The organism is Psychrobacter sp. G, from assembly GCF_000418305.1.
Taxonomy (GTDB): Bacteria; Pseudomonadota; Gammaproteobacteria; order Pseudomonadales; family Moraxellaceae; genus Psychrobacter; species Psychrobacter cryohalolentis.
Map to the genome: position 1 here is coordinate 865,073 of NC_021661.1, position 922,746 is coordinate 1,787,818.

Consider the following 922,746-nt stretch of genomic DNA (forward strand, 5'->3'; position numbering starts at 1 on the left):
CTCGTAGTCATAACACTAATCGCCGTTCCCATTAGCACCATAGTGGGTGCTGCAAGTAATGCTAATACAACCATTTTCATCTCAAATGGTTCAATCTTTTTACCAAGATATTCTGGTGTCCGTCCAATCATGAGTCCTGATACGAATACCGCCAATATTGCAAAGAGCAACATGCCGTACAGTCCGGCTCCGACACCGCCAAATACCACTTCGCCTAATTGCATCTGCAACATCAAACCAAAGCCACCCATAGGCGTAAATGAGTCATGCATCGCATTTACCGCACCACATGATGCCGCAGTAGTGATGGTGGCAAATAACGATGAAGCCACAATACCAAAGCGCACTTCTTTACCTTCCATATTGCCACTGACATCAGCAGCGGTTAGCCCTGACACTTGTGATGTCAACCAAGGGTTACCAGCAAGTTCACTACTCACAGTTAAGGAATACATACCGACAAACAATACGGTCATGGCTGCTAATATCGCCACCCCTTGCTTCAGATTGCCGCTCATCTTACCGAGACAAAAACACAGTGAAGTAGGAATAAGAAAAATAGCGAGCATCTGAATTAAATTAGAAAAAGGCGTAGGGTTCTCAAATGGATGAGCAGAGTTGGCGTTAAAGAAACCACCACCATTAGTGCCTAACATTTTAATCGCTTCTTGTGACGCGACTGGTCCTAAGGCGATGGTTTGGGTATCACCTTGTAGAGTTTGCACGTCCATATAGGTCGATAGGGTTTGTACAACACCTTGACTCATTAATAGAAGCGCGATGATTGTCGCTATCGGTAATAGGATATAAATATTACAGCGCCATAAATCGACCCACGCATTACCAAGGTGAGCACTTTTCTTAAATATCAAGCCACGCATCAAGGCAAAAGCGACGGCAATACCTGTTGCTGCTGACAAAAAGTTTTGTAGCGACATACCCATCATTTGGGTGAGATAACTCATGGTGCTTTCGCCACCATAAGCCTGCCAGTTGGTATTGGTCATAAAACTGATGGCCGTATTCATGGCTAAGTCCCAAGTAACTCCGGTCATCGCTTGCGGATTGAGCGGTAGATTGCCTTGCACCAGTTGCAATATAAATAGCGCCAAAAAGCCAATGATGTTAAATAAGACAATAGCGAGTGCATACTGTTTCCAGTTCATCCCCGACGCAACATTACCTTTGCTATCTCGTCCAAGCATACCGAGTGCAGTAAAACCGCGTGATTCAAGACGGGATATCGGTGCCTGCATACGCTGCATGATATAACCGGACAAAAAATAGCCCAAAGTAAATAAAATGAGAAGATAAATAATCAACTGAGATAAAGCCTGGATGGTCATTAGAACGCCTCCGGTTTAATCAGTACGTATAGCAAATAGACAAATAAACCTAGGGCGATAAGCCCTGAAAATACTTCCATAGCACTCTCCTAACACCAAGATCAGTCAATTAATTGCCGCAAGATTACTAAGACCTTGCTGCTCATTGGATAATGTCATTAGTATGCTGAGAGAAGTATAAAAGTGTTATTAAGATAAATAGGCAGGATATAAAGAAAGTATAAAGATGAGAGTTAGCTAGTAGATAGGCAGATATTAAGTGTGGATAACTGTCTTGCTTTAGCTAGGAACACTGAAGAGGTAACGACTAAAGACAACACTTATTTACTGGCAATGGAGGACACTTCTTTTTCTTGGGATGCGGATACAGAGATTCTGACCTTTGAAGAAAAACCGTATAAAATCGGAGATGAGCTTTATCTTGGCGGTACTGTATTTACTTATCCTAACGCGAATATTACAGATCAGATAAAGGTAAAATGGATAGATTATGGTTTGGATAAAGGGTGGCTTGGTGGTTGAACTGGATAGACCATTCCTTAAACTTTAGAAGCTAATTTTCCAGATATATCTAATAAATAATAATCTAAAAACGTTAATATAAATAATAAACGCAAAAAAAACATGTATAATTACTATGCTTTTTTTCGAATGCTAACGTGCAATAATTAAACATTTTTAGTGACCAAAATATGGAATATAGCTCACGTAAAATGTCTTAAATTGCGCCAAACGTCATAGCTATTTATTGACTTAAGATATTGATATGTATGTTTTTATAGGTTAATATAACTTAATAACGATTTATAAAGTTTAGTGGTTCTAGCCTGTCACGCCGGGGGTTTTCTTGAAACAGCTTACTCTCTAATAAAGAAATACCTGCATGAATGCAGGTATTTCTTTATTTAATAGCTTTATAATATTTACATACATCAGTGTCTATTCAAGCTCTTCAATAAGCGCTTGCATCTCAGCGATTTCACGCTTTTGCGCTTTAATAATATCGTCAGCGAGCTGTTGCACTCTAGGATCTTCGATATCTGCTCTTGAGCTGGTCAAAATAGCAATCGAGTGATGTGGTATCATCGCTTGCATCCAATCGACTTGATCGACAGTTGCTTGAGAGCGCACGCCCCATATCCCAACGGCAAACATCAACACACTTAGTCCATAAACCATCAAATTAACTTTGGTTTTTTTGTACATATTACCCATAAAGGCGAGCATAATGACCGCCATACCCGCACCCATGTAGAGCGCCATATAAGCTCGGGTTTCACTAAAGTAGATGTGATCCCACTCATAAGTATTGAAATACATCATGATGTACATCACAATCGTAGACGTCACTATCATCAGGGTGAACTTGATATAAGGGTTCATGCCCTGTTGATGATTCATGTTGTTTTGATCTGAAGCATTCATAGTATATCTCCTATTATATTAATAATATTAGAACCAGAATTTAACCCCTGCAGTCAAACTACTGCTATCAACCGATTCACTATGTTGACGACGCTGATCTCGAGCACTGCCAAGCGCTGTCTCATAACTCACACCCACATAAGGCGCAAGTTGGCGACTGAATGTCTCATAAGTGAGCCTCACTTCAGCATCCATCTCGTTAAAACCTTTGGTAATATGATTGTCGCTGTCTTCTTTACTAAAGGCTGTTAGTCCTACTTCCGGTATCACAACCCAGTGCTGGCTCAAACGCCACTCGTATTCTGCGCCAAGGTCCAATCGAACTTGTCCATCAGAATACAGATAAGCTCTGGCATCGGTTTCAATAAAGTAAGGCATAGTACCGACAATACCGGCCATAATGGCAGGTTTGTCATTTTCGGTATCATAAGCAACACCGGCCTCGCCATTCCAGAAGATACTTAGCGGCTTCCAGTAAGATAGTGAGGTCAGACTATCAATTTCTTTATCACCTTCGGTCTGAATACTACCTTCGCTGCGTAAAGAGAGGCGGCGCTCATCTACGCCATACCAAGCACCAACCTCATAATTAATCTGATCTTCATCAAACTGATAACCTAAATCATCTACAGAAACGCCCCATAATGGCATATCACCCATCATCATAGGCTTACCATACTGTCCATAAGGAACGCCGTTTGAGTAGTCGGAACTTCGTGCATCAGCTGGCGCCTTACCACCTTGCATACCTGACATATCCATGCTGCCATGATCCATACCCGACATGTCCATGCCACTGTGATCCATACCTGACATATCCATACCGCTATGGTCCATATCTGACATATCCATACCGCTATGGTCCATATCCGACATATCCATACCGCTATGATCCATATCCGACATGTCCATATCTGACATGTCCATACCGCTATGATCCATATCCGACATATCCATGTCGCTGTGATCTATATCTGACATGTCCATACCTGACATATCCATACTACTATGATCCATGCCTGACATCATCATGTCTTTTTTAGCAGTGGACGGGTCAGCAGCATTAGCAAATGATGATGCCAGCAGTACCAATGATGATGCCCCAGCGAACCGTAAACCTACTTTATGTATTTTCATCTCATCTCTCACCTATCAATCAAAGATTTGCTTAAATGACCGCCACTTCTCTAAACATACCGGCTTCCATGTGATAGAGCAGATGACAATGCCATGCCCATCGACCAGCTTCCCCTGTGACATCAAAGCTGATTTTTTGTGCCGGCTGCACCATAATAGTATGCTTGCGCACCTGAAACTCGCCGTTAGGCATGCGCAAATCGCTCCACATGCCGTGTAAATGCATCGGATGGTTCATCATCGTGTCATTGACTAAGGTAATACGCACGCGCTCACCCGGCTTAATATTAACCGGTGTCGCTTCACTGAACTTAACCCCATCAAACGCCCAGATATAGCGCTCCATGTTACCGGTTAAATGTAGCTCGATCTCTCGGGTAGGCTTGCGCTGCTCTGCAAATATTGCCTCATCGACAGAGCGCAGCTGGCTATAGTTCAGCACCTTTCTATCAATGTTACGCAGGTTAATACCTGGATCATCAAGGTTCATACGTGGACTGTCCACACGCATGTCAGATTTGAAGTCATACTCAGTTTTGGCATGCTTGGCTTTATAACCATCAGCACCCATAGCGCCCATCATATCTGCCATGGTGAGCCATTCGATTTTGTCCATAGCAGGCGTTGCCGCACGAGCGCCTTCTTTGGTGGCAAGCGTTGCTGCGACATAGCCCGAACGGTCTATGTTTTGGGCAAATATGGTATGCGCCTCTTTGGTCGGGGTGACAATGACATCATAGGTCTCAGCCACGCCAATACGAAAATCATCAATCGCAACGGGTGCGACATCAATACCATCGGTTGCCACCACAGTCATTTTGAGACCGGGTATGCGCACATCAAAGATTGTTTGCGCTGAAGCATTGATAAAGCGTAATTTAACGCGCTGTCCTGCTTTGACGATTTGCGCCCAATTAGCCGCGGTGGTTTTGCCATTCATAAGGTAGGTGAAGGTGTTTTCGCCCGACAAGTCAGTAAAATCAGTGGGCATCATGCGCATCTGATTCCACATTTTGCGTTTATCAAACGCAGTTTTCATATCCGTTTCAGCGATATCAGACAGTAGCTTCTTGAAGTCTGGCAGATGATAATTGTCAAAGTCGGCGCGCTGTTTGAGTAGCTTCAAGAGATTATGCGGGTTGCGGCTGGTCCAATCACTGAGCACGATCACGTGGTCTTCTTCGATAGGATGACGCTCACGACCTTTAGGTTCAATCACAATGGCACCCAGCATACCGGTTTGTTCTTGGAAGCCACTGTGTGAGTGATACCAATAGGTGCCTGATTGTTTGAGTTTGAATTTATAAGTAAAGGTGCTGTTTGCAGGAATGCCATCAAAGCTAATACCCGGCACCCCATCCATCTCAAACGGTACTAGTAGTCCATGCCAATGAATAGAGGTGGATTCATCCATCTGATTATGAACACGTATCACCACCGTATCGCCCTCAACCATCTTTAGCGTCGGTGCTGGCAGTGAATTATTGATGAGCGTTGCCATGCTCTTTTTACCGTTGACAATAGCGGACTGTTTACTGACGTATAAGTCAAACTCTTTACCGGTCAATATAGGCACTTTATGAGTGTTTTGGTCACTATTGATAGTAGCACTCTGACTGCCCGAGCGACTTGAGTGTCCCAATGCACTACTGGCCATGGCCGGTATCAAGGAGGCGCCAAGGACAGCGGAGGATCCGGTTAAAAAACGTCGGCGGTTCAATATGTTCTGTTTATTCATAATGATGACCTAATTTAATTTGAGAGATGGTGGTTAAGCTTATGGTTATAATATTTAACAATACGTCAATTACGATTGAGAATCTTATTAAGCCGCTTTTGATGCTACTCACATTCAATTTATCCAGATCTCAGCCAAAACAACCATCAAAATTATAGTTGCTGCTGAGGAGAATCAATAGCGGCATAAACTTCTGTGGTGCCGTCTTTATTAAGCTGCATTACTTTATAAGGCATGAATTTATCTTGATATTCCATACCGGGGCTGCCAACTGGCATACTAGGTACGGCAAGACCAATGGCTTGTATAGGAGGATTTTCTAAGAACTGAGCCATGTGTTTAGCAGGGACATGTCCTTCAAAGACGAAACCGTCGGTAGTAACGGTGGTATGACAAGAGCGCATTTGCTGAGGTACGCCATAGCGATCTTTGAATAAAGAGACATCTGCCACATCTTGCGCGGTTGCACTTAATCCATTGTCTTTTGCATAGCCTACCCATTCTTTACAGCAGCCACAGTTGGCATCTTTATAGACGGTCGCTGAGACGTTTTTGAGTAATGATGATGGGTCGATTGCAGGAGCATCTGCCGGAGCCGAACTTTCGTTTTGGACTTGTGCATTCTGAGTAGCAGACTGTTCAACCTTTACTGGTTGAGAATCAGGGACACTGGTAGTAGATTGGCTACAAGCGGCTAGTGTAAGGGGTAGTGCTGATACCGCCATCAATAAAAGGACACGACCGGATAACCAGTGATGTCCATTAGAAAACCCGTGTATGTAATGTCTCATCAAATCACCTTTAAGTGTCTATTATTATGCTCGATACTCTAAAAACTGGACCCTATATTTGTGGTCTTAACTAAAAACGTTAAATGCAGCACCGTACAGTACTGCATTGTTAATAACGATAACGTTTAGTGATGATGCTTCTATATACAGACAGGGTTAATGCTGCATTCCAGAACCATCTTCCGACATCTCCATACCCACACCCATACCATCATCCGACATATTCATATCACCATCAAATGACATGTCCATCATATCGCCATCTATCCGAGTGGTTAGCATCGTGTACTGAGCTTCATCTAATTCAGGTAGCGATCTGATAAAAGCGACCATTGCCCACATTCTATCGTCATCATGGGAGGCGCCCCATGCAGGCATTCCCGAAGCCATAATGCCATGTTTGATGGCCCAAAAGCTTTGCTTTGCACCGTCCTCAGTTTGATAACGTTTGACGATATCAGCCTTGGTAAAGTTGGGCGGCTTCGGATATAAGCTTTCGCTAAAGTCAGTTTGTGCCACTCCCGGAGACAAGTGACAGCCTGCACACATATCTTTATAGTCCGCGCCACCAGAGCTGATCATGTCAACCTGCTCTAAGTCTGGTACCACAATATCTTTACTGGCAGTTTGTATAGAACGATTGCGCGCAGTTTCTAAGAAGCTATACATCATTGGGCTATGCTCTTGGTCTGCACCCACGTTGACAATACCGCTGCTGACAACCGCAAACATCCCAACGATTGCCACAAATAAAGTAAAGAGCACACCCAATAAAAACTTCATATATTTTCCTAAAAACTTATTTCCGTTAATTTCTCTCTGCTATTAGAGAGGAGCTGTGAGTTAACAGAGCTGAAATTTTTAAGATTTACTGTCAGTAGTCACACAATGTTTTTGGTACATTTGCTTCATTTTGCTCATATTGGCCATCATGGCTTTCATAGCAGGGTCATTCATGTCCATCTTGCTATGATCCATTTTTCCCATCATTTGCATGTGCTTTTGCATCTTTTCACAGTTCATTTGATCTTTTTCAGCATGCATTTTAGGGTCATGCGCTAGAGCTGAGGTTGATACAACAAGAGCGATGGCAGTAATGGCGATTGATTTAGTCAGTGCTTTAAATTGCGACATAATTAATTCCTATTGATTGGATTAAGAGCTATTGAGGGTAAAGCAGTTAGACCAGCCCCAATGATACATTATTCATTCTGACTGGCACATGACATTAAGATTACAATATTGTCATCTTCACATATTGGGATTTCAATATCCCAAGTAATCTTTTAGTATTACTTCTCGCTATTATAATTTTTCACAAAATATTTCTCAGATTGCAAGTGTTGATCCTGATGCTGAACCTGACACGCGACTCTCGCATCGACATAACCTTTCATTTGCGCGCTAGAAATTTGTGCATCGTTATGATCTGCGTTCTTTGCAAAACTAGTAACCGCATCACAACTACTAAGAATAGAAGCATCTAAGTTCGTGCTGTGAGCATTGGCCGCTGACATACCAACTAACATTGATACTGAAAGTAAAGCTGCTTTTTTTAATGTACTATATTTTTTCATTTAAAACCCTTTGAATTCAAATAATAAATCATTTAAGTAAGATAATTGCCTAACTCATAGAAGCGGTCTATATCAGAGACAAGCTTTTATGTGGCGTTGATTTAGAATACTAAATAGAGGCTGACAGCGAGATGACACGGACATGACGTTTTTGTTAGAAACAAAACAATACTGTCATCTGCTTGTCATTAGCATCAAATGTCATTATCCGCTTTTATCCATAGAGCGCCGTTATAACAAGAACTTTTGATAAATATATAGATGATAATCTAACAACGTTAGTGATACGCTGTTGACAAATATAATGATATGAAGGTGGGCGACGATGAAAGTACTGTTAGTAGAAGATGAGCAAAAACTTGGAGAATATATTAAGAAAGGCTTAACTGAGGCCGGCTTCATCGTGGATCATTATATGACTGGTCTAGATGGCTATCATGCGCTAATGACTGAAGAATTTAGTGTGGTGCTGATGGATGTGATGTTACCTGACGTCAGTGGCTTTGAGCTGATACAGCGCTACCGTGCCGCTGGAAAGCATACGCCTGTTTTATTTTTAACCGCTAAAGATGATTTAAGTGATCGAATCAAAGGTATTGAAATTGGTGGCGATGATTATCTGACCAAGCCTTTTGCTTTTGCTGAGCTGATTGTTAGAATAAAAAGTTTGCTGCGACGTGCCAACCAATCGGACTATAAAAGCACAGTCATCCATACCGCTGATCTGAAAATGGATATTGCCAAACGCACTGTATATAGAGGCGATGCCCTTATCAAACTGACTGCCAAAGAGTTTGCTCTATTACAGTTTTTTCTAGAACGTCAAGGTGAAGTACTGCCACGTACTGTGATTGCCTCGCAAGTGTGGGATATAAATTTTGACAGCGATACCAATGTCATTGACGTAGCTATCAGACGTCTACGAATCAAAATCGACGATGGTTTTGACACCAAGCTGATTCACACAGTACGCGGTATGGGCTACAGGTTAGAGCCGCTGGCTGTAGGCGTGGGTGACGATGACAAAGATGATCCAAAATAAAATGAGATATAAATTTAAGAATCGACGTTGGCCGCTGTTATGGCGCACTGTTTTTTTACTGACCATATTTGTTGTCATCTCTCAAGTCATTATTTATATATGGGTTCAGCGCTCTGTTAACGAGCACTTTGAGCAAATGGACTCAGAGATCATTACTCATGCCGCGTTTAATTTGCGTAAACGTATGGTTGCCTTGGGCGAAGAAGTAGAGCCATTAACAGCTTCAAAGTCCCAATCACTCATTGATGACAATCACCTACATTCTTCTTGGCTAGATTATGATTTAAAAACGCTAATATCAGATAAAAACGGCAAATTATTATCCAGCGATCCCAGTAATTTCATTGATGATCTACCCGCCGATTTTAGCTTGTTACAACTATGGCAGTACTATCGCGATCAGCAGTTTATGATCAAAATCAATAGTAGACATTATCGAGCGATGGTCATTGCAAACCACGAGGCTTTGGCACTTATTGCGCTGCCTATCGATGTTCATCATCAATATCTCATACATTTTAATCGCCAGCTGAGCTTGATACTGATTGCGATCACACTATTACTGGTATCAATTGCCGCATTAAGTGTCTATTGGGGATTTGCGCCACTCGCAACTATCGTCCAAAAGATGAAGAGCATTAATCCTGAACAGTTACATGAAAGGGTGGTGGTCAGTAATATGCCCTTAGAGCTACGACCATTGGCTGAGTCTTATAACTTAATGATGGAAAAGCTGGAAAGTAATTTTGAATCGTTATCACGCTTCTCAGACAATATTGCCCATGAGCTACGTACTCCGCTGGCGACGCTTGGCACTCAAACCCAAGTGATGTTAAGTAAGCCTAGAGCGAGCCATGAATATGTTGAGCAGCTGCACCATCAGCATGACACCCTTGAGCAGTTATCTACGCTGATTAATAATATGCTGCTGCTAGCAAAAACACAAAAAGGGCTGTCTGACTCACAGCTCAATCAGATTGATACCGAGTCAATGTTCACTAAGCTTATTGATTACTATGAGCTAATCGCAGAAGATCGGAATATCTCTTTTGAAAAGACGGGCAACTTCCAAGCTGTGCTAGGAGATGAAAGCTTATTACAAAGACTGTTCGCCAATCTCATGTCAAATGCCATTTATTATGCTGCTAGTGACAGTGTGATTATTATTGAAGCCTCTAGTATTGAGATCCCCACTGCGCCTCATACTGTCACGAGTGATAAGCAAGATATGAGGTCGTCTATATTAAATCCTGCATCTTTCAAGGTAGTGATCACCAATCGCTTAGATCAACCATTGACTCAAGTAGAGGCTGATAAACTGTTTGAGCGCTTTTACCGTCATGATAAAACGAATACGATGCATTCGGGAACAGGCTTAGGCTTATCTATCGTGCAAGCTATAGCCAATGCCCATAATGGCAAGGTCAGTATTACTATAAAAGATGAGTCTTACTTTCAAGTCAGTGTTGAGTTGATGATGGCTAGATAAAGAAGTATCAAATAAGAAAATTCGAGCTTCTCGTCCCACTTAGTCAAATAATTAAGACTGTATTTAGATGTTATTGTTTAAGCAAATGTCGCCTCGATTATTTACGTAATTGAGGCTTTTTTCTGTCTAAAAATTCTCCAAGCATTTCAGCATCAGATTATTGACCACAGTAACAATATTTCTTCCTCCTTTACAAAATTAATATTCCTGACCATTTAGTCAGTTATTTTAATAAAATCATAAACTTAGATGATATCAATAACTTAGAGTACGTTTTTTACTGATATTTGGCGCTAAAATGCAGTTGTCAGCCCTTATAAAACATGCTTAACTGTTTCAAAGTGTTAATAATTGCTGCCGAAATCGGGATTACTGAAATAAGTTATTAAGAAAATCTTTGTAGTTTCAGCAGCATTGATGCTTGTTTTGATGACGTTTTATTTTTACTGAAAGCTAATAGCCTTTTTCCCTCTAGCAGTACGGGTGCGTTTTAACAGGAAGTTAAACCCCGTTTATAGCCATGATGGCAATGTTGCTAGGCACCAACGACTGTAAATAAAGGAATACTACTGTGCGTGATCATTCATCTATAAGCCTATCATTAATCACTAATAAGCTAACCTATGCGCTTGTTGCCATTGCTGCTTTAGGCGCTATGAGCAGCGCTCAAGCAAAAGTGCTCTTCACTGATACCAGTATCTCAGCGCTTTACGGTACTGATTATGAGCTAGTGCCTCAAGAAACCTTAACCACCGTTACTTTAGAGCATGCCTCGACCCATACATGGGGTGGTGTATTTTTCTTTGTCGATCGCCATCAAGGTAAAGAAAATGTGGCAGGTAAAGAGTTTAAGGAAACCTATGGTGAGCTTGCGCCCAAACTTAAGCTGGCAAAGTTTGATAACAGCTTTATCAAACAAGTCAATTTAGCGGGGCAGTACGAGTTTGGCTCAAACAGTAATGGTTTTAGTCAAGATAACTATTTGGTAGGTGTTGGCGCGGATTTAAATGTCCCTATTCCGGGTATGAAATATGCATCGGCATCGTTATATCATGCGTTTAATGATAAGGACAATGCTGATGATCAACAGATTACCTTAACCTATGGCTGGGAGAAAAATAACTTTGTCATAGATGGTTATGTTGACTATGCATTTAACAGCGAAGATGATTCTGTGAAAGATAATATCCATATCAATCCGCAATTAAAATACAACTTACAAGAAGTGTTGGGTATTGATAACCGCTTAGAAGTCGGTATGGAATATAGCTACTGGAAGAATAAATTTGGTAGTGACAAAACGCAGAATGCCGCGAGCGCTTTAGTGAAGTTCCATTTTTAAACAGTTATGGATTTTTAAATATGATTAATAAAGCCCTCATGCTAACTTTATCGGTTGGATGAGGGTTTTTTGTTATGTATGCAAAAAAGTCGAAAGTCAGATAGGCTTAAGAAGAAAATAAAGGTGCTAAAAAACCGAATAAATTTTAAATTTGACTCATGCGCTTATGGGCGCTGATAGAGTCGACTGACACTTGCAATCAGCGCCACCATGACCATACCCATTATGATAAGAATAGCAGACATCATGTGTGCTGCCTCGTAATTCAATGCTTCTACTTGCTCATAGATAGCAATGGAGACCACTTTGGTTTCCCCCGAAATACTGCCACCAATCATCAATACCACGCCAAACTCGCCAATGGTATGCGCAAAGCTGATTAAGCTGCCAAGGATGATACCGATTCGAGCTTGCGGTAATGCTACCCGTATAAAGCGTCTGAAACGGCTAGGTTCCAGTAAGCTTGCAACCTCCATGACACTGGTTGGAATGCGTAAAAATTGCGCGTAGACAGGCTGAACAAAAAAAGGCAATGAGTAAATGATAGAGCCAATGACCAGTCCTTCAAAGGTAAATACAAAGGCGCTGATATTGTATTGCAACAGCCACTTACCAATACCAAAATTGGGGCTTAACAGTAATAATAAATAGAAACCAATCACTGTAGGCGGCAAGACCAGCGGCATCGCAATCACGCCCATGAGCATAATTTTGATGCGCCCAATAATCTGACCACGACTCGGCTTTGCCAGCCAATAGGCTAATGGGGTTGCGAACACCAGCAAGCATAAGGTAGTGACACCAGCAAGCTTGATGCTCACCCACACAGGAAGCAGCATATCTGAGATAAGAGCAGGAGACATCATAACGTTACTGTTTATTTACCTTTTATCTAATAGCGCACTTGTACCATGTTATATAGAGCATCAACTATAAAGTACCACTTATCACATCCTTTTTTTTAAACATCATGATAAGAAAACACATTTATAACGATATTTAAAGCCTTATGCATAGCGGTTATAGATAAATTACCGAACTGCTAAATAACCAGCTCTAGAGAAGTAAGCTTGTCCTGTAGGAGAACGTAGATAATCCGTGAAATCTGCTGCATTTGCTTCATTAGTAATGAGTATGCCGTCTTGTAAGATAGCAGGATAAGATGTTGGTGGTAAGAGGTAGAAATGCTCAGGTATTGCTTTCATTGCTATGACTTGTGAGTGCGCAACAAAGCCATAGTCGACACTACCAGTATGGGCATATTGGAACGCTTGACCGATATTTTCCGCTTGGATAAGACGTTTTTGTGCTATTAGCGCGTCATATAGATTTTGCGTTTTTAGATAGGATTTTGCAGATGCACCATAAGGCGCAAGCTCAGGATTGGCAATGGTGATTTTGCTCTTATCATTGCTATTAAGTAGCTCAGTCAATGTGTTTTGATCGAATACACCGACAGCTTTGGTGGCACTATAAATGGACAGTTGCCCTTGAGTATAAGTAAAAGGCGTATGATTTGCATCACCTTTAAAAACCTCATTTAGCAGCTGCGCGGGGAAGTCTTGGTTGGCTGCTAAAAAGATATCATATGGTGCACCTGAGATAATTTGAGAATAAAGCTTACCTGATGAGGCAAAAGTGACTTCTATTTCTTGGTCAGGTAAACCCTTATCAGTTTTGTAGCCCTCAATAATTTCAGGCAATACGTCCGATAAATTGGCAGCTGCAGCGATACGGAGTATTTGACTTGACTCAGCGGTATTGTTGATCTCAGCTGGCAAGTCAGTACCTTTTTCTTTAGTACAAGCCGTTAGCATCAAGGCTAAGCAGACTGCTGCCATTCTTATATTCTTACCCATTATTGCTTAGCCATTTTGAAGAGTCATCTTGGTAGTATTCTTGCTTCCAAACGGGAATGTCCGCTTTTATCGTATCTAATATCCAGCGGCAGGCATCAAAAGCAGGATAACGATGGGCAGAAACTACCCCAACCCAAACGGCCACATCACCAATCTCTAAAGCCCCGATACGATGAATGGCAATAGCGTGAGTAATTTCAAAACGCTTTTTGGCTTCTTCGATAATGGCACGTCCTTGATTGAGTGCAAGTTCTTCGTAGCCATAGTAGGTTAAGCGGTTGACGCTACTGGCATTATTGTGATTACGTACACGACCTTCAAAGCATACGAAAGCGCCGCAACTGTCATCATCAAGGGTTTTCTTTAGTCGATTTTCATCAATGTCTGAATCTAGTAGCGCAAAGCCATCACGTTCAGCGATGAGATAAGCCTCATCGATGCTACGCTTAATGCTCATCGACTGCCCATGTACTTGGTCTGCCATATATTGTCTCTATTTATTATTCTTAAAATTTTTAGCGATACACATAAGCGTCTAAATACTATTAACCGCCTGCTACTGGAGTAATGAAAACCACGCTATCGCCATGATTAATCTCATCTGTCCACTTGGCAAAGTAATCGTTTACTGCCACACGCAGCTCTGACTGTGGACGGCTAAAACGATGCTTTTGGCGCAGTTGCTCGTATAACTCGGTTAATGACATAGACTGTGGCACGTTTACTTTTTCTTCATGACAATTGGCTTCATCGGCTAAGCTGGCAAAGTATAAAACGGTGATATTCATCGTCGTATTTATATCGTCACTGCTTTCTATTAAATCGCTCATAGAAGTCTCCATTATTTATTAATTGCCAAGCTTTATATCTATCATATCGCTATGGCGTATTTACACATGTTGATAGTCAGATTTGCCGCCCGTCTTATTCATCAGATGGACGTTATTGATGATGATGTCGTGAGAGATGGCTTTGGTCATATCATAGATAGTTAGGCAAGCGACGCTGACGGCTGTCAGTGCTTCCATTTCTACGCCGGTTTTATGCGTAACTTTGACAGTAGCAGTGACAGTAATACTATTTTGACTATCGTCGTATTCAAAATTTAAACCAATCTTATCTAATGGCAAGGGGTGACAAAGTGGAATCAGGTCATGGGTACGTTTTGCAGCCATGATACCTGCGATATGAGCGGTCTGCGTGATACTGCCTTTTTTGGTCATACCATCAGCAGCTTTGATTTGCTCATAAATTATCGCAGGGAAGATCACTTGTCCCTGCGCACGTGCTTCTCTTGTCGTCGCTATTTTGCCACTCACATCGACCATGGTGATATCACCGTCGCTATCTAAATGCGACAAGGCAGTTTGAATGGTTTTTTGACTGCTGATATTCATTTATCATTTCTCTTAAATGGCTAGTTTCTCTCAGTAAATCTTATTATATGTTACGTAAGGCAATACAGGCACGCTCAAAATCTTTAGGCGTATTGAAATTGGTAAGACATTGCCAATCCTCTGAAAACGTTACAGGCTGCACAATTGGCTGAATAAATTTCATTACTTGGCGCTGCCCATTGTCAATATAATGCTTCAAATCCGGCTCAATACTTAAGCGATAAATACCTAACAATGGAGATAAATGATGCTCATCGGTAAGACAAATTACCGACTTATCTACAGCTTGCGTTATATAAGGTTGTAGTTTTTTCCATAAATCGGTTACAGCAATCAAGCTATCACAGCTAATAACCATCAGCCAAGATGCGTACGAATTTGCCGCATTGGTTGATTGCATAATCATTGAGCTGGTCAAATATTGTAATGCCGCCTCTATGGCGACCAATGCGCCGCCGGTTTCGATCTGTTCATTGTCATTACTAGCAAAATCGTCAACCGAAAGGTAATCAGTGATATGAATGATGGGCACTTGCGGGTTATTCAAAATCAAATCTGGATTGATACCAAAACCACGACCATTATCTGCAATTATAATAGGCGCATTATAAGCAGTGGCTGCGCTTAGTTTAAGCGCTTGCCTGACATGATAATCAAGCAATTGCTCATTGGTTGGTAGCATCAACTCAGCTTTAGGCGAACCCATACGTTTGGATGCACCGCCTGCTAAAATGACGATACCTGCTAAGCGATTCAAGTGATCTATATCGCTTGAGCTATTTACACTTTTTAAGGTATTTACAGCATCTGTCATGATTAATCGTGACCGGGGTTGGTACGCATAAAGTGCGGAACAAAATTGCATGGGCGCGTACGGCTATCCAGCTGCTCTTGTAAGATGCCTTCCCAAGCAGTACGGCAAGCACCTGATGAGCCGGGTAAGCAAAAAATACCTGTACCATTTGCCATACCAGCTACAGCACGAGATTGGATGGTAGACATGCCAATATCATCTTTTGATATTAAGCGAAACATCTCGCCAAAACCATCTACTGACTTGTCAAACAAGACGCTAACTGCCTCTGGAATGCTGTCTCTAATATAAAATCCCGTACCGCCAGTGGTAATCACTGCATGAACATTTGGGTCCGCAATCCAGCCGCTGACAACGGCTCTAATCTTATAGATATCGTCGGTAATCAGTTGACGATCAGCAAGCTGATGCCCTGCTGCGGTTAACTGATCGACCAGATATTGTCCTGAGCTGTCTTCTGCCATCGTACGACTATCAGAAACCGTTAAGATGGCGAGATTAAGTGGGGTAAAGGGTGCTTGCAGCTTGCTCATGAATGTTCCTTGATAAATAGGCTTATTATGAAAAATATTGCTGATAAATAAATTAACCACCAATCATCGACAAGTTATTCATGATGCCACTGTTCGAGTCATGAAGATGATGGTGCTCAGGTTTAATGGGCATAAAACTATGTAAAGTACTGACCAGTCCTGCAACATCATCTTGCTGCAAATGCTCACGAATGTCGTAATTGCCTTGATCAAATAAGCACAGATGCACCTTGCCTTGACTGTTAACCCGCAGGCGATTACAGCTGTCACAAAAATGGGCTGCATATGGGGCAATCAGTCCGATACGCCCTTTATAATCAGGATGACTGTACTCAATTGCTGGACCGTCGTTACTGCCGCGTTCATGAGTTTGCCAGCCGTCTTCTATCAGATAATTGGTAATGATGTCGGTTTGCGCATGCTGAGCAAAAAACAAATCGCTGTTGTCACTGGTCTGCATAAATTCAATAAAGCGATAAGTGACTGCTCTATCTTTGACATAATCAATGGCATTCATTAAGTTTTCAAAGGCAGTTTCAGCCATCAGAATGCTGTTTATTTTAAGCTTAATATCGGTGGTTGCCAGCAAGGTATCCATATCAGCCAAGAGTTGAGGCAACATATCAAAGCCAGTCATCTTGTGGAAAGTAGCGGCATCAAAGCTGTCCATACTGATATTAAGCTGATTTAGTCCGGCTGCCTGCCAACTAGCCAAGTGCTTACCAAGCTTATAACCATTACTGGTCATGGCAACGGTTTCAATGCCTTCAGTGTTTTTGATTGTTTTAATAATGTCTACCACATCACGGCGTATAGAAGGTTCACCGCCCGTAATCCTGACTTTTTTAGTGCCAACTTGGGCAAATCCGCGGATTAACGTAGCAATTTCAGCGACACTAAGCTCATCTTGGGGAGGTTTGCCTTGATAGCCATTGGGCAAGCAATACTCACAGCGAAAATTACAGAAATCAGTAATCGATAAACGCAAATAGGTCAAACGTCGTGCAAAGCCATCTGTTAATGGTTGAGCTAGGTTAGCTGCAGAATCAGTAGACAAAACTGCCAATTTCGATGGTAAATGATCATCAAAAAAAATAGATGCAGCAGTAGGCGAATACAGTTGAGCATTTCCTACGGTGGGGGCAAGATGGTTCATAGATGATTACCATTAATATAAAATATAGTGTGTACTTTTAAGCGTTGCCTCAGGTTGTGAGTGAAATAGGCTATTCAGGTATAAATATGACCGAGTAACTACAAATAAAAATCAACCGTCATTCAATTAGTGACTAAAACCAGAGTAGCAGTTAGATAATAAATGTTAAGTTTCACGCGGCCTATAGCATAGAGGTTTATTCACTGTATCATTTTTAAGCGACATTCACTATATCCAAGGGAAAGGTTGCACTTGTACGGCTTCGCCAGCGGCTACATTGCCAGAATCTTGTGCCAATACAATAAAGCAATTGGCATGGCTCAGCTGTTTGATACGGTGTGATTGTTGTTTGGTAAAGCTTTCAACGTAAAAACTGCCTGCTTCATCTTGGGTTAAAAGGCCTCTTTGGAAGTCCTTACGACCCGCTGATTTTTTCACATCGTTTTTAAGTGTTGCCATGACTGTTAATTGCATAGGTCGCTCTGAATGAGACGCGCCTGCCATTTGCCACAAAGCAGGAATCACAAACTGTAGCGTACCAACGACCGTCGATAGTGGATTACCAGGCAAACCAAAATATAAGACAGGCTTAGCAAGGTTTTGTGTCAGCTCACCAAAGACAAACGGTTTACCAGGTTTCATCGCGACTTTGTAGTGATTAATCTTGCCCAATTGCTCAATGACGGTGGTCAAAAAATCATAATCACCAACGGATACACCAGCGGTAGAGATCAGTACGTCACACTCTTGCATGGCTTGAGTGACAGCAGCCGTCGTTTTGTCTAAATCATCAGGGATAATCCCATAATCTTGAAGAGCTATTGGTAAATCAGAAAGCAGGCTTTTAAGAGTGGGGGTATTAGAATTATAGATTTGCGCCAAACTTTTAAGCTCATTGCCAATCGCCACTAGCTCATCGCCTGTCGCGAATACACCAACGATTAAAGGCTGATAGACGTTGACTTTATCCAAACCCAAATTCGCCAGTAAGCTGATATCAGCAGGATTCAGCCGCTTACCTTTAAATAAAACGGCTTCTCCCGCTGCAATTTCTTCGCCTTGTTTGCGAATATGGTCATCAGACTGAGCCGTTTGGCTAAGGATGATTGAGTATGGCTTTGATTTATCAATGCTGCTTTTTATCGCGGCAAAATTGGTGTTTTCTTGCATGATAACGGTATCACATTCATCAGGTACGACCGCACCAGTAAAGATGCGTACTCCTTGACCTGACTGGATATCACCATTATAAGGGCTACCAGCTTGCGATTCACCGATGATGGTGATGGTAGTATTTGTTGCAAGCTTGCTACTTTTAGCAATCGCATAACCATCCATCGCCGACAGGTTCTGTCTCGGTACCGAAAAAGGTGAGACGATATCTTCAGCCAGTATGTGATGACAGCTGTCTAATAAATCGTAGTTAGCGACGGCTCTTTTATTAAGCGGATAGTCGTTATTATTATAATTCTCTACGCGCTGCTGTATCTCAGCTACAAGCCCTTCAACCGTAATCATAACCTTGTACTCATCTTATTAATGTTGAGCTATATATAGCATCAGACATACTTTATACCATAAGAATGACATGGCTGACAGGGATTTCATAAGCGGAGTCGTAAGATATGATTGAGGTTATGCGTTAGAAAATAAATAAAAATAGAGCAGATTTTAATATCAACTTACCGAGATAGTTTTTTTATCGCTTGCTGGAAGAGAACGATGCAGAAGCTTCAAAAAACCATCCCAGTAATGCTATTTGTCATTAACAATTGCTTATAACCTTAAGCCAGTTCTATACTCATTTTGGGACCAAAGGGTTCGTAATGAATGTTATCAAGGACCTGGTCAAGGATGATCAGGCTATCAATAATGCTTTCCATAAAAGGCATGGAACCACAAACATAAATATCAGCAAGTTTAGGCAAATTGCTAAGCCAAGCTTCATCAAGAATCTGCCCAGACTCAAAGTAAAAAATGTGCTTTTCTACGTTTGTCGCAGTAGCCAATAGTTTATTAACTTCACTATCAAAAGCATGATGCTCTTGGTTTTGGCAAGCATAAACCCAAACGATAGGACGTTTTGGATTGGCGGTAACTTGAGCTTCTAACATGGATAAAATAGGTGTCACGCCAACGCCAGCACTGATCAGCACCAAGGGAATATCGTTTTGCTGTACCAAATCTTGGTCTAGCTCAAAATCACCAGCCGGTGCCGACAATAAAACCGTGTCACCGACGGTTAGATGATCATGTAAATAATTAGACACTAGACCATTATGCTCATTGCGATTGTCACGTCTAACTGCAAATTGGATACCTTGATCGCTATTGGCTGAGTATAAAGAGTAGTGACGCAGAGCAATATGTTCGCTTTCTGCTGGGTCTGTTTTTACAGTAATGTATTGACCGGCAGACAGTTTAATCTTGCTTAAATCGATAGTCTGATTGTTTACTGAATGGTCATTTACCGGGACGACGGTAAAGGCGGCGATATCAGTTGCTGCTTCTACTTTTGCCGTTACTATAAACGGTGCAAAGCCTTGCCACATTGCTTGCTCATACATACCATGCTCGATTTGGATAAATATCGAGGCAATCTCATCATAAGCTTCTGCCCAAGCCGTAAGGATATCGTCAGTTGCTGCATCACCCAACACTTCCTTGATGGCAGCAAGCAGATGCTTGCCAACGATAGGGTAGTGCTCTGGCAGGATCTGTAATGCGCGATGTTTATGGCTGATTTGCGTCACTTGCGGCAATAACGTCGCTAAGTTTTCTAGATGTTTAGCCGCTGCCAAAACTGTCATGGCCAACGCAGTCTGTTGACGGCCAAGTTTTTGGTTGGTTTCATTAAAAATATCAAGTAGTTCAGGATGCTCATGAAACATATTTTTATAAAATACAGTAGTAATCGCGGTCCCATACTCTTCGAGTACCGGTACCGTTGCTTTTACGATTGCTAATGTTTGTAGTGACGCCATTGTGGATCCTTTAGTGATTATTCACATTGATAGTATTTAGTGATTTAAGATTAATGAACGAAATTAATAACGATAATCAAGCTTTTGAACCGTTTGGATGAGTCGATAAAATGCAGTGACTCAACACTTAAAAGTCGAGTTGTTCACCGATATTATAAGATTCATTTTAAATGAATCTTATAATATATTATCTTTGTTCTAATATCAATGATGCAATACTATTATGCTGATTCCTTTTGGCAACATTTCTTTATCAAAATCTAATTTTGCTTTGGAGGTGAAGAGGCTCACTTATGCAAAGTCCATATACATAAATCATTAGTTTTAAAACGCTACGGTTCATTAAATGGGTGGCACAAAAAAGCCCTGTTAGGTACAGGGCTTTTTTTATTAAGCGATAGATAACTTCTTTATTTAAAATAGCACTTTAGACATTTTTGCCGTGTTGCTTTTGCTGAATGTCTTTAGCTAAGTTGTAGCATTCATTGATATGGTCAGTAGCAATCTTCTTAAAAATCATATAGCCCATAGTACCTGCGACCAGTTGACCACCAAGTGGGATAAACTTGGTCACTTGCTTAGCAGCGATACGACCACCAAAGCCTTGCACAGTCTTTTTAACGATACCACGAGTTGCCATTAAACCTGCAAAGTCAACGGTACGATCTTTTAGCGCACTCCAGTGAATAGCGCGTGACTCTAAGTCTACCGCTGCTTGGCGATCTTCGAGTAAACCAAAGCGCTCACTGATTTCAGGTAACAGCATCGTCAGCATGCTAGCGTCAATTGCCACATCAAAAAATGGTACCGGAACGATAGCAACACCAGCAGAGATTCTGGCGCGCTTTTTGACCATGGCGATACATTCTTTTTTGACTTGTTCAAGATTTAAGTTTGGATCAATCGTATTCGGTAGTCTTTCAGCTAAAGGGGTCGTTTTCATGAAATATCCTTAAAATAGATAAAAATAGCAATTAAAAGAAAAAAATAAAACATCAAACATGGAATAAATAACAAGCAACTGCAGTGTTTATAAGATGCCTACCATTTTATGTATTTATAAACGCCATACAATCGCTGCTTTGTAGCAAAATGCTGAAAAATAGGGGTAATCTGCACCGTTTTTGTAAATGAAGCCATACGCTAAAAATAGAAGTTTAGAAATAAATACATTGTCTAGGTGCGCTAAAATTATTCTATAAGTTACGTGATGATGGATGTATAAGCAATCTTTAACCTTGCACCGACATGCCAAAAATTACCTCTAAATTAATATTGTGAGCACTTACTAAAGCCAGTAGAATAGCTTCATGCTAAATTTAACTCCCCGTTATACCAGCACTCGCATTGACGAGTTGCCCGCCGCGTTGCAACCACTTGCCGCCCAATCACTGACGCTTGCTCGCCTATATGCCGCTCGCGGTATTATGCAGCCAGATGAGCTTGAGACTCAGCTGGCTGGTTTGCTGCCTGCTGAGCAGCTAAAAGGTATCATTGAAGCGGTAGATCTAGTAGATATCGCTATTGATGACAGTCAGCGTATTCTGATCGTTGGTGACTTTGACTGTGATGGCGCAACCAGTACGGCGCTTATGATGCGCGCCCTGACTGCCATGGGTGCCAAGGTTGATTTTCTAGTGCCTGACCGTTTTAAATACGGTTATGGGTTGACGCCAGAGATTGTCGAATTGGGTATTAAAACTTATCAACCGCAAATGATTGTCACGGTAGATAATGGTATCTCAAGCCATGAAGGCGTGGCGCGCGCGCAGGCTGATGGCATTACTGTCATTATTACAGACCATCATCTCACCACCAAAGAGACACCGCCTGCTGAAGCGGTAGTCAATCCCAATCAGCTTGATTGCACTTTTGCTAGTAAAGCTTTGGTAGGTGTTGGGGTAGCGTTTTACGTACTCGGAAGACTGGCAAAGCTGCGCCGCGATGCTGGCAAATCTACCGTACAAGTCAGTCAATATTTGGATTTAGTGGCGCTTGGTACGATTGCTGATGTGGGCGTACTTGATAAAAACAATCGTATTTTGGTCCATCATGGCTTAGCGGCTATTCGTCAAGGACGTGGCTCTCTTGGCATACTAGCGTTACTCGAGCAAGCGGGTCGAGATCCCAAAAAACTACAGGCGCAAGATTTTGGTTTTGTCTTGGGTCCACGTATTAATGCGGCTGGGCGTATGGATAATATGCGCATCGGTATTGAGTGCTTGCTAGCAGATGATTGGGCAACGGCGCAGCGATTGGCACAAGAGCTTGAGCAGCTTAATCGTACGCGTCGCCAAGTAGAAGGTGAGATGCGTACGCAAGCGGATAATATCGTCCAAGCATTAGCTGCTACTAATATAAGTATTGAAGCGGATGTTGAAGAAAGCGATGATATTATCGTTCAGCATAGGCTTGAGAAGAAGAGCCCTAATACCCGCAGTATTGTGTTATATCAAGATGACTGGCATCAAGGTGTTATCGGTATCGTCGCAGGACGTTTGAAAGAAAGCCATTATCTGCCGAGCATTGTCTTTGCGCCCGCAGATACTGAACGTACAGGTGCTGAAGATGCCATCAAAGGCTCAGCACGTTCTATTGCTGGCGTGCATATTCGTGATGCCATTGAACAAGTTGCCGAGAGCCATCCTGATTTAATCAGTCATTTTGGCGGTCATGCCATGGCAGCAGGACTGACGTTGAAACGAGGTAACTTTGATGCCTTTGTGACAGCATTTAACGCGGTGCTGGCACAGATGGAGGATGAGGTATTCGCTGAGCAAAAATTCACCGATGGTGCTTTGCAAGCAAGTGATTTTAGCTTATGGTTTGCTGAGCATCTTGCAGAGTCTAGTATTTGGGGACATGGGTTTGCGCCACCGATATTTGATGGGGTGTTTGAAGTGTTGAACTTTAAAGTGTTAAAGGATAAACACCTTAAACTGTCGCTACGTTATCCTGATGTACAGTATCCGATTGAGGCGATTCAATTTAATTTTGATAGCAGTGCTTGGGATTACCGTGCCGAAAAAGTACATATATTGTTTGAGCTGGACATCAATGAATGGAATGGTAAACAAAGCTTGCAGTTAATGATAAAAGATTTGGCGCTGGTAAAAGAGACGGTCGAAGCGAACTAGAGGCTTAACGGTACAGATAGTAACTGCGCTAATAGTCGCTAAGCGTCAATATTTCTATGCTTTAATATTTCCATTCAATGGTCGGAAACTGCCAATCATAGCGAATAGCAAGCATGCGTAAGGTAAAAATCGTTGCCATTGCTGAGATATCAGCAATCCAAGCGGTCACGCCAATATGGTGTAGCGCAAAGTAAAGGATACCACCTGTTAAAGCGGCGGTGATATAGATCTCTTGCTGTAGCACCAGCGGAATTTCATTGCAGATCATATCGCGGATGATACCGCCGACAATAATCGTAATAACCCCAAGTAATAGCGCCACCGGCATATTTGCGCCCATACTATCAGCCACCTTTATACCGATTAAGGTGAAGGCTGACAGACCAATAGTGTCAGAGAGTTTAAGAAATGTATCAACGCGTCTAGAATTGGGGTGAAAGAATATCTGCATCACCAGTGAAGAGATGGTAATAACTGTCAAATAGCTCATATCTACCATCCAAAACAGTGGGTGACGATCCAAAATCACATCGCGCACCGTACCTCCGCCGATAGCCGTCACAATCGATACCAGCAAGCAGCCGAACACGTCGAAATTTTTATGCTTAGCTAATATCGTCCCTGAGATACTACAAGCGACAATACCAATCATATCGAACAAATAAATCAGTGAGCGCGGATTAAAAGTAGTAATCAAATCCGAATCTAAGGCAATAATGGGCATGAGTTATTCTCATTAAAGCACTGAGATTACAGTGCTACTAGTTTCTTCGCTCATCGTAAAAACTGGCTAATCTGTTAATCGATCAAACGAATGGAAGGCAAGTGCCAATCGAATTTTAATGCCAGCATACGTATGGCAAAGATGATAAATAGCATTATAAATTCGTTTATTGTCGCGTCTAGCCCCCAGTAGTCGAGCACCAAATACGCCAATGAGCCTGCAATACTGGCAGTGATATAAATCTCACGCTGTAGTACGAGCGGAATCTCATTACAAATGATATCACGCAATAAACCACCAATAATGGCTGTCCAAACCCCCATCATAATAGCAATCATTGGCGCTATATCTTGCGTCAATCCCACTTTAAAGCCAATCACACTGAAGGCTGCTAGACCAATAGCATCAAAGAACTTAAGCGCGTTATCAATTTTATGATACAGATGAAAAAACATTTGCAAGATAAGAGAGGTAGCAGTAATCACGATGACGTAATTGAGATCTGTCATCCAAAATAAGGGGTGGCGATCAAGTGCCATATCCCGTAGTGTACCACCGCCGATAGCATTGACCAGTGCAACTAATATGCAGCCTGCAATATCAAAACCTTTATGCTGCGCGAGCAATGTGCCAGCGATAGCACAGGCGATGATCCCAACCATATCCAACACATACAGCAGGATATCGGGGAAAATAAAGTTATTTATCATCGCTATATTTGAGCCTTAACCATCTTTGGCAAATAATATCAGTCCCAGAATGATGAGCGCAATACCCACCAAGCCCAGTGTAGAAGGAAGGGCATTATTCAGTAATAACATGCCGCCAATTAAAGCAAATATTACTTCACTGGCCTGGGTAGAATCTACGCCTGCCACCTCACTCGATGTCACCGCTTGCTCACGGGCATATAAAAATATACTCGTCGCCGCCACACCTGCGAGTACTGCTACCAGTAACGTATTAAAAACCTGTGTGGTCGCCGGTTGCTCAGGACGTATGATTAAGCCTAATAATAACCAAAACGGCAAACTACCGAGGGTCATTAACCAGACTTTATTAAAGGCATTTTGTAATAAGGTTGTTTCAATCGCAGGAATGCGCGCGATGAGATTTTGTAAGCGTGACGCAGCTTGTCTATCGATAGGTAGGATAGGGGCTTCGGTAATGATGCGTTGGGTATGAGTGTCAATGTTATCATCAGTGTCATTTGGCTGAAGATTATCACGAGCCTGTTGCTGCTCAGCACTGTGTTTGCGCGAATTATGAGACACTTGCCAAACCAGCTGATTGCCAATCGGATAACTGAATGCTGCAATCAGTGCAGGCAGCGCGCCATATAGTAGCATATCAGCCATAGGTACGGTATCAGCGAGAGTGGATGCATGTAAGCCTTCACTGACATTGACCATCACTACGCCGATAAAGACCAATAAAGCATAAATGATAAATTTCTTATCAAATCTTTGCCCAAATGCCACCAATACCAATAAACTTGTCACCACCGTAAACATAAAGGTTGCTGCAACCACCCAGCCTGCAACGTGGTCGCCAGCATAGCAAATACCCGTATAAAATACGCCAAAGCCGATACTGCCGGTGATACACCAAAATCGCCAATGCTGAAAGAAGATAGCGCTCAATTCTCTAATACGTCCAAAACCATGCTGCATCGCAATCAGGACAGTAATGATGAGCCACATAAATAAATAGCGTAGGCTAGCTGACCAAAACCAGTGCCCGCCGTCACTGCTCATCATCTCATTTAAAACAAAGGTGGAGCTAAAAAACGCGCCCGCTAATAAGCCCAATAAAATGAGTTTGACCATAGCTGTCCCTTTCTTCCTTGGCTTGCTATTTATTTGAGAATCCATTCAGATTTTAGAGACTATTTGCCCTTGGCATCCGCCCAAATAATCTTATGTAGTTGCAATTGAAAACGTACGGGTAGGGCGTCGGTTAACATCCATTCGGCAAGCTCACGTGCGAGTACTGGCACTTCTGGGCTATTATCGTTTGCCGTATCTTCATGTGCCACATTAAACATCGGTGAAAACCATACCGTACCGACCAAGTCATTTAGCTTATAGTCGATAAGCTTTGCTTTTGCCCAGTCATAATCGGTGCGATTCATGATGACAAATTTTATTTGGTCATGTTGAGTGAGGTAATCGAGGTTTGACCAAAGATTCTTATCAACTTCACCTGAGCTTGGAGTTTTCAAATCCATCACTTTGCTGACCGCTGGCGGGACGTTTTCGACCGTCAGAGCCCCTGCCGTTTCAAGAGAAATCTCATAACCCTCATTTAGCAGACGCTTCATCAATTCAATAGCGTTAGGCTGGGCTAAAGGCTCACCACCGGTTAAGCAAATACGCTTGCAAGGGAAGCTGGCAATAGTCGCCATAATAGTCTCAAGCGACTGACGTTCGCCGCCACTAAAGGCATATTCGGTATCGCAGTAAACGCAACGTAGCGGGCAGCCGGTTAAGCGTACAAATATCGTTGGTAAACCTGAAGTCAGTGCCTCACCTTGCAAAGAATAAAAAATCTCCGTCAAACGTAACCCTGCTTCAGGGTCAGTGACAGGGATGGCAGCGGTGCGTAAAGATAACTCACTCATAATATTTCAAATACAGTTAAGGATTGATTGTGCCATCGAGCACATATCAAATAAAAAAGGTTTAATAATCTGTTTAATGCTCGGAAGTTCAGCGCCCAAACAAGACAAAGATTATAACGTAAAGTCCTCTATTAAGCTGCTATCTAACAACAAAAAAGATGCTGGAGCACAAAGCTTCAGCATCTTTTTTATTCAGACTTTTTGATCAATAATTATATGAGTAGTGATACAAATTTAAGCTAAACGTAATAACTCATTTACGGATGTTTTAGCGCGGGTTTGCGCATCGACTTTTTTCACGATGATAGCTGCATATAAGCTATGCGTACCATCTTCAGAAGGTAAGCTGCCTGGCACAACGACTGAGCCTGCTGGTACGCGACCACGATGAATCTCACCAGTTTCGCGATCATAAATACGAGTAGACTGACCGATATAGACGCCCATAGAGATAACTGCGCCTTCTTCTACGATGACGCCTTCAACGATTTCAGAGCGCGCACCGATAAAACAGTTATCTTCAATGATAGTCGGGTTAGCTTGTAATGGCTCTAGAACACCACCGATACCGACGCCGCCTGATAGATGGACGTTTTTACCGATTTGAGCACATGAACCAACGGTCGCCCAGGTATCTACCATAGCGCCTTGATCGACATAAGCACCGATATTGACATAAGATGGCATTAATACGGCGCCTGGCGCGATATAAGAGCCTTTACGTGCAACGGCTGGCGGTACAACGCGCACGCCAGCTTCTTTAAACTGCGCTTCTGTCCAATCCGCAAATTTCGTTGGTACCTTGTCATAAAACTGTACATGCTCGCCCGCTGCTTGAACGTAGTTGTCATTTAAGCGGAACGATAGCAAGACAGCTTTTTTTGCCCACTGATTGACGACCCATTCGCCATCCTTTTTTTCTGCAACGCGCAAAGTGCCGTTATCTAGCTGCTCAAGTACTTGATTGATGGCATCACGGACATCTTGTGGCATGGTTGCTGGGCTATATTCGTTACGGTTCTCAAAAGCTTGTTCGATGGTTTGTTGTAATGACATAAACATTCCTAGAATTGATGAAGGTAAATAAAAAACTTGCCGTATTGTCGCTAATTTGGCGACTTTTAGCAAACGTGATAGACGATACTATAATTTCGGGATTTTATGGGCTTAAGTATTGCTATTTATCCAGCCTAAGATGTCTTGGTAAACCTGCTCTTTATTCTGTTCATGGAGCGGCTCATGGCGCATATGAGGGTAGAGCTGCACAGAGACATGATCAAAATGTTGTCTGTCTAGGCGATTGGCAATATTACGAATACCGCGACCCATATCACCGATTGGGTCATTTTCTCCGCTGATTAATAACATTGGAAAATCTTTGGCAATCGTCATTGCCCAGTTTTTATGCAAGCCTGCATTCATCAGTGTAAAGAGGGTCATAAAGCCATTATTAGTAAAGTCAAAACCCGTCAATGGATCGGCTTCATAAGCTTCAACGGCGGCAGGATTTTCGCTTAACCACGCAAACTTTGATGAAGAAATACGATTATTAAGCTTGCTATTAAGTACTTTATTCATCACGTTAGCAAATAGGGCGTTTGGCTTTTTAGGCGCCGCTTTTGTCAGTAACTTATTGATAGGCAATAATACTTTGATCAATGGATTGGCATCCGCCGTGCCCATTAAAATAGCACCGGTAAAGTTACGCGCATGATGTTTAAGGACGTTACGGACGATAAACGAGCCCATAGAGTGACCCATGACGAAATGTGGTACATTCGGATGACGCGCTTTTAAGCTGTCCGCCATGACGATGACATCTTTTAATAATGACTGCACAGGATGCTCTTCACCAAAAAACCCTAAGTCTTTGGCTGATTTAACAGTTTTTCCATGACCAAGCTGGTCATAAGTGGCGACCGCAATACCGTGATCGGCTAAAAATTGCGCCACGTCTGCATAACGCCCGCTGTGCTCTGCCATGCCGTGTACAATCAGCAAGGTTGCACTAATGACAGTATCACTATGGCTCGGCTCAAAAAAAGTATGATGCAGATAATGGGTATTGTCAGAGGAAGTTATTTGTTCATTATTACTCATAAAAATCCAGTCCTTGAATGGTTAAGGGTATGATGAGATAGATTATATATTTTTTAGGGCTTTATTATAGGGATAAGTTATTGCTACAACCAATCTAATTGCGAAATTTGGCAACATTAGTATGTTATTTGGTTTTTAGTCAGCGTTATGGTCTATTCATTTAAACGACAGCTACAAAAATATCGACCATAAAAAAACCCCCATCAAAGTGATGAGGGTCTTGGCAAATGCCATAATCGAATCAAATATGACTCAAAAAATTTACTACTAAAATATGGCTCTCCAACCTGGGCTCGAACCAGGGACACACGGATTAACAGTCCGTTGCTCTACCAACTGAGCTATTGGAGAATAAGCGGTAAGTGTTTAATGACTTACTGCGAGCTTAGAAAGTCTCTAACGAGTTCTTGCTAAGTGGGGCGTATTCTAGCAAAGATAAAAAATACGTCAAGCTTTTTTTGCATGTTTTTATACATTAAAGATATTAACGCTAGCGCAAAGGTTGTTGTCGAGCCAATTTGCGTCATATCTTCGATATCACTCTGTTTGCGAAGTAACAACAAATAAAGCAACTTGCTTATACTATAATTATTTAGATTTGATAAATAAAAGACTGCATTGGTTAATAAAATCATGCTAATGAAATTACATTGTTTATAGCTATAAAGCTGCTAAAGGCTTATAAGATAAAGATTTATCAAAGCCAAACCAAGAGTAAGATAGCAAAAGACGAAAAGGATATTTGCGATGACAGACACTGCTAAGAAACAACATATTGTGATTACGGGTGCGACCTCTGGGATTGGTTATCAGCTGGCAAAAGACTATCTGCGAGAGGGACAGCATGTCTATGCCGTCGGTCGCGATGAGGAAGCCTTGTCTGAGCTCAAATCATTAGGAGCAGAAACTATCGATTTAGATCTAATGGATCGAGATAAGGTGATTGCTGCTTTTGATAAAATTAATGAGATTGATTTGGCGATTTGCGGCGCTGGCATGTGTGAGTATCTAGATATGCCAAACTTTGATAGTGTGGCGTTTATGAAAGTGCTGTCGGTGAATATGGGTACGTTATCGCATGCCATTGAAGCAGTACTGCCAAAGCTGATTGCTTCAAAAGGACGCTTAGTTGGTATTGGCTCGGCGTCGGCTTACGTGCCTTTTGCTCGTGCAGAGGCTTATGGTAGCTCAAAAGCAGCTATTCACTATTTAATGAAAACTTTACAGATTAGCCTTGCACCGCAAGGTGTAGCAGTCAGCTTAGTAGTTCCCGGCTTTGTAGAGACGCCAATGACCAAACAAAACGATTTTCCGATGCCGTTTTTACAGACTACACAGCAGGCAAGTCAAGCGATTCGTGATGGTATAAAAAGTGGCAATGACGTTATTGAATTTCCCAAAAAACTGACGTTGCCATTAAAAGTATTAGGGACATTACCTGATATGGTTTGGCAACAGGTCAGTACAAAAATCAATAAAAAATAGCCAGTTTTACTATTTCTGAACACCTATAAAGAAAATAACTAGGAATATTTTATGCCGTTTTTGCGCCGTAAATCTAAGCAGCTATCTAATCAAGTAGAAGCCGTTATTAAGGATACAAGCCGTCATTCAGAGGATAAGAAGGATGCACAAGTCAGAAAAAATATCGCTATTATTGGCTCAGGGGTATCAGGTTTAACTTGTGCTCATTACTTGGCAACGCAATTTGACGTCACTGTATTTGAAGCCAGTGATTATATCGGTGGACACGTAAATACCATCGATGTGACGCTACAAGACGGTAAAAAAGCCAAGCCTAATAAGGTTGAAAAAAGTGCCATAGATACCGGCTTTATTGTCTTTAATGAGCGTACTTATCCTAACTTCTTTCGCTTACTTCATGAGCTGCAAGTACCGTTTCAAGCAACGGATATGAGCTTTTCTGTCAAAAACGCGGCGCGTCATTTTGAATATAACGGTCATACGCTCAATACCTTGTTATCACAGCGCAAGAATCTTCTGAACCCGAAGTTTTGGGGATTTATTAATGATATCTGGCAGTTTAATAAACAGGTGCGTCAGCTGCGCCAAGATTATGATAAGGCGCGTGAGCAGGGGCAGGATATTGCTGTTTTTACCAAGCAAACGCTAGGCGAATATCTAGATACTAAAAAGTATGGTGATTTATTCACCGATAATTATCTATTGCCCATGGTGTCTGCGATTTGGTCGACCAGTCTGCGCGACGTACAAGATTTCCCCTTAGTGTTTTTCGCTCAATTTTTTGATAATCATGGTTTGCTTGATGTGGTCAATCGTCCGCAGTGGTTTACGATAAAAGGCGGTTCTAAGCAGTATGTAAATAAACTGATTAAACGTTTTGTGAAGGCAGGTGGCAGCGTTCGCGTGAACAGTCCCGTGCAATCAGTGATTCGAGAAGATAATAAGGTGATATTGAGCGTTACAGATACAACAGATAATAAGACGCAAGGACTTGTGTTTGATGAAGTCATCTTTGCCTGTCATGCAGATACAGCGCTCAAAATATTACAAGATGCCAATCCTACCGAGCAAGAAGTACTGAATCATTTTACCTTTACCGATAACACAGCCATTCTACATACCGATACCTCAGTCTTACCCAAAAAACCGCTGGCGTGGGCAAGCTGGAATTATTTAATCGATGATAAAAATGCTATTAAAAAAGATAAAGAATCGCTGCAAACTGCCACAAAGCCCGTATTGACCTATCATATGAATATTTTGCAGCGCTTGACCAAACAGCATAATTACTTAGTAACTCTCAATCATGAGGTGGATGAGAGCCAAGTCATCAAGCGTATCGACTATAGCCATCCAGTATTTAATAATGAAATGATTGCCGCGCAAGCACAGTGGTCAAATATCTCTGGTAGTAGCGATTCACACACCCATTTTTGCGGTGCTTATTGGTTCAACGGCTTCCATGAGGATGGCGTAAGAAGCGCGCTACGTGTCTGTCAGGCATTGGGATGCAACATCGATATTAAGGATAGCGTTGACCCAAGCCATTTACCTGATACTGAAAGCGCACATACGCCGTTCCGCTATAAAGATTTACCAGTAAAAGCAGACAAACAATTACGCAAACTTAAGAAACGTCAGCTAGTCTCTGCCACGACCAATCAAGAGTTGGTTCAATACATTACAATGTTGGCGCCCACGGCTAAAGCGTTTAAAAAGAAAAAACTGGGATTTTTTGCTGCTCGTAAAGATAAGCACTCGTAGCAGTTAAATACAGCATTACCAATTGAGGTTATTAAGTATGGTAGAAGCAGAACAGCCTAACAGTATAAGCGTAGAGCCTACATTGGCAGATGATACTAAGGGCTTGCCGCACCAAATATTTCACGGAATAACTTGGCACAGCCGGTTGCTACCAAGTGTGCATAAATTTGCCTATCCTTATCGTTATTGGGGTGTCAATATCACCGCATTAGCAGCAGGGCAAGCATTGCCAGAAGTGGATATCAGTTCATTTAGCGGCAATAAAATCCTAAAAAAATGGCCATTTAATAAACAATTACTCTTCTCTGGAATAAAAAAAGCCTTACAACAGTTTTATCCTGAGGATTACTTACAAGGATTGACCACACAAGATGTAAATAGTCTAGGTAAAAGCAAAGATGCTGACGATAAAGGAGGGTATTTATCAGATGTTCAATCACTAGAACAACGTTTAATTCAAGCATTTATAGAACGGACGGGTAGTGCACCAACAGGCGATATGATTGGAATGGTCGTTTGCCGTAATGCAGGGATATATTTTAGCCCAGTAAATTTCTATTTGGGCTTTGATACAGAGCAAAAACCCAGCCATCTATTGGCAGAAGTATCTAATACGCCATGGGATAAACACCATTACTATGGGTTTTTATTAGATGGCGCAAACACTGAGTTTTGTCACGATAAAGATTTCCATGTCTCACCTTTTAATCCTATTGACCAGCAGTATCAGTGGCAAGTAACGATTAAAAGGGCAATAAAAAATACTGTCACTAGTGAAGTAAAAAGTAAGAAAGAAAAGCTGTCTAATCACTGCTTGGACGTTCGTATCGCTATAAATATCAGCGATAAGCGCGGTGAAGTATTAAAAACAGGTATTAAAATGTCTGGCGTACCAATGACGGCATCGACGATTTATAAGAGCTTACGCAAAAATCCACTGATGAATATAACGTCTTTAATGCGTATTTATGGTCAGGCTTTTAAACTCTATGCCATTAAAAAAGTACCCTATATTAATTACGATGAAACATTAGCCGATAGCAAGCAGCAGAATGGCAATAATAAGCATGAGCAGTGACAGTAACTACTATGCCAAAAATTCAAAACTTCAAAGGTTCAAAGACTCAAGAGTTTAACGTAGAGCTCTTACTATCGAATAATTATACAAGGATGGATAAATGATGTCAGCAAGACTAGCAAGCAATGCACCCGTATCAAAATTAGGAAAAATCACTGCTCACATCAATCAAACGGTTAACGATAGTGCTATTTTGCAGCCAGTTAGTAATAGCGTGAATTATCTAGCGCGAAAAGCCATATTCCGAGCTTTGAAGCACATTCAATTTGGTAGTATTACTATCATTGAGGATTTTGTTGGGCAGGATGCTAAGCCGCATTGTTTTGGCACAGCTGCTTCTAGCAACATAAGTAGCTCAGCTATCGGTCGTCATACATTGGATGTGACGCTGACCATTCATGATAGCAGCGTCTATCGTCAGTTATTATTTGGTGGTTCTATTGCGCTAGCGGACAGCTATATCAATGGCGAATGGGATACAGATGATTTAACGGGTTTGATTCGACTGGCAGCGCGTAATTTGGCAGTACTTAATCAGTTAGAAAATCGTTTTGCGGTTATTAGTAAAACCTTTGAGCGAGCCAATCATAAGTTACGCAGTAATGATAAATTGGGTTCAAAGTCTAATATTTTGGCACATTACGACTTAGGTAATGACATGTACCAGCGTTTTTTAGACGATACGATGATGTACTCATCAGCAGTCTATAAAAAAGTAGATACGACATTGGCTGAGGCGCAGCAGCATAAACTCGCTTTGATTTGTGAGCGTTTACAACTGAAACCCGAAGATACTGTCATAGAAATTGGGACTGGTTGGGGCGGGTTTGCTATTTATGCAGCAACGCATTATGGTTGTCATATAACGACGACCACTATCTCGGATGCGCAATATGAAGAGGCGCAGCACCGTGTAGAAGCGGCTGGACTGTCGGATAAAATTACCTTACTGAAGCAAGACTATCGCGAACTGACAGGACAGTATGACAAGTTGGTCAGTATTGAGATGATTGAGGCGGTTGGACATGAGTATTTACCGACGTTTTTTGCTAAATGTAATAGCCTGCTGAAGCCAACAGGTTTAATGGTATTACAAGCCATTACCTTCAATGATCAAAATTATCAAGACTATATAAAGTCGGTCGATTTTATTCAGACGCACATTTTCCCCGGTGGTTGCTTACTATCTAATCAAGAATTGACGACGCAGTTTACTGAGCAGACCGATATGGTCATCAAACAATTACATGATTATGGTTTTGACTACGCTTTTACGCTGCGGGATTGGCGTACTGCGTTTATGGCACAACGTGAGGAGATAAAAGCACTCGGTTATGATGAAGCGTTTATTCGCTTATGGGAGTTTTATTTCTGCTACTGCGAAGGGGGGTTTTTGGAACGTACGATTGGAGTCGTGCAAGTCACTGCCGTCAAGCCAAACAACATTGATGCATGGCATTCATAGGCTACATTTTAGTCCCTATTATAAAAGGATCTTACTATGGGTTATATTTATATCTATCTTGCTTCTCTTGTCATATTTTTGGGCATTGATGCGGTTTGGCTGAAGACCATGACCGGCCTGTTTTATGAAAAGCGTATCGGACACTTACTTGCCGAACAGCCAAATATGACTGCTGCTGGGGTGTTTTATCTGTTTTATCTGTTGGCGCTGTGTATTATTATTTTATACCCACAAATCAGATCAAATGCGCCGATTCACCATATCTTCTTATTGGGCGCTTTGATAGGACTGATGGCTTACGGTACTTATGATTTTACTAGCTTAGCCTTATATAAAGGTTTTACTCTGGACACCGCTTTGGTTGATTTTGCTTGGGGTGGTATTTTAACAGGTTCAGTGAGTGCTATCGTGGCTTGGCTTGCTTATCGTTTTCATTGGTTAAGCTAATCTAGTAGTTAAGTTAAATCGACTATATTTGCGCTGTCGGAATTGCTACTGTATAAATAGCACTTTAAATAGATTCTACCCCCGTTAAGGAACATTATGACGCAATATAACACCAGCTCTACCGCCAAAACAGTCCCATTAAACCATGAGCTGTATATGTCAGTGCTTATGACGCCAGATATGGCCAATTTTATTGGTAACGTCCATGGTGGGGATTTGCTCAAGATGCTGGACCAAGTCGCTTATGCCTGTGCCAGTCGCTATAGCGGTAGTTATGTGGTGACACTGTCAGTTGATCAAGTGATGTTCCGTGAGCCTATTCATGTTGGAGAGTTGGTAACGTTTGCGGCTAGTGTCAATTACGTTGGTAAGACTTCAATGGAAGTCGGCATTCGAGTAGAGGCAGAAGATGTGCGCGCACGTACCGTTCGCCATACCAACAGCTGCTACTTTACCATGGTGGCGATTGATGAAAATCGTAAGCCCACGCTAATCCCTGAGCTTGAGATTAAAGATGCCTTGCAACAATGCCGATTTGACGCAGGCTTAGAGCGCAGAAAGCTGCGTATGGAAGGCTCGCAACGTATCAGCTGTGACATCAGTAAATTGACTAATAAAGTAGCAAGCGCATAATCTGCTCATTAATGCAGACAATAAACATACTCTCACCAAAACATTACTGATAAGAACAGGTTTTTTGACTACAGTAAATGGAATCTAAAGTAACTAATAGATCAGCTAGTGTATATATATAACTAGTCTGGTTTTATACCTTAAACCATCCATTTATTGAGACCTAGATGAGTTTGAAGCCGCTAGAATCCAATCCAAAAGATGCGCCAACGCCGCGCGCTGATACGCACGGCATTGGTCGCTCACGCGCTCAAAACCCTTTTAATGCTTCAGATAACACCAATTCTGACCCCTCTAAATCTACGCCAAGCCATGATGACAACAAATCGAGCTCACTAACAACGGTATTGATTGCAGTTGGTGCCAATCTTATTATTGCAATTGCTAAAACAGTAGCAGCGTTTATGACGGGTTCCGCTTCCATGATAGCGGAATCAGCGCATTCTTGGGCAGACGCGGGCAATGGTACCTTATTGATCGTTGCAGAGAAAAAATCGGTCAAACCTGCTGACAAAAGCCATCCACTCGGCTACGGTAAAGAGTCGTATGTATGGTCGATGATTGCTGCGTTTGGCGTATTTATGGCAGGTTCAGTAGTGTCTATTTATACTGGCATTACCGAGTGGAATGCAGCTGAGACTGAAACCAACTATACCATCGGTTTTATTATCTTGGCAGTCGCTTTTGTGCTTGAAGGATTTTCCTTAACACAAGCGTATTTGCAAAGTAAAAAACATGGCGAAGCGATTAATGTCAGTGCCATCGGCTATGTGATGGACACCTCTAATCCCACCTTACGCGGTGTGTTCTTTGAAGATTTGGCGGCAGTCGTAGGTTTGGTTGTGGCGGCAGCTGCTATGGCAATGCACGCCTATACTGGCGAACCATTTTGGGATGCGCTTGGGTCTATCATTGTCGGTATCTTGCTGGCCGTAGTGGCAGTCTTTTTAATCAGTCGTAATCGTGATTTTTTGGTTGGCTATAGAGTCTCAGAAAAAATGCACGATTATATTTTATCAGAGCTTATCAAGCATCCAGATATTGATAGTGTTTCTTACTTGCATTTGGAGTGGGTAGGTCCCAAAAAAATATTTATGGTCGCGGCGGTCGATATTGCTGGAAATCAACATGAACATGAGATTGCGCAAAAATTTGAAAGTATAGAAAATCAGTTTCGTAGTCAGTCATTGTTTCAAGAAGCTATCTTAACTTTATCTGTCCCTAACGCTGAAATCTTACGCTTACCTGATAATGAACATTTATAATCTATAATAAGAATGAGAACATAATATGAAAAGTCCTTTAAAACCATTAACAAAAAATCCTAATAGCCATACACAGATAGTGTCACCGTTGCTGGCATTAGTAGTGGTGACTTTGATGTCAGCTACTGCTATACAAGTCAATGCAGAATTAATCGTACACAGTGATACCAATCAAATTCAACAATCAAAAACGGTCACATCAGCACCCTATAACGTCCGTAAGATCGATGATCCACAGAGTGTCAACCGCCCGTTACCTACCGATATCTCTATTATTAAACTGATGCAAGTCATGCATATTGATGAGCAAATCCAATCTATCGTCGATGGCAAGCAAGCGGCTATCAATGCAATCAATACGCAAACTCAGAATCAACAGGTGACTGATGAACCGTTGAATAAACGTCAACGTGAGCTACAAAATCAGATCCAAAGCGTGTTAGGGCAATATGCCAAAATTATGACCAATGGGATAGGTAATACGGCAGATATTCAAACCTTAACGCAAGCTTATATCAGCGCAGCAAAAACTTACTATACGCAAGCGGAAGTGGATGCCCAAATCAAATTTTACGACACTGCTGTCGGTCAAAACATCTTAGCAAAACAGCCACAAATTACCGCCGCTTTTCTAAAGCAATCTTTACCGCAAGATACCTCAGAGACTGAAAACCAATTAAGTGAGCTGTTACCGCAGATGAAGCAAATTGTGAAAGGTATTTTTTAAAGTGTATGTTAGAAATATAGTTAAAGTTCCTAAAAGACCTATGCTAGTGCGGGTATAAATGTTTTGCAGCCTCTGTCTGCGTAGGCACAGCAAGCAAGAAAAATTAATACCAGTAATATACGATTCATCGGTATTGATGTTTAATGATTCTAGTCAAAATCGTCAAACATAAAAAAGATCACCATTGAGGTGAACTTTTTCTATTTAGCAAATAAGTTAATCTTATGTTGAGACGTGCTTATTTTTTAGACGTATCTTTTTTCGGGGCGTTTGCACCGATAAACCAAGCATCTTTATCAACAGTACGACTCACTTCAGTCAATAAGTCAGCGGTATCTTCATCACCAGCATCGCCAGCGGCATCAATCCCTTCACGCAAAAACGCAGCAATGGTCTTATAGCGATTGGTCAGCTCACGAACATGCTGGTCAACATCAGTAATATCAGTCGGGTAAGTCTCTAAGATAGAGTCCTCAACAACACGTTTAGAGATACCGTTGGCTTTGCCGCCAAGGATAACAATGCGCTCAGCGACTGTATCATAAGCTTCTGTTAAGCGTCCATAAGTGTCATCCAACAACTGATGTACACCAATGAAACCAGTACCTTGAAGATTCCAATGACATTGCTTGCTATCCATACTCAAATCAATCAGGTTTGCTAAATTCGCGTTCAACAGATCGATCATTTTTTTTGCAGTTGCGTCATCTATTCCACTTGCGTAACGTTCTCTCATATTCTGCTCCATTATTCTATTTTAATAAATTTAGGTTTCTAATTATCAACAGCTCTTTAAATTTTTTATTTATTAAGGTGTTGCTGACTGCTTATAAATTCATTATCGATAATAACAGCTTAAATAATAGATGGAACCCCAACATTTAGGCTTTATACAAGGGTCGTGTAATGAGTTTGTTAATCATGAAAACCTTTGTAAATTTAACTGATAAAATAGACGCTTTGATAACAATCCGTGCACACGCCAGCATATTCAATCGTATTAAAATTTGATTTAATTGACGTTAAGTTAAGAATAGTCATACGCATTTTAAGCCTTATAAATATTTAGTCCTTTGGTCTAATGCCTTTCTCTGCGAATTTATCAAACAGCTGTTGCTGAGTTAAGTTGACTGTGTCATTAGCAAATTCATAATAATCGGGTTTTTTATCAATGAAAATCTGGCTCTCAAAAGTAAGGTTTGGATTCTCTTGAAACAGTCCTAGTGACAGAACATAAGTCTCAGAGCTAAGCTGATGATAATAGAGATTGGTGCCGCATTTATGGCAAAACGCACGCTCCGCCCATGCTGAAGAGGGGTAAATAGTCATTGACTCCTCACCTTTAATATCCGGTTTTGAGTGGCTATGTATCGCCATTAGTGGTCCGCTGCCCCAACGACGACACATCGTACAATGGCACGCTTCAAAGGTATTGATATCTTCTAATTCTATGGTGACGTTACCGCACAGACAGTGACCTTTCATAACTCGTTCCTTGATTAATGGTCATTGAACTATACCTGAGTTTCTATGCTTTTTATTGAGTGTTTGTGCATCCATTTGTGGGCGTTTTGCGCAATAAATGACCTTTAAAAATAAAGGTTTAACCCCATATTGTTATAAACCTAACCTCTTATAACTTTTTATAAATATCAGGAAGATAACCATTATGCGAATGCCTGAACCGCGCTCGTCGCGTCAGTTAAATCAATTGGCCACTCAGCTGCAAGGCGAAGCTGAAATTAGTGGTGTCAACGCGTCTGGTACGCAAATATCAAGTCGCGCCTTTGAGATGGTCACCGAGTTTGAGCCAGCAGGCGATCAGCCGCAAGCGATAAAGAAACTGGTTAATGGTATTAATGCTGGCATGGATGAGCAGCTATTACTGGGTGTGACGGGTTCTGGTAAGACCTATACCATGGCAAAGGTCATCTCTGAGACGCAACGTCCAACTATTATCATGGCGCATAATAAGACGCTTGCCGCCCAGTTATATGGTGAGTTTAAGTCGTTCTTTCCGAATAACGCGGTTGAATATTTCGTTAGTTATTATGACTATTATCAGCCAGAAGCCTATGTCGCTGCCAGTGATACCTTTATCGAAAAAGACAGCGCCATTAATGATCATATTGATCAGATGCGTCTGTCAGCCACGCGTGCACTACTTGAGCGTCGTGATGCAATTATCGTCGCCTCAGTATCCTGTATCTATGGTCTAGGTGATCCAGAAAGTTATCTAAAAATGCTGCTGCACGTCGTCGTTGGGGACAAAATTGATCGCACTGCTACCATTAAACGTCTTGTTGAAATGCAATATACGCGTAACGAACTGGACTTTGGGCGTGGTACTTATCGTCTTCGCGGTGAGCTGTTAGATATTTATCCTGCTGAGTCTGAGCAGCTAGCGGTGCGTGTGCACTTGTTTGATAATGAAGTGGAGAAAATTACTTGGTTTGATCCTTTAACAGGGAAGACGGTGCGTACAGTGCCGCGTATTACTATTTATCCAAAATCACATTACGTGACGCCGCGCAATAAATTGGAGGCTGCGAGCCATACAATTCGTGCTGAGCTTGAGCCACGGCTAGAGTATTTCCGCGAAAACAATAAACTGATTGAGGCACAGCGTCTCAAAGAGCGTACCCAGTATGATCTTGAGATGATTCAACAGCTCGGCTACTGCAACGGTATCGAAAACTATTCACAGCATCTGTCTGGTCGTCCATCAGGGGAAGCACCACCGACGCTGTTTGATTACATTCCAGAAGATGCGTTGTTATTTCTTGATGAGTCGCACGTGACTGTGTCGCAGATTGGTGCAATGTATAAAGGTGATAGATCACGTAAAGAGAATCTCGTCAATTATGGCTTTCGTCTACCAAGTGCCATGAATAACCGCCCGATGAAGTTTGAAGAATGGGAGCGTATCAAGCCTAAGACTATTTATGTGAGCGCCACGCCTGCATTGTATGAACTGGAACATAGTGAGCAAGTGGTCGAGCAAGTCGTGCGTCCAACGGGTTTGATTGACCCTGAGATTGAGATTCGTCCTGTATTAACGCAGGTCGATGACGTGTTATCAGAGATTACTAAACGCAGAGAAAAAGACGAACGCGTGTTAATCACTACCTTGACCAAGCGTATGTCAGAGGATTTGACCAGCTATCTCAAAGAATACGATGTCAAAGTCGCTTATTTACACTCGGATATCGACACCCTTGAGCGTATGCAGATCATTCATGAACTGCGTACGGGCGTGCATGATGTGCTGGTCGGTATTAACTTGCTACGTGAAGGGCTTGATATGCCTGAGGTGTCATTGGTCGCGATATTTGATGCGGACAAAGAGGGCTTTTTGCGCTCTGAACGTGCTCTGATTCAGACCATTGGTCGGGCGGCGCGTCATATTAATGGTAAAGCCATTCTCTATGCTGACCGTATTACCAACAGTATGCAAAAAGCGATTGATGAGACCGATCGTCGCCGCGAAAAACAAGTCGCCTTTAACCTTGAGCATAACATCACACCAACAGGTGCGCGCCGTAGTATCACGGATAAAATCGATACAGGTGATGACCATGATGCCAACGATAATCAGATGATTCCAATTAAGAGCAATCTGCCTGATGTCGATATCAGTATCTTACGTAGTCCTGATTTATTGGCTAAAGAAATCAATCGTCTTGAGAAGCTCATGAAGCAGATGTCGCGTGACTTAAAGTTTGAGGATGCCGCGAAAACGCGTGACAAAGTGCTAGAGCTAAAAGCGCATTTATTGTAAAGAGTAACGCTACTAAGTTTAAAATAGTAATAAAAAGGTGAGTTGCCAACAGTGCAGCTCACCTTTTTTATGGTCTTCTTATAACTAAAATAACCTCGCTTTTGCCCGAGGTTATTAATAACCAATAATTGGTAATGACAAAACTTGTGTTTATACCAAATGCCAATTAATATGATATCAATGAGCAATATGAACTTATAACAACGGACGTTGAGGCACATAATCCATCATGCAAAATAATAAATGCTTAGAATTAAATGCGAATGAAAACTCACTAGGCATGTCAGCTTCTGCCAAACAAGCCATTACAGACTCTTTAGGTGCAGGCTTCCGTTATCCAGATAATCCACGTGCGGCACTCATTAGCAAAATTGCCACCATCCATGGCGTGGCAGAAAACCAAATCTCATTAGGCAATGGCTCGACTGAAAATATTCGAGCTACCTTACAAATGCTGCAATATAAAGCTCTAAAAGAGGGCAGGCAGTTTCAAATGGTGATCCCTGTTCCCACTTTTGATTGTGCAGAGATGTATGCAAATGCCATTGGCGTGCCCGTCGTCAAGATACCGTTAACCGCTGAAAACTATGATTATAATTTTGACGAACTACAAAAAGCAGCTGACGATTTTGATGGCATCAGCCTACTTTACATTTGCAATCCCAACAACCCAACTGGAATCATTACATCAACTTCAAGGCTTAAAACTTGGGTAAGTAAGGCGCCAGACAACCATTACTTTTTATTAGATCAAGCGTACTTGGAATATGTGTCAGACCTAAGTTTTGAGAGTGGGATTGAATGGGTAAAACAAGGGTTATCAGACAAGCTTATTGTCATCCATACTTTCTCAAAATTATGTGCCTTAGCCGGTATGCGAGTGGGCTACGCGATTTCTAACCCGCAAGCTATTGAGACTGTCGAAGCATTTATGTCTATGGATAATACCAACTTGTCAGGTGCGGTTGCCGCTATTGCGACGTTAAATGATGCAGCGTTTTTAGCGCTAAGTTTGCGCAATACCAATCAGTCGCGTCAGATGATTGAAACAGTCTTAGACGATCTGGGACTGCGTTATTTACCTTCACAGACCAACTTTATTTTTCATGAAATAAAAGGTGATTTAAAAACATATATCGACAGAATGCGAGACCATGGCATCAAGGTTGGTCGCGAGTTCCCACCTGTTACAGGCTTCAACCGCTTAACACTTGGTACGCCTGATGAAATGGCAGCATTTATCAAAGTACTAAAGTTATTTCGTGAAAAGGACTGGGTATAAGTGAGATAAATCATATGTCTTAACCAACCTCAAACGCAGTTTTACATATCCCACCTTAAAAAACACCACTTTATCTTATAAGATTGGTCAGTTAAGCACACTCTTTTAGATTACTAGCTTTCAAGTTGCTAGATAAATTTAAGTCGCTGGATAAACGCTGAGCGATAGCTAAAGTTATGTGTGCTAACGTAAATTATAATTATAAGGTTAAAGATATATTCATGTTTGATATCAAATCATTTTTTAAACGAGAAGTAGAAAAAAAGCTCATCAACTTAGACGATTATATTTTTATGCCTGAGCGTGTAGAGATGGCGCTAGAAGGTGGATTATTAAATTGTGTACTCAATAGTGATGGTCGAGTGGATGTTTTTTATACCAAGGACGGCGTGACAGAAGTAAGTTCTGCATCACGTAAGCATCCATTTACTGCGTTTGAGACCGAGCTATATCATGGGGTTTATGATGATATTATTCATGATTTGACTAAAGAGGTGAGTAAGATACTTGAGCGTCGGTCAAAATATTTTCGCCAGAACAAGACATTGCATCCTACAGCGTCTCTAATGTCTCAGCCTTACACAACAAGTAAGCTATAGGCTTGTTTGAACTATTGTAAGTTTAGAAAAAATAAAAGCAATCGGTAAGAAAAAGGGTGCGTTATATTTAAATGACGCGCCCTTTTTCTTACTTCATTTTTTAGTGTCAACTTGAAACAGTTACTATTGATGCTTACTTTTTTGTAGCAACAGCTTTATCTTTGGAAGCTAACGCAGATTATTTAGTAAGAGGAATAGATTATGCGCCTTCAACTAAATGACTGGTCTTGGTTTGTGTGACCAAGCCTTTGGTAAAGAGAGTACTGTCGTCGCGTGTTTTAAAGTATTGGTAAAATACCATTCACACTGAAAAGCGTGTTAATTGATATTAAAAGGGCGTTCTGCGGTTAATGATGGATCGCGATCTATCGTTTATAATCTATACGAATAGGCTGGGTTAAGCAATCGCCAACCCAGCCTAATTATTTATAATGACTGATATTATGAATAAACTATTTATTTAACGATACTGGAATAACAGCTCTGCAATGATTTTGCAACGACTCTAGCCACTAATTGCACACGATATTGTGGGTCTATGGCTGCATTACCCAATTCAACGATGCTGACTTGTTGCGGTGCTTGCTCACTAACGCAACCACAAACTCTACCTTTTACCGCTTCTTCTTGCGCTTCAGTCATAGCGACACTGGCAATACGCCACGCGTTTTGCTGTTCGATCTGACTGCGACATTGATTGTCGATAGCTGCTTTAAAAACGCTCATACCGATCTCGTTTGCAGTACCCATTGCTGTTCCTGCATTGGTATTGCCGCCTGTTGAGGCACAGCCCGCTAGTGCAAATGTTGCTAGTAATGCTGTTGATGCGAATAATTTTTTCATCAAATTTCCTTTCAGATTGATCAGTATTATGAGGAGACATCTTTAAAGTTTTATATCGTGCTGAGCAGATGTACCAAAACCTATAACCTGCTTTTTACTGTCTATACCTTGTGATATTCGCATGATATACATCAGCACAAATAAAAAGTCATCTTACTAGAACTCAATATTGATGACAAAGGAAATATAAACGTGCTATCAGAATATTTATTAACAATTGTTTTTTATACCAAGTTATGTCGTAGAAAAAATGATGATAAATATTATAGGAGTAGTTCATCTTTATGGACTTAAAGGTTTACAAGGCGGTTAAAGTTTGTTTAAATAACTTACAATATGAAACTTAGTATCGCTTAGCGAAACAAGAAAGCGGTATTTAGTGAATAATAGCGCTTAACTTTCAATAAATCTCGATTTATAGTCAGGATAAGGGTTGGTGAGAAAAACAATATAGCAATATAAAGTCTCTCATGTTTTAATTAGATAGACTGTTTTTTTATGGCGCTCTTATGATAACAGAGTGAGTAAAGAGCCATTCAAAGTAGCACGTTGCTAGTGTGACGGATATGGATAGTACCATTATATCTGAGTCATACTTTTATAAGTCCATTTGCTTTATTTTATCAAGGAAGAAAATAATGAAGTCCATTTATAAACTGCCTTTACTTGCGGCAATGATTGCAGCCAGTATGACAATGGTTGCCTGTTCAGACAAAGCGGCTACTGATAGCGCAGCTACTGACAGTGCTACTGCTGAAACCACTACAGATACCGCTGCCACAGCAAATGACAAGCTTGAAACCAAATTTGTCACCATTGCTACAGGAGGCGCCTCCGGTCCTTATAATATTATTGGGACGTCTTTAGCAGAGATTTATGCAAAGACTTTTGGCGTTAATGCTAAGACCCAAACGACAGGTGCTTCAGTAGAAAACGTCAATCTGTTGACCCAAGGTAAAGTAGATATGGTGCTGGCACTTAGTGATGTTGTCACTGATGCAGTCGAAGGTAAAAATGACTTTAAGGCACCTATCGCCAATATTCAGCAAATTGCTGTTCTGTATCCGAACGTCATTCAGCTAGTTGCTTCAGAGAAATCTGGCATCAAAAACATTGAAGATTTAAAAGGCAAACGTATTGCGGTTGGTGATCAAGGCTCGGGTACTGAAGTCAATGCTCGTACCTTGTTAGAAGGTTTCGGTATTACTTATGATGATGTCAAGGTCGACTATCTAGGCTTTGCAGATGCTGCAGATGCGATGAAAGCTGGAAAAATTGAAGCGGCGTTTTTTAGTAGTGGCTTACCAAACTCTTCGCTTTTAGAGCTAGAGCAGGGCATTAAGTTGCAGTTGGTGACCATCAATCAAGATAAGCTCAAAAAAATTATTGAGACCAAGCCTTACTTTAAAACTTTTGAGATTCCTGCTGGTACCTATGGTAATGCTGCTGCTATCCCAACCACAGCCGTCATGAATGCTTTATTGGTACGTTCTGATATCTCTGAAGAAGATGGCTATAAGCTGACCAAAGCATTGTTTGAAAACTTAGATGGTCTAAAAAAATGCTCACCAAGCGGCGAATGATATCAGTTTAGAGACTGCCCAAGTCGGTATGGTTGCTCCTATTCATCCTGGTGCCAAAAAATATTATGATGAGAAAGCAGCTAAATAAGCAAGTATGGTGGTTTGCTGGCGTAGCATCTATTGCTGCGCTGGTTTTATTTATACTATGGGCGATTTTCAGCCGCCAAACAGTCATTGAAGTACGAGTAGCGGGCGTTACTGGTAATAATAACAATAGTGCCAGCCTAGTCTGCTATTTTGTTGAGCCCAATTTTCAATTACGCTGGATTCACTCGGTAGAAAAGCAGTGGTGGGAGGAGCAGTATCTTCGTGAAGAGGAGGGCTTACTATTAACCACTACCTACTTTCAAGCGTTTGGTGCTGGTACGCCGTCGACTGAAAATGTCGCTCCTATACAAAAAGAGGGCTATGTCGGGTATCAAATCAACCAAAGGTTTCCCCATCTCAACTGGGTTGTCTCAAGACTGACAAAAGGTGAGATTGATTATGCCGGTCAGCGCATCCTTATTCATCAACTGGTACCAGATTATTCAGAAGTAACTATCATGCCCAAAGCATATAGTCCAATCGATAGATTCAATAAGGATTTTTGTCATGAACTCCCAAGTGATGGATCACAGTAGCGATAAGCCTCATGTCAGTGATGATGCTAAGTTGGCAAATCAGCCAAATGCGCCTGAAGATACTGAGAATTACGATGACGTTGATCCTAGTGTCACACAGGCAATATTAGAAAAATACGATCGAGAATCTATTACGCGTCATATCACCCAAGGTCCAGTGAAGTATATTATCGCTGCGATCTGTATTTTCTACTCCATTTTTCATTTATACATTACCTTTAATCCAATGCCATCGTTACTACAGCGCTCTGTGCATGTGGGCGTTGGCTTCGCTTTGATTTTTTTGATTTTCCCTGCCAGTAAAAAAAGCAGCCGTAAGAAAGTGGCATGGTATGACTGGATTTGGTTTATCTTTTCCTTATCTGGGATGACGTATCTCATTTATGAGTATCAAGATATTGTCACCAGTCGCGGCGGTATGGCAAATTCGGTCGATGTGATCTTTTCTATTATTACGGTTATCTGCGTCCTTGAAGGCAGTCGGCGTATTACTGGCTGGATCTTGCCCATATTAGCCTCTATATTTTTGCTATATCCCTTTATCAGTCATTTGGACTTTATGCCGGATAGGTTGCTGACCAGACCTTATGATTTGGGCGATATTTTTGGTCAATTATTCTTAAAGACCGAAGGCTTATATTCGGTTGCAATCGGCGCATCAGTCACTTTCATCTTCTTATTCATTCTATTTGGGGCATTTTTAGCGCGTTCTGGAATGGGTCAGCTGTTTAATGATTTGGCATTGGCGCTGGCAGGCGATAAAAAAGGTGGACCTGCTAAAGTTGCTGTTATATCAAGCGGCTTTATGGGTAGTATCAATGGTTCAGCCTTATCAAACGTGGTCAGTACGGGCGCGTTTACCATCCCATTGATGAAAAAGGTTGGTTATCATAAAGACTTTGCAGGAGCCGTAGAGGCAAGTGCGTCGGTCGGTGGTCAAATCTTACCGCCTATTATGGGTGCCAGTGCTTTTATTATGGCGGAGACGACAGGTCTACCGTATAGCACTATTGCTTTGGCTGCGTTATTACCTGCCATTCTCTATTATCTAGGCGTTATCGCACAGGTACATTTTCGTGCCGGTCGCCGAGACTTAAAAGGCATGGCAAAAGAGAGTTTGCCGCAGGTAAAAGAGGTATTAAAAGCACGCGGTCATATGCTATTGCCGATTGTATTCTTGATTTATTTATTAATACAAAATGTTCCTGTAGGGTACGCTGCTGCCTATACCATTGGCTTTACTGTTGTCATCAGTATGCTACGCAAAGAAACACGTATGGGCTTCAAGGATATTTTAGGTGCTCTAGAAGATGGTGCACGCCAGTCATTAGCAGTGATGGCAGCTTGTGCGGTTGTAGGTATCATCATTGGGGTCGTTAGTTTGACCAGCTTTGGTACAGTAATGACATCTTCAATTGTTACTTTGGGTGCAGGGTCTTTACTGCTTACTTTGATTTTGACCATGCTGGCGTCTATGGTCTTGGGTATGGGATTGCCTTCTATCCCTGCTTATATCATTACCGCAACCATGGCAGCGCCTGCTCTAGCAGGATTTGATATTCCTATTTTATCAGCGCACATGTTTGTTTTCTATTTTGGTGTGTTTGCAAATATTACCCCGCCCGTCTGTCTGGCAGCTTTTGCTGGTGCTGGTATCTCTGGCGGTGATCCGATGAAAACAGGGTATTTGTCATTAAAGTTAGCGTTAGCAGGTTTTATTGTCCCTTTTATGTTTATTTATAATCCTGCGATGTTGATGATTGACCCAACAGATCTTGCGGTCACGGCGAAAGAATTTCCATTGCCGCCGGTTATCGATATTATTATTGCTGTTGTGACATCGGTCATTGGTGTGATTGGACTTAGCGCCGCGTTAGAGGGTTATTTTAAAAGTGATATGAATCTCGCTACGCGCTTAATATTAGCATTAGGCGCATTGCTGCTGATTTATCCTGGACTGATCACAGGTGTAATAGGTGGCGTAATAGTACTAGGTATTGCGGCATTCAATATAAAAGGCAGTAAAGCGCCAACCACTTTAAGTGTTTAACATTGAAGCACTGCTGCTCTGAGTGAGACAGAAAAGTTGGAAGCATAGAAAAGGTCGAATAGCAGATATCTGCCATTCGACCTTTTTATATTTTAAAACCTGTCACGTTACGTTGATATAGTGACGACTCTCACTTAACAGCCAAGTTTACCTTCTGCTGCTAATGCTTTTTTGCTACGGATAGGTGCTGGGCAATCTTCACCGTAGTACTGACGATCAGCAAAATAGCTTGAGCGCACCATAGGACCTGCCCAAATATTAAAGAAGCCAATCTTTTTGCCATAGTCCATATAACGCTGGAACTCATCTGGATGCACATAGCGATCGACTGGCGCATGGTCTTTACTGGGTTGTAAATACTGACCAACGGTAATCATATCAACGTTATGCGCCTTTAGATCATCAAGTAGCTTATAGATTTCTTCTTCTGTTTCACCAAGTCCAACCATAAAGCCACATTTGGTCGCAATATCAGGGCGACGTTCTTTATAAATCTTTAACAAGTCTAATGAATGCTGATAATCTGAACCTGGACGGAAAGCTTTATATAAACGAGGCACGGTTTCGATATTGTGGTTAAAAACATCAGGCGCCGTTTCAGTCAATAAGTCCAATGCGATATCCATACGACCACGGAAATCTGGTACTAAAATCTCGATCAAGCAATTTGGGCTCAGCGCACGCGATTCATTCAATACTTCAACGAAATGCATCGCGCCGCCATCTTTTAAATCATCACGGTCAACCGAGGTAATGACGGCATATTTAAGACCTAAACCTTGGATGGTCTCGGCAGTATGACGCGGCTCATCTTTATCAAGCTCATTTGGACGACCATGTCCGACATCACAGAACGGGCATCGACGTGTACAGATATCACCCATAATCATAAAGGTAGCGGTACCATCGGCAAAGCACTGTGGAAGGTTAGGGCAGGCAGCTTCTTCACAAACGGTATAGAGTTTCTGTTCACGTAAGGTGGACTTGATACGTGCGACTTCCGCAGGTGAAGACAGTTTTACCCGAATCCAATCTGGCTTTTTCTTAGCCTCGACGGTCGGGATAATTTTAATTGGGATACGAGCAACTTTATCGTAGCCACGGAGTTTTTCGCCTTGGATGGCTTTTTTGGGTTTTGCGCGGGCAGCAGGCGTGTGCGTTTGTACGGCGTTTGTCATAATCGAATGTTCTCTTAACCCTTGATAGAACAAGGGTTTATGGAATTATTAGAATGCTTTATGAATAGAGCTATTATAGCAGATATTTGGTCAAGGTTTTTTAGGCAATCGTATGAAATTCAGTTTATCAAGGCTACTATAAATAAGCGATTTAGCATAGTTTCATTTATTGATATCAATGTTCATATCATTTAGTATGTCTATGGCAGCGCGAAACGCTTCTTGAGTGGCAGGTGCGCCGCAATAAGGCAGGCTGTGCATCAATACTTCTCGAATCTCAGCGACAGTAGCGCCATTATTGATGGCACCTCGGATATGTCCCTTTAGCTCAGCGGGACTTTTTTGTGCAATCAAAAAACCAATCGTGATAAGCGAGCGATATTTGCGCGGTAGTACCGAGTCATCTTGCCATGTACTGCCCCAAGCGTGCTCGATAATCCAATCTTGTAATGGCTGAGTAAATGGCGTTGCTGAGTCAAGTGAGCGTTTGACATGTGCTGCACCCATCACTTCGGTACGAACTTTTAAACCGTTTTCATAATTGGCGTTTTGACTGGTGCCTTGATTGGCATTGTGACTCATACTGTGAGTAGTATTGCGATCTTCATTTTCTTTATTAGGCATTGTCATCCTTGATTTTATGATTGAATCCTTTGCATTTAGTCGGTATGTTCTTATCAAATATTATAACAGTCGAGTAGGTTTTATTTAACCGTTAATCGAGATATAGTTGATTCCATTTAACAATAACAACGTATAACAATAACGAGATACTAAGACAGTAGCGTTATATATTTTTAAGTGAATAGATAGTCGTAACCGCAATTTACTACCAATATATTGTGAATATTAAAAAACAAAATAGGTCCTCAGTATGAAAAATTTAGAATTTATGATATAGGCACCATTAGTCATATTATTTATGGCACTATTTATATAATAAATGTTCAATATGCCCCTTTTATGACCGCTTTATGAGCCTTTTAAAGGCTGAGCCATTAACATTTAGGGCGTTTTAAGCTATGATTGCATGGATAATTATTCCATCTAGTATATAGACGCAGGTGGTCATGCTGACTACCCACGTAATGTGCTAATACTCCCAACTGACGAGGACGACTATTGTGTTAGAAGCTTATCGTAAACATGTCGAAGAACGTGCTGAGCTAGGAACGGTTCCGCTACCACTGAACGAAAAACAAGTAGCAGAGTTGGTTGAACTACTAAAGAATCCACCAGCGGGCGAAGATGCGTTCTTGATGGACTTGCTCGAAAATCGTATTCCTGCCGGTGTTGACCAAGCTGCTTACGTTAAAGCGGCATTTTTGGCAGCGATCCTTAAGGGTGAAGCGACCTCTTCACTAGTAAGTAAGAAAAAAGCGGTTCAAATCTTGGGTACGATGCAAGGTGGTTACAACGTTCAACCGCTAGTTGCTGCTCTTGATGATGCGGAAGTCGCGCAAGAAGCTGCTGATGCGTTGAAAAAAACCTTGCTAGTATTTGACGCGTTCAATGATGTGACCGAAAAAGCAGAAGCGGGCAATACTATTGCTAAAGAAGTCGTTCAATCTTGGGCTGACGCTGAGTGGTTCTTGAGCCGTGATGCTGTACCAGCAAAGACGACTTACACGACGTTTAAAGTGACTGGCGAAACCAATACCGATGATTTGTCTCCTGCGCAAGATGCGTGGAGCCGTCCTGATATCCCATTACATTCATTAGCCATGCATAAAAACTCTCGCGACGGCATTACTGCTGACGAAGAGGGCGTTATCGGTCCGATGAAACAGATCGAAGCGTTAAAAGAAAAAGGTCATCCATTAGCCTATGTTGGCGACGTAGTAGGTACTGGTTCTAGCCGTAAATCTGCAACCAACTCAGTACTGTGGTTGATGGGTGATGATATCCCGAACGTACCAAACAAACGTGGTGGCGGTCTAGTACTAGGTAATAATATTGCACCTATCTTCTTTAATACTATGGAAGATTCTGGCGCATTACCAATCGAAAAAGTAGCCGTTGATAACCTAAACATGGGTGATGTCTTTGACATCTATCCGTATGATGGCAAAATCACTAAGCATGATTCTGATGAAGTACTGTCAACCTTTAAGCTAAATTCGCCAACTTTGCTTGATGAAGTTCGTGCTGGTGGTCGTATTCCGTTAATCGTTGGTCGTGGTCTGACCAATCGTGCTCGTGAATACATGGGTCTTGGTCATTCAGACGTATTTGCTAAGCCAGAAGAGCCAGTTGATACCGGTAAAGGCTTTACACTAGCGCAAAAAATGGTTGGTAAAGCTTGTGGCCTGCAAGGCGTTCGTCCTGGTATGTATTGTGAACCAAAAATTACTACGGTTGGTAGTCAAGATACCACTGGTCCGATGACTCGTGATGAGCTAAAAGACTTAGCATGCCTAGGTTTCCAAGCAGATTTGGTGATGCAGTCATTCTGTCATACGGCTGCTTATCCAAAGCCAGTTGACATCGAAACTCAGCATACCCTACCTGACTTTATCATGAACCGTGGCGGCGTGAGCTTACGTCCAGGTGATGGTATTATTCACTCGTGGTTGAACCGTATGCTACTTCCGGATACCGTTGGTACTGGTGGTGACTCGCATACGCGTTTCCCAATCGGTATCTCATTCCCAGCGGGTTCTGGTCTAGTCGCCTTTGCTGCTGCGACTGGTGTTATGCCACTTGATATGCCTGAATCGGTCCGTGTCCGTTTCATCGGTGAGCGTCAAGCCGGTATCACCTTACGTGATTTAGTCCATGCAATCCCATACCAAGCGATTAAAGAAGGTCTGTTAACCGTTGATAAGAAAGGTAAAATCAACGAGTTTAACGGTCGTATTCTTGAAATCGAAGGTTTAGAAGATTTAACCGCTGAACAAGCGTTTGAATTGTCTGATGCTTCAGCTGAGCGTAGTGCTGCTGGTTGTACGATTACTCTATCTGAAAAGTCAGTTGCCGAGTATCTGACTTCGAACATTACATTATTAAAATGGATGATCTCAGAAGGTTATGGCGATGCACGTACGATTAGCCGTCGTATAGAAGGTATGCAAGAGTGGTTGGCGAATCCAAGCCTGATGCGTGCTGATGAAGATGCAGAATATACCATCGATATGGTTATCGATATGTCTGAAATCAAAGAGCCGATTCTTTGCTGCCCGAACGATCCAGATGATGCAAAAACATTGGCTGATGTCGCTGGTGACACCATTGATGAAGTATTCATTGGTTCATGCATGACTAACATTGGTCACTTCCGCGCTGCTGGTAAGTTGCTAAAAGATGTCCCAGCAGGTTCTTTGCAAACTCGTCTATGGATTGCGCCACCAACTAAAATGGATGCGCGTCAATTGATGGAAGAAGGTTACTATAATATCTATGCACAAGCCGGCGCTCGTACTGAGATGCCAGGTTGTTCATTATGTATGGGTAACCAAGCACGTATTGCACCGAATTCTACAGCCGTTTCGACTTCTACCCGTAATTTCCCTAACCGTTTAGGTCAAGGTGCTAACGTATATCTAGCATCAGCTGAATTGGCTTCTGTTGCTGCGGTACTTGGTAAATTACCAACCAACGAAGAGTATCAGCAGTACGCTGGCATGCTTGATAGCATGGGCGAAGAGGTGTATCAATACATGAACTTCGACCGTATGGAAGACTATACTGAAGAAGCTGATAAGATCAACGTTGCTCAGTTGAGCTAATTTTGGTCAAATCTTAAATGCTTTGAAGTTTTACAATTATTGTTTAAATAGAAGCCCCGTATCGTCATGATGCGGGGTTTTTTGCTGTGAGCAATGGCTGGTTTCTCTTATTATCTTATGTATAATATGGGAGCAGGCGGAAACCGTGGCTCTGTATGTTATCTCTCCTTTTCTATCTCGGGACGGACCGATACTTTGATAGGCACTTTTTGTTTGCAATCAAGTGCTTTGGAGTTTTGGTTGATTACTTTATCCCCACTCAAACGTCGCATCGTCTATGTGACTGTCTTTGAAATCATTGCTATCATTTCATCTACCTTGGTTCTTATGTTGTTAAGCAACAGCAGCGCCGCAGAATCTCTACCAGTTGCCGTGATGGTCTCATTGGCAGCGGTGATTTGGAACTTTATTTACAATACGGCGTTTGAAAACTGGGAACGTCGTAAACAGGTGACGCAGCGCACGTTATTGGTACGTAGTGCCCATGCGATAGGTTTTGAAGGCGGCTTGGTTTTGATTTGCCTGCCGGTGTATATGATTTGGTATAATGTTGGTTTTATCAAAGCCTTTATGATGGAAGCCGTGCTACTGCTGTTTTTCTTGGTTTATACTTTTTTCTTTACCTTGGGTTTTGACAAAATATTTACCTTACCACATCACTATAAAAGTGCTTCTGCTTCTTGATAAATAAAGAGGTTAATGGAAATGGTTTTGTCCATTAATTATATAATTTATTCAAAAAAGGCTGCACCTTGGCAGCCTTTTTAATGATATTGCAAAGAACAATGTCATCAGCGTACTATTTACCTTGATAAACTGGCTTACGCTTTTCCATAAATGCGGTAATACCTTCTTTAAAATCATCGGTTTTAGCAAGCATCGTTTGTTGTTCTACTTCCATATCCAATGCTTCATTAAGACCCATATAGGCATGAGTATTAATCATGTGCTTCATCGATGCCAATGCTTTGCCGGGGAGATTGCTCAGACGCGTTGCCAATGCCAGTACGCTCGCATCAAGCTCGTCGTTACTAACCACATCGTTGACTAAGTTTAAGCGTGCCATATCTTCCGCTTTGAGCTTATCGCCAAGCATGACCATTTCAGTCGTTTTTGCAACGCCAATCAATTGATTCAATAAGTAAATACCACCAGCATCTGGAATCAGACCAATATTGACAAAAGCTTGTACAAATTTGGCATTTTCAGCGGCAATACGAAAGTCACAAGTCAGCGCCAAGTTCATACCAGCACCAGCAACTGCACCTTCTAATTTGGCGATAATAGGCTTATGAATATTACGCAGCTTTAAGCTAATCTCAGCGACTTCACCAACCATAAAGTTTAGCTTATCCGATAATGCCTCGCTTTCCATACCGTTTTCTAACATCTCACCGATATGCCCGCCACTTGAGAAGTTATTGCCGGCGCCCTGTAAGACAATGACTCGTACTTGTTCATCTTCATCGGCTTTGGTCAATGCTGCCATCATGGCATCTTTGAGTACCGTGCTAAAGGCGTTCAAGGTTTTAGGATCGTTCATTGTGATGGTAGCAATATGGTTTTCGGCTTGGTATTCGACGAGAGCTTGTGACATTTTGGATATCCTTAAGATGATGTTCTAAATAATTATTGCAATAAAATACTGGTATAGTCATGTTTGAATAAAAGAAATATACATATTATAAAGCACTACTGAGGTTAATTTTTCTTGCTTTCTGTGCCTGCGCAGACAGAGGCTGCGAATAATTAACCTCAGTAGTGTTGTATTCTTTTAAAATTGGATCAACTATATCGGCAGTAAGTAAAACAAATAGGGCAATACTAATTACTATAGCAGTTTGAGCTTATTATAAAAGCGAGATTTGTGCGCGCTTAAGGCACGTTTTGAATAACATTTTTTGCTGCTATCACTATTGCCAAAGGTATAAAACCTATCATTCAAAAATAAGGCTACTATCTGTAAGAGGGTTGAATTATGCTAGAAGACAGATTTCAAAAGGTTTTATTTTTTATCACACTAACAAGGAAGTGGTTATGCCAATGATTCATGTCAATGATATCGATATTTATTATGAAGACAGCGCACCAAACGATAAGCAAAAGCCCATCATGGTATTCGCCCATGGTTTGCTATGGAATACGCGTATGTTTGACAAGCAAGTCGAGTATTTTAAAGCGGGTTATCGCTGTATTGCGTTTGATTTTCGGGGACAAGGTCAGTCTGAAATTACCAAATCTGGCTATGATATGGAAACCTTAACTGAAGATACGCTGGCGTTGTTAGATGCGCTAGATATTCAGCAGTGTCATTTTTTAGGACTATCAATGGGTGGATTTGTCGCCCAACGTATTGCGTTAAAGCGTCCTGAATTATTGCTATCACTGACGCTGCTTGAAACCTCTGCTGATCCTGAAGATCCTAAAAACGTGCCACAGTACCGCAAGCTGATTAAAGCCATTCGTTGGTTGGGCATGAAGCGTGTCAGCCAAAAAGTAATGCCCATTATGTTTGGTAGCAGTTTTTTAGCAGATAAATCGCGTAAAGCTGACCGTAGAGAGTGGTTGTCTATGTTGCAAAGCAATCGTAAGGGCGGGGTCATCAAGGCAACTACTGGCGTGATTGAGCGCTCTGCAACGTATGATCAGCTCAGTGATATCAAGATGCCGACGCTTATCATCGTTGGCGATGAAGATGTGGCAACACCGTATGCAAAAGCTGAGCGCATGCACTTTGCGATAGCAGGCTCTAAGCTGGTGGTGATTAAAGGTGCGGGGCATACGGCAACGGTTGAAGAGCCGGAGCAAGTTAATAAAGCCATTAATAAGTTTTTGGCAAACTTTATATAGTGTTCATTGCGGATCTATATACCTGATATGACAGCGTTTATTATCGCAAAAAATGTAGCAAAAAAGTCGTTATCATGGATTTGATAACGGCTTTTTTAACGCTTTAAAAGGAGTGTTTAAAACTTATAAGCGCGCTGTATAGTCGTTATTGCCATCATTAATGGTGCCAAAAACGTTAGCTCTATTGACGATTTCGGTTGCCCAAGCACGATGGGTAGCAGGCTCTAGCATAGTATTGTTATATTTAAAGACCGCTTTTGCCTCGCTATGTAATATCGCCTGTGCCTCATCTAAAGTGCTAAGCGGTACGCAGTATGCTTGCTGTACCAAGGCAATTTGACTTGGATGAATAACGGTTTTTCCGACCAACCCCAAGCTGACATCACGCGTCAACTCTTGCATAAATAACGTAGGCTCATCCAAATACTCAAACACCGGTGCCGACAGATAAAAGCCATGTGGCACAAAACAGCCAAGCAGCTGGTAGGCTAGTGTACCAACAGGTGTATCATAGACAAGGCTATTCTTAGGACGGCGCAAACGCAGTGCTGCAAATAAATCATTACCACCAATACGCAAAGCAAATACAGGCTGGCTAAAAGCTTCTTTGAAACCAATCGCCAGCTCTTGATTATGATGTGGATTAAACAACGCTGCCGTCTCAAGCGTTGGCATTAATAGCATGTCAGTACTAAGATTCTGGCATGCCATGCGCCAATTAGATAGACTATACATATCGACTTTTGGCATCACAAAGCCATCAATCAAATCAATATGGGTAAAGCCCGATAACTGCTCTAGCATGGCAGGATGGCGCGGACGTACAAATACCAACGGACGCGTTGGCTGCTCAGTCTGTATCTTGGTTTGTTGTGTTTCAGCTTGCTGTGTCGGCTCATTGATACTATCAACGTGCGTCGCCCACGTATACAGCAGCGTCTGCAAGCGCTCAAGTGCCAACTCAACATCATTGTGGCTGACCGCATCTTCTAGACAGATGATAATACTATTAATCGTCGGTAATTTATCACGCTTGATCACTTGCCAGATATCTTGGCGCGTCGCTGGCATATATAAGCTCGCTCCCAACTGATACGGATGATGCATGTTAGGTTTGAGCATAGCATGACGCTCAGTAATCAGATGCGCGTAAGACTGGGTGTTTTGATAAAGGTGGGACTCGTTTTTTGGCATATCTGACATAATGGGCATCGTAAATAGTGGTAAATGAATGGGTCTAAAAGTATGGTTTCAAGATTAGGTAGAAAGATAAGGAGTTATTAATCGTCTGTAGCGCGCTGCTTAATAAGGGTAATCGCTTGATAAGGCAGTATTTTATCACCTAGTACGCTAATAGCGATATGTCGCTGTGTACATAAATGCCTTAATAATATAGTGTCGGGGTGCTCAGCGCTCGCTAACAAAATACGTTCAGGGTCGCGGCGTAGTATCGCGCGTGTCGCCTCAGCAATGGTCGGCTTAATACGATTGCGGTTGCTAATACCATACTCAGCAGCCAAGCTATCGACTAATTCGGCCGTTTGATAGCGAGGTTGCTTATGTGTTGGCAAACATTTCAAAGGCGTGTTTAATGTACGCCTTGTCGCATCGATACAATCAATAAAGGCCAGACTATGATCTACACTGATCAAATTATCATAAAAGACACTGCGATGCAGCCCCAATTCTGGCTCAGTATATAAACTGCGTGATATAAGCCCTGATACAGTACTATTTAATAAACCTGACGGAATCAACCAGTCATCGATACTAGCAGCCAGCCAAGCAACACCAGCCGGATCAGCAAGGGTCAGTAGCGGTATAACATCCTGACCTTGATGGAAAATATTGGCAAAGTTAGGGTGGTTAGGATCGGCAAAGGCTTTTAGACTATGCGCCAGTTCTTGATAAATCGCCCCTTTACCTGTCCAACCATCGACAAATACAATCGGGCTATGAGGATGATTATTTAATATCATCTTTAAAGCAACCGGATCAAGACCACGATCTCGTATAATACTGACGCCATAATGCACACTTGGTAGAGAGTAGCTGCTATCGGCAGTTGCTAATGCGCGTTGTAACAGCACGCCTATTGGTAAACCCGCACGCACAAGACTGACTAATATTAACGGGCGCTCATTATTGACGTTTGGCTGAAAAACTTGCTGTAGCGTATAGGCCAAATTGGTAATATCAGTCGCTGCTCTTACTTTTCCCTGCTCTAACGCCTCGATATATAGCTGCTCATGCATGGCACTTGGCGCGTCTTCCAAGGTCAGCATATCAGAGTAATGACGCTGCCCACTTTGAATCAGTGCTTCTTTTTGACTGACAGGCACATCAGCAACGGCATCTTTATCAACGATATTGAGCAGCACAGTGACATCGCTAGCAAGATAGCTGCCTGAGCCATATTGTGATAAATAGGCTGTTTTAATATTAGAATGGATTGAAGTCATAGTAGAAATAGTTGTACTCGTTTGATGACGGTTTAATAGTAGATTAATAGCAGAATATCATTTAATAAAAGGTAGCGCTCATCATTTAGCTGCAAATTTCTCATGTAGCTGTCCATGATTGGGCATGCCGTACCAGTCAAGTAATTGCAGAAATGGCAGATCTGCCAGACTGTCACCAAAACCGAAGCTTGGGCGCTGATGATCCAAATGCTGTTCCAATAAAAATTGTACCGCATGATGTTTATGAATAGCATGCGGCAATATTGCTAAATTATTAGCATTCACATGCACATAAAAAATCTCATCAAAATCTGGTATGAGCGTTGGTAATTGTGTGGCTAAATCTGCCAATGCTTGATGGTCTTTTTGCGTGTGTTTGATCCCTATATAAATGGTCATCTCGCTATCGATAAAAGTATCGGTATGCAGGGTGAGCTTTAAGTCGTTATGCACGTTATTGCAGCCATTCACCCACTCAGTCAGCTGATTGAGCGTATCTTGTAAAGGAGCAAGCACATCATGCATATACTGTTGCCACGTATTTAGTAGCTCACCATCAGCGGTTAAAATAATCGCGCCATGGGTCAATACTTGCCAGCTATTAAAAGGCAATTTTACTCGCTGTATCTCTGACCTATCACGAGCTGTGACGACTATCAATTCAGTACTGGCAAATAGCCAATTAAAAAAGACCGCTTGGCGCTGACTCATAAAGCTTAACGACTCATCTTTTTTATTGACAGTGGCGCAAACCAAATTTTCAGGTTCAGTCGTTGGTAATTTCCATGCATCAATTTTACGCTGAGTTTGAAAGAGCGTATCGTCCAAATCCATTAGCGCATAAGGTTTTACAATATTTAAGTTCGGTTGGAAAAATGGGGAGGTCATGACGTTTTCCAAAGATAAAAATGATGATAAGACTGTTTATAGATGGCTTGAATACGGATATGTAAGGGAAGTGCAGCGCTGATTTTTAAAACTGAGCATTACCTATTTATCAGACTTTAGCCAAATGCAGACAGTATAACGATAATCATAAAAAAGGTCAGAATAAATCGGTAATAAAAGTGCAGAATTATCGCAAGAGGATTGGACGTAGCTCATTTGGAGTTAGCATATAAATATAATAAACTCAGAAAATTGAGTAACTAAACTTTCCAAGTTTATTAAAGGGTGATTATGCAGACGGCAGGATAATACTAGGTTTCTTGTGATAGCTACTATAGACTCAGCAACAATCACTATCATATGTTTATACTATCATTTAAATAACAAAGAAATATTTGAATATCCTATCCATATATTTCTTCTAACCTTAGACAAGACACTAATCGTCCTTCCCATTCACGCAACTCGGGCTCAATTTCGCTACATATTGATTTGGCATAGGGGCAGCGTTTATGAAGTGCGCAGCCACTTGGCGGATTAAGCGGACTGGGCAATTCGCCTTGTAGGGTCAGCTCTTTTTTATGACCCGTCACTGAGGGTGCTGCTGAGAGTAAAGCGATGGTATAAGGGTGCTTAGGATCATTGTAAATAGCATCTTTAGCGCCATGCTCAACGGCTTTGCCTAAATACATGACCATCACGTCATCTGCTACGTGGCGTACGACAGAAAGGTTGTGCGAGATAAAGACATAAGCGGTATGATATTCATCTTGCAAGTCCATAAACAGATTGAGTACTTGTGCCTGAATAGAGACGTCAAGTGCTGACGTCGGCTCATCAGCGACGACAATTTTAGGGTTGAGCATCATGGCACGGGCGAGAGCAATACGTTGGCGCTGACCGCCAGAAAACATATGCGGATAGCGCCCCGTATGCTCAGGACGCAAACCAACGTGCTTCATCATTGCATGGACTTTGGTGCGTTTTTCTTCTTTGCTCAGCGTGGTATGAATGTCTAACGGTTCTGTGAGCTGAAAACCAATAGTATGACGTGGATTAAGACTGCCATAAGGGTTTTGGAATACCATCTGAATCTCAGTACGCAAGTTTTTAAGCGCACTTCTACTATAACTCGTAGTTGCCTCATCGTTAATAAATAACTCGCCACTGGTAGGTTCTTCTATCAAAGTAAGCTGGCGCGCCAAAGTAGACTTGCCACATCCTGACTCACCAACGACTGCGAGAGTTTTCCCTGCTTCTAGCTCAAATGAGATGCCGTTCAATGCCTTTACGAATGCTTTACCTTTTCCTAAGCCTAGAGAAACCTGATAGTGTTTATGTAGGTTATCTGCCTTTAAGACAATTTTATTACTCATATTTCAGACTCCATCGTAGCGGTTTGAGTAGTCCGAGTAGGATGTTCGGGAAGGGTGGCGTGAATACAGCGGACTTCGCCATTTGGGGTTGCTAAAATAGGTGGCGGCACCTCACAAGCAGGCTCTTTGTATGGGCAACGTGGGGAGAGTAGACAGCCCGTTGGCCTGTCGTATTGGCTCGGCACCACACCGGGCAAGCTATTCAATCTATCTTGTCCGACCGCAAGCTCAGGAATAGCCTGCAGTAGGGCTTCGGTATAAGGGTGCGCAGGTTTTTGGAATATCTCTGGCACTGTACTGGTCTCGACCACTTGACCGGCATACATGACAGCGACATCACGAGCGTTTTGTGCGACTAAGCCCAAGTCATGAGTGATGAGCACCATTGCCATTTGCTTTTCACGTTGTAAGCGACTGAGTAAATCCATGATTTGAGCCTGAACGGTAACGTCGAGAGCGGTCGTCGGCTCATCAGCGATAAGTAGTTTTGGCTCGCACGCCAGTGCCATCGCAATCATGACCCGTTGACTCATACCACCTGAGAGTTGGTGCGGATAGACCCGTAGGCGATTCTTAGCATCGGGCATTTCAACCAGCTCTAATAACTCTAAAAGACGCTGCCGTACTGCTGCGCCGCGCAAGCCAAGATGGGTGGTCAATACCTCTCCCATTTGCATCTCGACCGTAAAGCTTGGATTCAGGCATGACATGGCATTTTGAAATATCATCGAGATATCTTTACCGATAATCTTGCGCTTTTGTTTTGCTGGCATGGTGAGGAGATTCTTGCCATCAAAGTTCAGTCGATCAGCAACTACGGTGGCAGAAGAGGGCAGTAATCCCATCAACGCCATCATAGTGACTGATTTACCTGAGCCAGATTCGCCAACAACCGCAACGACCTCTCCTTGTTTTATTTTTAAAGAGACATCATCGACCGCACGAAATGCTCTTGCTCCTTCTCCAAAAGTCACCGATAGATGCTCAATATCAAGGAGTAATGAGTTATCTGTGGCAAGGTTATTTGCTATCGGTCTATTTACTTGAGAATCGTTCATTAAGATACCTGCTTCAATTTTGGATCTAAGGCATCACGCAGACCGTCACCCGTTAGATTGATGGACAATGCGGCTAAGAAAATCGCCACACCCGGCCAAATCGCTAACCACACATTGCTCTGGATATATTGGCGAGCAGTACCTAGCATCGCACCCCACTCAGCATCAGGGGGTTGAACACCGAAACCTAAGAAACCAATCGCGCCGGCTTCCAAAATAGCAGTAGAGAAAATCATGGTCGCTTGGACGATTAATGGCGCCATACAGTTGGGTAATATTGTGATAAATAATAATCTTAAGACGCCTGCACCCATGACCTGTGAGGCAATAAAATACTCACGTTGCAGCTCAACCATTGCTGTTGCGCGGGTCAACCTAATAAAAGGCGGCGTACATACCAAGGCAATGGTAATGATGGTATTGGTCATCGAAGGCCCTAAGATAGCGGCAATGATGATAGCAAGCAGTAAACTTGGGTAAGACATCAAGATATCATTTACTAGCATGACCGCTTTGCCCCAAACCTTGGGCCAAAAGGCAGCACTTAGCCCTAAAGATACGCCTACAATCATCGCTATCGAAGTAGCACTGATACCGATAAATAATGAATAACGTGCGCCGTGCATGACGCGCGAGAGCGTATCACGACCGGCATCATCGGTGCCCAAAAAGAACATCGAATCACCGCCACTAAAGAAGGAGGGCGGCAACTGCTCTTTACCGGTGAATAATTCATAAGGGTCATAAGGGGCAATGGTAGGGGCCAAGATTGCGAAGATGACCATCAGCATCAAGACTATAAAACCCAGTACCGCGCCTTTATTTCGGCAAAAGGTGTATAAAAACAGCTGCCAAGAAGTCGGCGGCTTAGGCGCAACCGGAGCAATGTCAGAAGGAACTACAGAAGGCTTCATTGGATATTCCTTTAGTGAATCAGACCTTGTTTTACTCCACTGGCTTGCTTACTTTATTAGGATAAGTCGCTTATGGTTTCAGCTAACTTAGCATGCGCTTATCTTCTGTAAGCTGAGTAATACAAACTTAGGGATACAAGATCTTTATGAGCACTATGGGTAATTATTAAAAACTATAAATAGCAATTGTCGATGCAATAACAATGCATCAAATGGGCTTCACCCTAACAATAGACTATGAAGAATGGCGAATTCTAGGATTAATAAATCCATATAAAATATCGATCATTAAGCTCACCAGAATCAGAGCAGTAGCGACCAATAAAATACCATTTTGTACAATAGGATAATCACGCGTAAAGAAGCCATCTAATAACCAGTTGCCGACACCCGGCCAACTAAAGATAGTCTCAGTGATAATAGCGCCAGCTAGTAACGTTGCCATCTGCAATCCCACTACAGTAACCACGGTAATGAGCGCATTACGCATCACGTGAATTAAAATCACACGTTTTGGTGACAGACCTTTGGCTCTTGCAGTACGCACATAATCTTCATCCAATACTTCAAGCATCGCTGAGCGTGTCATACGGGCAATCATCGCTAGCGGAATGGTAGATAGGGCAACCGAGGGCAAGATGAAATGTTTGACAACGTTCCAAAAGGCACCGGGCTCACCAGAGCTTAAAGAACCTAGTAGCCAAGACCCGTATAAAGGTTTGACGTCTAGGAACTGCGCGACAGAGATAACGCCAGAGACGGGTAGTAGACCTAAGTAATGGGCGAAGATACCTGTTAGGATAGGACCAAGTAAGTAGATCGGCATAGAGTAGCCAGCAAGTGCGCCAGACATTAAGGTATAGTCTAGCCAAGTACCACGGCGTAAGGCAGCCAAAATACCCAGACTAATACCAACGATACTCGCTATCGTAATCGCGCAAAGCGCCAGCTCTAATGTCGGCACAAAATGGGCAAAAAAGTCCTGCAATATAGGCGTACGGGTACGAAAGGATTCACCGAAGTTACCTTGCAGTATCCCAGTGAGATAATCCCAATATTGTACGGGTAAGGGTTTGTCCAAACCAAGGCGGGCTAAAGCCTGCGCATGTAGCTCAGGATCAACCATGCGCTCTCCCATCATAATCTCAACTGCATCGCCAGGTACGAGGCGAATAAGAATAAAAGTCGATAGGGTTAAGCCGATATAGACGGGAACTAAGATTAAAATCCGGCGTAGAATATAAAGTAGCATAGCTCGGCTCGTTTTTATAGAAGTGGCTTTTACTAGCTATAGCTCAGGCTCAGACAAATACGGCTGGAACAGAACCTCTGAACCAGCCGCAAACATATATAGAGCAATGACTATAGAATAAAAGGCGTCACTAGGGTTTGTTAGGTACTGGTATTGAATCTAATACCAGTACCTCATGAGATATTGGTATTAGCTAAGGCTATTTAATACAGCTATTCAATATCAACGCCATCAAAGCGAATGGAGCCGAGTGGGCTAATTTTGTAGTCTTTTACATTAGGGGTCGTTAATACCGTCACGACTGAGTTAGCAACTGTCGTCCAAGGTAGTTGGTCTTTAAAGATAACCTGAGCCTGCTTGTAATTGGCAATACGCTCATCTTGATTGGTATTTGCACGCGCATCCATGACCAGCTTATCAAAGTCTGCATTACACCAGCGAGAATAGTTATTACCGTTAACCGCATCACAAGATAATAGAACGCCTAACCAGTTATCAGGATCGCCATTATCGCCTGTCCAACCGGCTAGGATCGCTTCAGGCTCGCCTTTACCCGCACGCTTTAGGTACTCGCCCCACTCATAAGTCACAAGCTTGGCTTTAACGCCAATTTTAGCCCAATCTGATTGAATCATTTCAGCCATTAGCTTAGCATTAGGGTTATAAGGGCGCTGAACGGGCATGTACCATAAGTCGATTTCTAAATCTTTAGCACCTGCTTCAGCCAGTAGGGCTTTGGCTTTTTCGATATCGTAAGGCGCATCTTTGATCTCATCGTTATAGCCCCACTGCGTTGGTGGCATTGGGTTGCTTGCTTTGATACCAGAACCTTGATATACCGCATTGATGATGGCGTCTTTATTGATTGCCATATCGAGAGCGCGGCGAACATTGACATCTTTTAGATCTGGTTTTTCAGTGTTATAGCCTAAGTAACCAACGTTAAATCCAGCATCATCTAGTACGTTTGCTTTGCCAGATTTTTTGGCAGAATCAACTTCAGATGGGTTGGCATAAGCGGAGACATTACATTCGCCTGCTTGTACCTTCTGTGCGCGAACCGCAGAATCTTTAGTGATGACAAAGACGAGGTTATCGATATGAATGTTGTCTTTGTTCCAATAGTCAGGATTTTTTGTATAACGAATCTGCGCATCTTTTTGATACGAAGTAAAGACGAACGGTCCAGTACCGACTGGTTTGGTATTTAGATCAGCTGCATTGCCAGCGTCTTGTAACTGCTTAGCATACTCTGCAGAATGCACATAGGCGAACGGCATTGCTAGGTTTTGTAGGAATGGCGCGTTGGTCTCAGTCAGAGTGATTTTGACCGTATAATCATCGACTTTTTCTACTTTGTCGATAATATCAGGTAAGCCCATGCCTACTGAATATGGGAATTCAGCTGGATAGTCTTTATTAAAAGCAAAGCCTGTATCGGTAAGACGTTCGATGGTAAAGATAATGTCATCAGCATTGAAGTCACGAGTTGGGGTGAAATAATCGGTCTTGCCGAATTTGACGCCTTTACGTAGATTGAGTGTATAGGTTTTGCCATCTTCGCTGATTTCCCAACTTTCGGCTAAGCCTGGCTCAATTTCGGTTTCGCCACGTTTAAACTGTACGATACCATTAAAAATAGGATAAGCACTGGCATCAAAGTCAGTACCTGCCGTATATTGCGCAGGGTCAAAGCCAGCAGGGCTACCTTCTGAACAGTAAATTAAGGTCTTGGCGGCTTTGGCATCGCTACCGGCATCTGCCGTTTTATCCGCAGTTTTATCCGCAGTTTTATTGTCGCCGCTACAGGCGCTGACGCCTAGCGTTAAGGCTGCTAATAAGGTGAGCTTGAAAAATGGAGTTTGCACTGTGATTACATCCTGTATAAATCGTTAGATAATTATCGATTGATAGCACGACAACGACGTTAGACGCCGTTGATCTCGAACTCTAATCGATAAACCTTTAATTCCTTTTAAAGTATTTATCAATTCAAATTATTTCAGGTCATGACAAATTATCAGAATTTGAGACACCCCAGAATGGTGTGTCTCAAGTGTTTGGTCTTCTAATAGTTGATATGTTGACACTGAATAAGCAAATGAATAGACCGAATATATAGGTAAATATGAGGTTGTGCAAGGTATCTACAGCGCAAATATGAATTTTTTTATGCTATGGACATCTTTTTTGTTATTAATGAGGTATTTAACCTCCGTAAAATCACAGGCATATATAAGTAAACTTTGTTTTAGAAAGATATAATAAATATTCTAAAGATGTTCATATTACGGCTATGACAATCCATTATCAGTAGCTCGTAATATGCATGTTAAATGCACGTCTATTTAGGACTCACCACCAACACATTATCCAAACCTTTCCACATGGTATCCACACTATCAGCCGACGTTTCCACACACAATACAATCAAATCCCACTCATTTGGCTCAACGTTATAAGCAAAATTGGTCATACCAAGGCCATAATTATCATGAAAGCTTAACATCGTGCCAATACCGCTACCAAGTGCAATCGGTGAGCGTGTCAATGCACTAAAATTCACCGTATTATTGCTGTTATCTGAATTCGTATACTGCTCAAGCCATTCCGCCAATAAGAAGGGCAGCCAGACAAATTCATTACTGCCCAGTACCAATATTTTTTGTGGCAATTGAGCGTTATTAAATGCGTTTTGGCCATCAAAACTTGCAAATGCAGTTTGGAAACTTGCTAGATAATCCGCAAAGCCATTCGTGCTATCTAGCGTTGGAAAGCGTCCCCAGTTACCAGTATTGCCCAAAGATTGACTACCAGCTTCGGTCGTATCAACCGATGGCATAATGATAGGCTCAGGGTTGGGCGCATCAGTCCATTTCCAAGCGCCAGATAGTAAATGATGGCGGTGAAAATCAATGTTTGGCAGACGGGTGGCAATCGTATCATCGGCGTTAGCATCAGACTCACTTTGATTCTGATTTAGTGACCAATCAACTAAGGTTGTGAGATGTACTTGCTCTAGTTGGGTCAACCCAGCTTCACGTAATGCTGTGACGACATTAACGCAAGTATTACCCGTTGATGCTTCATCATCGACCATAATCAGCGTTTTACTGGCAAGTAGTTGCGCTTGCGTCATTTTATCGGCACTTTGATAAATCAGATGCTGACTGGCATGACTGTGGTCTTCGCTAAAAGTGGTCAATAAAGAATCGTTACTGTTGTCATCATGCTGGGCATGACGAGTAGAATTCAGCAGCAACGCTTGTGGATAGCGCGTTTGTAGCGCTTGGTGCACACCGGCAGATAAGCCAACCGCCGTCTCTGCCATACCGATGACCAAAATCGGCTCAGGCAAATCATCAGGTACTAAGTTTGCCAAATCAGTAAAGGCATCACGCATGATGCTTGGTGCCACCGGAATATGACGACCTAACACTTTTGAGACAAACAAAAACGCCCGTTTTGGATTGATACGTTGAGCAAAATCAAGCAAATCTTCTAGCTGATAATGGCTGCTTTCTTTAAGGTCGTTGTTACCACTAGCAGCGTTGGTCTGATAGGTCAGATCAAGCGTACCGCGAGGTAAGGTGATGGTCGTGTTGTGTTGTTTATTTGGCATTCATATTCCTTCAGTCTTTCAATTTTTTATATCGTTAGTTTCACTTATTCAGCAGTATCTTCTTCAATTTTTACACTCACCATAATAGAACGTACTTGGCACGGTGTAATTTGCTGTGCGATATCTGCCAGTTTCGGCTTCTTACTTAAACCGAGCCAATAAGCAAAACCAACTTGAGTTAGATCTACACTGCTATGAGTGGTGTAATCAATACCACCAGAGGGGCGACTATTAATCTCAAGCACACGATGCTGACCATTATCATCCGCTTTAGTCTGGACACTAACGATGCCATCACAGCCGAACGTTTTTATCAGTGGAATGACCACATCCATGACCGATTGCTCATAACCAATATGCTGAATTTTCCCCGTTTTATAACGAGTAATAGCAGCCAACACTTCGCCGTATTCACAGACGACATCGATAGAGTATTCTTGTCCTGATAAATAAGGCATTAATAGCATGGGAATCGGGCGCTCATGCACCATGAGACTGTTGGTATAAGCATTGATAAATTGCGTAGTATTGATTTTCTTCTCTTCGGTAAAGTATAGATGCTCAAAACTGTCGTATTGCTCACCTTCTTCTTTACCCGTTTCTTTAACTTTACCTAAGCGCCAAAATCCTTGAGCAAAAATCCCCGTCACTGGTTTGACGCATAAAGGCTGATGACCATGTTTAGCAAGTAAAGTCTCAAGCTCTGCGACAGTATCAAAGCGCCATGCATCTGCGACAGGGATATCATGCTCATGGCACTGCTGCATAAAGGCAAACTTATCATCGATGGATTCCAATGCTGTAACGCTGGTCGCACCTGTCAATAAACGGATACCTGCTGCGTCAAACGCTTCACGGTGAGCTTCGTAATCAATGCCATTGCGTCCAGTAAGCAACACTTTCACGTTGTTTTTCTGAGCTTGTTCTAACACAAATTGCCAACGTGGCATCAATGGCTCAACAGATTCGAGCACTGCTTGTTCATCGCTATCTGCGGTGCTAATAGAAGGCTCGCGGTAAATGATGTCGGCAAATTCAAAAATCTCAGGTCTATTATGACGATGTGAGGCAACGATATGAAAGGGCATGCTAGATTGAGCTTTTAGGGTTTGCAGGCTAGCTAACATATCACGCTGGCTTGACTGACCTTCAGCCAACCAAGCAGCGCTTAACTTTGTATGATGACTATTGTTAACAGGGTTATCCATAATTCTCTTTACACTCTCTTAATATAGTAGGGTTGTGGATCACTCGATATCGTCATCATAAAGTGATTAGCAATTTAATATATGATCGAATAATTTCAGACATGGCATTTATACATAACGGGCTCTATTATATACAAATGCTAGATGTTATAAATGTTTCCAATTAAATAGCATCAAGGATTTTTACTTTTTTTATGATGTTTTATAAGATGCTGGTTCTGATTAAGGTTGTAATGCCATCCATGCTACTATATGGCGATAGTTAACCTCACTCATATAAGTAAATAATAAATAACGTAAAGGATAAATGATGAGTCAACCTCAAGCTTTAATTGCAGGTGCTAACGCACCGCTGCCAACGGATAATATTAGCATTCGTATTTTAAGCCAAAATGCCATCGACTGTGCGGCTTATCGCCTGACGACTGAAGGTAAAGTAAGCGGCGATGGCGATATGATATTTTATGGGCAGACGCGTAGCGATGATGGTAACGTGAGCTTTCGCGGTCATGACAGTGATGGATTTTTTGATATCAATCTACCTGCACAGCCAGCAACTATTGAAAAGATTGCGTTAGCATTTTCTAGTGCGCAGACGTTGGCTCAAGTCGGTGATGTGGATATTCAAGTACTACAAGGCAGTCAAGTGTTGATAACTTGCCAATTAAGTGCTGTTGGACGTAATGAAAAAGCTATCATCTTAGCGGAATGTTATCGTCGGCAGGGCAATTGGAAGTTCCGATTTATCGCTCAAGGTTTTGAAGGTGGCTTAAAACCTTTATCTGAGCATTTCGGTGTAGAGATTGCCGATGAAGCACCAGCTCAAAGCCCTATACAAAATCAGTCACAAAGGCAAGCTCAGCCTATTAATACGCAGCGACCAATCAATACGCAAAAAGCTAGTAGTGCGCCTCAGACAACTACGCCACCGCCGATTCCTGCTGGCTCTACCAATCCTTCAATCAACCTAAGTAAAATTACTTTAACCAAAAATGAATCTAGTATCAATCTCAAGAAACGTGATGATTTTGGCAAAATATCGGTCAACCTAGACTGGAACCAACGTCCAGATGTCAGCAAGCAAGCACCCAAAAAAGGGCTGCTTGGCGATTTATTTAAGCAGCATAAAGCTGATGGAATTGATCTCGATGTTGGTGCGATGATTCATCTGAAAAATGGTGAAAAAACGCTTATTCAAGCGTTGGGAAGTCGTTTTGGTAGCCTACAATCAGCGCCATACGTTCTATTGCGTGCCGATGATAGAACAGGACAGGTAAGCGGCGGTGAATGGCTAGATATCAATGGTCAGCAGTGGTCACAGATTGAAGAAGTATTTATCTTTGCTTTCATTTACGAAGGTGCACCAAATTGGGCGCAAACTGATGGGGTAGTGACTATTCACGTACCCGACCAGCCACCGATTGAAACGCGTTTGACAGAAGGTACAGGTAACTTACCGATGTGCGCCATTGCACGTCTGGTCAATCAGCAAGGCAGTATCAACGTTGAACGTATCAACCAATACTTTAAAGGGCATCAAGAGATGGACAAAGCCTTTAATTGGGGCTTTAGCTGGAAACGTGGCAGTAAGTAACGACTCTATTTATATACTTTGATAGATATAAAAAATAAGCCCATCTATTGTTAGATGGGCTTATTTTTATAAATGATATCTTATTAATAATAAGATATCATTTCAAAAATGACACTTATGGATATTAAGCATGCGGGGTGATAGCAGGCATTAAGTCATGGAAAGTGCGACCAGTCGCCGTTTCACCGATGGCATGCATCTTCCACTCATTATTATGACGATAAACTTTTGCCATAATCATCGCCGTATGCGTACCTTGTGAGGACAGATTATAGCGTGCTACTTCAGTATTGTTATTGGCATTGACGATACGGCAAAACGCATTTTCTACTGTCTCAAACGTCTGACCAGTAAAGCTGTTGACGGTAAATACCAAGGATACTACGTTAGCTGGAACTTTTGATAAATCAACATTGATTACTTCATCATCACCATCGCCGTCACCAGTGCGGTTATCACCAGTGTGCACGATACTGCCGTCTTTCGATTTTAATTGGCTAAACCAAATGGCATCAACTGGCTGTTTGTTGCTATCGAACATAATGCATGATGCATCTAAATCGATAGAATCGCCGCCACTACCACCACCGAATAATTTACCTAAGAATCCACCTTTTTTATCTTGTGGACCTTGGGCAACGTCCCAGCCTAAACCCAATTTTACTTGAGTAAGCTCGCCGCCCGCTTCTTTGCTTAGGGAGATTTTTTGACCCTTTTGTAAACTAACTGCCATGTGATAATCCTTATAATAGTTGTATGAGAAATTGCTATAAAATATTGCCAAGTAATCCGCTATTGCCGCCACGACCACCTGAACTGGTGCCCAAGATGCTTTGTAGCCATCCTTGATAGCTGTCACGATTGCGTGAGCAAATAATAACTTTGCCTGAGCCTGAAAAGTTGAGTACCATTCCTTCGCCACTGGTGACTGAATTGATAATATTGCTCATGATGCCTTTTTTCTTACTGGTCGATACAGAGAGCTTATAATCAAGCGTTGAATCCCAGCAGACCACATGACCATTATCGATGATGACGTCTTTATCTGGCGTCACATCAATCTCAAATAATGAACCAAAACCCGATACCACTACCTGACCTTGACCTTGCGTCTGCATGACCATAAAGCCGCCAGTATCACCAAAGACTGCGCCACCTAGATTACGTTGAATATTGGCTCTGATATCGACACCGATTTGCGCCGCGACAAAAGCACCATCGCTCAAGGTATATTGATGTTTGCCGCAATCAATGATTTGCATATCGCCATCGAGCGTTGGTGCCAGCAAGCAATCACCTTCACCGTTTACCGCTTCGATTTGCTGTTGAAAAAGTGACTCATTGTTAGCAAAACGGCGCATCAATGACTGCATCAGTCCACCTTGCAATTTACCTTTTAGCTCAAGGTTTGATTCCATCATCACCATGGCGTTGGCTTCGCAATAGATTGAGTCGCCTTTTTTAAGATTACAATGTAAAAAAGGTTCAATAGTACCAATTAAGCTAAACGTTGCAGCCATAGGTCAAAAGTCCTTGTTCTAATATTTTTATGAGTCCATCTGTAAAGGATATAGCAAATAACTTCTGTCAATATCTTTTAGACATTAAATTCATAGCCACTTAAATTTAAAGCCATCAAATGTCTTAAACAACACACTTGATGGCTTATAAATCTCGTAAGTAGCTCATAAATAAATAGTTACTTACGATAGTTGGCTTGCGGCACGATTAAGTCAATTAGACGATTAAACGTTGACGCCATAAGAGGCCGCTAATGGTCCGAGACCACCGCTAAAGCCTTGACCAACCGCGCGGAATTTCCAGTCACCACTATGACGATATAACTCACCAAAAATCATCGCTGTTTCGGTACTACCGTCTTCTGATAGGTCATAACGAGCGATTTCAGCATCGCCATTGTCGTTCAAAACACGGATATAAGCGTCGCCCACTTGACCGAAGTTTTGGTTACGAGCTTGACCTTCATAAATGATGGCACAGATAGCAACTTTGCTCACGTCAGCTGGAATGCTTGCAAGGTTGATTTTGATTTTTTCATCATCGCCGTCGCCTTCACCAGTACGGTTATCACCAGTATGCTCAACCGCGCCATTGTCTGACTTTAGGTTATTAAAGAAAATAAAGTCCTGATCGTTACGTACTTTACCTGCTTCATTGACCAAAAAGCCAATCGCATCCAAGTCAAACTCTTGACCGTCAGTGGCGCGTGGATCCCAGCCTAGACCGACAGTAATATTGGTTAAGCCTGGCGCTTCTTTTGATAAGTTTACGTTGCCGCCTTTTGTTAAGCTAATAGCCATATAAATATCCTTTGGATTAATAATTAAGTGGATTGATTGATAAAAAATAAACTCAAATAGTGCAGTGATAATATATAGACGTTATGAGAAAAAAATATCTGTACGCCATGTCCTGCATATCATTACGTTTTACTATACTAAGCGTTTGCTTACTAAGCAAGGCGTATTTTGTGCGCTGATGTTATGTTTACTAACAGATATGGCAATTGTGCAAATCTGATACTTTCTAACCGTCCCGATAACAATCGTTAAGATATTGTTATCAAAAATGAATTTCTTAGATACTGAAGTTGGTATTTAAAGTTGTAATCTCGAACCTAGCAATGAAACAAAACCTTATGATATGAATTACTCATAAAGTAAAAAAGATATAAAAAACAGGTCATACCAATCGCTTGATATAACCTGTCATGACTACGATTTTTTACCAAAGCGCTTTTTCTTAATTTGAACTTAGCGTTTAAACGTAAGCTAAAATCAACACTAAGTAATCGCCTTTGCTTGTTGCTTGCGATGCTTAAGTGAAGCAAGCAATGCCCAACCGATAAAGGCAATACCAATCAAACCAGTAATAATCTCTGGTACATGGAATTTCACTGATAGCAGCATAATAATTGCCAAAGCACCAATGGCATAATGCGCACCATGTTCTAGATAGATGAACTCATCAAGTGTGCCTTTGTCTACCAAGAAAATGGTCATTGAACGCACAAACATGGCACCAATCGCCAGACCTAGCATAATCACGATAACGTCATTGGTAATTGCAAATGCACCAATCACACCATCGAAACTGAATGAGGCATCGAGGACTTCTAAGTATAAGAAACCGATAATACCGCCCTTCATAATCGCGCTAGTTGCAGCACCAGTACTATTACCTTGAGCGTCTAGTTCTTCTTCAAGATCACCCTCGAGCATACCAGAAACCACTTGCACACCAAGGTATACTAAAATACCCCAAACACCCGCAATCAGTACGGCAGAAGCTTGTTCAGCGGTAGCCCAAGATACTGAAATCATCAAGACAATAAGCGCAACGAAGACGCTCATGGCATCGACTTTGCCTAGCTTTGCTAAGCGGCTCTCAAGCCAGTTAAACCAATGCACTTCTTTATCATCAAAGATAAAGTTTAAGAAGACCAGTAATAAGAAGATACCACCAAATGCGGATATTTCAGCATGATGCGCCATCAGTCTTGCTGAGTATTCTTTAGGATCGTTCAATGCCAAATCTATCACTTGCATCATGCCAAGGTCTGCGGTAACCGCAACGATGACAATTGGGAATACCAAGCGCATACCGAATACAGCAATTAAAATACCAACGGTTAAAAATATCTTTTTCCAAAACTCGTCCCAGCCTTTGAGGACTGAGGCGTTGACCACCGCATTATCAAAGGATAATGAAATCTCCATGACGGCCAAAATAGCAGTAATAGAAAGGGTGGTGATTAAGCCGCCCATACCGCCATGTGAATATCCCCACCATGCAGCTACCATCAATGCGATAGCTGTGAAGATGAAGTCGAAATAAAAATGTCTCATGACACATCCTGTCTGGTTGCGTAAAGCTAAGGTTGTCTATTATAGACGCAGCATAAAAAAAGTGGCTATCGCTAGCCACTTCTCCATGTGTGATTTTTAATAAAATATAAAGTATTATCAGTCATTTGGCTATTAAAGATTGTGACTATTTTGCAACCATATTTTACAGCCAATAGTGAGGCATAATGGCTTTAGGTTTTGCACCTACTTATCATCTAATGGATGGTTTTAGCAAGGGCTAAATATCGATTTAGATAGTAGTTTAAATGACAGTTTAAATAACGACACCATATTGCTGGCACATCGCTTGTAAGCCACCAGAGTAACCTTGACCAACGGCGCGGAATTTCCATTCTGCATTGTGGCGATAGACTTCTCCAAATACCATTGCTGTCTCAACAGAGTAGTCTTCTGCTAAATCAAAACGCACCACTTCAGCACCCGTTTCTTCATTCACAACGCGAATAAAGGCATTAGCAACTTGACCGAAGTTTTGGCTACGAGCCGCTGCATCATGAATAGTGACTGTCACAACGATTTTGTCGACATCGGCAGGTACTTGCGTTAGGTTGACTTTGACCACTTCGTCATCACCGTCGCCTTCGCCTGTACGGTTATCACCAGTATGCTCAACGGCACCATTGTCAGATTTGAGTTGGTTATAAAAGATAAAGTCATGGTCGCCGCGTACTTTGCCAGCTGCATTTAATAAGAATACACTTGCATCAAGATCGAATTCGGCACCAGAAGTTGCGCGCTCATCCCAACCAAGACCAATAAGCAGCTTAGTTAAGTTTGGATCCGTTTTGGTTAGCGATAAATTACCGCCTTTGTTTAGAGATAATGCCATGGAATGGTCCTTGTTATTTATTGGAGTAGGGTGGACTGCACGTTTACAACGGTAAAAGTAATAACTATTTTAAGACCGTCAGTTCAAAATAGTGCTGTGTCGCTTTTGAATTAGATACGCTATACCAGCGATAATGGGATTCAATAACGATAAAACGATCGCTAGTAGCGCTCTATCATACCAACAAAAAATGACCCAATCAAAGCTGATTGGGTCATTGTTATGTTTTATAGCCAGTTAGGCGTCAAAGCTAAGATTTAGTGTTCGTTATAGACTCTGACGATGACGAATTTCAAAGCTTTGATGAATCGGTTTTTTGATATCAAAATCAAAACCAATGGTTTTTTGGGTAATGTCAATGATGTCATAACGCTCAGTCAGCTGCTCATCCAACTCAAAACGGGTAAAGTTATTAGAGAAGTATAAGATGCCATCTGCCGTTAAGCGGTTCATCGCGCGGTTAATTAGTGCAGCATGGTCACGCTGGACATCAAAGGTACCTTGAAACTTTTTAGAGTTTGAAAAGGTTGGCGGATCAATAAAGATAATATCGAATTGTTCCGTATTGTCTTTGATCCACTCAAAAATATCGGCAGCAACGAATTGATATTTATTACCACTGACATTCAAGCCATTTAAAGCAAAGTTTTGTTTGCCCCAATCCAGATAGTTCTGTGATAAATCAACGCTGGTGACTTTTTTAGCGCCCGCCAATGCCGCATGCACACTCGCCGTACAAGTATAAGCGAATAAGTTCAATACCGATTTATTACGACTGTTGTCTTTGATACGCGCACGCATATTGCGATGGTCAATAAATAGACCCGTATCGAGATAATCGGTGAAATTGACATACAGATAAGCACCATCTTCGCGGGCAATATAAAACTTGCCACGCTTTTCGGTATTGCCTTGTTTGCTATATTGATCATTACCGGATTGACGAGCACGGGTTTTAATAAAGATTTGTTCACGGTTAATACCGAACACTTCACGAATACCCATTAATGCCAAATTAAAGCGTTTTTTGGCGGTTTCTGGTGGAATGGTCTTTGGCGGCGCGTACTCTTGTACATGGGCATAATCACCATATAAGTCGATTGCCACTTTGAAATCAGGTAAGTCAGCGTTATAAACACGGATATTACTCACGTTGTCTTTTTTAGCCAATTTCTTTAGTCGGGTCAGGTTTTTTTGCAAACGATTGATAAAATCTTGACCGTCTTCAACCTCAATTTCACGTTTCTCAAAACGGCTAACGAGATTCCCTGTCTGACCAGCAATCAAGGTGCCGTAGCGGAAGTACACGGTAATGGCGCCATTATGACACCGTAACGTTTTTGGTTCTCTAATCGGCAAAATATCGACTTGCTCAACGTGAGATGCCAATATACCAAGCATCGGGTCAATACCACTACCGGCAAAGCTGTCTTGTAAGATAAGCCCAATCGATTGATATAACGGCTTAATCATTTCTTCATCACCCAGACGCTCACCATAAGGTGGGTTGGTGATAATTAAAGGATTGCTCAAACGACCGTCAGCGACCAAAGGTTTTAATAGCGTGCTTAGCTGATCAAGGGCGCGCGTTTCGATGTCGAGTAGCGGTAACAGGTCTTGTAAACCAGCAGCAATCAGATTCTTTTCTGTGGCAATGATAGCGCCATTATCGGCATCAAATCCAAAGATAAGCGGTAATGTATCTGGCTGCTCATTAGCAATCTCTAATGCTGCACGGAAACGCGTTTGTGCATCATCAATCATTTCTTGCCATAATACTGCGTCATGATGCTGCCACTTGTAAAAACCAAACTGATTGGCGGCTTTATCGATACCGACAGCATAATCGCAGTGCATGAGGAGCGCTTCAATAATAAAGGTACCAGAGCCACACATAGGATCGATTAGCGCATTATAAAAAGGCGCATCACCTGCTTCGTTTTTCTTATGCCAGCCTGCGCTATAAAGTAGCGCAGCTGCTAAGTTTTCTTTTAGTGGTGCTTCTGTCATCGCAACGCGATAGCCACGGCGATGCAAGCTGGTACCTGACAAATCTAGATATAACTCAGCTTGCTTATCATTGACGGTCGCAAAAACAGAAAAGTCTGGGTTTTTACTATCGACGTTAGGGCGGCTCTCATACACTTCGTTAAAGGTATCCGCAATCGCATCTTTAATACGTAGCATGGCAAACTGTTGGCTGACAGCTACACGTTTATCAACAGACAGACGAATCGCAAAGGTTTGCTCTAGGCTAAATTGCTCTGTCCAATTGACCGATTTCGCCAAACCGTACAGCTGCTCAGCCACGTCATATTCGGCATTGATATTTTTGCGTTTAATCAGCATTAATACGCGCGATGCCACGCGCGACCAAAGACAGATCTTATATAAATCACGCAAGGTACCCGTAACAGCAAGGCGACCAGTACTTTTTATCTCACTTGCAATACCAAAACTGGTCAGCTCAGTCTGTAGCGGTGCTTCTAACCCATCGGCGCAGGTGATGATAAGGTCAAGCGACAATACCTGTGAAGATGCTTGTGGAGATGGTTGCGAAGACGCTGTGGATGAGGCGAGCGCGGTTGTTTCGGTCATACGGATACCTGTGGGCTAAATTGATAAATAGTGCACATCATAAAATAAGATGTTTAACCGCTAATTTTACCATAATTCTATAGCGGATGGTTTAAAGCGCTGATGTTTAAGAAAGCGATGATTAAAAGATTTCTATTTGAAAGAACTTTTTATGGCATATAAATGCTAAATAAGTTGCAAGGATATTAATGCTGGTCTTTGTTCAGCGCTAATGACTCTGAAACAGTTTGCGCGGTCGTTGCCAATGGCTTGGGTTTGGTCACAATCGGATAGACGTCTTCTCTTGGCATAAGTAGGCGCATATGAGGATAAGGGGTCGAGATATCAGCGGCATCAAAAGCGCGTTTGATATTCTCTCGTAAATCTTCTTTGATTTTGGGCATACGAGCAACTGCCGCTGGTTTGACCCAAAAGCGGACAATAAAATATATGCCATACTCGCCAATCTCTGCCACAGTCGCAGAAGACTCAGGTCGGTTAAGGACCGCCTCACTATTTGACAGTACTTGTAAAATCTCATCACGTGCTTTATCAATATCATCTTCAAAAGCAATACGCATCTGAATATCAAAGCGTATAAAGTTTTTGGAGGTCAGGTTGGTAACGACGGAGGAGGCCACATTCGAATTGGGTATGATAACCGTAATATTGTCACGAGTTAAGACGTGGGTCGTACGTAAGGCAATCACCACCACGCGCCCTTCATTGTCATTGATATTGACCCAGTCACCAACTTGAAAGGACTGCTCAAGCAAAATGGTAATACCTGCGATAAAATTGGCAAGCGTTGACTGCGCGGCAAAGCCGACCGCCAAACCAGCAATACCCAGACCTGCTACTAAAGAGACGATATCAAAGCCAAACTGCGCCATGACGCTGGCAAGCCCTAATACTAGTAATAGCACAGATAAGATATTCTTAAGCAGCTGCTCAATAGAGGCGTTTAGCCCATAGTGCTGTAGTATTTTATGGACAATTTGTCCAGATGATGTCCATAGCACGTAATATATCCCTGCCCATGTACTGGCTTTGGCAGTGGCTTTAATGGTATCTGGTTCAAAATTCAGCTGACTCATAATAGCAATGACACTGGTCACAGCCCATACATAACGCAAGATTGAGCGGGCAATTTTAGCGCGACGCTCATTCAGACGAATACGTGCTTTGCTTTTTTTTAGTACATAAATAGCAAGCCAATACATAAACCCTGATATCGCAAGCAGTATTAGAATTTTGATGCCAGTGCTCACCAGTTCTACTGATTTAGACGACCAATCTAAGGTGCCTTCCTCGATAGAGCCACCAATCGCAAGAAAAAGGCTGGTATGTAGATCACGAGCAATCTCTTGAAAAAATTCAGTAATACTAGCGATTGCCATTATCTTATCCATGAAAGGTGTGGTTCTAAAAAATATTACTCTGTACTAATAGGATTTTAACCGTATCATTGTAAATAAAACCGCTTTTACCAAATACTGCTTCAACCATATAAAGTAGCTTAAATCCTGACGGCAAATCAAGTTTAGATCTTCTGAAGTCAGCGCTAGTAGGTCTACTCCATTACTTTTAAAACAGAGCATTTAACAGTTGATTAAGAATTGTTTTGATGAATATCAAGCGACTGATACGGTATTTCCATCAAATCCTGAACATCACGCAAGGCGGTACGCAAGCCCTCTAAAATGGTAGGGTGATAAAAAGGCGTATCAAGCATGTCTTTAATACTCAAGTCGTTGGTAATCGCCATTGCTAAGATATGCCCGATGTATTCTGCATCCGGACCGACCATACTTGCACCCAAGATTCTGTCTGTTTTTTTGCAGCCATAAATATGCAATAGACCACAGTTAACACCCATGACGCGGCTACGACCTTGATTGTCGAAGCTGACTTTCCCAATCACATGCTCAAGTGTTGAATCTTCTTTGATTTCCGGTAAAGACATACCAACATTGACGATTTGCGGTGAACTAAATACGATAGAAAACGGCGTCGCAGGCGGACGAATATAAGCGTCTTTTTTGTTATCGCAGACCATACTCCCGGCGCTAAAACCTTCATCGCTTGCTACATGCAGCAAGGGAATATTAGCATTGGCATCGCCAACGATATAAACGTCTAAACCACCGATTTTACCAGTTTTTTTATCCAGCTGTTGTGGGCGATTTTTTTCATCAAGTTCAACGCCTAGGTTTTCAACACCCAATGCCTCTATATTATTACGTCGACCAGTCGCGACCAGTACATAGTCACCTTGCCATTGTTGCATTTCGCCAGCGCTGTCTTCATAATCAATAAAGGCAACAGTGCTGTTTTTATTTATGCTTTTATCGCTATTTTCATCTGATTTTTGACCGACATCAGTAATTTTGCTACCCAAGTGCATGGTCAGCTCACGACTTAAGCAATCAATAGCTTTGTTATTGATATCTTCGTCTTTTAGACCAGCCACGCGTTTGGCGCGATTAAATACCGTTACCCTGACACCCAATCGCGTGAAAGCTTGGGCAAGTTCTAAACCTATAGCACCTGCGCCAATCACAGCCATAGATTTTGGCAAGTCGGCTAACTCAAAGACAGCATCTGAGGTCAGCATAGTATCACCAAGCTTATCTTCCCAGCCATCTGGAATAAAGGTCGAGCTGCCAGTGGCGACAATGATTTTATCTGCTTTGATCAATTGATCATTGACCTCAATCAAGCCTTGCTTATTAATATAAGCCCGTCCCGCTATCTTACTATCCTCAGGCCAGCTATCGACTTGTTTTTCGATGTAGCTGGCAAAATGATCACGCTCAGCGCGCACCCGTTCCATCACCTGTTTGCCATCTATACGAGCAGTGGCATGTACGCCAAACTCAGCAGAATGATTGGTATCATGAGCGCGGTCAGCGGCTGCAATGAGTAGCTTACTTGGCATGCAACCTACCGCAATACAAGTCGTTGTCCAAAAGCCATCATTGATAATAATGACATCTTCTAAGAACTTTTTTGCTTGGCGAAAAGCGTTTTGTCCGGCAGTCCCAGCACCAATGACCGCAACAGATACCTTGCGAGTCACATTTTGATGAGTGCTATGATCAAAGGGAGCAGAAGAATCAGAGGCGGTATCAGGCTGTTTATTCATAGTATTCTCAAATAAAAATAGTTTTAAGGTTTATCGTAAGCTCGATTAAAAGACTAAGGCGCAAGCGTAGTTAATAAACGCTCAGTATAATCCTTTGCTTTAATGTTACGCTGTGCATGAGTGAGCGTACCATTTTTATCAAAGACAAACGCCGAACGTACAAGACCTAGAGTAATATTGCCATACATGTTCTTTTCTTTAATCACATCAAAATAGTGGCAGAGTTTTTCATCGGCATCACTGATAAGTGGAATATGTAGATTATATTTGCTAATAAAGTTTTCATGTGATTCAACGCTATCACGTGAGACGCCAATAATGTCGTAACCTAAATTATCAAATTCGTTAAGATGGGCGGTAAACTCAGTTGCTTGTGTGGTACAGCCAGGTGTATTGTCTTTTGGGTAAAAATAAAGGATAAGTCCTTTGCTGGTGTTGGCGACCAGCTCTTTTAGGCTAATATCATCATGAATGAAATGACCATCTAACTCACGTACGATAGTGACTGGAAAATCAGGTAGAGTAATGGTTTCTGTGGTTGGCTTTGCCATCATAAAATCCTTATTTATTTTGATTGCGGTTATATTATTATTGGTCATCCCATTATAGGCAGATTCATAGAAATAAATCCTCGATTTTACACATCACTTATGGATGAGCAACAAAAAAGACTGGCAATGGCCAGTCTTTTATATATCTAAAAATTTGAGGATTAAGCAGGTTTTTGTGGCTGTTTTAAGTCCAAACCAACGGTACACTGTTGCAAATCTTTTTGCATTTTTTTCACATACGAGAGGCTTGATGGGTCTTTTTTACTTTGCGCATAGCTCTCAATCTCCCACATCTGACCAATGGTCATATTGCTACGGACACCGATCGTGCAATCACAAAGCTTGGTTGCGGTGCTCTTGTCAGCGACTTTATATTTGACCGCGCCATTAACGCAAGTATTGATATTATTCTGCTTAATATCAACAGCGTTCGCTTGTGGCATGGCAAATAGTGCAGCAAGAGCTAGGGGTAGTACTGGCAAAAATTTCATAAATATCCTTTTACATGTGACAGCGATAACTTGAATTTTTTATAAATGAATTCGATTTTGTACAAATGATAAAATATTACTTCTAATAAAACGTTGCTACTTTGATGAGCATTTATATCTTGTGGTAGATAAAGTGGCTCATACCATAGCAATGATTGTATTTAAAATACAACGGCAGCGTGCTGTGTTAATGCAAGCGAATGTTTCGCCAATGTTTAATTGCCTCTATTTTAAGACCGTTTATTCATGTTCTAAGGCGAAACTTCTAAAATCATTACTGATAATGGGTAGGGTCGGCAACGCCTGCCTGAGCGAACCCTTGACGACGCAGCGCGCAGCTATCACAAACGCCGCAGGCAAGACCATTGGCATCTGCTTGATAACAAGAAATTGTTTGTCCGTAATCAACCCCTAGCGACAGACCCAGCTCGATGGTTTTGGCTTTCGATAATTGTTGTAGCGGGGTTTGAATCGATAAATGATGACCGGTAACACCCGCTTTGGTAGCAAGATTTGCCATATGTTGGAAAGCGGCAATATACTCAGGACGGCAATCAGGATATCCTGAATAATCAACTGAACTGACACCAATGACGATATGGTTTGAATCGGTTACTTCAGCGACTGCCAAGGCATAAGATAAGAAGATGGTATTGCGCGCTGGCACATAAGTGTTTGGAATCGCGTCGTTATCAATCTCATCACGCTTTTTGTCTGGGAATTTATCAGTATCACCATCAGGCACAATCATACTGTGATCCGTTAGTGATGAGCCACCCAATTGGGCGATATCGATATCAATAATTCTGTGATTAACGCCTGCAGTTTCAGCGATTGCTTTGGCAGCGACCAGCTCACTATTATGACGTTGACCATAATCAAAGCTGACTGCGGTTACTGACGCATAACGGGCCTTTGCCCAATATAGACAAGTCACTGAATCAAGCCCACCTGATAGCAGTACGACCGCATTTTGGCTTTTATGCAGCTCATTTAATTGGGTATCGTTTTCTTGATCAGCAGAGGAGGTTGGCAGAGCAGTATTTGTCATAATGGCATCTATTATTGGTTAGCGAAAAACGCCTATTTTAGCAAAAATTCTACCATTACAGAACCTTGAAAGCAGCATTAAAACATCATGCAAGTAATAGGATAAAGTTTAGGAAATCGATAATTAGTAGCTTTAGATAAGCAGTCGCATTTAAGACGATAATTTAATGTCATCTTTTCAATCTGTTAGCAAATTTTGTTATAATCGCTGCTGTTTTAAATCATGTTTGAAGCGTTGCCTTATGAAGCATCATTGTTAGCCATACGCAGATAGCTTTTATTGCAGCCTTTTGAATAAATCGATTGATTATCTCTTTTGAAGTAACGCCATTCTTGTCAAGATATTGAGTAACTTATGACTGCAGCAACCTTATTTACACCAACAATCACGCCTCAGTTTGACAAGGCTTCTATCGATACTGATGTGAATCATCATTATAAAACAACTGACATTGAGGCGATGTTATATGATGATGTCGATGACAGAAATGATGATTTTATGGATGAGCAAGCAGATAACATATTGGCTGATACGCAATCACTGACCGAGTCGGCTCACTTTCGGAAATTGCAAAAGAAGCTTCGTCGTCAAGTATCATGGGCGATTCGCGACTTTAATATGATTGAAGATGGCGATGTGGTGATGGTCTGCGTATCAGGCGGTAAAGACAGCTATACGTTGCTCGATATCTTGCTGCTATTAAAACGTATCGCCCCGATTCATTTTGATATCGTTGCCGTCAATCTTGACCAAAAGCAGCCCGGCTATCCAGAAGAGGTGTTGCCCGCCTATCTAAACGAGCAGGGCATCGCTCATTATATTCTGGAAAAAGATACTTATAGTATTGTCAAAAGCGTGGTGCCAGAAGGGAAAACCTATTGCTCAGCGTGTTCACGTCTGCGTCGTGGCTCACTGTATGGTTTCGCCAAACAAATCGGTGCGACCAAGATTGCGCTTGGGCACCATCGCGATGATATGTTGGCGACTTTCTTTTTGAACTTATTTCATGGTGGCGCGTTGAAATCGATGCCGCCCAAATTACTCAGTGACGACAAGCAAAACATGCTCATCCGTCCACTGGCTTATGTGGAAGAAAAAGACATCATTGAATATGCGAGCCTAAAAGAATTCCCGATTATTCCGTGTAATCTCTGTGGCAGCCAGACCAATCTGCAACGGGCCATTATTAATGACATGCTACGAGAATGGGACGATGCTCACCCTCAGCGTCTAGCGTCTATTTTTAAAGCGATGCAAAATGTTGCGCCCTCGCAATTGGCAGATAGAGAGCTGTTTGATTTTGAAACATTAAGTCTGGATCGTGATGATAACGAGCGTTTGTTTGAAGGTGACAATATCCAAGCGGGGCAAATAGAGAGTCTGGCTGAGATTGGTTTGCCAGTATCACCAGAAACGCAGATATTCAATCCAGACTTTGCTAATGCAGAAAAGGGCAGCCGTGCGCCGAAAAAAATTCCAACGATTAATCCAGTGATTTGATGACTTAATAATTTAATGATCTAATACCGTTTACGCTCTTCAAATAAAAAAACCAGCTCATGATAGATTCATGGCTGGTTTTTTTATTTTAATCATATTTTGAACAGTTTAGCTTTCGCCAAATACTGGTAGAGGATCAAAGCTAACCTCCGATCGTGGTAACTTGGCAACATCTTGCATGCGCCAATCGTCTTTACCTTTATGACTTACTTGTAAATAATATTTTGCTTTAAGAGGATCGATATCTACTTGGGCGCTATATTTATTGCCTTCTAGATGCTTTAACACCGCATCACGGTCTTTTTTAATGTCAGTGGCATGAGATATAGACAGATCCAGTGTTTCAGGATAGCTAAGTGGACTGCCATTAATCAATTTACCCGACTGTAGACTTTGCTCAGGATAATTCAGATAAAACACAACATCGCCATTATCTGCAAATTGCATTTGTCCATGCAAGTCTAAATCATAGGTCAACTTGTCACGCGACACATCATGATAAAGGGTTTTACCATCCATATACCAGTCGTCGCGTACCACGCTATCACGAATCTGATAAGAGTAATAAACAAACCAGATGCAAGCAATGACGACAAAAGCTGGCATACCAATGACAAAGATAACCACCATATAGTTTTTATACCATGGCTGGCTGTCTTGATGCTTAAAATTTGGGGCTGGACTGGACATAACATACCTATTAATCAGATATCTAGTAACCGTATCAACGGATAAGGCTGACAGCCAAAAGCTGCCAAGGTAAGGTAACTCAATCACCAGTGAGCTATCAAGCGCTAACTCACTGGTAGGTATCATTTAACAATGAATGTTAATATTTACTGACCTTGAGTGGTAAAAACATTTTGCTTACTAACATGATATTTGCCGTCTTCACTACTGACATTCAAAGTCACGGGTGTTTGACCAAATTCAATCATATCAGGGTCGCCATAGATACTAACTGGCATATCAAAGCTTTCACCGGCATCTAACGGCACATCGTTAAAGCGAATCTCCAAGCTCAAACCCTCTTGCGGTGCGAGCGTTATTTTATAAGTATGGGCATCTTGGGTTTTATTGGTCAGCTTAACGATATAACTGTTTTCAATCATGCCTTGCTGATTCAATGAAGACAACTGATTGCGGTCACGCCGTATATCAATCTCTAATGGCACACGGTCATTCAAAGCGTATAAAACACCGCCACAAAGTATCGTGAGAAGTGCTAAGTAAGCGAAGAAACGAGGGCGAAAGACACGGCTCTTCTCTTTTTCAGCCAATTGACGCTCTGTGGTATAACGGATAAGTCCGCGTGGATAGCCCACTTTATCCATTATCTCATTACAAGCATCCACACAGGCGGCGCACTGAATACAAGCTACTTGTAATCCATCACGAATATCAATCCCAGTAGGGCAGACCTGTACACACATCTGACACTCGATACAGTCGCCTAAATTATCAGGGTTGGTGCCTTTTTTGCGAGCACCGCGAGGCTCGCCGCGCTCATAATCATAAGAAACCACCAAGGTATCTTTATCAAACATCACACTTTGAAAACGACCATAAGGGCAGATTTGGATACACATCTGCTCGCGCATATAACCTGCATTGACGTAGGTCGAAAACGCAAAAATAAATACTGATACCCAAATCCACGTCGCCCAATCAGGGAAGGGGATAAAACCAATCATCTGCCAGCTATTGTATAGAGCATCTGTACCGGATACATAACTTACAAAGGTCGTGGCGGTAATCATGGAAAACACAAACCAGATGAAATATATCAAGAAGCGTTTAAACACCTTGGTTGCGCTCATTGGTTCTTTATCAAACTTAATGCGTTTATTACGATCGCCAATCACCCATTTTTCTACATATTGAAATAAATGCGTCCAAATGGTCTGGGGACAAGCATAGCCACACCAAACTCGCCCTGCATAGACTGTTACCATAAATAAGGCGAAGGCTGCAATGATAGCAAAGGCGGCAATAAAATAAAAATCCTGCGTCAAAAATGTCATGCCAAAAATATAATAATGCTGGGATGGCACATCAAACCAAATAGCTTGTCGTCCGTTATAGCGTAACCAGGGCAACAGCAAAAACGCCGCTAAAAGTGCATACATCGTAATAACACGAATGTTTTGATAGAAACCAGTCACAAATCGTGGATGGACACGATGCTTGGTAGCATCAAGATCTACTTGCTGTACAGGGATTTTATTAGATTGTGGTGCTGACATAAACGTGCCTCTTTAAAAAAAGAATCAGTCTGCTGGCATGGGTAACAAACATCTATTATAAAAATAAGATAGGTGGATGTGCGGTGTTATCAATGTCAGTAAGTAGAGAGATAAAAATTAAAATGCCTTTAATTCGTCTACCAAATGAGGGATGATCAATAATTGGCAAAAAAGCTGAAATGGCTCTGTCACCAATGTCTTATGGTCTAACTATTTTAACATTCTCCCTACTATAAATGGGGTGAGAGTGTTAAAAAGCAATATCTATATGAGGGCTATTACGCTACAAATAGTAGTACTGCTAAAAGCCATAATTGATGACAAAGCTTAAATATTTTTAATAAAAAAGAGAGGACTGTAATGACAGACCTCCCTTTATCTAAATCTACTCGTCAATGAGATAGCTGCTAACCAAGTAACTATAGTTAAAATTAACCGTATTAGTTAACCGTCTTCTCTGTACTTACCACTTGTTTTGGCATTGCAGCAGCAACAGAAGTTGCCTTAGCAGCAGGTTGAACAGTTCTATCTGATAATGAATATACGTAGGCCGCAAGCAACATAATACGTTCATTACCTAGCTTGGTTTCCCACTCAGGCATCACACCTGCACGACCATAACGTAATGTTTCTCGAATAGTCTCGCGATCGCCACCATATAACCAGATATTATCTGTTAAGTTTGGCGCACCCGCTGAAATCATACCTTTACCCTCTGGACCATGACAAAGCACACAGTTGGTAGGTTCTTTAAAGATGGCTTCACCTTGAGCAACTTGGGCTTTATCAAGTTCGTAACCGGGTTGGTTACCAGATAGTGACAACACATATTCAGAAACAGCACGAATACCATCTTCACCAAGTTGATCACGCCATGCAGCCATGCCGCCGACGCGGCCATTATGTAACGTCGTTAAGATGTTTGACGCTTCGCCGCCATATAACCAATCATTATCGGTTAGATTTGGATAACCTGTAGCACCTTTGGCGTTTGAGCCATGACAGACCGCACAGTTCTGTAAGAACAAGCGACTACCGACTTTTAACGCATTCGGGTTTTCAGATAGCTTTTCTACATAAGGTGACAGTTCTGCAATTTTCTCATCAATTTGAGCTTGCAGATCTGCAGGCGGCTTTTCACTACGACGCATAGTCGCTTGCATCTCAGACAAGCTGGCTAGGGTCTTAGTAGCACCGCTGGCATCTGCTTTTGCCAAAATGTTTTTCTCAAAGTTATCCGTAAATACTTTGTTGTTACTCTCAAGCTCACTGTAAAGCTCGTTTTTAGAGGTCCATGGCAAAGTTTTGCCATCGACTTCTACGGTTGTGATGCCTTCCCATTTTGAGGGGAAAATACCTGGAAAGAACACCCAGTAAGCAACACCCCAAATGATTGATCCAAAAAATATCACTAGCCACCATTTAGGCAGCGCTTTATCATATTCTCGAATACCGTCGTATTCATGCCCTGTGGTACCGTCGTCTTCTACTTCTGGTTTGAATTTTAAGACCATTAGTAGAATACCGAGGATGAACGCCCAGCACATGATACTTAGTATAGTTATCCAAGAACTCCAAAAGAATGTCATCATTTATCCTTATCGCGCTGCTCGTCAGACAGAGATTTGATATCCTCGTCATCAAGCGCAAGTTGTGCATCTTCTTCGAAGCGTTTTTTGTTTTTTGGCGAATACGCCCACCATGCAACACCTACGAAGGCAATAAAGGCAGAAACGGTCGCAATTGTTTGTAATTCACCAATACCCATTAGCGCTGTCCTTCCATTGCGGTACCTAACTGCTGAAGGTAGGCAACCAAAGCATCAAGCTCAGTAGCACCAAGCACAGCATCTGGAGCGCCTTCAATATCTTCTTCAGTATAAGGCACACCGAAGCGATCACGGAAGAGACGCATTTTGGCTTGAACATTAGAACCATTCACTTCATTGGTCGCAAGCCATGGGAAACCGGGCATGACTGATTCAGGCACTAATGAACGTGGGTCAATCAGATGTTGTCTTTGCCAATCTTCAGAATAACGGCCGCCCACACGTGCTAAATCGGGACCAGTACGTTTTGAGCCCCAAAGAAAAGGGTGATCCCACGTTGATTCGGCAGCACGTGAGTATGGTCCATAACGCTCAACTTCAGCACGTAATGGACGTACCATTTGGGTATGGCAGACATGACAACCTTCACGAATGTAGATGTCACGACCTTCAAATTCAAGCGCAGTCCAAGGCTCCATAGAAGGGAGAGGAGTGTTCACACCACCTTCTTCAGCACCTCTATAATCGTATATCAGCGGTACAATCTCAACGAGCGTTGCAAAGCTAATAGCGATAACGATACCGATGACCAACAAGCCTGTATTTTTTTCAATAATTTCATGCGGTGTACCAGCCATGATCGCTCCTTATACTTTAGCTGTCGAGATTTGATCGACACTAGGTTCATGATCAGTCGGATCAGCAATGTCTACTGGCTTACCTTCTGGCATCTTGATTGTTCTATAGACATTATATGCCATCACAAACATACCAGATACATACAGAAGACCACCAAACGCACGACCAATATATGGGAAATGCGAGAACTCAACGGTATCAACAAAGCTGTATACCAAAGTACCATCAGGGTTGGTCGCAAGCCACATCATGCCTTGGCCAATACCTGAAATCCACATAGAGACGATATAGAAGATGGTACCTGCTGTTGCTAGCCAGAAATGCGTTGTGATCAAGCTGATAGAATACATTTTAGGCTTGTTATAAATACGTGGTAACAGTACATATAACGAACCAATGGTAATCATACCAACCCAGCCAAGCGCACCTGAGTGTACGTGACCGATCGTCCAATCCGTATTATGCGATAACGCATTGACTGTCTTAATCGACATCATTGGACCTTCAAACGTCGACATGGCATAGAATGACAAAGCGACAATCATAAAGCGAATGATCGGATCGGTACGCAGCTTATCCCAACTACCTGAGAGCGTTAGTACACCGTTAATCATACCACCCCAAGATGGAGCAAATAGAATGATTGAGAATACCATTGCTAGAGACTGCGTCCAATCTGGAAGCGCTGAATAATGCAAATGGTGACCACCAGCCCACATATATGAAGCAATCAATGCCCAAAAGTGAACGATAGACAAACGGTAAGAATAAATAGGGCGACCAATCTGTACTGGTACGAAATAATACATCATGCCTAAGAAAGCAGCCGTCAGATAGAAGCCTACCGCATTATGCCCGTACCACCACTGCACCATGGCATCGGTTGCACCGCCAAACAGCGAGTAAGACTTAAACGCACTAACAGGAATCGCCATGCTGTTTACAATATGCAGTAGCGCAATCGTAATAATAAAGGCAGCAAAGAACCAGTTAGCCACATAGATATGTGAGGTTTTACGCTTAATCAGTGTACCGAAGAAGACAATAGCATAAGATATCCATACCAATGCGATAAGGATGTCAATCGGCCATTCAAGCTCAGCGTATTCTTTAGCCGAGGTTAAACCTAATGGTAAGGTGATAACAGCCGATACGATAACCGTCTGCCAACCCCAAAAGGTAAACCAAGCTAAGTAAGGCGCAAATAATCTTGTCTTACAAGTACGCTGAACGATGTAATAAGACGTTGCGAACAAGGCTGAGCCACCGAACGCAAAAATAACCGCATTGGTGTGCAGTGGTCTTAAACGACTAAAAGTCAGCCATGGAATGTCAAAATTGAGTGCTGGCCATGCTAACTGAGAAGCAATGAACACACCAATACTCATGCCGACGATGCCCCATACCACGGCCATAACCGTAAAGAATCTTACGATAGTAATTTCATATTCACGGTCAATGGGGGCGAGTGCTGTGTTTTGTAAACTCATTGGATGATTCCTTTACAGCCCGAATTATCAACAGAATTAACTAACATGCCATGTCATCTAGATCATGATAAAGATCATAACCAAACAATGGCTTTGGTAAAGGCTGTTTTCACTCGTCTTATCAGGCTGACGGTATTAACTATCAAGCTAAGCATGGTCTAGATATCAGTGATTGCTGATGGGTAGAGAGCAGTACTAAAGCGGACTGCCCGCGAAGCTGATTGATAGTAGGATTGTTAATATGTTGTCAGGTTTAATAAGAAAATGTGCCGTTCTCGAGCATCAAACATCTATTGAGGCTGAGTATTTATCTTAATTGTCACCGCCAAAAGCCGTACAAACCAAGATAGATACTGATGTTCAACCGGTGATAAGAAGGTATCGACCGTCAATGTATGCTAGCGATAGCTGACAAAAAAACATATTTACGTAATGTTTAGTTAAAACTCCCGACTCTGTTTAAGGGTATTGTAACGCAAACCTAATCAAATATCATCAGAACTATGCGCCAAAATACAAACTCTTTAGTAAAATCTTAGCAAGCAACTTATCACTGCTACGCTATCCACTTATTTTATACCCAATTTCATGACTATTCTATAGATGAAAAAAGATTGTATTCACAAGTTTGTATGGACCAACTATGAACAAGGTTTTGTAACAATTTTATTATTTGTTCTACAAATAAGTTTTACTTATTGTAAAGTCGCATCTTATAATGCCACTGAGCAGCATCCATAATAAAGTGTCTATTATATAAAATAGTCACCTTGTAGTAGTAAGTTTTTTGGCATTTAACTGGCTGTTTGGTTGGAGCACGAAAGGTGCTGACCTAGCACCGATTAACAACAATAGGTATTAAGGATAATAATATGGCAGTTTTTTTGACAGATGAATGGTTTGAGCAAGTTGAGCAAATGGGTCAAGAAGCAGGTGAGCTTAATTTGCCGCCCGCACTTGCGAATATGATCGTCAATCTAAAAGTATCTGATAGCGATCAAGACATCGAAGCCAACTTTGCAAATGGTCTATTACATCGCGGCTTAAACGATGGAGCGACCACCACGTTATTGCTTGATCGTAGTATCCTACAATCCATCATCACTGATTTCGATACCAATGAAATCATGGGCGCCTTTATGGGTGGCAAAATTCGTGTCGAAGGCGATATGTCACAGTTGATGGCAGTACAGACGGCTCGTCCAAGTGCTGAGCAAAAAGCGCTTTATAGCAATATTAAGTCAATGACTACAATGGCTTAGAGTTATTATTAATTTAATCGTATTTAGACAAATAAAAAGCCCCTAAAATCAATTAGGGGCTTTTTATTTGTCTAAAATAATCTAAATCTGACTAGCTGGCTTTCGATTGTGCTACTTGCTGATTTTCTTTATAAATAGCCGCTTGTAGCCATACGTTTGCTTGTACGTAATCATGAACGTTAATAGAGGCAGTATCAGGTGTTTTTAGCGCACCAATACGCATCACAAACGGATCAGCATCTTGTTCGCGCAGTACCACCACATCAAACAGAATAATCGTTTTACCATTAAATAGGGTTTCTTGCTTGCCAAGTACTTGACCTTGACACCACGCTTCATCTTCTTGACCTAACGTATCGCCAAACAAATAAGCACACATATGACCCAGATTGATCTCAACCGGCGCCATTTGTTCTTTGGTTTCTGGTTGCCATGCTTTGATTTGTTCTTGTAGGTCATCCGGCATCTTTCCATCGTTTGCCGCAACGATATCATTAAAAGCGCGGTGATAGCGTATCGCTTCTTGGTCTTCTACTTTGATGACTTCATTTTGTTCACTGATTTTGATCTCATGTGCCCAGGCGCTAAAATTCACAAAATAGGTGGTATCACGTTGATACAGATGGCGATTCGCAGTATATAGCTGATCAAAAGCATAGATGATGCTGCCATCAGTGGTACGTAAGCGTAATACGGCATCGTGTGAATTGTCATTGACAATCATACGCTCGATTTTACAGCTCAATCCATATGGGCTGTCGACACAAGGATAGGCATTGATAAAGCATTCAGGCTTGCCATTCTTCATTGCCAGTACTTGATTGATATGACAAGGTTGGTTCTCAGATAGCAATAAACAGCTGTCTTTGGCACTGACATCGGTATTAAGGCCTTTAGGCATCGCTGCTTTTTCAATCATCTGTTGTAACCATTCAGGTACATCATGACTCATGTCATCAGTCAGAATACGCCAATGGTCACCGTGACCAGCTGATTGCTCATCAGTTAAGGTGATTTTGGTAGGAGATTGGATGTTTTTATATTGATAATTAATGGTCATGAAAATACTCAAACTTAAGTCAGCCATGAGGTTTGGGTCTGAAACTGTGATCGCTGAGTACCATGTGCCACTTAAAAAGAGGGGTTTATGATGGTCAGCAATGCCGTCAGTAAAGAGGCAACAAACAACAATGAGGGGTTAATGACAATTGTCTTTAGCATACAATATATAGGTATAGACACAGAGAATAGCAAGTCTGTTATAAAAAATAATCATAAAACCGCATTTTTTATTATAAAATCTGGACAGTTTTCGGTAATGACTGGCACCTGTTAGCCAAATTGTGTCAAACTAGCTCCCTTTTGACAGCCACATTTGGCTTGTCTTACACCCTGTTTTTGTGTTCGATTGATATGTTTTTGTGGCAGCTGCAAAAGTATGATGCAATTGCCGCTATTTGTTTTGTAACCTACATAAAGTCGCACGTAGATAAGATAAAGAGTTTGAATATGTTTCGTCCTTTAGCGTTATTTATCGGCTTACGGTACACCCGAGCAGAACGTAGTAATGGTTTTATCTCTTTTATATCACTGATTTCAATGATTGGTCTGACGCTTGGCGTGGCGGTATTGATTACCGTACTGTCGGTCATGAATGGCTTCGATCGTGAGCTAAAAACGCGTATTTTGGGTATGGTACCGCAAGCGACTGTCACATCAACTGAGATTATCGGTGATTGGAAACAAGTCGCGGACAAGATTAAAGAAGATCCAGAAGTGGTTGCAGTTGCGCCTTTTATCCAGTTGCAAGGTATGTTGACCTCGAATGGTCAGGTAGCTGGCATCATGGTGACAGGTGTTGATCCTGAGTATGAGAAAAACGTTTCTATCATCAATGAGCATATGGTAGAAGGCAATATTGATACGCTAAAAAATGGCGAGTTCGGTATTGTGCTTGGTGAAGGTATGGTGCAATCACTAGGGTTGCAATTGGGTGACAAAGTCACTCTCGTACTGCCAGAAGCATCGCCGTCACCTGCTGGCGTGATACCACGCTTTAAGCGCTTTACCTTGACTGGTATATTTTCTATCAGTCCAGAAGTGGACAGTCTCATGGCATTTATTCCAATGGGCGATGCGGCAAAATTACTGCGTTTACCAGAGGGCGCCCAAGGTATCCGTATGAAGCTTCATGATATCTTTACAGCGCCAATGGCAGCACAAAAAGCGGCTGCGATTGCGCCAGAGCAATTATATCCTAGTGATTGGACCCAGACGCATGGCAATCTATTTGGTGCTATCCAAATGGAAAAAGCCATGGTTGGCTTGCTACTGTTCTTAATCATCCTCGTGGCAGCTTTTAATATTGTTTCAAGTTTAGTGATGCTAGTCACAGATAAAAAGGCTGACATTGCTATCTTAAAAACTTTTGGCGCCTCACCGCGTCTGATTACCCAAGTCTTTATGGTACAAGGTGTGGTGATTGGTTTTATTGGTACCATTGCAGGTACGATATTGGGCGTGATATTTGCATTAACGGTCAGTGATATTTTGGGCTTTATTAATAATAGCTTTGGTCTAAATTTATTTGATGCCTATTTTGTGAACTATCTACCATCGCAGCTGCGTTTGGCGGATGTGGTATTGATTACCAGTGCGTCATTTATATTGAGCTTTTTGGCGACCATTTATCCAGCACGCCGAGCGGCTAAAATTCAGCCTGCACAAACGCTGCGTTACGAGTAATTTACAGGCGTTAATGCCGTTATAAATAAAATAAAGGAAGCATTATGTCTGCTATCTTAAAAGCGACCAATATTAATAAGATATACGATGAAGGTGCCGTGAGCACCCAAGTCTTGACCGGTTTGGATTTGACTGTCACCGCTGGTGAGCGTATCGCTATCGTTGGTACCAGTGGCTCAGGAAAGAGTACTTTGCTCCATCTACTTGGTGGGCTTGATACGCCAACCAGCGGTGAGGTTTGGTTGCATGGTCAGTTATTAAACAGTATGAATGAGACCGAACGCGGTGCGATGCGTAATAAGCATTTGGGATTTATTTATCAGTTTCATCATCTATTGGCTGAATTTACTGCCATTGAAAACGTTGCCATGCCGCTACTAATGCGCCCAGAAGTATCGACGGCTGAAGCGCGTCAGCAAGCCATCGATATTTTAAACAGTGTTGGTCTTGAGCATCGTTTGGCACATAGACCTGGTGAGTTGTCGGGCGGTGAGCGTCAGCGCGTGGCGATTGCGCGTGCTTTAGTCACCAAACCGTCGCTTATCTTGGCAGATGAGCCAACAGGTAACCTAGATTATGATAACGCACAAAGTGTTTTTGGATTATTATCAGAGCTGCAAAGTACGATGCAAACGGCACTATTGATGGTCACTCATGATCGAAATCTAGCGGCGCTTGCTGATCGTCAGCTGCTTTTACGTAATGGTCATTGGGAAAATTATTAAAATATAATAGGAAAGGACTGCAAGATAGCAGTCTATTGATTGAGTAAGGATAAATATAATGGATAAAGATGACGACCCGATTGCTGCTTTTGGTAGTATTGAAGAAGGCGATGAGCCACTAAAACTTTATATGGATACCGCGTTATTTGATACGCTCGATAAACAAGGTCAAATAGATTTATTGACGCCCGTTTTCGATCGTATTACTTTGGCAGGTGTTGATTTTGATTTAAAGGTTCAAGACAGTGCGACAGGTAAGCGTTATGTATTGCTCAAAAACGAAGAAGTGGTTGAAGTTTTTGTGATGGATAATAAGCTCACTGACAACATCCTTAATGCTATTGAAGCAAATAGAGATGAGGATTGATAGCATTTATTAAAGTTCGGGCGGCTTATCTAAAGAGCTAAGCTGCCTTTTTTGCCAACTCGTGACAGTCTTATAGCGCCAAATGGCTTTAAACGCTAAGCCGCAGACGATGCTTGTAATAATGGCTAAGATAGTCAGACCTAAGCAAAATGCAGTTAAGGAAACAGTTCCTTTATAAGTAATAAAGGGGTTGGCGCCGTCCGATATAATCCATAAACTTAAGTCAGAGATCATCCTGCCAATCGTGCGCAAGCTAATCATTGGCAGATCGAGTATTTCGGCACCGATATAGTATCCAGCGTAAAATACCGGTAAGGTGGTGAGTGGATTGGTAATCCATGTTAAGCCCAGTGCCATAGGGACATTGGCACGGAAAATAAGAGCACCAATCAATGCCAATAACATCTGTCCTGGCAATGGAAAAAAGGCACTTAGCACACCGATATAGACGGCTTTATTTAAGCTATGGCGATTAAAATGCCACAATCGTGGGTCAGAAAGTTGCGGCGCAAACAGTTTTAATGTGCGACTTTCTAACACTTTCTCAGGGGTAGGTAATAAGTCTTTTAAACGTTTTTTTGGTCACAGATTTGCCTTTACTCATTGTCTGCAGCCCGCTCAATCATAATAATAGGCAGATAGGCAGTCATGTTATTGATAAAAGTATAGATAAGAATTCTATCAGAAAAACGTAAAGAGAACGTTAGACAATCACCATCCTAGTGTGTGCAATTAGTATAGGATAATATCCGGATCAATACCATGGCTTGATGTAGTGGTATTTAGCGCCAAGGTAATATAGCAAGCGCATTACAGTTTTTTAGTGGATGCTATATATTATTTCAAATATCACGCAAGGAGCACTGGTGTATTGGTTAATAGGTAGCTTTATCATCCTTGCTATGATGGGTGTTTTGGCGGTTGCTGATAACACGCCTATACCAATAATGCCGCTGTTTATGGATAGCGCCAGCACTCCTGTTCTGACTATTTCATTCGTACTTCTTACCTTTATTTTAATTTTGATCAGCCAGTTTACTATCCCATCAGCTTATCCTACCAATTCCATAAAAAGTACGCCACATCACTCTAGGTTTGCTTCTCGTATTCTCTATTTTATATCAATCGCTATACTGGCAAGCACTTTGGTTATTGGTAGTGGTTTACATGCGCTAGTAAGTCACCAACAAGCAGACGATCAAAAAATTACTGAGCCTATGCGTGTGCAGGCTTTGGTTCATATAGAGGGAATAAGCGATAGTGTGTATGATGCTGGTACCGATACCGGCTATCGGCAAGTTGCGATCATCAGTCAAATATTGCCATTGGTTTCTGAGCTGACAGCGCAAGACTTGGATAAAGTGACAGCAGAATACGGAGCAGGGCTAAATAATAGCCTAAGTGGCGATGATATCAAGTATGAATCTTCAAATGCCATATCTTCACATCAAAACACACTTGCTGAAAATGCTGTTCAAGATAAGATATACCGCGTCCTACTCAATGCTTATCCAAAAAAGCCAGCCAAACAGTCATCTAAGACTAACTCTCAGAAAAAATCTAAAAAATCTAAAAAAACAGAAAAACAAAGTCAGATTGCTGACTTAAATCATTTGCAGCCGGGTGATAGATTGTTTATGACCTTGACGCTGGCACCGCTTGCTACTTCTGAGCAAGTATCAAATAACCCGTCAGGGTTTGATAGTTATCGCTGGCTACGTAGTCGGCATATTGACGGCGTTGCCAATATACTGGCTACTAGTAGTAGCTCGATTAGTAGCTCGATTAGTAGCTCGATTAGTAGCTCGATTAGTAGCTCGATTTTGCCATCCAGTCACCCACAGATACATTCAAATTCGCATTTACTCTCTTCTGATTCTTATTTAACACGGTTGCGTACTGCTATTGACCAAGGGCGTTGGCAATTACGCCAGCACTTTTATAAAGATTGGGCTACAAATACTGCTGCAGAGCAACAAGCAAAAGCGGTCACATTAAGCTTGCTGACCGGTGATCGCAGTTTAATTAATCGTGAGACCAAAGATCTATATCAGTTGGCTGGCATTTTACACTTATTAGCAATATCGGGTACGCATGTTTTGTTTTTAGCGATTGTGCTGGCTGGTATAGTTATTCTACTAGCTAATCGTATGTATACCGCTTTATATCGCTATATTCCGCGCTGGCACGTACGTTGGTGGGTGATGATTAGCGCCGCATTTATTTATGCATTGTTTACAGGGTTTGATGTGCCCGCTGCACGTACCGCATGGATGCTACTGGCAATTGGTCTGACAAGACTAACTTTATTACCTGTCAGTACCATGCGCGTATTATTTGCCTTGGCAGTACTGATGGCATGGCATGACCCTTATGTATTATGGCAAGCAGGTTATTGGCTGTCTTTTATTGCCGTGGCATTATTGCTTAAATATGAAGATACCTCACAAAATCAGCCATTAACATCAAACCAACCCTTTACTTCCTATGACAAATTACTCAGACGTTTATGGCTAAGTTTTAAGCGCTTATTTAAGTTACAGTGTTGGCTGTTCCTCGCTCTATTACCTGTAACGTTGTTACTCTTTGGCAAAGCCTCATTATGGGGGTTAATCGTAAATCTCTTTGCTATTGGCTTATTTGGTTGGATTATCGTACCGCTGAATTTATTGGCTGGGCTTTGCTATCTTATATTGCCGTCTGTAGCCGATATTATTTGGATGTTAGTCACCGCAATTGTAAGTAACCTGCATGAGCTAATAGCATGGCTAACATCAATGCCTGTGCTATCAGATGCGTGGCTTTATACGCCCGTCAATGCCGCTATTTTGCTCATGGCATTATTAACCCTGTTACCTTGGTTGCTACCTAGCGGTCTGATCAGTCGTTGGCTAGTATTGCCACCGCTCAGTCTTTTGGTAATGACGGTATATGCCAATCAGCAGTTACTGACTATGACACCCACTCTATATATATTGCCAACGGGTGATCATTATATAAGTGCCACTTTATTACAATATCCTATCGTCAATGATAAAGATGCCAAAAATACCAGCTGGCTGTTTTTGGCAGATCATAGACCCAGTAACACTAAAATTAAGACCATGCCCAGCAATCTGACGGCAGATAAATTCTCTGCCATGTTAGCGCAGCAATTGGGCAGCTTATCTGTCAATAAGCTAGAGGGCATCGTCGTACAAAGCAGTAGTAGTGGCGTGACTGATTCACGCGTTTACGATAAAAAGAGCAGCGCAGTGAGTCCTAATGATTCAGAGCTCTTACCCATGATAGTCGCTCAGCTCAGTCAGAGATTGCCTGTGAGCCAATACTGGCAAGCAGGACGTAGTGAGCGTTGGTCTGCGCTGCATCAAGCTTATAAAGTTACTACGGATTCTCAAAAGACGGCAACTATCAGCGCCCAACGTTGCGAATCCGGTAAAATATGGCAGCTGCCAGATGGTAACTTAACCTTGCAAGCAATCACAGGCTGGAGCAAGATAGATGATGCCAGTGTTTGGGATTGTACTATGGCTATTGATAGTAGCACGCCCATACGAGTGCTCAAGTATCAAGCAAACGATCCTCTCAAGTCATTACCTGCTAACTCGCAAACACTCATGTCAAAAAGCCAACAACCGATTGACCAAGCAAATATGTGGCAATCGCGGCTAATTTTGAATGCAGATACGCATGAGAGAACTTGGCAAATGTGGTCGTTGCTATGCTCGACTGATTTAACCAATAGCAATATAGCCATGAATCATACGACATGGTTAGGTCACAGTACCTCACATATCCCGAATGAGGTAATCACCCAGCAACAAATAGATGAGATAATAACCTATGATAATAAACCGTTAGAAGTTGCTTTATCTTCTGATGCGCTATTCAAAGAGGGTGATTAAGAATTGTTCCAGTATTAATAGTATTGTGGATGTTATTAATGCGCCCTAATGTTTAGCCCTAGTGTTTTATTTGTGATATCACATTTATAAAATACACGTATTTCACAGAGATGCTATTGAACCACGAGTAAAATGGCACCATACTTAACCACCTATTCATACAGAAAACTTAAACAGTAATTTCGAATTTTCTGTCGTAAGTTTATATAATCTGTCTTTTATCGTTTTACATTGTTTCTACTTAGGAAGTTATATGCCCAACTGGCCGCCAGACCCTAACAAACGTCCTGATAATTCGGCAAATCAGCCAGCACCGATGCAGCAGTCAAACCAGCCGAGCGGGCAAGAATGGCGACTGATTGAAAATACTTTATTAGCAAGCGTGGTCGAGCAACGCCGTGCCCGTCGTTGGAGTATTTTCTTTAAGCTACTGACCTTTGGCTATATTTTATTGATATTTTTGACGATTGGGCGTAGCTGTAGTACTGAAGCACCCACTGGTCTTGATGGTATCGATACCAGTAAGCCGCATTTGGCAGTGGTTGAGCTTCAAGGAACTATTAGCAGTGGTGATGTGGCCAACGCTTATGATGTCAATGATGCGCTCACACGCGCCTTTAAAAACAGTAACTCGAAGGCAGTGGCGCTCGATATCAACTCACCGGGTGGCTCGCCTGTGCAGTCAGATGAAATCTGGCAGACTATGATGGATTTGCGTAAAGAATATCCAGATAAAAAGCTTTATGCAGTGATTGGTGATATGGGGGCTTCTGGCGCGTATTATATCGCATCAGCGGCTGATGAGATTTATGTCAACCCATCAAGCCTAGTCGGTTCGATCGGCGTCATTATGCCAAGCTATAATGTAAAAGGCTTGATGGACAAGGTCGGCGTAGAAGATCGCACCATTACAGCAGGTGAATATAAAGATATCTTGAGCCTGTCACGTCCCCTAACGGATTATGAAGAAAAGCATGTTGAAAAAGTGCTAGACAATACTCATAAGCACTTTATTAATGCCGTAAAAGAAGGTCGTGGCGATCGTTTAAAAAATCCTGAACAAAATAAGCTGTTTTCGGGACTGTTTTGGACAGGTGAGCAATCTATCGAGCTTGGCTTGGCGGACAAAAAAGGCAGTATCTCAAGTTTAGAGAAGCAGCTTAAATTAAATAACGTGGTTAATTATACGCCAAGTGATCCGTTCCAATTATTTATGGATCGCTTCGCCGTTAAATTAGGCGCAGGTGTGGGTTCAAGCATCAATCTTGATCTCTTGCCATCAGAAGAAGGCAACGCGCAGATGCGTTAATAGACTTTAATTTTTAGCGTTACCGTGTATGATTGTTAAGGCTGAGCGTATGATTACGCTCAGCCTTATTTATGTGTCGCTATCTAGCATTTAAAACCATAAATACAATACAAACCATTATAACAATTAATGAGAATGTGTCATGAGTGAAGTCAATTTGCAGTCTTTTGCGTCCTTACCGATATCGAAAATAACCCAAAAACCAGTCATCCATTTTGCTCATGCCAATGGAATGCCAAGTCCTGTCTATGAGCCGTTTTTTGAGAAATTGGCTGAATTTTTTACTATTGAATATATCTCCATGTTAGGCGATACGCCTGATTATCCGGTCGATAACCAATGGCGAAGTCTCACGCAGCAGATTGTCGATAGCGTCAAAGATACCTGTAAAAAACATGGCGTTAAGCAAGTCGTAGCCGTCGGGCATTCGCTTGGTGCCATGTGTACCTTGCAAGCGTTGTACCGTGCACCTGAGTACTTTTCGCAAGCCGTTCTGATGGATCCACCATGGATTTATGGCAAAGTTAGCTTGCTATGGCATCTTGCCAAGACAGCAGATCGATTGCCATTGATGAATAATCGTTTGATGGATAAGCTATCGCCAGCTGGCGTGTCTAAGCATCGCCGTGACGTATGGGATAGCCGAGAAGATGCGTATGACAAACTGCGCAATAAAGGATTTTTTAAAGATTTTACTGAGCGCAGTTTTCAAGGTTATATTGAGCATGGTCTGCATGAGCGTGCCGATGGTAAAGTTACCTTGGCGATTCCAAAAGCCAGTGAAGTCGCCGTCTTTCGTACCAACCCTTCTTGGTATTGGTTGACCCCAAATCGAGCCCCTAAAGTGCCAGTTACCTTGATTATTGGTGAGGACAGTATCTTTTTAAAACGTCGATTCCCGCAACAAATAAAGTCGCGCTTACGTATTCCTTATATTACTCATGCGGGCGGTCATATGTTTCCACTTGAGCATCCAGAGTCTGTGTCAGAGCAGGTATTAGCATTGATTGAAAAACAGTTATCTGCCAAATAACAACAGACTTTGTTTTTAATCAATTTCCTTACGCTAAACTGATTGTCTTTGTGAGCAGTTTTTAAGTAATGCTTCAGTATCTTTTCGAGTAAACCTATTATGTCAATGCGAATGCCAAATAAGAGCGCCGCTGAAAATAACAAAGTTGTCATACATCCTCAGCCTTTATTCACACGCTTAGGCACTTTATTGCTTATCATAGGCATGGTGGTTTTTTTCTTTATCAGTCAATTGATCGGGATTTACATCGCTGGCAAACTGGTATTACCAACTGCCAAAAGCGCAACGGTCGGCGATATTTTCTTTTTTGGCAGCAATGATGGAACGGTTGTCAGTATTTCTATCATGATAGGCTGCGTGCTATTAATGGCAACCAGCGCGTTAGTTATACGCGTGAGACGCGGCAATTTAAAGCAGTATTTGGCATTAAGACCGTTCTCATTGGCGGTCGGTATGGGCATGATAGGGCTGCTGTTGATATTTATGATTGGCAGTCAGGCATTGACGTATGTGCTTGATAAATCACCGCTGGCGTTTGTAGATCCTTTATACCAATCTGTCAGCTCAGTATGGCTACTTATTTTTGCGATGGTTATCGTCGCGCCCATTTATGAAGAGCTCATATTTCGCGGCATATTGTGGTCGGCGATTGCGGAGCAGTTTATCTCGCCACCTGATACAGAATATCGCGGGGCAATCATAGCAAGTCTGGTGACCAGTTTGATATTTGCGGTCATTCATTTACAATATGGAATTTACGAGATCAGTACCATCGTGGTGTTAGCATTACTATTTTGCTATGCGCGTATCAAATCAGGCTCGCTGATATTGCCCATGTTATTACATATTATAAATAACGGTGCGGCTATGTGGCAGTATTTGGCGCAAGTAGCATAAAGAATAACAGTGAATATTTGATAATTAATACTCACGCCGTATGCATTGTTATTTAATAGTAGGTTTTATCAGGCGTCAGGCGTCAGGCATCAGGATTAAGGCATCAGGATTAAGGGCTAATACCTCAGTCGCCGCGTGCTTGATATCATCAATGGTCAAGTGAGGCTTACCGCTCAATGCTTGACGCCATTTTCGAGCACCCACTAATCCTTGGAATAACCCTAAATAGTGCCGAGTCATCGTTGGAAGTGCTTCACCTTTAGCTATTTGCTCTTCTAAATAAGGATACAGCTGAGCTAGTATATCTGAACGCTTCGGGACAGGGGTGTCCCACAAGCTATTGGCTTCGGCTAACAAATATGGGTTGTGATAAAAGGCGCGCCCAATCATAACGCCATCGATATGCTCAAGATGCGCCTCAATATCAGCGACGGTCTCAATCCCACCATTTATCTCAATATCAAGGGTAGGAAAGTCCTGCTTTAAACGATACACATCTTCATAACGCAGTGGCGGTATTTCACGATTTTGCTTTGGGCTCAAGCCTTGTAGCCATGCCGTACGCGCATGAACGATAAAACGTGTACAACCACCTGCTGCTACCTTTTGTACAAAATCCGCCATAAATTCATAACTGTCAAAGTCATCAATGCCAATACGATGCTTGACCGTGACTGGAATATCGACTGCCGCTTGCATATGCTTGACCAAGTCTGCAACGGTATTGGGTTCTGCCATCAAGCAAGCACCGATTTTATTGTGCTGTACACGATCAGAGGGGCAGCCCACATTAATATTAACCTCATCATAACCATGCTGCTGAGCAAATTCTGCACACTGCGTCATCTCAGTGATATCTGCGCCGCCAAGTTGCAATACCAGCGGATGTTCAAGAGTATCAAAGCGTAAATGCCGTGCACGATTGCCATGTATCAGCGCGCCCGTACTGATCATCTCGGTGTACAAATAAACATGCGGATTAAAAAGCCGAGCAAAATAACGATAATCTGTCGTTGTCCAATCGATCATGGGTGCGACCGAAAGACGTTTGTTGGTCATATCAACCATAGTGGTTAAGCCTTAATTTTTTAGAAATTTTTGAAGATGTATATGCTAAATGCTAATGCTATATGTGTCAGTTTACGTATCACTTGCAATGGCTTGTGAGTCTATAATCAATAGGCTGATAAAAGATCAGCCTATTTGGATAAAATAATATTATATGACCTGATCGATTTTTTTGAATTCAGGCAGATTATAAAAATAAATGCCCATGATGATGGCAATAAAACCGATGAAAGTGATATAGAGTGCGGGTGAAAAGCTCACATATAAAGTGGCATAGCCAAGTCCAAACGGCACCAATACCCCAACGATACCATAAGTGACATTGTAGCAAAAAGCCATTCCGGTGAGTCGCACATTGGTAGGAAATAGTTGAATCAAGATGGCAGGTATCATGCCGATAACACCTGAACAAAAGCCTAAAAGTGCATACATAATAAGGATATAGTCGCCACTTGCCTCTAAGTGATAGAAGAAAGCAAGCATTTGAGCGATTAAGATAATAGAGCCTATTGCCAAAATTTTGCCAAAGTTTTGATGGTTAGAGATGATGCCATAAAAAATACAGCCAAAAATCATAAAAACGATGCCAAGACTGTGCGAGAATCCAAACAAGTCAGTATCGAGCGTAAAGCGTAATTCAATCAAATCAGGCAATAAAATAACCACTACTGTGGTGATGCTTGAGACAATTAAAGTGAGAACCAGACCTATAAAGATAGCATGCTTGCAATGCTTAAATAGGGTCGTAAAAGGCTTAGCAACATAATCACTAGGTCTTGATTTTTTCATCTGAGTGAAAAACGGAGTTTCTTCTATCCATCGCCAGGCAAGGAGCGGTAAAACCGTCAGGGTAGCCGCTATAAAGAAAGGCAAACGCCAGCCATAATCTGCCAATTGCTCAGTAGTAAACGTACTGCTTAACCAAAGAAAAAAACCATTAGAAAATAAAACGCCCACAAAAAAACTAGGCAGTTACATAGCTACAGCCTACTGACAGATATTGGCGCGGCACGTGCTCTGCAACGAATACCCAAGAGAGTGGCACATAAAGACCATAGGCCATGCCATGTATGATTCGCAAGACGATAAACAATGCAGGCGCTGCCAAACCCCATTGTGCATAAGTAGGCAAACATCCCATCGCCAATAAGCTTGCTGCCGTAATCAAGATACTGATTAGTAATAACGGTTTACGACCTTTTATATCGCCATAACGTCCAAAGATAACACCGCCAAGTGGGCGTGCCACATAACCAATTGCAAATAATGACAGCCCCTGTATCTTCATAAGATTGGGATCTGAGCTAACAGGAAATAAAGTCGCTGCCAACATATCTGCAAGATATAGGTATATTAAAAAGTCGAAAAACGCTATTGCACTGCTATAGCAAGTAAACAGTACCGTATTTTTATCTTTAGAAGACATAAGTGCATATTGAGAACGAGAAGGCATATTAGGTCACGCATCCAGACATTAAAGTATTCGTTAAGGCAGTCATTATCTAAATAACTGCCTATAATAAAAAACGATAAATCATCATTGCTAATGATTTATCGTCAAAATAAAGACGTTTATGTCAAATATGGTTATATGAAACAGAATTAAGCCAAAAGCATTCAACTTCTGTTTCTTTTATATTGAGCCAACTATAACAGCCAATCAATAGGTAACCATGACATAATGGTTAGCCAAACATGGTCACTGACATCGACGCGCGGCTCTGAATCATAAATGACTTTCTTATCTTTTTCCATGGTATGCCATTGTAAATCACCGTTTTCTAGTAACTTCACTTCATACGCTTGATTTAGTAAGTCATCGCTCAATGCACCATGCAACTGAGTCGCAAGCTCATCATCATTGATAATCACGCCCATCTCAGTATTGATATTAGCCGAGCGCGGGTCAACATTATATGAGCCAATGAACACTTGATAGTCATCAACGGCGAAAGCTTTTGCATGTAAACTGGTTGAAGATTGGCTACGCGCTTTCCAAAGTTTGTTTTCACGCTTTTCTTCAGAAGCGGTTGATTTTAGCTCATAAATCTTGACTCCCGCGCGCAGTAAACTAGGACGCCATTGGCTATAGCCAGAATGTACCGCCGTTACGTCGGTTGCATCAAATGAATTGGTGAGAATTTTGATTTCAATACCAGATTCTGCTAATGAGACCAACGTATTAACACCGTCTTTGGTCGGTACAAAGTAGGAGGAGATAATAGTCAGCTTCTTTGATGGACTACCAAGCAAAGTGCGTAGCTGATGTACCAAATTGGTGTCTGCTGGCACGGTTTTGGTCAATTTGCCGACGTCATCACTCAAGAACTGCATGTCCGTCCAACGAAACGGCACTCGCTTATTAATCAAATCCGTATCGATAGAGGAGTCTTCAATGGCTGCTTTATACACTGATAAACTGCCACTGCTACTACTTTTCTCATCGGCTTTTAACTTATCGAGCCCTTGTACGAAGTCAGTCGTCTCTCCTTTATCAAGGGTCGCTAAGGTTTGAATATCGAATGATATTGGTGCTGACCAGTAGCTGGCAAAGCTATTATCAATATCTGCCACCACTTTACCAATCAATAGTACATCCAAATCTGCGAACTGACTGCTTTTGTCATTGCTTAGGTATTCATCACCGATATTACGACCACCAATAATGGTGATTTGCTTATCAAAAATCATGCTTTTATTGTGCATGCGTCTATTGATACGTGGCAGACCGGTGACAAAATTTAAAGTCTGAAATTTACGATGCATAAGTGGATTGATGATACGCACCGCAATATTAGGGTGACTGGCAAAACGCAGTAAATGCTGATCAAATTTAGCATTATTATTAAAATCATCGAGCAGTAAACGTACGATCACGCCGCGCTCTGCCGCATCCCATAAGTCTTTGAGCATCAGCTGACCGGCTTGATCATCGTGCCAGATATAGTACTGGGCATCGATATTGCGCGTTGCCATACCTGTCAATATACTGCGTGAGGCAAAAGCATTGGCGCCCGTCACAATTGGATGATAGCCTGATAAATCAGGGTGAATCTCACTCTGTTGACTGATGGCAGCAACCAAATCAAGACTATCCGTGTTTGGGATAGCAAGGTCTGTGCTAACAGTCGTAGTATTTATAGGATCGCCCTCTTTTTGGGCGTCTTTTTCTATTTCAGCTTGTTTGCTGATGTCCGATTGGTATAAAGCATTGACCCGTGCAGATAGTGCTTGGCTTTCAGGCAAGTGCGGCTGCTTGGGTAAGCTTTGGCATCCACTAAGACCTAAGGTGAGACCGAGTGTCAGGCTCAACGATAAGTTGCTGGGTTCTATACTGAACATCGACATAAATAAATTACCTTAGTGAGCCTTTATATAATGGAGAAGTTGCCAAAAAATATGTATGGATTTCTTGGTGGTTTTGCAGATAATAACACTGATTATAAGGCATATGATAATATCGCCTAAGGCAAAGTTTAAATCGCCGCTAAGCTTATCAGGTGTCGGCATCTGTGCCTATTATAAATACGTTACTTTTATAAAATATTGCCTGTATTAGATATTGTTCTTATTGGATCTAGGTAGCACAATTTTTGCTTCTTATTTCTAATAAGTGATACGTTAGGCAAAATAATAGACAGTCAGTGCTGAAAACTGCTGCTTTGAAGCTACTGCTTGGAATAATTTATCATGATATGATAACGCGAATGCGTGATGTTTATAATCAAAAATAAACGCTATTGTAAATAACAATCAAGGCAATGGAAACTTTATGAGTCAACCGCAAAATAAAGACAATATAAACGGCTTGGATGCAAACTGGTGCAATGATGCACTGGATTTAGAACTCGATTATGGTATGCAAACCATTGCAGTACGTGCAGGTCAGCATCGTACCGATGAGGGCGAACATTCAGAAGCTATTTTTACGACCAGCTCCTATGTATATAGCTCAGCAGCTGATGCTGCCGGTCATTTTGATGGCACTAAAACGGGCAATGTCTACTCACGTCATACCAATCCAAGCGTACGTACCTTTGAGCGCCGTTTAGCAGCACTTGAAAACGGTGAGCGTGCAGTCGCAACAGCCTCTGGCATGGGTGCGATTTTGACCATGTGCTTGGCGTACTTAAAAGCCGGTGACCATTTACTTGCTGCTAATCAGCTATTTGGCTCCTCTATTGGTTTGTTTAATAACTATATGGCAAAGTTTGATGTGGAAGTCAGTTACGTTGATTGTTTCGACAATGACGCATGGGCAAATGCTGTTCAACCAAATACCAAGGTGATTTATTGCGAAAGCCCTAGTAATCCATTGGCACAGATTTGTGATATTGGCTTTTTAAGCCAGCTATGTAAAGCCAATGATATACTCTTGGTCGTTGACAATTGCTTTGCCACCCCAGCTTTGCAACGTCCGCTTGATTTGGGTGCCGATGTGGTGATTCATTCTGCAACCAAATACTTAGACGGTCAGGGTCGAGTACTTGGTGGCGCGTTAGTCGGTAGCGATAAGTTGATGCAAGAAGCGTTTACCGTCATACGTTCAGGCGGCATCAGCATGAGTCCGTTTAATGCTTGGGTCTTTACCAAAGGACTTGAAACGCTTAAATTACGTATGCAAGCGCATTGTAGTAATGCCAATCAAGTGGCAGAGTTTTTGGTTAATCATCCCAATGTCAGCACCGTACACTTTTCAGGCTTGAGCGACCATCCATCGCATGAGTTGACCAAACGTCAGCATCATATGAAAGACGGATATGGGGCAATTATGGGTTTTGAAGTGCAGCCATCAGAGACGCGTGATTCAAAATCTGCCGCATGGCATGTCATTGATTCAACTCAAATGGTCTCTATCACCAATAATTTGGGTGATGCCAAAACCACGATTACCCATCCTGCAACAACGACCCATTTTCGTTTGAGCGCCCAAGAGCGCGCAGAAGCAGGCGTAAAAGACGGTCTGATTCGTCTGTCGGTCGGTCTAGAAGATGTGGAAGATATCATCAAAGATTTGGCGCGTGGTTTAGACAGTTTGTAAAGATAACGGTATAATTGCTATTAGTATTTTATTTTTTATTATCAAAACCCCCATTATTTATTATTAAAAAACCAAGAGGCAACTATGAATATTCAAGCATTGATGCAACAAGCACAAACCATGCAAAAGAAAGTCGAAGCAAACGTCGAAAATGCTAAAAAAGAGCTTGGCAATAAAGAAGTGCATGCAGAAGCGGGCAGTGGTCTGGTAAAAGTAACCATGACGGGTCGTCATGTGGTTAAGCGCTTGACCATTGATCCGAGCTTATTAGAAGATGAGCCAGATATGATCGAAGATCTTATCGCTGCTGCTATCAATGATGCAGTGCGCCAAGCAGATGCGCTATATGAAGAAACCATGGCGGGCGCGACCTCAGGTATGGGCTTGCCACCAGGTATGCAAGGTATGTTCTAAGTAGCTGGTTCTTAAACGCTAAAGGCGACATATTAAAGGAAAATGGGGTTGTTATCGACATGATACGACCCCATTTTCATAGCTATGATTTATAAACAAAGGACATCACTTTGCTGACAGCCAAATTTGATCAGCTGGTCAAACAGTTGCGTATCTTGCCGGGCGTTGGTCAAAAAAGCGCTCAACGTATGGCGCTGCATCTGCTCACCAAAAAACGCCCACAAGGCATGGCACTTGCTCAAGCGCTTGATGAGGCGATGCGTGATATCGTCGAGTGTCAGCGCTGCCATAGCTTTAGCGATGAGGCTGTTTGCCCGTTATGCCAAGATCCTAGGCGTGATGATGCATTACTATGCGTGGTTGAGACTGCAGCTGACGTGATGGCGATAGAGCAGACGGCAGGCTATCGTGGGCGCTACTTTGTCTTAGGTGGTCACTTATCACCGATTGATGGCATTAGCGCTGATGATTTAAATATTGAGCAACTGGTCTGGCGCGTCAAGCAAGAGCCTGTTGAAGAGCTGATATTGGCGACCGGTACGACGGTCGAAGGGCAAACGACCGCGCACTTTATCAGTGAGGCAGTCAGTCGTCATGTCAATAAAGTTACGCGTCTGGCGCAAGGCGTACCTATGGGCGGCGAGCTTGAATATCTTGACAGCATGACCCTTGGACAAGCGATGCAAAATCGCTCCTTTTTATAGCCTTCTTATCTTTATCAGATTAAAATCTTGCGCATTTTATTCAATGATGTGGTTATAATTGCTTATATTATTTTATCGCTTTCTCTTTTAGTTTTATTAAGACGTGCTTTAGCGTTTTATTCTCTCTTATCAATGCAGGTATCTGCCCGTGTCTAACACTGCTCCAACCGAATCAAACCTTCAAAATACATTTTCGGCTGACGAAGTACACCATTCAGTCAATCCAGCCAAATTAGTAGACCTGCCAGTAGAGCCGGATATTGACGCATTATTAGATATTGCTGATGAGGTTGCCGTCACTTGGGTACGTAAGCAAAGCCAATTGGATGAAGTGATTGAGGCATTGGCCACTTGCGGGCGTGTGGCATTAGATACCGAGTTTATCAAGCGCGATACCTATTATCCACGCTTAGCACTGATACAGCTGAATACTGGCAATCATGTATATTTATTAGATGCGCCGCAGTTACAGCTGAGTGAGCTATGGCAAGCACTTATGAAAGTTGATGTGGCTATCTGGCATGCTTGTGGTGAAGATTTAGGTATATTTTATCTATTGTCCGGCTGCCCGCCGCTGACCAATATTTTTGATACGCAAATTGCCTTGTCCTACTTAACAGGTCAATTACAGATGGGTTATCAGCAGGCGCTTGATGAGCAGCTCGATATGCATATTGATAAGGAACAAAGCCAGTCAGATTGGTTACAGCGTCCATTATCAGATGAGCAAGAGCAATATGCGATTGATGATGTGCGCTTTTTACCTGCATTATATTTGAGTCTTGAATACGCCCTAAAATCTCAAGGCCTCTATGAGTATGTCTGGGAAGACTGTCAGCTTTACGCCAACGACTTATATGATGCTCAAAATGTTGCAGACGAGCAGATGTATCTAACCATGGCAGATTATCGCTATACCTCTGAGCAAATGGCAATATTGCAGGCGGTAGCCACATGGCGTGAAGAGCTGGCGCGCTCAACCAATCAGCCCCGTACTTTTGTCATAAAAAAACAAGCGGTGCGTGAGATTATCACTGAAAAACCAAACACGATGCGTGAGCTTGCGCATAAGACAACGATACATCGCAGTATGTTGCGACTGTATGGTGAAGAATTACTCAAAGTGATAAAAGAAGCAAAAAATCTGCATCCTGCAGAATATCCAGATTCTCTATTGCCGCCGTATCGCTCAAAGAATAAAGTACTCTCAAAAGCGGTACAAAAAACGATAGATGATCAAGCAAAAGTTACCGGTGTACCTGCCAATGTCTTAATGCGTAAAAAATGGCTTGGGCAATTATATGAAGTGATTGCTTTTGATAAAGATATCAGCGAGTTGCCGCAAGGGTTGAAAGGCTGGCGTCATGATTGGGTAATGCACACCTTTATTCCCGTTATCGAAGCGCATAAAACCGAGCTACAGCAAGGCATGGGTATCAATGTATAGGATTTAACGCCTGACACTTACCTGCGTTCAAATTGACCATACTGTAAAAAATAGATTGTCTGATTGGCGACGTTATTATCAATTAACATACCGGTATGCGATACAGGCAGGATTAAATGGTCAGTAGCCGCATCAAGCTTAGTTTCTTTTAGATATACGGTGCCGTCATGTACAAGATGCTCATCAAGCAACGGGTTGTCTGTTCGGCGTAATTTACGATTATGATATTGCAAAAATATCTGACCCAAACCGTATGGACGACTCCCAGCAATCACGCCAAGGGTGATATGCTCAGGTAATGGCGCAACGGTGCCATCTAATGCATCGATGTACGATTGCCCAACGATAGCAGGGCTCAGCCGCCAAATATAATCCGCACAAATACTGCCCATATGCGGTGTTCCAAGGGTCACGCAACGTCCAATCTGCCACTTGGGATACTGAGTGACAAAATCACGAATAATCAAACCGCCCAAACTATGACCGACCAAATCTATAGGCTCATCAGGATCATGATTTTCTTCAAGCCATTTGTTAAGCCGATGAGTATTGGTTTGAATACCATCTCGCATACTACGATAGCCAAATTGATGGGTATTAAACCCTTGTACTTGCAAGCGTTTGGACAATGGGCGCATAATAAATGGCGCGTGATGCAGTCCATGAATAAGAATGACAAGATTGTTTTTCTGCATAGTTAATTCTAACCAAGTGAATGATGTGAATAGATTGATAGCCATTTTATTATAGCGCTTAATATAGTTAAAATATCTCAAAAACGCTACAGTACTGCTGGTATAAATTTTTTGCAGCCTCTGTCTGCGCAGGCACAGCAAGCAAGAAAAATGAATATCAGCAGTACTTGATGTATCGATATTATTTTTCCCTGACTATATTGTCAGCAAAATAAAAACCTCCAAATCAGATGCTGACTTGGAGGTTTATTTTTATCTTTTATAAAGTATCAAAAACTAGGACTACATAAAACTGAGATTACATATAGTTTTCGATACTTGGGCAAGAACACATGAGGTTCTTGTCACCATAAGCGTCATCGACACGAGCCACACTTGGCCAAAACTTATTGTTGCGGATATAAGGCAGCGGGAATGCAGCTGTCTCACGACTGTATGGATAAGTCCATTCGCCATCAATTACCATGGCAGCCGTATGCGGTGCATTGACCAACGGATTGTTCTCTAACGTCCAGTTGTCTTCGCCCGCTTTGGCTTTCAGCGCTTCCGCTTTGATAGATTTTAGGGCACTGATAAAGCGATCAAGCTCTTCTTTCGACTCGGATTCTGTCGGCTCAATCATCAAGGTGCCCGCTACTGGGAAACTCATGGTTGGTGAGTGGAAACCATAATCCATCAAGCGTTTCGCGATATCGCTTTCACTGATGCCCGTCTCTTCTTTTAAAGGACGAATATCGATGATACATTCGTGAGCAACGCGACCATTTTTGCCCGTATATAGCACAGGGTAATGGTCTTTTAATTCAGCGGCAACATAGTTAGCATTCAGTAGCGCAAGCTCGGTCGCTTTTAATAAACCATCACGACCCATCATGGCAATGTACATCCATGAAATAGGTAAGATGCTTGCTGAACCATAAGGAGCTGCTGATACTGCTGAGCAGTCTTTTTGCGCGTTGTGTACAGGACTTAGAGTATGGTTGGCCATAAATGGCGCCAGATGCGCCTTCATACCGATAGGACCCATACCTGGACCACCGCCACCATGTGGGATACAGAAGGTTTTGTGCAAGTTCATGTGCAGTACATCAGCACCAACGTCAGCTGGCTGCATCATGCCAACCTGCGCATTCATATTAGCGCCATCCATATAAACTTGACCGCCATGTTTATGGATGAGGTCACAGATTTTACGGATACCTTCTTCAAACACACCATGCGTCGATGGGTAGGTGATCATCAATGCACCTAGACGCGTGCTATGTTCTTCAGATTTGGCAGTTAGGTCATCGATATCAACGTTACCATTGTCGTCAGTTTTGACCACAACCACTTTCATGCCCATCATCATAGCAGTCGCAGGGTTAGTACCATGCGCTGACATAGGGATCAAGCAAACATCACGGTCAGTCTCACCAAGTGATTCATGATAACGGCGAATCGCTAGCAAGCCTGCATATTCACCTGAAGCGCCAGAGTTTGGCTGCATAGAGACATCATCAAAGCCGGTAATGGCTTTTAATTGCTCTTGCAAGCTATCAATCATGGCAACATAGCCTGTGACTTGGTCACGCGGTGCAAAAGGATGCACATTGGCAAATTCAGGCCAAGTGATCGGTAGCATCTCACTGGTGGCATTCAATTTCATGGTACAGCTACCAAGTGAAATCATACTGCGGTTCATCGCCAAATCTTTGTCTTCAAGCGATTTTAAATAACGCAGCATTTCATGCTCGGTATGATGCGAGTTGAATACTGGATGCGATAAGATAGCATCAGTACGCAAATGAGCACCATCAAGAGAGACACGAGCGTCTTCTGGTAGATCATGTGCTTTAGTAACGAACAGCTGAGTTAGGACATTAAAGTCTTTCTGATCGCTGGTTTCACTGAACGCAACGCTTAATTTGGTCTCACCAAGACGCCATAAGTTATAACCAACATTGTCAGCATTTTGAAAGATTTGGCTAGCAAGTTTTTCTGAGCCACAATCAACCACAACGCTATCAAAGAATTGATCATGGACCACATTTAAATTATTATCGTTGGCGTTTTTGATGACGTCAGCGAAGGCAGTCGCAAATGCATGGATACGAGTAGCGATACGCTTTACACCACCTGGACCATGATAAACCGCATACATACCAGCTAGGTTTGCCAATAGTACTTGTGAGGTACAGATGTTTGAGTTGGCTTTTTCACGGCGGATATGTTGCTCACGAGTCTGTAGCGCCATACGTAGGGCAGTATTGCCTTGTGAGTCTTTTGAAACGCCGATGATACGACCAGGTGCTGAGCGTTTGGCTTTATCAGAGAACGCAAAGTAGGCGGCATGTGGACCACCAAAGCCCATTGGGATACCAAAGCGCTGCGTGCTACCCAATGCCACGTCTGCGCCCATATCCGCTGGTGATTTTAGTAACACCAAACTCATGATGTCACTGACGACGCTCACATAAGTTTTATTTTTCTTAAGGGCAGCGATAACGTCGGTTAGGTCTTTAACATCGCCTTCAACACCGACATATTGGAATAATGCACCAAAATAGTCGCCTGATTTAGCCAGTTCAAAATCACCAACAACCACTTCCCAACCAAAATATTTGGCGCGAGTATTAATAACGTCTAGCGTTTGCGGATAGACGCGGTCATCAACGAAAAACTGCATAGACTTGCTTTTGCTGACACGTTTTGACATTGCCATCGCTTCAGCAGCAGCCGTTGCTTCATCAAGCAGTGAGGCGCCAGCAAGCTCAAGACCAGTCAGGTCGATACAAACTTGTTGGAAGTTAAGCAAGGCTTCTAGGCGACCTTGAGCGATTTCCGCCTGATAAGGCGTGTAAGCGGTATACCAACCTGGATTTTCAAGGACGTTGCGCTGAATAACTGCTGGCATACGCACAGGTGAGTAACCTTGACCGATATAGCTCTTATTAACAGTGATGTCATCTGCCATGGTACGCAGTTTGGCAAGCGCTGCGTGCTCACTCATCGCCACTGGCAAATCTAACTCTTTATGCAGACGTACTGGTTCAGGCACGGTATCATTGATAAAAGTTGCCATGTCGCTGTAACCAATAGCGCTAAGCAGGTCAGCTTGTTTGGCATCATTTGAGCCAAGATGACGATAAACAAATTCGGCTTCGTTGAACAAGCCTTCAAACGTATCAAGCGTTGGGTTTTGAGAGATAGTCATGGTGATCCTTGGTAAATATAGGAATAAAGGAGATGGCTATAATAAAAATAGGGTAGTAGCAGGTTATACATAATGTACAAATTGGTCTTGCTCAAAGCGGAACTGGGTATTGTAAACGCCATTATCAGCACGCTCCCCAGCACCAATCATCATAACGATATGGTGATTATCACTCAGTTTTAATAAGCGCTTCATAGCAGGCTCATCGAAACCGCCCATCGGGCAGCTATCAAATCCATGCGCGCGTAAGGCAAGCATCAGGTTTCCAGCCGCTAATGCGGTGTTATTGGTTGCCCAATTTTTGGTATCTTCAAAGGTATAATAAGGCGATTTTATAGGACCCTTTATACGTCTGACTACTTGAATGGCGCTCCATTTGGCTACTGATACCACGTTAGCAGGTCCACGCAAAAAATCTAACGCAACGACTTTGTTGTAGTAGTCTTTGACTTTTTTTGGCACCGGCATATCAGGGTATTCACGCAATATTTGCTTTGCATGGTCATGCCAAACGTCAGTACGAGCAACGACAGCGATTAAACGTGCTGAGGTTTTTGCTGCGTTTTGATTCATACAGTTTTTGACCGCGCGCTTACGCTTACCAGCATCATCAATAACATAAAATTCCCATGGCTGAAGATTGCTTGAGTTTGGGGCAAGCATCGCCAAACGCAGGCAGTCTGCTAATACATCGTCAGGTATCGGCGCATCTGTAAATCGGCGTACCGAACGGCGCGACTCTACCACCTCACAAAATGCTTGCAGCTGCGGGGTGTGACTAGGCGTCGCAAGACTGTCTTTATTGCCAGTATTAGAATTCATAGTAGGATCCATGTTGAGGAATGAGTAATCAGCTTCAGGCATTATCGATTGCATATCTTCAATAATGTCTGACGAGTGATTAATATGAATAAATCAGATAGCAGTTGGGCGTCATAAATTGAGTGCTGATTGTCTTGAAAATACTGCATTGAAAACACGGTCTTGCCATTATTGTCTTAAAAGTAAAGCACACAGATACCAGCGCTTGCCAGTATCTGTCGAGTTGCTTCTTTTAATCAGTAAACATTTTATAAATGACAATCTTATCAAAGACTGTCTTATCAATAAAAATATTAAAAGCAGCAATACTAAAGTTAAATGCTGCCTTTAATAGAGCGTAAGACTGATATTACAGCTCGTTTTCGTACTCATCAGCGGTTAGCAGTGCTTCATAGTCAGCGATATTGTCAGGCTTCATTCTGAAGAACCAACCTTCACCATATGGATCAGAGTTGATGATTTCTGGATCATCTTCTAAGGCTTCATTGATAGCAACCACTTCACCTGAAATAGGCGCGTAAACGTCAGAAGCTGCTTTTACTGATTCAACAACAGAGATTTCGTCATCAACAGCGATGATGTCACCAACATCTGGCAATTCAACAAATACTACGTCACCCAATAGGTCTTGAGCATGATCAGTGATACCAACCGTGATAGTACCGTCGTCTTCTAAGCGTAACCACTCGTGGCTGGCGATGTATTTTAGTTCTGCTGGGATATTACTCATGGTTTCTCTCCTAGGTGATAGAGGTTAATTAATAAAAAAGAAAGCTAATAATAAATTTTCTGTTGCCTACGAGTCAAACTGCTGCTTGCCATTACGGACAAACGGTAGTTTAAGCACGCGTACATCGACGAACTTACCTTTACCGCGCAGATCAATTTGCACATTGTCATCTTCTGCTAGGGTAGCAGGAACACGGGCGATAGCGATAGAATTTTTGAGGCTAGGAGAGAAAGTACCACTAGTAATGATACCTTTTTGCTCTTTATCAGTGCCTTGATTAATGGTCACTTCCATACCTTCACGTAATACGCCACGGCTAGTCATTAATAAGCCCACTTGCTTCATAGCAGTATTGTCATCTTTTGACTGTTTGCGTTTGCTGACCATAGCATCGCGACCAATAAAGTCACGATCGTCTTTTAGCGCCAGTGTCCAGCCCATGTTGCACTCATAAGGGCTAACATCTTCATTCATATCATGACCATAGAGGTTCATGCCAGCTTCCATACGCAAAGTATCACGAGCGCCAAGACCGGCAGGCTTTATACCATTGGCTTTTAATTGCTCAAAGAACGCCGGCGCATCATCGCCATGCATAATGACTTCGACGCCATCTTCACCGGTGTAGCCCGTACGAGCGACGAACCAATCTGTGCCTTCGATGTCTGTTAAATCAGCACCAACGAAAGGCTTAAGACCAGCTAAGGTATCTGCCCAGCTAGGTTTGGTTTGCGCCAGTTTTTCAACGGCGTTTGGTCCTTGCACGGCAATCATGGCAAGCTCTGGACGCTCAGTGATGCTGATGTCAAAACCTTCAGCGACTTTGTCAAATTGCGCCATGTCTTTATCGCGAGTAGCAGCGTTTGAGACGATACGGTATTCAGTAGCGTTTTCGTTCATCAGGTAAACGATTAAGTCATCGATGACGCCACCTTGCTCGTTGAGCATGCCAGAATATAGCGCTTTACCGACGGTTTTGAGTTTATCGACATCATTAGCCAGTAGCTTTTGTAGCCATGCTTTGCTGTCAGCACCTGTGACATCAGCGACGACCATATGTGAGACATCAAACATACCAGCATCAGTACGCACCGCTTCGTGCTCTTCGATTTGTGAGCCATAATGGATTGGCAATTCCCAACCAGAAAAATCCACCAGTTTGCCATCACTCTCGACATGAGACTGATAAAGGGGTGTGCGTTGAGGAGCTTGGCTGTTAGTATTTTGAGTATCGGTCATAACAAATCCTTATGTGGACATTAGCTATACTTAGTAAAAGTATTAGGGCTGATGTACATGATCATAGTAGCGAGAAGCAATATTGCAGGGTACAAGCATTGCAACCAAGGGTAGTACAGAAATAAGATAAAACTATCCGCCAAACAAACGCTTAACGTCAGTTTAGAGGGAAGCCCTATCTGTCCTGTGACCTGAGATTTTCAACACGATCCATCATCGTAATTCTTCAACAGAGCAATGATGTCGCGTTTTCTCCCCTTCGGTGGGTAAGACGTCGTCCGTCCTTACCGCTCTCCAGATTTGTTATGCCTAAGGTTTAAAGAGCAATACGCCAATCAGCGTGATGCAAATAAACCGTTATGACATGTGTTTTTCAGTCCTTTTACCTGAGCGATTAGCAGGGTGGATGCGCCTTCGGTGGTCATGTAGCGGCTGTCAGTACAAACTCGTTAATATGAGCATTACTAACATTAGGCTAAAGACTCTCTCCTGAAAAACGCTTTTATTATGAAAGGTTCACAGCTTTTTTACAACCCATCATATAAATTATAGTGAATAATTTTAGCAAACATGCTTTTTTATACGGACAATACACCGAACGACAGCAAAATAGAGTACATGTGTTTCTGTAAAATTACATAGCGTCAATAAAAAATAAAGCTGAAGCATTTGTTATAAAAATTTAAAAGTATAAAATTTATCTATGAGCATCATGCCTGACGGTACAAGGGATACAGAGTGCTCATATGAAGATGCTCCTTACTTTCTCTTAAGCTAAGTTGCGATAGTATTTGGGATGCTTTACCTTATCTGAACGTAAAGTCACTACTGATAATGGCTTGAAATATGCTAATCTATGACGATAGTTTCTGATAGGTTGTTTTTATGCATTGCGATATTTATAAATTCCTTAAACATGATGATATGTATATCTATATTGCCCGTCCTGATTATCCGAATGATACGGATGAAATCAAAGATTGGCTGGGTGTGTTACCCAAAGACTTTCGTGCAGGCTTAGGTCGTAGCAAGTTTGTCATGCATCTGGATTTGGCTACAACGCCTACACTTGCTAGAGTGGACAAAGAAGAAGTGCTAGAAAAGCTAGCGTCGCAGGGGTATTTTGTACAATTACCACCACAAGATGTCATGCGCCGCCAAGCAGAATTGCGTGCCCGTGAATCTCAAGACAGTATTTATAATACGTAATAGTTATAAAAGTACATTTTAACAAGGTTTACGTCGATATTTTACAGCTCGTCTTATCAAGTCTAATTTTTTAGCTGGCTTTTTTGAACAGAGTGGATAGATACAGATGAAATGTCGAAATATCAAAATCTATAGTGTCATGCATTTTGGTGAATAGTCATGATAAACTAGCAGTTTATTAATATAATCACTATCCCGCACTATTTACGAACGCAGGTAATAAAACACGCATGGACTGGTTAAAAAATATCTTACACAGCTTACCACTAGAAGCCATCAGCGATATTCTCGGTGAGATTGCTATTTGGTGGGGGCAGATGGTAAAAGACGTACCGGTAGCAGATTTACCAATGTATGCTTATCTTGGTGGCGTCATTATCGTGTTAGTACTTTGGCTACTGGTCGCGCGCATATTACCACGTCCATTAGGCGGCATGAGTTGGATGATACTGTTTGCTGTATTGTTAGCACCAGGTACAGCACTGGGTGACCCAAGTGTGATTGCACCTGCCAGCATCAGCGTGGTCTATGCGATTATGATGAAGGACACGACTGGGGCGATTGCCAATATGCTGCCCATCATGGTGGTATTATTTGTTGGTTTATTTGTTGGTTTTGTTTGGCAGCTTATTCGCGGCGCCTTTGAATCAAGCTTAGATAAAGCTCGCAGTCGTACCGCACAGGACAAGCAAGCAAGTATGCAGCTAGCTTCTGGCAATTATTTGGCGACAGAATCTGATGAAGTGGTGGCAGTTAAAGATATTGATCCAGCAATTAATCTAAAAAAGGATACGCCTGTATCTAAAAATAATGATTAGTCTGAATGCGATTGCTTTAACGCTATAACCTTTTAAAGTATTTCCTTTCTAGTTGACAGTGTTGATTCCTGATTCCTGATTCCTGATTCCTGATTCCTGATTCCTGATTCCTGATTCCTGCATTTTTCTAATGATTATAAAAGACACCATGCGTGTCTTTTTTTATACGAGAAATATCTGCGAACGCATGAGTATTTTGGCAATCAATAAGGCTGTGCTAATCTAAATGACAATTTATTAACGCTCTTAAAACCTTTTAACGATAACAATAAATGAGATTGTATTATGACCGATAAAAAACCAAATTTACGGGTACGCAAAGCTATATCGCTACTGATGATTTGCAATTGGCAGTCAATGCGGCAATGACGCTACAAAAACCGCTACTTATCAAAGGTGAGCCGGGTACAGGCAAGACTTTACTAGCAGAAGAGGTTGCTGAAAGTTTAGGTATGCCACTGATTACGTGGCATATCAAGTCGACGACTAAGGCAGAGCAGGGTTTGTACGAGTATGATGCGGTATCGCGTCTGCGTGATTCGCAAATGGGTGACGATAAAGTCTATGAGATTGGCAATTATATCAAGCCGGGTAAATTGTGGGATGCCTTTACCAGCAATGAGCGTAGTGTATTATTGATTGATGAAATTGATAAAGCAGATATTGAGTTCCCAAATGACTTGTTGCATGAGCTTGATAAGATGTCTTTTTATGTTTATGAGACGGGCGAAACCATCACAGCAGCGCAGCGTCCCGTGGTTATTATCACCTCAAACAATGAAAAAGAGTTACCAGATGCGTTTTTGCGTCGTTGCTTCTTCCACTATATTGATTTCCCTGAAGAAGAAACCATGCGCCAAATTGTTGAGGTGCATTTTCCTAATATTCAAGAAAAACTGGTCAATGATGCGCTTGATATCTTTTATAAATTACGTAACGTTCAAGGACTCAAAAAGCCGCCATCAACGTCTGAGTTGGTCGATTGGTTGACGCTATTATTGGCGGATGATATGGCACAAGCAGAGTTAGAAGAAAACTTGCGCGGTGAAAAGTCTATTCCGCCACTATATGGTGCGTTACTGAAAAACGAAGCCGATGTGAGTTTGTTGCAGCGTTTTGCTAATATGATGCGTCGTTAATATTTGTAGCTTGTATTGATTTTAACATCAGATATCAAAGTCAATGCCAGCGCTTAGCCTATGACTGTATCAATTAATGATATCAGCAATATCACCAGATAATAATATCAGCCAATAAGTGATACGACTCTTATGTTTATCAAACTATTTTACACCTTGCGTACTTACGGCGTTCCAGTCAGTACGCGCGAGCTGCTCGATTTAAATGCTGCGTTAGAGCAAGGGCTGATGATGCAGCCGCACCCTGAAGATCCAGCATTGACTACTTTTGCCAGTCGTGAAGACATGTATCGTCTGATTCGATTGTGCATGGTCAAAGACGAGCGCCATTTTGATAAGTTTGATCGTGCCATGGCGGATTATTTCGAAGGCGTCGATAGTTTAGACATGGATGAGCTGTTGGCCAAGCTAACGGACGTGCCCAAAGAATGGCTGGATCTAAAGCTCGACCCCAAAAATCTAACGGAAGAGCAAAGACGCCTACTGAAAAAATACGGTTCACTTGAAGAGCTGATGAAGGCGTTGGAAGAGCGGTTAAAAGAGCAAAAAGAGCGTCATCAAGGTGGTAGTAAATGGGTCGGTACTGGTGGCACCTCACCGTTTGGCGCTTATGGTGACCATCCTGAGGGCGTGCGTGTCGGCGGTGAGTCACGCAAACGTAGCGCTGCCAAAGTTTGGGAGCAGCGCAAATATCGCAATCTTGATGATGACAGTCAGTTGGGCACGCGCCAAATTCAGATGGCGCTACGCAATCTGCGCCAGTTTGCACGGACGGGCAGTGCTGATGAGCTGGATATTCATGAGACGATTAAACGTACCGCAAAAAAAGGTATGCTCGATATACATATGCAAGCAGAGCGCCGTAACCGTGTCAAAGTACTGATGTTGTTCGACGTAGGTGGCAGTATGGATGTTCATGTCGAGGCGCTTGAAAAACTGTTTTCTGCGGCGAAAAATGAATTTAAAACCTTAGAGTTTTTTTACTTTCATAACTGTCTATATGATTATGTTTGGAAGGACAATAACCGTCGCCATAGCGCACCGATGCCAACCTTTGAATTGCTTAATAAGTATGGGCGAGAGTATCGTGTTATTTTCGTGGGTGATGCATCGATGTCACCTTATGAGCTCATGACAGTGGGCGGTAGCGTTGAATATATGAATAATGAAGCAGGCATCATCTGGTTAAAGAGGGTGCTTGCACACTTTGATAAAGTTGCTTGGCTCAATCCTGAGACTCCAACCTATTGGCAATATACCCAAACCATCGTTGAGATTAAAAAACTGTTTGATAATAAAATGTATCCGATGACGTTACATGGCGTGGAAGATATGACCAATTATATGGCACGGTAATATTATATTAGCTTTAGAGTAATTGAATGTTAGCTTTGCAGTCAGTTTTTAGATGATATAAATCAGAATAAAGAAACAGCTTCTATTATTTAATAGAAGCTGTTTTTTCATAACATTCTAATTGTCTACGATAAGCAGTCATTGCCTCATCATTAATAATTAAATAATAGGACGATTCCACGCATCACGTACGGCAAATCTAGCATCTGACCATTCTAAGCGTGAGTTGCCACGTGAATTTAACCAATCTCTCTGCAAATCTTGCTCTACCAGCTCAAACGTTTGATCGTTACCATACTGCTTGCGCTGCGCATAACCATAACCATAGGCATTACGATAATCAGTATCGTAGTCATATTGCGGGTTATAGTAATCAGTCGTTGCATGCTGAGTACGCCAATAAGTGTCTTCTTCCATATTGCCTTCAAAGGCATTGGCAACGGCGTTACCAGCTGTTGCACCGACGACTGCACCAACGGCACCGCCTACGACTGAACCTACTGGACCACCTACTGCACCGATAGCTGCGCCTGCTGCTGCACCGCCGACCATACCTGTACCACTACTAACAGGATTGGCTTCTCGTTGTACTTCATTTTGATCAGTAGGATTAACGGCTTCACCAACTTCTTGACCACCAGCACCACCAGCAACTGCGCCTGCTAAGCCGCCGATTACTGTACCGACTGGACCACCAACTGCCGTACCTACAGCAGCGCCTGCTGCAGCACCGCCCAGTGCACCAGTACCACTAGCAATAGGATGCGGCTTCTCATGAGCTTCTAAGCTATCGGTAGGATTGACCATCTCGCCTGCTTCATGTCCAACTTTGCTACCGGCGATTGCCCCAACAGCACCGCCTACTAAGGTGCCAACTGGACCTCCAACTGCTGTGCCTACGGCTGCACCTGCTGCTGCGCCACTAAGCGCGCCAGTACCAGTCGCTACTGGGTGCGGCTTATCTTCACCATGATGGATCGGCTCAATAGGCTCTCTATGACCTGCATAATGGACGTACTCTTTTGGCTCATAGTTTTCACCATTCATACGGGCATGGGTCTTATCCCAACCATCACGTACCATGTCTTTTGCTTGTAGCCAGGTCATGCGTGAGTCGCCTTTTACCTCATACCAGCGCTGTTCAAGCTCAGCTTCAACTTCTTCGAAACGCGTCGCATTTGGATAATGCGCACGGGTGGCATAACCTACTGCATAGGCTGGATGATAATCGGTATCATAATTATAATCTTCATGATAATAAGGACGCGTGGTATGAGTCTCTTGCCAGTATTCATATTCTACTGTTGGGTCTAGCATCTCACCAACCGAGCTACCTGCGACACCGCCAACGATAGCACCAATAGCACCACCAATCAGCATGCCTAATGGACCACCGATAGCGCCAATAGCTGCGCCTGCTGCTGCACCGCCTGTACCACCAAGAGCTGTACCTATTGGATGTGAGCCTGGCTCACCTGTAATGGGGTCAGCGTTGTCATTGACTACTACTGTACGATTGATATTATCCATGAGCTATTATCCTTTTTACTATTATTGTTAAGTTATGAAGAATGATATAAGTAGCCTGCAATCTAAATGACATTAAAATAAAGGTCATTTTTGACATCCAATCTTAGCTTGTCCTCTAAATCAGTGATTGTTAGCTAGCTATTGAAGCTTGCTAGCAATCACTGTGTAGCTGTTCAAATTTCTAATACTTATTTTAATACTTCGCATTGGCATTACCCTTAAGAAATATAGTAAGCCTTGCTTGCTAAGTAATATAGCCTAAGGGTGCTGGACTAGTCTGTAGCACATAGCTGCTACCTGTATAGCATCTATGTAAACGATACTTCTATAATGAGCATTATTGTTAACCAATGATTATCAAAGCGCATAAAAGTAAATAAGATGTAAGTCGAGCTTATTGGAATCGTTATTTCCAATTACTGATATTATGAGAAGGTTTAAGTAAGCACAAAAACGGCACTATTATTAAGAATAATAGTGCCTTCATTTTTATTAAAAAATACTTAATGTGGCTCAGTGAGTCTAAAAAGATGCAGTCTCAGTAGGCATGGTATTACTGATGATGAATTGGTGGGGTGTAAGTAACCATACTATGGTCTATTGTGCTAACTCAACCAGTCCAATCATCACGCCCATCTCTTTTTTGTCATGCTTATCTATCGTGGGTGCGTATAAAGCGGATGCAATACCGCCATCTAAAAATAAAGCATTCGGACACTTCAATTGGTTTTTAAATAGTGCGGCAAACTGATAAAAGGTCACGGGTGCTTCGCTATTGACAAATTGTAGACTGCCATCGCTACACACGCCTATACCGTTGCGAATTTTAGCTGAGGTGCCATCAGGGTCAAACTGCGGATGGATAGCATCATTAATGACCAGCATAGGACCTGATTGGGTAGCATACAATGGCTGTGCAGTGCCGTTTTTTAGTTGCTCAGCTAAGGCATTACTTTCAGTAATTTGTACCTTGCCAGACTTATCCCACCACAGTACGCCATTGGGCAAGAGGTGAAAATTGCCGCCGCCTTCTTTCAGGTTTAATGCACGTATCTCTTCAGATTTGATGACGGTATAGCCAATGGGTGCGTAATTTTCATTGTACATGCCCGCATTCATGGCAAACTTCAAAGATTGCGATGGGGGCAGGCTGCTCAAGAGATTATCAAAAGTCAGTAGCGGTTGTCGACTGTCAGATTGTTGCCAAAATAATGCTAATGAATAGCGCTTATCTGTCAACAAATCAGACTGAATATGACAAGAGCTATAAGCAAACGGTGTGTTGTGTGATTGACATGACCAATCAGTAGAAGCAGTGTCCGTCTGATTGCTATCAGTTGGTTGGCAAGCACTTATACCAACAGTCATAAGCGCCATAAGCATCATTGGCAGTACATGAAGAAGTTTTTTGAAAACAGTGTTTGGCATCAATCATCTATCTTTTATAAGGAAATAAATTACGTGATTGTCACAGCCAAACACTGTTAAATGGTTAAACAGTTGGCGGTATAAAATCGCGGACGGTATTATTGACATTGCCAATCATTTTACCACCATCAATATTGACGTCTACCTCTCCAATCGTTTTTTCTGTTGGCGCACCTGTTTCTTTACCGATATCGCGCGAGTCTTTATTATAAGCAATCAGCGCATCATTATTGGCTAAAAAGCTCGACGAATCTGCCATTACCCACATCTGATTAAAGACCTCTGATCGCGCATTATGATCAAGTAAGGCACCTTTATCGGTGAAATAAAAGAACTTCGACAATAGCTTAATTTGTCCATCATCCAAACGACGTGCAATGTGATAAGGCTGCAATTGACTTGGGTGCTGTAAGCCGACTGCGCCAACGATGCTGGCAAGCGATTTTAGGGTATTTTTATGATAACTGGCAACGCGTTCAGCCTTGCTTGGTACATCAAGTGCTTTTTGACGATAAGGGTCTTGGGTTGCCACACCTGTCGGGCAAGTATTGGTATGGCAAGAGCGTGATTGGATACAGCCGACAGCAAACATAAAGCCACGTGCAGAGTTACACCAATCAGCGCCCAACGCCAATAGGCGGGCGATATCAAAACCTGAGACGATTTTGCCACTCACGCCAAGTTTGATTTGGTTGCGGATGCCTGCCCCAACCAAGGTATTATGAACGAATAAAAAACCATCAATCAATGGCATACCGACGCTATCCATAAACTCAACAGGTGCAGCACCCGTGCCGCCTTCAGCACCATCAATAACGATAAAATCAGGATAGTTATCGGCTTCTATCATGGCTTTGACAATCGCCATAAACTGCCAAGGCTGACCAATACAAAGCTTAAAGCCAACTGGCTTGCCTTCTGATAAATCCCGTAGCTGCTGTAAAAATATAACCAATTCGCGAGGCGTACTAAAAGCAGAATGCGACGCAGGTGATACGCAGTCTTGACCCATCGGCACTTGACGGGTTTCAGCGATTTCTGGGGTGATTTTTTCTGCTGGCAACACGCCGCCCTGACCGGGCTTAGCACCTTGTGACAGTTTGATTTCAATCATTTTTACTTGCGGGTCAACGGCTTTTTCCGCAAATGACAGTGGGTCAAAGTTGCCATTGTCATCGCGGCAACCGAAATAACCTGTACCTAGCTCCCAAATCAAATCACCACCGAATTTACGATGATAAGGGCTGATAGCGCCTTCACCACTATCATGAGTGAAGCCGCCCATTTTTGCGCCTTGATTGAGCGCCATAATGGCATTAGCAGACAAACTGCCAAAGCTCATCGCTGAGATATTAAACACTGACATATCATGCGGCTGCTTACACCGCTCACCGCCCACAATGATGCGGAAGTCTTTATTCTTAATCGGCTCACTGACAGCAGATTGCAAAAACCATTCTTTACCATGAGCATATAAATTGTCCAAAGTGCCAAAAGCATTGGTATCGCTGACGTTTTTGGCGCGCTGATAGACCAAGGCCCGCTGCTGACGTGAGAACGGTACTTGCTCTTTGTCGTTTTCTAGCAAATACTGGCGAATCTCAGGACGGAAATCCTCTAACACATAGCGGATGTGACCGGCGATAGGATAGTTGCTTAGGATAGAGTGCTTAGATTGCAATAAGTCATAAATACCTAGCCCAACGGCGAGACCACCGATGATAATGAGTACCCAGTTGACGAGGAGTAATCCTGCTAAAAACAGCAAGATTGCGGCGCCAAAGGTGCTGTAGCGTAGCAAAACACCGGTTAGGTAAGGGGAGTTGTGTTCAGGCTCAGGGTTCAAATTGGTTCTGGAATCGGGCATAACAAGGCTCAACTATAAAAAATAGGAATTAAAAAATGCGGCAGTAAGTTATTTGGTAACTTTGCCGCTATTCATGATTCAATATAGAAAGATTAAGTAAGAGTTTTAAAATGAGTGAAAGCGCTAAAAGCCAACATGTTAAAAGCAGGCCAAACGCCCTTAGGGGCTCAAATTTGTGGTGTGTATCATACGCCTATAATATCACGGCTCCATATCAATTAAGTAACGGCAGACCGATAAAGACCTGGCAATTGCTACTCTCAGGCTTTAATAATTCCAAAAAAAACCTTAAGCTTATGTTTTGATGACCGTTTGTCGCGTAGCTATGAGTAAGTTACCTATAATCAATGGCAGAAAATATTAAAAATAAAATTGAAACCGACTTTCAGTATCTGGTAGCAAGGTATGAAAAGTACCTTGTAAGCTGTGACGAGGACGGGGCATGAAGGGTAAAAAAAGCAATGGCTATAGCACTTAGACCAAATCACTTTGTGATTGCATCGAAAGGCTTTAGTATCATTGGTAAACTAAGTTAAAACTTACCTGGCAACTCAATTAGTTTAAACCCCGCTGCCAATCCTTTCAGCCAACGCTTGCAACTTAGGTACTATTATCGCCGCATAGTCTTCGCTTTCCCAATTGGCACTTGGGACACTGGCATTGAGTGAATACGCATATTGCCCAGTCGCAACATCAAAGACACCAACGGCCACTGCTAATATGTCCGTAGAGAACTCACCATCCGATACGGTATAACCATGCATTTTATAATGGTCTGCGGCGTCAGATAAAGCAGCCTGCGCATGGTTATAATCTTCTGCTGATAGCTGCTCTTGTAAATTACTACGAATAACAGCCTGTCGTATTTGCGAACTAGCTGCATAAAAAGCACGTCCAATAGCGGTTCGGGCGACGGGAACGGCTGAGCCAACTTGCAAATTGACCGATAGGCGAGCAGGGCTACGACAGCAAGCGTGATAGCGCATTTCCCCTTCGACTTCGGTTGCTAAATTCACCGACACCTCGTTTTGACTGGCAAACTGCCGCAATAACGGTTCAGCTGCTGCCACTAAATCATGACGACTCCACGCTGTTGCACTTAATCGTACCGCACTACTACCCAATTGATACTGTCCATGTAGCGTCACGCGCAAAAATCCAAGCGTCATCAAGGTATGAATCAGACGAGTAATCGTCGCTTTTGGCAATTTTGTCATCTGGCATAATTGCTGATGGCTAAGCGCCTCCTCATGCTCAAAAGCTGCCAATATCATTAAGCCACGTCCAAGGGCAGTGACAAATTGCCTATCGTTGTCTTCTTTACCTTGGGTAAGAGAGCTATTTAATCGATCCAATAATGGTGCAGCTACCGACATGTTTTTTCTCATTTTATAACCATCTGAATGAATAAGGGTTTACAGGACGCTAAAATTTTGCTTAAATAGTTCATATTATGAAACTAAGTTTCGCACAGCGGAATTTTGAAGTCAATAGTAAATTTAGCCAAAGCATCATATTCATCATTAATCGTCGGTCAGGATGACTGACAACAAGGAGCACCACATGGCAACTTCTAGCAGCCCACGTTTTGATTGGGAAGATCCATTTTTATTACGTGACCAGCTTACAGATGAAGAGCGCATGGTAACGGATAGTGCGCGTCAGTTTTTTCAAAAAGAGCTGATGCCGGGTATCATTCAGGCCAATCGTAATGAACATTTTGACCGCGATATCATGCGCCAGATGGGCGAGATGGGTCTTCTTGGTGTGACGATCGACGGTTATGGTTGTGCTGGTATGTCAAGCGTGGCTTATGGCTTGATTGCGAAAGAAGTGGAAGCGGTGGATTCGGGCTATCGTTCAGCGATGAGCGTGCAGTCAAGCTTGGTCATGCATCCGATACATGCCTATGGTACAGAAGAGCAGAAAGAAAAATATCTACCAAAACTGGCAACTGGGGAATATGTCGGCTGCTTTGGTCTGACAGAGCCGGATTCGGGTTCAGATCCTTCATCAATGTCAACGCGCGCGCGCGCAGTGGCAGGCGGTTATGAGCTGACTGGCAATAAAATGTGGATTACCAATAGCCCGATTTCTGATGTATTTGTCGTTTGGGCAAAAGATGATGCCGGTGACATTCGTGGTTTTATCTTAGATAAAGGTATGAAAGGGCTGTCCGCACCGAAAATCGAAGGTAAGTTCTCATTGCGTGCGTCTGTCACGGGTGAGATTGTCATGGACAAAGTGTTTGTCCCTGAAGCCAATGCTTTCCCAGATATTCGTGGTCTAAAAGGTCCGTTTGGTTGTCTAAATAAAGCCCGTTACGGTATCGCTTGGGGTTCAATGGGCGCCGCTGAATTCTGCTGGAAAGCGGCTCGTCAGTATACCCTTGACCGTAAACAATTTGGTCGTCCGCTAGCAGCGACACAGTTGGTACAGCTAAAACTTGCCAATATGCAAACGGAAATCACACTAGGTCTGCAAGCAGCATTGCGTGTTGGTCGTTTGATGGATGAGGACAATGCTGCTCCTGAAATGATTTCACTGATTAAGCGTAATAATTGCGGCAAAGCGCTAGAGATTGCCCGTATTGCCCGTGATATGCATGGCGGCAATGGTATCTCTGATGAGTTTCATATTATTCGTCATGTGATGAATTTAGAAGCGGTCAATACTTATGAAGGTACCCATGATATTCATGCGCTCATCTTAGGTCGCGCGCAGACTGGGATTCAGGCATTTTATTAAGCGTTATTAGCTAATAAGTATTAGCTAATTTCCCGACCATTAACGTACGTTACTGTTGTGCTTCTTACAAAGCACTTGATAAGCAGTAGCGTGCGTTTTTTAGTTATTAGTCCTCATTTATATCTGGTTTAGCAGTAGTTCTAAAGAATTAGATAAATGAGGACTAGGCACTGTCTTATCATTTTTATCATTATAAAAAATACGTTATCAATAAGGGATTATTATGACTGTCACTACAATGACACAACAGCCTGAACAAGCCAACTTTACTAATAATGCTACCGCTGATATTGCGACTGATGCTGTATCACAAGGCGCATTGCATGGTATCAAGGTGCTTGATTTGTCGCGGGTATTGGCAGGTCCTTCTTGCACTCAAGTGCTCGCCGACCTTGGTGCCGATGTGATCAAGGTTGAGCGTCCACATATTGGTGATGAAACCCGTCATTGGGCGCCGCCAAAATTCAGCGATGATACATCCGCTTATTACGCCACCATTAATCGCAATAAAAAATCCCTTACGGTCGATATTACGACGTCTGCTGGACAAACCATCATTAAGCAGCTCGCTGAAACAAGCGATATCGTGGTAGAAAACTTTAAAGTTGGCGGTCTGAAAAAATATGGTTTGGACTATGAGAGTTTAAAGCAAAGCAATCCACGTCTGATTTATGCCTCATTAACGGGCTTTGGGCAAACAGGTCCCGATGCTGAACTTCCGGGCTATGACTATATTATTCAAGGTTTGTCAGGGCTAATGAGCATCACTGGACCTACTGATGGCGAACCGCATAAAGTTGGCGTGGCAGTGGTAGATTTGTTTGCAGGCTTGCAGCTGACGATTGGTATTCAAGCGGCGTTGATAGCGCGCCAGCATACTGGACTGGGTCAACATGTCGATGTCGCGTTACTAGACAGTGCGTTGGCAATGCTCGCTAATGTTGGTATGAATCATTTGGCATCTGGCGAGGTGCCGCCAAGACTGGGCAATGGTCACCCTAACATCGTTCCTTATCAAGTGTTTGCCGGTGCAGGGGAGGAGCATTTCATTTTAGCCTGTGGTAATGACAGTCAATTTGCCAGACTATGCCAGATGCTATCCGTAGAGTGGCATACTGACAGTCGTTTTGCGACCAACCCTCAACGCGTTGCCCATCGTGAGCTGATTTGTGAGTGGCTCATAAACGCATTTGCCAAGCATCCACGTGCATATTGGCTTACGCGCTTGCATGAGGCTGGTATTCCTTGCGGTCCTATTCATAATGTTGCAGAAGCTTTGGCTATGCCGCAAGCACTGGCACGAGGGATGATTGTTAATTTTGCCGCGCAAGGCAGTCCGGTAAGAGCGCTTGGCAGTCCCATTAAACTCTCAGGCTCGCCTGTCACTTATCGTACACCGCCACCGCGTTTGAGCGAGCATACTGACAGCACGCTTAGCAATTTGGGCTATGACAGCGATATGATCGCCAAATTGAAAGCTGATGGGATTGTTTGATTAAACCCCTGATTGTCTTGGTCGAAGGCGGTTATTACCTGCAAAAGCTCAATGACAATTTGCAGGCGTTTTTGTCAGGGCTTATAGTCAGTCCTAAATAAAATAAGTACAAATATCATAAAGTGCTACTGGTATAAATTTTTCTTTCTTTAAACAAGGAAATAGCAGCGTTTAGGTTTTGTTGCTAATCAATGAAACCTAAACGCTGTTCAATTTGCTTCGCCAATTCAATCAGTACAGCACTGACCTCAGCACGCTTGGACTCATATTCTGCTTGTAAAAAGCTGACTGCCATACCCGCAACCGCATTGCCTGACGCATTGCGTATGTAAGTCCCTAAGCAATACATACCATCACGCAATTGCCCATCATCCAGGGAAATACGGCTCTGCTGTATGGCAGCAATTTCATCCGCTAAAGTTTCAAAGTTGCTAACTCCGTTAGGTGTCATTGGCTCTGGAAAGATACCTTCATAAAGTGATTTGATATTATGCATGGGCAATGTTGAAAGCATAGCTTTGCCCGTGGCAGAAAATACTGCTGGTACGCGCACACCAGCACGGAAAGTAAAACCAAGCGGAGCTGGTGCTTCATGACATGCTAAAAAAACCACTTCGCCCAAATCCATTTTGGACAAGGTGACGGTGTGCTGTAACAGGATAGGATATTGCATGATAAGGTCTTTAAATAACTGCACCACCCCTTGCTGTTGCTCGTATTTACCCGCCCAATACAGCAAGTAAGAACCTAAGTGAAAGCGCCCTTCGCTATCCTTATAGATGACATGCTTGGTAAGTAAGCTTTGCAAAATATTATGCGTTGAGCTACGTGGTAGCTTTAACTCTTTTGCAATATAAGCTGCCGTTAAGGGCTGCTGGCTTGCCGTGATTAAATCCAGAATTTGAAACGTTTTGTCTAGAGCAGGAACGGCGCTGGTACTCATAAGTTGCCTATTAAAATGTCAGTTAAAAAGTGAAAATAAAAAATATGTTCGAGAACTATCAAAATAACGGTTGCAAAGACTATCGCATCGTTCTTATAATGATGTCTCATATATGGAATAGTTGTTCAGTATATTGAACAGTCCATATATTATCAATCATTATTACTGACTGCTTACGTCAATTTTTCATTGGTTCAATAGCTGTTTAAAAAGACAAGCTTATGCCAACGTTAGATAGCTTTATAAATAATAAATAAGTAATAGCGACAAACATGGAGTGTTACGATGCTAAAGACGACCCTAAATCTCTCAAACCCAGATTTGATCAAACAGCAGTGTCTTATCAAAGACGGATGGCACGCTGCCAATGATGATGCCACTATTGAAGTGAGCAATCCATTCAACGGCGATATTATCGGTACGGTGCCAAGCTTGACGACCGCTGATGTCAATGATGCTGTTACTTACTCTCACGAAGCTCAAATCACTTGGGCCGCCAAAACCCCACAAGAACGCGCGCAGCTGCTGCAAAAATGGGCAGATCTTATCGATGCCAACAAAGAAGATTTGGCCATTATCATGACCGCCGAGCAGGGCAAGCCTTTGGCTGAATCACGCGGTGAGATTGGTTATGCCAATAGCTTTATCCGCTGGTTTGCAGAAGAAGGCAAACGTGTTTATGGTGATGTCATTCCTGCAACCAACTCGCAATTACGCTATGTGGTATTAAAACAGCCGGTTGGCGTTTGTGCTGCCATCACGCCTTGGAACTTTCCAGCGGCGATGATCACGCGTAAAGCAGCTCCTGCACTGGCAGCAGGCTGTACTATCATTATCAAACCTGCGACTGAAACGCCATTTTCTGCCTTAGCACTCGGTGCATTGGCTGAGCAAGCAGGTATTCCTGCCGGCGTTATCCAAGTTGTGACCGGTAAATCATCTGTTATCGGCGATATTCTTACCGGCGATGCTCGCATTCACAAGCTATCATTCACAGGCTCTACCGAAGTCGGTCGCACCTTAATGGCGCAGTGTGCTCCAACGATTAAAAAGCTGTCATTAGAGCTTGGCGGCAATGCACCGTTTATCGTTTTTGATGATGCCGATCTTGAAAAAGCTGCTGAAGGTCTAATCGCCTCTAAATACCGTAACGCTGGTCAAACCTGTGTGTGTGCCAACCGCGTTTATGTTCAAGACAGCATTAAAGATGAATTCTTAGATATCTTTATCAAGAAAGTCGCTGAGCTAAAAGTCGGTAATGGCATGGAAGAAGGGGTCAACGTTGGTCCTTTGATTAATGAAAAAGCCTTACAAAAAGTACAAGCGCTACTAAAAGATGCGCTAGACAAAGGCGCAACCCTGATTGCTGGTGGCAGTACGAATAATGCGTCAGCCCTTGCTTACAACCCAACGGTTATCACCGATATCAGCGCTGGTATGGATATTGCCAGCGAAGAGATATTTGGTCCTATCGCGCCAGTCTTTACTTTTTCATCTGAAGAAGAAGTTATTCGCGCAGCCAACGACACTATCTACGGTCTAGCAGCTTATTTTTATAGCAGCGACTATGCGCGTGCTTGGCGCGTGACCGAAGGTCTTGAATATGGCATGGTTGGACATAATACGGGCATGCTCTCAACAGAAGTAGCACCATTTGGCGGTGTCAAACAATCTGGTTTTGGTCGTGAAGGTTCAAAATACGGCATCGAAGAATATGTTGTGACCAAATACTGGTGTTCTGACGTCAGCTAAGCTTTTCAGTTTTATTTTCTATTTTAATGGTCACATATTTAATTGTCACATAGCACGAAACGGGGTTCAGTACTATGAATCCCAACTGTAATTTACTCTATAAACCGCCATCACTTCACTGGCATCTACGTAAAAAGAAAGAAAAGGACATTCTTATGACTACCAATCAATCATTACTTGCACGCCGTAAAGCGGTATTGCCAACCGGACTGGGTGTGGCTTTTCCTATCTTTGCCGAAAAAGCAAAAAACTCAGAAGTTTGGGATATTGAAGGCAATCGTTATATCGATTTCGTTGGCGGCATCTCAGTACTAAATACCGGTCACAGTCATCCAAAAATCACGCAGCGTGTGCACGAGCAGCTAGACAAATTCACCCATACTGCTGCGCAAATGATTAACTATGAATGCTATGTCGATCTTGCCGAAAAACTTTGCGAAAAAGCGCCTATCAGTGGCGATACAAAGGCATTCTTCTTGACCACTGGTGCAGAAGCGGTTGAAAACTGTATCAAAATTGCTCGTGCAAAAACCCGTCGTCCAGGCGTGATTTCTTTCGTTGGCGGTTGGCATGGCCGCACGCTTATGTGCATGAGCTTGACTGGTAAAGTATTGCCATACAAAAAGAACTTTGGTCCGATGCCAGGGCCTGTATTCCATGCACTATTCCCATGCGATGAGCTGAATGTTACTGAAGAACAAGCATTGCATAGCCTTGAGATGATTTTCCAAGCGGATATCGATCCTAGTGAAGTGGCGGCGATGATTATCGAGCCAGTACAAGGTGAGGGTGGCTTCCATCAAGTCACGCCATCATTTGCTAAGTCTTTACGCGATATCTGTGATGAGCACGGCATTGTCCTAATCTTTGATGAAGTACAGTGTGGTTTTGCGCGTACGGGTACGTTGTTTGCCTGTGAACAATTGGGCGTTGAGCCAGATCTAATGACCAGTGCTAAGAGCTTGGCAGGTGGTTATCCTATTTCTGCCGTTATTGGTCGTGCCGATATTATGGATGCCCCGCAAGTAGGTGGCTTGGGTGGTACTTATGCTGGCAACCCACTTGCTTGTGTAGCCGCTTTAGCAGTCATCGAAGTCATCGAAGAGGAAAACCTACTTGAGCGTAGTATTGAAATTGGCGACAAAATTGAGTCATTTTTAAAAGGCTTAAACTTAAGTAGTATCGGACATATTCGCCATAAAGGCGCCATGCTCGCGTTTGAATTAATCGATAGCGAAGGTAAGCCAGACGTTGAAGCGACGACTAACCTAAAAGCGAAATCATTTGAGCAAGGTTTGTTACTAGCATCTTGCGGTATGCATGGCAATGCCATTCGTGTGATGGTGCCATTGACGGTTGAAGATGAAGTGCTACAAGAAGGTCTTGATATCATCAAAGGTATTTTGACTGCCTAAGTATTTGATAGCTTAAAGGATAACAAGTGCTAAAGGTTGGGCTGTGTTTGTAGTCAAATCCTAAGCAGTGTTGGTACAACGGCGCCTTGCAAGTCAAGACGCCGTTGTTGTCTCCGCTATTAAGATATTAAAAATACTATCGAGCTTCTCGGCTGAGAAGTATGGAAAGATAAACATGAGGGGCAATGCCCTGTTAAATAAAACCCTGTTATATAAAATACAGTGTCACTCTAAGTGTAATGAAAAAAGATTCACACGGATGAAGCACGGACAAGGAGCAAGTTATGTCTGAATTAAAAAAATCGTTAGGGACACTAGATGTTATCGCCTTAGCATTTGGTGCAATGGTCGGTTGGGGCTGGGTCGTCTTGGCGGGTGGTTGGATTCTATCTGCTGGTACTTGGGGTGCGATGTTAGCGTTCTTCATAGGTGGGCTGGCAGTGATACTGATTGGTGTGACTTATGCTGAGCTTGCGGCATCGATGCCCATCACTGGTGGTGAGCATACTTATACCCATCGCGCGCTGGGAGTAAATGTATCCTTTATCTGTTCATGGAGTATCCTATTTGGTTATTTCTCTGTGGTCGCTTTTGAAGCGGTCGCCTTGCCGACAGTCGTAGAATATTTTATTCCTAATTATAATCAAGGTTATCTCTGGAGCATTGCTGGCTGGGATGTTTATGCCACATGGGTAGGGGTTGGGATGCTGGGCTCCGTCATTGTAACGTGGCTAAATATACGCGGTATGGAAGTCAGTGCATGGTTCCAAAAAACTGCAGTACTAGGTATTTTATTCGTCGGAACCTTACTATTTATTGGTGCAGTGCTTTATAACCCTGAAACCTCTACAGCAATACAATCGCCAGCCTTCATTGGTGGTGTCGGTGGCATGATGGCCGTCATTGTCATGGTGCCCTTTATGTTTGTGGGTTTTGACGTTATTCCACAAGCGGCAGAAGAGATTGATTTAACTCGTCCTAATATCGGTAAGTTTTTGATTATCTCTATCGTCGTTGCGGTGATGTGGTATGTGGGTATCGCTTGGAGCGTGGGTACGACGTTGCCACTGGTACAAGCAGAAAGCTCAACCTTAGCCACAGCTGATGCCATGACCAATGCTTGGCAAGGCAAATGGGCAGGTATTTTACTGGTTATCGGCGGTGTACTGGGTATTTTATCAAGCTGGAATGCGTTCTTAATTGGTGGTAGTCGTCTACTTTATGCGATGTCAAAAGCGCGCATGTTGCCAGCTTTTTTAGGTAAGTTACATCCAAAATACAATACACCTTCGAATGCGATTCTCCTCATTGGTGGTTTAGCAACGCTAGCACCTTTATTTGGTCGCAAGATGTTGGTTTGGATCGTTGATGCTGGTGGTTTTGGTATCGTGATTGCTTATACCTGTGTGGCGATATCATTCTTAGTACTACGCTACCGCGAGCCTGATATGGTACGTCCCTTTAAGATACCAGCAGGTAAGCTTGTCGGTATGATAACGATTGCGCTTAGCTTTGGTTTATTGATGCTATATATGCCAGGTATGCCATCGGCACTAACCGCTATTGAGTGGTGGATTTTCTTTGGCTGGACCTTCTTAGGTATTGTGTTATATAGCTATGCAAGGATTAAATATCCAGGTATTAGTGAATCGATTATGGCAGAAGAGCTGCGCGAATTAAAGATTGTCAATCAGCTATGGTTAAAAGATAATCCACCTAAGCAATAGTTTTTTCGATGGGTTATTTTTTAATAAAATTGTCCTATAAAAAAAGCCTAACATTGACTGTTAGGCTTTTTATTATTCTAAAAATCGCTCTGTCGATTACGACTTATCGCGAATCAACTTATAGTTTAAAAATTCAGTAATGCCAAGGTTACCAAGCTCTCTACCAAAACCTGAGCGCTTCACACCGCCAAATGGGGTATTGGCTTCACTACCAGACGGGGCGTTGATAGTCACCATACCGACATCTAATTGCTCAGCAATCTCTGCTGCCAATGCTGCGTCTTGAGTTTGAATGGAAGCACCTAGACCAAATGGTACATCATTGGCAATTTGAATCGCATGATCGACATCACGCGCTTTATAAATGACAGCAACTGGACCAAAAAGCTCTTGACGATAGACGTCCATGGATTCATCAACGTCTGTCAGTACCGCAGGCTTAAACCAAGCGCCCGGCTTGTCTTTCACCATACCGCCTTCTACCAATACAGTTGCCCCTGCTTGAATGGCGCTGTCGAGCTGCTCTTGTAAGTTTGTTGCTGCTGCTTTAGAGGACATCGGTCCGATAAAGGTGCCATCATCAAGTGGATCAGCCAAGCTCATATCACGTACGGCATCGGTAAAGCCTTTGACGAAATCATCATAAACTGACTCAATGACGATTAGGCGTTTGGCGGCATTACAGGCTTGGCCAGTATTACCAAAACGACCAGAGATAGCGCCTTGTACCGCTTTTCCGATATCAGCGTCAGCTGCAACGATGAAGGCATCTGAACCGCCAAGCTCTAGCACGACTTTTTTGAGGGCGCCGCCTGCTACTTTAGCAACTGCTTGCCCAGCTCGTTCAGAGCCAGTTAAGGAGATACCTTGTACCCTGCTGTCTTCAATAATGGTCGCTGCTTGTTCATTGGTTGCAAACACATTGTTATAGACACCCTCTGGCAAGCCTGCGTCTTTAAAGATATCGACGATAACTTCTGCCGTCTTAGGGCATTGCGGCGCGTGTTTTAAGATAAGGGTATTGCCTGCCATAAAGTTTGGTGCGGCAAAACGTGCAACCTGATAATGCGGATAGTTCCATGGCATGATACCCAACAGGACACCGACAGGTAGCTTCTCTACAGAGGCAGACCCTGTATTGACATCAATTTTATTGGGCGCTAATAGCTGCTCTGCATTATCGGCATAGTAACGAAAGATATCAGCGACCAATCCAATCTCGCCTTTTGCTTGCGCGACAGGCTTACCCATCTCTGTTGCTACGATACGTGCAAGCTCTTCTTTACGCTCAAGATAGAGATCAGCAATTTTATGCAGTAGCTTACTACGCTCACTTAGCGATACTGTGCGCCAGTCTTGATAGGCTGTGTCAGCTTGCTCAATCACTCTTTGGATATCTTGCTCAGTGGCGATAGGGTAAGTGGCTTCTACTTCACCAGTAGCTGGGTTATTAACTTGATAATCGCTCATAGTTATGTCCTTTTTTTAAAGTATTATTGAGTTCAAAATCCATTTGGCTCTATATTTTTATGCGGGTGTTTTTAGTTAATGCTTTTAGTTGCTGTTTTTAATTGATGATTTTGGTTGCTGCTGCGTAATGCAATGAATATTGCCGCCACCAAAAACAATCTCTTTCGTTTGTACTCCCACTACCTGATGCTGAGGAAAGACTTTTTCAAGCTGCTCGATGGCGAGTGCATCATTTATATCATCATATTGCGGTACGATGATAGCGTCATTACAAATCAAAAAGTTGGCATATGAAGCGATACAGACATCACCTGTCAGGCGTGGTTTGGCATCATTAGACTGAACAATGTCGTAATCGTCAGGCAAGGTGACAGAGTTCTTGGTACAGCACAGCTTATGGACTTTTAGATGCCTACCTTTTGCATCGGTCATATTTGAGAGCTGCTCATAGGCCTTTTGCGTTGCCTCATAAAACGGATGCTTAGGGTCGTCAGTAAACAAGCAAACCACTTCACCAGGGCGCGCAAAGCAAGCGATATCGTCAATGTGACCTGTAGTCTCATCAGGATCAATACCGTCATCAATCCACAGCACTTTTTGCACATTAAGATAGGCTTTTAGCTTGGCTTCAATTTGATCTTCGGTTAGGTGCGGATTACGCCCTGGGCTTAGCAAACACATGCGTGTAGTCAGAACAGTGCCTTCACCATCGACGTGAAATGCGCCGCCTTCCATGACAAAGTCATCCGTTCGATAGCGTTTGATATCTAGATGGTCACATAAGCGTTCAGCCAGCTTATCATCGTCATCCCACGGCGAGTATAGTCCATCATAGTCGCCGCCCCATGCGTTGAATGTCCAATCACAAGCGCGTAGCTCACCTTTATCATTGATTAAAAATGTCGGGACAGTATCACGCGCCCAAGCATCATTGCTAGGCATGGCGATAACGTCGATATTAGCAGGTAGATTATCGCGGCATGATTGGTAATCATCAGGATTGACCAGTACGCCAACCTCACAAAAGCCACTGATTGCCAATGCGACATCAACATAAGCTTTCTGAGCAGGAGCGGCTTGTTGTCGCCAGTTATCAGCACGGTATGGCCATACCATCCATATTTTTTGTATAGGCTCAAATTCTGCTGGCATGTAAAAGCCGTCTTGCTGTGGTGTTGAGCCAGTGATTAATCGGTTCGGGAATAATGACATATAGAGCACCTTATTTGACGATAGCGCAAGTGAGCTTGCTTGTTAACAAACTTTATCCATGAGTTAGCAACGTGCCATACATCGATGGACGACGATCACGGAAAACGCCCCATTGCTGACGTTCGATAGCCAGTTGATCTAAGTCAAAAGTCGTACTAAGTATCTGTTCTTTATCTTTAGATGCTTCTTGTATAATCTCACCGCGACCATCCGTGATAAACGAGTTACCATAAAACTGCATGGTGCTGTCATTGCCATTTTGGCTGATGGTTTCAGTACCAATACGATTGGCTGCTACGACTGGCATGAGATTAGCGGCAGCATGACCTTGCATACAGCGTTGCCAATGACCTTTTGAGTCGATGTCCAATGTTGGCTCATCACCAATCGCAGTCGGATAGAACAGTATTTCTGCACCCATTAATGCCATGCTACGAGCGCATTCAGGGAACCATTGATCCCAGCAAATACCGACACCGATTTTGGCATACTTGGTTTGCCAAACCTTGAATCCAGTATCGCCGGGGGTAAAGTAGAATTTTTCGGCATAAGGAATGCCATCTGGTATATGCGTTTTACGATAAGTGCCAAGTATCTCGCCATCGGCATCAATCACGGTCACGCTATTAAAAAAGGTATTGCCTGATTTTTCATAAAAGCTAATCGGTAATACCACTTGCAGCTCTTTAGCCAACTGTTTGAAGTGATTGATGGCCGCATTATCCGCAACTGAGGTTGCCAGCTTAAAATAATCAAAGTCATGAACTTGGCAGAAGTAGGGCGTCTCAAATAACTCTTGTAGCAAGATGATATTGGCACCCGCTTTGGCGGCTTTAGTGACCAAATCAGTTGCAGTGGCAATATTTTGTTGTATATTCCAACCACATGCCATTTGAGTCGTAGCAACGGTAACATTTCGCATGATCTAAATCCTTATCGTATTTATTGGTGAGTACCATATAAAAGGCTTGTTTTGACTGACTAACGAACCATCTCTCATTGCCCGCTAATCAATGATTAAAATAATAGCGTTAAGGTTGGCTTAAGCCATCATATAACCCAAGCCTAAGAAGGTGACGACGGATAAGCCCGCACCGAGCATGGCATAGGGGAACTGGGTAAAAGCGTGCTGCATGGGGGAGCAGCCAGCACCTTGCGCGGCAAGTAGTGATGAATCACTAAAGAAGCAAGCATGACTACCAAATGATGATGCTGATAACAATGCACCAATCATAAGTGGTGTGCTAACGCCTAGTGCAATAGAGATAGGAAAGACAATCGGCATGGCAAGGACATACAGCCCCCAGCTTGATGATGTAGCAAAAGTTAAAAAAGCCATGACGGCAAAGATGACGGCAGGGAAAATAATAATTGTCATATAAGGCGTGATAGCCTCAATCACATATGAGGTCATACCAAGCTCATCATTGATGGCTTTTAAGAAAAAACCGCCGATGACGGTTGAGAGCGGATAAAGCATGACTTTAAAGCCTTTAAAGATGGCTTCAACTTGCGTCTCAAAACTTAAAATGCCTTGCATCCAATAGACAACGACGGTCACAAAACAGGTCAATAATGCACCGCGTAATAGATCGATTTCGAAGTAGACCGTAGAGACAATTAACAAAATCATTGGGAAAGCGAAGTTTGCGATATTGGCTTTGAACGACAGCTTACGCTTGGCTTGGACGTTTGATATCAGTTGCTCTTCGACAAATGCTTCAGGAACAGGATTACCCGCTTTGGCGCGTGCCTCGGCTTTTTTCATCGGTCCCCAGTCACCCAAAATGCCATACGCGACCAAGAATACAATCAAAAGTGCAAACCAAGCATACGCCATATAAGGAATCGCGCTGATATAAAGCCCAATACCTTCACCATCGCCAGCCACGCCGTTTTCTTCTAAAAGACCTGCAAAATAGACCGCCCAAGTAGAAATAGGCACGATAATACACATCGGTGCGGCAGTTGAATCGACGATATAAGCAAGCTTTTCACGAGAGACGTTATAGACGTCAGTGAGTTTTTTGACGGAGGTTGATACTGCTAGACAGTTTAAATAATCATCAATGAAAACCACCACGCCCAAAGCAAAGGTGGCCAATAATGACTGACGGCGCGACTTAATGATTTTTTGTAGCCATTCACTAAAGCCATCTAGACACCCACTAATCTCAAGCAGCTGAATGAGACCGCCCATTAGACCACAGACGAGAACAATCCAAATAATGGTCTCATTCCCTAGCACCATCGACATGTTGTCTGCAAAAGGGGAGACCAAATCAAAAGGATTGAGCATCACGAGACCAGCGACACAGCCTGCGATCATGGATTCAAATGGTCGCCTAGAGACAATAGCAGTGACTAATACCAGTAATGTTGGTAGTAAAGATAAGGCACCCCAAGATTGGTCTGGGGCACGGCTGGTAGATAGCCAAGCAAAAGCCAGATAGATGACGACGGCTACTATGACGGTGAGAAATACTCGCTTATTATGATACTGTCCTTCGACAGCATCATTGAGCTTCATGTTCATATTTACGCTCCCTGTAAAACCTCATTGTTTTTAAACAAGCTCTAATCTATGGTTGACGCGCGACAGACAGTAGGACAGTAGCGAATCAACTTTCTATCGCGCCCCATCACAACAATCCGTTGCTATGATAGGTCAATGTAACGACCGCTTTTAAAATAAAAACACTTTGTTCAATGTTTATCATTCAAGGCTTTCATGCGTTTACATGCCAGTGGTATCTTTTAGCGCATACCACCATGAGCCCATGACCGAGTAAGGGACTCGCAGCGCTCGACCACCTGGGAACGGAATCCAAGGAATTTGTGCAAAAGCATCAAACTCTTTGGTTTTACCATTGATGGCATCGGCTAATATTTGTCCAAATAGATGCGAGCCTGTCACGCCATGACCACTATAACCATGGGCGAAATATACTCGCTCATGTAGTTTGCCCATTTGTGGTACGCGGGAAAAAGACAACGCAAAGTTCCCACTCCACGCATAGTCGATTTTGACATCACGTAACTCTGGGAAAATCTTAGTCATATTTGGTCTAATTTTAGCTGTGATGTCAGCTGGGTCTTGACCACCGTAGACTGTACCGCCGCCAAATAACATGCGCTTGTCTGCTGAGAGACGATAGTAATCAAGAATATAGCGAACATCTTCGACACAAACATCGGTTGGGAGGAGCTGATCAGCTAAATCACCCAGCGGCTCGGTGGCGATAATTTGTGTCGATACAGGCATAACACGGTCAGTCAGTTTAGGGATGACTTTATTGAGATAGGCATTGCCGCACAGCACCGCTTGCTTACAAGTCACGGTGCCAAACTCGGTAATGACTTTGATAGCATCGTCAGCATACTCAATATCAACCACTAAGGTATTTTCATAAATAGTACCGCCGCCTTGCTCAATGGCAGCTGCTTCACCCAACGCAAGGTTTAGTGGATGAAAGTGTCCACCAGAGTGATCGATGACGCCGCCTACATAAGCATCTGATTTTATATGCTCTTGAATGCCATTTTTGTCTAGCATTTCTCGGTCATACATACCGTGGCTTTCCCACAGTGCGTGCGTTTCTTGTAGATCTTTTAGCTGACCGTTATTCAATGCTGCAAAGATATTTTTTTCTTTGAGATCGCAGCTGATATCGTAGTCGCTGACAAAACGGCGAATGATTTTGCCACCACGAGTCACGAGCTGACCGACGAAATCTGCATTTTCTTGCCCGTAAGATTTTTTGATCTTTTGCAGGCTGGCATTGAGACCGTTGACAATTTGCCCGCCATTGCGACCTGATGCGCCCCAACCAATCTGCGCACCTTCAAGGACAACGACTTCGTGGTCGGTTTCAATGAGATGCAGAGCAGTTGATAGGCCGCTGTAGCCGCCACCTACCACACAGATTTCTACTTGAATGTCATTTTTTAGCGTCGGTCTATCCGGCTTTGGATTACGACTGGCCGCATAATAGCTATCAGGATATTGCCCTTTATCTGAATAATGCGGGATGTTGCGTGTGTTATTAGAAGGTGGGTTTTGGTTCGTTGCCATGTTGCTATTTGGATTGCTATTCGAGCTGCTATTTGACATATCAAACATCCTGTAAATAGGTGAGGTATTCAAGGTTGGTCACTTGCTGAGCAAAGCGTTTGGCTTCTTGCTTTTTGACCGCGATCAACAGCTCAATCATCTCGCTTGGGAACAGCGAATCAATGATGTCGCTGCTTTCAAATTTGCGGATGGCGGATAGCCAGTCTAATGGCAAAGTTTTAAGCTCGGCTTCGTTGTAAGTGATGCTATTGACCGGCTCTGGCGCTTCAAGCTTGTTTTCGATGCCATAAAGCATGCCTGCCAATACCGCACTACAGACCAGATAAGGGTTGGCATCGGCTCCCGATACGCGGTGCTCGATACGGCGTGCTTGTGAGTCGCCACCAGGGATGCGTACGGCGGCGGTGCGGTTTTCATAGCCCCATGACACATTATTTGGTGCCAGTGTACCAGGGGTAAAGCGGCGATAAGAGTTGACGTGTGGGGCAAATAATAAAGTGCAATCTGACATGGTCTTTAGCAGACCAGCGACCGCGTGACGCAACATATCTGAGCCTTCCTCTGATCCATCATCGAAGACATTGTTGCCATCTTTATCCAGCAGGCTGCAATGCACATGAAAGCCATTACCAGATTGCAAGCCAAAGGGTTTTGCCATAAAGGTAGCGGTGAGCTTGCGACGAGCTGCCACGGCTTTGACCACTTGTTTAAATAAAATCGCATCGTCAGCGGCTTTTAATGGGTCATCGACGTGTAGTAAGTTAATCTCAAATTGACCACAGCCATTTTCAGCCAACGCCGCATCAGCAGGAATATCAAGTTTTTTACATTGCTCATAGACTTCATCTAAGAACTCATCAAATTGCAATAAGTCATTGATACTTAAAATAGAGGTTTTATTCAGTCTTAATCCACTTTTGGGGCGAATGGGAGGCTTAGGTGTCTCTCCCTCGGTATAGTCAACCAAATAAAACTCTAGCTCAGTTGCCATAACTGGCGTCAGTCCCAATGCTTTGAATTTTTTGCTGATATAGTCCAAAACATGGCGGGCATCACCGTAATAAGGCTCATTGTCCTCGGTATACAGCCAAATAGGTAGCAGCGATGATGGTGCACTGGTATTGAGAAGGGGATAGGCAGCACGGCCAGTTGGACGGGCAATGGCATCGATATCGCCATTACATTGGGAAGACTCGATAACATCCGCGCCCCATATATCGACACCCAAGATTGACAGAGGTAATCGGATTGCCCCGTTTTCTGCTTTTTCCATTTGATCAAAAGGGATGCGCTTACCACGAAGCAAGCCATTGATATCACCTGCTGCAACATAGACGTATTCTGTGTTGTGTGCAGATTTGACCATTCCATTGGTTGTCATCATGTCTATTCTTCCTATGAATTTTTAGAATTGCTGGGTTTGTTGCTGCTACATCTTTGCTATTAGGTCTGAATGCTCTGTTAGTGACATTTATAACGAATACTTAATAAATAAGCGTTTGATAAATGGTCAACTGAATATGATACGTTTTCACCAAAGCCGACATTTTTTATCAATGGTATTAGCCACTTAGAGATAATTTTTTAATAGTATTATTAAAACTAAAAGTTAATCTCTGTTTAGTAATATCGGTAATGACTTCCAATATATGAATGAAAACTATAGTTGTCAATTTTTATTTAAAATTATCTTAATATAACCCAAAAAGGCCTTTTTAATACTAATATCGATATTAATGAAGTTTATAGTTTACATTTTATGAGGCATTGTGTTAAATTTTAGATAAATAAAGGATATGAATAATATGGATGGATTAAGTCTATTCATTATAACTAGGGAAGATAATATGAAAAATTCCAGACCTATTATTGCTATTGTGTCCTGTCATAAGATGGTTGATGGACAGCCAGCACAGGCGGTATATCAAAAATACATCGATGCAGTAAACTTCTACGGTGGCAATCCCATACTGCTGCCAAATACGGCTGCCGATAGCGAAAACTTCGATGCGTTGCTCGCAGTGGTAGACGGAATTTTATTGACGGGCAGTTATAGCAATGTCGCGCCAACTCGTTATGGCGCGACGCACGTCGAGGCAAAACAAGACTTAGGCCGTGATGAGCTGAGTTTCAAATTGTTGGCTTATGCAGATGAAAGAAACATGCCTCTGTTGGCAGTTTGCCGAGGTTTACAAGAGATGAATGTTCATTTTAATGGCGCGCTGCATCCTGACTGGCGTGAAGTCGATGGGTTTTATGAGCCACATTTAGAAGACAATACCCAGCCACTTGAAGTGCAATATCAGCCAGTGCATGACGTGATTATTCAACCTGAGGGACGACTGGCAGCGTTTGGTGAAAAATGGCACGTCAATTCGTTGCATAAACAAGCGATCAATACAGTAGGCAGGGGTTTGTTTGTGGAGGCACGCGCACCGGATGGAATGGTAGAAGCCATCAGCTTAATAGAACATCCATTTATGATTGGTGTACAATGGCATCCTGAGTTAAATTATGCACAAGACGATTTGTCCAAATTTCTATTCAAGGAATTTATCCACTATGCCAGCAAAAAACACGGTTCATAATAGTGCGGAAAACGATATCGAAGAAGAGTGTACTGCGCCCGAAAATGAGATGGATTCGCCAGAAGACGACATTGATGAGGTTATTATCGATGAAGGAAACGAGTTAGAATCTGACGAGACACCGTCCACACTTGAGATGGATGGAAAGCCTGAAGACGATATTGGTAAAAAAATCAATCAGCTGCGCCTTGCAAAAGGCTACTCGCAACGAAAGCTGGCAAGAATGGCAGGGGTAACCAATACTTCAATCAGTGCGATTGAGCGTAATAAAGTTAGCCCCGCGGTAAATACGCTAAAGGCGATTTTGCTGGTGCTAGGTTCTGATTTGACGACTTTTTTTAGCGATGAGTGGAAAGAGCCTAAAGCTCGAGTGGTGGTTACGCCAAAAGATTTGATAGAGCTGAGCGAGCCGAGCAGTAGAGTGTCTGTAAAGCAGGTATATAACTGTAGCACCACCAAGAACCTGGGTTTTTTGATCGAAACTTATCAGCCAAACAGCTCAACGGAAGAAAAAATTGCTCATGAAGGTGAAGAAATCGGTACCGTCATCGAAGGTAAAGTGTTGATTCGTATTGAAGAGACAACCTACTTATTAAATGAAGGTGACAGTTATGTGATCGATACGATTAAGCCGCATACTTTTATCAATCCTACTGACGGCGTGACTCGTATCATTAGTGCGCATACGCCAACGACTTACTGAACAAAAATCAGCATAAGCTTTTATACAGTGATAGGTTCATATATTAATGTATTTTCAAAAGCGTATGGTTATTGAACATACAGGATTGCCTTTTACTCACGCTATTTTCTATTAGAAAATAGCGTTTTTTGTATGTGTCTTTGAAGCAAGCTGATAAGAGGAAAGTTAATAATAGATAGGCAAGAAGTCAAATTAGAAATGACGCCAATTAAGCATCGTTTGGCTCTTCTGTTACTTTAGTACTATAAGATGTGTTGGGCATGTCTTTGACCAACCTGACTTTATTGGCTGTTTTTTTAGGAATGATGGGCTTAGAAGTCACACCAAAGACTTTTTTGTGTCTTCTTACGGCTAAAGCATCCGCTGCCGCTTTTTCTTCTGCTAATGCCTGCTCATGCAGATTTTTATAGACGCCTATTGTCTCATCAATCATCTCACGCATGGTAAATTTGTTGGTCATCTCAGGGCGAGTCACACTTTCTAACTGATTGCGCACCGCTTTGCACAGTGCGTTGGCATTGTATTTTCTGACCAAACCTTGCGGATAGAGTGGGCGCAGAATTTCACTAAATGCCGCTTGATCCCAGCCAATGACAGGCGTACCTAAATGAATGGCTTGTAAAGCATTGATGCCGATAGATTCAGGCTGATTGGCAAGTGCCATGACGACATTGGCCGCTGACAACCACTCACGCATATCATTACGTTTGCTGCCGACATAAGTGATACGATCGGCTAGTCCCAAAGTATTGCTGCGTTGACGAAAATCTTCATGGGCGACATCGCCCGCGCGATAATCATCATCCATAATAATGGCATGGATATTGGGGAACTGCTCTTGAAGATTGCCCAAGATATCAATCAGCCATTCTTGACCATATTCCTTACCGATGATGGTTGGAAATACCAGCCATTTTTTATTCTCAAGCTCAGGGTATTCAGCAAAAGTATGACGTAGCCAATATACTGATGGATTATGACGATAAGGATAACGACGCGTATCAACACCGCGGTAGATACGTTTAATGACTCTGGGGTCCAGCTCCTCACGGCGCAGCCCTTTTTTTAAGTAATCAGTCACACTATCAGACACAGTAATAATGGTATGAACATCAAGCAAGGCTTGTGAGTATTTATTGATGGGATAGAAGCCATACATGGTCGATACCAGTTTTGGTCGACGTTTTACCCGTGCACGGCGCAGCGCTAAATGCAGTACCCATGCCGGTGTCCGCGAATGCACGTGGATGATATCAGGGTCATATTTTTCAATCAGGCGGCGCAGTGGCGCGACCTGTAACAAGGATAGCCAAGACTTTTTATTCATATATAACTGGTGATAATGGTTGCCATCACGCTTTAGGCGTCTGACCAAGTCGTTGTCTTCATTAGCGCTAGAGATAATAATTGAAGTATGCTCGTTTTTGACCAAGGCACGCCCAAGATGAAAAATACCGCGCTCGGATTCATCATGCTTCAAAGACGACAGTAAACGCATAACTTTCATAATGGCGTGGGTCACTATTAGAGGATATCAAGCTGCTATTGTCAGTGAAAAGTGCTGAAAACTCAACCACCAAGATAAAAAGATAGCATGGGACGATGACTATTATTTGTCGTCAGTAAATACAGATAATATAAATGACAGTAATCAAATATTTAGCGCTGTTTTTTGAGGTGCTGCGCATTTGGCAGGACTTGTTTTTCACTCAAGTATTTCCAATAGCGCTGCGGTAAGTATTGCTTGTGCAAACGTGGATTTTTACGCTCTTTGATATTGACGTTGGTAAAATAACCTTGCCAAAAACGCTGATAACGTTGCTCATCTTCGCTATGAATGCTGGCAGGATTACGTAGCACTGCCTCATCAAGCTCAGTAATGGTTTGCAGGGCTGCGGGGCGTTTGGGCGTGCTTTGGCTTTTGTCATAATAAATACCATAGCCACGCGCCAAATCATAAATTGCCCAATGCTGATCTTGATAACGCTGACGAAAATGCTCTCCGATTAAAGGCAAAACATTAAAATCCGGCTCAACACGGGCAAAGTAAATGTCTTCAACTGTATGCTCAAAGCGTACAAAGGCTTCCATGCGGTGTTTTTCACGACCGACAGACTTGACTGTTTGCACGAGCTCTAAAACATTGAGATTACCCAAATCATCCATGATATGGCGACTTGGGTAGTTAATAGCATATTTCACCACTTGAAATAGAGTAGTGCCTATATTGTCTTTTTCTGACAAAAAGCCCCACAGGATATTACGCATACCTGAGCGACCTAGGAGTTGATTCAACTTCGTAAGTACTCGTTCGGCATGGTTGGCATTGGTCTCTACACTAATGGCGTGAGCGAGTAATGACGGCATATAACAGTCCTGCGCAATAAGCTGTAGCGATGTATCGTCCTGTAAGTGATTGGAATAGACGTAAAATACTGCACTGAGCCACCCCTCAAAACTTGGCTCATAAAGTACAATACTGGGCGTCAATTGACCCAGCTGGTAGTTTTGGTTTTTGGCAAGTTCTGACAGTGATTGCGACATTATTTGTCCTAAGATAACTTCATAATAGTAGCTAAATTATCAATAATTTTGATATTTAAAACAAAGCCAACTGCCCACTGCGTTGATCTTTAAATTTCGTCTGCGTTTGCGCCAGCACATATTGACGAAAGTTATCACGGGTTAAGTGTGCGAGATGCTCGTTTTTACCAGTAGTTGCAATGAAGTATTTGGCACGATTGACCGCCGCGCCCATTTTCTTCAAGTGATAAAGTGTCAGCTGATTGAACTTGCGGGCTTTGACTATTTTTTTAGCCGTTTTTGTACCGATACCGGGGATACGTACAATCATCTCATAACTTGCTGTTTGGATATTGACCGGAAAATGCTCACGGTGGCGGATTGCCCATGCTAACTTTGGGTCGCAGTCCAAATCTAAAAATGGCGAGTCCGGTTCAACGATTTCGTGCGCGCCAAAACCATAAAAACGCATCAGCCAATCCGCTTGATAGAGACGGTTTTCGCGTATCATTGGCACAGGCGTACCGATAGCTGGCAGGCGACTGTCAGATAGCATTGGCACATAGCCAGAATAGTAAACTCGCTTTAAATCATATTGTTTATAAAAATGACTCGATAGCTGAATCACTTGCAAGTCGGTCTCGTTACTTGCGCCAACAATCATCTGGCTAGTCTGACCTGCAGGCACAAATTTCGGCGCTTTTTTATGCGTTTTACGGCTCTCACGAATAGTAATAATTTCTTCTTTGACCGTCTCCATCGGTGCTTTTAATTGTTCGTGAGATTTTTCTGGTGCCAGTAACGCCAATCCTGATTTAGTCGGAATTTCGATATTGACGCTTAAACGGTCAGCATATAATCCAGCTTCTAATAATAATTCTTTTGAAGCTCCGGGAATGGTCTTTAGATGAATATAACCATTAAAACGCTCACGGGTACGTAATATCTTGGCCACCTCAACCAGTCGCTCCATCGTATAATCGCCACTTTTAAAGATACCTGAGCTAAGAAACAGTCCTTCGATATAATTACGGCGGTAAAACTGCATGGTTAAATCAACGACTTCCTCAACACTAAAAGCAGCGCGCGGGGTGTCATTGCTTTTGCGCGAGGTGCAATAAGCGCAATCGTATATGCAATGATTGGTCAGCAGGATTTTCAGCAGGCTAACGCAGCGACCATCTTCGGTATAGCTGTGACAAATACCGGTTGCTGAGGCATCGCCAAGGCCACCGCCTTGGTTTTTGCGGGTACCAGCGGAGGATGAGCAAGAGACATCATACTTAGCAGCGTCCGCTAAAATATTGAGCTTACCTTGTAGTCGTTCATAATTGATGGTTGCCATAAGCGGTATTTACCATGTCAGTAATGAAAGACTATTTTAGCAAAATTAGTTTTAAGTCATTGTATTTATGAGTAAAATAGCAATGATAGACGACAACTGTTGTCGCTTGTTGCCCTACAAAAAAAGGTCTTGTTAACTAGGGAACTAGCAAGCAAGACCTTTTAGATTAGCTGGGAAATATCAGACTTTCATCTTTTATAGAAATGCCGTATTTATTGAACTTTAGCGCGTATCACGACAGTCTGTGCAGCTTTAGGACTAAGATTTACCAAGTTCCATTTAAGACCTGAGTAATTTTCTTTTACCACTACTGTATTGCCAACTTGTTGGATAGTTTGATAGCTATCGCCACCAGTGGTCGCAAGCGTTGGTAGTGGACTGTTCAATGACACCATTCTGACGCCATTTGGCAAAGAAACCATGGCATTGATATCAGTCACTGGTTGCGCTGTGGTATTGGTATAAACGGTATGATACTCAATCACATCACCAGGTGCGATATGGTTGGCAGGTACTGCAACTTCACGTCCATCGCTATTTTTCAGGATTTTCATAACTTTGGTTTGCGCGTTGACCACATCAGGTGTACTAAAGGTTGGTTTGAGCTGCAAGGCTTCTATAGAAGTAATTGTTGTCATAGGGGTGGTGATCACCGGTGCATTGATTACTGACGTATTTATGACTGGCAGCTGAGTTGCCGTGGTAACAGGCAGTACTTGAGTCGTCGGTAATACTTGAGTGACAGTACTGGTCGGTACTGCGATGACATCAACACGACTGCTTTGATTGGTTATTTGGTTGGTCACCGGTACGCTAGTGACAGTCGCACTACCTTGAGTGACGACAGTACTACTAATACCATTATTGACTACTTGGCGAACCGTGTAGCGCGGTACATTGGTAACCTGCGTCACAGCAAACGGCATGCCATCTTGCATACCAATGCTATTAGGCGTAGCGGTAATGACAGCTGTTTTACCATTAGAATACTGCTCGACCACGGTGGTACTACCGCCCGTAGAAGGTAGAACGGTCACTTCAGTGGCGGCATTGGCAGCAGACATAGCCATAACAGTACCTACCAACAGTGCGGATACTGCCGTGAATGTAGCTGTTTTTTGCATCACAACGAATGAGCGGTTAATAGTGGTGGTCATAATAAAGTCCTTTAAAATGATAATAAGTAACACAAAAATAGAGAACACTTAAATAAGAAAGCCCAGATAAGAAAACCCCCGCTAATTGACGCTGCAAGGGAGGTCAAATAACGGGGGCAGCATTACTGATAATAGCAGTAGTAAATAGCCAGACGATAAAAGCTATCTGTCAAACCGTCCTATCAAACTATTGATTTATCCGTGATTATTTTAATTAGTTGCTAAGCATACACTTAGCAATCTCAACTCAAGAATTATGCGCTAAAACGAGTTAGGTAGAAAAGCAGCGTTGTGTAACTGCTATCTTATAAACGATGACTTTTTGTGTGGTTTACTTTATCTAATTTTTTAAGAAAATTACTATTTGATTCATTACAAAAGACAACTATATTAATCGTAGATGACTTTCATAATTTCGTATTCAACCACACCTTTTGGGGTTTCAATACGCGCTTCATCGCCCTCAGATTTACCAATCAAACCACGCGCAATCGGTGAGTTAACAGAGATTTTACCGGCTTTGAAATCCGCTTCGTCGTCACCAACGATTTTGTACTGCTTTTCTTCTTCAGTGTCCATGTTTTCAATAACGACGCTGACGCCGAATATCACACGGCCATCTTTTGGTAACGTCGTAGGATCAATCACTTGTGCACCGCCAAGTTTGGCTTCGATATCACGGATACGAGCTTCACAAAATCCCTGCTGTTCACGCGCTGCATGATATTCAGCATTTTCTTTCAAATCACCATGTTCGCGTGCTTCAGCAATAGAGGCGGTGATGCGAGGACGGTCAATACTTTTTAACTGTTTTAATTCGGCTTCTAAAGCCGCATGTCCTTGCGGAGTCATGGGATAACGTTGCATGTTTTTTCCTTAAACCAATAACACGGGCACCATCTCCTACTCTTAGTGAATAGTGAGATGGTGTCAGAGTTGTTGCAATGGGTATAAAATAAAAAAAGAATAATGATGCAGACAGCGTAACCAGTCAGGTCGCTATCATTCATTGATATCAATTCAATAATCTGGGTGTTTAAGCTTATGTAATAAAAAGCATAGTCGCAGTTTAGCCACTATGCTTTTTAGGTCTATCATTTAAATTTTATTTCAAGCATGGTCTACAGTATTAAACGCTACACTATGCTCAAATAAGCTCCTAGGCAAGCCTAACGGTTATACTTAATCTACTGAAATTATTCAGCCAAGTCAATAGAGCTATACAATAGACTTTGCTTGCTCATGTAAATCTTGTAATTTATACACCTCAAAAGGTAGGTCAATCGCATAAGATTTACAAACGGCATCTGCTGCGCCCAAAGTCGTGACGTAGAACACTTTGCCTTGTAGCGCGCTACGACGGATAGAGAATGAATCCTCTTGTGCCTGCTTACCTTCAGTCGTGTTAATAATAATATCGATTTTGCCGTTTTTCAAGGCATCAACGATATGTGGGCGACCTTCGGTGACTTTGTTAATTTGCTTGCATTCAATACCATTGTCGCTTAGTACTTTTTGCGTACCAGTAGTCGCTACAATGTTAAAGCCAAAGTCAGTCAGTTGACGTGCGATAGGGGCAATTTGCGCTTTATCGCTATCACGTACCGAGATAAAGACTGTTTTGGTTTCGCCTTCAGTTGGTAAACCTGGCAGACGCTCGTTACTACCGATAACCGCTTTGTAGAATGCTTCGCCAAAGGTTTTACCAACGCCCATCACTTCGCCAGTCGATTTCATCTCAGGGCTCAAGATTGGGTCAACACCAGGGAATTTAGCAAACGGGAAAACCGCTTCTTTGACTGCGAAAAATGCAGGAACGATTTCTTTCGTAAAGCCTTGGTCTTTTAGTGACGTGCCAGCCATACAGCGTGCTGCGATTTGTGCTAAAGAAGTGCCGATACACTTAGAGACAAACGGTACGGTGCGCGCGGCACGTGGATTGACTTCTAAGATGTAAACCGTTTCACCTTTTACCGCAAACTGGACGTTCATTAAGCCGACAACACCAAGCTCTTTTGCCATGGCGACGGTTTGTGCGCGCATCACATCGCACAGCTCATCAGACAACGAGTAAGGCGGCAATGAGCATGCTGAGTCACCAGAGTGGACACCCGCTTGTTCGATATGCTGCATGATACCGCCAATCACCACATCTGTACCGTCGCTAACACAGTCAACATCGACTTCGATCGCATCGTCTAAGAAACGATCTAACAATACCGGCGCTTCATTTGATGCTTGTACCGCAGTGCGCAGATAATGTCTGAGCTCATCTTCGTTATAAACGATTTCCATCGCGCGACCACCGAGTACATAGGATGGACGTACAACCAATGGATAGCCAACATCTTTTGCTTTGACCAAACCGTCTTCTAAGCTAGTCGCCAAGGCATTGGTTGGTTGCACAAGATTCAACTGCTGAATCATATGCTGGAAGCGTTCACGATCTTCAGCGCGGTCAATCGCATCTGGGCTCGTACCAATAATTTTGACGCCAGCGGCTTCAAGTGCGCGGGCGAGCTTCAATGGTGTTTGACCACCAAACTGTACAATCACGCCATCAGGATTTTCGATACGGACGATTTCTAACACGTCTTCTAATGTGATTGGCTCAAAGTAGAGACGGTCAGAGGTGTCATAATCGGTAGAAACGGTTTCAGGGTTACAGTTGACCATGATGGTCTCGTAGCCGTCTTCGCGCATGGCAAGCGCCGCGTGTACGCAGCAATAGTCAAACTCGATACCTTGACCGATACGGTTAGGACCACCGCCGATAACCATGATTTTCTTATTATCGGTAGGATTGGCTTCACATTCACTATCGTATGTTGAGTACATATAAGCGGTGCTGGTAGCAAACTCTGCTGCACAAGTATCGACACGCTTATAAACTGGATAGACATTTAAGTCCCAACGTTTGGTACGTAGCTGCTTTTGTGAGACGCCAAGCAACTTAGCAAGACGCAAATCTGATAAGCCTTTACGCTTAAAGCCACGTAAATTATGCTCAGTTAAGCCGCCAAAACCTAACGCTTTAACTTGTGCTTCGGTTTTTACGATATCTTCGATTTGTACCAAGAACCATGGGTCGATTTTGGTTAGTTTGAAAACGTCATCGACGCTCATGCCAATACGGAAAGCATCCGCAATATAATAAATGCGCTCAGGCGTTGGAATGGTTAAGCGATTGGTGATTTCGCTACGCGCTTTTTCAATACTTACTTTTGATAAGTCAATTTGCTCATCAAAACCATCATTGCCAGTTTCCATGCCGCGTAATGCTTTTTGCATCGACTCTTGGAAGTTACGACCAATCGCCATGACTTCACCAACTGACTTCATTTGCGTTGATAATACATTATCGGCTTGTGGGAATTTCTCAAAGTTAAAACGAGGAATCTTAGTGACGACATAATCAAGCGCAGGCTCAAAGCTGGCTGGGGTTTTGCCGCCCGTGATGTCATTTTGCAATTCATCTAAGGTATAGCCAATTGCTAATTTTGCCGCAATTTTTGCAATCGGGAAACCAGTGGCTTTTGAGGCTAGGGCAGACGAGCGTGACACACGTGGGTTCATCTCGATGACGACCATACGACCGGTATCAGGGTTAATACCGAACTGAACGTTTGAGCCGCCTGTTTCTACACCAATCTCACGCAGTACGGCCAATGAGGCATTACGCATGATTTGGTATTCTTTGTCGGTCAAGGTCTGTGCTGGCGCAACCGTGATTGAGTCGCCAGTGTGCACACCCATTGGGTCAAAGTTTTCGATGGCACAGATGATGATGCAGTTGTCGTTTTTGTCACGAACCACTTCCATCTCATACTCTTTCCAACCGATTAATGATTCATCGATTAGCAATTGATGGTTTGGTGATAAGTCAAAACCACGCTCACAAATCTCGATAAATTCGTCGCGATTATACGCGATACCGCCGCCTGAACCGCCCATGGTGAACGACGGACGAATGATACACGGATAGCCCATTTTTTCTTGGGTCGCAAATGCTTCTTCCATGGTCTCAGCGGTTTCAGCGCGTGGACATTCAAGACCGATACGCTTCATGGCTTTATCAAATAAGTTGCGATCTTCTGCCATCTCGATTGAGTCTTTGGTCGCGCCAATCAATTCGCAGTTGTACTTGGTCAGTACGCCATGCTTATCTAATTCTAAGGCACAGTTTAGAGCGGTCTGTCCGCCCATCGTTGGCAAGATGGCGTCAGGACGTTCTTTAGCAATGATTTGCTCAACGGTCTGCCAAGTAATCGGCTCGATATAGGTCGCATCCGCCATGGTTGGGTCAGTCATAATAGTCGCAGGGTTTGAGTTGACCAAGATGACGCGGTAGCCTTCTTCTTTTAGCGCTTTACACGCCTGCGCGCCTGAGTAGTCAAACTCACATGCTTGGCCGATGACGATAGGGCCTGCGCCAATGATAAGAATGCTTTTTATGTCGGTACGTTTTGGCATAGTTAGGGCTACCTTCGTTTGAGTGATATTTTGAGTAATCTGCATTTTAACGATATGTTCAATAACGCTTATCGTGTTTGGCATGGTGTAGCTTGAATCACCATCTGTGCTTCAAGCTTTATACTTATTATTTATGGCTAGGGATTAAGCTTTCGCTGCTGCCATCATATCGGCAAATTTATCGAACAGTGGCGCAGCATCATGCGGGCCAGGGCTGGCTTCTGGGTGACCTTGGAAACTAAAGACTGGCTTATTGGTCAGCTCAATCCCTTGGTTGGTACCGTCAAATAATGAGCGATGGGTCGATTTAACATTGGCAGGCAGCGTGTCTTCATCAACCGCAAAACCATGATTTTGACTGGTAATCATAACCGTGCCAGTTGCCAAGTCTTGTACCGGGTGGTTGGCACCATGATGACCGGTTTTCATTTTAATGGTTTTTGCACCGCTCGCAAGACCAATCAGTTGATGACCTAAGCAGATACCAAAGGTTGGAATCTTCGTTTCTTCAATAATATGACGTACCGCATCGATAGCATAATCACAGGCAGCAGGGTCACCAGGACCATTTGATAAGAAGATACCATCTGGATTCATCGCGAGGACATCTGCGATAGGCGTTTGTGCTGGCACGACAGTGACATGACAACCACGGTCAACGAGCATACGTAGGATATTGGTTTTGCTACCAAAGTCATAGGCGACAACGTTGTATTTTGCTTCGACGTGCGTGCCCAAATGCTTAAAGAAGCCGCCCGTACCGCTATCATGGCTACCAGATACATCACGGTTGAGTAGGGTGTCTGATAAATCCCAGCTACCGGCTGTCCATTCAAACGTCGTCGGTGTACAGCATTCTTTTGCCAAGTCCATACCTTCGATACCAGCAAATTCTTGCGCCAGTTTGATGGCTTGCTGTTCATCTTCGCTGCTAATCGTTGCACCGTTAGAAGCGGTCATGATACAGCCGTTTTGCGCGCCTTTATCACGTAGCAGGCGGGTCAGTTGACGGGTATCAATATCAGCAATGGCGACAGTATTATGGCTCTGTAAATAATCAGTCAGTGATTGAGAGTTGCGGAAGTTTGAGGTCACCATGGTCGCATCGCGGATGATAAGACCTTCAGCCCATACTTGATGACCATTACCAGACTCGACATCTTCAGCGTTGGTACCGGTATTGCCGATGTGCGGATAGGTAAGCGTGACCAGTTGGCGCGCGTAACTTGGGTCAGTTAGGATTTCTTGGTACCCTGTCATGGCTGTATTAAATACCACCTCACCGACACGATGACCAAGACTACCGATACTCAAACCGCGAAAAATCGTACCGTCTGCTAGTGCCAAAATTGCTTGTATTTCTGCCGATGAATTCAAGGGTTGCCTCCGCTGTTATTAGTGAGTGCTGTGCTGTTTTTTGGTTAAAATAAAGCGCTGCTTTTTTGATTATTGCTATTTAACTGCGGCTAAATAACCATAATAAAAGAGACAGCGCCAAAATTTTTCCACAAAAAAGCGAGAAGACATCATAGATGAAAAGGTACAGGATTCACTAGGTGGTGAATAAGTAACTTACATCATGTCCGCTCGCTTTGGCACAGATTTTGCGCATTATACTAGAGTTTTGCACTAAGGGCTAGCATCTTAAGCTGATGCTTGACTAATAAATTTAAGATGTTTCTTATTTAACCTTTCAATCATGAGCAGCCATAGTAGATTTGGCTATAGGTAGTGACTAGGAGGTGATATAAATAGGTATGAAGACTAGGATTTATTGATCAAAAGTTATAATGTACTGATAAGCCATAATAATCTGGCGATAAGTTGGTGGCGATATGCAGCTGATCATCTTGATAGCTTTTCGTCAGATACATACTGCTCGCCATACCTAAGGCAGCGCCTGCCAATACATCGACAGCGTCATGCTCATCGGCTTCAATGCGGCTATAAGCCACAAAACCTGCGCCAATATAGGCAGGAACACTATATTTTAGTCCATAGCGTTTATGAATAAAGCTGGCTCCCTGAAAGGCTCTTGAGGTATGACCAGATGGATAAGAATCATCATCGCTGCCATCTGGGCGCTCTTTACTAATCACAGATTTTAGGGCATAAGTGGCTGCAACATTGGTTGCAAATGAATAATAAAATTGCTCTCGTCCCTCTTTATCATCCATATAATAAGTGCTACCGTAAGCAACGGCTGGTATAGCGAAAGATAGAATGTCACCCGCCTTGTCGATATTATCGCTACTACTGGCGTGAGCTGGCATAGCGACAAGCAAGCTGCTCGATAATAAAAAACTACTGGGTAATAAAATGATAGCGGAAGCGTTTTTGCTGATCATTGCGGCAATCCTAAAGAGGGTTTATAGGGCAGATGAAGGAAAACCGCATTATACTATAAATGCTTGCTCCTAAATTCAGCGCTCACATATTTACAGGTCAGTTTTATAGCCGATATCTGTCTCAACTACATTTATTAATAATAACAACTGAATAAAACCTATCAAGGATAGAATATGATTTATCAATATTTAGACAAAGTGCCTACATTCGCTGTACCCTTCAATGGTTGGGTTGCAGACTCAGCACGCGTGATAGGCGACGTGTATTTGGGTCATCAGTCAAGCGTCTGGTTTGGCGCGGTGATTCGTGGCGACAATGAACGCATCCAGATCGGTGACTATACTAACGTGCAAGAAAACAGTGTTATTCATACTGATGCTGGTATCGAGGTAAAAATCGGTAATCATGTCACCATTGGTCATTTAGCGATGCTGCATGGCTGCGAAGTCGGGGATAATAGCTTGATTGGGATTGGTGCTGTCATTTTGAATAATGCCAAAATCGGCAAAAACTGTATTATCGGTGCCAAAGCCTTGGTCACCGAAGGCAAAGAGATACCAGATAATTCTCTCGTTGTGGGCGCGCCTGCAACAGTGGTCAAAACCTTGACTGATGAACAGGCAGTCATGATGAAACTGTCAGCGTTACATTATAGCGATCGTTGTCAGAAGTTTAAAACGGGTCTTAGAGAGATTGAGCAACCAGAATAAATTGCTAATGAACAATCACTAATCAACAGTTACTAACGACCGATTACTATTAATTATTATCAATTGTCATTAATGAGTATTGTATTATGAGCACGCCAAGCATTGTCAGCCAGACTGTCTCACGCACCTTAGCACTATTTGATTTAGACCATACTTTGCTCGATGTCGATAGCGACTACTTATGGGGCGAATATATCGTCAAGCATAATCTTGTCGACGAAGCCGAGTATCGCACTGCCAACCAGAAATTTTATAATGATTATATCGAAGGTACGCTTGATGCGACGGAATATAATGAATTTGTGGCACAGTTTTTAAGCAGCTTACCAATGGATAGGTTGCATGAGTTGCGCGAAGACTATATAAAAAGTGAGATTGAGCCGCACATCCGCCCAAAAGCAATGGAAGTCCTGTGTCAGCATGTTGAAGCAGGTCACGATGTGGTGATTATTTCGGCGACCAATGACTTTGTCGTTTCGGCGATTGCTAAGCGTTTTGGGATTGAAGACGGCAATGTGCTCTCAACGCCTCTTGAAATAAAAGATGAGCGCTATACGGGTAAATTGACCGATAAGCCAAACTTTAAAGAAGGTAAAATTTATCATTTGGATAAATGGATTGGCAAACAGCAACTGACAGGTATTAATTTTGACAAGACTTATGCGTATTCAGACTCCAAAAATGATATTCCTTTACTAGAGTGGGCAGATGTGGCTATTTGTGTGTCGCCTGATGATGCGCTACATGCCCATGCGTTGGCACACCGCTGGGCGGTTGAGGATTGGTCAATTTAAAAGATGAAAATAGCGGCTAAAATTAGCCAAACATTTCACCTGAATCTCATTTAAAATAGCGCTATCGTATCTTTTAAAATATATAGGAACCTTTATGGAAATCAATCCGTATCAAGAACGAATTAAAGACTTATCTGAGCGTGGGCAGGACTTGCGGAGGTATCTTTGACTTCGATGGTAAGCAAGAACGCTTAGAAGAAGTCAATTTAGAGTTAGAAAACCCCGAGCTATGGAATGATCCAGAACGTGCGACCAAGATTAATAAAGAAAAAAGTCAGCTTGATGGTGTGATTGATGTGGTGGTGTCGCTTGAAACCACATTGGAAGATGCATCTGCCATGCTGGAGCTGGCGGTAGAAGCAGAGGATGAATCCTTGCTGGCGGATGTGCAAGCTGAATTAGATAACGCTGAAAAGCGCGTTGCCGATTTAGAGTTTCGCCGGATGTTTAGCGGTGAGATGGATCCAAATAATTGCTACTTGGACATCCAGTCAGGTAGTGGAGGTACAGAGGCGCAAGATTGGGCAGAAATGCTACTGCGTATGTATACGCGCTGGGCGGAAGCGCATGGCTTTAAAGTTGAAGTGATTGAAGTATCATCAGGTAGTGTCGCTGGTATCAAGTCGGCCACGATTGAGATTAAAGGGGACTATGCCTTTGGTTGGTTACGTACCGAAATCGGCGTCCATCGCTTAGTGCGTAAGTCACCATTTGATAGCAATAACGGTCGTCATACCTCATTTGCCGCCGTTTTTGTGTCGCCTGAAATTGATGATAATATCGAAATTGATATCAATCCAGCAGATTTGCGTATCGATACCTATCGCTCTTCTGGCGCAGGTGGTCAGCACGTAAACACCACCGATTCTGCGGTACGTATCACCCACGAGCCAAGTGGCGTAGTGGTCACTTGTCAGAACGAGCGTAGCCAGCATGGTAATAAAGCGACGGCGATGAAAATGCTACGTGCTAAGCTCTATGAGCTAGAGATGCAAAAGCGTATGGAATCCCAGCAAGCGGTTGAAGATGGCAAGTCCGACGTCGGTTGGGGCAGTCAAATCCGCTCTTACGTGCTTGATGACTCTCGTATCAAAGACTTGCGTACTGGCGTCGAAACCTTTAACACCGGTGCGGTACTCGATGGCGATCTCGATCAATTTATCGAAGCGAGCCTAAAAGCGGGTCTATAAAGCTGGACTGTAAAAATAGAATATAAAGACAGATTTAAAATATTAACCAACACTTAATTAAGGAAAATTATGCCAAGCGTTAATAATTATTTTGAAAACAAAGTGACTTCTATCGCCTTTCAAACCGCAACTAAGCCTGCTACTGTCGGTGTAATGGAAATTGGTGAATACGAATTTGGCACCAGTGAATTTGAAACCATGTCAGTCGTTAGCGGTGCCTTGACGGTCAAGCTGCCAGAGAGTGATGAGTGGCAGACTTTTAATGCTGGCGAGCAATTTACTATTGATGCCAACCAAAAGTTTCAAGTAAAAGTGGAAGTTGAGTCTGCTTATTTATGTACTTACGGTAAATAGCCATTTCCCATATGAGTACAGTCGTCAAAAAAACGCCAAGTTAATGCTTGGCGTTTTTTTATGAGTACTTTATTCCTCGACTAATTTCAAAAAATAAAACAAGCTAATACAATCTATAAGTTCTTACGGTATTGCACCATATCTGTTTGAGTGGCGATTGTGTCATAGAGTTTGCGCGCTGTGGTGTTTCCCTCTTGGGTTGTCCAATAAACGCGGTTGCAGTTTTGCTGGTGGGCAAACTCATAAACCTGTTCAATCAATGCACGTCCTACGCCGTGCCCGCGCACAGATTGATCCACGTATAAATCCTCTAAGTAGCAGCATTCAGTGCTATTCCAAGTATTGGGGTGTAGCACCACATGCGTGATACCTACCAACTTGTCGTCTTGCCAAGCACCAAAACCATAAATCGGCACATTACTATCGAGCAAACTGTGCCACGTTGCATTCGTCGTTTCTAATGGCAAGCTGCTCTCATAAAACGTCAGATAGCTTTGCCATAGGCTTAACCAAGCATCGTAATCACTTTTAGATAATGGCATTATTTTTAAAGAGCCATTAGTTGGGTTTATAGGAGTGGCGTTTGTCATATTGGTGGTGTCTTTAGTTAGTTTGTCTTAAATTATGCCTTAGCGCCCAAAATCTACAAGCCATTTATCGGTTTTATTTTACACAGCATTACACATTGTCCATGTCAAGTACACAGCAATGATAATGGCGGTTGATTATGCTAAAACAACGATATTAGCAAATGAGTATTTTTTATGGCGAAGTCAAATCAACCAACCAATATACAAGATGTGCGCCATGATTATGAGCACTTGGCGAGCCTCGCAAACTTACGTTATGTCAGCGATACCGATCCTGGATATGGGCGTCGGCGTTCTGGGCGTGGCTTTACTTATCGAGATGCCACTGGCAAAACGGTCAAAGATAAAGCCTTGCGTCAGCGCTTTGATGCTTTAGTCATACCGCCGATGTGGTCAGAAGTTTGGATATGCCAAGATGATAAAGGACATCTACAATCGACAGGTCGAGATGATAAAGCGCGTAAGCAGTATTTATATCATTCAGAGTGGGATCGGGTACGTGACCAAGCCAAGTTTAATGCCATGATAGGTTTTGCTGAAGCATTGCCCAATCTGCGTGCGCAAGTTGAAAAAGATTTAGAAGCCAAACCCTTATCACGTGACAATGTGTTGGCAGCAGTGGTCAAATTACTTGAGACCACTTTGATTCGTATCGGTAATAGTCGTTACGCCAAGCTCAATAAAAGTTATGGTTTAAGCACGTTACGTAGTAAGCATGTCAGCGAAACGGATACTGGACTGGCATTTGACTTTGTCGGTAAAAGTGCCAAAGAGCATCATATAGAATTGCAAGATGAGCGTTTGATTGACATCATCCAAGCGTGCTCTGAGCTGCCCGGTTATCAAGTATTCAAATACTTAGATGAAGAGGGCAATAAGCAAGTCGTTGATAGCGCTGATATCAATGATTATCTGCGTACGCATACCTGTGGTAACAAGTGTGAAAGTTATAGCGGCAATTTATACAGTGCAAAAGACTTTCGTACTTGGATGGCAAGTGTATTGGCAGCAAGCTACCTTTATGATGAGCTGCAAACCAAATCTGGTAAATTGATTTTAGCCAGTGCGCTCGATAGTAAAGAGCGTCAGCAACTGGTGACTGATATGGTAAAAAGCGTCGCCGATGAGCTCGGCAATACCCCAACGGTCTGTCGATCCTCTTATATCAATCCTATTATTATCCAGCAGTTTTTAGCAGGGGAGTTTTTTGAGCCTTATAAACAAGCGCGCCATGGACGTACCAAACGGCATCAAAGCTGTGAAGAGAAGGCGTTACTTGGGTTTTTGAGCGCGCGACAGTAAACCATTACTAAGTAACTGTTTTTAGGGAATAATAAAAATGATACGTTATGTATTGAAATAAGTATAAAAATACGTTACTAATAGAGCATGTGCCATTTAAGATGTTTAAATGGTTGATCAAATATAGCTGTTTTACGATTTATTCTATTATTTCTAACTCTCTGATTTTGTCAGTGATTCTCGATTGCTAAAGGATTAGCTTATGAATACCTCTCCTTCAAGTACTACCTCTTTAAACACCCCTTCAAATCATGCTGTAAATACCTCACAGGCGCTAACGAGTTATAGTGACTATTATAATAATTTTGATATGAACGCATTACTGACAGAGATATTTGGTGAAAATGTAGATGATCGTTTAAACGCCTATATGGCGTGCTGTGGACGTCATGTACGTGACGGTCGCGGTGATAATATTGCGCTAGTTCATGAAGATACGGCTGGCAATGTCACGCGTATGAGCTTTGCTGAGCTTGATAAAGCAAGTGCACAGGTTGCCAGTTTACTACTTTCTTATGGCGTGCAAGCGGGTGACCAAGTGGCAACTATGCTACCGCGTACCCCTGAGTTACTCACCATTGTATTAGCCACTTGGCGGATTGGCGCAGTCTATCAACCGCTGTTTACCGCCTTTGGTTATGATTCGATTAAGTATCGAATGGACAAAGCTAATACTAAAGTTGTTTTTACCAATCAAGACAATCGTGGCAAGTTTGACGACTTGGCGAAGCAAACCAAAATGGTGTTGGTTGGTAGCAAAGTAGATGCGCAAAGCTGGGGTGATGATAACTATGCTGACAAGATATCAAAGCAGCCACAAACTATAGAACCAGTGTTACTAAATACCGATGCACCATTTTTACAGATGTTTACCTCGGGTACGGTGGGTAAGTCAAAAGGCGTTAGTGTGCCACTAAGCGCACTTTCGGCTTTTTATCTGTACATGCGTTATGCGATTGACTTGCGAGCGGATGATAACTACTGGAATATGGCAGATCCAGGCTGGGCGTATGGGTTATATTACGCGATTACTGGACCTCTATTGATGGGTGTCACCACCTATTTTAATGAAGCGGGCTTTGACGCTGCTAATACCCGCGACTTTATGGTACGCCATAAAATTAGCAATTTGGCGTCCTCGCCAACTGCATTTCGTATGATGAAATCGAGTGGCGTGTTTGAAGCTGCTCACAATGACAATAGTAATGATAATGAGGCTAAACTATCACTGCGCTGTGCCAATTCAGCAGGCGAAACCTTAAATACCGAAGTGGTCAACTGGGTTGAGACCTACTTAAGCTGCAAGGTTTGTGATCAGTACGGACAGACCGAGACAGGAATGACTTGTTGTGAGCACCATGCATTGGCACATGACTGTCCAGTAGGCTCGATGGGCATGGCGCTACCGGGGCATACACTCGTCGTATTAGATGATGATATGAATATATTACCTGACGGCGAGCAAGGACAGCTTGCCGTAGTGGTCAGTCAATCGCCCGCATTTTATTTCCACGGCTATAGCTGGAATGAAAAAGACGCCTTCGCTGATGACTATTACTTAACAGGCGACGTGGTCGAGCGCCACAGCGATGGTAGTTATTGGTTCTCTGGGCGTGATGATGACATTATCATTACCGCAGGCTACCGCGTAGGGCCTACGGATGTGGAAAACACCGTGCTTGAGCATGAGGCAGTCGCAGAATCCGCCGCCGTTGGCGTGCCAGATGAAGTGCGCGGTCATACGATTAAGTCTTATGTGGTGCTAAAGGACGGTATCGAGGGGACGGACGAGATTGCTAAAGAGATTCAAGACTTGGTCCGCAGACGTCTATCAACGCACGCTTATCCACGTGAGGTTGAGTTTGTGAAAGAGTTGCCAAAAACCCCAAGTGGTAAAATTCAGCGCTTTTTGCTGCGCAGTTTATCTGCGGCTTGATAAAGCAATGCATTTATATCGTTAGGTTAAGATAAAAATCGATGACTGATAAAAATAACAGTAAAAATATTAATTAAAGGAAAAATTATGCAAATTGAACAACACAGCTTTTTGGTCACGGGCGGTGCGTCAGGTCTGGGTGAGTCGGTAGTGCGTGCTATCGTGGCTCAAGGCGGCAAGGTTGTCATCGCTGATCTTAATGAGTCGACGGGGCAAGCACTGGTTGATGAATTGGGTGACCATGCTCGTTTTGTACGCTGTGATGTGACCAGTGGCGATGAGGTACAAGCGGCTGTTGATATGGCTGAAAGCGACTTTGGTGGTCTGCAGGGGTCGATTAATTGCGCTGGTATCGCTGTCGTACAGAAGCTCTTAGATCGTGAAAACAATCCGGCAGATCTCGATGCTTTTAGTCGCGGCGTCAATATTAATCTTGTCGGTTCTTTTAACGTGGCACGTTTGGTGGCAGCCAGTATTGCGAAGCGTGTAGCTAATGCCAATAACGCAGACAGCTCCGTAGAGAAGAACGCTGACAACGGCGTCATTATTAATACGGCTTCTATCGCTGCCTTTGATGGGCAAGTCGGACAAGGGAGTTATGCTTCATCTAAAGCTGGCGTCGTTGGTATGATGTTGCCGCTCGCACGTGAGCTGACTCGTCATGGTATCCGTGTTATGACTATCGCGCCTGGGGTATTTGCAACGCCTATGATGCAAAGTCTGCCTGAAAAGGCGCGCGAGCAACTAGAGGCTGCGGTACCGTATCCTAAACGCTTGGGTAATCCTAATGAGTTTGCCAAATTGGTCATGCACATCATTGATAATGCCTATCTCAATGGCGAAGTGATTCGTTTGGATGGCGCGATTCGTATGGTGTAATAGAATTCTAAGAATTTAATATCGCGGTTTTAAGTCTCATTCGTACAACTCGCACAACGCTTGGCATGGTTTTTTATTATAGTTGATCCACTTTTAAAAGAGTACGGAACTACTGGGGTTCATTATTCGCAGCCTCTGTCTGCGTAGGCACAGCAAGCAAGAAAAATTAACCCCAGTAGTGATTGATAATATTTGTATTTCTTTTATTAAGGACTGACTATATCTTATAGATAATAATTTTATTTATTAATAATAAGAAGCAATACCATGCCATTTTTTCGTGCAGATTTTAGTCAGTATCTTGTTTGGTTAGTAAGCGCAATAAGTCTTAGCCTCGTGACTCTCATGAGTACCAATGCCGCGCCAAACATGGAAAATAATTCAAAATCTACCCCCTCTATTCCTGATACTGCCATTATCGACAAAGTTTTCGTTGATAAATCAGCGCGTGTTCTACAATTATTAAGTGGTGACACTGTTATCAAGTCTTATCATATAGCGCTTGGTGGCAATCCTATTGGTCACAAGCAGCAGCAGGGTGATAAGCGTACCCCGTCAGGTTCTTATACACTCGATTATAAGAATGAAAAATCCAAATTTTATCGCTCTATTCACGCAAGTTATCCTAATGCGGTTGATAAGGCACATGCTAAGAAGATGGGCGTCAATCCGGGCGGTGATATTATGATTCATGGTCAAAAGAACGGTTCTGGACATCTAGCGTCGGTCAATCAATTACGCGATTGGACCGAGGGCTGTATCGCCGTCACCGATGAAGAGATGGATGAAATCATGGCGATGGTCAAGGTCGGTACCGCTATTGAAATCGTGGAATGAAAATCTTAAATAAGCGGTATCCGTAGATGCATTTTTTTCTAAAATTGAATGAATTATATATTGAGTGTAATCACGATTTAGTGACTTGATTTCAAGCAATCAATATCATTACTATTAATAAGGTTTTAGTGCTGAGTAGGTTGAAATTCCTTTCTATATACCGCATATATAAAAGCAGACGAAGGCAAGTGAACAGCATAAGTTTACTGCCTAATAATATATATAAATGATAAAAGGATACTACTATGAGATTTGAGAAATTTACCCAAAAACTGCAATCTGCCATTCAAGAAGCACAAAGTTTGGCGTTAGGGCGTGACCATACGGGAATAGACCCTGTGCATTTGCTAGCAGTCTTGTTACAAGATGAGTCTAATTTGTCTATCTGCCAACAAGCGGGCGCGTCTATCCCTGCGCTAAAAAATGGCGTGGCAAAGGCGCTCGACAACCAAGCAACGATTAGTGAACCAACAGGAGACGTTAATCTAAACCCAAATTCAGTCAAAATTTTGAACTTGGCAGACCGCCAAGCACAAAAAGAAGGTGATGATTTTATCGCCACCGAATGGGTAATGTTGGCACTGGCTGAACAAGGCGATACCAAAAAGATATTTGAAAGTGCGGGCGTTACAGCCAATAAATTGAAAGCCGTGATTGAGCAATTACGCGGTGATGATACCGTGAATAATCAAAATGCTGAAGATCAGCGTGATGCCCTCAATAAATATACGATTAACTTAACGGAGCAAGCAGAGCTAGGTAAGCTTGATCCTGTGATTGGTCGTGACGAAGAGATTCGCCGTACCATTCAGGTGTTGTCGCGCCGTACCAAAAATAACCCTGTGCTCATTGGTGAGCCAGGTGTTGGTAAAACGGCCATTGTAGAAGGTTTGGCTCAAAAAATTATCAATGGTGATGTACCAGAAGGTTTACGTCGCAAAGAAGTGCTGTCGTTGGACTTGGGTGCGTTAATTGCGGGGGCAAAATTCCGTGGTGAGTTCGAAGAGCGACTTAAAGCGGTACTTAGTGACTTATCGAAGCAAGAAGGCAACGTCATCTTATTTATCGATGAGCTACATACTTTAGTAGGTGCCGGTAAAGCAGATGGCGCGATGGACGCTGGTAATATGCTCAAACCAGCGCTTGCTCGCGGTGAGCTGCACTGCGTCGGTGCGACGACTTTAGATGAATATCGTAAGTATATTGAAAAAGATGCAGCACTTGAGCGTCGTTTCCAAAAAGTATTGGTTGATGAGCCAACGGTCGAAGACACCATTGCGATTTTGCGTGGTCTCAAAGAGCGCTATGAGCTTCATCATGGAGTCGATATCCAAGACAGTGCCATCATCGCTGCTGCTCGTATGAGTCATCGTTATATCACTGATCGCAAGTTACCGGATAAGGCGATTGACTTGATTGATGAAGCCGCCAGTCGCTTACGTATGGAGATGGACAGCAAACCTGAATCGCTTGGCAAACTCGATAGCCGTCTGATTCAGCTAAAAATGCAGCGCGAAGTACTCAAAAATGAAGAAGATGCTGGCGCGCAAGCAGAGCGTAAAGTGCTTGATGCACAAATCGAAGAGTTAGAGAAAGAATACGCTGATCTTAATGAGATTTGGCAAGCAGAAAAAGCTTTGGTCAAAGGCAGTCAGCAGCTAAAAGACGAGCTGGACAAAGCGCGTATTGCTTATGATAAAGCCAGTCGTGAAGGCGATTATGAGACCATGAGTAAGCTACAATACGAGACGATTCCGCAGTTAGAGCGCCGTATCCATGAGTCGGATTTGGCAGAGCAAAAAGAGCAGACTGGTGAAAATAGTGGTGTAAAACTGCTGCGTAACAAAGTCACGGATAATGAAATCGCTGAAGTCGTCGCGGCTGCGACGGGTATTCCAGTCAGTAAAATGATGCAAGGCGAGCGTGATAAAATGCTGGCAATGGAAGAAAAACTCCATGAGCGCGTCATCGGTCAAGATGAAGCGGTCGAAGCAGTAGCCAATGCAGTACGTCGTAGTCGTGCTGGCTTGTCAGATCCGAATCGTCCTTCAGGTTCATTCTTATTCTTAGGACCTACGGGTGTCGGTAAGACTGAGCTGACAAAGTCATTGGCGAATTTCTTGTTCGACTCTGAAGATGCAATTGTTCGTATCGACATGAGTGAGTATATGGAGAAGCACAGTGTCAGCCGCTTGGTTGGTGCGCCTCCAGGATACGTCGGTTACGAAGAAGGTGGTGCCTTGACTGAAGCGGTACGTCGTAAGCCTTATAGTGTGATTTTGTTTGATGAAGTTGAAAAAGCGCATCCTGATGTGTTTAATATCTTGCTACAAGTGTTGGATGATGGTCGTTTGACCGATTCGCAAGGTCGCGTGGTCGACTTCAAAAACACCGTCATCATTATGACCAGTAACTTGGGCTCGCATAAAATCCAAGAAATGGTCGGCGAGAGCTACGAGGATATCAAAGCTGAAGTGATGGATTCAGTTGGGCAGCATTTCCGTCCAGAGTTTGTCAACCGTATCGATGAGATCGTGGTATTCCATCCACTAGGTATGTCGCAGATGGCAGGTATTGCTGCGATTCAGTTAAACCGCTTGCGTCAGCGTTTATATGAGCGTGAGTTAGACATCGAGTTATCAGCAGAAGCGATGAATAAGCTGGTTGCGGTTGGTTATGATCCTGTTTATGGCGCGCGTCCACTCAAGCGTGCTATTCAGCAAGAGATTGAAAACCCATTGTCATTGAAGCTGCTGGCGGGTGACTTTGTCGCTGGTGATATCATCAAAGTCGATATCGGTGTGAATGATAAGCTGACATTTGATAAGCTTAGAATGAGCTAATCGTTCATTTTAGCCCTTGATCCGAAACTAGACCCCTTATTTGCCCATTTTTTATACAGGCAAGTAAGGGGTTTTTACTTTGTGCGCCATCACTATTTTTACTCTTGCCATACTTAGATTATGTTATAAATAATCTAAGCTCTAATTATATAAATATAAAATTTATGGAGATAAAAGAATGATAATAATAAATAGGCAGTATATGAGTAAACCATTAACGTTACCGATAATTATCACAGCATTACTGTTTAGTACTTCTGCTTGTTCAAATCAATCTGCAACTGATACCAATGCCGATTTGGCAAAATATCAAGAAGCTGAAACCTCAGTAGCAGATGTTGCAAGTACGGACAAACCTGCCTTTACCACAAAAGCCGTTGCCACCTTTGATGAGCCATGGGCAATGACTGCATTACCAAAAGTTGATAATAAGCCATTAAGACTACTCGTAACACAAAAGACAGGTGAGTTATTTATAGTCAATACAGCGACTGGTGCTAAGACAGCCGTCGTGGGCGTGCCTAGAGTGGCTTATGGCGGGCAAGGCGGTCTTGGCGATATTATCCTTGCGCCAGATTTTGCTACCTCTAATAATATATATCTTAGCTACGTTGAAGCAGGCAAAACTGCTGATAGTAATAAATTTGGTGCAAAAGTTGTCAAAGCCAAGCTGTCAGGCTTGGATACTGATAAGCCAAGTTTGCGGGAGATTGCTCCAATTTGGCAGCAGATGCCAAAGGTAGACGGGCAAGGGCACTACAGTCATCGCTTAGTATTTTCTCCTGATGGGCAATATTTGTATATTAGCTCAGGCGAGCGTCAGGAAAAAACCCCTGCTCAAGACATGACTGTCAATTTGGGCAAAATAATACGGTTAAATGCTGACGGCTCGATGCCAATAGACAATCCATTTGTGAGTAATAATGACATCGCTGCTCAATTTTGGAGCATAGGACATCGTAATGTACTCGGGATGGCATTCGATAGTAAAGGGCAGTTGTGGGCGCATGAAATGGGTCCACGAGGTGGCGATGAGTTCAATCTGATTGAAAAAGGTAAGAATTACGGCTGGCCAATCGTATCAAATGGTCGCAATTATTCTGGTGTGGATATTCCTGATCACAGTAGGCGTCCTGAGCTTGAAGCACCCAAAATCACATGGACACCAGTCATATCCCCTTCATCAATCAGTATGTATTCGACTGGTAAGCACAATGATTTTCCGGCGTGGCAAGGTAATGCGCTGATCAGCGGTTTATCCTCTAAGGCATTGATAGTCGTTAATTTCGATAAGGATAATACAGCTAATGAGCGCTATCGCTATGATATGGGCGAGCGTATTCGTAGTGTACTGGTCGTAGATGGGCAGGTTTGGGCGCTAGAAGACGGCAGCGATGGTGATTTAGTGCAGTTGTTACCGCAGTAGCAATTTATCTCCACTATCCTTTTTACTTAAGAAAGACTAAACGCTTCTAACGAAGTTGATAAGCGAATAAATATAGGAATTACTTGCTAAGTTTCTGAGGTTTTACGGTATTGTGGTTTGCGTGACCAGAGAGTTTTGATCTATGTCTATCAAGGAGAAAAGCGTAAATACTTAATTAAATTTGATAGTTGGCAGCTATCTTGTTAAGGTTACCTTCCTAAAAACTAAGGCTAACAAACAAATGGATCATGTAAAAGTTGGCAGGTTAGGCCCTTTTCCACGGGTGAGTAAACCTGTATTCATTACTTCAGCGTTACTTATCGTTGGATTTATCATCTTCGGTGCTTTCTTTACCGAGACCGCTGGCGCGCTATTTAGCTTTTTGCAGGACTTTATCACCGATAAGTTCGGCTGGATGTTTATTATATTAATGAACGTGGCGCTGGTCTTTTGTATTTATCTAGCGGCAAGTCGTTACGGCGACATACGTTTAGGTCAACAAACAGAGAAACCGCAGTACAGTCTGTTTTCTTGGATTGGCATGTTGTTCTCTGCTGGTATTGGTATTGGACTGGTATATTGGGGAACAGCTGAGCCCCTATACCACTTTATGGCACCGCCATTAGGTGAAGCTGAAACGGTAGAAGCTGCCAAGCAAGCTATGAGCATCTCATTTCTGCATTGGGGATTACATGCTTGGGCGATTTATACCATAGTGGCATTGGCACTGGCTTATTTTCACTTTCGCCGTGGACTGCCACTATCTATCCGTTCGACGTTATACCCGCTAATAGGCGAGAAGATATATGGTCGCTGGGGTCATACAGTTGATATCCTAGCCGTATTCGGGACGATGTTTGGTGTGGTAACTTCCTTAGGTCTAGGGGTTATGCAGATCAATTCAGGTCTTGAAAATTTATTTGGTATACCAAATTCTTTAACCGTACAGTTTATTATTATTGCTTTTGTGACTGCATTGGCATGTGGCTCATTGATGCTCGGTCTTGATAAAGGTATCAAGCGCTTAAGTGATATCAATATGGGTTTTACAGGTGTGCTCTTAGCCTTTATGGTTATTTTAGGGCCAACCTTATTCATTTTTGATAGTTTTATAGAAAACATCGGTAATTACATCGTTGCTATGGTGCCGTTATCAACATGGGGTGAAGCTTATAGTAATACCGATTGGCAGAGTGGTTGGACGATCTTCTACTGGGCATGGTGGGTAAGTTGGGCACCATTTGTAGGCGTATTTATTGCCCGTATCAGTCGTGGTCGTACTATCCGTGAGTTTGTATTGGGTGTGCTGTTGATTCCGATGGTAATTTTGTTCTTCTGGTTCACCACTTTTGGTGGTGTCGCTATCCATATGGAGCTTTTAGCGGCTCTTGATCCAGCTATGGCCAGTCCAGGATTGGTAGAAGCGGTGCAAGCAGATTCGGGTAGCGCTATTTTTAAATTGGTTGAGTACTATCCATTTGCAAAACCAATTACTTTTCTTATCGTGATTATGATTGTCTTATGGTTCGTGACCTCATCGGATTCAGCAAGTTTCGTGATCGATATGTTGACGGCTGGTGGCGATACCAACCCACCCAAGATCCAACGTTTATTCTGGGCGTTGATGGAAGGTTTGATTGCCGCTATATTGTTAGCAGCAGGTGGACTAGGCGCATTGCAAGCCGCCGCTATTGTGGCTGGACTGCCATTTGCCTTGGTGATATTTGTCATGATGTATGCGTTACTTCGTGGCTTAAGTCGAGATCGATTGATACTGTATCGAGCTCAACAGCACTTTATTACTGAAGAATCTGCAGATCATAATTCAGCCAATGAGTTTACAGATGAGCATTTGTTGAAAGGCCCACCTAAAATTGTAAAGGGTGATTAATCAACGCGATGCTGATTAATAGTCATGAATTAGGGCTTATATAAGCAAGCTGTGATTAAGCGAAGAAAGATCAAGAGTGCGCTGACAGTCGCTTCATTCAATGATTGGCAGCTCACTATATCTGTTTTTCATTTATTAAAAAACGATAAAATACTTGTAATATCAAATCCTAAGATGCATGGTTATCTTAGGATTTTTTTATTTGTTGACCAATAGCAAGGTTATAAAGTGTCTGATTCGATTTGATAGTTGTGTAATATCTTGTTAAGGTGAGCCCCTTCAAAAACTGAGACGACTAAATGGATCATGTAAAAGTTGGCCGCTTGGGCCCTTTTCCACGGGTAAGTAAACCTGTGTTCTTAACTTCAGCACTATTGATTTTGGCATTTATTATATTTGGTGCTTTTTTTAATGAGCAAGCTGAACTGGTATTTGGTCACGCTAAAGCATTCGTGTCTTTGCGCTTTGGCTGGTTCTTTATTGTGGTGGTCAACTTAACGCTGGTGATGAGTATTTATATGATATTCAGTCGCTATGGCGATATCAGACTTGGTCATCAGAATGAGAAGCCTGAGTATAATATAGTCTCTTGGATTGGTATGCTGTTTTCAGCTGGCATCGGTATTGGACTGCTCTACTGGGGCACCGCTGAACCCTTGTATCATTTTATGGCGCCGCCATTAGGAGAGCCCGAGACGATCGCCGCCGCCAAGCAAGCAATGAATATCTCGTTCCTACATTATGGCCTACATGTATGGGCACTCTACGGCATGGTTGCTTTGTCATTGGCGTATTTTCACTACCGAGTGGGCTTACCACTAGCAATCCGCTCGACACTTTATCCTATATTGGGTAAGAAAATCTATGGCGGTTGGGGTCATACGGTCGATACGCTAGCAGTGTTTGGGACGATGTTTGGGGTAGTGACGACGTTAGGTCTTGGGGTATTACAAATTAACTCAGGTCTTGAGACGTTATTTGGTATTCCCAATAATATTACAGTGCAAATTATGTTGATTGCCTTTATCACTATGCTGGCAGGACTGTCTCTATTTATGGGACTCGATAAAGGAATTAAGCGCTTAAGCGATACCAATATATTATTTACTGTGATATTACTCAGTTTTGTGATTATTTTAGGACCAACTCAGTTTATCTTCAATAGTTTTGTAGAAAATATCGGTAATTACTTACATGAGATTGTACCACTAGGTCTTTGGACAGAATCTTATAACGGTGAAGAAAATTGGCAAGCCTCATGGACGATTTTCTATTGGGCATGGTGGATAAGTTGGTCGCCTTTCGTTGGGGTGTTCGTGGCTCGTATCTCTCGTGGTCGTACGATTCGTGAATTCATATTGGGAGTGTTGTTGATTCCTATTACCATATTGTTCTTATGGTTTACCGCTTTTGGTGGTTCAGCCGTTAATATGGAGCTAATGGCGGCGGCGGACCCCAATATTATCAGTCCTGGCTTGATCGAGGCCGTCCAAGCAGATACTGGCAGTGCCATCTTTAAGTTGATGGAGTCTTATCCGCTAACATCGGCTGTGAACTTGCTCATCGTGGTGATGATTGTTCTTTGGTTTGTCACGTCATCGGATTCAGCCAGTTTCGTCATTGATATGTTGACCTCAGGGGGCGATGCCAATCCACCGAAAATTCAGCGCTTATTTTGGGCGGGTACCGAAGGTGTTATTGCGGCGGTACTATTGGCAGCAGGTGGCTTGAGTGCGCTACAAGCGGCTTCCATTGTGTCAGGTTTTCCTTTTGCGATAGTGATAGTCGTAATGATGTATTCGCTACTACGTGGCTTAAGTCGTGACCGTTTGATATTGTATCGCAATCAGCAATGGTTTATCACCGAAGAGTCAGCAGAGCACAATTCAGCCAATGAATTTCGTGATGAAGACTTGCTTACAGGTCCGCCTGATATTGAAAAGCCTGAAGGTTAAGAGTTTTTTAGACAATGTTTAAATAATACTTAAGCTGAAAAATAATTCAAAAAGCCCCAGCTTTATCATAAGTTGGGGCTTTTTCATTTCTACTGATATATCTATAGTCAATCCACTATAAATCAAACACAATGCTACTGGGATAAGTTTTGCGCTGCCTCTGTCTGCGTAGGCACAGCAAGCAAAAAAATTTATACCAGTAGCGTATTATAATATTTGTACTTATTTTATTTAGGACTGACTATATTATGATGAAAAGTATTTGATTAGAGTTACCAGAGGTAGGATGTAAACTACACACATTGTCCTTTTACATAACCGACTGCAGAGGTAGTACCACATGCTGAACAGGCGTTGCCCGCAGTACGATAACTGACACCTGATTGGTTTTTTACAGTGACACAGACAGGATCATACTGTGCGGTACACATGGTTTGCTCAGGATTAAAGGGTGGGCATTTATTGAAAGGATTGTTAATTGAGCCTTGATTACTGCTAGCACTGTGGTCTTTATTGTTTTCAGTGCTATGAATAGGCGGCTCAGAATGGGTGCTGATTGGAAGATTATTACAACCAGATAATGTGATGGCTACTGAGAGCCCTAGTATTGACAGCCACGGTTTAGATAAATGATTCATAATGATGTTTCCTTATAAATAGCGCTCGATAACTTCCTGTTATCAACAGTCAACGACAACCATATCAGAAATAGAATGATACAAATGGATAGTAACTTATTTAGGGGAAGTCATCCACCACCTCATATGACAAGTACAAAATAAAATCGAGAAAATTATACATGTATATATAGTCAGGGAAAAGTAATATCGATACATCAAGTACTGCTGATATTAATTTTTCTTGCTTGCTGTACCTACGCAGACAGAGGCTGCAAAAAATTTATACCAGCAGCACTGTAGCGTTTTTGAGATATTTTAACTATAGCTATACTACTGCTATGTATTTTGCTCAATGCGTGAGAAAAGCTGCAAAAACTTCATAGCAATAGCATTGTTGGCTTTAATAGCTTTCTATCATTTACAAGCAAATAAAAACCCCAAGCTTAATAGTAAGCTTGGGGTTTTTTATTTGCTCAAAGATAATTTCTGCCATTAAAGGTGCTCAGATAAATATCTTTAACCAAGCATAACCGTTTTAGTTAGCAGGCTTATCATCTTGATTAAGCTGAATATATTTATCAAAGTTCTGTGCATAATCAGTCAAGTTATCGCTCAGCATTTGGCGATATTGTTTGGTATAAAATTCGACAATATCATCCTTTTCTTTGGCAAAATCATCACCCTTTACAAAGCCGATTGAGGCGACCGATGCGCTATAACGTGCTGCGGCATAAAGCAGTGACGCACCTACTTGACCTGAGTGCGCATCAGGACCTAATTGACTGTTTGCTACACCAATAATGGCATCAGCACGTTGATAAAACGATTGCATTTCAGGGGTGATTTCAAGACTTGCATCAATCTCATTGTTTTGAGCATTCTCTTGAGACATAAACGACTCCTAATAATGGTAGGTAAATTTAAATGTATCACAGCAGTCTAATAACTGGATAAGATAATAGGTACAAAAAGGGTTTTAGCAAAAATTTTATAAGCCAGCATCCGCTTTTAAAATCTCAGCTTTGTCAGTTTTTTCCCACGTAAAGGCAGTTTCAGAACCTTGGCGACCAAAATGTCCAAAACTAGCGGTTTGCTGATACATTGGCTGCAATAAATTCAGCATACGAGTGATACCATACGGACGTAGGTCAAAATGCGTACGAATCAAACTAATGATTTCATCGTTGCTAATTTTGTTAGTACCAAAAGTGTTAATCGAAATAGAAGTCGGTTCAGCAACGCCAATGGCATAGCTTACTTGTACTTCACAGCGATCGGCAATACCAGCAGCGACGATGTTTTTAGCCACGTAACGCACCGCATAAGCCGCACTGCGATCGACTTTTGAGGGATCTTTACCACTAAATGCGCCGCCACCGTGACGCGCCATACCGCCATAAGTATCAACAATAATCTTACGACCGGTCAGTCCTGCATCACCAACAGGACCACCGATGACGAATTTGCCAGTCGGGTTGATATGATAACGTGTACCAGCATGTAGTAGCTCTGCCGGGAGTACTTGTTTGATAATTGACTCCATGATCGCTTCTTGTAAATCGGCTTGCGAGATACTTGGATCATGCTGCGTAGATAAGACGACCGCGTCAATAGCAACAGGTTTATTGCCATCATATTTAAGCGTGACTTGTGCTTTGGCATCCGGACGTAACCAAGGTAGTTCGCCTGCGCGGCGCAACTCCGACTGACGCTCCATCAAGCGATGAGCATACTCGATAGGGGCGGGCATCAATACTTCAGTTTCATTGCTAGCATAACCAAACATCAAACCTTGGTCACCAGCGCCTTGTTCTTCAGGGTCAGCGCGGTCAACACCTTGGGCAATCTCAGGCGATTGTTTACCAAGCATATTAATAACCGCACATGTCTCGCCATCAAAACCCAAGTCTGAATGATGATAACCAGTGCCATTAACCGTATCACGCACGATGCGCTCAACGTCGATATTTGCCGTGGTGGTTATTTCACCTGCCAATACGACAGCGCCAGTTTTGACTAGGGTCTCACATGCCACGCGTGCATGTAAATCTTGCCGTAAGATCGCATCAAGGATAGCGTCTGAGATTTGATCAGCCATTTTGTCAGGATGACCTTCGCTCACAGATTCTGAGGTAAATAAGTTGTATTCGCGCATAATAGGATCGCTTAATTGAATCAATAAAGATAGGAAAAAGCATAACGTCTGGGCGCTGCTTTAATTGGTATTGGCCAAACAATGTATTGCTTGGTGTTTAATTGGTACTACTTAATTCACTTATTCATAAATGCATATGTTATATAAATTTACATAAGGCACAGATTTCTATAAATCATATGGGGTCAGGCTAAGAGAGCGATAGCTTTGCGTTGTACTATATCGAATTATTAACTGACAACGTGCTTGAAGCTGTCGCCAATCATACGTCTATCACCTGATTATCAGCAGGATCAAAAATATGACGTACTTGCCTAAAAATACGCTTATTCTAACTCGAAACGCAATAAAACTCTAGTGAGCTGCACTCGTTCTATTATAAGTAATGCTCAATCATGATATTATTATAATTTAGCATAAGTATATTGATCGATAGGCTTTGCGATCATTATCATCTGCTCACATTACAACTCTAAAAATACTGCTTTATCTTTAAACATACATTCGTCATAAACAGGACAAGCGCCGCATTTTGGGGTACGAGCCTGACAAGTATAGCGCCCGTGCAAAATAAGATAATGATGAGCATCAACGATAAAGTCATCGGGGATACGTTCGACCAGTTTCTTCTCAACGATTAAGACGTTTTTGCCAGTGGCAAGTCCCGTACGATTACCCACTCGAAAGATATGGGTATCGACCGCCATCGTCGGCTGTCCAAAGGCTGTATTTAGAACTACATTCGCCGTCTTCCGCCCGACACCCGCTAGAGACTCTAAGTCTTTTCGGTTATCAGGGACGGTGCTATTAAATTTCTCAATCAAGTCACGGCAAGTTTTGATGACGTTTTTGGCTTTGGCATTAAACAAGCCGATATTCTTAATATAGGATTTCAAACCTTCTTCGCCTAAAGCGAGTATTGCCTCAGGCGTATTCGCCACCGGATAGAGCTGATTGGTGGCAATATTGACGCTGACATCAGTCGCCTGTGCTGATAATATGACTGCGATAAGCAGCTCAAAGTTACTCTTATAATTGAGCTCAGTCACTGGCTCATCAATCGTCGCCGCCAATTTCTCAAAAAATGGACGCACATCACGGTTGGGCATGCGCCTCGATGGCGGAGTATCAGCTGTTTTATGTTTGACGGTTTTACTCATGGTATTTTTACCATTATTTTGTTCGTTGGTTATTCAAAGTAGATATTGGCTATTAAAGTTGTACAAGCTCAGCTTTTAATTCATTCAATTCTGCTTGTTTGCTTTCATTGGGACGTACGCTAAGCTGCTTTTCTAACTTTTTAATTTTACTGCGCAGCTTTGCCGCTGCAATAGTGTTTTTTGCTTGAGCTTCACTGATATTTAACGACTGACTGGCGGCATTATTCAGTTTTGCCTCCACCATGCTGACCACGGGTCTACTATTGCTGCTATCCGCAAGTTGCTCGCTCACACGATTCAAATGGGTATGATAACGCTGTCTCAAATCCTCTTGCTCAAGGGTGCGCTCAGGTGTCGAAAGCGTACGCTCAACCGTGACCAAATCGATGCAGTCAACAGGGCAGGGCGCTATACATAATTCACAGCCCGTGCATAAATCTGTAAAAATAGTATGCATATGCTTGCCAGTACCAACGATTGCATCAACAGGGCAGGCGGGAATACATTTGGTACAGCCAATGCAATCATCTTCACGAATAACGGCGCGCACTTCAACAGGCCGCTGAGAAGTAGCATCTAACGGCCATTTTGAAGGTTCAGCGCTTAGTGTTGGCATATCAGCATTGATAATCTGCGCGATAGTATCCGTCACTGGCTGACCACCTGGTACACACTTATTATGTGGCTCACCATCCATCACAATAGCAACTGCATAAGGTAAGCAACCATCAGCATGGTCGCATAGACCGCACTGTGTTTGCGGTAGGCTGCTATCAATGCGCGCAATTTTTTCCTGAACATCAGCAGGCAATGTTTCTATCTTTAGCGAATCGAACAAGATTGGCAGATTGGTTAAACGGACATGATTGCTGTTTTTATTCATGGTGCTTTGCATTTAATGTAAAACCTTTATATCAGTGCTAGATGCTGATATTAGAATAAATAGGATAATAGTGATATGGATAAATGCTGAATGATGCGTTGATATGATAGATTAAAGCAAAATACCTTGCTCATTGGCAATTTGCGCAATCAGCTCATAAGCAATGCTACCCTTAAAGGGTATTTTTGGCAGCTTTGATAGATCGAAAAAATCTGCATGTGATAGCTCATCTTCTTGTATAACGATATCGCCATCTGCATAAGATGCTCGAAAGCCCAACATCAAATTAGACGGAAACGGCCATGGCTGACTGTTTACATAGCGAATATCGGACAAGCTAAGACCCACTTCTTCTGCCACTTCGCGTACCACAGCATGCTCTAGACTTTCACCCACTTCTACAAAGCCTGCAATCAAACCGTATAGTAACGGTTGGGTCGACTGTAATAAATGAGAGGCTGTTTTTTGCTGACCGTAACGATGATGATGAGCCAATAAAATTTGCATTTCACCCGTTTTCGGGTTGGGTCGAGTAATGGCGGTAATGACACAGGGCTGTACACGCGGATACTGACGCAATCGACAAACGTCACAAACCATAGCACGCTCACCGCATTTGGCAGCTACAGTGCGTGCCGCGCAGCGACTACAAAAACGTGTATCTGCTTGCCAACGAAGTAGTTGTATGGCTTGGCTAAGCTGAGCAGCTAATGCTATGGGCAGGTGCGTGATAAGCTGTCGATAAGCTATAAAAGTGTTGATACTGTTCTCTACATTGCTAATAACGCTGCTATCCAAGTCACTACTTGTTAATTCATCACTGTCTAAAATATTGGGCAAGGCGATATTATGTGCTATTGCATAATCATAAGTGATAGCGCGGCTTGATTGTACAATGACAGCATTAGCGTTATCAGTATCATCTACATCACTCGGCAGCCAGCTATTGGGCGCTAAGCTATCAAATAATGTAACCTGTCCTAATTGATAAGCTTGCTCATTACTGATATTAAAGTGTGCTAGCTCAACCTGTAAAGGCCACCAGCCATTAGGCGTTTGACGACATAAGATCGTTTCATCAGATAGGACAAAGGCGCGGATCATCATATAGTTTTCCAAACGGTCAAAGACAAGCTCATATCAGCTTGTCTTTGTATAAAAATTTACATAAATGATTAAGCGGCAAGCAATTGGCTTAAGCTATGCTGCCCAACATCCAATGCTTGTTTGCTGACAGGGCGATTGTTCTCGAAACCATCTAGATGATGGTCAACTGCCATAATAACATCAGCAATATAAGCTAAGGTGCCATCATCGATACGATTACCACTATTGATACGTTGCTGTAAATAATTTGCCAATTGACTGAGCATACTGGCAGGCGTTGGCAATTGCAAGAAGCGTACCGCACCGCTTACTTGACGCAGCATTTCAGGGGTATTTTGAATATTAAGAATATCGCGCTCAGGCTCCGCAAGGTAATCATTGATTGCTTGTTCAGCACTGGCAATTGCCGTACGACTCTCTTCTATCAAGGTATCATAAGCGGTATTCAGCTGATGTAGTGAAATATGGGGATTGTTCAACGGCAGATAAATTGCACCTGGAGTATGCATCTCAGCCATGGCGATGGTCGCGTTTTCTGCATGCATGAGTGCCAATAATAAATGATCAAAATCTTCTGGAGTAGGCGAGCGCCATGTGCTGACGGCTTCTGACGCTTTAATCAGGCTATTGGCGGCATTAGATAGACCAAGAAGATGCAACGCAGAGCTTAAAGTAGTGAGTTCTTCAATAATTTGCGAGGTCTGCATATCGACTGGATTGATTGAGTCACCACGGGCATAGCTGTCGACATTTTCTTTAATCGTATTGATTTGAGTCTGGATAATGATATTCAAAGTATCCGTCAGCTCACGGTTTGGACCAAACAAGAAGCGCTCCATCTGCTGGCGCTGTGGATCTTCTAAACGGTTGGCGGCGTATTGATCGCGCAGTATTTTTGCCGCTTCAGTATCACGTTGTCCGGCAAAACTGACCAAATCAGCAAAACGCGTATCCATGACAGGCAAATAGCTTTGGAATTGCTGCTCAACATAAATAAGCGTGTGCTTTTGAGTGATATTAAGCGGCAGGATGGCTGCGATATCAGTGACCGCAGCGGACGCTGCTTGCCAAAATAGACTGCTGGTATTTTTCGCTATCAAAGCACAGGCAGCTGACATAGCATCCAATTTTTGCTGATCATCTTGATTGATGTTGCCATCCCGATTGATCAAAGTAACGCCAAGCCCACTACGATAAGCATAGGTCAGTAGCTCTTGATCAAGGTTGAGCTCATTTAGCGGCTGAAAATTCTGTTCAGGATTGGCAATAATGACGCTACTATTACCAAAAGCAGAAAAATAATCAGCAGCAATAGGCACTATTTGGCTATGAGCATTCAGCTTATTAATAATAGGTAGTAATAAAGTAGGCTCTACCGACTCAGTCAGCAGCACAAATTCAATATAACGATCAAGCGTCATGATCGCTTCGGACAGATCCATGATTAAGTCAATATCACTATTGTCGCCACTGTCATAAAGCTCCTGTAAACCGTGTACAATCGCATTATTGAGTGCCTCTGCACCCACCAAAGATATCAGCTCAAAAATACAAGAAAGCTGTTTTAATACAATAATAGAGTCTAATAATAAGGGCGCTTGGCTATTGTCGTCATTAAATTCGCCCAAATGAATCTCAGTATCTTTAAGTATGACCTTGACCTCATCGTGCAATAAGTGCAGCGATGGCAAATTAAAGTCAGTAACACTAAGCGTTGGCGCGGTCAATTTTATTTGCGTAGAGTGGTTCATAATTGTTTTTTCCATAAGATACTGACGAAAATAGCAAATAGTTAGAGAGTAAATTAAAAAATAGCGCTAGATAAGGTTTTACTTTTTATCGTTATAATAATCAAGACTATATTCTCTAATCGCCAATATAAGAAGCGATTTTAATGCCTGTTACATTTTGGCTTTCAGCTCAGGATAATCTTCTGCGAGCGACGCATACCAGCTTTGATTGGCGCCCTCATCAGTACTTGACTCAAGCAATAAAGCCGCTAAATTGGCAAAGCTAGCATGGGCTGTGTGTCCGCCATCCGCTTGCGCGTCATCCTCAATGCCTAGCGTTACTTGTCCGCCAGTCATCGCCAAATAGACTTCTGCTAAAATCTCTGAATCTAGTAATGCCCCGTGAAAGGTACGGTCTTGCTTGCCCACGTCTAAACGACGTACGAGAGCATCAAGAGTATTTTTCTGTCCAGGATACTGCTGCTTTGCCATGACCAGTGAGTCGGTCACTTTTACTCGCTCAGCAAAGTCATGCATGCCAACTTTGGCAAACTCCATATTTAAGAAGTTCATATCAAACGAGGCATTATGAGCGATGACTTCTGCACCATCCATAAAGTCATAGAGCGACTGCGCGACTTGGTCAAAGGTTGGTTTGTCCGTTAAAAACGCTTCAGAAATACCGTGAATTCGAATAACTTCTTCATCCATACCGCGCTGTGGGTTGATATAGACGTGGAGCTTTTCGCCGGTGAACTTACGTCCGATCATCTCTACAATACCGACTTCGATAATGCGATCGCCTTTTAGCGGATCAAGACCGGTGGTCTCAGTATCCATAATGAGCTGACGATCTGATTCATGACGATGGATTGGCTTGGGTAGCAGCGGTATAAAATACGGATTGGCACGGCTGGTATCACCATCGAATTTTGGCGTATCTGCTTCAACATTAGTAACCATGTTGGACGCATGGTTATTGATGCTTGTATCAATCAAAGGCGTCTGGGCGTCTGGCATTTCTATAGCACTCATTGAATTGGTGGCATTGTACGGACTAATATTTTCTTCAGCGAAAGCATGAGTATTTATTACACTGTCATTATAACTTTGATTCTCTAGTAGTTCGGCATCAAGCTCATCATCCATCATATCAAAACCTAATGGATCAAAATTTAGCCAATCATCGCTGCTTGATGGCTTTTTATCAGCCATTATTGGCTCTTTTTTTTTAGTACTATCTTGAATGTCTGTTATCAAATCTTCACTACGTGAGGTCACACCTAGGTTTGCAAGCTCATCCGATTTTTCATTACCAGCATTACCAGCATGACCTTTTACCCAATGCCAATCAACATCGCGTTTCTGACAGAGCTCATCGAGTCGCTGCCATAGGTCTTGATTGGCGACGGGTTTTTTACTGGCCGTTTTCCAGCCTCTTTTTTTCCAACCTTCAATCCACTCAGTGATGCCTTTTTTGACATAACTTGAGTCTGTCCAAATCTCGAGTTTCTGCTCATGCGAGCTATGGGTTAATGCTTGTATCGCACCCATCAATTCCATACGATTATTGGTTGTTTCTTTATCACCGCCATAAAAATCCTGCGTCCGTCCGTCGCTAAATATCAGATGAGCGCCCCAGCCACCAGCACCAGGATTGCCTTTACACGCGCCATCTGTGTAAGCAACCGTAGTATCTGCTTTGGCAGCCAATGGGTTTATGGCATTACTGGTGTTAAATGGCTGCGCTGCGCTGCGATTTTCTGACATAAAAATTTACTGACCTAATAGAGAATAAATACAGGATATAGCGAAGCGATTTCACTGATATATTGGAGGCTTATTTTAGCTACCTATGTTGGAATTGAGTATAACAAATCCAGCGTTAATAGGGGCAATTGCCATGCACAAAAAACCAAAAACAGATATCCTAATAGTAAGCTTATCGTTTTCTGTTAAAATAGAGCGGTTGTAAGGATATGTCTAGCCAGACATTAACTATAATTTGCTTAACTAAAGCTTTCAATGCTCGAATTCAGGATTACCCTATGATGTCCTTAGCCTCAAAATCTTCTTCTAAAAACCTCAGCCATTTGATGATTGCGATGGCTGCGAGCAGTATGCTGCTTTTGAGCGCTTGTAATGATAGTAATACTCAAGCGGATACCAAAAAGGTTGAGAAGGTAGCAGATTTATCTATCTTTGAGGGCTGTTATACCGTCAGTCATGATGAGCCGGCGCAAATAAAAGTTAGCCAACAGGGCGGCGCATGGGTCATGCAGATGAAAGAGCCTGCAAGTGCCAAACGTGTTTGGGATGATGCTGAGCCATTAGAGGTAATTGAAAATAGCGACATACCACAGTTTTTTTCTATTGATCCTGATAATGTCGATGCGATGATTGGTCGTCCGGATAGAGTGTTGGTATTAGCTCATGTTAAGCCTGTTTATACCAATATCGATCCGCTACTTGATAGTGAGTACTTGTCTTATATCTATAAAGGGGCAAACACTATTTACCGAGTCGAATGTGATGACATTAATACTGATATTTTGGCCAATCCTCATGCCAATATTGTCATTGATAATGTTAAAGAGACTATTTAGTTAGGTATTATCAGTCAATATTACATATCTGTTATTTATGATAAAAAGTGCTTTTTTATCAATACAATTTTGTTATAAACCGTCGTATCATTAGAGTTAGGCAATATGAATTTTTTTAGTTATGTGGTGCTGGGTGGATTTTCTTATGCGGCTGGTTGGGCGATAAGAACCTATGTACTAAACAAAAAACCTGAACCTGAGCAGCCTTACAATCTTAAGCATCCAGCTATCTTGGCATATTTGGGCGGGTTCTTTATTGTTATGCTGATTGTCTCATGGCTCATCGGTCGCTACGTGCTTGGACATACCGCTATTGATTTCCCGTTCATCATTATAAACAGCCTCGTTGCGACCTTTGTATATTCATTCGGTCTTAATCCAGAAAAAGCCCGTTATGATGTGCCGGACTAATGGTTTGTTAGACAGCTAAAATCCATAAAGATATTATTAATCTCATACGAAGACCCGGTCAATGTATACCTCATTGACCGGGTCTTTATAACAATTACTATATTAAGTTATGCTAGGTATATCACTTAATATAGATGACTAAATAGCTATGACGACTTTTTAGTATCTACCTTATCATCTTCCGCTTTAGACTCTTCGTCTTTATCTGATCTTTCCGTACTTTTATTTTTATCTTTGAGCTTTTTATTAGTAGGCTTTGAGTCTTTATCTTTAGATGTGCTTTGTTGATCTTTCCAAGTTTTGTACTTCCGCAAATCTTTTTCCATGAGCTTGAGACAAAATTTCAGTACCAAAGCATCATCGATTTGACCGATAAAAGGGATAAAGTCTGGAATAAGATCAATAGGGTTTATAACATAGAGCAGACCAACAACTGCCGCTGAAATAGTTTTATAAGGGATATTACGATAGTTACCTTGGTAGTAGTCTTTTACCAAGCTCATGAGCAATAGTAAATCCTTGGTATAACGCTCAAGACCGCGACCGTTTTCAAGTTGGTCTTTTATTTTGTCTTCTTTACCCAAGATGAGTCTAATGCTATCCATTAGGCTTTTATTGTCTTTCTCTTTGTCAGCCATACTTATATTCCTTATTTTTTGTTAAAGACTATTGAACGCCCTTTACTATAACAAGAGTCGTCACTTCATCCAAATAAGGCTGTGAGTGATTCTGTAGCGTTTTGTTGACTAGCATAACAATGGGTTGAGCTGCCCTAGACAATCTTAAACCAAATTGCCGTCCCAACTTCCGTTATAATGCAATGTTTCAAAGATAAAGGCTTAGCGCATATTAAATGAAATCGCGTGCATTTAAAGCATCAAGGCTAAAGAAGTATCCTTGTTAAACAAGCATTAACTGAATAGTACAAAAGGTAAAATAATGACCAAGATATCTTCTGGACTTAATCGTCGCCAATTTTTATGTCAAGTCGGAATCAGTGCAGGGGCAGGATTATTAGTAACCCAAAGCATGACTCAGGCGCTAGCCGCCAATGCTATTCAGCAAGATAAAAGTACGCAGCTTACCAAAGATGACCTGCCAACGGCGTTAACATCACAAGAAGCAGCGCCCGAAACATTGCGGGCGCAAACGAGTTGTATCACGCCGAATATTGAGACGCGGCTTTTTGCCAGCTCTAATGTCGGTGGTAGTGACGAGCGCAATCAATTGGCGTTAGATCGCATGGCTTGTGCAGGTTTTAAAGTCGATAATCCTACGATTACCACTCGGCAGTATTTGCGCTTTGCAGGTACGGATTCGCAAAGAGCAAGTGATCTGCAAAATATCGCCACGGGTGCGATCAAAGCGCCAAAGCTGCTACTTGGTGTACGCGGTGGCTATGGTGCTGTGCGTCTATTGCCGATGGTGGATTGGTCAACGCTGGGACGCATTATGAAGGAGCGTGGCACGATACTCGCAGGCTTTAGTGATGTAACCGCTATTCAGTGCGCACTATTGGCAAAAGGAGGCATGAGCTCGCTTGCCGCCCCGATGCTTTACAGTGAGTTTGGCAAAATCAAACCCGACCAAGTCAGCTGTCGACAATTTGCGCAAGCATTAACCAATCCTAATCTGGCTGTCAACATACCAGACGCCTCTTTAACCAGTCCAAATTTACCGAGCATCTTGGCAAGCTCTGAGCCAAAAACTATAACGGGCACTATTTGGGGTGGCAATCTGAGCGTGGTGTCAGCGCTGGCAGGCAGTGAGTATTTACCACGAATTGCTGGCGGGATTGTATTTTTAGAAGATGTCGGCGAGCAAGCCTATCGTATTGAGCGCATGCTGTATGATTTGTATTTAGCAGGCGTATTTAGAGATCAGCAAGCCATCGTGTTTGGCGCGTTATCGGGTAGCGGTGAGGATAGCTATGACAAGCGTTATGATGTCGCCACCGTGATTCGTCAATTGCATAAGCTGACAGGATTGCCGATTTATAGCGGCATGCGCTTTGGTCATATTGGACAAAAACACAGCTTTCCACTTGGCGCGATGTGTCAGATTAGTCCAAATACAGTCGATGGCTATCAGTTAGTATTTAGTGATTATCCAACGATTAAAGCCGATGCCATTCATGTCGAAGGCTTATGGCAATAAAATTTAGGTCTATAGTCGAATCTAAATAAATCAGATACGTAACTATCAAATCGCTCAATGAAAAGTTGTTTTTCTTGCGTGCTGTGCCTACGCCGACAGATGCTGCGAAAAACAACTTTTCGTCTCGCTGTATCGTTTTTATATCGAATTAATTATATAAAATTGTTGCTGTGATAAATTTGTTGCAGCAACGTATTACTTCTAAAAAATCTACTATAAAGTTAAATCGCTAAGCGTGAAAATTTATCCTGATATTCTTTCGGGGTCAGCTCAGTAGCGCGTTTAAAAAGCCTAGTAAATGAGGAAATATCATCGTAGCCAACTTGCTCAGCGAGTGATTTTATCGTCACATCTCCCAATTCTAACAAACGCTTTGCCTGCTCAATTCTGACTGCTTGAATATACTCAATAGGCCGCATCGCCACGCAGGATTGAAAGCGTCTGTTTAAGGTACGCGGCGTGATATTTACCATGGCTGCCAAGCCGCTAACTTGAATAGGCTGTTTGAAGTTTTCCTCGATAAACTCTTGTACTTGCTTAACCAGCTGATCTGAATGTGGCTTATGCAATGTCACATTGGTATAGCTGTTTTGATTGCCTCTTTTACTATCAATAATCTGGGTTTTTGCCACTTGGGTAGAAATCTCGCGCCCGCAATAACGCTCGATTAATAACAATCCCAAATCATAAAAGGCGCTTCCACCTGCTGCACAGAATATATTGCCAGATTGTTCTTTTGACTGGCTTTTTGAGTGAGTGACAAATTGATTCTCTTGCAAATCAACCAGTGGAAAATCTGCCTTAAACTTACTGGCATAGCCCCAATGAGTTGTCGCTACTTTGCCATCGAGCAAGCCTGTTTTTGCTAAAAAGAAAGCCCCGCTACAATTACTAGCGATATCCGCTTTGGTATTTGCCAGTCGCTTTATGTGTGGAATTAAATCGCTATTTTGACTCAGTACTTTATCGATTGAATCGCCAATGGTTGGAATTAATAGTAAGTCGCACTCTGTGACTTCCTGAATATCGCAATGCGCTTGCATAATTAAGCGATTACTGCATCTGATATCCGCGCCACCTAAGCTTGCAATCTGCACGTCAAACCTTGGTTCTACTGCCTCATCCAAAAACCGTTGCCAGCTGACGCCAGTAAATGAAAATAAATCTAGCGCCCCAGCGAGCACACTGCCAAGCACGCCATCGAAGCCAACGATAATCACTTTAAACGGTTTGAAGTAGGGCAAAATTTGGCTTCCTTCAAGTGTATGCAAATTTATAGCTGATATTCACCAGCTGCACGATACGTAATTTGAAATTCACTCACTATAGGTTAGAGAAGATGTCTTATTTGACCATAATTATGTCATAAATGACAATACGGCAAGGCGTTAAATTAGATTAATATCAATGAATCACCAAATTTAATGAGTTAACGAGAATACTATGGCAGCAGATACGCTTATCAATGACTTTGAGTTACCGTTCCAACTATATGATGTATTGGGCACTGAACATTTAACCGAGCATCCAAAGTTTTCAGAACACAGCCGCGAAACCTTTGATGCGGTACTCGACACCGCCAATAAAATCGCGACCAATTTATTCTTGCCGCATAACCATGTGGCAGATAAAAACGAGCCACAGTTCGATGGCAAAAAAGTCAGCATGATAAGTGACGTAAAAGTTGCCTTTGATACGTTCCGCGAGTCGGGCTTCATCGCTGGTCGTTATAGCTTTGACGATGGCGGCATGCAATTACCCGAAACGGTCATGACAGCAGTAGCTGGCTATTTTATGGCGGCCAACCCATCAACGACGGCTTATCCGTTTTTGACCACGGCCGCGATTAATGTCATTTCACATTTCGCCAGTGATGAGATTAAAAATGCCTTTATGCCGCGTATGCTAACGGGTGAATTTACAGGCACAATGGCGTTAACTGAGCCACATGCTGGCTCATCGCTTGCCGATATCAAAACTACCGCCGTTAAACAAGACGACGGCAGCTATCGCGTCAAAGGCAGCAAGATTTATATCTCAGCAGGCGATCACGAATTGTCTGACAATATCGTGCATTTGGTCTTAGCCAAAGTGCCGGGTGGTCCTGGTGGCGTCAAAGGTATCTCTTTATTTGCCGTGCCGAAGTATCGTCTGAATGATGATGCATCGGTTGGCGAGCGCAATGACGTGCATTTAACGGGTCTCATTCATAAGCTGGGTTATAGAGGCGCGACTTCTACCGCATTAAGCTTTGGCGATGCAGGCGAGTGCTATGGCTATCTTATCGGCGAAGAGCATTTTGGTCTGCGTTATATGTTTAAGATGATGAATGAAGCGCGCATCGCGGTTGGCTTTGGTGCCGCGATGATTGGCTATCGTGGTTATCAATACTCGCTCGATTACGCCAAAGACAGAACGCAGGGCAGAATTGCACCAAACAATAAACCCGAAGATGCAGCAACAGCGATCATTCAGCATGGCGATGTGAAGCGTATGTTGCTTGCGCAAAAAGCCTATAGCGAGGGCGGCATTTCACTGTGTTTATATGGCTCAAACCTGATTGACCGTATCAATACTTGTGAAGATGCAACACTAAAAGCTGAGCTATCAGAACTGCTGGATTTACTCACGCCAGTATTAAAAGCATGGCCATCTGAATATGGTCCAAAGGCCAATGATTTGGGCATTCAAGTATTGGGCGGTGCAGGTTATACGCGCGAGTATCAAGCCGAGCAGTTTTGGCGTGACAATCGTCTCAATCCCATTCATGAAGGCACAAATGGTGTGCAAGCATTAGATTTGTCATTTCGTAAGTTATGGCAAAATAAAGGGCTTGGTATTCAAATTCTAAAGCGTGAGATTACCCAAGACCTAGAAAGCATTACCACACCAGAAACCGCCAAACTCGCCGGTAAATTGATGCCTTATATGGGTCATTTGCATGAAGTATTGGTGCATTTAAGCAAAATCCTGCAAACAGAAAAAGCACTTACATTGACTGGCAACGCGCAAGCACTGATGAATATCTTTGCTTCAATTGTGGTGAGCTGGATCTGGATTCGTCAAGCGAGTAAAGCCGAGCAGTTATTAAATGATACAACAGATGTTGAAAAGCAAAACTTCTATCACGGCAAACTCCAAGCAGCAAAATACTTTATCGATTGGGAATTGCCTTTAATCAATCGTGATATTGAACTGCTAAATAATGACAACGCGGTATGTACGAATATGCAAGCCGAATGGTTTTAAGCGATTTTTTAACCAGTTTTCAACATAAAAACATCCCTAAATAATAGGGTTAATGTGATGCTGGGATGAATTTTTCAAAGCCTCTAGAGTGCAAAGCGCACAGCAAGCGAGAAAAATTTATTCCAGAAGAACGCTTTTTAATATATTTGGCTTATTTTGAATAAACTCTTTTTAAGCAAACGATACCAATGGCTTTTTATAAAAATTTAAAGGAATAAATAATGACAACAATGAATAAGCAGTGGCGCTTAAAAGAAAGACCTGTTGGCGCACCGAGTGCAGAGACTTGGGATTATACCGAGTCAGAACTACCGACTATCACAGACGGTCAGTTACTGATAAAAATTGAATATATCTCGATGGATCCAGCGATGCGTGGCTGGTTAAACGATGCCAAATCTTATATCGAGCCGGTACAAATTGGTGATGTCATGCGCGCGGGTACCGTGGGCGAAGTCATTGAAAGTAAGCATGAGAAGTTTGCCGTCGGCGATTATGTCTGTGGTCATAATGGCGTGCAGTCGTATGCGGTCAGTGACGGTACTGGGTTATACAAAGTCGATCCAAACCTTGCACCCTTATCTTATTACTTAGGCGTGCTCGGTATGCCGGGTATGACCGGTTACTTTGGCTTATTAAAAACTGGTCAACCAAAAGCTGGCGAGACAGTCGTTGTTTCTGGTGCTGCGGGTGCGGTTGGTGGTTTGGTTGGACAGATTGCAAAACTAAAAGGCTGCCGAGTCGTTGGCATCGCGGGCGGTGCTGAGAAATGTAAATTCTTAGTCGATGAGTTGGGTTTTGATGCTGCGGTAGATTATAAAAATGAGGATGTCAAAAAAGGCTTAAAGCAAGCTTGTCCAAATGGGGTAGATGTCTTCTTTGACAACGTAGGCGGCGATATCTTAAATGACGTCCTTACCCAAATTAATCTGCGCGCGCGTATCGTGATTTGCGGTGCGATCAGCCAATATAACAACACCACAGCGGTAAAAGGGCCGTCAAACTATCTATCGTTATTGGTCAATCGTGCCCGTATGGAAGGCATCGTTGTCTTTGATAATATCAAAGAATATCCGACGGCGATGCAAGATATTGCTGGCTGGATTCAGTCAGGTGATATAAAAGTAAAAGACCATATCGTTGAAGGTATCGAGACTTTCCCAGATACCCTGATGATGCTTTTTAAAGGTGAAAATTTCGGCAAACTGGTACTTAAGGTAGAGGGATAAATCATGACACTGAATACAAATGGAATTGCATCAGATGTAGCCAGTAATGTTTCTGGTAAACGTATTTTAATCACGGGCGGTGCTTCAGGCATCGGCGCGGCAAGTGCGTTATTGTTAGCCAGTCGCGGCGCAAAAGTTGTGATCGGTGATATGGCAGAAGAGATGGGCGCAGCCGTTGCCAAGCAAGGTCAAGATGCGGGCAATAGTATCGTCTTTAAAAAGGTCGATGTGACGAGTGGCGACGAAGTACGTGCATTATTTACCTTTGCCATGGAAACGCTGGGTGGTCTTGATGTGGTGGTAAATAATGCTGGCATCGACCATCAGCCTGCACCGATGCATGAGCTAAGCGATGAGGACTTTGACCGTAATATTGCCGTTAATCTAAAAGGCGTCTGGCATTGCATGCGTGCTGCTGTTACTTGTATGGCAGCCAATGGCGGCGGTCACGTGATTAATGTCGCCTCTATCGCAGGGCTGCGTTCTGCACCATTGCTGTCAGCGTATAGCGCCGCTAAACATGGCGTGATGGGACTGACGAAGTCTGCTGCTCATGAATATGCCCGCGTCAATATTCGCTTTAACGCGGTATGTCCAAGCTTTATTGACACCCCTATGGTGCAAAACACCATGGCGAAGATGGGCGAGCGCGCGCAAAAAGCAACAATTAATGCCAGCCCGCTACGTCGTTTAGGGACAGTTGATGAAGTATCCGGCGCGATTGCATGGCTCGCGAGCGATGAAAGCAGCTTTATGAATGGTCATGCGTTTACCCTTGATGGTGGCATGTTGGCTTAGCTGACTTAATGCAATTTCTTAAAACGATTGGTATGAAATTTCTAAGCTAAGTATCTCAGAGCTGGTAAAAATTTTCTTGCTTGCTGTGTGCGTTGCACTCCAGAGGCTGCAAAAATTTCTTCCAGCTCTGCTACACATTTAAAATGTATAAACCATATAATATATTTAAAAATATAAGGAATAATAATGAAAGATTTATTTGATTTAACGGGCAAGATTGCTTTGGTCACAGGTGCTAGTCGTGGTATTGGCGAATCTATCGCCCGTCTATTGGCATCAAGAGGCGCGCACGTCATTGTCTCTAGCCGCAAGATTGATGCTTGCCAAGCAGTCGCCGATAGCATTGTCGCTGATGGTCACAAAGCCAGTGCCTTTGCGTGCCATGTCGGAAATATGGATCAGATTGATGCGATTTTTGAGCACATCAAAAGTGAGTTCGGTCAAATCGATATTTTAGTCAATAATGCCGCTGCAAACCCTTATTATGGTCATATCTTAGATACGGACTTAGCCGCTTTTGATAAAACTGTCGAAGTCAATATTCGTGGTTATTTCTTTATGTCGACAGCTGCTGGTAAGATGATGCGCGAGCAGGGCGGCGGGGTTATCTTAAATACTGCTTCGGTCAATGGCTTAGTCGCAGGTGACAAGCAAGGCATCTATTCAATCACCAAAGCTGCTGTGATTAGCATGACTAAAGCGTTTGCAAAAGAGTGTGGCCCATTGAACATTCGTGTCAACGCGTTGTTGCCTGGTTTAACCGATACTAAGTTTGCCTCAGCGTTAACGACTAATGATAAAGTCTTAAAAATGGCGCTACATGCAATTCCATTAGGACGCGTAGCAGATCCAGATGAGATGGCTGGCACGGTATTATATCTAGTGTCTGATGCGTCAAGCTATACGACGGGCGCAACGATCGTTGTTGATGGTGGGATGTTGGCTTAGTTAGCCGTTCGCCCTCTAAAAGTAGAGCCATTTCTAAAACCGTATGCTGATAAATGGCATACGGTTTTTTATTTGGCTATAGTAAGGACTAATATTTTAAGTAACAGTGTTTGAAATAATAGTATTTAAGGAATAAAGCATGCAAGCATCTATTGTTAAAAAATTTTCCAATATCAAAACATGGTTATTCGTTCCAGCCACTCGCATAGATAGAGTGGAAAAAGCCTTTGCCAGTGGGACAGATGCAGTGATTGTGGATTTAGAAGATGCGGTTGCTACAACGGACAAGGTGCAAGCTCGCAAAGATTTACAAGTTTATTATAATAGTCAGGCTTATCAGCCGATTTGGGTACGCATCAATAAAGCAGGTAGCGAGGAGTTTTTCAAAGACGTGGTGTTATGTCAGCAAATGCCCAATCTGGCTGGCGTGTTACTAGCCAAAGCTGAGCAAGCATCAGATATTGAAAGTGTGCATAAACTTACGGATTTGCCTGTCATTGCGTTAATAGAGACAGCGCTTGGTTTATATCAAATCGATAGTATGGCAAAATCCGCTGGACTGCTTGCGTTTAGCTATGGGTTTTTAGATTTATGCAATGATTTACAGGTGCACGTAGGTACAGCGGCAGCAGATGTTATTGCTAATCAAATTCGTTATCAGCTTTTACTCACATCAAAAGTACATCAATTATTAGCGCCTATTGATACGGTTTATACCGATTTTAACGATGGTAAGGGGCTTGGGCAGCGAGTGCAATTATGGTCACAAATGGGCATGTCCGGAATGCTTTGTATCCATCCAAAGCAAGTGGCAACTGTTAAGCAATCTCTGCAACCGACTGACGCCGATATTGAGTTTGCAAGACGTGTAATAGAAGAATACGAGCGGAGCGGGCAGGCGATATTTAAAATAGATGGCAAGATGGTCGATGCGCCCGTGATTGAGCGCTGCCGTCAGTTGCTGAGTTCATAAGAGGTTTTTTAATAGAATGCGCTCTAAGAGACTAAAACAGCAAAAAAGGCGCGGTACGACTGGCTTTTGATTTTGCGACTTCTGCTGGTGTGCCTTCTGCCACAATGAGACCGCCCTCATCGCCAGCGCCCGGCCCAATATCGATAATCCAATCACTGTTACTAGCGACTTGCATGTCATGCTCAACCATAATCACAGTGTTACCAGCGTCAACGAGTCCGTTCAATTGTGCCATCAATAGCGACACATCCGAAGGATGCAGGCCAGTTGTAGGTTCATCAAGGATATAAAGCGTATCTCCTCGTTGTGTTCGTTGCAGTTCGGTGGCAAGCTTAATGCGCTGTGCTTCGCCGCCCGAAAGTTCGGTCGCGGGTTGACCAAGCCTGAGATAACCAAGTCCGACTTTTAGCAACGCGTCTAATGCTCGTAGGATAGGTGCTTCTTCTACAAAGAATTCATAAGCAGATTCGACAGTGAGATCGAGGATTTCAGCGATATTTTTGCCTCGATAAGTGATTTCAAGGGTTTCATCATTGTAGCGTTGCCCATGACACACTTGGCACGGCGAGTAAACGCTCGGCAGAAATAGCAGTTCAACACTGACAAAACCAACACCTTCGCAATTTGGGCAGCGGCCTTTCTTAACGTTAAAGGAGAAGCGACCGGCATCGTAACGTCGTGCTTTGGCTTCTGGCGTTGCGGCAAATAATTTACGTACATGATCGAACAGTCCGGTATAAGTGGCAAGGTTTGAGCGCGGCGTACGACCGATGGCTTTTTGATCTACGGTCACCAATCGACTCACGTGTTCCATACCATCAGTAATCTTACCGCTGGTCTGAGTTTCTAGCTCTTGCTCCAGTAAATCAGCTTCGCCAGTCGGCGCTTCGATGACTGTCTTCTGCCCTAATTCGCTATAAATGAGATCGACCAGCGCTTGACTGACTAGACTTGACTTGCCCGAACCTGATACACCTGTCACCGTTGTCATCACCCCCAATGGAAACGCTACATCTAGCCCTTGTAAGTTGTTGCGTTCGATATTGACCAGCTGTAGCGAGGCTTTTGCTTTTCTTGGAGTATGCTCAACCGCCCCGTCAGTCTCAAAAAGATACTGTCCCGTGCGTGATTGTGCAACGTCCCGCAAGCCTGCTACAGGGCCACTGTAAATAACTTCGCCGCCATGGGTTCCAGCCTTTGGCCCAACATCGACAATCCAATCGGCGTGCCGAATCACGCTGACATCATGCTCAACAATAAATAACGAGTTACCAGCCGCTGTTAGCTCATCTAATGCGCTCAATAGCGCTTGAGTATCGGCAGGATGTAATCCAGCAGACGGCTCGTCAAGCACATAAACCACACCAAACAGTTTAGAGCGAATTTGGGTGGCGAGTCTTAGGCGTTGTAATTCACCCGGAGACAAAGTAGGTGTAGTGCGTTCAAGCGACAGATACCCTAAGCCTAGCGTGGTCAAAGCCTCAACTCGAGACAGAATGTCACTGGCAATACGTTGAGCAACAATGGCCTTCTCTCGGTTTGGCATATTATCAGTCGGTTTGGTCTTGGCAGCATCCTGAAGTTTGAGTGCCATTTCAGTCAGGGTCAATTGGGACAATTCACCAATATCAAGACCCGCGAACTTCACCGATAGCGATTCTTTTTTGAGTTTTTTGCCATGGCATTCTGGACATTCAGAGATTTGCATAAACTGGGAAACGCGCTTTTTGGTACGCGGACTTTGAGTGCTGGCAAAAGAATGCAAAACAAAATTCTTAGCACTGGTAAACGTTCCTTTATAATTGGGCTTTTCGCCTTTTTTAATAGCGTCGCGTACTTGTTCAATGTTGTACTCTGGATAGACAGGGACTTCTGGCGTGTCATCGGTAAAGAGAATCCAATCGCGGGTTTTTTGGGGCAGGGTATTCCACGGCTTATCGATATCGTAACCCAGTGAGGTCAGGATGCGGCTTAGGTTTTGACCTTGCCACGCAGGCGGCCAAGCGGCAATGGCGCGTTCGCGAATGGTTTTAGTATTGTCAGGAACTAGTAATTCTTCTGTTACCTCAAACACGCGGCCAATACCGGAGCAAGTAGGGCAAGCGCCATCTGGCGTATTTGGAGAGAACGCGTCAGCGTAGAGTATGCCTTGACCAGCAGGGTATTCGCCCGCTCGTGAGTAGAGCATGCGTAAACCATTTGAAATCGTCGTCACGCTACCGACCGATGAGCGTACAGACGGCGTACCTCGTTGTTGTTGCAGAGCAACGGCGGGCGGCAAGCCTTCTATCGAATCGACGTCAGGCTGATCCACTTGATCGATCAAGCGTCTGGCATAAGGCGATACTGAGTCAAGATAGCGATGTTGTGACTCAGCAAAAAGAGTACCAAATGCCAGTGAAGATTTGCCTGAGCCTGATATACCCGTGAATACCACAAGGGCATTACGCGGCAAGTCAACATCGACGTTTTTTAGATTATGAACCCTTGCGCCTCTGACTTGGATGCTGTGAGCTGGGTCGCAAGCGATATTTTTAGTGGCATTGTCATCAACTTTTGCAGTGGATTTTACTTTTTTATTTTTAGTGGTCATAAAACAGTTATTCCTATCAAATCGTATTTTTAGCTTTATTGTGAAAAAGACGGATAAAGTTTTGGCTAAGAAACTGCTTGCTAAATAGTTAGCTAATTAAGCAATGTCTTGGCTTAAGCAATATCTTGGCAATCTAAAACCATCCTAGCATGTCAATATCGAATCCTTAGATAGGCTTACGCTTTACAGACAGATGACAGACATAGCAATGCCAAACAATAACATTTATGAGGTTTCATCTCTGAATTTCAGCTTATAAGTCTTGAAAAACTGCTTTTAAGACATGCGGATTTTTGAAGTGGTGAGCTGGCAAGTGGCGAGGTAGCTGATAATGGTTTATCATTAATCATAACTATCAATTATCTATAAAAGCATCCTATGATTTTTATCAGCAATACCATTAGTTTAAATGACAGTGACGTAGAGATTAGCGCCATACGTGCGCAAGGCGCAGGCGGGCAAAACGTCAATAAAGTATCTTCTGCGATTCATTTGCGTTTTGATATCCATGCTTCAAGCTTAAGCGATGTCATTAAGCAGCGTTTGCTTGATAGTAAAGATAGCCGAATTACCAAAGAAGGCGTGCTCATTATTAAGGCGCAGCAATTTCGTACCCAAGAACGTAATAAAATTGATGCGTTTGAGCGCTTACAAAGTTTTATCACCAAAGCTACTTACGTCAATAAAACACGCAGGCCGACCAAACCGAGCAGAAATGCTAAGCGTAAACGTGTCGATCAAAAAACTCAGCGCGGTAAAACAAAAGCATTACGCGGTAAGGTGGATTTTTAGATAGACTGGTTTTAAGGTGGATTTTCATAATTAACCAAAAAGCAAAATGCCAGCCCATCTAAGTGGCTGGCATTTTTTATATACTTATTTGCTATCAGCTTTTCAGCTAGCCGAGCCTTCTGCTTAGCTCAGGAAAGCGCTTTATCATAAATAGCATCAGTAGCAATGCCATAACCGCGATAGCCGACCCTACATATCCCACGCTCGATAGTGAAATATGCGTCACTGCATAGCCTCCGAACAGTGCACCCGTCCCAATGCCTAAATTGATAATCCCTGAAAACATCGACATCAGCATGTCTTGTGCATTGACATCGACCATGATGACCTTGGCTTGCATGGAGATAATCAGCAGCATGAGCGCCGCGCCCCAGAGTAGGGCAATCAAGCTGAGCGCCCATATTGAGGTTACCGCAAATAACAGCATGAGCATAGACAATAGTATCAGTATCGTCGATATCAGCATTAATCTGGTATTGAATTTATCACCCCAACGACTGAAAATTACACTACCCGCAATCCCTGCGACACCGAACAATAGCAGCACAATAGTCGCAGCGTTTTCACTGATTGAGCCGACTTGACGCATAAAAGGCTCGATATACGAGTAAGCCGTATAGTGCGCGGTAAAGACCAGTAATATCAGCAGATATAGGCAGACCAATAAGGGGTTTTTGAGCAACTCTGGAATCTTTCTAAACGAGCCCTCAAACATACTAGGCAGCGTGGGCAACAGTCTCATTTGCAGAATGAATACGATAAGGGCAATCCCACCAATACCACCAAAAGTCGCGCGCCAGCCAAACCATTGACCGACCACGCGTCCTAAAGGCACACCCAAGACCATCGCCAATGACGTACCGGTCGCAAGCACGCTAAGCGCCAGCGCCTTTTTGCCTTTCGGTGCCACACGTATCGCAATCGCTGCGGTGATGGACCAAAATATCGCATGCGTGAGCGCAATGCCAACTCGGCTGATGAGCAGCACTTCAAAGCTCCACGCAAATACTGACAATACGTGACTGGCAATAAACACCGCAAATAACGCCAACAGCAAACGCTTGCGCTCAAAGCGACTGGTCAGCAGCATCAATGGCAATGACATGGCCGCGACAATCCACGCATACAGCGTCAACATCCAGCCTGTCTCTGCCGTGGTGATAGAGAAATCTTGCGCAATGTCACTTAATAAGGCAACGGGAACGAATTCGGTGGTATTCATGATAAAGGCGCTAACCCCCATCAAAAATACTTGGAAATACTGAGTCCGGCGAGCATTTGCGCTCACCTCAATGTTAGGTTTCATAAGATCCAACGGTCAGAAAGAATGCTAAAAAATTAGCGTAAAAACGGGGCAGGAAGTGAGATGTTCACAGAAAAGCTAAGCAAGATAGCAAGTCAATGGGTTTAGTTAAAGGGGTTTTTTGCTAATGTCATTAATGCTTAGCCTTTTAATGATAAATACTGACTTCGACAATAGGTTTATCTGGTTTGTCAAAATAGATAAATCAGAGGATAATTCCAAATAATATCATACTTATTTAGAAGTTATATTATGCTCATCAATGCAGATTTTTCATGCCGTGCTGCCTTAGCACCTGAACACTATCAGTGGGTCCAATCACCACAAAACGGCGTCGAGCGCGTGATGCTTGACCGTGTTGGCGCCGAAAAAGCACGTGCTACCAGTATCGTACGCTATGCCCCTGAGTCAAATTTTCCGCATCATCTGCACCCAGGTGGCGAAGAGATTCTGGTATTGTCAGGCACTTTTTCTGCGGATAATAGTGATTATCCTGCTGGTTGGTATCTACGCAATCCACCGACTTCAGGGCATCAGCCTTATAGTCATGAGGGGGCTGTTATTTTTGTCAAACTTTGGCAGATGACAGTCGATGAGACCCGTCATGTCGCTATCGATACCAACGATGCTGACAACTGGCAAGAACAAGGCGGCCGTGAGGTTTGCCATTTATACTCGGATGCAAAAGAGCAGGTGAGCTTGCAACGTATAGATGCAGGTGAGGCATTGTTTACAGGTGTCATCGTAGGAGGTGCTGAGCTATTGGTGCTAGAGGGCACTTTGATAGAAGCGGGACAGAGTTATCAGCGCGGTGGTTGGATACGTCTGCCTGTCGATGCGATATCGCAAATAACAGCAGGAGAGAATGGCGCCACGGTTTATTTAAAAACTGGACATTTATCACAAATCATCGGTATCGATGTTCACTGGGTTTATAAGTACTGTTGAGAAAAATAATATGAAAAAAGCATCGGTAGCGATTATTGGCGGCGGTCTAAGCGGCTTGTATGCGGCTTATTTATTAGAGAAAAAAGGCATCGATTATGTGCTGTTAGAGGCGCGTCCGACGCTAGGTGGTCGTATCGTTACTGCAAAATTTTCGAGAGATAATAAAAATATAGATAGCTTTGACTTGGGGCCTTCTTGGTTCTGGCCCGACTATCAGCAGCAGTTGGCGCGTCTTATTGAAGAGTTTCAATTAGAAACCATCACCCAATTTGAAGACGGCGATATGATGGTCGAGCGCACGCCTGATATGCCTGCTATTCGTACCCACGGATATAAAAGCGAGCCACCATCCATGCGACTTAAAGGCGGTATGGCAGCATTGATAGAGGCTCTGTATCTTCGCTTAGATGCCTCACGTATTTTGACTGGCCAAATCGTATATCAACTTAATCATGTTGGTCAATATATTGAGATTGCTAGTAAAGATATATCTGAGCAAGTAATGATTTGGCAAGCGCAACATATACTGCTTGCACTACCGCCACGTTTGGTACAAGAAAGCATTACGTTTCAACCTGCTTTACCTTCCAATCTAGCTGTGCAGTGGCAGAAGACAGCCACTTGGATGGCACCACATGCAAAATATGTGGCGGTTTATGACACGCCTTTTTGGCAAAAACAGGGTCTTTCTGGAGCGGCGAGAAGCGCCCAAGGTCCTATGGTTGAGATTCATGATGCTTCGGTGACAGACGGTAGTGGTGCGCTGTTTGGTTTTATAGGTGTACCTGCAGAAATACGTCAAAATATTTCTGAAGCCCAATTAAAAATCCATTGCCGTGCACAGTTGGTAAGACTGTTTGGTGTAGAGGCAGAGAACCCTAAAAGAGAATATCTTAAAGACTGGGCGCAAGAACCGTTTACAGCGACTGCTACTGACTCAAGTGGCAATGGTCAACATGCGTCAGCACCTGTGTCTAAAGCAACATCCGGCGTATGGGAAAATTGTCTGACGGGTATTGGCAGTGAATGGTCAATACAATTCTCAGGTTACCTTGCTGGGGCGATTGATGCCGCTAGCATAGGGACGCTATACCTTCCTGAGTCAGTCTTGACTTAATTAATCCTGCTTATACCAATATAAAGAACCGCCTCTAAACAGTCGTTTTTGGATCAGCTCTTTCCTTTCTATACGGGCGTTTCACTCTTTATAGTAAGGAGAGGTTTGAGCTCAATGCAAAGTGCGGTGCGTCAAGTAAAGCCACATTATCGTTTCGCCTTGCCCCTATAATTCCATCTAGCCTTATCTCATCTAAAATAAACAAAATACATATTAACCCTTCACATTGCTAGATTATTTCTATAAAATACCGACCGTGTGGTTTCTTTAATGTATATATATTATTAATATGTGCTCAATTTGAGACAGGTATCCTAATTATGAGTCCTACCACTATTGCTTACGGTTACCTTGCCATTGCTATCATTTGTGAAGTCATTGGCACCACCTTTTTAGCTAAGTCAGAGCAGTTTACGCGTTTGGTGCCGACAGTGATTATGGGTGTGCTCTACGCCATCTCGTTTTACTTATTGACACAGACTATCAAGACCATACCGCTTGGTATCGCTTATGCGTTGTGGGCTGGACTTGGGATTGTATTGACCTCATTGGTAGGCTTGGTGTTTTTTAAGCAAACACTGGATACAGCAGCCGTGGTTGGTATTGCGATGATTGTGGGCGGTGTCGTCGTGATGAATTTACTATCTAATTCTGTCGGGCATTAATCGTGTATCTGGAGATAAAAATGGAAGCTGAAAACGCGCATAAGCGCAAAAAACAACCAGAAGTAGTACGTCGGGCATTACTTGACCAAGCGGCACGCATCACTTTAGAGCAAGGTTTGGCCAAGGTGACCTTCCAAGCGGTTGCTGATGCAGTTGGGGTAACCAAAGGTGGTGTGATGCATCATTTCACCACCAAAAACGCGTTGGTTATGGAAGTATTTCATGACGCGATGAAAAATTTTGAGGTGGAAGTGGACGCGGCTATGGCAAAAGACCTTGTACGTTTTGGCTCTTTTACCCGTGCATATATCAATGCCACGATTAGCTTGGGCGAAAAAGGGCAGCATGAGTTCAATAGCCAAGCGACACTATATGCATTGATGCTAGGCGATAGTGAGCTACGTGACTTATGGGCAGAGTGGGCAAATGCACAATTAAAGAAACATGAAGCAACCGACAATACCGAAACACTATGTATGGTGCGTTTAGTCGCTGATGGTATTTGGCTCTCTGATTTTTCAGGAATTAATATCTCAGATAAAACATCCATTCATAAACGCTTGATAAGCATGACGCAATCTGAGAAAGAGTAAGACGCTGCTCTCAACTGATTTATCGAAGAAGCGTTTTTTATTATAGAAGCATTGAACGAACAGCTTATAGAAATAGACGATATAAATTTATTTTAAATACTTAACCCATGACGAGATTATTTGGTATTAACTTTTTTATAAAGCTTTTGCCAGTCGTCGTAAGGAGAAAGAACACATGACAGATTCAAAAACAGTGCTAAATAACTTAACAGGCATTATCGACTTAGAACAAGTTCAAACTGCTTATATTAACGGCCGTTACCTAGCTATTGATGACTCATTAACTACCTTTGAGGATATCAATCCAGCGACGGGTAAAGTGCTGGCGACCATCCAACAAACGACCAATGAGCAAATTGATGAGGCTGTTAAAGCGGCACAAAAGGGTCAAAAAGTTTGGGCAGCACTGACAGCAGTTGAGCGTGGTCGAATCCTATCAAAGGCCGTTGAGGTATTACGCGAGCGCAATGACGTACTGGCATTACTCGAAACGAAAGACACAGGTAAAGCTTACTCTGAAACCAAGTATGTCGATATCGTCACTGGTGCGGATGTCGTTGAATATTATGCGGGTCTGGCACCGATGATTGAAGGTCGTCAGATTCCACTACGTGATACCAGCTTTGTCTATACTCGCCGTGAGCCACTTGGCGTGGTCGCTGGTATTGGTGCATGGAACTATCCGATTCAAATTGCGATGTGGAAGGCAGCACCAGCACTAGCTGCTGGTAATGCGATGATATTCAAACCATCAGAAGTGACGCCTTTGACGGCGTTAAAACTGGCCGAAATTTTGACAGAAGCAGGATTGCCAGATGGTGTATTTAACGTCGTGCAAGGCAATTATAAAGTAGGTGAGGCATTAACTCAGCATCCTGATATCGCCAAAGTATCGTTTACCGGTGGTGTACCGACGGGTAAAAAAGTCATGTCGAGTGCGGCATCATCGTCTCTTAAAGATGTGACATTAGAGCTGGGTGGTAAGTCACCACTAATTATCTTTGATGATGCGGACATCGATACGGCAGCTGATATTGCGATGATGGCGAACTTCTATAGCAGTGGTCAGGTATGTACTAATGGTACGCGCGTGTTTGTTCCTAAAGCCATGCAAGCTAAGTTTGAGCAGGCTATCTTAACGCGTGTTGAGCGTATTAAGCTCGGCGATCCAATGGATGAAAACATCAATATGGGCCCACTAGTCAGCTTCCCGCATATGGAAAGAGTGCTTGGTTATATCGAGCAAGGTAAAGCCAGTGGCGCACGCTTGCTAACAGGTGGTGACCGTGTGATGATAGGCAAATTGGCAAATGGCGCATTCGTTGCCCCGACGGTATTCACTGATTGCACCGATGAGATGACTATCGTGCGTGAGGAGATATTTGGCCCAGTGATGTCTATATTGACTTATGAGACCGAAGAAGAAGTTATTCGCCGTGCCAACGATACCGAATATGGATTGGCAGCTGGGGTCGTGACTGCTGATTTGACCCGAGCACATCGAGTCATTGCTCAAATTGAAGCGGGTATCTGCTGGTTAAATACATGGGGCGAGTCAGCCGCTCAAATGCCAGTCGGCGGTTATAAGCATTCAGGTGTTGGCCGCGAAAACGGCATTGAAGCCCTTGAACACTATACGCAGACCAAATCTATCCAAGTAGAATTGGGTAAGTTTGAATCTGTATTTTAATCATTTGTATTGAGAAAATTCTTAATCAGTAAAGTGGTTCAGTAGTAGAGCTAATTTGTTCTTTGTTCGACTTTACTGATAGTAAATGATTTATTTTTCAATATTATGGAGCGTTTTATGACATCGACCACAGCTGAGTATGACTACATTATCGTTGGTGCAGGATCAGCAGGCAATGTGCTAGCCACGCGTTTGACCGAAGATGCCAACATTAAGGTGCTGCTACTAGAAGCAGGTCGTCCAGACCATCGCTTAGACTTTCGCACGCAGATGCCAGCAGCGCTCGCCATGCCGTTGCAAGGAACGACCTACAACTGGGGTTATAAGACCGATCCCGAGCCGAATATGAATAATCGCGTGATGGACTGCGGTCGCGGTAAAGGGCTTGGCGGTTCATCTTTGATCAATGGTATGTGTTATATCCGTGGTAATGCACTAGATTTTGATGATTGGTCTAAGATTAAAGGCTTAGAAGATTGGACGTATTTGGACTGCCTGCCGTATTTTAAAAAGTTAGAAAACCGCGATGCTGGCGAGAATGACTATCATGGTGTGGGTGGTCCCGTTGAGATGACCACCTCAAAACCAGGGGTCAATCCATTATTTGAAGCGATGATTGAAGCAGGCGTACAAGCTGGCTATCCGAGTACCGACGATTTAAACGGCTATCAGCAAGAAGGCTTTGGGCCAATGGATCGTTTCGTGACGCCTAATGGTCGCCGTGCTTCAACGTCCCGTGGCTATCTGGACCGAGCTAAACCGCGCAGCAATATCACGATTTTGACGGGTGCACTGACCGATGTAATCTTGTTCGATGGTAAGCGTGCTATCGGTGTCAAAGTCGAGCATCAAGGTCAAACCAAGAACTTTCATGCCTCTCGTGAAGTGATTGTTTCCTCTGGTGCAATTGCTTCGCCACAATTATTGCAGCGCTCTGGTATTGGCCCTGGTCAATGGTTAAAAGATCTAGGTGTTAATGAGATTATAGATTTGCCAGGCGTCGGTAATAACCTGCAAGATCATTTAGAGCTGTATATGCAGTATGAATGTAAGCTGCCAGTCTCGATTGCACCTGCCAATAAATGGTGGAACAAGCCAGCCATCGGTGCGGAGTGGTTATTCAATGGTACTGGTCTTGGCGCGTCAAATCAGTTCGAAGGGGGCGGTTTTATTCGTACCGATGAGAAATTTACCCACCCTAATATTCAGTACCATTTCTTACCATTAGCGGTACGTTATGATGGTCGCAGTGCCGTGAAGTCTCATAGCTTCCAAGCACACGTGGGCTCATTACGCTCGCCAAGTCGTGGTCGTGTCAAGCTGACCTCAAAAGATCCAAGTGCTCATCCGAGTATCTTGTTTAACTATATGTCTCATGATCAAGACTGGCAAGAGTTCCGTGCTGCCATGCGTATCACGCGTGAGATCATGCATCAGCCAGCACTTGATCCTTATCGTGGCCGCTCGATTGCACCAACGGACGATCTAGTGACTGATGCGCAGTTGGACGAATATGTCCGTAATCACAGCGAGACGGCTTATCATCCCTCTTGTACCTGTGCGATGGGCGAAGACAATGATTCGGTCGTCAATGGCGAAGGGCTGGTACATGGTATCGATGGCTTGCGCGTGGTTGATGCATCGATTATGCCAAATATCATCAGTGGCAATCTAAACGCGACGACCATTATGCTCGCAGAAAAAATCGCCGATAAAATGCGCGGTGTGCAGCTGCCACGTTCGACGGTAGATTATTATGTCGCTAATGGTGCACCGCTCAGAGCGGAGCCGATGCGGAGTTATAGTTCTACGGTATAAGCAGTTGAATCATCAATCATATAAGACAGTTTTAATAAGAAGGCCTTTTACAGTAAAGGTCTTTTTTATCAGCGCTAACGTTTAAGAAGATGAGTGCCGTTATGGCTGCCTCTGTTTATCGTTTGCTTTGCTATTTTTTCACATTGTTGATTTAGCAAATTTCATTTATTGGTACTGCTTTGTGCGTCATGCAGGTATTTGTATGTCATGCGGTTATCAGTCATAAGATTATGACGGACAAAGCAATATCAGACCCTGTTTAATTTACCTATTGAGGTCTTTTATGTACAGCTCGCCATCAAAGGATGCGACGAAACCCCTGACTCTAAATAAGACAGTTTTTTTAGGTTCAGCTATTATTTCTATTTTATTGATAATCTGGACGATTGCGTTTCCAGATTATAGTGAGGCATTATTAAGTTCAAGTATGGCATGGGTATCAGAGAGCTTTGGCTGGTATTACATGCTGGTGGTTGCCGCGTATAGTATATTTGCCTTGTTTGTTGGCTTTTCTAAGTATGGCGATATTAAGCTTGGTCAAGATCATGAAAAGGCGCAATTTCCCTTTTTAGCGTGGGCAGCGATGCTGTTCTCCGCTGGTATCGGTATTGATTTATTGTTCTTTGGTGCGTCTGAGCCGTTGATGCATTATCTGACGCCGCATACGGGGCTCGAGCCTGCCAGTGAGGCGGCCATGCGTGAAGCACTTGCACAGACCTTTTTACATTGGGGTCTACATGGCTGGGGCATTTATGCTTTAATCGGGATGGCATTGGCGTACTTTGCTTATCGTAAAAACATGCCACTCGCGTTACGTTCACCACTGACGCCTATCTTTGGCGAGCGCTTAATTAAAGGCTGGCTTGGTGATGGTATTGATACCTTTGGTGTGGTTTGTACCTTGATGGGTATCGCGACCAGTTTGGGTATAGGTGTATTGCAAGCCAATGCTGGTCTGACTCATGTGTTTGGGATTGAATCCAGCAAAATGGTTCAAACCTTTATCATCATAGGTGTTGTCGCTGCCGCGGCGATCTCTGCGATGACTGGTGTAGAAAGAGGCGTCCGCCGTTTATCCGAATTTAATATGCTGTCTTCGATATTGCTATTAATCGCGATATTGGTGATGGGTAACACGGTTTATTTGCTGAATACCTTTACCCAAAATATTGGTCAATACTTCCAAACCATCGTTTTCAAAACCTTTGATGTTTATGCTTATGATGGTCAAGCTGGCGCTGATTGGAAATCAGGCTGGACGATATTTTTCTGGGCATGGTGGGTCGCTTGGGCACCGTTTGTAGGCCTATTTATTGCGCGTATTAGCCGTGGTCGTACCCTGCGTGAGTTCGTATTTGGTGTGATGTTTATCCCACTTGGATTCATCTTTGCTTGGTTCTCTATCTTTGGTAACTCAGCGATAGATTTGGTTGCCAATGGTGCCACTGAACTTGGTGAAATCGCAGTCAATGATGCGGCAATGGGCATGTTTGCCTTGTTTGAGTATTTTCCTTACAGCGAAGTGCTATCATTTGCAGGTGTTGTGATTGGGCTAGTATTCTTTGTGACCTCAGCTGACTCAGGCGCGTTAGTATTAGCAAACTTGAGCTCACGCGGCATGACCAATGATACGGATGCACCTGTTTGGTTACGCTTATTTTGGGCAGCAGCGACCGGTCTTATTACCTTAGGATTATTGTTTGCTGGTGGTTTTGCCTCATTACAGTCCGTATCCGTCATTGCAGGCTTACCGTTCTCTCTTATCCTTGTACTCTATATGATGTCGATGTGGAAGTCGCTCAAAGAGGAAGGTAATAAGCGTAAAGCCAGTACGATTGGTACGGCTAATGTGCTTGATAGTGGTAAAAGCTGGAAAGCACGCTTGCAACGTATTGTGAGTTTCCCAAGCCATGCACAAGTTGAACGGTTTTTACAAAATGTGGTCAGACCTGCCATGACGGAAGTTGAAAAAGAGTTTGCCGCAGGCGGTCTAAAGACGTCTTTGGATATCCGTAACCCTGAACATATCGGACAAGATATAGATGAAGGTATGGATGAGAGTAGCGGTCAAATAGATGGTCTGAAATTACGGGTTGGACATGGTGATGAAGACGACTTTATTTATGAAGTTAATTTGATCAAAGCGGAGCGTCCTAACTTTACATTGAGCACATCAACTAAGAATGCAGAGTACTATTATCGTGCAGAAGTGTTCTTAAGTGAAGGCTCGCAAGAGTATGACTTAGTTGGTTACTCCAAAGAGCAAGTATTGGTCGATATCTTAAATCAGTACGAGCGCCATTTGCAGTATCTACATTTAGAGCGTTAATAGCTAAGTAATATACTCGATTTTACACTGACCCCATAAGTTGGATTCAACTTATGGGGTTTTTTAAATGTCAGTGTTATAGTCGATTCACTCTAAAAGGAATAGGATATATACTGCTACGTTTTATAATGAAGATTAACAGTATTACCATTATCTGATGTGCTATCATTATTAAAAATGGTCATTCAGACCTATCGTGGGTTTAATGGTTTCGTAGCTTTCACTTGCCATTGTGAATCAATCAATGACAGCGCTACAAGCCTTGCAACTTCCAGCACGATATAAAATAACTCTGGTAAAGCGCATGAGCCTTTTCTCCGACAAAGTCATCCATGCCTTATTTGATTTGCCGAATTTGGCTTATTATTATACTTTTATTGTCGGAGTTATAGGAGTCTCACTTGTTTAATCTTCCTGCTACTCATTCCAAATATACCCGCTATTATAGACCGCAGCATTCTTTGGCGCGCCGTATCATTACTCAAATCGATACGTGTGAGCGCCGTCCCCAAGATATTACCAGAGCCATGGGCTATCCGCTTAAGCATACCATTCCTGCCTGTGATCGCCTGCGTCATGTACTGTCTAGCGAAAAATTGGGCTTGGATGGCAGTTATATCGATGCTTATTTTACTCCTGAGCAATTCTTAGAAAAGCTGGTTTCAGTACTTGATATGCAGGATGAGACGTTTGAAGAAGATATCGCTCAAATCAAGTATGATTTGGCGCATTATGCGTATCCTTTGCCTAAATATCGGCTAAGAGCAGATGTTGATTTTGAGTTTACTGCCGGCGCAAATTGGATGTCCCGTGGCGGCGCGGCTCAATTGGCTCATGCTCACTTGCCTGAAAATATTGCTCGAATGACTGAGACAGAACGTGAGGTCATCGTACAAAAGTGTATGGATGAGCATTACAAAAACTACAATGGCAATTTGCCATATGGCGGCGTGATTAAAGGCTACTGGCTAACGATTGAGCAACATGGTGAGGTTATTAGCAAAGTGGAATACGGACTGCCCGTTAAATCATGATAGTACTCATAACGACGTAAGAAAAAATCTTAAAAAGCCTATTTAAAATCCATCTCAATAGAAAACCGCCAAGCACTTTTTAGCGTTTGGCGGTTTTTTTGAGCTTCAATATATAAACTATCAGCAACTAAGCTTGATTCAAACCGTTTAGTAAGTGCTGCTAAGACCGACAAACAAACTCGTTGATTTGTCATCATCACCTTGCGAGTGCGTAACACCAGCATTGGCATTTAATTGACCAAAGCTTTTGGATACACCAAGCGTCATGCCAAAATTATCATCGTCGGTCTGTACCATTGGCGTATCAAAGCTGACATTTGCTATGGTGTTAAGACGCGCAGAAGCCGCTTCACGATTGTCACTCAACTGCTTTTGATAATGAACATCCCCGAATACATTAAGTGAATCGCCTAGATTATGGTTGGCTTTCACGCCAAGTTTGCCATAAGTGGTAGTATATTTTTGCTCATCAAACTGCATGGCGATACCAGACATTTCTTGCTCTTTTAGCGCGTCCAATCTCACACGGCTAGCCGTTGCACCGATATATGGCGTGATAGCAAGGCTGCTGAACTGCATCGGATATCCTGCCTGCAAGTTAGCATAGTAACGTTTACCATCAGCATTAGAGTTAAACTCTTGTTTATTGCCACCAAGTGTGACCGCACGTGTGACATCAACGTCTAGATTACCAAAGCCAACCGCGCCATTAAGCTGCACGCCGCCAAGCTTATCTAGCGTATTGCTATGATAGACACCAAAGCCTACTTCTTCTAAGTCGATATTGCTTAAGCCAGTGCGAACCCCTGAGTTCTCAAAATCTTTTTGAGTGATATTGCCATATAAGCCTGTTACCGCATGTGCTGAGTTAGGATGAGCAAAATCTACACCTAATAATACTTGGGTATTACTATCGCCTTCAAACCCTGCAATATCTTGATTTTCAAACTCACCGGTTGCCCATAACTTACGGGCAGGTTTTTGTTCACTACTTTGGATTTGATTGATGTGAGATTGCAAGCGCTCGCTAGTTGCTAGCCCTGCTGTCGTCGCAATGTGCGGCAACACGCCAATAAGACTAGGAGCGGTAACGACGGCACTGGCGTAATCTGCAATCATTTGATGCGCACGTCCCGACGGATGGATACCATCAGCAAAGAAATAGCTTTCATTGGCACCTGGCGCGACTAAATTACTTGATCCACATAAAAGCGAGCTTGAAGTGTTGCAAGCTTTTTGAGTCATATTTGTAAAGCCATAAGCTTTAGGATTGGCAGCGACTTGTTGTAATAAGCTAAAAGTATCGAGCGGTATGATATTAGCACCCGTAGCTACTGCGCCACTATACATAGTTTGATTATATAAATTTGCTAACATCGTACCAGACGATTGAAACCCTGCTCCTGCAGCGATAGCAGTAGGTGTTAGACCTATATCAGGGATATTAGGTACTAAAATATAGTTCGCACCATTATCTTTGAGCGCTTTAATAGCGGCGACTTGGCTGCCAGCCGCTGATGAAATCGTATTTATCGCATTAGCAGGATTTGCAGCTGCCGCAAGTAAATCGTTTGCGCCTCCCCACACCACATACATACCATTAGGATCAACTTTTTTATTAGCCAGATAACCAGTTACTTGAGTGTTCACAGACGCAACAGGAACGTTAACGCCAAAGTCCGTATTAACGATATCCTTGCCTGCTCTTGCACCACCAATAGCATAGTTATTACCAGCTTGATTTCCAAGATAAACGATGGGAACAGCTGTTGTACCTAGCTGCTCAGCGAATGACGTTGCCCATACGTTATCAGGATTGGTCGTAAATTGACCTGACTCTTTAATACCGAGCTTGCCTTGGGTAATGGGACTAAAATAACCGCCATCGGTCAAGCTATCACCAAAAAATGTCACACTGCTATAAAGCTCAGCATGCGCTAGACCTGCCATTGATAGCGAGATGGCAAGTATACTTTTGGTCAATGTTTTAAGGGTGGTAGGGTTAACAATAGCGTGAGAGGTATTACGAGGCATATCGACTTCCTTGTCGTGAATGTAGCGGTTTATTAAGGAAGTGTAACTGCTTTAGAAAATCCTATCAATCGAATTTATCGTAAATCCCAATATAAGTTGGATAAGTTAACAAGTATAAAAATTTTAACCATGGTGCTGTAAATATCGTTCTAACCTAGTGCTCTATCTTCTAAATTATCCAGACCATCGTTGAATGCAATTACTTGCATTGTTATGATGTGTAAATGAAGGTATCGTCCCTAGCATTTTTAAAATGATGACACGCTCTAGTAATAATCAACCTCCGCGTCTAAACTTATTAATCTCAATTCAACTACGAACCCTACCTATGACTTCCTCTTATCATTGCCTGTATTCTTTTCGTCGCTGCCCTTATGCCATGCGCGCCCGTCTCGGCATACTGTTTGCTGAGCTACAGGTAGAGCTGCGCGAAATAACACTGAAAAATAAGCCGTCTCAGATGCTAGCCATTAGCCCAAAAGGTACGGTACCTGTTTTACAACTTGTAGATAGGACGGTGATTGAAGAGAGTAGAGAGATAATGATATGGGCGCTTGAGCAGCAAGATCCGCAAGGGCTTTTGGATGCAGAGGTTTTGCAGCAGGCCAATGCTTTGATTGATAAAAACGACAACGAATTTAAATATTGGCTCGATCGCTATAAATATGCCGATCGTCATACAGACATGACCCAGACAGAGTATCGACAGAAGGGTGAAATATTTTTAAAAGTGTTAGAGGAGTTGCTGACTAAAAATCCTTATTTGCTAGGGGAAACTGTAACGATTGCCGATATTGGTATTATGCCTTTTGTCCGTCAATTCGCTCATGTCGATCGTAATGTTTTTTATAGCCTGCCTTATCCAAATCTACAGCGATGGTTACAAGATTGGCTGCAGCATCCGTTTTTTTTGCAAACGATGACCAAATTTCAGCCGTGGCAGGATGGGGATGAAGCAGTAATTTTTTGCTGAGACTTCCTCCAAAATATTTAATAAGTGTTAATACTTTGAAATTTCCGTCTCATGTTTGCTAGGGTTACTATCTTCTAGCTATCTATCTTGTTGAATTACTACAAGATTCACAGTACAGATTAACTAAAAATAGGATTAAGCTGCCATAATTTTTACCAATGTGTAAAGAAATAATTTGACAATTATGTACGGTTGGCTTATAAGAGATAAACAGTATGGCTGTTTGCCAATAAGTGCTTTTTTAGAGTGCCTATTTGCATTAATTAAGCTCATACACATATCAAGGGAAGCATCTTCTACCCTGATGGTACATCGCAATTTATCTGCACTACTCGTTTTATGGTTTTTAGGCAATCATTGCCCAACTGATGACATTCGCTGACAGCTACTAGGCTGCCACTGTCACTCTAACCTCACCCGCGCACGTGAATGTATTTTCTCATTTTGCTATTGTCAGCCAATTTGCTGACGATTCAGCGATGTATGTCGCGCTGGGCCTATAAAAAAGGTTTCCAATCGCATGACGATTTTATCTTCTATGCCTGTGCATCCGCAGCCAATCATAGATTCTGGGCATTGTTTTGATGCCAGCCGCCATTGGCCAGCCTCATTAACTTTAGGGTTTGCAGCTTATCCTGAAGCGGACACTCGCATTACCCGCATGAATGTCGCACGTCACTATGGTCCACTTCGGGTACAGCGCGCTTTTTACCCTGAAGGTCGTGATGGCTGCTGTCATGTGTATCTTTTACATCCACCCGGCGGTATTGCCAGCGGTGATTCTTTAACCATCGATGTTACGGTGTCTGAAAACGCCCACGCTTTATTAACCACCCCAGCTGCCAACAAACTGTATCGAGCCGATAGCAATAATGTCGCTTGGACACAGCATACTCATCTTAAAATCGAAGACGGTGCCACGCTTGAATGGCTGCCACAAGAAACGCTGGCTTTTGATGGGTCACGCGGTGAGCAAACGGTGATTATTGATTTGGCTGAAACGGCTAAATGCTTGGGCTGGGAAATTATTGGCCTTGGCCGCCCAGCCAGCGACTTACCTTATGTCAGCGGCATCATTGAACAGCGTTTTCAGCTTAGCCGAAAAGGTCAGCCACTATGGTTAGAGCGCCAAGCCATTGACCCGACACATCCTCGCTTTTTAGGTAAATGGGGACAAGGCGGTGCTACGGTTCACGCTACTCTGTGGGCTGTCGGACTGAGTGACCCTGCTGAGACCATTACCGAACTACGCGACAAAATACCTGCCAACCACAATTGGGCGGTGACTTATCGCCGCGGTGTGCTTTTACTTCGCTATTTGGGCATGGAGCGCAATGAAGCATGGGATTTATTGCAACAAGCACGAGATATTCTGCGTCCTAGATTAACGGGTTATAAAGCCGTCATACCGCGCATTTGGTTAACCTAATAATTTTTATGCGTATTTTTTTTCGATTACACATAAAAGCAAGCCGCAAATCAATCGATTTTCAGCACAACAATATTAATAATAATGGAGACAATAATGGAACTAACCCCCAGAGACAAAGACAAATTAATGCTTTTTACTGCTGGGCTTTTGGCCGAGCGCCGTAAGGGAAAAGGGCTGAAGCTTAATTATCCAGAAGCGATTGCTCTGATAAGTTGTGAGATTATGGAAGGCGCACGAGAAGGGCGCACGGTGGCAGAAATGATGGGCGCCGGTCGCGAAATTTTAACTCGTGACGATGTGATGGAAGGTGTACCTGAGATGATTGAAAGTATTCAGGTCGAAGCGACTTTTCCTGATGGCACCAAACTGGTGACTGTTCACAGTCCTATTATCTAATAAGAGCATAAAGCTTAAGGAGAGCATGATGATTCCGGGTGAATATCAATTAAAGAAAGGTGATATTGAACTGTGCGTAGGTCGCGACAGCTTTGTGATTGAAGTGGCCAATACCGGCGATCGCCCTATACAAGTGGGCTCTCACTATCACTTTGCTGAAACCAACAGCGCACTAAGCTTTGATCGCAAAAAAGCCTATGGCCATCGCCTAGCTATACCTGCTGGCACCGCTACGCGCTTTGAGCCAGGTCAAAAACGTGAGGTGTCGTTGCTGCCTTATGCAGGATTGCGCCGCATCTTTGGCTTTAGAGGTGAGGTGATGGGTGCGCTAGATGACAATTCAGATTCAGGAGAAACACGATGAAAATATCTCGCGACGCCTATGCCAATATGTATGGTCCGACTGTTGGCGACCGCATCCGTTTAGGCGATACTGAGCTTTGGATCGAGATTGAAAAAGACCACACTCATTATGGTGAAGAGGTAGTATTCGGTGGCGGTAAAGTGATTCGTGATGGTATGGGTCAAAGCCAGTTGTGCTCAGACTCAGTGATGGATACTGTGATTACCAACGTGATTATTATTGATTGGTGGGGCATCGTAAAAGCCGATGTTGGCTTAAAAGATGGTCGCATTGCCGCTATTGGTAAAGCCGGCAACCCAGATACGCAGCCAGATGTTGATATTATTATTGGTGCAGGTACTGAGATTATCGCTGGTGAAAACCAAATCTTGACCGCAGGCGCAGTAGACACACACGTGCACTATATCTGCCCGCAACAAGTAGATGAGGCGTTAATGAGCGGCCTTACCACTATGATTGGTGGCGGTACTGGCCCTGCGACTGGCTCAGTCGCTACCACCAACACGCCTGGACCGTGGCACATTGGCAAAATGATGCAAGCCGTGGATGACCTGCCTATTAACATCGGATTTTTGGGTAAAGGCAGTGCCAGTACGCCTGCAGCACTTGAAGAGCAAGTCAAAGCTGGCGTGATGAGTTTAAAAGTTCATGAAGATTGGGCAGCAACGCCAGCAACCATTAGTAATGCGCTTGATGTTGCTGACCGTTACGATATTCAGGTAGCGTTACATGCCGATAGTTTAAATGAGTCAGGATTTGTTAAAGATACGCTAGAGGCCTTTAAAGATCGCTGTATCCATTCGTATCATACTGAAGGTGCGGGTGGTGGTCACGCGCCAGATATTATTGTCGCTTGTGGTCAGCCAAATGTTTTACCGTCATCGACCAATCCAACACGCCCGTACACCATCAACACTGTTGACGAGCATCTCGACATGCTGATGGAGTGTCATCACTTAGACCCAAATATTCCTGAAGATGTGGCCTTTGCTGATTCGCGTATCCGCCGTGAGACCATTGCTGCAGAAGATATCTTGCATGATCTTGGCGCTATTTCGATGATTTCGTCGGACTCGCAAGCCATGGGCCGTATTGGTGAAGTTGTCTGCCGTACGTGGCAAACCGCGCACAAAATGCGGCTGCAACGTGGTCTGCTACCAGAAGATCAAGAGCGCGGTACTGATAACTTCCGAGTCAAACGTTATATTGCCAAATATACCATCAATCCTGCCATCACCCATGGTGTATCACATGAAGTGGGCTCGGTAGAGATTGGCAAAATGGCAGACTTGGTACTATGGCGTCCTAAGTTTTTTGGTGTTAAGCCGTCCATTATCTTAAAAGGCGGCATGATTGCTGGCGCAGCAATGGGTGATCCTAACGCCGCAATTTCGACCCCGCAGCCAGTACATTACCGCCGTATGTTTGGCGCGCTAGGACGTGCAGTTTCTGCTACACGTGTTACTTTCGTTAGCCAAGCTGCGATGAACACGGGACTCGAAGAAAAACTGGGGCTAAGAAGCCGATTGGTCGCGTGTAAAAACGTTCGTAGCATGCGCAAAAAAGACATGAAGCTGAATGATTACTGCCCGAACATCACGGTAGATCCAGAAACTTATGAGGTTCGTGTAGACGGTGTGCTTTTAACGTGTGAGCCGCTCTCTGAACTGCCATTAGCTCAGCTTTATCATTTGTTTTAGGCCAGTTGTTTTAAATCGTTTGTAAGGATAATAATATGCTTGAATTAATAAAAAGAATGGATGGTAATGCTTTGGTTGATATTTATGACACCTTGACCTTGCCTTATGAGCTACGTATTCGTGGCCGTCTAAAGGCAGTTAGTGATAACGAACGTGATGTGGGTCTGTTTCTTGACCGAGGTCCTGTGCTTCGTCATGGTGATTTGCTACAAGCCGATAGTGGTGAGGTGATTCAGGTTCTTGCAGCTGATGAGCCAGTGGCTACTGCTTATATCGAAAGCGGTTTACCACTCGCTAGACTGTGCTACCACTTAGGTAATCGACATGTGTCACTCGCCCTTGGTAGCGATGAAGATGGGCGTCATTGGGTACGTTTTCCTCCAGATCATGTGCTTGAGGAGCTAGCAGTACTATTGGGAGCAGATTTAAGGCATCACGACGCACCATTTGATCCTGAATCTGGTGCTTATGCGCAGGCTGGTCGCGAGCACTCGCACTCAAATAGTCATGCGCATTCTCACTCTCATTCTCATGACCACGACCATTCTGAACACGACGGTCATAACCATGCGCATTAATGAGCCGTCAAATGCTGTGAGCGATCTAGCATTGTTAGGTTTGATGCAATTAATTAGCCCAGCATTACCTATTGGTGCTTTTGCTTGGTCACAAGGTTTGGAAAGTGCGTTTGAGCTGGGTTGGGTCAATAATGAAGCTCAACTGGGCGAATGGTTGGAAGGCGTTTTAGGTGACGGTTTGACGCGTTGTGAACTGCCTGTCTTAGCACGTTTACAGAGATGTTGGGCAAATAATGACGGTGATGGTCTGGCCTTTTGGAATGACTGGCTACATGCCAATCGGGAAACGGCTGAGCTGAGCGATGAAGATACACGTTTAGGTCAAGCATTGATACGCTTACTAAACAGTTTGGATTTGCAGCCACAGACAGCGTTAGGTCATGCCGAGCTACCAAAGGAACCGGGTTATGTCACTGTCTTTGCATGGACGGCTCATCAAAGGCAGGTGCCTGTACGTCAAGCTCTACTGGGATTTGCTTGGGGCTGGCTGGAAAATCAGCTTGCGGCTGCCTGTAAAGCCCTGCCACTCGGTCATACCGCTGCACAACGTTTGAACGAGACGTTACGTCCGCAACTGGTGGCGGCAGTTGATAAGGCTTTAACCTTAACTGATGAGCAGTTGGGTCCGATTTTACCCGGCTTAGCACTGGGTAGTGCTCAACATGAAACTCAATATTCACGATTATTTCGAAGTTAAATTAATGCTTCGTTTTTAGATAAGGAAAATATACATGAAACATTGCTTAAGAGTAGGCGTTGGTGGTCCGGTTGGTTCCGGAAAAACAGCTCTATTACGTCAGTTATGTAGTGCGCTAAAAGATCACTATGATATCGCTGTGGTTACTAACGATATCTATACGCGTGAAGATGCTGATTTTTTGTTAAAGCATGATGCTCTGCCTGCCGATCGTATTTTGGGCGTAGAAACGGGCGGCTGTCCACATACGGCTATCCGCGAAGATGCCTCGATGAATCTGGCCGCAATCGATGATTTGCAAACGCGCCATCCTAACCTAGAGCTGGTGTTAGTAGAGTCTGGCGGCGATAACTTGGCAGCGACCTTTAGCCCAGAGCTTTCTGATTTGACTTTATATGTCATCGACGTCGCTGCTGGTGACAAAATCCCTCGTAAAGGTGGACCAGGTATCACTAAGTCTGATTTGTTAATTATTAATAAAATTGACATCGCCAAATACGTACATGCTTCGCTAGATATCATGGAGCGTGATTCAAAGAAAATGCGCGGAGAACGTCCTTTTATCTTCACCAACTTATATGACGGCGTAGGCGTAGAAGAAATCATTAGCTTTATCTTAAAGCAAGGTATGTTGCCTGAGCGTCGTCCTGAGAAAGCTGCAACTAATGCATAACAGTCCGCGCTTAATGATTAAGTATACGGACAGTATTTTAAAACATTATCTAGAGCAATTATTCAAATAATAGAAAACAAGAAAATAGGAGAGAAAGATGAATAAAATGACCAAATTGCTGCTGACAGTAGGGCTGATGATGACAGCTACTTTGGCGATGGCCCACCCTGGCCATGGCGAGCAGGTGAGCAATGGTTTCCTTAGCGGCTTACTGCATCCGATGATGGGCCTTGACCACTTATTGGCTATGGGCGCGATTGGTTTTTGGAGTATCCGCCAAAACACTACGATGAAACGTGGCACGCCGTTATTTGTCGTAGGTGGCATGATAGCGGGCGCAGGCCTTGCTTGGGCGGGTGTCAGTTTGGCTGGGGTAGAGACCGGCATCGCCATGTCAGTATTGCTAGTCGGTGTACTAATCGCCACGTTAGCAAAACTGCCGACTGCTGTTGGTGGAACCTTGGTTGCGCTGTTTATGGTCGCCCACGGTTATGCTCATGGTACTGAAATGACACAAGGTTCAAGCTTATTGCTTTATATGGCTGGCTTCGTTGTCGCAACCTTAGCCATTACTTTTGTCGGTCGCGGTCTAGGTACCATGATGCTCAAAGCCGATAATCGTATTACCCGTGCATTAGGCGGCGTGGTTGCTATCATTGGTGGCGTATTAGCTGCCGGTTAATAGATATTGAATAAAAAACTTGTTCTTTTTGTATAAAAATAAGAAGCCGTAGGGACTTCCTACGGTTTTTTAGTTTCTCATATTCCTTTTCGCATCTACTAAAGATCTTAAAGCGACGACAGTGGGCTAGATGCCTGCTTCATTAATAAATATATCAACCAGCTTAGTAATTAAGCCTATCAAAAAGGGACTATCACGATATGAATGATACCATCATAAAATTATCTAGAAACACGAACCGTGCGCCGATTAGCGCAACCTCAACTCAGAGCGTTGCTTTTTCTCATTACAATAATATCTCAGCGCAATTGCCAATTGATCCGAAGACTGGCGCATTAGCCTCTGCTGATATTTCAGAACAAGCTAAACAGTGCTTGGATAATATCAAGGCGATTGTAGAAAGTACTGATCATCTCATGGATGATGTGATTAAAATCACTGTATTTTTAAAAGATATTGCAGATATGCAGGCAGTAAATGCTGTCTATCGTACTTTCTTTACCGACTATTTGCCGACACGTAACGTAGTGATGGTTGCAGAGCTGCCTATAAGCGGTGCTTTAGTACAAATGGATGCACTACTCTCAAATGGCGAAGGTACTCACCCGCAGGCCCCTTGCGAGCTCGTAAAAGTGGCAATAAACACTGATAACGCGCCAATCGATTCTTTATCTACCCAAACCGTTGCTTTTTCTCATTACAATAACGTCTCAGCACAATTACCGATCGATCCTATTTCAGGTCAACTAGTAGTAGGCGGTATAGCAGAGCAGACAGCGCAATGCCTAACAAATCTTAAGTCGATTTTGAATAGTATCGATGTCAGTATTGATGATATTGTCAAAATAAACATTAGTCTAACCAACCTTACTGATATCACAGCCGTCGATGACGTTTATAGCACTTTTTTCCCAGACACGGCTATTGCCAGAGCCGTCAATTATCTACCAGCGCGCACAGTAACTATGGTTTTAGGGCTACCTATAGATGCTTTGGTACAGATTGAAGCCGTGATATCACATGGAGATGGCACGCCGCCACAAGCCGTTGAAGATCGTCATGGCATTGTAATTAAAGCCAATAATACAGAGCAAGCGCCAAAGCACTCGTTAAGCACGCAGACAGTTGCTTTCTCTCACTATAATCACCTTTCGGGTCAATTGCCTATTAATCCTAAAACGGGTAAGCTCATCGACGGTGATATAAAAGCGCAGAGCAAGCAGTGCTTAGAAAACATCAAAGCCATTGTAGAGAGTATCGATCATAAAATGGACGACATCGTTAAAGTAACTATCCAACTCACAGACATGACCGATATTGACACGGTCAATGATATTTATACTACGTTTTTTGACGGTGAGCTGCCTGCCAGAACAGTATTTGGGGTTTCAGTAATTCCTATGGATGCATTGATACAAATCGATACAGTGCTCTCTAATGCTGAAGGTACGCCACCTGTAAGATAGTAGTTATTCAGATTTTGCCATAACAATTGGTTTGACGCACGTTTTCTAGAGCGTCATAATCGATTTATGATTCATCACCTAAATAAAATAAAAAGGCTTTCAACTATTTGGAAGCCTTTTTATATGTGGAAGATATAATTAAACAGGTAAGAGTAGGCAGGAACAGTAAGGTCTAAATAAAAAAGAATCATTCATAGCAGTACCGTAGTGTTTTTAGGGTATTTTGACTATAGTTAGCTAATAATAGCACTCAAGGAAAATTTATATAAACAAGGAAGTGATAAAATGAAAGGGATTACCCGTTTTTCGAATAGCTTAATGGAGAAGTATTTACCGGATCCATTTTTGTTCGTTATTATCTTAACAGTGGTTATTTTTGTACTGGGTTTAGGATTAACTGACTCTTCAGCGGTACAGATGGTGGCGTTTTGGGGTGAAGGGTTTTGGGCATTACTCGCATTCTCAATGCAGATGGTGTTGGTATTAGTCACAGGTTTTGTATTGGCAAGCAGTCCGATATTTAAAAAAGGTTTAGGAAAGCTTGCAAGTTTAGCAAAATCGCCGGGCAGTGCCATTATCTTGGTAACTTTAGTATCCCTTGCAGCAAGCTGGATCAACTGGGGATTTGGGTTGGTGATTGGGGCATTATTCGCCAAAGAATTGGCAAAGCGTGTAGAGAATGTCGATTACCGTTTATTGATTGCCAGTGCTTATTCTGGTTTTATTATTTGGCATGCTGGGTTTTCGGGTTCCATTCCGTTATCCATTGCGACAGCAGGTCATCCGTTCGCTGATAAGATTGGTGTTATTCCAACCAGTGAAACGATTTTTGCTAGCTATAACTTAATTATTGTGGCTGCATTGATTATCATCGTTCCTTTACTCAACCGTTTGATGATGCCGAAAAAAGAAGATACGGTGACGGTAGATCCGAGACTTCTGGTTGAACCAATTGATGAAGTGCTGCCAAAAAAATCGGATATGACACCAGCAGAGCGTTTGGAAAATAGCTGGATTTTATCCATGATCATTGGCGCATTAGGTATTGCTTTTATCGTCTATTATTTTGTACAAAATGGCTTTGCCTTGACGCTTGATTTGGTCAACTTTATGTTTTTGTTCCTTGGGATTATCTTTCACGGAACGCCTCGTAAGTATTTGATTGCCGTTCAAGAAGCGGTCAAAGGTGCTGGTGCTATTATTGTCCAGTTTCCGTTTTATGCAGGAATCATGGGTATGATGACAGCGTCAGGCTTGGCAGGCGTGATGTCAGAAGCATTCGTCAATATCTCGTCAGCTGAGACATTGCCACTTTTTGCCTTCTTAAGTGCAGGACTCGTCAATTTCTTTGTCCCTTCAGGTGGTGGGCAATGGGCAGTGCAAGCACCCATTATGTTAGAGGCGGCAGAGATGCTGGGCAGCGATCCTGCAAAGGTTGCTATGGCAGTTGCATGGGGTGACGCATGGACAAATATGATTCAGCCGTTTTGGGCATTGCCAGCCTTGGCAATTGCGGGACTCAAAGCCAAAGATATCATGGGTTTTTGTGTCATCGTCCTGATTGTTAGTGGTGTTGTGATTGGTTTAGGGCTATTGTTTTTATAATTAACACCTAGCGTTTTTGGTACGGCTTAGCGTTTAGACCTTGCCTATTTGATGGGTAAGGTCTTTTTTTATGAGAATAATTCAAGGGGTATGTCTATCGCTGTCTATCTAAAATTGTCCAAATAAGCGACAATACCCGCATAAATTTTAAGCGTATATTGAGAGTGATATATGCGCTTAGAGACGCTCATTTTTTTTGATGGCAGACATCTATTAAATTTAACACACATAAAAGGCCGTCCCAAATGACCAATGATAACCCGTATAATTTTTTACCCTTGCAGCCTACCGGTAGAAACGAGACTGATACTGCCAACACTTACGCGCCTGAAGACATGATCAAGATATACGAGCAGCAATTTCTCATACCAGTGCCTGAAGAGCAGTTGACCGAATTTTTACCTGCGCTAAAAAGTTTCTATGATATTGATAATCATACTCTAGATGTTAGCGCCATTATTTTCGAAGCAATCGCGGATGCGAGTATTATTTACAATCACAAAATAAAAGCAGGGCGCTACCAACTCCTAGAGGGCTTGGTAAAAGAAGTGCTTGAACGTGGCGAAGACGACCAAAATGATGCAGGTATTGATGGTATTGACAGCAACGACAGTGAAGAAGCACAAGCCTATACCCTAGAGTGCAAGCGTACTTTTTTTATTAATGATGTAGAGATGCCCTATTATTTTAATTTATTTATTCAGGGCGATAGCTATTCAACATTAACCAAACAAGACACCTTGCTAGAGCAGATGTATTGGTTCGCGAGTGACGGCGCTGAAGATAACGAGGGCTTAGAGGCGATTAATGCGCAGTTAACTGACTTAGGTATTCGCGCAATGGATCTGGCGACGCTCTATCAGATAGTGGATTATGTAGAAGACCACATCATAGACGATGCCATGATAGAAACCCTTAATAAATTATTAGATGATGCTGAGTAGTAAGTAAAAATAATACTAAACAGCCAATCAAATTTTGTATGTGACTTTAAGTTATAACACTTTCTCTTTATACGGTCTGCCAAGGAGAGTGACTCGTGGTACATCATAATAACGCCAATATTGAAAGCAAATCAGCATGGGCTGTTTTTCTTATCTTCCTTAGATTGGGGTTGACCTCATTTGGTGGCCCCGTCGCTCATTTGGGCTATTTCCGTGATGAATTTGTAATACGCCGCAAGTGGCTGACTGAGAACAGCTATGCCGATTTAATCGCGCTCTGTCAGTTTTTACCAGGACCTGCCAGCAGCCAAGTTGGCATTGCTATCGGGTTATCTCGAGCAGGATATGCTGGCGCGCTTGCTGCTTGGACGGGTTTTACCTTACCCTCTGCCATAGTGCTTATGTTGTTTGCCATAGGTATTAGCAGTTATGGGGATATTGTTCCACTTGGTGTATTGCATGGTTTAAAGGTCGCGGCAGTGGCTGTGGTTGCGCAAGCGGTATGGGGTATGGGGAAAAATCTCTGTACCGATGTTGCGCGAATCTCTATCATGGCGCTGGCTGCTTGTTTTGTACTTTTGGTGCCTTCTGCATTAGCTCAAGTAAGCGTTATTGCGATTGCCGCCATTATTGGGCTGCTATGGTTCAAACCTGAAAAAGTGATTGCTCATGACCCGCTTCCTATTACTGTGAGACGTCGGACTGGGCTTGTTTGGTTGTTCTTGTTTTTTTTATTGCTCATTGGCTTACCGCTGCTGACTGCATTGTATCCAAGCCAAACCCTATCTATGGTAGATACCTTTTTTCGTGCAGGATCACTTGTATTTGGTGGCGGACACGTAGTATTGCCATTATTACAGGCTGAGATTGTTCCCGCAGGCTGGATAAGTAATGATACTTTTTTAGCAGGTTACGGAGCTACGCAAGCAGTGCCAGGACCTTTATTTACCTTCGCAGCATTTCTAGGTAGCTCGATGAATCAAGCACCTAGTGGTTGGCTAGGAGGGGTGATTTGCTTGATAGCAATCTTTGCGCCGTCATTTTTATTGGTTATGGGCGCACTGCCATTTTGGGAGAGTCTACGCCAAAATCTGCGCACAAGAGCCGCACTATCTGGTATCAATGCAGCGGTCGTTGGTTTGTTATTGGCAGCGCTTTATCAGCCTGTATGGACAAGCGCTATCATTGAAGCAAAAGATTTTGGTCTGGCATTGGTCGCTCTCATTGCTTTGATGTTCTGGAAAGTCCCTGCTTGGCTGGTAGTGATTGGCTGCGGATCCGCTGGATGGTTATTAATGCTATAAGGTGGCAACTACCTGTATAGTAATCAGATACATTCAGAAATTTCTAATTTTAAAAATTGCCCATTATTAAGCAGTTTTTTCTAATTTTGGAAGGTTTAACTCTCTCAAGAGTCACCACATCAAGTTACGTCTCAACATCCATCTCAAACGCTAAAGCTGAAATTCACCAAATTTATCTTTACCGTTTATGCAGCATAGCTCAAGGTTATTGATAACGCTAAAATAGAGCAGGATAAATGACCCATAATAAGATAAACTGCCCCGCGAGCGCTGATTGGAGTCGATATATTTCGGACTGGGCAGACACACTTAATCAGTTATAAAAGAACATTGATAAAAGATTATTGATATAAGGTACATCACGATGGAACAAGCACAAAGCGCGGTAGAAAAAAGACCTGTATTCATGCCTAGAGTGAACAGTGATAATTTGGTAAAAACAGACATGGTTCGGTTTGAGCGCCATGTGGGATTTGCGAGTCGGCAAAAGAAAAAATCTATCAATGATATGCATCAAGTTATTCGCAAAAAATATGGATTTAATCACGTTTTAGAGCTGTCGAGTAAATCGGGTAATAAGCTGAGTTTTCTGCTGAGCCCTTTGAGCCTAAAGCTAACTAATGAGAATGGTGGCGAGCAGTATAGTGTCGAAAACGCCTTTCAAAGCAGTATGGTTTTTGAGGACGGTGGCCCCTATATTGACTTGCTAAGTGCACCGCCCAGACAAGCCAAAAAAGATGAGCGATTAATCACCTCGGGTGAACTCATTGGCTATAATTATTTCGGTATGGAGTGGAGTGTAGAGCCATTAACAACGTTTTATGATTGGTTGTATGTGAATGCGCTAAAGCAAAACCCTCAGCTGCATGAAGAGGTGATGCAATATCAAGCCTTTACTGATATGGAGTTTAATCCAAAAAAATCTATCCACTCTGCAGCTTATGCACTGGCTATGTTTGTGGCGCTCCATAAAAGAGAGCTACTGGATAATGTTGAAGATCCAGCGGTGTTTTTTAACTTATATCATGACTTTAAAGTGAGTAACACCGAGGAGCTTTTGGAAGCAGGTTGGATCTGATAACTAGACCAGCGCTCAATTTAGTATAAGAAATCGGTTAACCAATTTTCTTGCTAGGCTGTAGTGGCATACTAACCTTAGACTGTGCTTAAAAGAAGCGATGTGATACGAAGTACCACATCTATTATCATGGAAGAAAATAAAAACAGACTATGAAAACTGATACCAATCCTTCGCTTGCGTTTAGAAGATACCCTTCGACGACTGCGCTGCAATGCTTCGAGACAGCGGCTCGTCACCTAAGCTTTACTAATGCTGCCTTAGAGCTGCATATGACGCAAAGTGCGATAAGCAAGCAAGTGGCGCAGTTAGAAGAGATGCTGAATATCTCTTTGTTTTATCGTACCTCGCAGCGTATTTCGTTAACGCCTGCCGGCAAATCTTACTATATCGATGTACTAAGTATTCTTAAGCATATCGAGACTGCGACGACCAATTTGATGTCGCATAGCAGTAATTTGGAAGTGCTAAAAATGGTCTCGCATCCCACCTTTTGTGCACGTTGGCTGATTCCTGCGCTTCACGGCTTTAGTCAGGAAAATCCTTTAATTAGGCTGGATATTAAAGAGCAGGTAGGTCCATTTTTCTCCGAAGAGCATGATATCGATATTGCGTTTTTATACGGTGAAGGGACGTGGTCGGGAATGCAAAATGTTAAATTGTTTGATGAGTACTGTGTGGCGGTTTGTCGCCCTGATTATTTGCAAGGTAAAGACTTGCAACCGCAGCAGTCGGACAGCTATGTGCTGCTACAGCTGAGCTCACGTCCTAGCGCATGGTACGAGTACTTTAAGCAGCAGCAGATTAGCTTGGATGGTACGTTTGTAGGTCCACGCTTTGATACGTTTCATGCCTGTATTTCGGCAGCTTTAACCGGTTATGGCGTTGCCTTGGTGCCGTTACGTTTGGTGGCTCCTGAGCTACAATCGGGTCAGCTGGTGATGGCTTGGCATTATGCGGCTAAGGGGAGAGGGGCTTACTATATGTCTTATCCATTATCGCTTGGCAACTCGCACAAGACCAAAGTAATGCAAGAGTGGATTGCACGCTACTTAGAGACGTCCAGTCAGAGTCAGGTGGAGTTAGCCAGTTTGCTTGGCATCACTTGTACGAGTGTCAGCCATGGATAACGACAGTAAGATGATTAACTGCTAAAAGCCAGTGGTGAAAAAAACAATCGCTCCAATCAGCCACGATGACAAAAAGGAATGCCCGCCCAACTATTATTCGTTTGCCCAAATCCTAGGTTTTTGTTGAAATGAGCGTCTAACTCAAGGAAGATGAGAGACGTTCATGGATTCGTTGTATAACGTTACCGATGCATTCACCATGGTGCATCCAGTAACCCTTAGCAAAGGTAAAAATGCGCACGTTTGGGATACGAATGGCAAGCACTATATTGATTTCGTCGGTGGTATCGGCGTATTAAATTTTGGTCATTGCCACCCACATATCGTTGACGCTATCATCGCTCAATCACAAAGCCTCATTCACTACGCCTACAATGCGGCAGGTCACCTGCCTTACCAAAAGCTCATGCCGAGACTTTGCGATTTAGTTCCTATTGCAGGTGAGCTTGCAGGCATGTTAACCAATTGCGGCGCCGAAGCAACCGAAAACGCGATCAAAATTGCCCGTATGAAGACTGGTCGTGTCGGTGTGATTGCTTTTGATGGCGGCTTTCATGGCCGTACCCTCGCAGCTGTCAACCTTAATGGTAAAGTGGACCCATATAAACGCGGTCTGGGCCCTCTTGCTGGCAGTGTCTATCATATTCCATTCCCAAGCCCTGACAATAATACCAGTGACCAGCAATCCATTGATGCTTTGCTGCGCCTGTTCGAAGTCGAAACCGATATTGGTAATATCGGCGCTATCATCGTAGAGCCAGTACAAGGCGAGGGCGGTTTTCAATTAATGTCGTCAAAATTTGCTCAATACCTACGTAAATTCTGTGATGATAATGCCATCTTGCTTATCATGGATGAGATTCAGTCAGGATTTGGGCGTACAGGTATGCCTTTTGCTTTCAGTCATCTAGGTATCGAGCCCGATATGGTATTGCTGGGTAAAAGTATTGCCGGCGGTCTACCATTAGGGGCAGTCATTGGTAAAGGCACTGTCATGAACGACTTACCAAAGGGCAGCTTGGGCGGTACTTATTCTGGCAACCCAGTAGCATGTGCTGCTGCCAATGCCACGCTCGATATCATGGCAGAAAATGCTGTATGGGACTCAGTAAAACACTATCAGCAAACCATTGAAACCACTATTGAGCAGTGGCAACAAGAGGGTCTAACGCCTTGGTTATACGGACTAACGGGTATCGGTGCTATGCGTGGCATTGAACTGCGTCATCCATCTCACGGTACGCAGTCAAGCGTGATGACTTATATTTTAGTGGAAGCTCGCAAGCAAGGACTGCTGTTGATGCCTAGTGGTAAATACCGCCATATCATTCGCTTATTACCGCCATTAACGATTGAGCCTGAAACCCTACAAGAAGGCCTCGATATCTTAAAAGGCATCCTAGCATCCATCCCAGACGAGCTGCCGATTCAATGAGTGATTTTGCGTGTAGCTCCTATGATGGCTACATAAAGCAGCCATCATTTTTAACTACTATTCATTTGTCATCATAACTAGTTCAAGGAGAATAACCGTGAGTTCAGATCATCTAAGCTCAAACCAACAAGACATGAGCAGTGATGATATCCGTCATCGTTTTTCGCTCGCTATGTCAAAGATGTATCAAAAAGAAGTGCCGCTATATACTGATCTTATGAATCTGGTCGCTGAAGTTAATAAGGATGTATTGGACAATCAACCTGAGATTGCTGAACAGCTTAAGAATACCGATGAAATCGATAGACTCAGCATGGAGCGCCATGGAGCGATTCGATTGGGTACGGCGAAAGAGCTTATGATGATGCGTCGTTTGTTTGCAGTTATGGGCATGCATCCGGTCGGTTACTATGACCTAGCGCCTGCTGGCGTGCCAGTGCATTCTACAGCGTTTCGCGCGATTGATACGGCATCGCTCAATAATAGCCCGTTTCGCGTATTTACCTCATTATTGCGTTTAGATTTGATTGGCGATGCGACGCTCAAGCAACAAGCCCAAGCAGCATTGGATGCACGCTGTATTTTTACCGATGACGCAATCAAACTGATTAAAATTTATGAAAACGAGGGCGGTCTAACGAATGAGCAGGGTGAGCAATTTGTCCAAGAAGCGTTAGAAACTTTCCGCTGGCATCAGCAGTCGCCTATCTCGAAAGACGTATATGAGCAGTTGGTAGGTCAGCATCAACTGATTGCCGATGTGGTTGGGTTTAAAGGACCACATATCAATCATTTGACCCCAAGGACGCTAGATATCGATGCCGTCCAACAAGGTATGAAGAGCCGAGGGATTACACCAAAAGCGATCATTGAGGGACCGCCACGCCGTTACTGTCCTATTCTTTTGCGCCAGACCAGCTTTAAGGCATTAATAGAGCCAGTGAGTTTTAAAGGTGCTGACGGTCAGTATGAATCCGGTCAGCATACTGCCCGCTTTGGTGAGATTGAGCAGCGCGGTGTAGCCCTGACCCCAAAAGGCCGTGCGCTTTACGACCAATTGCTCAATGCCGCCCGTGAAAAGTTGGGCATGACCCCAAATGAAGACAATGCTGAGCAATATTATCAATTATTAAGCGAATCTTTTGCCGCTTTTCCAGACGATTATCAGACACTGCATCATGAGCAGCTTGCTTATTTCCTTTATCAAGTAGCTGATAAAGAGGCTTTTGCAAACCAATTTATAGATTCACCGTCAAACGAGCTCTCTGCTGCTAATCTGCAAAGCCTGATTGAGCAAGATATCATTCGTATCGAGCCGATTGTTTATGAAGACTTTTTGCCTGTGAGTGCAGCTGGTATCTTCCAGTCCAATCTTCATAGTGATAGCGAGAACAGCTATGACGGTCAGTCCAATAAGCAAGAATTTGAGCAAGCCTTAGGCATGCGTGTGCAAGATGAATTGGCATTATATGCGCAGCGGCAGAATGAGAGTCTACAGGTATGTTTGGCCTTGTTACGACAAGTGGCTTAAAGCAACTTATGGTTAAAAGACAAAACAGTAGCGCTGTGGAAAACATTTTTTTAGGCCAGTCAGGTTTAATCCGCTTTAATACAGTGAGGATGATATCAGTCAATATATTGATTCAGTAAGATTTTATCCACTAAGTTTAGAATGCCATTCCAAAAATGAATGACAGCAAGAAATTTATTATTTTGCAACTTAAGCGACGGCAGGGTAGTTTATAGATCTGCACGGACGTAATGAAATACTATACAAAGGAGTCAGTATGATTAAGCAATACATGTCAGCCATGGGCGTCGACGAAAGCCAGTACCAAGCAGGCGATTTCGCAGTCCATAGTCCTATCGATGGTGAAGTCATCGGTAAGGTCGCTTTGCATCAAGTGAACGATGTCGACACACAAATACAAGATGCTAAAAAAGCCTTCAAAGAATGGCGTACAGTGCCTGCTCCTAAGCGTGGCGAATTGGTCCGTATTTTAGGCGAAGTGCTCCGTGAGCACAAAGAAGATCTAGGCGCGCTAGTTTCTCTAGAAGCTGGTAAAATCAAAGAGGAAGGTCTAGGCGAAGTACAAGAGATGATTGATATCTGTGACTTTGCAGTAGGTCTGTCTCGTCAGCTTTATGGTTTGACTATCGCTTCAGAGCGTCCTGGTCACCACATGCGCGAAACTTGGCAGCCACTCGGCGTCATCGCGGTCATCTCAGCTTTTAACTTCCCAGTTGCTGTTTGGTCATGGAACACGGCGCTAGCCTTGGTCTGTGGTAATCCTGTGATCTGGAAACCTTCAGAAAAAACTCCTTTAACCGCCATTGCTTGCCAAGCGCTGTTTGAGAAAGCCCTAGCCAAATTTGGTGATGCGCCTGCTAATCTATCTCAGCTTTTATTGGGTGAAGCCGATGTCGGTAATGCGTTGGTTGAGCATAAAGATGTGGCTCTCGTCAGTGCGACGGGCAGCACACGTATGGGCAGAATCGTAGGGCCAAAAGTCGCTGAGCGTTTCGGTAAGTCTTTACTAGAGCTTGGTGGCAACAACGCCATGATTCTAACCCCAAGTGCTGATTTAGACCTAGCCTTACGTGGCATTCTGTTCTCAGCTGTTGGTACGGCAGGTCAGCGCTGTACCTCGCTACGCCGTCTATTTGTTCACGAATCCGTGAAAGACGACATCTTACCACGCGTAAAATCTGCTTATTCAACAGTGAGCATTGGTCATCCACTAGAAGGCAACTTGGTCGGTCCACTTATCGACGAAGATAGCTTTAATAATATGCAAGATGCCTTGACCAAAGCCCGTGCAGCCGGCGGTACAGTGACTGGTGGTGAGCGTGTTTTACAAGATAAGTATCCAAACGCTTACTACGTGACGCCTGCTATTGTTGAGATGGATGCGCAAAATGATGTCGTCCGTCATGAGACTTTCGCGCCTATCTTATATGTCATGACCTATACAGACTTCGACGAAGCTTTAGAGCTACAAAATGACGTACCACAAGGCTTATCTTCTTGCGTCTTTACCAATGACTTGCGTGAAGCTGAGCTGTTCTTAAGTGCCCGCGGTAGTGACTGTGGTATTGCCAACGTCAACATCGGTACCAGCGGTGCTGAGATTGGTGGCGCATTCGGCGGTGAAAAAGAAACCGGCGGTGGTCGTGAGTCAGGCTCTGATGCCTGGAAAAACTACATGCGTCGTCAGACCAATACGGTCAACTACTCAACTGAGCTACCACTAGCACAAGGTATTAATTTCGGTTAATGCAAGCCATAGTTGCTAATGTAAAAGTGTGTTTTTAGCCAGTTAAGCGCGCGTTATGTGCGCTTAACTGCCCTTAGCATTACTTGTATCCTTTTAAATTCTGCTTTGAATCTTAAAACCGTCAATAAGCCGCAAAATAGCGGATAGCCGTTTTAATTAAGATTACTGTTTAACGCTCTATTTTTTAAACCCTTTTAATGATTCATGAATATCTTTCAAATATTTATTTTGATTGATGGCAATACTTTATTCTTTAACATTATTATTAAGTTATTGTTTTAATTGATTATTTAATATAAATGCATTTAGAGAGGTGACTTAGGTTACTAGCTTGGTTTGCATCTGACCAATGAGCAACACCGTACGATGACTATATACCAATGGATTTGGTTTTAACTACTAGGATAGGTAGATATATTATGATTGCAGATAAACCTCACAAACCGCATGACCCTGATATCGAAGGTTATGATCCTTCTTCTAGCTTCCTGCTAGATATTGCCCCACTGATATTGACTGCCATTATTCTAATGGTGCAATTTTTTGTCTTTAAAGATTTTACTCCGCATATTCCGCTAGCATGTGGCATCTTGATTACCGGTCTGTTCATGAAGTTACGTGGGCGCAGCTGGGACGGTATGGAAGAGCGTTTCTTAAAGGTTGTGAAAATTGGTCTGCCTGCCATGATTATCTTGATGGGTGTAGGGATGCTCATCGGTGCTTGGATTATCGCTGGTACCGTACCCACTATTTTATACTACGGCTTTAGCGTTTTTTCTCCCTCCTCATTCCTAGTCTCTGTTTGTCTTATTTGTGCCATTATTTCAGTAGCAACGGGTACCTCGTGGGGTACGGTTGGTACAGTCGGTTTAGCTATGATGGGTATCGGTCTGGGGTTAGGTATTCCTCCTTCGCTCACAGGTGGTGCCATCGTCTCTGGTGCTTTTTTTGGCGACAAAATGTCTCCGTTGTCTGACACCACGAACTTAACACCAGCCGCCGCCGGCGTGGATCTTTGGGACCATATCCGTGGCATGTTGCCAACGACTGTACCTGCCATGGTTACAGCTCTGATTCTCTATGCTTGGATTGGTATGAGCTACGGTGCAGACAATGTCGATCTCACCTCAATCAAAGAAATACAAACCTCATTAGCAGCGAACTATAACCTGAGCATTATTACTTTATTACCTGCTGTTGTCGTCGTCATTGCAGCTGTTATGAAAATGCCAGCCATTCCAACGGTATTGTCAGGTGTGGTAGTCGCAGGTCTTGTCGCATTCTTTATGCAAGGTGTCGGTGTCCATGACATCTTTAACGTCCTACAAAATGGCTTTAAAAGTGAGACCGGCTTTGCTGTGGTCGATCAACTGTTGTCTAAAGGTGGCGTGATGTCCATGACTTGGGTCGTGACCTTAACTATCTTTGCACTAGCTTTTGTCGGTTCAATTGAGCATTACGGTACATTAAAAGCCATCATGGCCAAAATCAACAACATGGTGAAATCGAGATTTGGTTTAGTGATTACCACTTATGCTAGCACGCTCGGTGTTGGTACCCTCATCGGTGATGTCTATACCACGCTAGTCTTACCGGGTCGTCTGCTCAAAGATAAGTATAAAGAGATGGGTTACAAGCGCACGACGCTTACTCGCTCTATCGAAGATACGGGTACGCTGTTATCGCCACTTATTCCTTGGAATATGGGCGGTAGCTTTGTCGCGGCAACCCTAGGTATTGCGACCTTAACTTACGCGCCATTCGCCTTTGCCTGCTGGTTATCACCATTGTTTGGCTTGCTATGGGTCGTCTTAAATAAATTTATTCCTCGTGAAGAACCGACTGTCATCGATAACACAAGCACGCTCTCTACCGTAGAAAACGCATAATTTAGAAGGAACTTGAGATGTTGCAAGAGCAATGTTTGTGGAGCGTCACTGCGCCCAAAACTCACCACTACGATACTCTAACAAGCGAAACGCAAACACGAGTTTGTATCATCGGCGGTGGTTATACTGGACTGTCTGCTGCGATTCATCTGGCAGAGCAAGGCATCGCGGTGGTGTTGCTAGAGAGTAAGATCATCGGTAGCGGCGGTTCAGGACGCAATGTGGGTTTTGTGAATGCCGGTACTTGGGCTCGTCCTGATGACCTCAATAAAATCATGGGAGAAGAGGTTGGTGAACGTTTAGGGACTGCGCTCGGTCAGGCGCCAAGTCTCGTGTTTGACATCATCGATCGCCATCATATTGATGCAAAGGATACGCGTACGGGCAATATCCATATGGCACACAATGCCAAGGGTGAAGCCGATGTAGATATCCGCTACGATCAGTTGATACGTCGCGGTGTTCATGCAGAGGTATTAACCGGTGCGCGCTGCCATGAATATTGTGGTACAACCAGTATCAATAAAGCCTTGCTCGATCATCGTGCGGGCACTATTAACCCATCCGCATACGTCAATGGCTTAGCGGCAGCCGCGACTAAACTGGGCGTACGTATCTATGAGCACTCGGCGGTGACTTCAGTTGAGAAATCTGATGGTAATTGGTATGTGCGTACGGCTGATGCGGCGGTGAAAGCTGAAAAAGTTATCATTGCGACCAATGCTTATACTGAAGGCGAATGGACAGATATTAAAAAGACGTTCTATTTGGTCGATTACTATCAGATTGCTTCTGAGCCATTGACCGGTGAAGTGGCAGATCGAATATTGCCTTATAAAACAGGCGCTTGGGATACGCGATTGGCATTGTCCAGTATTCGCCGTGATAACGAGGGTCGTCTGCTCCTTGGCACGGTCGGTGGCAAAGCCATGAAGTCCAAAACCTTCTATCAAAACTGGGCGAATATCGTACAAAAGAGCTATTTCCCAGATCTGCCTAAATTTAAGTGGCAGTATGAGTGGTACGGTCACTTTGGCTTTACGCAAGACCATATCATGCGTATCTTTGAGCCAGAAGACGGTATCCTTGCCGCGACTGCATATAATGGGCGTGGGATTACTACAGGTACTATGATTGGTAAATGCTTTGCCGATTATATTATCTCAGGTGACCGCGACGTCTTGCCATTACCCTTTAAGACGATTAAAGAAGCTAAGGTAAGTATGTCTGGCTTGCGTTCAGGCTATACGGAGATGGGGCTGACTTTGTATCATATGGGTCAATGTCTCAAAATCATAGCCTAGTTTTTCGACGCAGGGCGTTGTGTTTATTTATTGCCGCCGCTGATTTGGCGGAGAGATTAAGTGAACGGCGCGCTGCTTTTATTTGTTTGGAGTGTATATTGTGACTGATTTTTCAGCACTGCCTACTTTAGAAGCTGCACATATAGAAGCTATGCATACAGAAGCTGGGCATGCTTCAACCATGCTAGCATTGACTGAGCAAGTATTGTCTATATTGCAAGAGCAGCATGGTTATGATGCATCACAGATTAAGACGGATACTGTGAGTCTAGAGCATTGGGGTAAAGACTGGACCAAACATTTTGCGCCAGCACCCTCTGCTATCGTATTTCCGAAATCTACTAAGCAGGTCCAAGCCTTAGTAAAGCTGGCAAATGAGTATAATATTGTTATCACACCGAGTGGTGGTCGTACTGGGCTATCGGCAGGTGCAGTCGCTAGCAATGGTGAGATAGTCGTCAGCCTAGATAAGATGAATAAAATTGTTCAGTTTTATCCGGCTGATCGTTTGGTAGAGGTGGAGGCCGGTGTGATTACTGCGCAGCTACAGCAATTTGCCGAAGCGCAGGATTTGTATTATCCGGTTGATTTTGCCTCAGCAGGTTCGAGTCAGATCGGTGGTAATATTGGTACCAATGCTGGCGGGATTAAAGTGATTCGCTATGGCATGACACGTCAATGGGTAATGGGTCTAACTGTCGTGACGGGCAAAGGTGATATCCTTAAGCTGAATCGAGGCATGATTAAAAACGCTACTGGCTATGATTTACGTCAATTATTTATTGGCGCTGAAGGCACATTAGGTATCGTCACCGAAGCACAAATGAAGCTCAACCGTCCACCCCAAGATTTGACCGTGATGGTGCTCGGCATGGATGAATTTGACCATGTGATGCAGGTGTTAGCGGCTTTTCAAGCACAAATTGATTTGACTGCGTTTGAGTTCTTTGATGAGGTGGCGGTTGATAAATTAATGGCGACTGGGCATGTGCAAGAGCCGTTTGAAGCTCGAACCAAATACTACGTTTTATTAGAATTCGAAGCGCCGTATGAGCCGATTATGGATAAGGCGATGGCTATCTTTGAAGACTGTATGGATAATGGTTGGATAGTTGATGGGGTAATGAGTCAGAGTATGGCTCAGGCGATGGACTTGTGGAAGCTGCGCGAGTATATCTCTGAGACGATTTCAGTATTCACGCCGTATAAAAATGACATATCAGTACTCATCAGCCATGTGCCAAACTTTATCCATGATATAGAAACGATCGTAAACGCCAAATATCCAGATTTTGAGATTTGCTGGTTTGGACATATTGGTGATGGCAACTTGCATCTCAATATTTTAAAGCCCGAGAATTTATCGAAAGATGAATTCTTTGGGCAATGCCAGACGGTAAATAATTCTATCTTTGAGGTAGTACAGAAGTATGGTGGTTCGATCTCAGCAGAACATGGCGTGGGTATGACTAAAAAGCCTTATCTACACTATAGCCGTAGCGAAACCGAGATTGATTATCTGCGTGAGATTAAGAAAGTGCTCGATCCCAATGGTATTATGAATCGCGGCAAGATTTTTGATCTTTAGTTGAATGGTATCGTAATCAACTAAGACTTATTTTTAATAAAAACTATAAGGAACTCTCATGCATATTTTAGACAGCAAAACGGTAAAGAGTCAATTGACAATGACCATGGCTATCGACTCAATCGAGCAGCTGTTGACCTTACAAGTGCAGCATCCAGAGTGGATTAAGTGCCCTGAGCGCTTGGTCATTCCAACTTTCACTGCCAGTGATAAAAACAGTGGCTCACATCTATCGATGCCTTCAGTATTGTTCGACGGTCATGAAGAATTTGCTATCGTTAAACTGGTCACTATTTGTCCAGATAATCCAAAGCGAAATCTACCGACGACTACCGCTGTGGTGAGTGTCTCAAACAATGATACGGGTGAAATCCTTGCCTTCATGGATGGTGTTTATGTCACTCAAGTACGTACGGCAGCGCTATCAGGTATCGCAAGTAAGTATCTAGCAAAGCCAGATAGCCAGCAAGTGTCAGTCATCGGCTGTGGCGGGATGGCGTATGAGCAGCTGAATGCTGTGCTCACTGTATGTCCAAATATCAAAAAGGTAACGCTATGGAATCGAGCTGCTAAGGGTGCAAATACCTTTAAAACACAGTTTTCTGAACAGTATCCAGAATGGTCGGTCACCATCGAAGTCTGCGAAGATATCGCGAGCGCTGTAAAAGATGCCGATGTGATTAACTTGGCGACACGTGCAACCGAAGGCTTGTTTGAGATAAACCAAATTAAAGCCGATGTACATATTAATGCGGTAGGCGCTTATCAACCTGAGATGAAAGAAGTCAGTGATTCCGTCATTGAAGCCTGCTCACACGTTTTCATCGATGATATCGCGGGCGGACGTCATGAAGCGGGCGATTTAATTCAAGCAGATGCTGCTGAGGGTTGTAGTTGGACTTGGGACGATTTAAGTGGCGATTTAGCGGACTTGGTCACAAAAAATATTACTATCAATCAATATAAAAAAGGCATCACCCTGTTCAAATCTGTTGGGGCTGCCAGTTTTGATGCGGCAGTCGCTTTGAAAGTTGCTCAAAAAGCTAAAGACGAAGGTTTGGGTCAGCTGATTACTTGGGGGTAGTGATATGCGCTATGACGTTATTGTGATTGGTGCCGGCATAGTAGGAACCTCTATTGCTTGGCATCTGCAGAAAAACAATGCTCAAGTTCTCTTGCTAGATAAAAAATGCCCAGGAGAAGAAACTTCCTATGGTAATGCCGGTATCATTACAAGAGAGGCGGTAAATACAAAACCGTTCCCTAGAAGTTTTAAAGAAATATCTAGAGTATTACCCAATAAAAGTGCTGATATTCGATACCGTTGGTCTGCAATATATCGTCTTCAGCGCCCGTTATTACAGTATTGGATTCACTCAAGTCCAAAAAACGTTGAAGAGATTGATGACGAGTGGGCTACGCTTATTCAGCATTGCACAGACGAGCATGAGCCTATGATTAGAGCGTCAGGCGCTGATGAACTGGTCAGTAAAATAGGTTGGATTGAGCTTCATTGTAAATCAAGTAGTTTTGAAAAATCCATTAATAAAGCGGTAAAAGCGGCGGATAAAGGCGTGGAGTATCAGGTTCTATCGCTAGCAGAGCTCCAAGCGCTAGAGCCAAATGTGAACTTTACAGATTATGTCGGTGGTATACACTGGAAAAACTCTTGGCAGATAAAAAATCCCGGCAGTCTTGTGAAAGCATATGCTAAAAATTTTGAAGCAATGGCAGGAGAAATAAAACAATCCACCGTAAAAAATATGATACAGACAGAAGAGGGCTGGCAGGTCATTACCGATAGCGGAACCTACCTATGTCAGAATTTGGTCATTGCTGCTGGTCCTTGGTCAGCTGATCTTATTAAACCATTGGGTTATAAAATTCCTCTATTTCCTATGCGTGGCTACCATCAACACTTTAAAAGCACCGACCAAAACGCATTTTCTCACAGCTTATTTGATGTAGATAAAGGGTTTGTGATGGGCACAATGGATCAAGGCGTGAGAATCACGACTGGCGCTGAAATGGCATTGTTAGATGATCCAAAAGATTTTAATCAGTTAGAGACTGTACTGACTTTTGCAAAAAAAGTGTTGCCGCTTGATGCTGCTGTTGAATCTGAAGCATGGTGTGGGACAAGACCATGCATGCCAGACATGAAGCCAGTTATTGGGCCTGCATCAAAACACGATAATTTATGGTTTTCTTTTGGTCATGCTCATCAAGGTCTGACACTTGGACCGGTGACAGGGCGTCTTATTGAAGAAATGATTCACGGTAAGCCATTATTTATTGATGCTCAGCCGTTTAGTAGTAAACGCTTCGATTACAATCGTTAATAAACGTATCTTTTAACCCCGCTAGACCACATCTTTAACGCCCTTTACAGGCTTAATATTTATTAAGTCTGTCGTAAAAATATCCGCTACTCCCTCCTTTTTCTACTATAAAACTAGCAACATGAATTTTATTCATCTTTAATTTAAATAGTATCATTTTTATTCATGTTTTGGTTCGGGTATGATTCATCTCATACACAAATTCGGTTTTATCTCAAATAATGAGATTAGATTAAGGTAGCGAATTATCATGAGTAAACAATTTATATATTCCATCTCGAGCATTCGTTTTGATGAAAATTATCAGCCTGCAGACAGCACGCGTCTGACGACTAACTTTGCGAATTTGGCTCGTGGCGAGAGTCGTCAAGAGAACTTACGCAAAACGCTGACTATGATAAATAATCGTTTTAATGATCTAGCACACTGGGACAATCCGACAGCCGACCGTTATTCTGTTGAAGTTGATATCATTTCTGCCGACTTGGATATTGAAGGCAATGGTCATACCTTCCCAGTCATCGAGACGCTAAAAACAACGATTATTGATCATAAAGAGAACAAACGTATTGACGGTATGATTGGCAACAGCTTCTCATCTTATGTGCGCGATTATGATTTTAGCATTGTGTTACCAGAACACTTTGCAAACCATCCAAAATCTGCGCCGCCAGAAGAGTTTGGCGATTTGCACGGTAAACTGTTTCAACATTTATTAAATTCAGATGCCTATAAAGCCAATTTTAATAAACAACCAGTGATTTGCCTAAGCGTTTCAAGTAGTAAAACCTATCATCGTACGGACAATCAGCATCCTGTATTAGGGATTGAATATAGACAAGATTGCTGCGCTTTGAACAAGGGGTCATTGACTGATGAGTACTTTTCCAAAATGGGCTTGACGGTGCGCTATTTTATGCCTGCTGGTAGTGTGGCACCTTTAGCATTTTATTTTTCTGGTGACTTGCTGACTGATTACACCGATCTTGAGCTAATCAGTGCGATCAGTACCATGGAAACCTTCCAAAAGATTTATCGACCTGAAATTTACAATGCCAACTCCACCGCCGCTCAAATATATCAACCCAGTTTGAAGTACCAAGATTATTCACTGACGCAAATTGTGTATGATCGCGCGGAGCGCAGCCAGATGGCAGTGACACAAGGTAAATTTACGGAAGACGAGTTCATTAATCCTTACCAAGACATTCTTGAAGAATGGGCGGCAAGCTATGATGTTGCAAGCGAGACTGCTCAAAAAGAATCGGTCAAAGAAAAAGCTGTTAAAAAACAGGCAGCCTAAGCAATTCACCTCTAGCCAAAATATAAAATACGAATGAATAAGAAGACGAATCCCATGACAATATTATTACCGACACAAAAATTATTACCAACATCAACAGCGGGCAGTTTACCAAAACCTTCTTGGCTTGCCGAACCTGAGAAAATCTGGTCACCTTGGGCATTAGAAGGGGAGCAACTGCTTGAAGCCAAACAAGATGCGCTACGTTTAACATTGCAAGAGCAGCGACATGCTAGGATTGATATCGTCAGTGATGGCGAACAGACTCGTCAGCATTTTGTGACTACCTTTATTGAACATCTTGATGGCGTTGATTTTGAGAATCGTAAAACCGTTAAAATTCGTAATCGTTATGAGGCCAGTGTGCCGTCTGTCGTTGGCGCAGTAAGCCGTCAAAAGCCAGTGTTTGTTGAAGATGCGAAGTTTTTACGTCAGCAAACCGATCAGCCGATCAAATGGGCGCTGCCCGGTCCGATGACCATGATTGATACCTTATATGATGGTCATTATAAAAGCCGTGAAAAATTGGCGTGGGAATTTGCTAAAATCCTCAATCAAGAAGCGCGAGAATTAGAAGCGGCGGGTGTAGATATTATCCAGTTCGACGAGCCTGCGTTTAACGTATTCTTTGATGACGTCAACGACTGGGGCATCGCTACTTTAGAGCGTGCCATTGAGGGTTTAAAGTGTGAGACGGCAGTGCATATTTGCTACGGCTACGGCATCAAAGCCAATACCGATTGGAAAAAGACACTGGGTTCAGAGTGGCGTCAATATGAGCAAGCTTTTCCTAAGTTGCAGCAATCGAATATCGATATTGTCTCTTTAGAGTGTCAAAACTCACATGTACCGATGGATTTGATAGAACTGATTCGCGGTAAAAAAGTGATGGTTGGTGCCATTGACGTTGCAACCAATAACATTGAAACCCCTGAAGAGGTTGCTGATACACTACGCAAAGCCCTGCAATTTGTTGATGCGGACAAGCTCTACCCTTCGACCAACTGCGGCATGGCACCGTTGTCACGCCAAGTTGCCCGCGGTAAATTGAACGCATTAAGTACAGGCGCAGCAATCGTGCGTCAAGAGCTAATGGCTTAGGATTTACCGACTAAACTTATGCAAAATTTAGCTTTTATAGGTTGGGTCTTTAACTCCGCCTATAAAAGCTTGTTTAAACTCATGAGTGACCTCAGTTATCAATGTACTTACCGATTTCAAATTTAGGATTGCAGCAATGAGTAAAGATATGATTGAAGCAACCGACTTTAGAGATGCCATGTCTTTGTTGACGACTGCCGTCAATGTAGTCACCACCAAAGGGCAATCTGGTCTGCATGGATTTACCGCATCGGCGGTATGTAGCGTCACCGATACACCGCCAACCTTGCTGGTCTGTATGAATCAAACGTCTCGCTCACATGCCCATTTTCTTGAAAATAAAACCTTAAGTGTCAATGTGTTGGGCGCACAGCATGAGCCTATATCTAATGCTTTTGCGTCTAAATTATGCTCAGAAGAGCGATTTCAACAGGGCTCTTGGACTGAGTTAGCTACAGGCGCTCCTATTTTAGAAGATGCATTGGTCAGTTTTGACTGTGAGATTGAGGATATTCAGCAAGTTGGTACGCACAGTGTCTTTATGTGCCGAGTTGTCGCCATCAAACAAGGCTATCAACAAAGCAGTGCTGATGAAAGCTTGGTTTATTTCAACCGTGCTTACCATCAAGTAGGTCAGGTAGAAATCGTTTAAGCTGAATTTCTGACATTGATTATCTAATTGTCATCTAACTATAGTCAGCTTAATATCAAGAAGATACAGTGAAACTGGAATGAATTTCTTGTAGCCTCTGTCGGCTTAGGCACCGCAAGCTAGAAAAATTTGTACCAGTTTCACCTTGTCAGATAATGTATTCATTTTATTTTGTATCGACTATAAAACTATCATTTAACCGAGAAGTAACTATCCTGTGGAACTAATCATTTTTTTAATAATAGGCGCTCTAGCAGGATTTGCTGCAGGGCTTTTTGGTGTGGGCGGCGGCACGATTATCGTACCACTGTTATTTATCGTCTTTACCCAAATGGATTACAGTCCTGACAGTATCATGCATTTGGCGTTAGGTACGTCACTGGCAACTATTATTGTCACCTCTATCAGCTCGCTCATGGCGCACAATAAAAAGGGCGCCGTCATGTGGCCTGTTTTTAAAAACCTAGCACCAGGTTTAGCGATTGGCTGTTTTTTAGGGGCAGGGATTGCAGGACAGATATCTGGGCTGTATCTTCAGCTTATCGTTGGCGTGTTTTTGCTGTGGGTCGCTTATAAGATGTTTTTCGGTGGCAAAAAACAAGTCGTTAGTCATGCTGATGATGTCAATGGCGCTAATACGGGACTGCCCTCAAAACCTAAGCAGCTAGCGGCAGGCGGGGTTATTGGTATTGCTTCTGCCATTTTTGGTATTGGCGGCGGCAGCTTAACGGTGCCTTATTTAACTCGTTACGGTGTGGTCATGCAAAAAGCCGTTGGCACGTCAGCAGCGTGTGGTTTACCGATTGCCATTGCTGGTGCGTTAGGCTTTATGTTCTTTGGGATGCAGCAACAAGTTGATGTGCCCAATACCATTGGCTTTGTCCACATTTATGCCTTTTTAGGGATTAGTATCATGAGCTTTTTCACTGCGAAGCTAGGTGCAAAAGTCGCCCATATACTATCACCAGAGCTTTTAAAGAAATGCTTTGCGGTATTATTAACCGTGGTTGGGTGTTATTTCCTTTTTAAAGGGCTGCTTTAGGTATTCATAGCCGTTCCTCTAAAAGGCAAAGCTTGCGAACTGAGCTACCCAAAAAGCACATAGTGAAATGCATTATCATGATCTAAATAATTCAAAGCATGACAATCTAGAAAACAGTCTAGAAAACAATGTTGAGACAGTAGTTTAGTCGTGCTTGGGCGGTACAGAATATGTGCCAACAACATGCGCGACCAAGTCGCTAGAGCCTTCTGAATATAAGGAAACCTCACCTACAATGAGCGTACGCCCTACCTTTAGCAAGGTGCACTCAGCAATAATGCGCGCTTCTGCTGATGGTTTACGCAGAAAATTGATGGTAAGGCTTGTTGTTACTGTTAACGCTACAATGCCAATCTTACCAAGTATCGCCACATAGAGTGCAACATCAGCAATGCTCATCAATACAGGGCCAGAGACTGTACCACCAGGACGTAGCTCATCTATACCGATATCATGCGATAAGGTCGAACTATCATCGCCTACTGCCTCAACTTTGCACTTGGTTTGAGGGAATTCTAATGCCATAAAGGCTGCTATTTCTTCTTTGGTCGCAGACATATATACTCCTGTGGTTTAATTATTCTTGTTATTAACTATCTTTTCTTCGCACTCAAGTTCATTGGTTCGATTAACACAACTAGAATCGATAAAATTGGTATCGATTCTAGTTTCTTGCTATAAATAGGTAGTGGATAGATATATTTTTGATACTGACTCAATATTTTCAGTTGCGTATTCTTAAACTAAGGCGTACTAGCATGACTCACTTTAACTGGTGTAGATAGCATACGCCCTTTAGTTTCAGCGGTGCGTAACGCTTCATCCCAATCAGGTGCTGCACACATAAACAATGTTTTGCCATCTTGTCCGCCAAGAGCAACCGCAAAAATGCCGTCAGGTGCCGTATCAACGGTTTCTAGGATTTCGCCCCCTTCTTTAATACGAACAGCACGTTGGTTCAAGGTATCTGCAATCCAAACAGCGCCCTCGCTATCTAAGGCAAGACCATCAGGTAAGATGCTGGCGCGCTCTATACGTGCCCCTAAATTTGGCTCGTCTCCTAACTCTCCAAAGTTAGCAAAATCACGTTTTTCTCCTAAAGTGCCGTCTTTATTAATATCGAACTGTGAGACTTTATTGCCAAATAGCTCATTAACGATTAATGTCTTTTCATCCGCAGAAATGACCATGCCATTTGGAAAGGCCAAACCTTCTGCCACCACCTGAGAGGTACCATCAGGTCTCACCAATACAAGACCAGTGTGTTTATGATCAGCACTACCCATCAGGTCAAAACCGAAGTTTCCAACATAAGCGTTGCCATTAGGCGCAACGACCATATCGTTAGCATGCCCCTCACAATGCTTCCAGATATCAGCGTGAACAACTAATTCGCCATTGTCCTCTAAACATAACACTTTACGATCTTTCATAGAGACAACGAGCATACGGCCGTCAGGAAGCCAGCCTAAGCCAGATGGCTGCTGTTCTACATGGACAATCTTTTCTGTAACGCCTTCATCATTAACACGATAAACGCCTTTGGTATAAAAATCGACAAACCATAAAGCGTTTTTGTACCAACGCGGTCCTTCTAGGTAATGGAAGCCATTAACCACCACGTCTAACTCATATTTTGACATAACTATCTTCCTTGATTTATAGACAAAATTATTTAAGAAATTTGCTGCTTATTAGAGTATTTCTTGGTAGATCATTTTTACTTCCTCTAAAGACATATCCATTGGATTGGTTTCAATGAGACGAGCATAGGTATTAATGACCATATCAGCTAACGCGGGGATATCCTCTGCCGTTATATCTAGCTCATTTAAGCGATATTTTAGACCACTTGTTTTCAAGAAGTCTTTTAGTTGATTAATAAATTGATGGGCAGCCTCTATGTCAGTCATGCCCGAAGTGTCGATAGGCATCACCGCACGAGCGAGTTCTGCATAAAGAGGTGCTGCTACTGGTAAGTTGAAAGTAAATACACTGCACATCACGAGCGCATTGGCATGCCCATGCGGCACATGGAAGTTAATGCTAAGTGGGTAGGAGAGTCCATGTACAGCTGCTACGGAAGCATTGACAAAAGCGATACCAGCTAGCGTTGAACCCAATAACATATCAGCACGAGCATTAATATCATCGCCGTGATGGAGCACTGTATAAAAGTTACTCCACAGCATTTGCAAACCTTTAACAGCCAACGCATCTGAAATGGGGTTCTTTTTGGTGCGACTCGTGTAAGCCTCGATGCAGTGAACCATCGCATCTAGAGCAGTGGCAGCAGTAATATGGCGAGGAAGCTTGAGAGTTAGCGTCGCATCTAAAATCGCGACATCAGGTAGGATTTTGGGCGTGTATATGGCTTTCTTGCTGCCATCCTTTGCTGTGATTACAGATACGAAAGTAGCCTCTGCGCCAGTACCTGCAGTAGTGGGGATCGCAAACAACGGCATTTTTTTAAAACCACTAATATCTGCCTCTAAGAGCTCATTAACCGACTGAAAGTCATTGGAATATAGCGCGACAATTTTCGCGGTATCGATAGGGCTGCCGCCTCCTAAACCGATGACCAGATTACACTGGTTCGCTCTGGCAAGTTCAATAGCTTGTTCGACGACTTCAATAGGGGGATCAGCAACAACCCTGTCGAAAATAACAACATTAATACCAGCCTGCTCTAAAGACTCTTGTGCGATATCGACGTATCCCAGCTCACAAATGCCAGTATCTGTAATAATAATGGCAGATGTCGCGTCGTACTGTTTTGCTAAATCCCCTAGCTTCTGGCGCATACTGTCAGCTTCGCTAACAATGTGTCCATTAGTATAAAACTCCATCCCTGTCATTCTATTCTTCCTTGTGTAGATGAGCGATTATTTTTGTGTATTTATAGCCTTTAGATAAATCGCGTGTATAAAGTCTTAGTATTAACTCAATCACGCTACAGTGTATATCTATTAATTGGCACTTTTTGTAAGAATATTTCTTTATTAAAAGCATTAAATTCTATCGAGATATTACTCGCTATTCCTTTAGCTTTTTGAACCTTTGACATCATTAATAAGCTTTATCGAAGCTATCGCAATCTATAGGACTCTGGATATATTTCTAGGTTTCTTCCCATCTCTACTGAAATGGGCACTGAATTTCCTATATAATACGAGCCATCTCGTTGTTGATGATCCATTCAATTTAGGCTTTTTTCTGAACAAGAAAGGCTTTTTATTAGGTAAAAACGGTGCTTTATGTTTAACGCTTCCTCGACTCGTTTAAATAAATACATCAGTGAAAGCGGTATTTGCTCCAGGCGAGACGCTGACCGCTTTATTGAACAAGGTAATGTATACCTCAATGGCAAGCGTGCTGCAGTGGGTGATCAAGTGGTTGCTGGAGATACGGTGAAAGTCAACGGCCAGCTCATTGAGCCGAAAGAAGCTGATGACTTTGTTTTTATTGTCTTGAATAAGCCAGTCGGCATTGTGAGCACCACGGAAAGCTCCGAGAAAAACAACATTGTTGATTTTGTGAGACATAGCGTACGTATTTTCCCGATTGGGCGTTTGGATAAAGATTCTCAGGGCTTAATCTTCTTGACCAGTAATGGCGATCTAGTCAACAAGGTATTGCGTGCTGGTAATAACCATGAAAAAGAATATTTGGTGACGGTGAATAAACCGATAACGGATAATTTTATCGAAGGTTTGGCTGGTGGCGTGCCGATGTTAGGTAAGATGACGAAAAAATGCCCTGTCACTAAGGTGTCGCCTAACGTGTTTAACATCACGCTAGTGCAAGGTTTGAACCGTCAAATTCGTCGTATGTGTGAGCATTTTGGCTATGAAGTTGTGAAGCTTGAGCGTACACGGATTATGAATGTAAGCCTTAAGGGTACGCCCGTTGGAGACTGGCGAGACCTGACGCCAAAAGAGCTGTCTGTTTTACTTAAATCTATAGAAGATTCTTCTTCGCAAGACAGTAAACCGGCTAAGAAATCTCGTAATGCACCACGAAAAAATCCTCGTGCCGATGACTCGTCAAAAGCAAAGTCGTCTTCAAAACCAGCGGGTGCGGCAAAGGGAAATAAAAAACACTCCAAGGATGATGCTAGAAAACCAGCGGGTTCTAAAGGTAGAGATGGGCGTCCTGCTGGTCGTGGTAAGCCGTCAGGGGGTAATGGTAAGTCTGGAGGCAAGGGTAAGCCTGCTGCAAATGGCAAGCGCCCTTCAAAAGGTCGTGGTTCTTCGCGATAGTAAGTTTTCACAGTGCAACTGCTTTATTCATGTTTTAAATGTCAGTAAGCTAAATAATTTTAACTTTGACCTTAATAGGATAATATTATGTTTAAAATAAAAGTAGAACGCATTGTCAAAAAACCGATTGATGAGGTATTTGAAGCACTGAGCGACCATGCCAGTTATGGCTCATTTAAAGCGGTAGGGGTTGCTAAGTTGGTGAATGAGGGTGACGAGGAGCGCAATGGCGTTTGAGCGTCCTACTCATATGCAATACCAAATCGAAAAATCTAGACCTATAAAAATGCAACATGATAAAGGCGTTATTGATTTAAAAGACTTGGGCGATGGCACCACACATGTGACTTGGGTATCTGAGGGTCGATTGACGGTACCATTGCCATTAATCGGTCGCCTATTTGACCGTCAAATGCAGAAACAAGGAACCATAGGGTTTAGTAGCATACTCAAATCTATAGAAAGCCGCTAATCTAGCGGCAATGTTGGGTTTTTTGATATAACTATCTAGTGGTGGTTTATTTTATTTGAGCTATCACTATCAGTTTTAATCCGATTTTTTCTTAGCAGCTTCAATCTCGTTAAAGCGCGCTAATTGCTCTGGTGTTGCTTTTTGTTGATACTTTTCTTTCCACTCAGAGTAAGGCATGCCATAAACAAGCTCGCGCGCATCCTCGTATTCGATTTCAATACCACGCTCTTCACCAGCAGCTTTATACCATTTGGATAAACAGTTACGACAAAAGTCGGCAAGGTTCATCAGTTCGATATTTTGTACATCTTTACGCTCGTCTAAATGAGCTAGTAAGCGACGAAATGCCGCTGCTTCTAATTCGATGTTTGATTCTAATTTTGCCATGATATTTTCCTAATTGTAATTGAATCGTTTCAAAACTGAGATGATACTAACGATGTAAATATTGCGCAACCTGTCATGATCTATATTAAAAAAGTCTATCAGTAAACTTGGCAAACTTATTATAGTAAGGTTTATCGACTTAAAGCCTTTTAATCATGATATTAAATCACGCTTCATTCCTATCTGCTCGTTGGTCAATCGTGAGCTAAGTTTCTTCTTTGAATTCATGAATAATTTTTTTGCCAGCCACGCAACATAATGTCGTGTACCCATTTTACGTAGTATCAGCTATATCATCACTTCTAGAGAATCGTCGTTAAATGATTTGAATGTTATCATTTTAGCTGTTAATTTTAAGTAGCGTTTTGAATGTTAAGCAGTTTTAATTTAAAGTGCTTATGTCTATTGAGGCAGATTAATTAAGTCTTAATATCAATCAAATGTCAAAAAAATAATCGCTATCAAAAGGAATTGATAATGAAATTAGCACCTTTTTTTCGATAGGTGCACTAGCAGCTATTAGCCTTTTTGGTTGTTCTGGCCAATCTGATAACAGTAGCGAAGTTGCCTCAAATCAAGAAGTTACCGTTCTACGTTTCTCCCATTTTTATCCCGCTACTGCTGATGTTAATAAAGAAATCTTTGAGCCATGGGCCAAAAAAATTGGAGAAGATTCTAATGGTCGTCTTAAGGTTGAGGTATATCCATCGGCAACACTCAGTAAAGCAGATACCGCTTATGAATCCACAGTAAAGGGAACGATTGACATCGGTTCTCAAGTACAGGGTTATACTAGTGGCCGCTTTCCACTGACCCAGATTGCAGAGCTTCCCGGTTTGTCTAATTCATCAACACAGACAGGTTGTATGCTGCAAACCCTTTATGAAAATGGCACTATATCTAGCGAATATGAAGATTCACATTTCCTTTTTATGTTCGCTACCGGTCCTGGTACATTACATAGTGCTGATAAGCTTATTCGAACTCCCGAAGATATGAAAGGGATGCGTATCCGCAGGCCATCTGCTGTAGCAGGTGATATTATCGAAAGTATGGGTGCCTCTCCTGTAGGTTTACCTGCCAATGATATATATACGTCTCTACAGCGCGGTGTGGTTGATGGATTGAGCTTTCCATGGGAGGCGATCACAACTTTCAAGCTTGATGAGTTAACCAAATATCATACCAATATCCCATTTTATAGTTCTGCTCTGATGATGACTATGAATAAAGATAAATATGAAAGTTTGCCTGATGATTTAAAAAAGGTCATTGATGATAACTCAGGTATGGCTCTTACTAAGAAAGTTGGTGAGATGTGGGATAGAACTGATTTATTAGGTTTGCAAGCTGCTAAAGATAGAGGTGATGAGATCATTGATATTCCAGATCCACTTAATGATCCAGATTGGAAAGGACCTCTGCTAAAAGGAACACAGAAATACTTAGACGATATAAGCGCATTAGGACTCGATGCTGAAAGTGTCTATGAAAAAGCAAAAGCTGCTAGTGTGGCCTGTAAGGTTTAATTATATTTTTAATATTAGGACGTGTCATTAAATCTTCTATAAACCCCAAAAATTGGACAAAAAAAAGCCTCACTTCCTATTTAAGGAGTGAGGCTTTTAGTGCTTTTTCAAGCCATATTTGGAGCGGGAAAAGAGATTCGAACTCTCGACCCCAACCTTGGCAAGGTTATGCTCTACCACTGAGCTATTCCCGCTAATTATCAATTAACTATCATCAGTTGATGATGGCGTATTATACGCAGTTTTCTGAGCGTGTCAACAGCTAGTATGAAAAAAAGCAAAAGATAGTAAATTGGCATATTATCGCATTGTCTATCTATGTTATAACAGATTGTTATAATCTATATTCCAAAAGCTTTGCTTTCTATAAATAGGCTGGAATGCAGTTTTATAATTACTTTTATCATATTTATGATTAATAAACATAACACTTAAGGATAAGTAGTATGAGTCAACAATATACCATCGCTGATTATTTGTTTGATCGTGTCGCAGAAGCAGGTGCGTCAGAGGTATTTGGCGTACCTGGTGATTTTAATCTCACGTTTTTAGATAATGTACTTGCCTCAGATAAATTACGCTGGGTAGGTAATACCAATGAGTTAAATGCTGGTTACGCAGCAGATGGCTATGCACGTGAGCGTGGGTTTGCGGCGATGGTGACGACCTTTGGAGTGGGTGAGCTGTCCGCTATCAATGCCACCGCAGGCTCGTTTGCTGAGTATGCGCCAGTGCTCCATATCGTAGGCGCGCCAAGTACAGCATTACAAGATTCAAAGCGTCGCATCCATCACTCACTTGGTGATGGCGTGTTCAATCATTTTATTAAAATGGTAGAACCGGTTACGGTAGCACGGGCGCAAATTACGCCTGAAAATGCTGCCTCAGAGATTGACCGCGTGATTCGCGTGATTCTCAAAAAGCATCGTCCAGGCTATTTATTACTATCACCAGATGTAGCAAAAACGCCAATTTATCCGCCAACGACCAAACTTATCGATAGTGAGGAAGACATTACTAGCCAAGCGGCGTTAGCAGACTTTAAACAAGCGCTGATAGAATTTTTACCCAATAAAACCACGACGCTCATGGCAGATTTGATGGTGCATCGTTTGGGTCTGCAAAATCAGCTTAAGGCTTTGATTGCCGATACTGACATTCCTTATACAACGTTATCGTGGGGCAAAACTTTGCTTGATGAAAATAGTGAGCGTTGGGCAGGCACCTATGCAGGCGTGGCATCGCGTCCTGTCGTTAAGGATATGGTCGAAAACTGTGAGTGTTTGATAAAAATTGGTGTGCAATATACTGATACTACTACTGCAGGTTTTAGCCAAGATATTGATGAAAACGTGGTGGTTGACCTGCATTATGAGCGTGCGAGTATCGCAGGCAAAAACTTTGCGCCCATTGCCCTAAAAGATGCTCTAAAAACACTGCATGAGGTAATGACTTCAGATATTAATATTGTACCGAAGCAATTCTGTGAAGAGGTAAAGCCGCATGAGCAACATGGCAAGGATGATGAGGCTATCCGTCAAGATGATTTATGGCATATCATTGCCGATGCGCTCGATGATAAAAACTTGGTGTTTTCAGAACAAGGTACTGCCTATTTTGGTATCAGTGATGTGCGTCTGCCAGAAGGCGTGACGTCTTATGGTCAGCCGATGTGGGGTTCTATTGGTTATACTTTGCCTGCGAGTTTAGGTGGTGCCATTGCTTCACCGCATAAGCGTAGTATTTTACTCATTGGTGATGGTTCTGCTTTATTAACCATTCAAGAAATTGCGGTAATGATTCAAGAACGCATCAACCCGGTGATTGTACTGATTAACAATGATGGCTATACCGTTGAGCGCGCGATTCATGGTGAGAACCAATACTATAACGACATTCCTAAATGTGACTGGCAGTTGATGCCAAGAGCGTTTGGTGCCACTGATGATAATAGTCTGCTACTAAAAGCAGAGACAGCAGGCGAGTTAAAAGATGCTCTCAAGCAAGCAGCGGCTGCAAAAGACAAGCTGGTCATGTTGGAGGTTATCGCTGGCAAGCATGATATCCCGCCACTATTAGCCGATATTAGTGCCGCGCTGAAGCCAAAAAATGATTAATTAGTTCGCAAATAGCATCAACAATTATCAGTCATCGCCCCATTTAGCAGCATTGCTAGGTGGGGTTTTTTTGAGCCTTTTTATGGTGTAAGTCAATTAAGCTGTTGTTCCTCTTATATCGCTTTGCAGACTTTAGTATCATGGTGGATTGGGCTATGTTCAGCCCTTAGCATTCAACAGGAGATGATCCCGTCGTGATTTGGTTAAAAATGCTTATTGGCGCTTTAATGGTACTGGCGATTCAATTATTTGCGCAAACTCGATTTTTTTATTTGGCAGCACTTGCGCCACTTTTCCCCACCTTTACATTAATCAGTCACTTCATCGTCGGTACTGAGCGTAGTCCTGCTGATTTAAGGGTTGCATTGATATTTAGTATGCTTGGCGTCATCCCGCATCTTATTTATACCTTTGTAGTGTTTTTTAGCATCAGCTATGTCAGCTTATATAAGGCACTTTTATTGGGTACTATCGCTTGGACAATAGCGGCGGCAATTTTAGTGATTACGTGGCAATACATTCATGCTTAGTAGTCACTAAAAAAGCAGCTTAAACGATGCAAAAGAGTGGTTTATCAACTGAATATATAGGCTAAGGTGACTATTTCTAAAGATAATTTTTATAGATTCCGTTGTAGATGTTATGCTTAAGGACGATTTTATCGTGTTACCTGCAACAAACTCATAACCAGACTATATCGATAACTCCATTCGTCATCACTGATAAAATAGGGCTTAAAAAAAGATGGATACCTTAAATATCCTATACCTTGTAGGGGCATTGTTAATTTTCGCCAGTATCATGGCAAGCACGTTATCAGCACGTTTGGGCGTTCCATTATTGCTGTTGTTTTTAATGGTAGGAATGCTGGCTGGTGAAGAGGGTATCTTAGGTATCGAGTTTTCCCAATATGCTATTGCTAATTTTGTTGGGCAAGCCGCTTTGGCTTGTATCTTGTTAGATGGTGGTCTACGTACCTCTTTTAAGTCCTTTCGCGTTGGTCTTAAGCCTGCCGTTACACTCGCTACTTGGGGTGTCCTCGCTACTGTCATGATACTGGGCGTATTCGTGACTTGGCTACTCGATGTCGATTGGCGTTTTGGTCTATTGATGGCGGCGATCGTTGGTTCAACTGATGCAGCAGCGGTGTTTTCGCTATTGCGTAATGGCGGTGTCAAGCTTAACGATCGTGTACAAGCTACATTGGAGCTGGAATCAGGTGCCAACGATCCTTTGGCTATTTTGCTTGTGACAGGATTGATTGCTTTAAATGTCGATCCTGCTGGGCAAACAGTACTGGGCTTCTTAGGGTTGCTATTACAGCAGCTTAGCTTCGGTTTGGGCATGGGTTTGTTGTTTGGTTATTTATTGGCAAGACTATTACCCAAAATCCACTTGGCAGAAGGTATGTATGCCATTTTGATCATGTCTGCTGGCTTGGCAGTCTTTGCTGCGACCAATCTTATTGGCGGTAGTGGGTTTTTGGCAATTTACCTCACTGGTGTGCTGATTGGCAATCATAAAGTACGCTCAACCGAGCATGTTATGCGGGTGATGGATAGCTTTGCTTGGTTATCACAAGCGGTGCTTTTTGTGGTGCTAGGTTTACTCGTGACGCCATCGAATGTTATCGATGTTTGGTATTATTCGGTCGCGATTGCCGCCTTTATGATTTTAGTTGCTCGTCCTATCGCGGTCTATACTAGCGTTAAACCTTTTAAATTCAAAGACAGAGAAATCGGTTTTATCTCTTGGGTTGGCTTACGCGGGGCAGTCCCTATTACCCTTGCGATATTGCCAGTCATGGCAGGGATAGATGGTGCCTTTATGCTATTCGATATTGCCTTTGGTGTGGTGGTCTTGTCTTTGATTTTGCAAGGCACGACCATTCCTTTTATGGCAAATTTGTTTAAAGTACGTATTCCGAATAATAAAGACCCAGAAGAAGAACATGAAGTTTGGGTATCGGATAAAGCGAGCATTACCTTATATGAATTTGAAGTAAAGTCTGGTGCATTTGCGATTGACCGTCATCCGATGGGCATCTCTAACCGTGTCAGCCCTGATGAGATTAGTATCTTTGCTTTGGTACGTCGGCAACACATTGTGATGGTCGAAGAAACGACCAAGCTCAAATGTGGGGATAGAGTCTGGTATGCGATGAGAGGTAATCATGCCAGTCAAATTGCCAAGATTTTCAATGATACGACACTCGATCGTAAAGCCATTGATGACTTTTATGGCGATTGGTTATTGTCACCCAGTGTGAAGCTTGGAGATTTGCCTTTTTTTACCGACATCATGGCGTCTGAGTCTCTTGTAGATAAGCTAAAGGCAAAACCTGAAAATACTTCAAAAATTATGTGGGAGCAGACGGTCGCTGAGTATGTCATAGACAATTTGGATATGAAGCCAGTATCAGGCGATATGGTTGCTATCAGTGATGAGTGGTCATTGGTCATCAAAGAAGTGGACGATAAAGGAAAGCTGAGAACGATTGGTTTAAAGCATCAAGAGTTTGCTAAGGCGATTTGATTTTTTGCTATATATTTACTTCAATATTAAAACGATACAGCGGGACTGGAATGACTATTGAAAAAGCGCTATTGATAATCAATAGCGCTTTTTCAATAGTATTATCTACAGCAGTGATTACCACATCAAGTCATCTGGAATCACATAAGCAGCATATGGATCGTCTTCTGCCAGCTCATCTTCTGCAGTATCGTTTGATACCACCATAAAGCCTGTCATCTTTGAATCGATACGATCAGCAAGTGGGCGCGGTAGTAGAGCATAGCTGTCATCTAAACGGGCGATGACCACGTGACCTGCTACAATTTGATCGTATAGCTTTTGAGTGATAGAGATTTTTTTGACTTTGGCATTGTCGACAAACTGATAGCTAATGTCGCCTTTTGTCTCAGTCAGTTGATGCTGCTTAATCATTTGAATGATGTTGGCTTTTAGCATCTTCTCTTCTAAGATGCGCTGCTTTTCTTGATTGAGCTTTTGGTCTTTTTCTAGCTTCTTAGCTTGAGCATCTGCCAAGGCTTTTTTAGCTTCGATATTCAATGCATCGCCAGTGCGCTTAGCGTGTTGCGTCTGTTTGCTTATCTTGTTGGCTTTCTTACTATCAACCAAGCCTGCTTTTAGAAGTTGAGCCTGTAGGGCGTTTTTTGCCATATCTGCATTACCTAAATGAAACTAACTAAGTGAAATGATCTAAATTGTCTTCAGTCATGGTAACAAATTCTGTCAAGAGATGTCATCAAATACGGCAATCCCAAAGTTTTTATTGAAAAATCGTTTGTCAGATAATTGAGTCACATACCTTTTTAGAATAATTGCCGTAGATTCTTGTTCACCCGCTTAAAAGCTTTGATGGTTAATAATGTGTTCAGCGAGGGTGATGAGGTCTGAAGCGATAAAGTCGGGTTTTGGTACATTGGGTGCCGAAAGTAGCGCGTTATAAGGTCGAGTGATAAAAGCCCCTTGGCAGCCAGCAGCTTGAGCACCGATAACATCCCAGAGGTGACAGGCGACAAGACATAGCTCTGAGGTCTCAACGGACAGCTCGCGAGCGACCATCTGATATGTCGCCGGTGCAGGTTTAAATTGGCTGACGTTTGCAACACTAAAATTCCGCTCAAAGAATTCACTCAGTCCTGCTTTTTCAAGCGGTGTCGGAGAAGCGCTAGGTGCTGAGTTGGTCAAAGTCACCAATCTAAATCCTGCATCACGTAGTTTGGTCAAAGCAGGGATAGCATTAGGGTGAGCTGGCATCTGACTCATACGCTGCTTAAATTCCTGTACATCTTCTTCGGTTAGCGTAACGGCATGAATATCTGCGGTCATTTGTAAAGCACCGACGCCAAGCTCGCCAAAAGGTGTGTAGAGACCAGATAAAGTCATGGTTTGCGAATAAAGTACCAATTGCGCGAACCACTCTCTGAGTCTGTTATTATCCCCAAATAAACGCGTGAATAAGGGCGTGAGCGTATCGATATCGAGTAAGGTTTCGTTGACATCGAATACGATAATCGGAGCTGAGTAGATATAGGACATAAAAGTTCCTTTTGCAATCAAAGTAAGCCTTACTATAGATAATCCACTTTTAAAAGGGTACAGAGCTACTGGGGTTAATTATTCGCAGCCTCTGTCTGCGTAGGCACAGCAAGCAAGAAAAATTGACCCCAGTAGTACCTTATAATATTTGTATTTCTTTTATTTAGGACCGACTATAGTGAGGTTTGATAATATAATAAAGACATTCGGTAAACTTACTTTAGCTGGACTTGAGTAATCATTCAAGATAAAATTGAGTAGTCACTCAAATTGTATAACCATGTTTACTTTATTGTCTAAAATCATGGGATAAAAATTGGAATATTATGTCACGTACCACATTATATAATCGTCATGAAGCATTAGAGCGGGCCATACAGCTGTTTTGGCAAAAAGGCTTTCATGCAACCTCTTTAAAGGATATCGAGCAAGCGCTTGATATGCGACCGGGCAGTATTTATGCCGCTTTTGGTAATAAAGATGGATTGTTTCAAGAAGCGCTTGATTACTATGCGCAGGCAGGGCTAAAGGAGCTTGAGCGTACATTAGGCAGCTATGAATCCCCTTTATTAGGGTTGGCAGCTTATATGCGTCAGCTTGGCGGTATCCGCGAAAAGAATCTGCCCAGTCGGGCATGTATGTTGGTCAAAAGCTTACTTGAGCTTGGTGCCCGTGAACAGTTAGCGCTAGAGAAAGTTGAAAAATTACTAGCCGGTATGGAGGCGCGTTTTGCCTTATGTTTTGTGGAGGCGCAGCAGCTAGGAGAGTTAGATGACACGCTCGATCCACTGAGATTGGCCCGTCGATTACAAGCCGAGGTTATGGGACTGCGTGCTTTTGCTCAGCGCGATGTTGACAGTGCAGCGGTTCATGCGCTTGCAGAGGATATGGCGTATTCTATAGAAAGCTTGCGCAATAATGAGTCTGTTGGTTAAAATGATGCCTAGTGGCCAAGCTTAGTTTAAATAGTGAGTCTGCATAAGCGTACGTCCGCTAGTATGATGGTCATGTAAGCTGAAAATCAAACATGAGTATGGCTGTTAACGGTCATTTGTATAATAGCAGGTGTAAAAAAAGGCTACTTGAAAAATTAAGTAGCCTTTTTAGTTTTAAATTTTGCAGTGTGTTTTTATTATTAATTAGAGATACATCTATTGTGGGATGTCTGCTAATTGCTGCAAAATACTTTTGAAATTCTCAACCCCTTGAGCACCGCTAACCAGATGCTTTTGGTTAAAGATAACAGAAGGTACGCTTTGAATACCTTGCTGCCTCCACTGTTGCTGAGCACGGCGGACGTCTTCAGCAAAGCGCTCGTCTGCTAATACCGCTAGCGCCTCACTACGATCTAAACCAATCTCTGCTACGATATCGGCTAAGACTTCTTTGTTAGAAATATCTCTAGCGTGAGTAAAGTGAGCCGCGAACAAGGCTTGCTTTAAATCATGCGCGTACCCTTGCTGATCGGCCCAGTGCAGTAGTTGATGCATAGCAAAGGTATTATAAGTGCGACTCTCTTCAGTAAAGTTAAATGCAAAGCCTACCTCACGACCAGCCTCAGTCATTCTAGCGCGGCTGGCATCAGATTCCTCCCGACTTGAGCCGTATTTCTTAGCGATATGCTCACGATAGTTTCGTCCTTCGTGCGGCGTATTAGGATTTAACTCAAATGGATGCCAGTGAATTTCGTGCGGAGTGTTGGTTTGTTTTAATGCCTCGGCTAGTTGACTATAGCCGATAGCGCACCAAGAGCAGACCACGTCCGACACGATATCTATTCGTAATGGTTTTTTTAAATTACTCATAGTGGCTCCTTATTGTATGCTTAGATAAATGGTCTTCTTATATACTGTACTTACTTATATATTATGTTTTCTTATAGGCATTATACAAAAGGCTATCCTAAATAAAATAATCTAGAATAGCCCTTCGTATTTTACACAATCAGTCAGCTTTAATTAGACAGCCTTATGCCATTCAAATTTTTGAAAAGGCTTATCGATTGGCGTATTAGCCAGATGGTTGGTGTAGTTACTCATTACTTTCTGTGCTGTTGCTAATATCACTTCTAGCACTTGACGCTTAGTGAATCCTGCGTCCAAAAACGCTTGTACAGTGTCATCATTGACGTTGCCACGATCACGAACCACAGATAGAGTAAAGTCACGTAAAGCTTCTAGTTTTGCAGTTGGTAGTGGCGTCTCGTCACGTAATGCATCAGTGATAGCATCATCGACTTTCATGCTTTTGGCAATACCAGTATGAGCTGGCACACAATAATGACATTCATGCTCGACGTTGATGGTTTGCCATACTACCGTAGTCTCTTCGTCATCAAAGCTGCTGTCTAAGAACAGTTGATGTAGACGTTGGTAGCCTTCAAGCAATCCAGGTGCTTCAGCCATTACGGCATGTAAGTTTGGAACCATACCAAATGCATTGATTGAGACATCAAGTAATGCTGTGCTTTCTGCTGGTGCGCTTTGTTTGTCATGTAATGTAAAGTCAGTCATATATAATTCCTATTTAGTATTAGTAACAGTATTAAAATTTTATTCAATCATTCAGGTTTAAAAATAAAGATAATATGTGATTAAAGTTAGAGCTCATTATCGTAAAGGTATCACCTTCTACTTGATAACTGACACCACTATAAATTATTTTGAGCAATCACTCAAATATAAATTGAATGATTGCTCAAATATTTGTAACGCTGGTTAACAATTAAAGGTTTTGCTAGCAATTAATTGTTCTTATTTACCCGTTTAGTGATAGTTAGATGCTGCATTTATTTTTGATTGGATTGATTTATAGAAGGTTTATTTTTAAAAGGCATGAGCAACAACCCCCATAGTGAGGCATTTTGCTTGGCATCGGGATACTCTTTTAAACCAATATCTAATGCTTGATCAGGTTTTGATCCTTGGCTTTTATAACTACCGAAGAGCCAATCCCACCAAGTCACACTAAAACCATAATTGGAGTTGGTCTCGCTTACCCGTTTGCTGTGATGAATACGGTGTAAAACTTGCGTGACTAGAATCATGCGTAAAGGCTTCTCAATCACTGGCGGCAGACGAATATTGGCATGATTAAACATAGCCAACCCATTTAAGGCAATCTCGAATATAAGTACCACGATAGCAGGAACACCAAGCACACTAATGACAACGAGCTTAAGCAATATGCTTAAGACAATTTCGATAGGATGAAATCTAAGCCCGGTGCTGGCATCGATATGCGCATCAGCGTGATGGACACGGTGCAAGCGCCAGAGAAGCGGCACTCGATGAAATAAACGATGCTGCCAGTAGATAACCATATCAAGCAACAATAAGCTTAAAATAATAGCCACGACATTCGGTATCTCAATTAGATTAAATAAACCGATACCGTTTTTTTGATTATAAATGGCGACCGTTGTCAGCCCAATGGGGACTGCCAAACGGGCAACAAAAGAAGAGGCAAATACCAATCCAAGATTAGCAAACCAACGTGTGCTACTCTTAATTGGTGATTGACGTGCGGGATGCCTATGCTCAATGAGCATCATAATGACCAATATGCTAAAGAAAAATCCCAAACGCCACCACATCTCATTCGCCATTATTGACCTCCTCAATGGGCTTATGTATATCGGTTTCGAGCCGTTTAAGTGTATGATAACCGCCATATATACGAGTCATAATAGTAACCGCACACGCCGCTGCAAAAATACTTGCTAATACCACAAAGTGCTGTGGCCAAATACAAAAGGCGATAAATAAAACAATGGTTTCAGTACCCTCAGTGAGACCATTTAGATAATAAAAGCTCTTATATTTAAATTGTGGCTTATCTAATTGGAATTTTTCAGCTGCAATAGCAAAGGCCAAAAAGCTAGAGCCAGTGCCAATAAAGGCGGCTAATAACAATGCGCCTGCAATGGCGTTTTGCTCGGGATTAACCAATACAAAGCCGAGTGGCACCGCTGCATAGAATAAAAAATCTAGGGTAATGTCTAAATAGCCGCCAGCACTTGAGCTTTGGCCAGCATAACGTGCCAGTGCACCATCTAATCCATCAAAAACACGGTTTAATATAATAGCAATTAGTGCTGTATGCCACAGCTCAAAAGCAATCAATGGCAACGCTAACATACCAACAAGAAAACCAGTGACAGTCAACTGATCTGCGGTAACACCGCCCTTATAAAATAGCACGACCAATGGCTCTAATAGAGGCTTGATGATGGGTGTAATAAACTTATCGAGCATATTTCTGCCTTTTGTATCGTCATTCTTTTAGAAGCAAGCAGTCGAACCTTTTATACTGGTTTCTAAGTATTATTTATCAAGCTTTTTATTTTATCAAAAGCTAAAGGCTGTTTATCAGGCAAACGCTTTCTTATCAAAGGCGAATTATTTTGCCATTTGCCGCTTCAGCATCGCTATGGTCGTGGGTAACCATGATGGTAGGTAACTTATGCTGACGGATTTGACGGAATACCAACTGCTGGGTTTCCACTCTAAGCTGACTATCAAGTTTGCTAAAAGGTTCATCCAACAATATCGCCTTAGGCTGGCTCAATAGAGTACGCAGCAGTGCAACGCGTGCTTGCTGACCCCCAGACAAACTATCGGGATGTCGATTTTCCATACCTGCCAAACCGACTTGCTCAAGTGCGTCTGCTATTTGCTCAAAGCGCTGCTTTTTATTGCCTTTAGGCATTGCAAAGGCAATATTTCCTGCAACCGATAAATGCGAGAATAACAGCGCATCTTGATATAAAACGCCAATATGCCGTAAATGCGCGGGTAGGTGACTGATGTTTTGACCATGTAGCCAAACCTCACCCGTGGCACTCAAGCCGCTCGGCAAGGTGCCGGTCATCCAATTTAACAAACTTGACTTGCCACTACCAGATGGACCCATGATGGTAAGAATGTCACCACCTTCAATCTGTTCATCTAACTGAAGGAGCAATTTATCTTCTCGAAAGAGCTGTAGATTTTTTATCTCTAAAGATGATTGCATTAAAGCGCCTTTATGTAGTCAATTAAAAATATAGCCAGTTAAAAAAATCTTCAATTCAAAATAAAAAAGACACAGATAAATGAAGTTTAAAAAAATTTTTATGATTGAACATTCTAACGCACGCCACTTCTAAAGAAATACTTCGGTAGCAGCCATGCCACCATAAAGCCAATCAGTGGTAACCCCATTTGTATAATGGCATATACGGCGCTGGTACGGCGGCTGGCACCATTAGCAAGCGTCACCGCTTCGGTCGTAATGGTAGCAATACGTCCACCGCCCGTGAGTAACGTTGGCAGATATTGTCCAAAGCTCACCGCAAGTCCTAGTGCTATTGCGATAAGTAGGGGTGCAAATAACTGCGGTAACTTAACTTGTAAGAATACTCTCATAGGTGGCGCGCCAAGACTGGCTGCTACAGTGGCAAAGCGCTTATCTAAACGTCTATAACTGCTAGCAAGGGACAAGAATACATAAGGCAGTACAAATAAGACGTGGGTAAAAGCGACGTTAAAAAATGTCGCTTGGTTATGGATAAGTTGCTGTAACCACACCAAGCCAAATAAGAAAGCAATGCTCGGCACCAGAAGTGGCAGGTAAATAATCAAGCTGGTAAAATTCGAGATGGGTTTACTACTTAACTGCTCTGCCTCTAAGCACAATAAAGTGATGCCAATAGCAAAAAGCGTTGAGACAATACCAAGGGTGATCGTGTTAAATAATGGCGTGCTTATTTGCATCAAGGCACTTTGAAAGTGTGACAGTACGAGCTGCTCTGGCAAGGCGGCAGGGAAACGCCAATAGCCAGCTAAAGACCACATCAGCAGACCAATGAGCGAGAGGGCGATAAACCCTATGATGAATACTGTGGCGCTTGCAGTGAGTTTCTGACAAATAACATCCTTATACTGGCGTTTTCCATTAACCAATGCGTCACTGCATAGTGCTTTGACCATACGCTCACCGCCCAGCCATAATGCAATTAAGCTGCCTGTCAGTAGTAGCTGTAATATTGCCCCAGCCGAGGCTTTGATACGTAAGTTCAAATCAACATCATTGAACCACTGCATGATAGTGACAGCAAGCGTGGGTGGGGTATTGGGTCCTAAAATTAATGGCATCTCAACACTGGCACTGGCGTAAGCGAGGACTGCCAATATAGGCAAACGCAAGAAGGGGTACAAAATAGGAAATACTGCTTTAAAAAAGGCAGTGATGGGATAATAGCCTAAGTTTAGCGCAACTTGATATTGTTGGCGTAGCTTTTTGCCAAGCTCAGGCTGTGCGAATACGCCAAGTGCCATTAACAATAGAAAAGGCAGCTCTTTGAGTACTAGACCTAAGATGATACTAATGCCATAAGGGTCATGCGGTAGTATCCCCTGTGGTGCCAGCTCCCAACCACTGAGCCATGGCGATATCATTCGTGCAATCATGCCAGAGGGTGCAATCAAAAACCCAACGGCAATCGCCGCTGCGGCATGCGGGATCACTAAAATAGGGCTAAGCAAACGTTCAATACGTGTGAGCCAAGGACTATTAAAAAACGTCGCCAATATCATAATCGCTATGACAAAGGCGAGTAGGGTGCTGAGAAATCCGGTCGCCACACTGAGCGCAACCATTTGCTTAAGCCCCAGTGTTTGACCCAGCGCTTTAAATCCTTGTAGACCAAATGTCGTTGTTTCTAGAGCAGGCACCCAGCCAAACGCTGGCAGGATGACGCTTATCAAACCTCCTAATACAGGAAGAATAAGGAGTATTAATAAAAGACTGGGGCTTAGGGTCACTAAACGCGTAAAAAGGTCGGTTTTATAAGTTGCGGCTATTTGATTGCTTAAATTAGAATGAACAATAGCAGTATGGAGAGTGTCAGTATTCACGCCATCAGCATTGCTGTTATCAGTGTCAGCCTTGTTTTTCTCGATAGGTTTTTTCATTCGCTAACCCCGTAACGCGCTTGCCAACCTTGCATAATGGCGTCGACCCAGCTGGGGTGTGGTTCACTGACGGTTCGTTTAATGGCATCAAAAGGTAGGGCGCTTGCATGCGGTTTATTGGCTTTAAAGAGTGCTTGCTGCTCGGCGCTCAGTGTCGATTGAACCAGCACGGTTTTATCTCCCCAGACAGCTGGGTTTTGTTTATGTGCCTGTGCTTCTGGGCTTAATAAAAAGTTTGCCACCAGTTGTGCTGCGGCTGCATGGCTTGCATTATAAGGAATAGCAACGAAGTGAGTATTGCTTAAACTGCCATCTGTCATAGCATAACTGCGAATACTGGGCGGCAAGTCATAGCGCTGAACGGCAGCTGGTATTTCGGGTCCTGAAAAGGTAAAGGCCAAGCTTAGCTCAGTATCATCTACCAAGCGGCGCATTTGTGCGCCGCTTTGCAGGAATTGCTCACCTTTTCGCCATAGCATGGGATGCAGCTCATCCAAAAAGTCCCACAATGGATTGAGTATCAAATCTTTGTTTTGTGCATCTACTGGCTGGTTAAGCTCTGCTCTGAGAGTGGTTCCATTCTTACTATCATTTTGCTCATGCAGCATGACCAAAGCATACTTCAAAAAACTCATACCCAAAAAATCAGGCGGCTTTGGGTAGCCAAAACGTCCGGGGTTCTGCTGTGCCCAAGCGCTTAATTGCTGTAAGGTGGCAGGCGGCTTATCTATCGCTAAATTATCATAATAAAAGGTCAATGACGCCTGTCCCCATGGCGATTCCATACCATTAGTAGGTATGCCAAAGTCAAGAGTGACAGAGGGGTTGTGATCAGGATCAGTCAGAGCAAAGTTCGGCAAAGTAGGTGCCCAGTCCTTTAATAGTAATTTATTCTCACTCATAGCGGCAAAGTTCGCACCATTGATCCAAATTAAATCAACGCTACCTTTTTTATTATTATTGGCAGATTTTTCTGCAAGGACACGGCTGACGGCTTCACTAGTGTCGCTTAATTTGACATGAACCAAGTTGATATTATATTTTTTATCGACCGCTTTTGCAGTCCACTGAATATAGGCATTAATTTGTGGATCCCCGCCCCAAGTATGAAAGTAAACGTCTTGATTTTCACCCGCTTGTACCATCTGCTGCCACTGCAAGGTGCTTTTATTATCCATGGCAGTGAGAGTCGAAGCGGTACTTGCAGAGATGCCAACACATATACCAAGCACTATGATAAAGGCGCTATAGCGGCTCAGTTTTTTTGGTATCATCGAAGCTGCGGGCAAGCTGAGAGGGTGCATGAATTAACCTCGACGCCAAGTATGATACTTCTCAAGCAACTGTAGAGCTTTTGTAGGCGCATGATTGCGTTTCCATTCCCCAGCTACATACTTATTGCCTTCTGCCCATGTTGGATAGATATGAATGGTACCCAGTATTTTATTCAGCCCTAGATTGTGTTTCATGGCCAATACAAACTCAGCCATCAAGTCGCCGGCATGTTCAGCGACGATGGTCACACCCAATATCTTATCTTTGCCCTTTGGGGTAATGACCTTGATAAAGCCATGATTGGCGCTTTCGGTTACCGCCCGATCTAAGTCTTTAAAGTCATAACGTGTGATTTCAAAATCGATGCCTTTATCAATTGCTTCTTGCTCATTTAGGCCCACTCGTGCTACTTCTGGGTCAATAAACGTCGTCCATGGAATCACGCGATAATCTACTTTGAATTTTTTAAGATGACCAAATAAGCCATTGACCGCAGCGTACCATGCTTGATGGGAAGCGACATGAGTAAATTGATAAGGACCTACGATATCACCTGCCGCATAGATATTGGGGTAAAGCGTTTCAAGATATTCATTTGTACTGATGGTGCGCTCAGTATCGATGCCCAAGGTGTCAAGCCCATAACCTTCTAGGCGCGCACTACGACCGACTGCACAAATCAACTCGTCATACTCAATGGCAGTTTCTTGTTGATCATCAGTGCTGCCTTTTGGTGCGACGATAATATGTTTTTTGCCATCACGAGTTTCACAGCGAATTGCTTGCTGTGAGGTTAAGATAGTAACGCCACTCTCAGTCAGTGCTTCTTGCGCAAATACAGAAACCTCGACATCCTCTTTTTTCATCAGTCGCGTGCCTCTTTCGATTTGGGTCACAGCAGAACCTAAACGAGCAAAGGCTTGTGCCAGCTCACAGCCAATGGGTCCGCCGCCAAGTACGACCAGCTTGCTCGGCGCTTTATCAAGTTTTGCAAATTTATCCCAAAGAGTGTCGCTGGTCACATAACCTGTCTCCTCTAAACCCGGTAGGTCTGGGACAAAGGGACGTGCGCCCGTCGCGATAACGATAGAGCGCGCGGTTAATGTCTGAGTGCCACCATCATTGAGGGCAATCTCAACCGTCCATGGATCAATGAGCTTTGCATAGCCTTTTAATACCTCGACACCCAGTTCCGTATAACGCTCAACACTGTCATTTGGGGCGATATCAGCAATGACTTTATGAATGCGAGACATGATGTTCTTGAATGCAAAATCCGGTTGGCTATTATTGAGTCCATAACGTTCGCCATGGCGTATCTGCTCAACCACTTTTGCACTTTTTATCAGCGCTTTACTGGGGACGCAGCCATAGTTTAAGCAGTCGCCGCCCATCTCACCTGCCTCAATCAATGTGACTTTTGCTTTGACGGTCGCAGCAATATAGCTGGTAACAAGTCCGCCAGCACCAGCACCAATCACAATCATATTACGATCGAATTTTTTGGGCTTATGATAGTTTTTATAGACACGGCGTTTCTTTAGTATCGTTAATATGCCTTTCGCTATTAGTGGAAATAACCCTAATAACGCAAATGAAGCCAGCAGATTAAAAGACAAAATGCCAGATAACTGCTCGATTTGTGCCAACTGCGTACCCGCATTCACAAATACAAAAGTGCCGGCAAGCATACCGATTTGGCTGACCCAATAAAAGGTCCTTGCTTTGATAGCAGTCAGACCCATCAATAAGTTGATAAGGAAAAAGGGGAATATCGGCACCAAACGTAACGTAAATAAATAAAATCCGCCTTCTTTTTTTACCCCAGCATCGATGGAAGCAAGACGGTCAGGAAAACGCTGTTTAATGGTATCGCGTAACAAATAACGCGAAGTCAAAAAGGCGAGGGTGGCACCGATACTGGAGGCAAATGAGGCGACCAATACACCTTGTACTAAACCAAATAAAGCACCGGCTGCCAAAGTTAAAATAGCGGCGCCGGGTAAAGATAATGCCGTGACTAAGATGTAGACTACAAAAAAGCCGCCGATGACTAACCATGGCGACTGTGTTTTATATTGCTCAAACTGATCCATCGAGCCTTTTAAGCCCTCAAGTGTTAATAATTCATTGAGGTCAAAATAAAAAAAGCCAATGAAGCCAATCAAGACCGCGAATATCAACACTATTTTTTTAATCATGGGTTATCCAGATAAATAATATAAAACATCATGTAGTAAAGAATCACTTAGCAAAGAATAACGCTGTATTCCTACTATAAGCTAGTTTTTCATATAGTTATGTTATAAATGACTGTTCAAAATCTAGTCATAGATATACGTAAAATATGACATTTATCCATTGTAATCGTTATTGAGCGATTGTTCAAATATAATATTGTGGATGGCTTGAGACAAATTTTAAAGTGATATAGAAGAAAGTAGTGATAATCTTCCTCTGCTTATATCAGTATTATAAAAAACCGCCAAATACACTCATTATTTGGCGGTTCTAAAATACAATAGCTAATGTCCTAATTACGACGAGAGTTATAAAGAGATATGCTGAGCTTCACCTTTTTCAAGAGCAAGTTTAGCGGCAGCAGAGGCTACTGCTAAATCCTGTAAACCAACACCCGTACCATCGAACAAGGTAATTTCATCATCTGAGCTGCGACCTGGGTGATCACCGTTAATGACATCACCAAGCGTCGTAATATCACTCTCTTTGATAGCACCAGATTTAATCGCATGCTGGGCTTCACCAAGACTGATTGATTGCGCGATTTCATCTGTAAATACAGTAGCAGCAGCTACTAAGTTGACATCAACTTCTTGCTTACCAACGGTATCGGTACCCATACAGGCGATATGCGTACCCGGTTTGATCCACTCTTTCATCAGTAATGGCTCAAACGCTGAAGTAATGGTAATGATTACATCCGCCTCGCTACATAACTGCTCACGCTCAACGGCTTCAAACGGTACCCCTAATTCTTCAGCGACGGCTTGTAGGTTTTTGAGACGGTCTTTATTCTTATTCCAAGCGACTACTTTTTCGAAATTGCGTTGCTCAAGAGCGGCACGCAGCTGAAAAGTAGACTGATGACCGGCGCCGACCATACCAAGTACTTTGCTGTCTTTACGTGCTAGATGGGCGATTGATACGGCCGATGCGGCGGCGGTACGTACGGCAGTTAAATAGTTGCCGCCGACCAGTGCACGCAATTTACCATTATCTGGATTGAATAAGAAAATCGTGGATTGATGATTGGTCAAGCCTTTAGCCGCATTACCTGGCCAGTAGCCACCTGATTTTAGACCTAGTGATTTTCCTGCACGGTCAAAACCTGATTTAAAGCCGTATAACGCATCAGCATAGCCAATGGCTTCGCGGATAACAGGGAAGTTATAGGCGTCCCCTCGTGACATTGACGCAAAAACATTTTCAACGGCGATAAATGCAGAAGGGCGATCAATCACCGATTTGCAAGCGTCTTCTGATACGATCAATAAACCTTCGTCACTATTAACACTATTTGCTTCACTCATTATAAATTCCTTTTTATACTTTTTGATTTGTAATTCTTGAATACTTGAAATAAATAAGGGCTGCTGTAGGCTAAAGCTACAACAGCCCATCTAAACTAAACGGATAGAATCATACTAATTTAGCTTATAGTTCCTAATACAGTGCTTAGTACATTTTACCGCGTGCAGATACTGGCCATACGGTTTCAACTTTACCATTACGCACACCAATATAGAAATCATGAACGTTACAAGTAGGGTCACAATGACCAGGTACCAGTTTTAGTTTTTCATTGATTTCCAGTACGCCATTTGGATCGCTGACTACGCCATGCTCGTCTGAACATTTAACATATTCAACATCGTCACGACCATAGATGAACGGTAGGCCGCTATCAACTGACTGAGCTTTTAGACCAGCATCAACGATGGCTTTGTCGGTTTTGGCATGGCTCATCACAGACGTTAGGATAAATAAGGCATTTTCCCACTCACCAGCATCGATGCGGTTGCCGTCTTCATCTAGAATACGACCGTAATCGGCATCCATAAACGCGTAAGAGCCACACTGTAATTCGTTGAAAACACCTGAATTACTTTCGAAGTAATAACTACCTGTACCGCCACCCGATACAAATTCTGGTTTTAGCCCGATTTCAGTTAATGCATCGATTGCTTCTTGTACTTGATCGATAGCGATTTGTGTTTTCGCTTTACGATCGCTAAAGCTGTCCATGTGTTGCATCGCACCTTGATAAGCTTGGATACCAGTGAATTTTAGATTTTCAGCGGCATCAATTGCTTTGGCAATCTCAACAACCGCTTCAGTCGTCGTTACACCACAACGCCCAGCACCGCAGTCGATTTCGATATAGCAGTTCAGTTCAGTGCCTGCTTTGGTCGCAGCAGCTGATAGCTCAGCGACGTTATCGACATCATCGACACAAACGGTGATGGTTGCACCCAACTTAGGTAGATTCGCTAAACGCTCAATTTTAGCTGGATTACGGACTTGGTTTGATACCAATACGTCTTTGATGCCACCACGTACGAATACTTCTGCTTCAGAGACCTTTTGACAGCAAACGCCAATAGCGCCGCCAAGCTCTTCTTGTAAATTTTGTACATCAACTGATTTGTGCATTTTACCGTGGCTACGGTGACGCATATTATGGGCTTTAGCATAATCGCCCATTTTTTTGACGTTACGCTCAAGGGCGTCAAGATCCAAGATCAAACAAGGGGTTTGAATGTCAGCTTCGTCCATACCAACAGTGGCGGGTACGTTGTAACCTACTTCTAATTCGGCAATCATTGTCATTTTAATTCTTCCATGTTATTAGTTAGTGTTATAAAAAGCCGTTTAAACTTGCGCATTACTGGCGCTTAGTTAACGCTCCATTTGTAATCAGTTATTGATACCTAATTACTGATATTTAGTTGCCGATCATTAATTCCAAGGCAACTTGTCGAGATCAACGTTACCACCAGTGATGATGACGCCAACCTTTTTACCTGCAAAAACGTCTTTGTTCTTCAAAATGACAGCAAGCGGCACGGCACAGCTTGGTTCAATGACGATCTTCATATGCGTCCAAGTCAGTTTCATCGCTTCAACGATTTCTTCTTCAGTCGCGGTCAAAATATCAGTCACATAATTGCTAACAAAATGCCAAGTCAAATCTTTAAGCGGTACTTTTAAGCCATCAGCAACCGTTTCAGGCGCATCATCAGCGATAATATGACCGGCTTTAAAGGAGCGCGCAGCGTCATCAGCGTTTAATGGCTCTGCTGCGTAGATTTTGACATCTGGTGCTAGGTTCGCCAACGTCAAACAAGTACCTGAAATCATACCGCCACCACCAATGGGTGCTACAACCATATCAGGTTTTTCACCAATCTCTTCCATTTGTTCTAAAAACTCACGTGAGCAAGTGGCTTGTCCAGCGATAACGCGTGGATCATTGTACGGATGGACAAAGTCGCCGCCTGTTTCTGCTTGAACTTTGGCAAAGACTTCTTCACGTGATGTGGTTGATGGCTGGCATTCGGTGATGATACCCCCATAGCCACGTACCGCGGCTTTTTTAGCTTCAGGCGCGCTATGCGGCATGACGACATTACAAGGTATACCACGCTGGCCCGCTGCATAAGATAAAGATAGGGCATGGTTACCTGAGCTGTGTGTACAGACGCCATTTTTGGCATCTTCGTCAGAGAGACCAAACACTGCATTTGAGGCGCCACGTACTTTAAATGCACCCGCTTTTTGAAAGTTCTCACATTTAAAGAACATCTCACAGCCAGCCAGCTCATTTAAAAAGCGAGAGGTCAGAACAGGAGTGCGATGGATATATGGTTTGATGCGCTCATGCGCTTCTAACATATCATCAAGGGTTGGAATCACTAATCCATTATCATTTGTTATCATAAAAAATAGTCCTTCATCTTTTGTTTAACTCTTGTTATTTAATAGCTTATTATCTAATAAATTTTATTTAGTTGGTGCGCTGTGGCGATAATACTCTTGCGCAGCCGCAACGCCTTGTCCGAGTTTAATAGGGTAGCCTAAATCAACCATTGCCATCTCAATCGTTGCAAGCCCTGCTAGTACCATAACTTCAGTTAATGAACCTAGATGACCGATTCTAAATGCTTTACCATTCATCTCGCCCAAACCAATACCAAATGAGATACCATATTTATTAAAAGCATGATCGGTCAGCTTGTTACTGTCAAAGCCTTCAGGAACAAAGATGGCGCTGACGGTATTAGAATAAAGGTCAGGTGTTTTTGCACACAGTTTCATACCCCAAGCGCTAACCGCTTGTCGTACACCTTCGGCTAGACGGTAATGACGTGCATAGACATTATCAAGACCTTCATCAAACAACATCTCAAGACTTTCTCTTAGGCCATAGATGAGATTTAATGGTGGCGTATAAGGGAAGCCGCCGTTGGCATTGGCATTTAACATATCACGAAAAGCAAAATAAGTACGTGGAAGCTTTGCCTCATCCATATGACTCAAAGCTTTTTGACTGACGCCCAATATTGCCATACCCGTTGCGAGCATAAAGCCTTTTTGTGAGCCGGCAACAGCAACGTCTACGCCCCAAGCATCCATCTCAAAAGGGACACAAGCAATTGAGCTAACACCATCTACGAATAATAAAGCAGGGTGGTCACTGCTATCCATGGCTTTACGAACGGCGCCAATATCACTTAAAACACCTGTTGCTGTTTCGTTATGGGTGACCATGACGGCTTTGATTTCGTGTGCAGTATCTTCGTTTAAAATCGCTTGAAATTTATCAGCAGGTGCGCCTGTTCCCCAATCGCATTCTACAACTTGCACATCAAGTCCGTGGCGCTGACACATATCGATCCAGCGATGCGAGAACATACCATAGCGTGCAATCAGAACTTTATCACCAGGTGACAAGGTATTGCTAATAGCAGCTTCCCAGCCACCTGTGCCGCTAGAGGTAAATAGAATGATTTCGCCATCTTGGGTGCCAAATACTTTTTTACAATCAGCAAGCACCGGTAAGAACGTGTCTGAGAAATCAGGCGCACGGTGATCTTGTGTCGGCACGTTCATTGCGCGACGTAATCTGTCAGGAATATTGGTAGGGCCAGGAATAAAAATTGGGTTTTGTAGCGACATGATTGACATCCTTGTAAGTGCATATAAAGGGGCACGATTGTTGTATAAGCAGGGGTTCATGCGAATTTAATGCAAGAGTCTTCCTGACTCATACAGTTTGGGTTTTGTGTTTTTAAGATTTAAAAAATTAACCATGTCAAAGAAAGGAGTTGCAGGTGATTGGTCACTTTACTACTTACTGCGTTCTTTTTATGGTGTTCTTGCGGTAACGATTTTTACGAAGGATAAAATAAGAGGTTTTGGTTGAAAAAGTGTAGATACTCATCAACTGGTTAAAATATAGCACTAATAGTAAGTTGTAACAAGGTGTTTTTAAGTAACCTTTGTGCTAGACTTCTCAAGACTATTACAGTGACTGTTTTGTGTAAATAGCCGACATTAGTCCTATTTATTCTTTTATGCTTTGACCGAAATAATTCATGATTGCTATTTCAGTTGTATGATGTCTTCAAGAGCTGCTATAACTTCAGTATAATAGGGATTCTTGCCGACAACTTTGCCTTGATGGGTTATATCAATTGGATAACGTTTGTATCGCTATTCTTGATTACTAAGCCATCACATTTAAGTTATCTGTTAGATAGCCTCTGCTTTACATTCTGTACTATATCTCTGCAATTTTTTGGTCATGGTAAGCGCCTCGTCCAGTGGTTAGTTTACTAAGTTTATCTTTACAGTTTCTTCAGCATCGCTCAATTTCTAACTTGCTAAAAACAACTTATTCAATTAAGAAAATACAATAAAAAACCCTTCATTATCAATGTTGAGGGTTTACAAAAGACATTGTATTTATTATAGATATCAACTCTTTAATATGTCAGCTTGAACGAATTTGAGCAAGCTAGAGCAAAACATAAATTTAAATAATTTCATTTGTTTAATGAATCGATAAAAATATTTAACCCATTAACCTTGTACCACCCCATACTTTTAATAAGAAGATTTTATCATGTTAAACCAACGTCCGTTATATATCCCCTTTGCAGGTCCTGCACTATTAGAAACCCCTTTATTAAATAAGGGCAGTGCTTTTTCATCAGAGGAGCGCGATAGCTTTAATTTAACCGGTCTATTACCTCATAATATTGAGACGATTGAAGAGCAGTCATCACGTGCTTATCTTCAACTACGCTCATTTACCAGTGATATGGATAAGCATATTTATTTGCGTAATATACAAGACACCAATGAGACATTATTTCACCATTTGATTGAGCAGCATATTGAGGAAGTCATGCCGCTCATCTATACCCCTACGGTTGGGCAAGCTTGTGAAAAATTCTCTCAAATTTATCGCCGTAAACGTGGTTTATTTATCTCTTATCCTGAACGTCATAAAATCGATGACATGCTGCAAAACGCCACCAAACAAAACGTAAAAGTTATCGTGGTCACTGATGGCGAACGTATCTTGGGCTTAGGTGACCAAGGTATTGGCGGTATGGGAATTCCAATTGGTAAATTGGCTTTATACACCGCTTGTGGTGGTATTAGTCCCGCTTATTGCTTACCTATTTTGTTAGATGTCGGTACCAATAATCAGCAGTTGCTTGACGATCCTATGTATATGGGCTGGAGAAATCCACGCATCTCTGGCGACGAGTACAATGAATTTGTAGACTTATTTATTCAGGCTGTTAAGCGTCGTTGGCCCGAGGTGTTATTGCAATTTGAAGATTTTGCGCAGGAAAATGCGACCCCATTATTGAATAAATATCGTGATCAGCTATGTTGCTTTAACGATGATATTCAAGGAACTGCGGCTGTTTCAGTCGGTACATTGATTGCAGCATGTTTAAATAAAAGCCAGAAACTTAGCCAACAAAATATTGCTTTCTTGGGTGCAGGATCTGCAGGCTGCGGTATCGCTGAGCACATTATTCGTCAGATGCAGCGTGAAGGGTTAACAGAAGAGCAGGCTCGCAGACAGGTATTTATGGTTGACCGTTATGGTCTGCTAACCGATAGCATGACAGAGCTACAAAAATTCCAAACACCGTTAGTGCAAAAAGAAACAGATATTGAACATTGGGATAAGAGTCAAAAACTTGGGTTAGCACAAGTGGTTAAACAAGCAAGAATAACTGTCTTGTTTGGCGTAAGCGGACAAAAAGGTCTCTTTACGCAAGAGGTCGTTGAATCTTTATGTGCTAATACTGAACATCCTATTATATTGCCGCTATCAAATCCAACGTCTCGTGTTGAAGCAACACCGCAAGAAGTGACTAACTGGAGTCGTGGTAAGGCCATTGTTGCAACCGGCAGTCCTTTTCCTAATACCACTTTTGAAGGTCAGTCTTTTGAAGTCTCTCAGTGTAATAACAGCTATATATTCCCAGGCATTGGTTTAGGTGTATTAGCAGCACGTGCAACGGGTATCAGCGATAATATGCTGACGGCGGCAAGTCAAGCACTTGCAGATATCTCAGTAGAATATGAAAAAGCGCCAGGTGCCATATTGCCGCCCATTAAATTCATTAGAGAAATCAGTGAAAAAATAGCCTATGCAGTTGCCCTGCAAGCAATTGAAGATAAACTGGCATTACCAGTCACGGCAGAAAACTTAGAACGTCGATTAAAAGCTAACTTCTGGTTACCTAAATACCGCGACTATCGCCGTACTTCTTTCTAACGGTTAGAAAATCCGACTAAAAAGCCGAATGCTACGATTAAAAGTAGCATTCGGCTTTTTTAATGATAACAATGTTAATCCACTAGCCGTTGACGTTTTGCTGATGAAATTTTTACGTATAGTGAATTCAGTATTAAAGCGATACAGTAGGACTGGGATGAGTTTTACGCAGCCTCTGTCGGCGTAGGCACAGCACGCCAGAAAAATTTATACCAGTACTGCGTTGGAACATAACGTATCTGTTTTATTTGGAATTGACTATATCATGGTTTGTGAGGTTTTTATGGTCATGATAAATCCTTAATGTGTAAACAAATCAATATGATCACTGTTTGATAACCCGCTTATCATTTAGTAGTTTTAAGAACGGCTATTTATGCCATAGCATGTGGCATTATAGGCATGGTCTTACGCCACATTTATCATGCCTTTATCAAGGATAAAAGCAACGATGTCATCAACGCCTTCACCTGTTTTCATGTTGCTAAAGACCACAGGCTTATCGCCGCGCATTTTTTTGGCATCACGTGCCATCACCTCAAGTGACGCGCCTACGAAAGGGGCAAGGTCGGTTTTATTGATAATGAGCAAGTCCGATTTCATGATACCAGGCCCGCCTTTACGAGGGATTTTATCGCCTGCCGAGACGTCAATGACATATAGCGTCAAGTCGGACAATTCAGGGCTAAAAGTTGCTGCCAAATTATCGCCACCAGACTCGATGATAATAAGCTCAAGACCTGCAAACTGCTGCTGTAATTCGGCGATGGCAGACAGGTTAATCGAGGCATCTTCACGGATGGCAGTATGCGGGCAGCCACCCGTTTCGACACCGCGAATGCGCTCGGCTGGCATGGCCTCATGACGCGTTAAAAATTCAGAGTCTTCTTTGGTATATATATCATTGGTCACCACTGCCATATTGACATCATCGCGCAGGCGTTGACACAATCTCAGCGTTAATGCCGTTTTTCCTGAGCCTACAGGGCCACCAATACCTAGGCGTAGTGGTGATAATGTCGTGTCTGAATGTTTGTTTTCGACTTTGGGTGTCAGTGCCATAAATAAATATCCTTAATAAGTTGGTAGGGTTATCAGCGATTAAGAGCGAAATAAGCGGCTATATTGTTTTTCATGCTGGCAAGACAGGAGCGCTAAATTTGGTAAGTTGGCTGATATTTGTAGCTGTTGATAAAGTAGATTTAGTTTTGATATCGTTATGTCAGAGCTATCTGCCATTAACGGCAGCCTTTGAGCGTACAAAAAGCTTTGCTTGACGCGAGCAGCCAGTGGCTGTACTTGTTGGCTTAGTAGCTGTTGCAGCTGCCAAATGATTCGCTGTCCTGCCATTTGTCCAAGCGGTACGGTCTTGACCGCAGCCAGCACCATGTTTTCGATTTGGCCAAAGGCGTAAGTGGTCATGGCTTGTACAGGGTTAAATTGCCAGTGCGAGCTAATATGGGCAAACAGCGGCAAAAACCCATGGGCGAGTAAGCTATCAGGCACATTGAGCTCAAGGACATTATCAAGCCATGCGGATAAAGACAGAGCCAATTGACTTGACTCATAGACGAACTCTTTGGTTTCGCGGCTAGCGTGGTAATCTGCACCTAAAGCATCAGCAAGTGTGACGTCCTCAATCATAAGGGCTTCAATCATGAGCGCTAGTAGCGGTAGCTCATAACGACATAATGCCAGCTCCAGATAATCACTCATAAAATCCATACTACTGCTTTCATCATGAATAAGCCCTGACTCAATAGCAGGTTCTATGCCTTGCGAGTAGGTATAACTGCCAATAGGTAAGTTGCTTGACGCCAGCATGAGCAAACGTCCGGTCACATCTGCATGATTCAAATCATTCATACTTTGTGCGGTACTGGCAGGATGCTGGGAGTGGGAGTGCGTCGCATGATTAGTCATGAGAGTTGCCATGGGTGTGTGAATGGTCATGGTCATGGCCGTGATGACTATGACTATGATTGTGATTATGACCATGGGAATGAGAATGTCCGCCTTGATTGCCTTTATAAGCACCGGTTTCTGGCTCAAACGGCGCTTGTACGGCTTGGGTATGTAGGCCAAGTTGATGTAACATCGCTTCTAAAACATGGTCAGGCTCAAAGTAGAGGGCAGTAGGGGTCAGCATTAAAGGCACATGGCGGTTGCCTAAATGGTAAGCGCCTTTCATAAGGTCAAAGTTATTATCGGCAGTCACTTCTATCAAGGCTTGCTTGGCGGCCATAATCTGTATTAAATTGCCTTGATAGTCTGCTAGCACACTGCCATTCTTAATAGTTTCCGTACGTGGCAAATCAACACCAATGGATTCTTGATGCTGAGTTTCTGCTTTAAAACGGCTACGCTGACGGGTGTCGAAATCTAAATATAAAAAGTTTTCTGCCTGTTTTTGGCCTTCAATCACGGCTTGTTGTTCAGCGCTAAGGGTTGATGGATCGAGGCGTTGCGTATAAATGTTCATAATTATGTTTATAGTCCGTTAAAGTAGATGGTTGACAGCTGATGGTGGATTATCAGCACGACAATAAAAAGCAGCTAGAATAAAAAATAGCGCTGTGCCATCGGTAGATAGTCGGCAGGCTCACAGGTCAGCAGCTCACCATCGGCGTACACTTCATAGGTTTCCGGGTTGACCTCCATCTTAGGACAGTAGCTATTAAACTTCATGTCTTGTTTACGTACCTTACGAATGTTGTGTACCGCTTTAATGACCTTTTCTAACCCTAATTGCTTATCAACACCCTTATCAATAGCCGCACTTGACATAAAGGTGATGCAAGTCTGCGCCACTGTTTTGGGGAAGCTGCCAAACATGCTGCGATAGTGCACAGGCTGCGGGGTTGAAATGGAAGCATTGAGGTCGCCCATAGGTGCCGCTGCAATCAAACCGCCTTTTATAATTAAATCAGGCTTGACACCAAAAAATGCAGGCGACCACAACACTAAATCTGCCCATTTTCCCAACTCAAGTGATCCTACTTCATCACTAATGCCATGGGTAATGGCGGGATTGATGGTGTATTTTGCGAGGTAGCGTTTGATACGAAAATTATCGTTGCCGCTATCAGAATCAATAGGACTTAGCATGATATTGTCTAAGGACTGCTCGGTTTTAGCTGATTGATCAGGAGCAAGGTGACCACGCTGGGCTTTCATTTTATCAGCCGTTTGCCATGTGCGAATAATGACTTCACCCACGCGTCCCATCGCTTGCGAATCACTACTCATCATGGAGATAGCGCCCATATCTTGTAAAATATCTTCAGCGGCAATGGTTTCTTTACGAATACGGCTTTCTGCAAAAGCGACATCTTCAGCAATGGCTGGGCTTAAGTGGTGACAAACCATGAGCATGTCGAGATGCTCGTCAATAGTATTAATGGTGAAAGGGCGCGTTGGATTGGTTGATGAGGGTAAAACATTGGTTTCGCCAATAGCTTTTAAGATATCTGGTGCATGACCACCGCCAGCGCCTTCGGTATGGAAGGTGTGGATACAGCGGTCTTTAAATGCGCCTAGAGTGCTATCTAAATAGCCGCTTTCATTTAACGTATCAGTATGAATAGCCACTTGCACATCATATTCTTCAGCCACGCTAAGGCAGTTATCAATGGCTTTGGGCGTGGAGCCCCAGTCTTCATGAAGCTTAAGCCCGATAGCACCCGCTTCAATCTGCTCAACAATGGGGGCAGGTAGACTAACATTGCCTTTACCCAAGAATCCGATATTCATCGGAATAGCATCAGTGGCTTTTAGCATGCTGTGGATATGATAGGCACCAGGCGTACAAGTAGTGGCAAGAGTGCCTTCAGCAGGCCCCGTGCCACCGCCTAACATTGTGGTTACACCAGACATTAGCGCCGTCTCACATTGCTGCGGTGCAATGAAATGAATATGACTATCGATACCGCCAGCAGTCAAGATTTTACCTTCTCCTGCGATGATTTCGGTAGCAGCGCCAATAGGTAACGTCACGTTAGGCTGAATATCAGGGTTGCCAGCTTTACCGATGCCACTGATACGACCCTCTTTGATAGCGATATCTGCCTTATAGATACCGCTGTAGTCCACAATCAGAGCATTGGTAATAATAGTATCGGCAACTTGCTCACCCAGCAGCTGTGACTGACCCATGCCATCGCGGATAACCTTGCCGCCGCCAAATTTAACCTCTTCACCAATGCTAACACTATCAATATCAGGCTGGTGATCAATATGACTGGTCAAATCATACTCAACCTCAAGCCATAAATTTGTATCTGCCAAGCGTACTTTGTCCCCTGTGGTAGGGCCAAAATGTTCGGCATAGATACGTCGGTCAATGCGTTTTTTCGAGGTGTTTTGAGAGGTTTTAGGGTCTACAACGCCCATGACTTTGCCCGCAAAACCATAGATATGCTGTCTACCTGAGATGGCAACCAGCTCCACTTCGCGCGCTTGTCCCGGCTCAAAGCGTACCGCAGTGCCAGATAGGATATTGAGTCGATAGCCAAGCGTCGACTCTCGATCAAAGCTCAGTGCTGCATTGACTTCATAGAAGTGATAATGAGAACCGATTTGAATAGGGCGGTCGCCTGTATTGATTACTGCTATGGTTTGAACGCAGCGACCAGCATTCAATGCCATATCGCCTGCTTTAATCTTATATTCGCCTGCTTTCATCGTCATTTTTATTATCCTTAATCGTCTTATCGCATTAGCTACAATTTAATTTTAAAGCGTTTTTCGTTTTATACCGTTTTACTAGTAGGTTACATCGTTTCTTAGTGCGATTTATTACTAGAGCAGAGACATCGCCATACACAAGCAAGTTATACGATGGGGTTATGTACCGTCACCAGCTTAGTGCCATCGGGGAAAGTGGCTTCAACTTGGACATCATGTATCATCTCTGCGATGCCTTCCATGACGTCATCGGCAGAGAGATAAGTGGCTCCTTCACTCATCAGTTGCGCCACGGTTTTGCCATCACGCGCGCCTTCCATTAGTAACATGCTAATGTAAGCGATAGACTCAGGATAATTGAGCTTGACGCCACGATTTTTACGACGTTCCGCTACCATACCGGCTGTAAATAGTAAGAGTTTATCTTTTTCGGTAGGATTTAATTGCATAAAGCTTCCTTAATAATTATTGTGCTTTAAAGACTATGAACCGTTTTTAATCTTCATAAAGTAAATGTGTCAAGTTAAATGTACTAAGTAGAGTCATTCTGGTTTGGTTCAGCATTGTTCAGGGATGAGATTAAGTGGGAGCACATGATATTAGGTGTCCCAAATCCTCGGTCGATGAGGCTCAAGCGCATACCATTTAGACCTGATAAGCTCGCGAATTTGGTAAAAAGCGTCAAAGCAGGCACGCACATCTGCCCCTAAATAACGGCAATTGATACCTTGAAAATTGTGAGTACAGTGAATGGGTAGTGACTGCGTATCAATGAGCTGGCGTATCTCGGTAATAGTGGCATCTAAATATTGACCAAGCTTGAGCGGATTATTCTGTAGTTCTGGCGCAATGACCTCTGTGCTAGGTATTGCCCAAAAAGAGCCATGCACATGTTGATTGTTCAGTCCTAATGGTGAGGTAAACCAGCACGTATTGGCTTGCTGGGAGGTGCACTCACTGACCAATAAATTACTCTCACGCCATATCTCTAAGCGGTTGGCATAATGACCATTAGCAAACGTCTCTTGATACGCTTGACGTCCGAACACCGCAATATCCCAAGTCAATAAACTTGCCGTCTTAGCTAAATAAAAGCGGTTATTGGCAGTAGAGACAGAATGATCGTAATAAATGCTTTCTTGTGGTAGCCATTCAAGAATAGCGTGGTTATCAAGGCGGGCATCGATATGCTGTTCTGCGCTGACAACATCATTAAAACAGTCGTTAGAGGTGTTGCTATTTGCCGATTGAGTACCGTTGTTAAATTTTGATGGGTCGCTAGGTCTAGAGTATCGTAATGATTTGCGTTGCCCGTACCATTTGCCGGCTCCAGGGGTGGTAATCACCGCATGGCTGTTAGAGTGTAGGTCAAATTCCAGTGTTAAGCGGTCATCATCGGCGATACCAGCAGGAGGATACAACACATAAATATGGCAAATTCCTGCTTGACTGTTATCAGTACTATCAGGCTCAGGATACAGCGCGCGCTGCACCATTAGTGCGCCAGTATGGGCACGATGATACAGCCGAGTTTTTGCAGCAGTAGAGGCGCAGTCGAAATGAAGCTGTAGTGAGGATTGCCAAGTCAAAATTGTATTCCCTTTTAGAAAGTGTCCTTTTAGATTGCCACCAACTCTTGAATATTGTTTTCTGCCATGTCACATCCAGCCCCTTGAGCAACCACTTGTCCTCTAGAGAGCACGGTATAGTTATCGGCAAGCTCTTCAGCAAACTCATAAAACTGCTCGACTAAAACGATTGCCATATCGCCTTTATTAGCAAGACTACGAATGACTCTACCGATGTCTTTAATGATTGATGGTTGAATACCTTCAGTAGGCTCATCAAGTACTAGCACGCGTGGCTCTGAAGCAAGCGCACGAGCAATAGCGAGCTGCTGCTGCTGACCGCCAGATAGATCGCCACCGCGCCGATGCTTCATCTCGTCCAGCACTGGAAATATATCATACAAGTGTTTGGGTACTTTACTTGCTTTTCGTTGAGAGAATTTCGCCATGCCAATCAGAATGTTTTCTTCAACGGTCAAAGTAGAAAATATATCACGTCCTTGCGGCACATAAGCGAGTCCTGCGCGTACACGCTGCTCAGGCGTCATCTGACTAATGTCCTTACCGTCTAATAAGATTTCACCTGATTTTATTGGTAGGATGCCCATCAAGCATTTAAGCAAGGTGGTTTTACCGACGCCATTACGACCCAGTACCACGCTACATTCTCCTACAGGGGCAGCGAGGGTGACATCACGTAAAATGTGACTGCCACCGTAATATTGATTTATGGCATTAATTTCTAACATATAAGCACCTCTATTTTTTAGGTCTATTTCTAAGCATTACTATCAATTATCGACCCAAATAAGTCTCAATAACGGCCTCATTATTCTGTACTTCATTCAACGTGCCTTCAGCCAAAATAGCGCCATTTGCTAAGACCGTTACTTTCTCACTGATGGCATCAATGAAAGTCATGTCATGCTCAACCACGATTAAAGTATGATTCTTTTTAAGGCGTAGACATAACTCAGCGGTATGTTCGGTTTCGGCATCTGTCATGCCTGCCACTGGTTCATCAAGTAAGATAAGTTTTGGTCTTTGCATCAATAACATCCCAATCTCTAGCCACTGTTTTTGACCATGAGACAATAATCCTGCTGGCTTGCTAATCAGCTCTTTTAGGCGTATTTGATCAAGCGTTGAGGCAAGAGTATCTTGGATTTCTGCGTCAATTTTAGTAAACCAGCTTTTTGATACCCGTTTGTCCTTTGGTGCAGCGAGCATTAAGTTATCAAGTACGGTAAATTTCTCAAATACGGTAGGTTTTTGAAACTTACGGCCAATGCCTGCTTCGGCTATTTCCTCGGTAGATAGTTTGGCTAAATTATGTACTTGACCGAAAAATGCACTGCCTTTAGTAGGACGCGTTTTGCCCGTAATAACATCCATTAATGTCGTCTTACCTGCGCCATTAGGGCCGATGATGCAGCGTAGCTCGCCTGCCTCAATGTATAAAGATAGATCATTGAGTGCACGGAACGAGTCAAACCACACGCTAACGCCTTCTAAATACAGCGCAATACCATGTCTCATATCCGGCCCTGATTTGGGAACAGGATGCGCTAAACCACCGCTATCTCCGTAATCTTCAGCCAAAGTAGTGACTGGTCGGGTAGGCGTGTTTTCTGCGACCGTTATGTGTGGTGTATTTTTAGAGTTTTTCATTGGATTATTGATACTAAGATTGTTTTTAACAAGCGCATCGTTAGTAACTTTTTGGGAAGTAGCAGCATTAGTTATTAACATTATTCTTTTTCCTTTTTAAAACGATCAAGTACGCCAATGATGCCGTTAGGGAGAAATAAAGTAACCACCACAAATAATCCACCTAGGATAAGCAACCAAAACTCAGGGTAGGCAACGGTAAAATAAGTCTTAATTGCATTGATTGCACCTGCACCTACGATAGCACCAATGAGTGAACCTCTGCCTCCCGCAGCCACCCATACTGCCATCTCGATAGAGTTGACGGGGTTCATCTCGCCCGGATTAATGATGCCAACTTGCGGTACATATAGAGCACCAGCGATACCAGCAATGACTGCAGACAATACCCAAGCTGAAAGCTTGTACCAAAGCGTGCGATAGCCTAAATACTGCAAGCGATTTTCACTATCACGAATGGCACCGAGCACGCGCCCATAAGGCTGGCTCATCAGATAGCGTAGCCCAAGATAGGACAGTAGCAGCGCCAAAGCAGTCGTAAAACACAGCACAGCCCTCGTTGAAGAAGCAGTGATGTCATAGCCTAATAGCGTGGTAAAACCTGTGAAGCCATTGTTACCACCAAAGCCTGTTTCGTTACGGAAGAATAATAAGGCTGCCGCATAGGTCATGGCTTGAGTAATAATCGAAAAATAAACCCCTTTGATCTTGGAGCGAAAAGCAAAATAGCCAAAGATAAAAGCGACCAGACCGGGAACTAATACCACTAGAGCCATCGCCCACCAAAAGTGTTGAGTGCCTGCCCAATACCATGGCAGCTCGGTCCAACTTAAGAAACGCATAAAGTCTGGCAAGCCTGTGCCAGCCGTTTCTCGCGTTAAATACATACCAAAAGCATAACCTCCTAGCGCAAAATAAAGACCATGACCTAAGCTTAGGATGCCGGCATAGCCCCAGACCAAGTCTAAAGCCAGTGCTACCATGGCGAGCGCCATTATTTTACCAATCAAAGTTATCCAGTAAGCAGACAGGTGAAAACTAGAGGTTTCAGGTAGTAAATGGAGCCAAGGCAATATCAGTAGCACTAAAAAACACAAACCAATCAAAATGGCATTACGTGGGGAATCAGATAATAATTGAGTCAAACGCATGAGGTTCTCCTTAATCCACAAAACGGCCTTTGAGGGCGAATAAACCTTGTGGACGTTTTTGAATAAACAAAATCACAAGAACCAGTAATACAATCTTAGCCATCACAGCACCAATGCCGATTTCAAGCACCGTACCACTGACACCAAGACCTAAAGATGCCAATACCGCGCCCCATACTTGCCCAACACCGCCAACCACGACGACTAAGAACGCATCAATGATATAAGTCTGACCTAAGTCGGGTCCGACATTGCCTACTTGCGCCAAAGCACAGCCAGCGAGACCTGCGAGACCCGAGCCAAGTGCAAAAGCCAACATATCGATGCGAGCAGATGAGATACCCACTGCACGTGCCATTTGCCGGTTTTGAGTGACAGCGCGCACAAATAGCCCGAAACGAGTCTTATTAAGTAAGTACACCAGTAGCATAAGAATAATGATGGTAAAGCCGATAATAGCGATACGGTTGAAGGGAAGCACAAGGCTCGAGGACACTTGATAGGCACCGCTCAACCAGTCGACATTGCTGACTTCGACGTTTTGCGCGCCAAATATCATCCGAACCAACTGCATAAGAATCAAACTGACACCGAAAGTTGCCAGTAAGGTTTCAAGCTCACGACCATAAAGCGGGCGAATAATGATTCGTTCGATAACCATGCCAATAATGGCACTAACTAAAAAAGCAACGGGTATAGCAGCAACCAGATACCATCCAGTCATACTAGGAAAATACGCTTGAAAGAGATTTTGCACCATATAAGTGGCGTAAGCGCCAATCATAATGAGCTCACCGTGAGCCATATTGATGACCCCCAGTAGCCCAAAGGTAATGGCAAGCCCTAATGCCGCGAGTAGTAAGATACTTGCCGTACTAAGTCCCGTGAATAGATGACCTATCCAAGTACTGATGGTAATGCGCTGCTCAATACTATCCTCAGCGTCTAACAGCGCAGATTTGAGCACAGGATCGATATTATCTGCCGCCAATGCTTTTTTGACATCAACTAAGACTTGCGGGCTATCACTATCGGCGAGCACGGTAAGTGCTGCAATTTGCTTGGCGACGTCGCCATCTCTAAAATCAATCCTCGCTTGTAAAGTACTCAACGCCGTTTTGACGTCGTCGTCTTCCTCATTAGTGGCAGCAGTACTTATGAGTGCTGGATCTAGCTGTTCGATATTATCCGCTAAGATGGCGACTGCCTGCACACGTTGCGTAGGATCGTTTGACTCAAGCTTAACCTTGGCTTGTCCAAAGACTAAGGCTGAGCGTAGCGTATTGGTCAAAGTCACTTGCGCCAAGTCACTCGGCCACTCGGTGGTCAGCTGCTTAGCAGGATAAGTAAATAGCTCATCTTCGCTGTTAAGTAGGTAGGTTTGCCCACCATTGCCTTGATATAACTCATCTTTCTTTATCAGCTCAACTAAAGTATCCAAACTCTCAACTGACCCCGGCCACTGGTTGAGCATGGTTTGGCGCTTGGTGAAGTCAGCAGCAACGAACTGCTCGATAGCATCCCCTTTACTTATCGCAAGATTAGCAGGCGTAGTAAGAGACTGCTTGTTTTGAGCAAGTAAGGTGTCGTCTTGAGCAAGTAAGTTCTCTTCACTTACAGCAGTGGATGTCACTGCCACAGTATTAGTAGATAGTTTCTCGCCATGGCTGTGGGCTATTGGCGTCTCGTGAGCATGAGCAGCTGATGTGATAGCAATGAGGAGGAGTAAAGATAGTAAGGCGATGACAAAAGTCTTATTAGAATAATTGGCTTGCGCGTCACTTTTATAATAGGAAGGGTAATGTGACATGATGGTTCCTTTTTTGCAGTCAACACTCCTCTAACCTCTACTGAAAAACTGTTTTATCAGTAGAGGAGCTAAAGGGTTGCTGGTATTGATACCATTAAGGGGCTAAGGATTAGGGACTAAGGCTTGGGTGACCACAACCTTATTTAGGGATGTACTGACTCCATGGCTCAGCACGAATGACTTTTGGCGTTTTGCTGATCACATCGAACTGACCATCGGCACGGATTTGACCGATCATGACAGGCTTCCATAAGTGATGGTTTTCCTCATCCATTTTTAATGTATACCCTGATGGCGCGTCAAAAGTCTGACCTCCCATACTAATACGCACTTTGTCGACATTAGTGGTACCTGCTTTTTCGACTGCTTGTTTCCACATATTGATACCCACGTAGGTGGCTTCCATAGGATCATTGGTCACGACCTTTTCAGCATTCGGTAGCTTATGATCTAGCGCATATTTCTTATACTTTTTGGTGAAGCCGCTATTGACAGGATTTTTAACCGACATAAAGTAGTTCCATGACGCCAAATGCCCCTGCAATAAGCTGGTATCGATACCACGAAGCTCTTCTTCTCCTACTGAGAATGCCATGACGGGGATATCAGAGGCTTTAATACCCTGATTGGCAAGCTCACGATAAAAGGGTACGTTTGAATCCCCATTAATGGTAGAGATAACAGCCGTCTTTTTACCGGTCGAGAAGCTTTTAATGTTGCCCACGATGGTCTGATAGTTGCTAAAACCGAAAGGGGTGTACTCTTCCATGATGTCTGTTTCAGCGACGCCTTTAGATTTTAAGAACGCTCGCAGTATCTGGTTAGTAGTCCGAGGATAGACATAATCGGTCCCAAGTAAGACAAAGCGTTCTGCACTACCGCCCTCCGGACTCATTAGGTATTCAACAGCAGGAATAGCTTGTTGGTTAGGTGCTGCACCAGTGTAGAAAATATTTTTTGACTGCTCTTGACCCTCGTACTGAACAGGGTAGAACATGAGGCCATTTAACTCTTCAACGACAGGCAGCACAGACTTACGTGATACCGACGTCCAACCACCAAATATGACATCCACTTTGTCTTGAGTTAACAGCTGACGAGCTTTTTCAGCGAATAACGGCCAATCAGAAGCGGGGTCTACGACGATTGGCTCTAGCTGCTTACCCAACACACCGCCATTGGCATTAATTTCATCAATGGTCATGAGAGCAGTATCTTTTAATGATGTTTCAGAGATGGCCATCGTTCCAGATAAAGAATGCAAGATGCCAACTTTGATGGTGTCACCATCTGCCGCAGGGGTAGTAGCGGTCTCGGCCGTTTCGGTTTTTGTGGCTGTAGAATTGGTCTCAGCGCTAGTTTCTGCAGGTTTTTGACAACCTATAAGGCTTAAGCTACCTACGACGGCTACTGCTAGTAGAGACAAACGTGATGTGAGTTTTGAGTCGATACGATAATTTGTACTTATAGGAGTAGCAGTGATAAGCGTTGGCAATAAAGACATATATTTCTCCAAAAAGATAAAGTAGCAGCTTGGTAGGCCGATTTAACAAACCATTCCTAACTGCTATTAATACTTCAATATTTATGCCATTCCAAAATACACAATAAACGCACCAATATCGGTCTTTTTAGGAGATATTGCACTTTTTTCGCACCATGATGGTTTTTATGATTTTCTATGCACCATAAGTGTCTAGTCTAAGAGGGTTAAAACGATACATTGAAAGCGGTGGGCTGCTAAGTTCAGAAAGCGTAAATAAGGGTGCTTGCAAAGCAAACCCCGATATTAATTAAGCCAATTGAGTACTCCTAAAAGCAGTAAGGACTTGCTAAGACATGCCAGCATGTAGTGGCATAATAAATTCGGACAGCTGCTAAGAGGTCATACTAAACAAAAGACGGAACATAGTATGACCAACAAACGCAATCAATACACCCAAGAATTCAAATTAGAAGCCATCAGCTTAGTCGTTGAACACAAACGTAAAATACCTGACGGTGCTGATTCATTGGGGATAGGCAAATCCACCCTCAGAGGTTTATCGCACACTTTAACAAGCCAGCTAAAAAAACTAGACAACAAAAAACCCCATAAACATTGCGTTTACGGGGTTTGAATTTGGTGGGCCCAGTAGGACTTGAACCTACGACCAAAGGATTATGAGTCCTCTGCTCTAACCAACTGAGCTATGGGCCCTTTAGACGCACAATGATACCTGATTTTTATATATTTTCAAGTAAAAGTTAGCAGATAGGGCATACTATTTGATGAGTTATCACTAATTACCACCAGCCAGCGTCAAACTTCGGCCTCCATCTACGGTTATTATCTCACCCGTCACATAACTGGCGTGCGCCAAATAGAGCACGCTATGCGCAATGTCAGCAGGGATGCCTATTCGCTGCATAGGAATGGAGCTTATAATCTTATTTTGCTGCTCGCTATCAATCGCTTGATCGCTATCTGCATCGGGTAAAATATTGACCCCAGGCGCGACCCCATTCACGCGTACATCAGGCGCCATATCCAGTGCTAAAGACTGCACCATCATCCGATGCGCCGCTTTTGCCATATTGTAAACCGTATAATTGGCGAACGGCTTATCCTGCGCATGAATATCGAGCAAACTAATAATACAACCTTGTTGTTGCTTAAGATAAGGTAGTAGTGCTTGGCTTAACAACAAAGGCGCTTTGGTATTGGTCAACAGCAGCTCGTCCCATTGGTCATAATTAATACTGCCAAGGGGAGTAGAGTAAAAGCGAGAGGCATTATGTACCAGTACGTCTAGTTGCCCGAATGCCTGCATGATAGTTTGGGTCAGGTGCTTGAGAGTGTCTGCCTGATTTACCACTGCCAAATCCGCGACAATAACCACAGCACTATGAGCGCAAGTATCATTCAGCGCGTCTGCTAATGCATGTGCCTCTTGCTCACTATGATGACAATGGATAATGACGCGATAGCCTTGCTTATGAGCAGCACGAACAATCGCCGCGCCAATTCGCTTAGCACTACCTGTGACAAGTATAACGGGGGCAGATGCCATCATAGGATGAGTATTTTTAGATGTTTGAGTCATAATAGCGTTTTAATTAGGATATGGTTTTAAAATTTTAAAGAGTGTTTAATCTTTTTATGTCAGGCTGTTTGCATTTGTAAATGCTCAATTCTGCATTGACGCAAGGCTTTACCAATCGCTGTACCTTTGAGACTTTGATCAATATCATTCATACCAATACTGTGAAAGCTATTTAATGCCAACATCATCTGACGGTGCTGTATAGATAACTGCAATACTTGGCTTGTGACCAAGAGCTGCGAGAGTTTTTCAGGCTCTTTATGGGCGCTGCAGGCTTGAATAAGATCAATTTTTTCGGCAGCACTGAGTTGGGTTATAACGCTCAATTTATCAGCTTGTTGTACGAATAAACCAGCAAATTGTGTTTGTGCCTTTGGTACTTTAGCCATATTACCTATATCGTTAATACTTTTGACCGCTGTTATGGCTTCAATATGTTTGATCTGAAATAACGATGGCTTAAGGCTAATCATTAATAGCGCCCAACGCTGTGATAGATTCAATTGCATCTGACCGGCGAAATATAGCGATGTTTGCACTGTCTCTCGTATCTGATCATCATTCCAAGCCTGATGTAACGGTGCAAAGTGCTCTGCAAGGGCGCCGATATCAAATAGCTGTTGCCAGTATACCTGAGGGGAGAGCTGCATCATTGCACGGCTCGATTCTTGCCAAATACGCTCGCTACTTAAATGGGTAAGCTCTCCTGAAGCAACCAACTCACGCATCAAGACTAACGTGTCATCAGCGATAGTAAAGCCCAAATCATAGTAGCGGCTATAAAAGCGCGCCGTTCTCAGCACCCGTAAAGGGTCTTCGCTAAAGGCACTTGAGACATGGCGCAAGCTCTTACTTTTTATGTCGTCAAGTCCACCATAATAATCAATCACGTCACCACTTATAGGCGTATCGTCGGTTAAGCTAGTAACCTCTATGGCCATGGCATTGATCGTCAAGTCGCGCCGCTGCAAATCGTCTTTTAAACTAACGTCAATACTGGCATGCACGCTAAAGCCCTGATAGCCCAAACCTTGCTTACGCTCAGTTCGTGCGAGGGCATATTCTTCACGGCTCACCGGATGCAAAAATACAGGGAAATCTGCGCCTACTTGCTGAAAACCTGCGTCAAGCATCTCATTAACGGTTGCCCCAACGACAACGAAGTCTTTATCTTTAATAGGGCGCCCTAATAGCTGATCACGTACTGCACCGCCGACGAGATACACTTGCATAATATTCTCTTTATATTTACTACCAATTAACCTAAATTTTGTCAAAAAAAACCAGCCAATACTTTAAGCATTGGCTGGTTTTAGTATAGCAGACGGTCTCTATAAAAAATGCAAAAGACCGTCTTAATTGCGCACTTTAACTTTGAAGAGCGTAATCGATTACTGCTTCTCGTTGTCTAAATCCTGAGCTTCAGTGACCGCAAGTGCCGTCATATTAACCACACGGCGCGCTGTGGCTGATGGCGTTAGAATATGTACAGGTTTGCTTGCACCTAACAAAATAGGACCGATAGACGCGCTACCGGTTGCCGTCTTAAGCAGGTTAAAAGCAATGTTCGACGCATCTAACGTTGGCAAGATAAGTAGATTTGCTGAACCTTTAAGATTGCTCGAAGGCAAGTCATTGGCACGGATATGTTCGTCAAGTGCAGCATCACCTTGCATTTCACCGTCAAACTCAAAATCGACATTCATCTCGGTCAGCAGTTGATGTACTTTACGCATTTTGACAGCACTGGCACGATCAGAAGTTCCGAAGTTTGAATGCGACACTAAAGCTACACGTGGGGTAATGCTAAAGCGGCACAATTGCTCAGCTGCCAATACAGTCATCTCAGCCAATTGCTCAGCCGTTGGATCTTCATGGATATAGGTATCAGCAATAAAAATATTACGATCTTGCATGAGCACTGCATTCATCGCGTAAAAATCATTAATGCCTTCTTTTTTATTGATTACTCTGCCGACATATTTTAAATGCAGCTGATAGTGACCGAATGTACCACAAATCATACCATCGGCATCGCCATTTTCAACCAAAAGAGCACCAATTAAAGAGGTTTTGCGGCGCACATCACGGCGAGCAAGCTCGATACTGACCCCAGTACGTTTGTTTTTCTCGTAGTAGCCTTTCCAGTAATCGTTATAGCGCGGATCATCATCAACATTGACAATAGTAATGTTCACGCCGTCTTTCAAGCGTAATGCTAGCTTGGCGATGTTATTTTCGATCACTGAAGGACGACCGACCAAGATTGGATAAGCCAACTGCTCATCGACGACTACTTGTACCGCTAATAGTACGTTGCTGTCTTCGCCTTCACAGTAAACGATACGTTTTGGATCTGCTTTTGCACGAGCAAAAATAGGCTTCATTACAAACGCTGAGTTATAGACAAACTCAGACAGACGCTGACGATAGGCTTTCATATCTGCGATAGGAAGCGTTGCAACGCCTGAATCCATAGCTGCTTTTGCGACTGCAGAGGCGATTTCAATGATTAGGTTTGGCTCAAGTGGTCCTGGGATCAGGTAATCACGACCAAAGCTTGGCGTACTTTCAACGTTTTTGACGTTGCTCATTGGCGTCGCTTCAACATGCGCCATAGCAGCAATAGCGCGTACGCATGCAATTTTCATCTCTTCGTTGACAGTCGTTGCGCCCACATCTAATGCACCGCGGAAGATATAAGGGAAACACAATGCGTTGTTTACTTGGTTCGGATAATCAGAGCGACCGGTTGCCATAATAACGTCTGGACGGACGGCATGGGCGATTTCTGGCATGATCTCAGGCGTTGGGTTAGCAAGCGCAAAGATGATAGGGTCTTTTGCCATACGGCGAACCATGTCTTCTGTCAATGTACCAGGCATAGATAAGCCTAGGAACATGTCGACATCATCCATCAGCTCTTCAATAGTCGTAGCAGTGGTTTCACGAGCGTAGCGTTGTTTGGTTTCATCAAGGTTTTCACGGGTAGTAGAGATAATGCCACGTGAGTCTGATACGTAGATATTGTTTTTATTCACACCAAGGGCACAAATGATATCCAAGCAAGAAATCGCTGCAGCACCGGCACCAGAACAAATGATTTTAATATCTTCAATTTTTTTGTTCGTGATGATTAATGCATTAAGCATCGCCGCCGCAACAATGATTGACGTGCCATGTTGGTCATCATGGAATACTGGAATGTTCATACGCTTACGCAGTTCGCGCTCGATTTTGAAACACTCTGGTGCTTTGATGTCTTCTAAATTAATCCCACCAAACGTAGGCTCTAAAGAAGCAACAGCCTCAATGAATTTGTCCGGATCGTTTTGTGCAATTTCAATATCAAAAACGTCGATACCAGCGAACTTTTTGAATAGAACCCCTTTGCCTTCCATAACAGGCTTTGATGCCAATGGACCGATATTTCCCAAACCTAACACCGCTGTACCATTGGTAATAACACCAACTAAGTTGCTACGTGCGGTATATTTTGCCGCAAGAGATGGGTCTCTTTGAATCTCAAGACAAGGTACTGCCACGCCTGGTGAATAGGCGAGCGCCAGATCACGTTGGTTTGCCAATTGCTTGATAGGAGTAACTGAGATTTTACCAGGGCGAGGGAACTCATGGTAATGTAAGGCAGCTTGTTCAAACTGCTCTTTTTCCGTACTAGGGGTGTCCGTATTCAAAGTGATATCGTCATTCATAATAATTGCCATGGTTAGGATAAATTGGAATAAATTAAATGGTGATAAAAACTAATGCCTAATTCTCAATAACCATTGAATATGATCATGAGTGTACATTGATTGTTAAGGGGTGCTATGCGGCGCTTAAACATCAACAAAAAACAACAATAGTGCAAAATAGATAGTCTACATTATCGCCAATAATTTGCCTAGCTAAGGACTATGAACTGCGCACACAATATAATAAATTGATATTCATTATTTAGCTAGTTGATAATGCCAAAAAAATGACCCAAATATCAACCCCAAATGCAAAATATTTCAAAATATTACAGAATAAATATATATTAAGACGAACAGCTGATTGGCATTTGCGGTGCATGAGGCGCAGGCGGTAAGGTATCAAGGTCAATGGCGCTATCATGTAGCGTATAAGGGCTAGCAAGCAGCTCGAATACTCTATTTAGTTCTTCAAACTGTCCTTGCTCTGCGGCAACGATAACACGCTGAGCCATGCTGTTACGCAATACATAAATAGGATTGCTGGCTTGCATATCCTCAATTGCTTGAGTAATCGATACCTGCTTTACTTGTGCCAGATAACGGGTCGACCATGCTTGCCAGACTTGCTGTGCTTCAGGATTCAGCTCGGCCGTCAAGGTTGCAAGCAACTGCTGCTCATAAGGATGAGGTGCGATTAATCCTAATAACGCTCGGAAGCTATTGGTATAGTCGAGTAGATTATCCTCTAGCAGTGTCAACCATTCAAACGCTAAGCTTAAACTCTCACGCTGATGCGGCAACCCAAGCTTGCGGCATAGCCCTTGCTGATAATGCTGCATAAAGGTCGCTTCGTAAGGCGCTAGACAATCTGCTAACGTCTCGCGCGTCACACCGTCTAGACGCATAAAGTGCGGTAACCAAATATTTAGATTCCAATGTCCAATAGCAGGTTGATTTTGATAAGCATAGCGTCCGCTATGATCAGAGTGATTGTTGATCCAAGCAGGGTTAAAACGCTCCATAAAGCCAAACGGACCAAAATCTAGAGTACTGCCGGTAATAGACAAGTTATCAGTATTCATAACACCATGCGCAAATCCAATCAGTTGCCAATCGGCAATCATGCGTGCGGTACGTTCAACCACAGCCTGCAAAAATGCTAAGACTGGTTTATCACTATCACGGCACTCAGGGTAGTAGGTATCAATCATATAATCGGTAAATTCGCCAAGCAGGTCAGGCGCAAAGCTGGCAATCCACTCAATATGACCTAAGCGAATATGACTGTCAGCCACACGCATTAAAGCCGCTCCTGCTTCTATTCGTTCGCGGCGCACTTTGGTATCTGATACCACAAATCCCAAGGCGTTAGAGGATGCGATACCAAGCTGAGTGAGCGCATGACCACATAAATACTCACGAATGGTACTGCGTAATACCGCACGCCCATCGCCCATGCGTGAGTAGGGAGTCAAGCCTGCACCCTTTAGATGCATATCTTGTAGTTGATTGTTTTTGTCGAGTACTTGCGCCATCAATAAGCCGCGACCATCGCCCAATTGCCCCGCCCATTGCCCAAACTGGTGACCAGCATACGCCATTGATAAAGGCTGAAATTCAGCTGGCACATACTGTCCACCAAGTATTTCAACCCAACGAGTCATCAAATCTGTATCTTCCGTCCAGCCCAGCTGCTCAGCAACTTGAATATTAAAATGACCGACACGAGGATTGTCTAATGGGTTTGGCAGTTGCTCATGATAAAGACGGGTGTCCAATTGAGCGTAGGTGTTTTGATAGCGCATAAGAGCCGTTCCAATTTAAAGATAAAAGCTGGGAGAAGAAATTTAAGATATGAATAGAATAAACTCACTATAACATAGCCTTGATATAGCAGCATTGCACTCTGTCCGTCTCTTGTAAATCATGATTAATTATCACATCATTGTTTATCACACTATTATTTATTAATAGACATGATACTTAATACCGCACGAAAAAATCCCCCTATCTTTTACAGATAGAGGGAAGGAAAAACGTCACAATAAAATACTAAATAATCAAACAGTGATCAATGCTTAAGCCGCTTTTGCGCTTTCACCGATAGAGCGAAATGCTGTTTTCAGATTGCTGTTATGTGCCAATATTTTTTGTTCAATCTTGGCATAATCTTGCTTTAACTCATCTTCAACTTCATGCAAGCGATCAGCAAACTCGGTCTTTTTCAGCTCAATGGTTTTTGCTTTTAATGCTTGCCATTCTTCAACCGTTTGCGTAAAGGCATCGTATTCAAACTTAATACGATCTTGGAAGCTTTTCATCGCATGAGGAATATCAATACCACTTGATGTGACCGTATCAATCTGCTGCTGCGCTGCTTTAAATTGCATTTGTACTTCAGCATGCTTGATAGTGGTGTCATCAACAGTACGTAGCTCAGTAGTCAAGCCTAGCTTCGATAAACCAGCGATGAGCCATTTGGTTGGATCATACTGCCACCATTTTACGCCATTACGATAATCGTACTGGAAGAAGTGATGATAGTTATGATAACCCTCACCCCACGTAAATAAAGCCAAGAAGAAGTTATCACGGGCAGTGTTGGTATCGGTATAAGGACGCGACCCAAACATATGACATAGCGAATTGATAAAGAAGGTAAAGTGATGCGTCAATACCAGACGTAGCAAACCGACGATGACCAAAGTACCCCAAACATCACCCAATAACCAACCGATCGCGGCGACTGCACCGATGTTCAATGCAGCGACCCATAAACCGTAATATTTATGTTGAATTTGCAGCGTTCTATCTTTGGTCAGGTCAGGGATATTTTTATAGTCAAATTTGCCACTAGGATAATTGCGTAGCATCCAGCCCATATGACTAAAGAAAAAGCCACGTTTCGCTGAGTACGGGTCTTCTAAGCGATCATCGACATGACGATGATGCGTACGGTGACCAGAAACCCAATCAAACGCCGAACCCTGTACCGCAAAGGTAGAACCTAGCAATAAAAAGTTTTTGACGATTGGATGCGCTTTATAAGCACGATGCGATAGTAAACGGTGATAACCAGCTGTGATACTGATACCCGTCCAAACCATAAACGCACCAAATACGCCCCAAACCGGTGCGCTGACTTGATGGGTGAACAGATACCATGGCGTAATAATTGCTGCAGCAATAGGCGTGGCTACCAGAATAGTCGCTGGAATCCAGTTAATCGGTGCTTTGGTAAACTCAAACTCACGCATATCGATACTGTCTACATCGGTAGGCAGTTCAGTCTGCTCAGAGGCGCTTGCATAGTTGCGTTTGGCAACAGGCATCTCATCGAGTGAGTTTTTTGCTTTATTCTCATCAAAACGTGTTTTAAAACGTGTGACTTGAATGCTGGCATTTTTGACAAGTGTGTCACCAGATTTGATAGCGAAACGTAAGCCTTTAAGCGGTAAGCCAAGTGCTTTTTTTGCAATCATATAATATCCCTAACGGTATTAATTTAAGCGTCTATATTACCTTAAATACTTAGTAAAGTGAACACTTATACACTATAAAAATATTGCTAAATAACAATAACTTGTATGGATTATAGTAGGTGTTATGGCAAATAAGCTGTGACTTATCAGCTATAAGGTAAAAATGTAAGTAAAACAATAAATATGTACACCACCAAAGCGACTTTAGAAATAGGAGTAATGCGTTAAGGCAGTAATAAATAGCTTGGGTAATCGGTAATAATCACATCAACTTGCCAGTTTATAAGCTGCTTAATAGTCTCGATATCATTGACCGTCCATGCACTTACAGGTAAGTCATAGCGATGACAATGCTGTATGACTTCACGATTCAAAAGCGGATAGTGGATACCTAATTGCTTACAGCCAAGTTGTAAGGCAGTATTGGAAGCCTGTTTCAGTAGTTTAGGCTCTCGAATAAGCAGCCCACGTGGTATATGCCTCATGAAAGTACTGCGTTGTAAATAGGCATGCAGCTCAACATCAAAGCTGGTTAGCAAAATCGGTAGGCTAGCAAGGGGGCTATCAATGAGGTCACGCATCAAGGCTTTTACGAGTTTGGCATAATCAGTGCGACTATGGGTTTTAACCTCAAGCTCAATATAAGTATAGGTATTTAAAGCAGAAGCAATGTCAGGCAACGTGATAATTGGCTGACCAAACTGATGATGACGCTGTATTTCGCTCACATTTAGCTGATCTAGACGCGACTGCTGCGCGCACATGCGCTCAAGCGTTTCATCATGAAAGACGATGAGCTGTCCATCTCGGCTAAGTTGTACATCGAACTCTACACCTGCTAAGCCAGAGCTTTTCAAATTTTGCGCATATTCAAAACCTGATAAGGTATTTTCTAATGCTTCACCGCGCGCGCCGCGATGACCAAGTAGCAAGGTGTTCTTAAGATCTATCATAACCAGTGACCGTCACATATTTTGAGCATTATAATGGAAATATTATATCGTCTGTTATTAACTGCATCCAACGCTATCACGTATCAAAGCGTATTGAATAGAGCATTTATAAAAATCTTATGCTGATAAAACTTTCTGTCATCATCTTAATATTTGTTTAAGTAAATATATATTTGTAGCTTTTTTGCAACTAAAGCTAGATTTCGGACACAATGTTGAACGTTATTTGTACATCAGTAGGCTACATGGATGACCATCTCCTGCAAACACCGTATAATAATGTGGTTTTCAAATCTATCGCAATGCCGGTTTCTGCTAGATTTGAGTTTTATAGTGTAAATGTCAAATACTGTCCGTGAGCGACGGTACGAATCAGTAAATTGGAGCAAAAGAGATATGAGCGTAGCAAATAAAAGTGTGAGCAAATGGTATAAAGTTGCTGGTATCGGCATGGTATGTGGTTTAGCGCTTGCTGGTTGTGATCGCTCAGAAAAAGACGATGCCGAAACGGTAGAAGTGACTGAGCAAGAAACACAGGTTAGTGAAAACGCTGCTGCCACAGCGGTGAGCTGTGATGATCCTATGGTACAAGACCGCCTCAAATCTGCTTTGAAAAATACGCTCAATCAACAAGCCCAAACTTTAGCCGTCAGTTATGCCAACGATGCAGAGATTGGCTTAGGCAGCGGTGTGGTTTCTACTAAAGCAAACGGTATTATCATCGATATACAAAATGTCGCCGTGTTGCAAGCAACCAATGAAAATGGTCTGACTACCTGTCAGGCAAGCGTCAGCATGACTCTGCCAAGTGAAGACTTATATCAAGCCAGCCAAGTGCAAGCCGCTAATAATCAGCCAAGTTTGCAATCGCGCTTAGCCAATGACAATATTCGTATCAATAACAATATGCTCATAGATGATGCTTTCACCTATGTTGTTGGTACGCAAGGTGGTCAAGTACGTACACGTATCGCAGGACAGCCAGCATTATTGACTGTGGTATCAGAAGTGGTTGCCAGCTCAACGCTCCAGTCAGCAATGGAAGAGCAGCGCGCCCAACGTGCCACTCAGCAACCTGAACGCCGCCGTGAATCAGCTCAGAATACACAGAGCAATAATAATACTAGTCAGCCAAGAGCGGTAACGCCAGCTGCGCCTGTGCGCCCAGCACAACCTGCTAAGCCACCAGTTGTTAATCAAAACAGCAGTCAAAGTACAAAGACACCAAGTAGCACTCCGTCAGCGCCAACACCTAGCACTACTGCGCCTAGTACAGTAACTCCTACACCTGCTGCTCCAGAAGCACCAAAAGCAACGCCTAAAGATGAAAGCATTGATATGGTCATTATTGAAGATAAAGAAGCAACTTATTAATCTTATTGCTACTAAATATCGATAAGCATCGTTTCAATATTTCAATTCAGTATTTCAATAAAAAAGCGCCTGCAACATATTTATTGCGGGCGTTTTTTTATGGTTCGTTAAATGGCTCAACTATCAGCGAATTTTTGTAATACTTGGCTGTCCCACAAGACTTCAGAGACCTGCTTGGGATCTGTGCAAAAACGTGCAGCGACAAAGAGCCAATCAGACAAACGGTTGATAAAGCTGACTGCTGTCGGACGAATGGCTTGTGGCTGCGCTTGTTTTAGTAATACCGCTTGGCGCTCAGCGCGGCGACAAACAGTACGTGCCACATGCAACTGGCTGACCAATAATGAGCCTGTTGGTAAGATAAAGTCTTTTAGCGGTGGTAACGTCGTATTCATCGCATCGATCTGTTGCTCAAGCCAATCAATATGAATCGTATTTACGCCTTCATATTCTGGCATAGCAAGCTCACCACCGATATTAAATAATAAATGTTGAATAATCACTAAAGCTTGGGCAAAGTCGACTTCTTGTTTTGTTTGCAAGCGTTCAGGTAGCTGTTGGCTGTGACTTGAATTATTGGTTTCCGTACTTAACGCTTGAGTAAGCTGCGCACGTACCAAGCCAATGTGCGAGTTGAGCTCATCAATATCACCCATCACACTAAATAGGATATCCGCTTTACTGACGCGACTACCATCTGCCATGCCGGTACTGCCATCATCGCCAGTACGCGTATAAATTTTGCTTAAACGATTGCCCATATTTTTATCCTTAACTATCAATGTTTTTATCATTACAGAGTCTTACTTGCGCGCTCATTGTAGTATTTTACGAGCATTTTCGCTAAGATAATGGGTTAAGTTTTATATTGATGTTCTCTTTATCCTTGATTTATGCATGATTTGCTTATGTAAGCGCTTTTTTATTGGCTAAGCGTACATGATTGCTAGGCTTGTTTTCTCTTATACTTTTAATTTAAAGGCTTTATGACTATGACCACACCTCTTGCAGACGCGATGTCTCAGCTTGCCATTTATGATTCACTGACTGGCGGTAAACGTCAGTTTGTACCACTCAAAGCCGGGCAAGTAGGTATGTATGTGTGTGGCATGACGGTTTATGATTACTGTCATATCGGTCACGCTCGGGTGATGGTTGGCTTTGATATGGCAGTACGTTGGCTTGCACAATTGGGCTATGACGTAAATTACGTGCGTAATATTACTGATATTGATGACAAAATCATTACTCGTGCTGCCGAAAATGGTGAAGAGATTGGCGCATTGACCCAACGTTTTATTACTGCCATGCATGAAGATGCGACAGCACTTGGCTGCTTGTCCCCTGATGCAGAACCGCGTGCGACCGATCATATCGATGAGATGCAGCAGATGATTGAGACGTTGGTTAGTAATGACTATGCCTACGCGGGTGATAATGGTGATGTCTACTATGCAGTGGATAGCTTCGCAGATTATGGCAAATTGTCAAAACGTAACCTTGATGATATGCAGGCAGGATCACGGGTTGAAGTCGAGAACGATAAGCGTAATCCATTTGATTTTGTGTTATGGAAAGCGGCGAAACCGGATGAGCCGCAATGGGCATCAGCGTGGGGTCAAGGGCGTCCAGGCTGGCATATTGAATGCTCAGCAATGTCGACCAAATGCCTTGGTAATACCTTTGATATCCATGGAGGCGGTCATGATTTACAGTTTCCGCATCATGAAAACGAGATTGCCCAATCTGAAGCAGCAACCGGCTGTGAATACGCGCGTAACTGGATGCACGTTGGTTTTATCAATGTTGATGGCGAAAAAATGTCCAAGTCATTGGGGAATTTCTTTACCATTCGTGATGTCATGGCAAAATACTTACCAGAAACGGTTCGTTTCTTCTTATTGTCGAGTCATTATCGCAGTCAAGTAAACTTCTCTGATAGTGCCTTGGACGAATCGCATAATAGCCTAAGCAGGTTGTATCAAGCATTAAAAGTTGCTGAACAACAAAAAGGTGAAGTACTTATTATCGATGAAGCCTTGATTAATAATGCCTACGCCAGTGCAGTGGGACAAGACTTTATCAAAGCCATGAATGACGACTTTAATAGCTCAACGGCAATCAGTGTGCTGTTTGGATTAGCGCGTGATATCAATAAAGCGAGTAAAGCACAAGATGTAGAGACTGCATGGCAATTAGCGCAGCACTTAAAAGCTTTGGCGCAAACGCTTAATATTTTACAGCAGCCTGTGCAGCAGTTCTTGCAAGCCGTCATTGGTGAAGTAGCTGAAGATAGTTTAACCGACGAAGCCATTGATGGGCTAATCATCGAGCGCGCTGATGCCAAAACCAATAAAAACTTTGCGCGTGCTGATGAGATTCGTGTGCAGTTGAAAGAGGCTGGTATTGAGCTTGAAGACAGTCGTGCGGGCACCACTTGGCGCCGTGCTTAATGTAAGCATTAGTTTTTTGCGCTTGTTCATTCACAAACAATAATAAATTAAGCCAGCTATCTGCTGGCTTTTTTGTGTCTTCTGCATTAGCTTAATATCATACTTATTAGCAAGAGTTTTTGTATGCAAACTCCTTTCGGATTTCTCAGGACTCACTCTCTACAGTCTCATGCCCAGTTTCTATCGCGACTGCTCTTTATAATTGGCAGCTTATTTATCCTATTAAATATGGCGTGCATTTCTGCTTATGCAGCAAGCAGTACTGAGGAAATAGACAGTCAAAATATTGAAGAGACAGTTACTACAAAACCAGAAAATTTGGTTGAGTATGCTGCGCAAAGAATCGATAAGTTAAAAGAAGAAGGAGTGACTGTTTCTGCCGTTGCAGCAGAGGTAATTAGCCCGCTAGAAAAAAGGACAGTGCAGCAAGCAGGTGTGCTACAAGGAGATTCTGGTCTCACTGGTGATTATAACGAAAACTACTATACGTTAGATAAGCTTAATGCAGGTTTGCCGCCCTTGTCTGAACCGCCGAATTTGTCGACACCCCTTGCCACATTAGAGTTTTTCCAATCGGCAGTCATGAATCAGCAATATGATTTGGCAGCTTATGCACTAAATATGAACTTGATTGATAGTGAATCACAGTCGAATCAAGCAATGGATTTGGTCAAACAGCTTGATTTTCTGTTGATTGAAAAAAAGCTCTATGTTTTTGATGAATTGCCAGATCGTCCTGACGGTTTGATTGAGCCACCGCTTGGTAGCACAAACAGTATTCAAGGCATTCCTAGACGTTCGATTCAGCTTGGTTATATTGATTATCGCGAGCGCCGAGTACCCTTGCATCTAGAGCGTGTACGTATTGATGATAGTGCGCCTTTTTGGGTATTTTCAGCGCAGACGGTGGCAAATATTGATAAGCTTTATGAGCAATATCATCCGGCAAAGTTTGAGCGCTATCTGCCTAGTTGGACCAAGCTAAAGCTTTTTAATATTGCTATCTGGGAGTTTTTAGCGTTATTTATATTCTTCTCCTTTACCATGGGCATTGGCTGGCTGCTAAGTACTGCCGCTGGCAAGCTCCTCAATTGGTATGTCATGGATAAAGAAGGCAACCGTCTTGGCACCCTTCATCACAACGGTGTAGAGGATTTGGTCAATAAGCTGACAGTACCGCTAACCTTTACCATCAGCTTCTCATCGGTATTTACCTTGGTATCGGGCGGCTTCCCTTACTTGGATGCAGTCGCTTCCTCGACACGTCCGATTATTTGGATTGGATTGGTCTTTAGCGCCATGTGGCTCGGTATACGTGTTATCAATTTTTTTGCCAACCGCTATCAAGATATGCAGATTGAAAATCTAGGAGAGGAGCAGTTTGACAAAGTGCGCCGTCGTCGAACTTACGTATCGATATTTCGCCGCGTCTTCGTATTTGTCATGGTGTTGGGCAGTATTTGGATAGGTCTGAGTGAGTTTGCCAACATGGAAGGCTTTGGCAAAACCTTACTGACTTCGGCTGGCATTGCTGGCGTGGTCATTGGTATCGCCGCTCAACCAATACTGGGTAACATCATTGCTGGAGTACAGGTAGCAGTGACCCAGCCCGTACGAATTGGCGACAGTGTGATAATGGATGGCAACTTTAGTACCGTTGAAGACCTGCGTTATACTTATGCGGTACTAAAAACATGGGATGAACGTCGATTAATCGTGCCGATGCGCGAATTGATCACCGAAATGGTAGAGAACTGGTCGCATACAGAAGTGCATCAGACCTGTCCTGTGTTCTTATATATCGATTACGGCGCAGATATTGACGCCATTCGGCAGCAGTTTATTTCGGTAGTGAAAGACAATAAGCTTTGGGATAATAAAACTGAGCCTGAAATATTTGTCGTTGAGGTAACTGAAAAGACCATTCAACTGCGCGGCGCTGTTTCAGCGGTAGGCCCTGTAGAAGCATGGACACTGGCCTGTGAGATACGTGAGCAGATGCTTGATTATTTGTACCGTGAACAAAAGCATTATCTACCAGCTGAGCACCTTGTATTGAGACAAAAATAGTCAATATCTATTGGTTTAGCGCTTAAAAAACTTGAATGTACAGCGTCACTATCGATAGACAGCTTTGGGTAAAACCTATTGACAAATATAGCATGCGATTTGCTTGCTTATTTGTTATAATATGGCGTTATTTTTAAGGGATAATTCAGTTGTTAAGCATTGTATAGTTAGATTTTGGGGCAGGTAAAGGGCGCTGTATTAGCCAGTCTGCTGAGCCAATGATTTAATGAGCAATGATAAATTGATGATGTGCCGAGCGAATGTTTGTATTTAGTATTTGTTCCCCACAGTTTTATTATTTTCTGCTAGGTTTATAACCTTATGATTTTGATAGAATTTCTGTTGATTTTCTTGATGCTGTATTGCCCACCCATCAAAATAACCACTACTAGGGGTCTGTATGTTGCGAATTGTCGATGAAGCCTTAACCTTTGATGACGTTTTATTATTGCCAGCTTATTCAGAAATACTGCCAAAAGCTGCTAATCTAACGACCCGCCTAACAAAAAGTATCACGCTAAATTTACCGCTAATTTCTGCTGCTATGGATACAGTCACTGAGTCTGAGATGGCCATTACCATGGCACAACTTGGTGGTTTAGGTATTTTGCATAAGAGCATGGATATCGATAAGCAGGCAATGCAAGTGCGCCGCGTCAAAAAATTCGAAGCTGGTACTGTGGTTGATCCTATTACTGTGCATCCAGAGATGACCATCGGTGAGTTATTAAGACTGACCCAAGACAATAACATCTCAGGCGTGCCAGTGGTTGAAAAGGGCACTGATAAAGTAGTTGGTATCGTTACTCATCGTGACTGGCGCTTTGAGACCAATCTATCATTGCCTGTCAGCCATATCATGACGCCAAAAGAGCAGCTCGTCACCGTTAAAGAAGGTGAAAGCAACGAAAACATCAAAAGACTGCTACACGAACACCGTATCGAAAAAGTTATTGTTATCAATGATGATTTCCGTTTGCGTGGTCTGATTACGGTCAATGACTTTGCTAAAGCTGAAAACAATCCCAATGCTTGTAAAGATGAGCAAGGTCGCCTGCGTGTGGGCGCAGCAGTTGGTACGGGCGCTGATACTCAAGCACGCGTTGAAGCTTTGATTGCGGCTGACGTCGATATCATCGTTGTTGATACCGCGCATGGTCACTCAAAAGGCGTTATTGATAAAGTATCTTGGATTAAAAAACATTTCCCGCATGTACAGGTGATTGGCGGCAATATCGCGACAGGTGATGCTGCAAAAGCCTTACGTGATGCTGGTGCAGATGCGGTCAAAGTTGGTATTGGTCCAGGATCTATCTGTACCACACGTATCATCGCTGGTATCGGTGTGCCGCAAATCTCGGCGATTGATAGTGTTGCAAGCGCTTTGCAAGACAGTATTCCATTGATTGCTGATGGTGGTATTCGCTATTCAGGTGATATGGCAAAAGCCATTGCTGCTGGTGCATCATGCATCATGGTTGGCTCACTTATGGCAGGTACAGAAGAAGCACCGGGTGAAGTTGAGCTATTCCAAGGTCGCTATTATAAAGCTTACCGCGGTATGGGTAGCTTGGGCGCGATGTCAGGTCAAAACGGTTCATCAGATCGCTACTTCCAAGATGCCAAAGACGGTGTGGAAAAATTGGTACCAGAAGGTATCGAAGGTCGGGTACCTTATAAAGGTCCAGTCGCTGGTATTGTCAACCAATTGGTAGGTGGCTTGCGCTCATCTATGGGCTATACCGGCTGTGCCACGATTGAAGATATGCGCAGCAAACCACAGTTCATCAAAGTTACCTCAGCGGGTATGAAAGAATCACACGTCCATGATGTGCAGATTACCAAAGAAGCACCTAACTATCGAGTCGACTAATTATATCTTTGCCGCTATAGGATACGATGACTCGCAGCCGTACAGTGTCAAGCGACGTTAAGATACAAACAGCCAACAATGCCTTGTTATTGTTGGCTGTTTTTTTTGTAAAATACAATCATAGATTATTCTAATAATTGATAACTGTTTGTCTTATCAAAACCATTGATGACAGTGAATGATTGAAGCTACTGAGCCTGCTTCCACGTAGGGGCTTTTACTTTTAGACTTAAGGAAAAATAATAATGAGCTACTTTGGCACTGATGGTATTCGCGGTAAATTTGGTGAGCTGCCAATTACGCCAGACTTTATCTTAAAGCTCGGTTATGTCACAGGATTGGTGCTGATAGAAAACAATCAAAATTCGCCGCGTAAGCCAAGTGTTGTGATCGGTAAAGACACGCGGTTGTCAGGCTATGTGATCGAAGGCGCACTACAAGCCGGCTTTAACGCCGCTGGCGTCGATGTATATATGTTAGGGCCATTGCCCACACCTGCTATCGCACATTTGACCCGTAGCTTTAATGCCGATGCAGGCGTAGTCATTTCTGCCTCACACAATCCATATTATGATAATGGCATCAAATTCTTCTCAGCCGACGGCAAAAAACTAACTGATGCAATGCAAAATGCTATCAATGATAAGTTGGACGCTATTATGGCGGCTGAAGGTAATAACGATGCCGTAATGCCTATTCTTGATCCGGCACAATTGGGTAAAAATAATCGTATCGATGATGCGAAAGGTCGCTATATTGAATTCTGTAAAGGCAGCTTTCCCTATCAATATGATTTAGATCATCTGACTGTGGTCGTCGACTGTGCAAATGGTGCAGGCTATAGCGTGGCGCCTCGTGTCATGCGTGAGCTGGGCGCCAATGTCATCGCCATTAATAATAAGCCTGACGGTGTCAATATCAATGCTGATTGTGGCTCAACGCATCCTGAAGGTCTGCAAGAAGCAGTGCTAAAATACGAAGCCGATGTGGGCATTGCCTTAGATGGTGATGGCGACCGTATTGTGATGGTCGATGAAGCCGGCAATTTGGTTGACGGCGATGGTATCTTGTATGTGCTCGCTACTCAAGGTCAAACAAAGGTGGCAGGTGTCGTTGGCACCCTAATGAGCAATATGGGTTTAGAGTTGGCGTTAAAAGCGGCTGATATTGAGTTTACACGGGCAAAAGTAGGCGATCGTTATGTGATGCAAGAGCTTGAGGCCAACGGTTGGATATTGGGCGGTGAGCCGTCAGGTCATATCTTATGCTTGGATAAAAGCCGGACTGGCGACGCTATTATTGCAAGTTTGCAGATACTTGCAGTCATGCAAGCAAGAGGCAAAGCACTAAGTGATTTAACTGAAGGCTTTGAAGTATTACCACAAAAACTGGTCAATGTACGCTTATCTCAAATGCAAGATCCGTTTGAGCGTGAAGAGCTGGTTGCCGCTTTTGATAAAGCACGTGCCACTCTAGAGGGTCGTGGTCGCTTGCTTATTCGCCAATCCGGCACAGAGCCGATGATTCGAGTCATGGTTGAATCAGATGATGAGATAGAGTGTGATGTAATGGCGAATGATTTGGCAGATAAAATAAAAGCCATATTGGGTTAATAGTCTTTGATATAAACATACTAGAATAGCAAAATAAGGGAAAATCATGAGTATGGACTTTAGCGATCAGCGTTTGTCATATGAAAAAGGTCAACTAGACCAACAATCAATACCAGCATCACCGTTTGAGCTGTTAAATGTTTGGATGAATGAAGCAATAGAGGCGCAAGTACAAGAACCATATGCGATGAGCTTAGCGACTTGTGGGGCGGACAATAAACCCAGCGTGCGTATTGTTCTATTGCGTGAAATTACAGATAAAGGCATCGTTTTTTATACCAATTATGAAAGTGCCAAGGGTCAAGATATCGCTGAAAACCCCAATGCCGAAGCGCTGTTTTTTTGGCACAAGCTTGAGCGTCAGATTCGTATCAGCGGCAGTATTGCTAAAATTGATGCTGATAAATCTGCTGCTTACTTTCAAAAACGCCCGCACGATAGCCAAGTAGGCGCATGGGTTAGTCAACCACAAAGCGGTGAAGTTGCCAATCGCGATGTGATGGAGCAGACGTTTGAGCAATTGAAAACAGACTATCCAGAAGGCGCAGCCGTACCAACGCCTGAGTTTTGGGGTGGTTACGAGATTACTGTCAATGAGATGGAGTTTTGGCAAGGTCGCGCCAATCGAATGCACGACCGTATTGTCTATCATAAAGAGGCGGATGGTAGCTTTAGTACCAAACGCTTATTGCCTTAAACGTAATAGGTAGCGGATGATATGGGCTTAGAAGAAGTTCATGTCTATAAACATGTCTATAAAAAAGCCACTTTACCTGTCATATTCATATGGCAAAAAAAGTGGCTTTTTTTCATTTCTTTTATAGTGGAGCTATTTGGTATCAACATCTACCGAAACAGACATACCAGGACGTAGGCGGGCAAGCTCCGGCTGGTTAGAGTCTAAGTCGATGCGTACCGGAATACGCTGAGCGATTTTAATATAGTTACCTGTCGCAGGATTGGCAGCGCCAGCACTGAATTCACTGCCTGTTGCGGGTGATATATTGCTGATCCGTCCGCTAAACCGTGTGCCACCTAAGGCATCCACATGAATAATGGCAGCTTCACCAATGGTCATATTTGCCACTTGCGTCTCTTTAAAGTTGGCAATAATCCATACGCCTTTTGGTACGATATACATAAGCTGCGTACCAGCAGTGACATATTGTCCTATTTTAACAGTCAACTGACTCAGTTGTCCTGATTCACGGGCGCGGATTATGGTGTTATCTAAGTTAATTTGTGCTTGTTTTGCGGCAGCTTCAGCATTTTTGATATTGGCATCTAAAGAAGAGCGGCTAGCCGTCGTTTTTTCGCTGCCCTCGACCGCCACTTGTAAATTGGCTTCCGCTTGTTGGACACCGGCTTGTGCTTTTGCTAATTGAGCTTCAGCATGGGCAACATCTGCACTTGATACTGCACCAATGGCAATCAAGCCCTGATAACGGTTGACGTCCTCTCGGGCACTGTCGACACTCACTTTGGCGCTATAAACATCTGCCTCACGTGCCTGAATCTGTGCTTGGCTGGTGCCAGTATCTTGCGCATTACTAGAGCGATTGGTTAACGCAATATCGATATTTGCCTGCGCTTGTTCGAGCTGCTGCTGAAAAGTACGGTCATCTATTTTTACCAATAAGTCACCAGCTGCAACATTCGCAAAATCCTCTACTGCTACTTCTGTCACATAACCTGACACTTGCGGACTGATAATGGTGGTTTGTCCTTTAACAAAAGCATTATTGGTTTGCTGCATGGTTGGAGTAAAAGGTGGCAGTTTCCACGCATAGAGAATGAGTGCCACACCAATAACAATCAGCGCAATCAGTAAGGCTAAATTAAAAAATGACTTCTTTTTGGGCGACCAACCTGCTGGCGCAGGAATAGATTCAGTGGGTGGCATCGGTGTATCATCTTTGCCATCGCCTGCCTCAGTGCTGTCTATTTTATTTGTATCAGCGGCGTCTATAGGCTCATTGGTATTCGTAGGTAAGTCATCAGAAGGGTCGGTTTGAATCCGAGTTGCAGGCATAGTAGGTTCAGGTTGAATGGCTGCTATATTGGTATTTGTGTCATTATTGGAAGCAATGTGTGACTGTGATGGTGTACCCACAACCGCTTGATTTGATAATGATTCACTAGCTTGAGCATTTTCAACAGTTTTAGCTGTTTTGTTAGGGGTGCTTGCGTCATCAACGCGGTTCGGTTTGTTTTCGTTCATGACACGCTCCTAAAGGGTTTAATAAGCATAATAGATAACGTTACAATAATAATAAGAGAGAATAGGCGCTATAGAATACACAATAGCATTTGCATAATCTGCTATTTTTTGCCCATCATTTCTGCTAACGCGGCAAGCTCTTTACCAAGTGGGTTGCGCTTATGATATAGATAATAGAAATAAACCATTAATAAATAGATCGCGGTAATCGTAGCGCTCACTGCCATTAAAAAGAATAAGTCATCATAAGCGGCGACGGTCGCTTGGCGCTGAATCCCTTGTAATATTTGAGGCATGGTTGCCGGATCGCCGGTACTCATGGAGCTGACCATATCCGCATAGTGCATTTGGGTGCGAATGGTGGTAAAGGCTTGAATTCCCGCCGCACCTGCTAAACCGCCAACCGTTTGTGAAATACCAAAAATCACCGAGAAGCTAATAATATAAGCCGGACCATTAGCAATGGCACGAAACATCCCTTCAAATACCATCGGTCCCATAAAGTAAACGGCAGCAAAGGCAATGATAAACTGGCTAAAATAAAACATCGCCGGTGTAGAATTCAGCGACAAACCCGTATCTATCCATGCACCAATCGCAATCAATGCCACGGCAAAAATCACCGGTCGACGCAGGTCCATCGCATTGGTCGTAAAAATGCTAAGCACCAATGCCAGTGCACTAGCGGCTAAAATAATGGCATAGAACACAATCAGCTGATCATTTCCATAACCGAGGTTAGCCAATAACCCTGCCGCGCCAACGCTTTGTTCAGACAGCAAAATACGCATCACAGCGCCCGTTATCATAAAGGCGATAATCGTCCGGCTGCGCATCCAACGTACTTGTAGCATTGGATTTTTACGATGGGTTTCAATCCACAACGCAATAGAAATGGTGACGACGGAAATAATCAGTGGATAACTGAGCCAAGGAGTCGTCCACCATAAAATACGCCCTTGTACCAAAAACACTGCCAATGCTGCAAGGCCAGTCGCAAAAAAAGCAAAGCTGACAATATCCAGCTTTTCAAAGACTTTTTCCATATTGCCGCGTGGCAGCTCAAGAAGGTTAATTAAGCCAAAGCATATCAAAGCTAAGCCTACTTGGAATAAAAATAAGCCTTCAAGTTGACCATCGGCGGCAAGATAAGGCGAGATGATGCGAGATAAAGGCACCCCAAACTGTACCAATCCAAAGCCCAAAATCAGCCCACTAATACGCCGAGCTGCTGGCATGCCTTGCAAACAATAAAAGATAGACAATACTGTCATAGCGCTCGCGACCACGCCGCTAAAGCCACGGGCAATCAGCTCTAAATAATAAGGATCAATGCTAATTCCGGTGGTTGAGCTCAATAGATGACTACTGACTAACCACTGCATACTGGTCGCTGAGAGCAAAAAGAATAGGGTGATTTTACTAAATAACGACATACCAAACTGTTGGCGAATTTTATAGAGCAGTACCGTGATACAGGCATTGGTCATATTGTAAGCGACTGATATCCAGCCACCCTCAACAGGGGTTAAGCCCATCTCACCTTGAATTTGAGAGAGGTTGGCGACTAATAGACCGTTTTGAAAACTGGCAGTAATACCGATAAAAATACCGATCAGTAAGTAAAATACTTTCCGATAAGTAGGATGATCGGGTGTGGCAGGAGAGCCCAGCATAAACGGCCGTTCATGAGGTTTAAACTGATAGTCGGTACTCATGGGCTATCTATCATCGGTAACGACGGATAATGTAAATTCATGATAACGCTCCCAGTTATCAGGCGGTGTCTGATCAGCGCTAATAAGAAAAAATAGCCCAAGAAAAGCTTGAGCTATTTTATCATAGTTTTTGATTATCGTTCGCATCTACGCGCTTAACCGTGGAATTTATGTCAGAGTAGTCATATCATAATTTGCTTCCAAACGCATGGCGCGCTGATAGCTATCAAGGCTTGCCAGTTGTAGCGCGTATTCTTTAATATGAGGATAATCCTCTAACGCCTCACGCTTAAGAAGCATAATCAAATCAAACGACAGCATAAAATCTGCACCGCTTAGCTTGTTACCCACGATAAAGGATTTGCCTGCCACCTCGTCATTTAGATAGCTCAGTAGCCTGTGTTTTTCTTGAGCGATATACCCTTTTAAAAATGCATTATCACCAGCACCTGCTTTATTGGTAAATAATTCAAGCAAAAGCGGCAGCATCAGCGAGCTTTCAGCAAAGTTAATCCACTGTAAATAATGACCATAATCTGCGCTATCGATAGCAGGGCGCAGATTATCAGGTGCAAACCGCTCAATCAACAGCTCAGTAATCGCACCTGACTCTGCATATAGCTCGCCATCCATCTCAATAACCGGAGACTTACCAAGAGGATGTACCGCTTTTAGGCTATCTGGTGCTAGATGCGTTTTGGCATCACGCTGGTGGCTAATAATTTCATAAGGTTGTCCCAATTCTTCTAAAAGCCATAACGTCCGTAATGAGCGTGATTGATTGAGGTGATGTAAGCGAATCATTTAGTTAGCCTTTTTGCAGTGGATTTGATGCTATTAAGCCTGTATTTTAGCCATTAAACGCTTGGCGGCTTCTTCTGACGACGCTGGATTTTGACCCGTGATCAGCAAACCATCTTCGACCACAAACGATTCCCAATCAGAGCTTTTTTCATAGTTTCCGCCATTGGCTTTTAGCACATCTTCTAATAAGAAAGGCACGACGTCAGTGAGTTGAACCGCTTCTTCTTCAGTATTACTAAAGCCTGTGACCGTTTTGCCTTTGACCAGATACTCGCCATCGATTTTAACGTTTTTGAGCGCGGCAGGAGAATGGCAGACAAAAGCAACGGGCTTATCTTGTTTGATAAACGTCTCAATTAATTCAATCGAGTTTTTATCAACGGCTAAATCCCACATTGGACCATGACCACCAGGATAGAATACTGAATCAAAATCTTCCGCTTTCATATCTGCCAATTTTTTAGTCGTTGCTAGGCGTTCTTGGGCTTCAGAATCTTCTTTAAAACGTTTGGTATCTTTGGTTTGAGCATCCGGCGTGTCACTACTTGGGTCAAGTGGTGGTTGACCGCCTGCAGGAGAGGCAATCGTGATATTGACACCGGCATCTAAAAAAGCATAGTAAGGCGCGGCAAATTCTTCTAGCCAAAAACCTGTCTTCTTACCAGTATCGCCCAATTTATCGTGTGAAGTTAGTACCATTAAAATATTCATAATTGTCCCTGTTTATTGTTGAAAGTTATTATTGAGGTTTATTATTAAAGCCTATCAGTACTGTGTTGCAGTCGGTATTGAAAATTATTAACGCTAAAAAACCGACTGCTGACAGTATTCATCTTTTAAGAATGACTTTCAGTAGCTGTCTTAACAAGTTATGTTGTTAACTGGTTATTTTCATGATTTTTTATGTTAGCTATCCGTTATTGAACGTCAGCCACTTTAATCACTGTCTTACCAAAGTTTTTGCCATCAAGCATGTCAAAGAAAGCTTGTGGTGCTTGGGCCAAACCATCGACTTGATGCTCTTTGGTTTTAACATCACCTGATTCAAGCCATTTGCTCATCGTAGCTAAGAATTCTGGGAAATGATCGCCGTATTCTTCAAAGATAATAAAGCCTTTTATGGTTAGACGTTTGCTTAAAATATTACCCATCAGGACACCCAAACGGTCTTTACCGTCCGGCAATTCAGTGGCGTTATATTGTGATACCAAGCCACATACTGGAATACGTGCGTGGGCGTTTAATAGTGGCAATACGCCATCAAAGACTTTACCACCGACGTTTTCGTAATAAATGTCGATACCATTTGGGCAAGCGATTGCTAGTTGTTCAGCAAAGTCATCGGCTTTATGATCAAGACAAACATCAAAGCCTAGTTCTTCAACTGCGTAAGCACACTTCTCAGCACCGCCAGCGACGCCAACAGTACGTAAGCCTAATTGATTACCGACTTGTCCAACAGTTGCACCAACAGGACCCGTTGCCGCCGCGACAACTAAGGTCTCGCCTTTTTTTGGTTTACCGATATCAGTCAAACCCATGTAACCTGTGAAGCCGGGCATACCAAGCACACCCAAGCCATAAGAAGGGTTTGCCATGTTTTTATCGAGTTTTAGGACGCCTTCGCCATCGCTGACGCTATAGTCCTGCCAGCCCGAGTTCGATACTACCAAATCACCGACTGCAAATGTATCGATATTAGACTCGACGACTTGGGCAACCGTTCCACCTAGCATGACATCGCCAATTTCTAATGGGTCAGCGTAGCTTGCGGCATCACTCATACGTCCGCGCATATAAGGGTCAAGCGATAAATATACGGTGCGTAATAGCATCTCGCTTTGGTTGGGTTTTGGAATCTCGCCAGTAGCCAATTCAAAATTATCGGCAGTTGGTGCGCCATGTGGGCGGCTGGCAAGTTTGATTTGACGATTTTGTTGTGGATTTTGTTGTTCATTAAAGCTCATGATAAAGCGCCTTATTTTATTTATTTTTGATTTTAAAGTTACCTGCCACTCTGAAGTGACAGGCTAGTGGTTTCTATAACGACAATATAACTATAGATAATTACTCAGAGAGTTAAGCGTTACTAGTAATGGCACGCTCTAGAATACGACGTGATACTGCCAAGTCGTTTTTACCATGCTCACCCAATTTCACCATACCATGCACTTCTAATTGCTTGATAATAGGATCAATGGCAGCAGCATCTAACTCGACATCTGCTAAGCTGACCGGCAGTCCAAGCTCGCGGAAGAAGTTTTCAGTCTGTTTGATAGCCGCTTCAATGATGGCGTCATCATTTAATTCAGTACCATTATCATCGACTGTAATATTCCAAACGTTGCGTGCATATTGAAGCAATTTGTCTTTTTTACTGTCTTTAAGCTCACGCATGACGGATGGCAATACGATGGTCAGCGTGCGAGCATGGTCAATCGCGTGCAATGAGGTCAACTCATGACCAATCATATGCGTCGTCCAATCTTGCGGTACACCAGTACCGATCAGACCATTTAGCGCCATAGTTGCCGTCCACATGATGTTTTTGCGGGTCTCTAAATTCTCTGGATCGGCTTTTACCGCTGCGCCTTCCTCAATCAGAATCTTTAATAAGCTCTCAGCAAAGGCATCTTGAACTTTCGCATTGACCGGATAGGTCAGGTACTGTTCCATCACATGAACAAAGGCATCAGCCACACCATTCATTACTTGGCGTTCAGGTAAAGTCATAGTTTTGGTTGGATCTAAAATTGAAAATTTAGGGAAGGCAAGTGCATTACCAAACGGCAGTTTTGCTTGGCGTTCACTATAGTTAATCACGCCGCCTGAATTCATCTCAGAGCCAGTCGCTGGAATGGTTAATACCGCGCCCAAATCAACTGCTGAATCGATCTCCCTGCAATAACTGGTGAGCGCATCCCATGCTTTATCGCGTGATACCGTACCATCTTCTTCAGTCAATGATGATACCAGTGCGACAAACTTACTGCCGTCAAGCACAGAGCCACCACCAACGGCTAATAAGAAGTCAATATTGTGCTCATTGACCATATCAGCAGCTTTTAGCAAGGTAGTAAATTCTGGATTGGCTTCAATACCACCAAACTCGAATATTTCGCGATTGCCACTGGCAGCTAATGCCGTTTTAACTTCATCTAACGTACCTGTACGTTGTGCTGAACTGCCACCATAGGTAATCAGGACACGAGCTTCTGCCGGTACAAGCTCAGCCAACTTCTCGATTTGACCTTCACCAAAGACGATACGAACGGGATTGTAATATTGAAAGTTATTCATAAGATTCCTAATATGTTTTCTGAGTATGAAAAAGGGATTTAAAAACTGAAAATAAAGTCTGCAACTTATTTGCATCTGTCCGCATTATATATTAATTAGACCGGTCGTCTAGTGATTATAGTAAATAGTTACAAAACTATCGTATAAGCATTTCAGCCGATATTAATTTAATCGAATTATTCAGTTGGACTTTTAATAGTAGTAGTTAATATTTTTCCTAAGTTAAAATATTAAGAAGATATCCTTGTTTAACACTAGATTATTATTAGTCAAACAAGGATAAGTAAGACAGAAGGATAGACAAAGCGAGAGCTACAGAATGTAAAGAGAGCGTTTATAAAATGAAAAAACTAGCGACCCATAGCGGTAGTAGTCATCAGCCATACTTCTGCTAATGGGGTATCCGTTTGACTAATTTTGGTCACTAAGCTGGCACCAAGCCATGCAAAATACCAACGTTTTGCCATACTCTCAGCCGCTACGTTAGCGGGATGAGGCACAGAACCGTCTGCCCAGCCGGCTTTGATTTGAGTTGCAAGCCATGTAATCGTTTGCTGATAGCCCGCATATAGGACTTTACGCATTGGCTCCGACATATCTGACACTTCAGCGCTAAGCTTTACCACCAAACATTTCTCATGAGCGCAGCCGCTTTGCTGTGTGTCATACCAGTTTTGGAAATAGTCATACAATTTCTGCTGGGCACTAACGTCTTGTGAACCAATAGTATCAAGGCGCTGCTTATACTGGGTAAAGTAGTGGCTGATAATCGCCTCGCCAAAGGCTTCTTTTGACGCAAAATAATGATAAAAAGAGCCTTTGGGCACGCCTGCCGTATCTAATATTTGTTTAATACCAACTGCGGTAAAGCCTTTTTGTGCGATGAGCTTATAGCCCGTCGTTAACAGATGGTCTCTGGTGTTCGATAATGCAATATTAGATAGCGAACTGTCTGGTTGAGTATGTTTTATAGCATTGGGTATAGACATGTGACTTATGTTCTCCTTAGAGAGACTAATTATTTAAGATGGTTTAACAAATTTATAAGTATTAATTGGCAAGTTACGTTTGTTCAACAAACAACAGGTTTAAAAGATTCTAATTTTTATAGCGTTTATGTTAGCATTAGACCAGTCGTCTATCAAGTTACGTTTGTTATTGTATGCTGCTATTGCTTATTAAACGTGTTACGGAATCTGATAGACGGCCATGATACGTTATAGCCACACTCTAATAATATTATTAAATAAAAAATAGGAACAATTATGTCAATAGAAACTAAAAATACGCAGGTAAATGTTTATACAGATTTTCATTTGCAATATATATCAGGCGAATGGAAAAAGGGTGATGACGATAGTATCAATACTAATACCAATCCGTTTAACGGTGAAACCTTGGTTGAGATTCAACAAGCAACGGATAAACAACTTGATGAAGCTTATCAAGCTGCCAGTGAAGCGCAAAAACAGTGGGCAAAGCAAACTCCGAACGAACGTGCTGCTATCCTTTATAAAGTAGTTAGTATCTTTGATCAGCGTCAAGATGAGATTGTCGATTGGCTCATTAAAGAGTCGGGCAGTACCCGTATTAAGGCGATGGTCGAGTTTAGCAGTGCGCGGGCGATTACCCTTGAAGCCGCAAGTTTCCCTAATCGGGTGCATGGCGAGATTCGCCCATCTAACACGCCGGGTAAAGAAAACTTTATCTATCGTGAACCGATGGGTGTGATTGCCGTGATTAGCCCATGGAACTTCCCATTACATCTAACCCAGCGCTCTATTGCGCCAGCATTGGCACTAGGGAATGCCGTAGTGTTAAAGCCTGCTAGTGATACACCGATTACTGGTGGGTTGCTGCTTGCAAAAATATTTGAAGAAGCCGGTTTGCCAAAAGGATTACTAAACGTCGTCGTTGGTAGCGGTAGTGAAATTGGCGATGCGATGGTCACCCATCATGTTCCGAGTTTGGTTTCCTTCACCGGTTCAACCTCTGTAGGTAAGCATATCGGTGAGTTGGCAAATGGCGGCGACTATATCAAGCAAGTGGCGTTAGAGCTTGGTGGTAATAGCCCGTTTGTCGTGTTAAAAGATGCTGATATTGAGCAAGCCGTAAAAGCCGCTGCCTTTGGTAAATTCTTGCATCAAGGTCAGATCTGTATTGCGATTAACCGTATCATTGTCGAAGATGAGATTTATGACGATTTTGTTACGCGTTTTGTGTCACACGTTAAGACCTTAAATTTTGGCGATCCTAGCAAAATTGATACGGCAGTCGGTCCGATTATCAATGAAAAACAAGTTGAGTCGCTAAAAGAAAAAATCGCTAAAGCGCAAGATGAAGGCGCAAAAATGCTATTAAGTGGTGAGATAAAAGGTCAAGTGGTGCCACCACACGTCTTTAGCGACGTCACACGTGAGATGGACTTGTCTTGCAACGAAGTATTCGGTCCTTTGGTTGGTATTATTCGTGCCAAAGATGAAGACGATGCGCTGTCGATTGCTAATGACTCTATGTATGGTTTATCGAGTGCAGTGTTTACCCAAGATATGGCAACAGGCTTGCGCTTTGCTCGCGGTATCAAAGCTGGCATGACCCATATTAATGATATCTCAGTAAATGATGAAAGCAACGCGCCATTTGGCGGCGAGAAAAACTCGGGTATCGGACGCTTTAATGGTGAATGGATACTAGAAGAGTTTACTACCTTGCATTGGATTTCAGTGCAGCATACGCCGCGTGATTATCCTTTTTAAACGTTTATTATTAAAGCTCTAATTTGATGTGTTAATAAAAAAGACTGCCTATAAGGCAGTCTTTTTTGTGCAGTCATAAGAATCTTATTTTCTCATTTAGCATGAAAGCCTAATAACCCTTGTATTTCTTCGATAGTCATATGTCTGATAAGCGCTTGTTCCTCAACGGTTAAGCGATTCGTATGTTCTTTTAACATGCTATAAAGACTGCGTGCAATCTCAGATGTCGTGGCGTAATACATCTGCGGTTCTTCTTTGGTCAGTTTTATCAAAAATTTATCAATTAATTTGCGTTTGTGAGTAGCAGCGTTTTCTTCGATTTTTTCAGTCATGATATTCTCCTAGGGATAAATCATTTAAGCAGTCGGCTTACTTATAGTCAATGAGTGTATTGAAAGTGGTAAAGCGTCAAGTAGGGTTGAACCTATCTGTAAGCTGCCCTAGATTGTCTTACTTATCTAAGACAGCCCCTAAAATTATTATCTTACTTTATAATGAATGGCACGCTAAACCATATCAAAGGTAATATCCTATAATGACCACGACCATTTTTGCTACCCACCATTATAATTATCCGCAAAATTTTATCGAGATGAAACCCAAGATTGCGCGGCTTGAACAGGCAATTAAGAAGCTTGAAGCCAATCTGATAAATGCGGATGCTGAGGTATTAGCGCAAAGGCTTAGCAATCATTTAGGGTTGCAAGTAGATTATGCCAGTGAGCTTAATGCCAATCAGCTATTGGCCGCCACGACTATTGAGGGCAAGGTATTGGTGATCGCCGGTGCCGGTTCTGGTAAAACCAAGACTTTGACCTATAGAACCAGTTACTTGATAGAAAATGGCGTGTCGCCAAAAGAGATTTTACTATTAACCTTTACTCGTAAAGCAGCCAACGAAATCAAAGGTCGGGCTAAAAAATTGCTGGCAAGCACACCATCTTTTGCCCAAAGGTTAAATGAGGATTTGGTAGAAGATAAATTGCCAAAAAATAAAGCCCTGAATGACATTACCAGTGGCACTTTCCATTCTTTTTGTAATATGCTCTTGCGTCAATACTCAGGTCTGCTTGGTATTAATCCAAGATTTACCATTCTAGATACAGGCGACAGTGAAGACGCTATCGATTTAATTCATAAGGAAAAAAAGTATCCGACCAAAATAACCAATCAGGCATTTCCGCGCAAAAAAACCTTGCAAAATATCTTCTCAACCTCTAGAAATCGGCGCATTCATATCCGCGATTTAATCGAAAACAGCTATCCTGATATTGCTGTACATATTCCTGTTATTGAGCAATTGGCCATTGACTTTCATGAGTACAAGCGTGTCAATCATTTATACGATTTTGATGACATCATTAGCCAAGTGGTGCGTCATTTAAAGACTAATGACACCTTTCGCCAACTGCTACAAAAGCAATATCGTTATGTCATGGTCGATGAATATCAAGACACCAATATTCCGCAAAAAGAGCTGATTGATCTCATCTGTGCGCCTACGTCAGTGTCGCTGATGGTCGTCGGTGATGACAACCAAAGTATTTATGCCTTTCGCGGCGCCAATTATGAAAATATCTTATTATTCGGAGAGGGTTACCCTGAAGCTAAGCTGATTAAACTTGAGCAAAACTATCGTAGTACGCCAGCAGTGCTTGATTATATCAATGCTCTGTCTGCTCAGATCACCTTGGGTTACCAAAAGCAGCTGTACTCTGGGGTTTCTATAGAAGGTGTAAAACCAATATTTCGCCGACTTAGCGATGAGAGCAAAGAAGCAAAGTATATTGCTGATAGAATTATCGAATTAAAACCAGACTATGATTATCAAGACTTTGCGGTATTGTGCCGAACGTCCTTTCAATCTAACTACGTCCAGCTAGAATTTATGGAACGTAATATCCCGTTTATTGTCGTAGGCGGTATTCGTTTTATTGAAAGACGCCACATTAAAGACGTCTTAGCATTTGTTAAGATACTTTATAACCCGAATGATACCATTGCATGGCACCGTATTTTGACCTTATTTAAAGGCGTAGGGTCGGTGACTGCTACGCGCTTAACCCAAGCGATTAATGCTGACAATAACTCTTTTGAGCCGTTATTAACAACAAAGTTTGCCAAAAAAAGCACGCAACTTGAGCCGCTGTATAAAATGCTAAGTCAAGCCAGCCAAGCAGAGTCGGTCGAAGCCATTATCGAGCTGATTCTAGATTTTTATATGCCCGTTTTAAAAATCAATGAAGACAATTGGCGTGAGCGTAGCGAAGATTTTCGTGTGCTCAAAAATCTAGCGTTAGAGCATGATAGCCTAGATAAATTTTTAGAAAATCTGGCACTCGATCCACCTAATGACTCGGTTGCCACCGAAGGTGAGCCTGAAAAAGGCGAAGAAGGTATCGACAAAAACAGGGATAAAGTGACTATTTCGACCATTCATAGTGCCAAAGGACTTGAATGGCCAGTGGTATTTGTAAATTCATTGGTCGATGGTATGACACCGCATCATCGCTCATTAAGCGATTTTGAAGAATTAGAAGAAGAGCGTAAGCTGTTTTATGTTGCTTGTAGTCGTGCAAAAAGCAGGCTGTTTTTAACTGCGCCCGATTATTTTTCGAGCTATTCAGGCTATTTTGATAAAGTGTCACGGTTTATCGCTGAAGTACCTGCTGATAAGATAACGGTGCTAACGGTAAAACAGCCTTTAGAAGAGAGTGATGATCCAGTTTGGTGGTGATAAAAAATGCTATAAACGTTGGAAAATAGCTTAAAAAATGACTTTTGTTTTTCATTAGGTTGTCACTATTCCTATCAAAAATACCTTGCATAAAGACATATAACCAAAAGTGTTTATTCGTAAAAATATTTAACAGATAAGGGTTTAAAAAATCTTTCAATGCGTTACTATGACCACCTTACCCGTTATATTCATCTATTTAACACTCTGTATCAAAGCCATAAAAAGGGATATGTTATGCGTCATGAAGTTATCGTTATCGGTGCAGGTATGGTTGGCACCTCGGTTGCTTGGCATCTACAAAAAAACAATGCTGAAGTTTTGCTTATAGACAAAAAGCTACCGGGCTCAGAGACTTCATACGGCAATGCTGGCTTGATTCAGCGTGAGGCAATTCATACGCATCCGTTTCCGCGCCAGCTGACTGAAATGATACGTGTATTGCCAAACCAAGGTACTGATATCCGCTATCGCATACCAGCTATTCTTCGTTATCATCAGGCACTATTGCAATACTGGAAATACTCTACACCTGCCTCAGTTAAAAAAATCGAAGGCGAATGGCAAACACTAATTGAGCATTGCACAAGCGAACATCAAACCATGATTAGCGCCTCTGGTGCAGATGAGCTGATTACCCGCGATGGTTGGTTGCAATTGCATCGCTCTGAAGACACCTTTAAAGAAGCCATTGCGCTAGCTATCGATGCTCGCAATCAAGGTGTTGAACATAATGTATTGACAGTTGAAGAATTAAGAGTCATGGAGCCTAGCGCCAATTTTGACGAGTTCGTCGGCGCAATTCATTGGTTGAATTCTTGGCAGGTCTCAAACCCAAGCTTTCTGGTTAAAGCCTATGCAAAAAACTTCCAAGAAATGGGCGGGACAGTTAAAGAGACTGGCGTTCAAGAAATCGTACAAGAAGATGGCGGCTGGAAAGTTATCACCGATACCGATACCTTTTATAGTGATAAGTTAGTCATCGCAGCAGGACCTTGGTCTAATGATCTCATCAAGCCGCTTGGTTATGATTTGCCATTATTCCCGATGCGTGGCTATCATCAGCATTTTAAAGTCAACGAAAAGAACACCATCCATCATAGTATGTTTGACATGGATAAAGGTTTCGTCATGGGACCGATGCAGCAAGGTATCCGTATTACCACCGGTGCGGAAATGACTACCATGAATGCACCAAAGAATTTTGGACAGTTAAAGACCGTGCTCAAGCTGGCGCGAAAAATCCTGCCATTAGAAGATGCAGTTGAGAGTGAAGCATGGGCAGGCTCGCGTCCTTGTATGCCAGATATGAAGCCAGTTATCGGTCCTGCAAGTAACCATGAAAAATTATGGTTTGCCTTTGGTCACAGTCATCAAGGTTTCACATTAGGACCAATGACCGGTCGTCTCGTTGAAGAGATGATTCATGAAAAACCGCTATTGGTCGATATCAAGCCATTTAGCGCTGATCGCTTTTCTCGCTAAGTAAGATTTCATAAAACTTGAGTCATTTATACATTTTAAAGCATTAAAAATTAAGGATAATAATCCATGCAAAAGCTCCATAGTAATCAACGTATGAGTAAAATTGTGGTTCATAATCAGACTGTTTATCTATGTGGTCAAGTGGGTAACGCTGAAGATGATATCAAAGCCCAAACCTTAACTTGCCTAGAGAAGATCGAAAGCTTGTTACAAGAAGTCGGTAGCGATAAATCAAAGCTACTGTCAGTGACTGTCTGGATAAAAGATATGTCAGATTTTGCCGCAATGAATGAAGTGTGGGATAAGTGGTTTGAAGGCGTACAGCCGCCAGCTCGTGCTTGTGGCGAGTCGGCATTGGCACGTCCTGAGCTATTGGTTGAGATGATTGCCATCGCTGCTGAGTAAATACCAGTATCTGCTGCTTGAAACTGAATAACGATAAGAGGGCGTGATATGACTATCATGCCCTTTTTGATGAGCGACCCATGCAAATAGTCTATAATTAACCTTATTGACAGTTATCTGATAAGTAGCAAAAAAGGGTTATAAAAAATGATTAATACTAAAATCTATCATTCAATTTATGTGTTGGCAGAAAAACTATTAGAAGCGGACAGTGCCAATGATAAAAAGACATTTGATACGTTGTATGTACAGCTAAAAGACCTGTGCATTGAAAACGAAAAAGGCAATAAGGATCATCCAGAGCAGTGGGAGACATTGGCTGATTTTACGGAAGATTTGGATGAAGCGCTAGTTATTTACCAGAAGGCCTTGGATAAAGCAGCAGCGATTCAATCAAAAGAGCATTTATCATCGATAGCCTTTTCGATGGCTGAGTTACAGAGCGAGCTTGGACAGACAGAGGCAGCGATTAAGAGCTTACAGAGTGCTAAAATTACTGCCAGTAAGCTCGACGATAAAGCATTCAAAAGTGAGATAAATAAGAAGCTTGCAAAATTACTAGCTGAGTAATCTTAATTATTGCCATTTCTTATTTAAAAAACGCCTTTGTTATTTAAAAAAGTGGCGCTGCCAACGCTAACAAAGATATCTTGTATTATCAGATAAAAATATCGTTCTTAGCGTCCTGTCCTGTCCATACGGCAGGACGCTTTTCGATAAAGGCGTCAATCCCTTCACTTACATCATCTGCCATCATATTACAGCTCATCACCTCGCTGGCATACTCATAAGCATCTGCCAAATCCATATCCAGTTGTTTATAAAACATAGTTTTGCCCGTTTTCAGAGCGACTGAGGATTTGGCGGTAATGGCGTCTATCAGAGATTGTAGCGTTTGGTCTAATTGCTCAGCGCTTGCCACACGATTGATCAGTCCCTGCTGTAGTGCAGTGTAGGCATCTATAAATTCACCAGTAATCAGCATCTCAAATGCTTGCTTACGAGATAGGTTGCGACTGACTGCCACCGCAGGGGTAGAACAAAATAGCCCTACATTGATACCAGAGGTGGCAAATTTGGCAGTGTCCGAGGCGACGGCTAAGTCACAGGCTGCGACCAGTTGACAGCCAGCAGCAGTGGCGATACCTTGTACCTTAGCTATCACCACTTGTGGCATACGATTGATGGTCAGCATCATCTGACTACATTGCTCAAATAAGGCGCGCTGAAATGCTTCATCTGGATTGGCACGCATCTCTTTTAGATTATGTCCGGCACAAAATGCCTTGCCATTTGCGGCAATCACCAGCACTTGCACGCTTGAGTCTTTCGCAATACTGTCAAGCTCCGCTTGCATAGCTGTTAGCAGCTCAATCGATAATGTATTGAATTGTTTGGAACTGTTAAGTGTCAACGTTACAACACTGCCTGAATTTTTTCTAATAACCAATGGCTCATTGGTGTTCGTCGAAGGAGTCACTGATTGAATGGGGTTAAACTGGCTCATTTATCGTCCTTGATAATGGGTATTTAAACTTAGTGTAAAAGCGCAAAAGCTAATTAAATAATAACCCAAATAGTAGCATGCTTAATTAGTTAAGCAATATCTCTGTGATACTGAATATAGCCCATATAAAAATAGCGCCCTTATCATATAAGAGCGCTATTTTTATGTTTCAAAGCAATAATTTTTCAAAAAACATACTACTAATGACTCTTAGTAAGCGCCTTCACTGTAAATCAGCTCATAGCTATGGCTGTATATCTCAACGATATTGCCAAACGGATCTTCCATATAGATCATGCGATATGGCTTTTCTCCAGGGTAGTAATAACGAGGTTTTTCCATCCGCTTTTTACCCCCTGCGGCAACCATACGCTCAGCTAGCTCTTCAACATTCGGATCTTGAACACAGAAATGAAAAATACCAGTTTTCCAATATTCAAAGTTATTGTCAGGGTCTTCTTGATTTTTGAATTCAAAAATCTCCACACCAATACGGTCGCCAGTTGATAAATGAGCGATACGAAAACTGCCCCAACCTGCACCAAAGACTTCGGTACACATCTCACCAATAGCACTGTCATCTTCGGTGATTTCAGTCGGCTCCATGATGGTGTACCAACCCATCACTTCAGTATAAAATTTGACAGCGGCATCGAGGTCAGGTACTGAAAGACCAATATGTGAAAAGCTTCTTGGATAAACATTATTCATGGTTTGTACTCCTTTTTGATATGGGAGTAGTTTACAAAGTTATATGTATTACGTAAAATTATCATTTATTATAAAGATAAGTATGTATTGTAATGATTAATACCACATGGCTACGTACCTTTTGCACCTTGGTGGAAGTCGGGCATTTTACTCAAACGGCTGAGCGTCTATATATGACGCAGTCAGGGGTTAGTCAGCATATACGTAAGCTTGAGAATCAGTTGAATGTTGACTTGCTGATTCGTCAAGGTAAGCAGTTTTCATTAACAGATGCAGGTGAGCAGCTTTATCGAGAGGCAGAAGACATCTTGCAGCGATTATCACGCTTAGAGCAGCGTATCGGTGACGATCCGTACAATGAGGGATTGGTTCGAATTATGTCGCCTGGCAGCGTCGGTTTAAAGCTCTATCCGCAGTTGTTAACATTACAAGAGCAGCATCCACAGCTGGTGATTGATTACCGTTTTGCCCCCAATACAGATATAGAGCAGGCGCTTTCCAAGCATGAGATTGATATAGGTTTTATGACAACTATCTCGGATGATGAGACGGTCAGCTGCAAGCCGGTGGCTCAAGAAGCGCTACAACTGGTGACACCAGTCACAATGATGGAGCCTAGCTGGGAAGCACTTACCGAGTTTGGATTTATTGATCATCCTGATGGCGCACATCATGCCAGTTTGCTGTTGAGCGCCAATTATCCTGAATTTGGACACATCAATGACTTTATTAAAAAAGGCTTTTCTAATCAGATAGGTATGATTTTAGAGCCGGTAAGTAGGGGGCTTGGATTTACCGTATTACCAGCGCACGCAGTTGCCGCGTATCCAAACCCGCAGCTGCTTAAATGTCATCAGCTGCCAGTCTCAGTTAGTGAGACCCTGTACCTTGCTGTACGTCGCCAGCAGGTACTGCCAAATAGGATGCAAACCGTCCTCAATGAGGTGAAGAAATGGCTATAACAGCGTTTAAGAGAGCATCTTAAGTAGCCGTATAAAGCCTACTTGATACTTTGACCTAGTTTTATTGCCGCAGCAATATTGGTGGCAGTGATTTCAACATTATGATAAGCATTTTTAAAGATGTTCTCGATGGACTCTAGCTTTTGGATACTGGGCATGATGATATCAAACTGACTGGTCTGAGCCGATTCTAGTCCATCAACACTGCCACAAATCGCAATCACTGGCGTATGGCGGGCTTTGGCAATGTGACTAATGCCGCCAGCTACTTTACCCATGGCAGACTGAGCGTCAAGCTTGCCTTCACCAGTAATGACCAAATCTGCATCGGCAATGTGCTGTGATAAGTTGGTAACTTTTGCCACTGTATCAAAACCTGACTTTAACTCAGCTTGGCAAAAGCTCATTAATGCATAGCCAAGTCCACCTGCTGCGCCAGCACCCGCTATCTCTTGATAATTTTGATAGCCATGCTGCTCACATACACCTGCAAAATGATTCAATGCTTGGTCCAAATCATTGACTTGCTGTAGACTAGCGCCTTTTTGAGGACCAAATATTGCACTGGCACCCAATTCGCCACATAAAGGGTTGGTGACATCACAGGCTACTTCAAACACTGTCTCCAACACGCTAGTATGGAAGCTTGTCGCATCTAATCGTTGCAAGTTGGCAAGCGCGCCGCCGCCTTCGGCTAGCGTATTGTCGTCACTATCATGAAACGTCATACCAAGTGCCGTTAGCATACCAAGTCCCGCGTCATTGGTGGCACTACCACCAAGGCCGATAATAATACGTTTAACACCTTCCCTTAAAGCATCTGCAATCAGCTCGCCAACGCCATAGCTGCTGGCGATGACTGGATTGCGCTCTGCCACAGTCAAGAGATGTAAACCGCAAGCTTGAGCAACTTCGATGACCGCAGTTGCATCAGGCAGTAATAAGTATTTTGCGCTAATCGGTCGCATTAAAGGGTCATGGACGTGCACTTCTTTCCAGCGACCACCTAGCACGTAAGACAATACTGCAGAAGTCCCTTCACCGCCATCTGCCATGGGTAGCAGTTTATAGTCAGCATCTGGAAACACTTGGCTGAAGCCAGATTGAATGGCGCGGCAAACATCTAGTGCTTCTAAGCTTTCTTTAAATGAGTCGGGAGCAATTAAAATTTTCATGAATGTCTCTTTGAATCTCTTTAAATAAATATCAAGGTTAATAACCAAATAAAGATGATACTGGTCACGCCCTGAATACCAGTCGCCATAGAATGGGCTTTATAAGCCTGTGCCACACTCATACGACTAAACTGGCTGACAATCCAAAAAAAGCTGTCATTAGCGTGCGAGATAGTCATCGCGCCTGCACCAATTGCCATCACACAAAATACGCGACCAAGCTCACTATCGAGACCTATTTGACCCAATAGTGGTGCGACCATCGCAGAGGTGGTCACCAAGGCAACAGTAGTTGAGCCTTGTGCTGTTTTTAGTGCAGCAGAAACGATAAATGGCATAAAAATACCAAGCCCCAAGGCAGATAAAGTCGTACCCAAATAATCGCCAATTGGTGTGACCTTTAGCATAGCGCCAAACGCGCCGCCAGCACCAGTGATTAAGAGAATAGGCGCTGCGACCACCAAGCCTTGAGAGATGCTATCGCTGATTTGCTGCGTTTTTTGTTCAGTATTGATGAGTAAAAATGATAAAAACAAACCAATCAGTAGGGCTGTCAATGGATTGCCAATAAATACCAAGATATCTGTTATGGTGCTTGTACCAAATGGCGTACTAGGTAAGTTAGCAACAGACGACAAGCAAATCAAGACGATAGGCACGATAATAGGTAAAAATGCCATGGTCGCTGACGGTAGCTTACTATAGTCGTCGCGAGTTTTCATGTTTTCTGGCACAGTCGCAGCTGGCGCGTCGAGTGCATCAATATTGTCAGGAGTGGCATTCAGGAAGCGATTGGACCATAACCAACCGGCAAGTACTGCAACAGTTGTCACAACTACACCAACCATGATGACCAAGCCCAAATTTGACTCAAGCCCCAAGTTTCCTGCTGCTGCAATTGGACCGGGTGTCGGTGGTACAAAGGTATGAGTGGCATATAAGCCAGTTGCTAAGGCAATACTCATCGCCACGCTTGATACTTTTAAGCGCTCAGCCAAAGACTCTTTTAACGAGTTTAAAATAATATAGCCTGAATCGCAAAACACTGGTACAGATACTACGGCACCTACGATAGACATCGTCAAAGTGGGGAAGCGTGGTCCTAAGACTTTAATGACCGTTTCTGCCATTACGATGGCGGCACCCGTTTTTTCAAGTATTAAGCCGATAATGGTACCAAATACAATGACCAGACCGATATATCCTAAGATACCGCCAAAGCCATCAGAGATGGTTTTAGCGACCGTATTAAGCGGTACTTGGTAAAACAGTGCGACCAAAAAGGCGGATAGTATCAATACTAAAAAAGGATGCCACTTGAGTTTTGCGGTGGCAAAAATAATAAAAAGAATGGTCAGCACCAGCCAAAATACGATCATCACTGTCTCTATATAGTTGTTAATGTCTTATGACAAATTATGAGGCTCATGCAGCGTGCACTTCATAAAGCATCAATAGTCATATGAATTTTTAAAGGGGCATATTCTATAGTAAATCTACGTTGCTAGGAAATCTATTCGGCTCATATTTGATTTTATTCATGGTAAAGCTTAGATACTCTGCTAGTATGTGGGTTTTGTTTGACATGTACCAGATTTAGGATACTTCCTTTGAACATATTTAATGCCCCGATAATTCCCAATATCGAAAATAATGCGCTACGCCAGCAGCTAGAGCAAATCATTGACCAGAAGACCAAACCAATTGGCGCACTTGGACGTTTAGAGACGCTCGCTCTGCAGTTAGGTATGATTCAAGGCACAATTATGCCAAAGATTGAGCAACCTCAAATTCGAGTATTTGCCGCCGATCATGGTTTAACCAAGCATGGCACGTCTGCGTATCCTAGTGCAGTCACTGCACAGATGGTTTATAACTTTTTGCAAGGCGGCGCTGCCATCAATGTCTTAGCACGTCAGCATGATATTGAGCTAAAAGTAGTCGATGCTGGGGTAGACGCGGATTTTGGCAATTCTCCTTTTAAAGACCATCCGCAACTGCTAGATTATAAAATTCGACATGGTAGCCGTGATGCGCTGACAGAAGCTGCGATGACAGAAGTAGAATGTTTAGCTGCGTTAGAAAGCGGTAGGAGCGTGGTTAAGGACATGGTAGGCAATCTATTGATTGTTGGTGAAATGGGCATCGGTAATACGTCAGCGGCAAGTCTATTGCTGGCGAGACTTGGCGACTTGAGCATTGCCGACTGTATCGGTCGTGGCACTGGTCTTGATGATGCAGGATTACAGCACAAGGCAACTATTTTAATGCAAGTGTTAAAGTGTCACCGTGAAGCGCAAGCGCCGTTCGATGTACTTGCTGCATTAGGCGGGCTTGAGGTTGCTATGATGGCAGGCGCACTGATGCAGGCTGCCAGTGAACGTCGTATTTTGTTAATTGATGGCTTTATCGCCAGTAGTGCTTTGCTTGTCGCCGAGCGCTTAGCACCCGGTGTTGCTCAATATGCTATCTTTTCTCATCACTCAGTTGAACCAGGGCACGCGCATTTATTAAAACTGCTGAATGCTAAGCCATTACTTGATATGGGTATGCGCTTAGGCGAGGGCAGTGGTGCGGCATTAGCGTATCCACTATTACAATCTGCCTGTGCCATTATCAATGAGATGGCAAGTTTTAGTGATGCTGGTATCAGTGAGCAAAGCAAGTGATGCAAAGTTCATCCTCAAAGCTGTCTGTATTGCAGCGCCTTCGTTATGAAGCCCGATTGATATTGGTTGCTGTTCAGTTTTTAACCCGTATATCCGTCCCGTCTTTTAGCCATTATGATCCGCAGTGGCTGCACCAAAGCAGCCGTTATTTTCCAGCGGTAGGCTTACTGATAGGTTTACTTTGTGCTGGCGTGTTTTGGCTTAGCAGTCTCTTACTCATACCGCTAGTTGCGGCAGTGATAAGTACGGCTTTTGGTATCAAGCTGACAGGTGCTTTTCATGAAGATGGACTTGCCGATAGTTGCGATGGGCTAGGTGGTGGACTCACTCGCGAGCGCACTTTAGAGATTATGAAAGACTCACGCCTAGGCACTTATGGCGTATTAGGTTTGGTCTCAGCGCTATTGCTTAAAATCAGCTTACTTACTGCGATGCCAACACCCGTTGCTATCGTTGCACTCATTATTGGGCATACTGCGTCACGTTTATTTTGTATTAGCTTACTGACGCTATTGCCTTATGGCGGAGAGATTGAACATGCCAAAGCAAAACCGATGGCACAGCAGCTGACACCATTACAAGCTATATATAGCAGTGGTTGGCTAATATTGGCTATTACTTTGGTCACACTGGTTTTCCCTAATACCATGCAACAGATTGGTATTTGGCGATGGTTATTGGCTTTATTGCTAGGCATAGGCGCGACAGATTATATGCGGCGCTTATTACGTAGACGTTTAGATGGTTATACGGGTGATGGCTTAGGAGCCACGCAGCAGCTTAGCGAAATTGCTATTTACATTGGACTGGCCGCTTCATTGCCCTTAATTTAAGCCAAAGCGTTAAAAATGATGCTAAGAAAGGATACTCGCACTCATGATTCTGTATATTTGGCGTCATCCAAAACCTATTACGGCTGATAGTCTCTGTATCGGACAGACAGATGTAGAGGTCGATAAACGTAAACTAAAACGCCTTGCTAATAAAATACAGCGCTTTGTACGTCTACAGCAATTACCAAAAGTGATTTGGGTTAGCCCCTTACAGCGTTCACTAAAGGTCGGGGGAATATTGGCACAGCGCGGTTTTGAGTGTCGAGTCGCACCTGAATTGGCTGAGATTCATTTCGGTGATTGGGATGGTCAGTCTTGGGAACAGATTGAGAAACAACAAATTGATGAATGGTGCAATAATTTTGCCCACTTTGCGCCTGATTATGGTGAAAGTTTGCAACAGCTGTTTAATCGAGCGGAGAGCTGGTTGGATAAAATTGCAGTTGAGCAAAAAGATCGTCCAGTATTAGCCATCGGTCATGCTGGTTGGATCAATGCCGCTAAGATGATCGCGACTGGTCAAGAGGTACCAAACCTTGCAATTAACTGGCCACACTCTGTAGGATATTTATCCTGTAGTCGTATTGATATTTAACCAAAAAAAATGGTCATTATAATGACCGTTTTTAATATTTAATTATAGTTTAAAAGTGTTGAAATGCTACTGACAGTCATTTGATAGATCATTAATCTTCTCAAAACATGCTCTCTCAGTTTCTGCTATAGCCGAATCAAAGCTCACATAAATGCCTTTGTCATCTAAGGTCGCATACCAATGGTCAGTATTATTATCGGTTAATATTTGGAAGTATTTATTATTAACGATTCTACCAACCTTATAAGTTTTGCCTTCGGTATAAAAGTCATTGCCTTGAGTACATCGTAAAGTGTCATCAGTATTTATCATGGTATCCTAGATTTCATTCATAAAATAGATATCGTCAGCATAGTGACTAGTAGGATTAGAATACAACAGACGTTATCAATAGTCTTTTGTCATTGCGTATACAGTGTTTATTGTCTGTATCAGTACTAATATAAATAACGAAGTCCAAATCCAACACAAAAAAAACCAGCAACCTAAAGTTGCTGGTTTTTTATTGCGACTAAAACTTAGTATGCTAAAGATTACTCTTCAGAATAGTCTTCGTTTTCGTCTGCAGCATTGTCTTCATCTAAATCTTCGTTGTCGCCATCTTCAGAAAGAATGGTAACTAGAATAGTAGCCGTAACGTCATGATGTAGTTGAATATCAACATTATATTCACCAATTTGACGCAAAGTGCCTTCAGGTAGCTTGATTTCAGCACGGTCAACTTCTAGACCTGAGTTAGTCAATGCTTCAGCGATATCGCGTGTACCGATAGAGCCGAATAGCTTGCCTTCGTCACCTGATTTAGCGCGCATGATAACATTAACGTCAGTTAATGCGTCAGCACGTTCTTGAGCAACCGCTACTTCTTTTGCTTCTTCAGCTTCAAGTTCAGCACGACGTGCTTCGAACTTTTCAATGTTAGCTTTAGTAGCAGGTAGTGCTTTACCCAAAGGGATAAGAAAGTTACGTCCGTAACCTGGTTTTACATCGACAGTTTCACCGAGTTTGCCAAGGTTGACGATACGCTGTAACAAAATAATTTGCATGAGTCATTCCTAGTTAACGGTTAACCCTGATGGTTATCAGTGTATGGAAGTAGCGATAAATAACGAGCTTGCTTGATAGCAGTCGCTAGTTGACGCTGATATTTAGTAGACGTACCGGTAATACGGCTTGGTACGATTTTGCCATTATCACTGATATACTGTTTTAGCAATTCAACATCTTTATAATCGATGTGAGTGATACCTTCAGCAGTGAAACGGCAGAATTTGCGACGGCGATAAAAACGTGCCATGATTATGCTCCTTTAATTAGTCATCACTGTGGTTGTCGTTGTCATCATTACTGTCTGGACGACGAGTAGTAGCTTTGCGTGCGCGTTTTTCATCGGCATTCTTGGCTAACTGCGACTCTTCAGTGACAGCATCATCACGGCGCATAACTAGACTACGAATGATCGCGTCGTTATAACGGAATAATTCTTCAAGTTCAGCTAAAGTCTCGCCGTCAGTTTCAATGTTGAAAAGAACGTAATGAGCTTTGTGAATCTTGTTAATTGGGTAAGCAAGTTGACGACGACCCCAATCTTCTAGACGATGGATAGTGCCGTTGTTGTCTTGAACTAACTTGATATAGCGTTCAACCATGCCGACCACTTGGTCGCTTTGGTCTGGGTGTACAAGTAACACCAGTTCGTAATGTCGCATTATGACTCCTTACGGATTAGTAGCTATTAACCCTATGTTAATAGCAAGGAGATTTATAAGGTAAGCTCAAATCCTACCCATTATTATAAATAATTAACAGAGAATAAGCTTAGTTTATAAAGCGCCGTATTATAACAGTAGTCACTGATGAACACAAAGGTTAATCAATGCGCAACTGTTAATAAAAATTATTAATCGAATACCTTGTTTCTTTATCAATAAAAAAGCAACGCTGATACGTCGCTTTTTATGACAAACATAAGAGATATTATGAATAATCAAAAATAGGATTATTTTATTTTTGGCTCTTTTATCAATTGACTACTATCTGCTTTAACTACCAAAGTTTTGGCCAATTTGTCGTGCCAACCAATGTTTTCAGGGCTTTTAGACGCCATATAATAATGAATAGCAATAAGGACAAAGCCTAAAAAGCTGGTAAACGAGAATAGTAAGTTATAAATGATAAACAGCAAAAAGGTACGCATACCAATAAGCTTTAAAAATGATGGCAGACGATGGGTGGTTTGATCAACCACACGAATACCCGTAATCATTTTGCCCAGCGATTGACCACGTAAAGTGATAAATAACAATTGCAAGGCAAACAAACCAAAGACCATGACCTGCGAGATCATCAACGTGCTGCTAGGCAAGCTTTCCATCAATGTCACTGAGTACTGATAAGCAGCGTCCATATCCTGAATATTTTGGAACTTGGTATAGTCGACATCCATCTTGGTCAATGCCATGACTAGGGGAAAAATAGCTAATAAATACAGTAAAGCATTCAGCGCCGTTGCCAATATCCGTGACATGATAGGAGCGAGTATCACATTACCCACTACTTTATCTTTCGCTGAAGCAGCTTTGGTCGCGTTAGATTTATTTAATGACACGTTGCTATTTGGCGTGTGATGACGATTGGTTGTCATATCTGCTTTGGTGTTTTTAGCCGTGTCTTTTGAACGTTCAGGCTTGCCATATAAACGATCTAGCGATACCGATTGTTTGTCTTTATTGGTATCTGCTGCATCGTCTTCTGGGAAGATAGTAACGTTGTTAATGATAGAATCATTAACCTCAGGCATCGCTACATGAGTTGGGCGATAAAAGGCTTGATTATTAGTTAAGTTACCCATGCGCTGCCACTGATCTAAGCCGTCATGCCAGACCAAATCATCTAATAGCACTTCACCAGAGGTGAGCATAATATTGAGCTGATCCAAAGTGTAGGGACCGGCTTGTACGTTATTTCGAGCAAGGAAAATCTGCATAATTGCCTGCATAGTTAGTCATGTCTTAAGTCACTGTTTTAAAAAACTGCTTTTCAGTCACTATTGATCATACATTATATTAGGGTCTATTTGAAAAAATCAAATAGACCCTAATAATTGTATCTTAAATGACGGTGTGAATTAACGTTGTGACGTAACGTTACAGCTTATTTCGCTTCTTCACCCGCTAAGAAGAACCAAGTATCTAGTACTGAGTCAGGGTTCAATGATACTGAGCTGATGCCTTGCTCCATGAGCCATAAAGCTAGATCTGGATGGTCTGATGGACCTTGACCACAGATACCGACATATTTGTTTTGCTTACGGCAAGCATCAATTGCCATTGACAACAGCTTTTTAACCGCAGGGTCACGCTCATCAAATAGATGTGAGACGATACCTGAGTCACGGTCAAGACCTAGAGTCAACTGAGTCAAATCGTTTGAACCGATTGAGAAACCGTCAAAATGCTCTAGGAACTCTTCTGCTAGTAAGCAGTTGGTTGGTAGCTCACACATCATGATAATGCGTAGACCGTTTTCACCACGTTTTAGACCATTTTTCTCAAGCAATTCGATGACTTGTTTGGCTTCACCAACGGTACGGACGAATGGAATCATAATCTCGACGTTGGTCAAGCCCATCTCATCACGGACGCGTTTCAGTGCTTTACACTCAAGCTCGAAGCAGTCACGGAAATTGTCAGACACATAGCGACTCGCACCACGGAAACCAAGCATTGGGTTTTCTTCTGATGGCTCGTATAACTTACCACCAAGCAAGTTAGCGTATTCGTTTGATTTGAAATCTGACATACGAACGATAACAGGCTGATCCATAAAAGCAACGGCTAGGGTTGAGATACCTTCAACCAATTTATCTACATAGAAATCAACTGGTGAAGCATAACCTGCGATGCGCTCATTGATGGCTTGTGCAATTTCACGTGGCAAGCTGTTCATGTTCAGTAGCGCTTTTGGATGCACGCCAATCATACGGTTGATGATGAACTCAAGACGCGCAAGACCAATCCCTTCGTTCGGCATTTGGGTAAATGAGAAGGCACGATCTGGATTACCAACGTTCATCATGACTTTGAATGCAAGCTCAGGCATAGATTCTACAGAGTTGGTCTGTACTTCAAAATCAATCTGACTTTCATAAATGAAGCCAGTATCACCTTCGGCACAAGAAGCAGTCACATCTTGACCATCAACCAACAGCTCAGTGGCATTACCACAACCAACGATAGCAGGGACGCCTAGCTCACGAGCGATAATCGCTGCGTGACAAGTACGACCACCACGGTTGGTAATGATAGCAGAAGCACGCTTCATGACTGGTTCCCAATCCGGATCCGTCATATCTGATACCAATACATCGCCTTCTTGTACTTTATCCATCTCATTTAGGTTGCTAACGATACGGACTTTACCTGAACCGATACGTTGACCAATTGAGCGACCTTCACACAATACTTTAGCGTTAGTCGTGTCGATGATATAACGTTCCATGACATTGCTGTCTTGGCGGCTCTTAACCGTTTCTGGACGGGCTTGAACGATAAAGATTTCATTGGTGTCACCGTCTTTTGCCCACTCGATATCCATTGCTTGACCATAATGCTTTTCAATGGTCATGGCTTGCTTGGCAAGTGACGTCAGCTCTTCCGTAGACAAAGAGAACTGCATGCGATCTTCTTTTTCGACATCAATGACTTTTACTGATTTGGTGGTACTACCTTCATCACCATAAATCATTTTCTTATGCTTGCTACCTAAGTTGCGACGGATAATCGCAGGTTTGCCGTTAGCAAGTAATTGCTTTGATACATAGAATTCATCAGGATTTACGGCGCCCTGTACAACCATTTCACCTAGACCGTAGCTTGAAGTGATAAAAACCACTTGATCAAAACCACTTTCGGTATCTAGTGTGAACATAACGCCTGCAGCACCAGTTTCTGAGCGAACCATACGCTGTACAGCAGCAGATAACGCTACGCCTTCGTGTTCAAAACCTTTGTGCACACGATAAGAGATAGCACGGTCATTATAAAGAGAAGCAAAAACTTCTTTAATCGCGATTAGGACGTTATCAATGCCGCGAATGTTTAAGAACGTTTCTTGCTGACCAGCAAATGAGGCATCTGGCAAATCTTCAGCAGTAGCAGAAGAACGTACCGCAACCGCGATTTCTTTACCATCGCTCATTGCTTCGAATGAATCACGAACCGCTTGCTCAAGATCTTTCGGCAGTTCTTGCTCAATAATCCAAGTACGGATTTTTTTGCCAGTTTCAGCAAGTTTATTGACATCATTAACATCTAAGGTTTTAAGCTCGCCGTTAATTTTATCAAGTAAGCCTGTTTCTGTTAGAAACTGGTAAAAAGCATTTGAAGTTGTGGCAAAGCCGCCTGGAACACTAACGCCCAAATCAGATAGATGGCTGATCATTTCACCAAGTGAAGCGTTTTTGCCACCGACCATTTCAATGTCGTCTTTTCCTAACTGATCAAGGTTAATTACAAGTGCTGTAGATTGCGCTGCCATGATAACTCCAGAAAATAAGGTTATTTAGTAAAGATTATAATGGTCGATTATACCCCTATATTTTGAGAATTTCGAGAGCTTGAAGCAAAAAAAAGATGAAAAAGCTACAAATTGTGAGATTTGCTACATATTTATTAGGCTAGATCATAAATTTTGGCACGATAAATATCGATCTTACAGTGAGCTGAGTCTTAAAAATCTATCTAAGTCTAAGTGTACGCCTGTAACATTGATTACTATTAAGCGTCTATTATGCGTATAATAAAGGTGAAAATTTGAGACGCATATGACCAAATTATGAAGCGCTAGATGCTAAAAATGAAAGGCTGCTACTGAGGTTTCAACCAAGGATTTAAAAATAAGGTATCAACGTTATGTATGTAAATCATTCGTCACCACAACCCAATTCTACGATTCAAAATATGAAAGCACTAGAAGTTGATAACGCTCAAAACATAAGAACGGCGTTTTTTATCTCTGATGGTACGGCGATTACAGCAGAAACGCTTGGGCGTGCTATTTTAAGTCAGTTTGCTTCAGTGCCTTTTGAGACTCGAGTATTGCCTTATGTGGATAATCTAGAACGTGCTGAAGATGCAGTTGTGCAAATCAATACCGCCTATCAGCGAGATGGCTTGCTGCCATTGGTATTTGATACCATTGTCAGTCCTGAGATTCGTGAGAAAATCAATTCAGCACACAGTTGTAATCTTGATATGTATGAAGGTCTCATCGGTCGCGTAGCAGAAGAGACGGGCGTGGAGCCAGATGGGCATTCAGGTCATGCACATGATAACGTCGACTCTGAGACTTATAAAGAGCGTATTGATGCGGTGCATTTTGCTTTAGATAATGATGACGGCGCGCGTACCCGTCATTATCACGCAGCAGATATTATTCTGATTGGGGTATCACGCTCTGGTAAAACGCCAACCTCATTATATTTGGCGCTACAGTTTGGTATTCGAGCGGCCAATTATCCTTTAACCGAAGAAGACCTAAACGACAACCAGCTACCTAAAGCATTGCGTGAGCATAAACACAAGTTATTTGGTCTGATTATCGATACGGATCGCTTGGTGAAAATCCGCCAAGAGCGTCGCGCGGGTAGTCGCTACTCAAGTTATCAGCAATGTCAGCAAGAACAGCGCGCAATACAAGGAATTTATACCTCGCAGGGGATTCCAAGCCTTGATGTGTCAGAGATGTCCGTTGAAGAGATTGCCACGCGTATATTGCAGATGACTGGTCTCAAACGCCGCATTGGCTAATTGAGCTCGGCCTCTATTTTTCTGAAAAATAATACTTTTGAAAAAAACAGTTGTAGTGGTGTCTGTATTGCAAAATAACGTATCACCACGTATGGTGGACACACTTTAGCACCATGGATATTTTTATCTAGACATTTATAAAGATGAAGGCGTCCGCGAGCTAAAAAACAGATTCATAAATGAATAAAGAGGACACGATGGGAAGCAAAACGATAGGCGACGCGACCAATGATACTGGTAAAGATATTAAAACTGAGGTGTCTAATAAGGAAAGTGGTCGTGTGCCAAACCCCGAGCATACTGAGGGTAAAAATAAGAAAGAGAAAATCGAACAAACGCATGAGCAAGTTACTGAAGACATCATGCATCATCCAGATTTGGTCAATCCACTAGATGATACACGTATCGACGTAAAATCGGGCTTTACTAAGGATTCACAACGTCTAAAAAGCGATAAGCATGAGTTTGAATATGATGCGGTCGTATTAGGTGCAGGTCCTGCGGGTGAAGCTGCTGCCATGAAACTTGCCAAATCGGGCAAGAAAGTAGTGGTTATTGACCCGCGCGAGCAAGTAGGCGGTAACTGTACCCACGTTGGTACGATTCCAAGTAAAGCTTTGCGCCAGTCGGTTTTTAACTTGATTAACTTTCGCCGTGACCAGATGTTTACTAAGGCCATGGACTATCATCAAGTCCCGCTGAATATCGTGTTAGCTAAAGCTCGAAAAGTGATTTTGCAACAGGTTCAGACACACACCAGATTCTATGAGCGCAACCAAATCGAAGTGATTCATGGTTGGGCAAATTTTATCGATAAAAACACGATACGTATCGAAATTGATGAAAATACCTTTGAAACGATCACCTTTAACAAAGCTATCATTACGGTCGGCAGCCGTCCATACCGCCCTGATATCTTAGACTTCAATCATCCACGCGTATTTGATTCTGATAAAATCCTACAGATGGATTATGTGGTTAAGAAAATCATTATTTATGGCGCTGGCGTGATTGGCTGTGAGTATGCGTCTATCTTTACTGGTCTTGGCTATAAAGTAGATTTGATTAATAACCAGAACCAACTGCTAAGCTATTTGGATAGTGAAATCAGTGACGCTATTGCTCATGATTTCCGTCAATTTGGCGTGGTTATCCGTAGCAATGAAGAGATTGACCATCTAGAAACGCACGATGACTGTGTGATTTTGCATCTAAAAAGTGGTAAGAAAATCAAGTCAGACGCTATTTTATGGTCGAATGGACGCTCAGGTAATACTGAAGGCTTAAATTTAGAATGCCTAGGTCTAGAAGCCAATAGCCGCGGTCAGCTGAAAGTTGATGATACTTACTGTACCGAAGTTGAAAACATCTATGCAGCGGGCGATGTTATCGGTTGGCCTTCATTAGCTTCTGCTGCTTACGACCAAGGGCGCTGTGCGGCGGCATTTATGGTCGGTGACCGTGATGCAGAGCCCGTATCGAGCGTACCAACAGGTATTTATACTATTCCTGAGATTTCATGTATCGGTAAAACGGAACAAGAATTAACCGATGCCAAAGTTCCTTATGAGGTCGGTCAGGCTTTCTTTAAGCATCTTGCACGCGCGCAAATCATTGGTGAGCGTTCAGGCGTTCTAAAAATCTTGTTCCACCGTGAGACGTTAGAGATTTTAGGTATTCATTGCTACGGCAATCATGCTTCAGAGATTATTCACATTGGGCAAGCCGTGATGAAATGTAATGCCACGCTTGAATACTTTGTTAATACCACCTTTAATTATCCAACAATGGCAGAAGCTTATCGCGTCGCGGCATTGAACGGTCTTAATCGGGTGTTCTAACGATTAATGATATTAAACTGAGTCAAATAAAAAAGCGTCTGTAATTATATAGGCGTCTTTTTTTATCATGGTTAATATGGTTAATATGGTTAATATGGTTAATATGGTTAATATGGTTAATATGTTATTAACTTTAATAAGCATTTTTACGTTCTGACGTTAACCAGCGGAATAGCAACAGTAGAATAAAGTAAAAAATCCACAATCCTGCCAACGCATAAAATCCTGTCGCTACTTGCGCGATACTGGCGCCCATTTGGTTAAGCTGCACGGAAGTATTGATACCTGGTGTCGTTGGCAATAACCAACGAATAATTTGCAAGAATTCAGGAAGCTGATGGGCAGGCCACGGATAGCCACTGACAAAAAACATCGGTAATGAGCTAAAAATTAAAATTTGCATACTACGCTCGCGCTGGCGAAACCAAAGTCCAAGCACGCAACCAAGTGTGGCGACTGTCGGACAAAATAGCAGCAAGAATAATAAACTGCCGAGCATGTTTTGCCCGCGCGGATAGTCATGAAGCTCAAATGCCCAGCCGTAATAAAAACAGCCAATCACAAAGCTAAACATACTTAGCGCGGCAATCCGCCCAAGCCAGCCACGAATATTAGTTCTATGGCGTCGTTGCTCATACCAAGTGCTGATTAACATCGCCGTTGACATCAAAAGCGTTTGCTGCAAGATAAGAATAGACACCGCTGGCACGACGTAAGCGCCATAACCTTCCGTTTGATTATATAAAGGGATAATCTTTAACGGTACGGCTTGGGTTTTGGCAGAAGCAGTCGCTAAGTACGCCCCTTGTGCCACGTTTTTCTTTACCTCAATGCCAGCTGAGACGGTACTAACCGCTTGCAAAAATCCCATTTGTACGTTTTTATTTAATAAAAAATAGCCGCCATTACCAAGCACGCTGACGCTAGCGGCTTTGCCTGACAACACTTGCTGTTCAAGTCCGCTTGGAATAATCATGTAGCCTGCGATGTCATCCGCCCATATGGCATCGATGGCTTGCTGCTCATTTAAGAAGCGTTTCGTATCTAGTTGCGGGCTGGCACTGGCATAGCGAACGATGGTTTGCGATAAAGGACTATTGTCTTTATCAATAATGCCAACAGGCACGTGGTTGACCACTTCGGTAGAATACGGCCAAGGATAGAAGAAACCATAGATAATCGGTGCAATCATCAATAGTAACAGCACACCTTTATCAGAAAACACGTCTTTTATGGTTTGTAAAAAGCTGCCAAAGAAGCTTGGCGATGCCAGAATTTCCTCTGATACTACTATTTTAGTAGACGATTTATGATTTGAATTGGATGACATCAGCGTGCTCCCCAGCGTTCAGGATGCGCTAATGCGCGTTTGCTTAGTAAAGCCGTTAAATATAGCGTAACGAGTGTTGCCAGTGTCAGTCCGTAAACAATTGGTAAGGATATGATGACAGGCGCTTGCATCTGTAACTGTGCAATATGTAGCTTAAGATAATGGGTAAGCGGCAGCACATCTGACCAATGCTGGGCATTCTTACTGATAGCGACGTAAGGAAACGTCACCCCAGCGAACGCATAAGAAGGTGCTGAGATAAAACCCGTCGCTGATAAACCCATACGCAATGAGAAGGAGCCTAAGGTAAATATAGCGCCAAGCCAGAAAGATAACATCATTAATAATACAAGGCTTATATAGGTTACCATGAGCGCGCTAATAGCAATCGATTGTTGCGGCGCTGCCAGCCATAAAGCCAATATCGACCAAATACTATAAGCCAGTAGCGGCCAAAAGTACTTGCCTAATAAACCAAATATCAATACCGGTATAATTACTTCTTCTGATGCTTGGTTTTGACTGGCTGAGACATTATCTAATGGACTAGGTTGGCTGTCATTATTAGGTTGATCATCTTTAGGTGGTAATGTTAAATAAACATGACTGCCATTAATAAAGTGATACCAGCGTCCGATTCGCTTGTCACGCAATTCACGGCCGATCGTCGTTGCGCCAATCACCATTGCCAAAATATGCAGCAGAGCAGGAATGACTGTCGATGCCAAAAATTGCTGATAATCAGTCGCAGCATTAAACAAGCTAATACGTTGAATACTAATAGGAGAGTAGGCAATCGCAGCTTGTGATGGAGCCATCCCTTGCTTGACCAAGCGCTTCATCTCAACGCCTGCGGATAAGGTACCGATGACAGACTGTACGCTGGTTTGGATAATGCCAGAGTGGGTGCCATATTGGGCATTGACTTGGAGTACGATAGGAGCAGGCTTACTTAATAAGATATTACGAGAAAAATCTTCAGGGATAATGACGACTGCATAGATATCACGCTGCAAGATAGCAGCTTTTGCCGCAGCAGGCGTATGATATAGCTGCTTTACCGTCAAATTAGGATTGGCTTCCAAATACCGTAATGCTGTATTGGCAACAGGCCCCCGATCATTATCAATCACGCCAATAGGTAAGTCTGTGATTTGTATTTGTGAAAAAATCCACCAAATCAGCAGCACAGTAGCCAGCGGTATCCAGAACACCATCGCCAAGTCCCACGGATTTTTGGCTAAAAACCGTCGCTCATAAGCTGCACTGCGTACAAAAGCATCCTTTAGCTTCGTCATGCGCATAGCTTACTCTTGGTTCTGATTAACGAAGGCAGGATTGAGACGTACAACTACGCTCATACCTGAGCGAATACGTCTATCAGGGTTAGTGGGTCGGGCTTTTACTTCAAAGGTACGAACATCAAAACCATCGTCATTGTTAGTCGGTCGCCAAGTGGCAAAGTCAGACAAGGTTGAAGTAGCATAAACAGTGAATTGCTTGGTATAAGGCTTTTCAGGTGATGATAAAGCGGGAATAGTACCCATGAACCGCTGACCAATCGCAAACTGATTTAAGTAGGTTTCCGTGACATTTAAGACGACCCATTGATCATTGGTATTGACTAAGGTTAGCAGCGGCACACCTTGACCGATCACTTCACCTGCATTGACGATGACATTATCGACGACACCAGAGATTGGGCTTTTTAAGTTGGCTTCTTCTTTCGCTACCAATGCTTCTTCTAATTGCGCATCGACTTGCGCAACTTGTGCAGTCGCCGCTGACTTATCTTCACTACGTGCGCCTTCCATCGCTAACTCATACTGTAAGCGTGCTGCTTCGGTTTGATCTTGAGTTGCCAAATATTGTGCATAGGCTTCATCACGCTTTTGCCGCGCCATCAGTCCTTCTTCATACAGACGATTAACACGCTGATAAGTGTTTTCTGCCAAGTCGGATGCCGCTTTATGAGCTTGCCACGCTGCTTTTGCTTGAGCGATTTCTTGCGGGCGCGCCCCATTTTCTGCTTTATCTAGCTGGCTTTGTGCCATCTGTTTGCCAGCGCGTGCCTGATTGATTTTTGCATTAATCTCAGGCGAATCCATCTCTATTAGCTGTTGACCGACCGTTACTGCATCACCTTCTGTGACTAATATTTTTGCAATACGTCCCGGTACTTTTGCCGCGATAGACGTTTGCTGCATTTGCATTTGCCCTTGGAGGGTAATAATTTGCGGCTCGCTATGCTGATTGCTCTTGTATAAACCATAAGCAATCACACCCAAAATAACTAAAATCACCAGCGCCAAAATCGCCTTTTTAATCTTTGTTGATTTATTATCTTTTGCTGACTGGCGCTTATAGCTTGGCACCGTTTGCTCCGGCTCAATGCTAGTATCAGTATTGGTGTCCCTATCGGCATCAGTGCTGTTATTCATATCAGTCTTAGACGCATCAGCATCATTTGCATCGACCGTAGAATCCATGTTCGTGGGCGCTGGATTATCGTTAGTATTGGTCGATCCAGTCGATGAGTTTAAGCCACCTAGTTTGCGCGAGTCGCCTGATTCGTGGGTAGATTCAGTCATGACAGTGAGATTCCTAAAGCAATAAAGTCGGTAATAAGCAAAATAAATCGTTTGTCGTCTGATATTGCTAAGACGATAAATGGGCGATGTTATTTGTCATATAAAGTGGGTAGCCGAATATCGGCGGCATTGAGATAGGCATTAAAGGCAAGGGGCGTACCGCAGCTTTGCATAAGAGCAGCAAGTGATTGAACATAGCTATAAGCTGCTTGCGCTTGCTCCGTACGTGCTTTTAACGACTGCGTTTGTGCTTGGGCAATCTCGACTGGCGTATTCAAACCCTCTTGTAATCCAAGCCTGCGCAAACGCAAGACTTCTGCCGCAAGCTCTACATTGCTTTGTAGAGCTTGATAGCGTGATTGGGCGTTATTCACATCATGCCAGTTTTTTTCAACCAGTAATAATAGGTTGTCACTGACTTCAATCTCAGACAAATCAGCTTGGCGTATTTTGGCATTACTTGATGCCAGAGACGCAGTTTTATCCAGACCGCCCCATAATTTCCAACTCGCCGAGACGCCAGCGACCCAGCTTGGGTCTTTTTCGATTTGCCCATAGCCATACAGCATCACAGTCGGCTTGTAACCAGTATCCGATAGCGCATGCAATTGCTGAGCCTGAGCTCGTTTGGCGGCGACTTTTTGTAGACCTGGGTGATTGGTCAGTGCCAAATCTTGAAAGTAGCTGACATCAGGTAAGGGTCGGCTTGAGACAAACAAAGGTGTGCGAGGTTTAATGCGATACTCAGTGCGCAATAGACGCTGTAAAGCTATCATGGCAAGACGTGCATCATTATTGGCATTGACAGATTCACTTTTGGCATCAGCAAGTGCCGACTGCGCCTCTAAGCGATCAACCCGCGATATAAAACCTTCTTCAAAAAGCCGCTGCGCCATATGGTCAGTCTGCTGCAAAGTATCATAGGCATCGTCGCGTAAATAAGCGGCAATGATTGCCAGTTGCGCTTTAAAATAACGCTCTATTAAAGTGTTATAAAGCTCATTTTTGTCCAATATACTGTCAGCTACGGCTTCTTGAGTACGAGCATTGGACGCGCCTGTCAGAGCGGCAGTACGTCCAGCGGTATAAATAGGCCATACTACCCCAAGTCCTGCGCCCACCGTAGAGCCTGAGCGTTTTAACTCGTAGTTATCTGGGATACGCTCACCAACCAATTCACCAAAATTTGGCAAATCTGGAATGGGCGGAATAATGTCACCAACCCCATTATTAATATCATTAACGATGCCGTTTTTTAGCGACGATAGATCAATGTCCGCATCCAAATTGTAGGTAGTGGCTGAAACACGAGCAAATACAAGTGGGTGATCGATAGTTTTGAGGGCGTCCGTTTGATATTCGCTGGCAGCAATAGTGGCCTGATTGGCAGCGATTTTTGGGGATACTTGCAACAAAATATTTTGCGCTTGTTCAAGACTTAACAAGCTAGACACTTCTAACGGATAGCTATTCTCTATGCTTTTATGGGTAATAGGATCGATAAGCGTGCTTAGAGCTGCTTGACGTCCAGAGACCTCGCCCGTACTGTCGCCACGTATCGTCGCTGATTTTACAGAAGCTTCGTTTATAGAAGATTTGTTTGCAGAAGCTGCATGCTTAGAGGATACCGTTTTAGAGGTGATATTTTGATTGACCATATCAAGTGCACGTAATGCATTGTTTTGATTGTCGGCGTCGATAATCTGTGTCACATTGACAGCTATCACCTCATTTTGTGACTCATTCATATGCTCATTAGCGCGTGCAGAGGCAGTCGCCGCTATACTCATGAGCGTAATCGTCATCACGGCAGTGGACAGAGTCGATAGAGCAAATTTCATAGGTCACGTAAGCCATTAATTAGAATGCAAGGTACAAGTTAAAAGGTGTCTAGAATCACACGCAATGTATAAACAGTATTAGTCATGCTGAGTACTATTTATGCTAGAGAGAATCTAAGCTAAATATTATGCAAAATGTGCTGCTAAATAGACTAAATTATCAAATATGATTCGATCTGAAATTTGTCATGGATGACAAAGCGTACACTGTAGTGCCACAATAGTGACGGGTCAATGCTCACTATTTGCTTATTCTGCATTGTATCAGCAAAGGGTTTATGGTAACGCTTTTAACTATAATGAATCATAGCATCATTTAATAAACGGCTGATATAGGCTAGTAACTTGTTTTTCCTCTGATTTTCCTAATTGCATAGGTTTAAATTTTTTGTAAGTACTATCTATAAAATGGATAGCATTATCTATACTGAATTTTAGATTTTATAAATTTATAGTTAATAAATAATAATATTAGACTCAAATAAGACAAGACAAGATGGGATGTGAGTAATGGCAGGATATATTTTAGCGTTAGATCAAGGGACAACGTCAAGTCGAGCGATACTGTACGATGATCATGCGCGCCCAATCAAAATGGCACAGCAGCCAACAGTCTTAAAGACACCGCAAGCAGGCTTTGTTGAGCAAGATGCCCAGCAAATTTGGCAGACGCAAATCAGCTGCGCTCATGACGTCATCAATCAGGCAGGGCTACTCGCCACCGATGTTAGCAGTATCGCTATTACCAATCAGCGTGAATCTATTGTCATGTGGGATAAGCAAACAGGTAAGCCACTTGCCCCCGCTATTATTTGGCAAGACAGGCGTACAGCGAGCTACTGTGAAGCGCTTGCTGCTGAAGACTTAATGAATGCGACACAAGGTAATACTAGCAACAATAATAGCCAAGGCGATATGGCAAGCGAAGTGCAACGTATTACAGGTCTGCGTTTAGATCCATATTTCAGTGCCAGTAAAATCGCTTGGTTACTAGATCAAAATCCTAAATTAAGCGTACGCGCCAGCAAAGGTGAGATAGCAGTTGGCACCATAGACAGCTGGCTGATATATAAGCTCACAGGTGGTGAGCATGTCATCGATGTCACTAATGCTTCTCGTACCTTGCTATACGATATCCATAAACTGGCATGGTCGGAGGAGTTGTGCGCCCGATTTGGCATACCCATGAATATTTTACCCAAAGTTCTGCCATCCGATGGCGACTTTGGCAAAACCAAAAAGGGATTATTTGCCAAACAAATCCCAATTCATGCAGTATTGGGTGACCAGCAAGCAGCACTTTTTGGTCAAGGCTGTCTTGAGACGGGCATGGCTAAAAATACTTATGGCACCGGTTGTTTTATGCTAATGAATATCGGTCAAAAGCCGCTGCTTAGTGAACATAAGCTACTCACAACTATTGCATGGCAACGAAAATCTGCACCAACTCGCCCAGACAATCTCTCGTTCGAACAAATCGTCCAATCTGGCAGACGCATGCTACAGCCTCCAAGTAGAGAAGTAACTTATGCGTTAGAGGGCAGTGTTTTTATGGCGGGTGCAATTGTACAGTGGCTGCGTGACAACCTAGGTATGTTTCAAAAAAGCGGCGAGGTAGAAGACTTGGCTCGGCAAGTTGAGAGCAGTGAAGAGGTGGTTTTGCTGCCAGCATTTACAGGATTAGGTGCCCCTTATTGGCGCTCAGATATCAGTGCCAGTATTACTGGTATGAGTCGCGGTACGACCAAAGCTCATATTGCAAGGGCAGCACTCGAGGCGGTTGCTTATCAAACATACGATGTGCTCATTGCCATGCAAAAAGACAGTCCGCATCCACTCACTGAATTAAGGGTAGATGGGGGCGCGGCAAATAATGATTTGTTGATGCAGTTCCAAGCAGATTTATTGAATGTGCCGGTACTGCGTCCAAGAGACACAGAGATTACTGCAAAAGGAGCCGCTTTACTTGCTGGCTTAAAAACAGGTTTATATGATGATACAACGATGAAGGCCTCATGGCAGGTAGATCGAGTTTTTGAGCCTAGTATGTCTATAGATGTGCGTGAAAAGCATCTGTATAAATGGCAACAAGCTATCAGTAGAGCATTAATAGTGCCATGATTACTATGATAGATAGTGTTTTACTTATTACTTAATAGCCGTTTTTCAATATTGTATAATCGACTCACCTAGAAACTACGTCAATTGACAAAGTTTTGGTATAGATACAGACTGTAACGCAATACCATCGTGATTTTGACACTGTTTACATATTCGACCTATCTGTCTTTGAACTCAGTTCCTATACTTTAGAAGATTTAATAAAACGCTTAATCTCGCTTATATTGCTATTAAGTGAATTGACGATAAATAGAATATATAACAAATCAATTAAGGAAGATATTATGAATAACGATGGCCGTATTACAGACCCGAATAACCGTGTGATTACTGATGACTATCTTGAAGTTGGTGATAGAGAGCGTATTATCGATGACAATGAGCGCCGATTGACCGGTAATGATCAGACAATCAACAATACTGTTATTAGACATGAGAACGACAACATTATAGAGGATCATGATGCGATTGATCGTACTGCTGTCAAGCATATGTCGAAAGAAGCTAGAAGTGATCTGAATGCTGATCCAATCACAGGGGAGCCAGGCTCACACCCTGTAGGTACAGGTATTGGTGGTATTGGTGGCGCAGCAGCAGGTGCTGCTATTGGCACGATGGCAGGCCCATTAGGCACGCTTATTGGTGGAGCAATTGGTGCAATTGTCGGTGGCGGTGCAGGTCATGCAGCAGCCGAAGCGATTGATCCAACGCATGAAGAAGCATATTGGCGTGCAGAGTATGCCAATGCCGATTACTATCAAGAAGGTCATGATTTCGATCGTGATTTGCATCCAGCTTACGCGGTAGGCTATGCTAACCGTGCACGTTATCCCGCTGATGCCCGCTTTGAAGATCATGAGTCAGATTTAGAGCGCTCATGGAACAATGTGAAAGGTGAATCACGTATGGAATGGAATGAGGCACGTAGAGCATCTCGTGATGCATGGAACCGCATTTCTTAATGTATTTATGCTGATTTTAATAAGATATTAAGTACTCAGGTTAGATAGTTTATAAAGTAGTCAGCGACTAGTATTCAAGTGCTGCTAATAGTATATTTGCTTCAAGTAAGTAAACACGACTAAAGCTTACTGTCTTATTACTGGGTTTAGTTCGATTGTAGACATTTTTTGTTAACAGACGCAATAATTTGAATTTATGCTATTTTAAAGCCTCCAAAGATTTCTTTGGAGGCTTTTTTACTGTATATTACTATGTATGAATATATAATATGCTTTATTGTTAAAATTAGCCAATAAGTAATAATTAGAAACCTTATGTAAAAAAATTATAGAATAATAGGCAGTTTATGACCAATAATAATGAAAGTAATCATAAGCAGTTTTATATAGCAACTGCCAACCTGCTCAATTTTGCCAATCCCAATCGTCTCTATTATCCAAACGCACCTGCATATACTAATCACGAATACGAACATAAGTTACGCGGTATCACAGATCTACTGTCAAAGGCACATGCTGATATCATTGCGGTCCAGGAAGTATGGGACAGTGAAGCGCTCGAAGCTTTAGCAGTATCATTGGGCTTTAAGCCTGAACATGTCGTTATTCCGCTGGCAAGTAATGACAGCGTAAATTCATATACGCAAGGTAAAGGGGCGCAAAATACGCCTGCTGTCGGTATTATTAGTCGGTTTGCGCACTTAGAGACCAGTTTGCTTGAAGAGATTGCCCCAAAAGCGGTCATTGATATCCCTGATGTTGGTCCTTATCAGCGCTTTAATCGTCCGCCCCTTGTATTGCGTGTAGATGCATTTGGTCAGCCTATAACCATTATTACTGCTCATCTAAAAAGTAAACGTGCTTTTTTCTTACGTGATGAGGCTGGTAATTTGTTAGAAGATATGGATGATCCAAACATTCGTATTCGTGCCAAGTTGCGTAGTTTGTGTATGCGTGCGTCAGAAGCGGCTTCTATCAGGCTTTCTATTATAGATAGGTTACAGCATACTCGTGAGCCCTTGATTTTGCTTGGTGATATGAATGATGTGACTGAAAGCGTGACCACCCAGCTGATGACTGAGACTGGCGAGGTCAACTATGATAAGAGCATGCGAGACGTCGCGCTGTTTGATGCTGCTCGTATTCAAGCCCGTTATGGTTGGATGAAAGATGTAGCATATACTCATATCTATCAAGGTATGCCAGAAGTGATTGATCAGTTATTTGTCTCTGAAGAATTTCTACCTGATAGTAAGTTTTCGCTCGGTCAGGTTGAACGGGTTGACTACTTCAATGACCATTTAAAGTGGGATTATGCAGATAGAGTGATCGACCACGGTATTATAAGAGCGAAAATAAAGCTTCACAATTAACACTATTTTATAATTAATTAGTGAATTTTTTTAACCTATTCTTGTTCCTTGCTTGATAGTGTACAAGCGTTTATTATGCCTCTTCGTTGAGTATAGTAGCGGTGTTATCAATCCATATGTGATTGATAGAAATGGTGCTTTGATTTAGGGCGCATACTATCCGATGAACACTATATTTTTAAAGATATGACATAACATTAAGAGATTTATCATGAGTGAAAATAAAGACGACAAAATTGAAGATGTACTAGTAGATTCGGAGCTGGCAAAAAAGCTGGTGCCGAATAAGTTTAAGTTTACTAGCCAGCAAGGACGCGCCCGCCGTCAAAAATTGTTGATGGGTGCTAAAAAGTTGAGTGAAACTCAATCTATCAATGATATTACGCTTGCCGCTGTCTGCGAAGAAGCGGGTATTCCACGGGCGTCTGCTTATCATTTCTTCCCTAATATTGAAGCCATATTTTTGGCGCTGCGTTTTTTAAATGCTATTGATATTTTAGATGTATTGAGAACCGTAGAGACGGTTAAATATGATAGATGGCAAGGGTATCTTACAGCGCTGATTGATCGCTGTGTACAAATTTTTGATGAAGATCAAACTAAAGCCAAATTAATTTATGATACCAATACACCTGATTTTGAAGGCGACAGTTTTGGCGAGCATATGGATCACCAAGTAGTAAAATTGGTCTATGATCGTTTGGCTGAACGCTATGAAGTTCCTAAGTTTGAAGATATTCAAGATGTGTTATTGATTACCTTTAGTATCGTGAATGCGATCTTTACTGTTTCTTATCGTCGTCATGAGCGTATTACCGATAAGTATCTGCAAGAAGCTAATACGGCATCTATCGCTTATCTGCGTTGTTACTTGCCAGAGAAGCTACCGCGTAAAGACCGTTAGTCTGTCTATTAAGTTTTAAAGACAGACATTAAAAAATCCGACATTTATATGTCGGATTTTTTTGCTAAATTTTTATGTATAAGCTTTATAAAATACTTATAGTGAATAAGGTTTCTACATTTGATCAAGTGTTGGCAATACTTGTCCATTACAGCGATCACCACTTGCATCGAAAGGCGAGTATTGCTCATAATAACGTACGATAAGCCCTTCTAATGCCACGTTTTCTTTAGAATTGTGAGCATTAACAAAAGCCTCACGTGCCTGCTCAAGCCAGCGGTCAGCCATGCGAAATTGGCTGCCTGCCTGCCGTGAATTATGTTCACATTGGTCGGTCGCTGCCCAGATTAATGCCACTTCACTAAATGCTATTTCACGGGGAGCGCTTGCAATACCATCGCTGTCTTTGAGGGCGCTTAACGTTGCCCATAAATCAGGTCGCATTAGCGCTGATGAGGCAGATATATTTTGGATAAGAACAAGATCGTTTTCTGAGCCTTTTTTTAATGCTTGCAAAATAGCTTCTGCAGATTTTGCCGCTTCTAATCCAGCAGGTGAGCGACTATTCATGCTGTCTTTATGGATGGCATAGTTGAGCCAGGCTTGGGCTTTATAAGCAAAGTACTGTTGCCGCGCAGTTTTATCTTTTTGCTGATAATGCTGTAGTTCTGCTAGCATACAGCTCATCGCCCGTTGCTGCGAATTTTGGTTTTTATATGTCGCTTTTAAATCCTGACTCTGGCAGTAATCAGAGGTGTCTATAGTAGTGATATGAGCACTTTTTTGAAGAGTCGTAGCTGTGGTTGATACGCATGAAGTCATTGATAATAGCAAAACAGCTGAAAACGCAGCACATATTGGATTTTTATAAGTAGCTACTTTAATAGTAGAGTAAAGCATAACGCGAAAACCTTGTAGTAAGCTGATAAGTATCGGTGCTGGCAATTTTGAGACTGATTTTATCGCTTATCAAATGCTATAGTCAATTTACTTCAAAAATATAGTGCTATTGGAATAAGATTTTGAAGTCTTTATCTTGCTTTAGTGCATGTGAATAAGCAAAAACGATTCCAGAAAAACGTCACTCAAGATGGTGCCTTTTTAATTGACCGTCTTATAATGTAGAGGATACAGGTGCTGCACGTTTATTTTTACGTGGGTCTTCACGCTTAAATAGATCTTCATCAAACTTGAAGCGTAGTCTAAAGTATGCGCCCTCGATGGTAGTATCGTCATAAGCGATGTCTTCATCTTCAAAGCCCATGAAGTTATAACCAAGCGATAACCATAAATTGTTCATTGGACTATAGCCAACTTCAGCGCCAACTAAATAGGCTAGGTCATTTGCTTGCTTATTCCAATAAGTACCTGCTTGTAAACCAATATCCCAGCGCTCGCTAATATCATATAAGCCACGAGCATACACAGCATGAGCGGTATTGTCACTTGCGATACCTTGAGCATCGTATTCGGTATATTTACCTGCATAGTGACCTGATAACGTTAATGGGCGCGTTGGATGGTAGTTACCGCTCCATGACCAAACAATAGCATCCTTTTGATAAGGGTCATCACCAGTGGCATTATCATCTAAGCGATATTCAAGCTTGGCCAGCATATCAAGCTGATTGCTATCGTAGTCGCGATAGGCAGCACCAAGTTGAAAGCGATTGATAGTCCGATGACCATCATCATAATCAACTTTTGAATAAATATCTTTGGCTAATAAAGTCACTTCATCGTTATAGCGATAGGCAACGCCAGCACTACCTAATAAGGTGTCACTGGTATCGCCCCAGCGTTTTTCTAGGCGCCCTGATGCTTTGTAATTTTCGTTAGCAAGGTATTCAACGCCAAAACCTGCTGCAGTTGAGGTACTGTCTTTCTCACCCTCTAAAGATTCGACACGCTCGAGTAAAGTATTAAGCGTCAAACCTTTTTGCACATACCATTTATTCTTTAAACCAATGGCAGCTTCCGCTTCGCGAGCACTGATGGCATCACGCATACGGTATTCACTATAAACCTTGCCATCTTTCATATAAGTGGCATCAAAGCCGACAACAGTGCGTTGACGCTCCTCAGAATCGTCTAAACCATAGCTGCCAGACAAGCTATTGATTAAATCATGGCGAGCATAAAGTCGACCTAAATTACCCAGTGCTGTTTCACCGCCGATAGAGGTTGCGTTACGTGAGCTGTGTTCAATATCTTGCTCATACTCAGCAAATACCAATGAGTTATTTAGCTTTGGCAAACGCGCGGTTAGACGGGCGCGGGCAGTGGTGCCTTCGATATCTTTTTCAGTGTTGCTGACGTTGCTTAGCGCAGATTGATTAATGATGTCATCATTTGCAAAAGTATCATTAGTAATATCCACCACATCTGTTGCTGCTTGGATATTACGTGAGGCTGCTGCTTCTTGTTTATAGTAGCGTACACCAATTTCACCAACGATATTTTTGCTTAAACGCTGTTCGATACTGGCCTGTACGCCTTCAGTACTTGCATCAGTAATATGATCTTCTGTGCGTACGCCTTCAAGTTTAAGCGCAGTCTTTTTCTCGTTTAAAGTGTGGATGATTTCGATGCCAGATTCGGTACGACCAGCAGTTTGTGGTGACGCGCCAGTGACAAAACCGATATCGGTATCGTTATGATAGGCTTTTGCACGGGTATGTTTTTTATTATCATAGTCAAGCTCGATACGTAGAGCGTCACCCTCAGCATTATCGCCTGTTAGTTTGTCCGCATTGATCTGATTGCTTGGCTCGAAATTTGGATTCTCAGCTTTGTTTTTGGCATATTCTGCGACCAGTTTTAGCTTGTCATTAAGTTTAACCACAGTATTAACGCTAGCAAGCTCTTCTTTATTAAGTGGATCATCACTATTAATATAGCTGCCACCGATGGTAATTTTATCAGTCAATTGTCGTTTAGCAGCGACGCCACCTACCCAATATTTCTCACCACCTTCATCAACTTCGACAGTAACGCGTAGGTAGATAGGGTTGCCATCGATATCTTGGCTAGCAATCGGTGATTTTAGATATAAGCTACGGCTAATAGGATCAATTTCATAATCAGCAAAGCGCGTCAAGGTCTCACGGCGCACAATACGTCCAGGATTATTAGCATCACGGGTGATTACTTCTATAGTTTCTGAATTTTCTAATACTGCATCAAAATCATTAGCAAGCGGGTAAGGACCTGAAATGCCCAAACCACGAGTTTCATTGACACGCTGTGAGGTGCTTGTTTCAGCGGCAAAAGCAGTAATACGCGTGTTGCTATCTTCAAACTGGGCTTTGACACCAGTCAGTGTACGATTGTATTGACCGAGCTTAATACCTTCATCGTTGTCAATTTGAGTCTTTAAGTCGCCATACATGGCAAATGAGCGACCTTTATCTAGACGTACATATAGCTTGCTCGTCGATTGCGCATCAAAACCTTTGGCTGATGAGTCGCCGTAAACGGGATAGTATTCGCCCGGCTCGATATCACGGAACAGGCGCTCGCCTTTTTTGTCGCTGTCATAAGCAAGCGTTAATAGATAATCACCGCGTACTTTGCCTTTTAAGAACATTGCCGCACGACCCGTCGCTGAGTAATCATCGTTACCGGCTATTTCGCGTAATTCTTTTTCAAATGCACCTTGTGCGTCAGTGATATTACTACCATCAAAGTCTTTGAGCGCTATCGCGCCTTCAACGATACCAACAGCTATTAATGGACGCAATTGAGCCGTAAACTGTAGCGGAATTACTTGCTTATTGCTGCCTGTATCGATGATCATCTCACCTTTACCGGGTACGCTTGGCGCAGTCACGGAGATCAATAGCTCACCACCATTGACAGTAACTTGCGTGCCGGCTTGGTCTTTACTGCTGTCTGCCAAATTGATACGACCAATATTGGTATCAATGGTGATAGGAGTTGATGCTATATAAGGACGACCATCACGATCCTTTAGACTGATAACGATTTGATAATCGCTGACGCCGTCAGCTGCCACCAGTTGTTTTTGGGTACGATAACTAATAGATTGTAAAATATCCGGTGTTAATACCTTGATAGTTTGCTCAGAGATAACTTTGCCATTCACGTCGGTTGCGACACCGCGTAAGGTATTAGTGCCACGCTTTAAATCGACTGCGTAATAATCAAATGCAGTAACATTTTGCTTTTCTTGTTCAGCGGTTTTACCTATTTGCTGTTCTGATACCGCTTTACCATTGGCATATAAAGTAAATATCGACCCGAGTGGTGCTTGCACCTGTACCATTTGCTTATAAGTAGTGAGCTGTTGACCTTCATCTAAATTAATAAAGGCGACGTTATTGTTAGCCACTTCTTTCAAGTATTCTTCTAACTCTTTTTCTACAGGAGGTGCAATTTTAGTAATTGCCATCTCAACGCGATTTGCAGATGGGTTTACCATTTCATTGACGATTGCTGAATCGCATTGAATCCCTGCATCTAAAACATCGTTAGATTTACAGCCGCTGGCATTGATATTGTCTTTATTGTCACGGTTATAGTCAGGATCTAAAATTAGCTCGCTTTTAACCGCTTGCTCTAAGCGATCGTTTTTGGCACCGATACTTTTGCTACGCGCAACAAGCTCTGCGTTTAAGCGTTCAGTACTGTCCGCCATACCGCCAACGATACCGAAATCGGCACGATGTAACTCGCCATATTTGAGGTCAACGAAACGGCTACCGGCATCACCAGCATTACGGTTGCTTTGGGTAACCAGTTCTGTGGCGTTTGGAATAGTAGTGCGGTCAACTTTGAGGACGTGGGTCTTGGCGCTGATACCATAAAAGTTATATTTTCCTTCAGGATCAGTGACAGCAAAGTTGCCGTTTTCCATATAGAGTCGCACGCCAGCAACACCAAGCTCGCCACCTTGTTTTTGTTGAATGCCATCGCGGTTGATATCATGGTAGACCTTACCGACGATGATGCCATCTGTATTCATAACGCCGCGATCGACTTCTACTTTCCACTGGGCTTCTCTTGATACGAGGCTTTGATCTTGCTCAGTTTTGGCAATGGCAGTCGCACGATTGATACCATCACCGCCTAATGCTGATGAACCAACCAATACGCGATAAGTAATATCTTTACTAGTTTTGGCATCCATATTCCCCAGACTTAAAACTTGATATTTGCCATCGGTTTTAAACTCAGTGGTTTGCGCTTTATCAATACTCACACTACCACCAACGTAGTCAAATCCGTGCGGTAAAGCGTCTTTTAATTCAACGTTATAAGCCGTACTGGTACCATCATTTTTGATATTAATTGTATAGTTAACATAATCACCAAGTGAGGCAGTTTTGACATCACCTTCTTTGGTAACTTGTAGGGTTGGGATATCATTAACGATAGCGATATTGCTACTGATAGCTTCTTTAATTTCCTGTCGTATACCATTTGAGTCGATATAAGCATCTAACGTAGCGAGTAAATTATCACCTTCTAGTGTCTGAATGATACCGTCATTAATGGCATTAGCATTATTTTCTGTTGGTGCTTCTATACGGAATTTACCAGTATTATCACCAGTCTCAATAGCTTTAAGTGAATAATTATCACCCGTTTTAGAGGAAGTAATCGTTATCCATATTTCATCTCGTGCACTATCACGGACGTTACATTTAGCACAGCTGGCTTCAAGATAGATATTTTCACCCACCTGCGATGTTCTTCTATAGCCATCCCATGAATAAAGCATAAAATCGAGACGTGTTTCAACGATGATTAGCTCGTCACTCACTAAAGCGGTAATAGAAGGGTCTTCAACAACAGCAGCACCAAGCTTGATGCTAGCAGTATCATCGGCTTTAGCATTGGTATCAGATAATGCTTGTATAGTAAGCTCAATGCTCTCGCTTTGACCTAAAGTAATCTGAGCGGTTAAATTGTTATTTAACTTAATCGCTTTATCAACACCATCATCGAAGCGTCCGTTGTTATTCAAGTCTTGATAGAGTTTTATGTTCGATAAACTATTAGGTATAGTCAGGCTCAAATCGATAGTCTGATCACTGTAACTAGTATTGGTTAGAAGGTTTTTCCAACTAACGGTCGAGCCAGGGGCGATAGTCTTTGTTGGCGGCGAGGTTAGGCTAATACCATATTGAGGAAAAGCAGATGATTGAACATTCACTTGGTTAGAAGTGCTATTTAGATTAAAGTTAGTACCGTTACTAATAATGTAACTGGCTTCAGCAGTATTTTTGATGGATTGTAGCAGAGGGTTAGGCGCTGCTAAGGCTATATTTGATTGCATAAGCAACATTGCTAATGACAGCGCAGAGATCTTCGCTGTACACAATGCGATACGATTAGACGGTGTCATTACAGATAGAGTCATATGTTGCTTATCCAATAAAACAAGATGGGGGTAAAATTCCCCTAGCTTAAATAAATTATAAGCTAGGGAAAGTCTTTATAAGTACCCGTAGATACTTATAGAGTTAAAAGTTCAGTTTAAGTTGATAATCTTAAGCTCAAAATACAATTATGGCGTAGAAGTAACTACCCTAGCAGTTTTGACTTTTACTTTAAATTGCATGGTTTCAGTTGCTTGAGGCGCTAACATATCAATATTATTAGTAATGGCAGTTCCAGTATCAGATGTTGTGCCATTAGTAGTCCCTACAGAATTCGCTACATAGTCAGCCTCATTTGAGAAGTTAGAAAATGCATCTGAGATAACGATATTTTTAATATCAAAACCTATGCCTGTAGGAGAGGTCGTATCAGCAGAAGAAGTGTTTTTCGCTTGGACCTTATAAACAATACATTGGCCAGGCGAAACGTCTTTAAGGTCAGTACTGACAAAATTCGCAGCAGGAGGTGTACCCACACAATCTGCATTTATCGCTTGGGTTTTCAGCAATGTTAAACCGCGAACAGTTGTTCTATCGGTGACTGAAACCGATTGAGGCGCGCCTTCCTTACCTGGAATCAAGGTGACCACAGTTTCTTCGAATGTAGGAGTGGTAGAGTTTATTGGTGTAAATATTTTTGCATTGGCTGATGACACGTTATATTTAATAGTGACAGTACCATTAGGGGCTATACCATTAGGTAAAGCAGAAAAGAGATCATACACACCATCGACCGCGGTAATAGTTTTATCCACTACTGTTGGTGTTGTGGTGTCGTTGCCATTTGGATAATAAGTGACAGTGACGCTATTAGGAACTATATTAATTTGGTCTGGCAGGTTACCGTCATTGTCATTGATAGTAAAAGTTAATTCCTCAGCTTTAATGCCCTCGACGTCTTTACCAGTGTTGGTAATGACCGTTTGATGTTTTACTTGACCGAGAGTACCTGAAGTCGGTGAAATCTCTCTGAAAGTTGAACCAGTTAGTGTTAGAGCTCGCTGAATAGTTGCTGAGGATAGTGGCAGTGTTGAGTCATCACCTGGGTTAGCTGGTCGCTGACCGTTGAGGTTATTAATCTCGGTAGTAGGATAGAACGCACCAACATTTTGTTCTCTACTAGTGTCTGTACTATCGATAAGCGTATTATCAGTATTAGGATTGTTATCCAAGTCATCAGTCACTGTCACGTGATTGATAGCTGTTGCAGGAGTAAGTGTGCCTGTCCCTTTTTTGACTTTAAATTCAATAGTTATGTTTTGCCCTACTGGGATATTGATACCAGTAATGTTAAAGCCACTAGTACCTACAGCACCCGTATTAATGGGATCGATAGTGCCTTTAGTCGCAGTAGAACTGGTTTTGATATTAGCTAGTGTTAGTGCCTCTGCCATTACCAGACCATCTGGTAGAATATCTGCAATAGCAATATCAGTAGCATCAGTCGTAAATGCAGTGTTGCCATCGTTGGTGACTACAACTCTATAAGTAGCTGTATCATTATCAAGATTATTGAGGTCTAAGCCATTAATAATCGTCTTAACGATACTAAAGGTAGGAAGCCTTGTAAAAGAGGTGTCAGTATTGATGAGTGTTTTATCTGTACCTAAAAGTGAACTAACCGCAGAGATTTCTAGTGGTTTGGTTTCACCACCTTTGTTACCAGTGGTTTTGGCATTAATAACAAGTACAATATAATGCCCTTTTTCAAGAGGAAAAACTCTGCCACTAGAGGCACCATAGGGCGCATTATCTGTAGTACGAGTTGTATCTTCTTCGTCACGCTCGTTATATATCTTATACGAGACAGTAGAGTTTGCCGTGTCATAACCAGCAGGAGCTGTTGGCGTCGTGATAGCATAGTTATCAGTGCGGTTACCCGTGTTGGTCAAAGTATGCGTAAACTGAACAAACCCATTAGGCGCTACTTCTTTTCCAGTATTAGTGATAGCAGGAACCAATGAGAATGATGTTTGCTCTGTTACCGTTATTTTTACTGTGTTAGATTCGACTTCTGGTTGAGCCTGACCACTCACATTATAGCTAGCGGTAGCTTTGTTAGTAATCTCTACGCTCGTTGATGTTTTAGACGTCTCTACTGCATTAACAGTCGTGCTCATACCTAGTATAGCAGCGACGCCAATGGCTAATAAGCTGTAATTAAAAGTGCTTGATTTCATATAAAGCTCCGAATTAAAAAGTTCTAGAAGTTACGTTCAAAATAGTAACCAATGTATTTTCAAGAATGACTGTCTTAGTCAACGATGGTATTAAGGGCTACGGCTGCAGATTTATTGGCGGGTAATAACTTGATATTCCAACGTAAGGTACGGTATTCAGAAAAAGGAATTTTTACCATTTTGCCATCGACTTTGCGCATCAGTGGCATATCAGCATAATTCTTGCCATCGATACTGCCTTGGGCGCTAGCGGGAGATACCTCACCATTAAAAGTCATATTAGCTGGAATGGGCAGGGTAACTGCTAAGTCATTGATATTTTCATTGATGGTATTGCTATAAGTTGCTTTGTACTGAATCACAGTGCCCTTAGGTGCAGTCCGAACTGGTAAGTAACTAATTTTACCTTCACTATTTTTAACGACCTTGTTAGCGGTTAGCTCCATTTTTAGAGCTTCATCTGCATAAGCTGTATTTAACAAAAATACCGATGCTAAACTGGCTAATAAGGCAGTACGTAAAATGTTAAAACCATTCATATAGTATTCCTTGTTTACACTATTGTTATTAATGAGACTTAAATGTCATCTTATATGATTCAAAAATCGCAATCAGTAATATATAAAAGTTTAGGTAACATCAAATTTTTTCTTAAGGCTATTGTCACAAACTAAATACAAAATTTCACTATAAATAAGACAAACGGCATTTTGAAGTGACTAAACGGTAGAAGCCCCGTCTTTCAAGATAGGGCTTTTGTTGAAAAAGGCAGAATTTTCAGTGTTGAGAATAATGCAAGAGAAAACGATGACTAAGGATTTGCTGTGGTGCCATATTTGGTATTGAAGTAAAAAACGCGATTGTTTCTTGCATTGATGGTAAGGGTTCTGGTTTTGACTTCACCATTTGCTCCAATAGCTGGATTCTCGGCAGCGTTATAATCAGTGGTTGAAAGTGGTGGGTTGGCAAGTACTGATGTGACTTGAGCGCCGTTTACCCCTTTTTTCTGCAGCACATCTCGCATCACAAAATCGCTGATCACGATATTTGCACGATTGGTGGCGGTAATTCTATAAGCAATACATTGTCCTGGATCAAGATTACCTGTGATACTGCCTTCACTAAAGCCAGTCCTAGGGTTTGTATTACCTGCAGCATTAAGATTACTAGCAGTATAATTTATGTTTGTAGGACAATTGTTCACATATTGAGCTTTTCTAAGCACCAACGCCGCATTTTCCACAATGACTCTACCGAAGTTGTTATTAGGATAATTATAAGTGGTTGATGAAAAACCAACTTTTGTAATCTCATTGCTAGTGCGAATAGGATAAGTAGTACCACTACGGCTCTCTAATAAACAAAGATTGTTGTTGTTTGCCAATGTTGTTTTAGGAATACTGATTTGATACTCACCGATAGGAGCGTTGTCTCTAATGACCGATTGTGTTGGATACGTCGTAGAGGTATTAGCGCAGTTAGCCAATCGTACCGTACTACTTGCAATCCCTGTTTCTTGAGGCGGGTTAAACGCACCATTAAAGTAATTGTTATTATTGGCGTAAGGGCCGGTAGTGATATTTGCGTTAGTGGCATCGGCATTATTACCGGTTATACCACCGTTATCATCAAATACTGTACCAGAAAATACGTATTGAGGAATATAGCAGTAATTGTCTACTCGAAAGTCAATTTCTTGATTGGTTGGTGATGCTGAAAGGCGACCTGTGTTCGTATAACGAATTCTCACTGAAGCGACTGGTTGAGAAAATCGTACAGAACCTTGGCAGGCTGTACCTAGATCTTTTGCTGGGCAGTTAAAAGTACTAGTCGTAAATAAACCTTGTGTGTAGGAAATGTTGGAGCCAGTTATGGATTGAAATACACCCTCGATAGGAGTGCCTGCTTGAGTAATACCAGTAATCTGAACGTAGTCATCAAAACTATTGCCATTACTATTTGCATAATCAATATCGAACGCACTTAGTGCCACATTGGTCAAGTAAATAGGTTGTGTCGTTATACTGTTGCGAAATTCAAGCGTGATGTCCGTAAAAGCGGCTGTATTAGGGAACGTTCGTCTTATGTTGACAGCACTGGTACCTGATGTAGTAATGACACCGAAGTTTGATGTTGTAGTACTAGCACTAGATTCTACTGTGTTCATTTTAATTTGCAATGGGATACTGCCTGAGGCGTTACCTGCGATATTCACATAATTATTGGTATTAACTGCAGATACTAGATTGGTGTAATCCGCATTAGTTAAGCTGCCTTGAGATGCACCTGTAACACCTTCGCAAGTTGCACCTGGATTAGGTGCAAGTGCAAATGATGAATTACTGATTGCAAGAAAAACTATCGCTGTCATCAACGCCAATATTCGATATAGATATTCACCAAATAATTGTGAAACTATTACATTTACGAAGCGCTGAGTCTTATACATATTGCTATCCCTATAAACTGATATTCACTAACAATCATTTATGTAAATACGCACGATAAACATAACTAAAAATCTGTATATATTACGTAATTCATCATATTAAGCAATAATTTTGTAAATTTCCTAGAAAACGGATGAATGGCAGATTTAATATGACGAAATACATATATTTCTGCTGAATATTATATTTATCACTCATTACAAAGTATCTCCCAACAAACCTCCCAAATATCTCAAAAAACATAATCACTATTTATTTTAAAAATACTTGTCATATTGGCATTTCTTTATAGCTATAAACAATACGTGAATAAACCCCTATAATAGAGCGTCAATATCATTTGATGATGAAAGTCGCATATCGGCTGTCGTTTACTTTTACTACGATGTCTGTTTGAACCCCATGCCAAGCTACAGTTGCTGATTATGAGCAACTGGTCTGTAATAGCCAAGACATATAATGGAATGACGAGATGCAGCAAGGAAGGCATTAGGTAAATCGTTTGCTTACGAAAATATGTATAACTCTGTGATTTAATAATACCCTGCCACCGTGTAGGGATGACTGATAAAAAAGGATTAGAGAAGATGAATTATTACAAGGATGCTGATAGCAGCGAAACGCAGGAATGGCTGCAAGCTTTTGAGTCTGTGATTAAGCATGCTGATAAAGATCGTGCGCAGTTCTTATTGAAAGCCTTATACAATATGGGGGTGCAAGAAGGCCTGCCATTTAACCGTTTAGATACGGCCTATATCAATACCATCGCCGTTGAAGATGAGCCGATGTACCCAGGTGACTTGACGATCGAGCGCAAGATTCGCGCCTTGATTCGCTACAATGCTTTGGCAATGGTGATGCGCGCCAATAAAAACGATGACGATTTGGGCGGTCATTTAGCCTCATTTGCTTCTAGTGCGACGCTATATGAAACTGGTTTTAACCATTTCTTCCGTGCTGCCAGCGATCATTTCGGCGGCGATATGATTTACTATCAAGGTCACTCAGCGCCAGGTATGTATGCCCGTTCTTATCTAGAAGGTCGCTTGACTGAAGATCAGTTGGATAATTTCCGCCGTGAAGTCGGTGGTAAAGGGTTATCAAGCTATCCACATCCCTATTTGATGCCGGACTATTGGCAGTTCCCAACGGTTTCGATGGGCTTAGGTCCTATCATGTCAATCTACCATGCCCATGTACATCGCTATATGGAAAACCGCAAACTGCTAGAGTCAGAAGGTCGTAAGATTTGGGCGTTCTTAGGTGATGGTGAAACAGATGAGCCAGAAAGCTTAGGTGCTATCTCTCTTGCTGGTCGTGAAAAGCTGGATAACCTGATTTGGGTCGTTAACTGTAACCTGCAGCGCCTCGATGGTCCTGTTCGTGGTAATGGTAAAATTATTCAAGAACTTGAATCCGTATTCCGCGGTGCAGGCTGGCGAGTGATTAAAGTGGTTTGGGGCGGTAACTGGGACAGTCTGCTTGCTAATGATGATACTGGTGTCCTTAAACACCGTATGGAAGAGACAGTCGACGGTGAGTATCAGCTATATGAAGCGCGGGATGCCAAATTTACCCGTGAGCATTTCTTTAATAAGTATCCTGAATTAAAAGAGATGGCAGATGCCTTAACGGATGAAGATATTTCACGTCTGAACCGTGGTGGTCATGATCCGATGAAGGTTTATGCCGCGTTTAGTGAAGCCATGAAAACCAAAGGTCAGCCGACGGTTATTTTAGTGAAGACCGTCAAAGGCTATGGTCTATCTACCACCCAAGCGGTTAACAAATCGCATCAAGTCAAGAAGCTTGATCAAGAAGCATTGGTGTACTTCCGTGACCGTTTTGATTTGCCATTTACTGATGAGCAGTTAGAGACGCTACCGTTCTATCGTCCAGCTGAAGATTCAGCAGAGATGAAGTATCTAAAAGGTCGCCGTGAAGCCTTGGGTGGCCATTTGCCAAATCGCCGTAGTGGGCATATTCCTTTGAATATCCCTGATTTATCTATCTTTGATCGTGTTTTAAAAGGTAGTAACGGTAAAGAACAATCAACCACCATGGTGTTTGTGCGCCTATTATCAGCAATGCTAAAGAACAAAGACATCCAAGATCGCGTCGTACCTATCGTACCTGATGAAGCGCGTACCTTTGGTTTAGAAGGTATGTTCCGTCAATTGGGTATTTACTCTGCCGTTGGTCAAAAGTATACACCTGAAGACAGTGAAGCCTTGATGGGTTATAAAGAAGCCATCGATGGTCATATGTTAGAAGAAGGTATCAACGAAGCGGGTGCAATGAGTGCGTGGATTGCGCTGGCAACCAGTTATTCAGTGAATGCGCTACCGATGATTCCGATGTACATCTACTACTCTATGTTCGGTTTCCAACGCATTGGTGATTTGGCTTGGGCCGCTGGTGATTGTCAAGCACAGGGTTTCTTACTTGGTGCAACGGCAGGTCGCACGACGTTAAATGGTGAAGGTCTACAGCATCAAGATGGTCATTCGCAAATCTTATTCAACGTCGTTCCTAACTGTGTGAGCTATGATCCGTGCTTTGGTTATGAGTTGGCAGTGATTATGCATGATGGTTTACGCCGCATGTATGCTGAAGGCGAGCGTATTTATTACTATCTCACCGTGATGAATGAGAACTATGAGCAACCTGCCATGCCAGAAGGCGTTGAAGAAGGCATAAAGCGTGGTATGTATCTGTTAGAAGATAATGGTTCTGCGCAAGTTCAGTTATTAGGTTCTGGTGTTATTTTACGTGAAGTGCAAAAAGCGGCACGTATCTTAAAAGACGAGTTTAATATCACATCGAACGTCTGGAGTGTGACCAGCTTTAATGAGTTGACACGTGATGGTATGGCGTGTGATGACTATAATCGTCTACATCCAATGGATGAAGAGCGCGTGCCATGGATTACTGAACAGCTTGCACCGCACGAAGGTGTGGTCGTTGCCGCAACAGATTATATGCGCAACTATTCAGAACAGATCCGTGCTTGGTTGCCAGATAGCCGTCCATATACCACACTAGGTACTGATGGTTATGGTCGCTCCGATACCCGCGAAAATCTCCGTAGTTTCTTTAACGTTGATGCCGCCCATATTGTTGTCGCTACTCTAAAACGCTTGGCTGATGAAGGCGAAGTAGAAATGCGTTTGGTTAAAGATGCGATCTCTAGCTTAAATATTGATATCGATCATCCGCCTGCATGGCAACAACAGTCATATTATGACTATTCTCCAGACGCTCCAGCACCTGGTAACATCAATCCGATTCCTGTACCTGAGTTTGTCGCTGAAGATGATGATGAAATCAGCAGTGAAGGTCGCGCCGAAGATCAAGCCGATGCAACCTTACTTAATAATGATGATGTCGAAGAAAAATAACCATAAGACAAGGAAATGAAAAATGGACATTAAAGCCCCCGATTTGGGTGTCGATAGCGCCGAAGTCAGTGAAATTATGGTTGCAGTTGGTGATGTCATTGCAAAAGACGATAATATTATTCTACTTGAGTCAGACAAAGCTTCGGTCGAAGTGCCAAGCTCTGCTGCTGGTAAAGTGACTAAAATCAGTGTTGCGATTGGTGATCAAGTCAGTGAAGGTATGGTGCTAATCGAGCTTGAAAGCGAAACTGACAGTCAAGATGACAATCAAAGCGTAGAAACACCTGCTGCTGACACTCAAGAGAAATCTCTTGATGGTGAGCAAGAAGAAACGCAAGAAGAAAAGCAAAAAGAAGAGCAGAGCGATAAGGTGCCAGCTGAGTCAAATACCGATCAACCTGTTGAGCAAGAAGCAACAGCGACCACGCATGCGCTCCCAGATTTAGGCGTCGATGAAGCGCAAGTATCTGAGATTATGGTCAGTGTTGGCGATATGGTCACTGCTGATCAGTCTATCTTGCTGATCGAGTCAGATAAAGCGTCGGTTGAAGTGCCAGCGCCACAAGCCGGCAAAGTTGAGGAAATACTGATACAAGTAGGCGATATGGTTGCCAATGGGCAAGACTTTATCGTCATCATCGCTCAAAGCTCAGACAATGCTAATGCTACGAGTGAAGCCAAAGCACCAGTCGCTCAATCGCAAGATTCAAAACCAGCAGTGAGCGAGCAAAAGACTGATTCAAGTCAGGAAGCTGCTAAACAAGCTACGACTGAGCCTAAACAAGTTGCTAGTACTACTGCAAAAAGCAGTACAGGTAATAAGCTGACCGAAGCACAAGTCAATGAAAAAATGGTTGATGTCTATGCTGGTCCTGCCGTGCGTAAACTTGCCCGTCAGTTGGGTGTAGATATTAGCCAAGTAACAGGTTCAGCACTGAATGCACGTATCTTAAAAGAAGATTTGTTTGCTCATGTAAAGCAAAGCTTGACGACGAAACAAGCTGCACCCGATACTGGAGCCGGTGTATCTAGAGCCAGCTTACCAAGCTTACCTGATATGAGTAACGTTGAGATTTGGGGCGAAACAGAAACCCAAGACTTAACTCGCTTGCAAAAGGTGTCGATTCCACAGCTGAATTACAACACTTACTTGCCACAGGTGACGCAGTTTGATTTGTCTGATATCACTGAGACAGAGCAGCTGCGTAGTGAGCTTAAAGGCAGTATGAAAGCTGAAGGTGTTGGACTGACAATTTTAGCCTTTATTGTCAAAGCAACGGCTTATGCATTGACCCAGCATCCACGTTTTAACAGTCATTTAAGTGACGACAATACCCAAGTCATCCTACGTAAAAGCGTAAATATGGGGATTGCAGTAGCAACAGATGATGGCTTAATCGTGCCAGTGATTAAAAATGCTCACGAAAAAGGTATTAAGCAAATTGCGATTGAAATCGGCGAGTTGGCCATCAAAGCCCGTGATAAAAAGCTAAGTACTAAAGACTTGCAAGGCGCAAGCTTTACTATCTCAAGTCAAGGTATCTTGGGTGGTACGGCGTTTACGCCATTGGTGAACTGGCCACAAGTTGGTATTTTGGGGGCATCAGAAGCGACGATGCAACCGAAATGGAATGCTGATAAGCAAACTTTTGAGCCGCGCTTGATGTTGCCATTGTCATTATCGTATGATCACCGTGTGATTAACGGTGCTGATGCGGCAGTATTCACGCGTTATGTCGCAACATTGCTTGCTGACCCGCGCCGTATCTTGCTATAAACTTTAGTATTACTTAAATATGTTATGAATCATAAAAAGACTGTCTGCGGATGGTCTTTTTTATAGCTGTTATTGCAACAAATGATAGATAAATAATAGACAAAAAAAAACCAGCTTATCGCTGGCTTTCTATTTATGATATTTAGCTTATAACTCTGATAAATTAGAACTGTTTTACAAAGGCAACGCCATAAGCCCAAGGACTGATATCGATTTTGCCAATATCAGTACCATTTAAAGTAGCGTCAGTTTTGATGTCCATATAGCGAGCATCAATACGGAAAGACTCAGTGGCAGCAAATGGGATATCAAGACCGATATGACCAGCAACACCAACGCTATCATCAAGCTTTAATTCAGTACCTACAACGTTTGCTTTTTCTTTAAAGAACATCGTGTAGTTTACACCAACACCCACAAACGGTTTTACATTCATAGGTAGGTTATAATCATCGAAGTGATATTGTAGAGAAAGCGTTGGTGGTAAATGCTGAGTTCTACCAGTGATCTCATTATTTAAGGCATCAGTTAAGGTAAAGTCATGATGAAATGGAATGGCAGCGAGTAGTTCAACACCAACGTTATCAGCGATAAAGTATTCACCACTGATGGTTGGACGGACATCGCCATCAATATCTACAGCATAGTTTGTGCCACCTATAGTGACATCACCATTATCATTTTTAGGATCAACATAATGCGCACCAGCGGCAACTGTCCAAGTGCCTGCAGGCACAGCAAAAGCAGTGGTCATAGTAAGTGCAGTAGCAGCGGCTAAAACTAGGGATTGTAGTTTCATCGTTTAATTCCTTAACGTTTAGATAATGGTCGCTAGCTCCTGAGGGATGTCATAAGTTAGCAACATATAATGTTAGGCTAGGGATTAACCTGTAACATCTGCTATCTATTATAGTACAAATACCTTACTAATAGTAAGGTATTAAGCGGAATGTTCAGATATTTATGCGTAAAGTTACAATGAGAAAGGTTTGGATACGTTAAAGTTTATGGCATAACCTATTTTGATTGTAGGTTTTTGCTATTATTGATATGCCATTATTTTATAAAGGGATCGGTTATCTATTATGCTTGGCTACTGTAGTAATTCTCCACTGCGCTGTGACAACGCTCTCTCATTGATAGTGTTAGACCAAATAGATTCTTGTTGCCCGATCTGTGGCTTATCCTTGTTACCTGCCCAAAAACGTAGTCATGAGTGGCGCGCTGAAGAGCGGTTATTGCGCATAGCGTTTTTTGTCGTTGCTATCATATTGGTCTTGGTTGTCTACATTTATTATACAAAGTTAGTATAATCAGACTCTCATAACGGCTTTTTTGTTCATCCAAGCTCGGTGTTACACCGCATAGGGACGGCATGCTATTTCAATCTATACGGCGCTTGCGTCTTTTTGTCTATAATATTTTGCAAAACGATGAGCATGATACGCTCTTTAGTCGCTGTGTTGATTATTTCCTTATTTTTTTGATTATGGCAAATGTCACTGCGGTGATTGCAGAGTCTGTTGATACTTGGTACTACCCTTATCAAGAATACTTTACGTGGTTTGAAAATTTTTCTATTGTGATATTTTCTATTGAATATTTGCTTCGCATATGGAGCGTTGCTGAAGCTAAGCCAAGCAATACTACATGGCGACAGCGCTGGGATTGGCTAAGAAGTCCATCTGCATTGATTGATTTGATTGCCATTGTACCTGCGTTTTTGAACTTCTTTGTCAGTATAGACTTGCGTTTCTTGCGTATTTTACGTCTGTTTCGTATTCTTAAATTGACTCGTTATTTTGCCTCATTGCGTATTTTGTTGGTGGTTATTAGTAAGGAAAAAGGCTCCTTCCAAGCGGTTATTTTTATCTTAATAATTATGATTGTGACCGCTTCTAGTGGTATCTATTTAGTAGAAAATCATGCACAGCCAGAAGAGTTTGAATCGATACCAAAAGCCATGTGGTGGGCGGTAGTTACTCTAACAACGGTAGGTTATGGCGATGTGACGCCGATTACCAATGCTGGCAAAATATTAGGCGCTATTATTACTATATTGGGCGTTGGTTTAGCAGCATTACCTGCTGGTATTTTGGCAACTGGCTTGGCAAATGAGCTCAGTCAGCGCCGTGAAGAGCTTGAGCAGGATTTCAGGGGACAGCTGATTGATAGTGATTTTGATTTGGTTCAAAATCAAATGATGATTGAAAAAATCCGCCGCGAGCTTGGCTTAGATAAAGAGCAAGCGCAGGATATTGTGCTGCAAGTGCTGCGTGAGCAAGAGCTTGAGCGCCGTGAAAGAGACGTGCAGCAAAAGAATTTTTGTCCACATTGCGGTGAGCGCTTATAGTAAAGGACTAGAGTCAGGGAAAAGTAATATTGATACATCAAGTACTGCTGATATTAATTTTTCTTGCTTGCTGTGCCTACACAGACAGTGCCTACGCAGACAGAGGCTGCAAAAAATTTATACCAGCAGCACTGTAGCGTTTTTAAGATATTTTAACTATGCCAGTTATCACGGGCTTTCTTCTGTATCGAATCGCCTATATAAAATAAAAAATGGTCAATGGCTTTGTATAGCGATTGACCATTTTTATTAAGCGCGGCACATCCTTTTAGCTATAGATGGCTTGCGGGATCGGTAGGGCACGAGCCAATTCATGCGCCACTTGTTGTGCCGCTATTGCCAAATCTGTTGCAGGGAGTGGCAGGTTCTGTAACGTTAGATGCCAGTCATCTACTTCTCGGCGCAAATGGGCAACCCACAGCGTCACGCAATCACGTGGCAGCTGCTTTAAATTGACCTCAAAAGAGCGGTTACCTTCATCATCGCTGAGATGAATCTCGCCTTTTTTAACTCTGGTAAAAGGTTGTCCGTAATAGGAGTTGGCAATCAAAGCAATATGCGTGATATGAGCAGGGATTTCATCCAGATATAGTCTGATTTGCTCTTGATCAAGCGGTGCAAGATACATCGCTTGGTCGCCGCGGTCTTTACCATTCAAACTATCGCCTTGATGGCATATCGATTCGGCTTTGTCGCGCAGCTGCTTAAACCAAACGATATCGCTGATGGTGCAGTTGTCATCATATAATACGCAAGCCAAATCAAGATCCATGGAGTTTGCATTTTTATTAAAACGTTTCTTTAATTTTTTAAATAAGCCTGTCTGTTCAACCTTGGTAAATTCATAATTGAGACCAAAAAACAAAGTTCCTGCGTCCAAACCCAACCCTCTTAAGCTGTCTGAAAGTAGTGGCGATGGGGTAGTGGTCGACATAATAATCCTTTTGATACTTGGTTTTTTTATGAGTGAATTAGGTAGATGTAGAAGCTATAAAAGTGCTTGTAAGAATGACTTAAAAAATTAGATATCTTCCACTACTTTATCTAATACCGCTTGATAAAGCAGCTCTGGTTTGGCGTTTAGCAGCCCATTACCAAAACCTCGTAACCACCAAACCAACTGAGAAGTTAGGTTCACCGTTGCTTGTATGGTCAAGGTTTCATCGTTATTGATGATCACAATTTGGTCATCACTGAGCTTACTTTCTGTTAAGCTTTTGCCTGCTTGTTTGGTAAATTGTAGCTCAATCGCTGTATATTTGCCATGATTGGGCAGTTGGCGGAATAAAGGATGACTAAAGCCCATACCACCTGCGTCAAGATAGTTATCTAACTGAAAATTATCAGGCGTTTTTGCTGCGCTCTCTAATATCTCAACACTGGCAAATCGATGTAGGGCAAAGGTGCGAATGATAGTTTCGCTATCATCAGTGCGGGTCGCGAGCAGATAAATAATCACCCCGCGTTGGATAATGGCAATAGGGTTTAAGGTATATTCGCTGGCTTGGGATTTGTTGCTACGGGTATAGCTGGCTTTGATTTGTAATTGATAAAATAAAGCATGATAAATATTATCTTTACTGTCCAAATCAATGTGCGGCGCAATCAAAGGCTGGGTCGCAGGCTCAATACGAACCCTATCAATCCATGAATGGGTTACTTTGCTGTTTTTAAGTTGGCGCCGTGCCAAATCAAACCAAGGAAATAACTCATCTAAAATAACGGGCGGTAGCAGCTGGCTTAGATTGGCTTCCACCATATTAAAGGCAACCGCTTGTGATAGATTCATATGCGGCAAGCTTTGTAGCGGCGCATCGTCTTCCCAGCGCCAACCTTGTGGATTGGCGTTATTTTTTTCGATAGGAAAACGTTTGGCAAGGGCGTTTAAGTCGCGCTGTACTGTGCGCAAACTGATGTCAAAACCTGCCAGTATCAGCTGCTCATAGACATGAGTGGTGCCGACCCAACGATTACGTTGTAATTGCGACAACACTTGCCACTGCCGCGCTGTTGTCGCAGCGCCATGACGACTATCGGCTGCATCATCAGCGGTTTTATTGTCTGAAAGTGCAACAGCGTTTGCTTGCTCATCAGTAGCCTGTTGATTGTCGCGATTATCGTTGTCAGTATGAGCAATGTCGGTATGAGATACAGTCATGAAAAGATAACCTTTGTAATGTCACGATTATAAAGTCAGTGGGTTATTCACATTAGTATGAGCATGAAATGACATCAGCAGATGGTTATTATATAGCATTGCAGAGAGCACCCTAATATCTAGCGTGCTTCATCTATAATAACTTCTTCTACGATAGTGTCGTTATCCTCTTTAATAAGCTGTTCTTTAATAGCCTTTTCTTTGTTAGAGACTTTATTCTTATCTTCTTTTTTCTGGCGTTTGGCTTGGCGTTTCTTTTTGGCTTTCTTTTTTGATTTTTTATCGTCAATATCATCATCTGTATTTTGGTTTTCATCCCATAGCATCAAACGACTTAAGACTTTACCAAACAACGTCTCTTTGCGGTAGCGACTTTTCTTATTCACTGTATCGACAGGTAATCCCGTCATTAATGTGAGCGCTTCACTGAGCGTGTGCACCCCATATATATGAAAGCTACCTGCTTTTACAGCGGTAATGATATCGTCGCGCAGCATAAGCTGTTTGACGTTTGCCATAGGAATGACCACGCCTTGCTGTCCAGTCAATTCTTGCTCGCGGCACGCATCAAAGAAACCTGCAATCTTGGAATTGATGCCGCCGACGGCTTGTACTTCACCAAGCTGATTCATAGAACCTGTAATCGCAAGAGATTGATTGATCGGTACGTTTGCTAAGGCAGATAACAGGGCACAGCCCTCACTGACAGTCGCGCTATCACCATCAATATGCGCATAGCTTTGCTCAAAAGCCAGTGAGGCACTAAAATTTAGCGCATGGTGCTGACTAAATAATGCTCTTAAGTAGCTGGTCATGATCAGCATACCTTTGGCGTGCAAGCTACCGCCCAAATCAACATCACGCTCGATATCTAGGATTTCACCTGTACCGATATTTGGCTGAATGACCGCTGTGAGACGGGCAGGCATGCCAAACTCACTATCGGCATAGCTTACCACTGTTAAGGCGTTGACTTGCCCAACTGCCTCTCCTTGAGTTTGAATAAGCTGCTGACCGTTTTTGAGCTCATCCCAATAGAGGTCGCGCAAATATCCTGAGCGCTCATCCATATCTTCAATAGCTTGTACCACATGTTTGGCACTGACGATATCCTGTCCGCCCAAACGCGCATGGCGATTGGATTCATGCAACAGCTTAATAAGCAAATCACTGTGCAGACTTAGACGGTCTTGATCCTCTGCTTGCAGACTTAAATGCTCAAGTAGAGCAGCTTGTGCCCTTCTATCAAATGGATAAAGATTGGCGTAATCAATGATGTCTGCCATCTTTCCGACCAACGCGAGCTCGTGCTCATGAGTACGAACCACATCATCGTGGAAGTCAGCACGTACCTTAAATACCGCATCAAACTCCGGCTCAAGCTCCAGTAATTCGTAATACAAGTCAGCTTCACCTAATAAAATGACCTTGATATCAAGATCAATGGGCGCAGGCGATAAGGATAAGCTACCTGTTAAGGTCAGCATTTGCTCAAGACTTGAGAGTTTGATTTTACGAGACTGTAGTGCACGCTTAAGACCTTGCCACGCATAAGGATGCTCAAGCAAATGACTCGCTTCAAGCAGTAAGTAACCTCCATTAGCACGATGTAAAGCGCCGGCACGAATCATGCTGACATCGGTCGTAACCGTACCTAATTGAGTGATCTGCTCTACATGACCTAATAAATTTAAGTGAGTAGGCAAGTCTTCAAAGATAACGGGCGCACCACTATCAGGCTCATGACTGCTAATAACATTGACTGCATATCTACTAGGCGTCGTGGCGAGCAATGCCGTTACAAACTCTTCATCATCTCCATTAACGATACGCTCGACATGAGTAACCATATCGGCAAAGACTACTTTTAGATACTCAACGACCAGTGGTTGAGCACTGAACTGCTCATAAATAGGGGTAAATAACGGCTGTAGTGCCCGTTTGGCAATATTGCGATGTAGCGACTCGATGGCATCATTGGCTTCATCTTCTAATTGCTCTAAAGCAATCGTCAGCTGACTCAGACGTTTTTGCATATGATTTTTTTGAGCGAAATTATTTAGCTCAGTTTCATATTCGCTGCTATATGAACTATCATTAGCCTTAACATTGCTCTCATCGGTGCTAGCGGTCGCCGCTTCCTTATTGTCATTGATAAGGGTATTGTTTTTATGACTATTAGAGAGTTTGTTTTCTTTATCATCCATATCGCTCGTTTCTGTTGCAAGCTGGCTTGGATGAACAAAAACGGCTTTATTGTCAAACGGCCGAAACGTTAACGCTAGATCATACTGCTTGCCCTCAGCATTGAGCATATCATAGGCATGACTTTCCTTTTGATGTGTGTCATTTTTGATGGCTTCTATCTTGCTTTGATACTGATCGCTGCGAAAGCGTTGACTCAGCCGTTTTTTGGCTTGTTGCCACAAAGTATTGACTTGATGTTGCAAGACAGCGGCCTGACCAGCAGGTAAGCGTAGTGCCAGCGGCGTCCGAGGATCAGTGAAGTTGTGTACATATACCCAATCATCCGGCGTCGGTGCATCGGCTGCGATAAGACTGAGCAAGCGACTAATCACCGTGCGTTTACCCAAACCATTCTCGCCAGCCGCAAACACATGATAGCCACTAGCATGAATATCGAGTGCCGTATGCAACGCCTTAAGCGCCCGCTGTTGCCCAAAACCAATATCTAAATCTGGTGCGCTACGCGTATCGGCTGGCAGCAGACTAGGTTTACTATAGCGCTTAAGCTGGTTTGTCGCGACGAGGCAGCGCTGACTGACTTCTATGAATATAGGATGAGGTGTAATAGGCGCATCAGTAGCGTTAGGGATATTTTCTTTTTCTGCCGACTTACGAGCCGTTTTTTTACGTTTTAAGCTTTTATCCAATTTCTTCTTATCTAAGGAATTCTTATCCAATGATTCCTTATTGGCTGACGACTCTTTATGAGGATGCTTGTTACTTGAGTCACTGATAGGCATCATAGCCTCTGCGGTATTATCGCTAATGTCTTGTTGGTCTTTATTCAGGAGTATGTTTGGCTGTTCTGTCATAGGAATAGGGTCAGTCGCTTAAAAGTATTAAATGATGATTGATTTTGGTTTTTTTGATGTGGCAATGAATACATTAGCATTTATAGTAATAGAACATCTTACAAGATATCGCTGTGTTTTGAAGCAATCATTGAGCGCAATTTTGTATCATGGGCGATTATGCCTTAGCCAATAAAAGTTTACTAATAGTAATTATAAAACGATAATAGTAGAACAGTTAAAGAAGAATAACAGCTCAGTATAGCCGTAGATAGTATAAGATGACGCACATTGGCGCAATCTGCAACTATTCAATAAGCAGCCTGCATGATAAAATAGACGGTTCACATGTCAAAAACGGATAAACCCTTGTATGTCAGACTCCACTAAAGCTTCTTTATCCTCTGCTAACATGGGTAATATTCATATTGATCCGACAGGCTTTGTAAAGCTTGGCGCACAATTACCGACATTGGCGAATATCTTAGCGCAAGCAATAGACGAGTTGGGTCTAACATTGAATGCCCAGCAGCAGCGCAGCTTATTATTGTATTTAGACCAGCTTTTATTATGGAATAAAGCGTATAATCTGACCGCGATTACTGATCCGGTAGAAGCACTTATCAAACATGTCATCGATTGTTTGGCTATTATAACCCATTTACCCTCAGGGTCGCTGCTCGATATTGGTACGGGCGCAGGTTTGCCGGCAGTGATTATTGCTATTTGTCAGCCTGAGCGCTCATGTACAGCGCTTGATAGCAATCAGAAAAAAATCCGCTTTATTAAGCAAGTGAGCAGTGAGCTTGGTTTGAGTAATATGCAGCCTATCGCATCGCGTATTGAAGCGCACGAGGCAAGCTATGATGTGATTACTTCTCGAGCATTTGCCAGTTTGATAGATTTTGTTGCAGTTGCCGAGCCGCGATTGGCAGATAATGGCTATCTATGTGCGATGAAAGGCAAAGCGCCAAGTGAAGAAGAGTTAGACGCTTTAAGTAACGATTGGCAGTTTAAGACCATTAAATTAAACGTGCCACGTTTACATGATAGTCGTCATTTGATTGAATTGTCTTATAAAAATGTCTAAGCTATGAGCACAGCATTTACCATGAAAATATCTTTTTTATGGTAAATGCTGTGCTCATGTTTATGTTTTCAGTAAAAGCGCGTGTTAATAAAATTAGTAACAGATCCTAATTAAATTGAGTGAGTGTATGGAAATCATAGCGATTGCGAATCAAAAAGGCGGAGTGGGTAAGACCACAACGGCGGTAAATTTGACCGCCAGCTTGGCTGCCAAACGCAAGCACGTACTGCTCATTGACTTAGACCCACAGGGTAATGCGACTAGTGGTACGGGTGTCGATAAGAATGAGTTGGCACTGACGATAGCAGATGTGTTCCTTGATGGGGTGGCTTTATCTGACGCTATTGTTAACAGTCCGGCAGGATTCGATGTCATCGGTGCCAATCGTGATTTGGCGGGTATGGACATCACTTTGATGAGCAAAACCAACAGCCATGAGTTATTTAAAACGGCAATGGCAGATTTAGTTGAAGCTCAAAAAGCGGCACAAAAACTTGCCTATGATTATGTGATTATAGACTGCGCGCCCAGCTTAAATTTATTGACAATTAATGCGTTGGTAGCGACTGATAGCGTTATTATTCCGATGCAATGCGAGTATTATGCACTAGAAGGCTTGGCGGATTTGTCTCAAACGATAGAGCGTTTAACAGAGTTGAACCCTAAGTTATATATTCGCGGTGTGGTCAGAACGCTATTTGATGTACGCAATACGCTCGCCCGTGATGTGTCTGCTGAACTGGAAGCGCACTTTGGTGAGATCATGTATCAAACCATTATTCCAAGAAATATCCGTTTGGCTGAAGCGCCTGCGCATGGTCTACCGGTCATTGCTTATGAGAGATGGTCAAAGGGCGCACGTGCTTATCAGAAATTGGCCGCTGAAGTCATGAAACAAAGTCGATAGTTATGTGGTTATAAGAGAAAATGATCGATTATAAAAAATAATGGATCACTGGAGTAATCAGCCAGATAACAAAATTGTGCACATCGTATTTATTATTCAATTTAAAACATTTGGCTTTTATTTGAGCGTTAGAGGATAGGTAATCATGGCGAAGAAAAGAGGGTTGGCTGCCAATCGAGGTTTAGACGCCTTATTAGGGTCAATCAAAAAAGAAAAGCAAATCACCGCCTCTGCCTTGCAAGACGATATAGCTGTGCGCGAGCAGGCTTTACCCGCTGATCCAATAGAGACAAAAGCGACGGTCAAAACTGCCGCTAATGCAAAATCTACTGCCGCTTCTGAGTCAAAAGATGCCAATCAACGTAAAGCTCGTACACCGCGCACAATAAATAAAAATACTGCCAATGGCAATCGTGTGAACGTGAGCGAAAGTAACGGATCTGAAGACCAAATCAGTTTGGTGCAAATCGATGTTACCCGTTTGCAGGCCGGTAAGTATCAACCGCGGCGCGACATGAGTGAAACGGCACTGGCAGAATTGGCATCTTCTATCGAACAGCATGGTGTCATGCAGCCGATTGTCATTCGTCCATTACTCGCCACAGAAGATAAAAGTGAAGCTTTTGTTACTCACGAGATCATCGCCGGTGAGCGCCGCTGGCGTGCGGCGAAAATGGCAGGCAAGTCAGTCATTCCAGCGATTGAGCGTGCTTTGTCAGATGAGCTTGCGATTGCCCTCGCATTAATTGAAAATATCCAGCGTGAAGATCTATCCGTGATTGAGCAAGCAGCAGCATTACAGCGTTTTCATACTGAATTTGGTATGAGTCACGCTATGATTGCTGAAGTCGTGGGTAAAGCACGTACTACCGTATCAAACCTTCTGCGCTTAAACCAGTTGCACGACACGGTCAAAGATCACCTAGCTACTAGCGCCTTAGATATGGGTCATGCGCGTACGCTTTTAGCGTTATCATCTGAGCAGCAGCCTATCATTGCTCAAAAGATTATCGATGGCGGTATGACCGTACGCGAAGCTGAAAAGCTTGTTAAATCTATTTTGCAGCCAGCGCCAAAAGCCAGTCGCACTGAACAAGTGCAATCTCGTGATGTTGAGCGTTTGACGCAAAGATTGACAGATATGCTCGGCGCTGAAGTGAAGCTTAAGCATAAAAAAGACGGGCAGGGTAGTGTTGAGATATTCTTCCACAGTCAAGATCAATTAGCCGCTTTAATTAAGCATATGGAAGCACAGGCTTAAAATATTGCGTGTGTATTTAATCTAATGCTTATTTAAATAATCTTGATGACCGCTATTTTTATCAAAATATAAAAGAGAGTTGATATGTGGGAGTTGGTAAAAGCGGGTGGTTGGCTGATGACACCTATTGTATTGTGCTCTATTTTAGCATTAGTGATTATTATTGAGCGTAGCCATACCTTACAGTTTAACAAGGTTGCCCCAAATAGATTGCGTGAGCAGCTGATTACTCGCCTTCGTGAAAATGGTGACATTGGTCGTACGCAGCTGATGAATGTCAAAGAAAAGACTGCGCTAGGTGATATCCTAGCAACGGGTTTGCTCTATCGTCAATACGGCTTAGAGTCGATGACGATGCATATGCAAAATCGTGCCAGTGTACAAGTGCATCAGTTAGAAAAAAATATCAATATGCTTGGTACTATTGGAGCGATTGCCCCTTTACTTGGCCTGTTGGGTACAGTACTGGGTATTATCTCATCGTTCTTAGCGATTACTGATGGTGCAATGCAAGACCCAACAATGCTTGCTGCAGGGGTGTCGCAAGCTCTGATTACGACTGCGGCTGGCATGATAGTTGCCATCCCAGCGTTGGTAGCCTATCGCTATTTTCAGCGTCGTATCATCGATATCAATGCGCAATTTGAAACCCAAGCAGGATTGATGGTTCAAGAGTTATACGATTATCAATTGTTAGAAAATACCCATATTCCTAATACATCTAAGCAAGTTACTCATGCTGCAGTAGATGCTAGCATAAGAGATCAGCACTCAATTGACGGATTTGGTTTAGATAAAACGGCAACGGCTACTCTATAGTTGTATTTTTAGCAGCGCCATAATGGCATTGTGAAAACGCTATATTGGTCAGATTAGTATCGAATATCACGACTATTGAAGAGAGTGACATGCGCTTTAGAAAACCAACCGTTGAGCCGCTTGAAATTAATCTGACCCCGATGATTGATTGTTTATTATTTTTAATCGTGTTTTTGCTACTAGCAACCTCGTTCAATCACTTTAGCCGCTTAAATATTATTTTGCCTGAAGCGGAAGGTGTGGCACTGACCGACGATAAAAACAGTATTGAGGTAGCCGTGCAAGAAGATGGCAGCTATTTGGTCAATGGTATTACCCTTGCCAGCAGCAATGAAGCTGAACTCACCAGTATGTTGCAGCAAGAGGCAGGCAGTAATCGTGATATGCTATTTGTGATTGCCGCTGATGCCAATGCCACACATCAATCAGTAGTGCGAGTGATGGATATCGCTGGCAAATTGGGCTTTTTAAATATAAACATTAGTACCGTTGTACCACTTGGTCAAGCGTTACCGCAATAAATCTGAATAAGCTTGGCTTATAGCGTGTTCTCAGTATTAAGCACCATCACTCTTTTTTATGGCTATATACATCATTGTAAGTTACTGCTTTATCAATGCCATTCACTCTCGTTCTTATACCTATATTGAGGCTTTTATGAGCCAAGCTTACCAACCTGACTCTACAAAAACTTCTGCTAAAACACCAGTAGCACCAACAGTGGCGACGTTAAATCCGCCTAAACGCAAGACGCTCATGCGTTTACTGGCTTATTTAAAACCATACTGGTGGGCAATATTACTTACCATTATCGGTTTTGCTATTAATGCCGCCACCGAGATTTGGATTGCCAAACTCCTGCAATATATCACCGATGCTATCAATCAGAACGATCAAAGTAAGCAGGATTTATTTCCGTTTATTATTGTGATGTTGTTCTTTGTGCGTGGTGTGGGTAGCTTTTTGGGTAATTACTATACGGCGTTGGTGTCACGAAATTTGGTCTATGAGCTGCGCGTAGAGGTGTTTAATAAGTTACTGCTTTTGCCAAGCTCATTCTATTTGGCCAATCCGGCAGGGACGATTTCGTCTAAGCTTATTTTTGATGTTGAGCAGGTGACCGCTGCCAGTACCGACTCAATGAAAACGTTATTACGTGACGGTCTGACCGTGATGGCCTTGATGGGCTTTTTGCTTTATAGCAACTGGCGTTTGACACTGATTTTATTCGTTGTGCTGCCACCGATTTTATGGCTTATCCGTGTAGCGTCAAAGCGTTATTTGAAGCTTTCCAAAGGTATTCAAGAAACGATGGGTGATGTCAGTCATATCACCAATGAAGTCATCAATGGTTATCAAGTGGTCAAAAATTATGGTGGACAAGCATATGAGTCCAAGCGCTTCGATGTGACATCTAAGAAAAACCTACGCCAAGGCATGAAGGTTGTTGTGACCAATAGTATCAATACCCCAGCAGTACAGTTATTGATGGCAATGGCAATGGCAGTCGTGGTTTGGCTAGCGCTACGCCCTGCGGTGATAGACGATATCTCAGCAGGTCAGTTTATCTCTTATATCGCAGCAGCAGGTCTCTTAAGTAAGCCAGTACGCTCATTGACGGATGTCAATCAACAGTTACAGAGAGGGCTGGCGGCTGGTGAATCGATATTTGCTTTATTAGATGAGCCGGAAGAAGCAGATACTGGTGGGCTTAGTCCTGCCTTGGCAGGTGAGATTAAACTGGATAATGTCAGCTTGGTTTATCCAGATTCAACCGTGGCACTACACGACTTTAATTTGGATATACGTGCAGGCGAGACAGTAGCGCTCGTTGGACGTAGTGGCGCGGGTAAATCATCTTTAGTCAATTTGCTCACACGTACATTAACCACTTCTTCAGGGCAGATTACGCTAGACGGTATGCCCATTGAAGACATTAAGCTTGAAAGCTTACGTGCCCAGATTGCGATGGTCAATCAGCAAGTGGTACTGTTTAATACCACTGTGTTTAATAATATTGCTTATGGCAGTTTGGCTCATAAAACTCCAGCTGAAGTTGAGCAAGCAGCAAAAGATGCCTTTGCTCATGATTTTATTATGCAAATGCCAAATGGCTATCAAAGTGAAATCGGTGCTGAAGGTTTACAACTTTCTGGCGGTCAGCGTCAGCGTTTATCGATTGCACGTGCTCTGCTAAAAGATGCGCCAATTCTGATATTGGATGAAGCTACTAGTGCTTTAGATAATGAGTCAGAATATTATATACAAAAAGCGCTCGATAATATTATGAAGAATCGCACGACATTGGTTATTGCGCATCGATTGACTACAATTGAGTCCGCCGACCGTATTGCTGTACTAGATGGTGGTCAGATTGTTGAGCTTGGCACCCATACTGAGCTGATGCAATTACATGGTCATTATGCGCAGATGTATGCGCGTGATTTTGAATAATTATGAATATTGAAACGATAATAACGTGTGCATGGCAACGCAAAGCAGCTTGGCTTTGGCTACTGTTGCCAGTGAGTTGGCTGTATGCACTGTTGATGGTACTACGCCGCCAAGCTTATAAAGTAGGTGTTTTTCCCAGTTACCGTGCGCCTATTCCAGTCATGGTTATCGGTAATATCACGGTGGGTGGTAGCGGAAAGACACCATTAATTATTGCTTTGGTTCGACATTTGCAGCAGCAAGGCATTAAAGTAGGGGTTATCAGTCGCGGTTATGGCGGTGATAGCAGCCAGATGCCAGTATTGGTTACTACAGAGAGCGTGCCCAATATTGTTGGTGATGAGCCATGTCTCATCGTTAATACGACAGGGACAGCCATGGCCGTATCTCCTAACCGTCAGCAAGCGATTGCTCTTTTGCTAGAGGCTTATCCAGATCTACAGCTGATTATAGCTGATGATGGTTTGCAGCATTATGCGCTGCAACGTGATATCGAATGGGTTGTCGTAGATGCGGCGCGAGGGTTTGGGAATAAACAGTTGCTACCGACAGGATTTTTACGCGAACCCATTTCACGATTAAAGGGTGCTAATGTCATTTATCATCAAAAGGCAGATGCATCATCAATACATAATAAATCTGACTATAACAAGCCCTTAACTGAGCATTTAACGATGCATTTACAACCAGATGATTTAGAACTGTTGTGGTCATCTAATAATCAGATAGATAATTTAGCCGTAGTAGCCATGGCATCTGAGAAAGGCAGTCAGGTACATGCGGTGAGCGGTATTGGGTATCCTCAGCGTTTTTTTGATACTTTATATGCGCTTGGTTTTGAAGTTATTCCGCATTCTTATCCTGACCATTATGATTTTAGTCTGGATGAACTGTTGCAGTATACTGACCATCCTATTATCGTAACCAGTAAAGATGCTGTGAAAATAAGAGCTTTGATAATGCAAGCCATTATTAATCAAGCGCTGAGTGACGAGTATAAAGAGCTGGTCAGCAGATTATGGGTATTGCCAGTGACCGCAGTATTGTCAGAGAGTTGTTACGAGAGTTTACAACAGCAATTGCAAACCTTGGACATCGATATAAGCATGAGAAAGCAATAATATAGCGTTTATCATATAAAGATTTAAAAGGTTTTATAGGAACATATTATGTCATCAGCCCTTATGCCCGTCAAAACTCATATCGTCATTCCTGCGCGTCTAAAAAGTACACGTCTACCTAACAAGCCATTATTAACCATTCATGGCAAGCCCATGATAATTTGGGTAGCTGAAAAGGCACGATTGGCGGATTTTGCCGATGATATGTGTATTGCAACCGATGATGAGTCGATTGCAAAAGTTTGTCTAGATGCAGGTTTTGATGTAGTGATGACAAGCAGTGAACATGCTTCAGGTACGGACCGTTTGGCTGAAGTGGCTGCCATCAAAGGCTGGGCTGCCCATGATATAGTGGTTAATATGCAAGGTGACGAACCACTAGTGCCACCATTGTTACTAGAGCAAGTTAAAACATTATTGGTACAAGATGTAGAGAGCGTCATGGCAACTTTATGTGAGCCAATCGAGGACTATGATACCTTTATGCGCCCATCCGTCGTTAAAGTGGTCAGTCAGAAGTCCAATGACCAACAACGAGCGCTTTATTTTAGTCGCGCGCCGATTCCTTGTAATCGTGATGTTGTATTAACCAGTGAGAATAATAAACAGCCGCCAAAAAATGCCTATCGTCATCTAGGCTTATATGCTTATCGTGTCAGTTTGCTACAGCAATTTGTTCACTGGTCACAAACGCCGCTTGAAATACTAGAAAGCTTAGAGCAATTACGTGTGTTGGAAAATGGTGGACATATCGCCATTGCTAAAGCTGCCTGCTCATTACCTGCAGGTGTCGATACGCAAGAAGATTTGGATCGTTTAAATGCCATGAGTTTGACAGATTTCCAAGATTATTAATGTAGAATAGCCTAAGCAATAAAAATACAGTTTCTATTAAAATAGCTTTAATTAAATTTTATAGCATTATTTTTATTCCAAATTACTCTTAGAAATTATGCTCTAACACAGATTTTTAATTGAAAGATATTAAGTGAGTGCCATGAGTGAGCTGACAAATATGACAGATGATATGTATTTTGCGCCACTATTGCCATGGCAACACGAACTTTGGTCGCAGCTGACAATGCGGGTACTAGCGCCGCAGCAATCTCTACCTCATGCGCTGTTAGCAGCTGGTATGCAAGGCATGGGCAAGCGCGCTTTTGTATGGCGATTGGTGGCATGGTTATTATGCCGCGCGCGTGATGAGCATCCACTCGGCGCTTGCGGTCATTGTGAGAGCTGTCAATGGCTTAGATCAGGTACGCATCCAAGCTTACAAGTGCTACCGCTAGTCAGCCTGCCAGTCAATGCTGATAGCAGCGCTCAAAAAGAAGCGTTAGCTAATAGTACAAAAGATAAAAAATCTGCTAAGACAGCGAGTAACGCGTCATTAAAAATAAAGGTGGATGATATTCGTGCCTTGCAGCCTTTTATTTATCAAGGCGGGCAGGGAATGCGTATTTGCGTATTAGATCATGCTGAGAAAATGACCATTGCCGCCGCCAATGCGCTACTTAAAACCTTGGAAGAACCCCAAGCCCAAGTCCATTTATTTCTGATTAGTGATGCCCCTGCACAGTTGCTCCCAACGATTAAAAGCCGTGTTCAGCAATTGGCATTACAGACGATTGACCCTGCTGTCGCAGTGGATTATGTGACTAAAGCATTGGGCAGCAATATTCATCGTGAAGCGGTTGGTACAGATGCCATTGAGCAGCTTATCCAGTTAGCAAATGGTGCGCCTTTAGCAGCTGTGGCACTGGCTCAAGCGCCATGGTATAGCAAGCGCGCACTATGGCTGACAACATGGCAGGCATTACGTAGCGGTAAGCGCAGTAGCGTGGCGGCAAGTGACTATTGGCAAACCCAGCTTGGTATTGTCGAATTTATCCAGCTGTCTGAACTCATGATAATCGATATCCGCCGTGTTGGTTTGGGCTTTGAAGCGCAGCAAAAAGACATTAATTTTTTAATCAATTTAAATGATTGTCAACCTATTGATAGTAGGTTAGAGGTGTTTGCGCATAGCTTACAACAGACAAAAATTGCGCTGCAACAAAACGTGCAAGAAAAATTCGCCTATGATAAGCTGATGCAAGATTTGGCTTGCTTGTAATAGACAACAAAGCCTAAAGATGCTCTCGCATATCAGTGCATGCCATTAAACTTATTATCAGTATTTATACTCTAATACTATACAAGATAACCCTGTGTGAAAAAATACTGTAAACCTCATGGATAAAGGAAGCTGACTATGGCAATGCCAGGACGTGGTGGGATTTTAACCTGTCATATTGAAAACATAGATATGCTATATGCAAGCTATCTGTCCTTTGTTACCAATGGGGCATTGTTCGTGCCGTCTGATCGAGCGCAAAAACTGGGTGACGAGGTTTTTATTGCTGTTACTTTGCCCAATTCTAGCGAGCGTTTGCCTATGAATGGCAAGGTAGTTTGGATTAATTCTAAAGCTCAAAGTGGTCGTCCAGTAGGTTTTGCAGTCCAAATGGGCACGGACATTACGGGATTAAGAATAAAGAAAGAAGTTGAGCGTCTATTGGCAGGTAAGATCGACAGTTTGCAGGCTACTTATACTATGTAGTTTTAATATTTATCAGCAATTATAATGACTGTATAAAAAAAGCCTTATAACTCTTTATAAGGCTTTTTTATGAGCAATATTTTTTAGACAGTGTGAATGCTAATAATTAATAGCGCGGCGGCACATACATATCATCAGGAATAGGCTCGCGATAATATTCATCATCGCGCTTACGATCAGGTAGCTCCACCTCATCGCGTGGCACTTCTTTATAAGGAATTTGCTCAAGTAAATGGGCAATACAATTGAGCCTTGCACGTTTTTTATTATTGCCCTCAACCACCCACCAAGGCGCTTCAGGAATGTGCGTACGCTCAAACATCGTCTCTTTTGCTTTTGTATAATCTTCCCAGCGTCGCCGTGATTGCAAATCCATCGCTGACAGCTTCCACTGTTTCAGTGGGTCATGAATCCGGCTCATAAATCGAGAATGCTGTTCATCATCAGTAATTGAAAACCAATATTTTACCAAACGTATGCCCGAACGTACCAGCATACGCTCAAACTCTGGTACTGATTGAAAAAACTCTTCGTACTGCGCATCCGTACAAAACCCCATAACACGCTCGACGCCCACGCGGTTATACCAGCTACGATCGAATAAGACAATCTCGCCTGCAGCAGGTAAATGCGCCACATAACGCTGAAAATACCACTGTGATTGTTCACGTTCAGTAGGTGCAGGTAGCGCAGCCACTCGACAAACACGGGGGTTTAATCGTTGGGTGATACGTTTAATCGCCCCACCTTTACCCGCAGAATCACGTCCTTCGAATATCACCACAATGCGCTCACCGCGATCAACGACCCAATCTTGCAGTTTAATCAGCTCACGTTGTAAACGTACCAGCTCTTGAAAGTAGGTACGCCGATCTAACCGCTCTTGCTCACTCATCTCGCGACCATCAAACCGGAAATCGCGTACATAATCGTCTATTTCATTCTCAAGCTCTTCATCATAACTGTCAATTAAGTCTTGGTGCATCTTGCGTTTTAGCTCATCGTTCAAAAGATCTTTATCCATACGCTCTATGAATGTCACTTGCTCAGGTGTGGTTAATTTACTGCGTTCTTGCTCGGTTAAAGATGTCGGGTCAATTATTAAGGGTTTTTTACCCATGATGCGCTCCTGATAAATATTTTTATTATGCCGTTACTATCTTATAGTCCATTAAATCCAAAAGTACGTCGATATAAGTGTCGTTTTTACAAATATCTTTATTCTGTTTTATACCCATCTTTACTTTAGCATAGCACGCTCAATTCTATGAGTAGAGTAAGCTTCATTATTGTGTTAATAAAGTAGCCAATATTTATTTAGATAAAAAAATACCCTCTAATCTATTGATTAGAGGGTATTTTTAAAACTGCATCAGTCTTACACGTTGTATTTACATATCACTATTTTTCTAAGATACAGGTCACACCTTGACCGCCAGCGGCGCAAATAGAGATAAGCGCACGACCTGAGCCTTTTTGATCTAATAGTTTGGCAGCAGTGGCTAGGATACGACCACCGGTTGCAGCAAATGGATGACCTGCAGCAAGTGATGAGCCGTTGACGTTTAGCTTACTACGATCGATAGAGCCTAGTGGCGCGTCAAGACCTAGACGCTCTTCACAGAACTTCTCGTCTTCCCATGCAGCAAGCGTTGATAATACTTGTGAAGCAAAAGCTTCATGGATTTCATAAAAATCGAAATCTTGTAGCGTCAAACCAGCACGCTCAAGCATACGCGGTACGGCATAGGCCGGTGCCATGAGCAAGCCTTCTGTATCACCAGATTTACCGATGAAATCAACAGCCGCTGTTTCTTGATGGACGATATAAGCCAATGGTTTTAGACCATGTGCTGCCGCCCACTCATCAGTACCCAATAGGATACAAGATGCACCATCAGTCAATGGGGTAGAGTTAGCTGCAGTCATGGTTGGCTTAGCATTCTTCTTACCAAAAACAGGCTTGAGCTTAGCTAGCTTCTCTAAAGTGGTATCTGGACGCAAGTTGTTATCGCGGGTCAGACCTTTATATGGGGTAATTAAATCATCAAAGAAACCTTCGTCATAAGCGCGTGCTAGGTTTTGATGACTATTGAAGGCAAGCTCATCTTGCGCTTCACGGCTGATGTTCCATTCAAGCGTAGTGATCGCTTGATGGTCGCCCATAGATAAACCAGTACGTGGCTCACCATTTTGCGGCGTATCAAGTAAATCTTTCGGGTTTAGACCCATCAATGCTTTTAGGCGTTGTTTATTGTCTTTAGCTGCACCCAATTTAATCAATACTTTACGTAAGCCATCACCGACTGCGATAGGCGCATCAGAAGTAGTATCAACACCGCCAGTAATAGCTGAATCGATGATACCAAGCGCGATTTTATTGGCAGAAGCAAACGTCGCTTGCAAGCCAGTACCACAAGCTTGAGAGATATCATACGTTGGGGTATGTGGGTTAAGTGCAGTATTTAATGTCGCTTCACGAGTCAAGTTGATATCGCGGCTCAGTTTCATAACTGCACCAGCAACGACTTCACCGATTTTTTCATCTTGTAAGTTAAAACGCTCGACCAAACCATCTAACGCAGCAGTGAGCATATCCGTGTTGCTAACATCAGCATATGAGCCGTTTGAGCGAGCAAATGGGATACGGTTGCCACCTAGGATAGCCACACGGTTCTGACCTGAGCTAAGCTTAGTCGTACTTGCTTTTTTAGCCACAGTATTTGTTTTCTTAGCAGGAGTCGCGTCAGCCTTTTTAGATGCTTCTTTTTTATCACTGTTACTTTTTGCCGTACTTTCTTTAGCTGCGTTATCATCTTTCGTAGCAGTGGTTTTACTATCTTTTGCTACGGTTTCTTTTTTAGCGCTATCAGCTTTTGGTTCTGCTGCTTTGGCATCTGTTTTTTTAGCATCAGTGATGTCTGATTTTACAGCAGTATCGGTGCTCTTAGCATCACTGGCTTTTACTACGGTGGTCTCAACAACAGGACTATCTGGGTGATTGCTTTTGTTACTCATAATATTATCCTTAAAAAATATGGGTAGAAATAGAAAAGGGAAGTTATCAAAAAAATATTTAAATAATAGAAGTCTTTATTCTAAAAACACCTAAAATACTTTAGATACGTATTACCATTTATTGCGATATATATTACACATTATTGTCATACAGCATAAGACGCTTTTTATAACCTTACTGTATATCTTTAGCAAACGATGTGACGCTTAACCGTGGATATTGCAGTGTTTACAAGGATAAATATAAGGTTTATAAACTGGCTAGTACTAATTAAAAGCATTGCATAATCGTAGGTTTGATAATATATTGTTATCGATAAATGGATTTGCTATAACTTATAGGTCTTAGTTTAGCACAAACTAAAATCCTTTAACGGCAGAAAAATAGACCATCTTGTATACTGGCTTGTCTACATATTGCTATGGACATTAGTGGTTTTTGGACTTATTCGGTATGAATGTGTATAGTTAAGACCGTTTCTAACCTATTTAATAAGTACTTATTATTTATAAATGATGATATTAATGCCGCTTTATACAGGTGTTTTTTATAATCAATGCACTTTAATAGCGCGCATTTCATCATAGATACATTTTATTCTTGTTTACTATTATTTTATTCATCAATTAAAGGATTATATTATGTCAGACCGTTATGGTGATTTTGTTCAATCGTCTATTGGTAAAAAGGTCGCAAAGAATTTAGGCTTACCGATGCCAGTAGATCTTGACCGTTTTGATAGTGGTCAACCTTTGGTACGTGGCAGCGTGCTGGTTGGTCGTGCTAATGGTGGCGATAACGCAGTTAGTGCATCAGTGGCTCGTATTTTGTCAGAGCTGCATACGGAAATCTTTGTAAATAGTGGTGATGACGTAAAAGATACCCTGTCGGATGCAGGCGTCAAAGCCAAAGCCAATACTGGCAGTGATGATAAGTTTAAAGTCTTATTGTTTGATGCCAGCAATATTAGTAATGCTGAAGAGCTCAAACAAGTGTACGAGTTCTTTCATAGCGTTGCGCGCCGTGTCGAAAAATCAGGTCGAGTGATCGTCATTGGTCGTCCACCAGAAGCGTTGACTGATATCGAAGCCGCATTGGCGCAGCGTGCCCTTGAAGGTTTTGTAAAATCAGTTGGTAAAGAGTTCAAACGTGGTATTACTGCACAGCTTATCTATGTTGAAGCAGGCGCAGAGCAGAATTTAGACTCAACGCTACGTTTTTTTACGTCAGCGCGTTCAGCTTATGTGTCAGGACAAGTCGTACGTGTCAGTAATGGTTCCAATATCGATGTCGATTGGAATCAACCACTAGGTGGCAAAACCATGCTTGTCACTGGCGCAAGTCGCGGTATTGGTGAAGCAATTGCCCGTGTATTGGCTCGTGAAGGCGCGCATGTGATTTGTTTAGACGTACCACAGCAGCAAGCTGACTTACAGAAAGTGGCAAGTGAAATTAGTGGTTCGGCTTTGACAGTGGATATTACCAGTGCTGATGCTGGTAAAGAAATCGCAGAAGCTGCACAAAAACGTGGTGGTTTGGATTCAGTGATTCATAATGCTGGTATCACCCGCGATAAAACACTAGCAAATATGGATGATAAACAGTGGGATATGGTGCTTAATATCAATTTGGGCAGTATCGCTAAGCTCAACCGCTATTTACTAGATAACGATGTACTAAAAGATGCTGCACGTATCGTTTGTGTGTCTTCAATCTCAGGTATCGCTGGCAACTTGGGTCAAACCAACTATGCGACCTCAAAAGCTGGTGTCATTGGTTTAGTCAATGCAACCGCCAAGCAGCTAGAAGACAATGCAAAAGGCATGACCATCAATGCAGTTGCGCCAGGATTTATCGAAACGCAAATGACTGAAGCGATTCCATTTGCTATCCGTGAAGCAGGTCGTCGTATGAACTCGATGAGCCAAGGCGGTTTACCAGTCGATGTTGCAGAAACCATCGCATGGTTTGCCTCACCTGCTTCTGGTGGTCTAAATGGCAACGTTGTCCGCGTTTGCGGTCAAAGCTTATTAGGTGCATAATTGTTCTTATATCAGATGAAAATGCAGATGATAACGAAGGCTATGTGAGCCATGAAGTTGGTCGTTAATTATCTTTATTAAACAAGGTATTGAAGTTACTTCACATATGCTTACGAAAAAACTGCTCATAACTTGTAATAAAGCTGCCCAAGGGTGGCTTTTTTATGATAAAAACAAAGTGACAATAAGCCAAACACCGTTGCGCCTATTTTAGGATTTCATCTTATATTTTAGTCATCGAATTCATAGCATATTAAATGCCATCAAAAAACTACTTAATCCCAACTTAGGATGTATTATGTCAGACAAACATTATGATGCGTTGCCCAAAGCGCATACTACCTATGCAAATATTGTCAAAAGCCTATTGCCTATCGGTAATAATGGTAAAGTCAGCCGCGATGAGTTGCCGCAAGCGACGTATTTTGTAGATGATTTGCATATCGATCAAAGCAATCTAAATGATTATCGTAAAATTTGCGGCTTTGCAGACGATGGCAATGTGCCAGTTACGTATTTTTCGGTGCTTTCACAGGCGTTACAGATGAATATGATGGTCAAAGAGCCATTTCCATTTGCTATGCTAGGACTGGTTCACGTCGATAACAGCGTGACCCAGTATCGTGCCATTAAGCAGAGTGAAACGGTTGCTATGTCAGTGATGTTTGATAATTTGCGTGACCATGCCCAAGGTCAGCAGTTTGATTTTGTCACCACGGTAAAAGCAGCAGACGAAATCATTTGGGAAGGCACGTCGACTTATCTATCACGCAGCAAAAAACCTGCCAGCAGTAAGGACAAAAAGAGTACGCCGCGTCCAGTAGCCGTTAAGCCATCAATCAATGAAGAGGGTGTTCACAGTATTTTTGAAGTGCCAGAAGATATCGGTCGCCGTTATGCGTTTGTCTCGGGTGATTTTAACCTGATACATTTGCATCCATTATCAGCGCGTGCCTTTGGTTTTCCAAAAGCCATTGCTCATGGTATGTGGTCAAAAGCTAAGTGTTTGGCGATGATGGGCGAGCTGCCTGATGCTTGTACAGTTAAGGTGTCATTTAAGCTGCCTATTTTCTTACCATCTGAAGTAGAGCTTATCGCTGATCCACTTGCTCAGTTAGAAGGCGCAGAAGATACTTGCCAGTTTGGTTTGTTTAGTGCAAAAAATGACAAGCCGCATCTTGCTGGTGTGATTACCTTGCAGGATGAAGCGAAGTAAAATATAATTTTTATATCAAAAATCATTACTATTGAATACATTTATCCTTATGACTTTACATGAAAATTCAAAAAGCATCGAATGCTCTGCTCATTCAGCTGCGGTAGACAAAGCAACAGTTGCTGATGCTAGCAGTGCCGACACTAGTAGCAACGATAATGGCATCCATCTTGCCACCATATTCGATCCATATTTTCGTCCTGATGAAAATACCATCGTATGCGGTGCGCTTGATGATGAAAAGGTGGCCGCATTGGCAGCAGCTGGAGTTGAGTTGGTTATTAACTTGCAGCCTGATGAAGAGCTGAAATTCGATGAAAGTACAGCTGTAGAGCAGGCAGGCATGCAATACGAGCATTTACCTATCAATGGCACTGCTGACTTGAAACAGCTTAAAATACTGGCGTTTGATAACATACTACGTCAGCATCATGGCAAAAAAATTGCCATGCATTGTGGCTCTGGCAATCGTGTTGGCGCTGCCATAGCCTTACGAGCTGGTTGGTTACGTGGACGTAAAATGGATACGGCTATGGAGCGTGGGCGTAGTCATGGTTTGACTAAACTTGCAGAAGAGGTTCATAATCGATTGCTAGTACCGCGTTAAATCATAAATATCCCTAACAATAAAAAAGGCGACCTTAGGGTTGCCTTTTTTATTGTGTGATACATTATAAAAATATTTTGGAGGATAGAGATTTTTTATCCTGATAAGATGTATGACAGGCTTTAAACTGAATAACTTCATAAATATAAAATAGAACAGGGCACTTATGAAAAATAATAATGAAAGCATCTCTACAACTACCCATCAAAACGCTAACGTCGGTACATATACTGACAATCATATCCAACGTCGGCTGCAACAGTTGCTAACAGATTTGCAGCTTGATGATGCGCCGGCAGGCGGTGCATTAGTGGTTTATCAAGCTGGCAAATGTATCGCACAGGCAAGTGTGGGACTGGCACGTGCTGATTTATCATGGAATACAGATACTTTATCATTGAACTTTTCGACTGGCAAAGGCATCTTGGCGACACTGGTTCATGTATTGGTATCACAGAAAAAACTGGATTATGATCTACCGATTGCCCATTACTGGTCAGCATTTGGCGTGCAAAATAAAGAGAAAATCACTTTACGCAGTGTGATGTCGCATCAAGCCAATCTTTTTTCGATTCAAAGTATTGACCTCGATAATGAAATCGTCCTTGATTGGAGTATGATGCTAGAGAAAATTGCAGCAATGCCTGTGACTGCCCCTGAGCAGGCGGAATTATACGATAGTGCTTACAGCGCCTTGGTATATGGTTGGGTGCTGGGCGGCGTGATAGAAGCCGTTACTGCGATGCCACTGGCTCAAGCATTACGCCATTATCTAACAGAGCCATTAGGCATTGCCAACAGCTGCTACTTTGGTGTACCAGAAAATCAGGTCGACAAGGTTGCGCGATTGGTTAAAAACTTTGAGTCAGTAGAAGAAGTGTCAGAAAATGCACAAGAAAGCTCACAACCGCAGCCACGTTCCCGCCGTCATAAACCAGTTTTAAAACCAGATTCAGTAGATACCTTGCAAGCTTATAGCGATTTACCGAGCTATGCCTGCTGGCAACAACAACAAGCAGCCAATCAGTATGCAATCCAATCAGTAACAGCTGATAATAAAGAGCAGATAGAGAAAGTACTGCCAACATTGGATACGGCACAAATCAACCGTCTATACTTTGATAACAGTCAGCTGAATCTTAAAAACTATAAAGCAGCCCTGTTACTTGCGAGCAAAGAACCGATTGACTATTATCATCCGCAGACTTTACAAGCTACTATCCCTGCTGCCAATGGCGTCGCATCAGCACATGCACTGGCGACGATTTATGCGATGTTGGCTAATGGTGGTATATGGCAAGGGAAAGCACTCATTGATGAGGCAACCTTTAAGCAGCTATCAACGCCGCAAGTCACTGGTATGGATGCCGTTATGCCAGCCCATATGGATTGGCGCTTGGGTTATCATCGCCGCTTTAGTATTTGTAATAGCGATAATTTTGAGGTAAACACTCACAATACAAAATTTCATGCGCCACAAAGTTTTGGACACATGGGCTATAACGGTTCAGTTGCGTGGTGCGACCCTGAGCGGCAGCTATCGTTTGCCTTTGTCCATAATTTTGATGTGACCATGCTCAACGATATCCGCCAGTTTGCGCTGACGGAAGCAGTCTTGGATCTAATTAATACTGAAATTTAATCAGCGTTAGTGATTTATAAATAGCATTTTTTAGTTAAAGAAATACTGTTTATCTTATTATTGCGCTTTGTTTGGTGTCATTTTAAGCAGCTGTTTTGCTGTTAAACCATGTATAAAAATAGACGCCAAAATCACAATTGAGCACACTATCCAAAGTTTAAGGGCATCTTCATCATTAAAAAACCCTTGGTTGAGTGCATAAGATAAGTAGTACAGGGTACCGATGCCGCGGATACCTAGGGCTGATATGGCATATTTTTCAGTGCGCGGTAGATTCAGCCCTGATAAGGCAATAAAGCCGCCAAGCGGACGAATCAATAATAAAAAAGTAAAGCTGACGATATAGACGCGCCATGTTAGCTCAACGCCAGCTTGTAGACCTTGTCCAAGGAACATGCCAAAGATGACAAGCACCAGTGACATGAGTAAACCTTCTGATTGCTCAGCAAAATCATGCAATTTATGGTGGTAAGTGTGTTCAGATTCTGAACGACGGAACGCAAATGCCGCGACGAACACGGCAATAAAGCCATAACTATGGACGTATTCTGCCAATCCATATGCCACCAAAGTTAAGGCAATGACCACATAACCTTGAGACATAGTCGTCTCACGGCTATACTTTGAGAACACCAACTTTGCCATGACTTTGCCAACGAAGATGCCGACCAGTAACCCTGCGCCAATCTTCCACAATACATCATGGGTAAACCAAGACCACAGCATATCGCCCGTAAAACGCTCTCCTTCGCTATAGGCTTCTGCGATCTTAATCGCAAGATATACAAAAGGGAAGGCAAGCCCATCATTTAACCCTGCCTCTGAGGTTAAGGTAAAGCGTGGTGTATCTTCACCTCCGGTATTGGGCGGTCCAACTTGAATGCTAGAGGCCAATACCGGATCCGTTGGGGCAAGGACAGCGCCGAGTAAAATCGCAGCACCTATTGTCATACCAAAGGCATAGTAACCTAATACTGCCATCGCAAAGATACCGATGGGCATGGTAATCAGGAGTAGGCGCATCGTCGGACGCCATAATCGCCAAGACAGCTCAGTATCAATCTTGATACCCGCACCGACCAAAGAAACCAACACTACGATTTCAGTCAGTTTTTCGATAATCAGTCCATTATCGATAGGGTTCAAAAATGCCAAACTTGTCCAAAAATAGCCCATCAGCAAACCAAAGCTTAATTGCAGCATGGGCAAGGAGATAGGCGTGCGTTTAAAGATAATCGGAAATAGCGCACCGAATACGAAGGCAATGCCGCAAACCAATAAGAATAAATTGTAATTTTCAATCATGAGGTTGGTGCACGCTGTTATATTTAATTTAAAGTTTAAAAAAGTCACACTTAGTAGCCGTTTATAATGACGGTAAAAACATCTAAATATCGCAAAAAATCGTTATCAGATAGTGATTAAATAGACAGATACGTTGTTTTTTGGTGAAAAAAAAGCCTGCATTGCGCAGGCTTAATAAATTCAGTTCAAGAAGGGTACTTAAATATTATTGTCTAACGTTCAACTTGGCTGACGTCACGTACAGCGCCCGTATCGGCACTGGTGGTCATTGCAGCATAGGCACGTAAAGCAGGAGAGACATGACGCTCACGGCTAACGGGTTTCCAAGCATCACGTCCACGACTTTCCATTTCTTCGCGGCGAGCAGCTAACTCTTCATCACTGACCTGCATATTGATGGTACGGTTTGGGATATCAATATGGATAGTATCGCCTTCTTGCACTAGGCCAATGGCGCCGCCTTCAGCGGCTTCTGGGCTGGCATGACCAATAGACAAGCCTGATGTCCCACCAGAGAAGCGACCATCTGTAAGCAGCGCACATTCTTTGCCTAGGCCTTTAGATTTTAGATAAGTCGTCGGGTAGAGCATCTCTTGCATACCAGGACCGCCTTTTGGACCCTCAAAACGGATGATAACCACATCGCCTGCGACGATTTGATCATCAAGCACCGCTGCTACTGCGTCATCTTGTGATTCAAAGATGCGTGCACGTCCGGTGAAAACCAAGATGCTGTCATCAACGCCGGCAGTTTTGACCACACAGCCACGCTCAGCAATGTTTCCGTATAGAACGGCAAGACCGCCATCAGTTGAATAAGCATGTTGGGCACTTCGGATACAGCCTGACTCTCGGTTCACATCCAGATTTGACCATTCTTTTGATTGTGAGAAAGCCTCAGTCGTCCGTACGCCACCAGGGGCTGCAATATAGCGTGCACGTGCTTCAAGATTGTCAGGATTCATAATATCCCATTTATCAATCGCTTCTTTCATCGTGGCACTATGGATAGTTGGCAAATCGGTATGCAGCAAACCAGCACGGTCAAGCTCGGCCAATAGCGCAAAGACACCACCAGCACGATGCACATCTTCCATATGATACTTTTGTGAAGCAGGGGCAACTTTAGCCAAACAAGGGACGCCACGACTTAAACGGTCAATATCGTGCATTTTGAAGTCGACTTCGGCTTCATGTGCAGCAGCAAGCAAATGCAAAATAGTATTGGTAGAGCCGCCCATGGCGATGTCTAAAGTCATGGCATTTTCAAACGCGGCTTTAGTAGCGATAGAGCGCGGTAGGACTGAATCATCATCTTGCTCATAGCGACGTTTGGCTAGTGACACGATGGTACGACCAGCTTCTAGGAATAGCTCGCGACGTAGCGAATGGGTTGCTAATAATGATCCATTACCCGGTAATGCCAATCCTAATGCTTCGGTCAAGCAATTCATCGAGTTGGCAGTGAACATGCCAGAGCACGACCCACAAGTCGGGCACGCTGAGGCTTCAATAGCAGCGACATCTTCATCACTAATGCTATCATCGGCCGCGTCCATCATCGCATCGACGAGGTCAAGCTTACGAATGGCATTACCTTTACTGTCAGTGCTATGGACGTCGCTACTACCATCATTATTATGACTGTGTGCGACCGTGCTGGCGATAATTTTACCCGCTTCCATTGGGCCACCTGAAATAAAGACGACGGGAATATTGAGGCGCATGGCTGCCATCAACATACCCGGAGTGATTTTATCGCAGTTAGAAATACATACTAGCGCATCGGCGCAGTGGGCATTGACCATATACTCGACAGAATCAGCAATCAAATCTCGACTCGGTAGTGAATACAACATGCCGCTATGACCCATGGCAATACCATCATCAACAGCAATGGTATTAAATTCTTTTGCCACGCCACCCGCTTTTTCAATTTCGCGTGCAACCATTTGTCCCAAATCTTTTAAATGCACATGGCCGGGTACAAACTGGGTAAAAGAGTTGGCAATGGCAATAATAGGTTTGCCAAAGTCGCCATCAGTCATGCCAGTTGCGCGCCATAGAGCACGAGCACCTGCCATATTACGACCGCCGGTAGAGGTTTTTGAATTGTAATCCATGTGGTATTCCTTACAAATGAGCGAGATTTATTAATATGTGCAGCATCCGCTGCAATGTTGATAGTGTGCTTTTTATACCGGGAGAGTACTAGTGAATAATACTAAGTCGTTACCATACCATTAGATATGAGTAACTGAAAATAATTAACCTATAACAAACAAGACTTAAGGGTCAATCATTTATGCAATGCGCTCCAAAATAGCGGTTTCAAACCAAGGGAGCTCATCTTTATCTGCTTCTAGCTTGGCAATGACAACTAAGGCGTGAGTCGCTGGTAGGTATTGATACTCTATATTGGCTTCTATCGTCAATGGTAGCGGCTGATTAGTTTCTGTATCAATGCTCTGTTCGTCAATACTAATCAGCGCTTGTTTGTTATTTTTATACAGGATATCAATACGACCAAAAAACTGCCATTCTTTAAAGGCTGCAATGATAGCATCATCTTTATCTTTAGTATAAATCTGCTGCGTCTCTTTACCCGTATTGGTCCAATGCAAACGGACAGCGAGTTGTAATGCTTCACTAAATACCACCAATGAGCCAATCACCTTGACATGCCACGGATTGGATATGAGTGCTTCGTCAATACCAACTAGCTTGGCAGCTTCTTGCGCTGTCATCGGCGTATTAAATTGTACCAGTAGCTTTGGGGTTAAAGGATAGGTCTGCTTAACGACATCGTCCAAACTGTCATAATGATATAAAAATGGCAGCGGTAAGTCTTGAGTGATGGTCTTTTGACTGATTTTACAGTTATGAATACGCCAACTGATGGCTTTATCAGTCAATGCTTGCGCTAATATAATGGCATTTGGGTCAGTAGCTGGAGGGTTATTTGCCCCAAGCGTTTGCTCATGCTCACCATCGTTTATGGTAGCGTCATTGATAGACTGCGTATGAGCGTCAGTATTATTAGATAATTGAGTTGGCAAGGCAGTCAAATCCATCATGGTAAGGTCATCGAGAGAGTAGATTAATATAACATTTATCGCGCATGGCTCGTCAATAATTTAATCATCAACGAGAGCAGCAAGTTAGTTCATGAAGATCAATCAGTGATTATCTGATACTTGTACTTAAGTGAGATTTCGTCCACTATATTTAATGGTGTAAGTATTCGTTTAATACTCGCTATCCAATCAATACTAACTTTGATTCAATAATAATACAGGTTAAAGGAATAAGATAATGAGCCAAGCCAATCCGCAAACTACTTATAAAGACGATAATATTTTTGCCAAAATGCTCGATGGCGATATCCCTTATCATAAAGTTTATGAAGATGATAAGACTCTTGCTTTTATGGATATCATGCCACAAGCCAAGGGGCATGTTTTAGTCATTCCTAAGCAAAAAGCGGTGGACTTAGCCGATCTTGAACCTGAATACGCGGCAGCTGTGTTGATGACGGCTAAAAAAGTCATGGAAGCCCAGCGTCAGGTATTTGATCGTGAAGGCATTATCCAAATGCAGCTAAATGGTGCAGAAGCAGGGCAAACGGTGTTTCATTATCATGTGCATCTGATTCCTTCTAGTATTCATGAGCTTGGTCACCATGCCGTCACACAAGCAGATCATGCCGAGCTTGCAAAAACAGCTGAACAACTGGCAGCGATTATTACTGCGTAATTTTAAAAACGTCTATCGTTGTTCTGAGTTAAAAGAACAGATAGTACTTACTCTTTAGATAATAATAAAAGGGCAACTAACAAGTTGCCTTTTTTGTTTTTAGGTAATAGTGCTGTAACAATAGTTCAAGTAATGTGACAAATGGGCATCAATACTGGGGTTAGTAATCGGTTTGTGGTAAACATTAAGTCTACTTGATCGTTAATATAAGAATCTGCTTATGAAGAACAAATCCTCCCGTTCCACTATCTTATTGCCCGTCTTCGTGCCGGCAGCAGCCATTATGCTGCTATTAGTGATTGGTACTGCTATTAATCCTGAGTCTGCTGGGGAACTATTTAGCACCGTTCTGAATTTTACCACTGAGACTTTCGGCTGGTTCTATATGTTAGCAGTCGCCATATTTTTGATGTTTATCATTGTCTTGGCGTTTTCGTCTTATGGCAGTATTAAACTGGGACCAGATCATGCTCAGGCTGAGTACAATTTTCTTGAATGGTTTGCCATGCTATTTTCAGCAGGGTACGGCATCGCTTTACTATTTTACGGCGTAGCAGAGCCAGTCATACACTTTGCCAGTCCGCCACTCTCAACGCCACAGACTATTGAGGCTGCCAAAGAAGCGATGCAAATTGCCTATTTTCACTGGGGTTTTCATATTTGGGCGATTTATGGTGTGGTAGGTTTGTCGCTGGCATATTTCTCTTTTCGTCATGGCTTGCCCTTGTCAATGCGCTCAACACTATATCCACTCATTGGTGATAAAATTTATGGTCCGATTGGACATACTGTTGATGTGTTTGCCATTGTGGGCACGATGTTCGGTATTGCGACCAGTTTGGGGATTTCTGTATCACAGATCAATGCCGGGTTAAATTATCTATTACCAAATACGATACCTGTTAGTATTACAGTTCAGGTGATTATCATTGCGCTGGTGACACTAGCAGCTTTGGCATCTGTTCTCGCTGGCATGGATAAAGGGGTAAAGCGACTCTCAATTTTGAACATGATGTTAGCAACGGGACTGATGCTGTTTGTTTTTATCGTGGGTCCCACCATCTTTATTCTAAACGCTTTTATGGAAAACACGGGCAGCTATTTAGGCAATATCGTTGAGCGTACTTTTAGTTTACAAGCTTATCAATCGAGTGATTGGATCGGCAGTTGGACACTCTTTATCTTTGCATGGACGATTGCTTGGGCACCCTTTGTCGGATTGTTTATTGCCAAGATTAGTCGGGGTCGTACTATCCGTGAGTTTGTATTAGGCGTGATGTTAGTACCAACCTTCTTTACATTCTTTTGGTTCGCAGTTTTTGGTGATACAGCGCTCCATATGATTATGGTTGATGGCTACGATGCACTCATTACTGAAGTGCAGAACAACCAAGCAATTGCGTTATTTAAATTATTAGAGAACTTGCCTTTTACTCAGATAGTGTCGTCATTAACAGTACTATTAATTATTACCTTTTTTGTGACCTCATCAGATTCAGGGTCGTTGGTGATTGACTCTCTTGCAGCGGGTGGACGTAGTGATACGCCATGGTGGCAACGTACCTTTTGGGTAGTGACTGAAGGGGCAGTTGCCGCGGCTTTACTGGTCGCTGGTGGACTGACAGCATTGCAGACTGCCGCTATTGTCAGCGCTTTACCCTTTGCCGTTATTATATTGATTTCGATATTTGGCATGTGGCGAGCGCTACGTATTGAAGGTCATCGTAACCAGAGTTTAGGTAACGATAACCATTTGCCGCCGCATCTGCTGAAACTAGAGGCTTGGCGCGAGCGTATTGATTATATGACTGAGCAGCCAACACGCGATAAAGTGCTTAGTTATATTAGAGGAACGATTTTATCTTCTATGAAAGAAGTGGCTGAGAAGTTCGCCGATACAGGTTGGTTACCTGATGTGAATTATGATGAGATCAATAACCGCGCTGTATTAGAATTGAGAAGTGGCGATAATGTGGAGTTCTGGTACGAGGTTCGCTTATCAGAGCATGATATTCCTGATTATTATACGGAAGATATGGCAAACAAATTGTCGCAAGAGCACCATTACCGTGCTGAAGTGTATTTGCGCCGTGGTGGTCAGACCTATGATTTATATGGTTATGAATCAGTGTCGATTATTAATGACATTATCGATCAGTTTGAGAAATATCTACACTTTGTCAATGTCTCACCAGATATTCTACCGTGGCGTATGCAAGAGCATGATGAAGATATAACGCTTGAGCAGGGCAGTGTGTTTGATAAATAAGTATATTAAACAGGACATTCAATGTTGATAAACTTTATGAGCTGAGCAAATGATTACGTAATCCCTTGCAATATGCGCACGAATCCTTAGAATAACGGCTTGTTTTCATTGCTAATCAAGCCGTTTTTTATGTCTATTAATTCTCCAGTTTTACTTTCGTCTAATCCTACCTCAGAGCATCCTTTATTGCAGCCACTTGTGATTGGCGGCTTGACGATTGAGAACCGTTTGATAGTTGCACCGATGGCTGGCGTGACAGACAATCCTTTTCGCAGATTGTGCAAATCTTTTGGTGCAGGTCATGCAGTCAGTGAAATGATTATCGCTGATACGGCATTGTATGCGCGCAAAAAATCGCTCTATCGTGCCAATTTTGATAATGAGATTGCGCCTATTTCTGCCCAGATAGCAGGCGCGGAACCTGATAAATTGGCAGAAGCAGCGCGTTATCAGATTGATAATGGTGCACAAATTATTGATATTAATATGGGCTGCCCTGCCAAAAAGGTCTGTAGAAAGCTGGCAGGTTCTGCACTGTTGCAAGACGAGGACTTGGTAGCGCGTCTATTAGATGCAGCCGTCAATGCAGTGGATGCGCCTGTCACATTAAAAACTCGCTTGGGCTACGAGAATGGACGTGAAAATATTTTGCGCGTTGCAAAGCGAGCAGAGCAAGCGGGTATAGCTGCTATTGCCATCCATGGACGCACGCGTGAAGATATGTATACTGGAGAGGCGCGCTATGAGCTGATTCGTGAAGTCAAAGAAAGCATCAGTATTCCAGTCATTGCAAATGGTGATATCGATAGTGCGCAAAAAGCACAGCGCGTTTATGAGCTGACCGGCTGCGATGCGGTGATGATTGGACGCGCTGCACAAGGACAACCATGGATATTTCGCGATATCGAGCATTTTTTGCGTACAGGTGAGACGCTGGCATCACCCAGTGTTAGCGAGATAAAAGAGATTGTACTGACACATTTAGAAGAGCTATACGGTTTTTATGGTGAATACTCAGGCTGCCGTATTGCTCGCAAGCACATTGCTTGGTATACCACCGGTATTCCGAACTCTAACGCTTTTAGGCAAGCCATGTATGGTGAGGAAAGTACCGCCGGACAGTTCCATGTGGTAGAGGATTTTTTAAATGCTCATGAATAAACAATGAAGAGCATCTGTCGAGCACAAAGTGATCCATACTTCATCTAATAAGAATGTCTATCCAGTTAAACTGGCTTTATTGCTTATTTATTTCCTTTAACCTATATTTCTTTGTTATGATTTAGGTAAATATTAACGGAAGTCTAATTTTTAAAAGGATGTTTCATGGCTAACCCCTCAAAAAAAGCAATCGGTAAAGCAGTTCAAGACAAAAATATTATTATAACGGGGGCATCAAGCGGTATTGGTGAGCGTACTGCTTTTTTGCTTAGTGAATGCGGTGCTCATGTCATTTTGTTGGCACGTACTGAAGAGAAGCTAAAAGCGGTTAAAGAAAGTATCGAAGAGCTTGGTGGTAAGGCAAGTTATTATCCTTGTGATTTGACCAATATGGATGCCATTGAAAAAGTTAGCACGCAAATTTTGGCGGACTTTGGTCACGTTGATGTCTTGGTAAATAATGCCGGTCGCTCGATTCGACGCTCGGTTCACGAATCCACTGAACGTTTCCATGATTTTGAGCGTACCATGGATATTAATTACTTTGGCGCAGTCAAAATCATTCTTGGGTTTTTGCCGACGATGATTGAACGTCAAACGGGTCAAATTGTGAATATCTCATCCATTGGTGTATTGGCAAACAGTCCGCGTTTTGCTGCGTATGTTGCCTCAAAATCGGCCTTGGATGCCTTTAGCCGTTGTCTAGCTGCCGAAGTCAAAGGCGATAATGTGACGATAACCAATATCTTTATGCCATTGGTACGCACGCCGATGATTGAGCCAACTAAGCTTTATCGTTATATGCCAGCGCTTATGCCAGATGAGGCGGCAATGATGGTCGCCAAAGCGATCGTTCATAAGCCAAATAGTATTGCTAGTAACATGGGCAAGTTTGCGTCGGCTACTTATTCATTAGCACCAGCGATTAACGTTGGTATTCAATCGATGGGTTATCGTATTTTCCCAAGTACTCGCGCCGCTCAAACCACCGATAAAAAACCAAACCTTGCTCAACGTGCCTTTGCCAGAATCTTACCGGGTGAGCATCACTAGAATAGTATTCTATTAGCGCTAACATAAAATCAAAAAGGATACTTCGGTATCCTTTTTTAGTGCCTTAAAATATTAATAAATAGGTAGGCGGTGGATTTCTATTTAACATAAGGCTCGTTATGGGAATAATGGCTGCTATCTAGTGAGGATTTGAATGTTCAGCTGTGTGCTAATGTCATCGGCGCTTTGACTCACTGAAATATTTACAGTGTGAAGGTTTTTAATAAAGCATTACAGTTAAATATATTTAAAGCCCTTTAAACAAGGGGTTTTCTTTCAGTAAATAGTCATTATCACGTAAAGGGATTTTTCCCCAGAAAATTCTCATAATATGAGTAAACCTATCGTAATATTCTGTTAACTCTTCTATATCTATATTTTCTACACTCCAACCATCATATGGGTTTAGAGTTGAAGAAAATGCTGTTTCAATTGATCTTCCTAAATAATAAACATCTGCCATCACCGTCTTGTCTACAGTTTCCTTATTTTCAATGTCTTTAATAATATCTAGTAAAAAGATTTCCAGATCCCAATATTTATCAACGTCCCAAACAAAATCATTCTTTAATGTATTAGTAAAGGATTCGTGACCCCAAAGATACGTTCGTATGTTAGCCTTCATTTCAATGTCCATTTTTTTACAGAACCTGCCATAATTATTGAGAATATAGCTTACAGTTCGCTGTCTGTATAGCGCACTCAACTAACTTAATGATTTCATAACTGCTGAACTGATTGAATCAGTTCGGTCCCCTAGTGAGGACTTGAACACTAGGCTGTAGGCTATATACGATAATTGATCAAACTATTTAGGGAGACATAGTGTACTTAGTAATGTACATCATGTGAGCTTTTCGAAAAAAATTATCTCTATGATTTGTTATAACGAACCTAATTTCCACTTGAGCTATCCATAAAATTATGAAATTTTACTATATTATTCTAATGAACTAGCTCTAACAGAGAAGGAAAATGGAGTTAAATAATCGCGAAAAATTAGCACTACTGAATAATTTTGAAATCGACTTCGAGTATGGTGAGGTTACGCTTTTGGATAATTTCGATTACTTTTTGATTTTTAATAAAGAAAGATTCTCTAGAAATACAGACTTTGTAGCAAAGGTATATGATAAAGCAGGTACTTATGTATTAACTATCCCATTTCCCGAGGTTGAAATGCATTATCAAAAGCTTAAGCTTATATTTAGCTGGTGTTGGGAGGTTGAACGTGGAGTTAGGATAGTATTCAATGCAGATGACAGAATCATGTGGGATTTCTGGTATGAATTTGATTTAATAAGTCGTAAATACACTAATTGTAATAGAGCTTATTAATGTTAAATCCTGATCGGTGCGCTATACAGGCATCGAACAGTAGGTTTCAGATATAATCTTAATACCTATGAGGTCATTGATTGAAAACTATTAAGTTAGCTTTTGCAATCTCTCCATCGTAGCTTATGTTGAGGGTGCTTTAAGCTATATTCTAGATATGTTTGGATATTTATTTTCTGGAACTTAAGTAGAGGTATAAGTGAATATCTGTAGCATTAGTACTCAAATTAGGAAAATGTCTGAAGCAAAAGTAGATGCAGATATGGGGGCATGGAGAGATGTTTTCAGTAAATTTGATAAAGCAGTAGAAGAATGCTTCGATGTCGATATGTTAGTTAATTGCTTATTAGAAGATGACTCATGGTATATACCTTTTGATTCTAGAATGAAGCTTATGGAAAAAGCAAAATCTTTAGGCGGATGCTCATTGGAGTTTTTGGCAGATTACTATTCATTTAAAACAGCATTTCTAGATCCAGGCAAAGAATATGATGATGCTGTCGCAAAACTAGATGAGCTATTTCAATAGGTTTGATTAGATTATACCCTAAGAGAACCACCAAAAAGGCTTCAAAAACCTATTAACAGACCACTGAAAACAGACTGCTATAATGGAACAACTTATAAAAGACTAGCCAAACACACGCCACATTATCCAAAATAACCCAGCCATAATTATAGCAATGATGAGTAGTCGCTTTGCCCAGTAGGGCAGTAGGGGTTTTTTATAGCCTAAATCATTGAGCTGACTGTCAACGCCTTCTTGTAGGCTTTGGAAGCTTTGCTCCGTTGGTGTGCTTTTTACTTTACTCTTAATCAAGCGCTCAGTATCATCTTCGACTGTTTCTCTATCAAAGTTCATGGCTTGACTAGGAATGCCTTGTTTATTAGCGATACTGTTTAATTTTTGCTGCTGCTGATTTTTGAGAGCAAGCTCGTATGCATCGATGCGAGATTTTGCAGCATCCATACTGATATTTTCGTCAGCGGCTAACGTCTTAATCGCCATGACCAGATTGCCTTTTTCGACCATCATGACAACCGTTTTCGGTAATTTTACTTTGGCAGGTTTTGAGCCTGAATCAGAATCAAACATGACTGTCCTTATTTGAGCATGATAATAAGTAGATTGGGGTATTATAACCTTGTTGTGCAGTCAAAATTCAAGCAAAAAAATACCGCAGTTATCATCATATCTGCGGTACTGTTATCAATTTTATTTCATTTTAATTTATAGATCTTTCCAGCGTTGGATAGACTCTTTAATGACTTCTTTGGCTTCTTCTACGTCACCCCAAGATTCAACCACCGTTGTACCTGCTTTTTTGAGGTCTTTATAGTGACTGAAATGGAATTCTAGCTGATTGATCAGCTGCTTTGGTAAGTCCGCTAGACTGTTATAAGCGTTGCCTGTATCACGGTCGTCAGCAGGTACGACGACGATTTTGTCATCGACTTCGCCATCATCAACAAACTTCATCACACCGATGACTTTCGCTTTTAAGAAAATACCAGTCGGTAAAGGCTGTTCTGTGATGATAAGCGCATCTAACTCGTCGCCATCTTCATCAAGAGTTTGTGGGATAAAACCATAGTTGCAAGGCTTGGCAAAAATCTGTGGGTCAACACGATCAAGCTCAAATACGGCCAACTCGCGATTCCACTCAATTTTATGGCTACTACCAGCTGGGATTTCTATTACGACATTAATAATGCCGCCGTCGACGTCGCCTGCGTCCAAAATTTTATTAAAATCTGCCATAAAATACTCCAATTTGCTTTTGTTATGAATGTTTGAATCGTAAAGGGTTAAAGTCGGCGTATAAGGTTTGTTACTGCGCCCAATTTGTACCGTGTGCGATTATAACAAGTTTGAATCAAATTTTCTCAAAATGCTTAAGTCTAAGCGCGCACGATATTATGCAAAAAAGGATTATGCAAAAAATACTTATTTTGGCGCTAATTCACGCAATGGTATCTGTCTTGCATGACGTTTTGCGATATTTTCGATGAGCTGTTGCGTAAATTGCTCGTAGGTAAGTGTTTTTTTGTCATCGGTAAGCGGCAGAGTAGTCGGCTGTGTATTGGTCGCTTGGTTCATATTAACAAAATCTGCCAAACGCAACATTTGCATGCCCGCATAACCACAAGGATTGATAGCATTAAATGCTGATAAATCACAATCTAAATTAATGGCAATACCATGGTAGCTAAAGCCATGCTTGATTTTAAAGCCAAGCGACGCAATCTTACCAATCATAATGGTATTATCACCTTCTATCTCATCACTAGTATGAGCACTGTCCGTTTCTGTAGTCATATCAGCATATATATAGACACCTGGGGCATCACGGCGGGCACGGGCGCTGATACGGTTGGTGTCAGTTGATGCTGTGCTCTTGAGACAGTTATTGACCACATCCTCAATCGCTTGCTCAGCGTGTGAGACCATATTGCGCACACTCCAGCTGATACTGTCCAGATCAAACAGCCAATACATAACCAGTTGACCATGTCCGTGCCATGTCACCTGACCACCGCGATCGGTTTTGATGATAGGGGTATTAGTACGTTGCAGGATATGCTCTTCTTTACCTGCTTGCCCAAGGGTATAAACGTCATTGTGATCGACAATCCATAACTCGTCAGGCGTACGCAGTCCTTGCTCTTTTTTGAGAGAGATACGCTCTAACGTGCGTGATAGCATGGCATCAAGAGTAGCCACATAGTCAGCAGCAGTGAGTGACTTTGTGATGAGATTTTCATTAAGTGGTCGCGTATGAAGCGCCTGCATAGTGTTTGGCATGAGAGTGGCTGTCTTATGTTTTTGTTATGTAAAATGGGCTATCAATTGTTAATATTACTATCATTGAGTGTAGCAGTTTTCATATTGTCGCCCAAATTTTAATTTTAATTATATTGAACTGGAAAAATATAAAAGAATAAAATAGCCACAAAAGGCCACCTTGTAGTGAGCAGATACGCATCGTATACAAACGCATGGGTGCATTAAAGATGCTGTTCATTCAGGAATCAATGGGCTACATTAAATGGTACTAAACAAAAGTAATATCTAAGAAAATGATGTTTTAGCCTTATTCGCTATTAGACTTTTTTGCATAGATAACACTTTTATGAGGATAATAGAGTGATATCAGTGATTTTTAGTGTCTAATAATAGCTATAGAGTCTTAAATTTGACAAAACGTGCTGACTCTCACGTATATGACAAGGAAGATATATGACAGACAGCGATCAAAACAATCAGGTTCAAGCGATGCATCCTAAATACGATGAGCACGAAGGGCTTAGTATTATCAAAACCGTGGCAGATATGCAGTCACAGTTTTCACGCATGCAAAATCTAAGCCGTACTCAGCCTATCAATGATTGGGCAACGCGTAGAGACCAACTCGATAATCTAGAGCTAATGCTGAGTGACAATCAACAGCTACTTGCTAATGCTATCAGTGCTGATTTTGGCTATCGTAGTGAATCAGAAACTCAATTTGCCGAGCTGTTTCCGAGCTTTACGGGTATCAGTCATGCCAAAAAGCACGGTAAGAGGTGGATGAAGGCGCAGCGAGTATCGATTTCAGCACTATATATGCCAGCCCATAATGAGATTTTGCCACAGCCATTAGGTGTGGTTGGTATCATGGTACCTTGGAACTATCCTTTATTTTTGGCGATAGGACCGATGATTGATGCGATTACCGCTGGTAACCGCATCATGATTAAAATGAGTGAAGCGGCGCCGCAATTTGCGCAAACGTTTGCAGAAACCATTTCACGTTATTTTTCAGCAGATATGGTTTGTGTGGTCATCGGTGAAGTTGAGATTGCAGCGGCTTTTAGCGAGTTGCCTTTTGATCACCTGCTCTATACCGGCTCTACTGCTGTTGGTAAAAAGGTAATGGCAGCGGCAGCACCCAATCTAACACCGGTCACACTTGAGCTCGGTGGCAAGTCGCCAGTAATAGTATTAGAGGGTGCTAACCTAGAAAATGCTGTCAATCGTGTAATGATGGGCAAGACTTTAAACGCAGGTCAAACATGTATCGCCCCTGACTATGTACTGATCCAGCGCCAACATCATGATGAATTTGTGCGTCTGGCAAGAGAGTGGATGGAGAAACACTATCCCAATATTGAAAGCAATCCTGATTACTCGCGCATTATTAATGTTCAGCAGTTCAAGCGTGTTAAAGGCTATTTAGAGAATTTATCCAGTGAAGGTGTCTATAGACTCACTGATGCGACGTCTAATCTTGAAACGCGTCTCATGCCACCGGTTATTGTCAGCGAGCCTGCGCCTGAGAGTGATTTGATGCAAAACGAGATATTTGCACCCGTTTTACCGCTCATGCACTATGACACTCTTGATAATGCGATTGCATTTATTAACGCCCGTCCACGACCGTTAGCGCTATATGTCTTCGGTGATAATAGCCGTGATATAGATAAGGTACGCACCAATACGGTATCGGGCGGATTATGTATCAACGAAGTGATTATGCATGTAGCGCAGCATGACTTGCCGTTTGGCGGTGTTGGGGATTCAGGTACGGGCGCTTACCATGGTAAAGCTGGATTTGATCGTTTGAGTCATATGAAACCTATCTTTATACAATCCAAATTGAATGGGCTAAATATATTGTTACCGCCCTATGGTGGCTTGTTTAAAAAGGCAATGGCGCTGTTTTTGAAATAGCAGTTTAAAATAGTTGCCTTATTGAATAGATAGTATTTACTCACATTTATCCATCAATAGCATCTACTACGGTAGGTGCTATTTTTTTGTCTAAAGAATCATTTGTTATCAGTGTTATAAATCGCTACACTTTGTAGTGACACTAAACGATAGTTTTGTTTGTTTTAGATAAAAATCAGTAGTAGATGATAGGCTTATTAACTGCTCAAATTAGGCTAATGACAGCTATTTTCATAATAAAGATAATAAATAGGATAACGCCGTGCGCCAATGGATTGCATTTAGCTTATTGCTTATAAGCTCGCTCTTACTGTCTTTGCCAGTATCAGCTGCTGTGCCAACATGCCAAGCACCGATTAAATTTGGGGCATTGACATGGGAGAGTGGTCAGTTCACAAGCGGTGTTTTAAAATATATCATTGAAAGCGGTTATGGCTGTCAGGTAGAAGAGGTGCCGGGAGCAGGTCCTGCACTTGAAACGGCATTGTCGCAAGATGATATCCAAGTTATTGGAGAGCAGTGGATAGGGCGCTCACCCATCATGACACAAGCTATTGAGCAGAATAAAGTCGCTGTTATTGGTGACACGCTTAAGGGCGGTGCAACCCAAGGTTGGTATGTTCCTAAATATGTACTGGACGAAAATCCGGGTCTACGCCGTTATCAAGATCTTCCTAAATACGCTGAGCTGTTTAAAGACCCTGAAAACCCCAGTAAATCACGCTTTATGAACTGTCCATCTGGTTGGACGTGTGAGATTTTTAATACACGATTGCTTAAAAATACTGGCTTGGAGAGTGATTTTAATAATGCTCATCCCGGCACAGGTGCAGCCCTTGATGCCGAAATTGCCTCCGCTTTTGAGCAGCATAAGCCACTCTTATTTTATTACTGGCAGCCGACAGGTTTGATGGCAAAATACGATTTTGCCGCATTGGAATTTCCTGCCCATGATGACGCCTGCTGGCAAGACTTATTACTTGCTGATGGCACCGCTGATTGCGTGTCTGGATTCCCTGTATCGCCTTTAGGTATCGCTGTATCTACCCCGTTTATCGATGCCAATCCTGAGCTTGCAGATGTTTTCAAAAAAATCCAATTTAGCCCCGCTGAGCTTAATGGTGCTATTTTAGAGATGAGTGAAAGCAAACGTAGCGGGGAGGAGCAAGCCTTTGTTTTTCTGCGTGATAACCCCCAAGTTTGGCAGCAGTGGTTATCGGACGAGGCAGCTACCAACCTTGCAGCTAAATTAGGTATTAGCTTAACGGGTGCTGCTATCGTGACTGATAAAAAAGCATCTAGTACGAATTCATTAGGTTTATCATCAAATTTTTTCCCTTCATGGTCACTTGAATCTCCACTGAATAACACCTTAGCCAGCGTCGTTCGCAATTATGGCGACGTATTCCGTACGATCAGTACTGTCGCCTTAACGTATTTATTGCTTCCTATTGAGCGCCTATTAACGCTTATCCCACCATGGCTAATTATTGCCCTTGTGACGGTATTGGCATGGTTTGCTGTACGTAAAATTTGGTTTGCCTTAGCATGCGGCGCTGGGTTGTTCTTAATTGGGGCATTTGGTTTATGGGGCGCGTTAATTGATACCTTGGCATTGCTCATCGTTTCAGTATGGGTGACGGTGGTTATTGGTATTCCTATCGGCATTGCCATGTCAGGAAGTAAGCTATTGCGTAAGATTGTGACGCCTATATTAGATGTGATGCAAACCATGCCAAGCTTTGTTTATCTGATACCGGTACTGATGCTGTTTGGAATCGGTAAAGTGCCAGCGCTGTTTGCCACCATTATTTATGCATTACCGCCGCTTATTCGTCTGACGACCTTAGGTATTACTCAAGTGAATCATGAGATGGTGGAAGCAGGACGCTCGTTTGGCAGTACTCATCTACAATTGCTTATTTGGATTAAGCTACCACAAGCGCTGCCCAGTATCATGGCAGGGGTGAATCAAGCCGTCATGATGTCACTGTCTATGGTGGTATTGGCGTCCATGATCGGAGCGCCAGGTCTTGGTGAAGATGTATTGCAATCTATTCAAACGCTCAATATTGGTCAAGGCTTACAAGCAGGTACGGCAATTGTCATTGTGGCGATTATCATTGACCGCATTACTCAGGCGTTTGGGCAAGGTAAGCGTGCGCGCCAAAAAACCATTGAAGCTGGTAGACGCCCGATTGGTTAGCAGTTATTTGTAGACATAATAATGCCTTGTGTCGGTTTTAAAATAACTCAACTACATGAATCACTCTTAATAGATAACAATTCTAAAAATAAAAACAAAGAGAACGACAATGAATCATATTCAGCTAGAAAATATCAGTAAGATATATAACGCCAGTCACGCACAAGCAAAAATGGCATTGGCATTGCTGGCTGAGGGTATGGATAGTATTGCGGTAAAAGAGCAAACCGGCTATTCGGTCGGGCTTTATGATATTAATTTGGCGGTCAAAGCAGGCGAGCTGCATTGTATTATGGGGTTGTCAGGCTCCGGCAAGTCAACCTTGATACGTCATATCAATCGTCTGATTGATCCAACCAGTGGCAAGATATTGGTAAATACAGATATCAATGCTAAAAACTCTGTGACTAAAATAGTATCTAACTCAGTAGTTACAAATAAAGATGCCTTGCCAATAGAGAAAGGAGAACCATCTTCTGCTATTAATATCTTAGCGCTAAATGATAAAGAGCTTCAGCACTATCGTCAGCAAACGGTCAGTATGGTGTTTCAGCATTTTGGTCTGGTACCTCATATGACCGTCATTCAAAACGTCGCCTATGGCTTGCGGGTGCGAAAAATGAGTATCAAGGAACGTCATGAGGTTGCTCGGCACTGGCTGAATGAAGTTGGTCTATCCAATCTAGAGCGTAGCTATCCCGATGAGCTGTCAGGAGGCATGCAGCAACGCGTTGGGCTGGCACGTGCTTTGGCAATGGACAATCCTATATTGCTCATGGATGAAGCCTTTTCGGCGCTCGATCCTTTGATTCGCGCTCAACTACAGGATCAATTATTAGAGCTACAAGCGCGATTGAATAAGACGATTGTGTTTATTACCCATGATATTGACGAAGCCATCAAGGTAGGTCAGCGTATTAGTATTTTGAATGGTGGACGTTTGGTGCAAACAGGCACATCAAGCGACTTACGTCATAATCCCGCTGATGAGTATGTCGCGAGATTTATGGGTGCTAAGCAGTAGGTGTATATAGTTGATTCATTTTAAAAGCGATACAGTGCTATTGGCTATAATTTTTTCTTGGTTGCTGTTCGCAGGCGTGACAGAGGCTGCAAAAAAATTTATAGCCAATAACACGTTATTACAATCGTATCGCTTTTATTTTGAACTGACTATATAGCGACTTATGTCATCGTTATTATTTTATTAAAAAGACAGTTCTACTAAATTCTTCTATCACTCTATTATTTCCACGCTGTTAAAAGAGTGTAGCATTATCTCTTTTACTATTAAAGAAAACTCCATTATCAGTATATACTATTAAGATACTCTAATATGGCAGTCATACTTAAAGCATGTCATATCTTTATCTAAGCTAAAGCCACTATAGGTACAGATACAGTATTAGGTTTCAGCTCTAGCCTCACACTCTATTTCTATTTTGTCTTATAGCTTTTACTAAGCCTGACTCACCCTTTTACAGTATGTTTATCACTCCAAAACCTTTACTCATTTACTTTAACTAATAGCGCAAGAAGACCATGAGCTGCCCTATAACCTGTAGCGTATCGTCAAAAGGACCTCTCATGCCACATAAAAAAAATCATCATGACGCGAATAATTATAATACTAATAGTCATGAAAATAAAAATGCTAACAATTCAGCGACAGGCTCACCGCATGCGGTGTCACATTGGTTAAAGAATATCAGTGCGTTTGGCGTCACGACGGTCTTGAGTGCTGGTATATTGGTAGCTTGTGGGCAGATGAGTAGTGCAGAGAATAACGTCAGTAGTAGCACAAGCAAGCAAAATAGTGGCGTGAAAAGCTCACGTGATATGCTGCCATCCGATATGCTCAAAACAATGCAAGCATTACCACAGCTGACCAAGAGTCTGGGTAAAAATGGCGCTGCTGTGATTGACCCCAATAAACCTACCTTAGTTAAGTTTTGGGCGAGCTGGTGCCCTCTATGTTTAGGGACGCTAGCAGAAACTGAAGAATGGCGTACTGATCCTAAATTTTCTGGTTTAAATGTCGTCACTGTGGCAAGTCCAGGTCATCTGAATGAAAAAGCCAATGGCGAATTCAGCACTTGGTATGCTGGCGTGCAAGCCGATTACCCTAAGCTTCCCGTATTGATTGATGCCTCAGGCGAGCTGATTAATAAGCTTGGCGTACAGGTTTATCCAAGTTGGGCAATACTCGATAAAAACGGTAATTTGGTGCATCTGGTCAAAGGTAATATGTCAGCAGAGCAAGCCTATGCCCTCGCTGAAAATGCCAATAATGATTTTGCTGAACTCAAAGCTGGTAGTGCTAAGCCTGCAAATGTACAAACATTAGATAACAACAGTAAAATTGAGACTATTAAACAAAAAGATGGCGTTTATTATAATGACAAAGGTAAGGCGATTAATACCCGCTCAATCTACCTAGCTGGTGGCTGTTTCTGGGGCGTTGAAGCCTATATGGAGCGAGTCGATGGTGTCGTAGATGCTGTATCAGGTTATGCCAATGGCGACACAGTCAACCCAAGCTATGAGCAAGTAATCCGTGGTTCAGGGCATGCCGAAGCAGTCAAAGTCACTTATGATGCGGATAAAACCGACCTTGATACGATTTTAAAGTATTATTTCCGCGTGGTTGATCCAACCAGCTTAAACAAGCAAGGTAATGATCGCGGTGTACAGTATCGTTCAGGCGTTTATTACACGGACAAAGCAGATAAAGCGGTAGTTGATGCTGCAATTAAGCGTGTACAAAGCCAATATAAGCAAAAGGTAGTCGTTGAAAACAAACTATTGGACAACTTTTACTTAGCTGAGATGTATCATCAAGATTATCTAGCGAAAAATCCGAATGGCTATTGCCATGTTGATTTAAGCCTTGCTGATGACAAGCCTGAAGACACGGCACGTACTAAGCTTGCACCAGTCACTACTGTCGCTGAGACATTAGATCCTAAGCGCTATGCGGGGTTTGATAAAGGCGCGCTAAAAAATACGTTGACCAAAGCGCAATATGATATTACTCAAGATGCAGGCACTGAGCGGGCATTCAGTCATGAATATGATAACTTGTTTGCACCCGGTGTCTATGTCGATGTGGTCAGCGGTGAGCCTTTATTCTTATCAACTGATAAATATGCCTCAGGCTGTGGTTGGCCAAGTTTTACCAAGCCAATTGATAAGCAAGTGATTACTCAGCATGACGATACGGCATTTAATATGGTACGTACTGAGATTCGTTCACGAGTGGCGGATTCGCATCTGGGTCACGTGTTCCCTGATGGTCCAAAAGACCGTGGCGGTCTGCGTTATTGCATCAATGGCGGTGCATTGCAGTTTATCCCGATCAATGTAATGCCTCAGTCAGGCTATGCGCCACTAGTGAAGTTGATTAAACCTGCGAAACCTTAGTAAATAACATGGTTTAATAATTTTATAAAAAGACGTTAAGAATATTCTTGGCGTCTTTTTTATAGGTTATAGTCGGCTAATAATGTGATGAATACTGCTATGAATCATAGTAATTTTGCTGCAATCCATAGTGAACTCTGAAAAATAATCTAAAGTTCGTTATACTCAAACGCTTATGATTGTTCTATCAGTAATATATATAGTCAAAATACTCTAGAAACGCTACGGTACTGCTGGTACAAATTTTTTGCAGCCTCTGTCTGCGTAGGCACAGCAAGCAAGAAAAATTGATACCAGCAGTACATAATGTGTCGATATTACTTTTCATTGACTATATCGTTATATCCACCTATTTTATCGCTTGCTTCGTTTAGCGATTTTTCATTTTTGTATTTAAGGCTGTAACATGACCGTTACCCATACTTCTACCACTTTTGAGCCTATTATTACCTCGTTACTTGATAACGACTTGTACAAATTTACTATGCTACAAGCTATGCTACATCAGTTTCCTCAGACCCATGGTGTCTACCGCTTTCGCTGCCGTAATAACAAAGATGCCGCTTATCCACTTGCTGATATCAAAGAGCAATTAGAGCAGCAACTAGACAGCTTATGTGAATTGCGATTTTTAGAAGATGAACTAGAATACTTACGTGGCTTGCGCTTTATGCGTTCAGACTTCGTTGATTACTTGGAATTGTTTAAATTAAAACGTCGTTTTATCACGGTGACTACCGATGACAAAGGTCGCCTATTTATCGATATCGAAGGTCCGATGATTCAGGCGATGTTCTTCGAAGTATTCGTACTAGCCATTGTCAATGAGCTATATTTTAAAGTATTAACGGATGCAAGTGTGCTTGAAGAAGGGCAGCGCCGCTTAGAGAAGAAAGTGGAGTTGTTACATCGTTATGCTGCCGAACAAGCAGGCAATAGCCGTGATATTCCTCCTTTTATCGTTGCTGATTTTGGTACACGTAGACGGTTTAATAAAGACTGGCAAGCTCATGTGGTTGAGACTTTGCACAAAGCTGAGCCAAACATAGTGGGCGGCACGTCCAACGTTTATTTGGCAAAAAAGCTTGGCATGACGCCCATTGGTACCATGGCACATGAGTTTATGCAGGCATTTCAGGCACTGGATGTGCGCTTACGTGACTCACAAAAAGCAGCGCTTGAAGCTTGGGTACACGAGTATCGCGGTGATTTGGGTATTGCGCTGACTGACGTCGTCGGCATGGATGCGTTCTTACGCGATTTTGACTTGTATTTTGCCAAGCTTTTTGATGGTTTGCGTCATGATAGCGGCGACCCTTATCTTTGGGGTGATAAGGCGATTGCTCATTATCAAAAGCTAAAAATAGATCCAAGAACCAAAGTGTTAACCTTTAGTGATGGCTTGGATCTGAATAAGGCGTGGGATTTGCATCAGTATTTTAAAGGTCAAATCAAAACCAGCTTTGGTATTGGCACCAATCTCACCAACGATATGGGCATCACGCCATTGAATATTGTTCTGAAATTGGTTGAATGCAACGGTCAGCCGGTCGCTAAACTGTCTGATAGTCCAGGCAAGACAATGATCAATAATGACACCTATCTTGCCTATCTGCGCCAAGTGTTTGAAGTTAACGAGCCCGAATAGCTTTCATTAAAAGCCATTTAGGCACGACAAAACGGCTATTTAGCTCTCGCTTGCAACCGTTTTGTTTTCTTCAGAAAATGCGGCATCTAAAGCTTGTTGTACTGCGTTAATACGAGTCTCGCAAATGCGATAAGCGGCAATCGATTCTTCAACAGTGGTCATGAGATTATCAATATCAGGCTCATCTTGTTGCTGCAATTCAGCAGCATTGGTTTTTAAGATATCGTAGGCCGCCTTAAAAGTTTTTGGGGCGGCTTTTTTGCGTTTGCGAGTAGGGGTGCTCATAATGTTTCCTAATAGTAAAAATCAAAATAGATAGATAAATAACGGTTGCGGATATTCTGTACTGCTAGACGATTAAGAGGGTGCGTTTGCAGATTCTGGCGTTTTATCATCAACATAGACATCAATAATCTGTGCTTTTGCTTTACCGTCTTTTAGGACGATATGAATGGTCTGCTCCGGGTAAAGCTGGTTGCTACTGGTCAGTATTCGTTGGTCCTGTTCATCAGTCAGCATGCTATAGCCCTGCTTAAGTACGCGTGACGGTCGATGCAAGAGTACAATATCACGCAGATGTGCGCTATCACGCTGCACTTGTATTAACTGCTGCTGAGCACTTTGCATAATAATTTTCTGATGATTTTTACTATAAGTAGAGGCGAGTGAAAGTTGTTGATAAGCAGAGGCTTGAGTCTGTATATGCAGCTCGCTTGCTTGTCTGGCAGCTTGTTTCACTTGACGATGTGCACTTTGTTGGATACTACGCCACGCATAAGCACTGTCTTTTTGTAGTGCCGTTAATTGACCAATGGTTTGCGATTGTATTTGGCTCAATTGGCGCGCAGTGTGTTGTTCAGCGGTATTTAATTGACGCTGAGCAGCTTGTTTGATTTGCATTTGATATTGCAGTGTCTGAGTGACCAGCTGTGCTAAATGCGCCATGATAGCCGCAATGACTTTTGATGGCGTATCAAAGCTAGTATGAGCCACTTCATCTAAGATAACTTTGTCACGCTCATGACCAATCCCAACCCAAACAGGGACAGGTTGCTCAGCGACTAAAGCAGCAAGCTCATAATCGTTAAGGTAAGCCAAATCACCAACAGCGCCGCCACCACGGATAATTACTAACAAATCTGGCAGGCGCTGATAAGTATTTTCAAATTGCTGCTGAGCACTGATGATTGCTTGACGAATCTCCGCTGGGGCATGATTACCTTGAAAAGTGGCGTTATGATAATGGAAATGACAAGCGCCTGTACTAGCGAGTCTATTGGCGTCCGCTTGAAAATCGCCTAGCCCTGCGGCTTTTTCAGGAGCGATGACCAACACATGCTCGATATCAAACGGAGTTGGCAACTGCTGATTCAAGTTTAATAATCCTTCACCTGCCAAGCGGTCAACCATCTCAGCATATTGACGCGCTAAATCGCCTAACGTATAGCTTGGGTCAATATCTTCAATGGTGAGAGAGAAGCCGTATTGCGCATGGAAACCTGCCGATACCTTTAATAAAACCGTCAAATCACGGTCCAGTGGCATACCCGTTGCGCGCTCAAACTTGGCTAAAACCCGCGCCGCTTTAAAGCGCCATAGATTGCCACGGCAGCTGGCAATGACTTTACCGTCGTCATCTTTTTCTGCCAATTCAAAATAATAATGCCCACCTTTGCTGGATAAGTTTCGTATCTCAGCTTTGACCCAAACACGGTGATTAAAAGTTTGCTTGATCACCATATCGACCGCTGATAAGTAATCACTAAGGCGCAGGACAGTATCTTCTAAGTTATTTTCTACACTGTTTTCTTGTTCTGCCAACTCTGCCTCCAAGGTCGCTAAATCTTTGGCAGGCGCTAATACTTTAGTGTGCTTGGTATTTGACAGGTTGGGTTTGCGCATAATAATAGACCAAAGATAGTGAGGGCTTAGAGACCAGCTAGGTGACGTAAAAGACAAGATAGGGTAGTTTAACCTAAAAGCCTCTACACAAAAAGCAAAGCCAACGAGCAGCGATTGATATTGTATCTTTATCGCAAGCTTATTGGCTCTAAGTTATCGCTAATACACTACATATATAACTGCAGCTTTACGACATGACTTACTGACAGCGGAAACTGATCATATACTCATAGTCATCATCACGTGATAAATTTGGTGAGCCTGTGCCAAGGATGGTACCGAGCACGGCACTCGCTTGACCAATCATACGCCCTGTACTCTCATTTAAGATGCCATTATATTTCACTTGATCCTCAACGATAATCACCTGTTTGCCTCGGCAAGTAGTCTTAGCACTATCTAGTGCGTTTTGCTGAGCTTTTATCTTGGTCTTGGCAATACCAGTTGTTTCATAAATAGAGTTGGCACGTTGAATAACTGGCGATGAAGGCGTGGTTTGACAGGCACTCAAAGTGAGGGCAGCGACTAAGGTGGCTGCTAAGGTAGCCGTTTTATTAAAAGTCTTCATAAGTATTTCCTAATTCCGGTAAAGTAAAAATGAAAGCATGAACCTAAAAGTGAAAGATATAGTTAAAATATCTCAAAAACGCTACAGTGCTGCTGGTATAAATTTTTTGCAGCCTCTGTCTGCATAGGCACAGCAAGAAAAATTAATATCAGCAGCACTTGATGTATCGATATTACTTTTCTCTGACTATAGATACGTTAAAGCTTTTATCAAACGATGAATTTACCCTATTGATATATTGAGTGTCTAGACGGTTATTGTGTTCGATATTGCGCTTGTATTACCTACCGAAATAGACAGCGATAAAGGTGCGCTAAGTTTGCCCAAAAGTCATAAGTAATGTCTGTCTGAAGCAATATCTGTCTGCTATATTTTTTGACAATTTTCTATAATTAATAGTAAAAATTCGACAGATAGCGGCAATACACAGCAAATCACTTGAAATATAAACCATATCTAGGATAATTGAGCTATTCATTCTTAACTAATAAGTATTATATGCAATTGATTCCCGCTCCTGCTGGCGTGTTAGAAGTTGACGCGCTTTGGCAACAAGACAATTCTAATGATCCAAATACGGATACCGTTGCGCTGCTTTGCCATCCCAATCCGTTGTTCGATGGCACGATGAATAATAAAGTGGTGACGACCATGTACCGCTTTGCTCGTGATAATGGTATGCACGTGGTACGTTTTAACTTTCGTGGTGTTGGGCAATCGACCGGTGAGCATGATTATGCTGATGGGGAAGTAGTTGATGCAATGACCATGCTACAATGGATTGCTGAGCAAACTCCTGCACGAAAATTATGGCTTGGCGGCTTCTCCTTTGGTGGTTATGTGACAGCGCGTGTGGCTGAGCAAGTATTGGTATCACCTCATATATGGGGACTGGATGATTTTGAAATATCTAAGATTGCTCTCATTGCTCCCTCAGTCGAAAAAAATGACAGCAGTGATATAGACTTACCCGCCGATAAAACCTTTGAGATTTATGGTAATGCAGATGAAGTCATCGACCCTGATAATATGCAAGAATTTGCTGATCGACTGGGCATTCCTGTGAGCGTTGTTGATGGCGCAGGACACTTTTTCCATGGGCGCTTGTCTGAGCTGAAAAAGCTTTTGGAGCAGCATACGTATAACGGCGACATATAGTATTAGCTACAGATCGCTTGATACTCTTTAAGCTACCTAAAATAGCTTTGCGCTAATCAGTATTGTTAAGAGTTAACGGATTATTTTTACAACCTTAAGCTGTGTTAACCTAAAGAATGGTTGTGATAAGCCATTCTGATAAACCAGTTGCTACTATCTCAGTGTAAAAATCATAAGTTAGTAGCGATTGTCGGTATTAATACTTTATTCTGATATTTATTTTGTTTAATGATGAGTCGTATTATGAGTTTATCTCCCTTACAGCGTTATGAGCAAGCCATCAGCACGGATGAGTTTACTCGTGATGAGCAGCAGTATTTGGCGATGAGTTACTTGGATGGTCTTTACCATCAGCTCAATGATAACGCGGTACAGAAAAAAGGCTTTTTTAGTTTTTTAAAAGCAAAACCTGTTGCACCCAAAGGTTTGTATATGTGGGGCGGGGTAGGACGTGGTAAAACATGGATGATGGACATGTTTTATGATTCATTGACCATTGAGCGCAAGATGCGTCAACATTTTCATCATTTTATGCAGCGGGTACATCAAGAGCTACATAAGCTGCAAGGCGAGAGCGACCCGTTAGAAAAAGTCGCTGATATCATCTATGCTGAAGCGGTGATTATCTGTTTTGATGAGTTTTTTGTCTCTAACGTCTCTGATGCGATGATTTTGGGTGATTTGTTCACCATGCTATTCAATCGCGGTATTACCTTGGTAGCGACATCAAATATTGAGCCATCTGGACTCTATAAAGATGGCTTGCACCGAGATCGCTTTATGCCAGCTATTGCCGAAGTTGAAAAGCATACCAGCGTTATGAATATCGACTCCGGTATTGATTATCGCTTGCGTGTACTGCAACAAGCTGAGCTATACGAGTCGCCCATGACCAAAGCCAATCATCACTGGCTCGCCAACCGTTTTGCTAGCTTGTCTAACAATCAAAAATTCAGTAATGAGCCTATCACTGTTAATGGTCGTGAAATCAGGATTAATGCGCGTACCGATGACATCTTATTTTGCGACTTCCGTCATTTATGCATGGAGCCGCGGTCGGCATCTGATTTTATTGAAATCGCTAAGCAGTTCAGCACCGTACTTATCAATGCCGTACCAGCGCTTGATGATGATTTGCGGGATCCAACACGACGTTTTATTTATTTAGTTGATGAGTTTTATGATCGCCGTGTCAAATTATTGGTGCGCGCGCAACAGCCGATTCTTGAGTTATATCAAGGACAAAAACTGGCGTTCGAGATTGAACGTACACGTTCGCGCCTGCTTGAGATGCAGTCAGAAGATTATCTGAAAATGGAGCATCGTACTGAAGATTCGGATGCAGCATAGATTTTATTCAATTCTTTAAATATTAAAAACCAGTTGTTGTCCAATACTGTTGGCTACTCTATAACAATATAGCAGCAGCTGGTTTGTTTCTACTTATATCCCATAAAACTATAATAATATTACCTATAATGGGCAAATGTGCCTAACCGCTAAACACCTATAATAATGAATAAGGATAGAACATGAGTACCTCTGAAAAGAGTCACAACCATAATAATGATGAGCCAAACAATACCGAGAGTCCGATAGTAACCAACTCACAAGTGACCGATGAACAACTGATCAATTGGATTAAATCGAGGCGCAGTATCGGTAATCTGAGTATCCCTGCACCGACAGAAAGCCAGATAAAAGCCGCTATTGATTGCGCAGTGACTGCCCCAGATCATAAGAAACTACAGCCGTGGCGCTTTATCGTCACACAGGGTAATGCTCGTCATGAGCTAGGTCGTGCATTTTTGGTGGCAGCTGAAGCCAAAGCAGCACAAGAAGGCGATACCCTATCTGAAAAAGATCGGCAAAAAACTTATAATATGCCACTACGTGCACCCGTTATTATTACTGTCGTCACACAAATGCAAGCGCATAAAAAAGTACCACCCTTTGAACAAATGCTTAGTGCGGGTGCGGCGGTTCAAAACCTTATCTTAGCGCTAAAGGCACAAGGTTTTAGTACGGTGTGGCGTACTGGGTTACTCTGTAATGAGCCTGCTGTTAAAGCATATTTCGATGTAAGTGCAGATGATTATGTCACGGCTTTTGTTTATACCGGCAGCAGCCCTTGTGATATGCCAACGCGCAAGCCGATTGATATTGAACCACTGACGCGCTTTGAGCAATAAAAGTCTTTATTGCGTAATATAGTGGGCAACCAAGAGCATAGCTAAGTAATGACTTAACGAGAATGGCTGTTTGGCTGAGCTAGTAGCCTAAAAAATACTGTTAATTTGTACAAATAATTGTTCATACATTTTGCTGCGCTCACTGTATACTCAGCATAAATCAATTTATCACAAAGTCAGTCAATTCGGATAAAACATATGATAAGCGCTAATGACAAAAGCACAGATACCAATGTAGACAGCACACAAGCTGAGCAAAAAATGGCTGAAAAACAAAATAAATTGTTGTCTGGTATCATTGAGCGTGCTACCAAATCTAGTCTTGGACGTAAAAAGTTAAATCCAAGTGTGGTGGAATCTGCCGTAGCAAAAAAAATGGAAGAGATACATAAAAATCCGACCAAGCTGCGTTTAGTGGTATTAGGCGGCGGTAGCTTTGGCACCGCCATGGCAAACTTAGCGGCACGCAATGGCTGCGATACCACGCTGTGGGTGCGTAACAAGCGTACGGTCAAAGCGATGGCAAAATCGCAAATGAATAAAAAATACCTGCCAGGCTATAAGCTTGATGACCGCCTAAAATACAGTCATGAGCTGCAAGCCGCAGTCAAAGATACGGATATTATCTTCATTGCCGTACCGGGATTAGCGTTTCGCGAAACGCTTAAAAGTATTGCCCCTTTTATTAGTGGTCAATCAATCGTTTCGTTGACCAAAGGGATGGAAAAAGACACCTTTTCCCTGATGAGTGACATCATCAAAGATGAGCTACCTGAAGTAAATTTTGGCGTGATGTCTGGTCCAAATCTTGCTATAGAAATTATGAAAAATATGCCTTCTGCCACGGTAATCGCTAGTGAATCTGAACCATTACGTCATGCCGTACAAGCGGCATTACATAGTGCATTCTTTAGAGTATTTGCTAGTGATGATATCCGCGGTGTTGAGCTTGGCGGTGCGCTAAAAAATATTTACGCCATTGCTATGGGTATGGCAGCTGCTTACGAAGTTGGCGAAAATACCAAGGCGATGATATTGACCCGTGGCTTAGCAGAGATGAGTCGCTTTGGTGTACATGCTGGTGCCAATCCGCTGACCTTTTTAGGGCTATCAGGTGTCGGGGATTTGTATGCAACTTGTAGCTCCGAGTTAAGTCGTAATTATCGTATCGGTAATATGCTTGGTCGTGGTATGACGATTGATGCAGCGGTCAAAAAATTGGGACAAACTGCTGAAGGCGTGAATACCATTCAGCAAGTACATGAAAAAGCCACCAAAGAAGGCATTTATATGCCTATTACTCATGCGTTACATGCCGTCATTTATGAAGACAAAGCGGCGCTTGGTGTAGCCCTGCATTTGATGGAAGCAGGCTTTCGTAGTGATGTTGAATTTGTCATGGAGCACGACCACAGTAATGCTTCGCTGACCGCGCAAATGCAAACTGCAAACAGTCAATTAAAAGAGGATAAAAGTAAGCAGGGTAATAAGTAATAAGAGGTTGTTAGCGCAATAGCAATAGCGTGTCACTAAAAGTGAGTTACTTATAATTTGCACTGGCGATATAACAACAATAAAAAAGGCTGATAACTTATGAAAATTATTTTGATACGCCATGGTCAAGCAGAAGACGAGACGCGTCCCGATAGCGCCCGCCAGCTAACGGATTTTGGTCAGCAACAAGCAAAGCAGACCGCAAAATATATCACTACGCATTATAATCCCGATTATTTTTTGGTCAGTCCTTATGAGAGAGCACAGCAGACACTGGCAAAACTACAGGCACAACTGCCTACTGTTCCATCGAGCATACAAGACAATCTCACACCGTCTGACGATGCGCGTCAAGCGTTGAATGAGATTGCTGACATTGAAGCTAAGTGTCTGGTGGTGGTTTGTCATATGTCTATCGTTGCTTATATCGCAGGGTTGCTAACCAATGACTATCCTGAGTCTTTTTCTTTGGCAGAAGCACGTGTGTTTGAGATGGATTTTGTGATGGCAGGTATGGCACGCGAGATTGCCCGCTTTGTACCGGATCAGCCTTATTAATATAAGTTATTATTGATGGTTAATAATAGTGCTGCTATTGATGGTCCTAGAGCATCTGCCTTTTAGCTAAATGATAGCTTTGATATATTATGGCTTTAACAATTGAGGACACATTTGGTGTTACATGTTTGGTTAAGAGCGCAGCACAGTCCACTAGCGGTCTGGCATGAAGACAGTCAACACTGGCAGTTGGTCGAGGGTTGGCAGCAGCTACAGGATATCTATAGTCGCTATAAAGCAAATAGCCAAAAAGCCATTTGTCTTTATTTTCCTTCTACTCATATGTTACAGGTCGATACGGAGCTAAACAGCACTCAGCTTAAGCAGTTAGGCAGTAGTGGCAAGCAGTACTTATTTGAAGAGACTTCTTTAACGCCTGTTGAGCAATTGGCTATTCGGCAAATGAGTCATAACAACACGCACCATCTATATGCGCTGGCACAAACTGATATCGAATTATGGCAACAGAGCGCAAAGCTTGCTGGCATGAATATCGTTGCTTTATTGCCTGATTTTCTATTACTGCCAATGCCAGAAGAAGGGGCTGGGCAGCAAATTACCCTATATCAAGACAAAGAAACGGTGTTGCTTCGCCAATCTTTATATCAAGGGATGGCAGTCAGCTATTTACCGCTAATCTTTGAGCGTTTTCCGCATTTAAGCGAGGTCTTGATAGTACCTGCCATTGATGACCCTGTTTACGATACCGGCTACGTTTCTGACATCATTATGACTGATAATGAGCTTGCTAATCGAACTGAGCTCGAAAACTCTATAGCAGCAGGCAGCTTTACCGCGATTACAGCTGACATGATAGCTGAGCATCAACTGTTATTAACCACACTAGTGACGACGCCAAAACCACTTGATAACGCAGAGCGTCATGCGCTGAACTTTTTTGTTAAGTCAACGGATTCGCAGTTGTCACCTTATCTTCGTGTGGCGATGATGGTGGCGTTATCGGCACTGGTATTGCAGATGGCGACCGATGCGGTGCAGTGGTATCAATATACTGAGGCAACAACTGCGACTAAGACTGAGATTGCAACACAATATCAGTCTTGGTTTCCAAATGAGCCACTCAGTACGCGTACCAAACTACAAGTTCAATTAGAGCCAAAATTGCGTAGCGATAGCCAAGCACCCGCGTCACATATGGCAGTCCTTTCGCGTATATCCCCTTTGATTAAACAGTCGTCATTAAAGGCGCAAGCATTGGTTATGCAGCCTTCAGCACTTAGCTTTACGTTGATTGCTCCTGATCGCGGCAGTCTTGATCAGTTTACTGCTACACTCGTCGCGCAAGGTTTAACGGCAAAACTAGAGCAAGTGAATGGCAATGAGCAAAGGCAGTTTAGCGGTCAAGTAACGGTCAATGTCATAGAAAACAACAGCAGTGTCGGCAATAAAGGGTAATGATGAAAATACTACAGCACCGTTCCAAACGTAGCACAACGATGCTGCAGACAAGTGCATTATCAGCGCGAATAACAAGCTATCAAAACCTGCTGTTTATACGCTGGCAAGCATTGTCTTCTCGTGACCAGTTAGCTTTGCTATTATTGTCTGCTTTTTTACTACTGTTTGTTGGCGGTTATGGCGGTTATAGTATTCATCAGGCAGCCAATAATAGCAAAAGCGAGTACCAAGAGCAGGTTGCTGATTATTTTTGGTTGCGTGCTCAAGCAGGTAATATTGATAGTAATGCGTTAGTGGCTGCCAATACTACTGATGGTGCAGAGGTAATACCTGCTGCTAATAGTGTCAATGCGCTGTTGACTAACTCAGGCATTGTAGATGCGCAAGTGATTGCTAATGGTGATACGGTACAACTAAGCTTTAATAATCCGAGTCAAGCAGTGGTGAGTGCTGCCCTTGGTAAGCTTGAACAACAAGGCTGGCAATTCACTCAGCTGTCTATGCAGCAAGATTTACTCACTAAAGCGATTCAGGTTCAGGCTACCGTGACCTCATCATAAATGGGCAAGGGGCATTGGAATAAAGTTTACTCAGAAGTAGCCAATAGCTTTTATGCTAACAAACCCATTTATACAGCAGACCTTATTGAAAAAGTACTTCTTAGACACTATAAAATAGCTATAACAAATGTTTCACTTTAAAATTCATGCCTCATTTATGTGTAGGGTTTTATAATCAGCACAATATGCTATGTATGCCATGATAGGTGATCATATAAATAATCCTATGAGTGATAATATGAATAATAAACAAAGCCGCTCTTTAGTAACGTATAACCACATAACGTATTTATTATATGTACTCAGTTATTTTACTGCCGGTTTGCTGTGGATTGTGCCTATCTTTATGAATTATGCCAAACGTCGTGATGCTGATGGCACATGGCTTGCCACGCACTTTGACTGGCAGATTAAAACATTTTGGTACAGCATCGTATGGTTTATCGTGGGTATTGGCATCATCACTTTTGCTCTTGGTAGCTTTGGTGTTAGTATGATGGCGGATAGCGGTAATATCGCTGTCGGCTCAGTATTACTGGCTAGCATTGGTTTTATTATTATGGGTGTTGCCTTTATTTGGCATTTATACCGTATCGTGCGAGGCTGGATTGCTCTAGCGGATGGTCGACCTGTACCTTAATAATTGAGCTATATTTTACTATAGAGAGTAGATAGCTATCTATATTCTCTATAGTAAAATTGGCTGATGAAACTTTGGTCTTATTTCGACTAAGCTGATATAATCGCTGCGCTTGACCACATTGGCTTTCTTTATTCATTTTCACTTTCAAGCAGGGTCTGTCGTTACTATGTCTTATGCCTTACTTCGCCCTTTTTTGTTTAATATGGACCCTGAACACGCGCATGAAATGACCTTATCCTTATTGGATAAAGCTCATAAAGCGCGTGTTTTAGGTTTGGTTTATGGTCAATCTATGCAGCCAACTGATTGCATGGGCTTGCAGTTCTCTAATCCTGTTGGTCTCGCTGCTGGGCTAGATAAAAACGGCGATTATATTGATGCCTTAGCTGAGCTTGGTTTTGGCTTTATCGAAGTAGGTACGGTCACGCCAAAGCCGCAAGCCGGTAATGATAGACCACGTTTATTTAGGCTCAAACAAGCAGACGCCATTATTAACCGTATGGGTTTTAACAATGAAGGTGTCGACTACCTCATTGAAAATGTGCAGCGCTGTAAATACAAAGGCAATATCGGCATTAATATCGGTAAAAACGCTGCAACGCCAGTTGAAAAAGCGGCTGATGACTATGTTTACTGCCTAGAGCGTGTTTACCCACATGCTTCCTACATCACTGTCAATATCTCTTCGCCAAATACCGCAAATTTACGTGACCTGCAAAGCGGAGAAGCATTAACCCATCTGTTAGATGCGATCAAAAACCGTCACAGTCAATTGGCAACAGAATACGGTTTTTATGTGCCATTGGTTCTTAAAGTCGCGCCTGATTTAGATCCAATACAGGTAGATTATATCTCTCAGCAACTGCTGAATTTTGAGATTGATGGTTTGATTGCGACCAATACCACATTGAGCCGCGTAGGCGTTGAAGATTTGCCCGATGGCGATCAAGCAGGCGGTTTATCAGGTCGTCCGGTCAGCCACATTAGTACGCAGATTTTACAACAATTCTCTGATCAGCTGGATGGTAAAGTGGCATTGATTGGGGTCGGCGGTATCGATAGTGGCGCTAAAGCCGTCAAGAAAATCGAAGCGGGCGCAGATATGGTTCAGCTTTATTCAGGGCTTATTTATAAAGGGCCTGGGCTTGTACAGTCTTGTATACAGTCTATCGGTGGTTATTACGACGCGATGGAAAATTAATTTAAGCTATATGGATTACATTAAAAGTATGAAGGCTTGTTATCTAATACTTAATTCAACACCTGATACAAAAGATATAAAGTAACGAGGCGGTATACATGAGTGGTTTAGACATTGTGATTGCTGTTGTGGTGCTAATAGGCTTATGGCGCGGCTTTCAAGTGGGTCTGATTAAGACGGCAGTTGGTTTGGTCGGTTGGTTTATCGCTCTTATTGCAGCAAGTCGATTGGCCGCTTCCGTAGCACCGCAGTTATCGAGTATCATCCAGAACCCTGTCTTACAGATGGCTGCTGCTTTTTTATTGGTAGTGATTGCGATATTGGCTATCATGCACTTGGTTGCCTTTGTCTTTTCAGGTTTCTTAAAAACTTTACGTTTGGGTGTACTTGATAAGATGGCAGGTGGCCTATTAGGTGCTGCTAAAAATGTGCTGATGGTTTTGGTGATTCTTAGCATTAGTGCGCCACTATTGGTACAAATGCCGCAGTGGCAGACATCCGTACTGGCACCTGAGCTGTTACCTTATGCACCTGTCGGTAAAGCGCTCGTCTCAGATATGTTTGGGATGGCTTGGGATCAGGTCAATCAATCATAAGGGTTGAATAAAAAGCTATTCAACCGCATCTAATATTCGTAAAATACCATCCATCAATTACCAATGCTTAATTATTAGCGCTTAATCATCAACCGTTTGTGTCATAGATCATTCTCTTCTTAAAAAGATTTTAATCTTAGCAAACATCATCAGCTTGGCGGCATATGATAGGTCACAAACTAAAGCGACTTTATCAGTAGTGATGCCGTTATTGTGTTTTTAATGTGTGGTTCAAATTCAAAATAGGATACAACTATGTGTGGAGTCGTTGGGGTCGCAGCTCATGAGCCGGTCAACCAAATTTTGTATGATGCCTTAACCATGTTGCAGCACCGTGGGCAAGATGCGGCAGGTATTGTGACTTTACAGGATGGACGTTTATATTTACGCAAAGAAAACGGCATGGTACGTGACGTTTTTATGAATCGCCATATGTTAAAGCTGGTCGGTAAGTTTGGTATCGGTCATGTGCGTTATCCAACTGCTGGCACGTCAAGCAGTGCTGAAGCGCAGCCTTTTTATGTCAACTCGCCTTATGGTATCACTCTGGCACATAATGGTAACTTGACCAATGCTGAGAGCTTGGCGAAGTCGCTTTATCAAGAAGATCGTCGTCATCTAAATACCGACTCAGATTCTGAGGTTTTGCTCAATGTGCTGGCACATGAAATGCAAAATCTAGGCAAAACCCATCCAACGCCTGCTGACATCTTTGAAGCAGTGACAGCGGTTTATGGCCGTGTTGAAGGCGCTTATGGCGTAGTTGCTTTGATTACTGGTCATGGTTTGCTAGCATTTCGCGATCCAAACGGCATTCGTCCGCTTATCTTTGGTAAGCGCATGGCAGCTAATGGCGGCACAGAATATATGGTGGCATCAGAATCGGTTGCTCTGACCGGTTCAGGTTTCAGTATTGTTCGTGATGTTAAGCCAGGCGAAGCTATATTTATTGATTTGGACCATAAATTGCATACGCATCAGTGCGTTGAGCAAAAAGAATATACACCTTGTATCTTTGAATATGTGTATTTTGCCCGTCCAGATTCTATTATGGACAATATCTCCGTTTATAAATCACGCCTACGTATGGGTGAAAAACTGGCCGATAAAATCCTTGCTGAATGGGGTGAAGATCATGATATCGATGTGGTCATTCCTATTCCTGATACCTCGCGTACCTCAGCGATGGAGCTAGCGCTAAAGATGAATATCAAGTACCGTGAAGGGTTTATGAAAAACCGCTATATCGGTCGCACCTTTATCATGCCAGGTCAGCAGCAGCGCAAAAAGTCAGTGCGTCAAAAGCTAAGTGCAGTGCCACTAGAGTTTAAAGGTAAAAACGTCCTTCTGGTTGATGATTCAATCGTCCGCGGTACAACATGCCATGAGATTATCCAAATGGCACGCGATGCAGGCGCGCGCAAGGTATTCTTTGCCAGTGCAGCGCCACCGGTTAAGTATCCAAATGTCTATGGTATTGATATGCCAGTGCGTAGCGAACTTATCGCCTCAGGACATAGCGTTGAAGAAGTGCGTGATATCATTGGTGCTGACCGCTTAATTTTCCAAGATTTGGACGATTTGATTGAAGCGGTCAAAGATACTAAGCATAGTAAAGTTGAAGGTTTTGATTGTGCCGTATTTAATGGCTGCTATATCACTGGTCAAATCAATGAAGCGTATCTTGAGCATCTGCAAGAGCAGCGTAACGACACTGCTAAAAAGGGTAAGAAAGGGGTACAAATAGTCGCTGATACGCCAGTAGATATGATGGGTGTAGAAGAACTTTAAGCCTCTTTATATCTTAAAATAAAGTAAGTAAAAAAAGGCTGGATTCTTAATGAATTCAGCCTTTTTGCTATTAAATTTATTGTCAAAATATATAGTTTTAAGAGTGATTCTTTAGATTAAAAAAGCATTAAACAACCATAAAAAGCCATTAATCGCAGTGATACCTACCACCATGCTGACCAGTAATTGACGGCTAATATGATAGACAAACAATACCAATAATAAAGCGCCAATTTGTGCCATTAGTAAATGCATCTCCGCACTATTGATACCGGTACTTTGTGACAAACCTTGATAAGACAAGCTGGTCAAAATAAGCAGTACCATGACCGATAACGGTAAACTTTCATTTAATCGATGCAGCCAAGGCGTATCCAGTAGCTTTTTGGGTATTAAAGCGGGTAGAGCGCGGGTAATAAAAGTCACTGCTGCCATCGAGAACGTTGCAAAAATCAGATAACTACTGCTCATTACTGCCTCCTTGCACACTGCGCTGCACCCAAACTCCACGGACTAAAATCATAAGCATACAAATCGTAATCGCTACCAATAATAACCAGTTACTAGTAAAAAAAGAGGCGATGACTAAAGCAATGACAGCAATAATAATAGGGAAATAACGTTTGATACTTTGGAATTGCTCATAAGCTAAAATCGCAAATAGACAGACCAAGGCAAAGTCTAAATGTGGCACCAAATCACTGAGAGCGCTACCAATCATTACACCAATCGCACCTGCTAATACCCACCAGCTTTGATTGAATAAGCTTATGGGCACTATCAACGCTTGTCGTGATTCATTCGGCAAACTGGTCATCACCGAAAAAGTTTCGTCAGTTAGAGCAAACAAGCAATAGGTCTTGGCTATTTTATTCTTTGGTAGATATTGTAACAACGGCATGCCATAAAAAACATGACGCAAGTTAATAGCAGCAATATTGGTTGCGATATTGCCAATCGGTAATCCAGCACTTAACATTGGTAGGCAGGCATATTGAGCGGCACCCGCATACAACACCACGCTGAGCATAATCGTTGCCCATACTGGTATACCGGCAACTTGCGCAAGCACACCAAAGGCGATGCCCGCTGGCAAATAACCCATGGCAACTGGTAAGCTTTTTTTAAAGCCTTCTGTCCAGTCATAGCCCTGTACCTGAGTTTGATTGATCTCATTTGATTGAGTATTCACGTCACATCCTAGTTTTTACCATTTTTGTTTGTTATTAAATTTTAAAGGGAGCTTAATAGTGTAATGCTGATCGGTCAATGGTCAATGGTCAATGGTCAATGGTCAATGGTCAATGGTCAATGGTCAATGGTCAAGTTGGAGTTTTTCATAGCTACCAGTTTGATGAGCACGATATAAAAATCCAGCAAGTATCAGCATTCTTAGCAACAATAAACACCATACGCTGAGCCATATGCCCGTCATATCCCACTGCTGATAAAACAACCAACTCAATGGGAAAAAGATAGCCGCTAATATAAGGGCTGCATTGCGAATAATGCTACCTGCTGTTAAACCAAAAAATATCCCATCTAACCAGTAAGCACCAACCCCGACAAGTGGTAACAGGACAGCATATAAATGATAGTCGTAAGCGAGCGTAAAAACAGGTTCGATATTGGTCATAAACTGTAAATATGTGGGCATGGCAAGCCACCATATTGCACTTAGCAGGATAGCAAGGCCGTAGCTCACGATGCCGGTACGCTTCACAATAATGCGAAAGCGTGACCAATCTCGTCGACCCGCTGCTTGTCCACTTAACGTCTCAGCAGAGACTGCCACCCCGTCAAGGGCAAAGGCTGAGATGCTTAATACTTGTAATAAAATAGCATTGGCAGCGAGTATGACGTCGCCGCTTTGAGCAGATAGTCGAGTAATCCAAGCAAAGCTTAACGTTAAAATAAGCGTACGAATAAAAATATCTTTATTTAGTGAAAATAGCCTAAGCATCTTATCTTCATTAAAATGCTGCGGGTCAGCGGTAAATAACGCCTGCCAAGAGATTTTCAAATGTAGACGACTTAACCATAATGCCAATACTACGCCCAGCCAGAACGCAATCGCTGTACCCAATGCAACACCGACCAAGCCCATATCCATTGCAAAGACAAAAAATAGTGTCAGAATGATATTAATTATGGCGATAAAACCTTGTTGATATAGCATATAACGGGTCTTGCCTTGACCTGCAAACCAGCCAATAAAAGCAAAGTTCATTAGCTCAGCAATCACACCCCAAAAGCGCACATCTAAATAGGTCTTTGCTGCATCGCCGCTATCAGGATTGGCGGCAAGCGCTTGTAGACCAATATCAATGAGCCAAGGTTTTACCAGTAGTAAAACGGCACCAATCATAAATGCCAAAACCAAAGCGCGTTGCAAGATGGACAACAGCGGTGATTGCTGACCACGGTTATCTTTTAACTCGCCGTTATGAGCAGTGCTTCTATTATCTAATTGCCCAAGAGCTTGAGCAGAAAGTCCAGATGAGGCATATTGCAAAAAGTTAAAACTGACGAGTAATAGTGATAGCAGTTGTACTGCAAGTCCGATACCAGCAAGTTTTGCCGTATCATTCATATTACCAATAATAGCTGTATCAATGACGCTTTGGAGTGGCATTGCAAGATTTGCCAATAATACTGGCAATGCAATAGCGATAATACGTGCATAGCGAGTATCAATAGGCGGCATAGGACGTGGCGGTAGGATAGATGACATAAGGCAATCGCTTAGATAGGCAGATTAAGAATGCTCATAGGTAGTGCTAAGGATAATAACTTATAGCAGCGCTAAAATTTTTAGGTATTGATTTGATTTTGACCATGATACATAAACAAAAGCACCTAGAGTCTAGGTGCTTTTTTCATGATCACGCTTATCTACTCACTTAATAGAGAATTTACCAAGTGAGCAGGGGTGCCATTATCAATCTTGTTCAAACATCTTTGGATCATTGAAAGTCACGATTTCTTCTTCAAACTCAGGTTTTACTTTGACGATAAAGTCATCACGTGACAGACCCATCGCTAGAGGAATCGAGCTTGCAATATAGGTAGAGGAGTAAGTACCAGCAAGTAAACCAATAAACAGTGCCGCTGAGAACCAGAATAAGCCATCACCGCCCAAGAACAGCATTGCTAATACCACTAATAGCACGGTTGAGATAGTCATAATCGTACGGCGTAGTGTCTCTGTCAATGACAAATCAATCGTTTGACGCGGACTAATACCGCGGACACGGCGGAAATTTTCACGGATACGGTCATAGACAACGATGGTATCGTTCAATGAATAACCAATCAATGCCAAGATGGCTGCTAGTACTGTTAAATCGAATGGGAAGCCAAATAAGGCAAAGACACCGATGGTCACGATAGCATCATGAAACAAGGACAATACTGCGCCAAGTGCCAGTTTGAACTGGAAGCGCAGGGCGACATATCCCAGCATACACGCTAGTGCAAGCACAATCGACATGACTGAGCTTAAGTAAACCTCATTACCCACTTGACTACCGATAATATTCACGTTGCTGATTTCAACATCGTTATTAGGTAGCGCTAATGCTTCGCTCAAGCTGGTGTTAAGACCATCGATGTTATCAGATTGAGGCGGCAAACGTATTAGCAGCTCTTGCGAGGTGCCTAGGTACTGCACGACTGCATCATCAAAGCCATTATCTGCCAACGCAGTAACCACATCACCTTGCTCGACAGATTGCTCATAGCGCACATCTGCTGACACGCCACCGGTAAAATCAAGACCAAGGTTTAAGCCATTAACCGCAATTGCAATGATACTACCAATTACCAAAATGATTGATAAAATGCCCATTGGCTTTTCTATCTTCATAAAAGGGATGATACGCTGATCACCAACGGCTTTGATACCGCCTTCGGCATAGGCAGCTGCATCGTCAGCAGCGTCACCCAATGTTAAGTTAGGATCGATAGCAGCAGGCGCGAGTACTTGACTGTCTTTACTAGCGCTTTTGCCACTCCGCGGATTTTTATTAGCTGATTTTTTAGCAGTGGCGTTATTGGTTTGGGTATTGCTGCCTTTGCCATCACGGCGCGGCTTTTTACGGTGACGCGTAGTTGCTTCATTATTTGAGCCATTCGGTTCAGGATTGTTCTGTTTTTCTAGAGGATTGTTATTATCGATTGCCATAGTTTTCTCCTAACCGATGCTCAGACGTTTGATAGATTTACGCTTACCATAAGCAATTTGTATCAGTGCACGGGTTACCAAAATAGCCGTAAACAGCGAGCTGACAATACCAATGGCTAAAGTAATCGCAAAGCCTTTAATCGGACCTGTACCAATTGCAAATAAGATAAAGGCGACCAGTAAGGTTGTGATATTGGCATCGAAAATACTACTATAGGCGCGATCAAAACCTGCCACGATAGCCGATTTCGGTCTCACTCCATTAGCTATCTCCTCGCGAATACGCTCAAAAATTAGAACATTAGCATCGACCGCCATACCAATGGTCAATACGATACCAGCGATACCCGGTAATGTCAGTGATGAGCCTAAGATGGACATAATAGAGATAATAATAATAACGTTAACTGCTAGAGCAATATTGGCAATCACACCAAACAGACGATAGAAGATAATCATAAACGCAAAGACTAATAAATAACCAACCTGCGTAGAGAATAACCCTTTATCGATATTTTCCTGACCCAGTGATGGACCAATGGTGCGCTCTTCAACGAAATACATCGGTGCCGCTAACGCGCCTGAGCGTAGTAACAATGCAAGCTCAGCGGCTTCAGCACTACTATCCAGACCAGTGATACGGAAAGATGAGCCTAGTACTGCTTGGATATTTGCACGGTTAATGACTTTTGTTTCAGCATATGGCGTCCGAACTTCAATCGTTTCGCCAGTCGCTGGGTCTTCTTCATAAGCGATGCGTTGTTTGTTTTCAATAAACAATACTGCCATTTGTTTGCCAACCGCTGTACGGGTAGCATTCTGCATCAGCTTACCACCAGCACTGTCTAAGGTAATACTAACCTCAGGTGACCCACTTTCATCAATACCGGTTTGAGCATTGGTAACTTTATCACCAGTGACAATCGCTTGGCGCTCCAATAATACTGGCGGACCATCAAGGGTTTCAAATGGGAACGCTTCAGTACCGGCAGGTGGAATACCGCCTGTATAGTTTTCGGCACCTTCAGCGACCATACGGAATTCAAGATTGGCCGTACGACCAAGGACGCGCTTTGCCTCAGCGGTATCTTGTACACCTGGTAGCTCAACGACGATACGGCTAGCGCCTTGTGATTGTACCAAGGCCTCTGTTACCCCAAGCTCAGCAATACGATTGCGTAGGGTAGTCAAGTTTTGATTGACCGCATAGCTGTTGATTTCATCAAGCGTTGCATCGTTATACGCCAAAATCAGGGCAGGGCCTTGCTCATCAATAGAAGATTGCAGGGCAAAGGTGTTACCCATTGAACTTTGCAAAACGTTTTGGGCACGGTTACGAGTATCTGTATCAGAAAAATGCAATACCACGCTACGCTTGTCGTTTTTGATACCTTTAACAGCAATGCGCTCAGCTCTTAGATCTCGTCGAATATCGCGACTGGCACTGGTCAGACGTTGTTCGAGCGCCTTGTCCATATCAACTTCTAAGACGAAACGAACGCCGCCACGCAAATCAAGACCAAGTTTCATGGGCTTTGCGCCGATATCACGCAACCACTGCGGCGTTGTCTGCGCTAAGTTCAGTGCGACCACATAGTTCTCACCCAAGTTTTTTCTCAATACTTCCTGAGCTTTGAGCTGATCGACTGGATTGTCAAGACGTACCAATGCACTGTTACCTTTAAACGTACCATCATGGTAGTTCAAGCCAGCTTCTTTTAACAAGTCTTGTGACTGCGTTAAAATGCCATCAGACAACTGTGTGCCTGCTGCAGCACTAGTAATCTGTACGGCAGGTTCGTCAGGATATAGGTTAGGAGCAGCGTATAGACCGGCAATGATAAGTACGACGGTGATGAGTAGGTATTTCCAAGCGGGATATTGCATAATCACTTCTTTAGGTTGATAAACTACTGGCGACGCAGGCCACAAGTTAGCAGATGGGAAGTTAGCGATAACAATGGTGAGGTGCTTATTTAGCTGCCATAGAAGCCATGATAGTGCACCACTGTGATCATCCGCGATGATAATAAAGCATAAAACGATAAAGCCAAAAATGACCGTAAATAATGTACGGTCATTTTATAATCATTACAACTGTTAATTGATACTGATACAGTAATAGCCAGTCATTATCGTGCTGACTAACTTTAACGATCACATATATCAATTATCAAAGATGCCAATGACGTTTAAACGCTTTCGATAGTACCAGCTGGCAATACTGAAATAACAGAAGCACGTTGTACCTTGATATCTGTATTATTATTTAAGCTTACCACTGCATAATCGCCTTCCAAATGTTTGATACGACCCATCAAACCACCAGCAAATATGATTTCACTGCCGACTGTCAAAGCACTTACCATAGCGCGATGTTCTTTAGTACGTTTTGATTGTGGACGAATCACCAAAAAGTAAAAAATAGCAAAAAAAGCAACTGGTAATAAGATTTGACCGAACAGTGATGCCGCACCGGCAGTTTCAGCAGCATGAGCGGCTTGGATAAATAACAACATAGTTTCTCTCGACAAGTTATAGATAACAATTAATTTAGACGCATAGTAGCAAAAAATACCAGACTTGGTAACTGTTAATCATAAGCTGGTTATGTTTTTCTTAAGCTAAAGGCATGTTGATAGCGCATTATTTTGCCTATCTTACTTTTTAAACTGTCTACATTATATAGAATCCATTGACTTATAAAACAAGCCCAATAGTAAATAGTTAACATGCCATCAAGCGAAACCCGTATTTCTCTCATTCGCAAATGTATCGTGATTATTGAAATATATAGCGATTTATTGTGAAATAAGCGCATCAATGCTACTATCGAAAGCAAATAGTCGCCAGTTTTTACAGTAAGATTTAAGCCATTGTGCTGAGCGATATGTGCTCATTTATATATCAAAGATCCAGACCATATCAGATAATATTTTCTATCTGCTTGGCTCTGCTCATGATATATTGTGACTTCCTTTTACTTCTTTGTTTAGGTTACCTAACTTGTTCACCTCTTTTATGTCTGTACCTCGTTTACATCGTTCGCGTGCTTGTCGTAAAGACGCCTCTGCCAAACCTCCCCCGACGATGCTTGGCGATACTCGATTGAGTATCAAATCATTGTTGGCGTTATCTGTCTGGATAACGCTGCTGCTACCGCAAACGGTCTGGGCAGCTGAAGGAGTAGCGGACCCAAGTACAAGTAGCATATTGCTGCTCATACTATATGTACTCGTTGCCATTGGTATCTCATTTATCTGTTCACTGGCAGAGTCAGCACTCCTGACGATGACGCCGTCTTATATCGCTGATGTTCAAGAGCGCAATCCAAAAAAAGCCCATATGTTAAGACGCTTAAAGATTGATAATATCGATCAGTCCTTGGCTGCTATTTTGACCTTGAATACAGTGGCACATACACTAGGCTCGATAGGCGCAGGTGCGCAAGCGACGATTGTATTTGGTAGTGCTTGGTTTGGTTTGTTTTCTGCCATCATGACCCTCGCTATTTTATTCTTATCTGAGATTATTCCAAAGACCTTAGGTACGATGTACTGGCGTCAACTCAGTGGCATGGTTGCCTACTTTGTACGTGGTATTATTCTACTGCTATATCCACTAATTTGGATCTCAGAAAAACTCACCAAGCTGCTGGTACGTGGTAAAGAGCCACAAACCTTTAGCCGTCGCGAATTTGCCGCGCTTGCCAGTATTGGTGAAGAAGCAGGACAAATCGATCCATTAGAGTCGCGTATTATCCGAAACTTACTGGCATTTGGTGCTATTAAGGTTGAAGATATTATGACACCGCGTTCGGTGATGCTAGCTTTTGAAGAGAACAAAACAGTAGCAGAGTTGCTGGTTGATCGTCCAAAATTGACCTTTTCTAGACTACCGATTTATGATGGTGATTTGGATAATATTACAGGCTTTGTATTAAAAACAGACATGCTGTTAGCAAAAGTGAATCATGCCGTACATAAGCCATTGACGCAGTTTAAACGTGACATTACTTTTGTTTTTTCAAAGATGAAATTGTTTGATTTGCTTGAGCTGATGCTGAAAAACCGTATCCATATTGCCATTACGGTCGGTGAATACGGGGAAGTCAAAGGTTTAGTTACTCTAGAAGATGTGTTTGAAACTCTCTTAGGTCTTGAGATTGTCGATGAGATAGATCGCGTTGAAGACATGCAAGCATTGGCACGGCAAATGATGGACAGACGTGTCGAGCGCTTGGGTATGAAGCTGAGCGATGATGAGCATTATGAAGACTATACAGCTGACAGTAAGCAGTAAGCAGTAAAAATTTAATCAGTTTTTATTGCGTAAACTATTGATAATTTATCGTATGCTTTTTATAAGATAGCTCATTTATTCAAAAAGCATACTTTAATGAGGTGGTCGCAATAATTACACAGGGTGTCACATGGCTGTGAGAATTAAGTGATAGGCTAAAAGTATCCTAATAAGAGGCTGCTAGAAATCTAATATAAAAGCACTTGTTAGAAATGCCTATCAATAGAAATACTCGTTAATTACTGCATCGATTGAAGATACTAGTTCGTCAGTAGTTAAAAGTTTAGGGTATAAGATTTATTAGATATAAATAGCACTCTATAATTAAATCGTAGCTATTTCATTGTCGTTCAATAGTAATGATTATAAAGCCACCATTAAGGAATATCATGAAACAACTATGGGGAAAAGGGTTATTGGCTCTATTGATAAAAGGTGCCAGCTTGGCGGCAATCGTTGCTGCTGTCAGCACCATAACTATCACTGCGCAAGCAGCAACCATGACTGAAGCCTTGGTACAAAACTACGCAACTGCTATGAAGTCTGCCGCTAATAATCGAAATATTAATCAGGTGGCGCGTTTGGTTTCTGATGAGGCATTGATTTCGTTGTCAAGAAAAGGCAAGTCTACCAGTTTGGATAAAGAGGCTTATTTAAAATTGCTGCAAAATAGTTGGGGCAATACCTCAAACTATCGCTATGACATCAATGTTGATAACATTGTAATTTCAGGTGAACAAGCAAAAGCCAATGTAACGACTAACGAAAGCTGGGTCAAAGATGGTCAAAAGGTCTCCTTTGTTACTACTTCAAGAGTGACACTGGCTTTGTCTACTGGTGACGCCATACTTCTGCGTGCTGTATCCCAAGTTACGATTAATTAGTCTTCGTTCAATAATAAAGTCAGCCAATGAGCAGAACCTTTAGCCATCAATGATAGGGTACATTAATTTTTGTGCATTATCTTTTATATTGAGCTGGTCTTTATTCGATATTGCGTACTATACTGTCGATCAACTTTATTTCATCACTTCTCGTTGTTAGGAAACTTCCATTATCATGTCTACTGTGTCATCAAACTATCGCTCATTTATAGCTTTACCATTGACGCTTGCGGTGTCAACTCTTCTTATCAGTGCGTGTAGTAATACATCAGCGGTGAAAAAGACGGGTGCGACTGGCAGCACAGCTGTGGTTAAGCGTCCTACCACGCAAGTTCAGCCAACGGGAAATGCAGATTATTCGACTGCATTTTTGGATGCTGAAAGCTTAGATGAGCTTGCTGATTTATTGGAAGCCACCGATATGACTATGGTTGAGGGCAACAAACTTGCTATTCAACAATATGGTGACTTGTGGAATCGCCTGCGTGCTGGGTATCGGATGAACGGTGGACAGCCGGTTTATAATCAGCGTATTGAAGCACAAAAAGGCTGGTTTACCAGTAGACAGGACTATCTAAACCGTTTAACAGCGCGTGCCAGTCGCTATATTTATCACACAGTAAGAGAGGCAGAGCGTCGCAATATCCCAACCGAGCTGGCTTTGCTGCCTGTGATTGAGAGCTCCTACGATCCAAGTGGTACCAGTAGTGCGGCAGCGGCAGGTTTATGGCAGTTTATTCCGAGTACGGGACGTATTTATGGTCTAAATCAAAGCAGTACATATGATGGTCGCCGTGATGTGATTGAGTCAACACGTGCCGCTTATGACTTTTTGACGGCATTGCACAATCAGTTTGGTAGTTGGGAGCTGGCATTAGCCGCTTATAATGCCGGTCCTGGTCGTGTGCAAAAAGCCATTGATGCCAATAGAGCTCAAGGTTTACCTACCGACTATTGGTCACTCAGATTACCGACTGAAACCATGAACTATGTACCACGCTTTTTGGCAGTTGCCGAAATCGTTGCCAAACCTGAAAAATACGGTGTCTATTTGCCGGCTATCGCTAACCGTCAGCATTTCCGTAGTGTACCTGTCAACTATGGCGTAAGCTTAGCCGAAGTATCGCAAGTCACGGGTGTTAGCTACGATGAATTAGAAAGATTAAATACGGCGTTAACCTCAGCACGTATCGATTCATCAGGTCCGCAGCGTATTATTATTCCTAATGATGTTAGTCTGACCACTGATGTGAAGCTGAGCGCTTTGAGGGGTAATGGCAGTAGTAATATTCTCGCTTCTAGCAATGCTGTTACGACGACTACGCCAAGCTACTCTGGGTCAACAACGCCAAGCTATAATAATAAGCCATATACTACCAGCTCATCATTACCGGGTACTGGCAAGGGTCTTGCTGACTATGCTGCCAGTGCAAGCGTCCCGCAGCAAACCACCAGCTATATTCCGCCATCGTCATCAACGACCAGCAGCTCAGTTTATAGCAGCAGTGCCTCAGTGCGTACAGAGCCACCTTTAACCTCAGCAGAGACCAAAAAAATCAATGCTGAGCTGAAAAGTAGTAACAGCTTACCGACCACATCAGCGCAAATCACTCAAAACAATACCATCATTCAAGAGCCGCCGCTAAGTAAAGCGGAGCGTGATTTTATTGCCAATCAAATTCGTATTAATACGCCTGAAACCAATGTCATTAACGCCGATGGTAATATCAATCTATCTGCCGTCCAGACGCAGCAGTCCATCTTAGAAGCCACGGGACAGGAGAAGAAACTGAGCTTCCCGAAAACTTCAGTTAGTAAGCCAAAACCACAAGGCACACGTACCACTTATACGGTCAAACGCGGTGATACTTTGGCTAACATTGCCAGTCGCTCTGGTGTGAGCTGGCGCGATATTGCCGAATGGAATCAGATGGATGCCAGTGCCAAGCTACTCTCTGGTAGTACTTTATATCTATATAACGCCAAAACTATCGAGCCATTGAGCGCTACCAGCAGCACTGTCGCCAGCCAGCCTGAAAGTTATGTGGTACAAGGTGGCGATACGCTTATAGGTACTGCCAATCGCTTTGGTTTATCAGTGACGCAGCTAGCAAGTTATAATAATTTGAGCAGCCGTGCAGACTTATTAAGAGGTCAGAAACTATGGCTTATCCCAGGCAAAGTAACAGCGCCAGTCAGCACTCCTGCCGCGCCATCTACTAAACCGAAGAAGTCATCGACTGCGACCAAAAACTATAAAGTAAAAGCGGGTGATGGCTTGATTGCACTTGCACGCCAATTTAATATAACGACTGAGACATTGGCCAGTCTTAATGATATTGGTACGACAGATTCATTATACGTCGGTCAGACCTTAAAAGTACCTGCCAGTGTAGACTTTACTTCTAACAGTGCGCCTACTGCTACACAGAGCGCTGCTAATAGCAATAACACCACAACCAAAGCAAGCAGTTCAAGCTCAGCGCCGACTAGCAATTATAAAGTCAAATCAGGGGATACCTTGATTGGCATCGCTAATAGTGTTGGGGTCAGCGCAGAAGATATTGCTGCCGTAAACAGTAACTTTGATGCTAAGGCGCGTTTGCAACGTGGACAAACGATTAAAGTTCCTGTATCCAAAGAATTGGTTGATCGTCAGCTAAATGATGAGGCAGTCAGCTACAAGGTAAAATCAGGCGATACTTTGACGGGTGTTGCCCAGCGTTATAATATTGGCTTGGGTGATTTGGCAGCAGCTAATAACCTCAAGACCAATTCTAACTTGATCTTAGGTCGCACGATTACCATTCCTGCTAAAGGTAGCGTGAGTACTAGTGCGAATGCTGCGGCCAGTAGCAAGAGCAGTAGTTCGGTGAGCACAGAGACCACCAGTAAGTCTGATAGCGCGCCAGCTACCAGTAATAGCGGCAAAAAGCTCGGCAACACAGAAAGCTACAAGGTGCAGTCTGGCGATGGACTCATCGCTTTAGCACGCCGCTTCGGTGTTTCAGTTGAAGACTTAGCTGCTACCAATGATATTTCGACTAAAGCTCAGTTACAACGTGGTCAGACCATCAAAGTGCCGAAAGTGACGGTCAGCTATACGGTTGGCTCAGGAGACAGCTTGATTGGTTTGGCACGCAAATACGACGTTTCAACCAAAGAGCTTGCGGATATGAATGACATTGCAGTCGATACTATGCTGCAACGCGGTCAACGCCTAACGGTGCCTAATCGCTAATCTGTGCATGTTTGAATAAATGTTGTTAATAAAAAAGCTGCTCTTATCAAAGAGCAGCTTTTTTTATGGCAGTATCAATTATCAATATCTGATCAAACCGTCGCGGTTTTTATTGTTTCAAGATAGCTTCTGATATTGCTCACATAATGCATGGCTTGACCATAGCGGCTATTTGACGCTTTATTATCAGACAGATAGGCATATATATTTGCCCAACTTTTATCATCGATACCTTTGGCACTCAATTTACGCTGAATACCTTTAACAGCGTTTGGTCCCATATTATAAGCCGCAAGCGCAAACCAAATACGATCCGTCTTTGGTACATCGGCAAAATCAGTTTTCATTTGCTCCAAGTAACGAGCACCGCCGCCGATACTTTGGTAAGGGTCAACACGGTCTGAGACGCCCATTGCCTTTGCCGTATTATTAGTCAGCATCATAATGCCGCGTACTCCGGTCGGAGAGACGGCATTGGCATCCAAGTGCGACTCTTGATAACCCATGGCAACCAAAAGCTCCCAATCATGATTGTAGTTGCGCGCTTGTTCTTCAAACGAAGACTGATAATCAGGCAGCTTTTCTGTCAGTGTGGTCTTGAAATGGTCTTGACTATAGGCATCTTTTAATAAGTCTTGATTATAAAAGGCGGCTAGCTTTTGAGTATTATCAAGCTTGATGCTATCACATAAAAAATAGCTGGCTTTTTGTGACAATGGATCATTGGCAGAATTAAACGTCCAGCTTACTTTAGGATGCAAGCCATTTTTGGTCAAGCTGGCATCATAACCACAGCTGACATTAACAGAAGACAAATTCAGCTGGCTTTTTAATTGAGTGCTGGCCGTGGTCAATGCCATATCTGCATCGCCTGATTGTAATGCTCTTAGCGCAGCTTCCTCATCAGCATAAGCTTTGAGAGTGACTTTTACCCCAAGCTCATCAGCATAGTTACGCACTAAGTCGTAACCAAATCCATGTTGGAAGCCATCGGTCGCAAAATAAGTGCTATCGCCTGGAACAGCAGCGATGGTCAAGGTCTTCTCCAGCATAACATGGTCATAAGCTGGTACTTGGTTATTCATGGTCGTCAGACTCTCAGCAGGGAGTGAGAGTAGGGCGATGCTTGAGATTTGCGCCAATTTCTTGGTTTTGGCGAAACGAGTCACTTTGATAGATGCAATAGCTGGAACGATGTTACTTTCGGTGTTTAGCAAGCGTTTAGATGGACGCAATATATATGAGATACGGCGTTTAGCCCCTCGCGCAGATGCTTTCGCACGATAAGTAATTCGCTGCATGGATGTCTCCTAATTTTAGCCATCCTACTTACCATAAAAATACGTGCTCATTTATGCCAATATCAGCAGCATAAATAGCAGTGCATTTTAAATACTATAAAATTTACATACTTATTGAGCATATAAATCTCATAGCATCTCGTTTAAATATAGCCGTACAGTCTCAACTGGCAACCTTATAGCAAAGGGTGTAAAAGCATAAAAAAGCACTTTAATACCTGATTGCTAAAAAAAGGCTGCAAAACACCGCAAAGGCGCTAAATCAGATGATTCCTTCATCAATGATAGACTTGGCTATGATTCGAACTATTTAAACGACATTATTTAAAAGACACTTTAAAACATCGGTAAGGTCATGAATAAATTATTGGAAAAACGTGGCGTGAGCAGGATATGCTCAGAGTTGTTACGCTGGTATGGATAATTAAATACTCTGACTATGTTGAGAGTAAATGGTCACTCATACCGTTTATCCAGCAATAAAGACAAGCAAGTTAATCTGTCTGGTAAATAAAGACTGATCAATAAAAGCCAATGGTTAAAAAACCATCAAGCAGTTTGCTGTACCGCTACTGCAACACTAAAATAGGAAATATCACCTTACTCAAGAATGTATAAGCCGAGGTGATATTATATTGATTGCTATCTACAGCCCTATTAAAAAAGTAAAAATAATAGAATTTTAGACCTCAATCATCATTTTAGTGCCATAACCGGAAGCTGTAATAATGGGGAGTCTCATGACAAGACATTCTTTCTACAGATAGTAATATGCAGATATTCATCTGATTATTCAAGTGTGGTTAAGAAAATTGCGATAAAACTTAACAATAGCACTATAGACGGTAATAATTTAGCCTGTTTTCTGTCGCATAATTTCGATTTAATGAATATAAGTTTGTTCTGTTACTGGCCAAAATAGAAGAGACAGGTAAGCAAAAATCTGCTTACCTGTCTTTTTTAGGAGAAAAATAAGTTTCTGCTGCTTAAGCAGGATTGTCGATATCGATAAATGTCACTGATAAGTTAAACTGCTGAGCAACAATCCTACCTAATGCTTCAATGCCGCCGCGTTCTGTCGCATGATGTCCGCAAGCAAAATAGTCAATACCAAGCTCACGGGCAATATGAGTGGTACGCTCTGATATTTCACCAGAAATAAACGCATCACAGCACATTAATGATGCTTGCTCAATCATATCTTGTGCGCCGCCCGTACAGATACCAATCCGTTCAATTAACTTATTACTGCTATGAGTATCGACGTTATACTCAGCGGCAATATGTAATGGCATGCGCCCCAATGCTTGAGTAATTTGAGCGATAAGGCTTTGAGCCGTCTGCGGTATACAAGTAGCAATATTACCAACCGGATGTGTCTCAGCAGGATACAATGCTCCGATGATGGTCATGTCTAACGCCGCCGCCAATGTGGCATTGTTACCAATGACGGGATGGGCATCGAGTGGTAGGTGATAGCCGATCAAGGAGATACCATGTTGCATAAGCTTGCGAATACGCTGACCTTTCATACCAGTCAATGGGGCAGGTTCACCTTTCCAAAAATAGCCATGATGCACCATAATCGCATCAGCATTATCTGCAATGGCAGCATCAATCAATGCTTCACAGGCAGTCACACCAGTGACAATACGCTGAATAGGTTGCCCGCCATCTACTTGTAAACCATTCGGTGCATAATCTTTGAACGCAGTCGCTGATAAGTAATCATCGCAAAATTCAGTTAAGGATTGTGCAGTAATGATAGTATTTGATGATGTGATTAAGACATCGTGCGTACTCATAGTATTCCCTTATAAAAATTTCAATTAATAATTGCAATAGCTCAAGTATTTATAAATAATGAATTATTTCTCGTAATCACCATTTTAACATGATGCGGCAAAAGAATAGACAAGCCCAATAACTGAAACGGTACACGATGCGCTACCATTGTATTATGAGGACAGCTATAATTTACACATGTGAAAGTGCCTTATATCAAGGCGTACGCCTGATATGCCTTAATACCGATTGTCTATGTGAAATTATAGAGGTTTTTATATGTCGTCATCCCCGAATGCCAAGAACAAGGCTGGTCTCTTAAGGTGGTTACCTTGGATTTTACTGATATTGGTCACAGCCGCCTTTATTTGGTTATTTGCGAGTATGAAGACAGCATCGGAGGCAAAATGGGAGCCGCCAAAGACCACACCTGCTGAGCAGCAAGCTTCCGAGCCGGTATCGGACTCACCAACGCCTATCGCCTCTTATCATAATGGTGTGGCTCGAGCCTCCCAATCTGTGGTCAATATCTATACCACGCAGACGATGGCAGAACATCCTTATATGAACGATCCGGTGTTGCGCCGGTTTTTTGAATATCATGGCGCACCGTCAGAAGAGCAAGGCAATACCAACCTAGGTTCAGGCGTTATCGTGTCGGATGATGGTTATATCGTCACCAATGCGCATGTGATCGAAAAAGCTGATGAAATTACCGTTGCTTTTAATGATGGTCGTAAAAGCCGTGCAAAATTAATTGGCACAGACCCAGATAGTGATTTGGCAGTGATTAAAGTCGATATGACTGGGCTTACACCGTTGGGCTTTCGTGAAAAACCGACGCTGGTAGGCGATGTAGCACTAGCGATTGGTAATCCCTTTGGTGTCGGTCAAACCGTTACCCAAGGTATTATTTCAGCGACGGGACGTACAGGGCTTGGCGTCAATAAGTTTGAAGACTTTATTCAGACTGATGCGGCTATAAATCCCGGTAACTCGGGCGGCGCATTGGTTGATGCACGTGGTGAGCTGATTGGTATCAATACTGCCATCTACTCACGCTCTGGTGGCTCTATGGGTATTGGATTTGCTATTCCCACCGCTATCGTTGAGCAAGTGATGAATGCTCTGATCAAAGATGGCAAGGTCAGTCGTGGTTGGCTGGGTATTGAGATACAATCACAGCTGAGAGATCCCACACAGCTCGAATCGTCAACAGGCGTAGAAGTGCTTAACGTGGTTCCTAAGAGCCCAGCTGCTAAGAGCGGTCTGAAGGTTGGCGATATTGTTTTGACCATTGATGGGGTTGAGATGACTGATGCCAATACCTTGATTCAGTATGTCGCTCGTAAAGCACCTAATACCACGCTGCATGCTCAAATCTTACGTCAAGGTAAAAATGCGCAAGTGAAGATATTGCTAGAGGAGCGTCCAGTTGAAGAGCCAGTCACCGTTCCTGTGGTGATTCAAGATGAAACGCTTGGGGGTAATCAGCCGCCAAGCCTACAAGCTCCAGAACAAGATATCCCTATGATGTCCGAAGCCGAGCGTGACCGCATGCGTGAAGAGCTTTTATTACTGTTCGAAAGAGATGGTGCACCTTTATAAAAAGGGTTTTTATCGAATCTCTGATCTCTAAGAGTAATAACAAAAAGCGCGCTATCTATAAGATAGCGCGCTTTTTTAATAAGTTTTGATTGATCGAATGGTTAGTAATTTATTGATTTAGCAGCTACTTTTCTATCAGCTCATGATTGACATAAATCACGCCTTGTACTCTACAGCAGCAAGGTAGGATTTCATCTTTTTCAATCATAGCAAGCGGCTCAAAAGGATAATCAATAACGTGTGAGCTGGCGATACGCTTGATGCGACAGCTGCCACAATAGCCTTCCTTACATTGATAATTGATATCATGTCCGGTGCGTAGCAATCCATCAAGCAAGCTTTCGTCATCATGCAAGTAAAATTGCTTCTTACTCGTCATTACCCAAGTCATAGTTTTATCCTATCTTTTTATAATATGGTCAATCCTAAATAAAATAAGTACAATTATTATAACGTGCTACTGGGATAAATTTTACTTGCTTGCTGTGCCTATGCAGACAGAGGCTGCGCAAAACTTATCCTAGCAGCACTACACTTATTCTATGATGAATCGACTATATTAAAAGCTCAATCTTGAAAAACTATCTTCTATAACTCAAAATCATCAAAATCGCTGTCTGATAAGTCTGAATCAATCTGACCGACCAAGTACGAGCTAATCTCTGTTTCTTGCGGGGCAACTTGTACGTTGTCAGACGACAACCACGTGTTAATCCACGGAATCGGATTTGATTTAGAGTTCGGGAATGCGACTGGTAAGCCAACCGCTTCCATACGTAAATTGGTGATGTATTCGATATATTGGCACAGAATGTCTTTATTCAGCCCAATCATTGAACCGTCTTTGAACAGATATCCTGCCCATTCTTTTTCTTGCTCAGCCGCTTTGCGGAAGATCTCGATGCTTTCTTCATAGCATTCTTTGGCAATATCGACCATCTCTGGATCATCACGACCGATACGCATGAGATTTAGGATATGCTGCGTGCCCGTTAAATGTAGCGCCTCATCACGAGCAATGAGCTTAATAATCTTAGCATTACCTTCCATCAGCTTACGCTCAGCAAAGGCAAATGAGCAAGCAAACGACACATAAAAGCGAATGGCTTCTAGGACATTGACTGCCATCAAGCACAAATAAAGCTGCTTTTTCAGTGATTTTAAATCGATGGTAATTTGCTTACCATTGATCGTATGCGTGCCTGCACCATATAGGTTATATAGCGATGAGCTGTAATACAAATCATCATAATACTTAGCGATGTCCGCCGCGCGCCCTAGGATGTGCTCGTTTTGCATGATGTCATCAAAGACGATAGCAGGGTCATTAATAATATTACGAATGATATGGGTATAGCTGCGCGAGTGAATGGTCTCAGAAAATGTCCACGTCTCAATCCATGTCTCAAGCTCAGGAATCGATACCAGTGGCAATAGCACGACGTTTGGGCTACGACCTTGAATAGAGTCGAGTAGCGTTTGATACTTTAGGTTACTGATAAAGATATGCTGCTCATGTGACGACAGATTGCCATAATCCATACGATCACGTGAGACATCGACTTCTTCTGGACGCCAAAAGAACGACAGCTGCTTTTCAATCAATTGCTCAAAGATAGGGTGCTTTTGTTGGTCGTAACGCGCCACGTTGACCGGATTACCAAAAAACATCGGCTCTGTTAGCGCATTGTTTGGCGTTTGGGAAAAAATCGAATAAGTCATGGGACTGCCTTTATCATTGATAGGGTTATTAAGTTATAGGGTTTTGACTAGATTTGGTTTGATTGGATTATATTACAAGTGCTCTAAAGATATCTGTTCTGGCGTCTGTCCATCATTCATATACGCTTTAAACATCTCACTCAGCTCGCTATCATCCAAACCTTCCAATTCATCGATCGCACTCTTACGCAGCGCACTCAAGCCATCATCATCTGATAGTTGCTGCATTTCTTTCTGTACGTCTTTTTTGGTCGCTCTCTTTACTGGTTTTTTCGGTACTTTTGCGGCGTCTTTCTTTAGTACTTCTGGTTTTACTGCTGTGCCTTCGCCTAATTGCTCACGGACGTCTGCGATGTCGACTTCTACTTGTACGATATGCGAGCCACCATCGTTTAGGTCTGAAAATACGTTTGGGATAAACAAACCACCGTCTTTGATGATTGCGGTATATTGCACATGACCTCCGTCGTTTTTATTGTTTGTGTGTTTCTATATCTCTATGATAGCGCTGGACGCCTTTTATGATAACTGTCTCAATATCTTAGCTTCATCATGGCTGACGCGTCGCTAGATTGTCATACACTTTGTTGTTTTCTCTTTTGCCAACTGCCAATACATAAACCACCACCACGTCGTCTTTTACGGTATATACCAGACGATACCCTACGGTGCGTAATTTGATTTTATAAGTATCGGTATGTCCTGTGAGTTTTGACGCAGGCACATGAGGGTTTGACAATCGCTGCTGTAATTTTTTCTTAAACTGCTGCTGGATACTTGGCGCTATCTTTTTCCATTCTTTTAACGCTAACGGGTGAAACTCAAGGCTATAAGTCATCCAACGTTACCTTTATCGGTATCTGCCCATCATTTAATCGTGCGCTAACGGTTTGGCTGAGTGCCATATCGTCCATCGCTTCCATCATGCGCTCAAAGACGTCTGTTGAGACTAAGTAAGCCACGGGTTTGTTGTGGTTTAAGATAGCAATGGACTCACCATCTGACTGTTTAATCAGTGCCGATGGGTTGGCCTTTAATTCTGAGATACTGGCTGTCTGTGTGGCAAATATTGGTTGCATGACTCATTCTCCGCTAATATTACGCTCTAAATATAGGGCTAATTTTAGCACAAGAATTAGGTCTTATTTGTTATTGTATTTATTTTAACTATTTAAGTAGCTAATCCCGCCTACCGCTTGTATCTGCCTAGCCGCTGGCGTGCAGTCTATTGTGTCTTGCCGCATTCCTGTTGTCTCGATACTACGTCCAGCCACAGCCTGCATCGCCATCGTCGTTGGCAGGATACCGCTATAGTCGAGGCTAAACGACCTCGTTATAGCATTGATGGTCTTTCTAATTAAATCTGCTACTTAAATGATTATATAAATGTTGCAATACCAGTTTACTTCCTGAGTAGTATCCTGCTAATAGATTTTCCAACACATAACTTTCAATTTTATAATCTAGTCTAGGTTTATCGTAATGAACTTCTAGCGAGTCCATTGCCATTTTTTCTCTGCTTTCTAAACTTTCTGTTAGAGATGTAGACTTTAACGAACTCTTTCTACGAACATGTTGTATAAAAGCAAGCTCCGAAAAAATCCATGGTGATTTTAACGATTCTTGATTTTCAATACCATGTTTTACTGATATAGAGTTCGGTGTACCTAAGAATAGAAAAATCTCACATCTATCTATCATTTTATGTAAAGCAGTATTCAGCATCATATATGCATGAGATGTTGAATGATTTCTCTTATTATAGTCATACATACTATCGTCGAAATTACGACAATACTGGTCATCTATAACTTTTAATAAATCAAACGCATTGCCCCAAATGCATGAATCAATGAAAACTTTCAAACCTTTACTTTCCAAAGCAATTGCTAGTTTTATAGCTTCATCAGCATCACTATGCGAGTGAGATAAAAATATATCAACGTCGTCATCAGGGAATAAATATTTTTGTATTTCACTACCATCTAAACTACTACCATCAATTAGTAAATAATCCTTTAAGTCATTTAAAGCTTCTTTTTTTCGAGATTTATATAACATTACATCAAAATCACTAATATTTTCAGGTGGATTAAAAAGATGAAAGTCTGTGACCTCTATACTTCTATACATAGTATTCTTCTTATAATTGTTATAAAAAAATATAAGTTATCTTAAATTAATAGCTTCTTCAATTAAGCCATCAATTTTGCTCGCTATATTACTATATGTATTATTTGAACTTGGATTGAAGCACCTCACATACTTTGAAAGCTTTTCTCCATTATCTAACTTTATTTTGTCAAAAGGATTTAAACCTTTTTTTCCTATACCAGTATTTGGGTCTTTCAAGTTATGCACGTAAATGCCAAGAACTCCTTTTCCGTCATTCCAAGCTTTTACAATTTCATATTGAACCCACTTACGTGATGCTGTCTCCTCACCAATCAGTACAATCAAGCAACTTTTCCCATGAATATTATCGTCAATCCACTTTTGAACTGCTTTTTCACCTTTCTGTTTCAGATGTTCCCATTGGTTAGCAGTAGTAGGAGGATTTCCTTCTAATATGCCGATATTTCTAATTTGCTGTACACGGAATACATCATTGTCATAATGGAAACTATAGAATACTTTCCTAGTCACTTTTGTATCTCCTTCAATATTTTTAATATATTTTGTTTTAATGTGTTTAGGTCATTTATATCTGGCGATAATATATCCAAACTTTCATTTCTTGAGTCTTCAGTTAAGTCTTTCCAAAGTTTTTCTGCTATATATCCAGTTCCACCAACCGGTAGCAGAAAATTACTGTTATTGTTTGAAATATCAAACTCTTCCTGTATTCCATTAGATAAAACTAATTCACCATTTTCATTAAGCTTATTACCAAAAAGAAAAATTGATATACCAGCATAGCTAATCATGTCTTTTCGATATGCTGTCCACAACTGTTTTCCTTCTGCATTTTGAGGAAAGGGTCGAAGGACTAGATGATCTTCATTTATTTTTAAACGATTCTCTAATAAGTATTTCACTGCACCAGAGATTACAGAGCTACCAATACCAAGCCCAAAACCAGTTACAACTCTATAGCCGAGCTTCAAAATTTCTTGCGTTAAAGAAGAAACAAAAACTTCTACTTCCAGTTGAGAATAAGGTGCATAATCTTCAGCAGCACCAGAGATAAAAATAGTTTTTTGCTTTTGAACTTTTTCAACTTCTAGTAATATCTCAGTAATTTCTTCGTATTTTTCAATTAGTACTGTTTGTATACCAAATCGCTTAAGATCACCTATGAATAACTGTTGTTTACGTTGTCTATATTCAAAATCAGCTTGCTCTTCATTATCAATCTTTACTACATGTTTTAGAATGCAATAATGTTCTGGCTTATTGTTGCCATGTGATAGGCGTACACGGCTCAGGATATAATCGATATTAGGATCAGAGAAGCTAAACCCTATAAATAAGAATTTCTTTGTTATCAAGTCCCCTTTGAGCGCGGTAAAGAACCCATTTCGGTTTAGATTGTATTGCTCATAATCATCTTTTGTAAGTACTGCATTAGTTGAATCAGAAGCATCACCGTGCATCTTGTAGACTACGGCATCTCTACCTCTAATAGAATTAGGTAGTTGGTCAGTGTTATGTTTTACATCAACTATTTTTCCAGAGTCCTCAAGTGCTTTCTCAATCATAGGATCATAATTTGTTGTCCAGAAAGTATCTATCGGGAGTCTTGCTAATATTTTATGATTGTCAGTCAGAATAGCTTTTTGAGAAAATTCGTTAAGAATAAGTTCATTAATTGTATGTTTACTACCACCTTTTTCATTTATATAGTATTGAGCTAAAGAGACTAGATCATGTTCTTCTCTATCGACGTCTAGGTCAATTTCTTCAGCTAATTCTTTCAATAAACCTTTCCAGTCAATATAACCTGCTCCAACTGAGAGTCCTGCTCCTGCGAAAATCGCCAAATTATTAGCTGATAATTCTTTCACTAGCTTCTTAACTAAAACATTCTTTTTCATAGAAATGTCCTTATTTCTTATATTATTTAATGATTACTACATCAGTATTTATTTGTATATACATTTAAAAAGCAAAAGCAAGAAGAGTATCGCGCTTTTGTTCTCTAAAATAGTAAACAGCGAGCTCAACCCAAAAGCCAAACCCGCCATCCGTCAGAAATTCTATTTAAAGAATTTCTCTTGCGAACCTAAAATTGCAGTGCAATTTTTTAACGGTTCTCAAATCTTACATGCACCGCCAGCGCAATCATCTTCCATATCCGCTTGGGCATCGTTCGCACCATCACGAGTGTTATGGTAGTACAACGTCTTCACACCCAGCTTATACGCATTTAGCAAATCTTTTAGCAATATCTTCATTGGTACACGACCACCTTCATAACGAACGGGATCGTAGTTTGTATTGGCAGAGATACTTTGATCGACGAACTTCTGCATGACAGCGACCAACTTTAGGTAACCGTCATTGTTTGGCATTTGCCATAGTAGCTCATACTGATTTTTCAGCTTATCAATCTCAGGCACGACTTGCTTCAAGATGCCATCTTTTGACGCTTTGATAGAGACCAGACCGCGTGGTGGCTCGATACCGTTGGTCGCGTTGGCGATCTGACTCGAGGTCTCAGACGGCATCAAGGCGGTTAGGGTAGAATTGCGCAGACCGTGTTCAGTGATCTCGCCACGTAGCGTTTCCCAATCGAGATGTAGCGGCTCTTGGCAGATTTTATCCAAGTCTTTTTTGTACGTATCAATCGGCAAGATACCTTGTGAGTACGTCGTCTCATTGAACGCAGGGCAAGCGCCTTGCTCTTTTGCCAGTTTGTTTGACGCTTTCAAGAGATAAAATTGCAATGCTTCAAAGGTTTGATGCGTCAGACCAATTGCGCTGTCGTCTGAATAGCGTACGCCATTCTTAGCAAGGTAATACGCATAGTTAATCACGCCCACACCTAGCGTACGACGACGCATGCTACCGTTTTGAGCCGCTTTGACTGGATAGTCTTGATAGTCGAGCAGGGCATCAAGCGCACGGACGATTAGCTCAGCTGGCTCTTCGATATCGCTGACGTTTTCGACTTTACCCAAGTTGACCGCTGATAGCGTACAAAGGGCGATTTCGCCTTCTTCGTCATTGATGTTATCAAGTGGCTTAGTCGGTAGCGCGATTTCCATACATAGGTTTGACTGACGAATCGGGGCGACAGTCGGGTCAAATGGGCTATGCGTATTGCAATGGTCAACGTTTTGGATGTAGATACGACCCGTGCTGGCACGCTCTTGCATCATTAAGCTGAACAAATCTGCTGCTGGGATTTGACGGCTACGAATAGTAGGGTCATTTTCGTACTTGGTATATAGCTCTTCGAACTTGTCTTGATCTTCAAAGAACGCATCATACAAGCCCGGCGTGTCACTTGGTGAAAATAGCGAAATGTCTTGACCTTTGATGAGGCGGGTATACATGGTTTTGTTCAACTGTACGCCATAATCCATATGACGGACACGGTTGTCTTCGACGCCACGGTTGTTTTTCAATACTAAGAGCGACTCAACTTCTAAATGCCATAATGGGTAAAATAGAGTCGCAGCACCGCCACGTACGCCACCTTGTGAGCAGCATTTAACAGCAGTTTGGAACAATTTATAGAATGGGATACAACCAGTGTGCTGTGCTTCGCCGCCACGGATAGGGCTACCAAGGGCGCGGATACGACCCGCGTTGATGCCGATACCAGCACGCTGTGACACATAGCGTACGATGGCGCTGGTGGTCGCGTTGATTGAGTCTAGGCTATCACCACATTCGATGAGTACGCACGAGCTAAACTGACGCGATGGCGTACGTACACCAGACATGATAGGCGTTGGTAGTGAGATTTTGAATTCTGAAGTCGCATCATAGAAACGCTTCACATAGTTCATACGCTCTGATTTTTCGTAACGGCTAAACAAGCACATCCCAACCAACATGTACAAAAACTGTGGGCTTTCATACACGGTTTTGCTAACGCGATCTTGGACGAGGTATTTACCTGCCATTTGCTCAACAGCGGCATAAGCCAGATTCATATCGCGCCAGTGATCTAGATACTCTTCTAATTCATCAAATTCCGCACGGCTATAATCGGCTAGAATATGCTGATCATATTTACCGGCATCAGTAAGCTTTTTGACATGATCATAAAGGTGCGGTGGGGTAAATTTATTATAAGCAATTTTACGTAAATGGAAGATGGCCAAGCGCGCGGCTAAATACTGATAGTCAGGCGTATCTTCAGAGATAAGGTCAGCAGCTGACTTGATGATGGTTTCATGAATATCACATGTTTTGATGCCTTCATAAAACTGAATGTGTGATTTTAGCTCCACTTGTGACACCGACACATTATCTAAACCGTGAGCTGCCCACTCGATAACCTTGTGAATTTTATCTAACTCGATAGGCTCTAAACGTCCATCACGTTTGGTTACTTGGATTTTATCGATATGTGTCATGCTGACCTCGTAAGTTGATTGCTTGATAGTTATTTACTGAATGACTTATTAGTGATGCCGCGCGGTGTAAGGACGCCAAGCATGCTTTATAACGCGATATATATGCTCATGATAGAGTATTTTTTTGAGGCAAAAGCTTGCCACGGCTCATGGTGATGGTTAAAATCACTGAGCACTACATATAGCGTGTTTGTTAATAGGTGGACACAATATAGCGGGAAAATTTTGAAAATGCTATATTGATTTTAGCTGCAAACTATGTTGCTGAGGGCTTATACGTTGCCCGAATTTGGGCAAAGGACGATGGCATAAGGGTTAGACGCAAATGAGTTTAATAATAAATTTTTTGTAAAAATCTAATCACTCTTTGCTTTTTATTTTCTCGTAAATTGTTGACTAATAAAAGCAGTCATGACAATAAGAATGCGGGCGCAGATTGTACATCAAACCACAAAAAATCGCCACCCAAATGAGTGACGATTGTCATTATCTTCAGTGAATTTACGCCTATGATAGTAGGATTTGATAGAGGGCAGTAAGAGACTGTCAACCCTATCATAAGTTACATCACAATGCGTACGGTCTTAGCCGCATCAAGTGAGGCATATAGGGTATTGACTTGCTCAGCAGTCGTTAAGTATAAGTTCACCCGTATAGAATGAAAGCGTCCTGTTTTTGAGGGTTTGACTTGCATAGACGCTAAGTCAAAATCAGGAAACTGGCTGCCTAAAATGAGTTTGACTTCGTTCAACAAAGTCTCGTGTTCACCTTCATTACCGATAATGCTCATCGGGTAATTCATCGGAAAATCCCATAACTCAGGATTTTGAATGTCGGTTTTTTTGCCTTTAATTTTGTCATTGCCTAACGATATTTGAGAGACGTTGACATCTTTTTTAGGATTTTGTTGATTATCGCTCATGGGTGAGTCCTTAGTGCTATTTTATAATGGGGCTTGAGTCTTAAAATTGGCTGGTATTTTAACAAACGACTATCGATTAACCACAAAAAAGCTGAGACGCGCTCAGCTTTTGGGCTATATATATCTACGATATATAAAGACAGTATGCTAAAAAGCTACTGTCTTTATAGGGGGCTTATCAGTCATTTTCAAGGAAAGAGCGCAGATGCTCAGAGCGTGATGGATGACGCAATTTACGCAATGCTTTTGCTTCAATCTGACGAATACGCTCACGCGTCACATCAAACTGCTTGCCAACTTCTTCCAAAGTATGGTCGGTCGGCATATCGATACCAAAACGCATTTTGAGCACGCGTGCTTCACGCTCAGTCAAGTTGCCTAATACATCACGCGTCGCTTCACGTAGACCAGCAGCCGTCGCATCGTCAACAGGGCTTGAGATCGTGCCATCTTCGATAAAATCACCTAGGTGCGAATCTTCATCATCACCGATAGGCGTCTCCATTGAGATAGGCTCTTTGGCGATTTTTAGTACTTTACGGACTTTGGCTTCGTCCATCTCTAAGCGTTCGCCTAATTCCTCAGGCGTTGGCTCGCGTCCCATTTCTTGTAGCAATTGACGAGAGACACGATTGATCTTATTAATCGTCTCAATCATATGCACAGGGATACGGATGGTACGTGCTTGGTCAGCGATAGAGCGGGTGATTGCCTGACGAATCCACCAAGTCGCATAAGTTGAAAACTTATAACCACGGCGATATTCAAATTTATCGACGGCTTTCATCAAGCCGATATTACCTTCTTGAATCAAATCCAAGAACTGCAAACCACGGTTGGTATATTTTTTGGCAATTGAGATAACGAGACGTAAGTTAGCCTCGACCATCTCTTTTTTGGCACGGCGGGCTTTGGCTTCACCAATAGCCATACGGCGCGCCACATCTTTCATGTCGTGGATTTCCATCTCAAGCTTATGCTCGTAATCACGGATAGCACGTTGTAACAAGATAACATCGTCGGCGACTTTCTCTAACGTGGCAGCAAAAGCAGGCTTACCTTTAATACGCTCAATCAACCAATCAACGTTGGTTTCATTACTTGGAAAAGTCTTACGGAACTCTTCGCGCGGCATACGACCACGGCGAATCACCAAGCGCATGATTTGACGCTCATGCTTACGCACGTCATCATAAACATCATGCATGATGGCCATGACTTGATCAGATAGACGGTTATTCAGCTTTAGCATCATAAAGCGGCTAGCCAGTTGCTCGTAAGCTTCATTGGCTTGGGTGCTACCACGACCATAATCAAGTAAGGCTTGCTTGGCTTTAATAAATAGATGCTCGATCTCTTCTAGACGCAGGCGCACTTCTTCTGGATCGATACCGCTGGTTTCTTCTTCAGCGTCCTCTTCCACTTCCTCGTCGTCCTCCTCGTCATCATCAAGCCCAGATTTTACTTTGGCTTTTTCTTTGATGATCGGCGGATTTTCTTTTTCTTCTTTGATGCGCTCGCGTTCTTCCTTCGCTGCTTCTTTGGCTTCTTGAGCAGCGATTTTGTCTTCTTCGGTTTCAGGGTCTAAGAAACCAGTGATAACGTCAGAAAGTTTTTTCTCGCCATCTTGGACTTTTTGGTACTCGTCAAGGACGAACTGTACCGTACCCGGCCAGTAAGACATGGCATGCTGTACGTCACGAATACCTTCTTCGATACGCTTGGCAATGGCAATCTCGCCTTCGCGCGTTAATAGATCAACCGTACCCATCTCACGCATATACATACGCACAGGGTCAGTGGTGCGACCAGGTTCGGTTTCAACAGAGGCTAGTACTGCCGCTGCCTCATCCGCTGCCATGTCATCATCACTTGAATCGTCGTTCATCAAGATGTCATCGGCATCAGGCGCAGATTCAAAGATTTTGATGCCAACGTCGGTTAGCATTTGTACAATATCTTCGATCTGATCGCTTTCGGTAATAGAGTCGGGCAGTTGGTCATTCACCTCAGCATAGGTTAAATACCCTTGCTCTTTACCCATTTGGATTAAGGTGGCCAGTTGAGATGTGGACTTAGAAACTGACTTATCGTTCATAAATACTCGCTTACTTGCATCGGACATTTTTATATTGTGACTGGCTATCGCTCGCTGGGTGCGTTGATCTTATCAATCGATTGATCAAAATATGGCGTAAAGGTAGTCAATAATATCAAAAATGAGTGGATATGAATAAAGGCTCAAAATACTACAATTACAATGTTATAAAACCGCTAACGCTCAAAAGTTTTCAAAAGGCTAATACCTAAAAATAAATATTTTAAAATACGCTTTAACGATAACATTTAAAAATTTATACCTAAAACTGTGCTCAATCATACGGGCGTATCATCATTTTGTCGTTATTCATTAAGCCATGCTATAAATAGTTAGCGACATAGTTTAACACAGACCAGTGTAATCAAGCACGAGGTAGTGATATCTACCAACTGTTTTTTACTGATTATTTACCAGCTATTCCATGTTAAACATAGTTTTAATAACAGGCTGTTTTAATAAGCTAAGACAACAGTGCATAATCATTAATAGTGGGGACAATGTCGACCCTTTTAAAGGGCAGCTGTTTTATAAATAAAATCTAATTATCATATTAAGATTTAACCGTCGCCATTTGTGCTGATTGCTCTGCTTGCTGTGCACGTAACCAGTCATTTAATAACTGAGATTGTTTGCGGACAATCGCCAGTTTTATATTGTCAGGATTCTTAATTAAATCTTGTGTTTTCTTCTTCATATGGCGTTCAATCAGTTGGCTGACCAACTCTTCGACCAAACCATCGAGGCTTAAGATATTACGACTGGTCAGTGCTTTATAGAAGCTGCCCCAATCACGACTAAGCGTCTCTTGGGTCAAGGGTTTGACGTTAGAGAGAATAAAGTGCGCCGCCGCATTGGCATCTTTTGGCAAATATTTCAGGCAGCGCTTAATAGTGCTGACGACATCAAGTAATGTCGTGTCCTGCATATCTTCCCAAGCCAGCGGGCGTAATACATCAGCCGAGGCTTTTTGTTTAAGATGAGCGGGCAGGTGTAAGTCATTAATACCGGCTTGTTGCCAAATGGCTTCGATAGGATCATAAATCAAGGCACGCGGCTGGAATACAAAGCACAGTTGAAGCTGCTGACTGATGGTCATCTCACCATCAAAATCTAGCAGGGCATCTTTGGCTTCGATGTTTTGGCTACGTTTGCCGCCAAGCTTTTGATAAATGTCATTATTGAGCAGGTAGCGGAAGCTACTGCCTTTTGGTAAGGCAGTAGTCAAGGCGCGTACTTGTGACATGAGCTTGGCTTTACCTTCAACCAAGGTCAAATCATGACGTTCACTTAGATAGGCAAAGATATACTGTGATAGCGGCATGGCGTTGGTAATCTGCTCACGCATGGCATCCGCGCCCTGACTTTTTATAAAGGTATCAGGGTCATGATTGTTGGGCAGCGTTAAAAAACGCAGCTCTTTTTCATCACTGAGCACCGGTAGCGCCACTTCAAGGGTACGCCAAGCGGCTTTTTGTCCGGCGCTATCACCATCAAAACTTAAGGTTAATGTTGGATTTAACGTTAATAGACGTGAGATTTGACTCTCATTAATTGCCGTGCCCATCGACGCAATGGCACCATAAATACCGACTTGATATAGGGCAATGACATCCATATAGCCTTCGACTACTAGCCAGTCATTTGCACGTTTTTGGCGTGATTCATAATAACCATAGAGTACATGCTGCTTATGAAAGACGGGCGAGTCAGAGGAGTTGATATATTTGGGCTTTACCTCATCATCAAGCGCACGACCACCAAAACCAATGGTACGCCCTTGATTGTCTCGAATAGGGAAAATAACCCGATCACGAAGTAGGTCATAATCGCGTCCAGATTCTGAGCGCCGCACTAAGCCAAGCGCTTTGAGACCTTCGATATCTTGTGGAAATTGATGCTCAAGATGTTGCCAACCAAAAGGCGCGTAGCCCAAGCCAAAAGTTTCGAAGATTTCATCGCTAATACCGCGCGATAAGAAGTAATGCTTAGCATGAGGGTGAATACTGAGATTATGTTGATAAAACTGCTGTATCTGCTCTAGCAGCTCATATAAGTTGCCATCTTTATCAGAGATACTATTATCATTGTAGAGAGCAGTATTATCATCACCGGTTAACCATGCAGGCGGATAGCCATTGTCATCTTGATAATGAGCATCATAGCCATCCATTACATAAGGGACGGCATTGTAAGTATCTAACGGTGGGTAATTGTCATAACTATGGTGGTCATCATAAATGGGCGGCTGGGTATCATCAGCTGGCATGATTATAGATGACTGATTATTGCTTACTGGCTGACTATCATTTTTTCGCAGATGCGTTGCCGATGTTGCTGGCTTAATAGCAGATTTTGGCTTGGATTTTGGTTTAACTGGGGCACGCTGATAGCTGACGTTTTGCTGTTCTTCTTTTGGCACTTCAATGCCCGTCTGCTTGGACAGCTCATTGACCGCTTCGATAAAAGTGAGGTTTTCATAATCACGTAAAAAACTGATGGCGTTACCACCGACACTGCAGCCAAAGCAGTGATAGATGTTTTTTTGTGGATTGACATAAAAAGACGGCGACTTTTCACCATGAAAAGGGCAGCAGCCTTTAAACTCACTACCAGCACGTTTAAGCGTAGTATGACGCCCAATGATACTGACTAAATCAGCTTGGCTATTTAATTGTTCAAGAATGTGATTTGGGATACTCATGCGAAAAACAGTTTACCATAGGTGCAATATTGTTGATGCTCAAAATAATGCAAAAACCAAAACAGAAAAAATAAGGCCAACCGTATCGTTGACCTTATTTTTAGTTGACGTCTGACGCCATGACAGCGTTATTGATTAAAGCGCATAAACGCTGTTAATCAATTATACCAAAATACGATTAATTGCTATCGGTCATATCGATGCTGTCATTTTCAACCGCCCCTAAGCGTACACGACGATTGTCATCAGTCAGACGCAGCGGAGAAGTGCTGCTTGGGGCTGCTGTATTTGCAGCATTGTCGCTTGGCAATCTCAGTTGAGTGGCATTGCGAATGACTTGAGTTTTGGTCGCACCGCTATAGTTGGCAGTGGAAACTGAAGTGTCTTTATCAAAACGACTCAGCTGTCCAAAAGTTAATTTGTTCACTAGAGAACGCTCACGTTTGGTATTGAGCTTGACACGTCCATCAGCACTTAGCATGTTTGGATAGTTAATTTGCAATAAAGTTTTATACTCGTTTGCTAAATCAGTTAGACCTAATTTTTCATGGCTATAAGCAAGGACGGCAATCGCATCTGGCACAGATTCGCTGAGTGGATAATATTGAAAGACCCATTTGGCACGATTGACAGCAGCTACATAAGCTTCACGCTCAATATACCAATTAGCAGCGCTCATCTCACTTTCGGCAAACTGATTATAAATAAAAGTCATGCGCTGAGCGGCATCAGGTGCGTAAGGACTGTTTGGGTATTTGTTCAACAGCTCTTGGAAATTGGCGAAAGCAATACGATAGTAAGCAGTATCGCGCTCTGCTTGATTGAGCTTAAATAGTTTCAAACCTTCAGACGAGCCTTGCATATTGGCAACGCCGCGCACATAGTAAGCGTAGCTCACTTGCGGGTTAAACGGATACAGACGAATGAACTGCTCAGCACTGGCAGCCGCAGTTTCATATTTACCACTGGCATATTGTGCATACATCATATCGAGCAAAGATTGCTCGGCATATTGTCCAGTCGGATAAAAAGTACGCAAGTTGGTTAAATCTTCGATCGCTTGGGTATAGCGACCTTTATCAATCTGAGCAATCGCGTCATTATAGTACGCTTGCTCTGACTTCTCAGCAGTGACCACTGCATCCACGTCTTTACCGCCGGTGAGGTTTTTAAAGGTTTGACAACCCACTAAATTGACACTTAGGGCAAGTAAAGTGATTGAGGACAGTTTGATAAACGTATTGCCAACAGCTTGCATACTTCTTCTCCGACACAAGACGTATAATAGCAGCGACGCTATTATACTATTTAGTAGATTGATGATAAAAAACGATGCTTGGTGCATCAATAATGGTCTATCATTTTACATGCCAATCACTAAGCATGCGTATTATTATAAAAACATGCTCATTAAAAAACATAGTTATTAATTTATTAAAAATTTACTCTGTAAACATGTTACGCAATAAGGCGTGCATCACATGTAAAGCTTTTATAAAAGAGCTGAAATAACGACACAGGGCCATAGCATACAGCAAAACATGGCTTACTTTATAGAATAACATTTGCTGCGTCTATTTTTTCATGAGCTATTTTGTAGTTAGGTGCACTGCTGGCTTATTCTATAATGCATTTTTATTCAGTAATACCTTAAGTACATTCCAATAATATAGTACAACGTCTGAATCGCCACGCTTATCATGATTGCGCTCGCTAGTTTAGCATGAGCGGTTGCAACGGGCGATATTCAATAGTGCTGACAGTGACAAATATACAGTAAATTACAGCCATGTTATATTTTAGAGAGCTAATGAGTGCTATAAATTGCCAGATAACACGCAGCTTCTATAGGGCTTAGACGCTCAGCATGTTACACTAGAGGGATATTATTGCCATTTTTGACCACGATTATTATTTATGGTCTATAAGTGCCAATCTGTTTTCTTATGAAGTGCTCCGACTGAACATTGTCAGAGGCTTTACCATATATAAATCTGCTATGAATACATGATGCTATGACTATCAATTTACCCGCGAACCAATCCACTGAAGATTCATCAATGACAGACTTATCAACGCAAGGTTCACCTGTGCCAGAATCCACGATACCCACTGAATTATTAACCATCAATGAGCAATTTGACGAGCATATGGACGATGATAATGTGTCAGATGATGAGCTGCTTAATGACGAAGACGAGCATGGCGATGATGAAGTATCGGTCGCAGGGCAATCTGTGCCTGTTGTGGTTGACGTTAAGCATACGGTTATAGAAGACGAAGCAGGTTTGCGTATTGATAAACTGGCATCAAAAATATTTACCGATTTTTCACGTGTCCAGTTACAAGGCTGGGTAAGTGATGGCAGCTTGCTCTATAACGGTAGCATACAAAAACCTAAGATCCGTGTTAAAGCTGGCGATATCTTGCATCTGTCGACGACTTTAGAGCAGCATAGCGAAGATCAGCCAGAAGATATCGCAATCGACGTGGTTTATGAAGATGATGACGTATTGGTCATCAATAAGCCAGTCGGCATGGTGGTACATCCAGGTGCCGGTAATCAAACAGGCACTTTGGTAAACGCGCTATTGTATCACTATCCGCAGCAGCACCATTTGCCGCGTGCAGGCTTAGTCCACCGTATTGATAAAGATACTTCAGGGCTATTGTTGATTGGTAAAACCAAACCCGCACAGCTGGCACTGATGGAGCAGCTAAAGGACAAGTCAGTGTATCGTCATTACCAATGTGTGGTCGCAGGGGATGCAGCGAGTCTATCTCGTCATCGCCGTATTGACGCGCCCATTGGACGCCACCGTAATCAGCGTACCAAAATGACGGTGATGACGGCAGGACGCGAAGCTGTAACTCACCTGTTGAATGTAACCGCGCTTAATGGTAACTATTGTTTGTTGGATATAGGGCTTGAGACAGGGCGTACGCATCAGATTCGTGTGCATCTGAGTCATATTACTTATCCTATTGTTGGTGATAGAGTCTATGGCGGTCGTCGTCAGCTACGTGCTGGTCTAACAGAAGCGCAGCGTCAAGCGATTAATAACTTCCCGCGTCAAGCACTCCATGCTTATACGTTGGGTTTCGTTCATCCAACGACTGGTGAAGACGTTGAGGTCACTACACCAATGCCTGAAGATATGCAACAGCTAATGGCGGTCTTAAGTGACGGTTATGACGAAGAATAAGCGCTAAAAAAATGCTTTATTAAAACGGTAAATATGCCATGAAAAATACGCTTCCCATGACATTGCTAGCACAGCTTGATGATGTGGCTGTGTTTCAAACGGCTGCTTTTTCTGATATAGACTATGCAAGTATTGATATATCTCGGTCTGAAATCAATCAGCAGCCACATCAACGACAGCAAGCAAGTTATGGCGAGCTGAACTTGGGGCTGCATGTCAATGATGATGCAAGCGTAGTATTAAGTAATCGGATGCGTGTGCTTGCTACGATTAATGAGCAGATGATCGCGCAGCAAAACCTACCTGTTCATAGCGTGCCTGTCAAAGCGCTACATTGGGTTAATCAAGTCCATGGTAATCATATACATGATACCGATGCTACGGTATTGAGTATGGCGCCTATGGCAGCTGATGCTATGGTTAGCAAACAAGATGGTACTGGGCTTGCCATAATGACGGCTGATTGTGTACCGATCGTTCTTTATCAGCCAGCAACTGGGCAGATAGCGGCGATTCACGCTGGCTGGCAAGGGCTGGCATGCGGCGTAATCAAAGCAACGGCTGAACGCTTTAGCGACAGCGGCGAGATTATGGCATGGATAGGCATTTGTATCAGTCAAGATAATTACGAAGTGGGTAGCCAAGTCCGAGATAAGTTATTGGCAGGTTGCATCGCGAATAACGCTTTGACGACAGATGCAATAAATAATTTTAATGAGCGCTACGTGATGGCGTCAGGTACTAGAGAGTTAGACGCAGCGAGTACAGCGGACAAGTTATCGAACAATACGCCAGTCTATGCAGAAAAAATTAAGATAGATTTGCCAAAAATTGCCGCGGATCAATTGCAGGCAGCAGGGATTGTCGTATGCAATGAGTCCTCTATCCTTTGTAGTTATGCTGACGGGCATTACTATTCTTATCGACGTCAGACCCATTTGCAGCAAGCTGCAACGGGACGCATGGCCTTGATTATTACACGCAGTGCTTCTATATATAGCTAATCCACTTTTAAAAGGGTACAGAACTACTGGGGTTAATTATTCGCAGCCTCTGTCTGCGTAGACACAGCAAGCAAGAAAAAGTAACCCCAGTAGTACCTTATAACATTTGGATTTCTTTTATTTAGGACCGATTATAGTAACTAAAGCATGATTATTTAAAAGAGTAACTGGCACATAATAAGTGCGTCTTCTTATCGTTAACAATCATAAGCCTAATTTACCTTTTTATTTTTTATTTCATTACTTATAGCCATTATTAGAGTTTATATGAATACATCTGTTACACCGTCTATTGTACTACCTCCTGACGAGACTTCTCTTAGCGTATCTAATATATCGATAGCCGTTATTTACCATAGTAACTACGGTCATACTCAACGTGTCGCGGAAGCAATCGTGACGGGTGCTCGTCAGCAACTATCTGAAGCGCAAGCCAAGGCTGTCGATGTCAATGACGTCGATTGGGAGTTTTTAGATCAAGCAGATCTGTTGGTTTTTGGTAGTGCGGTATATATGGGCAGTGTGACAGCAGGCTTTAAGACTTTTATGGATGCGACATCGAAGCGTTGGTATCATGGCAAATGGCAAGGTAAGTGGGCAGCAGGTTTTGCCAACTCAGGTGGGCTTAGCGGTGATAAGCTTGCTGTACTACAACAGATTTGTCTTTATAGCATGCAGCATGGGATGAACTGGATAGGGTTGCCACTTAGACCGACCGGACATGAGCCCCATGATTTAAACCGTTTATCGAGTAATTTGGGTTTGATGACCCAGTCGCTTGATGGTCCACCTGAGGAAACACCAGGCGCGGGTGATATAGATACGGCGATTTGGTTTGGTGATCATCTGGCAAAAACCATCATAAAACATCAGCCGGCCTCATAAAAATTCAAAAGCTATTTATTAAGTAGTAAATACCAAAAAGCAGATATCAAACTTATATCTGCTTTTTTTATTGTCAGCTTTTTATATCTATCTTAGTGCTCGATATTTTCAACGGCAATATCTGCAACTGGGACAGTTTTAACCAACAGATTTTTGCTCGGAGCGTTTTTGACAGGAATCGGGCTTTCGACAAATTGAAACGACTGACAACCTGTCATAAATAAGGCAGCTGTGAATATATAGGTCAAGGTTAATGACTTCATAATGATATCTCAAAAGGCAATCGGCGACGGTGAAATAGCGCTCATCATAACCAATGCACGGGATTGTGCAAGATATTATCTCATTATAAATGGAAGTAGTACCCTCTGTAAGAAGCGTTTAGGATGGGCGTTATGTATCCATTATGTACAGCCATAATAAAGTAAGAAGAACTGGTGGCTTCATTATCTAGCAATAATCTACCAGTAATTCATGTTTATAAATATATAAAAACAAGCTTTTATAACTTTACTAATTGTTTTATAAAGAATTAATTATTTTACCTAAATTTATAATATAAAAAGGTATAACCGTCTATTAAAAAATATATCCAATTATTTATCTTTTTAAGTTTTGTAAAAAAATGATAGCAATACGTGACTATCCAAGTAATAGAAGTGAAATAGTCTTACAGTAGTAAGGTGAACAGACATTTTTTAGCAATGATCTATAAATGGATATTTTATTACAGTTTTATCTTGTACTGATAATAGCAAAAAATAATGATAAAAATTCGGCTTAACAGTGGATGTTATGCGCAACAATCATAAAAATACATGAGATGTTAGCGAAATGAGGGAATTATGAAGCGATTTTCTATGATGTTATCGATGCTTGCCATTGGTATGGCTTCCAGCGCTGCGATGGCTGAGGATACGAGCCTTACTAATACAAGCTTACCTAATGCGACCTTACCTAATATCAGTCCTGCCAATAGCGTGCTCGTCAATCGAGGTGCCTATATTGCTCGTGCAGCGGACTGTATGGCGTGTCATGGCGAAGACTATACTGGCGGTAAAGCAATAGAGACCCCTATGGGGGAGATTTATTCTACGAATATCACCCCCTCCAAACGCTATGGTATCGGCAATTATACTGAAAAAGATCTAAAAAATGCACTGCAAAAAGGTCGTGCGCCTAGCCATATGCTATATCCGGCCATGCCATATCCTTCTTATAGTGGTATGAAAGAAGAGGATATCAGCGCGCTGTTTGCCTATCTGCAAACCGTGCCAGTAGTAGATGAAGCGCCAAAGCATAAAACTGACCTACCATTTCCGTTTAATATTCGTGCACTCATGTTCGGTTGGAACTTTTTAAATGTTCCTTCTACTGAGGGACGTGATGGCCTCAATGAGACGCAGAAGCGCGGTGAATATCTGGTCAATAATCTAGAACATTGTGGTACTTGCCATACGCCACGCAACAGCACCATGGGCTTCGATAAAAAAATGTATTTATCTGGAGCGCAGTTAGGGCATTGGTACGCACCTAATATCACCCCTGACGAGTCAAGTGGTATTGGCAGCTGGAGTGAGCAAGATATCATTACTTATCTACGCACCGGCGAGCTTGATCAGCGCGCTTATGCTGGTGGTCCAATGGGTGAGGCAGTCGCGCATAGTACTCAGTATCTAAAGCAAGAAGACCTAAGCGCGATTGCCTCTTATCTAAAAGCAGTACCTGCCATTCAAACCGATGATAAAGTATCTGCCGTCGATGTCTCACGTTTGCCTACCCGTGTAAACGAATCTATCACCCATGATTTACTTGCCCAAAAAGATTATTTGGCTCAAGCCAAAACTGCTGTTAGTAAGGGGAGTAATTCACCAGAAGCCTTGTATTTGGCTACGTGTGGCAGCTGTCATGGTGTGGATGGCTATGGTCAACCTGATGCACAGTATTCACCCATCGTAGGGCTAAGTAGTCTTCGCCGCGATAAGCCTGATGTGCTCGTCAATATGATTTTGCATGGGGTCGTTGGCAGCACCAATACCTCACCGATTATGCCGGCCTTCTCTGATGAGCTGAGCAGCGAGCAAATTGCCAGTATCGCCAATTACGTACGCATCAGCTTTGGCGGTCTTGCCAGCAGTGATGTGAGTGCAGCGGACGTCGAGCGCATCGCTGCCACTAGCGCCGAAAAGCCATTTTTAATTAAATATGCAGGCTTGCTGGCGATATTGGGTATTATCGTCGCTATTGCCGTCATTATATTTATTATTCGATCCATCATACGCTCTAAGCACCGTCACTGATTTGGGTTTCATTTCACCTTTCATCAAACAGCGTAGTAATAAATACTATAAAGCTATGTTAGATACTGATTATAAGACAAGGATTATGGCAATTAGATAGAGCGTTATCGTTTGGCAATTATAGACAACAACACGCCAAGTACATTGATAAAGATGCGTCTACTATCCTGCACCATTATCTACTTTGAGGATATTATTATGAAAGACATGCTTCAATCACCTACGCGCCGTCAATTGCTTTCAATGATTGGTAAAACAGCGGGCGCGACCGCCATGTATCAAGCAATGACGACCTTGGGGTTTGCTTCAGAGTCTAGTTTTAAAGAAGCAATGGATCTTAAAGGCGCACCTGCTGGCGCGAGCATTGTCATTCTTGGTGCTGGTCTTGGTGGTCTTACTGCCGCCTATGAGCTGCGAAAAGCGGGCTACGATGTCAAAGTGCTTGAGTTTCAAAATCGTGGTGGCGGTCGTAGTTGGACACTGAACAGCGGTGATAAATATACTGAGCTTGGCGGCGAAGAGGTCACTTGTGATTTTGAAGAAGGCAATTATTTCAATGGTGGACCATGGCGTTTGCCGAGCCACCACTATGCCGTCTTTCATTATTGCAAACAGTTCGGTGTTGAGATGCAACCCTTTATCCAAACCAATGACCGTGCTTATTTGCATCGTACTAATCATTTCAATGGCGTACCGCAGCGTTTGGGTGACATCAAAAATGACATTCAAGGTCATGTGGCGGAGCTGCTATCGAAGTCAGTAAACGTGGGTGGTCTGGATCGCTCAGTCAATACTGAGGACAAAGAGAAGCTTCTAGAAGGGCTAAAAGGCTGGGGCGTGCTTGATAAAGACTATCGCTATCGCGCCAGTAATGAGACAACCAAACATCGTGGCTTTAGTGTGTTCCCAGGTGGCGGTTTGATGCCAAATGAAAAGCCGTCAAAGCCATTACCAATCAGTGAGATACTAGATTCAGGCATGTGGGGAGATATTTATAGCAATCACATGACCTATGGACATCAGCCGACCATGTTTCAGCCAGTTGGTGGTATGGGTAAAATCGGTGATGCTTTCACCCGCGAATGTCGCGATATGATTGAATTTAATGCCAAAGTCACTAAGATTCATCAAGATGATACCGGCGTTACAGTCGACTATGTGGACAGTAATAGTCCCGATGGTGCAACCAAAACCATTCGGGCAGACTGGTGTGTCTGCAACATACCTTTAACCGTATTAACCCAGCTCGATATCAATGTCTCAAAACCAATGAAACAGGCGATGGCAGCGGTTCCTTATGACACTTCCTATAAAGTAGGTTTGGAATTTAATCGCCGCTTCTGGGAAGAAGACGAGTGGATTTATGGCGGTTTAACCTATACTAATATGCCTATTACCCAAATTGCTTATCCGTCAGAAAATATGTTTAAAGATGGCTCAGGTGTATTGCTTGGTGCCTATGGTTTTGGCGCGACTTCTTATAAGTTTAATACTCTAACACCGCAAGAGCGTATCAATGTGGCGCTTGCCTACGGTAAGTATATCCATCCGCAGTACCCAAAGGAATTCCGCGCCGGAACATCTGTCGTCTGGCACCGTATCCCATGGACACTCGGCTGCTACGGTATTTGGAGTGAGTCTAGTCGTGAGCAGCATTACGATAACTTATGCAGTATAGACAACCGTATTGTGCTGACAGGTGAGCATTGCTCTCATATTCCTGCGTGGCAAGAAGGGGCTATATTATCTGGCATAGATGCCGCCAAACGCTTGCATAAAAAGGCAAAAATGCTGGGTTAATTGCGCCAAAAATAGAGACAATTATTATAAATTCAGAGGCTATCATGAACACTATCATCATGAAAATAACTATCATGAAAAGCATGACACCTAAGATGCTGATGATCATGCTGTTAAGCAGCAGCGCATTATTAGGCTGTAGTCAAAAAGCAGGCGATGTAGAGACGATAGCCAGTAAACACGATGTTGAGCAAACGGTTGACTATCAAGCAAGTCGCAATACAGGCAGCTGGGGCGCTGTCTATATGAGCCGTGACGAGCTAAAAGCGCAGCCTATCAATGTTGTTGATGACAGCTCATTACCCAATATGGAAAATGATCCTATTATTAGCGAGTGGGAAGCAAAGTTTGAAGGGTCAAATGCCTTTATTACGACCGATGGCAAAAAGCTCTATCATGACTCCTGTGCTGGCTGTCATATGCATAAAGGCGAGGGTGCTTATGGTGCAGGCTATTATCCGCCACTGGCTAACAATAGCAAAATGCAGTCAAAATATTACATCATTAATATTTTGATCAATGGTTTCCGCGGAATGCCATCGTTTCATATGATGATGAATGATGAGCAAATGGCGGCAGTGACTCAATACGTCGTCAGTGACTTAAATGGTTACACGGATACAGTGACTGCTGAAGACGTGGCCAAGCTGAGACATGCTAATCCGCCCGGTTATGATCCAAGTGAATAGTGTTGCTGTGAACAATGTTTCCTTAGAATAAAAGCTGATCGATTTACTCTCATATAAAAAAGCGCCCAATCGATGATTGGGCGCTTTTCTTGGTCAAGATATTACGAATTTCTAGCTCTATCTGGGACTGGCTGACCAGACAGGTGAGCGAATCGTACCTTGCCCAGATTTACCAAAGGCTTCGCCGCCGTTTAGTGATTTGATAGTCAGTACGCCCTTACCACCTTGCTTTGATGCATAAACGACACGCTTACCATTTGGTGAAAAGCTCGGTGCTTCATCGATACCGGTATTGCCCAAATTAGCAGTGACCGCGCCGCCGCTGTTCATAACAGCCGCTGAGCGCCCATTTAAAAAGGCAATTTGCGTGCCATCGCTACTAAATTGTGGGCTGGTCGCATAACCACTATTAGACACCTTAGTTGTGCGCCCTGAACCAAATTCATAACGATAAATCTGCGGCTTATTAAATCCAGTCTTATCAGATACAAAGACAAAAGATCTGCCATCAGGGGCGTAGCTTGGCTGTACTTCACTGCTTGGCCAATTGGTCAGTCGTCTTGGTTGACCGCCGCTGGCACTCATCTCATAAATATCAGCACTGCCTTCAAAACTACTCGAAAACAGTATTTTGCTGCCATCTGGCGAGAACGAAGGACTTAAGTTGCTACCAGGGAAAGGCGTCAATGGCGTTGCACCGCCGCCGCTCACGCTTTGCACATAAATAACAGGATAAGATTTATCTCGCTGTACTGAATAAGCGATACGATTGCCATCGGGCGACCATGCTGGAGAGAAGATAGAGCCTGAAACCTCAGTAATGGTTTTGGCGTTTTCGCCATCAGCATCCATGACTTTTAAGCGCGAGACTTTTGCTTTGCCAGTACCAATTTCTTCAATATAGGCAATACGCCCTGAGAAGTCCCCTGGAATGCCAGTAATGAGCTCGTACACTTTATCTGCGATGACGTGACCGGCATAGCGCATGCTGTCTTTATTGTTGTCAGCGGTTAAAGTTTGCTTGCCTTCGATCACGCGTCCTGTCTTAACCTCAATCACTTCATAATCGGTCACCACTTTACCGCGGCTACTGCGCGTGCTACCTACGACAAGATAAGGAATCCCCATACTTTGCCATACTGGTAATGTCCCTGCCAGCTCGCTGCTACTGCGTGGCTGCTGCGGTAGATTTTGACTGGTAACTTTGAGCTCAGTTTTGCTTAAGTCATTGACAATAATAGGTGACAATACGCTATCACCAGCAAAAGGCACAAAAGCCACTTGGTTCTGTTGCACAGGAATCTCGTAATCCAATTCTAAAACGACAGGCGCTGCCAACACACTTGGCGCGATAAGTAAGCTTGAGGCGCTAGCAAGTAAGGAGATGAGTAGTTTTTTATGAGTGCGCATGAGTAATTTAAGCTCCTGAAACAGTATGAGTGTCATTTTTATAGGTTATTAGTCCGCCATAAAGATAAGGCAGTCCCTTCTACAGTACAAGCTGTTTAAGGTAACGTTATCAATAATATAAGACATGAGCAACTGATTAATTGCTACCTTTGAACTGTAGAGTAAAGGTCGGGTATTTGGGATCGTCAGCATCGATTGGTAAGCTGCCTGTGTTTAATACGGCTTGTTTTGCTGCTTCATTGACAGCTTCATCAGGTCCTGAAGCAGTAACATTGATGATATTACCGCTGGCATTGACTGTAATTGTGAGGGTCGCACGCTGGGTTGAGCCCTTTGCTGCAGTCGGTGGGTTATAGTTGCGTCTGATAAGATTAATGATTTCACTATTACTAGCACCGCGACTGCCACCTGATGCTGAGCGGCTGTTACCTTTTGAAGGGCTTGAGGTTGTGCTATCACCGGATAAAGTCGACTGCCCATCGTTTGATAGACTAAGGGTTTGACCTGAACTACTAGAGCCGCCCGTATTGATTTCTATATTTCGGTCGGTAGCAGTTGGGCGCTTAATCTTGGGAGGATTGTTTTGTTTATTGCGGAAATCCCCAAGCCTTTTTTGCTCTTCAATCAGCTGCTGTCGTCTTTCTTTTTCAATCTGGTCATGTTCTTCTAAGACGGATTCGTCTAAGCGCGCGGCCCACTCAGCCATACTGCGCTCATACTCTTGGTTTTGCTCAAGCAGGCGTTGATGCTGCTCTTCACTCATTAGCATCGGGCTAGTAGCAGATTCATCCGAGCGTGTGAAGACAGGCACTTGCTGAGAGTTTGGTTGAGCAGGATTTGGAGTGCTGACGCTTCCATCAAAGGCTTCTGTTGGCGTAGCTGAACTACTTGAGCCGCTTTCCGCTTGCATAGCACTGGCTGCGGCGGCGCGATTGGCAAGGATTTGACCTTGCATCTCGGCTAACTGTTCAGGAGATACCATGGTCGTTTCAATACTACCTGCGGTCTCAACGTCCATATTTTGGTAGGTATAGATAAGTATACCAATGACAAGACCATGTGCCAGCAAACTGAGCAGCGTGGGTAAGGTTAGCCCATTGCCTTCGGGTTCAGTTGGTACATAAACGGTTGGAGCCTTGTGCATGTTAGTGATACTCAAAAACGTGATACTAAAAGATAAGCTACATCAGATTATCTGCTTTATTATAACCGGCTACACCAAAACGGCTGTTTTTTAATATTATAAAATGATTAAACCGCTGGTGTGGGCAATGGAGCGCCAGTTAATAGTCCAACCTTCTGAATACCAGCTTGTTGCAACGTTGCCATCAAAGTCATGATAGCGCCATATTGATTGTTTTGGTCGGCATTAATCATCACTTGTACTGGCTGAGCACCGGCCTCACTGCTTTGACTTTGCAAAGTCGAGAGGGTATCAATCAGCTCAGGCTCACTAACAGGTAAGTCAACATTGCTCTCATAACTGATAAAAATCTCGCCGTTACCGGTCAGAGATACAATGACTGGTAGCTGGCTTTGACTCATGGTGTTGGTTTGCTCTTTTGGCAAATCAACATCGACGCCAGTAATCAGCATAGGCGCGGTCACCATAAATATCACGAGCAGCACAAGCATTACGTCGATATAAGGAACAACGTTCATCTCCGCATTCAGTGCTTTTTTTTCACGGCGATAGGGACTTTGTTTCATAGACCAGCCACCTGAGTGCTCTGGTTGGCTTGGCTTACTTGAGTGCTAGGCTGCGGGCTTTCATTACTGGTTTCGCGCTGCAGCATACCCGTCATCTCATCACAGAATAAGGCACGTGAATCATATAATCGACTAGATTTGGCGGTAAAATGGTTATAAGCCAATACCGCAGGAATAGCGGCAAACAAACCCATAGCGGTGGCAATCAATGCTTCTGCAATGCCTGGTGCTACAGCGGCTAGGGTAGCTTGCTCATTTTGTGACAAGCCCAAAAAGGCATTCATGATACCCCAAACGGTGCCGAACAGACCAACATAAGGTGCAACGGAGCCGATACTGGCAAGCGTTGTAAGTCCTGATTCCAAAAGTAGCTGCTGACGACCAAGACCAACCCTAAGCTTACGCTCAACGCCATCGATAATGTCATCTTTTGGTTGACGTTTTTTGTGCATTCTTAAGTATTCAGAGAAGCCAACATAGAAAATCTGCTCAAGACCTTGGCGCTCAGGTGAGCCCTGAATACCTTGATACAATTTCGCCAAATCTTCACCCGACCAAAACCACGCCTCGAACTGTTGGTCAAAGTTTCTGGCAGTGCCAAGCCGCGCACTCATACGAAAAATAATCACCCAACTGAGTAACGATGCTAATAACAATAGAGCCATCACGATCTGAACCAGCAGGCTCGCTTGAGTAATAAGGTCGATAATATTTAAGGATTCAGGCATGTAAAGGACTCATGGATAATTAATAATAGTCATTAAAAATAGGGTGCTCATATTAACCCCCTAGTGTACTGCTAATCTTGGTAAATATCATTAATAATGTGTTAATTACATAATGAACAGTTTTTTCCTAAAATTTATGGTGACAGCACTATCATTTTATAATATTGTCCATATGGTCAACTATTTTTTGCTCTTTTACTGACAAGTTCATGGCATTCATTGAAATTATCTATTTATTTCCATAGAATGTTATGATTTGTTGCTGTAATTTTTCACAGTGGTTTTATTTTTAGCAAATCTTGTGTGGCTAAAGGATTAAAAACATCATCTCCAACCGTAGTTTATAGCGTCATTTACAGTCGCAATTTGGAAGCGTCATTTATCGTCGCAATTTAGGTGTATTTTTTATGTTTGAGTTAAAAGCGGCATTTATCGTCGCAATTTGGAAGCGACATTTATCAATACCATTTGATAATGATAATTTACTCACTGCAATTTGGAAGCGACTCCTATGAACGCAATTGAACGATATTTTGGAATCGATGGTCAGAACACCACGATCAAAACAGAGATTTTAGCGGGTGTAACCACGTTTTTAACGATGGCTTATATCATATTTGTCAACCCTAATGTACTTGCTGATGCCGGTATGGATAAAGGCGCAGTATTCGTAGCCACCTGCCTTGCCGCGGCCATTGGTTGTTTTATTATGGGGATTTATGCCCGCTTGCCAGTTGCACTAGCGCCTGGCATGGGACTCAATGCCTTCTTTACTTATGGCGTGGTTTTGGGTATGGGCTACGCGTGGCAAACGGCACTTGGTGCGGTATTTTTGTCAGGTTGTATCTTTATCCTATTAAGTTTGTTTAAAATCCGTGAAATCATTATTAATTCTATTCCGGTCAGTATTAAACAAGGTGTTGTCGCTGGTATTGGTGCATTTTTGGCCTTTATTGCGCTACAAACCGCAGGCGTTATCGTGAATAATGATGCGACGCTGGTGGGACTTGGTGATATGACCTCGTTTTCACCTGCGATGGCAGCCCTTGGTTTTATTGTCATCGTGGGTTTGTCACATAAAAAAGTACCAGGTGCGGTCACTATTGGTATTTTACTAGTCGCGCTTATCAGTCTGCTCACAGGAAATACGCAGTTTTCAGGTATTATTTCAGCACCGCCACCTATTGCTCCAACGCTAATGCAGCTTGACATTGCTGGCGCGTTTGATGTGGCGATGATCAGTGTTATTTTTGCCTTCTTATTCGTCGATTTATTTGATACGGCGGGTACGCTGATTGCAACCACCACTCAGGCAGGTTTGATTGGTAAAGATGGTAAAATCCCGAATATGGGTAAAGCGCTACTAGCAGATTCGACGGCAACGGTAGCTGGTACTTTCTTGGGCACGTCATCAACGACAAGTTACATCGAAAGTGTGTCAGGTATCGCATCAGGTGGTCGTACTGGACTGATGGCAGTGACAGTTGGCGTGTTATTTTTACTCAGTGTGTTCTTTTCACCACTTGCTGGTATGATTCCAGGATATGCGACGGCAGGCGCTATTTTTTATGTAGCAGTACTCATGATGGAGACGTTAAAAGATGTCAAATGGAATGACTTAACAGAAGCAGCGCCAGTGGTGGTCGTATTATTGTTTACGCCTTTGACCTATTCTGTCGCTGACGGTATTGCACTTGGCTTTATCACCTTTACTGCCATCAAGGTGGTCGCTGGTAAATTCTCTGACATCAGTATTCCGGTTTGGATATTGACAGTAGTATTACTGGCCAAGATCGTTTTTATCTAGCTTTTTACATTGACTAACGCTCAATGTTAAGCAAGGTTGATATTGCTGTAGAAATATAGTTTGAGTCCTTCTTGTTATTAAATGATGAGAAGGATTTTTTATGCTTAATTTTCCTATTTTTTTCAGGTAGTCGTGCCAACTGTTTGATTCCTAAAACAATTAATCATAAATAGTAAATCAGAAATTATAACCAAAGCGTCACGTTTGTGAATGCGTTAATAACTGTTTGTTTTTTAACACTATTATAATTGGCTAAAATGCGTAATATTGTTAGTTTGAAAATTTATTTCATGGTAATATGCGGATATTAAGCGCATCACCTCAATCAACGCCGTAGAGGTTTTTCTTATCAGTGAATCAGCATTGCATATTGCCACTTTATATTGCAAACACTCTCCTTTCACTACTAACAAGAAGAAGGCACTAATGCCGCTTAGTTTTATGTTGTTGCCTTTGTATTGTTGACGTAGTCCGTTGCACAGTCAAACGATCTACTTGACCTTTTCCAGCTTATGCTGGATTTTCTCGTTTTTTAATATTGTCGTGTGTTCTGTTCATTGTTATGTATGTTATCGACGCCGAATCACTCACACTGCTTACTAGCTGATTGTGATTGATTACTGTTTTCGATAGGGTAGATGATAAAACGTTTCAATACTTTAGCGTTACGACGTTGTTTTAGCGCCACAATATTTAAAAGTTTCAATGTTAAAAAGCCTCAGCGCATCACTTATGATGGATTTTCAAGTTATGGAGTTGTTATGAACCCAGTAGAGCAATTTACCCCGCAAGAGCCGATTTTATTTAATCCTATTGATTTGTTATCACCAGAATATATTGCTCAGTCATCAACAGAGCTACATGCGCGTATATCGCCTTTGTATAGCGTGGATGAAGAGCGCTGGTTGACGCAGTTATTGCCACTTGCTAAACCGACAGATGCCGAGCGTGACAGTGCAGCTACGCAGACGCGTCAGCTGGTTGAGCATGTGCGTAATGATGGTAAAGCGGTAAAAATGGTCGACTCATTATTGCTTGAGTACAGCTTGGATACCCAAGAAGGTGTTTTGCTCATGAGCTTGGCGGAAGCCTTGATTCGTGTGCCGGACAATTACACGGCTGATGCGCTGATTCATGACAAGATGAGCGTCGCTGACTGGAAAAAACATTTAAAAAATGACAATGGTTTTATGGTTAATGCCTCAACGTGGGGCATGATGATGACAGGTCGTGTGGTGAGTATCGATAGTGATACCACGGCATCTGGATTTTTGGATCGTATGACCAAAAAGATGGGTGAGCCTGTTATTCGTAGTGCTATGCAAAAAGCCATGCGTATCATGGGACACCAGTTCGTACTTGGCGAAACGATTGAAGGCGCTAATAAAAATAGCCAGCCATATCGCAATAAAGGTTATACCTACTCATTTGATATGTTGGGTGAAGCGGCAATTACTCATAAAGATGCTGAAAAATACTTTAATGATTATTTGCATGCTATCAAAGCCACTGCAAGTGTGAAAGTTAAAGAGGGCATGCCGAAGCCGTCAGTCTCGATCAAGCTGTCTGCATTGCATCCGCGTTATGAAGCCACGCAAGAAGCGCAAGTCATGGGGCTGTTGCGTCAACGCTGCTTACTGTTGATTGAAGCTGCGCGTGAGGTAAATGTTGATATCAGTATTGATGCCGAAGAAGCCGATCGTCTTGAGATATCGCTAAAACTATTTGAATCTCTATATCGCGACAATCTAACAGCGGATTGGGATGGTCTTGGCTTAGTTGTACAAGGTTACTCAAAGCGTGCAATTGCTATTTTGGCTTGGCTGGCACGCTTGGCAACTGAGGTTGGCGACCGTATTCCTGTACGTCTAGTAAAGGGCGCTTATTGGGATACAGAGATTAAGCTTGCTCAGCAAAAAGGTCTATCAGGCTATCCGGTCTGGACGCGTAAAGAAGGCACGGATACCGCTTATCTTGCCTGCGCGCGTTTCTTATTATCAGAGCATTTGCGTGGTCTTATTTGGCCACAGTTTGCAACGCACAATGCGCACACGCTTGCTTCAATCATGACCATGAGCTCGCACAGAGACTTTGAGTTCCAGCGTCTGCATGGTATGGGTGATGCGCTTTATGACCATATCTTACAAGCTTATCAAATCCCTGTACGTATCTATGCACCGGTTGGCGCTCATAAAGATCTGCTGCCGTATTTGGTACGTCGATTGCTCGAAAACGGTGCCAATAGCTCGTTTGTCCATCAGTTATTAGACAAGTCTTATCCAATTGACAAGCTAACTGTACATCCGTATGACAAGCTATTAACCAATGCAACGCTACACAATCCAGATATTCCATTACCGCTAGCTATCTATGGTGCACGCCGTGCCAGCTTTGGTCCCAATATCTTTGTAGAATCGCAGTGGATACCGTTTAAAGCAGCTATCGATACGCATATACACAAAACATGGTCTGCGACTTCGGTTATTAATGGCAACGCAGTCAATGACAATACGGTAGATGGCAACACTCATCAGCTTGATAAGCAAGCTGTACGTGCGCCTTGGAACCATGAAGTAATAGCTGGTGAAGTCGTCTATGCCAATGCTACTATCGCACAGCAAGCAATTGCGGCGGCAGTCGCTGGACAAGGCGAATGGCAAGCGGTTGCTGCTACTAAACGTGCCGCTATATTGCGTAAAATAGCGGACTTGTATGAAGAAAACTATGCAGAGCTGATGGCATTATGCCAAGTTGAGGCAGGTAAAACCTTACAAGACAGCATTGACGAAATCAAAGAAGCGGTTGATTTTTGCCGTTTTTATGCTGATGAAGCTGAGCGTTTAGATGATGTTATTTATGAGTTTACCGATTTGGCAGGCAAGCCATCGCGTCAAGTTTATAAAGCACGTGGCACCTTTATTTGTATCAGCCCATGGAACTTTCCATTGGCTATTTATACCGGTCAAGTAGTTGCAGCACTGGCTGCAGGTAATACCGTAGTGGCAAAACCTGCCGAACAGACGAGCTTAATCGCTCATTTCGGTGCGCAGCTTATGTATCAAGCTGGCGTGCCAGTAGAAGCATTGCAACTCGTGATTGGCGCGGGCGACGTTGGTGCTGCATTGACTGCTGCGGACAATATCGCAGGTGTTATCTTTACAGGTTCGACCCAAACGGCGCAGCGCATCAACCAAAGCCTAAATGCCCATGCTCAAGTCAGCGGTGAGCTGCCTGTCTTTATCGCGGAGACTGGTGGACAAAATGCCATGATTATGGACTCAACGGCATTGCCTGAGCAAGTGGTTAGAGATGCAGTATTATCTGCCTTTGGTTCAGCAGGTCAGCGCTGTTCAGCATGTCGTATCTTATGTGTACAAGAAGAGATGGCAGATGATTTGATTGAGCTATTGCAAGGCAATATGGCTGAATTAATCGTTGGCAACCCGCTATACGCGACCACAGATGTGGGTCCTGTGATTGATATTGACGCCAAGCGCGGACTTGAAGCCCATATCGAACGCATGCGTGCTGAGCCAACGGCTACGATTTTGGCGCAGACACCGATGAGTGACAGCTCAGAAGTCAGTCAAGATCAAGCAACGTTCGTATTGCCAACGGCCATAGAAGTAAAAAGTATCGATGTGATCGGCGGAGAGCATTTTGGTCCTATTTTGCATGTACTGCGTTATGAAGCACGTGATCTAAATAAGCTGATTGATGCGATCAATGCGACGGGTTTTGGTTTGACCTTGGGCATCCATAGCCGTATTGAAAACACGGTAGAGCATATCGAGCGCCGTGCCTTTGTCGGCAATACTTATATCAACCGTAACCAAATCGGCGCGGTCGTCAACGTACAGCCGTTCGGTGGCTGCGGTCTATCGGGCACAGGTCCCAAAGCAGGTGGTCCACATTATGTCGCCCGTCTGATGAGCTTAACGACAGAGCAGTTGGCTAATGAGCAAGTGGCTCTGATAGACAATACCGCTGCAACCCGTACTCAAACAATAATCGCATAAGGAGTAGCACTATGGCGACTGAATTCAAAAAAAATCATGGCCAAGTTTGTGAAACTTGGCGTTTGCTTGGCGCAGTGAATCGTGCCACTTATCTGCAAGAAGCCGCACCAAGAATGGCATTATTAACCGGTGATGCCAATAAGGCAAAGCGTCTGTTCAATCATTTATTGAGCGCCGCACCCATGCTTGACGAAGAGCACCGTATGACTGGTGCTACGGGCGAGTCAAATGACTTGTACGTGACGGGTCGCGGTAAGACGATGGTTGTTGGCGGCGAGTCTGCTCGCGCTATGGCAGTGCTTGGGCAATTGCTAGCAGCATTATTAACGGGTAATGAGGTGATATTGCATTGCCCAAGCCAAGATGAGATGTGCATTGAAGCGGCAAAAATCCTCTATGAGGCTGGCATCAGTGATGATGTGCTGAGTGTCGCCAATGACTCACAAACCGTCACGCTTTTATACATCGATCGCCTTGCGCAAGTTGCCGTCTCTGGTAATCGGCAAGAGGTGCAAGCGGTCAGTCAAGAGCTTGCCAAAACTGATGGTATGTTGACGCAAGTTATTAGCGTCACTGATATGGACGGATTATCAGAGATGCTAACGCCTGATTATCTATACCGCTTCGTCACTGAGCGTGTAAAAACCATTAATACCACTGCCATTGGCGGAAATGCAAGCTTGTTAGAGCTTGGTACATAGAAGTAACAGCAATAATTTAGTACAGGCAACCAATAATCTTATAAGAAGTTAAAAGATTAGCTTATTGCCAATAAAGAAATAGCTCGAATAGTAAAAATGACGATCAGTCATTATTCCCAAATATTTGGTGAGTAATTTCTGGTCGTTTTTTTATGCTTAAATTTAGAGGTAGGATAGGTAGGATAGGTAGGTGTTTTAGTAAATATTCACTTTAGTAATGAAGTTTCTTGGCTTTTCAACCAAAATAAGGTATTTTTTGAGTTGTAAGTTAAACAAAGATGGTGATAATATAAGTTAACCGTTTAGTCAGCAATTATTCACTAAATGGTTAATAAATCCCTTTAACACGGAACGTTGACGTAAGCTAAACCTCGAAAGCATGTTTTAACGGTGCTTATATTCCTCGATTTTCCGATAGAGTAGTCGTCATTAAGACGATACCCAAACCCTTGATAATGCTTTTGTATTTACTAAAGATGCTCATAGATCATAGGTAAATTAAAAAGTTCAAACCGCAAACAGATTAAGCCTGAGCAAGTCAGTAGTCAGATAGGCAGTCAGCTTATTCAATACAGTTATAACTCTCAGTATTGATGTAGGTATGATGATCATCATCGTATAAATTTTATTAACATGGTAATTAAGTACTCACTTAAGGGCAGCGCATTTGTGTGCAGTTATCCTTTAAGATACTGATTGTTAAGATTTTATGATTCGATTAAAGATAAAGCAGTTTTTTATCTTCCTTTTATTCTGACAGCTGAGCATTGCTATGATTCATTTTTATTTGAACGGTCAATATAAGCAATTAACTGACCTCAATCCGAATACCACGGTGCTTGAGTATTTGCGCTTGCACGAACGCCAGACTGATACCAAAGAAGGCTGCGGCAGTGGCGACTGCGGCGCTTGTACGGTGATGGCGCAGCGCTTACCTAGCAGTGGTGAAGATTCTTCTGATTTGCCTTTTTATACCCTTAACGCCTGTATCACGCTACTGTCATTGATGGATGGTCATCATATAATGACGTCAGCTTATATCGCGGACAATCCTGAACATCATCCAGAACGTGCTTTATTGCACCCAGCGCAGCAAGCAATGGTCGAATGCCATGGCTCGCAGTGCGGGTTTTGTACGCCTGGATTTGTGATGACGCTGGCCAGCACCTACGAGAATCATCGTCTGCAAGTCGCAAAAGGAACCATTAAAGATGATTTAAGCTACGATGATATCGTGGCTTCAATTGGTGGGAATCTTTGCCGCTGTACCGGCTATCGTCCGATTATCGAGGCGGGTTTGGCAATGAGTGAGATTGGTAGACAACGCGATGCTGATCAGACGATCGCCAAAGACTTGACCATCAGTTTAGCGACAGATGCGATGGCAAATAGCAGACAAACCGTTTCAAGCGAAATGGGTACTATTGAGCCTGCGCTTACTCAAGGGTCACGTAAGTTATTCATTCCACAGTCTGTTGCTGAGCTCAATCAAGTGCTCGCTACCCATCCAAAAGCGACCATTTGGGCAGGTGGTACGGACTTAGGTTTGAGTGTGACGCAACACTTGGTTGATCACGATATTATCGTACAACTGTCAGCGATTGATGAGCTAAAATCTTGGTCACTACAAGCGTTAAGCTTAAATACCGATGAGCAGTCAAAAGGCGATAGCGAAGTAGAGTTTTTAGTATTGGGTGCTGGCATGAGCTATAAGAGCATGCTACCTGCGCTTGAACAGCATTTCCCTGCGTTTGCCAATTTGTTTGAACGTATTGCTTCTCCACAAATCCGTAATATGGGCACTATCGGCGGTAACGTCGCTAACGCTTCACCGATTGGCGATTTGCCTCCCATTCTATTGGCATTAGATGCTCATATTCATCTGCGTCATTGTGCCGCTATTGACAATGCTATCAACAGCGCTACTGACAATCTCAATGTTAATAATGTCCATTCAAATCAAGTATCTAGTATTGATGAAATCATTCCTTTATCTAAATTCTTTTTAGATTATAAAAAGACCAAACTACGTGCTGGTAGTTACGTGGTTGCCCTTCATATTCCGCTGATGCAAGATCATCAGTATCTCTATATTCATAAGATTAGTAAGCGTTACGAAGATGATATCTCAGCGTGCTTGCTTGCTGCGCGACTTGATTTGTCAGCGGATGGCATGACTATCCAAGATGCAAAATTTGGACTTGGCGGCATGGCGGCGATACCTTTATTGGCAGCAGAATGTCAGCAGGCACTAATTGGACAAGCAGTAAATGTTGCCAGTTTCGAGCAGGCAGCACAAAGGCTACCTAATGATGTCTCACCGATGACCGATGTGAGAGCCAGCCGAGAGTATCGTATGCATGTGATGCAGCGGTTAATCATTAAGTGTGGCAAGCAATTGGTTGCTGATGTGCAAACGGTAGATGCGTAAGTAAACATATAGTAAGTAAGCTCGGCAAGGGCTAAATAGACGGCCCTAGCGTTTGAACTTGCTTGATTATGCTAACTCACCTAACTTTCGCATCGCTAAAAGATACAGTCAAAACGCTATTGTTAGAGAGATAGGTTTTGCTAAAAATATAAGAGAGAGCCATTATGAGCCACCATTCTTCATTATTTGACAGCTACAGTACCCGCAGACAGCGTCCACCAAAAGACAAGATTGGCACCCAAGCCAAACATGACAGTGCTATTAGTCACGTTATGGGCACTGCCACTTATGTGGACGATATGCTAAAACCACAAAACACCCTGCATTTAGCAATTGGTAAAAGTGCTCACGCGCATGCTCGTGTATTGAATATGGATTTGAGCGCCGTACGAACAGCAGACGGGGTCATCGATGTCATCACCTTTAAAGATTTACCAGCCAAGACTGATATCGGAGCAGTGTTTGATGGCGATCCACTCATGGTCGATCAGATCACAGAATATGTCGGTCAAACGCTATTTACGGTGGTTGCCACCAGTCACCGTGCAGCAAAAAAGGCAGTGCTCAAAGCCATTGTGGAATATGAGCCGCTGCCCGCAATCCTCACTATTGATGAGGCGCTAAAGCAAGAGCAGTTTGTACGTCCAAGTCACTTTATGACGCGCGGTGATGCTCAGGCTGAGCTTGAGAATGCACCTACTCGTATTGCAGGGCATATTCATATGCTGGGGCAAGAGCATTTTTATTTGGAAGGGCAAGTGTCTTATGTTATTCCTTGTGATGATGGTGGGCTTGAAGTCTATACTTCCTCACAGCATCCGAGTGAAGTGCAGCAGCTGGTCGCCGAAGTGGTCGATTTACCTTTTCATGCCGTGACGACAGTTGTGCGCCGAATGGGCGGCGGCTTTGGTGGTAAAGAAACGCAAGCTGCGGCATGGGCGTGTCTGTGCGGTATCGTTGCCAAACGCCATAATGTGCCAGTTAGTATGCGCTTAGACCGTCAAGATGACATGGTCGTAACTGGTAAACGTCATGAATTTGCCAATCGCTATGAGGTCGGTGTCAATGATGCTGGTCAAGTGCTTGGCGTTGATATGCAGCTATCAGGATTGTGTGGCTATTCACCAGATTTGTCCGATGCCATTGTCGATCGGGCGATGTTCCATTGTGACAACGCCTATTATTATCCAGCGGCTCAAATCGCTGGTCATCGCTGCAAGACTCATACAGTATCAAATACCGCTTATCGAGGTTTTGGTGGCCCACAAGGTTTGCTAACTGCTGAATACATGATGGATGATATCGCCTACAGTTTGGGCAAAGATCCTTTGCAGGTACGTTTGGCAAATCTATATCAAAATGGTCAAAGCACCCATTATGGGCAGCCAATTGAGCATTTTGATTTGGCGACTATTATGCAGACGTTAGCTGATGATAACGATTATGCTAAGCGCCGTGAACAAATCACAGTCGCTAATCGAAAAGCTGAAGCCGAAGGTAGTGACAAACGTTTTGGTCTGGCTCTAACGCCAGTCAAATTTGGTATCTCATTTACGGTACAGACGCTAAACCAAGCGGGTGCTTTGGTACATATCTATACCGACGGTACGATTCAAATCAATCATGGTGGTACCGAGATGGGGCAAGGGTTATATATCAAGATTGCTCAAATCGTTGCCAATGAATTCGATGTCGACTTGGATACCGTAAAAGTAACCGCAACTCGTACCGATAAAGTGCCAAATACTTCGCCAACAGCGGCGTCGTCAGGTACTGATATGAATGGTAAAGCAGCACAAAATGCCTGTATTACTATTAGAGATCGCTTGGTTGAATTTGCTATTGAACATTTTGACGTAAGTGCAGAGGATGTCAAATTTGAGCGTAATCATGTCCATATCGGTGATAAAGAAACACTAACCTTTGCTGAAATGGTGTTACTCGCATATCAGCACCGCGTTAGCTTATCGTCTACTGGCTACTACAAAACACCAAAGATATTTTATGATCGCTCAAAAGCGTGGGGTCGCCCATTTTTTTACTTTGCCTTGGGTGCCTCTTGTTCTGAGGTTGAGATTGATATTTTAACGGGTGAATATAAAGTATTGCGCTGCGATATCTTGCATGATGTTGGGCAGTCGATTAATCCTGCAATTGATATCGGTCAGATTGAAGGCGGTTTTGTTCAAGGTATGGGCTGGCTTACTGCTGAAGAGTTGGTTTGGGATAAAAAAGGAAACCTTGCGTCAAACAGTGCCGCCAATTATAAAATTCCAACGGCGCATGACTTACCAAAACAATGGAGCGTCAAACTGTTCGAGCGCAAAAACGAAGAGCAGACTATTTATAACTCCAAAGCCGTTGGCGAACCGCCATTTATGTTAGCAGCCAGTGTTTGGTGCGCGATTAACAACGCGATTGCAAGCTTAGGTGATTACCAGAAAAACCCTGAGCTGACCATGCCGGCAACGCCAGAAGCGGTATTAAAATCGGTCATGCGTATGCAAGGTCAAGAATGGGAAATCGCTTCTAAAGCGGATACAGATACGATTACTAGCCTAACAGTAACCGATGATAATTGCGGTATTGATGATGATAAAGTCAAGCCGCAGCAAGTCGCACACGGTAAAGATATTAATCCAACAGAAGTCGAAGGTAAGCTAACGGATGATCAGCCTGAAGCGATACAAAACCCAAATGTATCAACGGCTCGCGGACCGGCACATAGTGAATAAGTCCCTAATCACACCGATGCCACCAACAAAGTGGTATGACGGGCTGGCGCAATATCAGCAGCAAGGTATTGCGCATATTTTGGCGACAGTCGTTGCAGTCAATGGCTCAGCACCTCGTGAGCTTCAATCAAAAATGATCGTGACGCTTGATGCATGCTGTGACACCTTAGGCGGCGGTAGCCTTGAACATGACGTGACGATAACCGCTAGGCAATTGCTAAATGGCGAAATTAATGGCACTGACGCTAGAAGCACGCAACCGTTAAAAGAAGGTAAGTCTGCAAAGGCGCAGGCAGTACGCCGCGATGCCGTATACACCAAGCATTATCCATTGGGCGCTACATTGGCTCAATGCTGCGGCGGTAGCGTCACGGTCATGTTTGAATGCTTTAATGTAACGCCGCCTATGACTTTACTGGTATTTGGTGCAGGGCATGTAGCAGCTGCGCTAATGAACATTCTTGCCGAGCTACCTTGTCAAGTTGACTGGGTAGACAGCCGTGCTGAGATGTTTGAGCGTTATCTAACCCATAATCCGGATACTGTAGAGGGGCAAGTGACTTATCAGTTGCCTACTCACATTCGCCCGCATCTTGATGAAGATCCAGTCGATTTTGTTCAACCGTTTGTTGCCAAGAGTATTAAAAGTGCTTCAATAAATGCGTCAATGAAAAAAGGTACTCAGTACTTTATTTTGGTCATGACGCATGATCATAGCCTTGATTTTGATTTGGTCCGTGCCACGCTCGATTCTTATGTAAAAATTGGCATCGATAGCAGCTCATTACCTTACCTTGGCTGTATCAGCTCGGCAACCAAAGCCAAGCGTTTCAGAGATCGCCTGCTACAGCGTGACTACAGTGAGCAAATAGCCGATAAATTGACCATGCCTATAGGACTTAATACTGGCGGAAAAGAGCCAATGGCAGTCGCGATCTCTATCGCGGCGCAAGTTATGCAGCTTTATCATGATTTATAACTAACATTTATCTCAATTAAAATTTTTTTAATTCTCTATTTATCTGTCTGCCTTAAATGCATTAATACATCGTTCTTAGCTTCGTCAGCCATCATAAGAGATAGGCTGCGCTCAGCAACTTTGTGCTTGTATTTCTTTGATTGTATTAGGGTAGACACATAATATGTATGAATTTTTAACCAAACTACTTATCTATTATTGTGAGATTTTTTTATGACCATACATATTTATCAAGCACAATTATTGCATTATTTAACGGAAGAGAATCTGGCGGCAAGAGCCAAGCATACCCATGTAGAGACGGCTGATTTAACCAATGATAGTTTAACCAATGCTGAGCGTCCTAGCATTACGGTGGTCGATAAAAACGTTACTTTGCTGCCAGTGGTGGCAGGCGTCAAGGTTTATCCTGAGTATATCGCCAATGGTGCTTTGGTGGTCGATGATGCGACTGGTCGCGTTGTAGATTATGGCAGCTGTGCATCAATGATGTCGCAGTACGGCAACGCCAGTCGTCAAGAGGGTCAAGCGCCAGTACAAATTCACGATTATCAAGATAAGCTTATCATGCCAGGCTTTATCGACACCCATGTGCACTATCCGCAGATAGATATGATTGCTGCCTTTGGCGAGCAATTACTTGATTGGTTGAACAATTATACCTTTGTGACCGAAGCCAATTTTGGTGATGCAAAGATTGCTGATGATACCGCAAAATTCTTTTTAAACCAGCTGCTTGCTAACGGCACAACAAGCGCCTTGGTATTTTCAACCAGTCATCCGCAGTCAGTAGAATCATTCTTTAACGAAAGCAGCCGTCTGAATACTCGTATGATTACGGGTAACGTATTGATGGATCAAAACGCGCCTGAGCATCTGTGTGTACCAACAGAGCAGGGCATCCGTGATACACAAAATATCATCGATAAATGGCATGAGCGCGGACGTCAGCATGTGGCGATTACGCCAAGATTTGCCATAACGTCAACGGCAAAGCAATTACAAATGACCGGTGAGCTGTATCGTAGTTATGATAGTGTTTATCTACAGACACATCTGGCTGAAAACCTTGATGAAATCGCTTTTGTACGTGAGCTTTATCCCAATCATAAAGGTTATTTGGACGTTTATCATGATATGGGCTTACTTGGCAGGTATACGACGTTGGCGCATGGCATCCATCTCTCGACATCAGAATATGAAGTGCTACGTGATACTGGCACCCAAATAGCCCATTGCCCAACGTCCAATTTATTTTTAGGCAGTGGACTGTTTGATTTGTCCAAAACCCTAAGCTATACCGGCGTTAGTATCGCAACCGACGTCGGTGCAGGTACTAGCTTATCGATGCTGACCACTTTATCAGAAGCCTATAAAGTTCAGCAATTACAGAGTAATCCGCTATCAGCGCATCAAGGCTTATATCAAATTACTTTAGGCAACGCGCAGTCATTGTTGTTAGACGATAAAATCGGTAACTTTATGCCAAATAAAGAAGCAGATTTTGTGGTGATAGATATGGGAGGCACTGATTTAATGGAGCGCCGTATGACACAGACCAAGTCGCTTGATGAGCAGTTATTTGTATTGATGATGTTAGGTGATGATAGGGTGATTGAAGAAACGATTATCGCTGGCGTGAGTCGTTATAAAAAAGCGGTTGCTACATAAAGGGAAGTATTAAAAATATTTTTTTGCTTAAGTTAGAATCTTTACATAAAAATCAGCGCCTATTTATTAAGACATTCAAATCTTAGTAAATAGGCGCTGATGGTTTTTAAATAATGCTTAATAGCCAATGTACTATAAAAACTGGCTAATAACTATGGCATTACTCTGGATGATTCATCCATATCCAACCATTCTCTAACCATTCCATCACTTCATCAGGGTCAATCCCTTCCATATCGTCAAGGCTTAAATGCTCGCCATTAGATAAGCGTACCAGTAGTGCTATCGATGTTTCATGCAAATCATCTAGGCGTTGCCCATTGGCATATAAAACGATGTCATTATCCGCCTGGGTGTATAACAAACGATTGCTGTAATCTGCTTGCAACGTCGCGCCAGTTGCCAATGCTGCTATCATCTCATCAGTCGTCAGCGACTCCTCAGGGACAAGCACATCATATTGACGCTTGCTGACCACTTCAGACACGGCTTGGCGAATAATCGTATCACCGCGCTCAGATTGGAGCAGTTGTAATAATTGAGTTTTAATCGCCTCAATGCTGTCAGTCTTTAACTCCCCTGACGCTTGCATAGCTTGTGGTAATAACATCGGTATAAATAAAGCGCTGTCATTGGTCGCGATATCGGCAAGGCTATCAATAATTTGCATCAAGTTTGGACGACGGCAGCCAAAGGAAAAGGTTAGGCAATCATCTTGCGCTACGCCAAAATGTGCTAATTTTGGTGGCACGTATAGCACATCACCGGCTTCTAAGATTTCATCAAAGATAATCTCGCCCATATCATCAAATAGACGTATCGGCTCATCGGCAACAAATTGGGTCTGCTCATCACAAAACTTACCTAACTGCCAACGCCTAGAGCCAAACCCTTGCGCTAGAAATACATCGTAATCATCATAATGCTTGCCAACCGAGCCGCCTTTTGGCGCATAAGACACCATAATATCATCGCGCTGCCACTGCGGTATAAAATCAAGCGCCTGCCATAATGCGCCAAGTTCCGGCGACCATTGCTCAAGATTTTGTACCAGTACTGACCATTGCTCAGGTAAGTTATCAAAGTCGGCTTCAGTTAGTGGGTTCTTTTTAAGTTGCCATTGCGGCTGACCTTCTTGTTTGCTCGCAGCTTGAGTCAGTAGCCTTGCAGTAGCGTCTTCATCTATGGCTAAGCCTAAGATATCTCCCGGCTCAAACATACCAATTAATTGCGGTAAGCCTTGCTTAATCAATAGGGGTTTTTTTTGCCAATAATCGCTTAAGAATTGCTCAGGAGTAATGGTATTCGGTAAACAAAGGGGGATAGAAGTCATAGATAAATCCGTATGGTTAACTGGTTATAAGATTAATAGAAATGATGGCTTTATAGGCAGGATTTATTAGTTTATGATTATTGCTTATCTGATGACTGTCATCAGAGCCTATAATTATTCTTAGGACATTTATGAAAAAATTGCATTTTATCGTTATTATTGCCAGTATGTTTTTGCTGCAAGCTTGTGTACATAAAATTGTTACTGTACCTGCTAAAATCGCTTATAAAACCACTAAAGGTGTGGTTAAAGGTACGGTCGCTGTGGGTAAAGCTATCATACCGGGCGATAGCAGTGATAAAGACGATAAAGAATAAAAACCTCACCCATCAACTATGTATTTTAAAAAATAATAGTGTTTAGAGTAAGGTTTTTATTAAGATATAAATGAGTGCTCATTTATATCTTTTTTTGCATTTGATAGAGATGAGCTGAGCTGATTGCCAGTTAAATTTTAGCAATCCATTCTTTAATCGTGCGTGCTTGTTCAGCCGCATTACCAATATAAGTAGCAGGCGTCATTTCACGCAAACTGTTTTTATCGCTTTCACTGACTGCCGATAATTCATCGCCCTCAACAAAAGTAAGCATCGCTTCACGAGTCATGGCATTACCACGGGTAAGAGCTTTAAGCTTCTCGTATGGGTTTTCAACACGGTAGCGACGCATCACAGTTTGAATCGGCTCTGCTAATACTTCTTGCGCATTATCTAAGTCATCATTTAAGCGCTGCGCATTTAATTCAAGTTTGCTGACGCCTTTGAGACACGCATCATAAGCAATCATGCTTTGTGCTAGACCAACACCGATATTACGCAACACGGTAGAGTCAGACAAATCGCGCTGCATACGTGAAATCGGTAGCTTTTCACCCAAATGAGCCAGCATGGCATTAGCTACACCCAAATTACCTTCAGAGTTTTCAAAGTCAATCGGGTTGACTTTATGCGGCATGGTAGAAGAACCCACTTCACCATCTTTTAGGCGCTGTTTAAAATAGCCTAAGCTAATATACTGCCAAATATCACGGTTAAAGTCGATTAGGATGGTATTAAAGCGTTTTACTGCGTCAAACAATTCAGCGATATAATCATGCGGCTCAATTTGCGTGGTATAAGGATTAAAGGTCAATTCTAAACGTTCATTAATGAATTTTTCAGCATGATTCTGCCAATCAACGTCAGGATATGAGGCGTAGTGAGCATTATAGTTACCGACCGCACCATTGATTTTACCGAGCAACTCTACCTGACCGACTTGCTTAATTTGACGAGCAAGGCGATAAGCAACGTTTGCCATCTCTTTACCTAGAGTCGTCGGGCTTGCCGTTTGACCATGAGTACGTGAAAGCATCGGTTGATCAGCATGGATAATTGCTAGATTAACGACGCTATCCGTTACTTCTTGCATTTTAGCAACGACGATTTCGCGGCTGTCTTTGAGCATGAGTGCGTAAGATAGGTTGTTAATATCTTCACTGGTACAAGCAAAATGAATAAATTCTAATGAATCTTCAAGTGCTGCCTGACCACGGAACTTGTCTTTGATGAAGTATTCGACCGCTTTTACATCATGGTTGGTCGTTGCTTCGATGTCTTTGATCGCTTGCGCGTCAGCTTCGCTAAAGTTATCTACGATAGCATTTAAAAACGCATTGGTATTGGTATCGAATTCTGCCAACTCACCAATCGCGCTATTATCAGCCAATGACTGTAACCAGCGAATCTCAACGGTCACACGCGCTTTAATCAGACCAAATTCTGATAAATAAGGGCGCAAGCTATCGGCTTTGGATGCATAGCGGCCATCGATTGGGGAGAGTGCGGTAAGTAGATTCATATCATTGCCTCAAAAGTTATTGAAATTACAGCTGGTTAAAAAAATGTAAAAAATGATTTAATCTGAAAAATCATCATGTATTAATTAGATTGCGTTGTACCATACTTAGTATTGAAGTAAAAGTCGTAAGATGATTTTGCCGCTAGAGTAAATATTTTGGTTTTAATTAAACCATTGTTACCGATAGCCACACTATCAGAAGCATAATCATTTGGCTTATAAAGTGGCGCAATCAGTTTTGAGTCGATTACGGCCCCCTTTTCTCCCTTCTTTTGAAGCATATCTTGCATTATGAAGTTATCAATAGAAAGGTTGGCGCGATTGGTTGCCGTAATTTTATAGGCAATACAGTTTCCAGGCTCAATATTATCAATAGGTTTAGTACTAAAACCACTATTAGGGTTGTCAGCAGCGGTATTGCTAATAGTGGGGTAATCAATAGTCGCCGGACAGCTATTTACATATTGGTATTTTATAAGTACTAGAGCAGCATTTTCAGCAGCGACTCTACCAAAATTATTGGTATCATAAAAATATTTGTTCGTCACTAAATCCACTTGTTTTTTACTATTAGTAGTGCGAATAGGGTGTGTATTCGTACTGTTTTCTTCTGTCAAACAGACAGTGTTTTTGCCGCTCAGATTGGCAATGGGCGTTCTAAGTTGATATTGCCCAACACCAGTCATAGGTAAATTTTCACTAGCGTAAACTATATCTGAGTTGTTGCAATCGACTAGTTTAATAGTACTGTTAGAAATTCCGCTTTCGGAGACGGTATCAAAAATACCGTTAAAGTAGCCAGAGTTATTGACTTGTGGATTGGTATTACCACCATTATCGTTAAATACTGTTCCTGAAAAAAAATAATAGAGAGGTTCGCTTTCTACCCCGAAGCTGATCCATTCATTATAGGTTTCTCCAACCACATCCGCTTCAATAGCACTATTACCTCTCATGATGCCTTCGTAAGTTAAGGTGACAGTCTTGGCATTTTTAACCGCAAGAACATAGTTGCTGTCCGTATTAGAGATACCATAGCTGACGTAGCTGCTATTATTAGCTATGATGTCGTTTACATTCAATGCCCGATAAGTCGTCTGATTATTGGGACTGGTAGAGGTTTCTTTTAGAATATTGGTAAAGGTGGGCATAGGGGGCAAGGTACCTCTTTTTTGACCAGATGCAAAAGATACTTGTCCACTACTATTGGTAGTAGGCGTAAACGAGCTACTATTACCACTACCGTTAAGCGCAGTGATTCCGTAATAATATAAGCCGCTATCCCCACCATTTGAGCTATCGAAGCGTAGCTGTGGCAAGGTAACCGTATTGTTAGAGCTAAAGCTATTTCCAGCCAGTTTTTTACCCATAAAATAATCACCCATGGCATTATAAAAATAGGGGACGTTTGGATTATTTCTGATGGTAGCTTGCGCAGGTGTACTAATTTGACTATTTTGGGTGAAGCTTAATGTTTGACGTGCAATCTCTGAGTTACCACCTATTGAATAGCTAGCTTGACCAACTTTTATGGTATGTATAGAAGCATTGTCATCAGGAGTAATAGTAAAGGTGTACTTGAACTTATCTCTATCAATACTAGTATTAGAATCATTCCTGATTTCAATACCATTGGTGCGCGTACCACTAGCTGGTGTTATCTCAGCGCTATTGTTATAACCAATATTTTCATTGCGAACTAAAGTAAAACTACCGGTAGCACCAGAACCTGCTGCTACATATGTGCCAGAAGCAGTACCAGCCGAAGCATTAGAGCTGGTAACGGTCATACTACCCATATTTGTTGGTGCAGCCTGCAAATTAAATGACGCCGCCATAAAAGTAAGCGTAAGACCTCGCTTCGCCCATAACGAAAAAGAAGTTGGAAGAGTACGTAAAACAAAAAAGCGAGCGGTCATTCAATATCCTAAAAACAAAGGCAAATCATTTTATTAATTAAGGATAAATGAGGTGTCAAATTCCGCAAGGCGCATCAATACAGGCAATCACGCCGCCGCCTAGACAAACTTCCTCGATATAAAATACCGCTGATTGACCGGGAGTAACGGCACGTTGTGGCTCATCAAATACCACTCGTACCTCACTACCATTTTCATTGTTAGCAAATACGGTACAAGCTTGGTCAGGCTGACGATAGCGCGATTTCGCCATACAACGTAAGCCATCTTCGCTAAATATATCTGCAGGCGGTAAACCCTCGACCCAATCGAGCTTATAAGCTTGTAGCTCATTACTCAGCATCATCGGATGCTCATGACCTTGACCGACGATAAGACGGTTGTTATCTAAGTCTTTTGCGAGCACAAACCATGGTTCTTCGGGACGATCTTTCACTCCGCCAATACCAATACCACCGCGCTGCCCTAATGTATAGTACATAAGACCATCATGCGTACCGATAGTAATACCATCATCAGTGACGATATCGCCTTTTTGTGCCGGCAAATACTGCTGTAAAAAGTCTTTAAAACGGCGCTCGCCAATAAAACAAATACCAGTCGAATCCTTTTTATTGGCGGTAATAAGGTCATGCTCTTCAGCGATTTGACGAACGACTGGTTTTTCGAGCTCACCAACTGGGAATAGGGTTTTGGCAAGCTTGTCACCGCCAACCGCATGTAAGAAGTAGCTTTGATCTTTATTATTATCGAGCCCACGTAGCAATTGAGCCACTTCAATACCGTCATTATTCTTATAGTTCACACTGCGCCGCGTATAGTGACCAGTGGCAATGTAATCGGCACCAAGCGTTAATGCATAATCTAAGAATGCTTTAAACTTGATTTCTTTATTACATAAAATATCGGGATTTGGCGTGCGACCCGCTTTATATTCCGCTAAAAAATGCTCAAAGACGCGATCCCAATATTCCATGGCAAAGTTGGCGGTATGCAGTTTTATGCCAATTTTGTCGCACACTGCTTGCGCGTCCGCTAAGTCATCCATCGCCGTACAATATTCGGTACCGTCATCTTCTTCCCAGTTCTTCATGAACAGACCTTCGACCACAAAGCCTGCCTGCTGAAGCAATACGGCAGACACAGAAGAGTCGACTCCGCCTGACATGCCAACAATCACATGCTTAGTGCTAGGATCATTGATATCGACAAGCGTTAGAGGGCGATGGGCGTCAAAAGAAGCAGAAGCTGATGTGTTAGAAGCGTTTGGTATGGCTGACATAAAGCGGCTCAACTATTTATACGTTCTCCAAAATACATATTGACGCCAAAATTATGCAATGACTACCATGCGTAGTCTCAGCAGAACGACGTCGGCTTATCTTTTGGATTGGGTATTATGATAAAATAAGCGTCATATTATACCAGTTAATTGAAACTGGTGGCGAGCTATGGCATCTTACTGGCGGTAAAATCGCTTTAAAAATTTAGATAATGGTTTTCAATTATCCTAATCACCATTAATTTACTTGGAATGATAATGATAAAAATTGGTCAAGGTATTGATGTTCATGCGTTTCATAATAATGGTCAACAGCAGCAATATGTGGTGCTGGCAGGTGTGCCTATTGATCATACGCACAGCTTACTTGCGCATTCTGATGGTGATGTAGTACTGCATGCACTTGCTGACGCTTTGCTTGGCGCCTTGGCACTTGGTGATATCGGACAACATTTTCCAGATACCGATGCGGCAAATGCGGGTTTAGATTCACGCGTACTACTTCGTTATGTGTATGGCAAAGTTTTGGCCGCAGGTTATATGTTGGGTAATGCTGATATTACCGTAATGTGTGAGCGCCCAAAACTGGCACCATATAATTTAGCCATGCGCGCTAACATCGCTAGTGATTTGCAGACCGATGTGGGTAATGTCAGTGTTAAGGCAACCACCACTGAAAAATTGGGCTTTACCGGTCGGCAAGAGGGTATTATGGCCAATGCCGTGGTATTATTGGTGCCGAATGCGCTTGGCGTTTAATTCTCAATAGTATATCAGTGCGTATGATTATGGCTGTCAGCTTTCAAAACTGCTTGCAATATGGTTAAGATTGCCCCATGTAGCAGCCACATGATAAATTTAATGTTACCTGTCTTTTTTATAAATAGTTTTAATTAATAGGAGTTTTTATGAGTGAGCAAACCCCAAATACTGCTGCCAACGATATTGAACAACTGATTCGTAACCAAATCAAAGACAACAAAGTCATTCTGTATATGAAAGGCTCACCGCAGTTCCCACAGTGTGGTTTCTCTGCCAAGGCGATTGAAGTCTTGACACAAATTGGTCGCCCATTTGCTTTTGTCAATATCTTAGAAAATCCAGAAATCCGCGCAACGTTACCACAAATTGCTAATTGGCCAACTTTTCCGCAGCTATGGATTGATGGCGAATTGATGGGCGGATCAGACATTATTTTACAAATGTATCAATCAGGCGAGCTTAAGCCTTTGGTTGAAGCAAATAGCCCAGCTGCTTAATATCGAGAGCACTTTATATCGACGTTTAATGCTTGAATATCTAAGTGGCATTAAAATGTTGATATAATTGACATTCGATCCTAAGTACCCAAATCCGAGTCGCCTCATTAAAGGTTGCTCGGATTTTTTATTTTTTAATATTGACAGTCAGCAAGTTCAATTGTTTTTGTCAGCTTTATCCCCATATAATTCTTAATATCGATGTTCAATACCTCGAAACATTAAGAAACATTGAATCAATAATAAGAGAGTTCTATGACTAACGAATTAAATAGCCAAACCACTCAAATACAAGATGCCGAGCAAGCTGCGATTGAAAAACGTCGCGAGCACTTAAAAAATGAATCCACGCGCATTATTGAAATCGCTGGCAATGAGCCACATTCAGCGCTTAAATGTATTCATCAGCTTAGCGTGGCAGGCGGCGCAACAGAAGCCACTTATATTGCGATTGAACAGCGTATTGTCGCGGATCAAGATGCTGCGGGCGCTTATCATTTGGCATTATTGGCACAGAATACGCCAGATTTACCCATTGATGCGCGTCAACTTATTGAACTGGTCGTTAATAAAGGCGACAACCAGCAGCGTTTAGCATTGCTAAAAAACTTGCCACTACCACCCGTTGAGACGATTAAACAGTATATATTGGCGAGTGATGATGGCGATGCGATTGGGCAGATGAATGCTTATTTACAGATTAATCCAGAAGGCTATGGCAGCCAACATATGCTGGCGAGTGGGCAGGCGGATCGTATTGTGCCGCTTAGTCCTGGCAAATAAGCCCTGACACATAAAGGTTGGGAATGAGCATTGGTAAATGCTGTCAACGTTAATCAAAACTTCTTGATCGTTAATCTCAATAGTTTTTCGTATAACGTTTTTTAAATGATAAAAAATTGTTATAATTAATGGTTATCTATTCAGCTAATAGCGGCTTGTTCTATATTCTAGTCGCTATTTCTTTTTTAAATTCGACTGACACTTATCTACCCAGTTCCTGTTATTAAATAATAGCCTGTCGCTAAGCATAGCGTGATCAGTCAAGTGAGGCATTACATGCAATACCCAAAAAATTACGACGTGGTGGTGATCGGTGGCGGTCATGCTGGCACAGAAGCTGCTTTGGCGGCCGCACGTATGGGCGCGCAAACCTTGCTGTTGACGCATAATATTGAAACGCTGGGGCAGATGAGCTGTAACCCTGCGATTGGTGGTATTGGTAAATCGCATTTGGTGCGTGAGATTGATGCACTTGGCGGCGCAATGGCACTGGCAACAGACAAATCTGGCATCCAGTTTCGAGTACTTAACAGTCGTAAGGGTGCCGCTGTACGAGCCACTCGAGCGCAAGCAGATCGTATTCTTTATAAAGCCGCCATTCGTCATACGTTAGAGAATCAGCCAAACCTTGATATCTTCCAACAAGCAGCCGATGATATTCTAGTTGAAAACGGTCGTGCCACAGCGGTTGTGACTGCTACTGGTATTATTTTTAATACGCAAACGGTCGTGTTAACCTCAGGTACGTTTTTAGGCGGGGTGATTCATATTGGTCTTGAGAGCTCAAAAGGTGGTCGCGCAGGCGATCAACCTTCTATCAAGCTTGCTGATCGTTTACGTGAGCTGAAACTCCCTGTTGGTCGCCTAAAGACAGGTACGCCCGCCCGTATTGATGCGCGTAGTGTTGACTTTAGTGTGATGACGGTACAGCCGGGTGATACTCCGCTACCGGTAATGAGTTATATGGGCGATGTGTCCATGCATCCTGAACAGGTCAATTGCTATATCACTCATACCAATGCCCGTACCCATGATATCATCCGTGAAAATCTAGACCGCTCACCGATGTTCTCTGGCAAAATCGAAGGTGTTGGTCCACGTTATTGTCCATCGATTGAAGACAAAATCCATCGCTTTGCGGATAAAGACAGCCATCAGATATTTATCGAGCCAGAAGGCTTGACTACGCATGAGCTATATCCGAATGGTATCTCAACCAGCTTACCGTTTGATGTACAGTTAGAATTTATTCATAGTATGAAAGGCTTAGAGAACGCTCATATTACCCGTCCAGGCTATGCGATTGAATACGATTATTTTGATCCGCAAAACCTAAAACCAACGCTCGAAACCAAATCGATTGACCGCTTGTACTTTGCCGGTCAAATCAATGGTACAACTGGCTACGAAGAAGCAGGCGTACAGGGTTTATTAGCTGGTACCAATGCCGCTCTAGTCACTTGTGAAAACAATGAGTTTGATGTCTGGACACCACGCCGTGATGAAGCCTATCTTGGCGTGCTCGTTGATGATTTGATTACGCATGGCACGACCGAACCATACCGCATGTTTACCAGTCGTGCAGAGTATCGCTTATTGCTACGTGAAGACAATGCTGACCAACGTTTGACTGAAACTGGTCGTAAGCTTGGCTTAGTAGATGATGTGCGCTGGCAAGCGTATGAAGAAAAAATGGAAGCCATTGCTTCAGAAACCGCACGCCTCAAAGATATGTGGGCAACCCCTGCCAATGCATTGGGCAAAAAAATCACAGAGCAAACGGGCGAGGTGCTATCCAAAGAGGCAACAGCTTTTGATTTGCTCAAGCGTCCGCAGATTCATTTTGCTGATATCGCTGCCATCACTGATTCGAAAGTCGATGCCCAAGTGGGAGAGCAGATTGAAATTTCTGTCAAATATGCAGGCTATATTGATCGTCAGCAAGAAGATATTGATCAGATGAAGAGATTGGAGAATACAGCGCTACCAATAGATTTTGATTATAGTGTAGTATCTGGGTTGTCCAATGAGATTGTCCAAAAACTTGCGCAAGTCCGTCCGTCAACATTGGCTCAAGCGGGACGTATCAGTGGTGTCACACCGGCTGCTATCCAGCTACTAGCAATGACGGTCAAGAAACAGAAAAAAGTAAAAGCAGCATTAAACGCGTCATAATAATGTATCAATGACTTAAAAAATAGAAAAGCAAAAAGCCTATACCGAGAAGTCGTTATGGGCTTTTTTATTGCCAAAATACTACCGTTGTTAAAAGAAAGAGGTGTACTCACTTGTCTTGGTTGCTGCTTTCTCTTTATACTGGCTCTACGAATTACCAACTCTATTATTATTACTTACATCTTTTTTATTAATTTACCTCGCTATTGTCCACATTATGATGGGCTTGTCACTAAACTGAGCCTATTTATGATTGATGCCATTATTTTTGCTATGACCATCGTCTTGCCCAACCTTGCCTTAATGTGGTTAGGTTTTTTTATGAAAAGACGCGGTGAGGCGGATCAGGTGTTTATCGATCAGGCCTCTAGTTTCGTTTTTAATTATTGTCTGCCCTGTCTGCTGTTTTTTAGTGTGGTCGATAGTGATGTGGATTATGCGAAGCAAGTGGTATTGATAGGCGCTGGTATTGTGGTGACCTTTATACTGTTTATCGGCTCTGAGCTCTATGCCAAGCGCTTTATCAGCGACCCTGCCAATCAAGGGGTTTTTGTGCAAGGTATTTTTCGCAGCAATATGGCGATTATTGGACTGGCAACCGTTGCCAACGCCTATGGGACGACTGGCTTAAGTATTGGCGCGGTATATATGGGTGTGGTGACAATACTGTTTAATATCTTAGCGGTGATTACGCTCAGCCGAGTGTCTAAGAGTTCTGAAGATACTTGGCTCAGTCGTAGCACCATGATTATTAAAAAGCTATTTACCAATCCGCTCATCATTGCACTCGTTGCAGCCTTTACTTATAAAGCGTTGCCACTACCACCGATAGCGGGTGTGATTCATATCACCGGTGGGCTATTAGCAGCAGTTGCTTTACCGCTTGCCCTGATTTGTGCCGGTGCCAGTATTAATTTGAAATCGATGTTGCATCCTTCTGGACTTTCTATGCAGGCAAGTATTGGACGCATTATTATTGCACCGTTGGTTGCTATAGCGGTTGGTTTTACTTTTGGCTTAACGGGCGTACATATGGGCGTACTGTTTTTGATGGTTGCTTCACCAACGGCAGCAGCAAGCTATGTGATGGCAAAAGCGATGGGTGGTAACGATATTTTAGCGGCTAATATTTTGGCATTTACGACAGTAGTTGGTATGTTTGGCATGGCGATTGGCGCAGCAATATTACGCGCTATGGGGCTGATTTAACCACTGCTTAATGGATGACTACATATTTATAAAACAGTGGTTAAATCAAAAGACAGTTATTAAGAATTTATCAAGCCCTGTTTAAAAAACCTTCCCTTCCTTTTATTAGTAAGGGAAGGGTTTTTTAATATTATGCAAGTATTGCTGTTGGTTATAAATCAAATAAATTAAGCTCAGAGACAAGCTCAAGTGAGCGCAAACGTGCTGCTTGGTCATAGATGTTTGCTGTCACAATCAGCTCATCGGGCTGATAGGTAGCAAGAAACGCTGTAAGCTTTGGCTTGACAGTTTCAACAGAACCGATAAACGATACCGACAACGCACTATCCACCATCATTTTTTCAGCAGCGCTCCAGATACTATCCATATCATGAGTAGGCTTTGGCATTTGACCTGTTTCACCACGGCGTAAACGCACAAAGCTCTGCTGTGCTGAGGTAAAATTATAATGTGCGGTGGCATTATCGTCCGCAAGCAATAAATTTGCCGCTAGCATGACATAAGGCTTATCTAAATAAGCCGAGGGTCTAAATTGCTCTCGATAAGCATTGATGGCTTGCCCAAGCATTTGCGGTGCAAAGTGTGAAGCAAACACATATGGCAATCCTAAGTGCGCTGCTAAGGTCGCACCAAAAAGGGAAGAACCTAGTATCCAAATGGGAATATTAGATTTTGCACCGGGGAACGCCTGTACGGGACTATCATCTGTGCCATTTCCCAAAAAGTACATCAACTCTTGCACATCTTGTGGAAAGCGATCAGCATCTTGCATCTGGCGACGTAATGCCTGAAAAGTTGCACCGTCTGTACCGGGTGCACGACCCAAACCCAAATCTATGCGGTCGCCATATAATGCTTGCAGGGTACCAAACTGCTCAGCAATGACGAGCGGGGCATGATTGGGCAACATCACACCACCTGCGCCAATACGTATACGCTTGGTCTGAGCACCAATATGCGACAATAGCACTGACGTCGCTGCACTAGCAATACCAGGCATATTATGATGTTCTGCCATCCAATAGCGATTAAAGCCAGATTTTTCGGCTTGCTGCGCTGTTTCAACGGTTTGGGCGACACCTTCAGCAATGCTTTTACCTTCAGGGACAGGTGCGAGATCTAGGAAAGATAAAGGGATTTTGTTACTCATAAATTATCCAGTAGTGTATTAATTATTTTCTACTGATATGCTTATAGTCAGTGATAGTTTCAAGTACCTCTAGTCAATGTTAATGAATCATAACAAAGTAGACTAACTCAGTATTTAAGCTCACTTAACAATTATCAATGTGCGTTTATAGATATAAAGGCGTGCCTATAAAGTTGTAATACATTATGAATAGGGCACAAGCAATATTGCAGCACTAAAAAAAGCAGGCAACCTAAGTTACCTGTTTTTTTTGATTGGCTAGTGATAAAGCGGCAATGAATCAAATCATTAATACTTTATCAACATGACGTTATTTGGTTGAATGACTATTTAGATTGGTCACCAAGCTTATACGCCACGACATAATCACCAATGGTTGTACCCACTGAACCATGTCCACCAGCAACTAATACTACCATTTGCTCACCTTTAGAGTTCAAGTAAGTCATAGGAGTGGCTTGACCACCTGCTGGAATACGCACATTCCATAGGACATCACCATTTTTCAAATCATAAGCGCGGAAGTTGTTTTCGGTCGCCGCTGATAAGAATGCTAAGCCGCCTTTAGTAATGATAGGTCCACCGATACCAGGGACACCTAACTCCAATTTTAATGGAATAGGAGATAAGTCTTGTACGGTACCATTTTTGCGTTGATAAGCAATCTCACCTGTGGCCAGATCAGCACCTGCTATTGTGCCCCATGGTGGCTGCTGACAAGGTACGCCAAGCGGTGATAAAAACGGTCCCATTTCTACCGCATAATCTGCGCCTTCATTGGCATTCACACCTTGCTCACCTTTATTGGTTTCAACATCACCAAGTGTTTCTTTAGGAATGAGTTTTGACGTAAAGGCAAGGTAAGTTGGCATACCAAACATCACGCCATTTTCAGGATCGACGGCGATTCCGCCCCAGTTAAAGGTACCAAAGTTACCAGGATAGACTATGCTGCCATTCGTTGATGGTGGTGTATAACGACCATCATAATTAAGCTGGTTAAATTCAATTCGGCACATCATCTGATCAATCAGGCTGGCACCCCACATGTCTTTTTCTTTCAACATCGGTGGCTCAAAACTCAAACCAGAATACGGCTGAGTGGGTGCGGCGTGTTCACCTGCAATGAGATAGCCTTGCGGTGCATCACGTTCTTTGATTGGTACAATAGGCTCGCCTGTTGCGCGGTTCAAGACATAGACATCACCTTGTTTGGTCGGTACAACCAAAGCAGGTTGGACGCCATCATTTGTATCTAAGTCAAGCAACGTTGGCTGAGCAGGTGTATCCATATCCCAAAGATCATGATGGACAAACTGCTGTACCCAGCGCGCTTCGCCTGTATTAATATCTAACGCGACCACAGAGGTTGCATATTTTTCTTCAGCAGCGTTGCGGTAGCTGCCCAGCTGATCTGGCGTGCGGTTACCCATAGGGAAGTAAACCAAACCAAGCTCTTCATCAGCACTAGCGATCGCCCATGAATTTGGCGAGCTGGTTTTGTACGTCTGAGTAGGATCATTGACATCAAAAGGCGCGGTGTTGTCAGGGTCGCCTGAATCCCAGTTCCACAATAGCTCACCAGTATTGACATCATAAGCACGGATAACACCAGAAGGTGAATTTACATCATAGTTGTCATTGATGGCACCTGCCACAACAATAGTATTGCCTACCACTATCGGAGGCGACGTCGAATAGTAGTAGCCCGCCTGTGTAAATGGCATATTGTGCATCAAATCTAATGCGCCATCTTCACCAAAATCTTGACAGCGTTGGCCAGTATTTGGATCAAGTGCATATAACTTAGCATCAGAGGTTGGAATAAATATCTTGGCATCGCATTGTTTAGATGCGTTTTCAAAAGTATTACCAGTAACTTTTTGAACCATCATATTGCTGTGCACAGCAGATTTGTTGGTTATGGCTGTATTATTAGCCGTTGTATCATTGATGGCGCTATCGCTGTTTGCCTCATCATTAGCAACTAGAGGAGTACTATCCGTGCCAGCTTGACCAGCATAATAAGACACGCCTCGACATGTTTGGTGTTGGCGTTGCAGGTTCTTTTCTACTTTGGGATCAAACTTCCATAGTGTCTTACCAGAGTCTGCATCCAATGCCAGCACCCAGTTATGAGGAGTACACATATACAGAGCATTGCCGATTTTTAATGGCGTTGCCTGATAAGTGGTCTCGCCGATATCATTAGGACCTTTGACATCACCTGTTTGGATTTGCCAAGCAAGCTCTAAATTTTTGACATTGTCAGTGTTGATTTGAGTTAGGGGAGAATAGCGTTGCCCATAGTTAGTACGACCATACGCGCTCCACTCGCCGTCTGGTGTTTGTTGGCCATTTGATAGTGGGTCACCAAGATTTGCAGACGTATCAGATGAAGTGGTATCTTGATCGCCATCATCGGTGGCTGTTAAATTGAGCTCACCTAATTTGTCAGTAACATTGTTTGCTAAGCTTCCAAAAGAGAGCAGTGCACCCACACCTACGCTAGCGAGCAATCCCCAATAATAAAGAGGGTTTTTCTTAACAGTGTCTATAGTTGATGTACTACTAGCAGAGCTCGTCGATACTTGAGTCTTGTGACCACGCATCTTATTTGATACCCATGGCAAGAGCATCAACAGACCAAATATGAGCGGGAAGCCAACACGAGGCGCTAGCGCCCACCAATAGAATCCAGATTCCCAAAGTGCCCAAACAATGGTCGCTACTATAAAGATGGCGTAGAGTGCGTAAGCACTCCAATATTTTTTGAACAATAAAAATGCCGTCGTCAGTATGATAACGCCGGCAAAAAGATAGTAAGGACTACCGCCTAGAGAGAGCAGGTAAGCGCCACCGATAACCAAGGGGGCGGCAAAAACTGCCATAATGATCGCTACGAATTTTTCCATGAGCGCTACCACCTGTTTACATAAGAGCAAATGGACATGCAGTGATCGACACCCAGTAATAATGACTAATAACGAGATGTCTAGGCGTCCAGCAATACATGCATAATAAAAAATAAATCAAACGCTGAATGACGTTCTAGACTCTATTTTATCATTTATGCATAAGTTCGGTAAAGGTGGGGTAAGCTAGGAATAACGGTTTGGTAGGGATGTTTTAGTTGTTGAATTGTTTTTGACACAGCTCCATAAACGCCCGTCCATACTGACGAATCTCTGCGTCATCACGTACTGCCATCCAACTGGTAAAACGTCCAAAATGGTCGACTGGAATGGCTGTTAGATTTTGATAATGACTTGGCTCAAATGCCATTTCTGCAATAATACCAATCCCTAAGCCAAGTCCAACATAGGTACTAATCACATCAGCATCAAGTGCTGCCAATACAATATCTGGCTCAAGACCGGCATCGCTAAAAGTCTTGTCAATGGCGCCGCGCCCTGTAAAACCACCGTGATAAGTTACGATTGGATAGCTGGCGAGAGTTGGTAAATCGATAGATTCTAGTCCTGCCAATTCATGATCGCTTGGCACGATGACACGATGCGTCCAGTCGTAATAACGATAGCAGCGCAGATAGTTGTTATGTAGCAAGGACTCGGTTGCAATACCAATATCGGCCTGCCCACGTATCACCATCTGTGCGATGGTTTCAGGATCTGCCTGTTGTAGAATGAGATTAACCTTAGGAAAACGCTCTTTAAATTCTTTCACGACTTCTGGTAAGACATAACGTGCCTGAGTATGAGTCGTGGCAATTGTCAATGTACCGACATTTGGATTGTTAAAGTCGAGGCTGAGGTTTTCAATCGTACGGATTTCGGTAAAGATAGACTCAATATGCGGCATGAGCGCCGTACCCATTGTCGTAAGCCCCGTTAAACGTTTGCCTTGGCGCACGAACACTTCGGTTTTGAGCTGATTCTCAAGTGCTGCGATATGCTTTGAAAGACTTGATTGGCTGGTATGCAGTACCGTCGCCGCCTGACTTAAATTATAGCCATTGATTACGGTATGCCACACTGTCTCCAACTGTTTGAGTTGAATTTGCAGATGCCGCTGATTGACCACTACGTCGATTGCCATAAGTTAATCCCATTATATAAAGAGTCAGTCGTCTTTATAAAAGTTAAAACGCCCAAAAAACATAACAAGCGTGTAGTGTAAATCAAAGCTATTATTCTTGTATATAATAAATAGGTATCTATTTATACATATATGGAATATAGGAAAATCGCTTGGATAGTACGCTAGATAGAAATATAGTAGTAGTAAACCAAAAAATTATAGCTTAATTTATATTTAAGAAAGATTAAGATACATGTACTTACTAAGGCAAGCTATAGAGTATATCCGATATGCTCAATCAAGTAGTTAGTGGAAAAACATCTAGTCAATTTAAGCATTCTCAAGTACCATTATTCAATTTTGCAGCAAATATCATTTTCTTTGTACAGAGCTAGGCAATTTTTTGTCCTTTTTTATCCTGATAGTCTCGATGTCACACTGCCAGTAGATAAAATTTTTGGATAAAAAGTAGCGCACTGTCGTATTTTTTGTCTAAATTTTTGGTGAGTCGTTATGTCTGCTGTCCAACCTATTCCGCCCAATTCTACTATTGCCAAGAAGTCACTTAGCGAATCTTTGCAAGCTTATCTTGATCGGCGTTCACTTATCATGCTGTTCTTGGGCTTTGTCGCTGGCATTCCTATCTTACTAATTTTCTCTAGCTTATCATTATGGCTGCGTGAAGCAGGGATTGATCGTAGCGTAGTAACGATGTTTAGCTGGGCGGCGCTTGGTTATGCCTTTAAGTTTATCTGGGCACCACTAATTGATGCGGTGCCATTGCCAATATTAACCAAGCTCTTAGGTCGCAGGCGCAGCTGGATTTTGGTCTCGCAGATTATGATTATTGCCGCTATCTGTATTATGGCGAGTGTCAATCCAGCGAATGAGGGCAGTCTAGTCCTGATGGCAATAGGTGCAGTATTACTTGGCTTTTCATCAGCGACACAAGACATCGTTATTGATGCCTATCGCATCGAATTGGCACCACCAAGCCTACAGGCGGTCTTGTCTGCCATGTATGTGACCGGTTACCGTATCGGGATGATCGTTGCTGGTGCTGGGGCATTATATTTAGCCGATTACTTTGGTTCTACCGAGAGCTTTTATAGCTATGAGGCGTGGCGCAATACCTACTGGATTATGGCAGCGGTAATGGGCATTGGGGTTATTACCACCTTGGTGATTCATGAGCCGATTAGACAACAAGTGGTTGTTGAACGTAAAACGTCAGAATATACCCGTCTAGTATTAGTATTCGCTATATCAGTCATAGGTTTTGTACTGGTATTTGCTAATGCGGGCTTGGTCTTACCTGAGACAGAAAGTGTGTTCGCAGGCTTCTTAATCGAAGTAGTGCGTATGGTATCGAGTTTGGCAGCGGCTTTGATTATCGGTTACGGCTTAGTAAAAGCTAATCTTGTGGAGCAAGAGTTTGCTAAGACCACATGGATTGAGCCTATTGCTGACTTTTTCCGCCGTTACGGTAAAAAGGCGTTATTGTTATTGGCGCTGATTGGTCTTTATCGTATCTCCGATATTGTTGCCGGGGTTATCTCTAACGTCTTCTATCAAGACATGGCATTCACTAAAGTTGATATTGCCAACGCCGTTAAATTGGTTGGTGTTGTCATGGCAATTGCTGGTGGTTTCTTAGGTGGTTTATTAGCACAAAAGATGCGTATCATGCGCGCAATGATGGTTGGGGCAGTCCTCGCTTGCGTGACCAACTTGTTATTTATTCTGCTGACATACCATCCTGGGAGCTTGCCGTATATGTATTTGGCAGTAATCCTTGATAACCTTGCCGCAGGTCTTGCTAGTGCTGTATTTATTGCCTTTTTATCTGCATTAACATCTATTCGATTTACTGCCGTCCAGTATTCAATATTTTCATCACTAATGACATTATTACCAAAAGTGGTGGGTGGTTATTCAGGCACTATCGTAGATAGCACCAGTTATCCCTTCTTCTTTATGTTTACTTTTCTAATTGGTATTCCTATTTTAGCGCTGATTTATTATGTTGATAAATATATCGTAATTGGTGACAATGATGATATTTACGGCGATGGCAGTGACGATAGTAATAGTGGCAGTAATAAAGGTGTTGAGTTAACCAAAGCCAATCCTAATTTAACCAATACCAATGAGCCACCGCGCGCATCAGAGTAGGTTAGAGGTTATAAAAATAAAGCAGATATAATTATTAAGAGTCATTTATGACAGCGCAAAAAGCAGCAGACGTAACAGTATGGCAAATCAAGCAGCAAGCGATACAAATGGCGGAAGAATTATCTGTTCCGCCATTTTGGATAACAGATTGGCTGTTATATATCATTGATAAACCTGCGCTATTTTTAATAACGGATGATAGCTATCAGCTAAGTGATGTTGAGGTTGAGCGATTTAATGTTGGTGTGACCAAAATGCAGCAAGGTACACCATTGGCTTATTTAACGGGTATACAGGCATTTTGGTCGCTTGATTTTGCCGTTAATGAACATACCTTAATTCCCAGACCCGATACTGAAGTTTTGGTTGAGCAAGTACTACATTGGATAAATACTGCCAATGAAGAGTTTGTGCCTAATGCTGCTAGCAATAAGCGTCTGCTTGATCTGGGCACGGGTTCTGGTTGCATTGCCATCAGTCTTGCTCACGAGTTAAAGCTGGCTCGCAAATTGGAACCAGTAAGCTGGCAAGTCGTTGCTGTTGATTTCTCGCTAGAGGCGCTAAAAATTGCTCAGCATAATGCGGTTAGTAATGCTGTAGATATCGAGTTTGTCCATAGTAGCTGGTATGATGCACTCTCTACTCAGGATGAACATTTATTCGATGTGATTGTCTCAAATCCGCCCTATATTGATGAGGCGGATGAGCATTTAGCAGGTTTATTAGCAGAGCCAATTAGTGCTTTGAGCGCCCCTAATCATGGTTTGGCTGATATCGAACATATTGTCCATCATGCGCCGCAGTATCTAAAAGTAGGCGGGCTACTAGCGATTGAGCATGGCTTTGATCAAGGGCATGCTGCACGCCAGTTATTTGCGGACAATCACTTCGATAATATACAAACGATTAAAGATTTTGGTGGGAACGATAGAGTGACGCTTGGGCAGTTTAATAAAAATAAGCGGCAATATTGAGTACTGGTAATCCATATGAGTAATGTAGAAACAGAAATATTGTTAGATGATGAGCTGCTGCGTTATGCGCGTCAAATATTACTTGATGGCTGGGATATTGATGCTCAGCTACGACTAAAATCATCACGTGTCGTCATGATAGGCGCAGGTGGGCTAGGTTGCCCAGCTTCTGAAACCTTAGTGCGTGCAGGACTTGGGCATATTCACCTAATTGATGACGATGACATTGAAGCCAGTAATTTACAGCGTCAAACATTGTTTTTACCGGAGGATATTGGTAAACCTAAAGCTATAACTGCTGCGCAAATGTTGATGCGTATCAATCCTTTAATCACAGCTCGCGGTACGATAGCGCGTTTGAGTGAAGACAATGCTTATGAGTTACTTGATATGGCGTCCGGTACGCCAGACCTATTGTTAGACTGTACAGATAATTTTGCTACCCGTGACATCATCAATCGTATTAGCGTGCGCTATCAGATTCCATTATTATCGGCATCTGCTATTGCAATGCAAGGGCAACTGGCACTATTTGAGCCACATCTAAATACCGGCTGCTATCACTGTGTGTTTGGTTCGGTAGTACTGGATGCCGAGGCGGATGAACGTACGTGTGCCAATTCAGGGGTGCTTGCCAGCACCACAGCTATCATGGGCAATCTACAAGCCAATGCTGCTTTACAATATCTAGGATTAACCAAAAATCCACTGACAAACAAACTGCTGATATGGGATGGCAGTCGGATGCAGCAACGCTTGATGGGATATCGAAAAGAGTCAGAATGTCCTGTCTGTAATAGCCTTTCCTAATTTCAATTAATGATTTTTTACCAATTATAATCGCCGATTCTCAAATATCCTTCTTATGACCACAGTTGTCTTTTATGAAAATTCATCGTCCGCATTTATTAAAACATACCTTTAATGTCGTTAATCGTGTTCGTCAAACAGCAAGTGTCGCTGGTTTATCAGCGCTTAGAGTGGCGAAGGGCGAAAAGCCTGATGCCATGCTGTTAAAAGAAACTTTTGAACAACTGGGTACGACTTATATCAAAATTGGGCAGTTTATTGCCAGTACGCCGTCATTATTTCCGCGCGAATATGTGCAAGCCTTTCAAAGCTGTTTGGATCAAACCACGCCATTGTCTTATGCTTATATCGAGCAAGTATTAACAGAAGAGCTAGCTGTTAATGGACTCACACTTGAAGAGACGTTTGCCTATATTGATTCAAAACCACTGGCTTCTGCTTCTATCGCCCAAGTCCACGCAGCGCGTTTGCATAATGGTGATGAAGTTGTCTTAAAGGTGCAAAAACCTGGCGTCGAAACCATTATGCAGACGGATTTGGGCGTATTACATGGCGTGACAAAGCTGGTTGAATTGTTGATGCCTTCAATGAGATTTGCCAGCATTGCACCGATTATTGATGAGATTCGTTTGCGTATGCTTGTGGAGACAGACTTTATCGCTGAGGCACAAAATATTCGTGACTTTCAGCAGTTTTTGGCAGTATCAGGCAATACACGCGTGGTGGCACCAAAAGTCTATGAGGCGTACACTACCAAGCGTGTGTTGACCATGAGCCGCTTATACGGTGTCTCTATGGTAGATGAAACTTTGATGCGTCAATATTGTACTGATCCTGCCCAAGTGATGGCAGATACGCTCAATACTTGGTTTGCAAGCCTGATGCTGTGTAATAGTTTCCATGCGGATTTGCATGCGGGTAATTTAATGCTATTAACTGATGGACGTATCGGATTTTTAGATTTTGGTATTGTCGGTAAATTGAAGGCTGAAAGCTGGCGCGCTTGCATGGGAATGATGCAAGCCATGCAGGATAATGATTATTATGCGATGGCACGCCATATGATAGATATGGAGATGACACATGGTGGTAATCAGGTTGATGTGGTGGCATTGGGTGATGATTTGCAGCGTATGATGAAGACCATCATGGCAGAGGACAAAGCCTTTACCAGTGGTGTGCCTTTTAATACGAAAGAGCAGGCGGATGAGTTGAATACAATGATGCTGGAGATAGTTGAGGTCGGTAAGCGTCATGGTATTCATTTTCCGCGTGACTTTGCTTTATTGACCAAGCAGATGCTCTATTTTGACCGCTTTATGCGTACGCTTGCACCTGATATGGATATGTTTAGTGATCAGCGCGTGCAGATGTTGGGACAAGCAGAGAGAAATGAGCAAGAAAATCGTCCAACACTCAATGTTTCGTAGGATTAAATACTATATTCAATGCTGTTCTAATACTCGTTCATAATTGTTGTTTACTGCTTTAACACAAAGGATTGTGTGCTTTTTGCCACAAAATGGCCCTGTCATGATGACTGCTCTCAAAAGCCGTGCTGTTATTACTATTACCAATGAAACAGCTGTTGCGTTGATTGGTATGTACTGTATGGCAGTAGTGATGGGGTTTGGACGCTTTTTATTTACAGCCACTTTACCTGATATTATGCTGCAATTGTCGCTATCCACGACCATTGCAGGCTGGCTGGCTTCAATCAACTATATTGGCTACTTTATTGGCGCGCTTATCGCGATGTTTGTGCCGCAGCGTTTAACATGGCATATGCTAATATTATGGACAATAGTTAGTGTCATTACTACCATTCTGTTGGTCGTGCCAAATATGTCATTAAATCTATGGTATGGCATTCGGCTGATATCAGGTATTGCAAGTGGTGTGGCGATGATTTTAAGCTCATCTTTGGTCATTCAAAGCTTCAGTCTTGAGCGCCGTTCAGTGCTATCGGCAGTACACTATGCAGGTATCGGCGTCGGTATCAGTGCCTCCGCAATATTGACGTGGTGGTTACTGACGCTTGGCTACCATTTCGACGTGATTTGGCTGATCGCTGGAATGATTAGCTTACCTGTTTTATGGTTGCTGTATGGCATACGTCCGTCTGCTATGGTTACTTTATCTGGTTCAACATCATCAAATCCAACATCAGTAAGCTCAGAAACACCCCAGAGTAATCATTATTCCTCGCTATATCAAACCTATATTAATTTTAAGCGTTCTTTATACGAGGCGCTAGCAGGTCATAGCAAGCCCATTGCATTATTGTTGACCAGTTATGTGCTGGCAGGCTTTGGTTATATTACATCGGCGACTTTTTTGCCGGTAATGGCAGCTCAGCGCTTGACCACTCAAAATTCTGCTGGACTGTCTATTTGGTTGGTGGTAGGTATCTTTGCCATGCTCTCAAACCCGATTTGGGGTGCTCTTGCCAAGCGTATTGGTGAAGTCAAAACCTTAATGGGCTTGACGTTATTGCAAGCGTTTGGCATGTATTTGCCAATAGGGTTTGATGGTGCTATTGGTTTATATGCTAATGCCATGATTTTAGGGTTAACCTTTGTGGGTATGGTCTCTATGACCTTGACGATTATTAAAAACATAAATCCCATCTACTCAAATCTGCTGATAGGACTGGCGACATTAGCCTATGCAATAGGGCAGTTCATCGGACCATTGGTAACGGTAGCGCTGGCGGGAGAGAATGATAACTTTAATGCAGGGTTGTTGGTAGCGGCTATAGGACTGCTGATAGGACTGGTTTTGGTATTCTTTTTATGGCGTCAAACGAACCGACTGCAAAAAATAATAATGTAAGCGAATCACTTTAGTAGGATTAAACCATACTGCGGCTAAATACTTCTCGCAGCTCAAAGCTGGTATGGACTTGTGCCACGCCTTCGATACGATTTAACCGATGCAATAAAAACTCCTCATAGTGAGCCATGTCCCGTACGCGTACTTTAATCAGGTAGTCCTCGGAGCGACCAGTGACGATACTACAGCTGATGACTTCATCGAAGCTTTTAACCTTGCGTTCAAACTGCTCAAAACGGTCAGCCGTGTGACGGTCCATACTGATAGCAATGAAAACTGCCAAGGGGTAGCCAAGTTTTTGGGCATCGGTTTGAGTATGATAACCGGTGATAACGCCACTATCTTCTAAGCGCTTAATACGGCGCGCGCAAGGGGTTGCCGAGAGATTAACGCGCTCGGCAAGCTCAGTAATGCTCATACGTGCATCGGTCTGCAATAAGCGCAATAAGCGTTTATCTGTGTCATCAATATCTGCAATTAACAGCTGATTAGAATGAGTATGTTGCATAATAAGTATCTTTTTTAGTGGATTATGCCAATTATAGCGTTTGATTTATCGCATTTCACTAATATAATGTAAATATACTTATTATAAAGCCGATATTCACCTTATAAACTTTGTTATTATAATGGCATAAGTTCGTATTATCTCGTATGATAAAGCAGGATTTTGGCATTGATTGCCTCACTAAAAATACCAACCTAATGCCATCTAAGGATTGATTATGTCTGACCAAGCAACACGCCCTGTAGCGCCTGCCGCTGCAAAGAGCACACCAAAAAAAGCCGCTTTCGATTTCCGTAAATATCGCCCTTTTGCATTTGCACCACTGTTGCCAGATCGTACATGGCCGAGCAAAACGCTAGAGAAATCACCGATATGGGCAAGTGTGGATCTGCGTGATGGCAATCAGGCATTGATTGATCCGATGACTATTGAACAAAAAATGCGTTTTTTTGAAACCTTGATAGATGTGGGTTTTAAAGAGATTGAAATAGGTTTTCCCTCAGCGGCACAAGTCGAGTTTGATTTTGCTCGTAAATTGATTGAAGAAAATCATGTGCCTGATGACGTGACTTTGCAGGTATTGGTGCAGGCACGTGAGCATTTGATTGCTCGAACTTTTGAATCCTTAAAAGGCGCAAAGCGTGCCATCGTTCATGTTTATAACTCAACTTGCCGTATTCAGCGCGAAAAAGTATATGCTAAAGATAAAGCTGAAATCAAAGAGATAGCTGTCACTGGTGCTAAATTATTGGTTGAATATGCTGCTAAATATCCAGAAACAGAATGGGTATTCCAGTATTCACCTGAGAGCTTTAGCCAAACTGAGACTGAATATGCAGTTGAAGTCTGTGATGCCGTTTGTGATATTTGGCAGCCCGAGAATGGTCAAGAGGTAATCTTAAACTTACCTGCGACGGTTGAGGCGTCAATGCCCAATGTATTCGCTGATCAAGTCGAGTATTTTTGTCGTAATCTTGCCAAGCGTGAGCATGTAACTATTAGCTTGCATACGCATAATGACCGAGGCTGTGCGGTGGCGGCGGCTGAGCTTGGTATGCTTGCTGGCGCAGATCGTATCGAAGGCACCTTGCTTGGTAATGGCGAGCGTACTGGCAATATGGATATCATGGTCATGGCGATGAATCTGTTTAGCCAAGGTATCGATCCTGAGCTTGATTTTAGTAACATGAGTGAGATTGTACAAGTCGTTAGCGAATGCAATAACTTGCCTCTGCATCCACGTCATCCTTATGTGGGTGAGCTTGTATTTACTGCCTTTAGCGGCTCGCACCAAGATGCAATCAAGAAGTGCCTCGACTATAATGAGAAGCATGTGGAGAAGACAGAAAACGTCTGGGATGTGGCATATTTACCAATTGATCCTGCACATATTGGTCGCAGCTATCAGGATGTGGTTCGTATCAATAGCCAATCTGGTAAAGGCGGTGTGGCTTATATCTTGCAGCGCAACTATGGCTTTAATTTACCACGTTGGATGCAAATTGACTTTAGTGGTGTGGTACAAAAACAAGCTGAAACCACGGCTCGTGAATTGCAGAATGATGAAATCTTACAGACCTTTGAAGACACTTATTTACAGCAAGGCAGTTTTGAGCTGTTAGATTATACGGTCAATAATAAAGGCGGCGAAGTCTACTTTAACGGTCAAGTTCAGATGAATGGCGATACCATCACTATAGATGGTGATGGTAATGGGCCGTTATCTTCGTTTATCGATGGATTGGCGCAGCATACAGGCAAATCAATCCATGTCATTAACTACGCTGAGCATGCAATCAATCCGCAGCATAATAGCGGTGATGGTATCAATGATGATAACAATAGAGACAATAAGACAAATGCCAATGCTGCTGCTTATATACAGCTAAATGTAGATGGTGAAGTTTATTCAGGTATCGGTACTTGTAGCAGCACGGTATCAGCCATGCTAAAGGGCGCATTGTCAGCCTTTGCTCAAGCAGTTAGTATCGCTGCTGTTTGATAACTAAGTACTTAAGAATTTAAATATTTAGGTATATAGGTTTACGTTTATATAAGTATAACGTCATGACTCATTGCGATAAGCAAATCAGAGCCATGGCGTTATTTTTTATGTTTGAAGCTATGTTTGAAACTCAGTAATTAGAGATCTTATTGAAGTGCTTACCACTGAGAGGTTAAAGCCTAATAGCATAATGTTACTTGTGTTTTCGGTGACTAAGACTTACGCTAATGTACATAGCACTCATTATTATAATAGTATAAATAACAAGGTTAATTATGGAACCTCTCTCATTTGCTTCATTTTCATTAGCCGCTATTTTGGCATCATTGCCAGTAAATGGCGAAGCAGTTAGTAAGCCGACCATTACCACACATATTAGTCCTGCGATTGCTGGACAGTGGGAGATTGATTTAGACAGTAGTATCACGATGACCAAAGAAGCTGAGGCGCGGCAAGCAGCGTTAAAAGATAAGAGTCAGATTAAAAGTAACGAACCTAAATTCGACGCCGGTGCAGGACTATTGACACAAAACGAAAAACGTCTTATTAATATTCAAACTGATACCAGCAAAAAACTCATTGCATCAGCAAAGAAATCTGCTCAGTGCAGTGAGCTTTACAATTTTGCTGCTGATAATGAAATGTGGTCAGTCAGTGGCAAAGAGTGGACTTATGGACGTTATTTGATTACGCACCGTGAAGAGGGGCTACCTATCATTGCTATTAAAACCGTTTACGATAACAATGAAGTGGATTGCTCCGGCAGCCAGATAGATCAGAGCAATGAGGCGTTGATTGCATTTTTAAATCATGATGGCAATCAAATGCAGTGGTGTGCTGATCCTGATGGCAAAGAGTGCTTTATGAATTTTAATAGAATTCTGCCATAGTAATGGTTTTTCGGTGACTTTGCTTTAGCTTTAATTACAATCATCATTAAAAAACCGCTATCCATGCAGATAGCGGTTTTTTTATTGAGAACAAATCTTTATGATAACAATATGTGATATCAATATTTAATCAGTTCACAAGTTGGCTTTTTCTTTATTAGCAGTTAACAATTCTCTTTCAAGATAATGAATATTCTGTGCTTCATGAACAAAATTATCATCTGATAAGATTACATCACGATGCATCGGGATATTTGTTTTGATACCTTCGATAACCAACTCATCAAGTGCCTGTAGCGTTTTAGAAATCGCTTGCTGACGGGTTTGACCATGACAAATAAGCTTACCAATCAAAGAGTCATAGTAACTTGGAATCTCATAGCCAGGATATAGATGTGAGTCAAAGCGGATACCAGCCCCACTAGGTGAATACAGCTGAGTAACCGTACCAGGTGATGGCATAAAGGTCACTGGATCTTCAGCATTGATGCGACATTCAATCGCATGACCTTGAATTTCGATCTCACTTTGGCGATAAGATAAACCGTAGCCAGCTGCGATTTTTAACTGTTCAACGACCACATCAATGCCTGTAATCATCTCAGTAATAGTATGCTCAACTTGTACACGAGTGTTCATCTCAATAAAGAAATATTCATTATTTTCAAATAAAAACTCAAAAGTACCAGCACCGCGGTATTTGACCAGCTTACATGCTTTTACGCAAGCATCTAAGATAGGCTGACGTACATCATCAGGAATATCAGGGGCAGGGGCTTCTTCTAAAACTTTTTGATGACGACGCTGCAATGAGCAATCTCTGTCATATAAATGAATGGCATTACCGTTACCATCGCCAAGTACTTGTATCTCTACATGTCGCGGGTTTTGGAGATAACGTTCCATATAAACCGTATCATCACCAAACCATAGCTCAGCTTCTTGCTTAGCCGCTTGCACTTGACCGATAATTTCTTCAAAGCGCTCAACCACACGCATACCACGACCACCGCCACCCGCTGCCGCTTTAATCAACAAGGGAAAACCGATATTGCGCGCTTGCTCTTCAGCATTGTGTAGCGTCACAGCACCTACTGAACCAGGTACTGTCGGCACACCCGCTTTTTTCATAGCATTGATCGCGGAAACCTTGTTTCCCATCAGACGAATATGATCTGCAGTAGGGCCTACAAAGGTTAATCCAGCTTCTTCAATACGTTCAGCAAATTCAGCATTTTCAGCCAAAAAACCATAACCGGGGTGAATGGCATCAGCGCCAGTAATCTCAGCAGCAGTCAAGATAGTATTGATATTTAGATAGCTTTGATTGGCATTAGGCTTGCCGATACAAATGGCTTCATCAACAAAGCGTAAGTGCATCAAATTGGCATCAGCCGTAGAGTAAACACCAACGGTTTGAATACCAAGGGCTTTACAAGCGCGAACGATACGTAGAGCAATCTCACCTCTATTGGCGATGAGCAGTTTTTTTATCATGGGGTCATCCTTATTGAAGCGGCGTTTTTTAATGGAGTCACTATATTCAGCAATATCAAAACTCATTAAGCCTAGTGATTATCTAACTTTAAAATCTTTAAGCTTAGATATGCTTAAGCTAAAATAGCCTAAGCATAAGTTGATATTGCCTGATAAATAGCACACTCTCCATCAGAACGAAGTAAAGGTTGGCAAATCTGGTTACGCTTTATAGCGTACGATAGGCTGACCAAACTGTACCACTTCAGAATTAGTGACCAAGATCTCATCAATAACACCACTTTGAGTCGCCTCAAGAGGATTCATAATTTTCATCGCTTCAATGATGCCGAGCGTATCACCCGCTTGCACTTTTTGTCCAACCTTTATAAATGGTGGATCATTAGGGCTAGGGGCTGAGTAATAAACGCCAACCATAGGTGATGTCTCAACACTACCTGCTTTCATCGCAGGCTGCGATTCAGGAGTATGAGGTGTAGCAGCACCAGCAGTAGGTGCGGCCATCATCGTTGGCGCCGGCGCATCATAGTGACGAGTCAAACTGATATGCTCGTCATCTGAGCTGATTTCCAAATTAACCAGTTCGCTTTCTTCCATGAGTGCAATGAGGGTGCGTATTTTTTCAATATCCATAATTGTATTTTTGCCTTGTAACAAATTCGAGAAAAATAGTGTAACTAAATATTGTGTAGATAATTGCTAATGATACCTATATTCACGGCAATGAGCAATCGATGTACAGTTGTTAACTGAGTTTTTTTACATATTATGACGTAAGCGCTCGTTTGAGTAAGAAATGCTCAAGAATTTATCATAGTCTATGTGACTTGCGAGCGCCAGTGATGATTATTACAGATAACATTTAGATAAACTTGTGTAAACCTAGTCTTATTATTATCCCCACATTGCCAGCAATCTCTTTTGTTGGTAGCGCAAACGTATGGTAAGTAAAATAGACGATAAAAATAACCCTGTAATTAAAGCCATCCAAAAACCTTGCGCCCCAATATCAGTAAAGCGTACTAGATAAATACCAAGCGGCAGTGCCACTATCCAGTAGCAAAATAGGGTAACCCACATCGGTATTGTAGTATCTTGCATGCCCCGTAATATGCCCGCGACATTGACTTGCCAGCCATCAAATAGCTGATAAGCAAGCGCAAAGATGAGCAAATGCATAGCTTGAGCTCGTACTACAGGATTGTCAGTGAATGCCGCTGCTAATTGTGGTCTAAATAGCCAAACACCAATCATACAAGCAAATGCAATAAGTACCGTCCATATAAGACCGGTTGCTTGTACTTGACGCAGTGCCATTAGGTTTTTTTCACCAAAGCGGTTGGATACCATAATGGTCAGTGCCATCGCGACCGAAATTGGGATCATAAACAACTGCGAGGTCACTGATAGGGCGACTTGGTGCGATGCGGTTGCCAGCTCACCCAATGGACTAATCACCAGTGCGCCTAAGCTAAATAGACTGGCTTCAAAAAAGATAGAGACGCCAATCGGAATACCAAGCTTGAGAAGTTTTTTTATCTGTGCCCGATTTGGGCTGGCAAAGGCATAAAAAAAGCGCGTACTGGCAAATTGCTGACGCTTAGTAAAGCTGGTATAAGCGGCTAATAATAAGACGTTAATCCACAAAACGATAGCAGTTGCTACCCCGCAACCAGCGCCACCCATCTCAGGCATGCCAAACAAGCCATGGATAAAAATATAGTTAAGCGGGATATCTGCAAGCAGCCCTATGATACTAATAACTGTCACTGGCTCAGGTCGACCAAGCGCTTCACAGTAACTACGCAGCACCGCATAAACGGCAATTGCAGGGAAGCCAAATGATACGCCATGCAAATACTGAGTTGCTATCGGTTGTATATTTTCAGGAACACCCATGAGGGCAAGTACATTGGGTGCTAGGTTGACAATGATAAAACCAAGGATACCAATGACACCAGCCGTCCATAATGACTGCTGCGTGATATGTGGTACTTTATCGAGTTGGTTTTGACCAATGGCTTCACCGATCAGAGGCGTAGTCGCAATCAAAATACCTGTTGCTAATAAAAATAATGGTAGCCAAATACCTGAGCCGACAGCGACAGCAGCCAAATCAAGTGCCGAAACTTGACCTGCCATAATGGCATCGACAACACCAAGCGCAGCTTGACAAAACTGGGTGATTAAGATGGGCAGCGCGAGTATACCTAAGCGTAAACTGTAACTTTTAAAATCTACAAAAGACAACGGGAAAACCATAATGAGCAACTTTTATTCTTTACAATAATTATTTTTGATAAACAAATTTTACTAATGAACAAACACAGCCATTAATAAATCAATAGCGAGACAGTAAAATAGGAGGTGTGCGACGATAATACTCCGATAAATAATATGAGCAAGTCCATTTTTAATAACACTAAGCATGCAGAGTGAAAAAAGAATCACTGATGCTAAAATAAAAATAACCCGTCAATTCAAGTGATGAAGTGACAGGTCATAAGTTAATAGAATGGTAAAGAAGTTAGGTTATAATGTAAATGTTTTACAAAGGTTTGATAAATCTCGCATTTATAGGTGTACTCAGCCCTTAATAGAAGAATTAAACATCAATTTTGTGCTTGTAAGCCAGAATTATTCATTCAATAGAGTCAGTATTATCTGATATTAGATTAAGGGTCTCTGCAATATCCATAATTGCATACCAGTGCTTCAGCTCAAGCGGTATGATGGTCAATTGCTCACAGCCTTTTCTCAGTAATAATGAGTCCTCGAGCGCGGGCAGAAACTTTAGCTCTGACAGTGGTAATATATTGTTAAAAGCTTGATTGAAAGTCACATCCACCATATACCATCGCGGATTCTCTGCGGTGGCTTTCGGGTCGTAATGCCGGTGTTCAGGATGAAATTGAGTAATATCAGGATAGCCAGCTTGACTAATAGTCACGATACCAGCAACGCCAGAGGGTTTAGCACTAGAGTGGTAAAAAAACGCCTTGTCACCTACTTGCATGTCATCACGCATAAAATTGCGGGCTCGGTAGTTACGCACGCCATCCCACATCTCTGTTCCTGCACCTTCTAAGTCTTTTATACTAAAACAGCTTGGATTAGATTTTATAAGCCAATATGCCATGGTTTTTATCCTTTTTATATAGTCGGTTATTTATAATTATTTTATATAATAATGGTGATTCTTAGTTATTTTGCCTATAACTAAGAATATTTAACATGAGCCTTTGTCATGGGTTTTGTTATCGATAGAATTTTCTTGAAGTTAGGCTTTTTTTTACTGTGCTTAGCCGTTATCCTAGCGGTATTTTCTGCTATTGATGGCAGTTACCTATTTATAGATAAGTCCGCTTATGTCAAATATCAAACCTAATCAACTGTCTCAGCAAGCAAAGCCTTTTCATGATGGTCATTCGAATGCAGTAGAAGTGACAGACATTCCATTGGCGTTATACATCCATATCCCGTGGTGTGTCAAAAAATGCCCATACTGTGATTTTAATTCACATGAGCTACCACTAGACAGTCAGCTGTCCATGTATGATGAATATGTCGATGCATTATTGCAAGATGCTGCTATGCAGCAGATATTGACCCAAGGACGTGAGATTAGCTCCATATTTATAGGCGGTGGTACGCCGTCGTTGTTGCCCATTGCTCAATACCAGCGCTTGTTTGATGGTTTAAAGAAATATTATCAATTTTCTAGCGACATCGAAATCACCATGGAGGCAAATCCAGGCACCCTTGAGCATGCGCCATTTGCTGAGTATTTAGAGGTGGGTATTAATCGCCTATCGATAGGTGTGCAGAGCTTTTCTGCTGAACAATTAACCACGCTTGGACGTATTCATAATCCTACTCAAGCGCTATCTGCAATTAAAGCAGCTCGAGAAGCTGGATTTGAGCGCGTAAACGTGGATTTGATGCATGGACTACCAGAGCAAACCATGAGCGAGGCGTTAGACGATATTCAAATGGCACACGATGCTGGTGCGACCCATATCTCATGGTATCAGCTGACCATTGAGCCAAATACCGTATTCTATCGCAGTCAGCCAATTTTACCCAATGAGGATCGCTTGGCAGATATAGAAGAATCTGGTCAGACATTATTACAGAATTTAGGCTATTGCAATTATGAGGTATCAGCATGGTCTGGGGCAGGGGATAAGCCTTGTCAACATAACGTCAACTACTGGCAGTTTGGTGACTATTTGGCCATTGGGGCGGGTGCTCATGGAAAAGTCACTATTGGACAAGATATTATCGGACAAGATATCGGCAATGAGATGGCGACTGACATATGGAGTATTGATAGCGAAAATACTCAATCAGGTATCTATCGCTTTAGTAAATCCCGTATGCCAAAAAGTTATATAGAATATGAAGAAGCTCATGTCCAAGATGGGGCATCAATATCAGCGCCAAAAATGGTTGGCTGGCAAGCGATTGATGAAGAGGAGTTGGTTAGTGAGTTTATGCTTAATGCCTTACGTTTGCATGGTGGCGTAGCATGGTCGTTATTTGAAGCACGTACGGGGCTAAGTTATGACAGCATTGCAATACAAGTTGCTACATTAATCGAGCAAGGTCTATTGATAGATCATCCGGAACAGTTGCAACCGACAGAACTTGGTAAAAGGTATCTCAATCAAATATTAAGAGCATTTTTATAGCGAAGTATGCTCGTTAAGTGTTCAGAACTTAAGCTTAATAAAAAAGGGCTTATCACATAGATGATAAGCCCTTTAAACAACCTAAATATTTAAAGCTTAGATTTTGTTTTGTACTTCTTGTGCAGTACCGCTTACAGCACTACCAGCGCTTGATACGTCTTGGCCTAGACCTTTAAAAGTGTTACAACCAGTTAATACAAACATAGCAGCCAAAGATGCGATAACTAATTTTTTCATGGTATATTCCTCAAAAAAGACAGATACAGATAAGTAGTGTAGTAACAGTGAAACTTGATGTTGATCCTAAGTTACACTGCAAGATGATAACAGACGATGACAATATTTTTATATTATCCCCTTGTCCGTTACAGCCATCATAATCAAAGTTAAAATACGTGCCCAGTATCAAAATGTAATTATTGGCAGTAAACTGTAACTTTTAATTACCTTTGCCATATAAGTCAGAAAAATAACCCTAATGCTAATGACGGAGAGAGTATGACCATTCATATCGTGCTGGTAGCGCCAAAAATGCCCAGTAACACGGGCAATATCATTCGTCTGTGTGCCAATAGTGGGGCGCAGCTGCATTTAGTCAAACCATTAGGGTTTGAGCTGGATGATAAAAAATTGCGCCGTGCAGGATTAGATTATCATGAGTATGCCCATCTGCAAGTACACGACAATTGGTCAATAGCAAAGCAAGCATTGCAGGATGCTGACTGTCATACCATTACGGCATTGACCACCAAGTTAAGTAAGCCTTTTTATGATTATGATTTTGGTGGACAAGAGACTGCAGAGTCGGGCAGTGATTTTTCTGGAAATAATGTGGCCATGGTTTTTGGCTCAGAAACAGCGGGACTGGCAGATGATATACGTGAAGATATTGGCGCTGATAACTGGCTACGATTGCCGATGCTAGCAGATTCACGCAGTTTGAATCTGTCGAACAGCGTGGCAATATGTTTATATGAGGTATGGCGACAACAAGGATTTGGCGGTGATGAAGGTCGTAGTATCGGCTATGAGACACTCACCGTCTACGACCCTAAAGAGTAATTTTTATTATTAAAATTAAAAAAGGCAGATAAAGAAAATAATTTATCTGCCTTTTTTATGGTCATTTATAAGCAATTAGGCGGTTTGGGCAGCCCAGCAAGGCGATTGACATGGCGGGCGACCAAGCCGGTATTGAACAGCTGCTGCAACTTTTGATTGCTGATGTCATCATCAGGTAAAGTCTGCTGCAGCCATTTTATTAGTGGGCGCGTGGCAGGTGCGTGATTGAATTTTACAAAAAAAGCTCGTACTTGCTGTAACACTGCCAAGCGCTCAGTATCTAAGACGATATCCAAGGTATTAGCTAGCTGCTGTGCAATAACGGGCGTCCAGACGGTGTGGTCGCATAAATGTCCATCTTGATCCAATGCTACATCGTCTAATGCTAAATCGATTGAGCTCAGAGAGGATGTAGACGAGTTAGTAGACATACTCATAAGGCAATCGTCACGACTTTATCAAAGCGGCTGTCTTGGGTCATCGCTACCCATTCTGCATCGCTTAAAATACCAGTGAGCTTTGCCGCTAGATTAAGCTTCGCTGCGGTATTTTCATGCAACTGTGCCACATCGTCGGCAAGCGCGTAAATACCAGCAATGGTTTCTATTTCCATATTCTCGATATCGCCCAAATATGCATTGAACCAATCTATAAATGCGACGGTTGTACCCAACAAAAGGATGCTATCGCCCGCCTGCCATGACAACGCCATTTGTTCCGTAGTGCGTCTGAGCGTATCCATACTGCTATGTAATTGATATAAAGTTGCCATACTCGTGTCCGATTGCTTGCTATAGGTTTGAAACAATAAAATTTTACATCAGCTTTGCTATTTATAGCTTTAAGATTAAAAAGTGAGAATTTGCTCAAATACTTGTAAATTTACTTCTTCTGGCATCAAGACTAACTGCGTTGCCAAGTCCGTCGGTAGCATACCAGCTATCCAGCCACTAAAAACATCGTCAGGTAGCCACGCTGGCGGCATGTCATAAAGCTCAAGCGCTTGAATCATACCTTGCAAGCGTGAGTTTGGCTGCATTAAAAATCCAAAGACGGGCGCATCCAAATACAGCTGCACTTCGTGCCCAAAGGTTGCCAAAGTCAAAGCCAGCGCACAGCCTTCATAGCTTGCCATTTCAGTGGGCGTATGCAGCCGAATGAGTAATTTCATGAGGTTTTCCTAATCTTGTTTGTCGCTATCTATTGGTATCAAACTGAATTTTTATTTCCATCATCTTTATTAGAATTGTAGTAAGCGACAGTCGCCTTGCATCATCATAGCAAGCTCACTCAGACCTACTAGCTTAAAACCTGTCGCTAGATTTTCTGTCTCTAACTGATGACGGCTGCTGTTGTCCGTATCACTAATACCGCGACTGAGTGCCGTACTGACGCATACTGGCAGTACAAGATTATACTGTGCTGCCAGTGCCTGCCATTCTTGGGTAATGTTTGATTGATCGGCTGACTGCCACCTTAAACGATTGGCAGTATGTGCTGCATCTGCATAAAAAAAGATGTTTAATACAGAGTTTTCATGATTGGTGCTATTAGGCGCATTATCGGCTAAAGAGGCGTTCTGTAGATAAGCGCGCGCATAGCGTAATGCCAGATAGGCAAGTGGATGGCTTGGGTCAGCGGTAATCAAAAGTAGAGGTGTTGAGAGTGTCATAATGGCGGTATCACATAGTATTAATAAGCATTGAATAATGAGTATTGAAAAAGAACTGAGACCTTGTGTGGCTGTATATTGTATCATCATTCAGCGCTTTTTCATTTTTTGCAAGTATAGTCAATTCTAAATAAAACAGATACGTTATGTTCCAACCTAGTACTGGTATAAATTTTTCTGGCGTGCTGTGCCTACGCCGACAGAGGCTGCGTAAAACTCATCCCAGTCCTACTGTAGCGCTTTAATACTGAATTCGCTATATGCTTGCTCTTGGCAGCGTATTACTTTATTTATGTTACTATAAAAGCATGGTGTTTCACTGATCCATAGCAGTTGTGACCGTTCCGTAAGAAAAAACAATAAACTTATTCGCCCAGTTCACGTAGGCTTATGGCTCTATGCTGCAATGAGGTAACATCATTATGCTATCTACCACCCCCAATGGTAACGGCTATCAGCCCACATCAGAACAGCTACAAGTATTGCAAACTGCCAGTGAGTTTGCTTATCAAATTTGGCAAAGTCGTACGGGCGCCTGCCAGACGTTTTTACGCAGTTATCCTTTAGACACGACCTTAACGCGCCAACAGATTGATGACCTGATACAAGATTATACATTGGACGAAAATTATCAGCTTGGTCATGAAACCAAAGTGATGAGTGGTTTACGCAATTTGCGTATGCTACTGATGATGCGTTGGGTATGGCAAGACGCATTGGCAGTGATTGAACTTGAGCAATTGACCGACGAGTTGTCCGAATTCGCTGATGGTTGTATTTTATTTGCGAAAAACTATACCTATCAGCAGTTGGTGACTCAATATGGTCAGCCTACCTTTATTAATGAGAAAGGCAATGCGCAAGTCGATGATATGGCGATTATGGCAATGGGCAAGCTTGGCGCTCATGAGCTGAATTTATCAAGTGACATTGACCTGATCTTTATCCATCAAGCGCGCGGTGAAACTGATGGGGATAAAACCAAAGGCACACGCAGTATCGACAATAAACGTTTTATGACGCGCCTTGGTCAAGGTATTATTAAGCTGCTCGATAACAATACAGCAGATGGTTTTGTGTTTCGGGTAGATATGCGCCTGCGCCCATGGGGCGATGGTAGTGATTTAGCGATTCATCTATCGGCGTTGCAAAAGTACTTTTCTCAGCATGGGCGGGCATGGGAACGATTTGCTTGGTTAAAAGCCCGTGTGGTTGGACACATAGAGCGACCATTCTATGACGACATTCAAGCACTTATTAAGCCGTTTGTCTTTCGATATTACGTCGATTATAGTGCTTTTTCGGCATTACGAGAGATGAAGTCTCTGATCCAAAATCAAGTCGCTCAGCGTGAAGATTTGGACAATATCAAACTCGGTGCTGGTGGTATTCGAGATATCGAGTTTATCGTTCAAGCTTTCCAGTTGATTTATGGCGGACGGCATCCGCAGCTACAGGTCAAATCTTGTTTAAAGGCAATGCAGGCGTTGTATGAGCTTAAGTATTTAGAAGAAACCACTTATCAAGAACTGCAGAGTGCTTATCGGTTTTTACGCCGGCTTGAGCACGGTATTCAAGCGATCAATGACCAGCAAACCCAGCGTCTTCCTCATGATGTGCATTGGCAGCACAATCTTGCGCTCACGCTTGGGTTTGAAGACTGGGCTGCATTATTAAATACGCTTAATTATCATCGATATCATGTCAATATGCCGTTTGAGCGTATGGTTACTGAAAGGCAAGTACCGGATCACGATGATGAGCTAGAACCTACTAACTTGGATGAACAAGTGGCTCGTTTAAATGACGTGTTGACGGAAGAGAATCATAGTCAATTGCAAAATTTTTGGCAGTCAAAAATGGTTGCCAATTTAAGCGATGAGGCTCGTGAACGCTTGGACGGAGCGTATCCAGTAATTGTGCATGCGCTACTTGCTCATCAAGATCAGCAGCAACTGGCGAATACCGCATTGCCGCGCTTGATTGCCTTGCTTGAAGCGATTTGTCGTCGTTCTATCTACTTGGTTATGATTGCAGAGAACCCAAACGCCACGGTTGAGTTGATTCCGATGCTGTCTGCTAGCCCTTGGATTGCCAAAGAGCTGGCACAGTATCCAGTGTTATTAGATACATTTTTACAGCAACGCTATCGGCATTTACCAGACAAGCTTGAGCTGCGTGATATCTTGCGTCAGCAGTTATTAAGAGTAGAGCCTAATGACGAAGAAAAGCTGCTTAGCGTATTACGATTATTTAAAAAGAATCAAGTATTAGCGGTTGCCGCCAGTGATGTGTTGGCTGAACGTCCAATCATGAAGGTGTCGGATTCTCTAACTTATATTGCTGAAGTGGTATTAGAAGCGGCGCTTGAACGTGCTTTTGCTGAAATTGTGAAACGTTATGGTTATCCTATTGGCCAAGATGGCGATCCGGTCACCGAAGCGGATTGCGGCTTTGCTATTATCGGCTATGGCAAGCTTGGCGGTCTTGAGTTGTCTTATTCATCAGATTTAGATTTGGTGTTTTTGCATAAAATAAAAGAGCAGGGTATGACCACGGGTGAAAATTCGGTCAGTGGCATGAAGTTTGCGGCACGCTTGGCGCAAAAGCTCATGACCTATCTTAATACTCAAACCCGTGATGGCCGTGCTTATGAGGTGGATATGCGCCTGCGTCCCTCCGGCAATGCTGGCATGATGGTGGTGTCTTGTCATGCGTTTGAAACCTATCAGCTTGAGAAAGCTTGGTCATGGGAGCATCAAGCGCTGGTACGGGCGCGTGCAATCTGCGGTGATAAACGCGTCACAGCCCGTTTTTGTGATATTCGCCGTACGGTCTTAGCATTACCGCGCACAATTGAGGAAGTACGTATCGAAGTGACAAGTATGCGTATCAAAATGCAAAAGCATCTGGGTACGAGCCAATGGCAACAGCAAGCGGGTAAGTTTCATCTTAAACAAGATGCAGGCGGTGTCATTGATATCGAGTTTTTGGCACAATTTGCCGTACTGGCCTATTCGCATGAACATCCAACCTTGACCAAATGGAGCGATAACGTCCGTATCTTTGAAGAGATGGCGACACTAGGTATTTGGGAGAGTGAGATCTGTCAAGATTTGACGGATGCTTATTTGCGCATAAGGGCTGCAACGCATCAATTGGCACTATCCGAGCAGTCATTACTGGTCGATGAGTCGCTTTGGACTGAAACCCGTGCACTCGTACAGGCGCAGTGGCAGCATTTGATGGGTGTGGAATCGACAGAATAGCGATATTAAAACGGCTGTGCTGAATGAAAGGACAGTGTTAAGACAGTCTTGGCACTGATATTTAACGCCATATAAATAAAGGCACGGCAGTAATGAACTAAAATATTTCATTTGCTTGGCGTGCTGGTGATATAATCATTTGCGCATTAAATTTGCACATGATATTGGTGCATTAAAACAGACACTCAGTGTCATTATAAAATTTTAATTAAAACATTTACTTAACACTCAACAAAAAAGTTAGACGTTAGCGCTAGCATAAGGATTATTAGATGAATATGGCAACAAAGGAAGGCAAGCTTTGGATGAATGGCACGATGATTGAACAGCCAGATGCCAAAATTCATGTGCTTACGCACAGCATGCATTATGGTATCGCAGTCTTTGAAGGCGTCCGTGCCTATCAAACTGCTGATAACCGTACCGCGATTTTCCGCTTAAAAGAACATACTGAGCGTCTGCTAGGTTCGGCAAAGATTTTCCAAATGGATGTGCCTTTTGATGCAGCAACACTTGAGCAAGCACACAAAGATGTGGTCAAGCAGAACAATCTAGCAGAAGCTTATATTCGCCCGCTAATTTGGTTCGGTGCCGAAAAACTGGGTCTATCATCACGTGATAATAGCGTTAATGCCATGGTAGCTGCTTGGCATTGGGGCGCGTACCTTGGTGAAGAAGGTATCAAAAACGGGATTCGTGTAAAAACGTCATCATATACCCATCATTTGCCAAACGTGACCATGTGTAAAGCAAAAGCCTCAAGCAACTACCCAGTATCTATCATGGCGAACCAAGAAGTGACCCGTAACGGCTATGACGAAGCCATCTTGATGGATCCACAAGGCTATGTCTGCCAAGGCGCTGGCGAGAACTTATTTTTAGTTAAAGATGGTGTATTGCATACCCCTGATTTAGCAGGCGGGGCACTTGACGGTATCACGCGTCGAACTATTGTCCAATTCGCTGAAGATTTGGGCATTAAAGTTGTTGAGCGTCGTATCACTCGTGATGAGTTTTACTTAGCGGATGAAATATTTATGACTGGTACCGCTGCTGAAGTCACGCCTATTCGTGAATACGATGATCGTACTATCGGTAATGGTGGTCGCGGACCCTTGACTGAAAAGCTGCAAACCTTGTACTTTGATGTGGTCCATGGTCGTAATGAGCAGTATATGGATTGGTTAAGTTTTATTGACTGATTGTGTTACTTTATTTTTTTAAAAAAGCTGGACGTCACTGTCCAGCTTTTTTATGATTAAATGATTCTTTTTAAGTAGAGCTATTAAATAACTATATTCATAAATAGTCTACAATAACTGCTTTTTAAAGTATTTTACTAATCTGGTTTGAATGCACATTATATCGAGGTAGCTGTGAAAATCCTTCATGTTCTGCTTACTAGGATGCCTATACCGCCTTTAAAATATGGAGGCACTGAACGTGTTGTTTGGGCATTATATAAAGGGCAAAAAGAGTTGGGGCATGACGTTAAGTTCATGACCAAGCATCAGAACCAACATCCTGATTCAATTTTATACAATCCTGCTCAGGGAATTGAAGATCAAGTAGAAGGCTGGGCCGATGTTATTCATTTCCATTTCTTATTTCAAGGGACATTAAAAACCCCTTTTGTTTGTACAACGCATAACCAACAGATTACCCCTGCTATATTTCCTAAGAATACTATATTTCTGGGGAAATTACATGCCGAACGTAGTGGGGGAGAAGCGTATGTTTATAATGGCTTATACTGGGAGGATTATGAGCAACCTAATATAAATCAGCCAGAAAACTATGTACATTTTTTAGCGAATGCAAAATATAAAGACAAAAATTTAAAAGACAGTGTGGATATTGCAAGACAAGCAAATAAAAAATTGCATGTTATTGGTAGTAAACGTTACTGCTTAAAATGGCGTAAAGACGGCAAATATCAACCTTATATTTATCCGGGTAATGATCTTAAGTTTTATGGCATGATTGGCGGTGACAAGAAGAATAAGGTTATTCGCAACTCGCAAGCGTTGATTTTTCCTGTACTAACAAATGAGGCTTTTGGCTTAGCTATGATTGAAAGCTTATATTTAGGCTGCCCTGTTATTGGTAGTCGATGTGGTTCTCTGCCAGAGCTCATCAATCAAGATGTCGGTGTTAGTACCGACAGTAAAAGTGTGATGATAGATACTCTAAGAAATATTGGACAATTTAGTCGTCAGCGCTGTCATGATTATGCACGAGACACATTCAATCACCTTGTGATGAGTAAGAACTACTTATATTTTTATGAAAAAGTCTTAAATGGTCATGCTTTACATGAGACAGCACCTGAGGTGACTCAAAATCTCCCATATGATTTTGTCTTAAAAGATTAAAAGGTTAAATGATGAAAATATTACATGTACTTTTGACTCAGTTAAGTATTCCACCCAAAGATTATGGTGGTACTGAACGAGTGTTATGGGGATTGTATCAAGGACAAAAATCACTAGGGCATGAAGTCAGGTTTTTAACCAAGCACAAAAGCTCACATAAAGATGCGGTCTATTTTGATGAGCAACTGCCTTTAGAAAAGCAAATAGAAGGGTGGGCAGATATCATTCACTTTCATTTTCGCTATGATAATGATATCGATACTCCATTTGTGTGTACTGAACACAGTAACAGCGAGATTGAACAAGAATATCCTGTCAATACGATCTATTTATCAAAGAAGCATGCGGAAAACTATAATGCCAATTGCTATGTGCACAATGGTTTGTATTGGAATGATTATGGCGAGCCAGACTTTAATCCTAAAAACTATGTCCATTTTTTAGCAAAAGCTTCTTGGCGAATTAAGAACCTGCAAGGAACTGTGAAAATAGCGCAGCAAGCGGATATTCCGCTACATGTATTAGGCGGCGATCGTTTTAACATCCGTCGGAACCCTTATTTTTATACGTCCTCAAAACTGACCTTCCATGGAATGGTCGGTGGTGAGCAAAAAAATCAGTTACTCCGTCACTCCAAAGGATTGCTCTTTCCCGTGTTATGGCATGAGCCTTTTGGATTGGCAGTCATTGAAAGCCTATATCTGGGTTGTCCTGTGCTGGCAACACCTTTTGGGTCTCTACCAGATATCATCACGCAAGAGGATGTTGGCGTTTTATCTGACAGTTATGCCGAGCTTGTTGAGGCGACTAAAAATATTGATAGATTTGATAGACGTGCTTGTCATCATCATGCGCAGACGTATTTTAGTCATGTTGCCATGGCAAAAGGCTATATGGAATGCTATGAAAAAGTGCTTGCAGGCGAAGTACTTAATGCAACTAAACCAAGAGCCAAAGCAAATATTAAAGAAAGATTAAAAATGAGAGACTGATTTAGTGAATTAGTCGAAAGGGACGATAGTGTAAAACGTACGTTTACCGATACTACGTTTAATCTTTTTGAAATAATGTTTTAGGTCTCGTGGATCTTTCGATCTGATTTTTCTATGCTCTATGCGTCCAGCTTCCAGATCGCTTGCTAAAGTAGGATTATCTGCTTCTAAGAAAGTTGATTGTATGCTTAAAGCAGGAGAGATTTGGTAGACTGATATTCGAGGTAAGAATTTATCAAAAATCATTTCGTCTATTGGCACGTAGTCTTTTTCATTGAGAGATCTGATCTGATGAAGTAGTGTTTTTGCGCCTTTATTTGAAATAATATAAGCCGCTGCTCCGGTATGCCAGTTTTCTAACTTTAAAAAACATCTCTCTCCATAATTGATTTCTTTTTCACTACAATGTGTTTTCTCTAATGCTGTTTCTAATTTGATAATATCCATGTCAATTAAGTTATCTAATATCCATTGATTATCAGTGAGAAAATTATTAGCATTTTCTCCTAAGTATATATCGTCCTCAAATATTGACATATATTCGAGATTGTCGTCTATTATTTTTTGCCATAAGCAAACATGGCTCAAAAAACAAGCTTTTTCTATAAGTGATAAACGCTCACTTTCTGCCAAGCGTAAACCTAATGCTTTAGACACTTCCGTCAATTGAGAGATTGTTATCGCATCATAGAATTCAAAAGGGATGTTTTGCTTTGTAAATTCTTGAATGATGTGCTGACGACGATCAGTCGCGGTTGTTAAGCTGATGACATGGTTCTGCATTCAATCTTTTCCTTGGTTAAGCTGCCAAAGCATTATATATTTATCCATTGTGTAGCCTAATGAGGCGAAAGCCAAAATATAGCCATAAGCCCCGCCTAATATGTCAGCACGCATGATGTATTCACGAAAGAAAGAAAACCAAGAACGTAATAACATGCCTAAAAGCGTTACCTTTTTACCTTTATGATGTTTTTCTCTTGCCCAATCATGACTGTAGCGCACATTTTTCATCAAAAAATGGTGTAAATTATCATTGGTAATATGCAATAGATAACCTTTCAATACCTCACTTGGAACGCCTTTTTGATCTAACGATTCATGAACGTCTAAATTAGAATATTTAAATAAGCTATTGGCATATAATCGTGCCAGTTTATCCGTATACCATATTCGTTTCTGTACTTCGACGCCGCAAAACTGATTGACTCGAGCCACACTAAATACTCTATCAGTCTGTAGCGGCTCATTTAATAACCTAGCAATAGAATGTCTTAAATTATTCTCTAGGCGTTCGTCTGCATCTAGTACTAAGACATAATCACAAGTAGCATAAGATTGTGCCAACTGTCGCTGTTTGCCGAAGCCTTGCCACTGTTCATTGACGTACCATTTAGCACCATACTGTAGGGCAATGGCTTTAGTATCATCTGTGCTACCAGAATCCAAAATAATGATTTCATCTACAATATCTTGTACTGTTTTTAAACATGCTTGTAAATGCTTGCCTTCATTTTTTACAATCATTACTAAAGACAAGCTGCTTTGTTTTTTCGATACGTCTACTGGCTGTAAGTTTTCAGCTATTTCCAACGATTTTATAAATGCTTGCTCTGTTTTATTGTATGTTAGGTCATATAAAATAGCGTATTTATTAAAGGTATACTGCATAAATAGCAGCGAATATATGAGTCCGTATTTGCCTTTTAAGAAGCGTCCATCTATTAGGTACTGCTTAATAAATGCCCAAATTGGATTGAAAATAACTTTATAAAAGCTAATTTTTCTACCTTTTTTATGGCGATCCTCAGCCCACGCCTTAGCATAATCTAAACGTTTTTGTAGCCAAAATAGTGGCGTTTCGGCTGTATGATGGCGCATAAACCCATCTAATGTCTTGGTAATAGCATTATGTAGGACGACAGATTCATGGACTAGATTTTCATTATAATAAAAGTGACAGGGATATAAACGCCAGTGTGCTTTTATTGCCCAATAGCTAGGGTCAATTTCGTGCCCAAAAATACAATCAATACGCTTAATACCATAGACTGTATTATCAGGTTTTTGTGTGATGATCTTTAGTATACTTTCTTTAAGCTGAGGAGTAACTTCTTCATCAGCATCTAATGCAAAAATCCAATCACCGGTCGCATATGACTGTGCCAATTGACGTTGTTTGCCAAATCCTTGCCAATCTGTATTGACATACCATGTTCCGCCATATTGCTCTACGAGCTGACGGCTATTATCGGTGCTGCCTGAGTCTAATACGATGATTTCATCAGCCAATCCTTGCAGAGAAGGTAAAGTAATAGCAAGGTTTTTGGCTTCATTTTTAACTATCATTACTACTGATAAGCGGTATGACCTAATATTTTTTACATGATTCACACCATATGCTCCTGTAGATAGTGATTTAGATTTGCATCAAAATAAGGGCTAATACCCTAAAAAATGGTAGCCTACAGTTTAATTAGACAATAACAAATGTATTAGCGAATGAATAAAAAAATGTTTTAATAGATGCTTGTTCGTAATATAAAAATAGAGGAGACTAGCATACAAAGGTAGAGCGCTGCAATATTAAACAATTATTTTACGGCTATTTATTATACCAAGATAGGCATCACAAGTATGAAAGACGGGTTACTATGATAACTAGCAATAAACCAACTATTTTACTAATATTAAAAGCGTTAGAAGGGCGCGGTGCAGAACGTATGGTCACGACATTGGCGCGTGCCTATATAGATATGGATTATGATGTCCATGTGCTTTGCCTAGAAGATACGACAGATATGTGCTTAGATTCTCGCGTGCATTACCACATCGTCCCTTATAATCAGCCGCTTTTTAATATAGAAACTGAGCAAGCCACCGCTTATAAACAGGTTGCAGCGCGCATTGATGAATATGTGCTAAAAAATATCGGAACACCTAAATTAATCTTGGCCAATATTTACAAGGTTAATTGGATTATGGCATATAGTAAGCTACCAAATATAGTGAACGTATTGCACACCGCAGTGTCCAAACAATTTCAAGAGAAGCTAGCAATCATACCTGCTCAAACCATAAGTCATTTAAAAGTGGTTTACGGTGCTCATCCGTGCAGTTGTGTCAGTGAAGGCGCATGCCAAGATTTATTGGCATTAATAGGTAACTTAAATAGAACCACGACAATTTATAACCCATGCGATGTCAGTCAAATTCAGCAATTGGCCAGTGAACATTTTCATATTGAGGAGTTTGGCTTGACTGATAAAGGTTATATTATTCATGTCGCTTCGTTTGACGCTATGAAGGGTCATCGTGATTTACTGCAGGCCTATGCCAAAACAGAGCGCAGACTACCATTGGTTTTGGTAGGTAAAGGTCGACTTGAAGATGAAATAAAACAATTAGCGATTGAGTTAAAAATTGAGAATAAAGTATATTTTTTAGGCTTTCATGCCAATCCTTATCCGTTGATTGCGGGAGCCGCACTGCTCGTCATGACCTCTAAGTATGAGGGCTTTGGTTATGTTATCGTCGAAGCGCAAGCCTTAAATGTACCTGTTATCAGTACGGATTGCCCCTTTGGTCCAAGAGAGCTGTTACCACAGAAAAATCTAGTTGCTATTGATGATATTGAAGGGTTGGCAGCGCTAATAAGTCAGGCATTAGATAATGCGAATCAATTTATAACGCCGTTAAATCAGCAGCTATTACCAAAACACATTGCACAGCAGTATTTAGATTTTTCGCTATCAATAGTAAATGATATTAACTAAAGTCGAAAAGTGATTGAGAGATAGGAGAGTGATTGGTAACGCGCACGCCATATTGTTGATAAGTTTTGGCTAATAAATTAAATGACGGTACAATAGTATTGCTGATGACATTATTTAGCGTCGTGGGCGCGCTACGCTCTCTATCTTCATAAAACCGCGGCTCGTTACTATTAAGTAGATCAACACCATATAAATGCAGTGCGTTTGCACCACGGGAGAAAGCCAGCTGCGTTGCTACATAAGCCACTGTTCCAGCTTCTACAAAGCCGTAGGTGATGTCTAAGGACAACCCGATAGGTGATGGCTGATGATAGCTATCGATAACAAATTTAGCATGCTTAGCAAATGCTGATAGTGGCGTTTTTCTATTGAGCGCTTGGTATCGTGACTCCTTACCTAACAGCAAAAGACTAAATTCTGAATCATTTCCTTTAACACCCCACGGTCTGTCAACAAGATAGATAATACGCATCTTATGATGATATTTTTTTATGATTTCAGGATGGGCACTGACCAATGCTTCTAATACTGCCAAGGTGGCATATAAGGGCTGACCGGTGTAGTATTCGTTTAATATATCGGGCTGATGGAGGATAAAACGTGCATCACTAATGACATAACCGACGACTTTGGTAAAGCTATACTGAGCGGTGAGACTAATACTACCATTAATAAAAATCGTGGCTGTATCTAGTAAAGGTATAAAATCTACCTCAGCAATAGAGGGACCTGAAGCAATGATATTGACAGCTTGTCGGTCAAGGTTTTGTTGATTTTCTTTTGCGTTAAATGCGTGAATAGGGAACGGCTGATTACCAACCTCAAACTCAATCATAGGAGGTAATCCCAATGTCAGCTCCAGATATTTTAAAGTAATGATGGTTTGATGATTAAATTATATCCAATACTCTTTGAGCCAAGGGCTCGGCTTCACATGACGATACCATTTACCGCCACCCCCTGCTATCGCGTCTGGTGGATTAATCTCACCATGGAAAATAACGATTTTAGCGTCATTTGGCAGAGTAGGTGCCCGTACTAGATTAAAAGGAATAGGTGCAATACACTGATATTTAAAGCTAACACACCAGTCTTTGTCCCAATACTCTAAATGATGATACTCACGTAAATAATTGGACAGATATGCTTGCTCATGACGAACTTGAGTACGAATAGTTTCAAAATTACGTTCAAAATTTGCGAGCAAATTAGGATAAGTATTCATACCGATATTGAAGCGGTATACCGAGCTATTGCCAATCATACGCCACGGTTTTTTCCAGTCACGAATGATAACCACACTATCTTCATGCTCAGCTTCATAAGTGAAAAATCCGTCGATATTATCAACGATAACGATATCAATATCTAAAAACAAGGCGACGCCTTTGAGGTCATATAATTCTTGCTTAAAAGTCGTGAGCTTTTTCCAGCCACGCTCAGGTCCTGCAGGTAGATTGAGCTCAGGGATGGGGTGGCAGATAACAGCAGGATCGATACCAGTACTGTCATCGGTTAAGCAAACCATCTGAAAATCTAAAGTTAAGTTACGATGCACCATGTTATAAAGACGGTTAACATATTCAGCACCATATTTATCACCCCATTTCATACAAATAATATAACGCTGATCAGAGTTTTTACTGTCTGTTGGCGTTTGATTGGTTGGTAAATTTTGATTCATGTCAGTTGCCATAGTGCACTCATATTTATATAAATAAGGGGCTAACTTTTAAAAAATTGATAAAAAACACTAAAATTGAGAGTCTATCAGTAGCGTACGGATTTCACTGTATCGATTTTATTTATTATCTACACTAGGATGATGTGCGCGAATAAATGCGGCTAAATTGGCTTCATCAGTGTTGTAAGGGTTGTCTATCATAGGGATATGCTTAAAGCGTCGATAACCCCACATATAATGACTGTAATTGTCTTCAATCATACGTTGCATTGCTAGATTGAGTGCATAAGCTGCTGTTTCAGTATTGCGATCATATAATGCTGGGTCATCGAGTTTATAGCAATAAATATCAAAACCATACCCGTCGTCGCGGCGAATACATGCCAATCCGACCAGTGCGCATTTGGTTTTACTAGCAAGTTTGGAGGCAAGGGTACTGGTCAACGTTTCAATGCCAAAAAAAGGCACGATGACACCGCCTGAGGGGTCAGGAACGTGGTCAGGTAAGACAATACTAAAACCACCTTGTTTGAGTGTTTTAAATACTGCTTTTACACCGCTACCATCCGTCGGTACTAATGTCGCATTGAGGCGGGCACGACCTTGCAATATAAAATTGTTGGTAATGTCACCTTTTACGGGCTTATACATGATGGTTGGCGAGCCAAATTGATTGAGCCAAGCATTCATCATCTCCCACGTACCCAAATGCGGTACGATCGCGAGCATGCCGTTAGGACTAGCAAGTCCCTCAAGTAAGATGTCTTTATTATGAACGTCACGAATTTGAGCGATACTCCAATCAGGTGGCATCGCCCAGCTTTTGATTGACTCAATGCTGGTTAAACATTGATGATAGATAATCTCTTTGGTTAATGCTTGTTTTTGCAGGTGAGATAACGTAGGAGCAATCAGTGCCATGTTGATTTTAATCGTGCGCATGATACTAGCGCTTGGCATCCTTAAGATTATCCACGCAACAAAACGTGCCAGCATCTGCAAGACAGACAGTGGCACGATTTTGAAAATATGATACGGATTCATGACCATTCACACAGTGATGAATCACATAACAAGCACTGTAAAAAATAGCTTCGCATGATCAGACTATTTATTCAGCAGACTTACTGGTGTCAGCTTGTACTTTTTCACGGACACGGATACCAAGCTCACGTAGCTGCTTGGTATTTACCTCAGCCGGTGCTTGGGTCAATGGACATTCAGCAGTTTTGGTTTTTGGGAAGGCAATCACGTCACGGATAGAGCTTGCGCCTACCATAAGCATGATTAAGCGGTCCAAACCAAATGCCAAGCCACCATGTGGCGGCGCACCAAATTTTAACGCGTCAAGCAAGAAGCCAAATTTGTCTTCTGCTTCCTGATCATCAATACCCAATGCTTCAAATACGGCTGTTTGCATCTCAAGTGTATTGATACGTAAACTACCACCACCTACTTCAGTACCGTTTAATACCATATCATAAGCGATAGAAAGGGCAGATTCAGGATTGGTTTTTAATTCTTCAACCGAACCTTTTGGCTTAGTAAATGGATGATGCATTGAGGTCCAGCGACCATCTTCAGTTTCTTCAAACATCGGAAAGTCAGTTACCCAAAGTGGGGCCCACTCACAAGTGGTCATTTCTAAATCTAAACCAATCTTTTGACGTAGGGCGCCGATGGCATCATTGACCACACTAGCTTTATCCGCACCAAAGAAGATGATATCATTGCTTTCTGCACCAGTACGATCAATCAGGCTTACCAATACATCATCAGTCATATTCTTAATAATAGGAGACTGTAGACCAGATTCTTTATCCACACCGTTATTGATGTTGCTGGCATCGTTGACTTTAATATAAGCCAAACCACGTGCACCATAGATACCAACGAACTTGGTATAAGCATCGATTTGTTTACGGCTTAATGAAGCACCGCCTGGTATACGTAGGGCAGCAACACGACCTTTAGGATCGTTAGCAGGACCGGCAAACACTTTAAAATCAACGTCTTTCATTAAGTCTGCAACGTCAATCAATTTAAGCGGAATACGTAGGTCAGGCTTGTCTGAGGCATAATCACGCATGGCTTCAGCATAAGTCATACGTGGGAACTGTTCAAATTCAACGTCCATCATCGTCTTAAAGACATGCTTAATCAGACCTTCGTTGATATTCATGATTTCTTCTTCATTTAAGAAAGAAGTCTCAATATCGACTTGGGTAAATTCAGGCTGACGATCCGCACGTAAATCTTCATCACGGAAGCACTTAGCGATTTGATAATAGCGGTCAAAACCTGCGACCATCAATAACTGTTTAAACAGCTGTGGCGACTGCGGTAAGGCAAAGAAGTTACCCGGACGCGTACGTGAAGGCACAAGATAATCACGAGCACCTTCTGGCGTTGCACGAGTCAAGATAGGGGTTTCTACATCTAAAAAGCCATGGTCATCTAAATAACGACGAATCGCTGAGGTGGCTTTCGCACGGAATACCATACGATCTTGCATTTGTGGACGGCGCATATCAAGATAGCGATATTTGAGACGTAGATCTTCTGATACCGTACTTTTCTCATCATTCAATGGGAATGGCGGGGTTTCAGATTTTGCCAGCACTTCAATTTCTTTGGCCAACAGCTCGATATGACCACTGGTCATATTTGCGTTTTCAGTGCCCGCGTAGCGTTGACGGACACGACCTGTGATTTTTATTACATACTCAGGACGTACTGCATCAGCAATAGCGAACGCTTCTGGGGTATCAGGATCGACAACGACCTGCAAGATACCAGCGCGGTCACGCATGTCTAAGAAAATCACGCCACCGTGATCGCGACGACGATGTACCCAGCCTACGACACTAATGGTTTGCTCAATTAAGCTTTCGGTTACGGCTCCGCAATATTCGTCTCGGTATTCGCTATGCGTCATAATATAATTATCCAGTTGTCAGCCCAATTCGAAATACAATAATGCAGCCATCGTTGCGCTTCTTTTAGATAATAACTAGTTTAGTTAAAAGAAGCGCAAACAACGCGATTAAGACAAATAGTCATCACGTTGGCTACAGAAAATTTGGTGTAAACGTATATTATGCCTAATCTGCCTTTGTTATACAACCGAATCAGCCCAATCAAAGCTCAGTAAAGATGGCTATAAGCCGTATTTATGCCGTAACAATTGCATTAGGTTAAATATTGTTCCTCTGCTTGAAAAGATAAGCGCGCGTGCGCATATCAGCCTAACTTATAAAATTACACTAAGACCGTCTTAATCATTTAAGGAATCGCACTCATGCTTTTTAATCCCTCTAAAAAACCCTGTTGAGCTAAGAGTTATCCATCTGAATAAAAACCAAGAGCAACGCCGTGAAGACCTGATGGAGGCGACTCAAGGTAAAGCTGCCCTCAAACAATTCAAAAAAGCACTGGCTAAAAAAGCAAAACAAGCCCTAAAAGCGAAAACCAAAAATAAGAAAAAAAATAGTGATAGCAAGCAACAAGTTTTTGTACTCGACTTTGATGGCGATATCAAAGCCACTGCTGTTAAACATCTGCGTGAAGAGATTAGCACGCTAATAAGCACCGCAAATAAAGGCGATGAAATAGTGGTGCGTCTAGAGTCGGGTGGCGGCGTAGTACACGGTTATGGTTTAGCCGCAGCACAATTGGCTCGTCTAAAAGATGCCGGTTTGAAACTCACCGTCTGCGTTGATAAGGTTGCAGCTAGTGGTGGCTATATGATGGCCTGTGTAGCGGACAATATTGTAGCGGCACCATTTGCCATTATTGGCTCTATCGGTGTGGTATCACAACTGCCCAATTTCCATAAATGGCTCAAAAACCATGATGTTGATTATGAGATGTTTACGGCTGGTGATTACAAACGTACCGTGACTGTATTTGGTGAAAATGATGATGAAGATCGTGCCAAATATCAAGAAGAACTAGAGCAAACACATGAGTTGTTTAAGCACTTTGTCAATCGTTACCGCGGTATGCTTGATGTAGATAAAGTCGCGACAGGCGAGCATTGGTATGGTGAAGATGCGCTGCATTTGAACTTGGTGGATAAATTACAGACATCGGACAGTTATTTATTAGAGCGTATGGAGAACAACGAAGTGTACGCGCTGCATTCACGCCAAAAGCCAACACTGGCAGAAAAGCTAGGGCTATCACAAGCTGCAGAAGCGACCATCAGCATGGCGGTTGATAAGCTGCCAGATGCACTAGCACGATTTGACCTTAATAGCCGTTTAAATATCCTTAAATAAGATTCAGAGGTAAATGCCAAATGCATGGCTAACCTGTAGAGTTCTAACCTAAATCCATATATTGTTTGTATTTTGTAAAAGGCGTGTCCTAACGGGTCGCGCCTTTTTGCTGTTTAAAAATAATCGCTGTGTTATAAATGGTGCATACGATACAGAGTTTACGTACGTACACTATGAAATTTTTTATAAAAATGTGATTGAGATAATTAATAAGGATAGGGAAATCATTATGTCTAGCAATGCCTTGATGTTTACAGCAACAGAACATGGTCAAGCCATGCATGCCCAAGTACAAGCATTTATCGAAACCCATATTGAGCCCATTGAAGCGCAGTTTTGGGCAGATTGTCATCAGCAAAATCCTGATGGTAATTGGAAAAATTGGCAGTGGCCAGAAAAGTATGAGAGCTTACGTAAGCAAGCACGTGAAGCCGGTTTATGGAATTTATTTTTGCCGGATGACATCCTAGGTACTGGCCTTTCGGTTACCGATTATGCACCGATTGCAGAGTTGACAGGCCGCAGTTTACTAGCACCTTATGTATTTAACTGCAATGCCCCTGATAGTGGCAATATGGAGCTGTTGTGGCGTTATGGTACACAAGAGCAGCAAGATAAATGGCTGACGCCAATCTTGGAAGGTAAAACGCGTTCGGTATTTTGTATGACTGAGCCTGAGGTGGCATCCAGTGATGCGACCAACATGCAGGCGACTGCGGTTGTCGATGGCGATGAGATTATTATCAATGGTAGTAAATGGTGGTCGTCCGGTCTTGGCGACCCAGCAGTTGATATTTTGATTGTGATGGCATACACCCCTGATGAAACTAAAGACCGTCATCATCAGCATTCGATGGTATTGGTTCCAGCAAAAACTGCAGGCGTCAATATCGAGCGCATGCTAAAAGTATTTGGCGATTATGATGCGCCGCATGGTCATGGTGAAGTCAGCTTTAATGATGTACGTGTACCCGTTAGCCACTTTATCGGTGGCCCAGGTATGGGCTTTGAGATTGCGCAAGGTCGCCTAGGGCCAGGTCGCATTCATCATTGCATGCGTTGTATTGGCGCCGCTGAAAAGTCGCTAGAGCTGGCTGTAAAACGCGGTATGGAGCGTACGGCTTTTGGTAAGCCATTACTACAACTAGGTGGTAACTTTGAGCGTATTGCTGAAGCACGTATTAAGATTGATCAAGCCCGTTTGCTCACTCTATATGCCGCACAAAAAATGGACGCGCAAGGCACAAAAGCTGCACTCACAGAAATCTCTGCCATTAAAGTCGTCGCACCGACAGTCTTACAAGAAGTGGTTGATATGGCGATTCAAATCCATGGTGGCATGGGCGTTTGCCAAGATACGATGCTGCCGAGTTTCTTTGCTCAAGCACGAGCGCTGCGCTTAGCTGATGGTCCTGATGAAGTGCATAAAACCATGATTGCGAAACTTGAGCTAAAGCGTCAAGGTTTTAGTCGTTCGTCGAAACCTGCTAAATCTTAATATAGATTAGTGCGAGTCTATAATTTAATAAAAAGTGAGCTTAACGATAATTAAAGATTCACTATTACACCATTAATAGTGAATTTTCATCCCTATACTCATTGATAAAAATAACTGCCCACACGATAAGGAACATCTTATGGCAAATGCTAATCAAAGCAATACTACGGATAAAGAAGTAGCTAATAAAATCTTAGATAAAGGCGGCGAGGTTCGCGAGGGTGAAGAGCTTGACGCCAAAGCGGTTAGTAACTGGCTACGCGCCCAAGGAATCGATGTAGCAGGCGAGCCAACGGTTACCCAATTCTCAGGCGGAGCATCAAACTGGACTTACCGTTTGCAATATGAAGGCGAAGGTAACGCTGAAAGTAAAAGCCAAGATTTAATCTTACGCCGTCCGCCAAAAGGCACTAAAGCCAAATCAGCACATGATATGGTGCGCGAATACACTGTCCAAAAATCCTTAAAGGATGCTTATCCTTATGTACCTAAAATGGTCGCGCTATGTACGGATGAGTCCGTCATCGGCGCCGATTTCTATGTCATGGAGCGTATGGAAGGTATCATTCCTCGTGCCAATTTGCCAAAAGGGATTGATTTAAACGAAGAGCAAACGCGTGCATTATGTACCAATGTCATTGATGCGTTGGTTGAGTTGCACCAAGTAGATTATAAAGCGCATCCTGATTTGGTCAATCTTGGGCGTGGCGAAGGTTATTGCGAGCGCCAAGTAACAGGCTGGGATAAGCGTTATGTCAAAGCTAAAACACCTAACGTCCCAAGTTTTGCCTTAGTACGTCAATGGCTTGGTAAGCATACGCCTGCTGATAGTAAGACTTGCTTGATTCACAATGATTGGCGTTTTGACAACGTCATTTTAGATGCCGCAGATCCAACTAAGGTTATCGGCGTACTTGATTGGGAAATGGCGACCTTGGGCGATCCTTTGATGGATTTGGGCAGCGCATTGGCGTATTGGATTGAAGAAGATGACAACATCATCATGCAGCAGTCACGGCGTCAGCCCACGCATTTAAAAGGCATGATGACTCGCGATGAGGTGGTTGCTTATTATCTTGAGCAGACAGGTCTAGAGATAGATAATTGGACGTTTTATGAAGTGTTTGGTTTATTCCGTCTAGCAGGTATTGTCCAGCAAATTTATTACCGCTACTATCATAAACAAACGACCAATCCGGCATTTAAGAATTTTTGGCTTATCGTTCATGTATTGCATGCAAAATCTCTGAAGTTGATAGCACAGTATGAAGGTGAGGCGTTATTCAACACTCATGTGCAGCCGCATTTGCAAGATATGGGCGTCGATGCTGCCACCATTGAGCAATTACCAGCGCCTGTACAAAAAGTTATTAAAGGTATTTTACCAAAAGGCTATTTTGCTAAGTCGCCACAATCAACAGCTGAGTAATTTTTTTAGCAAGTAAAATGTTTGAAATCAGCATATTGAAACTATGATAAAAGGCAGTATTTTATGACAACCATTCTTCTGGCACGTCATGGCCAGGCATCCTTTGGACAAGAAAATTACGATCAGCTGTCAGAGCTAGGTGGTATCCAAGCGCAAATGCTCGGCCAGCATTATGCAACGACCCAGCGCCGAATCGATGCTATTTTTACGGGGAGTTTGGTCAGGCAACAAGATTCCGCACGGCACTTTTGGGATAGCTATCAGTTTTCTATTACTGTTAATAATAAGAGTGAAACGCCTATATTACCTGCCATTAATATAGACTATCCTGATAGCTATATTTTGCCGCAGTTTGATGAATTTAATCATAAAGATGTTTTTGTTAAATCAGATCCAGTATTCAGCACTCGAACATCAATCGCAGCTGAGATTGCTAAAGCGGATGTACCGATGACACGTTTGGCTGAGTTATTCGATAACGCGATGCAGCGCTGGCATGGCGGTGATTATGATCAAGATTATATAGAAAGCTGGTCGCAGTTTAATGAGCGAGCTAAGCAAGCGCTTCAGCAAATACGTATACAGGTGACAACGCTAAATTTAAATCGCGATAGTACGGTATTGGTATTTACTTCTGGTGGTGTGATTGCGGCTATTACGTCGCAACTCTTGCAACAAGGCAGTCAAACTGCGTATCAAATCAATAAAAGCTTGGTTAATACGGGCGTGACATCTATTACTTTAAAAGAGCAGAATTCACGTTTACTGTCATTAAATGAGTATAGTCATTTATTCGCTGATGGTAAGCGTTTTGTGACATGGCGATAATTCATGATTGGTTGCTAAAACCTTGTTATAGAAAGTCTGTAGTGGCTGGCTACTAGCGCAGATAACACCAAAGCCACATAGACAGTTGGAAGTGTTTACGTTATCTTGAAGTTATCATTGATACATAAGAGAATGTCCATGCAAAATAAATTACTGAGCCTAGTGGCAAAAAAAGCCACCAAAAGTAAAAATCAATTATTTGGCGCGGTTCAACCAGCACGTTATTTAAAAGGTTTAAATAAACAGCAGATTGGTCGTGGCAAAACGGTTTTAATCACGGGTGCCAGCTCAGGGTTGGGCGAGGGCATGGCGAGATTGTTTGCTAAGCTTGGATACAACCTTGCTATTTGTGCGCGTCGTACGGATCGTTTAGAGAGTCTACAAATAGAGCTGATGGCACAATATCCTGATATTCGTATCGAGTATCGAGTGCTAGACGTTAGTGATTATGATGCGATTTTTGAAGTGTTTGATGCCTTCACGGCTGACTTTGGTCATATTGATCGTGTCGTGGTCAATGCAGGCATTGGCGAGAGTCGCCGTATTGGTAAAGGACGCTTTGATACCAACCGCCGTACGGTTGAGGTTAACTTTATTTCGGCGCTCGCGCAGTGTGAAGCAGCGATGAGTATCTTTCGCGCACAAAATAGCGGCCATTTGGTCGTGATATCTAGTATGTCAGCGATGCGTGGATTACCTAAGCACTTGACTGCCTATGGTGCGAGTAAGGCAGGCTTGGCACATTTGGCAGAGGGCATCCGTGCTGATATGCTATTGACCAAACTGCCGATCAAAGTCTCTACTATTTATCCAGGCTATATCCGTACTGAAATCAATGAAAATGCCAAGCCATTACCGTTTGAAGTAGATGCAGATACGGGCACCAAATCCATCGTTGCAGCGATTGAAGCTGAGGTTGATGAAGCTTGTGTACCCAGTCTACCATGGTCTATCGTCGGTCAAGCAATGAAGCACTTGCCATTGCAGGTGGTCAATAAAGTCAGTTAGTACAAGCGACATTAATAATATCAAGACCAATAAAAGAATCCCTCTATATGCTGATATAGAGGGATTCTTTTATTGGTCTTAATGTGTACAGATTTTAGAAGTTATAACATTTGAGGGTTATCTGCCATGTGTTTTTCACGCAGTTTTTGACGCAATATTTTACCCACATTACTCTTTGGCAACTCACTCACAAATTCAATATGACGCGGGCATTTGTAACCAGTCAAATTGTCCAAGGCAAATTCTTTAATATCACTCTTGGTAACATTGTTATCAGCAGGAACGATATAAATTTTGACTGCTTCGCCTTGATGCTCATCAGAAATGCCAATCACTGCGCAATCAATAATACCTTTGCAATCTAGCATAACTGACTCAATCTCATTTGGAAAGACGTTAAATCCTGATACCAAAATCATGTCTTTTTTGCGATCAAGTAAAGTGATATAGCCTTTTTCGTCCATACTAATGATATCACCAGTACGGAAGTAACCCTCTTTAGTAAAGTCATTGGTGTTGTCTTTATTAAAATATCCTGAGGTGATATTTGGTCCCTTAATGCACATTTCACCAGACTGATTAAAACCTACGGTCTCGCCATTATCATCGACCACAATAACATCGACACTAGGTACAGGAATGCCAATAGTGCCATTGAACTTGCGATCAGTAATGACGTTAGCAGTACCTGCTGCAACCCCTTCAGTCATACCCCAACCCTCAACCATCGGGCAACCAGTGACTTCTAACCAGCGTGCTGCCGTCTGCTCAGTCGCTGCCATACCGCCTGCTTGTGAGATACGTAATGCGCTAAAATCTAGGTTCTTAAAGGTTGGTTGATCAAGTAGTCCTTTAAACAAGGTATTGACGGCAGGAAAAATATGGAAGGGCTGTTTTGATAAGGTTTTGACAAATCCAGGCATGTCTCGTGGATTAGGTATTAATATAAAAGTATAACCCGAACGCATACCTAGCAAGCTCAGCATAAAGGCAAATATATGATATAGCGGCAATGCCATGACCATATTGATGTACACCTCATTGATTTCAGAGGTAACAGGGCGATACCATGCTTCTGATTGCATGGCAGCAGCGACAACGTTACGCTGGGTTAAAATAGCGCCTTTAGATAGGCCTGTTGTACCGCCGGTATATTGTAAAATAGCTTTTTGTTGCAGTGAGGTTTTTGGTGTTTGAAAAGGCAGGTTTTTGCCTTTTTTAAGCACATCAGGGAATTTGGTAACATTATACTTAGGGTCATTCAGGTTGTACTTAGGCACTAAGCGTTTGACCTGACGAATAACGGTGTTGACCAAAATACCCTTTAGTCCCATCATGTCGCCCATTTTCGATAGGACAATACGTTTGATGTTCGTCTCTTCAATGACTTGTTCAAGTGCTTGAGCAAAGTTATCGACGACAAAAATAACCTGAGCGCCTGAATCATTGAGTTGATGACGTAGCTCACGACCAGTATATAGTGGGTTGATAGGGGTGCAAACATAGCCGGCGCGCAATATACCGATCATCGTCGGTAAGTATTGCGGCACGTTTGGCATCATGACTGCCACTACGCTACCTTTAGGGATATCTTGTGCTTGCAACCAAGCAGCGACAGCAAGAGACGCTTTGTCCACGTCTCCATAAGTATGAGAAACGCCCATACAGATGGTCATAGGATGCATACGGAAGCGGTCAAAACACTCTTCATACAACTCGATGAGACTTTCATACTGATCAGGATTAATAGTCTTGGGTACGTTTGCTGGATATTGAGCAAGCCAAGGTTTATCTGTTGTCATACTAAGCGTCCTTAAATTTGCGATCAGTTAAGGCTCTATACAAAAGTAGTCACATCCATGTCAACAATACGAGTCATCGCCAGTTAAGCGGTGGATTGTCGAGTGCTATCCCATTTATTCACAAACTGCTAAAATACGGCGGCCTTTATACAAGGTGATTGAACTAAAAATTCATTTAACCACACAGAAAACTCATCTGAATAGATTAAATGACTGGTTTGTAATTATTTTTGAAAAATGTACTGCTGTTTAAGGTCAATTAATTGACCTCAGTTAAATATATTACTGACTTAATATTATAAACAATAGCGTAACATATTTTGGCAATACATTAACATAAGTGTAATTGAGTAAGTTATTGCTATAAAAGAACTTGAGAGTTTGTCGTTATACTTGATATATTGAAAAATATATGTTGCAACTAAGAATAGTGAAGCGATTGCAGAGACAAGATAGCATACTAAAAATGCTAATAAAGTTTAGAATTGATCGATGGGATGGTTAATAAAAAAGCGCCTTGCATCTAATGCAAGGCGCTCTTGACAATTAAAAGGCCGCTTTAATTATAGTTGAGGATTGTCTATCATATGCTTCTCTCGAAGTTTTTGACGTAATACTTTACCGACGTTACTTTTTGGTAGCTCAGTAACAAACTCGATATGACGTGGACATTTATAACCAGTCATATTGTCTAAAGCAAACTCTTTAATAGAGTTTTTGGTGACATTGTTATCAGCAGGGACAACATAGATTTTAACCGCTTCACCTTGATTCTCATCAGGGATACCGATGACAGCACAATCGATAATGCCGTCACAATCAAGCATGACCGACTCGATCTCATTTGGAAATACATTAAATCCTGACACCAAAATCATGTCTTTTTTACGGTCTAATAGTCTAAAGTAGCCTTTTTCGTCCATGCTGACGATATCGCCAGTGCGAAAGTAGCCATCTTTGGTAAAGTCATCACTACTGTCTCTATTTAGATAACCTGAGGTAACGTTAGGTCCTTTGACACACATCTCGCCTGCTTGATTGGCACCGACAGGGTTGCCCTCGTCATCGATAATAATGACATCAACACTAGGGACAGGGACGCCAATCGTACCATTAAACTTGCGATCAGTGATGACGTTGGCAGTACCAACAGCAACCCCTTCCGTCATTCCCCAACCCTCAATCATAGCGCAGCCTGTCGTCTCAAGCCAGCGTCTTGCTGTTTGCTCAGTCGCTGCCATACCGCCTGCTTGTGAGATACGTAGTGAGCTAAAATCTAGGTTTTTAAAGTTCGGATTGTCGAGTAAGCCTTTAAACAAGGTATTGACCGCAGGGAAAATATGGAAGGGCTGTTTTGATAACGTCTTAATAAAGCCTGGTATATCACGCGGGTTAGGAACCAATATAAAGGTGTAACCTGCACGCATACCCAGTGAGCTCAGCATAAAGGCAAAAATATGATACAGCGGCAGTGCCATCACCATATTGATATATACCTCATTAATCTCTGAGGTAATAGGGCGAGTCCAAGCTTCTGACTGCATCGCGCCTGCGACAATATTACGCTGAGATAAAATAGCGCCTTTAGAAAGCCCTGTTGTACCACCTGTATATTGCAAAAAGGCGGTTTGACTCAAAGACAGTTTTGGCTTTTGGAACGGCAGGTTTTTGCCTTTCTTGAGCACATCAGGGAACTTAGTGACGTCGTATTTTGGGTCATTCAGATTATACTTGGGTACCAAGCGTTTGACCTGACGGATAATAGTGTTGACCAATATACCTTTTAGACCCATCATATCGCCCATTTTTGATAGGACAATGTGTTTGATATGGGTTTCTTCAATGACCTGCTCAAGTGCTTGGGCAAAGTTATCGACGACAAAAATAACCTGAGCGCCAGAGTCATTCAATTGATGGCGTAGCTCGCGGCCAGTATACAGAGGATTTACGGGTGTACAGATATAGCCAGCCCGCAAAATACCAATCATCGTTGGCAAGTATTGCGGCACGTTTGGCATCATAAGCGCGACTACGCTACCTTGAGGCAGACCTTTTGCCTGTAACCATGCAGCAACCGCGATAGAAGCTTTATCGACATCGTCGTAGGTATGAGTAACGCCCATACAGATGGTCATAGGATGCATGCGAAAGCGATCGAAGCACTCTTCATATAGCTCCATGATACTGCTATATTTGTCTGGATCAATCGTCTTTGGCACACCAATAGGGTAATTTGCAAGCCAAGGTTTATTTGGCGTCATAGTCAGCGTCCTTGAAATATGAGAGAGGTTAAATGTTGCTAGCTAAGCAGTCAGATCCTTGTCAATAAAAAAACAGCGCTGACATAAAAGCGATCGCTGAATTTAATAATATCCTTATCCATTGACAGACTGCTGGTGTTATTGGGTTATTTGACATCAGTAAATGGTAAAAAATAAGTGTTTAATTAAGAAGCTATCTGAGTAATCTTAAAAAACTAGCTGAATTAATTTTTTCTACCAACCATCTACCACAAAAAAATAATATATCAAATATATAATGATACATTTAAGCAATACGTTAGCATGAATCTAGGCTAAGGCACTATGATGATAAGAGTACTGCTCAGTACAGTAAATATCCTTATAAATGAATATATAGCAAGGTCTATAGCCAGCTCAATGTAAAAATGATACAGCGAGGCTGGAATAAATGTTTTGCAGTCTCTGTTGGCGTAGGCATAGCATGCTTCACAGGGGCTACGAAAAGTCTATAGCAGTAGAGCTGTATCGGTTTTAAATCAAATCGATTCTATATATCATACAAAAAGAGAAGATGACTAATTATTGTCGTAGGAAAAACAGATTTTTCTAAAGATATTTAAGAAATCACTTATTATAGAAGCTACTTATTGTATTCTGAAATTGCTTGCTCAATAGCAACACGCAATTTTTTTGGCACACGAATAGGGCGCATTGGCGCGGTATTTGAGATGGTTTTATTTGACGCATCATTCTCTATAGCATCCGGTGTGATTTGATTTTGTACACAGGCAACAACGATTTTAGTGCTGCTTAGCAAAACCGCTTTTACATTGTCAGCAGTGTTCTCTTGAGAGGGCTGACGATAAATGCTTTGATAAAATACAATGCTGGCAGGTTTTATCTCAACGTTATCAATGCGTACATTAATGACCTCATCTAATAAAATTGCGCGCTTATATTGCAAGTCCGCTTGAGTGACGACGAAATGCTGAATCTGACCGTCATTGGTCTCCAAGAAATAACCATTTAATCCCAATTGAGTAAACCAATCGCGGCGGCAGTTTTCAAAGAACACTAAGTGATTGGCATGATAGACTATACCGCCAGCATCAGTATGATTGATGTAGACATTATAGTTGGTCGCAAATAACGGCGTAATTATGTGAGGTTTTGATACGGCAGTTGGGTTCTTATCAGTTGTTTTTGTCATAATAATGCTCAATAGATTTTTAATAATAGGGTGTTATAAGTTGTTTAAATGCCGCTGCTTGATAAGCATGAGTTAATAAAAAGTAGGAAAGTCAATAAGAATGGATTGATAGCATGTTTTGATAAAATGACACGGCAAACAGCCAAGTAATTAGACCAAACAAACACTCTAACTCAAGATATAAAAGGGTGCAACAGCTAGCGCTGTCTATGTCTGCTATCATAGCCGTATTTGTTTTATTTTAGATTTATTTATAAGTGCATTTTAAAACTGCACTTACTTATTAAAGCAGTTATTTATATAGGATAGGATAATTTATGACCCGTTTTGTTTGTTTTAATATCAATGGTATCCGAGCTCGTCAACATCAGCTGGAGGCGGTGCGAGATATTATCGATCCTGATGTCATGGGTCTGCAAGAAACCAAGGTACATGATGAGCAGTTTCCCCTTGAAAATGTAGAAGGCTTGGGCTATCACGTCGAGTATTTTGGACAGAAAGCGCATTACGGTGTGGCATTATTATCGAAAGTTGCGCCTATTTTTGTGCAAAAAGGTTTCCCTGGCGAAGATGAAGAGGCGCAAAAACGTTTTATTCATGCGCGTTATGAGTTTGATGGGCGTGAGATTGATGTGCTCAATGGCTATTTCCCACAGGGTGAGAGTCAAGATCATCTGACCAAATTTCCGATGAAACGCGCTTATTATGCTGATTTAATGGCCTATATTGATACGCTAAAAGCAGAAGGGCGCTCGCTAGTGATTATGGGGGATATGAATATTGCCCCTGAAGATATCGATATTGGAATCGGTGAAGTAAATGCTAAGCGCTGGTTGAAAAATAGAAAAACATCCTTCCTACCTGAGGAGCGTGAGTGGTATAGCAATCTTATGTCACGTGAGTTGACTGATACCTACCGTTTGCATTATCCAGAAAGCACCGAATTATACAGCTGGTTTGATTATCGCAGTCGCGGTTTTGATGATGATCCTAAGCGTGGATTGCGTATTGATCATATTTTATGTACGCCTGATCTTGTTGAATGTTGTGTTGATGCGGGTATCAGCTATGAGCTGCGCGCTATGGAAAAACCCTCTGACCATGCGCCTATTTGGACAGCATTTGATTTAAACAAAGTATGATGTTTTTACCATTATGACTAAGGCTTTACAATCAATAAAAATATACCAATATCAATAATTAAGGAGTGAATGATGGCAGTTGGCAATGTTGCAGTACCTGAGACGATTTATCCTATTGAAGGCATTAAATTAAGCGCTACCGCAGCAGGCGTACGTTATAAAAATCGTGATGATTTGGTAATTATTGAGATCGCAGCTGAGGCTGCCACTGCAGTGGTAACGACCAAAAATACATTTTGCGCTGCGCCTGTGCGCGTATTACGTGAACACTTTGCTGCAGCTTCTCCGCGCTATTTGGTGACCAATACTGGTAATGCTAATGCTGGAACCGGTGCTGATGGCAAACGCCGTGCCACAGATATCTGTGCGGCATTAGCTGCTAAAGCTGGCGTGGCTAGTGATACTGTATTGCCATTTTCGACGGGTGTTATTGGTGAGCCATTAAATAGTGAGGCAATTATCGCAGGACTAGACAACGCATTAGCCAATCTAGCGCCTGATAATTGGCTTGCTGCTGCAAATGGCATCCGCACAACGGATACGATTCCAAAGCTCGCGAGTAAAAAAATCGATGTTGATGGTAGTAGTTATCATATTACGGGGATGTCAAAAGGCTCAGGCATGATACGTCCCAATATGGCAACCATGCTTGGCTATGTTGCAACCGATGCCAATATTGCTGCTGACTTATTACAAGAGATGTTAAGTGCTATCAATGAGCAGTCTTTTAACCGTATTACGGTCGATGGTGATACCTCGACCAATGATTGTTGTGTATTGATAGCGACAGGTGCTGCGAGCTCAGATATCATTGATAGCCCTGAGCACCCACATTATCAGCCAATGTTTGAGGCGTTAGCTGAAGTCTTTATACGTTTGGCACAACTGATCGTACGTGATGGTGAAGGCGCTACTAAATTTATGACAGTTAAAGTTACAGGTGGTAAAACCACGCAAGAATGCTGCGATGTGGCATATGCGGTTGCGCATTCACCCTTGGTCAAAACGGCATTTTTTGCCAGTGATGCCAACTGGGGTCGTATATTAGCAGCCGTCGGTTATGCTGGGATTGAAGACCTTGATACCGAACAAGTCGATGTCTACTTAGACGAAGTTATGATTTGTCAAAATGGTGGTGTCGCGCCAAACTATACGGAAGAGGCGGGCAAGACGGTCATGAGTCGCCCTGAGATTACCATTCATATCGATCTTGCACGCGGTGATGCCCATGACACCGTTTATACCTGCGATTTATCTTACGACTATGTCAAAATAAATGCGGACTATCGTAGCTAAACAATCTTAATACTTAATTATAAAAAACGCTCAGAATCATGATGATTCTGAGCGTTTTTTATTTAGTGTTTTAAACTGATATCACTGAAAGTAAGATGTATTTTTCGGTAATATCAAAAATATTTATTTACTGTTGATTAACAACCGTTGCAAAAGCTGACGTTAAGTTACAAAGCAGTTGTAGAGGCGCAGTTACTTTGCGCCCTATACTAGTCGAGTTAATAATAAATGATTAAGTGGTATCGAAAAACCGTTTATTCTAAAATGAATAAATCGAGTTCAAACAAATAAAACTATGAATACATTGAGGATTTTATAATGAAAAAGTTAGCATTAGCAGCAGTGATGGCAACGTTTGTTTTATCAGGTTGTTCAACCATGGCAACTGACGATACGCGTACCATGGTCGTTGAAGGTGAACCAGCAGTGGTTAAAGTCATTAACATTCCAAGTTTTAAAATAGAGATAGCCCCGCTGAAAGCAGTTTGTGAGCTACAAGCTTCTAATGGTGCCATGATTGAGTCAGAGTGTTTGCAGTATCGCCAAACGTATCAGAAAAACTACACCCCTTTAAATGGTAATATTCAAGGCTTTACGTATGAGCCAAATTATCGTTATGTTTTGGACGTTCGCCAAGAAGCGATGATGGATGAAGTAACGAATGCGGTTAAGCCAGTTTGGATACTGAACCAAGTAGTGTCAAAAAAAGCGGAATAATTGCTCATCAAGTAGCTTTTGGAATAAATAGCACTATTGTTAATTCAATAGCAGTTAGCTTAAAAAAAGACCTCTAATCATTAGAGGTCTTTTTTATAATAGGATTTATATGTTCTATTCAGTTATAAGCTGCCCAATCATTAGCATTGGCTGTATTTCACGCTGACGCCATGAGTGGCAGTCGGTATACGGTTGTCAGCATATACTGCCAATCCACCGCGAGAAGTTTCTTTGTATTTATCTAACATGTCAGCGCCAGTAACTTTCATAGTTTCAATGACTTTGTCTAAAGAGACAAAATGTTGACCATTACCACGACAGGCAAGTCGTGCTGCATTGACGGCTTTGACTGCGCCCATCGCATTGCGCTCGATGCAAGGGACTTGGACTAAGCCACCAACAGGATCACAGGTCAGACCCAAGTTATGCTCGATACCAATCTCAGCAGCATTAAGACATTTAGCAGGGTCGCCACCTAAGATTTCTGCCAATGCAGACGCCGCCATTGCACAAGCTGAACCTACTTCACCTTGGCAGCCCACTTCAGCACCCGAGATGGAAGCATTTTGTTTGATTAAGCTACCGATCGCCGTGGCATTTAACAAAAACTTGCGCGCGCCATCGATACTATAGTTTGATAAAAAGTCACGATAATAGTGCATCACTGCAGGAATGATACCTGCCGCGCCGTTGGTAGGAGCAGTGACCACATTGCCGCCATTGGCGTTTTCTTCATTGACTGCTAAAGCATATAAATCAATCCAATCCATCGCAACCAATTTGTCATTTTGCGCAATCGGCTGGTCTTTTTCAGCACATAGTTGCACATATAGTGCTTGAGCGCGGCGTCTTACATCTAAGCCACCCGGTAAAATACCGCTGTTTTGGCAGCCACGGGTCACACAATCTTGCATCGACTCCCAAATAGAATCTAAATACGCAAATACTTCTGCCTGCTCACGGTAATGGCATTCGTTTGCTAATACCAGCTCGCTCACGCTCAAGTGATGTTTACGGCATTGTTCTAATAGTTCTGCGGCGCTATTAAAAGGATAAGGAATCACATCGATAGTCGGCGTTGCATTATCTTCATCAGGATTGGTCGCATCTTCTTCATTGATAACAAATCCACCTCCTACGGAATAATAAGTCTGCTGATAATGGCTGCCATTCGCCAAAGACACACGAATAGTCATAGCATTCGGATGATAAGGTAGAACCGTCTCATCATACCAGTGAATATCACACTCTGTATCAAAAGCAATAACGTGCTCGCCTGCGATATTGAGTTGATTGTCTGAAAAGATCGGTGCCAGATATTCACTGGTCAAACGCGTATCGATGGTGCTAGGTGCATGACCAAGTAAGCCCAGTAATATGGCAGTATCTGTAGCATGTCCTTTACCAGTTGCCGCAAGCGAGCCATATAATTCAATCTCTAAAGACTGGATGTCGCTCAGATTGGTTTGCTTTAGGAGTGACTGTACAAACAAGTTAGCCGCTATCATAGGACCAACCGTATGAGAGCTTGATGGGCCAACGCCGATTTTGAATAAATCAAAGACACTAATCATAATAAGTTACCAAAAAATAAAAGGGATTCAGAAAAACCGCATAGCAAAGACTACTGCGCCCATATAATATTATAATGGGCAACAATAGATAATAAGTATTGATCATCGATAAATTTAGTGCATTGTCTATGAAAATGTTTAAACGTGTTCGTTCGAGTGACGGGTGAATAATAGCTGTTGTTTATTATTAAATTCCGTTATGATGCTCGGCATCAACGCTTATGTAACATCCTGTAAGTTAGCTGTCGCTATAGAATACACGGTATGAGCAGCCAAAGCGTTGAATTTAGTAAAGCATATCTTAGTCAATACAGCTAGCAAAATGTGGTAATACTCTAAAATAATACCTATTATTATGATATTTCCAAACAGCTGATTGGAGATAGAAAAATAGTGTAGAAAAACATAGAAGTAAAAAGGATGTTCTTGCGATATATTAAGATTAAGCAAGAGAGACAGTGTGTTAAAAATATCAAAAATAGCTCTGTATCCATACAAGAATCCGTAGTTAGTAATAGCTAGATTTCATTATTTTTCCATTAACTTTTTATTGTATAGATAGCTATCTCATATAATAGCCACTATCTATAACAGCACTTATAGTAAATACCGTTATTTGTTATCTCTTTATTTATTCGAGCTATTATTAGTCTGTATCGTTAGTGAGTCATTACCAGTCTGTTATTATTAGCTTAAGCCTATAGGACAATCGCGCATGATAACCCCTCCAAAAAACTCGTCTCAATCAACGCCGCATAGTCAGAAAGAACCATCAACGCCAAATGCACTAGAAGCAGCAGGTATTGATGTTGCAACTGGCTCGGCGACAATGAACTTACCGCACAATCCAGACTTTGATAATGGTCGCTGGTTTCCAACATGGCGTCCATATGGCGGTGATTTGGATCGTGATCCGGTTGGCATTAATGAGTATTTACCGCCCTCAAAAAGCATGCTACTGGGTATACAGCATACCTTTGCAATGTTTGGGGCGACAGTGCTTGCGCCATTATTAATGGGCTTTGACCCTAACTTAGCTATTTTGATGTCTGGGATTTGTACGGTGATGTTTTTTGTGATTACCGGTGGACGTATGCCAAGTTATTTGGGGTCGAGTTTTGCTTTTATTGGTCCCGTGATTGCCGTGACGGCATATGCTGGCGTAGGGTTTAATGCCAATCTGAATGTTGCATTGGGCGGCATTATGGCCTGCGGTATTATTTATGCATTGATAGGTCTGTTGGTCATGAAGACGGGTACAGGCTGGATTGAGCGCTTGATGCCACCGATTGTTACCGGTGCGATTGTAATGATTATTGGTCTTAATTTAGCGCCCGTAACCATTCAAGGGGTGTCTGCCAACCAATTTGATGCATGGATGGCCACGTTAACGGTATTGCTTATCAGTGGGGTAGCGGTATTTACCCGCGGCATGCTACGTCGTTTGCTGTTATTAGTTGGCTTGATACTGTCTTATATTGCTTATTTTGTGATGACCAATGTATTGGGCTATGGCGTGCCGATTGATTTTAGTAGTGTGTCGGCAGCTTCATGGTTTGGGCTGCCAAGTATTCATGCGCCGCGTTTTGAGATGAGCGCCATTATATTAATTGCCCCTGTCGCCTTTATTTTAGTTGCTGAAAATTTGGGACATTTTAAAGCGGTAGAAGGCATGACTAAAGCGCGAGTAACGCCTTATATGGGGCGCGCCTTCTTTGCTGATGGCTTAGCGACGACTTTTTCGGCAGGTTTTGGTGGTACAGGTGTGACGACTTATGCAGAAAATATCGGCGTGATGGCGGTAACCAAAGTATATAGTACGACTATTTTTGTCGTAGCAGGTTTGGTTGCTATCATGCTGGGCTTGTCACCGAAATTTGGTGCGATTATTCAAACCATTCCGCCAGCATTATTGGGCGGTGCTTCTATCGTAGTTTTTGGTTTGATTGCCATCGCTGGTGCGAAAATTTGGATAGACAACCATATCGACTTTAGTAAAAACAGCAATCTTATCATCGCAGCAGTCACTGTAATCATGGGAACCGGTAACTTTAGCTTGCATCTAGGCGGCTTTGATTTGGGTGGCATCGGTACGGCTACCTTAACAGCAATTGTGCTTAACGCTCTATTTAATCGCCAAAAAGACTAACTTTTAATCATAAAATTAAAAAACTTAATATATAGATAAAAGCCACAATAATTATTGTGGCTTTTATCTATTATGGCGCTTGTTTATGATCGTTTTTATTCTATACGAGCTTTACTTATAATCACGCTTATAAAACCGTGCAAAAAACCGATAACGGCGTAGGGCGCGTGGTTTAGGCTTTAACGAACCCAAATAAATGGCAAACATCGTGAGTAACGCACCGCTCCATTGTAGGGTATTGATGGGCTTATCAAGCCAAGTATAATCAATTACCAATGCCGCAACCGGCTCGGTCAATAATAGCAATCCAGTTAATGCTAAAGACAGCTTGGGAATAGAGTAGGCGATAAGCCCCCACGCTAGGCACTGCATGACCGTACCATAAATCAATATCCAGCCAATATCAGACCAGCTATTAGGCAGTATATTACCCATATCAAAGACAAACATTGGCACAATCATTGCCAGTCCGCCCCCAATACTAATCAGCTGCATAAGCATGAATATTGGCGTTGGCTCAGTATCATGGGTTTTACGTATAAAGGTCATTGATGCTGCGAGCATAGCCCCTGACACGATACCAGTAATAAATCCCCAAGTAGCAGCCTTATTTTGGGCAAATTCTGGGCTACCGATCATTGCCACACCCAACATTGCCAAGACCAAGCTGACAAGCTGTAATATAGATTGGCGCTCGTTAAAGTATAGAAAGCCAATGGCTGCCAAAAAGAAAATCTGTAAACTGTTTAGTAAGGTTGAAATGCCGGGACCCACCGCATAGATACTCTCGTGCCACAGTGCCAAATCCAAACCTAAAAATGCACCCGATAATAAGCCATAAAAAACAGCACGTTTTGAGCGCGGTAGCCGTTGCCCTGTCATTTTTGCTAATACCGCAAACACCACGCCTGAAATAGCCAAGCGCCAAAAAGCCATTGCCCAGCCACCGATGTCAACATGAGCGACGATTAAACTGCCCAAACCAAAGATCACACAGCCAATGAGCAAGCCAGTAGCAGCGGAGCGTGAAGAGGCAATAGCCATATATTATCCTTATATCATGACAATTTTTATTTCAATTATTGCGTACTAAAGACAGCATCTTTACCACAAGCCGTATTGTCGATGTTTTGAGCTAAAATTGAAATGGTTTGATATTATTTATTTTTATTTTATAGTGGCATTTTATGATATTAGAGAATATGAACTTTCTAAGGTTTCATCTAAAGTATAAAGACAAGCTGCTGCCAATTAATATCCTTACAGGAATATCATTGGCGTTTTTACTGCGATTTGTTACCCTCATTTCTACTTTTATATTGTAATATCATCAGCTTAATAAACTAATACCCTTAAAATATCTCATTTAAATTACCTCAACCGCCATCATTACTTTAGCTTAGGTTTGCTTATGCTCCAACGTACCTTATCAAAACGATCACTGTCATTAACGAAATCTGAAGATCCGTCGTCCCTAATAAAGCGCTGTGCTCTGACAATTGGTATGTTAACAACCGCGTTATTTGTCATACCAAGCGCGCAAGCTGCCAGCTGTAAAATCCCTAAGAGTTATTATAAGAACGTCTCTTGTACGGCGAGTAGTGGTTATTTCTTAGCAGTGAAAGACTTTGGCGCACCGGTCGCCCTTATCGATAAGCAAGGTAAAAGCCTTGTTGATTTAACGCGCTATCAAAAAGTGGATGCAGATAAAATATCAGCAGGTCTATTGCCTGTCATGCGTAATAGTCATGTCGGTTATCTGAATATGCAAGGTCGTGAAGTAATTCCTGTGATGTACGATGTGCTAAATGACGGTCAAGGTTGGGCGCGTCCAGTATCTGAAGGGCGTATCGTGGTCAAGCAGGGCGGTCACTATGGCGTCATCGATACGGCAAATAGGACTATTGTTCCATTTTCAGCAGCGATTAGTGATATTGATGACTACCGAGGCGGTATAGCTCGTGTACGTAAAAACAAAGCGATAAGCTGGCTTGATAAAGAGGGCAATATTAAGAACGCCAATACTCAAAGCACTAATACTCAAAATGCCGGTGTCAAAAAAGATAATAGTAAAAGTAATGACGGTAAGAGTGCCAAAAACAGCCGTGTAAATGACCGACCCGCTGCCAGTAAATCAGAAGTTAAACCTAGTGCTCGCGCAAATAGCACACAGAAAAATTCAGCCTCCATACCAATTAATCGCTTTACCACGCTGCAGCCGCGTCAACAAGACGGTAGATGGGGATTTGTTGATGACAATAATGTCACTATGATTACGTATTCTTTCGACGAAGTACGTCCATTCTCGGAAGGGCTAGCGGGCGTGCGCATTGATGCAGAGTGGGGCTTTATCAATCTTGGCGGCGAGCTTGTGATTCCTTTTAACTTTAAGGATTTTGACGGCTCTAATAACTTTAATGATTCCAATAATAAGAGCCTCAGTCTTGATAGCCGCTATAAGGACAAACCTTCTTTTGTGTTTGTAGCGGATAAGGCTTGGATTGGCAGGCTAGAGAACGGCACTAAGATGTGTATTGACAAAGAAGGCGCGGCTGTCGCCTGTGATTAAATCCTAACAGCATATTTTATTTTGACCAAAAAAAGAGCCTATAGCGATTCATGATTGCTATAGGCTCTTTTTTTGTAGCCGGAAAAATTCACAAGCTAAATCATTAAAACTATTTTTCTAATAAGTGATTGCTAATCAAATCAACCATATATGGCTGGTAGTACTCAGGAATGTCATGCGCCATGCCTTCAATCAAATGAAATTTGGCATTAGGGATGGTTTTGGCAACCACGCGACCTTGTGAGGCAGGAATTAAGCCATCAGCGCTGCCATGTAATACGATAGTAGGTGCTTTGACTTGTTTGCTAAATCGACTGATAGAACCTGATGCCAAGATAGCATTGAGCTGCTGCACCGTACCGAGCGGATGAAAGTTACGCTGATACCGTATCTTGGCAATATCACGTACCATGCGCACATTTACATGCCCTGGCGTGCCAACAGTCTTCATAAACCAAACGCTATGGCGCACGATATCACGCTCAGAGTGACTCTCAGGGCGATTAATCAGCGTATATAGCTGTCTAGGCTTTGGTGGTTTTAAAAAGGCACGGTTGGTGGTGGTAAACATCAATGCCATCCGCTGTACTAGGCTTGGATAACGTGCCGCTACGATTTGGGCAATCATGCCACCCATAGAAGCACCCAGCAAATGTGTTTTGCCAAGCTGCAAAGCCTTGATTAAACGCGCCGTATCTTCTGCCATGTCGGTTAAATTGTAGGCAACCTGTGCACCTTTATTAGACAGTCCCGTTTGCAGGCGCATCATCATTTTAAGCTGACTAATACGCGGTAGACCATCGATTTGTACTTTAGAGGACAAACCGATATCACGATTGTCAAAACGAATCACAAAAAAACCGGCATCAATAAGGCGCTTAATAAAATGATTTGGCCAAAATATCATTTGCGAGCCAAGTCCCATAATCATAAGCAGTGGCGGATGATTAGGATTACCACCAGCTTCAACACACAGCTCAATACCGTCGCCGATATCTATCATGGCTTGATAAAGATGCTCACTGAGGTCTGATGCGCCCCACAAATGCTCACCAAATTTTTGCCATTCAGGCGTCGGGTAACTTGAGCTGCTATCCAATGAATCAGGCAATTTAGCAGCATTATCAATGTTGTTTTTTTCTGTCATGAACGGTCCTATCTAAAAGGTCATTGGCTTAAAGTTCTAGCATCTCAAAATCAAGCTTGCCAACGCCGCATTCTGGGCATGTCCAATCATCAGGGATATCATCCCATTTGGTGCCCGGTGCTATACCTTCTTCAGGGCAGCCCAGTGCTTCATCATATATCCAGCCGCAGACAATACATTCATAACGTTTCATAAAGAGTCCTATCGATTATTACCAGTGTTACTATACGTTTTTAAGGTGATATTGATGGCACATCAAGAATGATTACCGTCAATATTTAGACTGTAAAAACGCAGCTAGTTTAGCATATAACCGTTGTTTTCATAGTTAAGTTTACACTTGTATATTGAGATTAATAAACGTTTATCAAGTCACTATGCCTGATTTTATTGACTTAATAAGTGGTGTTTTCCCCATTGCCGCGCAATATTAAAGGCAATTATGCTATAATAACCGCCGTTAATTTTCCGATGCATAGATTATTTGCTATTGTTACATCATTATCTAAGTTATAGACGTTAAGGGTTATTATGAGCGCAAACACCGCTGTTACAGCAGTTGATACCGCAATCGAGTCATCGAATACGCTCAATACCGATCATCCATTTTGGAACATCATTCGCACAGTACCAGACTTCCCTAAAGTCGGCATTGATTTTTATGATATTACACCGTTACTACGCAGTCACATTAATGAAGTCATTGATGCACTGCTGTCTGTCCTACCTGAAGGCATAATGGATGAGGTAGATTGTTTGGGTGCTGTTGAAGCCCGTGGATTCGTGTTTGCAAGTTTGCTGGCAGGACGTCTGGGTAAAGGTATGATTTTGCTACGTAAACCCGGCAAGTTACCACCGCCTGTTGCCAATAAAGCCTACGCGTTAGAGTACGGTAAAGATACCCTTGAGATGCAAAATAATCTGCCACCAGAGCGTGTGCTATTGGTTGATGATATCTTGGCAACGGGCGGCACACTGACCACTGCTTATGAGCTATGTCAATCAGCCGATCATACGGTCGTTGGTGCATTAGTCTTATTAGATTTGGTGGATTTACATGGCGATTTTCCAGTGCCTGTTTATACGGTATTGAAGGCGTAAATGAGTGGCGGTTCTACTTATAGTGGGTAAAAATAAAAAGTAATATCGATACATTATGTACTGCTGGTATTAATTTTTCTTGCTTGCTGTGCCTACGCAGACAGAGGCTGCAAAAAATTTATACCAGCAGTACTGTAGCGTTTTTAGGGTACCTTAATTATAAGTAAAATGCGATAAAAGCCAGTTTTCTATGGCTTTGAGATGATATGACTAAAGCAATCTAAAAAAGCGCGCTGAACCTATTCAGCGCGCTTTTTTAATCAGGGTTTTTTAGACTGCTTGTATGTTACGTGTGCTATTTGGCTTGCTCGTAATTTTTACAAGCTTGCTCGACTAGTATACGACTGACAGTTTTTGGGGCAGTAATTTTGAAATCTTTGGTAGTCAGGAGGGGTTTTTCTGATTGCCAAGACTTTATTACTTTGTCGTCAGCGGTATAATAAACGTATGCCCGTCTGTAATAGCTGGCGTCCTTACAAGAGATAAGCCATTGCTGGTCGCTATGATGAATACCGCTTTCTTTACTATCACTCGTTGTACTTTTTAATGCAGGGTAGGTTCTACGAATGGAGACGGTAATATTTTCGACCCGCTTTTCATCAAGGATATTGATGTCAGAGCGTTCGATAGAATCCAAATCTAAGCTAAAAATGGAACCGGTCTGACTTTCTGTTACTTTTGACCAGTTTACTGCATGAGCACCAATCGCAAGCGTACTGCTTGCTAATATCACTGCTAGCCGTTTCATAATTAAGCCTTGCTTGTAGTCATTTTAGGTCGCTCATAATAGCCAACTTACTATGAGCAGGCAAATTTCTTTTATTACCTGCTGCGTATACCTATGTAATATTTCTACTGTTTTATAGTGCTTTAGTAAGTAACTCTCAAGCCAGATAGGCTTGGTTATACACTCATATTAATCATATATATATAGCTTAGCTGCGCATACTCGCTAACATATGAGCAAGCTCATCACGCGCACCAATAAAGCCGTCAATGCCTTTTGGTAAAAGATCTTGAGTAATGGTATCTTGTTGATAGGCGCTACTGAATTCTTCAGCGCTTAAGCTCACTCGTGTCATATCTGTCATGTCCATTGACATACTTTCTGATAATTGACGTGTAATCTCGATATCCATTGCTGCTAGCTCATCAATGAGGTCAGGTGCAATGGTCAATAAATCACAGCCTGCCAGCGCCAATATTTGCTCAGTTGAGCGGAAACTTGCGCCCATTACCTGCGTTTTATAGCCATGCTGCTTGTAGTATTGATAAATGAGCTTAACCGATTGTACGCCCATGTCATCAGAGACAGGTATGTTTTGACGGTTTTGCTGGCGTTTTTGCCAATCCAAAATACGTCCAACAAAAGGGGATATCAAGGTCACACCAGCATCTGCACAAGCGATAGCTTGATGTTGCCCAAAGAGCAAGGTGAGATTGCAGTGTATACCTTGAGTTTCAAGGTAGCGTGCCGCCTCAATACCTTGCCAAGTCGCTGCCATCTTAATCAACACACGCTCTGAGTCGATACCTGCTTTTTGATAGGCTTCCATGAATGCCAATGCCTTATCAATGGTCGCTTGTGTGTCATAGGACAAGCGAGCATCGACCTCAGTTGAGACACGTCCTTCAATTAAAGATAAAATATTACAGCCGATTTGAATGGTTAGCTCATCAATTACCGCATCAATATCATCTCGATGGCGGCTCATGGTTTCTGATAATACCGCTTCATTATCAGGATGGATCAGTGCTTTGGTAATTAGACTTGGATTGGTGGTCGCATCGATAGGTTTTAGACGCTCAATGGCGGCAAGATCGCCTGTATCAGCGACAATGGTAGTCATAGTGCGAAGCTGTTGTAATGCGCTCATCAGATATCCTTGGTATTATTCATTAATGGTGTTATTTTCTTATGGATGGTTGTGGTCTATTATGGATAAAATTCCATGTCCGTTTAAACTGTAACATAGATTTGGGCACATGTTACCTGATAGTTTTAGCAGGCTAAGCCCGTATATCGCTTAACTATGCTAAGATTTATAGCGATTTGCCACTTTACGTTCATTTACGAATGGGCACTGTCCGTAGTTTTTGTTATAGTAGAGCCGGTCAGTGGTTGAGCTTTACGAATACTACGAACTTTACCAAGAACATAGTGCTGCTTTAAAAAACCAATAATGATAAATTGGTGATATAAGAGCAAAAATATTTATGTCCTTTAAAAAGTCTTCATGTCTTTTAATGAAGTATTTATGGTCATCATTGACAAGTAGTTATACCTAACAGTAATAAAATCTAAAAAAGGATGGGCGGTAATGAGTGAGCAGTCACCAGAACAAAACAATGATAATCTAAACCAAACCACCGCAAGCATCAGTACTACCGCAACGGATAAAGAGTTTTTGAATACATTGCGCGGCAGTATCGATGCGGTAGACTGCGAAATTCAGACGCTGATTAACAATCGTGCCAAATTGGCTCAGCAAGTGGCGAGCGTGAAAAAGAACCACATTGCCAATGATTCTGCTGCTGAAAATGCCAACCCTATCTTTTATCGTCCAGAGCGTGAGGCGCAAGTGCTAAAAGCCGTCATGGAGCGTAATGAAGGACCTATTGCCGATGAAAAAATGGCACGCTTGTTTCGAGAGATTATGTCGGTATGCCTTGATTTAGAAGCGCCGCAGCGCATTGCGTTTTTGGGTCCACTGGGCACTTTTACTCATGCCGCTGCATTAAAGCACTTTGGTAAAGCGGCGGATACTGTACCGCTGAATACCATTACTGATGTGTTTCGTGAAGTCGAAGCGGGCACCGCAATGTATGGCGTTGTGCCCGTTGAAAACTCATCTGAAGGCGTAGTCAACCATACGCTAGATGGCTTTTTATCTTCTACATTAAAAATAATCGGTGAAGTCGAGCTGCCGATTCATCAAAACTTTTTGGTCGCTGAACATACCAAACTTGATGGGTTAAGCCGTATTTACTCGCACCAGCAATCATTGGCGCAGTGTCGTCATTGGCTTGATGTGAATTATCCCAATGTCGAGCGTGTTGCGGTATCGAGTAATGGTGAAGCGGCACGTCGCTTGAAGAACGAGTGGCACTCGGCAGCGATTGCGGGTGACGTGGCAGCAGCAGAATATGATTTGCATAAGCTTTATTCAAATATCGAAGACAATCCAAGCAATACGACCCGTTTCTTGATTATTGGTCATGAAGCAATTGCACCATCAGGTCAAGATAAAACCTCAATTATGGTTTCAGCGCATGACAAAGCGGGCGCTCTGATCGAAATATTAAAGCCTTTGTCTTATCATGGCGTGTCTATGACCAGCATTGAAACGCGCCCTGAGCGTCCTAATAAATGGGCTTACGTCTTCTTTATTGATATGAATGGGCACATTGAAGACCCAAATGTGAGCGCTGCTATCGCTGATATTCGTCCATTGGTCAAAGACTTACGCGTATTAGGCTCTTATCCCAAAGCAGTACTATAAATTTACTGGTTTCTATGAGTTATTGTTTTATTAGTATTAGCCTCAAGCGTTTATAAATTGCCTTGTCATAAATAGCGGTCACCAGTGACATTAATGGGCTTAGCCAATGATAGGTGCGTTATCACATCTAAGGATTAATCATGCAGTCTGCGCAATCGACAGAGTCAAATTTATTACCGCTCGTACCTGCTTACGAGAGTATTTTGGCGTTGGCACCGTATCAAACTGGTAAGCCTATTGAAGAGCTAACGCGAGAGTATGGCGTCTCAGATGTGGTAAAAATTGCCAGTAATGAGAATCCGATCGGCTGCTCACCGCACGTTACGCTAGCGATTACTGAACAGCTAGGTCAGCTGTCACGTTATCCTGATGGCAATGGTTATTATCTAAAGCAAGCATTGGCTGATTTTAATGATGTCAATGTTGATCAGATTACTTTGGGTAATGGCTCTGATGATTTGCTCGATATCTTGGCGCGTAGTTTTGTAGGTGCAGATGATGCAATCGTTTATAGTCAGTATGCCTTTGTGGTCTATTCGATGCTCGCTAAAATGCAGGGTGCTATGGATGTTGAAGTGCCTGCTCAGCGCTTTGGTCATGACCTAAAAGCTATGAGCCAAGCGGTTCAGGATAACCCCAATACCAAAATCGTCTTTATTGCCAATCCGAACAATCCAACCGGTACGCAGCTTGAACATGCTGAGCTGAGAGAGTTTGTCGCTAGTGTGCCAAGCTCAGTACTGGTGGTGTTAGATGAAGCTTATATTGAATATAGCCCTGAGAGCAATAATCGGGCGCTGTTAGATGAATTTGATAATGTGGTTATTGTTCGCACCTTTTCTAAAGCCTATGGGCTGGCAGGTCTGCGTGTTGGCTATGCGTTAAGCTCGGTAGCTGTGGCAGATTTACTCAATCGCATTCGTCAGCCATTTAATGTGAGCCGCATTGGACTGGCGGCAGCGGCAGCGGCACTTGCGGATCAAGACTTTATTGAAAAAACTCGTCTGATGAATAACGAGCAGATGCGCTGGTTAGAAAAACAGTTTGATGCACTGGGATTGGGTTTTATTAAGTCACATGCCAACTTTATTATGGTCGAAATCGAAGTTGAAATGGAAGATACAAACGCTGCTGTGATTTATCAGGCATTGCTTGAGCAAGGCGTTATTGTGCGACAACTAGAGGTTTATGGTTTGCATAATTGGCTGCGTATTAGTGTAGGGGTCGCAGAAGATAATATGCGTCTGATTGATACTTTGCGCTCTATTTTGACCGATGATTAAATCAATAACTAATAAGTAATTTAATAAGCAACCTAATAATTAAAACAATATGCAAAAAATAAATCACGCCGTAAATATTCAAGCAGCAACTAAACTGACTCCATCCTCTACGCAGCCGCTATTCCAGCAAGTGTGTGTGATAGGTTTGGGTTTGATTGGTGCAAGTCTTGCGCAAGCGATTAAAGACAATGGTTTAGCTGAGCGTATCGTTGCAGTCGATAGACACGAGCCAAGTCTAGAGGAAGCTATTCAACACGGTTTATTAGACGCTGGTAGCTCAGTACTTAATGACGTGATATCTAATAGTGACTTGATAGTGATTGCGGTACCAGTACAAGCGGCACAAGCGGTATTTATAGATATCAAAAATGCAATGGATAGTGGTCTACTTGCTATTGATTGTATTATTACCGATGTATGCAGTACCAAAGTTAATATTATTGATGCTGCCAAGACTGTGTTCGAGACATTGCCTGTCGGGCTTGTGCCTGCACATCCAATTGCTGGTGCCGAAAATTCAGGGTATCATGCTCGCCGCGCTACATTGTTTGTCAATCATAGCGTTATTGTCTGTGAGCTCCAAACGACTAGCCATATAGCAATTGCCAAGCTAAGCCAGTTATGGGAAGCAGTGGGTGCAAGCGTCATGCCGATGGATGCCGCTCATCATGATTCTATATTGGCACATACCAGTCATTTACCGCATTTGCTCGCCTTTAATTTGGTCGAACAGCTGGCAAGCCATGATGATAATTTAGATATTTTCCGCTATGCCGCAGGTGGTTTTCGTGATTTTACCCGCATTGCTGCCAGCGACCCTAAAATGTGGCATGATATATTTTTTGCCAACCAAAACGCGATTGTAAGCGCTCTTGATGAGTACAGCGTTTATTTAAATGATATTCGTCAGCTTATCATTGATAAAGATTCAACCGCCCTGATGGGACTTTTGGGCCGCGCGCAAGCCGCACGGCGACATTTTGGCCATATGTTAGCCAGCACCCCTTATACGGATACTTCTGCCATGTCAGCTTCTTATAATATCACCCCAAGCAACACCGTCTCTGGCACTATTGCCATTCCTGGGGATAAGTCTATCTCTCACCGTAGTATCATGCTTGGTAGCCTTGCTACTGGCGTAACTAAAGTGACTGGATTTTTGGAAGGGGAAGATGCGCTTGCCACTTTGCAAGCGTTTCGCGATATGGGCGTGACCATTGAAGGTCCTGATAATGGTAATTTAACCATTCATGGCGTTGGTATGAATGGCTTAAAGCCAAGCAAAACACCTTTATATATGGGCAATTCTGGCACCAGTATGCGTCTGCTTTCAGGCATCTTAGCAGCGCAAGCATTTGATAGCGTATTGACGGGTGACACTAGCCTAAATAAGCGTCCAATGGAGCGTGTGGCAGCACCATTACGTGAGATGGGTGCGGTGATTCAAAGCACCGGTCAAAAAGGTACAGCGCCACTGAGTATTATTGGTCGAGATAGTGTTGGCAAACCTCTACAAGGGGTTGAATACGATATGCCAGTTGCTTCTGCACAGATTAAATCTTGCTTATTGCTGGCTGGACTTTGGGCGGAAGGCACCACAACCGTTACTCAACCTGAAGTTAGCCGCGATCATACCGAGCGTATGCTTTCAGCTTTTGGTTATCCAGTAACGGTCGATGGCAATCGTATCAGTGTTGAAGGCGGCGGCACGCTCACAGGCGGTAATATCGCAGTACCTGCTGATATCTCATCGGCAGCATTTTTTATGGTGGCTGCAGCTATTAGCCAATGTAGCGAGTTGACTTTGAAGCAAGTCGGTATCAATCCTACGCGTACTGGCATTATTGATATTCTCAAGCTGATGCAAGCGGATATCAGCTTAAGTAATGAGACTCATGTTGGCGGTGAGCCAGTAGCGGATATTACTATTCGAAGCTCAAACTTGGTCGGTATTGAAATACCAGAGTATCTAGTACCACTTGCCATTGACGAATTTCCTGTATTATTTATCGCAGCCAGCTGCGCCCAAGGTCGCACTGTTTTAACGGGCGCAAAAGAGCTGCGTGTCAAAGAGTCAGATCGCATTGCAGTAATGGCAGAAGGCTTGCAGACATTAGGCGTTGACTGTACCGTTACTGAAGATGGTCTTATTATTGAAGGTAAAGGGGCGGTCGGTCAGAGTAATGAGGTGAATAATAGCCAAGCGGTTTTTGGTGGTGGACATATTGTCTCGCATCATGACCACCGTATTGCTATGAGTTTTGCGGTTGCAAGTTTACGCGCCTCTAAGCAGATTACCATTGAAGGCGTTGAAACCGTCAATACCAGCTTCCCAGGATTTGCAGAACTTGCTAACCAAATTGGCATGTCTATTGACGTTGTGAGTGCTTAACGCAATAACTTTAATTTGAGCCAATGATAATAGCTTAGCAATAAAATGAGCTATTAATTTTATTGTTGATTTTATTATTTTAATTATGGTTTTCGGCAGCAATGAGTTGATACGATTTCTAGTATCAACTCATTGCTTTTTACCTTTTATTCTATCTATAGTGACCCTGTACTCTTAACACCAAATTACCATCAATGATAATAATTGGGTGAGGGTGCGCTTTGCTCTAAAAAGTTGTCCTATCTTATGACTACCCAAAATGTCATCAAAAAACCTGCTGCTCCCATTAGAACGACCAGACGTGGTATTGTCACCGCGCTGATAGCTTTTTCTATCTGGGGCGCTTTTCCTTTATACTTTAAGCAATTATCGGACTATAATGCCACTGAAATCATTGGTCACCGTATTGTTTGGACCTTTGCTTGTCTTTTAGTCGTGTTAGTAGTGACCAAGCGCTGGCAGTGGATTGACACGCTAAAGAAAAACCCGAGGTGGATAGCCTATACCTTTGTGTCAGGTATTATCATCGCGATAAACTGGCTCACTTATGTATGGGCGGTCAATAACAACCAGATTTTAGAGGCCAGTTTGGGGTACTTTATTGGACCACTGGTTGGCGTAGGGTTGTCGATGTTACTGTTCAAAGAGCGCCTGCGTACTTTGCAATGGGTTGCAATTGGTTTTGCGCTATTATCAGTCGTTATTCAAGTTGTCATGCTGGGTAGCCTGCCGTGGGTATCGTTAATATTGGCGTTTAGCTTTAGTACTTACGGCACCATTCAGCGCCAAACCCCTCTGACAGCAGTCGATGCAATGTTTGTTGAGACAGCAATGCTATTGCCTATTTTTATCGCATGGTTCTGGCAGTCTGATGTGGCGAGTAGTAATATCAGCTTTTGGTTTACGCCTTCTATTTGGCTGCTTATGTTGGCAGGACCTATTACTCTGATACCGCTATTGATGTTTAACAAATCCACCAAGCTGGTCGCTTATAGTATCCTCAGTTTTATGAATTATCTGACGCCGACCTTTATTTTCTTCTTGGCGGTATTCTATTACAATGAGCCTTTTGATTTACATCGTTTGGCAGTCTTTGGTTTAATTTGGCTGGGTCTGCTATTATTCAGTATCGATCTATGGCGTCATCGCCCAAGTAAGCAGCTAAAAGCAGCACGCCTACGTGAAGAAGCATTAACGTCTAAATAAATCATCAAATTAAAATAGATAGTAAAAATATCATTAACAAGGATGCTTGTATGTTTCATACCCAGTCTGATGTCGTATTTGTAAAAGGCTTAAAAGTAGAGGCAGTGATTGGCGTTTATGAATGGGAGCGCGCCATTACACAGCCGTTATTAATAGACATCGCAATGGAAACTGATATCAGTCGTGCTGCTGTTTCAGATGATGTAAACGATGCGCTAAATTACAAAGAAGTTTGTGATGATGTCAGTGCGTGGTGCCAAGCTATTAAGGCTCAGTTACTTGAACATCTGGCTGGGCAAATCGCTGATAAATTGCTCGAAAAATATAGCTGCGATAAAATTTCCTTAAGTATTGCTAAGCCTACCGCTATTCAACAAGCAGATGCAGTTGGTGTACAAATCACCCGCTATGCCAAAGCCGCATCTAGCGTATCTACCAATCAAGCTAATACTAGCTTGTCTGATGATGCATAAAGCCTTGGTTGATTTATTTGAATCACTGATAAGCTGCGATCCTGAAACGCTGCAAGCACAGCCTGTAAAAGCTGTGCTACTGGCCTTAGGTAGCAACCATGATGCGCAGATACACTTACCGCGTGTCCGAGAGCGATTGACAAGTATTGGTGCTATAACACTCTCAACAGCCTTTCAAAATCCTGACTTCACTGCCACTATAGAATTACCAAAACCTGATTATACCAATCAGTGCATTTACTTGTCTTTGGCAAAGCCTGTAACCTTGCAGCAGCTACAACAATCTTTTAAACAGTTTGAGTGCGATTGTCAAAGACAGCGTTTAAAAGAATCATCCACAAGTATAAAACAAGTCACGATGGATATTGATATATTGCTTGTTAAATTGGATAAAGATAATAGCCTAAGCAAAAATAATGATTCTGAATGGATAATAATGGCAAATCGCTATCCATTTAAAGCGCATGAGAGAGCAGGGATAAAAGAATTGGTAGCGGGGATTTGACAGTTGTAAAACGAAAAATCTAAGCTGAGCTTAATACTAAACTCAGCCCAAGAATAAAAGGTTATTGCGATTCAGCACCTATCTCATTCATGTCACTTTTGCCAATCACGTCCAAATCTTCTAAGCACAATTTGTCATATTCTTTTTTGCAAAAGTTAGGATCGATTTTGCACATGGCAGTTTGTAGTTGATCTAAACGATTTTCTGATTGTTGAATATGTTCAAGCATTTTAGCAAAGGCTTCAGCAACAGGGTCTTGTGACATGGGATCAATGCCATAAGCTTGAAAAGTGGTTTCGCGCGCTGTGTGATTCGTTGGTTTTTTATCTGCAGGGTTCTCGGTAGAAGCAGCTTGCACCGCTTTTTCTTGTTGATTTGCATCATTGACTTTGGTCGTAATAGGATTGCCTTTTTCGTCATGATGCTCTGATATCATACGCGCAGCATTACCGACCATGGTTGCGCCTGCTGGCACTGCTTTAACCACGACAGCATTTGAACCAATTTTAGCGCCTTTACCAACAGTGAATGGTCCTAATACTTTAGCACCGGCACCGACGATGACGCCATCTTCCAAAGTAGGGTGGCGTTTGCCATTATTCCAAGAAACGCCGCCAAGCGTGACGCCATGATAAAGGGTCACATCATTACCAATCTCTGCTGTCTCGCCAATGACGATACCCATGCCATGGTCAATAAAAAACCGACGACCGATCTTAGCAGCAGGATGAATCTCGATACCAGTGATGATACGCGAGCCATAAGAAATCACTCGAGCCGCAAGCTTTTGCTCATTTTGCCAAAGACAATGCGCGCCGCGATGTAGAATAAGCGCGTGGATGCCAGGGTAAGTTAAGATTACCTCTAGACTATTACGCGCAGCAGGGTCGCGATTGAATACCGCATCGATATCTTCTTTTAGGTCTCTTTTGATGCGGACGAGCGATTTGAATAAAGCAGTTGGCAATGACATAAATCGTCCTATCGTATTTTTGGTTACAATCTCTTTAGTTATAGCAGTTTTATAGCAAAAAATATAGCAATGTACTTTAAATAAAAAATCGTCTGTAGATAAAACGCCAATAATTAGCGCTTCATCTACAGACGATTATCCTTTAGCTATCACTGACAATATATTTGAGCAATTCAACAATCTGCTCAGGCGTTTGCGCCCATGCCATTGCCGCGGCATCCACTTCTTTTAGCGGATGAATAATATCCTCAGCATGCAATGTGATATACGGTTTGCCCAACGCGGCGCAATAACCGGCATCGAATGCGGCGTTCCACTGCTTATATTTATCACCGAAACGAATAATAGCAATGTCACACTTTTGGATCATATTTTTGGTGCGAATCGCATTAACTTTGGATGATTTATGATCGCGCCAGAATCCATTGTCATCTTTACCGAGTACATCACCTGCCGCATCGCTGGCTTCATGCTCAGTCACTGCTGAGATAAAGGTAATGTCTAAACCCTGGTCTTTCGCGCCTTGCATAATTTTCTGTCGCCAGTCAGTGTGTATTTCTCCGGATAAGTAAACAGTCCAATTCATCGTAAATCCCTTTTTATTGTTAAATGATATAACTACCTGTACTACTAATAATGCCCATAGTGGCAAGAAAATTAACTTATTGAATGTTAGTCTTTTAAAAGTTTTGCTAGCAGAGCACTGAGTAATTGATACTCTTTTTGGTCGAGCTGAATACGTGAACCGAGTCTAGATAAGCGTGATGGCAGCGATTTTAAGTTTTCACTATCTGCCAGTTTGTGTTGAACCATCAATGCAGTGGTACGCTCAGTAAGCAGTTGCAATTGCTGTTGAGTAATCGCTGGCTCATCCCATTGCTGGCGCACATAGGTATTAAGCATCCCTTGTTCAAGCGTCTCTAGGTTGTCAGTTACCTGTGCTATATCATTAACTTCGCTGTCAGCTTGGATATGAGTTTGTGCATAAGCATAAATAAAGCTTGCGATCACTTGAACGGCTGAAGCGACATTGAGCACTGGATAAGCAGGATTGGCATCAATTTGAACATGATAGTCAGCATAAGCCAATTCTTCATTGGTCAAGCCGCGATCTTCACGCCCAAACAGGATGGCAATATTGGGCGCTGTATTAATGTCGTGCCCGTCAATCGTGCTTTGCTTATCAATAAAATCCAGCATGATTTTGGCAGCTTGTGTCGGCGTGACCACAGGACGCGGCAAATGACGGCTACGACTACTGGCCGCAAATACCAACTGGCAATCAGCGATAGCAGACTCAAGCGTTGGTGCGATGATTGCTGATGATAGCAAATCACTGCCACCAGCAGCATGAGAAACGCTAGTGTCATCAATCGGTAATTTCGGATCAACCACCGTCAATCTCGATAACCCCATGGTGTGCATGGCGCGTGCTGCTGAACCAATATTGGCAGGCAATGTCGTATTGACCATCACTACTTGAACACAAGACAAATAATTGCTGACGTTTGGTACTGCTGTTGCTAAAGATAAGGGTGCATTGTTACTCATTATTGTCCTAGTCGCTGGTTGATGTCTTGCTCAGCACGTTGCAATGCAACTGCGATGTCCTCGATAAGAGGGGCTTGTTCGCTGATAAGACGCTTACGGCAAAGCTCTTGCAATTGACTGCCAAGACGCGTCATTTGGGTTGCGCCCAAATTGACACTGGCTCCTTTTAGTGCATGAGCAAGCTCAAAGCCATTGGCATTATCTTCTTCTTGCTGAGCTTGTCTTAGTTTTGTGATACGGCGACGACAATCAGTAAAATAGACTTGTATCAAATCGACAAAGTCTTCTTCTAATAAGTCGCGCATATCTTCAAACTGCTCAGTATTGATAATCTCGTCATCAGTTATGGCGGTCATATCTTTGTTCGTAATAGTAGCCATAGTCATGTTCCAATAGGATTAAAGTTAGCGCAGAAAGAATTATTATAATAAATATTTTCCTACTAATGAATATGCTAACGATAATACATTCGTTAGCTGTAGTGAAAATGTAAGTTATCTTCGCTAATCATGCTTTTTAGCTGCTGTAAATTATCATCATTTGGATAGATGCGCCAATGCTCAGACAGTCCTACATTGGCAATGCCATATTCTTCATAAATACTGAGTCCAAGGGGTAGGCAATTATCTCTAATAGAGACGTCGGTGTTGCTCAAAGCGTTGTTGGCGTAGCTTTTGTTACTTAGGCTTTGGTCAGTGTCGTTTAAATAAGCATCTTGTGCCATATTATTCTCTAATGCCAATAAATCATTACCATTTTCATCATATAGACTGCCACCCATTGAGGTATTATAACCGACAAAACTATTGTTATTAGTATTGTCGCTTTGCTCGTCTTGCTCGTCTTGCTCGTCTTGCTCATCGTTATGAGATGTTTTTGGTACTGGAATCATGCTGACTTGTGCCGATTTCAGTAAAGGCTGCATGCGTGTCAGCAGCTCGATATCACTACCATGAATTTTAATACTGATTTTTTTGAGCCATCTTAGGCGAGCATCGACCATACTCATGGCATTATCAAGACGAGCAAATAAACGCCCATCACGTTCACGGATGCTGCCTTTAATTATGACGACTTCATCTATTTTTAACTGTTCTTTAACACGGTTAAAGCGCTCAGCATAACAGCTGACCTCTAACCTTGATGTCCCATCGTCTAAAGTAATAACGTTACGAGTACCAAAGTTGGCGATATCAATGACAAGACCAGCAAAATAGCAGCTACCGTTATAGCCCGTATCAGTCAATTTATCGAGACGAGCACCTGAGGTATAGCGTTTGAGCTCGTCTCGATATTCATCGATAGGATGTCCGGTCAAATAAAGCCCTAGAGTATTTTTCTCTGCTTTTAGGCGGTGTTTATCACCCCAAATTAGCTCTGGCGTCATAACGAGTGGTGGGGCACCGACGACACCATCCATTTCACCAAACAAATCCATCATACCGATTTCACGGTTTTGACGGTCTTGCTCAGCCGCCTGTACCGCACTTGGCAGCTGACTCATTAATGCACCGCGAATCTCGTAGGCTTCATCGGCTGGCAAGTCTGGACGTAAAGTCGCCGCAAAGTCATCAAAACAGCCAGCACTTACCAAGGCTTCAAGCGTGCGTTTATTGACCTTTTTGATATCAACGCGACGGCAAAAATCATATAGATCTTTAAAAGGTCCTTCACGTCTTCGTGCATCGACAATAGACTCGACCGCGCCTTCACCGACCCCTTTAATCGCACCCAAGCCATAAATAATATTGGTCGGGGTATCAGCAACAAAATGCCACTCACTACGATTAACCGATGGATTAACCACGGTCAAATCAAAGTTTTCACGGCAGTCATTGATAAAGAACACGACGTTATCGGTGTTGTTCATATCTGATGTCAATACCGCCGCCATAAATTCAGCAGGGTAGTACTGCTTTAGATACGCGGTCTGATAAGCAAGTACGCCATATGCGGCAGAATGCGAGCGGTTAAAACCGTAACCGGCGAACTTTTCCATCAAGTCAAATACGCCCCCTGATGTCGCTTCATCAATACCTTGTGCCGTAGCACCCGTGACAAAAATATCGCGCTGTTTTGCCATCTCTTCAGGTTTCTTTTTACCCATAGCTCGGCGGAGCATATCAGCACCGCCTAAGCTATAGCCAGCCATCACCTGCGAGATTTGCATCACTTGTTCTTGATAGACGATAACGCCGTTAGTGTTTTCTAAAATCGGCTCAAGATTGGGATGGTCATAAATGACTTCTTCGCGACCATGCTTACGGTCGATATACATCTCTACCATGCCTGCATCGAGTGGACCTGGGCGATACAGCGCACACATGGCAATCACGTCTTCGATGTTGGTCGGTTGTAATTTCGCCAAATATTTTTTCATACCCATACTTTCAAGCTGAAAGACAGCAGTGGTCTTAGCATCTTGCAAGAGCTTGTAGGCTTTAGCATCATCTAACGGCAGGTCTTCTAACACCAACGCATCTTTGCCTTCTTTTGCACGGCGCAGGTTGATATTTCTGACAGCAGCATCAATCACGGTCAAGTTACGTAGACCCAAAAAGTCAAACTTCACCAGCCCAACCGCTTCAACATCATCTTTATCAAACTGACTGACGCGGTGACCTTCATCATCACAATAAATGGCGCTAAAATCGGTGATTTTATGCGGGGCGATTAGTACGCCACCGGCATGTTTACCGACGTTTCGACACACACCTTCCAGCTTAATCGCCATCTCCCATACTTCGATAGCATCTTCATAATCCATATTATCAGGATTGGAGATTAAGTCTTTAAGTTGCGGCTCTTGCTCAAGCGCCTGACTGAGCGTGATACCGGGAGTTTTTGGGATAAGTTTCGACATTTTACTGGCAAGAAAGTATGATTTGCTTTGTACCCGCGCCACATCTCGTACCACTGCTTTTGCTGCCATGGTACCAAAGGTAATAATCTGCGACACCGCTTCACGCCCATAAGTTTGCGCCACATAATCAATGACGCGATCACGACCTTCAATACAAAAGTCAATATCGAAATCGGGCATTGAGACACGTTCAGGATTTAAGAAGCGCTCAAATAGTAGATCGTAATGAATAGGGTCGAGGTCGGTAATATTGAGCGCATAAGCCACGAGAGAGCCTGCACCAGAACCACGACCGGGACCGACTGGTACGCCATTGGCTTTTGCCCAGCGGATAAAGTCCATCACGATCAGGAAATAACCGGGGAATCCCATTGATAAGATAACCTTGAGCTCATACTCTAAGCGGTCATCGTATCTTTGGCGGATATCACTCCAATTATCACTGCGCGCGTCAACTGGAAAGAGCTTGTCTAAACGATTGTCAAGCCCACGCTGCGATTCTAAGCGAAAGAAAGATTCAGTGGTCTCGCCCTCAGGTACTGGAAACTCTGGTAGGACATTAATACCCAGCGTCAAGGTCACATTACAGCGAGTTGCTAAGCGCAAGGTATTATCAATCACCTGCGGAATATCAGCAAATAGCTGTTCCATCTGCGCTTGGGTCTTGAGGTACTGCTCATCTGAATAAGTCTGTGGGCGATTTTGGTCGGCAAGTACATAAGAGCCAGCAATACAAACTCGCGCTTCATGAGCATCAAAATCATCTTGCTTTAAGAAGCGCACGTCATTATGGGCAATGATGGGGATGTTGTGCTTAGCACCTGAATGAATAGCAGCTTTAATAAAGGCATCTTCGCCAGTACGATTGGTGCGTTTAATCGCAAAATATAAGCGATCAGCAAACTGCGCTTGCCATTCTGTCAGTAGCTCATCGGCTTTTTCTGGCATGGAGCCAATCAATGCTTGCCCAACGTCTGACTTTTCAGTGAATAAGACAATGACACCTGCCGCATGCGCTAAAATATGGCTGCGTTTAATAACAGGAGTACCGTGATTAACAGGATCAGCACGTCCTTCGGTGAAGCCAAGCGATACGATACGAGTGATGTTTTGATAGCCTTCGTTGTTCATCGCCAATAAAGTTAAGCGCGTGTCTTCATTCTCCATGATGACTTCGCTGCCGATAATGGGCTTGATACCTGCACCTAAGCAGGCACGATAGAATTTCACCGTTGCATACAGGTTGGATAGATCCGTCAAGGCAAGGGCGCTTTGATTGTCTGCCGCCGCCGCTTTAACCAACGGCTTGATACGGACGATAGAATCGGTAATAGAATATTCGCTGTGGATGCCAAGGTGTACAAATGCCATAGAAGACTCTTACGGATGCAAACAAAAGGAAATGGTACGAGTTAGTGTCAGAGATAAATTAAGAAAGACCGCTAGTGATTTATTATATAAAACTTATTATATCAATATCTTGTATTAAATTATTAATAAATTAGTATGCCGATAACTGTGCTATATAAGCTTTATCTCAGCTGCTAATAATAGCATTGTTTGGTACATACAGCCACTCATTCGGAGTTATCAAATAGCATAGTATGTTATTGATAATGGGCCTAATAATAGAAAAAAGCCTTCTACATCATTATGATATAGGAGGCTTATATGGGGAAAAATTACGATTATTTAGCTAGAATTTAACGCTTATGATGTCTATCATTATATTCTATCCAAAAGTCTGCATTTTCAACGCCTGCTTTTCTAGGGTCAAAGACAGGGTCAAGTCCCAGCTTCATTTGCTCATCATAGTCTTTTAACACTTTTAGCGCCGTTTTACTGAGTAATACGATAGCGATGAAGTTAAGGTAACACATGCTGCCAAAACCAATATCACCTAGCGCCCACATCACGCCAACAGACTGCATGCTACCGGTAAAGCAAACTATTAAGAATATTATTTTTAATAATGGTTTTAAAACAGGGTAGCGCAATTTATTGTCTAAGTATACTAGCGTGGTCTCAGCAATATAGTAATAAGCAATCAAGCAGGTAAAGGCAAACAAGAAGATGGCGATAGCGACAAAGCCACTTCCATATTGGCTAAACACTGTCGATACAGCTGCTTGGGTAAATGCGGTTCCAGCTTCAATGCCTGGCATGTTTTCGACTAGTACCAAGCCTTCTGCTGGAATGACGTTATACATACCAGTAGATAAGATCATAAGTGCAGTAGCGGTACAGACAACAACCGTATCGATATAGATAGAAAAACTCTGTACTAAGCCTTGCTTGGCAGGATGAGATACTTCTGCAGCTGCTGAGCTGAAAGTTGCTTCGCCTGCACCAGCAACGTTAGAGAATACCGCACGGCGGACACCCCAAGATATGGCTAGACCAACGATACCGCCAAATACAGCATCCATACCAAACGCGCTTTTGAAAATCAAGGCGAACATGGCTGGTAGGTTTGAGGCGTTAAACACTAAGACGATGATCATCATCAAAACATAGCCGATCGCCATAATAGGCACGACCTTGCCAGCGAAGCTTGCAATACGTTTTATGCCACCAAATATGATAAATCCTAACAGCGCAACGATAATGAAACCAGTTGCAACAGGTGGGATGTTAAAAGCGGTATTAAAAGAATCAGCGATGGTGTTGGCCTGTACGCCAGGCACCAAAACACCATAAGAAAGACAAGTCACCGTAGCTACTAAAATAGCAAAGGGTTTCATCTTTAGGCCACGCTCGATATAAAAGGGTGAGCCGCCACGATACTGGTCATCAACGGTATGCTTATATACCTGTGCAAGTGTTGATTCGATAAAGGCACTGGCACCGCCAAGCAGACCCATGACTATCATCCAAAATACTGCGCCAGGTCCACCAGCTGCGATAGCGGTGGCAACCCCTGCAATGTTACCGACGCCGATTCGGCCTGATAAGGCCATACTAAAGGCTTGGAATGAGCTAATACCTTGGGTTGAGGTTTGCTTGTCAAACAACAGCCTAACCATCTCTTTAAGATAGCGAAACTGTACACCGCGGGTCATCACGGTAAAATAAATGCCGACACCGAGTGCCAAATAAACTAACGCATCGCTCCATATATAGCCGACGATGGTATTAATAATCGCTTCCATGGCCTTACTTCCCTGTAAGTATGTGACTAAAGGCTTAAATCATTTAAGCTGTTGTTTTAATTGATGACTGTACTGACTGAATACGTTTGTTAATTAACCAGCCAAATGGTTTTGGTCTGTGCGTATTGTGCTAAGGCTTCTAAACCATTGTCACGACCGCCAAACCCTGATTGCTTATAACCGCCAAACGGTGTCGTTATATCACCTTCTGAAAAACCATTGATGGAAACCGTACCCGCTTTAATGGACGATGCCACACGATAAGCGCGCTTGATGTTCTGGGTGTAAAAAGAAGCGGCGAGCCCATAGTTGCTCTCATTGGCTAATTTGATGGCTTCTTCTTCAGTCTCAAAGCTTGTCACCGCCAGCAAAGGGCCAAAGACTTCTTCTTTAAACAAAGTCATGTCAGCGCTGACATCGTCAAATATCGTCGGCTCGATATACCAGCCACTGCCTAAATCTTCACGAATGTTGCCACCTGCAACGATCGTTGCGCCTTCCTCTTTTGCAGTCTGTAAGTAATGACAAACCTTATCGAAATGTGCTTTTTCAATCATAGGGCCAATGGCAGTATCAGGGTTGTAAGGTGAGCCGACCTTCCAATCTTTTAAGCCATTTTTTAGCTGCTCAAGCAGCGCTTGTTTTTGACTGCTGTGGACTAACAAGCGCGAGCCGCAACTACAATTTTCACTCATATTCCAAAATGCGGCTGATAAGATGTCGTTAATGGCAGCATCATCGAGTACGGCATCATCAAAGACGATTTGTGGGCTTTTACCGCCGCATTCTAAGACGATTTCTTTTAGATTGCTTTGTGCCGAATACTGTAAGAACAAACGTCCGACCTCAGTCGAGCCAGTGAACGAAACCATATCGACATCCATATGCTGCCCAAGTGCGGCACCGACATTTTCACCAAGGCCACAGACCATTTGCAGCGCTTCTCTGGGCACGCCAGCTTCATAGGCAAGCTCGGTTAAACGATAAGCCGATAGAGAGGTCAGCTCAGCAGGTTTAACAATAACGGAGTTGCCCATAATGAGAGCAGGGGCGACTTTCCAAGCGTACATTTGGGCTGGGAAGTTCCAAGGTAATACCGCACCAACGACACCAATGGGCTCTTGCACGATAAGTCCTAAAGCTGCGCTACCTGTCGGCGCGACTTTGCCAAATACCTTATCAGCGGCCTCGGCATACCATTCAAAAGTTTCAATAGTCGCTGGCATGTCAGTGTTTAAGCATTCGGTAATCGGCTTGCCCGCATCCACACAATCTAATGCTGCCAGCTCCTCGACGTGCTCATGCATGAGTGCACACCAGCGCTGCATAATAGCCTTGCGCTCAGCAGGAGCCAGACGACGCCATTCACCGTTTTCAAAAGCATCGCGAGCGACTTGCACGGCAGTACCGACATCATCGCTAGTACCTGAAGCAATCTGACCGATAATACTGTTATCAATCGGCGTGTAATTGTCCAAAGTAGCTTCTGATAAGCCATCTGCTGCTATTAAGTGACCCGCCCATAATTGCTGCTGTTTTGCTTTCTCAAATACTTGCTCTTTAGTGGCTTGTTCTTTAGTGCTCATTTTTCTAATCCTTGTCTGCTAAATTTGATGCCATCGATTCGAGATTTGAATACGGCATCAAATTTAGCGTGGGTTATCCTTGACATTATTTCTACTAAGCTGAGCTGAGTGCTATTTAGATAGTAAGGCTAAAAACGCTGCTTTTTCATCTTCTGGCATGTCAGTTAATGGCACACGAACTGAGCCAACATCCATACTGCCTTTTAAGCAGCCCGCTTTGGCTTTTTGGTTGTAGTTGCCAGATTCCATAGAATGAATAGCAGGATAAATCTCACTCATGATTTGCTTGGCTTTATCCCAGTCCCCTTGCTGAGTGGCATTAAATAATGAAACTTGTTCTGCTGGGAAGACGTTCGCTGCGCCTGCGATCCAGCTTTTTGCACCCCAAAAGAAGAAATCAACGGGCTGATCATCACAACCACAGACCACCTCAAAGTCATCAAAATTAGCTTGCAGCATGCGTAGCGCATGACTAAAGTCGCCGCTACTTTCTTTTACGCCGACGATATTGGAGTGTTTAGCTAGATGAGCAACGGTATCAAATTCAATAGCAACGCCGACACGATCAGGGAAGTTGTACATAATAATCGGCAGCTCACTGGCATCCGCGACTTTTTCGAAGTGAGCGATGACACCATCTTGTTCAGGTAGGCTATAAGGAGGTGCAGATAGCATAAGGCCGTCATAACCTAAGGCTTTGGCTTGTGCAGCAAGTTCAATAGAGTGGTCAGTCGATAAGCTGTTGATACCTGCAATCAGAGTGACTTTATTCTCAGCGCCTTTATCTTTTGCGGCTTCAGCGATAGTGGTCAATACCAGCTCGCGCTCTGCTGCCGAAAAGGTATAGTATTCCCCTGTGGTACCGCAAGCGACGATACCGGCTACGCCTTTGTCGATAAAAGCTTCGACCAGTGTCGCTAGTTTTTGCGCATCAACGTTACCGTTATTGTCGAAAGGAGTAACGATTGGGACTAAAATTCCATTTATGTTCATGAGACTATCCTTATTGGTGTTGATATTGATGGTGGTTTAACGGGTAATGATTCAATGCTGAATCGGTTGATTTTTACTTGGTTCATAAACGTTTAATAAATAGCTTATTTAAAGCGGGCAAGTTGATACGGTTTTGGATCGATCGTATGGTCTTCATCAAAGTAGTATTTGGCAATCATTTGCGCACTAACGACAGCTTGCGTTAAACCTAAATGCTGATGACCAAAGCTTAAAAATACGCGCTCTATTTTGTCGATGACTGGTAAGGAGTCTGCGGTCGATGGACGAAAACCCATCCATGACACACTATCGCTAGCATTTAACGGAGCTTTTAACATAGGCTGCGCATGTTTTAATAGCATATGTGCACGCTGCATATTGGCAGGCGCATCAAGTCCTGCGTACTCCACCGTACCGGCCAAACGTAGGCCTTCTTGCATCGGGGTCATGACAAAGCGCCGATCCAAACTCGATACAGGAATCTGTAAGCGCGCGCTTTCACGCGGTAGCATCAAGTGATAACCGCGTTCAGTATCTAAAGGGATGTTGACTCCAGTTAGTTGCTTGGCCAAGGCTTTAGAGTGGGCGCCTGCTGCTAGCAGCACTTTGGACACGGTCATATCACCTTGACTGGTGGTTAGATGAATACCATCTGCATCACTAGTCGCAGCAAGGACGCGGCAATGTTCAATGACATGACCGCCCAATTGTCTAAAGGTATCGTGAAGCTGATTGATAACGGCTTTTAAATTAGTGATATGTCCTGTATTTGGGAAAAATAACGCCGCTAATTGGTTATCTTGTAAGGCAGGCTCACGCTCTAATAAATCCTCTTTGCTCAGCAGCTCATTGCTCACATCAATGTCATTGAGACGTTTACCGTGTGCTGTTAATAGCTCAAGACTACTAGGCTCTTCAACCGTTAATAACGACCCCTTTACTTGTATCCAATCACCCAGTTGCCACTGATCAGCAAAACCCTGCCATGCTTGCAGGCTGTTTTTATTTAAGCTTAACAACGCTTGATGAATCCGCTCAAATGGCTCAGGGCGCATATTCATGAGCAATTGCATTGCCCAAGGCATCAAGCGTGGCAGATAGCGCCAGTCTATACGCAGCGGTCCAGTCGGATTCAACAACATGGCGGGTACATGACGGAGCATGCTGGCATCAGCAATGGGGAATACTTGCTCGGTAGCGATATGACCGGCGTTACCTAATGATGCGCCTTGACCCACTTCATTGGCGTCCACCAGTGCGACCTTTACGCCTCGCGCTTGCAACGTCACCGCAGCCGCTAGGCCGATAATGCCGCCACCAATGATATGTAAGTCGACGTTTGAGGTAGTCATAATTTTTCTCGTTTACGTTCTGTCGATTAAGCACTCTTGATAGTGTTTACGCGTTTATCAATACATATGTCATTTCATAAATTAGGCCACTTAATAAATCAAGTCATTTCATAAACAATGCTATGACCTCATTAAGGCGGGATGCCCCATTTAAAGGGATCGTTTTCTTGCACAATGAGTGTGGTCTCGGCACAAACATAAGCATGACCACGAATCCTTGGGATGATCGTGTGCTCAGGGTAGGTTGTAGATTCTGTATTGTTGAGATCAGTGGCATGTTGGTAGCTGCCAGTAAATACGCTGCCGACTATGCCTTGTTGCTGCCAGAGTTGTTCAGGTGCTAGACGGTTATCAGCCGCTAAGCAGGCAAGTTTGGCACTGGTGCCCGTACCACAAGGAGAGCGATCGTAAGCTGAACCTGGACACAAAACGAAGTTTTTACTATCGACTTGGTCATCATCGCTATCGGCAAACAACTCGATGTGGTCAATCTCGCCGCCGTTTTCGCCAGTGATATTAGCAGCGACCAATGCTTGCTTAATTTGCATGGTTACTTGAGTCAATTTTTCGACATTATTTGCTTGAATGTCTTGTCCATGCTCACTGACTAAAAAAAACCAATTGCCACCCCAAGCGATGTCGCCACGGATAACCCCTAATTCAGAAACGTGAACGTCAACTTGCTTTTTATAACGGTAAGAGGGGACGTTTTGTACACTACAGCTGCCATCATCATGTAAGGTTGCTTTAACCAGACCGACAGGAGTCTCTAGCCAGTGCACGCCTGCCGATATCTTTCGTTGATAAGCCAACGAGGCGATAACGCCAATCGTGCCATGTCCGCACATGCCCAAATAACCAGCATTGTTAAAGAAAATAACGCCCGCTGTGGCTTTAGGATTGGTAGCAGGGAAGAGTAACGCACCGACAAGAACATCATTGCCGCGTGGCTCTAGGATGATACTTTGGCGCAGATGATCGAATTTTTTTTTGAAGTATTGCAGTTTATCTTGAAGAGTGTCGCCTACAAGTTCAGGAAAGCCGTCATAGACCATACGAGTGGGCTCACCGCCCGTATGCGAGTCAATAATTTTAAAATTAAATAATATAGAAGACATGACCGACGCCCTAATTCATCCGTGAAAAAGTAATATTCCATTGTTGTTTGCTAGACCTTGTCAGCACTATCTTGTTAACGCGGTCTGTATATAGAATGAACCTTTTTAGATACAGCGTCTTGCTGTTTTTTGATGAAAAAATGCGCATTCCTGCATAGTGGCTCGGTGTACACTAGAGGTTGTAATGATGGTGTTTAATGAGAAAAATCCATCGTGAGATAGCTTGCGATTAAGTAGTGTTTTGACAGAGACTTACTGCCTTTAGCGAGAGATAAGCAAATATTATTACTTGTGAATGACTGGGATTGAGATGACAGGGATGACGTAAAATGATGGATGTAATAGAAGAGACGGGGCTTGTCGGCTTTACTGCTTCGTTGCGGCAGAGCATGGCTACTTATTATTCAGAAAGTAGTGAGGCATTTATTGGTAATGTCTCATTATTACTACCTCTACTTGATACTTTAAAGAATGTGGTGTTTTTTGTGAAAGATGAGCAGGCACGCTATCAGCTGGCAAACAAAACATTGTTAAAGCGTTGTAAGTTAAGTCAGCATAGTGACATTGTGGGATTTACCACTGAGCAGGTGTTTTCTCATCAGCAGAGTAAGGATTATATCTTGCAGGATATGAAAGTGTTGCGAGATGGGAAGTCAATCGTTGATAATTTAGAGCTACACAGTTATGCATCTGGTCAGTTAGGTTGGTGTATTACTAATAAACTGCCTATCTATAATAGCAGTCAACAAGTAGTCGCAATGGTTGGGATATCCGTCGATATTGATGAAGATAACGAACGCATTTTACGTAAGCACGCGCGACTGGCTGACGTAGCACAGTTCGTACGCGGTAATCTGGATCAGAAAATCAATATAGTAGAATTGGCAGAGCTGGCACATTTGAGCTTATCGCAGTTGGAGCGTACCTTTAAAGCAGTGCTAAATATGTCGCCCTTACAGTTTGTTCAAAAGCTGAGACTAGAATATGCGGTTAAGCTATTAGCCATGCCTGAGATGTCAGTCACTCAAATATCATTGAACTGCGGCTATAGTGATCATAGCGCCTTTAGCCGCCAGTTCAAACAGTTTACAGGCTTGTCGCCCAGCCAATTTCGCCAAACGCATTTATCATAAAAAATTAAATTAATATCCAACCACCGCAGCATCGACAATACGTGGATCCGAAGAGCCATATATGCCATTTGGAGTAACCATAATAGACTGTGTTGATCCCATAGCTGACTGCTGACTGACCTTATGTCCCATGGACTCCAGTTTCTTAATAGTATCGATATTTAGTGCTTTTTCGATACGAATCTCATCCGGTAGCCATTGGTCATGAATACGTGGCGCATGCGTCGCTTCAGCGATATTCATATCATGGTCAATGACATTTGAGATCACCTGCGTGACGGTAGTAATAATGCGGCTACCACCCGGACTGCCTGTGACGATATAAGGTTTGCTGTCTTTAAATACGATTGTTGGACTCATAGAAGATAACGGGCGTTTATTGGCTTCAACCGCATTGGCGTCGCCGCCGATTAAGCCGTAACCATTTGGCACACCGGGCTTAGCAGAAAAATCATCCATCTCGTTATTGAGCAGTATCCCCGTACCTTCAGCAATAAGCCCCGTCCCATAAGAAAAGTTCAGCGTATACGTATTGGCTACTGCATTGCCATCTTTATCGACAATAGAAAAATGCGTGGTTTGATCACTCTCGTACGGTAAAGGGTTATTTGCTTTAATGGTTGCTGCTGGCGTGGCTTTATTTGGGTTGATTAAAGCGCGCAGCTTATCAGCATAAGGCTGGGCAGTTAAACCACTGGCAGGCACGTCGATAAAATCCGAATCACCCAAATACTCAGAACGATCGGCATAAGCAAGCTGCATTGCCTCAGCCATTAAATGAATGGTTTGCGCGCTGTTTTGACCATAGTCTTTTAGCGGATAACCTTCTAAGATATTTAAAATCTGCACGATATGAATACCACCAGAAGACGGTGGTGGCATTGAGACAATCTCATAACCACGATAATCGCCTTTGACCGGCGTACGGGCAATAGCTTGATAATTTGCCAAGTCCTGCAAGCTCATTTTACCGCCTGCTTCATTGACCGCTTTAACCAATTTACGGGCGGTTTCTCCTTTATAAAAACCATCACTACCTTTTGCCGCAATCAGTTTAAGGGACTTTGCCAGCTCCGGCTGTTTTAAACGCTCACCCGGTTGATAAGTGCTGCCATCGGCTTTAAAGAATATCTTTTTGGTACTTGGCCATTTTTGTAAGCGATCGCTTAACGCTTCTAGGGACTCTGATAATCCAGCAGTGACTTCGATACCGTTTTCAGCCAGCGCAATCGCTGGTGCCAGCACTTGCCCGCGGCTCATGGTGCCATGATCCTCTAACGCTTTGAGTAAGCCTGCGACCGTACCCGGCACACCAACTGCTAAGCCATGATAACGAGATAAATCACTGACGGCATTGCCCTCCTTATCGAGATACATATCACGCGAGGCGCTACTAGGGGCTTTTTCACGATAATCGAGTGCGACTGTTTTACCTTGTTTGGCGTCATATACCATCATAAATCCGCCACCGCCGATATTACCGGCTCGCGGTAATGTCACAGCTAACGCAAAGCCAACAGCTACAGCAGCATCAACGGCATTGCCACCATCTTTCAAAATCTTTAAGCCGATATCAGAAGCCAGTGCTTCTTGGGTAGCAACCATGCCGTTTTTTGCCCAAACAGGATGGTGGATAGCGTCCACAGAATAGATGGCTTGATCGGTTTTGGCTTGCGTGGCCTTAGGCGTGAGCATGTTACTTTTCGCTCGTGTCACGCGCTGCGTCTCAGACAATACCGTGGGATTTTCTTTCATAACCGTTAGATTAATCGCACTGGTATTAATCGAGGTTGGATTGATGGTTTTTGGGGTGACAGCAGTATTTGTGTCTACCGCATGGGCAGATACAGAGAGTAATAGCGTGCTGCCAATAATTAACGTTGCAGATTTTAAAGTCTTATAAGTGGGCGCTTGTGTCTGATGAGAATAAGAATATGGAGCTGACATCGCAAAGTCCTTTTTACGAGGATGAAAGAAATTGGGCTAAAAATACAGGATTAATCAATAAGATTAACTGATAAGGTTAAATAGTAACGAATATTGCTAGTAGTAGAAAGGACTTTGAAATCTTTCGTTTTCAGATAAGAAAACGGTTATGAGGCAATTGAATTTAGGAAATGTAAAATACAGAGGAAAAGAAGCGCATCGGTAAGCCGATACGCTTCTTTAAATGTTCTTACTTTATCTAACTAATGCTTTTTAATTGTATAGCTTATATCTTACTGCGCTTGGTTATGCATCTTACGCTGTTTTGAACCATGATGACCTTTGGTTGTTCTTTCTGATTTTAACTGTGCCATTTTTGCACGCTGCTCAGCTGTGAGTACTTGCGAAATGGCATGTTGGGTTTGAACGCGTTCAATAAAGCGCTGCTTGCTTTTAGCTGCTTGCTGGTCTGCAAGACGATTGATGGCAGCGTTATCCAAGGTATTAGCGTTCGTCAATGCCTGCATCTGCTGCTGCATTTGCATACGTTCTGCTTGATGTTTTGCACGGTCATTTTTGCGATCGCCCTGTTTTTCTTGCATGATGGCTTTGATTTGTGCCTGCTGCGTCGCTGTTAGATTTAGCTGTGCCATTGGACCTCTCATGCCGTCTTTCATGCCTTTATGCTGCATTTTGCTCGTGGTTGGCGTCACCTCAGTAGCGGCATTGACACTGCTGCATGCAGTCACGGTCAACACACTGGACATTGCTAATACTGAACCCATCAATAATTTTTTCATTTGCATCATTTGCATCATTTGCATAAGAGTTACCTTAATTTTTGTAAAAGTGAGGGTATATCTGATAATTCTAGTCTTGATCGAGCGTCCCGGATAGTCACTATGGATCACTACTATAAATCACTAATATTAATCATTGCTCGACATTGTAAATTAGCATCAACTTGTTTTTGATAACCGCTATCATACGACAGCCAGAGGTTACGAACATTTATGAAACATTAAGAAAGGTAACGTTTATAGCGCATAGGTAGCGCTTGCTTGATAATATGAGCCATAAAATGATTGAGAGGTACAATAATAAGGTGATAACGATGTCAAATATTTTATTGGGTGACGATGACGAAGAGTTGACTCAATTACTGCAAGAGTATCTGCATAATCACGGTGTTCGTTGTGACTGCGTGCATGATGGCGAAGCGGTCATAGAGCGCCTAAAAACGACGATGCAAGATAATTCGCCTTATGATTTGTTGGTGCTCGATATCATGATGCCAAAAATAGACGGGCTCAGTGTGTTACGTCAGCTGCCTGCTATTAGTGATATCCCTGTCATTATGCTTACCGCAAAAGGGGAAGAGATAGACCGTATCATCGGGCTTGAGCTTGGCGCTGATGACTATATTACCAAGCCTTGTAATCCGCGTGAGCTGCTGGCACGCATCAATGCGGTGATTAAGCGCACCAGTATTGCGGTCAGTTTTACCGAGCAATTACCGCTGCCGAGTAGTCGCTTATATCTTGACCAACAGCAAAGGCTTTGCCAGATAGATGGCGTTGAGCTGCAATTAACAGGTACAGAGTTTGATTTATTGCTGGCTTTATTACGACAAAAAGGCGAGGTAGTCAGTAAATCGTGGCTATCACAGCATGTCTTGCAGCGAGAATTACAGCCTTTTGACCGTAGCCTTGATGTCCATGTCTCGCGCCTGCGTAAAAAACTTCAACCTTTCCATGACGAGCCAATCAAGGCAATTCGTGGTAAAGGCTATCAGTTGGTACTCTAATGACAGAAGCTGCCCAAAATCCTACAACGATAAACAAACCGAAGCTGAGCATACCTGTGTCGCTATTTTGGCGACTGTTTTTGAGTTTGCTATCTATGATTCTGATCACTTCTATCTTGTCTATAGCAGTAGAGCGCTGGCTTAATGAGCGAGAGCTTGCTACTCGTATGGATTCTCAAATTGATAAGCTGCTTATTCAGCGTGAGCGGCTGGTCATATCCTTGAAGGCGGGTGATTTATCTGCTGTAAAGCAGATTTATAATGAAGATCGAAGACTCATGAGCCAAATCAGGATATACGATGAGCAGGGCGCTATTATATTTCCAAGATATCGGTTTCGAGAAAATCGAGTCAAGCGGCGTCAAGCACGTGACGTGGCAAGTATAAAAGCAATAGACTTGCAGATAAAAGGTGAGCAATCATCTGTGTTGTCTAATCCTCAAAATTCTGTGAGTAGCAGTGTTGACAATAAAGCATCTGATTACAGTGAACTTAGTGATAAAGAGCGTGTCGATAAGAACCCTTATAGGGTGTATTCCTTTGATAAGGATGGCGTCAAAAGCGAGCGCCCAAATGATAAACCTTTTAGCCTTGATGATATTTTAAAACCGGTACCGCCTCATAAAGCCATTGCTGACATTGATAGCCGACCTGAGATGGCTGAGGTTACGGTGGTTATGCCAAATAATGACAGCGTTATCGTACAGCTGCGTCCACACCTGTTATTTAAAGATGTGTTAGAGCTACAGCGGGGCAATTTTATGCTGCGGCTTTTGTTGATTATACTCTTTAGCGTGTTGGTGTGCTTTTGGCTCAGTCGTACGTTGACTCGGCGTATTGGGCGTGTGCAGGATACCGTACACCGGATGATAGATGGCAACTATGAAGTCAATCCGCAGTTATCAAGTCTGGGTTCTGACGAATTGGGGTTATTAGCAAAAGATGTCGCTTTACTATCAACGCGGCTCGCTGACAGTGAGCTGGCACGCAAGCAGATGTTAAGTGATATCTCGCATGAGCTGCGCTCGCCGCTGGCCCGTCTCGATGTAGCGACTGAGCTGACACGAGATTTTGCGCCCAATGCGAGTCGTTATCTTGACCGTATCGATAAAGAGTCAACGCGGATGAATGAGCTGATTGAGCAAATTATCCGTATTCAATCGTTGCAAATGCAGCAATACACCATCGACACTCTAGAAAATGAGGCAGTAGACATCTGTGAAATTATTAATGAGATTGGTCAAGATGTCTGTTTTGAGTTTCAGCATAAAAATATATATTGGCAATGGCATGCGAATCCGTCTTTATTGCCAGATTCTTGCACAGTAATGGGCAATCAAGAACAGTTGCATAGTGCCCTTGAAAACATCATCCGTAATGCCTTTATGCACACTGCTTTTGATTCGGCAGTGATGGCTGAGATACAAGCAGTGAAGATGAATAATAAAACAGCAGCTATTGAAATAAGCATCACTGACGAGGGCGGCGGTGTTGCAGAAAAGGATCTGGAGCGTATTTTTCAGGCTTTTGTTAGGCTTGATACGGCGCGCCATCGCGAAACGGGCGGTTATGGACTGGGGTTGGCAATCGTTCATGCCGTAGTGATGGCACATAGAGGTCAGATCACTGTCCATAATCGCCAAGATGGCATATTAGGGCTTGTAATAAAAGTAATATTACCTATTAAATAGAAACAACCTCAAATGAGAACGTATTTCATCAACATATATTCACTAATAAGAATATAACTGATGGACGGTAGTAAATTACCGATGTGTGGTATTGAGACTCTCTGTATATTCGTTAATAATAATATACAGAGAGTTATAATGATTTACAAAATAAGACGCTTTATGTCTCAAATAATCATCTAAGTAATTTTTTAACCCTAACTTCTAATCCTATTGCCTCATAACTGTTTTCTTTTGTTACATCAACTCTCTACAAAATGGATTTTAACTTCGATTTTTTAAATCAGACAAATCTATAAGGGAGTATACATCATGAACCGCATCTATAAGGTAATATGGAATGAAGCCTTAAACTGTTTCACTGCAGTTGGTGAATACGCAAAGGCACGTGGCAAATCTTCCAAATCTAGCGTGAGTGCAAACGCTACCATCAACACGACAGACAATCTTTCATCTACCAGTGCTTTCAAACTCACGGCTATCGGGCTGGGTCTAATGGCAGCTGGTTTTTGTATACAAGCGAGTGCTAATCAAGGACTTGAAAATCATACAGACGGTGACTATAGTCATGAGCATGGAGGGCTTGGTCTTCACTTTCATTCAGGCACTAATAATGGACATGGTCCTGGAAGTATTCCAGGTATACCACTACAGTTTGGTTTGAAAGCTGCAGATGGCGGAGAGGTTAGAAAGGATCTAGGCGAAGTTATTGAAGTAGTTGGCTCTAACAGTAATATTACGACCTTAGAAGAAGGTGGAAAAATTAAAATCGCCTTGAATAATGCTCTGAACTTAACCAATGCTGGTAGTGTCACCATGGGTAATACCTTAGTGGATAACTCGGGTATCAAGATCACTAATATCGATCCAACTAAAACAGTCACTTTAACAAGCACCGGTCTTAACAACGGTGGTAATCAAATCACGAACGTTTTTAGTGGGGGCGCAGTTGAAACCAATGCTGCAAATATTGGTGATGTTAATAGGGTGGTTTCAGCCAATAGGATAAAGTATTTCAGTGTCAAATCAACAGGTGGAACGAATGAAGATAATCTAGGTGCTCAAGGTGTAGACGCAATTGCAGTTGGTAAGAATGCTTCTGCAGTTGGACAGACTACGGTCACCATCGGTACAGGTTCTGGAACTGGTTCAACTGTTGGTACTCGAGAAGGCGTATCTGTAGGTAATGCATCAGGTCAGAATGTACTATCATCGGGTAACGTAGGTATAGGTAGAGGTGCAGGCTCAAATATAACATCTATAACTACATCTGCTATAAATCCCTTTCCTGTTATTACAGGACAAAACGTTGCAATAGGCGCTGATGCTGGTAGAGACATAGCAGGTAATTACAACTCGGCATTGGGTGAGCGATCAGGTCGTGTTGTTGATGGTAATGCAAATACGGCTATCGGGTCGTTTTCAGGCAATAATGTGCGAGGCAGCGCTAACATTGCTATGGGTCCGAATACAGGCGTTATTGTCACTGGCGACTATAACACAGCGATTGGTAATTTTGCTGGTGCAAATGTCAGAGGTGACCGTAATGTAGCATTGGGCACTGAAGCTGGTAAAAATGTCATTGGAATGAGAAATGTTGCGATCGGTAATGAAGCTGGTGCTGACGTTAATGCCAGCTATGCAATAGCGATAGGAAATTCTGCTGGCAAAGCAAGCACGGGTAATTCTAGTATATCAGTAGGTAACAACTCTTTAGCTCAAGGCAGTAGTAGCATGGCGCTTGGACGTGGGTCTGTCTCTGCTGGAATTAATGCTATTGGTATTGGTGTTCAATCTATCGCCTCAGCAACAGGTACTATTGCTGTCGGTGATAGAGCTGAGGCTAGTGGTGAAAATGCTATTGCGATTGGGAAAAATTCGCTAGCTACAGGGTCACAAGCTATTGGTGTAGGATCACGTGCAGGGAATGGTGGTGCAGCATACGGTGATAACGCTGATGCAGGAGGCACCATAATGTCTGCTACTCCTACTGTTATTAAAGGAACTGCTATAGGTAATGGCTCTATAGTTAATGTTGATAATGGCGTGGCTTTAGGATTTAAATCAGTAGCTAACCGTACTGCTACTGGCTTAGGTACAGTGTTTGTCCCAACATCAGCAAGTGGATTAGCTATTGAATCTACTAGAAGTACTGTACTTGGTGCTGTCTCTGTAGGCAATAATGTTGACGGCAACCGTCAGATAGTTAATGTCGCAGCTGGTAGAGATGATAGTGATGCGGTCAATGTATCTCAGCTAAGAGCGTTAGATACTATCGTTGCTGGCATTGATTTCCCTATCCGCTCTAGCAATGCAAAACCATACACCACGTCAGTAACAGGTACTGATGCTCTTGCTGTTGGCTCTAATGCTATAGCAAATGGTGACCGCTCAACTGCTGTTGGAGAGAATGCTAAGGCTATTGGTATTCAGGCTAGTGCCTTTGGTGCAGGTGCAGAAGCAACAGCCCGTAGCAGTTTGGCATCAGGTTTTGAAGCTAAAGCTAAAAGTGGCGAATCAGTTGCTCTAGGTGTCAGGAGTAGTGCGGAAGGTTTAGGTGCCACAGCTGTTGGTCCTACTGCAAACGCTAGAGGCGAAGATAGTGTAGCGCTAGGTCGTCGCTCTAAAGCAGACGGTGCTGGTGCCATGGCTTTAGGTGGTTTCTCTGAAGCTGTAGGTGAAAATGCATCAGCTGTTGGCTTTAATGCTGAAGCTACTAATAAAAATGCAACAGCGATTGGCGTAAATGCAAAAGCCTTAGGTGAGCGTTCAGTGGCTATAGGTGAAGGTGCGCAAGCTACTACTCTTACAGGTACTGCTATCGGTTCACGTACGCGCGCTACTGGAATACAAAGCACCGCAGTTGGTGTTGGTTCTAAAGCAACTAAACAATGGTCAACGGCTATGGGCTTTGTTTCAGAAGCAAATGGCCTCAGTTCTGTTGCTCTAGGTGATCGAAGTATAGTAGGTGGTAAAGAGTCAATAGCGATAGGTAAAGGAAATACAGTGAACGGCGCTAACTCAATCGCTGTGGGTGTCCGCAATAAGGTCAGTGGTACACGATCTGGAGCCTTTGGTAGTCAGCTTCCACCAGATGACATTGACAGTGTTTCTGGCAACAGTAGCTATTCAGTTGGTAATGATAATACTGTTGAAAATGATAATTCGTTTGTTCTCGGTAATAATGTTTCGACAACGCAAAACAACAGTGTTGTGTTAGGTAACTTATCTACTGATCGTGCTGCTACGACTGAGACTGGGGTTATTATTAATACAAGATATTACACTTATGCAGGTCAAGGTTCTGCTGCCAAAGGTGTGGTGAGCGTTGGTTTCGTTAACGGGGAACGTCAGATTATCAATGTCGCTGCAGGTGCTGTCAACGAGAACAGCACTGATGCTATCAATGGTAGCCAGTTGTATGCAACCAATCAGTCCATTGAAGAAGTCAACGACACGGCCAACAAAGGATGGTTCATACGGACCGACTCTGGTGATGGTGCAAAGAGCAATGTTAAACCAGACGATGTAGTCACTATCAACGGTGACAATAAGAATATTAGCGTTACCAATGTAGGTAATGACCTTATTGTTGCATTGAGTGATGACATTAATGTTGGTACTTCAGGTATCGATGGCAAAGACGGCTTTATCGGCGTTAATGGTAAAGATGGTGTATCCGGTGTTGCTATCAATGGTTCGAACGGCACAATCGGTCTAACGGGTCCTACTGGTGTATCAGGTACCATTGGTGTCATTAACGGCGTACCAGGTGTTAATGGTGGTGATGGTATCACACGTATCGTTATCGACGATATCCAAGTTGCCACGATGGAAGACGGCCTGAAGTTTGCGGGTAACACTGGCACTACCATTAATAAGAAGTTGAACGAAACGTTGAGCATCGAAGGTAAGCTGGCGAATGCTGCTGATGCATCGGGTGCAAACCTACGTGTTGACAGCCTCAATGGCAAACTGAACGTCTTGATGGCTAAGAACCTAACGGATCTTGACACAGTTACTGTGGGTTCTGACCCAAGTAATCAAACCTTTATTAACAGAGGTACGATTAGCAGCAAAGCCCTTAATGTTAATGCTGGTCGTTTTGTTGTCGAGGACGATAAAGTCAGTGTGGCTCTGGGCACCAACGTCAGCATGGGTGGTAACCAGGTTCACAATGTTGTAGCAGGTGCTGCTGGTACTGATGCAGTGAATGTTGATCAGCTTAATGGTCAAAACTCTACTATTGTAACTAAAGGTCTAAACTTCGCTGGTAATGATAATATCAACATCCATAAGGATCTTGGTACGCAACTTAAAATCGTAGGCAGTTTAAATCCTCTTAAAACAGCATCTGCAAAAAATATTCGAACGGTAGAAAACAACGGTCAGTTAGAGATTCAGATGGCTGATGCTTTAGATGTAACATCCGTTACTACTGGTAATACTGTGATGGATAATGGCGGTGTTAGTTTCATTAATAGTGGAGTAAAATTAAACAGTACAGGTTTCACTATCACTAATATTGTTCCAGCTAAAACTGTCAGCTTAACAAGCACTGGTCTTAACAACGGCGGTAATGTTATTACCAATGTTGCACGAGGTGAAGCAACTACTGACGCTGTGAATGTTGGACAGTTAAACGAAGTCAAACAAAGTGCAGCTGATGCCAACAAAGGCTGGAACCTCAGTGCTCAAAGCAATGAGAGCACTATAAGTACAGTGAAACCAAGCGATACAGTTGACTTAAACAACACAGATAACAATATAACCGTCTCTAAAACAGCAGAGAGTAATAATGTTACCTTTAATTTAAGTAGGGATATCGCCGTAGATAGTGTGCAAACGGGTGATGCCACGATGAATAGCAGTGGTCTAACTATCGTAGGCGGTCCTAAACTTACTAAAACTAGTGTTGATGCTGGTGGTAACAAGATTACCAACGTCGCTAATGGTTTCATTGAGGTAGCGAGTAAGGATGCCGTCAATGGTGGACAGTTATTTGAAGTTTTATCTAGCATCAATACACAGACAGCTGTGATAGCTGAGATGGGCGCTGGACTCAACTTCGATGCAGATAGTGGTCCTGTTATCAACAAAAAAGCAGGTTCTGCTCCACTTACGTTTAAAGGTGGCAATAATATCACCACGACATCAGCAGGCAGTAGCATTAAGTTTGACTTAAACGGCAACATCAATGTTGACAGCGTGACGACTGGTGATACAACCGTCAGCACAAACGGAGTCGTTATTGCAGGTGGTCCTAGTATCACTAAAGCCGGTATATATGCAGGTAATGGTGAAACTGCTCCTAGTATGACAGCAGCCGGTATTAATGCTGCTGGCACTAAGATAACCAATGTTGCGGACGGCATGCAACCTAGAGACGCTGTGAACTTCGGTCAATTGGATGCAGTCAATAGAAACCTAGGCAACAGCATCAATGAGCTGGGTTATAGAATTGGCGAGGTTGAGGACGACGCCAACGCTGGTATCTCAGCAGCCATGGCGATGTCTTCATTGCCTCAAGCTTACATCATCGGTAAGTCTATGATAGGTGGTGGTATCGCAACGTATAACGGTGAGAGTGCCGTTGCTATCGGCTTTTCGAAACTGTCCGCCGATGGACGTTGGGTCATGAAGCTAAATGGTACTGCAGATACTCAAGGCAACGTAGGTGCAGCCATAGGTGCAGGTTTCCATTTTGACTAAACACCTATTTGACTGAACATCTAAGCGAAATGACAATCATAATCATTAGTTAGATAAAAGAAGCAAGGCATTAGATGCCTTGCTTTTTTAATGAATATTTCTCAACATATAAAAACCGACAGAACAGATTAAAAATATAATCACGCTCGTTACCTATTAGCGCACCAAAATAACTGGTGACAGCGTACTGGCTATAATCTCTGTCGTAATGCTGCCAAGAAACAGATGCTGTAATTTTGAGCTGCCATAAGCACCCACCACAATAATATCGATTGCATGCTCCATTTGAAAAGCTAACAATCCATTGACCGCGTCAAGCTTTTGGAGCTGATGAGTCTCTACTGAAAATCCTGCTGCTGCCATCTGCTCGCGGGCATCAGCAAGGCTTCGTTTGGCGGTTTCATTATCGTTACCGATCATCACGATATGACCTTGCATGCCTTTTAATAATTTGCTCTCTGACAGCATAGTTATGGCTTTAATCGCTGTTTTACTAGCGTCAAAGGCTACCATGTATGAGTGAGGTTCTTTGAATTTCTCTGAGCAAATGAGTACCGGTATGCTTGACGCTCGTGCAACTGTCTCGATTTGGCTGCCGATGTTGATGCGACTATGTTTATGGTCTTCACCGCGGCGTCCCATAACGATGGCACGATTATGCGCTGTAAAATGCTCAATAGCAGGCAGTAGCTTGCCACGGCGCTGATAAACATGGACATCTACGTCATCAAACTGATTTTTGATATGGCTTTTGGAATCTTGCACCAAGGCGTTACTATAGCTATTGACTACCTTGGCTCTTTGCTCGTCAAGCTGAGACAATTCATCTAGCAAGAATTGACGGCTATTGATGCCAATCGCCCCAGACAAGTCTCTTCTAATAGACGCTGCTACATCGCTGACATGCAACAGTCCTACCGAAATATTGAGTCGCCTTGCATACCATGCTGCATAGTCACAAACAGACTCTGTCACTGCTGAGCCGTCAATACAAGCCAAAACGTGCTGTTGAGTTGTCATCATTCATCCTTAAATGCTTATTTTTTCGCTACCAACTTTATGTTAATCAGCTAATAATGAACTGCTTTCATATCAAATTTAGCACCAGTTTTTATCAGTATAGCCTTTAGTTAAAAAATTTTGCCAGTTTCTGAAATATAGCATGCGTGGAGTCCTTTTAAAAATATGACACTGATAATCTTACTATAATTTTTTTGGGTCTATAGACAAAAAACAAGAAATATTATCGTTAATATTTTTCTATTAATCAAAAATATCCCATTCTATATTTCAAAGTATAGTTTTTAAATGCGTTGATACCTATCTGAGAAAAATAAATAATAAGGATTATTAACCATCATACCTTACAATAAGCATATCTATTTGTGATAAAGAAAAATAGATATGACTGCAATTTAAAAAGGAAAAGAACGTTATATAAACGATATTAAAAACGAACTAATGTTAGTTTATAGGAGACAGATAAAATCTCTACAGGTAAATTTAAGTCATTCAACTTGTTTTTTGCGAGAAAGTTGCTAATATGCAGCAATGCATTTTATTGTTGGTTTCGTATCAAACGCTTCATCGCGAAGTGGTTTGATTTTAATATGGAAGTTACTAGGAAAAAAGGTATGACATCATTAAATCATGAAGGTCGCGTGCTTCACGACGGTCTAAGCAAAAAAATCATGTCTGCTGATCAAGCAGCAGCGTTCATCAAAAACGACATGAATGTCGGTATGAGTGGCTTTACCGGTGCCGGTTACCCAAAAGCTATACCCGCTGCGCTTGCCAAACACATGGAAGCGGCTCATGCTCGCGGTGAAGACTTTCAAATTGGTTTATTGACAGGTGCCTCTACCGCAACCGAATGTGATGGCGTATTGGCAGAAGCGAACGGCATCAAGTGGCGCACGCCATATCAATCAGAGCCTGCTTTACGTAAACAAATCAACACAGGTGAAGCGCATTATTTCGATATGCATTTATCGCATGTGGCGCAGCAGAGTACCATTGGTTTCTATGGCAAGATGCATATAGCGGTCGTTGAAGTGTCAGGTATTTTGCCAGATGGTCGCCTGATTCCATCGACTTCTATCGGTAACAACAATGCCTGGTTAGAAAATGCCGACAAAATCATCTTAGAAGTGAACGCGCAGCAAAGCTTGATGTTAGAAGGTATGCACGATGTCTATAATGATATCGGTATGCCGCCAAACCGCAAGCCGATTCCACTTGTGACCCCAGGCGGACGCATTGGTGTGCCGTATCTACATTGTGACTTGGATAAAGTGGTTGGCGTTGTCCTAACGAACTCGCCTGATCGCAACAGCAAGTTTGCTGATCCTGATGAATGTTCAAACAAAATAGCCAGTCATATCATCGATTTCTTCCATGATGAAGTCAAAAAAGGTCGCATGCCAGAAAATTTATTACCGATCCAGTCTGGTGTAGGTAACGTAGCCAATGCCGTATTGGCAGGACTACAAAACAGCCCGTTTGAGAATTTAACTGGTTACACTGAAGTATTGCAAGATGGTATGTTAGACCTAATTATGTCTGGCAAAATGACCATGGCATCTGCCACTGCACTGTCATTAAGCCCAGATGCGCTAGAGCGTTTTAATGCCAATATCGAAGAGCTGCGTGCGCGTATTGTATTGCGTCCACAAGAAATCACCAACCATCCTGAAGTCGCGCGTCGCTTAGGTGTATTGGCCATTAATGCCATGATTGAATGTGACCTGTATGGTAACGTCAACTCAACCCACGTCATGGGCACCAATATGATGAATGGCTTGGGCGGCTCAGGTGACTTTGCTCGTAACGCTTATACGTCATTCTTTGTATCGCCATCAGTGGCAAAAGATGGCGCAATCTCTTGTATCACGCCGATGGTCTCGCATCACGACCATACTGAGCATGATGTGATGGTCATTGTCACCGAACAAGGATTGGCAGATTTGCGTGGTCTATCGCCGCGTCAACGTGCAAAAGCAATTATCGATAATTGTGCCCATCCTGATTATCGCCCAATGCTACAAGATTATTTTGATCGTGCTTCAGATACGGCTGGTATGCAAACGCCGCATATCTTAGACGAAGCATTATCATGGCATCAGCGTTATGTTGAAACGGGTGATATGCGTATCAAAAAAGCTGCTTACAAAATTGCCGTTTAATATAATAGATATTATAACAGCATAAATAAATTCCAAAAAAACGCCCCTTATTTAATTTAAGGGGCGTTTTTTTGTGCAACGTTAAGTGATTTAGTGACGAATTATTTAGCGGCTGGTAAATACAATCGCTTTCGTACCGTTGTTTGTCGGTTGGCTAATCGTCACTTTGCTATCTAAGATATCACCGCGCGCATTGATTTTATAGCATTCTGATGAGACACCATTGGGATCATTTGCGACGAGTAGATTGGCTGAGGTGTCGACACAAAACCATGCAGTGTTGTTGGTGTCTCTGGTCAATGACCAGCCTTGTCTGTAGCTACCTATCTTTCTGCGCATACTTCTATCGGCGTATACGTCCTCTGCAATCAATTGACTAGAGGAGCCAACGGTTGCCAGCTTAGGAAGCGTCGTGCTCTGGGTCGCTAATGAGTATTTGCCTGAGCTATCAGTATAACCATGGAAAACTAATGGATTTAACGTAAAGTAATTGATGGCAACAGATTGGTCAGTGATTTGATTATTTACTTTATTAATAGTATTTACTTCGGCAGCTTGTACTTGTTTATTATTGAATACCATACTGCCTTTTGGGGTAATTGTAATATCAGCTGAAGCAGTTTGATTGCCGACGGTCGCTACCAAGCTTTGACTACGAGCTTTGGTATAAATGTTGAGCATCGCTGCTTCAACAGGATATTGAGTGACGATAGTATTTTGGTTGTTATTGCCAATGGTGCCACCGTTTATCCCGCCAGCACATGCGCTCAAGCTCAGTGCCACTGCGGCGCATAATCCTAATTTTTTCATCATTTATTCCTTATTTTGTTTATATGAGCATACCTATGTCTACTATAATCGAATTTTTGTGCCATGGCATCTGCTATCTACCTTTGTCCTTGCTATCATTACATCACTATAACAACCAATGATTTGTTAGACATCTATTGCACAACAAGGTGATAAAAATAGTGGTGTATTTTTACGATAAATACTTATTCACAGTTCAATGATAAGCATCTTTTTGCACCTCATTATGGTGAGTCTGTTATCATTTCGCTCTGCAAAAGTATCAGCGTTAGGAAGTCAATATGATCGTCAAGCAAAACCCAAGCGCCATCAAACTATTCTTTACCTTGCGTGGCTCAATTCTTCCCAAAGTATATCCTCAAATTTTGCTGATTGGTCTTATCAGTGCGCTTATTACCAATATTCAGCACGGCTTTCCAAGCTCTTTTTCTTCTTATAGCGTTGCGCCTTTCACCTTGCTTGGGATTGCCTTATCGTTGTTTTTGGGCTTTCGTAATAATGCCAGCTATCAGCGTTGGTGGGAAGCAAGGGGGCTATGGGGACAATTGGTTTATGATGCGCGCAGCCTGTGCCGTCAAGCGCTCTCTTATATCGACGAAGACAATCCAATAGGGCGAGATACTCAGCGCCGTCTGATTCATCTGAGTATTGCTTTTACTCATGCGGTGCGTCATCGACTGCGAAACACCTCGCCTTGGGAGGATATCGAGCGCTTTGTTGATCCGAAATATCATAGCAAAATGCGGCAGGCAAAAAATCTGCCTGATTATCTGATGCGCTTGATGGGGAAGGATCTTGGACACTGTCGGAAGCAGCATTTGCTATCAGAGCAGATGGTACAAAATATGGATGAGCGTCTGAACTCTATGACGGTGGTACTGGCAGCGTGTGAACGTATTCATAATACGCCATTGCCATTTGCTTATACTTTGCTTGTACATCGAACCACTTATCTTTATTGCTTTATGCTGCCGTTTGGTTTGGTATCTTCTTTGGGCTGGGTGACACCCTTAATCTGCAGCGTGATTGCCTATACCTTTTTTGGACTTGATGCGCTAAGTGAAGAGTTAGAATTACCATTTGGCTTGGCGGACAATCAGCTACCATTAACGGCTTTATCGCGCACGATTGAAATCAACTTGTTAGAGGCCTTGGGTGAAATTGATTTGCCAGCTGATATCAGCCCTATAAAGGGCTACTTACCATAAATAATGGGTAAGATAATAAAAGACCGCTCGATTGAAGCGGTCTTTCTATGTTTGTATGTCACTTTGATTGCTTATTAGCCTTAAATACCTTTTAAAAAGCTCAGTAAGATCCCTTTTTACGTACTAGGTCCTTGTGTATCGCTTTTATGAGCGCCGCTCAATAATCACTGCTTATAGCTGGCTAGGAATTTTTACAGGGATAGGGTAGTTATACATCCAAGTATGTGAGGTGTTTTCATTGCCTAATGAACCCTCAAAGCTCCAGCCCCATGTAAATAGATTGCCGTTCTTAAAAGGTATGCCATTGTTCTGATTGAGTGGTTTTTCATGTGCAATGAGATGCATTGTACCCATCGCCATATTATCGATATTTTTTAAGCTGGTCAGCTTGTTTGTTGGTTCATTTAAGTTTTCATAACTTGTTTTGCCTTTGCCGTCTGTTTCACCAAACATGCCCCAAGCATAAAGGATGCCATCTGACGCTTGGGTGTTACTGTTATTTGCTGCAACATTGTCCAACAGCACATAGCTGGCATTGCCATTGGCGTAGACACGGCGAACCTCTTTACCGGCAAACCAAGGCAATTTGGTTGGCGCAGTTATGGTGCTTGCCCATGCTTTTGCGGTATTTTTAAAGCCAATTCCGTTGTAGCCTATTTGGCTGCTAGTATTTAGCCCCCAACCATAGACAGAGTCTTTGTTGGTCAGTGCTAAAACATGATCTTTACCAGCAGCAAGCTGAGTGACTATTTCTTTTTCTACCCTTTGAGCAGTACTATCAGCCGAATCATGTGCAATGACATTGATACGTAACGGTTTATTATTAATATTGATGCAATTGTTGGCTTTATCACATCCTTGACCGCGCCCAAGATTGGCGCTCGCGTCGCTGCCCCAACCCCATACCTGACCTTTATCATCTAAGGCATATGAGCTACTGCTACTGGCTACGACTTGTATGATATGACCGACGCCCTCTGACGCCGAAAAGTCCACTTTGACTGGTATGCTGCTATTTATAGCGGTGTTATTACCGAGCTGCCCTTGAGCATTAGCGCCAAATGCCCAAACGCTGCCGTCTTTGGTCAACACCAAATTATGATTATAACCAGCCGCTAACATAACCGCATTATCAATACCGGCAATCGCGCTGATATCAAGACGACAATCAGCGGATTTAACACAAGAATGACGATTTGACTGACCACGTCCTAATTGTCCATAAGCATCATTACCCCAGCTATAAACTTGACCTTTATCGTCGATAGCAAGCGAGTGGTTTTGATTAAATTTAATAGATACTAGGTTTTTTGGGGCATTATTCATGAGTGTCGGTAACTCTGGATGTCCCATAGTATCAGCGAATGTCGAGGTATATGCGGTGCCTGTTTGCCCATAGTTATTACGACCCCAACCATAGAGCTGCCCATCATGAAGGGCTGCGGTATGTGAGCCACCAGCTGCCACCGTATCACCCAGATACATATTTTTGGTTGAGCGCATGATATTACCTGCATTGTCAGTGGCGGCTAAGGCAATGCTGTTTTCGCCTAAATCTAACAAGATGCGATCGTTAAAATAACCATTTGTGTCAATAGTTAGCGATTGAGGTACTCTACCGTTCAATGTATAAGTCACAGATTTTATGCCACCGCTATCTTGCACTTGACCTGAGACAAATACGGCCGCAACTGCGCTATAACCACTCGAAAAGTTGCTATCCGTTGTCAAAAGTGGCGGTGTCCCATCAATGATTTCTGTGCTGACATCAGAATCATCGCCACAAGCAGTCAACATCAAAGTAGCGGTAATCAAAGTGACTGCTTGGGTCAGAGTGGATAAACGCATAAATGTCTCAATCAGTGATCAATAAAATAAAAGGGGTAGCGATGCCAATCCTAAGATAGGGGCACTTAGTAAAGTCACTGTAATAATTTAAGCGAATAATATTACAAACGATAACTATTATCAATATGTAAATTAGGATGGCAGTATATTAGATATGCTATGTTACGGATCAGAGCAGCAAATATGATAATGACGGCGTACAGATGAGGTGCTGCCTATAGAGATTTGCCATCAGTATTTTTATAGGGCTGTAGCGAGGAGAGCTTTAATAAGACTTTATGATATGGTGGTAAATATAGCGACTAGGCGACTATCTGGAAGTATGGTAAAAGCGCGGATCATGCCACTGCGTTATATGTATGTTTCCATGATACTGAGTTAATAGTAAAATCGCATACTCACTTAAAGTGTTAATAATTATGCGATCTCTATAGTTAATTAAATGATCTAGCTAATGTAAAGATTGCTCTCAATACTATTTTTCATATGTAGTAAACGAGGGGCAACATCTTCCTCTAGTTTTGTACGGCTCAAAACGAAATTTGGCGCGCCACAATTAAAAGTCAGTAAGCCCTCAGTAGGGTGCATCAAAGCAGTGGCAACCGCATTGACATCTTTTTGCCATTCGCTAATTGAAAAGCAATAGCCATAATCTTCATAATCTTTAAAAGCTTTATCCAGTCCCCTTCTAATCTTTATCCAATCCTCTTTGTACTTAGTGCGAATGGCATCAAGGATAAATTCTTGCTCAGCCTGCGGCATACTTGCTAGACAGGCTCTGCCCATCGAACTTAAGTGAATAGGCAAGTATGAACCGACATTACGGCGCATAGTCGTAGTGCCATCACCTTGCACCACATTCAAATATACCATCGTTAGTCGATCGCGAGTGGCCATGGCAACAGCACTATTTGCATATTCTGCTAATTCTTCCATGTACGGCGTTACTAGATTGTTGATAGAGATGTTCGCCATCATCGTATAGCCGAACCCTAAGACACCGGCAGACAATTGATATTTACTACTATTTATTGATTGCTTTAAATAGCCGAGCTTAACTAAAGTATAAGTAAGACGCGTAATCGTGCCTTTAGGCAGTCCTGTTAATTGACTTAAGTCTTGATTACCAAGATAAGGACGCTGCGGGGTAAAACAACGAAGTAGCTCTAGCCCTCGCGCCAACGCGGTGACGAACTGCCGATCATTTTTATCGCGCATCTCTGCAATCGGCTCTAGCAGTTCGATATGTGTTGTGTTAGCCGAGCCTTCAGTAATAAGGTTTTTAGTTGTCATATATTATTTTTATTCTCAATTAAGTTAATACAAACGTAATGGTCAACACACTGCTTATCGTACTTTATTATCAGAATAAATTACTTTGGGCTAATAATAGTATGCACCTTTAACCATACTATCTTAAAGGTGCATTTAAAATACTTGGCACAGCTATTATAAGCTATTTCGCAATGCGGTATATATATTGAATAATGTTATGCTTTTTGTGGGTCATACTGTTGTTCTTTAATAAACAACGTCGGAATAAGACCACATAAGAAGTACGCACCTGCCATCAGCAATAAACCTGCGCCGATAGAATTTTGCATCGCCATATAACCAATAGCGACGGGTGCAATGACTGAGCCCAGTCGTCCGATATTGAATGCACCACCGATAGCAGTACCTCGAATAGCAGTCGGAAAGCTTTCGGTCAAATAGGTGGCGTTAATTGCATAAGGAATACCATATAAGAAGCCAAAGGTTATCATTAACCAACCGATGTTTTCTGGCGTATGCATGTAGACCAATACCGGTATAAATAGTGCCGTACCCATCGTACCAAAGGCGAACACTATTTTGCGACCTATCTTATCAGCCACAATACCTGCGACTAATTTGGCAAACATCATAGTCAGATAAGTACCTGCCATATAGATAGCCATCTCTTTAAACTTGATACCTAATTCAGTTTCTAGATAAGACGGTAACCAGTTGCTTACGCCAAAATAACCAAATAATAAAAGCCCTGAACTCATAGACCATAAAATAAACATGATGCGATGCTTTGGATTCTCAAATATGGCTTTGTAAGGGTTTTCAGGTTTTTGAAGTGAGTTCTTTGCGCCACTAAGTTTAAGGGCACGTGACTCTTTCCAAGACTGCGGCTCAGACACTAGAAAATACATCAATACTGCAAGAATAATAGGTATAAAGGTTAAGAGGTATAGGGTGCGCCAACCATAGCTAGGAATAATCCAAGCAGATAGGCTCGTAATAACGAGAGAGCCTAAAGTAAACCCTGTCATCAACATCGCAAGCACCGTCGTTCGATGTTTGGTAGGGACCATCTCAGACATCAACGTATTGGTCGCAATGTATAAGCTACCAAGACCCAAACATGCGGTGAATCGTAATGCTACAAAATGTTCGTAGCTCTGCGCAAACCCACTAAAACCTGATAATACAGAGAAGAGTGCGGTCGCAATCACGATAACCCGTACCCGTCCAAAACGATCACAGGCCCAGCCACCAAAGAACCCACCGATTGCCATGCCAAATAATGACCAACTGCCCAAAGCACCTGCTTGTACATTGGTCAATCCAAATTCTTGTTTTAAACTTGAAAGCGTAAAGGCAAGAATACCGATATCAGCCCCATCACATAACAAGACTAAAAAACAAAATACAAAGGCCAGTTTCCAAGGTTGCTTCTGAGTAGAATTTAAGCTTGGATTCGAAGTTATAGCCGCACTTTTCACAATACATATCCTTATCGTTGTGAGAATAAAAAACTATTTTGATAGTGTCTTTATGACGGTATTCACGTCCTAGCAAATACCGGTATCGCCTAGCTCATCAAACAAACTACTATTCACTTACTTCTTTAATCATATTACGGGCGATGATAATCTGCTGAATCTGAGTGGTACCTTCATATAAACGATATAAGCGCACATCGCGATAAAAACGCTCAATGCCATAATCGGCAATATAACCCGCACCGCCATGAATTTGTACGGCTCTATCAGCAACGCGGCCACACATTTCAGTGGCAAACATCTTGGCACAGGAGGATTCAGTGACGACATCTTTACCTTCATCGCGCAGGCGTGAGGCGTCTAATACCATGGATTTAGCCGCATAGATTTCTGCTTTCGAATCAGCGAGCATCGCTTGAATAAGCTGAAAATTGGCAATTGGCTGCCCAAACTGCTTACGCTCAACGGCATAATGTAATGCATCCTCCAACATGCGAGTCGCGGCTCCGGTACTCGCTGCAGCAATATGTAGGCGTCCTTTATCAAGTACTTTCATCGCGGTTTTGAAACCTACACCTTCGACACCACCAATCAAAGCATCAGCAGGCACGACACAATTATCAAAGATGACGTCACAGGTATGAGCACCTTTTTGCCCCATTTTTTTGTCAATTTTACCCAAAGTAATACCAGGGGTATCACTCTCAACGATAAAGGCTGAAATACCACCCGATCTTTTATTTTGCGGATCAGTACGTGCCATCACGGTAAACACGCCAGCTTCAGGGGCATTTGTAATATAGCGCTTAGTACCGTTAATAATGTAGGTATCACCGTCCTTGATAGCAGTGGTCTTTAATGAAGCGGCATCTGAGCCAGAATCCGGCTCGGTCAAACAAAATGAGCCAATGATTTCACCGCTGGCAAGTCTTGGTAGATATTTCTGTTTTTGCGCTTCAGTACCATCGATGACTAGTCCAGATGAGCCGATACCGTTATTTGTCCCTATCAATGAGCGAAAAGCAGGAGAGGTGCGCCCTAATTCAAATGCCAGTGTGACTTCTTCTTCCATCGTAACGCCAAGCCCGCCATACTCTTCAGGAATAGTCAGTCCAAACAGCCCTAACTCGCGCATTTGATTGATAATATCGTCTGGCAGACGGTCGTTTTCTGCTACCCAGTGTTCCATCGGTATTAATTGGTTATTCACAAATTGGCGGATAGTGTCGGTGATTTGGTCAAGAACGTCCTTATCTCTGATCATGTGATTCTTCCTTGTTTAATTGATATTCAAATTGAGAGCGGCTTCATAATTGCCTTGAACAAACAGCATAATTGATAGTTTATGAAATTACAATAGTTTTGGTTTAAATAACCGCAATGCGGTATTTATTAAAAAATTAAAGTTTAAATGGTCGGTTTATTTCTCAATTTAACTGAGATTTACCCTTCACAAAGGAAAATAAACAGTATATATTGGTCTTAAATATCGCTATGCGGTATTAATTATCATAATTACTGGTGTTTTTAAGGGTTGATGTACTTTACCTAAGGACACCGTTTAAGGGATAGCATCATGGAAGAGCCAATCATTATTTGTGAGCAACAAGAAAATGGCGTTAGTGTGATAAGAATTAATCGTCCTAAAGTTCGCAATGCTCTAAACACTGAACTACGCGAACAAATGGCAGAGATTTTTATCGAGTTAAATGATGACCCACAAACCAAGGCTATTGTGCTGACAGGTGGCGATAAGGTGTTCGCAGCCGGTGCTGATATCAATGATTTTTTAACCGCGAAAACAGTCGATGTGTATTTGCGTCATAGCGAACGCTACTGGGATGCCATCACCAATTGTCGCAAGCCGATCATTGCAGCGGTCAATGGTTATGCCCTTGGCGGCGGCTGTGAGCTTGCTATGCATGCCGACATCATCGTCGCTGGCAAGTCTGCTAAGTTTGGCCAACCAGAAATAAAAATAGGGCTGATGCCAGGAGCAGGGGGTACGCAGCGGCTATTTCGCGTAATTGGCAAACATAAAGCCATGAAGCTGATATTAACGGGCGACATGATAAGCGCTGATGAAGCAGATCAAATGGGGCTAGTCTCTGAAGTAGTCGAAGATGAAACGACTATCAAACGTGCTATCGAAATTGCGGAGAAACTAGCGGGTTACTCGCCTATTGCCTTAACCCAAATCAAAGAAGTTGCCAACCTCGGGGTGGACATGCCGCTACAAGCCGCATTGGCTTTGGAACGTAAAGCCTTTCAGATTTTATTTGATACTGAAGACCAAAAAGAAGGGGCAAAAGCCTTCTTAGAAAAGCGTCGTGCTGAATATAAAGGACAGTAGCTTGTTGAATCATATAGATACATAGCTAAGCAACCCTGAAAACGAGACTATTTAACAAGAGCGCATAAAGTAACAAGACCATATAAAGGATTATTATGACTGTTAAATCATTGGCCATTATCGGCACCGGTATTATGGGTATGGGTATTGCCCAAATCGCCGCCCAAGCAGGCATTCAAGTGCTTTTATTTGATGCCAAAGCAGGCGCTGCCGAGCAAGGACGCCAATCCCTTCAAGCTACCCTCGAAAAACTAGCCTCCAAAGGTAAATTCACCGATGAGCAGCTGCAATCTACTTTGAAAAATCTGACCGTGATTGAAGACATAGCCAAAATTGCCGAGGCTGATGTCGTTATTGAAGCAATTATTGAAAATTTAGAAATAAAACAACAGCTTTTTAAACAGTTAGAAAGCATTGTTCCTGCCGAGACGATTTTGGCAACCAATACCTCCTCGCTAGCGGTGACCGCGATTGCTTCTAATTGCGAGCACCCAGAGCGTGTGGCAGGATTTCACTTTTTTAATCCAGTACCCTTAATGAAAATCGTTGAAGTGATTCCGGGCATCTCTACCAAACCTTCAGTGGTTGAGACGCTGACGTCTTTAGCCAAACGCATGGGACATTTAGGGGTAGTGGCAAAAGATACCCCAGGATTTATCGTCAATCATGGCGGTAGAGCTTACGGTACAGAAGCCTTAAAAATATTAGGCGAGGGAGTTGCAAGTTTCGAGGACATCGACCGTATTTTACGTGACGGCGCGGGCTTTCGCATGGGGCCATTCGAGCTGCTTGATCTTACGGGTATCGATGTCTCTCATCCGGTTATGGAGTCGATTTATAACCAGTTCTATCATGAAGACCGCTATCGTCCGCATCCCTTGACCCGTCAAATGCTAACGGGTAACAAGCTTGGGCGTAAAGTTGGTGAAGGCTTTTATCACTACACAGAAAATAAAAAACAAGACGGTCAAAAAGTGTCAGCAGATACGTCTAAACAATCATTGTTTGAATCATTAGTTCTTAAAACAGGGTCTGATACTTCAAACCTCTCCGTTTGGATTGGGGCAGATCTAGCAGAAGATAAGCAACAGCTGGTTGACTATCTAAATGCGAGCGATATTACTATCGACGATAATGATAAGCCAAATTTTGACAGTTTAGTATTGCTGGCAATCTATGGCGAAGATACCACCAATGCTGCTATCCGCTATCAAGTCAATCCTAACCAAGCAGTCGCTATTGATATGCTGACTGACTTATCTAAGCATCGTACCTTGATGCCAAGTATCGTCACGCAAGATAACTTTATTGCACAAGCTTATTCTTTATTTGGTAGAAAAACAGATAACCGTTTAGTTGAGGACAAAGCCATTACACAGGTTGCTGTTGATGCCACACTGATCACTGAAAGCACTGGGTTTGTGGCGCAGCGAGTCGTGGCTATGGTGATTAATTTAGGCTGTGATATTGCGATGCAAGGTATTGCGTCTCCTGAAGATATCGATAATGCCGTCAAGCTTGGATTAGGGTATCCATATGGTCCTATTTCATGGGGGGACGAGCTTGGGGCTCAGAGAATCTTACTTATCTTAGAGCGTATTTATGGGTTAACAGGTGATCCGCGTTATCGCCCAAGCCCGTGGTTACAACGCCGCGCCACGCTAGGTATTTCACTATTTACTCAGCAAACTAATTATTAATATTAATACCAACAACCTAGCAATTTTGCTAAACCCTATATTTTAATAAGACAAACTCTCAAAACACAACAAGGAAAAGTTATGTTAGATGCCTATATTTATGACGGATTAAGAAGCCCTTTTGGTCGCCATGGAGGCGCATTAGCCACCGTTCGTCCTGATGACATGATTGCGACAGTAATGAAAGCTTTGGTCGAAAAGCATCAATTACCTAATGATATCTTTGATGAAGTGCTGATCGGTAATACCAATCAAGCTGGTGAGGACTCACGCAATATCGCTCGCAATGCTGCGTTATTGGCAGGGTTAGATGTCAAAACACCCGGTCAAACCGTCAATCGCTTATGCGCTTCAGGACTATCGACCATTATCGATGCGGCTCATAGTATTACTTGTCATGAGGGGGATATATTTCTAGCAGGGGGCGTTGAGTCCATGACCCGCGCACCTTTTGTCTTTGCTAAGACTGAGCAGCCTTTTAGTCGTGAATTTAAAGTATTTGATACGACTATTGGCAGCCGATTCCCCAATCCTATTATCGAAAAACAGTTTGGCAGCGATAGCATGCCGCAAACAGGCGATAACGTCGCTCGCAAATATGGTATCACTCGTGAAGAAGCAGACAAATTCGCAGCGGCTTCGCAAGCCAAATACCAAGCGGCAAAAAAAGCTGGTTTCTTCAATGATGAAATAACGCCAATTATGGTATCGCAAGGTAAAAAATTACCCGAAAAGGCGATAGCGGAAGATGAGCATCCTCGTGCCAGCTCTACTGTTGAGGCATTACAAAAACTTAAGCCTTTAAACAACGAAGGTGTCGTCACAGCAGGTAATGCGTCAGGTATCAATGATGGCGCAGCGGCGTTAATTATTGGGTCAAAGCAAGCAGAGGAAACGTTAGGCTTTAAGCCTATTGCCAAGATTCTTTCGTCTGGTGCTATGGGTGTTGAGCCGAATATTATGGGCGTAGGCCCTGTGGAAGCCATTAAACTGGCGTTGAAACGTGCTGACTTGACACTTGATGATATGTCCATTATTGAGATTAATGAAGCGTTTGCCTCGCAAGTACTTGGCTGCCTCAAAGGTCTAGAGATTGATTTTGATGACAAGCGCGTCAACCCTAACGGCGGAGCAATTGCTGTTGGGCATCCGCTGGGTGCATCAGGCGCAAGACTGGCATTAAGTACCGCTCGCGAGCTTCAGCGTACGGGCGAAAAATACGCGGTGGTCAGTTTATGCATTGGCATTGGGCAAGGGCTTGCCATGGTGATTGAACGAGTTTAATTTTTCCGAATTAACATCGCCATACTATTTTATTATCAAGGATGACCATAATGACTACGATACTTAACCAACATGAGGATTACCAGCAAGCTCAAGAAGCCTATGGTTTTCCTTTGATTATCAAACAGCTACTAAACCGTGCAAAAATCGCCTCTAAAGATCAAACCATTAGTTATGCGGATAAGGTTACTTATACGTACGCTGAATTTTTTAAGCGTGTTAATCGCTTGGCAAACGTACTCAAAGATATGGGTTTGCAAGCAGGTGATGTGGTTGCTGTTATGGATTGGGACAGTCATCGTTACCTTGAAGCGTACTTTGCTGTGCCTATGTCTGGAATGATTTTGCAAACGGTCAATGTACGCTTGGCTGAAGATAAAGTGCTGTATACCATCAATCATTCTAAACCAAAAGCCTTGTTACTTAATGCTGAGTTTGAGCCAATGGCTAAAAACTACCGTCATGAAGCCCCTTCTATTGAGAAAATTATTTGGCTGGATGACGTTCAATATGGTGAAAACGATACAAAAACTGAGCAAGCCAATATGCCAGATTATGTCGAAGGTGAGTATGAGGCAATGCTAGCTGCGGCCAGTGATGAGTTTGATTTTCCAGATTTCGATGAAAATACCATCGCTACCACATTTTATACGAGTGGTACAACGGGAGATCCAAAAGGAGTTTTCTTTACCCATCGACAGATCGTATTACAGACTCTATCGAGTACGCTAGCATCTGCACTTAGTGCCGAAGGTCAAGGTGCTCGCTACAATGATGTTTATATGCCGATGACGCCATTGTTCCATGTGCATGCTTGGTGCTGGCCGTATGGGGCAACCATGATAGGGCTCAAACAAGTGTATCCAGGGCGCTATGTATCCGAAGTATTGGTTGACTTGATTGAACAGCATAAGGTAACGCTATCACATGGTGTCCCAACCATTTTACAAATGTTAATCAAAGAAATGGCAACACGAGGACGCAAGTTTAACGGTCTTAAATTGTCAGTAGGGGGCTCCAAATTAAACGAAGGTCTAGCTGAAGCCGCTATTGAAAGTGGCATAGAGTTTATCTCGGGGTTTGGAATGTCAGAGTCCTGTCCTGTCCTTGCCAGAATGGCATTCGGCGATCAGACAAGTGCTATGACGACGACAGAAGAGATTAATTATCGTTGTCTTTCTGGCTCACCAATTATGCTGGTATCGATGGAGCTTTGGGATGCGAACGGCAAATCTTTACCGATGGATGGTGAGTCGACCGGCGAACTCGTCGTTCGAGCACCTTGGCTGACCCAAAGTTATTTTAAGAATCCAGATGCTGGCGATGAGTTATGGCGCGGTGGCTGGATGCATACCCAAGATATTGCCTGCATTACCGCTGATGGTACTCTCAAAATTACGGATAGGCTCAAAGATGTCATCAAGTCAGGTGGCGAATGGGTATCCTCGCTTGAAGTCGAAAATATTTTATCATTCCATCCTTGCGTTGCTGAAGTGGCCGTTATTGGCGTAGCGGATGAAAAATGGGGCGAACGTCCTCTAGCGTTAGTGGTCCTGAAACCTGATCATACCGATATTAAAGCCGAGGATATTTTAGCATTGGGTCATCAAGCAGTTGAAAAAGGCTATTTACCAAAGTATGGCGTGCCAAGTGAAATAAAATTCTTAGTAGAAATGCCGAAGACCAGTGTGGGTAAGCTTGATAAGAAAAAAATGCGGATGATGTATGCAGAAAAATTAATCTGATCCAAACATATTTATTAGTGACTGCAAAAAAACAGTCAATGCAGCTTACTGAGAATTTGAGTAGGTATGTTCATTGGCGTGACTAGACGAGATAACTATGAAAGCTTTAGCAAAATTACCAGAAATACAAGAGACGCTTAATAAAGACAATAACCATCCTATGCATGGTTTTGCGGTTATTTACTCTCAACAAGTAGAGTGGGGCGATATGGATTCTTTTGGTCATGTCAATAATGTGGTCTATTACACTTATGCCCAAAATGCTCGTATTCACTATAACAGCCAATTAAATCTATTCAATGAAAAGACTTTTTCAGTCATGGCAGCATCATCCTGTCAATATTTCAAACCAGTGGTCTACCCCGATACCTTATGGATTGGGGTTCGAATTAAGAAAATTGGCAATGCCAGCTTGATTCACGAGTACACCTATTATAGTACTGCTATGAATACTATCGTTGCTATCGGTGAGTCAGTACTGGTATATCTTGATAAAGCCACTGGACAAAAGAAAAATATCGATGACACAAAAAAAGCCGCTATTAGTGATTTTGAAAGGGTTCAATAAAGTAGGAGACATGTGTTTTTGTACAAGGAGATAGTACTGGTATTTATGAAGTAACAAAATACAGTAGCGATAGGCATTTAAAGGAATTTTCAAACAATACAAGGAATGTATAGATCATGCTTTATATCAAAAAGTTGTCTTTTGGTTTGGCGGTTCTTGGGGTATGTGCACAAGCACAAGCCATAGATCTTGTCACAAATGCAGATACTACTCTAAGTATCGGTGGTTATGTTAAAGCCGAGGGTATATTTTATTCTCCAGATGAAGGCGAGTCAGAGTTCAAAGGCAATGCACGGCAATCTCGGATTAATCTGAAAACCACTAAGAAGGTAGAGGATAAAAAATTAACGGGTTTTATTGAAGGGGATTTTTATGGCAATGCCGCAAATGGCGGTTCAGACTTGCGACTTCGCCATGCTTATGTTCAGGTCAATGATTTGACCGTAGGTAAGACATGGAACGGGCAGTTCTTAGCAGTCTACCCGCTTTTGACTGAACAGCTCGACTTTCGAGGTACGGGATTAGGAACCATCTCAGGTGGGGGCGCTGATATCCGTCCAGATTTAACGGTGCATTATACCCATAAAGGGCTTCGTTTTACCGCTCAACAACCTGTTTATGAAGATGCTAACCTGCCTGATATGGTGGTCAGCTATAAAAATAACATATCTGATCTTAGCTATAACTTAGCGGTCACTGCGCGTGAGGCTAAAAATGGAAACGATTCAGATGTAGGTGTCGGTGCTTCTTTGGCTGGTAAACTCAAACTGGGTAATGACTCATTACATGCGAGCGTATTCAACGGTGAAGGGATGGGCGTCTATTCGACGGTATGTGTCGGAAAAGCGCTTGGGGCGACTGGAGCTATAGATTGTGATGCTGAAAATGGTGAACTTGTGTCGCAAACAGGCTTTACAGTAGGGTATAGGCATAAATTTACAGAGAAGCTTCTGAGTAATATGCGTTATGGCGAGATTAATGTAGATGATGCGGCTGATACTTCCGTCAATGTAAAAAGTATAAACCTTGTCTATAATTATTTACCAGATCTCGATTTTGGTATTGAATGGCGAGATCGAAGCGATAAGACGTTATCGCAAGTAAAGAAAGGTCAGCAAGTCGAAATCATGGCCAAATATAGCTTCTAAGCTAAATAATTTTTAAGCGGAATAGCTGAATAGTATTTCGTTTAAAGTTATATGTCATTGTCTAACTCATGATTATGCAGTTATTGCTTGTATCGCAAGTTAGGAGAAAGGCGCATAAAGCTTGTCACTTATGGTAGTAAAGAGCGAAAGGATAAAAGGTTATGAGCTATGCTGAAGAAACCGTACACCTAAACTTGGTAAACTAAGCGTATTAATCGGAGTTTATCATGACCAAGAAAATAAGAAGCTACAGTGACGAATTTAAAGCCGAGGCCGTCAAGAAGATAGCAGACAATAATGGCAATATCACAGCGACCGCAAAGCAGCTTGGCATCGCCATGCAGACCTTATCTAATTGGCATAATAAAGCCAATCAAGGCAAGCTTATCGGCACAGAACAATATGATCCTGATCTTATGACGGCTCTTCAGGAAATAAAGCAGCTCAAACGACAGCTTAAAGTAGCCGAAGAGGAACGAGAGATATTAAAAAAGGCGACGGCGTACTTTGCCAAGCACAGTTAGTGAAGTACGCCTTTATCAAAAACAACGATCTCTTCTTTAGTATCACTACTATGTGTCGTGTACTAAAGGTTAAGCATTCTAGCTACTATGACTGGCTGAGTCGTGATATCAGTGAGCAACAGATACACCGTAACCAGTCTGAGCTACTTGTCAGAGCGGCACATAGTGAAACAAAAGCACGTTATGGTGCTGATCGACTGCACGCAAAGCTGATAGAGCAAGGGCACGATATTAGCCTATATATGGTCAGAAGCATTAAAGAAGAACATGATATCAAATGCCGTCGTCACAAACGCTTTAAAGTCACTACTGACTCCGATCATAACAAGCTCGTTTATCCAAACGTGCTAGATCAAAAATTTAATGCTAAGCATCCTAATGAATCGTGGGTCAGTGATATTACTTATATTTGGACCAATGAGGGTTGGTTGTATTTAGCTGGAGTCAAAGATTTATACACCAAAGAGCTGGTCGGGTATGCTATTAATAAGCGAATGACCGCAGATTTAGTATGTCATGCACTCAATATGGCAATCAAAAATAAACGTCCAAGCCAAGGACTGATTGTGCACTCTGACAGAGGCAGCCAGTATTGTAGTCATGCCTATCACAAAATCATCAAGCAGCATAATTTCAAAGGCTCAATGAGTGGTAAAGGCAATTGTTTCGACAACGCACCCATAGAAAGCTTCTGGGGCACATTAAAGAATGAGCTAGTGTATCACCAAGACTATAAAACAAGGTTTGTAGCCATCAGCGATATCATTGGCTATATTGAGCTGTACTACAACCAAACGAGGATTCAAAAGAGTTTAGGCTATAAGTCGCCAAGACAGGTGTGGTTTGACTATTATCGTCAAGCTGCTTGATTCAAATCTCCCAAGTTTAACTGTACGGATTTGACGGCAGGGGTCAGTTATTAGCGTGACTGCAAGCAGGTGCAATGGAATTTTTATATACGGCTATGCCAAATTTAAGCTTTAGCGTTTTTCGGCATAGCTCATTTTTGCGTTGACTGCTACACTATTACACTATCTGACACTCCAACATATTCTTTAAAGCATTACCATAAAAACTGATTAAGGACAGGTTATGCATATCACGGCGAATTTTGATGCGGGCAATATTGAGGTTATTAGTTTAGAAGATAAAAAAGATATCCAATTGGCTATTCGTCCGGACGTCGGTGGCGAGTTTTTTCAATGGTTTAACTTTCGTATAACCGGTCAAATTGGCGAGCAATATGTGCTCAATATCCTGAATGCAGGGGAAGCCGCGTTTCCTGGAGGGTGGGAGAGTTATCAAGCAGTTGCTTCCTATGATCGTGAGTATTGGTTCCGCCTGCCCACCTCTTATAAAGACGGCAAGCTGACCATAAACGTAGACATGGAATGTGAAACCATTCAAATTGCTTTTTTTGCCCCTTACAGCTATGAGCGTCATCAAGATTTATTAGCCGCTGTACAAATGCACCCATTTGTGACGTTAGAGCATTTAGGTGAAACGCTTGATAAGCGCGACTTAACCTTGGTTAAAATTAGTGATGGCGATAGCAGTAGTGACGAGAGTAAGCGCAACATTTGGATCACAGCGCGTCAGCATCCTGGTGAGACTATGGCTGAATGGCTGGTCGAAGGTCTCATGTATAGCTTATTAGACGGTGATAATGCGACTGGCAAATTATTATTAGATAAAGCAAACTTTTATATTGTGCCGAATATGAACCCCGATGGCAGTGTACGTGGTCACCTACGTACCAATGCAGTCGGAACGAACCTAAACCGCGCCTGGTCAAATCCGAGTTTAGAAAAAAGCCCTGAAGTGTTTCATGTTATTAAGAAAATGGAAGCGACTGGCGTTGATCTATTTTATGATGTACATGGTGACGAAGAGATACCTTTTGTCTTCCTTGCCGGCTCTCAAGGGACGCCTAATTATAACGACCGACTCGCGCGACTCCGTGATAGATTTTCAGAAGTGTTAAAGCTGGCCAGTGCTGAATTTCAGACTGAAGAAGGCTATGATGTTGATGCACCGGGTACAGCGAATATGACGCTCGCAACTCACTGGGTGGCCGAACGTTTTGACTGCCTAGCCAATACTTTGGAGATGCCGTTCATAGATAACAATAATGTACCTGATGCAGATACGGGTTGGTCACCAGAGCGTTCTATTAAATTAGGAGAAGCGTCGCTAGTTGCCATGTTAGCGGTAGTTGATGATTTACGTTAGTTAACAGCTTCTCTAATCCTAATTTTATAACACCACATAAGAAAAACCATCATAAAAAGGTTGCGATCGCTATTTTTAATATAGCGATAACAACCTTTTTTTATATTTATATCTAAGATATTACAAGCCAGCCCCAAGACAAACTTCCAATGGCATTATCACAATGCAATTCATAACTTGTCTAAGTTTATTATTTTAAAGACCTTCTGAAAAATAGGCTGGCAAGCGCGCAGGCAAGCGTCAGTGACAACAACATCGAGACTAAAGTATGGCTAAAAAAATGGTCGCCAAATGCCATTTTATATAGCCCCATCGTCCATCCTAAAACTGTGACTATTGCAAAGATTTTATAGCGATATTTTTGTACTGTTGGTAAAAATGCCAATCCATATAAAGAGAATCCTGCGCTGGCATGCGCCGCTGGAAAGCACTTCGCAGGTGTTTTAGCGAGTATGTTTTGCCAAAGATTGAGATATGGTAAATCACCATTGAAAAGAAATAAACTATTTGGGCAGCTAACATGGGTAAAGCTCTTGAGGGTTGCGATAACCGTAGGTACTATGATGATAGTGATTAATAAATAACCTACTTCTCGGCTAGACAATGCTGCGATTGGTCTAATAAAGAACACTTTAGCATTCACAGTATTAGTGTATCGACGTTGCCAATAGTGCCAAATTAATACCATTATTAAATAGACGCCAAATAATATTAATAATAATTTTGGAAAATCATAAAAGATAAATCTATAAGGCTGCGCACCTTTTTCAAGAAGCCAATGTCCATTAATATAGAAAAGCTCACTAATACGAATATCAAATTGGCTGTGCTCAAACGTCAATGTCGCAATAATCGTTAAGCACAGCAGCTTGAGCCACGTCCAATCAGTTGTGTTTTTTACTAGCGTCATTGAGTCTCCTTTTAAATTATATTAAGTCGAAAATTTCTGAGCCTTACTTAATATAAAAGGTTCCAGAACGCCATTACCCATAAGACAAACAAAAGCAATAACGCCAAAAATTGCGCCGCAGAACCTACATCTTTAGCTATTTTAGCGAGTGGATGTTGGTTCGTTGAGGTATGATCAACACTGGCTTCAATACCAGTATTAAACAGCTCAACGATAAGGGATAAAAAAGAGATGATTGTCAGCATCATTTTTATGCTGATATCAAAAGGGATAAGTATGATTGCCATTAATAAGACGCTATTAAGCCAGAATACTTGTCTAAAAGCCGCCTCATATTTATAAGCGGCTTTAAAACCATCTAAGGAATAACCGGCAGCTTTAACAATACGAGAAAGACCTTTGTTGCCTTTGGCAAGACTGGCATAACTATTAGGTGCAAGCAGTTGAGTAGCCGTCGTTTGGTTTTTTGATTCGGAGTTGATTGTATTCATATTGAATTCTTAATACGCATTAATATTGAGTTACGCTAGATGTTTTGAGTAATTAAAAAAATAATTAAACAAAAAATTAGCATACTGTTCTTATGAAAACAGTATAAAACAGGGGATATTAAGAAAACGTTAAGACAGTATTGATTGGTTGATTCATGAAATACAGTGAAGACTTATATATGGCATTTATTATAATAAATGCTAAACGTACTACCACCTGTAGCATTGTCTTGGTGCATAAGCTCCCAGTCCATATGAGTCATGATACGTTGCACAATGCTAAGACCCAAACCGCTACCTTCTACCTGATCGCTGGTATTTATGTCATTCAGACGCTCAAATCGCTCATACAGTAGTGGCATCATTGCTTCAGGAATCCCAAGGCCTGTATCAGAGACTGTAATTTTCTCAGCATCGATAGTGACAATGACTTCACCATCATCTGTGTATTGAAACGCATTTTTTATTAAATTACCCAATGCCATTTTTAGCAGCTCAGGGCGGACATTTGCTATGTAATCTTGCTCAGCGACTACTTTACAAGTTACCGGTTTATGGCGGAGCAAATATGTTAAGCGTGTCACTTCATTAAGGGCGATGGTGTTGATAGAGGTTTGCGGTGTGTCCAGCTGTTCAGGCGCGCGCGATAAAAGTAATAAAGCGCTGATGATTTCAGAGGTTTCTTTGGCGGTCGTACTAATACGGTTGGCGAATTCGCTTAGGCGACTGTGGTCTTCAAGTTGTGAGGCTAATACCTCTGATGCACCCATGATAATGGTCAACGGTGTGCGTAATTCATGACTGACATCGCCAGTAAATAGCTGCTCACGTTTTAGATATTGCTCTAGTTTATGATTTTTTTCATCGATAGCGCGTGCTAATACCCCAACTTCTGAGGGTAGATGAGTTAAGTCAGTGAGGTTTTGATGATCGGTTTCTACGGCTTGCTTTAAATCTAGTAAAGGCTTGATGATTTGCTTAGAGGATAAGTAAGAGAATAGCGCTGCAATAAGCAAGCTCAAAATAACCGCAATTTTTAGTGCATCTGCAAATATATCCTCTAACTCTTCGAAGATGGCTAAAACAGGATAGTTTTCCATCACCATCTCAGACCCTTCTAAGTAAGTCAAAATATATTTTTGCTCATTTTGTTGATGGGCAAAAAAATGAAGATTCGTTTCAGTGTTGCCTGTTTGATTGTTCACGGTTACCTGCATCTCTTGAACGGTTTCGTTTGCTATCGCTTTTAAATTTTCAGGCGCACTGTCATAACGATAAATTTTGATACCAGGATTTGCTGTATAAGCCGCCTGTTCACCTTCTTTTTCTTGACTAAGTTGCAGCTGTTGTAAAAGACGCCCTTTCACTAAGTCCTGTTCGATTCGCACCTCAGCGTACATAAAAATACTGACGAACGTTGTGCAAAGCAGTAAGGCAAATAACAAATAGGAGATTCGAAACTTATTAGCGATGGATTCTATAGTGAACATGGCAGGTGCTTATTTAGAGTCAGGTAATATATAGGGAAGTACAGGCGTAACTACTTATAGTAAACTTCAATCTTTAAATTGTATTATGAATTTTCAAACTTTATCTGGGTCAATAATTTGGTAACCAACACCAGCCATTGTTACTATCATGACTTTATCAAACGGTTTATCAACTTGCGCACGCACACTATGCAAATGGGTGCGAAGCGCATCACTACTTGGCACATCTTGTCCCCATACTTTTTCCTCAAGCTCAGTTTTACTGACTACCCGAGGCGAGGCAATCATCAGAGTGTGTAAGATTTTGAATCCCGTTGGGGTTAGTTTTAATGGTTTGTCTTCTCGTTTGATACTGTGTTCCTCAGTATTTAGAGACAGCTTGCCAACTTCTATATTGTGCTGAAAGTGTTCATCTTGATGGCGGCGTATTAATGCTTTGATGCGAGCTTCTAATTCAACCAATGAGAAAGGTTTGACCAAATAATCATCCGCACCACTATCAAACCCTGCAACCTTATCCAAAACAGTATCACGCGCGGTCAGCATCAATACGGGCGTCTTATCATGCAGCTCTTCTCTAAGCGTTTTGCACAGCTTAGTACCATCCATACCGGGAAGCATCACGTCGAGCAATATAACATCGTAGCGATTGCTTGATACCAGTGCTAAGCCACTCAGACCATTATGGGCATTGTCCAACTCGAAACCTTTTGCCTCAAAAAAAGCATAGATATTGGCTACGATATCAGGATTGTCTTCAATAATAAGTATCTTATACATAATGGCTACTATCTACAAAAAGCGTGAGTTAAATAAAAATAGTTTAATGGGTAGTCTTAAAAAAGGTTGGTTCTGACGCTACTTCTTGAGTAGTAATACCAAAAAAATGCAATAAGGTTGGCGTAATAAAATCATGTGACACTGGCTGATTGGTCATATTAGACAGACTCTTAGGATTGATGCCATTGTTTTTAGGTGACCAAATAATGACTGGCACCTGTTTTTGCGCATTCGGCGCAATACCGTACGGCAGACCATGTAAATATACATTGTTTTCACCCAGACTTTCCCCATGATCACTAATATATACCATCACCACATCATAATCTTGCTCGTAGGGTTTTAGCGTATCTATGACGGCATTTAAAAAGTAATCGGTATAGCGAATCGCATTGTCATAACCATTTACAACGGATTGAGCATCACACTTAGATAACTCGTTGGTCATGCAGACTGGCTTGTATTCTTCAAATTCCTTGGGATAACGTTGGTAATAAGCAGGACCGTGATTGCCCATTTGATGTAATAAAATCAGTGTATCTTGTGGCTTCGCAGCAGTCTTGACACCTGTGTCCGACTTAACTAAAGTATCAAAACCGTCCAACATGCCAATATCACGACATTCAATATCACAATTAGGATTTAGCTTAGGCGTTTTATAGTCCTCAACGGTGACTCGATCTGCCACGCCTTTAGAGCTAGAGTTATTGTCCCGCCAGATAACATTAACGCCTTGTTTATTGAGGGTATCAAGCACGTTTTCATTATATTCAGCAGTATCAACGTCGTAATCGCTTCGGTTTGCATAACTGAACATGCAAGGTACTGAATAAGCAGTTGACGTACCACAAGAGGTCGCATGCTTGTAGCTATAGGTATCCGGCTGGCTGGCTAGTAACGGCATCGTATCGCGTTTATAGCCATTCAAGCCAATATGGTCAGCGCGAACCGTTTCACCGACTACGAACACCATCAGCTTAGGTTTCGTTGTGCTACTGACGGCTGCGGTACGCTTTGCATCTGGCGCATGCAGTATCAAGGTATCAGGACGGCGTAGCTCATCGACGTAATCGGTACCGAGTTTGATAACAGAATAAACAGGGGTAATGGGATTGGTATAACTACGCACTATTTTATGCTGGCGGAAAAAGCTGGCGTATTGATCTCCAAATGGTAATAGGCAAACCGCTATTATCGCAATAGACGTTATCAAGGTGATTGTCTTTTGCACGATTGAGCGAACTATAGACAAACGCTTTATACGAATCTTACTAATCAAAAAAGCAGGTAGCACACCCAATAGTAGCAGTCGAACAATAAAGCTTGGTGCTATCAAACCCATCGCTTCTGCTTGGTCTGTCTGCAAGCTGTTAACCAACATGCCAGTGTCAAATATCGTTCCATAAGCATCGGTGAAGTAACCACATACTGCCGCAATCAGCACCATAGCAATAAGCACTACTTTTGCCGTCGGTCGATAACATAATAGCTGAAACAATAACCACATCAGCCCAAACAGTAAGCCAGTCAGAGAAACAATAAAACCAATGTTATCAGCAAACGGATAGATCGTTAATACTTGTTTAAAGAAGCCAATATTTGCAGTAGCAACGAGATAGAGCGTAACCACTATAATCAGATAAGTAAGATTGACTTCACGATGATAAAATTTATTTTTATCGAAGGTTGCATTATTATTTTTAGCAAGACTTATATTATGGGTTTCTGCAATGGCTAGATCGGTAATTAAGTGTTTTGACATACACAGACTTCTTAATAGAGTGAGATAAATTTTATTCTCTAAGGTAGCAATTACCCTGTTAAGAAGATGTTAAGAAGCCTATATTAGATGCATAATAGATAACGAAGATACAGATTGTATCTGATACTCTAAAAACTCATAAAATACTCACAAAAACGGCTGTAAAAGAGACTTCTCATTCATGATTACGCTCATCCAAAAAAATCAGCAGTTGTTCCTTTTAGGAGTCTTTATTCTATTAGTGATGGTTGTTTTATGGGTTTTACAGTATGTGATAATTCGCTATGGTCAGAAGGTACTGAATCAGGTGCCGACATATTGGACGGTGCTCGAACAATATCTTGGAAAAAGCAAACGACTCACTCGCTTAAAAAATAACTATCCAAAACTGTATCATGCTTCGTTGCAAAGGCTCACTGTACAGCACTTTTATGGATTGCCTCTGACGGTTTTATTTTTAGTCATGGGTTATATCTTAGCTTTGCTTTTTGGTTTGGTTGAAGATGTTGTTACTTCAGATACTATTGTGGCAACGGATTTTTTTGTGTCACAGCAAATGAGTATGCTGAGTGAGTCGCCTGTAGTGACGTTTTTTATTTTTATTACTAGCTTTGCCTCTACTGCAACGACCTGTTTAATCGTATTACTAGTCTGTATCCTATGCTGGGTGATTCGCCAACCCTATATATTAGTAGGGTTCTTAATAGCCACTTTAGGAAGTACGATATTTACTTTCCTCAGCAAGCTATTATTTCATCGCACGCGACCAGTAGATATTTTATTGTTTGAGCAGACAGATTCTTTTCCTAGTGGACATGCGACGGTTACGGTTGCGTTATATGGTTTTCTGGCTTACATGGCCATTCGTTTTAGTCGCAACTTTGCCACGCAAGTTCGGATAGCTGTAATTACTGTCTTTTTCTCACTATTGGTAGGATTAAGCAGGATTTTGCTGAATGAGCATTATTTGAGCGATGTACTGGGAGGTTATTTGGTAGGCGCATTATGGCTAACAGTAGCAATTAGTGTGACAGAGTGGCTAAGGACGCGTGACAAAGTTGATTGGCAGATAAGTTGGTCAGTTACTCAGGTTCGTCTGGTCTGGCTCAATATTGTATGTGTACTGATCGGCACTTCGATATATGCTGAATTTTATCAGTTGCCATTGTTAATCTAAGTAAATTCAAGGTATTAACGCCAAAAAAATAGTATCGTTCATATTTAACATTAATAATAATGGCTAGTTTTTAGTCATAGGCTCGTCCCAGTACGGTGGTGTACCATAATAATCATCTATAAAATCAATAAAGCATCTCACCTTCTGTGGCAGCAGTTTAATGTAAGCATAAACTACATATAAGCCCAAAGCCTCAGTGCAATTTTTAGCAACACTACGACCAGTTTACCACTCATAAGCGCCTCACTAATAATGAAAGCCGGCTGTAATATCAGTCCTGCTCTTGCAATAGATACATTCATTACTGTAAGCACAATAAGCTACTTCAGCACTCCATAAAAATTACTATATAATCTGACGCTTATAGGCAAATATTTGCTATCGTTGATGGACAATTATTCAACTGCTATTTCTAATAGGCTGCCTAATACATCATCATGATACTACATCCATTTACCCGTCTCAGCGGCTCTATCAGTGCTTGGATAACTATCTTTGTGATTATATTACACGGTCTTACTGTATGGGCTGTGATATCTATGGATAGCCCTGAAATTTTAGAGGCTAAAGCGGCTAAGCCTCAGGCAATCCAATTAGAGCTAGTGATATTGCCAAAATCATCCGCAGCGGCTACTGAAGAACGTCGTGCCGAAAATATCCTTACAAACTCTAACTCTGTTCCTCAACGACTGCCGCAATCAGAGAAAAAATCCGCTGAACTATCAGATACTAAACAGGTAGAAGCTAAGCCAGTAAATGCTGTATCAGAGCCAACCTTTAGTAAACCGCTAAATTCTATTAAACCTTTAAGTTCTGAACCAAAAAAACAAACATCTGATCCAATAAAAAATCCGTCAAATCCAGAAAAGACTAAGATAACAAAAGAAACTCAACTGCCAGTCTTGGTACAGAAAAATACGACCAAAGAATCGGAAGAAATTGCCAAAAAAATGACGGAAGAAGAACAGGATCTTGTAGCCTTGGTTCAAGCGATGACAGAACAGGTCAGCCCTGAATCAACAGATATGTCAACGCAAGGGCTGGTCGTAAAAGAGACGAGAAAAACAGTTAGGATTAAGGCTGAAGAAGAGATAGATATAGCGTCGTTAATCCGATCGGTGACAGCACAATTCAATCGTGATCAAGCACGTCAGTGGCAAGAAGGTAGAAAACGCGCAGGGCAAGAGCTGCTGCAAGCGCAGGCTGGCAAGAGTAATGAGAAACGAAAACAGCTTAATCTCAATGATGAGGCAGTTGACTTTTTGGAGGAGCAAGCCAGCTGGCTTGATCAGAAGAAACCTGACACCGACCTACCGTCGGCGATTTGGCGTGAAGTGACTAGTCAATCAGGCGATATCTTCACTGTATTATTGGAGCTTCATGTCGATAAAAGTGGCTATATTACGGATGTGCAATTGCTCGAATCATCGGGTAATAAGATTGTTGATATTGCAGCGATGACTCAAGTCAGAGCAGGACAACTTAAACCGTTCCAACAAAATGAGCGACCTGTTAATGGCATTGTACCGATGTCATTAATATATGAGCGACCTTAATCTAAGTAATAGCTCGTTTTCCTTTTTTGATTAAACCGACTATATGAAGAATGTGTTCATAAAAAATGTATTGTCAGCCTCACTAGCTACTTAACTGCTTTTAGGAGCCTATATGGATTTTACAGATTATTGGCAATATACGGATATCATTACTAAGAGTTTATTTTTCGCATTATTTGCTTTGTCGATTGTGTCTTGGGTGACAGGGATTTTACGATTGTACTATAGCCATCAGTTGGCTAAAACCGTCGTCGTTGACTTATCTCAGCAAATACACAACCAGATACCGCCCACTTTGCAAGCTAGCCCAGAAGAGCGCAGGCTTCTCACCGAACAGATGTTATTACAGCAGATTGGTCGATATCGTTATCAAAGCGAGCAAGGGTTACCACTGCTCGGTACGACTGCTGCTATTGCACCCTTTATTGGGCTATTTGGGACAGTGTGGGGCATATTCCATGCGCTACGTAGTATTGGTGATAGTGGGCAGGCAGGACTTGCCCAAGTAGCGGGCCCAGTAGGTGAAGCGCTTATTATGACTGGTCTAGGTCTTGCGGTCGCGATTCCTGCGGTGATTTTCTATAACGTCATTACGCGTATGAATCGCCGAATCTTGTATAGAGCCAATGACATTGCGCATGGTCTATTAGGCGAGTCAATGCGGCCGAGTATGCTAGCAAATAGCAAAGCAACTCCCGTTAAAGCAACTGGTGCCAAAGTGACTGATAGTCAAGTTGCTGATGGCAAAGTATAGACAGTGGCTATTCATTCGATAAACTGACGAATAAAGAAAAATAAGGAGGCAGGTATGGCATTCCATCTAGGTGATGAAGAGACCCAAGGTATGAGCGAGATGAATCTCATTCCGCTCATTGATATTATGCTGGTACTGATGATTATCTTTTTGGTCACAGCCACGGTGATGAATCCAACCGTACCACTAGATCTGCCCGATACCAATGCCACAGTAAGGGGCTTGCCAAATGAAATATTGCAAATAAGCATTGATAAAGACAATGGTCTATTTTTGGATGAGGAAGCGCTGACGTTAGCGCAATTGCGATTGCGGCTTGAAGAAACATCAAAAGACGGTACTAATCCGAATATTCATTTGCGGGCGGATCAAGACACCCGTTATGATATGGTGGCGCAAGTGCTGGCTGCCGCCAGTAGTGCGGGTTTGACTAAGGTTGCTTTTGTCACTGAATAAATAGCCATTTATAGAATAGAAAATTTCCTGCTGCAAATATTAAAGAAGGGGCTAAGATTATTAATCTTAACCCCTTCTTTAATGTCTTGAACCGTGTTTATGATAAAAGTAAACATAGTAGAATCACTGTAAAACTAGTCGAAATTATTCAATAACGTATCGATGTTATGTTGAACAACCTATATGTATTTTAATTTTTTAATCACGTTATTCGTTCAAAAAACCACCACAATGCAATGGCGATACTAACAAAAGAGCCAGCATAAAATATAACCGATTTATAAAAACGCGTATGACGTAATAACAGCGCGATCGGAAATACTATGGCAATGAATACTAGTTGTCCTAGCTCAATCCCTACATTGAAGCTTAATAATGCCAATACGCGCTCACTTGTTGCTAGTGGCAGATCTACGAGCACATTGGCAAAGCCAAACCCGTGAATCAGACCAAAAACAAAGGCTAGATAGACCGCTCGCACCCGTAACACCGGGACTAGATTGTTTAACGCAGCGAATGCGATGGACAGAGCAATTAAAGATTCGATAAAGCGGGCAGGTATACTAACGATACCAAGAGCAGCTAAGCTCAAGGTAATTGAGTGCGCAAGCGTAAAGGACGTTGCAATCCAAAATACCTCAAGTAATGCAGCTCGCGGCTTGGCAACGGCAACCAATTGTTTTTGCTTGCGCACGTAAACTGCTGGTATTAAAAGGACAAACAAAAACAATAGATGATCCCAGCCGATCAGCAAGTGATGTATCCCACTTTTTAAAAAGTTTGTCGCCGTAGAGAGCCAGCCGGAGTCTGTCCCAGCACCTAATGAAGTTTGTCCAACGGTCAATACTTGAACCGGTAATTCGCTACCAGCTTGCGTCAGTATCAAGCGGTGGTTAGCATCGATACCTGCCAGCACTTGATAGTTAAGCTCTGAGATAGGAGCAGCGCAGCCCAATTCAAATTCGGTATGTAAGTAATTAAAGCCACCACGCGTATTAATCGCTAGTGGCGCAAAGTTTGTGGTTTGACAGGATTGATCGCCCGCTGCTAATGTCACCTGAGCAGCAATAAGCTGTTCTATAAGCGTCGTCTGTGATTTGACCTCTGCCCAACTTACTTGACTGTCTTGGTTTGAGTCTATATCTATCAGCAAAGCTAAGTCTCGAAGCGATAGCTCGTACTTAGCCTTATAAGCAGTATCTGCTGTACTCGATGAGCTCAGGGGCTCTAAGTTTAAGTAAGCCGTACTAGATTCATGTGCCTGTAGTGCCGTAGACGTCAGCACCAATAAGAATAAAGTCAGATAACGATAAGTGTGACTACAAATGAGCCTGATAAATGCGCTCATGAAGGTGTCTCCTTACTCACTTGCTTGCTTGAACTGCTGATTTTTCCTAAGCGCAGATCGCGCTCGAGTGCTGGGTATTCAAATTGTGTGTCTGTCATAAACTGGCGCAATAGCTCAATGTCTTTTTTGCTACCGGCTTTGATGGCTGCTGTCGCATAGATCACGATGTCAGCCGTTTCGCGCTGTTGTTGCCAGTTTTCGCGAGCCAATTGCAGCGCTGGGTTGATTTGGTTAGCAAGTAGGGCATAAGTAGCCTGTTCACGCATGTGGGCATTTTCCTCACGTATCTTCCATACATCGATGCGTTCTTTCATAAGTCCTAAGTTTTGCTGAGCGTTAGGATCCCCCAGTTGAATTTGAGCCGTGATGAGCTTTAGCAATAGCGCGTCTTTGTCAGTATGATCCTGAAGCAATAGCCGCGTTTTTTCATAGTCTCCTTGTTTTAATAGCCAATCAGCGCGTGCCATGAGTGCGGGTACAGTTTGAGTGTCCATCACACTAAAGACTTGAGTAGCAAGCGCAACATCCTTGCTACGCAGTGCAGCGTCTGCCTGAATAAGGTAAATCCAGCGTGCGGTCGATGCATCGAGTCCGGGCGCAAGATTGGCGAGCCCATTCAGGGTTTGCTTTGCTTGCGTCAGTTGACCGGTCATGCTCTGCACTTGAGCCATACATGCCAATTGATAGACGCGTAGGGAAGCATCATCGAGTTTTGTACAGTAGCTCATTGCCTCCTCAAACTGACCTTGTACGACAAGCAGAGAAGAGAGTGTCAACAGCGCATCTGCATGAGCAGGATCTTTACTTAATATCTGCTTTAGCTGTGCTTTAGCTTCGGAGAACTTGTGATCTGCCTGTAATGCTCGTGCTCGTAACATGAGGGTTTCTACATCCGGATCCTTTATTTGATCCAGCTGCGCTCGGGCTTGACCCAGCGCACGTGGATCACCCTGTAAGTAAGCGCGCTCTAAAAGCTTACTGGTTTGCTCAGGACTGGCTGTGCTCGCACTAGATAAAAAGCTGTCTGAGTTTGAGTAGCGCGGCGGCGGTGAATCAGTGGGTAAGGTCTCAAGAATTTGTTGGTCGCTTTTTGGAATAAAGGGTGCAGCATGAAGAAGGGGGCTGCCGATAAGTAATAACGGTAGTAGTCCAATAAAGGGCTTAATCCAGTTCATAAGATCTCTCAGCTCAAAACATAAAGAAACACCTGATCAAGAGTTTGATCAGGTGTCAGGTTTATATCACGTCAGATTACAACGAGGCGTTGGCACCTGTTACCGCAACAGGCTCTGCTAGATTGGCTTCGGGAAGGATAATCCGATCAATATCTTGCGGTTCGTCGGTATTTACATCCTTACTGGCGTTGATCACGGTAGAGACCCTCTCCACTGCTAGATTTGCCTTCGCTTGATCTTCTGCTACATTGGGATTGCCCTGATTTCCTGTCTCAAAGTTCTTGTTGTCGTTATCACCGAAACAGCCAGAAAGAGCAGCCGATCCGGTAACCAATATCGCTAAAAGTACATAGCGCATGGTGTTTCTCCTTAGGTTAGATTCAGCTTAGCGACTGCCTGCATTAGGGGTTTTTAGATAAGGAAAGACTGAGTCAAAAGCAGTGGCAGATTTTACGACTCCATCAGTAAATGGCGCTGTACCAGCTTTCGCATCAGCAGGGACACAAGTAGCTTCTGGAGGTAGTCCAGCATGACATAGGACGCCCATCGCTACTCTTAACGATACATCAGTTACATCATCACCAGGTCGTCTACCATTCGGGAAACCTGCTGTATCACCACCAATAACACCTAAGTCATTTTGACTTGCCGCTACTACAGTAGGTGTCGTGGTATTTAAGCGTAACATATCAGCTGGGACTAAAGCTTTGTTAGCTGGTTTGTTGATAGTAGGAACGCCCGTTAGGAACGCAGTTACTAGATCTTGACGCGGGAAGTTAGTAGGTGCTGGCGCACTTGGATATAGTTTTTGAATCAAAGCAGGTAACGTAGGATAGAACACATAATTCTTGAAATTAGCCACGTCATCTTTTGGCTCTGAGGCGTTAAATTTGTCTTTGTCTTTAAGACCAATGACGACCTCATTGACCAGCGGCATACCCAATCTTGAAACTTGAGTCCATGCACCACCTTTCTTAGCGGTGGTACTGATACCAGAAGCAGGTGAAGGATTGACTAAGGTAGCCTGACGAACACTGGCAGTCGTCCAAGCGCCGATCACAGGATCTACACCTCTCTTATTATTGCCTAAATCTACTTGGGCGGCGTTAACGAGACAAGCTTTAGGTATCTCCATTGCAATCGAGGTAATATTCTTATCTGCTAGTACGTTTGTCCCGCCGTCACGTGGACCTAATGGATTTAAATTAATCAGATCGAACACTCTACCCAAATCAATAGCAAAGCTTTCAGCGCGTTGACCGACAAAGACCTTGCCAGCCCCACAAGTGCCTAAGTTTAACGGTTGAATAAAGCCTCTTGCATAGCCTGGATAGTCTGCAAAAGACTTGGTGCCGATATAGTCAAATGGCTTGTTAAAATTCCCCAGTGGTGTACGCGCGCCGCTACGGCGATCACCTTTAACCATCGTCACACCATAGCTTTCACTGGTTTGCACGTTAGCTGGGTTTGAGGCATCGCCCGCGTTAGATAATGGTATCGCAACATTTGACGGACCGCCTGAGGGTATTTCGATGCTATTTAGTGTTTGTTTGAAGTCAAATTGGAAGGTGACGTCTTCGACCGCATCACCGTTGTTATCAATGTGGATCTCATATAGAGCATCATCATCTAACGAAAAATAGTTAGGCCCGCCATAGGCGTCTTGCAGTGGTAAATAGTTAGCAATGATGGTGACGTAATCTGCTCGGCCACTCTCATAGCTGTTAAACATATAGAGGTCAGTGGCATCGACTTTAGGCGTTTTGGTGATGGAGGGCGCTTCACGGTGACTAGAGGCTACAGCGCTTGCACTTGCGCATAAAGCCATCGCTGCTAATAGAGCGTGTGTAGTGTATTTCATACGAATCCTTGTAGAAAAACTTGAGGGCTAAGGGGTATTTAAATCATAAATATATAGACGGTATATACTTGGATATTGCATTACTAAATGGTTGATTTTGAAATATTTCCGAGAAGTTCCTGAGACAATTTAAATTTTCATTATATATAATCCATATATAAATATATCTAAACTATCCTCTGAATAAGTTAAACGAAACTATATGCTCAAGCAAGAATTTTATTATGGCACTCATCGGGTTTATCGTAACGTTCATCGGATTTATTGGGATAAGTGTTGTTTTTCTGTTACAAAAGCGTTTTTAAATCACTTATAAAGGTATTTACTTAAAAACATAAGGGAAATAAATGGAATATTGGCGCAAGAAAAGCAAGGATAATGGAATAATAAGCTGATAAAAAAGGCTCATTATGCAGGAGAGAATGGCACACGCTTTTAAGTCGTTCAAAGTTTTGAAAATATCGCAGCTTCATCTTGTCCTTATATATAGCTAACATTATAAATGTTCAATAATCTAAGATTAATGGTAATACATCAGAAAAAATAAGGTATTATTAATTAGATTAGCTTTATATAAGCAGTAGATTCATAAGACAAACACTATCTATACCAAAAATTTAATGATGTCTATTTATAATCAAGAAGACTGAAACCTGGATTCTATACCACTATGAAATCTACCATTGAATTACTCGAAGATACTGATTTTCCTAATATTAAAAGGCGAGAGCTTAAAATCTTGCAAGTGAATATGGGCTACTTGTGCAATATGTCCTGCGTGCATTGTCATGTTGCCGCCAGTCCGTACCGTACAGAGATGATGTCACGAGAGCTGGTTGAGTTGATTCTAGAGATTCTGCAAGCACAAAATATCGATACACTGGATTTGACTGGTGGCGCGCCTGAAATGCATGAAGACTTTAAGTACTTGGTTAAAGCGGCACGAGCGCTGGGTGTCAAAGTGATTGACCGCTGCAATCTGACGATTCTGATGGTAGAAGGTTATGAGGATATGGCGCAGTTCTTGGCGGACAATGAGGTTGAGGTTGTTGCTTCGCTCCCCTGTTACTCATTAGAAAACGTAGACAAGCAGCGCGGCAAAGGGGCGTTTGATGACAGTATCTTAGGACTACACAAGCTTAATGCTTTAGGTTATGGTAAATCTGGTTCGAATTTGACATTGAATCTTGTGTATAACCCGCAAGGGGCGACACTACCACCCAATCAGCAGCAGCTAGAAGCTGATTATAAGCGCGAGTTGAAAGCGCACTTCGATATTGAGTTTAATCAGCTATTTGCGTTAACCAATATGCCTATTCAGCGCTTTGGTGCGGTTTTATTGGCTAAAAAACAGTTCCATTCTTATATGGATTTACTCAAAGCCAATTATGTGGCTTCCAATTTAACCGAAGTGATGTGTCGCTCGACTATCAGTGTAAATTGGCTGGGAGAATTATTTGATTGCGATTTCAATCAGCAGCTTGAGATTCCGGTACCAAACAAAGCCCGCCGTCATCTACGAGATTTATTAACACAAAATCCTGCAGGTGATGATATTGCCATTGCGGACCATTGCTATGGGTGTACGGCAGGACAGGGCAGTAGCTGCGGCGGTATTTTAGAAGAGTCAGCTATATAGCTTTATTAGAGTAGATTAGATAAAACTGGAATAAATGAGATTAGGATAGGCAAAAACCTATCTATCTAAGCGGAGTTACTACCATGTCATTATTCAATAACTTAATAGTCAAAACGACTATTGCCACCGCTGTTTTGTTATCAAGCGCAGCCGCCTATGCAGATTTTAATCACAGCAGTTGGGATACGTTGCTAGACAAACATGTAACCATGACCAATGCTGGCAAAGCGTCTGTAGTTGATTATGTTGGCATGCAGTCAGATAAAAGTAAATTAGATAGCTATATGGCTGCCACTAGTAAGGTCAGTCAATCTGAATTTAACGGTTGGAATAAAGATGAGCAGCTAGCCTTTTTAATCAATGTCTATAACGCAGGCACGGTGGAGTTGGTGCTCACCAAGTATCCAAATATCAAATCAATTAAAGATATTGGATCTGTATTAAGCTCACCTTGGAAGCAGAGTTTCATTTCACTGTTGGGTAAAACGCGCTCGCTGGATGATATTGAGCACAATCTGATTCGCGGCTCCAAGCGTTACAACGACCCGCGTATTCACTTTGCGGTTAATTGTGCCAGTATTGGTTGTCCTGCGCTCCTAGATGATGCGTTTACTGGAAAGCGCTTAGAGAAGCAGTTAGAGCAAGTCACCAGTAAGTTTTTGGCAGACAGCAGCCGTAATCGCTTGAAGGGCAATACGCTTGAGGTATCACCAATTTTTAAATGGTATAAAGAAGATTTTACGATGGGTTGGCGCGGTACTAATGACGTTGCAGGATTTTTGGGACGTTATAGTCAAGCATTAGGAATGAATAGTACTCAAGTGAAGGCCTTAGAGCAGGGTAAAATAAAAGTCAGTTATACCAACTATGATTGGCGGTTGAATAAGAAATAAACTGGGCGTTAATAAAAATGACTGCTGTGCCAATCACACTCTCTATCGTAATACCGTTATTGAACGAAGCGGATAATTTGCCTAAATTGATGGGTCATCTTGCTCATCTGAATCCAGCACCTTATCAGGTCATACTAGTGGATGGCGGTTCAACAGATAACTCAGTTGCCCTTGCCAAGGAACTGATTGAAAGTTTGATAGATAGCAGTCCATCCGTTATTAGTGTACAGGTTATTGATTGGCAAATAATAGAGTCCGCCGCTGGACGTGCGCTGCAAATGAATGCAGGTGCTGAGCTAGCAATGGGTGATGTGTTGTTGTGTTTGCATGCGGATACGCAGCTGCCGAACCACGCTATTGCTGATATTACGTCAGCCGTCAGGCAAGCCGCGTGGGGGCGTTTTGATGTGCGTTTGGACAGTTCTGCATGGATGCTCAAGGTAGTCAGCCAGATGATCAATTGGCGTTCCAGATTAAGTGGGATTGCAACGGGTGATCAAGCGATATTTATCAAAAAACCACTTTTTAAGCAGCTGGGTGGTTACCCTCAGCAGCCACTTATGGAAGATATTGAACTTTGCAAACGTCTTAAAGCTATTGGTAAGCCAGCTTGTCTACGAAGCAAGGTGATAACTTCGGCACGGCGCTGGCAACAGTATGGAACTTGGCGCACGATAGGTTTGATGTGGCATCTGCGTTTTGATTACTGGCGCGGTGTCTCTGCTGATAATATTAAGCAGCGTTATTATAAGACTTAGTAGCTAACAATTGCCCTTATTAGCAGTAAAGAGTCCTAGAGTGCGCTCAAACCATTTCAACTTGTAATAATAAAAATTCAAATACTTATGCCAAGAGATGCTATGCAAACAGACACGCTTATTATTATCTTCGCTAAGTTCCCCGCTCGTGGTATGGCAAAGACACGTTTGCAGCCTGCGCTTGGTCTTGAGGGTGCATCACTTATAGCAAAACAGCTGTTATTGCATAGCGTTGAGCAGGCACTAGCAACCGGATTGAGCGTCGAGCTGTGCGTGAGTCCAGCGCCAACTGATTTATGTTGGCAGACGCTTGGTTTACCTGAGTCATTGCAGTGGTCAGCGCAAGCAAATGATGACTTAGGCTTACGCATGTTAGCTGCTAGCCAGCAAGGTTTATACAAATTTAAACAGGTGGTATTGATTGGTACGGATTGTCCAAGTTTAACGCCATTACGTATTCAAGATGCAGTGCATCAATTAGAGCAGTCTGATACGGTCATGATTCCTGCCTCAGATGGTGGTTACGTGCTCCTAGGATTTAAGCAAGCTGATGCCAGTTTATTTTCGGATATCGAGTGGAGTACTGCCAGCGTAGCGGCGGTGACTCGACAACGTATTGCAGCATTGGGTTGGACATTGGCGTTATTAGACCCACTGCATGACATTGATGAGCCTACAGATTTAAAACATTTGCCCGTAGGTTGGCTTGAAAAAATAGGCTCTTGATTAGCTGGTTCTTTAAATATGATTCATATTTCTTATCTTTAGGATGACTCTGATATAGGGTGCTGAATAAGGTTGATTAAGCCGTTTTATTATTAACAAGGAAGTTATTATGCATGAGGTCGTTCAAGATTATTATGGCAAGCAGCTACAAAGTACTGAGGATTTAAAAACGTCAGCATGCTGTGATATTAGCAATATGCCAAGTTGGTTAAAGCCTTTGTTAGCGAATATTCATGATGAGGTTCTAAGTCGATATTATGGTTGTGGCTTGGTCTGCCCAGCGCTACTTGAAGGCTGCCGTATCCTAGATTTGGGCTGCGGTTCGGGCCGTGATGTCTATGCATTAGCACAATTGGTTGGACGTACAGGTCATGTGGTCGGTGTCGACATGACAGATGAACAACTAGCCATTGCAAAGCAGCATCAAAATTATCATGTGGATAAATTTGGCTACGACAATGTGACTTTTCTCAAGGGCTACATCGAAAAGCTAGATGAGCTCAATTTAGACCCTGATAGCTTCGATATCATTGTCTCAAATTGTGTTATTAACCTTTCACCTGATAAAGCAGCGGTGATGGCCAGTGTGCAGCGTTTGCTCAAGCCTGGCGGTGAGTTTTATTTCTCTGATGTCTATGCAGACCGCCGTATCCCGCAGCATTTAGTCAATGATCCTGTCCTTTATGGAGAGTGTTTAAGTGGTGCCTTATACTGGAAGGATTTTGAGCGCTTAGCGCGACATGCTGATTTTTTAGACCCGCGTTTGGTTGAAGATCGTCCGCTTGAAATCACCGATCCGCTACTTGCTGCTAAGATTGGCGATATTCAGTTTTTTTCCGCTACTTATCGATTATTCAAGATTGCCACGCTGGAAGATGCTTGTGAAGACCACGGTCAAGCAGTCATTTATCACGGAACCATTGACCAGCTACCGCATCATTTTAATTTAGATAAACATCATACGATTGAGACAGGCCGCGTTTTCCCTGTCTGTGGTAATACTTTTCGTATGCTAAAAGAGTCACGCTTTGCTAAGCATTTTGATTTTATTGGCGATGATAGTCGCCACTATGGTATTTTTGCAGGTTGTGGTGATATCCTACCGTTTGGTCATCAAGCGGACATAGTGTCTGGGCCGTTTGTTAATTCAGGAAGCTGTTGCTAACAGTAAGACCTGTATGATGTTGAAAAAGCTATCTCTCCAAAAAGCTGGCTGCCAAAAATAAAAGTGGTCCTCAAACTATTTGAGGGCCTCTTTTATATGAAAAAACATTATAAATGTCTAAGGTTTTAACCTCTACGGAAGTAATGCTGCAAGTCTTGTCTTAGTCTCTGCGCTCATCGCTTCAACAGGCGTGACTAATGCTTGGGTCAAAGCAGTATGAGCGATTGATTTCGGCTGTTCGGATGCAATTAATGCCACAGCTTGCTTAATGACTTGCTGCGCGTTGTCTGCATTTTTCATTAGATTTTGTATGGCATAATCTGCACTGACGGCTTGCTCATTTGGATGCCAACAATCAAAATCTGTCACTAGCGCTAACGTTGCATAGGCGATACTGGCTTCGCGAGCGAGTTTAGCTTCTGGCATATTGGTCATGCCGATAATATCCGCTTGCATCTGCCGATACCAGTGTGATTCTGCGCGAGTTGAAAACTGAGGTCCTTCGATACAGACATAGGTGGCTTTTGCGTGGCACTGCCCATCGGCAATATCCGCGTTGTCATAAGCTCGAATCAAGATGTCTGCTACTTCAGGGCATAAAGGGTCAGCCATTGACACATGGGCGACCGCACCATCTCCAAAGAACGTGCTTACTCTCTGCTTGGTCATATCAATCATTTGATCGGGGATGACCATATCTAGTGGTTTCAGCGTTTCTTGCAATGAGCCAACCGCTGATACTGAGACGATATAGCGTACGCCTAAAGTCTTTAAGGCATAGATGTTGGCACGATAAGGCACCTCAGAGGGGGTTAACCTGTGTCCTTGACCATGTCGCGTTAAGAATGCAACTGTGACGCCATTAAGTTCACCGAGCACGATGTCATCAGATGGCTCACCATAGGGTGTCTCAATTTTAACGCTGCGCTTATTGGTCAAAGCTTGCATTTGATACAGACCGCTACCGCCGATAATAGCGATATCGGCAGCGTTATTTACCGTAATTTCTACTGCGGTTGAAGTCATATTGGGCTCCAAATGATCATTGGTAGAGTGTATCAAAGTTAATACTACTAGCGTTTACTGACTCTCTTATACATACCTTGAGCAAGCGCCTTCAAGATCATCGCCTGACTTTGCACAAAGCCGTTGTACTTGGGCAAATCATCCTCTATATCGCTGGTGCGGCGATTATAAAATAGATGCATAGTTGGCTTGGGTAGTGCCGCCACATCAGGATAATTTGTTGTGGGTATTAATATTAGATTGCCGCCCAACGCCATTTCTATACTGGGTTTATTGCATCGGGTACAAAGTCCGCGGCTAATATTTGGTGGGAGTTTCCAACGGCGAAATTTGGTTCTGATAAGGTTTAATGAACTCACATCGGGTTTAAGTAAAATCGTCACATCATTATAAGCTTGGCCAGTGAATTCTTGGCAAATAGTGCAGTGGCAGATAAAGCGTCCAATGGGCTGATTGTTGATCGTATAAGTATTGCTATGACAGGAGCAAGAGCCTTCTTGTGGGATAAATTCTCTGCTCATTGGTCAGTCCTTAATAGTAGGGGCGTGGATATTTAGTATTTTGAAATATAGCACTATCCTAGCGTATTAGTGTAGTCGCTTTCAGTATCATGATCGAATAGGATCTATGCTAAAGAAGATGCAGAGATAAACTAGTGGTTTAATGAAGTATTTACCATGACTCACAAAAAGCAAAAGCTGTCAAAAAATTATAGAAAATAGCGCAAAGTTCTTTATATTTTTTACTTCAAGTAACTTAGGGTGATGATGAATTATCTCGGGTTATCATAAATAAATTGGACCAAAAGCTTAGCCACTTTTTCACCTTGGTCTTCTTGAAGAAAATGTCCGCCGTTGGCAATAATCGTATGTGCTTGACCTTTGGTGCCGGGAATGAGTTTTTGCATAATGCGATCGCCACCAGCAGTCACTGGGTCAGAATCGCTGAACAGCGTGATAAAGGGCTTTGTCCATTTACTCAGCTCAATCCATGCAGCGCGGTTATTTTCTGAAGCAGGATCATCCGGCGTCGAGGGTACAAGCAGTGGAAACTGTCTAGCGCCCTCCTTATAGGATTCATCAGGAAATGGCGCATTGTAGGCGTCAATCACCGCCTGTGATAGCTTGGTAACGGTACCGCTCTTGATGGTCCCTCCGACATGAAATTGAGGTATTTCCTGCGAGAATTGTTGCCATTTACGAAAACCTTCACCTAGATCGTGGTCGCCGGTGGGGAGCATGGTGTTGCCAGCTGCTACCCGAGCAAATCGGTCTGGATTTTCTGCAACCAAACGCAAACCAATCAGTCCACCCCAATCTTGACAAAACAGAGTGATGTTATTCAGATCTAATTGGTCGAGTACGGATTGCATCCAGTTGACATGACGTTGGTAAGTATAGTCAGTACGAGACGCGGGTTTGTCTGAGCGCCCAAAACCGGGGAGGTCTGGCGCAATAACGCGGTGTCCCGCTGCAGTCAGTATCGGAATCATTTTACGATATAGATAACACCATGAAGGCTCCCCATGCAGCAGTAACACTGGATCAGCGTCTCTTGGTCCTTCGTCTAAATAATGCACGCGCAGCTCACTGTCTTCGCTGTCGTCGACCATTAGATAGTGCGGGTCAAAGTTGTAATCTGGTAGGTTTGCAAAACGCGAATCGGGAGTTCTGAGTATTTTCATGTCTCGTCCTTGAGTTGGGTAAATGAGCGCGTATTCTTACACAGCTGATGGAATCTTAGAGTTAGGGTGGATCGCCACAAAACCCGATGAGAATTGATCGCCGTTACCAATCTTAATCATGTGAGTATCATATTCCGTACTCTTACCCTATGCCAATTATTACTCTAACTTGATAGCTGTTCTTTGGCTGTTAGGTATTCTTATCGGGTTTAGCAAAGTTTTGAGGGTATAGCGCGCGTGCTGCCACATCATCAAACTCGGTCTTAAACTCGATGCCTTTAGGAATATTTCGGGCTTTTTGGACTGCAGGACGAGCACTTATATTTGCAAACCAGCGCTTTAGATTAGGATAGTTGTCTAAACCTTCTTCGCCTAATACCACGATTGCTTTATCAATCCACCCCCAAGCTGAAATATCAGCAATCGAATACTCATCGCCAACCAGATACTCGCGACCTTCCATGTGGGTCTCTAACACTTCGTAATGACGTTCGGCTTCACGAAGATAACGATTGATAGCATAAGGCGTTTTCTCTGGTGCCTTATGTCTAAAATGCACAGATTGACCAGAAAACGGCCCTAAACCTGTCGCTATAAACATCAACCATGACAGCATCTCGCTACGATCTTCTGACTTGCCGGCTAATTTCCCTGTTTTTTCGGAGAGATACATCAAGATAGCAGTAGAATCAAACACGCGTTTGCCATCATCTTCGATTGCCGGGGTTTTACCATTGGGGTTAATAGCGCGATACTCAGAGGTATGTTGTTCGCCTTTTAAGGTATCTATAGCGATCAACTCATATGGCAAGCCAGTCTCTTCGAGATAGACAGCTACTTTCATCGGGTTTGGGGTTTGATGAAAATAAAATTTGAGCATAACCTGATCCTATCGTGTTGAGGTCTTAGTTTGACAATCATAAAAGCAATGAAAAATACAAATAATCCTTAAAGACTCATGCAGTTATTAAGGATTATTTTTTACAGTGAGCCTAACGATGCGTACCGCGAATAGGGTAGTCATTCTTTCGAATAAAGGCTAAACCATTCGCAAGGGCTTCAAGTTCAGGTCTAGCAAAAGGTGCGTTGGAGATATCAACGATTTGAATTTCTCCATCAGCATTAACCACAAATACACCAGGCTCTGCAAAGGAATGATCAGTCTCTTTCTCTGAACGTGGCTCTGAGATATAAAGTCTTAGCGTATTCATCTGCTCAACAGTCAGACCATAGGCAATAGGGAAGTCGATATCTAATTTTTCTAAATGACCCTCTAATTGCTCTTTACTATCACCTGATACTGCAATGATATCGACACCCGCATCAGCAAATGACGATTTTACGGTTTCTAACTGATTGAGGTATTTAGTACATATCGGACAATGTTGACCTCGATACACCACGACCAATTTCCAGTCATGACCATTATCAGGTTTACCTAGTGACTTTATATCACCATTTAGCATTTGTACGTTTATATCGGGGAATTTGACACCGGCTTGAATTTTTTGTGCGTAATTTGATGGCATGATTTATCCTTTAGAGGTGTTTATAAGTAGACGTAATTTATATAGCAATGATCATCTTAACTGGACTAAAATAAATGTTCAAGATATATTTGAGCAGTCACTCAAGTTAATTAATCATTCCAATCTACAGATGCCAATATCCAGTTTACTAAGCGTGTAGTAAAAGAGTATGGGCGCATAAGACAGGCATTATTTAAAATAGAAGGTAATGTGGTAGATTCACCATCACAACGAATATGAATGGATGCCTGTTTAGTTATACTCATTGGTGTTCAGCTCCTTTGAATAAAATCCCTTTGAATAGAATTAAAATTTCTATCCTAAAAATTACCTTAAAGCTATTGCCTACACCTCTTTACTGTACCACTTGCAGCCCAGTTTACAACACATAGTCAGAATGATGGCTACTATTGAATATAAAGCTAATAACAGCATAAAAGTGTTTTGTTATTGTCTTAGGGTATGTCATCAATTAATATCATTGCTTTAAAAAATATATTTAACCTATATTTGGGCAGCTGAATGAAAATAGCGCAAAACTATATAGCCTAAGCGAAGAAATATAAAAAGTAATAAATAGGAGTAAGTATGAAAAGCGTGATGTTCGTAGGCTATGGATCTATGGCAAGAAAAGTACATGAGATGTTGCCTAAAAACATTGTCCTCTCAACAGTATTGGTCAGCACCAGAAGCGCAGAGATTATAAAAACTGAACTAGGCGAGTCTGTAGATGTGATTACTTCGGTAGACGATTTGATAGAAATTCCTGATTTAGCAGTTGAGATGTCGGGTCAGAATGGGCTCAAAGAACATGCTATTAAAATATTGGAAAAGAGCATCCCACTTGGGATTGTATCTGTCGGCGCTTTTACTGATGAGAAGTTTGCTATATCGCTTGCTGATACTGCAGAAGCGAATGGTGTGAAAATTCATATCTTAGCGGGTGCAGTGGCTGGAATTGATGGCATACACGCTGCAAGTTTCGCAGGACTCAGTGATGTGGTTTATCAAGGTAAGAAGCACCCATCGAGCTGGAAAGGAAGCCATGCAGATCGGCTTGTTGACTACGATAATTTAGTGGAACCTACTGTGTTTTTTACGGGTACCGCTAGAGAAGCGGCTGCTTTATTCCCCGATAATTCAAACGTTGCCGCTACGATTGCGATTGCAGGCGTTGGCCTTGATGATACAACCGTAGAGTTAATCGCTGATCCAACACTTGAGTACAATATTCATCATATAATGGCGAAAGGGGTATTCGGTAAGCTTGAGATTAGCATGGCTGGACTGCCATTGGTCGAAAACCCTAAAACCTCAAGTCTAGCAGCATTTAGTGCCTTGCGTTTATGCTGCCAGATCGATCAGGTTATACAAATATAAAGTATAATTAAAATAGAGTCGAAATCAAATTTAGGTCGCTATAGGTGTGTCTAAAGTGACTGGTTTTTCTTGAATTTTTTTACTATCTACGGCTGCATTAAGGTTTACGAAGAAAATAGCAACGGCTGCAATTATTCCTGGTATGGCGATAAATAAGAAGTTCGTTTGGTGGCTAAGCTCGAGCGTGAGTAGCGCCCCAGTCAAGATAGGACCTACGATAGCACCAATGCGACCGATACCCGATGCCCAGCCCATAGCTGTCGTACGTACAGCAGTCGGATAATACTGAGCAACAAAGGTATAGAGCAGAATCTGTGAGCCGATAGTAGTAGCACCTGCAATCGCGATTAGGGTATATAGCACCACTTGAGGGCTATTGTAGCCAAGTAATATCAACGCGGCTGCACCAGCGACAAACATAACGGTTAAGACAGGCTTTAGATGGAATCTATCGGCTAGCACACCGCCACCAATAGCACCGACCATACCGCCAATATTGAGCGCAAATAAGAACAGCATACTAGCGCCTAGAGAGTAACCTGCTTGAATCATAAGCTTTGGTAACCAGCTGGCGAGAGCATATACCATCAACAAGCACATAAAGAAAGCTACCCAAAACATGATGGTGGTAAAACCTCTATTTTTTAGGAATAACGCTTTGATAGGAGCGTCATCGCCTTTGGTTGGCTCATCTAAGATTAAGTCAGTAGAGGCTGTGATAGTCTCTTGTGGTGCAAGTTTGCGGACGATTTTTTTGGCTTCATCATGTCTTTTTTCTTTGACCAAATACATCAAAGATTCAGGCAGCATTTTCCAAATGATTGGTAAGAGTAAGGTAGGGATGCCTGCAATATAAAACATAATCTCCCAACCGTAATCTACCACCAAAAACGATCCCAATAATGCTGATGCCATACCGCCGATCGCGTAACCACTAAACATAATAGCGACTAGAGTACTACGAATACGCTTTGGGGCGTATTCAGAGGTCAGCGCCACACAAATCGGCATCACGCCGCCGATACCAAGACCAGCAATGAATCGTAAAGCTGCAAACTGCATCGGACCATTAGCAAAAGCACCGAAAAAGGTAAAGCTACTGAATAGACCGACGCAGATCATGATGGTCTTTTTTCGACCGATTTTATCAGACAAAGTACCAAAAATCATGGCACCAAACATCATGCCAAAGAGTGCTGCGCTAGCAAGAAAACCTGCTTGTACCGCGGTCAATGACCATTCTTCCATAAGTAACGGTAGGGCCACTCCATAAATGATGAGATCATAACCATCAAAGATAATGATCAATAGACACCAAAATAGCACCTTCCAATGAAAGGGAGCAAATTTGGCTTCATCAATAACTTTATTGATGTTTAAGGTTGGTGATTCCATTCGTATTTCTCCATGGGTAATATCCTTATAATTATCTAACAAGTTATTGTTTTCTGTTGGGCAAGTCAAAAACCATCTAAGTATAAATATATACCTATAAGGTATGGTTTTTGATCTTATGGCAGATTAGAAAATACAAGTACGAGTAGATAGCTTCAATAAAAAAGTGTATTTTTACTAAAATAATGTCTAAACAACTAATAAACCTTTAGATATCTGTTTTTCTGAATTTTATGCGCTTGTTGCTAAGAGAGAATACTTCTTAAGAGGTAGATGAAAAAACAGCTCATATATCTTTTAAATATATGAGCTGTTTTGATTTTTATTAAATTATATCGGTTGTAAGAGATAAAATAACGACTTTAATTATTAAGTTAAGCAAGTGCTCATACCAATAGATATCACTCTTTTAGAAAGTTATTTTTTCATAGCCAAATAATCTATTGCTAATTGGCTAAGCGCTTTAGTACCAACTTTGAATGATGATTCATCTACATAAAAGTATGGGGAATGATTATACGGCGCTTTGCTAACGTCTTGTCCTACTGGAGTGCCGCCTAAAAAGAAAAATAAACTAGGTATTTCTTGGGCATAAAATGAGAAATCTTCAGATGCCGTTAGTTTAGGCACCTCAAGTACATTGTCTTTACCTGCTACGTTTTTGAGCGTCGGTAACATTTGCGCGGTAAGGGCTGGGTCATTAATCGTAACTGGATAACCTTTATTGATTTTGACGTCAGCTTTAGCGCCTGATGCCATTGCTATATGAGTGGCCGTGGTTTTCATCTTATCAAAAATTTGGTCGCGATTATCCATATCAAAGTTACGAATAGTACCAATCATATTGACACTATCTGGAATGATATTATCGCGTACACCGCCGCCTATTTTACCGAATGAGACAATAGCGGGCTCTTTAGTAATATCAATCTGACGGCTCACTATATGATTAACACCGGTAACGATTTGCGCCGCAGTTGAAATAGGATCGACCCCATTCCAAGGCGCTGAGCCATGAGTTTGTTTACCGTTTACTGTTATATCAAAGGTATCAGCACTCGCCATAATAGGGCCGCTTCGGTAGCCAATTTGGCCACTATTTAAGCTCGACATGACATGCAATCCAAACGCAACCTCAGGCTTATACTTTTTAAAAATGCCTTGTTTCAGCATGAGCTCAGCACCGCCTTCTTCACCTTCAGGGGCACCCTCTTCGGCAGGTTGAAATACAAACATGATATTGCCGTGCAATTCATTTTTAACCGCAGCTAGTACTTCAGCTGTTCCCATTAGCATAGCAACATGAGTATCGTGTCCGCAGGCATGCATGACCCCAACGTCTTCACCCATATACTTAGTCACAATGGTTGATTTAAAAGGTACATCTGCTTTTTCGGTAACGGGTAATGCGTCCATGTCTGCACGTAGCATCACTGTAGGGCCAGGTTTAGCTCCCTTCAAAAAACCAACAACACCTGTATGCGCTATATCAGTTTCGACCTGCATACCTAGTGATTTTAAATGCTTGGCAACAAGAGCGGCAGTACGAGTTTCTCTATTGCTCAATTCGGGATGTTTGTGAATATCCCGACGCCATTCAATCACCTTTTTTTCAATACTTTTAACTTCTTTATCGATATTGATGTTGGCATGAGCACTAAATGTGCTAAAAGCAAAAATACCGATAACCAATGATAATAATGATCGTTTCATACTGTCTTCCTTGTTTGATGGTACTTCCTTGTTATTGCTTTGATATGCTCATGTGATAATTTTAGTGACCAATATAGCTATTGAACATTTAAATATTGTCGCACGAGTTTATTGAATGCTTCAGGCTGTTCAATATTCGAGATATGCGAGGCATCGATAGTAGCCAGCTTAGCGTTAGGTATATGATCGACCATATATTGACCATCGGCAACCGTCGTCACTGGGTCTTCAGAACCTACAAGCACTGTGACTGGGACACGGATAGTTTTTAACTGCTCGCTAGTATCAGCGACAGCTAATGCCTCACAGCAGCTGGCATAACCCTCGCTACTGCCAGCTGCGAGAGCGTCAGATAATGCTTTAACGACATCAGGATAATTATCGATAAAACTTGCTGTGAACCAACGCGAAGCAGCGGTAGCGGCGATAGGTTTTAGTCCTTGCTCACGTACCAATTGCGCACGATCTGCCCATGCCGCCTCATTACCAATCTTCGCGGCGGTATTGCATAGCATTAAGTGATGAAAGCGGTTGGGGTGATTAATAGCCAACCATTGACCAGTCATACCGCCCATAGAAATGCCACAAAAAAATGCTTTATCAATATTCAGATAATCAAGCAAATTAATGTCGTCTTGCCCAAGCTGATCCAAATTATAAGGACCAGTTGGTGCGGAAGACTTACCATGGCCACGGGTGTCGTAGCAGATAATAAAATAATCATTCTGCAAGGCATCGATTTGCGGCTGCCACATATGATAGCTGGTACCTAAAGAGTTAGAAAATATCAGAGCAGGATTGCTGCTATCACCAAAAGTGGCATAGTTTAAGGTAACGTCTTTATTTTCAAGTACAGGCATAACGATCATCCTTATTTAGGATTAAAATGTTGAAGGTATATGTAGGGATGAGTATTACGCTTGGTCATTAACCCGCTCAATAATCATCGCAATACCTTGTCCAACACCAATACACATCGAACATATGGCATAACGCTTATCACTTTTCTCAAGTTGATTGAGTGCTGTTAAAATCAAACGTGCTCCTGAAGCGCCAAGTGGGTGACCAAGCGCAATCGCACCGCCATTCGGATTGACGCGCGCGCTATCGTCAGCTAATCCTAAGTCACGTGTACAGGCGAGAGCTTGAGCGGCAAAGGCCTCGTTTAATTCAATGACATCCATCTCATCAAGTGACAGTCCAGTTTGCGCCAGTAGCTTTTTCATCGCCGGTGCTGGGGCAAAGCCCATAATACGTGGCTCAACGCCTACTGTGGTGGAAGCCACAATACGTGCACGTGGCTTCAGATTAAACTCTTTAACGGCTTGCTCTGACGCTATTAAAAAAGCTGCCGCGCCATCATTAATCCCAGAAGCGTTGCCAGCCGTCACCGTACCATCTGCGGTGACGATAGGGCGTAGCTTGGTCAACTTCTCAAGCGTGGTATCAGCACGAGGGTGCTCGTCGGTATCGACGCTGATAGGCTCGCCCTTACGTTGAGGAATGACGACAGAGGTAATCTCATCTTTGAAAAACCCTGCCTCTTGCGCCGCTGCGGTACGTTGTTGGCTACGTAATGCAAATGCATCTTGGTCAGCGCGATTGACATTGAACTGCTCTGCGACGTTTTCAGCAGTTTGCGGCATGGTCTCCGTGCCATATAGCTCATCAAGCTTTGGATTGATAAAACGCCAACCCATAGTGGTATCTTCGAGCTTTTGACTACGACCAAACGCTTGATCTGACTTACCCATTACCAAGGGCGCACGGCTCATACTCTCAACGCCACCTGCAATAATTAGATGCGCTTCACCCGCTTTAATCGCGCGCGCCGCTATCGCTAACGCATCCATTGACGAGCCGCATAAGCGATTCACCGTAGTGGCAGGCACTTGATAAGGCACACCTGCGAGTAGCGACGACATACGGCCGACGTTGCGGTTGTCTTCACCGCTCTGATTAGCACAGCCGTAGATGACGTCATCTACTTTTACCCAATCGACATTGGTATTACGTTCCATTAACGCCTTGATAGGGATAGCCCCTAGATCATCGGCACGGACAGGGGCTAGACCGCCGCCGTAGCGACCAAAAGGGGTGCGAATGGCATCAATAATATAAGCGTTGTTGAAACCAGTGATTGAATCAGTCATCATCCTTGTCCTTTTTATTATTTTGAATTTGTAGCGTCAATTAATGTCGCACCAGTCAATGCTTGTAAGTCCGCAAAGCTTAAGCCATCGACCATTTCAGTGACGGCTAAACCTTTATCAGTGACATCAATGACACATAAGTCAGTATAAATGCGATCAACACAGTTTTTGCCAGTCACGGGGTAGGTAAGCTTGCTAACGATTTTAGGGTCGCCAGTTTTGGTGGTGTGATTGGTCATCACAAAGACTTTTTTGGCACCGACGGCTAAGTCCATAGCGCCGCCAACCGCAGGTATTGCATCTGGCGCACCCGTGCTCCAGTTGGCTAAGTCGCCATTGGCAGCCACTTGAAACGCGCCCAATACGCAAATATCGATATGACCACCGCGCATCATCGCAAAGGAGTCGCCATGATGAAAGAAGCTACCGCCATCGAGCATGGTGACGTACTCTTTTCCGGCATTAATCAGCTCGGGATCTTCTTCACCTTTAGCAGGTGGTGGTCCAAAAGCTAGTAAACCGTTTTCTGAATGCAAAAATACATCTTTATCATCCGGTAGGTATTTTGCAATTTTGGTCGGTAGTCCAATTCCTAGATTGACATAGGCTCCATCTGGAATATCTTGTGCAGCGCGCTCGGCGATTTGATCGCGGGTCAAAACGGTGTAGGAAGTATGGCTCATGATGATGATCCTTATAATTAGCAGTATTAAGGGGTGGCTGTAGTAGCTGTGCTAGAAAGTTAAGCGCTAGCAGGCTGGATTTGCACCACATGCTGCACAAAAATACCCGGTGTAATAATGTGTTCAGGATCGAGCGTGCCAAGCTCAACCGTTTCAGAGACTTGTGCGATAGTCACATCAGCTGCCATGGCCATAATAGGACCAAAGTTACGCGCAGACTTGCGGTACACTAAATTGCCCCAACGATCGCCTCTAGAAGCTTTAATTAAAGCAAAATCAGCCTTCAATGGATATTCAAGAACGAAGTCTTTGCCATCGATATTACGAGTCTCTTTGCCTTCTGCGAGTAAGGTACCAAAGCCTGTTGGCGTATATACTGCACCGAGTCCCATACCAGCTGCTTGAATGCGGCAAGCCAAATTCCCTTGTGGTACTAGCTCAAGTTCAATCTTGCCAGCATGATAAAGCTCATCAAATACCCAAGAGTCGGACTGGCGCGGAAAAGAGCAAATTATCTTACGCACAGCACCTGTTTTTAAGAGCTTGGCAAGGCCATGATCGCCGTTACCGGCATTATTATTAATGATGACCAAATCCTTTACGCCTAAATTAATAAGTCCATCAATGAGTTCAGCTGGTTGCCCCGCTGTGCCAAAGCCACCAATCATGATGGTGGCGCCATCTTTGATTTGACTGAGTACGTCAGTGATATTTTTATCTGCTTTGTTAATCATGTTTATATCCTATAAAAAGTCATATGAGGTAGTGTCTTTAAGGTTGATAAGCGGTGCACAGGTTGAGTCATTGCTCTGACACTACTTAATTTTTTTCGTAAGAGCGCCACTCTTAATTGGCTTCATCATTAGCGCTCTTTAATGAGGTTGATAATGTGGGTAATAGGCGTTTTTTTGGTTAGAATGTGATGAGCAATCATGCCGATAAGAATGCCCCAAAATACAGAGCTTAATCCCAAAAAGCTCATACCCGATGCTGTTGCCAAAAATGTAATTAACGCTGCATCTCTTTGCTCATCATTTTTCATAGCAATGGTGATATTGGCAGAAATGGCACCGATTAATGCAAGGCCGGCCAGTGCCGCGACAAGCTCTTTTGGAAGCAAGCTAAATACCATCACGATACTGCCAGCAAATAAACCGCCAAATAAATAGAAAACGCCATTGGCGACGCCTGCAATATAGCGTTTCTCTTTTATCTCATGAGCATCTTTACCAGTACAAAGCGCAGCAGTGATGGCAGCAAGTACGATAGTGATACCACCAATACATGCAACTGCTAACGAGGCGAGGCTTGTAACACTCACAATAGGCTTGGCTGGCGTGTCGTAACCGCTAAGATTTAAAATAGCCATACCGGGTAAGAATTGACCAGTTAAGCTAACAAGGATGAGTGGTATAGCGAGGTTAAACGCGGAGTTCCACGACCATTCAGGTGCAATAAAAGCAGGTATAGTGATGGCTAAATCGAAATGGACAGGGTTCATTTTGCCAAGTAAGACGCTTAAGATAACACCGCACAGTAGTACCCAGATCATCGTATAGCGCGGCGAAAAGCGTTTAGCGAATAGGTAGCAAGCCAACATACTAAAAACAATAAATGGCATCGTGTCAGTTGCGACAAATAATTCTAAGCCGAACTGAAATAGGATGCCTGCCATCATGCCAGCGGCGATACCGTTAGGAATCCATCTTAGAATTTTGTCAAAGTAACCGGTCACCCCAACAATAAATATCACAATGGCTGAGATGATATAACCAGCAACAGCTTCATTAATACTCATCTGTGGAAATAGGGTAACCAGTAAAGCGGTACCAGGGGCGGACCATGCTGTAATAACCGGTGTTTTATATTTAATAGATAAATAAATACCAGGAATGGCAGCACCGATGGAGACACCCCAAATCCAAGACGCCATCATGGCATCTGATACTTGTGCGGCTTGTGCGGCCTGAAAAAAAATAATCAAAGGACCCGCATAAGAAATAAGAACCGCTAAGAACCCTGCAACCGATGCGGAGAGCGACCAGTCGTTTTTTAAGGTTTGGATTACAGAGGCCATATTGCTTCCTTGCAAATTAGCATTCGTTACGGGGTTGCAAATTAAGATGCATGCTACTAATTGGCAGATTTATTATTAGCCTTCGTCGCCACCGCCCACAGGAATGGTACTACCAGTAATATAAGAAGACTCATCGGATGCTAAAAACAAGATGGCATTGACTTGCTCATCAATCGTGCCGTAGCGTTTCATAAAGGTGCGATCAATGGTCTGATCAACCACCGCATTCATCCATGATTTTTCATCATCAGTTAATGGTTTGGCGTTACGTGGAATCTTTCTGGGCGGCGCTTCAGTACCGCCAGTTGCCACTGCATTCACACGGATACCATCGTTTGCATACTCAAAAGCGAGCGATGCGGTCATGGCGTTCACGCCGCCTTTCGCTGTCGAATAGGGTATGCGGTTGATACCGCGAGTAGCGATAGAGGACACATTAACAATAGTGCCTGACTGCTGTTTGACCATGGTTGGTAATACCGCATGACAACACCATAATGTTGGAAATAATGAGCGGCTGATTTCCTTTTGGATTTCTGCTTCAGAGAAGCTGGTAAAAGGTTTCATCCATATTGCGCCGCCGACATTGTTGACTAATATATCGATACGCCCATAGCTATCAAGTGCCTTATCAATAGCCTCTTTGGCACCTTGATGGGTTTCAAGGTCAGCTTGAATGGTAACGGCTTCTCCACCATTAGCGATGATTTCAGCCAGCACCTCTTCTACTAATGGAGAAAAGTCTGCCATGACGATTTTTCCGCCCTCACTTGCTAAGCGTAATGCGACTCCGCGTCCGATGCCTTGGGCGGCACCAGTAACGATACATACTTTATTATCAAATCTTTTACTCATGACAGTCTCCTAAAAATCTTGCTCATGCTTTGCTAGTAGAGTAATACGGCTAGGCTACGTTATTGTTCACTGGGCGTGAATTTTTCATAGTAAAAATTACTCGGTTTTAGATTGCTGCTGTCTAACCAGTTACTCACCGCATCCACCATCCCTAACGGACCACACAAGTAGACATCGACGTCACCATCGTTCAGCCACTCATTATCAACATGACCGGTAACATAGCCTTTACGCTCATGCTGGCTGTCTTCAGTGGCGACACAGGTGCGGTAGTCAAACCAAGGGTGGTTTTGTTTGACTTCTTCTAGTTTCTCAACTTCTATAAGATCAAAGTCGTTGGTGACGCCGTAGACCATCCTGACAGGATGATGAGCACCAGACACTTCTAAACTTTTTAGCATCGATAAAAAAGGCGCGATACCAGTACCACCTGCTAGAAATAGGGTCGGGCGGATTAGAGGGCGCAGGTAAAAGCTACCAAATGGACCCTCAAAATTAATCTCTTGACCTATAGTCGCAGTATCAGATAAAAAGGTGCTCATTTTGCCGTTAGGAATATTGCGGACGACAAATTCGGCCTGATTGGCACTAGGTATAGAGCTAAATGAATAGGAGCGTGTCTCGTTAGAATCAGGAATACTGACATTGACATACTGGCCTGGCAAAAATACTAGTGCATCTGGATTGTCGACTTCGACGCCAAAGTGAATGGTAGATTCTGACAGTGCATTCAGCTGTTGTAGTTTGCCTTTGAATACAGACTTGCCGACTTTGCAGGCTTCAGAGGAGGTTGGTACTTTGATCACGCAGTCGCTTTCTGGAATCATCTGACAGGTGAGTACATACCCTTCAGCAGCTTCAGCTTCTGTCAGTGCATCTTCGATATACATATCAGGGTGCATGTCGTAGCTGCCAGATTCACAATGGCAACGGCAAGTACCGCAAGCACCATCAAGGCAATCCACAGGGATATTAAATTTTTGACGATAAGCGGCTTCGGCGACGGTTTCGTCGGCTTCACATTTGATGAAGCCTGTGACGCCGTCTTCGAACTGTAGAGCAATATTATATTCCATGAGAAATATCCCTTTTCAACACGTATTAATTAAAAGCTAGTGGCTAAATAATGAGTGAATAATGATTAGACGTGATAGACGTCCATGATTTGATGCACATAGTCGTCTTTTAAGACCACATACTTATCCAAGATTTTTGGTTGGTCTTGAGTCATGTCTATTTTGTACTGAGAGTAACCCCAATAGGTATTGGTCTCGTGATAGCGAAAGGACTTGTTGATCCAGTTGAAACGCACCGTCACAATACCGTCATTGTCTTCGAGTAGTTCAATATTTGATAAATTGTGCGTGGTACGCGTATCAGGAATGGTCGCTGATGAGCGCTCAGTCTCGATGCGGAAGATGCGATCTTCAAGACCACGGCGATCCGGATAATAAATCAGCGAGATTTCTCGTTGTGGGTCGCTGATGAGCTGACCATCATCATCCCAACTTGGCATCCAGAAAGGGCAGTCTTCATCATAATAAGTGAGCCATTCTTCCCATTTTTTCTCATCCAATAAACGCGCTTCACGGTATAGAAACTGTCTAATGTCTTCAATGTTAACAGTTGCATTTTTCATGATTGATATCCTTATTTTTTTGTCAGTTCTACAATAAATAGCAGAGTAATAATAAAAATGTATTAGTCGCTATTAGCACCGTGTAGCTGCTGCTCTTGCTCTAGAGCTTTTTTCATCTCTTCATGCCAGTAGCGATGTTGGACGGTATATAGTCCTTCATCTTCAGTCTTAACACCACTCATTAAAGGTTTGAGGTCAATAGCGGCAGCGCCTTCATCTGCACCTTGAATCCAATGCTCAGAGCCTCGGCACATATCATTCCATTCAAGCTTGATACCGTTATAACCTTCTTGACACGAGCGGAACTCTTCTAAGTCATCAGGTGTTGCCATACCAGTAACGTTAAAGAAATCTTCATACTGACGAATACGGCGTGCACGTGCCTCATCGCTTTCGCCTTTTGGTGCGATACACCAGATACTGACTTCAGTTTTGTCAACCGCGATAGGGCGGAGCATGCGAATTTGTGAGCTGAACTGATCCATGATGTAGACGTTTGGATATAGGCATAAATTACGTGAGCGCCCAATCATCCAGTCCGCCATGGCTTCACCGTAGCTGGCGACATAGTCATCGCGATAAGCATAGTTTGGACGGTCTTGTGGGTTTTCCCATTGTGTCCATAACAGCATGTGACCGTTTTCAAAAGAATAAAACCCACCGCCTTGTCGACCCCATTTGCCAGCGTTCATGGCTTTGATATTGTCTTCTTTGACAGCTTCAGCTTCTTTGCGGCGCGCAGTTGTCGCAGCGTAGTTCCAATGCACGGCTGATACGTGATAGCCGTCGGCACCGTTTTCAGCTTGCAGTTTCCAGTTACCATCAAAGGTATAGGTTGAGGTGCCGCGTAACACTTCTAGACCTTCTGGCGACTGATTGACAATCATGTCAAGAATTTTGGTAGAGCCGCCAAGCCAGTCTTCGATTGACTGAACATCATCATTTAAGCTGGCAAAGATAAAGCCTTTATAATTGGCCATCTTCACTTGTTTTAGGTCGTGTGAGCCTTCTTTATTGAAGCATTCTGGATAGCCTGCATGTCTTGGGTCTTTAACTTTAAGCAGCTTACCTGAGTTGTTAAAGGTCCAACCGTGGAATGGGCAGGTGTAAGTGGCTTTATTGCCTTTTTTATGTCGGCAGAGCTGTGCACCACGATGTGAGCATGAGTTAATCATGCAATGCAGATCGCCTTCTTTATTGCGGGCAAGAATAACAGGCTGACGACCAATGTATGAGGTGTAGTAGTCGTTGTTATCAGGAACTTGAGACTCATGAGCCAAATACACCCAATTGTTTTCAAAGATGTACTTCATCTCAAGCTCGAACAACTCTTCGTTAGTGAAGGCGCTACGATGCAGGCGATAAATCCCTTTTTCACTGTTCTCTTCTAAAAAATCATCAATAGTGATGTCTGATCCTTCAGGTACTAGATTGATACGCTCGCTCATGGCTGCCTTCCTTGTATAATGACGGTATAAAATGAGATTAGAAGCTAACGTTTGATACGACAACTGAGGACATATCAAACGTAAGTCGCTAATAGTTATTAATTAATGCTATTTAATATGAGTGCTCATTAACCTTGAGCACGGCGGCGTTCTACTTCGCTGCCTTGTATAGCTTGGTCAATGTCTTTTACTAAATGAAAGTCAAAGTCGATACTTGCGTAAGGCTTATCAAGCGCTTTTTCTTTTAGCTTGTCCGCATCTTCGACCATCGTTACCTCTGGTACCAAACCTTCGCGGCTTGCAAAAGCAAAGTCATCCCATAGGTACTCATCGCCATCGATGTTAATCTGCGTGGTCAGTTTGCGATGACCATCAGCACTGGCAAAGAAATGAATGTGAGCTGGGCGATGACCGTGACGTCCTAGCGCGCCCAATACTTTTTGCGTCATTCCTTCTGGTGGTACCGAGTAACCTAGCGGCACGATGCTGCGAAACGCATAATTTCCGTTTTCATCGGTAATGATGCTACGACGTAAGTTGAAATGAGACTGTGATGCATCAAAGAAAGAGTAGTTACCTAAGCTATTGGCATGCCATACTTCAACCTTTGCATTTTGAAGAGGCTTTCCATCTTCATCATAAACAGTGCCTTGCATAAATAGCACGGTGCCATTGTCAAGGTCAGTGCCATCATCTAGACGCGCAAAGCCCTTTTCTTCTGGCGCACCAGCGACATAGAGTGGACCTTCGATGGTACGTGGTGTGCCACCTTCCAATCCTGCTTCTTTCAAATCTTCTTCAATCATTAAATCCATGAAGTGATCGAAACCCAAGCCTGGTGATAATAAACCAGCTTCTTTGCCCAAATCACCGATAAACTCAACGCCAGACCAATATTCATCTGCAGTGATTTTTAAGTCGTTAATGGTTTGCATAAGGTCGGTCACGATACGCAAGACAATCTCTTGTACGCGTGGATTGACTTGCTCAGGGAAGTCGATTTTGCCTTTGATAAACTGAGTGGCTAATGCTTCAATTTGGCTGCGTTCCATGTCTCTCTCCTTGTTGAGGACTGTTTTATTAAGGGGTAATTACAGTGAGTATTCTTACTCAGTTTTTATAGATTCTGATATCAGCTGTACTGGCTTGCTTTAGCTGTCATCACTACGGACAGATGATGGATGACGTAACAATGGTGTCACTTCAACCTTCATGTACGGATAGAGCGGTAATGACATCATAATGTCGTGTAGCTCTTTATTACTCTCAACATCAAAGATACTGAAGTTAGAGTACTGACCTGCTATGCGCCAAATATGACGCCATTTACCTTGCTCTTGGAGCTTTTGTGATAATGCTTTTTCGGTGGCTTTAAGCTCGTTGACCTTGTCGGCGTCCATATCTGTTGGGATTAAGACATCCATTCTGACGTGGTATAACATAATTATTTCCTTATATTTGATGACGGGTAATTTTTTTAGCTGTTACAGCGTTTCAGTTTGAGCATTAGTGGCAAATTGCGGCTTCGATGATTTAAGTGAATTAGTGATTGCTTGTTTGGCGTAGTGATAGACTTTATCGCTATCTACTTCGATACCAAGACCTGCGCCCGTAGGTACATTTAAACCAAAATCTTGATAATCAAGAGGCTGTACTAAAACGTCTTCGGTTAATAGTAAAGGACCAAAAAGTTCTGTATCAAAATTTAAACTGGGATAGGTTGAGAATACATGGGCGGATGCGGCCGTACCGATAGGACCTTCAAGCATCGTGCCACCATAGAGCTCGATACCTACTAGATATGCCATTTGCCCAATAAGACAAGCAGCTTTTAATCCGCCTGCTTGATTGATTTTCACGGCAAAGACGTCAGCACAATGATCTGCTGCTAAGGTAAAAGCATTCTGAGGATCTTGGACAATTTCATCCGCCATAATGGCCACATCAAAATGTTCGGTTAAGCGTTTTAGTGCGGCTTTATTGCGCATTGAGACAGGTTGTTCTATTAAATCAACGCCGCCAGCTTGCAATAGGCTAATACCTTGCATTGCCTCAAGCTCTGTCCATGCTTGGTTAACATCAACTGTAATGCGGCAATCAGGCAGTGCTTTTTTGATAGCCAATACGTGGGCAACATCATCAATAATCGGATTGCTACCGATTTTTAATTTAAAAATGCGATGGCGCTTTTGCTCAATCATGCGCTTCGCTTCGGCGATATCGGTCGCTGTGTTGCCGCTGGCAAGCGTCCATGCCACTTCGATGCGATCGCGGACACGGCCACCTATGAGCTCACTAACAGGTAGGTTTAAGCGTTTGCCTTCAATATCGAGTAGGGCAGTTTCGATCGCGCACTTTGCAAAACGGTTGCCATTGATATGAAGATTTAGCAGCTGCATGGCTTTCGCTGTGCTCGATGGCTGTTCTTTTAATAAAAGAGGGGTGAAGTAAGTATCGATATTGGTTTTGATGCTATGAGGGCTTTCTTCTGCGTAGCTTAGACCGCCAATGGTGGTCGCTTCGCCCCAACCTTCATAGCCATCTTCTGTTTGAATGTGCACCAACACCAAAACTTGTTCGTTCATAACGGTACAAGCGAGCTTATGAGCTCTTATAGTAGGTATCGGTACCAATAAAGTATTAATCGAACGAATCATAACAGTCCCTATTAAGTTAATGCTGCTTCCTTATGCTTAATAAGAACTATAGTTGCTGTATAACGACATGTCTAAGACCCATTTAGTCTATTATTAATACCTTTTAGGTATTTTGATAACCAACCCGCACCATGTTATGTTCTTTAGGTATCGATAAGCTTATAGATCACTCAAGGAATAACATTCAATGGAATTGAGACATTTACGCTACTTTGTAGCGGTAGCAGAGGAAAAAAGTTTTAATAAGGCAGCAGAGCGTTTGTTTATTTCACAACCACCACTGAGTCGTCAGATAAAACAATTGGAGGAAGAGATAGGCGTCACGCTGATTGATAGAGACAATCGCCCTCTAAAGCTTACTGAAGCTGGCGAATTCTTTTATGATCATGCTCTTCAGATAATAAAAAAATCAGATGATCTTCGTGCTATGACCTTTCGTAAGGGTAATTTTGACAACTCGCTATCTATAGGTTTTGTATCGTCGATATTATATGGCATATTGCCAAAAGTGATTGCGCGCTTCAGAGAGGTCTATCCAAATATAGAGATTAAATTATATGAGTTAAACTCTTGGCAGCAAACGCAAGGATTGGTAGATGGTAAAATAGACGTAGGATTTGGCAGGCTATTATTTGAAGATGCTTCTATCAGAAGAATGGTTCTTAGAGAGGAGAGTTTGGTTGTTGCAGTTCCTGTCAATCATGTGCTCGTAAAGGAGAATCGTACTAGCATCAATCTAATGGATTTAACCAATGAAAATCTATTGCTATATCCAACAGCGCCGCGTCCCAGCTTTATTGATTATGTGTTGGAATTGTTTGAAGCCCGTAACTTAAAAGCCAATTATCTTACTGAAGTACGTGAGTTACATGTTGCGTTAGGGTTAGTAGCAGCAGGTGAAGGCCTGACTATTGTGCCAAAGACGCTTGAGCATCTGCGTAGTCAAGAAGTGACTTATATTCCATTTGAGGATGGTCATTTAACCTCACCGATTGTGATGAGTGTCAGGCATTTTGACAAATCAGAATTGTTAAAAACATTGTTAGACGTGACTTATCAGATTTATGATGAAGAAGGGTTTGATTATAAGCGTGAGAAAATATGAATACATCATAGTGTTAATATAGAATATAAACCTATGCGTGAGAATTTACGAGTGCTAGTTCAATAAACGAGTCATTGCCGTTAAGCCCAATAAAAGCTAAGGTATGGACTCGTCCCAGTACGGTGGCGTGCCATAATAGCCTTCCATAAAATCAATAAAACACCTCACTTTATGTGGCAGTAATTTTCTATGGGCATACACTGCATATAAGCCCAAAGCCTCAGGCTCAAGTTTTGGCAACACTACGACTAGTTTGCCACTACTAAGCGCTTCGCTGATAATAAAAGTCGGCTGTAATACTATTCCTGCGCCTGCAATAGCCGCGTCCACCAATACATCGCCATTATTACTACGAAGCTCGCTACCTTGCTTGAGGTATTTTGCTTTTAATAATTGGTAGATATCGTCCTTACCATCCATATTCATATAGCTGTAATGCAAATAGCGGTGTTCGGCAATATCTTCAGGTTGAGTAGGCGTGCCATGTTTTTTCAGGTAATCAGGTGCAGCGCATAACATCACACGAATGGGTGCGACCTTCTTAGCAATCAGTGACGAGCTTTTTAGCTGCCCGATACGCAAGGCCACATCGAAACCCTCCTCGACAATATCGACTTTGCGATCAGTCAATTGTAGGTCGACTTTGACCAATGGATAATGGATCTGAAAGTCAGTGATTAACTTAGCCATATGTTTTAAGGCAAACGATACTGGTGCACTGATTCTTAAGACGCCTTTGGGATTCTGTTGTAAACCACCTAATTTTGATTCCATATCATCAATGCTAAGTAAAATCTGTTGTGCATGTCCGAAGTAATGACTGCCAGCTTCGGTAAGGCTGACTTTACGAGTGGTGCGATTAAGCAGGCGTGTATTTAGCTGCTCCTCCAACTTAGAGACATATTTGCTCACCAACTGCGGTGACAGCTGCAAGGTATTTGCCGCATTACTAAAGCTGCCTTCGGTCACCACTGCCACAAAGGCGCGCATCGCATCGATTCTATCCATATTTTGCCCTGTTTCTATTTAATCATCAAAATTCAACGCCAAAACAATTATCAATGATATGTTGTTAATTATTCAATATTATCTATCTTACTCTTTTACTGTGTTGATAGTAAAGTATGGTTATTCCAGGAATTAAATACCCTTCCTAAAATAAACCTAATGGAGTAATAACAATGAAAATGTCAGTAATGAATAGAATTTTGCTATCTAAAGCGGGCGCTGCCGCTTTAATCCTTCGTGTACCCGTAGGTTTGATTTTGGCAGCGCATGGTGCTCAAAAGTTATTTGGCTGGTTTGGTGGCAATGGGCTGGCTGGCACGGCTGGGTGGTTAAGCAGTATGGGTATGGAACCTGGTTTTCTAATGGCAATATTGGCAGGGAGTGCCGAATTTTTTGGTGGTCTTGCCTTAGTATTAGGATTATTGACACGACCAGCTGCATTAGTCGCTGCATTTACGATGTTAGTCGCCATCTTCTCTGTACATATCGGTAATGGATTATTTGCCGCTGATGGTGGCTACGAATATGCCTTGACCTTGATGGTGGCTTTGCTGGCTTTAGCGGTACAAGGTGGCGGTTATCTCAGTATGGATAATGCTTTATCAGAAAAATTAGATAATGTTTAATAATCATCAGTAATAAATCAACATTTACTCGCTAATAATAAGTGTCCACCTTAAATAATGGCAACTGGACTAAAAACTGGCAACCTATATAAGATAAAGAGGGCGATGTTCGCTGGCTTGTGACTTTAGTATGCTTCCATGTGGCTTATTATTATTTAACAGCATTGAATTCCAGTAGAATTGTGCCTATTCATCCTAGCAGTATTTAGTAAAGATAATGGAGTGAAGCTAATGAATAATGAGTCTATTTCAGCCACGCAGCCAGTATTATTTATACCTCACGGTGCAGGTCCTTGTTTTTTTATGGATTGGCAGCCAACTGATACTTGGGATCAAATGGCCGAATTTTTAAAAGGTATCTCAAGTCGCTTGCCACAGCGCCCAAAAGCTGTTTTGATCATCAGCGCACATTGGCAAACCTCCGAGTTTAGTATTACCACTGGCACACAACCTGATCTAATTTATGATTATTATGGGTTCCCTGAGCATACTTATCAGCTGACTTATCCAGCAGTGGGCGCGCCAGTATTGGCTGAACGGATAGGTAATATGCTCACTGATGCAGGTTTAAGCAATAAACAAGATGCTACAAGAGGCTTTGATCATGGAGTATTCATCCCGTTGAAACTCATGTTCCCTAATGCGGATATCCCAGTAGTGCAGTTATCGCTACGTCAGGATCTCGATCCTGAAACCCATTTAATGGCAGGTAAAGCAATTGCGGTATTACGTGATGAAGGGGTGTTGATTGTGGGCAGCGGTATGAGTTTTCATAATATGCGCGGTTATGGCGATAAAAAATTCACGGCTCCATCAGTGGCATTTGATGATTGGTTAACTAAGACGGTTGCAGCCGATGAAGATGCGCGATTTGCAGCCCTTAGTGATTGGTCTAAAGCGCCCCATGCTATCGAGTCTCATCTATTAGGAAGCGAAGAGCATTTGATACCGCTGATGGTTATCGCGGGCGCAGCAGGAACAGATCGAGGGCAAAAGGTCTATTCTCAGCAAGTAATGAACACTCAGATATCAGCCTTTCAGTTTGGCTAAGCTCAGATTCTTCTATCAAACCTAAATATCAATCAAGCTATCTGAATGTTTCTAAAATTAATAAGAACCCGCTAAAATTCCTTAGTAGATGCTTAGTGGGTTTTTTATACATAACGCAGCTATGCGGTCTACGCTGTAAATCAGGTAGGAACTGAATTGGGAGATTTTAGGCATACTGCTTAATCATAACCTATGCTATCGATTTCGTAATCATGCAATCCATATCTAAAATGAATAGTTCGATACCTGTATAGCGCATCGATCATAAATCAATGCAAATGAGTGTTATGGTTAGGAGGTTCTAAGCACACGAAAATCAACAGTCAGTCTATAGTGGTCAGCATACTATCAGGCGAGTCTGACACGAAAAATCCCATCACACGACGGGCATACAAACCTAAACACGGCTAGATAACACTAGCCGCCTTTGATAAGAATATAGGTGACATCGCCTGTCTAGAATTGTTTAAGCGCAGATGGGCTAATAAAGTTAAGGTTTAATAGGTTTTCATGGGTCTTATGACCATCATCAGCTTTCTTGTATTTATAAGTTTCTATTCAACGACTTTAAGGTTCTATTTTTGCCACAACATTACCTGTCAACCTGTCAACCTGTCAACCTGTCAACCTGTCAACCTGTCAACCTGTCACACTCAAACCAGCTTCATTCTTTCTTAATTATTAACGGTGCCTAACAAAGACGCAAATTTTTCTTCATATATTAAATTAGCCTTACCCTTTTATAAAAAAATCATTTTCGGTGAATGATGCATTAAGAAGTTTTGATGAGAGATATTCCAAGCGTAAGCCCCTGCTAAGGTAAAAACAAGGTAGTCGCCGATATGCAGCGCTTCAATCCATTGATCTTTTGCCAGTATGTCTTTGGGCGTACAAAGCTGACCGACAAGGGTTACCTTGGTGCCAGTGATGGCGGCTTGCTCTATCAGATTTTCTAGCAACTGGTTTTCCATTGCGTGGCTCATGCGGCGCGGCACGATGAAAAAAGGATGATTGTGCTGCTGCGCGGCGGGCGTTCTAAAGTGATGCGTGCCGCCATGACCAATCACAAATGTCTCGCCAAGATTTTTTTTGATATCCAGTACCTCCATGACGTAATAACCACAGGGCGCAGTGATAAAACGTCCAATCTCAAACCTGACCGTAAACTGCGGATTTGCCGTTAACATGCTGGCAAGCTGTTGACAGAATACTTCCCACTCAAAATGCTGCGGCTGCTGATCATAGTGAATACCAATGCCGCCGCCCACATTGATAATCAGTTTTGAGGGCAACGACGGATAATTCTGTTGCCACTTCTTGACCATCTCCATATAGCGCTGCATTAATAGCAGATGGCGCTCGACTGATAATTGATGCGACATCAAGTGAAAGTGAAACCCACAAAATTTAATAAATGGGCTTGAGTCGATGATAGCTAGCGCTTGCTTGAGATGGGTTTCATCTAGCCCGAAGGGGGTAGGCTTGCCGCCCATGACCAGCTTACTGCTGCCGATATCACCAATATCAATATTCATCCGCAAAAATATACGGACGGGAAGCTGTAAGGATTGACTTAAGGTTTGGATTCGAGCCAGCTCGACCAGACTTTCCACATGAATGGTATTGATTTGCTGTTGTATGGCTTGCTGTAAGTCTGAGGTCAGCTTGCCCGGTCCACCAAAAATAATAGGATGGTTTGGCTGGTGGGTTTGTAGCCAATTTAGCTCGCCTGCAGAAGCGGCCTCAAACCCATCTACATGCTCTGCTAAGGTTGATAGTATTTGAGGCTCAGCATTGGCCTTTATGGCATAAAACAGCTGCGTGTTATCAGGCAGGCAGCGCTTCATAGCTGTTATACGCTCTTCTAGAGCTTCCAAGTCATAAATGTAAGCACAGAGCGGTGACGGCTTCGCACCATAATTATGGATACAGTCAATTATTTTTTGAGGAAGCGAATGCTTATCTGAGGTTTCGATTAAGTGTGTTGTTGTCGCGTTTGTCATCATTTTAGGCAACCTTTGATTCAGATAATTTATGAGTTTTTATATTAGATTTATTGGCGTTGAGCATAGAGGACTGCCACGGGCAAGGGAGCATCACGTAGGCAGAATGTTTATCAGCAAGCGTGAGTAATCGAGTTTTATAATTGGTCTTGCTGGGTAAGCTATCGCCGTCTAACAAATCCTGAATTTCAGGCTGAGTACCATATACCAGTTGCCAATTCATCAATATCTCTTTGACATGCTGCCAAAGTCGCGCCTCTAAAGTCTCCGCTGATTGCGCACCTCGGCATAAATAAAAGATGGCTTCACTAAGATTGTTCACAAAAACGCAATAGGCAATACGTGACCATCCTGCTGCTTTAGAATAGCGGATGGATTGTTTAGAGCGCTCGGATAAATCAGTCGCGTCAGCAAGTGACCACAGGCTATCAACCAGCTTGGTGCCTTCCAAATCTCGAATCCAGACGCATGTCGGCAGACCTTGATGAAAGCCAATTACCGTGTTTTGTAAATGCGGCTCGAAAACAACGCCATGGTTAAAGAAGTAATCAAACGTGCCATCAATTAAAGTATGGGCATAACGGCTGAACCATAAGCAGGCTAGAGTGTCATAAGATGAACGCTCATTATCACGTTGACCAGTGTGTACGCAATGTTTTTGTAGCTGGCGCTCGATGACGCTGTCTCCGAACCTATCCTCTGTAAATAAGGCCGCAGCAACTTGCGGCGTTAGGTATTTAATTTCATCCGTCGTAAATGACTCTCGAAATAACATGCCAAAGGACTCGGTAATAAACTGAGTCGAGCTGGGATCGTCATCGGGGAATTTGGCGCTCATATCAAGGGTGGCAGCCCCCGGCTCTAACATCAGCTTAAAAGCTGGCGCAGTCAAACGCTTACTGTGATCAATTTTTTCTAAAATAGCATTCAAATACACGGCACTGTGGAGCTCATACCAAGCGTTTTTGCGAATGCAATTGGTCAGACGAACATGGATAGAGCATTTGATAAAATGTGATAACTGGTGATGATATAAGGTGCGCACCGATGAGGTTGGTGATACCGCCTTACCTGTCAGACCAAGCGGTATCATATATCCTGATGTGACTGCTCGCTTGATGGTCGGATTTGCCAAGATGCCATCGGCTTCCCACGGATGACAAGGGTAGTAAACCCAATCGGTGTCGCTATCAGGATGTAAAGTATCAGTATCAGTATCTGAATTAATAGACTCTAGTAAGTCGCCAGCGTCAGCAAGTAACGTGCGAGCGATATTGCGCAGTACGGTTTTGGTGTCTTTGCCAATATAGCTGACGAGGGAGGAATCAACCTTAAACCAAAACAGAGCAAACTGGCTTTGGGTTTCGGGCGAGTGCGCCAATAAAGACGTCATGTCGACCCCTTGCCGGCTTTTTGGCGACGGATGATACGCATGACCCCACAGCAATGCTTGCTCGCTATCTATATAGCCATTAACGGTAGATTTATCTTGCTGTAAATCGTGATGGTAGTTAGTAGCGTGGTTGCTAGAGGCCTGCAAAAAAGTGGTTGTCACGCTGATGCTATTATCAATCTGGTATTTTAGCTCTTGGTTGATATCGATTTGATAACGCGTAGCAATATAACTGTGCAGATAATCGACCAATTGATAAATGTTGAGGCACGCCCATGATTGACCGCGAGCTTTTAGCCAAGGCGCTCCGCTTAGCTGGCACTTGCCTAAGTGACTAAAATACGCCACTGGCAATACGATTTTTGCAGAAGCGATCTCATTAGCGACAGGAAATCGAATCGTTAATAGGCGCGTGCTTAGGCAGGCGCGGTTATCACGTAGACACAGTGGTAAGTCGTCCTCAGACTCATCAATGCTTAGGTCTTGATTGGGGATAGCAAACTCACGAAGATAACAATTGATGATATTCGTCAGTGCATGCTGCTCAGACTTATACTGATGGTACTGCGAAAGCAGGCTTGGCACTGGGGTATTTTCAACTGTTTTACTCGGTGGTAGAAAATTTGGTATCGTGTTGTTTGATAGGGAATAGTTTGGTCTCATAAGTGATGTCTTTTTTTAAATGTTTTAAATTTTTTAGATGTTTTTAGAGTAATTGTTGTTTGTAGTGCCCTCTACACAATCTGGCTATATTTTTCTTGATACATTTTGATAGTTATTATCGCGATAACTGCCATCATTGCTGAGAGAACAAACGGAGAGAGCAAACCAAACATCGGTACAAATAAAGTGACTGACAATCCTGCTAGCACGCCGCCCCATTTTGCTAGCGCATCGTATCTGGAAAATATTTTGCCGCTATGTTTAGACTGGTTAGTATCCGCCATTTGTGCATGCAGGCTTTGGTAACACATAAACATGCCAACGCCAAATAGTATTCTAGCCAACCAAATCAGGGGAAGATAATCCGTCAAATGCAGTAAAACCGCACTCGCTAATACCGTAAAACCAAGGCTTAAGGACATTGCTGGCAGGCGTTGGCTGATACGTCCATAGAGCAGCTGACAGATCAGATACGTGACATGAGGCATGGCATATAACTGTCCTATTTGAGAGGTGCTAAGCCCAAAAGTTTTGGCAAATGGCAAAAAATAGGGGAAAGTCGCTACCATACAAAAGGCTAAGAAAAACTGCAGCACCGATATAAACAGATAAGGATTGGCGAAAAAAGCTGTGCCCGTTATTGCTTGCACTGAGTGATGCGTCTTCTTTTTATCGCTTTTAGCTTTGTTGCTGTTAATGTTATTGGTTTTAGTTCTTGTAGACGCTTTTGGCAATTCGGTGGTATTTGCGGTTGTGCCGATACTGCCTGCTGCGACAACGTCTTTTTTTAACAAAAAGCTGAATAGTAATGCTAAGAGCGGCAGGATGGCAAGCACGCGATACAAACTTAACACCTCGTAATGTTGTACCAAAAAACCCAGCCCAATCGGGGCCGTAATCAGGGCAAGTCGTGCTGAGAATTGAGTGAAATTCAACACCTGTTTTAAGGCGTTTTTATCAGTGATACTGGTGGCTAAATATGCGTTTGAGGCAGCCATTGTCCCGCCAAACAGCCCCTGAACGCTCAGCCCTATGACGAGCTGCCATAAAGACTGAGAAAATCCGCATATCAAAAACCCCACCGCCAAACCCAACTCCGCCCGCAACAAGGATGTTTTGCGACCATATGTATCGGCGAAACGTCCCCAGTATCTGGCAGCGATGGCAGTCATTAGGGTCGGTAATATAAACAGCAAACCAACCCAGCCTGATTGCAATGGCGCATTTAGCTCTTGGAGCATGATTGGCAAAAACAGTGGCATACCTAACGCAGAAAACGCGGACAGGTAGTGACAACATAAGACGATTGCCACCATAATTCGATAGCTCATTAGGAATCCTGTTTGTGTCGCTGCATAAGTTTTAAGGTATTGGGTGCTGATTTGCCATAGAACTTATTGATATCGCTCGCGCCAGACTGCTCTTTTGACAACAGACTACCAGCAGACAATAAGTATTTGATATACCAGTGCTGGCTCTCTAATAAGACTTGCTTGGCAAGATGGATGTCGTAACCTTGTTTAGAGAGGCTGTGTAAGGTCGTATCAATACAGTCTATTAAGGTTTGATAGGCGTCATGACGGTTGATGATGTTATAGGCGCTCATCATCTCAATAATGGCAACGATGTCTAGCTGGAGCGTGATGGTCAAAAACATCTGCGCTAATGCCAACTCATCTTCAACGACGATACGTTGGTCTTTAATATCCTTGATGTCATTAATAGCACTGCTATTTATCACATCGCCTAAACCAACTTGTGCCATGCCAGCGTTAAATCGTGGTGGATAAAGGCGTGCAGAATCATTGTCTTTCATGAGTAAACTCATCATGTGGCTATAGTGATCAAAGACAATGACGGCATTTTGCTGATTGGCTTCTAGCGCAATGCCATATTTGATCCATAAATTTAAATGAACATGGCATAACAGGTGGATGTACTCTTTTAACCAAAGCTTACTATCACCGTCATAAAACTGTGCAATTAAGTGGCTGATAAAGGGGCGACCATCAGGCATGACGCTGCCAAACGCCGCTACCGGTACAGGAGTTTTATTGGTTAGATTAATATCATCATAGCGCCTGACGATAAAGGCGAGAGTTTTATCATCGCCCATATGACCACCTAGGCTTTCATCGCAATGGGTGTAACACCCTTGCAGCGCGGCATCATTTTTTTCAATCAATCGTAAGGTGCGTTGAAACCAGTAACCATCATAAATGGTTGAAGGCTTAATTAAGCGCACGTTTTTATTGCCTAAGGTGCGGACGATGAGCGGTACTTTGATATGAATATTTGGCTCAGCACAGCACACTACCGTGCGCACAGATAAGGTTGGTTGTACGCTTAGCGCAGACTTGGGTGCCAATATACTTTGCAGCGAAGTATCCTTGAGAACATGCTGGTGCAGCAGCGGCAAGGTTAACGGATGTACTGGAAATAGGTGATGCGTCTGTTGGAGGTCCGGACTGAGACCGACGTCTGTAAAGCTTGGCCAAACATCAGGTAGCTTGGCGCTGACGGTGCTTAGAGCTTTAGAGATAGCAACCCAATGTAGGCTAAAGGTTGGTGCAAACTCTGGACTATAGGCTGCGATATCAGACGCGTCCAGACCAAGCTTGGCTCGGGCAGTCGGATAATAAGGGTGATCCAAATACGAGGCGACTTGATCGGCGTATAGCAAACGCTCAGACCAGCTTGGGTATCCAGTAATATTGCGTTCAAGATGGCAGCGTTGAGACTCAAACCCTTGGCGCGCTAACGCTCGGTGTTCGGTGGCACAATCAAGCTCAAGCAGATAGCTGTCGAGCGCAGTCTCACAGGCATCTGGCAACTGTTTGAGAATGGCTACAAAATCCTGATAGTCATGCTTGATGAGGTAATCGCCTGAGTTTTTTTGAAGCCACATTGGGCTGGCAAGTTGCCAATATTGCATATAATCACTGGCTACAATCGGCAACCAGTCGGTTTGATTGGACGAAGTTATCTTTAGCCACAACTTCTGCTGTTTTAACACCTCTGGCAGATGAGGAAGATCAAATTCTGTTTCCATAATGGTGCTATCTGACAGCAAGCCATAGACGTCTTCGCGGATACAGGTGTTGATAAAGCGTTCGGTAATATATTGTTTGTCCATTATAAGCTCTCAAAATATAACAAGTTAAAAACTAAAAGTTAAATCGGTAAAAGGTGTGTCTAAAAATTTTTATGATTCAAACTGCCATTGCAAATTTTCTATGGCATCGCTTAGCACGTCATTCATGGTATTTGTGCAATCGGAATAAGCCAGTAGTCGGCTCAGATAGTCTTTATTAGAGTGGGTAATATGAATGGTTTGATGTTGTTTTTTTAGGGGCTGATGGATAATGACACTTTGTTGGGTTTGTTTTTTAAATGAGGCAGGAGCAGATCGAATCGTGCCAGATTGAGGTGCAACAATGTAATGAATGCGTGCATGCGTACTGATGGCGAGTGACCCGAACTCGGCCTCTAACTCAGCAATGCTGACCCCTTGATGCAATCTAACAATGGTGTCAAACCATGGGTAGTGCGCCATATCATGTAATAAAAACTCTCTACCATCACCGATGCTGCGATAGTTGATTTCAACCAAATGCACCTCGCCCGTTGGGGTAATAATAAACTCACTGTGACAGACGCCAAGTCCAACACCGATATCTTGTAGAATCGCCAAACAACGCTCACGGTACTGTACACACAAAGGCGTATTCCAAACTGCATCAAGCTCTACAAAATGTGGCGGTTCGGTCAATGTCACCTCAAAGCCGCCTACCGCCACCAAACGCTCACCATCTCCGAGTGTCTCTAAAGTAATTAAGCGCCCAGCCACATAGGACTCAACCAAAATAGGCAGGGTTTTTGACTGCCAAAAACTTTGGCAATAGCTTAGCAGCTCGTTTTTATTCATACAAAGCTGAACGTCCATGCTAGCGACGCCTTGCTTGGGTTTAGCGACTAGAGGGAAGCTGATGCTGAGATTCTCAAGGTGTAAATCTTTGGCGGTTAGCAGCTGATAGCCGGCTTGGTATAAGTGAGCAGAATGCAGCTGTGTTCTCATTAAGTACTTGTCTTTAAAGACCAAGCAGTGACACCAGTCTTTACTAGGCAAATGGAAAAATTCAGCGACCACAGCGGTTGCGGCTTGTAGATGGTCGCTATTACTAAAGACCAGATTGGGCAGGATATGATAATTATTTAAGGTATCAATGATCGCTAGAGGGTTAAATACATCGCATTCAAGGATGCTGATTTGCGCCCCTAAAGGCGTCGCTATTAACGCATCCATGTGTGCCTCTTTATCATCGGTTATGATAATCAATTGACTGTCAGGTACGTGCCTCGATTTCAATAAGGCGGGGATAAAACCTTCAATAACTGCATCGTTGACCACATGAGTGATGAGAACCGTAGAATAAGTCATAGAGTTTTCCTTTCATAATTAGCTATAAATAAAAACAAGCAGTACAATCTTTTATTGAACGCAATGATAATGATAATGATAATCATTTACAAGTAAATTATGAAAATATTGTTCTATTAATGGCTGAAATCTACTAAAATTTTTTAAGAGAGGGGTTTAAGTGCGAAGGTAAGCAGTGAAATTTGATAAGAGAGACAAAGAGGTTACAATGTTTTTTTGAAATAAAAGCAAATCCATTTCAGATTTGCTTTTATCGTTGCGAAGTATTCAAGGATTAGAATTTATTAACCCTTAAAATTGATAGTTAAGCCCCAGTTTGTATGAACGTCCGGGTGCAGGATAGCGACCAACAGGACTGGTATCGACACCGCGGAAATAATACTGTTCATCAAATAAGTTATTAATACCAAATTGAACAGATAGTTTTTCGTTTTTGGTATCTTGCAATGTTTTTTGTAGGCTCAAGCTCCAAACTTGATAAGCAGGTGTCTCACCAATGCCGCCGTCTTTGCTTTCTGCTACCGTGTTGGCATTATCAGCATAAGCTTTGTCATAGTAAACGCCAGATAAAGTAGCGTTGTAATCTTGATGCTTATAACTGGCGTGCCAGCCCAACTGATGTGGCGAGCTGTACGGCAGTTGATTGCCTTCATCTGCCCCTTCTTTTAGCGTGGCATCAAGATAGTTGTAACTAAGACCTACATCTAGGTTTTTGAATGTTTTTGGGGTATAAGTAATCGCAGTTTCTAAACCTTGATGCAGGGTACGACCCACATTATCAAAGCTTTGCTCTGCGCTGTTCCATTGCAGCTGATCTTTAAAATCTATGCGATACAATCCCAAATTAGCTTGCAGACTATCGGTGGTATAGCGTGTACCTATTTCATAATTCCACGCAAGCTCACTACCTTCTTCACCGTTACCGCGAATATTGGCAATTTGCGGCGTTCTTAGAGATTTCTGCGCATTGGCATAAATCAGCCAAAGCTTGTCATCAGACTTGGTTAATGCATAAGACGTTGTCAGCCCAGGCAGCCATTCCGTAATGGTGTTATCTGTTTGCGTGTTATTACCAGCATCATTAAACGTCATTTTTGCATTTTCATAACGAATACCGGGGGTAACTTTTAGACGCTCATCCAGAAAGCTCATCTCATCGCTAACATAAGCGGCCCATGCATCCGTTTGTAGGTTCCAATCACGGGGCATGGTCGTCGTACCATCAGCAAGTTTGGTTTGCGTCAGTTTATAATCGATGTCTTCATTGACGTAGCGCACGCCACTGATGAGGTGGTGCTTGATATTTTTGCTATCACCAATCTTCATAGAAAACTTCGGCTCTACGCCATAAACAGTAAACTCACGAGGTGAGGTACGCAGGCTGTCTGCTGCAATAGCAGGATCTGCCCAATGTACACCTTGTTTGTTCGCTTGTGAGTTAAATCCCCACTCAAAATTACGTGTGGCATGATGACCAAAAGTAGTGAGGTCTAATACTGCTTCATCACCGATATCTAAGTAGTTTTTGTACTTAGCATGCCAGCGCGTTGATTTACCTTGATAAGCTTCAAGTGGGCGTTGACTCTGTTCGACATCTTGCTCATAGGCAGCAGACGAGAGCGCCCCCGGCATTTCTGTATCAGCATCATAGTATTGCAAGAACCCTTCCAATTCTTGATTGTCATCAATATACCAAAGGGCTTTGGCTTGTAGGTTAGTAACTTCAGTGTCTGAGTGATCTCTAAAGCTGTCGCCCTTAATACCGTTGGCTTCTAGCTGTACTCCGAAATCATCATTTAACCAGCGGCTGTGACGGGCATATAAACTGGTCAATGGCTTACCATTTTGCTCAAAGACCGTTAAATTGGTACCAATCTCAGTTTGAGTCTCTTTCGCAATAGGTTTGGTGATGAGGTTTATCACGCCACCGACATTATTTGGACCATATTGGGTCGCAGCCCCGCCGCGTACGACATCGATGCGCTCAAGATTATCAAGAGTTGCTGGAAAGATAGATTGACCGGTATGACCATAAGGTGCCAAGGTTAAAGGAATGCCATCCATTAAAAACTGCGCCTGTCCACTACGGCTGGCCTGTAGACCACGTATGGATATATTAGGTAATACACCAGTCCCCGTTTCATCGTCAATTTTGACACCTGGAATAAACTGTAATGCACCGTCAATTGAGTTACTCACGGTTTTTTTAATAAAATCGTTGTCAATCACCGTACGATTACCGGCAAATGCTTTTACCTGATTAGCACTAGAATCACCTAACGTTTCTGCAGTGACAATGATTGGCGCTGTAGTAAAAGAAAGTACTTTTGTTTCTGCTTTATTATTAATCGAGCTAGTTGTAATGGAAGTGTCTGAGCGAGCCTCAACACTGGTTTTCTTACCAATGGGCGTCATCTCAGCGCTACTTTGTTGATAAATGCAAAACATAGCAAGACAAAGCGCAGAACGTTTAAAAATAATAACCATAACAATTCCAATTATTTAGCAGGTGTTTATGTCAGTCAAAGGTGAATAGTGTTACTAAAACGTTGCAATTATAAACAGTAATAGTTATCATTTGCAAAATTATTATCATTTGTATGTTTAAGTATCAATAATTACTGTTCAATAATTATTGATACTAAGCCACTGACAACCTCGCTCATTTCTTAACACATCTATGGATCTAATTATGTCTCACCATCAACCTAAACCCTTAGTGACTGCGGTCCGTGCTCAATTATTCCTAGCCATGATGACGACTGGTCTAACCATGGTGGTGAGTCAACAGGTTGCTGCTCAAGAGACAGCTATACAGCCATTAACAACACTGCCATCGACGACGCTAGCGCCGATTGTGGTCACGGCTAAAACTTATGAAGGTTATGCTGCTTATGCCCCAACGTCAGGGACCAAGACACAGACCGAGTGGTTAGATGTGCCGCAGTCAGTATCGGTAGTGACTAAAACGGAGCTAGAGGATAGAGGCGCAGTGCGCGTGATGGATGCTATGAAAGGCGTCGCCGGTTTGAATAACACGCTTGGCGAAGGTAGCCGAGACGAGTTTGTGCTGCGTGGATTCAATGGTTTAAACGATATCTATAGCGATGGTATGCGCGATGATGGCAAATTGCAGTCCTATCGCAGCCTCGCCAATGTAGAGCGCGTAGAAGTGGTAAAAGGTCCAGCGGGCGCGCTGTATGGGCGCGGTAGTGCGGGCGGCATTATCAACCTCGTCAGTAAAAAAGCAGAAGGTAAAAACTTTGATAAAGTGCAAGCGCAAGTGGGTAGCGATGGCTTAGCTGTGGCGCGCGTCGATAGCTCGCATAAATTATCAGATACCGTCAATGCCCGTATCAATGCCGAATATCGCCGCAGTGACTCCTATGTCGATCATGTCGATTCAAATGATGTCTTTATTGCACCAACGGTACGTTGGCAGCCGACTGACCAGCAAACGCTTGATTTCTCGCTTGATTTTATGCGTCAGCACCTAGTGCCTTATCGCGGTGTTCCGTCCAAAGATGGCAAGCCTGTTGATGTACCTCCTAATACCTTTTATGGCGGCACCAATGATTACCAAGATTCAGACACTTGGAATGCCAATGTCAATCATGAGTTTGATATCAATGATGATCTTAAATGGACCAATCGAGCTTCATACAGCCATATTACTTTAGAGCAAAAAGGCACCCGTCAATCATCTGCTGATGTGGTCAATGATAAGGTTGAACGTACTGTCAATAATTTTGGTTATGATCCACGCACGACTAAGACATTGCAGTCTGAGCTTGCTTGGAATAAGGGCAATCATGAGCTGCTATTTGGTGCCGATTATAATGACATTGATATCGATTTGACCCTTGCGACTGACAAAAATGTACCACCCACATCTGCAACTAACCCGAGCGCTGGTCCAACGCCTAACCCAGGTTTCCCCGCATTTCGTAAAAATAGTACTCAAAGCATCGGTGTCTTTGCCCAAGATGTTTATCATATTGGCGACTGGTCACTTGTCGGCAACGTCCGCTATGACAATATGCGCCTGAGTCAAAACGCTAATGGTAAGGACAGTGAGCTTAACGACGACAAATTCAGCTACCGAACAGGCGTCGTCTATAAGTTTAACGATGCCACCTCCGCTTATGCCACTGTAGCGCGTTCATGGCAGCTGCCTTATTCTGGAACGTTTATCAATCCAAAATTGGGTGCACTTTATCAGACCGACCTAAAAGAAATTGGGGTGAAAACGTATTTAAATAATGACGATATTATGCTGAATGCTTCTCTCTATCGCATTGATAAAGAAGACCCAAAAACCAATGACAATCGCGAAGTGACGGATAAAGATGAGTTTCGTCATCAAGGTCTAGAGTTAGAAGCTCGAGGTAAGCTAAGTGATAATTGGGATGTGTCGGCAGGCTATAGTTATCTTGATGCTGAAAATAAAAAAACGGGTCTGACGCCAAACGACGTACCGAACCAAACGTTCTCGTTATGGACCGCTTATCAACCTGCTGATCAATGGCGAATTGGTGGCGGTGTGAATTATATCAGTGACCGCTACGCTGGAGACGCAGAGGCAGTCGAGCTAGCTGGCTATACGACCGTAGATTTAATGACTGCCTACAGCACAGGCAAACATAATCTGCAATTGAATCTAAATAACGCTCTCGATAAAGAATATGCGCTTGGGGCTACCAATGGCACGTCGGGCAAAAACCAAATTGGTCTTGGTGCGCCTAGAACGTGGCTATTAACCTATAACTACGAATTTTAACGAGTGCGTCTTAACGCCAAAATTTCATGTCCCTAGCGCCCAACCCATTGAATGATATTAAGAAAAGCTATTTATGAATCAACGTCCAAAGCTCACGCTTATTTTACCCTTACTGGTCATCGTATTGATTGTGGTTGGCGGTATTGTTTTTATTATCAATCAAAAAAACAATGTTACGGCAACGCCATCATTGAATGCTGATAATGGCGTATCGGCAGCAGCAGTTAAGTCAAATGACAAAAATAACGTTCTTCTGCTAACCGATGAAGAAATTAAAGCGCGTTTGCCCAATTTGAGCGACTATCCGCGGGATCCAAAGCGTATCGTAGTTTTGGAATACTCATTTTTAGGGGATGCTTTAGCGCTAGGACTCAATCCGGTTGGTATCGCCGATGATAATAAACCTGACAGTATTATTCCTGAATTTAATCAGCAGCTATCTGGCTATACCTCGGTCGGTTCACGTTATCAGCCAAGCCTTGAAGCCATCGCTGATTTAAAACCCGACCTTATCATTGCCGATGACGAGCGTCATAGGGTCATCGCCGATGAGCTTAATCGCATTGCACCGTCGGTCGTGCTTAAAAGTCGCGGTGAAAGTTATGTAGAGAATATACAGACGGCGCAATTGGTCGGTCATATCGTACATCAAGATCAAAAAATGTCTCAAGTCATCAATACACATCTAAAAAAGATGGCAAGTTTAAAGTCGCAATTGGCGACAACTCCACTTGCTAACCACAGCGTGCAGTTTGCTATTATCAGTGATAAAGGCATGTGGCTGCATGGTCCAAGCTCGTACGCCGGTAGTTTACTCAATCATCTAAATATCAAAAGTCCGATTCCTGAGCAAACAGGTGAGGCGTATATCGCAACCAGTTTGGAGCAATTATTAGCGGCTAATCCTGATTGGCTATTAATTGGACGTTATAACGATCACACCATTTATGATGAATGGAAGTCCTCACCATTATTTAATCAGCTAACGGCGGTTAAAAACAATCAGGTCATCGAAGTCGATCCCAATTATTGGGCGCTCAATCGCAGTATGCAATCCGCTGAATATATGACAGCTGAGCTGCTTGAGATTGCTAAGCAAAAAGGCAAAAAAAGTTCAAGTCCTTCTTTAAAAGAGTCAAATTAATGAGACATTGCACTACTGTCTTTTTAAAGCAAGGCGGATTTTATGGTTGAACCGCAACTGAGCCGCTCATCTGCTATATCGCTAAAACCCCATATTGCAAAGCGCCCGATAACACGGGCGTTATTATGGTGTGGGTTATTAGTCATTTTACTGATTGGCTGCTGGCAAGGGTTAACGGCATATTCAAAATTTGCCCTGTCGTTGACGGATTTATTTTCCTTATTGACGCAGCAAAATGGTCAAGCGTCGCTAACTGCACAATTATTAATAGAGATTCGCCTGCCGCGCGTGCTCGTGGCGATTATAGTGGGTGCAAATTTGGCAGTAGCGGGGCTGCTAATGCAGGTGATGACGCGTAATTCTCTTGCATCTCCTGCGGTATTGGGTATCAATGCAGGGGCAGCGTGTGTGGTTGCCTTATCCTCTATTGGGTTAGGGGTTGCCTTTTTAACCTCTACCTTTTTACAAGCGATGGTCGGCGCAGTACTTTCTTGTGCCCTTGTTGCAGGATTGGCAGGTTATTTTTCTGGTCGTCCGGTGCATCCTGTTCGTCTAATCTTATCGGGCGTTGCTATCAATGCGCTGCTGGTCGGTCTGACGCGAGCGGCGCTGATTACTACGGATGAGCAAGCTTATGGGGTACTGTATTGGCTAGCTGGCTCTATTGCCAATACGCGCTGGCAGTCCATTCCCATGCTAGCGGCTATATCGCTGTTGACCTTGGGTTATGGATGGTGGTTATCACCTAAATTAAATGTATTGGTATTGGGTGATGATGTAGCAAGTAGCCTTGGGGTGAACTTGCGGGCATTACAGTGGTCGTGTGGGGCATTGATTACGATATTGACGGCGATCAGTGTGGCGGTCGCCGGTCCTGTTGCCTTTGTCGGTTTGATTATCCCCCATGTTGCCAAGCGCCTGTTAAAGCAGGTATCGAATATGGCTTATGAGCAGATTTTGCCATTGTCTATGCTGCTTGGCAGTATATTGATGGTGTGGGCGGATGTCTTGTCACGAGCAGTTGCTTATCCGGCAGAGACACCAGTGGGCTTGCTAACGGCACTGATTGGGACACCCGTTTTTATTGCGCTGGCATGTAGAAGACGACTCGATAGCTGATCGATATAGTCAGGGAAAAGTAATATCGATACATCAAGTACTGCTGATATTAATTTTTCTTGCTTGCTGTGCCTACGCAGACAGAGGCTGCAAAAAATTTATACCAGCAGTACTTTAGCGTTTTTGAGATATTTTAACTATAACTAAAAGCGATTCAAAATCCTATCCAGCAACAAAAGTAAGCAACGAATGACGATACAAACTAAAGCTTCTTCATCGCGCTCAAACTCACTATTTGCTCGTAAATCGGCAAGTAGGGCGGTGGTACTGATTATTGTGCTGCTATTGATACTCAGTATTAGCAGCATATTTTTTGGTGCCAGTGAATTAACGCTAGCGCAAATCTGGCAGCATTTACAGCAAGGATTTGGCGGCGACAAAGACTTTATTGTGTGGCAGCACCGATTGCCGCGCACGCTATTATCAATTTTAGTGGGGGCAAGTCTTGGTTTATCAGGCTCATTGGTTCAAGGGGTCATTCGTAACCCGTTAGCATCTCCTGACTTGATGGGTATCAGTGCTGGCGCAGGGTTTTGCGCGACTTTGTTGCTGGTTATGCTTCCTGCGGCACCAACGTGGTGGCTATCTGTCGCAGCTTTACTTGGCGGATTATTGGCGTTTAGTTTTATCATGCTGTTGGCACAGATATCACAGCCTACGCCAGCACGTTTGGCATTGATTGGCGTTGCCATTAGTGCTTTTTTAGCCAGTGGGATTAATTTTCTATTGGTAATTTATCCTGTAGAAATCAATACCGCAATGATTTGGTTAACTGGTAGCTTGTGGGGTCGCAGCTGGCAACATATTCCAATGTTAACGATAATATTTGCCGTATTAATGGTCATCAGTATGTATTTAGCATGGCGTTTAGATGTATTGGGACTTGGCGAGGAAACGGCATATCATCTTGGTGTGTCAGTCAAGCCATTAGAATTTACTACATTATTTATCGCAGTGGTGATTGCGAGTTTGGCGGTGTCGGTGGCAGGGACAGTCAGTTTTATTGGTTTACTCGCGCCGCATATCGCACGATTGCTCTTTGGGCATCAGCACCGCATCTTGTTGCCAGCGTCAGCGCTGATAGGCGCGATCATTTTAGTCACCGCAGATGTATTGGCACGCAGTCTATTTGCGCCAATTGAGCTACCAGCTGGCGTCTTAACCTCAGTGATCGGTGCGCCTTATTTTATCTTTTTGCTATCGCGCTATAAGGGGTGGTGATGCTATCAGTGAATGAACTACAGCTTGGCTATCATGGCGGACAGACAGTTATCAAAAACTTGTCCCTTGAGTTGCCAGAAAATAAAGTCATTGGACTCATTGGTCCAAATGGTTGCGGAAAATCTACGCTATTAAAAGGCTTGTGCCGGCTGATTCAACCTCAATCGGGCAGAATCTTACTTAGACAACAAGATATGGCGCAATTGAATAATCGGCAGATTGCTCGTCAGATATCGGTATTGCCACAAGTACAGACCAATCCTGAAGGCTTGACTGTCAGACAGTTGGTTGAGTATGGCAGAACGCCCTATGTCTCACATTGGGGTAAGTTGAGCGCGACAGACAACCAGATAGTAGATAGCGTTATAAATGAGATGTCTATTCAATCTCTAGCTGAGACATCACTTGAAGCCTTATCTGGCGGTCAACAGCAGCGCGCTTGGCTCGCGATGGTTTTAGCGCAGGATACGGATATTATCATGCTGGATGAACCAACTACCTATCTAGATATCTCTTACCAAATAGAGCTGATGCGACTCATACGAGAATTAAAAGACAACGGCAAAAGCATTATAGTTGTGCTCCATGACCTCAACCAAGCAGCGAGATATTGTGATTTATTGGTGGTGCTAAAGTCGGGCGAACTGCAAATAATGGGCACCCCTTGTGAGGTGGTGACGGAGGGAATGCTTGCTGATATATTTGACGTGCAAGCCAAAGTGATTACAGACCCTGTAGCAGGTTCACCCATGTGTGTGTATTTATAGCATGCCTGCGCCGCTATCTTTTATCAGCTGAGCACCAGTAGATTTACAGCTGGCAGCAGGACTTAGAGCCTAAAACAACCAGACACCAAGCACCGACCAAAATACCTAATGAAGCCTCACAAATCGATGTCGAATAGTATCCTGACGATTATATGTAGGAGCGTGCAAATCGTTTAGGTTGTAGTTAACTATAGTTCTTGCTTATTTCACATACACAAATTGATCATTAAAAATTCTGATAAACGATCAGCAATATTGTTTATCAGAATTAGTATAATGTTTGACTGAAACTTAACCTGCTTTAATAATTGCCTAAAGCCGCTCTTAATCTATCTTCAACATCGATTTTGCCACAGCTTCGGCCACTTTAATGCCATCAATCCCTGCTGATAATATGCCACCTGCGTAGCCAGCGCCTTCGCCTGCAGGGAATAAGCCTTTGGTATTAATGCTTTGGAATTCTTTATTGCGTTTAATACTGATTGGTGACGATGTTCTGGTTTCTACGCCAGTGAGTAAACCGTCGTCAGATGAAAACCCTTGGATTTTTTTATTAAACGCTGGAATGGCTTCGCGTATGGCATCCACGGCAAAGTCAGGTAAAGCTTTGCTTAAGTCGGTTAAGGTAATGCCCGGTGTATAAGACGGGTTAACATCGCCCAATTCTGAGTCTGGCTTACCTTTTAAGAAATCGCCAATGGTTTGCGCTGGGGCACTGTAGTCTTTACCGCCTAATTCAAACGCTAAGGTTTCTAGTTGTCTTTGTAAGTCGATACCAGCAAGAGGGTGGTTTGGGTAATCTCGCTCTGGGTCGATGCCGACAACAATAGCACTGTTGGCGTTACGCTCGTTCCTTGAATATTGGCTCATGCCGTTAGTGACAACACGGCCTTCTTCTGATGCTGCGGCAACCACAGTTCCACCTGGACACATACAGAAGCTATAAACAGAACGACCATTTTTACAATGATGAACCAGTTTATAATCCGCAGCGCCAAGTATTTCGTTTCCAGCATTGTCACCAAAGCGTGCTTGGTCTATGGTTGACTGTTTATGTTCAATCCTAAAACCAATCGAGAAAGGTTTTGCTTCAACATACACGCCTTTATCATAGATCATTTGGAAGGTATCACGGGCGCTATGACCAACAGCTAAAACAACATGGTTAGTTTTTAAGGTTTCGCCACTATTAAGTGTCACGCCAGTTACTTTTGAGTCAGTTATATGCAAGTCATCTACGCGAGTAGCAAAACGGACTTCACCACCAAGTTCTATGATCTCGGCACGCATTTTTTCTACCATAGTGACTAACTTATAAGTACCTATGTGCGGTTTACTGACAAATAAAATCTCATCTGGTGCGCCAGCTTTTACAAATTCAGTCATGACTTTACGGCCATAATGATTTGGATCTTTCACTTGGCTATATAATTTACCATCGGAAAAGGTACCTGCTCCGCCTTCACCGAATTGTACGTTTGATTCAGTGTTTAATTTACGCTGACGCCAAAAGCCAAAGGTGTCTTTGGTGCGTTGTCTGACTTCATTACCGCGTTCAATGATAATAGGTTTAAAGCCCATTTGGGCAAGAGTAAGTGCTGCTAATAAACCACAAGGTCCAAAACCAATAACAACAGGACGCTCAGTTAAATCTTCTGGCGCTTTACCTACATATTTGTAGCTGGTATCTGGTGTTGCTTTAACGTGGTTATCTGACTCAAATTGAACCAGTAAATCATTGGTTAAATCCGAGTCGGTCAGTGTGATGTCTAGCGTATAAATTAATTGGATATTTCTTTTATTACGAGCATCATAACCACGTTTAAACATCACAAATGACACCATCTGCTCAGCAGAAATTTTAAGTTTTGTCGTTATAGCAGTCGTTAAATCTTCAGGTGCATGATTTAATGGCAATTTAATTTCAGTTAAACGTATCATTGGTTACTCATAAACTCGTGTAGAAAACAGTCTCGCATTTTACTGGTACTGATACAAATAAGCGAATAAATATTTTACTTACGCAGGGTAAATTTACGGATTTGTATTGTAGTTTGAAAATGATCCGCCATCTTGAATTATAAATGATAATTTTTATGGCGTTCATCGTTGATGATAACTGCATTAAATGCATATACACGGACTGTGTTGCAGTATGTCCCGTGGATGCATTTTTTGAAGGTCCTAACTTTTTAGCGATAGATCCTAATAGTTGCATAGATTGCAGCTTGTGTGAGCCTGAATGCCCAGCCAATGCTATTACATCAGTATCGAAACCAAGATTTTAGAAAAGACCTATCGCAAAGCCATCTGCTAAAATAAATATCCATTCAGACGTTATATAAGATATAGATTTTTGCCATCACCATAGAGTGTAACTTTTTTGGATCTTGAGTGTTTTTCGGTATCGGTTAATACCGTTTATGATACCGTTATTTTCACCGTGTACAAGTGGTAGATACCGTTATTAATCGGTGACTACCGTGTATTAAAAAACAAAAAAACCTTGCAGCGCGTGGCTTACAAGGGTTTATCGTTATATCGTTATATCGTTATATCGTTATATCGTTATATCGTTATGTTTGTTGGTGCGCCCACCAAGACTCGAACTTGGATCGATCGCTTAGGAGGCAACTGCTCTATCCTGTTGAGCTATAGGCGCATAATAGAGTGATATTGTAGAAAAAAGCACTTATAAAATCAATTAATACCGAGTAAGTAGAGGGTTTTGTATTTATTTAGCAATACTGATAGCGTCAGCGACATCTACTGTCAACTCGCCTGTTGCTTTTTTGCCTTGCGTATTTGACTTAAACAGGTTTGCCATATCATTTTGATAGCCATCGATATTTTCATAATCGTGTCTACTTAATATATCTTGCCCTGTACTTGAGAGTAAAAAGTTTCGAAAGTTAAGTGCAATAGGATTTTGAGTTAAGATGACACCGTCTACTTTTTTCTTGTCTTTTAAGGCATAACTAAACGATACAAGACTTCGAGTGTTTGTATTATCAGCTTCACCTTTAGCAGCGATTTCATCAGCATTGCTATCTGCATCGATAGTATCTTCTACCATGCCATTTTTTGCCTTGCTCTGGTTTTGTTTATCTTGTGCTATTTTTAATTTTTCTTGTAATGGTGCTAAGCGCGCTGCCGATAAATTGCCATCAGCAATAATGATATCGGTATCAACAATAAATAAAGACGGCTCACTATCGGCTACTTTATTATCCGATAGCGTCAAAAGTGCAACAGAGGCGACATAACTTGTCATGATTTCTACATTGGGATAACGAGATTGAAAACTTGAAATCACAGCGTCTAAAGGCGCTTGTAGCTTTTCTTCTGCTTGTATGTGCAAAGTGCTCTTGGCAACCGTCTCTCCATCTTCTTCCGCTGAAGCAGTCGATCCACTATCATTTGACATAATAGGCAATGGATCCATATTTTTACGATTGCTGGTCCATAACCAAGTAAAGATGGCGATAAAAATAATCAGCAGCAGTAAAATGAGCCCAGCCAGTAGCAGCTTGTAGTCTTTCATATGGTACCGATCTTCTTATTGTTGGTTTAAATGTGGTTTAGAGCGGTTGATGCAGCACTTCATCTGCTAAATCCGCCAGCATATCCGAAAAAATATCAGTTTGTTCTGGGTTTTTATGAGCAGTGGTATTATTGCTACTTGCCAGAGCAGAGAGGTAGTTTGAAGGGGAAGAGGGTTGATTGTCAATCATTTTTGTGGAGGTTTGATGCGCCGCCAATGGTGATTGTCCTGCACTTAGTTTGTCTTTAAGCCACTCAAAGCCGTGAGTTTTCCACCATGCCTCGAAGCGTGATAAGGTGCTTCCACGTACTGCCATAGGTAGATTTAGGGTCCGTAATTTTTGTGCCAAAATAGGGTCGCTTATGGCTTGATGAATACTCAGATAGAGTCCACGACTGTCATCCTTATATGGCTGTCTATTTTGCCAAGATTGATGATCTATTTTCATGCGTGGCAATTGCCAAAGCTCACCGCGGTAGTATACGACATATAAACGTCGTTTAGGGTGAATGAAAATGGCATCAATGGGACGCAAGGGCATAGTATTAAATTGTCTCATCACTAAGAATTGAGGTAAAACGCAGCGACATCTATTGTCGCAGTGTGTTTTTATCGGTGGTTTATATGCTAGTAAACGTTGGCGAACAATGGCAAACTAATAGCCAGATTACTATTCGTCTTACAAGAGAGTCTGTAAGCGGATATACATGAGTGTTTACCAATGCAGTTTGATTTAACAGCGTCATGCTAGCAGAAATGTCATCCATTGACGACTGCTAAACATGGATTGACAAGTATTGCCGCCTACAGCGTTGTTATTACACTCAAAATTTTACTATGAATGTTTGCGTGCTATCTCGAGCATGTATTCTTTATCAATTCCTTTATTCTCCTGCTACTTCAATCAGACGATTCTCTATGTTTACCATTATACAATCCCATCGTACCGAAAATCTTGTTGATCAGCTTCTTGTGCAGTATCAGTCCAAAAGTCAGCCTGTTTTTGAGCCTTTTATTGTCATTGTGCCTTCAATGGTATTGGGTGATTGGTTGGATAAAACCATTGCCAGCCGTGCTGGTATTAGTACCTTGGTGCGTACTAAGTTTTGGGGACAGTATCAATGGACGCTGATGCAAGATGTATTGACTCGCCATAATGCGTACTTATTGGGGCAAAACCCTGAAGCGACAACTCTAAACGTGCCCGAAGTTGCGGTGTTGTCACCGACAGTAATGCAATGGCGATTGTTTGGGTATCTGACTTACTACCAAGAGTCGATTATTAAAGATGAAAAACATCCGGTGAATCCGCTGCTGGCGTCTTTGATTGATGAGCCACAAGCTGGAGTTGAGCAAGACAATGTACGACAAGATAAGTCGCAGCAAGATGCGCGTATTTGGCAGCTGTCAAATGATCTGGCGAGGGTGTTTAATCGCTATTTGACCCATCGTGAGGATTGGTTGGCATTATGGTCGCATAATAAACCGCTGAATGTGAATGAGTTGATAGCGGATAAAGATGCCTTGTCACTGCGCTTTGATAAGTATGCGCGTGGCACGCCTGAGTGGTTAGTGGAGCATTATGTTGAGTTAGAAGTTGCTCAACGCTTCTTATGGTCGCATTTATTTGCGGATGTGCATCAGCATCGTGTTGTATTGGAAGAGGTGTTTTGGCAAGCACTAAAGTCAAATAAGGCTGGCGAGCAAAGTCAGTTACCCAAAGTGCTGCGTATCTTTACCATCCAGCAACTACCACAGACCGAGCTAGATTTCCTACAGCGCCTGTCGCAATACATGAATATCACGCTATTGCATTACAATCCATCAAAGCTTTTTTGGGCCGATATCGTCGATAAATCATGGTTACAGCGTCAGCAGATTATCAATCCTGAAAGCGTGTTTCTGCGTGATTACGGCCACAGTTTGCTATCACGTTTGGGTAAGCAATCGCGTGATGCGTTTGCGATGCTGGCTAACTTGTCTGGTAATGAGCAGTACGACGATGCACTGGTTGAATGGCAAGATAATTTTGATGATACGCTGAGCATTGGTTCTAATCATGGGTTTGCTGCTGAGTATATCGATGATGCTAGTAGCGCTCAGAATAGTCCAAGCTTACTTAGACGTTTGCAAAACGATGTGTTGATGCTTGATGAGCAATCTACCCAGCAAGCGACGGCTGCAAAAGTTTCGCAGGAGATGAGTAAGCAAATAGAGCTAGGCTTTGATCAAGAGCTGCATCAAACACCATGGTATGAAGATGAGGCATTAGAGAATAAGCGCTTTGAAAAAGACCGCTTTTGGGCAATGTCTGCGCAAGATAATAGCCTAAGCATCCATTCGTGCCATAGTTTACAGCGTCAGCTTGAAGTACTACGTATTATGATTGGTCGTTGGCTAAATAAACCTATCAAGCCCGGTGAGAAAAAACGCCATATCTCCGACATTGTTGTGCTGCTACCTGACGTTGAGCGTCATCATGCATTGATTGGCTCTATCTTCGTCAATGGTAAGGGTCAAGACGGTTTGACCTTGCCTGCGAAGGTAACTGGTGTTGTCGATGCCGACATTCGCCAGTTATGGGAAGCGATTATCGGTTTTTACAAACTATTGGGTAGCCATAGCGCCCGTTTTGAAGCAGCTGAAGTCTTAGATTGGCTCATGTTACCGCCTTTATTTGAAAGTTTTGGACTGACTCATGAGCAAATGAGCCGTGGCTGTGATTTGTTGGTAGAGGCTGGCTTTATCCGCGGTTTTGATGAGCTACATCTTAAACAAACTCTAGACAGTAACGACTTTGATTATCGATTTAGCTTCGCGCAAGCGCTAGATAGACTAACGTTAGGTTTAGTGATGCCGGAGGCCAGTCTGAGCGACTGCTTATATCCCTTATCTCAGGATGATTGGCCGATCAATGCATTACCGGAAATGACCTTACCGCTACCACAAGTGAACCTAAATGATGCGCTGATTGTTGAAGCGCTTTGCCGCATTTATACCGGCTTGGTCGCACGACGTGATGATCATACACAAAAAATGAAAGCGGAAGACTGGCTTGATCAGATTGAGCTACAAGTTATCCATCGCTACTTTGGCGATGTGGATCAAACGCGTACCATGCGCGCCATTTACAATGCGATGAATGGCTTTAAATCAAGTCTGCGAGCCAATCGTCACTATAGGCAGTACGCTAGTGGTGATATCGATAACAGAGAAGTAGAGCAGAGGCTGGCAGGTGTAGAGCAGTTGCCGCTAAAGCTAAGCTTTATGCTAGACAGTATCGAAGCGGAGCTTGAAAGTCAGCAGGTCAGTGCGGAGCCAACTGGGGTAATTACCTTTGGTCGTTTTGGTGCACTAAGAAATGTGCCTTTTGAGTTGGTAGTTATGCTCAATATGGATCTCTCTGAGTTTCCTGGGCGTGACCGTGATAACCGCTATGATTTGATGAAAGTGACTAATGCACGTCGCGGTGACAGAGTCAGTGAAGATGATGACAACGGCGCATTTTTAGATGCGCTACTGTGCGCGCGCAGTGCATGCTGGATGTTCTATAACGGCCAAAGCTTGACGGACACTCATGAGCATCTGCCTGCCAATCCAGTGAGTGAGCTATTGCAGTTTTTGCAAGGCGAGGTGCAATGGCAGGTGAACTCGCTTGAAGCATTTGAAACACTTAAGAATATTGACCAAACTACCGAGAGCCTCAAGCGCTATTTGCCTAAATTAATTAAGCAGTGGCTGCTGACTGAGCATCCTGCACTGCCTTTCCATGAGAGTCTGTTTGAGACAGAAATTGAAGATACTGATATTTCAAATCACACTGCTAAACCCAATCAGAATGCAGATATCAATATTCAAAACAACAGTCCTGTAGATATGACTGATGAATTAGACGCTATCTTAAATAAAGCCATGCGCAAAACCAAATTAGCGCAAAAAAAGCAGTTCCCGCCTGCGCCGCTTTGGCAAGCTGTGTTTGATACTTTGAAGGGTCGAGTATCTAGCGAGCATCCACAGCTAGTAGGATTACCTACAAAAGGGCAATATGAATCTATTGCTCAGATTCTCGGTCAAGGTTTGGGGCAAATGGGACAAGTAGATAATCAAACATTCTCTGCATTAATTGAGATGCTAGCGCTAGATAATACTGCTGATGCCAGTGATAGTAGTGATATGAATGAGGCACTCATCAAGACCCTATTTGATACTATATTTAACATTGGAGAGATAGACGTTGAGGGAGTATTGGTCTATCAAGTGCGTCATCCTGCCAAGGCTTTTTTGCGTACTCAAAAAGTGCATGTAGTGCAAGGTGAAGAAGCACTGTCGCAACAAGAGCCGCTATTCTTGGACAGTCTGACTACCTATCAAATCAAAGATCATTTGATAAATGAATTGACCAATAATGCCACCAATAAGAATAGTGATGGGAAGGCTAAACAAGACAGTCAAATCTTGATGTATCAAAAAATCATGCCAGCAGGTGTGGCTCGTCAAACCACGTTGCCCAATCAACAACAAAAACTGCAACAGCAATGTCTAGAGTTCAAAGAGCAGTTAGTTGCTAATGGCTTTGATGAGGTTGGAGAGGATAGCGCAGGTGGTTTAGAGTTACTGACTCAAACCTCTGAGCACCCCATTCAGATAGAGCTGGCAGCTATACTAAATCGTACTGAAAATGAGTCACTGCTTAAGTTACTACCTAAAATTATTAAGATAAAAGGCTCAGTGCCAATATTAGCACCAATATCAGTGCCGATAGGTACTCATAATAGTCGCTCTCACCTACAGACAGGTAAGTCCTACGCCGAGCAATCCCCCAAACAGTGGTTAAATATATTGCCCAATTCTGCCAGTCCTAGGCATTTACTCAAATTTTGGTTGTCGCATTTGTATTGGCAAGTTGCCAGACGCACCACTGCCGAGCAAGTGGTATTAGATGATGGTGTGAGCATTTGGCGCTTTAATAAACCTAATTCGCAAGTCAAAAAATATGACAAAGTCATTGCATTTAAACTAAGCCCCATTGTGTATGAAGATGCGGCGGCCGAGCTCATAAAATGGGCAATTTTTGCCAAGCTATCAGGTCAAGTACCTATTACACTCTTGCCAGAATATGCGCTCAGTTATCTTGATAAGTGCCTAAAATCTGAAGAGAGTGAGAACGGTAGCTATTGGCCAAAACGAGCAGACTTCTCGGATTGGTTAAGACCTAGCTATCACACAGATACGATATATGATACTTGCTTGCAGCACGCCATTTGGCAGTACGTACTGCGTGACCAAGATGCGTTTAAAGCGCTATCAGCAGCGTTAACTACCTTAGCGAAGCCGCTATATGAGCCAATGTTTTCTGCACTAGACGGTCTAGATGGCTAGCTATTTCGAATGGTTGGTTTTTGCCCTTTGGTTTAATTGATAATAATAAAAAGTATAGGCTCCTATGACTAATTTTACCGATATAAGCGATATAGCTGATATATCTATACAGCCTTACTTATCCAATGAGTACCTAGATGAGTCACGTAACCGATTCGATACGCCTGAGAATGACGCTATGAGTGGAGTTATAAATGAGCAGAAGGTGGATGTGATACCGGCGGTAGATGTTGCATTGATGGGTCGGCATCTTATTGAAGCCTCAGCTGGTACAGGCAAGACTTGGACACTCACAGGCATTATGCTACGACTGCTCATTGAAGCGCGCCGTGCGCCAGAGCAGATCATTGCCACTACCTTTACTCGAGCCGCTGCCGCTGAGATGCGTCAGCGTATTCATGATCGTTTGGTGGATTTTTATCAATTATTGCAGTGGGTCAATAGTTTAAGTGCTGACACCAGTAACAAGGATGCTTTGTATCCTAATGTACTACAGGTAACACCTGAAAGTAATAAGGATAAACAAGCAGGTAAAGGTTCAAGCGTTGATTCAAATGCTGGGACAGGGACGGATGAGTTCAATCAAGACATTGCTGCTGATAAGCAAGCAGCGGCTGAGAAACGTAAACAAGTAAAAAAAGATCGTGAAAACTGGCTTGTTAATCAGGCTAAATATGCACGCTTAGACGCCGTTATGGACGATCCCATTAATCTGCATTTGACTGGGTTTTTACTTGATCATGTCCACAGCTATCCAATGGCGGAGGCCATTCGACGTACTGCGCTAGTACTAACCACGTTGGATAAGCTGTTTGTAGGTACACTCGACAGTTTGGCGCAAAAGTGGTTGATTGAATACAGTAGCGAGACCGGTCATCAGCAAGGTATGGCTATTATTGAAGACAGCAGTATTGAGCAGGTTACTGACAGTATTATTCATGATGAGCTGAGGCAGTTCCAAAGCAGACTGTATCACGAGGAACCTAAACTATATGCGCTAATGGATCAGCAAGGCAAGCTGACTGCAGTTAGCGATCATAAAAAATATGTGACTCGTTCGCTTAACTTTATTTCAGCGCCGATTGATGACGTTGTAGTAAAGAGTTTTTCTTTTGAGGGCTATGAGCGGCTTATAAATACTATCATTGAGTGCAGCGATGAGCTTGATGTTTTTTTTAAGCCTGACGGCGAGTATTATGAAGTTCCGAAAGGTCAATTATTAAACAACAGAGACTCTTGGCCGAAAATTATCCAAACATTAGAAGATTCTGGCCCAACTGCTTATAAGTCTATATCAGACTCCAAAACTTATACAGGAAAGTTGATTGAGGCTTTTCAGAAAACGGATAATATAGGCTCTCAATTTCGTGTACCTAAAGATGGTGAAAGAATTAATTTAATATTTAACGAATTGCAGGTCGTTCGTGATTTTAAACGGTATATCGAAGAAAGTAAAAAGCTAGATGAGTATATCACGGCTATCTTAGCCAACCTTAATCGCCATATCGTGCTTGCGGTACGTGACAGACTACCAGTCATCTTAGAAGAGCGTGGCGAGACGACCTTTAGTTTGCAAATGGTACGCTTAAACCAAGCATTAACTGGTCGCCAAGGGGATAAGCTGGCGCGTTATATTCGTCATCATTACCCAGTGGCGTTGATTGATGAGTCGCAAGATATCAATGGCGAGCAAGCCATTATGATTGAAAGCATTTATTTGCCAAAGAATAAGCGTAAACAGTCGGACAATGACAAGCAGTCAACCACTAAGAAAGCCAATCATGAGTTTCTGCTATTGGTTGGTGATCCCAAACAGGCTATTTATGGGTTTCGTGGCGGTGATGTGGCCAACTATAACTACATGAAAGCCCAGTTTGACAAGAGTACGCTCTGGACACTTGATATCAATCGCCGTTCAAATGCCGGTGTGATTAACGCATTGAACTGCTGGTTTGGCATGCCAACGATAACGACTGCTGAGAATAAATTAGCACAGCTAGGTAGCAGTATTTATTATCAGCATATCAAAGCTGCAAAGCCAGAAAACCAACTGTCTTGGTTTAATGAGCCAACTACTCAAAACAGTACTTTAGTGACAGAAGTGCTTTCTGCTCAACCAGTGAGCTTGTTGCATCTACCTTATGATAAAGATAAAGAGCTTGAGTATGATGAGTTTGAAATCACCGCGCGTCATATTGCGACCTTGCTCAGTAGTGATCAGACCTTAAAAAGCAAACCGATTCAGCCTAGTGATATCGGTGTGCTGGCACGTACCAAAAAAGACTTAAAACGGGTTGAGGATGAGCTGGTTAAGCTTAATGTACCGACCTTGACTACTAGTGATGTCAGTATCTTTGAAACCATCATGGCGGAAGATGTGGCAGCATTGCTGAGTGCCATGCTATATCCATATCGTCATGACATGATCAATCGGGTGCTGACTAGCCATCTGTATGGCCTGAGTATCAAAGAAGTCAAAGCCATGATGACTGACCATGAGTCAGGAGTAACAGAGGGTAGTCACTTAAGTAGCGCTAGTACGAAAGCAGTTAACAATAAAAAAAGCTATCAAGATTTTATTACTTACCTAAAACAAGCGGCTCAAAACTGGCAGCACTTTGGTGTTTTGTCAGCATTACATTACTTATTAGATAAAAACCCCGTGCAGCCGCAAGGCGTTTGGCAAGCTCTGGCAACTCATCCAGAAGGTGATCGTCACATTATGGATTTGCGTCATATGATGGATGTCTTGGCGCAGTATGGTATCGGCATGGGTGAGCACGAACTATTGGCTTGGTTTAGACAAAATATATATGCTGCTCCCAATAGCGATTGGGCTAAGCAATACCCGTTACCGACAGAGTCTGGCGTGCAGCTTATGACCATTCACAAGTCCAAAGGGCTCGAATTCCCCATTGTCTATGTATTGGGCATGGGCGACGCTAGTCGGAAGGCGGGCAATAATGAAAAGTTTGGGCTGTATCTATACAACGCCCAGCAAGCTCCGTCGATTTTAATGCAGCAATCGGCAGAGAATCAATCAACAGGCAACCAGCGTCGTTTCTCACCCGTACAAGGCTCTGTGACCACAGAAAGTCACTACACTGATATTGAGACACAAGAGGGGTTTGATGAGCTGCGACGGCTTGGTTATGTGGCATTTACGCGTGCCAGTGAGCAGCTTTACGTGGTGTTGCGAGATCCTAACAACAAAACAGGTTTTGAATTAAAGCCAGCGTTCTATTGGTTGGAATCGCCAGAGGCAAAGTTTAATTTGCCTGATAGACTCAAAGGCAACATAGGCATAATTAGAGGGCATAATGTCAATGAGTTCTATAACAATGATAGTAATGGTGCTAATGCATTGGGCTTAGCAGGTAACGCAACGCTTGCCACTGCTAAATCTATAACTGAGACTATTGAGTACGCGCCTTTTGCAGAAGTTATGAAAACCAATTATTTTTATGGTTGGGCCAAGACCAGTTTTACAGCTTTAGCCCGTCAGCTAGATGAATCTACGCAGGCGCTGGCTGTGGTAGATGAACGTATGGATGATGCCATAGACATTGATATGACAGAGTCGGTAGTATCGTCCAGTAATAGTGTTTTTTTTAAACCAATCAGTGAGTTGAGCCTCAAATCAGAGGATAACATCCGTTTTACTTTTGTCAAAGGCGCCAATGCCGGTACGTTTTTGCATGAAATATTTGAAAAAATTGATTTCAATAATAAATCGCAGTGGTCTCAGGTGATCGATAGAGCCGTTAGTAGTTATCAGCTACCTTTGGTTTATAGTAGTGCTGAACAGCAAAGTCGACTATTACAAGCAAAGAATAAAGAAGATGGTCGTATACCTGACTTAGATTCAATAGATGCTACAAAGCATGAGGCATTACTTAACTGGATTGAAGAGGTGCTACAGGCGCCGTTATTAGCGTCTAATCAACCGTTATGCTCTATCAATGCAAGTCAGCGGTTTGCTGAATTAGAGTTTAATATGGGGCTATCAGAGCGTTTTAAGGCGCAAGATATTAATAGCCTATTTCAGCAGTATCTCCCGAATGAAGCGGACAAACACGTCAATCTTATTCCACAAAACAAAGCGCATTTGTATCGTTATCTGCGGGGTGAAATCGATTTGGTGTATGAGCATGCTGGCAAGTATTACGTTGTCGATTACAAAAGTAATTTTTTAGGAAATAGCCTAAGCGATTATGACGAAAGCACACTCAAGCAAGCAATGTCAAAGGCAGGATATTGGTTACAGGCAGCAATTTATCAAGTCGCGTTACATCGTTTCCTTGCAATGAGAATTAGTGATTATGCAGGTAATGAAGATAAGTATCTTGGCGCTGTTGAATATGTCTTTTTACGGGGCGTATATGATTCAAATTCTCAAATAACTGCTGATCTATCGCAAGATGTCAGAGAAGCTGATAATAGTCACTCAATGCCCAACGACCGCTATGGATTAGTCACGTGGGATATTCCAATTGAGTTCATTAAGGCCCTAGATGCATTGTTTGGCCTGCCAGATTAGTGGGCCATAAATAGCGAATTAAATAAAAAACAACCATGATAGCGATTAACTGGATAAAAATAGAGACAAGCATACTATGAGTAATAATAATAATAAGAGCAGAGCGGGCGTTAGCTTACAAGAAAGCTGGGCTAGTAACATCAGTGATTATATATTGATGCGCCGTCAGCAAACGCACTTAGCGTATAACGTCACTGAGGCAAAGGCTAATGCTGATAGTAAGCAAATCGATAAGACGGAACAAAATGGCTTATTTACTGCTTTATTCGTTATGTTGGCCACTCATTTAGAAGAGGGACATACTGTACTCACCATTGAGGAAACTGAGCATGAAGTGCCGCTTAGCGGTCAAATCAATGGCGAGCTAATCACCCTATATGCCTGGCAGCAGCAACTATTAGAGATGCTAGCAACGCCAATTCTAGCACTGATTGACATTCAAACAGTTACTCAGCAAGAGGATGATTCTACAGCTGAGTTATCATTATTTATCCTGCTAGACATCATGTTTGGTAAGCGAGCTCAGCTATGGGCGCAGCTGGCACTCACCAATCGTGAAAAAGAGATACTCAGCAAACGCTTTGATGCGGTTGCTGCACTTTATCAGCTAGTGAAAAACACGAATCTAAATTCCTTCATTCAGCCCATTCATGAGCATACTTTGTTCGCTGACGCTAATTCTAACGTGAATAGTAAAAATAGCCTAAGCAAGAGTAATCAACCTATTGTGTATCAGCACATTAATAAACCAGAGGCTGATACACAAAATATTAAGATCACTTTTTGGTTACATCGAGCTTGGCAAGCAGAATTCAACTTAGCACAGCACATTAATACTATTTTGAACCAACAGATAACCCCTTTAGAGATAGCGATACCGGAAAACCTACATGAGCAGCAGGTAATGGCTATTAATGTCGCTAATAACAATGCCTTTAGTATTATTACTGGTGGTCCCGGTACAGGGAAGACCTATACGGTTGCTCAGTTAGTAATTGCTCTGCAACAAGCTACAGAGAGTGGGGGTGATGAGTATGGAAAAATTCGGTTCAGTACGGACAGTGCCAGCCTAGCCTTAGCAGCACCGACTGGTAAGGCTGCCCAGCGAATGCAAGAGTCTTTGCAAGCGGCTCTAGATGGAGCGAATGTAGAGCTACAACTGCAAGAAGCCAAGACCATTCATCGCTTATTAGGCATTGGTCGAACAGGTAGACCTCGTTACAATGCAAATCATCCACTCGGCGAAGATATTATCATTGTCGATGAGGCATCTATGTTGGGGGTGGAACTGGCTAATTACCTTGTGAGTGCGGTGAAACCAGGCGCAAGGCTTATATTGTTAGGAGATGCGAACCAGCTAGCCGCAGTAGATGCTGGGGCAGTATTGGCTGACTTATGCCGCATTCCATTGCTACAACCTATACATGCAAAGCTAACAGAAAGTCGCCGATTTAGCGCAGACTCAGGGATTGGGAAGCTTGCCAATCAAATTAATAAGACAGAGGCAGATACTCAAGCTATTTGGCAGTTGTTAAGGCAGGACAAGGCACTGAGTTTTCAATATGTAAATACGTTGCAAACAGAGACAGTTATAGATAATAAGATACAAAATAGCCTAAGCAATTATAAAATTATTTCAAACCTCACTCTAAATTATTATCCATACCTAAATAAAGTTGAATCACTACTAAAGAATCCGATAGAAAAATCCATGCCAGAATCAGTAAAAAGTACAATTACTTCATTAATGCAAACGTTTAATCAGTTTAGAGTCCTAAGTGCTGGTCATAATGGCGAGTGGGGTGATCACTACATTAATAATCATATCACTCAATGGCATCTTACTGAGCTAAAGCTACCTCTAGGTCAAAATACATGGTTTCATGGTCGTCCCGTTATGGTTTTACAAAATAACTATGAACTTGGATTGTTTAATGGTGATATCGGTTTTTGCTTACAAACAGGAGATGAAAGAAGCCGACTTGAGGTATTCTTTGAGAATAAAGCACAGGGAATTGCCGTCAATCTGCTAAATGAAGACGTTATAGCCACAGCATATGCAATGACCATTCATAAATCGCAGGGGTCTGAGTTTGATCATGTGGCCATTACTTTTGATAATAGTCATGCAAGGCTTTTGAGCAAAGAGCTTATTTATACGGCGGTAACCCGCGCTAAAAAACAGGTGTCTATATATAGTACAAAACATGCTTTCGAAAAAGCAGTTCAGACACCGACTGAGCGCCATACGGGTTTGGCACTGCAGTTTTAGTTAGTATTTATCGCCTATATTATCAAAAAACACTCAAATACATATACTTATTAATAAGCAATAAAAAAGCACCCATTGGATGCTTTTTTACTATGCTATCAAGTCAACCAAAAACTGATTAAATCTTGTCTTCTTTAATAGCGTAGATACCAGGCAGATGACGTAAGTAACCATGGAAGTCCATACCACAGCCATAGACATAGCGATCTGCAACATTAATACCAACGAAATCAACATCGAAACCTTTAACTTTACGATCATGCTCTTTATTAAGGAGAACACATGATTCAATCGATAAAGGTTTTTCCTTGCTCAATTCTTCAACCACTGCTTTTAAGGTGATGCCTTCATCAAAAATATCATCGATCAATAAGACATGCTCGCCTTCAATGTTAACATCAGGCTTAAATTTCCAATCAAGCTCATTGGTTCCTTCGTTATCACGATAGCGCGATGCATGGATATAATGCATACGATGATAAAAAGTAAGGTGAGTCAGTAATTGACCGGCTGGGATAAGCCCGCCATTCATAACGACCATAACAATCGGATTTAGACCAGCATAGTGCAGATTAAGCTGTGCAGCTAAACGCTCATAAGCGGCAGCAACTTCTATACTGCTGATTAGGCATTCTGAGTTACGTAATGTTTTTTCAATTTCTTGATTGCTGATTTGGGTCATCGGACGTGCCTTTGGTAAAAAGTGCCGCTTATTTTAGCAAATTTTAGTGAATATGCCCAATGCCAACTGGCTTTTGAGGCAAAATTAATCAAATAATGGCACTTATTCTGGCTTTTCTACGATAAAAGGGCGGTAATAGTTCGCCAAGCGATTCAATGAGCTGTCTGGCAAATCAGGTAACAACTTATTAAGTGCCATATTCATACCTTTATCGATAGCTGCTTTGGCAACAGGTACAGATTTGCGTTTAATCATACCCAATTTTAAGGTTTCAGCAAAACGGCTAATAAAGTGAGTTAAAGTTTCTTCGTTTATGGTTTCAAGTGCGGTTTTAAATGTCTTGGTATCCACATGTTCAGGAGTAATGGCTGCAAAACCTTTTTGAATGATGGCAGTATGTTGTTCTGTGAGCTTAAAACCCACCCGTTTTAGACCGTCATTATCGATAAAGGTTGCTCGATCTCTTAGAAAATGGAAGCTTGGCAATACTTCCTCGTTATTTTCTTTACCCAGCAAAATATTAAGCAAGGTATCGGTCGCACGTTCAACAGTGACAACCACTTTACGCATGGACGCTTGGCGTTCAGGATTTGGGATAATGTCAACCAGACCAACCAATAAATTATCAATAAGATCACGCGCAGTCTGATGCGTTAAAGCATCGCGATATGGGTAGTATGGTACTTCCTCATTCGATGCAACGATTTGCTCAGCTTCAACGATTAATGCTTTTAATTTATCTGAAGGTACAAATCCAAAATAATGCGCCATTGTGCTTCCTTTATTTGTTGTTTTCGAGGTTTAACTAGCGTTACATTCTTCGTTAAATCGGTTAGTATTTAAATGGGTTGCCAACCAAAGATTCACCATATCATATACTGACTGATGACGTCTGCTAACTATAAAGTTCAGCCGTATTAATGGATGATATGACAAAATTTCTATCAACTGCTTAATTGCGTATGGTCAGGTGCTCTGAGTCACCCGCCGAAGACTAATTTAACATATTTTTTATATTCTAAATTAAAAAGCTTGAACTTATAAGGCTACCCATTACTTGTCTAAGGAGAGATAAGATGAATAGTGCAATCGTGCTATTGTTTGCTGTTGCCGCTATGCTTTGCGGTTATCTGTTTTACTCAAAATTTATTGCCACTAAAATTTTGGCATTGGATAATAGTATCCCCACGCCAGCACATACCATGAAGGATGGGGTAGATTATATTCCCACTAATAAATATGTGTTGTGGGGACACCATTTTACTTCAGTCGCAGGGGCAGCACCGATTATTGGTCCTGCCATTGCGGTTATTTGGGGCTGGGTACCTGCTATCATTTGGGTGGTATTAGGTACTATTTTTATGGCGGGTGTCCACGACATGTCTGCCATTTGGGCAAGTATGCGCAATCGAGGTCAATCGATTGGCTCGATTGCCGGTACGGTCATGGGTACACGTGTGCGCAGCTTGATGATGATTGTCATCTTTTTATTATTACTCATGGTAAATGCGGTATTCGGCGTCGCTATTGCTAATATGATGATAAAAACCCCATCCGCTGTGCTGCCAGTTTGGGGCGCTTTGATAGTCGCCTTTATCATCGGTCAGTGCATTTATCGCTATAAGATGAATCTGGTTTGGGTATCAATCATTGGGGTCACAGCTTTATATGGGCTTATCTATCTTGGTCCTATGTTCCCTATTGTGTTACCTGAGACATTCTTAGGCTTACCTGACAATGCTGTTTGGATTATTATTTTGTTTGTCTATGCGGCAATCGCGTCTTTGTTACCAGTCTGGATGCTGTTGCAGCCGCGCGATTACATCAATGGCTTGCAGTTATTTGTCGGTCTGATTTTATTATATGCCGCCATCTTTATTGCGACTCCTAATATTGTCGCGCCAGCGATCAACACAGCATTGCCAATTGGTACACCATCTATGCTGCCTTTATTGTTTGTGACCATTGCTTGTGGTGCAATCTCGGGCTTTCATGGTTTGGTAGCGACGGGTACGACGTCTAAGCAAATTGATAAAGAAGAAGATGTACGATTCGTTGGTTACTTCGGCGCCATGGGTGAAGGCATGCTAGCACTTGGTGCGATACTTGCGGCAACAGCAGGCTTTGCAACCCTTGGCGATTGGCAAGCCGTTTATCAAAAATTTGGCGACGGCTCTATTGGTGCCTTTATTGATGGCGGTGCGACTATCTTGAATGCTGGCGTCGGCATTGATATGGTTTTATCGCAGACGATGCTAACGGTAATGGCAGCCTTGTTCGCTGGTACCACGATGGATACTGGAGTACGTTTGCAACGCTATATCTTCCAAGAATTTGGTGAGATTTATAAATTACCCGTGCTGAATAAGAGTGTGGTGGCCACATTGCTTGCCGTTGGTAGCTGTTTGTTATTAGCATTCGGTGCTGGTGGCATCGATGGTGCTGGTGGTATGATTATTTGGCCGTTATTTGGCACGACGAATCAGCTCATGGCAGCATTAACCTTAATGATTGTAACCGTTATTTTATTACGTAAAGGCAGACCAGTATGGTATACCTTAGGGCCATTGTCGTTCTTACTGGTCATGACAGTGTTTGCGTTATTGATTCAGCTAAAAACCTTTTTCAATGACGGTAACTGGTTACTTATTATTATGGATATTATTATCTTGATAGCCACAATCTTAGTGACGTTTGAGAGTCTATCAGTACTGCGTAAAGAATGGTCGATACACAGAGGCAAAAGCAACCTCTAAGCCATGTTGAATGCCTAGTTAAATACTTACTGAATTACGATAAAAACGCTAGCAGCAATTGCTGGCGTTTTTTGTCTCATATAGGCATGATAGATAATAAGCATACTCAAAATAAGGGTCATTATGGAAAAGGCAGATATCACAAAATCTATAAAAAATATTGAGCCATGGTGGCAACGGTTTACGGCTGGGTTAAACGAGTTTTATCATGCGCCGTATCGCCAGACGATGGCACGCGCCGCGCGTGATGAGGAAGATTTTTTTATGCTACTCATGTTTGCGGAAAGCTTAGGCATCGATAATCCTGCTAGCTTTTATACGCTAGAATTGCAGCCTTTGTTTTTAGAAAACTTCCATGAATGGCATACACGTATGGGCATGGATAGATGTCCCTTTGATCATGTTGGTTGTTGCTAGTTTCCTTTGAATTAATTAAAACGAGATAAAAGTATGGCATTACATCCATTGCCTGCATTTGTAGAGCAATTAATGACACAGCCGATTATATTTATCGGTGGCAAGGGCGGAGTGGGTAAAACTACCACTGCCGCTGCACTTGCCAGCTATTATGCCAATCAAGGTAAAAAGACGCTGATTGTCTCGACTGATCCGGCACATAGCTTGGGCGATGTGTTAAACGTCCCGCTAAAAAATCAAAAAACAGTCGTAACCCCTTATTTGGACGCTATTGAACTAAACCCTGACATCATCGTTGATGAGCATTTTGCCCAAGTTGAACGCACCATTACCTCCTATGCCAATCCAGATATGATGCCAAAAATTCGCGAGCATCTACGGCTATCAAAATCAGCACCTGGCGCACAAGAAGCCGCGATGCTCGAATCTATGTGTTACCATCTAGTCGAAGCAGCAGATGCTGGCTATGAGCACGTTATTTTTGATACGGCACCGACGGGACATACACTGCGTTTATTAGTGCTGCCTGAGATGATGGGGGCATGGACAGATGGATTGCTCGCTCAGCAGCGAAGGCAAGCAAAACTGCGCTCAGTGGTAAATCATTTGGGCAGTCATGAACAACACAATAATAAAAACGACTTAGCCAATCCATTTGCCGAAAAAAAGAGTGATCGCTGGGAGCAAGCAGTATCCGTACTAGAAAAACGCAAACAGCTGTTTCGTCAGGCAGGGTTGCTGCTTCATGACCGTACACAAACCGCCATTGTATTAGTGATGACGGCTGACGTATTGCCACTGGCTGAAACAAAGCGAGCGATAGAGCAGTTAGAAGACAGTAAGCTTATGCCAGCCGCAATCGTTATCAATCAGTTAATAGATCCGACCCAGTCCGATACGTTTTGGCGTCGTCGTGCTGAGCGCCAACAGCAATTAATGCAAGATATTGAGCAAAATTTTTCCAAGTATCCGCTATACCCAATATATCTGCAACAAACGGACGTACGCGGTACTGATGCCTTAAGTGCATTAGTAAGCCCAGCATCATAAAGCCCGTCAGTAAGAGATATTATCTTTAACATGTTTATGCATTATGGCTGACCCTGATACGACGACAGCTTACTTGCCAGCGACCATGCCATATCTGCGCGTAATAACTGCGCCTGCTCAGACTTGCCACTACTGAGTGATGACCACTGCGGTTTGCCACGAGCTTTTTTTAGCTCACTGGGCAGTTTGTGCGTTGCCCATGGCGTTATAGCATTATTATTCCCAGCGTCAGTATCACCAATTGACGCCTCACCCTTATATATCAGCTGCGTAGCATCTGTTGCTGCATGCCCACGGTGACGTAGGGCAGTGAGCAGGTCAATTGCTCGCGTTGCCAACAAGGTCAATGTTGCAGGGTCGATATATAACCGCTTAACCCCTGATATTTTATCGGCGATACTGCCAGTATTGGATAGCAATCCACCTGCGATGCCACCGATGGCAGCACCCAACCCCAAGGTTGTACCAAGAGCCGCCGCATCAATCCCCAATCCTAGTAACGCGCCAGCCGCAGCGCCTGATGTGGTGCGAATGCCATAACTTTTGAGAAGCTCGGGGTCGAACGGGTCTTGCTGATAGGCCTGTAGCTCAAGTGGCGTTGCCGCTACATCATTGTCATAAAATTTATATAAACTCAGCAAATTATGCTGCATTGTGCGTTCGCTCTGTCTAACCGCTTCTTGCATTTGCTGTAATACTGGCATGGGATCATCATCTTCGCCAATTTCACGGACAAATGCTGCGACGTTTAACAAAAAATCTGCAATGATAATATTGGCTTCATCATATAACTGTGCCCAGTTTTCAGTGCGGCGCGCCATTAATTGCTCAAGCATCTCAGAGTGGGTAAGCATGGTGGCTAAATTCTGCCATAAACGCATCTCATCGTTAAATTCAAATGCCACTGAATCAAAGCGCGTCGAGATATGTAAGTTACGTCTTGCCAGCATAGTCTGCCAGTCATCAATATTGGCATCCTGAGCATCAGTGAAATTAAATACCGGCATAACAGGAATCGCGGCCCAAGATAAAATAGCCAGCTCATCTCTATATTTACCGAGTACCGGCTCACGCGCATCGACGACATAGATGGCCATATCACTTGCTAACAGCTGACGAATCACTTTGGCTTCTTGGCTATAGTCCTCATTGCTACTTAGCGCATCACCACCTTGGGCAATGTCTGCTGCCAAAAACTGTTGCAAACGCTCAATACCATCACGGCGACTGGCGGTATTATCCTCAAGCCAATCCATCAGCCCTGATGCGTCCTCCAAACCTGGCGTGTCATATAGAGCCACCAATATTTCACCCGTTTGACTATCCGTCAGTTGGGCACGCTCTACATGGCGCGTGGTTGCGGCTTCATTTTTTACTTCACCGAAGTAAACGTCACGTAATAGAGTACGTAATATAGAGGTCTTACCCGTATTGGTATGACCAACGACCGCAAGCTTTAATGCCTCACCACTAGCGATGGTTTTTTTAGCTTCCCTGTAGCTAGTCTCTGGTTCACTTGATGACTGTGTGGCTAATCCATCCGATGATGCTTGAGGATTAACCTCATACGCTTTATCAGAAAAAAGCCCTGCAGGCTTATCAGTTTTTTGCAGACTGTTCTGATTATTATTATCATTATTCATAATAGAATCTTATATTGATTGGTAGTATCCAAAAACATCATAGCCATTTATTGTAGAACAAATTGATCTATCTTTCGGTGTGAGTTCAATAATCCATCGTTTAAAAAAAGATTTTCAGTTATTAATCAAACCGATTTTTCGAGCAGATAGGGCAGTTTGCCATTGCTGATAACGAACATGTTGTTTTTCTAAATTCGAGTCTGAACCAGCATTTAAAACATCATTGCCCGTATTATGGTGCTCTGTCAGACTCAGGCCATTGTCCTCTAACAGTTGTACAATCAGTCCATGTTTGGCGTGATTGGCGATCTGATCAAGTTTACGCAAGGTACCACGGTCAGGCAGCGCTTTAAAATGAATACCAAGCAATACCTGTACCGGATTTGCATCTAGGTAAGCCTTTAGCCGTGCCATATCTTCACGGTCATCAAGAATACCAAAATTCTCAATATCAGTCGTATCAGTAATGCTTGTATCGAAACCCGACTGCCACCATTGGTTTTGCTCCGCTGGATACTCTAATAACGCAACCAGTTTTTTGCCCGCACTGACTTGGGCTTTTGGGGCGATAGGCGCAGGGGCTTCCTTAAAATCATCAGCATCAACCACATGACGCTGCCAAAAGTTCAAAATCTTTTGATAATAGGGCAGCTTGATATCCAAACGCATCTTTTTACGACGGAACATCAAGGCACAAAATGCCCATGCAATTGCGCGTGGGACAATCCCATACATCAGTAAACTACCAACCAACAAGCCTGCCCATTGCCGTGCGACAGACAAAGGCATAGCATCGGTCACTAATCGGCTCTGTACGATAGCCGTACTGTCCGGAACATCGAATCCAACCATACTTGGTAACCCTCCAAGTACTTGCGTCAAGGTAATTAGCGCCTGATCGGACAGCAGCGTTGACTCCCAGCTAAAGCTGTATTGACGCACGATCAACAGAAAAATAATCGCAAGCAGCATACCAGTCAGTGTGGCAAGCCATAACTGATGACTAAATCTGCCCAAATACCAACGCATACCGCTGTGTTGCAGCTGCCGCTCATATAAATTCACCGCTGCCTGAGTTACATCATCTTTACCACGTATCAAATAACTGGGACTGACAAAGCTGGCAAACCAATTTGAAGACTGCTTGCCTTGATTGATAAGCGTCATGACTAGCCAGCCCAGAAGCATAAGACTATGAAAACCCAATAAGCATACCAAGACGTAAAAGAAGTTCACCACATTGGTCTGCAATAAGGTAAATAATCCCAAAAATCCTGAGAGACACCAAATCACGCTCATGACAACCATGATGCCTTTGATGCGACCATCAATCTTACCAAGCACGCCTGCCAGCGCGCCATTGCTGTCTATTCGTGACGCTCGTCGATGCAGTTTTTGCAGTGGCGCGCCTTCTTCATGTTGCAGCTTTTCAGTAATGAGTAGTGGGTCAGTAGCAAAGACGTGCTGCTGCGTCTCAAGAGTACGTACCAGCTCAGTCAATTGGTCTTGGGGCGATAGCATGGTCTGATGTCCATATAATCAATGGTGAAATGAGATATTAAAATGTGTTGAAAATTATAATCATAAAAGCGTATTTGTTGATGCAATCATTACTTTATTTCTGAAGGGTATAGATGTCAATTTTAACGATATTTATGTTGCTAACAAAAAACCTGACCATATGGTCAATAATAACTGGCAGTTATTATAAATAAGCGGTATGCTAAAAACACATTAGAATCCTGATTTAAATGTTTTATCCAATACTCATCCCTATTCTAATGTCAAATTCAGATTATACACAGCGCTATCTGCCACTATAAACAAAAGTGGCGTTATAGCTGACCAATAATAAAGATTGATGAATAAAAGGGTGATACGCCTTTTTAGCAATGATAGGTAGAGTATTTGGTTTTATAACAATCTTGAGTCCCATTCTAGGAGTTGTCGAAGAACAAGCCTAGAACATATCAACAACAGAACACGAAGGACGGCTATTTAATATGGATATTAAATCTACTTCTCAATCGGCAGTTGCCCGCCCAGAAGATGAAAACTTGGGTATTGGCGCCAATATTGCTTATGGCTTTCAACACGTACTGACCATGTACGGTGGTATTATTGCGGTTCCATTAATTGTGGGACAGGCAGCTGGATTATTACCCGCTGAAATAGGCTTGTTAATTGCCGCCTCATTATTTATCGGTGGTCTTGCGACTTTATTACAAACGATTGGTGTGCCATTCTTTGGCTGTCAGCTGCCACTCGTACAAGGTGTATCATTTGCGAGTGTGGCAACCGTGGTTGCGATTGTGACAACGGGGGGCGGGCTACCTTCTGTGTTTGGTGCTGTCATTGCCGCCTCTGCTTTGGGTTTTTTGATCACGCCTATTTTCTCCCAAATTATCAAATTCTTCCCGCCATTAGTGACTGGCACCGTCATTACTACTATTGGTTTGACCTTGATGCCAGTCGCTGCCCGCTGGGCAATGGGCGGCAACAGCAACTTACCTACCTTTGGCAGTATGACCAATATTGGTCTTGCTGGCTTCACGCTAGCGATGGTGTTATTACTAAGCAAGCTTGGTAATGCGGCGATCAGTCGCCTATCGATTCTATTAGCGATGGTCATTGGTACTTTTGCTGCTTGGGCATTAGGCTTGGTTGATTTCTCTGGTATTACGACAGGCTCTATTTTTGCTTTCCCATCACCGTTCCATTTTGGTATGCCGACCTTTGAGATTGCGGCAATTATCTCTATGTTTATCGTGGTATTGGTTATTTTGGTTGAAACGTCAGCAGATATTTTGGCGGTTGGTGATATCATTGAGACAGATATCGATTCAAAACGTTTGGGTAATGGACTACGAGCTGATATGGCAGCCAGTATGATTGCCCCTATATTTGGCTCATTTACTCAAAGTGCTTTTGCACAAAACGTAGGTCTAGTTGCCGTAACGGGTGTTAAAAGCCGTTTTGTAGTCGCTTATGCCGGTATTATTTTGGTTATTTTGGGCTTGATGCCGATTATGGGTCGTGTTATCGCTACCGTTCCTACCGCCGTACTTGGCGGCGCCGGTATCGTATTGTTTGGTACGGTTGCAGCCAGTGGTATTCGTACGCTTGCGCAAGTCAGCTACACCAATAATATGAATCTAATCATCGTTGCGACCTCCATCGGTTTTGGTATGCTACCGATTGCCGCGCCAGCATTTTATGATCAATTTCCAGACTGGTTTGCCACGATTTTCCATTCAGGTATCAGCTCTGCTGCCATCATGGCCATTGCCCTAAACTTGTTGTTTAACCACTTAAAAGTAGGTAATTCAGACCAACAGTCCGTATTTGTTGCTGGTACAGAAGACCGCTCGGTACGTCCTGTAGTGATGATTGATCTATATGAAGGTGATTATTTTACTGAAGGCAAATTGTTTGATTGCGACGGTAAAGAGATACCTATATCAAAAGAACCAGCGCATCACTAGAAGCTAAAATCAGAGGCTAGAAAAATCTGGACAATTAAAGCAAACGTATAAAAAGCTGCCTGTTATGGCAGCTTTTTTTTGTATAACCTGTTTTATCAAAATAATAAGGCTGCAAAAATTTATCACATGATCAGCGTTCAAGATAAGTGACACACTCCCCCTATGGTAAATAGGTTTACATTGAATCAATATAGTAGAAGTAGTTTTAATATTGCGTTATAACCCCTATAAATACTCACAAGGATGAACGCCTTATGAATACTAAAAATTATTTTATCATTGGTGGTACAGGCGGTATCGGTAAAGCCATGGTTGAACAATTGGTCCACACTGCCGCCAATGAACACGCCAGCACCCTTACGAATAATGATATGCACACCAATACTGACATCCGTGTCTTTGCCACATACCATAAAAGCGTGCCTGATTTTGAAGCAGAAAATCTGTATTGGATAGCGATGGATATCTGTGACGAGCAAAGTATCAAACAAGCAGCTGATGCGATTAAGCAGCAAACCACACATATAGATTGGGTGATTAATTGTGCTGGACTACTGCATACCAAGACGCGTCAGCCAGAAAAATCACTACAACAGATTGAAAGTGAGTTTTTTTTACAGAATATGCAGGTTAATGCTTTGGCAAGCTTGCTCATTGCCAAGCACATCAAGCCGCTATTGGCGAAAGCTGAACGAAGTGCAGACAAACCGGCAATTTTTGCGACGATATCGGCAAGGGTAGGTAGTATCAGTGACAATCAACTTGGCGGTTGGTACAGCTACCGTATGAGTAAGGCGGCACTCAATATGGGTATGAAAAATCTGAGTATCGAGTGGAGTCGCTCGCTTAAAAACGTCTGCGTGGTAGTGATGCAGCCCGGCACCGTCAACACCCAGCTATCAGCTCCGTTTCAGGGCAACGTAGCTGACGGACAGTTATTTTCGCCAGCCTATAGTGCTGAATGCTTGCTTGAGGTACTCAGTAAGATGGGTGCTGCCCAATCAGGGATTTTTGTGGATTGGGCAGGGGAATCTATACCGTGGTAGGTTTTAGAATGAGCCTTATTTCATTAGAAATTGACGAATTAAAGCGATCAATAGGCGACAAATAAATCCATAAATTCGTTTACTGGCGTCTGCTCTAACCGTTGTTGGTCGCTACACAATGCAAAAATCTCTGTACAGCGACTGTCGATAAACCGTGTCGCAAGACTGGCACGGAACTTAGCTTCCAGTATTGGTAAGCCTTCAGTACGGCGGCGTTTATGACCGATAGGGTATTCAATCGCTACCTTATCGGTACTACTGCCATCTTTAAAGAATACCTGTATCGCATTGGCAATCGAGCGCTTGCTTGGATCATGATAGTCTTTTGAATAACCGGCATCTTCTTCAACGACCATCTTATGACGCAGACCATCAATCAAAATATGATGCTCGGCATGATAATCATCTTCATAGTTTTCAGCCATCAAATCACCAGTGAGTAAAGCCACGGCAACCATATATTGCAAACAATGATCGCGATCAGCAGGATTGGCCAGCGTCCCTTCCTTTGAGATGATCCGAATAGCAGACTCATGAGTCGTTAAGATGATTTTTTCAATGTCTTCCATGCGGTCATCAATACGTGGATGCAAGATAACGGCCGCCTCACAAGCCGTTTGCGCATGGAACTCGGCAGGGAAGCTTATCTTAAATAAGACATTCTTCATCACATAGCTGCCAAACTCGCGCTGGAAGGTAAAGCACCGCTCGTTTTCAGGCTTAAGCGCCAAATCCTTATTAGTATGACTAAAGAGCACATCATAAAAGCCCCATTGCGGCGCTGTCAATGCAGATGGAATGCCCATCTCGCCGCGGCGCGTGATATCGACCAAACGTACGGCTCGACTGGTCGCATCCCCTGCAGCCCATGATTTTCGACTACCAGCATTGGGTGCATGACGATAGGTACGTAGCGCTTGACCATCGACGATAGCTTGAGAGATGGCAGCCATGATACGCTCATGTGGCAGTTTATAAAGTTTGGCAACAACAGCGGTCGACGCCAACTTCACTAAAAATACATGATCGAGACCCACACGATTAAAGGAGTTGTCTAATGCCAACACCCCTTGAATCTCATGCGCCATAATCATGGCTTCTAGCACTTCTTTCATAATAAGAGGTGCATGCCCCTGACTGACGTTTTGCTGGCTGATATAATCTGCTACTGCCAAAATCGCCCCTAAATTGTCAGAGGGGTGACCCCATTCGGCAGCGAGCCATGTATCATTATAATCAAGCCAGCGCACGATACAGCCAATGTCAAAGGCAGCTTTAATAGGGTCTAGGCGATAGGAGGTGCCGGGGACACGCGCGCCATTAGGAGTAATTTGATCGGCGCAATCAGGCCCTAAATGCTTGGTACATTCAGGGAAACGTAATGCCAGTAGTCCGCAACCAAGCGTATCCATCAGGCAGTAGCGAGCGGTATTCCAAGCATCAGCGCTATTGGGTGAGTCGTTATCTATAGAGTAATTGAGTACATAATCGGCGATTTTTTCAATCTCGCTATCATACTCCGGTCGTACATTGCTTTCCACAGTAGACATAATCGTTACCTCTTCCTTGAGTCAGATATATAAGTGACTTATCAATCCTATTACGAATCAATAAACCTGCTATCAAAAATAGCATACTCACAATCGAACCACAGTGAAGTAGTGTAAGACCTGCCTTGAGTGGAAAAATCTTTAGACCATCAAATACAGCAAACCAATAATAAACAACACTGCTAATATCAATAGCAAAAAGCTAAGAATACTGCTTGTCGTACCTGAGCTTTCTCTTTTTACTTTGACCTTTTTAATAATAGGTATCACCATGATGACATGCTCAATACCGTCTTCAAGATAATGCTCGCCTTCAGGGATAAACCCAAGAGATTGGTAAAAGTTTAATAGATAAGTTTGGGCTGAGATGATGATAGGTTTTTTACCGTATTTTTTACGGCAATATTTGATAGCCTCTAGCATCATTTGACGGGCGACACCATCACCGCGATGTGCTGCTAATACAAGCACTCTACCAATCGATGGGATAGGACCTGATGGGGTTACGGCAGATTTTTTGGTATTAAAAACAGGCGGAATAATGCGGCAATAGCCAATCAGCTGCTCGTTTTGATGCGCGACCAGATGTAAGCAATCAAAATCAACCTCATCCATATCTTGATAGGGACAGTTTTGCTCTACCACAAACACTTGCGAGCGCGCTTTTAAAATATGATACAGATCAACAGAGGTTAATTCATCAAAGGTTTTTATCGAAATTTCACAAGTCATAATCACACAGCTTCTAACGATTTAAAGGATAATCAAAAATAGGATGCAGCAAAGAGTGAGCATTATAACGATTTCATACCGCATTAACTATTCAAGGTTTGACTAATTTTATCTAAGTTCAGACTATCTGACATGGCGCTGAATATTTCAAAATACTTGCCGCCTTTATGGTAAAGCTCTTCATGAGTGCCAGTCTCGACCACGCGCCCGTCTTCTATCACTACTAAGTCATCGGCATCAATGATTTGGGCAATATTGTGCGACACCATAATCACAGTACGGTCTTTCTTAATAAGATCTAAGCTTTTTTTGACCTGTTGACTGGCAATAGCGTCTAGGCTAGCCGTTGGTTCATCCAAAAACACAATAGGCGGATCCTTTAAGAACATCCTTGCTAGCGCAATACGTTGCTGCTGGCCACCTGATAGGGATTTTGCGGTACTCTCATAGCCTTTGGATAACGACATGATTTGCTCATGAATAGAGGCTTTTTTTGCTGCAATGATAATATCTTCATCAGTCGCATTCATATCGCCATAGCGGATATTTTCGCCAATCGTACCCGAAAATATATGATTGCTTTGTAGCACTAGACCGATATTTTGACGCAACTCATGAGTATCACAGTCGGCTAAATTATGCCCATCTAAATATATCTTGCCGCTATCTGGCGCGTAAAATTTTACCAATAAGCTAATAATGGTGCTCTTGCCAGCACCGCTTAAGCCCACCAGTGCAGTAATACGATTGGGTCTGATGGTAAAGCTGACATCCTTTAGCGCTTGGGTGCCATTGGGATAAGTGAAATCAACGTTTTTCAGTTCAATGAGACCTTTTAAATCTTTACTGCTCCTGCCAGTGATGTTCTCAACTTGGCTTTCATCTTCTAAAATCTCAAAAAATCCTTCGGCATAGGTTAAGGCATTGTTGATTTGGTCATAAATACGATGTAATTGACGGATAGGAGCGGCGACGTTTTGAAACAGCATGACGTGGAATAAAATCATGCCAATGGTCATTTGACCTTTTAATACAAAGTAGGCGGTCAGTAAAATAATCACCACCACGCCTATTTGCTCAATAAAGGTTTTTACCGCGTCATAAATAAAACCAATGCTACGAATACGCAGCTGATTATCGGTCATGTCTTTTTGAATCTGTAAATGCTTCTCCGCCTCGATAGACTCGCGGACAAACGATTTTACGACACTGATAGAATTAATCAGCGATATAACCATCCCGCTTTTGGCTTCTCTAAAGCCGCGCATTTGACGACGAAAACCTTGCAACCGCCTCGCTTGTTTTTGGCTGATAAAAAAGTAAATCGGGATGATAATCAGACCAACCAAGCCTATCCAAAAGTTGGTCGAAAACATGATAATGAGTGAGACGATCGCACTGGCAAACAGCGGTAGCATATCGATAAAGAAGTTTTGCACTAAACTGGTTAAGCTACTAACGCCATAATCAATACGAGTTTGCAATTTTCCGCTGTCGTTTTCACTACTGGTATAAAATGCCATGCGGTAAGTTAAGATACGCTCAATGATTTTTTGTGATAAATCACGAGAGAGATTGATACGAATTTTTTCACCGAAGAAGCGCTGTCCAAAAGAGATGAATATCGACAATATCTCTTTGGTTAAGAGTACCGCACTAATGATGGTTAGCATGCGCACGCCAGCCTCCCATGGATCGGCAAGGGTAGCGATTTCGGTCAAAGTATCAACGGCATAGCGCAACACAAAGGCATTAACTTGCGCGGTAAAGGAGCCAAGCACCGTTAGTATCAGTGTGGCAATAATGAGTAAACGGTAAGGTTTTGCAAATACAGCAAGCTTTTTGAGGATATCCCACAGCAATGCGCGCCGCTCAACTTTTTTGAGCGGCGGCTTTTTATCTAACTGCACATGGCGTGACTGGGGACGGGTTGGCATAAAAACCTATTTAAAATTTAAAAGGCATCCGCTGGCACAAAAACTTCACCAACCATGATACGCCTTGCTGAGCGACTCATCGATACCTTTTTGGCTTGCCAGCGTCCATCAACCAGTTCAGTTTTGCCACCGACAAGCAATGTACCTGATGGATGACCAAAACGCACTTCATTAAGCGGCTTTTCAGATTGACCTTCACCAGCTGCCGCTTGATTGACGAGCGTGCCTTGTGTGGTTGCCGCGGCAGCAATAGCAACTGCTGCTGTACCCATCATGGCATGATGCAATTGCCCCATACTCATGGCACGTACGACTAAATCAATATCGCTTGCATCGACCGATTTACCACTAGAGGCCGTATAACTTTGTGCTGCGCCCACCCAAGCGATTTTAGGAATGTGTTGGCTGGTCTGTGCCTCAGAGACGTCTTTAAAGAGTCCCATTGCAACGCCACCTTTGGCACGGATATTCTCAAGCTTGGCAAGTAGCTCACCATCGCTATTGATGTCGCCTTGTAACTCAGTACCGGTAAAGCCCAAATCTTCCGCTTTCATAAAAATAGTTGGAATACCGGCACTGATAAAGGTCGCTTTGACACTATCAGTATTTAGACCACAGCCAGAGACATCAAAGTCATCGATTAGATTGTTTGTCGGGAACATGTCACTAGATGAATCAACCGGATCGATGAACTCAATTTTGACTTCAGCGGCTGGGAAGGTTACACCGTCTAATTCAAAGTAACCGGTTTCTTGCACTTGTACCTTGCCTTGCTCATCTTGATACACAGGCACGTGGGCGATAATGGTTTTACCGATATTCTCTTGCCAAATGCGTACTTCACATATACCGCTATCTGCGTTGTCTTCGAGGCTGTTAGTAATCTTGTCAGCATCGACCAAACCCATATTAATGGCACAGGCACCAACCGCTGCAGTTAAGTTGCCACAGTTACCCGCCCAATCAATCATAGGCTTTGCGATATTGACTTGTCCGAACAGATAATTCACATCATGATCTGATTTATCAGAAACCGATAAAATAACTGTTTTTGACGTGCTAGAGCTGCCATTACCTAATCCATCGATTTGCTTACCGTAAGGATCTGGGCTACCGATGACACGTAGTAAAAACTTATCACGTGATTCACCAGCAACTTGGCAACGCTCAGGTAAATCAGACAGTTTAAAAAACGTACCTTTAGATGTGCCGCCGCGCATGTAGGTAGCCGGAACTGAGATTTGTGGGGCGAAAGATGGAGTTGGTTGGGTCATTGCTAGAAGTCCTTTTAATAATGTTATTATAGTGATATTGATAATATTGGGATAATTTAATTGTGGTTGAAACTAATAAGAAAACAGTCTATCTAGACCAAAATGTTTTAACGGAATTAAGAGTCAATAAACTCTATAAGAGTGATTCAAAGTTGATCCAACTACTAATATTACTCACTTCTAAAAAATATACTATAGTTTACTCACGTGTAACTTTATTAGAAATCTATAATATAGACAGTAAGATCCATATAGATGAGCACTTAGAAACCCTAAAACTACTGAATGCAATTTATTGGGATAGACTATTTACACCCAATGAATATAATGTAAATTTTATATATAAAAATTTCCTCAAAGTACATGAAGGTAAGTTTTCTAAAAAGCTTCATGCTAGTGCTGAGAAATTTATCAAAAGAATAAATGGAATCAATATTGGCATAACCACAAAAGATAGTTTTAATAGTATGCTTGGTGAAGCTATCAACATACCGTTCTCTTACTTAAATGATAAAATACCCATTTTGACAAAAGTAAATAAATATTTTTCAGAAAAAGCAGTCGGCTTTACAATAAATTATTTTTCTAATATAAGTAATGAGCTACTAGATTTTGACCCAGTTCATTTTAGAGAATGTATCAAAATGGATACTGAAATTAAGTCAATAGAACCTGAAGAAGCTATGTTTTTTATTATTAAAGCCTTATGTGATTATGATCCTCATTTCATGAATATATTTCAATTTGATGCAGATAATATAGAAACAAAGATTGAATTCTTTTTCAACCTCCTGAATTGGATCGGTTACTATTCTGATAAATTCCAAAACGATACTAATAAAAAAGGTTTCCACGCTGCATCTATGCGTGACTCAGCTCATGCTGGAACTGCTTGGCACTTTGACTATTTACTTTCAGATGATTACAAATTTAGGCAAAAAACTAAAGCATGCTACGCTTTTGTTGGCTCTACAACGAAGGTTCTTTCTATTGACGAATTCTTATTATTGCATTAGTTCGCGATACGACTGGCAGCCCGATACTGCTCAATGGATGTAGCCAGATGATTTGCATTGGCAGACGACTTTAATAAGTAAAGAGTCTCCATCAAGCCGTTATAATGAGCAAGCGACATGATAACTGCAGCACCATAATTTTGACGAACTACAACGATCGGGTCATCATGATAATTTACAGTATTTAAAACTGCTTCAAGGTCTTCGTTCGCTTCAGAAAATCTGATACTTTTCATAGAACTTCTCTTTTAAATAACTTCTATCAAGTATCATATAAATATCCATTACTATCAACGAAAAAACCGATGCCGTATAATTTATACAACATCGGCTCTTTTTTTATTTAACACTCAAACGCTTAAACAATATCTAGCGTGCCATCGATAAACTCTTTGGCAAAGCGCTGTAGCATCCCGCCTGCGTTATACATTTTAACCTCATCAGCGGTATCTAAACGGCAAATGATAGGGGTTTCAGTCGTGCTACCATCAGCACGGTTAATCACCAGCGTCATCATGCCGCCAGCAGAAACTTCGCCTGTGACATCAAAGACTTCTGTACCGTCTATATTTAGTGTGTTACGAGTCGTACCTTTTTCAAACTGCAAAGGTAGTGCGCCCATACCGACCAAGTTTTGACGATGAATACGTTCGAAATCTTCAGCGACCACCACCTCAACTCCTGCTAAACGCACACCTTTAGCAGCCCAATCGCGGCTTGATCCTTGACCATAGCCGTCACCTGCGATAATGATCAGCGGCTGTTCACGGTTCATATAGGTTTCGATTGCTTCCCACATACGCATAACTTGACCTTGTGGCTCAACCCTAGCAAGCGAACCTTGTATTACTTCACCTTGCTCATCGCGTACCATTTCATTCAACAGCTTAGGGTTAGCAAATGTCGCACGCTGAGCTGTTAGATGGTCACCGCGATGGGTGGCATAAGAGTTATAGTCCTCGCTTGGCAGACCCATGGTATCAAGGTACTCGCCAGCTGCTGAGTCACCCAAAATCGCATTAGACGGTGATAAATGGTCAGTGGTAATATTGTCACCTAATACCGCTAATGGACGCATACCTTTTAGCTTATTCATCGCTGCCATTTTGCCTTCCCAATAGGGTGGACGACGAATATAAGTGGTCTGATCACGCCAGTTATATAGTGGACTGAGCGCTTTACCCGTATCTTTTTTGGCTTCATCAAACATCGGGATATACACGGCATTGAACTGCTCAGGCTTCACGGCTTTGGCAACGATGGCATCGACTTCGTCATCATCAAACCATATGTCTTTTAGATAAACGTCATTGCCATGTTGGTCTTTACCCAATGAGTCTTTTTCAATATCAAAACGGATATTACCGGCGATAGCATAAGCGATGACCAGTGGCGGTGACGCTAAGAACGCTTGCTTGGCATACGGGTGGATACGACCATCAAAGTTACGGTTACCCGATAATACCGCAGTGGTGAACAGATCGTTATCGATGATTTCTTTTTCGATATCAGGATCAAGCGCGCCACTCATACCATTACAAGTGGTACAAGCAAAGCCAACCACGTCAAAGCCGATTTCTTGTAGCTCAGGCATCAGACCCGCTTCTTCTAGGTACATTTTGACGGTTTTTGAACCTGGTGCTAAAGACGATTTTACCCAAGGCTTACGCAATAAGCCTTTTGCATTGGCATTACGAGCGACAAGGCCAGCGGCAACCATATTTCGAGGGTTAGAAGTATTGGTACAGCTGGTAATTGCGGCGATAATCACCGCGCCATCTGGCATTAAGCCATCTTTTGGTTCAGGTAATTTATCACCTTCGCCATGAGCAATTCCTTTCGCAACCAAGTCTGTGGTTGATACACGGGCATGTGGGCGCGAAGGACCTGCCATATTGCGGACGACTGCGGATAAATCAAACTCAAGCACACGTGCGTACTCAGCTTTTTCCATGCCATCAGCCCACAGACCCGTTTGTTTGGCGTACTGCTCAACCAGTTTAATTTGCGCTTCGCTACGACCGGTTAGGCGTAAATAATCGATGGTTTGCTCATCGATATAGAACATCGCCGCGGTTGCGCCATATTCTGGGGTCATGTTTGAGATAGATGCACGGTCACCAACGCTCAATTGGCGCGCACCTTCACCGAAGAATTCAATATAAGTAGACACCACGCCTGCATCACGCAAGAACTCGGTCATAGCCAATACCAAATCGGTACCAGTAATGCCTCTTTGCAATTTACCAGTTAGCTTGACGCCAACGTAATCAGGGAGGCGCATATAAGACGGGTTGCCTAGCATGACGCTTTCCGCTTCAAGCCCACCAACACCGATTGAGATAACGCCTAAAGCATCAACCATCGGCGTGTGGCTATCGGTACCGACCAAGGTATCGGCAAACGCCACTTGTTCACCGGCTTTATTTTGCACCACTTGTACAACCGGTGACATTTTTTCTAGGTTGATTTGGTGCATGATGCCGTTACCAGGCGGTACGACGTTGACGTTATCAAAGGCATACTGACACCAGTTGATAAAGTGAAAACGGTCATCGTTACGGCGCTCTTCGATAGCACGGTTTTTCTCAAAAGCGTTTTCTTCAAAACCTGCATGCTCAACGGCCAATGAATGGTCAACAATCAATTGCGTTGGGACGATAGGATTCACTTTTGATGGGTCACCGCCTTGCTCAGCGATGGCGTCACGGAGACCCGCCAAATCAACAAATGCGGTCTGACCTAAGATATCATGACAAACGACGCGAGCCGGGTACCACGGAAAATCTAAGTCTTGTTTGCCCTCGATATGCTGCTTGAGCGCTGCGGTTAAATCTTCTGGTGGGCAGCGGCGTACCAAGTTTTCACACAATACTTTTGAGCAGAACGGTAGCTTGTCATACGCGCCAGCTTCGATATTTTCGATTGCTTCGCGGGTATCAAAGTAATACAAATCTGTGCCAGGTAATGGCTTTTTAAAGGGTTCATTCATCGGTTGTACAAGGGCGTTGTCCATAAGTCACCTTTAGCTGTTGGCTGGTTTAAATTCAAAAAATAGTCATTCTTTTAGCAAAATCATCAGTGAAATGAGACGTTAGAAAAGGGCTTTGCTAAAAAAATATGCTTAAAAAGACAGTGAGGTTATTAAGAAAAGGTTTAACTGCTAAATTGTTGTATATGTCTAGCAGTTAAGCCGGCTATCTCGCATAAGTATTTATGCGAGATAGTAAATACATATGGATTAACGCGCGCTCATCTCTGGTACTGGGCGCAGCTCTTCGCCAGTATATTCCGCACTTGGGCGAATGATACGGTTGTTCGCACGTTGCTCAAACACGTGTGCTGCCCAGCCTGTTAAACGTGAGCAAACAAAGATTGGCGTGAACAGCTTGGTTGGAATACCCATAAAGTGATAGGCAGACGCATGGAAGAAATCGGCGTTACAGAAGAGTTTTTTCTCGCGCCACATGACTTCTTCACAGCGTACTGATACTGGGTATAGCACTTCATCACCAACATCTGCTGCCAGTTTTTCAGCCCAACCTTTAATCACGACATTACGTGGATCTGATTCGCTATAGATAGCATGACCAAAGCCCATAATCTTATCTTTACGCGCCAGCATTGCCATCATCTCAGACTCTGCTTGATCAGGAGAAGTAAAGCCTTCAATCATATCCATCGCAGCTTCGTTGGCGCCGCCATGCAAATGACCGCGTAATGAGCCAATCGCGCCAGCGATACAAGAATGAATGTCAGATAAAGTAGATGCACAAACGCGAGCGGTAAAGGTCGAAGCATTAAACTCATGCTCAGCATAAAGAATCAGTGAGACGTTCATTACCTTAGTATGTAGCTCGTTTGGTTTTTCACCTTTTAGCAGATGTAAGAAATGACCGCCAATGGTATCGTCATCAGTTTCAGTTTCGATACGCACGTTGTCGTGGCTGAAGCGATACCAGTAATTGATGATTGATGGGAAAACCGCCAGCATACGGTCGGTTTTATCGTTCTCTTGTGAGAAGTCAGTTTCCATCTCAAGGTTACCAAGCATCGAGCAACCGGTACGTAATACGTCCATCGGATGGGCGTCTGCAGGAATACGCTCAAGCACATCTTTTAATGCTTGTGGTAAGCCACGTAAACCTTTCAATTTAGTTTGATAAGCATCAAGCTCACTTTGGGTAGGTAAGTTGCCGTATAGCAACATATAAGCGACTTCTTCAAAGATGCACTTGTCTGCCAATTCTGAGACATCATAACCACGATAAGTCAGACCTGAGCCTGATTTACCAACGGTAGATAGAGCCGTCTTACCTGCTACTTGACCACGAAGACCTGCGCCCGAAAGTTCTTTTTGTGCTGCCATAATAAATTCCTTTTGTTGGTAGCTTGTGTTGGATGAAAGATAAAGGTACTGCAAATATTAGATAATGCGCTGGCATGTTCATTGATAGAAAAACCAACGCTTTTAACCGCTAAAACTACTTATTATCTGCAAATAACTTGTCTAGCGTTTGTTCAAACTCATGATAGTTTAAGAAGTCATACAGCTCCATACGGGTTTGCATGGTGTCGACAACTTTTTCTTGTGTGCCATCATTAAGCAGATGCTGATAAACATTTAATGCCGCTTTGTTCATCGCACGGAAGGCTGACAACGGATAAAGCACCATATCGACACCCACCGCGTATAACTGCTCGGTGGTATATAGATCGGTCTGACCAAATTCGGTCATATTAGCTAGGACTGGAATATCAAGCACGTCGGTAAACTTACGGTACATCTCGATATCAGTGAGTGCTTCTGCAAAAATCATATCAGCACCAGCTTCTTGAAAAGCAACCGCGCGCTCAACCGCTGCATCAAGACCTTCGACAGATAGGGCGTCGGTACGTGCCATCACCACAAAATCTTTGTCCGTCTTGGCATCAAGTGCCGCTTTTAGGCGATCAACCATTTCTGAGATACTAACGATTTCTTTATTTGGACGATGACCACAACGCTTTTGCGCCACTTGGTCTTCGATATGAACCGCCGCCACACCGGCTTTTTCCATTTTACGAATGGTTTGAGCAATATTAAACGCACCACCAAAACCGGTGTCGATATCAACCAATAATGGCGTATCAACCGCATCGGTAATACGGCGCGCATCTTCTAAGACGTTATCAAGGCTAGTCATACCCAAATCTGGCAAGCCAAATGAGGCATTGGCCACGCCAGCACCAGAGAGATATAAGGCTTGATGACCAACTTGAGTTGCCATCATTGCAGTGTAGGCGTTAATCGCGCCAGCAATCTGTAGCGGTTGATTATTATCATTTTTTTGTTTCATTGCACTGCGAAAGCGAGCGCCAGCTGATAGGGTCATGTCGTGGTCCTTACGTGGAGGGAAGATCTTGTCGTTATCATTCGCGATTCAATCGTTGTGCTTGATTATAACCAATTATTCAGGACTGCAAAGCGGGATTTTCATTAAACTGTTAATATAAATTAAATTAAAAAATTAAATATATTAATACTATTTATTTTATGGATAATGCTATCCATTAATTAGAGGTTTATATCTATTAGTATTCATAACGTATCAAACGCTGCATTTCTCCTAATTAAATATTTACATCTGGTTACAATTATATCTATAAGCGTTTTATCGTTGTCTACAAAAAAGCCCTCTTAGTCTGGCTAAAAGGGCTTTTACTCTATTAAGTCTATCGTAGCCTAAATTGACGTACGGTTATATTTAACCAATAATACCTGCAAGGCTAGCTAGGAATAACAAGGTAAAGCCACCTAAGAATACAAGCCCTGCAATCGAATAGGCGTTCATACCGGCTGATAGCTTTTTATGGTTTTTCACGAGCGAATAGTTTAACCAACCAAAGATAGGCGCAGATATAAAGGCGGATATCATCGCAAACTTCAGCATAGCGCCTAATTGACCTGCAAAGAAGCTGATAATCAAAAGACCGCCACCAATAGCATAAGTGGTCCAAAAGGCGATTTGCTTTTTATTAATCTCGTCTTCACCTTTTAGTAAGCGCCAGCATTCGGCATTGGCACGTCCATAGCCATCCGCACAGGTAATAGTGGTGCCAAACATACACATAAAGGCGACAAAGGCGACCAGTAGTCTTGACCATTCACCGATAGTGGCGGTATACATATTGATAAGCTGATCAATATAAGCGACACCTGCGGTTTGAATCTCTTGACCTGAGCCGTATTGCACGAAAACGCCCAACGCTAAAAAGAACAAGGCTAAAATAGCGGAAACTAAGAAACCGACATTAAAATCCAGTAACCCCTGACGGTGAGTGGTATTGTCCGCTTTTCTCTTGGCTGATGTCCACATCGAGGTGATGGCAGCGAACTCAAGTGGTGCTGGCATCCAACCCATAAGAGCCACAATAAACCCTAAAGTCGCCAAGTTCCAAGGAGAGGCAGGGACAAAATCCGCCACCATAACCGTCGGCTTACCAGCAGCAATCATCACCGCTAACACGGTTGCAGATACGAGCGCAATCATAATCCACTTAGTCACGCCGTCAAGCAATTTATAATGACCAGCAATCAGAAAAAACCAACATACCGCAACGATAATGACAGCTAAGGCAATACTTGATAGTCCTACAGATGCGGGCAGCATAAAGCCCAATATCACTGCCGCAAGCAATGTCACAGCCCCCGTACTAATCACCGCCGATAAAATAGATAGGATAAAATAAATCCAGAGATAGGCTTTTGAGCGTTTGGCATAGCCTGCGATTAAGCTCTCGCCAGTGTCATAGACATAATCGGTGGCAAAGCGGAAGAACGGATACTTAAAGACGTTGGCTAATATAATCATGATCGCCAGCTGCCAGCCATATAACGCGCCAGCCTGTGTCGATGAAATCAGATGCGAGCCGCCAATAGCAGCAGTCGCCATCAGAATACCGGGACCAAAGATTCGCCAGCTAAAGCCTTCTTGCTGCGCGGAGAGAGTATCGCCTGTGGCGCTTGGGTTATTGAGTGGTTGTGTGGTCATGCTTACCTCGAAATGGTTAAAACGGCAAATCATCACTTACCTGTGTCAGTTTGCCAATGATCATGAGCGCATCGCTTAAGATTATTTATTAGTACTGTTTCTTAAAACGATTTGTCTTGTATCGACTTTAGCACACCAATCTGGTTTAGTAGAATGATTATTCATATAATTATTACTTATTTTTTGCATAGCCATTCCTGATAGTTAGCATAATTAAATATAAATATCAAGATTTATCAATGGCTATTTTTTCGGGCTTCTTTATACCACAATTATGACTCAATATCTGATAATTTAGCGCTGAGATTCAAATTTTTGCCGGCGGTAAGTAATGCCGCGCTGCTCATAGACATGATAAGTCGCACGCAATAAGTCAGGAATATGAGGATGCACAAAATCCTTAAGTGTATGCAGATAAATAGGTGAGGTGACGTTTTCGTGAATGAGACGCTGATAGCTGATCTGCTCCGTCCGCACTGTCTTTAAACTGGCAGGGACTAAGGTGATGCCTTCGCCCGCCGCTACTAACCCGAGTGCCACTTGCAAGTCACTGACGGTGGTGGTCATAAATGGAGAGATACCGTACTGTGCAAATAAATATAGTAAAGGCTCTGTTATCTGCTCAACAGTAGAGGCTTGATTATGGCTCGTATTATTTTTCTTATTCTGCCCCAAGGTTTTAGGAATCCCTGTGCCTGATACCGTTTCTGGTGTTGTAGATACAGGTAAGTGGGTTTGATGATAGAGAATCAGGCGGTTATTGGCCAAATCGATCAAGCGTTGCTCGCGCACATTGGCAAGCGGATGGGCTTTGGGGAGGGCAACGACATAGCGCTCGTGGCGTAACAGTATTTGCTGTATCCATGGGTCTTGATGGGCAAAGCGTCCAAAACCAATATCGATATCACCAGATTTGAGCGCATCCATTTGCTGATAAGAGCTGATGTCCTTTAGGTTGACGTCAATCTCAGGATTGGACTGCTTCAGTCTGGCAATAATCTCAGGTAGCAACCCATACAGTATAGAGGGTACGAAACCGATATTTAATGCGCTGCTAGGGGCAGATAAGCGCTGGGTCATACCAACAACCGTATCGACTTCTGTCAGTATGGTACTGATTTTATCGTAAAAGAACGTGCCAGCTTCTGTTAAATGTAGCGGTCTGTGATAACGATCAACCAACATCACGCCCATGTCTGTCTCAAGTTGCTTGAGTAAACGGCTTAAACTGGGCTGTGACAGTCCGATTTTGGTAGCGGCTGCACTAAAGCTCCTAAGCTCGGCAACGGCAATAAACGCATTGAGCTGCTTTAAATCCATGTTTTATGCTCATTTATCTGTAATATCATGTCGATTGATGAAACGGATACTACTGTATTTTATATCAATAACAGCAAAACTATAAAATTATGCTTGAAGCATACAAGTTGACACTCTATATTGTTTATTAACGATAGCGTTACACTTTAGCAAACTAAAAAACTTTTCCCTTCATTCTAGCAGTCATCTACGGTTTCGTGGCATAAACTGGTTTGGTATCACTTCATGAGCGACAAAAAAGACAAGCAAAGCGCCGATTTAGAGGCAAACTTAGCAAAAATCGCTAATACGAAGCCACGACTGCGTAATCGTAAACATAATATCTATGAGCGTTATATCACTCGTGTTGAAAGCGTAGAGACTATTGAAAATACAGAAAATGATCCCGAGCCAACTGTCACCACTGATGCTTATGATGAGACTGATGTTGGTCTTAGTGCAAGTCTATTGGACAGTTCTGTTCAGCCGCACATATTACAACCGCTCAAAAACGCTGACAAGCTGTCATCCTATGAGCCACTAAGTGCAGCAGAACTAGAGTTATTTGGCAGCCAAGAGCAAGATAGTGTGGAAAATACAGCAGGGTTACAGATATCTGATAACGCGAGCACATCGGTAAGCTTGGACTTCTCTGATGAAGATGAGAAGGTTATACACCCTTTAATGACAACTGAGGCGACTGATAACGCAGCTTCTACAGTTAAAAACGAAGATACTGAGGTAAATGATAGCGCTTATATTGATGAACCTATCAGCACTGCATCTTTGATAACCTTACCCATCAAAAAATCGAAAAAAAAGAAAGCAGTAAAATCAATACAAAAGCAGAAGAGTAGTAAAAAGCCACTTATTATAGGTATGGTACTTGGCTCACTCATGATTTCTGGTGCTGTATTCACGTTAATTTCGACTGGTTTCTTGTCCACCGGTACTACGTCTACAGCGTTAAATGAAGCTGGCACGCCTATTAATGAAAACGCGACTCAGACAAGCCCGGTCACCAAACAAACAGCTACTGACACTGAAATGAACACCACTGAGAAAAATGTTGTGGTAGAGGCTAATACGCCACCTGCTGTCATTGAAGTGCCCAGCGACTCTGACCCTGCCAAAGCATCAAACCCCAAGCCTGAAACGAACGCAATGAATAATGAGGCAGCTGCTAGTACGTCAACATCAAAGCCTGCCATCACATACGAAGATTTTAGAGAAGAGTCACAAAACACGCTATATCGTGAAACCAATGATTAGCGTCATAAAAACTCTTGTCTCAAATAACTTTCTTGCTTTTCTTTAGGCTCTTTTTTAACCAATGGTCAAATATGAACGGACCAAATGGTAAGAACGAGCCAAGCACGCCGGCAGGGATCGCCCATATAGGCATTTTTATTTTGACGGCTGTGCCCATGAGTACAACAATATAGGCGATGAATAAGCCACCGTGAGCCATACCGATATACTTTACCCCTTCTGGAATGTCCATCATGTACTTTAGTGGCATAGCGATGCAGAGCAAAAGTAAAAACGAGGTGCCTTCTAGATAACCTATCGTCGTAAGCGTTTTTAATGCTGTATTTTGTTCTGTTGTAAGATTAGAGGCGGGTTCAAACATTGGCTGAGCCTGTGGCACTGTATTTTCCTTTTGTCATCGACATATAAGGTATGGTCGTTTAACGAGGTAAGCAATAATAGCAGCCGTAGGTTACTATTATTGTCTTTAGTAAAAAAACCAATAGAACGGTCAATATATGTGCAAATAAAACAGATTAAGTTAAAAAGCTTGCTAGCTAAACATCAAGGGCAGGGGGCTTACTTTCAAATTCAGCAAGCATCTTAGTAATGAGCTGATCTTTTTGTTGCCAAACTTGCTCAACCCAATCAAACATTTCTGCTTTTATCGCCTCATCAGTCTCATAGCCGCCATTTTGAACACTGGCAAATAAGTCATCAGGCATCTTAATATGTCTGACATCGACGCCCAAACGCTTGATATTGCCTTTCCATAAGTCGCCATATGTCGGCACACCATCAGGATAGACGATGGTCATATCTAAAATACCATCGATGTCTTCGCCAAGCGCACTAATCGCTAGCGACAAGCCGCCTGCTCTTGGTTTAAGCAAATGCGTATAGGGCGACTGCTGCTTATCCCGTTTTACGGTGGTAAAACGTGTGCCTTCTAGATAATTTAACAGTGTAAAAGGCTTGTCTTTCAGCAATGCACAAGCGCGTTTTGCTTCTTCGATATCTTTGCCTTTTAAGGCAGGATTTTTCGCAATCGCCTCTTTAGAGTGTCGACGCATCATTGGAAAATCGAGAAAATAGAAAGCTTGACCAATGACTGGAATATATATCAGCTCAAACTTGGTAAAAAATCGCGTCAAGGGCAAACGCTTTTCACTAATATATTGCACGATACTGGTATCAACCCATGATTGGTGATTGCTTACCAGTAAATACTTGCCCTTGGTATGGATATCATCAGGTAGGCTGATACGCCAGTCTTTATCCGGCAGAATATTATCGATCATCGCGTTATTGCTGTTAATCCAATAATTGGTCACATCAATGACCGCTTTATCAGCAATCGCTGCACCAGTAACAGCTTTGGCTGCACCCATAATCCATACAGGAGGACCTGCCAACATACTATTAAAAGTAATAACGCCTGTCGCTGTGGTCAGCGAAGCGATTTTGCCAAGTTTAGGATTGCGTTCATGTAGTTTTTGAACGAATGATTTGAATCGCATGTTAAATCCTCTTAACCTTACATATTATAAGTGGTTAGTAACGTAGTGGCATAATACTAGCAGAAATCGATAGGCGTGTTTACGTAATTGGTTTGGCTTTACATTTCACCGTTAGTCGTGGATATACCTAGTAGCTGATAACTAATAGCTAATAGACGTCAATCGTATTTGATTTATTTTTATATCAAACTAGGTTTATAATGTACCCTTAATATTTAGAGGGTTTACAGTCGATGATCGACACTAACACTCTTGAGCTCACGACAAGCCAAAAACAATAAAAAATCCAGTGCTAAATACTTAACACTGGATCAATAAGACCAATCAATCAAAGTACCAATCAATCAGAGTGCTAACTAGCCTTGTAGTTGATCAATCATACCTTGGTATTTGTCTTTTTTCTCAGCAATCTTACTACGCTCTTCTTCTGCATTGTCTACCGATCCTTCAGAGTCTGCCACTTTCTTATCAAAAGCTTCTAACTCGGCAGTTTTGACATCCAAAAGTCTGTTAAGCATAATAGCAACCGCTTTTTCAGAAACGTCAAGCGTCATATTAGAAGCTTCAGACGTAAAATCCTCTTTAAGCTTAGCAGCCCATTGATAGATATTAGCTATCGTCGCACTATGCTTGTCCTCATGCTTGTCTTCATTTTCAGAATCAGACTTATCCTCTTCGTCAGATTTCGCTTCTTTTTTGTCAGAAATAAAGTCATCTTTGAGCTTAGAAGCCCATTGATAGATGTTCGCTATCGTCGTACTGTGCTTATCTTCTTTGGCAGAATTGTCATCCTGATCGTCTTTATTGGACTCATCATCCTTGCCAGACTTAGTTTCTTCATCAACCTCATAGTCTTTGTCAGCATTGTAATCTTCAAAATCACCGTCTTCATAAACGACAGTATCACCTTTTACTACTTCTACGCCTGTTACCGCATCATTTGAAGGCGTTGTCGCTGCACTCTCAAGAGACTCTAAGGCATTTTTAATGTTATCGTTATTAGTAGACTTGTCAGACATGATTTATGATCCTTTTAATGGCATTAAGTGAAATATATTTACCGCCAATATTATGCCAGTACAATTTTTTATTCAGTATCTTAATGTAAATTACATGTTTCAATTTGCTAAAAAGACGGCTACGCCTTAAACAACTTCCATTTCTAATAGTGTTGTAGATGACGCTTCTAACTGATCATATTTTATCACCACATTATTACTTTCAAGACTGGTATCAAGCTCAACATGGTAAGTAGCAAGCGTGACACTTGTATCATCCAAGCATTGACCGGTGGCAAGGTTAAATCTCTGCTTATAAATAGGTGAGGCCACATACAGTACCGCTTCATCAATGCCAGCATCGTTGGTCACGGTAGTGCCTCCAATTAACCCTCTAGATAATACATTGGCTTGACTAAAGGGGTCATAGTTATCAAGCGCAAAAAGCTTAGCGTCCTTAGTGCGAAAAATTGCCACTTGTTTACCCTCTATCAGTGCGCAAACACCAGTCTCAGGGAGTATGTCTTCTAATCTGCAAACGGTATACTGGTTCATTGGGTGATCCTTATTCATATATGATCGGAAAGTGTTAGACATTGATTAAGCCAGCTCGGTCACTAAGATTTTAGCTTTTTCACTATCGGTCGCAGGGCGGATCTGCTCGCGCTCGGTGACAAAGACCACATTGTCATCCCCTTGCTCGCTATTGACGAAGTGACGGAAACGTTTGAGCTTTTCGCTATCGGTGATGGTGGCTTTCCACTCACACACATAGTTGTCGATTAGCAGTTGCATCTGCGCCTCTAGCTCGTCAGCGATGCCTAAACTGTCTTCAATAATGACCGCTTGTAAATATTCCAATCCGCCATCTAAGCTCTCGCGCCATTTTGAGGTACGCTGGAGTTTGTCTGCTGTTTTGATATAAAACATAATAATGCGATCGATGTATTTGATGACCGTGTCGCTATCAAGATCGGTGGCAAACAGCTCGCCATGACGCGGGGTCATACCGCCATTACCACAGACAAATAAATTCCAACCATTTTCGGTGGCGATAATGCCAAAGTCCTTGCTTTGTGCCTCCGCACACTCACGCGTACATCCGGACACGCCCATTTTTATCTTGTGCGGTGAACGCACCCCTTTATAACGATCTTCTAATCTTAGGGCTAAGCCGACACTGTCATCGACACCATAGCGACACCAGTTATTACCCACACACGATTTAACAGTACGCAACGACTTACCATAAGCATGACCGGTCTCAAAGCCAGCTTGCACCAACTGTGTCCAGATATCAGGGAGTTGGTCTAGACGTGCGCCAAATAGATCCACGCGTTGACCACCTGTGATTTTGGTATACAAATTAAACTCTTTGGCGACTTGTCCGAGGATGATCAGCTTATCAGCGGTGATTTCACCACCCGGCACACGAGGTACGACCGAATAGGTGCCGTCTTTTTGGATATTGCCTAGATAATAGTCATTGCTGTCTTGCAACGGTGTCAGTTCAGGCTTGAGCACATAATCATTCCAGCATGAGGCCAAGATGGAGGCGACCGTAGGTTTGCAAATCTCACAGCCATGACCGTTACCATGCTCATCCAACAGAGCATCAAATGTTCTAATACCATGAACACGAATCAAGCTATAGAGCTCTTGACGGGTATAGGCAAAGTGCTCACATAAGTCGTTATTGACCTCAAACCCAAGGGTCGTTAACTGATAGCTTAAAGTGTCTTTCACCATAGGCGCACAGCCACCACAGCCTGTACCTGCACTGGTACAGGATTTCACTTCTGCAATGGAGTACGCACCGTTCTCAACCGCCGCGCAAATAGCCCCTTTGGTGACGTTGTAGCATGAGCAAATCGTGGCACTATCTGGTAAATTTTCTATACCCATCGTTGGTTTTTCAACGTTGGGTAGTATGAGGCTTTCAGGGTGGGCAGGTAGGTCGATATTGTTGAGATATAGCTGTAATAGATTGTTATAGTCTTCGGTATCACCAACCAATACCGCGCCAAGCAAGCGCTTATTATCAGACGTTGTGACCAGTTTCTTATAGATACCTGTCGCAGGATTTTGATATAAATAGCTCAAACTGTCTGCGCTTTTGCCATGGGCGTCGCCAATACTACCCACATCCACGCCCATGAGTTTGAGCTTGGTGCTCATATCAGCGCCCGTAAAGGTTTGCGAATGATCTCCTGTGATTTGCGCCGCGCAAATACTCGCCATGCTGTAGCCTGGTGCTACTAAGCCAAATATTTGGTTATCCCACACCGCGCATTCGCCGATAGCGTAGACATGCGCGGCATTGGTGCGGCATTTTTCGTCAATTAAAATACCACCTCGTGCACCTATCTCAATACCGCACTCAGGATTGTTTTTGATAATGCCATCTTGCGGACGAATACCTGCACTAAAGACGATCATATCGGTGTCAAGCGAGGTATCATCGGTGAATTGCATGGTCAGCTGGCACGGATTCTCATTAAAGGTGCTCAGGTTTTTATGTATGGCGTCGCTATTATCAATAATGGCTTGAGTATTCTTACCGGTCAATACTTTGACCCCGAGGGCTTCAATTTTTCGTTTTAAAATATCGCCGCCAGCCGCATCAAGCTGTACGCCCATCAATTGCGGAGCAAACTCTACCACATAAGTCTCTAGTCCTAAGGTGACCAGTGCTTTTGCTGCTTCAAGCCCGAGTAACCCTCCACCTACAACCACGCCTTTCTTTACTTTTGGTTGCTCAGCGATGGCAAGAATGTCATCCAAATCAGCAATGGTGCGATATACATGACAGTGTGCATGCTCACGCCCTGGAATCGGCGGTACAAATGGATAGGAGCCTGTCGCCAGCACCAGCTCACCATATTCAATCCGCTCGCCAGCTTCAGTGATGATGTATTGATTGGTGGTGTCAATATCTACAATACACTGGTTCAGATGCAATTGAATCTGGGCAGATGCATAGGCGCTTAAATCAACCAAGTTGAGCTTACTAACATCTTTATGCTCAAAGTAGCTCGATAAATATACCCGATCGTAAGCGGGACGGTCTTCTTCAGCAAAAACATGAATCTCAAACTGCTCATGTAACCCTTTTTCTATGGCTCGCTCAATAAAATGATGTCCAACCATACCGTTACCAATCACCACCAACTTATCTTTACCTGCCTTACTCACTATAGTGCTACTCATGTAATTATCCTTAGTCATGGGTTTGTCTAAATAGTGCTTACAGTAATTACATCTTCAATAACTGTGCCAAGCACCGTTATATAGCGCCATATCTTTAAGCGAGAGTCTTATCACTACAGACGAAAAACCTGACGATGACAGTGTATTTCCTAGGCGGCGTGGTATGTGTGAGGATATAAATAGCAATGATAAATAAAAAAGTCTTTTCTCATTAAAAGTGAGGATATAAAAAATGGATGCACCAAAATAGATAAAACCATGCACCAATTTGATTGTATTTATGGCAGTCAGGGTTTTTCATTCATCTCGATAAAATTAGCGTTTGTATATGGTTATTAAATTATGAATGACCTTGTAATAGCTGCTTGGAAGTCACCAATAGCAAAGCATGAACGCTTTTATCAAAGCCGAGGTTTTATCTGTATAACGAAGCGGATAGCGGCAGCTGGCACAGCCATTGCACCCCCTTAAATGCTCTAACTGGTCAGTTCGTTCAACATAACGTGTTCTTACGGCTTTCCATGTTAGCCCTGAATTTTACTATTTAAGGAAACCGCTTATGTCGTCATCGCCATCACCGAGCCCTGCTGCACCAAATAAAAACAAGCTCAATATTCTCTCTTTTACTGGTAAAAACCAGATACTCCATCTTGGATGGATGGCTTTTTTTCTGACCTTTTTTGTATGGTTTAACCACGCACCATTCTTATCTGCCATCGGTGAGACTTTGAGTTTGACCAAGGACCAAGTCAAAACCTTGTTGATATTAAACGTCGCTTTGACTATTCCAGCTCGAGTCATTATTGGTATGTTGACCGATCGTTTTGGTCCGCGCCTCGTCTATACCGCTATTTTGGCTATAGGCGCTATTCCATGTTTTACCTTTGCCTTTGCGCAAGATTACAACACGCTGGCACTGTCCCGTTTTTTCTTGGGCTTTGTGGGTGCTGGGTTTGTGGTAGGTATTCGTCTAATGAGTGATTGGTTCCCTGCAAGTGAGCTGGGTACTGCTGAAGGTATTTATGGCGGTTGGGGTAATTTTGGTTCGGCGGCGGCGGCGCTGCTGTTGCCAACAGTAGCTATTATTGCTGCTGCTATATTTGGTGGTGATGAAGGATGGCGTTATGCGACAGCCACCTCCGGGGTGGTGATGATGCTCTATAGTGTGATTTTTTATAAGATGGTGCGTGATACGCCTAAGGGTGCGACGTATTTTAAGCCCAAAAAATCTGGTGCCATGATGGTGACTTCAGCAGGTGACTTTTGGTTGATGATGGCGTTTAAGCTGCCAATGTATTTGGCGTTAGCGCTTTTGGGATGGAAGTTATCACCCGCTGGTGTCAGCTTACTCAGTCAGGCAAGTGTCAATATCGTCTACATCGGATTGGTTATTTTATATATTTATGAGTTTGTGAGTAGTTATCGCTTTAATAAAGAGGTATTTACGACTCCTGTGCCAAAAGCGCATCAATATGATTTTAAACAAGTCGGTATCTTAAATATTTTATACTTTGCGACCTTTGGCTCAGAGCTTGCCGTAGTGTCTATGTTGCCGCTTTTCTATCAAGAGACATTTAATCTATCAATTGTGATGGCAGGGGTTTTGGCATCTAGCTATGCGTTTATGAACTTGATGTCGCGACCGGGCGGCGGCTGGCTCAGCGATAAGTTTGGTCGCAAAATAACGCTGCTGATTTTGACCGCAGGTTTGGCTGTTGGTTATCTACTAATGGGCATCGTGGATTCAACATGGCCAATTGCCTTGGCATTATTCATCACGATGTTTTGCTCTTTCTTTGTACAAGCGGGTGAAGGTGCTGTGTTTGCGGTTATTCCACTGATCAAGCGTAGCATGACCGGACAATTTGCTGGCATGACCGGCGCTTATGGAAATGTTGGCTCGGTTGTTTATTTAACTGTCCTAAGTCTGGTTTCTTATCAAGTATTCTTCATGGTAATCGCCGCGACTGCCGTCATTGGCTTCTTTGCACTGTTCTTTTTAAAAGAACCTGAAGGCGTCATCATCGAAGAGATGCCTGATGGCAGCTTTGCCCAAATTAAAGTGAGCTAATTATGCCAATGAATGAGGCACTGTGGCAGCTTGATTTTCATAGCATGCAAGGGCGCAAGTCTGAAAATCAAGACAGCTTGCTGATAACAACATGCTTGCCGTATGGACAGTTTACAGCAACCATCAACGGCGGTGTTCAGTGTCCTCATGCGCCTTTATTGGTGCTGATGGCGGATGGTGTCAGTGCCTGTCAGTTCCCCAAACAAGCCAGCCAATTGGTGGTCAACACTGTCACGCACCATCTTACCTTAGCACTTAAAAACGGGGCACTTAAAAATGAAGCGCTTGAAGAGATGGTATTGGCAGAGAACAAATCGCAATCAGCAAACATAGACTTTGATGACAATCAAGTTGCCATTTTGATTCGGGAGGCGGTCAATAAAGCCAATGACGCCCTCTATTTCCCGCAAGTCTATGAGCGCGTGCCACCACTATTATCCACCTTATCAGGCCTGCTGTGTATCGGCGACCGTATCCATCTGTTTCATACAGGCGACTCACGTATTTACCGTGTCGGTTTAGAAAGTATAAAAGTGCTCAGTAAAGACCACCGCATTCACCATGGGCAAGATAAAGGCGCGCTATCTGCCGCTATTGGCGCGGATACGATGGTCGAGCTCCAGCAGTCAGTATTTAACTTGCATCAAAATGAATGCTTAGCACTGATGACAGATGGCGTCTATGAGTCTATTGCAGTGTCCGAGCTCCAGTTTGAGCTATGTTCAGCAGTAAAGGCGCTGTGTCAGCCGAGTCAGACGATAGATACGACGGATAACAGCTCTAATGACGGGGCAGTGAATAGTCTTAGCATCAGCCAAAGCATATGCGAGCAGGCGTTTAACGAGGGCAGTCATGACAATTTAAGTATGGTGATACTCGGTATGAATGCGCAAGCGCTCCATAAGCAAAAGACAGCCGATAGCGCTCATACTAAGAACAATAGTAATAATAAAAATGCTAGCCTGCATGATGCGATGCCTCACGACATCCATCGGTATCAGTTATTAACGGGCTTAGAAGTTGGGGCACGGATTGATGGTTTTATTGTCAAGCATATTATAGCCCGCACTGCTCGTAGCGAAGTATATCTAGTAGAGGATGAAAACCATCATCTATTTGCACTAAAGTCACCAAGCCTTAGTGCCATTACCGATGGTCATTATCTGCGCGAATTTCTAAAGGAGCGTAAAATCGGTCTAAGCTTATCTAAGCATAGACGGGCGGGCGAGCCTGCATATAATCAAGCAGATCCTAATAACCTATCTAGTGACAGCAGCCTTACAGGCATCAGCAGTATAAAACCCTATCTAGACGCAAGCTCAGCGCTTAGTGCTTCAGGGTTGCTACGCTATTACCCCATACCAGCCAGCAGTGCATATCTATACCATCTCACAGAATATATTGAAGGCGAAAGCCTAAGAGATTTTATGGATCGTCATGCGCCTTGTGATGTGTGGCAGACCTATGATTTGTTAACCAAAATAGGCATGGCGGTTCGGGTGATGCATCGAAACTATCTATTGCATCAAGATATCAAGCCGGAAAACATCCTATTGACCACATCAGGCGCGGTCAAATTGATAGATTTTGGTTCAGCCAGCTCTTCCATACTTAAAGACAGTACGCGACCACCGAATGGTGATTTGCACTACGCTGCACCAGAATATTACACCGATGCACCAAAAGGTGTGCATTCTGATTTATTTTCCATAGCGGTGATTGGCTATGAGCTTCTAACAGGCGAGCTGCCATTTAGCTCACAAGCGTTGATGCATTCACATCAGGCAAATCATACCTTAACGCTACCTACTCAATTATTACGTCAGTACCGCGTACCTGCTGCCAGCCAGCAAGCGCTAATGCGTGCGCTGCTTGCTAATACCCAAGCTCGCTATCAAGCGATTGGCGAGTTCTTACAAGATTTTAACCCTGAGAATCACAATTATATTAGCGACCCTGAGCCGCTCATCATACGCAACCCATTACTGGTATGGCATAGCATTTGCTTTATTCAGTTTGTGCTCATTTTTTCGCTGTTGGCTTATTTCTTATAAGCGCAGGCTTTAAGCACAAAAGACACTCTGACACGCCATTTAATTAATGCTGCGCGTTGCGGCTAAGGGATTTTTTGCTCATGTCATCAGATAGATCAAAATTAACAATACAGACAATGTCTTATGCTCATTCAAATGCGGGTATTGTCATTATTGGTGCTGGTATGGCAGGCAGCCGTTTTGCCATTGAGCTGGCACGTGCCCAGCAGCAAAGTAAGTCGCCAAATAACCAAAGACCATTACCGATTACCCTTATCAGCAAAGAGCCAGAGGTCGGCTACAACCGCATTATGCTATCACCAGTGCTGGCAGGAGATAGCGCCTTTGATGATACTTATTTATACCAGCAATCAGATTATGAACAGTTGGGTATTGTTGTCTTAGCAGGGATTGCAGTTACCGCTGTGGACACCAAGCAACAGTCTATTAAGCTTGATAATGGACAGACGCTGGTGTATGCCAAGCTGGTTATCGCTACAGGTTCGAGCGCTCGAGTCATCCCTTTTCCCAATCATGATGCGGCAGGCGTGCATGTGTTCCGAGAGGTAGCCGATGTAAATGCTTTAATTGAATACGCGCGCCAAGGGAAAAAAGGTCTAGTAATTGGTGGCGGGGTGCTAGGGCTAGAGGCCGCCTGCGCGCTGGCTTCTCAAGGGGCAGATATGACGGTCATTCATGTAGACAGCTATGTTCTTAACAGGCAGCTTGATTTACCTGCTGCCCAGCTGTTGCAAGCTGAGCTGGCTCGTCGGGGCGTAGGTGTGGAGGTCTCTGCTATTACTGATTGTATTGCGGTCAATGACCAGCATGAGGTAAAGGGCTTATCACTGAAGGATGGGCGTACCTTGCCGGCAGATTTTATTGTGATGGCAGTCGGGGTGATGCCTAATATAGCACTGGCGATAGACTGCGGTCTTGAGGTCAATCGCGGCATCATTGTGGATGATTGCATGCACACGAGTTGTCCGCATGTCTACGCAGTTGGAGAATGCGTAGAGTTGGATGGTGAGCTATTCGGTATGGTGGCACCTGTTAATCAGCAAGTGGATACCTTAGTCTCTGTGCTAAAAGACACTCGACTATCGGGCGACAGCTTAGGCTCTAAAGAGAACTGGCAGCCTTTTCGCAGTACACCGCTGTCCTTAAAGCTAAAAGTATCTGGCATCAGTGCCTTTTCAGCAGGGCAAGTCGACTTTGATGACGAGGAACCGGCGGCTATCGAAACCATCACCTATCAGCAAACCAGTATAAATCACTATCACTGCCTCTATCTTAGAAACAATAAACTGATCGGCGCTGTACTCTACGGTGAGGTCAATGAGGGCAGTTTCTATAGCCAGCTGATCAACAGCAATAGTGATATCGCGCCTATAAAAGCGGATTTAATATTTGGTGAGGCTTACTGTGATTTGGAGAAAATAACGACAGATAGTGAGGCTAACGGAGACATGGATAACGATAGCGATCTGGATTTATTAAGCGCAGCAGACATAGTAGGAGCGGCGTCATGAGTGAAGTGATCTTGAGTAATAAACCGAATGCTAGTCAAGAATTAGAAAGTGGTATACGTCGATCTAATAACAAATCTGATGACATATTCAATCCTTCAAAAACGGCTCTTATTGCCACTTATACTGAAGAAACGACGTCCACCATACGTACCACTTGTCCTTACTGCGGGGTAGGGTGTGGCGTCTTAGCCAGTGTCGATGCGACAGGGGTAGTGAGCGTAAAAGGAGATCCTGAACATCCGGCGAACTTTGGTAAATTGTGCTCAAAGGGCAGTGCGCTGGCACAAACATTGGGTAGTGCACGACGCTTAACTGAGCCTTATTATCAAAATAAACTGGCATCGATGGCACAACAGCAACCCATAACTTATGACTCTCATGCTTATAGCGCTACCGCAGCACTGAACAACCTAGCCTCTACCGTGCCTACCGATTGGAATGGTGTCTTAAATGATATTGCCACGCGTTTAAACGACACTATTGCTAAGCATGGTCGCGACAGTATTATGTTTTATGTCTCAGGGCAGCTGCTCACTGAGGATTATTACGTCGCCAATAAGTTTATCAAAGGCTTTATCGGTAATAATAATATCGACTCCAACTCACGACTGTGTATGTCATCAGCGGTAGCAGGACACAAACGTGCCTTTGGCGCAGATTTAGTTCCCGGTAATTATGATGACTTAGAGGCCTGCGATTTATTGGTACTGGTTGGCTCAAACATGGCATGGTGTCATCCTATTTTGTTTGGACGTTTTTTGGCCGCCAAAAAAGCCAATCCCAATAAAAAACTGATTGTCATTGACCCACGTCGTACCGATTCCTGTGAGTTCGCAGATTTGCACTTACCAATAGCCGCCGGCACCGATACGCATTTATACAATGGTTTATTACATTATCTTAGCGAGCACGGCTTCGCTGATACAGGTTATATCGAGCATGGTCATGGTGTTGATGATGCTTTAGCGGCAGCCAACGTCTGGAGCATTGAAAAAGTTGCTCAAGCTTGCCAAATCAGTATCGACAGTATCCTTGAATTTTATCAGCTAGTCGCTGCCAATGACAAAACAGTGACTGCGTTTAGTATGGGCGTCAACCAGTCAAAGAGTGGCACTGATAAGGTGAATGCCATTATCAACACCCATCTGCTTACGGGACGAGTGGGCAAACCGGGTGCCAGTCCTTTTTCACTCACTGGTCAGCCAAACGCCATGGGTGGCCGTGAAGTCGGGGCGCTGGCCAATCTATTGGCGGCGCATCTAGACTTGGACAATAGCGTTCATCGGAAATTGGTCGCCGACTTTTGGCAGGTACCTCAGCCTATTGCGCCAGAGGTGGGCATCCAAGCTTGTGATGCTGCCGATGCTATTTTAGATGGGCGGATCAAAGCCATTTGGATTATGGCAACCAATCCGGTCGTCAGCTTACCTGACGCGGATAAATTTCGCCGTGCATTAGCAGTTTGCGACTTGGTGATAGTCTCTGACTGCTCGGTAGATAGCGATACGGTTAAGTGTGCTGACATCGTATTGCCAGCCCAAGGTTGGGGTGAAAAGTCAGGCACAGTCACCAACTCTGAGCGGCGCATCTCAAGACAACGGGCGTTGAAGCCTGCATTAGGACTCGCTAAGCCTGACTGGTGGATACTCTCGCAAGTGGCGAGGCGTATGGGGCTATCAGGGTTTGATTATGACCATCCTAGTGAGATATTTAATGAGCACGTGGCGCTCACTGCTTTTAAGAACGACCCTAATCAATCAGAATCGAAAAACAATCAACCGCGTTATCTCAATTTGGCTAAAGACCTACGAATGCCAGTTCTAAGTCGCGCTGACTATGAGGTAATGCCCCCCTTTCAGTGGAGCGGCGAGCGTATTACACCCGCTCAAGTAAATCTCATTGCTATTACGCCTTCAGATAGTGCTAGCCTGCCTAATTTTCATCACTTTCATCAATATCAACGTCGGCAGAACTTGAATAAGAGCGATGTTAAGAATAGAGATAAGCGGCATAACACTGACTTCAACCCATCGACCGTGAATCTACGCCTGATTACGGGTAGACTACGAGATCAGTGGCATACCATGACACGCACAGGACTGGCGCCACAGCTCAATCAACATGAATCTGTACCGACGCTGACCATCCATCCCAATGAAGCCAAACAACTCGGTGTTGAAAAGGGCGACTATGTGCAGCTACATCCTCGCTATGAGCAGATCCTGCCGAATAGTGAGGCAACAACTATTGATACTAATAATTTTAATACAGACACAGATAATGAGAATTTAGAGCAAACGGTTTTAGCGCAAATCGTCATCAGCGATAGTATGCGTGTTGGTGATGCATTTATGCCCATGCACTGGAGTAATGCCTTTGCTAGCTTTGCACGGGTAGGGACACTCATCCCGACTGTGGTCGATCCATATTCAGGGCAGCCTGAGCTAAAAAACTCAGCGATTCGCATGAGCGCCGTGCCTATGCAGACACTTGGCAAGATTATGGTGCATCCTGATTTGCAGGACACCATATTAGTGCACTTGCGTGCGATGACTGCTCATTTTAAGAAGGAAGCAATAGCGGGTGAGTCGAAAACAGCGTCTATAAAATTTGAGTTAAATGGTGCAGGTTCGTCTCTCTCACTACCAGCGCTGACATGGAGTATCAGCAGGCAAGCCAATAGTGTGCTCATTACTCTTGCCAGCCCAGCCGAGTGCACAGCTAGGCAGTTGCTTGAACCTGATTTTTGGCAGCAGTTTATCGATGACTATCAAAAGTCTGCATCAGACAAGTGGTTGACTGGCAATGCCGACGATACTCTGACGGTTAATAGCGCTTTCACCTTGAGTAAACCAGAGAAACAACTACGCTTTATCTCGACTCAGTCGCAGGTGAGGAACAAAGCATTAAATCATATATTGCCAAGTGATTCAGACTCCGCCGTACCTAGTGATCAGCTGCTATTAGCTATTTATTTTGCACCGAAAGTGATGTATTTGCCTAGTACACATTGGCTTGACAGCTGCTTTGCCAGTACCGATGCCATACCAGTACAGCAGCGCTATAAATGGCTGCTGGCAGGTCGTCCAGCTACCGGCTATATCGATCCAGGTCCGTTGGTGTGCTCTTGCATGGCAGTCGGAGAAAATATCATTATCAATGCAATCACCAAGCAGCAGTGCCATAGCGCACAAGCAGTGGGCAAAGCGTGCCGTGCTGGTACCAATTGCGGCTCGTGTGTGGGTCAAATCAATGCACTTATTGAGGAGCATGCGTCATAGTTGTCTTATAACTTCCTTATAACCGCCTTATGAAATACAACCAATTGATCAATATGGCATAGGGCTTGCACCGTATATTGCACTAACAGCATCATTAGGAGTCACCGTCATGACGGATTCATCTGCCTTTATCGCAACACTACCTCCAAACGATTTATCTAATAAAAAGTGTGTCGTCAATGCGCTAAACACGCCATTAAGCATAGCAGCTGCAAAAGTAGGCACTGTGCATTTAGTCGGTGCAGGCTCTGGTGATCCTGAACTGCTCACATTAAAAGCTTTGCGAATCATGCAGCGCGCTGATGTGGTGCTTTACGATAGCCTAGTCTCAGAGGATATCTTGGATATGTGCGAGCCGACAGCAGAGAAGATATTCGTCGGTAAACGCCGAGCCAATCATGCGCTGCCGCAAGAAGGCATCAATGAGCTGTTGGTCAAGCACGCGATGGCAGGTAAAACAGTTGTAAGACTCAAAGGCGGCGACCCTTTTATCTTTGGGCGCGGCGGCGAGGAGCTTCAAGAAGTGGTGCGCCATGGTATCTTTTTTGAATCTATCCCTGGTATTACTGCCGCCAGTGCCGCTGCTAGTAGTGCAGGTATTCCATTGACGCATCGCGACCATGCGCAGGCAGTGAAGTTTGTAACGGCATATAAGAAATCAGGAGCGCCAAATAATAACTATGACGAGCATTTAGATAGCACCCAAACCGTCGTTTTTTATATGGGATTGCATCAGCTAGATGAATTGACCGAAGGGTTGATAGCAGCAGGACGAGATAGCGCGACGCCTTTTGCAGTGATTAGCCATGCCAGCTTGCCCACGCAGCAACTGCTCATCGGTACGCTTGGCAGTATTGCTAAGCAGCAAGCTGAAGCGAAATTGCCAAGCCCAGCATTACTGATTATGGGCGATGTGGTGACGCTATATCATGAATTTGCAGACTACAACCTTGGTGCATTTGGTAAGCGTGCAGTCTGCAATATTAAGCAATCCATCACCGATAAACATCTTATACCTACTTTTGAGAGTGTTGCATAAAATATAGGGTTAGCCTAAATGCTCAATAAGATGACTTTAAGACAGGCTAATCTTTTAACTATAAATTTCGTAATTGCTCAATTAACCAGCGATGTATACCACTGTCACTGGTACGTGGGTGCCATGCTGCGATTACCTTAAAGGTAGGCGGTAATGCTTCGATTTTAATCTCTTTAACTTTACTATTTGGTAATAGTCGCGCAGGATAAAAGGCAATCATGTCGGTGGTGTGTAGGATATCTGGCACGGCTGAAAAGCTAGGAACTGACATCACAATATGGCGTTTAAGCCCTTTTTCTGCAAACCAGTGATCATGCGATCCGCGCAAATTGGCACGCGAAGGCGATACCACCAACTGCGGGTGTGCGGCAACTTGCGCCAGTGTGAATATCTCTGTTGCAAAGGTGTTTTTGTAACCCGTCACACATAAATGCTGTTCTTCAAATAGCGTCACATACGATAAATTATCAGGGATAAACTCTGGAAAAGTAATCAGTAAATCAAGTTCGCCCGCCGCAATAAGCTGATTGATATTGTCTGAGGCAAAATCTCTCACTATCAGCTTTAAATGAGGCGCTTCACGGCGTGTGATACTAAACAACTGCGGCAATAATGCCTGCGTCGCATAGTCGGTTGCACTAATCGTAAAGACGCCTTTGTAGGTTTGCGGCGTAAACACTTCTGGCTCTAACAATACTTCCAACTGCTTTAATATCTCGTCAATCTGTTGCCGCATTGCTAGTGCTTTTGGTGTTGCCACCATGCTATTGCCTTGACGAATAAACAAACGATCATCAAACAAATCCCGTAGCTTACGCAACTGCTCGCTAATCGCTTGTTGTGTCAGTCCCATTTTGCGCGCAACTTGCGAGAGGTTTTGTAGATCAAGCAGCGCCTGCAATACCCTAAGCTGCTTGATATCTAGCCGGTTCATACCATTCATAACGCACACCATTAATAATTGTACCCTAAACAAGAAAGGCTTGTTTCTAATTGTACCTATAAAACTCTATGCTGACCAACATTGCTTAAGTAATCATTAGATTGGTTATTAAGCATCAAAACAGACCAAATACATTCAATAATAAGCCAACAGCTGCTTTAAAAGAGACATTTATGACACAAACCATTCTAAATACCAGTACACTACTTTCCTCTGTACAACTTGGACCTTATACCCTTAAAAACCGTATCGTGATGCCGCCTTTGACACGCTCTCGTAGCACGCAGCCTGACAATATTCCTAATGACTTAATGGCAAACTATTATGCACAGCGTGCGACAGCAGGCTTTATGGTGACTGAAGGTACGCAGATTGAGCCAAGAGGCCAAGGTTACGCTTGGACACCTGGTATCCATTCATCAGCCCAAGTTGAAGGCTGGAAAAAAGTCACGCAGGCAGTACACGCTAAAGGCAGTATTATTTTTGCGCAGCTGTGGCACGTTGGCCGCGTGTCTCATACCAGCTTACAGCCGCAAGGTGCTCAGCCTGTAGGCCCATCAGCGATTGCTGCTGACAATGTAAAAGTATTTATTGAAACAGGCCCAGGTACAGGCGCATTGGCCGATCCAAGTGAGCCACGCGCACTGAGCACAGAAGAAGTGGGTGAACTGGTCGCTATGTATGCGGCAGCCGCAAGCAACGCATTAGAAGCAGGTTTTGATGGGGTAGAGCTACACTGTGCCAATGGCTATTTGGTGAACCAGTTCATATCTGAGCATAGCAATACACGTGATGATCAATATGGTGGTTCGTTGACCAATCGTCTGCGTTTTTTAAAAGAAGTAGTCGCTGCCGTCAGTGAGGTGGTTGGCGCTGATCGTTTAGGCGTACGTTTTGCGCCTTTATTTGCCAGCACGGATGAGACTCGTGTGTATCTAGGGCTAGTAGAAGCGGACCCACATCATACCTATATTGAAGCGATTAAGGTGCTTGAGCAGGCAGGTATTGCTTACTTATCCATTGCAGAGGCTGATTGGGATAATGCGCCTGATTTGCCAGAGCCTTTTTACCAAGCCGTCAGAGCTGAGTTTTCAGGACGTATTATTTATGCGGGTAAGTATACTGTGCAGAAGTCGGTCGATATATTATCTAAAGGTTATGGGGATTTATTTGCTTTTGGTCGTCCTTTTATTGCTAATCCCGATTTACCTGAACGCATAGCCAATGATTGGCCACTCAATGAGGCAGATCCTGTTACGATGTATGGTGGCACTGCCATTGGCTACAGTGATTATCCTCGCTATCAGGAATAGCAAAGCAGCTGAGCAGTGAATGAGATAAGGCCATTAATACTAATGGCCTTATTTTTATTTATAAATTTGAGACTTGTTGGATATTCACAAACAGTCAATCATCAAGCGACAATTATTGTTTTTGTCGCTTAAATATTTTTCTTTTATCATTTTATCAATAGGTAGCAGACAATGAACCAGAATACTAAAGACAGACTGATACGTATATTAGTAGGATATGTCGGACTCTATCCAACACTCCTAATTGTATTAACGTTACTGAAGCCTGCTACTTCATGGTTTAAGTCTGCCAGTGGTGGTATTGATTGAAACCATAATACTTGTACCGTTGACGCAGATGGTGTCATTTCCACTAGCAGGCTGGCTCATTGAGCGTTTAAGAAGATAACAAGCGTTGCTCTTTGCCTAGTTTGGATATGGGTTTTTAAGAGTATTGATTGAGATGATAAATGATTGATGGCACGGGTAAGTTTATAAACCAGATAATTGAGTTGGTTGGATTTCAGCCGGATATTAAAAACAGCACTCTATAATAAGAAGGAAAATAAATGGTTCATAAACCTTAATGTCTGACTTAGACTGAGTACAACCATTCTCATTTATTATAGAGTGTGCATGAGAGCAGAAATGAATAACCTGAGTTAGGAACGCTCCTGAATGGGTAAAATTACATATTCCTATTGCACCTTTTGCTCATAAGGTGCATGGATACTTATTGCTTTAAATTCTTGTTTTTTAATTGAGTTGCCAATAAAGAGGGCGACCATAAACCTTAGCAAAATAATCAATTAATGTTCTAACATTTAGAGAGACATGACGAGTATGAGGGTAAATAGCTGCGACATGTTGAGGTGTGGTTTTCACGGCTGCATCATAATCAGGTAGTAGCTTGATAAGCTCACCGCTCTTTAAATACTCACCGATGAGCCAATCTGGAAAAAGCACAATTCCCATACCTTTGAGTGCAGATACCAATAAAGATTCTGCATTATTGGACATCAATAAAGCGGGTGCTAAGAATGGCGTCCAATCTTCACTTTCTGTTTTAAAAAGCCAACGATTGGGTCCTGTTGAGCCTTTATACAGTAGACATTTATGATGTGTCAGATCTGCTGGTACTTGCAATTTACCATGCGTGCTTATGTACGATGGAGAGGCGGCAAGATGATAGGTTTGCTCGCCAAAAATACGCGCATGAAAGGCGGAGTCATGTAACGTGCCAATTCTAAAAATAACGTCTGTTGCATAGTGATGCGGATCAATAAAGTCATCCGTTAAACTCAAATCTATCTGTAATTTAGGATACTGAGCACTAAGCTGTGGCAGCCAAGGTGCGATATGTCGTTGTCCAAAAAATACGGGAGCGTTGATTCTAATTAAACCACCCGGTTCCAATGTCCTGTCTTGAAGCTCCTGCTGTGCTGCACTCATGCTCTCGGTCATGGATTTTGCATAGCGCATAAATACGCGACCTGCCTCAGTAGGAGTAACAGCGCGTGTATTACGGTAAAAAAGCTGCTGTCCCAGTGAGTCCTCTAACTGTTTGATAATACGTGACACTTTAGAAGCCGAGACGCCTTCTTTTCGAGCCACTACAGAAAAACTCTGAGCGTCAAAAACCTCTATAAAAAATAATAGTGTTTGTATGTTGATGGTATCTACCGTATTCATTTGTGCAACTTATGCAAAGGTCATTTTCGTATTATAGCGTTTTTTAATGGGTATACATTGCTGTAAGCTGCAGCGTATTGCTCATTAAGGAATTTTTCATGCAAATTTTATTGATACTCATTGTTGTGTTAGGCGGCATGGGGTTGTCCGTTGAGGCAGGACTACTGGGGCCTTTAGGGAGTCAAGTAGGCGAGCTGTGGGCAACATTGAGCATTTTTGGTGTTGGCGCTGCTTTAACATTCTTTTTGATGCTGTTTTTTAGTCCGCGGGATAGTCCTTCCTTTTTCTCACAACCCCCTTTACTACTGGTTGGTGGTGTTTTAGGGCCTGTTTATGTTGTGGTATTAACCGTGGTGACGCCTGTTATTGGCATTGCGCTGACGATGATTGGGATATTGGCTGGGCAAGTATTTCAGAGTTTAATCATAGATCATTATGGTTTATTCGAAACCATGGAACGAAAAATAGACAGCAAACGAATTATCGCTTTATTTTTCATTATTGCCGCACTTGTTTTTATGGCAAAAGGATAACCTAAATGATGCTTATTTTAATGATTTTATTAGCAATAATTGGCGGTGCGGCTTTAAGTATCCAGGCAGCATTAAATGGTCGCCTTGGCAGCAACGTTGGGGTGTTTAAAAGTGCCTTTTTAACCTTTTCTGTGGGTGCGGTTGTGACCGCTTTGCTTATTTTCTTTTTTGAGCCAAATCATACCATTACTTTGATGGATGTCCCTAAATGGCAACTGCTTGGTGCCTTATGCGGTGTGCCTTACATTGTCATTATGGTGGTTGCGGTCCAGCGTATTGGGACTGCTGTAGCAACGGTGGCGGTTATTTTTGGTCAGCTGAGTATGAGTGTATTAATTGATAATTTTGGTTGGTTAGGTAATGAGGCGATTAGCCTTTCAGGCAGTCGAATAGGTGCTTTGGTTTGTTTGGCAATTGCGCTTTATTTTATTTATGCTAGCAGCAAGTCTGAGCCTAAATAGGCTCAGTAGTGAGCTATGTTGAAGAAATTGTAGAAACTAATATGGGAGATTTTAATCAGACAGCTCAATCATAATGACACATGCTGTTGATTTTATAGTCATTAAGTTCATATCTAACACTAGCAGTTCAATGCTTGTATAGCGTACCGTTGAACTAATCGCAGATCATTATGGTATTCAAATTAATTAGATTTTGTTAATGCTAGTGCTTACATTTAGCTAAAAATACTGGTAAAAAATCCAAGCCTTAAGGCACTGGTTCATGGATTCAAACGCTCCCTAGGCAACCTATCTTAAATATTTCTGAGCCTCTCTTTTAGATACGGCTCAATTAAGTCTAGAAAAATAGAAAATTTATAAATACCAAGTCAGAATGTATAGGAAAAAGGATTTTCTATACACGTTTGGAAGACACAAAAGACGATATCAATATATCCTAAGGGGGTATCAATGGACGCAAATGTGGATCAGAGTATCCGTTTTCCGATCCTTAAAATGGAATCGCTACAATCAGGATGTAATACCATCCGAAAAAGCGACATTATTCGCTGGATTGATAATCAATTAAAAAAGCGTTAAGGGATCGCCAGATGGCTCACGACCAACATGGGTCCAAATTGCATCACCTAACTTGCCAAGACCGATGGTTAAGGTAAATACTTTGGAGATACTTTGGATCGAGAATAGGGTGCTCGCATCCCCTGCTACATATACCTGCCCATCAGATGTCGCTACGGCAATACCAAACTGGTTCGGATCGACATGCGCCAGTTGCGGGATATAATCTGCCACTTTTCCACGATCGGTTTCAAGGGCCATCTCTGCGGCAATATCATTAAGAATCTGTTGCATATGAGTTGGGTAACCGTATTTCTACTGCGTTGTTGAATAATAGTGATTTTAACTGAATAAAAGGTGATAAGGATGTAAATATTATATTTTAATTCAGGTCTATTGAAGTGAATTGCACTCAGATTCTCGGAGATTATTGTGACCGTGAGCATAATCTCACAGTCATTTCAGTTTTTTTTGCATAAATAATGAGTGGGGTTGCTCCGTATTATCAGTTCAGGGATACTTATTTTCACCCTCCAAAGAGGTACTAGATAAATCCATGTCTACATTTAATGTAGTAAATAATTACCAAGAGGTTATTAACTCTATCGATACAGTTGATATATTTCGCCAATCTCATAGATATAAACTTAGGGATTTTTAATTTAGTCAAATTTATCAATCCTATCGTAGGTTCTGCATAGATAGTACTATAGCTATGACTTACACCCAAAAAAGCTCTAAAAAATAGTAAGAATATTATATGTCAGTAGAGTTGACACCAGTAAGAAGTCGTTACTTGCTCAATTACTGTGTTTTGATCTGAAAGGATGTGAATAAATTTGATTTATAAGCTCATACTAAATAAGCATTTGCAGGTTGCCTTGCTATTTTTGCTGATTCAGCAAATTATTGTTGCTTCATCAACGTACTTTATTGCTCGCCTTGCACAAAGTTTGACCGAGGAGAGTATTTCAATTTTGTACATGGTGCTATTTGCCGTCTCTTTAGTAGCGGTTTATGTGCCTGCATATTTTTGTGTTACCAATACTGAACGCGCCAAGTACGACGCTCATAAGCTGTACAATGATAATTTTCATACTGTCTTTTTAGGTAAGACTTATTTGTTATCTAGCGACGAGTTACAGAGTACGGCAACGACAACGCTCGCTCAAGAAAGCAACTACACCCTTGAGAAAGTGATTGATAGTATTTTTGACATTTCAGCGTTGGTACTCAATGTCTTATTCAATGTGTTGGTCATTGCTTGGTTTTTAGATGGCACATTACTGCTTGGTTATGCAGTAGGTATTATTTTTGCTTCTACGTTTGTGCATTTCAGACGACATGCTTTAAAAACGGCTGCCAAAACAGATCAGCAATCACGGCTGAATTTAACCGCTAAACTTTTTGACAGTTGGGATAACGTCGTTATTTTTAATAAGCATAATTACACGCTCTATCATCATATTGTTCAAAAAAGCTTTGCGACAGCCAAGAATAATAGCGTTAAATCTACTTCGATACAGCATATCAATTCAAGCTTAGGCATGATCATATTGATGCTGCCTGTCTTTGTGGTTACTGCTTTTATTTTTAATAAAAATTGGCAAGATGCTGCGACGATGGCGGTACTCATTGCCACGCTGCCAAGACAAATTCAGCTATTGCAAATGTGCTATGCCTTGATTGGCTACCATACCAGTATTGGCGTTATTAAAACGATGCTAGATGGTATTTTAGAGGTCTTACAACCTACCGCTGTCAATTTAGATCACTATATTCAAGCAGACCAAATACGTGTGCAGCAAACAGGGGATATTTTTGATTCAACACAACTGCCCAAGCAAGGTAGAGTAACGTTGGTTGGTAATAATGGCGTTGGCAAATCTTGTATGTTGCTCAAGCTCAAAGAGGACTACCAAGAGCAGGCTTACTATTTACCTGCCAAGCACAATTTGTATTTCAATTACAAATCAGATAAAGCCCATAAGGGTTCAACAGGACAACAACTCATCAAACAAATTCAAGAAATTAGAGAGGACGACCAAAGTACAATTGTCATGCTTGATGAATGGGATGCACATTTGGATAAAGAAAATACTCAAATCATAGATCAGTATCTTGATGAGCTTGCCCAAACAAGGCTTGTAGTGGATGTTAGACATTGATTTGTAGAATATTATTTTTTAGATACTAATGTATAGACAAGACGATATCCTGAATCACCTGCGGTAGAAACATAGTCTACTTTCTCTTGTGCGATCAAGTTTATCTCATAGTACTCAGCATAATATTGTTCAAGTTGAGATCGTGTCACTAAGAAAGGAGGTAAGTTTTTATGATTATCGCTGCGCTGCTTTTCGCCGTCATAAGCAAAAGATAAGAGAAGTTGGCTTGCTTTATTACTAAGCGCCATCAGTTTCTGTGTATAGCGTGTACGTAGATTATCAGGCTTCGTATCTGGAAGCGCTACTAATGCACCACGATCATAGATAGCATCTATTATTCCAATATCAATAGGACTTAAATCAAAAATATCACCCACCCAAATTTTGAGAATTTGTCCTTCGTGTTCAGCTTGATAACAAGTAAGATTAGGAATAGTTGAATGTGGTGATACTGTCGCTTGCAAATCAGTTTCGGCAAAAAACTGTATGACTGCTATTTCTGACAGCTCAACACCAATAACGTCAAAACCCTGACTGATAAACCATAGCATATCTACGCTCTTACCGCATAAAGGCACAAAAACGCGACCATTTTTAGGGGTGTTGAGTGCTTTGAAATGATGTATTAGCATAGGATTTGGTTTTTTCTGAGTAAAATTAGTTTGGCTCTTTTGCCATGCATTTTTCCAAAATTCAGGAGTCATAACATTAACCTTTATTGTAATAGACTGAGTCTGCCTTGTTATTTTACTATGGACACCTCTAAGCTGTCTCCACTTTGATAAAATAGATATGAATGTCAACTAGTGCGCCATTTACTGATAGGGATTTCTTAAGTAATTTTCTTCAATATTTCATAATAGTTCTCAAGCAAACTCGATTTTTTGACTGAGTAATTGCTATGAGCCTATCCTTAATCTTACCAATATCTGCCTTTGCTTTAGTGGTTTTGCTGGCAGGTAATGGCTAATTTATTCAATGCTGCGGACTTCTGTCTATCAAGTACCAATTTTTTATTATCAAACGTGTGCATCAGAGTAGATAAGTATTCAATCATTTATGTTTGCTTAAATATTTAAGCACAGTTTAAGTTGAGCTAAAACAAATCTGCTGAAAATAGAGTAGGGGTTGTCGCAGGACTGAAACAGCTAGGAACGTCAAAATAAAATGAAATGGCGACGTTGGTTGAAGAGGTAAATGAAGATTAAGCTTGATTATAAGGGTATGAATGAGCGATATTTAATTTAATAATATTAACTCAAGGACACACCATGACATCGATACGAACCGTTGGCATATTACTTTTTAACGAAGTCGAAGTATTAGATTTCGCAGGACCTTTCGAGGTGTTTTCATTGGCTGAAAACGATAGCAGTGATAAGCATTTTGATGTCATTACCGTTGCCGAGCAGCAAGCGCCAATATCTGCTAGAAATGGTTTAACTGTTATACCGGATTATAGCTTCGACAATCATCCCATTATCGATGTTTTGGTTATTCCAGGCGGTTATGGTGCTGAAAAGATTGAAATAAATAATCCAGTGGTTATTGATTGGATTATCTCTCAAGCAAAGATTACCGAGTTAACGCTATCAGTCTGCACTGGTGCCTTGCTATTAGCAAAAGCTGGATTGCTGGCTGGCAAGTCTGCAACCACTCATTGGATGGATTTGGACAATTTAGCATCCTATCCTAATATTGAAGTTATCGCTAATACCCGTTTTGTCGATGCCAGTGACGAGACTACTCAGTTGGTAACATCAGCAGGAATAAGTGCCGGTATTCATGCTAGCCTGTACTGTGTGAAGAAGTTACTAGATAGTCAAACTATGCAAACAACTGCAAGACGTATGGAGTTTGATATAGGTTAAAAGCGTTAATAAATTTGGCTAACAAACACCGCTGCATAAAGAACTTGGATCTTTTGTTATCGGCTGGCAGTGTCACTTTGAAGTGAGCCAAGAGAGTAGGGTCAAAATGGTAGAGCATGGGCGTGATGAAATCCAAAACGAACTTAATAATTATCCTAAATCTGTCCAATCACCTGCTGAGATAATAGAATATGGTAATAAATATATCGAAGATAACAACGCATGGTTAGCAACAATACTGGATACTCTATCCAATGTCTAAAATTTCCAAATTGAGGTAAATATGGAAAATAATGGACCCATTCAAATCATTGATTTATCAGGTGTTGATTTCAACGTTTGGTTAAGATTATGGCAAAGGTATCTGGCATTTAATGTAATGAGAAAAAAGAGGATACGGGCCATATATTAAGATGGTTAGCTATACCAACGCTTGAGCCAACACTTCAAATATACGTGAATCTGTAGCTTGCGCTACATTAAAACGCATAAAGTTCTCAGCATTTTTTGATTGACTAAAAGCATTACCTGGGGCTAAGACTACACCTTGTGACAAACAACGATTGGCCAGTTCGGTTGCGCTATTATTGTTAGGTAAGCGGCACCAAAGAAACATGCCGGCTTGCGGTATCAGCCATGGCTCAATGCCTAGCATAGCCAATTTAGGTAATATCTGATTACGTGCGCTTGCAAGACGCATATGCATCGTAATCATATGTTTGCGATAACCGCTGTCCGTTAGCGCCGATAACACCACGGCCGCTGCCAGCTGACCGCCGCCAAATCCCGTCGCTATTTTCAAGTCAAGCAAACTCTCAACCCATTCATTCGGCGCGGCTATATAACCACAGCGCAATGACGCCGATAAGGTTTTAGAAAAGCTGCCAATATAAAACACGCGTGATAAGCCGTCTAATGCCGCAAGCCGTGGCGCAGGTTTGACTTCAAAATCAGCAAAAATATCATCTTCGATAATATATAAACCAGATGCCTGAGCCAATTGCAATATTTGGTACGCCGTAGCATGCGATAAGGTTGCACCAGTAGGGTTATGGATGGCGGCATTGGTAATGTATAGGCGTGGTTTGTGTTCTTCTAAAATTTTCGCAAAGGCATCTATATCTGGACCATTCGGCGTATAAGGCACGCCAATGATTTTGACTCTATGAGCACGCAATAGCGCTCGAAAATTAAAATAACAAGGGTCATCCACTACTACCGTATCGCCTGCGGTCAATAAAAAGCGAAGGATTAAATCTATCGCTTGCGTGCCAGACTCTGTCAGCATTACTTGTGAAGGCTGCGCATCGATTCCCAGTCCTGCCATACGCCGTGTCAGTAATTGGCGTAATGCTAATAGCCCTAGGGGCGTTGCATACTCGCTGATAACGGTAGCGTCACCTCTTGCCGCATGTCGTAAACCGCGGCGCATACCCTCCACAAAGAGCCAATCTGGTGGCAGCCAACCACAGCCAGGCTTTAGTACATTATCGGATGGCTCAAGCGATTGCCGCGACACCCAGAGTGGATCTATTGCGCGATCAAGATTGTGTCCTGACTCTTTTAATGAGAGCGGCGCTGTCGTCTCTGCGACATAGAACCCTGCGCCAGGGCGTGAGTAAATAGTACCTTCTGTTTGCAAGCGCTCGTAAGCTTCAACCACCGTTGATGGTGAAAACCCGTAATTTTTTGCCGCTGCCCTTACAGAGGGTAGGCGTGTTCCGGGCATATAGACGACGGTTGCTATCTTTTCTTTAACGTCAGCCATGACGATTTCAATTCGTGTTAATTGATGCTTCATATTTTTCAAGTGAACCCATGAATATATAAATTCGATAGAAGAGCTGTATGGGTTTTATATGCCAAACAGTTCTGTCTAATTGTACGGGATTGTATATAGATAAACTAACGCACTTTTGTTTTAATCATTGAACCTAAAACGATGTGATATGGCTATAAAGCCTGAGTGGTGACAACCATTAATATCAATCAACCCAATGATACTTTTTTAAAAGCAGCCATATATGAGTACTCAAAAATATAATAAATATCTGGCATTTGCACTATGCGTGATAACAACTAGCGTTAATATCCAAGGGCCGCTTTATGCTATTTACGCTAAAAATGATGGCTACGGTGTTTTAGCAACCACGGTCGCATTCTCTTTTTATGTGTTGGGGGTGATACCAGTATTATTAGCTTTTGGTGGGCTATCCGATAGGATTGGGAGACGCAAGACGATTTTAATCTCTTTAGGTTTATCAATAGCGGCAACTGCTCTGATGATGTTCTATCCATATACGCGAGCATTAGCAGTAGCGCGATTATTGCTTGGTGTGGGCACGGCATTAATGGCAGCGACGGCGACTGCATATATGATTGAGTTGATTGGCTCGTCCGATACGGGGCGTGCAACTACTTGGGTCACTGCAAGTACAACCATAGGTTTTGGTCTTGGACCTGCATTAACGACAGTTTCTTTGTTATTTTATGAGACACAGCATCCTATCAGCTTTTTCTTCCTGTTAATAGGCGCGTTTTTATCAATATTTTTAGTATGGCGATTACCTGAGACTGCGCAAGGGCGCTCAAACAAACTTGGATCAATGCTCAAGCTGCCTTATTTTAATAGTGAGGTAATATGGTATGGTGGCGGCATTTTGATTTGTTGGGCAACCACCGGATTGGTGCTGTCCATTATACCTTCGGTACTGGCCACACATGGACTGGCTAAGTATGCTGGAATATCTTCTATGCTGGCTATCAGTTGCGGATTATTGTTTCAGCCTATCGCTCGAAAGCTTGACCCGCAGGTATCATGTAAACTGGGTATTCTGATTTTACTGCCCGCTTATGCGCTACTTGCTTGGGGCGCTTTGAATGCCAATCTACCAGCAATTCTTTTAGCGGCTTTTTTAGCGAGCAGTAGTTGTTATGGCTTTGTTTATTTAGGCGGGTTGTCAGGGGTGACACAGTCTGCTGACACTGAGCAAGCACGAGCCAGTGCTGGCTATTTTTTGATGGCGTATATGGGATTTAGTGTGCCAGTGATTTTTACGGGTTTAATTGTCGATCAGTACGGCGCTGCTATTGCATTTTACGCTTTTGGATTGTTTTTACTGCTGGGCGCGTTTTTATTGTTCGCAAGTCAGTCTATTTTAAAACCAGAGTCCGCCACTATTGCAGCACCTTGATATAAGATTTTATTTAGCTAAACAAGCTTTCTTTAATAGGAAATAAATAAATGCTTCTCATTGTAATCAATCAAACACAGCACACAATAAACCGAACATAAGGCACAATCAGATAATGACTGCTCTCACTGCTATGATAAGCCGCTTTTTCATAGCAAGAAGCATCCTGTTGATACAATAGGGTAGCGTTAAAGCCTGACATAGATAAGTGCTCATTACCTTGACCTTGAGAAGAATATTCTTTAGCAAAAACTGTTGAAAATTGAATAATTTTCTGGTCTTTTGCCGAATAGAAGCCCTCGTTTTTATCTTACTGATGACAAGCGACAATAAACAGTACGGTAATATCATAGCGATTTTCCATCCAATTATTACCGAAAAACGCCTTTTCTATAAAATCTTGCCCCGCAGTATTGCCCAGTTTTTTCGATGTTAGCATGAGCTCATCCAAGCGCATAAAGCGATGAGACTTGCTTAAATTAGTAGGCAATAGTAACTATTTATTTCTTGGTCATCTTAATAAAGCCCGTAATAGATATGACAGTCAAAAAACAATTATTTTTGATTGAGAATCTCAATGTAAAGTAATCATTATTTGATTGTGAGGTGATAATTGGGAATGAGAGACTATGCAAGGGGCTTATTGGGCATTGTGAAGATAGTAAGCACAGTAATGATGAGCAGAACAAGTTTATCAAAGAGGTTAACTTTGAATGAATAATAAAATCACTGTATCCATAACATGTCTATAAGAGGTTTCTGAAATATATGCAGAGAGGCTATTAGCGACTTGATTTAATGCATTAAGTTCGATTAGGACTCCGCGTATTAAACCTTCAAGACATATCAGTTAGTAATTATACTAGTGATGATTACAATGATTATTTAAACAGGTAACACATATTATGATTAAGCAATTATCGAGCAGACTGACTAACAACTTAATGCTTGAACATAGTCCTATGAACTTAGTACTACATACACTTCATTTAACTTATGTTTATCTAGAGTTCCATTCATATAAATAAAATTGACATAAACCGTTGTTAAATATAGCTATACTATATATTTTTTATCTAAAATATACAGTATAGTTCATGAACCATTCAGAAATTATGGTTTTTTGGTGCTTCTAGACGATTATAAAGCTTTTACTTCATGAGTCTTAGCTTAGTGTTTTTCTGGTTTAGCAAATATACAGTGATATACATTGTTTAGATTACTGACAGCTGTTTGTGCATATCTCCAAGCTGTAATTAGATTTATTAGTATTTTTAGCTCTTCAGATTCTTGCTCTGTTCGTTCCGTAATTTTCTTGGTTCTAAGATATTTTTGCCTAACTTTTTTCTCTTCTATTGGTATAGATAGTAGTTCTGGTAAGCTCATATCCAAATCAGAAAGCATCGAGTAAAGTGGGTTATTTTCAATAGCTGCATTAGTATCATAAGGTATTTTAAGTTCATCTAAGTGTGATAAAAGATATTCAAATTCCTCGTTTATGACTTCTAGAAAATTATTATTATTAAATATTATCTTGATAGATTCAGGTGGCACCCCAAGTTTTAAGAGAGCTTTGATTGTATTTAAACTATCTTCTGATTCTTTTCTTCCTTTGACTACAGGTATTAAAAAGTAATCGAATACTTTATGAAAATTAATATTGTTCTGCATGACTTTTATTACACGGTCTGTACTATGTGCAGAAATATCAATAATAGCTGAATTTAGATTGCCTAAGTCTTTTAAAACCTCATTAAAATTTTCACCAGAAACAATAATTTTGTCAGAATATGACTGATGGTTCATATCCTGACTACTTATTAAATAATGAGCTTGGAATTCCATATTCATTCTAAGCAGATAATCGCTAACGAGAGATTTTCCGATATTTCCTGAAAGATTAGTCACTCCGATACGGAGTTTGTTCTGACTCGTATTTTTGAAATACAATTCTTCTTTTTCTTTGTTAACCATGATGGTAATTCCTATTTTAATTATTAATAGAGTATGTCAATCTTACTATAGTTAAGTCTTTATAAAATCGATACAGCCCATATTATGAAACAGTTTAGGTAGATTATTCTCCATCCATCCTTGGCGTAGAAACTTAGCTTGTGCCCATTTCTTTTCAATGGGATTAAGATCAGGGCTATAGGGTGGTAGCCAAAGAATACGATGGCCATGTCTGTTCAGTAGTTTTTGAATACGTCTACTTTTATGAAACCGAGCGTTATCCATGATAATCACGCATTTAGTTTTGAGACTTGGAATTAGCGTGAACTTGCACCAGTCATAAAATATATGGCTGTTGATATTCTGTTCAAAGTAATCAAGCGCAAACAGCATTTTTTCATAGAGAGCACCGATGATATTAGTACGCTTTTTTGCTTGCCAGTTATAGCTATCTATACAGGGTTTTCCTATCGGTGCATAGCCGTAAGGTCTGATAGTTTCAGCCTCAAAGCCGCTCTCATCCATATAAACAATGGGATAGCCTTGCTGCATGAAACTATTAAGCTTACTCTGATACTTCGCTCTTTTGATCGGACAGGCTTTTGGGTGTTCCAAGGTCTTTTTTTGACTGATGCCAAGGCGCTTTAGAGCATTAAAAATTCCTGTCTTGCTACAGCTCAAGCGGCGGGCTCTTTCATAGTTATAATCATCGGGATATCTTTTTACGTCTTCAATCAAGGCGTCATCAGGTATTTTAGTTGGTGCTTTATTTCTAGTTATTTTAGGGACTAAATTCTGCTGCCAGCTGTGAATGGTGCTGGTGCTAAGTCCATAAAATAGGGCAGCTTCTCGGATGGTCATGCCATCAGCGATGCTAGAAAGCACCTGTTTGCGATAGTCTACTGAATAAGTCATCGTTTATTTCATTAAATGCGATTGTTAATAGGATTGTATCGGTTTTATTTGGATTAGACTATATAATCATGGAGCTCAAACAAATTGATAACTCAGCTATATCTTTTGATGTCGTTATAGAAGGTAAAAGATATGGAGTCATCGGCCGAAATTACATTATGAACCAGCTATCACTTATGGCAAGGGCTTTGTAAGTAAAAAATATGTAAAGGCTGTTTATGCTTATTTGGATCTTAGTAGGAGTGTTCTATAAGTATTCAGGTAATTCAAACCATTGGTCTATAGACGTATATTGAAGATTTCACTAGAGAATAAAACCAATCAGGCTCTCTTATTGGTTCGGTACCCTAGTGAGGACTTGAATATCAAGCTGCAAGCTATTGATGTCAGTAGTCAAAATACTCATAGCAGCTCAGTGTACATAGCAGTGTACCTTTCAAGATGAAATGGCGGCATATCCATCTTTTTAATTAGTCGCTGTACCTATTAAATATAAGGTCGCCTTTAAACCACCATATTCACACCGATAGCTATCAACACCAAACCGCCTAGAGCTTCTGCCCAACTGCCCAGCCATGTTCCTGACTTGCGTCCTATATAAGCGCCTAAGACACTTAAAACAGCTGTCGTGAGTGCAATAATTAAACATGCCAAATAAGCATTAACAGCCAACAGGTTTAACGTAAAACCTGCCCCCATCGCATCAAGACTCGTTGCTATAGCCAACGAAAGCAATGTTTTATGACTTAAATTGATCCGAGTCTCATCATTGTTAACGGAACGCGACTCATAGAGCATCTTAATTCCAAGAGCTACCAGTATGACAAAAGCAACCCAAGAAGCACCTTCAGCAAACCAGCCTAGCATGGTAGAGCCAAGCGCATAACCAATCAGCGGCATCACTCCCTGAGCAACCCCGAAATAGACACCAATGAGTAACGCCATTTTCATAAACTGCGAATTAACATCGCTTTTGTGAGTCGAGCCAAGACCGATTGAAGCCGCAAACGCATCCGCAGCGAGTGCCAGCGCCAATAATAGTACTTCTAACATGAAAAAATCGTTCCTTTTGAAATATTATTCTTCTTAGTTTTCTATTTCATATAAGTTTTTAGTATGGATAAGACGTCTTCTATCTCTTGTTGACGTTGTTGTTGGGTCATGTCTTCTGCTCCTAAATGCTCTTTTATATGCTCTTCTAAAACCTCCTTCATAAGACCGTTTACCGCCCCCTTTAATGCCGCTATTTGCTGCAAAAGAGCCATGCATTCAGGATCGCCTTCTAATGAAGCTTCTATTGCTACTGACTGACCTTTGATACGTCTGATACGTCTGATACGTCCTAGTAGCTTGCTCTTACTTTTTTGAGTATGTGACATTATTTTTATTGTCTCATTTTATACTGGGGGGGGTAGCATATTTATAGGATGCTTTTTATAGTGGTATGATAAACTCGATCGCTGCATTATGGATGACTAAAGGAGTAAGTTTTTTGTCTGAATTAAAAACAGTTGGGCTTTTTGCTATTACTGCACTAGCAGAGATTGTAGGCTGTTATTTGCCATACTTGTGGCTAAGAGAGGGTAAGTCAATATGGCTTCTTGTCCCTAGTGCGCTTAGTTTGGTTGCTTTTGTATGGTTACTGACTTTACATCCAACCGCTGTTGGCAGAGTTTATGCCGCCTATGGTGGTGTGTATGTAACGATGGCAATCCTATGGTTATGGGCTGTTGATGGTATTCGACCAACGACATGGGACATATTAGGTACATCAGTAGCACTTCTAGGCATGGCTATTATTATGTTTGCACCGCGCAACACATAGACTATCAATCAAAGTTTACCGATACTGAGTGATCCACTACATTATTAAAAAATAATATCCATTATATTGGATATACATATAGCTCGACAGGGATTCAAAAGGGTTTGGGCTATAAATCGCCAAGACAGGTATGGTTTGACTTTTACCGTCAGGCTGCGTAACGGAAATCTCCCAAGTTAATGTCTACGGATTTGACAGCAGGAGTCATACAGCCGGACTCAAGTAAAGCAACTTCCGATAAAGTCGGTGCAGTTCACTATCTGCCTTACCATTAAATAAATGAAGGCTTACCTCCCAGTTGTCACTAAACAGATTGGCTTTAGGAATAAAAAATCTTACTCTAACATAGATATCAGTTTCACAAAGGAATGTATCTTGTTAGCACAGCGTTCATTTTTATTAGTTCATACATGATTGTCTCTCATACCTAATAAGCAGACTGCTTACCCCAATCATAGATACCACGTTTATAAGCGTAAATCAGCATAATTAAGCCAGCGATAATCATCGGTGCGCTTAATATTTGTCCTTTGGTCATCCAACCTAAAAGGATAAATCCTTGATCAGCATCTGGCTGACGGAAGAATTCAATGATAAAGCGGCTGATACCGTAGCCCAGTAAGAACACGGCAGAAGCGGCCATACGTGGACGCGGCTTTGATGAGTACCACCATAAAAAGATAAATAGCAGCAGACCTTCGGCGAAGGCTTCATATAGTTGCGATGGATGACGAGGCAGTATGTACTGACCATTAACCTCAATCATTAATTCTTGCAATTGTGGATTGCTCTGTAATTGCTCCATATCAAAGGCAGCGGCTTGCGGAAAGTAGGTCAGCCAATTATAGCCACCGTCTGATACGCGCCCCCATAGTTCACCATTGATATAATTACCGATACGACCAAACAGTAAGCCAGTTGGCACGCAAGGAACGATAAAATCGAATACTTGAAAGGTGGTTTTTTTGTATTTACGCGCAAAGAACCACATACCTAGCATGACGCCAATAAAGCCGCCGTGGAAAGACATACCGCCTTCCCAAACCTTTAATAGGTATGCGGGGTTTTGTAGTAGCTCGCCGAATTGATAAAACAGCACATAGCCAATCCGACCGCCTAAAATAACGCCAAGCGCCCCATAAAAGACCAAATCAGACACCATATCGGTGGTCCAATTGTCGCGTTTGGTACTACGATACCAAGCCAGACCATAAGCGGCGGCAAATGCCAGCAGGTACATTAAACCATACCAGTTCACTTCTACTGGACCCAAAGACAGCGCAACGGGATCATACTGAGGATGAATCATCATAAAGGTATCATAATTATTGATAATAAAATATTGGTCATAATAGCAAAATTCGACCCTTGCGAACACGACAGTCTGTTCAAAACAAAAGAGTGTCAACGATCATAACGTGGTGCTGGAATAAATATTTCGAAGCATCTGTTTGGCTTGCGCGCAGCAAGCGAAAAAAAATTATCCCAGCAATGTGATATTCTCCCTAAATCTAATCAACCAACTGAGGCGTGAATGCCTTTTATCTTTTTGAATAACCAAAAAACTATGGAGAAAAGTAGATTCGATGCATGTCACGAATATGGTCATTTGGTTAGAGGTATCTACAGCATGATAATATCTGAAAGTTTCGTAGAACCGCTTGATCAAGACTTAGAGTCTAAAGCAGCTGAAACATGAATCCTACAATAAAATTTATGCTGATTAAATTATTATGATTAAGTTTACTATTACCCTCGTCTTCTAAGTGTGGTTAGACCTTGGCCAAAATAGCTTAGTAGTAATAACAGGGTTATTATTATCAAGATAGGATAATTTCCCATAAGCATAAAGGGAGTGTTACCAACCCGTGCCTGTATCTCACCACGTAGTACAGTACGCTCAAACTGCGGTGCGCGTTTTACAATACGACCTTTATGGTTAATGATAGCGGTAACACCAGTATTGGTCGCTCGAATAAACCAGCGCCCGTTCTCAAGAGCGCGCATTTGTACCATTTGCAAATGTTGCAATGGTCCTGCTGAAGTGCCAAACCAGGCATCGTTAGAGACGGTCAACAAAAAGTCAGTATCGATTGCATTTTTACGCGTGGTATCTGGATAAGCTACCTCATAACAGATAGCCGTCCCTATATTGTGTCCACGCACCTGTAGCGGTGACTGCTGATCACTACCACGACTATAGCTCTTAATATCCTGACTACCGGCCAAACTTGGGAAAATATCGAGCACGCCTTCAAATGGAATATACTCTCCAAAAGGCACCAGACGCTGCTTCTTGTATAGGCCTTCCGCTTCTACACCTCGAGCAATCACGCTATTGTAAAATGGGGGATACTTATCCGTACTGGCATTGAATGCCGCTTTATCCTTATAAGGGATACCAGTTATCCATGTCGTATTGGTCGCATTAGCCATTTCTATCATTTCACTAATAAAGCCCGCAGCCTCATCCTGAAACATCGGAATAGATGATTCAGGCCACACCACAACATCACGTCCCCACTCAGTGCGCGTTAACTTCGCATAAATCTTTAGCGTTTCTACTTGATATTGAGTCAGCCACTTTATATCTTGTGAAATATTACCTTGAATCAATGACACTGACAGATCAGGTGTGCCCTTAGGTTTTGTCCATTGCGGATTGACCAGCCATAATGATGTGCTAATGGCCAATAACAGTACAGAAACGACGGCATAACTACTGCGCCGAAGCAGTAGCTCTACTAAACTTGCAGCCAATAGTATGGCAACAAAAGAGACGGCAAAAACACCAGCAACGGGTGCTAAGGACGATAACCAATACTCTTCAGTAAACGCATAACCAACAAACAGCCACGGAAAGCCTGTGAATAACCAAGTTTTTAACCATTCTTGTAGCACCCAAAGAGCAGCAAATGAAAAGGGTTGTTTGCCTACCATACGGTTAAAGGCTAGTGCTAAAAATCCATGAAACAGTCCCATACCGAGACCCATCAATCCAATCATAATCAATGCGAGCCACGTTGGAGTATCGCTATAATCATGGATAGCTGTATAGAGCCAAAAGCCGCCGACGCACCATAGCCCCATACCGTAAGCTTCACCGATAATAAAAGCGCGACGACCACTCATATTTGGCACCAACAGCGCATATAAAATCGCTGGTGACACTATTGCTAGCGGCCAGAACCCATAAGGCGATAATGCAAATAAAAAAATAGCCCCTGCAAGCCATGCTGCTACTAGCGTAAGCCATAGCGGTAATTGATTTAAGTGAGTACTCAAACGCTTTTGTAGACTAATAGTAGACAGGTGCATCGCAAATTATCCAAAATTATGAGCCTTGAATTTTTAATCAAAATCCAAAACTCAGATAGACCCGTTAATACTACAGGCAGCATTTCAAAATAAAAACTGCTTATGATACCAGTCCGCACTGCTCAATGTATAAATTTACGTACCCCGTTTGATGGGTTATTATGCTACATTACCAAACGATATGAAGTGTTACTTGACCTTCTATAGCTCACAATATCTACAGTACATGAGAGAGCACTATGACCCCCTTAAAAATAAAATCCAGTCTTATATTCAATCGTCATCTGTCTAAGGGGTTGCGTGGTACGCTGGTGTTACTTGCCGCCTCATCACTATTTGCTTGTAGCCAACCGAGTAGTGGCGTATCTGATGCAAACACAACATCAGTAACAACCGAAAATGCAACAGCTATCACTTTAAAGGAAGATGAACCAAACGCTAAAAGTGCTCACATGATGACAAGGTCAGTAAGTAAACCAGACCTACTAAAAAACGTCTCAGCTACGGTCTATAAAGATGCCAATTGCGGCTGCTGTAAAGAATGGATAAGTCATGCAGAAGATAATGGTCTAAGTGCAACCGCGCAAGATGTTGCGGACTTAGCCGTATTTAAAGAGCGCTACAGCGTTCCAACTGAGATGCGTTCTTGCCATACTGTAGTCACTACTGATGATTACGTCTTTGAAGGTCATGTACCTGCTAAGTATATGGCGCAGTTCTTAGAAAATCCGCCAGTACAAGCTATGGGTCTTGCCGTACCTGGCATGCCTGTTGGTAGCCCAGGTATGGAGTATCAAAATAAATTCATGCCCTATCAGGTTATGCAGCTCAATAAAGACGGGACGACCCAAGTTTATGCTGATATTGAATCGGTAGAGCAGCAATTATAGTGTGTTAGCAGTTAAGAATACTTTGATTATAGTGTTAGCGTTAAAAGTAAATGAGGCAGGTATAAGACTGTTCTATTGCTTATAAAATGATTCTTCATCAAAAAAATCATTAGCTATTGCGACTTTAAAAGCAAAAATAACTTTGAATTTGTAACTTTTGATGACAATGTAAGCGGATTTATCGGTTATTAACCCTTAAAATAGATAAATAATTAAGGGTTAATACAAGAATATACAGGATGTATCGAAACAATTACGTAATATTACATAAGCCAGTAGGGAATTAACATCTATATTAATATTATAAATTATTATATTATCTTAATAATTAGTTAGACCCTATATAGGGTAATTACTTCATCCAATAAAAAAACGTCTGAGGGTTAAATCTATAATTTAGATTTAACCCTCAGACGTTTTTTTGCTTATAAAACAGTAGAAATTGTTGTCAATTTAGTCAGCTATATTCTGTATATGTTACACAAACTTACATTGTAAAATGTGGAATATTAGCAATTTTTTCAACATCAAAAAAGTATTTTTGGGGTTTTTAAGGGTGATGACAGGCTAAACAGCCTATGCTAAAGTCGGCTTTGTGTTTTGGCCAGCAGCTTGATTTGCAACAGCTTCGTAAGACTTCAATGATGCTGTGATCGCCAATAATCATTTTTTATATGAATAATATGCAGCAGAAGTATCAGTCACTATGACGTATATATACTTGAGTTGTTGAAATTTAATTGACTGCGCTGTTGTTGATAACAGACCATTTTGAATTAACCGTAGGTATTAGATTTATGAAACAGGCTTTATTGATTTTGTCAGTACTGGGTATGGGCATAGCACAAACGAGTGGTGCTGCTATCACAATCTCTCAAACAAATAATACCATCACCAATACTTCTGTGGCATCAAACTACGGTTCATCAAAAAACATCTATAGCACTAGCAGTGGTGCTTATGTTTCTAGTAATGACGAAATCAGTCAAGCTATTAGCAACCTAAGTGCGCAGGCTAAGCAAAAAGAGAGTCGGCTTTCATCATTAAACAGCCGCTTATACGCTGAAAAACAACAGCAGCAAGTCAATACAGTTCCTGATAGCAATTCAGCCCCCGCTATCGCTGCTGCTCGTGCTTCACGAGTGGCTCTATCTGGTAGCTCTGGATACTGTGCCCGTTACGTACGTAAAGCACTACAATCAGCAGGTTATGAGTTCACCCCCAATCCTTCAGCCTATCAGTACGCCACTCGTGGCACGCTTGATAAAGCAGGTTTTAGCAAAATCAGTAATGATATGCCAACCCAAGTAGGTGATGTTATTGTCTATGATCGCTCATCAAAGCGTCCACATGGCCATATCCAAATCTTTGATGGCGAAAACTGGATTTCTGATTTCCGTCAGAACAGCATCAGCCCATACAGTGGTGTCTATGCTTATACCACATGGCGTGATTCAAAATACGTGGATGACGCATCCGCATCAGATCGAAATATCTACCTTGCTATGAATGATAAATAAGACCTGATAAGTCAGCACAACATAGTTATTATTTCCTCCAACCCCAGTAGTGATCTTAATATCATTGCTGGGTTTTTTTGTGCTTAACATCAGGGTGTATTTAACCTTTCATGATTTGATCAGTCAGAAATGAACACTACTAATATCATTACTCATGACAAGAATTATCGGCAAGAGCCTTTAATATCCCACATGATACCGCTGGTGCACTACTTGCACATTTCTGGCGCAAAACAGTCAAGTGCTGCTTTAAGTGCATCAGTTCTTCCATTCGTATTTCTACAGCATAAATTTGCTTATCTAGTAAGGAGCTCACATCACCACAGTCTTTATCAGGTTCCTCCCAAAACTCAAGTAAGATTCGTACTTCGTCTAGAGCCATGTCAAGCGTACGGCAGTGTAGGATAAATTGTAGACGCTCAATGTGCTCTTCATTATATAAACGATAATTCCCTGCGCTGCGAGAAGGCTCAGGTAATAAGTGCTCCTTTTCGTAATAGCGAATGGTTTCCACTGTGGCACCTGTGCGTTTAGCGAGCTCACCAATTTTGATTGTCATAATAACCTCTATGATTTAAATAATTAAAGTGGCTGTAAAGACTGGCGCTAGAGAAATTAAATTTACAAAACTGTAGATAGACAACCTTGACTCTAAAGCCACTAGAGGGTTCATAATACCATTATTCAAAGGGTAAATTATTATGAAATATCATATTGAAGGTATGGACTGTGCCAGTTGCATCGGCAAGATTGAAACAGCTTTGAAACGTATGCCTGGGGTTTCTGATGTTGAGCTAAATTTTGCTACAGAAACGCTAGAGCTAAGCTTGGCCCCTGATGCGCCGACTCAGGCTAGTGATATTGAAAAAACCATCAAAAGCCTAGGGTTCGGTATATCTGCCAATACTGGTCAACAAACTGTATCGGCTATTGATATTGACAGCGACAATCAGATGGCTCCGCAGGATAAGCGGTGGTGGCAAACTCAAAAAGGCAAACAGGTTGTTGGTCTCGGTATTTTGATGGGCAGCGCTTATGCACTGTCACTACTGTTCCCCGCTTATGGGATATGGGTGTTTGCCATCGCTGTGATTGTAGGCGTTTTTCCATTTGCACGCAAAGCCTTAGCACTGGCTAAAACAGGTTCATTCTTTTCAATTGAAACGCTGATGTCCGTCGCCGTGCTTGGCGCACTTATCATTGGTGAAGCTGAAGAGGCCGCAGCGGTTGTCTTTTTGTTCTCAATCGGTGAACTGTTTGAGAGTATCGCTGCTGATCGCGCTCGCGCTGGCATCAGAGCCTTATCATCGCTGGTTCCGAAAAGTGCGATTTTACTTGATGCTCAAGGTGGGCAGCGTAACGTTCCAGCGACTTCACTACAAGTGAATGACCTTGTGCTGGTGCGTCCTGGAGATAGGGTATCTGCTGATGGTTCCATTGTTCAAGGTGCGTCCAGCCTTGATGATTCGCCCGTGACGGGAGAGTCTGTTCCTGTTGCCAAGACGATGGGTGACAATGTATTTGCAGGGTCAATTAACATCGATGGTGTGCTCCAAGTGCGCGTAGAAAAGACAGCCGCCGATAACACTATTTCGCGCATTATTGATTTGGTAGAGCAAGCGCAAGCTTCCAAAGCACCCACTGCCCGTTTTATTGAGAAATTCAGTCGTTACTATACACCGGCTGTGATGGCTATTGCCGCCCTAATTATCATCGTCCCACCGTTAACCATGGGCGGAGATTGGTCAACTTGGTTATATCGAGGTCTAGCCTTATTATTGATCGCTTGTCCTTGTGCTCTTGTGCTCTCAACACCAGCTGCTATCGCCTCTGGTCTAGCGGTCGGTGCGCGCCGCGGCTTGCTGATCAAGGGCGGTAGTGCTTTAGAAACCATCGGCCAAGTGAAGACAGTCGCTTTTGACAAGACAGGCACTTTAACTGAAGGCAAACCACGCGTGACCGATGTTGTTGACATTACACAAGAGTATTCAAGTGTTCAAGGTCAGGATTCTCAGGATCAGGGTTCTCAAGGTAAAGATAAGGTATTGGCGCTCTTTGCCAGTGTGGAGACAGGTTCTAGTCACCCGCTTGCTGAAGCCATTGTCAGTCATGCCAAAGCCGCCAAAGTTGTCATACCTGTGGCTTCTAAAGCTTCTGCTACTGCGGGTAAAGCGGTACACGCAACTATCGCTGGGCGCGCGCTAGCTATCGGTTCGCCTGTTTATGCCGCAGATGAGGCATCAATTTCAGCCGAGCAACAGGCACAAATCGAGGCGCTGCAAAATGAGGGCAAGACCGTCTCAGTTCTTTTCGATGAGCAAAGTCGAGAAGTGCTTGGATTGGTCGCACTAAGAGACGAGTTACGAGACGACGCTCATGAAGGTGTGGCTCAACTTAAAGCGATGGGTGTGCGCTCTGTTATGCTAACAGGCGACAACCGCTTAACCGCTCAAGCACTTGCCAGTAATTTAGACGTGGAATGGGAAGCTGAGCTGTTGCCTGAGGACAAACTGCGCTTGCTTAACGAGATGAAGAATAACAGCAAAATAGCGATGGTGGGTGATGGTATTAACGATGCGCCAGCACTAGCAACCGCTGATGTTGGCATCGCGATGGGTGGTGGTACCGATGTGGCCATTGAGACGGCCGATATCGCATTATTAAAAAGTCGTGTTACAGACATGGCCCATCTGATTGCACTTTCGCGTGCCACCATGCGCAACATTCATCAGAACGTCATTTTCGCTTTAGGTCTCAAAGGCGTCTTTCTGATCACGACCGTATTCGGCATTACTGGACTATGGATTGCGGTTCTAGCTGATGCTGGAGCAACAGTGCTCGTTACTCTCAATGCGTTACGTTTACTGCGCTTTAAAGGCGCGCCTCCACTGGTAACTCCGCCTAAAGTAGTTAAATAAAACCCTTCGAAATCAATTAAAAACTAGAGATAGCAGCAGATTTCGGGGGTGGGTTCTAATAATAAAAATTCCACCGCTACAGTAAACTGCAACCGCATTAGAGTAAATAAGGTTAGACCGTATGTTGATTACAGAATTGGGCTATTTTGCCTTGCTTACCGCTTTTGTATTGGCGTTATTGCAGGTAATTCTGCCAACTATTGGTGTTATTCGTAACCAAGTTGCTTGGCAACGACTAGCCCCTAGCTTAGCTTGGGCACAGTTTGCCGCCATGATAACGTCATTTGGCGCTTTGATAGCAGGTTTTTATTATAATGATTTTAGCCTCAGTTACGTCGCGCAGCATTCCAATACGCTGTTGCCTTGGTACTATAAGTTATCGGCGACATGGGGCGGACACGAGGGCTCTTTGCTGCTATGGATGACCATCATGGCCACATGGTGTGCACTGGTATCATACTTTAGTCGCGGCTTGCCGTTATCAATGCGTGCGCGGGTATTAGTTATTTTGGCCGGTGTACAGTTAATGATGCTAACAATGCTGATATTTACCTCGTCACCGTTTGAGCGTACCTTACCCAATCTAGCGGTCGATGGCGCTGATTTAAATCCTGTCCTACAAGATTTCGGTCTGATTATTCATCCGCCCATGTTATATATGGGCTATGTGGGTATGGTAGTGCCTTTTGCATTTTGTATGGCGGCATTGTGGGAAGGGCGTTTAGATGCTGCTTGGACACGCTGGTCACGTCCATGGGCGCTCGCGGCTTGGGGATTTTTGACCATTGGTATTGCACTGGGCTCGTGGTGGGCCTACTACGAGCTTGGCTGGGGCGGTTGGTGGTTTTGGGATCCGGTAGAGAACGCCTCGTTTATGCCTTGGCTTGTCGGCTTAGCATTGCTGCATTCATTAGCAGTCACTGAAAAGCGCGGGGTGTTTAAAGCATGGACCATCATGCTGGCTATTTTCGCCTTTGCCTTAAGCTTGCTTGGCACGTTCCTGGTACGCTCTGGAGTCCTTACCTCAGTGCATTCGTTTGCCGCTGATCCGACGCGTGGTTTGGTCATCTTAGCTATTCTTGGCATTATCATCGGTAGTGGTCTATTAATGTTTGCCGTTCGCGGTTGGCGTTTAACCGTTGAAAGTCAATATCAGCTGATTTCACGTGAGTCCTTTTTAGTGATCAATAACGCCATCATTTTGATTGCAACCTTAGTGGTGCTGCTCGGCACCCTCTATCCTATTATCGCTGATGCCTTTGGTTTAGGACAAGTGTCCGTTGGCCCTCCTTATTTTAATGCATTATTTGTACCTTTAACGTGGCTGTTATTAATAGCTATGGGTATGGGCTCAAATATTCGCTGGAAAAAAGACACCCGTCCACTACTGGGTATAGGCATGGTCATCGCCGTTAGTAGCTTAGTATTAGCCGCCATTATTACTTACTTTGTTAATCCATCGTCTATGCTTAATATTGGTGTGACTTTAGCCGTTAGCTTTTGGGTACTGCTATGGATGGCAGTTGATTTTAAAGATAAAACTAAGAATGCGCCTAATTTTTTTAACGGTTTGCGGCAGTTGCGTCTGAGCTATTGGGGTCAACAGACTGCTCATATTGGCGTATTGGTTGCTGTCATTGGCATAGCCTTTACTAGTAGCTTGAGTATTGAGCGTGACGTAGCAATGGGTATTGGCGATACAGTCAATGTTCAAGGTTACGATTTTGAAGTAACTGAATTTTTTGAAATAAAGGGTAGTAACTTTGATGCAACGCAGGCGCAAGTCGTGGTATCCAAAAACGGTCGTGAAGTGGCGAAACTGAATCCAGAAAAGCGTACTTATATCATTAGCACTATGCCGACCACTGAGGCGGCCATTGATGCTAGCCTAATGCGCGATGTTTATGTCGCACTGGGCGAACCTATTGCCGATGGTAGTAACCAATGGGCATTAAGGATTTATGTAAAACCATTAATTCGCTGGATTTGGTTAGGGGCAATTATCATGGCTCTAGGTGGATTAATTAGCATGCTTGATAAACGATACCGCATCAAAAAAGTTAAAGCTCCATTGCTAGTTACTGGTGATCTGGCTACTGATGGAGTCAATGAGGTAGCTATTGAGCAGGCAATCTCAGCATCGACGATGTCGACACTAAAGGAGAAATAAATGACTATGTCGAATAATACTCCTGAGCAAAAAGATAGCCAAAACAGTAAGCAGCGTAACCCAAAGACAATGAAAAAAAAGCAGACGAAGCTATGGTTCTTAATTCCGCTTATCCTCTTTTTTGGTTTGGTAGTTATATTGTACATGCGCTTAGGTAAACCAACAGACATTGTGACCAATACCGCTCTTGAGCGTCCGGTTCCTACCTTTGAGCTGCCGTTATTAGCAGATACTACCCGTACTATCACCAATGATAATTTGCCAGATAAGCCGTTTTTACTTAATGTTTGGGGCTCATGGTGCCCAACTTGCGTTATTGAGCATCCGTTTTTAATGCAACTAGAAGAGCGCGGCGTTGATATCGTTGGTGTGAATTATAAGGATGAGATTGGTAATGCGCTCAGTTACTTAAACCGAGGCGGTGATCCATTTTCTATGTCTATTCAGGATTCATTGGGTCAGTTTGCTCTAGACTTAGGCATAACTGGTGCGCCCGAAACCTTTGTTGTGGATGGAGATGGCATCATTCGTCAGCATATTGTTGGTGAGATTAATGAAGCCAATTGGCAACAGCGTGTTAAGCCGTGCCTGACAGTACTTAATAAGGCTAATAAGAACAACGATAGTCCTGATCTCATTCAGGTTGAGGAGATGTGCAAATGAACGTTACTCGAATAAGAGCTCCTCAACTAAAACCCAATATAGTTTTAAAAATAGCAAGCTTAATACTAGCGTGTCTGCTTAACATGACGGCAAACGCAGCTATTGACGTATACGATTTTGACTCACCACAGCAAGAAGCTCAGTATCGTGGATTAATAGAAGAGTTTCGCTGCCCAAAATGCCAAAATCAAAACCTTGCAGCCTCTGATGCACCGATTGCACAGGATCTAAAGCAAAAAGTCTATGATTTAATTAAAGATAGACGTAGTGATGCTGAAATACGCGTCTATATGCAAGAGCGCTACGGTGACTTTATTAGCTACAAGCCGCCTATGCGACCATCAACATGGATCCTATGGTTTTTTCCACCACTATTATTGCTCGTCTTAATCATTGGTTGGTTTTGGCAAAGTAAGCGTCGCCAAGTTGTTGCCCGTGGTCAAAGCGGCGTCACAGTGAACAGTACTGCTGCCTTGACCTCTACGGAAAAGGCTGAGCTTGATCGTCTATTATCGCAAGCTGAGAGTGTCGACCACGACATTACTAGCCTAGAGGACAAAAAATGACTCTATTTTCTACTTTTGGCTTATTTGTAACTCTAAGCTTGCTGATTGCTCTTATATTTGCGCTGATTGCTATTATGCCATGGCTACGAGCACCGCGTTTGCAGTCCAAACCAATAGACAATCAACTGCTAGATATTAATGTTGCAGTATTTCGCGAACGTTTAGCTGAGCTACAAACAGATAAAGACAGCGGTACTATTAATAATAGCCATTATCAAAATCAAAAGCTGGAACTGGAGCGTCAGCTATTAGATGCGCAGCGTCAGATAACACCTATGGTCACCCCTGATGTCAAAAGCCGTTTAATTGTCGCAGCTTGGATCCCAATATTGGCTGCAATGGCGTATTTACTAATAGGCAATCGTACGCCCGTGTTTGATTTGTGGACAGCTGAGGACAAAGTAGGACAAGTGGCTGACGACCTATTGACAGCTAAAATTGACAAGCCGCCATCATGGGCGTTTGAAGATGGTCGTCAACTGATTAGCGCCATGCAAACCAATGTTCATCGTAATGCTGATGATCCTAATCGCTGGATGCGCCTATCCGAGCTTTTCTTATCTATGGAGGCAACTGATTCTGCGCTGGAAGCCTTATCTCGTGCCTATCGTTTAGCTCCTGAAAATGAAGAAATCGCCACCACTTATGCTCAGACTAGCTTTTTTGTTAATGAAGGTCAGTTAGACGCTAATATTCGCCGTGTATTACAAGCTATATTAGCTAAAAATCCGCAGCATGAACGGGCTCAGATGCTCATGGCAATGGGTGAGACTCGTAGTAGTAACTTTGCCCAAGCGCAAGGTTGGATTAAACGCTTACAAGGCAGCATTGTGGCCAAACCAGGTGATCATACTAAAGCTTTAGCAAGCTTAGATGAGTTGAGTAACTACGTTAGCACGCAAGAAAAGCAAGCGCTAGAAGGTATTGACGTGACAGTGAAAATTAACGCTAATTTATTACCGTTAGTGAAAGCTGATGATGTGTTGTTTGTTGCGATACGTGACGTTAAAGGAGGTCCACCGTTTGCCGCCAAACGTTTACCCATTAGTGTTATTGAGCAAGGTGAGGCCAGTATCCGCTTAAGCAATCTTGATGCGATGATGCCAGATCGCACGTTAAATTCAGCTCGTAGTGACAAAACTCAGTTAGCAGTCGTTGCTCGTATTAGTCATAGCGGTAATGCCATAGCAGAGTCAGGCGACTTATCGGGTAATCCGATAGTGATTAGTGCTGAACAGACTCAGGTTAATGTTGAAATCAATCAACAGATTCCCTAATAAAAAATTATTACCGTAAGTTTCATAATACCAGAGCGGTAAGTGGAGCAGTTTTTAAAAGTGGCGCTATTAATAGTCGTATACTAAAAACATATACGTTTAACATTGTTCATTGTATAAACACAGATAAAGAAAACAACTATGACTGAATCTACCGACAGATTAGATAGTACTAAATTGAATAGCGTTGAATCGGCTAGTACTAATATTGCTGACAATAAAGTACCTATAGCTGTGAGTAGTACTCATCAATCAATTGACTCTAAAACCATGAATCATACGCCTAAAGCTATGTACGTAACTTCAGGCAACTCGATAACACCTAAAGGTAAGTTGAATAAAATGCCAAAAATGGTTGCCAATGGCAGTCGCGCTTTTATCTGGTATTTGTTGGCGATAATGGTATTAATACTTGATCAATGGACTAAGTGGTTGGCCCAAACCAAATTAGCGTTCAATGACCCCGTACCGGTCATTGAACCATTTCTCAACTGGACACTCGCTTATAACTATGGGGCAGCATTTAGCTTTTTAGCCGACGCTGGCGGTTGGCAGAAATGGTTTTTCTCAGGCTTAGCTTTTATAATGGCTATCTTTTTAACGGTTTATTTAATCAAAGCGCCACGTGCAGCCAAGCTATTGTCCATGGGGTTAGCCTTAATGCTCGGTGGTGCGATTGGCAACTTAATCGATCGTTTAAGAATTGGTAAAGTGGTTGACTTTATCCATGTGCATTATGCTGATGTCTGGAATTATCCTATTTTCAATGTTGCAGATATAGGTGTCTGTGTCGGTGTCGCATTGATTATAATTGACATGATATTTTTAGAAAGTAAGCGTAATAAATAAGCACATTGATGCCGATTATCACAAACAAAATGAACTAGCGTCGTAGTCACTCTATACGGAAAAATACTTTTTATACTTGAGTATGTTTATAAAATGTGAACTGGAAGGTAATGTATGACTGGTATAGGTACTCACTCATTTTAGGTCTTAAAACCCAATACTTAAAAGCTCTGCGTAGAGCCATTATTATAGAGACATTGAATAATCCATAAATTCTTTATTGATAATAACAAAAGGAAAATATAGTGTCACAGGCTCAGCCAACTATTGAAAAAATTCACAGCCTTAGAAAAAAACAAGAGACCGCGTTAAAAAGTCTTACCCTTATAGGCTACCTAGAAGGCACCTCTTTCTTATTATTGCTCTTCATCGCCATGCCACTAAAATATATGATGGACATTCCAGAAGGTGTGAAATATATCGGTATGGCGCACGGTGTACTATTCATTGTCTATATCGTAGTACTTGTAGGCACAGCTATCAAAGTAAAAATTCCTCGTTGGGCAATACCTGCGGGCGTACTCGGATCACTCTTACCATTTGGCCCGTTCATATTTGATCATTTACTAAAAAAGAATCTACAAAAAAGCGTAAGTAAAGAAGCCTAGAACAAGCTCTGCTACAAATGCTACAAACGTATATTATTACTCAAGATTATTTTTCCTAACTAAATTACAAGCCGCCATCACTCATCATGGCGACAAATGAATAACATTGAGCAGAAATTAATCACAATAAAACTTTGATTCAGACCCAATATGAATAGTCTCACACTCTAGTTACTTTTCGAACTTATCTTACATACTATCGACAAACCCGTCTTGTTTAAAAGCTAAACAGGTTTTGTCATCCGCGATGGCTTTCCTGTTATCGTAGGGTATATCCCAGCGGAACCATTTAAAAGGCATCAAAAACCGATTAATAGACCACCTAAAATAGACTGGTGTAGTGGAACTACTTATAACAGACTATTTTAGGTGTTTATGTTTATCAGAGCGTATCTTACTTAGAGCGTCAACCAAAGAGCAAAATGCCAAATGTGCCAAGAACAAGCTCATACAGTTTGCTACTGATCATGGCCTTAAAGCTGCTGTGTTCTATATAGAAAATGGATCAGGGGCGACACTAGTACTTACAAAACTAATATAGCTGATAACTATCATAGCCAAAGAAGCGATGTGATACTCAAATACTCAAATACTCAAATACTCAAATACTCAAATACTCAAATACTCAAATACTCAAAATTATTTTGAGCATCAGTATCCTTTGATACGGAATGTTTTAGGTATTCTGTTAGCCTAAATAGAGTCAAGAAAAATATCGATTACTTTTCAAGCTATGGTATATCAGCCGATTCTCTTATAGTCGAATCATCATCGCAACGATGATATTTATAATAGCTTAATTATCAAGGTAGACATCCTTGCATAGAGCGTGGTTTGCTTTACATATTTAAATTGAACAGCCCAATTAAGGAGTATCTGGGCTATTAACAGGTTTGTAGGTTGTAAAATATCCAGTCCATACTTTGCCATAGGTAGTTTTAAATAAGACCTTTTCGGTAGGATATATAATGATCTCTTTATCTAATCTATGATTGCATTCCTTGATGGCACATAATTTAACAAAGATGTATTTGTCATTAAAATACTCTATCTCGTAGTTCTTGGTTTTAAAATCGTTATATATTACTGCCTCTAAGGTTTTAGTGTTATATAAATCAGCAGGCAATATAAAGCTTGCACTAAATGCTTTGATTAACAGATAACAAATAAAGATGGCTATTGCTATGCCTGCTAATATTGACCAGTAAATAGGCTTTCTATATTTATCTACAAGGGTGCCCATACGGTCTTTAATATTATCCGAATTAATACCATCTTGAGCGTACTTCAATCCAATCAGCATAACAGCGTCAAGTACATAAAACATAAAGCCCGAAATAAAAAAACTTACAAGTAAAATGGTAACAATAGGGGATGTGGGGAACATACCTGCAAATAGCTCACTAATTAAATAAATAATAAGAACTAGCATTATAGGTATGACGATAAGCATCTTTTTTATGTGAAAATTTAAGTTTTTTCTAAGCTTTTTAACAAATTCTTCATCTTCAAGCCCTTTGACTTTGTTTTCAAAAGCACTTTTTAACAAACCTATTACTGCCTTCCCCATAACAATTATCAGAACGATTAAAAACAGTATAAGTATGCCGTCAACTGGTATTTGAGTGACAGAAAAAAACCTAATATAAGCAACATTTATACTTGATAATTCTAAGATCTGCCATAAAGCTCCTAAAAAAGATGGCAACAATAAAACAAGGCTTATGTTGTCCAGCACCCATTTAACCTGCTCCCTTAGTGTCTTCTTTGTGACCTCGGCTTTTTCATCAAGGCTATAAGTTTCTGGCACAAATAAGCCATTATCTTTTTTATGCCAGGCTGTGCCTTTAAACTCTTCTCTATTTGGGTCTGACATAGAGCACCTTAATCTCTTAAAATGAAGAAAATAAGGTTATAAGCGACCTTATGTTACTTCTCTCGTAGTAAGATTGATTCATACAAGAGGACTGGTAAAATGTTTACTATTCTAAAGTATTTCTGCCCAGTTTTTCTAGCTTTATCATTAGTGAGCTTAAAGCCTATGCGGCAAACATCCCAACCATAAGATACTGTGTTTTAACACGTCCACATAGTAAAAAAGTTGGTGTCTCTATAAATAAATATTTCTTACCTCGCGTGTAAAACCTTATATATCAGCTATTTATGAACGAAAATAAAATATAGCACTCATAATAATAATGATGAGCTAATATTTAAAATACCTCAGCTATTAGTCCTGCTTTAATACACGATAAACGGTAGCTACCCCAACACCAACCGCCTTAGCGATTTCCTCTTTTGTCATATTGGCTTGACTGTCTAATTCTCTAATACGATTGTGTTTCGTTGTATTAGGCTTCTTACCAGTGGGCTTATAGCCACTGTTAGCCAGTCCCTGCTTAATACGCTCTCTACGCTTGTCGTTATCAAGTTTTGCCATCGTTGCTAATAAGTCGATCAACATATGGTTAATCACTGTTAGGATATCACCTGTCATGCCACCACTCACCGTATACGTGGTTGGTAGATCAGCCACCACCAATCGTAAGCCTTTGTCTTTGATACGCTGCTTTAGAATTGCAAAATCATCTTGAGATAGCCGGCTTAATCTATCCACGCTTTCAACTAGTAGAATATCGCCTTTTTCAGCATCCTTTAGCAGCTTGGCTAAAGCTGGTCTATCGAGCTTCGTACCACTGAAATGCTCAACATATTCAATATAGTTATCATCATAACTTGTACTGAAAGCTACTAACTCAGCTAATGCTCTGGTAGCGTCTTGATCCTTAGTGCTGGCTCTCACATAAATACGAACGGTCATAACGCCACCTCTATTACTTAGACTTAATAATTAATGTTCATTAATAATAGCAAGATATTACTATCATTTAATAATACAAAAAAGTCTAATGATAGATAGATTATCATTTAAAGCTTTTATGCTTTAGGTATAGTGAAACGGTAGATTGTTTTAAGTGGTCTATTAATAGGTTTGAAGGGTGAAATATTTGGTTTTCTTGAGGTATACTTCTAATAATGAATATACAGATATTGATATTGATGACTATAAAGAGCAAGACATATAAGTTGAGATAGAAAATATTGATCAGTACACGCTTCCTTATAAGTCTTACACTACTTTATACCAGTTTAGGATTTATCTATTGTCAAACTAAGAATTCTGTAAAACGGCACAAATGAGAGGTCTAACGAACAGCATCAGCAATATTTAGCGCTGAAACGGCAAGAATCTAAAGTAGATGTAAGTGATGAACGTCCAAAACGCTGAGGTGGTTTGACTTCTTATTAGTATAAAGAATTAAAAATTAAGCGTAATATAGTTTGTGTCTAAATAATAAACAATAGGATGTAATGCAGAGATAAATCAGGTAAGAAGCACTATACAATATATGGGAGATAACTAGATGAAAATATTAATAGTCATTGCTACTTTGTGTATAACTTCCTGTGCGAGCATAACCTCTTTTGAAAATAAAAATTCGAGTCATGTTCACGGCTTGTCTTATTACATGCCTAAAAAAGATATTGTAGTTAAAGTTACTATAGAAGCTAGTAATATAACTAAGGTTGCGCTTGAAACGACACCATCATATCCTGATTTATCAAAAAGATATGTGCTAAACCACAATAAAAATATAATGGGTAAAAACCTTTCAGATATATCGATAACTGAAAGCGGATTATTAACCACTGTCACATCAAAGACTACTAGTAACGTTACAGATATATTCAGTAATCTAGCAACTAGTTATGGTAATTTTACCAAACCGCCTTTAGGGTCTGGTTTGTTTCCGCCGATCGGCTGTAATACTGATACAGAACATGTTTTTATATATAAATCGGAAGGTGAATATAACCCATGTGGTCTTTCAGTAACTATTAAAAAAGAAGGGCCGGAGAATAAAGGGGTAGAAAATACCGAGGAGGTGGAAGTATCTAGTTCTGGCATATTTTATCGACAAGACGAACCTTATAGAGTAACGATAAATAGTGGTAGTACGATTGGGGATCTAAATTTTTCATCGATAGTATTTTCACCATCGTATTCCACAACATCATTTCTTCCAATATCTAAATCATTTTTTGCCAATAATAGCGCAGAATTTACTTTTGAAAAGGGTATTCCAACAAAATATAAGCAAGATGTAGATGGTGAAGCTTTAGCAGTAGCAAAAATTCCGTCTGCAATTATAACATCAGTATTTACTGCAGTTGGTTCAGTATATAGCAGATCTTCAACTACCAATCAGAACGAAATTTCCGCCTTAGAACAGACGATTAAATTAGAACTCGTAAAACAGAAATATGCTGCTTGCTTAGAAGCAATTAAGAGTAAAGATACTAAGTTAGTGAGTGATTTAGGCTGTAATAGCAATTAAAAATATACATATTTGGTTTAATATTATTAGTAATATGTTCTTCAAAATACGGAATATATTTCCACGAATAAATCTAGTACTCAAGATATGAACCGCCCTGATTATATTAGAGGCTGATTGACGTGTGTCAAACAGCCTCTTTGCTTTATAGATTACTCAAAATTTCCCACCCACGCCTTTAAACTTCTCAACGAAAGCCGCAATTTTCTGCAAAACACTTTGCTTCTTGGTTAAGTACTGCGGATTCAGTGGACTCAGTTTGGGCAAAATAGCATTTAACTCTGTGCCGTTCTCACTGGCGTACTCACGCTTTAAAGAAGCGGTGATATAACGCTTAGCAGCATCTTCATTCAGGTTTTCAGCGGCAATCATGTCTTTCACTTCACGTTGCTGCTCTACCTGAGCATAGCTAAAGAAAGCATCGATAATGCTGGATTTATCAGGGATGCTATCTAAGTTGGTTTGATTGATGAAATCGACTACTAGGCTCTCTTTGGCACGGTTGCCAAGGCTTGCCCGAATCAAAGGACGTACTTCCTCAACTAGGGCAGACTTGTCCTTGGTGTTTTTATTATGCTCAAAAATTAATCCGAGTATGTAATCAAGATTAATTTCCTGTGATTTGAGCAGATCTATCTCGAAAACCACGTCGTCCCAATCAATCGAAGACTCTCCTTGCTGGTCAGCTGCTTTTTCACGACGTAACCAATCACGTAATCGTTATAGGTAGAACGGTAATCTTGTACGGTACGTTCAGCAGGCACTCTAATAGCTTGCATAGCGGCTAAGTCATCATCGTTTAGGTAATGCTCATCTTTAAACGTCTCAACAGCGTCAGCATCGGTCACATCCAAGTCTTGCAGTGCTTTTAGGCTTGCAAACTCATCATAGTTTTGTAATATATTCTCGACACGTAAATACTCCCCGAATAACTTAGCAAAGTCCTTCTTATCAGACTCTTTCACAATCTCATCAGGGTTAGGGAAGCGTTGTTGCAGCTCTTTGACCACTTCCAAATAACCGCGTCGTGCTTTGCCTGTGGCGATATCAGTAAAACCTTCTAAGTATTCTTTATAGCTCTTCTCTAGCACCACGTTTTTAGTGTTTCTATCACCAAACAAGGTGATGGCGTCAATGGTCGCTTTTTCTAAGTCTCGAAAGGTCACAATGTGGCCAAATGTCTTGGTAGCATCAAAACCCGTCAAGAACATGCCAACGACAACCAGTAAGTCCACTTCTTGATTAATGACGCGCCCTGCAAGGTCGCGGTAGTAATTTTGGAAGGATTTGCTGTCTACGCCATAGTTGGTTTTAAACATTGCGTTATAGTCCAATAATAGACTTTTCATAGCAAGTTAATCACTTTTCTGCAAAAAAGTATCTTTACATCAGTTTGCATATCTCGATGAGTATAATCAAAACTGTCTAAGTCAAAGATGGAATGACGCTTTGTATATCATAGAGTTCAAGCATTCTTATGATAGTATAATACCAAACAAAATTAATGATGCTGTTTTCAACATTATAAAGTGATGGCTACATCGTAAAGGTAGTCGGAATCATATCTGTATTGCATATGAAAATTAAACACAATTCATCATACAAATTAAAAGTATCACAAATAGAGATTAAAGAAACATGGCTAAAACACCTGCGAACAAAAAAGATAAAACAGACAATGGCAATTTTGAAGAAGCCCTTTGGGATGCTGCCAACAAGCTACGAGGTAGCGTCGAATCATCAGAATATAAGCACATCGTCCTTAGCCTAATTTTCTTAAAATTCATCAGTGATACTTTCGAGCAGCAGCGCCAAAAACTGATCGATACAGGCTATGAAAAGCATATCAACATGGTGCAAGCTTATACCAAAGATAACGTGTTCTACTTGCCAGAGGAGAGCCGTTGGAGTTTTATCCAGCAGAATGCTAAGCAAGAAGACATCGCGCTTAAAATCGACACGGCGCTCAGTACCATCGAAAAGACCAACCAATCATTGAAAGGCGCATTGCCTGACAACTACTTCTCACGTCTAGGCTTAACGGCCAGTAAGCTTGCCGCCTTGATTGATGTGGTCAATAACATCGACACTATCGGTAATCCAGAAGAAGACACGGTAGGGCGCGTGTACGAGTATTTCTTGGGTAAGTTTGCTGCAACTGAAGGTAAAGGCGGTGGTGAGTTCTATACGCCTAAGTCTGTGGTCAATCTGATTGCAGAAATGGTTGAGCCATATCAAGGCAAAATCTACGATCCGTGCTGCGGCTCGGGCGGTATGTTCGTCCAGTCCATCAAATTCATCGAGAGTCACCACGGCAATACCAAAGATGTGTCTATCTATGGGCAAGAGTACACCAGCACGACCTACAAGCTCGCTAAGATGAACCTTGCCATTCGTGGTATCTCTAGCAACTTGGGTGATGTGGCTGCCGATACTTTCTTTAAAGATCAGCACGAAGACCTAAAAGCCGATTTCATCATGGCAAACCCACCTTTTAACCAAAAGGATTGGCGCGCCTCTGATGAGCTGGTCGATGACCCACGCTGGGCAGGGTATCCGACACCGCCTACGGGCAATGCCAACTATGCATGGATATTGCACATGATATCCAAGCTCTCTGAGCATGGAACTGCTGGTTTTGTACTTGCCAATGGTTCGATGTCTACCACCACCAGTGGTGAGGGTGAGATACGCGAGCAAATCATCAAAAACGATCTGGTCGATTGTATGATTGCGCTACCGGGTCAGCTGTTTTATACCACGCAGATTCCGGTGTGTTTATGGTTTATCAGTAAAGACAAACAAGCTACGTCAGCTGATAGTAAGGCAAAGGGGTTGCGTAACCGTAGCGGTGAGACGCTGTTCATTGATGCCCGTAATATCGGTGCGATGATTGACCGTACGCATAAAGAGTTTTCTACTGATGATATCGAAGCGATTGCCAAGACTTATCATGCATGGCGCGGTGAGAAAGAAGCGGGCGGCTATGAAGCCTACGCAGATGAAGCAGGCTATTGTAAATCCGCCAGTCTAGACGATATCAAAGCCAATGACTATGTGCTGACGCCTGGGCGTTATGTTGGGGCGGCAGCTATCGAAGATGATGGCATTCCGTTTGAGACTAAGATGCTGGAGCTAAGCCAAACGCTATATGCACAGATGCAAGAGTCCGAAAAGCTAGATGCGACCATTCGTCAGAACTTGGAGGTATTGGGTTATGGCGAGTGATTGGGTAAAAACAACTCTTGGAGAAATAGTAAAGCTGGGCAATGGAATAATTCAGACAGGACCATTTGGTAGCCAATTGCATGCCTCTGATTATGTTGATGAGGGGATTCCAGTAATTATGCCTCTTAATATTATCAATAATAAAATAGATTTATCTGGTATAGCTAGAATAACTAAAGAAGATGCAGAAAGACTATCAAAGCATTTAGTGAAAAAGAACGATATCGTATACAGTCGCCGAGGTGACGTAACTAGAAAAGCGTTGATTACTGAACTTGAAGAAGGGATGTTTTGTGGTACTGGATGCTTACTTGTAAGACCTGGTAATAGCATAGATGCTCGTTTCTTGACCTATCACTTAAGTTCGCCTATAAATCAAGAATGGATAATCAGACACGCTGTTGGCGCTACTATGCCTAATCTTAATACAGGAATACTCAAGCGCGTTCCTTTGAACATACCAAGTTTGGATACTCAAAAAGCAATTGCCCATATTCTTGGTTCTTTAGACGACAAAATCGAGCTAAACCGCCAAATGAATGAAACGCTAGAAGCGATGGCACAGGCATTGTTTAAAAGTTGGTTTGTTGATTTTGATCCGTTGATTGATAATGCGCTGGCGGCTGGTAATGCTATTCCTGATGAATTTATCGAACGTGCTGAACAGCGTAAGAAGATTGAGAAAAAAGACAATTCAGATATTCAGGACTTATTCCCTGATGCGTTTGAGTTTGCGGAAGAAATGGGTTGGATTCCGAAGGGGTGGGAAAATGGAATACTTGCTGATATTTGCTCGTACGGAAAAGGCAAAATAAATACATCAGAACTCACTTTAGAAAACTATGTTTCTACTGAAAATATGAATAAAGAGAAGTCAGGAATTTCTCATGCAGCGAATATCGCGAGTACCAATCAAGTTCCAAAGTTTTCTGTAGGACAAACCTTAATCTCTAATATACGTCCATATTTCAAAAAAATATGGCTTGCTAGTTTCAGCGGTGGTCGGTCAAATGATGTCTTGAGCTTTCAAGCTCATAACTCTGTAGCTAATGAATATTTATTTAATCTTCTTTATCAGGATTCCTTTTTTGACTATATGACTGCAACATCAAAAGGAACCAAGATGCCACGCGGTGATAAAGCAGCCATTATGAGCTGGTCAGTAGCAATACCTTCATCAAGATTAATGGAAGAGTTTTCGGAATTAGCAAAACCAATGTATCTCGCAAATAATCTTCGTTCATTACAGACTATTGAATTAGCCAAACTCCGCGATACCCTCTTGTCTAAGTTAATGTCAGGGGAGTTGTGTATCCCAGATGCTGCCAGACTTGTGGATGAAATAATATAGCTTTTGACAGTAAATATTTCTCTCAAAAATATAGTAATTAATGGAGTTTAGCATGAAAAAGCTTTTACTTAGTTTGGCGCTCAGCCTAAGCGTTCTATCTGCGACTCCTGCAATAGCTGCCGCTCCCGCTTTTTCTGTCAGCCAAATGGCTCAGGTAAAAATCAAAGACTTAAGCTTTAAAGAAGTCATGCGTCAGTTTTATAGTGGTCAGATGAGACCTACCTCCGTCAATGATGAATATATTGAATCGATGCCAAATATCGGTTTAGGTCAAGTTGACAGCAATGGAGCAAGAATAGTTGCTTTAATGCATCCTATGGGACTTTATGATAACGCAAAAGGTGAACCACGTTATTTAGTGACCATTGAAAAGGTTATCGTTTATGATGAATCATCTGAATACTGTGAATCTTGCGGCTCAAAGGCAGATTTATATAGTTTTAAAAGACTAAATAATGGACAGTTTCAATTGATAAGCAGAACACCGGAGAGCGTAGCTTTTTATGACAGATGGGGCACAATGAACCTTCAGGACAATGACATTCAAAAAACTATACAGCTGTTAGGGACAAACTTAGTAGGCAGTGTTTTTAAGAGCGGTTATATGACTCTTGGCGAAACGAACAGTTGGTGGACAGTACTACACCTGCCTGAGAATGATTTTATTAATGTTTATGCTTTGGGTGATGCTGGTTCAGATAATGACGGTCAAGACGATGAAGATTCCCCTTTATATTATAATTATGAAGGGATCGTTAAAGTAATGCCTGAAAACGCTGCTTATTATCCCATTATATTGACTTATAAAGGCATACCTCCTGATGATCCTGAGCGTCCTAACTTCGTTAATAAAAGCTTCGTTATGAAGTTCAATCCAGTAAAAAAAGTTTATGAGACGACATCCAGCTTTGCAGCTTTGTAGGGTTCACATTGCCGTAAGCGATTACTAATGTTATTGAAAGATGCTCTATTTATCTAAAAAAGGACTTATAGTTGAAATTCACCGAAGACAGGCTTGAACAAGCCATTATCGAGCTACTATCTGCTGAGGGCTATCCACATACGCTAGGTGAAGCACTCGACCGTAATCTTGACGATGTGCTGATTAAGTCTGATCTTCGACAGTTTCTAGCGACCCGTTATAAAGATGACTTGATTACAGAGTATGAGATTGATTCTATCATTCATAAGCTTGAATACCTTCCTGCCTCCGACCTTTACGATACCAACAAAGCCATTATGAAGTTTGTCGCTGATGGGTTTTTCTTGAAGCGTGAGGACTATACCCAAAAAGACTTATACATCCAGCTCATTGATTATGAAGCACTCGATAACAATCGCTACCGCATCGTCAATCAAATGGAGATACAAGGCTTTGAGTGGCGTATTCCTGATGGCATTCTTTATATCAATGGCCTACCACTGGTGGTGTTTGAGTTTAAGAGCAGCATCCGCGAAGATGCCACTATGTTTGATGCCTATACCCAGCTGACCACTCGCTATAAGCGCGATATTCCAGAGCTGTTTAAATACAATGCCCTATGTATCATTAGCGATGGGGTCAACTCAAAGATGGGATCGTTCTTTGCGCCTTATGAGTTCTACTACTCTTGGCGCAAAGTGACAGGCGATGAGAAGTTAGAGAAAGACGGTATCCATTCCTTACTGACCATGATGAGCGGCTTATTTGATAAAGCTCGTTTGCTTGATGTTATTCGCAATTTTATTTATGTACCTGATAAATCAAGCAAGGAAGAAAAAATCGTTTGTCGTTATCCGCAGTATTATGCTGCCACCAAGCTATACGACAATATTAAGCAGCACATGAAGCAGCTCGATAGTCATGGCAACTTAATTGACGATAATGGCTTACGTGACGGTAAAGGTGGTACGTACTTTGGCGCCACTGGCTGTGGTAAGAGTTTTACCATGCTGTTTCTAGCACGTCTGCTGATGCGCGACGTTGAGCTTGGCAGTCCAACCATTATCTTAATCACTGATCGCACCGATTTAGACGGTCAGCTGTCTGAAACCTTTACCAATGCTAAGACCTATATCGGCGATGACAATATCATCAGTGTCGAAAGTAGAGCGCATCTGCGCGAACAGTTAAAAGGTCGCAGAAGTGGCGGTGTGTTCTTGACCACCATTCATAAGTTTACCGAAGACTTAGCCCTACTGACCGAGCGTACCAACGTCATCTGTATCTCAGATGAAGCGCACCGTAGCCAAATCAATCTACAGCAAAAAATTACCGTCACCGAAGACGGTGTCAAAAAGAGCTACGGCTTCGCTAAGTACCTACATGATTCATTACCCAATGCTACTTACGTCGGCTTCACAGGTACACCAATTGATGCCACCCTTGATGTCTTCGGTCCAGTCATTGATAGCTATACCATGGTTGAGTCGGTATTCGATGAAATCACGGTACGTATCGTCTATGAAGGCCGTGCTGCCAAAGTACTACTCGATAGTAAGCAGCTTGATGAAGTAGAGAAATACTATCAAGAAAGTGCTGACGCTGGCACCAATGAGTATCAGATAGAGAAAAGCAAAAAAGCCATGGCGAGTATGTCCACCATTCTTGGTGACCCTGATCGCATAAGAGCCATTGCTGAAGACTTTGTTCAGCATTATGAGGCGCGAGTAGAAGAGGGTACGACGCAAAAAGGCAAGGCAATGTTTGTCTGTAGCAGCCGTGAAGCTGCCTATCAGCTCTATAAAGACATCATAGCGCTGCGTCCTGAATGGAATGAAGTGCGAGCATGCGAGGAAGGCTCAACCTTGTCAGAGAGCGACAAGAAAAATGTCATGCCCATGGAGCGCGTCAAGATGATCATAACTCGTAACAAAGATGATGAAAAAGGCATGTGGGACAATCTGGGTAACAAAGACTACCGCAAAGAGCTAGATCGTCAGTTTAAAAATAGCAAGTCTAACTTTAAGATCGCCATCGTCGTTGATATGTGGCTCACAGGCTTTGATGTACCGTTTCTAGATACCATCTATATAGATAAACCCCTACAAAAGCATAGCCTGATTCAGACCATCTCACGGGTCAATCGTAAGTTTGAAGGCAAAGAAAGCGGCTTGGTGGTTGATTATATCGGCATCAAAAAGCAGATGAATCTGGCGCTCTCGTATTACACAGGCGGTCAGGTTCAAAACCTAGACGATATTCAAAAGTCAGTCGTGGTGGTCAAAGACCATTTGGATCTACTAGATACCGTCTATCATAAGTTTGACTCTAGTCTTTACTTTAACGGCACGCCATTAAAGCAGCTCAATTGCTTGAATGCAGCGGCTGACTTTGCGTTGCAATCTAAGAAGCTAGAAAAGCGTTTTATGGATTTGGCCAAGCGTTTGAAGTCTGCTTATGATATTTGCGTGGGCAGTGAAGCGCTCACCAAGACTTATAAAGACAAGATTCATTACTACCTAGCCATTCGTACCATCATCTTTAAAATCACTACTGGCGGCGCACCTGACGTCGAGCAGATGAACCAAAAGGTACGTGACCTAGTGAAAGACGCACTGATGAGTGATGGCGTTGAAGAGATCTTTAAGCTGGGTGATAACACCGACGGTGAGATCGATATCTTCGATGAAGACTACCTGGCCAAGCTTGAAGTGATTAAACAGCCGAATACCAAGCTAGAGCTACTACAACAACTACTGGCTAAAGCCATTGGTGAGCTGAAAAAGACCAACAAGGTAAAGGGTGTTGATTTCAGTAAGAAAATGAATGCGCTCGTTGAGAAGTATAACGACCGTGACGAGCAAGACATACTACGCGCTGAAGTCATTGGTGATTTCTCTGATGAGATCATCAAGCTATATAACGAGCTACGGGTTGAGATGGCATCGTTTGGTGAAATGGGTATCGACTTTGAAGAAAAAGCGTTTTACGACATTCTGCTGTCACTGGCGCATAAATACGATTTTACTTATCCAGAAGATAAGCTGGTTGAGCTGTCCAAAGAGGTTAAAAAGCTCATCGATGATAAAGCTAAGTATATTGACTGGAATAAGCGCGATGATATCAAAGCGGAACTACAGTTTGATTTGATGATATTGCTTGATGAATGGGATTATCCACCTGTTGATTCAAAAGAGGTCTATAAAGAGATATTTGAGCAGGCTGAGAACTTTAAGAAGAATAGAGTGGTTTAGTTATAATTATACGGTTTTTAACAATTGAAACTTATGTCGTTTTTATACTAATGTCTAGAGTGCTATTTCAAAGCTTGGTTATCAACAATCAAGCTAATGAAAACTAAAATGATAAATAAATTTTTGAACATGGAGAATATTAGGGTTGATTTTTTAAAGGTGTCTGCTGACACCGACTGTTAAAACCTTCAGGATATTAATGTTTTATTTGCTGCTAGAACTACTTTTATTATGTAATCATTTGCATATAAGTTTAAATCAGGATGATTCTGATTAAGAGGGAAATTATGCTTAAAAACGAATACTTACGCTTTATGAACACTATAAAACTAACTGCAGCGCCAAATGTATCAAAGATGGCTAATTTAATTCTCGCTAATTTTGATGAGTTGGCGTTATTGGGCACGCATCAAGGTCAGCGAGTAAGAAAAATAGTAGAGCTAACAGTTACAAGCTGGAATCAGTTATCCGATGAAATCTCACAATCACCAAAAGGTAGTTCTAAAGCTAATCCACTTATAAAGAGAATAGTTTCTGTAGAAGTGGGTCCATTTCGGGGTTTTGCTAAAGAAGAGGTATTGATTCTTGATAGCAATATAGTTCTTATATACGGTCCTAATGGGACTGGGAAAACGAGTTTCTGCGAAGCATTAGAATATGGGTTACTTGGAAGTGTTGCTGAGGCTGATAACAAGAGATTTAAAAATCAAGATAAATACTTTGAAAATGCCCATACAGAAAGCTTTACTCGTCCCATTCTTTTAGGTCGTAATGATCAAGACGAAGAAATAGAAATAGAATTTGACCAAGAGCTTTACCAGTTTTGTTTTATTGAAAGAAATCGTATTGATAGCTTCTCACGTATAGCAGCTCAGCTACCAGCTAAGCAAACAGAGCTTACCTCAACCTTATTTGGTCTTGATGCATTTAACGATTTTGTAAAAGGTTTTTCATTAGCAATTGATCAGAAATATATAGACTTGGTTGGGAAAAAAGCAGAGGAATTGAGAGTTAAAGAGCGAGAAACTGACATTCATGTTAGAAATAGACATCAGTATCTGGCTGATCTACAAAAAATAAAAGAAGATGAGAATAGCCTAGCTAGAACATATAAAGACGGTTATACCTTTTTGCAGATGGATGATGAGCTTAATGGAAAACAGGGTAGTAGTGGGGAAATAAGTCGTATCGAAGCAGAGCTTCAAAAGCCTATAACATCTAAATCTAACCTGAACCTAGACTCTATGAATAGCGTTCGACGAGAAATTAGAAATGCTTACTCTAGAATTATGATAAATAATCAGGAGTTAATAGACAACTCAACACAAATTTCATATAAAAGGTTGTATGAATCAGTACGTGTATTGCAAGATGAAAGCGCTGATAAGTGTCCTGCTTGTGAGACTCCAATAAATTTATCGACTAGAAATCCCTTTGCTAATGCCATTCTAGAGCTAGAAAAATTAGAGCACCTTGCCAGAATTCAAGATGAAATACATCTTGAAAAAAAGACACTTAGCGATTCACTAGTAAAGTTAAATAGTATTATTACAGTTTGTGATAACTATTCCGATAATGATTTTTTAAAAGAATATTTAAAGGAAAATTCTTCAGAATTAGATATTGAATGGTTTCATAGCTTAGAAAATTCCAACTCTAGTGCTCATGCACCAATAGTCTTAATAGAAAGAATAATAAAGAATCAAATGTTAGAAGATTCAAAGATCACTCAGAAATTAGAAGAAAAACGAATAAATAACAACGGTTTAGAGAAAATAAGGGCTATATCCAATCAAATAATAAAACTTAAAGTGAATAAAGAAAATATTAATGAGCAACTAAAAAAAGCTGATGATTTTATAGCTAAATTTGAAAAAGATAATGCTGAATTAATCGAAGATGTTAACTCAGAAAAAGAAGTGATAGCTAATAATATTCTGATTGCTGAATCTTACAACTTATTGATTATATCTCTAAATGATTATAAGAATAACTTACCTATTGATTTAGTTGCAGATTTGGGTGACATGACTACTAAATTATATAATGCCTTTAATAGATACGATCAGCCTGAGGAGATGATCGGGAGGATAGATTTACCACTTGCACAAGATGAAAAATTATTAATATCTTTCCAAACAACACCTGCTAAGAAACATGATGCATTACATGTACTAAGCGAAGGACATATTAGGTGTTTAGGTTTAGCCATCTTACTCGCAAAAAATATTAAAAATAATTGCCCTTTGATTATATTTGATGATCCTGTAAATTCTATAGATGATGAACATCGGAAGGCTATTCGTGAGACATTATTTAAAGATAGTTTTTTCAAAGATAAACAAGTTATTTTAGCGTGCCATGGCGAAGAGTTTTTCAAAGATATACATCAGACTATTGGAAAAAAAGCTGCAGAAGAAACTGAATCATATATTTTCTTACGTCAAAAAGGTGAAAATCATATACAAGTCACCTCTAAACATCGTCCTAAAAATTATATTCTAGCAGCATCGGAGTTATACTTTAATGGTGAGTATAAGGATGCCTTAATGTCATCGCGTCGTGCTTTGGAATACTTATGTGACAAAGCATGGTGGCACTACAGCAACAATTGTCATATAAGGGATCCGGCTATCAGTGTCGTTAGACGAAACCCTAAAGCACCTTGGGATTTAAACGCATTAGCTGCAAATATATGTTCTAAAATTAAAAAAGCTAAAGTAGATGTTCCAAATAAAGATGAAATAATTATAAGTCTCGACTTACTGCTTGGTCTGGGTAAGGATGAAGGTGGTTTACATTGGGCTTATCTAAACAAAGGTACTCATGAAGAAGAGGATCGTGAAGAATTTGATCACATTACTGTAAAAGAAATAATTGAATCATTAGAAAGAATAGATTCCTCTTTACTGTAGTAATGATAGTATGTTGAAAGCTAAGTATATTCTTGAGATCATCCCAGATTCTGTGTAACTGCCGTTTAGATTAAATGCTTACTGATACGGTCATCAAACATAATCATAAAGCGATTAAGGGCAGACGTCCAGTTACGAATGGGCATCGACCACTTTTTAGATGCCTGCTGGGTTGCTAAGTACACCACTTTAAATGCCGCCTGATCAGATAGGAACACCTTACGCTTATTCACCGCCGTTCGAATCACACTGTTTAGAGACTCTATCGCATTGGTGGTATAAATCGCTTTTCTGATGTCTTTAGGGTAACCAAAGAACACTTTTAAGCCTTCCCAGTTATTGCGCCAAGACTTGACCACATGTGGGTACTTATCGCCCCATGTTGCGTCGAAGGATTCAAGATTGGCCTCTGCTATCTCATGCGTATCAGCGCCATAGATGGCCTTTAAGTCAGCGGCTACGGCCTTCTTATCCGTCCAAGGCACAAACTTCATTGAATAGCGCACCATGTGCACGATACACAGCTGAACCTGAGCATTGGGGTAAACGGTATTGATGGCATCAGGAAAGCCCTTTAAACCGTCGACACAGGCGATTAGGATGTCTTGTACCCCGCGGTTTTGCAATCCAGTGAGAACCCCTAGCCAGAACTTAGCGCCCTCATTCTCTGATAGCCACATACCAAGCAGCTCTTTTTTACCGTTAAGAGCGACACCTAACGCTAAGTAAATGGCTTTGTTGATGATCTGCTTATCTTGACGGACTTTAACGACAATGCAGTCTAGGTAGACAATAGGATAAACACTGCTCAGCGGCCTATTCTGCCAAGCGGTGATGTCCTCTAAGATTTTGTCAGTGACTCTTGAAACCAAGCTGCTTGAGATATCTACATCGTAAAGCTCTTTAATGGTTTCGACGATTTCATAGGTTTGTCTGCTTTTTCATGCTTAGGGTAGCCAAGATGTTCTTCCATCTCAGCTTCTAGGGCAGTGTCGATGAAGGATTGCATGAGCTGCTTCTGAAAGTCTTTGATGTCATCGAAGCTATTCATGCTACCAGCCATTTGCTCGGCCAGTTTTTTAAGGTCAGATTGAGTAGTCATTGCTTATTCTCCGGTTAGTGAATTATAAGCAGTTACACACTTTTTAGAAAAGGCTCTTTTAGGTCTTTGTTAGTATCTTAAATATATTTATTCTAAACCTATTTAGTCTTTATTTCTCATTTCTCTAATAATATGAGGTGCTATAATTCTTTCAGTGCGAACTGATGTCTTACTATTAACCTCTTTAATAATTGCTATTAAAGTCATTGTATTTTCAGAAAGTCTATCTTCGAGATTAGCGATCTTCTCTTTTAACCTAGCATTCTGTGAAACAAAAGCCTCTCGAGTTCTCCCATTAATATACTGCTGCTTCTCTTTATTCTTTAAATTTAAAGGACTTAATTGCTTGTCTATATAGTATGAAATTAGATTGTGACGTTCAAGCGATGTACTTTTGCTTAAAGTGCTTAAACCGCCTCTTATTATACCTTTGCATACTAATCTCTGATGTAACGCCGAAGGGGAGATAGGCGAATTTTCGAAGCCTTCTTCTAACATGGTAAGTAATTCCTTCTCAATAGCATCATCTAATGCTCTACCACGTAATGTCATTTGCTTAACTCCTTCTGAGCAAGATGTTCAAACGCAAATAGATCGGCTAAAGTGCTAATATGCCTAGATTCAATTTTGTTATTGGTTCCAGCATAGATATTAATTGTATTTTTATTTGAAAGAGATTTTTTAGTAACTTTTTCAAGATGTATAACGTGATCTAACTGGTTACTTACTTTTTTAAGAACCCCTTTACGCTCAGGGTTTAATAAAACTATCTCTTCTGCTTCAATTAAAAGTCGCTCTAATTTGTTTTTTAAAGCAATTATCTTATATATTTCATCAGCTCGCCCAGTGAGTGTGAAGTGGCTACAAGACTCTCCGCTTTGGCATTTCACTCCATATGGACAGCTCCATAAACCAACATCATAAGTGCAAGATCCAAGTTTTAATGGATGTAAATTAGTATGTCTAAAAATCATTTCTTCTGCTGCAGAACTCCCTTCATCATTTTCAATATCATCAAACGCAGCTTTTAAATCTTCAAAAAGATCTTCTTGAAATGACATCTTAATAAAATTAGATTTTTCATACTTATTATCGAATGTGTGTAAATTAGCTTTAAGATTTAATTCAGTGTCTAAGTTCTGTGATAAATGAATAGAGCCTATTCTTTTAATTACTTCAATTGGTGTCAGCTCAGACAACTCATCATTTATTGTTCTATCTTCTTGAATAGTATAGGGTAAGACAGAAGCACCAGTTTTAAGGTGTTCAATAGCTAAATGCTTGTAGTGCTGATTTTGAGTAATATCTATACGGCCCATCAACATAGCTTGTAAATGGTCGGCTATCTCAGCTATAGCAAGAAAGGTATTAATATTGTGCCTAGGAATATGACTTGTCAATCTTGTATAATCACTATTAGATTCCTTTAAGTCGTATTTCTGGAAAATAGATACAGATTTACTAGCACCTAAAAAATCATTTATTATTTTATTGTCAAATGGTATAGGAGTCGATTTATATACTAATGTTCTACGAATATTGGTAGACCCGCGAGCATGAATAAACAGTAAATCTTCGTAAGGGATTTTATTATTTTTCTGATTAGTATTCCATACAACAGTACATAGATTAGTAGTCTGATTTTGATCGTCAATAAAGCTTTGAGCGACGAATTCGTTAAGATTTGCTTTCGAAAAAAACTCTTGTCTATCTTTTTTTATAGAAATTAACCTAGCATTCCTTAACGTCTTACGTACCTTATCACGACGCCCCCCTCGGCCTCTATTATCTGATTTTGTGCCAATTATAAATCTATCTATATCGTCTAATTCCACAAAATCAGAATTTATTAGCTCAATTTCTTTAGGTAAATAACTGGAAAATTTATTAACTCTTAAGTAAATCAGATGTTCACGTAATGGTTGTGTCAAATCTTTAACAGTATCAAAAATAGTTTCGACCAAAGGTACTGAAGAAGGCTCCAACCAGTGAATTCTTTCGCCAGCACCTTTAGCACCAATATATTTAATTCCTAGGAAGTAGGGGCGTAACCCTTTATTTATTAATCTGTTTTTGGTATCTAAGTCTTCAATCTCTCTTCTAATAAGGCTGTCTTTTCTTAAATTGATAGCTTCAATGGATCTAAAGCCTGTAATGATGAGTAGGATAACTAAGTTTAATAAAATTCTTTCACCACGGTCCTCACATTTATGAATCAGATTAACTATGTTCAGAAACGTATCAATAGTAATTAATTTCTGCTTATCTTCAATATTTTTATCATCAATAAAATCTTGTTCTTTAAGGTTCTGTAGCTCCTTTGCTTTTCTTGTGTAATTAGAATTATTTGAATATGTTGTACTATTTTGGAAATTCAATGGGGTTAGACAAAAGGCATAACGATTTATTAGGTTTTGTAAACTGACACATCTGCCTAAGGTGTCAGCTACATTAGAATCGTTATTTTTAGATGAGATGGTATACAAGTCCATCGCATGATGGATAACCTCTGTATTTAAGTAAATCGGATGCTTTCTATCTGTTAATTCTAGCAATGAGTTATACCAACGTTTTAATATTATTAGATTAGCAACTGCCACAGTCGTAGATATAGATTGCTTCTTGCGATAAATAGCAACAATGATTGATTTCATAAAATCTTTATATTCTTTACTATTAATAATTATTTTAGATTTAATGCCTTTCATTCGATCACTAATGTTGTCAAAAGTTAAAATTCCTTTGCCACTTCCTTTTAACCACCCTGTACCATATGTTCCTATATTCCAGGCATCGTTGTCCCAATTATGATGGAAATCTTTAGAGAGGTTTGATTCAAAAAAAGTTTTCTGCTCACTAATAAAAGAAGCGTAGTTCTGAAAAATATTATCCATTTATATCACTCCACATTAGTTAACGTAATAGCATTTGGATTTATTGCAATGCTTTTACATCGTGCGATAACTGATTTAATTTCTTGGCTAGTTGCTTCATATACTTGAATTAACGGATTTTTAGAGTTACCGACTGAGTCAGATAACTCTATTAAGTCAAGATGCTCTCTTTCTACACTTTGCAATACTGAATTATGATTACCTTCTTTGAAGGGGTTAAAATATAAACACCCGTAACATGATCGAACTTCAGAGAAGGGGCATTCATCATATGAACGATTACAACCGCCTAGTTCTGAGTAAAGGGTATTGTGCACAATCCCACTAACCTGATTACCTTGCCATTCAGATTTTGAGACAATGGCACCAGTTAATAGCATTGAGATCATATTTTGCCATACAGGGTTATTCCCTAAAGATTTTTCTCGAACTAAAGCTAGTTCTGGTGTTGCCAAAATATAATGCTTAGCGGCCACTAAAGAGTTGTGTCCCATTATATGAGCAACTTCTTCTGCACTTGCTCCTGTCATTGCCAAAGAGTGTCCTACATTGTGACGGAAATCAGAAGAGGTGTAATGAGGCTGTACCATATTATTACTTTCAATAGCTTTACGAGTTTCCAGAGGTGCGAACCTCACCATTTGTCTGTTAATAGCTTCATTAACAAATATAATGGCATTGCTACCAATATTGAACAACTGGTCTCCTTTATTTCTCTGAGTCCTAAGTTCATATTCCAACATAATTCTGGCTAACTCAGGTGGAATGGCAATTAGGATCTTATCAAGTATGAGTTTTTGCTGTTTTGCATAAGGTATCGCTATGCTGTAACGCATTAGGTTGCTTCTTTTTGATTTGGAGTCTAAATTAATGTCTCCGACGGCTAGTCTAGCTAACTGTACAGGTCGGATACCACAAACATAACATAGGCCTAATACAGCACTGTCTTGTAATTCACCAATTGGCACTTTATCTGAGCTATTACTTGTAATACGAAAAGATAATTCATGTATGCCTTTAATTATAAGGTTTTTATCATGATCTTTTAGAACTGCATCAATATTTTGATAATTACTCCATGAGTTATTAATTGGTCTCGGTATAAACTCTAGATCTTCTAGATTATCAATATCGAACTCCGGAAAATCAATTCTACAAAGAGTTTTAATAAAGAATAAGAAAAAGTAAAACTCTCTACTGTTAGTAGTTCTCTTCATAAAATCCATAGATTTTGAATAGGATATGGAGCTTGACTTTATGTTAAACGAGAAAAATAAGGTTAAAATATTATTAAGATGACTCAGGCCTATTGGTGAGTTCTTACTTACGAAACAAGCTAGTATATATTTTTTTAGCAAAACCTCATGTTTACCACCTATGAACTGAACCGAGGCTTTTTGACCAGAAAAAGTAAACGTCCATTTATCTTTTTTTGTATTTATATATTTATCATCAAACTCAGATGCCGTTTTAAATAATAGGGCAGTGGGTATATTTAATTTTTTAATAACTGTAATTTGCTGAGGTGTAAATGTATTTCTAGGGTCAAATTTAATATTAGTGTAAACAGTCCTATTAATAGTCATTTGACGTATCCTCAAAATAAAAATCTGATTCAATTGTGTTGTTTAATGTATGGATTCTTCTTAAGTTTTCCTTATTAGCATTTTCGGAAATAAATCGTTTTGCATATAAATCTGGCATTATGCTATTAGCATGCCAACCGGCAAGCATTCGAAGCTCATCCTTAGCATCTTCCATAATTCCATTGTTAGTAAAATCAATATTGGATCGCCCTGAAAGCCTTATAATCTCATTATATTTTTTGTTGTAAGTATTTTTTAGCATTGAGTAAGCCCATGTGTGTCGAGCCGTATGAGGGGTAATCTTTTTCATACAACCTAAATATTGAGAGTCTGTGAATTGTGGAAAGTGAGTAGTAAGGGCCTCATCAATTTTTTTGAATATTAGATAAATAGCATCATATGATAAAGGCTTATAAGGCTGTCTAAGTGTCGTGAAAATAAGCTGATTATTTTCTTTAGAGTTAGGTCTTACTTTACTAATATATTGTAGTAAACATTGATAATCTGTCTTATCTATAGCTATAGACCTGATGGAGTCCTTAGTTTTAATTGAAGGTTTACGGTATCTATTATCTTTTGAATTATCAGACATCGTAGTGATAATTAAGTAAAAGCTGCTACCGTCTTTACTGGTCTTGATAGAGGAGTTCTCGAGGAGCATTAGTTCAGATACACGTAAGCCGTAATTTAATAAAATACGTACAATAACAAAGTTACGTATTTGATTTTCAAGAATTCTGAAGGGGTTTAATGGATTAATTTTTTTAGATGAACTAGGCATTATTATTTTATACAACATATTTACCATCTCATCTGTAAGGCTATCGAACCCTTGATGGCTATTGACCTCAGTCGTAATTCTACTTTTTGAAATCTTCTTATAATTATCAGTATTAGACTTTAAGGAAACTAGAAGTCTATTTTGATGCCTTAATATTTCTTTAGGGCTTTCTTTGTAATGATAGGAATTAACGTATTTAATAGATATATACTTAATAAAGCGTGCAAATGCACGGACACGCTCTGCGTTGGTAAAAATATTTGAAACAGAGCTATGTTCTAGCGAAATTAGATTTGGTGAGTAAATGTGGCCGCCATTAAGATAATGGAAAAAGTCGTCAAGCTCATTGATTGCAATTGAGGGGTCGTGATTTGACTGATTGAAGCTATAGCAGAATGTACTATCAAACTTTTGATGCCAAAAATTATAAAAGAATTTGATTGCTCGCAAAGTAGATTCTTGGGTAGATACTGATCTCAGATTAAGCCTGTCTATTGAATACATCAAAGGGTAGAACAGAGGCATTTTTGTCTGTTCATCGAATAAGATTAATACATTATTGTCGTTGCCTACGGCAATCCTAAATAGTTCAAACATACCATTAACCGTATAAGCTAAATAATTATGAATAATTTAACTTATAAACATTGCGCGATTACTGGAGAACTGTTCTTTTATTTAGATCCCTTGATAAATAAGGCTGTTTGACATATTGATGAACTTATTAACTGATAGACCTAGTTTAACATAATATACATTATGCGAAAACAAACCAACGGCTTTATAATTTGGGAGCATCATATTTTGTATAATGCTATTTGCTAATCATCCCATTGATTTCTATCAGCAGCTATTTGATGTCGATATATTGATTTCTAATTAAGGACAGTTTTTAAGCAAATGCGCTCGTAAAGATGTTCCATCCTCATCTAAGATTACATCCGCCACTTGGCACGCAGAATTATCACAGGACAATTCATAATAAACATCATGGCCATGCGCTAAGCTGACTTGGACCAAGCCTCTGGTTGTCACTGAAAATTGCTTATCTTGTGTATAATCAGGATCTTGAGAATTCCACAATACATCATAACCCACATGACAGGATGTTTTTGCTTTAGCAAAGTAATCTTGCTCACGCTGCATGGCAGCCTTTAGATCCGGATTGGCATATTGTTGTAATACCACTGGGTTATCCATTCCTTCATTATTCACATCCTGCTGGTACATCTTAGCGACAGTATCGATTTTCATGGCAAAAGCTGTCTGTAACGGCTGCGTTAGATTGGCAGTAGCCGTGATAGCAGAAAACCCTATTGCGAGCATCATTATAGAAAATATCATTTTTTGCATGGCACCCTCCATGAAATATGACGTTTTAAGTGTTATATTCATTAAATCACATACAAGCTACCACTTTACTGCTTAATTGTGTCTATCGAGTTTATTAAAAAAACTGTTTACACAGCACCATTATAAACTTTGATGCGTTATTAGTACTATTGACTGGTAAATATACATTGGATCTAGTATGTGTTTTAGAATGACTTAAATAAGCTACGATAAGGATATTGTTATGATGCCATCTACTCGTTCTAATATTTTTCAGTCTTATCTTTATAAGCTATCAACCGCGGCGGGTTTTGGTTTAGTGCTAGCAATCACAGGGTGCCAATCTTCTGCTGAATCCAACGCCAGCACTCCAAATCAATCAACTGGCAACCCATCTGTACCTATAGTCTCAGATATGAGCCAGCAAACGCTCAAACAGCAAGCACTGCGTATCCAGCGCGCTCTTGCCAATAATGATTTTTCTAGAATCACAGATGATATTCACCCAACTCGTGGCGTACGTTTTTCGATGTATGCTTACGTAAGGACTGATACGGATAAAGTCTTTAGCCGCGAGCAGTATGCTCAGTATCTACAACAATCAAAAATTCGTTTTACTTGGGGCGAAAAAGACGGTACTGGCGAGGCATTGGTAGTACCACTACCAGAATATCTAAGAACTTGGATCGATGCTAAAAAATATAATAATGCGCGTATAACTATCAACGAGTTTGAATCTCGAGGCAATATGATTAATAACGTCAATGAGGCTTATCCAAAATCAGATGTGGTAGATTTTCATTATAAAGGGACAGCTGAATATGATGGTATGGACTGGCGTGGTATTCGCTTAGTATTTGATGACTATCAAGGGAAACGCTACTTGATTGGTATCGTCAACGATAGATGGACAGTGTAATAAAAAGATTAAGCGTTTGATTCATTAGAAGTATTTCATGATATTAGGGCAATGCATCGTTTATGATGCACCGCCCTTTTTGTTTGCTTCAACTATTATATATTTACTTTTTGATATACATAAATCTTACGGTCTTGGCTCAAGTGGCGTTTGCCGAAAAAACTTCACCATTATCTCGTAAATATCAGGATAAGCATCAATCAGCTTTTGCGGCGTCTCAAAAAACACTTCACTCAGTACCGCAAAAAATTCCGCAGGATTGGTGGCACCATAGCGATCGAGACCTGATTTATGATGGCTTTGAAAATCCTCAAAGTCGCGGCTCATAATTTCAGTCCAGCGCGCAGGATCCATATCCGGTTGCAGCGGCGGAAAGCCATTAGCGCGACCATTTAGCATATCAAGCTTATGCACAAACTCATGAATGACGACATTATGCCCATCACGCTCGCCTGAGTGTTTGGCATCCTTCCATGACAGTATAATGGGACCACGCAGCCATGCTTCGCCGCTACGATGCTGACTGCCCTCATGGACGATACCCAACTCATCTACGGTGCTGGTTTCGCTTTTGTAAGAACCCGGATAAATAATAATGGCCGACCAGCCAGCGTACCATTCAAGGCTTAGGTTTAAAATAGGCAGACAAGCTTGCAAGGCGATAGATTGCTTGACCGCATCGGTAATCTCGAAACCCTGCGCGCCAGTAATCGACTTATCCGCCAAAAACAACGTCGCCAGCTCAAACAAGCGTGTTAGCTCATCCTCGTTTAGCCTCTCAAGTATCACAATACGCTTGGCAGCTTGCAGCCAGTCAGCATGGGTAAACTCGCTGTTGTCCAATATGCGCTGCTCGCGCCAGTCTTTTATCATGCTAAACATATTGAATTTCCTTTAATTTTGTCGTTAGACTGTGCTTTTTATTATTGGCGTTATGTGTTTTTAAGAGGTTAAGTGATGCTGACAATAAGCCTATTTATCAAGATTCTAATGACAGCATATTCATAATCAATTTAATCAAAGTTTCTTTTTGGTTGGGGTCAGACTCGGCAACCAACAAGGTTAATGCGGCAAGCCCGGTGTTATTAATAACCATGTCACCTTTATCATTGAGCAGTCGATTATTCCGATGCAAAAAATCTACAAACAAAAAAGCGCCGCTGCGTTTATTGCCATCGGTAAAAGGATGATTTTTGACCATAAAGTACAGTAAGTGCGCCGCTTTACTCTCGATGGTCGGGTATGCAGGCTCGCCAAACACCGTCTGCTCTAAATTACCCAGCACACTGTCCAACCCGTCACCGCGAGGCTTGGCAAATAGCTCAGTCGCCTCACCTCTATCTATCAGCTGCGCTTTCAAATCCGTCAGCGCTGCCATCGCCTCAGTCGGACTGGGTAAGATACCGCCATCCTCCCCTGCAGGATTATCAAGCAAACCTTCATCATAGCGCTGTAACCATAAGAATGTCTGTGTATAACGACTGATAATCTCAACCAAGCCGCGACCTTCATCGGTTTTCAGCTCGGGACTTTGCGCGGTTTTTCTGATTAAATTTAATGCTTGTTGTAGCTCGCTCGAGTTTTTATCAAAGCGCTCTTGATTAAGCGTATAGCCTTGGACCAAGTATTCACGTAGGCGCTGAGTTGCCCATATACGGAACTGAGTACCTTTTTTGGAATTAACCCGATAACCCACAGAAATAATAGCATCTAGATTGTAAAAGCGAATGTTACGTCGAACCTGTCGATTTCCCTCTTGACGAACTACCGAGGATTGCTCGGTAGTTGCTTCTAGGTCTAACTCACCTTCTTTATAAATATTCTTTAGATGCAATCCTATGGTATCAGAGTCTTTTTCAAACAGCGTCGCCAATTGGGCTTGCGAGAGCCATAGAGTATCGTGCTCTAAACGTATCTCTATCTGCGCCTTTCCATCGGCGCTTTCATAAATCTCTACTTTTGCTGTTTTAGCATTCGTAGCATCAGTCATCTTGGTTTTTCCTTAACTTAATATACGCGCTTATGCTCAATTCATAAATCATACAGCGACTACGTGACAGAGTACATAACAATGACTATCCTGTACTTGGAGTATCTCGCGGCGTATAACCGAAATGCTGCTTATAAATGCTTGCAAAGTAACCTTGGTCACCATAACCGACTCTATGCGCCACTTCATCGATGGTTACGTAACTTTTGGTTTTTAAAATATGATTGGCCTGCTTTAAACGCAATTATTTTACCCATTCCGAAAAACTATAGGGCAACTCAACAAACAGCTTATGCAAGTATCTGACCGATATATGACAAGCAGCAGCGACCATCGCTGGGGTTAAAGCGGGGTTTTCTAGGTGCAGATGGACGTAATGCTTGATGCGCTTTAGATGCACCGACTGTATGGAGGATCTGGTACTCATCATCACCTCTTTCGGGGCGCTCAATGTCAATACAATAAGGTTAAGCAGCTGTTGCTCTAGGATTTTAACCTTCAATGAATGGGAATGTCTTGCCCTTGCAAAATCATCTCAGGCAAATGATCAAACAGCGCATTACTGTAGTCATGGGCTAAGTTGAAGACACTAGAGCGGGCGGTTTTTTCTAAGGTGGTTGTCATCTCACGCTGCGCCGTTTCTAGGGCGCCACGTACGACAGACAAGGTAATAGGATCTATAGAAGGGTGAGCGTTGCTCATGAAAGACTCTTTGTCGAGAAATTTGGGTCAGAATAAGCGCATTTATATAAGAGAAATAAGAGAATATGCTGGTCTATATGACCATTTATCCTTACCCTTCAGCGCGCGCTTTATCTGGCTTATCATCTATCCTAATGATCAAGCTTTTTCACTATAGCGAGGTTTTGGCAAAATAGATTGACTGTGCGTGCAGAGTTTTTGACTGTGAGTGTACAGATGTAGTTATAAGCAGCCTGTTTTCATCTTTATCATAGTGGGATATAAAGCGTTTAAAATAAACAAAGAGCAATGCCTCATATGTGATGCACCGCTCTTTTTGTCTATTCTTACTAACCCTATAGGAAGCTATAATTTATTTACTACTATGCGTGCGCAGACTTCCTGCCTAGGCCCATCTTCACATTAGCCAAAATCAGTCCAGATAAGATGAGCACCATTGCTAGCATCTTCCACCATGTAACCACTTCTCCTATGAGCAGCACTGAAGTCGCCATACCGAATAAGGGCACCAGTAAGGCAAATGGCACAACCTTAGAAGCGATATTTTTACTAAGCAAATGCGCCCATAGTCCAAAGCCGATCAGGGTTGAGACATAGACGATAAATCCAAGCGATAACCAAGACTTGAAGGACGCCTGCGTAAATGTTGCGAGCGTCCATGCCTCATTTTCAAATAGTAGAGAAGATAACGTCAAAATCACACAGGCGATCAGACCGCCCCATACCACTAGTGATAGCGCAGACAGTGCCGATGTCTTATTTGAAGCTTTGTTGTTATTAACAGGCGAAGCAGTAGAAATATTACTAGCGCTTTGCTGTGTTGAGGCTTGTTTTGAAGCAATATTGCCAAAGCTCCAACCTATGGCTGCAATCAATATGCAGATAAAGCCAACCAAGGGCATATCACCACCAAGGTTAAGCGCAATGACACCCAAACCTAGTACACCGACCAGCATACCGATAATCTGCATGCGACTCACAGCCTCACCTAATATGATATACGCCAGCAAGACGGTAATAAAAATTTGAACTTGCAACAACAGCGCCGTCAACCCTGCCGATGCACCCAAATGCATGGCGGTGAATACAAAGGCATACTGCATAACAAACGTACCAATAGCATAGATAAATAGCGTACGGTTGAATTTGGGGGGGGGTTTAAGGAACAAAACCAACGGCACAGCAGTAAAGAAAAAACGTAGCGCGGTTAACATCAGTGGCGGAAAGCTTTCGAGCGCCCATGCAATAAAGGTAAAGTTTACACCCCAAATAAAGGCAACCAATACAGCTAGAGCGACGTGTAGAAGGGTCATAGGCTTATCCTAGAATAGCTATTATTAATTGTTATTAATATTTGAATCTTAAGAACCAACTATAGTTTAAATGCCCATAACAGACCCGATACAGTTTTACTAATGGTGAACAAAGTGTATAGTTATTCTCAGCTTGACACTTCTTTTATTCATAAACCTCATATAAAAATAGGCATCCTTCATTATGGTCGAAACCTATACGCTCAATCCCTATTTGACCAAGACTGCCGCCGTCGCTGAATGGCTACAGCAGCGTATTGACTGGCAGATTTACCTGCCCAATCAGCGTGTGCCCTCGGTGCGAAAGTTAGCGAAACTATTAAATATATCAAGCTTTACGGTGGTACAAGCTTATGAGCAATTGGTAGCTACCAGTGTGCTAATCGCTAAGCCCAGCTCGGGCTACTATGTCAATACGCAAGCAAAAGTAGTTCAGCCAAATAATGATAAAAGAGTGGTCGTTAAGCACCCAAAGCACCCAGTAATAGACACGCGCTGGCTGGTACAGCAGGTCTTTAATGATATTCCGCATCATCGCTCGCCAGGGGTGGGAACATTACCGAGAGACTGGATACGTAATGATAAGATGGAATGGGCCATACGGCAGGTCACCCAGCAAGCCGATAGCTTTATCTATGATTATGGCAATGTTCACGGCTATCTACCGCTACGTCAACAGCTGGTTCAACACCTACATACGCTAGGCATGCAAACTAATGCTGACCATGTGATTACTACCGCAGGAGTGTCGCAAGCCGTGACCATGGTGGCGCGGCTTCTTACTCAAGCTGGGGATACAGTGGTCGTTGATGGGCCGGGCTGGTATTGGCTATCGAGCTGCCTGCAACAACAGGGCTTAAACGTCGTCTCTGTAGAACGTGATCATCAAGGGCCTAATATCGAGCACATGCAAAAACTGTTTGCGACGCATCGTCCTAAGCTATACCTGACTAATAGCGTGCTGCACAACCCAACATCCTATAATCTGCATCCTGCCCGCGCGCACCAAGTACTCAATCTTATTCATGAGTACAATGCTTATATTTTTGAGGACGATTTATACGCCGCATTTGTACCGGGTGGTCAAGTATTGCGTTATGCCAGCCTTGATCAGTTTGAACGGGTTTTTTATGCGACTGGGTTTTCAAAGTCAATGGCTTCAGGCTGGCGCGTCGGCATGTTGGTCTGTCCTGATAATTATATCGATGATGTATTACGTATGAAAACCTTAAGCAATTCAAACACGCCAGAATTTGGCGAACGGGTTTGTCATCATTTATGGACGCATGGTGAGTATCGTCGGCAGATTAAAAAAGTGCAGCAGCATTTGTATAGGGCTCATGAAAAAATGCGCAACGCATTACCAAAGATAGGGCTTATCTACCCCGAGCATACACAAGCAGGTCTCTTTGTTTGGGTCGATATGGGCCAAGATACCAGCCAGCTGGCACTAGATGCCTATAAAGAAGGTTGGCTAGTTGCACCGGGGCAATTATTTTACCCCGATGTCAGCGCCTCAACCCATCTTCGCCTAAATGTCTCAACAACAAGCGATGAGTTTTTGAGTTGGTTGGGTGATTATTTGGATAAAAGCTGTCAATACTGATAAAAATGCTATTACCCCACAACCAGCCGCATCATCTGCGTACTGATATAACCGCCAAAGGTACCCACGGCATAGCCTAAAATACCCAAAAATACCCCAACTGGCGCTAGTGATGGGTGAAATGCCGTGGCAACAATCGGTGCCGATGACGCGCCGCCAGTATTGGCATTGGAGCCGACCGCCAAAAAGAAAAACGGCGCACGAATTATCCTAGCGACCGCAAAAATAATCACGACGTGAATGCTCATCCAAAGCAAACCAATTAGTAGCAGTCGCCATTGTGAGACGATACCGGCGAGATTGATTTGCATACCAATAGCAGCAATCAATATGAAGATAAAGACGGTACCAATTTTTGAAGCACCAATATGATCAAGTCTGCGTATTTTAGTGAAAGAGAAGACCACGCCGATTAACGTGATGATCACTACCATCCAAAAAAACGAGCTGGCAAAGCTGTACTGTACCGCCCAGCTATAAGGCGCAAAAAAACCTGCAATCTGCCCACCAATAAAGTGTGCGACACCTACCATAGCAAAGCATAAGCCAAACATCACCATCAAGTCATTTAAAGTCGCTGGACGAGCATTGTCACGCTCATAGCTCTCAACGGCTTTGACGACCTTATCAATGCTACTGCTATCCGCCCGTAAAAACTTGTCAATCTTTTCACTGTGTTTTGCCAATACTAAGATAGCCAATAACCACAGTGAAGCATTGGTGGTATCGACCAATATCATCATCCCAAACAGATCATCACTGACGCCAAACAACTCTTTCATCGCTGCTTGGTTAGCAGCTCCTCCTATCCAACTACCCGCCACCGCTGAAAAGCCGCGCCATAGCGTATCATCGGTAAACATCTCAGGCGACACCCATTTAGCGATACCCAAGCTAATAGGACCACTAATGACAATAGCGATACTAGCAGCGAAGAACATCGCAATCGCTTTCCAGCCTAGACCCAATATCTTCGGTACATCCATCGACAAGGTCATTAACAGCAAACTGGCTGGCAACAGATAGGTAGCAGTAAAACCATAAATCTGCGAGCCAATACCGTCAGCGAAGACGCCTAGACTATTTAGCGTCGCAGGTATAAAACAGCACAGCACGATACCCGGTAACACCGCATAAAACCGTTGCCAAAACTTACCAGGCAATGCTTGGGTATAAAATACCAAACCAATAATCGCCATAATGATGCCAAACGCTAATGGCAAGCTTTCAATAGCTAAATAAGAAATATCCGGCATCAACTGGCTCCACAGCACACGATGAGTAAAAGTTTGTCAGTATAGACAAGGCAAAAAAAACGCGCAAGTAACTATCGAGTACAAAGCTTAATTTTAAAAGCTTTGAATAAGCCAGAGTTTTTAAATACCTTCATATACTTGGGTCATATCTCTACGTGGTGGTTAATATCAAACTATTGGACACAAAAAAGCCAGATAACAAGTATCTGGCTTTTTTTGCAATATCTTTAGACGATTAAGGCATGATTATCAAAAATCATTAATCGTTTAAAACAAGGCTATTACGAGTTGTTACCACGGTTGCCGCCAGTTGGACGACCTTGACCACGGCTGTCTGAACGACCAGCTGGGCGACCTTGGCTGCCACTTGGACGACCACGACCCGTTGCAGCACGCTCGCCACGTGGAACGCCAGTGCTATCACCGCGACTAGGAGCACCAGTACGCTTGCCTTGATACGGCTTTCCACCTGAACGCTCATTTGGTTTGCCTGACGCGTCACGTGGCTTACCTTGATAACCGCTGTCATTGCTTGCGCGTTGACCGGTTGGAGCGCTGTCACTTGAGCGACCACGAGCATTAGCAGGGTTACCTTGATAGCCACCACCCGCGCGACCACGACCTTGACCATTACCGCCGCCGTTTGAACGACCACGGCCGCGACCACGACCATTACCTTTGTTTTCGCTAGGTACATAAGTCTTCTTAGGCTCCATGCCTTCGATGATACATACTTCCATTTTGCGATCTAAATAACGATTGATAGCATTTAGCTGTGGACGGTCATCCATGCTACATAAGCTGATAGCGATACCAGTACGACCAGCACGACCACAACGACCGATACGATGAACGTAATCTTCCGTTTGACGTGGAAGATCATAATTGATTACGTGCGAGATTGCTGGGATATCTAGACCACGAGCGGCAACGTCAGTCGCTACTAGGATTTTGACTTTACCATTACGCAAGTCTTGAACGATACGGTTACGCTTGCTTTGTGGCAAATCACCATGTAGGAAGCTGGCTTTATGACCCGCTTCTTGTAGCTGTTTGGCCAGTTTTTCAGTGCTACGTTTGGTAGCAGCAAAGATAATGATCTGTTCCATATCTTGCTGGCAAACGATTTTATCAAGCAAACGGTTTTTATGATCAAAATCATCACAGTAGTACACTTTTTCTTCGATGTGTGCAGATTCTACTTTGATTGAGACACGCTCAGGATTCTTAGTGAAGCTGGCAGCGATTTTACCTACTGGGCCATCCCACGTTGCAGAACACATGATAGTTTGACGATCAGTAGGAGCAGCACGCAAGATGTCACTGATGTCATCAGCAAAACCCATGTCCAGCATACGGTCAGCTTCATCAAGTACCAAGATTTCTAGGCTTGATAAGTCAACGCGACCAGCATTGATATGGTCAAGTAAACGACCTGGGGTCGCAACGATAACTTGAACGCCTTTCTTCAGAGCAGTGATCTGACCGTTGTATGGTGCGCCGCCAACTAATGGTACACAGAACAGGCCGCGCATATCTTTAGAATAAGTGCGTACGCTGTCATGTACTTGCTGAGCAAGTTCACGCGTTGGCGTTAGGATAAGGGCTTTGGTTAGTTTGTCAAAGCTAGTAGCACGGCTCAAACGGTCAAGAACAGGAATAACGAATGCGGCTGTTTTACCACTACCTGTTTGCGCTGACAATAAAAGGTCACGACCTGCTAGAGCAAAAGGAATCGCTTGTGCTTGGATAGGCGTTGGGTTGGTATAACCACTGCGATCAAGTGCAGTTAGAATAGGCTTAGCGATGCCAAGATCAGTAAAAGTAACTTGGTTTTCATCAACAGCGTCAGTAGCAGCCGCTTGAGTATTTGTGTCAGTGTTTGGGGTGTCAGTGCTTTCGATAATGCCGTTTTCAGCAGCGATTGCAGATAAGATGTCAGTCATGAGTATCCTTGGTAAGTATAAGCTGCTGTAAATTCAGCAAACTTGATGCATACCACTGATAACCGTTCACCACGCTACCCATATAATCTGATTATCAAAATAATGATAATTACATGCCAAACCCATAAGGCTTGTCAAAATTATATAAAGGCGTTCGTGCTGTCTGACGTATTTTGGTGGTAGTGCCGAGTGTCTCATCTTTGTCTGCTAAAAACTCGATATCAATGCTTATTCCAAAGCAGATAAAGGTAAATAACAACCAATCTAGCCCCTACAAAGGGTCCGTAGATAAGATATGAGTCAAAAATAATAGGATTATTTAAGTACACAAAATCATCGGCAACAATTACTTTCGGTCATCCTAGACCCAAAATCGCAGGCGATGTTATCAATCTCATAATTCACATTAGACTATGCTAACGTGGCGACGCAGTATAACACAACAAAATCGTAATCAGTAGCTGTTTTTACGATTATTGTAGAAAACAGCTATAACACAAGAGTTGATGAGCTATACATGATTAATAATATAGGTATTTTTGCATTAAATATTTTTATCGTGTGCGCCGCATTTACGCTAAAGAATATCGAATAAATGATCATTACCGCTTTAAAAGAAAAGCAAGCAATGAGGCATTGTAGACATTGATATTAACGTGATAGTTTCACATCAGTGACGTATAGAGGCATCTGCCAAGCACCGCCCGCTCCAATCATACGGCACAGACCAGTGCTACTCTCATGACTTTTCTCAAAATCCTTACCCGTCCATAACCATTCGGTTTTAGAGATACAGTCGCCAAGACCCCGACCTTTTTGGACAGAAGTGATCTGACCCTTGTCGTAATCGGTAGCGTTGTTTGTGATCAGCTTTGGCTCGTATGGTTTGGTATCATTGATTACCCAGACACCCTTACCTGCATTATAAGCACCTGTCCAGCAATTATGCTGTACCAACAGCTGCTTGCTGTTTAGGCGATTGACGTTCCATGACGATTTGTCATATAGGCTTGGGCAGTTGCTACTGATATCTTTTATGGTGCCTTTCATCAGATCTGATAACTGAGATGAGCGCATGACGAATTTTTTCTTATTACCAGAGGTGGCTTTTGGATTGGGCATCACCATCCGTATCTCTGGTATTGACGTAGGCGATAAAACACTACTGTTTGATTTGCTGGCGCCCTCTGTACGAACAAAAGCACTGGCTGTGCCCACTCGACCTTGTGCTTCATCCGCTTTTAGCATGACCGCACTCGCCCCTTTATCGGACAAGCGCCAACGCGTATTACGGATAACCAGCTCTATCTTGCTTGATTTGGTCAGTGCCTCTAACAGCGCTGTGACTTGCGGTGAAGTGAGCTCAGCATAACCAGCAGCACCTGAAAAAGGCTTGGCTTCGCCATAATCTCTATCATTAATAAATAAAGATATCCGGTGACGGTTACCCAATTGCATCAAGGCTTTGGCAGAATTTTCTCTTGCACCGCCAAGCTTGACCCGAGCATCAACCGTGGCATTCACACCTGCACGGCGTATCAACAATAAAGACACTGGCAATTCGATATCATTGTCTGCTTGATAACCCGCCAGTCGGCAAGTACGTGTATTGTCACAGACCACTTGCCAATCTTGACTGGTAAAATCTATAGGCGTGTCAGCACTAGCTGCGGCGCTGTATAACGTGGTACTGATAGCAGTAAGGATGGGTAATAAAATTCTTTTTGACATGGTTTTTGTTATCTTTTTTGTTTTTTTAGACGGCGCTTTGATATGAGAGTTATTTGAGTATTTAGGTTTGACAACACTACTCTGGCTACTAGGACCATTTGCACTCAATAAGAGGGTTGGTCTATTCCTAAGCATATCATTCTCCTTCATAATCATCATTCATCAATAGAAGAGGTTTAAGCGCCTACCCTTTTTGGGTGGAGGCTGCTATCTTAACGTATCCATGTTTCTATCTGTTGTACTAATGTACCATTATGTAATTAACAAAGTATAGCTCAAATGCTTATATCTATATTTATATTTGGAATAATGAATATTTAAAACAGAAAAAGGCTAATAAGATAGGTGCTTATTAACCTTTTTGTTCTTCAATATACAAAGGTGTTTTATTTTTTACCTTTTATATCAAACATTTACGGATAGATAAATGAGCCACTTAGATGAATTATCGTGGCAACTAGTCTAAGCAATAGGCTCAAGGACTAAGTCCACCGCGCGTTTAACGGCTGGACGTTCAGCAATTTTTTTCGCCCAGCGCTGTAGATGTTGATACTCATCAACCTGTAAGAACTCAGCAGCATCGTATAATTTGCCAAGTGCCAATTGACCATACCATGCCCAAATAATCATATCGGCGATATTATAATCAGACTCCTCGTCTCCGCCCATATATGTATTGTCTTTTAAGTGGCGGTCAAGAACGTCAAGCTGGCGTTTAACTTCCATAGCATAGCGATTGATAGGATACTCCATTGGCTCTGGGGCATAGGCGTAAAAATGCCCAAAACCGCCACCTAAGAAAGGCGCACTGCCCATCTGCCACATTAGCCAAGACAAGCATTCTACCCGTGCCTTACCTTGCTGCATCGGAATGAATTTGCCAAATTTCTCCGCTAAGTACATTAATATAGCGCCAGACTCGAAGATAGCTAACGGCTCGCCAGCCTCGCTAGGACTATGGTCGACCAGAGCCGGTATCTTCGAGTTTGGGTTAATAGCGACGAAGCCCGAGCCAAACTGATCGCCTTTCGAGATATCGATCAGATAAGCATTGTATGCGGCTTCCTTGATATCAAGCTCAGCAAGCTCTTCTAATAAGATATTTATCTTAACACCATTAGGCGTATTCAATGAATATAGCTGTAACGGCGCATCGCCTACTGGCAGTGCCTTATCTTGTCGTGCACCAGCGGTTGGACTGTTGATACTTGCAAATTTGCCGCCGTTTTCTTTATCTTGTGTCCAAATTTTGGGCGGTGTATAGCTCTCTATCTGATCGTTCGTAGAATTGTTATCCTGACTCATAATGTGACCTATTTTTTGTTGTATTGATTGTCATATTTTAGAAATGGGGGTTTCTACTATATACCTCCCACTATAACGGGGACTGATCCTGCTATTAAAGTCCTGTCTTGTAATTTATATGGTAGAGATGTTTAAGTGAAATAGTATTAAGCATTTAGGATATAAGATGATGACAGACATTTTAAAAATTTATTAAGCCATTTCTTTTAGCTAAACCATTTCTTTTAGATAGCAACTATTTAGATCAGTCCTTTTGAATGGTTACTATGCTGCTCTTTAACTACTCGGCAGTTATTTTTATACTACGCATAATATAATGGCTTTGTTGAAAATTTACTGTCGATTAAGGTAAGTTTCAACGAGCCGCTGTTCTAAGATATGGTGAAAGCAAAATGGTAGCCCTGACTCCAACGCAAGATAAATACCTACCCTATGTACTGGCGGTAGCGTTATTTATGCAAATTTTAGACGCTACTATTTTAAACACGTCCCTACCACAGATGGCACAAGCATTGGGCGAATCGCCACTACAAATGCAATGGGCAGTCATCAGCTACGCGCTTACTCTGGCGATTTTTATTCCTATTAGCGGATTTTTAGCCGATAAATATGGCACACGCCGCGTGTTCTTGTCCGCCATTATCATATTCTGTATCGGCTCGCTATTATGTGCCGCTTCTCCGACACTAGACTTCTTAATAGGCTCACGTATTGTACAAGCTATCGGCGGCGCGATGATGACGCCGGTTGCACGCTTGATTTTGGTCAAGTCTTATCCGCGCAATAAGCTCTTAACGGTGATGAACTTTGCGGTAATCCCTGCTTTGGTTGCGCCATTGGTCGGACCAGTATTGGGTGGTTATATCGTACAGTACACCAGCTGGCACTGGATATTTTTAATCAACATACCCATGGGTGTTTTTGGTTTTATCATGGGCAAAAAACTGGTACCAGCATTGTTTGAGGACACCAAGCGTCTAGATTGGACAGGGTTTTTGTTGTTTGCCGCTGCCGCTTGTGGTTTTACCTTGGCGGTAGAATTTGGCGCACAAGTCGGGCGTGGGTTTTATGGGCTGATGCTTGGATTGCTGGCAAGTCTGTTGCTTGGTGCTTATATTTGGCACGCAAAACGTCGTACAGCTCCGCTATTTCCATTGAGTTTGTTTGATATCCGTACCTTTCGCATCGGTATCACGGGTAATTTGTTTACCCGATTTGGCATTAGCGCTGTGCCATTTTTGCTGCCGTTGCTTTTGCAGGTGGTGTTCGAGTACTCTCCCTCGCAAGCTGGCTGGCTACTTGCCCCTATCGCCGTAGGTGCTATCGGCATCAAGCCTTGGGTGAGTAAGATTATCCAGCGTTACAGCTATCGCACGGTATTAGTCTATAACACGACTTTTATGGGTATCTTGATTATCATCTTGGCGCAATTTAATGATGCGGCGCAGTGGATGTGGTTTATACCTATTTTAACTGTCATGGGCGCATGTAACTCTATGCAATTCAGCGCAATGAACACCATTACCATTGGCGACCTGCATGGTACTCAAACCAGTAGCGGCAATAGCCTGATGGCTGTCAACCAACAACTCGCCATCAGCTTTGGTATTGCCTTTGGCGCTGCGCTGCTCACTCTGCTACGTGAGCGCCTACAAATGGATACATTGACCGCCTTTCAAACCACCTATTGGATATTGGGTGTCTTTACCATTCTCTCAGGATTACATTTTTTACGCTTAAAACCCGAGGACGGTCGTGGTTTATATTAAAAGTGAGTATTGAAAGGTTGTATTTGAAATATAAAAATAGACCAAAAAAAGCCAGCCTATGCTTGGATTATGAGCAAAACATAGGCTGGCTTATTGTGACTCAATGAGAGTTGCTAATATCTAATCGTCATTCATCTGCGATTGGATATAGTTTTGAATACCGACATCTTTCATTAAGTCTTCTTGCGTCTCAAGCCAGTCTTGATACTCTTCATTACCGTCTTTTAGAGTAACCAATAACTGACGTGATACATAATCTTGCTGCGTTTCACACAAAGTAATCGCATCGGTAATAATGCTAAACTTTTGCTTTTCTAAGCGCAAATTGCAGTCAATCATTTCAGGCACATCTTCAGCGATGAACATCTTGCCATAATCTTGCAAATTGGGTAAACCACCTAGCAATAAAATCCGTGCAATCAAATCATCAGACCATTTCATCTCTGCGATAGACTGTTTATAGAAATTTTCGTTTAATGATTCTAAGCCCCAATGGCGAGCAATACGTGCATGTAAAAAATACTGGTTGATGGCTATCAACGACTGACCCAGCACTTTATTCAGCGCGCGGATAATGTCTTTATCCCCATTCATATTCTCTCTCCCTATCTATTGGATATTTGATTTAACTATATAGCGATTATTATCCGTTACTATCAAACAAGATTTGAAGAGACTTCAGCCATCTGACTTTGCAAATAATTTGGCAGACCAATCATATCAATCAAGCGTAGCTGCTGCTCAAGCCAATGGGCATGATCCTCTTCCGTGTCTTTGAGCTGCACGACCAACATCTCGCGTGTGACATAGTCATGCGCTTCTTCACACATTGCGATACCGTCTTTAAGATGTTTTTGTACCTGATATTCTAAATTTAAATCGAGCTGTAGCATCTCAGGTACAGTAGTACCAATATTAATCGCGTCGACGCTCATTTTAAGCGTGCCGCCTAACATCAAAATACGACGAATAATTGCCTGTGCATGTAAGGTCTCATCTTCCATCTCATGGCTGATACGATCGTACAATTTACCGTAATGCCATTCTGCATACATCTCAGAGTGGATGAAATACTGATCACGAGCTGCAAGCTCACCACCTAACAAAAAGTTTAAATAATCAATCACTTTAGGGTTGCCAATCATCACTTACACTCCTGTATGTATCATTGTTTGTTATATACATTCATAATTTTGCATATATATAAAGCACCATTCGTAAACCAATCAGTAAAGATTAAAATCAACGAAGACCCTTACATATTAAGAAGGATATAGTAGCATAGAGAGAGCTTAACGCTTGTAACGATATGAACTGAGAATCATAACCAACCACTATTTGTATTAGCGTATCAGCAACAGGTGCGATCGCAAACTCTTAATAGAAGTAGCTAGATCTAGTTTTGATGTGGAGTATCAGTGGAGTTATATGGACGCTTGCAACCTACTCTTTAGGTATAATGCTAAAATAGTAAATGCATAATAGTGAATATAATCCTGTTTTATCAAGGCTTATACACGATTAGGATGCACAAGTTAGAGCGTAAAGCCTTATAAGTATTTAGCGCTTAAACAGCATAAGCCAATACTTCGAGCTTAGCATGATGCTCCTCTAGATAATCATTTACCATAGGCTCACAGCAGCCGCAGCAGGTGGCGACATCTAACGTGTCTTTTAAGCCATCTAACGTATCGATACCAGACGCGATAGCAGCTTTTATTTGCTTTTCTTTGACATCATTACAGATACAGACGTACATAAATGGGTTCCTACTGTGATTGACTAACGTGTTATTCGCTATAATAACGATAATTATTAGCATTTACAATAGTGTTTGGTGACTTTTTCAGTCAGGTTAATGACAGATTTATGGTTATGTTGATCTTAATCAATCCATGTAACTGAATATAGTAATCCATGTAAACCGACGGTATCAAAGGTAGTAAAATGGCGACGAACTGTAAATTTGCTCATTTTTTAATCGATTTTAAGGATAACTGCTGTTATATTGTCCTCCTATTAACTAAATATACATTGGAATTGACCCATGTCTAATAATAATTCTATGATACAACCACTTGAGTTGTTTAAAGTATTATCTGACCCTACGCGCTTGAAGATTTTCCAAATCCTATATAATAAAGAATCACGCTGCGTCGGTGAGTTAGTAGAGATACTTGATCAACCACAGCCAACGATATCGCGTCATCTCAACCACTTAAAAAAACTGGGCATCCTAAATTGTGTTCGTGATGGAACTTGGATGTGGTACGAGGTCGCAAATGACTTGCCAGAATGGTGTCAAGACATCTTGGACATTACCTATAAGCAGATATCAATCAAAGAAAGAGCCATGCTAAAACTAGCCTAATGCTAATAGGCAGTAAAAATTTTGCTTAGATAACTTTGGCTTATATTAGCCGCATAAAAAACACCTCATGATGAGGTCTTTTTTATGCACTATTGCTAACACTCTTGATTGAACTTTAAACCAAGTCTAAGAAATCACTGACAAAGGCATTGGCTGGATGATGAATCAGCGCCTCTGAGGTGCCTACTTGCTCGACACGACCGTGATTCATTACGACAATCTCATCAGATACCGCCCTTGCCTCTTCTTGGTCATGAGTCACCATGATGCTGGTGATACCAAGCTCATGATGTATGTCTTTTAGCCAAGTTCGCAGCTCTTTACGCACCTTGGCATCCAGCGCCCCAAATGGCTCATCTAATAGCAGTAGTTTTGGCTTAACTGCGAGTGCACGAGCCAGCGCAATACGCTGCCGCTGACCGCCTGATAGCTGATGCGGGTAAGCGTTTGCCACTTGTGGCAGCTGTACCAAATCTAATAGCTCAGCCACACGCTTATCAATATCCGCTTTACTGGGGCGCTCGTTTTTTGGTAGCAATGTCAGACCAAAGCCTACATTGTCAGCAACATTTTTATGTCGAAATAACGCATAGTGTTGAAACATAAAACCGATATGGCGCTTTTGTACCGGTGTATTGGTGACGTCTAGCTCATCAAATAATATCTGCCCAGAGTCTGCATACTCAAGACCGGCAATGATACGCAGCAAAGTGGTTTTACCGCAGCCTGAAGGACCTAGTAAAGTCGTTAATTTGCCGGTAGGTACTGTGATATTGATATCATCTAAGGCAGTGAAGTTACCAAATTTTTTATTAACGTTACGAATCTCGATGCTCATAATGGTGTCTCTTATTATTTCTTTTATCGTAGCAGATAGTTTCAATAGTATGGCGTATAGCAATAGTGGCTTCTATGAACCGTTATGATTTTCCTGCCGATTCTGTAACAGTATCATTAGCACTGACTGGTAGTTCAGGCGTACTTATCAAACGTTCAGACTTGGCAAATTTGTGATCTTGTAGTTTGGTCATGATTTGCTGAATAAGTAACGTGACCAAAGCAAGCGCGGCAAGTAAGCTCGATAAGGCAAACGCGGCGGTAAAGTTATAGTCATTATAGGCAATCTCAACCAGTAGCGGCATAGTGTTGGTTTCTCCGCGGATATGACCTGAGACCACACTCACCGCACCAAACTCCCCCATCGCCCGTGCATTGGTCAAAATCAAACCATATAGCAGCGCCCATTTGATATTGGGCAGTGTCACATGCCAAAACGTTTGCCAACCCGTCGCGCCTAACGTTAATGCTGCCTGCTCTTCACTATCGCCCTGCGTTTGCATCAGCGGTATTAACTCACGCGCCACAAAAGGAAAGGTGACAAATAACGTTGCTAAAATAATACCGGGTGCGGCATAAATTACCTGAAAACCCATGCTCTCAAGCCAGCCACCAATCGTAGAATTAAGTCCAAATAACAGAACAAACATCAAACCGGCTACAACGGGAGACACTGAGAATGGTAAATCAAGCAACGTCGTCACCAACTGCTTACCTTTGAAATGATAACGGGTCACTAGCCATGCAATGGCAATACCCATCACCATATTAATCGGTAAGACAATCGCAGCAGTAATCAAGGTTAGCCTAATCGCCTGCAAGGCTTCAGGGTCGACGAGAGAGGCAATATATAATTCCCAGCCACCCTTAAAAGCTTCATAAAACACAGCTAGCAGCGGCACTACCAACATAATAACCATGAATAAAACCGCAATGATAATAAAGGTGCGGCGTACCCATGGCGTATCTTTGGTTGCTGGGTTGCTTTGGTAGTCGTAGCTATTAGAGATTTGCATTAGCGAGCTCCTACACGGCGCGACAGCTTCCACTGTACGATATTAATGGTCAATAAAATCACAAAGGAGATAAGCAGCATAAATAATGCAACGGCTGACGCGCCTTGAACATCAAACTGCTCAAGCTTACTGATAATGATTAATGGCAAAATCTCAGACTGCATTGGAATATTACCTGCGATAAAAATAACCGAGCCATACTCGCCGGTCGCACGGGCAAACATCATGCCAGCACCCATCAGTAACGCAGGCAACAGCTCTGGTAAAATTACCTTGCGAAATGTCGTCAAGCGATTGGCACCCAATACCGCAGACGCCTCTTCGAACTCAACCGATAACTCCGCAAGTACGGGCTGTACAGCACGAACAATAAAGGGAAAACTGACGACCACTAAAGCCAACCAAATACCAATCGGTGTAAATGCCACTTGAATATCAAACTTGGCAAACCATTGCCCGATAAGACCATTAGGTGCATATAAAGTGGCAAGAGAGATACCAGTAACTGCTGTCGGTAGTGCAAAGGGTAAATCCACCAAGGCATTTATCAAGGATTTGCCCCAAAATTCATAGCGTACGAGCACCCATGCGACCAGTGTGCCAAACACCATATTGGTTAGCATCGCCAAAAACGACATCCATAAGCTGAGTTTGATCGCTGCCGTGACTTGTGGTTGGCTAATAGTCTCCCAAAATCCCGTCCAGCCCATTTGTGTTGTGGTATAGGCCATCATGGCAAACGGCAGTACTACCAACAGTGACAAACTAAAGACAGTGATACCCATACTTAGCCCAAACCCTGGTAGCACATTGCGCTGACGCAAGCGTGTTAACCAGCCTTTTTTCGGCACGGGTTTGATGGTAGAAGGTGTTGTTGCACTCATAATAGTGTCCTATTGCCTAGCTGATGGTACTTATCGTAAGCACTCTATCGTATCGATATAAAGAAAAAAGCATGATAAAAAGAGATTAGGAATATGCTCATGGTATAAAGGACATAGCGTTGTCGGCCATGTCCTTTATGAGATTGACATAATTTCATAATGTCGTGCGTTACTGATTAATAGTCAAATAATGCAGTCGCTGTACTCAAATAAATTCTTGAATAAGTAACAGCTTTTATCGTCGGTTACTCACAGTACTACTGGTGTTACTGAGGCGCATTAACCGCTAACTTATCAAACAAACCACCATCACTGAAATACGTGCTCATGATCTCATCCCATGTGCCAAATGCATCATTTGGACGGAAGGTGTCGATAGGGGGCAATTTATCACTGTTTTTATCAAGAACACTCTTCACACTTGGGCGTAAGTATAAGTCAGCTGCCAATTGCTGGGCCGCATCGCTCCATAAGAAATCAAGATAAGCTTCGGCGGCATCTGTGGTGCCTTTTTTATCAGTGACGGTTTTTACGATAGCAACTGGGCTTTCAGATTTGATTGAGTATTTTGGATAAACAATATCGACTTGACCGACGCCAAAATCTTTTGCTGCAAGGTTGGCTTCATTCTCAAATGTTACCAAAACATCGCCGATACCACGCTGTACAAACGTCGTAGTCGCCGCACGTCCGCCACTTTCATAGACTTTGACGTTTTTTAGCATGTCTTTGACGTATTTTTCCGCTTGTGCTTCATCTTTATTAAAAGCATGTAAGCCATAACCATAAGCACCTAAGAAGGCATAGCGACCGTTACCCGTCACTTTTGGGTTTGCCATGACAATTTCAACACCCTCTTTGGTCAAATCTGCCCAATCATTGATACCTTTTGGATTGTCTTTGCGCACTAAGAAGACGATGGTGCTGGTAAAAGGTACGGCATTGTCTGGGAATTTGCTTTCCCAACCTGACTCAACCAAGCCTTTTTTCTCAAGCAGCTCAATATCAGAGCCTTGGTTCATGGTTGCGACATCGGCTTGTAAACCATTCGCGACCGACAGGGCTTGTTTACTCGAACCACCATGCGACTGCTTGATAAGAATATTGCTGTTTGGGTGCTCGCTTTTGTAATGATCAACAAATAATGGATTGTAATCTTTATAAAAATCACGGGCGACATCGTAGGAGACGTTCAATATTTCGATGTCCTGCCCTTCTGTCGCTGCTGGCGTGCCCTCTGCATTGGCAGCTGGCTCAGTTTTTTCGTTGTTGCTACAGCCTGCAATACCTAAAGTGAGCGCCACACCGGCGATACTTAGGGCGCTAAGTGTCTTATTTTTATAACCTGCGGTATATGATGTCATGGCTGCCTCAAAAAATGTCTGATAAGTAATGTAAGTATGCTAACAGCGCTATCTTATTATGTTTAATGATGAATATGTGTATGTTATTGCCAAAATGGAATAAAGAAATGAGAAATATAATATTATCAATAACTTAAATTTATCAGCAATGCATAGGTTAAATATTTTTAATGATCATTGGCTATCCGCCAATAATTTAGCCATTTGATTCAGCCTTTCATCTAAGCATGAATGTCTGAATTAAATGGCTTGTAACTGAACAACTTGATTACATTTTTGGTTACCTTTACTGCACGCTTGCCAGCTTATCAAAACGCCCGCCATCAACAAAAAACGTCTCCATAATCTGTGTCCAAGGACCAAAGACACTGACTGGCTCAAACGTCTCAATATCAAGCAAAGTACCTTTATGGGCGGCAAGTACTTGCTCATTACTAGGACGCATGTACATCTGTGCCATCAGTTCTTGCGCTGGCGTGTCCCATAAACTCTTTAGATAGGTGTTTGCCGCTTCTGTTTTGCCCGCTTTGTCAGTCACCGCATTCACCACTGCAACAGGATTGGCAATCAACACTGAATAACTTGGATAGACGATATCGACTTGCCCTTTGGCAAATTGCTTGGCGGCCAAATGCGCTTCATTTTCGGTCGTGATAAGCACATCCCCTAGACCGCGCTGAGTAAAGCTGGTCGTTGCGGCGCGCGCGCCATTGTCATATGTGACGACGTTTGCCAAAAGTTGTTTGATAAAGGTATCTGTTTTGGTAGAGGTTTCGACCGTTTCTTTAAAATGATGCAAACCATAACCGTAGGCACCTAAAAAGGCATAACGCGCTGTACCACTGGTTTTCGGATTTGGTATTACTATAGCTACGTCACTACGTGCCAAATCTTGCCAGTCTTTGATACCCTTTGGATTGCCGCTGCGTACCAATAGAACCATGGTACTGGTATAAGGGACCGCGCCGTTTGGTAGCGCTTTCTGCCAGTCAGCAGCAACCAAGCCTTTTTCAACCAATAGATTCATATCGCTTTCTTGGTTAAAGGTCACCACATCCGCTTGTAGACCATTAGCAACCGACAGTGCTTGCTTACTCGAGCCACCATGTGACTGATTGATATGTACTTTGCTGTTGGGATGCTCTTTTTGATAGCCTTTGGCAAATAAGGTATTGTAATCTTTATAAAAATCGCGTGAGACATCGTAAGAGACATTCAACAAATCAATATCTTGTGACGGCGCTGCTGATTTTTGGGCGCCGTTTTGGGTCTCACTTTGCTTAGATTCAGTAGGGCTACAGCCCGTCATGAATACCGCCATTGTCAGCACACCACCCATTATCAAGGTACGTGGTGCTTTATTTTGAATCACTTGATTATCAGTCATTGAGGTATGACGCAAAGGCTGATTCTTGGCTATATTGGTCGTTTGCATAGACGCTCTCGATAATGTCATGCTGCCACTTGTGGACCTTACTATTTTATTAATTCTATAAATAAGGATAACAAAAGGCAGTGATGGTAAGAATTTTGGGAGATACATTGGTTTTTTTGTTGATGAGAGATATGCTAGCAGCATAGATAACAAACGCTTAGTGACGAATACGCTTATCGAGTGGTGAACTTGGCATAAGCACGATTATTAGTAGCGTTATTATGAGTTATTCTATAATGGATATTTTTAGGAGCTATTTGCGATATAGAGATAAGCCATCACTTTTAAGTAAGTGATGGTATTGTTTGCCCAGTAGACGAATATTTGTGTAAGCTGTATCATCGCTGGCGCTGTATAGTCAGTCCTTAATAAAAGAAATACAAATATTATCAATCACTACTGGGGTTAATTTTTCTTGCTTGCTGTGCCTACGCAGACAGAGGCTGCGAATAATGAACCCCAGTAGTTCCGTACTCTTTTAAAAGTGGATCAACTATAATCGCTGCAAATAAACGACTGCTACCTAAAACTGTTTAATTCAATCAAAAACATCCATTTTGCAAAGCCATTTTTATCACTTACTCACTTACCCAAGGCATCTTAATGATTACTTCTTTCTCTTGTTACTCGCGTTTTTTTGCCGCCCTCTCTTTGACGAGTGCAGCGATGCTTGCTTTGAGTGGTTGTAATAACACTATAAAAGCCAATGTGGATAATCACAGCGTTACGCAACCCGCAGCGACACTCTCGCCTGCTGTAAAAGTCATCGTTGGTGACTATGCTTCTGAGGGTTATGCTAAGCGTACGCAAGGCAATGACTGGGTAGGCGTGATGGTCAAAGCAGACGGTGATAAGCAGATTGACATTAAGGTACGTGCGCGCAGCGATATCAAAAAACCGACCTGCCATTTTGATGGCAAAGCAACATTGATGGGTCAAGATGATGCACACGGCATTATTTTTCAGAGCAAGGTTAATGACAGTACGGCTTTTTTTCAATTCAAAGATGATAAATTGACTATTGATAGCCAAGATAAGTACGCGCTTAACTACTTTTGCTCTGGCGGTGGCACATTGGTTGGTGACTATCAAAAGTTGGCTGGTGATTTAGAGCTCAGCTAACCACGAGATGTTCAAAACTTCAAATAACAAAAAAAGGGTCAGACTTATCATCTGACCCTTTTTTACTGTTAATAGTTCACATTTGATATAAATTTCTATACCGCAGAAGCCCCGACCAATTTAACCTCAGCACGCTCATCAAAAGCGATACCAGCATAATAATCACGCAAAATCTGCAACACTTCTGGACGGCTAAAGTTCTCTGGTACATCAAGGTCTTCTGAGAGTGCTTTGCGTAGTTTGGTTCCTGATACTTTGACATGTTCAGACGCTTCATGCGGGCAGGTTTTATCTGACGCCATGGCATTACAAGCATTACACCAAAACGTCCAACCAATCTTTAACGGTTGGGTAATCAAATCATCTTTACCGACGTGGTCAAAAATGGTTTGGGCATCAAAGGCACCATAATAATCACCAACACCGGCATGGTCACGACCAACGATCAAATGGCTACAGCCGTAGTTTTGGCGGAATACGGCATGTAATAATGCTTCACGCGGTCCGGCATAACGCATATCAAGCGGATAACCTGCTTGAATAACAGTATCAGCTCTAAAGTAATTGTCAATCAAGGTTTTAATGGCTTCTTGACGCACGTCTGCTGGGATATCACCTGGTTTTAACGCACCCAATAACGAATGTATCAGTACGCCATCACAGATCTCAATCGCAATCTTGGCAAGGTATTCGTGTGAGCGGTGCATGGGATTACGGGTTTGGAAAGCAGCGACCGTTTGCCAGCCTTTATTGTCCAAAATTGCGCGGGTTTCAGCTGGTGTTTTATAAATCTCAGGATATAAGGTTGGAAACTCGCCTTCGCTTAGAACTTCCACGCTACCTGCAATGTTGACTTCACCTTGCTCCAGTACTTGTTGGACGCCAGGATGCTCAGGATCTGTGGTGGTAAATACTTGTTGGCACTCATGCTCTTTATCAATGGTGTAGGTTTCTTCCACCGTTAAAATACCCATAATCTCGCCATCTTGCGCCACCAATGCGACTTTATCACCTGTATTTAAGCTGTCAGCGGTTACTTTAGGTGCTGACAAAGTAATAGGAATCGGCCAAAACAAGCCAGCATTATCGCCACTTTGTAGACGCATATTATCAACCACGCCCTGCCAATCGGCTTGATTCATAAAACCATTTAACGGCGTAAAACCGCCAATACCAAACATAATCAAATCACCGCGCTCACGTGAGCTGAGCGTAATGGTTGGCAAAGTACTGGCAAGTTTTAATGCTTGGTTGCGAGCCTCACCATTCAATAGTAACGGCTTAAGCTCAGCACTACCGTGCGGAGGCACAAGTTTTGAGGGTTTTTGATTATGGATGATAGATGTCATAGTAATTTTACAGCCTTAAGAGATGAGAGAAAGATGAGTAACTGTAGATAAAAGTCGTAGAGAAGCAATTGGGCGAATAAAGGGATAATGGCAGTACGTTAAAGCTATTTATTAAATGATTAAAAACTGCTCATTAAAATCAGGTATTGAATTCGATAAGCATAGGCTACCTAATTTTCGTTATGAAAATTTATGCTGTGTTTGGATATGTATATGACTGAAAGGAATTTATGTTTTGAAGTACAAGCTTATATGATGTAAAGCTGAACGGTACACATTGCGATCGACAACAAAATATATTACACACGCAAATCATTTTCGTCGCTGCTTTTAAGACTAAAAACAAAATTGAGATTACGTCATGTATCAATATAACTACGCTGACCAAACCTTGGTAGAAGAACGAGTCGCCCAGTTTCGCGACCAAACCGAACGGTTTTTGGCAGGCGAGCTGCCAGAAGAGCAATTTTTACCGCTGCGTTTGCAAAACGGTCTTTATATTCAGCGCTATGCACCGATGTTGCGTATCGCCATTCCATATGGCCTGCTAGCCAGTTACCAATTGCGTAAATTGGCAGAGATTACCCGTAAATATGACAAAGGTTACGGACACTTTACTACCCGTACCAATATTCAGCTGAACTGGCCAAAGCTAGAAGATGTGCCAGACATATTGGCGGAGCTAGCATCGGTACAGATGCATGCCATTCAAACGTCGGGCAACTGTATTCGCAATACGACTACCGATCCTTATGCCGGTATTCATCAAGAAGAGATTGCGGATCCACGTCCTTATTGCGAAATTATCCGTCAGTGGTCTACCTTTCATCCTGAATTTGCTTTTTTACCGCGTAAATTTAAGATTGCTGTCGTTGGTACTGCCAATGACCGCGCGGCGACGCAAGTACATGATGTGGGATTACATATAAAAACCAATGACGAAGGCGAGATTGGTTTTGAAGTTTTGGTAGGTGGCGGTCTTGGCCGTACACCAGTGATTGGTAAGGTGATTAACGAATTCTTGCCACGTCAGCATCTGCTTAGCTATTTGGACGCTATTTTGCGCGTTTATAACCTGCATGGTCGCCGCGATAATAAATACAAAGCGCGTATCAAAATATTGGTCGAGAGCATGGGCGGTCCTGCCTTTGCGAAATTGGTCGATGCTGAGTGGGAAGCCCATACCAAAGACGGTCCACTGACTTTGACCGATGCCAATTTTGACACTGCTATTGGCTTCTTTAGTGAGCCTGATTATGTTGGCTTTGATGCCTTACAAGTACAGTCTGACTTGCAACAGCAACTCAATGCGAATAAAAACTTTGCCGATTGGTATAACCAAAATACAGTCGCGCATAAAATAGCAGGCTATCGCGCTGTCGTCATTTCGCTAAAGGCAGGCTTGGTCGACGGAACCTACGTACCATCTGGTGATGTCAGCGAATCACAAATGGATGCTCTCGCGGATCTGTCAGACAAATATAGCTTTGGTGAATTGCGCGGTACTTATCAGCAAAATCTCGTATTCTCTGATGTGCAAACCAATCAACTATATGAGCTATGGGAACAGTTGGCGGATCTGCATTTAGCACGTGCCAACATAAACACATTAACAGATATGATTGTTTGCCCAGGTTGGGACTACTGCTCACTCGCCAATGCCACAACTCACAATATCGCTGAACAAATCGAAAAGCAGTTCGATGACCTCGACTATCTTTATGACTTGGGTGAGATTCGCCTAAACATGTCTGGCTGCATGAATGCTTGTGCGCATCATCATACGGGTGATATCGGTATTCTTGGTGTCGATAAAAAGGGTGAGCATTGGTATCAAATCAGCCTTGGCGGTAACTCTAGTAACGATGCCAAAGTCGGTAAAATATTGGGTAAAGCAGTACCAGCCGAAGATGTGGCGATTACCCTACAAAAAATACTGGACGTCTATTTAGAACAGCGCGTGAGCAATGAGAACGACGTAGAAGCTTTTAGTGACTTGGTCAATCGCGTTGGCGTGGCACCTTTTAAGGAGAAGGTCTATGGGTAATCATCATGTGTTAAACAGCAAAGGTATTGATATCGGTCAAAGTGATACGTGGTTGGCGCTTAATACCGATGAGCTACCAGATGGCATTGCTCTTAGCCATATATCGCTGCTTGAGCTATTACATAAACAAGAAAAATTCGATATCGTATTGCCGCTCACGGATTTATTGAATGCTGAAGGCAAGCTTGCTGGCGGGCTATTACAGCAGCTGAACGAGCTATTGACTGAACATGCCAGCCGTGTTGGCGTTTGGGTTACGTCAGATAATGACACCGATACATTGGTTGGCTTGTCAGAGTTTTTATTACAACAAGATTTGATTGTGATCCATGTACCAGCCTTTACCGACGGACGCGGTTTTAGTTATGCGCAAACCCTGCGTCAAATAGGCTACGAGGGCGAGATTCGTATGGCTGGCAAGTTTGGCCGTGACCAAATTGCTTACCTTTTACGCGCGGGCGCAGATAGCTTTGTGCTCAGTGAGCATGATATGAAATCTATCTCTGATATCAGTCAAGCATTTAATGCGCTTGCCAGCAGTTACGATGGACGCGATGCTAGCGCATTACCGATGTTTGCAGGCACTTAGTTTTAGAATAAATCATAAGCACTTATATTAGTTACTTTTCACTCTAATCACTTTTACATGAACTTTCATCAAGGAATCTACCATGAGTCAATTACACCCAAATCTAGATATCGATCAAGCCAACCAAGACTTGCAAGGTCAAACGCCAGAACAAATCGTAGAATGGGCATTAAGCCAAGCGAAAAACCCGATCATTACCACTAACTTCCGTCCTTACGAGTCAGCGATTTTGCATTTGGTTGCGTCGCTGCGCCCTGATATCACGGTACTATGGGTAGATTCTGGTTATAACACTGACGCCACTTACCAGTTTGCCAATAAAGTCATCCGTGATTTAAATTTAAACGTGATCACCTATATTCCTAAGCAAACTGCTGCCCATCGTGACGTGACGATGGAAGGTATTCCTGGTATTGATAACCCACTACATGATGAGTTCACCGATCAAGTAAAGCTTGAGCCATTCCGCCGCGCTTTAGATGAGCTAAAGCCTGATGTTTGGTTCAATGCTATTCGTAAAGATCAAACCGAATTCCGTCAAGGTCTTGATGTGCTTAGCCTATCAAAAGATGGTGTGTTAAAAGTAGCACCATTATTTGAAAAAACAGATGCTGATCTAGACGTGTATCTTGAAGAGCATAACCTACCGAATGAGTTCGATTACTTCGATCCGACTAAAGTAGAAGAGCATCGCGAATGTGGCTTGCATACGCAGTTGTAATTGGTAAATACAGAATTGTGATTTGATAAATACAATGCATAAAAATCCCGCTTAACCGGTTTATATCGAGTTAAGCGGGATTTTTTAGTATCATGATTTTATACAGCATACTGCTATTCCCTTTCTCATTAAAAACCACTTTTAATATCTCAAAGACGACTATGCTAATGCCAATTCACTAGGTGAGCCTGCACGCCTGATAATTCATAATAGCAGTATATATTCACTTGAATGACTGGTCATACTATGAATACCTTTCCCCTATTTTTTAAATTAGAAGATCGTAAAGTACTGATTGTTGGCGGCGGTGATGTGGCATTACGCAAAGCTGATTTGCTGAGCCGTGCTGGCGCGTGTATCACTGTCCTTGCGCCAAGCATTAGCCATGAGATACAAGCATTGCTCAGTGATAGTAAGCACGCGCTGATTTATGAGAATTATAATAAAACCTATATGACAGATTCGCGCGTTATTATCGCTGCCACTGACGATGAGATGCTCAATCACCAAATCCATGCTGATGCCACTGAACTCAACATTCCGGTAAACGTCGTCGATACGCCGCATTTATGCGATTTTATCTTCCCTGCCATTGTCGATCGCAATCCCATCGTGATTGGTATCTCATCCAACGGTAAGGCACCGGTACTCGCACGTTTATTGCGGGCAAGGCTAGAAACCTTGATTCCACAAGGTTATGGTAAATTAGCCAAGCTTGCTGGCGAGTTTCGAGGTGAGGTTAAAGCCAAAATTCCAACATTGACTGGACGTCGGCAGTTTTGGGAGCGCGCCTTTGAAGGTCAAGTCAGTCAATTGATGTTTGCCGGTAATGAAAACGAAGCCATCGCCCAACTGCAAGCTGATTTAGATAACACAGCGGCAAATATCACTGCAAAAAATGTTACAGATGAATCAACAGAAGCCCAAAATACGATGGGCGAAGTCTATATCGTTGGTGCCGGTCCCGGTGACCCAGAGCTTTTAACCTTTAAAGCACTACGCTTGATGCAGCAAGCGGATATTGTCTATTATGATGCGCTGGTGTCACCGCAAGTATTGGATTTGTGCCGCCGCGATGCCGATAAAGTATTTGTGGGCAAGAAACGCAGTAATCATGCCGTTGCACAATTGGGCATCAATGAGCTGTTGGTTAATAGCGCAAAAGAAGGTCGGCGTGTGGTGCGTTTAAAAGGCGGTGACCCGTTTATCTTTGGGCGTGGCGGTGAAGAGATTGAAAGTTTGCGCTCTCACAATGTTCCGTATCAAGTAGTGCCAGGCATTACCGCTGCCAATGCCGCTGCTAGCTATGCTGGTATTCCGCTAACCCACCGTGACCATTCGCAGTCAGTACGTTTTGTGACAGGGTTTTTGAAGGCAGGCGCGCCTAATAATAACTTTAAAAGCTTTTTGAATACTGATGAAACAGTCGTATTCTATATGGGTCTGCATTCGCTACCTCGCTTGACGGAAGGTTTGATTGACGCCGGGCGTAGCGCAAAGACCCCGATTGCCATCGTCTCTAACGCCAGTATGCCCAATCAGCAAGTATTAACGGGTACACTTGCCAGTATCGTTGAATTACAAGCACAACATCAACTACCTACGCCTGCTCTACTCATCATGGGTGATGTCGTAAGCTTACATCATGATTTGGCTTGGTATAATAATGAAAAGACCTCGGAAAACGATAATAACTGGTTACGCGGCGGCACTGCTACGACGCCAAAACCAAATACTAGCCAACAAGCGCATGCGCTATCTATGATTGCTAATTTGGCAACAGAAGATGGTGGTCTTGAGCAGTTAGTGATTGATTAGAAAGCGCCCTAAAAGCCCCTTTTGATTTCAAGCCCTGCCAATCTAGTGGTAGGGCTTTTTTCTGATTGCAACAGAGCAAACTTCTCCAATCCTTGCTAGAATAATGGCTGTCTTTTTATTCACCACTAAGCCTCATTATGCCTGTATCTGCTGTTACCCCTCTTACTATCCTGCACACCTCTGACTGGCATTTGGGACGCAGGCTTTATGGACGTCTGCGCTATGATGAATTTGCCGCCTTTTTAAATTGGCTACAAGACACTATTAGTGCGCAGCAAGTGGATGTACTTATTGTCGCTGGTGATATCTTTGATACCATGACGCCAAGCAATAAAGCCCAAGCGCTGTATTACGAGTTTTTAGGCAAGGTTTCAAAGTCATGCTGTCAACATATCGTCATCGTCGCTGGCAACCATGATTCACCGACATTTCTAGATGCCCCAAGCAATATCCTTAAGTTTTTAAACGTCCATGTCGTTGGTACGGCTTGTGATGACTTAAATGACGAAGTGATGGTGTTAGATGATGTAGATAGCACACCGCATTGCATTATCGCCGCTGTCCCTTATCTGCGTGACCGCGACGTGCGTAGCAGTAGTGCTGGCGAGTCAGCTCAAAGCAAAGACGCCAATGTCATCGCTGGTATCTGCGCGCACTATGATGAAGTCGCAAAGATTGCCAACGCCAAACAAGCTGAATTATTAAAATCGCATAAGCGCCATATTCCTATTATTGCCACAGGGCATCTGTTTGCTGCCGGCGGCACCACTACTGATGATGATGGTGTTCGTGAGCTATATGTTGGGTCGCTTGGTAAAGTCTCCGCTGATATGTTCAGTGAAAGCTTTGATTACGTGGCGCTTGGGCATTTACATGTGCCGCAGCGCGTCGGTGGGCGTGAAACCATTCGATATTCAGGATCACCTATTGCAATGGGATTTGGTGAGGCGCGCCAGCAAAAGCAAGTATTGCTCATACAGTTTGGCACGGTGCTAAAAAACAAAGAGCTAACACTGGAAAATGCCTCTGAGAGCAGCACTCATCAGCTGAACAACACCCTTATTAACACTGATAAGACCGTAGAAAAAACCGCTAAAAAAGCAGTCAATCAGGCGGCAAGTTTTATGGATGACCTATTTGCTGATGTCGAGTCTCTAGAAAGTGATCAGCATAGTGAAACGAGTATTGAAGAACCCTCTGAACAAACAGAAGTTATTCTAAGCACTCCTTTCACTTTACCCGCCACGCCACTGCATCATGATACCGCCCGTCAGATGCAAGTTACCTCACTCCCTATTCCAAAGTTCCAAAACTTGGCGCAAGTATCAGGTGATTTGGAGACTATTAATCAAAAAGTTGATAAGGTTATTGAAGCTCTGTCTGATACAGAATCGGTCTGGTTAGAGATTATTTACACTGGTGATGAGGTGATTAGCGAATTGCGTGAAAGTATTCAAGCGATGGTAGAAGGCTTACCGTGTGAGGTATTAAAAATAAAAAATACGCGCACTTATAACAAAGTCCTTAATCAGCAACAAATCTCTGAGACGTTACAAGACTTAAATGAGCAAGAAGTATTTGAGCGTTGTTTAGCCACTCATAACATCCCTGACGAGCAAAGATTGACCTTGCGAGAGGCTTATGAGCAAATCGTTTATGATCTGCACCATGCAGATACTCAAGCTGAATAACATATAAAACTCATCAGCCTGATACAACGAACAGTAAATTATCACCACTATCTATAAAAATAAGACCATGCCATGCGCCTAATTGAACTCAGACTTAAAAACCTCAACTCCTTAAAAGGCGAATGGCACATTGATTTTAGTGACGCCGCTTTTCTTAACGAAGGTATCTTTGCCATTACTGGGCAAACAGGCGCTGGCAAGACCACTATTTTGGATGCTATTTGTTTGGCGCTCTACAGTCAAACACCACGACTCGGTGATATTACTGGCTCTACCAATGAGATCATGACCCAAGGTACAGGAGAGTGCTCGGCTGAAGTTATTATCGAGATTGACGCTAAACGATATCAGTGTTCATGGTACCAACATCGTGCCCACAAAAAAGCCAAAGGCAACTTATTACCGATTAAGCACGAGATTAGCGAGGTCAAATCTGGCAAGATTTTAGAAGAGAAAAAATCTAAGACCTCTGCGTATATTCAGGATCTTATTGGTATGGATTTTAGCCAATTTACCCGCTCCATCATGCTGGCACAAGGCAGTTTTTCCGCCTTTTTAAAATCTGATATCGGTGATAGAGCGGCGATTTTAGAGAAGATAACAGGTACCGCTATCTATGCCAAAATCTCACTCAATGTTCATGAGAAAAAACGCTTGGAAGAAGATGTGCTCAGTAAGTTGCAGGCAGGCGTTGATGGCTTGTCTTTACTAAGTGTTGAAAACGAAAACCTATTGGAAGCCGATCTAAAAGTATTGAATCAGCAGCAGAGCACGCAGCGACAAACCTTTAAGACATTAAGTGAGCAGCTGCAATGGCTAAATAACATACAACAGCTACAAAGTAACCTGTCTGTTTATCAGAGCGAGTTTGCAAGCGCCCAGCAAGCGCAGCAAGCTTTTATTCCAGAAGCTAAGCGTTTAAGTATTGCAAACAAGGCATTAGAGATTGATAGCCAGTTTCGTGAGCTTAGCTATCGCCGTGATACGGTCCAGAAGCTAGATGTTGAGCAACAGAGTTTGCTAAATCAAATCCCTGCCCAGCAAGAATCGCTGACGCAAGCTGCTCGCCATTTAGACAATGCCAATATGCTAGAAAAGCAAGCATCAGAAAATCTTCAAATAAATTTGCCCCTCATCGCACAGGTACGCGAATTAGACAGCGATATAAGGCAGCAGTCTCAATCCTTAGTGGAATACAACCAGCACAAGGAATTATTGGCAGGCAATGTACAGATATTAAGCCAAACCATCCAAAGTCATCAGCAAACTGCCAATCGCACCAAAACTCAGCTAAATAATATTGACGAGTACTTTAGCGACCACCCAGAGATGAGCGACCTTGATACCGATATGACAATCTTTGATAGCAACTGTCAACGATTAAGAGCACTACTAGAGGACAACTCTGAGCTTTCAGCCACTAGGATGGGTCAACATAGCCATGCCCGCCAGCTACAAGCTGATGTTGAGACATTATCCAAACAGAAAGATACTGATATTTTATTGATAGCGAAGCGGCGCGAGCAACTGCTAAAGCTACAACAGCAGCAAGCAATCATCATTCAAAAGCAGCCCCTTGCCAGTATGCGTAGTGAGCAAGAGCAAATTGATCCAATCCTCATACAAATTGAGCAGGTGAGCTTTAAGATTACACAGCGGTCTGAGCTGATCAGTCAAATCCATAAAATCAATCTCACGCTACCGGTATTGAAGCAAGAGCTAATGGTCTTAGAAGATTTAGTTGCCACTCATCGCGCCGACATTCAGAGCACTAAGCTTAAAAAACAAGACAAACAGACGCACCTTCATTTACTGCAAAAAGTTGCAAGGCTTGAAGATTACATCGTGGAGCTCAAAGACGGTACACCCTGCCCACTGTGTGGCGCGCATGAGCACCCTTATGGTAAGCATCATCCGCTATTAGATAGCCAACTTGACAATAAACAAGCGTTGCCACTAACACAGCAGACCCAGCAGAAAATAGCTGAGCTTGAGATACTCATTGAGCGTCTCGGACAAGCGTTATCTAAACATCATATCGACCATGCTACTAAAAATGAAACCATTAGCAACCAACAGCAGCAGTTAGCTCCGTTACAGCAGCAGTGTAAGATGTTGAGCAACGACATTCAAGATAGTCTACTTTCACTTTTTAACGCCAATAAAAATTATTCCAAAGCGATTGCAGGGATTGTCCATCCGCTTTATCAACTGAGTGAGGATATCAATGCGATTGATAGTGACGTTGAACGCACATTACCTTTACTAAACAGCGTCAAACAAAAGCTACTCGAGCAAAAGCAGTCTCTTAAAGACTTATTGTTTCAATATGATGATCTAACGGCAAGCATGTCAACGCTAAGTATTGCTATAGAAAGTGATGAAAAGCAGCATCAGGTATTGATGAGCAAGATCAATAACCTAACGATGGATACCAAGCTACACTCGCAGAAAATAGAGACCATTGAAGATAAAATAGCCACCAACTTTTCGGCATTAACCCCTATTACCAGCAGTATTCTAACTTTGGCAGATAAGTATCCGGCGGATAACTACGCAGAATATTTAAGTATTGATTTTAAAAAAGCAGACATTCAAAGCGCACTTAAGCAATTGGATGCTAGCACTGATGAGAAAACCGTACTAGATAGCAGTAACTATGAGCGTCATATTGACAGATTACGTCAACAGCGCAGCATGCTAAATCAGCTGAAAAATTATTTTACTAAACAGAAAAACAGCCAGCAACAGCTAACCAATACATTAAGTACAGTGAGCGCTCAAATTGACACTAAGCAAGCACAGCTTTGCACGGATGAAAGCGCTCTAAAGAATCGCGAACACTTGATAGTGGAAAAAAATATAGATCTTGAGCTGCTCAGGAGCAAAAGAACAGAGCTTTTTTCAGATAAAAACCCAGAGTCAGAAGACACTCTACTGCGCCGCACAGTGGATGACGCAAAAGCCAAACAAGCAAATGCTCAAAGACAACTAGACAGCACGCAGCAAGTATTAGAGCAATTGCAAAACAGGCAACGACAGCTATTGGCAGAATTGCAGTCTGCTATGACAGCCCTTAATACCCAACAAGAGGTATTTATGGAGCATCTAGCAGCGGCGCAGTTTGTGGATGAAGATGCTTTTATCCATGCGCGCTTGCCTAAAGAAGAGCGTGATGCTTTACATACTCGTAAGATTACGATTGATAGCGCCTTGCAGCAGGCAAAGTCACAGTTAGATAGCACCCAACAATCATTAGAGCAGAACCTATCTCTTGCTATGACGGATATCAGCCAAGAAACGATTGCCGCCCAACATCAGCACATTCAGATGGAGATTGATCAGCTCAGTCAACAGATTGGTGCTATTGTTCAAAAGCTCAAAGACAATGAGAACCAAAAAGGTCAACAAGCAACGCAGCTTATAGCTATTAATGCGCAAAAAGAAAAATTACAAGTTTGGCAGCAGCTGCATACTTTAATTGGTTCAGCCGATGGTAAGAAATATCGCACCTTTGCTCAAGGCTTAACTTTTGAAGTTATGATTAGCCATGCCAATAGCCAACTACAAAAGATGAGTGACCGCTATTTGCTGATTCATGATGACAGCAATCCGCTTGAGCTTAATGTCATTGATAACTATCAAGGCGGCGATATTCGCAGCACCAAAAACTTATCTGGTGGTGAAGGCTTCATTATCAGTCTCGCGCTCGCTCTTGGACTATCGCAAATGGCTAGCCACAATATCCGTGTGGATTCGCTATTTTTGGATGAAGGTTTTGGCACGCTTGATGAAGAGTCGTTAGATATTGCTCTAGATACCTTGACAGGCTTGCAACAAGAAGGGAAATTGATTGGTATTATCTCTCACGTACAGGCGTTAAAAGATCGCATTTTGACCCAAATAAAGGTCGAAAAAATATCGGGCGGCTTTAGTCAAATCAGTGGTCAAGGATGTCGGCGCGTTATGAATGACAAAGCATGATAAGTTAGCAGGATTGATAACGACATATGATAAAGAAGTACCTTTAAAGGCATTTATTAAATGATACTGGCACGGCTATTTGGCATAAAAACATAAAAAAACCACCGTTAACGAATAACGGTGGTTTTTTATAATCAAACTATCTATTTACTTACTCGATTCGCTATTTGGTCACTAAACCACTTAACTCACTCATCAAGACGGATAACGTTGAGAGGCTGATTTGGCTATCATTATTGCTATCAAGTTTATCCATCTCAGCAGTAACGCCGGCAAGCTGGCTAGCATGACGCGATTTCCAATCACTGAAGGCTTGAATGGCATCAGGTTGAGTCAATAACGTCTCCATCAGCATACGTAAGCTGCGCGATACATCATTGGCAAGCGCATGACGGGCACGGCGATCCCAGTGGTCTTGCTGCGGCAAGATAGCAATATTATCCATCATCCAATCAAGCTGCAAAACGTGATAGGCCTCAAAGTATAAAGTGGCAATCTCATCAACCGGACGTTCGTACTGCTCTGCTAAGAGGGCAGCATCAAGGGCATCAACATGGTATGGCAACATTGCAAACATCGATGCATCATTGATAGAAAGACCATCTTCTATCAAGCTTGTGGTATCGGCTTGCAAGTATTGTGAAAATTGCTGCTCAATAAATCCGCCTGATTTGGTTAGCTTTTCGACACTGTCTTCAAAACGGCTAATCATATCGGCCACTTGCAAATCTTGTCCAAAGGCATTGATAAACCAGACTACTCCGTTTTCGAGTGCATCGCGCAGACGCAGTTCAAGCTCAAGCAGCAAAGTGGCATCGACTTGATTGTCAAGTGCTTCAAGTAGCTCCCATGCTTTTGAGACATGGAACACATCACGCGCAATGGCATAGCCGCGCACGATAGTGGCAAGCGTTTGTCCTGTTTCTTCATGCAGACGGAATAATGCTTCGATACCCAGACGGTTGACCACACTATTGGTCATATACGTACTGATGATTTCACGGTGTAAACGGTGCTCAGTCATCTCATCAAAGAATTTTGATGCCAGCTCATCGGGGAAATACTTGCGTAATTCATTAACGAAATACGGCGCATCCGGTAAATCTGAGAGCAGTAAGTTGTCATAAACCCACATTTTTCCGTAAGCCATCACAACGGCTAGCTCAGGATTGGTCAGACCTGTGCCAGATTTTTGGCGTTTAGCAATCTCTTCATCTGATGGCAGATACTCAATCGCTCGATCAAGACGCCCTTCTGCTTCTAGCATCTGAATAAAGCGCTGATGATCGCTTAAGTTTGCCGCTGCTCGGATTTGACTCAGCTCAATTGCTTGCGGTTGCAGATAGTTTTGACGCAGCACCAATTCGCTAATGGTCTCGGTCATGCTTTCAAGAAGCTCATTGCGCTGCTTCAACGTCATATCACCTTGCTCAACCACTTTGCCAAGTAAGATTTTGATATTGACTTCATGATCTGAGCAGTTGACGCCGCCTGAGTTATCGATAGCATCAGTATAAATGCGTCCACCAGTTTGGGCATACTCGATACGACCTCGCTGCGTGAGGCCTAGGTTACCACCTTCACCGACGATAGCCGCACGTAATTCGCCACCGTTGACACGTACGGCATCATTGGCACGATCACCTACGTCAGCATGACTCTCCTCACTACTTTTCACATAAGTACCGATACCACCGTTCCAGATGAGGTCAACCGGTGATTTTAGCAATGCACTGATAAAATCATTGGGCGCTAAGCTGTCCTCAGAGATATCAAAAACCGCTTTCATTTCAGGGCTGATAGCAATGGTCTTGTCTTGACGTGAGAAGATACCACCGCCTTGGCTAATGAGAGACTGGTTATAATCTTCCCACGATGAGCGAGGTAAGTTAAATAAGCGCTCGCGTTCTGCAAAAGACGCTGCTGTATCTGGATTTGGGTCAATGAAAATATGCAGATGGTTAAAGGCAGCAACCAGTTTGGTATGAGTTGATCTGAGCATACCGTTACCAAAAACATCACCGCTCATATCACCAATGCCCACGACGGTAAAGTCATCACGATTTTGGATGTCCATGCCGCGCATACGGAAGTGGCGCTTGACCGATTCCCAACCACCGCGGGCGGTAATGCCCATCGCTTTGTGGTCATAACCAACCGATCCACCAGAAGCAAAGGCATCATCTAGCCAAAAGTTATATTCAGCAGATAAGGCATTAGCGATATCAGAAAAGGTTGCCGTACCTTTATCGGCAGCGACCACCAAATACGGATCATCTTCATCATGACGTACGGTATTGGCTGGCGGGACAATCGCACCATCGACGATATTGTCGGTCACATCAAGCATACCGCGAAGGAATGTCTGATAGCAGGCAATACCTTCAGCTTGGAACACATCACGACCATCCACCATGGTTTTGGTCTTAACGATAAAACCGCCTTTTGAGCCAACCGGTACGATAACGGCGTTTTTGACCATTTGTGCTTTAACGAGTCCAAGTACTTCAGTACGGAAATCTTCCATACGATCAGACCAACGCAGCCCGCCGCGAGCGACTTTACCGCCACGCAAATGCACTGCTTCAACGCGTGGTGAATAGACAAATATCTCAAACATTGGTTTAGGCTTGGGTAGATTTGGAATATCTGCTGCCAAAAACTTAAAGGACAAACGATCTTTACGCTGCCCATTCGCCTCTCTTTGATAAAAGTTGGTACGGACCATGGCGTTAATTAAATCCAAGTACCAGCGGAAGATACGGTCTTCATCCAAGCTACTGACACCTGCTAATGCGGTGGTAATCTGTGCTCGAATCTGGCTGGTTTTGCTGGCACGTTCCTCTTCACTATAGTTAGGATTCATTCTTGCATCAAATAAACTGCCTAATGCGACACTGATGTCACTGTTTTTGACCATAGTTTGCTGAATATAGACATTTGAGAACGGTGCTTTCGCTTGCATCATATAGCGTGACAAGGCGCGCAGTACCACCACATCATAAGTATCTAACTTGGTGGTCAATACCAATTCGTTAAGCGAATCACTCTCCACCTGTCCTGCCCAAATTTGCTTTAAGCTGTCCTCAAATTGTGCACGCACCACTTGCATATCAATGGTATCAACGTGCTCTAAGACCAGCTCATACTCCTGCATCCAAATAGGTTGCTCAGGTAAATCAAACTCATAGGTCTGCGCTGAGATAACTGATACCCCGAAGTTCTCTAGTACGGGTAAGACTTTAGATAAGATAACTGCTTTTTGACGACCATATAGCTTTAAGTGCAACTGATTGCTTGCGTCACCTGTCGATTGATACAAGTGCCAAATCATCGGCTGCTCATCGCTAAGTCCAGCCAAACGCTTGGTATCTTCAACGGCAGTACGTGCATCGAATCGCTCTTGGTAAGCGGCAGGGATATAACTTAAAAATCTGCGCGTCAGAGCATTGGCATGCTGCTCACCGACATTATCCAGCAGCATTTTTTGATAATTATCACTCCACGACTGCATCAAAAAGGACAGCTTGGCTTGGAGCGCAGCGGTATCCACCTCATGCACTTGACCTGGCACTGTACGGACATGCACATGGACGCGGGCATGTTCAGATTCATTAAACTCCGTTGTAAAGCCTGAAGATGTACCACCATAAGCTTCTTTTAGGACGTTCTGTACCTTGATGCGAAGTTCGGTATTGAATTTATCACGCGGAATATAGACCAAGCAGGAAACAAAACGCTGGTAATGATCGATACGGACAAAATAAGCGCAGGCTTTTTTTGTCCTGTAGTTGGCTAATTCCTAGTACTGTCGGGTAAAGATCTTCAATGCTGGCTTGAAACAAGTCATCGCGCGGCAAGGTGTTAATGATATGCATCATTTTATGATACGCATGACCATCACGTGGTAGTTTTGCCATCGCCATGATTTTATTTGATTTTTCGCGTAATAATGGAATTTGTTGCACGCTTAGTTGATAAGCTTGTGCTGTAAAAAGACCAATAAAACGATGCTCACCGATGAGCTTGCCATTATCATCAAACTTATGAATGCCCAAAAAATCCATATAAACTGGGCGGTGTACTGGCGATACTCGGCTTGATTTTGACAATACCAATACTTGCGGCGCTGTTAGCAGTCTTTTTAGATTGCTTGGCAGCTCGTCAAAGCTTTTTGAAAGCTGGTCTTCACTACCGCCACGTAATAGCCCAAGCCCACTATTGCCAATAGAAAATAAATCCAAATCACTACGGTCGTCTTGGTTGGCTATATTGCCAACACTATTAACCTCGATTCTGTGCCCGTCTTCTAAGCGGTACTCTCGATATCCCAAAAAGATAAAGTGATCGTCCAAGACCCAATCTAAAAATGCTTGAATCTCTTGTTGAGAGTAAAATACTTCCGGCAGTGTTTTTGTAGCAAGTTCCGCTTTTATATCGGTTAGCTTGGCACGTATCTGCTGCCAGTCATCAACGACGACATCAAGTGTGTCTACTTTTGCCAGCAGCATCTGTTTTAATGCGGCCAATTCATCATTGTCTTGATAAGAGATTTCACAATGAATCAAAGACATGTGTGAGGTGCCACTTTCTTGAGCACTTTCAACTTTAGTGATCGCGCCATTTTCATCGCGTTCGACATTGACGATGATATGATAAGTACGATGCACATCGATGCCTTGCTCTTCAAGACTCATCAATAGCGTGTCGACCAAAAATGGTCGGTCATAGGCAACGATTTGGATAACGGTATGTGAGCTGTGAAAATGCTGCTCTTCTGCAATGGGATTTAATATGGCAAGCTGCGGATGGCTACGATCATAGGCTTTTAATAGCGTAAAATGATGCAGCGCCATCCCAGCCAAATCAGCATTACTGATGTCCTTTGCAGTCTCTTGATGCAATGGCTGATAGTAGCTATGAATAAAGTGGTCAAATAATGATTTGTCCGCTTGTACATAACTGGTGGCAATATCGCTTATCTGGCTGATCCGCTCTTTTGCGATATTTAGAGAGTTTGGCATATCCTTTGTCCTTGCGCTTTTTTATAAGCTTCTTATTTAGGTGTTATGTCTTATGTATTGTGAATAATTAAGTGTGAACTTATTGATCATTAGCAATCATGGTTTGTCTGACTCCCGCTATATGAACTATTTTGTGAGGTTTAACAGGTCTATGAGTAAATAATTTCACTCAAGGCTATCTCTCAGGTGGAATTGTAACGCACCTGCTGGCATAGCTAAAGCGTACAACATCATTTCATGAATCAGTAAGATGTCGATAACATTTACTAATGAGACGATTGTGATCTGATACGGCTGAATATAGACGGACAGGCGCATAGCTATGACACATAGTCATGACAAGGGCGGCGTTTTTTTGTTAGAATAGCGCAGAATATTGGACAGTATTTTGCTGGCTCGCTATTAACTCACTTATTATGAATTTTAATGCTAAGGGCAAGAGGTATGATGAATATTTTGGTGATTGGTTCAGGTGGTCGTGAACACGCACTAGCATGGCAGTGCGCAAAAGATAATAATGTAAAAAATATCTATATCGCGCCCGGTAATGCTGGCACCGCCCTTGAGCCCAAATGCCAAAACGTAATTTTGGAAGATGCCATTGATGCAGGTGAGCACAGCGCTGTTATCAAGTTTTGTCAGAATAACGCTATCGACATGGTCATCGTTGGTCCAGAAGCACCATTGGTAACAGGCATTGTCGATGCTTGTCGTGCTGCTGGCATCAAAGCTTGGGGTCCAACAGCGTATTGCGCGCAGTTAGAAGGCTCAAAGACTTTTGCCAAAGAATTCATGGAGCAAAACAATATCCCAACGGCAGCTTATCAGGGCTTTACCGACGCAGTAGCGGCAAAGGCTTATATAGATGAGCAAGGCACACCTATTGTCATTAAAGCCGATGGTCTTGCTGCTGGTAAAGGCGTCATTGTTGCTGAGACGATCGAACAGGCGCATGAAGCCATTGACGATATGTTGGCGGATAACAAGTTTGGCGATGCCGGTAGCCGCGTGGTGATTGAGCAATTTTTGCAAGGCGAAGAAGCCAGTTTTATCTGTATGGTCGATGGTGAAAATATCCTGCCAATGGCAACCAGCCAAGACCATAAGCGTGCTTTTGAAGATGATGCAGGTCCAAACACAGGCGGCATGGGTGCATATTCTCCTGCTCCAGTTGTCACTCAAGAGGTTCATGATAAAGTCATGGCACAAGTGATTCAGCCTGTTGTAGATGCGATGAAAGCTGCCGGTCATCCTTATACCGGATTTTTATATGCTGGACTCATGATTGATGATGCCGGCGACCCGTATGTGATTGAGTTTAACTGCCGTTTTGGCGATCCGGAGACGCAGCCTATTTTGATGCGTTTACAATCGTCGATGGTTGATTTGGTTGCACAAGGACTCGAAGGTAAATTACCAAGCGAAGCCAACTGGGATGAGCGCCCTGCCCTTGGTATTGTTGTCGCCTCAAAAGGCTACCCTGAAACTTCATCGAAAGGTGATGTGATTGCAGGCTTGCCAGAATTAAATAATGAGAATCAAAATTCGGTAAAAGTCTTTCATGCAGGCACGGCTTTTTCTAATGAAGATGCCCTTAGCAATGAGAAAGAAGTCGTGACCAATGGCGGTCGCGTATTATGTGTGACTGCATTAGCAGATAGCATCTCAGATGCACAGCAAGCAGCATTAACGGTCACTGCTGCTATCAGTTTTGATGGTGCTCATTATCGCCGTGATATCGGTCATCATGCTATTGCCCGTGAAAACATTTAAATAGTAGTGATAAGTAGCACCTACCTATAACGACTTTTGATAAATTCGACCTAGCGTGATGCTGGGTTGAATTTTTTGATGGGTTATAGTTTTTAAAGGCTGCTAAAACTAACAGGCAAAAAATGCTTAAGAATTTCAGCATGCTAGCCTAAATTACAAAGTAAATAACGTCGCTTGACTAAGCTGCAAAACCTGCCTTCTTTATATGATACAATTCTGTACACTCATAGCACATCTCCCTTGTATTGTAGGTACATCACCCACAAATCAATACCAACTCGATGAAATGACGATATCTATGGCAAACAATACCTCTAGGTCTTCTAATAATAAGCAGTCTATCGATAATTTAAAAACCTCGGGGTTTGATCGTCGTATGTCGATTGCCAAAACCTCATTGAACATCGGTCGACGTTGGGCAGGTAATAGCGTGTCTGGTATGTTTCTTAATAAAGAAGCACGTACAGCACGTAACCAGATTTTTATGGAAGAACAGGCGCATTATTTGGCAGAAGAGCTTGGTAAATTAAAAGGCTCTGTCGTGAAAATTGGTCAAATGCTGGCGATTTATGGTGAGCATATCTTGCCACCTGAGATTACCCGTGCCTTACAAACGCTTAATGATGATACAGCGACACTTGCATGGCCAAAAATCGAGCAGAATTTACAGGATTTATTGGGCAATAAGCTGCAGGATCTTCAGGTTGACCCTGTTCCTATTGGTACAGCATCCCTCGCCCAAGTTCATCGTGCAACCGTCATAGCCACGGGTGAGCAAGTGGTATTAAAGATTCAATATCCGGGTGTGGCTGATGCGATCAACTCTGATTTGGCTTTATTTAAGAGCCTATTAAAGGTGAGTAATATCGTTCCACAAACCCGTTCACTCGATGCATGGTTTGAAGAGATACGTGATTTATTACATCATGAAGTCGACTATGAGGCGGAAGCTGACACAACAGAGCGGTTCTATAACCGTTTGATTGACGATGCACGTTATGTTGTACCTAAAATTAACCGCCATTATTCGACCAAACGCTTACTTTGTATGTCTTATGAGCCGGGTATCAGTGTGGTTTCTGACGCATTGCAACTACTCCCTCTTGAGCGTCGAAACGCCATCGGTCAGGCGGCTATTGAAATCATGATACAAGAGATTTTCGTTTGGGGTGAGATGCAAACGGATCCAAACTTTGGTAATTACCTTGTCCGTGTCGCACGCGACGAAACTGAAATTGATAAACTGGTCTTATTAGATTTTGGCGCGATTCGGCAGTTCAATAATAACTTATTGACGATTGCTCATAATTTATTACGTGCCGGTTATTATCATGATCATCAATCTATGATGAGTGCCATGACTGGTTATGACTTTTTTGATACCATGAGTGATAAAGTACGTTCAGATATCGCCTCATTGTTTTTGTTGGCAACTGAACCTTTTAGTGAGCCTGTGATAAACACGGATATGCCTGCTAATTGTCTAGATTATCAACAGCGCTATATTTGGGCTAACAGTAAGCTGCATACTCGCCTCTCAAATGATGCGACACAAGCGATGCAGTCTTTCGAGTTCAATCTACCACCTAAAGAGTTTATGTTTATCAGTCGGAAATTTATCGGTGCTTATACTTTTTTGACTGTGCTTGATGCTCGTACGGATTCTAATAATTTAGTAAAACCGTTTTATAAACTTATTTCAACGTACCTACTCAACAGATTTTTGAACCGCCTTTTTAGGGGCGGTCTTATTTATTATGATTTTATTTACTTAGGCTATTTTACAATTTTAACTTAACCTTAGCGCTTGATAGGAAATGTAATTCTTTTATTTTTTGCTTAGGCTATTATCTTAAACACTTATATCAGCTATCATCCACTTATCGAATCTGGTTTGATAACCTTCAGGCTTCTTCATGCTTAACTCCCAACAGGTTTCTTGCCGTGCTAAGTATTTAACTTCAAAATGTGTACGCTGACTGCTGCTTGCAACCTGACTACGCGTATTGGGCAAACACCATACCTCATTTGCTTGATGCTCAGCATTGTCCATATATGTTTCGATGTTGGTTGCCAATATTATCTCCCCGTCTACCTGTAAACGTGACAGTAAAAACTCAAAAAACGGCATATTAAGCCATTGTTGATTGGGATTGTGCTGCTCAGGATTGGGATATAAGATATAGATACTATCGATACTATTTGGCGCAATTGCATGTACGATCCATGCAATTGCATCAGCATGAATAGCGGTCAAATTGGCAGAATTCTGCTGCGCTGCCAATTTTTCAAATGCCTCAAACTTATTGCGAGTACGCTCAATCGCAATCAGATGCTTATCAGGGTTTTGCATGGCAAAGCTTAAGGCATGCTTGCCCTTCCCTGCGCCAATCTCCAAAACGAGTGATGTTTTAGGTTTAAGTGCTGCGTCTGGCATCACAAAATCACGTGGTGCTGAGAGTCGTTGAGGTTGAAATGCCCGCTCTTGCTGATGTGAAAGCTCAAGGTTGTCAGTCATTTGCTGTCCTTAAAATATTTGTCATTTGTCATTATTCGGCTGCATGCTATTATATAGTCAATGCAACCCCATAGTAATATCACGATATCGATTACTCATCGACAAATAGCTTTCTCAATCAGATTACTAGAGCAATGATTTTAAAATCAATCATTGCTTACTTTTTGAGGATACTTTGTTGATAAAACCAAGGATCTCTCTACTTTTATTATGACCGAATCTACTTCTAACGCCAGCCCCTCACCTAAAACGTATCCTTGTCCAGAATGCGGTAAGCAAACCACATGGCAAGATAATAAATATAAGCCATTTTGTAGTCATCACTGTAAGCTGATCGATCTTGGCGCATGGGCAAACGAAGACTATACATTGCCTGCTGAGTCCACGCCGTTCTCTGATGAGCTATAGTATTAAGCCCTTTACCCTCTTACTTTTATCACTTTATGATTCCAAGGATGCTGCACATGTCTGCTACTTACCTGATGCCCACTTATCTTCGTCAACCTATCAGTTTTACCCGCGGCTCAGGAAGCTGGCTCTATACTCAAGATGAGACGCCTTATCTAGACGCATTGACTGGTATCGCGGTATGTGGTTTAGGACATTGCCATCCACAAGTAACCGAAGCTATTCAACAGCAGGCAGCAACATTGGTTCATACCAGTAATTTATTTGGTATAGACTGGCAAGAGCGTGCTGGTGAAGCATTATGTAATGCCGCGCAAATGGACAGTGTATTTTTTGCCAATAGTGGCGCTGAAGCAAATGAAGCAGCACTAAAATTGGCGCGTCTATACGCGTATCAGCAAGGATTTAAGCGTCCAAAAGTCATTGTGATGGAGCAATCTTTCCATGGTCGTACCTTATTATCATTATCAGCAACTGCCAACCCCAAAGCGCGTGAAGGCTTTTACACTTTAGATAATGATTTTATCCGTGTGCCATTTGGGGATATTGCCGCCATTGAACAAGCAGTTCATGACTATGAGGATATTTGCGCGGTATTCGTAGAGCCTATTCAAGGTGAAGGTGGTCTTAATACGGCAGCTAACGGCTTTACTTACCTTGAGCAGATACAAGCCGTATGCGATACACATAATTGGCTGTTCATGCTCGATGAAGTGCAAACCGGCAATGGACGAACAGGTAAGTATTTTGCTTATCAGCATAGCAGCGCACGCCCTGATGTATTAACGACGGCTAAAGGCTTAGGTAATGGCTTCCCTGTCGGTGCCTGTATGGTACGTGGTCGCGCCAATGGCTTATTTGGAGCTGGTAGTCATGGCTCAACCTATGGCGGCACACCGTTAGCCAGTCGTGTGGTACATAGCGTATATGACGTATTGGCGAACAGTGATATCATGCAAAACGCCGTCAACGAGGGACAGTTTATTCGTGATAGCATGGTTGATGCATTTGGACAATATGGCGTCAGCAGTCGCGGCGCTGGGATGATGATTGGCATTGCCCTGCCTGAAGACATGGACTGTAGCAAGCTTGTCGATCGTGCTCGTGATGAGCAGAAACTTATCATCAATATCACAGGCGGTCATGTGATTCGTTTGCTACCACCACTTAATATGAGCCGTGATGCAAGCTCACAAGTGGTTGAACGCTTGGTTAATTTACTAAAACCCTCGTTTTAAACGTCTGTTTAACCAAAACATAAAAAGCCTATAGATAATTTGTCTATAGGCTTTTTTCATTATTAATCAATCAGCTTTATTATCATTTAAATAAACTAAACCTTAGTTTGCATGAAAGTATTTTTTTAATACCTCTAAGCAGCGCGTGATTTTTGCAGGCTGTTGCTCACGGTTTAAGGTTACAGCATATAGTACAAAACTTGGCATCTGGTAGCCGGTCAAAACTTCGACCAAGTTGCCCGATTCTAGCTCTTTTTTGACATCCATTTCCATCATTCTAAGAATACCATGACCTTCTTTGGCGATGGTCATTGCCATAAAGACATTATTGGTATGGATACGCGACGTCATTTTGATACGTGTTTTTTTACCAGTCTCAGTCTGAGTAAGCTCAACATTATTTGTATCCTTCATGATATCAATACAGATAAGATGATGATCTGCCAAATCTTTCGGCGTTTCGATTTTCTTATGCTGACGTAAATATTGTGGTGAAGCGACCAACATTTGACGCACATCAGATAACGGATGATTGCTAACAGTTGAGTCGTTGATATTGGGGCTCATACGTATCGCAATATCGATTCGCTCATCAATCATATCAATATAATTATTATCTGCAAAATAGGTGATACTAAGATCATCGTGCGCTGACATCCAAGTCGATAGTGCTGGCAAAATATGATTGACACCAAGCTCTGGCGTTGTTGCAATACGCAAACTACCTGCCAATTCATCACGTAATTGATTGACTTTAATTCGACCTTGCTCTGCCGCACTTACCACATCTTTTGCCGCTTCATAAAAGCTAGCACCCGCTTCTGTTAAGCTGAGCTTACGGGTTGAGCGATGTAATAACACCACACCAAGCTCGTTCTCTAAAGAACGTATTTGCTGACTGACGGCGCTGGTGGTGATACCAAGCTCACGGGCTGAACCACTAAAGGAGCCGTGTCCGACCACACTAGCAAACACAGCCATACCACGTAAATTATCTAACATATTCTCATCCAAGCTGCTTTTTAGTTGTTAATATAACTTAACCATTATAGCGGATAATGATAAATCTTACAGTTTTTTAATATTAAACTCAGAGTAAGATGTGAGTGTTCCTTAATAAATAAAGGTAAAAAAATCAAGATGATAGATCAATATCACCTTGATTTTTTAATAGATACAATATTTTAATAAAGTGCCAATTTTTATAAACTATCAATTAATAAATGTATGACTGTTTAATATAACTGAACCTTGCCCATTTTGCCTTCGCCGCGCTCGGTTAAATATTGCATCACTGGCGTATTAAACAATCTTGATTCTGCCACTGTTTTAGCCTCAACGAGACGTTTTTGTTGACGACGCTCTGGGGTTTTATCATCGGCTTGCGCGATACTGCTATCAATTCGTAAACTGATGGCGGCATCAGGGAATTGTACCTGCATCTTTGTCGCTAGCTGCTCAAAGGTTGCCTGCAAATGCTTACTATCGACTGCTGTGACAAAGATGGCTTCGGCATTACAGCTGCCTGTCATCATACCTTGACGGGCAAGCGCCAATTCATCTTGAGCCAAACTAGCGGCTTCACGAGCAGTTTGTAGCCAATAGTCCCATTTTTCTGGTGTCCACTCACCTATCAATTCTTGCGGCGGACAACGCAGAAGCGCCCGAGGGTCTTCAGATTGACTGAATAATTGAGAATCATTTACCTCGGGTTCAACAACGGGTTCAACAACGGGTTCAGGCTGATTGTTGGACAATTCTAGCGTGTCATAAACGCTAGAATTATCGTACTGGCTTAAATGACTAGCCTCGTCATTTGAGTAATATTGCTCATGTTGAGTAATACTATTATCAGCGCCAACATCCTGTTTATCATTGACACTTATATCAGTATTCTCATAAACGATATTGTCAGATTGAGTTTGTAATTCTAATGATGATGACACTGGCTCAGTGATTAATGTAGCGCTAGAGACAGTGGTAGTAGGTTTTTCTATAGCCATTACCGTACTATCAAGTACATTGGCTAATATCTCATCAACCGGTAAGGGACGAAAAGCTAAGAGACGTAAAATACACATCTCAAGTGCTTGCATCGGCGTACTGGCAAGCTTGACGCCTTCCCGTGCTTGTACCACGATTTCATAATAAAGCTGTAATACGTCAGGGCTCATATGCTGGGCAAGCTGATCGATATGCTGTGCTTGCGCTTCATTGACATTGAGAGCGACTTCGGGCAGCAGCTGACACAATGCCAACTGATGCAATAGCTCAGCGAGTCCGTCAAACATACTGCTAGCATCAACCATTTGCGCACGCATCTGCTCGATATGGGCAGCGACAGCAGGCTTATCATGATTATAGATATCTGTAATTAAGCTCACTAAGTCGGCCGCATCAATCAAGCCGAGCATCGAATTAACGGTCACATCATCAAGCGCACCTTGGCCAAAAGCAATGGCTTGATCGGTCAACGATAAGGCATCACGTACCGAGCCTTTTGCCGCACTAGCCAATTGCCAAAGTGCAGGCTGTGTATAGCCTACTTGTTCTTGGGTTAGAACATTGGCTAAATGCTCACTGAGCAAGCTTTGCGACAAAGGACGTAATACGAACTGCAGACAGCGCGAGATAATAGTAATCGGCAGCTTTTGTGGATCCGTAGTGGCTAATAAGAACTTGACATGCTCAGGCGGCTCTTCCAAGGTTTTGAGTAGCGCATTAAAGCTGTGTGTTGACAACATATGCACTTCGTCAATCAGGTAGACTTTATAACGGCCTTGGCTTGGCGCATACGGCACATTATCCAGTAGCTCGCGCGTGTCCTCAACTTTGGTACGAGAAGCCGCATCAATCTCAATCAGATCAATAAAACGCCCTTGATCAATCGCCACGCAATTATCACACACGCCACATGGGGTGCTGGTAATGCCAGTATCACAGTTCAAACATTTAGACAAAATACGGGCGATGGTCGTCTTACCGACGCCGCGCGTACCCGTAAATAGATAAGCATGATGCAGACGATTGTAATCAATGGCATTAATCAATGCCTGTGAGACATGCGTTTGCCCAATCAACTCGTGAAAGTTTTTGGGGCGGTATTTGCGGGCTAAAACTTGATATTGCTGCGTCATAATGAATGCCAAGGTAAGTCGTAAAAATATAAGTAAAGCATCAAATTAGCAATTTATCTTAAAATCAGTTATCGAAGCTAAGTGTCAAAAATAAGTGTCGAAACTAACTATTGAACCTAACTATCCAAACCAAGCATCAAAAACAGCTATCAAACTTAAGTCTCAAAACTAGGCTATGATTGAGCTCTCAATTGAGCCAATTGTTGATATAAACGCTGCGTATTCGCATCGATAAGCGATCCATGCTGATGGAAAGCATCTAGATGTACTTCGGTATTCACGCTATCTTCACAAGGTCTGATATCGACACCAATTAAAAACAGCTCTTGCATAACGGGCTGCTGCATCTGAGCGTTGAGCTCAAATAGCAAATCTTGATGACCAGCACGAACTTTATCTGCACTTAACGAGCTATTGCTATCTTGCGCATAAAATACCATCAAATAATGGCGACCAAATACATTGTAAGAGTGCTCATGGCGCACATAACCTGTCCAGCGCGATTCTTGGTCAATTGTTCTATGGGCCAATATTTTTTCTATCAAACACGCATAGGTGTACATGGATTCATCGACCAAAATATCAACCTGCTCTTTTGGTAGTGGGTTACCCGCTTCATAACAGCTTTTGATTAAACTATTAAAAAGCTTGTACCACATTCGAGTATTTTTCTGAATCTCTGCCATCAGCGCTGCCGCAAACTCAGTTTGGTTAGGCTCTGCTGCTTTTATCAATCGTGGTTCAATCTGTGCTATCAATCCATGACTGACCAATTGCTCTTGAACTTCAATCGCCCTATGATGAAAATCTGGCGATTGTAAGAACTGCACAAGCAAAGTCGACTCGTCTGCAAACGTCTCAAGCCCAGTCAGTTTACTGCGATGAAACGCTAGATAGGCGGTCAAATCACTTGGCGTCACCAACTGGTTTAATATCTCAGCAAAGTTCTGGTAGCTAAATACTTGTAGAACGCTGTGTTCATCGTCCAAATCTAATACACAATCTTCAGCAAAGAACTGACTGCCATACTCATAACCAACCGCATAAGATGGCAATGATGAATACTGGTTTTGTAGATCATTATGATCGCAATCTTGATGCTGGACTGAAAGTGATGTTAATCCAATAAAATATACGGGTTTATTAGATGTCGCTTCATTTTTATGAGTGATAGCTTTATCGTTTTTGAGATAAAGATGTGCATGTTGCTTGATAAGCTGATTGACAACTTCTTTTCTCCATGTACGAACTTGAGTAGTATCAATGTCTTGCTTACTTGCCTGCATCACGACATCATTGACAATAAGATAAACCGTCGCATTAGAAAACTTGAAAACAAAATCATAACCCTGAAAATATTCAGGGCTAGTGATTTTCTTTTCTGATAAGTCATACAAAGACAAAAAACTCTGTTGAATCATCTGTTGCCAAATCGAGGGCGTTACTTGCTGATTGTCCATAGTATGCATAATGTCCCTATTAATTAAGTACTAAAAAACCATAGAAGGCTATTCCATCAAAGCGGAGAAAGCCATCTTATGTTCAGTTTAGTACTAGCATAGACTTATGGCAAGCAAACTATCTTTAACCCTCAAGCTTACGGCGCATATGTGGGAATAAAATCACATCACGAATACTGGCAGAGTCTGTCAATAACATCACTAAACGGTCGATACCAATACCTTCACCTGCTGTTGGCGGTAAACCATAAGACAAAGCTTCGATATACTCTGCATCGAAATGCATCGCTTCATCATCGCCAGCATCTTTTTCAGCAACCTGACCAAGGAAACGCTCAGCCTGATCTGCAGGATCATTAAGCTCACTAAAGCCATTAGCCAACTCACGACCACCGACAAACAGCTCAAAACGATCCGTAATCTCAGGGTTATCATCACTACGGCGTGCTAGCGGTGAGGTTTCAGCAGGGTATTCAGTGATAAACGTCGGCTGACGCAATTGGTGCTCAGCGGTTTCTTCAAAGATGATGGTCTGCAACTTACCCACACCAAAGACATCCTTTACCTGTTGCTTTAGCGTTGTCGATGCGTACTCTGCAAGATACTCACGATCGTTAATACGATTCATATCAAAGTTTTCTGCATATTTGGCAATCGCATCAGACATAGATAGACGTATAAATGGCGCTTTTAGGCTAATGGCTTCTTCTTGGTAAGTAATCTCGGTGGTACCTAAGATATCGATCGCCAATTCGTTAAATAAGCGCTCAGTCAAATCCATCAAATCATGATAATCTGCATACGCTTGATAAAACTCAATCATGGTAAATTCAGGATTATGACGGGTTGAAACGCCTTCATTACGGAAGCTACGGTTAATCTCAAAGACTTTCTCAAAGCCACCAACGACCAAGCGCTTAAGATAAAGTTCAGGAGCAATACGCAGATATAATGGCATGTCTAACGCATTATGATGGGTCACAAACGGACGTGCCACTGCACCACCTGGGATCGGATGCATCATAGGCGTTTCAACTTCCATAAAACGCTCATTTAGCATAAATTTGCGAATACCGCTAATGACTTGACTCCGCACCATAAAGGTATCACGGGTCGTCTCATTAGTCATCAAATCAAGATGACGATTGCGATAGCGTGCTTCCACATCAGCTAGTCCATGAAATTTATTTGGCATTGGGCGTAATGCTTTGGTCAATAACTCAATCTCTTCAATATGTACGTACAAATCGCCTTTGCCTGAACGACCGATATAACCTGATACACCAACGATATCACCCAAATCTAGCGATTTGATGTCTGCTAACGTCTTTTCATCTAACTCTTTGCGTGCCACATATAACTGGATACGACCTGTCATATCTTGGATAACAATAAACGCCCCACGGTTCAGCATGACGCGACCGGCGACATTCACCTGTGTTTTTTCGCCTTTAGCATCATTGTCAGCAATTTCTTGTTTTGAGATACCCTCAAAAGCTGCCTGCAAGTCTTGAGCATAATCTGTGCGCTTAAACGTATTCGGATAAGGCTGTTTACCTGAAGCGACGATATCATCCAGCTTGGCTTGCAATTGGGCAATCAGCTCATTAGCGTCTTCTGGAGCTTGCTCTTGATTGTTTTGCTGATTTTTGATTATTAGGCTTTGACATAACACTCTCAAAATTATTAGATAATTAAAGGAATAAACGAAAACGATAAACTTAAATTAAGGGATTAAAACAAAAATTCAAATTAGGCAGCTGCATAATGATTATGTGGCTTTAGTATTAAAAATAAATAGTAAATTAATCAACACAGATAGCAGGATGTGCCACACCTTTTTCTATGGTTTGATAACAGCCAAAACCGCTGCTGTCACTAGCGCATTGCCCAGACTGGTTTTTAGTACTACTCTTAATGAACTCACCGGTATTTTTGCACTTACCTTGGCAGTCGGTACTGTCTTGGCAAGCTTTTCCTGCATCGGTATAAGTCACCACACATTGATAGCAGCCAAGGCGACCTTGCTGTGAAAATGCGCCACCCTTTGCCGTGCACGCTCGTACCATCTCGTTAGGCGGATAGATGCACGCTTGATAAGAAAACGGGTCATTTTTATGAGTCGTTGCAGTATTAGTCGTTACACTATTATCGCGCTGGTCTGGCTGTACGACTGACGTTGATGAAGGCGTGACACTACAAGCAGATAACCAAAATACCATTAAAATCGCGACAATAGTCATCGCGATTTTATTAAACGGTAATAGTAGCGATGAGTTGGTTATCATATGCATAGCATACGCCTCTTATATTATTGGCTGATGAAGTGCTTATTAAGCACCGCCAATACTTGCCATCAAGTCCGCTTGATGCTCACGTAACAGCGCATCAAGGATTTCATCCAAGTCACCTTCCATAATCGAATCAAGCTTATATAAAGTCAGATTAATACGATGATCCGTCATACGTCCTTGCGGGAAATTATAGGTACGGATACGCTCCGAACGATCGCCGCTACCAACCAAATCGCGACGTATCGTATCAGCGGCATCTACCTGTGCTTGGACTTTGACTTGCTGAATTTTTGAAATCAGCATTTTCATCGCTTGCGCACGGTTTTTATGTTGACTGCGTTCTTGTTGACACTCTACCACGGTACCCGTTGGTATATGCGTCAAACGTACAGCAGAGTCGGTAGTATTCACGTGCTGACCACCAGCACCGCTTGAGCGGAAAGTATCAAAGCGAATATCAGCTGGATTCAAATCAACCGTATCATCAATTTCAACTTCAGGCATCACAGCGACAGTACAGGCTGACGTGTGTACACGACCTTGGCTTTCTGTATCAGGCACACGCTGAACACGATGTACACCAGACTCAAACTTTAGACGACCATAAACGCTATTACCAGACACACGAGTAATGATTTCTTTATAACCCCCATGTTCGCCCTCATTGGCTGACAAAATCTCTAAAGTCCAGCCTTGGTTCTGGGCGAATTTTTGGTACATACGGAATAAGTCACCAGAGAAAATCGCTGCTTCATCACCACCTGTCCCTGCACGAATCTCAAGGAATGCGGGCACTTTGTCGTTAGGATCTTTTGGCAGCATCATGAGATTAAGTGCTTCTTCCATCTCTACAATAGTATCGCGAGCACTGTCAATCTCTTCTTGCATCATCTCTTTCATGTCAGGATCTGATGCTTCTTTTAGCATCGCTTCTGCATCAGCCTGATCCGTTTCTGCACCAACATAGTTCTGCCATAAAGTGGTGATATCCATCAAGTCACTATGCTCAACGGACAGCTCACGGAATTTATTGTTATCACTGATGACACTCGGGTCTGATAATAAGGCAGTGACCTCTTCATAACGGTCTACCATTTGGTCTAAACGCAGGCGTAAGGATTCTTTCATAAAAGGACTTTTAATTGAATAATTGAAATAAGACCGTGATTATAGCAAATTTTTGCGCTTAAATTAAAACCTCTCAGCAATCTTGTCAATATATGAACAAACTTTTCTACTGCTTGCACCATATCGACGCTTTTTTCTGATAATTTGAATACAGCATCAGCTTCCCTCAAAACTTAAATAAAAAAATAGCCAAGAATACTCTTGGCTATTTTGATAATAATTAAGACTCAGGACTTAAAAAATTAGACCTTACGGACGATTACCGACCCAATAGAGTAACCAGCACCAAACGAGCAAATAACACCCAAATCACCAGATGCAAGGTCATCTTTATAGCGATGGAATACAATCATCGGGCTGGCTGAGCTGGTATTGGCAAATTCAGCAATGACACTCGGTACAATGGCTTTGTCTGCTTCTTTACCGATGACCGTACGCAAGATTAAATCTAGCATATTGGCATTGGCTTGATGGAGCCACATCATTTTTACATCAGAGGTTGGGATATTGTTTTCTTGTAGATGCTCAGTAATGACTTCTGACACTTTTGGACAGACTTCACGGAATACTTTACGACCATTTTGTAAGAATAATTTATCGGTTACTGGCTCTTTAAGGTCCGGATACATCTCTGTTTGCGCTGCCAAAAACTCTGAACGATCCATAAAACCGTATTCGTTTTTGATATTGGTCGAAAACTGAGTAAATAGCTTAGAGTTTAGAATCTCATAGCCTTTAGGTGTATCCAGCTCTTCGACGATGCAAGCAGTTGCGACATCACCAAAGATAAAGTGACTGTCACGGTTACGCCAGTTTAAATGCGCTGAAGTAATTTCAACGTTGACCACAGCGACGCGCTTAGCAAGACCTGATACGATAGAACCATGTGCTTGTGATAGACCAAAAGTCGCCGCACTACAAGCCACATTCATATCATAAGCAAAGCCGCCCACCATACCGATCGCATTTTGAATCTCGATAGAGACGGCTGGGTAAGTACGCTGAAAGTTTGAGCAGGCAAGGATGATACCATCTAAATCATTGGCCTCAATTCCTGCATCAGCCAAGGCATCATTTAACGCAGCTACACCCATTTCTGCCATGATAGACAGCTCTTCGCCCAAGTTACGATAAGCGATAACAGGTGCCATGATGTCAGGATTTAAGATGCCGTCTTTTTCCATCACATAGCGTGATTTGATACCAGATACTTTTTCGATAAAAGCCGCTGATGAAGGCTGAAGAGCCGTGAGTGTGCCTGCTTCAATATCAGCCGCGTGTTTTGCATTATAGTTTTCAACATACTGATTAAAGGACTCTACCAGTTCTTCATTACTGATGCTAAAAGGCGGGATATACAGACCGGTGCCTGTGATACAAGTCGTCATGATACGCTTCCTTGTCTACTACTATGGTGCTTGAAATAAGCATAAGGTGAAGTAAAACAACAGTCGTCTAATTTTGGGTGAATGACTGTAAACTTAAAATAAGTGCCTTTATTATGCCTGAATATTATTATTTTTCTAATACTTTGTTACAAATAATCAGCTTCTTGCCAAGAATAAGCAAAGATTGGCTTCATTTTGCGATAGCTGCGTTATAATCAGCCTTGCTTACTCACGTTATTTGTATAAATAATTGATCTGCATTTTGATTGTCTACATCTCTATTAAGAAATATCACACTTATTATCTATTTTGGAATGACAATGGTGGAACTTTTGAATTGGTTGTTTGGTCAGTATGCCGACTATCCGACCTTGTTTATCGGGTTGGAATTGATTGCGGTTATCTTTGGGGTAGCCAGTGTACTACTCGCCAGCAAAACCAATATTTTGGTATTCCCTATTGGCTTGGTCAGCACCGCTATATTTGTCTATCTGTTATGGAAATGGCAATTATTTGGTGATATGTTTATCAATGCTTATTATACCGTTATGAGTATTTATGGCTGGATAAATTGGTCAAAAAATAAAGAATTTAAACAGCATCGAGACCATATAAACCCCACCGCTCAACAACATAACCAAGAGCTTAAAAACACTGATGCGCCAAACCTTATCCAAGTAGAACGTTTAGATAAAAATGACGTCCCTATATTGGCATTATTAGCCGCGGCAACTATAGCTTTTGTTGGTCTGGTTTATTATTTTAGACCAGTTATCAATAACAACTTCAGCTTCGATGGCGCTGAGCTTGGCATGCATCTATTTACGTGGGTTGACTATACTGATATGTTGACCACTGCCTTGTTTTTGATGGCGATGTGGCTGATGGCACGGCGCAAGATTGAGCATTGGATACTCTGGATTATCGCTGATGCTATCTCAGTACCGCTCTATTTTTATAAAGGTCTAACCTTTACAGCATTACAATACGTAGTCTTCACTCTTATCGCAATTTGGGCTTATTATGAATGGCAACGACGCTTTCGCCTTCAATCTCACGCAGCATACGCCTAAATCCGTCATCAAGGTCGCAATTTTAGGCGCAGAAAGTACGGGAAAAACCACACTGTGCCGTGATTTGGCCGCGCATTTTGACTGCCCTTGGGTGCCAGAATATATGCGCACCTATCTGCAAGAAAAATGGGATAAAGAGCAGCTGACCTGTACATGGGAGGATTTGCTACCTATTGCACAAGGTCAGATACTGCTTGAGAATAAGTTGGCAAAGCAAGTATCACAAACGTCAAACGACCATCATTATTTATTTTGTGATACCAGCTTGTTTGAGCTGATGGTTTATTCCAATTGGTATTATGGCGATTGCCCTGAAGTGCTCACCCAAGCAGCATTGGTGCATCATTATGACTTAATACTATTAACCGACGTTGATACACCTTGGGTTGCTGATGACTTGCGTGATAGCCCGCATCAGCGAGATGAAATAAGCGCTTATTTTGCTGATCAGTTAACAGCTTATAACAAACCATTTCAATCAATTGGCGGCGCTCGAGAGGTGCGGGTTCAACAAGTGGTAAAATTGCTAGACGCATCTGAATTAAATAATAATGCTTAGGCTATTTAATAAACACTGTCAAACCTTGCACCCATTACTACCTCACGAGCTTAGTGTTTAAAGCTTTTGCCCAATTCCGGCAGTTGTCCTCGCAGCGCTCGCATTGCTGGTTGGCATCAGAGATAAAGTCCACGTGTCCGCAGTACATACAAGCGTAATACGTTTGTGATTCTACCTGCTCAACCGCCTGATACTGTTTCGGGAAAAGTGGCAGACCATAGCCGGTGTCATCAGGTGGGTATAATAACAGGCTAAAATTGCCATCGGTTTCAAGCAAACCGGTACGAACCTGACCTAAATGCTCGACCCCCTGTTGGCGCATTTCCGCAAAAAACTCATCATGTGACATTTTCCCTTCTGCTATTTTGTCGTGTACCAGCATGCCATCTTCGACGATATATAAGGACTTACCTTCTAACAAATCTTCAAAAGTCTGATATTTCATCATGCCCCATGTACAGAGCCGGTAAAGCAGTATTACCGTACTCATGATTAGTACCGCTTGGATAATCGGTAAATCCTCGGTAAACATCGGGTCACCTGCGATAGAGCCCAGTGACAAGATGATAGTAAGCTCAAAGATAGATAACTGTCGAACGCCGCGCTTGCCGGTAAAGCGCAAAAATGAAATGATGAGCACAAACATGACAATGACACGTATCAGTATCTCAGCAGCAAATGTCCATGTTGTATCATGAATGAAAATACTTGCCCAATCCATATTTTTTCCCTTGTTATTATTTTTAATGATGGCATCAAAACCACTCTATTTAAAGCTGCTCTATTTTATGCAAAAACTCACTTATTAATTGTAGGAATTATTTTTGAAAGTCACATTGTATACGCTGATTGCGTTAATAGCCTTTGCTGCAAACTCTCTGTTTTGTAGGATGGCCTTAGCAGAGGGTTATATAGACGCTTGGAGCTTTACCATTGTTCGACTATTAAGCGCTGCTGTCTGCTTGAGTATGATCATGGCAGCTCAGTCCTACTACTTAAGACATCGCAAATTGAGACTTAGTCATTCTTTCAATGAAGAGATATTAAGTGAAAGAGGGAATTGGCTGAGTAGCATAAGCTTAGTTATTTATGCGCTGTGTTTTTCGATTGCCTATGTAGAGCTTGAGACTGGCACTGGGGCGCTGATTTTATTTTCAGCGGTTCAGCTCACTATGATTGGTTGGGGGATTTATAAAAAAGAGACATTGAGTCATTTGCAATGGATTGCCTTTGTTATTGCCATCACAGGGTTTGTATATTTGATGCTACCATCGGCCTCAATGCCTTCATTACTCGCTGCCATGCTCATGGCAATCAGCGGTGTGGCATGGGGTATCTATAGCATACGCGGCAAGACCTGTCTCTCACCGCTGCGAGCCACAGGTTTTAATTTCATCAGAAGTTTGCTAGCGATACCGATATTATTAGTCGCTGGTTTTATATATCAAAACATTATGGATGTGCAACTCATTCATATCGACAGTATCACCATGGAAGGGATATGGTTGGCGTGTGCATCAGGGGCAATTGCCTCTGGCATCGGCTACAGCATCTGGTATATGGCAATGCCTTTATTAAAAAACACACAGGCTGCCGTTATACAGCTTTGTGTGCCCGTGCTTGCAGCGTTACTGGGTGTGGTGATTTTGTCCGAGCCGATCACTTTAACTTTTATGATAGCAAGTACTGTCATCTTGAGCGCAGTATTGGTCTTTATTTTAAATAAACAGCCATATTAGTCACAATATAAGGCGCTTATGCTGAAATGTTGTCTATAATGCTCATTTGAGGCGACATCGCCATAGTGATAACAGGGTTTTTATAAATATCGCAGGCGATGAACGTTTTTATCAGGGCTTTTTATTGAAGGAATTTTATTAAATGACAACCACTACTCGCCAAGAATACGACTTACTTGGTCATCGCGATGTGCCGGCTGACGCTTACTACGGCATCCAAACCTTACGTGCTTTTGAAAACTTCACTGTTAGCGGTGTGCGCTTACATCAGTTCTCTACCTTTATCCGTGCCTTTGCTACCGTCAAGAAAGTGGCTGCTATTGCCAATAATAAAGTTGGAGTATTAAATAATACCGTTAAAGATGCGATTGTCGCAGCGTGTGATGACTTAATCGCTGATAAATATCATGACCAATTTATCGTCGATATGTTTCAAGGCGGCGCAGGCACCTCAACCAATATGAATGTCAATGAGGTCATTGCCAATCGTGCTTTAGAGATATTAGGCTATGAAAAAGGGCAATATCAGCATGTGCATCCAAATAATCATGTCAACCTTTCGCAGTCGACCAATGATGCCTATCCAACGGCGCTCAATGTCGCATTGGATGACTATTGCACCCATTTGTTAGAAAAGATGGCCATACTGCATCAAAGCCTAATTAACAAAAGCATCGAATTTGCCGATCAATTAAAAATGGGACGCACCCATTTACAAGATGCGGTACCGATGACTGCAGGTCAAGAATTCAACGCTTTTGCAACGATGGTCAAAAAGGAGATGGCACGTATCGAGTCAACTCGTGCGCTGTTTCATGAGATTAATATGGGTGGTACCGCTATCGGTACTGGCTTGAATGCACCTGCTGGGTATTCAGAGCTGTGTGCTGAGACATTACAAGAGCTAACTGGCAGACCTTATTATATTGCTGAAGATTTGATTGAAGCCACACAAGATACCAGTGCTTATGTTGCTTTGTCTGGCAATCTGCGTCTATTTGCTGCTCGTCTATCAAAGATTGCTCATGACTTACGCTTGCAATCCTCGGGTCCTCGTGCAGGCTTGGCACAATATCGCCTGCCTGAGATGCAGCCTGGTAGCTCAATCATGCCGGGTAAAGTAAACCCCGTTATACCTGAGGTGGTCAATCAAGCGTGTTTTCATGTAATGGGTATTGATACCACTATCGTCATGGCATCAGAAAACGCTCAGCTACAACTCAATGTCTTTGAGCCAGTCATTGCTTTCAACTTATTTACCGGTATGAGCATGATGGCAAATATCTGTGAGATATTTGCCACGCGCTGTATCGATGGCGTAATGATGAATAATGAAGCGTGTAATACTGAAGTATTCAACAATATTGGTCTGGTAACCGCATTAAACCCACATTTGGGTTATGAGTCGTCTACCTATGTGGCAAGAAAAGCCCAAGAAACCGGTGGTCGTGTTTATGACATCGTTCTAGAAGAGAACCTGATGGATAAAGAGACGTTAGACAATCTACTCTCTCCTGCTAACATGGTATATCCGAAGGTCAAACTGACCCCTTAGTGTTTTTTTTAACGTAAAAAGGCTGGGTTAGCGATTGCTAATCCAGCCTTTTTTTATTTTATTCATATCTGCATTATTTGGGGAAAATCTATAAGCTATATCTACGCACTGTCTAAAGATTGTGAAAATTAAAAATTAGTGCGTGGAACTCGCCCTATGTATTTACTCTAAAACGCTTAAGCCTGCGCGAGCAATACTTACGTCTTCATTGCCATGTGCGCCGCCCACACCAATACCACCAGCCACAATACCATCAATATATACAGGAATACCGCCCGGCATTATCAGTATGTTTTCATCAAGGTATCTGATGTCGGCAGCAATACTACCGTCCGCAACGCCTCTAGCGATAACTGCTGTTTCTCTTTTTTGCGAATTGGCTGTATAGGCTTTTTTATAACTTGAGCGAATAGTGTGCACACCCGCTCGATGATCCTTTAAAAAGGCCAGTATTTGCCCAGAACGATCAACCACCGTCACCGATACCATTAGACCATGCCTTTTAGACTCTATAAATGCAGCATTCACTATATCTTGTGCCATCTCGCCTGTGAGTAACGAGATTTTTGTATCTTGTGTCTCAGTATAAGAGACGCTATCCATAGCTGTAATTCCCATCTTCAATCCTTGATTTGATTTTATGAATAATTCATTGTCTTTGCATAACTCTCAGGCGCAAGCTTCATAGTAATAATCAGCATGCTCACCAATGTGATAAGTAGCATCAGCCAAACGGCTTGAAAGCTACTTGACCACTCACGCAAAAATCCGGCAAAGTACGGAATGATTACGGTAATAACAAACTAATACCTTGTACAAATGCGGTCACAGCACCAGCCAATGTAGGAAGTAACAGAGATTCAAATACGACTGTTAACGTGAAAGAGATGTATTAATTTTATAAAAATAATAATTGAAACACTGTAGAGGTTAGCAATCGGTGCATGGCGACTGCTTGAATATTTATTTCTCTAGAAAGGCTTGTAAGGTATGAGCTTAGCAGCCAGTGTCATGATAATATCTAAGATATCTATATAAGCGGTTGAATAAGCTTTTTGATAATACGGGCAAGAGTGTCATGCTTTTAGCAAATGGCAACTAAAAACATGACCATAAAAATTTGCGAATGGTTACTGAAGTACTTACTTTTATGCTAACTCATTTTATCCCATATCTTACTGAGACGCTTGGGCGATACCGCCATACGGGTTTTCATCGGCTGAGCAAACAGTTGAATGCGGTACTCCTCGACCATCCAGCGGTAATCGCTGATGGCTTTATCATTAGCACGTCCTGCAAGTCTTTCCATATGTAAGTCAAGGGCATAGACGCCATCGAGGTCGGCTTCGACATTGTGCTCAAGACGGTCGATACGAATCTCTAGCGCTTCCAGATAGCGTGGATACTGCTGCCAGTGGCTATAATCCATACGATAAACAAAATCAGCCAAATGTAAATCTGCTAACTGATCTTCAATATCTTCAATAGACTCGCCAAATATCTCTCGATCAAGCATTAGCATGCTTTGGCGAATACGTTGCCAGCGGGTATAAACGTTTTTGAGCGTTTTTATGATCGTTTGACCAATCAGCAAAAAGTTACTTAGTAGCACATCGAGCGTTTGGCTATACTCTTCAGGAGTAAAGGGTAGCTCCTCACTGAGTCCAACCGCAACATCATTAGCACTCTCAGGTAGGTCTGCCGTATGATCAAACAATACATAGTGCTCTTCGAGTGTTGCATCTAAAGTCGCATCAATAATGATAGTCTTAAGCTTTTCCATATCGCCAAGCGGTGCGAATGCCAGTTTAAATATGTTATCAACTTGACTGGTCAGCTGTTTTTTCTTTGAGCCAAGTCTGCTTTTGATTAGCGTTAACACCCCGATACGGTGCGCCTGCAGTGCTGCATTAACATCGGTATATTGATGGATAGATACCGCTTCACCTGCCTCATCAGCAACCAAAGCAGCAAACTGCTTCATAACCACGCCTGCGCTATGATGGTTTTTACTAAAGGCAAAGTGTTCAGGAAATTCTGTATGCGCGCCTTGCTGCTCATTCACCGCTTGGCGCGTCTGAGAAGCATGGCGAATCTGTAGCGTTTGCAGATCGCGTCCTTTTTCGATGATACGGTTCTTATCATCGACCACGCAGATTTGTGGCTGCAAATAACGATCAATACTAGACGGATTAAAATGCTCTGTAGTAACTGACATAATGCCACGGCGGTTAAGTGCTTGGCAAAGCTGTTTTAATAACCCCTGTCCACCCGCAGGCTGCAATTCATCAAACAAGCTATCGGCAGTATCAGGAATAGGTACAATCTGACGACGAATATCTTTTGGTAATGATTTTAATAATTGCAATACCAGCTCATAACGCCAACCAGGTACACCCCATAACAGCTCAATCGCATCAAGCTGCGGTAGGGCGACAAGCGGCACACGGATGGTCACCCCATCATCATCGCTTGCTGGATCAAAGATATAGCGTAGTGGCAGCTTTAAGTCACCCAGCTTCCAAACTTCTGGGAAATCGCCTGTGGTCGGTGCTTGGCTATTAAGCACGTCTTCATCGGTAAAGAACAGATACTTAGTATCGGTTTTTTCAACTTCGGCACGCCAGTCTTCAAACGTTTTGCGGCTCGCAATATGATCGGGGATTTTTTTATCATAAAACTGATACAAGGACTCTTCATCGACCAATAGATCACGGCGGCGTAATTTATCCTCGATACGTTCAATATCAGCAATTTTATCCATATTATGCTGTAAGAACGGTGCTTGTCTACCTAAATTTCCAGTAACCAGACCGTCACGGATAAATATCTCACGCGACTCGCTTAGATTAACTTGCTCATAGTTGGTCAGTTGCTTGCTGATAATAATCAGACCAAATAAACTGATTTGGGCATAAGCTTTAACGCGGCCAGTTTTTTTCGACCAATGTGGCTCAAAGTAGTGATACTTTAATAAGTTGCCGGCGGCTGAGATAATCCATTCTGGTTCAATCTTGGCAACGGTACGCATAAAGACTTGCGATGTCTCAACCACTTCAAAAGCCATGACCCAAGGTGGTATTTGTTTAAATACCGTACTTGCCGGGAATATTTTGGCTTTTTGCTGGCGAGCGGCTAAGTATTCACCGCGATTTTCAGTTTTGTGAGCAATCGTAGACAACAAACCCGTCAACAATGCGCGATGTAAATTGGCGTATTTAACCGCTTTGAGTGCTTCATCTTCAATCGCGGTAGGGTCACTGTGAGTCACTTCTTTCGAGGCATTCTTGTCAGCAGTTTTTGCCTCATTAGCATCAGTCAGCTTAAGCTCAGTGACCATTTGTACTAACTGACGATAGGTTTGACTCCACTCCCGTACACGCGGGAAGCTTAGATAGTTTTTCTTCGTAAACTGCTTACGCTGATTGCCAGACAACTTATTGCCATCTTCGTCTTTTTCAAACAGGGCTTTCCACAGACTTAAATAGAATAAAAAATCAGAGTCATCTTGGCGAAATTCAGCATGCTTCTGATCCGCTTGCTGGCGCTTATTTACTGGCCGCTCGCGTGGATCTTGGACAGCAAGCGCCGCAACGACAATGAGCATTTCTCGGATACAATCAAAATCGCTACCAGCTACCAGCATACGTGCCAGCCTTGGATCGATTGGCATACGTGCCATCTTTTGACCAGTCGGTGTCAGAACCAGATGATCCAGTCCCTGTTTTGATTTTGGCTTGTTAGTTTTTTTAGCTGAAGGTACGTCGTTTTTAGCAGTAATCGCGCCCAATTCATCAAGCAATTTATGTCCATCAGTAACCAAGCGACTGTCAGGCGGCTCAATAAAGGCGAAATCATCGACGCTTCCTAGGCGCAGATTTGCCATTTGTAAAATAACGGATGCTAAGTTAGTGCGTAAAATCTCAGGTTCCGTAAATTCAGGACGACCAGTAAAGTCCTCTTCGCTATATAAACGAATACAAACACCCGGCGCAACACGACCGCAACGCCCTTTACGCTGATTGGCAGCAGCTTGTGAAATGGCTTCAATTGGTAAACGCTGTACGCGCGAACGATAAGAATAGCGTGATATACGCGCAAAACCCAAATCAATCACATAGCGAATGCCAGGTACGGTCAATGCCGTCTCAGCGACGTTAGTCGCGATAACAATACGTCGGCCGCGACCTGATGGCTGAAAGATACGCTGTTGCTCTTCATAAGTCTGCCGTGCAAATAGTGGCAACACTTCTGTATGCTTAGGTCCATGACGCTCAAGTACTTCCTGTAGCTCACGAATCTCAGCTTCAGTGGCTGCAAATATCAAGATATCTGCTTGATCAGCATGACCTTTGTTTTGTGCATCGCTAAAGCATTCTTCCACTGCAGCAACCACCGCACGCGGCAGATTCTCTTCAAAGTCATCGTAGCTATCATCGTCTGAGCTGGTTACAGGCTCATCTGTTAACGGACGATAACGCACTTCGACAGGGAAGCTTCGTCCTTCGACATTAAAAATAGGCGCAGGAATTTGCCGTTTAAGCTTATTATCGTAGCGACTAAAGTATTCACTAAAGCGTTTAGTGTCCAGTGTCGCTGAGGTAATAATGACTTTTAAATCAGGGCGCTTGGGCAGCAGTTTTTTTAAATAACCCATAATAAAGTCAATGTTTAAACTACGCTCATGGGCTTCATCAATAATAATAGTATCGTATTTACTCAAAAACGATCATGACCAAGTTCAGCAAGCAAAATACCATCAGTCATTAGTTTAACGACAGATTGCGCCGTGCCTTGCTCGTTAAAGCGAATCTTGAAGCTGACCGTATTACCAAGCTGCTCGCCCAATTCTTCAGCGATACGGTTTGCCACACTGCGTGCCGCCAGTCGTCGAGGCTGTGTATGCCCTATTTGCCCACGTATACCGCGCCCTGCTAACATTGCTAACTTAGGCAGTTGCGTAGTTTTACCGGAGCCTGTCTCGCCTGCAACGATAATCACTTGGTTATCAATGATTGCCTGAATCAAATCATCACCACGTTGACTAACAGGGAGATCCTGATTCAGTTTTTCTGCCAGCCTATCTGGAATGCTCTCTATACGCGCTTGCACCGCTTGCTGCGAGCGAGCTTTTAATTGCTCATATTGGGCGCGTTTTTTATCCAAATCATTGCTATTTTTAACGTTGTGTATGCCATCCGTATTGCTATTTTTATTAGCAGACGATTTTGCACGTGCCAGCTCACGCTCAAGGCGACTGAGATAATACTCGTCCTTTGCGAGCACAGGTAAATTAGCAACAGAAATAACCTGTTGAGTATCCACACTTTTCTGCGTATTTTTTGTCTCGGTGTTCAGATTTTCCATTTGTACAGGCTGGCTTTTTTCTTGATTTTCTTTTGAAGTATCAGGCATATTTACTTAGGCTATTTATTATTTAGGAGTAGTTAGATTATGGGGATAATTGAGCTGCGATTCAAGTTACTCGTGTATGGCCTAGACTTGAGTTGTTGCTTATAGAACGTATCAAATTTATAAAATAACCAAAAATCTCACAGAGATAAGGAGTGATTAGACGTATCTCTTATAAACGTATCTCTTAGAAGTCATAAATACATAAGCGACAATTAATATTATCACAGTGCTAATTTTTTAAGATTTTTAATACTTAAATATCCTACGTATTTTTTATCTTCTATGACATTTATGCTTTTATCAAGCGCTCTGGCAAGAGGCTCGATAATGATTTTAACATTTGAGATAAGATCATTGACGTTATATATGTCGTCTATATCTACCTCAAACTTGTCATCAACATGTGAGGCAGCGTTAAAAGGAGACGCTTTATCTTTAAAAGTAAATTGTTTATAAAATTCGCTCTGTTTTGCTTGTTTAACTGCATCTGCTTGACTATCAGCCACGATAAGTAGCTTATAATGAAATTCTTCAAAACTGCCCTGCTGATAGCCGCCTAAATTGATAAAGAATAGCTTTAAGTCGTTGGCGCACTCTGCTTGAATATTGGATTCCACTAATTTAATCGCATAATTATCAACTTTGCTAATAGCGCGGTATGAATCAATATGCCACTTATTTTTCACTTCAGGCCAATGATTATTGATATCTGCTATTAATTCATTAACCTGATTGGCCACGCCAAAAAATATATCGTGTTGTTCAATCAACCGCCCTTTGGGGCGACCGCCTAATTGAATCATATATAGGGTTAACATTTTAGAGACTCCTTAGACATCTTATACGTTCCTTGTTAGATAAACCTAGTCAGTTAATAGTCATCCCAATCTGCTTTGAGCAGCTAATAAATTAATGATAGCAAGAAAGAAATGATAAGTATTTCATACCGACATTATGACTACTAGTAAATGAAAAACCCAATGTTTAAGAATCACTTAAACATTGGGTTTGTTCGGTTATAACTGTTTTCACTTATAGGTTATAGTAAGAAAAAATATGCCCACAAACCTATGATAAAGGTAGAAATAATATTCAGTATGACACCAACACGTATCATCTCTGTCTGCTTAATAAGACCCGTCCCAAAGACAATAGCGTTTGGTGGCGTGGCAACTGGTAGCATAAATGCGCAAGAAGCACCGATACCAATAATCATGACTAATACTGCAGGTGGTAGACCCATTTGCTCAGCAATAGCCGCAAACACAGGGACTAACAAGGCGGCAGAAGCCGTATTAGAAGCAAATTCTGTCAAGAATATAATGAATGCCGCAACTGCCAGTACCACGACGATAAGCGGTGCAGAGGACAGTCCATTAGCAACTGCTTGACCAAGAACCAACGATGCGCCTGACACTTTTAACACCGTTGATAGTGCAATACCACCACCGAACAGCATGAGTACGCCCCAGTCGGTATTGTCAGAAACTTGCTTCCATGAAACCAACCCTAAGCTCACCACTGCTGATGCTGCTAACAATGCCACAATAGAATCAACATCATCAATATTAAGTGCAGCACCAATTTGTTTCGAGAGTATCCAGCTTAGCGCTGTGACGATAAATACAATAATCGTTAGTACACGTGGCTTATTCCATGCAATAGCCTCATCATCTTCGTTCAGCGTGACCTGACGATTAAGATTGGGCTTGAGGAATAAATACATCGCACCGAGCAATAATGGCAGCAGCACCAACATCATCGGAATACCAAACTTCATCCAATCGACAAACGCGATATCCAGCGCTTTTGCAGCAATAGCATTGGGTGGTGAACCAACGATCGTACCCAAACCACCAAGGCTGGCAGAATAGGCAATACCTAATAGTACGAACACAAAAGTGCCACGGTCTTTTTCGCGGTCAACCTGCGTTAGAATACCAAGCGCCAGTGGCAACATCATCGCTGCAGTAGCCGTATTTGATATCCACATCGATAAAAATGCGGTGACCCCAAATATTAGGAATACCGCATTCCTCAGATTGCCACCTGACATTGATAGAATCTTGAGCGCTATTTTCCTGTCTAATTGCTGCACATGCAATGCCGCCGCTAGTGCAAAGCCACCAAAAAACAAATAGATAATTGGGTTAGCAAAGCTTTGTAAGCCAATTTCAGCATCGAAATCCGGCAAACCAATTAGCGCTCCTACGACCACCACCAATATCGCTGTAATCGTCACATGTACCGCTTCAGTTAACCATAAAACGCCGATAAAGAACAACATAGCGAGGCCTTTATTGGCACTGATATCATACGGCAATACGTTATAGATAAACAGACTGATAACCGCCGCGATAGCGACAACTATCAATCCTTTACCGGTACCTTTTGGGAAGGTATCTGTAAATAAATACTCGTTGCCATCATTAGGAAGATGGCTATCTAATTTTTTCTCTGACATATAATGTCCTTATTGTACCCAAAGACGGTGTTAAAAATTATAAACATAAAGACGTATTTCAGCCGTTAACCATACCTTTATAATCGTACTTAATAACAGTACTGACAAAAACAAGGTGCCATCATAGCAGAAATATTATCCACCAAAATATTATCAATATAGACATATTGAAAACCTTGTCAGAAATATAATCTTTATTTCATCTATCCAAAACCAATTGACTTTATAAGTATGGATTTAAGTCTATTTTGAAAAACCAGAAGTTTGTCTTAGACAAAGTTACATACCGTCACTAAATATGTTCATATCTTCCCTGTACAACTCATAAGCTGTATCACATACTGAGTTGGTGAAGAACGTTAATAAAAACAACTAGGAGATTCTCATGGCAGATGACAACAAAACTGACTCAACGACGAAAATGGCACCAAAAGACATCAACCAAGATGGATTGGCTAAAGAAGATCAGCAGCGTACTGACGATTCTGCGTTAGATATGATGCAAGGGTTGCACGAACATGAAGACCATAAAGAAGACGATCAGTAGTCTGTATGGATTCGATTGAAATAAAATTTAAAAATGAATAAGCGCTTATCAAACTGATGGGCGCTTTTTTCTTGGCTGTCTTTTTTCTGGTAGATTGTCTGATACATAGTTGTATACAAAGGCTGCGCTCAAAACAATAGTAATAGGCAAAAACAACGCACCATAGCCGACTCTGGCATATAAAAAAGCACCTACGGCACTGCCAGCGCAAAAACAGTACCAAATAATCGCCTGAAAACCTAATGTTGGCTTACTGATGCGACGACCCGCCAGCCAATTACCGATGGCAGCGCCCATATCTGAGGTTAGTCCTGTTAAATGCGTGGTACGAATAACTGCACCGCTATAAGTGGCAACCATCGCATTCTGTAAGCCACATGCTATAGCAGCGGCAAGCTGTCCTAGATAATCGTGCTGCTGGTATAACCAATAGCTTATTAACAATAATGCCGCTTCAATATAAAGCGCATTGCCATAACGTCGACCAAGCTTCAATGACGTCTGACCGATAACAAAACCACTTAATACAGCCCCTGCCAAAAAAGACAGCAGTAACGCGCCGATAAATAAAAGGCTTCGAATGTCTAAGTAAGCGATAGCAGCGGCAAACAAGCTTACGTTACCTGTCACATGCGAGACAGATAAATTGGTAAAACCCATTAATGCTGCCGTATTGACACAGCCTGCACTGAATGCCAATACGGCGCCACCCCACAATATCCATCTTGGTAATTTGGTTATCATATTCGTCGCTTAATGGCTTATCAGCAAAAAACCCATAGTATAATCAAAAAAGACAGCCGATTGGCTGCCTTCCTTACTTCTCATTATATATCGTTGAGAATTGCCTTTTAACTATTTCGGCTCATCAAGCATCATTAGCTGCTCGCTGATCGCAACCGTATTGAAGCCTGCATCAACAAACATAATCTCGCCAGTGATACCAGATGCCCAAGGCGACAATAAAAATAGTGCGGCATTACCGACTTCAGCTTGAGTAATATTACGCTGTAACGGGGCGATTTTTTCACTGATATCAAGCATTTTACGGAATGACTTGATGCCACTGGCAGCAAGCGTACGAATAGGACCTGCCGAGATCGCGTTGACGCGAATGCCCTCACCGCCCATAGAAGTTGCAAGGTAGCGAACACTGGCTTCAAGACTCGCCTTTGCCATACCCATAACGTTGTAGTTTGGCAATACTGAAATACTGCCTTCATAAGTCAACGTCAACATTGAGCCGTGGCGCATAGCAAGTAGCTCACGCGATGCTTTTGCCAATGCCACAAAGCTATAGCTTGAGATATCATGGGCGATATGACTGCCTTCACGGGTTGTCGCATTGACGAAATCACCATCAAGCTGATCCATCGGTGCAAAGCCAATCGCATGTACTACGCCATTAATGCCATCGCCCCAATGGGCAGTGACTTGCTCAAAACAAGCCGCAATAGACGCATCTGATGCCACGTCACACTCAAGTACCAAATCAGCCTCAAATGCTTCAGCCGCCATATCTACCCGTTTTTTGATTTTATCATTAGGATAAGTCAAAATTAACGACGCGCCTTCACGATGTAGTGCTTCAGCGATTGCCCAAGCGATAGATAGTTTGCTAGCGATGCCTGTAACGACAAAACGCTGTCCTTGTAATAGCATAATATTTCCTTTTAAGTCAATTTAGGTCATTTAAATGATCGATTATTTTTAATAGTTGGCTAACAAATAGCGAGTGGAAGTACCAATTGAAAGATGGGTTATTATACACGAATTGATTTAAGTAAACAGTCGTAAACTGTATTTGCTTACACTGTATTAATGCCTAATCCCGCTCAATAATACCATTTAATATTGATAAAACGGTGAACTACCGGCTACAGCAGTATGAAGTTAAGTAGATTTCGAGTATAATCACAGCCCTCCCAGCTTGCACAATTTTTATAATAATCCTTTACAACCATTGTTTGTAACTAAGGATTTAGCGTTAAGCTACACCCACATTTTGGATGGCTGCCAAACTTATGAGCAATACCGCAACAATAGCATCAGACTACCAAGAAAGCATCGAATCCTATCGCCAGCTCATCGCCTCAACGGGTGAGGACTTGCATCGTCCAGGACTTGAAGACACCCCAACACGTGCTGCCAAAGCATTTGCGCATTTGACCAAAGGCTATCATCAAAGCTTAGATGAAGTCGTTAATGACGCTTTGTTTCCATCGACCAACCGTGAGCTAGTATTGGTACAGAATATTGAGTTTTATTCATTGTGCGAGCACCATATGTTGCCTTTTCACGGTGTAGCACACATTGGTTATTTACCAAACGGTCAAGTGTTAGGGTTGTCTAAATTTGCTCGTATCGTCGATATGTTTTCTCGTCGCTTGCAAGTTCAAGAGAATTTAAGCGAACAAATAGCGCAGACGATTATGGATGTGACGGGCTGCCGCGGTGTAGCTGTCGTGATGGATGCCGCTCACATGTGTATGATGATGCGCGGTGTCAATAAGCAACACTCTACTACGCGCACAATGTCGATGTTAGGTGAGTATGTACATGACAATCAAGCGCGCAATGAGTTCTTAGATGCTGTACCGAAGCGTAAACCTGCTTTTTAATGTTGAAGATTAATATTACCTAATTATAAAAAGGACGCTCATGCGTCCTTTTCTCGATTATCTTTTTAGTATTTCAAATATAGTTCACTGGCCATAATCTATTCAATAGTGATAAGAACATAATTAGACTTCATAAAAAAACCTGCCGTATGGCTACGACAGGTTAAAAAAACTAAATCAATAAAATGACTATTGACCAAATATGTAAGACATACCAACTCGGCCGCCGAACTTTGAGTCAGCAAAACCAAATGCACCACTGACTGACGTGCGACCATTATCTAACATTGTAGCGGCACCAATAGCTAAAGCACTTTCACCCTCATAATGACCCACACCACCAAACACAGCAACCTTGCCTGGTTGGAGATTGGGGATAGCCTGTTGTGTTGCTAAAGAAATAGCCACGCCACTATTGGCTGTTTTTTCCACATCATCGACTCGACGATTTATGCCGTTAGAGTAATTCTGAAAGCTGTTATTCAAAACGTCATACTTAGTATCAGTATAAGTATTGGCATCAGTCACTGCTTTGAGCCTAGCCGTATTTAATTGTGTGACATTAACCGCATCAGAACCCTGTGTACCAGCTGCCACATTAATTATCTGACGCTCACTACCTACTGAGCCAACTGATACTGTGTTATCACGGTTTGCTGTGGAGTCACTTCCAAGAACAACTGAGTTATTCACTCCCGTACTGATGCCGTTTCCTAAAACTACTGTGTTGTTGCCGGTGACCGTATTATTATTGCCGAAGCTATAGCTACCTGAGCCACTTACTGTGCTTGGATCGCCAATTGCACCAGAGTTTTTACCGGTTACTAAATTGCCCACACCAATACTAATAGATTGGCTGCCTTCAGCTACTGCGCCATTACCTATTGCAATAGAATCTTTACCTGTGGCTTGGGCTGGTGTCGCTGTACTATTAGAGGTCTGTATAGCAACATTGATATTAGCATCCTTACCTGCCTCACCTTTAGCGCCAGTCAAACCTTGGATGCCTTGTTCCCCTTGAGCACCAGTTAGACCGATGTCGCCTTTATCACCCTTGGCGCCAGTTTCGCCTTTGGCACCAATTTCACCCTGTAGGCCTTTAGCACCAGTATCACCTTTAGCACCATCCATACCAGCAGGACCCATAGGACCCATAGGACCCATAGGACCTGGCATTCCAGAGTATCCACAATCCCATGGATGCATATCGCAATAAGGATCATATGCCATGGCAGACTCTGTTGTTAACCATATGCCGCTAACTGCTAGCATACTGATTGTTAAAAATGATATTTTTATATTTGCTCCGCGCATTTTATTATCGGCAGAATTTACTACTACAAGACCCGACACTGTATTCAATTCTTTTTTTAACATAACTCTTCCTTGTAATTTACACACTAAGAAATTCCAATCTAGCCATCAAAAATAACATTAAATTTCAATTATTACTAAACTGATACATTGTACTAATAATTATGACATGAAAATTTAAGAAAATATATTCATTTTTTTTGATAGATAGATATGTTCTCTATTATGTTCAATAAGACTATATAGCATCACATAACAAAAACCGCTTATCATATCAGTAGTTAACTACTGATATGATAAGCGGTTTTTGATTTCTTATGACAGTAAGGGAATTAGCTAGCTGATTTTACGTCATTGATCCATCTACCATAGCCAGCCGCTTCCATCTGCGCCAGTGGGATAAAACGCATTGCTGCTGAGTTCATGCAATAGCGCTTACCCGTCGGTGCCGGACCATCGTCAAATACATGACCGACGTGTGAATCGGCATAACGGCTACGAATCTCGGTACGGGTGCCAAATATTCCTCGATCTGCCTTTTCTACGACAAAGCTAGCATTCAGTGGACGAGTAAAGCTCGGCCAACCTGTACCGGACTTGTATTGATCACGAGACGAATATAATGGTTCACCTGATACTACATCGACATACAGTCCAGGTTCTTTATTATCCCAATATTCGTTATCAAAAGCGCGCTCAGTACTATCTTCCTGAGAGACTTTATATTGAATGTCACTTAGTGATTTTTTAAGATCAGCTTTTGTCGGTTTTACAAAGGTATCTGGGTCAAAGCCTGCACTTGTCTTAACTGTCGACGGCTTTACTGCAGTTGACGAGGTATTCGACATTGCTGACTTTGCACTGGTTACAGTCGGTTTGAATTGGTTGAAATCTAACTCATATTTTTTACCATAGACACTTTCAATGAACTGGTAGCGACCAGAGTTAAACGTATAGGCTTTATAACGTAGTGGATTCTTTTTGTAATAATCCTGATGATACTCTTCTGCTGGATAAAATTCGCTAACAGGCACAATCTCGATTACGACTGGCTTTTTATAGACGCCAGAGGCTTGCAGCGATTGCTTAGCAGCTTCGGCTATCTGCTTTTCATGCTCACTATTATAAAAAATAGCTGGGCGATACTGGGTGCCTCTATCTACAAACTGACCTTTATCATCAGTAGGATCAGCGATTCGCCATAGTGCTTGAACGATACCATTGTAGGTAATCTTGGTTGGATCATAATAAACTTGGGCTGCTTCAGTATGCCCTGTACCACCAGCTGAAACAGTACTATAAGTTGGATTTTTAGATTCGCCACCTGTATAACCTGACACTACCTCTACCACACCAGGAATCTTTTCATAACCCGCCTCGACACACCAAAAGCAACCACCAGCGACCGTTGCTACTGCTAAATTAGGGTCAGTAGGCGCATAAGGATTGTCAATGGAAACATTTTTTATGGTAGGCGGTTTTTCAGTGGAGGCGCAACCGACATAAAAGACACTGCTCGCTACTATCGCCATGCCCACGACTTTAGCTGGTAATTTATAATTCACTAATAATCGGTGTGTCATGAAAGGCTCCTAAGGGTAATATCATGTAACCATCGTAACCCTTAGGTCTCACAGAAATATTCCTAAAGTGTTGTTTATATACACCATATTTAACGAATGGCCATAAAAAAAGCTTATTACCTTTCGATAATAAGCTTTCTATTAATTCATGACTAGATTATTCATTTAGCAAATCATCTATGCAACTTTATCGCTCTTAACATCAGTATCGGCATGCTCATCACTGGCTTGCTGAATCTTCGTTAAAATGCTCTTGATTTCAGATGCTGACAGATACGTTGGCACCGCATAAGTATCGCTGACTTCTTTAGCTGCGGCTTTAGCAATGCTATCAAAGTCAGTGGTTTTCATACCTTTAACCGTTGGATCAATATTTAAAGTAGCGATCAATTCGCGAACTTGCGCAATCAGATTATCTGCAATCACAGCATCACTCTTGCCGGCTTGACCATCCTTAACCATACCCGTTTTTCTAGCCAGATCTGCTAGTCTTTTTTTGCTTGCTTGACGATTGACATCAAGTACATAAGGTAACACGATGGCATTGGCGCGACCATGAGGAATACTATAATACGCACCAAGCTGATGAGCGATGGCATGGACATAGCCAAGGCCCGCTTTATTAAAGGCAATACCGCCGTAATGAGCGGCAATACCCATTGCTTCTCTGGCTTTGAGATTGCCGCCGTCTTTATATACTACTGGCAGATTCTGCATAACTGACTTCACCGCAGAAGCCGCATAATAGTCGGTCTCGACGCTCGCATTAGCACTCATCCAAGCTTCTAAGGCGTGGGTCAACACATCGATACCCGTATCCGCTGTGATATGAGCCGGCATCCCTTTCATAATAACTGGGTCAATAGCGGCGGCTAATGGCACCATTCTTGGGTCGATAGATAGTGCTTTTTGATGGGTTTTATCATCTGATACAACTGCACCAAGTGTCGCTTCCGAACCAGTACCCGCAGTTGTAGGCACACAGTACAGCGGTACAGAAGGCTTTCGTGCTTTAAGAATACCGATAAGTTGCTGCGGCTTGCAATTGTTGCCTTGTGACATAGCAATCATTTTAGCTGCATCAATCACAGAGCCACCGCCGATAGCAATAATAGAATCGCATTTAGCATCAATGGAGATGCGTAGCCCTTCTTCAACCACTTTAAAAGTAGGGTCTGGAGTAATACCGTCATAGACTTTATAGCGGATATTTTTGCTATCTAGATAATCAGTGACTTTTGCAGGTATACCAAGCTTATTCAATACCGCATCAGTGACGATAAAGACATTGGTGCTACCTTCATTAATAAGCATGTCGCATAGCTCATCACAAGAGCTTTCGCCGACGAATAACATCGGTCTTCTAATCGGGATAACATAAGCGAAGGCTTTTAGTACTTTGGCGCGTGTCTTGGCAACGGCTAAATAGCCAGCATGCTGTAATCCATCGGTACTTACTAACTTACTACTTACTAATTTAGCAATACTATTTTGTTTTTTCATGGGTATAAAAATCCTTTTTTAATGATGCTTTTAATGGTAATAATGACCGTTTGAACTAACCGAATAAATCAAGGTTCAAATAATATACATAGGACTAGGTTCTATATAAAGTAAACTACTGTCCAAACTTATTGTACCATTGCGATTTTTGGTATGTCGCTATTAGTATGAACTGCTATGTTCTGAGTATTTAGTATCATTTACTTAGGCTATATCACATTCGCCTGAAATAATTGCTTTGCATACGGATGTTGTGGATTATTGAACACGTCTTCGGTACGCCCAAACTCAATGCACTTGCCTTCTTTTAACACTATAATTTGCTGACACAAGGCACGGACTACTTTTAAATCATGACTGATAAACACATAGCTGATTTGCAGTTTCTCTTGAATTGCACGTAGCAAATTCACTACAGTGACTTGCGTAGTGCTATCAAGCGCAGACGTTGGCTCATCCAATATTAAGAGACTTGGCTGCATAATAAGGGCACGAGCCAGAGCCACCCGTTGACGCTGACCACCTGATAGCTCGTGCGGATAACGCTGCGCAAACTCTAACGGTAAATGCACGGTAGCAAGACTGTTCATTACTGCCTGCTGACGTGCTACTTTAACAACGCCTTGTACTAACAACCCTTCTTCGACGATTTCCATGACAGTCATACGAGGGTTAATACTGGCAAATGGATCTTGAAAAACCATTTGAATCTGTGAGCGGAAGGTGCGCAAATCACGTTTTGATAACGCCGCAATATCTTGATTATTCACCATTATCTGACCACTGACACGCGCTTGATTGCTAAGTAACTGACTTAACGCAAGCGCTATGGTAGTTTTCCCTGAGCCTGACTCACCAACGATGCCCAATGCCTGACCTTTTTGCAGGCTCATATCGACATCTTTAACAGCCATGAACCAGCGTTTGGTACCACCAAACAGACTTTTTTCAATTGGAAACTGTACGTGTAAATTGCTGACTTGCAATACGGTTGATTGCTGAATTTTATCATCATTAGAGAAGTTCAGCGCTTGGCCAAAGTCTTGTTTGATAAGCGAGCGGGTATATTCTGCTTTAGGTTGACTAAATACCGCTGCAGTTCCACCCTGCTCAATAGTCTGCCCTTGACGCATAACGATGACTTCATCACTGTAGCGCCTGACCAGATTGAGGTCATGGCTAATCAATATCATCGCCATATCATGCTGACGTTTAAGATTATCTAATAGAGCGAGAATCTCATGTTGCAAGGTTACATCAAGCGCGGTGGTTGGCTCATCAGCGATTAAGATGTCAGGTTGCTGCGCTAATGCCATGGCAATCATCACCCGCTGACGCTGACCACCCGATAACTCATGCGGATAGCGATTTAGCTTATCAGTAGGATCGGTGATATTGACATCATTTAACAAGGCGATACTTTTTTCATGCCATTGATTTTTGGATACTCCGATTAGACGGAGCGATTCTGCAATTTGTTTGGCAACTGTATGCAATGGATTAAGCGCCGTCATCGGCTCTTGGAACACCATGCCGATGCGCCGCCCACGTACATCACGTAGAGCTGCATTACGTGTTCTATCGTTGGCTATTGGTAATGTAGTCATTCCTACTGTATCTGCTAACTGCACTTTACCAGTAACGGTCAAGCTATCTGGGAGCAAGCCTAATAGCGCGAGACTTGCGATCGATTTACCAGAGCCGGATTCACCAACGATGGCTAGTGTTTGACCTTGCCTGAGCTCATACGTTAGCTTATCGACTAAAACAGTACCCGAAGTGGTTGCAATGTTAAGCTTATCCACTGTCAGCATGAGCTTATTTGATATATTGATATGATTGTCATTTAAAAGACTATTTTGCTCAGTAGCAATTGTCATATTCTCAGTTGTCATATTAAGAGCGCCTCGGATCAAAGGCATCACGCAGTGCTTCACCAACGAAGATGAGCAACGACAAAATAAAGGTTAAGCTAAAAAATCCCGATAAGGCCAGCCAAGGCGCATCAAGGTTGTTTTTCCCTTGTACCATCAGCTCACCCAGCGACGGTGACCCAGGTGGTAAACCATAACCCAAGAAATCTAGCGCTGTTAACGCAATAATATTGGCCGTTAAAATGAACGGCAGCTGTGACAAGCTTGACGCTAGCGCATTGGGCAAGATATGCCTTAGCATGATTTGGCTGTCGGAAGCCCCCAGATTACGCGCCGCACGCACATAGTCAAAGTTGCGCGCGCGTAAAAACTCTGCTCGTACCAAGCCAACCAGCCCCATCCAACCGAACAATAACATCATTGCAAACAGCATAAAGATACTGGGGCTAAACAGGCTGACCAAGATAATAATCATAAACAGCTGCGGCATCCCGCCCCAAACCTCCATGAAGCGCTGCCCTGCCAAATCTATCCAGCCACCGTAATAACCTTGTATCGCACCGACGATAATACCAATCACTGCTCCTGCTAGTGTCAATGCCAAACCAAATAATAATGACACTCGCATGCCATACAGTATACGCGCCAGCACATCGCGACCCAAGTCATCCGTACCAAGCCAATTCTGGCTATTGGGTGCCGCTGGATATGGAATACCTAGCTCAACGTTTGGCGTCTGATCAGCAAACGGAATGATCGGCATCACATAATAACCCTGCTCAGTAATCAGCGTCTGTACCGCAGGATCTTTGTAATTGGTCTCGGTCTCAAACACTCCGCCAAAAGTCGTCTCAGGATAGGCTTTTAGTACGGGGAAGTAGTAATCGCCTTGATACTGTACAAGTAGCGGCTTGTCATTGGCAATCACATTGGCTGCCATACAGATGACAAATATCAAGGCAAAAATGAACAGCGATATGACACCAAGACGATTTTGACGAAAGCGATTAAGTCGTGCCTGCCAGATAGGATTTAGGCGACGTTTTTTTTCTATAGCAATAGCAGATGCGCTTGAGTGCGTTGAAGGTAATGGATGACTTGACATTAGCGCCCCTCAAAATCGATACGGGGATCAATTAAGTGATAACTTAAATCACTGATTAACTGTAATAACAGTCCGACCAAGGTAAAAATAAACAGCGTGCCAAATATCACGGGATAATCACGCTGCTGAATGGCTTCGAAACCTAACAAGCCCAAACCATCAAGTTTAAAAATAATCTCAATAAGGAAATTACCGGCAAAGAAAATGCCAACGATAGCCGCTGGAATACCGGCGATAATAATCAGCATGGCATTACGAAACACATGTCCGTATAGCACTTGACGCTCAGCCAAGCCTTTGGCACGAGCGGTAAGCACATATTGCTTGCCGAGCTCTTCTAAAAAGCTAAACTTGGTCAAATAGGTCAAGCCAGCGAAACCACCAACCGTACTTGCTAGCAGCGGTAGCGCCAAATGCCAAAAGTAATCTTTGATTTTACCCAGCACGCTCAATTGATCAAAATTCTCAGAGGTCAAGCCTTGCAGTGGAAAGATATTCCAGTAGCTACCACCTGCAAAAAACACCAATAATATAACGGCAAATACGAAAACGGGTATTGCATGGCCGATAGCTAGTAGCATGGCTGTGACTTTATCAATCCCTGAGCCATGATGCATGGCTTTATAGACCCCCAGTGGAATCGCTATCATATAAATCAGCAGCGTGCTCCAAAGCCCAAGCGAGATTGATACAGGGAGCTTCTCGATAATCAAGTCAGTAACCGATTGCCCTTTAAAAAACGACTCCCCAAAATCCAGCTGGGCATAATTTTTTAGCATTAGCCAAAAGCGCTCAGGCGCGGATTTGTCGAAGCCATATTGTGCATTAATCGCCGCCACCATCTCTTCTGATAGGCCGCGCGTGCCTTGATACGTACTATTATTACCTGAACTACCCGCACCAATATTACCGCCCAAGGCATTGTCTTTTGCACCTTGCTCAATCATGGCGAATTGCTGCTCAACAGGACCGCCGGGCGCTGCTTGTACAATGACAAAATTCGCCAGCAATATCAAAAATAGCGTCGGTAATATCAATAACAACCTTTTTAAGATATAACGACCCATAATGGCGGCTTCCTAATAGTAAGAAATATGGCAATAGAAAGAATGCGCAGCTAATAACTATCAAAGCGTCAGTCAAAGCATTGATTAGAATTTAAAAGTTATTTTTAAGCTCACGTAGAGCTGCAAATACAGTCAAAGATTTATCATCATCGGTATTAAACTGAGCCTTTACACCTGCAATCACACTCGGCTCTTGCGTGCGTAAAAATACATTGATCGCACGTTCATGTCCTAAAGTAACGGGGAGCGTCGGAATGCCTTGTGCGGTTTTGTCTTCTGCTTGTGCCAAAGCTTGCTGCATCGCTTCATTATCAGGCTCAATAGATAGCCCAAAACGTAGATTGCTAGCAGTATATTCATGTGCAGGATATAACAGCGTCTCAGCTGGCAGTCCATTTAGACGCTTAAAGCTGTCATGCAACTGCTCAATCGTTCCTGTAAACACACGTCCGCATCCAGCACTAAATAAGGTATCGCCACAAAAGCAGTGCTTAAGGCCATCGATATCTAATATATAAGCCATATGGCTGGCGGTATGACCTGACACATCCCATACCTGCGCAGAGCAGCCCCACGCGCTTACTGTACTGCCATCTTTGATGGTCTGATCTTCATCGACACTATGCTCAGTATGCGCAACCAGATGCGTCATCGGATACGACTCTTGTAACTCTGCAACGCCGCCGATATGGTCATGATGATGATGAGTCGTCCAGATAGACGTCAGCTCTAATCCATTTTCCTCTAAATAAGCAACGACTGGTGCCGCTTGACCCGGATCAATAACAATGGCTTGCTTGTTACTCTCATTGATTAATGTCCAAATATAGTTGTCATTGAATGCTTTAATTGGGTGAATACGAATACTCATACTAAATCCTTACCAGTGGTTATCTTTATTGCTAATGTCTATTAAATTCTTTCAAATTACTTTTAATGTCATTGTCACTGTCACTTACTGTTTTAAATATTGATTAACGCGTGCTTCTGCTTTTTTATCCGTCCACCAGTAATCAATACCGATGGCATTAGATGGCAGCTTTTCAGTATGACGGTATTGATTCCAATACGCGACATTGGTACTAGACTTACCATATAATGGCACCAAATAGTGACCTGCACGCAGCAGGCGATCGAGCACTTGAGTATAGAGTACAATCTCATCACGGTTTTTAGCATTGGCAAGCAACGCTGTCACTGTATCGATAGCAGTATTTTTTATGCCAGCCGTATTATGATTACCAGGCTCATCAGCCGCCGCACTGCCCCAAAATGCCGCTTGCTCAGCACCAGGCGATAAGCTCTGGGCGAATACATCGACTACCATGTCATAATCGAAACGACGCACACGCTCATAATATTGTGCACCATCCACTTGGCGTAGCGTCACATCAAAGCCTAAACGCTTTAGATTACGAATATAAGGCAACAACACTCGACCCATGGTTTCGCCTGTCATTAAAATTTCAATCTGAGCAAGCTTGCCATCCGGCTGATACAGCTTCATATCTTCATAATAAAATCCAGCATCTAGCAACAGCTGCCGCGCTTTTAATAACCCTTCGCGATTAAAGCCACTACCATCACTGGTTGGCAGCTGCCACTCCATTAATACTGCTTTGCGCTGCATTGGTTCAAGTTTAGATAATAATGGAATTAGCACCTGCATCTCTGCATCTGTCGGCGTGCCAGTGGCGGCAAGCTCTGATCCATGAAAAAAGCTTTGCAAACGCTCATACTGCCCATGAAATAAGGTTTTATTCATCCATTCGAAATCATAAGCTGCGGTTAAGGCTTGACGGACACGAATATCTTGAAAGATGGGCCGACGCATATTCATGATAAGTGCTTGCATCGGCACTGGATTTTGACTGCTTATTGATTCTTTACTAATAAGACCTGCTTTTACTGCGGGGAAATTATAACCCGTTGCCCAGTTAGACGCTTTATTCTCTGGGCGAAAACGATATTGACCCGATTTAAAACCTTCAAAAGCAATCTCATCACTCTGATAGTAGACAAACTTAATCATATCAAAATTATAACGACCACGATTGACCATCAAATCACGACCCCAATAATTGGGATCACGCACATAAATGACCGCCCGTCCCGCATCAACACGCCCTAATTTGTAAGGACCGCTACCCATCAATGGCGTTAGGCTAATTTTTTCAAAATCAGCATCGATAGAAGACTTGGCAAAAATAGGAAATTGACCAACCGTTAATAAAATCTCTTTATTTTTATCAGAGGCAAAAACAAATTTTACTTGCTGTTTATTAATAATCTGAATGTCTTTAATATCCCCCAAATAGCTGCGAATATACATCGGCCCTTTGTTCAGTATCGCGTCGTAAGTGGCTTTTACATCATGACTGGTCACCAATGATCCATCCCAAAAGCGTGCGGCAGGATTGATATGATAAATAATCCAGCTGGTATCATCAGGGTCATAAGTGACCTTACTTGCCAGCTGCGGATACATGGTAAAAGCTTCATTTAATGAGCCAGTCATCAAGGTATCATATAGATAGTCGGTGCCAGCCATTGCTACCCCCGTCGTCATCCATTTATTAGCCGCATTAAAAGTACCGCGCGCATCAAGCGACAACGTGCCACCGGTCGGCGCATTTGGATTGGCATACGGCATAAATGGGGCGTCGATATATTCAGTAGGACTATTATGACCAAGCGCAGTAGTAGTGATCGGCACCGCGATACTGGCTGGTATCCAGCTCGCCATGGTCACTAATAGGACAGTTTTTAGCATGGTATTTTTTAGCATAATAAAGTTATAACAAACCCCTGTGCTAGCCCAATGAATATGAAGATAATTGACTAAAGTACTGCCCTATAATTGAAAGCAGTAAGTTCCACAAAATTTTATCATAACAAACTTAGATTTTTTAACCTAATGGTTTGCAGCGTGAAAGTGACTCTATGACACATTATTCACCAATAATAAGCATCAATGCTCATAAAAAAAGACGCAACTCATAAAAGTGCGTCTTTTTTCCAAAAACTGTACTGACTTAAGCGTGCTTCTTTTCAAACGCAATCATAAAGTCGACCAATTGCTGCACCCAGTCTAGCGACACCGCATTGTAGATGCTAGCACGCATACCACCAACATCGCGGTGACCTTTTAGATGCAGTAAACCTGCGGCTTCTGACTCTTCTAAAAATACTTTATCAAGACTGCTATCAGCCAACGTAAACGGGACGTTCATGATAGAACGATACTTAGTGTCGACTGGATTGCTATAAAAGCGGCTATCATCAATCGTTTTATAGAGCAAATCCGCTTTTTGTTGATTAATTTTGCCGATAGCAGCAACGCCGCCTTGCTCTTCTAACCAATCAAAGACTAGACCTGCCAAGTACCAAGAGTACGTCGCTGGCGTGTTTGACATAGATTCTTTTTCGGCTTGGTGTTCATAGTTCATGAGTAGCGGGCACCACTCACTTGCCTGCCCTAATAAGTCTTCGCGAATGATGACAATAATTAGCCCAGCTGGACCAATATTCTTTTGCGCACCAGCATAAATCATCCCAAATTTAGACACATCAATCGGTTGTGACAAGATGCAAGATGACATATCAACGATAATAGGCGCATCAACTTTCGGTGGCTCAAATACTTGCAAACCATGAATGGTCTCATTGGCACAGTAGTGGAAATACGCCGCATCTTCGCTCAGGTTCCAGTCACTTTGGTCTGGCACGTCCGTAAAGTTACTGTCTTTGCCTGTTGCCACCAGATTAACCTCACCAAGGCCTAAATTAGCATAACGCTGCGCTTCTTTAATGGCTTTTCCTGACCAAGCACCAGTAGTGAGGTAGTCACCGCGTCCACCATTTAACAGATTTAATGGAATGGCTGAAAACTGTAAGCTGGCGCCACCTTGCAAAAACAGCACTTTATAATTGTCTGGAATATCCATCAATGAGCGCAGTTTGGCTTCAGCTTTTTCAGTAATCGCGATGTACTCTTTACTACGATGGCTGATTTCCATCACCGATACGCCGCGTCCTTGCCAGTCTAGCAACTCTTCTTGAGCACGTGATAATACGGCGGTCGGTATAGTAGCAGGTCCTGCTGAAAAATTAGGTACACGGTTAGGAGCGGCTTTGGTAGTCATAATCATTATCCTAAATATGATAAAATCATCGTTGTTAGTTGGGTTTTAAAAATTATGGGATTTAAAAGTTAACCATTGAAATACTTTTTACGTTTTTATTTTATTGGCTAACGACTATGTTGCTGATAAAAAATAATCAAAACTTTCACTGTTAATCAGCCGAACCAGAAATCATCTCCCAAAGCGTGCGCTTTAAGCGACTATCAGTAAGCATTTCATCTAACGTTGGTGCAGCAGTCAAATCGGGATGCTCAAGCCCTTCAGGTAACGCAGTCAACGCCAACACCTTTATTTCTTCTTCGCAGCGTCCAATTTTAAAGACGTGTCCAGCAAAACTGGCATTGGCAAGCTCAGCCGTATCCATGCCCTCACAGATAGGGAATGATGTTGTCTCACAAGAGATTGATAGCGCTTGTGTGATATTTTGCCACAGTTTTTGGCTGTCATTATTAAGCGCTTGAATATCAGCAATAATTACCCAATCGCCATAACGACCACCTTGTAAGTCGAACGGTGCTACCTTAAGGGTATGGTCATAATGACTGTCATTAGAAAATACCTGCTCATCAAACAGGGCAACGTCTTGTTGAACGACCGTATCTATCTTAGAACCAACTGCGATATCAGGGCTGACTGCATCAAAACTATAGGTAACTGGGCTTTGTTTGTTAAAGATATGCGCGCTTATATCTTGGAGGTCGTCAGTTCCCGCTTCATTATATGGATAAGCAGAGACATCATGGTCAGCACTGCTATCTAATATTTTAACGTTTTCTTCATCTGGATTTACGATGCTGACAACTGGCTGTTCATTATTTGGCCGTGTCTTGACGTTGCTAGTAGTAGAATCAGACTGAGTCATACTGGGCATGACAGTAGATGCTGCTATCTCACTAATATTAAGAGTTTCTGAGCTTGGCTGCACCCACTGATTGATACCCATCATCGCTAAAATCTGACGCTGCTGTACACGGTGCTGTAATACCAGCTGCGGGTCTTGGATATCACTCATGCGACTCTACTATCCTACTTATATAAAATGGGTTTACAGGCTTCTACTGTCAAAAACGATGCTAACCATTACTTGACGCATTAACTATAAAATCGTCTAATCTACCTAAAAAAGCTGTCTAACACCAAGCCAGTGCTCTGCCAGTATCGTTAAGCAATCATATTCATCTTGGCTGACTATCGTATCGTGTAACATTACTGTATGCAATGTACTTAGCCATTGACGATAATGGCTAAGTACATATAGATTATCAGTAATGACATCATCAATATGGCTGTTTTTTATAGCGCTATTATACTCTATTTGACCATCACTCTGCTGCCTGTCTTGATAATTATCACCAGCCTCTTCACTGTCTATGCTTGATGATATAAAAACAGGCACTGCTTCTATCAATGCCAATAATTGCACACTATTTAAATTTTGTGCAGTCAATAGTAGCCATTGCAAATTTGCATCGCTCACTGCTGTTAAATCCATATCAATCAGGCGTGCATGACGGCGTACATATACAACATAATTGGACACATTAAAACTTCTATCCCTCAGAGCTGATGCTACCTGACCTTTGACATCTTTAGATAAGCGATAAGCCAATAAAGTCAGCATCGTTTTCTCAGGAATATCAAGACCTTCAAAAACCTGACCTGATGGATCAAGCTGGGCATAAATATTATCTAAACCAGCTCGTAACTCCAGTTGCCATGATTCATTAGCATTTGCTAACTTATGGTTTAAAACACCAGCCAGTATAGGCAGTAGTTGCTGTAAGTGCAGCGCCTGCCATAATGACAAAATTGATGGTGACCGAGAGATTGTATTCTCTGAGCGCGTGAATACTGGTTTAGGCTCACCCATGTAAACGTCATCATTGGCTATTTCATCAGCAAAATTTCTGCTCAAATCGAAGGTTAACTGACTTTTAAACAGCTCAATGATGCCGTGCTGATAGCGCATCAGCATGGTACGAGATTTTTTTTGCTGTTTATAATATAGATGGCTTTGGTGGCTATGGCTACTTTCACTTTTTAGGCGTAAATGATTTATCGCGCTTTCGGATAAATCATGCTGGGATAGTTGCTTTATAGCAAATATTATTAAAGCACTATCTAACCGCCGATCAATACCAGCAACTACCTCTAGTAACTGCTGGTCTATGGTATGCGGCAATATTTTCTGATCACTCATTGTATCAATTCGAGGTGTTACATTAGACGTAGACCTAGTGCTACTATCGGTCGTAGTCACTACCCTATCTTTAGGAATACCACTCCAGATATCTGATAAATCATAAGTGGCAATAGTAGACAATATGCAACCTTGATGGCATAACATCACCGCCTCAATCAAAGCCTGCGCACCCCGCGGATGGTAACTGTGATTAAGCACATATTGTGGCAATGACACCTTGTTTATATCAGCAGTACTGATTAAATTTTTTGCCAGCAGGTCGCTATCATGCTTTGCTTGCCATGGCCTTATCAGCTGACGTTTATCAATCGACTTTGCTTTTATTTGTAAACGCCCATCAACTATCACATCCTTCTCTACAGCGAACTCAAGACCTGAGTCCGTGTCTAACTCACTACTTATCTCTGTATCATTGTTCTTATAAATACTAGGTGATGACTGAAATTGAAGTATGATTTTTTCTGGCGATTCTTTACTTAGGCTATTATTTTTTCTTTTTAGGCTATTTGCTGTTATTACTCCCCAATCACCCAGCCGGCGCTGCTCATAAAATTCTTGTACTTTCTTCTGATTAATACGTTTTTCTTTGGCAACTTGTATGGCAAAGTCGTGATAAGTATTGGCATTAATGGCGCTCATACGCTCACTCAAACTTGGATGAGTGGCAAACCATGAAACATCACCTAGGTCGGCGCCGCTACTGGCAAAGAAAAAATGACTCAGTCCATTAATATCGGCGATACCTGTCAAGCGCGAACCCAAAGAATCTTGATGAATGGCTTGCAAGGTTTCCATAATTGCTGGCGAGCGTGTGAGCTGTATACTGGTCGCATCGGCTAGCAATTCACGCTCGCGGTTAAAGCTGTGCTTGATTAGTTGAGCACTTGCCATGCTAGAGAAGCTCAACCCATGTATTAGTAATGTCCAGATATTACGCGTTGCTTGTCGATCTATTACAGGTCTATTTTGCAACCATTTCGACTGACGCTTGGCTGAGGACTGCTGTTGTTGTGATTGCTGCTGCCAGTAAGTGACCCACTCACTATGAGTGGTAAAACGGGCGGTTTGCGCCTCTGTACTGCGTGCAAAATGATCAACTTGTCTCTGTGATAGAGACTGATGGGAAGTGATATCAGTATCAAGCGAACGATGATTGGAAATTGGATCACTCCAGTCATAGAGTAATTGCAAGCCTGCCAGCACAACCATTAGTTGTAGATTAAACTTGGGATCACCATGTAAGAGATGACCATATTCGTGCCCTATCAGACCATACAACGCCTCATCAGACAACTTATCTAGCGCACCTTGAGTGACGACCAGCACCATATCTTGACTATGACGACCAGCGACGAATCCATTGATGCCTTGCTCGTTAGGCAACACATATAATATTGGCATACTAAAACCTGAAGCAATCGCTAGCTGCTGGGCAATCTCATAATAGCGACGATAAACAGGCGGGAAATCACGCTCATCACGTACCGCAATTTGGCGTGCACTGAAGCGAACCTTTGGTGCAGGCTCATGCTGATGGGCAATCCCTTGACTATGCTCCCACGCATCTTGGCTGTGGTCGATAAATAGGCGAACCCCGCCCACACGCTGAGCAATAGCGCGACCACCCGCTTCTAAACGTCTGTACTCTAAAAAACTGCCAATGACAAAGCTACCGATTATCCAGACCACAACCAGTATCAACACCCAATGGTAAATGACACCAGTAAATATCGTCAGCAGCAGCGCCATGATACCCAGCGCTACTGCCAGATGTGCAAAGACAATGAGAAAAAATAGCCCATAGAGCAACAGACTTCGCTGAGTACGGGTACGCTGTTCACCAAAAAAATCCATCTAGTTGCCTGACTTAAAAATAGCTAAACGCATTTAAGCATACGAACGTAATGAAACATCAGCCTATATTGACGACAGGTGCTTGTGCAATCGCTTTTCTATCTTCAAAGACCAATGGACTGAGAGGACGAAAACCAAAAGTCGTGCTAATCAGATTATTGGGAAATACCTCGCGGTCATTGTTGTAGAACATTACGCTGTCATTATAGTGCTGACGGGCAAAGCCAATGCGGTTCTCAGTATTGGTCAGCTCATCCATTAACTCTTTAATCATGCTGTCTGCTTTTAGCTCAGGGTACGCTTCCACAACCGCTGAGAACTGTCCTAATGCTTTGGACAACATACTCTCAGCCTTGGCAAATAGCGCCATGTGTTCAAGCGAGTCTGGCTGATGCTTGCTAGAATCCTGCAGACTCTGAGCATGGTTGCGCGCACTAATAACGCGTATCAGCGTCTCTTCCTCGTGAGACAAGTAACGTCTTGTAGTTTCAACTAGGTTTGGAATCAAATCATGACGACGTTTTAGCTGTACATCTATCTGCGCGAAACCATTTTTTGCTTGATTACGGGAGCGTACCAACTTATTGAATATTGATGTACCAAAAATCATTACTAATACAACCACTACAATGAATGACCAAACAAACACTTTCATCGTCAGACTCCAATACGCTTTGTATTAATCTTATTGTTAATAAAAGTTACTGTATTGTATTTTAACTTATATAGTTTACTAAAAGTTCAAAATAAGATAAAAGACAGGCGAAAAAAAAGCCCTTTATAATGAAGGGCTTATTATCATGATTCAATATTTGGGCTTATTTATATATTTTATTATCAAATTTTGGGCAAAAAAAAGCGACCCCAAAAGCACATCCTCGGCACACATTATAACTATTACCGTTGCTACCTTCCGGTCCTGGCGGGATTCATAGAACAATGTTGCGAGGCTACCAATGGGGCCACCAGCTGCAGATTATACAAGAATTTTTTATTATTACAACCCCAATCGTAAAACTGTTCGCTTTTTATACTACATGCGCCTGTAACTTAAGTGACAAAATTCTCACAGCGATACTTTTAAATTTTGCTATTTTAGCTAAGAAGCTTAAATGCTATAAAAAATGCCAAATAAATAAAATGCATTTTTATGGCCTTCAAATTAACTTCTTCAAACACAATTACGTCATTCAGGAGATTATGATGAAAAACATATTAACTAGTAAAGCTGCTCTCAGCACTGGTACAGCACTTTTATTAACAGCGATGATGGGAAGCGCTCATGCAGCACCAACTGGCTACGACCAACTTACTTTTCAGGCAGAAGTAAAAGAAGAGATTCAAAACGATGAGGTCACTGCCAGCTTATATAAAAAAGCACAGGCAACCGATGCAAAAGCATTAGCAACCACATTAAACACTTCGATTAATAATGCTTTGAAAATCGCTAAACGCTACCCGACTGTCACCGTCAGTACAGGGCAACAGCGTACCTACCCACGCTACGATAAAAGCAATAAAATCATTGGCTGGACAGGACAGGCAAATATTGATCTAAAAAGTACGGATTTTACCGCAACTAGCCAGCTGATTGCTGATTTACAAGAAACCTTAGTGATGGAAAATCTTAGCTTTGGTGTTTCAGATATCAAAAAGAATGCATTAGAGCAAAAGCTAATGACTGAGGCTTCACGCGCCTTTCAGCAGCAAGCTAAAAATATGACCCGTGTTTGGGATGCACGTGGCTATCGTGTCGTCAATGTCAATCTAAACACTGGTAGCAATTATCCGCGCCCGATGTATAATGCAATGAGTATGAAAGCTGAGAGTGCTGATGCGTCGGTACCAAGCCAAAACTTTGAATCTGGTAACAGCACCATCTCAGTCACTGCCAATGGTACGATTGAGTTGACTAAATAAAATACCGTCAAAGTTATATGAAAAGATGAGTATGAATAAAGGCAATCGCTGATATCAGTGATTGCCTTTATTTTTTAGATAACATTATTCATCATAGGCTACTTTATAGCTGGTTGCTCAAGAGTCATAGGTGTGTCTACTTGTGGTTTATTAAAGGTTTGCATATTAGGCTGTTTGCCATCTTGGCGCAGTTTTAACAGTACCTTTTGATGCCAAGGCAAGCGCTGATAAGCCAAAAGCTGCTCAGCAATTTTTTTATTATTTTGCAATGTCTGCGTATTTTGAATCACATATACAGTTCTTGAGACTTGCTTTAACGTCTGCCCTTTCGCGTTTTTAATCACAGCATGAATAACATGAGAGCCCGGTAGGATATCAACCGTAGAAATTGAAGCACTTAAACCTTGGGCCACCTCATTACCATCAAGCGTAATACTCACACTATCTCCTACTTGTAGTGCAGGTTTAATTTGTAGAGTGACCACGATACTTTGCGCCGGACGACGATAGGCGCGCTCTTCGCTAGGCTCAATCATCGTTAATTGATAACTGACGCGTGGTGCTTGAATTGCGCTTGAAGCACTTGCCATCGCTGGCGGTGTTGCATTGCTAGTGACCATTGGCTTAGCAGGTGCAATAGGATTACTATCTACTGCGGTGCTGTTATTAGTAGCATTATTAGACGTAGAGTGAGTGTCCGTTATCACAGAAGTTTCACTAATTTTCTTGCCCGGTTTATTTTCGTAGTTCTGCGGGCGATCGGTAAAGGTGACTTGACCCGTTTTTTCATCAATGATTTTATAAATAGCAGCGGCATTTGCAACAGGCATCCAAAGACTAGCCGTGCTAACCATAAAACCCGTCAGCAGGCTTAAAGTCACACTTTTATTCAAAAGATTACTTTTTGATAATAGAGTCATAGTCAGTCAGCCTAATTGATACTTATTATTAATATACAGATGAAACTATTATGCGTTACTTTTCATATTAAAGCAGTATCGTCTGCACAGAAATTTTGTCAGCTCAGTCAACACACATATTCAAGAGCAAAAAAAACCAGCTAAGATCTACTTAACTGGTTTTTTATTAAAATCATTGAGCGTATCAGCTATAAATTAGCAGCTGTAATACAAGTCAAACTCAACTGGATGAACAGTAATGTTGACGCGCTGTGCTTCTTCTTGCTTTAGAGCAATATAAGCCTCTAACATCTCTTTAGTGAATACATCGCCTTTTAATAAGAACTCATGATCATCTTTTAGTGCTTGTAGCGCCACTTCTAAGTTTTCAGCGACTGTTGGAATCAATGCTTCTTCTTCTGGTGGCAAATCATATAAATTTTTATCAGCCGCTTCACCTGGATGCATTTTGTTTTGAATACCGTCAATACCAGCCATCAACAACGCCGCAAACGCTAGGTATGGGTTGGCTGCTGGATCAGGGAAACGTGCTTCAACACGCACTGCTTTTGGGCTACTAACGTGCGGAATACGGATAGACGCTGAACGATTAGATGCTGAGTACGCAAGCTTGATAGGCGCTTCATAATGTGGCACAAGGCGCTTATAGCTGTTGGTCGATGGATTGGTAATCGCATTAAGTGCACGAGCATGTTTAATGATACCACCGACAAAATACAATGCCGTTTCAGACAAGCCCGCATATTCATCACCAGAGAAAGTATTGACACCATCTTTTGAGATTGAGATATGGACGTGCATACCAGAGCCATTGTCACCAACGATAGGCTTTGGCATAAAGGTTGCGGTTTTTCCAAACTGATGAGCAACATTATGTACGGCATATTTGAGTTTTTGCACTTCATCTGCTTTGCGTACTAGGGTGTTAAAAGCAACGCCAATCTCTAACTGACAAGGCGCAACTTCATGGTGATGGACTTCGATACAACCTTCACCAATCATATCTTCAATACGATCGCACATGACGGTACGCATATCTTGTGCGCTATCAACCGGTGGCACTGGTACATAACCGCCTTTGACACGTGGGCGATGACCCATGTTGCCCCACTCGTAGTCTTTGTTAGTTGACCAAGCGGCTTCTTCAGCGACGATTTCATGACTGACACCAGACATGCCCACAGACCATTTTACTTCATCAAACACAAAGAATTCAGGCTCAGGACCAAAATAGGCAGTGTCACCAATACCGGTAGATTTTAAATACTCTTCAGCACGGCGTGCAATAGAACGTGGATCACGGTCATAACCTTGTAGGGTTGATGGCTCAATGATGTCACAAGTCACAACAACCGTAACCGCATCAAAGAATGGGTCAATAAACGCCGTATCAGGATCAGGACGCAATATCATGTCTGATGCTTCAATCCCTTTCCAACCAGCAATCGATGAGCCATCAAACATTTTGCCATCTTCCATCGATTCTTCATCAACGCTATGAGCTGGAAAGCTCATATGATGCTCTTTACCGCGGGTATCAGTGAAGCGGAAATCAACCCATTTAGCGTTGGATGATTTGATCAGATCAAGTAGTTTATTTGACATAGATAGTTTCCCTAGTGATTATCATGGTACTGAAATTATGGTAATGGCTTTGTATTACTAAACAGTGCTGAGGTTGAAGATAACGGTTTTTACTCGTTATTCATACTAATAGCCAGTATCTGTCTTTATTATTAATGACACATTTTTATCAATCAGACAAATGCAATTGCTATATTAGCAATATCTCGCTAATAATGTTGCACTCTTAAGACGCCGATTGATAAATAGTTTGTGCTGCAAGGCAATACAAGATACTTGTATGCTAGGAAGATGCAACAGCCATGCCAACCTAGCTAGTTTCAGCACTCTATATCATCAGATTTTTAATTTATTACTAACAAATACAGTTAGTTAAATAAAATACAGTCTAATCTTTCAGAAAAAATATTGTCTCACATTTGCTTCTAACAATGAATATTGGTGATTCAATATCATAATATTAGCATCATAATAGTGCATAGATAAGAATATATTTAGTGCATTTGCACCATAGTAGAACATTTACAAATATTTTTTGAAAATATACTTTTTTAACAGCGGTAATGGTGCCAAGTTGCCGTTCCATTAACGATTAAACATCCTTTTATCTATCGACATTCAATCTATAGAATCATCACATTTGATAGACGACAAAATAATGTTAATATAATGATGCCATAAAATCTTTAACATTAAGTGACATAGCAAACTGCCATACAAATTTATTAATTAACACCAACAGTAAACATCTCCATAAGTTGAAGCCCTCATGATTCTAATGATCGATAACTACGACAGCTTTACATATAATATTGTACAGTACTTCGGTGAATTGCAGCAGGACATCACCGTTTGTCGTAATGATGAGATTAGCATTGAGCAAATAAAAGCGCTTGCGCCTGACGCCATCGTTATCGGTCCTGGACCTTGTACCCCTAATAGTGCTGGTATCTCACTTGAATTGATTGATACTTTCAAAGGCATGATACCAATACTGGGTATCTGCTTGGGTCACCAAGCTATTGGACAGGCGTTTGGCGGTAACATAATCAAAGCAAGCGAAGTGATGCACGGACGCTTATCCGCTATTTACCATAATGGACAGGGTGTGTTTATGGATTTACCCAATCCTGCACAGTTTACCCGCTATCATTCACTGGTTATTGATAAATCAAGCTTACCTGATGGCTTTGAGGTCACTGCTTGGACACAACATATCGATGGCAGTATAGAAGAAATCATGGGTATTCGTCACCGTGACTTTGCCATTGAAGGAGTACAGTTTCATCCTGAATCTATTTTAAGCGAGGCCGGCTATCAGTTGCTTAATAACTTTCTACGAGCGCATCATTTGGCTGTTATAGACACCGATAACTTGCCACAGGTGGGCTAGCCGCTAGAAATTATCTAAAAATTTAAAATAATAATAAGTGAGAATATAATGACCACTGCTCCTTTGCAGAATGTGCTTTCAAACGTAACCCGTACGCCAGAAGATATCCATCAGCTGTCAGATGACAGTATCCATGAGCTACTAACCACCGCATTAGGTAGGATTTTTCAACACATTGATCTGACCTTTGATGAGATGTATCAAGTGATGCTAATCATCATGCAAGGCAGATGTAGTGATGCCATGATGGGTGCTATTTTGACCGGTCTGCGTATGAAAGGCGAATCAATCGATGAGATTACTGCCTCAGCAAGTGCTATGCGTGCATTAGCGTCAAATATCGCCCCAAAAGACTGTGACTATATGGTCGATATCGTTGGTACAGGTGGTGATGGTGCCAACTTATTTAATGTCTCTACAGCGGCAGCGTTGGTAGCAGCAGCAGCAGGTGCACAAGTTGCCAAACATGGTAACCGCGGTGTTTCAAGCAAATCTGGTAGCTCGGACTTGCTTGAGCAAGCTGGTATCAGTCTATCGCTGACGCCTGAGCAAGCTCAATCCTGTATCGAAGACCAAGGTATTGGCTTTTTATTTGCGCCAAACCACCATAGCGCCATGCGTTATGCCAATCCAGTACGCCGTGAGCTAAAATCTAGAACGATTTTTAATATTTTAGGTCCACTCACCAACCCTGCTGGTACGCCCAATCTGGTGATTGGCGTTTTTACCGCGCAATTATGTGAACCTTTAGCAAAGGTCATGAAAAATCTAGGCGCGCGCCATGTGATGGTCGTCGGTGCAAAAGATGGTTTGGATGAAATAAGTCTCGCAACCTCGACTACGGTGGCTGAATTAAAAGATGGTGAAATTTCTGTCTATGATATGATGCCAGAGGATGCAGGTATTGATTCACAAACCTTGATTGGGCTTGATGTTGACTCACCAGCGCAAAGCCTTGAGCTAATACGTGCCGCTTTGTCAGGCACAGAGACACATGAACGATCAGTGCTTAAAGCGCGCGATATGATTGCGTTAAATGCAGGCGCAGCGATATATACTGCAGGACTTGCAAGCAACTATCCAAACGGTGTGAGCCGAGCACAAAAAATTATCCAAAATGGCGAGGCTTTAGTGAAGCTTGAGTCTTTGGCGCAATATACGCAGCAATTGGCAGCCAATGCTTAACTTATAAGTACATAAACCTAGCCATCATAGACTATTTATCTTTAACCATATTTGGATACCGCCATGACTACTAACAAAACAGTTGGCTCACATATTCCTTCAGTATTACAACGTATCGTTGCTACCAAACACGATGAAGTTGCTGCTGCTCGTAATCTGTTATCACTTGAAGACTTACAAGCGAAAGTCGCGGCAGATAAACAACCTCGTCGCGGTTTTGCCAGTGCCTTGCGCGCCGCTGATATCGGTATTATTGCTGAGATAAAAAAAGCCTCGCCTTCTAAAGGTATTATCAATCACAACTTTGCGCCAGCTTTATTTGCTAAGCAGTATGAGCAATCAGGCGCAAGCTGTCTGTCTGTATTGACAGATCGCGATTACTTCCAAGGTGATGATAGCTACTTGGTCCAAGCACGTGAAGCTTGTGATCTGCCGATATTACGTAAAGATTTTATGATTGATCTCTATCAGATTTATCAATCATATTTACTTGGTGCAGATTGTATATTACTGATTATGGCATGCCTTGATGACGCACAGGCGAAAGAGCTACATGCGCTAAGCATCGATCTTGGTATGGATGTGTTGATAGAAGTGCATACGGCAGAAGAGCTTGAACGTGCGCTACAACTGCCACATTCAGAGCACAATATCTACGGTATCAATAACCGTGACTTAAACACCTTTGATGTGGATTTGCAGACGACACTTGATTTAAAGAACGCCCTATTACGCGAGCTTGCTATTGATGATGCATTTTCTGCTAATCCCAATGATAGCTTGCTACGACCGCTCATCGTAACCGAAAGTGGCATTCACAGCAGTAACGATATCCGCATGATGCTAAGCCATAATATTCAGCACTTTTTAATCGGGGAACAATTTATGAAAACCGATCATCCTGGACAAGCATTACAATCCTTACTTGCGAGCGTCGCAGCACAGGCGTAAAGTAAGTGAGATAGTTTAGATAAAGCCAATATGAAAATAGTCATTATCTTTATTACTTACTCAATTAATCATTTATTCACTAACCAACGATACATTAATTATTATGTCAAACTCTCTATTTTCAAAAGAAATGCAAGACCAACTTAAAGAGCTTAAAGGTCAATTGAGTAAAGGTCATGATACCGTGTCACCTGATGGCGACGACGGTAAGCCCACTGAGCCTGTCTCGCTATTGACTCAAAAGCAAGTTAAAAAAACCGTCAAACAGATGGATAGCGAACATATTGATGATGATAAAGTCTTGTTCATGCAAGCAATGAATGGTGTCAATCAACTCGACGATAAAAACGTACGTTCACCTGCCAATGCAGCAAAAGCCAAAAAGCCTGATGCAGCGACACTGTCTAAACGTGCAGCCGCTCAAGGTGGCGAAGCAAGCGACTTGGGCGCTGGTTTATCAGATATGCAGGCTTTATTGAACCCTGTTGCTGGTGAAGCCTATTTATCTTATAAAAACCCTACCTTACAAAACAAAATTTTTACCCAGCTAAAACAAGGTAAATTACGTTGGTATGATGCTGTAGATATTCATGGCTGCACTATTGAAGAAGCACGTGTAGCGATGACTCAATTACTCAGCCAAGCAAAGCAAAACAATGAAACATCGGTAAAAATCGTCCATGGTAAAGGTAGTGAAGCGATTCTAAAAACTTGCGTCAACGGTTGGTTACGTCAATTACCAGAAGTGTTGGCATTTTGCTCAGCCCCGCCAAAAGATGGTGGCAATGGCGCTGTATTGGTATTATTAAAAAAGAATAAACCTGATAGCGAATAAGCTCTTTGGTTTAGGAACAAAAAAGGACTGCAAATAAGCAGTCTTTTTTTATAGCTGTATTTAACCTATATTCAGTAGGTAAATTTAATTATTTAGGGTAAGTCTCTCATGGACGTACAAAATACTGAAACAATAAAAACCGTTAAAACAATTGAAAATAATGAACAGCTAAAACTTCACATCGATGCACTTATTGCTATTGAACCAAAATTTGCTCCTATCTATGAGCAAGTAGGTGCTCCAGACTTAAGACGTAATACTGGCGGCTTTGAGCAGCTAATGAGAGCGATAGTTGGTCAACAGCTATCTGTAGCGGCGGCTTCCAGCATTTGGAAAAAACTGCTTGATGCTAACCTCACCTCACCGCAAACGATTATTCAGGTAGAAGACGATATATTGCGAACACAAGGGTTATCTAAGCAAAAAATTCGTTATACGCGCTCATTGGTTAAGCATGATATCGACTTTGAAGCATTAACCACCATAAGTGATAAAGAAGTACTTGAGATACTCACTGCCGTCGTTGGTATTGGCTGTTGGACGGCTGAAATGTACTTATTATTCTCTTTAGGACGAGCTGATGTACTGGCGGTCGATGACTTGGCGATTAAAGTCGCAGCGATGGATTTGCTAGGTCTAGCAGAACGTCCAACACCAAAACAATTAAAGATGGCGACCAAAGATTGGTCGCCACATCGGAGTGCTGCTAGCTTACTACTATGGTCACATTACGGCTGGCTAAATAATAGAAAAACAGTGCCTTTATAATAGGCTATCTTATTAAATGCTTCATACCTTAGGGAATCTAAAGCTCTTTTTAACCTGCTTGAACTTTAGTTTTGCTAAATTATAACCACGATTTTTATGAATGCGTTTGTATCTATTGCCGATCATATCCTTTTTTAAGCCATCTTTGGGTTTATCTGCAGTCTGCTCATCATCAACAGCATTCACATCTTTGCTTAAATTAACGGCTTCAGGCTTATCATCAGCAGCATTTTTTTTATCAGCTTTCTTGTCAACCGTCTCGCCTTCTTTACTTTCATGATCTAATTCAGCCTGAAGCTCTGGTTGCTTAACAATCAGCTGCTGTGTTGGCAGGGCATGCTCTACATCATACTTTCTAACTTGCATTAATAGATCAACAAATAACACGTCTTGTTTTTCATAAAATTCGATGATACCAGTGGCATTGATATAGGCTTGCAATTGAATAATATAACAATCTTGACGCAGCTCTAAGATATTGACTTGGTTCCATTCTTGATTGGTTAATTCATGCTCATCCAAAAACGTATCCAAGTGCTTGACCATCTTGAACACAACATCAATATCAGCGGTACGCTTGATATATAGCTGATGCAAAAAGCGGAACATATCACGCGAGGTAAAGTTTTCAATTTGCATCGATGAAAAATCGCCATTAGGTACTGTGACGATAGTGCGAGTCAAAGTACGCACGCGCGATGAGCGAATACCAATGTCAATAACAGTACCTTCATAGGTACCAAACTTGCAATAATCACCGATACGTACGGGCGAATCTGCCACTACTACCACACTACCGACTAAGTTTTCGATGGTCTTTTGCGCACCTAATGCTAACGCTAAACCACCGACACCTAATGCCGCAATACCCGTCGTTAAGTCAAAGCCCAAGTTACCAAAAGTGACGATGACTGCAAATATCAATAACAGTGCTTTGACGACTTTGCGTAGTAGCCCCAAAATTGAGACCCGTTCAGTATAGTTTTTCTTATAGCTTAAGTTCACTGCACGGGTAAATAATGCATCGATAATGCGTAATAACAACCACGTTATCGCCACCCACGAAGCAATCTCAGCGAAACGGTTGACAGGCTCGCGTAAGGTCACTGACACGCCCGCATAAACCATCACCTCAGATAAAATCAGCGCCATAATCACCACCGCTAGCGGCAATATTACTTTGTCTGGCAATGGTAGCGGCACATCACGGACACGAGGGTAAGTGATTTCTAATAAATGATACAGTAGCCATACTGCGATGTAGGTGAACAAAAAACTACTAATAGTCATCATTAAAGCGGCTACCAAATCAGCCAACTGATAACCAAAAAGCTTTTTTCCTTCTAAAGAATCAATGGTATAACGAGAAACCAAAGTCGGCTCATAGTTCTCTATCGCCTCTGGTATTGAGCTGAGTGTATCGGTAGAAAACTGCCAATATTGCTCACCTTCTTTTGACACCACTCTTTCAAGTAATAGAGGAATGCTGGCATCACTGACTTTGATGACACCTACATTTTCTTGGCTTGGCGGTAGCTGATCGGTCAAATTGCCTTCAGGCGTATTATTAATCTGTAGATCAGCCTGAAAACGACCACCTGCATCGAGGGCTTGCTTGAACTGTCGTACAATGGTTGTGGGATTATCAGATTTAGATAGATTTAAGTAATTACTCGCCAGCAAATAATCATTTTCCCCCAATGCTGCAATAAATCCTTGCACCGTATGCCGAGGCGTATCGCGTCCGAATGAATCAGGTATCGATGTGCCATCCCCTTCCTCAGTCTTAGTCCCACCCACACCCAGTATGCTCGTCTCAGCTGCCAACGCACTAGGCTGCGAGAGGATACTAAGTGCCATAGCAACGAGTAGTGTTATCACGATTAATGGTAACTTCATCAATGACATCGATAAAGATGGCACGGCAGTGGTATTCAGACGATGTTTAATAAACAAAACAAACCTCATGGCTTTATGAATGGCATAACGAAAAACGGGAAAAATCTGCCCTATAATAACAATTATGATGGTCAAAAATATCACTAGTGAACAAAAAAATGATAAATAGCTTGTCCCTTGCTTAAAACACTCAAAGATAGCTAATAGTGAATAATATTCACCCTATGATGAATAAACATTAGGTGAAAGTGGTTTATAAATGAGGTGCTTTTATAGATAATAACGCCATGTATTTTATTTATTACTTTTTGTAATTTTTAGCTGCTCAGATTTCACTTCTGTAACTTCTTTATTTGATTAATTTGGAATTCAACATGGTTTTATCACGTTCATCTTCAACCACTTATCTTCGGTTGTGTATTTTAAGCGCATTTGGCGCATTTGCTATGAGCGCTAACGCCGCTACTGACGTCAATGTCATCAGTGATAGCGAGCTACCACAAGTTGAGCTTGATAAAATTGTAGTCACCGCCACTCGTACACCGACTAAAACCAGCAATGTCATTGCTCAAACTCGCGTCATTGCTCAAGAAGACTTGAAACGCTTCCAAGGTCAAAATGCCCTTGATATCATCAAACGTCAGCCAGGTATCAGTCATTATACCAATGGCGGGCCTGGTACCACCTCAAACTTTTATATGCGTGGATATGATAATAAGCAAATATTGGTGCTTATTGATGGGGTACGCTATAGCTCAATTAGTGCTGGCGGCGCAACATTAAGCTTACTGCCTGCTGATCAAATCGATCGTATTGAAATATTATATGGTGCTTCTGGCTCTAGTATTTATGGTTCAGACGCAATCGGCGGCGTGATTCAAGTGTTTACTAAAGGCTCAAACATTGAAAAGAGTCAGGTTTCTATTACTGCAGGTGTAGGCTCACATAACGAATATCTATATGGCGCTAGTGCTCAACTTAACAGTGGCAATGGCACGACAATGAGTTTATCAGCCAGCCATAATGAGACGGATGGCATCAATGCGACCTTACCAAATGCCTATGGTTATAATAGCGATGATGACGGCTTTAAAAGCGATAACGTTAGCTTAGCGTTAACTCAGCGTATCAATGAGCAATGGTTAACCGGTGCAAGCGCCTTATATAGCAAATCGACCACAGATTATGACGATGGTGCAGCAAACGCCTATTCAAAACAAGAAAACGGTTCTGCGCAAGCTTTTGTTGATTGGCGTTATATGCCTGGTTCTTCTGTCAAATTACAGTATGGTCATTCTATTGATAAGAGTGATAACTACGGTAGCTTCCCTGGTGTTTTTGATACCAAACAAAATCAAGTTAGCCTGGTAGGTCAGCACAAGTTTCAAGTTGGTCAAGGCATATATGGCCTTGAATACCTTAACCAAGGGCTTGATAGTACTGCCTATACCGTTGATGACCGTGACGTGAAAAGCGCATTCTTAGGCTATCTATTGGCCAACAATCAATTCGATGCTCAAGCCAACGTGCGCTTTGATGACAACTCACAATATGGTGGTGAGACGACTTACAACCTAGGTGGTGCCTATCACATTAATCCTAACCTACGCGCTGGTGCCAACTACGCCAAAGGCTTTCGTGCGCCTACTTTTAATGACTTATACTATCCGGGTTCAGGTAATACTAATTTGAAACCTGAAACCAGCGATAACTATGAAGCTTTTGTTGAATACGATACTGTATTACAGTCGACACGTCTAACAGGCTATAACAACAAAGTTGATGATTTAATTGGCTATGTTGCAAAACCTACACCTGGCAATCCTTGGGGCGGTAGCAGTGAAAACGTTGATAGAGCTAAAATTGAAGGTATTACCTTAACTTCAGATTGGGTTGTTGATAGCTATTTATTTGGTGGTAGCTATGACTATCAGCAAGCAAAAAATGCCAGTGGCGGTGCGAGCGATGGTAATTTCCTTGCCATTCGTCCTGAACATAAAGGTCTGGTATATGCAGGTTACCGCTTACCAAGCTTAGATGTTCGTGCAGAATACCAATATGTTGGTGATTATTATAGTGGTGTCGCTAATACAGACTCACAGTTAGTCGACTCTTACGGTTTATTGAATATCAGTGGTAACTATAAACTCACTGATAATCTAGCTATGACTGCTCGTTTAAATAATATTGCGAATAAAAAATATATTACTCTACCGGGTTATAATACTGATGGTATTAACTTCTTCACCTCTTTAACCTATAATTGGTTCTAGGGTGATTTAGAATCACACTGAACTGGTATTATTCATTTAAATGAGAAAAGGTCATCCAACGATGGCCTTTTTTATGGATGTCAATCACATAAAACGATATTGCGTGTCATCACTACTTACCATTTATATCAGTCAATAGGTGACAAATTACACATCATCTATTACAATAATCACCCTCCGAGAGGTGTTGCACCATAATATCTGATCTTGCAAATAGGCTTTAGAGCCATGCTAATCAGTGGTTATGTTAGGCTCGGCAACTGTTGAATAATCTTTCTCATGATTGTTGACAGCGCAAATAACGGCACCTGCGTTATTATTCTTTTTATCATACATTAACCACTGATAGGAGCATATTATGGACGCAGTGTCTAACACCCCATCTGCCCATACGATCGATCCCTCTTTCACCGACTATAAAGTCGCCGACATCAGCCTTGCTGATTACGGCCGCCGTGAAATCACGCTTGCCGAAGCTGAAATGCCTGCCCTTATGGGGTTGCGTCGTCGCTACGAAGCCGATCAACCGCTTAAAGGCGCAAAAATCGCTGGCTGTATCCACATGACCATCCAAACCGCCGTACTTATCGAGACACTAGTCGCGTTAGGTGCTGAAGTACGTTGGACCTCATGTAACATCTTCTCAACTCAAGACCATGCTGCCGCGGCGATTGCTGCTGCTGGTATTTCTGTTTATGCTTGGAAAGGCGAAACCGAAGAAGAGTACGAGTGGTGCTTACGTCAACAAATCCACGTTGGCGGTGAAGAATCAGGTCAGCTTTGGGATGCTAACTTAATCTTGGATGATGGCGGTGATTTGACCGCATTGATTCATAATGATTATGCTGAATTGCTGGATAATATTCATGGTATTTCAGAAGAGACGACTACTGGTGTCCATCGTTTGATTGAAATGCTAAATAAAGGCACGCTTAAAGTACCCGCTATCAACGTCAATGACGCGGTTACTAAGTCTAAAAATGACAACAAATACGGCTGCCGTCATAGCTTAAATGACGCTATCAAACGTGCAACCGATATGTTCCTTGCCGGTCGCCGCGCCTTAGTTATCGGTTATGGTGATGTTGGTAAAGGCTCTACGCAAAGCTTACGTCAAGAAGGCATGATCGTACGTGTATCAGAAGTCGATCCTATCTGTGCCATGCAGGCATGTATGGATGGCTTTGAAGTATTGTCACCTTATATCAACGGCGATAACACCGGCGGCGCAGAAAACATCAACACGCGTCTGTTAGAAGATACCGACATGATTGTTACCACGACTGGTAACTACCATGTGTGTGACAGACATATGCTAGCAGCCCTTAAGCCTGGTGCAGTCGTTTGTAACATCGGTCATTTTGACACCGAAATTGACACCCAATTCATGCGTGATAACTGGCGCTGGGTTGAGATTAAGCCACAAGTGCATCAAATCTTCCGCTCAGACGATGAAAACGATTATTTGATTCTGCTTGCTGAAGGTCGTTTAGTGAACTTGGGTAATGCTACTGGTCATCCATCACGCGTGATGGACGGCTCTTTTGCTAACCAAGTATTGGCGCAAATGTATCTGTATGAAGAAAAATTTGCTGACTTGCCAGCTGATACACGTACTGACAACTTATACGTCAAAGTTTTACCGAAAAAGCTAGACGAAGAAGTTGCCGCTGCGATGGTTGCTGGCTTTAATGGTACGTTGACTAAGCTGACTGAAAAACAAGCTAAGTATTTAGGCGTACCTGTTGAAGGTCCATTTAAGCCTGACGCTTATAAATACTAAAAGGAGCCAGACTGTGACTAAGCCTGCTTTCTCCTTTGAGTTTTTCCCAGCCAAAACCGAGCAAGGACACGAAAAGCTCCTCAGCACTTATGATGAGCTGAATAAGCTGTCACCTGCGTACTTTTCGGTGACCTATGGTGCTGGTGGTTCAACTCGTAGCCGCACTTTAGATATCGTCCAAGCCTTATGCGCGCGCGGTGAGACTGATATTGCGCCGCATATGTCTTGTATTGGCGATGATAAAAGTGAAATTGCCGAGTTACTTGAGCATTACAAAAGCTTGGGCATCAAACGTTTGGTCGCATTACGTGGCGATTTGCCTTCAGGTCAAGTAGGCATGGGTGAGCTGCCGTTTGCATTAGATTTGGTCAAGTTCATCCGTGAGCATTCGGGCGATCATTTCCATATCGAAGTAGCCGCCTATCCTGAAATGCATCCACAAGCGCGTAGCTTTAAGCTTGATGTCGACAACTTGGTCAATAAATATCAAGCTGGCGCCAATGCTTCGATTACCCAGTTTTTCTACAACGCTGATAGCTACTTGTATCTGCGCGAGAGCTTAGAAAAACGCGGTATTGATACTGTAGCACAGCCATTGGTTGCTGGCATTATGCCCATCACCAACTCTAGCAATCTGATGCGTTTTGCTGACAGCTGTGGCGCCGATATCCCACGTTATGTGCGTAAGCAGTTGGCTGACTTTGGTGATGATAGTAAGGCGATTCGCGAGTTTGGCTTTGAAGTGGTCTACCGTTTATGCGAGCGTTTAATTAGCGAGGGCGTACCTGCCATGCATTTTTATAGCATGAATAAGGTTGAGCCAAATAAGCGCTTAATTGAAGCCTTAGGTTTGATTGCTTAAATATTTACCGAATGTATTACTTAATGACTGGCGTTCCTAGGAGCGCCAGTCTTTTTTGGTATGGGAATTGCAGTTATGCGAATTCCATTATTGACAATCCCTTTACCCACTCAAATGATATTCTGCTAAGATATTGAAAAATATCATGACCCTCATTATAGGAATAAGTAATTTTGCGACGTTTCTTTTATGCCACTAATAGCAACATTAGTAATGACGTTACCAATGAAAAGGCTGCGACCTACCCTCAGCTTAGCACCTTGCCTATCGGTGCCAGCGTCGAATTAACTGAAAGTATCGTCCATCATTGGTGCCGTGTATTACGAGCAACTATTGGTGACCAAGGTGTTTTGTTTGATGGCTTTGGCGGTGAATATCAGGTACAGCTACTGACCATCAGTAAAAAAAACGCGACTGTGACCCTGCTTTCTCACACAAATAATGATAATAGTGCACCAATATTTACCAAAATTGGGCTGGTAATGAGTCGTGGCGAACGGATGGATTATGCCATTCAAAAATCTACCGAACTTGGCGTCACTGCCATCCAATTGCTAAGCAGTCATCATGGTGAAGTCAATCTAAAACCTACCCAAATTGAAAAAAAACTGGCACATTGGCAGCAAGTTGCCATTGCCGCGTGTGAGCAATGCGGTCTTAACCGTCCACCGCTTATTATTGCGCCTATTCCCATTAACGATTGGCTTAAGCCTATCACAACGACCACGCCTGTGAAGATAGAAGCGACTATCAGCTCTATGTTTACCACCCTTAGTCAGGATGCTTATTATCAAGTATTACAACGACCCGCTGATTTGCGTCTACAGCTTAGTGTACCAGCGGCAGGACAACCTGCTATGCCTGATTCGCTACTGACTGTATTACAGCAACCAGTGCCTTATATTGAATTGTTGATTGGTCCTGAAGGTGGCCTAAGTACTGACGAATGCGCTCAAGCAGCAGACGTTGGTTTTGAGCCTTGGCAAATTGGCGCGAGGGTGTTACGAACAGAAACTGCCCCAGTGGTCGCCTTGGCAACATTGCAGGCACTGTTGCCATGTGTCAATCCTTAGTAGCAGTACAAAGCGTCATATAGTCAGTTCACAATAAAAAATACAAATGAAATAGCGTTTTACTGAGACAAATTTCGCTTGCTGTGTACTATGCGTATGAGCACCACAGTCTTCAAAAATTTATCCTAGTAGCACTGTATCTTTTTAAACTGCACTAATTACATTAAAACAGCGCTAATTGCCAATACGAAAAGCTCTCTTTATTGATTTACCTCTATTTTATGAGTTCATTTATGACTGCTTTTACACCAATGCCACTGGCGGATAAACAGCAACTATTGGTCAAACTTTGTGAACAATATGAAGATGCTATCTTTATATTGGATGCAAATTTGTATTATTTATCGGTCAATGCGACTTATGAGCGCATGATCGGTTATACGGAAGATTTTTTACTTGGGCGTCCGCTTGGTATATACGCGGCTGAATTTTTATCAGAAGAAGAAAGATCTATTCTAGTAGATATTGCTGAACACTTAGACAGTCAAGGTTTTTATGAAAGCGACTTTTCAATGCCAAATCGCTACGGAGAGCTTCTAGATTGTTATATGACCTATCGAAAAATAAAAATAGGTCATACTATTTATTACGTTGGTATGGTTAGAGATATGTCTGCCGTGGTAAAAAATAAAAAACAAGTAGCACACTTGTTAAACTACGACCAATTAACTGAACTGCCTAACCGCAAAGTATTTTTGAGCCAAACTAGCGACTTGTTACTGGATAGCTATCAAGAAGTTATCATTGTACGTTTAAATATTGATCGCTATCGCAGCCTTGCAAGCTTACTGGGTCCCGATGGTATCAATAGCTTAATAAAAAAATTTGTGACACGCATCAAAGACCTAAAACTCGGTTGTTTGCGCTGTTTCTCTCATTTTGGCGGTGATGATTTTGCTTTACTGTTTGAGTGTAGTGATGCCAATATGGTGCGCCATCAACTAGATATTTTAATGCAAATGTGTGAGCGTCCTTTCTTTATTAGTGATAATGGAGCCACAAATACCGAGGTGTATTGTCATGTCTCTGTCGGGGTCAGTTACTATCCTGAAAATGATAATGAGTTTATCGGCTTATTAACCAAAGCTGAAAGAGCATTAAATTATGTCAAGCAGCAAGGTGGCGACGATGTCTTTTGGTATAACAACTCCCTTCTTGAGCTCAATGCTGATCATTTACAATTAGAATATGAGCTTAAAAGAGCCACTAACGAAGGTCAGTTTGTCGCCTATTATCAACCCAAATTCGCCCTAGATACAGGTGATATTTCAGGCTTTGAAGCTTTGGTACGCTGGCAGCATCCCATTCGCGGATTGCTGCAACCTATTGATTTTATTGATGCCATTCTCTCTCACAAATTATCGCTTGAGTTGTTCTCTCAAGTGGCAACCCAAATCGCTGAACAATTAACCATTTGGCAAAAACTTGGCTTTGACCAACATATCTGTATCAATGCCGATGCCGCTGAATTCAGCAATCCAGAATTTTTTGATGTGGTCAGTAATTTACTGGCACAGCATCAAATTGCCGCGCACCAATTACATATTGAGGTGACAGAATCTTCTTTGATGAAGCGCCACTCTAATGTTAAAGAACAGCTAAATTCGTTAAAAGCGCTAGGGGTTTGCTTGGCTTTAGATGACTTTGGTACCGGCTATGCTTCTTTGAGTTATCTGCAAGAATATCCCTTTGACTTCATTAAAATCGATAAAAGTTTCATCTCTAAAATTACCGCAGACAAAACTCAACGTGCCATTGTTAACGCTATTTTGGCATTAGCAGAAGCACTGGATATGCAGGTCATCGCAGAAGGTATCGAAAACGAGCAACAGCGCGATTTACTCTTGGCTATGGGTTGCCAGTATGGTCAAGGCTATTGGTTTGGCAAACCTATGTCTGCTGAAGTTACAACCAACATGTTAATGCAACAACATTTATCCAAAAATAACAATGACTAGAGAGCGAGTATAAAACACCCTCATACCGTTCCTCTACCATATCGATAAACGTGCTTAGCGTGTAGGCTATATTGTACATAGGATGCAAGATAGGTTGATGACTTATCAGTATTGTCTACAAACTTGTATATTTTCCAGTGAACGCCTATCTTTTACCAAGAATTTACAGATACGGTCTTAATTCTTTTCTCAATGTTATTTCATATGATCGGTATCGTTGTTTGTTAATAATGCAGACACACTCCATGCCAGCAAGATACTAGCAACTCAGACTTACAACAACAGTCGTCCCATCGCTGTCGGTCATACACCAAAAAAGGACAGGAAGTTATGCAATACAAAGCACCCTTACGTGATATCCAATTCGTGATGCATGAGTTACTTGACAGCGAAAGCCATTATAAAACTTTACCAGCGTTCCAAGAAGCAGATCGTGAGCTAATGGACAGTCTGTTTGAGATGGCGGCAAGCTTTGCTGAAAATGAGCTATCACCATTGAATCAAAGTGGTGACGCTGAAGGCTGCCAGTTTGACAATGGTCAAGTGACGACGCCAAAAGGCTTTAAAGAAGCATACAAAGCGTATTGTGAGCTTGGCTTCCCAGCCTTATCTGCTGAAGAAGACTTCGGCGGTCAAAACATGCCGTTTTCATTATCGACAGTCATTAATGAAATGGTTGGTACGGCTAACTGGTCATTCTCTATGTACCCTGGTTTATCTCATGGTGCCATTCAAACCATCGAGCATCACGGTACAGACGAGCAAAAACAAACCTACCTAGAAAAAATGGTCAGCGGCGAATGGTCAGGCACCATGTGCTTGACTGAAGCACATGCAGGTTCTGATTTGGGTATTATCCGCACCAAAGCCGAGCCTAAAGAAGATGGCAGCTATAGCATCACTGGTCAAAAAATCTTTATTTCAGCTGGTGAGCATGACTTAACGGACAATATCATTCACATTGTATTGGCTCGTCTACCAGGCGCGCCTGCTGGTACAAAAGGCATTTCATTGTTTATCGTTCCTAAGGTAACGGTCAACGAAGATGGTAGCCTAGGTGAAAACAATAACGTCGTTTGTGGCTCTATCGAGCACAAAATGGGCATCAAAGCTTCAGCCACTTGCGTGATGAACTTTGATGGCGCAACAGGTTATCTGATTGGCCCTGAAAACCGTGGTCTACAGTGCATGTTTACCTTTATGAACGTGGCACGTATTGGTACCGCAGTTCAAGGTTTAACAGCAGCAGAATATGCATTCCAAGGCTCATTGACTTATGCCAAAGATCGCTTAGCAATGCGTTCATTATCTGGTGTCAAAGCCCCTGAAAAAGTAGCTGACCCTATCATTGTACATCCAGCGGTTCGTAACATGCTGTTGACTGAAAAAGCCTTTGCTGAAGGTGGCCGTGCTTTAGTCTATTACCTCTCACATTTTGCCGATACTGTCGCAAAAGGCGAAGGCGATGCGCTTAAATTTGCTGACCAAATGTTGTCACTATTGACACCAATTGCTAAAGCATTCTTGACTGAAACCGGTCTAGAAGCCGCTAACCATGGCGTACAGGTTTATGGTGGTCATGGCTTTATCAGCGAATGGGGTATGGAGCAAAACGTGCGTGATACACGTATTGCATGTCTTTACGAAGGTACTACTGAAATCCAAGCACTCGATCTACTAGGTCGTAAAGTATTGGGCTCACAAGGCAAGCTGCTAGCAAACTTCGTCAAAATCATTCAGACATTCTGTGAAGAAAACAAAGAAAACGATGAGATGGGTCAATTCATTCGCCCACTTGCCAAACATCTAAAAGAATGGGGTGATTTGACTGCACGCATCGGTATGCAAGCCACTGAAAACTCAGATGCGGTTGGCGGCGCTGCGGTCGATTATATGTATTTTAGCGGCTATGTGACGCTAGCCTACTTATGGGCACGCATGGCATTAGTGGCACAAACTGAACTTGCTAACGGTAGTAGCGAACAAGCATTCTACGATGCGAAAGTCAAAACCGCGCAGTTCTATTTTGCCAAACTGTTGCCACGTACCACCACTCACGTACAGCGTATCAGCACTGGTGTTGAGCCGTATATGAGCATGGATGTTGATCAATTTGCGTTTTAATTAACACCACAAAATATTGATCGATCATTTTTGTGTAGCGCTAAATAATGTATTTTCTATCGGCAACATACCAAGGTGTGTTGCCGATTTTATTTACTACCACTTAAAATCTGCCATAGTCATTTTTTAAATAAAATAATCCATACTTTTGGTGTACGCATAATTCACGAACAAATACACCCGTGCGCAAGCTAATTTGCTAAACTTTAATAATGAATATTAAGCCCAACTCAAAAGATCTCTTATAAATTTGTTCAACTCACTTTTATTTATTTGAACCAAAGGAATGTTTATGGCTGTTTATAATGCCCCTCTTAATGACATGCGCTTTATCTTAAATGATGTGTTTAACGCGCCTAAATTTTGGCAAAACAACGAAAACTTAGCTCATGTCGATATGGAAACGGTCGATATGATTTTGGAAGAAATGGCAAAACTGACAAAAAACGTTTTGTTACCTATCAACCGTAGCGGTGATGAAGAAGGCGCAACCTTCCAAGGTGATGGCATCGTTACGACTCCAACTGGCTTTAAAGAAGCTTATAAGCAGTATGCTGAATCTGGCTGGGTCGGCTTAAGTGGTAATTCTGAATACGGTGGTCAAGGTTTCCCAAAAATGGTGACCATGCTGACTGAAGAAATGGTTTTTACCGCCAACCAATCATTCGCTCTCTACCCTAATCTGACCGTTGGTGCAACACTGTGCCTAAACGCGGCTGCCTCTGAAGAGCAAAAGCAAACTTACTTAGAGAAAATGTACAACGGCGAATGGGCTGGCACCATGTGCTTGACAGAGCCACATGCTGGTACTGACTTGGGTATCATCAAAACCAAAGCTATCCCTAATGATGATGGCAGCTATGATATCTCTGGTACCAAAATCTTTATCACTGGCGGTGAGCATGACCTAACTGACAATATCATTCATCTGGTACTGGCAAAAACACCGAATGCACCAGAAGGCTCAAAAGGTATCTCACTATTTGTCGTACCGAAATTCTTGGTCAATGAAGATGGCAGCTTAGGCGAGCGCAATACCTTAGCAGTCGGCTCTATCGAGCATAAAATGGGTATCAAAGCCTCTGCCACTTGTGTGATGAACTTTGACAGCGCCAAAGGCTGGATGGTTGGTGCCGAAAACACTGGTTTGTCATCGATGTTTATCATGATGAACTATGAGCGTGTCACCATGGGTCTACAAGGGCTTGGTGGTTCTGAGCTTGCTTATCAAAATGCGGCGTTATATGCCAATGACCGTGGTCAAGGTCGTAGCGATACCCAACTGCAAAGCCCAGAAAAACCAGCGGATGCCATCATTCATCATGCCGATGTACGCCGTATGCTATTAAATGCCAAAGCCAACACTGAAGCGTCACGTTGCTTTGCGATGTACGTTGCCAAAAACCTTGATGAAGAGAAGTTTAGTACTGATCCAGAGGCCGCTCAAGCTGCTGCCGCACGTGTTGCACTATTGACGCCCGTGGCTAAAGCATTCTTGACCGACAAAGCACTAGAAGCCACTATTGATTGCCAGCAAGTATTTGGCGGTCATGGCTATATACGTGAATGGGGTATGGAGCAAATCGTTCGTGATACGCGTATCGCCCAGATCTATGAAGGTACCAATGGTATTCAAGCGCTTGATTTACTAGGTCGTAAAGTGGCGAAAAATAACGGCAAATACGTTACCCATTTCTTAGGTGAAATTCGTGATTTTGTCAATAATATGCAAGCAGATCATGGTATCAAGCAAGCGACGCTAGATGCTGCCGATACAATTGAAGCACTAACCACAACGGTGCTCAATAATATTGGTGAGCGTAAGAATGAAATTAACGGCTGTGCGGTTGATTATATGCATGCCTTTGGTTACCTAGCCTACTCGTATATGTTTGCGTTGATGGTTGAAGCGGCTGATGGTAAAGAAGGTGAGTTTTATACCAATAAAGCCAAGCTTGCTGATTATTTCGTTGGTCGTATCTTGCCACGTATCGATGCCCATGCTCAGATGGTTGAAGCTGGTAGTGATCCGATGATGAACTTTGACCTGAATTACTTTGACGTACCTGCTAGCTAATTGGTTACTTTTATAATAAAGTAAGCCTTGCCGCACTATGATAAAGGGGACAGTCACGCTACTGTCCCTTTTTTTGCCAAAAATATCTTCATAAAATTGACACAATAGTCATCAAAATACCTGCTAACAAAATAGTTGACTATTGATGAGCCGTTACGATTAAAATAACGCAAAACCAAATGCCTTAAACTTAATAGAAATATACTAAAACTTATAAATGAGGGCGCAGTAAATTAACAAGCGGTAAATTAATAAAGATATGTATCGCCACAGTGATAATTACAGCCAGTCACTAAAAGAAGAAGATGTCTTATTTCACATACTACATAATAACGATGATTGAAATAACTACCATAAGGGATACGATGTGTCAGAGATAAAACACATTTTACAACAGATTACTGCCTTAAGTGATGTACCAGATCCCGCGGTACTTAAGCGCTTAATCGATGAGCTACGAGTAAGTGATAAAGAGCCTACTTTAGCCAATCAGAATATTCAAAATCTTATTGAAGTTTTACGTCAGCATCCAGAATATGGCGATGGGCTGTCGAGTTTTGTCTTAAAACTTATTATCGAATACCGCCAGATCGCTCTTTATACCGACACTGGCATTATGTCAGATCAGGGTTTCTTTTACAGTTTGCGCCGTTTGATTGGTCATCGTTTTTTGCCACTACTGCCACAAGAAGATTCTGTCGTAGAATTGGTTGGTTATTTATTTGATAAACGCTCTGATGAGCGCTGGCTTGCCCATATTGAAAAAGAAAAATGGGATGAGCTGGTCGGGCTGCTCAAAGTCCATGAGCAGCATCTAAACTTAGTCGCGACGGCAAAAAACAGTATTTTGAACGCGATTATCATTTTATCGTATCGTATCAGCGGTATTGGCTTACATCCAGACTTGATGGAATCTTACCCACAAATGCTGAATTATTCAGCGTCGTTTGTGGCACAAAATCAAGAAGCAGTCTTGTACGTCAATCAGTACCGAGAAGCACATGAGCTCGACACCTTAACCGATATCATTCCCGAAAAAGCCGTGGATCCAGCGCCTCTATTGGTCATGATTGAGCAATGCGAAGACATCGTTGCCACCATACGCAAGCGCATTTACAAAACCGGTATCTCTATTCGCCTAACCAACATGATGCTACGATTAGATCAAAGCTTACAGCGCATGCGTATATTGACTGAGCTGGTAGCAAACAACTACGATAAGCGCGATCGGGCAATAATTGAGTTGATTCAAGCGCTGATTACGACTGCCAGTCATCGTTATAGTATTGGCTATTTGATTGACAATAATACTAAGCTGCTATCGCGAAAAGTCACTGAAAACGCCAGCCGCGTTGGCGAACATTATATTAGTACTGATAAATCTGGTTATCAGAAGATGTTTAAAAAAGCCTCTATCGGTGGCTTTATCATTGCTTTTATGGCGACGACTAAGATATTGGCATACCACTTAGCTCTCGCACCAATGGGTCGCGCCTTTGTCAATAGTATGATTTATGGTTTGGGCTTTGTTTTCATCCATATCGTCCATGGTACAGTCGCTACCAAACAGCCTGCCATGACAGCGGCAGCTATCGCCTCAACCATATCAGACAGCTCGGGTAAAAAGTCCCATCAGTTAAATAAGCTGTCTGAATTGGTGGTCGATATTTTACGCACCCAGTTTATTGCCATCATGGGTAATATTATGATGGCTATACCAGTTGCCTTGATCATCTCTTTTGCTTGGTTGCAATATACTGGCGCGCCGATGATTGATACCGATAAAGCGGCTCACCTACTTCATGATCTCGACCCTTTTCGCTCACTAGCTTTGCCACATGCTGCCATTGCTGGGGTATATTTATTCTTATCGGGTCTGATTGCTGGCTATTATGATAATTTGGCGGTCTACAACCAGATAGGCGCCCGTATTCAGCGTCATAAGCTATTACAGTATTTATTGCCCAAAGCATGGCTACAACGTTTAGGCGGCTTTATAGAAGCCAATCTTGGTGCCATCATGGGCAACTTTATCTTTGGGGTTTTCCTAGGAAGTACTGCAACGATTGGTTTCTTATTTGGCTTACCAATTGATATTCGCCATATTGCCTTTGCTTCAGCGAACTTGGCTCATGGCTTATTTAATATGTCGTCCAATCAGCTAGAGTGGCAAGTGGTGCTGCTTTCTGTCTTTGGCGTCTTACTTATCGGTATGGTCAACTTGATCGTCAGTTTCTCACTGGCACTTCTTGTCGCTTTACGCTCAAAAGAGGTAAAATTCGTTGATTGGAGTCGCTTAACTAAGCAACTCTTCAGCCACTTAATGACGCATCCTTCTGACTTTTTTTGGCCACGCGACAAACCGATGAAGTATGCCCGTATTGATAGCCAAGGTCAGATGATTTTCGATGATACCGCCCCACAAAATAGCAATCAGCCACTTCCCAAAAACTATGTGGTAAGGCGCTTATCTGATGTCAAAGTGCTCCCAAAAGCCTTGCAGAAGAAGACAGAAGGACAGCAGGCGGTCACTGATATACATTATACTAATCCATCTGCAGAGCATCAGCTGAGTCCTGAACTAAATAGCCGCGAAGCTCATATTACCATCAATAAACCAGCCATGAATAAAACCATTGAGCTTGATGATGGTCTGACAGAGGAAGCACTTAGCAACGTCCCTTATAGTCAGGATATTCAATATGATAAGACACATGCTGCGTTTGATGAGAATAATCAGACGGTATCTGATGCGATTAGTCAAGACAGCACTGCTGATAACAAAGTTGCAGGCGACGCCAAAACGCCACTACCTAAACCAAAAAAGCCACCAAATCTACCCAGTTAATGGGTTAATTTGATGGCTTTATTGGTTTTTGGAATCACTAAAAAATTAAGAAGATATCTGCAAGCACTGCGCACTTGACGTGATGGTCTTGCCATCACTTAAGCGATAGGCTAGCAAATGATTACCCCAAACACAGCCACCATCTAGTGCACGAGCATAAGGCAGATCAACTTCACCTTTGAGCGCGGCCCAATGCCCAAATAACACCTTACGAGTGCGCGGCACTTGCCATTCAAACCAAGGCAAAAAATCCTCTGGCATGCGCTCATCTAGCCCTGAGGTAAAGCTAAATTCAAGCAGCCCATCCTGCTGACATAAGCGCATGCGAGTAAAATAATTGGCAATCGCTCGCATTTTCGTAAATCCATGAATGTCTGCATGCCAATTATCTGCCGTCTTGCTATAGAGATTTGGCAACAATCTATCAAGCTGTTTTAAATGACTGCGCAACTGCGACTCTAACTGATGTGCATACTTTTCGGCGTCTTCAATACTCCAGTGCGGCGGAATACCGGCATGCACCAGCACCGTATGCTTATCAGGATAAACCAATAATGGCTGATGACGTAGCCACTCTAGCAACTCATCACAATCATCGGCTGCAAAAATCGGTGCCGTTTTGTCTTTTTTCTTAATTTTCGTCGCCCCACGCCAAACGGCTAGCAAATTGATATCATGATTGCCAAGTACGGTCGCGGCTGCCCCTTGCTCACACAAATCTTTGACATGACGCAAGGTATTTAAAGAGTCCTCGCCGCGTGCCACTAAGTCGCCTGCAAACCATAATTTATCTTGCTCAGGATCAAAATCCAATATTTTAAGTAGCTGAAGATACGCAGCATAGCAGCCTTGCAAATCACCGATGACATACTGATGACGATAACTCATAAGCTCTCAATCTTTCTTGTGGATATTGTAGATACTACTTAGCAATCAATGATATCTGCGGTATGAATAGCACTGATAAATCAGCCTTCTACTTTACGCGCTTGATTGCTCAAATTGACAAAATCTTTCACGCTTAAGGTTTCAGGACGGGCTTGTGGATCAATGGCGCAAGCTGCAAAATCGTCTTCGCTCAACGTCGGCAATAACGTTGATTTTTTGAATATAGCGCGCAACGTTTTACGGCGATGATTAAAGGTTTCGCGCACTACCAATGCAAAATACTCTTCATCTTCTGCCACGACTGGCTTAATAATGTGCGGCGTCAGACGAAATACGGCACTGGTCACTTTTGGCGGCGGATTAAAAGCACCACGTGGTACGGTGAGCAAATAATCCGTATGGCAGTGATACTGCATAATGACCGATAGGCGACCATAGGTTTTGCTACCGACATCAGCGGTGATACGTTCAACCACTTCTTTTTGCAGCATAAAGTGCATGTCTTCAATCACATCGGCATAGCTGAGTAAGTGAAAGAGTATGGGCGTTGAGATGTTATACGGTAGATTACCCACCACGCGTAATTTGCCGCGCTCATCGCTATAAAGCTCCCGATAATCCACATGCATGGCATTGTCTTTGATAATCTCAAAATTTGAGTGACTATTAGCCCCGATACGAATACGCAAGCTATCTGCCAAATCACGATCCAACTCGACTACAGTCATCGCATCTACTTCTGCCAATAGCGGCTCAGTTAATGCGCCCATTCCTGGCCCAATCTCAATCAAATTGTCATCACGCTCTAAGCGAATGCTCTCAACAATCTCACGGATAACACTACGGTCATGTAAGAAGTTTTGACCAAAGCGTTTACGCGGTTGGTGTTTGGCAGCACGTAGGCTGTTAGTAATAGATTGAGCATCAAATGTAGTTTTTGACATAGAATAGTCTTAATGAGTAAGAGGTAAAAGTGAGCAATGACGATAAAATGAGTGTTTTATTGGGATGAATTATATCACAGCTTATTATTTGACTGTGTTTTTGAGATATTTGATCTATAAACTACCCATACCTTGGCGCAACCAACACAGTAGCTTTTTGTTCTAAACCATTTGATATAATACGGTACCCTAGTGAGGACTTGAATGTTTGGCTGTATGCTAATAATATCAACGGTTTGTTTGTTTATTTCATTGTAATGTACTTCACAGTGTACTTGTCGGGCGATGCAAGGTTACTTGAGTAAGATGGTATCTAGACCAGAATAGTTGTTATATTAAGTTGTAATTATAAATCCTAACTTCTTCTATAATGGAGTCGGGATCTTCTTCAAGCTCTAAACCACCAGCTACGAAGTATATCCCTTCAATGAACTGTCCTTCGTTATCAGCAAGATAATGTATATCTTCAGCATCGTCCAAAACTAAGGCATGATCTATATCACCAATACGGCTACCAATTTTAATGTTACCTTCAAAAACATCACCTTTATAACCAGCACCAGCGCTAATATCGCATAGAGTTCCTTTTTCAGTAAAGCCTAACTCTAGTTTGGGTTCTGAAAAATATATTGTATACCCGTTATTATTTGGTATCTCAAAAAGTAAGACGCCTGTATTGTCTAAGGCTAAATCAACCGTCCATTCCTTAATATTTCCATCAACTGTCTTATCGATAAAATGAAGAAAGCTTTCCAATTTTTCACCTAGTGTGAACCCTGCTAAGGATTACCAATCTCTGCTTTAGCATGTATATCCAAATGAGCCATTTATTTAATTAACCTTATATTGACTAATAAGCTTTGTAAGCCTGAAAATAGTATTAAATCGTGATCGGTGCGCTATACAGGAGTCGAACTGCTAGCACTATATATAAATTTAACAAAGACGAAATTACTGGCATAGTTTAGACAATCTGACATCTAATAAATAGGAGTACCTGAAAGTGGAGATAAAACTGATGCCTGAGTATGAATGTTTTCCATTATGGGGGTACATAGATAACGAGTTAAACAATATTGATCCAGATGGTTTAAAAATAAGCCGAAACTTAAAGAGTGATTTAAGTCACTGGGCAAATAAGTACGAATCTACATATTTGAAAAAAAATCCTGTAGCTTCTGGATTCTTAAGTAGTTCTGAAGAAAAAGAGTTCATTGAAGAAGGTTGTATTTTGAGAGATAGATTACAGTCTGAGTTAGGCTCTAACTACGAAATATCCCTACAGCTGTGAGTTAATTTAAGGCATACCCCAAGGGAACCAGATATTTCACCCTTCAAGCCTATTAACAGACCACTTAAAACAGACTGCTATAATGGAACCACTTATATTAGGGCGTGCTTGATGATTCATAAATAGGCATGATTGATACAAAAGTTGCCCAATATTGCGTGATAAACTTCACTAAGGCATCGACTTATGCAAGAGGTCTATTAATAAGCGATTTATCGGCCATCTCATTTGCCATGATGAGTGCTTGGTATAGGCTGGTTGCACTAGCGCCGCCGCGTCCTGCTAAATCAAGCGCGGTACCGTGATCGACAGAAGTCCGAATATAGGGCAGCCCCAAGGTCAAATTGACCGTATCGCCAAAACCATGTGACTTGAGTACAGGCAACCCTTGGTCGTGATACATGGCAATCACTGCATCGCAGTTGGCTAAATGTCTCGGCGTGAATAAAGTATCCGCTGGCATCGCCTCTGATATATCTATTCCAATATTGATAAATTCTTGCAGCACTGGATTGATAATCTCAATCTCCTCAATGCCCAAATGCCCGCCCTCGCCCGCATGCGGATTTAGACCGCAAACTAAGATACGCGGCTGCGTCAAGCCAAATTTCTCACACATATCATCGATAACAATTTGCACTGTTTGGCGTACGTTATCGGCAGTGATGGCTGCAGGGATATCTTTTAATGCCAAGTGCGTTGTAACAAGTGCCACTTTCATGGCTTCATTAGCAAGCATCATGACGACTTTATCACAGCCACTTTGCTGCATAAAAAATTCCGTATGACCGCTGAACATCGTGCCATCTAACAGTTTGATATCAGCCTCTATCAATGCAGATTTTTGTAGTGGTCCGGTGACGATAGCGGCGACTGTTTTGTTGGCTGCCAGTTTATGCGCTATTTCCAACTGCGTAACCACCATTGCAGAGTTATTGATATCAATTTTCCCACAAGCGACGGGCGCAGCACAGGGAATATTTAATAAGATAAAAGCATTATCATTATTAATAGCGCCACTGTTAATACTCTGCTGGGACATTCGATTTAAAAAATCATCGTCTTCTATAATTGCCTCATTTGCATTGATCGTTTTCCAAGGTGGGCAGCTTTTTAATATGCCCGCAGCAATGAGCTCATCGGCACGTTTTTGCATTGCCTTGCTATCTGCCGTGACCCAAACTGGACGATCAAAATCCTGTAACTTACCCTCAGCCGCTAGCAGCAGTACGATATCCATACCAATACCCGCAGGTTCACCAGTCGTGATTAATAATGGCAATTTTTCTTGCATAGCACTAACATCCTATTATTATATTAAGAAGCTGATTCTATTGTATTTTTTATGATAAATGAGCGTATTTGAAGCTGTGTTATATGCCATGAACTTCATTTCATAGAAGCAGGCATTTTTATAGATAATTACTTATCTGGGCTGAAAAAATCACATAATGTGTTAAACTTTCGCTTTTGATTGTAGCATTTACTGGCACGCGTGAGATGACGTTTTGGTACTTCTCTAATCGAGGTGCATTGCGCTTGCTTTGCTGTATCATGACTAAAATAAATACTGACAACAATACCCATCTATACCGACTTTTGAAATATTAGGCACTCATGGCAGATACTGAAAAAACCGACGACTTACTCAATCAAACACCGCCGCACAATATCGATATTGAAAAGGCGCTGCTGGCGTCTTTGATGAGTATCGAAGAGGCATACGATAAGATTGCAGATATCGTTACCAAAGACGATTTTTATGCTGGGCGACATCAGTACATTTTTGATGCTATTGCGCATTTAGCTGCAGTCAATGAGCCTTATGACACGGTTATGGTACACGATTGGTTAGAGGCGCAAAAGCTGCTAAAAAGTGCGGGCGGCGACAGCTATTTGGCGGATATCTTGAGCCAAAGTCCAGCAACTTTATTTAACCTGACGGCTTACGCCCAGCGTGTACGCGAGCTATCTACACTACGTCAGCTGATTACTACCGGCAATGATATGTTGACCCTAGCCTATAATCCCAAAGACCAAACTGTCAGCGATATTTTGGATAACGTAGAAGCAAAAATATTTAGCATCAATGAGCAGCATAATAAACGTGCAGAGCAGCGTGGACCTGTCGGTATTACTGCCGTATTGACCAATGTTATTGATAAAATCCAAGAGCTCAAATCAAATCCAGATGGCATGATTGGACTACAAACCCCATTTGTTGAGCTCAATAATAAAACCCAAGGCTTGCAAGCAGGCGATTTAGTCATTGTGGCTGCGCGTCCATCGATGGGTAAAACCACCTTTGCGATGAACTTAGCAGAAGGGATTTTGTTTAATGAAGATTTGCCTGTAGTGGTATTTTCGATGGAGATGCCCGCAGAATCTATCGTGATGCGTTTGCTATCATCTTGGGGCGCAATCAACCAAACACATCTGCGGTCAGGGCAAATGAATGAAGACGAATGGGCAAAAATGATGAACGCCATTCAGCATTTGCAGTCAAAGCATCTATATATTGATGACAGTACTGCCCTGCCACCCTCTGAGCTGCGTTCACGCTGCCGCCGTATTGCCAAAAATCATGATGGCAAGCTTGGCGCTATCATTGTCGATTATCTACAATTAATGAAAGTACCCGGTCTAGATGGCAACCGTGTTGGGGAAATCTCTGAGATTTCTCGAAGTTTAAAAGCACTAGCACGTGAGCTTGAATGTCCAGTTATCGCCTTGTCGCAGCTTAACCGTAGTCTAGAAAATCGTCCTAACAAACGTCCTATTATGTCGGATCTGCGTGAATCTGGTGCGATTGAGCAGGATGCCGATTTGATTATGTTCATCTATCGTGATGAGGTTTATAATGAAAACTCAGATCACAAAGGTGTGGCTGAAATCATTATTGGTAAGCAGCGTAACGGCCCTATCGGCACCATACGTTTGGGTTTTGAAGGACAATTTACCCGCTTTATCAATTTGACGCCAGAATACTATCAAAATGTCAGTTTTGAGAACGACGAATAATAAAACTGACAGATAATTACTCATCAAAATTGCTCGTAAAAATGGCCAGTGACTCATCAACTCAATTGATGAATTACTGGCTTTATAAATTTATCCCTTCATCACTTTGCTAAAAAAGAAGACGATTATGCGCACAATCACTATCAAGCCTGCCGCCATTACTCATAATCTTAGTCAAGTAAAAGCGTTAGCACCAAAATCTAAGGTTCTTGCGATGGTAAAAGCCAATGCCTATGGACATGGCGTCGCCGCCGTCCTACCAGCGTTACAGCAAGCAGATGGTATCGGGGTCGCTACTTTAAGAGAAGCGTTAGAAGCACGGCAATTGGGCTGGGATAAAACCATTGGGCTTATTGAAGGGGCCTTTACTGTTGATGAGTGGCAGCAAGCCATTGAGCATGATATCAGTTGCGTGATTCATCATGCGCCGCAATTGGACTGGGCATTAGAGCAAATACCACCTGTTGATAGCGCCACTCGAGTGGTTTGGATAAAGTACAACACGGGTATGAATCGTTTAGGTTTTAATAACCAAACGCTTATTTCAGCCGCAAAATCTCTGCATGATGCTGGCTATCAGCTGATTTTGACCACCCATTTTGCCAATGCCGACAATCAAGATCACCCATTAAATGCCATACAAATTCAGCGTTTTAATGACATGCTAAATACTTTACGACAAACAGTCAGTACCAATATTAAAGGATCGTTGTGCAACTCTGCTGGTATCGTTAATTTCCCAGAGCATCATCATGATTGGGTACGTCCAGGCATTATGTTATATGGCAGTGCGCCTGTTATCGACCAAAGCGCGTATACGCTAAATTTGCAGCCAGCCATGGAATTTAGCGCACAAATTATTGCCTTGCAGACCGTACAAGCTGGCGACGCCATCGGTTATGGCAGCCGCTGGATAGCTCAGCAAGATGTTAAAACGGCTCTCGTTAGTATTGGTTATGGTGATGGATATCCCCGCGTTGTCAATGAAGATGCTTATGTTTCAGTCATTGACGCCGTAAATCAGCAACGCTACTCATGTGCAGTGATTGGGCGTGTCGCAATGGATATGATTGTCATCGATGTGAGCGCTGTACCAGAGAGTAGCGCTTTAAATAGCAAGGTCATACTATGGGGTGATGCGCCGCATGTTGATGAAGTTGCCACCCATGCTGATACGATTGGCTATGAGCTACTATGTCGTCTAAGCGTACGCCCAAATCGTATACAGATGTAATCGCCATGTCAGATAATGTCTCATAGAATGCAGCTTTGCATGACTGATAAATCATGGCAAATTGGACATTTACATTGAGAGTAATTGCGCTATACTAAAAGTTTGTTGTCATTCCAGTATACGCATTGACGCGATATCATTGCCGGCTGATAACGTATCATTTTCATTGACTTTGTTCGACTGCTAGGATTGCTATGAGTTTGCGCCATTTTTTGACCTTATCTGATTTAACCAAACAAGAACTAGAAAATCTCATCAAACGCGCCAGCGAATTGCGTCATATGCAACATGCAGGCGAGATATACCAGCCCTTTGTTGGTCGTACGCTCGGTATGATATTTGAGAAATCATCCACCCGTACACGCATCTCATTCGAAACCGGCATGGGACAGTTTGGTGGTAGCGCTATCTTCTTATCGCCAAATGATACCCAACTTGGACGCGGTGAGCCAATTGAGGATTCCGCACGCGTTATCTCTAGCATGGTTGATATCATTATGATTCGCACCTTTGGTCACGAAAAAGTCGAAACCTTTGCAAAATACTCAAGCGTACCAATCATTAATGCCTTGACGGATGAATTTCATCCCTGCCAGTTGTTGGCTGATATGCAAACTTACTACGAGCATCGCGGTAGTATCGAAAATAAAATCGTCACTTGGGTTGGTGATGGCAACAATATGTGTGCATCCTATATGCAAGCTGCCAATCAGTTTGGCTTTGAGCTACGAGTAGCAGCGCCTTATGGCTTTGAGCCTGACCCTGAGTTGATGAAACGCTTCTCACATTGCGTGAGTATCGTTGAAAACGTACAAGAAGCGGCAAAAGACTCTCACTTAATTGTCACTGATGTGTGGGCAAGCATGGGACAAGAGTCTGAACAAAACACGCGTGCGCGTCGTTTTTCCTCTTATCAAGTGACACCATCACTGCTAGATAAAGCCGATTCTGAAGTGGTCTTTATGCACTGTTTGCCAGCGCATCGTGGTGAAGAGATCTCTCATGATATGTTAGATGACCCACGCTCAGTGGTATGGGATGAAGCTGAAAACCGCTTACATGCGCAAAAAGCCTTGATGGAGTTTTTGCTAAAAGACAAAATCAAAATATAGGTACACATTTTCAAAAGCTATTTATACAATCATAGATATTAAAAAGGCAGAGCACATAACTTGTGCTCTGCCTTTTTTAATATGTGATAATCAAGTTAGTGTCTAATAAACAAGCGCTTATTGATTATCGAGTCAGTACTTCAACCCCATTACTGCTGGCTTTTAACAACACATCGGCTTGATTAGCAGCAAAGATACCATTACAGACCACACCGACGATATTATTAAGCTGCTGTTCAAGTGCTATTGGATTACTGACATCTAAATCATAAGTATCCAAAATCACATTGCCATAATCGGTGACAAAGTCTTCACGATAAACAGGCTCACCGCCCATTTTGGCCAACTCGCGCGCCACATATGAGCGGGCTTGTGGCAACACCTCTATCGGCACTGGGAATTCGCGTCCTAGTATCTCAACACTTTTACTAGCGTCAACCATACAAACAAATTTGTTCGATGCCGCCGCAACAATTTTTTCACGCGTGAGCGCACCGCCGCCACCTTTAATCAGCTGCAAATGCGCGTTTACTTCATCAGCACCGTCAATATACACATCGAGCTGACCGGAAAAATTCAAATCAACAATCTCGATACCAAGTGCGCGCAATCTATCTTCTGTCACCTGCGAGCTTGCAACTGCGCCAGCCAGCTTTACGGTTGGTAATAACTCAATCAGACAGTTCACTGTACTTCCTGTCCCTACGCCAAGTATCATATCATCTTCGATATAGCGTAGGGCGGCGCGGGCGGCGGCTTGCTTTTGTGCTTGCTGATCACTCATCATAAGTCCTTGGCAAAATAAACGTATCGCTTTAAAAAAAAGTAAAGGGTGAAAGAGGTAAAATGCGCCGCTATTATAACCGATGACTTTGATGGATGTCAGTGTAATAGCGCCTCTAGTAATAAGATATGACGTTAATTTTTACGACTAAGACAGATATGGCAACCAAAATACTAAAGCTAACAAGGTGACTAATAATACTGGCGGGGTGATAATCAGACCAATCTTCATATACTGCCCCCAGCTGATTTTATAATCCTTTTCTGCCAATACATGCAGCCATAGTAAAGTCGCAAGACTGCCCACAGGCGTAAATTTGGGCCCCAAATCATTACCAATAACATTGGCATAAATCATCAGCTCACGAGTGGCGGTCGGTACTTGGGCGCTATCAATCGCTAGTGCGCCTATCAAGGTAGAGGGCATGTTATTCATAATAGATGCCACGATAGCGGAGAGGAATCCTGTGCCCAAGGTTGCTATTAGATTGCCTTGTTGCCCTAACCAATTCAAGATCTGAGCGCCGTAGGCAGTTAATCCGGCATTGCCTAAACCGTAAACAACCAAGTACATGCCGATAGAAAATAAAACAATCTGCCAAGGTGCTCTACGCACAATATCAGGCACGGACATCACCGCCCCACGACCGCCTTGCCAAAATCGCCCTGCAATCGCCATGAGTAGTAATGCAGCCGCACCAGTAACGAGCGAGATAGGAATACCGAGCGGCTCTGTCGCAAAATAAGCGACAAGTAGCAAAGTCAATAGCGGAAAAGCAGCTTTAAAAACCAAGGTATCTTCGATCGCTGACTCAGGTGCACTAAGGTTCGCCATCGAATAGTGTGTCGGAATATGGCGTGCATAAAAGATCCACAGCACCGCCAGCGTCGCTAGTACAGAGACAATATTGACCGGTACCATAACCAAAGCATAACGTCCAAAACTAATATCAAAATAGTTGGCACTAACGATATTAACGAGATTAGATGTAACCAATGGCAAACTTGCGGTATCAGCAATAAAACCCGTCGCTATGATAAATGCCAACGCAGATGGCGGCGAAAAATTTAACCGTAATAAAATAGCAATCACAATTGGGGTCAGTAATAATGCAGCCCCATCATTGGCAAAAAATGCTGAGATAAAAGCACCTAACATCACAATCATCGGGAACAATAGACGCCCTTGTCCATTACCCAATCTCGCTACATGCAGTGCTGCCCAAGCAAAAAACCCAGCCTTATCTAGGATAAGCGAGATGATAATCAGTGCGACAAAGGTAAAAGTAGCATCCCACACAATGTCCCACACGACACCGACATCAGATAATTGCACCACACCAAAAGCTAGGGCGACCAACGCCCCGCCCATAGCACTCCAACCAATGCCCAAACCTCTAGGTTGCCATATTACTAGCCCTAAAGTGACGATAAAAATAATGAATGCGAGCATGAACAACCTTACTTAAACAGACTGACTTAAAAAAACTCAGTGACACTTATCTAAGCAAGCGCTTCATAAAGCCTACTTGATTTAGCTGATTTTATTAAATAAACATCGAATCGATATTGGGTCAATTTAGAATAGACAATTAAATCGATTTTTGATTAACGCGTTTTGATAACTCTTCAGCACTTTCTACCCGTTCAGAATAGCGATCCGTCAGATAGGCTGAGCGTCCGCGAGTGAGCCACGTAAACTTCACTAACTCCTCACAAACATCAACGAGGCGCAGATATAAAGGCGACTTATCCATGCGATTATCATCGTTAAATTCTAAAAATGCTTTTGGAATGGACGACTGATTTGGGATAGTAATCATGCGCATCCAGCGCCCAAGAATACGCAGCTGATTGACCGTATTAAAGCTTTGACTACCTCCACTGACTTGCATTATCGCTAAAGTCTTGCCTTGGGTTGGTCGCACGCCACCCAATGATAGTGGAATCCAATCGATTTGTGCTTTCATGATACTGGTCATACTGCCGTGACGTTCTGGACTGACCCACAGCATACCCTCTGACCACTGTGCCAGCTCTCGCAACTCTTGTACTTTAGGATGCTCTATATCGGCAGCATCAGGTAATGGTAAACCAGATGGATTAAACATCTTCACCTCACAACCATACCAGCGCAATAGACGACTCGCTTCCTCGGCTGCCAATTTAGAGAATGAACGCGTACGCAATGAGCCATATAGCACCAGTATCTTAGGTGGATGACGCGGGTCATGTGCACCAATCAAGGATTCAATATCAATAGGTTGTATACTGTCTACATCAATATTGGGCAAATCATCCAAATCGACCACATTCAAATCTGTTGTATTATTTGACATGATGAATCACTTCCCCATCTTCTTTAGTGAAGCTACTCACGGGGTTCTCTAGTAACTCAAACACTCGCTCCGATGGTCGGCATAATGCAGCGCCTTTATTAGTGACTACAATAGGACGATTGATTAAGATAGGATGGGCAATCATGGCATCAATAATTTGATCATCAGATAACTCAGGATTGTTTAGTCCTAGCTCGTCATTGACAGGTTCTTTACTTCGTAACAGCTCTCTTGGTGAAATACTCATCTTTGCCAATAGCTCAACTAGATAATCACGAGTTGGCGGATTTTGTAGATATTCCACGATATCCGGCTGTTCACCTGATGCATTCATAATGGCCAACGTGTTACGAGAAGTACCGCATTTTGGGTTGTGAAAGATTAATGGTTTCATAGCAATTTTGCCTATTTTATGAGTATGCTTATTAATAAAGAGGTTTACTGAATCAGTTATTGGCTTACTGATTGTTTGAAAGGCTGTCTGAATCAGCAGGTTTAGCAATCTCACATCTGCTCAAACTGTCCATAAGAG

General features: G+C 42.5%; 731 protein-coding genes, 4 tRNA genes, 1 other RNA gene, 9 pseudogenes and 2 riboswitches (2 of these 747 only partly in view). Of the genes and pseudogenes, 341 read left to right on the forward strand and 404 right to left on the reverse strand.

The window, feature by feature from the left end; translation table 11 throughout:
* Nucleotides 1-1,346 carry the 5' portion of a potassium-transporting ATPase subunit KdpA gene (gene kdpA / locus PSYCG_RS03710; protein ID WP_020443001.1) on the reverse strand. Its footprint begins 367 nt before the window's first position, so the window shows 1,346 of its 1,713 coding nt (coding positions 1-1,346); its start codon is at nt 1,344-1,346; its stop codon lies beyond the left edge, outside the window.
* A complete protein-coding gene (kdpF, locus tag PSYCG_RS13735; RefSeq protein WP_084674193.1) occupies nt 1,346-1,426 on the reverse strand; it encodes a K(+)-transporting ATPase subunit F in 81 nt (26 codons plus the stop codon). Before kdpF ends, kdpA begins: the two co-directional genes overlap by 1 nt.
* Before the next feature lie 181 nt (nt 1,427-1,607).
* Here kdpF and PSYCG_RS03715 point away from each other — a divergent pair, with 181 nt between their 5' ends.
* Nucleotides 1,608-1,868, forward strand: coding sequence for a hypothetical protein (locus PSYCG_RS03715; protein WP_020443002.1), 261 nt, complete (start codon nt 1,608-1,610; stop codon nt 1,866-1,868).
* 417 nt (nt 1,869-2,285) lie between these two features.
* On the opposite strand, the gene PSYCG_RS03720 is transcribed toward PSYCG_RS03715, so the two are convergent.
* The 7 genes from PSYCG_RS03720 to PSYCG_RS03750 form a co-directional block, all read right to left on the reverse strand.
* On the reverse strand, nt 2,286-2,771 hold the full coding sequence (locus PSYCG_RS03720; protein ID WP_020443003.1) for a DUF305 domain-containing protein: 486 nt from the start codon (nt 2,769-2,771) through the stop codon (nt 2,286-2,288).
* Nucleotides 2,772-2,798: 27 nt separating this feature from the next.
* Complete coding sequence (locus tag PSYCG_RS03725) at nt 2,799-3,908, reverse strand: copper resistance protein B (RefSeq protein WP_020443004.1); 1,110 nt, start codon at nt 3,906-3,908, stop codon at nt 2,799-2,801.
* A gap of 31 nt (nt 3,909-3,939) precedes the next feature.
* The gene (locus PSYCG_RS03730) at nt 3,940-5,646 is read right to left on the reverse strand and encodes a copper resistance system multicopper oxidase (protein WP_041772226.1); all 1,707 of its coding nucleotides are present in this window, start codon (nt 5,644-5,646) and stop codon (nt 3,940-3,942) included.
* Nucleotides 5,647-5,798: 152 nt separating this feature from the next.
* Complete coding sequence (locus tag PSYCG_RS03735) at nt 5,799-6,437, reverse strand: DUF411 domain-containing protein (RefSeq protein ID WP_041772227.1); 639 nt, start codon at nt 6,435-6,437, stop codon at nt 5,799-5,801.
* A gap of 156 nt (nt 6,438-6,593) precedes the next feature.
* The gene (locus PSYCG_RS03740) at nt 6,594-7,220 is read right to left on the reverse strand and encodes a c-type cytochrome (RefSeq protein ID WP_020443007.1); all 627 of its coding nucleotides are present in this window, start codon (nt 7,218-7,220) and stop codon (nt 6,594-6,596) included.
* 78 nt (nt 7,221-7,298) lie between these two features.
* Complete coding sequence (locus PSYCG_RS03745) at nt 7,299-7,571, reverse strand: hypothetical protein (RefSeq protein WP_020443008.1); 273 nt, start codon at nt 7,569-7,571, stop codon at nt 7,299-7,301.
* 158 nt (nt 7,572-7,729) lie between these two features.
* A complete protein-coding gene (locus PSYCG_RS03750) occupies nt 7,730-8,014 on the reverse strand; it encodes a hypothetical protein (protein ID WP_020443009.1) in 285 nt (94 codons plus the stop codon).
* 325 nt (nt 8,015-8,339) lie between these two features.
* On the opposite strand from PSYCG_RS03750, the gene PSYCG_RS03755 reads away from it, so the two are divergent.
* The 3 genes from PSYCG_RS03755 to PSYCG_RS03765 all read left to right on the forward strand — a co-directional run bounded on the left by PSYCG_RS03755 (nt 8,340) and on the right by PSYCG_RS03765 (nt 11,887).
* Complete coding sequence (locus PSYCG_RS03755) at nt 8,340-9,056, forward strand: heavy metal response regulator transcription factor (protein WP_020443010.1); 717 nt, start codon at nt 8,340-8,342, stop codon at nt 9,054-9,056.
* 1 nt (nt 9,057) lies between these two features.
* On the forward strand, nt 9,058-10,545 hold the full coding sequence (locus PSYCG_RS03760) for an ATP-binding protein (protein WP_041772469.1): 1,488 nt from the start codon (nt 9,058-9,060) through the stop codon (nt 10,543-10,545).
* A 571-nt stretch (nt 10,546-11,116) separates the two neighbouring features.
* Nucleotides 11,117-11,887 (forward strand): DUF5020 family protein, encoded by a 771-nt coding sequence (locus tag PSYCG_RS03765; protein ID WP_020443012.1) that lies wholly within the window; start codon nt 11,117-11,119, stop codon nt 11,885-11,887.
* Between the two features lie 164 nt (nt 11,888-12,051).
* On the opposite strand, the gene modB is transcribed toward PSYCG_RS03765, so the two are convergent.
* From modB to PSYCG_RS03820, 11 genes are all read right to left on the reverse strand, one after another.
* Nucleotides 12,052-12,753, reverse strand: coding sequence for a molybdate ABC transporter permease subunit (gene modB / locus PSYCG_RS03770; RefSeq protein WP_011513055.1), 702 nt, complete (start codon nt 12,751-12,753; stop codon nt 12,052-12,054).
* A gap of 165 nt (nt 12,754-12,918) precedes the next feature.
* Nucleotides 12,919-13,746 (reverse strand): molybdate ABC transporter substrate-binding protein, encoded by an 828-nt coding sequence (gene modA, locus PSYCG_RS03775; RefSeq protein ID WP_041772229.1) that lies wholly within the window; start codon nt 13,744-13,746, stop codon nt 12,919-12,921.
* Nucleotides 13,739-14,230, reverse strand: coding sequence for a molybdenum cofactor biosynthesis protein MoaE (locus PSYCG_RS03780; protein ID WP_011513057.1), 492 nt, complete (start codon nt 14,228-14,230; stop codon nt 13,739-13,741). The genes modA and PSYCG_RS03780 overlap by 8 nt, the downstream gene beginning before the upstream one ends.
* 61 nt (nt 14,231-14,291) lie before the next feature.
* On the reverse strand, nt 14,292-14,576 hold the full coding sequence (locus PSYCG_RS03785; protein WP_020443014.1) for a MoaD/ThiS family protein: 285 nt from the start codon (nt 14,574-14,576) through the stop codon (nt 14,292-14,294).
* 60 nt (nt 14,577-14,636) lie between these two features.
* Nucleotides 14,637-15,143 carry a cyclic pyranopterin monophosphate synthase MoaC gene (moaC, locus tag PSYCG_RS03790; RefSeq protein ID WP_020443015.1) on the reverse strand — a complete coding sequence of 169 codons (507 nt, stop codon included), beginning with the start codon at nt 15,141-15,143 and terminating at the stop codon, nt 14,637-14,639.
* Between the two features lie 43 nt (nt 15,144-15,186).
* Nucleotides 15,187-15,957, reverse strand: a complete 771-nt coding sequence (locus PSYCG_RS03795; protein ID WP_020443016.1) for a molybdenum cofactor guanylyltransferase — start codon at nt 15,955-15,957, stop codon at nt 15,187-15,189.
* A gap of 2 nt (nt 15,958-15,959) precedes the next feature.
* Nucleotides 15,960-16,490, reverse strand: coding sequence for a molybdenum cofactor biosynthesis protein B (moaB, locus tag PSYCG_RS03800; RefSeq protein ID WP_020443017.1), 531 nt, complete (start codon nt 16,488-16,490; stop codon nt 15,960-15,962).
* Nucleotides 16,491-16,542: 52 nt separating this feature from the next.
* On the reverse strand, nt 16,543-17,646 hold the full coding sequence (gene moaA, locus PSYCG_RS03805) for a GTP 3',8-cyclase MoaA (RefSeq protein WP_020443018.1): 1,104 nt from the start codon (nt 17,644-17,646) through the stop codon (nt 16,543-16,545).
* Between the two features lie 228 nt (nt 17,647-17,874).
* Nucleotides 17,875-19,164 (reverse strand): gephyrin-like molybdotransferase Glp, encoded by a 1,290-nt coding sequence (gene glp, locus PSYCG_RS03810; RefSeq protein ID WP_020443019.1) that lies wholly within the window; start codon nt 19,162-19,164, stop codon nt 17,875-17,877.
* Between the two features lie 266 nt (nt 19,165-19,430).
* Nucleotides 19,431-20,630: a globin domain-containing protein gene (locus PSYCG_RS03815; RefSeq protein ID WP_020443020.1), complete on the reverse strand. Its 1,200-nt coding sequence runs from the start codon at nt 20,628-20,630 to the stop codon at nt 19,431-19,433.
* Between the two features lie 427 nt (nt 20,631-21,057).
* Nucleotides 21,058-21,573: a hypothetical protein gene (locus PSYCG_RS03820; RefSeq protein WP_020443021.1), complete on the reverse strand. Its 516-nt coding sequence runs from the start codon at nt 21,571-21,573 to the stop codon at nt 21,058-21,060.
* Between the two features lie 367 nt (nt 21,574-21,940).
* Here PSYCG_RS03820 and recJ point away from each other — a divergent pair, with 367 nt between their 5' ends.
* Entirely contained in the window at nt 21,941-23,767 is a 1,827-nt protein-coding gene (recJ, locus tag PSYCG_RS03825) for a single-stranded-DNA-specific exonuclease RecJ (RefSeq protein ID WP_020443022.1), read from the forward strand.
* Between the two features lie 61 nt (nt 23,768-23,828).
* Here recJ and PSYCG_RS03830 read toward each other — a convergent pair whose 3' ends face one another.
* The 7 genes from PSYCG_RS03830 to PSYCG_RS03865 all read right to left on the reverse strand — a co-directional run bounded on the left by PSYCG_RS03830 (nt 23,829) and on the right by PSYCG_RS03865 (nt 29,565).
* Entirely contained in the window at nt 23,829-24,491 is a 663-nt protein-coding gene (locus tag PSYCG_RS03830) for a trimeric intracellular cation channel family protein (RefSeq protein WP_011513071.1), read from the reverse strand.
* Nucleotides 24,492-24,565: 74 nt separating this feature from the next.
* Entirely contained in the window at nt 24,566-25,201 is a 636-nt protein-coding gene (locus PSYCG_RS03835; protein WP_020443023.1) for a trimeric intracellular cation channel family protein, read from the reverse strand.
* A 15-nt stretch (nt 25,202-25,216) separates the two neighbouring features.
* Nucleotides 25,217-26,320 (reverse strand): multidrug resistance efflux transporter family protein, encoded by a 1,104-nt coding sequence (locus tag PSYCG_RS03840; RefSeq protein ID WP_020443024.1) that lies wholly within the window; start codon nt 26,318-26,320, stop codon nt 25,217-25,219.
* A 59-nt stretch (nt 26,321-26,379) separates the two neighbouring features.
* Nucleotides 26,380-27,114: a 7-carboxy-7-deazaguanine synthase QueE gene (gene queE, locus PSYCG_RS03845; RefSeq protein WP_020443025.1), complete on the reverse strand. Its 735-nt coding sequence runs from the start codon at nt 27,112-27,114 to the stop codon at nt 26,380-26,382.
* Nucleotides 27,115-27,348: 234 nt separating this feature from the next.
* Nucleotides 27,349-28,170, reverse strand: a complete 822-nt coding sequence (gene dapD / locus PSYCG_RS03855) for a 2,3,4,5-tetrahydropyridine-2,6-dicarboxylate N-succinyltransferase (RefSeq protein ID WP_020443027.1) — start codon at nt 28,168-28,170, stop codon at nt 27,349-27,351.
* 111 nt (nt 28,171-28,281) lie between these two features.
* On the reverse strand, nt 28,282-29,214 hold the full coding sequence (locus PSYCG_RS03860; RefSeq protein WP_020443028.1) for an alpha/beta fold hydrolase: 933 nt from the start codon (nt 29,212-29,214) through the stop codon (nt 28,282-28,284).
* Between the two features lie 275 nt (nt 29,215-29,489).
* Nucleotides 29,490-29,565, reverse strand: a tRNA-Asn gene (locus PSYCG_RS03865).
* Between the two features lie 396 nt (nt 29,566-29,961).
* On the opposite strand from PSYCG_RS03865, the gene PSYCG_RS03875 reads away from it, so the two are divergent.
* From PSYCG_RS03875 to PSYCG_RS03910, 8 genes are all read left to right on the forward strand, one after another.
* Nucleotides 29,962-30,699: an SDR family NAD(P)-dependent oxidoreductase gene (locus PSYCG_RS03875; protein ID WP_020443030.1), complete on the forward strand. Its 738-nt coding sequence runs from the start codon at nt 29,962-29,964 to the stop codon at nt 30,697-30,699.
* 51 nt (nt 30,700-30,750) lie between these two features.
* Nucleotides 30,751-32,463, forward strand: coding sequence for an NAD(P)/FAD-dependent oxidoreductase (locus PSYCG_RS03880; RefSeq protein WP_020443031.1), 1,713 nt, complete (start codon nt 30,751-30,753; stop codon nt 32,461-32,463).
* A 37-nt stretch (nt 32,464-32,500) separates the two neighbouring features.
* Nucleotides 32,501-33,541 (forward strand): DUF1365 domain-containing protein, encoded by a 1,041-nt coding sequence (locus tag PSYCG_RS03885; RefSeq protein WP_020443032.1) that lies wholly within the window; start codon nt 32,501-32,503, stop codon nt 33,539-33,541.
* 100 nt (nt 33,542-33,641) lie between these two features.
* Nucleotides 33,642-35,006, forward strand: coding sequence for an SAM-dependent methyltransferase (locus PSYCG_RS03890; RefSeq protein ID WP_020443033.1), 1,365 nt, complete (start codon nt 33,642-33,644; stop codon nt 35,004-35,006).
* A 36-nt stretch (nt 35,007-35,042) separates the two neighbouring features.
* Entirely contained in the window at nt 35,043-35,453 is a 411-nt protein-coding gene (locus tag PSYCG_RS03895) for a DUF2177 family protein (protein ID WP_011513081.1), read from the forward strand.
* A 96-nt stretch (nt 35,454-35,549) separates the two neighbouring features.
* Nucleotides 35,550-36,086, forward strand: coding sequence for an acyl-CoA thioesterase (locus PSYCG_RS03900; protein ID WP_011513082.1), 537 nt, complete (start codon nt 35,550-35,552; stop codon nt 36,084-36,086).
* Between the two features lie 167 nt (nt 36,087-36,253).
* A complete protein-coding gene (locus tag PSYCG_RS03905) occupies nt 36,254-37,351 on the forward strand; it encodes a cation diffusion facilitator family transporter (protein WP_020443034.1) in 1,098 nt (365 codons plus the stop codon).
* 25 nt (nt 37,352-37,376) lie between these two features.
* Complete coding sequence (locus PSYCG_RS03910) at nt 37,377-38,078, forward strand: DUF2059 domain-containing protein (RefSeq protein WP_020443035.1); 702 nt, start codon at nt 37,377-37,379, stop codon at nt 38,076-38,078.
* Between the two features lie 238 nt (nt 38,079-38,316).
* Here the strand turns inward: PSYCG_RS03910 and dps are convergent, their stop codons facing one another.
* Both dps and PSYCG_RS03920 read right to left on the reverse strand, forming a co-directional pair.
* Nucleotides 38,317-38,814, reverse strand: a complete 498-nt coding sequence (gene dps, locus PSYCG_RS03915; RefSeq protein WP_020443036.1) for a DNA starvation/stationary phase protection protein Dps — start codon at nt 38,812-38,814, stop codon at nt 38,317-38,319.
* A 329-nt stretch (nt 38,815-39,143) separates the two neighbouring features.
* Nucleotides 39,144-39,563, reverse strand: coding sequence for a GFA family protein (locus PSYCG_RS03920; protein WP_020443037.1), 420 nt, complete (start codon nt 39,561-39,563; stop codon nt 39,144-39,146).
* A 184-nt stretch (nt 39,564-39,747) separates the two neighbouring features.
* Between PSYCG_RS03920 and uvrB the strand changes: the two genes are divergently transcribed.
* The 3 genes from uvrB (at nt 39,748) to PSYCG_RS03935 (ending at nt 43,740) form a co-directional block, all read left to right on the forward strand.
* Nucleotides 39,748-41,859, forward strand: coding sequence for an excinuclease ABC subunit UvrB (uvrB, locus tag PSYCG_RS03925; RefSeq protein WP_020443038.1), 2,112 nt, complete (start codon nt 39,748-39,750; stop codon nt 41,857-41,859).
* Nucleotides 41,860-42,088: 229 nt separating this feature from the next.
* Nucleotides 42,089-43,141, forward strand: a complete 1,053-nt coding sequence (locus PSYCG_RS03930; protein WP_020443039.1) for a pyridoxal phosphate-dependent aminotransferase — start codon at nt 42,089-42,091, stop codon at nt 43,139-43,141.
* A gap of 221 nt (nt 43,142-43,362) precedes the next feature.
* The gene (locus tag PSYCG_RS03935) at nt 43,363-43,740 is read left to right on the forward strand and encodes a hypothetical protein (protein ID WP_020443040.1); all 378 of its coding nucleotides are present in this window, start codon (nt 43,363-43,365) and stop codon (nt 43,738-43,740) included.
* 456 nt (nt 43,741-44,196) lie between these two features.
* Here PSYCG_RS03935 and PSYCG_RS03940 read toward each other — a convergent pair whose 3' ends face one another.
* Nucleotides 44,197-44,583, reverse strand: coding sequence for a hypothetical protein (locus tag PSYCG_RS03940; RefSeq protein ID WP_011513090.1), 387 nt, complete (start codon nt 44,581-44,583; stop codon nt 44,197-44,199).
* Nucleotides 44,584-45,221: 638 nt separating this feature from the next.
* On the opposite strand from PSYCG_RS03940, the pseudogene PSYCG_RS03945 reads away from it, so the two are divergent.
* From PSYCG_RS03945 to PSYCG_RS03955, 3 genes and pseudogenes are all read left to right on the forward strand, one after another.
* Nucleotides 45,222-46,254: pseudogene (locus tag PSYCG_RS03945) on the forward strand (TAXI family TRAP transporter solute-binding subunit).
* On the forward strand, nt 46,232-46,789 hold the full coding sequence (locus tag PSYCG_RS13320) for a DUF1850 domain-containing protein (protein ID WP_020443041.1): 558 nt from the start codon (nt 46,232-46,234) through the stop codon (nt 46,787-46,789). The pseudogene PSYCG_RS03945 and the gene PSYCG_RS13320 overlap by 23 nt, the downstream one beginning before the upstream one ends.
* Entirely contained in the window at nt 46,761-48,839 is a 2,079-nt protein-coding gene (locus PSYCG_RS03955; RefSeq protein WP_020443042.1) for a TRAP transporter permease, read from the forward strand. Before PSYCG_RS13320 ends, PSYCG_RS03955 begins: the two co-directional genes overlap by 29 nt.
* Nucleotides 48,840-48,973: 134 nt before the next feature.
* On the opposite strand, the gene lipA is transcribed toward PSYCG_RS03955, so the two are convergent.
* Nucleotides 48,974-50,017: a lipoyl synthase gene (gene lipA / locus PSYCG_RS03960; protein ID WP_011513094.1), complete on the reverse strand. Its 1,044-nt coding sequence runs from the start codon at nt 50,015-50,017 to the stop codon at nt 48,974-48,976.
* 162 nt (nt 50,018-50,179) lie between these two features.
* On the reverse strand, nt 50,180-50,599 hold the full coding sequence (locus PSYCG_RS03965; RefSeq protein ID WP_051130957.1) for a carboxymuconolactone decarboxylase family protein: 420 nt from the start codon (nt 50,597-50,599) through the stop codon (nt 50,180-50,182).
* A 542-nt stretch (nt 50,600-51,141) separates the two neighbouring features.
* Between PSYCG_RS03965 and acnB the strand changes: the two genes are divergently transcribed.
* Nucleotides 51,142-53,745 carry a bifunctional aconitate hydratase 2/2-methylisocitrate dehydratase gene (gene acnB, locus PSYCG_RS03970; protein WP_020443044.1) on the forward strand — a complete coding sequence of 868 codons (2,604 nt, stop codon included), beginning with the start codon at nt 51,142-51,144 and terminating at the stop codon, nt 53,743-53,745.
* A gap of 240 nt (nt 53,746-53,985) precedes the next feature.
* The gene (locus PSYCG_RS03975; protein ID WP_227500756.1) at nt 53,986-54,429 is read left to right on the forward strand and encodes a PACE efflux transporter; all 444 of its coding nucleotides are present in this window, start codon (nt 53,986-53,988) and stop codon (nt 54,427-54,429) included.
* 115 nt (nt 54,430-54,544) lie between these two features.
* Here the strand turns inward: PSYCG_RS03975 and PSYCG_RS03980 are convergent, their stop codons facing one another.
* Nucleotides 54,545-55,342, reverse strand: coding sequence for an enoyl-CoA hydratase/isomerase family protein (locus PSYCG_RS03980; protein WP_020443046.1), 798 nt, complete (start codon nt 55,340-55,342; stop codon nt 54,545-54,547).
* Between the two features lie 440 nt (nt 55,343-55,782).
* Between PSYCG_RS03980 and PSYCG_RS03985 the strand changes: the two genes are divergently transcribed.
* Nucleotides 55,783-56,595 (forward strand): alpha/beta fold hydrolase, encoded by an 813-nt coding sequence (locus PSYCG_RS03985; RefSeq protein WP_020443047.1) that lies wholly within the window; start codon nt 55,783-55,785, stop codon nt 56,593-56,595.
* A 123-nt stretch (nt 56,596-56,718) separates the two neighbouring features.
* On the opposite strand, the gene PSYCG_RS03990 is transcribed toward PSYCG_RS03985, so the two are convergent.
* The 10 genes from PSYCG_RS03990 to PSYCG_RS04035 form a co-directional block, all read right to left on the reverse strand.
* Entirely contained in the window at nt 56,719-57,798 is a 1,080-nt protein-coding gene (locus PSYCG_RS03990; protein ID WP_020443048.1) for an HpcH/HpaI aldolase/citrate lyase family protein, read from the reverse strand.
* A gap of 77 nt (nt 57,799-57,875) precedes the next feature.
* Nucleotides 57,876-59,057 carry a cysteine protease StiP domain-containing protein gene (locus PSYCG_RS03995; RefSeq protein ID WP_020443049.1) on the reverse strand — a complete coding sequence of 394 codons (1,182 nt, stop codon included), beginning with the start codon at nt 59,055-59,057 and terminating at the stop codon, nt 57,876-57,878.
* 81 nt (nt 59,058-59,138) lie between these two features.
* Nucleotides 59,139-59,945 carry a hypothetical protein gene (locus PSYCG_RS04000; protein ID WP_020443050.1) on the reverse strand — a complete coding sequence of 269 codons (807 nt, stop codon included), beginning with the start codon at nt 59,943-59,945 and terminating at the stop codon, nt 59,139-59,141.
* A gap of 404 nt (nt 59,946-60,349) precedes the next feature.
* Complete coding sequence (locus PSYCG_RS04005) at nt 60,350-61,321, reverse strand: peptide ABC transporter ATP-binding protein (RefSeq protein ID WP_020443051.1); 972 nt, start codon at nt 61,319-61,321, stop codon at nt 60,350-60,352.
* Entirely contained in the window at nt 61,318-62,379 is a 1,062-nt protein-coding gene (locus PSYCG_RS04010; protein WP_020443052.1) for an ABC transporter ATP-binding protein, read from the reverse strand. The genes PSYCG_RS04005 and PSYCG_RS04010 overlap by 4 nt, the downstream gene beginning before the upstream one ends.
* Nucleotides 62,379-63,293, reverse strand: coding sequence for an ABC transporter permease (locus PSYCG_RS04015; protein ID WP_020443053.1), 915 nt, complete (start codon nt 63,291-63,293; stop codon nt 62,379-62,381). The genes PSYCG_RS04010 and PSYCG_RS04015 overlap by 1 nt, the downstream gene beginning before the upstream one ends.
* A gap of 235 nt (nt 63,294-63,528) precedes the next feature.
* A complete protein-coding gene (locus PSYCG_RS04020; protein WP_011513106.1) occupies nt 63,529-64,545 on the reverse strand; it encodes an ABC transporter permease in 1,017 nt (338 codons plus the stop codon).
* Between the two features lie 212 nt (nt 64,546-64,757).
* Nucleotides 64,758-66,413: an ABC transporter substrate-binding protein gene (locus PSYCG_RS04025; protein ID WP_020443054.1), complete on the reverse strand. Its 1,656-nt coding sequence runs from the start codon at nt 66,411-66,413 to the stop codon at nt 64,758-64,760.
* Nucleotides 66,414-66,889: 476 nt separating this feature from the next.
* Nucleotides 66,890-68,167, reverse strand: a complete 1,278-nt coding sequence (locus PSYCG_RS04030) for a phosphoribosyltransferase domain-containing protein (RefSeq protein WP_020443055.1) — start codon at nt 68,165-68,167, stop codon at nt 66,890-66,892.
* Nucleotides 68,168-68,211: 44 nt separating this feature from the next.
* Nucleotides 68,212-69,375: an ATP-grasp domain-containing protein gene (locus PSYCG_RS04035; protein WP_020443056.1), complete on the reverse strand. Its 1,164-nt coding sequence runs from the start codon at nt 69,373-69,375 to the stop codon at nt 68,212-68,214.
* 310 nt (nt 69,376-69,685) lie between these two features.
* Between PSYCG_RS04035 and PSYCG_RS04040 the strand changes: the two genes are divergently transcribed.
* Complete coding sequence (locus tag PSYCG_RS04040) at nt 69,686-70,969, forward strand: TerD family protein (protein ID WP_020443057.1); 1,284 nt, start codon at nt 69,686-69,688, stop codon at nt 70,967-70,969.
* A 124-nt stretch (nt 70,970-71,093) separates the two neighbouring features.
* Here PSYCG_RS04040 and PSYCG_RS04045 read toward each other — a convergent pair whose 3' ends face one another.
* From PSYCG_RS04045 to queC, 11 genes are all read right to left on the reverse strand, one after another.
* Entirely contained in the window at nt 71,094-71,702 is a 609-nt protein-coding gene (locus PSYCG_RS04045; RefSeq protein WP_011513115.1) for a TerD family protein, read from the reverse strand.
* 34 nt (nt 71,703-71,736) lie between these two features.
* On the reverse strand, nt 71,737-72,489 hold the full coding sequence (locus PSYCG_RS04050; RefSeq protein WP_020443058.1) for a TIGR00266 family protein: 753 nt from the start codon (nt 72,487-72,489) through the stop codon (nt 71,737-71,739).
* A 225-nt stretch (nt 72,490-72,714) separates the two neighbouring features.
* The gene (locus tag PSYCG_RS04055) at nt 72,715-73,290 is read right to left on the reverse strand and encodes a TerD family protein (protein ID WP_020443059.1); all 576 of its coding nucleotides are present in this window, start codon (nt 73,288-73,290) and stop codon (nt 72,715-72,717) included.
* Nucleotides 73,291-73,773: 483 nt separating this feature from the next.
* Nucleotides 73,774-74,838, reverse strand: a complete 1,065-nt coding sequence (locus PSYCG_RS04060) for a DUF475 domain-containing protein (protein ID WP_020443060.1) — start codon at nt 74,836-74,838, stop codon at nt 73,774-73,776.
* 274 nt (nt 74,839-75,112) lie between these two features.
* Nucleotides 75,113-75,688, reverse strand: a complete 576-nt coding sequence (locus PSYCG_RS04065; RefSeq protein ID WP_011513118.1) for a TerD family protein — start codon at nt 75,686-75,688, stop codon at nt 75,113-75,115.
* A 267-nt stretch (nt 75,689-75,955) separates the two neighbouring features.
* Nucleotides 75,956-78,286 (reverse strand): bifunctional 23S rRNA (guanine(2069)-N(7))-methyltransferase RlmK/23S rRNA (guanine(2445)-N(2))-methyltransferase RlmL, encoded by a 2,331-nt coding sequence (gene rlmKL, locus PSYCG_RS04070; protein ID WP_020443061.1) that lies wholly within the window; start codon nt 78,284-78,286, stop codon nt 75,956-75,958.
* Between the two features lie 185 nt (nt 78,287-78,471).
* The gene (locus tag PSYCG_RS04075; protein ID WP_020443062.1) at nt 78,472-79,665 is read right to left on the reverse strand and encodes a mechanosensitive ion channel family protein; all 1,194 of its coding nucleotides are present in this window, start codon (nt 79,663-79,665) and stop codon (nt 78,472-78,474) included.
* A gap of 212 nt (nt 79,666-79,877) precedes the next feature.
* A complete protein-coding gene (locus tag PSYCG_RS04080) occupies nt 79,878-81,413 on the reverse strand; it encodes a dihydrolipoyl dehydrogenase (protein ID WP_020443063.1) in 1,536 nt (511 codons plus the stop codon).
* Between the two features lie 53 nt (nt 81,414-81,466).
* A complete protein-coding gene (locus PSYCG_RS04085) occupies nt 81,467-81,964 on the reverse strand; it encodes a peroxiredoxin (protein WP_020443064.1) in 498 nt (165 codons plus the stop codon).
* Nucleotides 81,965-82,125: 161 nt separating this feature from the next.
* A complete protein-coding gene (locus PSYCG_RS04090) occupies nt 82,126-82,455 on the reverse strand; it encodes a hypothetical protein (protein WP_011513123.1) in 330 nt (109 codons plus the stop codon).
* Between the two features lie 274 nt (nt 82,456-82,729).
* Complete coding sequence (gene queC / locus PSYCG_RS04095; RefSeq protein WP_020443065.1) at nt 82,730-83,506, reverse strand: 7-cyano-7-deazaguanine synthase QueC; 777 nt, start codon at nt 83,504-83,506, stop codon at nt 82,730-82,732.
* A gap of 354 nt (nt 83,507-83,860) precedes the next feature.
* On the opposite strand from queC, the gene ttcA reads away from it, so the two are divergent.
* Nucleotides 83,861-85,006, forward strand: coding sequence for a tRNA 2-thiocytidine(32) synthetase TtcA (gene ttcA / locus PSYCG_RS04100; protein ID WP_020443066.1), 1,146 nt, complete (start codon nt 83,861-83,863; stop codon nt 85,004-85,006).
* Between the two features lie 108 nt (nt 85,007-85,114).
* Here ttcA and PSYCG_RS04105 read toward each other — a convergent pair whose 3' ends face one another.
* The 6 genes from PSYCG_RS04105 to ccoN form a co-directional block, all read right to left on the reverse strand.
* A complete protein-coding gene (locus tag PSYCG_RS04105; RefSeq protein WP_011513126.1) occupies nt 85,115-85,696 on the reverse strand; it encodes a FixH family protein in 582 nt (193 codons plus the stop codon).
* A 146-nt stretch (nt 85,697-85,842) separates the two neighbouring features.
* Nucleotides 85,843-87,252 (reverse strand): cytochrome c oxidase accessory protein CcoG, encoded by a 1,410-nt coding sequence (ccoG, locus tag PSYCG_RS04110; RefSeq protein ID WP_020443068.1) that lies wholly within the window; start codon nt 87,250-87,252, stop codon nt 85,843-85,845.
* 440 nt (nt 87,253-87,692) lie between these two features.
* Nucleotides 87,693-88,841, reverse strand: coding sequence for a cytochrome-c oxidase, cbb3-type subunit III (ccoP, locus tag PSYCG_RS04115; protein WP_011513128.1), 1,149 nt, complete (start codon nt 88,839-88,841; stop codon nt 87,693-87,695).
* Nucleotides 88,841-89,020: a CcoQ/FixQ family Cbb3-type cytochrome c oxidase assembly chaperone gene (locus tag PSYCG_RS04120; protein ID WP_011513129.1), complete on the reverse strand. Its 180-nt coding sequence runs from the start codon at nt 89,018-89,020 to the stop codon at nt 88,841-88,843. The genes ccoP and PSYCG_RS04120 overlap by 1 nt, the downstream gene beginning before the upstream one ends.
* On the reverse strand, nt 89,020-89,658 hold the full coding sequence (ccoO, locus tag PSYCG_RS04125) for a cytochrome-c oxidase, cbb3-type subunit II (RefSeq protein ID WP_011513130.1): 639 nt from the start codon (nt 89,656-89,658) through the stop codon (nt 89,020-89,022). Before ccoO ends, PSYCG_RS04120 begins: the two co-directional genes overlap by 1 nt.
* A 9-nt stretch (nt 89,659-89,667) precedes the next feature.
* Nucleotides 89,668-91,149: a cytochrome-c oxidase, cbb3-type subunit I gene (ccoN, locus tag PSYCG_RS04130; protein WP_020443069.1), complete on the reverse strand. Its 1,482-nt coding sequence runs from the start codon at nt 91,147-91,149 to the stop codon at nt 89,668-89,670.
* An 872-nt stretch (nt 91,150-92,021) separates the two neighbouring features.
* On the opposite strand from ccoN, the gene PSYCG_RS04135 reads away from it, so the two are divergent.
* The gene (locus tag PSYCG_RS04135) at nt 92,022-92,411 is read left to right on the forward strand and encodes a hypothetical protein (protein WP_011513132.1); all 390 of its coding nucleotides are present in this window, start codon (nt 92,022-92,024) and stop codon (nt 92,409-92,411) included.
* A 91-nt stretch (nt 92,412-92,502) separates the two neighbouring features.
* Here the strand turns inward: PSYCG_RS04135 and PSYCG_RS04140 are convergent, their stop codons facing one another.
* Entirely contained in the window at nt 92,503-93,471 is a 969-nt protein-coding gene (locus tag PSYCG_RS04140) for a hypothetical protein (RefSeq protein ID WP_020443070.1), read from the reverse strand.
* A 449-nt stretch (nt 93,472-93,920) separates the two neighbouring features.
* Between PSYCG_RS04140 and PSYCG_RS04150 the strand changes: the two genes are divergently transcribed.
* From PSYCG_RS04150 to PSYCG_RS04160, 3 genes are read left to right on the forward strand one after another with little or no spacing between them, the layout of a single operon-like run.
* Entirely contained in the window at nt 93,921-95,156 is a 1,236-nt protein-coding gene (locus tag PSYCG_RS04150; RefSeq protein ID WP_011513134.1) for a lipoprotein-releasing ABC transporter permease subunit, read from the forward strand.
* Nucleotides 95,157-95,200: 44 nt separating this feature from the next.
* Complete coding sequence (lolD, locus tag PSYCG_RS04155) at nt 95,201-95,881, forward strand: lipoprotein-releasing ABC transporter ATP-binding protein LolD (RefSeq protein WP_011513135.1); 681 nt, start codon at nt 95,201-95,203, stop codon at nt 95,879-95,881.
* Nucleotides 95,882-95,939: 58 nt separating this feature from the next.
* Nucleotides 95,940-96,248 carry a hypothetical protein gene (locus tag PSYCG_RS04160; RefSeq protein ID WP_020443073.1) on the forward strand — a complete coding sequence of 103 codons (309 nt, stop codon included), beginning with the start codon at nt 95,940-95,942 and terminating at the stop codon, nt 96,246-96,248.
* A gap of 9 nt (nt 96,249-96,257) precedes the next feature.
* Here PSYCG_RS04160 and PSYCG_RS04165 read toward each other — a convergent pair whose 3' ends face one another.
* Nucleotides 96,258-96,788, reverse strand: coding sequence for a DUF2062 domain-containing protein (locus tag PSYCG_RS04165; protein ID WP_020443074.1), 531 nt, complete (start codon nt 96,786-96,788; stop codon nt 96,258-96,260).
* 326 nt (nt 96,789-97,114) lie between these two features.
* Between PSYCG_RS04165 and PSYCG_RS04170 the strand changes: the two genes are divergently transcribed.
* The 4 genes from PSYCG_RS04170 (at nt 97,115) to PSYCG_RS04185 (ending at nt 103,392) form a co-directional block, all read left to right on the forward strand.
* Nucleotides 97,115-100,153, forward strand: coding sequence for a ComEC/Rec2 family competence protein (locus tag PSYCG_RS04170; protein ID WP_227500757.1), 3,039 nt, complete (start codon nt 97,115-97,117; stop codon nt 100,151-100,153).
* A 253-nt stretch (nt 100,154-100,406) separates the two neighbouring features.
* A complete protein-coding gene (sppA, locus tag PSYCG_RS04175; protein WP_020443076.1) occupies nt 100,407-101,462 on the forward strand; it encodes a signal peptide peptidase SppA in 1,056 nt (351 codons plus the stop codon).
* A 142-nt stretch (nt 101,463-101,604) separates the two neighbouring features.
* Nucleotides 101,605-102,495 (forward strand): alpha/beta fold hydrolase, encoded by an 891-nt coding sequence (locus PSYCG_RS04180; protein ID WP_020443077.1) that lies wholly within the window; start codon nt 101,605-101,607, stop codon nt 102,493-102,495.
* 111 nt (nt 102,496-102,606) lie between these two features.
* Complete coding sequence (locus PSYCG_RS04185; RefSeq protein ID WP_020443078.1) at nt 102,607-103,392, forward strand: CPBP family intramembrane glutamic endopeptidase; 786 nt, start codon at nt 102,607-102,609, stop codon at nt 103,390-103,392.
* A gap of 75 nt (nt 103,393-103,467) precedes the next feature.
* Here the strand turns inward: PSYCG_RS04185 and dusA are convergent, their stop codons facing one another.
* The 4 genes from dusA to PSYCG_RS04200 all read right to left on the reverse strand — a co-directional run bounded on the left by dusA (nt 103,468) and on the right by PSYCG_RS04200 (nt 107,808).
* Nucleotides 103,468-104,460, reverse strand: a complete 993-nt coding sequence (gene dusA, locus PSYCG_RS04190) for a tRNA dihydrouridine(20/20a) synthase DusA (RefSeq protein ID WP_020443079.1) — start codon at nt 104,458-104,460, stop codon at nt 103,468-103,470.
* 150 nt (nt 104,461-104,610) lie between these two features.
* Nucleotides 104,611-105,417, reverse strand: coding sequence for an MFS transporter (locus PSYCG_RS13525; RefSeq protein WP_227500758.1), 807 nt, complete (start codon nt 105,415-105,417; stop codon nt 104,611-104,613).
* Between the two features lie 7 nt (nt 105,418-105,424).
* On the reverse strand, nt 105,425-105,913 hold the full coding sequence (locus PSYCG_RS13530; RefSeq protein ID WP_227500759.1) for an MFS transporter: 489 nt from the start codon (nt 105,911-105,913) through the stop codon (nt 105,425-105,427).
* A 194-nt stretch (nt 105,914-106,107) separates the two neighbouring features.
* On the reverse strand, nt 106,108-107,808 hold the full coding sequence (locus PSYCG_RS04200) for a phospholipase D family protein (protein ID WP_020443080.1): 1,701 nt from the start codon (nt 107,806-107,808) through the stop codon (nt 106,108-106,110).
* Nucleotides 107,809-108,232: 424 nt separating this feature from the next.
* On the opposite strand from PSYCG_RS04200, the gene PSYCG_RS04205 reads away from it, so the two are divergent.
* The 4 genes from PSYCG_RS04205 (at nt 108,233) to PSYCG_RS04220 (ending at nt 112,066) form a co-directional block, all read left to right on the forward strand.
* Complete coding sequence (locus tag PSYCG_RS04205) at nt 108,233-109,501, forward strand: O-succinylhomoserine sulfhydrylase (RefSeq protein ID WP_020443081.1); 1,269 nt, start codon at nt 108,233-108,235, stop codon at nt 109,499-109,501.
* Nucleotides 109,502-109,585: 84 nt separating this feature from the next.
* Nucleotides 109,586-109,915: a YbaB/EbfC family nucleoid-associated protein gene (locus tag PSYCG_RS04210; protein ID WP_011513146.1), complete on the forward strand. Its 330-nt coding sequence runs from the start codon at nt 109,586-109,588 to the stop codon at nt 109,913-109,915.
* A gap of 110 nt (nt 109,916-110,025) precedes the next feature.
* Entirely contained in the window at nt 110,026-110,619 is a 594-nt protein-coding gene (recR, locus tag PSYCG_RS04215; protein ID WP_020443082.1) for a recombination mediator RecR, read from the forward strand.
* Between the two features lie 148 nt (nt 110,620-110,767).
* Complete coding sequence (locus PSYCG_RS04220) at nt 110,768-112,066, forward strand: ribonuclease D (protein WP_020443083.1); 1,299 nt, start codon at nt 110,768-110,770, stop codon at nt 112,064-112,066.
* A 17-nt stretch (nt 112,067-112,083) separates the two neighbouring features.
* Here the strand turns inward: PSYCG_RS04220 and PSYCG_RS04225 are convergent, their stop codons facing one another.
* The 5 genes from PSYCG_RS04225 to gcvT all read right to left on the reverse strand — a co-directional run bounded on the left by PSYCG_RS04225 (nt 112,084) and on the right by gcvT (nt 118,748).
* On the reverse strand, nt 112,084-112,761 hold the full coding sequence (locus tag PSYCG_RS04225; protein ID WP_020443084.1) for an esterase/lipase family protein: 678 nt from the start codon (nt 112,759-112,761) through the stop codon (nt 112,084-112,086).
* Nucleotides 112,762-113,059: 298 nt separating this feature from the next.
* Nucleotides 113,060-115,957: an aminomethyl-transferring glycine dehydrogenase gene (gcvP, locus tag PSYCG_RS04230; protein ID WP_020443085.1), complete on the reverse strand. Its 2,898-nt coding sequence runs from the start codon at nt 115,955-115,957 to the stop codon at nt 113,060-113,062.
* Nucleotides 115,958-116,020: 63 nt separating this feature from the next.
* Complete coding sequence (locus tag PSYCG_RS04235; RefSeq protein ID WP_020443086.1) at nt 116,021-116,779, reverse strand: nitroreductase family protein; 759 nt, start codon at nt 116,777-116,779, stop codon at nt 116,021-116,023.
* Between the two features lie 349 nt (nt 116,780-117,128).
* Nucleotides 117,129-117,509: a glycine cleavage system protein GcvH gene (gene gcvH, locus PSYCG_RS04240; protein WP_011280078.1), complete on the reverse strand. Its 381-nt coding sequence runs from the start codon at nt 117,507-117,509 to the stop codon at nt 117,129-117,131.
* Between the two features lie 66 nt (nt 117,510-117,575).
* Nucleotides 117,576-118,748 (reverse strand): glycine cleavage system aminomethyltransferase GcvT, encoded by a 1,173-nt coding sequence (gene gcvT, locus PSYCG_RS04245; protein ID WP_020443087.1) that lies wholly within the window; start codon nt 118,746-118,748, stop codon nt 117,576-117,578.
* A gap of 169 nt (nt 118,749-118,917) precedes the next feature.
* Nucleotides 118,918-119,056, reverse strand: a riboswitch (glycine riboswitch).
* Nucleotides 119,057-119,112: 56 nt separating this feature from the next.
* Nucleotides 119,113-119,250, reverse strand: a riboswitch (glycine riboswitch).
* A gap of 383 nt (nt 119,251-119,633) precedes the next feature.
* On the opposite strand from gcvT, the gene PSYCG_RS04250 reads away from it, so the two are divergent.
* The 4 genes from PSYCG_RS04250 (at nt 119,634) to PSYCG_RS04265 (ending at nt 123,270) form a co-directional block, all read left to right on the forward strand.
* The gene (locus PSYCG_RS04250; RefSeq protein ID WP_020443088.1) at nt 119,634-119,957 is read left to right on the forward strand and encodes a YcgL domain-containing protein; all 324 of its coding nucleotides are present in this window, start codon (nt 119,634-119,636) and stop codon (nt 119,955-119,957) included.
* Between the two features lie 230 nt (nt 119,958-120,187).
* Nucleotides 120,188-120,775, forward strand: a complete 588-nt coding sequence (locus tag PSYCG_RS04255; RefSeq protein WP_020443089.1) for a hypothetical protein — start codon at nt 120,188-120,190, stop codon at nt 120,773-120,775.
* 326 nt (nt 120,776-121,101) lie between these two features.
* Nucleotides 121,102-121,914 (forward strand): AAA family ATPase, encoded by an 813-nt coding sequence (locus tag PSYCG_RS04260; protein ID WP_051130941.1) that lies wholly within the window; start codon nt 121,102-121,104, stop codon nt 121,912-121,914.
* A gap of 132 nt (nt 121,915-122,046) precedes the next feature.
* Nucleotides 122,047-123,270 (forward strand): vWA domain-containing protein, encoded by a 1,224-nt coding sequence (locus PSYCG_RS04265; protein ID WP_020443091.1) that lies wholly within the window; start codon nt 122,047-122,049, stop codon nt 123,268-123,270.
* A 789-nt stretch (nt 123,271-124,059) separates the two neighbouring features.
* Here PSYCG_RS04265 and PSYCG_RS13535 read toward each other — a convergent pair.
* The 5 genes and pseudogenes from PSYCG_RS13535 to PSYCG_RS04285 form a co-directional block, all read right to left on the reverse strand.
* A pseudogene (locus PSYCG_RS13535) lies at nt 124,060-124,239 on the reverse strand (glycine zipper domain-containing protein); the annotation flags it as partial.
* 90 nt (nt 124,240-124,329) lie between these two features.
* Nucleotides 124,330-124,800 (reverse strand): annotated as a pseudogene (locus PSYCG_RS13740) (hypothetical protein); the annotation flags it as partial.
* A 597-nt stretch (nt 124,801-125,397) separates the two neighbouring features.
* On the reverse strand, nt 125,398-126,228 hold the full coding sequence (locus PSYCG_RS04275) for a phosphodiester glycosidase family protein (protein WP_020443093.1): 831 nt from the start codon (nt 126,226-126,228) through the stop codon (nt 125,398-125,400).
* Between the two features lie 64 nt (nt 126,229-126,292).
* Nucleotides 126,293-128,095: an FMN-binding glutamate synthase family protein gene (locus PSYCG_RS04280; protein WP_020443094.1), complete on the reverse strand. Its 1,803-nt coding sequence runs from the start codon at nt 128,093-128,095 to the stop codon at nt 126,293-126,295.
* Nucleotides 128,096-128,655: 560 nt separating this feature from the next.
* Nucleotides 128,656-129,471, reverse strand: a complete 816-nt coding sequence (locus PSYCG_RS04285) for an IclR family transcriptional regulator (RefSeq protein ID WP_020443095.1) — start codon at nt 129,469-129,471, stop codon at nt 128,656-128,658.
* Between the two features lie 187 nt (nt 129,472-129,658).
* Here PSYCG_RS04285 and PSYCG_RS04290 point away from each other — a divergent pair, with 187 nt between their 5' ends.
* Both PSYCG_RS04290 and PSYCG_RS04295 read left to right on the forward strand, forming a co-directional pair.
* Nucleotides 129,659-130,843: an acyl-CoA dehydrogenase gene (locus tag PSYCG_RS04290; RefSeq protein WP_020443096.1), complete on the forward strand. Its 1,185-nt coding sequence runs from the start codon at nt 129,659-129,661 to the stop codon at nt 130,841-130,843.
* A 223-nt stretch (nt 130,844-131,066) separates the two neighbouring features.
* On the forward strand, nt 131,067-132,338 hold the full coding sequence (locus PSYCG_RS04295) for a CaiB/BaiF CoA transferase family protein (protein WP_020443097.1): 1,272 nt from the start codon (nt 131,067-131,069) through the stop codon (nt 132,336-132,338).
* A 184-nt stretch (nt 132,339-132,522) separates the two neighbouring features.
* Here the strand turns inward: PSYCG_RS04295 and PSYCG_RS04300 are convergent, their stop codons facing one another.
* Nucleotides 132,523-133,281, reverse strand: a complete 759-nt coding sequence (locus PSYCG_RS04300; RefSeq protein ID WP_011513163.1) for an IclR family transcriptional regulator — start codon at nt 133,279-133,281, stop codon at nt 132,523-132,525.
* 285 nt (nt 133,282-133,566) lie between these two features.
* Between PSYCG_RS04300 and PSYCG_RS04305 the strand changes: the two genes are divergently transcribed.
* From PSYCG_RS04305 to PSYCG_RS04315, 3 genes are all read left to right on the forward strand, one after another.
* Nucleotides 133,567-135,033, forward strand: a complete 1,467-nt coding sequence (locus PSYCG_RS04305) for an NAD-dependent succinate-semialdehyde dehydrogenase (protein ID WP_020443098.1) — start codon at nt 133,567-133,569, stop codon at nt 135,031-135,033.
* A gap of 155 nt (nt 135,034-135,188) precedes the next feature.
* Complete coding sequence (gene gabT / locus PSYCG_RS04310) at nt 135,189-136,448, forward strand: 4-aminobutyrate--2-oxoglutarate transaminase (protein WP_020443099.1); 1,260 nt, start codon at nt 135,189-135,191, stop codon at nt 136,446-136,448.
* Nucleotides 136,449-136,732: 284 nt separating this feature from the next.
* Nucleotides 136,733-138,175: an APC family permease gene (locus PSYCG_RS04315; RefSeq protein ID WP_020443100.1), complete on the forward strand. Its 1,443-nt coding sequence runs from the start codon at nt 136,733-136,735 to the stop codon at nt 138,173-138,175.
* Between the two features lie 96 nt (nt 138,176-138,271).
* Here the strand turns inward: PSYCG_RS04315 and PSYCG_RS04320 are convergent, their stop codons facing one another.
* The 6 genes from PSYCG_RS04320 to PSYCG_RS04345 all read right to left on the reverse strand — a co-directional run bounded on the left by PSYCG_RS04320 (nt 138,272) and on the right by PSYCG_RS04345 (nt 146,316).
* On the reverse strand, nt 138,272-139,645 hold the full coding sequence (locus PSYCG_RS04320; RefSeq protein ID WP_020443101.1) for an NAD-dependent succinate-semialdehyde dehydrogenase: 1,374 nt from the start codon (nt 139,643-139,645) through the stop codon (nt 138,272-138,274).
* 84 nt (nt 139,646-139,729) lie between these two features.
* Nucleotides 139,730-140,857, reverse strand: a complete 1,128-nt coding sequence (gene aguA, locus PSYCG_RS04325; protein WP_020443102.1) for an agmatine deiminase — start codon at nt 140,855-140,857, stop codon at nt 139,730-139,732.
* Between the two features lie 52 nt (nt 140,858-140,909).
* On the reverse strand, nt 140,910-141,782 hold the full coding sequence (gene aguB / locus PSYCG_RS04330) for an N-carbamoylputrescine amidase (protein ID WP_201765223.1): 873 nt from the start codon (nt 141,780-141,782) through the stop codon (nt 140,910-140,912).
* Between the two features lie 117 nt (nt 141,783-141,899).
* Nucleotides 141,900-143,393, reverse strand: a complete 1,494-nt coding sequence (locus PSYCG_RS04335) for a Na+/H+ antiporter NhaC family protein (RefSeq protein ID WP_020443104.1) — start codon at nt 143,391-143,393, stop codon at nt 141,900-141,902.
* A 201-nt stretch (nt 143,394-143,594) separates the two neighbouring features.
* Nucleotides 143,595-144,971, reverse strand: coding sequence for an NAD(P)/FAD-dependent oxidoreductase (locus PSYCG_RS04340; RefSeq protein ID WP_020443105.1), 1,377 nt, complete (start codon nt 144,969-144,971; stop codon nt 143,595-143,597).
* A 1-nt stretch (nt 144,972) separates the two neighbouring features.
* Entirely contained in the window at nt 144,973-146,316 is a 1,344-nt protein-coding gene (locus PSYCG_RS04345; protein ID WP_020443106.1) for a glutamine synthetase family protein, read from the reverse strand.
* Nucleotides 146,317-146,779: 463 nt separating this feature from the next.
* On the opposite strand from PSYCG_RS04345, the gene PSYCG_RS04350 reads away from it, so the two are divergent.
* Nucleotides 146,780-147,520 (forward strand): gamma-glutamyl-gamma-aminobutyrate hydrolase, encoded by a 741-nt coding sequence (locus PSYCG_RS04350; protein ID WP_020443107.1) that lies wholly within the window; start codon nt 146,780-146,782, stop codon nt 147,518-147,520.
* Nucleotides 147,495-148,223, forward strand: a complete 729-nt coding sequence (locus PSYCG_RS04355) for a cupin domain-containing protein (protein ID WP_020443108.1) — start codon at nt 147,495-147,497, stop codon at nt 148,221-148,223. Before PSYCG_RS04350 ends, PSYCG_RS04355 begins: the two co-directional genes overlap by 26 nt.
* 208 nt (nt 148,224-148,431) lie before the next feature.
* Here PSYCG_RS04355 and PSYCG_RS04360 read toward each other — a convergent pair whose 3' ends face one another.
* The 8 genes from PSYCG_RS04360 to PSYCG_RS04395 all read right to left on the reverse strand — a co-directional run bounded on the left by PSYCG_RS04360 (nt 148,432) and on the right by PSYCG_RS04395 (nt 160,069).
* Nucleotides 148,432-149,730: a glycosyltransferase gene (locus tag PSYCG_RS04360; protein ID WP_041772236.1), complete on the reverse strand. Its 1,299-nt coding sequence runs from the start codon at nt 149,728-149,730 to the stop codon at nt 148,432-148,434.
* 152 nt (nt 149,731-149,882) lie between these two features.
* Nucleotides 149,883-150,767 (reverse strand): TIGR03915 family putative DNA repair protein, encoded by an 885-nt coding sequence (locus PSYCG_RS04365; RefSeq protein WP_020443110.1) that lies wholly within the window; start codon nt 150,765-150,767, stop codon nt 149,883-149,885.
* A gap of 55 nt (nt 150,768-150,822) precedes the next feature.
* The gene (locus PSYCG_RS04370; protein ID WP_020443111.1) at nt 150,823-152,091 is read right to left on the reverse strand and encodes a putative DNA modification/repair radical SAM protein; all 1,269 of its coding nucleotides are present in this window, start codon (nt 152,089-152,091) and stop codon (nt 150,823-150,825) included.
* A gap of 212 nt (nt 152,092-152,303) precedes the next feature.
* On the reverse strand, nt 152,304-153,248 hold the full coding sequence (locus tag PSYCG_RS04375) for a hypothetical protein (RefSeq protein WP_020443112.1): 945 nt from the start codon (nt 153,246-153,248) through the stop codon (nt 152,304-152,306).
* 390 nt (nt 153,249-153,638) lie between these two features.
* On the reverse strand, nt 153,639-154,115 hold the full coding sequence (gene greA, locus PSYCG_RS04380) for a transcription elongation factor GreA (RefSeq protein ID WP_011513174.1): 477 nt from the start codon (nt 154,113-154,115) through the stop codon (nt 153,639-153,641).
* A 351-nt stretch (nt 154,116-154,466) separates the two neighbouring features.
* The gene (carB, locus tag PSYCG_RS04385) at nt 154,467-157,721 is read right to left on the reverse strand and encodes a carbamoyl-phosphate synthase large subunit (protein ID WP_020443113.1); all 3,255 of its coding nucleotides are present in this window, start codon (nt 157,719-157,721) and stop codon (nt 154,467-154,469) included.
* Between the two features lie 144 nt (nt 157,722-157,865).
* Nucleotides 157,866-159,098 (reverse strand): glutamine-hydrolyzing carbamoyl-phosphate synthase small subunit, encoded by a 1,233-nt coding sequence (carA, locus tag PSYCG_RS04390; RefSeq protein WP_020443114.1) that lies wholly within the window; start codon nt 159,096-159,098, stop codon nt 157,866-157,868.
* A gap of 401 nt (nt 159,099-159,499) precedes the next feature.
* Nucleotides 159,500-160,069: a phosphatase PAP2 family protein gene (locus PSYCG_RS04395; RefSeq protein ID WP_011513177.1), complete on the reverse strand. Its 570-nt coding sequence runs from the start codon at nt 160,067-160,069 to the stop codon at nt 159,500-159,502.
* Nucleotides 160,070-160,243: 174 nt separating this feature from the next.
* Here PSYCG_RS04395 and PSYCG_RS04400 point away from each other — a divergent pair, with 174 nt between their 5' ends.
* The 4 genes from PSYCG_RS04400 (at nt 160,244) to PSYCG_RS04415 (ending at nt 163,118) form a co-directional block, all read left to right on the forward strand.
* The gene (locus PSYCG_RS04400) at nt 160,244-160,780 is read left to right on the forward strand and encodes a gamma carbonic anhydrase family protein (RefSeq protein ID WP_020443115.1); all 537 of its coding nucleotides are present in this window, start codon (nt 160,244-160,246) and stop codon (nt 160,778-160,780) included.
* 86 nt (nt 160,781-160,866) lie between these two features.
* The gene (locus PSYCG_RS04405; protein WP_020443116.1) at nt 160,867-161,574 is read left to right on the forward strand and encodes an HAD family hydrolase; all 708 of its coding nucleotides are present in this window, start codon (nt 160,867-160,869) and stop codon (nt 161,572-161,574) included.
* Nucleotides 161,575-161,668: 94 nt separating this feature from the next.
* Nucleotides 161,669-162,764 (forward strand): peptide chain release factor 2 gene (gene prfB / locus PSYCG_RS04410; protein ID WP_144061752.1). Its coding sequence is split into 2 segments (ribosomal slippage): nt 161,669-161,740 and nt 161,742-162,764, totalling 1,095 coding nucleotides; the frame shifts between segments, so codons are not numbered across the junction.
* A gap of 69 nt (nt 162,765-162,833) precedes the next feature.
* Nucleotides 162,834-163,118, forward strand: a complete 285-nt coding sequence (locus tag PSYCG_RS04415) for a pyrimidine/purine nucleoside phosphorylase (protein ID WP_020443118.1) — start codon at nt 162,834-162,836, stop codon at nt 163,116-163,118.
* Between the two features lie 113 nt (nt 163,119-163,231).
* Here the strand turns inward: PSYCG_RS04415 and PSYCG_RS04420 are convergent, their stop codons facing one another.
* A complete protein-coding gene (locus PSYCG_RS04420) occupies nt 163,232-163,708 on the reverse strand; it encodes a GNAT family N-acetyltransferase (RefSeq protein ID WP_020443119.1) in 477 nt (158 codons plus the stop codon).
* 174 nt (nt 163,709-163,882) lie between these two features.
* Between PSYCG_RS04420 and PSYCG_RS04425 the strand changes: the two genes are divergently transcribed.
* The 8 genes from PSYCG_RS04425 to PSYCG_RS04460 all read left to right on the forward strand — a co-directional run bounded on the left by PSYCG_RS04425 (nt 163,883) and on the right by PSYCG_RS04460 (nt 176,777).
* Complete coding sequence (locus PSYCG_RS04425; RefSeq protein WP_020443120.1) at nt 163,883-165,010, forward strand: DNA topoisomerase IB; 1,128 nt, start codon at nt 163,883-163,885, stop codon at nt 165,008-165,010.
* A gap of 202 nt (nt 165,011-165,212) precedes the next feature.
* On the forward strand, nt 165,213-166,946 hold the full coding sequence (locus PSYCG_RS04430) for an AMP-binding protein (protein WP_020443121.1): 1,734 nt from the start codon (nt 165,213-165,215) through the stop codon (nt 166,944-166,946).
* Between the two features lie 87 nt (nt 166,947-167,033).
* A complete protein-coding gene (locus tag PSYCG_RS04435; protein ID WP_020443122.1) occupies nt 167,034-167,825 on the forward strand; it encodes an SDR family NAD(P)-dependent oxidoreductase in 792 nt (263 codons plus the stop codon).
* A 267-nt stretch (nt 167,826-168,092) separates the two neighbouring features.
* Nucleotides 168,093-168,662 carry a L,D-transpeptidase family protein gene (locus tag PSYCG_RS04440; protein WP_020443123.1) on the forward strand — a complete coding sequence of 190 codons (570 nt, stop codon included), beginning with the start codon at nt 168,093-168,095 and terminating at the stop codon, nt 168,660-168,662.
* A gap of 245 nt (nt 168,663-168,907) precedes the next feature.
* Nucleotides 168,908-171,505 carry an ATP-dependent chaperone ClpB gene (gene clpB / locus PSYCG_RS04445; RefSeq protein ID WP_020443124.1) on the forward strand — a complete coding sequence of 866 codons (2,598 nt, stop codon included), beginning with the start codon at nt 168,908-168,910 and terminating at the stop codon, nt 171,503-171,505.
* A gap of 202 nt (nt 171,506-171,707) precedes the next feature.
* Entirely contained in the window at nt 171,708-172,931 is a 1,224-nt protein-coding gene (locus PSYCG_RS04450) for a PQQ-dependent sugar dehydrogenase (protein ID WP_020443125.1), read from the forward strand.
* A gap of 241 nt (nt 172,932-173,172) precedes the next feature.
* Nucleotides 173,173-174,822: a BCCT family transporter gene (locus PSYCG_RS04455; protein ID WP_020443126.1), complete on the forward strand. Its 1,650-nt coding sequence runs from the start codon at nt 173,173-173,175 to the stop codon at nt 174,820-174,822.
* A gap of 299 nt (nt 174,823-175,121) precedes the next feature.
* Nucleotides 175,122-176,777, forward strand: coding sequence for a BCCT family transporter (locus PSYCG_RS04460; protein WP_020443127.1), 1,656 nt, complete (start codon nt 175,122-175,124; stop codon nt 176,775-176,777).
* 293 nt (nt 176,778-177,070) lie between these two features.
* On the opposite strand, the gene PSYCG_RS04465 is transcribed toward PSYCG_RS04460, so the two are convergent.
* The 8 genes from PSYCG_RS04465 to dnaQ all read right to left on the reverse strand — a co-directional run bounded on the left by PSYCG_RS04465 (nt 177,071) and on the right by dnaQ (nt 186,202).
* The gene (locus PSYCG_RS04465; RefSeq protein WP_020443128.1) at nt 177,071-177,415 is read right to left on the reverse strand and encodes a hypothetical protein; all 345 of its coding nucleotides are present in this window, start codon (nt 177,413-177,415) and stop codon (nt 177,071-177,073) included.
* Between the two features lie 517 nt (nt 177,416-177,932).
* The gene (locus PSYCG_RS04470) at nt 177,933-178,289 is read right to left on the reverse strand and encodes a DUF3144 domain-containing protein (protein WP_020443129.1); all 357 of its coding nucleotides are present in this window, start codon (nt 178,287-178,289) and stop codon (nt 177,933-177,935) included.
* 96 nt (nt 178,290-178,385) lie between these two features.
* The gene (gene metK, locus PSYCG_RS04475; protein ID WP_020443130.1) at nt 178,386-179,552 is read right to left on the reverse strand and encodes a methionine adenosyltransferase; all 1,167 of its coding nucleotides are present in this window, start codon (nt 179,550-179,552) and stop codon (nt 178,386-178,388) included.
* Nucleotides 179,553-180,016: 464 nt separating this feature from the next.
* Nucleotides 180,017-180,712, reverse strand: coding sequence for an endonuclease III (gene nth, locus PSYCG_RS04480; RefSeq protein WP_011513193.1), 696 nt, complete (start codon nt 180,710-180,712; stop codon nt 180,017-180,019).
* Nucleotides 180,713-180,764: 52 nt separating this feature from the next.
* On the reverse strand, nt 180,765-181,607 hold the full coding sequence (locus tag PSYCG_RS04485; protein ID WP_020443131.1) for an RnfABCDGE type electron transport complex subunit B: 843 nt from the start codon (nt 181,605-181,607) through the stop codon (nt 180,765-180,767).
* A gap of 99 nt (nt 181,608-181,706) precedes the next feature.
* On the reverse strand, nt 181,707-182,702 hold the full coding sequence (nudC, locus tag PSYCG_RS04490) for an NAD(+) diphosphatase (RefSeq protein WP_020443132.1): 996 nt from the start codon (nt 182,700-182,702) through the stop codon (nt 181,707-181,709).
* A gap of 68 nt (nt 182,703-182,770) precedes the next feature.
* Complete coding sequence (locus PSYCG_RS04495) at nt 182,771-184,453, reverse strand: hypothetical protein (RefSeq protein ID WP_020443133.1); 1,683 nt, start codon at nt 184,451-184,453, stop codon at nt 182,771-182,773.
* A gap of 150 nt (nt 184,454-184,603) precedes the next feature.
* Entirely contained in the window at nt 184,604-186,202 is a 1,599-nt protein-coding gene (gene dnaQ / locus PSYCG_RS04500) for a DNA polymerase III subunit epsilon (protein WP_020443134.1), read from the reverse strand.
* 278 nt (nt 186,203-186,480) lie between these two features.
* Here dnaQ and PSYCG_RS04505 point away from each other — a divergent pair, with 278 nt between their 5' ends.
* Together PSYCG_RS04505 and PSYCG_RS04510 are read left to right on the forward strand one after the other, a co-directional pair.
* On the forward strand, nt 186,481-187,038 hold the full coding sequence (locus PSYCG_RS04505; protein WP_020443135.1) for a hypothetical protein: 558 nt from the start codon (nt 186,481-186,483) through the stop codon (nt 187,036-187,038).
* A 105-nt stretch (nt 187,039-187,143) separates the two neighbouring features.
* Nucleotides 187,144-187,449, forward strand: a complete 306-nt coding sequence (locus tag PSYCG_RS04510; protein ID WP_010196130.1) for a hypothetical protein — start codon at nt 187,144-187,146, stop codon at nt 187,447-187,449.
* A 146-nt stretch (nt 187,450-187,595) separates the two neighbouring features.
* Here the strand turns inward: PSYCG_RS04510 and PSYCG_RS04515 are convergent, their stop codons facing one another.
* Nucleotides 187,596-188,087 (reverse strand): YkvA family protein, encoded by a 492-nt coding sequence (locus tag PSYCG_RS04515; RefSeq protein WP_020443136.1) that lies wholly within the window; start codon nt 188,085-188,087, stop codon nt 187,596-187,598.
* Nucleotides 188,088-188,388: 301 nt separating this feature from the next.
* On the opposite strand from PSYCG_RS04515, the gene PSYCG_RS04520 reads away from it, so the two are divergent.
* Complete coding sequence (locus tag PSYCG_RS04520) at nt 188,389-189,606, forward strand: LD-carboxypeptidase (RefSeq protein ID WP_020443137.1); 1,218 nt, start codon at nt 188,389-188,391, stop codon at nt 189,604-189,606.
* 221 nt (nt 189,607-189,827) lie between these two features.
* Here PSYCG_RS04520 and PSYCG_RS04525 read toward each other — a convergent pair whose 3' ends face one another.
* Nucleotides 189,828-190,850: a GlxA family transcriptional regulator gene (locus PSYCG_RS04525; RefSeq protein WP_020443138.1), complete on the reverse strand. Its 1,023-nt coding sequence runs from the start codon at nt 190,848-190,850 to the stop codon at nt 189,828-189,830.
* A gap of 199 nt (nt 190,851-191,049) precedes the next feature.
* Here PSYCG_RS04525 and PSYCG_RS04530 point away from each other — a divergent pair, with 199 nt between their 5' ends.
* The 5 genes from PSYCG_RS04530 (at nt 191,050) to PSYCG_RS04550 (ending at nt 196,803) form a co-directional block, all read left to right on the forward strand.
* On the forward strand, nt 191,050-192,855 hold the full coding sequence (locus PSYCG_RS04530) for an acyl-CoA dehydrogenase (protein ID WP_020443139.1): 1,806 nt from the start codon (nt 191,050-191,052) through the stop codon (nt 192,853-192,855).
* A gap of 221 nt (nt 192,856-193,076) precedes the next feature.
* Complete coding sequence (locus tag PSYCG_RS04535) at nt 193,077-194,084, forward strand: NADP-dependent oxidoreductase (protein WP_020443140.1); 1,008 nt, start codon at nt 193,077-193,079, stop codon at nt 194,082-194,084.
* A 3-nt stretch (nt 194,085-194,087) separates the two neighbouring features.
* Nucleotides 194,088-194,882 carry an SDR family NAD(P)-dependent oxidoreductase gene (locus PSYCG_RS04540; protein ID WP_020443141.1) on the forward strand — a complete coding sequence of 265 codons (795 nt, stop codon included), beginning with the start codon at nt 194,088-194,090 and terminating at the stop codon, nt 194,880-194,882.
* A gap of 186 nt (nt 194,883-195,068) precedes the next feature.
* Complete coding sequence (locus PSYCG_RS04545) at nt 195,069-195,830, forward strand: SDR family oxidoreductase (protein WP_020443142.1); 762 nt, start codon at nt 195,069-195,071, stop codon at nt 195,828-195,830.
* Between the two features lie 139 nt (nt 195,831-195,969).
* Nucleotides 195,970-196,803 (forward strand): HpcH/HpaI aldolase/citrate lyase family protein, encoded by an 834-nt coding sequence (locus tag PSYCG_RS04550; RefSeq protein ID WP_020443143.1) that lies wholly within the window; start codon nt 195,970-195,972, stop codon nt 196,801-196,803.
* A 31-nt stretch (nt 196,804-196,834) separates the two neighbouring features.
* On the opposite strand, the gene uvrA is transcribed toward PSYCG_RS04550, so the two are convergent.
* On the reverse strand, nt 196,835-199,396 hold the full coding sequence (gene uvrA, locus PSYCG_RS04555) for an excinuclease ABC subunit UvrA (RefSeq protein ID WP_020443144.1): 2,562 nt from the start codon (nt 199,394-199,396) through the stop codon (nt 196,835-196,837).
* 378 nt (nt 199,397-199,774) lie between these two features.
* On the opposite strand from uvrA, the gene arfB reads away from it, so the two are divergent.
* Nucleotides 199,775-200,188 carry an alternative ribosome rescue aminoacyl-tRNA hydrolase ArfB gene (arfB, locus tag PSYCG_RS04560; protein WP_020443145.1) on the forward strand — a complete coding sequence of 138 codons (414 nt, stop codon included), beginning with the start codon at nt 199,775-199,777 and terminating at the stop codon, nt 200,186-200,188.
* A gap of 106 nt (nt 200,189-200,294) precedes the next feature.
* Here the strand turns inward: arfB and PSYCG_RS04565 are convergent, their stop codons facing one another.
* Complete coding sequence (locus PSYCG_RS04565; RefSeq protein ID WP_020443146.1) at nt 200,295-201,494, reverse strand: sugar transporter; 1,200 nt, start codon at nt 201,492-201,494, stop codon at nt 200,295-200,297.
* A gap of 249 nt (nt 201,495-201,743) precedes the next feature.
* Here PSYCG_RS04565 and PSYCG_RS04570 point away from each other — a divergent pair, with 249 nt between their 5' ends.
* From PSYCG_RS04570 to PSYCG_RS04605, 8 genes are all read left to right on the forward strand, one after another.
* The gene (locus tag PSYCG_RS04570) at nt 201,744-202,439 is read left to right on the forward strand and encodes a cupin domain-containing protein (RefSeq protein ID WP_020443147.1); all 696 of its coding nucleotides are present in this window, start codon (nt 201,744-201,746) and stop codon (nt 202,437-202,439) included.
* A gap of 10 nt (nt 202,440-202,449) precedes the next feature.
* Nucleotides 202,450-203,556 (forward strand): flavin monoamine oxidase family protein, encoded by a 1,107-nt coding sequence (locus PSYCG_RS04575; protein ID WP_020443148.1) that lies wholly within the window; start codon nt 202,450-202,452, stop codon nt 203,554-203,556.
* Between the two features lie 320 nt (nt 203,557-203,876).
* Nucleotides 203,877-204,221 (forward strand): DMT family transporter, encoded by a 345-nt coding sequence (locus PSYCG_RS04580; protein WP_011513213.1) that lies wholly within the window; start codon nt 203,877-203,879, stop codon nt 204,219-204,221.
* 20 nt (nt 204,222-204,241) lie between these two features.
* Nucleotides 204,242-204,814 carry a TetR/AcrR family transcriptional regulator gene (locus PSYCG_RS04585; protein ID WP_020443149.1) on the forward strand — a complete coding sequence of 191 codons (573 nt, stop codon included), beginning with the start codon at nt 204,242-204,244 and terminating at the stop codon, nt 204,812-204,814.
* A gap of 175 nt (nt 204,815-204,989) precedes the next feature.
* Nucleotides 204,990-206,504 carry a betaine-aldehyde dehydrogenase gene (gene betB, locus PSYCG_RS04590; protein ID WP_020443150.1) on the forward strand — a complete coding sequence of 505 codons (1,515 nt, stop codon included), beginning with the start codon at nt 204,990-204,992 and terminating at the stop codon, nt 206,502-206,504.
* A 117-nt stretch (nt 206,505-206,621) separates the two neighbouring features.
* A complete protein-coding gene (gene betA, locus PSYCG_RS04595; RefSeq protein ID WP_020443151.1) occupies nt 206,622-208,322 on the forward strand; it encodes a choline dehydrogenase in 1,701 nt (566 codons plus the stop codon).
* 283 nt (nt 208,323-208,605) lie between these two features.
* Complete coding sequence (gene betT, locus PSYCG_RS04600) at nt 208,606-210,651, forward strand: choline BCCT transporter BetT (RefSeq protein ID WP_011513217.1); 2,046 nt, start codon at nt 208,606-208,608, stop codon at nt 210,649-210,651.
* Between the two features lie 401 nt (nt 210,652-211,052).
* Complete coding sequence (locus PSYCG_RS04605; protein ID WP_020443152.1) at nt 211,053-211,685, forward strand: hypothetical protein; 633 nt, start codon at nt 211,053-211,055, stop codon at nt 211,683-211,685.
* 147 nt (nt 211,686-211,832) lie between these two features.
* On the opposite strand, the gene PSYCG_RS04610 is transcribed toward PSYCG_RS04605, so the two are convergent.
* On the reverse strand, nt 211,833-213,719 hold the full coding sequence (locus tag PSYCG_RS04610) for an autotransporter domain-containing protein (protein WP_020443153.1): 1,887 nt from the start codon (nt 213,717-213,719) through the stop codon (nt 211,833-211,835).
* 328 nt (nt 213,720-214,047) lie between these two features.
* Between PSYCG_RS04610 and PSYCG_RS04615 the strand changes: the two genes are divergently transcribed.
* From PSYCG_RS04615 to PSYCG_RS04745, 27 genes are all read left to right on the forward strand, one after another.
* Nucleotides 214,048-214,692 carry a glutathione S-transferase gene (locus PSYCG_RS04615; RefSeq protein ID WP_187289122.1) on the forward strand — a complete coding sequence of 215 codons (645 nt, stop codon included), beginning with the start codon at nt 214,048-214,050 and terminating at the stop codon, nt 214,690-214,692.
* A gap of 520 nt (nt 214,693-215,212) precedes the next feature.
* Entirely contained in the window at nt 215,213-216,121 is a 909-nt protein-coding gene (locus tag PSYCG_RS04620) for an urease accessory protein UreD (protein WP_020443155.1), read from the forward strand.
* Between the two features lie 96 nt (nt 216,122-216,217).
* Nucleotides 216,218-216,520, forward strand: a complete 303-nt coding sequence (gene ureA, locus PSYCG_RS04625) for an urease subunit gamma (RefSeq protein ID WP_020443156.1) — start codon at nt 216,218-216,220, stop codon at nt 216,518-216,520.
* Between the two features lie 28 nt (nt 216,521-216,548).
* Complete coding sequence (locus PSYCG_RS04630) at nt 216,549-216,884, forward strand: urease subunit beta (protein ID WP_011513223.1); 336 nt, start codon at nt 216,549-216,551, stop codon at nt 216,882-216,884.
* Complete coding sequence (gene ureC / locus PSYCG_RS04635; protein WP_020443157.1) at nt 216,881-218,584, forward strand: urease subunit alpha; 1,704 nt, start codon at nt 216,881-216,883, stop codon at nt 218,582-218,584. Before PSYCG_RS04630 ends, ureC (PSYCG_RS04635) begins: the two co-directional genes overlap by 4 nt.
* Nucleotides 218,585-218,619: 35 nt before the next feature.
* The gene (gene ureE, locus PSYCG_RS04640; protein WP_041772240.1) at nt 218,620-219,162 is read left to right on the forward strand and encodes an urease accessory protein UreE; all 543 of its coding nucleotides are present in this window, start codon (nt 218,620-218,622) and stop codon (nt 219,160-219,162) included.
* On the forward strand, nt 219,152-219,859 hold the full coding sequence (locus tag PSYCG_RS04645) for an urease accessory protein UreF (protein ID WP_020443159.1): 708 nt from the start codon (nt 219,152-219,154) through the stop codon (nt 219,857-219,859). The genes ureE (PSYCG_RS04640) and PSYCG_RS04645 overlap by 11 nt, the downstream gene beginning before the upstream one ends.
* A gap of 34 nt (nt 219,860-219,893) precedes the next feature.
* Nucleotides 219,894-220,532 (forward strand): urease accessory protein UreG, encoded by a 639-nt coding sequence (ureG, locus tag PSYCG_RS04650; protein WP_020443160.1) that lies wholly within the window; start codon nt 219,894-219,896, stop codon nt 220,530-220,532.
* Between the two features lie 97 nt (nt 220,533-220,629).
* Nucleotides 220,630-221,214, forward strand: a complete 585-nt coding sequence (locus PSYCG_RS04655; RefSeq protein WP_020443161.1) for a HupE/UreJ family protein — start codon at nt 220,630-220,632, stop codon at nt 221,212-221,214.
* A gap of 200 nt (nt 221,215-221,414) precedes the next feature.
* A complete protein-coding gene (locus PSYCG_RS04660) occupies nt 221,415-222,680 on the forward strand; it encodes a RidA family protein (RefSeq protein WP_020443162.1) in 1,266 nt (421 codons plus the stop codon).
* 285 nt (nt 222,681-222,965) lie between these two features.
* Entirely contained in the window at nt 222,966-224,285 is a 1,320-nt protein-coding gene (locus PSYCG_RS04665; RefSeq protein WP_020443163.1) for a short-chain fatty acid transporter, read from the forward strand.
* Between the two features lie 245 nt (nt 224,286-224,530).
* Nucleotides 224,531-225,229: a hypothetical protein gene (locus tag PSYCG_RS04670; RefSeq protein WP_020443164.1), complete on the forward strand. Its 699-nt coding sequence runs from the start codon at nt 224,531-224,533 to the stop codon at nt 225,227-225,229.
* Between the two features lie 95 nt (nt 225,230-225,324).
* On the forward strand, nt 225,325-226,533 hold the full coding sequence (gene chrA, locus PSYCG_RS04675) for a chromate efflux transporter (RefSeq protein WP_020443165.1): 1,209 nt from the start codon (nt 225,325-225,327) through the stop codon (nt 226,531-226,533).
* A gap of 364 nt (nt 226,534-226,897) precedes the next feature.
* Nucleotides 226,898-227,611: a DUF6977 family protein gene (locus tag PSYCG_RS04680; protein WP_020443166.1), complete on the forward strand. Its 714-nt coding sequence runs from the start codon at nt 226,898-226,900 to the stop codon at nt 227,609-227,611.
* Between the two features lie 152 nt (nt 227,612-227,763).
* Nucleotides 227,764-228,741 carry a LysR substrate-binding domain-containing protein gene (locus PSYCG_RS04685; protein ID WP_020443167.1) on the forward strand — a complete coding sequence of 326 codons (978 nt, stop codon included), beginning with the start codon at nt 227,764-227,766 and terminating at the stop codon, nt 228,739-228,741.
* 163 nt (nt 228,742-228,904) lie between these two features.
* Nucleotides 228,905-230,176 carry an aspartate aminotransferase family protein gene (locus PSYCG_RS04690; protein WP_020443168.1) on the forward strand — a complete coding sequence of 424 codons (1,272 nt, stop codon included), beginning with the start codon at nt 228,905-228,907 and terminating at the stop codon, nt 230,174-230,176.
* Nucleotides 230,177-230,309: 133 nt separating this feature from the next.
* Nucleotides 230,310-231,707 carry a VOC family protein gene (locus PSYCG_RS04695; protein ID WP_041772493.1) on the forward strand — a complete coding sequence of 466 codons (1,398 nt, stop codon included), beginning with the start codon at nt 230,310-230,312 and terminating at the stop codon, nt 231,705-231,707.
* 256 nt (nt 231,708-231,963) lie between these two features.
* Nucleotides 231,964-233,454 carry an aldehyde dehydrogenase family protein gene (locus PSYCG_RS04700; protein WP_020443170.1) on the forward strand — a complete coding sequence of 497 codons (1,491 nt, stop codon included), beginning with the start codon at nt 231,964-231,966 and terminating at the stop codon, nt 233,452-233,454.
* A 419-nt stretch (nt 233,455-233,873) separates the two neighbouring features.
* Nucleotides 233,874-235,343 carry a Na+/H+ antiporter NhaC gene (gene nhaC / locus PSYCG_RS04705; protein WP_020443171.1) on the forward strand — a complete coding sequence of 490 codons (1,470 nt, stop codon included), beginning with the start codon at nt 233,874-233,876 and terminating at the stop codon, nt 235,341-235,343.
* A 17-nt stretch (nt 235,344-235,360) separates the two neighbouring features.
* The gene (locus tag PSYCG_RS04710; RefSeq protein ID WP_020443172.1) at nt 235,361-236,647 is read left to right on the forward strand and encodes an NAD(P)/FAD-dependent oxidoreductase; all 1,287 of its coding nucleotides are present in this window, start codon (nt 235,361-235,363) and stop codon (nt 236,645-236,647) included.
* Between the two features lie 181 nt (nt 236,648-236,828).
* Nucleotides 236,829-238,235: an FAD-binding oxidoreductase gene (locus PSYCG_RS04715; RefSeq protein WP_144061793.1), complete on the forward strand. Its 1,407-nt coding sequence runs from the start codon at nt 236,829-236,831 to the stop codon at nt 238,233-238,235.
* Between the two features lie 58 nt (nt 238,236-238,293).
* A complete protein-coding gene (locus PSYCG_RS04720) occupies nt 238,294-239,319 on the forward strand; it encodes an ornithine cyclodeaminase family protein (protein ID WP_011513241.1) in 1,026 nt (341 codons plus the stop codon).
* A 4-nt stretch (nt 239,320-239,323) separates the two neighbouring features.
* Entirely contained in the window at nt 239,324-240,577 is a 1,254-nt protein-coding gene (locus PSYCG_RS04725; RefSeq protein ID WP_020443174.1) for an NAD(P)/FAD-dependent oxidoreductase, read from the forward strand.
* A 250-nt stretch (nt 240,578-240,827) separates the two neighbouring features.
* The gene (locus PSYCG_RS04730; protein ID WP_020443175.1) at nt 240,828-241,880 is read left to right on the forward strand and encodes a DUF1852 domain-containing protein; all 1,053 of its coding nucleotides are present in this window, start codon (nt 240,828-240,830) and stop codon (nt 241,878-241,880) included.
* Between the two features lie 54 nt (nt 241,881-241,934).
* The gene (locus PSYCG_RS04735) at nt 241,935-242,981 is read left to right on the forward strand and encodes a methionine synthase (protein ID WP_020443176.1); all 1,047 of its coding nucleotides are present in this window, start codon (nt 241,935-241,937) and stop codon (nt 242,979-242,981) included.
* 148 nt (nt 242,982-243,129) lie between these two features.
* Entirely contained in the window at nt 243,130-243,633 is a 504-nt protein-coding gene (locus PSYCG_RS04740; RefSeq protein ID WP_187289130.1) for a flavin reductase, read from the forward strand.
* Nucleotides 243,634-243,850: 217 nt separating this feature from the next.
* Nucleotides 243,851-244,675 carry a sulfite exporter TauE/SafE family protein gene (locus tag PSYCG_RS04745; protein WP_041772242.1) on the forward strand — a complete coding sequence of 275 codons (825 nt, stop codon included), beginning with the start codon at nt 243,851-243,853 and terminating at the stop codon, nt 244,673-244,675.
* 144 nt (nt 244,676-244,819) lie between these two features.
* Here the strand turns inward: PSYCG_RS04745 and PSYCG_RS04750 are convergent, their stop codons facing one another.
* The 3 genes from PSYCG_RS04750 to PSYCG_RS04760 all read right to left on the reverse strand — a co-directional run bounded on the left by PSYCG_RS04750 (nt 244,820) and on the right by PSYCG_RS04760 (nt 247,533).
* Nucleotides 244,820-245,233 (reverse strand): PaaI family thioesterase, encoded by a 414-nt coding sequence (locus PSYCG_RS04750; RefSeq protein WP_020443179.1) that lies wholly within the window; start codon nt 245,231-245,233, stop codon nt 244,820-244,822.
* Between the two features lie 185 nt (nt 245,234-245,418).
* Complete coding sequence (locus tag PSYCG_RS04755) at nt 245,419-246,318, reverse strand: SMP-30/gluconolactonase/LRE family protein (protein ID WP_020443180.1); 900 nt, start codon at nt 246,316-246,318, stop codon at nt 245,419-245,421.
* Between the two features lie 51 nt (nt 246,319-246,369).
* Nucleotides 246,370-247,533: an iron-containing alcohol dehydrogenase gene (locus tag PSYCG_RS04760; protein ID WP_020443181.1), complete on the reverse strand. Its 1,164-nt coding sequence runs from the start codon at nt 247,531-247,533 to the stop codon at nt 246,370-246,372.
* Nucleotides 247,534-247,932: 399 nt separating this feature from the next.
* Between PSYCG_RS04760 and rluF the strand changes: the two genes are divergently transcribed.
* The 3 genes from rluF (at nt 247,933) to PSYCG_RS13545 (ending at nt 249,409) form a co-directional block, all read left to right on the forward strand.
* Nucleotides 247,933-248,937 carry a 23S rRNA pseudouridine(2604) synthase RluF gene (rluF, locus tag PSYCG_RS04765; RefSeq protein WP_020443183.1) on the forward strand — a complete coding sequence of 335 codons (1,005 nt, stop codon included), beginning with the start codon at nt 247,933-247,935 and terminating at the stop codon, nt 248,935-248,937.
* A gap of 87 nt (nt 248,938-249,024) precedes the next feature.
* Complete coding sequence (locus tag PSYCG_RS13540) at nt 249,025-249,174, forward strand: hypothetical protein (RefSeq protein ID WP_227500760.1); 150 nt, start codon at nt 249,025-249,027, stop codon at nt 249,172-249,174.
* Nucleotides 249,164-249,409, forward strand: a complete 246-nt coding sequence (locus tag PSYCG_RS13545; RefSeq protein ID WP_227500761.1) for a hypothetical protein — start codon at nt 249,164-249,166, stop codon at nt 249,407-249,409. Before PSYCG_RS13540 ends, PSYCG_RS13545 begins: the two co-directional genes overlap by 11 nt.
* A gap of 75 nt (nt 249,410-249,484) precedes the next feature.
* On the opposite strand, the gene PSYCG_RS04775 is transcribed toward PSYCG_RS13545, so the two are convergent.
* Complete coding sequence (locus PSYCG_RS04775; protein WP_020443184.1) at nt 249,485-249,796, reverse strand: DUF1244 domain-containing protein; 312 nt, start codon at nt 249,794-249,796, stop codon at nt 249,485-249,487.
* 470 nt (nt 249,797-250,266) lie between these two features.
* On the opposite strand from PSYCG_RS04775, the gene PSYCG_RS04780 reads away from it, so the two are divergent.
* A complete protein-coding gene (locus PSYCG_RS04780; protein WP_041772243.1) occupies nt 250,267-251,325 on the forward strand; it encodes a TRAP transporter substrate-binding protein in 1,059 nt (352 codons plus the stop codon).
* A gap of 119 nt (nt 251,326-251,444) precedes the next feature.
* On the opposite strand, the gene PSYCG_RS04785 is transcribed toward PSYCG_RS04780, so the two are convergent.
* Nucleotides 251,445-251,519, reverse strand: a tRNA-Gly gene (locus PSYCG_RS04785).
* Between the two features lie 252 nt (nt 251,520-251,771).
* On the opposite strand from PSYCG_RS04785, the gene PSYCG_RS04790 reads away from it, so the two are divergent.
* From PSYCG_RS04790 to PSYCG_RS04800, 3 genes are all read left to right on the forward strand, one after another.
* A complete protein-coding gene (locus PSYCG_RS04790) occupies nt 251,772-253,442 on the forward strand; it encodes an alpha-keto acid decarboxylase family protein (RefSeq protein ID WP_020443186.1) in 1,671 nt (556 codons plus the stop codon).
* 194 nt (nt 253,443-253,636) lie between these two features.
* Nucleotides 253,637-253,972 carry a GlpM family protein gene (locus PSYCG_RS04795; RefSeq protein WP_144061753.1) on the forward strand — a complete coding sequence of 112 codons (336 nt, stop codon included), beginning with the start codon at nt 253,637-253,639 and terminating at the stop codon, nt 253,970-253,972.
* 214 nt (nt 253,973-254,186) lie between these two features.
* Nucleotides 254,187-255,977, forward strand: coding sequence for a potassium/proton antiporter (locus PSYCG_RS04800; RefSeq protein WP_020443188.1), 1,791 nt, complete (start codon nt 254,187-254,189; stop codon nt 255,975-255,977).
* A gap of 117 nt (nt 255,978-256,094) precedes the next feature.
* Here PSYCG_RS04800 and PSYCG_RS04805 read toward each other — a convergent pair whose 3' ends face one another.
* Both PSYCG_RS04805 and PSYCG_RS04810 read right to left on the reverse strand, forming a co-directional pair.
* The gene (locus tag PSYCG_RS04805) at nt 256,095-256,628 is read right to left on the reverse strand and encodes a DUF2058 domain-containing protein (protein ID WP_020443189.1); all 534 of its coding nucleotides are present in this window, start codon (nt 256,626-256,628) and stop codon (nt 256,095-256,097) included.
* Between the two features lie 186 nt (nt 256,629-256,814).
* Nucleotides 256,815-257,510, reverse strand: coding sequence for a haloacid dehalogenase type II (locus tag PSYCG_RS04810; RefSeq protein ID WP_020443190.1), 696 nt, complete (start codon nt 257,508-257,510; stop codon nt 256,815-256,817).
* 326 nt (nt 257,511-257,836) lie between these two features.
* Here PSYCG_RS04810 and PSYCG_RS04815 point away from each other — a divergent pair, with 326 nt between their 5' ends.
* A complete protein-coding gene (locus PSYCG_RS04815) occupies nt 257,837-258,445 on the forward strand; it encodes a TetR/AcrR family transcriptional regulator (RefSeq protein WP_020443191.1) in 609 nt (202 codons plus the stop codon).
* A 216-nt stretch (nt 258,446-258,661) separates the two neighbouring features.
* Here the strand turns inward: PSYCG_RS04815 and PSYCG_RS04820 are convergent, their stop codons facing one another.
* The 12 genes from PSYCG_RS04820 to bhcA form a co-directional block, all read right to left on the reverse strand.
* Nucleotides 258,662-259,315, reverse strand: coding sequence for a DsbA family protein (locus PSYCG_RS04820; protein ID WP_020443192.1), 654 nt, complete (start codon nt 259,313-259,315; stop codon nt 258,662-258,664).
* Between the two features lie 153 nt (nt 259,316-259,468).
* Nucleotides 259,469-260,023, reverse strand: a complete 555-nt coding sequence (locus PSYCG_RS04825) for a carboxymuconolactone decarboxylase family protein (RefSeq protein ID WP_020443193.1) — start codon at nt 260,021-260,023, stop codon at nt 259,469-259,471.
* 275 nt (nt 260,024-260,298) lie between these two features.
* Complete coding sequence (locus PSYCG_RS04830; protein WP_020443194.1) at nt 260,299-261,117, reverse strand: sterol desaturase family protein; 819 nt, start codon at nt 261,115-261,117, stop codon at nt 260,299-260,301.
* Nucleotides 261,107-261,766, reverse strand: a complete 660-nt coding sequence (locus PSYCG_RS04835) for a CDP-alcohol phosphatidyltransferase family protein (RefSeq protein WP_020443195.1) — start codon at nt 261,764-261,766, stop codon at nt 261,107-261,109. The genes PSYCG_RS04830 and PSYCG_RS04835 overlap by 11 nt, the downstream gene beginning before the upstream one ends.
* A 133-nt stretch (nt 261,767-261,899) precedes the next feature.
* The gene (locus PSYCG_RS04840; RefSeq protein WP_020443196.1) at nt 261,900-262,526 is read right to left on the reverse strand and encodes an ATP-binding cassette domain-containing protein; all 627 of its coding nucleotides are present in this window, start codon (nt 262,524-262,526) and stop codon (nt 261,900-261,902) included.
* Between the two features lie 113 nt (nt 262,527-262,639).
* Nucleotides 262,640-264,466, reverse strand: a complete 1,827-nt coding sequence (locus PSYCG_RS04845) for an ABC transporter permease (protein WP_020443197.1) — start codon at nt 264,464-264,466, stop codon at nt 262,640-262,642.
* Nucleotides 264,463-265,770, reverse strand: a complete 1,308-nt coding sequence (locus tag PSYCG_RS04850; RefSeq protein WP_020443198.1) for an ABC transporter substrate-binding protein — start codon at nt 265,768-265,770, stop codon at nt 264,463-264,465. The genes PSYCG_RS04845 and PSYCG_RS04850 overlap by 4 nt, the downstream gene beginning before the upstream one ends.
* A 3-nt stretch (nt 265,771-265,773) precedes the next feature.
* A complete protein-coding gene (locus PSYCG_RS04855; RefSeq protein ID WP_020443199.1) occupies nt 265,774-267,942 on the reverse strand; it encodes an FAD-dependent oxidoreductase in 2,169 nt (722 codons plus the stop codon).
* 348 nt (nt 267,943-268,290) lie between these two features.
* Nucleotides 268,291-269,292 carry an iminosuccinate reductase BhcD gene (gene bhcD, locus PSYCG_RS04860; RefSeq protein WP_020443200.1) on the reverse strand — a complete coding sequence of 334 codons (1,002 nt, stop codon included), beginning with the start codon at nt 269,290-269,292 and terminating at the stop codon, nt 268,291-268,293.
* Nucleotides 269,293-269,437: 145 nt separating this feature from the next.
* Nucleotides 269,438-270,592, reverse strand: a complete 1,155-nt coding sequence (bhcC, locus tag PSYCG_RS04865) for a 3-hydroxy-D-aspartate aldolase BhcC (RefSeq protein ID WP_020443201.1) — start codon at nt 270,590-270,592, stop codon at nt 269,438-269,440.
* A gap of 129 nt (nt 270,593-270,721) precedes the next feature.
* Complete coding sequence (gene bhcB, locus PSYCG_RS04870) at nt 270,722-271,702, reverse strand: beta-hydroxyaspartate dehydratase BhcB (RefSeq protein WP_020443202.1); 981 nt, start codon at nt 271,700-271,702, stop codon at nt 270,722-270,724.
* 63 nt (nt 271,703-271,765) lie between these two features.
* Nucleotides 271,766-272,941: an L-aspartate--glyoxylate aminotransferase BhcA gene (bhcA, locus tag PSYCG_RS04875; RefSeq protein WP_011513322.1), complete on the reverse strand. Its 1,176-nt coding sequence runs from the start codon at nt 272,939-272,941 to the stop codon at nt 271,766-271,768.
* A gap of 949 nt (nt 272,942-273,890) precedes the next feature.
* Here bhcA and PSYCG_RS04880 point away from each other — a divergent pair.
* Nucleotides 273,891-275,573: an NAD-dependent malic enzyme gene (locus tag PSYCG_RS04880; protein WP_020443203.1), complete on the forward strand. Its 1,683-nt coding sequence runs from the start codon at nt 273,891-273,893 to the stop codon at nt 275,571-275,573.
* Between the two features lie 408 nt (nt 275,574-275,981).
* On the opposite strand, the gene ureG (PSYCG_RS04885) is transcribed toward PSYCG_RS04880, so the two are convergent.
* The 11 genes from ureG (PSYCG_RS04885) to urtA form a co-directional block, all read right to left on the reverse strand.
* Complete coding sequence (gene ureG / locus PSYCG_RS04885) at nt 275,982-276,635, reverse strand: urease accessory protein UreG (protein ID WP_020443204.1); 654 nt, start codon at nt 276,633-276,635, stop codon at nt 275,982-275,984.
* A gap of 39 nt (nt 276,636-276,674) precedes the next feature.
* A complete protein-coding gene (locus PSYCG_RS04890; protein WP_020443205.1) occupies nt 276,675-277,496 on the reverse strand; it encodes an urease accessory protein UreF in 822 nt (273 codons plus the stop codon).
* On the reverse strand, nt 277,489-278,055 hold the full coding sequence (ureE, locus tag PSYCG_RS04895; RefSeq protein WP_020443206.1) for an urease accessory protein UreE: 567 nt from the start codon (nt 278,053-278,055) through the stop codon (nt 277,489-277,491). Before ureE (PSYCG_RS04895) ends, PSYCG_RS04890 begins: the two co-directional genes overlap by 8 nt.
* Nucleotides 278,056-278,129: 74 nt before the next feature.
* The gene (gene ureC / locus PSYCG_RS04900; protein ID WP_020443207.1) at nt 278,130-280,262 is read right to left on the reverse strand and encodes an urease subunit alpha; all 2,133 of its coding nucleotides are present in this window, start codon (nt 280,260-280,262) and stop codon (nt 278,130-278,132) included.
* Nucleotides 280,263-280,405: 143 nt separating this feature from the next.
* Nucleotides 280,406-280,708: an urease subunit gamma gene (gene ureA / locus PSYCG_RS04905; RefSeq protein WP_010200554.1), complete on the reverse strand. Its 303-nt coding sequence runs from the start codon at nt 280,706-280,708 to the stop codon at nt 280,406-280,408.
* Nucleotides 280,709-280,858: 150 nt separating this feature from the next.
* The gene (locus PSYCG_RS04910; protein ID WP_020443208.1) at nt 280,859-281,848 is read right to left on the reverse strand and encodes an urease accessory protein UreD; all 990 of its coding nucleotides are present in this window, start codon (nt 281,846-281,848) and stop codon (nt 280,859-280,861) included.
* Between the two features lie 29 nt (nt 281,849-281,877).
* On the reverse strand, nt 281,878-282,576 hold the full coding sequence (urtE, locus tag PSYCG_RS04915) for an urea ABC transporter ATP-binding subunit UrtE (RefSeq protein WP_020443209.1): 699 nt from the start codon (nt 282,574-282,576) through the stop codon (nt 281,878-281,880).
* A 46-nt stretch (nt 282,577-282,622) separates the two neighbouring features.
* On the reverse strand, nt 282,623-283,579 hold the full coding sequence (gene urtD / locus PSYCG_RS04920; protein ID WP_020443210.1) for an urea ABC transporter ATP-binding protein UrtD: 957 nt from the start codon (nt 283,577-283,579) through the stop codon (nt 282,623-282,625).
* Nucleotides 283,579-284,649, reverse strand: coding sequence for an urea ABC transporter permease subunit UrtC (gene urtC, locus PSYCG_RS04925; protein ID WP_010200558.1), 1,071 nt, complete (start codon nt 284,647-284,649; stop codon nt 283,579-283,581). The genes urtD and urtC overlap by 1 nt, the downstream gene beginning before the upstream one ends.
* Before the next feature lie 10 nt (nt 284,650-284,659).
* Entirely contained in the window at nt 284,660-286,459 is a 1,800-nt protein-coding gene (urtB, locus tag PSYCG_RS04930) for an urea ABC transporter permease subunit UrtB (protein WP_020443211.1), read from the reverse strand.
* A gap of 139 nt (nt 286,460-286,598) precedes the next feature.
* Complete coding sequence (gene urtA / locus PSYCG_RS04935) at nt 286,599-287,909, reverse strand: urea ABC transporter substrate-binding protein (protein WP_041772504.1); 1,311 nt, start codon at nt 287,907-287,909, stop codon at nt 286,599-286,601.
* Between the two features lie 463 nt (nt 287,910-288,372).
* On the opposite strand from urtA, the gene PSYCG_RS13195 reads away from it, so the two are divergent.
* Nucleotides 288,373-288,579, forward strand: coding sequence for a transposase (locus tag PSYCG_RS13195; RefSeq protein WP_020443213.1), 207 nt, complete (start codon nt 288,373-288,375; stop codon nt 288,577-288,579).
* 3 nt (nt 288,580-288,582) lie between these two features.
* Here the strand turns inward: PSYCG_RS13195 and PSYCG_RS04945 are convergent.
* The 7 genes from PSYCG_RS04945 to PSYCG_RS04975 form a co-directional block, all read right to left on the reverse strand.
* Nucleotides 288,583-288,659: transfer RNA gene (locus PSYCG_RS04945), tRNA-Ile, on the reverse strand.
* Between the two features lie 82 nt (nt 288,660-288,741).
* Nucleotides 288,742-289,545 carry a pteridine reductase gene (locus PSYCG_RS04950; protein WP_227500762.1) on the reverse strand — a complete coding sequence of 268 codons (804 nt, stop codon included), beginning with the start codon at nt 289,543-289,545 and terminating at the stop codon, nt 288,742-288,744.
* A gap of 59 nt (nt 289,546-289,604) precedes the next feature.
* Entirely contained in the window at nt 289,605-290,777 is a 1,173-nt protein-coding gene (locus PSYCG_RS04955; RefSeq protein ID WP_020443215.1) for a CCA tRNA nucleotidyltransferase, read from the reverse strand.
* Nucleotides 290,778-290,936: 159 nt separating this feature from the next.
* Entirely contained in the window at nt 290,937-293,258 is a 2,322-nt protein-coding gene (locus tag PSYCG_RS04960) for an NADP-dependent malic enzyme (RefSeq protein WP_020443216.1), read from the reverse strand.
* Nucleotides 293,259-293,587: 329 nt separating this feature from the next.
* Nucleotides 293,588-295,048 (reverse strand): protein adenylyltransferase SelO, encoded by a 1,461-nt coding sequence (locus PSYCG_RS04965; RefSeq protein WP_020443217.1) that lies wholly within the window; start codon nt 295,046-295,048, stop codon nt 293,588-293,590.
* Nucleotides 295,049-295,321: 273 nt separating this feature from the next.
* Complete coding sequence (locus PSYCG_RS04970; RefSeq protein ID WP_181210356.1) at nt 295,322-296,500, reverse strand: acyl-CoA desaturase; 1,179 nt, start codon at nt 296,498-296,500, stop codon at nt 295,322-295,324.
* Nucleotides 296,501-296,949: 449 nt separating this feature from the next.
* Complete coding sequence (locus PSYCG_RS04975) at nt 296,950-297,678, reverse strand: glycerophosphodiester phosphodiesterase (protein WP_020443219.1); 729 nt, start codon at nt 297,676-297,678, stop codon at nt 296,950-296,952.
* 396 nt (nt 297,679-298,074) lie between these two features.
* Between PSYCG_RS04975 and PSYCG_RS04980 the strand changes: the two genes are divergently transcribed.
* Nucleotides 298,075-299,052, forward strand: a complete 978-nt coding sequence (locus tag PSYCG_RS04980; protein WP_020443220.1) for a hypothetical protein — start codon at nt 298,075-298,077, stop codon at nt 299,050-299,052.
* Between the two features lie 116 nt (nt 299,053-299,168).
* On the opposite strand, the gene PSYCG_RS04985 is transcribed toward PSYCG_RS04980, so the two are convergent.
* Entirely contained in the window at nt 299,169-299,813 is a 645-nt protein-coding gene (locus tag PSYCG_RS04985; protein ID WP_020443221.1) for a cob(I)yrinic acid a,c-diamide adenosyltransferase, read from the reverse strand.
* Between the two features lie 225 nt (nt 299,814-300,038).
* Between PSYCG_RS04985 and cysS the strand changes: the two genes are divergently transcribed.
* The 5 genes from cysS (at nt 300,039) to pdxH (ending at nt 307,758) form a co-directional block, all read left to right on the forward strand.
* The gene (gene cysS, locus PSYCG_RS04990) at nt 300,039-301,505 is read left to right on the forward strand and encodes a cysteine--tRNA ligase (RefSeq protein ID WP_041772244.1); all 1,467 of its coding nucleotides are present in this window, start codon (nt 300,039-300,041) and stop codon (nt 301,503-301,505) included.
* Between the two features lie 228 nt (nt 301,506-301,733).
* Nucleotides 301,734-303,575, forward strand: coding sequence for a mechanosensitive ion channel family protein (locus PSYCG_RS04995; RefSeq protein WP_020443223.1), 1,842 nt, complete (start codon nt 301,734-301,736; stop codon nt 303,573-303,575).
* Nucleotides 303,576-303,975: 400 nt separating this feature from the next.
* Nucleotides 303,976-305,448, forward strand: coding sequence for an IMP dehydrogenase (gene guaB, locus PSYCG_RS05000; protein WP_011280629.1), 1,473 nt, complete (start codon nt 303,976-303,978; stop codon nt 305,446-305,448).
* A gap of 245 nt (nt 305,449-305,693) precedes the next feature.
* A complete protein-coding gene (glmM, locus tag PSYCG_RS05005; RefSeq protein WP_020443224.1) occupies nt 305,694-307,061 on the forward strand; it encodes a phosphoglucosamine mutase in 1,368 nt (455 codons plus the stop codon).
* Between the two features lie 46 nt (nt 307,062-307,107).
* Entirely contained in the window at nt 307,108-307,758 is a 651-nt protein-coding gene (pdxH, locus tag PSYCG_RS05010; protein ID WP_020443225.1) for a pyridoxamine 5'-phosphate oxidase, read from the forward strand.
* Between the two features lie 132 nt (nt 307,759-307,890).
* Here pdxH and PSYCG_RS05015 read toward each other — a convergent pair whose 3' ends face one another.
* From PSYCG_RS05015 to PSYCG_RS05045, 7 genes are all read right to left on the reverse strand, one after another.
* Nucleotides 307,891-309,282 carry an HlyD family secretion protein gene (locus PSYCG_RS05015; protein ID WP_020443226.1) on the reverse strand — a complete coding sequence of 464 codons (1,392 nt, stop codon included), beginning with the start codon at nt 309,280-309,282 and terminating at the stop codon, nt 307,891-307,893.
* A 101-nt stretch (nt 309,283-309,383) separates the two neighbouring features.
* Nucleotides 309,384-311,000, reverse strand: a complete 1,617-nt coding sequence (locus PSYCG_RS05020) for an MFS transporter (protein ID WP_020443227.1) — start codon at nt 310,998-311,000, stop codon at nt 309,384-309,386.
* Nucleotides 311,001-311,168: 168 nt separating this feature from the next.
* Entirely contained in the window at nt 311,169-311,804 is a 636-nt protein-coding gene (locus tag PSYCG_RS05025; protein ID WP_011513349.1) for a glutathione S-transferase family protein, read from the reverse strand.
* A gap of 33 nt (nt 311,805-311,837) precedes the next feature.
* Complete coding sequence (locus PSYCG_RS05030; RefSeq protein ID WP_011513350.1) at nt 311,838-312,515, reverse strand: type 1 glutamine amidotransferase domain-containing protein; 678 nt, start codon at nt 312,513-312,515, stop codon at nt 311,838-311,840.
* A gap of 206 nt (nt 312,516-312,721) precedes the next feature.
* Nucleotides 312,722-313,771 carry an NADP-dependent oxidoreductase gene (locus PSYCG_RS05035; protein WP_020443228.1) on the reverse strand — a complete coding sequence of 350 codons (1,050 nt, stop codon included), beginning with the start codon at nt 313,769-313,771 and terminating at the stop codon, nt 312,722-312,724.
* 112 nt (nt 313,772-313,883) lie between these two features.
* A complete protein-coding gene (locus PSYCG_RS05040) occupies nt 313,884-315,104 on the reverse strand; it encodes an iron-containing alcohol dehydrogenase (protein ID WP_020443229.1) in 1,221 nt (406 codons plus the stop codon).
* A gap of 350 nt (nt 315,105-315,454) precedes the next feature.
* Entirely contained in the window at nt 315,455-316,093 is a 639-nt protein-coding gene (locus tag PSYCG_RS05045) for a TetR/AcrR family transcriptional regulator (protein WP_020443230.1), read from the reverse strand.
* Nucleotides 316,094-316,369: 276 nt separating this feature from the next.
* Between PSYCG_RS05045 and PSYCG_RS05050 the strand changes: the two genes are divergently transcribed.
* Nucleotides 316,370-317,860, forward strand: coding sequence for an aldehyde dehydrogenase family protein (locus PSYCG_RS05050; RefSeq protein WP_020443231.1), 1,491 nt, complete (start codon nt 316,370-316,372; stop codon nt 317,858-317,860).
* Between the two features lie 92 nt (nt 317,861-317,952).
* Here the strand turns inward: PSYCG_RS05050 and PSYCG_RS05055 are convergent, their stop codons facing one another.
* Nucleotides 317,953-318,192, reverse strand: a complete 240-nt coding sequence (locus PSYCG_RS05055) for a hypothetical protein (RefSeq protein WP_020443232.1) — start codon at nt 318,190-318,192, stop codon at nt 317,953-317,955.
* A 203-nt stretch (nt 318,193-318,395) separates the two neighbouring features.
* Between PSYCG_RS05055 and PSYCG_RS05060 the strand changes: the two genes are divergently transcribed.
* The 4 genes from PSYCG_RS05060 (at nt 318,396) to PSYCG_RS05075 (ending at nt 323,057) form a co-directional block, all read left to right on the forward strand.
* Nucleotides 318,396-320,597: an ATP-dependent helicase gene (locus PSYCG_RS05060; RefSeq protein ID WP_020443233.1), complete on the forward strand. Its 2,202-nt coding sequence runs from the start codon at nt 318,396-318,398 to the stop codon at nt 320,595-320,597.
* 237 nt (nt 320,598-320,834) lie between these two features.
* The gene (locus PSYCG_RS05065) at nt 320,835-322,082 is read left to right on the forward strand and encodes an NAD(P)/FAD-dependent oxidoreductase (protein WP_020443234.1); all 1,248 of its coding nucleotides are present in this window, start codon (nt 320,835-320,837) and stop codon (nt 322,080-322,082) included.
* Between the two features lie 66 nt (nt 322,083-322,148).
* Complete coding sequence (locus PSYCG_RS05070) at nt 322,149-322,487, forward strand: RidA family protein (RefSeq protein ID WP_020443235.1); 339 nt, start codon at nt 322,149-322,151, stop codon at nt 322,485-322,487.
* 147 nt (nt 322,488-322,634) lie between these two features.
* The gene (locus PSYCG_RS05075; RefSeq protein ID WP_020443236.1) at nt 322,635-323,057 is read left to right on the forward strand and encodes a hypothetical protein; all 423 of its coding nucleotides are present in this window, start codon (nt 322,635-322,637) and stop codon (nt 323,055-323,057) included.
* An 88-nt stretch (nt 323,058-323,145) separates the two neighbouring features.
* Here the strand turns inward: PSYCG_RS05075 and PSYCG_RS05080 are convergent, their stop codons facing one another.
* Both PSYCG_RS05080 and PSYCG_RS05085 read right to left on the reverse strand, forming a co-directional pair.
* The gene (locus PSYCG_RS05080; RefSeq protein ID WP_020443237.1) at nt 323,146-323,994 is read right to left on the reverse strand and encodes an enoyl-CoA hydratase; all 849 of its coding nucleotides are present in this window, start codon (nt 323,992-323,994) and stop codon (nt 323,146-323,148) included.
* A gap of 210 nt (nt 323,995-324,204) precedes the next feature.
* Complete coding sequence (locus PSYCG_RS05085; RefSeq protein WP_020443238.1) at nt 324,205-324,705, reverse strand: lactoylglutathione lyase family protein; 501 nt, start codon at nt 324,703-324,705, stop codon at nt 324,205-324,207.
* Between the two features lie 92 nt (nt 324,706-324,797).
* On the opposite strand from PSYCG_RS05085, the gene PSYCG_RS05090 reads away from it, so the two are divergent.
* Nucleotides 324,798-325,667, forward strand: coding sequence for a LysR family transcriptional regulator (locus tag PSYCG_RS05090; RefSeq protein WP_020443239.1), 870 nt, complete (start codon nt 324,798-324,800; stop codon nt 325,665-325,667).
* A 38-nt stretch (nt 325,668-325,705) separates the two neighbouring features.
* Here the strand turns inward: PSYCG_RS05090 and PSYCG_RS05095 are convergent, their stop codons facing one another.
* Nucleotides 325,706-326,842 (reverse strand): glycerate kinase, encoded by a 1,137-nt coding sequence (locus PSYCG_RS05095; RefSeq protein ID WP_020443240.1) that lies wholly within the window; start codon nt 326,840-326,842, stop codon nt 325,706-325,708.
* 20 nt (nt 326,843-326,862) lie between these two features.
* Nucleotides 326,863-328,221 (reverse strand): GntP family permease, encoded by a 1,359-nt coding sequence (locus PSYCG_RS05100; protein ID WP_020443241.1) that lies wholly within the window; start codon nt 328,219-328,221, stop codon nt 326,863-326,865.
* Between the two features lie 231 nt (nt 328,222-328,452).
* Between PSYCG_RS05100 and cobT the strand changes: the two genes are divergently transcribed.
* The 3 genes from cobT to PSYCG_RS05115 are packed head-to-tail and all read left to right on the forward strand — an operon-like array spanning nt 328,453 to nt 330,939.
* The gene (gene cobT, locus PSYCG_RS05105) at nt 328,453-329,511 is read left to right on the forward strand and encodes a nicotinate-nucleotide--dimethylbenzimidazole phosphoribosyltransferase (RefSeq protein WP_020443242.1); all 1,059 of its coding nucleotides are present in this window, start codon (nt 328,453-328,455) and stop codon (nt 329,509-329,511) included.
* Nucleotides 329,511-330,344, forward strand: coding sequence for an adenosylcobinamide-GDP ribazoletransferase (locus tag PSYCG_RS05110; protein WP_020443243.1), 834 nt, complete (start codon nt 329,511-329,513; stop codon nt 330,342-330,344). The genes cobT and PSYCG_RS05110 overlap by 1 nt, the downstream gene beginning before the upstream one ends.
* Nucleotides 330,345-330,387: 43 nt before the next feature.
* Nucleotides 330,388-330,939 (forward strand): histidine phosphatase family protein, encoded by a 552-nt coding sequence (locus PSYCG_RS05115; RefSeq protein WP_020443244.1) that lies wholly within the window; start codon nt 330,388-330,390, stop codon nt 330,937-330,939.
* Between the two features lie 66 nt (nt 330,940-331,005).
* Here PSYCG_RS05115 and PSYCG_RS05120 read toward each other — a convergent pair whose 3' ends face one another.
* From PSYCG_RS05120 to ppsA, 6 genes are all read right to left on the reverse strand, one after another.
* On the reverse strand, nt 331,006-331,251 hold the full coding sequence (locus PSYCG_RS05120; RefSeq protein ID WP_011513368.1) for a hypothetical protein: 246 nt from the start codon (nt 331,249-331,251) through the stop codon (nt 331,006-331,008).
* A 221-nt stretch (nt 331,252-331,472) separates the two neighbouring features.
* On the reverse strand, nt 331,473-331,985 hold the full coding sequence (rplI, locus tag PSYCG_RS05125) for a 50S ribosomal protein L9 (protein ID WP_011513369.1): 513 nt from the start codon (nt 331,983-331,985) through the stop codon (nt 331,473-331,475).
* 20 nt (nt 331,986-332,005) lie between these two features.
* The gene (rpsR, locus tag PSYCG_RS05130; RefSeq protein ID WP_010198808.1) at nt 332,006-332,236 is read right to left on the reverse strand and encodes a 30S ribosomal protein S18; all 231 of its coding nucleotides are present in this window, start codon (nt 332,234-332,236) and stop codon (nt 332,006-332,008) included.
* A gap of 16 nt (nt 332,237-332,252) precedes the next feature.
* On the reverse strand, nt 332,253-332,648 hold the full coding sequence (gene rpsF, locus PSYCG_RS05135; protein ID WP_011513370.1) for a 30S ribosomal protein S6: 396 nt from the start codon (nt 332,646-332,648) through the stop codon (nt 332,253-332,255).
* 290 nt (nt 332,649-332,938) lie between these two features.
* Entirely contained in the window at nt 332,939-333,937 is a 999-nt protein-coding gene (locus PSYCG_RS05140; protein WP_011513371.1) for an RDD family protein, read from the reverse strand.
* A 155-nt stretch (nt 333,938-334,092) separates the two neighbouring features.
* Complete coding sequence (gene ppsA / locus PSYCG_RS05145) at nt 334,093-336,477, reverse strand: phosphoenolpyruvate synthase (protein ID WP_011513372.1); 2,385 nt, start codon at nt 336,475-336,477, stop codon at nt 334,093-334,095.
* Between the two features lie 422 nt (nt 336,478-336,899).
* Between ppsA and PSYCG_RS05150 the strand changes: the two genes are divergently transcribed.
* On the forward strand, nt 336,900-337,748 hold the full coding sequence (locus PSYCG_RS05150) for a pyruvate, water dikinase regulatory protein (RefSeq protein WP_041753451.1): 849 nt from the start codon (nt 336,900-336,902) through the stop codon (nt 337,746-337,748).
* A 197-nt stretch (nt 337,749-337,945) separates the two neighbouring features.
* Nucleotides 337,946-339,589 carry a Si-specific NAD(P)(+) transhydrogenase gene (gene sthA, locus PSYCG_RS05155; RefSeq protein WP_011513373.1) on the forward strand — a complete coding sequence of 548 codons (1,644 nt, stop codon included), beginning with the start codon at nt 337,946-337,948 and terminating at the stop codon, nt 339,587-339,589.
* Nucleotides 339,590-339,722: 133 nt separating this feature from the next.
* On the opposite strand, the gene PSYCG_RS05160 is transcribed toward sthA, so the two are convergent.
* The 4 genes from PSYCG_RS05160 to PSYCG_RS05175 all read right to left on the reverse strand — a co-directional run bounded on the left by PSYCG_RS05160 (nt 339,723) and on the right by PSYCG_RS05175 (nt 345,351).
* The gene (locus PSYCG_RS05160; RefSeq protein WP_020443245.1) at nt 339,723-340,919 is read right to left on the reverse strand and encodes an ABC transporter permease; all 1,197 of its coding nucleotides are present in this window, start codon (nt 340,917-340,919) and stop codon (nt 339,723-339,725) included.
* The gene (locus tag PSYCG_RS05165; RefSeq protein WP_020443246.1) at nt 340,919-342,223 is read right to left on the reverse strand and encodes an ABC transporter permease; all 1,305 of its coding nucleotides are present in this window, start codon (nt 342,221-342,223) and stop codon (nt 340,919-340,921) included. Before PSYCG_RS05165 ends, PSYCG_RS05160 begins: the two co-directional genes overlap by 1 nt.
* Nucleotides 342,224-342,226: 3 nt before the next feature.
* On the reverse strand, nt 342,227-343,510 hold the full coding sequence (locus PSYCG_RS05170; protein ID WP_020443247.1) for an HlyD family secretion protein: 1,284 nt from the start codon (nt 343,508-343,510) through the stop codon (nt 342,227-342,229).
* 89 nt (nt 343,511-343,599) lie between these two features.
* On the reverse strand, nt 343,600-345,351 hold the full coding sequence (locus tag PSYCG_RS05175; RefSeq protein ID WP_020443248.1) for a TolC family protein: 1,752 nt from the start codon (nt 345,349-345,351) through the stop codon (nt 343,600-343,602).
* 510 nt (nt 345,352-345,861) lie between these two features.
* Between PSYCG_RS05175 and glpK the strand changes: the two genes are divergently transcribed.
* From glpK to PSYCG_RS05195, 4 genes are all read left to right on the forward strand, one after another.
* Nucleotides 345,862-347,472, forward strand: coding sequence for a glycerol kinase GlpK (glpK, locus tag PSYCG_RS05180; RefSeq protein WP_020443249.1), 1,611 nt, complete (start codon nt 345,862-345,864; stop codon nt 347,470-347,472).
* 491 nt (nt 347,473-347,963) lie between these two features.
* Complete coding sequence (locus tag PSYCG_RS05185) at nt 347,964-348,434, forward strand: hypothetical protein (protein ID WP_227500771.1); 471 nt, start codon at nt 347,964-347,966, stop codon at nt 348,432-348,434.
* Between the two features lie 347 nt (nt 348,435-348,781).
* Nucleotides 348,782-349,807 carry an endonuclease/exonuclease/phosphatase family protein gene (locus PSYCG_RS05190; RefSeq protein ID WP_020443251.1) on the forward strand — a complete coding sequence of 342 codons (1,026 nt, stop codon included), beginning with the start codon at nt 348,782-348,784 and terminating at the stop codon, nt 349,805-349,807.
* A 211-nt stretch (nt 349,808-350,018) separates the two neighbouring features.
* A complete protein-coding gene (locus tag PSYCG_RS05195; protein WP_011513381.1) occupies nt 350,019-350,711 on the forward strand; it encodes a TetR/AcrR family transcriptional regulator in 693 nt (230 codons plus the stop codon).
* 114 nt (nt 350,712-350,825) lie between these two features.
* Here PSYCG_RS05195 and PSYCG_RS05200 read toward each other — a convergent pair whose 3' ends face one another.
* From PSYCG_RS05200 to PSYCG_RS05220, 5 genes are all read right to left on the reverse strand, one after another.
* A complete protein-coding gene (locus tag PSYCG_RS05200) occupies nt 350,826-351,389 on the reverse strand; it encodes a hypothetical protein (RefSeq protein WP_227500763.1) in 564 nt (187 codons plus the stop codon).
* A gap of 436 nt (nt 351,390-351,825) precedes the next feature.
* On the reverse strand, nt 351,826-357,099 hold the full coding sequence (locus PSYCG_RS05205) for a DUF11 domain-containing protein (protein WP_020443253.1): 5,274 nt from the start codon (nt 357,097-357,099) through the stop codon (nt 351,826-351,828).
* A gap of 147 nt (nt 357,100-357,246) precedes the next feature.
* Nucleotides 357,247-359,298 (reverse strand): hypothetical protein, encoded by a 2,052-nt coding sequence (locus PSYCG_RS05210; RefSeq protein ID WP_020443254.1) that lies wholly within the window; start codon nt 359,296-359,298, stop codon nt 357,247-357,249.
* Nucleotides 359,299-359,372: 74 nt separating this feature from the next.
* Nucleotides 359,373-359,837, reverse strand: a complete 465-nt coding sequence (locus PSYCG_RS05215) for a hypothetical protein (protein ID WP_020443255.1) — start codon at nt 359,835-359,837, stop codon at nt 359,373-359,375.
* A gap of 272 nt (nt 359,838-360,109) precedes the next feature.
* Nucleotides 360,110-361,747 carry a hypothetical protein gene (locus PSYCG_RS05220; protein ID WP_020443256.1) on the reverse strand — a complete coding sequence of 546 codons (1,638 nt, stop codon included), beginning with the start codon at nt 361,745-361,747 and terminating at the stop codon, nt 360,110-360,112.
* 588 nt (nt 361,748-362,335) lie between these two features.
* Between PSYCG_RS05220 and aceE the strand changes: the two genes are divergently transcribed.
* Together aceE and PSYCG_RS05230 are read left to right on the forward strand one after the other, a co-directional pair.
* The gene (gene aceE / locus PSYCG_RS05225; protein WP_020443257.1) at nt 362,336-365,149 is read left to right on the forward strand and encodes a pyruvate dehydrogenase (acetyl-transferring), homodimeric type; all 2,814 of its coding nucleotides are present in this window, start codon (nt 362,336-362,338) and stop codon (nt 365,147-365,149) included.
* 22 nt (nt 365,150-365,171) lie between these two features.
* Nucleotides 365,172-366,926, forward strand: a complete 1,755-nt coding sequence (locus PSYCG_RS05230) for a 2-oxo acid dehydrogenase subunit E2 (RefSeq protein ID WP_020443258.1) — start codon at nt 365,172-365,174, stop codon at nt 366,924-366,926.
* A gap of 163 nt (nt 366,927-367,089) precedes the next feature.
* Here PSYCG_RS05230 and PSYCG_RS05235 read toward each other — a convergent pair whose 3' ends face one another.
* Nucleotides 367,090-367,725: an OmpW/AlkL family protein gene (locus PSYCG_RS05235; protein ID WP_020443259.1), complete on the reverse strand. Its 636-nt coding sequence runs from the start codon at nt 367,723-367,725 to the stop codon at nt 367,090-367,092.
* 576 nt (nt 367,726-368,301) lie between these two features.
* Here PSYCG_RS05235 and PSYCG_RS05240 point away from each other — a divergent pair.
* Nucleotides 368,302-369,279 carry an ion transporter gene (locus PSYCG_RS05240; protein ID WP_020443260.1) on the forward strand — a complete coding sequence of 326 codons (978 nt, stop codon included), beginning with the start codon at nt 368,302-368,304 and terminating at the stop codon, nt 369,277-369,279.
* A gap of 268 nt (nt 369,280-369,547) precedes the next feature.
* Here PSYCG_RS05240 and PSYCG_RS05245 read toward each other — a convergent pair whose 3' ends face one another.
* The 3 genes from PSYCG_RS05245 to PSYCG_RS05255 all read right to left on the reverse strand — a co-directional run bounded on the left by PSYCG_RS05245 (nt 369,548) and on the right by PSYCG_RS05255 (nt 374,496).
* Complete coding sequence (locus PSYCG_RS05245) at nt 369,548-370,213, reverse strand: TerD family protein (RefSeq protein ID WP_020443261.1); 666 nt, start codon at nt 370,211-370,213, stop codon at nt 369,548-369,550.
* Nucleotides 370,214-370,300: 87 nt separating this feature from the next.
* Nucleotides 370,301-371,437 (reverse strand): helix-turn-helix transcriptional regulator, encoded by a 1,137-nt coding sequence (locus PSYCG_RS05250; protein WP_020443262.1) that lies wholly within the window; start codon nt 371,435-371,437, stop codon nt 370,301-370,303.
* Between the two features lie 119 nt (nt 371,438-371,556).
* Nucleotides 371,557-374,496, reverse strand: coding sequence for an ATP-binding protein (locus tag PSYCG_RS05255; protein WP_020443263.1), 2,940 nt, complete (start codon nt 374,494-374,496; stop codon nt 371,557-371,559).
* 352 nt (nt 374,497-374,848) lie between these two features.
* Here PSYCG_RS05255 and rsmG point away from each other — a divergent pair, with 352 nt between their 5' ends.
* The 10 genes from rsmG (at nt 374,849) to PSYCG_RS05305 (ending at nt 384,729) form a co-directional block, all read left to right on the forward strand.
* Complete coding sequence (rsmG, locus tag PSYCG_RS05260) at nt 374,849-375,565, forward strand: 16S rRNA (guanine(527)-N(7))-methyltransferase RsmG (RefSeq protein ID WP_020443264.1); 717 nt, start codon at nt 374,849-374,851, stop codon at nt 375,563-375,565.
* Nucleotides 375,566-375,692: 127 nt separating this feature from the next.
* Nucleotides 375,693-376,472 carry a ParA family protein gene (locus PSYCG_RS05265; RefSeq protein WP_020443265.1) on the forward strand — a complete coding sequence of 260 codons (780 nt, stop codon included), beginning with the start codon at nt 375,693-375,695 and terminating at the stop codon, nt 376,470-376,472.
* Between the two features lie 145 nt (nt 376,473-376,617).
* Nucleotides 376,618-377,733 (forward strand): ParB/RepB/Spo0J family partition protein, encoded by a 1,116-nt coding sequence (locus tag PSYCG_RS05270; protein ID WP_020443266.1) that lies wholly within the window; start codon nt 376,618-376,620, stop codon nt 377,731-377,733.
* An 84-nt stretch (nt 377,734-377,817) separates the two neighbouring features.
* Nucleotides 377,818-378,552 carry a MotA/TolQ/ExbB proton channel family protein gene (locus PSYCG_RS05275; protein ID WP_020443267.1) on the forward strand — a complete coding sequence of 245 codons (735 nt, stop codon included), beginning with the start codon at nt 377,818-377,820 and terminating at the stop codon, nt 378,550-378,552.
* Between the two features lie 89 nt (nt 378,553-378,641).
* Nucleotides 378,642-379,073, forward strand: coding sequence for an ExbD/TolR family protein (locus PSYCG_RS05280; RefSeq protein WP_020443268.1), 432 nt, complete (start codon nt 378,642-378,644; stop codon nt 379,071-379,073).
* Between the two features lie 136 nt (nt 379,074-379,209).
* A complete protein-coding gene (gene msbA / locus PSYCG_RS05285) occupies nt 379,210-381,006 on the forward strand; it encodes a lipid A export permease/ATP-binding protein MsbA (protein WP_020443269.1) in 1,797 nt (598 codons plus the stop codon).
* A gap of 2 nt (nt 381,007-381,008) precedes the next feature.
* Nucleotides 381,009-382,127: a tetraacyldisaccharide 4'-kinase gene (gene lpxK, locus PSYCG_RS05290; protein ID WP_020443270.1), complete on the forward strand. Its 1,119-nt coding sequence runs from the start codon at nt 381,009-381,011 to the stop codon at nt 382,125-382,127.
* A gap of 48 nt (nt 382,128-382,175) precedes the next feature.
* Entirely contained in the window at nt 382,176-382,982 is an 807-nt protein-coding gene (gene kdsB, locus PSYCG_RS05295) for a 3-deoxy-manno-octulosonate cytidylyltransferase (RefSeq protein WP_020443271.1), read from the forward strand.
* Between the two features lie 142 nt (nt 382,983-383,124).
* Entirely contained in the window at nt 383,125-384,243 is a 1,119-nt protein-coding gene (locus tag PSYCG_RS05300) for a DNA polymerase III subunit delta' (RefSeq protein ID WP_041772513.1), read from the forward strand.
* A 138-nt stretch (nt 384,244-384,381) separates the two neighbouring features.
* Nucleotides 384,382-384,729, forward strand: coding sequence for a PilZ domain-containing protein (locus PSYCG_RS05305; protein ID WP_020443273.1), 348 nt, complete (start codon nt 384,382-384,384; stop codon nt 384,727-384,729).
* A gap of 106 nt (nt 384,730-384,835) precedes the next feature.
* On the opposite strand, the gene ppk2 is transcribed toward PSYCG_RS05305, so the two are convergent.
* Both ppk2 and PSYCG_RS05315 read right to left on the reverse strand, forming a co-directional pair.
* Complete coding sequence (gene ppk2, locus PSYCG_RS05310; RefSeq protein ID WP_011513404.1) at nt 384,836-385,849, reverse strand: polyphosphate kinase 2; 1,014 nt, start codon at nt 385,847-385,849, stop codon at nt 384,836-384,838.
* Nucleotides 385,850-386,130: 281 nt separating this feature from the next.
* Nucleotides 386,131-387,747: an acetyl-CoA C-acetyltransferase gene (locus PSYCG_RS05315; protein ID WP_020443274.1), complete on the reverse strand. Its 1,617-nt coding sequence runs from the start codon at nt 387,745-387,747 to the stop codon at nt 386,131-386,133.
* 642 nt (nt 387,748-388,389) lie between these two features.
* Between PSYCG_RS05315 and PSYCG_RS05320 the strand changes: the two genes are divergently transcribed.
* The 4 genes from PSYCG_RS05320 to PSYCG_RS05335 all read left to right on the forward strand — a co-directional run bounded on the left by PSYCG_RS05320 (nt 388,390) and on the right by PSYCG_RS05335 (nt 393,255).
* On the forward strand, nt 388,390-389,790 hold the full coding sequence (locus PSYCG_RS05320; protein ID WP_020443275.1) for a 3-oxoacyl-ACP reductase: 1,401 nt from the start codon (nt 388,390-388,392) through the stop codon (nt 389,788-389,790).
* A 298-nt stretch (nt 389,791-390,088) separates the two neighbouring features.
* Nucleotides 390,089-391,006 carry a MaoC family dehydratase gene (locus PSYCG_RS05325; protein ID WP_020443276.1) on the forward strand — a complete coding sequence of 306 codons (918 nt, stop codon included), beginning with the start codon at nt 390,089-390,091 and terminating at the stop codon, nt 391,004-391,006.
* A 49-nt stretch (nt 391,007-391,055) separates the two neighbouring features.
* Nucleotides 391,056-391,613: a beta-lactamase hydrolase domain-containing protein gene (locus PSYCG_RS05330; RefSeq protein ID WP_020443277.1), complete on the forward strand. Its 558-nt coding sequence runs from the start codon at nt 391,056-391,058 to the stop codon at nt 391,611-391,613.
* A gap of 166 nt (nt 391,614-391,779) precedes the next feature.
* Nucleotides 391,780-393,255: a serine hydrolase domain-containing protein gene (locus PSYCG_RS05335; protein WP_020443278.1), complete on the forward strand. Its 1,476-nt coding sequence runs from the start codon at nt 391,780-391,782 to the stop codon at nt 393,253-393,255.
* Between the two features lie 57 nt (nt 393,256-393,312).
* Here PSYCG_RS05335 and PSYCG_RS05340 read toward each other — a convergent pair whose 3' ends face one another.
* The 3 genes from PSYCG_RS05340 to PSYCG_RS05350 all read right to left on the reverse strand — a co-directional run bounded on the left by PSYCG_RS05340 (nt 393,313) and on the right by PSYCG_RS05350 (nt 397,637).
* Nucleotides 393,313-394,560, reverse strand: a complete 1,248-nt coding sequence (locus PSYCG_RS05340; protein ID WP_020443279.1) for a cation:proton antiporter — start codon at nt 394,558-394,560, stop codon at nt 393,313-393,315.
* Between the two features lie 212 nt (nt 394,561-394,772).
* On the reverse strand, nt 394,773-396,683 hold the full coding sequence (gene ilvD, locus PSYCG_RS05345) for a dihydroxy-acid dehydratase (RefSeq protein WP_011513411.1): 1,911 nt from the start codon (nt 396,681-396,683) through the stop codon (nt 394,773-394,775).
* Between the two features lie 180 nt (nt 396,684-396,863).
* Entirely contained in the window at nt 396,864-397,637 is a 774-nt protein-coding gene (locus PSYCG_RS05350; protein ID WP_020443280.1) for a hypothetical protein, read from the reverse strand.
* 238 nt (nt 397,638-397,875) lie between these two features.
* On the opposite strand from PSYCG_RS05350, the gene PSYCG_RS05355 reads away from it, so the two are divergent.
* From PSYCG_RS05355 to PSYCG_RS05370, 4 genes are all read left to right on the forward strand, one after another.
* On the forward strand, nt 397,876-398,316 hold the full coding sequence (locus PSYCG_RS05355) for an HIT family protein (RefSeq protein WP_020443281.1): 441 nt from the start codon (nt 397,876-397,878) through the stop codon (nt 398,314-398,316).
* A gap of 220 nt (nt 398,317-398,536) precedes the next feature.
* Nucleotides 398,537-400,585, forward strand: coding sequence for a BCCT family transporter (locus tag PSYCG_RS05360; protein ID WP_020443282.1), 2,049 nt, complete (start codon nt 398,537-398,539; stop codon nt 400,583-400,585).
* Between the two features lie 129 nt (nt 400,586-400,714).
* Complete coding sequence (gene dusB / locus PSYCG_RS05365) at nt 400,715-401,746, forward strand: tRNA dihydrouridine synthase DusB (protein ID WP_020443283.1); 1,032 nt, start codon at nt 400,715-400,717, stop codon at nt 401,744-401,746.
* A gap of 165 nt (nt 401,747-401,911) precedes the next feature.
* Entirely contained in the window at nt 401,912-402,799 is an 888-nt protein-coding gene (locus tag PSYCG_RS05370) for an SDR family NAD(P)-dependent oxidoreductase (RefSeq protein WP_020443284.1), read from the forward strand.
* A gap of 247 nt (nt 402,800-403,046) precedes the next feature.
* Here the strand turns inward: PSYCG_RS05370 and PSYCG_RS05375 are convergent, their stop codons facing one another.
* Nucleotides 403,047-403,424, reverse strand: coding sequence for a hypothetical protein (locus PSYCG_RS05375; protein WP_020443285.1), 378 nt, complete (start codon nt 403,422-403,424; stop codon nt 403,047-403,049).
* Between the two features lie 350 nt (nt 403,425-403,774).
* Between PSYCG_RS05375 and PSYCG_RS05380 the strand changes: the two genes are divergently transcribed.
* Both PSYCG_RS05380 and PSYCG_RS05385 read left to right on the forward strand, forming a co-directional pair.
* On the forward strand, nt 403,775-404,137 hold the full coding sequence (locus tag PSYCG_RS05380) for a hypothetical protein (protein ID WP_020443286.1): 363 nt from the start codon (nt 403,775-403,777) through the stop codon (nt 404,135-404,137).
* Between the two features lie 235 nt (nt 404,138-404,372).
* Nucleotides 404,373-404,666, forward strand: a complete 294-nt coding sequence (locus PSYCG_RS05385) for a hypothetical protein (RefSeq protein ID WP_020443287.1) — start codon at nt 404,373-404,375, stop codon at nt 404,664-404,666.
* Nucleotides 404,667-404,768: 102 nt separating this feature from the next.
* Here PSYCG_RS05385 and PSYCG_RS05390 read toward each other — a convergent pair whose 3' ends face one another.
* From PSYCG_RS05390 to lipB, 3 genes are all read right to left on the reverse strand, one after another.
* Entirely contained in the window at nt 404,769-405,233 is a 465-nt protein-coding gene (locus PSYCG_RS05390) for a hypothetical protein (protein ID WP_020443288.1), read from the reverse strand.
* Nucleotides 405,234-405,368: 135 nt separating this feature from the next.
* On the reverse strand, nt 405,369-405,899 hold the full coding sequence (locus PSYCG_RS05395; RefSeq protein ID WP_020443289.1) for an inorganic diphosphatase: 531 nt from the start codon (nt 405,897-405,899) through the stop codon (nt 405,369-405,371).
* A 186-nt stretch (nt 405,900-406,085) separates the two neighbouring features.
* The gene (gene lipB, locus PSYCG_RS05400; protein WP_020443290.1) at nt 406,086-406,943 is read right to left on the reverse strand and encodes a lipoyl(octanoyl) transferase LipB; all 858 of its coding nucleotides are present in this window, start codon (nt 406,941-406,943) and stop codon (nt 406,086-406,088) included.
* A gap of 435 nt (nt 406,944-407,378) precedes the next feature.
* Here lipB and PSYCG_RS05405 point away from each other — a divergent pair, with 435 nt between their 5' ends.
* From PSYCG_RS05405 to pncB, 5 genes are all read left to right on the forward strand, one after another.
* Entirely contained in the window at nt 407,379-408,851 is a 1,473-nt protein-coding gene (locus tag PSYCG_RS05405; RefSeq protein WP_020443291.1) for a coniferyl aldehyde dehydrogenase, read from the forward strand.
* Nucleotides 408,852-409,113: 262 nt separating this feature from the next.
* Entirely contained in the window at nt 409,114-411,057 is a 1,944-nt protein-coding gene (locus PSYCG_RS05410; RefSeq protein ID WP_020443292.1) for a glycine betaine ABC transporter substrate-binding protein, read from the forward strand.
* Nucleotides 411,058-411,166: 109 nt separating this feature from the next.
* Nucleotides 411,167-412,081 carry an ATP-binding cassette domain-containing protein gene (locus PSYCG_RS05415; RefSeq protein WP_020443293.1) on the forward strand — a complete coding sequence of 305 codons (915 nt, stop codon included), beginning with the start codon at nt 411,167-411,169 and terminating at the stop codon, nt 412,079-412,081.
* A gap of 563 nt (nt 412,082-412,644) precedes the next feature.
* Nucleotides 412,645-414,480: a bifunctional peptide-methionine (S)-S-oxide reductase MsrA/peptide-methionine (R)-S-oxide reductase MsrB gene (msrAB, locus tag PSYCG_RS05420; RefSeq protein ID WP_020443294.1), complete on the forward strand. Its 1,836-nt coding sequence runs from the start codon at nt 412,645-412,647 to the stop codon at nt 414,478-414,480.
* A 406-nt stretch (nt 414,481-414,886) separates the two neighbouring features.
* Nucleotides 414,887-416,128 (forward strand): nicotinate phosphoribosyltransferase, encoded by a 1,242-nt coding sequence (gene pncB / locus PSYCG_RS05425; RefSeq protein ID WP_020443295.1) that lies wholly within the window; start codon nt 414,887-414,889, stop codon nt 416,126-416,128.
* Between the two features lie 39 nt (nt 416,129-416,167).
* Here the strand turns inward: pncB and xseB are convergent, their stop codons facing one another.
* The 3 genes from xseB to PSYCG_RS05440 form a co-directional block, all read right to left on the reverse strand.
* Nucleotides 416,168-416,413, reverse strand: coding sequence for an exodeoxyribonuclease VII small subunit (gene xseB, locus PSYCG_RS05430; protein ID WP_020443296.1), 246 nt, complete (start codon nt 416,411-416,413; stop codon nt 416,168-416,170).
* A 72-nt stretch (nt 416,414-416,485) separates the two neighbouring features.
* A complete protein-coding gene (gene xseA / locus PSYCG_RS05435; protein ID WP_020443297.1) occupies nt 416,486-418,030 on the reverse strand; it encodes an exodeoxyribonuclease VII large subunit in 1,545 nt (514 codons plus the stop codon).
* A 199-nt stretch (nt 418,031-418,229) separates the two neighbouring features.
* A complete protein-coding gene (locus PSYCG_RS05440; RefSeq protein WP_011513429.1) occupies nt 418,230-418,598 on the reverse strand; it encodes a hypothetical protein in 369 nt (122 codons plus the stop codon).
* Nucleotides 418,599-419,096: 498 nt separating this feature from the next.
* On the opposite strand from PSYCG_RS05440, the gene PSYCG_RS05445 reads away from it, so the two are divergent.
* The 11 genes from PSYCG_RS05445 to purF all read left to right on the forward strand — a co-directional run bounded on the left by PSYCG_RS05445 (nt 419,097) and on the right by purF (nt 430,210).
* Nucleotides 419,097-419,756: an alpha/beta hydrolase gene (locus PSYCG_RS05445; RefSeq protein WP_020443298.1), complete on the forward strand. Its 660-nt coding sequence runs from the start codon at nt 419,097-419,099 to the stop codon at nt 419,754-419,756.
* Between the two features lie 243 nt (nt 419,757-419,999).
* Nucleotides 420,000-421,106, forward strand: a complete 1,107-nt coding sequence (gene zapE / locus PSYCG_RS05450; protein WP_020443299.1) for a cell division protein ZapE — start codon at nt 420,000-420,002, stop codon at nt 421,104-421,106.
* Between the two features lie 182 nt (nt 421,107-421,288).
* Nucleotides 421,289-421,948 carry a nitroreductase gene (locus PSYCG_RS05455; protein WP_020443300.1) on the forward strand — a complete coding sequence of 220 codons (660 nt, stop codon included), beginning with the start codon at nt 421,289-421,291 and terminating at the stop codon, nt 421,946-421,948.
* Between the two features lie 198 nt (nt 421,949-422,146).
* Nucleotides 422,147-423,442 (forward strand): NAD(P)H-dependent glycerol-3-phosphate dehydrogenase, encoded by a 1,296-nt coding sequence (locus PSYCG_RS05460; protein WP_020443301.1) that lies wholly within the window; start codon nt 422,147-422,149, stop codon nt 423,440-423,442.
* A 99-nt stretch (nt 423,443-423,541) separates the two neighbouring features.
* Entirely contained in the window at nt 423,542-424,000 is a 459-nt protein-coding gene (gene sixA, locus PSYCG_RS05465) for a phosphohistidine phosphatase SixA (protein WP_020443302.1), read from the forward strand.
* Nucleotides 424,001-424,117: 117 nt separating this feature from the next.
* Nucleotides 424,118-425,416: a type II secretion system protein GspL gene (gene gspL, locus PSYCG_RS05470; protein ID WP_020443303.1), complete on the forward strand. Its 1,299-nt coding sequence runs from the start codon at nt 424,118-424,120 to the stop codon at nt 425,414-425,416.
* Nucleotides 425,417-425,418: 2 nt separating this feature from the next.
* Entirely contained in the window at nt 425,419-425,979 is a 561-nt protein-coding gene (gene gspM / locus PSYCG_RS05475) for a type II secretion system protein GspM (RefSeq protein WP_020443304.1), read from the forward strand.
* 238 nt (nt 425,980-426,217) lie between these two features.
* Nucleotides 426,218-426,619: a DUF4870 family protein gene (locus PSYCG_RS05480; RefSeq protein WP_227500764.1), complete on the forward strand. Its 402-nt coding sequence runs from the start codon at nt 426,218-426,220 to the stop codon at nt 426,617-426,619.
* A 169-nt stretch (nt 426,620-426,788) separates the two neighbouring features.
* On the forward strand, nt 426,789-427,823 hold the full coding sequence (locus PSYCG_RS05485) for a quinone-dependent dihydroorotate dehydrogenase (protein ID WP_020443306.1): 1,035 nt from the start codon (nt 426,789-426,791) through the stop codon (nt 427,821-427,823).
* A gap of 98 nt (nt 427,824-427,921) precedes the next feature.
* A complete protein-coding gene (locus PSYCG_RS05490) occupies nt 427,922-428,419 on the forward strand; it encodes a CvpA family protein (protein WP_020443307.1) in 498 nt (165 codons plus the stop codon).
* A 255-nt stretch (nt 428,420-428,674) separates the two neighbouring features.
* Nucleotides 428,675-430,210 (forward strand): amidophosphoribosyltransferase, encoded by a 1,536-nt coding sequence (gene purF, locus PSYCG_RS05495; RefSeq protein WP_020443308.1) that lies wholly within the window; start codon nt 428,675-428,677, stop codon nt 430,208-430,210.
* 111 nt (nt 430,211-430,321) lie between these two features.
* On the opposite strand, the gene PSYCG_RS05500 is transcribed toward purF, so the two are convergent.
* From PSYCG_RS05500 to yajC, 6 genes are all read right to left on the reverse strand, one after another.
* Nucleotides 430,322-430,681: an AzlD domain-containing protein gene (locus PSYCG_RS05500; RefSeq protein WP_020443309.1), complete on the reverse strand. Its 360-nt coding sequence runs from the start codon at nt 430,679-430,681 to the stop codon at nt 430,322-430,324.
* Nucleotides 430,671-431,402, reverse strand: a complete 732-nt coding sequence (locus PSYCG_RS05505) for an AzlC family ABC transporter permease (RefSeq protein WP_020443310.1) — start codon at nt 431,400-431,402, stop codon at nt 430,671-430,673. Before PSYCG_RS05505 ends, PSYCG_RS05500 begins: the two co-directional genes overlap by 11 nt.
* 123 nt (nt 431,403-431,525) lie before the next feature.
* Nucleotides 431,526-432,944 (reverse strand): MATE family efflux transporter, encoded by a 1,419-nt coding sequence (locus tag PSYCG_RS05510; protein ID WP_020443311.1) that lies wholly within the window; start codon nt 432,942-432,944, stop codon nt 431,526-431,528.
* 207 nt (nt 432,945-433,151) lie between these two features.
* Nucleotides 433,152-434,396, reverse strand: a complete 1,245-nt coding sequence (secF, locus tag PSYCG_RS05515; RefSeq protein ID WP_020443312.1) for a protein translocase subunit SecF — start codon at nt 434,394-434,396, stop codon at nt 433,152-433,154.
* A 9-nt stretch (nt 434,397-434,405) separates the two neighbouring features.
* A complete protein-coding gene (secD, locus tag PSYCG_RS05520) occupies nt 434,406-436,283 on the reverse strand; it encodes a protein translocase subunit SecD (protein ID WP_020443313.1) in 1,878 nt (625 codons plus the stop codon).
* A 305-nt stretch (nt 436,284-436,588) separates the two neighbouring features.
* Nucleotides 436,589-436,915, reverse strand: coding sequence for a preprotein translocase subunit YajC (gene yajC, locus PSYCG_RS05525; protein WP_011513446.1), 327 nt, complete (start codon nt 436,913-436,915; stop codon nt 436,589-436,591).
* Nucleotides 436,916-437,417: 502 nt separating this feature from the next.
* Here yajC and PSYCG_RS05530 point away from each other — a divergent pair.
* The 3 genes from PSYCG_RS05530 (at nt 437,418) to PSYCG_RS05540 (ending at nt 442,823) form a co-directional block, all read left to right on the forward strand.
* Nucleotides 437,418-438,698, forward strand: coding sequence for a CNNM domain-containing protein (locus PSYCG_RS05530; RefSeq protein WP_020443314.1), 1,281 nt, complete (start codon nt 437,418-437,420; stop codon nt 438,696-438,698).
* A 389-nt stretch (nt 438,699-439,087) separates the two neighbouring features.
* The gene (locus PSYCG_RS05535; RefSeq protein ID WP_011513448.1) at nt 439,088-439,582 is read left to right on the forward strand and encodes a hypothetical protein; all 495 of its coding nucleotides are present in this window, start codon (nt 439,088-439,090) and stop codon (nt 439,580-439,582) included.
* A gap of 175 nt (nt 439,583-439,757) precedes the next feature.
* Nucleotides 439,758-442,823, forward strand: a complete 3,066-nt coding sequence (locus tag PSYCG_RS05540) for a LysM peptidoglycan-binding domain-containing protein (RefSeq protein ID WP_020443315.1) — start codon at nt 439,758-439,760, stop codon at nt 442,821-442,823.
* Nucleotides 442,824-442,915: 92 nt separating this feature from the next.
* Here the strand turns inward: PSYCG_RS05540 and PSYCG_RS05545 are convergent, their stop codons facing one another.
* Nucleotides 442,916-444,124, reverse strand: a complete 1,209-nt coding sequence (locus PSYCG_RS05545; protein ID WP_020443316.1) for a transglycosylase SLT domain-containing protein — start codon at nt 444,122-444,124, stop codon at nt 442,916-442,918.
* A gap of 986 nt (nt 444,125-445,110) precedes the next feature.
* On the reverse strand, nt 445,111-445,929 hold the full coding sequence (locus tag PSYCG_RS05550) for a Nif3-like dinuclear metal center hexameric protein (RefSeq protein WP_020443317.1): 819 nt from the start codon (nt 445,927-445,929) through the stop codon (nt 445,111-445,113).
* A 259-nt stretch (nt 445,930-446,188) separates the two neighbouring features.
* Here PSYCG_RS05550 and PSYCG_RS05555 point away from each other — a divergent pair, with 259 nt between their 5' ends.
* The gene (locus PSYCG_RS05555) at nt 446,189-447,517 is read left to right on the forward strand and encodes a S1C family serine protease (RefSeq protein WP_020443318.1); all 1,329 of its coding nucleotides are present in this window, start codon (nt 446,189-446,191) and stop codon (nt 447,515-447,517) included.
* 124 nt (nt 447,518-447,641) lie between these two features.
* Here the strand turns inward: PSYCG_RS05555 and yfaE are convergent, their stop codons facing one another.
* From yfaE to PSYCG_RS05620, 13 genes are all read right to left on the reverse strand, one after another.
* On the reverse strand, nt 447,642-447,908 hold the full coding sequence (yfaE, locus tag PSYCG_RS05560; RefSeq protein WP_011513453.1) for a class I ribonucleotide reductase maintenance protein YfaE: 267 nt from the start codon (nt 447,906-447,908) through the stop codon (nt 447,642-447,644).
* 197 nt (nt 447,909-448,105) lie between these two features.
* Nucleotides 448,106-449,239: a class Ia ribonucleoside-diphosphate reductase subunit beta gene (nrdB, locus tag PSYCG_RS05565; protein WP_020443319.1), complete on the reverse strand. Its 1,134-nt coding sequence runs from the start codon at nt 449,237-449,239 to the stop codon at nt 448,106-448,108.
* Between the two features lie 72 nt (nt 449,240-449,311).
* The gene (locus tag PSYCG_RS05570; RefSeq protein WP_020443320.1) at nt 449,312-449,695 is read right to left on the reverse strand and encodes a hypothetical protein; all 384 of its coding nucleotides are present in this window, start codon (nt 449,693-449,695) and stop codon (nt 449,312-449,314) included.
* 94 nt (nt 449,696-449,789) lie between these two features.
* Complete coding sequence (locus PSYCG_RS05575; protein WP_020443321.1) at nt 449,790-450,077, reverse strand: type II toxin-antitoxin system RelE family toxin; 288 nt, start codon at nt 450,075-450,077, stop codon at nt 449,790-449,792.
* Nucleotides 450,067-450,318 (reverse strand): type II toxin-antitoxin system Phd/YefM family antitoxin, encoded by a 252-nt coding sequence (locus PSYCG_RS05580; RefSeq protein WP_020443322.1) that lies wholly within the window; start codon nt 450,316-450,318, stop codon nt 450,067-450,069. The genes PSYCG_RS05575 and PSYCG_RS05580 overlap by 11 nt, the downstream gene beginning before the upstream one ends.
* A 274-nt stretch (nt 450,319-450,592) precedes the next feature.
* Entirely contained in the window at nt 450,593-451,372 is a 780-nt protein-coding gene (locus PSYCG_RS13115) for a toll/interleukin-1 receptor domain-containing protein (protein WP_020443323.1), read from the reverse strand.
* Between the two features lie 36 nt (nt 451,373-451,408).
* Entirely contained in the window at nt 451,409-451,885 is a 477-nt protein-coding gene (locus tag PSYCG_RS05590; RefSeq protein ID WP_020443324.1) for a TIR domain-containing protein, read from the reverse strand.
* Nucleotides 451,882-453,276: an SIR2 family protein gene (locus PSYCG_RS05595; RefSeq protein WP_020443325.1), complete on the reverse strand. Its 1,395-nt coding sequence runs from the start codon at nt 453,274-453,276 to the stop codon at nt 451,882-451,884. The genes PSYCG_RS05590 and PSYCG_RS05595 overlap by 4 nt, the downstream gene beginning before the upstream one ends.
* A gap of 219 nt (nt 453,277-453,495) precedes the next feature.
* Nucleotides 453,496-455,772, reverse strand: a complete 2,277-nt coding sequence (nrdA, locus tag PSYCG_RS05600) for a class 1a ribonucleoside-diphosphate reductase subunit alpha (RefSeq protein WP_020443326.1) — start codon at nt 455,770-455,772, stop codon at nt 453,496-453,498.
* A 562-nt stretch (nt 455,773-456,334) separates the two neighbouring features.
* The gene (locus PSYCG_RS05605) at nt 456,335-456,694 is read right to left on the reverse strand and encodes a YbeD family protein (RefSeq protein ID WP_011513459.1); all 360 of its coding nucleotides are present in this window, start codon (nt 456,692-456,694) and stop codon (nt 456,335-456,337) included.
* A 178-nt stretch (nt 456,695-456,872) separates the two neighbouring features.
* Nucleotides 456,873-458,792 carry an RNA polymerase sigma factor RpoD gene (gene rpoD / locus PSYCG_RS05610; RefSeq protein ID WP_020443327.1) on the reverse strand — a complete coding sequence of 640 codons (1,920 nt, stop codon included), beginning with the start codon at nt 458,790-458,792 and terminating at the stop codon, nt 456,873-456,875.
* Between the two features lie 553 nt (nt 458,793-459,345).
* On the reverse strand, nt 459,346-461,496 hold the full coding sequence (locus PSYCG_RS05615; RefSeq protein ID WP_020443328.1) for a DNA primase: 2,151 nt from the start codon (nt 461,494-461,496) through the stop codon (nt 459,346-459,348).
* Nucleotides 461,497-461,674: 178 nt separating this feature from the next.
* Nucleotides 461,675-462,754, reverse strand: a complete 1,080-nt coding sequence (locus PSYCG_RS05620; protein WP_020443329.1) for an outer membrane protein assembly factor BamD — start codon at nt 462,752-462,754, stop codon at nt 461,675-461,677.
* 802 nt (nt 462,755-463,556) lie between these two features.
* Here PSYCG_RS05620 and PSYCG_RS05625 point away from each other — a divergent pair.
* From PSYCG_RS05625 to PSYCG_RS05635, 3 genes are all read left to right on the forward strand, one after another.
* A complete protein-coding gene (locus PSYCG_RS05625) occupies nt 463,557-464,702 on the forward strand; it encodes an RluA family pseudouridine synthase (protein ID WP_020443330.1) in 1,146 nt (381 codons plus the stop codon).
* Between the two features lie 38 nt (nt 464,703-464,740).
* Nucleotides 464,741-465,706, forward strand: a complete 966-nt coding sequence (locus PSYCG_RS05630; protein ID WP_020443331.1) for a polyphenol oxidase family protein — start codon at nt 464,741-464,743, stop codon at nt 465,704-465,706.
* Between the two features lie 267 nt (nt 465,707-465,973).
* Nucleotides 465,974-466,591 carry a flavodoxin family protein gene (locus tag PSYCG_RS05635; protein ID WP_020443332.1) on the forward strand — a complete coding sequence of 206 codons (618 nt, stop codon included), beginning with the start codon at nt 465,974-465,976 and terminating at the stop codon, nt 466,589-466,591.
* A 92-nt stretch (nt 466,592-466,683) separates the two neighbouring features.
* Here the strand turns inward: PSYCG_RS05635 and PSYCG_RS13405 are convergent, their stop codons facing one another.
* The gene (locus tag PSYCG_RS13405) at nt 466,684-466,854 is read right to left on the reverse strand and encodes a hypothetical protein (protein WP_020443333.1); all 171 of its coding nucleotides are present in this window, start codon (nt 466,852-466,854) and stop codon (nt 466,684-466,686) included.
* Between the two features lie 582 nt (nt 466,855-467,436).
* Here PSYCG_RS13405 and PSYCG_RS05640 point away from each other — a divergent pair.
* From PSYCG_RS05640 to PSYCG_RS05650, 3 genes are all read left to right on the forward strand, one after another.
* Nucleotides 467,437-468,891 (forward strand): cytochrome c, encoded by a 1,455-nt coding sequence (locus PSYCG_RS05640; protein WP_020443334.1) that lies wholly within the window; start codon nt 467,437-467,439, stop codon nt 468,889-468,891.
* A gap of 198 nt (nt 468,892-469,089) precedes the next feature.
* On the forward strand, nt 469,090-470,691 hold the full coding sequence (locus PSYCG_RS05645) for a flavin monoamine oxidase family protein (RefSeq protein WP_011513467.1): 1,602 nt from the start codon (nt 469,090-469,092) through the stop codon (nt 470,689-470,691).
* 44 nt (nt 470,692-470,735) lie between these two features.
* The gene (locus tag PSYCG_RS05650) at nt 470,736-471,380 is read left to right on the forward strand and encodes a c-type cytochrome (RefSeq protein ID WP_020443335.1); all 645 of its coding nucleotides are present in this window, start codon (nt 470,736-470,738) and stop codon (nt 471,378-471,380) included.
* 117 nt (nt 471,381-471,497) lie between these two features.
* Here the strand turns inward: PSYCG_RS05650 and PSYCG_RS05655 are convergent, their stop codons facing one another.
* The 4 genes from PSYCG_RS05655 to tolQ form a co-directional block, all read right to left on the reverse strand.
* A complete protein-coding gene (locus tag PSYCG_RS05655) occupies nt 471,498-472,790 on the reverse strand; it encodes a PD40 domain-containing protein (RefSeq protein WP_011513469.1) in 1,293 nt (430 codons plus the stop codon).
* Nucleotides 472,791-472,926: 136 nt separating this feature from the next.
* Nucleotides 472,927-473,934, reverse strand: a complete 1,008-nt coding sequence (locus tag PSYCG_RS05660; protein WP_020443336.1) for a cell envelope integrity protein TolA — start codon at nt 473,932-473,934, stop codon at nt 472,927-472,929.
* Between the two features lie 107 nt (nt 473,935-474,041).
* Entirely contained in the window at nt 474,042-474,500 is a 459-nt protein-coding gene (gene tolR, locus PSYCG_RS05665) for a protein TolR (RefSeq protein WP_020443338.1), read from the reverse strand.
* The gene (gene tolQ, locus PSYCG_RS05670) at nt 474,497-475,228 is read right to left on the reverse strand and encodes a protein TolQ (RefSeq protein WP_020443339.1); all 732 of its coding nucleotides are present in this window, start codon (nt 475,226-475,228) and stop codon (nt 474,497-474,499) included. Before tolQ ends, tolR begins: the two co-directional genes overlap by 4 nt.
* A gap of 511 nt (nt 475,229-475,739) precedes the next feature.
* On the opposite strand from tolQ, the gene PSYCG_RS05675 reads away from it, so the two are divergent.
* From PSYCG_RS05675 to guaD, 7 genes are all read left to right on the forward strand, one after another.
* Nucleotides 475,740-477,035, forward strand: coding sequence for an NCS2 family permease (locus PSYCG_RS05675; RefSeq protein ID WP_020443341.1), 1,296 nt, complete (start codon nt 475,740-475,742; stop codon nt 477,033-477,035).
* A gap of 761 nt (nt 477,036-477,796) precedes the next feature.
* The gene (gene putA, locus PSYCG_RS05680) at nt 477,797-481,054 is read left to right on the forward strand and encodes a bifunctional proline dehydrogenase/L-glutamate gamma-semialdehyde dehydrogenase PutA (protein WP_020443342.1); all 3,258 of its coding nucleotides are present in this window, start codon (nt 477,797-477,799) and stop codon (nt 481,052-481,054) included.
* An 11-nt stretch (nt 481,055-481,065) separates the two neighbouring features.
* Nucleotides 481,066-481,755: a 1-pyrroline-5-carboxylate dehydrogenase gene (locus tag PSYCG_RS05685; protein WP_020443343.1), complete on the forward strand. Its 690-nt coding sequence runs from the start codon at nt 481,066-481,068 to the stop codon at nt 481,753-481,755.
* A gap of 772 nt (nt 481,756-482,527) precedes the next feature.
* Nucleotides 482,528-484,186 (forward strand): xanthine dehydrogenase small subunit, encoded by a 1,659-nt coding sequence (locus tag PSYCG_RS05690; RefSeq protein WP_020443344.1) that lies wholly within the window; start codon nt 482,528-482,530, stop codon nt 484,184-484,186.
* 164 nt (nt 484,187-484,350) lie between these two features.
* Entirely contained in the window at nt 484,351-486,921 is a 2,571-nt protein-coding gene (gene xdhB, locus PSYCG_RS05695) for a xanthine dehydrogenase molybdopterin binding subunit (RefSeq protein ID WP_020443345.1), read from the forward strand.
* Nucleotides 486,914-487,900 (forward strand): xanthine dehydrogenase accessory protein XdhC, encoded by a 987-nt coding sequence (gene xdhC / locus PSYCG_RS05700; protein WP_144061755.1) that lies wholly within the window; start codon nt 486,914-486,916, stop codon nt 487,898-487,900. The genes xdhB and xdhC overlap by 8 nt, the downstream gene beginning before the upstream one ends.
* A gap of 213 nt (nt 487,901-488,113) precedes the next feature.
* On the forward strand, nt 488,114-489,571 hold the full coding sequence (gene guaD / locus PSYCG_RS05705; RefSeq protein ID WP_020443347.1) for a guanine deaminase: 1,458 nt from the start codon (nt 488,114-488,116) through the stop codon (nt 489,569-489,571).
* A gap of 160 nt (nt 489,572-489,731) precedes the next feature.
* Here the strand turns inward: guaD and PSYCG_RS05710 are convergent, their stop codons facing one another.
* Entirely contained in the window at nt 489,732-490,904 is a 1,173-nt protein-coding gene (locus tag PSYCG_RS05710) for a cupin domain-containing protein (protein WP_020443348.1), read from the reverse strand.
* 131 nt (nt 490,905-491,035) lie between these two features.
* Here PSYCG_RS05710 and PSYCG_RS05715 point away from each other — a divergent pair, with 131 nt between their 5' ends.
* Nucleotides 491,036-491,221, forward strand: a complete 186-nt coding sequence (locus PSYCG_RS05715) for an NF038104 family lipoprotein (RefSeq protein WP_011513481.1) — start codon at nt 491,036-491,038, stop codon at nt 491,219-491,221.
* A 130-nt stretch (nt 491,222-491,351) separates the two neighbouring features.
* On the opposite strand, the gene purB is transcribed toward PSYCG_RS05715, so the two are convergent.
* The 3 genes from purB to mnmA all read right to left on the reverse strand — a co-directional run bounded on the left by purB (nt 491,352) and on the right by mnmA (nt 495,944).
* A complete protein-coding gene (gene purB, locus PSYCG_RS05720; RefSeq protein WP_020443349.1) occupies nt 491,352-492,743 on the reverse strand; it encodes an adenylosuccinate lyase in 1,392 nt (463 codons plus the stop codon).
* A gap of 80 nt (nt 492,744-492,823) precedes the next feature.
* Nucleotides 492,824-494,662 (reverse strand): hypothetical protein, encoded by a 1,839-nt coding sequence (locus PSYCG_RS05725; RefSeq protein WP_020443350.1) that lies wholly within the window; start codon nt 494,660-494,662, stop codon nt 492,824-492,826.
* Between the two features lie 55 nt (nt 494,663-494,717).
* Nucleotides 494,718-495,944, reverse strand: coding sequence for a tRNA 2-thiouridine(34) synthase MnmA (gene mnmA, locus PSYCG_RS05730; RefSeq protein ID WP_020443351.1), 1,227 nt, complete (start codon nt 495,942-495,944; stop codon nt 494,718-494,720).
* A gap of 252 nt (nt 495,945-496,196) precedes the next feature.
* On the opposite strand from mnmA, the gene ispF reads away from it, so the two are divergent.
* From ispF to PSYCG_RS05755, 5 genes are all read left to right on the forward strand, one after another.
* Nucleotides 496,197-496,703 carry a 2-C-methyl-D-erythritol 2,4-cyclodiphosphate synthase gene (ispF, locus tag PSYCG_RS05735; RefSeq protein WP_041772248.1) on the forward strand — a complete coding sequence of 169 codons (507 nt, stop codon included), beginning with the start codon at nt 496,197-496,199 and terminating at the stop codon, nt 496,701-496,703.
* Nucleotides 496,704-496,852: 149 nt separating this feature from the next.
* Entirely contained in the window at nt 496,853-497,203 is a 351-nt protein-coding gene (gene grxD, locus PSYCG_RS05740; RefSeq protein WP_011280514.1) for a Grx4 family monothiol glutaredoxin, read from the forward strand.
* Between the two features lie 255 nt (nt 497,204-497,458).
* Nucleotides 497,459-497,986, forward strand: coding sequence for a hypothetical protein (locus tag PSYCG_RS05745; protein WP_020443353.1), 528 nt, complete (start codon nt 497,459-497,461; stop codon nt 497,984-497,986).
* Between the two features lie 276 nt (nt 497,987-498,262).
* On the forward strand, nt 498,263-500,161 hold the full coding sequence (gene mnmG / locus PSYCG_RS05750) for a tRNA uridine-5-carboxymethylaminomethyl(34) synthesis enzyme MnmG (RefSeq protein WP_020443354.1): 1,899 nt from the start codon (nt 498,263-498,265) through the stop codon (nt 500,159-500,161).
* A gap of 249 nt (nt 500,162-500,410) precedes the next feature.
* The gene (locus PSYCG_RS05755; protein ID WP_020443355.1) at nt 500,411-501,370 is read left to right on the forward strand and encodes an AEC family transporter; all 960 of its coding nucleotides are present in this window, start codon (nt 500,411-500,413) and stop codon (nt 501,368-501,370) included.
* 151 nt (nt 501,371-501,521) lie between these two features.
* On the opposite strand, the gene PSYCG_RS05760 is transcribed toward PSYCG_RS05755, so the two are convergent.
* The 3 genes from PSYCG_RS05760 to PSYCG_RS05770 all read right to left on the reverse strand — a co-directional run bounded on the left by PSYCG_RS05760 (nt 501,522) and on the right by PSYCG_RS05770 (nt 506,579).
* Nucleotides 501,522-502,520 carry an LLM class flavin-dependent oxidoreductase gene (locus tag PSYCG_RS05760; protein WP_020443356.1) on the reverse strand — a complete coding sequence of 333 codons (999 nt, stop codon included), beginning with the start codon at nt 502,518-502,520 and terminating at the stop codon, nt 501,522-501,524.
* 326 nt (nt 502,521-502,846) lie between these two features.
* Nucleotides 502,847-505,435 carry a membrane-bound PQQ-dependent dehydrogenase, glucose/quinate/shikimate family gene (locus PSYCG_RS05765; RefSeq protein WP_020443357.1) on the reverse strand — a complete coding sequence of 863 codons (2,589 nt, stop codon included), beginning with the start codon at nt 505,433-505,435 and terminating at the stop codon, nt 502,847-502,849.
* 214 nt (nt 505,436-505,649) lie between these two features.
* On the reverse strand, nt 505,650-506,579 hold the full coding sequence (locus PSYCG_RS05770; RefSeq protein WP_020443358.1) for a LysR substrate-binding domain-containing protein: 930 nt from the start codon (nt 506,577-506,579) through the stop codon (nt 505,650-505,652).
* A 495-nt stretch (nt 506,580-507,074) separates the two neighbouring features.
* Here PSYCG_RS05770 and PSYCG_RS05775 point away from each other — a divergent pair, with 495 nt between their 5' ends.
* The 5 genes from PSYCG_RS05775 to PSYCG_RS05795 all read left to right on the forward strand — a co-directional run bounded on the left by PSYCG_RS05775 (nt 507,075) and on the right by PSYCG_RS05795 (nt 513,355).
* Entirely contained in the window at nt 507,075-508,736 is a 1,662-nt protein-coding gene (locus tag PSYCG_RS05775) for an AmpG family muropeptide MFS transporter (RefSeq protein ID WP_020443359.1), read from the forward strand.
* A 47-nt stretch (nt 508,737-508,783) separates the two neighbouring features.
* Nucleotides 508,784-509,710: a peptide chain release factor N(5)-glutamine methyltransferase gene (gene prmC / locus PSYCG_RS05780; RefSeq protein WP_020443360.1), complete on the forward strand. Its 927-nt coding sequence runs from the start codon at nt 508,784-508,786 to the stop codon at nt 509,708-509,710.
* 15 nt (nt 509,711-509,725) lie between these two features.
* A complete protein-coding gene (locus PSYCG_RS05785; RefSeq protein WP_020443361.1) occupies nt 509,726-510,520 on the forward strand; it encodes a HesA/MoeB/ThiF family protein in 795 nt (264 codons plus the stop codon).
* Nucleotides 510,521-510,594: 74 nt separating this feature from the next.
* Nucleotides 510,595-511,950, forward strand: coding sequence for an ABC1 kinase family protein (locus tag PSYCG_RS05790; RefSeq protein WP_020443362.1), 1,356 nt, complete (start codon nt 510,595-510,597; stop codon nt 511,948-511,950).
* A 103-nt stretch (nt 511,951-512,053) separates the two neighbouring features.
* Nucleotides 512,054-513,355, forward strand: coding sequence for a YbfB/YjiJ family MFS transporter (locus PSYCG_RS05795; RefSeq protein WP_041772528.1), 1,302 nt, complete (start codon nt 512,054-512,056; stop codon nt 513,353-513,355).
* A gap of 19 nt (nt 513,356-513,374) precedes the next feature.
* Here PSYCG_RS05795 and PSYCG_RS05800 read toward each other — a convergent pair whose 3' ends face one another.
* On the reverse strand, nt 513,375-513,863 hold the full coding sequence (locus PSYCG_RS05800; protein ID WP_020443364.1) for an Lrp/AsnC family transcriptional regulator: 489 nt from the start codon (nt 513,861-513,863) through the stop codon (nt 513,375-513,377).
* A 217-nt stretch (nt 513,864-514,080) separates the two neighbouring features.
* On the opposite strand from PSYCG_RS05800, the gene leuA reads away from it, so the two are divergent.
* Nucleotides 514,081-515,865: a 2-isopropylmalate synthase gene (gene leuA, locus PSYCG_RS05805; protein ID WP_020443365.1), complete on the forward strand. Its 1,785-nt coding sequence runs from the start codon at nt 514,081-514,083 to the stop codon at nt 515,863-515,865.
* A 278-nt stretch (nt 515,866-516,143) separates the two neighbouring features.
* On the forward strand, nt 516,144-516,758 hold the full coding sequence (locus PSYCG_RS05810; RefSeq protein WP_020443366.1) for a hypothetical protein: 615 nt from the start codon (nt 516,144-516,146) through the stop codon (nt 516,756-516,758).
* Nucleotides 516,759-516,893: 135 nt separating this feature from the next.
* On the opposite strand, the gene accC is transcribed toward PSYCG_RS05810, so the two are convergent.
* The 4 genes from accC to PSYCG_RS05830 form a co-directional block, all read right to left on the reverse strand.
* Entirely contained in the window at nt 516,894-518,255 is a 1,362-nt protein-coding gene (accC, locus tag PSYCG_RS05815) for an acetyl-CoA carboxylase biotin carboxylase subunit (RefSeq protein WP_020443367.1), read from the reverse strand.
* A 201-nt stretch (nt 518,256-518,456) separates the two neighbouring features.
* Nucleotides 518,457-518,888 carry an acetyl-CoA carboxylase biotin carboxyl carrier protein gene (accB, locus tag PSYCG_RS05820; RefSeq protein WP_020443368.1) on the reverse strand — a complete coding sequence of 144 codons (432 nt, stop codon included), beginning with the start codon at nt 518,886-518,888 and terminating at the stop codon, nt 518,457-518,459.
* 261 nt (nt 518,889-519,149) lie between these two features.
* The gene (locus tag PSYCG_RS05825; protein ID WP_011513501.1) at nt 519,150-520,517 is read right to left on the reverse strand and encodes an MATE family efflux transporter; all 1,368 of its coding nucleotides are present in this window, start codon (nt 520,515-520,517) and stop codon (nt 519,150-519,152) included.
* Nucleotides 520,518-520,896: 379 nt separating this feature from the next.
* On the reverse strand, nt 520,897-521,394 hold the full coding sequence (locus PSYCG_RS05830) for an EVE domain-containing protein (RefSeq protein WP_020443369.1): 498 nt from the start codon (nt 521,392-521,394) through the stop codon (nt 520,897-520,899).
* Between the two features lie 229 nt (nt 521,395-521,623).
* Here PSYCG_RS05830 and hemW point away from each other — a divergent pair, with 229 nt between their 5' ends.
* Nucleotides 521,624-522,949, forward strand: a complete 1,326-nt coding sequence (gene hemW, locus PSYCG_RS05835) for a radical SAM family heme chaperone HemW (protein ID WP_020443370.1) — start codon at nt 521,624-521,626, stop codon at nt 522,947-522,949.
* 96 nt (nt 522,950-523,045) lie between these two features.
* Here hemW and PSYCG_RS05840 read toward each other — a convergent pair whose 3' ends face one another.
* Complete coding sequence (locus PSYCG_RS05840) at nt 523,046-523,186, reverse strand: entericidin A/B family lipoprotein (protein WP_011280495.1); 141 nt, start codon at nt 523,184-523,186, stop codon at nt 523,046-523,048.
* Between the two features lie 261 nt (nt 523,187-523,447).
* Between PSYCG_RS05840 and PSYCG_RS05845 the strand changes: the two genes are divergently transcribed.
* Nucleotides 523,448-524,011: a tRNA (cytidine(34)-2'-O)-methyltransferase gene (locus tag PSYCG_RS05845; RefSeq protein ID WP_020443371.1), complete on the forward strand. Its 564-nt coding sequence runs from the start codon at nt 523,448-523,450 to the stop codon at nt 524,009-524,011.
* Nucleotides 524,012-524,076: 65 nt separating this feature from the next.
* Here PSYCG_RS05845 and PSYCG_RS05850 read toward each other — a convergent pair whose 3' ends face one another.
* The 4 genes from PSYCG_RS05850 to tusD all read right to left on the reverse strand — a co-directional run bounded on the left by PSYCG_RS05850 (nt 524,077) and on the right by tusD (nt 525,683).
* A complete protein-coding gene (locus tag PSYCG_RS05850) occupies nt 524,077-524,442 on the reverse strand; it encodes a TusE/DsrC/DsvC family sulfur relay protein (protein ID WP_413771533.1) in 366 nt (121 codons plus the stop codon).
* A 2-nt stretch (nt 524,443-524,444) separates the two neighbouring features.
* Nucleotides 524,445-524,783 carry a hypothetical protein gene (locus PSYCG_RS05855; RefSeq protein WP_020443373.1) on the reverse strand — a complete coding sequence of 113 codons (339 nt, stop codon included), beginning with the start codon at nt 524,781-524,783 and terminating at the stop codon, nt 524,445-524,447.
* A 75-nt stretch (nt 524,784-524,858) separates the two neighbouring features.
* The gene (locus PSYCG_RS05860; RefSeq protein WP_020443374.1) at nt 524,859-525,182 is read right to left on the reverse strand and encodes a hypothetical protein; all 324 of its coding nucleotides are present in this window, start codon (nt 525,180-525,182) and stop codon (nt 524,859-524,861) included.
* A 69-nt stretch (nt 525,183-525,251) separates the two neighbouring features.
* The gene (gene tusD, locus PSYCG_RS05865) at nt 525,252-525,683 is read right to left on the reverse strand and encodes a sulfurtransferase complex subunit TusD (RefSeq protein ID WP_041772532.1); all 432 of its coding nucleotides are present in this window, start codon (nt 525,681-525,683) and stop codon (nt 525,252-525,254) included.
* A gap of 422 nt (nt 525,684-526,105) precedes the next feature.
* On the opposite strand from tusD, the gene glnE reads away from it, so the two are divergent.
* The 4 genes from glnE (at nt 526,106) to PSYCG_RS05885 (ending at nt 532,319) form a co-directional block, all read left to right on the forward strand.
* Complete coding sequence (gene glnE, locus PSYCG_RS05870) at nt 526,106-528,952, forward strand: bifunctional [glutamate--ammonia ligase]-adenylyl-L-tyrosine phosphorylase/[glutamate--ammonia-ligase] adenylyltransferase (protein WP_020443376.1); 2,847 nt, start codon at nt 526,106-526,108, stop codon at nt 528,950-528,952.
* A gap of 272 nt (nt 528,953-529,224) precedes the next feature.
* Nucleotides 529,225-530,154 (forward strand): branched-chain amino acid transaminase, encoded by a 930-nt coding sequence (locus PSYCG_RS05875; protein WP_011513510.1) that lies wholly within the window; start codon nt 529,225-529,227, stop codon nt 530,152-530,154.
* Between the two features lie 174 nt (nt 530,155-530,328).
* Complete coding sequence (locus PSYCG_RS05880) at nt 530,329-531,327, forward strand: glycosyltransferase family 4 protein (RefSeq protein WP_041772250.1); 999 nt, start codon at nt 530,329-530,331, stop codon at nt 531,325-531,327.
* Between the two features lie 11 nt (nt 531,328-531,338).
* Entirely contained in the window at nt 531,339-532,319 is a 981-nt protein-coding gene (locus tag PSYCG_RS05885; protein WP_020443378.1) for a glycosyltransferase family 4 protein, read from the forward strand.
* A 9-nt stretch (nt 532,320-532,328) separates the two neighbouring features.
* Here the strand turns inward: PSYCG_RS05885 and PSYCG_RS05890 are convergent, their stop codons facing one another.
* Nucleotides 532,329-533,102, reverse strand: a complete 774-nt coding sequence (locus PSYCG_RS05890; RefSeq protein ID WP_020443379.1) for a glycosyltransferase family 25 protein — start codon at nt 533,100-533,102, stop codon at nt 532,329-532,331.
* Nucleotides 533,103-534,668, reverse strand: coding sequence for a glycosyltransferase family 2 protein (locus PSYCG_RS05895; RefSeq protein WP_020443380.1), 1,566 nt, complete (start codon nt 534,666-534,668; stop codon nt 533,103-533,105).
* A gap of 305 nt (nt 534,669-534,973) precedes the next feature.
* On the opposite strand from PSYCG_RS05895, the gene PSYCG_RS05900 reads away from it, so the two are divergent.
* On the forward strand, nt 534,974-536,095 hold the full coding sequence (locus PSYCG_RS05900; RefSeq protein ID WP_020443381.1) for a glycosyltransferase: 1,122 nt from the start codon (nt 534,974-534,976) through the stop codon (nt 536,093-536,095).
* Here the strand turns inward: PSYCG_RS05900 and PSYCG_RS05905 are convergent.
* The 4 genes from PSYCG_RS05905 to aspS all read right to left on the reverse strand — a co-directional run bounded on the left by PSYCG_RS05905 (nt 536,088) and on the right by aspS (nt 540,717).
* A complete protein-coding gene (locus PSYCG_RS05905; protein ID WP_020443382.1) occupies nt 536,088-536,930 on the reverse strand; it encodes a hypothetical protein in 843 nt (280 codons plus the stop codon). The genes PSYCG_RS05900 and PSYCG_RS05905 overlap by 8 nt on opposite strands.
* Before the next feature lie 60 nt (nt 536,931-536,990).
* Nucleotides 536,991-537,791 (reverse strand): hypothetical protein, encoded by an 801-nt coding sequence (locus PSYCG_RS05910; protein WP_020443383.1) that lies wholly within the window; start codon nt 537,789-537,791, stop codon nt 536,991-536,993.
* A 105-nt stretch (nt 537,792-537,896) separates the two neighbouring features.
* Nucleotides 537,897-538,823, reverse strand: coding sequence for a lysophospholipid acyltransferase family protein (locus PSYCG_RS05915; protein WP_020443384.1), 927 nt, complete (start codon nt 538,821-538,823; stop codon nt 537,897-537,899).
* A gap of 67 nt (nt 538,824-538,890) precedes the next feature.
* Nucleotides 538,891-540,717 carry an aspartate--tRNA ligase gene (aspS, locus tag PSYCG_RS05920; RefSeq protein WP_020443385.1) on the reverse strand — a complete coding sequence of 609 codons (1,827 nt, stop codon included), beginning with the start codon at nt 540,715-540,717 and terminating at the stop codon, nt 538,891-538,893.
* 448 nt (nt 540,718-541,165) lie between these two features.
* On the opposite strand from aspS, the gene sohB reads away from it, so the two are divergent.
* The 5 genes from sohB (at nt 541,166) to PSYCG_RS05945 (ending at nt 546,825) form a co-directional block, all read left to right on the forward strand.
* The gene (gene sohB / locus PSYCG_RS05925; protein ID WP_020443386.1) at nt 541,166-542,062 is read left to right on the forward strand and encodes a protease SohB; all 897 of its coding nucleotides are present in this window, start codon (nt 541,166-541,168) and stop codon (nt 542,060-542,062) included.
* Nucleotides 542,063-542,309: 247 nt separating this feature from the next.
* Complete coding sequence (locus tag PSYCG_RS05930) at nt 542,310-543,560, forward strand: acyl-CoA dehydrogenase family protein (RefSeq protein WP_041772534.1); 1,251 nt, start codon at nt 542,310-542,312, stop codon at nt 543,558-543,560.
* A 139-nt stretch (nt 543,561-543,699) separates the two neighbouring features.
* On the forward strand, nt 543,700-544,989 hold the full coding sequence (locus tag PSYCG_RS05935) for a phosphotransferase family protein (RefSeq protein ID WP_020443388.1): 1,290 nt from the start codon (nt 543,700-543,702) through the stop codon (nt 544,987-544,989).
* Nucleotides 544,990-545,052: 63 nt separating this feature from the next.
* Entirely contained in the window at nt 545,053-545,817 is a 765-nt protein-coding gene (locus PSYCG_RS05940) for a histidine phosphatase family protein (RefSeq protein ID WP_020443389.1), read from the forward strand.
* 138 nt (nt 545,818-545,955) lie between these two features.
* Complete coding sequence (locus PSYCG_RS05945; protein ID WP_020443390.1) at nt 545,956-546,825, forward strand: SDR family oxidoreductase; 870 nt, start codon at nt 545,956-545,958, stop codon at nt 546,823-546,825.
* A gap of 101 nt (nt 546,826-546,926) precedes the next feature.
* Here PSYCG_RS05945 and PSYCG_RS05950 read toward each other — a convergent pair whose 3' ends face one another.
* The 3 genes from PSYCG_RS05950 to PSYCG_RS05960 form a co-directional block, all read right to left on the reverse strand.
* Nucleotides 546,927-548,627, reverse strand: coding sequence for a long-chain-fatty-acid--CoA ligase (locus PSYCG_RS05950; RefSeq protein ID WP_020443391.1), 1,701 nt, complete (start codon nt 548,625-548,627; stop codon nt 546,927-546,929).
* A gap of 563 nt (nt 548,628-549,190) precedes the next feature.
* Nucleotides 549,191-550,888: a long-chain-fatty-acid--CoA ligase gene (locus tag PSYCG_RS05955; RefSeq protein WP_020443392.1), complete on the reverse strand. Its 1,698-nt coding sequence runs from the start codon at nt 550,886-550,888 to the stop codon at nt 549,191-549,193.
* 622 nt (nt 550,889-551,510) lie between these two features.
* A complete protein-coding gene (locus tag PSYCG_RS05960; RefSeq protein WP_020443393.1) occupies nt 551,511-552,080 on the reverse strand; it encodes a thioesterase family protein in 570 nt (189 codons plus the stop codon).
* Between the two features lie 317 nt (nt 552,081-552,397).
* Between PSYCG_RS05960 and xthA the strand changes: the two genes are divergently transcribed.
* The 3 genes from xthA (at nt 552,398) to PSYCG_RS05975 (ending at nt 555,235) form a co-directional block, all read left to right on the forward strand.
* Complete coding sequence (xthA, locus tag PSYCG_RS05965) at nt 552,398-553,222, forward strand: exodeoxyribonuclease III (RefSeq protein ID WP_020443394.1); 825 nt, start codon at nt 552,398-552,400, stop codon at nt 553,220-553,222.
* Nucleotides 553,223-553,294: 72 nt separating this feature from the next.
* Entirely contained in the window at nt 553,295-554,518 is a 1,224-nt protein-coding gene (gene argJ / locus PSYCG_RS05970) for a bifunctional glutamate N-acetyltransferase/amino-acid acetyltransferase ArgJ (protein WP_020443395.1), read from the forward strand.
* A gap of 318 nt (nt 554,519-554,836) precedes the next feature.
* Nucleotides 554,837-555,235 carry a DUF4377 domain-containing protein gene (locus tag PSYCG_RS05975; protein ID WP_020443396.1) on the forward strand — a complete coding sequence of 133 codons (399 nt, stop codon included), beginning with the start codon at nt 554,837-554,839 and terminating at the stop codon, nt 555,233-555,235.
* Between the two features lie 140 nt (nt 555,236-555,375).
* Here the strand turns inward: PSYCG_RS05975 and PSYCG_RS05980 are convergent, their stop codons facing one another.
* Nucleotides 555,376-556,809 (reverse strand): L-serine ammonia-lyase, encoded by a 1,434-nt coding sequence (locus PSYCG_RS05980; protein WP_020443397.1) that lies wholly within the window; start codon nt 556,807-556,809, stop codon nt 555,376-555,378.
* A gap of 715 nt (nt 556,810-557,524) precedes the next feature.
* On the opposite strand from PSYCG_RS05980, the gene PSYCG_RS05985 reads away from it, so the two are divergent.
* The gene (locus tag PSYCG_RS05985; RefSeq protein ID WP_020443398.1) at nt 557,525-558,958 is read left to right on the forward strand and encodes a solute carrier family 23 protein; all 1,434 of its coding nucleotides are present in this window, start codon (nt 557,525-557,527) and stop codon (nt 558,956-558,958) included.
* A 111-nt stretch (nt 558,959-559,069) separates the two neighbouring features.
* Here PSYCG_RS05985 and PSYCG_RS05990 read toward each other — a convergent pair whose 3' ends face one another.
* Nucleotides 559,070-560,002 (reverse strand): DMT family transporter, encoded by a 933-nt coding sequence (locus PSYCG_RS05990; protein WP_011513531.1) that lies wholly within the window; start codon nt 560,000-560,002, stop codon nt 559,070-559,072.
* A 367-nt stretch (nt 560,003-560,369) separates the two neighbouring features.
* On the opposite strand from PSYCG_RS05990, the gene PSYCG_RS05995 reads away from it, so the two are divergent.
* The gene (locus PSYCG_RS05995) at nt 560,370-561,527 is read left to right on the forward strand and encodes a WG repeat-containing protein (protein ID WP_020443399.1); all 1,158 of its coding nucleotides are present in this window, start codon (nt 560,370-560,372) and stop codon (nt 561,525-561,527) included.
* 109 nt (nt 561,528-561,636) lie between these two features.
* On the opposite strand, the gene PSYCG_RS06000 is transcribed toward PSYCG_RS05995, so the two are convergent.
* Both PSYCG_RS06000 and PSYCG_RS06005 read right to left on the reverse strand, forming a co-directional pair.
* Complete coding sequence (locus tag PSYCG_RS06000) at nt 561,637-562,674, reverse strand: alpha/beta fold hydrolase (protein ID WP_020443400.1); 1,038 nt, start codon at nt 562,672-562,674, stop codon at nt 561,637-561,639.
* 28 nt (nt 562,675-562,702) lie between these two features.
* On the reverse strand, nt 562,703-562,867 hold the full coding sequence (locus tag PSYCG_RS06005) for a rubredoxin (protein ID WP_011280463.1): 165 nt from the start codon (nt 562,865-562,867) through the stop codon (nt 562,703-562,705).
* Between the two features lie 338 nt (nt 562,868-563,205).
* Here PSYCG_RS06005 and PSYCG_RS06010 point away from each other — a divergent pair, with 338 nt between their 5' ends.
* Entirely contained in the window at nt 563,206-563,775 is a 570-nt protein-coding gene (locus PSYCG_RS06010; protein WP_020443401.1) for an adenine phosphoribosyltransferase, read from the forward strand.
* 295 nt (nt 563,776-564,070) lie between these two features.
* Here the strand turns inward: PSYCG_RS06010 and PSYCG_RS06015 are convergent, their stop codons facing one another.
* On the reverse strand, nt 564,071-564,523 hold the full coding sequence (locus PSYCG_RS06015) for a hypothetical protein (protein ID WP_020443402.1): 453 nt from the start codon (nt 564,521-564,523) through the stop codon (nt 564,071-564,073).
* A 187-nt stretch (nt 564,524-564,710) separates the two neighbouring features.
* Nucleotides 564,711-565,652 carry a transaldolase gene (locus tag PSYCG_RS06020; protein WP_020443403.1) on the reverse strand — a complete coding sequence of 314 codons (942 nt, stop codon included), beginning with the start codon at nt 565,650-565,652 and terminating at the stop codon, nt 564,711-564,713.
* Nucleotides 565,653-566,096: 444 nt separating this feature from the next.
* Between PSYCG_RS06020 and pheA the strand changes: the two genes are divergently transcribed.
* From pheA to PSYCG_RS06050, 6 genes are all read left to right on the forward strand, one after another.
* Nucleotides 566,097-567,278 carry a prephenate dehydratase gene (pheA, locus tag PSYCG_RS06025; RefSeq protein WP_011513537.1) on the forward strand — a complete coding sequence of 394 codons (1,182 nt, stop codon included), beginning with the start codon at nt 566,097-566,099 and terminating at the stop codon, nt 567,276-567,278.
* A gap of 140 nt (nt 567,279-567,418) precedes the next feature.
* Nucleotides 567,419-568,561 carry a histidinol-phosphate transaminase gene (gene hisC / locus PSYCG_RS06030; protein ID WP_020443404.1) on the forward strand — a complete coding sequence of 381 codons (1,143 nt, stop codon included), beginning with the start codon at nt 567,419-567,421 and terminating at the stop codon, nt 568,559-568,561.
* A gap of 49 nt (nt 568,562-568,610) precedes the next feature.
* Complete coding sequence (locus PSYCG_RS06035; protein ID WP_020443405.1) at nt 568,611-570,953, forward strand: bifunctional prephenate dehydrogenase/3-phosphoshikimate 1-carboxyvinyltransferase; 2,343 nt, start codon at nt 568,611-568,613, stop codon at nt 570,951-570,953.
* A 246-nt stretch (nt 570,954-571,199) separates the two neighbouring features.
* Nucleotides 571,200-572,159, forward strand: a complete 960-nt coding sequence (gene rarD / locus PSYCG_RS06040) for an EamA family transporter RarD (protein ID WP_041772536.1) — start codon at nt 571,200-571,202, stop codon at nt 572,157-572,159.
* A gap of 50 nt (nt 572,160-572,209) precedes the next feature.
* Nucleotides 572,210-572,632 carry a dihydroneopterin aldolase gene (gene folB / locus PSYCG_RS06045; RefSeq protein WP_011513541.1) on the forward strand — a complete coding sequence of 141 codons (423 nt, stop codon included), beginning with the start codon at nt 572,210-572,212 and terminating at the stop codon, nt 572,630-572,632.
* A complete protein-coding gene (locus PSYCG_RS06050; RefSeq protein ID WP_020443407.1) occupies nt 572,622-573,137 on the forward strand; it encodes a 2-amino-4-hydroxy-6-hydroxymethyldihydropteridine diphosphokinase in 516 nt (171 codons plus the stop codon). Before folB ends, PSYCG_RS06050 begins: the two co-directional genes overlap by 11 nt.
* 61 nt (nt 573,138-573,198) lie before the next feature.
* On the opposite strand, the gene cysE is transcribed toward PSYCG_RS06050, so the two are convergent.
* From cysE to PSYCG_RS06100, 10 genes are all read right to left on the reverse strand, one after another.
* A complete protein-coding gene (cysE, locus tag PSYCG_RS06055; protein WP_410477350.1) occupies nt 573,199-574,071 on the reverse strand; it encodes a serine O-acetyltransferase in 873 nt (290 codons plus the stop codon).
* A 181-nt stretch (nt 574,072-574,252) separates the two neighbouring features.
* Nucleotides 574,253-574,696 (reverse strand): YtoQ family protein, encoded by a 444-nt coding sequence (locus PSYCG_RS06060; protein ID WP_020443409.1) that lies wholly within the window; start codon nt 574,694-574,696, stop codon nt 574,253-574,255.
* A gap of 86 nt (nt 574,697-574,782) precedes the next feature.
* Entirely contained in the window at nt 574,783-575,661 is an 879-nt protein-coding gene (locus PSYCG_RS06065) for an RNA methyltransferase (protein ID WP_020443410.1), read from the reverse strand.
* Entirely contained in the window at nt 575,661-576,041 is a 381-nt protein-coding gene (locus PSYCG_RS06070; RefSeq protein ID WP_020443411.1) for an Hpt domain-containing protein, read from the reverse strand. Before PSYCG_RS06070 ends, PSYCG_RS06065 begins: the two co-directional genes overlap by 1 nt.
* Before the next feature lie 92 nt (nt 576,042-576,133).
* Complete coding sequence (gene dnaE / locus PSYCG_RS06075; RefSeq protein ID WP_020443412.1) at nt 576,134-579,895, reverse strand: DNA polymerase III subunit alpha; 3,762 nt, start codon at nt 579,893-579,895, stop codon at nt 576,134-576,136.
* Nucleotides 579,896-580,227: 332 nt separating this feature from the next.
* Nucleotides 580,228-581,676 carry an alanine/glycine:cation symporter family protein gene (locus tag PSYCG_RS06080; protein WP_020443413.1) on the reverse strand — a complete coding sequence of 483 codons (1,449 nt, stop codon included), beginning with the start codon at nt 581,674-581,676 and terminating at the stop codon, nt 580,228-580,230.
* A gap of 89 nt (nt 581,677-581,765) precedes the next feature.
* The gene (locus tag PSYCG_RS06085; RefSeq protein ID WP_020443414.1) at nt 581,766-583,262 is read right to left on the reverse strand and encodes an aldehyde dehydrogenase; all 1,497 of its coding nucleotides are present in this window, start codon (nt 583,260-583,262) and stop codon (nt 581,766-581,768) included.
* A 111-nt stretch (nt 583,263-583,373) separates the two neighbouring features.
* Entirely contained in the window at nt 583,374-584,255 is an 882-nt protein-coding gene (dapA, locus tag PSYCG_RS06090; RefSeq protein ID WP_020443415.1) for a 4-hydroxy-tetrahydrodipicolinate synthase, read from the reverse strand.
* A 104-nt stretch (nt 584,256-584,359) separates the two neighbouring features.
* On the reverse strand, nt 584,360-585,607 hold the full coding sequence (locus PSYCG_RS06095; protein ID WP_020443416.1) for an NAD(P)/FAD-dependent oxidoreductase: 1,248 nt from the start codon (nt 585,605-585,607) through the stop codon (nt 584,360-584,362).
* A 131-nt stretch (nt 585,608-585,738) separates the two neighbouring features.
* Nucleotides 585,739-586,725: a proline racemase family protein gene (locus PSYCG_RS06100; RefSeq protein ID WP_020443417.1), complete on the reverse strand. Its 987-nt coding sequence runs from the start codon at nt 586,723-586,725 to the stop codon at nt 585,739-585,741.
* Nucleotides 586,726-587,054: 329 nt separating this feature from the next.
* Between PSYCG_RS06100 and PSYCG_RS06105 the strand changes: the two genes are divergently transcribed.
* The gene (locus tag PSYCG_RS06105) at nt 587,055-587,858 is read left to right on the forward strand and encodes a helix-turn-helix domain-containing protein (RefSeq protein ID WP_020443418.1); all 804 of its coding nucleotides are present in this window, start codon (nt 587,055-587,057) and stop codon (nt 587,856-587,858) included.
* Between the two features lie 9 nt (nt 587,859-587,867).
* On the opposite strand, the gene ggt is transcribed toward PSYCG_RS06105, so the two are convergent.
* The gene (gene ggt / locus PSYCG_RS06110; RefSeq protein ID WP_020443419.1) at nt 587,868-589,805 is read right to left on the reverse strand and encodes a gamma-glutamyltransferase; all 1,938 of its coding nucleotides are present in this window, start codon (nt 589,803-589,805) and stop codon (nt 587,868-587,870) included.
* A gap of 272 nt (nt 589,806-590,077) precedes the next feature.
* Complete coding sequence (locus PSYCG_RS06115) at nt 590,078-590,608, reverse strand: Spy/CpxP family protein refolding chaperone (RefSeq protein ID WP_020443420.1); 531 nt, start codon at nt 590,606-590,608, stop codon at nt 590,078-590,080.
* 290 nt (nt 590,609-590,898) lie between these two features.
* Here PSYCG_RS06115 and PSYCG_RS06120 point away from each other — a divergent pair, with 290 nt between their 5' ends.
* The 3 genes from PSYCG_RS06120 to PSYCG_RS06130 all read left to right on the forward strand — a co-directional run bounded on the left by PSYCG_RS06120 (nt 590,899) and on the right by PSYCG_RS06130 (nt 598,994).
* Nucleotides 590,899-591,591: a response regulator transcription factor gene (locus tag PSYCG_RS06120; protein ID WP_020443421.1), complete on the forward strand. Its 693-nt coding sequence runs from the start codon at nt 590,899-590,901 to the stop codon at nt 591,589-591,591.
* On the forward strand, nt 591,591-593,282 hold the full coding sequence (locus PSYCG_RS06125) for a sensor histidine kinase (protein WP_020443422.1): 1,692 nt from the start codon (nt 591,591-591,593) through the stop codon (nt 593,280-593,282). Before PSYCG_RS06120 ends, PSYCG_RS06125 begins: the two co-directional genes overlap by 1 nt.
* Before the next feature lie 312 nt (nt 593,283-593,594).
* Nucleotides 593,595-598,994 carry a YadA-like family protein gene (locus PSYCG_RS06130; RefSeq protein ID WP_020443423.1) on the forward strand — a complete coding sequence of 1,800 codons (5,400 nt, stop codon included), beginning with the start codon at nt 593,595-593,597 and terminating at the stop codon, nt 598,992-598,994.
* A gap of 156 nt (nt 598,995-599,150) precedes the next feature.
* On the opposite strand, the gene PSYCG_RS06135 is transcribed toward PSYCG_RS06130, so the two are convergent.
* Entirely contained in the window at nt 599,151-600,014 is an 864-nt protein-coding gene (locus PSYCG_RS06135; protein WP_020443424.1) for a universal stress protein, read from the reverse strand.
* 614 nt (nt 600,015-600,628) lie between these two features.
* Between PSYCG_RS06135 and PSYCG_RS06140 the strand changes: the two genes are divergently transcribed.
* Nucleotides 600,629-602,179, forward strand: a complete 1,551-nt coding sequence (locus PSYCG_RS06140; RefSeq protein ID WP_020443425.1) for an acetyl-CoA hydrolase/transferase family protein — start codon at nt 600,629-600,631, stop codon at nt 602,177-602,179.
* Between the two features lie 105 nt (nt 602,180-602,284).
* Here the strand turns inward: PSYCG_RS06140 and PSYCG_RS06145 are convergent, their stop codons facing one another.
* The gene (locus PSYCG_RS06145; RefSeq protein ID WP_020443426.1) at nt 602,285-602,989 is read right to left on the reverse strand and encodes a hypothetical protein; all 705 of its coding nucleotides are present in this window, start codon (nt 602,987-602,989) and stop codon (nt 602,285-602,287) included.
* 281 nt (nt 602,990-603,270) lie between these two features.
* Between PSYCG_RS06145 and PSYCG_RS06150 the strand changes: the two genes are divergently transcribed.
* Nucleotides 603,271-604,197, forward strand: coding sequence for a bestrophin family protein (locus PSYCG_RS06150; protein WP_020443427.1), 927 nt, complete (start codon nt 603,271-603,273; stop codon nt 604,195-604,197).
* 171 nt (nt 604,198-604,368) lie between these two features.
* Here PSYCG_RS06150 and PSYCG_RS06155 read toward each other — a convergent pair whose 3' ends face one another.
* The 4 genes from PSYCG_RS06155 to PSYCG_RS06170 form a co-directional block, all read right to left on the reverse strand.
* Nucleotides 604,369-606,045 (reverse strand): hypothetical protein, encoded by a 1,677-nt coding sequence (locus PSYCG_RS06155; protein ID WP_020443428.1) that lies wholly within the window; start codon nt 606,043-606,045, stop codon nt 604,369-604,371.
* Between the two features lie 447 nt (nt 606,046-606,492).
* A complete protein-coding gene (locus PSYCG_RS06160; RefSeq protein WP_011513564.1) occupies nt 606,493-607,338 on the reverse strand; it encodes an IclR family transcriptional regulator in 846 nt (281 codons plus the stop codon).
* A 197-nt stretch (nt 607,339-607,535) separates the two neighbouring features.
* Complete coding sequence (locus tag PSYCG_RS06165; protein ID WP_020443429.1) at nt 607,536-608,801, reverse strand: MFS transporter; 1,266 nt, start codon at nt 608,799-608,801, stop codon at nt 607,536-607,538.
* Between the two features lie 109 nt (nt 608,802-608,910).
* Entirely contained in the window at nt 608,911-610,065 is a 1,155-nt protein-coding gene (locus PSYCG_RS06170) for an acyl-CoA dehydrogenase family protein (RefSeq protein ID WP_020443430.1), read from the reverse strand.
* A 312-nt stretch (nt 610,066-610,377) separates the two neighbouring features.
* Here PSYCG_RS06170 and PSYCG_RS06175 point away from each other — a divergent pair, with 312 nt between their 5' ends.
* The 8 genes from PSYCG_RS06175 (at nt 610,378) to PSYCG_RS06215 (ending at nt 620,355) form a co-directional block, all read left to right on the forward strand.
* Nucleotides 610,378-611,154 carry an enoyl-CoA hydratase gene (locus tag PSYCG_RS06175; protein ID WP_020443431.1) on the forward strand — a complete coding sequence of 259 codons (777 nt, stop codon included), beginning with the start codon at nt 610,378-610,380 and terminating at the stop codon, nt 611,152-611,154.
* Between the two features lie 89 nt (nt 611,155-611,243).
* The gene (locus PSYCG_RS06180) at nt 611,244-612,854 is read left to right on the forward strand and encodes a 3-hydroxyacyl-CoA dehydrogenase (protein ID WP_144061757.1); all 1,611 of its coding nucleotides are present in this window, start codon (nt 611,244-611,246) and stop codon (nt 612,852-612,854) included.
* Between the two features lie 81 nt (nt 612,855-612,935).
* Complete coding sequence (locus PSYCG_RS06185; protein ID WP_020443433.1) at nt 612,936-614,138, forward strand: 3-oxoadipyl-CoA thiolase; 1,203 nt, start codon at nt 612,936-612,938, stop codon at nt 614,136-614,138.
* A 50-nt stretch (nt 614,139-614,188) separates the two neighbouring features.
* Nucleotides 614,189-615,883, forward strand: a complete 1,695-nt coding sequence (locus PSYCG_RS06190; protein ID WP_020443434.1) for a fatty acid--CoA ligase — start codon at nt 614,189-614,191, stop codon at nt 615,881-615,883.
* 97 nt (nt 615,884-615,980) lie between these two features.
* Entirely contained in the window at nt 615,981-616,451 is a 471-nt protein-coding gene (locus tag PSYCG_RS06195; RefSeq protein WP_020443435.1) for an acyl-CoA thioesterase, read from the forward strand.
* Between the two features lie 146 nt (nt 616,452-616,597).
* A complete protein-coding gene (locus PSYCG_RS06200; RefSeq protein WP_227500766.1) occupies nt 616,598-617,599 on the forward strand; it encodes a hypothetical protein in 1,002 nt (333 codons plus the stop codon).
* A gap of 227 nt (nt 617,600-617,826) precedes the next feature.
* Nucleotides 617,827-618,992 (forward strand): IS3 family transposase gene (locus PSYCG_RS06210; protein WP_144061748.1). Its coding sequence is split into 2 segments (ribosomal slippage): nt 617,827-618,085 and nt 618,085-618,992, totalling 1,167 coding nucleotides; the frame shifts between segments, so codons are not numbered across the junction.
* Nucleotides 618,993-619,215: 223 nt separating this feature from the next.
* A complete protein-coding gene (locus tag PSYCG_RS06215; protein ID WP_020443437.1) occupies nt 619,216-620,355 on the forward strand; it encodes a M14-type cytosolic carboxypeptidase in 1,140 nt (379 codons plus the stop codon).
* Nucleotides 620,356-620,545: 190 nt separating this feature from the next.
* Here the strand turns inward: PSYCG_RS06215 and PSYCG_RS06220 are convergent, their stop codons facing one another.
* From PSYCG_RS06220 to PSYCG_RS06240, 5 genes are all read right to left on the reverse strand, one after another.
* Nucleotides 620,546-621,265 (reverse strand): PAP2 family lipid A phosphatase, encoded by a 720-nt coding sequence (locus PSYCG_RS06220; protein WP_020443438.1) that lies wholly within the window; start codon nt 621,263-621,265, stop codon nt 620,546-620,548.
* 47 nt (nt 621,266-621,312) lie between these two features.
* Nucleotides 621,313-621,756, reverse strand: a complete 444-nt coding sequence (locus PSYCG_RS06225; RefSeq protein ID WP_020443439.1) for a diacylglycerol kinase — start codon at nt 621,754-621,756, stop codon at nt 621,313-621,315.
* Between the two features lie 173 nt (nt 621,757-621,929).
* Entirely contained in the window at nt 621,930-623,246 is a 1,317-nt protein-coding gene (locus tag PSYCG_RS06230; RefSeq protein WP_041772253.1) for a sensor histidine kinase, read from the reverse strand.
* Nucleotides 623,247-623,339: 93 nt separating this feature from the next.
* Nucleotides 623,340-624,026: a response regulator transcription factor gene (locus tag PSYCG_RS06235; RefSeq protein ID WP_020443441.1), complete on the reverse strand. Its 687-nt coding sequence runs from the start codon at nt 624,024-624,026 to the stop codon at nt 623,340-623,342.
* 43 nt (nt 624,027-624,069) lie between these two features.
* Nucleotides 624,070-625,788, reverse strand: coding sequence for a phosphoethanolamine transferase (locus PSYCG_RS06240; RefSeq protein ID WP_020443442.1), 1,719 nt, complete (start codon nt 625,786-625,788; stop codon nt 624,070-624,072).
* Between the two features lie 181 nt (nt 625,789-625,969).
* On the opposite strand from PSYCG_RS06240, the gene PSYCG_RS06245 reads away from it, so the two are divergent.
* The 4 genes from PSYCG_RS06245 (at nt 625,970) to PSYCG_RS06260 (ending at nt 629,731) form a co-directional block, all read left to right on the forward strand.
* Nucleotides 625,970-626,965, forward strand: a complete 996-nt coding sequence (locus PSYCG_RS06245) for a phosphatase PAP2 family protein (protein ID WP_020443443.1) — start codon at nt 625,970-625,972, stop codon at nt 626,963-626,965.
* Between the two features lie 539 nt (nt 626,966-627,504).
* Complete coding sequence (locus PSYCG_RS06250) at nt 627,505-628,521, forward strand: energy transducer TonB (RefSeq protein WP_133104381.1); 1,017 nt, start codon at nt 627,505-627,507, stop codon at nt 628,519-628,521.
* A gap of 112 nt (nt 628,522-628,633) precedes the next feature.
* A complete protein-coding gene (locus PSYCG_RS06255) occupies nt 628,634-629,275 on the forward strand; it encodes a MotA/TolQ/ExbB proton channel family protein (protein WP_020443446.1) in 642 nt (213 codons plus the stop codon).
* Between the two features lie 54 nt (nt 629,276-629,329).
* Nucleotides 629,330-629,731, forward strand: coding sequence for an ExbD/TolR family protein (locus PSYCG_RS06260; protein WP_020443447.1), 402 nt, complete (start codon nt 629,330-629,332; stop codon nt 629,729-629,731).
* 202 nt (nt 629,732-629,933) lie between these two features.
* Here the strand turns inward: PSYCG_RS06260 and PSYCG_RS06265 are convergent, their stop codons facing one another.
* From PSYCG_RS06265 to PSYCG_RS06280, 4 genes are all read right to left on the reverse strand, one after another.
* Nucleotides 629,934-631,079 carry a HupE/UreJ family protein gene (locus tag PSYCG_RS06265; protein WP_020443448.1) on the reverse strand — a complete coding sequence of 382 codons (1,146 nt, stop codon included), beginning with the start codon at nt 631,077-631,079 and terminating at the stop codon, nt 629,934-629,936.
* Nucleotides 631,076-632,254: a tetratricopeptide repeat protein gene (locus PSYCG_RS06270; protein ID WP_020443449.1), complete on the reverse strand. Its 1,179-nt coding sequence runs from the start codon at nt 632,252-632,254 to the stop codon at nt 631,076-631,078. Before PSYCG_RS06270 ends, PSYCG_RS06265 begins: the two co-directional genes overlap by 4 nt.
* 76 nt (nt 632,255-632,330) lie before the next feature.
* Nucleotides 632,331-632,612, reverse strand: coding sequence for a hypothetical protein (locus tag PSYCG_RS06275; RefSeq protein WP_020443450.1), 282 nt, complete (start codon nt 632,610-632,612; stop codon nt 632,331-632,333).
* Between the two features lie 27 nt (nt 632,613-632,639).
* Nucleotides 632,640-634,115 carry a DUF4331 domain-containing protein gene (locus PSYCG_RS06280; RefSeq protein WP_020443451.1) on the reverse strand — a complete coding sequence of 492 codons (1,476 nt, stop codon included), beginning with the start codon at nt 634,113-634,115 and terminating at the stop codon, nt 632,640-632,642.
* Between the two features lie 670 nt (nt 634,116-634,785).
* On the opposite strand from PSYCG_RS06280, the gene arsS reads away from it, so the two are divergent.
* The 5 genes from arsS (at nt 634,786) to PSYCG_RS06305 (ending at nt 639,296) form a co-directional block, all read left to right on the forward strand.
* A complete protein-coding gene (arsS, locus tag PSYCG_RS06285) occupies nt 634,786-635,754 on the forward strand; it encodes an arsenosugar biosynthesis radical SAM (seleno)protein ArsS (protein WP_020443452.1) in 969 nt (322 codons plus the stop codon).
* Nucleotides 635,755-635,837: 83 nt separating this feature from the next.
* Nucleotides 635,838-636,647, forward strand: a complete 810-nt coding sequence (locus PSYCG_RS06290) for a DUF547 domain-containing protein (protein WP_020443453.1) — start codon at nt 635,838-635,840, stop codon at nt 636,645-636,647.
* A gap of 17 nt (nt 636,648-636,664) precedes the next feature.
* A complete protein-coding gene (locus tag PSYCG_RS06295) occupies nt 636,665-637,405 on the forward strand; it encodes a TIGR04283 family arsenosugar biosynthesis glycosyltransferase (RefSeq protein WP_020443454.1) in 741 nt (246 codons plus the stop codon).
* A 102-nt stretch (nt 637,406-637,507) separates the two neighbouring features.
* Nucleotides 637,508-638,131: a TIGR04282 family arsenosugar biosynthesis glycosyltransferase gene (locus PSYCG_RS06300; protein WP_020443455.1), complete on the forward strand. Its 624-nt coding sequence runs from the start codon at nt 637,508-637,510 to the stop codon at nt 638,129-638,131.
* A gap of 109 nt (nt 638,132-638,240) precedes the next feature.
* Nucleotides 638,241-639,296: a methyltransferase domain-containing protein gene (locus PSYCG_RS06305; RefSeq protein ID WP_020443456.1), complete on the forward strand. Its 1,056-nt coding sequence runs from the start codon at nt 638,241-638,243 to the stop codon at nt 639,294-639,296.
* 132 nt (nt 639,297-639,428) lie between these two features.
* Here the strand turns inward: PSYCG_RS06305 and mtnP are convergent, their stop codons facing one another.
* From mtnP to PSYCG_RS13410, 6 genes are all read right to left on the reverse strand, one after another.
* Entirely contained in the window at nt 639,429-640,322 is an 894-nt protein-coding gene (mtnP, locus tag PSYCG_RS06310; protein ID WP_020443457.1) for an S-methyl-5'-thioadenosine phosphorylase, read from the reverse strand.
* Nucleotides 640,323-640,369: 47 nt separating this feature from the next.
* A complete protein-coding gene (locus PSYCG_RS06315) occupies nt 640,370-640,843 on the reverse strand; it encodes a GFA family protein (protein ID WP_020443458.1) in 474 nt (157 codons plus the stop codon).
* Between the two features lie 251 nt (nt 640,844-641,094).
* On the reverse strand, nt 641,095-642,006 hold the full coding sequence (locus PSYCG_RS06320) for a haloalkane dehalogenase (RefSeq protein ID WP_020443459.1): 912 nt from the start codon (nt 642,004-642,006) through the stop codon (nt 641,095-641,097).
* A 190-nt stretch (nt 642,007-642,196) separates the two neighbouring features.
* Nucleotides 642,197-642,886 (reverse strand): glutathione S-transferase family protein, encoded by a 690-nt coding sequence (locus PSYCG_RS06325; RefSeq protein WP_020443460.1) that lies wholly within the window; start codon nt 642,884-642,886, stop codon nt 642,197-642,199.
* A 112-nt stretch (nt 642,887-642,998) separates the two neighbouring features.
* The gene (locus PSYCG_RS06330; protein WP_020443461.1) at nt 642,999-643,535 is read right to left on the reverse strand and encodes a peroxiredoxin-like family protein; all 537 of its coding nucleotides are present in this window, start codon (nt 643,533-643,535) and stop codon (nt 642,999-643,001) included.
* 110 nt (nt 643,536-643,645) lie between these two features.
* Nucleotides 643,646-643,801 (reverse strand): hypothetical protein, encoded by a 156-nt coding sequence (locus PSYCG_RS13410; protein ID WP_187289123.1) that lies wholly within the window; start codon nt 643,799-643,801, stop codon nt 643,646-643,648.
* 322 nt (nt 643,802-644,123) lie between these two features.
* Between PSYCG_RS13410 and PSYCG_RS06335 the strand changes: the two genes are divergently transcribed.
* Nucleotides 644,124-644,915, forward strand: a complete 792-nt coding sequence (locus PSYCG_RS06335) for an aspartate dehydrogenase (RefSeq protein ID WP_020443462.1) — start codon at nt 644,124-644,126, stop codon at nt 644,913-644,915.
* Nucleotides 644,916-644,945: 30 nt separating this feature from the next.
* On the opposite strand, the gene PSYCG_RS06340 is transcribed toward PSYCG_RS06335, so the two are convergent.
* From PSYCG_RS06340 to PSYCG_RS06405, 14 genes are all read right to left on the reverse strand, one after another.
* Nucleotides 644,946-646,310: an aromatic acid/H+ symport family MFS transporter gene (locus PSYCG_RS06340; RefSeq protein ID WP_020443463.1), complete on the reverse strand. Its 1,365-nt coding sequence runs from the start codon at nt 646,308-646,310 to the stop codon at nt 644,946-644,948.
* A 417-nt stretch (nt 646,311-646,727) separates the two neighbouring features.
* Complete coding sequence (locus PSYCG_RS06345; RefSeq protein WP_020443464.1) at nt 646,728-648,023, reverse strand: M20 family metallopeptidase; 1,296 nt, start codon at nt 648,021-648,023, stop codon at nt 646,728-646,730.
* A gap of 77 nt (nt 648,024-648,100) precedes the next feature.
* The gene (gene pcaD, locus PSYCG_RS06350; RefSeq protein WP_020443465.1) at nt 648,101-648,883 is read right to left on the reverse strand and encodes a 3-oxoadipate enol-lactonase; all 783 of its coding nucleotides are present in this window, start codon (nt 648,881-648,883) and stop codon (nt 648,101-648,103) included.
* A gap of 54 nt (nt 648,884-648,937) precedes the next feature.
* Nucleotides 648,938-650,176 (reverse strand): 3-oxoadipyl-CoA thiolase, encoded by a 1,239-nt coding sequence (gene pcaF / locus PSYCG_RS06355; protein ID WP_020443466.1) that lies wholly within the window; start codon nt 650,174-650,176, stop codon nt 648,938-648,940.
* A 17-nt stretch (nt 650,177-650,193) separates the two neighbouring features.
* Nucleotides 650,194-650,859: a 3-oxoacid CoA-transferase subunit B gene (locus tag PSYCG_RS06360; RefSeq protein WP_011513594.1), complete on the reverse strand. Its 666-nt coding sequence runs from the start codon at nt 650,857-650,859 to the stop codon at nt 650,194-650,196.
* A 59-nt stretch (nt 650,860-650,918) separates the two neighbouring features.
* Nucleotides 650,919-651,593: a 3-oxoacid CoA-transferase subunit A gene (locus PSYCG_RS06365; RefSeq protein WP_020443467.1), complete on the reverse strand. Its 675-nt coding sequence runs from the start codon at nt 651,591-651,593 to the stop codon at nt 650,919-650,921.
* Nucleotides 651,594-651,721: 128 nt separating this feature from the next.
* Complete coding sequence (benE, locus tag PSYCG_RS06370; protein WP_020443468.1) at nt 651,722-652,936, reverse strand: benzoate/H(+) symporter BenE; 1,215 nt, start codon at nt 652,934-652,936, stop codon at nt 651,722-651,724.
* Nucleotides 652,937-653,011: 75 nt separating this feature from the next.
* Nucleotides 653,012-653,791, reverse strand: a complete 780-nt coding sequence (locus PSYCG_RS06375) for a 1,6-dihydroxycyclohexa-2,4-diene-1-carboxylate dehydrogenase (protein WP_020443469.1) — start codon at nt 653,789-653,791, stop codon at nt 653,012-653,014.
* A gap of 59 nt (nt 653,792-653,850) precedes the next feature.
* Nucleotides 653,851-654,867, reverse strand: coding sequence for a benzoate 1,2-dioxygenase electron transfer component BenC (benC, locus tag PSYCG_RS06380; protein ID WP_020443470.1), 1,017 nt, complete (start codon nt 654,865-654,867; stop codon nt 653,851-653,853).
* Between the two features lie 65 nt (nt 654,868-654,932).
* Nucleotides 654,933-655,430, reverse strand: coding sequence for a benzoate 1,2-dioxygenase small subunit (gene benB / locus PSYCG_RS06385; protein WP_020443471.1), 498 nt, complete (start codon nt 655,428-655,430; stop codon nt 654,933-654,935).
* Nucleotides 655,431-655,492: 62 nt separating this feature from the next.
* Nucleotides 655,493-656,878 (reverse strand): benzoate 1,2-dioxygenase large subunit, encoded by a 1,386-nt coding sequence (gene benA / locus PSYCG_RS06390; protein WP_020443472.1) that lies wholly within the window; start codon nt 656,876-656,878, stop codon nt 655,493-655,495.
* A gap of 128 nt (nt 656,879-657,006) precedes the next feature.
* Nucleotides 657,007-657,930: a catechol 1,2-dioxygenase gene (gene catA, locus PSYCG_RS06395; RefSeq protein ID WP_020443473.1), complete on the reverse strand. Its 924-nt coding sequence runs from the start codon at nt 657,928-657,930 to the stop codon at nt 657,007-657,009.
* Nucleotides 657,931-658,029: 99 nt separating this feature from the next.
* Nucleotides 658,030-658,320 carry a muconolactone Delta-isomerase gene (gene catC / locus PSYCG_RS06400; RefSeq protein WP_041772255.1) on the reverse strand — a complete coding sequence of 97 codons (291 nt, stop codon included), beginning with the start codon at nt 658,318-658,320 and terminating at the stop codon, nt 658,030-658,032.
* Nucleotides 658,321-658,362: 42 nt separating this feature from the next.
* Nucleotides 658,363-659,535 carry a muconate/chloromuconate family cycloisomerase gene (locus PSYCG_RS06405; protein WP_020443475.1) on the reverse strand — a complete coding sequence of 391 codons (1,173 nt, stop codon included), beginning with the start codon at nt 659,533-659,535 and terminating at the stop codon, nt 658,363-658,365.
* Nucleotides 659,536-659,722: 187 nt separating this feature from the next.
* On the opposite strand from PSYCG_RS06405, the gene PSYCG_RS06410 reads away from it, so the two are divergent.
* The gene (locus PSYCG_RS06410) at nt 659,723-660,640 is read left to right on the forward strand and encodes a LysR family transcriptional regulator (RefSeq protein WP_020443476.1); all 918 of its coding nucleotides are present in this window, start codon (nt 659,723-659,725) and stop codon (nt 660,638-660,640) included.
* A 96-nt stretch (nt 660,641-660,736) separates the two neighbouring features.
* Here the strand turns inward: PSYCG_RS06410 and PSYCG_RS06415 are convergent, their stop codons facing one another.
* Complete coding sequence (locus PSYCG_RS06415; RefSeq protein ID WP_020443477.1) at nt 660,737-661,648, reverse strand: LysR family transcriptional regulator; 912 nt, start codon at nt 661,646-661,648, stop codon at nt 660,737-660,739.
* A 173-nt stretch (nt 661,649-661,821) separates the two neighbouring features.
* Here PSYCG_RS06415 and PSYCG_RS06420 point away from each other — a divergent pair, with 173 nt between their 5' ends.
* Nucleotides 661,822-662,274, forward strand: a complete 453-nt coding sequence (locus tag PSYCG_RS06420; protein WP_020443478.1) for a DoxX family protein — start codon at nt 661,822-661,824, stop codon at nt 662,272-662,274.
* Nucleotides 662,275-662,505: 231 nt separating this feature from the next.
* Complete coding sequence (locus PSYCG_RS06425) at nt 662,506-663,324, forward strand: DODA-type extradiol aromatic ring-opening family dioxygenase (protein ID WP_020443479.1); 819 nt, start codon at nt 662,506-662,508, stop codon at nt 663,322-663,324.
* Between the two features lie 740 nt (nt 663,325-664,064).
* On the opposite strand, the gene PSYCG_RS06430 is transcribed toward PSYCG_RS06425, so the two are convergent.
* From PSYCG_RS06430 to PSYCG_RS06455, 6 genes are all read right to left on the reverse strand, one after another.
* Complete coding sequence (locus tag PSYCG_RS06430; RefSeq protein WP_020443480.1) at nt 664,065-665,330, reverse strand: type III PLP-dependent enzyme; 1,266 nt, start codon at nt 665,328-665,330, stop codon at nt 664,065-664,067.
* A 1-nt stretch (nt 665,331) separates the two neighbouring features.
* The gene (locus tag PSYCG_RS06435; protein WP_020443481.1) at nt 665,332-667,383 is read right to left on the reverse strand and encodes an IucA/IucC family protein; all 2,052 of its coding nucleotides are present in this window, start codon (nt 667,381-667,383) and stop codon (nt 665,332-665,334) included.
* Nucleotides 667,384-667,454: 71 nt separating this feature from the next.
* Entirely contained in the window at nt 667,455-668,714 is a 1,260-nt protein-coding gene (locus PSYCG_RS06440; protein WP_020443482.1) for an MFS transporter, read from the reverse strand.
* Entirely contained in the window at nt 668,714-670,519 is a 1,806-nt protein-coding gene (locus PSYCG_RS06445; RefSeq protein WP_020443483.1) for an IucA/IucC family protein, read from the reverse strand. The genes PSYCG_RS06440 and PSYCG_RS06445 overlap by 1 nt, the downstream gene beginning before the upstream one ends.
* 69 nt (nt 670,520-670,588) lie before the next feature.
* Entirely contained in the window at nt 670,589-671,824 is a 1,236-nt protein-coding gene (locus PSYCG_RS06450) for an ATP-grasp domain-containing protein (RefSeq protein ID WP_020443484.1), read from the reverse strand.
* Between the two features lie 291 nt (nt 671,825-672,115).
* The gene (locus PSYCG_RS06455) at nt 672,116-674,311 is read right to left on the reverse strand and encodes a TonB-dependent receptor family protein (protein WP_020443485.1); all 2,196 of its coding nucleotides are present in this window, start codon (nt 674,309-674,311) and stop codon (nt 672,116-672,118) included.
* Between the two features lie 205 nt (nt 674,312-674,516).
* On the opposite strand from PSYCG_RS06455, the gene PSYCG_RS06460 reads away from it, so the two are divergent.
* The 5 genes from PSYCG_RS06460 (at nt 674,517) to fecE (ending at nt 680,855) form a co-directional block, all read left to right on the forward strand.
* Entirely contained in the window at nt 674,517-676,604 is a 2,088-nt protein-coding gene (locus PSYCG_RS06460; protein ID WP_020443486.1) for a TonB-dependent receptor, read from the forward strand.
* A 73-nt stretch (nt 676,605-676,677) separates the two neighbouring features.
* Entirely contained in the window at nt 676,678-677,748 is a 1,071-nt protein-coding gene (locus tag PSYCG_RS06465; protein WP_020443487.1) for an ABC transporter substrate-binding protein, read from the forward strand.
* Nucleotides 677,749-677,790: 42 nt separating this feature from the next.
* Nucleotides 677,791-678,867 carry a FecCD family ABC transporter permease gene (locus PSYCG_RS06470; protein WP_020443488.1) on the forward strand — a complete coding sequence of 359 codons (1,077 nt, stop codon included), beginning with the start codon at nt 677,791-677,793 and terminating at the stop codon, nt 678,865-678,867.
* Between the two features lie 189 nt (nt 678,868-679,056).
* Nucleotides 679,057-680,088, forward strand: coding sequence for a FecCD family ABC transporter permease (locus tag PSYCG_RS06475; protein ID WP_020443489.1), 1,032 nt, complete (start codon nt 679,057-679,059; stop codon nt 680,086-680,088).
* Entirely contained in the window at nt 680,088-680,855 is a 768-nt protein-coding gene (gene fecE, locus PSYCG_RS06480) for a Fe(3+) dicitrate ABC transporter ATP-binding protein FecE (protein ID WP_011513618.1), read from the forward strand. The genes PSYCG_RS06475 and fecE overlap by 1 nt, the downstream gene beginning before the upstream one ends.
* Before the next feature lie 324 nt (nt 680,856-681,179).
* Here the strand turns inward: fecE and PSYCG_RS06485 are convergent, their stop codons facing one another.
* Nucleotides 681,180-682,796: an NAD(P)/FAD-dependent oxidoreductase gene (locus PSYCG_RS06485; RefSeq protein ID WP_020443490.1), complete on the reverse strand. Its 1,617-nt coding sequence runs from the start codon at nt 682,794-682,796 to the stop codon at nt 681,180-681,182.
* 155 nt (nt 682,797-682,951) lie between these two features.
* Between PSYCG_RS06485 and PSYCG_RS13205 the strand changes: the two are divergent.
* Nucleotides 682,952-683,122, forward strand: a pseudogene (locus tag PSYCG_RS13205) (indolepyruvate ferredoxin oxidoreductase subunit alpha); the annotation flags it as partial.
* Between the two features lie 319 nt (nt 683,123-683,441).
* Here the strand turns inward: PSYCG_RS13205 and PSYCG_RS06490 are convergent.
* The 3 genes from PSYCG_RS06490 to PSYCG_RS06500 all read right to left on the reverse strand — a co-directional run bounded on the left by PSYCG_RS06490 (nt 683,442) and on the right by PSYCG_RS06500 (nt 684,940).
* Nucleotides 683,442-683,517, reverse strand: a tRNA-Arg gene (locus PSYCG_RS06490).
* A 72-nt stretch (nt 683,518-683,589) separates the two neighbouring features.
* Complete coding sequence (locus tag PSYCG_RS06495; protein ID WP_020443491.1) at nt 683,590-684,399, reverse strand: hypothetical protein; 810 nt, start codon at nt 684,397-684,399, stop codon at nt 683,590-683,592.
* Nucleotides 684,400-684,436: 37 nt separating this feature from the next.
* Nucleotides 684,437-684,940 (reverse strand): hypothetical protein, encoded by a 504-nt coding sequence (locus PSYCG_RS06500; RefSeq protein ID WP_020443492.1) that lies wholly within the window; start codon nt 684,938-684,940, stop codon nt 684,437-684,439.
* 377 nt (nt 684,941-685,317) lie between these two features.
* Here PSYCG_RS06500 and PSYCG_RS06505 point away from each other — a divergent pair, with 377 nt between their 5' ends.
* From PSYCG_RS06505 to recD, 3 genes are all read left to right on the forward strand, one after another.
* Nucleotides 685,318-689,778, forward strand: coding sequence for an exodeoxyribonuclease V subunit gamma (locus tag PSYCG_RS06505; RefSeq protein ID WP_020443493.1), 4,461 nt, complete (start codon nt 685,318-685,320; stop codon nt 689,776-689,778).
* Nucleotides 689,779-689,842: 64 nt separating this feature from the next.
* Complete coding sequence (locus tag PSYCG_RS06510; RefSeq protein WP_020443494.1) at nt 689,843-694,318, forward strand: UvrD-helicase domain-containing protein; 4,476 nt, start codon at nt 689,843-689,845, stop codon at nt 694,316-694,318.
* A gap of 76 nt (nt 694,319-694,394) precedes the next feature.
* A complete protein-coding gene (gene recD / locus PSYCG_RS06515) occupies nt 694,395-696,590 on the forward strand; it encodes an exodeoxyribonuclease V subunit alpha (protein ID WP_020443495.1) in 2,196 nt (731 codons plus the stop codon).
* 118 nt (nt 696,591-696,708) lie between these two features.
* Here recD and PSYCG_RS06520 read toward each other — a convergent pair whose 3' ends face one another.
* Nucleotides 696,709-697,272 (reverse strand): hypoxanthine-guanine phosphoribosyltransferase, encoded by a 564-nt coding sequence (locus PSYCG_RS06520; protein ID WP_011513626.1) that lies wholly within the window; start codon nt 697,270-697,272, stop codon nt 696,709-696,711.
* 102 nt (nt 697,273-697,374) lie between these two features.
* Nucleotides 697,375-698,043: a hypothetical protein gene (locus PSYCG_RS06525; protein ID WP_020443496.1), complete on the reverse strand. Its 669-nt coding sequence runs from the start codon at nt 698,041-698,043 to the stop codon at nt 697,375-697,377.
* A gap of 305 nt (nt 698,044-698,348) precedes the next feature.
* Here PSYCG_RS06525 and PSYCG_RS06530 point away from each other — a divergent pair, with 305 nt between their 5' ends.
* The 3 genes from PSYCG_RS06530 to PSYCG_RS06540 all read left to right on the forward strand — a co-directional run bounded on the left by PSYCG_RS06530 (nt 698,349) and on the right by PSYCG_RS06540 (nt 701,495).
* Nucleotides 698,349-700,028, forward strand: a complete 1,680-nt coding sequence (locus PSYCG_RS06530) for a carbon starvation protein A (RefSeq protein ID WP_011513628.1) — start codon at nt 698,349-698,351, stop codon at nt 700,026-700,028.
* A 123-nt stretch (nt 700,029-700,151) separates the two neighbouring features.
* A complete protein-coding gene (locus tag PSYCG_RS06535; protein ID WP_020443497.1) occupies nt 700,152-700,445 on the forward strand; it encodes a cory-CC-star protein in 294 nt (97 codons plus the stop codon).
* A gap of 33 nt (nt 700,446-700,478) precedes the next feature.
* Nucleotides 700,479-701,495 carry an ArsA family ATPase gene (locus PSYCG_RS06540; RefSeq protein ID WP_020443498.1) on the forward strand — a complete coding sequence of 339 codons (1,017 nt, stop codon included), beginning with the start codon at nt 700,479-700,481 and terminating at the stop codon, nt 701,493-701,495.
* A gap of 41 nt (nt 701,496-701,536) precedes the next feature.
* Here the strand turns inward: PSYCG_RS06540 and PSYCG_RS06545 are convergent, their stop codons facing one another.
* A complete protein-coding gene (locus PSYCG_RS06545) occupies nt 701,537-703,138 on the reverse strand; it encodes a DUF3482 domain-containing protein (protein WP_020443499.1) in 1,602 nt (533 codons plus the stop codon).
* 114 nt (nt 703,139-703,252) lie between these two features.
* A complete protein-coding gene (locus tag PSYCG_RS06550; protein WP_020443500.1) occupies nt 703,253-704,659 on the reverse strand; it encodes a DUF2868 domain-containing protein in 1,407 nt (468 codons plus the stop codon).
* Nucleotides 704,660-705,141: 482 nt separating this feature from the next.
* Between PSYCG_RS06550 and PSYCG_RS06555 the strand changes: the two genes are divergently transcribed.
* Together PSYCG_RS06555 and PSYCG_RS06560 are read left to right on the forward strand one after the other, a co-directional pair.
* Nucleotides 705,142-706,623 (forward strand): nucleobase:cation symporter-2 family protein, encoded by a 1,482-nt coding sequence (locus tag PSYCG_RS06555; protein ID WP_011513633.1) that lies wholly within the window; start codon nt 705,142-705,144, stop codon nt 706,621-706,623.
* Between the two features lie 254 nt (nt 706,624-706,877).
* Nucleotides 706,878-707,669, forward strand: a complete 792-nt coding sequence (locus PSYCG_RS06560; RefSeq protein ID WP_020443501.1) for an SDR family oxidoreductase — start codon at nt 706,878-706,880, stop codon at nt 707,667-707,669.
* A gap of 47 nt (nt 707,670-707,716) precedes the next feature.
* Here the strand turns inward: PSYCG_RS06560 and PSYCG_RS06565 are convergent, their stop codons facing one another.
* The 4 genes from PSYCG_RS06565 to prpF all read right to left on the reverse strand — a co-directional run bounded on the left by PSYCG_RS06565 (nt 707,717) and on the right by prpF (nt 713,162).
* Nucleotides 707,717-709,219, reverse strand: a complete 1,503-nt coding sequence (locus PSYCG_RS06565) for a bifunctional 2-methylcitrate dehydratase/aconitate hydratase (protein ID WP_020443502.1) — start codon at nt 709,217-709,219, stop codon at nt 707,717-707,719.
* Nucleotides 709,220-709,360: 141 nt separating this feature from the next.
* Nucleotides 709,361-709,951, reverse strand: coding sequence for a GNAT family N-acetyltransferase (locus tag PSYCG_RS06570; protein WP_020443503.1), 591 nt, complete (start codon nt 709,949-709,951; stop codon nt 709,361-709,363).
* An 83-nt stretch (nt 709,952-710,034) separates the two neighbouring features.
* Entirely contained in the window at nt 710,035-711,888 is a 1,854-nt protein-coding gene (locus PSYCG_RS06575; RefSeq protein ID WP_020443504.1) for an ABC transporter ATP-binding protein, read from the reverse strand.
* Nucleotides 711,889-711,905: 17 nt separating this feature from the next.
* Entirely contained in the window at nt 711,906-713,162 is a 1,257-nt protein-coding gene (gene prpF / locus PSYCG_RS06580; RefSeq protein WP_020443505.1) for a 2-methylaconitate cis-trans isomerase PrpF, read from the reverse strand.
* A 62-nt stretch (nt 713,163-713,224) separates the two neighbouring features.
* Here prpF and PSYCG_RS06585 point away from each other — a divergent pair, with 62 nt between their 5' ends.
* Complete coding sequence (locus tag PSYCG_RS06585; protein ID WP_020443506.1) at nt 713,225-714,178, forward strand: hypothetical protein; 954 nt, start codon at nt 713,225-713,227, stop codon at nt 714,176-714,178.
* Here the strand turns inward: PSYCG_RS06585 and PSYCG_RS06590 are convergent.
* The 6 genes from PSYCG_RS06590 to PSYCG_RS06615 all read right to left on the reverse strand — a co-directional run bounded on the left by PSYCG_RS06590 (nt 714,175) and on the right by PSYCG_RS06615 (nt 722,532).
* The gene (locus PSYCG_RS06590; RefSeq protein ID WP_020443507.1) at nt 714,175-714,414 is read right to left on the reverse strand and encodes a type II toxin-antitoxin system Phd/YefM family antitoxin; all 240 of its coding nucleotides are present in this window, start codon (nt 714,412-714,414) and stop codon (nt 714,175-714,177) included. The genes PSYCG_RS06585 and PSYCG_RS06590 overlap by 4 nt on opposite strands.
* A gap of 122 nt (nt 714,415-714,536) precedes the next feature.
* Nucleotides 714,537-717,170, reverse strand: coding sequence for a Fe/S-dependent 2-methylisocitrate dehydratase AcnD (gene acnD / locus PSYCG_RS06595; protein ID WP_041772547.1), 2,634 nt, complete (start codon nt 717,168-717,170; stop codon nt 714,537-714,539).
* Nucleotides 717,171-717,419: 249 nt separating this feature from the next.
* Nucleotides 717,420-718,547, reverse strand: a complete 1,128-nt coding sequence (prpC, locus tag PSYCG_RS06600) for a 2-methylcitrate synthase (protein ID WP_020443509.1) — start codon at nt 718,545-718,547, stop codon at nt 717,420-717,422.
* Between the two features lie 115 nt (nt 718,548-718,662).
* Complete coding sequence (gene prpB, locus PSYCG_RS06605) at nt 718,663-719,553, reverse strand: methylisocitrate lyase (protein WP_020443510.1); 891 nt, start codon at nt 719,551-719,553, stop codon at nt 718,663-718,665.
* Between the two features lie 372 nt (nt 719,554-719,925).
* Complete coding sequence (locus tag PSYCG_RS06610) at nt 719,926-721,212, reverse strand: NRAMP family divalent metal transporter (protein ID WP_011513645.1); 1,287 nt, start codon at nt 721,210-721,212, stop codon at nt 719,926-719,928.
* Between the two features lie 294 nt (nt 721,213-721,506).
* Nucleotides 721,507-722,532 (reverse strand): LysR family transcriptional regulator, encoded by a 1,026-nt coding sequence (locus PSYCG_RS06615; RefSeq protein ID WP_020443511.1) that lies wholly within the window; start codon nt 722,530-722,532, stop codon nt 721,507-721,509.
* 225 nt (nt 722,533-722,757) lie between these two features.
* Here PSYCG_RS06615 and PSYCG_RS06620 point away from each other — a divergent pair, with 225 nt between their 5' ends.
* Nucleotides 722,758-723,783 (forward strand): hypothetical protein, encoded by a 1,026-nt coding sequence (locus tag PSYCG_RS06620; RefSeq protein ID WP_020443512.1) that lies wholly within the window; start codon nt 722,758-722,760, stop codon nt 723,781-723,783.
* 19 nt (nt 723,784-723,802) lie between these two features.
* Here PSYCG_RS06620 and PSYCG_RS06625 read toward each other — a convergent pair whose 3' ends face one another.
* The 5 genes from PSYCG_RS06625 to nirB form a co-directional block, all read right to left on the reverse strand.
* Nucleotides 723,803-724,144, reverse strand: coding sequence for a DUF3817 domain-containing protein (locus PSYCG_RS06625; protein WP_144061762.1), 342 nt, complete (start codon nt 724,142-724,144; stop codon nt 723,803-723,805).
* Nucleotides 724,145-724,319: 175 nt separating this feature from the next.
* Complete coding sequence (locus PSYCG_RS06630) at nt 724,320-725,282, reverse strand: acyltransferase (RefSeq protein WP_020443514.1); 963 nt, start codon at nt 725,280-725,282, stop codon at nt 724,320-724,322.
* Between the two features lie 356 nt (nt 725,283-725,638).
* Entirely contained in the window at nt 725,639-726,301 is a 663-nt protein-coding gene (locus PSYCG_RS06635; protein ID WP_020443515.1) for a hypothetical protein, read from the reverse strand.
* Nucleotides 726,302-726,427: 126 nt separating this feature from the next.
* A complete protein-coding gene (gene nirD / locus PSYCG_RS06640; RefSeq protein WP_020443516.1) occupies nt 726,428-726,835 on the reverse strand; it encodes a nitrite reductase small subunit NirD in 408 nt (135 codons plus the stop codon).
* A 45-nt stretch (nt 726,836-726,880) separates the two neighbouring features.
* A complete protein-coding gene (gene nirB, locus PSYCG_RS06645) occupies nt 726,881-729,490 on the reverse strand; it encodes a nitrite reductase large subunit NirB (RefSeq protein ID WP_020443517.1) in 2,610 nt (869 codons plus the stop codon).
* Nucleotides 729,491-730,049: 559 nt separating this feature from the next.
* On the opposite strand from nirB, the gene PSYCG_RS06650 reads away from it, so the two are divergent.
* The 5 genes from PSYCG_RS06650 to cobA all read left to right on the forward strand — a co-directional run bounded on the left by PSYCG_RS06650 (nt 730,050) and on the right by cobA (nt 739,446).
* On the forward strand, nt 730,050-731,561 hold the full coding sequence (locus tag PSYCG_RS06650) for a NarK family nitrate/nitrite MFS transporter (RefSeq protein ID WP_020443518.1): 1,512 nt from the start codon (nt 730,050-730,052) through the stop codon (nt 731,559-731,561).
* Between the two features lie 2 nt (nt 731,562-731,563).
* A complete protein-coding gene (locus PSYCG_RS06655) occupies nt 731,564-733,615 on the forward strand; it encodes a bifunctional protein-serine/threonine kinase/phosphatase (RefSeq protein WP_020443519.1) in 2,052 nt (683 codons plus the stop codon).
* A gap of 80 nt (nt 733,616-733,695) precedes the next feature.
* Nucleotides 733,696-735,126, forward strand: a complete 1,431-nt coding sequence (locus tag PSYCG_RS06660) for an NAD(P)/FAD-dependent oxidoreductase (protein WP_020443520.1) — start codon at nt 733,696-733,698, stop codon at nt 735,124-735,126.
* Nucleotides 735,123-738,407 carry a nitrate reductase gene (locus PSYCG_RS06665; protein WP_020443521.1) on the forward strand — a complete coding sequence of 1,095 codons (3,285 nt, stop codon included), beginning with the start codon at nt 735,123-735,125 and terminating at the stop codon, nt 738,405-738,407. Before PSYCG_RS06660 ends, PSYCG_RS06665 begins: the two co-directional genes overlap by 4 nt.
* Nucleotides 738,408-738,516: 109 nt before the next feature.
* Complete coding sequence (gene cobA, locus PSYCG_RS06670) at nt 738,517-739,446, forward strand: uroporphyrinogen-III C-methyltransferase (protein ID WP_020443522.1); 930 nt, start codon at nt 738,517-738,519, stop codon at nt 739,444-739,446.
* A gap of 58 nt (nt 739,447-739,504) precedes the next feature.
* Here cobA and PSYCG_RS06675 read toward each other — a convergent pair whose 3' ends face one another.
* On the reverse strand, nt 739,505-740,389 hold the full coding sequence (locus tag PSYCG_RS06675; protein WP_020443523.1) for a LysR family transcriptional regulator: 885 nt from the start codon (nt 740,387-740,389) through the stop codon (nt 739,505-739,507).
* A 173-nt stretch (nt 740,390-740,562) separates the two neighbouring features.
* On the opposite strand from PSYCG_RS06675, the gene PSYCG_RS06680 reads away from it, so the two are divergent.
* Entirely contained in the window at nt 740,563-741,702 is a 1,140-nt protein-coding gene (locus PSYCG_RS06680) for an alkene reductase (protein ID WP_020443524.1), read from the forward strand.
* Nucleotides 741,703-741,873: 171 nt separating this feature from the next.
* Nucleotides 741,874-742,090, forward strand: a pseudogene (locus PSYCG_RS13210) (hypothetical protein).
* Between the two features lie 347 nt (nt 742,091-742,437).
* Here PSYCG_RS13210 and PSYCG_RS06685 read toward each other — a convergent pair.
* Nucleotides 742,438-743,373 carry a LysR family transcriptional regulator gene (locus PSYCG_RS06685; protein ID WP_020443525.1) on the reverse strand — a complete coding sequence of 312 codons (936 nt, stop codon included), beginning with the start codon at nt 743,371-743,373 and terminating at the stop codon, nt 742,438-742,440.
* Nucleotides 743,374-743,471: 98 nt separating this feature from the next.
* On the opposite strand from PSYCG_RS06685, the gene PSYCG_RS06690 reads away from it, so the two are divergent.
* Together PSYCG_RS06690 and PSYCG_RS06695 are read left to right on the forward strand one after the other, a co-directional pair.
* On the forward strand, nt 743,472-743,906 hold the full coding sequence (locus tag PSYCG_RS06690; protein ID WP_020443526.1) for a DMT family transporter: 435 nt from the start codon (nt 743,472-743,474) through the stop codon (nt 743,904-743,906).
* An 8-nt stretch (nt 743,907-743,914) separates the two neighbouring features.
* On the forward strand, nt 743,915-744,367 hold the full coding sequence (locus PSYCG_RS06695) for a DMT family transporter (protein ID WP_041772550.1): 453 nt from the start codon (nt 743,915-743,917) through the stop codon (nt 744,365-744,367).
* Nucleotides 744,368-744,931: 564 nt separating this feature from the next.
* Here PSYCG_RS06695 and PSYCG_RS06700 read toward each other — a convergent pair.
* On the reverse strand, nt 744,932-745,186 hold the full coding sequence (locus PSYCG_RS06700; protein ID WP_264648738.1) for a glutaminase: 255 nt from the start codon (nt 745,184-745,186) through the stop codon (nt 744,932-744,934).
* A gap of 578 nt (nt 745,187-745,764) precedes the next feature.
* Here PSYCG_RS06700 and PSYCG_RS06705 point away from each other — a divergent pair.
* Complete coding sequence (locus tag PSYCG_RS06705) at nt 745,765-747,093, forward strand: ATP-binding protein (RefSeq protein ID WP_020443529.1); 1,329 nt, start codon at nt 745,765-745,767, stop codon at nt 747,091-747,093.
* A gap of 11 nt (nt 747,094-747,104) precedes the next feature.
* Here PSYCG_RS06705 and PSYCG_RS06710 read toward each other — a convergent pair whose 3' ends face one another.
* Nucleotides 747,105-747,797: a thiopurine S-methyltransferase gene (locus PSYCG_RS06710; RefSeq protein WP_020443530.1), complete on the reverse strand. Its 693-nt coding sequence runs from the start codon at nt 747,795-747,797 to the stop codon at nt 747,105-747,107.
* A gap of 567 nt (nt 747,798-748,364) precedes the next feature.
* On the opposite strand from PSYCG_RS06710, the gene PSYCG_RS06715 reads away from it, so the two are divergent.
* Both PSYCG_RS06715 and PSYCG_RS13415 read left to right on the forward strand, forming a co-directional pair.
* A complete protein-coding gene (locus PSYCG_RS06715; RefSeq protein WP_020443531.1) occupies nt 748,365-748,964 on the forward strand; it encodes a DJ-1/PfpI family protein in 600 nt (199 codons plus the stop codon).
* Between the two features lie 106 nt (nt 748,965-749,070).
* Nucleotides 749,071-749,226 carry a hypothetical protein gene (locus PSYCG_RS13415; RefSeq protein WP_020443532.1) on the forward strand — a complete coding sequence of 52 codons (156 nt, stop codon included), beginning with the start codon at nt 749,071-749,073 and terminating at the stop codon, nt 749,224-749,226.
* 159 nt (nt 749,227-749,385) lie between these two features.
* Here PSYCG_RS13415 and PSYCG_RS06720 read toward each other — a convergent pair whose 3' ends face one another.
* Nucleotides 749,386-750,765, reverse strand: coding sequence for a PLP-dependent aminotransferase family protein (locus tag PSYCG_RS06720; RefSeq protein ID WP_041772258.1), 1,380 nt, complete (start codon nt 750,763-750,765; stop codon nt 749,386-749,388).
* 223 nt (nt 750,766-750,988) lie between these two features.
* On the opposite strand from PSYCG_RS06720, the gene PSYCG_RS06725 reads away from it, so the two are divergent.
* On the forward strand, nt 750,989-752,158 hold the full coding sequence (locus PSYCG_RS06725) for an MFS transporter (RefSeq protein WP_020443534.1): 1,170 nt from the start codon (nt 750,989-750,991) through the stop codon (nt 752,156-752,158).
* A gap of 310 nt (nt 752,159-752,468) precedes the next feature.
* On the opposite strand, the gene PSYCG_RS13660 is transcribed toward PSYCG_RS06725, so the two are convergent.
* The 5 genes from PSYCG_RS13660 to PSYCG_RS06745 form a co-directional block, all read right to left on the reverse strand.
* A complete protein-coding gene (locus PSYCG_RS13660) occupies nt 752,469-752,597 on the reverse strand; it encodes a hypothetical protein (RefSeq protein ID WP_264648744.1) in 129 nt (42 codons plus the stop codon).
* A gap of 731 nt (nt 752,598-753,328) precedes the next feature.
* Nucleotides 753,329-754,132 (reverse strand): hypothetical protein, encoded by an 804-nt coding sequence (locus PSYCG_RS06730; RefSeq protein WP_011513670.1) that lies wholly within the window; start codon nt 754,130-754,132, stop codon nt 753,329-753,331.
* Nucleotides 754,133-754,183: 51 nt separating this feature from the next.
* Nucleotides 754,184-755,026 (reverse strand): IS630 family transposase, encoded by an 843-nt coding sequence (locus PSYCG_RS13215; protein WP_011513671.1) that lies wholly within the window; start codon nt 755,024-755,026, stop codon nt 754,184-754,186.
* Between the two features lie 504 nt (nt 755,027-755,530).
* Nucleotides 755,531-756,079: a manganese efflux pump MntP family protein gene (locus PSYCG_RS06740; RefSeq protein WP_011513672.1), complete on the reverse strand. Its 549-nt coding sequence runs from the start codon at nt 756,077-756,079 to the stop codon at nt 755,531-755,533.
* 41 nt (nt 756,080-756,120) lie between these two features.
* A complete protein-coding gene (locus PSYCG_RS06745; protein ID WP_011513673.1) occupies nt 756,121-756,405 on the reverse strand; it encodes a metal/formaldehyde-sensitive transcriptional repressor in 285 nt (94 codons plus the stop codon).
* A gap of 113 nt (nt 756,406-756,518) precedes the next feature.
* Between PSYCG_RS06745 and PSYCG_RS06750 the strand changes: the two genes are divergently transcribed.
* A complete protein-coding gene (locus tag PSYCG_RS06750; protein WP_015060935.1) occupies nt 756,519-756,851 on the forward strand; it encodes a YnfA family protein in 333 nt (110 codons plus the stop codon).
* Nucleotides 756,852-756,889: 38 nt separating this feature from the next.
* Nucleotides 756,890-757,012 (forward strand): annotated as a pseudogene (locus tag PSYCG_RS13745) (IS3 family transposase); the annotation flags it as partial.
* 266 nt (nt 757,013-757,278) lie between these two features.
* Here the strand turns inward: PSYCG_RS13745 and lgt are convergent.
* A complete protein-coding gene (gene lgt / locus PSYCG_RS06755; protein WP_011513675.1) occupies nt 757,279-758,163 on the reverse strand; it encodes a prolipoprotein diacylglyceryl transferase in 885 nt (294 codons plus the stop codon).
* 222 nt (nt 758,164-758,385) lie between these two features.
* Between lgt and PSYCG_RS13750 the strand changes: the two genes are divergently transcribed.
* A complete protein-coding gene (locus PSYCG_RS13750; protein WP_020443537.1) occupies nt 758,386-758,550 on the forward strand; it encodes an ImmA/IrrE family metallo-endopeptidase in 165 nt (54 codons plus the stop codon).
* Between the two features lie 50 nt (nt 758,551-758,600).
* On the opposite strand, the gene lnt is transcribed toward PSYCG_RS13750, so the two are convergent.
* Entirely contained in the window at nt 758,601-760,169 is a 1,569-nt protein-coding gene (lnt, locus tag PSYCG_RS06760) for an apolipoprotein N-acyltransferase (protein ID WP_011513676.1), read from the reverse strand.
* 239 nt (nt 760,170-760,408) lie between these two features.
* On the opposite strand from lnt, the gene PSYCG_RS13665 reads away from it, so the two are divergent.
* The gene (locus PSYCG_RS13665) at nt 760,409-761,059 is read left to right on the forward strand and encodes a DUF411 domain-containing protein (protein WP_011513677.1); all 651 of its coding nucleotides are present in this window, start codon (nt 760,409-760,411) and stop codon (nt 761,057-761,059) included.
* A 797-nt stretch (nt 761,060-761,856) separates the two neighbouring features.
* A complete protein-coding gene (locus PSYCG_RS06770; protein WP_011513678.1) occupies nt 761,857-762,579 on the forward strand; it encodes a CHAP domain-containing protein in 723 nt (240 codons plus the stop codon).
* A gap of 148 nt (nt 762,580-762,727) precedes the next feature.
* Here the strand turns inward: PSYCG_RS06770 and cadR are convergent, their stop codons facing one another.
* Nucleotides 762,728-763,138, reverse strand: a complete 411-nt coding sequence (cadR, locus tag PSYCG_RS06775) for a Cd(II)/Pb(II)-responsive transcriptional regulator (RefSeq protein WP_011513679.1) — start codon at nt 763,136-763,138, stop codon at nt 762,728-762,730.
* Nucleotides 763,139-763,280: 142 nt separating this feature from the next.
* Here cadR and PSYCG_RS06780 point away from each other — a divergent pair, with 142 nt between their 5' ends.
* The 7 genes from PSYCG_RS06780 (at nt 763,281) to PSYCG_RS06810 (ending at nt 771,630) form a co-directional block, all read left to right on the forward strand.
* Nucleotides 763,281-765,497: a heavy metal translocating P-type ATPase gene (locus tag PSYCG_RS06780; RefSeq protein WP_011513680.1), complete on the forward strand. Its 2,217-nt coding sequence runs from the start codon at nt 763,281-763,283 to the stop codon at nt 765,495-765,497.
* A 121-nt stretch (nt 765,498-765,618) separates the two neighbouring features.
* Nucleotides 765,619-767,667 (forward strand): heme lyase CcmF/NrfE family subunit, encoded by a 2,049-nt coding sequence (locus PSYCG_RS06785; protein WP_011513681.1) that lies wholly within the window; start codon nt 765,619-765,621, stop codon nt 767,665-767,667.
* Nucleotides 767,668-768,330 carry a DsbE family thiol:disulfide interchange protein gene (locus PSYCG_RS06790; RefSeq protein WP_011513682.1) on the forward strand — a complete coding sequence of 221 codons (663 nt, stop codon included), beginning with the start codon at nt 767,668-767,670 and terminating at the stop codon, nt 768,328-768,330.
* Nucleotides 768,331-768,413: 83 nt separating this feature from the next.
* Nucleotides 768,414-768,896 carry a cytochrome c-type biogenesis protein gene (locus tag PSYCG_RS06795; protein WP_020443538.1) on the forward strand — a complete coding sequence of 161 codons (483 nt, stop codon included), beginning with the start codon at nt 768,414-768,416 and terminating at the stop codon, nt 768,894-768,896.
* The gene (ccmI, locus tag PSYCG_RS06800) at nt 768,893-770,173 is read left to right on the forward strand and encodes a c-type cytochrome biogenesis protein CcmI (protein WP_011513684.1); all 1,281 of its coding nucleotides are present in this window, start codon (nt 768,893-768,895) and stop codon (nt 770,171-770,173) included. The genes PSYCG_RS06795 and ccmI overlap by 4 nt, the downstream gene beginning before the upstream one ends.
* 141 nt (nt 770,174-770,314) lie before the next feature.
* Nucleotides 770,315-771,022: a signal peptidase II gene (gene lspA, locus PSYCG_RS06805; protein WP_011513685.1), complete on the forward strand. Its 708-nt coding sequence runs from the start codon at nt 770,315-770,317 to the stop codon at nt 771,020-771,022.
* Between the two features lie 275 nt (nt 771,023-771,297).
* On the forward strand, nt 771,298-771,630 hold the full coding sequence (locus tag PSYCG_RS06810; RefSeq protein WP_041753506.1) for a DUF3817 domain-containing protein: 333 nt from the start codon (nt 771,298-771,300) through the stop codon (nt 771,628-771,630).
* 865 nt (nt 771,631-772,495) lie between these two features.
* On the opposite strand, the gene PSYCG_RS06815 is transcribed toward PSYCG_RS06810, so the two are convergent.
* Both PSYCG_RS06815 and PSYCG_RS06820 read right to left on the reverse strand, forming a co-directional pair.
* A complete protein-coding gene (locus PSYCG_RS06815) occupies nt 772,496-773,506 on the reverse strand; it encodes a hypothetical protein (RefSeq protein ID WP_011513687.1) in 1,011 nt (336 codons plus the stop codon).
* Nucleotides 773,507-773,860: 354 nt separating this feature from the next.
* Nucleotides 773,861-774,451, reverse strand: a complete 591-nt coding sequence (locus tag PSYCG_RS06820; RefSeq protein WP_020443539.1) for a recombinase family protein — start codon at nt 774,449-774,451, stop codon at nt 773,861-773,863.
* A gap of 604 nt (nt 774,452-775,055) precedes the next feature.
* Here PSYCG_RS06820 and PSYCG_RS06825 point away from each other — a divergent pair.
* Complete coding sequence (locus PSYCG_RS06825; RefSeq protein WP_011513689.1) at nt 775,056-776,030, forward strand: hypothetical protein; 975 nt, start codon at nt 775,056-775,058, stop codon at nt 776,028-776,030.
* Nucleotides 776,031-776,186: 156 nt separating this feature from the next.
* Here PSYCG_RS06825 and PSYCG_RS06830 read toward each other — a convergent pair.
* Nucleotides 776,187-777,364 (reverse strand): annotated as a pseudogene (locus tag PSYCG_RS06830) (type I restriction endonuclease subunit R, EcoR124 family); the annotation flags it as partial.
* Between the two features lie 304 nt (nt 777,365-777,668).
* Here PSYCG_RS06830 and PSYCG_RS06835 point away from each other — a divergent pair.
* The 5 genes from PSYCG_RS06835 (at nt 777,669) to PSYCG_RS06855 (ending at nt 787,700) form a co-directional block, all read left to right on the forward strand.
* Nucleotides 777,669-779,258 carry a type I restriction-modification system subunit M gene (locus PSYCG_RS06835; protein ID WP_011513690.1) on the forward strand — a complete coding sequence of 530 codons (1,590 nt, stop codon included), beginning with the start codon at nt 777,669-777,671 and terminating at the stop codon, nt 779,256-779,258.
* On the forward strand, nt 779,248-780,609 hold the full coding sequence (locus PSYCG_RS06840; RefSeq protein ID WP_011513691.1) for a restriction endonuclease subunit S: 1,362 nt from the start codon (nt 779,248-779,250) through the stop codon (nt 780,607-780,609). Before PSYCG_RS06835 ends, PSYCG_RS06840 begins: the two co-directional genes overlap by 11 nt.
* 52 nt (nt 780,610-780,661) lie before the next feature.
* Nucleotides 780,662-781,531, forward strand: coding sequence for a hypothetical protein (locus PSYCG_RS06845; protein ID WP_011513692.1), 870 nt, complete (start codon nt 780,662-780,664; stop codon nt 781,529-781,531).
* Between the two features lie 71 nt (nt 781,532-781,602).
* Nucleotides 781,603-784,785: a type I restriction endonuclease subunit R gene (locus tag PSYCG_RS06850; RefSeq protein WP_011513693.1), complete on the forward strand. Its 3,183-nt coding sequence runs from the start codon at nt 781,603-781,605 to the stop codon at nt 784,783-784,785.
* Nucleotides 784,786-785,072: 287 nt separating this feature from the next.
* A complete protein-coding gene (locus tag PSYCG_RS06855) occupies nt 785,073-787,700 on the forward strand; it encodes an AAA family ATPase (RefSeq protein WP_011513694.1) in 2,628 nt (875 codons plus the stop codon).
* A gap of 65 nt (nt 787,701-787,765) precedes the next feature.
* Here PSYCG_RS06855 and PSYCG_RS06860 read toward each other — a convergent pair.
* The 6 genes and pseudogenes from PSYCG_RS06860 to PSYCG_RS06890 form a co-directional block, all read right to left on the reverse strand.
* Nucleotides 787,766-788,802, reverse strand: a pseudogene (locus PSYCG_RS06860) (IS256 family transposase).
* Nucleotides 788,803-788,904: 102 nt separating this feature from the next.
* A complete protein-coding gene (locus PSYCG_RS06870; protein WP_020443541.1) occupies nt 788,905-789,354 on the reverse strand; it encodes a hypothetical protein in 450 nt (149 codons plus the stop codon).
* Nucleotides 789,351-791,696 (reverse strand): hypothetical protein, encoded by a 2,346-nt coding sequence (locus PSYCG_RS06875; RefSeq protein WP_020443542.1) that lies wholly within the window; start codon nt 791,694-791,696, stop codon nt 789,351-789,353. Before PSYCG_RS06875 ends, PSYCG_RS06870 begins: the two co-directional genes overlap by 4 nt.
* A gap of 5 nt (nt 791,697-791,701) precedes the next feature.
* Complete coding sequence (locus PSYCG_RS06880) at nt 791,702-793,282, reverse strand: site-specific integrase (RefSeq protein WP_011513699.1); 1,581 nt, start codon at nt 793,280-793,282, stop codon at nt 791,702-791,704.
* Nucleotides 793,272-794,660, reverse strand: coding sequence for a site-specific integrase (locus tag PSYCG_RS06885; RefSeq protein ID WP_011513700.1), 1,389 nt, complete (start codon nt 794,658-794,660; stop codon nt 793,272-793,274). Before PSYCG_RS06885 ends, PSYCG_RS06880 begins: the two co-directional genes overlap by 11 nt.
* 282 nt (nt 794,661-794,942) lie before the next feature.
* Entirely contained in the window at nt 794,943-795,416 is a 474-nt protein-coding gene (locus tag PSYCG_RS06890) for a hypothetical protein (protein WP_020443543.1), read from the reverse strand.
* A 223-nt stretch (nt 795,417-795,639) separates the two neighbouring features.
* Here PSYCG_RS06890 and PSYCG_RS06895 point away from each other — a divergent pair, with 223 nt between their 5' ends.
* A complete protein-coding gene (locus tag PSYCG_RS06895) occupies nt 795,640-796,314 on the forward strand; it encodes a hypothetical protein (protein WP_020443544.1) in 675 nt (224 codons plus the stop codon).
* Between the two features lie 126 nt (nt 796,315-796,440).
* On the opposite strand, the gene PSYCG_RS06900 is transcribed toward PSYCG_RS06895, so the two are convergent.
* The 6 genes from PSYCG_RS06900 to PSYCG_RS06915 form a co-directional block, all read right to left on the reverse strand.
* A complete protein-coding gene (locus tag PSYCG_RS06900) occupies nt 796,441-797,196 on the reverse strand; it encodes a zinc-dependent peptidase (RefSeq protein ID WP_020443545.1) in 756 nt (251 codons plus the stop codon).
* A 97-nt stretch (nt 797,197-797,293) separates the two neighbouring features.
* Nucleotides 797,294-798,304 (reverse strand): RhuM family protein, encoded by a 1,011-nt coding sequence (gene rhuM / locus PSYCG_RS06905; protein WP_020443546.1) that lies wholly within the window; start codon nt 798,302-798,304, stop codon nt 797,294-797,296.
* A gap of 85 nt (nt 798,305-798,389) precedes the next feature.
* Nucleotides 798,390-798,548, reverse strand: coding sequence for a helix-turn-helix domain-containing protein (locus tag PSYCG_RS13225; RefSeq protein WP_020443547.1), 159 nt, complete (start codon nt 798,546-798,548; stop codon nt 798,390-798,392).
* Nucleotides 798,549-798,731 carry an AraC family transcriptional regulator gene (locus tag PSYCG_RS13330; protein ID WP_144061763.1) on the reverse strand — a complete coding sequence of 61 codons (183 nt, stop codon included), beginning with the start codon at nt 798,729-798,731 and terminating at the stop codon, nt 798,549-798,551.
* Between the two features lie 71 nt (nt 798,732-798,802).
* Nucleotides 798,803-799,006 (reverse strand): hydantoinase B/oxoprolinase family protein, encoded by a 204-nt coding sequence (locus PSYCG_RS06910; protein ID WP_011513706.1) that lies wholly within the window; start codon nt 799,004-799,006, stop codon nt 798,803-798,805.
* Nucleotides 799,007-799,368: 362 nt separating this feature from the next.
* Nucleotides 799,369-800,319 (reverse strand): EamA family transporter, encoded by a 951-nt coding sequence (locus tag PSYCG_RS06915; protein WP_020443549.1) that lies wholly within the window; start codon nt 800,317-800,319, stop codon nt 799,369-799,371.
* A 184-nt stretch (nt 800,320-800,503) separates the two neighbouring features.
* On the opposite strand from PSYCG_RS06915, the gene PSYCG_RS06920 reads away from it, so the two are divergent.
* A complete protein-coding gene (locus PSYCG_RS06920) occupies nt 800,504-801,925 on the forward strand; it encodes a PLP-dependent aminotransferase family protein (RefSeq protein ID WP_020443550.1) in 1,422 nt (473 codons plus the stop codon).
* Nucleotides 801,926-801,936: 11 nt separating this feature from the next.
* On the opposite strand, the gene PSYCG_RS06925 is transcribed toward PSYCG_RS06920, so the two are convergent.
* From PSYCG_RS06925 to yghU, 4 genes are all read right to left on the reverse strand, one after another.
* Nucleotides 801,937-803,181, reverse strand: a complete 1,245-nt coding sequence (locus tag PSYCG_RS06925) for a DUF819 domain-containing protein (RefSeq protein ID WP_020443551.1) — start codon at nt 803,179-803,181, stop codon at nt 801,937-801,939.
* 281 nt (nt 803,182-803,462) lie between these two features.
* A complete protein-coding gene (locus tag PSYCG_RS06930; protein WP_020443552.1) occupies nt 803,463-805,127 on the reverse strand; it encodes a DEAD/DEAH box helicase in 1,665 nt (554 codons plus the stop codon).
* Nucleotides 805,128-805,778: 651 nt separating this feature from the next.
* Nucleotides 805,779-806,858 carry a DUF1176 domain-containing protein gene (locus PSYCG_RS06935; protein ID WP_227500730.1) on the reverse strand — a complete coding sequence of 360 codons (1,080 nt, stop codon included), beginning with the start codon at nt 806,856-806,858 and terminating at the stop codon, nt 805,779-805,781.
* Nucleotides 806,859-807,320: 462 nt separating this feature from the next.
* Complete coding sequence (yghU, locus tag PSYCG_RS06940; protein WP_011513712.1) at nt 807,321-808,163, reverse strand: glutathione-dependent disulfide-bond oxidoreductase; 843 nt, start codon at nt 808,161-808,163, stop codon at nt 807,321-807,323.
* 392 nt (nt 808,164-808,555) lie between these two features.
* Between yghU and PSYCG_RS06945 the strand changes: the two genes are divergently transcribed.
* Entirely contained in the window at nt 808,556-809,932 is a 1,377-nt protein-coding gene (locus PSYCG_RS06945) for a DHA2 family efflux MFS transporter permease subunit (RefSeq protein ID WP_020443554.1), read from the forward strand.
* Between the two features lie 120 nt (nt 809,933-810,052).
* Here the strand turns inward: PSYCG_RS06945 and bfr (PSYCG_RS06950) are convergent, their stop codons facing one another.
* The 3 genes from bfr (PSYCG_RS06950) to PSYCG_RS06960 all read right to left on the reverse strand — a co-directional run bounded on the left by bfr (PSYCG_RS06950) (nt 810,053) and on the right by PSYCG_RS06960 (nt 811,691).
* Nucleotides 810,053-810,526: a bacterioferritin gene (gene bfr, locus PSYCG_RS06950; RefSeq protein ID WP_020443555.1), complete on the reverse strand. Its 474-nt coding sequence runs from the start codon at nt 810,524-810,526 to the stop codon at nt 810,053-810,055.
* 62 nt (nt 810,527-810,588) lie between these two features.
* A complete protein-coding gene (gene bfr, locus PSYCG_RS06955) occupies nt 810,589-811,077 on the reverse strand; it encodes a bacterioferritin (protein WP_020443556.1) in 489 nt (162 codons plus the stop codon).
* 422 nt (nt 811,078-811,499) lie between these two features.
* The gene (locus PSYCG_RS06960) at nt 811,500-811,691 is read right to left on the reverse strand and encodes a bacterioferritin-associated ferredoxin (protein WP_011513716.1); all 192 of its coding nucleotides are present in this window, start codon (nt 811,689-811,691) and stop codon (nt 811,500-811,502) included.
* Between the two features lie 288 nt (nt 811,692-811,979).
* On the opposite strand from PSYCG_RS06960, the gene PSYCG_RS06965 reads away from it, so the two are divergent.
* A complete protein-coding gene (locus tag PSYCG_RS06965) occupies nt 811,980-812,303 on the forward strand; it encodes an ArsR/SmtB family transcription factor (RefSeq protein ID WP_020443557.1) in 324 nt (107 codons plus the stop codon).
* 115 nt (nt 812,304-812,418) lie between these two features.
* Here PSYCG_RS06965 and PSYCG_RS06970 read toward each other — a convergent pair whose 3' ends face one another.
* The 5 genes from PSYCG_RS06970 to PSYCG_RS06990 all read right to left on the reverse strand — a co-directional run bounded on the left by PSYCG_RS06970 (nt 812,419) and on the right by PSYCG_RS06990 (nt 817,860).
* A complete protein-coding gene (locus tag PSYCG_RS06970; RefSeq protein WP_011513718.1) occupies nt 812,419-813,141 on the reverse strand; it encodes a sulfate/molybdate ABC transporter ATP-binding protein in 723 nt (240 codons plus the stop codon).
* A gap of 82 nt (nt 813,142-813,223) precedes the next feature.
* Nucleotides 813,224-814,156 (reverse strand): sulfate ABC transporter permease subunit CysW, encoded by a 933-nt coding sequence (cysW, locus tag PSYCG_RS06975; RefSeq protein WP_020443558.1) that lies wholly within the window; start codon nt 814,154-814,156, stop codon nt 813,224-813,226.
* On the reverse strand, nt 814,156-815,040 hold the full coding sequence (cysT, locus tag PSYCG_RS06980; RefSeq protein WP_011513720.1) for a sulfate ABC transporter permease subunit CysT: 885 nt from the start codon (nt 815,038-815,040) through the stop codon (nt 814,156-814,158). Before cysT ends, cysW begins: the two co-directional genes overlap by 1 nt.
* A gap of 266 nt (nt 815,041-815,306) precedes the next feature.
* The gene (locus PSYCG_RS06985) at nt 815,307-816,404 is read right to left on the reverse strand and encodes a sulfate ABC transporter substrate-binding protein (RefSeq protein WP_020443559.1); all 1,098 of its coding nucleotides are present in this window, start codon (nt 816,402-816,404) and stop codon (nt 815,307-815,309) included.
* 286 nt (nt 816,405-816,690) lie between these two features.
* On the reverse strand, nt 816,691-817,860 hold the full coding sequence (locus PSYCG_RS06990; RefSeq protein WP_041772259.1) for a sulfate ABC transporter substrate-binding protein: 1,170 nt from the start codon (nt 817,858-817,860) through the stop codon (nt 816,691-816,693).
* 582 nt (nt 817,861-818,442) lie between these two features.
* Between PSYCG_RS06990 and PSYCG_RS06995 the strand changes: the two genes are divergently transcribed.
* On the forward strand, nt 818,443-818,961 hold the full coding sequence (locus PSYCG_RS06995; protein ID WP_020443561.1) for a hypothetical protein: 519 nt from the start codon (nt 818,443-818,445) through the stop codon (nt 818,959-818,961).
* Between the two features lie 95 nt (nt 818,962-819,056).
* Here PSYCG_RS06995 and sat read toward each other — a convergent pair whose 3' ends face one another.
* Complete coding sequence (gene sat / locus PSYCG_RS07000) at nt 819,057-820,310, reverse strand: sulfate adenylyltransferase (RefSeq protein WP_020443562.1); 1,254 nt, start codon at nt 820,308-820,310, stop codon at nt 819,057-819,059.
* Between the two features lie 361 nt (nt 820,311-820,671).
* On the opposite strand from sat, the gene PSYCG_RS07005 reads away from it, so the two are divergent.
* From PSYCG_RS07005 to PSYCG_RS07030, 6 genes are all read left to right on the forward strand, one after another.
* A complete protein-coding gene (locus tag PSYCG_RS07005) occupies nt 820,672-822,357 on the forward strand; it encodes a nitrite/sulfite reductase (RefSeq protein ID WP_020443563.1) in 1,686 nt (561 codons plus the stop codon).
* A complete protein-coding gene (locus PSYCG_RS07010; protein ID WP_020443564.1) occupies nt 822,350-822,946 on the forward strand; it encodes a DUF934 domain-containing protein in 597 nt (198 codons plus the stop codon). The genes PSYCG_RS07005 and PSYCG_RS07010 overlap by 8 nt, the downstream gene beginning before the upstream one ends.
* Nucleotides 822,947-823,028: 82 nt before the next feature.
* On the forward strand, nt 823,029-823,667 hold the full coding sequence (locus PSYCG_RS07015; protein ID WP_020443565.1) for a phosphoadenosine phosphosulfate reductase family protein: 639 nt from the start codon (nt 823,029-823,031) through the stop codon (nt 823,665-823,667).
* 246 nt (nt 823,668-823,913) lie between these two features.
* Entirely contained in the window at nt 823,914-825,485 is a 1,572-nt protein-coding gene (cysG, locus tag PSYCG_RS07020; protein ID WP_020443566.1) for a siroheme synthase CysG, read from the forward strand.
* A gap of 137 nt (nt 825,486-825,622) precedes the next feature.
* Entirely contained in the window at nt 825,623-827,176 is a 1,554-nt protein-coding gene (locus PSYCG_RS07025) for an exonuclease SbcCD subunit D C-terminal domain-containing protein (protein ID WP_020443567.1), read from the forward strand.
* Between the two features lie 72 nt (nt 827,177-827,248).
* Entirely contained in the window at nt 827,249-831,160 is a 3,912-nt protein-coding gene (locus PSYCG_RS07030) for an AAA family ATPase (protein WP_020443568.1), read from the forward strand.
* A 163-nt stretch (nt 831,161-831,323) separates the two neighbouring features.
* On the opposite strand, the gene PSYCG_RS07035 is transcribed toward PSYCG_RS07030, so the two are convergent.
* A complete protein-coding gene (locus tag PSYCG_RS07035) occupies nt 831,324-834,884 on the reverse strand; it encodes an NAD-glutamate dehydrogenase (RefSeq protein ID WP_413771531.1) in 3,561 nt (1,186 codons plus the stop codon).
* Nucleotides 834,865-836,184 (reverse strand): NAD-glutamate dehydrogenase, encoded by a 1,320-nt coding sequence (locus PSYCG_RS13670; RefSeq protein ID WP_264648754.1) that lies wholly within the window; start codon nt 836,182-836,184, stop codon nt 834,865-834,867. Before PSYCG_RS13670 ends, PSYCG_RS07035 begins: the two co-directional genes overlap by 20 nt.
* A gap of 447 nt (nt 836,185-836,631) precedes the next feature.
* Between PSYCG_RS13670 and purD the strand changes: the two genes are divergently transcribed.
* Together purD and PSYCG_RS07045 are read left to right on the forward strand one after the other, a co-directional pair.
* The gene (gene purD, locus PSYCG_RS07040; protein ID WP_020443569.1) at nt 836,632-837,957 is read left to right on the forward strand and encodes a phosphoribosylamine--glycine ligase; all 1,326 of its coding nucleotides are present in this window, start codon (nt 836,632-836,634) and stop codon (nt 837,955-837,957) included.
* Between the two features lie 298 nt (nt 837,958-838,255).
* Complete coding sequence (locus PSYCG_RS07045; RefSeq protein ID WP_020443570.1) at nt 838,256-839,755, forward strand: ABC1 kinase family protein; 1,500 nt, start codon at nt 838,256-838,258, stop codon at nt 839,753-839,755.
* 54 nt (nt 839,756-839,809) lie between these two features.
* Here the strand turns inward: PSYCG_RS07045 and PSYCG_RS07050 are convergent, their stop codons facing one another.
* Nucleotides 839,810-840,475, reverse strand: a complete 666-nt coding sequence (locus tag PSYCG_RS07050; protein WP_020443571.1) for a DUF938 domain-containing protein — start codon at nt 840,473-840,475, stop codon at nt 839,810-839,812.
* Nucleotides 840,476-840,685: 210 nt separating this feature from the next.
* Between PSYCG_RS07050 and PSYCG_RS07055 the strand changes: the two genes are divergently transcribed.
* Together PSYCG_RS07055 and PSYCG_RS07060 are read left to right on the forward strand one after the other, a co-directional pair.
* Nucleotides 840,686-840,883, forward strand: a complete 198-nt coding sequence (locus tag PSYCG_RS07055) for a DNA gyrase inhibitor YacG (protein WP_020443572.1) — start codon at nt 840,686-840,688, stop codon at nt 840,881-840,883.
* A gap of 56 nt (nt 840,884-840,939) precedes the next feature.
* Complete coding sequence (locus tag PSYCG_RS07060) at nt 840,940-842,121, forward strand: aspartate aminotransferase family protein (RefSeq protein WP_020443573.1); 1,182 nt, start codon at nt 840,940-840,942, stop codon at nt 842,119-842,121.
* A gap of 102 nt (nt 842,122-842,223) precedes the next feature.
* On the opposite strand, the gene PSYCG_RS07065 is transcribed toward PSYCG_RS07060, so the two are convergent.
* The 7 genes from PSYCG_RS07065 to PSYCG_RS07095 all read right to left on the reverse strand — a co-directional run bounded on the left by PSYCG_RS07065 (nt 842,224) and on the right by PSYCG_RS07095 (nt 851,528).
* On the reverse strand, nt 842,224-843,123 hold the full coding sequence (locus tag PSYCG_RS07065; protein WP_011513737.1) for a LysR family transcriptional regulator: 900 nt from the start codon (nt 843,121-843,123) through the stop codon (nt 842,224-842,226).
* A gap of 233 nt (nt 843,124-843,356) precedes the next feature.
* Nucleotides 843,357-845,258 carry a DNA polymerase III subunit gamma/tau gene (gene dnaX, locus PSYCG_RS07070; RefSeq protein WP_020443574.1) on the reverse strand — a complete coding sequence of 634 codons (1,902 nt, stop codon included), beginning with the start codon at nt 845,256-845,258 and terminating at the stop codon, nt 843,357-843,359.
* A gap of 173 nt (nt 845,259-845,431) precedes the next feature.
* Nucleotides 845,432-846,727 (reverse strand): hypothetical protein, encoded by a 1,296-nt coding sequence (locus PSYCG_RS07075; RefSeq protein WP_144061764.1) that lies wholly within the window; start codon nt 846,725-846,727, stop codon nt 845,432-845,434.
* Nucleotides 846,728-846,842: 115 nt separating this feature from the next.
* The gene (gene lysS / locus PSYCG_RS07080; RefSeq protein WP_041772556.1) at nt 846,843-848,372 is read right to left on the reverse strand and encodes a lysine--tRNA ligase; all 1,530 of its coding nucleotides are present in this window, start codon (nt 848,370-848,372) and stop codon (nt 846,843-846,845) included.
* 151 nt (nt 848,373-848,523) lie between these two features.
* A complete protein-coding gene (locus tag PSYCG_RS07085) occupies nt 848,524-849,012 on the reverse strand; it encodes a hypothetical protein (RefSeq protein ID WP_020443577.1) in 489 nt (162 codons plus the stop codon).
* A gap of 39 nt (nt 849,013-849,051) precedes the next feature.
* Nucleotides 849,052-850,140 (reverse strand): peptide chain release factor 1, encoded by a 1,089-nt coding sequence (prfA, locus tag PSYCG_RS07090; RefSeq protein WP_020443578.1) that lies wholly within the window; start codon nt 850,138-850,140, stop codon nt 849,052-849,054.
* Nucleotides 850,141-850,382: 242 nt separating this feature from the next.
* Nucleotides 850,383-851,528 carry a beta-ketoacyl-ACP synthase III gene (locus tag PSYCG_RS07095; RefSeq protein WP_020443579.1) on the reverse strand — a complete coding sequence of 382 codons (1,146 nt, stop codon included), beginning with the start codon at nt 851,526-851,528 and terminating at the stop codon, nt 850,383-850,385.
* A 320-nt stretch (nt 851,529-851,848) separates the two neighbouring features.
* Between PSYCG_RS07095 and pnuC the strand changes: the two genes are divergently transcribed.
* Nucleotides 851,849-852,601: a nicotinamide riboside transporter PnuC gene (gene pnuC / locus PSYCG_RS07100; protein WP_020443580.1), complete on the forward strand. Its 753-nt coding sequence runs from the start codon at nt 851,849-851,851 to the stop codon at nt 852,599-852,601.
* The gene (locus PSYCG_RS07105) at nt 852,552-853,160 is read left to right on the forward strand and encodes an AAA family ATPase (RefSeq protein ID WP_020443581.1); all 609 of its coding nucleotides are present in this window, start codon (nt 852,552-852,554) and stop codon (nt 853,158-853,160) included. The genes pnuC and PSYCG_RS07105 overlap by 50 nt, the downstream gene beginning before the upstream one ends.
* A 37-nt stretch (nt 853,161-853,197) precedes the next feature.
* Here the strand turns inward: PSYCG_RS07105 and PSYCG_RS07110 are convergent, their stop codons facing one another.
* On the reverse strand, nt 853,198-853,881 hold the full coding sequence (locus PSYCG_RS07110; protein WP_020443582.1) for a DUF421 domain-containing protein: 684 nt from the start codon (nt 853,879-853,881) through the stop codon (nt 853,198-853,200).
* A 103-nt stretch (nt 853,882-853,984) separates the two neighbouring features.
* Here PSYCG_RS07110 and PSYCG_RS07115 point away from each other — a divergent pair, with 103 nt between their 5' ends.
* Together PSYCG_RS07115 and PSYCG_RS07120 are read left to right on the forward strand one after the other, a co-directional pair.
* Nucleotides 853,985-854,899, forward strand: coding sequence for a DMT family transporter (locus PSYCG_RS07115; protein WP_020443583.1), 915 nt, complete (start codon nt 853,985-853,987; stop codon nt 854,897-854,899).
* Nucleotides 854,900-855,041: 142 nt separating this feature from the next.
* Nucleotides 855,042-856,454 (forward strand): aspartate ammonia-lyase, encoded by a 1,413-nt coding sequence (locus tag PSYCG_RS07120; protein WP_020443584.1) that lies wholly within the window; start codon nt 855,042-855,044, stop codon nt 856,452-856,454.
* A gap of 162 nt (nt 856,455-856,616) precedes the next feature.
* On the opposite strand, the gene PSYCG_RS07125 is transcribed toward PSYCG_RS07120, so the two are convergent.
* From PSYCG_RS07125 to PSYCG_RS07140, 4 genes and pseudogenes are all read right to left on the reverse strand, one after another.
* On the reverse strand, nt 856,617-857,072 hold the full coding sequence (locus tag PSYCG_RS07125) for a GlcG/HbpS family heme-binding protein (protein ID WP_020443585.1): 456 nt from the start codon (nt 857,070-857,072) through the stop codon (nt 856,617-856,619).
* Between the two features lie 535 nt (nt 857,073-857,607).
* Nucleotides 857,608-861,821, reverse strand: a pseudogene (gene hrpA / locus PSYCG_RS07130) (ATP-dependent RNA helicase HrpA).
* Nucleotides 861,822-862,090: 269 nt separating this feature from the next.
* Nucleotides 862,091-862,687 (reverse strand): DUF1543 domain-containing protein, encoded by a 597-nt coding sequence (locus PSYCG_RS07135; protein WP_020443586.1) that lies wholly within the window; start codon nt 862,685-862,687, stop codon nt 862,091-862,093.
* Between the two features lie 221 nt (nt 862,688-862,908).
* Complete coding sequence (locus PSYCG_RS07140) at nt 862,909-864,333, reverse strand: SLC13 family permease (RefSeq protein ID WP_020443587.1); 1,425 nt, start codon at nt 864,331-864,333, stop codon at nt 862,909-862,911.
* 385 nt (nt 864,334-864,718) lie between these two features.
* Here PSYCG_RS07140 and PSYCG_RS13420 point away from each other — a divergent pair, with 385 nt between their 5' ends.
* Complete coding sequence (locus PSYCG_RS13420) at nt 864,719-864,880, forward strand: hypothetical protein (RefSeq protein ID WP_011513753.1); 162 nt, start codon at nt 864,719-864,721, stop codon at nt 864,878-864,880.
* Nucleotides 864,881-864,928: 48 nt separating this feature from the next.
* Here the strand turns inward: PSYCG_RS13420 and PSYCG_RS07145 are convergent, their stop codons facing one another.
* Together PSYCG_RS07145 and PSYCG_RS07150 are read right to left on the reverse strand one after the other, a co-directional pair.
* Complete coding sequence (locus PSYCG_RS07145) at nt 864,929-865,624, reverse strand: YoaK family protein (RefSeq protein ID WP_020443588.1); 696 nt, start codon at nt 865,622-865,624, stop codon at nt 864,929-864,931.
* Nucleotides 865,625-865,735: 111 nt separating this feature from the next.
* Nucleotides 865,736-866,542, reverse strand: coding sequence for an enoyl-ACP reductase (locus PSYCG_RS07150; protein WP_011513755.1), 807 nt, complete (start codon nt 866,540-866,542; stop codon nt 865,736-865,738).
* Between the two features lie 362 nt (nt 866,543-866,904).
* On the opposite strand from PSYCG_RS07150, the gene folE reads away from it, so the two are divergent.
* A complete protein-coding gene (folE, locus tag PSYCG_RS07155; protein WP_226939345.1) occupies nt 866,905-867,501 on the forward strand; it encodes a GTP cyclohydrolase I FolE in 597 nt (198 codons plus the stop codon).
* Between the two features lie 189 nt (nt 867,502-867,690).
* On the opposite strand, the gene PSYCG_RS13705 is transcribed toward folE, so the two are convergent.
* Nucleotides 867,691-868,731, reverse strand: a complete 1,041-nt coding sequence (locus PSYCG_RS13705) for a YadA family autotransporter adhesin (RefSeq protein WP_319802583.1) — start codon at nt 868,729-868,731, stop codon at nt 867,691-867,693.
* Here PSYCG_RS13705 and PSYCG_RS13585 point away from each other — a divergent pair.
* Nucleotides 868,730-868,933: a hypothetical protein gene (locus PSYCG_RS13585; protein ID WP_227500731.1), complete on the forward strand. Its 204-nt coding sequence runs from the start codon at nt 868,730-868,732 to the stop codon at nt 868,931-868,933. The genes PSYCG_RS13705 and PSYCG_RS13585 overlap by 2 nt on opposite strands.
* Before the next feature lie 214 nt (nt 868,934-869,147).
* Here the strand turns inward: PSYCG_RS13585 and msrA are convergent, their stop codons facing one another.
* The 12 genes from msrA to ffs form a co-directional block, all read right to left on the reverse strand.
* The gene (gene msrA, locus PSYCG_RS07165; RefSeq protein ID WP_020443590.1) at nt 869,148-870,398 is read right to left on the reverse strand and encodes a peptide-methionine (S)-S-oxide reductase MsrA; all 1,251 of its coding nucleotides are present in this window, start codon (nt 870,396-870,398) and stop codon (nt 869,148-869,150) included.
* Between the two features lie 177 nt (nt 870,399-870,575).
* On the reverse strand, nt 870,576-871,901 hold the full coding sequence (locus tag PSYCG_RS07170) for an iron-containing alcohol dehydrogenase (RefSeq protein WP_020443591.1): 1,326 nt from the start codon (nt 871,899-871,901) through the stop codon (nt 870,576-870,578).
* 209 nt (nt 871,902-872,110) lie between these two features.
* Nucleotides 872,111-873,796 carry an ABC transporter ATP-binding protein gene (locus PSYCG_RS07175; protein ID WP_020443592.1) on the reverse strand — a complete coding sequence of 562 codons (1,686 nt, stop codon included), beginning with the start codon at nt 873,794-873,796 and terminating at the stop codon, nt 872,111-872,113.
* Between the two features lies 1 nt (nt 873,797).
* Nucleotides 873,798-874,880 (reverse strand): ABC transporter permease, encoded by a 1,083-nt coding sequence (locus tag PSYCG_RS07180; RefSeq protein WP_020443593.1) that lies wholly within the window; start codon nt 874,878-874,880, stop codon nt 873,798-873,800.
* Nucleotides 874,880-875,947 carry a microcin C ABC transporter permease YejB gene (gene yejB, locus PSYCG_RS07185; protein WP_011513762.1) on the reverse strand — a complete coding sequence of 356 codons (1,068 nt, stop codon included), beginning with the start codon at nt 875,945-875,947 and terminating at the stop codon, nt 874,880-874,882. Before yejB ends, PSYCG_RS07180 begins: the two co-directional genes overlap by 1 nt.
* Nucleotides 875,948-876,038: 91 nt before the next feature.
* Nucleotides 876,039-876,818, reverse strand: a complete 780-nt coding sequence (gene gloB / locus PSYCG_RS07190) for a hydroxyacylglutathione hydrolase (protein ID WP_020443594.1) — start codon at nt 876,816-876,818, stop codon at nt 876,039-876,041.
* 84 nt (nt 876,819-876,902) lie between these two features.
* Entirely contained in the window at nt 876,903-878,735 is a 1,833-nt protein-coding gene (locus PSYCG_RS07195) for an extracellular solute-binding protein (protein WP_020443595.1), read from the reverse strand.
* A gap of 247 nt (nt 878,736-878,982) precedes the next feature.
* Entirely contained in the window at nt 878,983-880,092 is a 1,110-nt protein-coding gene (gene serC / locus PSYCG_RS07200) for a 3-phosphoserine/phosphohydroxythreonine transaminase (RefSeq protein WP_011513765.1), read from the reverse strand.
* A 151-nt stretch (nt 880,093-880,243) separates the two neighbouring features.
* Nucleotides 880,244-881,104 carry a hypothetical protein gene (locus PSYCG_RS07205; RefSeq protein WP_020443596.1) on the reverse strand — a complete coding sequence of 287 codons (861 nt, stop codon included), beginning with the start codon at nt 881,102-881,104 and terminating at the stop codon, nt 880,244-880,246.
* 105 nt (nt 881,105-881,209) lie between these two features.
* The gene (locus PSYCG_RS07210) at nt 881,210-884,149 is read right to left on the reverse strand and encodes a M48 family metalloprotease (protein WP_020443597.1); all 2,940 of its coding nucleotides are present in this window, start codon (nt 884,147-884,149) and stop codon (nt 881,210-881,212) included.
* 58 nt (nt 884,150-884,207) lie between these two features.
* Nucleotides 884,208-884,804: a LemA family protein gene (locus PSYCG_RS07215; RefSeq protein ID WP_020443598.1), complete on the reverse strand. Its 597-nt coding sequence runs from the start codon at nt 884,802-884,804 to the stop codon at nt 884,208-884,210.
* Nucleotides 884,805-885,011: 207 nt separating this feature from the next.
* Nucleotides 885,012-885,108: signal recognition particle sRNA small type (gene ffs / locus PSYCG_RS13230), an RNA gene on the reverse strand.
* 244 nt (nt 885,109-885,352) lie between these two features.
* On the opposite strand from ffs, the gene PSYCG_RS07220 reads away from it, so the two are divergent.
* A complete protein-coding gene (locus PSYCG_RS07220) occupies nt 885,353-886,069 on the forward strand; it encodes an SIMPL domain-containing protein (protein WP_020443599.1) in 717 nt (238 codons plus the stop codon).
* A 98-nt stretch (nt 886,070-886,167) separates the two neighbouring features.
* Here the strand turns inward: PSYCG_RS07220 and PSYCG_RS07225 are convergent, their stop codons facing one another.
* Nucleotides 886,168-886,989, reverse strand: a complete 822-nt coding sequence (locus tag PSYCG_RS07225) for a DUF4124 domain-containing protein (RefSeq protein WP_020443600.1) — start codon at nt 886,987-886,989, stop codon at nt 886,168-886,170.
* Between the two features lie 195 nt (nt 886,990-887,184).
* Nucleotides 887,185-888,594 carry a type I glutamate--ammonia ligase gene (glnA, locus tag PSYCG_RS07230; RefSeq protein ID WP_011513771.1) on the reverse strand — a complete coding sequence of 470 codons (1,410 nt, stop codon included), beginning with the start codon at nt 888,592-888,594 and terminating at the stop codon, nt 887,185-887,187.
* 748 nt (nt 888,595-889,342) lie between these two features.
* Here glnA and PSYCG_RS07235 point away from each other — a divergent pair.
* The 5 genes from PSYCG_RS07235 to PSYCG_RS07255 all read left to right on the forward strand — a co-directional run bounded on the left by PSYCG_RS07235 (nt 889,343) and on the right by PSYCG_RS07255 (nt 893,705).
* Entirely contained in the window at nt 889,343-889,966 is a 624-nt protein-coding gene (locus PSYCG_RS07235; RefSeq protein WP_041772261.1) for an anthranilate synthase component II, read from the forward strand.
* Between the two features lie 48 nt (nt 889,967-890,014).
* Nucleotides 890,015-891,151, forward strand: coding sequence for an anthranilate phosphoribosyltransferase (gene trpD / locus PSYCG_RS07240; RefSeq protein WP_020443602.1), 1,137 nt, complete (start codon nt 890,015-890,017; stop codon nt 891,149-891,151).
* 63 nt (nt 891,152-891,214) lie between these two features.
* A complete protein-coding gene (gene trpC, locus PSYCG_RS07245; RefSeq protein ID WP_020443603.1) occupies nt 891,215-892,102 on the forward strand; it encodes an indole-3-glycerol phosphate synthase TrpC in 888 nt (295 codons plus the stop codon).
* 103 nt (nt 892,103-892,205) lie between these two features.
* Nucleotides 892,206-892,937, forward strand: coding sequence for a Smr/MutS family protein (locus PSYCG_RS07250; protein ID WP_020443604.1), 732 nt, complete (start codon nt 892,206-892,208; stop codon nt 892,935-892,937).
* A 108-nt stretch (nt 892,938-893,045) separates the two neighbouring features.
* A complete protein-coding gene (locus PSYCG_RS07255; protein WP_020443605.1) occupies nt 893,046-893,705 on the forward strand; it encodes a DNA-3-methyladenine glycosylase family protein in 660 nt (219 codons plus the stop codon).
* Nucleotides 893,706-893,726: 21 nt separating this feature from the next.
* Here PSYCG_RS07255 and PSYCG_RS07260 read toward each other — a convergent pair whose 3' ends face one another.
* Nucleotides 893,727-895,673 (reverse strand): mechanosensitive ion channel family protein, encoded by a 1,947-nt coding sequence (locus PSYCG_RS07260; protein WP_051130965.1) that lies wholly within the window; start codon nt 895,671-895,673, stop codon nt 893,727-893,729.
* A 377-nt stretch (nt 895,674-896,050) separates the two neighbouring features.
* Between PSYCG_RS07260 and PSYCG_RS07265 the strand changes: the two genes are divergently transcribed.
* The 8 genes from PSYCG_RS07265 to PSYCG_RS07300 all read left to right on the forward strand — a co-directional run bounded on the left by PSYCG_RS07265 (nt 896,051) and on the right by PSYCG_RS07300 (nt 910,602).
* Entirely contained in the window at nt 896,051-897,877 is a 1,827-nt protein-coding gene (locus PSYCG_RS07265; RefSeq protein ID WP_227500732.1) for a TonB-dependent receptor plug domain-containing protein, read from the forward strand.
* 358 nt (nt 897,878-898,235) lie between these two features.
* Entirely contained in the window at nt 898,236-899,660 is a 1,425-nt protein-coding gene (gene ahcY / locus PSYCG_RS07270) for an adenosylhomocysteinase (protein ID WP_020443608.1), read from the forward strand.
* A 13-nt stretch (nt 899,661-899,673) separates the two neighbouring features.
* Nucleotides 899,674-900,522 (forward strand): methylenetetrahydrofolate reductase, encoded by an 849-nt coding sequence (locus PSYCG_RS07275; RefSeq protein WP_011513780.1) that lies wholly within the window; start codon nt 899,674-899,676, stop codon nt 900,520-900,522.
* A gap of 173 nt (nt 900,523-900,695) precedes the next feature.
* Nucleotides 900,696-901,595 (forward strand): 16S rRNA (uracil(1498)-N(3))-methyltransferase, encoded by a 900-nt coding sequence (locus PSYCG_RS07280; protein WP_020443609.1) that lies wholly within the window; start codon nt 900,696-900,698, stop codon nt 901,593-901,595.
* A 233-nt stretch (nt 901,596-901,828) separates the two neighbouring features.
* Nucleotides 901,829-903,553 carry a putative bifunctional diguanylate cyclase/phosphodiesterase gene (locus tag PSYCG_RS07285; RefSeq protein WP_020443610.1) on the forward strand — a complete coding sequence of 575 codons (1,725 nt, stop codon included), beginning with the start codon at nt 901,829-901,831 and terminating at the stop codon, nt 903,551-903,553.
* A gap of 330 nt (nt 903,554-903,883) precedes the next feature.
* Complete coding sequence (locus PSYCG_RS07290) at nt 903,884-905,677, forward strand: acyl-CoA dehydrogenase C-terminal domain-containing protein (RefSeq protein ID WP_020443611.1); 1,794 nt, start codon at nt 903,884-903,886, stop codon at nt 905,675-905,677.
* 292 nt (nt 905,678-905,969) lie between these two features.
* On the forward strand, nt 905,970-907,754 hold the full coding sequence (locus tag PSYCG_RS07295) for an acyl-CoA dehydrogenase C-terminal domain-containing protein (protein ID WP_020443612.1): 1,785 nt from the start codon (nt 905,970-905,972) through the stop codon (nt 907,752-907,754).
* A 367-nt stretch (nt 907,755-908,121) separates the two neighbouring features.
* On the forward strand, nt 908,122-910,602 hold the full coding sequence (locus tag PSYCG_RS07300; protein ID WP_020443613.1) for a site-specific recombinase: 2,481 nt from the start codon (nt 908,122-908,124) through the stop codon (nt 910,600-910,602).
* A gap of 45 nt (nt 910,603-910,647) precedes the next feature.
* Here the strand turns inward: PSYCG_RS07300 and PSYCG_RS07305 are convergent, their stop codons facing one another.
* From PSYCG_RS07305 to PSYCG_RS07315, 3 genes are all read right to left on the reverse strand, one after another.
* Entirely contained in the window at nt 910,648-911,490 is an 843-nt protein-coding gene (locus PSYCG_RS07305) for a symmetrical bis(5'-nucleosyl)-tetraphosphatase (RefSeq protein WP_020443614.1), read from the reverse strand.
* 80 nt (nt 911,491-911,570) lie between these two features.
* Entirely contained in the window at nt 911,571-912,434 is an 864-nt protein-coding gene (rsmA, locus tag PSYCG_RS07310) for a 16S rRNA (adenine(1518)-N(6)/adenine(1519)-N(6))-dimethyltransferase RsmA (RefSeq protein WP_020443615.1), read from the reverse strand.
* Nucleotides 912,435-912,764: 330 nt separating this feature from the next.
* Nucleotides 912,765-913,190, reverse strand: coding sequence for a hypothetical protein (locus PSYCG_RS07315; RefSeq protein WP_020443616.1), 426 nt, complete (start codon nt 913,188-913,190; stop codon nt 912,765-912,767).
* A gap of 262 nt (nt 913,191-913,452) precedes the next feature.
* Between PSYCG_RS07315 and PSYCG_RS07320 the strand changes: the two genes are divergently transcribed.
* On the forward strand, nt 913,453-913,725 hold the full coding sequence (locus tag PSYCG_RS07320) for a hypothetical protein (protein WP_051130966.1): 273 nt from the start codon (nt 913,453-913,455) through the stop codon (nt 913,723-913,725).
* Nucleotides 913,726-913,909: 184 nt separating this feature from the next.
* Here PSYCG_RS07320 and pdxA read toward each other — a convergent pair whose 3' ends face one another.
* Nucleotides 913,910-915,019: a 4-hydroxythreonine-4-phosphate dehydrogenase PdxA gene (gene pdxA / locus PSYCG_RS07325; RefSeq protein WP_020443618.1), complete on the reverse strand. Its 1,110-nt coding sequence runs from the start codon at nt 915,017-915,019 to the stop codon at nt 913,910-913,912.
* Between the two features lie 323 nt (nt 915,020-915,342).
* On the opposite strand from pdxA, the gene dnaB reads away from it, so the two are divergent.
* The 3 genes from dnaB (at nt 915,343) to argF (ending at nt 919,092) form a co-directional block, all read left to right on the forward strand.
* Nucleotides 915,343-916,746, forward strand: a complete 1,404-nt coding sequence (dnaB, locus tag PSYCG_RS07330; RefSeq protein ID WP_011513790.1) for a replicative DNA helicase — start codon at nt 915,343-915,345, stop codon at nt 916,744-916,746.
* A 127-nt stretch (nt 916,747-916,873) separates the two neighbouring features.
* Nucleotides 916,874-917,980: an alanine racemase gene (alr, locus tag PSYCG_RS07335; protein ID WP_020443619.1), complete on the forward strand. Its 1,107-nt coding sequence runs from the start codon at nt 916,874-916,876 to the stop codon at nt 917,978-917,980.
* Between the two features lie 194 nt (nt 917,981-918,174).
* Nucleotides 918,175-919,092, forward strand: a complete 918-nt coding sequence (argF, locus tag PSYCG_RS07340) for an ornithine carbamoyltransferase (RefSeq protein WP_011513792.1) — start codon at nt 918,175-918,177, stop codon at nt 919,090-919,092.
* A 124-nt stretch (nt 919,093-919,216) separates the two neighbouring features.
* On the opposite strand, the gene rpiA is transcribed toward argF, so the two are convergent.
* The 5 genes from rpiA to PSYCG_RS07365 all read right to left on the reverse strand — a co-directional run.
* On the reverse strand, nt 919,217-919,876 hold the full coding sequence (rpiA, locus tag PSYCG_RS07345; protein ID WP_020443620.1) for a ribose-5-phosphate isomerase RpiA: 660 nt from the start codon (nt 919,874-919,876) through the stop codon (nt 919,217-919,219).
* A gap of 147 nt (nt 919,877-920,023) precedes the next feature.
* Nucleotides 920,024-921,328 carry an arsenic transporter gene (locus tag PSYCG_RS07350; RefSeq protein ID WP_020443621.1) on the reverse strand — a complete coding sequence of 435 codons (1,305 nt, stop codon included), beginning with the start codon at nt 921,326-921,328 and terminating at the stop codon, nt 920,024-920,026.
* A 139-nt stretch (nt 921,329-921,467) separates the two neighbouring features.
* Nucleotides 921,468-922,214 (reverse strand): arsenical resistance protein ArsH, encoded by a 747-nt coding sequence (arsH, locus tag PSYCG_RS07355; RefSeq protein WP_020443622.1) that lies wholly within the window; start codon nt 922,212-922,214, stop codon nt 921,468-921,470.
* Entirely contained in the window at nt 922,204-922,608 is a 405-nt protein-coding gene (gene arsC, locus PSYCG_RS07360) for an arsenate reductase (glutaredoxin) (protein WP_020443623.1), read from the reverse strand. Before arsC ends, arsH begins: the two co-directional genes overlap by 11 nt.
* A gap of 64 nt (nt 922,609-922,672) precedes the next feature.
* Nucleotides 922,673-922,746: the 3' portion of an ArsR/SmtB family transcription factor gene (locus PSYCG_RS07365; protein WP_020443624.1), read on the reverse strand. Its footprint extends 301 nt past the window's final position; only the last 74 of its 375 coding nucleotides appear in the window; its start codon lies off the right edge, out of view — the gene reads right to left on this strand; its stop codon occupies nt 922,673-922,675.

Coding starts and splice junctions, on each gene's coding strand:
- kdpF (WP_084674193.1), bottom strand. CDS start 1,426: ATGGAAGTATTTTCAGGGCTTATCGCCCTAGGTTTATTTGTCTATTTG.
- PSYCG_RS03720 (WP_020443003.1), bottom strand. CDS start 2,771: ATGAATGCTTCAGATCAAAACAACATGAATCATCAACAGGGCATGAAC.
- PSYCG_RS03725 (WP_020443004.1), bottom strand. CDS start 3,908: ATGAAAATACATAAAGTAGGTTTACGGTTCGCTGGGGCATCATCATTG.
- PSYCG_RS03730 (WP_041772226.1), bottom strand. CDS start 5,646: ATGAATAAACAGAACATATTGAACCGCCGACGTTTTTTAACCGGATCC.
- PSYCG_RS03735 (WP_041772227.1), bottom strand. CDS start 6,437: ATGAGACATTACATACACGGGTTTTCTAATGGACATCACTGGTTATCC.
- PSYCG_RS03740 (WP_020443007.1), bottom strand. CDS start 7,220: ATGAAGTTTTTATTGGGTGTGCTCTTTACTTTATTTGTGGCAATCGTT.
- PSYCG_RS03745 (WP_020443008.1), bottom strand. CDS start 7,571: ATGTCGCAATTTAAAGCACTGACTAAATCAATCGCCATTACTGCCATC.
- PSYCG_RS03750 (WP_020443009.1), bottom strand. CDS start 8,014: ATGAAAAAATATAGTACATTAAAAAAAGCAGCTTTACTTTCAGTATCA.
- PSYCG_RS03755 (WP_020443010.1), top strand. CDS start 8,340: ATGAAAGTACTGTTAGTAGAAGATGAGCAAAAACTTGGAGAATATATT.
- PSYCG_RS03760 (WP_041772469.1), top strand. CDS start 9,058: ATGAGATATAAATTTAAGAATCGACGTTGGCCGCTGTTATGGCGCACT.
- modB (WP_011513055.1), bottom strand. CDS start 12,753: ATGATGTCTCCTGCTCTTATCTCAGATATGCTGCTTCCTGTGTGGGTG.
- modA (WP_041772229.1), bottom strand. CDS start 13,746: ATGGGTAAGAATATAAGAATGGCAGCAGTCTGCTTAGCCTTGATGCTA.
- PSYCG_RS03780 (WP_011513057.1), bottom strand. CDS start 14,230: ATGGCAGACCAAGTACATGGGCAGTCGATGAGCATTAAGCGTAGCATC.
- PSYCG_RS03785 (WP_020443014.1), bottom strand. CDS start 14,576: ATGAGCGATTTAATAGAAAGCAGTGACGATATAAATACGACGATGAAT.
- moaC (WP_020443015.1), bottom strand. CDS start 15,143: ATGAATATCAGCAGTCAAAAAACCATTCAAACTGCCTTGTCGCATTTA.
- PSYCG_RS03795 (WP_020443016.1), bottom strand. CDS start 15,957: ATGACAGATGCTGTAAATACCTTAAAAAGTGTAAATAGCTCAAGCGAT.
- moaB (WP_020443017.1), bottom strand. CDS start 16,490: ATGAGCAAGCTGCAAGCACCCTTTACCCCACTTAATCTCGCCATCTTA.
- moaA (WP_020443018.1), bottom strand. CDS start 17,646: ATGAACCATCTTGCCCCCACCGTAGGAAATGCTCAACTGTATTCGCCT.
- glp (WP_020443019.1), bottom strand. CDS start 19,164: ATGATTACGGTTGAAGGGCTTGTAGCTGAGATACAGCAGCGCGTAGAG.
- PSYCG_RS03815 (WP_020443020.1), bottom strand. CDS start 20,630: ATGGCGTCACTACAAACATTAGCAATCGTAAAAGCAACGGTACCGGTA.
- PSYCG_RS03820 (WP_020443021.1), bottom strand. CDS start 21,573: ATGAAAACGACCCCTTTAGCTGAAAGACTACCGAATACGATTGATCCA.
- recJ (WP_020443022.1), top strand. CDS start 21,941: ATGCTAAATTTAACTCCCCGTTATACCAGCACTCGCATTGACGAGTTG.
- PSYCG_RS03830 (WP_011513071.1), bottom strand. CDS start 24,491: ATGCCCATTATTGCCTTAGATTCGGATTTGATTACTACTTTTAATCCG.
- PSYCG_RS03835 (WP_020443023.1), bottom strand. CDS start 25,201: ATGATAAATAACTTTATTTTCCCCGATATCCTGCTGTATGTGTTGGAT.
- PSYCG_RS03840 (WP_020443024.1), bottom strand. CDS start 26,320: ATGGTCAAACTCATTTTATTGGGCTTATTAGCGGGCGCGTTTTTTAGC.
- queE (WP_020443025.1), bottom strand. CDS start 27,114: ATGAGTGAGTTATCTTTACGCACCGCTGCCATCCCTGTCACTGACCCT.
- dapD (WP_020443027.1), bottom strand. CDS start 28,170: ATGTCATTACAACAAACCATCGAACAAGCTTTTGAGAACCGTAACGAA.
- PSYCG_RS03860 (WP_020443028.1), bottom strand. CDS start 29,214: ATGAGTAATAATGAACAAATAACTTCCTCTGACAATACCCATTATCTG.
- PSYCG_RS03875 (WP_020443030.1), top strand. CDS start 29,962: ATGACAGACACTGCTAAGAAACAACATATTGTGATTACGGGTGCGACC.
- PSYCG_RS03880 (WP_020443031.1), top strand. CDS start 30,751: ATGCCGTTTTTGCGCCGTAAATCTAAGCAGCTATCTAATCAAGTAGAA.
- PSYCG_RS03885 (WP_020443032.1), top strand. CDS start 32,501: ATGGTAGAAGCAGAACAGCCTAACAGTATAAGCGTAGAGCCTACATTG.
- PSYCG_RS03890 (WP_020443033.1), top strand. CDS start 33,642: ATGATGTCAGCAAGACTAGCAAGCAATGCACCCGTATCAAAATTAGGA.
- PSYCG_RS03895 (WP_011513081.1), top strand. CDS start 35,043: ATGGGTTATATTTATATCTATCTTGCTTCTCTTGTCATATTTTTGGGC.
- PSYCG_RS03900 (WP_011513082.1), top strand. CDS start 35,550: ATGACGCAATATAACACCAGCTCTACCGCCAAAACAGTCCCATTAAAC.
- PSYCG_RS03905 (WP_020443034.1), top strand. CDS start 36,254: ATGAGTTTGAAGCCGCTAGAATCCAATCCAAAAGATGCGCCAACGCCG.
- PSYCG_RS03910 (WP_020443035.1), top strand. CDS start 37,377: ATGAAAAGTCCTTTAAAACCATTAACAAAAAATCCTAATAGCCATACA.
- dps (WP_020443036.1), bottom strand. CDS start 38,814: ATGAGAGAACGTTACGCAAGTGGAATAGATGACGCAACTGCAAAAAAA.
- PSYCG_RS03920 (WP_020443037.1), bottom strand. CDS start 39,563: ATGAAAGGTCACTGTCTGTGCGGTAACGTCACCATAGAATTAGAAGAT.
- uvrB (WP_020443038.1), top strand. CDS start 39,748: ATGCGAATGCCTGAACCGCGCTCGTCGCGTCAGTTAAATCAATTGGCC.
- PSYCG_RS03930 (WP_020443039.1), top strand. CDS start 42,089: ATGCAAAATAATAAATGCTTAGAATTAAATGCGAATGAAAACTCACTA.
- PSYCG_RS03935 (WP_020443040.1), top strand. CDS start 43,363: ATGTTTGATATCAAATCATTTTTTAAACGAGAAGTAGAAAAAAAGCTC.
- PSYCG_RS03940 (WP_011513090.1), bottom strand. CDS start 44,583: ATGAAAAAATTATTCGCATCAACAGCATTACTAGCAACATTTGCACTA.
- PSYCG_RS13320 (WP_020443041.1), top strand. CDS start 46,232: ATGATGAGAAAGCAGCTAAATAAGCAAGTATGGTGGTTTGCTGGCGTA.
- PSYCG_RS03955 (WP_020443042.1), top strand. CDS start 46,761: ATGAACTCCCAAGTGATGGATCACAGTAGCGATAAGCCTCATGTCAGT.
- lipA (WP_011513094.1), bottom strand. CDS start 50,017: ATGACAAACGCCGTACAAACGCACACGCCTGCTGCCCGCGCAAAACCC.
- PSYCG_RS03965 (WP_051130957.1), bottom strand. CDS start 50,599: ATGAGTCACAATGCCAATCAAGGCACCAGTCAAAACGCCAATTATGAA.
- PSYCG_RS03980 (WP_020443046.1), bottom strand. CDS start 55,342: ATGTCACAAGCTCTCGTCGAATACCAAGCCGAAAACCATATTGCTACC.
- PSYCG_RS03985 (WP_020443047.1), top strand. CDS start 55,783: ATGCCAATGATTCATGTCAATGATATCGATATTTATTATGAAGACAGC.
- PSYCG_RS03990 (WP_020443048.1), bottom strand. CDS start 57,798: ATGTCAGATATGCCAAAAAACGAGTCCCACCTTTATCAAAACACCCAG.
- PSYCG_RS03995 (WP_020443049.1), bottom strand. CDS start 59,057: ATGACTTCAATCCATTCTAATATTAAAACAGCCTATTTATCACAATAT.
- PSYCG_RS04000 (WP_020443050.1), bottom strand. CDS start 59,945: ATGACCTCCCCATTTTTCCAACCGAACTTAAATATTGTAAAACCTTAT.
- PSYCG_RS04005 (WP_020443051.1), bottom strand. CDS start 61,321: ATGAGTAATAAAATTGTCTTAAAGGCAGATAACCTACATAAACACTAT.
- PSYCG_RS04010 (WP_020443052.1), bottom strand. CDS start 62,379: ATGAACGATTCTCAAGTAAATAGACCGATAGCAAATAACCTTGCCACA.
- PSYCG_RS04015 (WP_020443053.1), bottom strand. CDS start 63,293: ATGAAGCCTTCTGTAGTTCCTTCTGACATTGCTCCGGTTGCGCCTAAG.
- PSYCG_RS04020 (WP_011513106.1), bottom strand. CDS start 64,545: ATGCTACTTTATATTCTACGCCGGATTTTAATCTTAGTTCCCGTCTAT.
- PSYCG_RS04030 (WP_020443055.1), bottom strand. CDS start 68,167: ATGCCAAATAAACAACACAACACGACCATCACCTTACCTCGCGGTACG.
- PSYCG_RS04035 (WP_020443056.1), bottom strand. CDS start 69,375: ATGGATAACCCTGTTAACAATAGTCATCATACAAAGTTAAGCGCTGCT.
- PSYCG_RS04040 (WP_020443057.1), top strand. CDS start 69,686: ATGAGTCAACCTCAAGCTTTAATTGCAGGTGCTAACGCACCGCTGCCA.
- PSYCG_RS04045 (WP_011513115.1), bottom strand. CDS start 71,702: ATGGCAGTTAGTTTACAAAAGGGTCAAAAAATCTCCCTAAGCAAAGAA.
- PSYCG_RS04050 (WP_020443058.1), bottom strand. CDS start 72,489: ATGGCTGCAACGTTTAGCTTAATTGGTACTATTGAACCTTTTTTACAT.
- PSYCG_RS04055 (WP_020443059.1), bottom strand. CDS start 73,290: ATGGCTATTAGCTTAACAAAAGGCGGCAACGTAAACTTATCAAAAGAA.
- PSYCG_RS04060 (WP_020443060.1), bottom strand. CDS start 74,838: ATGAGACATTTTTATTTCGACTTCATCTTCACAGCTATCGCATTGATG.
- PSYCG_RS04065 (WP_011513118.1), bottom strand. CDS start 75,688: ATGGCATTATCTCTAAACAAAGGCGGTAATTTATCGCTAACCAAAACG.
- rlmKL (WP_020443061.1), bottom strand. CDS start 78,286: ATGACCGAAACAACCGCGCTCGCCTCATCCACAGCGTCTTCGCAACCA.
- PSYCG_RS04075 (WP_020443062.1), bottom strand. CDS start 79,665: ATGGCAATCGCTAGTATTACTGAATTTTTTCAAGAGATTGCTCGTGAT.
- PSYCG_RS04080 (WP_020443063.1), bottom strand. CDS start 81,413: ATGAATAAACAGCCTGATACCGCCTCTGATTCTTCTGCTCCCTTTGAT.
- PSYCG_RS04085 (WP_020443064.1), bottom strand. CDS start 81,964: ATGGCAAAGCCAACCACAGAAACCATTACTCTACCTGATTTTCCAGTC.
- PSYCG_RS04090 (WP_011513123.1), bottom strand. CDS start 82,455: ATGAAATTTTTGCCAGTACTACCCCTAGCTCTTGCTGCACTATTTGCC.
- queC (WP_020443065.1), bottom strand. CDS start 83,506: ATGACAAATACTGCTCTGCCAACCTCCTCTGCTGATCAAGAAAACGAT.
- ttcA (WP_020443066.1), top strand. CDS start 83,861: ATGACTGCAGCAACCTTATTTACACCAACAATCACGCCTCAGTTTGAC.
- PSYCG_RS04105 (WP_011513126.1), bottom strand. CDS start 85,696: ATGTCCAGTCCAGCCCCAAATTTTAAGCATCAAGACAGCCAGCCATGG.
- ccoG (WP_020443068.1), bottom strand. CDS start 87,252: ATGTCAGCACCACAATCTAATAAAATCCCTGTACAGCAAGTAGATCTT.
- ccoP (WP_011513128.1), bottom strand. CDS start 88,841: ATGACATTCTTTTGGAGTTCTTGGATAACTATACTAAGTATCATGTGC.
- PSYCG_RS04120 (WP_011513129.1), bottom strand. CDS start 89,020: ATGGGTATTGGTGAATTACAAACAATTGCGACCGTTTCTGCCTTTATT.
- ccoO (WP_011513130.1), bottom strand. CDS start 89,658: ATGGCTGGTACACCGCATGAAATTATTGAAAAAAATACAGGCTTGTTG.
- ccoN (WP_020443069.1), bottom strand. CDS start 91,149: ATGAGTTTACAAAACACAGCACTCGCCCCCATTGACCGTGAATATGAA.
- PSYCG_RS04135 (WP_011513132.1), top strand. CDS start 92,022: ATGGCAGTTTTTTTGACAGATGAATGGTTTGAGCAAGTTGAGCAAATG.
- PSYCG_RS04140 (WP_020443070.1), bottom strand. CDS start 93,471: ATGACCATTAATTATCAATATAAAAACATCCAATCTCCTACCAAAATC.
- PSYCG_RS04150 (WP_011513134.1), top strand. CDS start 93,921: ATGTTTCGTCCTTTAGCGTTATTTATCGGCTTACGGTACACCCGAGCA.
- lolD (WP_011513135.1), top strand. CDS start 95,201: ATGTCTGCTATCTTAAAAGCGACCAATATTAATAAGATATACGATGAA.
- PSYCG_RS04160 (WP_020443073.1), top strand. CDS start 95,940: ATGGATAAAGATGACGACCCGATTGCTGCTTTTGGTAGTATTGAAGAA.
- sppA (WP_020443076.1), top strand. CDS start 100,407: ATGCCCAACTGGCCGCCAGACCCTAACAAACGTCCTGATAATTCGGCA.
- PSYCG_RS04180 (WP_020443077.1), top strand. CDS start 101,605: ATGAGTGAAGTCAATTTGCAGTCTTTTGCGTCCTTACCGATATCGAAA.
- PSYCG_RS04185 (WP_020443078.1), top strand. CDS start 102,607: ATGCCAAATAAGAGCGCCGCTGAAAATAACAAAGTTGTCATACATCCT.
- dusA (WP_020443079.1), bottom strand. CDS start 104,460: ATGGTTGATATGACCAACAAACGTCTTTCGGTCGCACCCATGATCGAT.
- PSYCG_RS13530 (WP_227500759.1), bottom strand. CDS start 105,913: ATGCCTTCTCGTTCTCAATATGCACTTATGTCTTCTAAAGATAAAAAT.
- PSYCG_RS04200 (WP_020443080.1), bottom strand. CDS start 107,808: ATGTCGATGTTCAGTATAGAACCCAGCAACTTATCGTTGAGCCTGACA.
- PSYCG_RS04205 (WP_020443081.1), top strand. CDS start 108,233: ATGAGTCAACCGCAAAATAAAGACAATATAAACGGCTTGGATGCAAAC.
- PSYCG_RS04210 (WP_011513146.1), top strand. CDS start 109,586: ATGAATATTCAAGCATTGATGCAACAAGCACAAACCATGCAAAAGAAA.
- PSYCG_RS04225 (WP_020443084.1), bottom strand. CDS start 112,761: ATGCAGAAAAACAATCTTGTCATTCTTATTCATGGACTGCATCACGCG.
- gcvP (WP_020443085.1), bottom strand. CDS start 115,957: ATGACTATCTCTCAAAACCCAACGCTTGATACGTTTGAAGGCTTGTTC.
- PSYCG_RS04235 (WP_020443086.1), bottom strand. CDS start 116,779: ATGAATTCTAATACTGGCAATAAAGACAGTCTTGCGACGCCTAGTCAC.
- gcvH (WP_011280078.1), bottom strand. CDS start 117,509: ATGAGTAATATCCCAGCAGAACTAAAATACATCGCCAGCCACGAGTGG.
- gcvT (WP_020443087.1), bottom strand. CDS start 118,748: ATGACCGATACTCAAAATACTAACAGCCAAGCTCCTCAACGCACACCC.
- PSYCG_RS04250 (WP_020443088.1), top strand. CDS start 119,634: ATGCATTGCGATATTTATAAATTCCTTAAACATGATGATATGTATATC.
- PSYCG_RS04255 (WP_020443089.1), top strand. CDS start 120,188: ATGGACTGGTTAAAAAATATCTTACACAGCTTACCACTAGAAGCCATC.
- PSYCG_RS04265 (WP_020443091.1), top strand. CDS start 122,047: ATGTTTATCAAACTATTTTACACCTTGCGTACTTACGGCGTTCCAGTC.
- PSYCG_RS04275 (WP_020443093.1), bottom strand. CDS start 126,228: ATGCCAAACACTGTTTTCAAAAAACTTCTTCATGTACTGCCAATGATG.
- PSYCG_RS04280 (WP_020443094.1), bottom strand. CDS start 128,095: ATGCCCGATTCCAGAACCAATTTGAACCCTGAGCCTGAACACAACTCC.
- PSYCG_RS04285 (WP_020443095.1), bottom strand. CDS start 129,471: ATGTCGGTAGCTGCACCATTATTGGATCGATTAAATAGCTCTCTTACC.
- PSYCG_RS04290 (WP_020443096.1), top strand. CDS start 129,659: ATGGCAACTTCTAGCAGCCCACGTTTTGATTGGGAAGATCCATTTTTA.
- PSYCG_RS04295 (WP_020443097.1), top strand. CDS start 131,067: ATGACTGTCACTACAATGACACAACAGCCTGAACAAGCCAACTTTACT.
- PSYCG_RS04300 (WP_011513163.1), bottom strand. CDS start 133,281: ATGAGTACCAGCGCCGTTCCTGCTCTAGACAAAACGTTTCAAATTCTG.
- PSYCG_RS04305 (WP_020443098.1), top strand. CDS start 133,567: ATGCTAAAGACGACCCTAAATCTCTCAAACCCAGATTTGATCAAACAG.
- gabT (WP_020443099.1), top strand. CDS start 135,189: ATGACTACCAATCAATCATTACTTGCACGCCGTAAAGCGGTATTGCCA.
- PSYCG_RS04315 (WP_020443100.1), top strand. CDS start 136,733: ATGTCTGAATTAAAAAAATCGTTAGGGACACTAGATGTTATCGCCTTA.
- PSYCG_RS04320 (WP_020443101.1), bottom strand. CDS start 139,645: ATGAGCGATTATCAAGTTAATAACCCAGCTACTGGTGAAGTAGAAGCC.
- aguA (WP_020443102.1), bottom strand. CDS start 140,857: ATGTCATTATTCCCGAACCGATTAATCACTGGCTCAACACCACAGCAA.
- PSYCG_RS04335 (WP_020443104.1), bottom strand. CDS start 143,393: ATGAACATGAAGCTCAATGATGCTGTCGAAGGACAGTATCATAATAAG.
- PSYCG_RS04340 (WP_020443105.1), bottom strand. CDS start 144,971: ATGTCAAATAGCAGCTCGAATAGCAATCCAAATAGCAACATGGCAACG.
- PSYCG_RS04345 (WP_020443106.1), bottom strand. CDS start 146,316: ATGATGACAACCAATGGAATGGTCAAATCTGCACACAACACAGAATAC.
- PSYCG_RS04350 (WP_020443107.1), top strand. CDS start 146,780: ATGAAAAATTCCAGACCTATTATTGCTATTGTGTCCTGTCATAAGATG.
- PSYCG_RS04355 (WP_020443108.1), top strand. CDS start 147,495: ATGCCAGCAAAAAACACGGTTCATAATAGTGCGGAAAACGATATCGAA.
- PSYCG_RS04360 (WP_041772236.1), bottom strand. CDS start 149,730: ATGAAAGTTATGCGTTTACTGTCGTCTTTGAAGCATGATGAATCCGAG.
- PSYCG_RS04365 (WP_020443110.1), bottom strand. CDS start 150,767: ATGTCGCAATCACTGTCAGAACTTGCCAAAAACCAAAACTACCAGCTG.
- PSYCG_RS04370 (WP_020443111.1), bottom strand. CDS start 152,091: ATGGCAACCATCAATTATGAACGACTACAAGGTAAGCTCAATATTTTA.
- PSYCG_RS04375 (WP_020443112.1), bottom strand. CDS start 153,248: ATGACCACCACTATTAACCGCTCATTCGTTGTGATGCAAAAAACAGCT.
- greA (WP_011513174.1), bottom strand. CDS start 154,115: ATGCAACGTTATCCCATGACTCCGCAAGGACATGCGGCTTTAGAAGCC.
- carB (WP_020443113.1), bottom strand. CDS start 157,721: ATGCCAAAACGTACCGACATAAAAAGCATTCTTATCATTGGCGCAGGC.
- PSYCG_RS04395 (WP_011513177.1), bottom strand. CDS start 160,069: ATGATCAGCAAAAACGCTTCCGCTATCATTTTATTACCCAGTAGTTTT.
- PSYCG_RS04400 (WP_020443115.1), top strand. CDS start 160,244: ATGATTTATCAATATTTAGACAAAGTGCCTACATTCGCTGTACCCTTC.
- PSYCG_RS04405 (WP_020443116.1), top strand. CDS start 160,867: ATGAGCACGCCAAGCATTGTCAGCCAGACTGTCTCACGCACCTTAGCA.
- PSYCG_RS04415 (WP_020443118.1), top strand. CDS start 162,834: ATGCCAAGCGTTAATAATTATTTTGAAAACAAAGTGACTTCTATCGCC.
- PSYCG_RS04420 (WP_020443119.1), bottom strand. CDS start 163,708: ATGACAAACGCCACTCCTATAAACCCAACTAATGGCTCTTTAAAAATA.
- PSYCG_RS04425 (WP_020443120.1), top strand. CDS start 163,883: ATGGCGAAGTCAAATCAACCAACCAATATACAAGATGTGCGCCATGAT.
- PSYCG_RS04430 (WP_020443121.1), top strand. CDS start 165,213: ATGAATACCTCTCCTTCAAGTACTACCTCTTTAAACACCCCTTCAAAT.
- PSYCG_RS04435 (WP_020443122.1), top strand. CDS start 167,034: ATGCAAATTGAACAACACAGCTTTTTGGTCACGGGCGGTGCGTCAGGT.
- PSYCG_RS04440 (WP_020443123.1), top strand. CDS start 168,093: ATGCCATTTTTTCGTGCAGATTTTAGTCAGTATCTTGTTTGGTTAGTA.
- clpB (WP_020443124.1), top strand. CDS start 168,908: ATGAGATTTGAGAAATTTACCCAAAAACTGCAATCTGCCATTCAAGAA.
- PSYCG_RS04450 (WP_020443125.1), top strand. CDS start 171,708: ATGAGTAAACCATTAACGTTACCGATAATTATCACAGCATTACTGTTT.
- PSYCG_RS04455 (WP_020443126.1), top strand. CDS start 173,173: ATGGATCATGTAAAAGTTGGCAGGTTAGGCCCTTTTCCACGGGTGAGT.
- PSYCG_RS04460 (WP_020443127.1), top strand. CDS start 175,122: ATGGATCATGTAAAAGTTGGCCGCTTGGGCCCTTTTCCACGGGTAAGT.
- PSYCG_RS04465 (WP_020443128.1), bottom strand. CDS start 177,415: ATGAATCATTTATCTAAACCGTGGCTGTCAATACTAGGGCTCTCAGTA.
- PSYCG_RS04470 (WP_020443129.1), bottom strand. CDS start 178,289: ATGTCTCAAGAGAATGCTCAAAACAATGAGATTGATGCAAGTCTTGAA.
- metK (WP_020443130.1), bottom strand. CDS start 179,552: ATGCGCGAATACAACTTATTTACCTCAGAATCTGTGAGCGAAGGTCAT.
- nth (WP_011513193.1), bottom strand. CDS start 180,712: ATGAGTAAAACCGTCAAACATAAAACAGCTGATACTCCGCCATCGAGG.
- PSYCG_RS04485 (WP_020443131.1), bottom strand. CDS start 181,607: ATGCAAAGCACCATGAATAAAAACAGCAATCATGTCCGTTTAACCAAT.
- nudC (WP_020443132.1), bottom strand. CDS start 182,702: ATGATGATCCGCGCCTTTGTCCTATCTGATGAAACGATCTTATGTCGT.
- PSYCG_RS04495 (WP_020443133.1), bottom strand. CDS start 184,453: ATGAACCACTCTACGCAAATAAAATTGACCGCGCCAACGCTTAGTGTT.
- dnaQ (WP_020443134.1), bottom strand. CDS start 186,202: ATGTCAGAAAATCGCAGCGCAGCGCAGCCATTTAACACCAGTAATGCC.
- PSYCG_RS04505 (WP_020443135.1), top strand. CDS start 186,481: ATGATGTCCTTAGCCTCAAAATCTTCTTCTAAAAACCTCAGCCATTTG.
- PSYCG_RS04510 (WP_010196130.1), top strand. CDS start 187,144: ATGAATTTTTTTAGTTATGTGGTGCTGGGTGGATTTTCTTATGCGGCT.
- PSYCG_RS04515 (WP_020443136.1), bottom strand. CDS start 188,087: ATGGCTGACAAAGAGAAAGACAATAAAAGCCTAATGGATAGCATTAGA.
- PSYCG_RS04520 (WP_020443137.1), top strand. CDS start 188,389: ATGACCAAGATATCTTCTGGACTTAATCGTCGCCAATTTTTATGTCAA.
- PSYCG_RS04530 (WP_020443139.1), top strand. CDS start 191,050: ATGGCAGCAGATACGCTTATCAATGACTTTGAGTTACCGTTCCAACTA.
- PSYCG_RS04535 (WP_020443140.1), top strand. CDS start 193,077: ATGACAACAATGAATAAGCAGTGGCGCTTAAAAGAAAGACCTGTTGGC.
- PSYCG_RS04540 (WP_020443141.1), top strand. CDS start 194,088: ATGACACTGAATACAAATGGAATTGCATCAGATGTAGCCAGTAATGTT.
- PSYCG_RS04545 (WP_020443142.1), top strand. CDS start 195,069: ATGAAAGATTTATTTGATTTAACGGGCAAGATTGCTTTGGTCACAGGT.
- PSYCG_RS04550 (WP_020443143.1), top strand. CDS start 195,970: ATGCAAGCATCTATTGTTAAAAAATTTTCCAATATCAAAACATGGTTA.
- uvrA (WP_020443144.1), bottom strand. CDS start 199,396: ATGACCACTAAAAATAAAAAAGTAAAATCCACTGCAAAAGTTGATGAC.
- arfB (WP_020443145.1), top strand. CDS start 199,775: ATGATTTTTATCAGCAATACCATTAGTTTAAATGACAGTGACGTAGAG.
- PSYCG_RS04565 (WP_020443146.1), bottom strand. CDS start 201,494: ATGAAACCTAACATTGAGGTGAGCGCAAATGCTCGCCGGACTCAGTAT.
- PSYCG_RS04570 (WP_020443147.1), top strand. CDS start 201,744: ATGCTCATCAATGCAGATTTTTCATGCCGTGCTGCCTTAGCACCTGAA.
- PSYCG_RS04575 (WP_020443148.1), top strand. CDS start 202,450: ATGAAAAAAGCATCGGTAGCGATTATTGGCGGCGGTCTAAGCGGCTTG.
- PSYCG_RS04580 (WP_011513213.1), top strand. CDS start 203,877: ATGAGTCCTACCACTATTGCTTACGGTTACCTTGCCATTGCTATCATT.
- PSYCG_RS04585 (WP_020443149.1), top strand. CDS start 204,242: ATGGAAGCTGAAAACGCGCATAAGCGCAAAAAACAACCAGAAGTAGTA.
- betB (WP_020443150.1), top strand. CDS start 204,990: ATGACAGATTCAAAAACAGTGCTAAATAACTTAACAGGCATTATCGAC.
- betA (WP_020443151.1), top strand. CDS start 206,622: ATGACATCGACCACAGCTGAGTATGACTACATTATCGTTGGTGCAGGA.
- betT (WP_011513217.1), top strand. CDS start 208,606: ATGTACAGCTCGCCATCAAAGGATGCGACGAAACCCCTGACTCTAAAT.
- PSYCG_RS04610 (WP_020443153.1), bottom strand. CDS start 213,719: ATGCCTCGTAATACCTCTCACGCTATTGTTAACCCTACCACCCTTAAA.
- PSYCG_RS04615 (WP_187289122.1), top strand. CDS start 214,048: ATGACTTCCTCTTATCATTGCCTGTATTCTTTTCGTCGCTGCCCTTAT.
- PSYCG_RS04620 (WP_020443155.1), top strand. CDS start 215,213: ATGACGATTTTATCTTCTATGCCTGTGCATCCGCAGCCAATCATAGAT.
- ureA (WP_020443156.1), top strand. CDS start 216,218: ATGGAACTAACCCCCAGAGACAAAGACAAATTAATGCTTTTTACTGCT.
- PSYCG_RS04630 (WP_011513223.1), top strand. CDS start 216,549: ATGATTCCGGGTGAATATCAATTAAAGAAAGGTGATATTGAACTGTGC.
- ureC (WP_020443157.1), top strand. CDS start 216,881: ATGAAAATATCTCGCGACGCCTATGCCAATATGTATGGTCCGACTGTT.
- ureE (WP_041772240.1), top strand. CDS start 218,620: ATGCTTGAATTAATAAAAAGAATGGATGGTAATGCTTTGGTTGATATT.
- PSYCG_RS04645 (WP_020443159.1), top strand. CDS start 219,152: ATGCGCATTAATGAGCCGTCAAATGCTGTGAGCGATCTAGCATTGTTA.
- ureG (WP_020443160.1), top strand. CDS start 219,894: ATGAAACATTGCTTAAGAGTAGGCGTTGGTGGTCCGGTTGGTTCCGGA.
- PSYCG_RS04655 (WP_020443161.1), top strand. CDS start 220,630: ATGAATAAAATGACCAAATTGCTGCTGACAGTAGGGCTGATGATGACA.
- PSYCG_RS04660 (WP_020443162.1), top strand. CDS start 221,415: ATGAATGATACCATCATAAAATTATCTAGAAACACGAACCGTGCGCCG.
- PSYCG_RS04665 (WP_020443163.1), top strand. CDS start 222,966: ATGAAAGGGATTACCCGTTTTTCGAATAGCTTAATGGAGAAGTATTTA.
- PSYCG_RS04670 (WP_020443164.1), top strand. CDS start 224,531: ATGACCAATGATAACCCGTATAATTTTTTACCCTTGCAGCCTACCGGT.
- PSYCG_RS04680 (WP_020443166.1), top strand. CDS start 226,898: ATGGAACAAGCACAAAGCGCGGTAGAAAAAAGACCTGTATTCATGCCT.
- PSYCG_RS04685 (WP_020443167.1), top strand. CDS start 227,764: ATGAAAACTGATACCAATCCTTCGCTTGCGTTTAGAAGATACCCTTCG.
- PSYCG_RS04690 (WP_020443168.1), top strand. CDS start 228,905: ATGGATTCGTTGTATAACGTTACCGATGCATTCACCATGGTGCATCCA.
- PSYCG_RS04695 (WP_041772493.1), top strand. CDS start 230,310: ATGAGCAGTGATGATATCCGTCATCGTTTTTCGCTCGCTATGTCAAAG.
- PSYCG_RS04700 (WP_020443170.1), top strand. CDS start 231,964: ATGATTAAGCAATACATGTCAGCCATGGGCGTCGACGAAAGCCAGTAC.
- nhaC (WP_020443171.1), top strand. CDS start 233,874: ATGATTGCAGATAAACCTCACAAACCGCATGACCCTGATATCGAAGGT.
- PSYCG_RS04710 (WP_020443172.1), top strand. CDS start 235,361: ATGTTGCAAGAGCAATGTTTGTGGAGCGTCACTGCGCCCAAAACTCAC.
- PSYCG_RS04715 (WP_144061793.1), top strand. CDS start 236,829: ATGCTAGCATTGACTGAGCAAGTATTGTCTATATTGCAAGAGCAGCAT.
- PSYCG_RS04720 (WP_011513241.1), top strand. CDS start 238,294: ATGCATATTTTAGACAGCAAAACGGTAAAGAGTCAATTGACAATGACC.
- PSYCG_RS04725 (WP_020443174.1), top strand. CDS start 239,324: ATGCGCTATGACGTTATTGTGATTGGTGCCGGCATAGTAGGAACCTCT.
- PSYCG_RS04730 (WP_020443175.1), top strand. CDS start 240,828: ATGAGTAAACAATTTATATATTCCATCTCGAGCATTCGTTTTGATGAA.
- PSYCG_RS04735 (WP_020443176.1), top strand. CDS start 241,935: ATGACAATATTATTACCGACACAAAAATTATTACCAACATCAACAGCG.
- PSYCG_RS04740 (WP_187289130.1), top strand. CDS start 243,130: ATGATTGAAGCAACCGACTTTAGAGATGCCATGTCTTTGTTGACGACT.
- PSYCG_RS04750 (WP_020443179.1), bottom strand. CDS start 245,233: ATGTCTGCGACCAAAGAAGAAATAGCAGCCTTTATGGCATTAGAATTC.
- PSYCG_RS04755 (WP_020443180.1), bottom strand. CDS start 246,318: ATGTCAAAATATGAGTTAGACGTGGTGGTTAATGGCTTCCATTACCTA.
- PSYCG_RS04760 (WP_020443181.1), bottom strand. CDS start 247,533: ATGACAGGGATGGAGTTTTATACTAATGGACACATTGTTAGCGAAGCT.
- rluF (WP_020443183.1), top strand. CDS start 247,933: ATGTTTAACGCTTCCTCGACTCGTTTAAATAAATACATCAGTGAAAGC.
- PSYCG_RS13540 (WP_227500760.1), top strand. CDS start 249,025: ATGTTTAAAATAAAAGTAGAACGCATTGTCAAAAAACCGATTGATGAG.
- PSYCG_RS13545 (WP_227500761.1), top strand. CDS start 249,164: ATGGCGTTTGAGCGTCCTACTCATATGCAATACCAAATCGAAAAATCT.
- PSYCG_RS04775 (WP_020443184.1), bottom strand. CDS start 249,796: ATGGCAAAATTAGAATCAAACATCGAATTAGAAGCAGCGGCATTTCGT.
- PSYCG_RS04790 (WP_020443186.1), top strand. CDS start 251,772: ATGAGTCAACAATATACCATCGCTGATTATTTGTTTGATCGTGTCGCA.
- PSYCG_RS04800 (WP_020443188.1), top strand. CDS start 254,187: ATGGATACCTTAAATATCCTATACCTTGTAGGGGCATTGTTAATTTTC.
- PSYCG_RS04805 (WP_020443189.1), bottom strand. CDS start 256,628: ATGGCAAAAAACGCCCTACAGGCTCAACTTCTAAAAGCAGGCTTGGTT.
- PSYCG_RS04810 (WP_020443190.1), bottom strand. CDS start 257,510: ATGTCCTATATCTACTCAGCTCCGATTATCGTATTCGATGTCAACGAA.
- PSYCG_RS04815 (WP_020443191.1), top strand. CDS start 257,837: ATGTCACGTACCACATTATATAATCGTCATGAAGCATTAGAGCGGGCC.
- PSYCG_RS04820 (WP_020443192.1), bottom strand. CDS start 259,315: ATGAGTAATTTAAAAAAACCATTACGAATAGATATCGTGTCGGACGTG.
- PSYCG_RS04825 (WP_020443193.1), bottom strand. CDS start 260,023: ATGACTGACTTTACATTACATGACAAACAAAGCGCACCAGCAGAAAGC.
- PSYCG_RS04830 (WP_020443194.1), bottom strand. CDS start 261,117: ATGGCGAATGAGATGTGGTGGCGTTTGGGATTTTTCTTTAGCATATTG.
- PSYCG_RS04835 (WP_020443195.1), bottom strand. CDS start 261,766: ATGCTCGATAAGTTTATTACACCCATCATCAAGCCTCTATTAGAGCCA.
- PSYCG_RS04840 (WP_020443196.1), bottom strand. CDS start 262,526: ATGCAATCATCTTTAGAGATAAAAAATCTACAGCTCTTTCGAGAAGAT.
- PSYCG_RS04845 (WP_020443197.1), bottom strand. CDS start 264,466: ATGAAAAAACCTATCGAGAAAAACAAGGCTGACACTGATAACAGCAAT.
- PSYCG_RS04850 (WP_020443198.1), bottom strand. CDS start 265,770: ATGCACCCTCTCAGCTTGCCCGCAGCTTCGATGATACCAAAAAAACTG.
- PSYCG_RS04855 (WP_020443199.1), bottom strand. CDS start 267,942: ATGATTAAAAAAATAGTGTTGATATTCGCGGTCTTGATTGGCTTCATT.
- bhcD (WP_020443200.1), bottom strand. CDS start 269,292: ATGAGTGAAGCAAATAGTGTTAATAGTGACGAAGGTTTATTGATCGTA.
- bhcC (WP_020443201.1), bottom strand. CDS start 270,592: ATGACAATGATTGCCGAATTAGAAGTAGGTTACAACGTACCCGCCACT.
- bhcB (WP_020443202.1), bottom strand. CDS start 271,702: ATGATAACAAATGATAATGGATTAGTGATTCCAACCCTTGATGATATG.
- bhcA (WP_011513322.1), bottom strand. CDS start 272,941: ATGTCGCTACAAAACCCAATTTTTATTCCTGGCCCTACCAATATTCCT.
- PSYCG_RS04880 (WP_020443203.1), top strand. CDS start 273,891: ATGTTAAACCAACGTCCGTTATATATCCCCTTTGCAGGTCCTGCACTA.
- ureG (WP_020443204.1), bottom strand. CDS start 276,635: ATGGCACTGACACCCAAAGTCGAAAACAAACATTCAGACACGACATTA.
- PSYCG_RS04890 (WP_020443205.1), bottom strand. CDS start 277,496: ATGACTAATCATGCGACGCACTCCCACTCCCAGCATCCTGCCAGTACC.
- ureE (WP_020443206.1), bottom strand. CDS start 278,055: ATGAACATTTATACGCAACGCCTCGATCCATCAACCCTTAGCGCTGAA.
- ureC (WP_020443207.1), bottom strand. CDS start 280,262: ATGACGATGAAAGCAGGCGAATATAAGATTAAAGCAGGCGATATGGCA.
- ureA (WP_010200554.1), bottom strand. CDS start 280,708: ATGCAATTAAATCCTACCGAAAAAGATAAACTCTTACTATTTACAGCC.
- urtE (WP_020443209.1), bottom strand. CDS start 282,576: ATGTTAGAAATTAATGCCATAAATCAATATTACGGTGGCAGTCACATT.
- urtD (WP_020443210.1), bottom strand. CDS start 283,579: ATGTTAATAACTAATGCTGCTACTTCCCAAAAAGTTACTAACGATGCG.
- urtC (WP_010200558.1), bottom strand. CDS start 284,649: ATGCGTTTGACTCAATTATTATCTGATTCCCCACGTAATGCCATTTTG.
- urtB (WP_020443211.1), bottom strand. CDS start 286,459: ATGTCACATTACCCTTCCTATTATAAAAGTGACGCGCAAGCCAATTAT.
- PSYCG_RS13195 (WP_020443213.1), top strand. CDS start 288,373: ATGACCAACAAACGCAATCAATACACCCAAGAATTCAAATTAGAAGCC.
- PSYCG_RS04950 (WP_227500762.1), bottom strand. CDS start 289,545: ATGACTCAAACATCTAAAAATACTCATCCTATGATGGCATCTGCCCCC.
- PSYCG_RS04955 (WP_020443215.1), bottom strand. CDS start 290,777: ATGCAAGTGTATCTCGTCGGCGGTGCAGTACGTGATCAGCTATTAGGG.
- PSYCG_RS04960 (WP_020443216.1), bottom strand. CDS start 293,258: ATGAATGACGATATCACTTTGAATACGGACACCCCTAGTACGGAAAAA.
- PSYCG_RS04965 (WP_020443217.1), bottom strand. CDS start 295,048: ATGCGCTATCAAAACACCTACGCTCAATTGGACACCCGTCTTTATCAT.
- PSYCG_RS04970 (WP_181210356.1), bottom strand. CDS start 296,500: ATGCGTGAGTTTGAGTTTACCAAAGCACCGATTAACTGGATTCCAGCG.
- PSYCG_RS04975 (WP_020443219.1), bottom strand. CDS start 297,678: ATGATAGATCTTAAGAACACCTTGCTACTTGGTCATCGCGGCGCGCGC.
- PSYCG_RS04980 (WP_020443220.1), top strand. CDS start 298,075: ATGAGCGTAGCAAATAAAAGTGTGAGCAAATGGTATAAAGTTGCTGGT.
- PSYCG_RS04985 (WP_020443221.1), bottom strand. CDS start 299,813: ATGGGCAATCGTTTAAGCAAAATTTATACGCGTACTGGCGATGATGGC.
- cysS (WP_041772244.1), top strand. CDS start 300,039: ATGACTATGACCACACCTCTTGCAGACGCGATGTCTCAGCTTGCCATT.
- PSYCG_RS04995 (WP_020443223.1), top strand. CDS start 301,734: ATGGCGTGCATTTCTGCTTATGCAGCAAGCAGTACTGAGGAAATAGAC.
- guaB (WP_011280629.1), top strand. CDS start 303,976: ATGTTGCGAATTGTCGATGAAGCCTTAACCTTTGATGACGTTTTATTA.
- glmM (WP_020443224.1), top strand. CDS start 305,694: ATGAGCTACTTTGGCACTGATGGTATTCGCGGTAAATTTGGTGAGCTG.
- pdxH (WP_020443225.1), top strand. CDS start 307,108: ATGAGTATGGACTTTAGCGATCAGCGTTTGTCATATGAAAAAGGTCAA.
- PSYCG_RS05015 (WP_020443226.1), bottom strand. CDS start 309,282: ATGAACGAAAACAAACCGAACCGCGTTGATGACGCAAGCACCCCTAAC.
- PSYCG_RS05020 (WP_020443227.1), bottom strand. CDS start 311,000: ATGAGTACCGACTATCAGTTTAAACCTCATGAACGGCCGTTTATGCTG.
- PSYCG_RS05025 (WP_011513349.1), bottom strand. CDS start 311,804: ATGATTCGCTTACATCACCTCAATCAATCACGCTCATTACGGACGTTA.
- PSYCG_RS05030 (WP_011513350.1), bottom strand. CDS start 312,515: ATGAATATTTTAATGGTACTAACTTCACACGATAAATTGGGCGATACT.
- PSYCG_RS05035 (WP_020443228.1), bottom strand. CDS start 313,771: ATGAGCTTTAATGAACAACAAAATCCACAACAAAATCGTCAAATCAAA.
- PSYCG_RS05040 (WP_020443229.1), bottom strand. CDS start 315,104: ATGAATAACTTTCAATATTACAATCCCGTTCGTATCGTCTTTGGTGAA.
- PSYCG_RS05045 (WP_020443230.1), bottom strand. CDS start 316,093: ATGTCTATACCCAATGCTATAAAACATACTCAACCAGACAGTTCGCTA.
- PSYCG_RS05050 (WP_020443231.1), top strand. CDS start 316,370: ATGTCAATAGAAACTAAAAATACGCAGGTAAATGTTTATACAGATTTT.
- PSYCG_RS05055 (WP_020443232.1), bottom strand. CDS start 318,192: ATGACTGAAAAAATCGAAGAAAACGCTGCTACTCACAAACGCAAATTA.
- PSYCG_RS05060 (WP_020443233.1), top strand. CDS start 318,396: ATGACCACGACCATTTTTGCTACCCACCATTATAATTATCCGCAAAAT.
- PSYCG_RS05065 (WP_020443234.1), top strand. CDS start 320,835: ATGCGTCATGAAGTTATCGTTATCGGTGCAGGTATGGTTGGCACCTCG.
- PSYCG_RS05070 (WP_020443235.1), top strand. CDS start 322,149: ATGCAAAAGCTCCATAGTAATCAACGTATGAGTAAAATTGTGGTTCAT.
- PSYCG_RS05075 (WP_020443236.1), top strand. CDS start 322,635: ATGATTAATACTAAAATCTATCATTCAATTTATGTGTTGGCAGAAAAA.
- PSYCG_RS05080 (WP_020443237.1), bottom strand. CDS start 323,994: ATGAGCCAGTTTAACCCCATTCAATCAGTGACTCCTTCGACGAACACC.
- PSYCG_RS05085 (WP_020443238.1), bottom strand. CDS start 324,705: ATGAATAATGTTTATCCAAGAAGCTTTTCACATATTGGTCTTTCAGTA.
- PSYCG_RS05090 (WP_020443239.1), top strand. CDS start 324,798: ATGATTAATACCACATGGCTACGTACCTTTTGCACCTTGGTGGAAGTC.
- PSYCG_RS05095 (WP_020443240.1), bottom strand. CDS start 326,842: ATGAAAATTTTAATTGCTCCCGACTCATTTAAAGAAAGCTTAGAAGCA.
- PSYCG_RS05100 (WP_020443241.1), bottom strand. CDS start 328,221: ATGATCGTATTTTGGCTGGTGCTGACCATTCTTTTTATTATTTTTGCC.
- PSYCG_RS05110 (WP_020443243.1), top strand. CDS start 329,511: ATGCAAAGTTCATCCTCAAAGCTGTCTGTATTGCAGCGCCTTCGTTAT.
- PSYCG_RS05115 (WP_020443244.1), top strand. CDS start 330,388: ATGATTCTGTATATTTGGCGTCATCCAAAACCTATTACGGCTGATAGT.
- PSYCG_RS05120 (WP_011513368.1), bottom strand. CDS start 331,251: ATGATAAATACTGATGACACTTTACGATGTACTCAAGGCAATGACTTT.
- rplI (WP_011513369.1), bottom strand. CDS start 331,985: ATGCAAATTATTTTGTTACAGCGTATCGTCAACCTTGGCAAACTCGGT.
- rpsR (WP_010198808.1), bottom strand. CDS start 332,236: ATGGCACGTTTTTATCGCCGTCGCAAATTCTGCCGTTTCACTGCTGAA.
- rpsF (WP_011513370.1), bottom strand. CDS start 332,648: ATGCGACATTACGAACTGGTGTTACTTGTACACCCAGACCAAAGCGAC.
- PSYCG_RS05140 (WP_011513371.1), bottom strand. CDS start 333,937: ATGCAGGCAATTATGCAGATTTTCCTTGCTCGAAATAACGTACAAGCC.
- ppsA (WP_011513372.1), bottom strand. CDS start 336,477: ATGGCAGCGCAATCTACAGCACTTGTAATTAACCTTGATCAGTTAGGA.
- PSYCG_RS05150 (WP_041753451.1), top strand. CDS start 336,900: ATGAAAGCACTAGAAGTTGATAACGCTCAAAACATAAGAACGGCGTTT.
- sthA (WP_011513373.1), top strand. CDS start 337,946: ATGGGAAGCAAAACGATAGGCGACGCGACCAATGATACTGGTAAAGAT.
- PSYCG_RS05160 (WP_020443245.1), bottom strand. CDS start 340,919: ATGTCATCCAATTCAAATCATAAATCGTCTACTAAAATAGTAGTATCA.
- PSYCG_RS05165 (WP_020443246.1), bottom strand. CDS start 342,223: ATGCGCATGACGAAGCTAAAGGATGCTTTTGTACGCAGTGCAGCTTAT.
- PSYCG_RS05170 (WP_020443247.1), bottom strand. CDS start 343,510: ATGACTGAATCTACCCACGAATCAGGCGACTCGCGCAAACTAGGTGGC.
- PSYCG_RS05175 (WP_020443248.1), bottom strand. CDS start 345,351: ATGAAATTTGCTCTATCGACTCTGTCCACTGCCGTGATGACGATTACG.
- glpK (WP_020443249.1), top strand. CDS start 345,862: ATGGCAGGATATATTTTAGCGTTAGATCAAGGGACAACGTCAAGTCGA.
- PSYCG_RS05185 (WP_227500771.1), top strand. CDS start 347,964: ATGTCGAAAGAAGCTAGAAGTGATCTGAATGCTGATCCAATCACAGGG.
- PSYCG_RS05190 (WP_020443251.1), top strand. CDS start 348,782: ATGACCAATAATAATGAAAGTAATCATAAGCAGTTTTATATAGCAACT.
- PSYCG_RS05195 (WP_011513381.1), top strand. CDS start 350,019: ATGAGTGAAAATAAAGACGACAAAATTGAAGATGTACTAGTAGATTCG.
- PSYCG_RS05200 (WP_227500763.1), bottom strand. CDS start 351,389: ATGCTAGCAGAACTACAGCATTATCAGCAAAAAGATAAAACTGCGCGG.
- PSYCG_RS05205 (WP_020443253.1), bottom strand. CDS start 357,099: ATGACTCTATCTGTAATGACACCGTCTAATCGTATCGCATTGTGTACA.
- PSYCG_RS05210 (WP_020443254.1), bottom strand. CDS start 359,298: ATGAAATCAAGCACTTTTAATTACAGCTTATTAGCCATTGGCGTCGCT.
- PSYCG_RS05215 (WP_020443255.1), bottom strand. CDS start 359,837: ATGAATGGTTTTAACATTTTACGTACTGCCTTATTAGCCAGTTTAGCA.
- PSYCG_RS05220 (WP_020443256.1), bottom strand. CDS start 361,747: ATGTATAAGACTCAGCGCTTCGTAAATGTAATAGTTTCACAATTATTT.
- aceE (WP_020443257.1), top strand. CDS start 362,336: ATGAATTATTACAAGGATGCTGATAGCAGCGAAACGCAGGAATGGCTG.
- PSYCG_RS05230 (WP_020443258.1), top strand. CDS start 365,172: ATGGACATTAAAGCCCCCGATTTGGGTGTCGATAGCGCCGAAGTCAGT.
- PSYCG_RS05235 (WP_020443259.1), bottom strand. CDS start 367,725: ATGAAACTACAATCCCTAGTTTTAGCCGCTGCTACTGCACTTACTATG.
- PSYCG_RS05240 (WP_020443260.1), top strand. CDS start 368,302: ATGCTATTTCAATCTATACGGCGCTTGCGTCTTTTTGTCTATAATATT.
- PSYCG_RS05245 (WP_020443261.1), bottom strand. CDS start 370,213: ATGTCGACCACTACCCCATCGCCACTACTTTCAGACAGCTTAAGAGGG.
- PSYCG_RS05250 (WP_020443262.1), bottom strand. CDS start 371,437: ATGACTGTATCTCATACCGACATTGCTCATACTGACAACGATAATCGC.
- PSYCG_RS05255 (WP_020443263.1), bottom strand. CDS start 374,496: ATGACAGAACAGCCAAACATACTCCTGAATAAAGACCAACAAGACATT.
- rsmG (WP_020443264.1), top strand. CDS start 374,849: ATGTCAGACTCCACTAAAGCTTCTTTATCCTCTGCTAACATGGGTAAT.
- PSYCG_RS05265 (WP_020443265.1), top strand. CDS start 375,693: ATGGAAATCATAGCGATTGCGAATCAAAAAGGCGGAGTGGGTAAGACC.
- PSYCG_RS05270 (WP_020443266.1), top strand. CDS start 376,618: ATGGCGAAGAAAAGAGGGTTGGCTGCCAATCGAGGTTTAGACGCCTTA.
- PSYCG_RS05275 (WP_020443267.1), top strand. CDS start 377,818: ATGTGGGAGTTGGTAAAAGCGGGTGGTTGGCTGATGACACCTATTGTA.
- PSYCG_RS05280 (WP_020443268.1), top strand. CDS start 378,642: ATGCGCTTTAGAAAACCAACCGTTGAGCCGCTTGAAATTAATCTGACC.
- msbA (WP_020443269.1), top strand. CDS start 379,210: ATGAGCCAAGCTTACCAACCTGACTCTACAAAAACTTCTGCTAAAACA.
- lpxK (WP_020443270.1), top strand. CDS start 381,009: ATGAATATTGAAACGATAATAACGTGTGCATGGCAACGCAAAGCAGCT.
- kdsB (WP_020443271.1), top strand. CDS start 382,176: ATGTCATCAGCCCTTATGCCCGTCAAAACTCATATCGTCATTCCTGCG.
- PSYCG_RS05300 (WP_041772513.1), top strand. CDS start 383,125: ATGAGTGAGCTGACAAATATGACAGATGATATGTATTTTGCGCCACTA.
- PSYCG_RS05305 (WP_020443273.1), top strand. CDS start 384,382: ATGGCAATGCCAGGACGTGGTGGGATTTTAACCTGTCATATTGAAAAC.
- ppk2 (WP_011513404.1), bottom strand. CDS start 385,849: ATGGGTAAAAAACCCTTAATAATTGACCCGACATCTTTAACCGAGCAA.
- PSYCG_RS05315 (WP_020443274.1), bottom strand. CDS start 387,747: ATGAGTAACAAAAGCAATCACCCAGATAGTCCTGTTGTTGAGACCACC.
- PSYCG_RS05320 (WP_020443275.1), top strand. CDS start 388,390: ATGTCAGACCGTTATGGTGATTTTGTTCAATCGTCTATTGGTAAAAAG.
- PSYCG_RS05325 (WP_020443276.1), top strand. CDS start 390,089: ATGTCAGACAAACATTATGATGCGTTGCCCAAAGCGCATACTACCTAT.
- PSYCG_RS05330 (WP_020443277.1), top strand. CDS start 391,056: ATGACTTTACATGAAAATTCAAAAAGCATCGAATGCTCTGCTCATTCA.
- PSYCG_RS05335 (WP_020443278.1), top strand. CDS start 391,780: ATGAAAAATAATAATGAAAGCATCTCTACAACTACCCATCAAAACGCT.
- PSYCG_RS05340 (WP_020443279.1), bottom strand. CDS start 394,560: ATGATTGAAAATTACAATTTATTCTTATTGGTTTGCGGCATTGCCTTC.
- ilvD (WP_011513411.1), bottom strand. CDS start 396,683: ATGGATTACAATTCAAAAACCTCTACCGGCGGTCGTAATATGGCAGGT.
- PSYCG_RS05350 (WP_020443280.1), bottom strand. CDS start 397,637: ATGATGGATTTGACTGCCTTGCCAACTCAATTATCTAATAATACTGAC.
- PSYCG_RS05355 (WP_020443281.1), top strand. CDS start 397,876: ATGAGCCAAGCCAATCCGCAAACTACTTATAAAGACGATAATATTTTT.
- PSYCG_RS05360 (WP_020443282.1), top strand. CDS start 398,537: ATGAAGAACAAATCCTCCCGTTCCACTATCTTATTGCCCGTCTTCGTG.
- dusB (WP_020443283.1), top strand. CDS start 400,715: ATGTCTATTAATTCTCCAGTTTTACTTTCGTCTAATCCTACCTCAGAG.
- PSYCG_RS05370 (WP_020443284.1), top strand. CDS start 401,912: ATGGCTAACCCCTCAAAAAAAGCAATCGGTAAAGCAGTTCAAGACAAA.
- PSYCG_RS05375 (WP_020443285.1), bottom strand. CDS start 403,424: ATGAAGGCTAACATACGAACGTATCTTTGGGGTCACGAATCCTTTACT.
- PSYCG_RS05380 (WP_020443286.1), top strand. CDS start 403,775: ATGGAGTTAAATAATCGCGAAAAATTAGCACTACTGAATAATTTTGAA.
- PSYCG_RS05385 (WP_020443287.1), top strand. CDS start 404,373: ATGTCTGAAGCAAAAGTAGATGCAGATATGGGGGCATGGAGAGATGTT.
- PSYCG_RS05390 (WP_020443288.1), bottom strand. CDS start 405,233: ATGTTTGATTCTGATTCAGGCTCAAAACCTGCCAAAGTAAAATTACCG.
- PSYCG_RS05395 (WP_020443289.1), bottom strand. CDS start 405,899: ATGGCAGATTTTAATAAAATTTTGGACGCAGGCGACGTCGACGGCGGC.
- lipB (WP_020443290.1), bottom strand. CDS start 406,943: ATGCCAAACACTATGCAGGCGCTTCATACGCGACCACTTAATGAAAAT.
- PSYCG_RS05405 (WP_020443291.1), top strand. CDS start 407,379: ATGACAGACAGCGATCAAAACAATCAGGTTCAAGCGATGCATCCTAAA.
- PSYCG_RS05415 (WP_020443293.1), top strand. CDS start 411,167: ATGAATCATATTCAGCTAGAAAATATCAGTAAGATATATAACGCCAGT.
- msrAB (WP_020443294.1), top strand. CDS start 412,645: ATGCCACATAAAAAAAATCATCATGACGCGAATAATTATAATACTAAT.
- pncB (WP_020443295.1), top strand. CDS start 414,887: ATGACCGTTACCCATACTTCTACCACTTTTGAGCCTATTATTACCTCG.
- xseB (WP_020443296.1), bottom strand. CDS start 416,413: ATGAGCACCCCTACTCGCAAACGCAAAAAAGCCGCCCCAAAAACTTTT.
- xseA (WP_020443297.1), bottom strand. CDS start 418,030: ATGCGCAAACCCAACCTGTCAAATACCAAGCACACTAAAGTATTAGCG.
- PSYCG_RS05440 (WP_011513429.1), bottom strand. CDS start 418,598: ATGAAGACTTTTAATAAAACGGCTACCTTAGCAGCCACCTTAGTCGCT.
- PSYCG_RS05445 (WP_020443298.1), top strand. CDS start 419,097: ATGCAATTGATTCCCGCTCCTGCTGGCGTGTTAGAAGTTGACGCGCTT.
- zapE (WP_020443299.1), top strand. CDS start 420,000: ATGAGTTTATCTCCCTTACAGCGTTATGAGCAAGCCATCAGCACGGAT.
- PSYCG_RS05455 (WP_020443300.1), top strand. CDS start 421,289: ATGAGTACCTCTGAAAAGAGTCACAACCATAATAATGATGAGCCAAAC.
- PSYCG_RS05460 (WP_020443301.1), top strand. CDS start 422,147: ATGATAAGCGCTAATGACAAAAGCACAGATACCAATGTAGACAGCACA.
- sixA (WP_020443302.1), top strand. CDS start 423,542: ATGAAAATTATTTTGATACGCCATGGTCAAGCAGAAGACGAGACGCGT.
- gspM (WP_020443304.1), top strand. CDS start 425,419: ATGAAAATACTACAGCACCGTTCCAAACGTAGCACAACGATGCTGCAG.
- PSYCG_RS05480 (WP_227500764.1), top strand. CDS start 426,218: ATGAATAATAAACAAAGCCGCTCTTTAGTAACGTATAACCACATAACG.
- PSYCG_RS05485 (WP_020443306.1), top strand. CDS start 426,789: ATGTCTTATGCCTTACTTCGCCCTTTTTTGTTTAATATGGACCCTGAA.
- PSYCG_RS05490 (WP_020443307.1), top strand. CDS start 427,922: ATGAGTGGTTTAGACATTGTGATTGCTGTTGTGGTGCTAATAGGCTTA.
- purF (WP_020443308.1), top strand. CDS start 428,675: ATGTGTGGAGTCGTTGGGGTCGCAGCTCATGAGCCGGTCAACCAAATT.
- PSYCG_RS05500 (WP_020443309.1), bottom strand. CDS start 430,681: ATGAGCAGTAGTTATCTGATTTTTGCAACGTTCTCGATGGCAGCAGTG.
- PSYCG_RS05510 (WP_020443311.1), bottom strand. CDS start 432,944: ATGTCATCTATCCTACCGCCACGTCCTATGCCGCCTATTGATACTCGC.
- secF (WP_020443312.1), bottom strand. CDS start 434,396: ATGGCAATCGATAATAACAATCCTCTAGAAAAACAGAACAATCCTGAA.
- secD (WP_020443313.1), bottom strand. CDS start 436,283: ATGCAATATCCCGCTTGGAAATACCTACTCATCACCGTCGTACTTATC.
- yajC (WP_011513446.1), bottom strand. CDS start 436,915: ATGTTGTTATTTATCCAAGCCGCTCATGCTGCTGAAACTGCCGGTGCG.
- PSYCG_RS05530 (WP_020443314.1), top strand. CDS start 437,418: ATGTCTGTACCTCGTTTACATCGTTCGCGTGCTTGTCGTAAAGACGCC.
- PSYCG_RS05535 (WP_011513448.1), top strand. CDS start 439,088: ATGAAACAACTATGGGGAAAAGGGTTATTGGCTCTATTGATAAAAGGT.
- PSYCG_RS05540 (WP_020443315.1), top strand. CDS start 439,758: ATGTCTACTGTGTCATCAAACTATCGCTCATTTATAGCTTTACCATTG.
- PSYCG_RS05545 (WP_020443316.1), bottom strand. CDS start 444,124: ATGCAGCGAATTACTTATCGTGCGAAAGCATCTGCGCGAGGGGCTAAA.
- PSYCG_RS05550 (WP_020443317.1), bottom strand. CDS start 445,929: ATGAGTACGCACGATGTCTTAATCACATCATCAAATACTATCATTACT.
- PSYCG_RS05555 (WP_020443318.1), top strand. CDS start 446,189: ATGTCGTCATCCCCGAATGCCAAGAACAAGGCTGGTCTCTTAAGGTGG.
- yfaE (WP_011513453.1), bottom strand. CDS start 447,908: ATGACTTGGGTAATGACGAGTAAGAAGCAATTTTACTTGCATGATGAC.
- nrdB (WP_020443319.1), bottom strand. CDS start 449,239: ATGACTTATTCGATTTTTTCCCAAACGCCAAACAATGCGCTAACAGAG.
- PSYCG_RS05575 (WP_020443321.1), bottom strand. CDS start 450,077: ATGACTTATAGCCTTGAGTTTCACCCGTTAGCGTTAAAAGAATGGAAA.
- PSYCG_RS05580 (WP_020443322.1), bottom strand. CDS start 450,318: ATGCAACCAATATTTGCCACACAGACAGCCAGTATCTCAGAATTAAAG.
- PSYCG_RS13115 (WP_020443323.1), bottom strand. CDS start 451,372: ATGTATAGAAGTATAGAGGTCACAGACTTTCATCTTTTTAATCCACCT.
- PSYCG_RS05595 (WP_020443325.1), bottom strand. CDS start 453,276: ATGAAAAAGAATGTTTTAGTTAAGAAGCTAGTGAAAGAATTATCAGCT.
- nrdA (WP_020443326.1), bottom strand. CDS start 455,772: ATGACACATATCGATAAAATCCAAGTAACCAAACGTGATGGACGTTTA.
- PSYCG_RS05605 (WP_011513459.1), bottom strand. CDS start 456,694: ATGAGCGATAATCAACAAAATCCTAAAAAAGATGTCAACGTCTCTCAA.
- rpoD (WP_020443327.1), bottom strand. CDS start 458,792: ATGAACGATAAGTCAGTTTCTAAGTCCACATCTCAACTGGCCACCTTA.
- PSYCG_RS05615 (WP_020443328.1), bottom strand. CDS start 461,496: ATGAGTATCCCAAATCACATTCTTGAACAATTAAATAGCCAAGCTGAT.
- PSYCG_RS05620 (WP_020443329.1), bottom strand. CDS start 462,754: ATGCAAGCTGTTGGCAATACGTTTATCAAACTGTCCTCAATCACTTTA.
- PSYCG_RS05625 (WP_020443330.1), top strand. CDS start 463,557: ATGACAGACTTATCAACGCAAGGTTCACCTGTGCCAGAATCCACGATA.
- PSYCG_RS05630 (WP_020443331.1), top strand. CDS start 464,741: ATGAAAAATACGCTTCCCATGACATTGCTAGCACAGCTTGATGATGTG.
- PSYCG_RS05635 (WP_020443332.1), top strand. CDS start 465,974: ATGAATACATCTGTTACACCGTCTATTGTACTACCTCCTGACGAGACT.
- PSYCG_RS13405 (WP_020443333.1), bottom strand. CDS start 466,854: ATGAAGTCATTAACCTTGACCTATATATTCACAGCTGCCTTATTTATG.
- PSYCG_RS05640 (WP_020443334.1), top strand. CDS start 467,437: ATGAAGCGATTTTCTATGATGTTATCGATGCTTGCCATTGGTATGGCT.
- PSYCG_RS05645 (WP_011513467.1), top strand. CDS start 469,090: ATGAAAGACATGCTTCAATCACCTACGCGCCGTCAATTGCTTTCAATG.
- PSYCG_RS05650 (WP_020443335.1), top strand. CDS start 470,736: ATGAACACTATCATCATGAAAATAACTATCATGAAAAGCATGACACCT.
- PSYCG_RS05655 (WP_011513469.1), bottom strand. CDS start 472,790: ATGCGCACTCATAAAAAACTACTCATCTCCTTACTTGCTAGCGCCTCA.
- PSYCG_RS05660 (WP_020443336.1), bottom strand. CDS start 473,934: ATGCACAAGGCTCCAACCGTTTATGTACCAACTGAACCCGAAGGCAAT.
- tolR (WP_020443338.1), bottom strand. CDS start 474,500: ATGAAACAAAGTCCCTATCGCCGTGAAAAAAAAGCACTGAATGCGGAG.
- tolQ (WP_020443339.1), bottom strand. CDS start 475,228: ATGCCTGAATCCTTAAATATTATCGACCTTATTACTCAAGCGAGCCTG.
- PSYCG_RS05675 (WP_020443341.1), top strand. CDS start 475,740: ATGAACGCAATTGAACGATATTTTGGAATCGATGGTCAGAACACCACG.
- putA (WP_020443342.1), top strand. CDS start 477,797: ATGAACCCAGTAGAGCAATTTACCCCGCAAGAGCCGATTTTATTTAAT.
- PSYCG_RS05685 (WP_020443343.1), top strand. CDS start 481,066: ATGGCGACTGAATTCAAAAAAAATCATGGCCAAGTTTGTGAAACTTGG.
- PSYCG_RS05690 (WP_020443344.1), top strand. CDS start 482,528: ATGATTCATTTTTATTTGAACGGTCAATATAAGCAATTAACTGACCTC.
- xdhB (WP_020443345.1), top strand. CDS start 484,351: ATGAGCCACCATTCTTCATTATTTGACAGCTACAGTACCCGCAGACAG.
- guaD (WP_020443347.1), top strand. CDS start 488,114: ATGACCATACATATTTATCAAGCACAATTATTGCATTATTTAACGGAA.
- PSYCG_RS05710 (WP_020443348.1), bottom strand. CDS start 490,904: ATGACTTCTATCCCCCTTTGTTTACCGAATACCATTACTCCTGAGCAA.
- PSYCG_RS05715 (WP_011513481.1), top strand. CDS start 491,036: ATGAAAAAATTGCATTTTATCGTTATTATTGCCAGTATGTTTTTGCTG.
- purB (WP_020443349.1), bottom strand. CDS start 492,743: ATGAATCTACTTACCGCACTCTCCCCAATCGATGGCCGCTATGCATCC.
- PSYCG_RS05725 (WP_020443350.1), bottom strand. CDS start 494,662: ATGACCGCTCGCTTTTTTGTTTTACGTACTCTTCCAACTTCTTTTTCG.
- mnmA (WP_020443351.1), bottom strand. CDS start 495,944: ATGTCAGCCATACCAAACGCTTCTAACACATCAGCTTCTGCTTCTTTT.
- ispF (WP_041772248.1), top strand. CDS start 496,197: ATGATAATGATAAAAATTGGTCAAGGTATTGATGTTCATGCGTTTCAT.
- grxD (WP_011280514.1), top strand. CDS start 496,853: ATGAGTGAGCAAACCCCAAATACTGCTGCCAACGATATTGAACAACTG.
- PSYCG_RS05745 (WP_020443353.1), top strand. CDS start 497,459: ATGACTAACGAATTAAATAGCCAAACCACTCAAATACAAGATGCCGAG.
- mnmG (WP_020443354.1), top strand. CDS start 498,263: ATGCAATACCCAAAAAATTACGACGTGGTGGTGATCGGTGGCGGTCAT.
- PSYCG_RS05755 (WP_020443355.1), top strand. CDS start 500,411: ATGATTGATGCCATTATTTTTGCTATGACCATCGTCTTGCCCAACCTT.
- PSYCG_RS05760 (WP_020443356.1), bottom strand. CDS start 502,520: ATGAGTAACAAAATCCCTTTATCTTTCCTAGATCTCGCACCTGTCCCT.
- PSYCG_RS05765 (WP_020443357.1), bottom strand. CDS start 505,435: ATGGAAAAATTCGTAGCGATCATTATGGCAGTTTTTGCCGCCCCCTTG.
- PSYCG_RS05770 (WP_020443358.1), bottom strand. CDS start 506,579: ATGGCAATCGACGTAGTGGTCAATCAGCGGCATCTGCAAATTCAACTC.
- PSYCG_RS05775 (WP_020443359.1), top strand. CDS start 507,075: ATGTCTGCTGTCCAACCTATTCCGCCCAATTCTACTATTGCCAAGAAG.
- prmC (WP_020443360.1), top strand. CDS start 508,784: ATGACAGCGCAAAAAGCAGCAGACGTAACAGTATGGCAAATCAAGCAG.
- PSYCG_RS05785 (WP_020443361.1), top strand. CDS start 509,726: ATGAGTAATGTAGAAACAGAAATATTGTTAGATGATGAGCTGCTGCGT.
- PSYCG_RS05790 (WP_020443362.1), top strand. CDS start 510,595: ATGAAAATTCATCGTCCGCATTTATTAAAACATACCTTTAATGTCGTT.
- PSYCG_RS05795 (WP_041772528.1), top strand. CDS start 512,054: ATGATGACTGCTCTCAAAAGCCGTGCTGTTATTACTATTACCAATGAA.
- PSYCG_RS05800 (WP_020443364.1), bottom strand. CDS start 513,863: ATGCAACATACTCATTCTAATCAGCTGTTAATTGCAGATATTGATGAC.
- leuA (WP_020443365.1), top strand. CDS start 514,081: ATGTCTGACCAAGCAACACGCCCTGTAGCGCCTGCCGCTGCAAAGAGC.
- PSYCG_RS05810 (WP_020443366.1), top strand. CDS start 516,144: ATGGAACCTCTCTCATTTGCTTCATTTTCATTAGCCGCTATTTTGGCA.
- accC (WP_020443367.1), bottom strand. CDS start 518,255: ATGATAAAAAAACTGCTCATCGCCAATAGAGGTGAGATTGCTCTACGT.
- accB (WP_020443368.1), bottom strand. CDS start 518,888: ATGGATATTGAAAAAATACGCACCCTCATTGCACTCATGGAAGAAAGC.
- PSYCG_RS05825 (WP_011513501.1), bottom strand. CDS start 520,517: ATGGTTTTCCCGTTGTCTTTTGTAGATTTTAAAAGTTACAGTTTACGC.
- PSYCG_RS05830 (WP_020443369.1), bottom strand. CDS start 521,394: ATGGCATATTGGCTTATAAAATCTAATCCAAGCTGTTTTAGTATAAAA.
- hemW (WP_020443370.1), top strand. CDS start 521,624: ATGTCAAATATCAAACCTAATCAACTGTCTCAGCAAGCAAAGCCTTTT.
- PSYCG_RS05840 (WP_011280495.1), bottom strand. CDS start 523,186: ATGAAAAAATTAGTTATCGCATCTTTGGCTGCTATGTTTGTATTAACT.
- PSYCG_RS05845 (WP_020443371.1), top strand. CDS start 523,448: ATGACCATTCATATCGTGCTGGTAGCGCCAAAAATGCCCAGTAACACG.
- PSYCG_RS05850 (WP_413771533.1), bottom strand. CDS start 524,442: ATGTCTACTAACTCGTCTACATCCTCTCTGAGCTCAATCGATTTAGCA.
- PSYCG_RS05855 (WP_020443373.1), bottom strand. CDS start 524,783: ATGGCAACTTTATATCAATTACATAGCAGTATGGATACGCTCAGACGC.
- PSYCG_RS05860 (WP_020443374.1), bottom strand. CDS start 525,182: ATGAAATTACTCATTCGGCTGCATACGCCCACTGAAATGGCAAGCTAT.
- tusD (WP_041772532.1), bottom strand. CDS start 525,683: ATGACACTCTCAACACCTCTACTTTTGATTACCGCTGACCCAAGCCAT.
- glnE (WP_020443376.1), top strand. CDS start 526,106: ATGCTATCTACCACCCCCAATGGTAACGGCTATCAGCCCACATCAGAA.
- PSYCG_RS05875 (WP_011513510.1), top strand. CDS start 529,225: ATGAATATGGCAACAAAGGAAGGCAAGCTTTGGATGAATGGCACGATG.
- PSYCG_RS05885 (WP_020443378.1), top strand. CDS start 531,339: ATGAAAATATTACATGTACTTTTGACTCAGTTAAGTATTCCACCCAAA.
- PSYCG_RS05890 (WP_020443379.1), bottom strand. CDS start 533,102: ATGCAGAACCATGTCATCAGCTTAACAACCGCGACTGATCGTCGTCAG.
- PSYCG_RS05895 (WP_020443380.1), bottom strand. CDS start 534,668: ATGATAGTTAAAAATGAAGCCAAAAACCTTGCTATTACTTTACCTTCT.
- PSYCG_RS05900 (WP_020443381.1), top strand. CDS start 534,974: ATGATAACTAGCAATAAACCAACTATTTTACTAATATTAAAAGCGTTA.
- PSYCG_RS05905 (WP_020443382.1), bottom strand. CDS start 536,930: ATGATTGAGTTTGAGGTTGGTAATCAGCCGTTCCCTATTCACGCATTT.
- PSYCG_RS05910 (WP_020443383.1), bottom strand. CDS start 537,791: ATGGCAACTGACATGAATCAAAATTTACCAACCAATCAAACGCCAACA.
- PSYCG_RS05915 (WP_020443384.1), bottom strand. CDS start 538,823: ATGAATCCGTATCATATTTTCAAAATCGTGCCACTGTCTGTCTTGCAG.
- aspS (WP_020443385.1), bottom strand. CDS start 540,717: ATGACGCATAGCGAATACCGAGACGAATATTGCGGAGCCGTAACCGAA.
- sohB (WP_020443386.1), top strand. CDS start 541,166: ATGGAGGCGACTCAAGGTAAAGCTGCCCTCAAACAATTCAAAAAAGCA.
- PSYCG_RS05930 (WP_041772534.1), top strand. CDS start 542,310: ATGTTTACAGCAACAGAACATGGTCAAGCCATGCATGCCCAAGTACAA.
- PSYCG_RS05935 (WP_020443388.1), top strand. CDS start 543,700: ATGGCAAATGCTAATCAAAGCAATACTACGGATAAAGAAGTAGCTAAT.
- PSYCG_RS05940 (WP_020443389.1), top strand. CDS start 545,053: ATGACAACCATTCTTCTGGCACGTCATGGCCAGGCATCCTTTGGACAA.
- PSYCG_RS05945 (WP_020443390.1), top strand. CDS start 545,956: ATGCAAAATAAATTACTGAGCCTAGTGGCAAAAAAAGCCACCAAAAGT.
- PSYCG_RS05950 (WP_020443391.1), bottom strand. CDS start 548,627: ATGACAACAGATAAACCTTGGCTTGCTCAATATCCAGCAAACGTACCC.
- PSYCG_RS05955 (WP_020443392.1), bottom strand. CDS start 550,888: ATGACGCCAAATAAACCTTGGCTTGCAAATTACCCTATTGGTGTGCCA.
- PSYCG_RS05960 (WP_020443393.1), bottom strand. CDS start 552,080: ATGACAAAAACAACTGATAAGAACCCAACTGCCGTATCAAAACCTCAC.
- xthA (WP_020443394.1), top strand. CDS start 552,398: ATGACCCGTTTTGTTTGTTTTAATATCAATGGTATCCGAGCTCGTCAA.
- argJ (WP_020443395.1), top strand. CDS start 553,295: ATGGCAGTTGGCAATGTTGCAGTACCTGAGACGATTTATCCTATTGAA.
- PSYCG_RS05975 (WP_020443396.1), top strand. CDS start 554,837: ATGAAAAAGTTAGCATTAGCAGCAGTGATGGCAACGTTTGTTTTATCA.
- PSYCG_RS05980 (WP_020443397.1), bottom strand. CDS start 556,809: ATGATTAGTGTCTTTGATTTATTCAAAATCGGCGTTGGCCCATCAAGC.
- PSYCG_RS05985 (WP_020443398.1), top strand. CDS start 557,525: ATGATAACCCCTCCAAAAAACTCGTCTCAATCAACGCCGCATAGTCAG.
- PSYCG_RS05990 (WP_011513531.1), bottom strand. CDS start 560,002: ATGGCTATTGCCTCTTCACGCTCCGCTGCTACTGGCTTGCTCATTGGC.
- PSYCG_RS05995 (WP_020443399.1), top strand. CDS start 560,370: ATGCTCCAACGTACCTTATCAAAACGATCACTGTCATTAACGAAATCT.
- PSYCG_RS06000 (WP_020443400.1), bottom strand. CDS start 562,674: ATGACAGAAAAAAACAACATTGATAATGCTGCTAAATTGCCTGATTCA.
- PSYCG_RS06005 (WP_011280463.1), bottom strand. CDS start 562,867: ATGAAACGTTATGAATGTATTGTCTGCGGCTGGATATATGATGAAGCA.
- PSYCG_RS06010 (WP_020443401.1), top strand. CDS start 563,206: ATGAGCGCAAACACCGCTGTTACAGCAGTTGATACCGCAATCGAGTCA.
- PSYCG_RS06015 (WP_020443402.1), bottom strand. CDS start 564,523: ATGAAACGGCTAGCAGTGATATTAGCAAGCAGTACGCTTGCGATTGGT.
- PSYCG_RS06020 (WP_020443403.1), bottom strand. CDS start 565,652: ATGAGCGCATTACAACAGCTTCGCACTATGACTACCATTGTCGCTGAT.
- pheA (WP_011513537.1), top strand. CDS start 566,097: ATGAGTGAGCAGTCACCAGAACAAAACAATGATAATCTAAACCAAACC.
- hisC (WP_020443404.1), top strand. CDS start 567,419: ATGCAGTCTGCGCAATCGACAGAGTCAAATTTATTACCGCTCGTACCT.
- PSYCG_RS06035 (WP_020443405.1), top strand. CDS start 568,611: ATGCAAAAAATAAATCACGCCGTAAATATTCAAGCAGCAACTAAACTG.
- rarD (WP_041772536.1), top strand. CDS start 571,200: ATGACTACCCAAAATGTCATCAAAAAACCTGCTGCTCCCATTAGAACG.
- folB (WP_011513541.1), top strand. CDS start 572,210: ATGTTTCATACCCAGTCTGATGTCGTATTTGTAAAAGGCTTAAAAGTA.
- PSYCG_RS06050 (WP_020443407.1), top strand. CDS start 572,622: ATGATGCATAAAGCCTTGGTTGATTTATTTGAATCACTGATAAGCTGC.
- PSYCG_RS06060 (WP_020443409.1), bottom strand. CDS start 574,696: ATGAATTGGACTGTTTACTTATCCGGAGAAATACACACTGACTGGCGA.
- PSYCG_RS06065 (WP_020443410.1), bottom strand. CDS start 575,661: ATGAGTAACAATGCACCCTTATCTTTAGCAACAGCAGTACCAAACGTC.
- PSYCG_RS06070 (WP_020443411.1), bottom strand. CDS start 576,041: ATGGCTACTATTACGAACAAAGATATGACCGCCATAACTGATGACGAG.
- dnaE (WP_020443412.1), bottom strand. CDS start 579,895: ATGGCATTTGTACACCTTGGCATCCACAGCGAATATTCTATTACCGAT.
- PSYCG_RS06080 (WP_020443413.1), bottom strand. CDS start 581,676: ATGGAAGCGATTATTAATACCATCGTCGGCTATATATGGAGCGATGCG.
- PSYCG_RS06085 (WP_020443414.1), bottom strand. CDS start 583,262: ATGAGCACTAAAGAACAAGCCACTAAAGAGCAAGTATTTGAGAAAGCA.
- dapA (WP_020443415.1), bottom strand. CDS start 584,255: ATGAACATAAATGGAATTTTAGTCCCAATCGTTACTCCTTTCGACAAT.
- PSYCG_RS06095 (WP_020443416.1), bottom strand. CDS start 585,607: ATGACTACCTCAAACGTCGACTTACATATCATTGGTGGCGGCATTATC.
- PSYCG_RS06100 (WP_020443417.1), bottom strand. CDS start 586,725: ATGTCTTCTATATTATTTAATTTTAAAATTATTGACTCGCATACGGGC.
- PSYCG_RS06105 (WP_020443418.1), top strand. CDS start 587,055: ATGATGGATGTAATAGAAGAGACGGGGCTTGTCGGCTTTACTGCTTCG.
- ggt (WP_020443419.1), bottom strand. CDS start 589,805: ATGTCAGCTCCATATTCTTATTCTCATCAGACACAAGCGCCCACTTAT.
- PSYCG_RS06115 (WP_020443420.1), bottom strand. CDS start 590,608: ATGCAAATGATGCAAATGATGCAAATGAAAAAATTATTGATGGGTTCA.
- PSYCG_RS06120 (WP_020443421.1), top strand. CDS start 590,899: ATGTCAAATATTTTATTGGGTGACGATGACGAAGAGTTGACTCAATTA.
- PSYCG_RS06125 (WP_020443422.1), top strand. CDS start 591,591: ATGACAGAAGCTGCCCAAAATCCTACAACGATAAACAAACCGAAGCTG.
- PSYCG_RS06130 (WP_020443423.1), top strand. CDS start 593,595: ATGAACCGCATCTATAAGGTAATATGGAATGAAGCCTTAAACTGTTTC.
- PSYCG_RS06135 (WP_020443424.1), bottom strand. CDS start 600,014: ATGACAACTCAACAGCACGTTTTGGCTTGTATTGACGGCTCAGCAGTG.
- PSYCG_RS06140 (WP_020443425.1), top strand. CDS start 600,629: ATGACATCATTAAATCATGAAGGTCGCGTGCTTCACGACGGTCTAAGC.
- PSYCG_RS06145 (WP_020443426.1), bottom strand. CDS start 602,989: ATGAAAAAATTAGGATTATGCGCCGCAGTGGCACTGAGCTTGAGCGCA.
- PSYCG_RS06150 (WP_020443427.1), top strand. CDS start 603,271: ATGATCGTCAAGCAAAACCCAAGCGCCATCAAACTATTCTTTACCTTG.
- PSYCG_RS06155 (WP_020443428.1), bottom strand. CDS start 606,045: ATGCGTTTATCCACTCTGACCCAAGCAGTCACTTTGATTACCGCTACT.
- PSYCG_RS06160 (WP_011513564.1), bottom strand. CDS start 607,338: ATGACAACTAAAAACCTTATTACTGAAGGCTCGGCTAACACAACACAT.
- PSYCG_RS06170 (WP_020443430.1), bottom strand. CDS start 610,065: ATGATCAGAGATAAGGACGTTCTTGACCAAATCACCGACACTATCCGC.
- PSYCG_RS06175 (WP_020443431.1), top strand. CDS start 610,378: ATGGAAGAGCCAATCATTATTTGTGAGCAACAAGAAAATGGCGTTAGT.
- PSYCG_RS06185 (WP_020443433.1), top strand. CDS start 612,936: ATGTTAGATGCCTATATTTATGACGGATTAAGAAGCCCTTTTGGTCGC.
- PSYCG_RS06190 (WP_020443434.1), top strand. CDS start 614,189: ATGACTACGATACTTAACCAACATGAGGATTACCAGCAAGCTCAAGAA.
- PSYCG_RS06195 (WP_020443435.1), top strand. CDS start 615,981: ATGAAAGCTTTAGCAAAATTACCAGAAATACAAGAGACGCTTAATAAA.
- PSYCG_RS06215 (WP_020443437.1), top strand. CDS start 619,216: ATGCATATCACGGCGAATTTTGATGCGGGCAATATTGAGGTTATTAGT.
- PSYCG_RS06220 (WP_020443438.1), bottom strand. CDS start 621,265: ATGACGCTAGTAAAAAACACAACTGATTGGACGTGGCTCAAGCTGCTG.
- PSYCG_RS06225 (WP_020443439.1), bottom strand. CDS start 621,756: ATGAATACAATCAACTCCGAATCAAAAAACCAAACGACGGCTACTCAA.
- PSYCG_RS06230 (WP_041772253.1), bottom strand. CDS start 623,246: ATGTTCACTATAGAATCCATCGCTAATAAGTTTCGAATCTCCTATTTG.
- PSYCG_RS06235 (WP_020443441.1), bottom strand. CDS start 624,026: ATGTATAAGATACTTATTATTGAAGACAATCCTGATATCGTAGCCAAT.
- PSYCG_RS06240 (WP_020443442.1), bottom strand. CDS start 625,788: ATGTCAAAACACTTAATTACCGATCTAGCCATTGCAGAAACCCATAAT.
- PSYCG_RS06245 (WP_020443443.1), top strand. CDS start 625,970: ATGATTACGCTCATCCAAAAAAATCAGCAGTTGTTCCTTTTAGGAGTC.
- PSYCG_RS06250 (WP_133104381.1), top strand. CDS start 627,505: ATGGATAGCCCTGAAATTTTAGAGGCTAAAGCGGCTAAGCCTCAGGCA.
- PSYCG_RS06255 (WP_020443446.1), top strand. CDS start 628,634: ATGGATTTTACAGATTATTGGCAATATACGGATATCATTACTAAGAGT.
- PSYCG_RS06260 (WP_020443447.1), top strand. CDS start 629,330: ATGGCATTCCATCTAGGTGATGAAGAGACCCAAGGTATGAGCGAGATG.
- PSYCG_RS06265 (WP_020443448.1), bottom strand. CDS start 631,079: ATGAGCGCATTTATCAGGCTCATTTGTAGTCACACTTATCGTTATCTG.
- PSYCG_RS06270 (WP_020443449.1), bottom strand. CDS start 632,254: ATGAACTGGATTAAGCCCTTTATTGGACTACTACCGTTATTACTTATC.
- PSYCG_RS06275 (WP_020443450.1), bottom strand. CDS start 632,612: ATGCGCTATGTACTTTTAGCGATATTGGTTACCGGATCGGCTGCTCTT.
- PSYCG_RS06280 (WP_020443451.1), bottom strand. CDS start 634,115: ATGAAATACACTACACACGCTCTATTAGCAGCGATGGCTTTATGCGCA.
- arsS (WP_020443452.1), top strand. CDS start 634,786: ATGAAATCTACCATTGAATTACTCGAAGATACTGATTTTCCTAATATT.
- PSYCG_RS06290 (WP_020443453.1), top strand. CDS start 635,838: ATGTCATTATTCAATAACTTAATAGTCAAAACGACTATTGCCACCGCT.
- PSYCG_RS06295 (WP_020443454.1), top strand. CDS start 636,665: ATGACTGCTGTGCCAATCACACTCTCTATCGTAATACCGTTATTGAAC.
- PSYCG_RS06300 (WP_020443455.1), top strand. CDS start 637,508: ATGCAAACAGACACGCTTATTATTATCTTCGCTAAGTTCCCCGCTCGT.
- PSYCG_RS06305 (WP_020443456.1), top strand. CDS start 638,241: ATGCATGAGGTCGTTCAAGATTATTATGGCAAGCAGCTACAAAGTACT.
- mtnP (WP_020443457.1), bottom strand. CDS start 640,322: ATGACTTCAACCGCAGTAGAAATTACGGTAAATAACGCTGCCGATATC.
- PSYCG_RS06315 (WP_020443458.1), bottom strand. CDS start 640,843: ATGAGCAGAGAATTTATCCCACAAGAAGGCTCTTGCTCCTGTCATAGC.
- PSYCG_RS06320 (WP_020443459.1), bottom strand. CDS start 642,006: ATGAAAATACTCAGAACTCCCGATTCGCGTTTTGCAAACCTACCAGAT.
- PSYCG_RS06325 (WP_020443460.1), bottom strand. CDS start 642,886: ATGCTCAAATTTTATTTTCATCAAACCCCAAACCCGATGAAAGTAGCT.
- PSYCG_RS06330 (WP_020443461.1), bottom strand. CDS start 643,535: ATGCCATCAAATTACGCACAAAAAATTCAAGCCGGTGTCAAATTCCCC.
- PSYCG_RS13410 (WP_187289123.1), bottom strand. CDS start 643,801: ATGAGTATAACTAAACAGGCATCCATTCATATTCGTTGTGATGGTGAA.
- PSYCG_RS06335 (WP_020443462.1), top strand. CDS start 644,124: ATGAAAAGCGTGATGTTCGTAGGCTATGGATCTATGGCAAGAAAAGTA.
- PSYCG_RS06340 (WP_020443463.1), bottom strand. CDS start 646,310: ATGGAATCACCAACCTTAAACATCAATAAAGTTATTGATGAAGCCAAA.
- PSYCG_RS06345 (WP_020443464.1), bottom strand. CDS start 648,023: ATGAAACGATCATTATTATCATTGGTTATCGGTATTTTTGCTTTTAGC.
- pcaD (WP_020443465.1), bottom strand. CDS start 648,883: ATGCCTGTACTTGAAAATAAAGACGTTACCTTAAACTATGCCACTTTT.
- pcaF (WP_020443466.1), bottom strand. CDS start 650,176: ATGACTGATTCAATCACTGGTTTCAACAACGCTTATATTATTGATGCC.
- PSYCG_RS06360 (WP_011513594.1), bottom strand. CDS start 650,859: ATGAGCCATACTTCCTACACCGTTTTGACCCGCGATCAAATCGCCGAG.
- PSYCG_RS06365 (WP_020443467.1), bottom strand. CDS start 651,593: ATGATTAACAAAGCAGATAAAAATATCACTGACGTACTCAGTCAAATC.
- benE (WP_020443468.1), bottom strand. CDS start 652,936: ATGGCCTCTGTAATCCAAACCTTAAAAAACGACTGGTCGCTCTCCGCA.
- PSYCG_RS06375 (WP_020443469.1), bottom strand. CDS start 653,791: ATGAGTAAAAGATTTGATAATAAAGTATGTATCGTTACTGGTGCCGCC.
- benC (WP_020443470.1), bottom strand. CDS start 654,867: ATGGAATATAATATTGCTCTACAGTTCGAAGACGGCGTCACAGGCTTC.
- benB (WP_020443471.1), bottom strand. CDS start 655,430: ATGAAAAATGCAACTGTTAACATTGAAGACATTAGACAGTTTCTATAC.
- benA (WP_020443472.1), bottom strand. CDS start 656,878: ATGAGCGAGCGTATCAATCTAGTACCTGAAGGATCAGACATCACTATT.
- catA (WP_020443473.1), bottom strand. CDS start 657,930: ATGGAACGCAGCCAAATTGAAGCATTAGCCACTCAGTTTATCAAAGGC.
- catC (WP_041772255.1), bottom strand. CDS start 658,320: ATGTTATACCACGTCAGAATGGATGTCTTAATCCCAACAGATATGGAC.
- PSYCG_RS06405 (WP_020443475.1), bottom strand. CDS start 659,535: ATGATTCGTTCGATTAATACTTTATTGGTACCGATACCTACTATAAGA.
- PSYCG_RS06410 (WP_020443476.1), top strand. CDS start 659,723: ATGGAATTGAGACATTTACGCTACTTTGTAGCGGTAGCAGAGGAAAAA.
- PSYCG_RS06415 (WP_020443477.1), bottom strand. CDS start 661,648: ATGGATAGAATCGATGCGATGCGCGCCTTTGTGGCAGTGGTGACCGAA.
- PSYCG_RS06420 (WP_020443478.1), top strand. CDS start 661,822: ATGAAAATGTCAGTAATGAATAGAATTTTGCTATCTAAAGCGGGCGCT.
- PSYCG_RS06425 (WP_020443479.1), top strand. CDS start 662,506: ATGAATAATGAGTCTATTTCAGCCACGCAGCCAGTATTATTTATACCT.
- PSYCG_RS06430 (WP_020443480.1), bottom strand. CDS start 665,330: ATGATGACAAACGCGACAACAACACACTTAATCGAAACCTCAGATAAG.
- PSYCG_RS06435 (WP_020443481.1), bottom strand. CDS start 667,383: ATGAGACCAAACTATTCCCTATCAAACAACACGATACCAAATTTTCTA.
- PSYCG_RS06440 (WP_020443482.1), bottom strand. CDS start 668,714: ATGAGCTATCGAATTATGGTGGCAATCGTCTTATGTTGTCACTACCTG.
- PSYCG_RS06445 (WP_020443483.1), bottom strand. CDS start 670,519: ATGGACAAACAATATATTACCGAACGCTTTATCAACACCTGTATCCGC.
- PSYCG_RS06450 (WP_020443484.1), bottom strand. CDS start 671,824: ATGACTTATTCTACGGTTCTCATCACTCATGTGGTCAACGATGCAGTT.
- PSYCG_RS06455 (WP_020443485.1), bottom strand. CDS start 674,311: ATGGTTATTATTTTTAAACGTTCTGCGCTTTGTCTTGCTATGTTTTGC.
- PSYCG_RS06460 (WP_020443486.1), top strand. CDS start 674,517: ATGTCTCACCATCAACCTAAACCCTTAGTGACTGCGGTCCGTGCTCAA.
- PSYCG_RS06465 (WP_020443487.1), top strand. CDS start 676,678: ATGAATCAACGTCCAAAGCTCACGCTTATTTTACCCTTACTGGTCATC.
- PSYCG_RS06470 (WP_020443488.1), top strand. CDS start 677,791: ATGGTTGAACCGCAACTGAGCCGCTCATCTGCTATATCGCTAAAACCC.
- PSYCG_RS06475 (WP_020443489.1), top strand. CDS start 679,057: ATGACGATACAAACTAAAGCTTCTTCATCGCGCTCAAACTCACTATTT.
- fecE (WP_011513618.1), top strand. CDS start 680,088: ATGCTATCAGTGAATGAACTACAGCTTGGCTATCATGGCGGACAGACA.
- PSYCG_RS06485 (WP_020443490.1), bottom strand. CDS start 682,796: ATGATACGTTTAACTGAAATTAAATTGCCATTAAATCATGCACCTGAA.
- PSYCG_RS06495 (WP_020443491.1), bottom strand. CDS start 684,399: ATGAAAGACTACAAGCTGCTACTGGCTGGGCTCATTTTACTGCTGCTG.
- PSYCG_RS06500 (WP_020443492.1), bottom strand. CDS start 684,940: ATGCCCTTGCGTCCCATTGATGCCATTTTCATTCACCCTAAACGACGT.
- PSYCG_RS06505 (WP_020443493.1), top strand. CDS start 685,318: ATGTTTACCATTATACAATCCCATCGTACCGAAAATCTTGTTGATCAG.
- PSYCG_RS06510 (WP_020443494.1), top strand. CDS start 689,843: ATGACTAATTTTACCGATATAAGCGATATAGCTGATATATCTATACAG.
- recD (WP_020443495.1), top strand. CDS start 694,395: ATGAGTAATAATAATAATAAGAGCAGAGCGGGCGTTAGCTTACAAGAA.
- PSYCG_RS06520 (WP_011513626.1), bottom strand. CDS start 697,272: ATGACCCAAATCAGCAATCAAGAAATTGAAAAAACATTACGTAACTCA.
- PSYCG_RS06525 (WP_020443496.1), bottom strand. CDS start 698,043: ATGGCGCATTATTTTGGATTTGTACCTTCAGATAAATTAAAAGCATTA.
- PSYCG_RS06530 (WP_011513628.1), top strand. CDS start 698,349: ATGAATAGTGCAATCGTGCTATTGTTTGCTGTTGCCGCTATGCTTTGC.
- PSYCG_RS06535 (WP_020443497.1), top strand. CDS start 700,152: ATGGAAAAGGCAGATATCACAAAATCTATAAAAAATATTGAGCCATGG.
- PSYCG_RS06540 (WP_020443498.1), top strand. CDS start 700,479: ATGGCATTACATCCATTGCCTGCATTTGTAGAGCAATTAATGACACAG.
- PSYCG_RS06545 (WP_020443499.1), bottom strand. CDS start 703,138: ATGAATAATGATAATAATAATCAGAACAGTCTGCAAAAAACTGATAAG.
- PSYCG_RS06550 (WP_020443500.1), bottom strand. CDS start 704,659: ATGCTATCGCCCCAAGACCAATTGACTGAGCTGGTACGTACTCTTGAG.
- PSYCG_RS06555 (WP_011513633.1), top strand. CDS start 705,142: ATGGATATTAAATCTACTTCTCAATCGGCAGTTGCCCGCCCAGAAGAT.
- PSYCG_RS06560 (WP_020443501.1), top strand. CDS start 706,878: ATGAATACTAAAAATTATTTTATCATTGGTGGTACAGGCGGTATCGGT.
- PSYCG_RS06565 (WP_020443502.1), bottom strand. CDS start 709,219: ATGTCTACTGTGGAAAGCAATGTACGACCGGAGTATGATAGCGAGATT.
- PSYCG_RS06570 (WP_020443503.1), bottom strand. CDS start 709,951: ATGACTTGTGAAATTTCGATAAAAACCTTTGATGAATTAACCTCTGTT.
- PSYCG_RS06575 (WP_020443504.1), bottom strand. CDS start 711,888: ATGCCAACCCGTCCCCAGTCACGCCATGTGCAGTTAGATAAAAAGCCG.
- prpF (WP_020443505.1), bottom strand. CDS start 713,162: ATGACCCAACCAACTCCATCTTTCGCCCCACAAATCTCAGTTCCGGCT.
- PSYCG_RS06590 (WP_020443507.1), bottom strand. CDS start 714,414: ATGAAAAGTATCAGATTTTCTGAAGCGAACGAAGACCTTGAAGCAGTT.
- acnD (WP_041772547.1), bottom strand. CDS start 717,170: ATGAATGAACCCTTTAAAAAGCCATTACCTGGCACAGATTTGTATTAC.
- prpC (WP_020443509.1), bottom strand. CDS start 718,547: ATGGCAGCACAAAAAGAACTTTCGGGCGCAGGTCTTCGTGGTCAAGTA.
- prpB (WP_020443510.1), bottom strand. CDS start 719,553: ATGACCCTATCAGCTGGCGCTCGCTTTCGCAGTGCAATGAAACAAAAA.
- PSYCG_RS06610 (WP_011513645.1), bottom strand. CDS start 721,212: ATGACCACACAACCACTCAATAACCCAAGCGCCACAGGCGATACTCTC.
- PSYCG_RS06615 (WP_020443511.1), bottom strand. CDS start 722,532: ATGGATTTAAAGCAGCTCAATGCGTTTATTGCCGTTGCCGAGCTTAGG.
- PSYCG_RS06620 (WP_020443512.1), top strand. CDS start 722,758: ATGAGCGACAAAAAAGACAAGCAAAGCGCCGATTTAGAGGCAAACTTA.
- PSYCG_RS06625 (WP_144061762.1), bottom strand. CDS start 724,144: ATGTTTGAACCCGCCTCTAATCTTACAACAGAACAAAATACAGCATTA.
- PSYCG_RS06630 (WP_020443514.1), bottom strand. CDS start 725,282: ATGCGATTCAAATCATTCGTTCAAAAACTACATGAACGCAATCCTAAA.
- PSYCG_RS06635 (WP_020443515.1), bottom strand. CDS start 726,301: ATGTCTGACAAGTCTACTAATAACGATAACATTAAAAATGCCTTAGAG.
- nirD (WP_020443516.1), bottom strand. CDS start 726,835: ATGAACCAGTATACCGTTTGCAGATTAGAAGACATACTCCCTGAGACT.
- nirB (WP_020443517.1), bottom strand. CDS start 729,490: ATGAGTAGCACTATAGTGAGTAAGGCAGGTAAAGATAAGTTGGTGGTG.
- PSYCG_RS06650 (WP_020443518.1), top strand. CDS start 730,050: ATGTCGTCATCGCCATCACCGAGCCCTGCTGCACCAAATAAAAACAAG.
- PSYCG_RS06655 (WP_020443519.1), top strand. CDS start 731,564: ATGCCAATGAATGAGGCACTGTGGCAGCTTGATTTTCATAGCATGCAA.
- PSYCG_RS06660 (WP_020443520.1), top strand. CDS start 733,696: ATGTCATCAGATAGATCAAAATTAACAATACAGACAATGTCTTATGCT.
- PSYCG_RS06665 (WP_020443521.1), top strand. CDS start 735,123: ATGAGTGAAGTGATCTTGAGTAATAAACCGAATGCTAGTCAAGAATTA.
- cobA (WP_020443522.1), top strand. CDS start 738,517: ATGACGGATTCATCTGCCTTTATCGCAACACTACCTCCAAACGATTTA.
- PSYCG_RS06675 (WP_020443523.1), bottom strand. CDS start 740,389: ATGAATGGTATGAACCGGCTAGATATCAAGCAGCTTAGGGTATTGCAG.
- PSYCG_RS06680 (WP_020443524.1), top strand. CDS start 740,563: ATGACACAAACCATTCTAAATACCAGTACACTACTTTCCTCTGTACAA.
- PSYCG_RS06685 (WP_020443525.1), bottom strand. CDS start 743,373: ATGAATACGGTAGATACCATCAACATACAAACACTATTATTTTTTATA.
- PSYCG_RS06690 (WP_020443526.1), top strand. CDS start 743,472: ATGCAAATTTTATTGATACTCATTGTTGTGTTAGGCGGCATGGGGTTG.
- PSYCG_RS06695 (WP_041772550.1), top strand. CDS start 743,915: ATGCTTATTTTAATGATTTTATTAGCAATAATTGGCGGTGCGGCTTTA.
- PSYCG_RS06700 (WP_264648738.1), bottom strand. CDS start 745,186: ATGGCCCTTGAAACCGATCGTGGAAAAGTGGCAGATTATATCCCGCAA.
- PSYCG_RS06710 (WP_020443530.1), bottom strand. CDS start 747,797: ATGACTCCTGAATTTTGGAAAAATGCATGGCAAAAGAGCCAAACTAAT.
- PSYCG_RS06715 (WP_020443531.1), top strand. CDS start 748,365: ATGACATCGATACGAACCGTTGGCATATTACTTTTTAACGAAGTCGAA.
- PSYCG_RS13415 (WP_020443532.1), top strand. CDS start 749,071: ATGGTAGAGCATGGGCGTGATGAAATCCAAAACGAACTTAATAATTAT.
- PSYCG_RS06720 (WP_041772258.1), bottom strand. CDS start 750,765: ATGAAGCATCAATTAACACGAATTGAAATCGTCATGGCTGACGTTAAA.
- PSYCG_RS06725 (WP_020443534.1), top strand. CDS start 750,989: ATGAGTACTCAAAAATATAATAAATATCTGGCATTTGCACTATGCGTG.
- PSYCG_RS13660 (WP_264648744.1), bottom strand. CDS start 752,597: ATGCTAACATCGAAAAAACTGGGCAATACTGCGGGGCAAGATTTTATA.
- PSYCG_RS06730 (WP_011513670.1), bottom strand. CDS start 754,132: ATGGTTAACAAAGAAAAAGAAGAATTGTATTTCAAAAATACGAGTCAG.
- PSYCG_RS13215 (WP_011513671.1), bottom strand. CDS start 755,026: ATGACTTATTCAGTAGACTATCGCAAACAGGTGCTTTCTAGCATCGCT.
- PSYCG_RS06740 (WP_011513672.1), bottom strand. CDS start 756,079: ATGTTAGAAGTACTATTATTGGCGCTGGCACTCGCTGCGGATGCGTTT.
- PSYCG_RS06745 (WP_011513673.1), bottom strand. CDS start 756,405: ATGTCACATACTCAAAAAAGTAAGAGCAAGCTACTAGGACGTATCAGA.
- lgt (WP_011513675.1), bottom strand. CDS start 758,163: ATGATGATTCATCCTCAGTATGATCCCGTTGCGCTGTCTTTGGGTCCA.
- PSYCG_RS13750 (WP_020443537.1), top strand. CDS start 758,386: ATGCCTTTTATCTTTTTGAATAACCAAAAAACTATGGAGAAAAGTAGA.
- lnt (WP_011513676.1), bottom strand. CDS start 760,169: ATGCACCTGTCTACTATTAGTCTACAAAAGCGTTTGAGTACTCACTTA.
- PSYCG_RS13665 (WP_011513677.1), top strand. CDS start 760,409: ATGACCCCCTTAAAAATAAAATCCAGTCTTATATTCAATCGTCATCTG.
- PSYCG_RS06770 (WP_011513678.1), top strand. CDS start 761,857: ATGAAACAGGCTTTATTGATTTTGTCAGTACTGGGTATGGGCATAGCA.
- cadR (WP_011513679.1), bottom strand. CDS start 763,138: ATGACAATCAAAATTGGTGAGCTCGCTAAACGCACAGGTGCCACAGTG.
- PSYCG_RS06780 (WP_011513680.1), top strand. CDS start 763,281: ATGAAATATCATATTGAAGGTATGGACTGTGCCAGTTGCATCGGCAAG.
- PSYCG_RS06785 (WP_011513681.1), top strand. CDS start 765,619: ATGTTGATTACAGAATTGGGCTATTTTGCCTTGCTTACCGCTTTTGTA.
- PSYCG_RS06790 (WP_011513682.1), top strand. CDS start 767,668: ATGACTATGTCGAATAATACTCCTGAGCAAAAAGATAGCCAAAACAGT.
- PSYCG_RS06795 (WP_020443538.1), top strand. CDS start 768,414: ATGACGGCAAACGCAGCTATTGACGTATACGATTTTGACTCACCACAG.
- ccmI (WP_011513684.1), top strand. CDS start 768,893: ATGACTCTATTTTCTACTTTTGGCTTATTTGTAACTCTAAGCTTGCTG.
- lspA (WP_011513685.1), top strand. CDS start 770,315: ATGACTGAATCTACCGACAGATTAGATAGTACTAAATTGAATAGCGTT.
- PSYCG_RS06815 (WP_011513687.1), bottom strand. CDS start 773,506: ATGTCAGACCCAAATAGAGAAGAGTTTAAAGGCACAGCCTGGCATAAA.
- PSYCG_RS06820 (WP_020443539.1), bottom strand. CDS start 774,451: ATGACCGTTCGTATTTATGTGAGAGCCAGCACTAAGGATCAAGACGCT.
- PSYCG_RS06825 (WP_011513689.1), top strand. CDS start 775,056: ATGAAAATATTAATAGTCATTGCTACTTTGTGTATAACTTCCTGTGCG.
- PSYCG_RS06835 (WP_011513690.1), top strand. CDS start 777,669: ATGGCTAAAACACCTGCGAACAAAAAAGATAAAACAGACAATGGCAAT.
- PSYCG_RS06840 (WP_011513691.1), top strand. CDS start 779,248: ATGGCGAGTGATTGGGTAAAAACAACTCTTGGAGAAATAGTAAAGCTG.
- PSYCG_RS06845 (WP_011513692.1), top strand. CDS start 780,662: ATGAAAAAGCTTTTACTTAGTTTGGCGCTCAGCCTAAGCGTTCTATCT.
- PSYCG_RS06855 (WP_011513694.1), top strand. CDS start 785,073: ATGCTTAAAAACGAATACTTACGCTTTATGAACACTATAAAACTAACT.
- PSYCG_RS06870 (WP_020443541.1), bottom strand. CDS start 789,354: ATGACATTACGTGGTAGAGCATTAGATGATGCTATTGAGAAGGAATTA.
- PSYCG_RS06875 (WP_020443542.1), bottom strand. CDS start 791,696: ATGGATAATATTTTTCAGAACTACGCTTCTTTTATTAGTGAGCAGAAA.
- PSYCG_RS06880 (WP_011513699.1), bottom strand. CDS start 793,282: ATGACTATTAATAGGACTGTTTACACTAATATTAAATTTGACCCTAGA.
- PSYCG_RS06885 (WP_011513700.1), bottom strand. CDS start 794,660: ATGTTTGAACTATTTAGGATTGCCGTAGGCAACGACAATAATGTATTA.
- PSYCG_RS06890 (WP_020443543.1), bottom strand. CDS start 795,416: ATGCAAAAAATGATATTTTCTATAATGATGCTCGCAATAGGGTTTTCT.
- PSYCG_RS06895 (WP_020443544.1), top strand. CDS start 795,640: ATGATGCCATCTACTCGTTCTAATATTTTTCAGTCTTATCTTTATAAG.
- PSYCG_RS06900 (WP_020443545.1), bottom strand. CDS start 797,196: ATGTTTAGCATGATAAAAGACTGGCGCGAGCAGCGCATATTGGACAAC.
- rhuM (WP_020443546.1), bottom strand. CDS start 798,304: ATGACTGATGCTACGAATGCTAAAACAGCAAAAGTAGAGATTTATGAA.
- PSYCG_RS13330 (WP_144061763.1), bottom strand. CDS start 798,731: ATGAGTACCAGATCCTCCATACAGTCGGTGCATCTAAAGCGCATCAAG.
- PSYCG_RS06910 (WP_011513706.1), bottom strand. CDS start 799,006: ATGAGCAACGCTCACCCTTCTATAGATCCTATTACCTTGTCTGTCGTA.
- PSYCG_RS06915 (WP_020443549.1), bottom strand. CDS start 800,319: ATGACCCTTCTACACGTCGCTCTAGCTGTATTGGTTGCCTTTATTTGG.
- PSYCG_RS06920 (WP_020443550.1), top strand. CDS start 800,504: ATGGTCGAAACCTATACGCTCAATCCCTATTTGACCAAGACTGCCGCC.
- PSYCG_RS06925 (WP_020443551.1), bottom strand. CDS start 803,181: ATGCCGGATATTTCTTATTTAGCTATTGAAAGCTTGCCATTAGCGTTT.
- PSYCG_RS06930 (WP_020443552.1), bottom strand. CDS start 805,127: ATGACTGACATCTTATCTGCAATCGCTGCTGAAAACGGCATTATCGAA.
- PSYCG_RS06935 (WP_227500730.1), bottom strand. CDS start 806,858: ATGTCAAAAAGAATTTTATTACCCATCCTTACTGCTATCAGTACCACG.
- yghU (WP_011513712.1), bottom strand. CDS start 808,163: ATGAGTCAGGATAACAATTCTACGAACGATCAGATAGAGAGCTATACA.
- PSYCG_RS06945 (WP_020443554.1), top strand. CDS start 808,556: ATGGTAGCCCTGACTCCAACGCAAGATAAATACCTACCCTATGTACTG.
- bfr (WP_020443555.1), bottom strand. CDS start 810,526: ATGAATGGGGATAAAGACATTATCCGCGCGCTGAATAAAGTGCTGGGT.
- bfr (WP_020443556.1), bottom strand. CDS start 811,077: ATGATTGGCAACCCTAAAGTGATTGATTATTTAAACTTTTTGTTAGGT.
- PSYCG_RS06960 (WP_011513716.1), bottom strand. CDS start 811,691: ATGTACGTCTGTATCTGTAATGATGTCAAAGAAAAGCAAATAAAAGCT.
- PSYCG_RS06965 (WP_020443557.1), top strand. CDS start 811,980: ATGTCTAATAATAATTCTATGATACAACCACTTGAGTTGTTTAAAGTA.
- PSYCG_RS06970 (WP_011513718.1), bottom strand. CDS start 813,141: ATGAGCATCGAGATTCGTAACGTTAATAAAAAATTTGGTAACTTCACT.
- cysW (WP_020443558.1), bottom strand. CDS start 814,156: ATGCAAATCTCTAATAGCTACGACTACCAAAGCAACCCAGCAACCAAA.
- cysT (WP_011513720.1), bottom strand. CDS start 815,040: ATGAGTGCAACAACACCTTCTACCATCAAACCCGTGCCGAAAAAAGGC.
- PSYCG_RS06985 (WP_020443559.1), bottom strand. CDS start 816,404: ATGACATCATATACCGCAGGTTATAAAAATAAGACACTTAGCGCCCTA.
- PSYCG_RS06990 (WP_041772259.1), bottom strand. CDS start 817,860: ATGACATTATCGAGAGCGTCTATGCAAACGACCAATATAGCCAAGAAT.
- PSYCG_RS06995 (WP_020443561.1), top strand. CDS start 818,443: ATGATTACTTCTTTCTCTTGTTACTCGCGTTTTTTTGCCGCCCTCTCT.
- sat (WP_020443562.1), bottom strand. CDS start 820,310: ATGACATCTATCATCCATAATCAAAAACCCTCAAAACTTGTGCCTCCG.
- PSYCG_RS07005 (WP_020443563.1), top strand. CDS start 820,672: ATGTATCAATATAACTACGCTGACCAAACCTTGGTAGAAGAACGAGTC.
- PSYCG_RS07010 (WP_020443564.1), top strand. CDS start 822,350: ATGGGTAATCATCATGTGTTAAACAGCAAAGGTATTGATATCGGTCAA.
- PSYCG_RS07015 (WP_020443565.1), top strand. CDS start 823,029: ATGAGTCAATTACACCCAAATCTAGATATCGATCAAGCCAACCAAGAC.
- cysG (WP_020443566.1), top strand. CDS start 823,914: ATGAATACCTTTCCCCTATTTTTTAAATTAGAAGATCGTAAAGTACTG.
- PSYCG_RS07025 (WP_020443567.1), top strand. CDS start 825,623: ATGCCTGTATCTGCTGTTACCCCTCTTACTATCCTGCACACCTCTGAC.
- PSYCG_RS07030 (WP_020443568.1), top strand. CDS start 827,249: ATGCGCCTAATTGAACTCAGACTTAAAAACCTCAACTCCTTAAAAGGC.
- PSYCG_RS13670 (WP_264648754.1), bottom strand. CDS start 836,184: ATGCCAAACTCTCTAAATATCGCAAAAGAGCGGATCAGCCAGATAAGC.
- purD (WP_020443569.1), top strand. CDS start 836,632: ATGAATATTTTGGTGATTGGTTCAGGTGGTCGTGAACACGCACTAGCA.
- PSYCG_RS07045 (WP_020443570.1), top strand. CDS start 838,256: ATGGCAAACAATACCTCTAGGTCTTCTAATAATAAGCAGTCTATCGAT.
- PSYCG_RS07050 (WP_020443571.1), bottom strand. CDS start 840,475: ATGACTGACAACCTTGAGCTTTCACATCAGCAAGAGCGGGCATTTCAA.
- PSYCG_RS07055 (WP_020443572.1), top strand. CDS start 840,686: ATGACCGAATCTACTTCTAACGCCAGCCCCTCACCTAAAACGTATCCT.
- PSYCG_RS07060 (WP_020443573.1), top strand. CDS start 840,940: ATGTCTGCTACTTACCTGATGCCCACTTATCTTCGTCAACCTATCAGT.
- PSYCG_RS07065 (WP_011513737.1), bottom strand. CDS start 843,123: ATGTTAGATAATTTACGTGGTATGGCTGTGTTTGCTAGTGTGGTCGGA.
- dnaX (WP_020443574.1), bottom strand. CDS start 845,258: ATGACGCAGCAATATCAAGTTTTAGCCCGCAAATACCGCCCCAAAAAC.
- PSYCG_RS07075 (WP_144061764.1), bottom strand. CDS start 846,727: ATGCATACTATGGACAATCAGCAAGTAACGCCCTCGATTTGGCAACAG.
- PSYCG_RS07085 (WP_020443577.1), bottom strand. CDS start 849,012: ATGCATATGATAACCAACTCATCGCTACTATTACCGTTTAATAAAATC.
- prfA (WP_020443578.1), bottom strand. CDS start 850,140: ATGAAAGAATCCTTACGCCTGCGTTTAGACCAAATGGTAGACCGTTAT.
- PSYCG_RS07095 (WP_020443579.1), bottom strand. CDS start 851,528: ATGACGACTTGTATCACAGGCACCGGTCTGTATATCCCGCCTTTTAGC.
- pnuC (WP_020443580.1), top strand. CDS start 851,849: ATGGTGGAACTTTTGAATTGGTTGTTTGGTCAGTATGCCGACTATCCG.
- PSYCG_RS07105 (WP_020443581.1), top strand. CDS start 852,552: ATGAATGGCAACGACGCTTTCGCCTTCAATCTCACGCAGCATACGCCT.
- PSYCG_RS07110 (WP_020443582.1), bottom strand. CDS start 853,881: ATGGATTGGGCAAGTATTTTCATTCATGATACAACATGGACATTTGCT.
- PSYCG_RS07120 (WP_020443584.1), top strand. CDS start 855,042: ATGACAACCACTACTCGCCAAGAATACGACTTACTTGGTCATCGCGAT.
- PSYCG_RS07125 (WP_020443585.1), bottom strand. CDS start 857,072: ATGGGAATTACAGCTATGGATAGCGTCTCTTATACTGAGACACAAGAT.
- PSYCG_RS07135 (WP_020443586.1), bottom strand. CDS start 862,687: ATGTTAACCCTATATATGATTCAATTAGGCGGTCGCCCCAAAGGGCGG.
- PSYCG_RS07140 (WP_020443587.1), bottom strand. CDS start 864,333: ATGTCAGAGAAAAAATTAGATAGCCATCTTCCTAATGATGGCAACGAG.
- PSYCG_RS13420 (WP_011513753.1), top strand. CDS start 864,719: ATGGCAGATGACAACAAAACTGACTCAACGACGAAAATGGCACCAAAA.
- PSYCG_RS07145 (WP_020443588.1), bottom strand. CDS start 865,624: ATGATAACCAAATTACCAAGATGGATATTGTGGGGTGGCGCCGTATTG.
- PSYCG_RS07150 (WP_011513755.1), bottom strand. CDS start 866,542: ATGCTATTACAAGGACAGCGTTTTGTCGTTACAGGCATCGCTAGCAAA.
- folE (WP_226939345.1), top strand. CDS start 866,905: ATGAGCAATACCGCAACAATAGCATCAGACTACCAAGAAAGCATCGAA.
- PSYCG_RS13585 (WP_227500731.1), top strand. CDS start 868,730: ATGGCAGACTCTGTTGTTAACCATATGCCGCTAACTGCTAGCATACTG.
- PSYCG_RS13705 (WP_319802583.1), bottom strand. CDS start 868,731: ATGGCATATGATCCTTATTGCGATATGCATCCATGGGATTGTGGATAC.
- msrA (WP_020443590.1), bottom strand. CDS start 870,398: ATGACACACCGATTATTAGTGAATTATAAATTACCAGCTAAAGTCGTG.
- PSYCG_RS07170 (WP_020443591.1), bottom strand. CDS start 871,901: ATGAAAAAACAAAATAGTATTGCTAAATTAGTAAGTAGTAAGTTAGTA.
- PSYCG_RS07175 (WP_020443592.1), bottom strand. CDS start 873,796: ATGACAACTGAGAATATGACAATTGCTACTGAGCAAAATAGTCTTTTA.
- PSYCG_RS07180 (WP_020443593.1), bottom strand. CDS start 874,880: ATGTCAAGTCATCCATTACCTTCAACGCACTCAAGCGCATCTGCTATT.
- yejB (WP_011513762.1), bottom strand. CDS start 875,947: ATGGGTCGTTATATCTTAAAAAGGTTGTTATTGATATTACCGACGCTA.
- gloB (WP_020443594.1), bottom strand. CDS start 876,818: ATGAGTATTCGTATTCACCCAATTAAAGCATTCAATGACAACTATATT.
- PSYCG_RS07195 (WP_020443595.1), bottom strand. CDS start 878,735: ATGCTAAAAAATACCATGCTAAAAACTGTCCTATTAGTGACCATGGCG.
- serC (WP_011513765.1), bottom strand. CDS start 880,092: ATGACTACCAAAGCCGCTCCTAACCGTGTACCTAATTTTTCAGCAGGA.
- PSYCG_RS07205 (WP_020443596.1), bottom strand. CDS start 881,104: ATGAGTGATATCCAAGACCCGCAGCTGGTATTACAGCACCGTGTACAG.
- PSYCG_RS07210 (WP_020443597.1), bottom strand. CDS start 884,149: ATGGATTTTTTTGGTGAACAGCGTACCCGTACTCAGCGAAGTCTGTTG.
- PSYCG_RS07215 (WP_020443598.1), bottom strand. CDS start 884,804: ATGAAAGTGTTTGTTTGGTCATTCATTGTAGTGGTTGTATTAGTAATG.
- PSYCG_RS07220 (WP_020443599.1), top strand. CDS start 885,353: ATGAAAAACATATTAACTAGTAAAGCTGCTCTCAGCACTGGTACAGCA.
- PSYCG_RS07225 (WP_020443600.1), bottom strand. CDS start 886,989: ATGACTCTATTATCAAAAAGTAATCTTTTGAATAAAAGTGTGACTTTA.
- glnA (WP_011513771.1), bottom strand. CDS start 888,594: ATGTCAAATAAACTACTTGATCTGATCAAATCATCCAACGCTAAATGG.
- PSYCG_RS07235 (WP_041772261.1), top strand. CDS start 889,343: ATGATTCTAATGATCGATAACTACGACAGCTTTACATATAATATTGTA.
- trpD (WP_020443602.1), top strand. CDS start 890,015: ATGACCACTGCTCCTTTGCAGAATGTGCTTTCAAACGTAACCCGTACG.
- trpC (WP_020443603.1), top strand. CDS start 891,215: ATGACTACTAACAAAACAGTTGGCTCACATATTCCTTCAGTATTACAA.
- PSYCG_RS07250 (WP_020443604.1), top strand. CDS start 892,206: ATGTCAAACTCTCTATTTTCAAAAGAAATGCAAGACCAACTTAAAGAG.
- PSYCG_RS07255 (WP_020443605.1), top strand. CDS start 893,046: ATGGACGTACAAAATACTGAAACAATAAAAACCGTTAAAACAATTGAA.
- PSYCG_RS07260 (WP_051130965.1), bottom strand. CDS start 895,673: ATGAGGTTTGTTTTGTTTATTAAACATCGTCTGAATACCACTGCCGTG.
- PSYCG_RS07265 (WP_227500732.1), top strand. CDS start 896,051: ATGAGCGCTAACGCCGCTACTGACGTCAATGTCATCAGTGATAGCGAG.
- ahcY (WP_020443608.1), top strand. CDS start 898,236: ATGGACGCAGTGTCTAACACCCCATCTGCCCATACGATCGATCCCTCT.
- PSYCG_RS07285 (WP_020443610.1), top strand. CDS start 901,829: ATGACTGCTTTTACACCAATGCCACTGGCGGATAAACAGCAACTATTG.
- PSYCG_RS07290 (WP_020443611.1), top strand. CDS start 903,884: ATGCAATACAAAGCACCCTTACGTGATATCCAATTCGTGATGCATGAG.
- PSYCG_RS07295 (WP_020443612.1), top strand. CDS start 905,970: ATGGCTGTTTATAATGCCCCTCTTAATGACATGCGCTTTATCTTAAAT.
- PSYCG_RS07305 (WP_020443614.1), bottom strand. CDS start 911,490: ATGAGTTATCGTCATCAGTATGTCATCGGTGATTTGCAAGGCTGCTAT.
- rsmA (WP_020443615.1), bottom strand. CDS start 912,434: ATGTCAAAAACTACATTTGATGCTCAATCTATTACTAACAGCCTACGT.
- PSYCG_RS07320 (WP_051130966.1), top strand. CDS start 913,453: ATGCCTGAGTATGAATGTTTTCCATTATGGGGGTACATAGATAACGAG.
- pdxA (WP_020443618.1), bottom strand. CDS start 915,019: ATGCAAGAAAAATTGCCATTATTAATCACGACTGGTGAACCTGCGGGT.
- dnaB (WP_011513790.1), top strand. CDS start 915,343: ATGGCAGATACTGAAAAAACCGACGACTTACTCAATCAAACACCGCCG.
- alr (WP_020443619.1), top strand. CDS start 916,874: ATGCGCACAATCACTATCAAGCCTGCCGCCATTACTCATAATCTTAGT.
- argF (WP_011513792.1), top strand. CDS start 918,175: ATGAGTTTGCGCCATTTTTTGACCTTATCTGATTTAACCAAACAAGAA.
- rpiA (WP_020443620.1), bottom strand. CDS start 919,876: ATGAGTGATCAGCAAGCACAAAAGCAAGCCGCCGCCCGCGCCGCCCTA.
- PSYCG_RS07350 (WP_020443621.1), bottom strand. CDS start 921,328: ATGCTCGCATTCATTATTTTTATCGTCACTTTAGGGCTAGTAATATGG.
- arsH (WP_020443622.1), bottom strand. CDS start 922,214: ATGTCAAATAATACAACAGATTTGAATGTGGTCGATTTGGATGATTTG.
- arsC (WP_020443623.1), bottom strand. CDS start 922,608: ATGAAACCATTAATCTTTCACAACCCAAAATGCGGTACTTCTCGTAAC.